This window comes from Bacillus cereus group sp. MYBK227-1, from assembly GCF_051916325.1.
Taxonomy (GTDB): domain Bacteria; phylum Bacillota; class Bacilli; order Bacillales; family Bacillaceae_G; genus Bacillus_A; species Bacillus_A cereus.
The window spans coordinates 112250-1034995 of the sequence record NZ_JBQAGK010000001.1 but is presented as its reverse complement, the minus strand read 5'-3'; the positions used below and the strand labels follow the sequence as shown (position 1 = coordinate 1034995).

Sequence of the window (922746 nt, the reverse complement as noted above, 5' to 3'; positions counted from 1 at the left end):
TGTCTACACGCACCACATGGTGAAATCGGTCCATCAGTTTCTCCTGTAATAACTAAGTAACTAAAATCGCGCTCCCCTTCTGATACCGCTTTAAATATTGCTGTTCTTTCTGCACAGTTACATAAACCGTAAGAAGCATTTTCTATATTACAACCAGTATAGACTTTCCCTTCTTTCGTAACTAACGCTGCGCCAACAGGAAATTTAGAATACGGAATATACGCTTTCGATAACATCTTGTTTGCTTCTTCAATATATTTTTTCTTATCCATATTATTTCCCCCTCAAAGTAAATGAAATGATCATTAGTCAGTAATAACTGTATGAACTAATTTAGGAGCCACTGCTGTTTCAGCGATAGAGATGTTCTCATAAATTTTTGCTTTTACATCTTCTACATTTTCACGATTTGCGTAGATTGTTACGAACGGCTCACCTTCTTTTACTGCATCGCCAACTTTTTTACGTAACATTAATCCTACTGCTAAATCGATTTCATCTTCCTTCGTTGCACGACCTGCACCAAGTAACATAGCTGCAATACCAATCTCATCTGCAACAATGTTAGAAATAACACCTGAAGTTTTTGCAGGTACATCAATTACATACTTCGCTTGTGGCATTTTTTCTGGATTGTCTACAATTGAGCTATCTCCGCCTTGATTGCTTAAGAACTCTTTAAATTTCGCAGTTGCTTTTCCGTTTTTCATCACTTCAATTAGCATTTCACGAGCTTCTTCTAACGTATTTGCTTTTTTCGCAAGTACGACCATTTGACTTCCTAATACAAGTACTAATTCTGTTAAATCTTCTGGACCTTCACCTTTTAACGTATCAATCGCTTCTTTCACTTCTAGAGCATTACCAATCGCAAATCCAAGAGGTTGTGACATATCTGAAATAACTGCCATTGTTTGACGTCCTACGTTATTTCCGATACGTACCATTGCATGTGCTAATTCTTTTGCATCTTCTTCTGTTTTCATAAATGCACCAGCACCTGTTTTTACATCAAGTACGATTGCGTCAGCACCAGCTGCAATTTTTTTACTCATAATTGAACTTGCGATTAAAGGAATTGAGTTAACAGTTCCTGTTACGTCGCGTAATGCATAAATCTTTTTATCTGCAGGTGTTAAGTTTCCTGTTTGTCCAATAACAGCTACTTTGTCACGGTTTACAATATCAATGAATTGTTCTTTCGTAATTTCAACGTGGAATCCTTCTACCGCTTCTAATTTATCAATTGTTCCGCCTGTATGTCCTAAACCACGACCAGACATTTTTGCTACTGGTACATCTAAAGCAGCTACTAACGGTCCTAATACTAATGTTGTTGTATCACCAACACCGCCAGTTGAATGTTTGTCTACTTTAATTCCTTCAATTGCTGATAAGTCGATCGTTTCTCCAGACTCAACCATCGCCATCGTTAAATCTGCACGTTCGCGATCTGTCATATCTTTAAAGAAGATTGCCATTGCAAGCGCACTCACTTGATAATCAGGAATACTTCCGTCTGTATATCCATTAATAAAGAATTTGATTTCTTCAGTCGTTAATTCTTTGCCGTCACGTTTTTTTGCAATAATATCTACCATTCTCATTACAATCACCATTCCTTTTTATATTATATAAATCTATTAAAATAATAAGCCAACGATTGTTGCTGATAAGAAACTTACTAATGTTGCACCGAATAGTAATTTCAAACCAAATCTTGCGACTACATTCCCTTGCTTTTCATTTAAGCTCTTAACTGCCCCTGCAATAATCCCAATTGAAGAGAAGTTTGCAAATGAAACTAAGAATACAGAGATAATCGCTGTCGTTCTATCTGAGAAATTAAAGTTTCCTTGTGCTAAATCTGTCATAGCGACAAATTCATTTGATACTAATTTTGTTGCCATAATATTTCCAGCATTAACTGCTTCATGCCAAGGTACACCCATAATAAATGCAAATGGTGCAAATGCATAACCAAGAATTTCTTGGAATGAAATACCGATTACACCTTTAAATACTGCATTAATGAATGCGATAAGAGCAACGAAACCGACTAACATAGCTGCTACTGTAATCGCAACTTTAAATCCATCAATAATGTATTCCCCTAATACTTCAAAGAAGGTCTTCTTCTCTTCTTCTTGTACTTCTAACATATCTTCTTCCTCAGTAACTTCATATGGGTTAATGATAGAAGCAATGATGAAACCACCGAATAAGTTAAGCACTAAAGCGGTTACAACATATTGTGGTTTTAATAACACCATATATGATCCAACGATAGACATAGAAACTGTAGACATTGCTGATGCACATAATGTATACATTCTTTTCTCTGGCAATAACCCTAGTTGTTTCTTAACTGAAATAAATACTTCAGATTGTCCTAAAATCGCAGATGCAACAGCGTTATATGATTCTAGTTTCCCCATTCCATTTACTTTACTTAATGCTAGACCGATAGATTTCACAATAATAGGTAATACTTTAATATGTTGCAAAATACCTATTAAGGCTGATATAAATACGATTGGCATTAATACACTTAAAAAGAACGAAAACTCTTTTTGATTTACTAATCCACCAAATACGAAATTCACACCGTCAGCGGCATATTTTAATAACTCTCCAAAACCATCTGCTATTCCGCTAATTAATATATTCCCTACACTTGTATTTAATAATAGAAACCCCAAAATGAATTGTAATATAACCATCGTTATGATTGGACGATATTTGACTTTCTTTCTATCATTACTAGCAAGCCAAGCGATACCTAAAATCAATACGAGGCCAAAAACACCGATTAAGTATTTCATAAGCCGTTTCCTCCCATTCGTATCCGCTTACATTTTTTTCAATTATTAAAGCAATAGATATACTTTAAACGTATATCTATTGCTTTAAGCTTTTATCGATTAGTAGTTATCTGTAGCACCTTTTGCATCATTTAATACGATTGCAACACTAGCACTTGCTCCAACGCGAGAAGCTCCAGCAGCTACCATTTTGTCTGCATCTTCACGTGTACGAACACCGCCAGATGCTTTTACACCAACGTTTGGTCCTACTGTTTTACGCATTAATGCGATATCTTCAGCAGTTGCTCCGCCAGTTGAGAATCCAGTTGAAGTTTTTACGAAATCAGCACCAGCTTTTACTGATAATTCACAAGCACGTACTTTCTCTTCATCTGTTAATAGGCAAGTTTCAATGATTACTTTTACAAGAGCTTTTCCTTTTGCTGCTTGTACTACTTCATAAATGTCTTTTTCAACAAGTTCGTTGTCGCCATCTTTCAAAGCGCCTACGTTGATTACCATATCAACTTCAGTTGCACCTTTTGCAATAGCATCTTTTGTTTCAAATGCTTTTGTTTCAGTAGTGCTTGCTCCTAATGGGAAACCGATTACAGTACAAACGTCTACATCATGTCCAGCTAGTTCATCAGCCGCTAATTTTACCCATGTTGGGTTAATACAAACAGAAGCGAATTTATATTCCTTTGCTTCTTCGATTACTTTCATAACATCTTCTTTAGTAGTATTAGCTTTTAAAATTGTATGGTCAATTAACTTTGCAATGTTCATTATCTTCACTCCTCATATCTTTTAACAACTTCATTCTAACTCTTAGTTGAACAAATGTAAATACACTTTTGAAATTTTGTTCATTCTTTTTTAAAAGGAATTTTCTTGTAGTAAATAAAGCGCATTCTAACAAAGAACACTTCCTATATAATCAAATTTTCTATGTTAACAATGGTAGTATGTATCTCCATATCCATAATTATTTTTAAAAAGGCAAATTGTGTTCAAAAAAGACTCCTATCATTCATACATAACAAAATAAAAGGAGTTCTCAATATGTTAATTTTGAGAACTCCTTTTATTTCTAACCTTTTTGATAATGTAACAGTTCTTTTGCTGTATGCTGATCGATAATTAATACATTCGCATACCCGCCACGTAACGCACCATCAATTGCTTTTATTTTTCTATTACCACCTGCAACTAAAATAGAGCGTTTCTTTAATTTCAGTTCCTCTAACTCAATTCCAATGGTACGCTTATTGATTTCTTCGCTACTAATATTTCCGTCTCCATCAAAGAAACGTGAACAAATGTCACCGACCGATTGTTTTTTGAGTAAATTTGTTTCATCCTTATCGAAATAACCTAATCGGAATAATAACGCTTCGTCTCGCACTGTTCCTACAGTAAAAATTGCAATATTCGCTTGTTTTCCCATTTCGATAATGTGATGAATATGTCGATCCTGCTCCACTAATTCTTTTGTCACTGCATTATCAAATATAACTGGAAGAGGTAGATTTCTTGGCGTCGTTTGAAAAGCATCTGCAAATAAAGCTATCGTCTCATTCGCATATGTATTTACACTTGAATGACTAATACCACCTTTTAGCTGGACAACCTCTACCCCTTTTACATGTTGCGGTACGATTTTTCTAGCGATTTCATACATCGTCATTCCCCAGCTTACACCAACAATATCACCGTTTTTAACCGTCTTTTCCATATACTCAGCAGCATATTTACTTATATACTCTGTAATCGTTGCATATTCCGGTACTGGAGAAAACACAACATGTGCCTCTAACAAGTTGTACTTTTCTTTCAGTAAATTCCCAACGTTATCTAAATCCGCAAATGGATCGGCGATGCTAATTTGAACAAACCCTTTTTCTTTCGCGTACTTTAACAATCTAGAAATCGTCGGTCTTGAAATATTTAATTTGTTAGCAATTTCTTGCTGACTATAATCTGATTGATAATATAATCTTGCAACTTCAACGCTTAATTGTTGTTTATCTTTTTCCATAGTAACTCATTACAAATCCCTTCCTGTATTTCCCTTTCGTTACAAGCATTATACAGCTTTATGCAAAAAAATTCGACTACCGAATTTTATCTAACTGAACTTCTATTCCACTTATTATATACAATGAAACCTTATTGTGTAGATTTACAAACCCAATATAGAAACACTTACAACATATAAATCAGTTTATATGTAATTCATTCTTTATTGCTTTTCCTGTAGTAACGATAACAAAGCCGTTCAATAAGAAACATGAAACATCGTCTAAAAGCTATTCAAATACCCCTCATAAACAAAAGATACTGTTCATAAGGGGTATGTATTCAATTTAAGTTTATAAAAATCGGATGGAAACACTGCAAGTTCTCACTTATTTAGAATAAGAGAAAAGATGATGTTTTATTTGTTCAATAAAATAATGATGGTGTATATTATCGTTAGATACGCGACTTGCCATAATAGCTCCCTCCATTGAAGATGCAAGAAAAGAAGCGAGCGATATAATATCTATATCTTCTTTAAGTTCTTGTTTCTCTATTCCTTCTTTTATGAGAGAAGCCATTAACATTACTGTATCATCATAACCTTTTGCTGCTGCTTTTTGTAATTCTGGAAATACTCCAGTACTTTCAATTGCGCTATTAAGTAATGGACAGCCTCCAGCAATAGGAGGATTATTAGCTGCATCTTGATATACAAGGAAAATTGCAAGAATTTTATCGATTGCTGTCTTTTTATTTTCCATTGCTTTATGAAAATGACTCCACATAATCTCACCACTTTTGTCATAGGCAGCAAGGACAATTTCTTCTTTACTTTTGAATCTACGATAAATAGATCCTTTAGGTAGTTCAGTAGCTGTCATTATATCCTGTATGGATGTGCGAGTTATCCCATTAGTATTAAATAAATATAAAGATGTTTCAATAATTTTTTCTTTAATCTTATCAACTTTAGTCATACTTTGTAATCCTCCTAATAAAAACGAGCTTAATATTCCAGGTGATATTTACCATCTATTTTCTTGAATTTTTTTGTAAGTATAAATAAGTTTGGAACAAAAATATATTATCCATCCCTATATTATGTGAACCTCAAACCATACAGTTTGAAAAGAGGTAATCAAATTGTATTACCTATATCATTAAAATGAATTTTCTGTCAAAATTAACATGTCCAATTATTTAATTCAGTCCTGTTATACAACTAATTTCACCTACAATCGTAGAAGGTGTAAAAATATATAGTTAATTTTAACGTATAGACTATGATTATTATATATAATTTTTATTAATATGTTTAGCTAAAGTGTTTGAACTACTCCCACTTTCACTTCGTATATTAGGATATCTCCCGCAGTCCTTGCAGTTAAAAGCCTTATCACTTCATTCTATAAAAAGCTAATTGTCAAAAATTAATGAGTACTGAAATTTGCTTGTAAATAAGCAACTGAGATATAAATATATTTGTTATTTACCATTTTTATTTTATTAATAATTTATAAAAGGGGTTTAAAAAACTAGAAACTTATAGTATCATTAGTTTCCGAACCGAACGGTCCGGTTCGGTATTAAATAAATATATTTTAGAAGGAGAACCTAATGCAACAAGAAAAATCAAAGATTCTAAGTAATTTCATTATGGAGGTAATAAAGTGAGCTTTATAAAAATGAATACAAAAGAACTTGTTATGCTAATAGTTTATATACTGTTTGCACTACTTCAAATTGGCTTGTTCATATTATTTGGCATCTCCCTTTTAACTAACAGCAACTTAGTTGAATCAGAATTTGCTCTTAGTGCCATCGGTTTGACTGTACCTGCTATTGTAGGAATCATTTTCTTTAGGAAAGAAATTATTGAAAGTTTTACTTATTTTAAAGAGAAAACAATTTTGAAAATAGTAAGCATTCCTATGGTAGTTTTACTTATGATAATTGTGGAAAATTCTATTATGCATTTTCTAAATACAGGTCAGCCAGAGAACCAAGAACAGATCCTTACAAATGGCGCAGAGATGCCTATTATATTCACATTACTTCTATTTGGGATTATAGGACCAATAATTGAAGAAATTATATTTCGTCATATATTAGTAAATCGTTTTTCGGAATATGTTGGTACTGCTATTGCATCCATCGTTTCGATTATAATTTTTGCAGGTCTTCATTCAAATCAACTTTCGGATCTTGCTATATATTTACCTGGCACAGTGATGCTTACTGCGGCTTATCTTATTTCTAATAGATCCCTTGCATATGTTATAGCGATACATATGTTAAACAATTTTATTCCTTTTATTTAATTGCATATGTCATAACAAGACATATGTAATTGAAGGTTTTGATGCAAAAATACTCTATGTTTCTATCGAGTATTTTTGGCACCAGAACCACTTTTTCTAAGGCATAAGAAATCTTATCAAAACTACAACTTATTAGGAGAGTGTCAGTCATGATTGTAACAACAACTTCTGGAATTCAAGGTAAAGAAATTATTGAGTATATTGATATTGTAAATGGTGAAGCTATTATGGGTGCAAACATTGTCCGCGATTTATTCGCTTCAGTTCGTGATGTTGTCGGTGGCCGTGCTGGTGCTTATGAAAGTAAGCTAAAAGACGCTCGTGATATTGCAATGGACGAAATGAAAGAACTTGCAAAACAAAAAGGTGCGAACGCTATCGTCGGCATTGACGTAGATTACGAAGTTGTACGTGATGGAATGTTAATGGTTGCTGTCAGTGGTACAGCTGTACGTATATAAGTAAATAAAAAAACGGTTCCTCCCTTGGAATTTATACTTTGAGGAGGGGCCTGGTTCTGTTGCAGATTTTAAAGAATAAAAAGAGATGTTGATAAAGCATTATACGTCGAAAAAACACAGTTTGAGTGTAAACTGTGTTTTTTTATATAGAAGCCTCATCCCATCACTATCAAGCTAAAATTTTGTGTTAACTTATAAAAAATGTACATTTTTTACTTTGGGGTAATTTTGAATCCTTAAGCTTATGGGCATGTGCTGGTACCCTCTAATACTGTACAAATTTTTTATAAATGGTTGTAAGGTTCTACGTTTTTGACCATTCTGTACAACGATAACTTTGGTTTATTGATTTCACCTGTAATCTGGTAGCCTATCCTCTGATACAATTTAATGGCAAGTTGGTTCTCTTTCTTTACCGTTAGAGAGCATTTGGCAAAGCCTTGCAGCGAAGCTTGTTCCTCAGCAAACTCAATTAATCTGGTACCTATCCCTAGTCCTCGACTTTCGGGCAGTAAGGCAATTGTTCCGATGTGAAACTCGTCATCTTCTCCCTCCCTCAAGGTAAACATGGAATAAAGCATTTTGATATTCAGAATGTTATAAACAACAAAACCCAGCTTTCGGAACGAAAGCAGCTGTTTAAAAGTGGGCCAGGCAAGACGATTTAAAACGGGTATGGGATAGCAAGTAATCATCCCTAAAGTTTTCCCGTCCATTTGAGCTTCATAGGCGTATTGATGACTAAAACGGTTGTTCTCCTGCCGCCATAGCTTACAAAATGTCCAATCGACTGTGTTCTTCTCCTCAGATCCTGCAAGTGGAAACGCCATGTATTCCAATGCCATTACATTTAGCTGGGCGCCGACCATGGATTGATGAACAGCCTTTACAATAGAGATTTTATTCATTATCCTATTGCTCCTTTTCACTTTCTATATTATTAATATTAATTATCATGGATTTGAATCAGTTCACTTCCCTCTCAATTCATCCTTAGCTTTGAAACCATAATAAAATGTATTTAAAACAAGCTCTGCAGCAGATTTTTTAGCCACATTTCCTTCATGTACCTGTTCCCAGGTATGGAAAAGCAGAGCATAAAGCGTATTCAAAATCCATTCACTGCTAACTGTTTGCTGAAAGTAACCTCTTTGTTGTAGCAATTCAATAACGCGTCTTAAGGGTTCCCTCAGCTTCTCTTCTGCTTCACCTAATTCTTTGTTGTTAAATACAGATGCATCATGACCTAGAAAATAGATTTTGTCACCTAAAGGGATTAACGCTTCAATGAGTTCCGGGATATAGTTTTCGCTTCTTTCCTCATCCAGTGGAATCTGGTTTACAGTATCACTTACCAGTTGTATAGCCCGATGGCCCAAGAACAGCATCAATTTCTCCCTGCTTTCGACGTAGCGATGGAGTGTAGCAATTCCAATTCCCGCATATTCCGCAATTTCATTCATCGAAGCAGTAGGATTTTCAACAAGCAATATAGTAGCTGAATCAAGAATTGCATTAAATCTCGCTTCCTTCAACGCTGACAAGTCTTTCTTCATCGTCAATCTCTCCCTTTTTCTATATAAAGTCGTCATTTTTGATAGATAAATATATCATTTGATATTATAATAAACAATCTCAAATAAAGTGTCCAGCTGCTGAATGTAGCTTTTCAAAAAGAATTATATTCCTGAAACTGATAGTACTTTGAATGTTTCATTTTTAGTATTTCATTATTTAGATAACGATGAAGAAATTAAATTCTTTAATGTAATAAATACAAGAGCCAAAGGAAATGGTACGAGTTACTTTCTGCATAAAGTTATCGGTTTATTTTAAAATTCACTTCCGGGTATTGGGTTATCAGCCTTTTAAGGGTTGAGCCGTCATCCTTCTGTTTTACATACTGGTCAAAAAATGCCAGGCTGAATTCGTTAATAATACGATGAACTTCCTTTGGATTTTCACCTGGGCTCTGCAACAGAGGTGAGAACAAATGTAAATCGGTAAAGCTTGTATGATCCGTATGAGGAATGACCATTGACATACCACCGCCAGCTAACCCGCGTCCGTATCGCTCCCTCACTTCAAAGGGATCTGCTTCATCAGGCTCTTCTGCATTCATGAGCAGAAATGGTTTTCCAATGCCACTTTCAGGCAAGATTTCACCATACAATGTACCATCCATATTGATAGCTGCTTTGACACGAGAATCTTTTGCAAGTATTTGTGCTGCGGTAGCTCCACCGTAAGAGTGGCCAAACATTCCAATTCGCGAGGTATCCAGTCTTCCTGTAAAGAAACCGGTCTCATCGTTTTCGTTAAGTTTCTCTATCTGATTAAGGACAAAGCTGACATCTTCCTCCCATAATTTTATGTGACTATCTCCTTCATCAGTTAAATTGATGGGCTGTACGTAAGCAGTTCGACCACCTGGAAAGACGGTAGCTGCAGCATCAAAGGTATGATCGATACTTAGAACAATATATCCTTGACTAGCCAACTCCTCAACTTGAAACGTGTTTTGATTACGAAAACCATTAAAACCATGAGAGAAGAGTAATATGGGATAGTGATTCTCTGAGTCTGAGAGTTGTAAATCCATAAACGAGTGAGACTTTACCAATTCCATGTGGCTGAATGCAAATGCAGGAATAGACAATGTTTTTTCCAATCCCTTGGAGAGCTCATTTATGTTACGAATATAAGGTTCTGGATCCCCCTTGCTTTTTTCAGCTGCAGGATACCAAATTTGCACCATCAGTTCGCGCCGATCGTTTGGATTTTTTGAATATGGTTCATTTCTCTGATGATCAACCCAATGATATAGCTTCGTACCGACCCTATGTGGACCAGTTGGTTCTTCAAATGAAAATACTGGCATAAGTAAGGGTAACGCAACTGCTACAGACAAATAGATACATAGTAACGAAGTCTTAACTATGAATATACCCGAACTTCTAAAGCCCTTTTTCCGCCCAGCTAATAAATAGCATAAAATTAAGATAACTGGGGATACATATGCCGGAATCATCTGCCACCTAAAACCTTCTGCCAATAACTGAACTGTAACCATTACAACGGCAATCAAAGTAGCTAATTTAGACCACTTTTTCGTTTCTCTGCCTATTAACAGTATCCAACTCAATAGACTAAAATTCACTACTATCAAAACAACTTCCCAGAAATTCATTGGCCTATCTCCTTTGCATGCATTTTATTTCTAATTAAAGAGGTAGTTTTCAGCCTAAGCAAAAGCAGATGAAACACCTATATAGTTGCACCAATTATGCTTAGTAACCGTTTCATCCACTCTACTCCTTTATTCAAATTAAAAACTTAAAATGCCCAGCTACCTTTACAGAAAATTGGTTCTACAGTTCCATCTGGTAGAATACCGTCGATGTCCATCTCACTGCTGCCAATCATAAAGTCCTCATGTGTTACTGAAATATTTGCCCCTAACGTTTCAAGCTGATCGTTTTCTAAATCTCTTCCACCCTCTAAGCAAGTTGGATAAGCTTTACCAATCGCTAAATGGTTGGATGCATTTTCATCAAACAATGTATTAAAATATAAAATTCCCGATGCTGAAATTGGTGATTCATGTGGTACAAGTGCTACTTCACCTAAATAGCAAGAGCCTTCATCCACATTAATAAGCTCTTGTAATAAATCATGTCCTACCTGTGCTTCAGCTTTAACAATTTTTCCTTCTTCAAATGTCAGTTTAAAGCCATCGATAATATTCCCTTGATAAACTAATGGTTTTGTATTGCTTACATAGCCATTTACACCTTGTTTCATCGGTAACGTATAAACCTCTTCTGTCGGCATATTAGCCATAAAGATAGTATCATCAGGAGTTTTACCACCTCCAGTAACCCATTTATGCTGTGGTGCTAATGCAATTGTTAAATCAGTACCTGGCGCTGTATAGTGAAGCTTCATATATTTTTTATCGTTCAGTAGGACCGCACGAGATTCTAAATTTGTTACATGTTCACGCCATTTTTCAATAGTACTGCCTTCACCAATACGAACAGCTTTAAAAATAGCCTCCCATAATGCTGGTACTTGATCCTCTGCTGCTAAATCCGGGAACACCTTCGATGCCCACTTTGGTGAAGGAACTGCTACCATCGACCAAGCTATTGAATCCTTCATTACGGCGTTGCGATTGTTTCTCAGAGCAGCTCCTGCTACCTTTTGATAGGTAGCTAGACGATCAGATGAAATACCTGTAAATTTATCAGGATCTGTAGCATCTATCATTAATAGTGCTCCTTTACGTTCGATCAGCTCATCATTCATTTTGACTATCCACTCTGGGAAGCGATTAAATTCTTCATCTGAGGCATAATCAAAGTAAGCACGTTCCATTTCTTCATCCGAAAAATTAACATGAACACGCCCTGCCCCAGCCTTATAAGCCTCTTTCACAACTATACGGGCGAAATCCAATGCATCCACTGATGTATTGACTAATAAGTATTGCCCTGGTTGAATATTGACACCGATTTTCACCGTAAGTTCTGCATATGCTTGTAATTTTTCTTCAAAAGTCATATTATTTACCTCGCTTTTATTAAATTGGTTTTGAATTCCCCTCACTAACTTACTTTCTGAACAAGTTTTCTCAGAATTTCCATTTCCCATTTTTTATTAGAACATGATAACAACTAATGGATTTTTTCTACTACTCATATATTTAATTTCTAAACTTTGATTCAATTAATATTGATTTGTTTTTCAAAAAATCTAATCGAAGGGTATCAAACACTACATAAAGTTATAGAGTTCTTTATTGTGAAAGCTCACTCATTTCTTCCCAATCTTTTCAATGCTGCTGTACCTAAAGACTTACCATCAATGGGGCGTTTAACATTCTCAATCACTCCTTTATCTTTACAAAAGCATTTTTGATAGATAAATATATCATTTGACATAAGATTAAATCATTTTAAATGAATTATCAAGCCATAAAATTTAATTTTTAAAAAATTCGGTAAAAAACCATATAAAAATAGATTCTATCAAAGGGAACGATAACGAAAAGATTTTTATACACACATGGATAAAACACATGACAAACTTATATATAATTGCAAGTTCAACTCTCACAAAAAACAGGATAAAAAAATAAACAGCAGAACTAGTCCACTGTTTACTTCGCCACGCCTTCATGTAATTTTTCTGTATAATCCTTTACATCTTTCCAGCTATCTTTCGCTGTATGTAAATCTTCTTTTATAAACGTAAACTCTTCCGGACTAATTCCTTTTACGTTTTGTAGTAAATTATTATATTTTGCACCTACTGTATACCATTGATTTGATATGTTTTGTAGTGCTGTAATTGCTGCATCAATTGTTTCTGTCATGTTTGTTGTTTTATTTTTTACATCAGTCAAAATTAAGACTTCTGCTTGCGCTCCTGAAATTCTATCTTTTAAATTAGCGATTTCTCTTTCTGCATTTGCGATATCTTTTTTCGCAACCGCGATCATTGGCCCGCCAGCAAGACATGTTATTAATGCTACACAAAGTACGCCACCAGCAATGACCATATCATTACTCTTTTTAATCGAATCGTTATATGTATTTATTTGTTGCTCTAGAGCTGGAATACCAGCATTCGTACTTGCCAATATCGCTGTTAACTGATTTGTATCTTCTTTGAAACTATTTGTATCTTTCGCCATTCTATTGCGAAAAGCTTTCAAATTTCCTAATAATCCATCTACCTCATTTTGATTCTTTACAATATCTGCATACAACTTTTCTAAATCCGCTTTTAATTTTCCGCTATCCTTTTGATCAATCGCTATTAACATGTCATTATAATACGATTGAAAAGTATTATTGTAATTTATAATATTTTGATCTGTTTTCATAATTTGAGGCTTCATATTATTTAACCAATATGCTGCATTAATTTTTGCATCTCTTTGATGCTGAATCATATTTCCTTTAAATTCACTATTAATCGAACTTATTTTACTTAAATCCGTCTCTTGTTGATTTTGAATTAATTTTGCATATGAATCCATTGCAAATATGCTTGATGTCGTTTGTGCCATTACATCTTGGAATCCTGCTGGTCCAAGAGAATAGTTTTTCACATTTTCTTGTAGCACCGTTACATTTTGTTCTGCTGCAAAAGGATGTAAAGGAAATGCGTTACTCGTTGCCACCCCAGCAATCATTACCGCTAAAAGACATTTTTTATAAAATCGTTTCTGCATATTTTTCACCTATTCTCTTTATAAGGATATCAAAAGCTCCTGCTCACAACTGAACAGGAGCTTCAAATCATTCATCAACACTTAACGCCCTAACGATTCGTATTCGATTATGCTTTTTTCGTATCTACTACTTTAATATCTTCAGCATAAATCTTTTCTGCATAGTCTTTAATGTTTTTCCAGCTATCTTTCGCAATGTTTAAATCTTCTTTAATGAAAACAAGATCGTTTGGACTAATTGAATCCACATTTTGAAGTAAAGAATTGTATTTTGATCCCATTGTGTACCATTGGTTTGAAATATTTTGTAACGCTGTAATTGCAGTATCAATTGTATTTGTTAAATACTCTGTTTGTGTTTTAATGTTCGTTAATCCTGCTACTTCTAATTGCGCAGTTGTAACTTGTCCTGTTATCTTTTGAATTTCTGCTTGTGCATTATCAAGCTCTTTCTTCGCTAATACGATTCCAGCTGTACCACCGCCTACAGCTGCTGCACCACCTGCAATTAATGCTACTCCTAGCGGTGTTCCTGCACCCGTAGCAATAACTACTGCACCACCGATAATTGCAATTGGTCCTAGAGCTGTCGCAACAGATGAACCGATAATAATTGCATTATATTTACTAATCGCTTCATTGTACGTTGTAATTTGATTTTGCAGAAGCGGAATTCCTGCATCTTGACTAGCTAATATAGATGTAATTTGATTTGCATCACCCTTGAAGTTTTGCGTATCCGAAGTCATTTTATTTCGGAATTTCTTCAAGTCTTCTACTAACTGATCCACTTGCGCTTTATTTTCATTAATACTACTTGATAATCTAGTTAAGCCTTTCGTAAGAGTCGCTTTATCCTTTGCATCAACTGCAGCAACTAAAGTATCATAATAGTTTTGGAATTTCGTATTGTAGTTAATGATATTTTGATTCGTTGAAATAAGCTGTGGTTTTAATACATCTAACCATTGCTTCGCATTTCCTCTAGCTGTATCTTGGTGCTGAATTACTTTCCCTTTTAAAGCCGCATCAACAGACGATACATTTCCAAAGTTAACATTACCTTGTTTAATAATTGTTAAAGCGTACAGATCCATTACTAAAGCATTTGAACCTGTTCTTTCCATTGCATCTTTCAAGCCTTCTGGTCCTAATGAGTATTCTTCATAGTCATTATAAGCTTTTGCTACCGCATGAACTGGAGCTTGTTTCACTGTACTTTCAGCTGCATACGTATGAGCCGGCATAATATTTCCTGCTGCAAATACTGCCATCAGTGCTGATAGAGCCATTACTTTATAAGGTTTTTTTGTCATTTTTCTTCTCTCCCTATATCGCTAATTATTTTTCTGTTTAATGTACTTCAACGTTTGTAACGTAATCTTCAAATTGATTTGTTTGCTTATTCATTTCATCACTTACTTTTTTAATTTGATTGAAATGTTTTTGAAGTAAACTACTGTCTGTATACGTACCTTCTTCAACATTTGTTTGAATTTGAATCATATTATTATTTAAAACTTTCCAATCCGTTAATAACGTTTCTAAAGTTGTAATTTGACGATCAATTAATTCTGTAAAGCTATTTACTTGATCTTCAACGAATGTAATTTGAGTCGCCTCTGCTTCAGTTTGTGATAACTTTTGAATAAGTGGTAATAACTCTTTTTGCTTTTGTTGAATGCGAAGAGCTGCTTCTCTCGTTTGACTATCTGCAGCATTTACAATTTCATTACTTAAAGTACCGATAGAAACAAAATCGATTGTTTTCGTTTGTGCAGTTTGATTTGTGATTGTAAATACTTGTTTACCGATATTAATAGAACCTTTAATGATTTCTTGAGGTCTATTCAAAATAGTAGTTAGTTCAGCTTGAATTTCCCCTTGAATTCTTTTAATATCTTCTCTTAATTTCACAATATCTCCACTTGATCCTTGCAGTGTTTTTATTGCTTCATCGGCTTTAATTGATAAGTTGTTACTATCTTTGTCTAATACTGTTTTAAATCGATTTAACTCTAATAAATCTTGCTCCATACTCTCTTGGATGCTTTGTACTTGCAATTGTAATTTTCCATATGCACTCATAAAATCTGCTTTTGCTTGCTGATCTTCATTTACGTTTCCTGCTAGTTCATAGAGCTTACTATAATAGCTATTAAATCTAGTGCTGTATCTCATCATTTCTTGATTTAAGTCAATTAGCTTCGGATTATATTCATCAATCCATTCTCGTACATTCGCCTTTGCAAACTTTTGATGATTCGTTAAGCTACTCATCGCATTTACCTTAATGTCTGGCTGTTGCAAGATAATTAATCCGTATGCTTGAATAAGCGGTGATTGTGATCCTAACATTCTAATTGAATTGGATAATGTATTTGGAGCAATTACATTTTGCGCATATACTGTTTTCACTTCTGTTTGCCCCTCCTTAGCGTAAGCGCTTACAGGAATGAAGCAACTCGTAGATACTGCTGTAACCAATAACCCTGTAATTAAAGTCTTTTTCACTTTAACTCCTCCTATGTATTAGCAACTATTACTATCGCATTTTATTATTCTATTTTCTTGCCCATAATTTGAGATGATTAAAATAGAGAACGTTCTCACCGTGATCCATGTATGAACCACCTCTCTCGTATTGCTACAGTACTTACTTATCGTCACAAAACATTTTATTATTTTTCATATGTGTTTAGTATGAATAATATTGTATAAATTTTCTATTTTATAGAAATTCCCACATTCACATAGTGAATATATTACGTAAAAATATTATTCATTTCAAACTAAACAACATGCGTAAATATGAAATTTCGTTTTGTTTTCATATATGTTTTGTACTGTAAGGTCATTTAAACACAGCTGTTTATATAACGTAAAGAAGTATTTTCATTCCCTTTATTTTCAAGCTTTCATGTCCTTATTTCAAAATATAATCCGATTCACTTTATTGATTGAAATATCTACATATCACAACAGAAAACACTACTTGCAAATAACCGATAAAATTATATCGATATAATTTTTAAACTCATATGCAATTATGCATAGCATATACACAAAAAGGATAGCTTCATTTTCACGAAGCTATCCTTCAAAAATCTTCTTATTTTTTCAAATGATATGGAACTGTCGTAATAACAACATTTCTTTTATAAAGTAAATACGCACGTATGAGTAAACTGGATTGATTATGAAGAATGTTATGCCAACCTTTTTTCGGAATGAACTGTGGTATAACGACCGTAACGCGGTAATTCGATTCACTTGCCTTATATTGCACTGTATCAATGAACTTCGTTAACGGCTGAATAATACTTCTATAATGAGAATGTAATGTAACAAGCCTTACTTCAGGTTGCCACACCTTCCATTTCTCTTCAAATTTCTTTTCCTCTTCTCTGTCAAAAGCAACATATACAGCGATAACTTGATCTGCAGAAAGTGATTTCGCATAGTTCAATGAATTTTCTACTACATGCGTCATACCTGCTACAGGAACGACAATTACATTCCCCTCAATTGGAATAAGAGGTTCACAAGTTTTTAAACTTAATTGATCACCCACTGCATCATAATGCTTCTTAATTCGATGAAACAAGAAGATAATAGCAGGTAAGAAAATAAGAATCGACCAAACTTGTGCAAATTTAGTTAAAAAGAACATGCTCATTACGATAAAACTAATAACTGCACCAATTAAATTAACCGTTAATTTTAAAACCCATCCTTCAGGTTTTTCGCGAAGCCACTTTAATACCATCCCTGTTTGAGAAAGTGTAAATGGAATAAATACCCCTACTGCATATAACGGAATTAAATGTTCTGTTTGTCCTTGGAAAGCTACAATTAAAATAATCGAAGCAACTCCAAGTATTATAATACCGTTTGAGTAACCTAGACGGTCTCCTCTAATCGTAAACATTCTCGGTATGAATTTATCTTTTGCGAGGTTAACCGCTAATAAAGGAAATGCAGAATAGCCTGTATTAGCTGCGAGAATTAATATTAAAGCTGTTGTACCTTGTATGAAATAGTACATGAAATTACGTCCAAATGTTTGTTCAGCAATTTGAGAAACAACTGTTACTTCTTTACTCGGCGTTACTCCGTAATAATAAGCTAAAAATACAATTCCTGAAAATAACACAGCAAGTAATGCACCCATTGCAAGCAATGTTTTTGCAGCATTGTTTGGCGCAGGATCTTTAAAGTTCGGAATTGCGTTTGAAATTGCTTCAACACCTGTTAAAGCAGAACTACCTGATGCAAATGCTCTTAACAGTAAAAACAAACTAATACCCGCAACCGGCGTTCCGATCGGCGTGTGTAAAGTTGGTGAAACGTGACCAGTCAAAATATTATATATGCCTACACCAATTAATATAAATAGGGCTAAAACAAATAAATAAACAGGATATGCTAAAACAGAAGCTGATTCCGTTACTCCTCTTAAATTTAAGATCGTAATAAATATAACAAATATAATCGCAATGATTACATTATGTGCATGTAAACTAGGAAAAGCAGATGTTAGCGCATCTGTACCTGCAGATACACTTACCGCAACAGTTAAAATATAGTCGACTAATAAAGATCCTCCAGCAATTAAGCCTGGATTCATCCCTAAATTTTCTTTTGATACAACATACGCTCCCCCGCCATGCGGATAAGCAAAAATAATTTGACGATAAGATAAAATAAGGGCTGTCAATAATACTAATACCCCAACAGCGATCGGAATGGAATACCAATAAGCGATCGCTCCCACACCTGCTAAAGCAATTAAAATTTGTTCTGGACCGTAAGCAACTGATGACAATGCGTCAGAAGATAAAATAGCTAAAGCTTTCGTTTTATTAAGCTTTTGTTCTCCAAGCTCTGTTGATTTTAACGGTCTTCCAATTAAAAATCTTTTAATAGATGAAACCAATGCTGTCCACTCTCCAATAATTTTGTACGAACTTTTCTGCTTGTTACAGCCAGTAAACGATTTCTTCAGAAAACAAAAAATGTCTACAAGCCATAGCGAAATAGACTTGTAGACATTATTTTTTTTGTCGCACAAGCTCCACCTTCCTTCTCAATATAACGCTTACGAGGTTAGCTGTCGGATTCGGGCCTATGAGTAGCCCTACCTTTTTCAAGGATTCACCCCATCGGATTATGTACTAATCCGTAAAAACGGGTCCCCCGTACCATGCGGTTTCAGCGATTTAGAAAATTGAAACTGTGGATTATAATACTCCTTTATTTTCAAAAAGTAAACAAAAATTTTTAATAAGAAAAAAATTAAAATGATTGCGCATAATCCGCTGAGAAATATACATAATGAATATTAAAAATCCGCAAAGGAGACCCATATGTCTAAAGAAAAGAAGCCTATTTTTTCCGATTCATATTTAGATGCAGTAGCAAATGAAATTAATCAGTTATATGGTAAACGTGAACAGGAAATAAATTTGACAGATAGAACGAAAAGAAATAAATAATTTGTCATACAAAAAAATAAAAAAGATAGCAATACACTTATATATTGCTATCTTTTTTATTTTTTCATACATCTAATTCTATTACAGATTTGTTAAAGGTCATCTCTTCATACACCTTTAAATTTTGATATATAGATTCTAATAATGGTGCCGCTATAGAAAATTTCTCTGCTACATCCAGTAAATATCCTTGCAAGTGCTTCCCTTCAATAAACGAACCCTTTTCCATATCACGTTGCATTGATGACTTCATATCATACGAAATTTTATCAATCGTTTTCATATGTTCCTGGGCAATATTAGCCTTTACTGGAGCTCCTAATACTCTCATGATTTGTACAGATTCCTCAAACACATTACGGATAAAATCACGGCCGCCTTCACTTTCACGGATTGGTCCAATTGGTGCACGCATTAACGTTGTCACACCTGACATTACAGTAATAAATAAATATTTATGCCACATATCTTGCGTAATATTTTCACTTAAAACAAAACTAGATTTCGTACCTGAAAATGCTTTAGAAATATGCTTTACTCTCTCTGAATTTTGAGACTTAATTTCTCCAAACACAAGTCTGTTGGCAGCGCTGGTTTGTACAATTTCTCCTTGATCGTTTAACGTCGTCTCGATAAAGCATAAACCGCCAATTACTTTTTCTTCGCCGAATTCTTTTTGTAATAGCGATAAATGAGCGATACCATTTAACAATGGAATGATTACAGTATTTTCGCCAACAAACGGCTTCAAATCTTGAATTGCCTCGTTTAAGTGATACGCTTTTGTTGAAAATAAAATAACATCAAATGGAGAAGTTCGCTCTTCTTTCGTTATTAATTTCGGTCGGAAGGAAAAATCCCCGTTAACACTTCGGATTACAAGTCCTCTTTCCTCTAATTGTTTTTTCCGTTTACTACGGACAAGAAACGTGACATCTTCTCCCTTTTCGACTAATCTGCCACCAAAAAATCCTCCGACTCCACCAGCGCCTAATACTAAAATCCGCATACAGCATCCCCCTTTTCAAAATAAAATTTTATAACTTTTAGTATACATAACATTATACATGTCCTCTGCTAAATAAGCTGAATTTTCACTCTCAATTGAGTATAAAAGAGTGGTTATTTTCAAATAAATTTGGGCATGTTGTTTCTATAGCATATATGGAAAGGACACAATGTAGATGGAGGCAATACAATCAATTGAGGAAAAAGGTGTAGCAACAGCTATATTTCAATTTATATTCCCGTTTTCGTTTAAAGCTGGATATGAACAAGAGATGTTCCCTTTCTTACAAAAAAACGATTTTCGTCCTTTTCGGCTCGATCATCTCGATGATGAAAATACATATTATGGGGAGTTTAAAGTTTCACATCAAAATATGGAAGCATACTATCTTTCATTTACAAATAAAATTCTCTTTCCTCACTCAGAGCATCAAAAGGGCTTGCAACGTTATTCAAAGGACCTTAACTTAACTGGACATTTAACAACAAACCGTATTTCAATCCCATTCAAGATACACTCTATTGATGTCACACTTTGTCCTTATGAACTTGGCTTCTTAACAATTCGAACAGAAGTAAACACTGCTCCAAACATGACTTTATCTGAAGCAATCGAATTCGCTGCTCGCTTCCGTGTACTTGAAACTAAAAATGATACAAATGAAACTATTTGTATTGAATGTAACGGAAAAAAGTATTCCCAAGTTGAAAAATTCATTTTTGGTTATTTATTTCATGGCGTAACTGATTTCTTTGAAAAGAAGAGATTAAGAAGTTCATACTTTCAAACCTTCCCTTTCTTCGAAGACCAAAGAATGTACGTCCAAACTTTATTGTCACTAAAAGAAGGTATGGAGCTTAATGAAGTGGATGTTTATCGTACTTCTAGTCTTTCCGGATTAACAAGTGATGGTAAGCCATATGTGAGCGCAAATAACCTTCCTTACATTCATGACTATTTAAAAAAACACGCTTACCAGAGATGGGCTCCAAATCGTTATTTCATAATGGAAGAACATATTTTTACATGTGTAACAAATGAAGGAGAACGTAAAATCGCTAAACTTGCTAGTCAAATGTACGGAGAATTTTATTACGCTTTATTATTAAACCTATTCCATAAAATTGTTTTATTAAAAATGGCTAACGCCTATGCTGAGCTAAACATTGAACAAGATACTAATGAAATAGAGAAATTAATTTATTCGATCAATTCGTTCACTGCTAATTATTTTTCTTTAGAATTAGTATCCCAATCACAAAGTGAAGATATTTTCTTTCGTTTAAGAAAACTTTTTAATATTGAGGTTCTATACTCGAACGCGAAACAAAATCTTGATAGTTTGTTTAAATATCAAGAAAATGTCGCCTCTAAAAAAGATAGCCTCTTATTGTTAATTTTAACGCTCTACTCTGTAGTGGGCCAAATGTTAGGGTTTACTATGATTGACCTTTTAAGAAACACCGATTCAAACAAAATATCGTCACCTCTTGAATTTTTCGCTCTATTAATTGCGATTAGCGGCATTGTCATTTCACTTATTTTAGGAGCCCAAAGTTTATACCAATGGGGTCTACAACATAAACGAAGAAAAGCTTGGGTAAAACAAACTGTACTTTCTGCCGTTAAAGAGAAAGAAGATAAAAATTAAAAAAGGTTATTTTCAAATTCTTGGTGCGCTGCAGTAAGTGAAATTTTTATGAGCGATTTTCCGATTATATCGGCGCAACTCGAAATATATCAGCGATTTTTTTAATATATCGACTTACCGACAAATGACAGGACCGGATAATAAAAAAAGGGTGCTCCAAAATAAAACTTGGAGTACCCCTTTTATTATACGAATTCAGTTTACTTCCCTGCTTCGATTTGCTCTAATGCAGCAGCTACTTGCTCTTCCGTTAATTCATGTTGTATTACGTAGCGGTTACGTGGACTTACACGACATTCATGAGAACATGCACGTAAATATTTCGCTTCGTTTTCTTCAGAACATAAAATTTTCTTATTACATTCTGGATTTGAACAGTTTACATAGCGCTCACAAGGTTCACCTGTAAAGTGGTCTTTACCAACGATAACATGTTCTTTTTGGTTTACTGGTACAGCAATACGCTCATCGAACACGTAACATTGTCCATCCCAAAGCTCACCTTGTACCTCTGGGTCTTTTCCGTACGTTACAATTCCGCCGTGAAGCTGACTTACATCTTCATAGCCTTCACGAACTAACCAACCAGAAAACTTCTCACAACGAATTCCGCCTGTACAATAAGTTAAAATCTTTTTACCTTCAAGTACTTCTTTATTTTCACGAATCCAATCTGGTAATTCACGGAATGATTCGATATCAGGTTTAATCGCACCTTTGAAGTGACCTAAATCAAACTCATAATCATTTCGTGCATCAATGATAACTGTATCTTCTTGTTTCATTGCTTCATAAAAATCTTTTGGCTCTAAATACTTCCCAGTTATTTCGTGTGGGTTAATGTCATCTTCTAGACGAAGTGTAACTAACTCTGGACGAGGACGCACGTGCATTTTCTTGAATGCATGACCATCAGCTTCATCTATTTTAAATACGATACCGTCAAAACGTGGATCATTGTTCATTGCTTCCATGTATTTCTCTGTTTGTTCTACAGTTCCAGAACAAGTTCCGTTAATACCTTCTTTCGCTACAAGAATTCTTCCTTTTAATTCAAGTGAATTACAAAATTCTAAATGCTCTGCCGCGAATTCTTCTGGGTTTTCAATTGTTGTGTACATGTAATATAGTAATACTCTGTATGGTTTTGTAGTTGCCAATGTATTTCTACCACCTATCTAATTTTTAAAATCATGTATAAGTTAACGTTCATATCAAAACATATATAATAAGAAAATGAATCCCATTTTCTTTTCTTTATACTATTTTCTATCAGTTAACAAAAATAAAAAACAAGATTACACATCAAAACACTATGGTTATGTTGTAATCCCAATATATTATATATCATACAAATGCAATTCCATCAATTAATATGCTGGATTATCGGCTTTATGTTCACATAAATTTCAAAATTGACCCTTTAATTTATTATGTTTCCCCACGTCATCACACCATAAACTCCCAATTTATTTTACGTTATCACACCATCCATTGCATAAAGGCATATAATTTGCATTAAGGAAACTTTCGTGTTCAAATGAAATTATCATATAACATATCTAAATGTATTGAAATAATGAGTAAGAATAAATACAATAATTTCATCAAGTTAACATTTTAAAGGGGAAAACTACTATGAATAAAGATATAACAAAAGATGAACATCTCCCTTCTGAAAGTACAACCGTACAATCAGCTCACTTAGCTTTAAGTGGAGAAACAAAAGGCTGGAAAAGACTGTTACCATTTTTAGGACCCGCTTTTATAGCGTCCGTTGCTTATATTGATCCTGGCAACTTTGCTACAAATATCGCAGCTGGTTCACAATATGGATATTTACTATTATGGGTTATACTCGCCTCTAACTTAATGGCTGTATTAATCCAAACTTTATCAGCTAAATTAGGAATTGCTACAGGAAACAATTTACCCGAAATAGCTCGTGAAAACTTTCCAAAGCCTGTGTCTATCGGTTTATGGATACAAGGTGAACTAGTTATTATGGCTACAGATTTAGCGGAATTTATTGGAGCTGCATTGGGGCTTTACTTACTATTTGGAATCCCGATGCTACCTGCCGCTTTAATTACAGCAGCCGGATCATTTATTATCCTTGAATTTCAACGTAGAGGATTTCGTCCACTAGAAGCTATTATTACAGGAATGATTTTCATTGTAGTAATTGCTTTTGGGATTCAAGTTTTTTATGCAAAACCAGAATTAAGTCCCCTTCTTTCAGGACTATTTATTCCAAAATTCCAAGGTGTAGACAGTATATTACTTGCAGCAGGGATTTTAGGTGCGACAGTTATGCCGCATGCAATATACTTGCATTCTGCATTAACACAACGCCGTGTGGTCGGAACAACTGACGAACAAAAGAAAAAGATTTTTCGTTTCGAATTTATCGATATTATTATTGCAATGGTTATTGCTGGAGCAATTAATGCAAGTATGTTAATTGTTGCTGCTGCACTATTCTTTAAAAACGGCTTGCACGTTGAAGATTTAGATGTTGCTTACACTCAATTTACCAACTTAGTAGGTCCTGTATCAGCTGCTTTGTTTGGAATTGGGCTCTTATCAGCAGGGCTATCTAGCTCTTCTGTCGGTACAATGTCGGGTGATATTATTATGCAAGGTTTCATTCGCATGCATATTCCGTTATACTTACGCCGATTTATTACAATGATTCCACCATTAGTTATTATCGCTTTAGGTGTAAATCCAACTTACGCTCTAGTCATGAGCCAAGTCGTCTTATCATTCGGTATTGCATTTGCACTAGTGCCACTTATTATGTTTACAAGTAACAAAAAGATTATGGGTGCACTCGTTAACCACCGTATAACAACATTTATCGCTTGGATAATTGCAGCACTCGTTATCGTTTTAAATATCTTCTTACTGTATCAAACATTTGTAGGGTAATGAAAAAAGGGTATTCCAATTTTAATTTGGAGTACCCTTTTTTTCATTATTTGTATTAATCCTATAAAGTCTTTTTAAAATAAATTTTACAATCTATTTCCAGCCAATAACTTCCTTACACCTTGAATAATCTTTATTTTCAGATTAAATTATATAATAACAAATACATTCTATTTTCATGTGAAAAGGAGCGAAAATATGTTTCCTTTATTAAAAACTGAAAGACTTATTTTAAGAGAACTTACCGAAGAAGATGCACCGCGTATACTACAATGCTTTTCTAATACTAATGTACTGCGCTATTATGGCCAAAAACCGTTACAAGATGTTGATCAAGTGAAACAAATCATTCATAACTTTAAGTTGAGTTACAATGCAAGAAACGGTATAAAATGGGGAATCGAATTAAAAGACAAGAAAGAACTCATCGGTACCATTGGTTTTCACGATTGGTCTTCTGAGCATAAACGAGCCAATATAAGTTATGCCTTTTTGCCTGAACACTGGGGACAAGGATATGCGACTGAAGCTGTTTCTGAGGTTATATCATACGGTTTCCATACGATTCATTTAAAGCGGATCGGAGCAATTGTATTTCTTGAAAATGAAGCTTCCAATAAAGTACTATTAAAATTAGGCTTTGAAAAAGAAGGCGTTCTAAAAAATTATATGTATCAAGATGACATTCCCTATGATACGAATTTTTATTCTTTATTAAAATCGGTTTAGTAGAATACATGTGTAAAAAACTTGTTTCAGTACAACAGTTATAGGTAGCGAATTTTTAATGACGGATGCGAAGTACTATACATTATAAAACATTAAAAAAGGGCTGTGAGTAAGCTTTTACTCATAGCCCTTTTTTATGTTCTTTTTCTGTTTTCGCAATGCTTTTGGTACGTATACGCAGAAAGGCTCACTTTCCATATAATCCCCCGTCATTGCATATGCTCTAGAACGAGATCCCCCACAAACATATCGAAACTCACAAACACCACACTTTCCCTTATACTTGTCAGGATTACGAAGATTTTGAAAAACAGGGGAGTTTCGATAGATTTCAGCTAGCGAATTTGTTCTAATATTCCCGGTTTTAATCGTCAATACCCCACTTGGATATGTTTCTCGGTATAAAGTTAAGAAATTAGGAATTTTTCATTACTCTAAAAATACGCTATTTAACTGAAGACTATTAAATTAAGTTTCTTAAAATTATATTTTTAAAGTCTTTCAACATCATTACCTCTTTTCTAAAACCATAAAGAACGTACTATCTGGTAGCGTAACAGCATTCCCAGACTCATCTGTAAACTCGATTTTCTCGCTAAGATGGTTTGTATATCCATCCTGCAAATAGTTCATAGCTTGAACGATATTTACTTTATCTCCAAAGATACCCTTTACGAAGTCCTTATAGTCGTTTGGCGTAAAAATTCCAAACTGCTCCTGCACTTCATGAACAAAGGAATCCTCACCCCAAGTATACGTATATAAGAACTCCATTGCATCATTAACAGGCATTTTGACTGTATTGTCTGCAAGTACCTCATACTGGATTATACGCCCCTTAAATTCTTGGACATACTGCTCTAAGAACTTCATTCCGCCTGCATCTTTAAAACGAATCACCCGCATTAACCTTTTATCTTCGGTCATGATGCCATCACGAATGATAATACGGCCTCCTGGCTTTAACACCTCATAAGCACTCTGCAGCCCCTTTTTAATTACTTCATGATTAAATTTCCTACCTTCATACTCGATATAAGAGAACAGCTCATGAAGGATAGAAGAATATACAATCGTATCAACCGATTCTTTTTCAAATGAGCTGCTTAAATTGATTGCATCCCCTTTAATGACGTTCCAAGAACGCCCCTCGTCCTGCTTCTTCTTTTTCAACGTATCAATCACGTTTTCGGAAATATCGATACCGTAGATTCGTTTATCCTCGGTCTCTTCTTCAATCATGTCTAGCATGACACCACCACCGGCTCCGACATCTACAATCGTATCTCCCTTTATATAATCAAGAATAATTCGTTTATCATCAGCCGAGCTATTCATATGCTCCAGATACACTTCTTCGTTATGGAATCTATCATATGCATCCTTTCGTAACCCGAAGAAATCAAACAGCAGCACATTTGCCCGAGCATGCATCATATCTATCTTTTCTGCCTCTACACAGAAGGTAATTAACGCCTCACCTACAGCAGAAAACCGAAACGACACATACGCAGTCTTCATATCTTCATCGACTTTAACCTGAAAAGAAACATGCGTTGTATTCGGTTTCTCGTTCTCACGGTACTCCCGTAGATACTTCTCAATAACTCGCTTACGATACACGTTGTCCTTTTTTTCGCCTTTGAAATCATAATGTAGCTGCTGCATCAATTTCTCGAAATGTATATGCTGAACTTTTCTAGTGCCTATCTCATTCTTTAACATAACAAAAACTGTCCAAATATCCTCAAAGCTAAGAGCATGCATAGAAGGTTCTACATACCACAAATCCTTATTAGATAGGAATGTTTGAACGTCACCCTTCTCGCTCCCCATAATTATATCTTTTTCAAATGCTGACTCCTTATGTTTTGGCGTGAGTCTATGTATACGAGAAGTAAATGGCTCCATATAACCATCAAACAGACCATCAATTGTAATCTTCACATCGTTCTTCACTTCACTCCACAAAGCTTTTGATACGCCCTCAATAATGCATTGGTTAAGATAGTATAGAATCTCCTTTAACCTAACGTCTCCGTATTCTTCTTTATATGTGTTAATTAAATCAACATGAGAGTCCAAACGAGCCTCCCCGCGTATATACTGCCCGATTAATCCATGTGTTCTAATTAAATCTTGAATAAACAAATACTCAGTAGAGTTTAAGTTTGTCTCTACACGTTCAATAAACTGAATATCACTAAAGATATCAGCAGAACCCTCGTTATGTACCAATAGATTAATCCCTTTTTTCTTCCATTGCTCCCGCTGTTTTAAAGATCCTACCTTTGCAAGCTCACTATACGTTAGTACCTTTTCAATAATACGATATGCTTCTTCATCTAAAGACAGTCCATCCAACACTTGCAGCGTACGGTATACATAGTACAACACCGCATCTGTTTTTAATGCACCAAGTACTTGTACATTCTCATAGTTTTGATGTATCTCCTCTGCCTCAATTAGATGCTTTAACCACGTAGGGATTGAAACAGAACTCCCTTCAATATATGTATTTAGAACTTCAATGCTTTTCAACTTATTTCCCCCCATATATAATCAATATCGGTAGTAAGATCTAGTACACCTTCTCCAAAAAGAGCATCACCTTATGTCCCTTCTCCTAAATACTACTACTTGCTTTTTACCATCTACATCTCTTTCGAATAAAAATGTATCAAACCCAGTCTTTTTATCGTGTAAAAGAGAGTTATAAATTCCGTTACTACCACGCCAAGGTTGTAACATATTTTTTGTTGATCTCTTATTTTAACTTCATTAGGAATTTCGGAAGATTACCTCTTAAATTGATAAACATATGTTGTGACAGAATCAACTGAAAATGGAAACGGCAAGCGGGTGCACTCCACTTACCGTTTTTTCATAGCTTAGTATGTATTTGAATTTCTTTTGCTTTCTCTTTTTCACCCTTCACGCGTACAATTAAATCATATGATCCGGATTTTGAAGCTTCAAAAGAAAGCAAACCTTCTTTTTGAGAAGTGATTTCTTCTTCATAAATAACCTTATCATCTTTTGTAACTTGTAATAAAATCGTACCTTCTTCAACAGCTGCTTCATAAGGGATTTCCACATTTCCTTTTTCAGCTTTAAGTGTTTGTACATCGTAATACCCTTGCAGAGAACCAATTTTTAAAGTCGTTTCGCCATTTTTTTGAACCTTTGTAACTTGTGTCGCTGTATTGCACGCGCTTAACAATACAACAAGAGTGAGAATCATAAATAAACGTAATGATTTCATAGAAATTCCCCTTTTTTATGTATATGTGAATTAAGATTCATTCTTTAACTATTTCAAAAACACCAACACCTAAAAAGAATCACTGCTTTTCTTCAATTTCTTTTTTAAATAATTTTTGAAACTCTAATCATTAAAAACCCTACTTTTTCTTACTTTAATTGTTTCTAAAATGTAGAAAAGAACCCCTAAACCAAATATATTTTCAGCATTAGAAATATTATTACCTAATTTAATAATAGGTACATTTAATCCGAATCTTTCGCTCCATTCCAAAGGCATATATCCTCTTTTACAGTTTATTAATATCCGGTTATCCATTGTACGAAAAGAAGTTTCGAAAAAATCAAATTCAACTTCTACTTCAGAAAGTCTTATCTCTTTTTCATTCATTAAAGAACCACGTACCATTCCAAATCCTTGTATCATATTTTCTTTAAACATACCTACACAATTATAATTTGAGTCATAAATAGCCCAATCATAGTTTTCAACTTCACTATGAAAATATGCAAGAGTTTCCCCATCCTTTGCTTCCAATCCAATAACTTGCTTGTTTTTTAAAAAAGGTAATTTTGAAGAAATTATATCAGTTGAAACCATAGTTGTTCCTACTATATAGGCCCCATCGGGAGTATATAAACCGTAATGTTTATTATTTTGAGGTAATTCTAGTAAAACATAAGTATCAATATCCCAAAACTTCAAATCATTTTTAGCTATATTCTCTTCTAATAAGTTCCCTTTTCTTAATTGCCAAAATCCAATCCCCCCAAAAACAAACGAAGCTATAACCATAAATATTATTTCTCCCCAATTAACATCACCCCAACTATTATACAGACAATATAATCCAAAGAGAAAAATCCCTGTCCCAATTAAACACTTAAACCGCCCCCTTTTTTTATAATACTCAAATAATTCCACACAAACACCTCTATCAATTCATCTTAATACCCCAAATTACCTTTTAAGTATACCAAGGACAAAATATATAACCTAATATTTTTTTATATAATTAAAAACAAACATAGTTACAGAAAGAAAATGCTTGTATGCTGCCTTGTATGCTATATTTCTATTCTTCTCTTTACTTAAACAAACTGCTCAATATTATTTGTTGCAACTTCTTATGAATGTGTAACTACAATTTTGCACTTCTCTTCTTTATATGCTAGGAACACCACCAAAGGATTTCCCGGTCCTCTGTAAAAAAACCTTACTTTTAAAAAGTAAGGTTTTTTGTATTTATTCATTAGTAATATAAGCATTCTTATAAGTATAAATACCACCAAATTGATGCTTTTCAATTCCTTTTACATAATCCTTTTGTACATATGCTGAGCCAATATGATAAAGCGGCGCCACCGCAGCATCTTCTAATAATACCTGCTCGGCTTCTCGCAACGCTTTCCATCGATTTTCCGTATCTAGTACAAAATCCGTTTTCGCTTTCTTTATTAATTCATCGTAACGAACATTAGAATAATTCATTTTATTATTCGGATTCCCTGTCGTAAATAACTCTAAATAACTAATTGGGTCTTTATAGTCAGGTCCCCAATTTGCCATAGTTATATCATAATCACCTATTTGTTCTAACTGTAATTTTTGCTTAAATGGCTGTTGTTTAATTTGTATCGTTAACCCTTGCAAATTCTTCTCTAAATCACCTTTTATGTATTCTGCCATACGTATTGCATTATCTTGTTCGAACGTTAAGAACTCTAGGTTTACTTGTTCTACCCCAAGCTCTTTTTTCGCTTCTTCCCAAAGTTTTTTTGCATTTTGCAAATCATATGAGGAAATATCTCCATTTTCTTTTCTAAAATCTTTACCAGTCACTTCATTTACATGACCAACTGGTACAAGTCCACTTGCAGGTTTTGCTCCGTTATTAATAAAGTGAGCAACGAAATCATCTTTATTTAACGCTAATGAAATAGATTGACGCACCTTTTTATTTGCTAACGCGTTATTTTTTTCATTAAAACGAAGCATAGCAATTCCAGGATCACTCGACATATGTAATTCCTTATTCCCTTTATACTTGTCTACAACTTGCGAATTAATAGGTACTCGATCTAAATCTCCGGCTTCATATAAATTTACAGCTGTCATTGTATCCTTTACGATATGAAAGTTTATTTCGTCTAATTTCACTTTCTTTCGATCCCAATATGTAGCATTCTTCTTTAATTGAAACTCTTGTTCATGCTTCCATTTTTCTAATACAAATGGACCGTTATATATGAGATTACTAGGTTCCAATGCATAATTGTTTCCTTGTTCGTTCAAAAATGACTCATGCTGTGGTAAGTATATAGGTAGTGCTAACAACTGTAAAAAATACGGAATTGACTGTTCGAGTTCAACTTCTAACGTATAATTATTTATCGCTTTAACCCCAAGTGCATCAAGAGGCATTGTTCCCTTATTGATCTCTTTCGCATTTTTTACATAAAAGAGCATGGACGCATATTGAGAGGCTGTTTCAGGGGTAATTGCACGTTTCCAAGCAAATGTAAAATCATTTGCTGTTACATTATCCCCATTTGACCATTTTGCATCTTTACGCAAATCAAATGTATATTTCTTACCATCTTCACTTCTTTTAAACGATCTTGCTACTGCTGGAATAGGCTGATCTTGATCATTTAATACATATAACCCCTCAAATATATTCTGCATAACGTGGGCTGATGTACCATCCATTGTTTTCGCAGTGTCCAGAGAAGGAATTTCTTCTGATACTGTTACATTTAACACTTGTTTTTTAACCTCTGTATCACTTTTATTCGCTTTATTATTACAAGCTGTTAATAATAAAGATGTAACAAGTGCCATTACCATTAAATGGCTCTTTTTTCGCTTCATGAGTTGTTCTCCTTAAATATAAAATATTATAAAGCGTAATATATTATAGCAGAAATACTAACAGAAAGATGCGACATTCTTTTGAATATTTATTCGTTCAAGAAAAAAGCTATCCTTTTAAAAGGATAGCTTTTTCAACTGCCACATAATTATCTATCTTTGCAGACCTCGTTTATAACGACGTGCTTCAAATATAATACGCTCTTCATCTAACGTTTTACATTCGCCATTCCAAACGACACGTTTTCCGTTAATAATTACATCGCTTATATCTTTACCACTCGCAGCATATACAAGGTGTGATAACACTTCATCTGCTGGTTGTAGATGCGGCTTGTTAGACGGGTCAATCGTAATAAAATCAGCACACTTACCAGCTTCTAGTGACCCTGTTTGTTTCATCCCGATTACTTCCGCAGCTCCTTTTGTCGCAAGAGAAAGAGCTGTTTCAACTGGTAATGCTGTTGCATCTTGGTGAATACCTTTTTGTAGTAAAGTCGCTATGCGCATTTCTTCAAACATGTCTAAATTATTGTTAGACGCAACACTATCTGTTGCAATTCCTACTTTTATTCCTGCTTCTAGCATCGCTTTTACATTCGCTATACCAGAACCTAGTTTTAAATTACTATTCGGATTATGAGCTACTCGAACGTCATGTTCTGCTAAAAATGCACGCTCATCGTCATTTAATACTACACCGTGTGCAATAACTGTTGGGCGTTTAAACAATCCGCAGCTCGCTGCATATTCTACTGGACGTTTTCCATATTGTGCTTCAATATCACGTACTTCACGCTCTGTTTCCGAAAGATGAATATGGACCATCGTTTGATTTTCTACTGCAATACGTGCGCATTCTTCTAACAGTTCTGTAGAACATGTATATGGACTATGCGGTGCAACCATCGTAGTTAACATGCCATTTTCTTTATAGTAACGCTTCACATATTTCTCAGCTTCTTCAATTGCTTTCTTTTCATCCTCTTTCGTTCCGAAGCTAAATAAAGTTCTTGAAACAGCAGCTCGCATTCCACTCCTTGATACCGTTTCCATAATTGCATCTTGATCTACTCCAATTGGATTAAACATGTCAGAAAATGATGTTGTACCACTTTTCACCATTTCAAGTAATCCTAATTCCGTACTAGCAACCGCAAGCTCTGGAGTAAACTGACTTTCAAGTGGCCAAATTCTCGTCTCCAGCCATGGTTGTAATAACATATCATCGCCAATACCTCTTAAGAGACTCATTACAACGTGTGTATGTGTGTTTACAAGCCCTGGTAAAACCCACTTTCCTTTCATGTCAATTACTTCATCTACTTCAAAATCATTAGCGAATTCTCCGCTCTTTACATCTATAATTTGATCATTTTCTACAATGATATATCCATTTTCTATCACTTCGTTTTGTTCATTCATCGTTACAATTGTAGCGTTTACATAAGTTGTTTTCAAAAGTATTTCCCCTTTCAACTCTATGAAGTTCCCTTTAATAAGTTACCACCATTATAGTAACTTATTAAAGATTAAGAGTCAAAAGATAATTTTAATTCTTTCGTTATTTTTCCCTTCAAAATGTTATATTGCTTTTCATTTGTATCTGCAAATGCTTCTTCCCGATTTGACTTTTCATCCATATAATTCAATTTCCCATTGAATTGAGTCTCTGTAAAATCAAATCTCTGCCCATCTATAAAGTTATAAAAGTGCCATACCTCTCTTACTTTTGTCTTTTTAATTTCTCCTCCGTATATGTCTTGAACGACAAGAGCTGTAACACCACATTGTCCCTTTGCTGGGTTTTCAATTGTCCACTTTGAACTCGTTTCAATCGACCACGATTTTATTAGTGCTTCATATATTCTTTTTTCCTTTACATCATCCATTCTAATCTTCCCCTACTATTAATAGTTTTACACATCATATTTCAAAAGAGGCAGTACACGACCCTTAAAGACAGTTGATGGTGTCTCTCCTATTAACTGTGCTCCCATTTTCAAGTAATATCCTTTTGCATTCGGATCACTATCAATTGTAAAACTTTTTAATCCTAGTTCATTGGCTTTTTCTATTACATACTCCCAAAGTATTTTCCCGTAACCTTTTCCTTTGTAATGAGGATGAATGTACAAGAAATCGAGAGCTTTATCATTACGTAAAAATGAGAAAAAACCAATCTTCGCATTATCGTTTACTAAAACATATACAAAATTATTTTTTATGTACTCTTCCGTAATTGTTAAATCTTCCTTACAAGCAAGTATGAATTCTTCACTATAATTCCACGTTGCTTTTGAATGCAGTGCGAGTTCACTTAATTCATTTGCTTCACTTAATAATGCTTCTCTTATCTTCATGATTCTTTTTCCTCACTTTCAATATGTACACTACTAAATTGATTCGGAAAGCACTTCAAAAAAACCTTTAATTTCCATAAAATAGAAATTGATTTTATAAATCTTTATTATAATCAGTACGATTTTCAACAATTTTTTTAAAGAAAAAGAACGCCATCCCTAAAAGTTGGCGTTCTCTTTTTCTAAAATTTAATCTTCAAGCTCACTCATTCGTTTTACTATTTCGTACGATACAAACCTATACAGTTTCTACTACCGCTTCAAGCATTGTTCCATTTTTAGCATAGTTCGTATGCCAAGAAAAAGCTTTTTCTAAAATATGAGGAGTTTGTCCACCTCTTATTTTTGCTTCTTCGTAATAAGCTCGTAGCTGTTCACGATACATTGGATGTGCGCAATTCTCAATAATAAGTTCCACTCTTTCTCTTGGCGCAAGTCCCCTTAAGTCGGCATATCCCTGTTCAGTGACGATAACATCTACATCATGTTCAGTATGGTCTACATGAGAAACGAAAGGAACGATACTTGAAATGTTACCACCTTTCGCAATCGATTTAGTAACAAAGATAGCTAGGCGAGCATTTCTTGCAAAATCACCAGACCCACCAATACCATTCATCATTTTTGTACCTAAAACGTGAGTAGAGTTAACATTTCCGTATATATCTAATTCTAATGCAGTATTAATTGAGATTAATCCAAGGCGACGAATAATTTCAGGATGATTGGAAATCTCTTGTGGACGCATCATTAATTTGTCACGATATTTTTCAAAGTTAGAAAATACTTGTTGCATTTTCTCTTCAGAAAGCGTGATAGAACAACAAGAAGCAAAATTGACTTTTCCAGCATCCATAAGATCAAAAACTGCATCTTGTAAAACCTCGGAATATACTTCTAAATCTTCAAATTCTGAATCTAACATTCCATGCAATACGGCGTTAGCCACTGAACCAATTCCTGATTGTAACGGCGCTAAACGATTTGTTAATCGGCCTACTTTGACTTCTTCTCGAAGGAATTCTATTAAATGCTGTGCCATAATAACAGTTTCTTCATCCGGAGGAACAATTGTCGATGGCGAATCCAATTGATTCGTAAACACAATTCCCTTTACTTTTTCAGGATCAATTGGAATACCGATTGTTCCAATTCGGTCATCTGTTTTCACAAGCGGAATTGGAAGCCTCTCCCCTTGTTTACCTGGTTCATATAGATCATGTAGCCCCTCTAATTGCGCGGATTGAGCCATATTCATTTCAATAATAATAGACTTAGCATTTAAGGAAAACGCTAAGGAATTTCCAATTGAAGTGGTTGGAATAATCATTCCGTCCTCTGTAATCGCAACCGCTTCCAAAATAGCGAAATCTATATCCAGGACGTCAGCACGGAGTAACTCTGCTGTATGAGACAAGTGTTGATCCACAAATAAAAAGTCTCCGTTATTAATTCCTTTTCGCATAGTAGCGTCAGCTTGGAAAGGTAATCTTTTCCCTAAAATTCCTGCCTCAGCAAATAATTTGTCTACATCCGATCCTAAAGAAGCCCCAGTATAAACATTTACTTTAAAAGATTCATCATTCTTAACTCGGTTTACAAGCGCAAATGGGACTGCTTTTACATCACCTGCACGTGTAAACCCACTTAAGCCTAAAGTCATTCCACTTTGAATCCAGGAAGCTGCTTCTTCAGGTGTAACTACCCGATCTTTTAGACGTTGATCTCTGATTCTATCTAAATTGTTCTCCATATGTAATCCCTCTCTCATTGAATATTCATAATTATTTTACACATTAACACTATCAAAATAGGGATTTTAGTATACAATGCCGAAAATTCAGACAGAACAGCAAATCTAGGTTCTAAAGCAGAAAAATTTAGAATCCTAGAAGTTTACGGAAATAACTAGCGTATGATTGACTAACTGGTACTCTCTCACCATTATCCATCGAAAGTACAAAAGTAGAATGGGTATCAGGATAAATCGCTTTAATATGATTAACATTTACAATAAACGAACGGTGACATCTAATAAATGAATCTTTCGGAAGCAAGTATTCGAATTCTTGCAGAGAGTATTTATGTGTTCCTGATAACTCTTCTGAATTCACATACGTCTTTTTATCTTTAGCCTCTAAATACATAACCTTTGAAAAAGGAACCGGAATCCAGCCGTCTGTTGTTTTTAAAGTAACAACTGACTTTCCATCCGTTAAAGCTGGATAAATTGCCGTCACGCACCCTTCAAGCTTTCCATTGTTTGAAAATGGTACAGCCATTCCATGATAAGGAATACCAAAAACATCCCGATTCATAAACTCAGATGTTTTTTGATTCATCACCATCGCTTTATGAGCAATCGTTCCTTCCTTTATAGGATCCCCGACACTAATCTTTAAATCAATTCGTTTACTTGGCCGATAGTAAATATATTCTTTCGTATTCGAAACAGCAATTGAAATTTCATCTGAAAATAGTTCCCCAACAACATCTAGTAATAAACCTAACGTTCTATCTTCCATTCTATTAACACCTCATTCACTATTATACTACTATTATGAACGAGCATCTGTTGCTTTATAAAAAGTTTAATTTTAAATTACTTTTAAAATTAGTTTTATTCACTATTACTTCGTTACTACAAAAAACCTCACTTCAGAAAAGTGAGGTTTCCTCTCATACAATATTTTTTTATTTTTTATTAAGTAAAGTGAATTTAAGAATTTATTGCCCCTATTTCTGTATAATAAATAATCCCAAACTACAAACAGTTTGGGATTATCTTTCTCATTTATTATGCGCATCTAACCACGAAATTAAATCTTTAAATACTTCATCCTTATTTACTTCATGAAACATTTCATGTCTACCATTTTCATATAAACGTAGTGTCACGTCTTTCACACCACATTTTTTATAGTTTTCATATACTTCTTTTACACCTTTCCCCATATCGCCAACAGGATCACGATCACCAGAGAATATATGTATTGGAAGATTCTTTGGCGTCTTCTTGTATTCTTCTAGTTTATTTACTTCTAATACACCAGAAAATAATTCTCGGTAAAAACTCGTCGTACAAATGAAACCACATAACGGATCCGCAATATATTTATCAACTTGATTATTATCTGAAGATAACCAATCAAATTTTGTACGATTTGGCTTAAAGTTCGAATTGAAGTTTCCGAAAGATAAAAAGTTTAACATTGGACTTTTCGTTTTTGCCCCACGCAATTTCATTTCGATTGTTGCTACTTTATGACCAATAGCTCCTAAAAGCCCTGGATTTCCACCTGTTCCTGAAATCAGAAATCCATCATATAATTCGCCTCTAAGTTGTACAGCACGTCTTGATAAAAAAGAACCCATACTATGTCCAAGTAAAAACAAAGGACTTGACTGCTCTTCTTTTATCTTTTCTGAAACAAAGATAACATCCGATACAACTTGATTCCAGCCTATATTTGGTTCAAAATGACCATAATCTTCTTCTTTTTTTACTGTTTTCCCATGTCCTTTATGATCATGCGCATAAACACCATACCCTGCTTCCAATAAAGCATCTACAAATTCTGTATACACCCCTGCATGCTCTGTCATGCCATGTGCAATTTGAATAATTCCTCTCGGATCTCCTTCTGGTAACCACTTACGCAAATAAATTTCCGATCCATCCAATGCCGTAACGAAACTTTCCTGTACATTCATTTCGTCAGCCCCCAACTCTATTATGTATAGCTTTAAGAAAATGAATATCCATTCACTTTTCTTATTTTATATTATATGTAATTGCTTTCATTATGACAAATGATGTATTTTTCAGACTTGCTTTTAAACTAATTTCTTGACGAATCCAAAATAAAATTATATAGTTACTTACATAAAGTAACTATATAATTTTTAGGAGGTTCCTACTATTATGATGCCATCATTATTTTTAGCACATGGTTCGCCTATGCTCGCTATTCAAGATACAGACTATACACGATTTTTAAAAACACTTGGAGAAACATATAAACCGAAAGCAATTGTTATTTTCACTGCTCATTGGGAAAGTGAAGTATTAACGATTTCCTCATCAGATAACGAGTATGAAACAATTTATGATTTTGGAGGTTTTCCCCCTGAGTTATACGAAATCAAATATCGTGCGAAAGGCTCTTCTCATATTGCATCTATTTTAGAAACAAAATTTAAGAACAAAGGTATTTCAGTCCATCATAATATGACGAGAGGTTTAGATCATGGTTCATGGACACTCCTGCACCGCATGTATCCAGAAGCAAATATTCCTGTCGTGCAAATATCAGTCAATCCATTCCTTTCTGCAAAAGAACAATTTGAAATTGGAGAAGCACTTAAAGGACTCGGACAAGAAGATATTTTAGTAATCGGGAGTGGCGTTACCGTTCATAATTTACGAGCACTGAAATGGAATCAAACTACACCTGAAAAATGGGCAATTGAATTTGATGATTGGATTATTAAACATATGCAGAATAACGATAAAGATGCATTGTTTAATTGGGAGAAAAATGCTCCTCATGCACAATTAGCAGTACCAAGAGCAGAACATTTTGTTCCTTTATTTATCGCTATGGGAAGTGGTGAAAATAGCGGTGAAGTCATTCACCGTAGTTACGAGCTTGGTACATTAAGTTATCTTTGTCTTCGATTTTAAAGAAAAGGATGAAGCACATGCTGCTTCATCCTTTTTCTTTTTCATTCACTTAGTTAACTAACTTCCAAATGTCGTTTCTCTGATACCTCTTCGTTCTTATTATGAAAATAAACCCAAATACACGCAATAAATAATAGTGAAGATGTAGAGAGGAAAACATATTGGAAACCTGCATGCGCTGCAATTTGTCCCCCGAGCACTGGACCAATCATATTTCCTAAAAACTGAAATGATTGATTATATCCAAATATTCGTCCCGTAACATGGGTTGGTGTATGTTGTTTTAGTAGAGTTTGTACGGAAGGTAATAATCCTGCTTGTGCGATACCTAATAAAAATCGAAGAATTAATAGTTGCCAAGCTGACGTTACAAATGCTTGCGGGATAAAAATAATTCCTGCAGCAAATAACGCTACAACTAACGTTTTTTGAGGACCGATATGATCTGATAATCTTCCTAGTCTTGGTGCTGCCAAAATAACTGCTAATCCTGTCGCTGACATAACTGCACCCGCAATTGTTTCAATATGTGCAGTATGAGGACCTACTAAATTTTTCACGTACAATGTAACAATTGGTTGAACTGACATATTAGCAAGTTGAATAATAAATGTTGTTACAAATAAACTAATAATTAAATGCTTCGCTGGGACCATCGTCCATACTTTTTTCGGCTGTATTTTTTTTGCTTGAGCAGAGTGATTTTCTTCATGCAGGAAGAAAAAAACGATGAGAAAGGATAGGAATAAAAAAGCTCCCGTAACAAGAAAGACATGACGCATTCCAATTAACTCAGACAAATAACCGCCAAGTAACGGGCCAAGTAACGAACCGCTCACACCACCAGTTGAAATTGTGGAAATCGCCCAACCTGAATGTTCTTTCGGAGTTTCTGCTGCAATAAATGTCATCGCTGTTGAAAGGAAACCAGATACTGCTCCCATTAAAAATCTTAGTGCGACTAGTTGATACACATCCGTTACAAACCCCATAAGCGTCATAATAATCGCCATACCGAGGCTAGCACGAATAAGCATCAATTTCCGTCCATGTATATCACCAAGCTTTCCCCATATTGGCGATACGATCGCACCCATTAAAAATGTTACACCAAATGCAAGTCCCGACCACTGTGCAATGCTTGAAGTGCCAGTTACTCCTAATTCCTCAATATAAAAAGATAAGAAAGGAATTACTAAACTCATACCGGCTGCAGTGGTAAAACAACCTAGCCAACAAATCATTAAATTCCGTTTCCAGCTGGCCATTTTCACACCTTCTTTCTTTAGATACCCATTCTACACCCTTTCTTGTAAAAAGTTTAGTAATTTGCTTTATATGCAAGATTTACTACAAAACCCGCTATTTTCTAGTAAAAAACACTACATCTCTACATCATTTTCATAATAAAACCAACTCCTCTATATGAAGTTGGTTACTTATTATCTATCGGTATTAAACGAGCATTACAATTTCTCTCGTAAAACTCAATGGGACCTGCTTGTCCAATAATCGCATATTCATATCCATCTTGCTTCATATTATATAAACAATGATGCAATAATTCTTTTCCTACACCTTTCACACGATTTTGTTTCGCTATGCCCATTGGACCAAACAAGCCTTTCTTTCCTCTCACTACATCGTAACAGGCGAAACCAACTATTACTTCCTCCTGCTGTGCAATATAGATAGGTAACTTTTCGTTATATGTCCGAAATCCATAATCAACCGACTGTAACCACCGTTCACCAAATTCATCCACTACAAATCGTGATAACTTATCAAAATCAGAAGGACTAACTCTTCTTACATGACAAAATAATGTATTATAAATAGATTTAAAACTATTTAAATCAACCGCTAAGTCTCTCGGTGTAGCTGTAATACGTAATATATCTTCTTGCATTTGTGTATGTATAAATCCACCAATATTTGTATCTACACGAAATAATGCATACATAACATGTCCTTCATTTACTACTACTTGCTGAAAGCGTTCCATACGTTTCTTCGCTATTTGTAAAATTTCTATCGCCTTATAAGATAGTTTATATTGCCCTATTTTTTTATACTCTTGATTATGTAAATCGAATTGTTTTCGTAACGAAAGTTTTTCTAAAAAATCTGGACCGACTTTGTGAAACAAATACATAAATAACTCAGCGCAAACTCCTGTACCTTCTTTACACATACCTATAAACAGATGGACTGGGTGAATTATGTTATACTCACTCTCTTTTGCTGCAATCTCCAATATTTTATGCACACGTTTTGTAAATTGAAATTCCTCCATATGTGTTTCCATCCTCTACTAATTTACTAACAAACCGTAACCATAAATAATTGAAACAATTACACCCACTACCAATATACCTGGAAGTAAATTTGCCACCTTGATTTTAATAATACTAAGCAAGTTCAATCCAATAGCAGATATCATAATGCCGCCCGTAGCCGTCATCTCCACTATAAATTGGTTCATTAATTCTTTCGGGACAAAACTATTAATTTGTGTTGCAAAAACTGCAATACTACCTTCATATAAAACAACTGGAATCGCCGAAAATACTACGCCAATTCCTAGAGTTGTCGTTAATATAATAGAAATAAATCCATCGATAATCGCCTTTGTAAATAAAATATCATGATTTCCGCGAATCCCACTGTCAAGTGCACCAAGTATCCCCATCGCGCCAATTGCAAAAATTAAAGTAGCTGTTACAAAACCTTCTGATATGCTACCTTTCCCTTTCGATCCAACTTTATTTTCTAGCCAATCCCCTAAATGTTTTAACTTTTCTTCTAATTGTAACCATTCTCCAATTACCGTACCAATCACTAAACTCAGTATGACAACAAGAAAGTTTTCACTTTTTAATGCCATTTGAAGCCCAAGCACAGTAACCGCTAAACCGATTGCGTGCATTATCGTCCCTTTCATACTTTCTGGAATCCTACTAAATAATTTACCAAGTAAAGTACCAAATATAATACAAATTCCATTTACAACTGCTCCTAATATAACCATTTCTCATTCTTCACCCTTCGAATTCTTTATTTCTATATTTTGGTTTATACATTGATTTACAGGTTATCTATATGTTAACTTAATATTGAGAATATTAACAAATGTTTTCCACTACATAACCCGCTATTTTTTGTAACTTTAATTACCTTTAATAGATTCAGTGTTAATTTAATTGCGGGATAATATTAAAAGGGAAGGTATATATGAAAACTTTACTAAAACGATTTTTGTTAATAGCCTTTTTCATTACACCGATTGTTTTATTAATCAATTACTCTTTTATTTCAAAAGCAAAAGACAAACCCGATTTGCAAAACAAATCTAGTAAAACCGCTTCAAAAAGCGAAAAGAAAATAGAAGACCAAGAAATCACACTCACCTTCTCTGGTGATACAATGTTTGATTGGCAATTACGTCCTATAATCGAAAAGAATGGGGCTGATTACCCATTCCAACATGTAAAAGAAGAAATAAAAAAAGCTGATATTTCTTTTGTGAATTTAGAGTCGGCATTTACAACGAAAGAAAAGAAAGCACCTGGGCAACTGTTTTGGATTAAAAGTGATCCATCTACACTACAAGCTATTAAAAACACTGGATATGACATCGTAAATATTGGGAATAACCACACACTTGATTATGGGCAAGATGGATTATTAGATACGATTTCTCACGTAGAAAAATTAAAGTTCCCTTACATTGGAGCCGGAAAAAATGCGAAAGATGCATATACAGCACGAGAAATGACCGTAAAAGGGAAAAAGTTTAAATTTCTTTCCTTCGTTCGATTTATGCCTGATTCTAATTGGGTAGCTGGTGAGAATAAACCTGGCGTTGCGAATGGCTATGATTTAAATCTTGTAACAAAAACAATTAAAGAACAAAAGAAAGATGCAGACTATTTAATCGTCTATATGCATTGGGGCGTTGAAAAATCAAATCGTCCGGTAGAATACCAAAAGCAATATGTACCTAAAATGGTTGAAGCAGGAGCTAACGCAATTGTCGGGAGCCATCCACATTGGTTACAAGGGTTTGAGTATTATAATAAAGTTCCTATCGCTTACTCATTAGGTAACTTTTTATTCCCGAGTTATGTGAATGGGAAAAGCGCTGAAACTGGCGTATTAACTTTAACTTTTAAAGGAAAGGATGTCCAAATGTCATTCAATCCTTATATCATTCGCAACAACCAAGTTTCCCCTGTAAATGAAGGAGAAAAGAAAAAAGCTCTTCAATATTTACAAACAATTTCAACTGATGTAGAAATTGATGATACAGGGAAAATAAAAAACAAACGAAACTAGACAGCTCAAGATCTATTTCTCTGTAATATACTTTACAGAATAGGTGATAAACATGCTGAAAGAGTTATTAGAAAATATAAACCTCTTAGAAAACATCTATAAAATGTCTATAGCAATCCTGCTTTTATGTTCCTTTTATTCTGTGAGACTATTTAAAAAAATAAAGCGAGAGAGAAATCTTACTCCTTTTGAATTTACAATGTATGTAATCATTCGTATTGCGATACTCTTTTGGTTAGCTAGCTTTATTCTTCTTGAATTTAATGAGTACCTAGTTTAACTATAAAAAAGATAGAACAAGCACTATATTCCCTCGCTTGTATCTATCTTTTTTATTTACATTCTAACTCTTTCCTTCTATTAAATAAGCAAATCAAACAAAACAGGGTTTTTATTAAGTTCCATAAATTGAATATTATTTTCTTTAAAGCGAGTAATTAATTGCTCATAATCTTCTTTATGTTTTAATTCTACGCCGACTAATGCTGGACCATTTTCTTTATTATGTTTCTTAATATACTCAAAGCGCGTAATGTCATCTTCTGGTCCTAATCCTTTATCAAGAAATTCTCTTAGCGCACCTGAACGCTGCGGAAATTCAATGATAAAGTAATGTTTCAGTCCTTCATAAATGAGCGAACGCTCTTTCATTTCTTGCATTCTATCAATATCATTATTTCCACCACTTAGCGTACATACAACTGTTTTACCTTTTATTTCATCTCTATATAAATCAAGCGCTGCAATAGAGAGTGCACCAGCCGGTTCAGCTACAATCGCATTTTTCTTATACAGTTCTAAAATCGTCGTACAAACTTTCCCCTCTGGTACTAAAATAATATCGTCAATTACATCTTTACAAGTTTCAAATGTTAACTTTCCTACTTTTTTAACAGCTGCCCCATCAACAAAGCTATCTATTTTCTCCAATGCTACATTTTCATTTTGAAGAAAAGCCTCTTTCATAGATGCAGCTCCCATTGGCTCTACACCAATAACCTTTGTAGTAGGACTAACACCTTTTACATATGTACCAACTCCTGATGCTAATCCACCACCACCGATTGCTGTAAAGATATAATCAACCGGTTTCTCCATATCATGCATAATTTCAACTGCCACTGTCCCTTGACCAGCAACTACATACGGATCATCAAACGGATGAACAAATGTCATTCTATTTTCTTCACAATAACACTGTGCTTCTTGGAAAGAGCTATCGAATGTATCACCAACTAATACAATCTCTGCGAAATCACCACCGAAAAATTGTACTTGTGATACTTTTTGTTTCGGTGTTGTTGTGGGCATAAATATTTTTGACGGAATCTTCAATAAATTACACGTATAAGCAACTCCTTGCGCATGATTACCAGCACTTGCACAAACAACACCGTTTTGTAACTTTTCTTTCGGTAAACTTTGAATCAAATTGTATGCACCACGAATTTTGAAAGAGCGAATTAATTGTAAGTCTTCTCGTTTTACATAAACGTCACAATCATATTTCTCAGATAAAACTGTATCACGTTGTAACGGTGTTTTAATAACGATATCTTTCAGGCAATTATGAGCCATTAAGATATCTTCAATTTTCACTCTCTCCTTTACCTTTTGCACCATTATATATCATCCTTATCTCTTTTAAATTGGCTCAATCAAAATGTGGGATTTTCAGGACAGCCCCTGTATTCGCCGATGTTACCATTTGTGCATAACGTCCGAGCCAGCCAGTTTTTACTTTCGGTTCTGGTCGTTTCCATTCTTTTTTACGCTTATCTAATTCTTCATCACTCACTCTTACTTCTAGTAAGCGTTCTTCAACATCAATACATACAATATCCCCTTGTTCAAGAAGTGCAATCATCCCGCCCGCTGCTGCTTCTGGTGAAATATGTCCTACTGAAATTCCACGTGAAGCTCCAGAAAAACGTCCATCTGTTAATAATGCAACCTCAGCACCTAATCCCATTCCAGCAATTGCTGATGTTGGGGCTAACATTTCTGGCATACCAGGCCCACCTCTTGGTCCTTCATAACGAATGACAACTACATCTCCTTTTTTCACTTTCCCAAGCATAATGCCCGCAAGTGCCTCATCTTGTGAATTAAAAATAACGCAAGGCCCTTCAAAACGCTTTACCTCTGTTGCACCGCTTTTAATAACCGCTCCATCTTTAGCAAGATTTCCTTTTAATATACGTAAGCCCCCCTCTTCACTATGAGGGTTTTCGAGAGAGTGAATAACCTCCTTATCTTTAATCTCTGCCTCAGCGATATTTTCTCTTAATGTTTGCCCAGTAGCAGTTATTCGATCAAGATGAAGTACTCCTTCTTTCCGGCTCATCTCTTTCAAAATTGCACTAATCCCGCCCGCACGATCAATATCTTCCATATGCCAATTTGAGGCTGGACTTACTTTACATAAATGAGGTACACGTCTTGAAACTGCATCAATACGGTTCATATCATAATCTAGTCCTGCCTCTTGTGCGAGTGCTAGCGTATGTAATACTGTATTCGTTGATCCACCCATCGCCATATCAAGTGCAAAAGCATCGTCAATTGCTTCTTCTGTTACAATATCACGCGGCTTAATATCTCTTTCAATTAAAATTTTCAATTTCTCTGCTGCTTGTTTAATTAACTCTTCACGTCTTGGATCAATTGCTAAAATACTCCCGTTACCAGGAAGAGCTAAACCTAATACTTCACATAAACAATTCATAGAGTTCGCGGTAAACATACCCGAACAAGAGCCACAAGATGGACAGCCATGATCTTCAATATCTTTTAATTCTTCTTCTGAAATTTTCCCAGATTGATAAGCTCCTACCCCTTCAAAAACAGAGCTTAAATCAACAACTTCTCCTTTTGACGTTTTTCCAGCCGCCATCGGGCCGCCTGAAACAAACACAGTCGGAATATTAATACGTAGTGCAGCCATCATCATACCTGGTGTAATTTTGTCACAGTTTGGGATACAAATCATGCCGTCAAACCAGTGTGCATTTACAACCGTTTCTACTGAATCTGCAATAATTTCACGACTCGGAAGAGAATAACGCATACCAATATGTCCCATCGCAATACCATCGTCAACTCCAATTGTATTGAATTCGAATGGTACCATACCTGCCGCGCGAACTGCCTCTTTTACAAGTTTCCCAAACTCGTTCAAGTGTTTATGCCCTGGAATAATTTCAATAAAAGAATTACAAATCGCTATGAAAGGTTTATCAAAATCTTCATCTTTCAAACCAGTTGCTTTTAATAAACTACGGTGCGGTGCTTTATCAAAACCTTTTTTAATCATGTCACTTCTCATCTTGTCAAATCCCCTCTTACATATTTTTCATTTATACTCTCTTACTCTATTTCTTTACTAATTCTTTCGGTGCATGAATCCAGCTCATCATTTCACGAAGCTCTGCTCCCACTTTTTCTAATTGATGATTTTGTTCTGCTTTTTTCATTGCGTTATACGTCGGACGCCCTGCTTGATTTTCTAAAATCCATTTCTTCGCAAATTCACCTTGCTGAATTTCTGTCAGAACACGCTTCATTTCCTTCTTCGTTTCATCTGTAACAATTCTCGATCCTGTTACATAATCTCCAAACTCTGCCGTATCTGAAATAGAATGGCGCATAGTCGTTAATCCACCTTCGTACATTAAGTCGACAATTAGCTTTAATTCATGCAAACATTCAAAGTATGCAATTTCAGGACGATATCCACCTTCCGTTAACGTTTCGAACCCGGCCTTCACAAGTGCAGTTACCCCGCCGCAAAGTACAGCTTGCTCACCGAATAAATCCGTTTCGGTTTCTTCTTGGAATGTCGTTTCAATTACCCCCGCACGTGTACACCCTACACCTTTTGCATACGCCAGTGCTACATGTAGCGCTGTTCCCGTCGCATCTTGATGCACTGCGACTAATGCTGGAACACCATTTCCTTCTTGAAATACACGGCGAACGAGATGACCTGGACTTTTTGGCGCGACCATCGCTACATCTACGTAACTTGGCGGATTAATTTGTCCGAAGTGAATGTTAAATCCATGTGAGAAAAGTAACATTTGTCCTTCACGAAGATTCTCTTCTACCTCTGCTTTATACACATGAGCTTGCTGTTCATCTGGCAATAACATTTGTACAACTTGTGCGGTTCGAACCGCTTCTGAAACAGACATTACTTCAAATCCATCCGCTTTCGCTACTTCATACGACTTACCAGGACGAACACCAACTACAACCTCTACACCAGAATCACGTAAATTTTGTGCTTGCGCATGACCTTGTGATCCATAACCAACTACTGCAACAGTTTTTCCTTGTAATAACTCTACATTTGCATCTTTTTCATAATATGTTTTCATATTCCATACACTCCTTATAATTTATTTACTTGCAGAACATCAATTAATTTTTTCAACTGACTAACAAGTAATGTCGCTTCATTTTCAGTACAAACTGCTGTGAGTTTCATTTCAGAAACACCACTAGTATCTCTTTCTTTTAAATGTAAAGAAGAAATATAATAACCACGCCGAGCAAAAATCCCACTTATACGTAATAAGACGCTTGGCTCGTTATGAATAACGAGTGAAAAAGTATGACTCATTCTTCCCACCTCTTCATAATCATTTCGTTATTCCCTTTGTTTGGCGGAACCATCGGAAATACGTTTTCACCTTCTTCTACACAAAAATCAACTACAACAGGACCTTCATAAGCAAATGCTTCTAACATCACTTGTTTTGCCTCGGTTGAATTTGTTGCTCTTAATCCCTTTACTCCATAAGCTTCTGCTACTTTCACAAAATCTGGTGATCCAATTTTTGATTCTGATAAACGATTTTCATAAAACATTTCTTGCCATTGCCTTACCATCCCTAAAAATTTGTTATTTATGATAAATACTTTTACAGGGATGTTATTTTCAGCAATTGTTTGTAGTTCTTGAATGTTCATTTGAAAAGAAGCGTCACCTGCAATACAAATGACAAGTTCTTCTTTTTTAGCTAGCTGAGCACCAATTGCTGCTGGAAAACCAAACCCCATCGTTCCTAATCCTCCAGAGGTAAGGAATGTCCGAGGTTTTCTTGCTTTATAGAAGTGAGCAGCCCACATTTGATGCTGACCTACTTCTGTTGTGACAATCGCTTCACCATTCGTTAATTCACTTACTAAGTTGATCACATGCTGTGGTTTTAACTCAGATTCTTTTTGCTTATAAGAAAGTGGATATTCTTCTTTCCATGTCTTTACTTTCTGAAGCCATTCGTCTGTTTGTGTATAAATAGACATATGTAACAGCATGTGTAACGCTTTTTTTACATCACCAACAATCGGATGTTCTACAGTTACATTTTTATGAAACTCAGAAGAATCAATATCAATATGTACTTTTTTCGAGTTTGGAGAAAAAAGTTCTAATTTTCCTGTTACACGATCATCGAAGCGAACACCTAATGCAAGTAGTAAATCACATTCTGTTACCGCCATATTAGCAGCGTATGTCCCATGCATACCAAGCATCCCTAGAAACAATGAATCATCCGGTGGATATGCACCAAGTCCCATTAAAGTTGAAACGACTGGAATACGGTTCTCCCTTGCGAATTCGAAGAGTTCATCGGATCCACCTGAATGAATGACACCTCCTCCAATATAAAGAAGTGGACGCTTAGATTTTGAAATTGCTTTAGCCACCTCTCTAAGTTTCATGCTGTCTGGTACAAATTCTGGTTTGTACCCCGGAATATCAACTTCTTCATTAAAGAAACTGGTGACTTTTGCATTTTGAACATCTTTTGGAATATCAATTAATACTGGTCCCGGGCGCCCGCTTTTGGCGATGTAAAAAGCTTCTTGCACAATTCGTGATACATGATTCACATCACGAACCTGGTAATTATGCTTCGTAACAGGTACTGTAATTCCGACAACATCCGCTTCTTGAAATCCATCTTTACCAATTAAAGGCGTTGCAACTTGCCCGGTAATGACAACTAAAGGAATCGAATCCATATAAGCGTCTGCTAAGCCCGTAACTAAATTTGTCGCCCCTGGGCCAGAGGTAGCAAAGACTACCCCGACCTTTCCAGAAGCTCTCGCATATCCTTCAGCCGCATGAATGGCAGCTTGCTCATGACGAGTTAAAACATGTTTCAAACCACTTTCGTATAACGCATCGTATACTGGTAAAATCGCTCCGCCTGGATAGCCGAAAACGGTCGTTACACCCAATTTCTTCAAACATTGAATCACGTGCCCAGCGCCTGTCATTTCTTCATACTGTAACTTCTCATACGCTGTATACTGCTGCTTCATTTCCATTAACTCCTCTCCTTATTTATGCTAAGCTTTCCGTCAGCCCGGGAACACATACTCCTCTTTCTCTCGTTAATTTTTTAAATTCTTCGGTCAATTGTTTCGTTACACTTCCTGGTTTCCCATCTCCAATTTCTCTGGAATCAACTTTTACAACTGGAATTAACTCCGCTGCTGTTCCTGTTAAAAATACTTCATCCGCTACATATACATCATGGCGAGTGAACGGTCTTTCCTCACACGGAATACTCAGTCGCTCACATAGCTCGATAACACTATTTCTCGTAATACCTTCTAATGCTCCTAAATAGGATGGCGGGGTTAATACTTTTCCATCTTTCACAACGAAAACATTATCACCAGAACCTTCACAAACATATCCTTGTTGATTTAACATAAGAGCCTCTAACACTCCTGCTTGTGCTGCTTCAATTTTTACAAGTACGTTATTTAAATAATTCATTGACTTAATACGTGGATCTAACGCATCTGGCGTATTACGTCTTGATGCAACAGATACAACGCTTAGCCCATTATCATAAAATTCTTGTGGGAATAACTTTAATTGTTCTGCAATGATAATTACGCTCGGCTTCACACAACTTCTCGGATCGAGCCCTAAGTCACCTTTTCCTCTTGAGACAATTAAGCGAATGTAAGCATCAGTATATTCGTTTTTTTGGAGTGTATGTAAAACTGCTTCTTCCATTTCTTCTACCGTCATTGGAATTGTTAGTAAAATAGATTTCGCTGATTCATACAATCGTTTCACATGTTCTTTTAAACAAAATACATTTCCTCCGTAACTACGAATCCCTTCAAATACACCGTCTCCGTATAAAAAACCGTGATCATATACTGAAACAACTGCCTTTTCTTTGTCTACAAATTCCCCATTCATGTAAATGTACTGGTTTCCCATCTCACATCGCTCCTCTTTTTTTCTCTATTTTTTGCAATCTATTTCTACATCGATTGCTGAGATGAGTATTTTTAACAGAATATTCAGTATATAAATCTTAAAAATATACTCGTCTCAACAATCGATTACTTACATACTTGTAGCAATCCATTGCTGAGACGAGGGAATCGTGGTACCACTCAGCTTCCTTATACTTCTCACGAAATATAAGCTCTGCAAGTCCAATTAGACTTTTGTTTTTCTATCGGGAACAACCCCGCTACTTTTTACTAGTTTTCAAAAGTAGTGCTCCAAGGTGATTTTCAATGAGTGAATTGTTACCACCCTCACAGCCTCGGGGCAGCTCTCTGAAACAATCTTTATCATTTACTCTCCTCTTCTACGCATTCTCTTCTTCTATTTTTAAAAATAAAAACTCTCGCCTCAGCAATCAACTACTACAATTTAGTAGCTTTGATTGCTGAGGCGAGAGTTTCGCGTTACCACTCAGCTTCCTTATACTTCTCACGAAATATAAGCTTTGTAGGTCCAATCAGACCTCCGTCCTTTTACCGGAGACGATGCCGCCGCCCTCTACTCAGTTTCCCTTTCGCAAGCGATGCTCCGAGGTGATCTTCAATGATTCGATTGTTACTACCCTCACAGCCTTGGAGTAGCTCTCTGAAACGATCATAATCATCTACTTTCCTCTTCTTTGCATATACAACATATAAAGTTAGAAAATTCTTAATTAACTTTTATTTGTTACACGTATTATAGGACGTTGTTCTTTTCGTTGTCAATATGTTTTTTTCAAAAAAATCAAAATTCATTCTATTTATTTTTTCTCAAATCAAAATTGGAATGCATTACTTACATACACTCATATATTACTTAAGTATGTTTGCATTACTACATAAAGAAAAACTTATAAAGTTTATGAGGAGATGAGGAAACTATGTTAAAAGGGAAAGTAGCGTTAGTTACAGGAGCAAGCCGAGGAATTGGACGAGCGATCGCTAAACGTTTAGCAAATGACGGTGCATTGGTTGCTGTTCATTACGGTAGTCGAAAAAATGACGCTGAAGAAACTGTTCATGAAATTCGATCAGATGGTGGCCAAGCTTTTTCTATCGGCGCAAATCTAGAATCCTTACACGGTGTAGAAAACCTTTATAACGCTTTAGATACTGAATTACAAAAGCGCACTGGTGAAACACAATTTGATATTTTAATAAACAATGCTGGCATTGGTCCTGGTGCTTTTATTGAAGAAACGACTGAACAGTTTTTTGATAGAATGGTTTCAGTAAATGCAAAAGCTCCATTCTTTATCATTCAACTAGCACTACCACGTTTACGTGACAATAGCCGAATTATTAATATTTCATCCGCTGCCACCCGCATTTCTTTACCTGATTTTGTTGCATATAGTATGACGAAAGGCGCTATTAATACAATGACTTTTACGCTAGCAAAACAGCTTGGAGCACGAGGAATAACGGTGAATGCAATACTTCCAGGATTTATTAAAACAGATATGAATGCAGAACTCTTGAGCGACCCGATGATGAAGCAGTACGCTACTACTATTTCCGCTTTCAATCGCTTAGGTGAAGTAGAAGACATTGCCGATACTGCTGCATTCCTTGCTTCTCCAGACAGCCGCTGGGTTACTGGACAATTAATTGATGTGAGCGGAGGATCTTGTTTGTAAAAAACATATATTTTCAAATCTTTTTTATTGCGCAATAAAACAATTTATATAATACTATATAAAACATATACATTTAGGAGGATTACAGCAATGTCCGAAAAAACATACGAACTCGCAACCTTCGCAGGCGGTTGCTTTTGGTGCATGGTAAAACCATTTGATGAACTTCCTGGTATTCATAAAGTACTTTCTGGCTATGCAGGAGGTCATGTAGAAAACCCAACATATGAACAAGTAAAAGCTGGAACATCTGGACATTTAGAAGTTGTTCAAATTACATTCAATCCTTCTATTTTTCCTTATCAGAAATTACTAGACTTATATTGGCCACAAATCGATCCAACTGATGATGGCGGACAATTTTTTGACCGTGGTCCATCTTATCGTACCGCTATTTTTTATCATAACGAAACACAAAAAGGGCTTGCTGAAAAATCAAAACAAGCTCTTGCAGAAAGCGGTATGTTTAAAGATCCAATCGTGACTGAAATTCGTCCTGCTGCACCTTTTTACGAAGCAGAGGAATACCACCAACATTTCTATAAAAAGAATCCAGAGAAATATGCTACTGAGCAAAAAGAATCTGGGCGTGAAGACTTTATAAAAGAAAATTGGCAAAAAAAATAATAAAAACGCATCGTGCTTTTTTAGTACGTTGCGTTTTTATTTTTGATAAAAGTACCATACAATTAACAGAACAATTGCTGTTAGTGACCAAAGTACTATCTCGTTTTTCACTCTATTCTTTTTCTTAGTCATTTCATTCCCTCCTAATAACTATTAAACATATTCAATTTTTTCTTTGTTTAATTGTCCATCTTATATACGTGAATACATCCTTACAAATTCTAATAGCAAGACCACCAATAATTCCGATTGCAATGGAAATTACTAGCATCTGTCCAAAACTAAAAGAATTTGTGTACATTATGTAGAGAACGATACATATAAGTAAAACATCCGGTAAAGAAAGTAAAAACCTTTTAAGCATTCCTTTATCTCCTCTATACTTTTTAATTTATATCTTCTACTGTAATTTTGAAATAAAATTTGTTCAAAAATTCCATTTACACCCTCATTTTATGAAAAATAATAAGAATCCCTTTTCAAAAGAGATTCTTATTCAGCAGATTTAAGTTTAATTATTTTCTACATATCCTATTCCATAATTACTCCTAAAATAGAATAATATTACTAATGATTTATTGTAAATTGACTATTTGCCAGGTAACCGAATGTCGCGCCAGCTACCTACATCGCATTGGCCAAATTCATTATTACCTACCGCGATCACCGTGCCGTCTGATTTTAGTCCGACTGTATGTGCACAACCAGCCGCTATCGCTACAATATCTCTCCAATCACTTACGTTACATTGACCATACTCATTCCAACCCACTGCGACCACGGTACCGTTTGATTTAAGTCCGATTGTATGATTCGTACCAGCCGCTATTGCTACAATATCTCGCCAGCCACTTACATCACACTGGTTATGTTTATCATTCCCCACTGCTGTCACCGTACCGTCTCGTTTAAGACCAACAGTATGAAGATACCCAGCCTTGACCGCTACAATACCTCGCCAGCTACTTACATTGCATTGACCATATCGATTATTCCCCACAGTCGTCAATGTGCCGTCCAATTTAAGACCGACTGTATGCCAGTCACCCGCTGTGACTGCCACAATACCTTGCCAACTGCTTACATTGCATTCTCCTTCTTTATTTCGGCCCACCGCTACTACCGTGCCATCCGATTTCAGGCCAATAGTACGACGCCACCCTGCCGCAACCGCTACAATATTATGCCAATCGTTTACATCACATTGTTCATGCTTATTCCAACCCAGTGCTACCGCAGTACTGTCACATGTAAGACCGATTGTATGAGCATTACCCGTGTTCGTTGCCATATGAACATTGCCCACTGCGACTGCTTCAATATCTCGCCAGCCACTTACATTACATTCCCCTTCTTTATTCCGGCCCACCGCTACTACCGTGCCATCCGATTTCAGGCCAACTGTATGACAACGCCCCGCCGCTATCATATCTTTGGGCCATCGCTTCACTTTTTCTTTCGATAAAAGGTAATCCATGTTTTACCTCCTTGCATATAAGCAACTGTATCATAATAGATATTTTTATCAAATTTCATTATAAATCTACATTTACAAAGAAAGCTTATTTTACTTCTTCAAAAAATAAAAACCTCCAGTTTAAATACTAGAGGTTTTCTCGTTATTTCTTCAATCGCTCAATAAAATCATGTAATTTATCAAGTGACTTCATATTCTGATTGCAAGCTACACCATCTTTGCAAATGTAGTTTCCCTTTTTAACGAAAGTTCCTGGTACATCGCCTTTAATTTCAACTAAAAACATTCCTACTTCTTCATGTCCATGACATAACGAACAAATGCTTTTTTTATTTAAACTTTGGAACGTTCCTTGCAGACCAACAAATTTATTTTTATCATTTTTCGCTATAATAAATTTCCTGCTTGACCCCTTATCAATCCAGCTTAAATAAGATATTTCTTTCATATCCATTTCTTCCATATCAGGAAGTTTTAACTTTTTCGCTTTAGGAAATAATTTTTTTAATGTTTGTGCTGTAACTTCTTGAAACGGAATTACATACGGATTTATTTTCATTAAAAATGATTCTGCATCTTCTCTATTTTGAACTGTTAATACCGTATCAATTAACTCTTTCTGTTCATCCGTTAAATTCTCAAATACATGTATTATCTTTTCAATCGCAAGCGATTTTAACGCTTGAATTACACCTCTATCATTTGCCGTTGCATGCCCGTTTGCTAAAATATAAGCTTGTGATTTTATAAAATTATATTGATCACTTCTAATAAACGCTTCCATCTTTATCACTCCATACAAATTGTTGATCTAGTTTTATTGTATACAATGATTACATTTTTTGATATGTAAAAGATAACTTAGAAACAAACATTACATATATCACTTATTCTCTACCTCTGCATTTCCTGACAAAAGAAGCCATCATCTGTTTTCCATTCCGCATATAATACGTCTTCAAATTTAGTAATTCCTTTTTGCTTTATTTGTTTATAAAGCCATCCTTCATCAAATCCCGCTTCCCTCAAATTATCCTTAACTACTTTTCCATCACTAATTAATGAAATTGGTAAGTATACAGGCTTATGTTTTAAACTTAAATCATTTATAGTGGGAGATTCGTATTTACTTTTTTTCAGAACGCTTATGTTTCCGTTCGGTTCCAATATCATATATTCAACTTCTCGGATTGAAAATATATCTTTTTGTTGCCTAAGCATTTGTTGTAATTGGTTTATATCCAAATGATTTACGCTTAATTGTTCACGATCAATCTTTCCGTTACGAATAATAATTGAAGGATACCCTTCAAAAAACCTTCTTGTTCCTCTTACTTTTTGTGTTATCACTTCTATAGTATAAATTAAAATTACCCAAACAAATACTGAATATAAAATAGACCATACTTTAATTTTAGGATCATATATTGAATTTCCAACGAGCTCACCTAGGACGATTGCAGAAATAAAATCAAATGGCGTTAGCTGAGATATTTGTGTTTTCCCTAATATTTTTGTAGCAATTAATAGAACAAAAAAACCAACTAAAAGCTCTATCGTTATTTGTCCAATATGATTCATATATGTTCACCTTTCTACTTTTCAAGTGCTCTGTATACCATTTAATAAAAAAACGGCACATTTTTTCTATTATCATGCCCGTTCACGCCTCATATATCCAATACACATAAAACAAAAAGAGTCTGATTCAAAGTAATATATGAATCAGACTCTTTTCCTCTTATTTAGAATACACAATCTTTTTAATCGTTTCCCCAGAAAGAAAATATTCTTCTGCAAGTTGATGAATAGCAATCCCACTTTTAAACGCTTCTTTAATTGCTTTATTTCTTTCATCTAGTTGTTTTCTTCCGCCAGATCGTGTACCCCATTTATAATGTTTCGTTTCTTGTTTCGGAATGTAAATTGTTTCACCTTGTATATACTTTTGAATTTCAGTAATTAAACTCTCTGGTAAAACAGCATTAGCTTTTACGTATTTCATTTCTGCTCGCCCCTTATTTTTTATGGTTCATTTCAATAAGGTGCAAAGCCAAATATAAAAAATGATACGAGCTCATATAGGCGATTGTATATTACTTGTCTACCTCACGCAAAGTATCGCCATTTCCATACTTGGCTTTGCATGAGACGTTGCAGTGTCTGGCAATTGAATTATAATCGCCATATAAACACCTCCTAATATACCTTTTGCATTTTATTATATGATAAATTCCTTCTCCTTGCATCCACACCCTTCTTAAAGCACGAAATTACTTAGTTTGATATAATACTTTTTAACTGAATTAAAAATCATTGTGAGGTTACATTATGAAGAAAAAAATTATCATTACAATCGTTACACTATTCTTTATTATCACGGCATTATTCGGAACATACAAATTGATGAACGCAAGAAGCTTTCAATTATTTGGAGATTTAACACAACGCGTAGAAACAAATGAAAAAGTGATTGCTTTAACTTTTGATGATGGCCCTACTAACAATGTAAAACAAATATTACCGCTACTAGATAAATACAACGCTAAAGCTACTTTCTTTTTAATTGGAAATGAATTAGAGCAAAATTTATCGTTAGGAGAAGCTATCGCGCAATCTGGGCACCAACTCGGAAACCATACATATTCTCATAATAGAATGGTTTTCAAAACACCTTCTTTTATTAAAGATGAAATAGAAAAAACGAATTCATTAATCCACCAAACAGGATTTACAGACGAAATTGATTTTAGGCCCCCTAACGGTAAGAAGTTAATAGGGCTGCCATATTATTTAAATAAAAACAATATCGAAACAATCACATGGGATCTTGAGCCCGATACTTTTTATAAATCTGCGGCTGATAAAATTAAATACGTTAATAAAAATGTAAAACCAGGTTCTATCATTTTACTGCACTCTATGTATGATGAGTCTAATGAAAATTTACAAACGATTGAAGGTATTTTAGATTCTTTATCTAAGAAGGGCTATCAGTTCGTAACAGTAAATGAATTGCAAAAAAGAGCAAAATAAAAAGGTAGCGTATCTTTGTATGATACGCTACCTTTCTTTTTATATAATGCCAAGTACATTTAAGAATACGATAATAATCGCAATTGGTGCGATATAACGAAGTAAGAATAACCATAATACGAATAGTTTATAACCTTTATTTTTACTTACACCTAGCTCTTTCATTAATACATCTTTCTTCATTTTTAAAGGAACAAAGATAGAAACTAATAATACACCAAGTGGCATTAATACGTTACTTACTGCATAGTCCGCTAAATCAAAGACTGTCTTCCCGAAAATCTTCAGATCACTTAATATACCGAATGATAATGCTGATGGTACCCCAACAACGAAGATTAATAACCCTACGATTAAGGCCATTTTTTCACGTTTCCCTTTACCTTTTGATGTTAACGATGCAACACTAATTTCTAACATCGAAATTGCTGATGTAATCGTAGCGAAGAAGAATAGTAATAAGAAAACGATGAAGAATAATTTTCCGAATGCCATTTTACTGAAAATAGCTGGCAATACGATAAATAATAGTCCTGGTCCTTGAGATGGTTCCATCCCAAATGCGAACACAACTGGGAAAATTGCAAGTCCTGCAAGTAATGTAATAACAAGAGTTAAGGCTACGATAGAAAATGCTGAACGTGGTAAGCTTTCTTCTTTCGGTAAGTATGAGCTATACGTTACCATAACGGCTACCCCAACAGATAATGAGAAGAACGATTGCCCCATTGCGTATAAAATAACTTCTGATGTTACATGTGAGAAATCAGGTTGTAAGAAGAAACGAACGCCTTCTCCAGCACCATCTAACGTAAGTGCACGAACGATTAATACAAAGAATAAAACGAATAGTGCTGGCATGAAATATTTATTTACTTTTTCAACACCATTTTGTACACCTTTACTTACGATGAAAATAGTAATAAGGATGAATAATAGCTGTGATCCAACTGCTAAATATGGATTGGAAATGATTTCACCAAACGTAGCTTCGTATGCTCCATTTCCTTCCCATAGTCTACCTGTAATTGCATTCCATAAATATAATAAAATCCAGCCTCCTACAACACTGTAGAAAGAAAGTAATATGAAACATGTTACAATTCCTAATTTACCTAACCAAGGCCATAACGTTTTAGGAGCAATCTCTCTATATGCATCGACAGCCTCTTTTTGTGTACTTCTTCCAATAACAAATTCAGCTAATAATAGCGGTAAACCAATTAATAATGTGAAACCGATGAAAATTAGGAAGAACGCTCCGCCTCCTCCAATGCCGGCCATATATGGGAATTTCCAAATCGCCCCAAGACCAATTGCCGAACCTGCTGCAGCTAATACGAAACCTAATTTCGATGTCCATTGCTGTGAATTCATTTGTTAATCTCCTCTCTATCTCTTTTTCTTTGTTACAATTCGGTATTTATATTGTTCTATCAATACTCTTTTCTAATACGTTCACTTCCTCCCTAATAATAAAAAAACGCCCCTACGTAAATACGTAGGGACGACAAAATTATCGCGGTACCACCCTAGTTGTGAAGAACACTAAGAAACCACCTAAATAAAAACGCCCCTACGCAAAAACGTAGGGACGATAAAATATCGCGGTACCACCCTAGTTATGAAGCCACACCAAAGTTAGGACCTAAATAAAAAACGTCCCTACGTAAATACGTAGGGACGATAAATATCGCGGTACCACCCTAGTTGTGAAAAAATCTTCACCACTTTATTTGATAACGGTATAAACTACCGTCTTTCATTTCCTCAAAATATGAGATTTATGAAAGATGCTCCAGGACGAACTTCATGAATAATCTATATACTGATTCACACCAACCATCAGCTCTCTGAAATAGGGAGATATTCACTACTATACCCTTTCATTGCCCAAATATTATTTTCCGAATTGATTACTATCATTTTTATCACACATTAAAAATAGTGTCAACTTATATTTCGAATTTTTATGTATTACAATCTATTTAAAAATTCGAAATATAAGTTTTAGTTTAGAAAACAAGTAGCTTAGTACATAACGAATTCTAACAGGCAATAGAAAAAGAATTACGTATTATTGATACTTATTCAATAATACAAATCATCTAGAAACATAACCTGTCTCTCTGTATTCATTTTTTAAGAGTTTGATGGATACCAAGAAAATTTCGCATCACTATCCAGTGGTCTATTTTTCGTTTCTTCTTTAATTACACGAAACCATTCATTTAGAATTTGATTTTTGGGCAATTGAGCAGCAAGGCTATCTTCCCAAATTATATGTGAGAACCAGGCTTTCGTTTCCCATTCAAACTGCAATTGTGCGAACGAAATTATAGGGTGATCAGCTCCACGAAATTGCTCATTTACTGCATTTGAAACTTCTGGAGCTTGCGGTAACAACTCGTTCTGAATTCTATTTCTTATCGTCTCATTTTCTAGCTGATCCCAGAAATACAATTGCCCATTTATTTGATAAAAAACATCAAATGAAGCCTCACCTTTCTTCAAATTCAATAACACGAAGGCACGTTCCACATCATTGTCAGCCGCTTTTACAGCATTAACAATTATATTTTGTGCCATTGATACCCAGTAACTAGTCGCTTCCTCTACCGGTGATTCAACATACAATTCTTCACTTAATTCATGAAGAGTAGCTTCTTGCTCATTTACTTTTTCAACTTTTTTAAAAAACCTATTAAAAAACCCCATAACTTCCCCCTTATTACTATTTTCTATTTCACAAAATAAAAAATAGATTTTTCTTGCTCATCCACATTTACTCCTGGCGCGTATGTATGAACTTGTTGCAACACTTCTTCTATTAGCAACTCTAACTCCTGCACACTTTTTTCTGGATTCCCTATTAATGTGTCCGCCATACGTTCATATAATTTTTCAGGTTTAATAGTCATTCGTTCCACATTATTAGGCATCCATTTAAACGCTGGATGATGTACGTACATTTTATTCAAACCAAATAAAACACCGAATATGTTCCTTTGTACTTCGCAAATAACGTCATAAAGCATAAGCCAATCTTTCCGTTTTAAAAGCGCCTTTCGATTGTGCCAACGATTACTTAACCATAGATTTTCTGAAATCATCCGTTTTGCTAGTTCATCTGAATATGCCGCTACTTTTTCTTTTAATTCATTCACTTTCCCTTCTCCATACAAACTAACACCATCATGAATGGATGATACAATACATTGTTTTTCATAACTTATATCATATTGATCCACCACATCCGAAATCACTTTCTCTACTGTCTCTGTTAAAAAGTTACTAATCTCTAATTTAATTCCCTCTTTCGTTAAATACGTTTCCGACCATTCTTCTTCCTCATACGGATGATACGATAATATTGTCCCATCAATATGATGAATAGGGGCCCTACGATCCTCATCTTCTGGCGGTGTTGACCATAAAATATGTAATTCTATATCTGAATGTTCATCTTCAAGCTTTCTAGCTACTGAACCCGCTAAAATAATAGCTTCTACTTTCGGATTTTTCCTATAAATCTCTGACATCTCTATCGCTTTCTCTTTTAATCCCATTTCATTTCCCCCTAAAATTGCAGTAATCCCCTATATTTCATTTATCTATTTCGATATTACAGCTTGCATTACCTTTTCAAATTCCTACTTAATCATATTTGTATCCAATAGCGCTGAATAACTTCACCAGTACGAGAAGAAACTACTTCATTTTCTAACACACCTCCAACCTTTTGAATCGTTTTAGCAGAACCGATATTGGATTTATCGCAAGTTATTAATACTTTCTGCAATCCTAATTTTTGCGCTTCAGCTAATGCAAGTTGTAGTTGTTTCGTAGCGTAACCGTGGCGACGTTTATTCGGATGGACACTATATCCAATATGACCGCTTTCCCGTAATAATTCTGGATTTAATCTATGTCTAATATTCACAAAACCTATAAGTTCACCTTTTTCAAAACTTAAAAACTGACTAGACGGCACTCGATTAGCTAGTAAATTTTCTCCTAGTTCTTGTTTACTCACTTTTTCAAACCATTCATCAAGAGAATCAAAGTTTTGTAAAGAACTACTTCCATGTGGTTGTTCCCCTGAGTGTAAAAACGCTTGTCTATACGCCGTAATATGCTCACTATATTCATGGATTGGTTTTAATAGTTTCATTGTTCTTCTCCCCCTCTTCATTCCATAAAACAAACACCTTAATAGCAGCTACTCACTATTAAGGTGTTTCTATCCTTTTTATTCAAATAACCCCATGCTTAAATAACGTTCACCTGTATCAGGCGCAATACATAAAACTTTTTTACCAACGCCTAGGCGTTTCGCTATCATGATTGCAGCGTAAACAGATGCTCCAGAAGATGGCCCAACTAATAATCCTTCTTGTCTAGCTAAGTTTCTCATTGTCGTTAAAGCCTCTTCATCTGCAATTTGAATAATTTCGTTATACACTTCTGTATTTAAGTTTTTCGGAATAAATCCTGGGCTTGTTCCTACTAGTTTATGAGGACCTGGTACACCACCGGATAAAACGGGAGATCCTTTCGGTTCCACTACTGCAATATATAAGTTTGGCAATTTCTCTTTTAACGTTTCACCAGTCCCTGTAATCGTTCCGCCTGTTCCTGCCGTTGCAACAAAAGCATCAAGCTCTCCATCCATTTGTTCGTAAATTTCAAGTGCAGTCGTATAACGGTGAATATTCGGATTAGCTGGATTTTCAAATTGTTGCGGGATAAAACTATTAGGTATTTGTTTTTGCAGTTCTAACGCCTTCGCAATTGCTCCTGGCATTCTTTGTTCTGCTGGTGTTAAAACTACTTCTGCTCCGTATGCTTTCAATAAATTAATACGCTCTTTTGACATATTATCTGGCATAATTAAAATCGCTTTATACCCTTTAGCTGCTGCATTCATCGCTAAACCAATCCCTGTATTCCCGCTTGTCGGTTCAATAATTGTATCTCCTGGTTTGATGAGACCATTTTCTTCTGCAACGTGAAGTAAATTATAAGCAGCACGGTCTTTCACACTGCGCGATGGATTAAACATTTCTAGTTTCACATACACATCTGCTGCGTCTTCCGGAATAAATTTAGATAATCGGACGACAGGTGTATCTCCTATTAATTCCGTAACGTTTTCACACAATTTCATAGCGCATCCCCTATTCTATCGTTTTCTTATCACTTGGCAGTAACCATGAAGTGAGTCCAATTAATGGTAGACAACTACATAATAGCATAATAAATTGCAGGCTATATATATCTGCTAATTTCCCAAGAACTACAGCACCTAATGCTCCAAGTCCAAATGCAAGACCTACGATTAATCCTGACACCATTCCCACTTTTCCAGGCACAAGCTCTTGTGCATATACAACAATTACACTAAAACTACTTGAACTAATAAAACCGATACATAAAAATAACGGTACGACCCACACAAGTGAGACATGTGGTAATAACAGTGCAAGTGGCGCTGAACCTAACATTGAAAATACGATGATATTTTTCTTACCAAATCGATCTGCTAACGGTCCTCCGAAGAAAGTGCCTAACACACCAGCAATCATAAATGCGAATACGAAATACTGGGCATTTTTTATAGATAAACCGTAATGCTCTATTAAGTAAAATTGATAGAAATTCCCGATACCAGCACCGTACCAAGAGCGTACAAAAGTAAGAAAAACAAGAAGTATAATAACGAATTTAATGTGTGTACTTACAATTGCATTTTCCGCCTCAAGTGCAGCCCTCTTCTTCCTTCTTACAGCACCGGTTGCTAATTCATTTTTGTACCAATTCGATACGAAAATTAATAATGCAATTCCTACTGCTGCAAATGCTGTAAAACCTAATGAACCAATTTGACCGAGTGGAACGAAAATTAGCGCTGTAAAAATAGGAGCTAAAGAATTCCCCGTGTTTCCCCCAACTTGATAAATCGCTTGCGCTAACCCTCGTTTTGCACCTGCCGCCATATACGCAACACGAGCGCCTTCTGGATGAAAGACTGCGGAACCTAAACCAATAAATAAAACAGAAATAATAACAATAATAAAGTTTGGTGCAAACGCGAGTCCAATCATTCCAAGCATACTTGAAAACATGCCGAGTGGTAATAAAAATGGTGACGGCTTCTTATCTGAATACATACCAAACACCGGTTGCATAATCGATGACGTCATATTTAACGCAAACGCAATCCACCCTACTTGCATATAGGATAAATTCATCGTTTTTTCCAAAATAGGAAACAACGCCGGCACAACTGCTTGCATCGAATCATTTAAAAAATGCCCAAAGCTAATCGCAAATAAAATTCGATATATTGTCGGTGTTTCTACAGTTTTTTTGTGTGAAACTGCCTGCATATGTGAATCTCCCCTTTCTGTACAAAATATATATTTATTACAGTAGGTGTAATAAATTCTGACTTTTGAAACATTTCTATTCTATACTGCTTTCATTTCTTTTTCCAGAAATATAACTTAACTCCCGTCATTGGCTTGCATCCTTGTAACTTTCAGCGGTAAAACAGTACAAAAAAAAGACAACCCAATCACATACTGGGTTGCCTCTTACATTAAATTGCAAAATGCTTATACTTCTCGTAATCACTCGTCTTACATTCTATTTGTAATTTGGTACCTTCGTTTTCGTAACTCGTAGATAAAACGTGTGCATGATTATTGAAATACGAAACTACCTGTCCTTGATCATATGGAATTAACATTTCACACTTCGTATATTCTTTATAGATGTGTGAGCGAATCATTTCTACAAGTTCTTCAATTCCAACATGTTTCTTCGCTGATAAATAAACGCGATCTTCTTGCACTTTCGGAATTTCAACATCTACCATATCTGATTTATTATAAGCATAGATCGTTGGAATATTTTCTACTCCAATTTTCTTTAACGTTTCATTTGTAATATCAATTAATTGTTCATAATTTGGATTTGCGTAATCTACAACGTGAATAAGTAGGTCTGCTTCCGCTACTTCTTCTAACGTTGAACGGAACGCCTTCACAAGATGATGTGGTAATTTACTTACAAATCCAACTGTATCTGTTAATAAAAATGATTTATTATCTGGCAAATCAATATTTCGTACAGATGTTTCTAACGTCGCGAATAACATATCTTTTTCAAATACTTGTTTTTCTTCTGTACCATTATAAATTTCAAGCATTGCATTCATCGTCGTTGACTTTCCTGCATTCGTATAACCTACTAATGCTACAACAGGTATTTCATTTTTCTTACGCTGCTTTCGCTGCGTTTGACGCTGGGCAACGAGCGCTTCTAAATCTTTATTCAAAACTGAAATTTGTTCTTCAATTTTACGACGGTCTAACTCTAACTTCTTTTCACCGACACCTTTATTTTTCGTACCAACGCCGCCGCTCTGTCTCCCTAACGATTCACGAAGACCGATTAAACGAGGCATCATATACTGAAGGTGTGCTACTTCTACTTGTAGCTGTGCTTCTTTCGTTTTCGCACGTTGCGCAAAAATATCTAAAATTAAAATGGTACGATCAATTACCTTACAATCTAAATCCTCTTCTAAATTTCGAATTTGTGAAGGAGATAATTCATCATTAAAGATAACCATATTCGCATCTATTTCTTGTACATACGCTGCAACTTCTTCAATCTTTCCTTTTCCGATATAATGCGATGGATTTACTCGTTGTAAATTTTGCGTTACTTGCCCAATTACCTCTACATCACAAGCTTCCGCAAGATTTGTTAACTCTTCCATTGAATATGCAAAATCATCTTCATTACCTACATTTACTCCAACTAAAACTGCTCTTTGTAATACTTCTTCCATATATTTATTCCTCCATTTCGATTACGTAAAATAAAAAACACAGGTCGCTGCCTGTGTTTTCGTAAACGGATAAGGGTTCACCAAAGAAATAGAAGAAAGCTATGCTTTCATCCTATTTTATAGTCAAAAAGTCCCAAGATTGTATACGTATCCACGGTAAGTGTTCACTTATACAATCCCATTCTATTTATAAAGGCAAAACAAAAAGAGGGCGTATTCGTCCCTCCCTCTTTTTCACATATAAGCTTAATAAAGGGTTCCTTTAAAATAGGCAGACCAATCCCGTTCACTCTGTACACAGACAGAGCCTTTGAGCGCTATTCAATTATTGGCACAAAGTATTGAGACGTAATCTGATTAAGATCAAAGGAAGCCCCTCCGTTCATTTTAAGTTACATAAAGTGTAGCATAAGTAATTCGCTTTCACAAGGTTTAACAACCTATATCACACGAAAGAAAATCTTTATATTTTTACTTTAATCGTCATTTTTTGCGAGTTTTTCTCACAATAAAAATAACAAAAGCAATTATCAAATTTAGAAACTTCTCGTATATTATTTTTACAGCACTCGCCAAATTCCTTCATAGTAAGTTAAGTATTATCGTTTTAATACAACAAAAATCTTTATTGACATTTTTATAACCTAATATTAGTATCAGGTTATAAAAATAAAAGTTAGGAGATGTTCCTATGCATTCTAAATCTCGTATTACTGCAATTGGTACTTATGTTCCAGATCAAATATTGTCTAATAACGATTTAGAAAAGATGGTCCATACGAATGATGAATGGATTGTACAAAGAACAGGAATGAAGGAAAGAAGAATCGCTAGCGACGAAGAATACTCCTCAAACTTAGCCATTAAAGCAATTGAAAATTTATGTACAACATATAAGAAAAACTTAGAAGATGTCGACTGTATCATTGTCGCTACTACTACTGCTGATTACGTTTTCCCTAGTGTTGCTTGCCAAATACAACAATACTTCAACATACCTCATACACTAGCTTTTGATTTAAATGCAACTTGTGCTGGTTTTACATATGGACTACACGTCGGTAATAGCTTAATCACTTCTGGATCACATGAAAAAGTACTTGTCGTAGCGACAGAGACATTATCTAAAGTTACTGATTATACCGATAGAACGACCTGTATTTTATTCGGTGATGGTGCTGGAGCTATTTTATTAGAAAGAGATGAAAACACCCCAAGCTTTATCGCTGCTCACATGGGAACAAACGGTGATGGCGGCATTCATCTATATAGAACAAACTTATCTACTACTATGAATGGCACACCACTGCAAACAAATGAAAAAATCGTTCAAAATGGAAGAGAAGTATATAAATGGGCAACACGCACGGTACCAAAAGGCATAAAAAATTTATTACATACCGTAAATATGCAAGTAGATGATATAGACTGGTTCATACCCCACAGCGCTAACTTACGAATGATCGAATCTATTTGCGAAAAGTCTCAAATTCCAATACAAAAAACATTAACGAGCGTGGAATATATGGGGAATACCTCTTCAGTCACCATTCCACTCGCTTTAAATTTAGCTATAAAAGAAGGGAAATTAAATAACGGAGACACACTTTTACTATACGGATTTGGTGGCGGACTTACGCATTTAGGGCTTATTGTAGAGTGGAATTTAATTTAAGTGTATAAAAAGAGGCTCTAGCCAGTAACTAGAACCTCTTTTTCATTTAATTTCTTGCCCCTTTTCGAGACCATATCACAACAGGAATAAGTAATAACGCTAACACGCCTCCAGCCAATGACAATGCCGCATAACTTGAATTCGCTACTACCATACCTGACATTGCTCCACCAGAAGCTCCAGCTAGCGCAATAAAAACATCTATTTTCCCTTGTGTTTTAGCACGTGTAGACGGTGTTGTGGAATCAACGATTTGTGCTGTACCACTTATCAATCCGAGGTTCCATCCTAGCCCAAGTAAAGACAGAGCAACGATTAATAATAATAAAGAATCACTTGGCGCTATCGCAGCTATGACACCCGCTGCAAGTAAAATCACTCCACCAGCTATGCTCATTGTAGTTCGGCCAATTTTATCAATTAACATTCCTGTAACGAGAGATGGAAGATACATTGCACCTACATGAAAACCTATCACAAGTCCTACTGCACTTAAACCGTGACCGTGGTGTCCCATATGAACTGGCGTCATCGTCATAATCGCAACCATCACGATTTGCGTAAGTATCATTACGATTGCTCCAACTGTAATACCTCGTTTATTTTCTTTCGCTTCTTCTGTTATTGGTTGTCCTTTATATGTATGTTCCTGTTTATATCTTTCTATTATGTTAGCAATAATCAAAGGATCTGGACGAAGCATAACAAAAAGAACTAGACCCGCCAGTATAAATGCTGCTGCCGATAGTATGAACGGACCTGCAAGTTTAGGAACTCCAATTGAATGAGCAAAACTTCCCATTACCCCTACTAAATTTGGTCCTGCAACTGCACCGAAAGTCGTCATTACCATCGTAATACTAACAGCCGTTGCTCTCTGCTTCTTATCTGCTAAATCTGTACCTGCATAACGAGCTTGTAGATTCGTGGCTGTACCAGCACCATATATAAGTAAAGAAATAAGTAAAAGAATAATACTATTTGTTAAAGCTGCCATTACAACACCAATTGCTCCAAATCCACCTACTATAAACCCTGTTGCAAGACCTATCCGGCGTCCATATCGTTGCGAAAGCTTCCCTACTATGAAAGCTGCTAATGCCGATCCTAATGTAAACATAGCAGTTGGTAATCCTGCAAACGCATCTGTTCCAAGCATTTGCTGCGCAAGAAGTGCGCCCACTGTAATACCAGCAGCTAGTCCTGCACCGCCAAACATTTGTGAAATGCTGACGATTATTAACGTTCGTTTGTATAGTTTTTGTTGCTCTTCTTCTGTGTACACATGATTATCTATTAAAGCCCCTGCCTTATCTAGCAATTCCCCATCCTCCTTTTAAAATTAATCCCTCTTGTTAATGTACTATGTATAACGTTACATATTCAATGGCATTTTCCATTCCTTCCTTTCATTCTAAAAAACTTTCTAATCATACTCGACTTATCCCATGCTATATTAAAAATACTACTATTCACAATAGGCAAGGAGGAAACAATGAAAAAAACAGTAGAATTATGTGAAGCTTGCAAACATGATCCAGTATATAAAATAGAAGAATCCGATCAAGCAAATCAACCTTATAAATTATGTAACCAATGTCATGAGCGTCTTATTTCGTTATCTTTACATCCTAAAGAATGGTACCATCTTGTAATGATTCACTCACCTTATAAATATTATTTGCATGATAGTTTTTATGAAGAAGATGGTAAAGCGAAGCAACCAAAATTAGAGATGAATGAGCACAAACTTACACCCGTGCCCACTTTAGAAGAAGTTCGCTCTAGTTTAGAGGAATTACTTGATTACACCATGACTAGATGGTTTCTTCAAGAAGCAGAAATTGAAGCTCTTAATAGGTACGATCAAAACGAAGTACTAGATGCTGTTATAAACCGCTTTTCAAACACAATGAATGGTGTAATTAAAACTAGATTACTTGAAATTGTTATATGTATACTAGGAGAATTCGCCTCAGATTGGATAAGAAAACTGTGGAAGGCATTTGATGAAGATTTACTTGCACCTCTTTCTCACGCTGCAGCTTATTGTTTACCATTTGAAGAAGCCTTTCCTTTAGTAATAGAAAGGCTAAAAACAGTATTAAAAAGTGAGCTTCCGACCACTTCCTTCATTTGTCTGCATTCTTTTCAATCCTCAGAAACATTAGATTGGATAGAGGAACATGCAGTATCATTTCATAACGATTGGGCGCGATTAGCTGCAGTATCACAACTAACTTGGAGACGAATTAAGTCTTGGCTAACAAAAGGACACCCTTTAAGTTTAATAGCACTTGATGCAATGGTTAGCTGTATACCTGCAAATGAAGATGTACTACATGAAATGGATCCAAAAATTTTATTAGCAGATCCGTCAGAAATAAAGTCAACCTTAATAGCTTACAAACAAAGAGACAATGTTCCAACTGTCAAAAGAAGTGTTGAAACTATTTTAGAAAACAAGACAGAAATATTTCAATACATGAATCCTTTACAAATATCTATCAAAAAGAAACCACAAAACTTTTTAGTTATGGATGGCACAGTACAAATCCATGAAAACAGACTGGATGAATACGTAGACTTCATTAATACAAACAACTTTACTGATGTTTACATTAATGACCTTAGGTATAGTTTGCACCATATTAATTTTCTTGAACACTGCCCGCAAATTGAAAGCTTACACATTAGTAGTATATATATTACTGATTATTCAGCCCTATATAAATTAAAAAACTTAAAATCTTTATCACTAGAAGAACCACAAGTTCCACTAAACTTAACAGAGCTAGAAAGCTTTACAAATTTAGAGGAACTTCACATAAAGTGTAATAAAAACATTAAAGGCTTCGAATCTTGTCCTAACTTAAAAGAACTGTACATTTGGAAATACAAACCGAAACAAAAGAACCTTGAAGAATTAATGTCTTTACAAAAAATTGAAAAACTAAGCATTACACAAGGGAACATTAATTCATTAAAAGGATGTAGGTCATTACCTAAATTAAAGCATTTAGAACTCAATTATTTAAGAAATTTAGAGCATATTGATGAAATTGAAAACAATGCTTCAACTTTAAAACACATCGAATTCGACCATTGCAGTAAGCTTAAAAACCACGAATATTTGCGCTATTTAACGGAATTAGAAACTCTCATCTTATCAAGTTGTGGTAACATACGAAATCTACAATTCATTAAAGAACTACAAAAATTAAAACATTTAAGCTTCGTGGATTCTACGATTGTAGACGGAAATTTAGAATCTTGCGTCGGAATTGATTTTGTTGGTTTTAATAATAAAAGGCATTATAGTCATAAATTTAAAGAATTAAATCCAGATTTTTCATACTAACGTAAGGAAAACAGGCTAATAGCAGCCTGTTTTCCTTTACGCTTCTTCTACTATCCTTCCCTTTCTCTTTTTACTCAAAGCTTTCCCTTCCCAAAACAACAAACTTACGAAAGCACAAATTAAAATAATTGGCACACTTGCTTTATATAAATCTGTAAAACTCATAGCCATCTGATTCTTGGCATAATGATTCACATCATTTGAAAATGTGAGTACCTCTTTCTTTATACTTTCCTCTTGTTTTTCAACTTCTTTTGTCACTTTCCTCATAACTTCTTCTCTTTTTACATCTCTATATTCTACTGGAACTTTTCTTAATATTTCATCCGTCTTGTCGCGAATCAATTCTTCCTTTTTCTCTTTACTTAATCCCATTGTCATTGCATTTTGTTTCTTATTTATATTCGACTCTAAACTTTGATTCTCTATTTTCTCTTTAGTCATTTGTAAAATTTCAGTTTGCTCAGTACTATTCACATGAATAGTACGCACCTTTTCTTCTGCATAACGATATACTTTTTCTTTATTTACAGTTAAATTGTGAGTTAAGTTAGAGACAAATATTGCGACTGCCAATACAATTCCAACTTGTCGTAACATTGATACAACACTTTGAGAAGCAGTTAACAATTCTCCTTCAAACGAAGACGCACTTAAAACTGTAATTGGCCCCACTACTAAACCATATCCAACACCTAATATCATACATGGAATAATAATTTCTATATTTGTTGAATGAACATCAATCATTTGCAACCAATAGTAGGAAAGCCCCATAACAAGAAATCCTGACAAAATAATAGTTACTTTTCCGAGTTTTTTAATTAAAGTTGCTGCAACTGGTGAGACAAAAAATATCATTGCTGAAATAGGTGTCACTAAAAAAGCCGCTTCAATTTCCGTTCGATCCTGTAGTTTCGTCAAGAACGTTGGAAGCAATACAGTAACTCCAATTAAAAATAAATTACTCAATATAACAACGATCGACGCTCCGACAAACATTCGATCTTGAAATAACTTTAAATTCACCATTGGGTTATGAATCTTTCGTTCTACTAAAATAAATAGAATAAGAGAAATAGTGCTAATTGCATAACAAGACAAAGCAATATTACTTTGCCATCCCCATGTATTACCTTTTACTAATATGAGAGTAAATGAAAAAATTGCTGTGCTACTTAATAGTAGTCCTATCCAATCTATTTTTGAGATAATACGTTCTTCATTTTTTATTTGTAGCATGATGCAACATAACACGATTCCTATTATACAAACCGGAACATTAACGAAGAACACCCATCTCCATCCTAAATTTTGCGTAATAATTCCACCTATTACTGGTCCCATAGCAGCTGACAATCCTTGTGTTACTCCTAAAATTGCAAGCGCAACATGCCTCTTAGCTAATGGCATAGCTGATACACCAATTACCATACTTGTTGGAAATAAAATCGCTGCCCCAATACTTTGTATAAAACGAGAAAAAATAAGAAAATCACCTGTATTAGCAAAAGCGCAAAGTACCGATCCACCACCAAAAATCACCAGACCCAGAATATACATCTTTGCTTTTCCAAAGATATCAGCTATCCGCCCTAACGGAATGGCAAGTACTGCAATCGTCATTGTATAAACATTTAATACCCAAGACATCTTTTCTAACGAAGTATTTACACTCGATTGTATTGCCGGTAAAGCTATATTCATAATTGTCGTATCAATCATACAAAGAAAGATACCTAGACACATTAAAAAGACAATCTTAATACCCTTTGATTGCTCCATCTTTATATACCCCTTTATTTATTGTGAACGCGTTTTTCATTCTTCTGTTTTATTGTTTTCTTTCGCCTCTAACTCTTCTAATTTTTTCTTCAAAGTCTCCACTTGTGCACTATAAGATGCAATACCTACATCTAGTGAAATTTCTTCGACGAAAGTAATACCTACTCTCCACTTTTCATATTTCAATCGAAGATCTGCAATGTACGCTTCTTTTCTTTCAATTTCATCTTTAATCCATTTTTTTATTGTTACATCATCACTATAGTTACCAAAATACATTCTCATTAAAAAATCCGAACGTAAAACATCCTTCTCTACAGGCGTCTGCATGTATTGATAAAACTCTTCACGTCCTTCATCTGTAATAAAGTACATCTTCTTATTCGGTTTCCCCTCTTGCATGACAACCTCTTTTTTTATTTTCCCTTCATTCTCCAATTGTCGTAACGTTGGATAAATCATTCCAAAACTTCCATCAAAAAAATGAGTAAATACGTCTTCAAACACAATTTTAATATCGTAACCAGACAATTCCTTTTCCATTAATAAACCTAAAACAACATCTCTTCCCTTCAAAGTAAAACCCCCACACATTATATAATCAATAATCATATTAACAATGTTAATATGATTATTGATTATATACCTTATTCTGTTAATTGTAAAATGTTTCTAAATAAAAAAGCCCCATAATTTGGTTTCACCAATTCACAGGGCCATTTTCTTTTTTACTCTTTCACACCTACATCTTGCAAAACTTCAATATCCTCTTTCATTTCATAATAATAAGAAGGCAATTCTATACCATGTTCTAAGAAATAATCCTCAATGAATGAAATAATAATTTTTAACGTTTTCACACGAGCATACAATTTATCGTTACTTTCAATAATATGCCACTTCGCATTTGGCTTACTTGTTTTTTCAAACATGTCTTCCATCGCTTCAACATATTCATCCCATTTTTCACGATTACGCCAATCTTCGTCTGTAATTTTCCATCTTTTCAAAGGATTTTTCTCTCTATCTTTAAATCTCTTTAACTGTTCCTCTTTACTTATATGGTAGAAGAACTTCCCCATTATGTAATGGTCATCTGTTAGTAGTTTTTCAAAATCATTAATCTCATCATATGCTCTCATCCACTCTTCCTTTGTAGCAAATCCTTCAACACGCTCAACTAACACACGACCGTACCATGAGCGATCAAAAATGGTGATTTGCCCGTACTGTGGAATTTTGCGCCAGAAACGTTGCAAATAATGGTAACGTTTTTCATGAGGTGCAGGCGCTCCAATTGGATCTACTTGGAACCCACGTGGGTCAAGATGTTCCGTCACCCGCTTAATTGCCCCACCTTTACCAGCCGCATCCCATCCTTCCATAACAAGCATAACCGCGATTTTTTCTTCTTTCAAAATTTGCTGTAATGCTAATAAGCGCCTTTGATATTTTTCTAATTTCTTATTGTACTTAGATTTTGATTCAATTTTTTTCGTTAAGTCTACTTTAGCAAGATGTCCATTTTCCATAAAACAAATCCCCCTTGTTGTATGACAATGTTATTTTAACATATTTTTGGTAATTTTTTCATATCCTAAATAGCTGTGTAGAAACATCTCTACACAGCTTCCCTCTCTAATTTCACATATACAAGCACATTTAACTACATTAAAATAAATAATTTATACGGAATTCTTAGTATATTCTTTTTATTAAAACGTAAAAATAGCCCTTTTAAAAAGGGCAGTAATCTAAGTATAGAAAAAACAAATTTATTCTTTCTTACTTCATACGTAATTATGTTAGCTATAAGAGTAGTGAATAAGATATTGATTCACTACTCACAATAACCACTTTACATTATATGGTATATTAACTCGTAAAAAGAAGATAATAACAAGTAAATCCATTAAAGAATGGGAGCTCTAAAAAAAATGAAACGAAAAATATTAACTCTCTTTACGCTTATATGTTTAGCACTACCAATGCAAGCTAGTGCTTACACATTTCAGTCACTGCCGATTGCGTCAAAGTCTAAACAATGGTATGTCGAAATTGATAAATCCCATAATCCAAACAAGCAAGCAATCCAGCCAAAACAAGGTGTATTTGATACGTATAGTTTACTCGTAAAAAACATCGGTCATGATGTATCAAATGTATCTGTGGAAATACTTGATAACAATCCTACCTCTAAAGCTACCTTTAAACCTTCTACACCTAATGAAAACATTTCTAAAAGTCATACAAGCTTTGACTACATGGTATTCCCATTAGACTTTAATAGTCATAATTTTAAAGTTGTGATCACTTGGGAAGAAAAGAATTTCTCTTATAACGGCCATCCGGTAAATGAAGGTAAAAAAATGAAACAAACATTTGTATTTAATGAAGAATAAGTCCTAATTTCTTTAGGGCTTATTCTTCTTTTTTGAAACCTACTTGTATCGCTTCCGTCACTTCTTTTGTGATTTCTATTTTTGTTGCTTCCATACTAATTTTTTTGTGCCAAATGTGTATGGAAGGCTTTTCATTACAAAGATGTTTTATTAATACTAGTTGATTATATGCTAAGTTATTTTCTATATAGGTCTAGCCCTCTTTTCCCATATAATCAATTAAATCGACGAATACTCGGTACAGACAATGCTATTCCAATTGTTAAAATTACTAAACTAGCTAGTGTTATAATAGTTATCTCGCCACCTATGACAGTAGCTAACCAGCCTACAACTACGTATCCTAATGGCAATAAAGCAAAAGAACCCAACATATCAAGGCTTGCCACTCTTCCGAATGCTTCTTCTGGTACAAGCTCCTGTAAACTCGTTTCCCAAATGAGTCCAAATATCATCATGCCAAATCCTTCAATTGCCATTAAGAATATTAAAGCGGGTGCCCAAGAAATGAATGGCATAATTAATAAAGCAATGCCACTCATTAAAACACCTCCATAAGCCAGTAATCCTCTCTTATGCCACAGCTCTTTCCCACCAAATATTAATGCGGCAATTACAGCCCCACCACCAGAAAAGGCCATGCCAAGTCCATACAAGTAAGCTTCAAAATGATGATGAACATTAAATAACCATGGAATTAATACGACGATAATACCGGCATAACAAATATTTATAAAAGAAAAAACTAAAATTGTAATCCACAGCCACGGATGACTTTTTAAAACTAAAACACCTTCCATAAACTCTTGTTTGTAATTAAGCTTACTCTTTTCAATGGGTTTTACTTTTTTAAACTTAATTTCTTTTAAAAATAATAAACATAAAAATGATAATAAGTACGTTGCTGCATCTAGTCCGAAACCTATCCCTGCAGATGCAACCGATACGATTAACCCACCAAGTGCTGGCCCAATTAATCGTATACCTTGATTACTCATTTGAGTGAGTGCGTTAGCTGCATTACGAATTTCAGGGACGAATACTTTCGCCCTTACAGCAGAATATGCTGGTTGGAATATCCCTTCCATAAGTCCGTATATGGCAACGAGAATATATAAAATCGTAATTGTTAATAAATCCATAAATATAAGCGATGCAAGTAATAGCATTAATATACAGCGGATTATATCCGTAAATAACATTAACCTAACCCGATCAATTCGGTCTACAATTAAACCCGCAAACGGTAAAGCAAGAATATTAGGTAGCATGTACATTGCCATCGTCATCCCCATTACAACTGTTGAACCAGTTAATGAATACACAACAACTGGAAGTATGACCATAGTTATCGAACTACCTAAGGCCGAGAGTAATTGTCCAATCCATAAAAACTTAAAGTGCGTTGATACTTTAACTGGTAATAATAATTTTCCAATATAACCTAAACTTTTCTCCTTTTGTATTTCTCCTTGCATGTCTCTCCCCTCTTTTCGAATGACTATAGAATTTATAATATATAACTGAAAATTTATAACATTCCATTTCTAATTATATAAGAAACAATTATGTTATGGTAAAATTATCAAAAAAATATAAAGGAGAATACATCATTATGCCTCCAAATTCACATAACATCGAACATCAGATCTATACAATGTGTATGATCCAACGTAACAATGAAATTTTACTCATAAAACGCCCCAGCCATCGAGGTTTCCCTGGCTACATCGCTCCTGGCGGCAAAGTAGATTTCCCCGAAAGTATCGTTCAAGCCGCTATAAGAGAAGTAAAAGAAGAAACTGGATTACTTGTTTCCAATTTAACTTTTAAAGGATTAGATGAATATGTCAATCCGAAAGATAATGTTCGATATATGGTATTTAACTATTGGACAGACTCATTTGAAGGTGAACTTCTTTTGAATCCTCCTGAGGGTGAATTATTATGGATACCAATCAATACAGCACTAAAGCTACCTGTGCAAACTTGGTTTAAAGAAAGATTCCCATTATTTTTTGAAACAGGCACTTTTGAAATTCAACGTGTTTGGGATAATGAGCTAAATAAACAAATTTCTATGACAATTACCCATACATAAAAAAGCTTGGAAACCCATCCAAGCCTTTCTTACTTCTGTGCAATTTTTTCAATCTTATAATGAATATGTAAAAATTCAAGTCCAAATAGCCACATGCTATGATGAGCTGTTAACATTTTATCCTTACCCTCTGTAATGATGAAAGTCTCTGCTAACGGTAAACGGATTGTTAAGAACCGAGTATGTAAATAAATCCCCTCATCTCCCTGGCCATTTTCTCTTAACTTACTAGTAATGATTAAATCATGATTATCATTATATAGTTTCAAAATACCAGTCATATTCGAATAAGGTAAAGGTAAGGCGATATTCATATATGTCTCATTCTTATTTGTATGCTTTGAATAAAGAGCTACAAAAATAGATTCACCTGCTTCATTTTTCCTTATCCAAGCCCTTACATTCTCTCTTCCATCTTTCTCATCTATTACACTAATGATAGAGCCATGCATCGTTTCCCAATTGCCGCCCATCCCTAAATGTATTTGTCCTACATGCTTGCTCATTTTCTCATAACAAAATGCAAATAGGCGGAACCAACGAGCCCATTTAATATTTGATTGCAACTCATACTCTGTTGTATTTTCATAAAAACGAATAATACTTAAAGGTACCTTCGTCACGTCAAATGACTCACTATGAAAATCAGTTATTTGATCAACTAAACCGTTGTATTCCTTACTGCCTACTAAATTGCCGCTATATAAAAAAGCCTCACCAATTGCCACACTTCCTCTTAATTTACTCATTGGTTTCCCATAGTATTTATAATTCGGAACACTCTTTTCGATCATCCAGCCGACAAATGCCGGTAACGCTACTCCAATTCCGTTGACAACACCGTGAATCCAAACCATTTGAGCAATTGTAATCGTCATTACATGCTTCAAATTTCCGTATGAATATATAAGTGAGAACATAATTGTAACCATGAGTGTACTAGACGAAACGATTAAAAGAATCTTTGCACTGATAGCATTAAATTTTGCTCTCCAAACGTAAAATCCATATCCATAAATGGCACATAAATATAGGAGCACTGCAAAAAATTCAAATATTCTCGAGTATGTAATTCCTATTGCAACTGTCATAGGTGAAATCATGATGATAAACATAATAGCATCATATACTTTACTTCTCTTTTCTCTTTTTCTCCCTATTAAACCAGCTGATAATGGCAATAGAAACGCCGAATAATGAAAATGCGCTGCTGTGAGTAAAACAATGTCAGAGCTAAAATGCATAATTGAAAGTTTTGCTACTGAAGCAAAAAACCAAAAACCACCTAAAAACAAATAAATAAACGCACTATCTATGGCGATTTCTTCTAACGGCTTCCATCCTCTTTCTAGCAATCTACTTACACCAAATAACGCAACAATTCCTGTATATACAAACCAAACTAGCGCAAATACATTGTAATTTGTGACGAAAGCTAGCATTGCACAAATTGCTGCGATTGGATATAAAAACGATACGAATTTATAAAATAATAAATACGATCCATCTCTTTTTCTTTTATCAATAATACAAAGTGACATTGGTATAAATAATAAAACAGACAATAATATAATTGCTTCAACAGGATTTATATTCGACCACTCATATATTAGAAAAACAACATAACAAGCAAGCCCAAATATTATATTTTTCATATCGTTTATTTCCTTTCCACAAATGTTCCCTTATATGAAAAAAGCGAGCCAATTAACGGGTTTCGTACTTGTACATGAATTCGAAAACACTGTAGTGTTGCATCATAACTTTCAACAATTTTTGCTTCACCATACAAAAATTTTGGTAACGGCATTTTTCTTCCAAACATATAAAACCATTGTTTCTTTGAAGAAATATGCATTGCCCCTAACTCATCGATATGAAAATGCAGTGTAGAAACGAGTAAATGTGGTTCGCCAAAATAATCTACAATTTCATTTTCGTTTCCATCCAATTGCATAACTGCGTTAAAATATCTTTTCTTATTTCACCTATTGATTCCCCTTCTCCAGCTATTTCAAACCCAAATCCAATCTTTGTTTTATACAAAAACTTCTGTGGTTCTCCTTCTTTTTTCTCTAAATACGAAATTTCAGTAAAGCGAGCATCCCACTCTGTATGTATATCTGGTTCTTGCGTATATCCCCATAATTTTCCCATCGTCGTGTTCATTTTTGTCGCAACATAAATAGGCTGTTTCCTTTTCATTCTCCCACCTCCTATGCACTATAAGTTTAATGTACATGCAATGAATTTATTTTGCTACATTTTTCACAAACTTCCTCAGAAAAAAGAAAGAATTTTTAAAATATATATAAAACACTTGATTCCCCGGAAAATTTAAATTATTATAAAACAAATGTTACCAACAACTTCATAAATCAAACACTCTCGCCTAAAACGTGAGATAGAGGTTGCGATACTTATGAGTATTCTAATGGAGACACAGAGATGTCTATGAACTTAGATGAAAGGAAGTATTGCCGAAATTGATAAGTTTCTCTGCATTTATCAATTGGGGCTGTTTTCGAATAGAAACAGAACTGTCATATGTACAGACGTGTACGTATGAAGAGCTATCTACAAAAAAGAGATATCATTTTTTATGATATTCCTTTTTTGGCGGTTTTTTTATTAGCTCCGTTTTCTGTTTCCCTTTTCCTGTAACAGCACCATCCTCACTTATTTGAGATGGTGTTTTTTGTTTGTCTTTCTGGTAACTACAGGAGTATTGGGATTTATATATTTCCTAATCTATTCTTAAAAATAGACGAAAGAAGGAATCTGTAATGGAAACAATTGTTCAAAAATTCGGTGGCACTTCTGTCGGAAGCGTCGAACGCATTCAACATGTAGCAAATTTAATTATTGAAGAATATGAACGAGGTCATAGCATTGTCTCTGTCGTTTCAGCAATGGGAAAAAGCACAGATGAACTTGTCGCACTCGCTAACGCTATCACAGAAAATCCAAGTAAACGTGAAATGGATATGCTTCTATCTACAGGAGAACAAGTAACTATTTCATTATTAACGATGGCACTGCAAGCAAAAGGCTATCATGCAATTTCATTAACAGGGTGGCAAGCTGGTATTACGACAGAATCTGTACATAGTAGTGCACGGATTACTGACATTCATACAGATCGTATTCAATCTTATCTTGCTGAAGGTACGATTGTTATTGTAGCTGGTTTCCAAGGAGTCAGTGAAGATTTTGAAATTACAACGCTTGGACGAGGCGGTTCTGATACAACTGCTGTCGCATTAGCTGCTGCACTAAACGCAAAAAAATGTGATATTTACACAGATGTGACCGGCGTATATACGACGGATCCACGAGTTGTAAAAGATGCTTATAAATTAGATGAAATTTCTTATGACGAAATGTTAGAACTTGCAAACCTCGGTGCTGGCGTATTACACCCGCGTGCTGTTGAGTTTGCTAAAAATCATAACGTAGTTTTAGAAGTTCGCTCAAGTATGGAACAAGAAAACGGAACAATTGTAAAAGGAGAATGTAACATGGAACAACAATCAATCGTTAAAGGTATTGCATTTGAAGATAATATTACACGCATCACAGTGAAAGGATTAGAACAAGGTTCACTTTCAACTGTTTTCTCTACATTAGCAGCGGCACATATTAATGTAGATATCATCATTCAAAGTATTACAAATGAAGGAACTGTTCATCTCTCCTTCTCCATTCACTCGAATGATTTAAGAGAAACATTAGAAGTATTGGAACAAAATCAAGAAACTCTTCACTACGAATCTGTAGAACATGAAAATCACTTAGCAAAAGTATCAATCGTAGGATCTGGCATGGTATCTAACCCAGGTGTCGCTGCAAATATGTTCACTACTTTAAAAGAAGAAGATATTCATATTAAAATGGTAAGTACATCAGAAATTAAAGTGTCTGTCGTTATTGACCGCCTTCATTTAGTAACAGGCGTTGAGGCGCTGCATCAATCATTTATGGCGAAAATTGAGCCTTTCGTGCAAATGAGCTAATTTGATATGTTTAGTAACGCTTATAAAAAAAACATATTAATCTACTTCCTTCCTATTAAATAAAAAGCTATTCGTTAACAAGATGCTATATGATATATTAAAAAACACCTTGTCACATTTTCCTATACTGTGACAAGGTGTTTTTGACTGAAAGGAATTTGTAACTACTTAGTAGTATAATTATGAGGATAATTAAATAATAAACTTTTATACATAAGGAGATAAGACTATGGCAAAAAACAAATTACTACGAATGGACAATGTCAGCATTGTTGTAGAATCCCTTGATAACGCAATCTCTTTCTTTGAGGAGATTGGCTTGAATCTCGAAGGTCGAGCAAATGTCGAAGGTGAATGGGCTGGTCGCGTAACTGGACTCGGTTCTCAGTGCGTAGAAATCGCTATGATGGTCACTCCAGATGGCCACAGCCGAATTGAACTTTCGCGATTTCTCACCCCTCCTACTATAGCAGATCACCGAACAGCTCCTGTAAACGCCCTCGGTTATCTACGCGTCATGTTCACTGTCGAGGATATTGACGAAATGGTTTCCAGACTCACTAAGCATGGTGCAGAGCTCGTTGGCGAAGTAGTTCAGTACGAGAACTCGTATCGTCTCTGCTACATTCGTGGAGTCGAAGGAATTTTAATCGGTTTAGCAGAAGAACTCGGTAATAAATAAGTAATGTTTTATAAAAAAGAGGGAATAGCTCTATATTTAAGCTATTCCCTTACTTCTATTAAAACAGATGAATGTTTTCTTTCTTGCAAGCTTCACGTAAATCGTCAGGCCATACAGAAGATTGAACTTCACCGATATGTGCTTTACGTAAGAAGTACATGCACATTCTTGATTGTCCAATGCCACCGCCGATTGTTAATGGTAGTACGTCTTCTAGTATACCTTTATGGAAATCATACTCACGTTTGAAGTCTTCACCAGTTTTCGTTAACTGCTCATCAAGTGATTTACTATCAACACGAATTCCCATTGATGATAACTCAAATGAAGATTGTAGTACTGGGTGCCAGAATAAAATGTCACCGTTTAATTTCCAATCGTCATAATCAGCTGCGCGTCCGTCATGCTTTTCACCTGAACGAAGTGCATCACCAATTCCGATAATGAAGACTGCACCGTGTTCTTTTGCAATTGCATGTTCACGATCTTTCGGTGTTAATTCTGGATATTTATCTTCTAATTCTTGAGAAGTAACGAAAACAATTTCTTCAGGTAAATACTTTCCAAGGAACGGATATTTTTCAAATAAGTGATCTTCTAAATCTTTGAATATTCCATAAATTGTTTGTACTGTTTTTTGTAAGTATTCAACAGTACGCCATTCTTTTTGAACGATTTTTTCCCAATCCCATTGGTCAACATAAATGGAATGCGTTGCATCAAGTTCTTCATCACGACGAATCGCGTTCATGTTTGTATATAAACCTTCACCAGCTTCATATCCGTATTCATGTAATGCAAATCGTTTCCATTTCGCTAGTGAATGAACAATTTCTAATTCTTCTCCTGAATGTAACATATCAAATTCAATTGGACGTTCTACACCGTTTAGGTGATCGTTTAATCCTGATTTTTTCGTTACGAATAATGGTGCAGATACGCGGAATAGTTCAAGGCGTTTTGCTAATTGGTCCTCGAAAAATGTTTTAACTTCCTTAATTGCGATTTGAGTCTCTCTTACTGTCATTAATGATTGATACATGGTGGTTTCCTCCTAAAATGTTTGGATGTTGTGAAAAGAAGCCAACAAAAAAAGCCCTTCTTTCCCAAAAAACTGGGACGAAAGGCTTTGGTTCCGCGGTACCACCCAAATTAGCAACAGAGGTTGCTCACTTATACAATACGGAGATGAAATATCTCGATACTGTTCTTCTTGTAACGGCGAAGTTCCCGGCTAAGTCTACTTTCCTATAAAGGATTTCGGTTAGCAACTCCAGGAGGTTCTTCATAATAGGCTTCGTATCAGGCTCACACCACCCCTGACTCGCTTAAACTACGTCCTACTACTACTCATCCTTTCATAGTCGTTTTGTTGTCACATCTCTGAAACATTTTATTAATGATTATTCTATACAAAAAATAAAGAAAGTCAACAAAAAGTTTTAAAATATTTTTCAATTCTTTATTTTACGGCTTTATTGATTGTTGTTAATTTAACATCTTTACTTTTTCTGCCTCGTCAATCCAAAAAATGTTTCACTGACCGAAACTAACGTATACACAACAATTAATGTGATCGTTCGGAATATAGAATCTGCAGTATTTCTTATTATTTTCATTTTCTTTATAATTCCTTTCAGTTTACTTGCAAATTCATGTTATACTATAGCATTCAAGCAGTTTATTTTTACTTAAAGCAATCATAGTCATTTATAAAGAGTATTTTCTGAATCATTGACTATTATCAAATAAGATTTTTATATAACGGAGTGATCATATGAGTAAAACGAAAGCAAAACCGAAAAAAGGTGTAGGACAAGGTACAGGAAGTAAAGGATGGAACCGTTGGCAATCAAGTGCAAAGAAAAAGGCAGCTGCCAAACCATACAAAAGTAAAGGTACAAAGAAGTAATTTAAATAACATTTGATTTCTTTACTTTGTACAAAACAAAATATAATTATTACAACAAAAAAGCTATGCCCTCATAAATTTGAAGGCATAGCTTTTTTATATTAAATCATTAAAATATCTCGAATTTCTTCCTCTGTGATTGAGGACAATTTCTCTTCTCCCGGCTCAATCACTTCAGCGATTAAATTTTTCTTACTTTCTTGCAGTTCATGCATTTTCTCCTCAATTGTTCCCTGAGCTACTAGCTTTATAACTTGCACTGTATTTTTTTGTCCCATTCGATACGCCCTATCGGCCGCTTGTTGTTCAACAGCTGGATTCCACCATAAATCATATAATATTACTGTATCTGCACCAGTTAAATTAAGTCCGGTACCACCAGCTTTTAAAGAAATGAGAAATAGATCTCCTTCTCCTTCGTTAAACCGATCGCACAGCTCTACACGATCCTGCGCTGGTGTACTCCCGTCTAAATAAAAGTATGGAATTGCTTGTCGATTTAACTCACGACCAATAATGGAAAGCATCTTCGTAAATTGAGAAAAAATTAATATTCTCTTCCCTGTACTTCTACATTCCTCTAAAATCTCTAACAGTTGTTCAAATTTAGCTGAACTTCCTTTGTAATCATCAACAAATAAAGCGGGATGACAACAAATTTGTCGCAATCTCGTTAAACCAGCTAAAATTCTAATTTTATTTTTACGTAACGTGTCTTTGTCTAAATGCTTTAACGTTTCTTCCCTTAACTTCGCTAAATAAGCAGCATAGAGACTCTTTTGATCGGGTAATAACTCCGATGATTGTAAGTGCTCTATTTTCTCTGGCAACTCATTTAATACGTCCCCTTTTAATCGTCTTAATACGAATGGTTTCACTCGCTTCGCTATATCTTCACGCCTTAAATCACCGAACTCTTTTCTTCCTGGTAATAATTCCGGGAAGACGACATGGAAGATAGACCATAGCTCTTCTAATGAATTTTCTACAGGTGTACCAGTTAGTCCGAAACGGTATTCAGCTTGGATTGTTTTCACAGCTCTTGCCGTTTGCGTTGTAGGGTTTTTAAACGCCTGTGCTTCATCAAGAAATAGTGTATGAAATGGTCTTGCATATAATCTTATATCTCTTCTCAGTAATGGATATGACGTGATTACGACATCAAATTCCGTTATATCTTTCAAAATTTTCCGGCGCTCTGCTTGGTTTCCATCTGCAATAACTGCTCTAATATGCGGGGCGAATTTTTTCAATTCACTAAACCAATTATAAACAAGAGATGATGGTGAAACGACTAATATTGGCAGTTTCTTTTCTCGAATCTCAGTCAAAACAGAATCTATAAAAGCAATGCTTTGCAACGTTTTTCCAAGTCCCATATCATCTGCTAAAATACCGCCAAAACGGTAATGAGCAAGTGTTTTCATCCATTCGAACCCATATACTTGATACTTTCTCATTTCTGCATTTAAAGTATTTGGCACAGCAAACTTTAATTTTTTCGGGTTTTGAATGTTTTCTACTAACTCTTGAACAGAATCATCCAAACTTAAAACATTGCCTTCATGAAGTCCGTTCATCCATTTTACACTTCGAATAAGCGGAACATTTACCTCTTCTCCATGTAAAAATTCTTTCCGAATACCTGATTCTTTTATAAACTGATTAATTTCATTAAACTCTTTACTCTCTAGCGATAAAAACGAACCATTCGCCAATCGATAATATTTACGTTTCTCTTCAAGGGCCGCTAATACACCTTTAATTTCTGCTTCTGGTATTCCTTTTATATCAAAACGAAATGACAACCAATCAATTCTTTCTTTTCTTCTCACTCTAATAAGAGGAACTGCATCCCCTTTACTAATTCGCAATTTGATTGCTGTTGTCGCATAAATATCAACTAAACCTTTTAATGTTGGCACAACGTGATATAAAAAGTTATACTCAGCTTCTTCATTATGCATAAAGTAACCGCCTTCTGTTTTTGCAAAAGCACTTTCACTCATAATGTCTAAAATCTCTTTTTCCTTTTTCTCATCACGGTTAAAAACAGACGGCTGTCCATCCTCTTCTAGCGGATTAATCATAACGTTCCCATAGTGAAATTCAAGACCTGCTAATAAGCGATTTTTCACGCGGTCTAAATACAATTTCGCTTTTAGCGAAGGTGTTTCAACACGATCCGATATTACTTCATCAATGTGTACAGTTCCGAGCTTCATTAATCCTGGTACAACTTTCGCGACGAAATGTTCCATCTTACTTTCTGGAATATAAAACTGATTACTATTTGAGCGACTCATCATCTTTTGTAATTCAATAAGTCGCATACAATCTTCAATGTGTAAGTGATATAATTTCCCATCGTAAAGTGCATTGTTATACATATCCATAACTTGTACACGATTTAAACCATCTATATGAAGTGTAAATCCGCCATTATTTCCCTTCGTAAATTCAAAGTGTAACGGCAACAACCCTTTTGAAACTTGTAATCCCTGAAACAGTTGTTCATTTTGTTTCAGCTGTACATATTCAACTTTAGAAAGTGAAGAGAGCATATCTTTCCATGAAGCTGGTGGTATAAATATCATACTTTCATCTTGTTTCGCATGTACTTCTAGCGTATTTTCATACATTTTTTCGTTATGATACATTTTAATGAGCTGCTGAATAATCGCATCCGTTTCTTGTTTAAAACTATGTACATCTGGTGTATATGTAAATTCATTTGAACAATGAAAAGATTCCCTTTTCTCCACCTTAGAAAGAAATTCTCTAATATGATTTATGAAATACACTTTGGCAAGTTTCAATTGAATTCCAAGAAGAGCCCCACCACTTCTCGTAGCTACTGGTGTACATATAAACTCAATATCTAATATTTCACGTGTATCAAAACGGTGTTGTTTACTTTTTGGCCTCAGTGGTTTGTCTGCAAACAGCTGAAACATACCACTTGTCAATTGATCATTTCTGCTACTAGTGGAGCTCATTCCACCTGTTTGTTGATTATAGTTTATTTGTATTAATACTGCTGCAACATGTTGACAGTACGTTTGAAAAGACGCTAATGAAGGACAACTACATTTTGCAACAACATCACCCTTTTTGGCTTTTGCTACTGTAACATGGAAATCCTCGTTCCCTTTTACTGTCGCCTCACAAATTTCTTTATTTTCATCGTAATGATCTATTATCACTTTATTTGATTTATAATAGGCTTCACCTCTTTTATATGAGGTCTCTCCGCACACTTCTTTAATAATCGATTTATTCAATGTGAAACTCATCGCTTTGACACTTCCTTAATATAAAACCATTTTCTCTTACTTAACATTTTACATGCTCCACGAGAAAATATAAAATGTTGATTTAACAAAAGAAGATGCTTATTTATAAGCATCTTCTTCACTCTATCTCCATCAACCTCTTCGCCTCAAAATACAACACTTGAATAAACTTCTTCGTATTAATTCGCGTATGACCAGAAGATGCGCGTTCATCTTTCGTCATTTCTGTCATCCGTTTTCTAACTACGGTAAAATCGAAAAATTTTGGAGCATAGCTTTCAAATTTTGGATTTGAAAAGTCTGTTAATCCTAAAGAAGCCAAATGATTTAACGACTGATAAATAGCTCGACGTACTCTTTGTTCAGACGCTTTTTTCTCTTTATCAATATCCGCCTCTAAAGCTAGATCCCCTAATTTCCTTATCGTAATATGATGAAAAATTTCTTTTAACGCAGGAAAGCCAAACTCAAATGTCTGTGCCTTTTCTTGACCATATAAATATTCCAGCATACTAAGTAAATCTTTACTTCCATTCTCTCCCGCAATACCGAGTTCTGATAGTAAAAAGCGTCCTAAATCCCCTATCTTTTTTCCTTCTTGCACTGGTTCAGTACGCAATTGCGGCTTTTCCCACTGAAACACGTTATTCAATGATTTTTGAATATCATGTATAGAACGCTCCAATCTAATACGCTCCATCACTTTGCGTACAACAGATACAACTTCGATTTTGTTTAATGGTTTTGTAATATAATATTCTACACCAATTGTATATGCCTCACCTATAAGCTGCTTCGATTCCACTTGAGAAATCATAATGATTTTCCCCGTGAAAGTTGACGCAATGTGACGAACTGTTTCAATTCCGTCCCTCATCGGCATCAACAAATCAATAAATAAAATATCTACTTTTTTAAAATTTAGTTGATCCGCTTCAATAAAAGCTCCGTCATCCGCCTCACCAATTACTTCTCCAAGATCTCCATCTTCAATAATTTGCGAAAGCATCGAACGGAAAACTTCATCATCGTCTACGATATAATAAAACAAATCTATTCCCCTTCCTGCTTTAAACTATCCTCTGGTAAACAAACGATAAACTTACATCCTCTTTTATTTTCTCGGTCTTCTAATTTCACTTCTCCGCCTAGCTCTGTTACCATTTCATTTATGTAAGAAAGCCCAATACCAGTTGACGGTGTTCCCGTTTGATCATACTTGGAAGTAAATCCTGGCTTAAATACTAATTTCTTATACTTTTGTGTAATACCAGGCCCATCGTCAATTACTTCAAAAAATATATGCTGATTTCTTTTATATAGCTTAATAATAACGAAACCTTTATCTTCAATTGCTTCAACTGCATTTGCAACTAAGTTATTAAAAATTGATAGCACTGTATACACGTGGTATGCAGCATGCTCACCTTCTATATGTTTAGAAAAACGTATATCCTTTTCTAGCATTTCAGCATACTTCTCGTTTATTCTAACAATCATCTCTGCTAACTCATGTCCTTCTACATATTCAGCCACATTTTTATCTAATAACAGTTTAGATAATCCTGCAAATATCCTTTGATTATCCTTTTTTATTTCATGCACTTCCCCCGCTATTTTCAATGCTGTTTTACTACTTGAATCAGCGCTTACTTGTAAATTTCGATATAGTTGATATGCTTCTTGTGTAATTAACTCCGCATTTTGTAACGTCTTTTTCAAATGAACAGATTCCACATATAAATTAGAAAGATGCATTAACATATTTTCATTTTCTTTTCGAACTTGCGATTCTTTTAATTTCGTTTCATATAAATTCATCATATTTAAAAAACCAAGTGCAAAGAAACTACGAAAAATAGCAATAATAATAAGTTTATTCACTTCAGAAATCGTTATTGTTGTACCTAGTACTAACATGTGATAAAACGCAAGTTCTGACATACTTGCAACAATTTCAATTGAAATTCCAAGGCATCCAATAATGATTGGTTTCTGATGGAATTTATTTACCCTACAAAGCGAAAAAAAACTGCCATAAATAAAATAATAGAAGAACACAGGATAACGCAAATAAAATGATTCTGTCATATGAAATGAACCTTGCATGATCCAGTCAAGACATACTCGGAATAAGACTACAGATATACCAACAAGAATACCTGCAACTCCTGCTGGTACTCTTCTTAAAAATAATAATAAAAAGAAGAATAGCGGTGTACCGAAGCTAACTCGAAACGTATCATTAAAGGGATGAAAGTTCAGCTCCCCAGCAATCGGAACAACGACCATTAATATAATTAAAAGGGACATATCTTTCTTCCATAATTGATTCCAATTCAAAGGTGACACTTCCTATACTTTTTTTCAGTAGTAAAAGTGAAAGCCCGCTTATTGTTATAAACGGGCTTTTTTTCTATATTCTAACCTTTTCTACCGCTTTTATTTGGCGATACTCTGGCTTCCACATTGCTTCTTGCACTGCCATCTTGATATCGTTATCACTTGAGTTCACTCTTGCAACACCTTCTGCAACTGCAACTTTCGCTACTTCAATTGCAACCATTTCTGAGATATTACGTAATTCTTCGACCTCTGGTAAAATAGGTGCTCCTGGCTGACTTGTATCTACCATACTTGCAACTGCTTCAGCAGCCGCTGCGAACATTCCATCCGTCATGACGCTTGCTCGTACTACAATTGTTCCAAGACCAAGCCCTGGGAAAATAAGTGCATTATTTGATTGTCCAATCACATACGTTACACCGTTATATGTAACTGGTTCAAATGGACTTCCTGTTGCAACTAACGCTCTTCCTTCTGTCCACTCGATTAAATCTGCTGGTTTTGCTTCAGCAAGTGGCGTTGGATTCGACATTGGTAAAATGATTGGTCTTTCTACGTGAGAAGCCATTTCTTTAATAATCTCTTCTTTAAATGCACCTGCAACAGTAGATGTACCAATTAAAATTGTCGGTTTTACATGTTTCACAACTTCAGCAAGTCCGATCACATCATTTTCTTTCCACTCACTTACTTCTGCTTCTTTTCTTGCGTACGGAATTTGGAAATCAAGAAGATCTTCCATATTATCTGTAACTAACCCGTTACGATCAATACACCAGAAACGCTTATATGATTCTTCTTCAGATACGCCTACGCGAACCATCGCATCTCTAACTTGATCTGCGATACCGATTCCAGCCGTACCAGCACCAAATACAACAACGCGGTGTTCACTTAGCGGTACACCAGAAGCTTTCACTGCCGATAATACTGCCGCAAGTGAAACTGCACCTGTACCTTGAATATCATCATTAAACGTACAAACGTCATGACGGTATTTATCTAAAATTTTTCGTGCGTTACGAGAGCTAAAGTCTTCCCAATGTAAAAGTGCTTTCGGGAATTGTTTATTTACCGCTTGTACAAACGTATCAATAAATTCATCGTAAGCTTCACCTGTTATACGAGGGTGACGATTTCCAATATAAAATGGATTGTTTAATAGTTCCTCACGGTTTGTACCTACATCTAAAATTACCGGTAATACGCGGCTAGGATCGATTCCAACTGCGGCCGTATAAACAGCTAGCTTTCCGATTGCAATGTTAATACCACCAACGCCCCAGTCACCAATTCCTAATATGCCTTCTCCATCTGTTACAACGACTAAATCAATGTTCTCAGCTGTTGCACCAATATTGGTGAATGCTTCTTCAATACCTGATGGATCGTTAATCGATAAATAAACACCACGTGGTTTACGATATTCATGACTATATCTTTGAATTGCTACACCGACAGTTGGTGTATATACAATCGGTAACATTTCACGTAAATGATCTGTTAATATACGATAAAATAATACTTCATTTCGATCATGTAACGCAGTTAAGTATACATTCTTTAATAAATCATCCGGCTGAGAACTAAATTGTTCGTATGCTCGGCGTGCCTGTTCTTCTAACGTTAAAACCGCTGGCGGTAATAACCCTTTTAAACCTAACTCTTCTCTTTCATTTTGTGTGAAAGCTACCCCTTTATTTAAAAGTGGTGTTGATAATACTTCTGCTCCTCTTAATGTTGTTTCTAATGCACCATTAGAAGCTACTGTAAACTTGCTCATAACATCCCTACCTCTATTCATATATAGCATTTCTATATTGTAAACAAAAAAGAGGGGCTTGTCCCCCCTCTTCTTTTAATTTTTCTTTAAAAGAGTTGCTCCTGCAATCCCTGGGTGCGTCATTTCGAATGGATCTAGAATTAACTCTAAGTCTTCTTGTGACAGTACACCATTTTTCACACAAAGTTCTCGAACGGATTGCCCTGTCGCGATTGCTTCTTTCGCAACGCGAGCTGCAGCTTCATAACCGATATGAGGGTTCACGGCTGTAATAATTCCTACACTCTTCTCAACATACTCTTTTAAGTGATCTTCATTCGCTTCAATTCCTTTTAAGCAATTATCTGTAAAGGCACGGAAACCGTTATTCATAATGCTAATTGATTGCAGTAAGTTGAAAACAAGTACTGGTTCCATCACGTTTAATTCTAATTGTCCTGCTTCTGAAGCAAGGCAAATTGTATGGTCATTACCAATTACTTGGAACGCAATTTGGTTAATAACTTCTGGCATAACAGGGTTTACTTTCCCTGGCATAATAGATGAACCTGGCTGACGAGCTGGTAACATAATTTCTGCTAAACCAACACGTGGACCTGACGCCATTAAGCGAAGGTCATTCGCAATTTTAGACATATTCATCATACATACTTTAAGTGCTGCAGATACTTCTGTGTATGCATCTGTATTTTGCGTTGCATCTACTAAGTCTTCTGCACCAACTAGTGGTAGTTCACTAATTGCAGCTAAATGTTTTACAACTGCTTCAATATATTCTGGGTCTGCATTTAAGCCTGTACCAACTGCAGTTGCTCCCATGTTCACTTCATATAAGTGTTGACGCGATTGCTGAATGCGTTTCATATCACGTTCAAGTACACGAGAGTACGCTTTAAATTCTTGTCCAAGGCGAATTGGCACAGCGTCTTGTAAATGTGTACGTCCCATTTTAATCACATGATCGAACTGTTCTGCTTTTAATTCAAATACATCATGCATATAACCCATCGTTTGTAATAAGCCTTCTAATGCATTTAACGTTGCGATATGAATCGCCGTTGGGAATGCATCATTTGTTGATTGGGCCATATTTACATGACTATTTGGACTAATATAATGATAGTCTCCCTTTTCCATTCCTAATAATTCAAGCGCACGATTGGCAATGACTTCATTTGCATTCATGTTCATTGAAGTACCCGCTCCGCCTTGGATTGGATCTACGATGAAATGATCATGCCATTTTCCATCAAGAATTTCTTGAGCAGCTTCTGCGATCGCACCGCCCTTGTTTAATTCCAATCTTCCTACATCTGTATTCGCAAGCGCTGCTGCTTTTTTTACAACTGCGAACGCTTTAATTAAACCTTCATGGATTTTGTATCCTGTAATTGGGAAGTTTTCAACTGCACGCATTGTTTGTACGCCGTAGTATGCATAGTTTGGTACTTCTTTTTCACCTAAAAAATCTTTTTCAATTCGAACACCATTTTTAACTTCAGTTAATGTTGCCATGATTATTCACTCCTTAACGATTTCTTATGCTGCTTTTGTTTCTTTGACTGTTTCTACATATTGTTTTGCTTTCTCATTATCGAATTCGCCTTCCCACTTCGACATAACAATGGCCGCTAATGCATTTCCTAATACATTGACAGATGAGCGAATCATATCTAAAATGCGGTCAATTCCCGCAATTAATGCGATACCTTCTAGTGGTAACCCCATTGAACCTAACGTTGCTAATACAACAACGAACGATGCACCTGGAACTCCCGCCATACCTTTGGATGTTAACATGAGAACGAATAATAACGTTATTTGCTCCGTTAGTGACATGTGCACACCGTACATTTGTGCAACAAACAATGCCGCTAACGCTTGATAAATAGCCGATCCAGTCAAGTTAAATGTATAACCTGTCGGAATTACGAAAGAGGCAACTGCCTTTGGACAACCGAACTCTTCCATTTTTCTCATTATATTAGGTAAAACAGCTTCTGAACTTGCTGTCGTAAACGAAAGAATCAATTCTTCTTTTAAAATTTTCATTAATGTAAAAATGTTTACTCCAACCATTCGTGCATTAATACCTAATACAATCACAACGAATAGTATAACAGTTACGTATACAGCTAGCACTAGTTTTCCTAGCGGAAGTAATGTCGCTACACCAAATTTTGCAACCGTAACGGCAATTAATGCGAATACACCAAATGGTGCAAATTTCATAACTTGATTTGTAACCCAAAACATGGCTTCGAGTACGCCTTCAAAAAAGTTAAAAACAGGCTTTCCTTTTTCCCCAATTGCCGCAACTCCTAAGCCGAACAATACTGAGAAGAATATAATCGGTAATAGGTCACCTTGTGCAATCGATTCAAATACGTTTTTCGGTACAATGTGAACAATTGTCTCAGCAAAACCTTTCTTCTCTGTTGCATCTGCAGTTTGTTTATAAGAAGAAATATCACTTTGCTGTAAATTACTCATATCAACGCCAGTACCTGGTTGGAATATATTCGCTGCAAGTAATCCCATTAAAATAGCAATCGTCGTAATAATTTCGAAATAAAGAATTGTCTTACCGCCTAGTTTCCCAAGCTTTTTCATATCTCCTACACCAGCTACTGCAACAATTAATGCTGAAATAACAATTGGTACTACAATCATCTTAATTAAGTGAATAAATATATCCCCAATTGGTGTGATATAAGAAATCGCCGTTTTATTGCCATAAAAGACTGCCCCTACTACAATCCCTAAAACAAGCGCGACAAAAATTTGTGTTGCCAATCCGAATTTTTTCATTTATGTTCATCCCCTTCATGCGAACGCTTTCAATTTGAATTTATAAAAGCTACTCACACATCTTATAAGCGAACCTACAAAATCATACAAAAACCTACAAGTTCGTCACAAAAAATTCAAATATTTTTCTTCTTTTTTTCATTGACACCATTTTGTTAAAAAACGATAAAATAAACTTGATAAGCAATCAGATTATTGCGTATAATCAAAAAGATATATACTTACAACAAATCAAAATGAAAAGGAGTGGATGTTATGAAAAACTATACAAAGCAATTCGTTCTATCTTCTTCTTTTCTTTTTCATTTTCTTAAAAAGGAACAAAGGCATTCGCCTTTGTTCCTTTTTTATTGCGATCTATATAGGGGGAATTGTTATGAGACCATATAAACGTGTTTTAATTAAATTAAGCGGCGGTGCACTTGCCGATCAAACTGGAAATAGCTTTAACTCCAAACGATTAGAACATATCGCAAACGAAATTTTATCCATTGTTGATTTAGGTATAGAAGTATCCATCGTCATCGGTGGCGGTAACATTTTTAGGGGGCATCTAGCTGAAGAATGGGGAATCGATCGAGTAGAAGCTGATAATATCGGTACGTTAGGTACAATCATTAACAGCTTAATGCTTCGCGGTGTTTTAACAAGTAAAACAAATAGAGAAGTACGCGTTATGACTTCCATTCCATTTAATGCAGTAGCTGAACCATACATTCGCTTGCGTGCAGTCCACCATTTAGATAACGGTTATATCGTTATCTTTGGAGGCGGAAACGGCCAACCGTTCGTGACGACAGATTATCCAAGTGTACAAAGAGCCATCGAGATGAATAGTGATGCCATATTAGTCGCAAAACAAGGGGTCGATGGCGTCTTTACAAGTGATCCAAAGCATAATAAATCAGCAAAAATGTACAGCAAACTAAACTATAATGATGTCGTTAGACAAAATATACAAGTCATGGATCAAGCGGCATTACTGCTTGCCCGGGACTACAATTTACCAGCACACGTCTTTAACTTTGATGAGCCTGGTGTCATGAAGAAAATATGTTTAGGCGAACATGTGGGGACGTTGATTAATGATGATGTTACGATGCTGGTGCATGAAAAATAATGATTTCCCACCAAAAAAGGGTGCCTTTTGTAGGCACCCTTTCCTAATTCATCATCACAAATAGAAGTCAACCAATCCCGCCACTTTCTCCTTACAACGCTCCCAAAAAGATAACTTTTCAAAAAACTCTTTCGTCATTTCTTTCGAATCATGAAAATCCTCTGTTAACGCCTTATTAACTTGTCCTACAATAGGACCACCATAAATATAAAAATTCATTTCATCATTTATATTGAAGCTACGCGAAGTAAAGTTTGTTGTACCAATAACGGTTAATTCATTATCAATAAGCATTAATTTACCATGGAACATTCCTTTTTTATAACCATATACAGTAATTCCATTATTAACAGCTTGACGTATGTATGGATACGCCGCTTCTTTTATAAGAGGTAGATCCGGTTTATATGACCAAAGTATTTTTACTGTAACACCACGCTTTTGCGCCGCGATTAAAGCATTCATAGATTCTTTATTTTTCGCTATAAAATACGGTGTTGCAATTACAATGGAGTGCTGAGCTTGTTTTATGAGCTCTATATATTTTTCAGCAACGTAATGCCCATTGTAACTAGTCATAGTATGTAATGTATTCCCTTTACTAGCTTTATTCGTACTTCTCTTTATCTCTTCTTTCGTATCTCGTTTCCAGTCTAAAGCGAATTGCTGTTCTAAATCTTTTGCTCCTTCTCCTTTAAGTCGTACATGATAATCACGCCAATATCCAAATCGCTTATCTTTCCCTAAGTACTCATCTCCTATATTAAATCCGCCTGTATAGCCAATCTCCCCATCAATCGTCGTAATACGGCGATGATTACGATGATGAAGAGAATAAAAGCCGAATGGTAATTCAGGTTTTCTACTATATGTAAAATGCACACCATTTTCCTGCAATTCATTTTTCATCTTTCTTTCAAATGATAAATCATTAATGCGATCAACGGATAAATAGACGTTTACCCCTTCTTTTGCCTTCTCTTTTAATAAGTTTAAAAAAGTATGGCTACTTTTATCATCCGACAAAATGAAGAAATACGTGTAAATGGAGCTTTTCGCTTCTCTTATATCAGTAAATAATTGTTTATAAAAAGACTTCCCTTCTACATATAATTGAAAGTCACTATAATGAGGCGCATACTCTGTCGGCATGTTTTTCCCGGCTTCCATTTTTCTTCCGAGTGTAACGTCAATATGAACCCAAATTAAAATAAAAACGAAAATAGCAATAGCAATAGAAGTAACTCGCAATATTTTTTTAATCATTTTGATTTCCTTCCGATCATTTTCTTTCCACCTTTCTATTTTGTCATTCAAATTTAGATTTCATGCTTCATACAAAAAAGGATGTGACTTAACGTCACATCCTTTTCACATTAAACAAAATTTCTCGCATCATTATTTCTTCCAAACTTATAAATCGCAATTAAGAAGAATGCAATTGCGAAAGCGAATAAAATTAAAATGTTTAAATACAACTCCGAGAATGGTATTCCTTGTTGTAGTTTCGATACTGTGTCTAACAACCAGCGCTGTGGAAGAAAATTAGCTACTTTTTGTACTGCACTTGGCATAATGTCATATGGGAAATAACAACCCGCTAGTAAGCATGTTGGTACAATGACCATGTTTTGCATCGCATTTGCCGATGATGAGTTTTTTGAAAAAGCAACAATTACTAACGACATTCCAATCGCTATTAAAGCAAATATCATCAGTACACCAACCATAACGATGAAGGGCATATTGATATTCGTATGAAAAACATTCGTTAAGAATAGGATTGTAATCATAATTTGTACTGTTAATATAATCATATTTACCCCGACGTTAGATAATATAAATTTCTTTCCATCTATCGGCGTGGATAATAATCTAAAGTACGTTCTATTCTCTTTTTCTTTTAAAATATAGCCTGATAAGTTCACTGCTGAAAATAACATAAACATAATAAGATAACCCATGGTTTGGTTCGTCATATCTTTATTTTTCGAAGTATCTTCTAACGTCTCAGTCTTCACTTTAAATGAACTTTTTTGATATCCTGCGTACATCGTATCAAATGCACTTTGATCTGTTCCTGCTACTTTACTTATCGCTGCTACATTATCAATATAATTGTACAAATATGACTTAATAAACGCTGTTACTTGATCACCTTTAATCGATGAAATTTCAATATTGCTTGGTTTTCCTTCTCGGACACTTTCTGAAAAACCAGACTGTAACGTAATCACTCCATCAAGTTTTTTTGAAGTGAGTTTATCTTCTACTTCAGATTCTTTCACTTTACTTACTTTTACATGATTGATTTCTTCTAAAAATTTCACCGTATCATTTGCTATCGACTCATTTTCTTTATTTATAACTCCGATATTTAACGTCCCTTGCCCCGCATTTCCATATATTGAAAAGGAGATTAACGTTCCTATTATCGGCAAGCTAATAATAATGAGTAACCCTTTTTTATTTTTCAAAAGGACTGATAATGTTTTTTGCATAAGCCATAAAATATCTTTCATACTATAGCCCCTCCCGTCTGCGTAATGCGATAATCGATATGAATAAAAAGAGTGCTGAGATTCCGATATTTAAAGAGATGACTGGTAGTGCCGCCCCTACATCATTTGCATAAATAATTTTCATAACGGCAGTGTTTGCCCACGTTAATGGTGATAAATTCGTAATGAAATTTTCTTCTACTACGAAGTATGCCCCGCCAAAAATAGAAGCTAGTTGTACGATAACTAAAATAATTGCTCTAGATGCTTCACCTGTTTTTGTAATATATCCGATGCCGAGGCCGAAGCTAGTTGCTAAAAGGACTTCTGTTAGTAAAATAAGTAAGACAACTCCAAGATGATCGCCCCAGTTAGCTTGAAAAACAAATTTACTAAATAAAACGACAAGTAGTATGCACAGTGCATTCGCCACCATATTACCCAATATTTTCCCGATAAAAATTTCCGCTTTCGTTATAGGTGCAGCAATGAGACGATCTCCTGTTTTACGTATTCGTTCGCCTCTAATTAAATTACTTGCTCCCATCGCACCATACAAAGCAACCATCGTTGTCATTACAATTGCATAGTAATCCATAGAACCTGGTTTTTTAGTCGCTTGTAATGCCGTTTCTTTAATATACTCATTACGTTCTCCATTCGGAATTATTGTGCTAATTTTACTAGGGTCTACTTTCTCAATCTCAACTACTACATTGTACTTATCAACAAATGTAGTCATCATTCCTTCAACTATGCTACTTTCAATACTACTTCTATCACTTCCGTAAAACTTTACCCCGTCCTTATTCAATTCTACATACGCAGCGTATTTGTTTTGTTTTACTTTTTCTTTTCCATCTACCTCTTCAGAAACTTTCTTAAAGTAAATACCAGATTTACTTACTTCTTTTGCAAATGCTTCAAATGATTGAGAAAACGTACCATTTGCTTCATCTTTGTATATCACTTGTATATCTTTAATAGTATGACTATCGCTATTAAATGCATTACTTAACGCTGTTCCTAACACAAGCATAAGTACAATCGGAAATGCTAACATAAAAACTAAAGTTCTTACGTCTCTAAATTCTCTTTTAATGTGCATAATTGCAATATTGAAGATGTTCAATTGATGAACCTCCCTTTACCTTTTCTTCATTTACCTTTTATTTATCTCGTAAGTTTCTTCCGGTTAAGGTAAGAAATACTGTTTCTAAGTTGGGAGCCTGCTCCTCTAATGAACGAATTTCAATATCATGATTGATACAGTGTTGAATGATTTTATTTAAATTATTTAATCCCGCATCAGAATTCACTTTAATTACGTTTTCTTCAATTTGAACTGCTTTCACACCGTTTATCTCTTTTAATTTTTCTACATCTAAATTCTCTACCGATTTCACTTCAATCCAAATATCTTTCGTGTCAGTAATAATTGCTTTTAACTGTTCTTTCGTACCTTCTGCAATTACTTTACCGTGATCTACTATCGCTATTTTCGTACAAATCTCTTCTACCTCTTCCATGTAGTGACTCGTATAAATAATTGTACTTCCCATTTCATTTAATTTACGTACTGACTGCAAAATGTAGTTTCTTGACTGTGGATCAATTCCAACTGTCGGCTCATCCATAATAATTAACTTCGGTCTATGAGCAATTGCACAAGCGATATTCAGTCTTCGCTTCATCCCACCAGAAAAGTTCTTCGGATAGCTTTTCTGTTTATCACTAAGTCCTACAAATTTAAGAGCTTCCTCTACCCTAGCTTTTAATTCGGCTCCTCGTAACCCGTACAATCCAGCAAAGAATTTCACATTTTCATAGGCAGTTAACTCTTCATAAATCGCAATATCTTGCGGAACAATACCGATATTCATTTTCGCAAATCGATTATGTTTCTTTATATTTTTTCCTAGTATGCTAATCTCACCTTCATTACTTCTTAACAAACCAGCAATCATATTTATCGTTGTACTCTTACCAGCACCATTTGATCCTAAAAAGCCAAATATTTCTCCTTCTTTAATAGATAAAGACATATTATCAACTGCGATGAAATCACCAAATTTTTTCGTTAAATTTTTAATTTCTAATGTATTCATCATTTTCACCCCTATTTCGGTTTCTCTGCTTTTAGTATAAACAAAAAGAATGAACCTGCTCAGTGCAGAAGTTCATTCTTTTCACATGAGAATATTCACTTTTTTCATATGAGATGGTTCATCCTCGTACCATTCTCTTTATATTGGCAACAACATCGTTACTGAAAAACCACTTGTCCCATCTACAATAATTTTTCCGTTTACAGACGCCGTTCGCTCCTCCATCCCCATAATACCGAGACCTTTTTTAACAAGAGCTACCCCTTTTCCGTTATCCTTCACTTGCACCTTAACCATCTTGTTAAGTACATGAATATCTATAGAAATAACTGTCGCATCAGCATATTTCATTGCATTTGTTAGTGCTTCTGTAACATTCTCACCGATAATTTTCCACTGAATAGGAGAAATCATATCTAAGTTCCCTTTGTATACAAAAGGAATATTCACATCATTCTTACCGGCAAATTCCTCTATGAATAATTTCATACGATGAATGCCAATTTGCTCAGTTGGAGGCTTCATATTTTTTAATGTAATGCGAATACTTTCAATTCCATCTTTTGAAATGTGAATTGCATTTTGTAATAACTCCGCAGATTTTTCTTTATCTATTTCCATTAACCTTTTTGCTGCTTCCATTTGAATAAGTGCACCCGTCATCGAGTGACCAATTTTATCATGAATTTCTTGCGATAACCGATTTCTCTCTTCTAGCTTAAATGTGTATTCAGATTGTCTTATGTACTCTTTATTTTCATGTAAGCTTTTCGTAAGTCGTTGCATATCTTTTCGCATCTTATCATTTTGCGATTCAAGCTTTACTACACGCGATATATATCGATCTGCTATAGTTAAAACGAGAAAAGAAAATGCAACAATTAATCCATAAGTCATTCGAATACTTTCATCTGCAATCGTAATTGGGAGCATCATAACAACAAAGCGTGGCCAATTCTTTTCTATGTAATGGAATGTAATTTCGTATAAGTTCAAAGGTAAAAACAAAATAAAAAATGGATGAACCCTCCATGTAAATAACATAATTATGCCAATTGACATACAGATTAATAATTTTTTATACGTATCTTTTTTAAATATAGAAATCATTACGTTTACAGAGAGGTAAATAAGTAAAGTAAATATAACCCAAGGTAAATTTACTACATTTGCGTAAATATAACTAAACACAATATATAAAAAGACAATTAATTTACTTACAGTTAGCCAAAATTCCATATCACTAATCTACTTTCCCTGTTAAGTAATAAATCGCAATTTGTGTGCGATGTTCAAGTCCAGTTTTCCCTAAAACTGACGTAATATAATTTGCAATTGTTCCTTCAGATATAAAAAGCTGTTTCGAAATTTCTTTATTCGAGAAACCTTTTGCAATTAATGCGATAATACTAAGCTCCCTTTCTGTGAAAAGGCTCTTATCAATTTTACATTCTTCCTCTTTACTTTCCATTAAATTAGACTTAATTTTATCGAGGACAACATCTTGCATAACAGTTTGACCGTTATATACTCCTTTTATCGCATCACGAATACGCTCCGGATCGTTATTTTTTAACAAATAACCTTTCGCTCCGTTTTTTACTGCATCCAAAATATATTCATCATCATCAAACGTCGTTAAAATAAGCGGTTTTGTTTTCGTCTCTTCACAAATGAACTTCGTCGCCTCTACCCCGTTCATATTTGGCATGCGAACATCTAAAAGAGCAATATCAACTTCATGCTTTTTACAATATGCTACAGCTTCTTCCCCATCATTTACAGTATCTACTACTTCGAACTCTTCGTATGTATTTAAAATAATTTTCATGCCCTCTCTAATAAAAGAGTTATCATCCGCTATTAATATTTTAATTTTCATGTTTGTTAGTATGGCCCTTCCCCTACTAACATTCACATCCTTTCTCCGTGTAACATTTCCTACTTGCTCATTATATACTTCTCTTTACCATTTTTTCACACCTTTTTTCATCTAGCTCTCCTGCAAAAAATATATTATTCTTTTTTTACAATATGTGTAGGGTGACTTATCATTCTTTACGTCTATATAATAGAATGCGTCAAAAAGGAGGGAGAGACCCATTGAGGAAAAACAATTAATTGAAAAAGCACAGCAAGGAAGCGAGCATGCTTTTCGTATCCTTGTACAAACATATCGTCATTATATTTTTCAAGTTATCTTTTCTATTTTAAGACATGAAGAAGATGCGAAAGATGTTACACAAGAAGTATTCGTAAAAATTCACACCTCTCTCCCAAATTATCAATTTCGCGGATTAAAAACGTGGATGGCGCGTATTGCCACCAATCACGCTATTGATTATAAGAGGAAGAAAGCTAGAGAAAGTGAAGAACTCTCCTTATGTAAAGAAGCTGAGGAAAATATAAAGTCCTCTCATAATATTGAGGCTTTATTATTGACGAAAGAGCAGAAATTACTCATTGCTCAAAAACTGAGAGAACTTCCCGAAAATTACCGTGACGTCGTTCTCGCACATTACTTAGAAGAAAAAAGTTATCAAGAAATTGCTTTACAGGAAAACATCGAAGTAAAAACAGTCGAAATGAAACTGTATCGGGCACGAAAATGGATTAAAAAACATTGGAAGGAGGAAGAGTTTCTATGATGCATTATTCAAAAGAAGATTGGCGCAATTATACATTAGATTTTATAGAAAACAATAAACGTGAATCTATGGAAGAACATCTTTACGAATGTGATCATTGTTTAACACTTTATATGGAAAGTATTGATGAACAACATGAAAACCTTCCAATGATAAATGATGATTCATTTACGAACGAAGTTATGACGCAAATTAATTTTGAAACGCTACAACCTAATGAAAATATAAAAACGAACTCACTAAAACGCACAATTATTCACTACATAATTGCGACTGCAGCTACGATTATTTTTATGGTAAGTGGTTTATTCCAATATATTTTTACAGCGACATCAAATTTCGAGAAATCTTCAAAACATAACGAGTCTTCTATCTCACAACAAATTGTAAACAAATCGGTAGATACATCAAAAAAGAACGGAGGTTTAAAGCATGAATAAAAACCCCTTTTTAGCACTTGTATTAGGGCTAATTCCTGGGCTTGGACATTTATACTTAAAAAAGCTAGGACGGTTTATTTTATATAGCGGAGGATCTTTATTTCTATTCTCCTTTGCAGTATTTTGTACCATAGTAGTAAGAGAACGTGATATTGCTTTTCTTTCTCTATTTTTACTAGCCGTTCTATGGGCAATTAACTTACTAGATTTAGTTATCACCATTATAAAACAAACGAAAAAACAAGAAGCTGGAGAATTGATAAATTCCTCTAAAGAGAGCGAACGATTTTATATCATTCTCCTATCTATCATCCCTGGACTTGGCCATTTCCAATTAGGACTTATGCAACGCGGTCTTACGTTTTTAGTCGCTTGCGCTGGCTTAGGCAGCATGATTATATTTGTGACTTTATTAACATCTCAAGGAAGTTTCCTTATCTTCCTTATTACGTTACCTGTTTTATGGATTTATAATTTCTTTGACGTTGTTCAGCAACTACAGAAAAAAGAACGCGACGAGCAATTAATTGACCGTACTATTTTCGAAGATTTTGAAGAACATCAAGAGCAGGGAAAGAAAAGTAAAACATTTGCTTCTATTTTAGCGATGTTCCCTGGAGCAGGGCATATGTATTTAGGTTTACAACGCCGTGGTCTTCAGCTTATGGCAGCCTTCTTACTATCTATTTATTTACTCGACTTATTAAGACTTTCTGCATTTTTATTTTTAGTACCAATCATTTGGTTCTATAGCTTTTTTGATGCGTTACAGCAAACAGCAAAATACGGAAAAGAACGAGTACAAGACGAACCCATTATCGATTATTTTATAAATCATCAAAGATGGATCGGTATCGGATTAATTACACTCGGTGGTTATTATTTATTAAATCAAACAGTCCTTCCTATTTTGAATGATTATTTTGTAACTATATTTAATATTCATCTTAGTGAACTATATTATCGCTATTTCCAGACATCTATCGTTGCGCTCCTTTTAATTGGCGGCGGCTTTAAATTGTTACTTGGAAATAAAGAAAACAAAGGTGGGACAAGCGAATGAGGACTTGGCGTGTTGGAACATTCTCAATGGGGCTTTCTATTATATCGTTAGGGTGCTTTTTACTATTTTCAGTCGTAAAAGGAATTCAAGTATTAGATACACTAACTGCATGGTGGCCAGTTTTACTTATCATACTTGGAGCTGAAGTTTTACTATACCTTCTATTTTCTAAGAAGGAACAATCATTTATTAAATATGATATTTTTAGTATTTTCTTTATCGGTGTTTTAGGAAGCGTCGGAATTGCTTTTTACTGTTTATTATCAACTGGATTACTAGAAGAAGTTCGTCACTCTATTAACACAACGAGGCAAACGAGTAATATTCCAGACGGACAATTTGATATACCTGAATCTATTAAAAAAATCGTAGTAGATGCAGGCCATCAGCCTCTAACGATAGAGGGAAATAATACAAATCAAATTCACCTTTTGGGAACTTATGAAATGACGACGAAAGCAAATGAAAAACTCAATTTAAAACAAGATGATTTCCTTTCAGTTCAAACGGCTGGAGAAACGATGTATATCACTTTAAAATCATTACCTGTTCAGCATACGTTTTTTAATTCAGCACCACAGGTGAAACCAACGCTTGTTCTTCCGCAAAATAAAAATGTGGAAATCCGTGCTTCAAATAACGAACTATCTCTTTATCCAGGTCAATTACAAAATAATTGGTTTGTACAGGAAAGCTCAAGAGTATCTGTCCATCTTGCAAAAGAGAGTGATGTATCTTTAACAGCAGTAACAAATCAAAAAGAAACACACGGAAGCACACCTTGGGAACAAGTAGAAGATTTAACGAAAAACGAAAATACTTCTTCAGAAGAACATCCAGAATTAAACAACCAAGAACATTGGTATAAAAATTCGATTAAAACTGGAAATGGCACGTACAAGTTAAATATTGTGAAAGCTTATAATTTGAATATGAGTGTTCTCGAAAAATAAAAAACCTTCCGCAATTGCGGAAGGTTTTTCTCATATAATCGCTTTAATTCCTTCTAACACTAATCCAATCATAAATCCGCAAACCGCCCCGTTTACTCGGATCCACTGCAAATCTTTACCGACATTATTTTCAATCATTTCGATTAACGTTTTATCATCTAACTTATCAAGATTTTCTTGTACAAGCTTACCGATTTTCGAATGGTTTTTTTCCACAAGTGTAACAACTTGCTTTTGTAACCACTCCTCTATTTTTTGAACAGTTTGTTCATCTTCTTTTATTTTGTTCATTTGTTTTTGTAAAAATGGAATAACATATTTATCAGTAAATTCTTCATTATTTACAAAAGCAACTGCTCTTTGTTGTACTTGCTCTAGCATCTCTTTTATTTTGTCAGTAGCATTCCAATTCGCAATCCACTTTTCTTTCCAATTTTCTAATTCCTGTAATAAGGCTTCATTTTCTTTTACATTTATAATTTCTTGACGAATCTTCGCTAATATAAGTTGTCTTGTGCTATTATCAGCCTCTTGTAAGCTGTTAATATTACTAATGATAAACTTCTGCAAAATGCCGCCAATTTTATCTTCATCTACAATATTCATAAATGATTTCAAAGTAAACTGCAAGAATCCATCTACTTTTATATTTTCCATCGCCTTCATACCTAAACTACCGAGCTGGTAACGAGCTTCATCTTGCGCTGTCCAATCTTTTACCTTCACTAATATGTAATCAAGTGTCTTTTCATCATATTCTTGCACAACTAATTGATCAACAAGCACTTGTAAAATGTTACTTGTATTAATTGTATGCAAATATGTTTTTAATTCTTTTTCAATAATAACAGCTAACTTTTCTGTATCTATTGTAACAATTGCTTTCTCTGCAATCGTTACAATCCCCTTTTTCACAGCATCAGACTGCATTTCTCTCTCAGCAATTTGCAGTACCATTTGTGCTAACTGCATCTCTTTTACTTTATTCGTAATACTTTCTTTCGTCAGCCATTCATTTTCTAACGTATTGATGAGCCCTTTCGTTACTCGTTTACGATTTTTAGGTAACAAAGCTGTATGCGGAATTGGTATTCCCATCGGGTGACGGAATAATGCTGTAACTGCGAACCAATCTGCAAGCCCGCCAACTAACCCAGCTTCAAATCCCCCTTGTATAATCTCTCCAGCTATCGTTCCTTGAAAAGGGATAGAAGCCGCAAAGCCGACACCCATAACCCCAAGCGAAATACCCGCTATATATTTAGTCTGTAATGACATCGTATACACATCCTCTTATTATGTAAAATAAAGCTTTTTGTTGTATTTATTCAATATTAGTTATCCTTTATATATACTATAAAGAACTATTGTGAAAATAACAAAGATTTTTATGTACATGAAAAAATGAGGCTACAACTAGCCTCATTTTTCTTATATCGTTAATTCCAAACCTTTCCTATAATATTCATCCATTATATCGTTTGGAACCATACTTCCACCCGTTCCCCACACAATATGAGTACCTTTTTTCACCTTCTCTGTTAACTGTAGCTTTTGTAAATACTCATCTTCTTTACATACTTTCACTGGCCCTATCATACCTGCTAGTGCAGAAGGCTCTAAATAAATATTCTCCGTATCAGCTAGCTCTTTTAACAATCTATATAACTCTTCATCGCTTACTGTGTAATTCCCACTCAAAAATGGTTCCATCGTTTTACCGACAAATCCAGATGGCCTTCCTACCGCAAGTCCATCCGCATCTGTTACATTATCAATTCCGATATCTTGAACGGAAATTTTGTCATGAAGGCCTGTCATTAAGCCGAGTAACATACAAGGAGAATGTGTTGGCTCTGCAAAGTAACAATGAACATTATCTTTATACAATAACTTTAAACCGAATGCTACTCCGCCAGGTCCTCCTCCTACTCCGCACGGAAGATAAACAAATAAAGGATGATTTTCATCTACTACAACCTCTAACTCTTCTAATTGCTTTTGTAATCGTGATGCTGCTACTGCGTATCCTAAAAATAAATCATGCGAGTTTTCATCGTCTACAAAATAACAGCTAGGATCCGCATCCGCTTGTCTTCTTCCTTCTTCTACTGCTTTGCTATAATCATCTTCATATTCAATAACGTTTACACCTTTACTTCTTAATAAATCTTTCTTCCATTCTTTTGCGTCTGCTGACATATGAACAGTTACATTAAAACCTAGATTCGCACTCATAATCCCTATGCTAAGTCCTAAATTCCCTGTAGAACCTACTGCAATTGAATATTTCGAGAAAAACTCTCTACATGTATCACTATCTAAAACGTAATAATTATCTTCTTCTGTTACCATTCCGTGCTGCAATGCTAGTTGCTCAGCATGTTTCAACACTTCATAAATACCGCCCCTAGCTTTAATTGATCCTGATATTGGAAGATGACTATCACATTTTAATAATAATTCTCCTAAAATAGGTTGCTCATATTTTCTCTCTAAAGCTTCTTTCATAGAAGGTATTTTCACTAAAGGTGATTCGATTATGCCGTTCGCCCCTTTCGTTTCAGGAAAAACTTTCGCAATATATGGTGCAAAACGCTTTAATCTCTCTTCCGCATCTTTTACATTCTCTTCATTAAGTGGTGAATCTTTTATTGCTGTTTCATACTTTTCTATGTTTGGATTTATCCAAAATACTTCTTCTGTTGCAATAAGCTTATTCACTAATGGATATTCTGCTTGTAATGCCCCTATTTCTTTCATTTTGTTTCCTCCTTATATCCTTGTAGCTCACCATACAATAAATTATAATTAAATTAATTTTAATATAGTTTAACACAAATAATCCCATTAAGTTAATTTTAATTTAATTTATTTAAATATAATTTAATAATTATTAAGGAGATTTTCATTATGGAAAATATAGATATTGGTAAAAAAATTGAAAAACAAAGAAAAGAAAAAGGTTTAACTAGTAAAGAACTAGCAAAGATGGCCGATATTACACCATCAATGTTAAGTCAAATTGAGCGCGGGTCCGCTAACCCTTCTATCCAAACATTAAAAGTGCTTGCTAAAGCTCTTGATGTGCCAACATTTAGCTTTTTACTTGAAGATACAAATACAGACGATTTAATTGTACGTTCCCATAAACGAAAGAAAATGATTATTGATAATTTATCATATGAAATGCTTTCACCTGATTTCACTGGAAATTTAGCAACAGCAATTATGACCGTCCCGCCTAATACAGCTTCATCAGAAAATGTGCTAGAACATAAAGGAGAAGAATTAGCATTTGTCTTAGATGGGAAAATCACATTATATTTAAATGAGGAAGAATACGTATTAGAAACTGGCGACAGTGTAAAAATACCTGCTTATTTAAAGCATAAATGGGTGAATCATTTTGAAAAAAACGCGATAGTCTTATTTTCTGTTACTCCGCCGATTTTTTAATATATCAATAAAAACAGGATGATTCTTATAAAGTGAGGATTATCCTGTTTTTATTAAATAAGAAAGTGAAATTTTTGTTAAAAACTTAACAGTTGAACCCAATCCGAACAATCCTCCTAAAAACATATTTACAAGTAAAACTATCCCTCCCATTGATGCTAACGTATCATGAGTCAGATTCATCCCACCACTACCAGAGGCACTTGTAATATTCACATAAAAATAAGAAATATGTAAAAATTAATTATTTTTTCAGAATTTTGTTTAAAAATATGGTAAAATCACTCTTATACTTCTTCTATTTTGCTATTATAGAAATAATTAAATTAGGATACTTTTATCGAATGGGGGAATATATAATGAGTGTGTTATTAAAAGGGCATGAACAGATTGTCAACGAATTAAACATTTTATATCAAGTAATGGTAGCGGAGCAATTAATTGAAGCGAAACAATTAAAAGAAAAAATAGAGAAACAGATTAATAAAATTGAAGCTGATCAAACTCTATCGCTTTACTACTCCCTACTAAACTTTAAATATAAGGTCCTAACCGATTGGACAAACATTAAGTATGATACTTTTAGTCAAATTGTTCGTTTAGACAATCCAATAACTGAAGACTTTATTACTTATTATTATCACTTTTTTAAAGCTGAACATGCTACCATTATTGGAAATTATGATGAAGCAAAAAAAGAATACGAAAAAGCTGAATCCCTTTTAAAACATGTACCAGGCGAACTAGAAGAAGCTGAATATAAATATAAATTTGCTATATTTAATCACCATACAAACAAACCACTTACAGCAATCAATTATGCAAATCAAGCTAAAGAGATTTTCTCAAAATATCCACGTTATGAAATTAAAATAGCTCTATGCGAAAACATTTTAGGCTCATGTTCTGTTTATTTAAAACAATTCGAACAAGCCGAAGAGAACTATAATTCAGCAATCAATATTTTACAAAAGCTGAAAGACGATACACTAATCTTAAAAGTTCGAAATAACTTAGGTTGGCTCTACTCTTCTCAAAATCTATCAACCCTTGCTATTAGACATCTTACAATAGTTACAAACAAATTACCTAAACACCTAAAAGCCAATTTTCTACAAGCCAAAGAACATTTTAGTTTAAATGAAAAAGAACTTGCAAACGATTGGGTTCAAAAAGGCTTAGAAATTTGTAATGAATTAAATAATCAAGAATATAAACACCATTTCACTATCTTAAAAACACAACACACTGGTATTCTAGACGACTTAGAAAACGCAATCATTGCAGGCACTACATATTTTAACAGTAAAGAATTATACGATTATGTACAAGAATATTACGAATTATTAGCAGTAGAATTTCATAAAGTGAATAAAATAGAGAAATCTCAAAAATATTTTTTCAAAACTTACGAAGCAAAACAAAAATTATTAACTAAGGAGGCACTAAGATAATGAAAAAGATTAGTTTAGCTATTTTAACCTTTACATGCATACTTGCTTTTGGATTTAATAATTTTACTGAAAGTCAACAAGCAAAACAACTTCCAAAATGGGATACAGATAAACAAGAAACACATGCAGACCTATAGAAACCTAAAAACCCCTAATAAAGGGGTTTTTAGATTTCTACAATATAATGATTTAGCATATGATGAAGAAATATGCTTATAAAAGATAGCCATACAGATACTCTCTGTACATGGCTATCTTTTATTTTTTCGGCACCAACAAAATCCCTAAACTAATAATACAAAAGCTCATTATTTGCTCTGCTGATAGACCAAACAGAACCGAATTTTGTTCACTAACAAGCGAAATAATAATATGAGCAAACCCCTCAATAATTAGAAAAACACTTATATTCTTTCCATTTCCGAGCCTTTCATTTTTCATCCATAACAAGCCCATTATACAAAGAGCAAGGATGATCTCATATACGAAAATAGGATGATATAAAAATTTAGATTCATATATATTCATTCCCCATGGTAGTGTCGTTTGTACACCTACTTCATGACGGAATAGAAAATAAAAGATAATGCACACACACAATCCAAAAGGGAGTACATCAAGTAAAATACGAAGCAAAAATTGTTCCTTTTTACTTTTCCAAAAAATGTATACACTCGCAATTACGCATCCTACTACAATATGTTGCATACTTCCAATAGCTAATATTGCTTGCACCGGCGCCCCAAAAGCCCATACAGGATTTAAAATTGCTGGTGCAAACTTCCATACAAATACGATGATAAGAAAAGCATTTGTTACGGCATCCATCATTTTTTCATATGATACATTTTGATACTTCATCTTTCGTTTCATCAACATAAAACCAAATAGACTTCCAATTATAAGAGATATGGGTTGTAACCTCACAATCCACTCCATCGTCACCAAATCTCCTTTTAATTCTCAATCAATTTCTTAAATTTCTTTTCTAATTGATCTGGTGGTAATACACCTCGTACATGATCTACTATAATTCCATCTTTATTAACAAAAAATGTCGTCGGTAAAGAGAATACTTTATAATCTAGTCCAGCTACTCCATCCATATCTAGTAGAACAGGAAACTCAAAACCATAACGATTAGCAAATGCGCTTGCTTCTTGTACTGGGTCACTAACAGTTGCATTCACCGCAAAAATTTCAACATCCTTTTTATATTTATCATACATATGAACTAAGTCAGGTGCCTCCATTTCACACGGCCCACACCATGATGCCCAAAAATTAATAATATACGGTTTTCCCTTGGCATCATTTAACGACTGTAACTTTCCGTCTAATCCTTTTAATGTGATGCTAGGTGCTTTAAAACCGACTTGTGGTAATACTTCTTTCTCCTGTAACTCTGCTTGTTTCGCTTTTCTTTCCTTCTCTTCTTTCTTTGAATTATAAAAGTTAACCCCCGCCCAAACGAGTGCCCCTACTAATATAATAGCAATTATTTTCTTCACTTTTCTTCCTCCTCATTTTTAAAAACCTGTAAATCCACCGAATAGACGAATAAAGAATGCTGTAATTTTCGTCATTTGATTTGTATACAATAAAATACCTGTTACAATCATCATTCCACCGCCAATTTTCATCATGACATTGGCATATGTAACAATCCATTTTACCTTCCCAATAAAGAATGCCATCACGAAAAATGGAACCGCAAACCCAAGAGTATACGCTGTAATATAAAGAAGCGCCCCTTCAGGATTCGTCGCGCCAAGCATGAGTACAGCTGAAAATATCGGTCCAACACATGGCGTCCAACCCGCTGCATATGTCATACCGACTAAAATCGAGCGAATATATCCAGTCGATTTACTTCTATACTGCACCTTTTTCTCTGCCATAAGCCACTTAGGCTGAAACAAGCCCGTCATAAATAGCCCCATTAAAACAATAAAAATCCCACCAATTTGTTGAATCAATTTTTGGTTAGATGAAAATGTTATTCCAATCCAGCTTACCGATAAACCTAACGCGTAAAATATAACCGAAAATCCGATCATAAAAAATACTGTATGTATAATCGCTGATTTTTGCATAATCCCACGATTTTCTTTTAAATCTTGGATAGACACACCTGTAATATAAGATAAATAAGATGGATATAGCGGTAAAGAGCACGGTGATATAAATGACAATACTCCCGCCCCAGCCACAAGCCAAATTGTTAAATCTGCTGCATTCATTTTATTCCCCCTTAAACACTACGATGAGTAGTGTTTATTCTTAAAAAAAGAGGCTATATGCACTCTCCGACAATAAGTACAACCGACATACAGAATAAACCTACTGTTACATATACCGAATTCGTATGTAACGGAATAGTAAGCTTAACAACCTTTTCATTTAACACTTGCTCGATTCGTAAATTTATTGCTGTTTTTGCAAATGAAGCTGTAACACATCGATTTTCCATTGTCTTTATTTTAATTAATTTTAATAACGCGCTACCTAACTCAAATGAAGATTCCATTTTTCGCATCGCATATTTATCAGCAGCTAGCTCCTGATACGTATGATATCGCTGTAACAACCCTTTTAATATCGGTATGTACATCATTCCTTCTGCTAATAGCGTAAAACAAAATAATTTTAGCGGATCCCAATTCTTTTGATGATATTCTTCATGGAAAATAATCGCATCAATTTCTTCATCTGAAAATGTTTGAAGCAACCCTTCCGACATGACAACTTTCGGACGAAATAGCCCAATTGTAAATGCCGCAACTTCCGTAGTCGGCAATATATATATTTGTTTTCTTTTTCGGACGAAAGGGATAAGTACTTTTTGTAATTTTTTACTATAGAAAAATTGTCGCCAAATTCTTTTGCACACGATTAATACAGTAAGTAGTAATAATCCAGCGATTATAATACGAATCAGCGATAATTCTTTCATATGTTTTTCTAACTGGAACAAACAAAAATTTGAAAGAAGGAACATCTTATTTTGAAACAGAAATGGATATGTAACGTAATACACTAACATACTGAAAAAGAGGATACTAACAATTACTGCTAACAATACGATTTTACGCATTTGCCATTTCATTTCATTAATCCTCTCTTTTTAACTGACTCAATTTGTCTTCTAACTTTTTTATTAAAGTCGGATCAGCCTGCTCTAACTCATCTAACATATGATTTACAACTAAATCTCCAAATTCCCCCATCAATTCCTGTGTCATTTTCTTCGTTTGATTGGATAAGAATTCTTCTTTTGTTTGTACAGCACGATATATACCACTTCTTTTCACAGTCTGTTTTTCTAAGTGTAATTTCTCTACTAACCTGTTCATAACTGTCATAACAGTGTTAAAATTCACAGGTGATTCTTCACTTAATTTCTGCTGCACTTCTTTAATAGTAATACCATCGCTAGACCAAACAATCTCCATAATTTTCGCTTCAAGCGGTCCAAAGAAATGATTTAACCCGTGCTCATTTAACTTATAGTTTTGAGTAAACATTGTACAACTCCTTTCACACTACGAATTGTAGTATAAATTAAATGAAAGGTCAAACGTAAATGATATATATGAAAATTAACTACCCATAAATACATAGGCTATTCCATTCATTTTAAACCTAATTTTTCTCCAAATGTATCAAAAAGATACTGCTCTAATATTTGTACACTAAACTTCTCATTACGTCCAAGTGCAAATAATTCCCGATCTTTCGCTACGATAGTATCTAACGGAATAGCTACATTATCCACTATTTTTGTAATTTCAATTATATTACTTTTTACATTTACTTCTGTTTTAAATTCAACGTTTTCTAACACTATATGTGAACGTCTTCCTGATGCAAAAAAAGTAAAATTAGGATTTTTAACAACGCCAATTTCAGTCTCTAACGCATATAAATAGTGAAAAATTACATCTCTGTGTCCATCTTTTATTATTTTTTCATCCTTCTCATCGTCTAAGTATTCTTTCAGCTTCGTTGTAAATTCAAATCGAAAATCCACTTTTTTCACTCTCCTTCTTTGTATTTCATATTAAATAAATATATTGAAATAATTTTAACATATTGTAATACAACTTCCTATTAAAAGTAAAAACTGTTTTAAAAAATCGCTATTATTTCCGATACCCTTTTAAAATATAAGTATAAATTCAATATGAATCAATGCGTCATTATATCTATTTAAACATATTTTTTCCATATTTTGAAACATTAGTATGAAATATTATATATCAATGTATGGTTTCTAATGCATTGGTATATATAGTCAGTAGTTTCTTTACTATTCCGATATACTTAAGCTACATTTTCTAATTATTGATTACATTACGGAAGGAATGTAACTCTCTTCTATCGAATTTTTATATAACAAAAATAATTAGGTGGTGCTTTACTATGAAATTAGCTGTCATTGGTGGCGGTGATTTACAAGATTCAAATCACTTGCCTATTAATGAACGCCTTATAGAATTAACAAATAAACAGTACCCAAAAATATTGTTTATTCCAACGGCTAGTCATGATGATGAAAGCTATATAAAATTATTTTTAGACACTTTTGAAAAACAATTACATTGTGAAGTACAAATTTTACGTACTACAACAGATTCACCTTCAAAGTATGAAATAGACGAGATGATTCATTCAGCCGATTTAATTTATTTAGGTGGCGGGAACTATATTCACATGCTTACGCAATGGAAAGAACATAGACTCGATGAAAAATTATTATTGGCTCTGCAGCAAGGAACACTTATTGCTGGTTATAGCGCTGGTGCTATGTGTTGGTTCACGTCTAGTATCCGATCAGATTATGAAGGTTCTGGTTATATAGAGAGTAACGGATGGGGTATTGTTAATAAAAGATTTTGTCCACATTATAATCAATTAAACAGAATGAACGCCTTCCATTCCTTTTTACAAAATCATCAAGGGAATATAGAAGGAATTGCACTGGAGGATAATTGCGCTTTATATATTACAGAGGAATCCTTTGAGATTATCGGTGAACCGGAAAGAGCGTGGGAGTTTTATATGAGTGATAAAACACTCATTAGACAACATTTTGATATAACTTTAAAAAGCTATTTATAAACCTGAACTTACGAAAAAATGTCCCTAAGTCTAATAACTTAGGGACATTTTTCTATTTAACTAACTAATCGTGTAATTCGTTTCTTTTGCCATGAAAGCTTATAATATGCATACTGTAATATTAAGCTGACAATAAATGCTGCTGGATACCCGATCCAAATGCCTTCTATTCCAAGACTTGTATGGTAAGAAAGATAATATGCTACGGGTACTTCTACAAGCCAAATTGAAACAACTCCAATAACAGTTGGCCAAAGTACTGTACCGCTCGCTCGCATTGTCGCACTAATAATTTGTGCATGACCGAAAATTAAATAACTCCATAATGTAATCATAACTAAGCTATGAGCAATTTCAATTGTAGTTTGACTCGTTAAAAATAGTGATAAAATGTCTCTTGAGAATACGTAAATAAGAGATATTAACACACCACCGATGACGTAGTTCATAATAATTCCGGCCTTCACAACTTTCTGTAATCGATCAAATTGATTCGCACCAATCGATTGTGCCGCAAAAATGGAAACTGTAATACCAAGGCTAACTGCTGGCATTTGTACATAACTTGCAACTTGATTCACAACGCCGTAAGCAGCTGTTGCATCCGAACCGTAACGATTTACAAATGCGATTACGGCAATTTCAGATAATGAAACTAATATCATATTAATACTCGCTGGAATACCGAGCCTTAGTAATAGCTTTAATAACTCCCCATCCATTCGAAGGTATTTTCTAACCGTTCCATCTAGTTGTAATGGGTGATTTTTCTTCTTTAAATACACAAGCATGACAATAAACGTAATAACTGTAGATATAACAGATGCATAGGCCGCTCCATACACATCTAATTTCGGAGCTCCTAACCATCCAAAAATAAGAATCGGTAATAAGATCATATTTAGCGCTGTACTTACAATTAAAAAGTAAAATGGCGTTTTAGAATCTCCTGTACCTCTCATAAATGTTGTATATGCGAAATATAAAAATAATACTGGCATCGATATAAATAAAATCCGTGCATAATGTACACTTATTTCAATAATATTTTCTGGCGTTCCCATTAGACGCATAATATCCATTGCAAAAATACTGCCTATTATCGCCAACACAACTCCAATAATAAAGGTAAACGTCAACGTCGTACCAACGATAGCTTTTAAACGATCTTCATTTTTAGCACCAAACGCCTGACCAATTAAAATAGAGCTTCCTGAACCGATACCAATTACAAATGAAACGAGCAAGAAAAATAATGGGAAGAATGCTGATATAGCCGCTAAATCATTAACTCCAAGCCATCTTCCTACTACTACCATACCAAATAATTGTCCAACTGATTGTAGTACATTACTTAATAATAACGGTACTAAAAACATCGACATCGATTTCCAAATCGGTTTACTCTCACTTTCCAACTTATGTGACTCCGCACCTTCTTTATTGTTATCTGCAGGTGGTTTCAAATGTCATTTCTCCTTTTATTAAAAATCTATTTTCAATCTCTATCTCTTTGTATAGTTGTTATAATACTGTGCTTCTATTCATTTTCTTTTCGTATGATTATAACTTCACCCAATATTGACTTCCATCGGCTGTTCGATCTAAAAATCCATATTCGATTAAATATCTTCTTAAAGTTACAAAATCAGGGTATACATTTTCTATCACTGTATTTACTTCTTTTTCAGTATACTTTTTATTACTATCAAACTTCTTCACTAAATGGCGCAATATAATTAATTTACGCTTTTGTTTCTTCGGAAATTTAGAGAGAGGTCCATCTAATCCTTCTGTAAAATGAACTTTTAATACTTCATCATTTTCTTCTTCCGTAATATTGTATCGATCATCCACCATCGTTGCTGTTCTATGAATTGGCACAAATTTCGTTTGTACTTTTGATTTTTCTTCTGATAATTCCATTAGCGCTAAAAATACTTTTGCTTGCTTCATTTTCTCTCGCAGTGTAAATCGATGATTACGAATTGTTGATGTACTTCCGCCATCCATCTCTTTTACAATTTCTTTATCATTCAGTCCCATATGGAAAAACTGAACCATTTTCTTTTGTAAATCCGTTAAACCAGTAAATTTCTTATCCATATTTAACAAATAATCAAACATAGACGTATGCTCATTTTGAATATGCAATTGGACGAACTTCTCTGCTTCATACAAAATTTGGTTATCTTGATAAATAACACCTTTAATAAATGTTTCACCACAAGCTAAGCAAATGTACTCCTCTTTTTCTTCATCAAACACATACCCTTTCTTTAATTCCTCTATTGACGCATCCCAAAACTTCTCTGAAATATCACTCATACTAAACACTCCTTCAAAATGTTTATTTAAAACCAAACAAATCAATATATCGTTTATTATCACTTCATCATCTTATCACAACACAAACAAACATTTCAACGTTTCGTTTGCCCATTTTATAAACTTTTATAAAAACATCTAACAAAAGGGTTTAATACAACGAAAAGCGAATATGTTTATACAAATTCATTTTATAGGATGTGAAATAGAACATAAATATTCTTTAAGACCCTTAGTTTACCGTTAAACAAATTGCACAGAATACATATGCGATTAGTGAATATGGAACTGGTATTCACTCATTCCAAAACTTCAGTATTCAATTTTAACTACAAAAAAGATGTTTTCGTATAAGAAAACATCCTTTACTTTTTATATATTCTATTTACAGTCTCTACTAAAACCTTACTTGCTTGTACAAATGTATGCTTTCGATTTCTATCTTCAACAAATTTATTAGCACAACTACTCATAATGATCATACAACTAATTATGACTAACGCTATCTTTCTATTCTTGTAAGTCACTTTATGCCACTCCACTATTACAAAACTTCTTTTGAATTTATCCCATCAAGAAATTTTACATGAATAATAAAACGCGCGAATATGCAATTCTGCATATTCACACGTTTTATCACAATGTTATGATTTAATTTAGTTAAAGAACAAGTATACCGAGGTGACTAACTTGAAATTTAAAGCGAAAAAAAATCCATTCCACGTCATTTTCATTACATTATTTATAATTATTTTTTTCGTTTCGTTATTCTTCCAAAATGAAAATTCTATTTTTTTCACTCTCATGATGCTATTAAATATCGTGAATCTTTCTTCATTCTATTTCTCTCACTACAACATAACGGAATCATCTCTTGTTGTAAAACACGGTTTCATTTTTCATACTGAAATTCCATTTGAAGATATTCGTCACGTTAAATACTCTGGTAAAAAACTTCATTCAAAAAAATGGACTAGACAACAATTAGAAATCCATTACAATTTATTTGACTCAGTGACCACTTTCGTACCACTAGAAGAAGAAAAATTCATTTCACTCTTAAAAGAGAACTGCCCACAGATGAAAGTAATGAATACGCCTGCTAACAAATAATATATTTTGAAGCTTGTAGTATTGCAAGTAGATGAAACATAAAAATGAACATCAAAAAAGCCAAGATTCTATACTAAGAACCTTGGCTTTCTCTATTACTCTTTTGGAGCAATCATTTTCTTTGGATCTACAATTTCATCAAATTGCTCTTCTGTTAGTAGCCCAGATTGCAATGCTGCTTCTTTTAAAGTTAACCCTTCTTTATGAGCATGCTTCGCAATTTTCGCTGCATTTTCATATCCGATATGTGGGTTTAGCGCTGTTACAAGCATTAGTGAACGATTCACATTTCCATTAATTACTTCTTCATCTGCTTCAATACCAACTGCACAATTGTCATTAAACGAAACAATTGCATCCGCTAATAAGTGAGCTGATTGTAAGAAGTTATAAGCAATAACAGGTTTAAATACATTTAACTCAAAGTTACCTTGGCTCGCAGCAAATCCGATTGTTGCATCATTCCCCATCACTTGCGCTACAACCATCGTTAATGCTTCACTTTGCGTTGGATTTACTTTCCCTGGCATAATAGAGCTTCCCGGTTCATTTGCTGGAATAATAATTTCTCCAAGACCACTACGTGGACCACTTGCAAGCCAACGTACATCGTTAGCGATTTTCATTAAATCCGCAGCTAATGCTTTTAATGCACCGTGAGTATATACAACTTCATCATGGCTCGTTAATGCATGGAACTTATTTGGTGCAGAAACAAATTGTTTACCTGTAAATTGACTAATTTCCTCTGATACCATCTCACCAAATTTAGGATGAGCATTGATACCTGTTCCAACCGCAGTTCCACCAATTGCTAACTCTTTCATATATGTATTGCTCTCTGCAATCATACGCTCTGTTTTTTCAAGCATACGGTGCCATCCGCTAATTTCTTGCCCTAAAGTTAACGGCGTTGCATCTTGTAAATGTGTACGACCAATTTTTATAATATGTTCAAATGCAGTTACTTTTTCTGCTAAAGTTTCTTTTAATTTCGTAATTGCTGGTAATACGTGATTTTCTACTGCGATTACACAAGCTACATGAAGCGCCGTTGGAAATGTATCATTTGAACTTTGTGACATGTTCACATCATCATTCGGATGAATATGTACGTCAGATCCCTTCTCTTTCAAAATTTGATTCCCACGATTTGCAATTACTTCATTCACATTCATGTTTGACTGTGTACCACTACCTGTTTGCCATACGACAAGCGGAAAATGTTCATTCCATTTCCCTGCAATCACTTCATCCGCAGCTTCTACAATTGCTTCTGCTTTTTCTTCTGATAGCTTTCCTAATTTTTGATTGCTAAGCGCTGCACTCTTCTTTAAAATTGCAAATGCTTTTACAATTTCAAGTGGCATTTGCTCTGTTCCAATTGGAAAGTTTTCTTTACTACGTTGTGTTTGTGCTGCCCATAATTTATCAGCTGGAACTTTTATTTCTCCTAATGTATCTCTTTCAATTCTGTACTCCATGTTTTCATCCCCTTGAAAATATAATACCTACATCTCTTATAATAACAGACTTTCTCTTAAATGATAAGAATTCTCACTCTTATATATAGATATTCTATATTTATTTTAAAAAATTCCTCTTGACCTAAACTTAAGTTTAGGCTGTATCCTTTCCATTGTAACCTACTATAACACTACTGGAGGAATTCAATATGAAAAAATATGCTTTTATAACAGGTGCAAATAAAGGAATTGGATATGAACTTGTTCGTCAATTAGCAGAAAAAGATTATCACGTATTTTTAGGTGCTCGTAATGAACAACTTGGACAACAAGCCGTAGAATCTTTAAATGTTTCAAACGTTTCCTATATTCAAGTAGATATTTCAAATTCACAATCCATTCAAGAAGCAATAAAGAAAATTTACGAAATGACTGACCACTTACATTTATTAATTAATAACGCAGGCATAGCGCTAGACTTCAATACACTACCTAGTGAATTAAATATTGAAACTTTACGCCAAGGATTTGAAGTTAATTTTTTTGGAACTTTCCAAATGATGCAAGCCTTTTTACCATTATTAAAGAATTCAAGCAACAGTAAAATAATAAATGTAACAACTGACATGGCCTCACTAACAATGTTTGCTAATGGTGAAACACATCCAATTAATACACTAGGATATAATTCTTCCAAAACAGCTATTAATGCTTTAACATTAGCTTTTAGTAAAGAATTTGCCACTAACGGTCCAGAAGTATTTGGGGTAACTCCTGGTTTTACAACTACGGATCTTAATGGAAATTCCCCTGGTGGCCATACAACCACTGAAAGTGCTAAAATTATTATTAAATATGCATTAAGTGAAACAAACTATAATGGTAAAATACTTAACAAAGATGGCATTATACCTTGGTAATAAAAGGATGAATGATATGTATTATACAATTGGGCAAGTCGCCAAAATGCAACATTTAACTATTTCTCAAATACGTTATTACGATAAACAAGGACTGTTTCCTTTTCTGCAAAGAAACGAAAAAGGAGATCGAGTTTTTGATGAAGAAGCACTGAAATATTTAGAAATGATTTTGTGTTTAAAAAACACCAGTATGCCAATTCAAAAAATAAAACAATTTATCGACTGGTCTATGGAAGGAGAATCTACCATCCTTCAAAGGTTAGCATTAATGAAACAACAGGAGACCAATGTCTTACAGCTCATGCAAGACACTGAAAAAAACTTAAAAAAGATACAACAAAAAATTGCTAAATATGAGAATGAAATAACTTCAGCAAATGCTATTAAAAAATAAAAAAATCACCTTCTACATATTGTAGAAGGTGATTTTTATTTTATGATGCTTGCTTTCCTTTATCTGCATCATCTACATACCAGATGAATTTGCCTGTATATCCGTAAATAACTGCTAAAATTAACGATACGAAGCTTAACCACATAAACGGAACGTATGAGAACGTTGCTACACCTAAAATACCAGCCATAAAAATACCATTATCAGACCATGGAACCATACCTGAAGTTAACGTTCCACCTACTTCTGAGTTACGCGCTAATACACGACGGTCTATTTTTAATTTATCATAGCTATCTTCCATAATTTTTGGTGTTAAAATTAGTGATACATACATCGCACAACCAAATATATTAGCTAAGAATGCCACGATTAATGTAGACAATGTTACATTACCTGCAGAATTTAATTTCTTCTCAAATTTTGATACGATTACTTTTAAAACACCTAGTTTTTCAAGTAATCCACCAAATCCTAAACCGAAAATAATAACGGCTACTGAGCCAAGCATGCCGTTAATTCCACCACGGTTTAATAACTTGTCAACAAACTCAACACCAGATTGAATTGAGAATCCGTTATAAGCTGTTCCAATCGCCTCTCCAAAGTTCATCCCTTGGAAAAGAGTTGCCCAAATTGCACCAATTAAAGCTCCCATTGCAATTGTTGGCATAGACGGTTTCTTCATCGCTAATAGAACGATAACAATGACCGCCGGAACAAGCATCCATATTTTAATATCAAATTGCTTTAATAAAGCTTCTTTTAAAAATTCTACTCGATTCAAATCTACATTATCGCCGCCATACATCCAACCAGCTACAGTAAACATAATACTAGTAATAATATAAGCCGGAACATCTAATACGAGCATAGCTCGAACGTGAGCAATAACATCTACTTTCGCCATAGAAGCTGCAAGAACTGTGCTATCAGAAAGTGGTGATAATTTATCGCCGAAATAAGCTCCTGAAAGAACTGCACCAGCAACAAGCGGAAGTGGTAAACCAAGTCCTTCACCAATCGCCATCATAGCAATACCTGCTGTTCCCACTGTTCCCCAAGACGTTCCTGTTGCGATAGAAGTTATAGAACAAATAATTAATGTTGCTAATAGGAATATGCTAGGGTGAATAAATTCTAATCCATAATAGATTAATGTTGGTACTACCCCACCAGCAATCCACGTTCCAATTAAAGCACCTACTGCAACTAAAATCAGTATTGCTTCTAATCCGTTAGAAATCCCTTTCGTAATTGCATCTTGCAATTCTTGATAACGAAATCCTAATCTTAATCCAAGCGCAATTACTAAAAACCATGAAATAAATAGCGCTAATTGAATTGGGAGATCAAAAATCGTTTGGAAGGAAAAGACAACAGCAAGAAATAGTAATAAAAGAACTATGATTTCTAGCATCGATGGTAATCTTACACTTTTCATTTTTTTCTCTCCTTACAAGTCGATAACATGACGTATGTCGTCTTACATGTATGTAATATACAATTAGCGAAGACAAAACAAAATTTTCATATTATTTCGATTTATTTTTCCAGTATAATATATTCACAACCCTTTCTATTGTAAAAGTAGATTACGTTTTTCGCAATGAAAAATATAAAAAATGTTGTATTTTTATTTATCCCGATATTTTCGGCCAATAAGACCTCCGCCTTAAAATTCAGTAAGTGCAAAGCACTTAGGTAAGAAATTAACTACTGTAAAATTCCGAATCGATATGAACATATTAAAGCTTCACTTTATTTACAAGGAACAATCCCATACTAACTTTTTTAATATTTGCTGCAACAAAACTTTTTACAACTATCTTAACTTTTTAATTCACACCATTATTTTCTACGCAAAAAATAGGGCACACATCCTTAAAATGATGTATGCCCTATCTTTATTTATACATATTTTGTATTTCTTCTTTATTTTTAAGTATTTCCTCAAACTTATCACTACAACCCTTCGGAAATAACACTCCCAGTCCATATGAATGCGCAAATTGAAAATGAGGGCACTTCGCTTTTACCTCATCCCAAAACTTATACACGCCGAAATCACCACTTCTAACTTCAATATCATGAAATAATACAATACCGTTTTTCGCGACTTTCGGTAGCCATGTATTATAATCGTGAGAAACAGCTTCATACGTATGATAGCCATCAATATGCAAAAGATTTATCGTTTCATCTTGAAACCGGTCTACAGCATCATCAAAAGTAGATCGAATTAAATTTCCTATATTAAGGTAGTTATCGCTCACTACTTTTTCTACTATTTGAAAAACCCCTTCTCCATATGGACCTGTATGCCCATCTCCAGCCCAAGTATCTACTGCAAAGCATTTAGTCGATAACCCTCCATCTTTTACTCCTTGACAAAAACTGAAGAAAGAAGCACCTAGATGTGTACCTAACTCAACTAAAGTTTCCGGTTTTTCAAATCGTACTAAGTCATATGCAAAATCTAAATGTCCACTCCACGCAGATTGTGACCGAATAATAGGACTAAATGTTTCAAATTCAAATGATGGTTTATGAGTAACCCAGTTCATCGCATAACTCCTTCTGCACATATTTTTAACAAACCAAATTACTCTTATCTTTATTTTTTTATTGCCATGATTATGATTCTATTTCATGAAAATATGAAGAATTTATTCTTTTCTATTGAGGTAAAGCATCATATACATATGGGTCAGTTGGCTTATTAATTTTCTCGATTTTGTTTACTTTTACAAGTGGAAAGACTGTTCCTTTATATGTCGTTTCATCTAATAATCCTGTTATTTTCACCCATGTTTCTTCTGGAATTTTTTCAATATTTTTCCCGGTAACAATCATCCCCCAGACTGATGCATCCGCAATACAACAAGTTATACCATATCGAGCCACTACTGCTTTATTACCCGTCACATCTTTATCCTTATATATAAACCCTAAGAATGTAATTTCTTTCCCTTTAAACCAATTGACATTTTGACCAATTACATTCATTGTTTGAACATAATCCTTATCCTTTACTTGTAGTTTACGCTGTCCTAACATACTTTTTACTACTTGCTCTTCCGTTTTATAAGTCGTTGCTAAATTTGATGTTTCTTCTGAATCAACTAATACTTCTCGCTCATCAAACTTAACCTGTTTCCCCTCTTTTTCGTTTCTTTCCAGACTTCTCGCCTGTACACTTTGATTCATACCCCTTTTTCCTGCTAAACTTCCATCAATTGTTACACTTCCAAAGAGAAAAGCACTAACTATCGGAACAACAAATAAAACATATACAAAGAAACTTTTTATCCCTGATTTTGATGTTGTATGATGTTTACAACAATTATAATCATGCTGTTTTTCTCTTCCATCTCCCCAAACTTGTACAATACCAAAAATTAAAATTACTACAAAAGCTATATACGTAAATTTGATCATTTTTGGAGCGATAAAATTATAAATATTCCCTGTTACAAGTAGTTTAAATAAGAGCATTGCTAAACCAATTAAAATAATGCCACGAATATAGCGATGATATGCCTTCTGCTCCTCTTTCTCCATTCTTTCTCACCTCCTATAACATTATGATTTGCACGATGGTATACACAGATACAATGACAATTCCCATCAAAAAGAATACAAATCTCTTTTGAAAATACGCAAATAGCATTAACGTATTTTTCATATCAAGCATAGGCCCAAACACAAGAAATGTGAGAAGTGCCTTTATCGAGAAAACATGTCCAAAAGACGCAGCTATAAAAGCATCGGCTGCAGAGCAAATTGATAAAACATAACCAAACCCCATCATAATAATGAGAGCAATTACTTCGTTATGTGCTACTGCATCCAGTACATTCCGATCAAAAAACGTTTGAAATACACTTGCTAAAAAAGCACCAATCAATAAATACTTACCAGTATCAAAAAACTCATCTACAGTGTGATTCATAACATCTTTCCAACTCTTTTTTTTGCTTATTTGAACTGAAACCTCTACGTCTTTTAAAACATTTCTTTCGCGATAGCAATAATACACAATTAGACCTATGAATAGAGCAACTAGAATTGTTATCCCAAAGCGTGCATATACAACGTAATCATTTTTTTGAAACGCATATACAGTAGATAAAAAAACGACTGGATTCATAATGGGTGCACTCAGTAAAATAACAATGCCTACATGAAGTGGTAACCCCTTTTGAATGAGCCTTCTTACAATTGGTATAATGACACATTCACACATTGGAAAAAGAACTCCCACAAATACTGCTGGAATCATTGCAACAATTGGAGATTTCGGCATTACTTTTTGAATCATATCTTCCGTCACAAACACTTGAATACATGAAGAAACAATTACCCCTAATAAAATAAAAGGTATTGCTTCAAAAATGATACTTAAAAATACCGTATTCACATTCAACCATTCCTGCGGTATATTTTTGTGCAAATTTACTAGACTTGTAAAATCTACAAAAAATAATAAAAAGAGAAACATAGCGATAAGAGCTATGCCTACTAATTCTTTTGAAACTCTATTAAAGACCAAGCTTCTCGCCTCCATTTTATTTACATGTAAACATGTGCTTGTCCAAATGCTTCATACTACAGCACAAATTTTATAGTCTATTTCTATTCTTAAATCGTAATCATTATGATTTATTATTGATTTTTCTTCCCCTATCGTTTAATATAAAACGTAATCATTACGATTTAAAGGAGAGATCATTTCATGAAAAAAGTACCTATCACTGTATTAAGTGGTTTTTTAGGATCTGGAAAAACTACCTTACTACATCACATTTTGACTAATAAGAATAACTTAAAAGTAGCTGTTATCGTTAATGATATGAGCGAAGTAAACATTGATGCATCTCTTATAAAAAAGGGTGGTTTTTCACGTACGGAGGAAAAACTAGTAGAGATTCAAAATGGCTGTATTTGTTGTACACTACGAGAAGATTTAATGATAGAAGTGAATCGTCTTGTGAAAAATGGTGATATTGACTATATTATTATTGAATCTTCTGGTATAAGTGAGCCTATTCCAGTTGCTCAAACGTTTACTTATACAGACGAAGTTCTTAACATTGATTTAACGAAAAATTGTCGCCTCGATACGATGGTTACAGTTGTAGATGCAAATAGATTTTGGGATGATTTTGCAGATGGAGAAAGTTTATTAGACCGAAAACAAGCCATCGATGAGAATGATACCCGAGAAGTTATTGATTTATTAATAGATCAAATTGAATTTGCAAACGTAATTATTCTTAATAAGATAGATTTGCTAGAAAAAGAAGATGTGATAGAGCTTCATCATTTACTAAAAAAATTAAATCCTAATGCAAAAGTTCTTGAATCTTCGTTTAGCAAAGTACCATTACAAGAAATTTTAAACACAAATCTATTTAATTATGAAGAAGCCAGTCAATCGGCCGGCTGGATACAAGAATTAAATAGCGACCATCATACACCAGAAACGGAAGAATACGGTATCAATTCCTTTGTTTACCGCCGCAAATATCCTTTCCATCCCGAGCGCCTTATGAATTGGCTAGAAAGATGGCCTTTAGATGTTGTAAGAGCGAAAGGATTCTTCTGGCTGGCATCTCGTAATAATATGATAGGGCTTCTATCTCAAGCAGGTTCCTCTATTACAATTCAAGGAGCCGGTGAGTGGATAGCGGCATTACCTGAAACTGAAAGAAATCAAATGATTACAGAAGAACCAGAAGTATTGAAAAACTGGGATAAACAATATGGAGATCGAATAACCGAACTCGTATTTATTGGAATTGATATGAACCGTTCGTTAATTGAACAATCATTAGATGATTGTCTATTAACAGAAAAAGAAATGCAACAAAACTGGAATACATTTATTGATCCTATCCCGGCTTTTACTTATACTTCATAACAATTAATAAAAGGCTTCAGTAGAATGAAGCCTTTTTACTTTATAGTACTCTTATTTAATAAGTTTGCTTTAATTATGAATACAATTGTACCTAAAACAATTAATATAGCATATACGATACCAACTACATTACCTATTTTTTCTAAGCCAAGCGGTAATATTATAGTAGCAACTCCAACTATATAAGAAAATGCTCCTGAAAGCTTCGCTAATTTATTTTTATCTCCAACAAACGTTTCTTCTTGATATCCTGCTAACAAAAACAACCTCTTTTTCACATGTATTTGATACCCTAAAAAAATGATAAGTAACCCTACAAATAAACAAACTAAAAATCCAGCTAACATATACTCCCCCTCCTCTACAATATTTTACTATACATAAAAAACAAATTAGAAATTTCAGTTTATTAATGAGTCATTCTGTGATATATTGCATATTGTATTCAATTTGTATTTTTAGAAAGGAGAATTTTAGATCATATGGATTCAAATCGATTAAAAGGAATTATAATGGTCATAATCGGTGCTTGTTTATGGGGCTTGTCTGGTACAGCTGCACAACAACTTTTTCAATATGACAATGTTTCAACCGAATGGTTAGTTACGATCCGTTTACTTATATCTGGAATTATTTTGCTCATTATTTCCTCATTCGGAACGAGAAAAAAAGAGATATTTAGCATTTGGAAACAAAAATCTGATGCTATTAAAATGATTTTGTTTGGTCTATTCGGTATGCTTGCTGTACAGTATACGTATTTCGCTTCAATTAAAGAAGGAAATGCTGCCGTGGCAACATTATTACAATATTTAGCTCCTATATTCATCACTGTATACTTACTTTTCAAATGGAACGTTCGTCCATCAAAAATTGATTTCATTTCAATTACCCTTTCATTAGTAGGCACTTTTCTCTTACTAACAAACGGGTCTGTTCATAACTTGGCTGTTTCTACACCAGCTATTATTTGGGGTATTTTATCTGGATTATCTCTCGCTTTTTATAGTTTATATTCAAAGGAATTGTTAGAAAAATGGTCTTCCTCCGTTATCGTTGGATGGGGCATGATTATTGGGGGTATTGGTGTAACGATTGTACACTTTATTTCTACAAACGAATTCATTTTATTATCAACTATGAAATATGTAAAACTAAGTACCCTACCGCTCATCACATTTGTCGTCATTTTCGGGACACTTATTGCCTTTTATTTATACTTAGACAGCATACGATACCTGACTCCGAAAGAAACAACATTATTTGGTTGCACAGAACCACTCGCAGCTATTATTTCTTCTGTACTTATATTGCACGTGCCATTTCAATCTTTTCAGTTATTAGGCGCTTTTTGTGTCATTGTAATGGTGCTCATCTTAAGCCAAAAGCCGGATGAAGGGAAACAAAAATTAAAGCTTGTTCATGCAAAAAAGGAAAATATACAATGAAAGGATTGAATTCACTATGCCTGTCCCTCAAAATTATAAAAAACCAGGAAGAATTTCAGCAAAATCACTCGTTTTAAATCAACTACAAAATTGGATTATTGAAGGTGTACTGAAGCCCAATGAAAAAATTAATGATGGGGAATTGGCTGAGGCACTAGGAGTAAGCAGAACACCTGTAAGGGAAGCACTTCAAATATTAGAGCTTTCTGGATTAGTGGAAATGGTACCAGGGCAAAAAACGAAAATTGCTCCTATTAAGTTAGACGACGTATCTATCATTTATGAAACGATGGCTGGTCTTCACTCTATTATAGGAAAGCAAGCTCTTCAAAACATTACAGACGCTGATATTCAAATACTTTCTGAAATAAATGATCATTTTCAGCACTCTATAGAGAAAAAAAACGCAAAACAAGCTTTAAAATTAGATATACAATTCCACAATACAATTTCTTCTATTGCTAAAAACCAATATATTGAACCCTTTCTAGAAAATATGCAACTTCACGTTTTACGTCTTGAATATTTGTTTTTCCAAAACTTTGTTCCAGCAAGTCAATCTATTGAAGAACATCACTCTATCATTCAAGCATTACAGAAGCAGGACGAAAAACAAATGGAACAAATAATGACCCAAAACTGGCTCCGTCCCATGAAAGAAATACAAAAAATAATTTCTACGAAATAAAAAGAGAGCTGGTTACACAAAATCGTAACCAGCTCTCCTTTTACTAATCTATATAGCTACGCCTGAATATTTGCATAATCTTCCATATCTTCGTACTCTTTTTCCAATTCCTCTAAAGACAGCTCGTATAATTGTCGGTCGCGAATCTTAAACACACCTGCTCCAATTAACTCATCAATTAAATGCCTCTTACGATTTTCAACAGCAAAACGGAGTTGACTACTCATCTTTTAAAAAACTCCTTTCTACAATCATTGAAAATGATAATCTTTATCAATTACCACTTTTGATTATAAAAGATGACTCTTTATAAGTAAAGTAATTTCATGAAATATTTACCTTGCAAAGTATTTGTGGCCACATTATATATATGTATGCCGTGCGAAAAATGTTATGACACTTTTTCTTATCCTTTTTCTTTCATACTTTGCAAGTTGTCTCATCGTGATGAAATTCACCATCTATTTCTACTTGAATGGTGACATGTTCTACATGAAACTTCTCCTTTAATACATACGTAGCCTCTTTTAATACACTTTGCGTTTCATTCCCTTTAATAATCAAGTGGCAAGTTAATACTTGAAAATCCGATGTGACAGACCATATGTGCAAATCATGAACTTCTTTGACAATCGGAATATTTAATAATGTACTTTTTACCTCTTCAACATTTATGTGCTGTGGTGCACCTTCCATTAATATATGAACCGTATCACGTGTTACACGCCATCCACTAATAATGACTAAAATAGACACAAGAATACTAGCAATCGCATCTGCAGCAGTCCATCCGAAAAATTTAATAAGTAACGCAGCAATAATCGCTCCGACGGAACCCAATAAATCGCCTAGTACGTGCAGGAAAGCACTTCTTAAATTCAAATTACCTTTCACATCTCCGCCTCTCATTAATATCCAAGCTGATAAAATATTAATAAGCAGACCAAGGACTGCAATAATGAGCATCCCATTACTAGCAATCTCAACTGGTTCTTTAAAACGACGGATTGCTTCAATAAAAATGTATACCGAAATGACAATAAGAACGACACCGTTACATAATGCTGCTAACATTTCGACTCGCTTATATCCATATGTTTTCACAGTTGTTGCTGTTTTTTCTCCGAGCTTAAACGCAAGTAAACTTAAAGCTAAAGATACTGCATCACTTAGCATATGCCCCGCGTCAGATAGTAGTGCTAAGCTATTTGTTACAAATCCACCAACAACTTCTGCAATCATAAAACTTGTTGTTAGTAGGAAGGCAATTAGTAACGCCTTTTTATTTTTTGAATGACCATGATCATGCGAATGTCCCATACTTATACTCCTTTAAGTACAATATCTGTATGTTAGTATGAAACAAACTCCCCGTGTTTATCCCGAATCGACTGATTGTAAACGCCCGCTTCCTCTGTATACACACTTCGCTATTTTTTAAACAATCCCTTTTTCTCAAATAAAACAAGACTACTTCTTTTTTATTTTCATATTGTTTACTAATGAAAGAATTTTTAAGGAGGTTACTTAAATGAAACGTTTATTTCTCTGTATGGAACGTGAACTTGTTGTAGTGAAAGAACACAATGATAACTATGAAACGACTTATCACTTACAAAATATGCAACCTACCTGTATCGCTGTTGATCCATTTCAAAAGAATCGTGTATATTGCGGAACATTTGGACGAGGTCTATGGTTAAGTGACGATAGTGGGGATTCATGGAGACCAATTGGAGATTCTTATCGTTACTTTGATTTCCCTAAAGAAGATGGTATTTTGCACTCCTCTATCACTTCCATAACAATAAGCTCAAATGAACAAGTTAACGGATATGGGGTCGTTTATGTCGGCACAGAACCGAGCGCTTTATTTCGCTCTGAAAATGGTGGTGAAACGTGGACTGAACTTAAAAATATGAAATCATTATTATCTTCTTATACATGGGCTTTCCCGCCTAGACCTTTTACCCATCACGTACGCTGGATTACAGTTGATCCAAACAACCCTAATACAATACACGTTTCAATCGAAGCTGGTGCTGTTATTCAAAGTAATGATAAAGGGCATACATGGATTGATAAAAAATTCGGTGCTCCTATCGATGCTCATCAATTACTTATGCACCCTGAAGCACCAAATCGCCTTTATGCATCATGTGGTGACGGATTTATGGGCGGACCTGATCGTGCTTATCTTGAGAGTTATAACAATGGAAACAGCTGGATCTCATGTAGTGCAGGACTTGAACATCATTATTTATACAGCATGGCTATTGATCCAGCTGATTGTGATACGATTCTCGTTTCTGCTGCACCGAGTGCTGATCTGGCTCATCACCGTATCCCTTATGAATCTTATATTTATCGAAAAACGAAAGATACTCCTTTCCAGCAAGTACAACAAGGACTACCATCTGCAATCGGTACAGTCATTTCGATGTTTGCTACAAACGAAGCCGAACCACATACGTTCTACACGTTAAATAACAATGGCGTCTTTCAATCCAATGATAGCGGCGAATCATGGGAACAACTAAACATTCCGTGGAAAGATGAATATAAAACGCAGCATCCGCATGCACTACTCGTTACTAGTTCTTAACGAAAAAGAGACTGCCTAAATGGTTTTAGGCAGTCTCTCTTTTATTTCTTTAAATCAATGACGATATCATCTAACACAATATCTTTACTCTTCGCTTCTTTTTTCGGCACTTCTATTTTCTTCTCTTTCCCATTCACATACTCTACTCCACCATGATTTTCAGGTGTATGTACTCGCAAGTGCACACGAGGTGCAACGATAAGCTTTGTTGCATTTTCGTTTAGTTTTTGGAAGGTGGCACTCCAATGGATATTGTAAGGATCGTTGCCACTTCCCCCATTTCCTTCACCCGAATAAATATTCCCTAAATCATCCTTAACCGTCAATTCAACATCTACACTATCCCATTCTTTCCTCGCGCCCTTAGAAACCTCTTGATTGTAATAAAGAATAAATGAAACTGGCGATATTGCGACCTTTTCCATATTTGCTTTTATACCTTCTTTTTCCGAACTCCCACCAATTGTTCTCTCTTTACTATCCACTGATTTTACAGTTAAGGCGAAATTCCAATTACCTTGTATTGATTTTTTCCTATCTGGCATCTCTATTCTCTCTATATTCCATCTAAAGTTTACTTTGTCCTTTTTATTGCTATCATGATGCGTCGTTGTTACCATACCTACATACTTTTTTTCATTAACTTTAGTCATTTTACCACTGCCTGAACTACCATGAGCGTCCATTATATCCAATCCCCCTAATATGATAGGATCCTCCCTTAAGTCCTGCTCACTTTCCAGTGAATACGTTATAGATAATGTTCTGCCATCAGAAATTACATCATTAATTGTAACCTTAACTCCACTACTCTCTCTCGTCATATTCAACTCAGTCGAAAATTCTTTATAATTTTCATATAACCCTGTTCTACCATTATCTAAAAATCGGAATATGTCCCCTACAATTGGCAATCCCCCCGCATATGTAGGAAATCCGATACCGAGTGTTGCAACTGATAATCCTACTAAAATAGATGCAGCAGCCACACCTTTTTTCCAACTTTTCATCTTTTTCTTCGTACGTATCGATTGTTTTACATTTCGTTTTACTTTTTCCTTTTCAATTTCAGAAGCCTCAATTTCTTCTAGTTCTTTTTCGTCTATATCAATATCATTTAATAGTTCATAAATGTCTTTCATATTGCACTACCTCCAAAACTAATATTCGTAGCATTTTGTTGTAGTTTCTTTTTCCCACGGTACACTCGATTATCAATTGCTGCCCGAGTTAATCCTAACTTGTCACCTATTTCCTCTGTCTTCATACCAAGTAAATATTTCATAATGAACACCTTTTGATCTAGCGGTTCTAATTGATTAATGAGCTTCAATAATTCTTCCCTATCTTCCATAACGATTAATTCGTCTTCTGCTGATTTTTCTGTACTGATATGAAACTCATCTGAAATGATTTCTACCGTTTTAGTCGATTTCCGGTAATAATCAATTGCTTTAAACTTTGCAATCGCTGCAATCCACTTTTTAAAATCACTCGGCTCTCCATGAAATTTATTTGCGTTATTCCAAATGGAAAGAAATATATCGTTTATACATTCCTCTATGAGTCCATCATTTTGAATGGGAAGTAGAACTTTATGCGTGATCCCCTTTATGAGTGGTAAGTATGTATCGACAACAAATTCTAACGCGTCTTCTTTTTGCCGCTGTAATCTTTTTATAAAATTTTTCTCATTTGATTTCATGTAGCGATTCCCCTTATTGTTTTGTAAAAGCTTTTACACCCTATATAACGTCTGAGAAAATTTTTTCTCTCATCTTTTTATTTTTTGTATGTAATGGAATACTTTCCCTTAGCCATTGTCTCACATAACTATGCGTTCAAAGAAAATTTTCTCAAGTCTGTAATTTAATTCATGTAGTACACTATTTATATAGTCACTTTTTAACTTAGTGTACATTTTATTTCGTTAATCTACTATTTTAATTTAGGAGATGAGATGTGTATGTGTGGAATTACAGGTTGGGTAGATTGGAAGGAAGACCTTTCAAATCAACATGTTATTTTAAAAAAGATGGCAAATAGTATTGAGCATCGTGGTCCAGATGCTGAAGGATTTTGGTTTTCACCTCATGCGGCCTTTGCACACCGGCGTTTAATTGTAATTGATCCAGAAGGCGGGACACAGCCGAAGACATTCCGTGCTGGTGATTATACGTATGCTCTTACCTATAATGGAGAAATTTATAATTTCCGTGAACTTAAAGAGCAGCTTCAAAAATGTGGGCATGCATTTGAAACCCATTCAGATACAGAAGTATTACTACATGCTTATTTAGAATGGAAAGAAGACTGCGTGCGATATTTAAACGGAATTTTCGCTTTTGCCTTATGGGATGATCAGAAGCAACAATTGTTTTTAGCACGAGATCATTTAGGTGTAAAACCACTCTTTTACACAGAAAGAAATGACAGTATTATTTTCGGCTCTGAAATTAAAGCATTATTAGCGCATCCATCTGTCCCTGCTGAACTTGATGCGGGTGGAATAAATGAAATATTTGGATTAGGCTTATTTCGCACTCCAGGATGTGGCGTCTTTAAACATATTCAAGAAGTACGTGCTGGACATTCTATAACATTTACACGTCATAAAAAAGTAGTTACGAAGTATTGGAATTTAGAAAGTAAGTTCCATACAGACTCTATAGAAGATACATCTTCGCATATTTTATCTATTTTACAAGATACAGTAAAAAGACAATTAATTGCCGATGTTCCTCTCGTTTGTATGTTATCAGGCGGATTAGACTCTAGCGGTATTACTGCACTTGCGGGTAAAGAATTTGCTGCGGAAAATAAAACACTTCATACGTATTCCGTTGACTTTGTAAATAGTGCAAAAGATTTCGAGCTGACATTTGCTCGCACTGGTTTAGACGCTCCTTGGGTAAAACGCGTTTCTGAACATGTAGGGACAGCGCATCATGATATTATTGTGAATGCTGAAGAATTAGCAAATCACTTATTCGTTCCCCTTCATGCGAAAGATTTACCGAGTGCTGGTGAAATGGAAACTTCACTATATTTACTATTTTGCGAAATAAAAAAAGATGCGACCGTAGCTTTATCCGGTGAATCGGCTGATGAAGTATTCGGTGGATACCCTTGGTTTCATCAAGAAGAATTACTATATGTAGATAAGTTTCCTTGGCTAACAAATTGGAAAAATACATCTCCTCTTCTACTAAATGAAGTAAGTAACCAATGTAATCTAGAAAACTATATTGATACACGATTCCAAGAAGCGATACTTGAAGTACCTACTCTTGAAGGGGAAAGTAAAAAATCCGCGAAACAACGCCAAATGTTTTATTTATTTTTAACACGATTCCTTCCTTTCTTACTTGACCGTAAAGATCGTATGAGTATGGCTGTTGGATTTGAAGTTCGTGTACCGTTTTGCGATTATAGATTAGTTGAATATTTATGGAATGTTCCTTTCAACATAAAAAGTATTGATAATATTGAAAAAGGCATTTTACGTAGAGCACTACAACCAGCTTTACCTGACGATGTACGTAATAGAAGAAAAAGCGCTTATCCAACTTCACAAGATCCACACTACTTACAAACAATCCGTAATTTAACACTTGATATGTGTAGCAATAAAAACAATCCTATTTTCTCACTTATTAACCATTCCATCTTACTTTCAATTGCTGATCAAAGTAATAAAGAGATTAACAATTTTGAAGCAAGAAGTGCCATGGAGTATATGCTACAAGTAAATGAATGGTTAAAAACATATCACATCCATATTGCTTAACAAAAAGGAGTTCAAGGATAAAAACCTTGAACTCCTTTTATATTAATTAGCACATTGTTTATTATCAGTATCAATAGACCATCCAATAATCGTGGCACAGTCTCTACCTTTCCACTGCAGTACATTTGTTAATACGGGCTCAATCTGCAAGCTATTTCCGTCGTGTAATATTTCTACTAAAGATTGATCATCATCAAACCTTCGTTTGTCACACTCTAAAATACCGTCCGTTGCCATTACAATGTGATTCATTCCTTTTTCTAATCCTCTTACACCTGACGTAAAGCAAGGTGTATTTGCTGCAAAAATATTTTTCCTGCCAATATATTCGTAATTCTTCCGTTTATTTAATCGTCCTTTTCCATTTTTCGTTTTCTCAGAATGGAATAAATACGCGAAACAATCACCAACTGATAACCAATATAAAAATTCGCCTTTTCGTAAACAAATTAAGCAAGCGAGTTCCTCATCATCTTGATCACACTTTTTAATAAATAACTCATCTGTAAATAACGCTAATAAGTACATATGTGTATGATGGAAAGCTAAATGTATTGGATATGAGAATAACTCTTTTAGTTTTTCTTTTCTTTCCGAAATCGCTTCTATTATATAATCTATATTTTTTGTTTTGTGATGTGTATCAAAAATCATAACAAATTCAAATTGTAATTCAGGATCCCACCAAGCCAGCACCGCATCTCCTCGTTCATATGCATCACTCTCTTGATTTCCCCCATATACGCCGACTGAAAGAGGACCACATTTTTCAACATGTATTTCATCTACATACATCTGTTCATGACTAATCCATTTGAATGTATTCACAGCTATCATCCTCTCTCTTGCTAAATGTATACCTTTACACATAGATTACCTTATATTTCAATAAAAATAAACTTTTTCAACATTTTTTATCCAAATAAAAGGGTTTTATTTCTGAAATCACGAATATATCTTACTATACGATATAAAAAGGAGATTTATTATTATGTACAACATTAATCAACATTGGGAGAGCATTTATTATCACTTACGATACGAATACGAGGACAACCTTTCCCACCAAGCAATTCGTATTTTACAAATCGTTTCTCGTGAGAAAGATATAACAATTGGAAAAGTCGCTACTGAGCTTAGTCTTTCTCATAACACAGCATCTGAACATATAAAACGCCTTATTCAAAAGGGTTTCATCGTTAAAGAGAGAAATAAAAAAGATGAAAGAGTGGTAAACCTTACATTAACAATTGAAGGAATTGAAGTATTAGAAAAACATACTTTACTAGATAAAGAAAAGATAAAAATATTAGAATCACAGTTATCAACAGAAGAACAACAATTAATTGAAAAAGCATTTTCCTTATTAGCGAAGGAGGCAAAATATGCATTTCCTCGTTAAAATAATCGTTTCGGCACTTATTATCGGCGTTATCACTGAAGTCGCTAAACATTACAGTACGATAGGTGGCTTTATTGCTTCCCTTCCTCTCGTGAGTTTACTTAGTTTATTTTGGATTTCATTCGAAGGCGGAAATAAACAAGAATTGAGTCAATTTGCTTTAGGGGTATTATATGGATTCCCCGCATCAGCACTACTATTATTTATTGTCTATATTGGTTTAAAAAATTCATTTACACTTAGTACATCTGTCCTACTTGGTATAGGTGTTTGGTGTATCGTTTTTGCTTGTCAAAAATTATTTCAAGCTTAGGAGGAATTAACATTCATAAATTTGTAGAAATAATGGGGCAAAATATAGAAGTACATATAAAAGGAGATGGTAAACAAACTGTAGTCATTCAAACCGGAATGACTTGCTCATTTTATGATTGGTTTCCTATTATAAAAAAGCTTTCAGAGCACTTTACAGTTGTTTCATACCATCGCCCAGGTTACGGAAAAAGTGATTTAGGCAATCAGCCGCGTACAATAAGGCAAGTTACAAAAGAGCTACATATGTTACTAAACAAACTAGCTATTCAAGAACCATTTATTCTAATCGGTCATTCCTATGGAGGATTATGTGCACAACATTTTGCGATGTTACATGAAGATAAGCTGCAAGCACTTATTTTAGTTGATTCTACTTCGATGAACTTACACCGTTTAGATGAACTTCATTTACCAATTTCTGATCAAACTGATTCTGATGATGTTTGGTTTCAAAAATATAATATGTATTCAAAAATGGATGTAGACACACTTTATAACGAACTAAAACCTATTCTCACCGATCAATCAAAACAGCAAATTGAATTCTCTACCTCGCCTTCATTATATAAAGCGACAGCTTCTGAACTATCGGAGTGGAAAAACTGTGCTCTCTCACTAAAAGAGCTATGTAAAACATTAGAAATACCATTAATCGTTATCGGTAGAGATCCTCAATATTCTATTACTCAATTGACTAATGGTGGCATGCCAAAAGAGGAAGCAACACAACTTGAAGCAATGTGGCAAGAACTAATTCACGAACAATTACACCTCTCAACTAACAGCCAATATATTCTTGCCGAACATGCTAGTCACGGTATAGAAAATGATCGACCAGATATTATTATTGAGGCGATTCATTTCTTACAAATAAAAAAAGGAAGCAACTAAAGCTGCTTCCTTACTTATCTATTCATAATCTTCTTCATCATCGATTTCTTCGTAATATGAACTTCCATTACTTACATATATAGGGCCATTCGCAACATCAATACGTAGTACCCACGCCCATGGCACAGCTAAACGTTTATGTATCGCTCGCCAAAAGCTCATTGATTTTCTTTCGTACTCCTGGAACTCCTGAAGTAACTCTTTGTAGGAGGAACCGTCTAACTGAATATTTGCTTCTAACAAACGAGAATGGGCATAGTACTGTAACTCTAGTTCAGCAGCAATTTCCATTTCTTCTTCCGTTGCCATACCAATGATTGTTCCATCTTCTGGTGCAATTTCATATACGTTTTGAACTTCAATAAGCCCTTCTTTCTCTTTCTCAAACATGTAAACAGCCTCCTTTAACATATATTTTTTATGTTACAAAGTCATACTTCTACAATAACTTCTCTCTTTCCTCTTTTTTTGATAAACTTTTACAAAATATTTAACCGATGACCTGTTTTCTCTATTCTTTCAGCAGAAATGAAACGATTTTTATCAAAATTTAATTTATACACATCAGGCATATGAAGTGTTTTCCAAAACTCAAAATCATATTTCCAATTAAAATAATTCATGAGTAATACCATAATATTTCCATGCGTACCTATTACAATATTCTTACCTTCATATTGTTTTAATATATTTTGCATACATATTACAGCGCGCCTTTGTGCGATATCATTCGATTCTCCGCCTTCGTATGCAAAACTCCAATCTTCCCACACATTCTGCATAGCATCATTAAAATTTGATACTGGCTCTGTGCTCAATAATCTTTCACGCAAATCTTCTTCTGTTTGTATTGATAATTTATATGTATTCGCAATTCCTTTTACAGTTTGGATTGCTCTTTTGTACGGACTAGAAATAACAACATCAATATGTTTATCTTTTAATAAATGTGTTACATTCTCTGCATCACAGTGCCCTTTTTCAGATAAAGGTCGTTCCCGTTCTTCTTTTGTATATGTAGAATGGGCATGGCGAACGAAATATATTGTTGTCATTTTTCAACCTCCTTTCTTATTTTCCATCTATATTCAATAATAAGATTGGAAAATCCTGTATTACAAAAGAGCACTTTTCATAAGTGCCCCTTTGTTTACATAATAAAATTATTTCATTATAATTTATTTCTGAATTCCTCACTTATGACAATATCTCGAATAAAGTAATCCATATTACTTAGAAGTTTTTCAAATGCTTTTTCACTCAAATTGTTCATCATAAAGACAATCTCAATCTTATTCCCTTTTTTATCAGTACCATAGAAACTATTTGTTAATACAAATGCAGTAGAACCACCTTTCTGTCCAGCAAATTCGAACATACCCTCTCCTACGGTTCCTTTAAATATATTCTCAACCTCACCTTGCATTTGTGGTGTAAAATAATTTCTGCTATTTATCTTTTCCAGTAAACTCATGTAATCCTTCGCATTTGCACCTATAAACCGATCTGACCAAATACGCTGAAAGTCCATATCGGCTTTTAAAGATATCTCGCGTTTTGTCCATTCTTTCTCGTCTTTCATCCATTCATGTATTTGCCATACATGCTTAACATATTCATCATTAGACATATTACGTAGCTTGTCCAATGCTTTATTTTGAGGAATATGCAGTTCTTTTTCAACATAGCCCCTCATATATAATGCCCCTGTATACGTTGGATAAAATTCATCGTGACTATTTAAGCCTAACTCTTTCAAACTTTCATTTATCCGCGCTGCTCCAAGCTTGTCTAATAAATATGATGCATTCGCATTCGAACTATAATGGATCATTCCTTTCACTACTTCTTCTAAAGAAGTTTGACCACCCTTCACTAACTCTTTAACTTTTACATCATCTAGCCATGCAGGGTGTGCACCACCATCAGTATTTTTCACATAGTATTTTTCTAATTCTTTCAATGAAATTTGCTCGTCTTTTCTTATTTTCCCTTCAGCTACTTGCTTAGCATATTCAATTGCTATAACGATTTTCGACATACTTGCTAGCGGTAATTTTTCTTTTTCATTTATTGATGTCAATGTTTCACCATTTCTTTTAACAATTAAAGAAGTTGTTTTATCATCCTTATGTTCTTTTATGTAATTTAGCACATAATTAGAGTCTTCTTTGGAATTGACATATTCCTTCACTGAAAAGAAAGCTATACAGCCTACTATAGTAATTCCAGCTATAATTCCAACAACTTTTAATCCCCTCATGATACTCCCCCTAAAATAAACATATTATATATTATACTAAATAAATTTCCCTTTTTAAGTAATAATTAGATTATTTATACAAAAATACTTCTTTTCTTAAACAACAAAAAAACATGCCTTCATTAGGAAAGCACGTTTTGTGATATTCTTCACATTGTTTAGTTAAAAAATAAATGTTTACTTACCATGATGTAACATTAAATCACTAAGTTCTTCTTCAATGTGATTTAATTTCGCAACGCCTTCTTTCCATTTATGAATATAACGTGAAACCCCAACGAAAAACAAAACAATAATTGTGGAAAGAATAATACCATATACGATTGCTACAGTACCCATAGTTACACTTCCTTATAATTAGTAATGTGGTTATTAGTTATATTTTTATTATAAACCTTTTTCTTTTAAAATACTTCGATTTCAACTTTTTGTAACAAAATTGATTTTTCTAACATTTCGTTCGTGAAAATGGCATATTTTTCACAAATTATACAAAACTTCACCATATGTACTATTACCATATGAGTTATATTATTAAATAGAATAAAGGGGATGATATACTATGACGACTTGGTTTATTGTAATGTTAGTTGTATTTGGAGCATTTAAAATTATCGTTTCTAGCCTTCCTAACACTGTTATTGAATCCATTATTAGCAAGTACGAAACACATCCAAAACTTGAAGAAGAGAATGTGACTATTACAATTCATGGAAATAACGTAGAAGGCGAACAGAAATCAAAAATTATTCATGATTTTAACGAAGGTTTATTTTTAGATCGCTATTATGCACCACCCCATAATGAAGGCACTCCTTTAATTATCCATGCAAAACGTGGTAAAAAAGATTTTACATTTTATATTTATAGTCATGAAGAGCATGTTGATGTTGTAAAACAATATAAAAAGAAGGTAGTTGCTTATAGTTTACGCTCTAAAAACCTTCAAAATAGTGATATGTTCGTGTCAGCTGATTTAGCTTAATACTCATATATAAAAAGGAATCCATGGCATATGGATTCCTTTTTACTATTTACTGAAAAATAAGCTCTGTCTTCAAACTATCTTTCGGTAACAACCAGCCTTTTTTCTCTAAACTCGCCATTAATAATTCCCTTTGTTTTGTCGCAATACTTTCTTCATTTGTTTTAAATGACACTTCTATTACGAAGTCATCTTCTAATTTTCCTGTATTACTTAATGGCCAAATTTCAATATTTGCTTTTATGTTTTCAAACTCTCCTGTATATCGTTTCATTAATACAGGACCGTAAATACGGGAATTCTTTAACATCTCTTCTCCCCAATTTGTATACAACCATTTGTTCATTTTCCCTGGTAATTTTTCTATTAACATGTTTTGAGCAGCTTGTTTATTTGGTAAATCAAGTATTCCATATCCTTTAGCACTGTAACTTTTCTTATTTGAAATGCTTAATGTTTTCTTCTCAAATCCCCAATCTATTTCCGCCTCATAACTATCCGTATTACTATCGAATCCTTCTTTTTTAGCTACTTCTAGTGCATCTTGAATTACACCATTTGGAATAGGATATCTTTTTTTATATGTTAGTTCAAAATCTTTACTAAATTCTTTCTTTCGAATTCTAGCAAACCAACCTTCCTCGCTTAAACTTTTATTCGCAGTATCTAAAAATTGCACTTGTATTCTTTCATATTTTGTACCAGCCTGGAAATGTTCTAACACCTCTGGCTTCATCTCTTTGTTATCACCTAATACTTGTTCTGGCTTCAATAATAACTTTACTTCAAAACTAGGTTTCATTGGACTAGCAGCAAACCCTTCCTTAACGTTATAAAGGAAACAACAAAAGAAAATGCTTACGAATACAAATACTTTTTTCATATACCTATCCCCTTTGCATTTTAAATGACTTCTATACGTTCCATTGCAAGTGAATATACATTTTCATATCCTGCTGTACTTAGCTTTTGTTGTAATCGATCCGTATCCTCTTTCAAAGCGTGCACTAGCACCGTATGTTCTGGTAATAATGTATTTAACATCTCTTTAACGTCTCTTATACTTTGGTGAACTTTATATGGAACTCGCTTCACCCTACATTCTTTACCTACATGCTCTTTCATAACTTTTTCTGCAAAACTCCCTTTCGCAATATGCCCAGTAAAAATAACGGCATTTCGCTTTTCATTCCGAAGTTGTTCATAATATAACTGCGCTCGTTTCGTTTGCATATTCGCATCACTCATTACAACTATTCCGTAACTATTTTGCATACTAATGTCATTATCCATCACTATTATGTTTCTTTTTAAACTCTCCATAATCCATTTAAATTCTTCATTATTTTTTATCCAATCTTTATATACGAACATCTCTTCAAATCCAGCCAAAATTTCTTTATCTACTATAAGCGGAAATTCTTTATATCGTTCATATAAATACAATACTATATCTTGCGCCCTACCAAGTTGTGGAAGCGGTAATAATGCTATTCCTTTATTTTGCATAACTCGTTCAATTTCTGCACATAGTTCGTTTACACGTTCATTTTGCGAAACATCATCTGTGTGATAAGCGGCATCCACAATTGCGATTTTTATATTGTGGCCCAATTTCTCAGGTAAATTAGCTCGTAGTATATTAGACTCTGCTGAATAGTCACCTGAATAAAATACGTATGTATTACACATATCAACTAAAAACCAAACAGCTCCCAATACATGGCCACTATATCCCCATTGAAACCGCAATGTAGGAGTAATTTGTACCCATTTATTTGGATTGCTAATCTCATCAATACATACATAATTTAAATCTTTTATATGTTGGTCGCTATAAGGTAAATTCCACCCTTGCAGCACATTATAGTTTCTCCATTTTTCATAATATAACGGCAGTTGCTCCTTCGTATAACGAGTCGTCCAAATTTTTTTCTTATAGCCATACTTCGCTAATAAAGGTAAACCCATCGTATGATCTTCATGAATATGTGATAAAAATACCGCATCTAAAAATGGAACAGCTTCTCTCTCTATTTTTGGATAACTATCCTCATAAGATCGATTAATACCACAATCAAATACTATTTTCGTCTCTTTATTTTTTACAAAATAGCAGGAGCGACCGTATTCTCCTGCTCCTCCCCATACTTCCACTCTCATCATGCTACCCCTTTTCGTTTTTGCTCCATATGTTGTAGCAGTAATAAGCATATTGTTGTAAGTCCAACAGAAACAACGGCCATCGCCATGCCTATAGATACTTCACCCTGTTCAAATTGAGCAAAAATAAACGTTGCTGACGTTTCTACTGATGGAGGTAATACGAGAAGCGATGCTACTAACTCTCTTATCGAAATTGTAAATGTCATCGCCCATCCAGCAAGAATGCCTGGGATAATAAGAGGCAATATTATTTTTCTGAAAATATAAATATAATTTCCAGAAAAAACACTTCCTGCCTGCATGAGAGAATCATCAATTTGTCCGAGTGATGATTTTACATATTGCACCGTGTAAGGTAAAAACAGCACAACATACGTTACGATAACCATGACTGGTGTATTGTAAATTGACATAGGCATATATGGTGAATTCCAAAATAGAATAAGACCTACAACCATAACGATTCCTGGTACCATATTCGGTAACATACCGCACATATCAAGCCATTTTTCAGAGGTTTTTTTCCCCTTTCGAATCATAAGTGCCCAAAAGACTCCAATCATTACCGCTATAATCGCTGTTACGAGTGAAAAAAGAAAACTATTCCATAAAGCCTCTAATCCCGGAGATCCCATTGTAAACAATGCCTCATAATGGCTTGTTGTAAAGTTATTTACATGTAAACCGCCGCCTCTTAATTTTGACAAAGAAGCAATAAGTATAGAAAAGTATGGAATTCCAATTGATACGATTAATAAACCAATTACATACATCCATGCTACAACGCGCGTAAATATAGACAAAGTATATCTTTTAGATTTCACACCTTTTCCACTAACTATTGCATATGAATACTTTCGATTCAATACATTTTGCATATACCAAATAAGCATACAAGCACTAAGTAATAAAGAAGATAATGCTGTTGCACTACTAAAATCAATTGGCCAACTCGAAATAAATTTATGGATTTCTGATGTTAACACGTGGAATCCTATTCTACGTCCGAATGTAGCCGGTGTTCCAAATTCAGCAATCGTCTTTACGAAAATGAGTAAAGCACCCATTACATAACTTGATACTAATAACGGCAATATTATTTTTCTTAAACGATAGAAAAAACTTCCGCCATGAACTGCTGCAGCTTCTTCTTTACTACTCCCAATCTGAAGTAACGTGTTTTTCAGCATGAAATAAAGGAATGGGAATAAATGCAGACTCATAATTAATACCATACCTCCTAAACTAAAAAACGATGATGAAACTGTCTTTAGCATCGGGAAAAATTGTTCAAAATAGCCGTTAGGTTGTATGAACAAAATCCAGCCCATCGATCCAATATACGGCGGTGTCATAAATGGAATCATAAAAACAATATCTAACTTACTATACTTTCCTACATCTGTTTTGCTCATAATAAACGCTAATGGAAATGCAAATATTGTAGCTCCTATTACAACGAGTACACCTAGAAGCATCGAATTTAGAAAAGTTCCCGCTAATCCACCACTCTGCATTACTTCAAAAGGCTTTAAAAAATTCCAACTGCTATTTTCATATACACTAGAAAATAAAATAAGAAAAAGTGGAATGACGATTAACATCGCCACAAGTAATAACGCTACCGTCATTCCAACTTGTCTTACTGATACGAATCGATTTACCATGGAATCACCATCTTATTGAAATACTTTCTTAAATTGTTTTCCTATTTCATCTTGCTCTTTCTCAACTGTTTTCCAATCAATATTTAATACTGGAATCTCTTCTACATTTGGTCTATTTTCAGCTTTTATATCTGTTCTACCAGGCAATAAATACGCTTTAGAAACTTGTTTTTGTACATCATCGGATAATAAATAATTAATAAACTCTTTTGCACCTTCAACATTTTTACTATCCTTCATAATCCCCGCTGCACGCGGACTAATAACTGTTCCACTCTTTGGATATACGATATCAACAGGTTCACCCTTTGCTCTTGCGCTATACGTCATATAATCAACACCCGCAATGACCATATCTTTCGCACCTGTTACAACTGGGTCTAACGCTTCCTGGTTTGCTCCTGCTACTGTAACTTCATTTTTCTTAAGCTGCTCAAATAAATTCCATCCATCTTGTCCATTCTTTTTCACGTATCCTGTTACAAAGTCTAAAGCTGAACCTGAAAGTGCTGGATCTGGAAGATTCACTTTCCCTTTCCATTCTCCTTTCGTTATATCGCTCCAATCTTCAGGCGCTGTCTTCACATTTTTTGTATTGTACACAATCCCTAATGCTGAAGCACTATACCCGAAATAATGTCCTTTATCATCTGACCATTCAGAACGCAGCTTATCAGCTTGTTTCGCTTCTTTATAAGCTAACGTTTGACCCTCTTTCTTTAATCCTTCCATCGCTGGTAATGATGCAAGTACGACTACATCAACGACTGGATTTTTCTTTTCAGCTTCCATTCTCGCTAAAATTTTACCAGTTGTCCCTTGAAACATTTCCACCTTTATACCAGTTTTCTTTTCAAAGTCTTTTTGAATTTTTTCTGCTAACCCTTTTGGCCCTGCACTATATACAACAATTTTCTTTTCATTCGTATTTTTACTTTTTGCATCTGCATTACCTGTCTTTGAACTACACCCTGTTACTACAGCCGAAAATAATAAAGTACATACAAATAAAGACTTAAGCGAACTGAATTTCTTCATACGATTCTCCCCCTATATGATGAATACATTTTTTTGGCACATATAACGATACTGGTTTACCGATGCTTAGCTTACTATTGTGATAGGCTGTCCAGATGCCTAAAGTCCCCATATTTACTTTCACTTCATAACGTTCTCCTACATATGTAACGTGCTGAATTTCACCTGTATACATTTCGCACACATCATTTTTTATCCAACTCACATGCTCTGGACGAATCATTTTTTCACCCTCTACAAGCCAATTCGCCTTACCAACAAATTTGGCAACAAATTCATGAGACGGTTTCACATAAATATCTTCCGGTGTTCCTTTTTGTAATACTTCTCCTTGTTTCATGACAATAATTTGGTCTGACATTGACATTGCTTCTATTTGATCGTGAGTGACATACAGTGCAGTTAAACCAATGGAATGAACGATATCCATAAGCTCTATTCTCATTTCTTCTCGCAAAATTGCATCGAGTGCACTTAGCGGTTCATCAAACAAAATAAAGTGAGGTTTTGTTACAATTGCTCTAGCGAATGCGACACGTTGTTGCTGTCCACCAGAAAGTTCGTGTGGATACCGTTTCTCCATACCTTGCAGGCGAACTCGCTTTATCGCATCTTCTACTTTTTCTCGTAAATGATTCGTTTGCTTTGTAGCTCTTAAACCAAATGCAACATTTTCAAAAACAGTCATGTGCGGCCATAAAGCAAAATCTTGAAATACCATACCGATATTCCGTTCATGAGGAGATGTCTTTATCTTTTTTGTAGCAGAATACATGCACTGGTCTCCAAAATATATTTCTCCTTTATCCGGTTCTTCAAGTCCTGCTATCATTCTAAGCAAAGTCGTTTTCCCACACCCCGAAGGTCCTAAAAGTGTAGTGAATTCCCCTTGTTTCATTACAATCTGCAACGGCTTTAACGCCTGTATTTTTCCAAATGTCTTTTCTAATCCACTAATTGTAATATCCATTGCTTCACCTCTCTCCCCTCATTCTTAACCTGCTTTCATTCTATATGGAAGATTTATACTCAATGTTAATGTACTGTAAAGATTAAATTAAAAAACTTCTAATAAACTATTTATTTCTATAGATTTTTTCTATAGTTAAAATAAAAAAGGCGGCAATTCATAATGAATCTCTTAAAATTAGAAATTGTAGTACTTATTAAGAAATACAAAAAGCTTACAATCGTTGCAGAAAAACTTGGCGTTAAACAACCAACTATTACATTTCATATAAAAAGCTTAGAAGAAGAACTCGGTGTGTCTTTATTTGAATTACGTTCTGGAAGGTATTTCTTAACAGAGGCTGGTGAGGCTTTGCACCATTATGCTTGTAAAATAGATGCGCTTATGAAAGAAGCTAGACGTGTCACGCAAGAGTTTAAAGATTTTCATAAAGGTGCTATAACAATCGGCGCTAGTTATGTACCAGCGACTTATCTTTTGCCAGAAGTCGTTCATCAATTTCAATGCGAATTTCCCAATATAAAAATAACGCTACTAGTGAAAACAGCCCCTGAAATTCGAATGATGCTACAAAATCACGAAATCGATCTTGGGATAATTTCCGCTGCTCCATTTGATGAACCACTTTTAAAACAAACGAATATAATGCCCGATACACTTGTTCTTGCCTTTTCCAAAGAACATCATTTTTCAAAGAAAGACAATGTATCGTTACAAAATATCGAAAAGGAACGCATACTATTGCATCGTAATCCATCTACAACGAGAGATTTACTTACACAATGGACGTTGGCGCACAACATTACATTCCAATCTGAAATTGAATTAGACTCATTAGAAACGATGAAACAAATTTTAAAATATGGTAATGGAATTGCCTTTATTTCTAAACTTGCTATCGAGCAAGAAATACAACGAAATGAGCTATGCTATATACCAATCCCTGAATTTGAATTTCAGCGTAATATTTATACGATTCATCATGAGGACAGATGGAATTCTAAAATCATTTCTTTTTTACTACAAAGCATCACTTCATTTACAACAAAAAATTAAAAGGCTGTCGTTATGCACGACAGCCTTTTAAACTATAAATCTATTTATTTTTCTTTGCCTCAATTTTTGCTTGCGCCTCTTCAGCCTTATCTAATGCTTCTGATACTTTCTTCTCTTTTTCTTTCACTTCATCTATACTATCGACAGCTTTAATAAGTTTATCGATTCCTTCTTCTTCTACCTTTCTACGCTTTGCCACTCTTTCATTTACTTTCTCTTCCACATCTTTTGCTTTTTGAAGCATATTCTCTGCATTTGATGTTACAGCTTTTTCAAGTTCATCATCTTTTTTCTTTTGTAACACTTCATTTGCAATGTCTTTCGCTTCTAAATACTTACCGTCTTTTAATGCTGTTGCTCCGTGATCCATTTTCTCAGCAACTTCTTTATATGATTTCGCTTCGTTTCCTGATTTCTCTTTTTCTGCTTTTTCGAACCACATTGTTGCATCACTATACTTTTCATCTTTCAATGATTGCATACCTGTTTCAATATATGTGTCATAATTGCTACATCCAGCCATTACGACTAATAGAAAAAGCATAACAAAACTTAATTTTTTCATGCTGTTGTCTCCTTTTCTTTGCCTGCTCACTATACTGTAACATACATGAAAAAGAGTTTCAAAAACTAAAATACTAATTCGGTCATTTTTATTTTATTAAGTCAAATTGCCTTTTAGACAGACACATCCACTTGCTTTTTCATTACATGCTTCTTTATTCCTACTAATACAACTAACAATAAACCTCCGCCTAATGTCATCATAACAATGCTAGTTGGCAACATATCTAATAATAATCCGTACACAATCATACCGAGCGGTGCGATTGCAGTAGAAATTGTTTCAAGTAAGCCGAAAACGCGTCCTAAATAACTTGGATCTGTCGTCTTTTGCAAATGTACTTGCATCGGGATATTTACAACCATCATTGATATACCAGTTAACATCATAAAAGCGATATAGTAAATAAAACTTGCTACTTTCGGGATGGTGACTACTAATGGAAACACTGTACATAAACTCAAGCCCGCAAATAAAAGCAACCCAATATAAACAGAACGAAAGGGATTATTCACTTCTTTACGTACTGATAACGCAATTGCACCAATTAACATCCCAACTGCTAACATTCCCTCTACAACACCGAGTTGCTTCGAAGATAGATGCAAATTTTGAACAATAATATATGGAAGTGAAACGAAAAGTGCACTCGCAAAAAAGTTTACCCCTACTGCAATTTTCATTAAACCATATATTTCATGCTGTCTTTTTACATATGAAAACCCTTCTTTTATACTCGTCAAGAAATGCTCTTTACTTTCAGCCATTTCTTTTTTGTATAAATCAAATACGATAAATAATTGCACAACAACCGCTAAAAAGAATGTAATGCTATTCAATAGGAAAAACGATTTAATTGAAAAGAAACCAAATACAACCCCGCCAATAATCGGTGCTAAAATATTTGATAAAGATGCTGCCGTCTGGTTCAAAGCACTGGCTTTTTGAATACGTCCTTCATCTACTAAACTTGGAATAGATGAAGTTAATGAAACAGAGTAAAAACTCGCACAAATTGATAATAATGCTGCTGAAACATAAATAAACAGAAGTGATGGCCCAAAAGTAGTTGCAAGGATAAACATAATAAACATTGTTAAACTACTTAACAAATCGGTACCGATGACAAGCCATTTTCGATTGACGCGGTCAGCTACAGCACCAGCAATTGGTCCACAGATTAGCCTTGGAATCGATCCACAAATAAGCGTAGTTGCAAACCCCATTCCTGAACCCGTTGTCTTTAATACGTATAATCCCATTGCAAACGTATAAATACCGGCTCCTAGCAAAGACGTCATTTTCCCAATCATCATTAAAATAATATTTCTCGTTGCAATCTTCATTCTTGAATCATGTTGTCCTATACTTATATCCCCCATTTTTGACACTCTCCCCTTAAAAGTTAAATTGTGTTAAACTTATTATATAATTAACTTTCCAATTTTTACAACAAAAAGTTTAATGACATTTAACTTTCTAACTATAAAGGAGCAATTATATGGCTACTCTCGGTGAAAAAATTAAAACGTTACGAAAAGAAAAAAAGCTTACTCAAACTGATCTAGCAGGTTCAGAACTCACAAAAAGTATGCTAAGTCAAATTGAAAATGGAAAAGCTACACCTTCTATGAAAACACTACAATATATCGCTGACAAACTTGAATGTGAAACGAGTTTTTTATTAGAAGAAGATGATGTAGAAATTGTAGAACTCATTCAACAAACGGAGAAACTAATAAAAGCAAACAAGTACGATGAAGTATATGAGGTTTTACTACCGATCGTTCAAAAAGAGCTACCTCCCACTTTGAATACTGCTCGTTTATATAAACAGTTTGTAACAGCTGCGGCTAAAATGAAAGATTACAATATTGAATATTACGTTGAAAAGGCTACTTCTATTTTTGAGAAATATACGTTATACCGGGATAGTACGGAAACAAAATTAAAATTATCCTTTACGATATTCACACGTAAAAAATATGCTGAATGTTTACAACTTATAGCTAGTATCCGAAATGACTATGAAGAAAAACATTTAGAAATGGATCTCATTATACATATCGAATTATATTTATATGAAGCAATTATTTTTCTTGCATGTGGTGATTACGAACAATGTGAAAGTGTCATTTTAGATGCACTTGCATTTTCAAAAAAACATCAAGTGTATTATAAAACAGATGAATTTTATCGTATTTTATCTTATCAAAAAGTAATCACGGCTGATAAAGAACAATATTTACATTACATAAAAAAATCAGAGCAATTCGCCATTTTTACAGAAGATAATTTCTCTGCAGCGGTTATTGATCTTTTAAAAGCTTTCTACTACAACACAATTGCTAATGAATATACAATTGCATTAGAACATTTAGAACAATTTCGAGAAAAATTAAAAGATGAGCCAATTTTTCAAGATGATGGATCATATTATCTTGAAAAAGGAAAAGCTTTGTATGGTTTAAAACAATACGAAGAAGCTTTAAAAACATTGCAACGCGCTATCATACCAGATTATATAAACCATCCACTTGATCACGCACGGCTTACAACAGCTGGGGCATATCGCGCTCTTTGTTATGTGAAACTTAATGAAAAAAAAAGAGCTCTTGAAGAAGTAACAGAAGCATATGAAATCGTACAGGCCTATCCTGATTCCATCTTCACTTCATTTATTAAAGAAACATTACAAATAATACAAAAACTTTAAGAATGTCTCTAAATGGTATATTATTCCTCTTTTTTAGCAAAGATAATAATGATGGGAGGAATATAAATGAATATACAACGTGCAATAGAGCTTTCTGTGTCAGCGGAACAAGCCAATGTCAGTTTTCAAGGCATGCCTGTTATGATTCAACACGTCGATGAAAGCAATGAAACCGCCCGCATATATGAAGTAAAAAACCCAGAACGCGAATTAACTGTTCCAGTTAATAGCTTAGAGGAAATATAAGAAATGCCACTTCTCTTTTGAAGTGGCATTTTTCTTCTTTCAGATTACTTACTATAAATTTCTTCAACCCTTTATTTTACATGAGCTGAAAAAATAAGAATTTTCTACTTCTTTTCTTTTTGTGACCTGCTAAAATACAAACTATGGATTAATTATTCGTACTATACATTAAGGAGGAAAAATAATGGCATCTACTTTAGAAAAAAACAAGCCTTATTATGCAGTTATATTCACTTCTAATTTATCAAATAATACAACTGACTATAATACCGTTGCCGAAGAAATGGAGAAACTTGCAAAGCAACAACCTGGATTTTTAGGTGTAGAAAGTGCAAGAGGTAATTCTGGACTCGGAATAACAATTTCTTATTGGGAATCACTTAATGCGATTGAAAATTGGAAAAAGAACACCTTACATAAAGAAGCGAAAAAAAGAGGTCGTGAGCAATGGTATGAAAACTTCCACCTGCGTATTTGCCTTGTTGAGAAAGAATTTAAGTTTCAAAGAGGCACAATATAACTATGAAAGAAAAATTAGCTCTCGTTATTGTTCATGAAATATATGGTGTGAACGACCATATGCATCACGTTATCCAGCACTTTACTTCATCTCATATAGATGTATTCTGTCCTAACCTTCTACAATCGCAACATGCATTTCATTATCATGATGAAGAAAAAGCATATGAACATTTTGTAAATCATATTGGTTTTGATGATGGAAAAAAGCAAATTGAAGAATTCATTTCTCATCTTTCTAGTAGTTATACACATATTGGACTTATCGGCTTTAGTGTTGGAGCTACCATCTCATGGCTATGTAGTAACGATCCGAAAATAAATTTTATTATCGGATGTTACGGTTCTCGTATACGCGACTATGTTCACATAAAGCCTACATGCGCTACACTACTTATATTCCCTGAAAAAGAAGCTAGTTTTTCAGTATCCTCTTTCATTCAAACATTACAGCAACAGAATAACCCTTTATTAGAAATAAAACAACTACACGGTGAACATGGATTTCTAAATCCGTACACTGAAAAATATAACGAGCACTCTACAAAACAAGCATACAATTTAATAGATTCATTTCTTGTAAAGTGAAACTTTAATCAGTGAGGGGTTATCCCCCACCTAATCTCTTTTCTTACGTTGAGTTTTAAGGTGTGGGTCTTACTGCCCATGCGTGATAAAAACAATCTTATAAAGGAGACTCGAATGACGCTGACATTGCTCTTACTTATTTTCATACTCATTGCCTTTATCTCAGCGCTAACTATCATTTTTATAACCGTAAAAAAAGGGAGATTTTTCAACCGCCCCTACTTAAAATCTATTATCGTTTACATTTTATTTTTTACAAATTGGATTTTATATTTATCAAATTTTTATGCGTTACTTCCCGAAAAGATTAGTGAGTTCCTATTCCTACCCATTTGGTTTTTCCTTTGTATATTAGGTTTTATCACTTTCTGGCGCGAATGGAGAAACAATCGTGTGTTCTCCATATGTATCGGTTTTCTTTCCTTTATTAGTTTTTTATTTGGGCTGTTTTTGTTAGTTCTTTCGGGGATGTAATAGAAGAAGGAAGAAAAGCCAACTTTCAACTTTTCTTCCTTCTCTGTTTACCTTTAGCTTTCACTGTCACTGATTCACAAGGTGTATAATATATTTGAGGTGTCGCCTTATCAACAAACATCATAAACGTAACGAAACCGATAATAAAGAAAATAAACAACGTTAACAAAATTGCTCCTATCGTTAAAAGTATCATAACACCACCCCTATATTTTTTATGTTATTACACTTTTCGCTATTATATGAGCGTAATCCTTTTTAGAAAAAGAAACGTAACAAAATAATCACAATCACTCCTGTTAATACTGTACCTAATAAACTACGAGTATATATCGCTACAAGAAATGTTGGAATTGCTGCAATAAGATAATCCCACTGCATCGTCTCGTGCATAAATAAAACTTGTGCTAAAAGTGCTGCTAATATTGCAATTGGTATGTAATTTAACCATTTTAAACCCCAGTCTGGAATTTGTAGTTTGCTAAATACGAGTAGAGGTAAAATACGTGGCACGAGTGTCACAGCTCCTGCTGCTAGTAAAAGTAATAATACATCTAATCTCATTTCCATTTTTCAATCACCACTCCAATCGTCGCAGCTAGTAAGGTTGCGATAATAACCGCTATACTATCTGGCATAATTAAGTGTGAAACGTATGCAAGTATAATCGCTACAATTGCAACACTTAAATGAATTGCTAGCTTTGGTTTACTACTTATGAGCTGAAGTACAAATAATCCGATAAACATCGCTGGTAATGCATAATCCATCCCGTATGTATGTGGATCTGGTATCCACTCACCAAATAGCCCGCCAATGATAGTAGCAAGAATCCAGTTTAAATAAGCCGTTACATTTAGCCCAATCATCCATCTTTCGCCTAAATATCCTTTTTGCGCTGCATGCTGCACTGCAACGCCGAACGTTTCATCTGTAATTTGAGAACCGATAATGACATTTTTTAATAGAGGTAGTTTCGTAAAGTACGGTGCGAGGGCAGCACTCATTAATAAATGGCGTAAATTAACAAAAAATACAGTAAAAATAATTGCGGAAGCAGGGGCACCGGCTGCATACATACCAGCTAATATAAACTGAGCAGAACCTGCATAAATTAAAGTGGACATAAACGCAATTTCAATGATGGAGAAACCAGCTGTTTTTGCAATTACACCAGCTGCTATACCGATGCTCAAGTAACCAAATACAGTTGGTAAACAATCTTTTACTCCTTGCTGAAATGTATCATCGCTCTGCAAAGCTACATGTGCCTCAGCTTTACTCATCTCTATCATCCTCCATTCCTTCTAAAGTTCGTTTTCCTGTTACGACATGAACTAAATCTATATTTTCACGCCATAACGTATCTAACTTATCAGCTCCAAATTCCTTTGTGATTTCTTCAACCATAATATCGTGTCGCACATACTCTGTAGCAACGAGAACTAGCGCTGGGTCATACGTTGTAACGGCCCATGAAGTGCTATCATTTGAGAAGTTCGCAATTAATACTTCCTCTCCATCACGAGCAATAACAGTTAAATGACCCCCCATTCTCTTTTCAACAACGTGGGGCGTCATATAATTATGGTGAAATGTCGCTCCTATTTTTGTTTCTGGAGCTCCAAATAAGATTGAGAATATATTCACGCCTTCCTCTTCCTTTTGATGAATGTATGGCTCAATTTCATGCACTTGATCTTCCCATACAGAAATCCATAACTCTTCCTTTGCCCTATTAATTATATTGCATATCTCTTTTAAAACACGATCATTTGAGCGAATATGCGAAATTACATCTATTTGTCGCTCTTGTTCTAAACAATTTAATTTCTCATCTAAAAATTCAAATGACTTTTCAAAGTCTTTTCGCATTCGATTCATTAATTCGGTAGCTGGTACTGGTACATATTTAACTGGTTCAGAGGGTACAATATGCACCGCTCCTTTATCCATTAACTTACCGAGTACCTCGTAAATCATAGAACGAGGTACTCCTGTTTGTTTACTCACTTCATAGCCCGTTACTGGCGAATGTTTTAACAATCCAATATACGCTTTACATTCATATTGAGAAAATCCTAACTTTTGTAACTCCTTTATAATTTCATCCATCGGTAACCCCTCACAATCTAAATCGCCCTTACTTCAAAACGACGATTTTGCTTCCCTTTACTTTTTACTTTATCAATAACAAGTGTTCCTATTTCACTCGTATTTTTCACATGTGTGCCTCCACAAGCTTGTTCGTCTAAATTTTCAATTGTAACAATGCGGATTTCTTGGATGGTAGTTGGCAGGAGATTTATTGCTGTTTTAATCATTCCTACAGCATTTTCTGCTTCTTCGCGGCTCATATAACGAGTGGAAATTTCTTTATTTTGCTTAATAAGTTTATTCACTTCCTCAACAATTTCTTCTACTTCCACGCTCGATAACTCTTGTAACTCATTAAAATCGATACGTGCTTTATCAGGATAAATTTGATTTCCGGTGCATAGAGCTCCATACTTTTCATAAACAACAGCTCCGATAAGATGCAGTAAAGAGTGATGACGCATTAAATTATGACGTCTTTCCCAATTTATCTCTAATTTAACTGGACCTAATTTTACTCGAGCTTCATCTTTTATATAGTGAACTATTTCTCCTTGCTCCTTCTTTACTTTTTCAACTTCAAATACAGACCCATCTTGTACAATGACACCCGTATCACATTCTTGCCCTCCACCAGTTGGATAAAAAACTGTTTCCTTTACAAATACTTTATTCCCTTCTACTTTTATCACTTCTGTTTCGCAACTCGTTTTGTATGCATCTTCTAAATATAATGCCGTTGTCATACTCTCACCTCTTTAGTAGTTATAGTTATACCTACTAATATAAAAAAGAAGCTCCGTAAAGTCAATTGATAATTCTGAAATTTGAAATTAATAAAAGACTCCTTTATTAGGAGTCCACTATCTCAATATTTCATTCGCTTCTTTTTCATAAATTTTATCAAATGACGTCATAACGCGCTGTGATGCTTGAATCATCTTTTGATCTGTCATAAGATCGGCCATCTCTTTCGTCATATCTACATTTGAATTTTCTAGCATATGATTTTTTACTATTCCTGTTCCGTTCGGTAAATTAGCAATGTTTCCTTCTGCTAGTGTAAAGCTTTTATTTTCACGTTGTACGAGACGTGCATTCGTTTCTGCATCTACTGTTTTTGTTTGCAAACGAGCAATATTATTTTGTGTTACTTCATCATATAATGTACCGTCTGCTTGTACAGCAACCTTTGCTCCTTCTAGAATACGAATACGCTCATTATTCTCTCCCATTACGAAAGCACCTGAAGATGTTTGTAAATATCGATCACTATTTAATGTGAAGCTACCATCTCTCGTTAAAAACGTTTCATCATTTTTAGAAGTAACAAAAAATGATGTTGTGCCGGCCGCGCCGTCATCTAAAAAGAAATCTGTAGCGCTATTTGTCATTTGTATATTTCCTTGTACTAAATTCACATGCGTTGCAGCTGGTACTACAGCGTAATCGACCGAACCGATATTTGTTACCGCCCCATCTCCGCGGCGATATGTGTCTTGTACATCAAATACTTTAGACGTCATATTTTCTGCTTTAAATCCTGTCGTTTGAGCATTTGCAACGTTATTCGAATGAACATTAATGCGCTGCATGTAATTCATCATGCCCATAGAACCTATATAAAGACCGTTCATATTCGTTTGAATAAGGCAAGCGCCTTATTCTTCACCTCTTTTCTACGATGTTTGTAACATTTGTTTTGCTAAATGTTCAGCTGTAGCGATATGTATATTTTTCTTTATGTCTTGGCCATCTGTCATTAATACAATAGGAGCTGATGATACTGCTGGAATTTTCAACAATTCGCCACTACTTGCTGTTTCATCAAATTTCGTAAACACAATACCATCTATATGAATATCTTTAAAGTTTGTAATAATTTCAATCATATCTTTACTTTTCATTGAAGCTGATAACGTTAAACAAATATAATCTGGTTCTACTTGTCCCATCGTTTCAATCATTTCTTCCACTGTTTCTGACGTACGATAATTTTTCCCTGCTGTATCAATTAAAATATAATCGACGCGTGCTTCTTCTTTAAAATACGTAAGCGCTCTTGTCATTGCAGCTTCATCACGTACAGCAATTACTTCCGATCCAATTGTCTTTACGTTATCTTGCAATTGCTGCACTGTCCCTATGCGCGAATGATCTGTCGTTATAAAACCAACTGTTTTGTTCTTACCGTGAAATTGCCATGCCATTTTCGCCAGTGTCGTCGTTTTACCAACGCCAGTTGGACCGATTAATGCAATTGTTTGTACTTCTTTTTCAAAGACGTTTTCCGTATTGAAATGAGATTTCATATCTTCCAATATGTACCTGATAACTTCTTCTTCCGTAATCATCGTTGCATTTTCAAACTTTATTTTTAACTTTTCAGCATATGCATGAATGAAATATTGTTCCACATCGTTTTGTTCTAGCATCCGAATTACTTTTTGAATAATAAACGGTACAGATTCTTGGTTTTCTTTCTTTGTAACCACTTCTTCTTTCTTTAGTGGAACGACTTGTTTCACAACTTTTTTCTTTTTCGTTACTTCCGTTTCTTTCGTCTGTTTCACCACAACAATTCCTTTTTCAAACAGCTTTAATAGTTTCTCTTTTTTTCTTGCCCATTCTTCACTATTTCCTGTTTGCATCGCCGCGTATGACATAGGAGTCGTTACATTTTCTAAATTGTGCAGTACTGATTGAATTCCATTCGCCTTCACAATTTGTTCTGAAGGATCATTCACAACATCCATTAACTGTTCATGAAATTGAGCTGTACCTTCATTCACTTCTTCCTGTTTTTCTTCTGGAAAAGCAACTAACATTTCATAATCCTTTTTCCAAAAAAACGGTATATTTCGTTTTACACTTTCATCGACAACGTAATAATAATCTGTACCATATTGGTCAAATAACTTTCGATACAATTCATTTTTCGAAGCTGCTTTTATTCGCATTAACGCTTCTTTCTTTTCTGTACTTTCCATTACTTCACCCCCTACTATTCAATATAGGCAATTTGATCCACAACAATTTCTGGTGCTAATTCGCTAATACAAAGTACTTGTGCTTCCACTTGATAACGTTCTAGCAGTCTTACAATCGCAAATCTAAAATCTTTTCTACGTGTTAATAACACTGGTTCTCTTCCCATTAAACGTGCTTGTTTAAAGACGCGCTGCACTTGCTCAACGACACGTGTTTCTAAATCTAAATCCCAGTTTAATAAGTAACCTTGATATGAATTATTCACAACATCCGCATCTAACTCGATTGAATCAGAGAAGAGCGCTGCATATATTTTTCCGTCTGGATTTTTCGCATTTTCACAAATAACTTTTGAAATACATTCACGAACAAATGATGTCACACCGTCAACGTGGTTTTGATAAATTTCTTTGCCGTCAATAATACCTTCAATAATTGTTGGTAAATCACGAATAGAAATACCTTCTTTTAGAAGTTGTTTAATAACATTTTGAACGAGTGATAAATCAATTTCTTTCTTCTTAATCTCTTCTAATAGAACGCCATTATCATTTTCAAGCGAATTAATTAAATCTTTTACATGTTGGCGCTGAATTAATTCGTGAAGATTACGTCTAACGACAACATCTAAATGTGTAATTAATATGCTAAGTGGCTCTAACACTTGATAGCCTTTCATTTGTGCATCTTGCACCATATGCTCTAAAATCCAATATCCATCTTCACCGAAAATTGGATCTTTCGCTGGCTCTGCATCTAAATCAGCCATTACGTTTGGCGTTTTCAATGCTAATAAATAACCTGATTTTAAAACACCCTCAGCCGCCTTCGCACCTTTAATACGAATAATGTAACGTCCGCGTGGTCTAAAACTCGTATTATCTTTAAAGTTAATTCCAGGAACATTAATACCGAGGTCAGTAATAATCGACTTCCTCATAAGAACAACTTTATCACGAGCTGTTTCCCCGTTAATTTTCTGCTTTACAAGTGCTGCTAAATCTAAACCGAGTTCTACTATAATTGGATATTTATCCGTAAATACTCCAAATGAATCTTCCACTTGTTGCAGTTGCTCATCTTCGCCTTGAATCATTTCTATTTCTTTTTGAAGCTCGTCTTCTTTTTCTTTCTTTATTCGATTTTTATTACGAATGCCCAAGAAGATAATCGTTCCGCCAACGAGTGCGAATGGTAGAAACGGTAGCGGAGTAAAAATACCCATTGCGATAAACAAACCACCGAGCGCATATACAACAACTTCATGTGCTAATAACTCTTTAAAGATTCCTTCCGTTACCGTATCCGGTGAACCATCAAATACACGCGTTACGATAATACCTGTTGAAATCGCAAGCATTAACGAACCGATTTGGTTTACGATTCCGTCACCGACAGTTAACTGTGTATAATGAAGAGCCGCATCTGCAAAGCTCATTCCTTGCTGCATCATTCCGACAATTAAACCGAAAATAATGTTTACGAATAAAATGACAATCCCGAAAATAACGTCCCCTTTAATGAACTTCCCGGCACCATCCATCGCTCCGTAAAACTCTGTTTCCATATTTAATTTTTTTCGTTTTGCTTGTGCATCTTTTTCTGAAATAATACGCTGGTTTAAATCAGCATCGATAGACATTTGTTTCCCTGGTAAAGAATCAAGTGTAAAACGAGCTGCTACTTCAGCTGTACGCGATGCACCGTTTGCAACGATAAACTGGAATATGATTAATACTGTAAAAATAACGATACCAATTAATAAGTTTCCGCCAATTACGAACTGGCCGAACTCTTCAATAACATGACCGGCATTTCCGTCTGTCAAAATCGCTCGCGTCGTCGAAACGTTAATCGATACGCGGAAAATCCCGATTAATAACAACATCGTCGGAAATGACTTTAATTCATCCCACTCGTTAATACTTGTCGCTCGCATATAAATAAGTACTGACATACTTAGTAGAAAAACGATAATGATATCAAGTATAAATGGTGGAAGTGGAATTAAGAGCGCCACTACGAATGACGCTGCTAAAAAGATAGAAAAATAGGTTCTTGCAGAATCTATCTTAAACAAAGAGATCTCCTCCAAACGCGCTATTATACTTCAAGTTCATTTGTCTGAATTAAATAGCGCATAACTTCAATTACAGCTACATATAAATCTTCTGGAATCGCCATATCTTCCTCGACTTGATAATATAAAGAACGAGCAAGCGGACGGTTTTCCACCATTGGTATTTCTTGTTCACGGGCAAGCGTTCGTATATATAACGCGAGCTCATCTTCCCCTTTTGCAACGACAATTGGTGCTGCATCAACGTGTTTATTGTAACGAAGTACGACCGAAATATGAGTCGGGTTGTTTACAATAAACGTTGCGCCATCCATCTTCTTCGCAATTGTTCCTTGCAAGATTGCATGCATAAAGTTTTTTCGTTTCCCTTTAACTTGCGGGTCCCCTTCATTATCTTTATGCTCTTGTTTCACTTCTTCTTTTTTCATCTTAATATCTTGCTCGTACTCCCATTTTTGATAAATGAAATCAATAATAGAAAGAACGATTAAAATAATTAAAATTGCTAAGAAAATAAATTTAATTTCCCTAATAATTTCAGTAAGTGATGCAGTCCAGTTAAATCCAATCATACTGACAATTTTCTCTAAATTCTTTTTAAAGAGAACGTAAGCGACGTAACCGATTAATCCCATATAAAACAGTGATTTCAAAATATCTACTAAACTTTTACGACTAAACAGTCTCGTAAAATAGTTTTTCGGATTAATACGTGACGCTTTCGGTTTAATGACTTTAGAAGAAAATAGGAAGCCGACTTGAATCATATAATTGAATAAATGAAAAGCGTATACGAGTATTAATATCGGAGCTGATACTTTCAGTAATAAAATCCCCATTAAATAAAAATACTCGGTTGAATCTGTATTTTTTCCAATTTGATCAAACAGCACCGCTACGGAATTTGCAATCTCATACCCTAGCCAATCTCCGAAGAAATAAACGACAACTGCTAATACGAGAATGGAAAATAAATTATTTAAATCTTTACTCCGGGCAATATTCCCTTCTTCACGCGATTTTTTACGCTTCTGCGGGGTGGCCTTTTCTGTTTTATTATCCTTTGCCATGCGCGTCCCCCTACTTCGTTAAGAAAAAGTTAAATAGTTTCGTATATTCTTCAAGTAATACATCCGTCATATTTTTAAACACATAACCGAGCATCGGTACACTCATCGCAATAAACAAAATACCACATGTAATTTTAATTACGTATGCATTCATAAAAACGTTTAATTGCGGAGCGTTTTTTGCAATTAAAATTAGAACAAAGTTAATGATGAATAAACTTCCCATAAGCGGAAGAGCAATTTCAACCGCTGATGTGATCGCAAATAATAGCGTTGCGAGTAGACTATCTAAGAAACTAGTCGTCAGCAATTTTGAAATCGCCTCTGTATATTGAAACGACTTTAAAATCGTGGCAACTAAATAATTAATGCCGCCAAGTGAAATAAAAATAATGAGAAAAAATATATCAAAAATGGTTGATAGTAAAGTAGACTGTGAGCCCGCATTTACATCAAACAAACTTGCTTGTGATAAACCGATATCAAAGTCTAAAATATGCCCGGCCATTTTCGGAATGTTCCACAGCATTTCTACAATTTTTGAAAGAGATAATCCAATTACAATTTGCGTCGCTGCATAAGCAGCTACATCCCAAACCGTCTTTATGTGAGAAACATCAACTTGATCGGCAACTGTAATCGACAGACCGAGCCCAAATGTAACCTTCGCCATAGCTGGAATAGATCGTCCTGAGAAAAACGGTAAAAAATATAAAAATGAAGTAATGCGGCAAAACGCAAAAAACGTCGCCGCCCATAATTCCATATTCATTTCAGTTCACCCATCTTAGTACGAACGCAATAGCGATGGGATTTTATCAAATAAATCTAAAATAAGCGTCGTTAACTCTTGAAACATCCACGGACCTAAAATGATAATAACGAGCACAATACTCGCCATTTTCGGTAAAAACGTCAGCGTTTGCTCTTGAATTTGCATCATCGCCATAATGACAGCGATGATAATAACGACAATCATACTTACGCCGGCAACCGGCATTAAAATCATAACCCCTTTATAAAAAAAGGTTTGAAAAATATCTATAATTGGTGACGTATTCATTTATATGACTCCTATCACATAGCATCAAACGCTTCAGGCGACCGTTTTAAACATAATGTCGACGATTTTTGTATATCCACCTAAATATACGAAAACGAGTATTTTAAACGGTAAACTTAAAATCATCGGCGGTACCATCATCATCCCGAGGTACATTAAAAGTGTACTAATAATCAAATCTATAAATACAAACGCTAAATAAATGAACATCCCTGTTAGTAAACCTTTTTGAATTTGCGTTAACGTAAAGGATGGTACGAGTGTAAATAAGGAAAGATCTTTCAAATCTTTTGGCAACTCTTCTCCGCGTACTTTCAGCATCATTTTTAAATCATGCTTATACGTATGCTTTGACATATATTCTTTCATAATAGGAGCTGTCGTCTCCGCAGCTTGACTTACTGTTATTTTCTCTTTCGTCATCGGATCCCACACATCGCTCTTCAGTTGCCCGAGTACAGGCTGCATCGTAAAGAGTGATAAAAATAATGCAAGTCCAACAAGCACTTGGTTTGGTGGTAAATTCATTACCCCAAGTCCTTGACGTGTAATCCCTAGAACGATCATAAAATAAGTAAAATGTGTAAATAATAGAACGATAGAAGAAGATAATGATAAAAGGGTAACGAGCGCAAATAGTTGTACACTTGAATTACTCGTAAACTCTTTTCCATTTTCGAAATTAATAAAACCGTTCGGGGCTGCATACGCTGGATTTACAAAAATAATTGAAAAAACGATAGAAAATACGAAAATAACGGCTAATAATGATAACTGTTTCTTTATTCTCATGATGGATCCTCTACTTTTTTCGTTTCACTCTTCACCGCGTCTTCTAGTGCTTGTTGAAACTGATTTCCTGTTCCGGTTAATTGCACAGACTGCACACCGTTATTACTAATAACAGTGAACACTTGCTTTCCGTCCACTTCAAATAAAAAGGCACTCGTTTGATGATTTAAATAAACGCCGTCTTTTACTTGAATATGGCCATTTTCACCTTGCTTAAAAAACTGCTGTTTGCGCGTCTTTTTCGTCATATAATATGCACCGTAACCGAGCGCACCAAACAGTAAAACGACTTGAAATAAGGTCGTCATATACGACATATGACTCCTCCTCTACTCTTTATCTTGCATTTGACTTTGCGCTTTCATAAGCGCCGCTTGTTTCTTATCAGCTTCAATTTCAGAAATGATAATACCGAATTTTTCGTCCATTACGATTGCTTCACCGATGCCGACTTTCATATTACTTAAATACACATCTACTTTATGTCCTAAATTTTTCTCTACTTCCAGTACATCGCCAACTTTTAACTGCTTTACATCACCAAGTGTAATAGATGACTTTCCAAGCTTTACACCAAGTTCAATCGAAATATCTGAAACAGTATCAATATGTGCTTTACCTGCTTCATTTCGCTTTCCTGCAAAATCTTCTAATCCCATTAATGACACGGGAGATACTTCATGCTTCATATGGATCCTCCTACTCTACAAAACTTTTAAATAGGAGCGCCTTACGCGTTCCATCTTTTCCAATAAAACAATTAAATTTATGCTTTCCATCTACATAACCAAGTAATTCATCTGAAACTTTCGTATGAAGCGGAATAATATCGCCTTCTTCAATTTGTTCAATCTCACTCATTGTCATTTTCTGCTCACCAATTGCAACGTGAACAGGTTTGTACACTTGATTTACTTTCACTTCCACTTCAGACGTATACTTTTTACGTTTATCTGAAGAATGTTCGACAATATTTTCAGACGTTAACTTATCCATAATTTCTTCAACAGATAAGAATGGAATTCCAATACGCACCGTCGTATTCCAGAAATCTGTTTTCATATTTACGTTAAGTAATGAAATGATATCGCTCGCTGTCGTAATCTTTAGTGCATTCGGATCTGTTTCCGTCGTTACAAATTTCGGTTCAATCGCAACAACACTTTCAAATGATTGCTCTAAATTTTTACAAAGAAGCAAGAATATATTATCAAGCGTTAAAAACTCAAATGCTGTTAACGGTCTGCGCATCGTAAAGTTACGCTTACTATCTCCGCCAAGCCAACATTCATGAATATAAATAACGAATGCCAAATCAATCTCAATAACAATTTCTCCAAGCTCTGGTAAACCGAGATCAATTACGCAATATAAATAATAATCTTTCGGCATTTTCTCCACATACTCACTGGTAAATGGAACTTGCTCAACTGTTGAAGGCTCTAGTTCAATTGGAATACGCATACGCGCTGATAACGTCTGTGACGTCTGTTTTCCAAACGTAGAAGCAATCGCTTGCAAACTACGTAAATGCTCAACACCGAACTTCTCTGGTCTATTAAAATCATACTCTTGAAATTTCTCTTGCTTTCCTGCTTCTTGTGCGAAAGCTGGCATTTCCTCGCCTTCATTTACCGCCTTCAGCAGGGCATCAATTTGCTCTTGGCTTAATTTTTCGCCACTCATGACAATCCCCTTCCCTACCTTTTCAATTCAACGATTTCAACGTACATCTTTCCATTCTTCGTCAAAATCTTTCCGGTTCCAATCTCTTCATTCTCAAGCATAAGACGCACCGTATTTTTCGTTGAATTTTCAAGACGATACAATGTACCTTTCGTAATATGAAGCAGATCTTCAATTTTCTTTTTCGTATTTCCGATTTCAAAATAAATTGTTAACGGAATATCATCTTGTAATTTCAAATCTAGCCAACTCCCATATCATGTTCACGAAAATTTCATGTTCTCTCTATATATGAAACTTCTTATTTTGAAACGTCGATATTTAATATTTTTTTAATATATCCTTGCGTTTCTTTAAATGGCGGTACGCCTCCGTACTTCCTCACATTCCCAGGGCCAGCATTATAAGAAGCAAGCGCCAATACTAAGTCGCCGTTATTTTTCTTTAAATAACCGCTTAACTCTTTTACGCCACCTTCAATACTTTCAGCTGGTGAAAATGGATTCTTCACACCCATCTCCTTCACATTCGCTGGCATAAGCTGCATAAGACCCATCGCACCTGCATGTGACACCGTTTTCGGATTAAAATTAGACTCTACTTCAATCATTTTTTGAATTAACGTTTTCGGAATTCCGTATGTACGACTTATACGATCAATAATATCCTCATACTTCCCTTCATTGGAAGAACGTATTTTTTGAATATTATACTTCTTCGTTAATTCCCACGTATCAACAGCCTCATTTTTCGTTTCTAGGAAACGTCGTTCAAACTCTTTTTGCGCAACTTGCACTTCAGCTGCTTTCTTCGTTTCAGCCTTTTCTTCAGACTTACTCGCTTCCTCTACTTTATTAATAGTTTCTACCGGCTTATTAACAACCGCTTCTATTTTCGTAGATTGTACCGGCTGACTCATATCTTCTACTTTTGCCGGCTGCGTAGTTTCTTTCGTCTCCTTCGCAGGCTCACTCTGCAACTTCTCTTGAAAACGACTACTAACGAATGCTTGTGGACTACTTAGCTTTTGCTGAATTTGCCCTTTCTTATATGCAAGCACTTCTTTTACTATATTTCCAACTATCATAATATCACCTTTTCGGTAAACAAAGATAATCTAATATTAGAGTTTTTTTTTAAAGTTTGCAATAATCCTTTTAATAATTATGTAATAAAAAAATGAATATATTGTTAAACTGTTATTTTTTTATATTTATTAATTCGAATTTTTAGTTGACACCCGCTATGACAGGGATTACAATAAATCTCGAAATTGATTTTTTCGCATATTATCGTTTTTCAATTTGCAGAAAAGTCAATATAAAAAAATGGGGGTTTCTTAACATGAGAATTAATACAAACATTAACAGCATGCGTACTCAAGAGTACATGCGCCAAAACCAAGCTAAAATGAGCAACGCTATGGACCGTTTATCAAGCGGTAAACGTATCAACAACGCTTCTGACGATGCAGCAGGTCTTGCAATCGCAACTCGTATGCGTGCTCGTGAAAGTGGATTAGGAGTAGCAGCTAACAACACGCAAGACGGTATTTCATTAATCCGTACTGCTGATTCAGCAATGAACTCAGTATCTAACATCTTACTTCGTATGCGTGACCTTGCAAACCAATCTGCAAATGGTACAAATACTAACGAAAACCAAGCTGCATTAAACAAAGAGTTTGATGCATTAAAAGAACAAATCGATTATATTTCTACAAACACTGAGTTCAATGATAAAAAATTATTAGATGGTTCAAATAAAACTATCGCAGTTCAAACATTAGATAATGCTGATACAAGTAAGCAAATCAACATCAACTTATCTAATGTTTCTACTAAAGAATTAGGACTTGATACTTTATCTATTGGAACTGATAAAGTAGAAAAAACAGTATATGATGCAACTACAAAAGCATTTGCTGATCTTGGAGCAAAAACAGGTGCTGATAAGGCCGCATTTGATGCAGATGTAACTGCTGCTATGAAAGAATTCGATAAGGTTAAACCATTCATGTCTGCAGACGATGTAAAGAAAATTGAAACGAAACTTGAAGACTACAATAAAGCAGATAATGCTGGTGCACAAACTGCTGCACAAGCACTTGGTAAAGAATTTGCTACATTAACAAAACTTGAGACTACAGATCTTAAAGCTAATGCTTCTGGTGCAATTGCATCTATCGATACAGCATTAAAAAACATTGCTTCTAACCGCGCAACTCTAGGTGCTACATTAAACCGCCTAGACTTTAACGTAAACAACCTGAAGAGCCAATCTTCTTCTATGGCTTCAGCTGCTTCTCAAATCGAAGACGCTGACATGGCGAAAGAAATGTCTGAAATGACTAAGTTCAAAATCTTGAACGAAGCTGGTATCAGCATGCTTTCTCAAGCAAACCAAACTCCACAAATGGTTTCTAAATTATTACAATAAGCCATTTGAGTTAGTTTCCTGAATAAACCTCTCTGCTTGCGGAGAGGTTTATTTCTTCTATATAGATAGATTGAAAGATTTTTTTAGCTTAAAGAGAAGCTCTAGCCATATTTAGTATCGGTCAGGGCCTATTTTATTCTCGTTCCGTGTATGAAAACAAAAAGATAAAGTGAGCATAAGTCTCTTTTTCTCTTCATAGCCGTTTATTAGCTTTTGAATATTGATTATATCAATCTATAAGGAGTGTCTATTATGCGTATTGGTACGAATGTTTTAAGTATGAATGCTAGGCAGTCGTTGTATGAGAATGAGAAGCATATGAATGTTGCAATGGAGCATTTGGCGACTGGTAAGAAGTTGAACAACGCTTCTGATAATCCCGCTAATATTGTAATTGTGACTCGTATGCATGCACGAGCAAATGGTATGCGTGTGGCAATTCGTAATAATGAGGATGCGATATCGATGCTTCGCACGGCGGAAGCTACCCTTCAAACTTTGACAAATATTTTACAGCGTATGCGTGATTTAGCCGTTCAATCTGCGAACAGTACAAATTCAAATAAAAACCGTCATTCGCTGAATAAAGAGTTTCAGTTTTTAGCAGAACAAATTGGCTATATTGGCGAGACGACTGAGTTTAATGATTTATCCGTATTTGACGGTCAAAACCGCCCTGTTACATTAGACGATATCGGTCATACGGTACATATATCAAAATCTATTCCCCCTTCCCCTACACAACATGACATCAAGATTTCAACAGAACAAGAAGCAAGAGCGGCAATCCGTAAAATTGAAGAGGCTTTGCAAAGTGTGTCACTTCATCGTGCCGACCTTGGTGCAATGATAAATCATTTACAGTTTAATATTGAAAATTTAAATAGCCAAGGTATGGCGTTAACAGATGCTGCATCTCGAATCGAAGATGCAGACATGGCGCAGGAGATGAGTGATTTTTTAAAGTTCAAATTATTAACTGAAGTTGCCCTTAGTATGGTTTCACAAGCGAACCAAATTCCGCAAATGGTTTCTAAACTACTACAATCATAAAAATGAATCTTCCTTCTTTGGAACGATTCCATACAAAACAAAAGGGAAATACATATAAACTATGTATCTCCCTTTTGTTTTGTACCCAAATTTTATTACTGTGTTACCGTCATAACTTGTCCACTACGGTCAACCATTATTTTCATTTTTCCGTCTTGTGCATTATATAGCCCAAGTTTATGTAATTCCATTTTACAATCTTGTACGAAAGTTGGTAATTTACGAATTTGATCGATATCAGAACTTGTAATGAAATGAATTAAAAGCTGCGTCATGCCTTTAATATCTTGTACAAGCTCTTCTTTCTCTCGTTTTAGCCTTTCATTTTCTAGTTGTAACGAATGCACTTCACCTTCTAGACTACGTGTATTCTTTGCTTCTCTAGAACGCCCTGCTGCCATGCTAGAAAGCTTATAAATACCTTCCATAAACTGATGTAGTTCGTCTTCTTTCCTTTCACTACATTGATTAATTGTTTCAAAGTTATCAACGATACCAGATATAACTGTTACAAGATTTTTTTCATCCTCTTTTTTATGCTGGATTTCTTCTTTTAATTCGTACTCATTTTCTTGTTTTCTTGCAACGATTGTCTCTTTTACCGGTATATATTTTCGCTTTCTTCCTGGTTTTTGTTTTTCAATATTTTCAAACGGTATTTCACGTTTTTTCAATTTATAATACGTATTTTGCAATTGACTTTCTGTTTTTGGAAAAAGATTTAGTTCATTTTTACTTACGTATTTTGAAATATTTAAAATGTTTAAACCGTGGCGTTGACAAAATTGATACACTTCATACAGTAGCTCTAGTTCAGACTTCAGCCATGTAATTGCTGATTTTTCATATGCTCGCATCCCGCCATTTTTTTCTATATCTATTTGAAATAATACCATTCTATTATGTAAATCAACTAACTCTTCATACTTTATTTGGAATTCTTTTTCTATTTTTTTTAATTCCGCTTCTAGTTGCATATCGTTCGTTTTATTATTTGACATGTTTTGTAAAAGACCTAATACATTAATTGCTGTGTGGTGATACATAATCTTTGCCACTCCCCCTCATCCTTTCACAATTCTCATCTGACTCCCATGTCTTTTAAGAAAATAGCAATTTTTACATATCCATATTATAACAGTTCGAAATTATCTGTCAAATAATAAACATACAAAAATGTATAGAAAGTATAAAAATTTGGAAAATGTTTTTTATTAATATGCAAAATTGCATATTAATTACATTTAATTATATTATATGGTATTTCGGATGTTTTTTCACCGAAAAAATTTGCGCTACCACGAAATGTTACTAAAGTAATCAAAAAATACGTTCACTTATATTTTCAAATTAAAAATCTCTAAATGAAGATTATTCACACATACAGCGACAAACACCCAAGAAACCTTTCATTTTTCTGCCAGCTTAAAGTATAGAATACTAAAAAGGAACTAGCCAATGCTACACATGGCTAATTCCTTCCTCTCTCTAACAGAATAGAGTTATAAACCCAGTCTTCAAATCCCCAATCGAAGTCTCGCTTCTTCTTACATAAAACTACTTCATACCTCTGAACTCACATCGCATGGGACTCTATTAATCACTGAAAACTTCCTTACATAAGTAGTTCCTCTATTCCTACTAAATAGAAAAATGTTATACACCAGCTCTTCTGCTTACTTATAACCACTCCATATGTCTGGTCTCAACATCGCCTAGGGCTCTATTAAGCACTGACCCGCTCAACACTTGGCTAGAGCTTCTATTCCGGCTAAATAGAAGCTTTTAAAGCACTAACTTATCAACTAAACCAATTAGCTCTTGAATATCTGGCTTACTTACTTGGGCATTTGCTCCTACAGCTTCACCTTTATGGAATAATTCATTTGTAATTAATGAAGAGAAAATAATGACTGGTAAACGATTCATTACTTCACTATCCTTAACCACTTTCGTTAAATGATGTCCATCCATTTTCGGCATTTCAATATCCGTAATTAGCAAATGAATATGCTCAAACATTTTTTCGCCTTGCTCTTTCGCTAATTTTTCAATTTGCGCTAACGCTTCTGCACCATTGCTGAAGAAATTCATTTTCGTATATCCAGCTGATGATAATGTTTCTTCTAATATTTGGCGAAGCATCGCTGAATCTTCTGCAATATAAATTACTTTTTCAGCTCGATCTGTTTTTTGTTCTAACCCTGCAATTGATTTATTGTCATAACCAGTGCCGCTAATTTCACATACAATTTTTTCATAATCTAATAGTAAGATGATTTTGCCATCTAGTTTTACAATACCAGATGTCGTTTCTTCTAGTCCCATAGATAATGAAGCTGGTTCATCAATTTGTTCCCACGAAATACGTTGAATACGATGCACTTCATCCACACGGAAAATAACTTTCATTTGGTTTAATTCTGAGATGATAAATTTCGTTTGATCAAGTGGCTTTGTTGACTTTAAATTAAGAGCCATTGCCAAGTTAATAACAGGTAAAATTTCACCACGTACTTGAACAACACCTTCAACTGCATGATGAGATTCTGGCACAGTTGTAACAGGAAATGGATTAATGATTTCACGTACTTTCATTACATTAATACTAAATAGGTTTTCACCAACAGTGTACGTAACAATCTCTAATTCATTTGTTCCGCTTTCTAATAAAATACTTTGTGCTTGTGACATAAAGGTGTCGCTCCCCTTCCATTAATTCCGTATATCTATTTATTAAGCTTTATAAAATCGAAAAAGTCAACTACCTATATAAAAAATATAGATAGTCGAACGATTCATTTTATTAAAAAACAATTAATCTTGTATAAACGAAGCAAGTGCCTCTAATAACACTTCTTGTGCTCCTACAATTTCCGTCGGCATTGCTTCCCATTTTTTCGAAAGCTCGGTCTCTACTCTTATTCTCAGCTCAGAATTCATTTCTGCTAGCACATATTCTTTCGTTGCTATATCAACATCAAGTAGCGCAAGTGCATATAATTCCGGGTCATTTATTTCTTCGAATAATCGTTTTAATACCACCGGTGCTATATGTTTTAATTTTTCAATATGAATTTCCTTATCCGAAAATAGTAACTCATATTGAATAAACGTAACATTTTCTTTAATCACTTTAAAATAACAATTATTTTTTTTATCATTCACAAAATAACCGTTTGGATCTGCAATAATACTCTCTACTTTACGAATTAAATCTGGCAAACTATTCGCCGCCATTACAGTCCGCTGCTCAACCTCACTCGGCGAAATGAATGTAACGCGATACTTATTTTGCACCATCCTCCTCACCTCTCCTTTTATAGAAATTCAGTCTAATTGTATACTACAACTACCTTAAATTAACTTAAAACTCTTTTATATTACCACTTCTTACACTACCATACTACTCTAGTAACTCTACATATCTCTGGTCTTACACATCGGTCGGGACTCTATTAGGCACTAACCGCTCCAAAACATCGCCAGGTCCTCTCTCAAAACCTAAAAAGTGCTTTTAAGAACCTTTCAATAACTCTATGTTATTAAACCAAAACGCTATTTGCTGATCCGTAATATTTGGCAACATAACAAAAAACTCACGACACTTCATCTCATCCTTAAACAGTTGATACTTCCAAACGCTATCGCTACCAACACTTATGAAATAAAACTCATGGATACGGCCAATGATTGCTTGTTTTTCGCCAAATGAATACGGTGGCACTTGCTTAATTTCAAATTGATCTGGTAAATATACATGCTCTTCTCGTTCTATTTTTAATACTTGCTCGGCAAGTTCACGTTTATTTTCGAAAAAAGGCAATTGTAAAATTCGCTCTTGTCTTGTCATACGAATAAAAAACCCTTTCTACTCCATTACATTTTTTCCTTGCGATATATTATCGAATTAAGTTTACAACTTCATTTAATACTTCATCTGAAACTTTAATTACTTTCGCATTTCCTTGGAATCCGCGTTGGTATAACATTAAGTCAACGAATTCTACAGATAAATCTACGTTTGCACCTTCTTGTGCACTACCACGTACTTTTCCTGCTCCATTTTGTCCAGATGCACCAAGTGCTAAAATACCCGTCGTATTCGTCGCTGTATAGTTACCATTACCAGTTTTCATTAGTCCGCCTTCGTTCGGGAACATCGCAACAGCTAATTGGCCAGCAGCTTTCATACTTCCATCAGAATATTTTACCATCACATATCCACCATCAGCAATGAAGCAATCTTTAACAGTCGCCGCTGCTCTACCATCTACGCCTGTTACTGATAATGTTTTATCTGTCGGATGATTCGTTAAATTACTTAAGTCTAGTTTTATATTGCCGCCATTAAATGGAATATTAGCTGCTTGCTCTTTCGGACTTGGATTTCCAACAGCATCAAATGTCATATTTCCGCCTGCACCTTCAACATCCTTAAACCCTTCTTTTTTCGAATCATTGCGCATCTGTACCTTATATGAATAATTATGTTCGCTCGTTTGTGTAAACTCCACACGCATCGTCCAAGTGTTACCAGCATTATCATATATAGGTATCTCTTGTGAGATTGCTTTTGCATCAGCTGGAATATTCCCTCCAACTACACCTTTTGATGTTCGAATACCACCAATTGCCGTTCCCATTGGAATTTGCAACGGTCCTGGAATTCCAGATAAATCAACTTCACCAGTTGCCTCATTTGCAGGGTATGCAAATACGTATTGACCTTCAGTATTCGTAATATAGTAATCTGAAGATATCCCAAACGTACCTTTACGCGTAAATTCCATATTTCCGCCTTTTGAATCACCTACAACGAAGAAACCGTTACCTTCCATTGCTGCTTGTGTTTTACCACCCGTTAAAGTGATGGTACCATCACTATAATCGGTAACCGTTCCGCTCAATTTTACACCGTTACCGATACTTTTTGGGTTTGTTCCAGCATATTTATCATCGGCTTTTGCACCAATCGAATTGTTATATAGTAAATCATCAAACATTGCTTTTTGTTTTTTATAACCTACTGTTTGTGCATTGGCAATATTATTTGAAGTTACACTTAATGCATTTTGTGTTGCATTCATCCCTGTAATACTTGTATATAACGCTTTAATCATAACGTATGTACACTCCTTATGAATTTGTAGTTTTTACTTCTTCAGTTACTTTTTGATCGTCTTTCTTTGCGTCTTCTGGATTTGTTTCTCCAATCGGTTTATCAGACACTCTCTCAACGAAACGAAGAGATACAACTTTATTATTAATAACGAGCTGTACATCGTTATTTTCTGCAAGACGAACCGTTTCTACTTGACCAGTTACTTTGTTTCCTTCGCCGTCAACACCTCTTACGTATTTCCCTAAAAACTTCATTCCACCATCAAGTGCTGTCGAATACATCGTTGATTGCAGCTTATCTACTGCTTTCGTCATATTCTGTACTTGTTCCATAAGAGATAACTGCGCTGTCTGATTCATCATTTGATTCATATCCATCGCATTAAATGGATCTTGATGTTGGAAACTTGATAAAAACAATTTTAGGAAATCATCTTTCCCCATTACCCCAGGAGTCTTTTGCGCCCCTGCCGAAACTCCATTACTTTGTTGCACTGGCGATTGTACACCATTAACAGGTACATTACTTTTTTGCGCTCCTGCTTGTAACGGAATATGATTTGTACTCGTTGTATTTAATCCAACTGTTGGCACGCTTTATTCCTCCAATAATCCCGCAAATTCTGTTGATTGTTGTTTTTCATGATTTGTATTTGCTAATTTCTGTTTTTGCCTTTGCTCTTGTTCTCGTTGTTCTTTACGATTTTCATCTTTATCTGAATAGCTAATTTGAATATTGATTTCTTTTTCTTTTAATTTTAATTTCAATTCATCAAAAATGATTTCAACACGTTTTTTCGCATCGTGTTTTTCCATTTCTACATGAACATCAATTTGATCTCCATGTTTTTTCATAAACACTGTTAATGTACCAAGTTTTTCTGGATTTAACTGGAATAAAACACGTTCTTGTTTCACTACAAATTTTTGTAAGGCCTCTACTTGCGCTTCCATTTTCTTTCCTAAGTCAGGTAATGAAACTTTCTCAGTACCACTATTTGATTTCCCTATTTGTTCGGTACTCGTCGTTTTATTTAATAATTCTGCACCTGCAGAGCTCGAATCGTTTAATATATCACCTTCTGGCAACTCTATCTTTGCATCATCGCTCTCAAGTTTCGGAAGATCTACCTCTTTAGCCCCTTCTTGTTCCTTTGCAATATTACAAGTTTCTGTTTCTACAACCTTCAATGCTTGCATCGTTTGCTCTGGCATCTTCATTTTGTCTAATACCATTTGCATTGTATCTTCTAAACATATAGCATTTTTGATATTCATATTTGAAAGAAGTTCTTGTAATTGTTGTAATTCATCTACAGGTAATTCGTTAAGTTTTATATTTCCATATTCTTTATATAGTTCTTGTATTTTTTGTATGTATTGATATAGCAATTCCGGCTGCACATGTAATTGCTCAATTGCAACCATTTGCTCAGATACAGCTAATAACAACTGTTCTGTCTCTTTTTTTTCTTCTTTCTTTACAATTGGTTCTTCTTTCGTTACCGATGGTTTAGAAAGATTATATTCTTTTTTCTCTTCTTTTGGTGCTTCTTCTCGTTTCGTTTTCTCCGTTTTCGGCTGCTTTTTATTTTCCATTCTCATCGTACGATCGAATGAAGAATCTTCATTTTTCGATTGTACTTCTAGCCCTTTTTCTTTTTGCGGAGGTAAACTTTGTTGCACCGGTAATACAGACTGTATCACTACATTCACCTCATCCATTCATACACATTTTCAAATCAAGAAGCATTTTTTCTTCCAGCTTTTCTTGTGCTTTCGCAAGCTTTTTGCAATCTTCTTGATACATCTCATCAATGACACGTTCTTTTTCTTTTACTTGCTCTAAAAGGCTTTCATTTTTTTGAATAAAACCTTCCGTTTTTTTAATTTTTCGATTCCATTCTTCTATTCTTTCAGGTGAAAACGTATGTGAAGAAAGCATGCCAGCCATAATACGTTGCCCAGTTTGTACGACTTTACCACGCGATTTCACAACATATAAATCATATTCTTTTTTTTGTTCTATTTTTCTTTTTTCAGCTGTTAATTCATACACTTCTTTTAAAATATGTTCTTTTTCTTGATTTATTTGCAATTTTATTGTGTCGTACTGCTGTTTATCCACCTTTTTTCATAGCCCCTTCCTATTATAACGTTCTCTTTTTCTATTATATAGTTTTTTTCCAAAAAAATCTGTGAAATATTAAAAAACAAAAAAATAAGACCTCTTGGGCAGAGGCCTTATACTATATGCTGTATCGCTTCAACGATATCATCAAATGGGAAACTATCCGATCGGCCTTGCTTTAAAAATGTATTTATGCCTTCTACTTTATTTTTACATTCAAAAATATAAGCATTTTCTTCATTTTCTTGAATCGTTCCTAACTTAAAATACAATTCATTTTCTTTATAAATTGATAAAATTTTTCTCATTTCATTTGCAAGTTGCCAATGATGTGGCGAAACAATTTCTTCCATAATCCTACTTACTGAATCTAATACTGAAATTGCAGGATAATGACTAAGCGTTGCAAGCTCACGCTTTAATACAATATGTCCATCTAAAATCCCACGTGCTAAATCTGGTACAGGACCATTTAAATCGTCCCCATCAACAAGCACCGTATAAATACCTGTTATAGATCCCTTTTGTGTTTTCCCAGACCGCTCTAACAACTTCTTCATATAACTTTCCATTAACAGTGTTTTACCACCAATCGGTAACTCTTTAACAGCAATATCAACACTTCTTCGTGCATCGGCAAAACGAGTAACAGAGTCCATCATAAGTAATACATTATTGCCTTGATCACGGAAATATTCAGCTATAGACGTTGCGAGTTTCGCGGCACGAAGTTGCATAAGGTGACTTTCATCTGACGTCGCTACAACAACGACGCTTTTTCGCATCCCTTCCTCGCCTAACTCTTTTCGAATAAAGTCTTTCACTTCCCGACCACGCTCTCCTACTAAACTAATAACGTTTATATCAGCTTTTGCATTTTTTGCTATCATTCCAAGTAAAGTTGATTTACCAACACCTGACCCAGCAAAAATACCAATCTTTTGACCGATACCAATTGTTAGCATAGAATCAATTGATTTTATTCCTGTTTCAAATACATCGGTAATCTCTTCACGTTCAAATGCATGTATAGGCGGTGCATCTAGTTTGATTTTCTGTAATGGAATGTTTTCAGCTTCCTCATTTAACACTTCACCGTTTGCACTTAACACTTTTCCGAGTAAGTGATTACCACGTGGTACAACAACATCTTCTGAAATTAAGGTCACTGAATCTCCATAACATACTTTTTCTGTCTGTTCAAATGGAAGTAGCATATTATTTTCTTTTTCAATGGCAATCACTTCACATAAGACGTTATGTTCTCCAACGAAGCAAACATCTCCAATCTTCGCTTTCGGCCCTTTTGCTACGAAAAACTGTTCTTGTACACTATGAACTTTGCCTACTTTCGTATACAGCGGTGTTTCAATGAACTTATTCCATTTTTCGTTCTCATTCATTAACAGGCGGCTCATACATTTTGCTCCTCAAATAACTTCTCTTCTTCCCATTTCTGACGAAGTTTCGCAAATATAGGTGCAAATTTAAATTCAAAGAACTCTTTCTCTTCTTCCAGAACAAATTCACCAAACTGCAGAGAAAAATCATATTTCCATTCTACTAATTGTAGTAACCAATATTCTTTCGTATTTTCCTTCTCTTCTTGAATACGTTCAAACGTTTCTGGATGTACGGTAATGATTAATTTTTCAAACGAAGTAGGCAATGTTTGCACGATGCCCGTTAAAATAGGTAACACATCAAGCAATCGTGAATCTACCGCTTGATTCACGATTTTTTCTGCTAAATGAAAAGATTGATCCCATAATAACTCTGTCCATTCATATGCTATTTCTTGTTGTTCTTTTTGAAACTGCACACGGGCTGCTTCCATCTGTTCCATTTGTTCATGAATATGCATTTGAAATTGTTCTTTATCTTGTAATAACTGCTGACGCTCTCGTTCTAGCATTTTCTGCTCTTGCCTTAGCTGATTCATTTCCATATGTAATGATTCTTGCTGGGCGCGAAGCTCTGCATGATCAGCTTGTAATTCTTCCTCTTCTATTTGGACTGAAGCTGGTTTTGGAAATTGTAATTCATACGTTTCTTCAGAAAAAGAAACAGAATTCTTCGGAATTCTGTTTTTAAATAAGGACATCCTCTTCACCTCTTTGAACGATAATTCTTCCTTCTTTCTCTAGCTTTTTCACTGTACCAGTGATCGTTTGCTGTGCTTTTTCAGCATCCGTCATCTTAAGCGGTCCTAAGCCATCTAATTCTTCTAGAATCATCTCTTTACGGTTTGAAGACATACATGTAAATAATTTCTCTTTAATTTCTTCTTTTGCAATTTTAAGTGCTTTCGCAAGAACGCCGTTATCTGTAATTTCTTCTAATACACGGCGAAGCGCAAGATCTTCAAGACCAAGTAAGTCTTCAAAGACAAACATATTTTCTTTAATTCTCTCAGATAACTCATAATCGACTTCATCCAGCTTTTGAAAGACTGTTTTTTCAACACCTCGTGAAACATTATTTAAAATGTTTACGATTGTTTTCAAGCCATCAGTTTTATTAATTGCACTAAATGCCATATTATTTAATTTCGATTTTAACAACTCACCAATTTGATTAATTAATTCACCATCAACTTGTTCTAGTTTCGCAATACCCATTACCGTTTCTACTCGCTTATGATCTGGCAATCTCTCAATTAATTGAGACGCAAGTTGCGGTTTAATATAAGAAGCGATAATTGCAATTGTTTGTGGTGACTCATCATTAAGCACTGTAAGAAGTGGCTCTAAATCTGTAAGTGAATTTAAGAACTCAAACGGATTATCTTTGTTATACCAAAGATCTTCCAATAATTTTTCCAGTTCGTCTTCTGGCATATTTTTAAATATGCGACGAATGTATTCTTTATCTGGAGTGACTAAGTTCAATTCTTTTACATTTAATTCATACAAGAACTCTCCTAGTACATTTTCTAACGTTTCTGGTTTATATACACGAAACTTCGCGATTTCACGAAGTAATACTTCTTTTTCCTCAGCTGTCATATATTCAATGACTTTTGCTGCCACCCCTTCTTCTAATGTACGAATAAGGATGGCAGCTTTTTCTTTGGAGGAGATTTCATCTAACATCGTTGTTCCTCCCTTACTGTCCGTTTAACCATTTTTTAATTACTTTTGCAGTACCTTCTACATGTTCTTTCGTAGCATCCTGCACTTGTTCATCTAACGTTGGTTCTTTCGGTTCTTCTGGTTCAGGTTTTGGCTCTGGCACTATTTTTTCTTCAGGAATTTCCAAGATACTTTCATTACTTGCAGCAATTTCCTCTTCTGCTAAGTATTCTTCATATTCCTCTTCTTCTTTCTTTCTCTTACGTCTTGCTAATAAGAACCATACTAGACCACCGATTGCTAATAAGCCAGCTGTAATTCCACCGAATAACCACCAGTTCATGCCACTTTTTTCTAGCTCTTTCTCTTTTTCGGCTTTCGGCTGATCGAACTGAACAGTTACAACGTTAACTTGACCATTTATAAAGTTACCGTTCGGATCAGCTTGAAGTCCTGCCGCTGTTCCGATTGCTTCTTTAAAAGTTGTCATATCAATTCTACGTTTTACTAACGTATCATTATCTACCCATACAACAACATTCGTTTTCGTTAATTCTGGGTGTTTCTTAATTGTTTCAACTGTTTTATCTATTTCATAATTTTCAATTTTGTTGCCATTTTTATTATCGTAGACAACTTTACCATTTTGATTATTGTTCGTACCGTAGTTTGGCACTTCACCGTTAGCTGTAATACCAGCACCTTGCTTCGTATCTGCCCCTTCTTGCGCAGTAGAGCTTTCCTCTTGCTCTTGTTTACTACGAAGTACACCTTTGTCACCATACTTCTCTGACTGACGTGTAACTTCATCGTAGTTTACAGATACTTTCGTATTCACTTTATATTCATTCGGTTTAAACATCGTCATTAACGTTGCATCAATGTCTTGCTTTAATTTACCTTCAAGTTGATGCTGCATCTCTACTTCTTTCTCGTAAGAAGAGGAACTACTAGAATGTGCTTCACCTGTCCCTTTTGAGATAACACCTTTTTTACTATCAATAACACTTACTTCTTCTGCTTTCACACCAGGAACCGCTGCACTTATCATTTGCTGTATACCCGCAACTTGATCAGCTGTTAACAATTGTCCACGCTTCACTCCAACCGTAATCGCCGCTGTTCCTTTTGCTTTTTCTTCATCAAAAATTGTCTCTTTTTCAGGCAATGTAATTTGAACATTTGCCGTTTCAACTGTCGCAAAGTTTCTTACAATATCTTGTTCCAATTGCTTCTTCGTACCGACAATTTGCTTCATTTTTTTATCTTGTTCACTTGAACCGAGAGAGCTTTCTAATAAAATTTCTTCACCGCTTTTCGAATTAAACGGTAAGCCCATCCCATTCATTTCTTTTCGAACCCATGGAGCATCATTCTTTTGCACACGAATTGAACCATCGGCCGCTAATTGGTAATCGACACCTAACTTCGATAATTCTGCTGTAATCTCTTGTTTATCTGCATCATTTAAATTTTGATATACAACAACATATTTATCTGGCAAGGTGAAGTATAAAAGTGCTCCTGTTACAATCGCTAAAAGCGCAGCACCGATTACTAACTTATGCCACATTTTTAACGATTGGATAACATTTTTCATCTTTTCCATTTAAACACACCCGTCCACTTTCCTAAATTTGCATATTAATTAGTGACTTATAATTTTCAATAAGATTATCACGTACGAGAGCAGCCGTTTTCATTTGAGACTCAGCTTTCTTTTGCTGAATTAAAACGTCATGTGTTTCTCCTACTCCTTTAGTTAGTAAATCATATACTGCTGTTTGTGCATTGTTTTGCGTTTGATTCATATCTTCCAATAAATCAATAAACTTTTTCTCCGGAGCTACCGATGTTTGAGAAGTTTTCGGTGCACCAATTGACTGAATTGCTCCAAATGGTTGTGTATGTAACATTGGTTGAATTTTCATATTACGATCTTCCCCCTTATCCTCGGCCGATTTCTAAATCTTTATCAAGCATTTTTTTATTCGCATTTAATACACTTGTATTCGCTTCATACATTTTTTGAGCAACCATTACATTCGTCATTTCAGCAGTTACATCAATATTTGGATAACGTACATATCCTTCTTCATTTGCGTGTGGATGCGTCGGATCATACACTAAATTTTCCGTTTTGTCTGCTTCAATACTTTTTATTTTCACTCCATTAGTAGGAGCCCCATCTAACATACTTGCAAAACTATTGTTTGATTCTAACACCACACTACGACGCTCATATAAATCTGCCCCCGGAGCCGCCGTCGTATTTGCATTTACAATATTGTTAGAAGTAACTTCCATCCACTTTCTCGCTGTCGTTAGCCCTGAGCCACTTGCATTAATTGCCTGAAACATCCGTTTTCTCTCCTTCTACTTTTAACGTCCGCGTGCCGCTTGGTTAATTGCATATTGTGTATTAATTGCGTTAATTGAAATACCGTATAACTGATTTGCTTTCATTAAATCTAGCATTTCTGTCGTTACATCCACACTATTTCCGTCTTTATTCGTTTGCATTGATTTTGTTTGAATCTTTGCATATGTATTTTTCGTAATTACTGTCGGCAAGTGCATTTCATTCGTTTGATATAAATCTGGATTACTCTTTAAATCAGCCGCATTGTTTTTATATAACGCACTACTTTTATTCATCTGCTCAGCAAATGTTACATCTTGTGCTTTATAGCCAGGTGTATTCGCATTTGCAATATTACTAGAAACAGTATTTCGTTTCGTCACTAAATAATTCATATAATGGCTTACATCACTCACTAAATCTGGCATATTCCACACCCTTCCTTTTCTAACGTAATGATCCACTGATAGAAGTTTCACTTCATTATTTATTTTCTTATATGCGTTTATTAAAATATTTACTATTATGTACCCTTACATATTTTATTCCATTTTTTCATTGTTGTCTTTAGAAAAATACAAAAATATAAAAAAGAATGCAAAAAACTGTATGCACATAGTAATCTATAGAACATTTCAATATATAAACTACAACTAAAGTCCATTTTTCTATTATTTAGATTACTATTATTTTTTCATCACAGTCATAAAATGAAACCTCAATCAGCGGAGTTCTTTATGTAAACGAAGGAATAGACCCCCTTTTAAAAGGGGAATCTGTTTCCAAACGTTATTATTAATATTTACCGTAAAATGAATTAGCCTTCATTCGCCCATCATTTGTCATAATCATTTCTTCCAAAATCTTTTGCTTATCCCGAATATGCTGAGCTGCCTTAATAATGAACGGGCTTACTTCTGCTGCAACTTGCGCACGCGTTTCTTCATCCAATGTCATCATCCAGCGATTTAACATCTCACTCTTCTCAGCAAACTCTCTGTCTGACACTTGCAATTCACCGATTTCATTAAAACAGCTGACAAACGTCCGATAAATATCATTGTTCATTTTCAAGTGCTCCGCGGTAACCGTCTATTAAATCTTGTAACACTTTCACAATTGCATCAATATCTTTCGCTTCACGCGTTACTTTCATCGTTTGAATTTGAATGCTAATCCAATCATATAAACCATAGAGACTATCATATAAATCTTTCGTAATTTCAGGATTTAATTGAAGCTTTAGTTCTTCAAAAATACGTTCTAATTTTTCAAGAAGTGCGTCCCCTTCTGGTAGTTTAAAAGTATGTAAAAGTTCTTCTAAATTACGAAACTCTACAATACATCTTTCATAAATAAAAATTGTATTTTTAATCGGATTACTCGTCATAATATCATTTTGCATATAACGTTGCCATGCTTGCATACGATCACTTCCTCAAATTTCATTAATCATCACTTTTTTGTTTTGTCATTGCTTTAATTGTTTTTAGTTGGCTATCAAGCGCCGCCAATGTACTCTCTAGCTTTTGATACTTCTTCACAATTTCATCTTGCTTTTGCAAGTTTTGCGTCTCAATATCTTTAATCTTTTTATCTAAATCACTTACACGTGAGTCAATGTTTTTAACTCTCTCGCCGACCACACCTTTATCACCGAATAGTTTATCAAGCGGTTCTTCCATCATTTTTCCTAAACCGTTAGAACTAAAGAAAAATTGCTTCGCTGCATCGGGTTTTTCTTTTAATGCTTGTGTTAATTTTTCATCATTAACTTCCATCGTTCCATCTTGCTTTAATTGAATACCAAATGTGAATAAATAATTACCATCTTGAGAAAATGTTACGACATTGTTCATTGCCTGACGTACACTTTGCATAATAGCTTGACCTTGGAAAGCTCCACCTTTTCCAGCAAAGATATCTACTGTAGAAACAGCTTTATTATAATCAGCTACCATTTTTTTAATAACATTCGATGCGTCTGTTACGTTTGAGTCATTTACTGTAAATTTTAAATCTATACCTTTTGCTTTTGGATCTGTTGTTGCACCAGCATCTGGTGCTCCCTCTACCTTCGGCTCAGTTACCTTTAACAACTCAATTTTCACACCAGGAAGAGCTTCAATTGTATTGGTAGAACTTTCATCTGTAATACCATTAATACTATATTTAGCATTTTGTGCTTCATTGATTGTATTGAGCGCTGTGCCATCCGCCTTAGCTAAACCCATATCTTGAAATAGTGTAGATGTGTTCGCCTCAAACTTAATCTGTCCATCTGTTCCCTCTTTTTTCGAGGTCATGAAAATTTTATTTCCAAGTGTATAAGCTGATACTCCATAATCTCCATCATTAATCTTATTAATTAAATCTTTATATGTCATATCAGTTGTTACTTTTAGTTCTTTACCACCTAGTTTTAATGTTTCATCTTTAGGAAGCTTTGCATTTATATCTTTAATTTCATTTGAAGCTATTTGATGACGTTGCGCGAGCTGTGTAATTGTCATATTAAAAGTACCAGCAATCGCACCACCATCAGCTTTTACATTAATATAACCGTCTTGTGTTGTCGTTACTTTTTTCTCATTTCCTTTAAAAGTCGCTAAGTTTTTAAAAGTTTGTGTAAAAGAACTAAATTCTGACTTCAAACTTGTATATAATAATTTATCATTTGTAAGGTCGTTCTTTTCTTTCGTATACGGTGTCTTTCTCATATCTAACGCATTCATTTCTAATTCAACGAAGTTAGAAGTATCAATCATGTTATTTCCGAGGTTCCAAATCTGTTGTCTACCACCAATACCTGTCATCGTTGTTCCTGCCATTTTTCTCACTCCTTATAGATTACATGTAGTCTAAAATACTCGTTTTACTCATCGTACTAACCGCTTTAAGCGTCGCTTCATACGTTGCATTTATATATGCCAAGTCAGAAATTGCGACCGCTAAATCAACATCCTCAATTTCTTTACGGTTTTCTTGAAGCGCTAAATTTTGCTCACTTAAAATTGTTTTAAACGTCTCCATTGTGTTCATTGTTGAACCAACTTCAGTTGTACGGTTAATGATGCCATCTAAGTTTTTCTTATTTTCTCCTAATAACGGTTGTAACGCTTTTTGGTCACCTTTTTGCATCGCTTCGCTCATCTGTTTTAATGTTTTTATTACCGGGGATAATAATGCTTCTCCGTTACGGAATGCCTTTAATTCATAACCATCATTTAGTTGCCAGTTCACATCATTTTTTCCGCCCTGGTACGTACCATCTTCTGTAAATGGTGACTTTTCTGCACTATCACCACCGAAAATATAACGACCTTGCTCTTTCGTATTCGCTAAATATACAACTTGTTTTAAAATTTGATCAATCTCTGCACCGATGGCTTTCAATTCTTTTTCACCATTTGGCTCATTTAATGCTTGTACCGTTAATTGATCTGCTCTCGTTAAAGATTTAAAAATACCTTGTAAAGTATTTTCAGTTTGTGTTAATACATTTTTTGAGTCAGCTAAATCTTTTTGCATTTGTTCAATATTCGCCAATGAATGTTGAATCGCAAATGATTTACTCGCTGCAAGTGGATCTTCACTCATAAGAAGATTTTTCTTCCCTGAAGTTACTTGGTTTCTATGGTATTGTTGTTGCACATTCAAATCCATTAACTGATTCTTTGCCCAGTTTGCATTTTGAAATGTAGATACTCTCATTTCTATCTCCTCCTTATATATTTCCAATCAATTATTATCACTTATCGAATAATCGAAAATAGACTATCAAACACTTCATTCATCGTAGTAATAGCTTTAGAGTTTGCGACGAAATATTTTTGGAAGGCCATTAAATTTACCATTTCCTCTTCCATATTTACACCTTCAACGCTCATTTTTTCTTGTTGAATACCTTCTAGTAAGTCGCCATGAATTTTTTGATAACCATTTACTGCACTTTTATCAGATGCAACACGAACTATAAATTGGTCTAATGCTTGTTTATAAGAAAGACCTTCTTTATAATCGTCATCTGTAACTGCTGCTAGTTTATTTGCTGTTTCAGCAGACATTTTCATTTTCGAAACATCTTTTTGGAATTCTGGATTTAACTTCATATCCTTCGCATAATCTCCAACGAAGAAATCTTTTCCCATCACTGTATTCACTTGATTTTTCATTGAACTCATTAAGTCTTCGAGATTTTTTTTATAATCAACAATCTTCGCTTTCGTATCAATCGCTGATTTTATCGCTCCGCTAGTTACAGAGATTTCTGAACCGTAAATCTCAACTGACATTGGGTCTTTTTCTTTATTTAATTGAAGTGGATATGTATCTTGTCCATTTACTGTTAAAATACCATTCATTCTAACACTCGCGATATTAGGATTCATAGATTCATAAGATACTTCGATGTTTGCATACTTAGACATCTCTGTAACGATGCGATCTCTTTCGTCTAAAAGTTGATTCGGCACTTGTGTACCTGCTTGTCCAATTTTATGATTCGCTTCTGCTAAACTAGCAGCAAGACGATTAAATTCATTAACATGCGCCTCAATATCTTCTGCTGTCTGTGCTTCCACTGTATCTAAGTTTTTCGCAAGACGATTCACTTGACTTGTGAACTTCCCAGTTTCAGAAATTAATGTATCGTAGTAGTTTGGTTGCTCTGGATTTTTTGCTACTTCACGAAAGGCATTAAAGAAACCGTCCATTAAACTAGATAATGAATTCTTTCCTGTCGTTCCAACCATAGACTCTACACGTGATAAAGTCGAATTCATGTAGTTATAGTAAGAGAGTTGAGATAATTGATCATTAAACTGCTTCGTCTTTACCTCATCAGTAATACGGTCAACACCTAGCGTTTGTACACCGTAACCAATTCTCTGTTCTGGCGTATGACCATTGCTTGCTCCAACAGATCCGTAATTCACCATTTGACGCACATAACCCGGTGTATGAATATTAGACAAGTTTTGTTTCGTTGTTTGTAACCCCATTTGAGCCGCTAACATGCCCGATAGCGGTGTATTATAATCAGATAATCTCATAAAGCTTCACTTCTCCTTTACAATAGTTCGTTCATAAAGATTTGCGAATTATTGTTTCGCTCTAAATTATATTCAGAAACAGAATCCACAATACTTTCTGTAGTTTTTAATAGTACGTTTAAGTAATATTGATTTTTCAAAAGAATCATTTTTACATTCTCTTCTAATTCAGTTACGTTTTTTTGTAATTCTTTCATTTTTTCAATTTCTTCTTGAGAAAAATACGAAAATAACGCACTTACACGAAACGATTCAACTCCTTGTTCTTTACAGAACTGAACAACCATTTCTTCAAATGAGCTTGATAACCCTTTTAAACCATCAATGTACTGCAATTGCTCTACTTGTAACTTTTGAACTGCATTTACATTTTTATTTTTTAAATTCTCATATATTTGCTCTCCAAGCGCTTGAATATTTTCATACGCTTTTTGTATAATAACAAGCTTTTCATATAATTGTATGTACATATAGCTTCCTTCCTTTTACAAGACTAAATTTACAATTAAGCCATGGATTTCTCCAATTTGATTTAACATTTCTAAATGTCCTGTTTTCGTGTTAATTAAATTCATAACATCTTCTAATTCATTCAATCCCATTTCTGCCTGTTTCACAATCGTCATTTTCTGTGAATATCCGTAACGTGGGTGACGAGACATGACATCTTTATACTGCAATACATTATCAACGTAGAAATTCAAAAATGATTTTACTGTATTTTTGTATTCCATTACATTATCAAGCGTTAATTCCATTTCAATTTTCTCTTTAATTTCTCCAATATTATCGACAAACGCTTCCATTTGTTCTAGTAATTTATCTTTTTTCGGATCTGCATGCAAATTATCCGAAAATGCAAGTCCTGTTCTGACATTTGCTTCTTTCGGCATTTGAGTAGCAGGCGGTATATGCGATAAAATTGGATTATGCGAGATAGAACGTAGCATATATATCACCTATTTATTTTTTTATTTCTTCCTAAACTTAATCGTAAAATCCAGTTATTTATAATTATACTCTGAACAGTAATATTTTGCAGTTATTTTTTATAAAAGATATGTTACAATTTAGCATGAGGTGGCACAATTCTATGAATATTTTCCTTTGTGGTTCAAATCAATTAACAGCATTAGATCAAGAAGAAATTAAAAAATTTTTAACTGACTATGCTCACAAACATAAAATTTACATATTATGTTATAAATCTATTGAAAATGAGGTTCTTCGTTTTTTCGTTGAGAATGAAAGACTCGCTCAAAATTTATGCCTTTACACGCTGCAACCATTGCAAGCAATTACAGATGAATTTCAAGAAGTCGTTGATTACTTAAAAAAACACGGAGCCGAATATGTTGCTTTTGATCATCCTTCTGACTCCATTTACCGATCAGATTATATGTTTTTTGTTAAACAAATTATTGAAGACACTGATTTAGTTCTCTGTTTTTATAATGGGGACAAACATACATCTGTCATCCCTGTCGATGTTGCAAAAGAAGCAGGTATTGATGCTGTCATTTATGATTTACCAGGATTACATGAAAAGCAAATGAAAAAAAGCTTTGAACAAAAAATTCGTATGATGTAAAGGGGGAGGCACAATATCATTATTGTGCCCATTGTAAATATGATAATTGAACAAGATTATGATCATTTTATCGCGAGTTTTAAACAACAATTCAATATGGACATCGCTTCATATAAACAAGATAGAATGCGCCGTAGAATCGATGCTTTCATTTCGAGAAAAGGCTTCGAAAACTACACTAATTTTTTAAACAAATTACGCGCTGATCAAAATTTATTTTTAAATTTTATTGACTATATTACAATTAACGTTTCAGAGTTTTTTAGAAATAAAGAACGATGGCAAACTTTAGAGTCGAAAGCACTACCAAAATTACTCGAACAAAATAGCGGAAAATTAAAGGTATGGAGTGCCGCTTGCGCTGCTGGTGAAGAACCGTATACACTCTCTTTAATTTTATCGAAGCATCTTGCTCCATTTCGTTTTGAAATTCAAGCAACAGATCTTGATTTTCATATTTTAGAAACCGCAAAACGCGGTCAATATACAGAACGTTCTTTAAAGGAATTACCTACTGATTTGAAAGAACGTCATTTCACAAAAGAGAATGATCTATATTCATTGCATCAAAACATTAAACAAAACGTCTCGTTTAAACAACATGACCTTTTAATGCAGTCATTCGATACAAATTATGATTTGATTATTTGTCGCAATGTAATGATATATTTCACAGAAGAAGCAAGAGTAAAACTTTACGAAAAATTTAGTCGTTCTTTACGAAAAGGCGGTGTACTATTTGTTGGTAGTACGGAACAAATTTTAACACCCGAGCGTTACAATCTTCAGCGATTTGATACATTCTTCTACGAAAAAATATAAAAGAGGTCGTCACAATGGAGTGACGACCTTTTTACATAACTCGAATTAAAATAATACCGACAATCCATACAAAGAGAAAAAGAAGCGTCATAGACCATTTATGTTCTTGCATCGTTTGTTTCAATGCCTGTGATAATTGTGTCATGTTCATTTCCGCAAGCGCTCTCCATACACTTACATCCCGATCTTTAGCAATGCGGTCTGTAACACTAATTAAAATTGTTTCGTTAGACAATTTCGTTATATAAGCAGTAATAACCGTTACCATCAAATTTATATTTCCTTCTGAAGAATCACTTTCCACTCTAGAGATAAGTGCACTCACATCTAGTAACGGAATATGTACTTTTCTACCAAATGATAGTTGTACTTCAGCGAAATCATATGTTCCATCTAACAAAGGAAGTTCTTTTATATGCGCCTGCTTAACAAGCCCTTGTAGGCTTCTAATTACTTGTTCAAATATTTTTTCTGTTTGCTTACCTTCTCCAGATAACGTATGTAACTTTTTAAAAAGTTGTAACACTGTATCCATCTCTTTAGAAAGCATTTCCTTCATAATCTTTCCATCACTTAAACTTGCAAGTAAAATACCTATTTCATTATTTTTCGAAATAATTTTAGAATGTCCAGTAAACACTAAATTGCTACGCTTTCGTTCTTTCTGGATTTCATGCTCCGAAATAGCTGCAGGCTGTTTTAATGGTTGTAACGCCTTATCTTCAATTGTCGTACGTTTAATCTCCATTTAAGCGCCTCCACTACTATGAAATAATTAGCCCCATTCTTTATTACTCTTTAAAACTAAAAACAGTACGAATAAACCTGACATGATAGTAAACACATCAGAAGCTTGCACTCCCTGTTCACCTTTTTCTTCTTTCTTGTCTTTCGGTTCTTCTTTTTGTTCTTTCTTTTTAGAGGCAACTTGTTTGTTATTTTTCTCTTTTTGGTCCTTCGCCTTATGTACTTCCTTGTTGTCTTCGAACGGCTCTTTTATAACGTAAGTAAATTCCTCTTTCTCTTCCAACGGTTCTTTTATAAACTTATTTACTTTCTCATCTCGCTTCGGAATTTGAACAACTGGCAAATTTTCTTCTGGAACCGGGTTTTTGACTTTAGAATCTTCTTGCTTCTCATTTTCTTTCTTATCTTCTAATTCATTTTCTAGTTTATTATCTAATTTATCTTCTTTCTCTTCTATCTTTTTATCATCTTCATTTTTTGGCACCAAAACAGAAATGGTATATTCACTTTCCTCAACAAGTTTATTACCTGCTGCATCTATTATCTCTACAAGTAATTCGTATGGCCCAGCCGGCAATGCTTCTGTTATTTCAAATACTTTTTGCCAATCCATATCATGCTTGTTGTAGTCTAATAAAAACGAAAGCTCTTTATTTTCTTTCCCTTTTAATGTAACGCGCACTTCTTTTACAACCGATTCTATATCTGATGCTTTTACTCGTATATGTATAGAATCTCCCTGTTTTCGTTCAACTAAGTTCTCTTTTACTTCATCAATAGTAACTTTCTGTAACTTTGGCAATTCTTTATCTATAGTTGGCGTTTCATTTTTAATACGAATGAGCGGGACTTTCACTTCATTTTTTATGAGCTCTTCTTTCTCATTCTCTTTGTAACTTTGAACGAGCTGAAGATTCCAATCACCTTGCAAATCAAAATCCCCTGCTTTATAGTTAGCAACCCAGCTCTTCGTTTCTTCATCATACTCAAAAGATAACATTCTTTCTTGCGCATATTGCTCCCCATTTTTTTGTAACTGCAATATACCTTTCATACTTTGAATGTTTTTCCCATTTGGTTCTACAGCAATTCGCACCTCTTCGCCAACTTTAAGCTCCGGCTTATTTACTGTAATAATTCCCTGTTCTGTTTCTATCTTTCTTTCACTCAATTGTTTATTTACTACTTCTTGTTGTTCTGCTTCTTTTTGTTTCTCTTCATCTTGCTTCGTTTCCACTTGCTCTGACGATTCTTGAGATTCCTTATTTTCTTCTTGTACATTCACTTCATTTATTTTTTGATCTGACTCAATTTGTTCCTCAGCCTGACTTTGCAAGGGGAAGAACAAGCATACATGTATGCTTAGCCAACTCATTAGAAAAAACTTTACGTTTTTCATCTACTAGTTCAAACTCCTATTTCAATGCCTTATAGTGATTTCGTCACTTTTACTCCGAAAAATCCATCTACATTTACAAGTTCACCATACGCCACTAATACATCATTTACATAAATACGAATTGGTTCATCAATATCCTCATCTAGCACAACTGCTTCATTTTCTTGTAAACTTAATATATCTTGAATCGTTTTCACTGTACTTCCAAATACAAATTTCACATTCATTTCTACATTTTGTAGAATGGACGTGTCCATATATACTGGTTCCATTTGTTTTACTTCTTTAAATTCAATAGGTTGCACAACTGGTTCTACAATTTTTTCTTCTTCAATTTCTTCTGTGGCAATCTCTTCTTCTTCCACCATTGGATACAGAAGTCGCCTTACCATTTCTTTCGCTTCAGAAATTGGCAAAATTTGATACATTTTCGATTGAAGCAGATCACCAATTTCAAGATTGAACGTAATTTGAACGAGTTCGTCCACTTCCATTGACTCTCCCAAATACTCCATTTCTTCTTTTAACGTTACAAATTTAACATTTGGCGGCGTCATGTCCATTTTTTCTTGGAACATTTCTGACATCGCCGTAGCAGCATGACCCATCATTTGGTTCATAATTTCTTTAATACCGCTCAGTTCTAATTCAGTAAGCTCTTTTTCCGGATCAACTTCCCCTGTTCCCATCATCATTAAATCTACCATTGTTAAGGCGACATCTTTCGTAAATACGAATACATTCTCATTCTTTAGCCCTTCAACAAAGTCGACATTTAAAATAACAAATGGCACTGGTACTCCATCATAATGACGAACATTGATTGCTTCCACATTTGGTGTACTAATTGTAACTGGCTGATTTAAAAGCGTTGACAATACTGTTGAAGCGGAACCAATTGAAATATTTGCAATTTCACCAAGTACATCTTTCTCTTCTTGTGTTAAATGCTCTTTTTCAACTTGTTCTTCTACAATCTCAGTTTCCACTACTTCTGCTGGTTCGACTGTTTCTTCTACTTCACCAGATAATTGCATTAATTTATTTACCATTTGTTTCGCATGATCAACTGAAACAATTTGTACAAGTTTAGAATTTACAAGATTATCTATCTTTAAATCAAACGACACTTTAACAATCGTATGATTCCCATCGATTTCAGAAATTTTCTCCATTTCTTCTGATAACTTTACAACTTTAATCGTCGGCGGAGACATATCTACTGTATCTTGGAAGAATTCCGACATAGATGTAGCTGCGAATCCCATCATTTGATTCATCGCTTCTTGTACAGCACTTAGCTCTAATTCGCCAAGTTCTTTTCCGTCCTCCACTTCACCTGTTCCCATCATCATTAAATCAGCAATGGATAATGCAACATCTTGCTTAAGGACAAGAAGGTTTTCCATATCTAATCCTTTTGTAAAATGAATGTTTAATACAACATGTGGAACTTCGACATCTCTTGAATCATATAAATCTACCAACTCTATGCGAGGAGCAGTAATGCTTACTTGCCTATTTAAAATTGTTGATAATACAGTCGAAGCTGAACCAAATGATATATTTGCAATTTCGCCAAGAATATCGCATTCTTGAGGCGTTAAATGCTCATTTTCTTTTTCTAGCACAATCGTGCTCGTATCCCCTTTTGTGTGTTGCTCAGGCATTTTCCCTGCCTCCTCATTTCTGTTTTTCTATCAAATAATATAAACTCTTATTTTATTTTAGCAAACTCATTAGTATAAAACGTTACTATGTATCCGATTATTAGATTCGTAGCAATTAGCCAAAAAGCTCCCCAATTGTATACAAGTGGGGAGCTTTCCTTCATTCCTATTATAAACCTTCTGGGTTTAAAATGAGGACCACTCGTCCATCACCGAGAATCGTCGCACCAGAGAAATAGTTAGAACTCTCTGCAAAGAAGTCACCTAATGACTTTAAGACTATTTCTCTTTGACCGATAATTGTGTTTACAATAAGTCCATAGCTGCGATGTGTATTACGAACAATTAACACAGGAACCATTTGACCATCATATGACGCAAACGCCTCATCTACTGTTTTTTCACCAAATACAGTACTTAAATGTTTCACTTCAATAATTTGATTACGATAATTTAACACATCTTTCCCTTGTAAGGATTGGATGTCTTCTCTCTTAATTCGAATTGCTTCAACGATATTTCCAAGAGGTAAAGCATAACGCTTATCATTCGTTTGAACAAGCATAGATTGAATAATAGACAACGTTAATGGAAGTTCAATTCTAAATGTACTTCCCTTTCCTTCCTCAGAATCAATAATTAAATGTCCACCTAAACTATGAATCGTATGTTTTACAACATCTAATCCGACACCGCGTCCAGAAAGATCTGATACAACTTCAGCTGTACTAAATCCTGGTTGGAAAATAAGATCAAACACTTCACGATCTGTTAATCTATTCGCATCTGCTTCAGTTACAACGCCATTTTTAATCGCTTTTTCTAATACTTTCCCTTTATTAATACCGTTTCCATCATCCGTAATTTGAATAACGACATGATTTCCACTATGAAAGGCTTCTAATTTAATCGTACCTGTCTCATTTTTACCTGCATCACGTCGTTTTTCAACAGTTTCAACACCGTGATCGATTGCATTTCGAATTAAATGAACGAGCGGATCACCGATTTCATCAATAACAATTTTATCTACTTCAGTATCTTCACCTGTAATTTGTAAATCGATTTTTTTCCCTAAATCTTTCGCTAACATACGTACCATACGCGGGAAACGATTGAACACAGTTTCAATCGGCACCATACGCATATTTAATAGTACATTTTGAATATCTTTTGAAATATCGCCTAATCGATTTAAATGTTCAATTAGCTCCTTGTTTTGAATCGTTTGAGCCAATTCATCAATGCGCCCACGTTCAATTACACTTTCTTCAAACATATTCATTAATCTTTCGATTTTCTCTAATTGAACACGAATTGAACGATTCTCCACTTTAGCATTTTTCGTTTTTGTAGTACTTTTAGCTGGCATAGCACTTGAAGGTTGATTCGTTGCCTCTATTGGTGATTCTACCTGCGTAGCCACAGCTGGTTGTAGCTTTTCTTCTACTTGCACAACTTCTTGTGTAACGACTTTTTTAGAAGCTACTTCCTTCGATATAGGTTCTCCTTGCTTTACTTCCACTTTCTCAATTTCAGAAACATGAAGTACTACTTGTTTCAATTCTTCTATACTACAATCCGTATCCATAAATACTGTAAATTCAAATCCGAAAGCATCTGCCTCAATTTCTTCAATACTCGGAGCTGTTTTTTGTATATTCCCTACATTTTGCAATGCTTCAATACACATAATGGCACGTACTGCTTTTAAAATCGCTTGCTGTTCAACTGTTATATGCACTTCATGCGAAACTGCATCATCGTTGTCTATATGATTTTGCTCTATATGTTCCGTAGGAGTTTCTACATTGCCGTTCAATAACGCTTCTAATTTCTGTTTAGTTGAGGCTACATCAATATTGCCCATTCCACCTTGTTGCACATCTGCAACCATCTTCTCCAAATTATCAATGCACTCAAAAATCACATCAATAATATCCGCATTTACAACTATATTTCCATGACGAATTTCATCTAACACATTTTCCATCTTATGCGTTAAATCAGCCATCTCCGTAAATTCCATGCTCGCAGACATACCTTTGAATGTATGAGCGGATCGGAATATTTCTCCTACAACATCCATATCAGCAGGATTTTGTTCTAACACTAGCACATTTTCATTTAGCGACTGTAAATGTTCTTCTGACTCTTCGAAAAATATATTTAATAGATCTGTTTGCATTTTTATCCCCTACCTGTCTAACAAACATTTCATTTATGTATAACAATTTAGTGTTTTACAATGAGAAAAAAGGGGGCCACACGTCGATCCGCTATCACTGTTTTGATTCCTTGTGGCACCCCTTCTATATTAACTATTTGCTACTTTTGTTAAAGCTTCAATTACACGATCCGCTTGGAATGGCTTTACAATAAAGTCTTTTGCCCCGCCCTTAATTGCATCTAATACCATACCTTGTTGTCCCATTGCAGAACAAATAACAACCTTTGCACTTGAATCAATTTTAATAATTTCCTTTAATGCTTCAAGCCCGTCCATTTCTGGCATAGTAATATCTAATGTTACAATATCAGGTTGAAGTTCTTTATACTTTTGAATTGCTTCTACCCCATTCTCTGCTTCGCCGATAACTTCAAATTCAGCATTACTTTTTAATAAGTTTTTAATCATCGTTCGCATAAACATCGCATCGTCTACTACTAAAATTTTATGTGCCATTCTTTTTAATTCTCTCCTTCTATGTATAAATATATCTTAATATTTCACCTTATCATTCTCACTCATTATACAAAATAAAATGATAAAATTTAATATTTTTTTAAAAGAATTTTCGTATTTTTATTATTTTATTATTAAAATAATAATATACTACTCTTTTATATAAATAACAACGCGACGGTTTTTTTCCCAGTTTTGCGGTGAATCATTTGGTACAATTGGCTTTGTGTCTGCATATCCTACCGCAGCTAGCCTTTTATCGTCCACATTATACACTTCAATTAAATGGTGAATCATATTTGCCGCTCGTGCTGAAGATAACTCCCAATTAGAAGGGAATTTCTCGTTATGAATAGGTCTACTATCTGTATGTCCCTCTACAACAATTGGGTTAGGTACGGATTGAAAAAATCCAACTAATTGACTTATTATCCCTTTCGCTTCGGGCTTAACGTTTGCATCGCCTGTATCAAATATTAAATTATCTACTATAACGACGCTTACCCCTGTATCCTCCCGATATACATTCACTTGACTAATACCGTTATTATCTACATACGCTTTTAACTTCTTATATAATTCATCCATTCTCTTTTTTGAGATCATTTTTTCATCATTTTTTTCATGTGAAATATCTGGTATTGTATTTTCCATTACTTTTGCATCTACTTGCCCCGTATCACTAAATTTTTCAAGCATCTTTGACAATTTTACTGCATCTTGCTTTGATGTAGCAACTAGTAATACAAAGAAAGTTAATAATAACATCGTTAAATCTGTAAAAGTCGTCATCCAACGAGGCGATCCCTTTTGCGGTCCTTTACTCATCATACCACTCCTTGAAATATTAGGCTGCTCCTTTTACCTTTTTTACCTTTGTTTCGTATACGTATGTATCCAGTTTCAACTTTAATTTAGAAGGGATTTGTCCACGATACAATTCTGAAATTGCTTCTATTACAAACTTCTTCTCTGTATATAAATCTTCAATACCACGATATACTTTTTCCGCAAGAGGGATTGCAATCATATTCGCAAGTACAGACCCATATAATGTCGTTAACATCGCAACTGCCATTCCTGTACCAATTTGCGATGTATCTTGTAAGTTTTGGAGCATAATGATAAGACCGATTAACGTACCAATCATTCCCCAAGCTGGAGCAAAATCACCAATTTTATCTAATAATGCTGCTCCTTTTCTTAACTCATACACTTCCGTTTCAATATCTTTCAATAACACTTCTTTTAATTCATCTTCATCGTAACCGCTTAACATTAATCGAATTCCTTTTTGAATAAAAGGATTATCCACTTGCTCTCCATCTACCTCTAAAGAAAGCAAGCCGTGCTTTTTAGACTTTTTCGAAAAATCGACAAACAAATCCGTTAACTGTTCTAAATCTTCTTCTCTTCTATGTAAAACAGTAAAAATGCTTTTCGTATATTTTTTTATTTCTCCAAATCGATATGCCACAACAATTGTCGCTGTTGTTCCCCCTATGACAATTAAAATAGATGAAACATCTAAAAAGTTTTTGAAAGCTTTTATTCCACCGCCGCCAAGCATAATTGCCGCTATCACTATAATGAAACCTACTATAATGCCCACTGGGCTAGAAATATCAAACTTCCTTTTTCTTCTTTGTGGTCTAGCTAATACTTGATTTTTCTCTCCCATATTTCTGCCCTTTCCTTTCCATTTTTATATAACATTTTTTTATTTTAATAATACGTTTTCACATATAACATGTATTATACGCTTATCATCTGTTTATCGCAATATACTCATGAAATTGACACATTTCATTTCTATATTAGAATTATGGTATGAATAAATGAGGAGGATCACGATGGAACACAACATTTTACAAGTCATTGCATTAGCAGAAAAACTAAAATATGAAATGCGACATAGCTGGCTTTCCAACGGACGTCAAGAAAGTGTTGCCGAACATACATGGCGCATGTCTCTAATGGCCATTTTAGTTGAACCTTATTTGGATCAAAAAGTAAATATTGAGAAATTACTTAAAATGGTTATTATTCACGATCTAGTCGAAGCCGAAGCTGGTGATATCCCTGCATTTGATACAATGAATAGTCATGACTTACAGCTACAAAAACAAAAAAATGAACTAGAAGCTATTTTAAATATTAAACAAACATTAACAGGTTCTCTCGGTGAGGAATTATATGACTTATGGATGGAGTTTGAAGCGAAAGAAACGTACGAAGCAAAAGTTGCTAATGCACTCGATAAACTTGAGGTGAAAATCCAGCATAACGAAGCTGATATTGATACGTGGCTACCAATTGAACATAAAATGACATTCCAAGTAGCAAAGCATACAAACTTTGATTCTTTCCTATCTAAATTACAAAAAATCATTGAACAAGATGGAGAAAAGAAGTTAATTGCTGCCGGCATTGATGTTGAGGCATGCAAGCAATAATGAAATAAGACACTCAACAAGAGTGTCTTATTTCATTATTGTTGATATAGCCTGCTTATAAATAAGCTGTTGTTTTCCATCCACTAAGATTAAAACTGTAAATTTATCCACTCCAACAACTTCTCCTATTATTCTAACGCCACTCTTTAAGAAAATTGTAACTGTACCTTTTTCTTCTTTTATTTGTTTATACAATTCTTCCTGTAAATGTTCCAATTACTGTCCTCTCCTTTCTGTGAAACATCTTAATATAAAAAACTATAAATTTTTTATTTATGCACTTTGTCTTTTATGTTCATAAACTTATTAATAAGTATATCTAAATCACGACTAAATAACAAAACTTTATCATGATCCAATCCGTGTCTCGCAACAAGTTGAATTAACTCTTTCTTTTTGTTTTCTATTTTATTTTTTAATTGTCCCATCTCCATCTCTATACTAAAACTCCCTTTTCCCATAATATTACTTGTAAAATTATAGTACATATTCTCTCATAAAAAAATAAGAAAATGGTTTTTTTTACAATTTTTTATTTTTTATGCCTAAATTATGAATTACGTAAAGGTTTATTTACAAATCACTAACATGCAATCCTAATGAATCTACAGGCATTTGTCTAATTATAAATGAGACTGGCTCGTTTTCTATACAAAAAACATACTGTATATAGTAGTCCATGAACCATATAGATTAACTTACTAAAAAGGAGGAAAACATATGAGTTATGGTGGAAGTTGCGCTGGTTTCGGCGGTGGATTTGCTTTGCTTATCGTACTATTCATCCTTCTAATCATCATCGGATGTAGCTGTTGGGGTGGCGGCGGATACGGATATTAATATATCCTATCCTTGACAAATGAACGAAAAACTATAGAAAAACAGCTCATATTTGAGCTGTTTTTTTCATACTTTCGTATGAATTTATATCCCTCTTATTTGCGATTTCAACTAACAACATATTGTTTACTATGGAATAAGAAACATTTTTCACTGATATAAAAGGTGGTTATACATACATATTACAAACAAAAATCATTTTAACATTAATTCTTGTCGGCATTTCATGGGGCATTATTGGAGGCGCTTATCAACTACTTCTAACGATCTATGCCGAAAAAATTTTCCATACGAACATTGGGATTTTATATACGGTTCAAGGGGCTGGGCTTATGATAGGAAGCCTTCTCGTTAATCTTTATATATCACATAATAAAGAAAAAATGAAAAAAGTATTCGGTTGGGCCTACTTATTACAAGGAATTTTCTTTCTCGGATTCATTCTATCCGATCAACTTATTATCGGTATCATTACTTTATTCTGTATGCGTATAGCAGGAGGAATCATCGTTCCACTTGATACGACATTACTTCAAACTTACACACACGAAAATATGATAGTTAAAGTTTTTTCATTCCATTATTCTATTTACGGATCTCTTATTCAGTTATCGATGTTTTTTACAGGAGGGCTGTTAGAAATTCTTTCTCCTCAAATGATTGGCAGTTTATTAGCTACATGCTGTATTTTTGTAAGTTTTATATGGCTGTTCTTGTTTTATCGCGGGGATCTCAGTGAATAATTTAATGATAATCAATACATTTTGATCCCATTCATTATTTGTTTCCCCATAATAAAATTGTTTCAAAATGTAAGTCGGATTTTTTAGTTAAAGAGCCTTATATGGCAATACTATTTGAGAAAAAACTAGATATTTATGTTAAAATACAAATGAGTTTGTGAAATATTGCACTTAAATAATAGACTTTAACTAGTTAAACTTGATTAAATAGGAGGGCTGTTTTGGGTATCACATTCATTTTCGTATGTATTATATTAGTGGCTTCTATTCTGCAAGCAAGTACAGGTTTTGGCTTTTCCATAATGGCAACCCCTTTCTTACTTATGTTATTTCTACCACAAGAAGCTATACAAATAAACATTATTTTATCTTTAATTATTTCCATTTCACTCATTTGGAAAATAAGAATGGACGTTGATTTTGTTCTACTGAAAAGGTTTATTTTTGGAAGTATAGTTGGTGTTCCTTTTGGCATTTTAATTTTCATTTCCGTTAACATAAACACTTTTAAATTAGCAGTTAGCATCCTACTCTTACTATTAACATTATTGCTAATATGCAACGTTAAGATTAGATCAACACAATCTAGAGATTTCATAGTTGGTGGATTATCTGGTCTTTTAACGACAAGTATCGGTATGCCCGGCCCACCCCTGTTACTTTATTTTACAGGAACTGATACTAAAAAAGAGAAGTTAAGAGCAACTACATTAGCTTTTTATTTGTTTATATATTTCATTAGCCTAGTAACTCAAATACTCTTTACTGGCACAAACAAAACCATTTGGGAATCAAGTTTTTATGCCATTCCAATTGTATTTTTAGGTTTGTTTATAGGTCAAATTATTTTTAAATGGCTTAATCAACGGATTTTTAAAATATTTACGTACATTCTTTTAAGTTGTACAGGGGGTTATCTTCTTATTGAAAGTTTGAACTTGTTATAGAAGATGCTTTAGATTGCGCCATAACAGATATGTTCAAACAAAATTATTGCTGTATTTTCCGGCAGGGTATTCCATATCAAAACTTAAATAACTTTATTGACAGTTTACAATTAGCAATAATCTTTCTTTCATAAGATAAACATTTCAAATCAAATACTAAATAAAACGATAAAAAGCGGCTATTATGCCGCTTTTACTTACTATTGGCATTTCATTCTCATTTTCTATCACTTTTGTAAAAAATTATTAATTTTTATTTCTATGTATATGATAACAAACAAAATACCTAAGTTCAGAAAGAATAAACAACTTTCTGGCCTTAGGTATTAACAATCAAACTATTCACTTATACTAAAGTTTCATCACAAAGCTCTGTTACATTTTTAAAATATTGCAAGTTCTCCTTCGCTTCAGCTTCATTAAATAAATTGAGTTGCTTCATTATTTCAGTAGCAAATTCAACGTACGCAGACCCTACCGCTGTTATTATTTTTCCATCAACCGTTACATCTTTGTTTTGTTTATATTCCCATTCATGTAAATGAGCTAATTGTTTTTCATCTGATGTTAATGATGTTGAGAATTTCTTCTTATTCAGCACCCCTGCTGCATGTAATAAAGATGTTCCGGCATAAATACCCGCTATCCATTTATTTTGCTTATGTAATTTGTTCACAATAGATAACAATTGTTCATTTTCTAAATGATCAAAAATATGTCCGCCTGGTACGATAAACACTTCATAGTCCTCTATTTTAATTTGCTCAATAGAGACATGTGGTTGACACAAAAAACCGCCTTCTCCTGTAACTGTTTTTCCGTCTACAGTTGCTGTTATTATTTCAAATTGCTTACTTATCAAAAATAAACTCGCTATATTCACTTCAAATTCTGCAAACCCATCAAACAAAAAAATTAAAGCTTTTTTCATATTATCTCCTCCCCCTATACTTATTCGAAGACAATCACCTTTCTCCTCCAAAAAAAAGCAAACCTGCATCACAGGTTTGCCTCTTTGCTCTCTTTGCTCACTTCTTATTAAATCCTTTTTCACTTAAAAACTCTTTCATATGCATTCTTTTTTCTTTAGACATAAACGAACTCATTGATTCCGTCCATGTTACGTTTTTCTTGTTTGATGATCTTTCTTTATAATACGCGTTCATCGTTTCATCATATTCGTTTAGTAATTCATCATATTTTTGTTCATCATATCCATTTTCATGAAGAACTGCTGCTACCGGTAAACGTGGTTTCACTCCATGATCTTCATCTGGTACGCCGACTGTCATTCCGAATACAGGATATACTTTATCAGGTAAATAAAGCAGTTCACTCACTTCTCTCGGATTATTACGAATACCACCAATATAACAAATACCGTATCCTAACGATTCTGCTGCTAGCGCTAAGTTTTGCGCAAAAAGTGAAGCATCTACTGTCGCAACGATAAAATCTTCTACTCCTTCATGCTTTATCTCGGTACCATGTTTTTCACATGCCATTTCAAGTCGTTTTAAATCTGCACAACAAACAAAGAATGCTGCACATTCTTTCACGTGACGATTTCCGGATAGCTCTGCTAGTTTAATCTTTAGGTCTTGATCTGTTACATATATAACAGAATAAGCCTGTACAAAATGCGAGGACGCAGCATGCTGCGCAGCTTGCACCATTCTTTCTACTACATCTTTCGGAATAGGTTCTTCTTTATATTTACGAACTGAAACGTGTTGCTCCATTTTATGTATCATCTCATTCATGAAAATCACTCCTTTTTCTCTTCCTAATGAAAAATTAACATATCTTTTTCAATATTCACAACTTATAAGCACAAAAAGAGCAATTCTTTTTGAATTGCTCTTTTTAAAACGTTTATTAATACGGTAAATGAAATTATACCGACAGATTTACATCATATTATTTCTTATCTTATTACGCCGTTTTCAAAACTTTAATACCTTTTACGATATTCCAAATGAAGTAGTAAATTCCTACAAGAATGAACACTGCATATGTGATCATCATTCCAATTCCAGCACCGTCAGATTGATTGAATCCTAAACCGAATATTCCTGATATCGCTAATCCTCCGAATAAAATTGCGTACGGGAAAATATGTGACCAAAATGCTTTTTTCGCGTGGTATTTCACTTCATCTTCCGCAACGAAGTACACGATAATTGGTAGTAAAAATGGTGCAAAAAAGATACTAAAGTAACATAGTGAAGATAGTATATTATTTCCTTTCATCCGACTCACCTCTAAATAGTTTTTGTTATCTTCATTATGTCAGGAATCCATTCTAGAAACTATCGCTTTACCTTTCATTAAGATGACATGTTTGTAAGATTTCCCTCAAAAAATCCCACCTGGACTTTCAGACGGGATTTTTTTCTCTATATTCGATTCATAAACCAATATTGCGTAATGGCTAAATACTCACGTATATTCGATGGAATGACAATTCGCTTTGGTGTTTCGGCCGGAAGACCTTCTAATTGTAACCCTTGCTTAGCTGCTATTTTTTTCGCTCTAAACATGTGGAAATCGTTTGTTACGATCATTCCTTTTTTCATATTGTCCGGAATTAAAGGTTTTGAGAATTTAATATTTTCATCAGTACTCGTTGACTTATCTTCCATTATAATGCGGTCTTCTGCAATTTTTAATTTCATTAATTCATTTTTCATTGCTAATGCTTCTGAAATATCTTCCCCTTTTCCTTTCCCTCCAGATACAATAGCGATTGCTTTATCATGTGATTTCAAATACTCAGCTGCTTTATCAATACGATATTGCAATGAGTACGATGGTTTCGTTCCGTTTACTTTCGAGCCCAATACAATTATATAATCAGCTTCATAGGTCGCATTCATTTGCCCATGCTTATAAATGTTATATTGTAAAAATCCCACATAAACGGCGCAAACCATTATAATTCCTATCATATACTTAATTATTTTTTTCTTTTTCATATCCATATACTCCTATGTTCTTTGCTTCTTTCATGATAATATCCATTTATTTGTTTGTATACAGACAAATTCCAATTCAACCTAATTTATCCTCTAGAAAGTAATATTTATATTTCTTTCGGGAACAGTAAGTACAACTTTGCACGAAGGAGTGTCTCTATTGCTTCTCTTTTTATGTAACGTATCGTTCTTTTTTATTTTATTTTTACTATCACTTAAGATGCTCGGTAAATCAGCTTTAGCACAACTAACTCCTCATGATTTTGGTGCTATTATCTTTTTATCTTATTTAGCTTTTCAGGCCATACCAGTCTCTGGTGCTTTGCAAGCTTTTTTCGGTATGCTTGTAATTACATGTTTACATTTAATCCTTACAAAATTAAGCCTATTCAACAAACTAAATCGTTTTATTCTCGGGCACCCTATTATTTTAATTAAACATGGTGACATTATTTTTGAGAATTTACAAAAAAGTAGATATCCAATTGCTGAATTACTTTCTAACCTTCGCGTTGCAGGATATCCAAGTGTTCATGAAATTGAATACGCTATTTTAGAAGCGAACGGCGCTATTAGTATTTTACCAAAAAGAGAACTTGTACCATTAACTCCAAAAGATTTAAACATAGAAGTTAAGTATGCTGGATTACCAATTGCACTTATCGTCGATTCACAAATTCAATATGATAACTTAAAGTTAATACATAAAGATGAAAAATGGTTATATAAAGAATTAAAGGAAAAAGGAATTACAAATATTAAAAACGTTGCCTTTGCTTCTGTTCAAGAAACGGATGGATCTTTTGCGATTAGTTTAAAGGAATAAAAAAATCCCCTTAATTGCTTAAGGGGATTTTCTTCATCATATCGCTTCTTTCTCTCCTGCCATATTTAATGGAACAGGATGTTTCATACGATTCATCGTAAATACGATAATCGCTGTCATTACTTCTGCAACTGGCATAACGAGCCAAATTCCGTTTATCCCAAATAATTTCGGCATAATCCATAACAATGGAATAATAAATAGTAATCCTCGGCTCATTATAATAAGTACTGATTTCTTCGTTTGTCGCACTGATTGGAAATACTCTCCATACACAATGTTATAACCTAAAAATACGTATTGGATAAAGAATAAGCTAATACCTGTTAAGGTTAACTCCAATAATTCTGGAGATTGAACATCAAATAAACCAATGATATATTTCCCGAAGAATAATCCGACAATTATCGCAATGCCTCCGAGGACAACTGCAATTTTCACAGCAAACTTCAATCCTTCACGAAGTCTCTCTGATAAATTTGCCCCATAATGGAAACTAGCAATTGGCTGTAATGCTGCTCCAACACCAAAGAATAATAGTAATGTCATTGCATGAATACTATTCACCATCGCATAGGAAGCTACTCCTACTTCTCCTGCATATTGGACGAATGCGATATTAAAACCAATCGTTACGATTGCAACCGTACTTTCTGCTGTAAAACTTGGGAAACCAATCACCATAATTTGTTTGACAGTATCCCATTCAAAATGGAATTTCGTCCACTTTAAAATACTACTTTTTCTAAAGAAATGAGTTAATAATACAAGGAAACCAATCGCTGCCGAAAGAATAGTCGCTGAAGCAGCACCTGTTACGCCCCATCCAAAGATAAAAATAAAGATATAGTCAAACACTATATTTAATACAGCTGTTACAACAAGACCAGCCATTGCTAAATTAGGATTTCCATCATTCCGTATGAATGTACTTAAAATATTTTCTAAAACGTATATCATTCCAAATGTTAATAATACGTGTAAATAGTCTAACGCATATGGTAGAATCACTTCATTTGCACCAAATAAGTATGCTAAATCTTCTATTCTCCATAAGCAAATCGCTGCTAAAATCCCTACGATAACAACTGCTACCGTCATGGATTGAGTAAAAATAGACCTTGCTCTTTCTCGTTTATTTTCGCCTAATGCAATGGAGTATAACGTTGCCCCGCCCATTCCGATCCATAATGAAATAGAGAAGAAAATCGAAAATGCTGGAATAGCCACGTTCACTCCTGCTAAACCGTTCGCCCCAACTCCTCTACTAATCATGACCGCGTCAATTACAATATTCACTGACATTAATACCATTCCAAGAACGGCTGGTATTAAATAAGAAATAAATAAGCTTTTTATCGGTTTTTCTCTTAATTTTTCTGTTGCTTCCATACTCTAATATGCTCCTTTTTTTCAACTCTCTTTTCTTAGTTTAAACCTTCAAGTAACTTGAAGGTCAAGAGAGAATTAAAAAAACAGGTAACTGACTTATACTAATGAATGTAAATTTGTAATCAATTCAAAAGTTTTCATCTTATTTTTTCACTACAGGAATTTGAATTTCTGTTACTTGCTCCTCTGGATTTTCTGTTACAGACCAATCAATCAATCCAATCTCAATCGAATCTCCATGTACTTCGTAACCTTCTTTATCAATGTATGTAAGTAACTCCTTGTACGTTGCATCTGTTTCTTCATACGGTCCATGATGATAAGAGCAAGCATATAAACCTTCTTTAATTTCATCTGAAGTATGCACTTCATACGGCATATAATCCAAAAGAATAAATACACTGCTATATGCTTGAAACTCATTTTGCATTAATCCTTTTTTCGCAACAGTTACACCAATATCTCCAGAAAATAAACTATCATCCATTTGCCTCATATTTTTTTGTAACGAATGAATGTAGTACTCAAACATATCATCCGTCGTATTTGGAGCAACCGCAATTGCTGTAATTTTTCGCTGCGGAATCTCTTTAATTACCATTTGTTCAGCTTTTGCTTTTGTTGCTTTCTTAATTAAATGAATTCTATGCTCCATTTTCGCCAAAGCATACTCAATTTCTCTTTGTTTCTTCAGCATCATCTCTTGTTGTTTTTCCAGTAAATTGAGTGCGTATGCTGGATTTCTTTCATCAATATATTTCTTAATTTCCTTTAACGGAATATTTAACTGGCGTAAAAATTTAATCGTATCTAACAGTGAAAATTGATCGATTGTATAATAACGATAATTCGTTTGAGGATCCACAATGGACGGATGAAAAATTCCTTTTTCATCATAATACCTTAATGTAGATTCTGCGATATTATGCATTTTCGCCATTTCTCCAATTGTAAAACGTTTATTTAATAACATCTTTTATTTCCTTCCATTTCTATTTATTTCATTATATGTTCATTTTCTCTTCAAAACAAAAAAGAATTCCCATACGAGAATTCTTTTTTACTATTAAACCTCTATTATTATAGGAAGAATCATCGGCTTTCGTTTTGTATTTGTATATATATACTTCCCTAACGCTTCTCTTACCTCCCTTTTCAAAATACCCCAGCTATTCACATTCTCTTTCTTTAAATTATTAATCGTAATAACAGCTAATTTATTTAATTCTCTTAGAAATTCTTCTGAATCACGGACATAGACAAATCCACGAGAAATAATATCTGGACCTGAAATTATTTCTCCATCCACTTTATTAAAAGTAATAACTATAACGAGCATTCCATCTTCTGAAAGTTGTTTACGATCACGTAATAATGCATTTCCAACATCTCCAATTCCTAATCCATCTACATATATATTTCCTGCCTGTATTCTTCTAGATTGAATTGCCACTTCATTACTTATATCTACAACATCTCCATTACGTACAATAAAGATATTTTCCTTTTCAATACCAATTGATTCTGCTAACAAACTATGGTGATGTAGCATTCTAAACTCTCCATGAATTGGAATAAAATATTTTGGCTTCATTAATGTAAGCATTAACTTCAACTCTTCTTGATATGCATGACCGGATACATGCACTCCAGTAGAACTACCTGATCCGTAAATCACCTTTGCTCCTAATGCAAATAAATTATCGATAATTCGAGAAACGTTACGTTCATTTCCTGGGATAGGGGTCGCGGCTATAATAACCGTATCTTCTGGTAAAATATCCACTTGTCTATAGTTTCCACTAGCTAAACGCGCTAAAGCTGCCATTGGTTCTCCTTGACTTCCTGTACAAAGTATTGCAACCTGCTTTGGATCTAAACGATTTACCTCATTTGCTTCAATCAACATACCTTCTGGAATATGTAAATAACCTTTCTCTAGAGCAACCTCTACTACATTTACCATACTTCTCCCTAGCAAAGCTAGTTTTCGATTTGTTTTTATACATGCTTCAACTATTTGCTGAACACGATTCACATTAGAAGCAAACGTAGAAATAACTACTTTTCTATTTGCTTTCATAAATATTTCCTCTATCCGTTCTCCTACTGACCTTTCTGATGGAGTAAAACCTGGGCGTTCTGCATTTGTGCTTTCAGATAATAAAGCTAGTACACCTTCACTTCCTATTTTAGCCATTTTATGAATATCAGGATGTTGATTATTTACTGGTGTTAAATCAAATTTAAAATCACCTGTATGTACTACAGTACCTTCTGGTGTATGAAAAACAATACCGAGACAATCCGGAATACTGTGGTTCGTTTTAAAAAAAGTTGCCTTAATAGAACCACAATCAATTTCTGATTCTGAATGAATAACGATTAATTCCGTATCATTTTGAAGATTGTGTTCCTTTAATTTAATTTCAATTAAACCTAACGTTAACTTTGTTGCATAGATTGGTACATTTAGTTGTTTTAAAAAATATGGTATTCCACCAATATGGTCCTCATGCCCGTGCGTTACTATTAAACCGCGAATTTTTTCTTTATTTTCTTGCAAATATGTGACGTCTGGAATTATTAAATCAATCCCTAATAAACTTTCATCTGGAAATTTAGATCCACAATCAATGACGACAATATCATTTTCATATTGGATAGCATACATATTTTTTCCTATTTCATTTACTCCACCTAAAGCAACAATAGACAAGTTATTTTTTAATGCCTTCAAATTATAAATCCTCCCTTTCACAGTTATAGTTCGTGAAATAGTATGTAGAATTTATTATTTGTAATGGAAAAGGACTTCATACTATTTTATACATATAAAATTCACACACTACTCTTACACCTATATCCCAATAAGGCAGCTTCTTCCTCAAAAAGCTCCCATTTTTTCATTGATTTTTTATAAAATCTATTATATATTAATTACAGGTTCAAATTACGAGTTCAAAAGAACTTGTAATTCGACCCTTTTGTTTAATGGGTTTTACATATTTTCATTAGGCAAATTCCGAGAAATCGTATGATAAAATTAAAAATGACGAGGAGAGGATCAGATGGAATTCGAATTTTTCTTTCAAATTGCACTTATTTTATTAAGTACAAAGCTTGCTGGTGATCTTAGTGTTAGATTAGGTCAACCTTCTGTACTAGGTAAATTAATTGTCGGTATCGTTATCGGTCCAGCTGTATTAGGTTGGATTGAAAATTCAGAGCTTCTAACTCAATTAAGTAATGTCGGGGTTATTCTTTTAATGTTTATGGCTGGACTTGAAACAGACTTAGAAGAATTAAACGCAAATCGTAATTCTTCTTTAGCAGTTGCACTCGGAGGTATCATTCTTCCATTCGTAGGTGGTTACGTTTCCGGTCTTGTGATGGGAATGGAACAAGGAAACGCTGTATTCTTAGGATTACTTCTATGTGCGACAAGTGTTAGTATTTCCGTACAAACACTTCGTGATTTAGGTAAAATGAAAACACGTGAAAGTACGACGATGCTTGGAGCCGCTGTATTTGATGACATTCTTGTTGTTATTTTATTAGCATTTGCAATGAGCTTCTTAGGTACTGATGATGTTAACTTAACAATGGTTATCTTGAAGAAAGTAGTATTCTTCGCTTCTATTATTTTAATCGGATGGAAAGGTGTTCCTGCGATTATGCGCTGGTTATCACCACTGCGCGTATCTGAGTCTATCGTAAGCGCGGCTCTTATCATCTGTTTCTCATTCGCATATTTTGGCGAATTATTAGGCATTGCTGGTATTATCGGTGCTTTCGCTGCTGGTATTGCAATTTCTCAAACAAACTACAAACATGAAGTAGAAAAGAAAGTAGAACCAATTGCTTACGCTATGTTCGTTCCCGTATTCTTCGTTAGTATCGGTATGAATATTACATTTGACGGTATCGGCAATCAAATTTGGTTCATCTTAGCATTAACTGTTATCGCTGTATTAACGAAATTAATCGGCTGTGGATTCGGTGCACGAATGACTGGATTTGACGCTAAGTCTTCTGCAATTATCGGTGCTGGAATGGTTTCTCGTGGTGAAGTTGCACTTATCATTGCAGGAACAGGACTTTCTTCAGGTCTATTGGCACAAGATTACTTTACAGCAATCGTTATTGTCGTTATTTTAACTACAATGATTACACCACCAATGTTAAAATACACTTTTGGTGCAAAAGATAAAGCAATGAAAGCAAGTAAATAAATTTACTATAATAAAAGGAGATTGCTATTTTATAAGATAGCAATCTCCTTTTTGTTTTATCTTTAAACAATCCCGTTCTTTTTTAACCATTTTTCAAAAATAATTCGTGCTTCATCATCATCAATATCATTCCCAAATGAATACACCATAATGCCATAATCATCTATATATTTACCTAGCTTCATTCCCTCCACTTTCTTATAAAAATCGTCTGCCTCATAGTGCGGAATATAAGCATCCCAAACTGGTTCATTTATTCTTTTGTACGCCGTCACTTCTAAATCATATCCGTCTTCATAATATCCGATGTGATAATGTTTGTTAGGATCATATTTCTCCATTAAAAGTCCCCTCCTACTAAACAAGAGCGAGCCTTATATTACAGCTCGCTCCTCTCTCTATTTATTAAATACGCTCCATCGCTGTCTTCAACGTTCCAACAACGAAAGCAATCTCTTCACTTGAAATAACAAGAGGCGGCGCTAATGTTAAAACGTTATTATATCCTGCTGTTGTCATACCGTTTCGTCCTATAATTAAGCCCTTTTCTTTACAAGCATTTACAACACTTGCAATTTTGTCGTTATCAATTGGCTCTTTCGTCTCTTTATCATTTACTAATTCAATTCCAACTAATAGACCTTTTCCTCTAATATTCCCAACAAGCGGATGTTCCCCAATTTCATCTTTTAGTTGCTCTAATAAAAGGGAACCCATTTGCGCAGATCGCTCGATTAAATTTTCATTTTCCATAATCTCTAAGTTTTTAAGTGCTAATGCACAAGCTGCTGGATTTCCACCAAATGTATTAATATGGCGGAAGAATTCATATTCTCCTTTACCTTTAAAAGCCTCATATATTTCTTTTTTCACAGCTGTTGCAGATAATGGTAAATATGCGCTCGTAATGCCCTTTGCCATTGTAATAATATCTGGCTTCACATCATAATTCATAAACCCAAATGCTTTTCCTGTACGACCGAAACCGCATATTACTTCATCACTAATAAGCAAGGCACCGTGTTTTTGACACGTCTCATGAACAGCTTTCATATAGTCTTGTGGTGGCATTAATATGCCCCCGCCTGTAATAATTGGTTCCATAATAAAAGCGGCAATTGTTTCACTTAATTCCCACGTCATAACACGATCGACTTCTTTCACACATTCTACATCATAAATATGCTGCCCTTCAATTTCAGGCATACGGTAACAATCCGGTGGTGTTACGTGTAAAAAACCTGAAGCAAACGGCTCATATTGATATCTACGCTGCGCTTGTCCCGTCGCTGCCATTGTCGCCATTGTATTCCCGTGATACCCACGGTAACGTGACATAAATTTATAACGATGTGGTTCACCTTTTTGAGCATGGTATTGCCTTGCTATTTTAAAAGCTGTTTCGTTCGCTTCTGAACCACTATTTGAGAAGAAAATAACATACTCTCCCCCAAGCCACTCATTTAACTTTTCAGCAAGCTTTATAGCTGGCTCATGGGATTGTGACATTGGAAAGTATGATAATGTTTGTAATTGCTTATAAGCCGCTTCTGCGAGCTCTTTTCTTCCATATCCACTATTGACACACCAAAGGCCACTCATACCATCTAAATATCTTTTTCCTTGTATATCTTCAACCCAGCACCCTTCAGCTTTTGCCCCTACCATTGTACTATTTGGACTAAAGGGACGCATTCCGTGCCAAACATATTGCTCATCTTTTGCTAATAATTCATCAGTTTGCTTCGTTTTCATCATTACTTCCACCTTCCATAACAACTTATTTTTCACAAAAGCTGCGCTGGTGCCATGATGACTTAAATTTCTCCCTGCTATTTTCATTCCACAAAATTAAGACAAATCCTACTTACAAATCAGTAATATTTACAAGAAAATGACAAAAGAAAAAAGAGCTTTTCTTATCTATCGAAAAGCTCCTCTTTTATTTAATGTGAAGACGCATCGCTAATGCCATGACCAGTATTAGATTTCACTAGAATTTCATCAAATTTCGCTTCATCTTCTTTCTTACTAGATAAAACCGTTCCTAAATATGCTGCAAGAAATCCGAGTGGAATTGAAATAATTCCTGGTGTCGTATATGGAAATAACGCTTCCCCAACAAAAATAGCTTTTCCAGCTACAGGGTTCCAAACATTCGGACTCAACGCTACGAGAACAATTGCTGATACGAGACCTACAATCATACCCGAAATAGCACCCGTTGTATTAAAGCGCTTCCAATATATTGTAAATAAAATTACTGGTAGATTTGCACTCGCTGCAACTGCAAATGCTAATGATACTAAAAATGCAACGTTTAATGTTTGGGCAAATAATGCAAGTATGATAGATAGTATCGCTACTCCAATAGATGCATAACGAGCCATGGATACTTGCTCTTTTTCCGTTGATTTTCCTTTACGAATGATTTCATTATAAAAATCATGAGCGAATGCTGATGCTGCTGTTAATACAAGACCTGCCACTACAGCCAAAATCGTTGCAAAAGCAATTGCTGATACGAAAGCAAATAAGAAGTCTCCACCTAACGCTTTGGCTAATAAAGGTGCCGCCATATTACCAGCTGGGTTTGCTTTAATAATCGCTTCATTTCCTACAAACGCTGCCGCACCAAATCCTAAGAAAATCGTCATAATATAAAATGCACCAATTAACCACGTCGCATATACGACAGATTGACGTGCAGTTTTTGCATCACGTACTGTAAAAAAGCGGACAAGTATATGTGGTAATCCAGCTGTACCAAGTACTAGTCCTAAATTTAAAGAAAGTGTATCAAGACCATCCTTATACTTTACACCTGGATTTAAAAATGAATCTTTTAAAGGTGTAGCTGTTTTCATTTGAGCGAACATTTCAGTCACGCTGAAGTTGAATTTTGCGAAAACGATAACAGAAATAATAAACGTACCAGCCATAAGCAATACAGCCTTTACGATTTGTACCCAGCTCGTTGCTGTCATACCTCCAAAAATAACATACACCGTCATAAGTGTTCCAACGATTAATACAGATGTCGTATATTCAATCCCTAATAATAATTTAATAAGTGCACCCGCGCCAACTAATTGTGCAATCATATAAAAGATAGAAATCGTCATCGTATTAAGAGCTGCAACTCCGCGAACTTTTTTCGCATCAAAGCGTGCTGCAATCATATCCGCCAAAGTGTACTTTCCTAAATTTCTAAGCGGTTCTGCAACAAGATATAGTACAACTAGATAAGCAACTAAAAAACCGATACTATAAAAGAATCCATCAAACCCAGTTAATGCGATTGCTCCAGCTATACCGAGAAATGAAGCAGCAGACATGTAATCTCCAGCAATGGCCAGACCATTTTGCCAACCAGTTAATCCCCCTCCAGCCGTATAAAATTCACTCGCATTTTTCGTTTTTTTCGATGCAAAATAGGTTATGACGAGCGTACCAAGAACAATAATTAAAAATAGTGCAAATGCAGTAGTATTCAAGTTCAGCCCCTCCCTTTTTGCATATCTTGCAGAATTTTTCGGGAGATTTCATCAAATGATTCTGCTTTTTTGCTATAAATCATACATAGTGCCCATGTCATGATAAATTGGGAAAAAGCAAATACCCACGCCCATGTAACGTCTCCAAATGCAGGTGTATTAAGCACCTTTGAATACGATGTTAGAATAGGTAATGCGATAAAAAAACTAAAAAAGAAAATACTCATTGGAATGATAAACTTCTTTTTCGTATTTAATAACAATTGAAATTCTTCCGACTGAACCACCTCTGTATAATTCACCTCATTTTGCAACTTACGTGCTGACGTATCGTCTCGTTTCATTAACCGATCCCCTCTCTTACTTGAAATACACTTCCCCCTTGCATACCTAAAGACTAAATTTTATAAATATTCAGAAACTTATATTCATTTTAGACAATCCATGCATTCATGCAAAGATTTTTTGATAGACATTTTTCGGCAATTCCCCCTAAATTTTTAATATACTTTTTCAAAATAAAGTGACACTTTACTTATTTATCCTCATTAAGACAAAAGCAGTGCTTAACGCACTACTTTTGTCTTTTTTTCCTTTTCTAAATTACGAGCCGTTTCGCTTAGCTCAACATCTTTTCCGTCTTTCAGTGTTCCAAATATAAAATCGAATACTGGATTTGAAACACCAAACCAAAACTTTTCATTTTTATAATGGTGTAATATATGTTGTTTTTTTAGCCATCTTCCAAACTTAGTGACGGGACGAATCGGTCTATGAGCAATATAATGTTTCCATTCGTAAACGAGCAGCATAATAATCATTCCGATTCCAAATGAAAGTGTAATAGTAACACTTTTTGTAATACCATATGCTATAAGTAAATATATAGTAAAACTAGGTATACTAAACCATACAGGTAAAAACAAAAGTTTTAAATCATCTGGATATACGTGGTGATCATAATGCAATCTTCTTAACATTTTTAATAGAAATGTGTTTTTAGGTGGCTTTATATGGAATAAAAAACGATGTGTCATATATTCATTAAGTGTATAGAAAACAATCCCAAACATACATGCTAACATGCCAAACCACGTAAAAAATTGCATTTTTAAAATAATAATGAAAACAAATAGAATGCTATACATAATAACGATATCATGTTGTAAAAAGAACTCTTTCCCCACTTTCTTCATCTTGTTTCCCCCTTTTCCAAAAAAACAGCCGCAACATATCGTTACGACTATTTCTTTTCTATTCTTATTCTATTCACTTTACAAATTTGCCTGCTGTTCTATTGTCGAGAAAAAATTGTTTGGTCCAAATATATTTTGCTTCGGAATAATATGTTCCACTGCAAACACTGTTACTTCTCCTCTTTGCACTTCTCCAATAATGAGCCCAAATATTTCATGATTTACTGCAAACGTCGGTTGCTTTGTTTGTAACAATCTTGCAGCATTATGAAATACCGCTTCATATAGTGGATTTCTATCAGTAATTTCTTTTCGGATTTTTGGCGCTAACGTAATTATAATTTCTTTTCCGTCAATAGTGGTTCGATACATAAAAATCTCCCCTTCAATCTTATGTGAACAACTGTAAAGCTTTGTATGCAAAATGTATAGAGTAACCTACTAAAATAATACCTGCTCCGGCTGTTATGTAGCCAAGCGCTTTTGGTTTTAATAAAGTTCTTCCAAAATGTACAGAAAAAGCAATATTTAAATTCCATAAAATAATACCAACAATAATGCAAAGACTGTACAAAAAAGCTTCTTGTTTCGTTACCTTCGTAAGTAATGAGCTAAGTGTACTTCCGTATATACCAAACCAAAAAACAAGATTTAATGGATTGGATATCGCAATTAAAAATCCTGCCATAAACGATTGCTTAAGGCCACCCACCTCTTCTTTTTTATATTCCATATTCGAGTCGAAAATTCCTTGTTTTACACTTTGAAATCCTAAATAAAATAACAAGAAAAAACCCGTGCAATACATGAAGGCTTGTACATATGTATACATAAACACAGAAGATAAACCGAAATAAATGAGAAGCATAAATAAAACATCTGCAGTCATTCCACCAATTCCAACAACCCAAGCGTGCCAAAACCCACGTTCAATTCCTCGTTTTAACATTTCAATATTAATCGGCCCTACTGGCGCAGCTAATGATATACCTAATACGATTTGCTGTATAATTGCTCCAAACATCGCTCTATCCTTTCTACTCTCTTTACTACTAGTTAATGATGTAATTTGAAAAAATAGACTAGCTTTCATAATAAAATACCCTTTTTTATCCAAAATATACAAAAGAGCCATCTAGGTGATGGCTCTTACTTTTCTATCCTATGAATAAAAGGACATTTCCCTTTTATTGGCTCTACATCGTCTCCTATGAAATATTGTTTCCATTCACGATGCTCTGGGTCACCATAATGACTAATGTTAGGATGTTTCGGCAATTGATCCCACTTTTCAACTCGCTCACGAACCATTTGTCTTGAATATGCTCCTTTAGGACGATCTCCCTCTAATCCATCAAAAATAGTGCGTGGCTGAAACCCAATAACGAGAGAATTCCCTAAATGTCTAGTTTTTCGTTGTTTATAAGCTGGCGCATTTCCAAATGCGAATATTGGCTCACCACCAAATGAAAATTCCCATAAATAATGGTCTGGATCTTCAGGAATTTGCTTTGGCCATGCTTGATTATCGTTTTCATGTAAATACTGTAACACTTTCCAAAAGGAATCACGGTAATATTCGAGTGGCTGTTCTTCACATTCCGGTTCTACAAAAAGGAAAAAGCCCCTTCTTACAATCGGCCTCTCTTTCATTAACTCTAAAAAAGATAACATTGTATGTGGTAAATGACTCCAATCATTATGAGAAAGAAATGAATAACGAAGTTCATTCTTTTTCAAAGCTGTTAAACCGAAATAACATGGAAAAGTTGGTTCTAACACAACATTTGAAAAAATCTCAAATTCTTTTGCAACCCAATCCGGTATGTCGGTTCTCGTTCTCATTCCTTCATTATCTAATAAGTAAGACTTATTCATTCTTTCACCTCATTATGTATAGCATTCAATTAAGAATATTATATACTCAGCCTGTCCTATACCTATTTAAAAATTTGACTGAAAAATTATTTAAAAATACAAAAAAATAAAATCGCTTACTTGACTAAATTCTCCCAATTCGTGTATATTTAAATTAATCATTTAGCAGAATATTCAAGAATATAGCATTTTTAGTTTATATTATTTTTTTAAAATGAATTTCACTAAATGAAAATAGTAAACGCTTTTAGGAGGAATTGTAACATGCAAGGAAAAGTAAAATGGTTTAACAACGAAAAAGGTTTTGGATTTATCGAAATGGAAGGCGCTGACGATGTATTCGTACATTTCTCTGCTATTCAAGGCGACGGCTACAAAGCTTTAGAAGAAGGTCAAGAAGTATCTTTCGACATTACTGAAGGTAACCGCGGACCTCAAGCTGCTAACGTAGTAAAACTTTAATCCAACATATAACAGGAGGTTACCTTACTTGGTAACCTCCTTTGTTATTCCTTTGTATATTTCCGTTTTACAGAGCAAAAACTATGTGAAATGCGCACTATACAAAGGAGGAATTATTAATGGGATCAGAAGTAAATGATTTTGAAGAAGTGAAATTCCGTGTAGAAACAGCACAAAAAATGGTAGGATCAGCAACAATTTCAATGGATCCAGATACATTAGAACATGCTACTACTGCTGTAGAAGCAGCTCGCTCTCAGCTTGAAATTATGAAATCTGTTGCAACTGATTTAGATGAGCCATTTTTAATGAATGAGGAAAAAAAATTAAATAAATGTGAGCATCAACTAAACGAAGCAAGACACTAAAAAACATCCAGAGAATTTTCTCTGGATGTTTTTTCATGACAACTGTTCCCCATACTTTTTCAATGTTTCTCCCACTGTACATTGCCTTATACAAAATGAATGAGCGTAATACTTACTATTTGTCTTTCGATTATGTTCTCGCAAGAAACATCCTTCACAATACGTTTCTAATAAGTCATTTACCTCTGTAATGAGTTGCTTTTTATCCACCTTTGCACCTCTCTATTCGGTTATTTCTTTATGACTATCAATAACTGTTCCTTCTAATGCTTGCGTTGCTAATTGATGTGCTTCTTTATTTTGTTTTCTAGATATCGGCTCACATACAAGTTTTAATTTCATTTGCTTCGCCTTTTGTTCAATTTGATCTAAATAATGATTTAAATGTTCATCGTAACAAGGCCATTCTCCGGCTAATTGCTGCAGTACCACTTGTGAGTCTCCGCGAAGTGTAACTGCTTCATACTTAATCCCTAGTTCCTCGAGTATATTCATACCGTATAATAATGATGCATATTCCGCTTCATTATTATCATATATACCTTCTATATATGCATTGCGGCGAATGCGGTAGTTTGTATTTCCTTTTTTATAATACACACATATACCAACGCCAGCTTCTTTCGTTTGCACATCATACCCCCCATCAAAATAAACGAGTATTTCTTGGGGCTCTTCCTCTACTTGCTTACTTAACTTTTTCATCTCTTTTAATGACCATTCTGCGTCCATTTCATCGTAAAATAAAAGTTCCTTAGCTCTTCCTGTTTTCTCAAAATCCTCTGCAAATTGAAGTACTTCTTCTATGTTCATATACTCTGTTGTTAATTCCGTCTGCAATCCACGCTTCGTTTTATACAACCAATGAATTTTATATTTCATACTACATTCCCCTTATGTAAGACTTCTTATATATATCCGGCTAATTGAAGCCTCACTTTATTTTATTATATTTTATCTAGAGTCACAGCATTATATTCAATATGATTACATACAAAAAGAGCTATCCCTATAGGAATAGCTCTTTCATCTATTACATAAATCTTTCAAATTGTACTCGCTTATTAATCCAGTACATTACAGGCATACCGATCGCCATGACAACAAATTCACCGATTGCACAAGTTAACCAAGACAACATAAATGGTAAACCCAATGCAAGATGAAGTTCAATTGCAATCATAAACATTGTAATCGTAAAGATAACTGTATTAAAAATCATACGAGCCCAAACACCTTTAATAAATCGCATAGAAATAATCGTTGCAACTAATGCAAGAATAGATTGACCTACTCCAAATACTAAATCATAAGCGATCATAGGTGAGAACAAGAGATTCGTTAAAAATACACCTAATACAATTCCGTAAATTGCTTTCTTGTTAAATACAACGAGATGATTAAACATCTCTGAAATACGAAATTGTACATTCGTAAAGCCAAATGGCTGAATAAGCATAGAAACAGCAATATATAATGCCGCTAAAATACCATTACCGACTAAAGTTCTAATATTCATGACAAAATCTCCTTAGTTTTTTTACGTGGGATGGTTTCGAACCACGTTATTCGTTTTTTAAGCAACAAGATTATATTTTACGTCGTAGCCCCTCTTTCGTCAATAGATTCCTATCATAAACTACCTTTTTCCTTTTAGACAACGTATAATGAAACATATGAAAGATTTAGGAGGTTTCACTTCATGACAGCAACAATTCAAAATGAAAAAGTGATCGTTTCCATTTCTGACAAAGGTGCAGAATTACAGAGCGTTCGCTTAAAAGAAGACAACACAGAATATTTATGGCAAGGTGATTCTACTTATTGGGGACGCCGTGCACCAATTTTGTTCCCAATTGTCGGCCGATTAGTAGATAATACATACTACGTAGACGGTAAACCATATTCATTAACACAACACGGTTTCGCTCGTGATCTTACTTTCTCTGTGAAAGAACAAAGCGAAACAAAAATCACTTATATCGTTACTAGTAATGAAGAAACATTAAAAAAATACCCATACGAATTCGAATTACTCGTTTCTTATGAGCTAAATGGACAAAGCGTTCATATAACATATGAAGTAAACAATCCTACTTCAAAAGAGATGTTCTTCTCAATCGGAGCACATCCTGGATTCAACTTCCCTTTATTGGACGGTGAATCATTTACAGATTATCACTTATCGTTTAATGGTTCGGAACGCTTAGAAACAAGCGTATTAGAAGGACCTTATCTTTCAAACAAAAAGCAATTAATCGCTGAAAATACGACTGAATTGCCACTTACATATGATTTATTCAAAAATGATGCACTTATTTTTGAACATATGAATACGAATGAAATTTCGATTCGTTCTCATAAACATAATAAATTTGTAAAAGTAGAATTTGATGGATTCCCATTTGTTGGCGTATGGACACCAGGGGATAACGCACCTTTCTTATGTATTGAACCTTGGTATGGCATCGCTGATGAAGTAAATCCAGCAAAAGATTTCAAGAACAAAAAGGGAATTCAATCTTTACAAGCGAATGAAACATTTACATGTCGTTACAGCATCACAATCGGATAACTACTCTATCCCCTACTTCAAAAAAATATTTAAGTAGGGGATCATCTTATAATTTGGAGGTTTCTCATTTTGATTGAAGTATATATTGATGGTGCATCAAAAGGAAATCCTGGTCCTTCTGGTGCAGGAGTGTTTATTAAAGGCGTTCAGCCACCTGTACAATTATCAGTACCACTTGGAACAATGTCCAATCATGAAGCAGAATACCGCGCTTTACTTTTAGCATTAAAATATTGCATCGAGCATAATTATAGCACTGTCTCTTTTCGTACAGATTCGCAGCTTGTTGAGCGGGCTGTTGAAAAGGAATACGCAAAAAATAAAATATTTGCACCTCTTTTAGATGAAGCACTGCAGTACATAAAAAACTTCGATCTCTTTTTTATTAAGTGGATTCCAAGTAGTCAAAATAAAGTAGCTGATGAATTAGCTAGAAAAGCTATCTTACAAAATTAACGGGGGTATGAGTGTGAAAAAAGAGTGGATTGCTCCTCTTGCTTTATTATTTGTCTCTTTTATTTGGGGAGCTACGTTTGTTGTCGTTCAAAACGCTATGTCTTTCGTTGGTCCATTTACGTTTAATGGTATTCGCTTTTTATTCGCTGGAATTATTTTATTATTCGTTCAAATTATTTTCTCACAGAAAACTTCAAAACAAGAATTAAAACATAGTAGTTTAGCTGGATTAATGGTTGGGTTCTTCTTATTTGTCGGCTATTTATTACAAACATTTGGCTTACTCTATACAACTTCTTCAAAAGCAGGTTTCTTAACTGGGCTAAGCATTGTTATGGTCCCAATCTTATCATTTATCTTTTTAAAACAAAAAGCCACCATTTTCATCATACTTGGTATTGCTGTAGCTACAACAGGTTTGTACTTATTAACAGCTGCTGATTCTTTCCAATTAAATATAGGAGATATACTTGTTCTTGGTTGTGCAGTCGCTTTCGCTGTCCATATTCTTATTAACGGCTTCTTTTCTAAAAAAATATCACCTTTATTATTAAGCACATCTCAAGTATTAGCTGTTGGTATATTTTCTTCTATTTGCGCTTTCTTGTTTGAAGATTGGGAAAAGTTATTTTCAGTATCACTATGGACGAATCAATCCTTTTTATTCGCACTCTTTCTAACTGCCCTGTTTGCAACATCTATTGCTTTTTTCATTCAAACATCGGCACAAAAACACACTTCTCCAACGAGAGTAGCAATTATTTTCGCAATGGAGCCCGTTTTTGCTGCATTAACAGGCGTTCTCGTTGCAAATGAACAACTTTCTATTTCTGCTATTATCGGATGTCTATGTATTTTTCTAGGCATGATTTTTGTTGAATTACCTTCCAAAACAAAAAAAGAAGCGCAGGCTGCGTGAAGTTACGCTTGTAACTTCCGCATAAAAGCCTTAGCGCTTTTTTTATCTGTAATTTCTTCCTCTTTCAATCGTTCTAATAACGCAACGAAATAACTACCATCAAACTGCAATTGATGTTTAATTGTGGCTTCTATTGCTGCGTTCACAATCCCATCAGACGCACCAGTATATCCTTGTCCAAACATAATAAACCCTTGTGCTTCCTCTGATAATTTAAATCCTTTCGTATGTAAGAATGAAAGATAATCTTCTACTGTTTGCATGTTATTCCCACCTACTCAAAAATTCTCCATCTCCTATCATACATGTTTTTACACGCTATGAGAATGAAATTTCTTTGACAACTTTGTAAATCAATCTTCTACTTCTCTTACAATGGAGGATTTTCTAACAATCTGAAGGAATATGTACAGTGGAACTTATTTCATATTAAAGGGGAGACACGATGAAACAAGCACTATTAATTATTGACGCTCAGCAAGAATTAATTGATGGAAATGAGCAAGAAAATGAAGTTTTTCGTAAAACCGAGCTATTATCTACACTAAATATAGCCCTGCAGAAAGCAATAGATTCAAATGCTCTTATTGTTTTCGTAAAAGATATCGATGTTGCTTCTGGTAGTGGCGAAGGATTTGAAGTACATAATCAAATTCAAGTACCCCAGTCTGCAATCTTTATTAATAAAGCAGCAACCAATTCATTCTACGGCACTTCTTTACTTGAACTTTTAAAAGAAGAAAACATTAATCATATTGTTATAGGCGGATGTAAAACAGAACATTGCATTGACACTGCAGTTAGAGCAGCAACTGTACAAGGATTTGACGTTACATTAATTAAAAACGGTCATTCAACAACTGATTCTAACGTATTGTCTGCAGAACAAATTATTGGTCATCACAATAAAACTTTACACGGTCATTATAACGTTGATCATTTTTCTATGGTGAGAGATATCGAGGAAGACCTCTTTCAGCCGACTCATGATCAATATCGTGATTAGCGAAAAAGAATCCTTCATTCAGAAGGATTCTTTTTCACCCAAAAATTTGTGCTGCAATGCTATATAACTCATTATTCCTTTTTAATAATTGATCGCTATTTTTCATCATAATTGGTGGTGTATTCACCTTTTTAAAACCAGCAATCTCTAATACTTTCATGAAATCTTTCTTTCCTTCTAGTACATCAATTCTTAATTTACCATTATGCCCTTTTGCTAAATCATGTACAATTCTCATTGCCATCTCATCATTTTTAGCAACAACCGGCCCTATTATCTTATTTTCTGGTGTTTGTATGCTTAAACCGTAACCTAATACATTTTGTTCCTTGTCCTTTACAACGATACACTGTTCACTTTGCATAATTCTTTTCTTTAAAAACTCTTTTCTATTTGTTCCAAACGCATATTCATCTATTTTTATTATTTTTTCTAAATCACCCTCTTCATAATTCATCACATAATCTTCATTTCTTACACAATAATGTTTCGCATTGTATGAGTTACATATGTATTTAGAAACATAACTTACTGCCCTAAATCCTAACTTTTCATATAAAGGTTTCCCTTCATCCGTAGCAATAAGCATAATTGGAGTATGAGCTGATACGCTTTTAACGCACGCTTCCGTTATTATCTTTCCAACCCCTCTCCCCTTATAATCTGGATGTACAATCACCATTCCGATAGATGCTAATTTCTCCCCATATAATATTATTGCTGCGCTAGCAATTAGTTCCTCTTTCTCATTCCAAACACCGTATACAATCCCTGCGTTAAAAATAGTCTCAATTTCTTCTCTGTTATAATCCCAACCAATATAAGAAGATAATGATACAATATCGCCTATTTGTTCTTCCCTAAGACGCTCCAACCTAATTTCTAATTCACTCATACTCCATCCCCTTATCTAGACATTTAAATCATTATTACGAAATCAACTTGTACATGTTTCCCTTTATTTGTCACACACATATGTTATTTTGACCAAGACTATATTGTAAATGAGGTGACAACATGCCCATTACGAATCGATTTTCTACCACCACTAACGGCGCACTCGCTATTACAGGTAATACTTTAGGCTTAAGTAAAATCAGCAATCAAAACCGTGCTGGTACAATTGGGGCAATTGGTGCATTCGCAACTACGAATACTGCTTTACAAGTAACTACTTTTCCTGCTGGTACAACATTAAACTATACACAAAATAGTTCTACCGCTATTTTAAATATCCCTGCTGGTAGTACTATTCTTTACGCAGAACTCGTTTGGGGTGGAAACTATTTATCTCGTGATCAAAACATTACGAGTGTATTAGGAAACCCAGTTTCTTTTACAACACCTGTTTCAACATACTCGATTACTCCTTCAGCTGTTACGGCTTCAAATCAAACTTTCGTTTCAAACTCTATTACATTTGGCTTTTACACTCGTTCAGCAGACGTAACAACTCTTATTCAAGCGGGAGGTGCTGGTTCCTATACTACAGGAGCGGTTCCTGGACTTGTAGATCCTATAGATGCTTCTAATGGAACAATTAATTCGGCTGGATGGACGCTTATCGTCGCTTATCAAAACGGGACATTGCCAGCAAGAAACTTAACCATTTATGTAGCTGGTAACCGTGTTTCTGCAGAAACTGGTAGTGCCGATGTATCTGTTTCTGGATTTTTAACACCTTCAGGAGGACCAGTAAGCGGGAGATTATTTTTAAGTTCTACCGAAGGAGATGCAGATTTAACCGGGGATCAAGCTTTATTTGGACCAAATTTCAGTTCATTAAATGCTTTATCTGGACCAAATAATGCCATAAATAATTTCTTCGGTTCTCAAGTTAATAATGCTGCAGGAAACTTAGATACAACTGGGACATTTGGAACGCGAAATCAAAGTGCTTCTACAGGTACAAACATTTCCGCAGGAAGACAGGGCTGGGATATTACTTCTATTGATATTTCTCCTTATTTAACAAACTCACAAGTATCCGCTGCAATCCGTTTAACTACTAACGGAGATGCATATATGTTAAATACAGTCGGCTTACAAATTAATATAAACTCCCCAAATATACAAGCAACGAAAAGCGTAAATAAAAGTGTTGCTGCAATTGGAGATATTCTCACTTATACAGTTACTATCCCTAACACCGGGCTTCTTCCTGCCAATAACGCTATTTTTATAGATAGTCTCCCTAATGGTACTTCTTTTATACCCGGCACTGTAACAGTAGATAACGTACCACAAACAAATGCAAATCCTGCGGCTGGTATATCTCTTGGAACAATTAATAATGGTGCTTCTCGTATAGTAACTTTCCAAGCTACTGTCGTTTCTCTTCCAAGTCAAAATCCTATCTCTAACACTGCTAATATTACATTTCAATATACACCAATCGCCGGAGGAACAACTTTTAATGGTCTTGCAACAAGTAACTCTGCTGGAACACAAATTAACCTTGCAGATATTAATGGAACAAAATCAGTTAACAAACTTTTTACCGATATTGGTGAAACATTAACTTACAGTATTGCCTTAGCTAATATAGGAAATATCGCTGCAACGAATGTGATATATACGGATCCGATTCCTAGCGGGACTACTTTCATTCCAGGGAGTGTAACTGTGAACGGAGTTACTCAAGCTGGCGCAAATCCCACTAATGGTATAACAATTGGTTCAATTGCCGCAAATTCCACTACTACTATTTCATTCCAAGTGCTCGTTCCTTCTATCCCTCAAACAAACCCAATATTAAATAGTGGAACAACAACATATCAATACATTCCTGTACCTAATCAACCAGCAGTAAGTGGGACTGATACGACAAATATTGTCTCCACTCAAGTGAATAATGCTACTGTAACAATGACGAAAGCAGTAGATAAAAATTTTGCAGATATTGGTGATACACTAACGTACACCGTTTCCTTTACAGGTACAGGTAATACAAATGCGAACAATGTTATTTTTACAGATGTCATCCCTACTGGAACAACTTTCGTTCTAAACAGTTTAACAATAGATGGCACGACACAAGTGGGTGCAAATCCCGCTACCGGCGTGAACATTGGATCCATAACAAGCGGCACAACAAAAAATGTTGCATTTCAAGTAGTAGTAAACACAATACCCACGTCAAATGTCGTATCTAACGGATCAAGCGCTTCTTATCAATATACTGTCAATCCTAGCCAATCACCTGTTACAAAAAATATTTCTTCGAATCTCGTTTCCACTCAAATTAACAATGCGAATGTAACATTAACAAAATCAACAAATAAACAATTTGCTACAATTGGCGAAACAATAAGTTATACAATCCTTATTACAAACAGTGGAAATACAGCCGCTAATAACGTGCAACTAACAGATCCACTTCCAAACGGAACGATATTGACTCCTGGTACTGTAACACTAAACGGAGTTTTACAAAATGTAGATTCTCTCGTTGCTTTACCTATCGGCACAATTCCTGGTGGGTCTACTGTTACCCTTTCTTTCCAAGTAACAGTCATCAATATTACGACCCAAAATCCTATCATTAATAACGCCTTCGCTTCTTATCTATATACTGTAAATCCAAGTTTGCCACCGACTTCAAAAACAGCAAATTCTAATTCTGTTACATCAACAATTAGACTAGCAAATCTCCGTGCTAATAAATCTGTAGATAAAACGTTTGCGGAAGTTGGCGATGTATTAACTTACACCTTCGCTCTTACGAACGATGGGAATGTTGCAGCAAACAATGTATTACTATCTGATTTAATTGCGAATGGAACCGCCTTTGTCCCAAACAGCGTTATAGTTAACAGTGTTACTCAGCCAGGCGTTACACCAGCTAGCATCAATATTGGTAGCATCAATGCTAATACTACAATTACAGCTTCATTCCAAGTAGTAATAACTAGCATTCCAAATCCAAACCCTATTTCAAATAGCGCTTCCATCTCCTATAACTTTATCGTTGATCCAAACGCTTCACCTGTAAGTAAGAACACTACTTCAACTACTACATTTACTCAAGTAAACGATGCAAATGTCATTTCAGCCAAAACAGTGGACCGAGCGTTCGCTACCGTAGGGGATATATTAACTTATACTGTTACTTTGACGAATGCAGGAAGTGTTTCTGCTGATAGTCCTACTTTCGTAGATACGAATCCAGACGGTACTACCTTTATCCCAAACACTTTTCTTATTAATGGTGTACTCCAAAATAACGCAGATCCAAATATAGGTGTTCCACTACCTTCCATTGCTGCTAATGGCTCACTTACTGTCTCTTATCAAGTAACCGTCACCTCTTTACCAACACAAAACCCAACATTAAATTCATCTAGTACACAGTATAGCTTTATTCTAAATCCGGGCGATCCACCAACTATAGAAACATCTGTAAGTAATACTGTAAGTACACAAATTAATTTAGCAAATGTAGTGATTGTCAAAGAAGTAGATTTAACTATCGCCGATGTCGGGCAACCAATCACATATACAATTTCTTTAGCTAATCTTGGCAATACTACAGCAAATAATGTTATTGTTACCGATATAATCCCTAATGGCTCCACTATCGTACCAAATAGTATTTTTATAGGTGGTACTTTACAACAAAGTGCAGACCCTAGTACCGGTCTTCAAGTCGGCTCCATTCCTTCAGGTGGTTTTACAACGATTGTTTTTCAAATAAGTGCAAATGGGCTACCTTCACCAAACCCAATTCAAAACAGCGCTTCACTTCAATATAGCTTTATCGCTGATCCAAACTTACCTGCTCTCGTTAGAAACACTGCTAGCAATATAGTAACTACACAAATTAATACTGCTAATATCGTTGCTACAAAACTCACAAGCACAAACTTCGCTGATGTTGGTGATGTCATACTATATGCAACTATTTTAACAAATAACGGGAATATCTCTGCTGCTAATGTAACGTTTACAGATATCATTCCAGCGGGTACCCTCTTCATTCCTAATACTGTAACGATTAATAATGTCCCTGTAGCTAACGCAAATCCTGCCACTGGCATTTCAATTGGTACGATAGGAGCGAATTCATCACGCACCGTTGCATTTCAAGTTTTTGTACCAACTATCCCTGCTGTAAACCCAATTACAAATCAATCAAGCACAACATTCCAATATACGTATGATCCATCCAAACCTGCTGTGATGCAGATGGTTGCTTCTAACACTGTACAGACAACTATTAATAACGCCTCAATTGCCGCTACTAAATCTGCAGATAAACAGTTTGCTAACGTAAATGATATTATTACGTACACGACTACTTTAACGAATAACGGGAACACACTTGCATCAAATGTAATATTTACAGATGTAATTCCAAACGGAACATCGTTTATTCCTAATAGTGTTACTGTAAATGGGAATACACTGCCTAATGTCAATCCAGCAAGCGGAATTGCAATCGACCCAATAAATCCGAATGCAAATACAATCATCTCATTCCAAGTACAAGTAAATTCTATCCCGAATCCAAATCCAATCCCGAACCAAAATAATACAACGTACCAGTATGTCGTAGATCCTAACTTACCTCCAGCATCCGCCAATACGTTAAGTAACGTAATAACAACTCAAATTAATAACGCTACTATTGTCGCTACTAAGTCTGTGAATACACCGACAGCTGCAATTGGTGATATTGTTACTTATACGATTGCAGTAACAAATACAGGTAATATCCCTGCTAGTGCAACTGTTTTAACAGATGGGCTTGGCGCAGGAGCTTCATTTATCCAAAACTCCGTAACGATCAATAATGTTCCACAACCAGGATTAGATCCATCACTTGGTGTTCACTTGGCAGATATTTCGCCAGGAGATACTGTATTCATTACTTTTCAAGCACAAATTTTAGCGATACCACCTAGTGGCACATTAACAAATAATGCTCTTGTAAATTATGAATATACCGTAAATCCAAACCAATCTCCTGCTGTTGGTAGCACTGTAACAAATACAACAGTTACACCAATTATTGACGCTACTTTAGTAATAAATAAAAGCGCTAGTACAACTTTCGCTACAATTGGTGATACAATTACATTCACTTCAGCTGTTACAAACAATGGAAATACTACTGCGAACAACATTATTTTTACTGATACAATTCCAAACGGTACTACCTTTATCCCAAATAGCTTTAAGATAAATGGTGTAACCGTTCCGAATGCAAATCCACAAAACGGTATCAATATTGGTAACTTGAATTCAAATGCATCTGCTACACTCAGTTTTCAAGTAAACATTACAACACTTCCAAACCCTAATCCAATCCCGAATAAATCATCGCTTCAATATAGCTTTATTGTAGATATAAATGAACCGCCAGTTTCACGAACAGTTCAATCTAATAAAACCTTTACACAAGTAAATACTGCTTCTGTTATCGCAACAAAAACTGCAAGCAGTGCTTTTGCTGCTGTTGGAGATACAATTACGTATACAACTACCCTCACCAATACCGGAAATACTGCCGCAAACACACCTGTTTTTATCGATATATTACCACCTGAACTTTCATTCGTTCCTGATAGCGTACAAATTAATACCATCCCACAACTTGGATTTAGACCAGATAGCGGGATTTCTTTAGACTCAATTCCAGTTGGAGGAACGACAACAATTAGCTTTCAAGCTATCGTTGGCTCAATACCAGTTACAAATCCAACTTTGAACCAGTCTAGCACGACATACTCGATCATTGTTGATCCTACCCAGCCGCCGGTGACAGAAACAGCTACAAGTAATCCAACTTTAGTTCAAATTAACGAAGCGATTATTCAAGCAACGAAAAGTGTGGATCGGCTATTTTCTGACATAGCACCTGGAAATTCATTTTTAACGTATACAGTTTTATTAGAAAATGTAGGAAACACAACTGCTACGAATATCATTTTTACAGATCCGATTCCAAATAACACAGTATTTATAGAAGATAGCGTTCGAGTAGGCGGAGTTTTATTACCTGGAGTAAATCCAGCTAACGGGATACCAATTGGAGATATTATTGCAGGAGATTTTATAAATGTTACCTTCCGTGTGCAAGTAGTTAGCATTCCAAATCCAATTTTCACAATTGGACCAGGCGGACCAAACTCACCGGTTGTAAACGGCGCTTCTATTGATTATAAATTTATGACAGGACCTAATTTACCACTTGTTTCACGAAATACGACATCTAATTCTGTTTCGACACAAATAAATTCTGGGGAAATTGTGGCAATCAAATCTGCAGATAAAACTTTCGCAACGATTGGTGATACAATTTCTTATACAATTACATTAAGTAACCCTGGAAATGTCACTTCACAAAATATAATTTTCACGGATACTTTACCTGATGGGACGACATTCATATCTGGCACTCTTACAAACGATTCTGGTACACAGCAAATCGGAAATCCATCTAAAGGGATTCAGATTGGAAATATAAACCCAAATGGAACGGCCGTGATTACTCTCAACGTACTTGTTACAAACATTCCAAGTATAAACCCAATTTCTAATTTTAGTTCTGTACAATTTGCACATGTAGTTGATCCTAGCCAACCTGCCGTAACACAAACGAACGTATCTAATGCTGTTTCGACAACAATTAATAGTGCAATATTAACGACCCAAAAAAGCGTTGATAAATCTATCATTTCTGTTGGAGATACGATTACGTATACAACAACTATTACAAATACAGGAAATACGACTGCAACGAATATAACGTTCACGAGCGCAATTCCAGCTAACACTACATTTATACCAAACTCAGTCAAAATAAATGGGGTTCAGCAATCTGGTGCGCAACCAGCACTTGGAGTAACTATACCAAATATTGCTCCTGGTGAAACAGTAACCGTTACTTTCCAAGCAAATGTTCTTTCTGTTCCCCCTTCAAGTTCAATTATGGGTAATGACACAATTTTATATTCTTATACTGTCGATCCAAACGGAACTCCTATTACAACTTCTACTTCCACGAATATCGTTACAAACCCGGTACTAGATGCTATGATAACGATGGTAAAATCGGTCGATCAAACAATTGTAACACTAGGTGATACCATTACCTATACAACCATTTTAACGAATAATGGCAATACAAATGCAACGAATATTACTTTCACTGATCTTATTCCAGACGGCACAACGTTCATTCCGAATAGTGTCACAATCAATGGCAGTACACACATCGAACTCGATCCTAATACAGGTATAACAATCGGATCAATTGCTCCTAACAACTCAATATCTATCGCATTTCAAGTTACTGCTACTTCTACACCAAACCAAAATCCTGTAGCCAATTCCGCTACTGCTTCTTACACATTTATCGCTGATCCAAATGCACCGATTGTTTCAAGAAACGTTACTTCAAACACAGTGTTTACTACGATTAATACAGCTAACATTCTTTCATTAAAACAAGTCGATAAATCCTTTAGTCGTATTGGAGACACACTCACTTATACTGTCGTTTTAACAAACAATGGAAACTCATCTGCACAAAATGTTATATTTACAGATACAGTGCCAAGCGTCACTACATTTATTGCAAACACATTTTCTATTAATGGAGTTCCTCAAAGTGGGGCGGATCCATCGAACGGTGTGAATATTGGGACAATAACAGCCGGGACTACAGTAACAGTTTCGTTCCAAGTTACTGTAACATCATTACCAAACCAAAACCCAATTGTAAATTTCTCATCAACATCGTATCAATTAGTCTCACCGCCTGATGCAGAAACTTCAATTAGTAATCCTGTTTCAACCCAAATTAACGAAGCAATATTGTCTATGACGAAAAATGAAAGTGTATCCTTTGCAGATATCGGGCAAACTGCTTTTTATACTACTTCTATTACCAATGTAGGCAATACCGATGCAACTAATATTGTATTCACAGATGCATTACCAAGTGGACTCACATTTGTTCCTAACACATTAACTATCGATGGCGTTTTACAACCTAACGCGGATCCAAATACAGGTGTATTACTTGCAACACTTCCACCAAATGAAATATATAGTATCGTCTTTCAAGTTACAGTAAACAATATTCCCCCTAGTAACCCAGCACCAAATACAGCATCAACGACGTATGAATTTACTGTTGATCCTGTTAATTCTCCCGTTTCAAGTGCAGCTACTTCCAACACTACACTCCTTCAAATAAACAACGCAACTATTATTAGCACCAAAACAGCAGATCTTACTTTTGCGGATGTTGGTAATACAATAACATTTACACTTAACCTTCCTAATACCGGAAATGTGACCGCAACTGATGTAACTATTATCGATATTCTTGATAGCAATTTAAGTTTCGTTCCAAATAGTTTCACAGCTAATGGGCAAACCATTCCAAACGCCGATTTATCAACTGGTGTAAATATTGGTTCCATTAATGGTGGTAATACGGCAATCGTTACATTCCAAGCAACTGTTATTACACTTCCAACACTTAATCCCATTTCTAACTCTGCTTCTACCACATATCATTATGTCGTTGATCCTAGCCAGCCACTTATTACAACTTCCAATCAATCTAATACAACGACCACACAAATTAATAGCGCTATCCTTACTGCACAAAAAAATCCAAATGTATCTACGGTAGATATCGGGCAGGATATTACCTACACCGTTACAATTACAAATAGCGGAAATGTAAGTGCAACGAATGTTATTTTTACCGACCTTATTCCAGACGGAACTTCCTTTGAACCGAATAGCTTTACACTGAACGGAACTAGCATCCCAAATGCAGATATCATTACAGGCGTTCCAATCGGTGATATCGCGCCAAACGAATCTGTCATCGTAGCATTTAACATTATCGCCAATGAAATTCCGCCTATAAATCCAATTACTAATCAAGCTAGCGTTAGCTTTCAACATATCGTTAATCCAGCTAATCCCCCAGTTTCAAAAAACATTATTTCTAACAACGTTACAACAAAAATTGAAAGTGCTATTTTAAATACTATTAAAATAGGAGATAAAACTTTTGCAACGATTGGTGATACGATTACGTATACAACGACTATTACGAACACAGGCAATATTCCTGCTAACAACGCTATATTCTCAGACCCTTTACCATCGTGGACACAATTTGTTGCAGAATCAGTTATTGTTGATGGCACTCCATTACCATCCGCTTCGATTATTAACGGTGTTGGCATAAATACAATCAATCCAAATCAAACTGTTACAATCATATTCCAAGTACAAATCGTAAGTAATCCAACAACGTTCACACCTGAACTCCAAAACTTAGGATTTGTTAACTTCCAATATAACGTAGGCAATGCATTACTGGCTCAACCTGGCAATGTGGAAACGAATGTCTTCGTTACTTCTATTAATACAGCAATACTTTCAGCTGTAAAAACTGCTAATACAGCCTTTGCAAATATTGGAGATACGATCACTTATACAGTTTTGATTCAAAATAGCGGCAATACAAACGCTACGAATATAAATTTCTCAGACCCAGTTCCAGCAGGAACAACCTTTGTTGAAAATAGTTTTGCTGTAAATGGAAGTACCATTCCAGGTGCAAATCCAAATAACGGAGTGAATATCGGAACAATTAGCTCGGATAGTTCCTTAACCGTTACTTTCCAAGTCATAGTTACATCAACTCCACCTTCAAATCCGATTACAAACGTAGCATCTATTCAATACACATTCATCGTTGATCCGGCCTCTCCTCCTGTTACAGGCACGATAAATTCTAATAGCGCTTCAACACAAATTAATAACGCGACTGTTACAACTGTTTTACAAGCAAATCGTTCAATTGTGTCTATCGGGGATATAATTACGTATACAGCAACATTAACGAATACTGGAAACTTCCCTGCAAACTCTGTATTACTCATTAATGGAGTTCCTGAAGGAGCATTATTTGTTCCAAATAGTGTTACGCTCAACGGGATTTCACTTCCAGATGCAAGTCCAACTCTCGGTATTCCCGTTGGTATTATCGCACCAGGTGATTCCGCTACTATTACGTTCCAATTTCTTGCAAGTTCTATTCCACCACAAGGAGCAATTATAAATCAAGCACTTACAAGTTACACGTATATTGTCGATCCAAGTCAACCTCCTGTTACAGCAACATCCTCGTCTAATACGGTTAATACAGCTGTTGTTGATGCATCATTATCCGTAATTAAAAGTACAGATTCTCTCGTACAATCTACTGACGGTACAATCACTTACACAGTAGTCGTTCAAAATAACGGAAATACTACTGCAAATACAGTTACTTTAACAGATTTGGTCCCCGAAGGAACTGCCTTTATTCCGAATAGCGTAACTATTAATAGCGTTTCCGTTCCAGATGCTGATCCTAACGTAGGAATACCATTAAACTCCATCACACCGTCAGAAATCGTCACTGTAACATTCCAGGTTATCGTTCAATCTATTCCAAGCGTAAACCCAATTTCTAATACAGCCCGTATTGACTATACTTTTATCGCCGATCCAACTGCTCCTATCATCTCTCGAACAATTACGTCTAATCCTGCTTTCACACAAATTTCGGATGCGACTATCCTTTCTTTAAAAGCAGTCAATGCACAGCAAGCAACAACAGGTGATATTTTGACTTACACAATAACACTAGAAAATACAGGAAATATTCCAGCTACTAATCTCATATTTTCAGATACGATCCCCCAAGATACTACATTCGTAGAAAATAGTTTTACACTTAACGGAACAACTATACTTGATGCCAATCCAAATGTAGGTGTTACTTTACCTACTTTAGCAGCAAACGCTACTCACCTTATTTCGTTCCAAATTCTTATTAACGATTCATTCTCCCAAGAATCGATTACAAATCAATCCAATACAACATATACAATCCAACCAGACCCAGGGCAACCGCCTATTACTGAAACATCTACTAGTAATATCGTTATTACAAATTTCGTGCAAGCACAATTGGCAATTACAAAAACATCCAATCCAACAACTGTAGATATCGGTGGAACTATACTTTATATTTCTGAAGTGAAAAATATCGGTAATGTTGACGCAATAAATATTAATTTCACAGATTCTATCCCTGCTGGGACTACATTCGTTCCCGATAGTGTCACAATTAATGGTGTCCTTCAGCCAGGTGTAAATCCTGAAAACGGAATACCGATTGGAACAATTCCAGCAAACAGTTCCAAAACGATACTATTTCAAGTGCAAACAAATAATCCACCGAATGAAACTGAAATTGTAAATCAATCTTCAGCAACTTACCAATATGTAAGTATTCCTACAGCCCCACCAGTAAATCGCTCTGCAAATTCTAACATTGTTACAACATCACTTCAAAATGCAAATATTATTTCTGTTAAAAGTGCGGATGTAAATTTCGTATCAATCGGGCAAATGATTACCTACACAAATACACTTCAAAATATAGGAACCGTTCCGGCTAACAATATCGTGTTCATTGATAACATTCCAGAAGATACTATATTCATTGAAGATAGCTTAGCAATAAATAATGTAATTCAGCCTGGCGTGAATCCTGAAAACGGAGTAACTCTCGGCACGATACAACCAAATGAAACAGTCACTATTTCATTCCAAGTACAACTTACAAATATACCAGAGGGCAATACAGTCATTAATATTTCAGACACTTCGTACGAATACCAAATTGACCCTAGTTCTCCAATTATTCAGCGTAGATCGTTATCAAATGCAGTAAATACTGAAGTGCGAACGGCAAATGTTAGTGCAATTAAATCCGCTAACAGATCCATTACACGTATCGGTCAAATCATCACATATACAGTCGCAGTTACAAACGCCGGTACAATACCTATTACAAATACTCTCCTACTTGACGCAATTGCTTCTGGCACCACATTCGTTCCAAATAGCATTCTTGTAGATGGCGTACCAAGACCTAACGAAAATCCAATTACCGGTATCAATCTTGATATAATTCTTCCAAATAATACGATTATTGTTACGTTCCAAGTAAGCGTAGTTTCTATACCGCCACAAAATAACATTAATAATATCGCCGTCATTCACTATGAGTATCGACCAGACCCAAGCACACCACCAATTTCAGAAACGACCTCTTCCAATGCTACAAACATACAATTTATTGATGCTATTCTTATTGCTACAAAATCTGCTAATACTGTATTAGCTACTATTGATGAAACCATTGAATATACAGTATTCATTCAAAATAATGGATCGGCTACAACTAACTCCATCTTTTTTACAGATACTATAGCAGATGGAACAGTATTTATTCCAGGAAGTGTAATAGTTAATAATACTGTACTTCCTGCAGCAGATCCGAATATCGGCTTTTCCATTCCTAATGTCGCAGCAGGTCAAATGGCTACAATAACATTCCAAGTTTCCGTTACGAATTTACCTACTGTAAATCCAACACCTAATACTGCAAACATCGCCTACGACTTTATTTTCAATCCTGACTTTGCACCAATTCAAAAATCTACTACTTCCAATACTACTTTCGTTCAAATTAATGATGCTGATATCGTTTCACTTAAAACTGTTGATTTAACCTCTGTAACGATTGGTGACATTTTAACTTATACAACAACTTTAACGAATACAGGGAATACGGATGCCACTGCTGTTGTATTTACAGACAATATACCTGATGGAACAACCTTTATTGACGGTAGCGTTTTAGTAAATAACATTCCTCAGCTTAACGCCAACCCAAGTGTAGGTATACTTGTGGGAACGATTGCTCCTAACATTTCTATCCCAGTCACATTTTCTGTTACCGTCGTAGCTCTTCCTGCTAGCGGTCATGTTCAAAATCAATCAACTTCTCGTTATACAATAAACGTGGAAGAACAAATATCGACTAGCAATATTACCTTCACTGAAGTTATTTCCGCTAATGTAATTGCGACAAAAACAACACCTATCCAATATGCTGACTTACAAACTATCATCCCTTATACAATTTCCATCATAAATAACGGAAATATACAAGTCGAAAACATTATTGTTACAGATATTATCCCAGCAAATACGAGCTTTATAGAGAATAGTGTTATCGTGAACGGCAACGCTCGGCCAAATGACAATCCTCTTAACGGTATACAAATTGATACCATTCCACCTAATACGACAGCAACTATTCTATTCCAAGTAAGGGTTACTTCGATTCCACAAACAAATCCAATCTCTAACACGAGTACAATTGAATATGAATACACGTTACCAGATCGACCACCTATTACCGAAACTATTATTTCATCAGCTGCCGCAACAGAAATTAATCACGCAAATTTGAATAGTAATAAAGCTGTTGACCTTGCATTTGCAACGGTTGGTGATACGTTAACGTATACGATTACACTAAATCAAACCGGTAATGTTGCAGTAAATGATGTAATCATTCAAGATATTATTCCTCAAGGTACTACGTTTATAGAAAATAGCGTCATTGTAAACGGAGAAACTCTTCCAGGAGTGAATCCAGTAAGCGGCATACCAATTGGTACTATAACTATTGGTGAAGATGCTATCGTTTCATTCCAAGTAACTGTGACTTCTATTCCAACACCAAATGAACTAAACAACAACGCAATTACTACTTTTAACTATATAGTCAACCCAAATAACGTACCTGTTACAAATACGACTACAACAAACACCGTCACAACTACTGTCCAAAATGATAATGTCATTGCGATAAAAGCTGTTGATTTCACAAGTGCCTTACCCGGTCAAACTTTAACGTATACCATCACGATTACTAATAATGGTAATATCATTATCGAAGACCTTCTTTTAGTAGACACAGCACCAGCAGATACGACATTTGTTATTGGTAGTGTTACGATTAACGGAATCAATCAACCTAATGCGAATCCGGAAAATGGTATTACGTTAGGAAATCTTGCTCCAAATGAATCTATTATTATTACATTCCAAGTGACAATTTCTTCTTCTACTCTTCAATCTACAATCAATAACGATGCTACTATTTCCTATACGCCTATTGTCGGTCCAATCCAACCACCTATTACGATTACAAAGCAAATAAATACAGTTACAAAGCAAACAAATACCGTTACAACGACAGTCGTTGATCCGATGGTTGACATTGAAAAAACAGCTGACAAATCTATTGTCGTTATAGGAGATATCATTACATTCACATTAGCGGTATTTAATCACTCCCCAATTCCGACAATCAGTACTTCTGTTATAGACAGCATTCCAGCTGGTACAACATTTATAGAAAACAGCGTAACAATTAACGGTACTCCCGTTACAAATGTTCGTCCAGACACTGGTATTAATATCGGCTCTTTACCTGCAGATTCAGTAGCAACTATAACATTTCAAGTTCTCGTAACTTCTATTCCTTCAAACAGTACAATTATAAATTCTGCAACAGTTACCGCTGCCTTTCAATTGACACCACAGGATCCAATTATTACTTTCATTGTTAATTCAAATATTGTTCGTATACCAATTCAATTTATAACTGCAACAGTCACGAAAAATGCTTCCGTCAGCTCAGCTTATTTAAATCAATATTTTGATTACACGGTACGTATTACCAATAATTCCAAAATTTCACTCTCGAATATTTCTTTACAAGATACCATTCCAGCAGGTTTACAATTTATAAACGGCACTGTCTTTATTAACGGTGAACGCTCTCCACTAGCGAATCCGAATATCGGTTTCCTAGTTGCCACTAATTTGGAACCAAACGAAACAATTATCGTATTATTCACAGTACAAGTAATAAGTCCACCTGTTAATAATGAATTTAAAAATACGGCCAATATTTCGTTACAACTTCAAGTCTCGCCTACCGACCCACCAATTACAGTAACCGTTACAAGTAACGAAAACATCGTCACTTTTTTTCCAGAAAATCCAGATGAAACACTTCCAAATTTAAATTGCTTCTTTGACGGTGAACGCTTCATTCGCATTACTCCTCGAAATATACGAAATTACCTTTGGACTTGGATTTGGTGGAAGTAATTGAAACAAAAAAGAGATTGTAGTTTGGTTGAAACCAAATTACAATCTCTTTTTCATTACCTATATCCCACTACGTTGTAACTCGTCCAAGGATATACAATTAAACAACATCTCAAGTTATCTTAGTCGTAATAAGTTGGCCAGCTTCATTAATAGTAACTTTCCATTTCACTCCACTAGCAGTCTTCATGATTATACCTTTACTTGCCTCTATTTCAATATCTCCAAACATTCTTCCGCCAGTTGTCGCTAACCAAGCGTTCCCATTTTCCATAGAAGACCTTGCAAAAATACGATTAATTCGAAAACGCTTATGATCTTGAGAATAACCACTTAATGTAATTCTAACTTTATATAACTGACTCGCCTTCATATTCGATATAATTGTATCGCCAACATTTAATGGAACATCCAACGCGATAACCCAACTTCCAGTTGCGCTTAATGCATATTCAATTTTAATTTTCTTTGGGCTCTCTCCCCACCCAAAATACATTCCAAAACAATTTAACATTTGTATTGGTTTTTTCGTAAAATCCAGTTCAATTACAACTGGATTACTATCTGGAACGTCAATATAGTTTACACTTTGTTCATCTATTAAATTAAAGCAATTTGCGAGATTCCCCCCGTAAGGCACTTTCCCACTTACTTGCTTAATCGTATACTTCTGCTGAGCATTTACTAAAATATCATCTTGATTCCCTATTAAATGTGGTTTATTTAACGTAATCGGTAACTGAATTCGAAGAGATTCTTCATAGGTAGACTTACAAACATTGTATTGTCCTTTATCTACAATAGTTGTAGAAAGTAAATTTGAAAAAAGGTAGTTACGATGCGAATTAGAAGAAAATTCAATGACAATTTGTTCACTACTCATCCGGTACGTATCCCAAATCATACAATCAAATGTATTATACGCACCTGAGCAACGAATTGCTTTTTTCGTTTGTTGTCTACATTGCACTTGAATATCATGAAACGTATTTCCTGAACTTTCATTTGGCAAATCACTATTTCCATCTACTTCAATCCCATACACACATCCATCAATAAATATTGATTGAAATACATTGGCATTAATCCAGCAAGGTGTATTGATATCATCTATATACTCTGTTTTCAAATATATTGCAGTTTGAAAGTTTTTAATTTGAATAAATTTAACTTGAAAGAAACTAATATAATCCCATGCCTTTTGACAATAAAAATGTATAGCTTTTCCTTTATACGATGGAGTTGTATTTATTATATTTATATTTGATATAACAGATTGATTAGGTACTTCGATTTGTTGTGAACCAGAAACATAAATGACAGCCGATTGAAACAACGGATTTATAACTTGAATAGTACCACCAACTATCGAAGCGTTACTTTGTAGCTCAAATGCATTAAAATCCCCATCAATTTGCAGCGTTACGGTAGGATCTAACTCTAATCTTACGTTTGATTTAATAACAATCGGCTTTACAATTTTGTACGTATTTACCCCTGTAATTCTAACCGTCGAAATTCGATTCGCTACACAATAATCAATAGCTTGCTGAATTGCTAATGAGCTATCATTTCCCGAGTTTGGAACTGCGCCAAAACAATCAATGTGAACGCTACTTTCTGGCGCACAATCTTCTTGGGAAGAAATATATTCTGACAAAATAAATTCACTCCTCATATTACCTTTTTTCATATAATATGTGAGTTCTCTCTTAAAAGTTTCTATAATAAAAAAAACAAACGACCTACCCGGTCATTTGTTTAACTCATATATATTTTTCGTTTCTTCTATCATTTTAGCTAACGAGAAATACCTCACTGCTTTCTCTCGTGCTTTCAATCTAATATCATTTACCCTTTGTTCATCCCCTTGTAGTTCTTCAAGTGCACTTGCGAATTCAGATTCGCAATATTCAGATATTAAAACACCTGATTCTCCATCTATTACCGCTTCATGTATTCCACCAACATCTATTGAAACAATTGGTGTCCCTGTAGCCATCGCTTCAATTACTACCATTGGAAACACTTCACGAAAAGATAATAAAAGTAAAGCATCCATATTCCCTATAAACTCATGCGGCTCTGAAATATTCCCTAGCATCTTCACCCTTTGCTGTAATCCATATTTTTCTATTTCTTTCATAATCGATTCTTTCTCTGGTCCATCACCAGCAATATAAAACATAAAATCATTTCTCTTTTTCAACACATTTGCAATTTTGACAAATAGTTGATGGTTTTTCTCTTTGGATAATCTAGCTAATATCCCTATTTTATATGTAGATTCTTTCTTTTTCTGCTGGAATAAAAACTTTTCAATATCGACACCGTTATAAATTGTATTTATTTTTTCTTCTGCTACATGAATTGAAATTAAATTATTCTTCTCAAACTCACTTACTGTAATAATATTGTTCACATATTTATTCATGAAATAACGAAAAAGCGTTGGCATTTTCTTTTCTAATATCGTTACATTATGTTTCGTATAAACAATTTTCATCTTTTTTTTAATAAACTTTTGAATTAGAAAAGCATATAATACCATTCGCAAACTATTTGCATGAATAAGCTCTATCTTTCGTTTACAAATTTCGTTTCGTAAATAATAAATATTTCTCAAATGATTCCATCGACTAAGTAAGATGAAATTTTCTTTTCTAGTAAGGGATTCATATAGTTCTCCATCACCTGCAGCTGTATAAATCTTAAAATCCTCATAATGCAAATTATTTTCTAATTTACAGAAATAATTTTCGGCTCCGCCAGTTATCAATTTATCAGTCATCAACAGTATATTCATAATTGCGTCTTCCCAACTACATTGATTTTATTTTTTTTATAAGCATGATAAGCATACTTACTAAAATAGTAAAAGCTTTGCACTGCATTAAGACTTTTTTGGTCCCTTAATAATTTCCAATACCGAAAAGCTGCTCTAACTTTATTACTCGAAACAGAATTTGCTACAATTCGATACTTCGCTAATACTTGCTGTATCCCTTTTGCTTCATGCCCTTCATGTAATAAGTTCAGCCATAACGCTGTATCTTCCGGCTGTACACTAGGCATTTCGACATACGGAATTTTTTCACGATCAATCATCACCGTTAAACACCCGATAATTGTATTTCCTACTAAATAATGATAGTCAACAGATTTTGGTACACTCACTTCGCGATTTAATTCATTACCATTTTCATCAATTAAACTATACGACGCATATGAAAAAGCAATATTCATTTCTTCCATAAATAACAATTGTGTCTTCAATTTATGCGGCAACCATATATCATCACTATCTAAAAAGGCAATGTACCTTCCTCTCGCCTCTCGAATCGCTAAATTCCGAGCTTTAGCAGCACCAACATTTTCTTTTAATGATAATAACCTAATACGTGAGTCTCCTTCTATTATCTCTTTAATTTTTGCGGCAGATTGGTCGGTTGAACAGTCATCAACGATAATCATTTCCCAGTTTTCATACGATTGATTCTGTACAGATAAAATTGTCTCACCTATAAATCGTCTACTATTATAAGAAGGTGTTATTACAGAAACATGAGGCGCCTTATTATGTGCTGATAGACATTTTACCATCTATCTTTCCCCTTCCTTCATATATTGAAATATACTTCACAACAACTGCTAAAAATAAAAAGAACGCTTCGTTAATAATGAGTGACAATGACATCATCTGAAATAAAAATGCAATCATAGTCAATAGAAGGTATGGTTTTTCACGAAACAAAGTATGCTGCGCTAACTTAAACATTAATATGAATAAAAACGCACTATATAGAAGAAAACCAATTGTACCCGACTCAGACAAAATTTCTAAAAATGTATTGTGTACATATAATTTTTCATTAAATTGATACTCATAATAATTCGAGAAGTTAAACGCACCAATTCCGATATATGGATTGGATAAATAATATTTAAAAGCAGCTTCCCATAATGTAAATCTACCACTTCCATTATCATGGGAAAAATCAGAAATTCGTTTATTTAATATGTCATCTAATTGGCCCCCCATTACACTATTCGATAAACTAAAAATAACTACACTAAACAATACTAAACTCATAATTATTTTTATTTTTTTAGCGAAACTAGACATACATATATATACAAAAATGACAAGCACAAGCGCTAATATTCCCCCTCTTGAAAAGGTTAATAGACTCGTCGTAACACATAAAATTAACCCTAAGATGTTAGTGATATTTTGCAAATTCGTCATATAGTACATAAAAAATATTGTATTATAGAAAATAAAAATGTTAGGATCATCTAGCAATCCAATTAACCGTGGATATCCTCTATCCACTAATAAACCAGCAAAAATTTCTCTCTCTTCTCCACCGTATAAACTAAAGTATTGTAAACCGATTATATAGAGTAGTAGACTTACAACATTAAATACTATTCCTACATAAGCAATAGATGATTCAAGTACCACTATTTCAGTATTCCCCAATAAATTTCTCATTATAAAATAGCATCCTAAAACGAGTAGCACGCCAAAAATCATACGAATACTAGCATTTAAATACATAGAAAGAATTCCGCTTAAACAATAAATGAAATAAAACAGTAAAAATATAACTTCATGAAAATATAACTTTTGAATATGAAAGTCTTTAATTGTTAAACAAAAATATATGACTAAAAAAATCATATATATCTTCAATGAAAATCCAATATATAAATTGTATTTACTTAACATGACAAATAATATTAGAAGAATAATCCATCCCATTGATACTTTCATATTATTTTCCATAGGCTATATCCCCTGTTTCGTAATATAATCCTTTTTGCGTATTTTTCTTATAAAAGAAAGAAGAAGTTTTTTTAGCTCATAATCATATAGGAATATGGCAGCTACTACAATTAGTATATTAAGAACAAGCGCAATTAAATGATATGTATGCAATATATATTGCACTCCAATAAAGGTTACACCAAAATAAATTGTATACGGTATTACAATTTGGAATACAATTTTTTTCTTCACTACACTTACCGCTATATATCCCACTAAAGCGACTATTTCAAATAAAACCATAGCGTATGCCGCTCCTATCACTCCACCAAGACTACTAAAGCTATAAAGCATAACCCCACCTATCACCAATGCTACACACTGCACAACAGTCCTCTTATTTTGACAACCACTCGTCGTTAAACCGTCAGCAATGGCAATATTTAAACTTTGTAGCACAATAAGAAATGATAATATTTGGAGTGGTTCTACTGCATTCCTCCATTCTTCATGAAAAAATATAGAAATAAAGTATGGTGCTAAATGATATAAACCGATCGTCATACATATTCCTACAATCGCCATTGATTTAATTTGAAGTAAATTTAATTTCGTATGCTCTTCTATATTATTCTGGTTATAATGCTTAAAGAGCACCGGAAAAAATGCACCTGCAATTACCCCTGGTACTTGATATAAAGCTGCCGGCATCCGGTACGCCACTGCAAAAACACCTACCATACTTAATGGCAATGTATAGTTAAGCAAGATAGGCGCTAATTGTGGCGTACTCATTATTAAAAAACCGCTAATAATAAAGGGAGTTAATTGCCAAAATAACGCTTTATGAATTACGACTTTCATATTCATTTTCGTCTTTCTTCTCATGATATATATACTGAATAAACCACCAATCATATACCCAAAAGCATATAAGCGAGCTGTTACATACACCGGTAACTCTCCGAAAATACAAAAACATGTAATTATAATGACAACTGATGCTGATACAACTTTTATGAGCGCTATATACTTCATACGTTCCGTCAGTTGAAAATAGGCAATCCCTATGTTTTGCCAAGTTAATCCTATTAACATGAAAAACATTACGTTTATCATCATATAAATTAAATTTTTATCCGCATACATATAATGAATAGCAATATAACCGATTATAGAAATAAGAATAAATAGAATCATCCTTATTTTTATATACGATGATAAAATCTTCTCTAAATCTGCTCCATCCTTTGCCCCTTCTCGAAGAAACGTATTACTAAGTCCTAAGTCTGTAAAAAATAACATAACAAACGTCACTGCTATGGCAACACTAAACATCCCATAATGTTGTGCGTTAAAAAAGTTTGCTAAAACAATTAAACTGACGGCCTGAAGAAGGTTAGCTAAAATCGTACTATAAAATAGATGGATAATATTGCTTAGAATAGATCTACCCATACAAGTTCTCCTTTGCAAGTAACCTACTTACATATGTTGTTTGTTTACATATATATTTATCTTGCACCATTACCGTTCAATACAATTAAAACGGTTTTACATAAAATACGGATGTCCATCCGAAATGTTTTCATTTCAATATACTCCATGTCCAGCCTCAACTTTTCCTTTGGATCAAGATTATACCCTCCATTTATTTGTGCCCATCCTGTTAATCCTGGTTTTACTATTAAACGTTCCTTAAATTCTGGAATATACGCATCAAACTCATTATAAAAAAACTCTCTCTCTGGTCTAGGGCCTACAAAAGACATATCTCCTCTTAAAATGTTTAAGAGCTGTGGTAATTCATCAATTCTCGTTTTTCTTATAAACAATCCAACTTTTGTAATTCTTTGATCATGTTCTTTTGCCCATTGTGGTCCGTTCATTTCAGCATCCTTTACCATCGACCTTAATTTAAATACATTAAACTTCTTCCCGTTTATACCTAAACGTTCTTGAAAGTATATTGGAGCCCCTGATGTTTCTAAGGTAATCATAATACAAAAGAACAACATAATTGGTATTGTTAATAGTAACAATATGATTGAAAATATAATATCAAACAAGCGTTTTACACTTCGATTCAATATGCTAGGCTTTTCTTGAGCCGGAATCGTATACAACTTGGCTTGATTTGTTTCACGAATCATGGATCGTTACCCCCACATTCAAGAATATAAAATTATACCTATTAATTCACATTCTTTCCTATTTATATCCGCTATTACTTTTTGCACTGTACGTAATGAATCTTTTTGCTTTTTAACTGCTAAAACCACTCCATCGCATTTCCCTGCAATAATGTGCGTAGCAGGAAGTTCAAATACTTCAGAAGAATAAACGAAAATGTAATCAAAATCTTCTTTCCACTTAGCAATCGCATTATCAAATTCATCCATAGCAACTAAAGGCGTCCCTGTATGTACTGTTTTTTTTGCAGGAATACAATATAAGTAATTAGACAAATTACTAGAAAAAGATTCATAATTGCAGGAGGAAGAGCTTATTATATCGTTTACTGTTATCATGTGATCACTTTGTAATAATACATGTAGTTTAGGGTCAGAAAAATTCACATCAATAAGTAACACCTTTTTTTTCATTTCCGCAAACACTAGACCCATATTTACTATAAGCGAGGCAACAACACCTCTGTCCTTCGTTGAACTAACTGTGAACAGTTGTTTTCCGGATTTTTTCAGCTCGTGATACACCGTATAAAACTGCTCTTTCATCAGATCATCATGCAAATTGAATGGAAGCTGCTTCTTTGTCCTAAACATCGACATGTTCACCTCGATATATAGATGATTTTTTATCAACCTCTGTAGGTTTCTTTTTTCTATTTGGTTCCATATTTATGTGACCAATAACAGAGACTGTTGTTATTTTCTCTAAATCTTGTTCCGTGTATATACGTTCATCAAAATAATCTTGAAATACAGCTAAACCTATCCCAACAAAAAAACTAACAATTAAAGAAATAGGAATGATCAGTTGAAATTTCGGAAACAATTTTTCAGCCTGTTCCTGTAACTCAGGATCAGTTAATACTTTCACCCCTTGTACATTTGTGTACTGTTGAAAGCTTTTTTGTGATTGCTCTGCCAATGTCTTTACAATGTCTTTCACGATTTTCGGATTGGAATCTTTTACTGTAACAGTTACAATTTGTGAGTTGTCCGTATTCACAACCGAGATTTTTTGTGCTAATTCATAACTTGATTGCTCTAATTTCAAAGTTTTTTTGACTGTTGAAATAATTAATGGGCTTTTTAAAATATCAACATACGATGTTACTAGTTGCTTATTTTCTTGTGTTTTATTTGTTGAATTTTCCTTATTAAACTCATCTAAATTCCCAACAAGAATTTGCGTTGAATATTGATATGACGGCTTTAAAACATACATAGAGATAAGAACTAAAGAAGCGGTTAAACAACACATCGTTAAAATAATCGTTACGAATCTTCTTTTCAGTAATTGTTGAAAATCTTTTATACTCATTTCTTGCTTCAATTATTTCACCGCCCTTTTCTGAATAACATCCTGCAATTCACTCTTTACAGATAACCCTTTCTCTCTTCTATCCACTTGTTTTGTTACATACTTTCCGACTCCGAATGCAAATTTTTCTACATATACATACGAAAGCATTGCAAGTATAAACGAAAAAACAAGTGAAAAAATTAAAATAATAGGCAACGGTAATATTTCATGGAGCATGTATATAAGGGAAAACAACGATATAATATGGTATAAATAAAGACTGTAAGAAATCTTCCCCAAATATAACAAATATTTATTATGTAGTAAGGACGACAAAGTTGATATTGACAAACTTAATATGACAAATAAACATGCACTTATCGCCACTACGTAGTCTCGAAATATAAAATTATTGAGCACTTTAATTTCTCCTATAAGCCCTTCATACATAAAAAGTAAAATCGCAAATAAAAACCATGCAATTTTTGTGTTTTTAGTACAATTACTATAAAAAACTATTAAATTATTTTTATACTTCGCAACTAGTGCTCCTAGTAAAAACAGTACTGTGTAATGCAATGTTAATGCATAGCTTGTTAATGTTAAGCCCGAGCGAAACAAAAATAATATTACGACAGAACATATACTAAAACTAAACAATAATAGTAATGAACACCTTAACGTTTTTCGTAAGCAAATCATCAAAATTAACGGGAAAATTATTGATATTCGCATTTCATGGACAAGTGACCAAATCACACCGTTATATGCATCTGTATTATATTTCCCAACCAATAAAATATGTTGTGCGATTAAGCTTGAAGAACTTTCAATCGTCCATGAGCGATTAAACCATTCACTTAAATAAGAAATACCATATTCACTAATTGTAATCTGGCATACAATAGCTATAATTATTGCCACAATATAAGGAATATATATTCTGCATATACGTTTTAAAAGGTATGACCCATAGCTACTATAGTTTTTTTGAATAGATTCATACAAAACAAATCCGCTCAAAACAAAAAAGATAATAACTGATTCGTTACCACTACTAAAAATTAGACGAGCAGGCGTTTCTTTTAATAGATACACAACAAATGGTTTATTATCTTCATAACTGTAATTTTGAAATGCTGAAAAAATCATTAAATGATGACCAATCATTACTACTAATGAAGAAATCCCTCTTATAGAGTCCAATTCTTCGTATCTTTTCATCTTTTTACCTCAACTCCTAATGAAATGATAATAATCATTTCAAAGCGACATCTTTATTCATATTCCTCTCCTTTCTTTTCATTCCAATTTTTCATATTAAAATGATTTTATAGTATAAATTTGAGTGTATTGTAACATTTTTTGTAATATTTTGAATAGAAAATCTCAAAAATTGGTATATACCAATTTCAACCTCGAAAAATGAGTAATATTGATAGAAAAACGCTATAAAAATATCTTGCATATTTACAAAATTAAAGAGCTGAATAGCGTTTTTTCAATATAAAATAAAAAAGATAGCCTACATAGGCTATCTTTTTTATTTTATTTAATTACTGGCACCACTATATGCTACATGTCGTTTCTCAATTCTCTCTTCAATTTCTTTCATATTTTCTTTATTATTTAATAGTGATTGTTTATTTTCAATTAATAATTGTTTAAACGATTTTCTCACTTTTTTTCTCATTTTCATTGTCCTCCTTGGGGGATGGTTTATATAAAAGATAAAGAATTATCTGTGTGTTCTTATAATAATTGATTGTTGTGAATTCTATTTGAACTTCATATGAAAATCTCGTTTATTTTCTGACAACTTTGTGAACACGAAAAAATGATTATCTAAAACTATGTTGAAATTAATTCACTTCATGATAAAAGTTATTATTTTCATCAACTTTTATCATTATATCTTGTCGAAATATTTATATATTTAAAATTGAGTTCGCCATAATTTTATTTATTATCATACTGTTTACAAAAACAAAAAGAAGGTGTCACCAAGTCAAAGTTCGACTTATGCAACATCCCTCTTCCCAAACTATTTATAGCATATTTATTAATATTTCAGGTCTTCCCCAATTCATTTCTTCACAAACAAATCTAAGTTTTTCTTCATCCATTGTGTGTAATCCTTCTTCTAGTGAACATGAAATTGGAACTTCACAGTGAATTTGGGCTAATTGTAACGAAATATTTAAGTTCTCTAAATCACTTTCAATCTTCGTACGCTGCGCTTTTGTTAATGATTCTACATTTTCTAGTACAGCGGATACTGTTCCGTGCTCTTGAATAAGCTTATACGCTGTTTTTTCACCGATACCTTTTACCCCTGGATAATTATCACTTGTATCTCCCATGAAAGCTTTTGCATGGACGATTTGCCACGGCTCTACACCTTTTTCTTCCATGATTTTCTCCGGTGTGTAATATTCGTAATTTCCAATTCCTTTACGCAGAAGCATGACTGTAACGCTCTTATCAACAAGTTGAAGTAAATCCGTATCACCTGTTAAAATATAAACTTCAGCTTCATTGCAATATTGTTTTGCAAGCGTACCGATACAATCATCGGCTTCGTAGCCTTTCATACCGATAACTGGAATGGATAATTTTGCAGTCATTTCTTGCACTAAATCAAATTGAGGAATTAATTCTTCTGGTGGCGCTGCACGATTTGCTTTATAATTCGAGAACGATTCTGTTCTAAATGTCGTACTTCCCATATCCCAGCATGTAACGATATGTGTTGGTTCGATCGCTTGCGTAGCTGTTAATAAGTGTTTCATATAACCATGAATCCCGTTCGTAGGGGTTCCATCTTGTCGTTTCATAAATTGTCCGTAGACACTTGTTGCGTAAAAAGCACGAAATAATAGTGCCATACCATCAACTAATAATACTTTTTTCATAATTCCTCTCCTATTAAAAAAATAATAACCTTACGTTATCACGTAAGGTTATATAAATAGATTACCATTCTACGTTTTTGCTCAACTTTGTCTATTATACATTGTTTTTGTATATTTAGCATCATTAACACATTAAGACGTTCTACTACAACAAGTATGCAAGATGCCTGAATACGTATTTTTTCCAGTAGAAACAACGATAGCTTTTGCATTTCCACTAACAATATGCGAACCTTTAAAACATACATTTTCAAGCTCAAGTGGATTATAATCTTTCATCCGTTTTAATGGAATAAACCGTTTACGTTCAAGGTGATAGCAGCTCTCAAACTTCTCTATATTCGCTTCGTTTCCCGTTAACACAGACTCATTCACTAATAAATCATCTGCATAAATAATACGTACATCAGCTGGCACAGCATCTCCAGCCGAAAGAAAAATCATATCTCCAGGTACAAGTTCTTGCACAGGTATCTCCATCATTTTCAGTTCACTATTTAGCCCTGTACTACTAGAACATTCTACTCTAGATACAGTAATCGTTTCACGTTGTAATTCATCACACACACGTTGTTTTGAAAAACCTGGAATCATGCCACCTAGCTTCATCATTACTTCTGCAAGAAGTGCTCTTTTTGAAGTTAGTTCATTTCGGCCATATACTTGAATACGTTTTTGTGCCTCTTTCATTGATAGTCCGTCTCTTGTTGTTTTAAAATATGCAAATACAGATTTTACATCTCTTGTTGCAATTTCAATTAATAAATCTTTATTTTTTTGGAGCATTGTTTGTTCTTTTATTGATTTTTTACTTAGTTTATATGACGTGTTACCCACAGTTTTGTTTGCATATAACATATTATCGTCTCCTCCTTTACAACATAGGAAGAAACGCTTTGTTTCTCAATTTATCCACTTTACTGTGAAAGTGTCTCGCGCTTTATAAACGCTATATTGTGATAAATATAGAGGGAGGAACAAATCGTTTCCTGCCTACATCATATATTTTTGATTTGAAGTATATGGGTAACGGAACCGAGTCAGAATTTGACATGCTCCTCACCTCCTCGTTTAATTTTATAGTTTATAATATGAAATTACTCATAGCTTGGTAACAAAAAAGACCCCTACCCTTAAGAGAGTAGCGGCCATTACATACACAAATAAACGATTTCTAATATAATTAGAAATCTACGGACCTCTCCCTCACCGAGTTTTAGCACTGTATAGCATAGGTACATTACCAGCTACGTTAAGAAAAACCTTAATTCGATCATTCCTGTTGACCCATTGGCGTCTCTCGACATTTTTGGGCAGTAGCATTTCTCTATACAGGAGCCTCACCTAACAGAGACTTATTTTCATTACATTGAAAATGTTACTCTTATTTAAAATAGATGTCAACCGTAGCCTACAATTTTTTCAAATGGTATGGCAAACTAACGTATATAAAGTGAAACTTTAATCAGTGGGGGTTTTGTTCATCCCCCACTGATTATTAGCCCTCACCAATCGGGCTTTTACGGAATAAAATAAAAAACTTTACGTTTAAACGTAAAGTTTTTAATAAGTTATACAACCAGCAATTACAATCCCAATTGAAAGCGATAAAAACATAAGAAAAAGACCGACTGCTTGATTATCTTCTTCGAGACTTTTGTTTATATTAAAGCGTGGTGTAAGCCACTCAGCTAAATAAAAGACGATAATTTGAGCCAAAATCCCAACTGCTCCCCACGAAATCATATCAAGAAGTGAAATTGAATTAGCTGCTGTCGAATATAAAACGATAGCTAACCCAAGTAATCGCCCTCCAAGCACATAGCTTACCGCCTTATTACCTTGAGCCATTAACTTAAATTCCTTAACTTTCGTTGTCACTTCCATCAAGAACAGACCAATACATAAAAGTCCAAGTGTTACTGCTAAATATAATAAAAAATTAATCATTTTTCCCCCTCCTTTTTATACCTACCGGTAAATAGTACGATTCATTTCCTGTAATCTTTTCTCCCGCGCGAATACCGATACTACTCGCTTTTCCAGCAATTAAAAACGAACCAAACACATATGACAGTTTCTCGATCCCTTTTTCTGTTTCCAAGGATACGACTGGCAGTTCGATATACTTTTGAAATATCGGCAGTGACGCTTTATATGTTTGGTGTGCATTTTGAAGCATAATATTTTCGTCTTTATCGCGAATCGTAATTGTATCTCCTTCTCTCCCAAATGAAGGTTTTTGAACGAAAGAACCTTTTCCTAAAAATAAATCTGGTTCTAAATATGTAGGTAACATATATTCTTTAATCCACTGTTGTTCCTCATTTGTATAAAAGGCCTCTTCTTCTGCTAACCCCCAAATAAGACACTGAATTGATTTTGGCTGAAGTAAAAATGCTGACAAAGGATTTATTATAAAAAGCTTTCCGGCTTTTACAAGTTGTAACAATTCCACACCTACCAAATCTCCTGTTTCAGGATCTTGATCCTCAATTAAATCTTCTATCGGATATGTTTGGCGATATAAAACGTCAATCTTCGCCCCATCTTTATCGACTAGAGCATCCTTTGTAATTCTAAGTTCTGACATTGGCACTACTTTATTTTCAACATGGCATAGCTGACTTAAATACATAGTGGTATTCCAATCCTCGATATGTTCATGATGTGCTGTAAAAACAACATTTGGATTATCTAATCCCTTTGTCGCTTCCATTACTGCTTTCGTTACACCAGAAGATAGCAATCGTTCTTGATCCGAGTTTGGATCATCATAGCCTAGATTTCCACATACTTTCCCATTCATTTGAAAACATTCCACAATAAAAGTTGGTGTATCACTATTAAACTCAAGCATTTTGATTTTGTTATCCTCTGTTACAGCAAAATCAAATCGCGAAATTACAGATTCAGGATAGAGCCCTTTCATTCTAATGAAAGATAAACTCGCGGATGGAAAGCCAAGATCTAGAAGCTGTTCGTCACTTAAATTACGCAGCAGTCTAGCAGTCTTAAAAAATATTTTCCCCATTCGTTCAGTCGCTAAGTGTAATTGGTCCAAAGTCTGATTTGTTATAGAAAAAACATGAAACAAACTATACTCACATTCATATAAATCCGACCAAAAATCCGGATATTTTAAATAAAATTCTTTTCGATCCCTTATGTATTGCGACATATTTTAGCCCCCAAATCCTCCCTTTGAACCGCTTCCAATTCCACCTTTAAATTCAGCAGACGATTGATACGATTTAAACGCCGATGAATTTTTAAAAGTGGATTTATTTTGATAGTATCGCCCACCATAGAAATAATGCCCACGATAACCTGAACTACTATCATCACACTGCCATACCCCAAGTTCATCATCCCAATCCCAATCAGAACAACTATTATCATTTGGTTTTGGGGGAAGATCTTGTGCGCAACCAAATAAAGTGCCAGTCATTAAAGACGTTACGACACCACCTACTAGCCATTTCGTTTTTGTCACCTTCGCACTCCCCTTTTTAAATTCTATTCCTATTATATAGGATGGCATGATAAAGTAGAAGAAAAAGGAAGAAGAGGGATTAAATGCGCTTAGAATATCGACTTAATGATGAAACGAAAGGGTATCCTGCTTTATGGAACTACGCCAATATTTCTAATTCTGAAATTATCGCACGCATGACTTGTGAATATTTTATTAAAGAGAAAAATACTTATGTTGTTACTGCAACTTCGGTTGATCCAGACGGAACAGCAGTTATTTATATTCAAAAAGAAGTTTTCGCAAATGACCCTTCAGACCCTACATACTCCTACATCGGTTTTGAAATTAGAGAACTAAGTGAAACGAGTTCAAACATAGTAGATAGTCAAGATGTATGGAACTATGAAGAAATTTTACCATCTCTTCATTCAGATATTATATATATTCAGCGAGACGGCATGTCTATGGAGTTCTCCTTAGATTCAAGAGAGATTGATGAAGACAGAAAGTGCTACATTTATTACGGAAACTTCACAGGTGAATCAAGATAATATTGATATATCTATGCAACAAAAAACCTTACGTATAAAACGTAAGGTTTTTATATAGCCCCACATATGCCGTTCTCTCTAGATGTCCATAAACCTGCTCTCACAGGTGGATGCTCTCACAAATGTTTGTAACTTCCTTCTTAAAAAGATGGCATGTTAGCTACATTTAAATATTGAACTTCCATATTAAACTTATTGGTTTAAGACATGCATAAGCTACGTACACCGTAGGAATTTTATATAAGGTTAGTTGAAATAAGACCCCCGCACGTGCCGTTCCTCGTAAATGTCCAAAAACCCGCTACTCGCAGGTGGATGCCCTCACAGTTACCGTACATCTTCCTCCACAAGGAAGGCTTGATGATGGTCGCTAAATATTGAGCTTCCGTATAACTAACATCGGTTTTAGACATAAATAAGTTACGTACACCGCAGGATGTATTATTTACTTGTCGTTATATTATCACATTGTTTCCAATGTGTAAAATACAAAGTTTTTCGAGCAATCTCTTGCTTGTGACCTTATTTTAATACAAATTATTTTTGCATGCAAGTGATTAATCTTCTTCTTTTGCAATTTGATTTTCTGGATAAGAAATCCAATCACTCCAGCTACCTGCATACAATTTAACATTTTGGAATCCAGCTAATTTTAATGCAACGATATTTGGGCACGCTGTAACACCAGAACCACAATATACAATGGTTTCCTTATCTTTCGAAAGATTTTGGAAGCGTTCTTGTTGCCCAGCTCCATTCTTAAATTGTCCTGATTGCAACATTCCATCCTTCCAAAAATGGTTTACCGCTGTCGGAATATGACCTGCTTTATGATCGACAAGTTCCTCGACACCAGCATAACGCTTTGGCTCTCTAGAATCAATTAATGTAACATCCGCACCTGCACGGATATTCTCTCTGACCGTTTCCATCGTTACAAGCATATGATCTTGTATGTTTGTTTTGAATGTTTTTCGTATAACAACAGGAATTTCCGTTGTTGTCGGTAGTCCATTCTCTTTCCAAGCCGGGAAACCACCATCTAATATATATACTTTCTCATGTCCTACATAGTTACATAACCACCATAAACGAGCAGCATTTGCACCGGCTTGACTGTCATACGCAATTACTGTCGTATGCTCATCAATACCAGCCTCCGAAAGCTTGTCTGCAAACTCCTCAATATTTGGTAAAGGATGGCGGCCACCATGTTCTGCTATAGGACTTGATAAATCTAAATTCAAATCAAAATATAACGCATGAGGAATATGTCCTTCTTCATACTTTTCTCTACCCCAATTAGGATTCGCTAAATCAAAACGACAATCGATTATACGGACATTCTCATCTTCTATATGCTCACGTAACCATTCGACTGTAACTATCATCTTTAACGACCTTCTTTCTCTTTCAAACGACTTACATACTCCATAACCATTTCTTCTGTAACATATTTACGCTGCAAGGTAACACCATTTTTTGCAAGATCATTAATTTGCTTCGTTACAACATTAATGACATCAACCGAAAATTCTTTCCCATTTGACGCAAGAGATACGGCAGCTTCAATAGCTGCTTCACGCTGTGCATCTAATTGTAAACATGCTTTTACACTTTCATTTTGTTTACGAGAATGTGCTGTAATTGCTTTATGTACTTCCATCTTCTCTTCCCCCTAAATAGTTATACGTTTTTATTCAATTCCATTGCAAGCCGGATCATATCACGACATACAATCCCATTTTCAATAATCTCTTCTTCATAATGCTTCGAAAAGTAATCAAAATCAATAGAAAAAATACGAAATCCACATTTTTGATATAAAGCAAGTTGTGAAACACTAGAATTGCCTGTACCAACTTCAAGTTTTGACATACCATATCCTTTAGCAGTTTCTACAGCATGCCTTAATAGCTTCTTCCCAATCCCTTTTCCTTGTAAATGCTCTGCAACCGCAATATTCATGATTTCCATCGTCTTTGGCCTTGTTTCCAAAAGAACATATACACCGATAACGCTCCCCCCCTGCTTAGCTACGTATGTTAATCCTCTTTGTACATATGTAGCTATTTGCCGTTCACTTGGATCAGCAAGTAGCAATAAAGACTTCGGTATAGCCTCTTTTGGAATACGTTCTATTACAACAGACATAAAAAATTCCCCCTTCTCTATTGTTCTAAACCCTCCTTGTCTACCATAAGTAATAGAAAGGAGGGATTCACCATGGACAACAATGAGAAAAAATGCAACGTCATCTCTATTGATGGAAAGAAGAAGAAAAGCGACACGTATTCCTATCCAAAATTAGTAGTTGAAAACAAAACATATGAATTTTCTTCATTCGTCTTATGCGGTGAAACACCAGATGGCAGACGACTCGTTCTTACTCATATGATTTCTACCGATGAATTTGCTGGATTTGTAAAATCTTTAGATACTGTACTGCAAAAGAAAATTGAACGAATCTTTTTCTCATAACGACTATATAACATAAATTTCTTTTTCAATCTCTACTAACTGCTTTTGCAATTGTTCTTTACTTTGTTCATATAGAGATACATCGATCGTTTCAGCCAATGCAAACAATATACTTTCATAATAGTTCATCACATCTTGCTGCATCACTTTTTGGAATAAGTTCCACTTCATATCCCACTCTTGCTTATAATGATGAACAAATAAATCTTTTTCATCAGCTACATAGTTTGATACGAACGGTTCTAATACAGATTTAGCGTCTTCTTGCATAAAAGCTTTGTCATTCTTTTCAAAAAAGCTTTTCTCATTTTTAAAATGTGCCAGTGCTTTTTTGAAATCTTTTATTTCAACTGAAGGGAACGGTTCTTTATGTGTAATATCTTTATATTCATACTCCACTATTCCATTCATAGAAATTGATTCATTTTCTACTTTACAGTTCACTACAATTTCGTCCTTTGCACGCTTCATCGCTTCGTCTATCCATTTTTCAAGGCGTAATGATGTCGCACGCATTTCTTGCAATAAATCATGCTGAATAAATGCTACTAATTCCATAACACACTGTTGCAATTGTGTTTTCACATTTCCATCCGTTCGAAGTGACGCCGGATTAATAAATTCAGTAAACACATCGTTATAGCGCAGGAATAGACGCTGTTGCACGTAATAAAGCAACTCTTTCACTTCATTTTGCATCGCCTGTTCTTCAGCAAGTACACTATATGATGAAATGATATGAAGTAGTTGATCACGCTCTGCTTCATATTTTTTCGTTTGCTTCTCTTTCTCTTCATTCCCCTGTTTTGCACCCTTTATCATGTTTACTAAAAGCTGATCTGCCCCTTGCAAAGCACCATATAGAGCATGCACAGAAACAAGCATTAAATCTCTCATCATAAAGGACGTAAATGATTCCTCAAACTTCGTAATCCCAGAGTTTTGTAAAATACCATACTTCTCTTTTTCAACATTCTTTCCTTGTTTCTCTTCAAGCGCACATAAACTTGAAATTGCAAATAAACGCGGATTTCTAATACCGTATTGCAGCAGCTGATCTGCGATATAACCTTTTACCATTTCAAGTTCTTCTTCAGACTCTGCTAAATCCGCCGCATTAATTAAGAAGAACATTTTATCAAGGGCAAAAGTATCCTTTACACGACCAAGCTGAATTAAAAATTCACGGTCAGCACGAGAGAATACATGATTATAATATGTTACAAATAAAATAGCATCTGCGTTTTTAATATACTGGAATGCAACATCCGTATGGCGAGCATTAATAGAATCCGCTCCAGGTGTGTCTACAAGCGCTACTCCCTGCCTTGTTAAAGCACAATCATAATAAAGTTCCATATACTCAACGAAGCATGATTTCTCTTCATTCGCTACATAATCAGAGAACTCTTCTAATGTAACTTGTACTTGTTCTCCTAAATAAGTAGAAACTGCATCATATCCTTTTTGTACCGCTCGTAAAAAGCTAAATGTTGTTTTTTGCTTCCCAGTTGGTGAAGGATATTTCATAACTTTATCAATTTGTGCTAACGCTTCATCTAACGTAGCAATCTCATAATGAAACAGCTTATAAACAGCTTTCATATCTTCTAATAACGCTTGCTTTGATTTAAACTGAACAATTACTGTTCCGTGTGGTTTTTCCTCTGTAACCGGCAAAATTTGATTAATCGTTGCCGTCGTCGGGTTTGGTGATACAGGAAGTACTTTCTCACCGAGTAAGGCATTGGCAAATGATGATTTTCCAGCACTAAATGCCCCGAATAACGCTACTGTAAATTGTTTTGTTTCCACACGTCTTCTTTTCTCTATTACCTCTTGCTGTACATGTTTCAGCGCTGGCAATGGCTCTAATATCGTTTCAGCTTTTTTCACTTTCTCTAATATCCGCTGAATATTTAAAGCCGTCGTTCCTTTCAGCTCTTCTTCATGAACCGCTACGTTATCGCTTACGATTTCCTGCTCTTGTAGTGTAAATTTCTCACTAACAATTTGCTTTTCCCTTTGCAATATCTCATCTATTTGCAGCCCTTCAGGCGTAGCAACATGATCGTGCCAAACATTTCGTAAATAGTCTTCATATGCCTCCAAATTGTTACTGTATTGTAATTGTGTTTCTTTCGCCGTTTGCAGCATCGTATATGTTTCAATCTCTTCTTCAATACGAGCAACTGCTTCTCTCACCTTTTGCTTTAAAACGACCGCACTTTTATCAAAAATTTGCTGTGCTTTTATAAAATAACGTTTCTTCAGTTCATTCGCTACATCCGCTGTATAAAGAAGTAAGTAATCACCTGTGAAACCTGCGCCTTGTTTAATTACTTCAGCCAACATTTCTGGTCCGAAAGCAATTTCTAACCCATATATGTCTTTCCCAATTTCCTCCGTGAACAATCCTTCTTCTTTTAAGAAGGCTACAATAAATTCCTTCACATGAAAATCAAGCTGCGTTTCAACAGTCTTTTGAAGGGCAGAATAAAACGCCTCTACACGTCTTTGTTTTTCTTGCTCCGTCTTTCCTTTCGCAAATAGCAAACCGACCTTAAATTTTGTTAATTTCGTTTCTAAATATGCATTTGCCAATTCTCTCATTTCAAACGGCATTAAATATGCGTTATCTAATATAGCTTGTAAACCTTTTATAAATTCATTTCTCACATAAGATTCTTTACTTGCCTCACGATTTTTCGCTTCCGTTAACTCTTCCTTCTTTTCAACTACCTCTGAAATAGAAAGTGGTGATGCTAACTCTTCCTCATATTTCAAGAGAGCTTTTTCATTTTCAGAAACAATAAACGAGAAATGTTCTCCCATTAAATATTCTGTTTCTCGCTCCATTCCAGTCCTTACATACTGCTCTTTTTCTTTCATAATAGAAGTAATTAACGCTTCTAAGCTTCTAATTTCATTATGTGGATGGTTCATCATTCGTAATGACGTATAATAAACACCATCTACTTCAATATCCCAGTTAGAGAATGATTGTTTTACACTATCTTTATAATTCTCAAACGATAATTCATTTTCTTTATGTTTATCTATTTGATTTACAACGAGATAAACCGTTTTATTACGTTGTTTCAATTCTTTAACAAATTGTAAATTCACTTCCGATTGGACGTGATTATAATCCATCATATAAAAAATGACATCTGCCAGATGAAGTGTCGACTCTGTCGCTAATTGATGGGCATCATCTGTTGAATCAATCCCTGGTGTATCAACTAACATAACCCCTTCAGGAATCGGCGCGTCGTTTCGATAAATATGAACACCAATTACTTCATCGCCGTCTTTACAAATTTGTTTTAATTCTTCTGCTGAATATGCACCGTCATATTCGTACTGCTCTCCAGATTTAACCGTTACAACAACACGATCCATTCCTTTTTCAATTTTGACAACGTTAGCGCTTGTCGGAATTGGACTTGTCGGTAACAACTGCGCTTTATATAGATGATTCATCATCGTTGATTTCCCTGCAGAGAAGTGACCGCAGAACGCTATCATAAGCTGTTCTTGTTTATATTTTTGAATTACCTCAAACAACTTTAAACTATTCTCTGCATCGCCGTGTTTTTGCCACTCTTCATAAAAACAAACAAGTTTTTTCATACCGTTTGTCTGTACTATGTTTGTCATCCCCTTGTTCCCCTTTATCCAAGATGTATATACTTTTCCCCGCTATTTGCGAGCTCATAACCAGTGAGAGTTACACCTACCCATTGATTACAGTTTCACTTTACTATCATACTAAATTTTCAGCATATTCTCATTAAAAATAAAAAATCCCTTTCATTCTTTTTACAAATGAAAGGGATTTTATGTCATATCACTCATTTTGCTGTTCCTACTCCATTTAAAACATACTTCGCAATAACTGCATATACAGCGACTGTACCTGCTACTAATGCATATACCATACTTACGCACCAACCTTTTTTTGATAATGATTATCACTTTTGAATACAGTTTATCATTAAAGAGAATCATTATCAACACTTTTCATAAAGAAAGCTCCTTATAAGAAGGAGCTTTACTGCCTGTTTTGAAAAAGGTTAAAACTTGTTGTGCACTCTTATTATATCTCATCCTACATAACTTAACAGTTTAAAAAAATGGAAATATCCCCTATCCCCTCCACCTTACATTTCGTATAATAAAAGGGAATTACTTAACAAGGAGGAAAAAAATGACACAAAATCTCACACAAGGCGAGAGGATACACTCCATTGATATTATTAGAGGAATAGCTGTACTAGGTATTTTTCTTGTGAATTGGCCTGTTATCGCCGGGGTTGACTCACGTGATCTTTCAGGAATTTACGAAGGGATAGACAGCTACATTCGCCTATTTTACGATATGTTTATTCAAACGAAATTTTATACAATTTTTTCGTTTTTATTCGGATTAGGTTTTTATATTTTTATGAGTCGTGCTGAAGCGAAAACAGATCATCCAAAAATTTTATTTGTTCGCCGCTTACTTATTTTATTATTATTCGGTTTCTTACATTACGTTCTTTTATGGGACGGAGACATTTTACATACTTATGCGATTGCTGGATTTTTCTTATTTTTATTTTATAAGAGAGAACCTCGTACTATTTTAATATGGGCTATCGTTTTATTGAGTATTTTTCAATTCATTATGCTAATGGCTGGTATTACGGTTGCATTGGTACCAAAGGAAGAGCTAGGTTTTTCCTTACCTATCATGCCATTAGAAGACTGGCTGTCACAAATACAAAATCGTTTCCATGCATTTTACGCTGATGGAATTGGATTAAATTTACTTATGCTCCCAGAAACAGTTGGGCTGTTTTTACTTGGTTTATACGCCGGCAAAAAGGATATTTTCCGCCGCGCGAAAGAGTTAGATCCAAAGCTTAAAAAATGGCAAATTATTATGTTCCTTTTTACATTACCAATGTGGTTCTTCATGGTTCGTTACTTCTTATCAAAACCATTTTATGAACCAATTTATATGCAGGTCTTTACAATGTTTAGCGGAAAAACGTTATTCATATTCTACATTTTCACACTAATGCGTTTATTACAAAAAGAAAAATGGCAAACGTTATTACGTCCATTCCAATACGTTGGACGAATGGCATTAACAAATTACATCTCGCATACAATTGTTACATTACTTGTATTTGGTCTATTTCTTAAAAATTATTATCCTGCTCCATTATGGGTTGGACCAATATTCTGCATTAGTTTCTACACGTTACAAATCTTTATTAGCCGCTGGTGGCTTTCACATTACCAATACGGGCCACTTGAGTACATTTGGCGTCTTGGTACTTACGGGAAAATGATGCCACTTAAAAAGAAAAGCAAGGTCTCATAACGAGACCTTGCTTTTTTACGCTTCTCTTACTGCATTTTGCATAGATACTGGCTCTTCTTCTACTTTCACTTTGCGCTGCGGCACCATATTAAATACGATATTTAAAAGTACTGCTGAAGCACTTCCAAGTACAATTCCGTTATCTGTTAAAATACGAATGCTTTCTGGAAGTTGTGAAAATAATGTAGGAACGACTGTTACGCCAAGCCCAATTCCGACAGAACATGCAACGATTAATAAGTTTTCTTGTCTTCCGAAGTCAACGCTACTTAACATTTTAATACCATATGCCATAACCATACCGAACATCGCTAACATCGCACCGCCCAGTACTGATTTCGGAATAATTGTTGTAATAGCTGCGATTTTAGGAATGAAACCAAGTGCGATTAACATACCACCGCAAGTATAAATAATAACGCGATTTCTTACTCCAGTTAATTGAACAAGTCCTACGTTTTGAGAGTATGTTGTATATGGGAACGCGTTGAAAATACCACCTAACACCATCGCTAATCCTTCTGCGCGATAGCCTTTTGTTAATTCTTTTTCACCGATTTTTTTATTGCAAATATCAGATAATGCAAAGTATACACCCGTTGCTTCTACAATCCCTACACAAGCAACGAGAATCATCGTAATAATTGGTGTTAATTCAAATGTTGGTGTACCAAAGTAAAATGGTTGAATACCGTGGAACCAATCCGCCTCTCCAACCGCTTGCAAACTTACTTTCCCCATAAACGCTGCAACGATAGTACCGAACAATAGACCTAGTAAAATAGAGATTGAACGAATAAATCCATCAAAGAAACGATACATAATGATGATAAATAATAACACACCAAATGCTAATGCTAAATTTTCAAGACTACCGAAATCCTTACTTCCTACTCCTCCAGCCATATCATTAATTGCTGCTGGAACAAGTGTAACTCCAATTACAGTAACAACAGATCCTGTTACAACAGGTGGAAACAGTTTTACAAGTTTTCCAAATAATTTCGCAAAAATAACAACGAATAACCCAGCAGCAATAATTGCTCCATAAATTGAAGACACACCGTATTGTTTTCCAATCGCAATCATCGGTCCAACGGCTGTAAATGTACAACCAAGTACAACGGGAAGTCCTATACCGAAAAAGCGATTTGATAATGCTTGTAAAATTGTCGCAACGCCGCACATTAATAAATCAATTGAGACTAAATATGTTAACTCTTTTTGATTTAAACCAAGTCCACCGCCCACAATAAGCGGAACGATAATTGCTCCAGCATACATTGCAAGCATATGCTGCATACCAAGCGATGCAATTTTAAATGGATGCTGCTTCATCGTTTATTTCACCTCCGCAGTTTTTTGCTGTACAAATGTAACTGTGCCGTTATCAAGTGATGCAATTTCTGCTAGTGATTCAACACGAACGCCTTGTTCACGAAGCTTCTTTCCTCCATCTTGAAATGCTTTTTCAATAACAATTCCAATCCCTGCAATACTCGCTCCAGCTTGCTCTACTAAACTCATTAAACCTAAAGCAGCCTGACCGTTTGCTAAAAAGTCATCGATGATTAATACACGATCATTTTCATCGATATGATTTCGAGATAATGAAATTTCATTTGTTTCTTGTTTTGTAAATGAATATACGTTTGCAACGTACATATTATCTTGTAACGTTAACGATTTACGTTTTCGTGCAAAAATTACTTTTACACCAAGCTCTAATGCAGCCATAACTGCTGGTGCAATGCCTGAAGATTCAATCGTCACGATTTTTGTAATGTTCTCTTCTTTAAAACGTTTAGCAAATTCTTTTCCGATTTCTTGCATAAGTACTGGATCAATTTGATGATTTAAAAAAGCATCTACCTTTAATACGTCACCAGATAAAACCTTTCCTTCGTTCAAAATCTTTTCTTGTAATACTTTCATGTTTGTTCCCCCTCTTATGCAATAAAAAAACTCCAAAAGCCACCACCACTCGTTACAAGTGAGAGACGCGCTTTTGGAGTTTCGCAAAAAAAGAATGCTAAACAAGCAATTATATTCGTCCTCACTCATAGTCAAAGTATTTACGGTACTTCGGTAGAAACTTGCAGGCCATATCCCCGCGATTATATGAGTGTAGCTAACTATTTATTTTATAGAAGGATTATAACGTACTTTTTATGCTTTGAAAAGCATTTATCGAAAAAACACGTACAAATTTTTAAAAACTACTATTTTTGTTCGAGTTTTGCAAACTCTTTCATTTCCAATTACAACTTCGTTAAAATGATTGGCCCATCTTTTGTAATCGCAATTGTATGCTCATATTGAGCTGATAATTTCCCGTCCATCGTTCGTGCAGTCCACCCATTTAAATCTACTTTAGAATATCGCATACCTATATTTACAATCGGTTCAATTGTAATTACCATTCCTTCTTGTAACTGAGGTCCTTGTCCTTGTTTCCCAAAATGAAAAATTGCTGGTTCTTCATGAATCTCTTTACCGATTCCATGTCCCGTAAAGTCTCTTGCAACAGAAAAACCTTCATTTGTTACATAACTTTCAATTGCATAGCCAATATCTCCTACATGATTACCAATTACCGCCTGGTCAATTCCTTTATACAAAGCATTCTCAGCTACTAACAACAACTTTTCTGCTTCATCAGAAACTTTTCCAACTCTATACGTCCAAGCAGAATCTGAAAGACCTCCATTTAAGTTTACTACCGTGTCAATTGTTACAATATCACCCTCAGTTAAAGGAACATCGGCCGGAAACGCATGACACATTTCATCGTTTACAGATGCACATATCGCATATGGATATCCGTTGTACCCTTTCTGCTCAGACGTTGCACCATGCTGTTCTAAATATGCTTCAACAAACGTATTAATTTCTTTTGTAGTAATACCTGGTTTCATCATCTTCGCAATTTCTCTATGACATGAAGCAAGTAATTTTCCAGATTTATGAATTAACTCTATTTCATTTTTCGTTTTAATTATACTCATGCTGTCTCTCCTTACTAAACTTGCTATTTACTATTAAACTTCAATCATACACATCCTCTTCCAAAATTTCAAAACTTCCAATTACAAAAAGTATGATTTATTTCTGCATAAAAAAACAGAAGGAGATTCTTCTGTTTTTTAATCATTTTTACATATATAATTCATTTTCAAAAACTCAAAACAACTACCATTTGTTTTCTGTATAAACGTTCCAACTACTTCAAACCCTGCCCTTTTATACACTTTAATCGCTCTCTCATTAAATATAGCTACTGATAGTGTTATATACTTGCATCCATATTTTTCTTTACTAAAAGCTAGTATAGCGTTTTAGAACTGTAAACCAAATCCGTTCCCAGTCATATTAGGTCTCATTCCAAGACCAATATCAACCGTTCCGTCATTTATTTTACAAACAGTAAAATAACCAATGAGAGTGCCATTTTCCTTCACAGAAAATGTATGATCCCCTCTACTTTCATCATGTAAAAATTCAGCTAAATCTTCTTCATCTGCCTCTATATCGTAAAAGGAATATTTCCCTTCATAATGCCAGTTGTATGCAATTTCTTCTGCTTCTTCTTGCGTCATTACTGTATATGTATAGTCCATTCTCCCATCCCCCTTTAAAAAAGAGCTGCAATTAAGCAGCTCTTTTTTTACAACTCATAAATCTCTTTATATTTCGCTTCTAAATAATCGGCTAAGTAGTTTGCATTTAAGCCTTCACCTGTTACATCTTCTAAAATTTCAAGTGGCTTTTTCGTTTTACCGTATTGGTGAATATGTTCTGTTAACCATTCACGAATTGGTGTTACGTTTCCTTCTTCTAATAATGCATCAAAGTTCGGAATGTCTTTTAACATTCTTTGCTTAAATTGCGCTGCATACATGTAACCAAGCGCATAAGATGGGAAGTATCCAAATGAGCCACCAGCCCAGTGAACATCTTGCAATACACCTTGTGCATCATTTTCCGGACGAATTCCTAAATATGCTTCCATCTTATCATTCCAAGCTGCTGGTAAGTCCTTCACTTGTAATGTACCATCAAATAATTCTTTCTCTAATTCATAACGCACCATAACATGAAGCGGGTATGTAAGCTCATCTGCTTCTATACGAATGAATGACGGCTTCGATTCGTTAATTGCATCATAAAACTCATCGACTGACATATCATCAAATTGACCATCGCTATACTCTTTTAATAAATCATAATTTTTCTTCCAGAATGATTTATTACGGCCGATAAAGTTCTCAAAGAATAATGATTGTGATTCGTGAATACCCATAGATGTACCACTGCAAAGTGGTGTACCTTCAAATTGTTCTGCAATGTTTTGTTCATATACTGCATGACCACATTCATGAATTGTTCCAAATACAGCCATACGGAAATCTTTTTCATCATAGCGTGTCGTAATACGAACATCCCCTCTATTTAATGTAATTTCGAAAGGATGTACTGTTTCATCAAGACGACCTGCTTCAAAGTCATAATTCAATTGCTTTAATAGTTCTAATGTAAAGTTCTTTTGTTTTTCTTTTGAAAACTGTTCCGATAAAGCACTTGTTTTTAATCCTTTTTTAGACTCAGAGATTTCTTTTACAAGCGGCACGATGCGCTCACGAAGTTGACCAAATACGTGATCTAAAACTTCTACTGTAATACCTGGCTCATACATGTCTAATAATGTATTATATTTATATATTTCATAACCCCAATATGTAATAAATTTCTTTTTAAATTCAACAATTTTTTCTAAGTACGGGCGGAACATTTCGAAATCAGATTTTTCGCGAGCTTCTTCCCACACACTCTCTGCTTTCGCTTCTAATTTCACATAAGCCTCATATTCAGCTTGTGGAATTTTTTTATTTCTATCATATTCTTTCCGACACTCTTCAACCATTTTCTTTGTCGTTTCAGAAAGTTTATCTTCACGTATTAAAGCTTCAAGTTCTGTTAAATAGTTTCCCATCTCATCTGAAGTCGACATAGCAAACACTTCTGACGAAAGCATACCAATTACTTCTGAACGCTGATCTACACCTTTTTTGGGTGCACCTGTTCTTAAATCCCAAAACATTAAACTTAATGCTTCTCCGTAATTTTGTATCTTCTTCACGTATGTTAAAAATTGTTTTTCTACTTCATATGTAGCAACTGTCATCGTATAAAAGCCTCCTTTTTCTACCTCAAATTTAATTCGACACAGAAACATAAATTCCTTTTATAATAGAAAAAAAGCTTGGCAAGCGCCAAGCTTTCTCCTTATAATTCTTTACCTTCTACTGGCAGTACATTTTTCACAGCTGCAACTACTTTCTCATCTTCTGAATCAGATAAGAAAATTGATATAGCACCTTTATCTTCACTTGTACGAATTAAACGCCCAATTCCTTGACGAAGTCGTAAAATCATATATGGTACATCTACATCCCAGAATGGATCATTTACGTGCTTACGTTTCGCTTCAAACACAGGATCGTTTGGAGGGAATGGTAAAGACCAAATAATAACGTGCGATAATGATGAACCAGGAATATCTAAACCTTCCCATAAATGAACCGCACAAAGTACAGTCTCTTCTTCATTTTGGAAACGAGAAACGAGCTGGCTAATTTCCTGATCTCCTTCATATAAGAACGGAACCGACATTTGCTCTTTACTTACATACTCTTTGAACGCTGCAAGCTCTTGCGTTGTACGGAATAATACAAGCGTACGTCCATTTGTTTTTTGTATATTTTCAAGTGTATATTGACACTTTCTTTCCCATTCATTTTCTTTCGTATGTGATAGTAAGTTTACTGTCATTTGCTCTTCGTAATCAAACGGTGAAGCAACTGAGAATGACAAGTAATCTTTTACCCCTAGGCTATTAGCTGTGAAAGCGAATGAATCGTTGTTCGATAATGTCGCAGAAGAGAAAATATACGGTATTTTCTTCGAGAATACTTTCTCTTGTAACACTTCTTCAACTGCACGTGGCATAATAACTAACGTGAAGGCACCATCACCTTCTTCACCCCAAGTAATTACATTTTTCTCGTGCATGAACAGACGAAGTGAATGTTCTAATACATCTAAATGCTCATCAACAATATTTAAATCATACGTGTTTACTGTATGCATTTCACTTTCGAATACTAATGCATCTCCAACTTCACCGATTTTTGCATAAAGTCGTTTCGCTTCAGCTGTTACTTTTTCTGTCACAGTAATTTCTAGACGATCAGAACCGGCAATTTCCTTTTTATTCTCTTGTAACACATCAAAGAATCGTTCAGTTTGCCAAATTGTTTCTTCTACTAAATGTGCAAACTCCTCACGAATATCGTTTTGTAGCAATCTCGTTAATAGTTGCTCCATCATCGTTTGCTTTAAACGGTATGTTAAAGCTTTTTGAGCTGCATATTCTACAAGATGTCCTTCATCGAATACAACGCAGCTACTTTCTGGTAATAATGGAATTTGCCCTTCACGCTTACGAGCATCGTACGTCCAAATATGATCCATATAGAAATCTTGAGAACAAATAATTAAATCTGCTGCTTTACGATAATGTTCACGAGAAAGAGTTTGTCCACAACGATGACGAGAATCACAAGTAAAGCAATCTTGGAAGTAATCCCAATTTACTTTTGACCATTCTTCGTCATTTAAAAGTGGAAATTCTTTTCTGTCACCATAGTGAGTAAAGTTTTGCATCGTACCATGATCGAATACAAACTGTGGTAACTCGTAATATACGTCTTCAATTACTTCTGGAGCTCGTCCACTCATAACATCTTCAAGTTTACGTAAGCATAAATAATTATCCATTGATTTTGCAAGCCTTACATCAACAGATAGCCCTAATGCTTCAGATAACTTAGCGATGTCCCCTTCTTCTTTCACAAGCTGCTCAATTAACGTTTCATCTGCACAAGCAATAATAGCTGGTTTCCCAGTATAACGCGCGTAACAAATTGCATATAGAAGATATACAATTGTTTTCCCTGTTCCTACACCAGCTTCTGCGAACATAACTTTCTTTTCTTGGAAAGCGCGTTCTAACTGAAACGCCATAAAAATTTGTTCATCACGCTCTTCAAAGCCTTTTTCCGGAAGGATGTCGTAAAACACATCTCCAATCCACTCATTCAACTTATCATAAAAATTATCTTGTTTTCCTACTTCAAATGGTAATCTCTTCTCAGTAAACATCCTTAGCCTCCAACCAAAAAGTTTTTCTATAAAAAGATAATAGCAACTGCTACGCATATGTGTGCAGCCACTTTCCCCTGTTGCAATACATAGAAATTCACGAAAAAAAATTTTCCTTTCGAAAAAGGAAAATTTTCTTCTATATTAATGACTTTAAATACCGTTTATCAATCGCTGTTTCATGTGAAAGAGCTGACAAATATTCTTCTTGTGCTTTTTGTATTTCATCTACAATCGCACCTTGACTATCCACTTCTTTTCCGAGCTCATCATACGTACGGTGAATAGCTTTTTGAATCATTGATAATTGAAAATTATCCATATGACTTCCTCCTTTACGCATTACATAATAGCCAGTATATGCGCGCTAGAGGAGTTTTATACTATGAATTACGCGGTGGACGTTTTCCGAAGTATTGGTAGTAATCTGTACGGATAAATCCGTTAAACAGCTTACGCTTCTTCGACGCATCTTTTCCGTAACACTTCTCAAATGCTTCGTAGCTTGTTAATACATACGCTGACCATGTATCTAATGGGCGGAATACTTGTCCCATTTCTTTATACAGTTGTTCAACGAGTGCTTTTTCACTTAAACGTTCTCCGTATGGAGGATTCGTTACAACGTAGCCATAATCCTCTTTTGTTGTGAAATCTTTTACTTGCATTTGTTTAAATGTAATTAAATCGCCTAAGCCTACTTCTTCTGCGTTATCTTGAGCAACTCGAATCATACGATGATCAATATCTGATCCAATGATTTGTAATCGTTGATCATAGTTCGCTAAATCTTCAGCTTCTTGACGAGCTTCACGCCAGTTTTGTTTACCTACCCAGCCCCACTCGTCAGATGCGAAACCACGGTTAAATCCTGGTGCAATGTTTTGTCCAATTAATGCTGCTTCAATCGGAATTGTACCTGATCCACAGAATGGATCAACAAATGGACGATCTGGCTTCCAGTTTGTTAATTTAATTAAAGACGCAGCTAATGTTTCTTTTAACGGAGCTTCCCCTTGATCCATACGGTATCCACGTTTATGAAGCCCAACACCGCTCGCATCAATTGTTAATGTTGCAATATCCTTGAGCATTGCAATCTCGATACGGAATAACGGACCATCTTCTTCAAACCAAGTTGTACGTTTATATGTTGTTTTTAATTTTTCAACGACAGCTTTTTTAACGATACGTTGGCAATCCGAAACACTGAATAATTCAGATTTTAAAGATTTACCGATAACAGGGAATTCACCATTCTCTGGAATATAATCTCCCCAGTTTAATGCTTTTGTTTTTTCAAATAGCTCATCAAATGTCGTTGCTTTAAATTCGCCAACTTTAATTTTTACACGGTCCGCAGTACGTAACCATAAGTTCGTACGACAAATCGCCTTTTCATCTGCTTCAAATGTTACTTTGCTGTTTTCTACTTGACATTCATAACCAAGATCGCGAACTTCTCGGGCAACTAACGCTTCAATACCCATTGCCGCTGTTGCAATTAAAGTAACTTTTCCCATTTGCATTCACCTCTTATGTATATTCAAACAATAATTAATAGCAATTGGTCCTATTAATTATTACATTTTACGAAAAATTTTCTCATTAACCATTTTAACTCATACTTTATAACTTCATACAAATAAAAAGCCCTCCTCTAACAAAGGAGAGCTGAGTTATTTCATAGTTGGTTCATAACGTTCTGTAAGCCATGTTCTGTTCCTTTGTACTACAAACGGCCCACGCCTCGTACTCCGGTGGCAATCATCTATCTACAGGTTATAAAACCTGTCCTTTCCCGTCGTTCATTTCCTTGGAAAAGATTCCCCTACCATTATTTGGGTTTCTCGCTCGTGGGGTTTACCTCGTTCCACTCCTATCATTTCTTCAAGGACTTCGTCACTGTGGCACTTTAAAGGTAGTCAAACCATATCCGAAAGGACTTAGGTTTTTTCCCTGCCGTTAAACCAGCCTTACAGCCAGAATACCCTAGCTTATGAATTGGCTAGGCACGAACACTACAGCCATCTCAGGCCGTGCGAGCATGGACTTTCCTCTACAACGTTGGCGTTGCAGCGATTACCCAAACGTTATGACATCCATTAGTATAGTGGAAACAAAAAGATTTTGCAACGTTTTTTTCTATGTAAAATGCTTAAACCTTTTCCCACCTTACATCATTCGTATAACTTACTTCCAAATACAGCTTTTTCTAAGTTAGATAAGCGTTTTAAAATATCCGTATTCGTGTTGTTATAAACCGGTTGTGCAACTGGTGTTTGTACAGGTTGTTGTGGAACTTGCGTTACTGCTAGTTTTTGTTCCTCTAATTCACGCTTTAAACGAGCATTTTGTTGCTTTAATTGCTCAAACTCTTTGTGGAAAGCTTCATAGTCTTTAATGATCATATCAAGAAACTTGTCTACTTCTTCTTGCTGATAACCTCTCATACCTGTTTTAAATTCTTTTTCTAAAATATCTTTCGCTGTTAATTTAATTTTATCCGAAATCATTTTCTTCACCTCAAATTTTTACCAAAACTTTCATTAACTAAATTTTTTCAGAAACAATGCTTTTTGTCAATCATATATACGAGTACTATATTACATATTACTCTGCATTATTCCACTGTTCCTCTTCTATTATATCTTGTAAATCAGAAAAAAGAATGAAATAACTGTGATAATTTTCTATTTCTCCTTTTTTCTTTGCTGATTCTACAATATATTTGGGACTTCCTGGTTTTTCTTCATCGTATACCGCTAAAAGCGCATCACTTTTTTCAATAAAAAATTGATTTTTTAATTTAAATTGCTCTGGGCTTTCATACTTCCGTTTCGTGATACTATCAACATGGTCTGCTTGAGAAAGAATAAATTCGTAATATTCACGATTATCTTCTTTCCAATTTTCTTCTTGTTCTAAAAACGGAGTGAATACCGCTAATTTTAAATCAGGATATTCTACTTGCATTTCAAAAACAACTTCAGCAGCCCATAATTCTACACCTAATTGGCCGCTTATTATAACCCATTCTAAACCATCTTCTACAAAAGTGATTAATTTACGGTGTAATGCTTTCTTTATACACTCCACTCCTGGATGATCATTTTTAAATATTCCAAGTTCAAATGGCTTATATCCTGTTACTGCAATAACTTTCATATCAACACTCCAATTACAAAAAAAGAACTAGCATTTCGCTAGTTCTAACATATCATTTACTTTTTAAATATTCCACCAACGTTTGGTCCGATATTTGGACCTACTGGTGATACATTGTTTGGTAAAAACGGTGATACATTTGGTCCTGGTCCAAACGGTGATACATTCGGTCCTGGCCCAAATGGAGATATTTGATGACCGTGGTGATGATGATGATGATGACCATGGCCACACGGTCCACATCCGCCACCGAATCCTGGGTCGATTGGGTCCACAACATTTACATTTGAATTTGTTTGCGGGAAGAAGTTTTGGTTTTTAATTTGTTGATGATGTACATGTGTTGTATGTGTTGGGAAAATGTGTGGCACCACCGTTGTTGAAAAAGAGTGTGTTACGCATTGTTTCGTCGGATGAATGACAGGAGCAGTCGTACAAATAGGTCCTGTAGGCTTATGCCCTCCAAAGCAAGGATGACAATGATGCATAGTTTTTTCTCTCCTCTCTCGTTAAAAAAATCTGATTACACTTTACAGTATGAGAAAAGAGAGAAAGCCGTTTGTTATATATACCCATTTATTACAAGGAAATTTGTCTAGTCCTTTATTTCATTTACATTGTTTTTATAGACAATTCTTCAACATCACTTACCAAAAAAGCCTCCAACTTGCTTTACAATACCTGTCACTTGATTCATCGCATTCATCATTTGTCCAGCTGTATTCATCATTTTATTTACATCATAGTTACCATCTGATGTTTTAAATTGAGAAACAAAACTAGAAAACTGACTTGGCTGTTGTTGCTTTTGCTTACCCTGCGTCGGGTACGGTTGTTTTGGTGGATAAAACATCGCTTGTTGATTAGCATACGGAGATGGTGGTGGCATATAATATTGCGAATTCATATAAGGCTGCTGCTGTGGTTGATTCATGTATGGTTGCTGAGCTTGTGATTGTTGAGCTTGATTCACATAAGGTTGCTGCTGCTGTTGTGGTTGTTGAGCTTGATTCACATAAGGTTGCTGCTGTTGTGGTTGTTGAGCTTGATTCATAAAGGACACTTCAAACGGTTGATAATAATTTTGATTTCCATAATAAGGCTCGAAAGGATACATATTATACCGTAAATATGTATCCGTATTATATTGGTACATATTTTGCTGTGCATATGGATTCGTTTGCTGATATAAGTTAGGTTGTTGAAACATGCATTCTCTCCTCCTTCACATAAGTTTCTACATATATAATATGTACCTATAAAATAATATGTGTGATGGAGTATCTGTCTATTTTTGTCGGAAGTTTAAATTTTTAAAAAATTAAAAAAGAAAACCCTTCCATGCTATGATAATGAAGAAGAAGATTCTCATGGGGGAGGAATCAACATGGTATTAGGGGATTTAAAACAAGCGTTTTCTCAAAAAAAGGGGTATTGCACAGAGAATGCAAATGAATTATTAGACTTTGCGAGACATTGGTATCTCGAAGGAAAAATATGCATATCAGATTATCGAACATTAATAAAAGAATTAGAAATAAACGGCGCAACAAAACCTACAACAATGACAGAAGCATAAAAATAACAAGAGGGCTCTCCCTCTTGTTATTTACATTGCTCAACTATATTTTGCAAAGTATACGAAATGGCTTGGTGTGTTTCAAAGAATCGTTTACCTTTACCTTTATTTACAAAGCATTGCAACACATTCGTTTGTAAATTATCATATACTTGATCAATTTGCTGTACATGTATATATTTTGGCTTTTCTTCTTTAATCCACTTATAAGCTAATTCTTTCCACTTCTTTAATTCCTCATCTACCATATCTACAAACGGTTTCATATCCTTATAAAAGTCGTATTCGGTTAGTTCTCTCTTTTTTACATTCGCTTCATTATTATACTGCATGAGTTTTTCTGAAGACTGTATTAATGCTTCATTCTTCATTTCTTTCCCACCTTATTATGCACTCACTACGACGTTTTGAAATGTCTTTACCCAATTCCCTTTCTCTTCGTGATGCACTAATTTATTTTCCATATGTTCAATATGCATTTCTGTTATTTCTATCTTATTGCATATTTTTTCACTCGCATCCTTTAATGCATGATTCATTCTAATCCCTATATTCATTTCCAGCAAATCGAGAGAACTTAACATTTGATCCATTTTTTTCATTACATCTTCCTTCTGAACCATCGCCATATACAAAACGCCTCCTTCTTTGCTTTTCCTTTGTCATGTAATTTCGCCGAATGATTCACCACTCCTGCCCACATGACAAAACTAGTTGTTATTCGTCAAAGAAATCATTTCGTATGTCATTTATAGAAATGGTAACAATACAAAAAGGAGGTGTATTACAATGGCAAAGAACAAAAATAAAAAAAAGAAAAACCAAAACAAACAACAAAATAAACCCGAGACTGGCAATCCAAAGCTAGATGGTCCAAACTTCCCTGCTACATAAAGCGAGACTTTATTACGAACAGTTAAATTTCAAGTCACCCTTAATCTCCTACTAGCATTACGTTTTGAGATTAAAGTTGTAGCACACATAGCAGGATTGTTTCAAATTAAGAAGTCCCGTCTTCAAAATGGAAGACGGGACTTCTTTTTTATTATATCATGAACTCATCCATCCTTTTAGCAAAACGATTTGCCATAGATAGCCTATAGATTTGTTCTCTCTTTCTTCTATACCATTCTGTTATATTAACTTCCCCTTTAGGTTCTTCAGGTACAAATAGCACATTCATTTTCATATTTGCACAAAACCAATCTCTCATTTTTATTTCTTCATGTAAAATAACAGGATAAATATCTCTAAGTGTTGGCGTATAAGACTTTCGAGTTTCCTTTGCGTAAACTTCATAATCTTCTCTAGACCCAGTATGTGTAGTTTGCAATGCAAACTTATAAAACGAACCATTATAAATTGGATGAAACAATAACCATGCTAATTTTTTTCCTAGTTCTATACGCTGTTGTAACGTTTCAAATTGATAAACCGAAAATCCATACATTCTCCCTTCAATTGTTGGGAAGATAACTGCACTAATATGAAGTCTTTCTTGTACTTTAAAAAGTGCAGTATGGAATACATGTTTTTTAAAATATGTGTTCTCAATGACTGGTTTTTGAATTTTATTTTGTTCATTTATAATAAGCGCTGTCATAAGCCTATTCATATCTCTTCTTTCCCAGAAAAGTAACCATTCTTTTTCCATAAAAATTGATACGTTGAAATATTGCAACAAATGAAAGAGAGGTGCACGTCTCTTCTTACTTTCCTCATACAATAATAGCTGAGGAAATGCATCTAAAAAAATAATCCAATTAGCCTGTTCGTACAGAATAAATAAATGTTTTTTTACCGTTCTAGGTAAAACAGTAGCATAATATCTCCCTTCTAAATCAGTCATATTCCAGCCCGCATTTCTCGAAACCATACTCGCTAAAAAGGCCCACCTGATTTCACTATTTCTTAAATAATATTCTTGATAAGATTGTGTCCGAGAAATATTGTCCACATTAGCTATTTCTGTTTTCTTTTTAATATTGTGAATGATTGCTTTTTCTTCCTCTGTACAAAAATTTTTTTCTCGATTTTGTTTCATTTTCATATAATCATTCCATGTAAACATAAATAAGTCATCATACCTTTCATCAAAAAGGTCACATCTTTTTTCATTTTTTGATATAATCACCTTTGTAAGTAATTCTTAGCAAGTTGGGGGTGGACACACTATGACCATTCGTTACCCAAATGGAAAAAGGTATAATCAAGCTTCACAACCTCAAAAAACACCTATAAAAACACATACTTATAGTAATAGAGGTATGTCCCTTGAAGAGGAATTGAATGAAACAAATCAATATTACTTAACCCATAATATTGCATGTGTACATAAAAAGCCTACACCTCTTCAAATTGTAAAAGTAGATTACCCCGCTCGAAGTGCTGCAGTGGTAAAAGAAGCGTATTTTAAACAACCTTCTACAACAGATTACAACGGTGTATACAAAGGGAAATACATCGATTTTGAAGCAAAGGAAACAAAAAATAAAACTAGTTTCCCACTTCAAAACTTCCACCTTCATCAAATTGAACATATGAAGCAAGTGGTTGCTCATAATGGAATTGCATTTGTTATTATTAAATTTACACTTTTTGATGAATTTTATTTACTAGATGCAAAACATATTATTGCATTTTGGAATCGTCAAAATACTGGTGGACGCAAGTCGATTACGAAAGAAGAAATAGAAGAGCATGGATCCTTATTATCATGCGGTTATCACCCTCGGATTGACTATATCCGTGTACTAGACATGGTTTATTTTTCGTGATAGAGTCATCACTAAGGCTCTTTTTTCGACTTTTGGGGGAGAGAATGAAAGGTAGGAGAAAGTATAATGTCAGATAATTATCGTTCTCGTACAGAACGAAATCATGTGAAAAATCAAGAGAAAAAAACACATAAAGAAGAAAAACCAAAGAAAAAAGGCTCCTTTTTCAAGAAATTTCTTATAGGTTGTCTACTTCTTGGTATCGTTGGTCTTGTAGCCGGCGTTTCCGCTTTCTTTGTTATGGTAAAGGATGCTCCAAAATTAGACAAAGCCAAACTTGTTAATCCTTTATCAACAAAGTTTCTTGATAAAAACGGGAATTTCTTCTATGAATACGGTGCTGAAAAACGAACACACGTTACTTATGATCAAATTCCAAAAGTAGTTGAAAATGCATTCCTTGCAACTGAGGATTCGCGTTTCTATGATCATAATGGAATTGATTTTAAACGAACTACAAAAGCAGTTATGGAAAATGTCACTGGTGGTTTCGGTTCCCAAGGTGGTAGTACGATTACACAGCAAGTCGTTAAAAACTACTTTCTAACGATGGACAAAACTGCTAAAAGAAAAGTACAAGAATGGTACTTATCTTACAAATTAGAGCAACAATACTCTAAACATGAGATTTTAGAAATGTACTTAAATAAGATTAATTTAGGTAACCGTTCATACGGTATTGCGACAGCAGCGCAAAAATATTATGGTAAAGATTTAAAAGACTTGCAATTACATGAAGCTGCTATGCTCGCTGGTTTACCCCAAGGTCCAAACATTTATGATCCAACAAAAAAGGAAAATGTTGAACGAGCAACAAATCGTCGTAATGTCGTATTATCATTAATGAATCGACATGGTTATATAACAAAAGAAGAAATGAATAACGCCGTTAAGATCCCAGTAACTGAGGGCCTTCAACCGTCTTCAGAAGTAACTGAGATGAAGTATCAAGCATTTTTAGATGCGGTTGTAAAAGAAGTTGAAAAAGAATATCCTGATGTAAATATCGGTTCAGATGGTTTAACGATTCATACAACACTTGATCAAGATGCTCAAGATTACGCTGAAAAAATTATGGATGGTAATCTTATTAAGTATCCAAACGATCAATTCCAAGGATCATTCGTATTTATGGATACACAATCTGGAGAAGTTCGAGCAATTGGTGCTGGACGTAAAGAAAATAAGTCCACTTTCAAAGGTCATAATATGGCAACTGATTTAAAACGCCAAGTTGGTTCAACAATGAAACCAATTTTCGACTACGGTCCAGCGATTGAGAATCTTCAATGGTCTACTTACCATCAATTAAATGACTCTGAATATACTTATTCGGATGGCACAAAGATTAAAAATGCTACAGGGAGTTTTAAAGGTGACGTTTCACTTCGTGAAGCATTGAAGAAGTCATTAAACATCCCGGCTTTAAAGACAGCTCAAACAGTTGGACTTAATAAATCAAAAGAGTTTGCTGAAGGTTTAGGCATGACATTTGAAAATGGAGTACATGAATCTACTGCAATTGGTAGTAACGATAGTTCTCCATTAGCAGTAGCAGGTGCATATGCAACCTTCGGTAATAGTGGTAACTATAATAAACCACACTTCGTAAAAGAAGTAACCTTCCCGGACGGGAAAAAGAAAAGCTTTAAACCGAAAGAACAACGCGCTATGCAAGACTATACAGCTTACATGGTAACTGACGTTCTTCGTGACGTAGTAAAACCTGGTTCTGGTGGTACAGGACCAACAGCATATGTTTCAGGTGTTGACGTAGCGGGTAAAACTGGAACGCAAAACTTTGATGCAAAAGATTTAAAGAAATACGGCATTCCAGCTGATGCAAACAGGGATAGCTGGTTCGCTGGATATACACCACAATATACGATGGCTGTATGGACTGGTTACGTAAAGAATGGTCCAGAAAACTACATTAGTGATCGTTATACTAAAATTGCACAGCAAATGTTCCAAGTAATGATGAGCAAATTCGCTACAGATAAATCTCGCTTTGAACGTCCTTCTTCTGTACAAGAAATAAACGGAGAATTATACGTAAAAGGTGCGAAAAAAGATGCAATTAAACAAATTAAAGTAGATGCCCCTAGTGGTCTGAATGTCACTTTTGATGGCGCTAGCACAGTTACACTAAACTGGTCTGGACCAGCAGAAGTCGATGCATATGCAGCCAGCTATAAAGCAACTGATGGTTCAAGTGGTAGCCTATCAATAAGTGGTACGACAGCTACTCTTGGTGGTATTAAACCAGGTGTTACTTACAGCTTCTCTGTAGTAGCGAAAAAAGGCACTGGAACAAGCCCAGCAGTTGGTGCATCCTTCACTGCGCCTGGCGGAACTCCAGATGCGAAAAAAGCTGAAGAAGAGGCTAAGAAAAAGGCCGATGAAGAAGCTAAGAAAAAAGCTGATGAAGAAGCCCAGAAAAAGGCTAATGAAGATAAAGTAAAACAAGACGAAGCTAAGAAAAAGGCTGAAGAAGAGGCTAAGAAACAACAAGAACAACAGCAAGAACAACAACGTAAACAGCAAGAAGAAGCTCAAAAGAAAGCTGATGAGGAAGCTAGAAGAAAAGCTGATGAAGAAGCTAAGAAAAAAGCTGATGAAGAAGCTAAGAAGAAAGCTGAAGAAGAGGCCAAGAAAAAAGCTGAAGAAGAGGCTAAGAAACAACAAGAACAGCAACACCAAAATACCGGAGGAGATACACCTCACGCAGACGGTGCTGTTGTTACAACAGAGTCCTAATATACAAAAAAAAGAAGTCCGTTTCTCTTAACGAGAAGCGGACTTCTTTTTTGTTATCATTTTCTTTACATACAGCTTTTCTATTTCGATATACAACTGCGCTAATTGAATATAAGAATGATAATTACTCGGTTTCTTTATAATGAATGAATATCTTTCCATAAAATTAACAGGTTGCACTTTTAATTTATTCGTATTTATTTGCATTTCATTCAAACTATGAACAGGTTGTTCATTTAGCCAATAGACAACCGATAACAAGTGAGCTGCAAAAAGAATCATTGGTCCCTCAGCCTCTTGCTTATTTCTATTTCGAAACAGTATAGCAATGTCTTTATGCTTATTTTTCCATACATTCAACATCGCTGGAATGCTGTTTTCAATTTCCTTCCACGGCTCATACTGTCTTTCAATATCAAATATAAAGTAAGTATTTTGTATTATCTCTTCAAAAGAATTGTCTGTATGATACTTAATTAAATTTACACTTTCTTTAAAAAATGGTAAACAGTGAAATTCTTTCGGTATTTCTATAACTCGCTCCATCCTTTATTTCACCTTCATTCGCTTCTTTCCTTCACGACATACTTCTAACAGTCTGCACTCCTCACATTGCGGTCGTTGTGCTTTACAGTGATAACGTCCAAAGAAAATCATACGATGATGTGTAACTCCCCACTCATCCATCGGTACTTTCTTCATTAATGTTTTTTCTACTTCTAACACCGAATCTTTCCATCTACAAATCGCTAACCGTTTACTCACTCTTTCTACATGCGTATCAACAGCAATTGCCGGGATGCCATACGCTACCGAAACAACTACATTTGCTGTTTTTCTCCCTACTCCTGGTAATTTCGTCAACTCGTCACGGTCTTCTGGAACTTTTCCATTGTAATCATCCAGCAACATCTGACACAATTTTTGAATGTTTTTTGCTTTATTTCTATACAACCCAATAGAACGTATATCTTGTTGTAACTCTTCCAAAGATACACTTAAATAATCTTCTGGTGTTTTATATTTTTGAAATAAATTTTTCGTCACTTTATTTACAAGTGCATCTGTACATTGTGCAGATAGTGCCACCGCGATTACTAATTCAAAAGGATTCTCATGAATTAATTCACAATGTGCTTCTGGATACATATCCGCCATTGTGTCTAAACAATAGCGAATTTGCGTTTTATTTAACATATACTTCCTCCTATATTACTGCTCCAACCAATTATAAAAAGGCACTTTTCCAGTAAATTTCGTCTCTTGTTTTGTCATTTGTTGTGCTCTTTGTTGATTCGCTCTAAATTTTTGACCTTGATTTTGAGCCTGATCTACCGTTTTAATTCCATTCTTTTTCCACTCAAATAAAATACGATCAATATATCGGAAATTTAGTTTTCCACTCATTACAGCTTCTCTAAGAGCCGCTTGAATTAAATTTGGATGATGTTGATCTTGGTCCTCCCACATTCCTAACGTTTCACATTCGAACGGCGAAAGTGGTCTTCCAAATTCTTTTTCAAATACTGTATATAAATTTACTTGCAGCTGTTTTTTTTCTTTTTGCTCTTCCTCTATTGATTCATCCATTAAGAAATGTAATATTTTTTCCCATAACGGTTGTAAAGAATAACTTTCGCACATCATCGCTTCTGATCTTTGTCCACCTTCTAGTGATAAAAACCCTTTTTGAATCAATGCTTGAATTACTTCCATACATTTCATTTCCGTTATCGTCATCCGTTCAGAAATCTCTGATGGAGTCGGAAACGAATTACCTGATTCTAAAAATGTGTGTACATGAAGTACGACCATAAATTCCGTCTCATTTAAACCTAATTTTTTATAATGCATCATAAGTAATTTTGGAATTGCAATGCTTCCCTGCTCAAACCACTGTAACATCATTTTCTTTTTCATCACCAAACACCTCGCTCTCTAGTATAACACACCTTTAGCTATTTCTTTTTGCCACAATTCGTCAAAAAAACCTCCCTATTAATGGGGAGGTTTTTTATATTACATGAATGAAATATAAAATTAAGCTTGCACTTTACTTTTCATAAATGTATGGATACGCTCTAATGCTTTCTCTACTTGTTCAAGAGATGTCGCATATGATAAGCGAACATTATTTGGAGCACCAAATCCTGTACCTGGTACAAGAGCCACTTTTTCCTCTTCTAATAGAGCTTTTGCCCAATCATCAACTGTTGCATATCCTGATAAAGCTACAGCTTCTTTTACGTTAGGGAATAAGTAAAATGCACCTTGCGGTTTAATGCAAGTAAAGCCAGGGATTTGAATTAATTTATCATAAATGATGTTTAATCTCTCTTCAAAGGCTTGACGCATTGTTTCCACAGGTTCTTGTGAGCCTGCATATGCCGCAATTGCGCCGTATTGAGCGATTGAAGTAGGGTTTGACGTACTATGACTCGCTAAGTTCGTCATCGCTTTAATAAGCTGCTTATTTCCTGCAGCATATCCAATACGCCATCCTGTCATAGAATGAGATTTAGATACACCATTAATAATAAGTGTTTGTTCTTTTAATGCATTAGAAAGCTGGGCAATTGAAGTATATTCTACGCCACCATAAATTAATTTTTCATAAATTTCATCAGAAACGATTAAAATATCATGTTCTAAACATACTTCTCCAAGCTGTTGTAATTCTTCTTTGCTATAAATCATTCCTGTTGGATTGCTCGGTGAATTAATAATAACTGCTTTCGTTTTCTCTGTAATTGCCTCACGCAGCTGCTTTGCTGTAATTTTGTACTCATTGTCTTCTAAACCTTCTACATAAACCGGCTTACCGCCAGCAAGCTTTACTTGCTCTGGATAGCTTACCCAGTAAGGAGTTGGGATGATAACTTCATCTCCCTCATCAAGTAATACTTGGAATAATGTATACAATGCATGCTTTGCACCATTACATACAATAATTTCAGATGGATCATACGCAATACCTTGATCGCGAGTAAATTTCTTCACAATTTCTTGTTTTAACGATTGTAATCCACCTGTTGGTGTATACTTCGTATGCCCTTCTAACATCGCTTTATGTGCAGCATCCATAATATGCTCTGGTGTATTAAAGTCAGGTTCCCCTGCCCCTAATGCAATTACATCATGACCCTCTGCTTTTAATGCTTGTGCCTTTGCTGTAATTTCTAAAGTTGAAGACGGTGTTAAAGCAGCTACTCGCTTTGCTAATTTCATTTGTAGTTCCCCCTACATCTATTTTTCAATGCTATATCGTCTTAAAAATTTTCCATCTTTAAATTCAAGATAGTAATAACTATAACGATTGTCATCATCAATATATGTAACTTCCCATAGTGGTACATCATTTTCAAAGCCTAATTTCACTTTCATAATCTCTTTCGGCTTACTTTTTGATTCCTTACTTTCATTGCCGACTTGCTCTATTGTTCTTTGTATAGCCTCTTTTTCAGAAATACCTTCGCTCTTTTTCCTTACTACAGTATCCCCTTTTTTCTCAGGCACCCAAACGATAAGTTGTTCTCCCTTTTCATCTGTACCTTGCACGACTATATATGCAGATTTTCCGTTGTAATAATCAACAGATTTCACCTTTGTAAGCTTTGCTTTTTCTTTAGCAATTTCTACAAATTTCGACTCTTTTGGAATTTTCTTTCCCATCGCTTTATTATAAACATACGCCCCATATATTCCGCTAGCAACGATAACAATAATGATTGCAAAGATCCACTTTTTCATTGTATCACTACGTTCTGTAAATCGTAAATACAGCTGTTTCTTTATCTTTTTCGTCTAATGCTAGTCCGAACATGAGGTCCTGCTCTTTTAACGTACGATTTAAACTATCAACAATTTTATACAAATCCGACGAATATTTAATACGCGTCGTTGATAGTACTTCGATTTTCTTCTCCATGAAAAAACTCCTCCGTTACACAAAAATTTCTAATTATAGAAGAACGCAATGCGGTTACAATAAGAGTACATTCTTTACAACCCCTGCTTCATCACCCATCTATTATAGCAGGACATGTACAGCAAAAAAAGGTTTCAAGTCGAAAACCAACACATTTTGTATACAAGAAGTAAGAAAAATAAAATTCCTCCTACCCACATTTTTTACGCCTGAAGTTTATAAGTACTTCAGGCGTATTTTTCTTCCATTTTTATTCATTTGGTGTTTCTTCTAATTGTACTAACAATTCTTCTAATGGCCCTTCATAAAGAGGTACGTTAGGAATCGATTGTAGAAATCGTTTTCCATAGGAAGAACTCGTCAAACGACGATCTAACACTACTACCGTTCCTGTATCTGTATTCGTTCGAATTAAGCGGCCGAATCCTTGTTTGAAACGTAATATTGCTTGTGGAAGCGCTAATTTAGCAAATACATCTTCACCTTGATTTTTTAGCCACTCACCTTTCGCTTCCATCATCGGCTGATGAGGAGGTGTAAATGGTAGACGGACTATAACAAGACAACTTAAGGCATCTCCTGGAATATCTATTCCTTCCCAGAAACTGCTCGTCCCTAATAAAATTGATTTGTCGAATTCTTGAAACTTTCGAATTAAGCGGCTTCGACTTCTATTATTCACACTTTGGGTCAGTAATAAATACCCCTCTAATTCATCATTATTTTTTAAATTCGCATACGCTTCTTTTAACATTTCATACGAAGTGAATAAAACGAGCATTCTGCCTTTTGTGGCTTTCGCTATCTTTGCAATATGTTCCGATACAGATTCAATATATCGCTCATTACTTACTTGCTTAATAAAAGGTACATCCGTTGACACCATTAATTTCATCTGTTCATCATAACGAAATGGCGACGGAACCTTTAAAGTATTTGGAGCGAAATCATGTAAACCAAGTTCCTCTTTTATATAATCAAACGTATCGTTAACTGTTAGTGTTGCGGATGTAAAAATAACACTCTTTTTTCCTGTTAAAAATTCATCAGCAAATCTTTCACCAATATGAACAGGCTGTGCATATAGAACTGTTGAATGAATCGTCCCTTTCGTTTCAGTCTCCATCCAAGTTACATACGAATTCTTTTCTAATACGAGTAACTGTAATGATTCTGCCATCTTTCTCAGCAACTCAATTAAATGCATAAATTCACCTGTTACAACATGCATCTCCCATTCTAACTTACTTTGCAATATATCCACTTGCTTCTCAAGAGCAGTTACTACCCTTCTTAATTCATATATAAAACGATTTGTTAATTCGACGATACTATCCCACAACTTACCTTTTTCTAGTTCTGCGTTATACCTATAGATGAGCGGCATATTATTCGTTCCTTGCTCTTGCTTTGTTTGTTTAAATATAAAAGTACGTAACATTTGGAAGAGTTCATCCGCATCAAACTTAAGTTCCTTCAAACTATAACTTATCATACGGAAAGTTGAACGAGATGCTTGCTCTGATTTTTTCATCATTTTATATACTTTGGAGAGTACATCTTCTGTTTCTAGTGTCCCAAGACGAGATATAACCAATTGAAAATACATACAAGAGAACTGTTCACCCAATGTTCTACTCGCGGCTTCTTCAATATGGTGAGCTTCATCAAAAATAATATGTTCGCATGAAGCAAACAACGGTTCTTCACTTGAAAAATCTTGAAATAATAACGCATGATTTGTAATAACGATATCTGCAAATAAAGCTTTATTCTTCGCTCGCTGGTAAAAACAACGACTAAACCAATTACTTTGCATACCGCCTGGACTATACGCATCGCTACAAATACGATTCCAAAGTAACTTTCCGCCCTCAGGAATATTTAATTCGTCTCGATCACCTGTTTCAGTTTGCAATAGCCAAACTAAAATCTTCGCCTTTGTAAGTGCCATATCATAATTTTTTTCTTCCTCTTGCAAAGCATACTCAAATTTATGTAAGCATAAATAATGCTTTCTTCCTTTTAGAAGAGCTACCTCAAATGAAAATGGCATTATTTTTTGTAATAACGGAATTTCTTTTTCTAATATTTGTTGTTGGAGTTGTACCGTTTGTGTACTTATAATGACAGGTTCTTCTTTTCTCTTTGCAAAATAAAGACTAGGAAGCAAATAAGCGAGAGTCTTTCCTGTTCCTGTACCGGCTTCAATTAGTGAAAAACGAGAATCTCTTAACGCCGTATATATCTCTTTCATCATCAGTTGTTGACTTTCTCTTCTTTCAAACTTTGGCATATGTGATTCCAATTTATCCATCGTTTTATTCAAGAAAGCATCAAACTTTGATGAACACGTTTCTCCAAGGTTTAAGGAATAGTTCCGCTTTTTCAGCGCAATATTTCGATGTATTTCATACTCCGCTATATCTTCTTTACCGTGCATTACTTTCTTTAAAATATTTTCAGAAAGCACATCAGCTATATCGCTTTGGAACACATCACTTAATTCATAAAGCGATTGCAACGTGACAAGTGGTAACTTTTCAATTTCATTTAAAAATTGTAAAAATAATTCCGCTGTTGCAAGAGCATCACTATCCGCACGATGTGGTTGATCGTGCTCTAGTTCATGCTTTTTAGCTAAATCACGTAATTTATAACTATCGGCTGTCGGCAAAAGAATTTGAGCCAATTCAACCGTGTCGATTTTCGGACAATGTATTTCTGTATATCCAGCTTGCCTTAATTCTTCATTTAAAAAATTCCAATCAAAGTGAACATTATGCGCAACGAAAGCCGCACCTTGTAATAGCTCAACAATCATCGGGGCTACATCTTGAAATAACGGGGCTTGTTTTACAAGACTTTCATCAATCCCTGTTAATTCTGTAATAAATGGTGGGATCTCTCTCTTTGGATTAACAAAAGACGAAAAAATCTCCAATATCTCTCCATCTTCTACTACAACAGCTGCAATTTGGGTAATTTTATCCTTCCCATCTTTCCAGGAGTTCCCTGTCGTCTCTAAATCAACAACGACATAACGCTTACTCATATATGTAACACCTCAATTTCTTACCTTTCAAACAACAATAATTTATATAATGTTACTATACCACGTTTTATCTCATCTTAATGAAAAGATGCACAAAAAAGCTATCTCCGCAATGGAGATAGCCTTTCTACTTATAATATCGTACCCGCTTTTTCAGCACCTAACATTTCAATAATTTGATTATTATCGTCTAGTACTGCAATTTTTGGTTCTTGTGTATGAATCTCTTCTTCCGTAACTAGCCCATAACAAATAATAATTACTTTGTCCCCTGGTTGTACAAGTCTTGCCGCCGCACCGTTTAAACAAACAACACCACTACCGCGTTCCCCTTTAATAACGTATGTCTCTAAGCGAGCACCATTATTATTATTTACAATTTGGACTTTTTCGTTTTCTACAATATTTACTGCATCCATTAAGTCTTCATCAATTGTAATACTACCTACATAATTTAAATTTGCCTCCGTTACAGTTGCACGATGTAACTTTGCTCTCATCATTGTGCGAAACATAGATGCTCCCCCTTATTTAACCGTTAATGTTATATTGTCAATTAATCTTACATTTTCAAACTTAACTGCAATAGCTAAAATGATTCTTCCTTCGACTTTCTCTACCATTGTTAATGACGGATATGCATATAAATCCGCATAATCTACAGTGCCTTTCGTATGCGTCTCAATATAATCTTTCACAAGATTTGTAATGATTTCCGGATTACGTTCACCTGCCTCAATTCTTTCTTTCGCTATACATAGGCTGCGGTATAAATGAAGAGCTTCTTCACGTTCATCTTGTGATAGGTACACGTTACGAGAACTTTTCGCTAAACCATCTTCTTCCCTTACAATATCAACTGGTACGATTGTAACTGGAATATTGAAATCAGTTACAAATCCTTCAATTACTGCAACTTGTTGAGCATCTTTCATACCGAAATAAGCACGCGTTGGCACCGTAATATTAAATAGTTTCATCAGTACAGTTGCAACACCAGCGAAATGACCAGGTCTTTGTTGACCGCATAATACGTCCGTGCGCTTCACAACTTCTACTGTTGTTGTTTGTTCTGCTGGATACATTTCTTCTACACTCGGATAAAATAAATAATCTACACCGTTTTCTTTTGCTACATTTTCATCTCTATCAATATCACGAGGATATCGATCTAAATCTTCATTTGGGCCGAATTGTAGCGGGTTTACAAATACACTTAAAACTACAATTTCATTTTCTTCTCTTGCCTTACGTAATAAAGTAGCATGGCCTTCATGTAAATAACCCATTGTTGGAACAAAACCAATACTCTTTCCACTTGCACGAAGTTCGCTTGTAATTTGCTGCATCTCTTGCACTGTAGTTACGATTTTCATTATTGTTTTCCTCCGTATAACGCTAAGCATTCTTCCTCTTTCATTGTGAACGAATGTTTTTCTTCAGGAAATTGCCTTGTCTTTACTTCAGTAACATATTGTGAAATCCCACGCACAATCTCCTCTTGAACAGACGTATATTGCTTCACAAATTTCGGAACACGATTTACGCCGTATGAGATAAGATCATGATAAACAAGCACTTGCCCATCTACTTTTTGTCCTGCACCAATCCCAATTGTTGGTATTGTTAGTTGCTCTGAAATAAGTTCTGCTAACTGCATTGGTACACATTCTAACACAAGCGCTATTGCACCAGCTTCTTCACATTTCTTTGCATCTTCTATTAATTTTTTTGCACTCTCCGCATCTTTTCCTTGCACTTTATATCCACCCAACACTCCTACAGATTGAGGGGTTAAACCTAAATGCGCTACAACAGGAATTCCTGCGTTCGTCAAATATTGAATCGTCGATATAACTTCTCCAGCACCTTCTACCTTCAGTGCGTGTGCCCCGCTCTCTTGAACGATGCGACGTGCATTCACCATCGTTTCTTGTAATGATACGTGATACGACATAAATGGCATATCAGTTACAATAAACGTCTCTTTCGCTCCACGGCGTACAGCTTTCGTATGATGAATCATATCCTCTACTGTTACAGGTACTGTTGAATCGTATCCGAGTACAACCATTCCAAGAGAATCTCCAACTAGAATCATATCAACTTCAGCTTCTTCTGCTAATTTAGCAGATGGATAATCATACGCCGTTAGCATTGTAATCGGCTCACCTTGCTCTTTCATCTTCAAAAAATCTGTTTTTGTTTTCAAAAACTACTCCTCCTTTATGCAGGAGAGAGGAGATGGCCGAAATCATATGAAAAACCCCTCTGACCATAAAAGGGCAGAAGGGTTGTGTGTTAGTCGGCATTATTCATCCCTCTGTCCCAGTCCGTTATTGGATCAAGGCAGAATCCAAGTTATTATTTTTCGTATGACTTCGAATCATGGTGCAGTTCGCTCTGATACTGCCCACATTCGAACTAATTATAGCAAACTACAAAAAGGAATTACTACATTTTTTTGAAAAAATAATTTTTTATTCTTATTACGGTATATGAAATTTAACACGAGAGTATATATGCTATACAGTTTTTATGGAGAATTCAATCCTGAAAAGATACATGTTTTTTCAACGCATGCTAAAAAAGTCCAAGTTAATTTTTTCTGTAATCCATTTAACTGTATAGTATAACTCTTAAACTAATGATGCAGGTTAATTGAGGAAAGTACTTAACAAAGGAGAATTGCAGATGTCTATGAACAGGTGGTTATTTCGATTCAGCAGTTTGCTTGTAATGATTGTATGGTGGATGTCTTTAGGATCCTCCCATGTATTTGCCTCAGTTACTGTCGTAACACCCCCCACCGATTTAACGAAAGTGATTGAGGTTGAACTAAATGATGATTACTTTAATCCAAATGTTATCACGATTCCGCTTGAAGGATCAACAACATTACTATTGAAAAATAAAGGTAAAAACGAGCACACCTTTACAGTGAAAAAACTCGGCATTGACGTCGTAATCGAGTCAGGAAAAGAAAAGCATATTACCGTGAAACCTAAAAATACTGGTACATATGAATTAATATGTCGATACCATCTTCTTAAAGGAATGGCAGGCAAAGTAATCGTCAAATAACATGCCCTGCCAACTAGGCGGAAGATATTTTGAAATGAACTTTAAATATGAAAAAAAATTTATTATCATGTTACAAATTCAACTCAAAACTATTGAAATAAAAAGAAGTTCCAAAAGAGGAACTTCTTTTACTTAATTTCAATATCTGCAGAATGAATATGATGTACTTTCCCCTCATGATCCTCCAGAAGTAATACACCATCCTCTGTGATTCCTTTTGCTAACCCCGTAATTGTCTCTCTCATCGTTCGAGCGGTAATTTCTTTCCCGATGCTCACAGCGTAACTTTCCCAAAGAATTTTAATGACAGAGAAACCATTTTGTAAATACTCTTCATATAATTTTTCTAGTTGTAAATAGATTTGTTGCATAAGTTCTGCACGAACAATCGGCTTACCTGATTCAATCGCTAATGAAGTAGCAATGTGCTGAATTTCTTCATCAAAATGTTCTTGCTTTTGATTCGCATTAATACCGATGCCCATAATGACAGCATTAATTTTATCAGGATCCGCTTGCATTTCTGTTAATATACCTACAGCCTTTTTACCTTGAATTAAAATATCATTTGGCCATTTTATTCCTACGTTTACACCCGTGCATTTTTCAATTGCCTGTGCAACACTAACGGCCGCTAACAAAGTAAGTTGCGGTGCATGATGAACTGGGATTGATGGGCGTAAAATAATACTCATCCAAATCCCTGTTCCTTTTGGTGAATGCCATTTTCTGCTTAAACGACCTCTTCCCGCTGTTTGTTCTTCTGCTACAACGACTGTTCCTTCTTCTGCACCTTCATAAGCAAGTTTTGCTGCAATGTGCTGCGTTGATTCAACGGTTTCTTCAAAATACACTGTTCTACCAATCCGCTTCGTTTGTAGCCCTAACTGAATTTCATTAGCGGTCACTTTGTCTGGCTTACTTGCAATTCGGTAACCTAATCGACGCACAGCTTCAAGTTCATATCCCTCACTCCGCAGATCCTCCATATGTTTCCACACAGCAGTTCTTGAACAACCAAGTTTATCACTAATTGTTTGGCCGGATACAAACTCGCCATCCGCTTCAGAAAAAACTTGCAATAACTGCTTTCTTATAGTAGATTGCATCCTTGTAGCCACTCCCTTATACGCTCTTTCTCATTAACTACGTTTCCTTGTACGATTGCTTCTTCGATTTTCTGAAGCATCTCAGCAACCCACGGACCAGGCTTTTTGTTTGCCCAGTTTAATAAATCATTACCAGTCACATTCATTTCTTGACGCTCCTGGATTGGCAATGCATGAAACATTGATTGTACTCGTTCAACAGATGTAGGGTCATAGCGTTCAATCATCGCTTCATATACTCTCTCTGCCATTTCAGCGATATGAATTCCCGTTTTATAAAGAAGGACTGTATCCCAATCCTTCTCCTTTCTAGTACGGATTGTCAATAAAACTGCAACAATATCTTTTATTTTTTTATTCGAAAACTTCCATTGACGTAAAAAGACAGATGGATGTTCTTCTCCGATACAATATAAGAAAAATGCCCACGCCTCAATATCCGTTTCGAAAGAATCCCATTTATACTGCGTAGCTTTTAACAGTCTCTCTTCTGACATTTGTAAATATGGCAAATGAGAAAATAGCTTCGTCTCTACTAATTCTTTGAGACCTTTCACACAATATGTACCAGTTAACAGTTTCTCAAACTCTACTGTAATACGCTCAATTGCTATATGTTCTAGCAAATGCCCATACGTTTCAATCGCTTGCTTCGTTTTCATTTCTAATGAAAAACCTAACGTGCTTACAAACCGAATACCACGCATCATTCGCAGGGCATCTTCTTGAAAACGATCCGCAGCATTTCCAACTGTCACAATTTCTCTCTGTTGAATGGCTTCCTGTCCAGCAAATAAATCGACCATTTTGCCTTCTTCTGTCATAGCAATTGCATTCATCGTGAAATCACGACGTTTTAAATCCTCTTCTAATGAACGAACAAATTGAACACTACTAGGTCTTCGAAAATCTTCATATTCGCTTTCTGTTCGAAAAGTAGTTACCTCATAGGGCTCACCATTTTCTACAACAATTACAGTTCCATGCTCAAGACCAACAGGAACATTTCTTGGGAATATAGCCATCACTTCTTCTGGTAGAGCAGATGTCGCAATATCAATATCTCCAATCGGCCTATCGATAATAAGATCTCGTACGCTCCCACCAACAAAGTAAGCCTCATGTCCTTGTTGCTTTAATGTCTCAATAATAGAACTAGCTTTTTTAAATCTTTCCATTTTTGTCATCCCTTAGTACGTCATAGTAAATCGTTTCATATTGTGAAACAATTTTTTCTGAGCGAAATTGCTCATAAACACTTTCTCTTGCTCGTTCTCCCATATTACGGTGAAGTTCCTCGTCCTTTAATAGCTGAATAGCTTGATTTGCCACTCCTGTTGTATCGCCAACTTCACATAAATATCCTGTTTCCCCGTGTTGAATAACCTCTGGAATACCTCCAACCCGTGTTCCGATACAAGGTACACCACACGCCATTGCTTCTAATAAAACAAGACCAAAACTTTCCTTCTCTGATAGAAGCAACATTAAATCACTCATCGCAAGTAGTTCTGCAACATTATCTTGCTTCCCTAGGAATAAAACGCGATCTTCAATATGTAAATTCTTCACTATCTGTAAAATCGTACAGAATTCTGGTCCGTCTCCAACAAGAAGCAACTTCGCATCTACTTCTTTAACAATTTTAGCAAATGCCTGAACAACATCCTGCACACGTTTCACTTTACGGAAATTCGAAATATGAATAAGTACTTTTTCACTCTCACTTATACCATATTCTTTCTTTAATTGAGACATATTACGCTTGAAATATACACGTTCGTCTATAAAGTTATATACCGTTTGAATTTCTTTACTTGGTTTTACAAGCTCATGTGTTTCGTTAATTAATGAATGCGAGACAGCAGTAACAACATCCGATTGCTCAATACCAAAACGAATTAAATTATTTAACGAAGGGTCGGAACCTAACACAGTAATATCTGTTCCATGTAAGGTTGTAACAATTTTAATACGCTCTCCGATCATTTGTTTTGCTAAATATGCACAAATTGCATGTGGTATTGCGTAATGCACATGTAAAATGTCTAAGTTTTCTCTTTGTGCAACCTCGGCCATTTTACTTGCTAACGCTAAATCGTATGGTGGATATTGAAATACAGAGTATTGATTTACCGTCACTTCATGAAAATAAATGTTTGGATATACTTTATTTAACCGGAATGGTAAACCCGATGTAATAAAGTGAATTTCATGCCCACGTTCCGCCAATTGCTTTCCTAATTCTGTTCCAACAACTCCAGAACCACCTACAGAAGGATAACATGTAATACCTATTTTTAATTTCATTTACATCCCCCTAATAAATCAGCATGTAATAAAACCGGTTTCTTACTCATAAATCCTTCGGCATACAAGACTCCAACTTCTTTTCCAAACATCTTCTCACGAGCAATCACAGTTTCAACGTAACCTTCTGTTAACGGTGTCTTAACACCATCACTCCCTGTTGAAAACTGACTTTCATACGCTTCTAATGCTTCCACCTTTATAGAGAGGTACTCACTTATATCTATACAAAAATTCGGTTTATGAAAACCATTAATCATATAATTATAAAAAGACTCCACACGATGTGGTGAAAGTTCCGGCATATATTTACGGATTCCTGCTGAAAAAATAGCCTCTTCCACAAGCTTTGCACAATTTGCATGATCTGGATGGCGATCTTCATAGTACGGCGCAAAAACTAGTTTTGGTTTATATGTACGGATCACCTTGACAATTTCACGTATATACTCTTCTTTCATATACAAACCACGGTCTGGCATCGCTAAATTCAGCCTCGTTTTTACTCCCATTATACGAGCTGCGACCTTCGCTTCTTCTTTTCTCAACTCTATCGTTCCATTTGAAGAAAGATCAGCTTCTGTTAAATCACAAATACCTACTTCATACCCTTGCTTTGTATATTTAGCGATGGTACCAGCCATGCCGATTTCAACATCATCGGCATGAGCACCAAACGCTAATATATGTAATCCACTCATAATTGTTCCCCTCATTTTCTTAACTTACGATAATCTAAATCTCCTCGCTCTAATGCGTGCATTAACATTTCAGCACTTGCCATATTCGTTGCAAGTGGAATCGCATATACATCACATAAACGAAGTAATGCATTCACATCCGGTTCATGCGGCTGTGCTGTTAATGGATCGCGGAAGAAAATCACCATATCTAAATCGTTCTTTGCAATCATTGCACCAATTTCTTGATCTCCACCAAGAGGGCCAGATTGATATCTTGTTACAACTAATCCAGTCGCTTCCATAATGCGAAGCCCTGTCGTTCCTGTTGCAAATAATTCATGTTGTTCAAAAATTGGTTTATATGCGTATGCAAACGAAACCATATCATTTTTCTTTTTGTCATGTGCGATTAAGGCAATTTTCATCCGTTGTCTCCCCTTTAGTCGATAATATTTTCTAAACCGTACACAAGATGATCAAGGTTCATTACTGTCTCAATTGATAGTTTTACACCTGACATAAATGATGCACGATTGAATGAATCATGACGAACTGTTAACATTTGTCCATCTCCACCAAACATTACTTCTTGGTGTGCAATAAGCCCTGGCAAACGTACACTATGAATGTGAATACCGTCTACATTTGCACCTCGTGCACCTGCTAGTTGCTCTACTTCATTTGGATGACCTTGCTGCTTTGATTCACGATTTTGGCGAATTAACTCTACCGTTTTTACAGCTGTACCAGATGGTGCGTCTAATTTTTGATCATGATGTAATTCAATTACCTCAACATCTTGGAAATATTTCGCTGCCATTTGTGAGAATTTCATCATAAGAACTGCACCAATTGCAAAGTTTGGAGCAATAATTGTTCCTACTGCTTTTTCTTTTGCATTCTCTGTTAAACGTGTCAATTCTTCTTCTGTAAATCCAGTTGTACCAATAACCGAACGAAGTCCACGCTCAACTGCAAGTGTAACGTGTTGTTTCCCCACTTCTGGTGTTGTTAAATCTAACAACACATCTGCTTCTACTTCATCTAAACAAGTATGTAAATCAGCGTAAATCGGCGCATGTAATGCTGGCATGCCAGGTAAATCAGAAATCTTCTCACCACCATGCTTATAATCCACTGCTGCTACTAAATTAAAATGTTCCGTTCTTTCCATAAGAAGGACTGCTTCATGTCCCATACGTCCTCTTGGTCCGGCGATAATTACTTTAATTTCTTTCATTATTCTTTCTCTCCCTCATCAATACGTGTCCAGCGATCTTTATCACGTGTATTAAATTTATTCATTACAATGTTATGTGCTGTCTCTAAATCAATATTTAAACTATTTGCCATACAAATCATAACAAATAATACATCTCCAAGCTCTTCTTCAATACTTCTTTCTTTTTCAGTTGTTTTCTTCGGTTTCTCACCATAATAATGATTTACCTCTCTTGCAAGCTCTCCCATTTCTTCCGTTAAACGAGCCATCATTGCAAGCGGACTGAAATAACCTTCTTTAAACTGACCAATATATGCATCTACTTCTTTCTGCATATCTTTCATCGTTTTTGCTTCCATACTATTCACCTCTAATCCTTCCTCTTTCATGTTAGCCAATTCATCGCGATTTGACAAATATTATTCCCCGCCAAACACCTATTTGCGACCCATTTTTGGATAGACTATAATAAAGTGAAACTTCTTTTGTGATTTTTTTGCAAAAGATTAGTTGAACTAATCGGGTTCCTACGGCTGGTTTGCCTTTCTTCAGAGGTTTATCTCCTACCAGCCGTTGGTACGGGGTAAAGTGAAACTTCTTTTGCGATTTTTACAAAAGATCAGCCCACACCAATCGGGTTCCTACGGCTGGTTTGCCCCTCTTCTTTGCTTCATCTCCTATCAGCCTTTAGAGCGGGATAAAGTGAAACTTTCTTTTGCACTTTTCACAAAAAATCAGCCCACATCAATCAGGTTCTTACTATTTTCACTAGCAACTAGAAATTACTTATTATTATGTTTTACCGTTTCAGCGGAGCAATGCAATCATTACATAATTAGGGGGATTTCTATATGACATCAAAATTGAAGATGCGAAATATTATTTTTATTTTAATTGGTTCCGCTATATTTTCTTTCGGTATTGTCAATATCAATATTGAAAACCACCTTGCAGAGGGTGGGTTTACTGGTATTACACTATTATTGTATTTTTTATTTAAGTTTGATCCTTCCTACTCAAACTTAATTTTAAATATCCCTATATTTTTTATTGGCTGGAGGTTACTTGGCAGAACGACATTTTTATATACATTAATTGGAACCTTTAGCGTATCTTTATTTCTATGGATTTTCCAGCGTTACGAAGTACTCAACTTACATTTAAACTTGCAAAATGATATGACACTCGCAGCTTTATTCGCCGGGGCATTTATCGGTATCGGCCTTGGAATAATATTTAAATATGGCGGGACTACTGGCGGTGTAGATATTATCGCACGACTAGCGCACAAATATGTTGGCTGGAGTATGGGGAAAACAATGTTTATGTTTGATGCTGTCGTTATCGTCGTCTCTATTCTTACCTATTTATCATACCGTGAGGGCATGTATACGCTAGTTGCTGTTTTTATCGGTGCTAAAGTCATTGATTTTATGCAAGAAGGAGCTTATGCTGCCAAAGGAGCGACTATTATCTCAGAGAAAAACGATGAAATTGCTGCCAAAATTTTATCTGAAATGGAGCGCGGAGCAACCTTTTTAAAAGCTGTTGGATCGTATACAAAAGTGGAACGTAATGTATTGTATTGCGTTGTTGCTAAAAATGAAATCGTGAAATTAAAGAATATCATTACTTCTGTAGATCCTCATGCTTTTGTCGCTGTAAGTGATGTACATGATGTAGTTGGTGAAGGGTTTACGTTAGATGAAAATAAAAACCCTTTACATAATTAAATATAACTAGAAAAGCGCCTTAGCTTTTCTAGTTTTTTATTACAAGTCTTTTAAGCTTCTCAAAATCCTCATGAATAAGCTCCAATAAACTCCGATTATAAAAAATGGAAGCTGGATGAAAAGTCGGAAAAACATGATATTCTTTCTCTGACCATGTAAACTCTGCACTTTGCATATCCTTTAATTTTTGAATGGGCTGTTTTAATAATTGCCCGTGTACATCTGTGATTTTTTTATTTTTTCCTGTTAAACGTTGAAGACCGATATTTCCAAGCGTGACGATAAGCTTCGGATGTATTTTCTCTAATTCATAATCTAACAAAGGCACATGGGCAACTATTTCTCCCTGATTTGGCGTTCTATTATACTTTTTTTGTATGATTTCACCATTTCGTTCTTTTTTCTCTCGCCATTTATAAGGTCTACTCCGAACAGCGCTCGTAATATATACTTCTTCCCTTGTAACGTGGATACGCTCTAAAAAAACCATTAATTGTTTTCCCGCCCTCCCGCTAAACGGAATCCCATTATGAATTTCTGTTTCACCAGGTGCTTCTCCTAACAACATAAATTTGGGATTTTCAGGACCTTGTCCACTTAAAAAACCTTCTAGTTGATAAGGAGCACTACGCTCTTGTACTTGTTTTACTAAATGGTCTGGATATTTCATTTCCCCCACCACCTTTCCGCATTACTTCTATTATTTCTATTTGCAATACATTATATAATTCAATCCACACAACAAAAAAAGACTATCAAAATTGATAGTCTTTAGTCGTCGCTACGCTGCATACCAGTATACATTAATACGAGACGTAATAATTCAAATACCGCTACAGCTGCAGCTGCTACATATGTTAATGCTGCCGCATTTAATACTTTACGAGCTTGCCCATATTCATCTGTTGATACAATACCTAACGCTTCAATTTGTTGCATTGCGCGCTTTGACGCATCAAACTCAACTGGCAATGTAACGAGCTGGAACACAACACCTGCTGCCATTAAAATGATACCTAATAACAATAGTTTTGACATTGTCGCAAATATACCAATCATAATAAATACCCATGATATATTCGATCCAAAATTAGCCACAGGAACTAACGAATGACGAATACGCATAAAGTTATAATCTTGTGCATCTTGAATTGCGTGTCCTACTTCGTGTGCTGCAACTGCTGTACCAGCAACTGAATGTCCATAATAGTTATCTGTTGATAATCGAACCGTCTTAGCGGTTGGATCATAATGGTCTGATAAATGACCTGGTGTTTCTTCTACAGCTACGTTGTATAATCCATTTTCATCTAAAATTTTTCGAGCCACTTCCGCTCCTGTCATACCTGATGTTGAATAAACTTGTGAATACTTGCTATAGGCACTACGTACTCTTGACTGTGCATACAACGGTATGATCATTATGATCGCGAAGTAAATTAAATAAAACATCATGAACCTCCATTGAAGTTTTAATTATAGTACTTCTCATTCTATTTTCTTCTGCCACTATTGTCAATGAATAAACCTTACAATCCATATCTTTATTTATTGCATTATCTATTTTTAGAATGTACATTACTTTTTCTTTTTTCTCTCTCTCCTTTATACTTTCTCCATCCAACATAAGTTAATGTGAATAAAATAAGTCCCCCAGTAATTGTCATAAACCAAATGAGAGAGGGTGCAATTTCATCTTTTTTTACTGTGTGAAATATCTTTTGCAAATCCCCTTTAATAATCCCTAATTGCATTTGGCCGCCTTTCGTTTTTAACATAACGTTACGAAATTCATCTAAATAAGATAAATGAACATTTACACGCTGGACCTCGTTTTCTGGCAAAGCAATCATTAAGCTTGGATAAATAATATTGAATTCATTTAAAAACGTATTTAACGTTTGTTGAAACTGCCCAGCATCTTCTTTTTCCATCGCTTTTTCCATTTGAGAAAAGGCATCCATTACTTTCCTTTCTCTTTCCATCCAAAGTGGTTGATATTTCGATACTTGTGCATCAACAGCAAGTTGTAATGCCAGCACATTATCAATTTTAGCTTGCTTACCTAAACCTTCTTCAGAGAGCGATTGTTGCGCCTTATCGTAAGCTAAAGAAATAACTCTAACTTGATCTGGTGTTACTTCCTGCTTCTTTTCATTCCCCTTTATTAAAAACTGCTCCGAGAAATGTTGTAATACTTGTACCGCTTTTTCATCTTCATTACGCTTCACTAACTGTAACGAGTCGTCTAACAACCCTGTTAGCTCATTCCACTCTTCAGCATATATACGTAACGGAAACATTATAATTAGAAATGCTATCAATCCAATTAATGTTCTCTTCATCCCGGTCCCCCCTTAACTACTAGTACAAAATATGTTAATTTGGACAAGAATAGAACAGAACTAGACCGAAAAATATATTATCGTTTTACAAAGAAAAAAATTCTCTTTAAGCAGAGAATTTTTTCTGTGACATCCTTTTCTTTTTTACGAGATATCTATATAAGCTGTAACAAAGTATACTCCCACCTAAAATGAATAATAAAATAGCACACGCAGCATGCATAAAGAACTCTTCTGGTAACATTAATATAATTGGATCCTTTTCAGGATCAAAAACCCAATAATCATTACTAAATAAAAGTTTATGGAATAATACAAAACTCTTTTCAAAATTAATAGCAATTGGTAACATAAGCGCTATCGGAAAAATGATTGTTAAAATCGATCCGTGCAGTAAAAACTTTTCATTTTTCTTTTTTAATAAATAAATTCCGCCTATCACTGCAATCATAATTGTCGCATACATCACATATTGAATCTTTACTAAAATATTTTTAACATCTACAAAATGAATACGGCCATTTGTGGACATATCTAATGTGGGCAAATGTAATGCTCCGTCATAAAACGGGGATAAATATGTAATAAGCACATCGTAATTTCTTTTAATTTCATCCTTCGTCATATCCGCTAAATCAGGAATATTTAAAAAATCAATTTCAAAATAATACAACCATTTTCCATATACAACTGCCGTTGTTGCGAGTGCAAAAATAGAAAATGCTATGCTATATGAAACAACTAAAGTAATCAATCGATCCAATATTTTTGTACCACTCTTATTTTTCTCCATGTTCTCCCCCTAAATGTTCTAACCATCATAAAGAAAATTGTTTTCTTTGCTCACGTAAGCAACAATAATATGTAATACATAGTACAGCAATACTTAACCAAAACGTAAAATAACCAATTTCCTCTACGAACAAATGCATAATTCCATATCGCGGCATTTGCCAAAATAAATAATCAATTGCATCGTTATGCAACGTCCACACAGCTGCTACTATAAAATGCCATTTTTTTATACGATAGAATGGAGCATATAAAAATCCTTGTATTGCCATCGCGAAGTGCGAAAGCATTAACATGTAGCCCATAAGGCCTATAGGCCCTTTTACGTAAATCATAATCGCGTTTACAACAACAGCCCAAATACCATATTTTATTAAAGTTACAATCGCTAACGCTTCTATTAATCCCCAGTTTCTCTTTGCCAAAAAAGCAATTAAAACAAAGACAAAAAAGAGAGTCGCCATAGGACTATCTGGTACAAACGGCCAAAATATAGGTGACGTTTCTTTCAATTGATTTCCGTACCATATAAATCCATAAATTGTACCTAATAAGTTAACAATTAATAAAAATAATAATACCGAGCGTTGTCTTAACATTGCATACAAGTACACCAATCCGTATGTCCAACACCTTTCAAGCAAAGTAATTCATTCACTAAATCCTACTCTATTATAACAAACTTCATCCAACTAAATAGAAAAGCTGACTACAAATTTTGTAGTCAGCTTTTTTATTATTTTTTATTATACTTTGCAACGAATTCCGAAAGCTTCTTCAGTTCCTCATCCGTACCTTTAAATACACCTTTAGGCATTGAACCTTTTCCCTCTTTCGCAATTTTAGCAATTTCTTCTGGCTTTAAAGTTAAGTTTTGCAGTGCCGGTGCTGCTGCCCCACCTTGTAAATTGTCACCATGACATGTTAAACAAGTATTTTTTTGCATTAATTTATAGCCATCATCATTTTTATCAACTGGCGCTGTTTTTACAATTGCTCCTTGTTTTTTTGCAGCTTCCCAGTCGTGGTGTGCTACAGATTCCCAAGTTAAAAAGATAATCGATGCAATTGCTAAAAGCATAAATCCAGTTGCCACAGGACGCTTCAATGGACGTCTTTCTGGACCTCGATCAAGAAATGGAGCTAACAGTAATGCTCCAAACGCAATCCCTGGCATAATAAATGCTCCAATTACAGTAAATGAACCGGAAGCATACGAATACTTTAATAACTGATACAAGAATAAGAAATACCAATCTGGAAGTGGTATATATCCAGCATCTGTTGGGTCCGCCATTCTCTCAAGCGGCGACGGATGCGCCACTGTTAAACATAAATAACCGATTAAAAAAACTGCACCAACCATCCATTCTTTTAACAAGAAGTTCGGCCAAAATGCTTCTGTTTTCCCTGGGTATTCAGAATAGTCTTTTGGAATATTTGGTTTCCGAGCTACTGGTACCCGAGAATCTCCTACAAACTTCATCCCTTTGCCGCGATGCATAATCTCCCTCCTTTAGTTCTTTCCCCTTTAATTTAGCAATCTCTTATAGTGGACCGGAAATACCTTGTTTGCGAATCATGATGAAGTGGAAGGCCATTAAACCTAGAAGTGCTGCTGGTAAGAAGAAGACGTGAATAGCAAAGAAGCGAGTTAATGTTTGAGCGCCAACAATTTCGGAATGACCAGCGAGTAATGTTTTAATATAAGGACCAATGAGCGGTGTTTGCTCTGCAATTTGAATCCCTACTTTTGTAGCAAATAAAGCTTTCATATCCCACGGTAATAAATATCCGGTAAAACCAAGACCTAACATAACAAAGAAAATAAGAACACCAACAATCCAGTTTAACTCACGGGGCTTTTTATACGCACCTTGGAAGAAAACTCTGAGTGTATGTAAAAACATCATTACAATTACGAGACTAGCACCCCAGTGGTGCATACCACGAACAATTTGCCCATAAGCAACTTCATTTTGTAAATAGTAAACTGATTCCCAAGCATTTTTAATATCAGGCACATAATACATCGTCAAAAACATTCCAGATAAAATTTGAATTACAGTAACGAAAAAGGTAAGTCCTCCAAAGCAATAGACGAATGCAGAAAAGTGATGTGCCGGGTTTACATGTTCAGGTACTTCATGATCAGCAATATCACGCCATATTGGTGTAATATCTAATCTTTCATCCACCCAATCATAAATTTTATTTAACATCTACTTTGCACCCCCTCTTGGCTTCGCTTTTCCTAGATACAGCGTTCCATCTTTCACTTTAGACTCGTACACATCAAGCGGAGCAAGGGGTGGCGTACCTTTAATGTTAATCCCATCTTTTGTATAACGACCCCCGTGACATGGGCAAAAGAATTGATTCGGATGTGCTTTGTCCGAATTCCAGTTAACTGTACATCCTAAATGTTTACATACTGGAGAGAACGCAACAATGTCTCCGCTTTCATCTTTATGAACCCAAGCTGATTTTGGTTCTTCAGACTTGTACCAACCATCAACCTGCTTCACTTTAAAATCGAAACGCTTCGGCTCTGTTGTAATATCCTTTACTTGCGCAACAGCAACCATATCCGTTCCCGCTTCTTTTCTTAACACCGGATCAAGCGCAAATCGCGTCATCGGCATTAAAATACCGGCAGCCATAAAGCCTCCTACCCCTGTGAGTGTGTAATTTAAAAATTGTCTTCTTGACACGCGATGTTCTTTCTCGCTCACGAAAATTTCCCCCCTCTATCAGAAATTGTCCCCTCGTGATAAATTATATAAAAAATAAAAACTAGGACACTATCATGATATAATACGCTCATGCACAGGTCAATATCATACTACTCATAATAATAAGAACTTTCTGTTTATTATGAGTTTCCCCATTTCTCTTCCAACATCACCATTATATTTTTTATATGTGCATGAATAACTTCTCTTTTTGCTTGATCACTAAATTGTTCTAATGCTAATGAAGGAAACCAAAACAAATCTCCCTGTAACTCTTGCATATCCTCTTTCCATGAAAAATCACTTGTAACATAAGCAATATGCTTAAAACCTTCACTTCGTAAATGATTTGTCCATTCTTGCAAACGACCTTTTTCATTCTTTTGACTTTCTACCAAATACGTAAACGCAGGCAGTAAAAGCACTCTTCCCTTATACTCTCTTTCCAATTCCGTGCTCAACAATTCGATAAATTCACCTTGTTCTACAACCATTTTCATTTCTTTTGCTGCCGAAATTGATAACAGCGGTATTACTCCTGTATCAACATACTCTCTTGCTTGCTCAAACTGTTCCACATCTTTTACAATCCACTTCAAATTCCTTCCCTCCTTCACTTACAAATGACAGAACTTTCACTTTATATATATTAAACCATACTAAAAGAGGTAAAAAAAGAAAAACTACCCAATATAGGTAGTTTTTCTTGATGAAAGTCTGAAATTTGTAAAAATTTATTAATCCAAATAAATTCTATAAAGTTTTTAACTCTGCCGTTAATCTATGAAACGCTTCCTTATCTTGCTTATCTAACGCTTCATCAATTTGTTTCAAAAGGCGTTCTCTCCTAAACGAAAATACACTTTCTTCCAAAAACCTTTCTGCAAGTAAACGATCTTTTTCATTTACTTCAATATGCTTTGGTAGATATGGGTTTTCTTCTAATACAGCTACATAATTCGCATTTTGAAACGATGATTTAAAGTTGAGTTGAATATAAATATCCTCATCTCGATTTAAACGAATATCATGAAACGATTTTTCAGCATCTGTTGTCATAACATTTTGTTTAAAAAAGTGAAACGGTGTGTCTTTCACACAATTCGCTGACATCACTAAGCCACGCGGACAATATTTTGCATGCTCTACGAAGTGGACTTTATGCATCAATTGGTCGTGACTCATTAAATAATTCAGAATCCATACACATTCACGCTGTTTCAGTTGGTAATTATTCAAAAACCATTTTACAAAATCCTTCTTCTCGTTTACAGAAACAGGGGTATTCATAGCAATTAAGTCCCTCCTCTGTCTTTCTCTTTTCTTTTTAGATTCAAGAAGCGGCATTCAGTTTCCTTCCAACTTATGAAAAATCCTCTAAATTATATAACAACTCTTCAATATGAATTTGTGTCGGGTCTAGTTGTAATAACTGGGTAAATACTTCTTTCGCCTCTTTTCGTTTTCCTTCTTCCAATAAGAAATAACCGTACTCTTCTAAGAAGTCTGGATGATTCTTAAAAGAAGTATATGCACTTTCATAGTGTTTTAATGCATCCGAATACATTTCTAATTGTTTTTTTGCATACGCAAGATCCCAAAGTAGTTGTGTATCTGGTTCTCCACTATCAATAGCACGCTCTACAATTGCAATTAACTCTTCGTACTTTTCTTGTTCTTTTAAGATATATGCATATTTTAATGTTGCACCTAAATGCCCTGGATCTAACTCAAGCGCTTTTTGAAGAACTTCCTCTGCTTCTACTATTTTTCCTAATTTCGCCGCAATGTTCGCTAACTCTACATAAAATGGAACTGAAAGCTCATCTACTTTAATTCCTTCATGAAGCGTTTCATAGCTTTCTTGAAGCATTCCTTCTTTTTCATAGCTTTTCGCTAAATACATGTACAGTGATGCGTACTCAGGGTCTAATTCTTTTAATTCCTGCCAAGCACCAATTGCTCTCTGATATTCTTCACCTTGGTATAATGTGAAGGCATATCCAAATAATGAGTGAATATCTTTTTGTTCCTCTAGGCCTGCTTCATAATAAGAAATCGCTTCTTCCCAGTTTCCGATCGCGCTTAACGTTTCTGCGAGGCGAAGTGCGATCACGACACCACCCATTACTTTATGTTCCGCTAATAGCGATTCATAATAAGTAATTGCCTTTTGTTCTTCACCTTTACTACTATATAATTCTGCTAACCCAAACATAATAACAGGTTCATCAGGCATCATTTCTTTCGCCTTTAATAGTTTTTGCTCTGCTACATCATCAAAACCTTGCATTTGGAATAAATCTGCAACAAGTAATAACGATTGAACATATAAATCGTCATTTTCTGGAATATCATGAAGCACTTCAATCGCTTCATCTTCTTTATCTAGATCAATATATAATTCTGCTAAAAATACAGTGAATTCACTTTCTTCTGGATACAGTAAACGTAAGTCTTCAGTAATTGCTAATGCCTCATCTGTAAATCCAAGTGTATGATAGTAACGAGCGATATCATACTTCTCTTCATCATTCGCAATTTTTAATTGTTCTTTTAATAATTGTAATCCTTTTTCTGCTTCACCATTTTCAATATATGAAACAGCTTGTTCAAACTTTTGCATAAACGTCTCCTTTAATTCTAAAAAATATTCTTTTCTGTTCATTTATCATAAGCAACTCACTGTTAGAACGCAACCTTTAGAATGAGCATGCTTCTTCTTATACTTCTTCCTACAGAGTAGTTAATTGTTCAAAAGGTTCGGATATGACACCGATACCTTATCATCATCTTCTATTGTACCGCTTTCTTTTATGACCGTGCAAATAACTTCTCTCACTAATTATCAAGCCATACAAACCGTGGTTTACAGAATAACTTAATTAGCAGTCTTCAACCTTTATTTTGAATGCGATAAAAAAGGCTCCTATAATAGGAGCCTTCACAATCTCTTAAGAATATGTTTCTTCTTTCTGTACTTGCTCATTTACAAGCTCTTTCAGTAACTCTATAATTTCATCATTTTCTTCCTTCAAACCGACAGTAATACGAATACCATCATCGATACCAAATGCAGCACCAGAACGAACGATATATCCTTTTTTCATTAATCGTTCGAAAGCTTCATTACCTGGTATACCGAGTTTTAAGAAAATGAAATTTGTTTGAGATGGATAATAGAATACGTTATATTCTTTACAAAATGCATAATACTGATTTAAACCTTCAGCATTCTTTTGCACACAATCTTGTAAAAAAGCTTGATCTTCTAATGCAGCGAGTGCTACAGATTGGGCTACAGTTGATGTATTGAATGGTAACCTAGCTACTTCTAGCTGTCCGATTAACTTCGCATCCCCAATCGCATATCCGATACGAAAAGCAGCTAAACCATATGCTTTTGAAAACGTGCGTAAAACCATAAGATTTTCATACTTTTCAAGAAGTGGTAATGTTTGCGGATAGTCTTCTGCTTCCGCGTATTCATAATATGCTTCGTCCATAATAACGAGAGCCGACTTAGGAACTGATTCTAAAAATGAAAGTAATTTTTGTTTCTCAACATATGTACCTGTTGGATTATTCGGATTACAAATCCATACAATTTTCGTTTTCTCATCTACTTGCTCTAGCATTGCATCTAAATCGTGAATACCATCTTTAAGTGATACTTCACGAACTTCTGCTCCTTCAATAACAGCATGGTGATGATATTGTGAAAACGTAGGATTCGCCATTACAACGTTTGTTCCTTCATGTAGTAACGCTCGGCTAATCATTTGAATGACTTCATCTAATCCACTACCAAATAGTAGTTGTTCTGCTTTTACACCTAAATGTTCCGCTATTTTTGTCCGAAGTTCAAAGGCATATCCATCTGGATAAAGGGCATATTGGCTCGCTAAAGAAGTTAATGCTTCTGTCACACGTGCTGAGCAACCGAATGGATTTTCGTTGGATGCTAATTTCACAATTTTTGATAAACCATATTCTCGTTTTACTTCTTCAATGTTTTTCCCAGGCACATACGCTCTCAAAGTTAACAATTGCTCTTTCACTCTCATTTTTCTTCCCCCAGTCATTTCATTCAATTTGATTACAATACGGTTATAGCCCCTTACTGTAATCTTTTGTCATAACCGTCACTATTACGAGAATACCTCTAAATGAGCACTTCACAGCACTTCGCTATCATTTTAAACCATATCTTTTTGAAATGCCTCTAACGCAATATGAACAGTCTCATCTGAAATAGATACGACATTCACTACCCCATATTCCTGCATAAGCACCATATGAATTGCTCCTGCATTTGCTTTCTTATCTTGTTTCATCAATTGAACGAGGCGCTCTACATTCAAATCTCCTGGCATTTTTGGATAGCCGTATTTCAAGAACCACTGCTTCATATCTTCATAAGCAAGATCAACCTTGTACACTTGCTCACTTAAAAATATGGCGAATAACATTCCAACCGCTACACCGTCACCGTGAGTAATATTTCCATACCCTAGCTCTTTTTCAAGAGCATGTCCTAACGTATGTCCAAAATTCAAATGAGCACGTACACCCTTCTCTGTTTCATCTTGTGACACAACATTTGCCTTTACAGGAATCGCCTTCGTTAATATATGGATTAACTTCTCATCATGAAGATCCGCTAATGTTTGCACTTCTTCTTTTAACCAATGGTATAGCTCCACATCACCGATAAGAGCATGCTTTATCACCTCTGCATAACCTGAACGCCACTCTTTTTCAGGAAGAGACTGTAAAAACGGTGTATGATATACAACTGCTTCTGGCTGATGGAATGCACCAATCATATTTTTACCTAACGGATGGTTAATCGCTACTTTCCCACCCACTGCGCTATCGTGCGCTAATAAAGTTGTCGGAACCTGCACAAAGCGAATACCACGCATAAACGATGCAGCAACAAAACCAGCTAAATCTCCAATCATTCCGCCTCCAAGTGCAAGAATTAAAGAATTTCTATCTAATTTATTTTCAAGAGCTGACGTATGAGCCGCATAGAAATTTTCGAAAGACTTCTCTTTTTCGCCACTTGGTACAACAAACGAAAACACGTGCTGCTCTACTTGTAATGCATCGATAACTGTCTGTAAATGTAGTGATGCAACAGCTTCATCTGAAATAATCATTACGTTAGATACCGCTGGCTGCATATTCTGAACGATCGTTGTTAAGTTTGACAACACTTCTTTACCAACATGTACATCATATTCTTTTGATTTCGTTTGAATATGTATGTTTCCCATTAAAATCCCCTCGCATATTCATTATGTTTCTCAATATTTTCACGAATTAGTTCCATACGATCTAATCCGAATTGTTCTATTAAAGCTGTCGCTAATTCCCAAGCCACAACCGCTTCTGCAACGACACTAGCTGCTGGCACTGCACAACTATCTGAACGTTCAATGCTCGCTGTAAAAGGCTCTTTCGTATCAATATCTACACTTTGAAGAGGTTTATAAAGTGTAGGTATCGGTTTCATCACACCGCGCACAACAATTGGCATTCCAGTCGTCATACCGCCTTCTAATCCACCTGCATTATTTGTTCTTCGTGTATATCCATGCTCCTCATTCCACAGAATTTCATCATGAACTTCACTTCCTGGTCTATGCGCTGCTTCAAAACCAATTCCAATCTCGACACCTTTAAAAGCATTAATACTCATAATTGCAGCTGCTAATTTCGCATCCAGTTTTCGATCATAATGCACGTAGCTACCTACTCCAATTGGCATCCCTTCCACAATTACTTCAACGATTCCACCAATTGAATCACCATTTGCTTTCGCATCATCAATCGCTTTCATCATTTGGTTACCAGCTTCGTCATCTAAGCAACGTACAGGAGATGCTTCGGTAATACTCTTTAATTCTTCAATTGAACTATACGTAATCTCCTTAGCTTGTACACCGCCAATTTCAATTACATGGCCCGCTACTTTAATACCAAGTTCTGCTAACACCTTTTTAGCAACCGCACCAGCAGCAACACGCACCGTCGTTTCGCGCGCTGACGAACGTTCCAGTACATTCCTCATATCTCTATGACCATATTTAATCGCACCATTTAAATCAGCATGCCCAGGCCTTGGTTTTGTCACTTTCCTTTTCATCTCTTTTTCTTCTTGCTCAGTTAAAGGCTCCGCCCCCATAATTTTTGTCCAGTGTGCAAAATCACGATTTTCAACAACAAGTGCAATAGGGGAACCTAATGTTTCTCCATGTCTAACACCACTTAAAATTTGCACTTGATCCGTTTCAATTTGCATGCGTCTACCGCGCCCATATCCCTTTTGCCTTCTAGCTAACTCTTCGTTTATATCATCTGCTACTAAAGACAATCCTGCCGGAACACCTTCTATAATCGTTGTAAGTTGTGGACCATGAGATTCACCAGCTGTAATATATCGCATACGTTATTCCTCTTTTCGTATATGTATTTATCTCACTATATTAACTTTTATCATTCTAAAAATATTAAAGAAATTATATCATAAATCGACCATTTTCTTATTCTATATTTCCGATAGTCCTAATTTAAATATCAACATATCATAACAGTTCAAACTTCGTAACTAACTGAAAATAAAAAAAGTGCAAGAAGAATACCCCTATTCTCCTTGCACTTTTTACTATTATCACAGTGATTAAAGCGTTTACAAATTATTTCAAAATAATTAGTAAATCCATTCATTCATTAATTTTGAGTAGTCAACTAATTCTTCTTCTTTAAAGAAAATAGCAATCTCGCGCTCTGCGCTTTCTAAAGAATCAGAACCATGGATAATGTTTTTCGCAACAGTTACACCGAAATCTCCACGAATTGTTCCAGGAGCTGCTTCATGTGGTCTTGTTTTCCCCATCATGTTACGAGCTGTATCTACTACACCTTCACCTTGCCATACCATTGCGAATACAGGTCCAGATGTAATAAAGTCTACTAACTCACCAAAGAAAGGTTTTTCCTTATGCTCAGCGTAGTGTTGTCCAGCAATTTCTGGAGTGACTTGCATTAATTTTGCACCAACTAATTGAAAGCCTTTTTTCTCAAAACGAGCTACAATTTCCCCAATGAAGGCACGTTGTACACCGTCTGGTTTTACCATTAGAAATGTTTTTTCCATAAAAAATCTCTCCACTTCTGAATTATGTATGTAATTGTATATCCCCACACACATATTATCACCCTTATCACAATTGTGCAATAGTTTTGAAATAGAGAGATTATTTTATTTTTTAGAATAAACCTTAAAATTTTCGTTTTCCAATATACTTTGCAACATTTTGTAATGCGTACTTTGCTTTTCCACGTGGGAGTGGTTTTATTATTTCTAAAGCTTTATGTAAATAACGTTCACTAAACGCAAATGCTTGATCAATTGCTGTACTATTTTTTACAGCATCAATAATTTCTTGCATTTCACTTGCTGTTGAATTTTCATGTACAGATGTGATTTTCTGACGAAGTACGGGATCTTCCATCGCATATAAAGCAGGAAGTGTAATATTCCCTTGTAGTAAATCCCCACCAGCAGGTTTTCCAAGTTTCTCTTCTGTAGAAACGAAGTCTAAAATGTCATCAATAATTTGATAAGACATTCCTACAAAATACCCATACCAAAATAGACGATTTACCGTATCACGATTAGCACCAGCAGCAATCGCTCCCAATTGACAACTCGCGGCAATTAATAATGCTGTTTTTCGCTTTATTCTTCTTAAATACGTTCTTAAATTTTGGTCATAATTGTATTTATCTTTAATTTGTTCAATTTCACCTTTACAGACTTCTAAAATAGTATGTGATAACGCTTGATGTGCCTCTGGAATTTCAATATTGGTTATACATTCAAGAGACTTAGCGAACAGATAGTCCCCTGTATACATCGCAATACGATCTCCCCATTTCGCATTCACAGTCGCACTGCCGCGTCGTAAAAATGCAGCATCAATAACATCATCGTGAACAAGAGAAGCCATATGAATAAGTTCTAACGCAACAGCAACATGCTTAATCGCATCTAACTTATAATCTCCAAATTTCCCTGCAAGCAACACAAATACAGGACGAATTCGTTTCCCACCAGCTTCAATAAGCTGTAATGCTGCCTCTTCTACTAATGGCTGTTCAGAAGCGACTGTCTTTTTTAATTCTTTTTCTATCACATTAATATCCGATCGTAAAAAAGAGTACATAAGTTGTAACTTCATATTGTTCACCTTAACCTAAAACTTCTTTTTTCTATTTTGATTCTGGTTTAATTCCTAAATGCATTGCTGCTACCCCAAAAGTAAATGGTTTCACTTGCACACGTTCAAGTCCAGCTTGCTCAAACATTTGAGCCAATTCTTTCATCCCTGGGAACGTACTAGCAGATTCTTGAAGCCATGAATATTCTTTATAACTTTTCGCAAACATCTTTCCAAATAACGGCATGATATATTTAAAGTATAAAATATACCCTTGTCGAAAACCAATCATTGTTGGTTGAGATGTTTCTAAACAGATTACTTTTCCACCTGGTTTTACTACACGCGTCATTTCTTTTAATACGTGCATATAATCCGGTACGTTACGTAAACCAAACCCAATCGTCACATAATCAAACGTATTATCTTCAAACGGAAGTTCCATTGCATTCCCATGTAGAAGTTCTACTTGTTTTAATTGTAACGCTTCTACCTTTTGCTTACCAACAGATAACATATTTTCACTGAAGTCTAAGCCAACAACCTTTCCTTGCTCACCTACGGCTCCAGCTAGCGCAATTGTCCAATCTGCGGTTCCACAGCATACATCAAGCGCTTGACTGCCTGGTTGTACATCCATAATTCGCATCGTTTCTTTCCGCCACGCTTTATGTCTTTGAAAACTAATTACAGAATTCATCACATCGTATTTATCAGAAATCTTTTCAAATACGTCATGTACTCTTTCTTCTTTTGATTGTTGCATGCTCGTACCTTCTTCCAATGTAAAATTGCTTATGTCTTCTATTTATTCCTTAACACAGAATTTATTTCATTTATGTCTGTGTGATTTTCTAAAAATTGTTTTTCTTTCTTTCTCAATTCCTTCATCCAACCATTAATCACTACTTCTGCTTTATCCCCTAAAGCATCTTGCATAGCTTGAAAAACAGGTGAATGTTGCTTATCAGCATACAATTGAATTTCTTTTTGAAGGCGATTTCCACCTAATACGTATGTGATAAATGGCTTCCAATGTGATAACTGAAAATGATCACATGTTTTTTGAAGGAGCGCAGACTCAATCGTTACTATGCTTTTCATTATGTCATCCGTCGTTTCATGCGCTTTTTGGTATAACATAATTTTGTGTTCATTTATCTCTTTAATTCCTTCAGCAAGTGCACGAATTAAAACAATATCACGATTCATAGACAATAAATAATAATATAGTCCACTATAGTAATCGCCTGCAAGTACTGTTAATTGACGACATTTATGGAATTCAATCTCTTCCTCGCCTGCTTTATTTGATACCCTTTCATGCGTATCAAGCGCAATTTGTACAAGCATAATTGTTACTACGTAATGCTCAATTTGTTCTATATGTAAGTTTGCACTCTTTAAAGCACCATATAACAATGCTATCTTTTCTTCATCAATAAATGGTTCTTCAATATAGTTTATAAAATAAGGATGGCGTAATTTCTCCATCAATTTTTCTTTTATACCCGCATACCCTCCGTAGATGTCACACACAAAAAATCACCCTTGTTTTCTAATTCATAAAACTTATTATAACACATACACTCTATTTTCTATAACCAAAACTTGGCTACACCTACCATTCATGTAAGCAATCTTTCTAATCTCACTCTGTCTAGTTAAAACTATATCATTTATTTACTAAAAAAAAAAAGAAAAGCAGTTTCCCGCTTTTCTTTACTTCGTTTTAATAAACGATAAAATTTCACTGCGCGCTGCAGCATCATTTTCAAGCACACCACGCACTGCTGTCGTTACTGTTTTCGCACCTGGTTTTTTCACACCACGCATCGTCATACACATATGTTCTGCTTCTACTACTACCATTACACCATGAGGCTCTAGTACTTCCATAATAGAGTTCGCTACTGTTGATGTAATACGTTCTTGCAGTTGTGGGCGACGTGCAATTGTATCTACGGTACGAGCTAATTTACTTAACCCTGTTACCTTTCCACCTTGCGGAATATATGCAACGTGAGCAACTCCATAGAATGGTACCAAATGATGCTCACACATCGAATAAAATGGTATATCTTTTACTAGTACAAGCTCTTCGTGATCTTCTCCGAATACTTTATGCAAATGCTCTTTCGGATCTTCATGCATACCTGAGAACACTTCTGCGTACATTTTTGCAACACGCTTTGGTGTATCAAGTACTCCCTCACGATTTGGGTCATCCCCAATCGCCTCTAAAATAAGGCGTACTGCATGTTCAATTTGTTCTAAATTAACTTTTGCCATCCGCTAGCCCTCCCGAAAACCTAAAAGTGATACGAACACATTCTAGCATATTTATGTTTTTAAAAGCAAAAAGAAGAGTTCCCAAAAAGGAAACTCTTCTTCCCTGTTAATATGTAAGGATTATTTAACCGCATCTTTTAACGCTTTACCAGGTTTGAATGCAGGTACTTTACTTGCAGCGATTTCAATCTCCTCACCTGTTTGTGGGTTACGACCTTTACGAGCCGCACGCTCACGAACTTCGAAGTTACCGAATCCGATCAGTTGTACTTTATCACCTTGTTTTAAAGCTTCTAAGATAGAATCAAAAACAGCGTCTACTGCTTTTGTTGCGTCCTTTTTAGAAAGGGAACTTGCTTCTGCAACAGCATTGATTAAATCTGTCTTGTTCATGCCATTCACCTCCTCCCAAAGATAAGACTGTATAATGATCATAAAATGAGTCTTACTTTCATTTGTAGGCAATTTTTGCAAATTCTATACTACAAAGATGTAGATAAATCATTATCAACGCCTATATTATACGATTCTCCTTTATAATTCAATATTTTTAAGGAAATTGTTACTCTTAAAATGTGAAAATCTGATGAAACTTGACAATTTACAACAATGTATTAGATAATGACTGTTTATTTTTCTATTTTATAATCAAAAAAACAAAAAATCCCTCTACAATGAGAGGGATTTTTTCTTATAGTATAATCGCAATTAATCCGCCAGATCCTTCATTAATAATTCTTTCTAGCGTTTCTTTTAATTTATATCTAGCATTTTCTGGCATTAAAGATAATTTCGCCTGAATTCCTTCTCGAACAATCGAGCTAAGTGAACGTCCAAATATATCAGAATTCCAAATTGATAACGGGTCATCTTCAAAATCTTGCATTAAATAACGAACTAATTCTTCACTTTGCTTTTCAGTACCAATAATCGGCTCAAACGTTGACTCTACATCTACTTTAATCATATGAATAGATGGCGCTACCGCTTTTAACTTCACACCAAACCTTGAACCGTGACGAATAATTTCTGGCTCATCTAAGCTCATATCCGCTAATGCAGGTGCTGCTACACCATATCCTGTTTGCTTAACCATACGCAGTGCATCCGCCACTTGATCGTACTCTATTTTCGCATGAGATAAATCGAGCATAAGCTTTAACAAATGATCTTTCCCTCGAATTTCTACTCCTACTACTTCTTTTAAAATCTGATCATATAATTCATCTGGCGCATATAAATCAATCTCCGCCACACCTTGCCCCATATCAATGCCAGCTAGGCTCGCTCGATCAATAAATTCATATTGACTAAACTGCCAAACAACGCGATCCACATCACGAAGACGTTTTATATCCTTCACAGTTTCTTGAACTGCTTCTTGATAACTTTGACGCAACCAATGCCCTTCATTTAGCACCATTACCCAACTCGGAAGGTTCACATTCACTTCTAATACAGGGAATTCAAATAGCGCTTCACGAAGTACATTATATACATCTGTTTCTCTTAAACTCTCCACACTCATTGCAATAACCGGGATATCATATTCTTCTGATAAACTTTGGCGTAATTGCTCTGTATCTGGATGATACGGCTGTACCGTATTAATTATCATAATGAAAGGTTTTCCTACTTCTTTCAACTCATTTACAACGCGTTCTTCTGCCTCTATATAATCTCTTCTTGGAATTTCACCAATTGTTCCATCTGTTGTAATTACAACACCAATTGTTGAATGTTCTTGAATTACTTTACGCGTGCCGATTTCTGCAGCTTCATGGAATGGAATAGGTTCTTCATACCAAGGGGTATTAATCATACGCGGGCCATTCTCATCTTCATAGCCCTTCGCTCCAGGAACCGTATATCCAACACAATCTACTAATCGAATATTCACTTCAAGTCCTTCATCTACTTCGATAGAAACCGCTTGGTTTGGAACAAACTTCGGTTCCGTCGTCATAATTGTACGACCAGCAGCACTTTGAGGCAATTCATCCTGCGCTCTTTGACGGTCAGACTCATTCTCAATATTTGGAATAACTACAAGTTCCATAAATTTTTTAATGAATGTTGATTTCCCTGTTCGAACAGCTCCTACAACTCCAAAATAAATATCACCGCCTGTTCGTTCTGCAATATCTTTAAAAATATCTACCTTTTCCAAGTGATTCCCTCCCTCAAAATTTTTGGGAATAATTCCGCGTTTATAGTCAACTAATACCTTCTCTAACGTTGCCTATAATATCTGATATAATATAATGGTATTCTAGAAGTTCGGACAATATATCATATAATTTTGTCCAATTTCATATGACTATTAAAAAATATCTTTTGTTTGCATCGTAAGTTGTATAACATAAAAAACCTTTCTTCTAGAACTTATTCACTAAAAGAAAGGTTCATGACTTATCATTTTAAAAAAATTGGTTCTCCGTCCTTTACTGTGTACGGTAAAGAATAAGCTGGTACAAACGGGGAACCTTTCGAAAGTATATTTCGAATATCTTCTCCCTCTGTAAACTGCCCTTCATTTTTTTTCAAAGCGTCATATAGGTCGATTCTATAATCAACAAAAACTTCTCCTTTTTCATTAATTACAAAAGGAAGTCCTTTACCAGAATATGGACTTGTCACTTGTGGCACATCTTTATATCCTAGTTTTTTGAAATCCAATTCATATACACCATCTGAAATTACTTTTTTAAAAGGTGGATATTGATGTTCATCACGATACATCCTAAGCTTTAAAGATAGTTCCTGAATTTGTTCAGCCATCCTAACATCAATTAACTTTACTGTCGGATTTGTTTCAACGTCTATTAATACGTATTGATATACTCCTCCACTTTCATACGCATTCCCTGGCGCTTCTTGTATGTAACGCGGGGCAATCTGTTGAAAATCGATTGGATACTTTTGATAAATAGGTGTACTCATATCCCTCGTCTTAATTGGCAATATCCCATCATTTTGCTCCTTAAATGTCACAACAGCTTTTTGAACAACCTGTAGCTGATCTTCATAAGGAACCGCATTTTGCTTCATATTTTCTTTCGGATACAGACACCCCGTTAAAAGGCTCATACAACAAAATATTAAAATAATATGGAATTTTTTCACTAGCATCACCTTTTCATACTAATCTAATTTGCTCCGTATGTAGTATTTTCGAGACCATTCCATTTACTGCTGTACAGGTCCACTAAATACAACAAGAAAAATAACAATTCCTGACACAATCATAAGGGTGTACGCTACTAACGCTGTAATCCCTTTCAAAAATTTATTCTTTATTCTATGTCTACTTAATAAAATAAAACTTACTGCAAAAAACATAAATCCAATTGCCCCTAAAGCCAGCCACATTTTCATAAGCCCTTCTGACATATATACACCCCCTTTTATTAATCTATTTTTATACTATTTTAACAAATTAAAATCTTTAAACAAATACAAAAAGAACATTTTACTACAAATCGCGAGTATGTAACTTTAATCAATAGGTTTTCCAGCATTTCTCACCAATCTAGGCAAAAATAAAACCGAAGCGATTGTATCTCTCGCTTCGGTTGACCAAATATGCCCAAAAACAGCTCTATTCCCATTCTTTCATGGCTATCATATGCAATCTCCAAACTCTTTGTTTCTCATAATTTATTTTTTAAACATTTTGCTTAACGAACCAAAATCTGTTGGCATATTATTATTAATAATCGCTTTTACAATTTGATCCTCTTGCTCTTTCGGCACTTCACGTCCCGCCATAAGAGCCACTTGATGAATTAATTGACGAAGTACAGTTTCATCACGTAAATTCGCATTTTGCACGGATGATGCTAATTTAAAAATATCCTCTTTATTTACTTTCGCTTCCTTCTCAATATTATTAAAAATATTATTATCCATTCTTTTCACCCTCTCCTCAAGTTACTCTTCATCCTATGCAAAAATGAAAAAATGGTGAAAAGACCCAAAAAATAAAAAAGCGACAGAAGTACAAATGTACTTCTGTCGCTTTTCTTTACAGTAAATCAGGTATAGCTTCCACTTCATGTTTTCGAACACGTCCCATCAATGAGCCTACTGCATCTTTTACGTTATTCCCATTGAACAGCACGTCATATAAAGCAGCTGTAATCGGCATTTCAACTTCCATTTTCTCTGCCAATTCATGAGCAGCTTTCGTTGTTCTTACACCTTCCACAACCATACCCATGCTTTCTAACACTTCTTCTAAAGAGTGTCCTTTTCCAAGCATATTTCCAGCGCGCCAATTTCGGCTATGAACACTTGTACAAGTTACAATTAAGTCTCCCATACCAGTTAGACCAGCAAACGTTAACGGATTCCCGCCCATTTTTCTTCCTAAACGAGCAATCTCTGTTAAACCACGTGTCATCAATGCCGCCTTTGCATTATCACCTAATCCAAGACCATCAGTTATACCAGCAGCTAATGCGATAATATTTTTTAACGCACCACCAAGTTCAACTCCAACGATATCTGGATTTGTGTATACACGAAAATAACTATTCATAAATAAATCTTGTACTTCCTCAGCCGCTTCCATACGCTTTGCTGCAGACGTAACTGTTGTCGCTTGTCGTAAACCGACTTCTTCAGCATGACTCGGTCCAGACAGTACAACAACATCTTTAATTAAGTGCTCTGGAATTTCTTCCTCAATCACTTCCGAAATACGTTTTGACGTACCAGGTTCAATTCCTTTGCTCGCATGAATCCAAGTAATTGGTTCAGTAACAATTTCTTTCATCTCTTGTAATACATCTCTGTACGCTTTCGTTGGTACTACTAGCAGTACTGTATTTACATCTACTAATGCTTCTTCTAAAGAAGAGTAGGCTACGATTGTGCTTGGCAATGTAATGCCTGGGAGATATCGACTATTCTCATGTTTCGTATTAATTTCATCCATAAGTTCTGGGCGATTTCCCCAAATACGTACATCATGTCCATTGTCAGCTAATACCATCGCTAACGCTGTTCCCCAGCTACCTGCTCCTACTACTGTGATTTTTGTCATAAAATCACATCCTCTCCATTAGTCTCTTGCTCTAGCGATAATGTGAATCGGCGTTCCTACGAAGCCAAATGATTCACGTAAGCGATTCTTTAAGAAACGCTCATATGAGAAGTGCAATAATTCTGGATCGTTTACAAACACAACAAATGTCGGTGGTTTTACCGCAACTTGTGTTGCATAGAAAATTTTCAGACGGCTACCATTATGAGTTGGCGTCGGATTCATCGCTACCGCATCCATAATTACATCGTTTAATACGTTCGTTTGAATACGGATACTATGACTTTCATTTACCTCATCGATAACCGGTATTAATGTTTGTGTACGTTTTCTCGTTTTTGCAGATAAGAAAACAATTGGTGCGTATTCTAAGAATTGGAAATGAGCACGGATATTTTCTTCAAATGCTTTCATTGTTTTTTCGTCTTTTTTCACTGCATCCCATTTATTTACAACGATAACAACAGCTCGCCCTGAATCATGAGCATATCCAGCGATTTTTTTATCTTGCTCAATAATTCCTTCTTCACCATCTAAAACGACTAAAACAACGTCAGAACGTTCAATCGCTCTTAGCGCACGAAGTACACTATATTTTTCTGTACTTTCATACACTTTTCCTTTTTTACGCATACCAGCTGTATCAATAATTACATAATCTTTTCCATCTTTACTATATGGTGTATCGACAGCATCACGAGTTGTTCCTGCTACATTACTAACAATTACACGCTCTTGACCAAGAAGAGCATTTACAAGTGATGATTTCCCTACGTTTGGACGTCCAATTAAAGAGAAACGAATTGTGTCTTCATCATATCCGTCTTCTTCAATCTTTGGAAAATGTTGTGCAGCTTCGTCTAGTAAGTCACCTAACCCTAATCCGTGTGTACCTGAAATTGGGAATGGTTCGCCAAATCCTAATGCATAAAAGTCATAAATGTCACTGCGCATTTCCGGATTGTCTACTTTATTTACTGCAAGTACAACCGGTTTATTTGAACGATATAAAATTTTTGCAACTTCTTCATCAGCTGCTGTTACACCGTCACGACCGTTTGTCATAAAAATGATAACATCCGCTTCATCAATTGCTACTTCAGCTTGTTGACGAATTTGTGTCAAAAACGGCTCGTCTCCAATATCAATTCCGCCCGTATCAATAATGTTAAATTCATGATTTAACCATTCTCCAGCGCTATAAATACGATCGCGCGTTACACCTGGAATATCTTCTACGATTGAAACTCTTTCTCCAACAATTCTATTGAAAATAGTAGATTTCCCTACGTTCGGGCGACCTACTATCGCTATTACTGGTTTCGGCATATACTTTCATCCTTTCAACTTGCTTCTGTTTATTATGTAAAAAACCCTTCTTTGTGCAAGAAGGGATTTGCATTCCAGAATATTTCTCAACGTATCAAAACACCTCACATTATAACACACGTTGCTAATGTTTCACAATAATATATACATTCTCTTGTAAGCGATGTGCTATACCATCTAAAATTGCTTCTAAATTATTTGCAACAAATTCTAGTTCCTCCGTCGATTCGCAAACGAATAAAGGAGCACCACCTGCAAATTTTTCTGGAGTCGTTGTTATAACTGCCAGAATAACACTTTCTAACATCATCTCTTATCTCCCCTTCCTTTTGGGGCTTCCGATGACATATGGACAGCACTTTCTAACGTTGGTACATTTCCTATGACACCTATCGCTTTCTCTGCATCTTGATCTTGCGGCAGGACAAAAATCCCAACCCTGCCATCCTCTAAATCACGCTTTGCTAACGGTACAAGCGCTGGTGTACCAGAATCTCTATAAATCCCTAACGCTACTGAAACATCGTGTAAAATAGCTTGTCGTTGCCCTAAATTTGAGATTGTAACCATCGCATCAATTGATTTCGGCTTTAAAATAAAACCCATACCATATTTCATAATTTCTTCTTGTCTTGCTGGCAATCCAATATTCATAATGTAAATATTGTCAATATAAAGCCCCGCTCCTTCAAAACGAAGCGGAACGTGCTCAATTTCAACAAGATCATGTAGCCTTTTACCAGACATTAATTTTTTCGCGATAAAAAATGCGATTATAGCCATAATTACTCCTGCAATCCATGAACGGAATCCTATATACGCAAACGTCGTTGCAAACGACGTTAACATTGCCAAATAGTTGCGACTTTCAAAAACCAATGCAATTCCTTCAATGTATGTATTTCCACGCGGTACGAGCTCATACCCATCTAATTGTTGAAGCGTATTTCTTTCCATATTACGTACATCACGAAATTGTGTCGCTGCTAATGTAAGAAATGTAATGGCAGAAAAATCTTTTTTCAAAATAGACGGGATTGCAATCGCTCCTAAAGCAGCTGCAATTAACCCCATTGCAATATGAATAATTTTCCCATGTAGCCTCGTCGGATATTGCCGCGTATCCGTCCGAAGCATTAGCACCCTTGTAACTGTCCCCGCTATTACGCCGCATAAAATGGCTGGTGTATATTCAGTCATGTATTACCCTCGCCTTTCTTTTACGTGTTTTTCTCTTAAACCGTTCCATGTATACTGATGCTTTTGCAATCCAAAACAATATTGCCATGAATAATGTAGAAATGGCGACGATATCAAAAAATGCTAAACTACCGTAATCATATGGAAAATTCAATTTCCTAAAAATAAATGTCACTAGCAGCTCTCCTTGTAACATCCCTACATATAGAGAACATAATCGTAATATGCGATCCCCATGCAATAACACCGATGCATACACAAGAGCACTACTTAGCAGAAACACTCTATCCACCACAATCCAAATCGGATCATATATTTCTAACAGATGAAAACTTGTATATAACATTGCAATAATAAGTGCTGAAAGTAAGCTATACAATTTTTTCCAGACGGAATATAGCGTGATCCCTATAAAAGAAATAATACAAAGTAAAAGAGCATTTACTGATACCACGAATGAGGCAATCGTTACATGTAACGGAGAGCAAATTATAAAAATCAGTATACAAGCGCCTAACTTCCACCGGATAGGGTCCTTTTTCATAAAAAAGGTTACAATGATCCACCCTATCCAAGCTACAAAATAAAAAGTACTTCCATCCATCAACTTCACCTCCTATGTTTTCCATTATGGGAACTTTTTATGAAAGTTAATCCACTTTATTTACGCATAGTTTTTTCTTATAACAGCAACACTTTTAACAAGGAGGTGTTATTCATTATGGGTAAAGATCGCCAAGAACGAAAACTACGAGAATCACGCCGCGTTGAATCCGATCGTGATCAATCACTACAATATCCAGGTGCAACTGGACTTGATACACCAGAACAGGCTCGAAAACAAAACCAGCACTAATTAATACAAAAAGACGGTTTCTATATTGTACGAAACCGTCTTTTACATAATCAGTTTAATGATTTCTATTTATATCGAAATAATATTTCGCATACTATATCTTCCCATTACTTCTTTTTACCTTCACCTATTCCCATTAAAAATTAAGTTCTCTCCAGTAATTCGACAACACACCATCTACATTTTTCAACCCTTTTTCAATTACAATTTTTACGAAATTATATTTTTATATAATACTAATTCCATTCTCCACTTTATATTACGAAAAAGAATAGAACAAAAAAAATCAACCGAATGGTTGATTTTTTATCTCCTACTATAATGCGCAGTATCAATACCACGCTGCATTAACCAATGATATGTTTCACCCTTTACAACAAGAGGTACAGATTGCAACTCTTCTATCGTCTTCGCACCAAGAGCTGTCATTATAAATTTCAAATCTGTATGTAGAAGCTCAATTTCATCTACTAACTTCTCGATACCATCTTGCATTAAAATACGTAAAAAATAACCAGCAAACGCAGTTGTATTCGCCCCTAATGCGATTGCTTTCGCTACGTCAAGCGCTGTTTGTATACCCCCAGATGCAATAAAAGAGAGGTTATTATTTGTAGAGGTTGCTTCAATAATCGAGGTTGCTGTTTGTATGCCCCAGTTATTAAAATAAGAAAGCATTCGCTGTCTTCTTTCGTTTTCAACAGCAGCAAAATTCGTACCACCTTGCCCACCAATATCAATTGCTGTTACACCTACGTTCACTAACTGTTGCATTGTTTCCTTACTCATCCCAAATCCAACTTCTTTTACAATGATAGGAACTTTACTATTTAAAACAATTTTCTCAATGCGCTGAAGTACTCCAGTAAAATCACGGTCTCCTTCTGGCATCGTTAACTCTTGTATGACATTTAAATGAATTTGTAATGCATTCGCTTCAATCATATCAACGGCGCGCTCTGCCTGCTCGATAGTTGCCTCACTACCTAAATTAGCAAAGAAAATACCATTTGGGTTTACCTTTCTAATCACCTTATAAGAAGCAGCTTCACTTTCATCTTTTAACGCCGCCATTTGCGAACCTACAGCCATAGCAAGGTTATGATGTTTCGCTACATATGCTAATTGCTCATTAATATGTAACGTTTTCTCTCCCCCACCACCAGTCATCGCATTGATAAAAATCGGCGAACTTAGTGAAAGTTCGCCGATTTTTGTTTCACATGTTATTGTGTCATAATTTGAATTTGGCAAGCTTTGATGCACAAAATCAATATCATGAAAGCCATGCGTACGAGACTGACCAGTAGAAAGAGCGTATTCAATATGATCTAATTTACGTTTTGCCCTTACCACTTGTACCCCTCATTATTTCTTTAATTTTTTCAGTTGTTCACCAATAATATCACTTAATTGGAAAGTAGCAGAATCAGCATTTGGCTCATACTGACTATAATCTTCAGTTACATTATTTTCCTCAAGCGCTTCTTTTATACTTAAAGAAATACGTTTCTCTGCTACGTGAACTTCAAGTACTTTCACTTTTACTTCTTGTCCCATTTCCAATACTTCATTCGGATTTTTCACGTGACGATTTGCAATTTGAGATACGTGTACAAGCCCTTCAACGCCCGGTAAAATCTCAACGAATGCACCAAATGTAACAAGGCGTTTTACTACTCCCTCACGAATATCTCCAGCTTTTATTTCGCCAGCAACGTTTTCCCAAGGTCCTGGTTGAGCTGCTTTAATTGATAAAGAAATACGTTGTGTATCAGCATCAACAGATAACACCTTTACCTTAACCTTTTGACCTTGCTCTAACACTTCAGAAGGTTGCTCTACACGTTCGTGTGAAATTTGTGAAATGTGAACTAAACCGTCCACTCCACCAACGTTAACGAATGCGCCAAAGTCAGTTAATCGTTGTACTGTTCCTTCAACAACGTCCCCTTCTTTTAATGAAGAAATTGCTTCTTTTTTCTTAGAATCTAGTTCTAATTCTACTACCGCTTTATGCGAAAGGATTACACGATTTTTTTCACGGTCTAATTCAACAATTTTCACCGCTAATGTTTTACCTTTATAGTCAGTAAAGTCTTCTACATAATGTACTTCTACAAGTGAAGCTGGAATAAAACCGCGAACACCAAGGTCCACAACTAATCCGCCATTCACAATATCTTTTACAGTAACATCAAATACATGACCAGAAGTAAATTTCTCTTGTAGTTCTACCCATGCTTTTTCTGCATCAACAGCACGTTTAGATAAGACAAGATCATCTTCTTCTAATTTAATAATTTTCAACTCTAGTGTTTGATCTAATTCTACAACATCGCTTGCTTTTTCAATATGAACGTTAGCTAATTCACTAATTGGAATTACGCCATCTGTTTTGTATCCAACATTTACAAGCACTTGTTTCTCTTCAACCTTCGTTACAGAACCTGTAACAACGTCACCAACTTGTAATTCTTTTGAATCCATAACTTCTTCATTCATTTTCTCTACCATGGAAATACCTCCCTACAGAATTGACAAAGCATTTTTTATGTATATACGAAATGAAAACAAAGTTTTCATTTGCATGTTTAAGAATTTCTCATCACATACTCTTTTTCAATAACATTCACAAGAAAATATATTAAACCTATATAAATAGTATACAGCAAAACCAGCTTGAAAAAAGTATGTTTTGAAATATAATAGCGAATATATTCTGACAGTTTTATTCCTCTTTAACTAACTTCTTACAAATCAGCTCATTTGTCAAGGAAAGAGACTCACAATTCACGTATCCTTTACATTTCTATTTAAACAAAAAAAGAAAGAGGACTATCCCCTTTCTTTATTTCGCAAACACTCCAGAAACAATGCTCATAATTTTTTGGACAACTTCTTCAATTGATAAAGAAGTCGTATCTAATTCCAATGCATCATCAGCCTTTTTTAGTGGAGAAACTTCGCGTTCTGAATCTAATTTATCACGCTGAGCAATTTCTTCTTGTAGCTGCTCTAAATTAGAATCGAAACCTTTATTTAAATTTTCTAAATGTCTTCTTTCCGCTCTTTCTTCAACAGAAGCAAGCATAAAGATTTTCACTTCAGCATCCGGCAATACATGTGTACCAATATCACGGCCGTCCATTACAACGCCGCCTTTTTTCGCTAACTCTTGCTGACGACGTACCATTTCTTCACGAACAAGGCGATGTTTCGCTACAATAGATACTCGATTCGTCACATCAGGTGTACGAATTACTTCAGAAACATCTTGTCCATTTAAAAATACAAGCTGTGTATTTTCTCCTTGCTGAAACTCAATATTTACATTCTTTACAACTTCCATTAACTGCTCTTCATTTTCAATGTCTACTTTTTGTTCAAGGGCTGCATATGTAAGCGTACGGTACATTGCGCCTGTATCAATATAAACGTAAGAAAGTTCCTTCGCAACAACTTTTGCCACTGTACTTTTCCCAGCAGCTGCTGGACCATCTATAGCAATTGAAATTCGTTTATCCATTGTAACACCTCATTTTTTCACTTATAAAACAAAACGAAAAGCAGGTGTTCACCCTGCTTCTTCTCATTTGCTTCACGTCATTAAATCCTCAATTATTGTAGCATAATCCTTCATAGAAGAAAATGAAAACTACCTATTCACCTGCAAGATTTCCACTTTGTTTTTTACCATGACACCCTCATAATAAACAATTTTAGATAAATATTTCACTGATGACTTATGTATAAATAACAATTGCACAACAGAAAGACAAATGAATTGTATTATTAATATACGAATAAAAATTCTCTCCATCTTTTTCACCGGAATTCTTCCCTCCTATACTATATTTGCACATTTCGTTTCATGATTTTATACATCGTACATATAGCAGTTAATTTTATTGTCATTTTCGAGGCATACTTTTATACATTTCCATTGTCGAATTTACTCAAAACATGTTATGTTCTAAATGTATTTTTTTACTTGAAAGGGGTATAAGCATTGAAAAGAATCCTAGTTTTACACACAGGTGGAACAATTGCAATGGAGGAAGATAAAGAAACTGGGGTCGTACAACCAGGTGAAAAAAATCCTCTTTTAAAATTCATTCCTGATTTAGAAGGCGATGTTGATTTAATCGTTGAAGATGTGTTCCACCTACCATCTCCTCATATGACACCGAGCGAAATGTTACAATTACAAGTCATCATTGATGAAAGAGTAAAACAAGACAACATTCATGGCGTAGTCATTACGCATGGCACGGATACATTAGAAGAAACAGCTTATTTCTTAGATTTAACAGTACAAGCAACTATTCCGATCGTAGTGACAGGTGCAATGCGCTCTAGCAATGAGTTAGGTGCTGATGGTCTATATAACTTCTTATCAGCTGTAAAAGTTGCTAGTTGTGATGAAGCTGCAGAAAAAGGTGTTTTAGTCGTATTAAACGACGAAATTCATTGCGCTACAAATGTAACGAAAACACATACAAGTAATGTTGCAACATTCCAAAGCCCACAATACGGACCAATTGGAATGGTAACAAAACGCGGCGTTGTCTTCCATCACGCTTTAGTACATCACGAAACATATACGATAAACAAAGTGTCTAAAAATGTAGTTGTTCTAAAAGCATATGCTGGCATGGATGATACATTATTAGCAGCAATCGAAAATCTTCCTGTAGACGGCATTGTTATCGAAGCTCTTGGACAAGGTAATCTCCCTCCAAGAACACTACCTAGTCTAGAAAGATTATTAAATAGAGGTATTCCTGTCGTATTAGTTTCTCGCTGTTTCAACGGTATCGTTCAAGACGTATATTCGTATGAAGGTGGCGGTAAACACTTAAAAGATATGGGCATTGTATTCACATACGGCTTAAATGCACAAAAAGCACGCATTAAATTACTTGTTGCATTAGAGAATACAAATTCTCATGAATCCATTCAAAATATGTTTATGCACGAATAAAAAGGAGCTGTCGAGGTTTTCCCGACAGCTCCTTTTTATTTTTCTCTTGATGCAATGGTTTGCGCAATCGCATCTCCATGAAATCTTCCGTTCTCGATAAATATTTCATTTGCATTATTTCCAGCAGCAATGACACCTGCAATGAAAATATTTTCAGCATTCGTTTCCATTCTATCCTCTGTATAAATTGGACGTCCTGTTTCTTCATCAATCTGAACACCCATCTTCGTTAAGAAGCTATGATCAGGATGATAACCAGTCATCGCAAATACAAAATCGTTTTTGATTGTAAGAGCTTCACCATCAACTGTAAACGTTAATGTATGCTCAGTAATTTCTTTCACATGAGCCCCAAAATGCATTTGAATTGTACCATTTCGTACTAACGCCTCAAATTCCGGCAAAATCCAAGGCTTTATGCTTGGTGAATACTCACTTCCACGATACAGTACCGTTACACGTGCACCAGATTTAACAAGTTCTAACGCGGCATCTACACTCGAGTTTTTCCCACCTATAACTACTACATCTCGATCAAAATAAGGATGCCCCTCTTTAAAATAGTGAGCTACTTTCTTCAATTCCTCACCTGGAACATTCATATAATTTGGATTATCATAATATCCAGTTGCTACAACAATATATTTCGCTATATATATTTCCTTACTTCCGTCACGCTTTGTCGTCTCAACCTGAAAAGCTTCTCCATCTTTTTGAACTTTCTCCACTCGCTCAAAAGCATTTACACGTACAGATTTACGTCTTACTACTTCACGATAATACGCAAGCGCTTGATTTCGAACTGGCTTACGATTTTCTGTAATAAAAGCTACATCACCAATTTCTAATTTTTCACTAGAAGAGAAAAATGTTTGATGAGTTGGATAATTATAAATGGCATTTACAATGTTTCCTTTTTCAATTACTAACGGATTTATCCCTACCTTTTGCAACGAAATTGCAGCCGCTAATCCGCACGGACCGCCTCCGATTATAATAACTGTTTCTTTCTGCATACTCGTCCACTCCTAGTCTTCTACCAATACACTATTTATAAAAACAAGAAAAAACCTACTTACAGCAGTAGGCACCTATCTTTATTGTATTCATTTTTCATATATTTGTCATCTAAACGAAACGTACATCCGATAGACATCTGCTAAAAACTGCTGAAATTTAATACCTTGTTTCCCTAATACATTCTCAGGATCAATCTTTCTAGCTGGATCAAGCGTTTTATGTGACACGATATCTTTTTTCGGATTTAAGCCAAAGTTTTGGCATAAATACGCATGATACCATGTAAAACGATTATATGCTTCCCAAAAGTTAACATCACCACCATAACAAAGTTCCACTCCAATGGCCGCCTTATTCGCGTCATAGCCATATAAGTCATTATCCGTCGGCACACCATATCGAACATGATACGCAACTTCATTTATAGGAATAATCTCCAATATTGTTTTATCATCTATAAATGTATGCGCCGAAGCTTTCGGTTGTAATTCATTAAAGTAATCTCGATTCCCTATCGCATTGCTTCCAGGATTCCCCGTATCATGGCTTACAATAAATCTCACTTTAGTCAGAGGAATCCCCGGTCGTGAACTTCCATATCCAATATAGTTGCGCTCTATAGGAAACATCGCCATTGCTACCAACTCCCGCTCTAGAAGATTACCTTACTTCCTTATATATGTATTCGGTAGCAATGTCCTTATCGCATATTTCTTACGCGAAGAGAAAATCGAAAATATTTGAAGTGAACACCATAAACAACAAGATACTTACAGCCACTCCATAAAAACCGTAAAACCAAACACAATCTTCTTTCGTATCTAAACCGAAAAATTTATTTACCGATTGTAATAATGTGCCACGCTTGCTTTGTTTGTTTCGTAATACTTCCACTCGCTCTACAACATCTGCTGGCATCATAAATCTTTGGTCTACTGTCATTTTCATCATTTATCTCTCCTTAAAATCATTTCCGTTTTGTTTATCTAAGGAGAGTATAGCACGTTTGTTCGCATAGAACAAGCGTTCTTTTTATTTTTATTTTATTTTATTTTTCAGCAAGCCAAGTAAAAATCGAGATTACAACGGCAATAATCGGCCCTACTACAACCACACCAAATACCAAAAACAGTAGCCCTTCCCCGAACATCCGAACGGTACTTATTTTTCGAGCTTTCATCGTTCTTGCAAGTTCTCCCTCTAACCTCTTAACCTTCTCTTCTAATTGTTCTACTCGTTCCAGCATTTCATTCTCCATATACAACACCTCATTTAATACTTCAACAAAAAAACGTGATTCCCTCGAAAGGAAATCACGTTTTCTCAAGATATAATATTTTATACCCAACCTCTGAAGCGGCTTGCTTCAGCCATTTTACGAACACCAACCATGTACGCCGCTAAGCGCATGTTCACTTTACGAACTTGTGCTGTTTCATAAATAGAATCAAATGATCTTACCATTACTTTTTCTAAACGTTGTTCTACTTCTTCTTCAGTCCAGTAGTAACCTTGGTTGTTTTGTACCCACTCAAAGTAAGATACTGTTACACCACCAGCACTTGCTAACACGTCTGGAACAAGCAAAATTCCGCGATCTGTTAAAATTTTAGTCGCTTCTAATGTTGTTGGACCATTTGCAGCTTCAACAACGATTTTTGCTTTAATATCATTAGCATTTTCTTCTGTAATTTGGTTCTCAATTGCAGCTGGTACTAAAATATCGCAATCAAGTTCTAACAATTCTTTGTTTGAAATTGTATTGTTAAATAGCTTTGTTACTGTACCGAAGCTATCACGACGGTCTAATAAATAATCAATATCTAATCCGTTTGGATCATGTAACGCGCCGTAAGCATCTGAGATTGCAATAACTTTCGCACCTGCATCATGCATAAATTTAGCTAAGAAGCTACCAGCATTACCGAATCCTTGAACAACAACGCGTGCACCCTTAATATCAATACCACGTTTTTTAGCAGCTTCGCGAATACAAATTGTTACACCTTTCGCTGTTGCTGTTTCACGTCCATGTGATCCACCTAATACAAGCGGTTTACCTGTAATAAATCCTGGTGAATTAAATTCATCAATACGGCTATACTCATCCATCATCCACGCCATAATTTGAGAGTTTGTGAATACATCTGGAGCTGGAATATCTTTCGTCGGACCTACGATTTGGCTAATTGCTCGTACATAACCGCGGCTTAATCTTTCTAACTCACGGAATGACATTTCACGTGGATCACAGATAATTCCACCCTTACCTCCACCATATGGTAAATCAACAATACCACATTTTAAACTCATCCAGATTGAAAGTGCTTTCACTTCATTTTCTGTTACATTCGGATGGAAGCGAATTCCACCTTTCGTTGGACCAACAGCATCATTATGTTGCGCACGATATCCTGTAAATATTTTAACAGTCCCGTCATCCATACGAACTGGTATTTTCACTGTCATCATACGAATTGGTTCTTTTAATAATTCATATACTTCGTTTGGATAACCCAATTTTTCTAACGCTTCACTAATAACAATTTGTGTTGAATTCAATAGTTCAAAATGTTGTTCCCTTTGTTGTTGTGTTTTTGTTTGAGTTCCCTTTTCGGCTACCATAGTAAGTAAACCCCCTGTAATTTCACTTGTTTAGTAAACCTTCATTGCCTAGTATACACCCTTAAATTTGGAATGCAATAGAAAACGCTAACAAATATATACAAACTATTTTCTGTTGCAAGCGTTTTCACTATTATTATAGTCCTTTTATTACTTTTAGAAAAGTAAAATACTTAAATATTTAAATATTTTTTATTTTCATCAACCACACTCCCATAAAACTGCATATTTTATTTTCAAAAAGTATGTTCGAGTATTTACAATCATCCCTTCCCTTCTCCAAATAAAAACAAAACCTCAGCTATGTTGTATTAGCTGAGGTTTTGTTTTTTCACAAAGTAATTGTGTATTTGTTCTATCGCGTTAACATCCATTAATTCTTTACCGTACTCCATGATGCGATAAATGGTTGCTGTAGACGGATTACCGTATTCCGCTAAAATAGCTATAAAATCCGCCTTTAACAATTGAATTTGTTCCTCTTCTTCCACCCAAAGATAGAAGCGCTCATCCCACGTATATAGCTTTCCGCCAGTTACACCAAGGTTATATAAGCGATTCGACAGGTTAATTACGTCATCTAGCGTAGCAAACTCATATAATATATGCTCACTTTCATCTAGAGTCACTTGCATTTCAATAAACTCGTCACGGAACTCATCATCTGTATCCATTTCTTGATTTTCTTTCGTTACAATTACAACCATCCCTTGTGCTTGTAGAGAAAACACTTCAACTGCAATCGGACCATCTGCTTCAAACCCTAATTCCTTATTTGCTTCTTGCATCATATCACGAAATAATTGCTGTACTTTCGGTGCATTTCTCCATAAATCTTCTTTCGTTAATCCTCGTTCAGATAAATCATCAAATGTTAGAAAAATTTTTATCTTATTGTAATTTAATCGTTCCAGCCTCATCTCATACCCTCCCTACGTAACCAATGCATCTAATTTTTATTATATGAAATAGAAAATAGATGGTTCTTTTCGAACAACTATTCCGACATTTTTAACCATCCATCCCATTCTTCTTTCGTATCACCAATTAAGATTGTTTCAATGTCCAACTGGTTTAGAACGCCTAGCTTTCCGATAAATCCAACAGAAAGAGATTCCCTTTTTTCTTGTAATAAATTTATAAAGTTCATCGTCTTTTTCATTTCTTGTTCGTCAGCAAAAGATATAAATACATATTTCGGCTGTATTTCCTCTACCGCTGATAACATACCATCTTCAGCTAAGCTTGTCCTAATATATATCGCCTCATATCCTTTTAAGCGTAAATAAGTTGAAAAAATAAATCCTTTCAATGCATCCTTTTCTAACACAATAACTTTGTATAAAGAGGAAAACATTGAGGCATTGTGATACACCATCCCTAGACGCGTTTGTAAAAATGATAGTGCATATTGAAATTGCACCATTGAAATCTCATTATTATTTTTTGACGTTAATAATTTGTCTGTCACTCGAAGAACGATACTGGCAACAACCTTTTCTGTTGAATATATACTAAAAGCTTCGTTTAATAATGCAGCAATTGTAATTTCATCAAATTTTAACAAAGCTTGTAGCAAATCGTCCACTAAAACAACTTCTTTATCGAAATGTATCTCTTTTTGAACTGTACTCTGCAAACGATTCTCTTCTAATAACTGAACTGCTTGTCCAATCATCATACCGGAAGAAACTTTTTCCATTAACCATTTTAAAATTTGAATATGCTCTTCTGTATATAAGCGATGCCCAGCTTGATTCCGCTTTGGGGCAATAATTTGATATCGTCTTTCCCATGCACGAAGCGTACTCGGCTGAACTCCAATTATATTCGAAACGGCTTTTATATTATATTTCCCACTAAGAGTTGGCATCATTTCCCTCCGCACAATGTAATGATATGTGTTTGAGCAGGTGCTCGGAAACGAAGTGGTATCAATGTTGTTCCATACCCATTACTAACAAAGAGAATCGTATTCAAATGGTTATATACGCCACCTTTTAAATATTTTTTAGATGGGAATAATCGGATTTGTCCTCCATGCGTATGTCCACTTAACACAAGTGAAATCTGTTCATTTCCAGACATTTTTTTTATTATATCAGGGTTGTGACTAACTAGGATACGAAAACCCTCTTCTTTACAATCCGCCAATGCCAAATCTAGACGATCACGGTGCAATCCAACATCATCTATACCGAGCAAACAAATTTTCTCTCCTAATTCAGACTCAAATACCACTCTTGTATTATCTAAAACTTTTACGTTATTTTCTAATAATAACGCATCTAATTCATGATATTCTATCTCATAATCATTGTTTCCCCACACAAAATATACAGGACCTATCTCTCTTAACTTTTGAATATTCGCAGAGATTTTTGATAAAGAGACACCTTTCTCTGCTAAATCTCCTCCGATAATTACGAGATCTACTTTTCCTTTTACTTGTTCAATTAACAAATTCGAAATGACCCTTCTATGAATATCAGAAATAAAAAACACATTTACTTTTTGAAAACTTTTCGGAAATTCTTTAAATACTAAAGTATGTTCCAACACCGTATTACGCATCGCTTCTTTATACATCACAAAAAGTAATAAAATCCCCATGCCTATGAGAGTACTGAATAATATAATCCATATCATATTTTTGACTCCCTCCTCATAGAGATAATCCTAGGCTTTTATAACAAACTGTGATCGCTTAACTCGCTAGCTTTCTTGCTTTGTGGACTTATCTTTTATCGGAATTTTTAATTCTTGACCTGCACTCACTTCATCTTCCTGCAAGTTATTATACTTTTTAATTACTTCAATTCCATTTCCATCTGAAAAATATTGCTTCGCTATACTTTCTAAAGTTTCTCCCTCTTTCACAGTATGCGTTATTACTTTTTCAGAATGTTTCTGCGACTCAGATTTAGCTGAATCAAAGAAGATTACTTCAAACGCACTTTTTCCAGCATTATTACTATCACCCTTCACCTGAATATATTTATCCGTGTACCACAAAATACTAATCGGCAGAAGAATGAATAGAAATGTTAAAACCCGGACGAAAATGTGATTTATTTTAAACTTTTGTTTTTTCTCTTTATTTCTATGAATTTCACTACGCGGCGGTAAACTTTCTTTTTCTTCCACTCGCTCAACTTCTAATTCCTCTTCAAAATCAGGAATTCGTTTCCTCATGTTGTTCACCACCACCTTCCATTTATTTTCTTAATTGGAGTCCCATTATAAAATCAACAAGAAAGTGTGCAAAGATTGTTATAAACAAATTTCCTGTCCATTCAAATACATAACCAAAGACAAAACTAATGAAACAGACGAAACAAAATAAAAATGGCTTTGTTATATAACGAATATGTAACACTGCAAATACGAAGCTCGCAATTACAATTCCAAAATGAGTCTGTACTACACCTCTAAATAAAAATTCTTCTGCAAAACCAATCAAGAACGTAATAACGAGTAAGTGTAGAACGGACATTCCTCGAAACATCTTATCGTTAATACCACCATCATCAAACCATGACTCCGGAAACACTCGCATTGCAACATAATCTAATAACACAATACCAATCGCTAACAAACCACCTATAATAAGTATAGATACTGGTTCCCATTTCCATAAATTAAAGACTTCTTTTACATCTTGAAATAATATATATGCCAGTAAACAGCCAATACCGATAATAATTAACTGTGTTATATATAGATTCAGCCTTATTTCCTGCGGACTCATATCTTCAACATTATGCCTTTGAATGTTCATCATTCCTCCATCTTTTCTAGGCCGAAAAGCTTTTGTAACTCTGTTTCCCAATTATAGTCGAAATCCGATTGTTGCGCTCGTCTTTTTTTATAATCTTCTTTGGTAATACCGCAATAATCGCAGCAATTAATTAACTCTTGCTCTTTCCTATAACCGAACTGTTGCAGCACATATTCACGTCTACACCCTTTAACTTGTATCCATGACTTCATATTTTCTAGCTCACTATATTTATTACGCAACCTTATTTCTACTTCAGCTATTAATCGGTTCATGATTTCATCTGACAAACCTTCTAACAATAATCTTCGTTGTTGTATAATTCCAACCTGTTCGAGATGATAACGAACGAAACGCCAATATTGCTCATTAAATCTTGCTGCATTATAACAAATTTCTTCTACATCTTCTATTGGTAATTCCTTCGTTTGAAATATTCTTTCTTGTAGTAAAGAAAATAAAAATTTTATTTGTGACTTACTTGGCAATTCATCCTCAATGATTGAAATTGGTAAATCATGATCCAACGGACTACATAATAAAATAGCTATACTCGGTTCGCCATCTCTTCCAGCTCTTCCGATTTCTTGTAAGTAAGAGGCTATATTAGTTGGATAATGAAAATGAATAATATATCGCGTATTCGCCTTATTTACCCCCATACCAAATGCACTTGTGCATATTACAAGTTGCAATTGATCGTTCATAAACTGCTGTTGAATTAACATACGCTCTTCATGTTCCATACCACCATGATAAAAAGCTACACCAGTAACACCTTTCCCTCTCAAGTATTCCGTTAACCTTTCTGTCCACGCTCTACTTGAGCAATATACAATCCCCGGCCCTTGTAAATACATCACCTGCTCTAAAAGCGCCTCTTTCTTTTCTTCTATCGTCTCTACAAATTGCACATCCATTGCAATATTAGGACGATCAATAGAGTATACATGTTCCGCGGCACCCTTTAAATTTAAACTATCTGCGATATCCTGCAGTACCCCTTTTGTCGCTGTGGCTGTCAATGCTAATACTGTAGGAGAACCAATATTTTCAATAACTACATTTAGTTTTTTATAGTCCGGTCTAAAATCATAACCCCATTGAGAAATACAATGAGCCTCATCAACAACAAATAATGAAATATGAATTTTCTTCAATTCCCTAATTAATAACTCCGACTGCAACATCTCTGGTGAAACAAAAATAAATTTATATGAAGATAATTTTTTCATCGCTTCTCTTTTTTCATTTAATGTCCGAAAACTATTAAATGCTATCACTCGGTTTTTCACAACATACTTTAATTGTGTCACTTGATCTTCCATTAAAGATAATAACGGTGATACAACAAGCACTGTTCCTTCTCGCATAAGCCCCGGAAACTGATAGCACATAGATTTCCCTCTTCCAGTCGGAAGCATTGCTATCACATCTTTTCCTTCTAATAAATCTGTAATTACTCCTTTTTGACCTGGACGAAATTCAGAATATCCAAACCACTTATATAAATATTCTTCAAGTTTCATTTACACCCTCCATCCGCGCTAATACAAGACGAACTTCAAAATAAGAGATATCTTCTCCAACCGCTTGTTTCAAAACACGTAACTTCCGCGTTTGCAATGCTTCAATTACTTTTATTACTTTGTCTATCTTTTCTTTTTCCATAAACATTTCAATAGAAAAATCTTTTTCTCGCAAAGCAATTTCAACAAAATGATCTTCTATCGTTGCAACCTTTAAATTCCGAATCGTCGCTATTTCTTCTAAAGAACGTCCTTGTCTCCAAAAATTATATGTTTTTTTCGTGGATAAACTAAATAATTCAGCTCTCTCATTTGGATAAGATATAATTTCAGCTAATAGTGGAAATTCATTTTCTTTATCACGAACTTCTTGTATAAAGAAATGTATTGTACCCCAAAATAAAAAATACACCCTGAATATATCTTGTTTCGTAATTTCTGCTAATTGTTGCAATGTACAACCAATGCGTTCATAACCCGTTAATCGATATGTTACAATCGTCGCTTCTATCGCATTACTCTTTTCTAAAAGATTATGTACTTCCGTCCATAGTTTTCTCGCCAACTCACTTCTCTTATATGGCCTTCCTGTTAGAAAACGTTTCACCCACATCATTATTTCTGTATCTTGCTGAATTGGAATAAATCTCGTATTATTCTGTTGTAAATTTGATATGGTTTGAATAATTAATGATAATCTTTTCCAAAATGTTTCACCTAATTCACCATAATGTAAACCATGCAAATGCGCCGGAAAAGCATAAACTTCCTCCCATTTATGTAACTGCATTTTACCCGTAGGTGTTAACACATATGTATTTTCATGTATTTCTTGAATAAAATCCGCTTGCAACAACTTTGCAACTTCACCATCATAGTCATTTCTATTTAATGATTTATATATTCCGAACAAAAAAGAAATTCGGAACATATTTCCATCTTGTAAAGTTTGCGAAGAACGTTTGCCCTTTAGTAAATAATAAATAGAAGAAACGGTTCTTTCACCATTCAATTGTTTTAAACAATGCAACAAAGTATATTGTATTTGCATGACCGCTTCCACCTTCCAATCTTAACTTCATTCTTTTCAGTACAATTACACTATCTACTGTCGCTCATTAAACTTATCATATAAGAACTATATACTTGTATATATTCTATTGTATCAAACGAAATCATATTTACGTATTTTGAAAATCTTATGACATAATTCAAAAATAAGTTGACACTCTAATTGATAAGCATTATCATTATAATTTTATGTTGAAAAGTTTTACAAACCGTTTTACAATAAGGTTATAATTTTTATGGCGAGCTTTTCACATACATATTATCAGGAGGGAAAAAAGATGGCAAAATATACAATCGTTGATAAAGATACTTGTATTGCATGTGGTGCTTGTGGCGCTGCTGCACCAGACATTTATGACTATGATGATGAAGGTATTGCATTTGTAACATTAGATGATAACCAAGGTATCGTTGAAATTCCAGATGTATTAATTGAAGATATGATGGATGCATTCGAAGGCTGTCCAACTGACTCAATTAAAGTTGCTGACGAATCATTCGACGGAGACGCTTTAAAATTCGAATAGTCTTTTATTAACTTCAAAAAACGCCCCTCCTATTGATGAGGGGCGTTTTTTGTATCTAAATTTTATTTTCCTTAATAAAAAACCATTAGTAGTTTCACACTACTAATGGTTTTAGTATATATTATGCATTTTTCATTTTTGCAAACACCCATACTTTCAGGCGTGAAAATAATGCTACAAATACAATTGTTACAACAATCCCTTTAATTAAATTAAATGGTAAGATTGCCGTTACAACCGTTGTTTTTATAGCTTCGCTAGACATAGCTGGTGAATTTAAAAACCAAGTGTACGCCGGGAATATGATGATGTAGTTTAATACACTCATAATAAGTGCCATTGTAATTGTCCCTAGCATTAATCCTGTAGTTAAACTCTTCACAGTACGATACTTTCTAAATAAGAAAGCTGCTGGCCCAATAAATAAACATCCTGCAATAAAGTTTGCAATTTCTCCAACTGGTACTCCCGTTAAACTTCCTTGAATCCCGTAATGTAAAATGTTCTTTATCGCCTCTACAATCACTCCTGCTACTGGTCCAAAGATAATTGCCGCAATTAGAGCTGGTACATCACTAAAATCAATTTTCAAAAATGGCGGAAGCCCTGGGAACGGGAAATCCAACATCATTAGTAAATATGCAATACTACTTAGCATCGCTACACTCACCATCTGCACTACACTGTTTTTTTGTTTCATCTTTCTCTCTCCTTTTCCATCGATCATCTCATGGAAAGTGGAAAGGTTCTGCTATGCCTATTTTTTCATAGAACGAAAAAACCCTTTGTGTTTTACACAAAGGGAGAATTTAAGGCACATCAAACAGACGTTCAAATCCATATCTTTTTTGAACGCTTGAACCTCCATCTTCTCCCATCCAGACTATACTGTCGGCTTTGGAATCACACCAAATCCTGCCTTAACGGCTCGCGGGCTTAGAACAAAATCATAAATAGTTCATCACCGCCGGTCGGGATTTTCACCCTGCCCCGAAGATAGACCGATATTCTATTTTCCCCTTCATTATACAACAACCTCATAACATTGTGAACTAAAAAATTGTAACTTATTTAAAATTAGTTATTTATTTTTCGTAACAACAAATAAATTGCGAGATATTTTACAATACAATCCATATTTTTTATTATTCGGCATTTCTCTTTTGAATTACCTAGTCATATATAATTAAAAGTGATAAGATATTGAATTGTTAAGATAAGAACATTTTCTGAGTTATGGAGGAAATGTCATGAAAAAAGACAAGAGACATTCTATTCGAGAAGCAATGAAAAAAAACTTAAGAAAAGAATACTTTTACTTAAAAAAAGAATTACTTTTCTACTGCCCAATTGATTTAGGCACATTCTCAAACGAGACATACTATGCTACTTTCGATGAAGATGGCATCAGTATTTATCAGTATGATAAAAAAACAGAAAGTAAATTAAAATTGTGTGAGCGTCATCCGTGGAAGAGTTGGAATAAAGTGAAGATTGATCACTATTTGACAACTTCTCAATTTATTTTTCAGGGTGAGCGAAATTGGATCTTATCTCTTTTTCAAAAAGGAAAAGAAGCTCAAAAAATTATTGAAGAGCATACATCTTTACAAACAGAAGTTGTTTCCCGCTCTTTCTTAAAAAAACTTCCTGGTTTTCGTTCTAATACACCACTGAATAAATACATCGGTAGTATTTGTTACACTGCACTTATTGCATTTTTATTAAAATGGATGATTCCATTTCAAGCACCACAAATCGCCCTGTATTCTATCTCGATTGGTTGTATGCTTCTTGGCCTACTTTGTTTGACAATCGGTTTAATTGAACCGACTATCGTACTGTTTCGAACAAAAGAGAAAACAAGAACAAAAGTTTTTTACTTATATAGCTATTTAGCTATTTCTGGATTTATATGTGTCTTTATTTTTTGGTAAAAGAAGCCGTCCCAAAATAAATTTTGGGACGGTTTTCTTTTAGATATAGATGCTCTGATTCACTCAATAGTTCTAGCAAAAGCGCCCATATAATTTCATTTACATTGAATCTTATTTAAGAAGAACATAAATTTGTTCAAAGTTTAATTTTTGAAGCGTTTCCTTTACTTAACATATAATTGTTGATTAGGATAAATTAGCTCTTGCTGCAATCCATTTTTTTCTTTAATTTCCTTAAGTGTCATACTAAATTTCCGTGCAATACTAACTAAAGTATCCCCTTTTTGTACGACATATAATGACGAAGAAACAACTTCATTTCTTTGTTCACTTAAAACAAGCAATGGGTTCATCGCATTCTTTTTCGCCATCGTCCATCTTCCTTGATGAAGTTCTAGATGTAAGTGCGCACCTCGCGATTCTCCCGTGTTCCCTACTTCTCCAATTTTTTCTCCTTTGGAAATATAATCTCCTTGATCCACATATCTCTTATTTAAATGTGCATATACAGCCTCATATTCTCCGTGTTTAATAAATACAACATTTCCATAACTACTTGAATAATAAGACCTCGTTACCTTACCATCTTGGATAGCTGCCACAGGCGTTCCAATCGGCGCAGCTACATCAATACCATAGTGTTTTCCATGCCTTGTCCCAAAATAATCACTTATCTGACCTTCAACAGGCCATGTCCATCGATTTTCTTCTGCATAAACATGTAATTGAGATACAAACAGTATACTCAATAACATGACACCGCATTTTAAAACTTTCATATACATCCTCCGTTTTCTAATTACCACCATACCTTCTCTATTTTGGTATATTACAGAAAAAAGTATACAAAAAAGAAAGTGAATTACTCCACTTCCTTCTCTTTCTTATCACGAAAAACTAATGCACTACGGTTATACTCCACATCTTTCACTTGTAATCGGGCATTTATTACTCGAGCTATCGCAAACAAATAATCAGATAATCTATTTACATACTTTAATACAACTTCATTTATTTTCACTTCTTTTTGCAATGATACTATAGAGCGTTCTGCTCTCCTTACAACAGTACGTGCAATATGAATAGTAGCCGCTGCCTCGCTACCACCTGGCAAAATAAAGCGTTCTAGTGGCGGGGCTTCTTCTATATATAAATCAATCTTTCTTTCTAAACTTTCAACCATCACAATTGTCACTTTATAAGGAATTTTTTGTTCCACTATTGCCAAGTCTCCTCCGCAATCAAATAGTTCATGTTGAATATTTTCGAGCTCATTGTAAATATCTATAAAAGCCCCGCCTTGAAGCTTAGTCATTGCATATCCAATATGAGAATTTGCCTCGTCTATTGTTCCATACGCTTCCACACGGATATCATCTTTATCAACCCTGCCACCTATTACACTTGTCGTTCCTTTATCTCCTGTTTTTGTATATAATTTCATTTCTTCACAGCACCTCTCTTATTATTCTTTATTCGAGCAACATAGAAAAAAGTTCTACCATTCTTTATTTAATTGAGTTTACAAAAAAATAAAAAACAGCAGAACTTTATTCATTATCAACTTTAAAAACGCATATCTAAATTATACGATTCGGTAAATATACAGAGAATGTAGTTCCTTCTCCAACAACACTTGATACAGAAATTTTACCATCATGGCCTTGAACAATATTTTTCGCAATCGCAAGCCCGAGTCCTGTTCCACCCTTTTTCCCACGTGTTCTTGCTTTATCAGCTTTATAGAAACGATCAAATAAAAATGGAATATCTTCTTCTGGAATGCCTGCACCCGAATCTTGTACTTCAAAAATAAGACCGTTATTTTTCGTATCAATTACAAGCGTTACATGTCCGCCTGCATTCGTATGACGTATTGCGTTATCAATTAAATTCGTCAATACTTGTTCCATACGATCTGCATCAAACGGGTATTGTTCAATTGGACCTTTGAAATCAACCGTTAACGCGACCTCTTTATCCTTTGCAATCCCTTGGAATTTACGACCAATTTTTTCAACAAACGGATGTATATCCACTTCACCAATATGTAACTCTACATGACCGCTTTCCATACGAGCTAAATCTAACAATTCATTTACAAGTTTACCTAAACGAACAGATTCATCATAAATAATTTGAACAAACTCATCTATTTCCTCTTTCGTTTGCACAATATCATCTAAAATCGCTTCACTATACCCTTGCAGCATGACCATTGGTGTACGAAGTTCATGTGATACATTCGCAATAAAATCTTGACGCATCTTTTCAAGACGACGTTCTTCCGTCATATCTCGCAGCACTGCTACAGCTCCACGAATTTTCGTTTGATTGTAAAGCGGCGTCATAAGAACTACATAGTTTCCTTTTTGTAAATTAATTTCAACAACTTGTTGTTGTTCGCTTTCTACAACGAGATGGAATAATTCCACAAGTTCAGAAGGTAGTTTTTTACTGAGCTCTATCTCTTTTTCTTCTTGCCAAACTTGTAAGAAATGTTCGGCCGGCGGATTGATTACAACGACTTCACCTTCTTGATTTAACGTAATAACCCCATCTGCCATACTACTCAAAATACTTGCTAACTGCTCTTTTTCTTGTTGCAAGGCGTTCATATTAAACTTCAACTGTTTTCCCATTTGATTTAAGGCCGTTGCAAGCTCACCAATCTCATCCTGAGATACCATAGGAGCCTTTGCATCAAACTTCCCACGTGACACTTCAAAAGCAACCTCACGCATTTTACGAAGCGGTGCTGTAATCCGAGTAGATAAGAAGAAGGCAAAGAAGGTTGTTAATATAATCGCAATTCCAGCCGATAAGAAAATAAAATCAGTTGTTCTTTCCATACCTTGTATCGGTACTTGTAAAGATTCATATACGAACACTGCACTTTGATTTTTTGATTGCACTGGTTTTCCGACGATCATAATATCATTTTCGGTGTTTTTATTCTTCCTACTATTAGACGCTTTTCTAATATTATTCTTAATTTCTTTTTTGTCTGTAAACACAGCCGCTAATTCTTTATCTTCTTTTAAGTCATCCATTGTAAGAGTGACTAACCCTTCTTGTTTCGGTGAAGAAGAGATTTCTTTACCATCTTCTACAATAATAATCCTTGAAAGTGGGTCAGAGAATTTGTAAGCGATATTCTCAATCGTTTTTACATCGGCACCTTCTTCAATTAACTCTGAAACACTTGTTGCAACTTTTTGAAGCCTAGCTTCACTCATATCAACATAATACGTTCTAAAAAACTGTGAAAGTAAAATCGCAACAAATCCAAGAACAAACGAAACGAGAAGTAATATGGTCATCCATAACTTCCCTACTACACTTCTCCAAAGCATCAGTCGTTCACAACCTCAAATTTGTAACCTACACCCCAAACAGTAACGATCATTTTCGCTGCATCTGGTGATTTTTTGCTTAACTTCTCACGTAAACGCTTTACATGTGTATCAACTGTACGTAAATCTCCGAAGAATTCATATTGCCATACTTCTTTTAACAGTTGCTCACGATCGAATACTTTATCAGGAGCTTTCGCTAAAAATAATAGTAACTCATATTCTTTCGGCGTTAAGTTTACTTCATTACCATCTGCAGTAACACGGTGTGCATCGTTATCAATTGTTAAGTGCGGGAATACAGTAACATCTTTTGTCGTTGTATCTTGTGTAAAGAATGTTGTTGGTACAGCACGACGTAATACCGCTTTCACACGTAGTACGACCTCACGTGGACTAAATGGCTTTACAATATAATCATCTGTTCCAACTTCAAATCCTTGTACTCTATTTACTTCTTCACCTTTTGCTGTCAGCATAATAATTGGTGTCGCTTTCTTCTCACGAACCCCTTTACATACTTCAATGCCATCTTTACCAGGCATCATAAGATCTAATAAGATTAAATCGTAATCATTTTGCAACGCCATTTCTAAAGCTGTATCACCATTATCTGCTTCTTCAATCGTATATTGTTCTCTTTCTAAGTACATTTTCAATAAACGACGAATACGATCCTCATCATCTACAATTAAAATTCTTGATTCATTTTCCATCTCTACCCGCTGCGCACTCTCACCTCAGCGGTTCACACCTACCCTTCTTTAACTATTATGTTGCGCTATTCTCGTTTATTTAAGCAATCTTCTAAATGTTTCACTTCCCATATTATGCTTCACAAGAATAATAAATTTTGTTCAATTTTTTTCCAAAACTATGTATTTTTTTTGAACAGCATATAATGTCCTCGACATCATTTTACAAAATCAACCGCTACTTTGTCATGTTTTTCTCAAAAAAGAAGAAAAGTTGACAAAAATAAAATAGGAAAGTGACATGCACTCCCCTATTTTATTTCTCTATGCATATGAATGTAAACCGGCAATAATTAAGTTTACTACAATAAAGTTAAACATAATGATTGCAAAACCAATTACTGCAAGCCAAGCTGACTTCTCTCCATGCCATCCTTTTGATAGGCGTAAATGTAATACTGCCGCATAAAAGAGCCAAGTGATAAGTGCCCAAACCTCTTTTGGATCCCAGCCCCAAAAACGTGTCCACGCTATTTGTGCCCAAATCATCGCAAAAATTAATGCACCTAATGTGAACACTGGGAATCCAATTGCAATAGATCGATATCCGATTTCATCTAGTAAATCACTATTCGTATTCTTTACTAACGGCTGAAGTGCCGCCGATACTCGCTTCCGTAAAACAAGTCTTAATACAATATACAGTAATGTTCCAACTAACACTGACCAAATAACAGTATTTAATTTTTTCGCATTTACAATCGCTGGAACTTCAACTGCCGGTTCTAATTTATTTTCTGTCAGTAACTTCCCTTCGTGCGGTCCAACTAAAGCCGGAAGATTGTATTTCATTTCCACTTGTTGTTCAGTTTTATCAATCCATTGAAACTTCGCTTCATATTTCATACTAGAAAATACCGTTGTTACTCCAATAAATCCAACTGTACAAACAAGTGTAAATACTACCGTCTCTAGCCAAAATGTACGTTTACTTCTCGTCGATTGATCTACATTTTTCAATAAATACATAACACCTGTAATAAAACTAATCGCTAAAATGGCTTGTCCTGCTGCTGCCGTCGTCACGTGAATATGTAACCAATTACTTTTTAAAGATGGAATAAGCGGAGATATTTCCCTCGGAAACATACTTGCATAGGCAATTAATAAAAGCGCAACTGGTAATGCAAATAGTCCGATTATGCTTACACGGTACATAAAATACATGACAATAAATGCTCCTACAAGCATCATGCCGAAAAATGTACCGAATTCAAAAAAGTTACTAACTGGCGCATGTCCTGATGCAATCCACCTTGTAACAAAATATACTGTTTGTGCAATAAACCCTAAAATTGTAATCGTTATTCCTACATTTGCCCATTTATGACCCTTTTCTTTAATTGCTCCCCCGAAAAATAGAGTGGCAATTAAATATAAAATAAATGCGGTAAAGAGAAAGTTACTACTTATTTGCACCATATCGTTTCCCCACCTTAACTAATTTTTTTATCAATTACTTTATCATTTGGCTGTGGAATTGCTGTACCTTCTAGTACTCTTTCAATATCTTTCTTTAAACCGAACCAATTTTTATTTGTATGCCCTGCAATCCACCATTCATCATTAACACGTTGTATCCAAATACGGCGATGATTCCAATACATACCTTGAATGACACCAACCATAAATATAAATCCTCCAATGCCGAGAATCCAAAGCGTTAAATCTTTTCTTACAGTAAGTGCTGTTGCATTTTGCATTTCAACACCTGCAAACGACATTTTATATTTGTTGTTTCCATCTGGTTCTATATTTTGCTGAATACCAACAAAACTCACTTCACCATCTGGTGTTTCAGGTGTAAACATTTTAAATACAAATGCAGGATTGTTTGGTAATTTCGTTTTTGTATTTGGTTTTCCATTCTCATCAAAATAAAAATCAGGAAAATAGCTTAATAGTTCTAGAGAATAACCATTTCCTAAATCATATTTTTCCTTAGGATTCGTTAAATCTACTTTAATTGGTCCCCACTTTTGATTATTTTCTTTATTTTGCAAGTTAAAGGACATACTTTTAAATTCACTTTCTTTATAAGAAACTTGATACACTGCAAATTGATCAAATTTCAGTGGTTCATTCACTCGAATTTCCGCTTCTTTTACTTTTTCTAATTTCGGTTTTTGTCCTGCTATATTTTCTCCTACTGCTTTATATAATACGGCATTCGTTTGGAAGTTTTTCGCAATCATTTTATCGCCTACACGATCAATCGCTTCATCAAAAACTTCCTTGTCCTTACTTTTATCATAAACTTCTTTTATAAATTTCTCGTTTTTTAAGTAGTATTGTCCATCCGTCCCTGGTATTTCTTTCGTTTCACCGTCACGTAACCAAAGTGCTTCGTCTACGTACATACTCGGTAAAAAACGAAGCATCGCACCGAATAAAAAGATAATAAGACCGATATGATTTACATATGGACCCCAACGCGAGAAGCGTCCCTTTTCTGCTAAAACGTTTCCGTCTTCCACTTTCACGTTATAGTTTCTTTTCTTTAAATTCTCTTGCACTCTTTCCAGGTCACCTTCTTGCGGTGTACCAGTCCCATATAATCTCTGTCTCTTTAAAAAACTAGGATGTCTTTTTACGCCTTGCTTTTTTAAAGCTTTATAAAGTGGAATAACGCGGTCTAAACTACATATCACAAGTGAAATACCGATAGAAGCAATCAAAATCATATACCACCATGAACCGTATAAATTATTAAACCCTAATTGATAGTATAATTGTCCTAAAAATCCATATTCTTGTTTATAATATTCAGCTGGTGCAATACCTGGAGTTATGTACATTTCTTGCGGAAATATAGTTCCTATCGCTGATGCAGCTAAAGTTATTACGATTAGCCATACACCTACTTTTACAGAAGAGAAAAAGCTCCAAATTTTATCGACTATCGTTTTTGTCTGCGTGAGAGATCTCCGTGCACTCCCCTCATAGCGCATATCCAATAGTTTTGCATTTTCATTGCTTTCAAATGGTTTCCCGCAAGCTTCACAAAAAACGGTTCCTATCGGATTAACATGTCCACATTCACATTTAATTTCTTTCAACACTCTCACCGCCCCTGTATCTATATGTACTATTGTATATTCTAACCTCAAGTTACCGCAATACTCAGAATTTTTAAACCAGAGGCACTATAAACACGCACCCCTTATGTAAAGGCTTTCTTTATTACGGAGTAATTTTCTTTAAATACCCTTCTAACTGTTCTTTCGTTTGTTCCCCTATAATTTGCTCCACTACTTTTCCATCTTTATCAATCAAAAAGCTTGTCGGTAAAGGACCTACTCCATATGTTCCTATAATCTTTTGTCCTTTATCAATGGCAACTGGGAATTTCAAACCATATTGGTTCACAAAGTTCTTTACTGCAATATCCGTTTCATCTGCATCTAACGCTATGATTTCAACGCCTTTTTCTTTATACTTTGGATATAATTCATTCATATAAGGCATTTCTTTTTCACAAGGTTTACACCACGTGCCCCAAAAGTTTAAAAATACACCTTTTCCCTTTAAATCTTTTAGTTCAATTTTCTTTCCTTCTAAATCCGTCACAATAAAGTTAGGTGCTTCTTTTCCGATTTGCATTTTCTCTTTATTAGCAAAGAATCCTTGATAAAGGGTAAATCCTACAGCACCACATAAAATGAGTAGAATAATAACGCGAAATAATAAGCGATTTTTCTTCATATTACCTCTCCTCTCCTCGGTAAATGTTATGTATTATCTTCTGTAAATGTTGTATTGAATAAATCACCAGCAGAGCACTCCACTGGTGAATTTTTAACTCTATAACTTATCTTGGCTTTGTAGAAGCAAGCGCGCGTAATTGTTTCACCTCATGTGGTGTCAATTCTCTCGCATCACCAGGTCGCAGGCTTCCTACTTCTAAGAAAGCATAACGTTCACGTTTTAATTTCACTACTTTACAGTCTAACGCTTCAAACATACGACGTACTTGACGATTACGTCCTTCATGAATTGTTAATTGTACAATAGCCATCTCTTTACGCTTGTCCCAAGAAATAATTTTCACACGTGCTGGTGCTGTTTTACCGTCTTCTAACGTAACACCGCGTTCTAACATGCGAATTTTCTCACCTGTTAATGGCCCTTTTATTTTTGCAACATATGTTTTTTCAACTTTATATCTAGGATGCATTAATACGTTTGCGAAGTCCCCATCGTTTGTCATTAATAATACGCCAGACGTATCATAATCTAAGCGTCCGATTGGGAATAAACGTTGTGTAATTTCCGGGAAAAAGTCCGTTACAACACTTCTTCCTTTATCGTCTGATACACTTGAAATTACGCCAGTTGGTTTATATAGTAAAAAATAAACAGGTTCTTCTTTTTCAAGAGGGATATTATTTACTTCTACTTTATCTTGAGGAGTTACTTTTGTCCCTAACTCTTTCACTATTTTTCCATTAACTTTCACTTTTCCTTGCTGAATTAATTCCTCAGCCTTTCTTCTCGATGCAATACCTGCTTGCGCAATCACTTTTTGTAATCGTTCCATTTCTTTTTTTCACCTCGAATTTATCTTACCTTACATTAGAAAGACTTGGCAACCGCATACGCTTTACGGCTATTCGCTTCATCTTACTTAAACAACATAGCGATGATAATAAACATATAAAGGTCAAATCATGTTTTTACCCTTTATTATTGTCCATATTTTTCATATTTCTCACAATAAAAGTTCATCATTTTGTCAAAAATACCACATAAAAAAACCACTATTAAGCTACACCTTAATAGTGGTCGTATACGTATTATAAGCGAAATAGCGTAAAAAATGAATAGTATTACTGAAACAATAAAGAAACGAACACAATTGAGCATATAATCCCGATTAAATCTGCAAAAAGTCCTACTTTTAGTGCATCCCCCATTTTTCTAATCCCAACCGCTCCAAAATATACAGTTAAAATATAGAAAGTCGTATCTGTGCTCCCTTGCATCGTAGAAGCCAATCTCCCAATAAACGAATCTGGCCCATATGTTGCAATTAAATCGGTCGTAATACTTAAACCAGCAGAGCCTGAAATAGGGCGTATAAGTGCTAAGGGTACAATTTCTGCTGGAACATGGATCAAATCTAACATTGGCTTCATTACCGATATCATTGCATCTAACGCACCTGAAGACCGGAATATAGAAATAGACACAAGCATTCCAACCATAAACGGTAAGATGGAAATTGCAATTTGAATCCCTTCTTTTCCTCCCTCAACGAACGATTCATACGTCGGCACTTTCTTTATTGTGCCATATAAAAGGATAAAACCAATTACACAAGGGATTACCCATAAGGAAATTGTATTTACAATGCTCATTTTTTCCGCCCCTTTCTACTCCTTCTTCGGTAAAAATAGCGGTCAATCCAAATTGCCCCAATCATAGAAAGTACTTGTGCAATAAATGTTACCCCAACAATTTCAGTAGGATTCGCTGATTCATACGTCATTCGAATGGAAATGACTGTCGTAGGAATTAATGTAATAGCTGATGTATTTAATGCTAGAAACGTCACCATAGAACGGCTCGCCGAATCCTTTCCTCCATTTAACTCTTTCAGTTGTTCCATCGCTTTAATACCAAGAGGGGTCGCTGCATTACCTAGACCAAAAAAGTTTGCCATCATATTTGATAGAATAAATCCCATAGACGGATGATCCTTTGGTATTTCTGGAAACAACCTTTTTACTATCGGCATAAAAAGTGTAACTAATTTTTTTAACAATCCGGCTTCCTCTGCAATTTTCATTAAACCGAGCCAAAATACTAAAACACTAATAAGTCCTATACAAATCGTTACCGCATCTTTTGCTCCGTCAAATACAGCTTTATTCACTTCTTCCATCGTTCCATTTATCATAGCGTATACAATCCCAATGACAGCCATCGCTACCCATACGAGATTAACCATCGTTCCCAACACCTATCATGTAAGAAAAAATTTCTTTCACATTATTCCAGTAAAGTCCCGTTGTAGCTACTAACTTTCGTTTACTATAAAATAAATTCCGTTCTCCAACTTTTTCATTACCAACATAAATGTCTGTCTTCCCAACCTTTACTCCATCCGTAAGTTTTGTACTTTTATCGAGTTCAACTTTTAATACTACGTTCTTTTTTTCTTCTTCAGTTAACGGTACCGAAAAACTATTTTTCGTATAAACATGGTTGGCATACTTCTTTTCATTTATTTCAGCAATTGCTCCTTGTCCTAAAACTTTCGTTTGTTTGAAACGGTCAAAACCTTTATCAAACAAATTCATATGATCATCCCAATCACTAGAGGCACTCAAAGTTACGACAATTAAATCTAGTCCACCTTTTGATGCCGTTGTAACAAGCGTTCGCCCAGCTTTCTTCGTAAAGCCTGTTTTTCCCCCTGTTGCAAATTCATAATAAGACGTTACCAGCTTATGTTTATTTTTCCACGGGTAATCCCAAGAATCTGATTTATATGTTTTGGTTCCAAAGATTTTCTTAAATGTCTCGTTTCCCATTGCATATTTCGTTAATAATGCCATATCGTAAGCCGACGAATAATGTGATCCATCTCCATCTAAGCCATGAGGGTTTGAGAAGTGCGTATCTTTCATTCCAATTTCTTTCGCTTTTTGATTCATTAAATATACGAATCCATCTATACTCCCACCCACACTTTCAGCAATTACTTGCGCTGCGTCATTACCAGATCTAAGCATGAGTCCGTATACTAAATCTTCTAACTTCACTTTTTGTCCAGGCTTTAAATAGATTGCCGATCCTTCCACCCTCACCGCTTCATTACTAACTGATACCATTTCTTTCATCTTCCCTGATTCAGCAGCTAATAAGGCGGTCATAATTTTTGTTATACTAGCAATTTTTTGAGGCTCATGTTCTGCCTTTCCGTATAATACACGACCAGACTGTTGCTCCATTAATACAGCATTTCGAGCACTAACATTGCTGTTCATCTTTGCATATGTAGGAATCGGCATAACGCTTGCATACATCATAAGAAGCGTAATGATTACACAAATTCGTCTCATATTTCCCCCCACGTCCTTTTGGCACTTTTTGTACAAGTGTATGCTTGGCCTTTTAAAATATGAACGAAATCTTCCTTCTACTTCCATTAAAAAAGACGCAGAGAATTTGCGTCTAATATGGTGTCCATTCAATTTGTTTCGCAGTTTCAAACCTTTTTTCTACATCAGGCCAATTTACAACATTCCACCAGTTTTTAATATATTCATCTTTTCGATTTTGGTATTGTAAATAATACGCATGTTCCCAGACATCTAGTACAAGGAGCGGTATCGTATCCCATTGTGTAAATAATTGATGAAGTGTACTTTGCAAAATTTCTAACCTTCCAGACCGGGGTACCCAAACGAGAATTGCCCAGCCTGAACCTTCTACTTTAGAGGCTGCTTCTGTAAAATGTTTTTGGAAACGTAAAAAGCTCCCAAAATCTTGTTCAATTTGTTGTGAAAAAGTTCCTCTTGGACTTCCACCACCGTCTTTTTTCATGTTATTCCAAAATATCGTGTGTAAGTAATGACCTGACCCATGAAAAGCCGCTTCCCTTTCCCAATGCTTAATTAAATCAAATTTATTTGTTTTTCTCGCTTCTTCCATCATCTTCTCTGCTTTATTTAATCCTTCCACGTAACTCCGATGATGTTTATCATGATGTAACATCATAATTTCTTTAGAAATATACGGTTCTAACGCATTATATGGATAAGGTAATGGCGGGAGTGTATGTCCTCCAATTGGGACAGCTCGTTCACTATCCCCTCTTTCATATAATTCATATTCCTCTTCTTCTTGCATAAATACTTCCTGCAAGTGATGCTGAATATGTTCTACATCATCGCTTATTTCATACATAAACTCTGCATCTGTTTCATACTCATGCTCTTTCATACGCTCTAATAACGTCTGAATTTTATAAGCAAGCATATGGACATCATACACTTCCATTGCGCGACTATCTAATACGTGAAGAACACTTTCACACCAATTTTCTACTTCATGAAAGTAATCTGTAAATACACCTTGCTGATTCATGTTGCACCTCCCTAATGCTATCCACTTAACTATATTCAATGAAAATCCCTTATATAACTGTACAAAAGGAAAAGAAGCTAAGTCACCTTAGCTTCTTTTCCTCAATCAATATTTGTGTAACATCTTTGTCTGATAATCCGTCTCATAATATTCTAGTTCTTCACGCATCAATTGAAATTTACCTTCTAAACTCTTCATCACTTGCTCTAAAGATGCAGGTGGTGTTTGTTGAAAAACGATAGAATTTTTCCCTGTATATGCAGACCGACTATTTTCATACCAATGATCACTCTTCGGTGAAAAAAACTCTGCAATTACTTGATGGTAAATCTTATATAAAATTTTTTCAGCTGCTGTTTTTCGAAATGGCTGGCTATTCAACAAAACAAAACATGCATCCTGTCCTTCTTCGCAAAAAACGAGAAGTCGTCTCATTGATGCTAATAACCCTTTATAATATCGCTCATTCCCTGCTGGTGTTTCCTCTAATAAAGAAGGTAACGTATGATAATTTACATAATTGGTTATCAAATTAATAGCATCTTCTAAAAATATAGAAACTTGTTCTGTTTGATTTTCAACCATAAAATTAGACATTTTTTCTCTCTCCTTTGCCATTTCACGCTATTTCTACTCTTTTATTTTTATGTAATTCAGCCAATATTTCTTGTACTTTCGACACCGTTCCCTCATCAAAATATTGTTGAAATTCTTCCATATTATTTAAATACAAACGTTTTTGCGCACGAAGCTCCTTATCTTTCATTAAACAACATATCGCTACAATATCGCGCAAATATATGTTTTGTTCTTCTACTTTATACACTGGATTTCCTTCAAAAGGAGTAATTTCTTGTAAAACTTCTTCAAAATATCGAACGTATAAAACCGAAAAAGTTTTCTCTTTACCATTTAATATATATGTCACTTCAGATCTGTTAAAAAAATCTTCTGATGTATTAGGTTTCTCTTTTTCTAACTCATATCCTACGTAACCTTTTATAATCATATACTCCCCCTCACCCTTCTTTCACCTTATTCTAACTTAATTTTCTGATAAACAAAATATTCTTTTAAATATACCTATATAAAAAATAGCTCCCCTATACAGGAAATTACCTTTTTATTTTTCTTGAAGTTTGTCATAATAATATTATTGTCTCAGTTTTCTTATACAAGGAGAGTTGTATTTATGTCGTTTTCATGGAAACGTTTCTTACAAATCGGGAAAATTATCTTCCCATTTGTTGTATTAACAATTGTATTCTTTCAAGCAAAAAAAGAATTAGCGGGCATTTCTTTTTTAGAAGCGATTGATACAATTAAAAACATTCCAACTGGAGGAGTCTTTTTAGCAATTACACTTGGTGCATTCGCTGTATCAACAATGTTCTTTTATGACTATGTTATGCTTCGTTACTTAAAAGCTGACATTCCTGTCCAAAAGATTTTCCGTATCTCGTGGATTGCTAATACTTTAAATGGATTTATCGGGTTTGGTGGTCTTGTTGGAGCCGGCGTACGCACAATGCTTTATCGTCCATATATAAAAGAAAATGGAAAACTTATTAAAAGTATCGCTTGGATGACAACTGCCTTTATTAATGGATTAGCCATTCTTTCATTTCTTGGTCTTATCGGAATATTAGACACGAGATTTATTTTGCATGAAAAACCATGGCTATGGCCTGTTCTTATCTTCTTCGCTCTTTTCGTCCCTATATATATCGGATTTTCTAAATTAAAAAATAGAAAAGCGACGCAAACAGAGGAACAAGAAGAAGAGGAGAGAAACCCAACTGTTTTATACTCATTAGTTTCATTAGTCGAATGGGTATCTGCTGGTATTGTTATGTACGTCATATTACTATTATTTGGCATTGAAATCGAATTCCAAAAGTTTTTAGGCGTATATGTTATTGCTGCTTTAGCTGGTGTCGTTAGTCTTGTTCCTGGTGGCCTTGGATCATTTGATCTTGTCTTCTTAACTGGGCTTGGGCAATACGGCATCGATACAGGTGTTTTACTCCCTGCTATGTTATTATATCGTCTCGTCTATTACATCTTGCCCTTCTGCCTTGGTCTCATTTTTGCAGCTTTTGAAATGACAGGAGTAGCCATTAAAAAGTTTGAAGATAAACCTTTTATTGCGCCTGCATTAGAGACAACTGGTGTTATATGGACTTTGCAGCGTGACTTTCTAGGAAAGTTAGGTTCTTGGGCATCTGCTGCTTTAACAGTATTTGCTGGCTTAATGGTTATTTTATCAACCATTCTACCGACAAGTATAAATCGGGCACACGCCTTACATATTCTAGCTCCAAAACATCTTATTCAATTTTCTTTTAGCTTATCGCTAACATTCGGTATTCTCCTCCTCATTCTTTCGCGGGGGATATATTACGGAACAAAACGTTCTTATTATATGACGATTGTATCTTTAATTGGAGCGGCTATTTTTAACACACTAAAAGGAATTGATGTTGAAGAAACTTTTATTTTATTAATCGTACTCGCTGTATTGTATATGCTTCGTAAAAGGTTTGTACGTGAGAAAATGGAAGTCTCACTTTCCGATATCGTAAAAGTTTTTATATTCCTACTTGTAACGTTATATTTATATAAAAACTTAGGTATTTTATTTGCAGGTGCAAAAGAAGCTTTCAAACCTGATTTTGTCGTTCGTAATATTACACAAGTAAAACGAAGTGCATTAGCAGCTGCCTTTTTTGTTCCTACTTTTTTACTAATTGGTTCACTCATTGCAAATCGTTATCGAAATGAATTTCCCGGGCAACCAGCTAATGATAAACGATTACAAAACTTCTTAGATGAACATGGTGGAAATGTACTTAGTCATTTAGGTTTTTTAGGAGATAAACAGTTCTTTTTCAGTAGTGATGGAAAAGCACTCATTCTCTTCTCAATAACTGGAAAACGACTTATTGTACTGGGTGATCCAATTGGGGACCCTTCCTCCTATCGTACTGTATTGCAAGAGTTTTTAGCTGAGGCTGATCGATTTGGATACATTTGTGTATTCTATCAAATTGAAAGTAAATGGATGAGTTTATACCACGATTTTGGTTATAACTTCTTTAAGCTTGGTGAAGAAGCTGTTGTTGATTTAAATACCTTTACAATAACAGGAAAGAAACGCGCTGGCATGCGAGCTACTTTCAACCGTTTTGAAAGAGAAGGCTATACATTCTCTATTCATGAGCCACCTTTCTCCGACGAATTATATGAAGAGTTAAGAAAAGTTTCAGATGCATGGCTTGGTGGAAAAAAAGAGAAAGGTTTTTCACTCGGATACTTCGATCGTGAATATATTAGTCGCGCTCCTATCGCAACATTATCTGATGCGGATGGAAAAATTATTGCATTCACAACATTCATGCCTGTATATCAAAACGGATCATTATCTGTCGATTTAATGCGATATTATCCAGATGCGCCTAGCGGCATTATGGACGCAATTTTCATCCACTTATTCCAGTGGGCAAAAGAAAATGAATACCACTCCTTTAATATCGGTATGGCACCACTTTCAAATGTTGGTTTATCCACACAGTCTTTCTGGTCTGAACGAGTGGCTGCTGCAATCTTTAATAACGTTCGTTATACGTATAGTTTCAGCGGATTACGACATTTTAAAGAAAAATATAAACCAGCATGGAGCGGTAAATATTTAGCATTTAGGAAGAATCATTCTTTACCAATTACAATGCTCTCTGTAACAAAATTAATAGGAAAAAGAAAAAACAGCTAAATTCTTAGCTGTTTTTTCTTTTTTGAACTTGTACAATAAATTCTTTTTCATACTTCTTACCATTTATATAGAAATCCCCCCACATTTTATACGTGCCCTCGGCAGGAAATGTAATTCGGTATTGTAATTGCTCATCCGTATCTACAGGCATAGCGTATAAAAAATTCTCCTTCGTTTCATCCACTATATAGAGTGACTCTACTTCTCCTCTCTCTGAATGCAATTTCAATTTTTCACCCTTTTTCGCTTGAAACTGAAATGTTAACGTAACTGGTTCATTCGGATGTAATGCGCCAAATAAAAGAGAAACTTCATACTCTCCTATTTTTTTTGTAAGTACACTGTCGATTGGAAATTTCACTTTTTTCTTATTGTTCTCCTCTTTCGTTCTACCAAAATTCTTCCTAGCGAATGACTCTACGGACTTATTTTTGTCTTCGTATAAAAATATTGTATATTCTTCGTCTTTCGCTATTTTGGAAGATAACTTATATGACCCGTTCCCTGCAAATGTGGGTTTAATTTGTTGTATGTTTTTTAACTGTCCATCTACAATCACTGCCCGCATTTGATCATTTACACCACGAATTTCATTATTCTTGTTGTTTAACAACTGAAATACAATATCTACTTTCTCATTTCCCTTTCCATTTGAAACATCCCACTTTACTTCCTGAACATCTCCTACAGTCTCTTCGTTTTCTTGATATTTTTTTATGTAAAATCCTCCTGCCACAATAAGTACTAACGCAATAAGCCCAATGACAAGATTTTTCAAAACATCACCTACCATTTTTATTGTCTCTATTCATACAAAACTTCTTAAGATATATATTCTAGATTATGATTTATGAAATCCTCCTATTTTGCACATATTACAAATAATAAAAAGATTTTAATTGAAAGGATTCGTAGTGTATAATGCAAATGATATTGATTTCTATCAATACATTATAAGGAGGACTTTTTTATGAGTGTACATATCGAAGCAAAACAAGGCGAAATCGCTGAATCTATTCTATTACCTGGTGATCCATTACGTGCAAAATATATCGCTGAAACATTTCTAGAGGACGTTACTTGCTATAATAATGTGCGTGGTATGTTAGGTTTCACTGGAACTTATAAAGGAAAACGTGTATCTGTTCAAGGTACAGGTATGGGTGTTCCTTCTATTTCTATTTATGTAAACGAATTAATCCAAAGCTACGGAGTTAAAAATTTAATTCGCGTTGGAACTTGCGGTGCAATTCAAAAAGATGTAAAAGTTCGTGATGTTATTATCGCAATGACGGCTTGTACTGATTCTAATATGAACCGTTTAACATTCCCAGGATTTGATTTTGCACCAGCTGCAAACTTTGACCTTTTAAAGAAAGCTTATGATGCTGGAACTGAAAAAGGATTACACGTTCGTGTCGGTAACGTTTTAACAGCAGATGTGTTTTATCGTGAAAGCATGGACATAGTTAAAAAACTTGGAGATTACGGTGTATTAGCAGTAGAAATGGAAACAACTGCTCTTTACACATTAGCAGCGAAATACGGTGTAAATGCATTATCTGTATTAACAGTTAGCGATCACATCTTCACTGGCGAAGAAACAACATCTGAAGAGCGTCAAACTACATTTAACGAAATGATTGAAATCGCTTTAGATGCAGCAATTCAACAATAATACACTAAAGAACTTGTCATACGTCTGGCGAGTTCTTTTTATGTGACTTTTTATAAATAACTACTTTATAAAGAGACAGATTTCTCCCCTCTACTTTCTTGTAACGTTTGTTATAATGAAGTGAAACTTTAATCAGTGGAGGTTTTTTCCATCCCCCACTGATTATTAGTTGAACCAATCGGATTTAACGGGATAAAGAAATCATTTACAGTATTTCTCATAAGAGGTGACGCAGTGAAAAACAGAAGTATTGTCTTTAAACTATTTTTATTAACATCCACTTTATTTACAATCATATTCCTACTTTTTTTCCTAGGACAATCTCTATTTTTAGAGAAATTTTATATTAATAAGAAAGTAAAAACAGTCCAAACTGCTTTTGAAAAATTCGTAGATAATTATGATAAAAGTGATAAAAGTTATGAGCAGGTTAGAAAACTAAAACAAGAATTTCATGATAAAACAAATGCCGATATGCAGTTTTTGGATTCTAACGGTATTATTAAAAGTGATAACAATTACTATATCGATGTATTTAATCCCAACAATAATAAACAGTATTCCATTCCACTCAACAATCTTTTAACACCAGAAGAATATAATAAATTCGAAAATTTAGGTTTAAAAAAAGATGTAATAATCAATGTTGATGGAGTCGTACAAGAGAATAATATAATCACACCACAAAAATTAGGAACGAATTATAATCAATGGCAGAACGAACATTTCTATTCGGATTTTCAGTCAATTAATGGTAACCCTTCTAAGAACAGACTTGCAAGCCGATACAAATCTACAACTCGAATCGTCTTTACAGGTGTTATAACTAAGTTACAGCTCCCATCCAAAGCGGAGGTTCGTCTTGCAAATGATATTGAAACATTACAAGCCGTTCAATATTTTGCAGATATGATTAGAGAGGGAACTTCTAACTCGAACCAATTAAGTACTTTCATATTAGATGGCGGAGAAAATATAAAAAATAGTATCTTTGTAAAACCGATTATAGAAAATGGAAGGATTACAGAATACGCTTTTGCGATAGCATCTTTGCAGCCTGTTAATGAAGCGATGCTCGTTTTAAAAGATTATTATGTCTATGCCTTAATCATCGTGTTTCTCGTAATTATTTTGTTATCCTTCTACTACTCAAAAATCATTGTTAAGCCATTAATTAAAATAAATCGTGTTACAAAAAAAATGGCTAATTTTGATTTCAGCGAGAAATTACCTGTTACAGCTGACGATGAAATTGGCGGGCTTTCTGGCAGTATCAATACATTATCTGTAAATTTAAAAGATCGAATCGATCGATTAAATGTTGCTAATACAAAGTTACAACAAGATATTGAACGTGAACGTCAATTAGAAAAAACAAGAAAAGAATTCATTTCTGGCGTATCACACGAATTAAAAACACCGCTAAGTGTAATTAGAAGTTTTGCAGAAGGAATTAAAGATGGTGTTAGTAAGGATACTTCGTATTATACTGATGTTATTTTAGAAGAAACAGAAAATATGAACAGGCTGATTGTTGAAATGTTAGAATTAGCAAAGTTGGAATCTGGTACTTACAAACTAGATATGACGACGTTCTCAATCGGTGAATTAACGCAACAAGTCTACACAAAATTATTATTTAGCATGGAAGAAAAACATTTACAAGTGAACATCGATGCAGACCCTTCTATACTTGTTAAAGCAAATCGCAGTCGCATTGAGCAAGTAGTTGTGAACTTACTAAGTAATGCAATCCGTTATACGCCAGAGGGAGAAAAAATACAAGTCTCCATTATAGAAGCAGAAGATACCGTAAAAGTCGAAATCGAGAATACAGGAAACCCTATCCCTGAAGAAAGTCTTGAAAAAATTTGGGATCGCTTCTATCGTCTAGATGCATCACGTAGCCGTCACACTGGAGGTACCGGTCTCGGATTATCTATTGTAAAAAACATTTTAGACCTCCATCATGCCGAATACGGTGTGTATAATACGACTAACAGTGTTGTATTCTATTTCAATTTACAAAAAGTAAAAGAAGTCAAATAATTTGTCTTAATTTCACTAGGAGTTCACATGAAATTCACACTCTCCCTTTATAGTAAGAAACAAGTTAATCCTTTCCTTTACACATATAAAAGAGGAGAGTGCGTGAAATGAAACAAGCAGGACAACCTATTCAAAATGAAAAACAATTAGAAACTATCAAAAATATACTTTTACAATCTTCGAAACGTGATGGCTTATTATTCGTATTAGCTGTAAATTCTGGCTTAAAAGTAAGTGAAATCTTACAATTAAAAGTTAGTGATGTAATCGATGAAAATGAAAATGTTCGCCATTCCATTTTATTTTACAATGAAAAAGTGAAGAAACATAAATGGTTTGCTGTAAATGAAGACTTACAGCACGCAATCGAAGACTACATGAAAGAACGTAAAACTTGGAAACGTAATGAACCATTGTTAAAATCTCAAAAAGGAACAAAATCTATTACGAGACAACATGCATGGTACATTTTAAACAAAGCTGCAAAAGAAGTTGGATTAGAAGGGATTAGCTCACATACACTTCGAAAAACTTGGGGTTATTGTGCATACAAATCAGGTGTTGATATTGCATTTTTACAACACTTCTTTGATCACAGTACTCCATCAAAAACTTTAAAGTATATCGGTATTGCTTAATAACTCTTATACATAAAAAAGGTTACCATTTGAAAATTTGGTAACCTTTTTTATATTTCATATTCTCTTTTCTTGTCTCTCCTATACTGTAGTGGTACTCTAATAATAAGGGGGAGAAATTATGAACACACTTACAATTGAATTACCAAAAGAAACGGCTGAAAAACTTGATTTATTAAAACAAGCTTATGAAAAGAAAACAGGTGCTTCTATCTCTGAGAGCACTCTCGTTCAAACACTTATCTCAAAAGAATTTATCCAGGCGATAACTCCTTTTGATTTACAACAATTCGTCAACGGAAAAGAACAGCATTAATGCTGTTCTTTTTTATCTCTATTTAAAATATACAAAGTTTTTTATATATTTTTAGAAAAACCATTGACAATGATAATGATAACCATTATCATTTATTGTGAAGCCAACAATTGATGAATCAACCAAACGCTCAGTAACATTGTTACCCCTCTTTTTCATATAGAAAGGCACTGTACATTCCCCCTGTTTGTACAGTGCCTTTCTTGTTTATTATCATTCAAAAAAATTTAATTGCTCCGGCTTCGGCTCACCATATGTAATGTTCATCATTTTCATAAGCTGTTTCGCATTATCTGCTGCATCCCCACCTGAATTGTTGTTAAACAGTACGTATATATCCTTTGTTTTCTTTTTTAATTGCTCTAATCGTTCAACCCATTCTTCCAGTTCTTTATTGTTGTAGCGATATAAACAGCGAACCGCTCTCCAGTTTTCCCCTTTATCAAGCCAACCATGAACATTTCGACCGTGAAAACGTATTAATGCCATGTCTGAATTCGTAACCTCTAACACGAGTGGCACAGAACCTATCCCAGCCTGTGGTTCATCACAAATTGTATGAATCCATTTCTCTTGTTCTAGAAACTGTAACGTCCTATCTCTCATTTCTGGATAAAACCATGTTTGATTTCGAAATTCTATTGCACATGGTAAACCTTCCATTTTTTCTTTCGTATATCGAAGAAAATCTACATTTTTCTTTTTACAATCAAACCATGGTGGATATTGAAATAAAATCGTTTTTAATTTACCAGCTTCAATTAAAGGAAGAATAGATTGTTTATATACATCAAACATCTCATCGAACGTAGAAAAAGGAATTTCACCTTTCATATGTCCTGTCATTCCTTGATATGCTTTTACGATAAAAGAAAAATCTTTCGGTGTTTCCATTGCCCATTTTGTATAGTTTCGTGCAGGTTGCATCGCATAAAATGAGCTATCCACTTCTACTATAGGAAAATACTCGCTGTATGTTCGTAATTTATTTCTATTTTCATAGGGATTTATGTATAAAGAATCATGATCTCCCCATCCTGTCACTCCAATAAACAGCACATATACCCCTCCCTTTTTAACTTCATCTTCTATTCACTTTCCAAACACTTTGCATCATGTAGCCTTTTCTTTAAGAGTATCCTTATAAAAATATGATATACTATATGGAAGAATTTTTAAAATGAGGGGTTATTTATTTATGCTTCCAAACGATGCTACTGTATCTCATGAAAAACGAATTGAAGAACTAGAAAACAAAGTACGTTTTTATGAAGAACTTGTGAATCAATTACCACATCATTTCACATACAAAAATCCACATATTGGTTTACGAATAAAGAAAACTAGAACAACCCATTCCATTCAAGAAATACCAAAAGAGAATAAAGAGGCTCATTTTCAACTTACTTGTGATTCATTATTTTTATTTGAACAACTCGAAAAACACTTTGTACATATTTTTGATGCCTTTTCACATCATGTAACCTTTATCGATAATAAAGGGAATATTACTTTATGTAATCAAGTTGCTGCAGATGATTTCGGTGTAATACGAAATGATATTATCGGAAAACCGATTCAACAATTACTAAACTTGCCGGAAGAAAAAATTAAAGCGATTGAAACATTAAAAACGGGAACAGAAATATATAATGAAGAAGTTTTAGACAAAAACTATGGCATTATAAATAACCGAATTATTCGTGATTATAACGGGGAGATTTTTAGAGTTATTAGTGTCTTTCATTATTTAAATACAGAACGTGATGCAGAGAAGTTTTCGTTAGCAGGGCGAATCGCAGCTGGAATTGCACACGAAGTACGAAATCCTCTTACAACAGTACGAGGATACTTACAATTTTTACAAGAAAGCATTTCTCCATCAAATAAAGAGTTATTTAAAAACTTGCTTATCCCTGAATTAGATCGTGCAAATAATATTATTACAAAATTTTTAGCCATTTCAAAAACACGGGAATTTACAAGAGAACCGTTTCCCATCAATACATTTTTACGTGACTATATTCAACAGTTACTAGCTAGTGAAGTTTCCTTGCATAATATTTCAATTGATTATAACTTCTCTAATGAATTAGATGATATTTTAGTCAATATTGATCGACATGAACTTGTTCAAGTGTTTTTAAATCTATTTCAAAATGCCGTCGATGCTCAAGGCGAAAAACCTCTTTCTATTCAAATTACTAGTTATCGCCTTGATAACTTCGTTCGGATTACTTTCACAGATAACGGAATTGGTATTCCTCCAGCTATTCAAGAATACATCTTTGATCCATTCTTCTCAACGAAGGATTCGGGAACAGGACTAGGCTTGTCAGTAACAAAAAAAATCATTCAAAATCATAACGGTACGCTCAAAATGACTAGTGCTCCAGACGGTACAACCTTCACTATCTCTATTCCGATTTTACCTAAAGTAAATCGTGAGGCAATTAACTTATAAAATGATAATGCTGTTCTATGAACTCCCTTTAATTGTTAAGCAAACTCTAACAATTAAAGGGAGTTTTTTATGCTAATTTATTCTCTTTAAAACATATAGATTTTTCTCTACTTTTTTATTGTTCGTGTTAGGTAGGTAAACTTCTTATTTTTTGAGAAATAGTAGTTTGTCCATCACGAAATTAGTTTAAATTTCATTTTAATATATAGTAACGACTATTTATTCTATGAAAGAAAGGAAAAGTATTTTATGGTAATGATTGTTGCGAAGTAAGAGCATGTAGCCATATTAACATCTCTAAGTCAGAACTTACAGAATTTGCTAGACTTCTTCAAGCTCTTGGTCAAGCTATTCTAGTTCAATATGGATCTGGTTGCCTAGGCGGAGGAACTACGGGGGCTACTGGTACTCAAGGGCCTCAAGGCGCCCAAGGACCGGCGGGTGCTACTGGCGCTACTGGACCAGCGGGTACGCCAATTCCTGTAACGATCGCAGCAATCGGAAACTCCAATGCTCAAACAATATCACCTGGAATAAATATCCAATTTAACCAAGTTTTCAAAATAAATAATATCGATTTCAATGACACTACAGATACTCTAACAGTTTTAGAAACAGGCGTATATGATATTAGTTTCTCAGCATCTACAACTTTCCCAGGATCTTCACCGTTTGGATTCGGTATTTCATTCAACGGCCAACCACCTACTCGTAATTTCTCAACTAACGTTATCGGTAGTGCTGTATCGTTCTCTACAATCGTTACTTTACAAGCTGGTACAACAATTTCTGTACAACCTACAGCAAACACTATTTCTATTCCAAACACGGACGATACAACTGCAACACTATCTGTATTCCGAATTTACTAATTTTCACTTGAAAAATATATTTATAATAATATGTATCGTTTAACCGTGCGTTAAATCTCTCTTTATATAGAAAGGAGCACTTATTTGGGAGGATAAGTGCTCCTTCTTTACGTTTCTTTACCTCAAATTTACTCTATCTTAATCCTCTTTTTGTATGATAAATAATGAAGTCAAAGATATGAAAGAGGGATGAAAATGAGAGTTATGTCACTAATACGCATTTGGTTTGCTCTTATGGTATGCATTATTTTATGTGTAGGATTTTTTTTAACTCTAAAATATTCCACTATATCAAAAGCAGAGAGAAAAACTGTTCCATACAAACTTTTGTATACAAAACAAAGCAACATCCCTTATTCCAATGCAACAAATAATGAAAAAAAAGTTATAAAAGGAATGCTTATTACGAAAGCTTCTAGTTCCGAGGCGTTACTCCAAATTGCTGAAACGATTAAAGATCAGTATACAAATAAAAAAATCGATGAAATTACACTTTCTATCCACAATGAAAATAATGGTAATTACGAAGAAGAATTGCCTTACGAACCTATTAGTAAAGGCAAAATAATCGTCACATACGATTCCGAATCCTTTGGCAGTACGAATATTGTACTTAATGAGTAATATCATGTATCTCAACGGATATGGATTAATAGCTAATTAAGATAGACAAAAATCTCTACCGATTAAAATTTTATTTTGTTTTCATACAAAAAAAGAGGCGAATTTTTTTATTCGCCTCTTTCTTTTACCAAAATGAAGGAATCCATTCTTTCACTTTATCAAGCCACTCTTGTTGCTCTTGTTTTCGTTGTTGTTCCTCTTCTTTCCTTCTCTTCTCTTCTTCTTTTCTTCGTTTTTCCTCTTCTATTGTAGTCAATTGTTTTTTATAATCAGCCTCAGATATGAGCGATAACTGGAATGCTTTTTGAGCTGGATTTGCGTTTGCTTTTTTCATAATATCCCGGAACATTGTCGTCGTAATTTGACTACCACCCGGAACATAATGATCGCTATCTGTTTTATCATATCCTACCCAAATCGCACCTACCAAATCTGGCGTGTATCCAACAAACCATGAATCCTTTGCACCGGTGCTCGGGCCATTTACAATTTGAGTAGTTCCTGTCTTACCTGCCGTATCAACATTATTAACTTTCGCCTTTTCACCCGTTCCCTTTTCGACAACACCTTTTAATAAATATGTCATCTTTTGAGAAATTTTCTCGCTCGTCACTCGTGTCTCTTTCTTATACCACTTTCCAAGCGTTTCACCTTCAGCATTTTGTACCTCCCTAATTGCATGAGCTTCCACTTGGACTCCATCATTTGCAAATGTACTGTATGCTTGAGCCATTACAAATGGAGATGTCCCCACATGCATACCGCCTAAAGCAATCGGATACGTACGATCTTCTGGCACTAATGGGATACCAAATCGCTCTAAAGATTTCAATCCTTTATCTAATCCAATTTGTTCTAATAGCCACACAGCTGAAACATTGTACGACTTTGCCACAGCTTCATACATTGTCACATCACCGTGAAAAGTATGATCGCTATTTTGTGGTTTATATTCTTTAATGTTAAATGGTTCATCTTTTAATATATCGTATACTTCATATCCTTGTTCTAACGCTGGTACATATACAGCCAAAGGCTTTAACGTTGAGCCAGGTTGTCTTTTTAATTGGGTTGCATGGTTAAACTGTAAAAACTGATACGGCCCTCTGCCTCCAACTAGAGCTGGTACACCACCTGTTTTTGGGTTCATAAGAACTACACCCGTTTGCATAAGTTGGTCTGAGCCACTATCTTTGAAATAACTATCATTATTCACAACGTCTTCTACAGCCTGTTGTTTTTTCGGGTCAAGCTCTGTATAAATACGATAACCACCCGCTAAAATTTCATTTTGTGTTAATTCGTACTTTTCCATCGCCTCTCTAACAATATAGTCTACATATTGAGAGTATTTTCCCTTGTATTTATCATCAACGCCACGTTTTAACACAAGTCCGCTCTCTTTTTCTTTATTATACTGTTCGTCAGAAATATACCCTTGCTCTTTCATTAAACTTAATACGACATTACGTCTTTCAATTGACTTGTTAAAGTTTTTATAAGGTGAATACGCAGATGGTGCTTTAATCAAGCCCGCAATCGTTGCAGCTTCTGAAATTGTTAAATCTTTTACATCTTTATCAAAATAAGATTTAGCTGCCCTTTTTATACCCCAAGCACCTTCACCAAAATAAATTTGGTTCATATACATTTCAATGATTTCATCTTTCGTATACGTGCGCTCTATTTTTTTCGTTAAAAAATATTCCTTTATTTTTCGGGAGTATGTGCGGTCTTGTGTCAGAAATACATTTTTCGCAAGTTGTTGTGTTATTGTACTTCCCCCTGCTACAACTTCTCCTGCTGTAATATTTTTAAAAACCGCACTTATAATTCCACTATAATAAATACCATGATGGTTAAAAAATTCCTTATCTTCTACTGCAACAATTGCCTGAACCATAATATCAGGAATATCTTTTCTTTTAACGCCTTCTGTTTTCGAAGAAGCTAATTTAGTTGCGACCTCATTATTTGCATCATAAATTAAAGTCGGTTGTGGAACAGCTTGTTTTAATTCAGATATGTCTTGAATGGAAATTATTATATTTACAGCAATAAATAGAGTAACGAATACACTTCCCAATACAATTAATGAATTACGAAGTTTCTTCCTCTTATTGAACCACTCAAGCATTTTTTTAAAATGAGTGTTCTTCAATTTCATTCGTTCACTTCCTTCATTTATTTACACTCTTCTTTTTAAAAGGAAGAATATACCGCCTTTTAAATTTATTATAATAACGTAGTCATTCCTATAGTGTAAAGCTTTTCTTTTGCATTCATACTTTTTGCAAGAAAAGGACATTCTACAAGTAAGATATTCACTATTGGATATTAATATTATTAATAGAACAACGAGAGTTATGTTAAGTTTTTGTAAACTTTTCGATAAAATGTTTTAAAAAACGACAGTTTTTTGTTAGAATTGATTAGCCAATATATTTTACATATATTACTTTTGTGGGGGTAACAATAATGGTCTTTAAATCAAAAAAAGATAAATTTTCTGAAATGTTAATGAATGTTTCCGAAAATTTAAAAGAAGGCGCGCAGTTTTTCGTGGAGTATAAAATTAAAAATGCTAGCGATTTAAAAGAGTTTTCTATGCGCATGAAAGAGTATGAGTCAAAAGGTGACTCATTTATTCACGAAATCATTATGGAGTTAAACAAAGCGTTTATCACTCCGATTGAGCGTGAGGACATCCTACAACTTGCAATGAGTATGGATGATGTATTAGACGGATTAGATCACAGTGCTGGTCTGTTCGAAATGTATTCTATTACAGAAGCTGATGAATACATGATTAAATTCGTAGAAGCAATTAATCAATGTGCGATTGAGATTGCAAACTCTGTTGAATTAATGTCTAACAAAAAATTAGTCGACATTCGTACAAATGCGATTAAAATTAAGGATTATGAATCACAGTGTGATGATATTCGCCGTCATGCGATTAAGAACTTATTCTCTCGTGAAAAAGATCCGATTAAGATTATTCAATTTAAAGAGATTTACGAAGAGCTTGAAGAAGTAGCTGATAGCTGTCAAAGCGTTGCAAACGTATTAGAAACAATTATTATGAAGAACGCGTAAGGAGTTTGATCATGGATACACTCTTGATACTGACCGTTTTAGTAGTCATTTGCGCTTTAGCTTTTGACTTTATCAATGGATTTCACGATACAGCAAACGCTATTGCAACGGCTGTTTCAACGAAAGCTCTAAAGCCTAGACATGCCATTATTATGGCGGCTATTATGAACTTTTTAGGCGCAATGACATTTACAGGTGTAGCAAAAACGATTACAAAAGATATCGTTGATCCATTCGCCTTACAAAATGGTTCTCTTGTAATTTTAGCTGCTTTGCTTGCGGCGATAGCTTGGAACTTAATTACTTGGTACTACGGTATTCCAAGTAGTTCTTCGCATGCAATTATCGGCTCAATCGCAGGTGCAGCAATTGCGGCCGCTGGGATTAGCTCGCTAAATCTTAAAGGATTTATTAAAATTATTGAAGCTTTAATCATTTCACCGATTATCGCTTTCGTTATTGGTTATATCGTATACAGTATTTTTAAAGTAGTATTTAAAAACTTTAACTTAACAAAAACGAATAAGAACTTCCGTATATTCCAGATTTTCACTGCAGCATTACAAGCCTACACACACGGTACGAATGATGCACAAAAAGCAATGGGAATCATTACGATGGCTCTTATGGCTAATAACTATCATACTTCTAGCGATATCCCGTTCTGGGTACAATTATCTTGTGCTATCGCAATGGGGCTTGGTACTTCTGTCGGTGGATGGAAAATTATTAAAACTGTCGGTGGACAAATTATGAAAATTCGTCCTGTAAATGGTGTAGCTGCCGATTTATCATCATCACTTGTTATTTTCGGTGCAACATTCATTCACTTACCGGTTAGTACGACGCACGTTATCTCTTCTTCTATTTTAGGGGTTGGTGCTTCTCACCGTGTGAAAGGGGTAAAATGGGGAACTGCAAAACGTATGTTAATTACATGGGTTATTACACTTCCTATTTCAGCTTCTTTAGCTGCTCTGTTTTACTACCTATTACATTTTGTTTTCTAATCAAAAGTCGTCTTCCTTATTTTTCTAGGAAGACGACTTTTTTGTGAACAAGCCTATTTCTCATTAAAAAGCGTGTATAATAATTGATGGATAAGTTATTTAGAGGAGTTGGCAATTTTGGAATACATCATGTTACTTTTCATCGGACTAATCGCCGGAACAGTCGGCAGCCTAGTTGGGCTTGGAGGCGGAATTATTATTGTTCCGTTATTAATTGGATTACACAGTTTATCACCACAACTTGCAGTAGGGACTTCTATGGTAACAGTCGTTTTCACAGGACTATCTTCCACCCTTACTTACATGAAGCATAAGCGAGTAGATTATAAAAGTGGACTTATTTTATTTATCGGAAGCGGCCCTGGTGGTATTATCGGATCATGGGCAAATAAATTTTTAAACCAAGACACATTTTCTTTATACTTTGGGATTTTCCTTATATTCGTCTCAATTCTACTTATGCTTCGAGACAAATTAAAACCTCTTTCCCTCTCAAATACGTCTGTAATTAAGCGTTCTTTTACAGATAATGATGGAAATACTGTACACTACCAATTCCCACCGTTTCTTGCTATCTTTATCGCTTTTATAGTTGGGTTTATATCTGGATTATTTGGAATTGGTGGCGGTGCCTTACTTGTTCCAGCAATGATGCTTCTTTTTGCATTCCCAGCACATATTGCAGTAGCAACTTCAATGTTCATCGTATTTCTATCAGCAATTGTAAGTTCTGCAACTCACATCTCACTTGGAAATGTCAGCTGGATTTATGCATTAATCCTGATTCCGGGTGCATGGATTGGCGGAAAAATCGGGGCTTACATTAATACAAAACTAAGTGGTAACGCCGTAATTAATTTATTGCGTATTACGTTAATTATTCTTGGAACTAGATTAATCATTATTTCCCTTTTATAACGTATTCTTTTTAGAATGCGTTTTTCTTATACACATGAATATAAAAATCCTCCGAGGAGAACAAATAAAATTAAACAAACACATAATAACATATAATTTGAAATATGTACTTTCTTCAAGTTGACCACTCCTATAACTGCGACTGTTATCTTTATGATAGCGAAAAAATAGTTCACTTGCAGTTACAGAGTGCTAACAATGCAAAATCAATTATTACAAATTTTATCCTTATATTTCATTTCTTTGTATATTCTATCGATTTAATAAAAAAAGATGTCATATTGACATCTTTTTTAGTGAAGAAGTGACCATCCCATGAAGTCTTCATGTACTTGGCACGCCCTCTTATCCTTTCGATCATATAATTCAGCATAACTATCTGTTTCTTCATCATAAGCCATCGTATAAATAATTTGGCCGTCTACTTCAACGGATAAAACGACTCCACCTTTCATCTCTTCTACATGAATGATAGCATTCGCCGGAATTCTCATATCCGTCATTCTCATCGCATCTAACAATATACTAAACCCCCTACAGCGTATTCATTGCTAGTACTATTACACACTAAATAGTATACTACTGTAATAGCATACATTTCGTCAATGAAATTGCTGTTGAAATAACATATTGTCTATATACATATACGCTAAAATAGAAGAAATAGAAACATATTAATGGGGGGCTAACATTGATTCTACACAAAGGAGATGTACTATTCCGTCAAGGCGAGGACGGTCCTTTATACTTTATAAAAACAGGCTTATTAAAAGTAGTTCGGCTAGAAGAAAACGGAACACCCTTTTTATTCAACATTATCGTTCCAGGTGAAACGATACCTCATCATTCTTTAATTTCACCGAAAGAATATCACGGTACAGCTATCGCTTTAATAAAAACAGAAGTGGAACCGATCACTAGTAGTGAATGGTATGAGAGACTTCAAGCAAATCCCGAATCGTATGCTAACATTGCTATGCAATTGCAATCTAAATTAAGAATGATGCAACAACGAATTGATCAATTGACAACCGTCTCTCCGAAAGAACGTCTTCATCGTTTACAAGAATGGTTCACCCTATATTTAGGTGACATTCCTATATATGAAATATTAACACAAACCGAAATTGGCCAACTGATAGGTATACGCCGTGAAACAGTAAACCGTTTATTACGAGAACAAATAAAAAACGAGGTAAAATAAATACCTCGTTTTTTTGCTTATTGTAAGCTTGTTGCTGGGCCGAAAAATTCATAATGAATATGCTCTTGTTTCACACTTAAATCAGTTAGTGCAGCATTTATATACTTCATAAATGCTACTGGACCACAGAAATAGAACTCTGCTTCAGTTGTCGGAATAATAGTTTTTAACCATTCACTTTCAATGAAACCTTCTTTATCAAAGTTCTTCATTTCTAAATCTTTTTCAGTCGGTGCAGAATAACAAGTATATGCTTTCACTTGTTCATATTCATTTTCTACTGCCTTAACGTGTTCTTTCATTGCATGTGTATTACTATTTATTGCTGCATGAACAAAATATACATTACGTTTTGAATCTTGTTCAATTAACGTATTTAACATACTCATCATCGGTGTAATCCCTACTCCACCACTAATTAGTACAACTGGTAATGTTGAATCCATATTTAACACGAAATCTCCCGCTGGTGCACTTACTGGTAAAACATCTCCTTCTTTTACATGTCCATGTAAGTAATTAGACACTTTACCGTCTGGTGTATCTACACCTTTTTCTTTTTTTACACTAATACGATAATATTCTTTCCCAGGAGCATCGGATAAACTGTATTGACGATTATGTGTATATGTCTCACCTTCAATATTGATTTGAATCGTTACATATTGACCTGGGATGAATGAAGAAACTTTCCCTCCATCTTCAGGTTTCAAATAAAATGACGTAATAACATCGCTTTCCTTCACTTTTTTTACAATCACAAAGTTGCGGAAGTCTTTCCATCCACCTTCTTTATGTGCAGCTTCTTCATACATCTCTGCTTCAATGCTAATGAATGCATCAGCAATTACACCATATGCTTCTCCCCATGCATTTAAAACTTCATCAGGTGCACCTGCGACCTCTTTAATGGCACGTAGTAAACATGTACCTACAATCGGATAATGCTCAGCTTTAATCCCTAAACTTCTATGCTTATGACCAATTTGTTTTACAACTGGAATAATTGCTTCTAAATTATCAATGTACGTTGCAGCTGCATAAACAGCATTCGCTAACGCTTGTTGTTGTCTTCCCTTTTTCTGATTCGTATGGTTGAAAATATTCAACAATTCCGGATGTTCCGAAAATAAAATTTGATAGAATCTCGTTGTAATTTCAACACCTTTTTCTTGTAATAATGGTACTGTTGACTTTACGATTTCAATTGTTTTTGCACTTAACATTGTATCCCACTCCTCTATTTCCTTAACTGTTTTTAGTTTAACTGAATCTTATAATGCAGATTGTGATTTTAATCACTATTAACACGGTGTTTTTGTGAATAATATATGAACATTGCATTTACAAAAGAAAATAAGCTAACTAGAATTCTAGCTAGCTTATTATTTTGTTTGTATAGCTTGTTCGATTACTTTTATATCTTTCCCATCGCCAAACTCCGTATACCCCCAGATATTCGTTTCACCTCTATATTTATTTACGATAATATCCAAGTCATGATATACACGGTGGGCATACACTACATACTCAATATTTTGAAGTTCCACACCTTTTTTTACAATTTCATAGCTTCTATTTACATCGCGTTTTATTTTTTCATTCTTTATTTCCGTATGTATATTTTTTAAAGATTGTTCTTGTTGTTGAAACCATTGCTTAAATTGATTCCAATCCCCGTCTGTATAATTCTCTGCTTTACCATAATTTAAGAAATTATTATAGCTTTCATGTGTCATTCGAATAAAATCTAGCACTTTTGTCTCTTCTTGCACATCTTCTATTTGAGCTATTGTATTTACCTCAGCAGGCTTATTCGCATAATGTAACAGCACTTTCATAAGACTATAACTCGCAATGATCATCACGATAATAATACCTAATACATTTAACAATTTCTTCATACACAGAACTCCTTCTCTACTAAAAATATTACAACGTATGACTATACTTGTAACATTCTCTCGTAGAAATATAATTCCTGTATTAATTCTTCCTATCATTTCGACAATATTTTTCTATACATTTCTCGTTGGCAAATGTTCTTGTAAAACAATATATCCTTCATAAGCTGTGTAACCGAGTATAATCATTAATCCGATATAACAAGCAAATACTGTCCATTTCGTTTTCGCATCCACTTTATAATAGTTTTCTTGTTGTTCCTTTTCTGTTTTCCATTCATTTAATTTTCTTTCTGACGCTTCAAATGCTTCCCTTATGTGAATTGTATACTCATCTTTTTCATCTTCATATGGAACATAATCTAACGGTTCGAACTTCGGTAAAAGATACTCTAACACTTCCATTTTTTGAAGTTCACCTATTTGTAACTCTTTTTCCCGTTCTCTTTGTCTTAATGCATTCATCTCATGATGCATCACGTATATAGTCCGATGTACAGCACCCGTTTCTTTTAATTCCTCTTCAAGCCTAGTAACATATTCTTTCATCCCATCAATTTTATGCCCTAATTCCTTAATCGGCTCATCTCTCTTTATTACTCTATATAACTCCATACAACCGATAATAACAATAAATCCTCCCAAAATACTTTTAAAGTAAATTGAATAGCCAAGTAATAAAATAAGGCCTGCTCCCCAAATTTTAGTACTGACAACTGAAATAATTCTCCCACCATCTAGCGGCGAAACGGGAATTAAATTAAAGAAATTAATCATACTTCCAAGCAAAATAACAAGCGCCCAAAATGGCTCTTTCGTCATTATATAAAGCGGTATCGCCGGTAAAAATGACAGAAGTCCGAAAAGCGGCCCCATATAGGCAATGTAAGCTTCATCTTTCGCATTTTTCGGCATCTCTTTCATTCCAATAAGGGCCCCCATAAATGGAATAAAGATTGCTGGCGATGTCGGGATCCCCTTTCTTTTCGCAGCCCATAAATGGCCCATTTCATGAACAAACAACAAATAAATGAGCGCTACTCCAAATTTCCAACCATATAGAACTGCGTATGCGCCAAGCGATAGAAACATACTAAATACCGTTGAAAACTTTGCTAATTTAAAAATTGCAAATACCCACTTTAACTTAGACAGTAAAAATAGACCTACCGCAACAATAATTCCCCATAATCCTTTTTTATTATTTTTCATATTCCTCTCCTTTATCTCTCATTAATAAATCATATTCATTCATCAAAGCTTGTTCTTTTCTCTATTATGACATATTTTTTTCTATTGTTAGAAATAATGTTTATATAATCCATTTTCAGCCAAAAATATAAATAAAAGGAGGTGTACACAAATGAATTTACAATCTCTTATAATAGGTGCTCTATCGTTTTTAGCTTCAACTCTTATTTTTTATACCGTTAGTTACGTATTATTATTAGATTTGTTGCCCAATCACGTATTTATTGCCCTTGTCATCCTTTCCGCTCTTATGATTTCTTTTCTTATTACACGAAAATCAATGAATGAGCCATCTGCAAAAGCAAAGTAATAGAGAGGGGTGCTTTCCCCTCTCTATTATCATTTCCTAGGAAAGGCCATATAGATTTGATGAGTTTACATTCATTCCAATCCGTAAGGGCTAATTAAAGGCTCACTTTATCTTTGAAAATTCATTTTTTCACCATAATCTTTAACAATCTGAATTATATTTTGAAACACACCTATTTTTTCTTTTTCACTGTTTAATATTTTCAAATCATAATTTTCGTAATATGTTTCTAATGATTTTAATTGTGATTGTGAAGCGCTTTTTATCAGAACAGTAGCATGCAATTCATATTGCTTATACCCTTCCTTTACTTTTTCACCTAAAATTATTTCACTCTCTTTTGCTCCAATTAATTTTTGAACTTTTTCTGGAAAATTGAGTTGCAAATAATATTCTTGCTCCTTCACTAACTTATTGTATAGTGATTGTGAAATCGTATACCGTACCGTATAATTCACGTTTTGATCGCCTGTTTTAATATGAAATGCGGTAATCTGTAAATCTTTTTTTGTTACTTCTGTTAAAGGGCTTACCTGCATCTCATCTTCTTTTTGTTCTGAGACATTTGGAAATATATCCAAAAGCTTTTCCGTATCTTTTTCATTCAACATATACATAGCTTTCTTATATTGCACCCATCCTCGTCTATCTTCTCCTCTTAACCATGCATAATAAGTTTCTTTTTTCCCATCTCTACTAATTTGTATTTCATATTCAGGTTCACCGAAGCTTCCTGTTATTTCTTGTTTCTCAGCTTTATTCAAAATGTCTATTACTAACTTCGCTTCTGATTCCTGCAACTTTTTCTCTTTATGTTTTTTTTGTATAACGGTTACCCCTATTGTTTCTTTCACTTCATTCACCGTCTCTTCTACTTTTTTTGTTTCTTTTTTCGGCTCAACTTGACCACAAGCTGCTAGTAACATAACAAACAACAACACCAATACATATTTCCCTTTCAAATTAATCCTCCTCTTACGATAAGAAATCCTTATAATCTTCATACATAAAACAAAAACGTGACATCCTATTAAATACGCTATACTAATCATTGAAAGGAGGTCTTTATCATGTCCATTAATTTTCATGATGAAAATAATAAGTACACATATGCAACAAGAAACGCTCATATTTCTTGGGCTGAAATGGTAAAAAACATTACAGAAATACAAAACAAGCAAATAATTGATATCGGCTGTGGTGGTGGGATTTATACGAAAGAACTCGCTCTTATGGGAGCCAAAAATGTTGTGGGACTTGATTTTTCAAAAGAAATATTACAAGCTGCAAAAGAAAATTGTAACAACTTTTCAAACATTTCATTCATCCACGGTGATGCACATAATATCCCATACCCTAATGAAACATTCGACATAGTTATTTCGCGTGCAGTTATTCATCATTTACAAGACATTGCTACATTTTTACGTGAAGCTTCTCGTATATTAAATAAAAACGGTGTACTTATTTTACAAGATCGAACAATTGAAGATTGTACAATTCCAGGAAGTCCCGAACACATTCGCGGATATTTTTTCTCTCTATTTCCAAAACTTATTGAAATAGAGTCAAAAAGACGTCCAAAAACCAACACTATACAGACAGAATTACAAAAACATTCTCTTCATGTACTTCCCGCACAAACACAATGGGAAATACGAAAAATACATGATTCTGTAGAAGCATTATTGCAAGATTTATCTCCTCGAACAGGTCGATCCATTCTATATGAGTTAACAGATGATGAACTTTCTCAACTTCTACAACATATACAGACCGCATTACAAAACGTCTCTCCTATTATTGAAAGAGATCGATGGACAATTTGGAGCGCAATGAAGTTGTAAGGAAGGAAGCCTCACAAAATAATGTGAGGCTTCCTTTCTTTCATAATCTAATTTTGCAACACTCTTGATATCCTCCACTTCTGGCCTGTGCACTTCCACACTTCGGACATACTAAATATCTAGACTGATTTGTCAATAAACTACCTTTTTGAAAGAGTAAAACTTCTGCTTGTTTAAACGAACGCGAATAATATAACCACATAAAACCAATTATAGCAATAATGCCAAATAATACTCCCATCGCAAGCATTTCAGTCACCTCTTTTGGTTTGTTCTTTCCAGCAAGTGGATTGTTGTATTATTCTCTGTAAATTCAAACAATCCCTTCTTTACTCCTATAAATATCAACTTTCTCTATAAATTTTACAATTCTCCGCAAATTTTTACTCCTATTTTACAATTCATTATTCCTTTTGCAACAACGAATATCACTTTCGATATTTCCATATATAAATATATCTTCCAAAAAACATATTGACTTTCTAAAAAAAACATGCAACAATACTGTCAGAATACTTGAATAAAAATTCATTGACGAGAACGAGTACGTTATAGAACTGTTCCCCAGAGAGTTGGCGATTTGCTGAAAGCCAACGTTCAGTGCGTAACCGAAAATCATCTCCGAGAAGTAGAACCGAATGTTACAGTAAGTTCTTACCGGCCGTCCCCCGTTACAAGGAACACGTATCATGTTGTACGTTGCAAAGCCGTATACATATAGATTTATTTCTACATGTGTAAATTAGGGTGGTATCGCGGGTAAATATAACTCGTCCCTTTCTTTAGGGACGAGTTTTTTGTGTTCTTACAAATGAATGAAAAAGGAGGAAAAACAATGAACACTGTATCAAAAAAACATATTTTTTTCACGGGTCTTATGCTATTTTCTTTATTTTTTGGGGCAGGTAATTTAATTTTCCCTCCCATGCTTGGGCAAAACGCAGGTGAAAACTTTTGGCCAGCAATGATTGGATTTTTACTAACAGGGGTTGGCTTACCACTACTTACTGTTATCGCAATTTCTCTATCAGGAAATGGAATGCAGCAACTTGCAAGTCATGCCCATCCATTATTCGGAATTTTCTTTACAGTAGTTGTATACATTGCCATCGGTCCATCCATGGGCATCCCACGTGTTGCAAATGTCGCTTATGAAATGGGGGTTAGTTCTTTCTTGCCAGAAACAATCCGCTCTAGCAGCCTAGTGCTATTTGTATATACAATCATCTTCTTTACTATCGTATTTTGGCTGAGTTTGAATCCATCTAAACTTGTTGATCGTATTGGGAATGTATTAACACCTATTTTATTACTCTCTATTTTCTTATTATTTGTTAAAAGTGTATTTACACCACTTGGGCAATCAGGACCAGCGATGCAAGAGTATCAAACTTCTCCAATCTTCAAAGGCTTTATGGAAGGCTACTTAACAATGGACACTATTTCAGCACTTGCATTCGGAATTATCGTTGTAAATGCAATTCGCTCTAAAGGTGTGAATGATCGTAAGTCCATTGCCATCGCCACAGCAAAAGCAGGGCTTATTGCCGCTACAGGGCTCGTACTTGTATACGGTGCACTCGGCTGGCTTGGGGCAACTAGCGTCTCGCTCGGATATGCAAAAAATGGCGGACAGCTACTTACTGTTATCGTACAACAATTATTCGGTCCATACGGTTTGCTCCTATTATCTCTTATCGTTACACTCGCTTGTTTAACGACATGCGTTGGACTCGTATCTGCGTGCAGCCAATATTTTTCAACATTATTGACTACATTTTCATACAAAACGTTCGCGAGTATCATTTGCGCATTAGGATTACTAGTTGCCAACTTAGGTTTAACGAAAATTATCGCAATCTCTGTTCCAATTCTACTTGTTGTGTATCCAATTGCGATTGTACTCGTACTACTATCATTACTTCATAAATACTTCGGTGGATATCGCTCTGTTTATGTAGGTGCTTTAATTGGAGCAGCTGTAGTGAGCGTATTTGATGGATTAAAACAAGGTGGTATTTCAGTTTCATTTATCACACCATATTTTGAATTTATCCCTTTATATAATGAAGGAATCGGCTGGCTAATACCAGCATTAGTAGGAGGTCTTATTGGTCTTGCAACGGCTAGGTTAAGCGGTACGAAAAAAGTTCCATTAGTAACCGAATCTCACGAAGTAAAAGCCTCCTAAAAAAACTCCCAAAAGGGAGTTTTTTTACATTTGATACGCAGCATGATTAAAACTGCTTATTTTATAAGCCTTCGTATAATATTCAATATTTGTATCAACTGTTTCTACCTTGACAACATCATAGCGCTCTTCTTGCTTTACTAAAAATAAATAGTATTCCTCTGTTGCCTCAATAATCGCAATTTTATCTGTTTCAATATTATATTGTTCACAAAGCGCTTGTAATGCGTTCACATAATCCCCTAATTTTTTAGACTTATCCATTCCGAATATAGTTTGAACTAACATATACATTCTCCCCTTTATATGTACTGTTAACGCCTAAATGATAACGCTTACATTATTTATCGTCAATAAAAACATTCAATTGTTTTAATGCCAAATCTATATTGTATCGAGCCAATAATCAGCGAGGAATTCCCCACCAATTAAAGTTTTACTTTATCCCGCATTAACTGCCCGTAAAAGCCCGATTGGTGAGGGCTGATAATCAGTGGGAGAGGAACAACCTCCCCACTGATTAAAGTTTCACTTTATCACTTCGTTAATTGATGCCTAAATGCATAAATAACCGCCTGAGTACGGTCACTTACATTCAATTTATTTAATATATTACTCACATGTGTCTTTACCGTTTTCAGTGCAATAAATAACTCGTCCGCAATCTCTTGATTACTTTTTCCCTCTGCAATTAATAACAAAATCTCAAACTCTCTTTCCGTTAAATCATCATGCAAAGGTTGCTCTTTCTTTTGACGCATACGGGACATCATTTTCCCGGTAACTTTCGGCTCTAATACTGTTTCTCCATCATAAGTAGCTCGTACAGCATCAGCAATATCACTTGCTCTTGATGTTTTTAATAAGTAACTGGTCGCCCCAGCCTCAATAACAGGATACAATTTTTCGTCATCTAAAAAGCTTGTTACAACTACAATTTTTGCTTCTGGCCATTCTTGAATAATAGCACGTGTTGCTTCGACACCATCCATCTCATCCATAACAAGGTCCATTAAAATAATATCCGGCCTTAATTGCAATGCTAATTCTGATCCTTTTCTTCCATTCTCAGCTTCCCCTACTACTTCAATATCTGGCTGTGTAGATAAATATGCCGATACACCCATACGAACCATTTCATGATCATCGACAAGCAATACTTTTATCATACTTCTCCCCCTCTCTCAATCATAATCGGTACTTTTACTTCTATTTGTGTACCTTTGGCCGGGAAACTAAGTACCTTAAGTGTCCCACCAATTTCATGAACACGCTCTTGCATCGATCTTAGGCCATATGAACCAGCCTTATTAACCCCTACTTCAAACCCAACGCCGTCATCAATGATTTTTAAAATCGCATATTGATCAATTTTTCGAAGGCGCACTTCTGTTTTCTTTGCCTTCGCGTGTCGCAACGTGTTTGATAGCGCTTCTTGCACAATACGGAATAAATGATCTTCTACACCTTTTTTTAATTCTATTGGCTCAATAAGCCATTCAATTTTCATATGTTGTTTTCGCGATAATTCCGTTAATAATTCCTCTATACCTTCTGTCAGTTTCTTACCTTCCAATTGTACAGGACGTAAATGAAGGAGCAATGCTCTCATTTCTGATTGAGCATTTACAACCATATTTTCAACAAGTTGCAATTGTTTTTTTGTCACCTCTGGAAATTCAGTTATTTGTTCATTAATCGCTGACATCATCATCGACATTGCGAAAAGCTGCTGACTTACTGAATCATGCAACTCCCTTGCTAAACGATGCCTTTCTTGAGAAATCGCTTCTTGTCTCATCTCTTCATTCCAATGAGCTCGTTCATTCGTTACTTTTTGAAAGAGTCCAGCTTGCTCCTCTAATCGACGAGCCAGAACGATTACTTTTCGTTCCACTTCATGAAATTCATCATCTGCAGTAAACGAAACATCGCTCGGAAAATTCCCTCGCTCTACTTCAAATAGAAAAGTATTTAATCCTTGTATACGCTGCTCTATATAATAACCGATTGCATATCCTACAATTCCCCCGATAAGTAAACTTGTAGTCATAATAAACAAGCCAATTGGAACAGAAGCGATGGATTCCTTCCATAATAAATCATACACTTGTTGCTCGCTTTTCCATACATATACAATTGTACAAATGAGTGCGATACTAACTGAGGACAACATAGAATAACGAATATACATCCACGAAATATTTTTTTGTTTCTTCATTATACTTTCCTCACTTCCGTGTCGCCTACGACAAGCGAAGAAATAATTTTAATACGACGAGGAGCCTCTTTATACTGCTCTGTTCTAAATGTAACATTGCGGTTAAACCCTGTCTCTTCATGACCTGGCAAGAGCACACGTCCGACAATAACAGAATGATTTAAAGAAAGTTCAATATCATATGGCACATATAAACGAATATTACCAACGACACCCCGAATAACAATTACCGTTTCCCCTTCTGGAATCATAGCAGTTGTTAAATCTATTTCCACATCACAAGCACCATATTGAACATTAATATCCTCAAGTTCATAAATATGATCCATCATTCGTACATTGCCTACAAACATATTTTTCAAATATGTTTCTGTACGATATATTTGCTTCTCTTCGTCTATAATCCCTTTTTCTTTAATTTCAACCTTCATTGCTTTTTGCTGATGCCCTTGTTGAATCAATTGATAACCAATTAAAGCTAAACAAGCAAATACGACAAGAACAAATGCTGCTGATGAAAATAAGAAAAATAAAAATACGATACCACCAACAAATAAAAATACATTTCCCCGTACATAACGATTCTTTTTACGATAATGCCTTCCAAACATAAGCATAATAAATGCAAAAATGAGACCACCTGGTTCAAAATGTCCAAGTATCATATCAAGAAAAAGACCGAATCCAAATATGATGAGGAGCATCCCCATTAATTGTGTCTTTGAAAAATGTTTCTTCATTTCAGCTCCCCCCTTCTTGTCACATATACATAGAAGAAAAGGCATTGCTTTCCAACACCTTTTCTCCTATCACTATATCATAAGCCTGTTTTATAATATACTACTATTATTTTGTTAACTCTTTCGTTAACGATACATCATTCTTTTCTTTCATTTCACGCTCAAGTTTTGCAATTTTCATATCAAACGTGTCACGCTCATGCTCTTCATTCATACGAGTTTCTAAGTCACGAATATGATCTTCAATCTCTTCAAATCGTAAGAACGGATTATTTTCATCCATTTTATGCATCGCAGTATTCATACGACGATTTGCATGTGCCATATTTTCACGTGCCATTAGTTCCATGCGCTTTGCGTGCATTTCTTTTAATTTATTTTTCATTTCAGAAAGACGACGCTCTAACTCATCAATTTGCTCTACAACACCTGCATACATTTCTTCTAATCGAGTTACTTGCCCTTCATAATAAGCTACCTCTTCTAACGCACGTTCGTGCAATTGTAATTCGTCTGCTTCTTGAGCAATGATAGCTTGCTTTGATCTTTTATTAACGAAATAACGTGCTTGCTCAAGCTCACGAGCAAAATTAGATTTTAATGTTTTATGACGCTCAATTAACTTCTCAATTTTTGTTATTTCACGCTCACTATCACGTAAATATTGGTTTAACATCGCAATTGGATTTTTTCTTTCCTTCTCATCTAACACGTTATGAAAATCAGCTAAAATTGCATCGCGTACACGTCCGAATAAAGATTGTTTCATTATAAATCTTCCTCTCTTCTACTTTATTTATAATTTGATTTATTGTTTTAGTTTTTCATTAATTTGTTCCACTCATCTTCAAAGTTACTATATGGTTTAGAACTTTCTGGAGCAGATTCAACAACTACATCTTTTTCTTTTTTCCACTCACGGTATCCGTAGTATAAAACCACTAAAGCAGCGATACCGATTAATGCTGGCGAATGAGAAAGCGCAATGGATAAACCGATTAAACCAACAATACCCCAAGCTAACTTTCCAAAAAATGATTTAGCTCGCACAAATGATTTATAGCTCCAATATACAACTCCTGCTCCGATTGCGAATCCTACAATACCAGCAAGACTACCAAGAGCAATTAAAGCCAAAATACCGGCTGCGATAAACGCTAGAAATTGTTTCATCTTGTGCTTGCCTCCCTTCGATTTGATACTCTTATCTTAACTATTTTTTCATCTTTCCATAACGAGCTTAAGAACCGTTTTTAACTCAGACTTAAGACCGAGTCATATTCAGCCCTTTACGCAAAAAAACGTGCAGAGTCTATTCTCTGCACGTTTTTTAATTACTAACATTCATATTAAATTAAGCTGTTTTATGATACTCTTTTTTCTCAGCTACTTTCGAAAACCTTGGAAACCCAATTAAAATAGAAACAATACCACATACTCCAACTAAGATTGGATAAAATGCATATGGCAACAATTCAACCGGAGATAACGCTGCAAATCCTGCTGCCGTTAACATTTGGGCACCGTACGGAATTAATCCTTGCACACAACATGAGAAAAGATCTAATACACTCGCTGATTTACGAGGGTCTATTTCATATTGATCTGCAATATTTTTTGCAAGCGGGCCTGTAAAGATAATTGAAATCGTATTATTCGCTGTACACATATTCGTCATACTCACTAAACCAGCAATACCAAATTCCGCTCCTTTTTTCGAACGAATATTACGTGTTAATACATTCATTAAATATTGAATACCACCATTATATTGGATTAATTCAACCATACCGCCAATTAATATAGCAAGTAATACTAACTCCATCATACCGCCCATTCCAGTCGTTACACTTTTAAAGAAACTTTCTAACGTGTAACTTCCATCTATAAGGCCGATAACACCAGATAGTAAAGTTCCACCAGTTAATACAATAAGTACATTCCAGCCAAGTAGCGCTGTAATAAGTACTCCTGCGTACGGTAAAATCTTTATCCAATCAAAGCTATGTGCTTTAATCTGCGTGTCACTTCCTGAAGTAACTATTACTAATAGTACAATTGTAATAATAGCCGCTGGTAACACAATTAAAAAGTTCGTTTTAAACTTATCTTTCATTTCTGTTCCTTGTGAACGAACAGCTGCGATTGTTGTATCTGAAATAAATGATAAATTATCACCAAACATCGCTCCGCCAACAACAGTAGCCATTGCAAGCGCAATTGAGATATCAGTTTGACCACTAATACCTACAGCAATCGGTGCTAATGCTGCAATTGTTCCCATTGAAGTTCCCATCGCTAATGAAATAAATGCACCAATAACAAAGATTCCAGCTACGATAAATCCTGGCGGTAAAATAGTTAACGCTAAATTAACAGTTGAGTCTACTCCGCCCATTCCTTTAGCAGTTTCAGAAAACGCACCTGCAAGCACAAAAATTAATACCATAATCATAATATCCGGATTTCCTGCACCTTTAGCGAACCGCTCTACTTTCACATTAAAACTTTCTTTACGATTCATCACTAAAGCGACCCCTACAGCAATTGAAATCGCTACAAGTATCGGCAATTTATAGAAATCACCTGTAATAATTCCAGAACCAATAAATAGCGCCAAAAATATCCCAAGTGGTAATAAAGCTAAACCATTTCCTCTCGTTTCTTTCAAAGTACCATCTCTCCCTAGTTTCAACCTTTTTCTAATAAATAACAAAAGACCTCTTCCGATGAGAAGAGGTCTTATACATCTATAAGAAACACTCTTCTCATCTTTCAAGCACACGCTTGCTGGATTTGGCACAGCACTCTGAAATCGAGTCCGCTGCCGAGGCATCGTAGGGCCAGTCCCTCCGCCTCTCTTTATAAGAAGGTTTCATATTTATTTTTTAATAATAATTTCTTCCCTAACTTTACTCGCTTACAAAACAAAAGTCAATTATTTTTTGTATAGATTTTTTTGGTAATTATACAAAAATTTGAATACAACAATCATTTTAACTTTTCGATTTCTTCTTCCAATATTGAAATCCAATAAAATTCACTATTTTTTATTGTTGCTAATATCCATTTCGTAGTGTGCCAAGCTAGCTCATACTCTTCCTTCGTGACATCACCACTTTTATAAGCATCCTCTAGCTCCTCTTCATCTAATACATACACCTTACCGCTAGATAATAATACTACATCTAAATATAAATCATCAAAATACGGTAAACCACGATCGTCTATTTTATATTCTTTCGCCACATCGATATAATATTGCACTAATTTTTTCTGATCATCTAACATAGCGGTAATCGCAAAGTTTTTCCCGTCTATGAAATATTGAATCCACGTATACTGATCTGCTGCAATACAAAGTTCTTCACCATCATATTCTTTACAACTAGGCTCTCTCACCTTTTTTATATCCAGTATTCCGAGCATTCCCTCTTCCACTTGCTTAACCGTATAACTCTTTTCTATTAGTCTCTTCCACGAAGAACCGTCACCATATTTTCGTTTCATTATGTCTGCTCCTCTTCTATATACAGAAAAGCTCCCACATATTATGTGAGAGCTTGTTCATATTATAATTAAGCCGCTTGACCCTTTTCAGAAATCTCTTTTAAATAAGCTTGTCCTTTTTCAGCGTCATATTGACCTTCCCACTTAGACATAACTACAGCTGCTAAAGAGTTTCCTACAACGTTAACTGCTGTACGAGCCATATCTAAAATACGGTCAATACCAGCAATGAACGCTAAGCCTTCAGGTGGAATACCTACTGTACCAAGTGTCGCTAATAATACAACGAATGATACGCCCGGTACACCTGCGATCCCTTTTGATGTAACCATTAATACAAGCAACAATGTAATTTGTTGTGTAATAGATAAATCAATACCGTACATTTGCGCTAAGAAAATAGCCGCAATTGCTTGATATAAAGTTGATCCATCTAAGTTAAATGAATAACCTGTCGGAATAACGAAAGATGTAATTGCTTTCGGACAACCGAATTTCTCCATTTTCTCCATGATTTTTGGTAAAACTGTTTCTGAGCTTGCTGTAGAATACGCTAAAATCAGCTCGTCTTTTAAAATCTTAAAGAATTGGAAAATGTTAATTCCAAATATTTTCGCTGTAAGTCCTAAGACAACTACGACGAAGAAGATCATTGCTCCATATACGACAATTAGTAATTTCCCTAATGGAATTAATGAAGCAAGACCAAATGTAGAAACTGTAACACCAATTAGTGCAAATACACCAAATGGCGCAAATTTCATAACTTGGTTTGTTACGTAAAACATTGCGTCAGCTACACCTTGGAAAAATTGAAGAACTGGTCTTCCTCTTTCACCAATTGCTGCTACACCTAAACCAAATAGTACAGAGAAGAAGATAATAGCTAGCATATCTCCGTCAGCTAACGACTTCATAATGTTCGTTGGAACAATATTTACAAATGTATCTGCAAATGAATGACTTTGTACTTGCTCTGTCGTATGTGTATATTTCGAAATATCTGTCTTTGTTAACTGCTCCATATTTACGCCTTTTCCTGGTTGGAAAATATTCGCTATTAATAGACCGACAATAATTGCAATTGTTGTAATGATTTCAAAGTAAATAATTGTTTTTCCGCCTAGTCGACCTAGTTTTTTAACATCACCAACACCAGCAACCCCAACAACAATACTTGCTACAACAATTGGCACAACGATCATTTTAATTAATCGGATGAAAATATCACCAATTGGTTGTAAATAACTCACCACTGCTGGATTGCCAAAGAAAATCGCCCCAACCGCAATACCAAGCGCAAGTCCTATTAATATTTGCCATGCTAGTCCTATTCTTTTCATATTTGTTGTAACCCCCTCTTCGATGTGTCACTCTATCTCTCATTCTATCTCTATAAAACTAAGAAATTAAGAGTATTACATATTATTCGACAATTCACTACATTTTGTCCCTGTTAAAAATCATAAATCAAAAATTTAAATCTGACAACAAAATAACTTTGCCCGAACGCAAATAATTTTCTTGACAAAAAGTAGACCCATGTCAGAAAACCTCACATGAGAACGATTCCTCACTAGTGTTTTATTAGCTTTCCAAGTAATATTTCACCTCATAAAAACGATTACTTTCCTCCTTCATTTTACAGAAAAATTCCAAAATATACCTTTGTTACACATATGAATAAAATGTAAGCACTATGACAATTACAGTTGAAAAATGATAAATTCCGACAAAACTTAGCAATTTTATAAAATTTTCTTTACATTATGATTACAACGATAGACACCCTTCTTCTTATGATATATAACATTCATAGGGAAAGGAGTCAGACAACAATGAAAAAGAAATTTGCAGCGTTTAGTGTTTTAGCAGCAGGAACGATTTTTGCTTCCCCGTTACTTTCACCCGTATACGCTGAAACGAATCAAGATAAATTATCTAACATTCAATCTGAATTAGAAGGCAAACAAAGTGACTTACAAAATAAATCAGTCGAGAAAGAACAAATAGAAAAAGAAATTCAAGAATTACAGAAGAAAATTGATGAATTAACTACTTCCATTAATAAAAATGAGACTGAATTAAACGATACAAAAAAAGAAATTAGCAAAACACAACAAGTAATTACTGACAAAAAGAAACATATAGAACAATTACAAACAAACATAGATACACGTCAGGAAGTTATTAAACAACGATTACAATCTATGCAAGAAAAACCGCGTACAAATATCATTACAGAAGTATTAACAAACTCTACAAACATTGCTGATCTTGTTGATAATATGTACTCCGTAAGTTTAATATTAAACAACGATACAGATATTGTAAAAAAACAAACATCTGATCAAAATGCTGTAACGACAGAAAAAGAGGCTGTTGAGAAAAAAGAACAACAACTGAAAGACTCTGAACAAAAACTAGAACAAAAACAACAAGAATTACAAAATAACCAACAGCAGCAACAAACTCTTATTAACGATCTACATACGAAAGTAGCAAAAGTAGATTCAGAGATTGAAGGATTAGAAGAATCCAAGGGCATTTTAGAAAATCAACGTCAAGCTGTTCAAAAAGCAATTGAAGAAGAAAAACGGGCGGAAGAAGCTCGTAAAGCGGAAGAAGCCCGACAGGCAGAAGAGGCCCGCAAACAACAAGCTACTAAATCTGCTCAAGCGGCCCCAACACCACATGATACAAATATCGGTGGTTTTATCAAACCAGCAGCTGGATCAAAAACTTCCGGATTTGGTGTACGTTCTTTAGATAACCATAAAGGAATTGACATCGCTGCTTCGGGAACGGTTCCAATTATCGCTGCTGCAGATGGCGTTGTTATTCGCTCAGAATTATCATCTAGTTACGGAAACGTAGTGTATTTATCTCACCGTATAAACGGAAAAACATATACGACAGTATATGCTCATATGAATAGTCGTTCTGTATCGAATGGACAAACTGTAAAACAAGGCGATCAGCTTGGATTTATGGGGAATACGGGCCAATCATACGGACAACATTTACACTTCGAACTTCATCTTGGAGAATGGAATGTCGGCAAGACAAACGCAGTTGACCCATCTCCTTATATCGGATTATAAAAAACCTCGGTGCCTACCGAGGTTTTTCATTTACACTTCACACAATATAGGCATTCTACATAGACTATAACTAAATGCCTATAGTTTACGAGGTGATCCATATGAATACGCAATTACAACAAAAAATAGAAGAAGCTAGAGAAACGTATATTGGCCGGATATTTACATTTGGCGGCTCAGTTTTATTTTTAATCGGTTCATTCCTCGCAGTCACCACAGCCTATAAAGCGTATAATCGTCTATTACATTCATCAACATAAAAAAAGACGGGAGATCCCCGCCTTTTTTTATGCAAACATTTTAAATACACCTATCGCATTTAAAAATACAATTATTACAGTTACCGGAATAACATAACGAAGTAAGAAGAACCAAATGTTAAATAACGTTTTCCCTTTCGTTTCCGTCACTTCTAATTCTTTCATCAACAACTCTTTACTCATTTTATTTGGTACAAATAATGAAATAGCTAGTACTCCTAACGGCAGCAATACGTTACTTACCGAAAAGTCGACTAAATCAAAGAATGTTTTCCCAAATATTTTCACGTCACTCATAATCCCAAATGATAACGCTGATGGAATACCAACTGCAAAAATAAGAATACCAATTAATAATGATGCTGACGGACGCTTCTTCTCATTACCTTTCGCAACAGATGCTACTACAATTTCAAGCATTGAAATTGCTGATGTTAAAGTCGCAAAGAAGAATAAAATTAAAAACATAATAAAGAAAAATTGACCAAATGGTATTTTTGCAAATACTGCTGGAAGGACGATAAACAGTAATCCCGGTCCTTCAGTCGGTTTAACTCCTAATGCGAAAATCGCTGGGAAAATTGCTAATCCTGCAAGTACTGTAACAAAAACAGTTAAACTTACAATAGATGTTGCCGATTTCGCTAAATGTTCCTCTTTCTTTAAATACGAACTATACGTTACCATTACCGAGGCACCTACAGTTAGCGAGAAGAAAGATTGTCCCATCGCATATAAAATTGTATCTGCTGTAAGCTTTGAAAAATCTGGTTTTAAGAAGAACTCTACTCCAGCAAAAGCACCATCGAGTGTTAACGCACGAACAATAATCGCAATAAATAAAATAAATAATAGCGGCATCATGTACTTACTTGCCTTTTCTATACCTTTCTCTACACCTTTACTTACAACAAAAATCGTACAAAGCATAAAGATAAATTGTGCTCCAATCGCACTTAATGGATTTGAAATCGTTTCACCGAACAATTGTCCATAATCAGCTGCACCATTCCAGAAACTTCCTGTCACACTATAATATAAATAAAGTAAAATCCATCCACCTACAACACTATAAAAAGATAGTACACTAAAACAAGTAACAACTCCCATACGACCAATCCAAGGATATAATTTGCTATTTGGCACTAGTACTTTATAAGCTGTAACCGCCTCTTTTTGCGTGCTACGTCCAATAACAAACTCCGCTATTAGAAGAGGCATACCTATAAATAAAGTTAATAGTAAAAATACAAGGAAGAATGCGCCTCCCCCGCCATTACCTGCAACATATGGAAATTTCCATATCGCACCAAGACCTACTGCGGCTCCGGCTGCTGCGAGTACAAAGCCTATTTTCGACGTCCATTGCTGTGTTTCTTTCATCATAATTTCTCCTTTTCTGAATATTTAAACTTTTGTTAATTATACACTTTCATTTCATACTCGCACACCTCCTTTAGAAAATAAAAAAGTCCCCTACACGCAAATATGCATGTAGAGGACGATATATGTAATGTAAATACCGTGGTACCACCTCAATTGGATTGATAAATCCCACTTGTTCAAGTACAGGAATAATTCCGATACTCTATCCTTTTAACGGCGGAACCCGGGTTGCCTACTACAATGTTCAACATACCTCTCGCAAGCCCATTCTGTATATTTTATCGTACCGGGCTCCCACCTAACCCCAGCTCTCTGAACGCATCAAATATACGTACTCTTCTTGCTCATCGATTTCATCTATTGAAGTTACTTGTGATTATAAATTATATTTTTATATTTGTAAAGCGCACTTTATCTTTTATTATTTTAAAACCTTTTCCTCTAACTCACGTAAAAAACTTTCTCTTTTCCCCTCATTTTGCACATATACTGATTTCAACACTTCTTGGAGCAATATATTTCGTTCCCTCTTTTCTAACTGTAAATCTTTTAACTTCAACCTTACTTCATATAAAAAATCTAAATACGATTCATATGTCTCATCATATTTATTTGCAATATCATCTCGAATTTTTTTTGCGAGCTTCGGGCTCGCTCCCCCAGTAGAAACTGCTATATTAAGTAAACCACGATGAATCGCTGCCGGAAAATGAACATTACCACTTTCCGGATTTGTAATAACATTTACTAATTGATTCTCAGCGGCATCTTCAGCAACTTGTTCATTTAATATTGAATCACTACTCGCTGCAACAACTAAAAAAGCACTTTTAATATCACTTTTTTCATATTCTCTTTGATACCAACGAATTTTCTTTTCTTCCACAAGTTTTACTAAATTCGCATCTAATTCTGGACTTATCACAACTATATCCGCACCCTGTTTGAGTAAAGGAATAATTTTAAATCCTGCAACTTTTCCCCCGCCAATAACAACAACGCGTTTCTCATTAACTCGCACTGTAAGTGGATACATACTGATCTCCTTTCAATAACTCCGTCGTTTTCTGAATTAACATATCTTGAAACGCTTCATTCTTCCCTAAATATGGACTAATTTTTATCTCTTCCACTTCATATTGGCGCACTTCTTTCTCAATATGTTTCATAAGTAAACCTGTAAATAACAAGTAAGGCAGTACAACGATGTTCTTTTCTTTTCGTTCTACAACTTCCTTTAACTTCTCCTCAAATTTTGGCTCTGCAGCCGCTAAATAACAAACTTCTACTTTTTTAACCTTCTCTTTTGTTTGAAATAAAGAGGCAATCCAGTTTATATCTCTTAATACTTCAGGATCACTGCTCCCTCTTGCAACAAGAAGTAACGTCACTTCATTTTTATCTTCCTGTTCGATGCCACTTCCGCTATACACCGATTTAACAAGTGTTTCTGATACACCAAACGGATTACCATAGGTAACTTTAACATCCGAAAATTGATTAGTTAACTTTTCCAATTCAAAAGGGATATCTTTTTTTACATGACCTGCCGCTAATAAAAAAACAGGGATAGCAATAATCTCAGTGGCCCCACGCTTCACACATGTACGAAAACCATCTTCAATAGAAGGATTCGCTAACTCTAAAAAACAAACTTCTTGAATAGTCGCTTCTATACGGCTCATGCACGATGTAATAAATTGAATCGCCTCTTCTTTCGCTGTCTTCAAACGACTTCCATGACATATATATAAGACGGCTTTCATTTTACAACACTCCACTTACTTGATAAGCATTTTCTGTCTGCTTCTCAAACCAATGAATTTTTTCTCTAAAACGGACAACCTCTCCAATTACAATCATACTCGGATTTTGAATTTGCTCTTTTTTCGCAACATCTACAATTGTCCCTAACGTTCCAACAACTGTGCGTTGCATAGACGTCGTCCCCTGCTCAATAATAGCAGCTGGCGTACTTTTATCTTTTCCATGCTTCATAAGTTGCTCACATATGTAGGGCAAATTACTAACCCCCATATATACCGCTAAAGTCTCTACACCTTTCGCTAAACTTTTCCATTTCACTTCTTCTTCAGCACCTTCTTTCCTATGCCCAGTCACAATAGCAAAACTTGCACTTGCATCACGGTGCGTCACTGGAATACCAGCATAAGCAGGTGCAGCTATTCCAGATGAAATACCTGGGACGATTTCAAATGGTACACCTTGCTTTGCTAATGCTTCCGCTTCTTCTCCCCCTCTACCAAATACAAATGGATCGCCGCCCTTAAGCCTCGTTACAACTTTCCCTTTTTTCGCATACTTAATAAGAAATGTATTAATTGTTTCTTGCTTCATCGTGTGATAATTCGGGAGTTTCCCGCAATAAATTAAATCCGCGTCAGGCTTTGCGTATGAAAGCAGCTCTTTATTCACAAGTCGGTCGTATAAAATAACATCTGCCTTCTCAATACATTTCAACCCTTTAACAGTAATTAAATCTGGATCGCCAGGACCCGCTCCAACAATATAAACCTTCCCCATCATCTCTCCTCATTTCTACTATTAAAATGAAACTTCCATTCGTATATAAGAATGGAAGTTTTTATTTTTTCGTATTACTGATCTCTACTCATGGATAACAAATGCCCCACCTTTTCGAATCTTCTTTTTTTCAAACAAAGAAATCTCTTTTACCTCTGGCAACGGTAAAAAATGCTTTTCAAGCTCAATCTCCGCAAGCTTAAATGCCTGTTCTTCACTTTGAGCAACAACAACAATCGGAACAATACTATTTACTAACACAGCTTCAAATCGATATAAATCCATATCGTCCCTCCTAAGACGCTATTACTTCTTCTAGCACGTTATTTAACGCTATTTGTAATGTATCTACACCAACACGACCTACAAAATCATAAAATGTTTCGGCTGGTAATTTATTCTCTTTGAAATAACTTATAAATGATGCGAGTACATCAGGTAAATCCTCGCCATCTATTTTTCCTTTTAACTTTTGATTGTAGGCACCGCCATCTAACAACGTTCCACCTACATATATCTCAAATGCTTCAACAATTCCCTTTTCCTTCGTTTTCATTTTCACCCCTTGTAACCCAATGTCAGCAATTTGACGTTGACCACATGAATTTGGGCAGCCTACCATATGAATTCGAACTGGAACATCGAGTGCAATTTGTGTATCTAAGTATTCTGCAATTTTTCGTAATCTTTCTTTCGTTTCTACTAGTGCAAGATTACAATATTCAATACCGGTACATGAAACCGCATGACCAATAAATGATTTTGGGCTTGCAGATATCGCTTCAAACAACGGTTCACTAAGTAATCCTTTTACATTTTCCGGAGGAACGTTCGGAATAATGAAATTTTGTGAATTACATGTACGAATTTGTCCATTTCCATATTGCTTTGCGATTCTTGCAATCTCAAACATTTCTTCTGCATGTAAACGACCTACCGGTACATTAAAACCTACATATTTTAATCCCTTTTGTTTTTGGTCTTGAACACCATAAAAATAGCCTGCATTCCATCCTTTGAGTGCACTTTCCCCTTTACTTTGTAAAGGCCCTGTATACTCTATTAGTTTCTCTTTAAATTTCTCTGCTCCCCAGTCCGCAACAAGAAATTTCAACCGAGCTAAATGACGTTTTTCACGATATCCAAAATCACGGAATATAGTAGCAATCGCAATCGCCACCGCCTTCACTTCTTCTGGTAAAACGAATACATCTAATTCATCAGCTAAATACGGTCGAGCTGATAATCCTCCACCTACTTTTATATGAAAACCAACTTTTTTCTCACCATCTATTTCTTTCGTTGCAGGCGTAAATGCAACACAGTTAATTTCTGCGTTTGCTGAATTATAAATATTAGAACTAATAGACATTTTAAATTTACGTGGCAAGTTAGAAAACTCTTCATTATGTTGGAAGTAATCATATACTTCTTTTACAATATGCGTTGTATCGAATAGTTCATTTGCATCAATGCCAGCAAGCGGATTACCTGTAATATTCCGCGTTATATCACCACAAGCCCCCGCTGAAGATAACCCAACTCTTGCTAATCTTTTAAAAATATCTGGAATTTGCTGAATTTCTAACCAGTGAAACTGAATCGCCTGTCTCGTCGTAATATCTATTACATTACGTCCATAATCTTCAGCAATAGAAGCAAGTACTTCTGCCTGTGCATTTGTAATAATCCCTGACGGAATATTTACCCGCATCATAAAATAACCAGCTTCTTTCGGTCTTTGTAAATACAAGCCTGCCCATTTAAAGGCATCCCACTCTTCTTTCGGAATAGATTCGAAACCATTTTCCGCATAGTAAGGAATATCATTAAAAATTTCTAAGCCATCTTTTTCTAATTTATTTTTCTCGGTCTGATTTAATTTTTCATTGTTAGCCCATACTTTTTCATAACTCATTGTTTATCCCCCTATATAAAACTACGCTCTTGTAAGTACTTCACGATTTGTTCTGCACATTCTTCAATAGAATATTTGTGCGTTTCTACAATTAATTCCGCTTGCTCTGGCTCTTCATAAGGCGAATCAATACCTGTGAAATCCTTAATATCACCTTTTCTTGCCTTTTTATAAAGTCCTTTCGGATCACGTTTCTCACACTCTTCAATCGGACACTTCACAAAAATTTCAATAAATTCATCTGCCGCTAATAAATCTCTTACTTGTTTGCGGTCTACTCGAAATGGTGAAATAAATGCTGTAAGGACAACTGCTCCTTGGTCTACAAATAACTTTGCCACTTCGCCAATACGTCTTATATTTTCCATGCGATCACTTTCAGAAAATCCTAAGTCTTTATTTAAACCGTGGCGAATGTTATCCCCATCCAGCACATAATTTCCAATATTCTTTTCAAACAGTTTACGAGCGACCGCATTCGCTACTGTAGATTTACCCGAAGCTGATAAACCAGTAAACCAAATTACAAAACTATGATGTCCATTCTTCACTCTTCTCTCATCTTTTGAAACCGAAGCTGTATGCCAAGTAATATTCGTATCCATCTCGTTCTCTCCCTATTCTGTTACTACTTCTTTTTTCAAGCCTTTAATTAGCACTTCCACTACTTCTTTACGACTAAATGTACTTGGCGGAATCTCACCGTTTCTTAATAATTCTCTTACTTTCGTACCCGATAAAATAACATGATCTTCTTTTCCGTGCGGACATGTTTTCGTTGAAGCCATCGCTTCACATTTCGTGCAGTAAAAACTATGCTCAAAGAATAGTGGTGTAATTCCTAACTCTTCTATCGTAAAATTTGTGAAGATTTCTTGCGCTTCATACGTTCCGTAATAATCTCCTACTCCAGCATGATCACGCCCTACTATAAAGTGGGTACATCCAAAATTCTTTCTTACTAACGCATGAAATATCGCTTCCCTTGGCCCTGCGTAACGCATGGCAGCAGGAAATACACTTAAAAAGACACGATTTTTCGGATAATAGTTTTGAAGAAGTACTTCATAGCTTTCCATTCTTACATCAGCAGGAATATCATCCGATTTCGTTTCTCCAACGAGCGGATTTAAAAAGAGACCATCTACAATTTCAAGAGCAGATTTTTGAATATACTCATGGGCACGATGTACCGGGTTTCTCGTTTGAAATCCGACCACTGTTTTCCACCCACGTTTTTTAAATGCTTCCCTCGTTTCAATTGGGTCTAAATGATAAGAAGGAAATTGATTATTTTCAAAGCGTTTTGTTAGAATAATAGTTCCTCCAACGTAAACGTTTGGTCGTTCATATAATTTTTTCACTCCTGGATGAGCCTCATCCGTTGTTTTATATACAAGTAACGCTTCTTTTTCTTTATCTGGTACAAAAATATCTTCTATTTGAATGACACCGTATATATTTCCATTGTTGACAAGCTTTACTTCCTCTCCAGCCTTCAGGCTTTCTGCGACTTTTTCTGTTACCGGTAATGTAATTGGTATACTCCACACACTACCATTTGCTAAACGAAGCGTTTCTACAACAGAATCATAATCTTCCTTCCCTAAAAAACCAGTAAGGGGGCTATATCCACCTGTCGCCAATAGTTCTAAATCACTTAACGCAATATTGTCTAATTTAATTTCTTTTTCAATTTGTGATACGTCATATGTCTCATCTATACGGTTTACTAATTCGTTTACTATGCTCATTTTTCTATATCCTCTCTTAGCTTTATTTCAAGATTCATCTTATTGGTAATGAAGACCACATTCAGTTTTCACTTTTCCAGCCCATCTACCATCTCTTGAATCGCCACCATCCCCTACAGGTAACGTACATTTCTCACACCCAATACTTGGATAGCCAACATCATGCAACGGGTTATACGGCAAGCTATGTTTGTATACATATCGCCAAACTTCTTTCCACGTCCAATGAATGAGTGGACAAACTTTAATAGATTGAAAACGATGATCTTGATTTATAAACTTTGTATGCTTACGTGTTTCTGATTGTTCCCTTCTTAAGCCCGATATCCATGCTTTTTCCACGACTAATGATTTTTCTAAAGGTAAAATTTTTCTAATCTTACAACAAAGATTCGGATTGCTCTCCCACAGTTTTTCACCATGCAACTTCGCCTGTTCATCAAGTGTAAGTTCTGGCTGTTTTTCTATAATATTCAATGAAGGAAATCGTTCCCGCACTTTTTGAATTAATTCATACGTTTCTTGAAAATGAACATTTGTATCCAAAAATACAACTTTAGCAGATGGATTTACTTGGTTTATAATGTGCAGCAATACCATACCTTCCACCCCAAAGCTACATGCGTAGACAACCTCATCTTTATATTCTTTATAAGCCCAATTTAATACTGATAACGCACCTTTTGTTTCATCTTCTTCCGAAAACGAAACAACATTTTCTTCCCACGTTTCATACGTCAACATGTTTTTTCCCCCTGTAAAAGCAAAAAGACGGTTTTAACCTAATGAAAATAGGTTAAAACCGCCTCTAGTTTTTCTAGTCAGCGCTTTTCACTTTAAACGTACTTTTTCACTTTTCTCTAACTGAATTACTTTTCCATCTTGCACAACAATTGTAATTGAACCATATTTCATATCAACAAGCATCGCTTCAATCTTCTCGGATACTTCATCAAAATGTTCCCGTACACTCACGCGAACAGCCCCCCCTTTTTTATTCATAAAAAAAATCTTTCCCATTTCGAAAAGACTGTTCGGTAATATATTTTACCTTATCTTTCAAAATGGATCCCATTTTGCTGGATTTAGCACCTTGCTTTCTATAAGCAGGTTGCCGAGCTTCTTCGGGCCAGTTCCCTCCGCTTCTCTTGATAAGCTTTGTATTTGTATTTTATCACAATTCTGATTTTTTTCAATCCTAGTTTTCCGATATATTTTAATTATTTTATTTTATAAAAAAGGAATTGCCCATTCGAACAACTCCTTTTCCTATTTAGACAAGCTCTTTAATACGTATGCGATCGTTCCCAATAATATTTTCATATGTTTCGCGTTCCACAACTACTTGCGATGTTCCGCCTTTTGCAAAGACAACGGCTGGTCTTCGAATCCGATTGTAATTATTCGCCATCGAGTACCCGTATGCTCCTGTACAGGAAACTGCTAGTAAATCAGAAGCAGCGACTTTCGGTAAATGAATATCCCAAATCAACATGTCTCCACTCTCACAGCATTTCCCGGCAATCGAAACGAGTTCCTCATTCTCATCATTCGCTCGATTCGCTAACATCGCTTCATAACGCGCATTATATAAAGCAGGTCTTAAATTATCTGTCATTCCACCATCGACTGATACATATTTCCGAATACCAGGAATATCTTTCACAGATCCAACTGTATAAATTGTTGTCCCAGCATCACCTACAATGCTACGGCCTGGCTCAATCCATATTTCTGGCAATGGATATTCACATACAGTAAATTGTTCTCTCACTGCACTTGTTACAGCTCGCACATATGTCTCAAGAGTTAATGGTGTATCTGACTCTGTGTAACGTATTCCAAATCCCCCGCCTACATTTAACACTTTTACTACATAGTTTGTTTGCTCTCTCACTTCTTCTAAAAATTGGCGAAGAACTTCAATTGCTCGAACAAAACCAGCTGTTTCAAATATTTGCGACCCAATATGTGAATGGATCCCTAGCACATTATAATTGGATTTTTGTAAAGCCAATCCAATTGCCTGCATTGCTTGACCATTTGAAACACCAAATCCAAATTTCGAATCATCCTGACCTGTTGTAATATATTCATGTGTGTGCGCCTCTACTCCAGGCGTTACACGAATTAATATGTTCACAAATTTCCCATGTTGCATCGCTAAATCGTGTAAAACTTCTAATTCAAAGAAATTATCTACGACAAAACAACCGATATTCGCCTGAAGAGCCATCACTATTTCTTCTTCTGTTTTATTATTTCCATGAAAATGAATACGTGATGCCGGAAATCCTGCTTGGAGCGCAGTATATAATTCTCCCCCAGAAACAACGTCTAATGACATATTCTCTTCACGAGCTACTCGGCACATCTCCATGCACAAGAACGCCTTGCTTGCATATGCTACTTGATAAGAGAAACCACTTTCTTTAAAAGCACGATGAAATGCTCGGCATTTTCCTCGAATAGACTCTTCATCGTATACATAAAGTGGTGTTCCGTATTGCTTTGCTAGCTGCGTCGTATCGCACCCTCCAATTTCTAAGTGTCCTTGCCCATTAATTCGGCTTGTGCCGTGTAAATACATTTAAATTCCTCCCTTATTTCCTCTAAAACTCATAACCCCAATCTTCTATTCATTGCAGCACGCTTTTAGATAGACAAAAAACGCGCGGAACAATGTTCACACGCGTTTCTTATTAGGAAAAATATATATTGAAAAAATAAACGAGTTGTTATCTCCTCAAAATAAGAAACCGCATCAACATCTCCAAATAGCTCTCCATAAAATAAATCTTATGACAGTACTACATTTATTCAATGCAGTCCCAATATATGAATAAGATGGTTATTCTTATATTTCGGCAATAGTCCCTTTCAACCTATGATCACAGATTCCATTAAATCTCCCATAGCTTACTCTTTCCTATCGCGGCCTCTACCTTTGAGAGTAGATGAGGTAAGTCTATTTAATTTTCAAACATCTAATTGTTGCTATTAACAATACCAAAGGACCATTTTATTTGTCAAACAATTTTTTATATTGTTTTTTCACAGTTTAGTTTCGTATCATTTGGTAAGCGCTTTACTGAAATCTTTGTCACTTCCCATTCGCCTTCTTCGTTATTAAATGTAATCGTTACCTTCTCAAATGGTGGAGCAATTTTCCCAGCAACACGTTCATACTTTGTCACTTCAATACTTGCTTGAAATAAATATGTACCGCTATACACTTTTTTTAAACTAATAATTTTAGGACATTGATAAGGTTTCAAACTTCCATATTGTTTTTCAATTGCTTTATTTATTTTTGGAAATAAAACAGAATAAAGTGCATCTTCCATAAGAGGTGCATCATATTGGGCTACCGACACACTCGGTGAAGTAAAAAGTATAACACTACTGCATGCTATAAAATATAATAATTTTCGCATTATAACCTCCGTATTATCACGCGATTCTTTCTGCGTACGATAATTATCATACATAGAAATTCTGTTTTATTGTCTCCCACCACTCTTTTTCTACTCGATTATTATAAAAAAGCCCACAACCTTCTTTTATTTTCGTATAATGATACTCATAGTATAATAATCATAATAACAAAGGACTGTTCGTATATATAAAATGAGTCGTTAAGCAAACTGACTCACAAGAACTGTCATGCTTTTTAGGAGAGGAGTATATTATGCTACAACATCTGTTTCCAAAACTGCGATTTGCACTCGTTGCAGTCGTTTTACTATGGATTAAAACATATATTGTGTACAAGCTAGCATTTGATATTAAAATTGATAATTTCTTTGAAGAATTCATGCTTTTTATCAATCCACTAGCTGCGTTACTTTTATTTTTCGGCTTAGCTTTACTTGCATCTAAGCACCGAAACCGAATTACAATTGGAATCAGTTTTATACTGTCATTTATTTTATTTGGAAACGCAATGTTTTATGGGTTCTATAACGATTTCGTTACTTTCCCGGTTTTATTCCAAACAAACAATATGGCTGATTTAGGGACAAGTATAAAAGAACTCTTTACGTACAAAACATTACTTTTATTTGCAGATGCAATTATTTTAATGTTTATTTCACGTAAATTCCCATCATTTGGCGACAAAACACCACTTTCCCGCTCAGAGAAGCGAACTTTCTTTAGCGGTGTAACAGCTTTATTAGCACTACAAATTGTTGTATCAGTTATTTATAAACCACAAATGTTCTCGCGCTCATTTGACCGTCAAACTGTCGTGAAGAATTTAGGTTTATACACATACCATCTATTTGATATTACGCTTCAATCCAAGTCTTCAGCTGAGCGTGTATTTGCAAGTGGGGATGGGTTTTCTGAAATTAAAAACTATACAGACTCAAAAGACAAACAAGTTGATAAAAACTTATTTGGAGCTGCAAAAGGTAAAAATGTAATTTTAATTTCAATGGAATCTACACAAAACTTTGTTATTAATAAAAAAATAAATGGAAAAGAAATTACACCATTTTTAAATGAATTTATTAAGGATAGTTTCTATTTCGATAACTTCTATCATCAAACTGGACAAGGCAAAACTTCTGATGCTGAATTTATCGTTGAAAACTCACTTTATCCGCTAGATCGTGGTTCTGTATTCTTTACTCATGCAACAAATGAATACACAGCGACACCAGAACAATTAAAGAAATACGGATATTCTTCTGCCGTCTTCCATTCAAACGATAAAACGTTTTGGAATCGGGATGTAATGTATCCTGCGCTTGGATATGATCGTTATTTTAATTTAAATGATTACGCAGGAACGGAGCAAATGTCTGTCGGTTGGGGATTAAAAGATAAAGAGTTCTTTGAACAATCTATTCCAAAGTTAAAATCTTTACCGCAACCGTTCTATACAAAATTTATTACATTAACAAATCATTTTCCGTTTCTTCTAAATCCGGAAGATCAATATGTTGATGAATTCAACTCGGAAAGTGGTGTTGTAAACCGCTACTTCCCAACTGTTCGTTACACAGATGAAGCTCTTAAATTATTTATTCAACAATTAAAAGAAGAAGGATTATATGATAATTCCGTTATTGTCATTTATGGTGATCATTACGGTATTTCCGAAAACCATAACGCAGCTATGGCACAGTTCCTAGGAAAAGATACTATTACACCATTCGATTCTATGCAATTACAACGAGTCCCTCTTATTATTCATGTGCCTGGCCAAGAAGGAAAAGTTGTTTCTAAAGTATCCGGTCAAATTGATATTAAGCCAACGCTCCTTCATTTACTTGGTATTAAAACAAATAAATCCGTTGAATTTGGAACTGACTTATTTATTAAAGAGAAAGACCCGCTTATGGTAATGCGTGATGGTAGCTTTGTTTCTGAAGAGTATGTTTATACAAAAAATATGTGCTACAAAAGAAGTACGGGTGAAGAAGCTGACATGACGTTATGTCAGCCGTATATTGAAAAAGCAAAAACAGAATTAAAACTCTCCGATAAATTAATTTATGGAGATTTATTACGCTTCGATCCTAATAATCGATATAAAACCGGAACGATGACAACGAAATTTGAATAGTAAAGGAAGCAACTTCATACAAGTTGCTTCCTCTTTTTATTTTCACTTAATTTTGGAACCATCCTTCTATGAAATCTTTCACAAATTGGTAATTTCTTTCGTATGAGGAATAAATTTATGGTATGATAAAATAAGTAAACTTTCATACACTAATTAAGAATTTATTACAGAAAGCAAGGGATCAGATTTTGTATAGAGCAGCTATTCCAAACTTATTTACGCTCGGAAATTTATATAGCGGATTTTTATCAATCGGCTATGCATCTTTAGGATATTATAAATCAGCTGCTATTTTAGTACTTATCGGGATGATGTTAGATAGTCTTGATGGTCGTGTTGCTCGTTTATTACGTGTTGATTCACAAATGGGAAAAGAGCTCGACTCGCTTGCAGATGTCGTAACATTTGGTGCAGCACCAGCTGTTTTAATGTATTACACATCTTTCTCAAACTACGGAATCATCGGATTATACATAGCGGGATTATTCCCTCTTTTCGGAGCATATCGTTTAGCACGATTTAATGTAACACCATCTTCTACTTCAATGAAATATTTCACTGGAGTACCGATTACAGCAGCGGGAGGGCTTGTTGCTTTCTTAACATTATTTTCACATACCATTCCAAAAATCGTTCTTATTACCGTATTTGTAACGTTCGCATTTTTAATGGTGAGCCGCATTCGTATCCCAAGTTTAAAAGATGTACCAATTCCACGATATAGCATCATTATTACACTATTTTTAGTTGGAATCATTATTACAATGTATCAAACAGGATTTGGAAATTTTTCTGTTTTCTTATTCATTGCCATTCCACTATATATTTTGTACATGTTATCTCAATTCATTAGACAAAGACCGTCTAAAAAAGCCAATAAAGAAAAATAAGAAAACCTTCCGAGTCCGGAAGGTTTCTTTTTATTTTGTAACTAATACCTTTTGATTTACAGGTGTTACTGGCTCTTCGCCGTTTAATACAGCTAAAATATTTCTGACAGCCATTTCAGCCATCGCATCACGAGTTTCAAATGTTGCATTCCCTACGTGTGGAGCAAGTACTACATTCTTTAATTCTTTTAGCTCTTCTGTAATTTTCGGTTCAAATTCAAACACGTCAAGAGCTGCTCCTTCAATTTCATTCGTTTTTAATGCATGAGCAAGTGCTGCTTCATTCATAATTGGTCCACGTGAAGCATTTACAATATACGCTGTTTTCTTCATCATTTTAAACTGCTCTTCATCAATCATATGATGTAATTTCGGATTATAAGCACAGTTAATTGTAATAAAGTCTGCTGTTTGTAATAATTCTTCCAACGTCACATACGTTGCTCCCAGTTCACTTTCAGCTTCAAGCTTACGATTTGGCCCTGTATATAAAACATCCATTCCAAATGCTTTCGCACGTTTTGCAACAGCCTTCCCGATTTCTCCAAGACCTATAATTCCGATTGTCTTACCATGGACTTCTCGTCCTAAGAAAAATAACGGTGCCCATCCGTTAAATCCAGTCGTACGACATAACGTATCCCCTTCAGGAATTCTACGCGCCGCTGCTAAAAGAAGTGCAAATGTTAATTCTGCAGTCGCTTCCGTTGATACTTTCGGTGTATTCGTAACTGCAATTCCTTTTTCGCCCGCATACGTGTAATCAATATTGTCGTAACCAGCACCATAGTTTGCAACAATCTTTAAATGAGGCGCTGCATCAATAACTTCTTTTGGCACCTTTGTCGAAAGTAAACTTAACAATGCATCTTTATCTTTTACACGCTCTGTTAATTCATCTATAGAAATTAACTCCTCTTTATTGTACATTTCTACATTATGATCTTTTAATAGTTCTAATCCAATTTCCGGAATTTTTCCCGCTACTAATATTTTTGCCACTACTAACACCTCTTCTATAGAAAATAAGACATCTCTTATATTTCATTGTAAGAAATCCACATATAAAAACCAAGGAATTTGATTATAGTTTTGAAAATCGACACTTTTCCATGAAAAAAGAGGAGATGCAACTCTCCCCTCTTCTTACGCTTTTTCCTGCGATTCTTTTCCAAGCTTCACATCAATAGTTCCTTCTGCAACCGTATCGCTAATTTGCTCCTCAATAACCGATTGAGATGCAGCATTCGTTTCAGAAGTATAAGCTTGTTGCTGTGCACCTTGTACATTTTGTTTGTTTTGTTGTTTCGCCATTTCTTACCCTCCTTTTCATTCTTTCTTATTTTGAACAAAAAGGACAGTTTTCATCAAAAAATTGCGTTTCATTTTGAATTTGTTACTTCTTCTTCAAGCGACCTCATTACTCTTGCTCGCTTCGTAAATGTTGCAACCTGAGTAACACCGTGAGCTCGTAATGTTTGTATATTTTCTTGTACATAATTCCCTAAATCATTTGGGTAATGGGCATCCGAAGAAATCGTAATTGGAACACCATACTTAGCTAATACTTGTAAATATAGTGGACTTGGGCACATTTCACGAACAGGATAACGATAGTATAATCCTGCATTTATTTCTGTTGCCGTATTCGTTTCTACTAATGCACAGGCAATTTCCTCATAATAAGAAAGCTGTTCATTCTCATCCAATCGATAATTAAATACCTTTATATTATCAAGATGAGCGATAATATCAAATAACTCGGTACGAATCGCACTCTCAACTGTTTTAAAAAACATATCATATAATGCGCGTAGGTCATGCACCTCAAAATATTCTTTCGTATCTGGATTATCAAATCCCCAGCCATTTAGAAAATGAACGGAACCAATTACATAATCAAAGTCTCCTAGCGCTAATAATTCTTTTAACTCTCCTTCACAACCAATAAAATAATCCGCTTCAATTCCAAGTTTAAGTGTGACACCTCTTTTCCCCCATCGTTCTTTCGCCTCTTCAATTGCCTTTGTAAAATCATACAGTGAAACTACCCTTACTTGATCTAACCATTCTTTCTGTATACGACCGAGCTTAGAATCACTAATATCTACATATTTTTCATAATATCCTTTTGCTTCATGAAAACGATATAGATGATCAACAATTCCCACTTCTTTTATTCCTTTTCGCACAGCTTCTTCTAAATATAGATCTATCCATTCTGTTGTAAATGGCCCTTCCTTCACACGCTTTTGCAAACGCTCTTGTGTTTTCATAAGCCAATCAATAGAATGTCTTTCTTGAAGCGGTTCATAACATTCCAACGCTTCATTTATTTTAGCAAGCCATCCTATTGAATACGGTCCTTCTTCTAAGTGAAGATGATAATCTACTTTCATATACATTCCCCCTTATAATGTATCTATTTCCCTTCTATCCCCAACTCTCGAAAGCTTTCCATTTCGTTCTTTCACCTCTCGCATCACATCTTCCAATGCAATATTTTTTTCAGCTAATAAAACGAAACAGTGATAAAATACATCAACCATTTCTTTCACTACTTCTTCTTTATCATTATTTTTACATGCGATAATTACTTCAGCACACTCTTCACCAATCTTCTTTAAAATTTTATCTTCTCCTTTTGAAAATAAATAATTTGTATACGATTCAGGAAGTGGGCTTCCCTTTCGTTCTTCAATTGTTTTATACAGCAACTTAAAGGCATTTTCCATATGTATCCCCCTATATAATTTGATAGTAAAAACATGTCTTCTCTCCCGTATGACAAGCAGGTCCTACTTGTTTCACATTCACAACAATTGAATCTTGATCACAATCTAAATATAAAGATTGCACATATTGAACATTCCCTGATGTTTCCCCCTTATTCCATAACGACTGCCTCGAACGAGAATAAAACCATGTTCTTTTCGTCTCTAACGTTTTTTTATATGCTTCTTCATTCATATAAGCTAGCATTAAAACGTCTTTCGTACCTTCTTCGATGACAATTGCCGGTATTAATCCTTTTGAAAAATTAGGTTTCATAACCGCACCTCAATATTTGCATCTCTTAATTTTCGCTTTACACTCTGCACTGTCGCCTCACCATAATGAAAGATGGATGCCGCTAACGCTGCATCAACCGTTGTCTTTTGAAAAACTTCTATAATATGATCCGTATGACCACAGCCTCCTGATGCGATGACTGGAATAGAAACACTTTTTGAAATTTCTTCTATTAAACGAAGGTCATATCCGCTTTTCGTTCCATCTGCATCCATACTCGTTAACAAAATTTCACCTGCCCCAAGTTTAACAACACGCTTCGCCCATTCTATGGCATCCATTCCTGTGTCAACTCTTCCACCGTTGACATATACGTTCCATTTATCTTCTGCTACTTTTCTAGCATCAATTGCCACGACAATACATTGTGATCCAAAGTGTTCTGCCCCTTCTTCTATTAACTTCGGGTTTCGCACTGCCGCTGAGTTTAGTGAAACTTTGTCTGCCCCAACTCTTAGTAAATTGTACATATCTTTCACACTTGATATCCCCCCGCCAACCGTAAGAGGAATAAATACTTTTGCTGCTGTTTTTTCTACAACATCTATAATCGTTTTTCTTCCTTCATGAGTCGCCGTAATATCTAAAAATACGATTTCATCTGCCCCTGCCTCGTTATATGCTTCAGCTATTTCAACCGGATCACCGACATCTTGTAATCCTATAAAATTTACACCCTTTACGACTCGCCCTTCTTTCACATCTAGACATGGAATAATTCGTTTCGCTAACATAACTTCGTTACCTGTAATACTTCTTCTAAATCAATCGTTTTCTCGTAAAGCGCCTTTCCAATTATGACACCATATATATTCATATCATTTAACTTTTTCACATCTTGAATAGATGCCACTCCTCCAGAGGCGATGAGACGAATGCCCACACTTTTTTGAAGTATCGCTAATTGTTCAAAATTTGGACCTGCAAGCGTCCCGTCTTTCGAAATGTCTGTAAACACAATCGTTTGAACACCTAAACTTTCCATTTGTTTCGCTAAACTAACGTAAGAAATTTCAGATAGATCAAGCCAACCTCTCGTTGCTACGAAACCATTTTTCGCATCAATTCCAACAATGATTTTCTCTTTATATAGACGAACTGCTTCCTCTAAAAATGACTTATCATAAAGAGCTGCTGTTCCTAAAATCACTTTTTCTACACCTGCTGACAATAACTTCTCCACCGTTACAAGTGAACGAATTCCTCCTCCCACTTGCACAGGAATACGTACCGCCTTGCAGATTTTTTCAATGACGGGCAAATTTAAAGACTCGCCAGCAATTGCACCGTCTAAATCAACAATGTGTAGTATTTCCGCTCCAAGCTTTTCAAATATGATCGCCTGCGCTACTGGATCTTCATTCATCACCGTTTCTTTACTAAACTCTCCTTGATAAAGTCTAACGCATCGTCCTTCTTTTAAATCGATAGCTGGGAAGATTTCCATGCTTCTACCACCCCTTGAAAATTTTTTAATATTTGCATGCCAATTTCGCCACTTTTTTCTGGATGAAACTGTGCACCAAATACATTTCCTTTCGCGACAAACCCTGGTACTTGCATTCCATAATCACTTACTCCGCATACAATTTCATCTGGACAATCCGCGTAATATGAGTGAACATAATACACGAAAGAACCATCCACTAATCCATTCCAAAGCGGAAATTCTCTTTCCTTCCTTAATTCATTCCATCCCATATGAGGAATTTTATACGAAACTTTTAACTTACGAATTTCCCCTGGTAGTAAACCTAACCCGCTACAATCTTTTAGTTCCTCACTTCGTTCAAATAAAAGCTGCATGCCCAAACATATACCGAGGAGTGGTTTTCCTATATCACAAACCTCTTTTAGTACACACACTAAATCTCTTTCTTCTAATACGTCCATCGCTTTCGGAAATGCACCTACTCCCGGTAAAATCACGCCATCGCTTCTCAATATCTCTTTTTTATCACTCGTTACAATGTACTCTGCGCCAATATATTTTAATGCTTGCTCAACACTGCGAATATTCCCCATTCCATAATCTATAATGGCAATCAATTACAACATTCCTTTCGTTGAATTTACACCAGTAATGTTAGCATTTTTTTCGACCGCTTCTCTAAGCGCTCTACCAAAAGCTTTAAATAATGCTTCAATTTTGTGATGTGTATTACTTCCGTATAGAACGCGCGCATGTAATGTAATATTGGCAGCATGTGCAACTGCTCTAAAAAATTCTTCCGTCAATTCTGTATCAAAATCCCCGAGCTTCGGATTTGTTAATTCCCCTTGAAATACACAATATGAGCGTCCACTTATATCAATTGCCACAAATCCTAAAGATTCATCCATCGGTACATACGCAGAACCGTAACGATTAATTCCCTCTTTGTTTTGCAATGCTTCTTTCAAGCAATTTCCGAGTACAATTCCAACATCTTCAACGGTGTGATGTGCATCGACAAATACATCACCTTCTGCTTCAACCTGCAATCCAAATCTTCCATGTCTAGCAAATAAAGTAAGCATATGATCGAAAAAACCAACCCCTGTTTGAATAGATACATTTGTACTTTCATCAAGCTGCAAATTTAATTTAATTTTTGTTTCTGTCGTCTCACGTGCTTGACTGGACTGACGCATTATTTTTCCTCCTCAAACCTTATTTGGATTGCTCTCGCATGTGCATGTAACCCTTCTTTATTTGCAAGCTCTACAATATGATGCTGTACATTTTTTAATGCTTCCTCCGTATAAGAAATAAAACTTGATTTTTTCACGAAATCATCGACTGATAACGGAGAAAAGAATCTTGCCGTTCCGCTCGTTGGTAATACATGATTCGGTCCCGCTAAATAATCCCCGAGCGGTTCAGGTGAATATGGCCCAAGGAAAATAGAGCCTGCATGTTTCACATAATCTAGAGCATTCATTGGTTCTTTTATATGTAACTCTAAATGTTCTGGAGCAATTTCATTTGATAACTTTAGCGCCTCCTCTAAAGAAGGAACGATAAAGATGGCTCCATTTCTATTTATTGATTCACGTGCAATTTCACTTCTTGGTAACGTTTCTAACTGTCTTTCTACCTCTTTTTCTACTTCTTTAGCTAGTTCCATATTCGTTGTAATACAAATCGCCGTTGCTCTCTCATCATGCTCTGCTTGCGATAATAAATCCGCTGCGATATATTTTGCATTACCTGTTTCATCCGCGACAACTACAATTTCTGATGGACCAGCAATCATATCGATATTTACTATTCCGTATACTTCTCGTTTCGCTAGAGCGACGTACAAATTTCCCGGTCCAACTATTTTATCCACTTTCGGAATCGATTCCGTCCCGTATGCTAAAGCAGCAATTGCTTGTGCGCCACCTATCGTATAAATTTCATCTACTCCCGCAAGATCTGCAGCAGCTAATATATGTGGATCAATTCCTCCTTTCCTCGGCGGTGTTACCATTACAATCTTTTTCACACCTGCGAGTTTCGCCGGCAATACATTCATTAATACTGAAGAAGGATATGAGGCTGTCCCACCCGGTACATATACACCTACATTTTCTAACGGCCGAATGAGTTGCCCTCTAATTATCCCTTTACTTTCACAATCGAATATTGAGTGCTTCTTTTGCTTTTCGTGATACGAAACAACGTTTTTCTTCGCCTCTTTTAAAGCTTCTAAAAATGAATTCTCTACAAACATACTCGCTTGCTGTATTTCTTCTTCACTTACACGAAAATTTTTCATCTCTACACCATCAAACTTTTTTGTATAGAAAGATAAAGCCTCATCTTTCCCTTCCCTTACATGTCTAATGATTTCTCTTACACTTCTTTGAACAGTTTCTTCTATTATATTGGCGTTTTCTCTTAGCACTTTTATTTTAGATAATGCCTCCTTAAATTCTTCATAAATGATTTCCATTTTAAATCCTCCTATTTCCCTGATAAGATTTCTTGCTCCATCATATTTATAATGCTGAATATTTCGTCTTTTTTAGTTTTTAAGGCTGCCTTATTTACAATCATCCGAGCCGATATAAAGTACATTTCCTCAAATACAATGAGTCCATTCTCTTGTAATGTTTTTCCTGTTTCAACAATATCTACAATCGCATCTGCCAATCCAAGAAGAGGAGCGATTTCTACAGAACCTTCTATCTTAATAATTTCTACATCCTCTCCCTTATCATGAAAATAAGTAGAAGTAATATGGGGGTATTTCGTAGCGATTCTTTTCTTCCGGTAACTCTTCGGATTATACGTAGGAATAGAAGCAACACAAAACTTACAAATCCCCACTCCTAAATCCAGCATTTCATAAATATCTTTCTCGTTTTCCATTAAAATATCTTTTCCAACGATGCCAATATCAGCTACCCCATGTTCTACATAAGTAGCAACATCAACCGCTTTTACTAAAATAAATGAAACATTTGTATTTTCACTTTGAAATACAAGCTTCCGACCTTTATTTTTGAGCTCGGAACAATCAATTCCAATCTGCTCAAAAAGTGGAATGACATGTTTTTCTAATCTTCCTTTCGTTAACGCAATTTGAATGTTACGCATGAAGCCTCTCCTTCTTTCTGGACTACCCATTTCTCATTCCATACATATTCCACTAAGTATTCATTCTTTGCCTCAACGACCGTTCCTATTTTATTTTTTCTTGCAAATTGAAAGGTATCGCTTAAATTAGAGAATAGAGATAACCAAGCATTTTTCCCATCCTTTCGAAGTAAATTTCGTAACCTTTCTGCTTCCGCTAATCTATTTAACTCATAATGAATCACAATATCAATTTGATTTCGTTCATATGGTTCTTGCTGCTCTTGCAGCGCCTTCACAATTTGATTTACTTGTACCGCGAGTCCAACAGCTGGCAGCATTTCTCCAAAATTCCCAATTAGCTCATCGTATCTTCCGCCACTAACGATTTCTTCTCCAATTTCATATATATATCCTTTGAAAATAACACCTGTATAGTAATCTAAGTGTTGAATCATGCCCAAATCAATTGATATGTAAGAACCATATCCTAACGTTTCAATTGTTTCATACATTTCTTTTACTCTTGCAATTGCCATTTTCATTTCATTACTTGAAGCAAGCTTTTCTGCTTCCTCAATAACTTCTAAATTTCCAAATAGCCTTGGCAATTTCTCAAGTAATCTTACTGTCTCATCGCATCGATCTAATTTCTTTTCTCCGATAAAATTTGAGAGGGCTGCATAATTTTTACTTTCTATATACGTTCTAAGTACCCTTTCTTCTTCATCCTGGATGGAGAGTTTTTTTACAATACATTTATATAACTGTACTTGCCCAATCTCAATTGTAAAAGATTGCACCTTCAACTTTTGAAGTGCTTGAATGACACTTATTACACATTCAATTTCAGCTCTTACATTATCAATCCCGATAACTTCAATACCACTTTGTACGATTTCATTATATTTTCCAGAATGGGATTCATTCGCTCGAAATACATTCCCGCTATACGTCACTTTAAGTGGCGTATCCCATCTCTGTGTTCCAATAACTCTCGCTAAAGGAATTGTCATATCTGGACGTAAAACGATAATCCTTCCCTTTTCATCAAAAAATTTATACATCTTCTCTTCATCTATCGGTCTATTTTGAAATGCAAAAACATCATAAAATTCAATTGTAGGTGTTCTTATTTCCTCATAACCTCTCTCTAAAAAAGTAAGCCTTAATTTTTGTTCTACTTCTTCAATTAACGTACATTCTTCGAATAAATAATCTCTCGTTCCATTCGGGTTTGCTCGTTTCCATTTTGTCATCTAAATTTTCACACCTTTCCCCTTCTAATGTATGCCTATTTCATTCCCCTAAGCCGAAAATAAAAAGAGCCTTGTAGACAAAATACCTACAAGGCTCTTCAGTAGAGTGTAGGTACAACGGGAATAACCCTTGTACCTACACGTTTTCACGCTAGGTTCAAGGGCTTCATGTATGATGATGTAGTTGTGTAAGCATTGTAATAGATTTTATTGTATTCATAATACTTACTCCCTTTCTCCTCTGATTTTCACATAGTATATAACAGTTAATTTTGAATGTAAATACATTTTTAATATTCCGTCATTTTTTTAATGTAAAGCCACTTTTCTTTCATACTCTTTTATTTCTTGTTCATATTGCATTGTAATACTAATTTCATCTAAACCATTTAATAACTTCTCTTTCCACATTTTCTCGATCGTAAAATGGAATCTATGCGTATTCGTTGTCATTATTTCATTTTCTAAATCAACTGTAATTTGTTCCCTCGCATCTGTTTTAGCAAGTTGTTCACGCATATCTTTATCCATTACAATCGGTAACATGCCATTCTTCATACAATTCATATAAAAGATATCGGCAAATCCTCCAGCGATAATAACGCGGAAACCATAATCAGCAAGTGCCCATGGAGCATGTTCTCTTGACGAGCCACATCCAAAATTATCACCTGTGATTAATATGCTGGCTCCTTTTCTTTCTTGTGCATTAAGCGGGAAATTAGGGTTTTCTTGGCGATTATTATCATATCGCCACTCATCAAATAAAAACTTCCCAAACCCAGTTCTTTCAATTCTCTTTAAATATTGCTTCGGAATAATTTGATCTGTATCAATGTTATCATTCATCAGTACTGCGGCAGTACCTTTATGAATACGAAATGGCTCCATCATAACTCTCCTTTCTAATATCAACAAAATGACCATATAACGCAGCCGCTGCCGCCATTGCCGGGCTAACTAAATGCGTTCGTGCTCCCTTTCCTTGTCTTCCTTCAAAATTGCGATTGGACGTAGAGGCACAATGTTCTCCTTCAGGCACTTGATCTGGATTCATACCTAGACACATTGAGCATCCGGGCTCTCTCCATTCAAATCCAGCTTCTTCAAATATGCGATGTAATCCTTTATGCATCGCTGCTTCTCTTACCCTTTGAGATCCAGGTACAACAAGTGCTCGCACACCTTCTTTTACTTTTTTACCTTTCACGACAGATGCAGCAATTTCTAAGTCAGAAAGCCTGGAATTTGTACAAGATCCAATGAAAACATGTTGAACTGGAATGTCATACGTACTTTGTCCGGGACTCAATCCCATATAAGAAAACGCTCTTTCATCATTTGCATCATGCTTTTCTGGCAATTTCTCATCGATCCGAACACCCATACTAGGATTTGTTCCCCACGTAACGTACGGCGCTAAATCCGTAACATCTACTAGAATATGTAAATCATAAACTGCATCTAAATCTGTATAAAGTTCTGACCATTTTTCCTTAATAGATTCATAGTCTTTCGGTGCATATTTACGCCCTTTTACGTAAGCAAACGTTTTTTCATCTGGTGCAATAATGCCAGCCTTTGCTCCCCCTTCAATTGCCATATTGCAAAGCGTCATCCTCTCTTCCATATCCATAGCATGAATGGCCTCTCCGTAAAATTCCATTACGTAACCTGTTCCAACTGCTACTCCGTACTTTGAAAGAAGGTGTAAAATAATATCTTTCGCATAGACACCTTGCGGTAACTTTCCTTTTAACTCAATGCCCATCGCTTTCGGCTTTCGTTGCCATAACGTTTGCGTTGCCAATACATGTTCCACTTCACTCGTACCAATACCAAACGCTAGTGCGCCAAAAGCACCGTGTGTTGCTGTATGACTATCACCACAAACAATCGTTTTTCCTGGCTGTGTGAGTCCAAGTTCTGGTCCTATTACATGAACGATCCCTTGCTCTTCATCTCCGATATCCGCTAATGGCACCTGAAATTGTTTACAGTTTTGCCGAAGTGTATCTAGTTGCTGCTTCGCAATGCGGTCGGTAATATTCCAAACATCTTTCGTTGGAATATTATGATCCATCGTTGCAAATGTTAAATCTGGTCTGCGGACTGTTCGATTTGTAAGCCGCAAGCCTTCAAAGGCTTGCGGTGACGTTACTTCATGAACAAGATGTAGATCGATATATAATAAATCCAATCCATTTTCATTAGTCGCAACTACATGTCTTTCCCAAAGCTTATCTAGCAACCTTTTTCCCATTATCTTCCTCTCCCTACTAACGCTTGCTCTTCCATTTCTTGAATAACTGCCTTTGTAAATGAAGTTGTCGTTTCAGTCCCCCCGATATCTGCTGTACATTTCCCTGATTTAAGGACTGCAGAAACTGCTTCTTCAATTGCATCTCCTTCTCTCGTTAATCCGAACGATTGCCCAAGCATCATTGCAACAGAACGCATCATCGCAATTGGATTCGCCTTATTTTTCCCCGCAATATCCGGTGCTGATCCGTGAATAGGCTCATATAATGAAGGTCCCTTTTCAGCGTGACTTGCTGATGGAAGCATTCCTAATGATCCAGCTAATACTGAAGCCTCATCACTTAAAATATCACCAAATAAATTTTCCGTTACAATAACGTCAAATCTTCCTGGATTCCGAATTAATTCCATAGCTGCTGCATCTACTAAAATGTGTTCTACTTCCACATTTGGGTAGCGAAGTGCTACTTCTTCTGTCACAGTTCTCCATAATTTACTAGACTCTAAAACATTCGCTTTATCAATAGATGTTACTTTTTTCTTCCGCTTATTTGCTAATTGAAAAGCATACGAAACGATACGTTCAATTTCATGGCGATGATACGTAAGTGTATCTGTCGCCACTTCTTCCGTTCGCTCTTTCGGATAAGAAAAATAAATTCCGCCTGTTAATTCACGAACGACAACGAAATCAATTTCATCAGCGTTTTTTAATGGTGATAAATGTGCAGTTGCACTTTCTACCGTTACAGGGCGAACATTCGCAAATACACCGAGTCCTTTTCTTAATGCTAATAATCCTTTCTCAGGCCTTTCTTTCGCACTATCCCACCTTGGTCCACCTACTGCGCCAAGTAAAACCGCATCACTCGCTAAACAGGCGGCAAGTGTTCGCTGTGGTAATGGTTGCCCAGTTAAATCGATAGCAATACCACCAAAGTACTCATCTTGCAAATGAAAATGATGTCCATATAGCCTTTCTACCATATGCAATACTTCCTTCGCACTCTCCATTACTTCTGGACCGACACCATCACCAGCTAAACAAACGATACGTTTTTCCATTTTTAACACTCCTTTTAACTGAATTTTCAGAACTTTAATTTGATAGGTGAGGAAAGCTTCTCTCACCTATCAATTATTTATTTCACAAGCGCTATAAGAGATTTTAATTTCCCTGCTGCATGGACATAAGCCCTCGCCGACGCTTCCAATACGTCTTGCGCAACTCCGAAACCTGATATTTGGTGACTACCTTCTTTTAATTCAACATGAACGTGAGCAAGTGCATCTTGACCTTGTGTAATAGATTGTATGCGATAATCTGCCAATTCACATTCTAATCCTAAAATTCTTTGAATCGCATTGTATATCGCTTCAATACTACCAGAACCAGTGGCTGCATCTTCATATACATTTCCTTCCTCATCCTTCAGCACAACTGTTGCGCATTGTGTACTATTTGATACGAAATGCACTTGTAATTGCGTAATGTTATATTGCTGGGCTGCAAATGCTGCTTCACCAAGCATAATTGCGCGTAAATCTTCCTCAGTAATTTCCTTTTTACGATCCGCCAATTTTTTAAATGCTTCGAATGCCGCATCTCGCTCTTCATTTGTAAATTCATAACCAAGCTCTTTCATTTTTTCCGTAAACGCATGACAGCCAGAATGTTTCCCAAGTACAAAGAGATTTTGAGATTCTCCTATAAGCGCTGGTTCGATAATTTCATAAGTTGTTACTTCTTTTAAAACCCCATCTTGGTGGATGCCTGATTCATGAGCAAATGCATTCGCTCCAACGATTGCTTTATTTTTCGGTACAACCATACCCGTTAACCTGCTTACTAATGTACTCGTCGCCTTAATTTCTTTTAAAGTCATCGAAGGTTCTGCTTTATAAAAATCTTTTCTAATATGAAGAGCTACTGCAACTTCTTCTAACGCTGCATTCCCTGCTCTTTCTCCAATGCCATTAATCGTTCCTTCTACTTGCACTGCTCCCCCTTCAACCGCAGCTAACGAATTTGCTACTGCCATACCAAGATCATCGTGACAATGACAAGAAAAAATCGCTTTTTCATATGATGGAACGGATTCTTGTAAGTATTTAAAAAGAGAATAATACTCTTCCGGATTTGTATATCCAACTGTATCCGGAATATTAATTACATTCGCTCCTGCTCGAATCGCAATTTCTACTGCTTCAGCTAAAAATGCTCTCGATGTTCTTGTCGCATCTTCTGCAGAAAATTGTACTGTCGGAAATAATGATTTTCCGAGCGTAACCGAGCGATGAATACTATTTAACACATCTTCTTTTGACATACAAAGTTTATATTTCATATGAATATCACTCGTAGCTAGAAATACGTGTAGACGAGGAGATACAGCGCCTCTCACAGCTTCATATGCTCTTCGAATGTCACTTTCTTTCGCTCTAGCTAAACTCATAACCGTAGCGTTTTGAATTGTATTCGCGATGCGTTTTACCGATTGGAAGTCACCTTCGGAAGCTGCCGCGAATCCAGCTTCCATTACATGAATACCAAGCCTCTCTAATTGCCTAGCAATTTGTAACTTCTCTTGTTCATTTAAATTTACTCCTGGTGATTGTTCGCCATCACGAAGCGTTGTATCCATGAACAAAATCTGCTTCATATTATTTAATCCCTACCTTTACTCGCGGCTGTACGAAAGGCATCATTTCACGTAATTTACGTCCTACTACTTCGATTTCATGTTCATTCTCTTTCTCATTTGTCGCGTGGAAATTTGGTCTTCCTGCTTTATGCTCTGCAATCCAGCCTCTTGCAAATGTACCATCTTGAATTTCTGCTAATACTGCCCCCATCGCTTTCTTCGTATCTTCAGTAACAACGCGTGGTCCTGATACGAAGTCTCCCCACTGCGCTGTATCTGAAACTGAATATCTCATATTTTCAAGTCCACCTTCATACATAAGGTCAACGATTAGCTTCAGTTCATGTAAACATTCAAAATATGCAAGTTCAGGCTGGTATCCCGCATCAACTAACGTTTCAAATCCTGCTTTTACAAGTGCAGTCACTCCGCCGCAGAGTACAGCTTGCTCTCCAAATAAATCTGTTTCTGTTTCTTCTTTAAACGTCGTTTCTAATACACCAGCTCTCGTTGCTCCAATTCCGTCAGCATAAGAAAGTGCTTTTTCAGTCGCAACTCCTGTTGCATCTTGATATACTGCAAATAATGCAGGAACAGCCCCTCCCTCGGCGAACGTACGGCGTACGAGATGCCCCGGTCCTTTTGGCGCTACTAGAAATACATCTACATTCGCTGGTGGTTTTACTTGATCAAAGTGAACATTAAATCCATGTGCGAACACGAGAGAGTTTCCAGCCTGTAAATTTGGTGCAATTTCAGCTTCATATACTTCTGGTTGTAATTCATCAGGTAATAGAATCATTACTACATCAGCTTTTTCCGCTGCTTCTGCTACTGTATATACAGAAAACCCATCTTCATTCGCTTTATCCCAAGACTTACCTTTTCTTAAACCTACTACTACATCAAATCCGTTATCACGTAAATTTTGCGCATGCGCATGACCTTGCGAGCCATATCCGATGATTGCTACTTTCTTTTCCTTTAATACATTTACTGTTACATCTTTCTCATAATAAACTTTTGCCATTTTCATTTCCCCCTATATTTAAATGATTATTGAATTAACATAACTTGCTTATCTTGTTTTTTCATACTACGTGTAAATGCTGTTACACCTGTTCTAGCAATTTCTTTTAAACCGTATGGACGAAGTAATTCAATTAACGCTTCTACTTTATCTTGCGTACCTGTTACTTGCACAACTATGGAATCCTTCCCAACATCTATTACAGCGGCTCGAAATGGTTCAATTAAACTATATAATTCTGCCCTCGCTACAGAAGTTGCTACTTTAATAAGAGCAAGCTCTCTAGCAATCATTGCTTCTTCTGTAATATCTGATACTTTCAGAACATCGATTTGCTTATGAAGTTGTTTAATTAACTGCTCAACTTGCTGTTCACTTTCAACGTGTACAACAATCGTCATTCGCGATATATCTGATGATTCTGTATGACCTACTGAAATACTTTCAATATTAAAATGTCTTCGTGTCATAACCCCTGTAATTCGGTTTAACACACCACTTTGATTTCGAACTGTCGCTGTAACAATTCTCTTCACCCTTTTTCCACTCCCTCCATTTGGTGAACACCTTTTCCTGGTGCAACCATCGGCATAACCTTCTCTGATTGAAGTACACGACAATCGATTACGACTGGCTCTTGTAATTCGATCGCATGCTGGATTTGCTTCTTTGCAAGAAGTGGATCGTCAATACGAACACCTTTTATACCATACGCATTCGCAAGAGCGACGAAATCTGGTTGGCATGGCAATAAAGAATGTGAATATCTTTGATTGTAAAATTCATCTTGCCATTGTCTTACCATTCCTAAAGCTTCATTATTTAAAATAAATACTTTAACGGGTAAAGCGTGTTCTTTTAATACACTTAATTCTTGCAGAGTCATTTGAAACCCAGCATCACCAACAATTGCAATAACTAGTTCATCTCTCTTTGCAATTTGCGCACCGATTGCTGCTGGAAATCCGAACCCCATCGTTCCTAATCCGCCAGAAGTTACCCATTTATCTGGATTTTTCAACGGATAGTATTGTGCTGCCCACATTTGATGTTGCCCAACGTCTGTTGTTACAATCGCTTCTCCTTTCGTAATTTCATATAGCATATCAATCGCATATTGAGGTTTAATACTTTCAGAATTTCTTTTATAAGAGAATGGATATTTTTCTTTTCTATTCTTTAATAAAAATAGCCATTCATGATGATTTTCTTTCTTTCCTTCTGATTGAAGCAATACTTCTAACGCCTGCTTAGCACTTGCAACAATAGGAATCTCTGTTGGCACATTTTTCCCGATTTCTGCTGGATCAATATCGATATGTGCAACAGTCGCCCCTTTAGCAAAAAAAGCTAAATTTCCAGTAAGACGATCATCAAATCTCGCGCCTATATTAATGAGTAAGTCGCATTCATATAACGCCATATTGGCTGTATAAGAACCGTGCATTCCCCCCATCCCTAGAAATAGTTCATCATCTGGTGGAAAACCACCAAGTCCAAGTAATGTATGCACAACAGGGATTTCATATTTACGAGCAAAACTTGTCAATTCTTTCGAAGCTTTCGCATGCAATATACCCGCTCCAGCTAAAATTAACGGTTTTTTTGCGGTTTCAATTACTTGTAGTAATTTGTTTATTTGAAGTAGATTCGGTTCATAATTAGGGTTATATCCTGGTAAATCCATTTGTACATTGCTACATCGCTCACCTTTCTCGACTACCATATCTTTCGGAAGGTCAATAACGACTGGTCCTGGTCTTCCTGTTTTAGCAATATGAAATGCTTCTTTAATAATTCGAGGTAAATCTGAGGCCTTTCGCACTTGATAGTTATGTTTTGTCACTGGCATCGTAAGTCCCATAATATCTGCCTCTTGAAAAGCATCGCTCCCAATTAACGTTGTTGCTACTTGGCCTGTAAATACTACAAGTGGCAATGAATCAATCATCGCATCAGCTAGACCCGTAATTACATTTGTAGCACCTGGTCCACTCGTTGCAATTACAACCCCTGGATTCCCTGTAATTCTGGCATACCCTTCAGCAGCGTGAATTGCCCCTTGCTCATGCCTTGTTAAAATATGCGGAATTTCACAATCATACAATGCATCATAGAGAGGTAAAACGGCACCACCCGGATAACCGAAAATCACTTCTACGCCTTCCTTTTCTAGCGCTTCTAACAATAGCTGTGCACCAGTTTCCAGTTTCTCTTCCGTTTTTGAAGACATTGTTCTTATAAGCCCCCTTTTTCAAACTTTTATACAATAAAAAAATCCTACGTCCACACTCCAGCTATGTGCTGAAGGGACGAAAGATTTCGCGGTACCACCCTTCTTTGCAAGAATACTCTTGCCTCAGTGATCCATAAATGGATCTAGCTAATAACGGAGCTACCGTCTAAGCCTAGACAAATGCTTTAGCTTAGCACTCAAGGGCGATGTTCGTCGACGTGAACCATCGGTTTTCAGCAACCACCGACTCTCTGTGAGGCTTCACAATCAACTACTCCTCCCTATCAACGCTTTCTTATGTTAAAAAAGTTGTTATCCAACTTTATTTTCTTCGTAAATTTTCTCTCCATCTTCTACAACTAACTTACGAAACTCTTCTAATAAACGGTTCGTATGTGGACCTGTTTGCCCTAAGCCAATCGTTCTACCATCTACTGTCGTAACAGCAATAACTTCAGCAGCTGTTCCTGTTAAAAACACTTCATCAGCTACATATACATCATGTCTTGTAAATAACTCTTCTCTTACGTCATATCCAAGTTTTTCGCCGATTTCTAAAATGGCGTTTCGTGTAATACCTTCTAACGCTCCAGCAGAACTTGGTGGTGTAATTAATTTATTTCCTTTAACAATAAACACGTTATCTCCTGAGCCTTCAGCTACATATCCTTGATCATTTAACATAAGTGCTTCTTGTACTCCAGCTAATTTCGCTTCAATACGAACTAAAATATTGTTTAAGTAATTTAAAGATTTTACTTGAGGGGATAAAACATCGGGACGATTTCGGCGCGTTGCAACTGTTACAACTGGAATCCCTTTCTCATAATATTCTTGTGGGAATAAAGATAATTGTTCTGCAATTACTACTACATTCGGCTTCTTACATGAATCGGGATCCAATCCAAGATTTCCTGCTCCTCTTGATACAACAAGGCGAATGTATCCATTAGATAATTTATTTTGTCGAATCGTCTCAACAACAATATTTGTTACTTCATCTAATGAATATGGAATTTCTAAAAGGATTGATTTTGCTGATTCATACAACCGGACAAGGTGCTCTCTCAAACGGAAAACATTACCGCTATAAACTCTAATTCCTTCAAACACTCCATCGCCATATAAATAGCCATGATCATATACTGAAACTTTTGCCTCATCTTTTGGAACAAATTCTCCATTTAAGAAAATCCATTGCTCATTCACTAGAAGCGCCTCCTATGTTCTATGAATTTTTTATTGTTTCCTAGTTTACTCTCCTTTCTAAATAAATCAAGTGAATTTTTAGAAAATTTATAATTTTTAATCGTACGTACTTCTTTACTTATATTGATTTAACAACATTGTTAACGTTTACAAAAAGTCAAAAAATTTTTTTCGTCAATTTCCACTAAAAAAATATTTGTTTAAAAGAAGGATTTTCATCAATTGATGCGAATCTATTGTATTCAATAAACGGACGTCCGATTTTATAAATCCGGGAATATATAACGACTTTTGCTGAAAAAGGGGGAAAATAACAAAAATAGCGCTGTCTAAAAATAACATTCATATTTTTCATTTCGTAATCATAATCCTATTTTTAAAAAACAATTTGTCAAAATGAAGGAGGAAATAAATATGGCGTGTGTACAAATTAAAGGAACGAGACAAGAGGTAGTAGAAATGCTGCAATTATTTGATCTAATGGATACGAAAGGTTTTTGTAAATTCGATAATTACGTAGAGGTAGAACCAAATACGCAAGAACATAATCATTTTATTGCTTCAATCGACATCCATTCAAATACTTCTTCTGCCCAAGATACATTAAACGATCAATTCGTTAGTCAAATGCTTACTGGCGTATATAACGACTAAACAAAGATTTACTTCCTACCGTCTTTTCATAAATGCAGTGAACTTGAGCATACTAGCAATTAGATGGTAGGAGGTGAGAATTATGGCTAGAATTGGCGTTGAAAACTCATTAACAGACGTTCAACAAGCTCTTCAGCAACAAGGTCATGAAGTTGTTACACTTAACTCAGAACAGGATGCACAAGGTTGTGATTGTTGCGTTGTAACTGGGCAAGATTCTAATGTGATGGGCATTGCAGATACATCAATTAAAGGATCAGTCATTACAGCTCACGGTTTAACAACGGATGAAATTTGTCAACAAGTTGAAAGTCGCACTTAAAAAATGAAAGAGGACTCCTTTTAAAAGGAGTCCTCTTTTTTATATTCACCTAACGGGAAAGTAACATATACTGGATGAAAGCCCTACCTCTCTCTCATCATTACGGTTCCACTGACCGCTCCTTGATTCACTAGTATACATATATAGCTTACAAATACAATTTATAGGGTTTGTTCACAAAAGTTGTTGATAAAATTACCCGATCTTTCGCAAACTTTTCGTATTGCATTCATAAGAGATATTTACTTTACACTAGCTGTAACCGAGACACGAATTAAAATTCTAACACCAATACAATAACTTGTCAATATTTTTCCGCAAATTAAAAACAGACATTAACGGTTTGTCTGTTTTAGAATGGAGCTTTTTCTTTTATTACATATACAACAAAGCCGCTTACTAACATAAATAAGCCAACTACTAAGTTTTTGATATTAATCATAAATTCCTCTCCCTTATTCCACACATCATATATATTTACATTTCAATTATTCCGATCATCCTAAAGCGCACTTTTTCTAATATATCATAATTCCTAAAAAATGCAAGTTCACTTTTGACGACCATTCACAAATTTATCTACAGTGCTTGGTACAGTATTTAAAGCCTTTTCAATTAAATGTGTACTGCTGTTGAGATGTAATACTTGCACTCCATTAGAACCAACTACTAAAAAAGCTACTGGACTAATGGAAACCCCAGCCCCGCTTCCTCCTCCAAATGGATGCCCTTGTTTGTTCTCTTTATGCTGATTTTGCCCACCGTTATGTTTTTCAGTAATGAAATCCCCTTTAAAATCACTTCCACCAGCTCCAAAACCAAAAGCCACTTGAGATACTGTTAATACTACATTTCCGTCAGCTGTTGAAACCGGGCTCCCAACAATTGTATTTACATCTACCATTTCTTTTAAATTTGTCATTGCCGTTTTCATTAAATTTTCAATTGGATGTTCCATTATGTATTGCACCCTTTCCTCATTATTCCTTTTTATATTTTCCAAAATAGAGGAAGTCATACTAACTTTTCCTATTTCAAGAAAACATTTTCCTCCTTTTAAAAGATACTACTCCCTGTACATGCTCCGGTATAGTGAAACTTTAATCAGTGGGATGTGTACGTAGCTCGACTCTCACAAATAGCGGGATAAAAAAGAAAAAGAGATACATACTACTATTGAACCTTGTTATGAAAGGAGTCATGACTTTGACTGAGAAATTTGATGATTATAAAAGAAAAGATAGAATAGATAGTGATTATAGTGACTATAAAGAAGAGTACGCCGCTGAGGTTGCACCACAACGCATTGATTATGATTACAATGATAAAGACGATAAAGATGTTGTAAAATCGTCCGCTGCTGGATCAACTGCTGGTTTTATTGCTCTTGCGCTATCTATCTTATCGCTGTTTACATTTCCAACACTATTTGGTCTTGTTTCTGTTTTACTCGGTATTTACGCTTATAATCGCGGAGCTACTGTAACTGGCGGTATCGCTGCAGTTGTCGGTGGAATTGCTGCACTTATCGCAATTTTATTCCGAGTAGCACTTATTGGTCTATTGTTCTCCCTGTTCTAAAAAAGAAAAAGGTATCTCGCTTAACGCGGGATACCTTACCCTGTAAACACATCTTCCGATGGATATTTTATTTTTTGTTTTGCTGGTCGCGCTAAAGAGAACACAAGTGTTAATGGTCCAATTAATCCGCAGAACATAACAAACATAATAATACATTTTCCGAATGCCGATAGCTTTGCAGTAATTCCCATCGTTAATCCGACTGTGCCAAACGCTGATATTGTCTCAAATAATAATTGAATAAAGCTGAAGTTTTCTGTAAGCATTAATATGAATACCGCTGCTAAAATAAGTATTTGACTGGCAACAGCAATCGCTAAGGCCCTCGTTACTGTCGACATTTTAATTGTACGCTGAAATAAAACAATTTCCTCCTTTTTTCTAAAGAAAGAAAGGACAGATGTAATTAAGATAACAAACGTCGTTAATTTAATTCCTCCACCTGTCGATACACTTCCTGCACCAATAAACATCAAAATCATCGTAAATAATATAGATGATTCTTCCATACCTCCATAGTCAACCGTATTAAATCCAGCTGTCCGCGGAGTAATACCTTGAAAGAAGGAAGCCCATAGTTTTTCATTTAAAGATAAATTCCCTAACGTCTTCACATTATTATATTCCAATACAAAAATCACAATCATTGCTATAATATTTAGCACTACTGTTCCAATAATCATTATTTTTGAGTGAAGTGATAATTTTCGAAAACTGCGGCTATACCATATATCAATTAATACGGTAAAACCGAGTCCCCCAATTACAATTAAAGAGCAAATCCCAATATTAATAATGGGATCCCCTACATATCTTGTTAAATTATCTGGCCATAAAGCAAATCCTGCATTATTATAAGATGCAATTACATGAAAAATACTATAGTATAAACCTTTTCCAAAACCAAACTCTGGAATAAAGCGAAACGATAAAAAGATGACCCCAATAAGTTCAATACAAATCGAAAATATAAAGACACGCTTTACTAATTTTACAAGACCACCTATATTTGTTTGATTAAATGCTTCTCCAATTAATAAACGATGGCGTAATCCGATTTTTTTACCTAGTACCCAAACAATTAAAATGGCAATTGTCATAAGGCCTAGACCACCTGTTTGAATTAAAAACATAATAACAATTTCGCCAAACATCGTAAATGTACTTGCTGTATCCACTACTCCCAAACCAGTTACGGTCGCTGCTGACGTTGCTGTAAAGAAAGCATCTACCCAACTAATATGTACTTTCGTTGCGAATGGTAATTTTAATAACAAACCGCCAACCACAATTAAGCAGAAAAAGCCTAATGCTAATATTTGTGGTGGGTTTAATCGTATAAGACGATTATACAGCCCTTGTTTTTTTGTTACGTCCATATCACTAACTCCCTTATTAAAGTGAAACTTTCCCCTCATACAATAAAAAGCTTTTTAAAAGCCCTTAAATAATTGGGACAAACCTTATATTCTCATAATATAGTTGAGCATAATCCTTTTTTTCATAGATTACAACTTTTATTTATATTCAGATTCCTTTTCGTTTTATGCCGGAAAACTCTATATCCTAACTCAATATTGCTAGCAATAACAATTTCATATGTACTATTTTTCAAATCCCCATATCTTTCACTCTATGTTCACATAGAGGTCACATCCACCTTTTATAGTATATGTATCGAAGCTGTTCCTCCCTAATTTATAAGACATTCCCCAGTGTCTTTGAATAGCTTCCATCCCTAATTAAATTGACATAAATTGTCCCCTTCCTTGACCATCTTATATATGATGGTCTTATTTTTTTGTCTTTCTATCTTTTATTTAAAACTCCCTCTCTCTTTCACTCTATGTTCACACAGAGGTCACATCTACCTTTTATAGTATATGTATCGAAGTTGTTCCTCCCTAATTTATAAGACATTCCCCAGTGTCTTAAAGCAACTTCCATCCCTAATTAAATTGACATAAATTGTCCCCTTCCTTGACCATCTTATATATGATGGTCTTATTTTTTGTCTTTCTATCTTTTATTTAAAACTCCCCCTCTCTTTCACCCTATGTTCACATGAGAGTCACACCTACCTTTTATAGTATATGTATAGAAGTTGTTCCTCCCTAATTTATAAGACATTCCCCAGTGTCTTAAAGCAACTTCCATCCCTAATTAAATTGACATAAAATGTCCCCTTCCCTAGACCATCCTATGTGATGGTCTATTTTATTTTCCAAACACAAAATCAGTCTATCTACACTTAAACAAAAACGAAAAATTCAGAAAATATTGTCAAATCAGGTATTTTTTCGGTATAATTACTTTAGAAAGAAATTTCGCAAAAACAAAAGGGGGGATTTTATTGAAACAAACAAAAGCAATCTTAATCGCATTATTTCTAGGTCTAGTTGTTGGACTCACTCTAAATTTAGCTGCTCCATCTATCTTTGAGCCACTAAATCAATTTGTGTTCAACCCAATTGGTCAATTGTTTATTCGACTTATTAAAATGCTAGTTGTTCCTGTTGTGTTCATTTCTATCGTACTTGGTGCTGCCGGCCTTGGAGATCCGAAACAACTTGGAAGAATCGGTTTAAAATCAATTTCATTCTTTCTCGTAACAACTGCGGTTGCCATCTCTATAGCGGTTACATTTGCACTTATTATAAAACCAGGAGCTGGCGGTAATTTTAAAACAGAAGGTCTTAAGTATGAAGGTGCAAAAACTGAAACATCTTTCGTCGACACATTGCTAAATATCGTACCAGATAACCCAGCAAAAGCGATGGCTGACGGAAACATGTTACAAATCATTGCCTTTGCCGTATTGATTGGACTCGGTATAGCTATTTTAGGAAAACGAGTTCAAGGTATCCATTCATTACTTGAACAGGGCAACGAATTAATGATGTATCTTGTTAATCTCGTTATGAAATTAGCCCCAATTGGAACATTCGGTTTGCTCGCTTCATCCGTTGGTAAAATGGGGCTTGCAGGCGTCGCTGCGATGTTCAAGTATATGATTGTCGTTATGTTAGTACTCATTATTCACGGGGTCTTTGTATATGGCGGCTTATTAAAGGTATTAGCAAAAGAAAGTATTGTTCGTTTCTTTAAACATTTCGGACCAGTAATGGCAATTGGATTTAGTACATCTAGCTCTAATGCATCGCTTCCATTTGCAATGAAAACAGCACAAGATAAGCTTGGCGTTCCAAAAGCGATAAGCTCATTTGTACAACCACTAGGGGCAACTATTAATATGGATGGTACTGCCATTATGCAAGGGGTAGCCACTGTATTTATCGCTCAAGTATACGGAGTTGAACTTACATTACCGCAATTAGCTATGGTCGTATTAACTGCTGTACTAGCTAGTATCGGTACTGCTGGTGTACCTGGTGTTGGACTTGTAATGCTTACAATGGTTTTAAATCAAGTAAATCTACCAGTAGAAGGTATCGCTTTAATTATCGGTATTGACCGTATTTTAGATATGTCTAGAACAGCTGTAAACATTTCTGGTGATGCAATTTGCGCAATGATTGTCGCAAAATCAGAAGAAAAATATAATACGGATCAATCGGCAGCATCTTAAATCAAAAAAGGAGTGATGAATTTCACTCCTTTTTTGATTTACTCCCTTTTTTAGAACGATATTCTTTCCCTTTATTATCATTACCAGTTTCAAATTCAGTGCTAAATTCCTGATTAAACTGGCCAGACTTTGGTGATCCTTGATTACCGCTCCCTTTACTACCGTTACGATTCGTCATATTTCTCCCTCCCTTCCTTGTATTAGTAGTATGGCGCTCTATCTTTTTTCATACACATTTTATTTTTTAACATCTATTACACATGAAAGAAGACCTCCCATATATAAGGAAGATCTTCTATTTCATCACGTAAGCGTTTTCTTGTTTATAATCACTTAAATAAGTTTTTTGGAAATTGAAATCATTACATTCATTTCATCTTCTGAAAGTGCAGAGAATCTTTCTTGTAAATATTGTTTTTTCGCATCTTCCATTTTCGCAACTAAATCTTTCCCTTGTTCTGTAATCTCTAAATACACAACTCGGCGATCTGATGTAGAACGTGAACGAGTTACAAAACCTTTATTAATTAATTTTTCTGTAACAGCTGTAATATGACTATTCGACACATTTAATTCATTTGCTACACGCGATACCATTTCTTTATTCGTACGATTTAATATTCTCAGGACGATGAATTCATTCCACGGTATGTAACCACCAAATATTTTTCCGATATCATTACGCAATGTGCGAAACATAGCAAACACATTTGTCGATAGTTCTTCCATTAATTGCTCTCGATTTTGAGACAACTTTGACAGCTCCTTTTATTTCATTTAGTTAAATAAAAACCTTATTAATAATTTTACATGAAATCTTACTTTTTGTCACCTTATTTTCCCATAATTCGTAGTTTTTTAATATGTATTTCATGATAAAATGAAGTTAACTTCCAGAAAAAAGGGGTATCTTAATGCATGAGGAGGAGAAATTCTCAAATCTCAGCCTAAAAGATAAAACGATTATCATTAGTATTATTGCTCTTTTTCTCATTATAATTTTTGCATTTATATTTTTTGTATATGTAGGAATCTTTCAAATTACAGGTATAGAGTATAGTTCACGTATTGCGTTACTTCTCTTTTTTTTATTAATCACTTTCTTAGACAGTATTACATTTTTCATCTTCAGTTTCTTCAAAGCGCTGCTATATCCACTGACACAAAACATGCCAAATTGGATTTCTATTACTCTTTTCTCATTCATTGAAATTACACTAGATTGGTTCGTCATTCATACTGCTGATGATTGGATAGAAAGCGTACAAATGTCCAACATAGCTGAATTATGTGTCGTACTATTCTTTTTCCTCTTAAATAAATTATTAAGTGACGAGAAAGAGTAAGAATACAAGCTTTTCTATATAAAAATTGGTACAATGAAAGCAAATCTTACTAAAGAGGTGTTAATTATGAACTTACAACAATGGGCTGATAAAGGTATGTCCTTTGATACATATGTGAATGAAATGCAAGTAAACCAATACGAGCTACTACACATTTACAATAACTTTTTAATTCCAAATGAATTACTTCCTGTATTAGAAGAACGTCAAAATGACGGCTGGCGTGTTATCGTATTAACTGCTGATTGGTGTGGCGATGCTCTTTTATGCGTACCTGTTATGAAACGAATTTCTGAAGTTGCAAATATTGAAATGAGTTTATTAATTCGCGACGAAAACTTAGAATTAATGGATCAATATTTAACAAATGGAACAGCACGTGCGATTCCAATCTTTATTTTCATTGATAAAGATGGAAATGAACAAGCCGTCTTTGGACCACGCGCTCCAAAAGTACAAGAATTAGTAACTTCAATGCGCGCTACATTACCCGAAAAAGAAGATCCAAGATTCCAAGAAAAACAAAAAGAAATGTATGCTAATTTCCGTGCTACATTAGCTGATGATACTTCTCTTTGGGAGCATGTAATGGAAAATATGGTGGAAAAAATAGTAAAATAAAAACCTGCCGAGCTCGGCAGGTTTTTTTATTACATAATGAAGAAATAGAATACCGCAGCTAAAATGAAACGATAATAAGCGAACGGTGTTAGTTTCACACGAGATAATAATTTCAAGAATGAAACAATTGCAAGCATCGCAACAACGAATGCAGTTACAAATCCTGTTACAAATAGCGTTATATCTGCTGAGCTTAATACATCCCAGCTTTTAATTAAATCTAATCCACTTGCAGCTACCATCATCGGTACCGCTAAAATGAACGTATATTCAGCTGCCGCTGTATGCGACACGCGAGCTAATAAACCACCACTGATTGTAGAACCAGAACGAGAAAATCCTGGCCAAAGAGCCAAACATTGAAACATTCCAATTGTAAATGCCTGTTTATATGTGATTTCATCTAACGTTCTTGCTGTACTTGGTTTCGAAAACTTCTCAGCAACAATCATTAAAATACCACCGGCTACTAAGCTAATAACAACTGGTCCTGGACCAAATAAAACCTCTTTAATAGTGCTATGGAATAACACGCCAAGTATCCCAGCAGGAATCATCCCGATAATAATATGTAATAAATTTAACGATGGTCCGTCTGTTACTTTACCTATTCCAACTAACGACCATAGACGCTTCCAAAATATAACAACAACTGCTAAAATCGATCCCAATTGGATAACAACTTCAAAAACTTTCGCTCTCTCATCGTCAAATCCAATTAAATGTCCTGTTAAAATCATATGTCCTGTTGATGATACTGGTAGAAACTCTGTTAACCCTTCAACAGCACCCATGATTAAACCAATTAACCAATCAGCCACAAGTAGTGCCTCCTTAATAACAAATAATATGTAATTTTTTCACACCTTATCATAATACCTTATCCCTTTTCAAAGTGCATCCTTTTTTTATTGGCTTCATATGTTATAGGCGCGTATTTCTTTTCTAATCTTTGATTAAATTGTATGATAGTAAGAGTTTGTTTTTTTATACGGAAAGGGGATTTTATGAAAGAAACTACTTCATTCTCACAAAAGTTAAAGCAATTTGTATTACTATTTTTTCCGATTTTCGTAACGCAAATGTCATTATTTGCGATGAGTTTTTTTGATACAACAATGTCAGGACATGCAAGTCCAACTGATTTAGCAGGTGTTGCAATTGGAACAAGTATATGGATTCCAGTTAGTACGGGGTTAACAGGAATTTTAATGGCTACTACTCCCATTGTTGCACAGCTCGTTGGATCCAAGAAAAAAGAGGACGTTCCCCACGTTGTCATACAAGCAGTTTATTTAGCAATTTGTGCTAGCTTCGTTGTTATCCTCATCGGTTTTTTCGTCGTTTCACCTATTTTAAATGGCATGCGCTTAGAAGAACCTGTGGAACGTATTGCAGCGCAATTTTTAAGTATTATCGCAATAGGAATTATACCTTTATTCACTTACACTGTTTTACGTGGATTTATTGATGCATTAGGAAAAACTCGAACAACGATGATTATTACATTATTATCATTACCAATTAACGTAATATTAAATTACCTATTAATTTTTGGTAACTTCGGTTTCCCAAAGCTTGGTGGTGTCGGAGCAGCAATTGCTTCCACTGCAACATATTGGTGCATTTTAATTATTACAGTCATTATTATTCAGACGAAAGAGCCTTTTGCCTCTTTCAACATTTTCAAACAATTATACCGACCTTCTCTTTCGAGTTGGAAAGCATTCTTAAAACTTGGCGTCCCTATCGGATTTGCTATCTTTTTTGAAACGAGTATTTTCGCTGCGGTAACGCTCATGATGAGTAATTTTAGTACGACAACTATTGCAGCTCACCAAGCAGCTATGAACTTTGCTTCCTTGTTATATATGACTCCGCTAAGTTTAGCAATGGCAATGACTATTGCGGTCGGATTCGAAGTTGGAGCAAAACGTTACGATAATGCAAAACAATACGGATTGATTGGAATTGGATTAGCCCTTGCCTTTGCTTTATTATATTCGATTCTTCTCTACTTCTTTGATGATCAAATTGCTTCTATTTATACGACAGATGCAAAAGTTCATCATTTAGCAAAAGAATTTCTTATCTTTGCAATTTTATTTCAAATTTCAGATGCAATTGCAACCCCTGTACAAGGAGCTTTGCGTGGTTATAAAGATGTAAATGTTGCTCTAATTATGACTTTAATTGCTTATTGGATAATAGGTCTACCACTAGGTTACATATTAGCGACGTATACAGAATGGGCCGCGAAAGGCTATTGGATCGGTCTTATTATCGGTCTAGCATTTGGCGCTGCCTTCCTACTTATCCGTCTCTTTCAAGTACAACGAAAATATACAACACAAAACAGCCGCTAATAATAAAGCGGCTGTTTTCTTTATGCATATTTTTTCTTGTAACGTATAATATAATGAAAAAGAAAGGTGGGTACATATGGACGACAAAGAAAAAAAGCAATCATTCGATGAAGAATTTGCCCCTGAAATTTCACCTGGATATCGGCAAGATGTACATAAGCCACCTAAATATAAAAACACTTCGTTTTTAATGGGCATTACCATTTTCGCTGCTGTATTACTCATACTTATCATTTTCGTTTATTTTTGATGAAAGGTGGCCTATTATATGAAGAAACAAGATTCCAATCGTTCAAAAAGAACTGTTAAAACACAAAAAGGATATGCAGGAGATTCTGTTCATACTCTTAAACAAGTCGAGCAAGGGAATTTATATATTGCTCAAAAAGAACTTGGTCAACAAAATGAAAATCTTTAAAGGCCCTTTATTCCTTGAGGGCCTTTTTATTCCGCATTAAGTAATACACCCTCAAATGTTCTATTGAGCAATGAATTTCCTTTATTGTACGCGCTGCTTTTGTTCTAGCACCATAAATATATTATTAACCTTTACAATTTTCACTTCATAATTCAATTTCATTTCGCTTCTCTTACCATTTTCAGTACCCGCAACGTACGCTACAGCTTGATAAAGAAAACTCTCATCGGTCTCTTCACGTATCTCCTCGCTTGTAAATTTATACTCTAAATCTTGAAAACGATTTGGATAATAATTTTCCATTAATGGTTCATACCCTCTATTTAAAAATATTTCTTCACCTTTTCGTTTCACATCTTCTTTATTATTAAACTCAAACACTGATAGTTGTTCAGTCACAAAATGCTCTCCTACCTTTTTCATTTCATTATGAGTTAAATTTTCTATACTTTTGTTCTTTAACTCCTTATTTAACTCGTACTGATCAATCGGTTTAAAGGTAGCAAAAACCTCCTCTTTATATGACCAAAACAATACAAAAGCGATACATAGAGAAATGATTAACAGTCTTTTTTTCGTAATACTCCCGCCCTTCTTCATAATAATAGATATATTTTAACATATAGAAAGAAAATTCTGATATCATAAAATAGAATAACTTAACTCAGAAACGAGGAACAATTATGGACTCTTACAAACATTATATAAAAGAAGCTTTGCCTAATCTTTCTATACATTCATATAAACAAAATGAAGAAGGATGGGATAATGTAGCAGTTATAGTAAATGATGAGCTACTGTTTCGTTTCCCGCGAAAACAGGAATATGCGATGCGAATTCCGTTAGAAAAAGAACTATGCGCAATTCTCACTCAATCACTACAAGAAATCGAAGTTCCACAATATCACCTAATTTATAAAAACGAATCTGATGAGGTTCCTCTTTGTAGTTACTATACTCTCATTCATGGTGAACCATTAAAAACAGAAACAGTTGCCACGCTGGAGGATACAGAGCTGAAAGCAATTATTACACAATTAGCTACTTTCCTTGCGGTACTACATAGTATTCCTTTACACCAAGTTACAACGCTATGTTTCCCTATTGAAAAAACATGTACCTACTGGAAAGAGCTACAAACAAAATTAAACCAATATCTCACTACTAGCCTTACTTCATTACAGAAACTAGCCTTAAATCGCTTATTTGAAAATTTCTTTGCATGTTTAGCTACATCCACTTTTCAAAACACAATCATTCACGCTGATTTTACTCATCATCACATTTTATTTAACAAGCATAACAAAAGCATTTCAGGTGTTATCGATTTTGGTGATGCGCAAATTGGCGATCCTGCTTTTGATTTTGCAGGACTATATTATGATTTCGGAGATGAGTTTACTACATCTGTATATGAACAGTACAGTACACTTATTTCTCATCATGATCCATTACTCATTCATCGTATTACTACCTTTTATCAATACAGTCCTTTACTACATAATATTATTTATAACTTTGAGTCAGAGAATGAACTCGAATTCATTACAGGCACAGAACAGCTAAAAACGATATTACAGGGATGAGATTACATTCTCTCCCTATATACTCTCTCCTCATACATCATTAACTTTTTATCCATTTCAACAATAACTTTATACAATTGAAACGCCTGTAAAATTTGCAGTTGAATTTCAAAAGGAGCATTTTGTTCTTTTAACCATTGAAATACTTTTGTTTCATCTTTCATTGATTATTCCTCCCTTTATTCTGCTATTTGTGGGTAGCCCGATTAATGAGGGCTGATAATCAGTGGGTGATTGACAAAACCCCCACTGATTAAAGTTTCACTTTATTAAAATCTGCTACAAATATACCGTAAATGATGAAAAGCTTTTCATGTCAATAACAAAAAAGGATGCAAAGTTGCATCCTTTAATGAACTATATTTTTCTTCTGTTTCGCTTCTGTCTTTACTTCTTCCCCTTGGCATTCACTACGAAACGCGCAACTTATACACTCAGAACGAAAATGACGCTCTGTATAATGCTCAGGTTGCTCTAACATTTCTTTCATTCTAGATAAATCAGCCATTCCAGTTATAATATCTTCCTGTTTCGGAATGTACTCATACTTAGTTCCTTCTATTAAATTAATAACTTCAATTTTTCCTGGAAGAACTCCGAAAGCTTTATAACTGAATACTGTCATTAGCTTCTGACAAAGAGCAAGCATTTCCTCATCTGCATCGACAACATACTTTTTAATTACAAACGACTCAGCACTCCACTCACCAACTTCAAATGTCAATGACATGTGGACACCTAACTCTTCCATATATGTTTGAAACTTCTCGTATAAAAACAATGGTGGTGTCTGACTATCATCCTTTTCAACGAACTGTAATAAGTGATCCGTTAGCTTCGCTAATACAATATAGTACTCCGTCTTCGAAGCAAACATATTAATCCTTACTTTTTTCCAATACTTTTCTATTAATATTAAAAGTACAATTTTCGTTTGTTGACCCGCAGGTAGCGTGTAATACTCGTTAATAATTTGATTGACAATCATTTGTGCTATTTGTTGCCATTCAAATGAAGAAGGTTCTCTTCTTTTTATGTGACGAAAATAAAATTTATGCGGACAACGCATAAAATCATACAAATGATAATCTGTCATCGTTTTGATTGAGATTTTCTCATGCACTTGCTCTTCATCTCCCTTCTGCCATTAAGAAAGGTGTTTTACAAATTCAGCTCCAAACTGTAAACATTTTTCTACATCTTCATCTTCTGGCGTTAATTCTACTTTTAGTCCTTCTAACACAACTGCTGCCCCGCGCTCTTGTAGCTTTTCTATTAAAATGTCAACTGCCACTCCGTATTTCGGATAAGCCGAATCACATGATCCGAATACTGCCGCTTTTTTCCCAGTTAAATCAATAGAATCCATTGCATCATAAAAATCTAAGAAATCATCAGGAAGATCGCCATCTCCCCAAGTGTATGCACCTAAAATAATTCCATCATACTGTTCTAATATAGAAGCTTCTGGTGAATCCATAATATCAATAACTTCAATTTCATTTTCTGTTTCACGAATTACGCCGGCAATATGGTCAGCCATTTCCTCTGTATTTCCACTCATACTTGCAAAAATCATTACTAACTTACTCAACTGAACCTCTCCCTTTACTTTGTATCTCTTTTTCTGTTTGAATGCTCTTCTTCTCATCTACATATTCAGACCGAATTACATTTCTTTGCCATTCCATATGCTGATCAACATCTTTATTTTTATCTTTTAATCCCCTCCGCAGAAGGTGAAAATTCTTTCTCATTAACATGTCGCATCCATCCTATTGATAATAATTATCAATTCCAACTATATTTAGATTAATTGACATTGATTATCAATGTCAATAACTATTTTTAAAAAAATGATTAAAATGTACAAGCTTGTCCGTTAGCTATTCATATACTATGAATGAGCATAGTTCTTTCTCAGCCCTCTCTGACGGAAAGAAATAAAAGCAACTGCAATAGAGTGCAGTTGCCTTTTTTTGTTTTTCTATGATTTTAGTAATCTTATAGTCGTCTCTAAAAATAGCTCCACTCCACAAATTAATGCTGATTCATCCAAGTCAAATTTCGGATGATGATGTGGATAACAAGTATATATATTTTCATTACCTGTTCCTAATTTAATGAAACAACCAGGTGCTTTTCTTAAATATGCTGAAAAATCTTCTCCACCCATAGAAGGTTCAAGCTTCACAACACGCTCATTCCCAAACAAATGTAGTGCACTTTCTTCTACTATTTTCGTAATATATTCATCATTAATAACCGGATCATATCCATATCGATACGTATATGTATACGATCCTCCATGTGCTTCTGTAATTCCTTTCACAATTTTCTCGATTTTCCCTTCTGCTTCCACCCTCAATGCTTGATTAAATGAACGAACAGTTCCCATTAAAGTTGCTGTACTAGGAATAATATTGTCAGCCGTTCCCCCATGAAATTGTGTAACTGAAACAACCCTTTGCATAAAAGCACTTGTATTTCTTGATACGATATGTTGTAGATTTGTAATAATCTGCGCTCCGATAGCAATAGGATCTATCGTTTCTTCTGGTCGCGCCGCATGTCCTCCTTTGCCTTGAATCTCAACTGTAAATACGTCTGGAGCTGCCATCATCGGTCCATATGCAATTCCTATCTTTCCACTCTCAAGTCCTGACATAACATGTAAACCTATTACATAATCAACACCGTCCATTACACCTGCCTCAACCATTTCTTGTCCCCCGCCTGGATACACCTCTTCTGCGTGCTGAAAGAATAGACGAATCTCACCTGCAAAATCTTCCTTTATATTTGATAACACCTCTGCTGTGCTTAATAAAATAGCTGCGTGAGCATCGTGCCCACATGCATGCATCATTCCTTTATTCACAGATGTATAAGATTTACTTGTCTCCTCTTGAATTGGCAAAGCGTCTATATCAGCTCGAATCGCAATTACTTTCCCTTGCTTCACACCTCTTTTAATTGCTAGTACACTATATTTCGTCGGTCTCGTTACTTCAAAAGAAGAAAATGAGCATAATGTATCATATATAAATTGCGAAGTTTCTTTTTCATGAAATGATAATTCCGGATACTTATGGAAATGCCTTCTCCATTTCACGATATTTTCTTCCGAAATTAGATTCTTCCACACTCTATTCATGATAATTTCCTCCTTTTCAAAAGAACTAGAAATTTAAAAGTTTACTCCGTCTTAAATGATTAATAAAAACAAACACTGTATTTTTACGTATTCTTATAGTCCACTTTTATGTATTCACACAATCCACTTTCTATTTACATGTCAAACCCATTACAAATTCATGCTGAATGTAATATAATTGCTAAGTTAGGGATTTTCTTTTTTAGTATTTAGTGCTAATATCAGAAAAGAGCCTTTTGACTTATTTTTACCTAAAATGTGGGATTTTGTTTTTTTCACAATAATGTAGGACATGATACCTACAAAGAGCTATTATTTCATTAAGAGAGGGAAAGACATGGAAAGATTAAAAGAGATATGGTCTCGACCACTCACACAATGGGTTGCAAAGACGGTTTATTATCTTGCAATTTTATTTGCATTACTTTGGTTGTATGGATTCCATGATACAAACACAAGTACATTTATTTACAATGAATTCTAGGGTGGGAACGTTATGAAGTTATTAGAACAAATTGAAAAGTGGGCTGCAGAAACGCCTGATCAAACCGCTTTTGTTTGGCGAGATGCGAAAATTACGTACAAACAATTAAAGGAAGATTCTGATGCGTTAGCACATTGGATTTCTTCTGAGTATCCAGACGATCGTTCACCAATTATGGTGTATGGCCATATGCAACCTGAAATGATTATTAACTTTTTAGGATGTGTAAAAGCTGGACATGCTTACATTCCTGTAGATTTATCTATCCCAGCTGATCGTGTACAACGTATTGCTGAAAATTCTGGTGCGAAATTACTTTTATCGGCAACAGCAGTAACTGTAACTGATTTACCAGTTCGCATCGTAAGTGAAGACAACTTAAAAGATATTTTCTTTACTCATAAAGGGAACACTCCAAATCCTGAACATGCGGTAAAAGGTGATGAGAATTTCTACATTATTTACACATCAGGAAGCACAGGTAATCCGAAGGGGGTTCAGATTACTTATAACTGCCTTGTTAGCTTTACAAAATGGGCTGTAGAAGATTTCAACTTACAAACAGGGCAAGTATTCTTAAACCAAGCACCTTTCTCATTCGATTTATCTGTAATGGATATTTACCCATCATTAGTAACAGGTGGTACACTTTGGGCAATCGATAAAGATATGATTGCGCGTCCAAAAGACTTGTTTGCTTCTTTAGAGCAATCGGATATTCAAGTATGGACTTCCACACCTTCTTTCGCTGAAATGTGTTTAATGGAAGCATCTTTCTCTGAGAGTATGCTACCGAACATGAAAACATTCTTATTCTGCGGCGAAGTGTTACCAAATGAAGTGGCTAGAAAATTAATTGAACGTTTCCCTAAAGCAACAATTATGAATACGTATGGTCCAACAGAAGCTACTGTCGCTGTAACAGGTATTCACGTTACAGAAGAAGTGCTTGATCAATACAAATCACTTCCAGTTGGCTATTGTAAATCAGACTGTCGCCTTCTTATTATGAAAGAAGATGGCACGATCGCACCTGATGGTGAAAAAGGTGAAATCGTAATTGTCGGTCCAAGCGTAAGCGTTGGATATTTAGGAAGCCCTGAATTAACAGAAAAAGCATTTACTATGATTGACGGTGAGCGCGCCTATAAAACAGGCGATGCTGGCTATGTTGAAAATGGTCTTCTATTCTATAATGGTCGTCTTGATTTCCAAATTAAGCTGCATGGTTATCGAATGGAATTAGAAGAAATTGAGCATCACCTTCGTGCGTGTTCTTACGTAGAAGGAGCAGTTATCGTTCCAATTAAAAAAGGTGAGAAATACGATTATTTATTAGCGGTTGTTGTTCCTGGAGAACATTCATTTGAAAAAGAATTCAAATTAACATCTGCAATCAAAAAAGAACTCAATGAGCGATTACCAAACTACATGATTCCACGTAAATTCATGTATCAATCTTCTATTCCAATGACACCAAATGGAAAGGTAGATCGCAAAAAATTATTGAGTGAGGTTACAGCATGACCGCATATGGATCATTTTATTTTTTCGCTATAGTGGGCATTTTATTAATACCTACTATCATAGCTGGATTAAAAGGTAAAATGTTGCGCAAATATAATGCCGTTTTAACATTAGTCATGATTGCTATTATCTTCTCAGATAAACCAAAGCAAGCAATGATGCTAGCTGCATTTATTATTTGGCAATATGTCCTTATTAAAGGCTATTTAATTTTAAGAAAACAAAATAATAGTACATTCACATTTTGCATAGCTGTTATTTTATCGATTTTGCCTCTTATTTTGGCAAAAATCGCGCCGTTTGCATCGTTTTTACCTGAGTTAAAACTTGTTGTTTTCCTAGGTATATCTTACGTAACATTCAGAGCAGTTCAAATGGTATTTGAAGTTCGTGATGGTTTAATTAAAGAGCTTTCTTTCTTTAACTTCTGGGAATTCGTTTTATTCTTCCCTGCGATTTCAACAGGACCTATCGATCGTTACCGAAGATTCCAAAAAGATATTCAAAAGCCACCTAGCGCTGAAGAATATCAAAATTTACTATATACAGGACTAAATCGTATTTTCCAAGGTTTCTTGTATAAATTTATTATTGCTTACTTAATAAAGCAATATTGTATGGATCCAGCATTCGCTCAACACGATACAATATTTTCAAATATGATTTACATGTATAGCTATAGCTTATATCTATTCTTTGATTTTGCTGGTTATAGCTCTTTTGTAATTGGTGTAAGTTATATGATGGGAATTAAAACGCCAGAAAACTTCAATAAGCCATTCCTTAGTCGTAATATTAAAGACTTCTGGAACCGCTGGCACATGAGTTTATCATTCTGGTTCCGTGATTTTATTTACATGCGTTTCGTCTTTTTTGCAACGAAGAAAAAGTTAATTAAGAACCGTTACACTATTTCGTATATCGGTGCATTTTTAAACTTCTTCATTATGGGAATTTGGCACATCCAAGGAAGCGCTGTTGCGCAGTATGTTATTTATGGTCTATACCATGCCGCACTGTTTATTTTATTCGATATTTTTGAACGAAAAAACAAAAAGCATAAGTTTTGGCCAAACAATAAATTTACACACATCCTTGCGATTGTAATTACGTTCCACGTTGTATGTTTCGGTTTCCTAATCTTCTCTGGACACCTTAACAGATACTTTTAATGCACCCTTCTTATTCCATTAAGAAGTTGCACATATAATATATTTCGGATATAAAGGAGATTTTAAAAATGGCAGAATTCAAAGAGCAAGTATTAGATATTTTAGAAGAAGTATGTGAAAACGATATTGTGAAAGAAAACTTAGATGTTCAATTATTTGAAGAAGGTATCCTTGATTCTTTCGCTGTAGTATCTTTATTAGTTGAATTCCAAGAGCGTTTAGATATTGAAGTTTCTATTTCTGATTTTGACCGTGACGAGTGGGCTACACCAAACATGGTTATTAAAAAGTTGGAAGAAATCCGATGAACAAAGCAAAATTTGGTCCGATGCTTTTAGCATTGGCCCTTTTTGCTGTATTCTTACTTATTCCAACGCGCTTCCTACTTCCACTTTTAAGTGATGAAAAAGTAGAACAAGCTGCTACTTCTTTAAAAGAAGAAAAAATTCAAAGTATGATTTTACAGCAAAAGATGTTAGCAGATCCAAAATATCTTCCGATGTACGGTTCATCGGAATTCGCACGTATGGATGCTTTCCATCCATCTAATTATTTTAAAGTAAAGCCTGAAGGATTTACGCCATTCCTTCTTGGACGCGGCGGAACACAAGACCTTGTACATGTATTAAACTTCGCATCTACAATGGATCAATTGAAAGATAAGAAAATGGTATTCGTTCTTTCTCCGCAATGGTTTGTACCACAAGGTATTGACGAAACGCACTTTGCACCTAACTTTTCAAAACAACAAGGTTACCACTTCATTTTCAACAATGATTTAAAACCTGAAATGAAAAAACAAATTGCAAAGCGTTTATTAAACTTTGAGATTGTAAAAAAAGAAACTTTATTAAAAATTTCGCTTGAAGGTATCGCTTATGATGATACGAAGTATAAAGTAAAAGCACTTGCTGCTAAACCTTTCGCTTATATTTATCGTAACATTTTAGATCGTAAAGATTTATTTACAGCTATGTTTAATATTAAACCGCACAAAGAGAAGCTCGATCCTTCATTAAAACAAATGAACTGGGAAGAGGCTCGTAAACATGCGGATCAAACAGGTGCAGCAGAATCTGGATCTAATGAATATGGTATCGAAGATGGTTACTTCAATAGCAAAATTAAGAAAAAATTAAAGCAACGTGAAGGTTACTTAAAAAATGATGCTTATGACCAATCGCCAGAATATAAAGATTTACAAATTGTACTTGATTTATTAAAACAATCTGGTGCAAAACCACTCTTCATTTCTGTTCCTGTCAAAGGTCCTTGGTACGACTACGCTGGCTTCCCGAAAGAACGCCGCGAAGCATACTATAAGAAAGTTCATGAGCAAATTGAAAAAGCTGGTTATCCAATTGCCGACTTCTCAAATCATGAATACGATAAATACTTCTTAAAAGATCATATGCACTTAGGTTGGAAAGGCTGGGTTTACATCGACGAAGCCATCCAACAATTTTATAAAGCAAACTAACGAAAAGACCGCTTGAATTACTCAAGTGGTCTTTTTGTATATATTTTGTAATTGCTCGATTGCATTCGCCGCTTCTTTCATAACTCGCTCCACTACATGCTGAGCTGATTCGATTCGTGCCAATGATGCTGCCTGTCCTGCCCAAAGTGACATATATTCTTCCTTATTTTGCTTCGCTGCCTCTTGGCGTATTTTAGAAGTTAATACGTTTTGCACTGGATATACCGGAAGCCCTTCTTCTTTTCCTTCATGCCTTTCTATAAATTCATTCCGAATACCGCGTGCATATTTCCCGGAAAACGCACGAGTTACAGTTGTGCTCGTATCTGTACTATGTAAAACCGCTTCTTTATACACATCGTGCGTAATACTCTCTTCACTTGTTAAAAAGGCTGATCCCATTTGAACACCTTCTGCTCCTAATGCCAAAGCCGCAACAAGCCCTTGTCCGTTCATTACACCACCTGCTGCGACAATTGGGATATGCGGAATAACCCCTACTAACTGAGGTATTAACGCAAACGTACCAATCATAGCATCTCGTTCTTTCCCAATAAACGTTCCTCTATGCCCTCCTGCTTCGCTACCTTGCCCAATAATAATATCTACTCCTAGCTCAGCAAGTACTTTCGCTTCCTTCACATGGGTAGCTGTTCCGATAACTTTTATTCCACTTCTTTTTAAATCATTTATTTCTTCTTTTTCTAACGTTTGAAATGCAAAGCTAACGACCGGTACTTTTTCATCTAATAGCACTTGTAATTGTTCCTTATAGCTTTTTGGAAGCTTTAACGTTCCTTCTACTTCTATACCTAATTCTCTATTCACTCCGCTTAGTAATACTTTCGCCTCATTTACCTTCTCTTCTTCTATTTCTATCTCTTTCGTTACAAGTAAATTAACACCGAAAGGCTTATCTGTTAGTTCTCTTATTCTATAAATCGCTTCACGAATTTGTTCTGGGCTCATATAGCCGGCTCCAAGCGTCCCTAATCCTCCACTATTACTTACTGCTGCAACAAGTTCTGGCGTCGTAATCGCGCCTGCCATACCGGCTTGAACAACGGGATACTCAATTTTTAATATGTCTGTTACTCGACTTGTAAACATCATTTTCCCTCCTATTTCCTTTATATCTTCTTTATTTGATAAGCTTTCCCCTGCTTTTGCAAGGGTTGAACTTCATATGAAGCGAATATATTGAAAGAGAAGGAGGCTGAGCTTAATGATTTATCCAAATGCATTAAAACAAGGTGATACAGTAATGATTATTGCACCATCTGGTCCACCTACAATCGAAAGTGTATTAAAAGGTGTGAATGTATTACAAGAGATGGGGTTATCCGTAATAATCGGGAAGAGTGTTTACGAGAAATATGGATTTTTAGCCGGAAGTGATCAAGTTCGGCTTGACGATATACATGAAGCATTTACAAATAATGAAGTGAAGGCAATTTTTTGTGCACGAGGTGGTTATGGAAGTGCTCGTCTTCTTCCTCACATTCAATATGAAGTTATTAGGCAAAATCCAAAAATCTTTTGGGGATATAGCGATATTACAGCTTTACATACTGCTGTTTCACGTTATGCAAAGCTTATAACATTTCATGGTCCGATGATTGAAGAGCTAGGAAAAGGCATTGATTCCCTATCTTTATCCTCTTTTAATCAGCTATTCCATCCGTATTCAACCATTTTATCTGCATCAGAATGTATCGTACCTAGCTCTCACAGTACAGTTACAAGTACGTTAGTTGGAGGAAATTTAGCCGTGTTAACAAGTATAATTGGCTCGCCCTACGAGATAATTACGAACAATACACTTTTATTACTTGAAGACATTGGTGAAGAACCGTACCGCATTGACCGTATGTTAAATCAGCTACTTTTATCTGGAAAGTTTAATGAATGCAGGGGCGTTATTTTCACAAGTTGTCACGACTGCACTCCTTCAAAGCCCTCTCAATCATTGCAAACAATATTATATGAATATTTCGCGCCATATCATATACCTGTCCTATTCGATTTACCAATTGGACATATAAGTCCAAACATCGGTATTCCACTTGGAGCTACAGCGACAATAAACACGAATAATAAAACAGTCTCTATTTCTTCTGGTATAGCCACTTCATATTCAAATTAAAAAGTAAAAGGAAAAGCGATTACGCTTTTCCTTTTACTTATAATAATTAAAAATTCGTCCAGATGCGATATCTGCAATTTCTTCTGGAATAAATGTTTTACTTATATCAGTGCCAACATTTAATACAGCTGTAGCATCTTTCTCAATGCTACCAAATAACTCTTTCCCACGTATCGTAATAAGGGGCGTTCCTTCTGGCAACACATCTTTTACAAATTCCATTTGTGTAAAGAACGGAACGATCCATCTACCTTCTCCTTGGAAATGACGCAAACGAAGTATTCCTTCTGTTGCCCCGTCCTCTGCTTCTAGTGAACCAGCAACATAAAACTCAGTAGATAAGAGCAATTCATAAAATTCCTTTTGCTTCTGTTTATCATCCCCTGCTACAACAAGTACCTCTTCTAATTTCTTTACTGAAATTTGCTCCATATGATGCCACCCCTATTTTCAAAATGATTGTACTTAGATTATACGAAATATTCTTATTTTTTTCTACATAATTCGCAATTATTTTCTTAAAATAATTTTAACACTTCTTTTGTCGTCACAATCGTAGCAAACTCTTCATGTAAATTTACAAGTGTCATATTGTGAATATCTTCTGCACTATACTCTTTACCATCTAAACCTATACGGTTAAAAGTAGCCGTTGCATCACTCACTAAATATGTTGTAAATCCTAAATTCCCTGCCATTCGTGTCGTAGTTTCCACGCAATGATTTGTCGTTAATCCTACAACCACTACTGCATTACATTTGTTCTTTCTTAATTGCTCTTCTAAATTTGTCCCAATGAACGCGCTGTTAACGAATTTCTGAATAACCACTTCACCAAGTAGTGGTTGCACTTCTTCTTTAAAGTTTACCGTTTCCGCTCTCTCATAAAACATTGACTGAGCATTTTCTTTATTTACATGTTGAATATGAAAAACTGGTCGTTTCCTTTTTCTCCATTCTTCTAACAAAATTCTCATGTTTTCTTCAGCAAAAATATTATTTCTCTCGCCCCAATCTGGTAATTGAAATGCCTTTTGTACATCGATTATGATAAGTGCTATTTGATTTGTCATCATTTCCCCCTTAATTTGGCTGTAATTGAAATAGAAAACCAAGTTGTTGTGACGCAGTAATAAAGCAAACATAGGCGCAAAGCTCTACAATTTCTTTTTCTGTCCAATATTGTTTTAAAGCGTGAAACATAGTATCATCTATTGCTTTTCGGTCATGAACAAATGTATGCGCAAAAGTAACGGCTACACCAATCTCCTCTGCCTTTTGCACATCATCAGGTCTTCCCTTTGCCATACAGTACGGACATTCATTCCCATACGCTAATGTTCTTCTCACTTGCTCCTTCAACTCTGCTGAAAGAGTCCCTTTATTGTACAGTGTATCTTCTAACGTACTCCACGAGTGTAATATATCCGAATTATGCCCTAATAACTTTTGAAACTTTGTATCTCCTACATTTGATAATGAAATTCTCTCCATCATTTCCCCTCCTATTTCCTTCTGTTTTATTGTAAAATAAATAACGTTCACTTTACATTTCATATGAATCTTAATTTATATTTTTCCTTTACAAAAATCATTATTTTACTGGAGGTATATTTACAAATGCAACTAGACCGTGTTGATCGAAAAATTTTAAATGAATTATATAATGATAGTCGCCTTTCTATGCGTGAATTGGCGAAACGAGTAAACTTATCTGCTCCGTCTACTGCAGAACGTGTTCGTAAACTTGAAAGTGAAGGCGTTATTCAAAAATATACAATCGATATCGACTATAAAAAAGCAGGACTAGTTTTAGATTGTATTTTAGAAATCACTTTAAAAAATGGTGATACAACACGTATGCAACAGTTTATTCAGTCTTATCCATCTGCAAGTTTTTGTTACCGAGTAACAGGAAGCTTATGCTACATTGTAAAAATTTCTGTTCCTTCACTCGTTGAACTTGAAGAATTTATCAATGATGTTTCTTCATATGCAACGACAGTTTCTCATATCGTATTATCAGAAGTATCTCTTACTCCTGATATTGAACATATCTTCCCAGAAGATTAATTTATTTTTATTCATAAATTATAAAAAAACCCCTTACAATAAGAATAAAAATAATATATTATGTATTAAAATACATAAAATTCGAGAAAGGGGCTTTACATTGAAAATCTGGTTTTATGAAAAAACGGCACAATTAGATGACTTGCTTGGTATTTGGGACAATGTTCCGACCATCCCGCGAATTGGTGAAAAAGTGGAGATTTTAAAGACAGTCCGCACTGTTACAGATATTAAATATGTCAAGAACGGTAATAATTTTCGTGTAGAAATTATTACAAATTAAAAAGTAGCTCCTAAGAGCTACTTTTTAATTATCTATTATGTGCTTTCTTTATAACGATTTTATCTTCTTCTACAGCTACTGTTACATAATCATTTTCTTCTAACCGAAGCTTATTTACAGCCTCATCTGGTAACTCTATGGCCATCAATCTATCGGTTACGATCACTTGACTATACACTTCATTTTCTTGTGATGAATTCACTACTTTTTGCTCATTTATAAAACGTACTGGTGGCACGCCAACTTCTTTTACTGTACGCCATTGTTTCCAAACATACGGAATTAACCATAGTAATCCAACAACTGTAAGACCGATACCGATCCATAAATTACTTTGCGCTTGTAATTCAGTAATTGAGATTGTACCACTTTCTTCTCCACCGAAAAATTGCATACTTGTTGCAATCAAATTATTTAGAGCGTGCACAGCTATATTCGTCCATATATTTTTTGTCTTTATGTATAAAAGACACATAACGACACCAAACATGAACGCACCAATAACATCAAAATGTCCTAGGCCAAAAATAATTGAAGATATAATTACAGCTTTTTTAATTCCCCATTTATGAGCCATTCGCTGTAAGAAAAATCCCCTAAAAATAACCTCTTCCATAATAGGTGCTAACACACATGCTGAAATGAAAGTAAATATCGTCATATATACGTTACTCGTATTAATAACATTTCCGTCTTCTAGCATAGTAACTAAGAAATTCGGTAACGTATGTGCTAATATGTAAAATTGAATCTGAGATATGCCAACTGAAAAAATCATCCCCATTATCGTTGCTAATACAATTAATCCCCAAGATAAACGTCCTGGCTTATCAAAAAAACTGTTAAATACAATATTATTTTTATTTGTTTTTACGTATAGCCAAAGTAATGGAAATACAAAAAATACAGTTATTTGTGAAATAACCTCCATCGTATTCTCAGAAACATTTGCTAGACCTAATGGTATCATTATAAGGAACACCCCTATAATCATCCATCCAAAAAAGCTGCGTAGCCTTATACGTGAAAATGCATAGTGCATATAGAACACCTCCAAAGATAGTAAAAGTAAATGGTCGGATAACTACATTATAATATGAATATAGTTGAAACCCTTCCTATTTTTCTCAATTACTTTCAAACAACATAGCTCTTAAAATACCATATCGCTGTTCTTCAAGTTGCAATCCAAGTGAAATTTATGTAATAAAAATCCCCGTTTTTACAAGCGGGGATTTCTTTTATTATAATACGTCACGTTTTTGGAATAATGCACTTGATGCTACAAGTAACACAACAAAGTATGCAGCTACAAGTAATAATGAAGTTGTAAACGTAAATTCTGTAAATGTTGGTTCCATTCCACCATTGATTAATTTATTACTATCGTAAGCTCTTAAATCCAAATGGTTGAATACTACAAACTTCGCTACACCTTTTGCAAACATTATTAATACCATATTAATTGCACCTTGTAAGAAGAATAGGAACATCGTAATAATTAATGGTAATACAGATTTTCTAAAGACATTTGCTAGGAAAAATGCAAGTGTTGCAAAAAAGAACGGTGAAAGTAGTTGATATAAAGTGGACTTCATAACGATTCCTAATGTTAATTCTGTTTTACTACCATCCATTACAATACCGCCAATAATCATTGCAATTAGCATACCAGCTAATACGATAAATAACATTGCTAATAACACTGTAATATATTTAGAAAATAAAACTGCAAGTCTTTTTCTTGGACGGATTAACAATTGTTTAATTGTACCTTTTTGGAACTCATCAGTAAGAGTACGGGCAGCAAGTGTAATCCCAAAAATCGTTGTAAATAAAACAATTAAGCCAATCTCTGAGTTTGCATAATCTAAATATGATCCCTTAAACTCATCACCTTTTCCCCACTTCAACATTGCTAAAGTACCTAAAATTTCGAGTGCCGCAATGACACCCATTAAAATATACATACCTTTTTTCGCATGCAACTTTAAAAATTCATTTTGAATTAATTTAAACATTACGCTTTCACTCCCCCAGTAATCGCTAAGAACTCATCCTCTAACGTTTTATTTTGAACAGTAACTCCGTATACAAGCACATCAGCATGAACAAGTTTTTTTACAAGTTGCGGAATGTTGTCTTTTGTTACAGATGCTACAATTACATTCCCTTTTGCTTTACCTTTAATGATTTCATTTGCTTTCTGAACTTCATCTACTTCAAACGCTACAACGACTGCCTCATCATGTTTCACTTTTTCATGTAAGTTGTACTCTTGTACAAACTCACCTTGTTTAATAATAACGACGCGATCACACATTAATTCAATTTCACTCAATAAGTGACTTGATACGATTACAGCAATATTCTCTTCTTTCGCTAAACGTTGTAAATAATCACGAATTTGGCGAATACCAGCTGGATCTAATCCATTTGTCGGTTCATCTAAAATTAAGATTTTCGGCTGATGCAGTAATGCCTGTGCAATTCCTAAACGTTGTTTCATACCAAGTGAATATGTTTTCACCTTTTTATGAATCGCATGCTCTAACTCAACAAGCTTTACAATCTCAGCAATGCGCTCTTTACTAATTGGTGTAATGGCCATGTTCGCAAAATGCTTTAAGTTTTGCATCCCTGTCATATAATCATATAGTTCAGGATTTTCTACAATCGCTCCAATTTGCTCTAGTGCCTTTTCACGCTCTGAGCGAATACTATGTCCACAAATTGTAATATCGCCCTCTGTCATTGAAATAAGACCTGTCATCATACGGATCGTCGTCGTCTTACCGCTACCGTTCGGTCCAAGGAATCCGTATACTTCTCCTTCACGAACCTCAAATGATAAACCACGAATAATTTCCGTTCCACCAATCTTTTTTCGAACATTCTCTAACTTTACTACTACGTTTCCCAATGCTGATTCCTCCTTTAGACTTCTAGTTTTTTATCGACTATGTGACCTGTAACTACTAGTAATATAATTGTTAATAAACAATTAAAAAATAGATTTAAAATTGTAACCTCTGTACCAGAATAAAATGATGTATTTAAAAAACCATTTTGATCTATAAATCCAATATTATTTATAGCAAACACATACTTTTCTATTTGCTGAAAAATATACGTTATTCCTCCATTAAATGCGGTAAAAATGACGAATAAAACTAAACAAGCAACTTTATTCATAGATGATTTCACATTTAATAGTTTTACAATTACTATAATGAAATAAATAGAAACTAGCATATTAAGAAAATCTAGTCCCCATAAGAAAATAGATAACATATGATGTAATATTCCATAATTATATAAACTGTGTATTGCTTGCTGAATACCTAAATTAGTTTTTCCATTGTAAATATTTAAAGAAAAATAGTATAGAAAAATGATTCCTATTCCTAGCAAAATCATAAAGAGTAGTACACAGAATAAACTATTTGCACATATATACTTTTTTGCTGAAATAGAAGTATAACGTAGCATAGAGTTTTTTAACATTTTCCGAAAAGACGATATACCTGTTAAAAGAATTGCAAATCCATTTATACCTAGTACGATAAAGAATATAATAATAATTATATCTTGCCTACCTGAAATTCTAACTCCTGAAACTCCTTTCATATTAAATAAAAGAATTAATGAAACTGTAATAAAACCAAAGTAAATAATGGCTATCTTTCTCTTATTACAATTATATAGATAAAGAAAAAGCTGACTCATTTCTCATAGGCCTCCTTAAACAGCTCATGTACTGCTTTACCCTTTTGAAATCGTAGTTCTTCCACATTTTCATGCATTATTATTTCTCCATCTTTCAAAAAGATTACTTCATCGAATATATTTTCGATTTCTCTTATTAAATGAGTCGATATAAGTAGCGTACAATCTTCACGATAAAATTTAAGTATTAACTCAAGTACATGTTCTCTAGAAACAAGATCAATCCCGCCCAATGGCTCATCCAGTACATATAGCTTCGCTTTTCGAGAAAACGTTAAAATAATCTGCAACTTCTCAACCATACCTTTTGACAATGCTGTAATTTTTTCTTCTAACGGTATTTTAAATTCTGCAATCGTATCTACCGCTTTTTGAATATCGAAGTCTTTATAAAAATCTCGATAGAAAAATAAAGCGTTTTTTACAGTCATCCAATCATCAAAGATTGGCTTATCGGACATAAATGAAACAATTTCTTTCGTCTGTAACCCTACCTTTTTACCGTCTATTGTAATACTACCTTCAGAAGGGTGTTGCAAGCCTGCAATCATTTTCAATAACGTCGTTTTCCCGCTCCCGTTATCTCCAACAAGCCCAACGATTTTCCCTTCCGTAATCTCTATGTTTAATTCACGGATCACTGCTTTTAATCCGTATCTCTTCCATAAGTTTTCTATTTTCAATAGCTCTGTCATTGGCTCTCCTCCCTCTTATCATGTAATGAAGAACGAAGAATTGTAAGAATTTCTTCTTCTGAAAAACCTAAATTGTCCATTCCATCTATAAAAGAATGAAGTAATTCTTTCGCCATCTCTTTTCGCAGCTCCATAATTTTCTCCCCTTCATTCGTTACATACCGTCCCATTCCTCTACGTGTGACAACAACTCCATCCCGTTCTAGCTCTTGAAATGTACGCTGAATCGTATTTGGATTCACTTGTAATTCACTCGCTAATTCACGGACAGAGGGAATTTTATCACCAGGTAATAAATGTCCTGTTACGATCTCTTTTTTTATGTATTCCATTACCTGAATGTAAATTGGTGTATTTGGAGAAAACTCTATTTTCATTTCTTCCCTCCTTTTGTATTAGTGTACTAGTTAAATAATACACCGATACAAAAAGTTTGTAAATACCCATTTAATTACAAAAAAGTTCTATCCGTTAAACGAATAGAACTTCCCAAATATAAATCGCTATACAAAAATAATAGTGTTATGTAAACAAAATTATAAAGAAAAACTGTCTTATCAATGAATAAGACAGTTTTTCTTTATAATCCTATATTAAAAGTTAAACACGAAGTCATCGTCAGCTAACTTTTCAACGTTCGTTGCTTTTACGTAACCATTTCCTTTTACAGAGAAGAAATCATGGTTTTTCGTATCTGTACGTAAACCATTTAAAACGATTGGGTTAATTTCTTCTTCTTCAAACTTCGGCTCAAGTCCTAAGTTCATAAGCCCTTTATTCGCATTGTAACGAACGAAACGATTTACATCTTCTACAAGACCGATAGAAGTGTAAATTTCTTCTGTATAGGCCATTTCAATTTCATATAGTTCCATTAATAACTCTTGTGTTTCTTTTTGCACTTCTTGTTGCTCTTCTGCAGAAAGTTCTGCGAAGATTTGTTGTGCTAAAATACCGACGAATACGCCGTGAATTGACTCATCCTTTACCTTCACATAAGTTCGCTACTCCTATGCCGTTTATACAGCTTACAGTTTCCTGTAAGAAGAGACTATATCATCTACCTTCTCAGGTAGCCCTCCATTTCGATTTAAGGGATTCTCACCCACCGCTTGGCCCTACTCCTCTTGCGGAATTTCACCGCCATTGGGATAGTCGTTGAACGTTCCTTTATCTACGTATCGCACCCACCACTGTTTATACAGTTTTCGATGTCTGATACGGCTTCCTGTGCCGCTCGATAACCCATGTTTTCTTTCAATGGATGCATTAGATTCACCGGCTTGTAGCATCTGAACGATATCCAAAAACATTTCAAGAGTCACACGTCCCCTTGTTTTCAGTTGGTGTTCAGATTTAACCGGCATATAATTTTGCACTTTTCCCCAAAGATATTTATAACGTTTCTTATGTCGAATTAAAGATACATAATTAGGATGAAGATTATACATATCAGCAATTTCTGGATTTGTCTTTCCGCACTTTAGTAGTTCTACAATCTCAAAAAATTGTGCATCTGTAATTTTTGATTGTGGATTTTTTTCACCTATAACACGTTGCCTTTTCTTCTCTAATTGTTCTTCAGTGAATTTAATTCCACCCAATCCTTCTCCGCCTAACGTCAAGTTATAGCCATTATTATAAGAATCATACAGCCAAATATACTGTTGCTCAATCTCACTCAATTCTTCCAATGAACATTCTATTTCCTCTAGAATTCCATATTCTAAAGTGGATTCATATTTACAGTATACTGCTTGTAAATACCTATTATAATGTGTACCACTCTTTAACATCCACATATGTTCCCTAATTCGTTTTAAATTTGAAACGTTCACATCTTTACCAATATAATACTTCCCATTGATTTTTAAATAGTAAATTCCGTACATGTTATCGCTAGATAAAGGCTTCGCTGCTGATTGCCCTATCAGCTATTCTCCTTTCCATCTATTGATAGTTAGAGAATAACCTGAATGCATATATTCATCAATAATAATACAGATAAATTTACAATAGGGGGTCCCAGCAATTAAAAGGGTTTTTCAATTGGTATCTCTACCAAAAGCCGCCATAAGTTAACGGATAATAAGGTTAATAATTTCACCACTTGCCGTCAGTTTACCTTGACCAGCTAAGTAAAGTGGATAGAAAAATCCACTATAGAATAAGTAACTTTCTAAGAACACACTTGCTACCATTGCCATGTATAACTCTTTTTTCGTTACTTCAGGCTTTAATAAACGACGATAGTAACTAGTAATAATACCAGCTTTTTTCTCAAGTAACGGATGATTGTCTACCCAGTCAAAAATATCATCAATTTCTTCTTCTGTAGCTAATGTTGTGAAAATGTGACTATAACTTTTCGCATGTACTTCTTCCATAGCTCCCATGAAAGCTAATACACTTTTCGCTTGTAAATTTTCAAGATGAACAAGTACAAGTGGCATTCCTTCGCCACCTTGTTTCGTATCTAAAAGTGTTAAACCACCTAATACACGCTTATAAGCAATTTGCTCTTCTTTCGATAATTGCACCCAAGTATTTTTGTCAGAAGAAACCGCGATTTCTTCTTCTGTCCAAAACTGAGCGATGTTTTGCTTCCAAAACATTAAACTGAAATCATCTTCCTTTTTATTCCAGTTAACAGCGCGCATTGAATCACCCCTATATCTATTATTGTTCTACTGAACGGTTAAATTTCCATCTAACAATGAAAAGCTAACCGTTTAGTAGAACAAACCAAGTATGAGCAGGGTTCATAACCCTGCTCATACTATTGGGTTATTCATTTAGTATGGCAATATGCCATTAAACGGTACAAGCCACACACTCTTCCACGCTTAATTTACGTGTTCTCGTATAATACAGACTCTTTAAGCCTTTTTTATGTGCATAGATGTAGTAACGTGCTAATTCACGTGTTGAAATATCACTATTAACGTAAAGAATTGTACTAATTCCTTGGTCAATATGTTCTTGAATTTCTGCGATTAAATCAATTAATTTAAACTGATTCATATCGTAAGAAGATTTATAGTACCAGAACGTATCTTTTGATAAATACGGCATTGGATAATATGTTGTCGCATTCGCATATGTTCTTGATTCGATTTGACTTACGATCGGCATTACGCTTGAAGTTGCATTTTGAACGTAACTGATTGATTGTGTTGGAGCAATGGCAAGACGATATGAGTTGTATAAACCATTCTTCTGCACTTGCTCTTTTAAACTTGTCCAATCTTCTTTTGTTGGAATATGAATTCCTTCAAATAGTTGCTGAACTTTTTCAGTTACTGGGCTGTAATCTGTCGTTTCATACTTTTCGAAGTATGTGCCATTCGCATAATCAGATTTATCGAAGTCCTTAAATGTCTCGCCTTTTTCTGTAGCGATTTCCATACTTTTCTCAATAGAGTAGTAATTTAACATCATAAAGAATGTACGAGCGAATTCTTTCGCTTCTGCACTTTCATAAGCGATTTTATTTTTTGCTAAATATCCGTGTAAGTTCATTGCTCCAAGTCCAACTGAATGAAGCTCGTCATTTGCTTTTTTCACAGTTGGTGCATTCGGAATAATCGTCATATCAGAAACAGCTGTTAAAGCTTCCATTCCCGCATGAACTGCTTCACGAATTTCTTTATTTTCCATTACGTTTACGATATTTAACGATCCTAAGTTACAGTTAATATCACGACGGATAATGTCATCTGTACCGTAATCATTTATTTCTGAAGTTTCTTGAAGCTGGAAGATTTCTGTACATAAGTTCGACATCTTCACAGTTCCAATATCCTTCAATGGATGTTGATTATTTGCATTTGATTTAAACATTAAGTATGGGTAACCAGACTCAAGCTGAATCATAGCGATTTTAATAAGCATATCACGTGCACTAATATCTAGTGGCTTCTTCTTCACTTTCGGATTGCTCATTAATTCATCGTACATTTCATCGATATCAATGTCATCTAAATGCTTTCCGTATTCTTTATACACCGTGTAAGGCGCGAAAACATGGAAAGGTTCGTTTTTCTCAGCAAGCTCAAAGAACTTACTTGGAACGATAATTCCGATTGATAGAGACTGAATACGGCTCTTCTCATCGGCATTTATTTTTTTGGTCAACTCGTCTTCATATTTCTATGAAGGTTGGACTATATCATCAACCTGTAACTGGTTGCCTTGCACTTCGACTGGTACCTATTTCCAGCCTACTCTACTAGCTTTCGTCTAATGACGCGCGTTCGATAGTCTCTACACCTTCTTGAAAGTATTGATAATTAGGAAAGTTATTAGAACTACCAATATAAAACTTCCTGTTTTCCTTATTAATTATCAAATAAATTCCACAGTTCATGGAATCTCGCCTCCGGTGAATATAAGATTCCACTTCACCCAAGTAATATTTCTTTCAAGCTTGGCACGGTATTACCTGCTATCCACTTGCATGGACCGTAGGCTCTCTTAGTCAGCTTCTTCGCGGGTTCTTTTTCTTTTACCCCTTATTCAACTGATACCGTTAGCCGCTAATGCGACACCCTATTGGTTAGGTTCACAAGGTTTTCTCATACACATTACTGTGTAGAGGGACTACCAATTAATCCAGGAATTCAATAATATCCCAATGGAAAATGTTTAAATATACTGCACCGGCACCTTTTCGTTGGCCAAGCTGATTCGCATATGAAAACGAATCTTCAAGCAATTTCATAACAGGTACTACGCCACTTGCAGCGTTGTCGATACCTTTAATTTGCTCACCGCGTGCGCGTAGCTTAGATAAGTTTAAAGCTACTCCCCCGCCGATTTTCGATAATTGCATCGCAGTATTAATGTTAAAGCCGATCGAATTTAAGCTATCGTCCATCTCTAACAAGAAACAAGACACCATTTCTCCTCTTCTGCTTCTTCCCGCATTTAAAAAGGTTGGTGTCGCTGGTTGGTAGTTTTGTTTTACAATCATGCTTGCGAATTGTCTTGCCTTCGAAACATCACCGCGTCCTAAGTATAATGAAACAATTGCTACACGATCTTCATAGCTTTCTAAGTATTGTTTTTGATCATTCGTTTTTAACGCATAATCTTTGTAGAACTTAGATGCTGCCATATAAGATTGGAACTCGAAGTTTTCACCATAAGCGATGTTATATACTTCCTCTACTTCCTCCAAGCTATACTCGTCCAGAACGTTGTAATAGTAATCATGTTCTTTCATATACTCCATTCGCTCTGCCACGCTATTAAAAGGAACGGTATTCTCTCTAGCTTCTTCCATAAAGACTTCTAATGCCTCTTTATCTTTATGAAGCTGATAAAAACCGTCCTGCATTTGCGTGATTTCATTATTCAGTTCAATGTGTCGCAATCTCCCGCACCCTTTCCTTAAAATATTCTACATCGTTATTTGTTCCAGATAACTCAAATTTTGATACAATAGGCACTTCATATTTAGTAGAAATCTTGTCAGCACTTGCACCGAACATGTCTCCCCAGTTACGATTGCCGCTTGCAGATACGCCTTTTAATTTTTCATTATTGCGCTCTAAAAAGTCTAAAACACGTTCTGGTACATTGCCAAAACCTGTTGTATACGTAATAAGAATAAAGTCTTCATCTATTACTAGATCTTCATCAATTTGAACGGCCGGCATATTTAATTTGTGAATGAAACGCTTCACGTTTCCTGTCATAGAATCATATGCAACTAACATTTCCGACCCTCCCTCTCAAATCTATATTCTCTATATGTTGTTCTTGATTTCTCTATATATTGTATTACGTTTCAAAATAAGACACAAGATATATGTATAAATTCTTTCTTTTTTTAACTTTTACTTTTCGACATGATAGCCGTTTTTTTCAATACAATGACTATGAAACAACATTCTAAAACTCATGTCAATAAAGTGCTTTTCAAAAAAGTTGTCAACGAATTTAACCTTATTTTAAAAAAAGTTAACAATATATTTTGTCATAAAACGGTAGATGCTGAAGAAATATATTTCTCCAGCATCACGCAAAAAAGAACAGATATGAAACTATAATCTGCTCTAAAAAACGATTACATTTATCAAATTTACCTTATTAAATATATTATACATATACTTTCGTTTCTCGTTACATACTAAAAGATAACTATTATAGAAAAAGATTATTATTATGGAACTTCAATTTATTTATGAAAAGTTTATTCAGAGTGCTCAATGCGCAAAATATCTTTTACAAATATATGATGCGGATTTTCATCTTTATCAATCATTGTACATACCGGAGCCTCTTCATCAAAGTATACAATCATTCCTTCTACGTACTGATATGTATGTCGAACTTGTACAGTTACTTTAATTTCTACTGCTTCTTCATATGCTCTTTTTATTTTCTGAAGCATTTTTGCTGAACATTTTCGTTTCTCTGGATACATAACCATTCCCATAAATCGATTGCCGGCTCTATCTTTCCACATATAATCCCAATGTGGTAAAATGCCTTGTTTAAAATCGCCCATAATTCCCCTCTCCTTTATCTTTTATTTATCCCGCATTAAACGTCCGATTGGTGAAAGGCTACTAATCAGTGAGAGATGCCCTGCTGATCAAAATTCCTCTTTATGAACGTGGCGTTTCTGAATATGTATAAATCACTTGCCCGCCTCGCTGTGCGTTACCAATGAAATGCTTAAAGTCTTCTCTATTTACAACAACTTCTCTGAACGTATAAAATACATCTTTCGTAACAACATACTCCTTTATTTCACCATTTTTTAGCTGATCTAAAATTGTATTTGCTAATTCTTTATCCATGTATTTCACCTCTCTGCAATATTTTATTTTATCGTATATTCTATAGGTCAACAACTGTAAATTTATCCCGCTATTTGCAGGTAGTGCGATTGGTGTTGACTACTAATCAGTCGTGGAATGAACAAAAAATCTTACTGATTAACGTTTCACTTTATCTCGTTGTTATGTCATGATTTTATTTTCGTTATTTCGCAAACAATATCGTTTTACTATATGTCCACTAAATATCATATACTAACATAGCTACTTCTCTATATCAAACATTTCGGCATTCAATTATGCAAAGTTCCATACCACTATGCTACAATATACAAATAGAACTAGGAGGGATACTATGATTCGGAAAGCAAAAAAGACAGATGCAATGGCAATAGCTCCTTTATTGTATAATGCTCTGCATGAAATTGCTGAAAAAATCACAGGTAGCACAGATGAAGTAGAAGTATTACTAGGACTTGAGACATGGTTCTCAAAAGAAAATAACCGTCTGAGCTACGAAAACTGTTTTGTCTATGAACAAGACGAGAGTGCAGTTGGAGTTATTGTCGCTTATCACGGTAGTGAAGCAACACAGCTTGACGCACCAATTGTACATCACTTAAGAGAATTACATAAAGATGAATCAATTACGTTAGAAAAAGAAGCTGAGCTTGATGAGTATTACATTGATACACTATCAGTTTCAAGTGCACACGGCGGAAAAGGTATCGGTTCTAAATTAATTGAAGCTGCCGAAATCTATGCAACTGAAAAAGGGCATGAAAAAATCGCTTTACTTGTTAATTTAGAAAACACACGCGCCTATTCACTATACGAAAAGTTAGGTTATAAAAAAGATGAAATTGTTATGCTAGTAGGCGAACCTTATGCCCATCTCGTAAAACCATTAAACGTCAAAATTTCTGTATCTTAAAAAGAAAGCACACGATTTATATAAATCGTGTGCTTTTATGTTAAATTCGTATTTAATATATTTCCATCCATCGCCTCGTGAAACGTATATGTTGTACATCCCCATGGCTTTCTATGCAAAATAGGCGAACCAAACCATCCCATTGCCCTCAGCTCCGTTCCAATCATCGAATTAAAATAATTATGACCTACAAGAGCAATACTTCCATGTACGAGAGCATAACGATGTAATACGTAAGCTGCTTGCCTTGCCCTCTCTCTTACTTCCTTATAAGATTCAACATTTTTATGGTAACCAAGTATCCATAATGCTCGTCCAATACACATCCATACGTTAAGTTTACACTTCAACCATTTTGGCGCATAAAAGCTCGCCGGAACTGCCGCTTCCCTAAAAAGAGAATTTTGTATAAAACATAAAGAATCCATTAATTCAGCTGCTGACTGTACAGCACACTTTTGATCACTCGTTACAATCAATTTCGCTACTTCAACCGCTTCTCTTGTTTCCAATGGTATAGGTTGTTTTTCTGTTATAGTATGTAAGTCATATCCTTTTATCCATTCATGAAAGGATGTAACCGTCATTGGTTCTATAGTACAATCTAAGCGACCATGACGAATAAAAGAAATCTTCATTCTTTTCACTCTCCATTCATCACTTATGAACTCTATTATGCACTAGTTCTAAACATCATACCACGCAAGAAAATAAAGTTATATACCTTTACATCTCCCCACCACTATCATGTGTTATCGAAGCATGGATACCATCCATCCCATCAAAATATGTACTCGTATCATATTAACGAATCTTTTTTAAATGCATATAAGAAAATAAAAATAAAATTAAAGCTATAACACTCCCCACAAATTCAAACATCATTTTACCGCCTCTAATTTCTCCCACTTCAGCAGGTTATTCTACTTTTTCATTATACCTCGATATAAAGATTCTCGCATTTTTGCTATTTTTTTCAAAAAACATGGATTTTCTACATATTTTCTTACAAAAAGTGAATATTTTTCGAATTTTTACTTTGGAAACATTTACAAAGTAGGAAATATGGTTCAAAATAGGAGGAAATAAAAAAACCCAAATTTATTCTTTTTTTGGGAAAACTGTAACAAGGAGAGTTGCTTATGCAGATCGCAGAAACTGGAGATATCATCGAATTTAAAGGTGGAATGCAAGGCCGTGTTCAAAAAGTAAATCAAAACTCTGTTATTGTTGATATAACAATTATGAAGAATTTTAGAGAACTAGATATGGAACCTCTTACAGTTGTAAGTCATAAAAACTATACTGTCATTAATCAAAATGCATAATATAATAGAAAGAAAGGGCCTGTATACTATACAGGCCCTTTCTTTCTATTAACGATTATCAATTGTTTCCGGATATAGATCGTGGTTCATCATGCGGTAATCAGCCATTTGTTCATACTTCGTCCCTGGGCGCCCGTAGTTGCAGTATGGATCAATTGAAATGCCACCACGTGGTGTGAATTTCCCCCATACCTCAATATAACGTGGATCCATTAATTTAATTAAATCGTTCATAATAACGTTCATGCAATCTTCATGGAAATCACCATGATTGCGGAAACTAAATAAATACAACTTTAAAGATTTACTCTCTACCATTTTTTGCTCTGGAATATAGCTAATATAAATTGTTGCAAAATCTGGTTGTCCTGTTTTCGGGCATAAACTTGTAAATTCAGGACAATTGAATTTTACAAAATAATCACGGTTTGGATGATTATTATCAAATACCTCTAATATTTCTGGGCTATATTCAAATAAATATTTTGTATTTTGATTCCCTAGTAATGTTACATCTTTTAAATCTTCATCTAATCTTCCTGTCATTTTAAACATCCCTTCTCGTTATACGCCGCGCTTATTTCCCCATACTAACGCATGAAGCTGAGGCAATACTTTTGCATCATTCATCTCTTTACAATTTACAGCTTTATCAATCAGCCATTCATACTTATCTAATAATTTTTTTATAAGCATCGCATCATCCACTGTTTTTGTATCATCGTTTCCTACTTGTAAGAAAAATGGTACCTTTGGATAACGTTCGTGCATCTTAACTGCATATTCAAAATCATGATCATCGAATACTACTACTTTTAAACTAATATCTTTTCCTGCTAGTTTCTGAATAATAGCATCTAACCTCTGAAAATCTGTTTTCATCGTTGAACTTGGTGGTTTTGGAGAAATTGTTATCTCATCAATTTGAAGTAACCAATCTTGCCATTTACTCCCTTGCGTTTCAATTGCCGTTCGCATTCCATTTTCCTTTAATATAGAAAGAAGAAACTCAATATTTTTCAATAATGCCGGATTTCCACCTGAAATCGTAACATGAGAAAAATTTTCTCCTCCAATTGCAACAAGCTCATCCCAAATATCTTCTGGTGTCATCTGTCTAATTTGATCTTTAGCTGATCCATCCCACGTAAAAGCAGAATCACACCAAGCACAGCTATAATCACAACCAGCTGTACGGATAAACATTGTCTTTTGCCCTACAACCATTCCTTCACCTTGAATAGTCGGACCGAATATTTCTAAGACAGGGATTTTACTCATCAAGCATCCACTCCCGTCTTACTTCCGCATAACTAGTCGGCGTCTCAAATAAACGAACAAATTCAACGCGAGCTCCTTTATATTCGTTCACTCGATTCTCTTTTGTTAGTGCTTCTGCCATCTTTTCATAAATCCAAACGACCATATTTTCAGCAGTCGTATTCATTGCAGGTAACGTTTCGTTTAAATAACGATGATCTAGATAAATTTCTATTTCATTCTTCCAAATTTCTTTTATATCTCCAAAGTCAATTGCAAGACCTATTTCATTTACATATCCACTAATTCCAAATACAACTTTATATGTGTGACCATGTAAGTTTTTACATTTCCCTTCATAACAGTGTAAATGGTGTGCTGCATCAAATGTAAATTCCTTGCTGACCATTACTCTTTTATTATGGTATTTGAGTTGTTTACGCTGAATATCCTTGTCCATTTTTTGCAAATTCTCTACGATGCGAAATCCAAAAAAGTTATCCATTAGTTGTTCGCTCCTTCGCGTTCTTGTAGGTACGTATCTAATCCTGCTTTACGAAGTTGACATGCTGGACATTCACCGCAACCATCACCAATGATTCCGTTATAACATGTTAATGTTTTTTCTCGAACAAACTCAAATGCTCCAAGTTCATCTGATAATTTCCATGTTTCAGCCTTATCAATCCACATAAGTGGCGTGTGAATGACAAACGGGTAATCCATAGATAAATTTAAAGTAACATTTAACGATTTCACAAACACGTCACGGCAGTCTGGATAACCACTGAAATCAGTTTCACATACACCCGTTACAATATGACGTGCTCCAACTTGTTTTGCTAATACAGCAGCAAATGATAAGAAGAGTAAATTTCGTCCATCTACAAATGTCGATGGCAATTCACCTTCTTCATGTGTAATCTCCATATCCGTTCTCGTTAACGCATTTGGAGCAAGTTGATTTAATAAACTCATATCTAGTACCGTATGCTTTATTCCTAGTTCTTTTGCAATTTCCGCTGCACAATCAATTTCTAGCTTATGACGTTGATTGTAATTAAACGTTACAGCTTCTACCTCTGCAAACTGCTCTATTGCCCAAAATAAACATGTCGTACTATCTTGTCCTCCACTAAAAACAACAACTGCTTTTTCTTTTTTCATTTCACTCATTCTCCTTCTCTACTATAAATAAGAAGAAAGAACGTTCTTGAACTGTCACAATAAAAAAACAAAACAATACCTAAGGATATTGTTGTTTCCATAGTTTTTTATAGAGGGAGTTCGCGAACCTCTCCCGCGCGGTGCACGGAATTTCTTCTTTCATTGACATAGCTTATTGTAACATATTGTATACTAGCGTAAAAATTTCTGATTTTTCCGCTATTTATTATTTCATTTCTTTCATTTTATAGTATGATTAATTTAATATAAGAAGAGAGGAGGCATCCCACTGAAATCCTTTATTATTTATCTCTTTTTAAATATATTATTCATCCTGATTACAATGCTCGTATATCATTTATTTTGGAATCAAAAAGGGAAACGCTCTCCTAAATTAAATTCAGCTATATTCATTGTACTCTGTTGCCTCGCTACCGTACTCTGTATTACATTTGCAGCAAAAACAAATAATGGTTTTCAATTTGATATGCGCCATATTGTATTAATTGTCGGTACATTAACGGGAGGGCCTATTGCTGGTGGTTCTATCTTAGTTGTATTAAACATATATCGCTTATTATTAGGTGGGGTAGGTGTTTTCCCATCTCTTATCGGTTCTGTTCTTCTATTTATTGTTCTATTATTAACATATAAATTTTTCAATCGAACTTCTAATCGTATAAAAATAACACTTGCTATTATCTACAGTCTCACATACGGATTTAGTTGGATACCCTTCTTCCTTTCAAAGGTTACAAATAAGACTGATTATATACCGCATATTATTGTGTATGAATTATGTTCAATGCTTGGTACGATTCTAATTTTATATTTACTACACATATTACAAACTCAAGTTCGTCTCCAAAATGAACTTATAAATGCTGAAAAGTTTCATTTAATTGGTGAAATGGCAGCGTCTATCTCTCATGAAATTCGCAATCCATTAACTTCAACGAAAGGTTTTTTACAACTGTTACAATCAGATACATGCACTGAGCAGGAACGAAAATTATATATCGACATTGCCATTAATGGCATCGAACAAGCAAATCATGTTCTTACAGATTATTTAACCTTTGCTAAACCAAGCATTGAAAAAGAACAAATATTACAGTTAGAAGAAGAATTACTACATGCATTGTCGCTAATTACACCGCTTGCTAATTTAACAAATGTACGTACTCATTATATAAAGCAAAGCACTTCTTTTTTTATCGCTGGAGAAAAGCAAAAACTAAATCAATGTTTATTAAATATTTTAAAAAATTGCATTGAGGCTATGCCAAAAGGCGGTGATCTTTATTTCACATTAGTTCCTGATCATAAGCATATTCAGTTATATATAAAAGATACAGGAGTCGGTATGGATTCAGAACAAGTAAAACGTCTTGGTTCGCCCTTTTATTCAACGAAAGAAAAAGGTACTGGACTTGGAATGATGGTCGTATTCAGTGTTGTTCAAGCTATGAATGGAAAAATTGATATTATAAGTGAAAAAGGAATCGGTACAACCTTTTTATTAACTTTTCCACTCATACAAAAAACGTGATGAAATACTCATCACGTTTTTTCTGTTCCTTCAACTAATTCAGCAAAAGCTTTCACTTTTCCGTGCGGTTGTTGATTTTCTTTACGTGCTTTCCAGGCGCGCTCTTCTTCTCGCTTCTTCTTAGACATGTTTTTTCAACTCCTTCTTTTCTTTCTTATTTCTCCATGTAGTATTCCAAAATAAGAAAGAAAACTATGCACGTATCAAAAAAGAAGTGGTTTCCCACTTCTTCCACTTTAGCGTTGCAAAATTGCATGTTTCGCCTCTTTTAACTGCGTAAGATGTCTTTGTTCATGCAAATCAAGAAATTGAACCCATTGATACAAATTCAGATCATTAAAAACAGGATGCTTTAATCCATTTTCAAATAGATCTTTTTCATCTATAACACTATGAAGCGCGTGTAATAGTTCTTGGCGTGAATGTTCTAGCAATTGAATTCCTTGCTGTTTTTTCATTAAAGTTTCTGTTGGTTGCATTTGCTGAGGAGCTTCTCGTTTATGTGTGCGATCAAGCGTAAGTTGGAGGTCTTTAAATGGAGTCATGTTTCTTTCATTTTTTTGTAAAGCATATACAAGGGCAGACGTGACAGATTGTTCAACTAAATGCAAGTGGTGTAAAATTTGAATAATACTCCATTTATCACGGCGTGGCTTTACATTCACTTCTGTGTCATTTAACATTTCAATTTCTGATAATAGCGTGCTTCGAGTAGCCTGTAATGAGTTTACTAAACTTTCTAAACTTACATCCATATTAGATTGAAGCATACTTGTTCCCCCCCTTTTGTTGGTGAAAAGAGGTGCTCCTTATTAGAAACACCCCTTTAGTATTCTGAATTTTCTTTTATTATCTCATCATTTTCCCATTATGTCGATGTTAAACATGTGAAAAAAGCGCATGTTTTTTACAATTTTGTGTCGTCAATCGCATGTAACCATGCTTCAATTTCTGTAATAACACTTTTCACACAGCCTTCAGCAAATGGTGATGTTAAATTTGCAACCTCTACTAATTCTAAGAACGATTTACTTCCACCTTGTTGGCACAGATTCACATAATCTTCCCACGCCTCTTGTCTATTATCTCTTGCACGTTTCCAAAATTGTAGCGCACAAATTTGAGCAAGCGTGTAATCAATATAATAGAACGGTGAGCTATAAATATGCCCTTGACGTTGCCAAAAACCACCGCGCTCTAAATAATCATTCTCCTCATAATCACGATGTGGTAAATATTTCTTCTCTATGTTACGCCATGCTGTCTTACGCTCTTCAGGTGATGCTTCAGGATTTTCATATACATAATGTTGATATTCATCAACAGATACACCATAAGGTAAAAACAGAAGTGCTGAACTTAAGTGAGAGAAGTAATATTTATCTGCATCTTCTTCAAAGAATAGCTTCATCCATGGCCATGTAAAGAATTCCATACTCATAGAGTGGATTTCACACGCCTCATATGTTGGCCAATTATATTCTGGAATTTCAAATTTACGACTTTCATATACTTGGAAAGCATGACCTGCTTCATGTGTTAATACATCAATGTCACCAGATGTTCCATTGAAGTTTGAGAAAATAAATGGCGCTTTATAATTCTCAATATATGTACAATATCCGCCACCAGCTTTTCCTTTTTTCGCAACTAAATCTAATAAATCATTATCTAGCATGAAATTGAAAAATTCATCTGTTTCAGCCGATAACTCTTTATACATTGTCTTTCCATGATCAACAATCCAATCCGCATCTCCTTTTGGAGTTGGGTTACCTGTAGCAAACTCAAAGTTTTCGTCGTAATAAGCTAACTTCTCTACACCGATACGTGCTTGTTGTCGTTTTCTTAATTCCGTTGTAACGGGAACGATATAATCTAGCACTTGCTGACGGTAATTAGCCACCATCTCCGCATTATAATCTGTACGGTACATTCTTGCATATCCAAGTTCAACAAAGTTTTTGAAACCTAAAGATTTTGCGATTTTCGTTCTCACTTTAACAAGCTCATCATAAATACGATCTAGTTCTTCCTCATTTCCAGCTAAAAATCCGTAGTATGCTTCACTTGCTGCTTTACGTTCGCTTCTTTCTTTTCCTTGCATAAACGGAATCAGTTGCGATAACGTTCTTTCTTCTCCAGCAAAGTCAATTTTTGCAGATGCTAATAACTGTGTATATTGCGATGATAATTTATTTTCTAATTGTAAATCTTTCACGACTTCATCTGAATATGTTTTTAAATCACATTCTGCTAGAGCAAATAATTGTTTTCCATAACACGCCTCTAATTCTTCACGAAATGGAGAATTAATGAGTGCCTTATAATATTTTGTACCATATCCTTGTACAACTGGAGAGAATTCATCAAAGAAATCCTGCTCCTCCTTATAAAAAGTATCCGTCGTATCAACAGAATGGCGAATGTAACAAAGGTTTCCCATTGTACCAAAATCGTTGCGAATCTCATTAATTGAATGAATGACTTGTTTTTGTTCTTCTACAGTTTTTGCGTTATCAAACTTCTCTAAAGCAACAGTAAATTTCTCTTTTAACTCTTCAATATTTGGGCGTTTATATTCATAGTCTTTAAATGACATGAACGAGCCTCCTCTCCATTACATACCTTTATTATAATTCAATACGTATTCTTGAATTCCCTCTTAATTTTCAACAAATTTCGGCAGTGATTGCCCTGAGCTCATTACAAATAAAAAAGCCTTGGATTTATTTATCCAAAGCTCCTTTGGAACATATTATTTTTCATACTTCCCAATTTTTTTTAATAAATCAAGTAATTCATCTTTTTCATCTTTCGTTAACATTTCAAAAGACTGATGTATAACTTTCTCATGCCCCGGAAAAATAGAAGCAATAAAGTTCTCGCCAGACTCAGTTAATTGCGCGTAAATAACACGTCTGTCATTCGGACATGGAATTCTCTTTACTAATCCCTTTTTCTCCAGCTTATCTACAACATATGTAATGCTGCCACTAGCTATTAAAATACGCTCACCAATTTGCTGAAGTGGTTGACCGCCTTTATGATATAGCAGTTCTAATACAGCAAATTCAGTTGGATTTAACCCGTTACTTTGTATAGATTTATTTGTAGTATCCATAACAGAACGATGTACACGAGATAATGCAATAAATACTTTTAAAGATTGAGAAATATCTTCTCGTTCATTATTTGATGTCATACAACTTTCAACCCTTCACTTAAATTCTCAGCAATAAAAAGAAAATGCCAGTTCATACTTCCTGTGAATTCCGAATGAGCATTCACTCATCCATTTCCTCTCCCCTAATATATTAAGGATCATTCTTGAATAAAAACATGACAATTTTAACATAGTTTATATATAATGATAATAAAAAAAGAAGGAGTACCACATTTGAAAGTCAAATTCCAAAGCATAATTGTATATATATTGCTTGTTATCCTACCGACAATAGGGATTGGTGCTACATTTTATTCGTATCATACATATAAAATGAAACAGGAAAACAAATTATCTGCTCATACAGTTCTCTTTTTATATAGAGATTATTTGGATCATCATCTTGGTGAAGCAATTTCTGCTTTAGACATGCTTGCAAAAGTTGTAGGCACCGAGACTGGTAATATAAATGGTATTAAACAAATTGTACATGATACAGATGGAAACGATGCACGCTTTTCTGGTCTATATTACGCTACACCAGAAGGAGTCATTACAATCGCATCTGAAGATGAATCAAAACCTATAGATGTTTCAGACCGTAAATATATTCAAGACGCGCTCCAAACTAAAAAAACCACTGTATCATCAGTCATTACTGATCGCGTTCTTGGACATAAAGCTATTATGATTGCTGCCCCCATATTTAATAAACAGAAGGAGCTCTCAGGATTATTATTAGCTAGTTTACGCTTTGATTACATTTCATCTTCTTTAAATGCCATTAAACCACAATACCATTTTGAGGTAACTGATAAACATGATGTAGTTTTTCTAACCGATGATAATAACGACACAAGTGATACGCATTCTAATATGCTTACTACCCCACTCCAAAGATTAAATTGGAAGGTCTCTGTTTCTCCATTACCTATTCATCAAAAAACCTTATACCAGTGGGTTGCAATAGAGTGTATAGCTACTTTATTTTTAATGTCTATTTTATTTTTACTTGCTCAATATATGTTGTTAAAACGTCAAACAAAAATTGAAAGGCAACAAAATGAACTACAAAAAATTGAATTAGTTGGAACTTTTGCAGCGAGTACAGCACACGAAATCCGTAATCCTCTTACTGGAATTAAAGGACTCGTCGCTCTATTAAAAGAGAAATATAAAGATGAGCAAGATCAGTTCTACTTTTCCGTAATTGAACAAGAAATAGAGCGAATCAATGAAATTGTAAGTGAATTTCTTATTCTCGGAAAGCCAACCGCCATCATCGAACAAACGTATGATGTAAGAAAAATTCTAAATGAGGTAGCATTAATTATTCAATCTGAGGCGAATTTACATAACATTGTATTCCATTTACATCTGCCAGACCATCCTGTTCATATCCGTTGTTCGAAAGACCATATGAAACAAGTGGTTTTAAACATTACAAAAAATGCAATTGAGGCCATGACTTCTAGTGATACACTAACCATTGTAGTAAAAAACAATGAAACACACGCACAATTGCAGATTATAGATACTGGAAAAGGGATTCCGCAACATATTCAAAAACACCTCTTTCATCCGTTCTTTACTAATAAAGATACTGGAACAGGTCTTGGACTTGTCATATGTAAACGAATTGTAGAGATGTATAATGGGCATATTTTTATTGACAGTACAGAAAACGAAGGAACAACAGTTCATATCGAAATTCCGTTACACATAGTATAATTATCCTTATCCTATAAGGGTAATTATACTTATTTCATAAAACCAGCCACAAGCATTCGCCAAAAATTATTTGATTTTCCTTCATACCCGATTTGGAAAATAGGTATTTTTATAATTGAAAACCATTTCGGTGTTTGTTTTTCTTTATAACATTGATATTGTAAAATAAGCTTGTCCAATTCTTGACTAACTTGAATTGTCTCCCTGCTATTTAGCCCACTTGTTAATCCTAGTTGAATCATTTCTTCACGTTTCATATGAATATCACGTGAAAGCTTTTCTAATGTGTACTTCCTTTTTACAGTAAACATCCATATCCCCCTTATTATACTTCCATGCTCTTAACTTCACTTCTCCATTGACTTTTTTAACTACTTAATCATATGCAAATTTGAAGAATCAGAAATTTTAACATTTTCTCCCTGTAATTTACAAATCTTTACCCTCACTTTGAGAATTATTACAAATTATTCTATCTTTGTAAATACATTCGCAATAATAGACATTTTTTTCATCTTGTTTTTTTATAAATGCTACGTAAACCGTGGATTCTTAATTTTCCACCTACTTTTCTTCGACATTTTTTGTTTAATTTATATAAAAAAGCAAAACATAATGATGATTGATAAAGTGAAACTTTAATCAGTGTTTTTTGTTCAGCCCCCACTGATTATTAGCATTCACCAATCGGGTAGGCAGTGAATCTCCCACCTATCCAGCCCAATGTTGAGGTGGGAGTCTTACTCCCCACAAATAGCGGGATAACAATAGAAAGGAAATATTTATATGCGAAAATATACGATTGCATTATTCATCATTGTTTTGTTTTTACCGTCCTTCTTATTTCCTATTCAAGCAAATGCTCATACGAATAAAGTTGCTATTGTCATTGATGATTTCGGAAATAATATGAAGGGGACTAATCAAATGTTATCACTTCCCATTCCACTCACTGTTGCTGTTATGCCTTTTCTTCCTTCCACAAAAGAAGATGCAATAGCTGCCCATAAGAAAGGCCATGAAGTTATTATACATATGCCAATGGAACCTATAAAAGGTAAAAAAGAATGGCTTGGGCCGAAAGCAATTACAACTGATTTAAGCGATGAAGAAATAAACAACCGACTTGAACAAGCGATTCAAGAAGTACCGCATGCAATTGGAATGAACAATCATATGGGGTCAAAAGTAACAGCGGATGAAAGAATTGTTCGCCTTATACTTGCTGCTTGTAAAAAACACGGTTTATTTTACTTAGATAGTAAAACGAATCCTAATAGTGTCGTCCCAAAAATCGGAAAAGAATTAGGAGTTCCTATTATTGAAAACCAACTATTTTTTGATGATGTGTATACAGCAGGACATATTTCAAAACAAGCCCAATTACTCATCAAAAAAATTCAAGAAAAACCTATTATGGTAGCTATCGGGCATGTGGGCCCTCCAGGTGAAATTACATCACGCGTTATTGAAACTTCTATCCCTAAAATTCGTGAGCATGCAGACTTTATTTTCTTATCTGATCTAGCATTATCCCCGCCTCCTGTTTCAAAATAAAGTTCATTACTCACATAAAGTAAAACTTTAATCAGCCCACACCAATTGGGCTTTTATGGGCAATCCGTCCCCCCACTTAACTTCTTTACTTGCGCTGAATTTTGAGGCGCGGATTTTACTGCCCACAAATGGCGGGACAAAAAAGTACCTATCTATATATAACAGATAGGTACTTTTTTTAACTTAAATATAATCTACATGACTCACTCTGAATCCTTTTTTCTCTATTTTTCCGATTAATTGCTTTAATCTTGTTTCATCTAACTCATCTGATATATTTACAATAACGCGGCGGATATATTGATCACCGTTATCTAACGTAAATAGGCCACCGATATTATATGCTTTTAACAATGTCCCAAGCTCTTTAATCGTTCCCTTACAATCTTGTGTTGCAATTGTTAATATATAACCACCTGTTCGCATACCAAATGAATCTTCAATAACATCAAATATATTCGAATGCGTTAACATACCGACAAATTCATTATAATCATTTAGCACGGCTAAAAACGGAAGCCGACGAATTACATAAAAAGCTCTGAAGAATGAATCCTTTTCAAAAATAAATGCATTGGAATCATCAAGCATATCCCCTGCACTTACATGCTCTAATCCGCTATTGCATTTTTTTTCTAATAAATCTACTTTATAAATAATCCCCGTGAATTTCTTCTCATCTTCTGCTAATACCGGGATGGCTCGAAATCCCGTTTCGTTCATCATTTGCAGTGCCTCTTCACCAGAATCATTTATCTTGCAAAATGTTACTTGCTGCTTTGGCAGAAAATGATATTTAACTCGCAAAATATGTTCCTCCTTACATGTCAACATGTAATCTATATATAATAAGGAGACCTATATTTTATGAGTGAAATTATTTTTAAAACGCTTTCATTTGTTTATTAACTTGTAGCCATATCACATCCATTTTTATATAACAGAGCTCCTTGCACCCTTAATCATTAATAACTTTACATGATAGTTCATTAAATATTCTATACCCTCTAGCCATTTTTTCGCTTCTTCTGGCGTTTTTCCCCACACAATCATGCCGTAATTATGAACAAGAACTACTCCTCCACCTTCAATGAAATTCGGAACATTGCTTTCTAATAAATCAGCGAATTTTTTTTCATCTTCTACAATTGGAATTGTCATTTCTGTTATACCTTCTTTTCCGAAAACACGCTCCACACTGCGTTTATCGAACGTTACTTCTCCTTCTTCCCCATATAACTCTGATATTAAATGACTATCTACAGTCTGCACTTGTAAAATACATCCTGCACTACTTTTTTTATAAATATCCGCATGCATAAATGACTCTGCAGCTGGTTTTTCTTCATTTTCAAATACTGACTCGCACATGCAATTTACGACAATAAAATCTTCTTCCGAAAATAGCCCTTTATCTCTTCCCTCAACATTTACTAAAAATGTTAACGGCTCTTTTGACGTACATAGCGATAAGCTAATTTTGGTACCATAAAACCAATCACGAAGTGCCAATTCAGATTTCACATCTTTTAATTCATTCCATTTCTTCAGAAAAAATAACATTTCGTCACCCCCGGCATAATATTCATATAAGGTTCGAATCCTTTCTATGTAAAAGGAATATTTTTTGATTATTCTAAAAATTTAATTGAATTATCACATGAGAACGCTTTTTTGTCAATATAGTTTCGTGGTTCTTCTTTAAAATAGGCTATTCATATGTCTATACTCCTATCTATTTCATTTTGCACATAAAAAATACGCTATTCTTTAATTAAAGAATAGCGTATTTTCCTCATTTTTTATTCCGCATTAACGGGCAGCCCGATTGGTGAGGGCTACTAATCAGTAGGGAATGAACAAAACCCCCACTGAATAAAGTTTCACTTTATTTCTTTATTGCATTATACAAAAACTGTGCGTATTGTTCACGTGTTACGAAATTATCTCCTAAAAAATTCCCTTCCCCGTCGCCTTTTGATATTTTATTATCCACTAAAGCTTTCACATATCCTTTCGCCCAATGGCCATTTGGTACATCTTTAAAATTCTCTGCACTATTTTCATTTTCTTTTAACTGAAATACTCTTTGTAGTACTACTGACATTTCATATCGAGTTAATACTCCATCCGGACGGAACATACCATTTCCATAGCCTGTCATAATTCCAGCTTGAACCACTGCATCAATAGCCGTTTCATACATATTTCCTTTCGTATCTGTAAATGCCGTTTTTTGTTCTAGATTATTTTCTAATTTTAAATACCTTTGTATTAGAAGTGCTACTTGTCCACGAGTAATGTTATCACCAAATCCAAATTCACCATTTCCATAGCCTATAAATAATTTTTCTTTCGCTAAGTAATTAATTGCTTCTTCTGACCAATGTCCCTTTGGTACATCTTTAAATTCTACCACTTCTGTTTTCTCATCTTCTTTAGATGTATTACCGTCTTTACTTTCTACTACATTTTGAATAACAGATCCTGTAAAGAAGATTCCTGTATCCGCGAATGGATCTTTCACACCAAATTCATATACTTTCTCACCTGGTGTACTCCATTTCACTACACCATTACTATACGTACCATTATCGCTCTTCAGACGGATTTTCGTAGAAATCTCACCATCTTTTTCATATATAGGTACTTTTACTTCTTTATTTACTTCTGTTTCCTCTAAAAATACTTTTTGATTTTGGACATTAATATAAGCCGTCTTACTTAGTTCTATAACTGGTCGGACATCACGGATTTCATTTGCAACAAAACTTAGAAATACTAATTTTTTTAAATTACTAACTGGTGATAAGTCTGAAATATAATTCGCTTCTAAATCAAGCTTTTGTAAGTTTACTAAACTTGATAATGGAGTAATATCCTTTAACTCATTGTTAGGTAAGTGTAATTGTTTTAACTGTGTCATCTTACTTAGAGGAGTAACATCTTTTATTTCATTTTTCCCGATCCACAATTCTTCTAATTGCTTCATTTGCTCAATGCCGGATAAATCTTTAACTTTATTACGTGTTAATACTAAGTCTGTTAAAGGTAATGAATATAACGCTTTAATATCTTCAATTTGATTACCTGCTAAAGTTAAGTATGTTACATTTTTTAAAGCGCTTAATGGAGCAACGTTCTTAATTTTATTATTTGCTAAATTCAAGTAATCTAGTTGTTCCATTTTCGCTAATGCTGTTACATCTTCTATTTGGTTGCCTGATAGATATAAACTTTTTACATTTTTCATTTCAGTTAGTGGTGCAACGTTTGTAATTTTATTATTACTTAAATCAAGAGATTCTAAATTATCCATCTTAACAAGTGGCGTTACATCTGCAAATTCATTACCACGCAAAGCTAAATGATTTAATTGCTTTAAGTTCGCAAAGAACGACGGGTCTTTTATCTTCGCATTCGCAACTGTTAAAGATTTTAAATTTGGCATATATTTTAATGCACTATAATCAAGTATCTCATTTGTATTTAAAAACAAATCCTTTACTTGTAATAAATCTTCTTTCGTAATTGGTGTATTTAAATCTTTTCTATTAAATACTTTTTTATTAACAAGCTCTCTTAATTTGTTATCTGTTATCATATTTTGATTATCAACTGGATTATCCGTTTCCGTATTTCCTGAATTAGAGTTATCATCTGGTTTCTCTGTTTCTTTGTTACCTACAGTTGGATCTTTAATTTCAAATTGAACTTGATATTTGTGATCATATCCAATAGCTGGAATAAGTATATGCATTTGCATATTGTGCTTCTTCTCAAACTCGCCAATTTCAAATTGAACTACTTTCGTTCCATTCTTCCTCTTATCTTCTGACAAAACCTTCACATCATGAAATACACCAGGCTGGTTTTTATCTTCTATTCTAAGATATTGAAAATAATCGCTATCTTGCATTGTTACAGTGACAATTTTTTTGCCAGCTGCAATCGTTACTTTAGGATCTTTTATATATTGAGAAACCATAGATGGCTCGTCTTTTTGGTCCTTATATATTTTAATTTCAGTATCATACGTGCGATCACTCGCTGCTGCTACCGATTGATTTGCTTCAACTTTTAATGCCGCTAATGCTGGAGTAGAATACGTAGCAAATGGAATTGCTAATGTTGTCGCTACTACTAGCGCCTTCATATAATTTTTTTTCAAAATAATATCCCCTATCATATACAATTTTTATAATTGATAACCCTTATCAATTACCCACAAATAAATGATAATGAATATCATTATCATTGTCAATGAGAATATTACATTAAATTTATATTTTTAAAGATAAAAAATAAAAAGCCCTTTATTCAAAGGGCTTTTTTACCTATCGTATGAAGAATTTCACTTTTTTCCTTCTCATTGATGACACCAATTTTTTGCAAAATATTCGCGTACAATACAAGTTTATTATATATTCGTTCTGACATGTTCTCCCTTCTTTCCTTCGACCAACTTTTTTTGTATTGGTAAATTATATGAAAGAGATGAGAAAATGTGTCCACTTTTTGCATAAATGCAAATCTTTTATTTTACGATTTGCAGACAATAAAACTCCCTCCTAAAAATTAGGCGGGAGTTTAGGCACTTTCACTTTATTTAACAAACTGTCCACTGAATATTATGCTTCATAAGTTCTTCTTCAAAACTATATGGCATTTTTTTATCACAAATTACATGTTGAATACGTGAAAATGCTGCTATACGATAATTCCCTTTCACGCCTACCTTCGTATGATCACATAAAATATATGTCTTCTCAGCTAATTTCATCATCGCCTCTGACAATTTCGCTTTCTCTAATTCAAAGCTGGAAACTCCAAAACTAGGTAATAACCCATCAATCGAAACGAACGCTTTATGAAAATGGAATTGCTGTATTACTTGCTGAGAAATAGACCCTGATACACGCGAATGCTTTGGAGATACTTTTCCACCTATAAATAAAACTTCACCGTGAAACATCTTTTTATTAATAGAAGAAATTAATTGTGTTGCGACTGGAAATGAACTTGTTACAATCGTTAAGTTTTTACGATGAACAAGGTATGGAACCATTTGAAGCGGTGTACTTCCATCATCAATTGCAATGACATCACCATCTTCTACAAATGTCGCTGCTTTATAACCAATTCTTTTCTTCTCTTCTATATATAGCATTTCTCTTTCTAACATTGGCGCCTCTACCCCAGCGCCTGGAAGTTGAACAGCTCCACCATACACTTTTTTCAGCTTCTTTTCACGATCTAGTTCTTCTAAATATCGACGAATCGTTTCTGTTGATACAGCAAATTCTCTCGCTAATTCTGAAACCTTTACTTTTCCTTTAAATTCTACCTTTTCAAGAATGGTTCGCTTTCTTTCTTCTCCTACTACAGACATAGATTCACCTCATTTATATCTCCCTCATAAGCTTCCTTACTTATACAAAGTTATAATTTTCTTTGTAAGTAGAAACTTCTTCATGAATATGAATACCGCGCTTTGCTAGTTCATCAAAAATTAATTGTGGATTTTCAAAAGCTTCTTCAGGCGTAACAACACCCACCCTACTTGCATTTCCAGTTGCAATTAACTCTGCAGCAATCCCAAATGGAATACCGACGTTTCTCGTATACGCCCTTAATTTTTCCCATCCTACAACAGAACCATCAGATAACGGATGTGTATGATATAACACATGTCTTTGCTTCTCATTATTTTTCATACCTATTACTTCTACATGAAGTGCATAACCATAAAGCTCTGTTTCTTGTCCTTCTTTCGATTGCAATAAATACTGCGAAATACAATCCATAATGCCTATTTCTTTCCCGTTTATTTCAATCTGATCATTACGCAATATGCCGTAATCATATAAAGCACGTACAAGTTGCATATTTTGCTTCGGCCAAGTTCCTCTCGTCTCTATCAGTTTGACACCTTTATTTTCTAGTGCCTTTGCTAACGTAATCGTTTCAGAATGCGGAATGATATACTGCGTTTCCTTACCATAAGGCGCTGGCAATTCTATTTCTCTCGGACGCGCAAACGGAAGTACTTGTTTAAATTCACCATCTTCATACACTGTACGCGATGGTAAATGTGGATCATATTCATATGTCGTTGTCTCTGTAATTGAAGCAGAAAAAGCAATCGGACGATACGAACCGTGACTTACGCGGACAGACTCTACAGTATCCAGTTGATTTGCTGCATGCATTGCCATCATTTGCGTTACACCTGGCGTCATACCAAACCCAGGCAAACATGTTTTTTCATTTTGAACAAATATAGCATGCGATTCATTTTCTTCACCAAATCCATTTAAGTTCACACCGTGACAGCCTGCTTCTGCAATACAGCGAGTCGACAATCCATTTAGCTTTATCGTCGTACCGTCCATTACAATGTCATAACCTTTCATTTTTGCAACCGTATCCTCGTGATTTGTTACATCTACTTTTACAAAATCAACACGAGGATCGTTGAGCCATTCTACTACTTTACGGCCCTCTTCCTCGTTAAAATCGGCCACAGTAATCGTCTCAAAAGATGAAAATTGAACTAAATCCAAAATAGCTTCACGACAAATTTTACCTGCTCCACCTAAGCAAAATACTTTCACCCAATAACAACTCCTTTAGCAATACTATCAACTAAGCGATTAATATCTTCTTCATGTACATCACCGATATTTCCAATGCGGAACGTATCTACTTTCGAAATTTTCCCAGGGTAAATAACAAATCCATAACGCTTTAATTCGTTATATAACTGTTGAAACTCAAACCCCTCTTTTGGATAAATGAAAGATGTAATAATAGGAGATTGATATTTCTTATCTACTAGTGGCTTAAATCCGATTTCTCCCATTCTATTCACTAGTAGTTTTTGATTGTTGTAATATCGATTGTAACGTGCTCTTACTCCACCTTCTTTTTCTAACTCAAGTAGCGCTTGATAAAAAGCATGTACAACATGTGTAGGTGAAGTAAAACGCCATTTCCCATTTTGTTTTTCCATCGTTTCCCACTGATCATATAAATCAAGAGATAAAGAGCGTCCTTGCCCTTTACACTTCAATAATTCATCACGTTTTGCGATTACAAATCCGAATCCAGGAACCCCTTGAATACACTTATTCGCACTACTAATTAAAAAATCAATTTGTAAATCAGCAATGTCTATTTCAATCCCGCCGAAACTACTCATCGCATCAACAATTGTAACCTTTCCATACTGCTTTCCTAATTTACATACATCTACAATTGGATTTATAATGCCTGTCGTTGTTTCACAATGAACAACTGCAATATGCGTAATCTCTTTATCTTCTTCCAATAACTTTTCTACTTCTACAATATTAGTAGGTTCCCACTCTTCTGTTTGGCTGACCACTACATCAATCTGTAACATCTCTGCCATTTGTACAATGCGCTTACCGTACGCACCATTTGTACAAACGAGAAGCTTCCCATTTCCCTGAATAACAGAGCCAATTACTGCTTCAACTGAAAACGTACCGCTTCCTTGCATTAACACTGTTGTATATTTCTCTTCTTCCTTCGTCGCTAACGATACAAGTTTAGCTCTTACTTCTTGCACCATCGTATTATATTCAACATCCCACGTACACCAATCGTATAGCATAACTTCTTTTACTGATTTTGTTGTCGTTAATGGTCCTGGTGTTAATAATAAGTAGTGATTTTCATTCATGATCCCGTACCCCTTTTATGAAATAATAAGTTCTTGTTTCTCGATATGTTCCATTACGTTTTCGAGCTCCTGCATCGTTTCAATCGTAAAATGAGCCCCATTTTCAACAAACCGATTACGAACTATTTCTATTTTTTCACGAAGCTCTACCGAATCCATACTCTCCACTTCCTCTTCCGTTAAACCGAGCTCACTACTTCCAAGAATTACACCAACTGTCCACATTCCAGCATTTCTACCTTCTTTCATATCTGATACTGTGTCCCCTACCTTTATCATATGGTTCATCGGATACACACCAAGTTCCATTGCATTTTTATAGCACATCCATGGGTATGGGCGGCCTGCTGGAACATCATCTGGCGTAACAAGAAAATCAGGTTTATATCCTTGTAACGCTGCTTCCTTTGCTACAATTTCCATCATTTCTCTCGTATAGCCCGTTGTTGAACCGATTTTAATGCCTCTCTCACGTAAAGAAGCGATTACTTCTTTTACCTCATCAATCGGCGTAGCATAACTTGGTAAAATAGAAAAGAGAATTTCTTCAAACTCTTCATACATCTCATGGATGTCTGCTTCTGTTGGTAATTGACCGAAGACACGCTTCCACTCATCCGCAATACGAGGCATTTCTGTTAGTGCCCTTACATGATCTATTTTTAATAATCCCATTGGCTTACGTGCTTCTGCTGCTGTAATTTCAACGCCACGTTTTTGAAAAATCTTCATGAATACTTCTAGCGGTGCAAAACATCCGTAATCAACCGTCGTACCTGCCCAATCAAAAATAACTGCTTCAATTTTCATTCTGTCCATCACCCTTCTTACTTATCTTTTTTGCCATTGTGAAGTTCGGTTACGAAGTGCTTTCGTTCCCCATTCATATACAACTCTCACTACAATATTTGTAACAACAATAAGTACACTCATTGCAGCTGCTGGTGCTACATTTCCTGCATCATCCATATTTACGATTGATACGGCAGCTAGTTTAAAATCAGCTGCATATAGGAATACAACTGCCGATACAGTTACCATTGAATTTACGAAGTAGTACATTACCATTTCTAAAATTGCTGGTAAACACATTGGTACTGTTACTCGGAAGAATGTTTTATAAAACGGAATACCCATCGACTGCGAAACAAGCTCAAACTCTCGGTCTAATTTCTTTAAGGCAGTCGTTGCCGTGACAAATGTTACAGAATAAAAATGAATGATATTTACTAGTACTAATACAGCGATTGTTCCGTATAAAGAATGAAACGGATTCGTTACTGATAGTCCAAGAATTTGAATCGTTGGTTGACTAAAGAAAAAGACATATCCTAATCCGAGTACTAAACCTGGTATCGCTAACGGCACTATAGAGAAAAAGTAACCTGTTTTTCTGAAAAATTGTAGCTGGTCTATTTTCTCAATTGCATATGCGAATACAAATGTTAAAATCGCCCCAATAACTGCTGTAACTGCTGAAACAATTACGCTATTTTTAAATGCTTCAAGTCCATCTCCTGTTAAACTTGAAAAATTAAAATGCTCAAATGTAAAACTCATATTATATGGCCATACTTTCACACTTGCAGCAATACCAACTGCAACAAATAATAGAATGATCATAAGTGTAATCACACTACAATATATGAATGAGATTACATCTCTTTTCTTATTAGCTATTATTCTGTATGGTACTGCTTTTGAAGATAAGAAATTCGCCTGCTTTCTTTGCGTAATACGATCAACTACAAATGCGAATATAGCTGGGATTAATAAAATCATTCCGACAGTTGCACCCATCGGCATATTTTGCTGTCCAATTACTTGTTTGTATACGTCAGTAGCAAGCACATTATATTGACCACCAACAATTTTTGGTGCCCCAAAATCAGTAAAACTAAGTGTAAACACAACAAACATTGCACTAATTAATCCGTACTTTACACTAGGTAAAGTAACCGTGAAAAATTGCTTTGTTTTACTCGCCCCTAACATATTAGAAGCTTCATATAAACGATAATCAGATCCTTGGAAGGCAATTAGCAATATAAGAAAGGCTTGTGGAAATGTATACATAACTTCAGCTATTACAATTCCTACTGGTCCATATAAAGGGATTTGTATACCTTCAAATAAACCAAACATTCCTTTCGTTACTAGCCCTTGATTACCAAATAAATATGTAAGTGCTATACCGTGCATCATCGTTGGTGCGAACAATGGTAATAACGCTACATACTGAAATACACGCTTTCCAAAAACATTCGTACGGGCAATTGCATATGCGTAAACGAATGCGATTGCAACTGAAATAATTGTTGTTGCGCCCGAAATCCATACTGTATTTTGTAAAGACTGAACTAAAGTTGGTGTTGTGAAATATTTACTGAAATTCGCTAAACCAACGAAAACTCCATCTTTATTATAAAAAGCCTGTGTAAATAGTTGTAATAGCGGTAATACAAGTATGATAAGGAAAGAAAAAATCATACCGATAATTACGAGCCGTTGGATCCATTCCTCTTTCCCTATACTTCTCTTAATCTTTTTTTTCGTACTTTCTACCTTATAGTTTTCTAACATCTCCATCTATACAATGACCTTCTTTCCATATGACAACATATGATTTTCTGAGAAAGAGATTTGAATCGGCTTTCCTTTTCTAATAGCCGTTGCTTCTACTTCTGATGCTAATATATCCACTACAATTTTCTCATTATAAAGGTGTGTGTTTTCTTCTAAGACTCGCACTTCCGTCCGATATACAGATCCGCGAAATTCCATACTTTCCACAACTGTTTTAATACCGTCCTTTTGTACAATTGTTACATGTTCAGGACGAATTGCATGTTCTTCGTTATTTTTCGAAAAGAAATTAATAGAACCAATAAAATCTGCCACAAACGGATTGGCTGGTCTTTGATAAATCTCCTCTGGTGTTCCAATCTGCATAATTTCCGCATGATTCATTACAACAATTTTATCAGCCATTGTTAATGCCTCTTCTTGATCATGCGTTACCATAATCGTCGTTACTCCTATTTTCTCTTGCAAATCACGCATTTCCCTACGTAATTTTTCACGCACTTTTGCATCTAAAGCTGATAACGGCTCATCGAGTAACAAAATATCTGGAGACAGAGCGAGCGCACGTGCAAGTGCTACTCGCTGCTGTTGTCCACCAGACATTTGAGCAGGATATTTATCTTTTACATTCAGCAAATCTACAAGTTTTAACGCATCTAGCGCTTTCTCTTTCACTTCTGCTTTCCCATATTTTTTTGTCTTTAAGCCGTATTCAATATTTTCAAGTGCTGTTAAATTCGGAAATAAAGCATACGATTGGAAAACCATTCCGAAGTTTCTCTTTCCAGGAGGCAATGCTGTAATATCTTTTCCATTCACAGCTATACTGCCAGTCGTTGGTTCCTCTAGTCCCGCTAAAATGCGAAGCAACGTCGTTTTCCCACAGCCACTCGGGCCTAATAAACAAACAAACTCATTTTTGTTCACAGTAAAAGAAATATCTTTTAACGCTGTAAATGCATCAAACTGTTTTTGAATGTGTTGAATTGATAAATATTCGCTCATTTTTCTCTCTCCCACTCACTTACTTTTTCGGTTCTGCTTTTTGGCCAAACTCTTTTTCCCATTTTTCTAAAATTTTGTCACGATTTTCTGCTGCCCATTTAAAGTCATTCTTTTTATATAATTTTTCAGTAACATCTTTCGGGAATCCCTCTGGAAGTTTATAATCATTTTTAATTGTCGCAAATCCATTTTTCTCAAAGTATAACTTCATTACATCATCAGTAATTGCCCAATCTAAAAATGCTTGTGCTAATTTATCATTTTTCGCATTATCTTTCTTAATAAGTGCGTTCGCTTCTACTTCCCACCCTAATCCTTCTTTCGGCAGTACAACTTCAACTGGTGCACCTTTTTGTTTCTCTTTTAAAGCACTATAAACCATTGATACACCGACTGGATATTCACCTGCTCCTGCTAATTTCGCTGGTTTTGATCCTGAATGCGTATAACTTGCCATATTATCATGAAGTTTCTTCATGTAATCCCAGCCTTTATCTTCACCCATGATTTGTAGCCATGCAGAAACTGTTAAAAATCCTGTTCCAGATGATGCTGGATGTGGCATAACAAGTGTTCCTTTATACTCTGGTTTCGTTAAATCTTCATATGATTCTGGCATCGGTAAATTTTTCTTCTTTAACTCTTCTTTATTTACAGCAATCCCCGTCATAAATGCAGTATTTCCTACCCATTTTTCAGGTTGCTTATCATCTTTAAATTGTGGAAGAACACGATCTGCTCCTTTTGGAGAGTATCCTTTTAACATATCTTTTTTATCTAAAGCTAATAGACTTGATGCCGCAGTTCCCCATACAACATCTGCTTGTGTATTTTTCCCTTCAGCTAGCAATTTCGCAGTAATAACTCCTGTTGAATCACGTACAATGTTCAATTTCACATCAGGATATTTCTTTTTAAAGGAATCAAGATAAATTGGTACAAGCTCTTCTTCAATTGCTGTGTAAACAGTTAATGATCCAGATAATTTGTCATCTTTCACTTTCGCTCCAGCACTTTCTTCCTTCTTTGCACCACACCCCATTAATAACGAAAATACCATTCCAGTCGCTACAGCTTTAAAGATTGTTTTTTTCACTGTTTCTCTCTCCTTTTACAAATCTTATGTACAACTCAAATATAAACAACTAGTGTAAAAGCAGTATTAAACCAACATTAATCTTTTGTTTGTTGTTTGTTTTTGTGTAATACGTTGCTACTTCTATGTTTTTTCGCATTTTTCTGCTAATAGAAAACACTAAATTTACAAATAATTAAAAAAACCTTTATAATCCCACAAAAAAATGAGGCGTTTGTAAAAAACGCCTCATTTTTGTTTCCCTTTTTTTGAATTACGATTAGCATACTTTGCGCTATTTTCTCCTTCATACTCTAATGCAAATTCTGCATCTGGTAAGCTTTCTTTCGGAGTTTTATTATTATTGATTGCCGCATTTTGTTTCACTTTTCTTTTTACCAATACATTCACCTGCTCTCAAGAAATCACTTTCTACTCTAGTTTGAAACAACTTAAAATAATTATTACTGGCAAGTGTTAACAAGTACATAAGAGGCGTTAGATGGAAATACTACGTATGAAGAAATCATTATAAAAAGGAGCGATAATTTTGAAGAAAAAAGAAAAGATTCAATCACCAATTTTAGACGAAACGCTCCCGCATCAAATGAATTTTCCATCTTTTAAAGGAACAGGAAAAACGATGCAACAACCTTTTGTGAATCAATATGATGTTGTAATTGGAGACAGTAAATATAATTCCGAGAACAGTCCACTTAACAATTGGAGTGATAAAATAGATCCTGCCATTATGGCTGGCGATGAGTGGATCCATCCTACAAATGATATTGGGTGGATTTCAGAAGAAAATCAAGAGTTGCTAAAAAACGAAGCGGATAATAAAAATGAAGCTTTTATGCATCCACAATTTGGAATTAACGACTAAAAAACCATTCTACCTAACGTAGGTAGAATGGTTTCATACTATCCAATAATAATCCGCTCTTTCGGGTATTTATAGCGAGGTGGTTGTTCCCTTCCACCACTAGCTAAAATAAATGTTAAAATACCAACGCGTCCGATAAACATAAGCACAATAAGTACAAGTTTCCCAACAGTTGTTAAATCAGGCGTAACACCTGTTGATAGTCCCGTCGTTCCGAAAGCAGAACAAACTTCAACAATTAAGCTCATAAGCGGTACATTTTCCGTAATAGATAAAATGAATAGCGCAGTAGCACATAACAAAATCCCCATCGTCATAACGACAGATGCTTTCAGTACATCCTCTTCATGTAGCTGACGTTTGAAGACTCTAACTGTTCTACCACCCCTTGCAAAGGTATATAGTGACAATATACTAACAGCAAATGTTGTTGTACGTATTCCGCCCCCAACCGAACTTGGAGATGCCCCTATAAACATTAATATACTCATAAATAAAAGCGTCGGTTGTGACAATTCACGTATATCCATCGTAGCAAGTCCACCACTTCTCGTCGTCACAGATTGGAATAATGTATAAAATACAGTTTCATGCCATGACTTTCCTACTAAAAAATGATTTCTCTCCAGTAAAAAAATCATAATTGTACCAACAACAACGAGTGCAAAAAATGTTGTTGTCGTCAGTTTTGTAAATAATGAAAAACGGAATAATTGTTGTCTCCTTTTACTAAGGAATTGTTTCACTTCCATTAGCACAGGGAAACCAATCGCTCCTAAAATAATTAGTAACATATGAATCATTTGAACAATATAATCTTTTTTATAAGGAATTAATGATTGTCCTGTTAAATCAAATCCGCCGTTCGTAGTCGCACTAACAGCTGCAAAGAAACCGTGAAAATAAGCTTCTTTCCAAGTCGGAAAGTAAAGTAAAAATCTTGTACCTAATAGGATTGCTCCAATAAGTTCTATTGAAATAATTACAATCAAAATAGAACGCATCAATTCTACAAGACCCGATAAATTCCCTTGATTATGGTCTGCCATAATTAATCTTCTTCTTTGCAAACCAATCTTTTTCCCCGTAATGATCCAAACAAATGTACCAAGCGCCATAATTCCTAAGCCGCCTAATTGTAGAATAAGGGCTAAAACAATAATTCCTGCTGTAGTAAACGTATCTGAAATCGTAATAACAGACAGTCCCGTAACGCTTACCGCACTAACCGATGTAAAAAGCGCATCTATAAATGTCCATTTCACACCAGGCTTCGTAACAAACGGTAAACTAAGCAATATCACCGATACAACTACTGCTAACAAATAAAACAAAACGATGAGTTGTACAGGACGTAATTTTTGTAAAAACTTTTTTATATCTCTCATTCCATCACTTCGCTACCTTTTTTCTATCGATTAAATAAAGAAAAATCTTTACTTTCTTTATTTGTAAATAACTGCTCAAATAATTTGGCAAAGACCATTCCATATACAGTTCCATTACCTCCATACGGCAATGCGTAAAACAAATTATGTATCTTTTCGTCTTCTTTTAAAATGGGGAGACCATCATGAGTACCACCAAATGCGGCTGCCCAATAGTAGTCTGCCTGTATATTTTTATACTGCGGGAACATCTCTTTTACAATATTAATAAGGATATCACGCTTATGCAATAATTTCGTATCACCAATTGTTTGAATTTGCAGCGCTTCATCTAATCCGCCTACTATAATGCGGCTTCGATACGTTCGAAAATATAAGTAGGGCCGTGCCGTTTCCCAAATTAACGATCGCTCATGCCAGCCTTCAAACTGATCTATTTCATTTGTTACAATTGCATAAGAGGTGTCTACTGTTGTATTTTTTCTTTCTTTCTTTCCAAAAAGCGCTTCATAACCTGTCGCCATAATAATATTCTTTGCTACAATTTGATTTCCTATTTTCGTGTAACAAATTAAATCATTTTTACGTTTTTTTATATGTATTGCCTCTGTATGTTCATATATATTAGCTCCCATTTGATTTGCTTTATGCAAAAGACTGTGCGCTAATAAATACGGATTCACCTCGGCATCACCGTGTGTATATAATGCCGCTTGTTTTATAAAAGGATAACGTTTCTTAATATCAGATTCTGTAAAATACTCAACAGGAAATCCATAATTCTGCAACGTATTGTACTCCTCTTGTAAAAATGAGACATCCTCACTTTTACTTGCATAATATAAACTACTTCTCGGAATAAAATAGGGATCAATATCGAGAGTAGGTACCACTTTCTCCATTGTCCGTAACGCTTCGTAACACAGTTTATATGCTCGTACCCCTTTTTCTTCACCAAATGTATGGATAAGTGAGGTTAACGATTTATCATGAAGAAACTGTAATACACCTACATTTGCAAATGTACTACCACATGCAATTTCTCTTTTTTCAATAAGCATTACACTCATACCTATTTTCGCTAAAGAATACGCTATATGGGCACCTGCTTCGCCACTTCCGACTACAAGCACATCACATATCATATCATTTCCTAACGGTGGATAACAAGGTACTGAAACTCCTGTATTCCAAAACAACTTACCTGTCATAAGTTTCATAATTATACTCCTAAAATATAAATTTCTCCTTTCTATGTTTTGTTATTTTTCATAAAAAAATCCAACTAACATAGGCTAGTTGGATTTTTTATTTTTAATTAGAACGCTCTTCAAGCCAATTTCCAATCGTCGGATATGTTTGTTTTACAGCTGTTCCACCGTAAACGATAGACATATGCCCTGTTGGTAAACATACATATTGTTTATCTGTGCTAGAAATATGGTCTAGTAATGCTTCTACTTGACATGGCAAAGCGATATGATCACGTTTCCCGGAAATATTTAAGACATTCGCCTTAATATTTGCAAGATCTACCTTTTGTCCGCGAATAACGAGTTCACCCTTAACCAATTTATTATTTTGATAAAAATCACGAATCCACTGTCTGTATGATTCACCTGGGAACGGAATACCATCACCAACCCACTTTTGAACCAATCTCCAGCTTTCGACGAAGCGTTCATTCTCTGAACGATCTACTAGAGCAACATATGGACCAACAAAGTTCGTAATTGGCTTTAACATTTTGTTTCCGAAATCAATCATTTCTGGCGGAATATTTCCAAATGTATCAACCGCTTTATCTAAATTGAAGTATTTCTCATCTAATAAAGGACCATACAATCCTGTTTCAGAGAAATCAAAAGGACTTGTCATGAAAATTAAATTACGAATTGGCATGTGCGGATGAAGCGCTGCATAAATAGAAGTTAGCGTTCCACCCATGCAATAACCAAGTAAAGAAATCTCGTCCGATTTTGCAGTTCGCATTACTTTTTTTACTGCTTTTGCAATATAATCAAACACGAAATCATCAAATTTCAAATGACTATCTTCTAAACCAAATGTGCCCCAATCAAGCATATATACATCAAAACCACGATCCACTAGATATTCCACTAAACTATTTCCAGGAGTTAAATCCATAATATATGGTTTATTAATAAGAGCATATATTAACAGAATTGGAACTCTTTGTGTTTTTTCTTGTTTTGGAATGTAGCGATAAAGCTTCGTCTTATTCTTCGTCCAAATAACCTCTTTCGGCGTTAATCCGACTTGCGGCTCTGGTTCACGTAATAAAATTTCACTCGCCCTTTTCACTCGGCGGTATGCTTTTCGGTACTCTTCTGGGTATAGCTCTAATTGCTTTTCCCATTCTGTTGCGAATGTAGTCATTTTTCTATCTCCTTTTTGGTCGATTTCCTTCTTAAAAAAAAAGAAGTGCATTCCTGCTATGGATATGCACTTTTTTCTTACTTCATTACATATATAATCCGCCGTTAATGTTTAATTGTTGACCTGTGATATACGCACCGTCACGGCATAGGTATACTACACCTTTTGCAATTTCATCAGCTTGACCAAAACGTTTTTTCGGGATTTTTGCAACGATTTTTTGACGTACTTCTTCTGGTACTTCTGCTACCATTTCAGTATCAATAAATCCTGGGCAAATAGCATTTACAGTGACATTTGTTTTTGCAAGTTCTAACGCTAATGATTTTGTAAATCCTAACATACCCGCTTTTGCTGCTGAGTAGTTTGTTTGGCCAAATCCACCTGCTTGACCAATAATAGAAGAAATGCTAATAATTCTTCCTTCTTCTGCTTCCGTTATGTATGGAAGAACCGCACTTGTCGTATTAAATACGCTGCTTAAATTCACGTCAATTACGCGCTCCCAATCTTCACGATTTAACTTTTTGAATGTACGGTCTCTTGTAATACCAGCATTATTAACAAGAATATCAACTTTACCAAAATGATTCACAGTTTCTTCTACAAGTCGGTTTGCATCTTCTACTTTAGAAACATCCGCTTGCACTGCATAAACGTCATGTCCTTCTTTTCCTAATTCATTTACTAAATTTTCAGCTGCTTCTTTACTGCTATTATAGTTAATAACTACTTTCGCTCCCTCTTGTGCTAATGCTACTGTAATTGCTTTTCCAATTCCTTTTGCTCCACCTGTTACGATTGCTACTTTTCCATTTAATTGAACCATTTCTTTTCCCCCTTAAATGAATTTGTGAACGATTGTTATGAATCATTTTGGTACTCATACTATAGAGTCCATATATAATTATGTTTCGCTGTTTATACGTGAAAAGAGATTCTCCCTCTCTCTTTTATCTGTTATAAACAAGCGCTTTTATCATTTTTTATTTTCTGGTTTATTCGCAGGCTTTACCTCTTCTTTTACAGGTACTTGTAGTTTAGCTAGTACTGCATTTTGCTTTTCTAGCAATTCTAAAATTTGATCTACTTTTGTTTCAAGCGTACGAATATCTTGTTTTACTTTCGTTACATCACGCTTTAATGTAGGAGCTTGCCCTAAAGAATCTACTTTCTCCTCTAGAAACTCCTCAATGTTATCTACTTTATTTTCTAAGTTAATAACAAGCGTAGCCACTCTTGCGATATCCTCTTTCGTCGGCACATTTACTTGTTCTAAATAGTTTTTTGTCGTATCATTTAATGCTTTTTGATAAAACAAATTCAAATCTAGAACGCTGCCCATCCAAGCAGAATATTCTTCTGTTTTAATTGTTTCATTGAGCGCTTTTCCCCAAAATGTTTCGGTTTGTTCATAAGCATTTTTCCATGCTTGTAGTGGATCGAATTTTTGATCAATCACTTTACCTACACTCCCTTTTTCGTTTTTGAAACAATTCAACCTATTCACTATTTTCTAATATTCTGAATAAAACTTCAAGTCTATATTTTATTTTTTTCTATTTTCTAACAAATGTGTTGACTTTAAAAACAGATAGGTGTAAATTGCACTTATAAGCAAAAAATTCCATCTAACTGATTCATGAGGTGATGCACAATCATGCTACAAAATGAACCAGAACAACGCGAAAGTTTGGAGAGCAACCAAGCGAAACAACCAAACTCCATGCCAAAAAACTTCTTAGTTCCCTTCTTACTTCTCTGTCTAAAAGACTGGAGTCTTCATGGTTACAAACTTATTCAAATGCTAATGGATATCGGCTTTTCTTCTGTTGACCAAGGTAATGTTTATAGAACACTACGCAAATTAGAAAAAGAAAACCTTATTTCTTCTACTTGGGATACAAGCGATGGAGGGCCGGCAAAAAGAATTTATTCTTTAACTGAATATGGAGAGCAATATTTAACAACATGTGCGACTTCTTTTGAACATTATCAAAATATGTTGCGAACGTTTTTCACGTTATACACCAATGCATTCTTTCCATTTTCTACTTCTCCAGAAAAGGATGAAAAGGATTCTTCATCTTCACCTGGTGGTACAGCAGAGTAATCTGCGTTCACAATATGCAAAAAAACATTTGGGGGTCAAACAATGGAAACTAAACCATACGAATTAGTCGATGCATTTTGGAAAAACTGGTCTCAATCACTTTCCCTTTTCTCTTCAGCTGGGAAGCAATTAGAGCAACTTACTTTAGAAACATTAAAACAACAACAAGACGCTTTGCATAAATTAACATCAGGAGTAGATGAACTAGAAAAAGAACTACAACAACTCACTGCTCAGTTCAATAACCAATATACAGATTACGTGAAACAATTAACTGGAAACTCCTTAAATGATCAAATTAACGAGTGGCAGGACAAATGGAAGGAACTTTCTGCTCATATGCATCAGCTTACTGTTTCTCCTACAAAAACATCATTGTCAATTCTTACCCAAACAAGCGGCCAATTTGAAGAAACAACAAAACAATTTATTGAGCAACAACAATTACAACGTGAAGAGGCTCAAAAACAGTTAGAGGGTTTTTTGGAAGAGTTCAAGTCAAAACAGTTGGAACTCGCAAAAAAGTTCGAGGAAAACTCAAAAAATCTATTTACTTCCATCAAGTAAGAAAAATGTGGGAGCTAACCGCAGCACAAACAAAACTCTTTCTTCCTCCTACTACATCAAGATGGCTAACATTTTTCGATATGGAAAAGAAGGAGGACAAAATGAATCCATTTCAAGAAGCACAAACTGTTCCGGAGCTTCGCTATGATGAGATTCAAGTCGGTGATCAAGCATCCCTTACAAAAACAATTACAGATGAAGATGTTATCAATTTTGCAAAATTGACTGGGGATGTGAATCCTATTCACATTTTAGATTCTTTTGCAAAAACGACAATGTTTAAAGAACGTATTGCTCACGGTATGCTCGTTTCGAGTTTTATTTCTACCATCCTTGGAACGAAACTCCCAGGCAAAAATACGATTTATTTATCCCAAAATGTTTCATTCCGTGCCCCTGTCAAAATCGGTGATACACTTCGCGTTGTGGCAGAGGTTATTAAGAAGCGTGATGATAAAAAAATCATTACGCTGCAAACAAACATATATAATCAATCAGATGATATTGTCGTGGAAGGAACAGCGACAATACTAAAAAAAGAGTAGCAAATTTGCTACTCTTTTTTCTATCCAAGAACTTCTAATCGCACCGATTACTTCCGCGTATGAGTACGTCGTTTCCACATAAAATAACGTTACCAGTTTAGATAAGAACTTAGCTGAACTGGACTACTCATAAGGATGTGTATCAACATGGTAAAAACAAACAAATTATTAGTTCCAGGTGCAGAACAAGCACTTGAACAATTTAAATATGAAATTGCACAAGAATTTGGTGTAAGCTTAGGATCTAATACAGCATCTCGTTCTAACGGTTCAGTTGGCGGTGAAGTAACAAAACGTCTTGTTGCTTTAGCTCAACAACAATTACGTGGATAATAATATAACATATGGCTTAGAGGCAGATATTCTCTGCCTCTTTCTATTTTCAACATACATAATGGTGCTTTTTCACATACTAATCAAAACGAAAGGAGCGATCTGTAAAATGAAACGGATTAATATTAGCATGAGCCCTCCCCGCGTTCTTACTTTGTCTTTTCTTGTATTATCAGTTGTCGGCACATGTTTATTAAAACTACCCATTGCTACGACAACTTCCATTTCATGGCTCGATGCCTTATTTACAACCGTTTCCGCTTGTACTGTTACTGGACTTGGTGTTGTAGATACTGGAAAAGTATTTACTTTGTTTGGACAATGTGTCATTTTAACGCTTATACAAGTTGGCGGGCTTGGCATTATGAGCTTTGCTGTCTTAATTGCGATTATGCTCGGAAGAAAAATCGGTCTTCAAAATCGAATTTTACTGCAACAAGCATTAAATCAAACGAATATCGGCGGCATCATCCGTCTTGCCAAAGCATTATTTTTATTCTCTTTTACAGTCGAATGTATCGCTACTATAATTCTTTCTTTTGAATGGGTACCAAAATATGGGGTTATGAAAGGGATCTATTATAGTTTTTTCCATTCAATCTCAGCCTTTAACAATGCTGGCTTTTCTGTGTGGAGCGATAATTTAATGTCCCATTCTCATAGCATTCTTGTCAATCTCGTCATTTCCTCTCTCATCATCTTAGGGGGAATTGGTTTTACAGTAATCGTAGACATAAAAAGAAAGAAAAACTTTAAAAACCTTACACTACATTCAAAACTTATGCTCTCTTCTACTCTAATCGTCAACATTATTGCTACCCTTTTTATTTTTATATTCGAGTTCCATAACTCCCTTTCTATGAGAGGTTTTACCCCATTTGAAGAAGGATTGGCCTCTTATTTTCAAGCAATTTCAACGCGAACTGCCGGGTTTAATACTGTTGATATTTCTACATTGTCAAAACCTTCTCTCCTATTAATGATGCTCCTTATGTTTATTGGTGCTGGTAGCGCTTCAACTGGTGGTGGGATTAAGTTAACAACATTTTTAATCATATTTTTTGGCGTATTTAAATTTTTACAAGAACAAGAGGATATTGTCGTATTTAAAAAATCCATTAAAGATACTCTCATTGTCAAATCATTAACCATTACTATTATTTCCATTTCATTTATCTTTTTTGCTATTTTAATTTTGAGTATTACTGAGCGAGTTCCTCTATTGATGAGTGCTTTCGAAGTATTTTCAGCATTTGGGACTGTTGGCCTCAGTATGAATTTAACACCCCACTTAACTATAATCGGAAAAGCTATTATTATCTTTATGATGTTTTTCGGGAAAATGGGTCCTTTAACATTGGCTTTTTCATTTGCTCGTAAAAAGAACCTGAAAATAAAATATCCGAATGAAGATATTTTAACAGGTTGACAACCGTATAAATTATCCATATAATGAGAATACAATAACATATCTCCAAAGGGGAGTAGCGTCCAAGAATATTTCTTGGAAACAAAGTCGTCATTACGTAGAACTTAGTTCTTCCGGCTTTGTTGGCATTTTTTATTACATATGTCTAGCAAGACCTTTGCCTATTAACGGCAGAGGTCTTTTTTGCATTCACTTCCAGATTTTTCCAAAGTTAATAGGCAGGAGTATGGGGAAACTAAATAGTGGGGAAATTCTTCACTTATTTAGAACTTATAGAAATGAGAGGAGAATGTACATGGATGTATCATTATTATTGGAGTATGGTTGGGTATTACTCATCCTAATTGCACTTGAAGGGATTTTAGCGGCTGATAACGCTCTTGTTCTTGCAATTATGGTAAAACATTTACCAGAAGAAAAACGAAAGAAAGCACTATTTTATGGATTAGCGGGGGCATTTGTTTTCCGATTTGGATCGTTATTTATGATTTCGTTCTTAGTCGATGTATGGCAAGTGCAAGCAATCGGTGCCATCTACCTTATGTTTATCGCTGGTAATCACTTATTTAAAACATATGTTAAAAAGAATACAGATGAAGAAACAGAAGAAAAAGAAGCAAAGAAAAAACAAGAGAACTTTTGGTGGACTGTATTTAAAGTTGAGGTTGCTGATATCGCCTTCGCAGTTGATTCAATTTTAGCTGCTGTTGCACTAGCAATGACTTTACCAAAAACAGGATTAGGTACAATTGGTAGTCTTGATACTGGGCAATTCGCTGTTATCTTTGTAGGTGGACTTATCGGATTAATCATTATGCGATTTGCAGCAACTGCTTTCGTACAAATCTTAAAACGTAAACCAGGACTTGAAACCGCAGCATTCTTAATTGTAGGTTGGGTTGGTGTGAAGCTAGCAGTTTATACATTAGCACACCCTGCATTAAATGTAATTCCACATTCATTCCCAGAATCCACTCCGTGGAAGCTTACATTCTGGATTGTATTAGTCGGAATCGCAGTTGGTGGTTGGTTCTTCTCAAAAGAAGTAGAAGTAAAAGTAGAAAAGAATTTAGACGAAAAAGCGCTGTAATTACAGCGCTTTTTCTTTTTTCTTTCTTCCTCTCAATGTCCAGAAAAAATTACATTATACTACCTTTTGTAAACGTTTTCTTAATGTATGTATGTCCTTTTTGTGAAACATTGCACAAACTTATTGAAAGTGAGAACAATTCCATGTACTTTATTCATATAAGGAGTATTTATAGAAGATTTACTAAAGGAGCGTATTACTCATGCTAGAACAAGGACTAGATTATGTTGTCAAACTGGCTAAAAGCAAAAAGAAAATACTAGATACAAACCCAATGCAATATTTCATTCGTGCTGCACTTGCGGGTATTTATATCGGTTTTATTATTGTACTATGTTTTAAATTAGGTAACTTTTTTCACATTGCAGATTCACCAGCAACTTATTTAGCTGCTTCTATGTTTTTCGGGATTGCTCTCGTACTTATTATATATGGCGGTGCTGAATTGTTTACTGGGAACACAATGTACTTTACTGTAGCAACTTTAAGAAAAGAAACAACGATTTCTGATACACTACGTAACTGGGTTGCTTGTTATGCAGGTAACTTAGCCGGCGCGTTATTCTTTGCCTTACTATTTTACGCAACTGGAATTTTTGAAGCAATTGATCACGGTCACTTAATGAATAAAGTCGTTGAAGGAAAGATGAACACACCTACAATGCAGTTATTCTTTAAAGCCATTTTATGTAACTGGCTCGTATGTCTTGCTTGTTTCTTACCTTCTCAGGTTAAAGGTGACACAGCAAAAATAATAGTCATGATGCTACTTGTTTTCACATTCTTCTTATCTGGTTACGAACATAGTATTGCAAACTTATCACTCTTTGCTTTATCTTTAGTTTCACCGCATCCTGAGACAATTTCTTTTTCAGGTGCTATTCATAACTTAATTCCTGTTACAATCGGTAACATTATTGGCGGATCAGTATTTGTCGGTATGGTATACCACTACTTAACAAAGAAAACACCTGAAGTTCAACAGGAAGAAACTGAAATCGCAGTAGCTCAACAAGAAGAGATTATTCCTTTACAAGCACATATGAAACATTAAAAACTCCAAAGTTTTACTTTGGAGTTTTTAGCTTCCCACGTATTTAACAACAAGGTGAGGATTAATTTCTCCTTCTTCCTTTCCCTTATCCATTCTCTGTTTCATCTTGTGCATACCGATGACATCATTCGTATGAAGGTGAATTTCATTTACATATAATCCCTCTGTACAAAAAGCTTCTACAAAATCTAGTCCATTTTTTGCTCCCCAGCCCATATTATAATCAAGGGAAAGAATATTCACATCATAATCCCGAACCATTTGCAAGGCACATTCTACTGTAGTTGCGGACACATACCCGAACGGGCAACTTCTTTGATCATCCATATATACGTTCATTTTCGATTCCCTCTCTAATTTGAATAAACAGCTAATACATAGCACATTGCCCCAAGACTAATAAAAGGACCAAATGGAATTGGCTTTCGTACTTCTATACGTTTTAATCCGATACCAATCCCGAAAAAACAAAGACTAAAACAAGATGCTAAAAATAAAACGATAAAAACGCCCTTCACTCCTACTATAAAACCAAGTAACGAAAGTAGTTTTATATCTCCTCCGCCAAGCCCTTCTGGATATATCTTTTGCATGCAATATAACAAAAGGAATATAACACCACTACCAACTATACTATCTGTCCAAGTAACTAATTGTACAAAAACACTTTCGAGAATGAGTAAAACCGCAAACGAAATTAAAATACAATCAGGAATTAACATATATAAGTAATCTGTAACTGAAATAATAAGAAGTAGCGAAAAAAGGGATAAAATGATAATAAGTTCTTGTTCTATTCCAATCATATACACGGTAAGAAGAAATATACTTCCTGTTATACATTCAAATGCTACATATATAATTGGAATTTTCCTCTTACAATTCGTACAACAGCCTCTTTGTATATAAAATGAAATGATGGGGATTAGTTCTTTTGGCCTTAGCACATATTTGCAATAATAACAATGTGAACGCGGGGTAATAATAGACGCACCTAATGGAACCCTCACCGCAACTAACATAAAAAAAGAACCAAACACCATCCCTGCTAACAGTGCATATAAATAAGTGAACATCCCTTCCTCTCCTTTCCCAAAAAACATAGCAAAAAAAGGAGAGAACTTCTACTTCATATTATCCTTTATTCTACTAAAAAAGCAGGCCATTTTCTGGCCTGCTTTCCCCTCTTTTATACGATGAAATATACTGCTTTTAATGGTCCATGTACTCCGACAACAAGATTCATCTCAATGTCAGCCGAGTTACTTGGCCCTGTAATAAAGTTAATACAAGATGCCGCTGTCTCCCCATTTTCTACGCGTGAGTTCATATCCTGAACTGCTTGTGTAATACGAGGCACAAGTGTTTCACGTGGAATAATAGCAAAATATACAGTCGGTAAAAAGTGTAAAGAACGTCCCTGCCCTTTATGACTTTGTACAACAATTGTACCAGATTCGGCTAATGTATAATCACTAAATGCAATACCAATATTCGCTTTTTCAGCTAAACGCATATTTTCGTCTTTTCTCTCTGGATCCCATACGTTTACTTCAACGTCTCGCTTTGGAAGTTCTTCTTTAAATAAAGATGTTAAACCATATGCATCAAAACGATCATCTGCTGATAATAAAATAGGTCCCCCGCCGTTTTCCATGATTACTTTTTGAAGGTCTTCACCTAAACGGTCATTTGTCGTTTCTACTACAGTTGTATGAATGTTTGTACATTGCTTTTTAAACACTTCTAGTAATTCTTCTTGTGAATAATCTTTTAACGTTTCTATATTCACATTACTTTTCCATACTGGACGCTCTACACCTTCTGTTTTACGTGCGCGCCCAAGTTCTTTTGCAATGTTATCTAGAAAGGCATCACGGTTTTGAATTAATCCTGTCATTATTTATCCCCGCCTTTCTTATGATCTTTATACCAATCACGGAATCGTTCTTTACTTGGAGCTGGGAATTCACGAATATCCGTCCAGTTTTTAAGTGGTCCAACACCTTTTGATACACGATTACCAGATGTAAATGGACTCATTGCCGCTGGTGCCATTTTTGAACCCATTTTATATAAAGCAGCTGAAGAAGCACCCATACTAAACATTTTCATCGCTAGTTTTTCTGCAAGTGGTGCACGACCTTCTTGCTCAACGATGACTTGACGATGTTTTAATAATAAATCATGCAACGGAATTTTTACTGGACAAGCTTCTGTACATGCTCCGCATAAACTAGATGCATAAGGAAGCTCTTTGTAATCATCATATCCACCTAGAAGCGGTGTTAATACCGCACCGATTGGTCCTGAGTAAATCGATCCATATGAATGTCCACCAACGTGACGATATACAGGACATACGTTAACACAAGCAGCGCAACGAATACATTGTAATACGGAACGGAATTCAGATCCAAGAATTTGAGAGCGACCATTATCAACAACCACTAAATGGAATTCTTCAGGTCCATCAACTTCCTCTTCTTGAATTGGTCCTGCTACTGTTACATAACTTGTTAATTTTTGACCTACTGCACTACGACATAGTAAACCAACTAAAACATCTAATTCTTCCATTGTCGGAACCATACGTTCCATACCCATTACCGCAATTTGTGTTTTAGGAATTGACATAACAAGATCTGCATTACCTTCATTCGTTACTAAACAAAGAGATCCAGTATTGGCAACAGCAAAGTTACAACCAGTTACACCAATTTCTGCATCCATAAATTTCTCACGAAGTTGTTTACGAACAAACTTTGTCATTTCATATGGGTCATCAGAATTTTCATAGCCTAGCTTTTCTTTAAATACATCGCGAATTTGCGTTCTATTTTTATGAAGTGCAGGTGCAATAATATGTGAAGGTGGATCATTATCTACTTGCAAGATATACTCTCCTAAGTCACTCTCTAATACTTCACAGCCAATCTCTTCAAGCGCATGGTTCATACTAATTTCTTCTGTTACCATCGACTTTGATTTTACTACTTTTTTCGCTTGTTTCTTTTTGGCAACGTCTTGAATATACTTTGCAGCTTCCTCTTTCGTCTTCGCAAAGTACACGTGCCCGCCTCTTTTTGATACATTTTCACTTAACTGCATTAAGTAATAATCCAGATTTTCTAACGTATGTTGACGAATTTGTTCACCTAGTTCACGCCACTCTTCCCAGTTTCCTAATTCATCTGCAGCTTTTAAGCGATTCGTATATAAACGCGTTTGTGCAGAAGATACTGCTCCGCGCATAAACGAATCTTGAATTCCATCACCAACGCGATCATTAAATTTTTTCTCACTGATTTTCATAGACATAGCTTATGTTCCCCCTTCATGAGCGACTATTCAGTACCTCAGCAATATGCATTACTTTTACTTCTTTTCCTAAACGCTCAATACGTCCGCCAATGTTTAACAAACACCCACAATCTGCACCGATTAAATAATCTGCACCTGTTTCCATGACACTATCTACTTTTTCGTCTACCATTTGCTCAGAAATTGGAGTCATCTTAACTGAAAACGTTCCCCCAAACCCGCAACAATTTTGCACGTTTGGCAAATCTCTCACAGTTAATCCTTTTACATTTGATAATAAAATTCCTGGTGCTTCTTTTACTCCAAGCATACGCGTCATATGACATGATTTATGAATAGTAGCTATCCCTGGTAAACTTGCACCAACATCTGTAACTTTTAAAACATCTACAATAAACTGTGTAAATTCATAAGTTTTATCAGCAACTTTTTGTGCACGTTTAGCCCACTTTGGATCATCTTTGAAAACATGCGGATACTCATGAAACATTGTCGCACAAGAACCAGATGGCGTAACAATATATTCTGCATCTTCAAAAGTTTCAATCATATGTTTCATCGCTTCTTTTGCTGCTTCTACATGGCCGCTATTATAAGCAGGCTGCCCACAACAAACTTGTGCTTCTGGAAATTCAATTTCACAACCTAAACGCTCCAACACTTCAACTGTTGCTTTGCCGACATTTGTTTCAAACATATCGACTAAACAAGTAACAAATAAAGTAACTTTCATAACTATTACTCCCCCTTTTTACAACTTCACCAACAAACATATGGTCATCAGATGACTTAGTAGAGAAGAAATAGGCTCAACCATGGCCTATCCTCTCCCTCTTCTAAAGAAAACGCTTACTTAATCTTTCTCTATTTTATCAGAAAATTAAATTTTTAAAAGATTAAATTACGAATTTATATCGTTTTTACCTGTGACAATATGTTCTACATTTGTTAAATGATCTAGCATTGCTTGCTGCGCTAATTCTACATCTTGTTTTAACACCGCATCATATATAACTTGATGCTCTTCTATAAGTCGTTCTGATGTCGTTTGTTCACCATATAAAATAATGCGTCTTGATTCACCAATTGTTTCAGCAATCATCTCTGAAACATGATTCATGAGTTCAAGCAAAATGTTATTATGCGAAGACTCTGCAATTCCCATATGAAATTGAAAATCGGCTTTTTCGCCAGCCTTTTCATCTCCAATGCTCTTTGCCATTTCATCTAACCAATGTTTCATATTTTGTAAGTTATCTTCCGTACGTTTTGCCGCCGCTACTCGAACTGCCCCCACTTCAAGCACCTTTCGTACTTCTAATAAATTCAAAATATCTTCTTTCTTCATTAATAATCTATTGTTTAATGATTTCGTTAATGAAGAAGAATCGAAGTTCTTCACATATGTACCTTCTCCTTGTTTCATCTCAATTAAGCCCATCGCTCTTAGCGCACTTAGCGCTTCACGAACAGCAGATCTGCCAACTTGAAACTGCTCAGCTAATTGATGCACAGGGAGTAGTTTGTCACCAGGTTTTAACGTACCATTTTTAATCATTGTTAAAATAGCTTCAGATACTTCTTCGTAAATTTTTTTCGGTTTAATAGATTTGTACTCCAGTTAAATCACCTCAGTATCTTCCAAACAACAATTGAAACGATTTATAAGAACTTTGCATCATAACTATTTTAGACCGAATTGATAAGAAGTACAAATGTTTTGTTCATAAAATAGTCAAATTTTCGATATTTATTACATATTAATTTATATTTTTACGTATAAAGTGAAACTTTAATCAGTGGAGGTTTTGTTCATCGCCCACTGATTATTAGCTCTCACCAATCGGGCTTTTACGGGCAGCAGGGCCTCCACCTAACTTCTTTGCTTCCGTTGAATTTTGAGGTGAGTGTCTTACTGCCCAGCGAATAGCGGGATAAATATTTTCTTCAATAAAAAGAACATGTCCTAAAAATTAGAACATGCTCCCCTCATCCTGTACATTCAGTTTAATAATAACCGTTGTTCCCTTATCTTTTTCACTTTCAATTTTCCACTGTCCACCATGTATATGAACAATTTGTTTCACAATAGCAAGGCCTAAACCTGTTCCACCGTGTTGACGACTTCTCGCTTTATCAACTCGGTAAAAGCGTTCTCCAAGATTCTCCAAATGTTCTATATCAATACCAATTCCTGTATCTTTTATTTTTAATTCACAGTAATCATCGATTTGCTCTAAAGTTATAACGATATTTCCTTTTTGATTTGTATACCGTATCGCATTATCTAACACATTATGAAGCACTTGTTGCATACGATCCTCATCAATCATGACAATGACCTCTGGATTTAAATTGGTTGAAATATGAATTTCCTTTTCTATAAACTTAATCTCATACGTATCTAATACGTCTTCAATCAGCTGTGAAAAAACGATAGGTTGCTTCTTTAACGGAAAGTGCTCACCTTCTAATTGTGCTAAGTCTAACAAGTCATGAACGAGACGCTGCATACGACCTGCTTCTTTATGAATTAGCTGCGTTACTTTTTCCTGCTGCGGTCCCTTTGCAACACCATCTAAAATAGCCTCGCTATACCCTTTTATATAACTAAGTGGTGTTCTAAGTTCATGCGAAACATTTGCTAAAAATTCCTTACGCTTTACATCTTCTGTTTCTAATGAATTTGCCATTTTATTAAATGCTTTTCCTAATCGTCCAATTTCATCCTCTGAAGAAACTGTAATCCGCTCCGAAAAATCTCCCGTAGCCAAATGATTTGCAACCCGCTCCATTTGCGAAAGTGGCTTCGTAATTGCAATTATAATTTTCCTTCCAACCCATATCGTAATTAAAATCATAGCAATTGCTAACGGTGCTAAAATAAGACCCATATCATAGATTAAATCTTTTATACTTTTTAAAGGAATATACGAATAGACAATTCCGACTAATTTTTTATTTTCCAATACAGGGATGACAACCCCCATAATATTACGGTCAAAATGTTCTTCATATCCTATTTTTGTCACAGTTTTCCCGTCTAATAGCGTTTGCCTATCTCCTTCACTTATAAGAGAATGATGATGCACATCAAAAGGCAAACATGCGCTTAAATCACGCGGATTAGACACGAAAATAACGTCTGAACTAGATATTTGATCAAACGATCTTACTTTCTCTTCAAAAGTTGATATTCCTTCACGCTTATCATATTGAGCAGCAAGACTTTTTCCTTCCATTACTAACGAAGCTTTTAAATTATCAACGTATAATTTTTCATACGAGTATAAAGATACGAAATAAAGAAAGGACACTGTTACACATACTGCACATACTACTGTAAGCCAAAGTTTTTGTACCATCGTAAACATACGTTACACCTCAAATTTATAGCCTACACCCCAAACAGTTTGAATGTAGTTTCCACTTTCTCCAAGCTTCAAGCGCATCGTTTTCACATGCGTATCTACCGTTCTTGTACTTCCGGCATAATCATATCCCCATACCTTTTCAAGTAATTGCTCCCGGCTAAATACTTGTCCTGTATGTTGGCAAAGAAAATATAATAAATCAAACTCTTTTACAGTAAGAGAAATCGGCTCACCACCCGCCTCTATTCGTCTACTTTTTTCATTGATAAGAATTGGTCCAAATTGAATCTCTTCTTGCTGTTCTTGCTTTGTATATCTTCTTAGCACAGCTTCCATACGGGCAACCAATTCACCAGGACTAAACGGTTTTACAATATAGTCATCTGCTCCCATACGTAAGCCGTTCACCCTATTCCACTCTTCACCTTTTGCCGTTAAAAATATAATCGGCACATCTGACGTTTTTCTAATTTCTTTACAAACTGAAAGTCCATCCATTTCTGGCATCATTATATCTAATACAACGAAATCATAATGATCCGTTTCTAGTTTTTTAAGAGCCTCTTTTCCATTCTCAGCTTCTCCCCACTCATATCCAAAGTTATCCAAATACATTCCAACAAGCTGTCTCATATCACTTTCATCATCTACAACTAGCACTCTATATTTATTCATTGTCCTTCCCTTCCCTCTCTATGAGTTGAAACGGTCCTTTTCCGACTTTAATTGTTTGTTTTATTTTCAAATTCTTCATATCTATAACGCACACTTCATCACTATCATAACTGGCTACATACCCTTCTGCTCCGCTCTCAAAAAATGCAAATGGATTCGACCCTACTTCTACAGAAGCTATTTCTTTATATGTGCTAATATCAAACTTTCTAAGTGTATTCGATCCATGACTGAGTGCATATACGTACTTACTATCCTTCGTTATATTCACAGGCATAAATGGAGCGTGTAAAGAACGCACCATTTCTCCACTCTGTAAAGAATACACTAACACTTTCTCATTTACTTGATTTCCATCACCATGTCCGCCAATCCATATTTCTTTCCCATCAGGACTAATCGTCGCTCCTGTTGATGCTGGCGGAATCATAAAGGATTGAATAACTTCTTTTTTCTTCGTATCAATTGTCGTTAGTTTCGTATCATAAAAGTTTAGTACAGATAACCGATTCTGATACTCTACCATCGTTATAGGCCCTTTTCCTGTTGAAACACTTCCTGTCTCTTTCCCATTTATCGTAAAGAACCTTACCTTTTGAACATTTTGATCAGCAGCAAATAATTGTTTTTCATCTGCTGATACCACCACATTTACAATGCCCTTTCCAGTTTTATATTTTCCCACTTGCCTTCCTTCCGCTAGTGAATATACATACATATATTCTAATTGCTTACCGTATACAAGTATTTCATCGCCATTTGGAAGCAGTGTGATTCCGGCCATTGGCTCATTTAGTTCCCATGTCGTAATTAACTTTTTATCTTTTTTATCAATAAAACTAATGCTGCCTTCTTTTATATTCGTAGTTATAATAACATTTTTATCTTTAGCAATTGGTGTATATGAACTTCCTTGACACCCTACTAGTAGAAATAAAAAACAGAGAAGAAAAACATACTTTCTCAAAAGATTCCCTCCATCTTCGGATGATTTCGTTATAATTGTAAAATAACAAATAAATGTGTGGAAAGTGTGAAATTTCCCTTTCTTACTCAATTTACATATATAATGTACAACAAATAGAATTTGAGGTGTGTCAATTATGCTATTTCCTGATTTAGCGAATAAAATTGTACGAGAAGTACGCAGACTAATTACAGAAAATATTATTATCATTAATATAGAAGGCGTTATTATCGCAAGTACAGATACAGAAAGAATTGGTCAATTTCATGAAGGTGCACTCCGCTGCGCCAAACAAAAGAAAACCGTCATCATTACAAAAGAAGATGAAAGGCGATTGCAAGGTGTAAAGGCTGGGATGAATCTTCCTTTATTATTTCATGATGAAGTAATTGGTGTCATTGGGATTACAGGAGAACCTGAAAATATTTCACGCTACGGAGAAATATTGCGTAAGATGACCGAATTATTAATTCATGAAAACTACTTTTTAGAGCAACTAGAACTTGAGCACCGTTCTTATGAAGCTTTTGTCTTTGATTGGCTTCAAAATACAGAGTGGTCCCCGAGTTTTCTTGATCGCGCCAAAACACTTGGCATTGATTTATATAAGAAAAAACAACTTATTTTGTTTTCTATTGGCAAAAATGACACGATGCTCCAGCGTAAAATATGGCAACACATACGTAATATTTTAACAAAAGAGCATCTATTTGTTCGTTGGGGAAATGATCGTTTTATTTTATTTACAGCAACGAGCTCAAAAGAGCAAACTTATCAATTTTTAAAACGGTTAAAACAAGACTGCGAAACTTTATTTTCTATTTCTTTATATATCGGGATTGGACAAACAGTTACCTCAAACAATATGAACATATGTTACGAACAAGCATTACGCGCTCTTTCTGTATCATTGGAAACGAAAAAAATTGTATTTAATGAAGATTTACGTTTAGAAATGTGTTTACAAGATATTTCTGCCGAAACGCGTGAACAATTTCTAGAGCGTACCATCGAAAACTTATTATCATTTCCTGAGCTTATACATACTTTGCGCTTATTTATCGATTATAACCAATCTTATAAACAGACGGCTAAACAATTACATATACACATTAACACATTACATTACAGGCTAAAAAAGATTGAAGAACATACAGGACTTGATCCAAAACAATTCAAAGACTTAAACGTTTTATACTTCGCACTCCTCCTATTAGATGATCATACAAAAAAGAACGATAAAACAGATTAATCTTTAGATGATTATACATAGAAAGAATCCCTCGACTTTTTTATCATTATAATGAAAGCACTGTTACCACGTTGTTTATTATAACTAAACACGTTAACAGTTTGAGGGGGATTTCCAATGTTAGAAAAACAAATTATTCATTCATTCGTATCTATTGTTGGCGAAGATAATGTAGATACATCCAATATGGGGCGTTTAACTTATAGTTATGATGCCACTCCAAACTTCCAAGCAATGCCTGATGCAGTCATTGCTCCTCGTAATACAAATGAAGTAGCTGAAGTGTTAAAAGTATGTAACACTCACAAAATCCCTGTGTATGTGCGCGGGTCTGGAACAAACCTTTGCGCAGGAACATGTCCACTTGAAGGCGGTATCGTCCTTATTTTCCGCCATATGAACAATATTTTAGAAATTGATGAAGAAAACTTAACAATTACTGTACAAGCTGGTGTCATTACACTTGATATTATTAAAGCGGTAGAAGAAAAAGGTTTATTTTATCCACCAGATCCAAGCTCGATGAAAATTTCTACAATCGGCGGTAATATTAATGAAAACTCAGGTGGATTACGCGGTTTGAAATATGGCGTAACACGTGATTATGTAATGGGGCTTGAACTTGTCTTACCAAATGGCGATATTATTCGCACTGGTGGTAAATTAGCAAAAGATGTAGCTGGTTACGATTTAACTCGTTTATTTATCGGTTCTGAAGGAACACTTGGCGTGGTAACAGAAGCTATATTAAAACTTGTTCCTATGCCTGAAACAAAGAAAACAATGCTTGCACTATATGAAGATATTAATGAAGCTGCACGTGCTGTTTCTTCTATTATTGCAAATAAAATCATTCCAGCAACACTGGAGTTTTTAGACCAACCGACAATTGAAGTAGTAGAAGCGTTTGCACAAATCGGTTTACCTACAGATGTAAAAGCAATTTTATTAATCGAACAAGACGGTCCGCCCGAAGTAGTCAATCGAGATATTGAAAAAATGGCTAACGTTTGTCACTCTATGAATGCGGTTGATGTTCGCGTTGCAAAAGGTGAAACAGAAGCAGATGCGCTTCGTACCGCTCGCCGTAGTGCTCTATCAGCGCTCGCACGATTAAAACCTACTACAATATTAGAAGATGCGACTGTACCACGTTCACAAATCGCTCCGATGGTTGAAGCTATTAATGCCATTGCAAAAAAATATAATATTCCTATTTGTACGTTTGGACATGCTGGTGATGGTAATTTACATCCAACTTGTATGACAGACGCTCGTAATGCAGAAGAGATGCACCGAGCTGAGCAAGCTTTTGCTGAAATATTTGCGAAAGCAATTGAACTTGGTGGCACAATTACTGGTGAACATGGTGTTGGTGCAATGAAAGCTCCATATTTAGAAATGAAATTAGGTAAAGAAGGTATTGCAGCTATGCAAGGAATAAAGCAAGCTTTCGATCCAAATAACATTATGAATCCTGGAAAAATGTTCGCGAAAGACACTCGAAAAAGAGTGGTGGTTGAGCGATGACCACATTAAATAAAGAAAATATTCAAAAAGAATTTAAAGAACGATTAAGTGAAGATGAATTACTAAACTGTATGCGATGCGGTTTTTGTTTACCTACTTGTCCTACCTACATTCAATCCGGATATAAAGAGTCACATTCACCGCGCGGACGTATTGCATTAATGAAAGCAGTCGTTGATGGTTTAATCGAACCAGATGAAGATGTTGAAAATACATTAAACGTTTGTCTTGGTTGCCGTGCTTGTGAGCCTGTTTGTCCATCTGGTGTAAATTATGGACATTTATTAGAAGAAACTCGTGATATTATTAATCAAAATAAAAAATTCTCAGTGCCAGTGAAAGCTGTTCGAAAAGTCGTTTTTGAAGGATTATTCCCCCATCAAAATCGAATGAGAACATTAACTGGACTAATCGGATTTTATCAACGTTCTGGTTTACAAACGCTAACACATAAAACAGGGATTATGAAGTTATTCCCTGAAACCCTTGCAACGATGGATCTCGTTTTACCAAAAGTCCCTAAAATGAAAGCGATGAAAGATCGTCCTTCATTTTTACCTGCAGAAAGTACAAAGAAAAAACAAGTTGCATTCTTTACAGGCTGCTTAATGGATACGATGTTTTTAGAAACAAATAATGCAACGATGAAACTTCTTCAATTAGCTGGTTGTGATATCGTTATTCCGAAAACACAAAGTTGCTGCGGTGCATTGCATGGACATGCTGGTGAAAAGAGTGGAGCAAAAGAATTAGCAAAGCGAAATATAAAAGCATTCGAAAATTTAAACATCGATTATATTATTACGAATGCAGGTGGTTGCGGGGCTTATCTTGTAGACTATGATTATCTTTTAAAGGATGATCCGGATTGGGCTGAACGTGCTAAGCAGTTTGTTTCTAAAATTAAAGATATTACTGCTATACTAGTAGAACTAGACTTCCATAAGCGAACTGACTTACGACTCACGCCGCAGGTTATTACGTATCAAGACTCTTGTCATTTACGCAATGTTATGCGCACATCTTCTGAACCTCGTATGTTACTAGAGGCTATCCAAGGGGCAACATATCGAGAAATGAAAGATGCCGACCGCTGCTGTGGCTCTGCTGGTATTTACAATATTGTTCATTCAGAGTTATCAATGGAATTTCTAGATTACAAAATGGACCGTGTGCATGAAACAGAAGCAGCAACCATTGTTACTGCAAATCCAGGTTGTTTATTACAAATGAAATTGGGCATTGAGCGAGAAGGGCTTTCTCATAAAATGAGAGGAATTCACATTGTGGATTTATTATTAGAAGCAATTGAAACTAACTCGTAACATACGTAATAATAGGAAAACGGCTATCTCCTTCGTCTATGTAAAGAGATAGCCGCTTTTTTGTCTGCTACAACATTAAAAATATGTTACTTTATTATAAAAAAGAACAACAGAAACATTACAGTTTTGTAAAAATCAATCCATTATATTCCTCAAAAAAACGTTCAAACCATTGATACAATAGGATTCTTCATTTTCTATTTAGGTAACTTTATCCAAAAACCCCCTCTTAAAACCAAGTATAAAAACACTATAAATTCCTTTTATACTCTATATTTCTCTTATTTTTGCTCGCTTCTTCTCTTAGGATAAATTAGGTAATTTTAAAGTCTATGAATTTTTTTCCATCTTTTTTCTCGCAAATTGTATGCTACGATGAATTTGTCAGTCAGACAGGCTGTCAAAAACAAATCGTGTGAAAACAAATTAAAACTTTATATAGGGGGACACACATCATGAAAAAGCGTGTTTTATTATCTGTAGCTGCTGCAACAGCTCTTACTTTAGGAGTATCTTCTCTAGATGCACAAGCTGCAACAGTACAACCATCTAACGTAAAGGTTCAAAATATTCAGCATTCAAAAGTAATGATGAAACAAATGAGCCAACAAGAATTACAAGCATTCTTACAATCTATGGGAGTTGAATCATTAGCACAATGGCAACAAGGAAACTTCCAACCAAACTGCTTCATTCCTGGTCAACAACCTACTGGAAATGTTGTAACTGAGCAACCAACAGCTAAGCCAGAAACTCAAAAGCCAGTTGAGCAAAAACCTGCTGAAGAAGTTCAAAAACCAGAAGCTCAAAAGCCTGCTGAAAACAACAATACTCAAAAACCTGCTGAACAAAAACCAGCTGAGCAAAAGCCTGCTGAAGAAGCAAAATCTTTAAGCGAGTTTGAACAACGTGTTGTTGAATTAACAAACGCTGAGCGTGCAAAACAAGGCTTACCAGCACTAAAAATCGATACTGAATTAAGCAAAGTAGCACGTATTAAGTCTGAAGATATGCAAAAAAACAACTACTTTGATCATAACAGCCCTACATACGGGTCTCCGTTTGACATGATGAAGAAATTTGGTATTTCTTATACATCTGCAGGTGAAAATATCGCTCAAGGTCAACGTACACCTGAAGAAGTAGTACAAGCTTGGATGAACAGCGCTGGACACCGTGCAAACATCTTAAATAACGGCTTCACTCACATCGGTGTTGGTTATGTAGAAAGCGGCAACTACTGGACACAACAATTTATTACGAAGTAAATAGATTAAAAGAGTCTTCTCATAATGAGAAGACTCTTTTTTAAGTTTCATAGCTTTCTATTATGTATGAATAGAAAATATATAACATAAACAACATAGATCCACAGCTTATTACACTAAGCAATACATAAAATCCCCACTCTAAGTTCAAAAACAATGAAAACAATATGCCACATGCCATCACTTGAAAAATCCGTCTACTCACTAAACAAATTTTTTGTAATTTAATTGGATCTTTTTCTTTTTCTTTGCCTTTTATTTTCTTAAATTCTTTACTCAGCATAAAAAGAAACATACTAATCCCAATCGTTAATCCTGTTTGAAAGGATATCAAATCCCCAAAATTAATAAAGAGGATAAGCGTATGAATAAACAACATAAATAACGTAATTTTCTTTATAAATCCGCCTATAATACCATGCTCTCTTTCATTAAACTTAAATATATTATGTGAAATAATATACAAAAATCCATATGAAAAAATAATAAAACAGGGAATAAATGCTACAACGACTTGTTTACTCATAAACTCGTTTGGCTGACCATTTACATTCCAATGTACTGCCATACGATTTGGTAAATAGGGATAGAGAAATAGAGTAAGTAAAAGACAAGCGAAAAATATTCCCAGTACATACTTATATTTAATCAAGTGATTCTCACCTCTCTTTTCTCTTAACGGCTTCGCTTCTTTTAGAGAAATCCCTGCAAAAATCTACTTTTTTCAAGTTAAAACTTATACTTTACGCATTTTCTTTTTGAAATTCTTTTATTTTATTATTTAACTTTGTAGGAAACGGCACATCAACTTCAATCGCTTCTTTCGTAATTGGATGCAAGAAATGTATCTTCATCGCATGCAATGCTTGACTGGACATATATTTTGTTTGTCCACCATATAATACATCCCCAACTAATGGATTACCATTATGACTCATATGAACACGAATTTGATGTGTTCTACCCGTTTCTAATTGTAACGTTACGAAAGTCGTGTTTTGCTTCTTAAAATACTTTTCTACTTTATAATATGTGATAGCTTGGTCACCTTTTGGAGAAATACGACGCCTTGTAGCATGATGGCGATCCCTTCCGATAGCAGCATCAATCTTTCCTTGTTTCTTCTTTACTTTCCCTTCAACGAGCGCTGCGTACGTTCTTTTAATTTTTCTTTCCATTAATAAGCGATCCATAATTGAACCAGCAATTCTATGCTTAGCAAACACGACACCACCTGTCGTATCTTTATCTAAACGATGAATATGACGCACCTTCGTCTCTAAACCTTGCATTTGAAAATGAAAAGCAACAAGGTTTGCAAGCGTCCCGGTTCCACCTTTTTCAGCAGGGTGTGTGTCCATTTGCTCTGGTTTATTTACGATAAGTACGTGATCATCTTCGTATACTACATGTAATTCACCATATTCTGGATCTACACCGTACTCTTCCTCCGCAAACATATGGACTTGTAACTTATCGTTCTCTTTTAAAAGCTCATTCCATCTTCTTTGTTCCCCGTTAACCGTAACACCTTTTTCCATACGAAGCTGATGTAATAGCTTTTTCGGTATTTCCCATTCTACTTTTAATACCGATTCAATACTTATACCATTCCATTTAGCTGGAACGGTAATTTCACACCATTCACCCTTTTTCTTTGTTTCCATACTGTTTATCACCTTATTTCTATTGATTCTCTCATTGTAACGGAAAACACACTTTGATGCACCGTCAAAAATAGAGGACAGTCTTATAATAGACTGCCCCTCAAGCTCTAAGTCTTTTCATTTCTAACAATACTTCTTCAGCTTTTTGTTCATACGATAAATCCTTAAAGAAATCCGCCAACCTTTTATAATCATTGTAAGCATCTAATAAATCGTCCATCTTTTCTATTTTCATCACTTGTTGTTTTTGTTTCATTTTTACTGGATAGCGATAACCTGATACTTCTTGTATTTTGTAATACTCATCCTCTACTTGAACGACCTTTACAAGTTCTTCCTCTTCCGCATCCATCGTATACCCGTCAAATTCTCTAAGTAGTTCATAAATGATATGAGTCCATTCATCTTTTGGATAAAATCCTTTTTCTAACCGATAACCGACAATGCGATACATATGCCCATCGTTCTCGGCAAACTGTACTGTATCATTTAACTTAAACTTAAAATAACGAAACATTGCCTTCACCTACTTATTATGTAATGTTCTTATCACATACTATTTGCAAAATGTAGGCTTTGCTATTCATAAAAAATACTCATCATATTGATGAGCATTTTTTACGATGATTTTTCTCGTTTTTTTCGAAATGGTAACCACCAGTTCCAGTCTCCAAATAACTTCATTAAGCTTGGTACGAGCATAAGACGAATAATTGTTGCATCAAGAAATATTGCTAATGCAACGCCAAGACCCATCTGCTTTACTGGTAAAATATCAGTAAATGCGAATGCACCAGTTACAACAATCATTATTAAAGCAGCTGATGTAATGATTCTACTTGTTGAAACGAGCCCTTCTAACGTTGCTTGATCGTTATCTCCTGTTTCTTCATAGAGCTCATGAATACGTGAAATAAGAAATACTTCATAATCCATACTAAGCCCAAATACGAGGCCAAAAATGAAGATTGGTAAGACAAACAGAACCGGACTTGCTTCTAAACCGAAATGACCACCTTCAAATAACCAAACAACAATTCCAATGGTTGCACTTAAACTAAGTATATTCATAACAATTGCCTTAATTGGAATGAGTATAGATCGGAATGCAAATAATAATATAACAAAGGTCGATCCAAATATAACAGACATACCAATTACAACTTTATCTTTAATTTCATCTTCTAATTCTTGTTGAAACGTCGTCATTCCGCCTAGATAATACGTAACATCCGTTTCTTTATAGTTCTTTTTAAAGTCACGTACCCACTGTTTTGCAGTCTCTGTACGTGGTTTTGTTTTCAAAAATATTTCTATCGTCGTCTTATTCCCTTGCGTGTATGCTTCAAATACAGGAGCTAGTTTCGCTGATTCTGGCGACTGCAACATTCCAACAACTTGATCTGCTTTCATTCCAGTTAACCCGTCGTATAAACTTCTTACTTCATGTACTTTCTTATCACCTTTTAACTTTTGAACGACTTCTTCTATCTTTTGTAGACTTTCTTTTTCTTTCATATCTTTTTTCGTCTCTACAACTAACGTAACATCAGCGTGTGTTTTGACAGTTTCATTAAATGCTTCTTCATACTTTTCATATGCAATCCTTGTATCACTCTTTTCAGGTAAAGCTTCAACACCAGGGAACTGCAAATTAGCTGTACGTAACGGTAATAAGCAAATAACAATAAATGTTGTAACAACAATAATCATTGCAATTGGATGTTTCATCACAAATTTTGCAAATTTACGCCATGCTTTTGCCGGCGTATGTGCTACTTGATTCTTTTTTAATATTCTTTTACCGATTAACGATAATAGTGCTGGAAGAAGTGTGAGTGAGAATAAAATACTCATAATGACAACAATCATTCCGCTAATCGCGACAGATTGAATATAATCTATCTTAAAGAAAAACAAACCGGATAACCCAACAAATACGCATAATCCTGAAAATACAATCGCACGTCCTGCCGTTTGATATGTAATTGCTATCGCTTCTTTTACCGTTCGTTTAGCAACTTCCTCTCGAAAACGGTTCACAAATAATAGCGCAAAATCAATAGATAATGCAAGTCCAATCATCGGTGCAACGTTTAACACGAAAATAGATAGTTCTTTATCAACACCGATGAAATACAATATACCCATCGTACTAATAACACTAAGCGCCCCATTCAAAATCGGTAAAATTGATGCCAAAAGGCTACCAAACGAAAATAGTAATACAAGAAACGCAATTGGTAATCCAATCATCTCTGCTACTTTTAAATCATTTTGCGTTCTTTCATTAATCTCTTTATTAATTTTCGGAAACCCTGTAGGTGTTACTTTTAATGCTATATTACTTTCTTTCTCAATCTCATCAGCAAATTGTAATGTCTTTTCCATTCGTTCCTTATTTGTTTTCCCGGAAAATAAAATTGTCGCATAGCCGATGTCATCTTGTAGCATTTCTTTATTTTGGATTGGGTGATGGAAAGATTCATAGTTCTCTTTCTCTTGAACATTCTTTACAATTTCATTTATTCGCTTTTTAAATTCCTCATGCGAAGCATCTTTATTTTTCTCAAAAACGAGCAGCAGCGTATCTTGAGACTTCTTAAAATCTTTATCTAAAATTTCTTTCGTTTTTTGATAGTCGCCTTCCGTTTGGAAACCGTCACCACCTAATACTCCCGGTAGCTTTGGAGCAAAAATTCCAAGTGCGATTGCGAGCAACAGTAACGCTACAATTACTGTATAACGAAACTGATACAAAAAGGCTCCTAACTTCCCCCACTTATCAACTTTATGTACATTTGTCTTCACACATTTTCACCTACTTTACATAATTCAATTGTCACTTATACTGTATCACATCTTGATATAAACAAAAAACGTCTGGAAAAACTATAATAATAGTTTTTCCAGACGTTTTTCTATCTCTCTTTATTAAGCCCTAATCTCTCAGTAAGTAAACGATGGTAGTAAATCGCGATAATTAACAAAATACCACCTACGCAGTAACCAGCTAAAATATCAGTTGGGTAATGTACATTTAAAATGACTCTACTTAATCCAATCGATAGAATTACTATACCCATCAAAATCGTTGTGACACATTTCCCAGCTACGCTTTTCAAATTAGCAGCAATGATATAAGTAAGAAATCCAAATGTCATAATTGATAGCATTGCATGTCCACTAGGAAAACTATATCCAAGTGCATCTAGCGCTTCATTTAATGACGGACGTTCTCTCTTTACAATCTCTTTTATCCCTTTATTCACAAGATGTGTTATTAAAATTCCCATTGGATATACAATCATCGCAGCATAATAACGCTTCTTCCAAAAAACAAGCAAACTTATAACGAGCGTAGCGACTATCCCAATTGCTGATCCCAATTTTGTAAAGTACGAGAAAAATGTAAGAGAACTTTCCGTTTGTAGCCCTCTTACTAATCCACGGACATATGTATCCATCACTGTAACGCCACCTGCATGTACGCGCCAAGCAACAATACCAAATACAGCAAATAACAAACCGATACACATTACCTCATACTGATGTAACTTCTTCTTCAAACGATTTCCTCCTACTATGAAAAAATGCGATTTCTACTTTAGAAACCGCATTTCCTTGCTTATTTACCTTTTGTTTTTAGCTCTGTCCAGTAACGATCATAGTCTTTTAACTTATCGTCTACATCAACAAGCCATTCTGTACGATCTAACTCTTCTTTCGTTAAGAAAATCATGTGATTATCACGGTATTCTTTACTATGAAGAGGATGAGCTTTTTCATTTGGATTACTGTAACCAATTGACTCGTAGTTTTTCACACTTACTTTTTCATCTAGTAAGTAGTTCATAAATTTCTCAGCAAGCTCTTTATGTTTTGCACCTTTTGGAATTGCTAACGTATCAGCCCAAATTGTGCCGCCTTCTTTTGGTACAACATATTCTACATCTTTATTATCTTTTGCGATAAATGCTGCATCTCCAGACCAAACTGTTCCGATCCAAGCATCTTCTGTAATGAATTTTTGTTTAATGTTATCTGTATCAAATGCTAATAAGTTTGGAAGCAGCTTCTTTAAATCATCTGCTGCTGTCTTTAATTGTGCATCGTCTTTCGTACTGTTTGAGAACCCGTGCTTCTTAAGACCCACTCCTAATACTTCACGAGAATCGTTCAGTAACGTTACATGTCCTTTATATTTCTCATTCCATAAGTCCGCCCAGCTTGTAGGTGCTTCTTTCACATACTTTTTATTGTATGCAATCCCTGTTACACCCCAAGTGTACACTAAAGAATATTTATTCTCTGGATCAAACGCAGGTGTTTTAAAATTAGAAACCATATTTTCGATATTCGGGATATTCTTTTTATCTAACGGCGCTAATAAGTCCATTTTCGCCATTGTTTTAACCATGTAATCCGACGGCTGAATTAAGTCATACTTTGCGCCACCAGCTTGTAATTTCGCAAGCATTTCTTCATTACTTGCGTACTTGTCATAGTTAATTTTCACATTATACTTCTTTTCAAAATCTTTTAGCACTTGCTCATCAAAATTGTCAGCCCAACTATAAATATTTAATTCTTCTTTCTTTTCACCACAACCAGCAAGCACACCAGCAACAAGGCTAAAGCTAATTGCTGCGCCAGCTATTCTTTTCATTAATTTCATCGGTTTATTACCCCCTTGTACTTTCTATATCGTTCGTATTATAAAGGAAGGTGTCCTCCAGAGTTTTCTTCACCATCTGCACCTTTGTTCCGGAAGATTTCAGATAGAACCATTAATCCTACGATAGCAACAATTAAAATTGTAGAAAGAGCATTAATTTCTGGTGATACTCCGCGCTTAACCATACTGTAAATGTATAGTGGCAATGTTGTTGATCCTGGTCCTGATACGAAGAAACTAATTACAAAATCATCAATTGATAATGTGAATGTTAATAATGCTGCCGAAATAACTCCCGGTGCAATTGCTGGGAACGTTACATAACGAAACGTTTGCCAAGGCGTTGCTCCTAGATCATTTGCAGCTTCTTCTAAGTCACGTCCCATACTTGAAAGACGCGCAGCTAAAATAACAACAACAAACGAAATGCTAAATGTAATATGTGCAATAATAATCGTTGTTTGTCCAAGTTCCATTCCTAACTGACTGAAAAGAATTAGTAAAGATAATCCCATTAAAATATCAGGAATTAAAATTGGTAAATATACAAGGCCATTAATAGCCCCTTCGAAACGATATTTATAACGATGTAAAGCAATTGCAAAGAATACACCAAGTACCGTTGTCACAATCGTTGTTATAACTGCAATCGTAATACTATTTACAAATGCATCAATAACATCTTGTTTTTGAAATAAATCTGTATACCAATGGAATGTAAAACCTTCCCACTCCGCATTAATGCGAGAGTCGTTGAAAGAATAGACCATTAAAACCATCATTGGAAAATACAAGAATAACAAAATTAACCAAGAATAAGAAACTAAAAACTTCTTCATCTTTGCCTATTCCCCTCCGTTCTCATTATATTTATATACTTTCGTTGCACGATAATATAAGTAAATTAACAGAACAGAGAATAGAACAACGATAATCGATAACGCAGATCCAAACGGCCAGTCACGTGCACCTAAGAATTGATTTTGAATAACGTTTCCGATTAATGCTACTTTCGATCCGCCCATCACGTCTGATACAACAAACATTCCGATAGAAGAAACGAATACTAAAATAGAACCAGTCGCAATTCCTGACATCGTCATCGGCACTGTTATATTCCAAAATGCCTTTATTGGTGTTGCTCCTAAATCATAAGCCGCTTCTAGCTTACGCTTATCCAACTGCTCAATTGCTGCATACACTGGTAAAATCATAAATGGTAATAAAGAATAGACCATTCCGAGTATTACAGAAGGAGTATTATATAATAAATTTAACGGTTCACTAATAATGCCAAGCTTTAATAACAACGTATTCACAAGACCTTGTGAACGTAAAATAACAATCCATGCGTATGAACGAACAAGAAAGTTAATCCAAAACGGGATCGTTGCCAATAATAAAAGAATAGAGCGGTATTTGCGGTCAACAATTGTAATTGTATACGCAAACGGATAACCAATTAATAAACATATTACTGTTGTAATAACTGCGATCTTAACAGTTTCCCATAACGTTCCTAAGTACAATGGATCAAATACACGGGATATATTCTCCAGCGTAAATTGCATTTCTACTGTCCCGTAAGCTCCGCGCTGCATGAAGGCGAATCCTAATACGAATACGAGCGGGATTAGGAAGAAAATTAGCAGCCACGCGACTGTAGGTAGTGCGAGTAATTTCCCTTTTTTCAATTTAAGGTCACCTCGTCCTCTTGCTCCCAGCCTACATATACATTATCTCCAATGCTCCACTGCGCTGCCTCTTCAGCAGTTTGATATGCCATTAGTAATTCTGATGTTTTCTCATCACGTACATAAAGCTTCTCCATATTTCCGACAAACTCAATATCTTCAATATGTCCAAGATGGTATTCTTTTAAAATTGGTTCTTCAACCGAACGTACTTTTACATTTTCAGGGCGAATTGCTACATAGCCTTCCCCGTTCTTCACAATATTATTTTCACCGATGAATGTCGCAACGAACAATGTTTTCGGCTTATTATAAATTTCTTTCGGCGTTCCGATTTGTTCGATATGTCCTTTATTCATAACGACAATACGATCGCTCATGCTCATTGCTTCTTCTTGATCGTGCGTTACGTATATGAACGTAATTCCTAAATTACGTTGTAAGTTTTTCAATTCACGTTGCAAGTCTTTTCGTAACTTAAAGTCAAGCGCTCCAAGTGGCTCATCTAATAGTAATACACGCGGATTATTTACAATCGCTCTTGCAATTGCAACACGCTGCTGTTGTCCACCAGAAAGCTTCGCAGGTTTACGATTACGGAACTCAAGTAACTGCGTTAAACGCATTGCCTCTTCAGCACGCTCTTTCTGCTCTGCTGCTGATACTTTCTGCATTTTCATACCAAAACAAATATTCTTCTCTACTGTCATATGTGGGAATAGTGCGTAATGTTGGAACACTAGGTTCATATGACGCTTATATGGCGGCAAATCGTTAATTCTTTCATCATCTAATAAAAGATTCCCTTTAGTTGGAGTTTCAAATCCTGCGATCATACGAAGTAAAGTCGTTTTCCCGCAGCCACTCGGCCCTAAAATTGTTAAAAACTCTCCCTCTTTAATATCTAAAGAAAGAGGTGGGATAATCACTTGATTTCCAAAATGTTTTTCAACTGCTTCAACTTTAATAATCTTTTTCATTTTCCCGTCCTATCTACCTTAAATTTTAAATTTTTATATTCATGAATAAATATTTATGTTCTATAGACTATTTTTTGTTTCGATCCAAACAAAAATGGTTATTTAACAAGCGTTCGTTTCTATTCTTTATGTAGTATGTTTGATTCATTTTCGCATGATACATAACGTCGAACAGAAAAACCCCTTCCATTGCGAAGGGGCTATTATCATACGGCTACGCCTACTGATAAACACCATCATCATTTTAACAACTTTCGTATGAATTTTAAAGCACTTTTTGTAGAAGAGTAACGAATTTTCATGTCGAATGCTGTAGATTGGGCTAAAATGCTTTTATAATGTGAAAAAGTCCGAAAACTTTCTTTCCCATGATAACCCCCTAATCCACTACTTCCAACACCCCCAAAAGGTAAATATGGCGTGGCAAGATGATAGACAACATCATTAATACAGCCTCCACCATATGAAATATTACTCGTCACTTTCTTTTGTACTTCTTTATCTTCAGAAAATACATATAACGCTAACGGCTTCGGATGTTGCTGGATTGTGCCAATTACATCTTCTATGTTGTCGTACTCTATGATTGGTAAAATCGGACCAAAAATTTCGTCTTCCATAACAGTATCTTTCCATGTAATATCCGCTAGTACTGTCGGTTCAATATGTAATGTATCTTTCTTATAGTTTCCACCAATTACGACTTGACCATCTTGTAAAAATCCACATAATCTTTCGAAATGACGCTCACTTACAATACGCACATAATTTTCATTTTGCAAAGGTTCTTTACTATACTGCTCTATAATTTCATGTCGCAGTGCCTCAATTAGCTTTTCTTTCACGGAAGAATGCACATACATATAATCAGGCGCTACACACGTCTGCCCTGCATTTAAAAACTTACCCCAAACAATTCTTCTTGCTGTCATCTCTATCTTTGCATCTTTATGTACAATACAAGGACTTTTCCCGCCAAGTTCTAAAGTGAGCGGCGTCAACTGTTTCGCTGCTGCTTCCATTACAACTTTTCCAACGCCAACACTACCAGTAAAGAAAATATAATCAAATGGTTCCCTCAGCAAAGATGTACTCTCTTCAACGCCACCTTCTACTACCGCTACAAGCTCTTCTGGGAATAATTCATCTAACATTCTCTTAAGCACTTTTGAAACGCTTGGTGTTAACTCTGACGGCTTTAAAACGATTGTATTTCCAGCTGCCAGTGCTCCTACAAGTGGTGCAATTGCTAATTGAAAAGGATAGTTCCACGGTGCAATAATAAGTGTCACACCATACGGTTCTGGCACTACTTTTCCTTTTGATCCAAAATGAGTAAGTGCTGTTCGAACTCGTTTCGGTTTACTCCACGATGACATATGTTTCAATTGAAAGGAAATTTCTTTTAATACATATCCAACTTCCGTTGTAAACGACTCGTGAACTGACTTATTTAAATCTAATTTCAATGCCTGAAATATTTCTTCTTCAAAATGCTGAATGCCTTCATAAAGCTTCTTCAAATTATTCTTTCGCATTTCGATGCTTCTCGTATGCCCTTTTAAAAAATATTCCTTTTGCCTACTTACAATAGAGGAAATACTCATTCACTCACCTTCTCCCACTATTTTTATCCAATTCTTTCATTATTTATATAGACTTCATATATAACAAATTTCTATTCTTAAGGTTACATTATATATGACTTTTTCAGCTATATAAAATTCATTGCTCACAAAAAAACTACCGAAAGAAAATCTCTCGGTAGTTTTACAGTATTAACGATATAAACGAACAGCACCTGCAGAATTATCATCAGCTTGTCCTACTACTTCAAACTTCAGACCAAGCTTCGGTAAAATACGTCCTGCATCTGGAATCTGTTGATTAATATACGTTTTAGAATCATCAAACTTCGGTACACCTGCTAAACCATCATACGTATACGTTCCACGCGTTGGAGATACAACTTTCCAAGCTGGCGTTTTATCGAATGAGAACGCCGCATCTGCGATTTGGAATCGCGTACTACTTTCCACTGTCGGTTTACCATTTAAAGTTCCTACAATTGCTTCTGGATGAGAATCAACTACACCTAGGAAACCGTGTCCTGGATGTACACCTACCCAGTTATCTGTGTAAGCTGAATCTGCATACCATACAACCATACCAGCGTTATATACTGGACCACGTGCAAATTTTAACGCGTTATCTGAACCAGCATAGTTTCTCCACTCAACATAGTAGTTATGGCTTTTCTTCTCTGTTCCGTTAGAAACAGCAAAACCATCTAATTTGAATTGTGGCGTACCTTCTGCGTCATCAGAGAATACTACTTTATCATCTACTGTTAATGAAGCATTATCAAGTAAGAAACCATTTAATGCTAAACCACCATCAGTAATGTAATCAAATGTTAATTTTACTTTCTTACCTTTGAACTGGCTTAAATCATATGATTTGTCAATCCATTTTCCATTTGTCGAATCTGCATTTCCACTATTTGCTTTCTCACCAAGTCTTTCAATTAACGTTTGTTGACCATCTTCCGTTACAGCGTGTACTTCAAGGAAATCATACTCTGCTTCAATTTCATATAATGATTTGAAGTCAAATTTTGCAGTCGTTGCATTTGTTAAATCGAACAGTGGTGTTTCCATCTTCGTATGAAGATCATCACCTTTTGTGCTGTAGTAATACTGTTTTCCGAATGCCGGCTCAATTGTTTTTATATCTTTGTCTGGTAAGTTAACACGAATCATACCTGGACGGTTAGATTTCGTAACACTTTGGTCTAAATATGTTGCTAGGCCGATACCTTTATTTAATTTCTCGTAATCTACTTCTACGATATTTGCCCAGTTACCACCGATTGTTTTTTGGAAAAACTCTTTATTTTGTGGTGATAAGCTCGTTGGTGTTGTACCTGCAATTTTACCAGCCCAGCTTCCGCCACTCATGATAGACCAAGCTTGAATTGGCTCACCAGCACCGCTATATTGTGTATCATACTCATCTGGTAAACCTAAATCATGACCATATTCATGCGCGAATACACCAACTGCTCCATCTTCTGGTTCAATTGTGTAGTCGAACGCTGCCATCTTTCCACCCCAATATGGAACTTTCGCTTGTGTACCTTCAATTGCGAATGGTTTTGGTCCAACTGTCCAGCGATGTGACCAAATTGCATCATCACCTAATTTACCACCACCTGCTTCTTGTCCAACACCTGCATGAATAATCATTAAGTGATCAATTAAACCATCCGGTTGATTTTTATTTCCATCACCATTTACATCATATTGATCAAATTGATCAAACTCTGATAGATCAAGACCGCTATCTACAGCTGCTTTTAATGCATCTTTTACTAAATCACGTGGGCCTTTTGGTCCTTTATTATCATGACCGCCGCTAGCAGCATCTGCACCGTAATCAGCAGCTTTACCAGGAACTGTTAACCATTTTGTAACTGTTCCGTCCACTGTGTAACTACCACCAGATTGCTCTTCGTAATATTGTTTAAACGTTTCAATTTTACTTCCATCATCTAATGTAAACGGCTCGTTGCCGAATAACATTTTTTCATAATGTTCTTTATTAAAATCGTTAGAATACATATATCCAGGCTCTTTGTCGATATTATTATGTTTAAAGTCAGCGTACTCTACAAGTAAAACGAGTACTTTATCTTTACGTACATCACCGTTATAGTCTTTTTGTTTCGCTGGAGAAGTTGGTACTTTACCATTTAGACCGCCTTTAACTGGGCCTGTCGCTGCAGGTGTTCCTGTTGCAGGGTTATCTAATTTTTCTTTCGTGTCTGCTTTCGCATCTTTCACTTTCTTTAAAAAATCAGATGCTTCTTTCGTAAGTTGATCCCCATTTGGTACTTCTTTCCCAGGATTTTCACCCTTTTTGTTCTCTACATACTTTTCGACAGCTTTCTTTGTTTCTTTCTCTGAAGCTGACGAATCAATTACCCCACGTTTTTTTAGCGCATCTGCTAAACGTTCTTCCGGAATTAAGTGATCATCAACTGGGCTCGTAGCTGTTTTATTCGCAGGCGTTTCAGCATATGCAGATTGAGTACCAGCTCCGAATGAAAGGCCTAATACAGCTGTTAAAGCGATTGATGACAAAACTTTGAACGGTTTCTTGTTCATCCCTTATTTCCTCCCCTAATAAATAATATGTATTACAAATTGAATTTTATTAAAAATTCAATATTTTTTCAATATTTAGTCATATTATGTAATATTTTTAATATATTTGTAAAAATTTCATAGTTAGCATACGAATATATCACAATTCAACAATGTTTTCTGAAAATATTGAAAGTTTTTATCGAACAATTTATAATTTCCATAGAGGGAGTTTAATGGGGATTTTATCTTTGTTTCATCTACACAATATTTGATAATTCACTATATAAAACACAAAATCCGATTGCATTATCATGTATTCTGTAGCAGCAATTATGACCGATAATTAGGGAGGAATTACATTTGTACAAAGATAAGACAGACGCACTGGATCAAGAATGGATTGATTTAATACTTGAAGCTCTAGATGCTGGTATCGCCATGCAAGACATCGAGCAATTTTTCCAACGTATGAAGCCATCCAGTCAGGCTCAATAGGTTTGTTCTTTTTAACGAAGTTTATGTTATAATAATGACATCATAAGACAACTACATATTGATAGAAAGGTGCGCAAATATGATTGGAGAACGTATAAAACGCCTTCGTTTACAAAAAGGGATTTCATTAACTGAACTTGCCGAAAAAGCTGGCGTTGCTAAATCTTACATTAGTTCTATAGAACGAAATTTACAAAAAAACCCTTCCATTCAGTTTCTTGAAAAGATCGCAGCAGTTCTACAAATTCCAGTTGATACTTTACTTCATGATGAAACAACAAAGGAAACTAACCTAGACTCCGAATGGACACAACTCGTTAAAGATGCAATGAACTCTGGTGTCTCCAAAGAACAATTTCGTGAATTTCTTGAATTTACAAAGTGGAAGCAAAATCAAAAATAATAATAGAAAGAAGTGCTTACAACCAGCACTTCTTTTTCTTTATAAAAAAAAGCGGGAATACCCGCTTTTTTATTATTTTTCTTCCCCAGCTTCTTGGTTGGCATTGAATGTCCATTCTAAATTCAATGTATCACCTTGGAAGATATTTTGGTCTTTTCCATCATCTACGAATTCAAATTGTACCCATAGATAATCCTCTGTACCAGCTGCTAATCCACCCTTTTCTCCCCACTCAGGAGCAAAGATATCTTTAGCTAAAAGATCTGGATCAACTTTTTGTAAGTCTGCTAAAGTTGTTTCATATACAGGCTCACTTTGTTTATCCCAGTTCCAAAGGAATTTTACTTTAACGTGCTTACCAAAGTCTTCACCAGCATTATCACCTTTTGCATCTTTAACAGTATACTTTGTTGCTAATTTAACGTCTTTAATAGTTAACGAACCGCTGTTTTGTAATAAGAACTCTTTCTTAACAGAATCCCCTGGTTTTAAATCTTTAATATCTACAAGCGTCTTAGGGTTTAATGTAAGGTCTAACGTCCCAGCTGCAAATGTATTGTTTGATACTTCTTTATCGCTAAAGAATGCAAATGTTCCTCCACCAATTAAAGCTAACCCCAATGCTGCTGATGCAACTCCCATACCTAATTTCTTTTTCAGACTCACAATCAATTCCCCCTAGCTTTTTTTTATATTTTTATCACTTATTTTTCAATAAGAGATGTAAAGAAAACTATATTAGCTTAGCTAATATGCGTTCTTTTTTAAAAACCTTATGTTCATTATAACGAACAACTCTATATAAACACAACACATATTTATTAATATTTTCAGTTATTTTTATTTCTCAATATTTTTTAGACTTTTCAGAAAAATAATGATAATTTATAACTTTTTTCACACTCAAATCATTTAATACTATAAGAAAAAAGAAAAACAAAGAGGTGAGGGCTAACGTTCCCTCACACTCGTATAAATATTACTAGTCTTGCTTATTCGTTCACTCTCTCTTACACCACATTCTTGTTTTCTGGCTGTTTCACTAAAGCAGTTACTCCACTTTCTTTTGCTCTTCTACTTTTTTCTGTTCTTCTACTTTCTTCTGTTCTTCTACTTCCTTCTGTTCTTCGGCTTTCTTTTGTTCTTCGGCTTTCTTCTGTTCTTCTACTTTCTTTTGTTCTTCGGCTTTCTTTTGTTCTTCTACTTTCTTCTGTTCCTCTGCTTTCTTTTGTTCTTCGGCTTTCTTTTGTTCTTCTACTTTCTTCTGTTCCTCTGCTTTCTTTTGTTCTTCTACTTTCTTTTGTCCTTCCGCTTCAATTGCAACGTTTAATTGTTGCTGAAGAGCCTGAATTTGCTCATCAATAGCTTTCAAGCTAATTTCTTTCTCAATATAGTCACGCTTCTCTTTGATACTGCGAAAGCCTTCATTTACATATATGGACACTTGCTGCATCGACTCATCTTTATTTACCTTTAATTCTTCTTGTATTTGATTGTAAGGAGCTTCTATTTCAGTATATACATTTTGCAGAGCTTCCTTCTCAGCAACAATTTTCTCACGCCCTTGTTGCCATACAGAAATCGCCTGTTTTATTTCTTCAATAGAAGTTGCTTTCGATTTCCCCTTCATCGTTCCATACTCACGCTCAATAAACTGTTTATGTTTCTCAGATTGCTCTTTTAACGTATTAACTGTTTTCGGAAATATAATTGCTGTAGAAAGCGTCGCTTCTACTTTCGTTTCATGAATGAACGCCGCTTCTGTATGCGTCATAATTTGAGATCCTAAATAAAACGTAATAGAACACATACACGGCAATATAAGCATCTTTTTAAAATTACGCGGTCTTTTCAGCATCTTAATCTCTCCCATCGAACATTACGTTCTTTATACAGAACATTATCTATATTATAGTAAAGAACTATTAAAATTGATAGACAAATACTAGAAAAATAGAAAAAGGGCTATCCATGTGATAGCCCTTTTTATTATTATCTTTCTTCACCTGCTGTTTGTTGTGCATCAAACGTCCAATTTAATTGTAACTTATCGCCTTGGAATTGATTTTGATCTTTTCCATTATCAACGAACTCAAATTTCACTTTGAATTTATCAGATTTACCTGCTGAAATACCTTTTTCATCCCAGAACCAAGCCGATAAATCATTATCTACAGCTGTAAGTGTGTCACCTTTTAATTTATCTAAAGTAGTTTGTTTCACAATTGTCTCATGCTTATCTACATTTTTTAAGAATGTTACTTTAATATGTTTACCAAAATCATCTTTATTATCTTTCTTTACATCTTCTACATTATAATCTGTTTTCAGTAGAACCTTTTTAATATCTAAAGAACCTTTATTTTCTAGTTTAAATTCTTTTTCAATTGTATCCCCAGGTTTTAAATTCGATACGTTAACAACTGTTGATGGATTTAATGCTAAATCCAGTGTTCCAGCCGCAAATGTATTGTTTGACACTTCTTTATCACTGAAAAATGCAAATGTTCCTCCACCAACTAAAGCTGCTCCTAATACTGCTGATGTAATACCCATTCCTAATTTTTTCTTTAAAGTCATGTCCATATCCCCTTAATATATATTTGTTAACTTCCTAAACGGAAAGTATAACCAAACGAACTAGACGGATTGTTCTACTTTTTTATCTTTCTTTTCTCCGTCAATGCTACGAATAGCACCAAAAATAGAAATAGCGGAATAACCAAGCAAAAAGACTCCTGGAATAATAAGAAGCAATGCTGCTCCCGCTTTTGAATTCGCATAATTCAGTAAATAACCAACATACGGAACTGTAATATCTGCATACTTTCCAACTACATTTTCTGCAAGTACTGGCTCTAAATCTGGTCCGTTGTTGTTATCCCCTTTTGTTTCATACATTACTTTTCCATTTGTATCTTTCACACCGATAATACGGTGAGTGATAATTTTTTGATCTTTCTCTTTAAAGGTAATAACATCACCTTTTTGATATTTAGAACCATCTTTGTTTGGTTCTATTGCAATGATTGATCCTGTTAAAAACGTCGGCTCCATTGATCCTGAAAGAACGCTCTTAAATTGATATCCCATCACTGTCGGATCACCACCGCTTGCTTTTGAAGAAATAACTACAAAAGCTAAAAAAACCATCAATGCAAATAAAACAAATGAGATCGCGTTGCTAATTATCTTCCATATTAATTTCATCGTCTCTCTCCCTCTCCGTTGTTTTATATTATTTGAAGTATGCAATATCCACTTTGTTCTTTAACAAGAACACAAGTAAATGATATAACGAACTTTAAGTTATTGCAATAAGAAAATTTACAATTATTAGTTATTTAAAATATAGAAAAAAGACTGTGCCAAAATTTTACACAGTCTTTTTATTAGTAATTTATTTACCTTCTGATTTCATTCCTTTTGTATTTCGGCGCAACACTACATATAAAATTGCTCCAAATAATATAATCGCACCTATCCCAACACTTATTACTTTCACATTTGAGTCTTTTACTTCAGGCATAGTTGTATCTTTTTTAGGCATCGTAAAAGTGACATCTTCTGTTGAAAGAACATTTACCGTCGCAATTGTTTGATTATTTTTCGTAATATCAACTGCACCAACTACCTCACCACGATGTATTCCTTTATGATATAAAGATTCTTTATCTAATGAAGCCGCCCGGAAAATAGTTTTCACATTTTTCCCTTCATCTTTCTTAAGCATAAGCTCCGCACTTTGTTCCAACTCAGAATTAACATCTTTATTTAAATATGTTGTTTTTTGATGCCAATTATGTTTATCAAGCACCATTTGCTTCGTAAATTGACCGAAAGAATATTCCGCCATCTGCTTCAAATCTTCATAAATTTCAGGTCTTTGAGAAGCCATTACTACGCTTATAATACGATTTCCATCTTTCTCATTTAATAAAACAAGTGTATTACGTGCTTCATTCGTAAACCCTGTCTTACCGCCAATGCTATATGGATTTTCAAAAAAATTAGATTTATTAAAAATAGACACCGTCTGCCTAGACGTCGTAACTGTCGTTCTTTTCGTATTCATCGCTTGTAAAATTTCAGGATACTTTTGCACACCCTTCGTAATCATAGCCATATCATACGGCGTCGTATAATGGTTCGGATCATGCAATCCATTCGGTGTTACAAAGTGGCTATCTTTCGCTCCTAATTGCTTCGCTTTCTCATTCATCATATTAGCGAAATTCTCAACACTCCCGCCAATCCGCTCCGCAATCGCATACGACACATCATTCGCACTCAGCACCATTAAAATCATAAGCGCAGTATTTCTATTAATTGTCTCTCCAGGTTGAAATTCAATTTGATAATTACTCTTCTCTTGATCTAATGCTAATTGTGAAAATGTAAATTGATCCTCTGGCTTTGTATGCTCCATGAGTAAAATCGCTGTTAACACCTTCGTCGTACTAGCAGGATATGCTCGTTGATATGCGTTTTTATCATACAAAACATCTCCTGTTTTCGCATCAATTGTCGTTGCAAACTGACTAAAAACATTCGGTCCTTCCGCAGGTGGTGGTGCAACTTGTTCTGGATTTACTCCAATATTCGTCTCAGCACGCAATGTTATGGGCGTCAAAAAAAACGAACAAATAACTGTAATAAAAACCAAAATTTTCTTAAAATTTACCATATGACTCTCCCTTTTCCATTTACTCCTTAACAAAATAATAAATCTACCAATCATATGTAATTTGTATTATATTGGAAGAAATTTCACTATTTTTTACTATATCATACTTTTACGATAAAGAACATAAATATACAATAAAAATAAGAAGGAATTACTCTTTCTTATCCTTCTCATCAATCAACGAATCTATTAACTTTTGACTAGCTTCCTCGGGCGTAATCTCATCTGTTATTCCCATAAACGACCAACCTTTAGAATCAACCCACTCAACAAACTCTTGTAAAAATTCATCATGTGTAACATCCACATCAAGAATCGATCCATTAATCGAAATCGTTCTATTTTTAGACACGCGCATCTTGAACGTTTTTCTTACCATTACAACTTTTCTCCCTCTACTTCTGAATATTTATAAAGTGAAACTTTCATCAACCCTCACGAATCGGACTTTTACGGGCATTCCGACCCGAACCTAACTTCTTTACTTTTGCTGAATTTCGAGGTAAGGGATCTTACTGCCCGCAAATAGCGAGATAAAATAATCATGTATCTCTGTTATACATGATTTTCAGTAAATTGTAAAAAGGATATATTGGCCAATTTAAATAGCAAAAATAAAAATCTCTTACCTACGTAAACGTAATACGACATACAATCGCTCATAAATTATTAAATAAATCCATAAAAATATACACTTTAAAACATAATTGAGTAAGCCATTCTAGTCTTTTGGAAGATATTATCTAAAATAGTATACTAAACGGATAAAGGATATTTGAATAAAGAAACTGAGGCCCTCTATTTAGCTGGATTCTTAAGTTGTAGACTTAAAGACTGATGCCTGAATTCATATTTAATTTCTATTTCTGTACATCATATCGTAAGAAAGAAGGTAGTACTGTGAAAACAACAGAAAATTTTACTGACAGGGCCGATATATATGCAAAATATCGCCCTAGTTATCCTAATGAATATATTGATTACTTGCTTTCAGCTAACCAACTGAAAGGGAATCGGATTGTGGCTGATATTGGTTCAGGTACGGGGATATTTAGCCACCAGCTGCTTGAAAGTGGTTTACATGTTATTGGAGTTGAGCCAAATGATGATATGAGAAAGATGGCTGAGCAATCATTAAAACTATATTCTCGTTTTCAATCCATAAAAGCAACTGCTGAACATACCACTTTAAAAGAAAATAGTGTAGATTTAGTAACTGTTGCCCAAGCATTTCATTGGTTTGATAAAGAGGCTTTCAAAATCGAATGCCAACGAATTTTAAAACAAAAAGCAAATGTTGCACTTGTTTGGAATAGTAGAGATTTAACTAGTCCACTTATTAAAGAGAATGCAGAAATTTGCCAGAAAACCTGTCCAAACTTTAAAGGCTTTAGCGGTGGAATAGATGAAACTCCAGAAGTATTTAACAACTTTTTTAAAGATGGAAAGTATGATTTTAAAGAATATCAAAATGATTTACTTTTTGATTATGAAGGGTTTTTGGGAAGGAATTTATCAGCATCTTATGCTCCGAAAGAAAATGACGAACAGTATAAAAATTTTATTTTTCTCCTATCAGAGCTATTCGAAAAATACAGTAAAGATGGAAAAATTATTCTCCCGAATTTAACACGAAGCTATCTAGGCAATGTATAAACAGCCTGATACAAAGAGACTTTGAACGGAATTAAAACAAGCTTAACCCCTCCCTGAATGTAGAAGGAGGTTAGGCTTGTTTTGCATTTTACCACATCAAATTCAAATGACTTTCGTACAATAAAGTAGAATATATTAGAAAACACCTTAAACTAAGGAGGAACTCAATGGCGCGTTGTACGTATTGTAAAACGAAGTGGAAAGTAAAAGATGTATGGTCAATACTCGTGGCATTTGAAAAAGATTGTCCGTATTGTTTGGGGAGGCAATATCTATCAAAGAAAACAGTGAACGCTATGCCAGAACTTATAAGCTTACCTTTACACTTCTTGTTCCCTTTTCTTGTTGATTTGAGTGATGAAGGTCCTTTGGATTGGTATCGGAAATAATATAACCTCTACATCCAAAGACTACTTTCTACTAAATTCGCTTCTCATCATTATCCCTTCATACATTACTCTCATAATCGCTTATACTTTCCCTTTTAAAGATCCCATAGCTCAACAGGAAGAGCGTCCCCTGAACAAATTTTATCAATTATGACTAAAAAAACAGTGATATATGTATACTGTTAAACATAAAAAATTAGCATTAGGTTCCAATTAAATATTAATTGAAACCCAACACTACTTGTATTCTGTAATTCAGAATACAAGTAGTGTTTTTTATTATGCATTTTTGCATACAGTATTGTTTTCTCTTGTAAATAGATAATAATGGTATATAATAAAACCAACGTTTTACCAATAAAAGGTAATAAAGAGTAGTGGGATAAGCAAATAACCAAAACGTATTAACAGATTTGTTCTATGTAAATCATGATACATATATGGAATCAAAACTATGAAATTTTATGTAGGGATTAGATTACTACAAGATGAAAGATTCATAGCGAATGCACTCGAGGAAAAAAGTGTTCGATTAGATTAATGTTATAAAACTACTTAATGTGATATCTATCGAACGAATTGAGAATATACTTAGGGGGAATTTCAAGTGAAGGCATTTAGTAAAGTATTATTAACTGGCGCATTAGCTTTAGGCGTTTTAACGGTTATGAACATTGAAACACCAAAAGCACATGCTGACGAATGGGATGGTTGTCATTACATTTGTGGTCCTGGTGAAACGGTGAACGGTGTTACAGTTCAGGTACACTCTACACAAGTTACTTTTGGTAACAGCGTAATTGCAAGAATTACAAATGACCGAGCTGAAGAAATTCATTACAATGTCAGCCTTGAAAAGAAATATGGCGATAGATGGGGAGAATTTGAAACCAACTTCCGTTGGCAAAATCAATGGGTCCCAGCTGGAAGCAATGATGAAATTGCAACTTTCACAGGATATGGCGATGATATTTATGAGGATGGAACATATCGTTATAAAGTCGAAATAAAAGGCGCTGACGGTTCTATTGATACAATTTACACAGCAGGAATGACAGTTACAGGACGATAGCTTATGAACAAGCTCCATTATTTATACTTGTATTTTTGATGATATCATTGATAATTGCGGTGATATTATTATTATTGAAATAAGCTCTTCGGGGCTTATTTTTTATATACAAATTAGAATGATAATATTCAGAAAATTACATCTTTACACTACTAAAGTTTGTTGCTATTATAGGAATACATCAAATGTTACAATACTCAACAAATTGTACAAATCCTCCGATTACACGAATGAAATGAAAATACATTGCTGATGGTAACATTTATAGTTGGGATCCCGTAGCTCAGCAGGGAGAGCGCCACCTTGACAGGGTGGAGGTCGTGAGTTCGAGCCTCTCCGGGGTCATATAAAAAAGAGACACCATATCAACCTTCTACGTGATATAGTGTCTCTTTTTTATCTCATTCAATTACTTCCCACCAAACATCTTCTCCAAAGACTTTGCATTGGCAAACAATACTTCTTTCAAGTTATCGTCAGCAACGATTTTATAGTCGCCATCTTTGTCTTTCTTTAAGTTCAATGTAACTTCGCGAGTTGCCATTGCTGCATCTTTATCCGTTAAGTTTTTGATGATAGTTGCGGTCATTGTTTTTTCGATTGCTTTTTCAGATTGTTCTTTGTCTTCACTAAATGCGCTAGCGAAGGCCATTGGCATAACTTCTCCCACTGCTTTTGTTACAGCAACGGATAGATCAGCAGATGTAATTTTCACTTTCACTTCTGCTTTGTCATCCTTTTTCGATACTTCTTCTAGCTTTTCAAATTTAAAGTTCTTTATAATTGCACTTAGCATTGCTTTTGCCTCAGCATCATCTGTTTTTTCATTTAGTTTATTAAATTCCTTGTCACTCTCAACAAATGTACGAGCTTTTTCTATATCACCTTTTTGTATCGCTGTTAAAAATTCTTCTGTAGTATCTTTCGGATTTGCACACCCTGCTAAAACACCTGCTGTTAATCCTACTACCATCATTAATAGCAATAATTTCTTTATCTTTTGCACGCTCATTCTCCTCTTATCTTTTCTAGTAAGTCAGCATCATACAATATTATGAAACTGACATTACAAACATTTTTTAGTATAGCATTTATATGATTCGTTTTCTATTAATTCCCAAAAGATAAAGGGCCTTGCAGCATTCCTACAAGGCCCTCTTCTATCAATCTGTATCCGTAGCACAAATGAACCACATTTTCTGTTCCCTACTATCTAACACCATCCAAGTAACATCCCACGCAACATCGTAAAACCAATCTGTCCAAGGGCGATAGCTTTCGAACACTTTAATATCTTCGTATCAATCTTGGAACATATATTGACATACATTGACTGCTAATTGTTTTGCGATAACTGGTCGTTCCTTAAACCCTTCATATGCTCCGCCCCACAAAATTTGCGCAGCAATGCTACCATCAAGCATAACTGCCAGCTGCTCTTTAAAACGAAACTTATATTTGTCTGATGTATGTATTTTTAACTCTTCTAAGTTATTGATTATGTCTAAAGAGTTGAAGATTCTTCTAAAGAAGTGCTCATGTCCATCTTTCGAATGTGGTATTTCTTTAAAAAAATTTTCGTTATGCACTTTAAAACAGCTTATTATTGTTCCACCAATTAAGTTTTGTTCCTTAAACGTGTTTATAAGTTGCTCAACAGATGAGTCATTCGTGTCTATTTTTTCAAACGTTCCCTCTTTCCATCTCATAACGCCCACTACTCTCTATTAAAAATTTGTTTCTTCATTATAAATAGCAAAATAAAAACCAGCAACTTTAAGGTTGCTGGCTTAGCTCTTATTCATATTCGAAAAAACAATAACAACTGCTCCAAACAAATAATGCCCTACTACCATCCACATACTCCAATCAAAAATCATAAACGATAACCAAAGCGATATATTAATAGCAGTAAATAATAAATATAAAATGAAATCTCTCTTTTGCATTGCTCCTCTATTCATCAAAATGTAAACGGCACCGATAGGAGGAAAAGACAAATATTTTTCTTAACGACCACGAATACTAAATTACTGTCTACAAAAGATTCTCCTTTTCATCACAATACCTGCTTCGACATCGGCCTCACTACCCTATATTCATCACTATAAGCTTCCTTTATGATTAAAGGCGGGTAATCACTTTTTTCTTCCTCAATCATTGTGAATACTTCTGTTTTCTCTTGTAATGTATTAGATTCTTTATTTTTAGTAGGTTTTTTACTTGTTTTAATTTCCTTTGTTACTTCGCCAAGTTTTTGCCCAACTTCTTCTATTTTGGCAGATTCATTCGTAACATAGTATTCTTGTTCGTCCCATACTAACATAGGTGGCACTTGTTCTCGTTTGTTACATATTATATAAGTAGTACTAGCTACAAGTAGTAGACAAGTTAATAAATAGAAGATAGTTTTTTTATTCATATACTACACTCCTTATCTATCATTTCATTGGATTATATAATATAAGTTATTTATAGTAAATGGATTTAGTGGTAATTTTTAGGTTGAACAATAAAGAAAAAACCTTACCGAAGTAAGGTTTCGTTTTTACATTCTATAGTGACCGACTTATTAAAACAATCATTACAATAATCGCTATAAACATAACAACTAAACAGCCGATCATTTTATAAAATCCTCGTTTCGTTAACGTCCCGCCTTGAACGTCTTTACGAATAAATAAGAATACTGCTAAAAATAATACAAGCCCAATGCCAAAAGCATACATCATTTGCATATGTTAATCTTCCTTTCTCTCTTCCATCTTAATATCTTTTTGCCAAAACAACAAATGAGATAAAGACGGTACTCATTGTAAGTGCCATAAGTATATTCAATAATATAGAAGAAACTTTTTTCAATTTCAGCACGTCTATTTTGAAGCGAAACACGGAACACTGTAAATAACTGTTACTATATCTCCTCACTTCTTTTTTTAAAATTTAATATCTCCATATTTGTTTTATCCTTTTAAAACATTTCATTTATTTCTTTATTTCACGAAATACGTTATTTGTTTTACGGTGTTTTTCGTCATATTTATAGAAACTAACTGTTTATGGAGCATTTTTTATGTTTAGCAACTTTTTTTGTAGAAATCCTTCACTTTCCTTTCAATATTTAACACTATCTAAATAAAGTTTACGATAAATTCATAATTTTTTATTTTTTATACTATATTCCGTTATATTGTTGTATAATATCTATGAAAGCGCTTATTATTTCAATATACATAATTCAAACTAATTTTATCGAAACATTCTAACTATTATACCTATATTTAAATGCAACAATTATAGCTATTAGTATAGGCATACCAAATATATCCACCCCATTTTTCTGTAAAATTACTTTATAACATGAAAGATTAACTTGGGTGATAAGTTATTGTGAATGTTTTTTTACAAAACAGATAAGTAATAGTGTTTGGTATTATGTAAATTATTGTAATAACATAAGAGTAAAGAAAACATTTACATTGATTATTGATTTATTACTTATTGAAAAAGAGCAAAATGCACCTTTGTATGGAAAAGGATTATATGCATTGGGAGGTTTAAACAAATGACGAGGAAGAATACAACGACAAACCCTTGGGCCAAGTTCCACGGTCCGAACCTTGGTTATGTTATTGAGCAGTATGATCTTTACGTAACTGGAGCAGGTTCTGTTGATCCGGAATTACAAGAGCTTTTTGAAATTTTTGGAGCTCCTTCGTTTCAAGATGATGTCGTAACAGGGGACAACACAGCAACACATTTTTCTCCTCAAAACACAGGTAACATTGAAAAAATTCTTAAAGTCGTTCAACTTGTTGAGCAGATTCGTTCTTTCGGGCACACGTTGGCTCACATCAACCCGATGGAAGATGCTGCAAATGGACAATCTCTTCTTGAGAAAGCAATGAGCGAACTGAGCGATGCTGACTTGAAAGCGATTCCAGCGAAAACAGTATGGCAAGATGCACCAGAAGGTATTCACACTGCACTTGATGTAATTCATAGATTAAAAGACGTTTATACAAAATCTTTAGCTTATGAATTTTCTCATATACAAGATAGTGAAGAACGCGCGTGGTTGCATCAAATGGTGGAATCAAATTCATTGCGTCAACCACTATCAAATAAAAAACGAACTGCTCTTTTAAAACGTTTAACAGCTGTTGAAGGTTTCGAGCAATTCTTGCATAAAACATTCGTTGGGCAAAAACGTTTCTCTATCGAGGGCGTTGATATGCTTGTACCTGTTTTAGATGAAATTGTTCTAGAAGGTGCTAAAAACGGCGTTGAGGATGTCATGATTGGTATGGCTCACCGCGGTCGCCTAAGCGTACTTGCTCACGTATTAGAAAAACCATATAGCCACATGTTTGCTGAGTTCAAACATGCAAAAATAGAAGGCGCAGTGGCTAATTCTGGCTGGACTGGCGATGTGAAATACCACCTAGGTAGAGAACAAGTCGTTAGTAACGAAGAAGTTAGCACTCGCGTGACATTAGCAAATAACCCGAGTCATCTTGAGTTCGTGAATCCTGTAGTAGAAGGTTTTGCACGTGCTGCTCAAGAGAATCGTAAAAAATCTGGTCTTCCAGATCAAGATACTTCAAAATCATTCGTAATTTTAGTTCATGGTGATGCTGCATTCCCTGGTCAAGGTATTGTATCTGAGACACTCAACTTAAGCAGATTGAACGCGTATCAAACAGGCGGAACGATTCATGTTATCGCAAACAATGCAGTTGGTTTTACGACTGATAGCTATGATTCTCGTTCTACGAAATATTCTAGTGACCTTGCAAAAGGTTTCGATATTCCGATTGTTCACGTGAACGCTGATGATCCGGAAGCTTGTCTTGCAGCTGCTAACCTTGCGATTCAATATCGCATGTTGTTCAAAAAAGATTTCTTAATCGATTTAATTGGTTACCGCCGCTACGGTCATAACGAAATGGATGATCCAGCAGTTACGCAACCACAAGTGTACAAAAAAATTAAAAACCATCCAACTGTAAGGGCAATTTATGCAGATCAATTACAAGCTGCTGGTGTTCTAAATGCAGATGAGGTTGAAACAATTACACAGTTTACACAAGAGCAATTAAAATCCGACTATGCACAAGTACCAACAGCTGATACGAGCGACGCAACAATTCACGTTAAAGTACCAGATGTTGTTGCAAAAGGTATTCAACCAATTGATACTGGTGTTGAGATTGACTCACTTCGTGCAATTAATGAAGGTCTACTATCTTGGCCAGAAGGATTTAACGTATATCCGAAAGTGAAGAAAATTCTTGAGCGCCGTAAAGATGCTCTTGAAGAGAACGGTAAAATTGAATGGGCACTTGCTGAATCGTTAGCATTCGCTTCTATTTTACAAGAAGGTACGCCAATTCGTTTAACTGGTCAAGATTCACAGCGTGGTACATTCGCACACCGTCATATCGTATTACACGATACTGATACAAATGAAACATATTCACCGTTACATCGCTTACCAAACATTAATGCATCGTTCTCTGTTCATAACAGTCCGTTATCAGAGGCTGCTGTTGTTGGTTACGAATATGGTTATAACGTATTCGCTCCAGAAACTCTTGTTATGTGGGAAGCGCAATATGGTGACTTCTCAAATACTGCGCAAGCATTATTTGATCAATACGTTTCAGCTGGAAGAGCAAAATGGGGTCAAAAATCAGGCTTAGTTCTTCTATTACCACACGGTTATGAAGGTCAAGGACCAGAGCACTCTAGTGCACGTCCTGAGCGTTTCTTACAGTTAGCTGCTGAGAATAACTGGACAGTTGCAAACTTAACGAGCGCGGCTCAATACTTCCATATCCTGCGTCGTCAAGCATCTATCTTAGGAACAGAAGCTGTTCGACCATTAGTATTGATGACGCCGAAGAGTTTATTACGTCACCCACTTACGCTTTCAACTGCTAGTCAGTTAAGCGAAGGACGTTTCCAACCTGCTTTAGAACAAGAAAACCTTGGCATGAAACCAAATAAAGTAAAACGTCTTGTTTTAAGCACAGGTAAAATGGCGATTGACTTAGCAGCAGAAATCGAGTCGGGTAAACATGAGTACAACTTAGACGAAGTTCATGTCGTTCGTATTGAGCAATTGTACCCATTCCCTGCTGAGAAAGTTCAATCTATTATTAAACGCTTTAAAAACTTAGAAGAAATCATTTGGGTTCAAGAAGAACCTCGTAATATGGGCGCATGGCATTACATGGCTCCAATTCTGTTCGAACTTGCTGGAGATAAAGTGAAAACAGGCTACATTGGACGTCCTGATCGCTCTAGTCCATCTGGCGGCGATCCATTCGCTCACAAAGCTGAGCAAGAGCTAATTGTTGCACATGCTTTAGATGTGAAGTATAACTTCCGTCAAGATAAACAAGAAATTGAAGTTTACAGCAACTAAAAAGTAACAATGAAGGTTTCTAGCTTGTTCCTTGGGCAGAATATCTGCCCAAGGCCAGGCTAACAAATGGAGATTACCGAAGACAAAAGAAGAAAAAACACACCGTTAGGCAAATAAGGGGAGGACATTTAAAATGATCGAAATTAAAGTACCTGAGCTTGCAGAATCTATTACTGAAGGAACTATTTCACAATGGCTTATCAACGTAGGCGACAAAGTTGAGAAAGGTGGCAGCGTTGTTGAGCTTGAAACTGATAAAGTCAATGTAGAAATCATTGCAGAAGATTCAGGTATTGTATCGAAGTTACTAGGCGAACCTGGGGATACAGTTGAAGTTGGCGCAACTATCGCAATTTTAGATGCTAATGGAGCACCAGTTGCAGTAAGTACACCTGCACCGGCTGCTGAGCAACCAAAACAAGAAACAGCTGAAGCACCGAAAGCTGCGGCACCAAGTGCTGAGCAAACTGCAACACTACAAGGGTTACCAAATACAAACCGTCCTATCGCATCACCAGCTGCTAGAAAGATGGCTCGTGAATTAGGAATCGACTTAAACGACGTACGTAGTACAGATCCACTTGGACGCGTGAGACCACATGATGTACAAGCTCATGCTGCAGCACCAAAAGAAGCACCAGCTGCTCCAAAGAGTCCAGCTCCTGCTCCAGTTGCAAAAACGGAATTCGAAAAACCAGTTGAGCGCGTGAAAATGTCCCGCCGCCGTCAAACAATTGCAAAACGTCTTGTAGAAGTTCAACAAACATCTGCAATGTTAACAACATTTAACGAAGTTGATATGAGTGCGATCATGGAATTACGTAAAGAACGCAAAGATGCTTTCGAGAAAAAACATGATGTACGTCTTGGCTTCATGTCATTCTTCACAAAAGCAGTTGTTGCAGCATTAAAACAATTCCCATTATTAAATGCTGAAATTCAAGGTGACGAGCTTATCATTAAAAAATTCTATGATATCGGTATTGCAGTAGCAGCTCCAGATGGATTAGTTGTTCCAGTTGTACGCGATGCTAACCAATTAAACTTCGCTGAAATCGAAAGCGAAATTCGTGAATTAGGTAAAAAAGCACGCGATAACAAACTTTCATTAAAAGAACTACAAGGTGGTACATTTACAATTACAAACGGTGGTGTATTCGGTTCTCTAATGTCAACACCGATCCTAAATAGCCCTCAAGTTGGTATTTTAGGAATGCATAAAATCCAAGTGCGCCCAGTTGCAATTGATAACGAGCGTATGGAAAACCGCCCAATGATGTACATTGCTTTATCTTACGATCACCGTATTGTTGATGGTAAAGAAGCAGTTAGCTTCCTTGTTGCTGTTAAAGATATGCTTGAAGATCCAAAGTCATTATTATTAGAAGGTTGATAGATTAAAAATCTATTAAAGGCTGTAGAATGAATCATTCTACAGCCTTTTTTTATTGTGTTCATACGGGACAAATTTCATGACATAAAGTAATAATGTATGCCTAAACGTAAGGAGGATTAAAATGAATAACCTTCCAATTCATGCAAAACTTAAAGTAAATAAGGATACTTTCTTCCTTCCCGATTCAAACGGGGGTGTCTATTTTCGAAATAACGCCAGTTCATTTCGCATGGACGGTGATGGAATTTATGACTGGATTGAAAAATTAATGCCAATGTTTAACGGAAATTATTCTTTAGCAGAAATAACTGATGGACTCCCTCTCCCCTATCAAAATCGTGTATTTGAAATTGGAGAGATTTTATATGAAAATGGTTTCGTTCGCGATGTAAATCAAGATGCACCTCATGAATTAAACAGTACATTACTCGACAGATATGCTTCGCAAATTGAATTTTTAGAAGCCGATTCTCATTCAGGTGCTTTAAAATTCGAAACGTACCGCGGAGCAAATGTCCTTGTACTTGGTTCTGGGGATATGCTCACTTCCTTAGTTTCTTCTTTATTAGAATCTGGTTTACCTACATTTCATTACCTCGTTACAGATCGAGATGAAACAAACTATGACAGAATACATGAGCTAATAGAACGTGCATATGAAGTTGATAACAGTGTACTCCTTCAAGAAATCGATACTACAATTGACCGTCCCTTACATGAAGTATTCGAACCTTTTGATTGGATTTTATATGTTTCTCAAAACGGAGACATTGACGGTTTAAAAACAGTTCACACTATTTGTAGAGAAACGAAAAAGAATTTTATACCAGCTATTTGTTTATCAACACTCGGTATAGCTGGACCTGTCGTAATGGAAAACCGTGATGAATGCTGGGAATCCGCATGGCATCGGCTACATGAAACGACTTTGCAAAATGAAAATTCATCGGATTCCTTCTCACAAATTACATCTGCCATGTTAGCAAATGTAATCGTTTTTGAATTGTTTAAACATGTCGCGGATGATTCTTATCGTGAAAAAGAAGCACAGTTCTTTTTATTAAACTATGAAACACTTGAAGGAACGTGGCATCCTTTTATAAAACACCCTCTTGCAACTGATGAAAGTTTTACAATTGATACGATAGAAAATCTTTCTGAAAAACTTGAGCATCGGTATGGCCAACATACTTCAACTGATATATTCCGCTTTTTCGACTCATTAACTTCTAAAGAAGCCGGTATATTCCATGTATGGGATGAACAAGATTCATATCAATTACCGTTATCACAGTGCTATATTCAAGTAGCCACTCCACTATCAGATGGCCCAGCTCCCCTTCTGCCTCTTATGACTTGCAGTGGATTGACTCATAATGAAGCACGCCGAGAAGCCGGTTTAACAGGAATTGAAACATATGTAGCAGAAATCATTCACCGCCTTATTCCTGAACATAACGATATCGGTATCGGTGCTGGAGAAACGATGACAGAAGGATTTTACCGGGCACTACAACAACATTTAAACAATAAACTGTATGAGCGGCAGTCACATATGCTAGAAGAACTTACAACGATTGATTTAACTGATATTCACGATAAACATTGTAGATTTTATTACGATGCTCTTGCTACAATTCATGAAACACCTAAAATTGCAATGAGTGAAGAGATTCTCAGTTTTCCAGTCATTTGGGTTGGTATAAATGATAGATGGTACGGTGCATCTAATATTAATATGACGTTAGCCTTACGGAACGCACTACAACTATCACTGCTCCACATTCAAAGTGAAGAGACTCCTTACAGAGCTAATATCTTGCCTGAATCATCTATTATTTTATATGACACGGATTCTTTTAGAGTGGAAATACAAGCGGAAGAAGAAATTCCAAGTGTGCAATCTTTACAGCTTGCCTTACAGCATTTAGAAGAACATAATTTTTATCCCTTCGTGTTTGATTTAGCAATCGAACCATTTTTGAAAGAAAACTTAGACGGTGTGTATGGGGTATTAATTGCAAAGGAGGACGGTCTATGACTCAAAATATATTGCTTATAGGAGATGGCCTTCTTGCAGACTATGTACATGATCAATTATGCAAACAATATTCCATCATTCGTCAGCATACCCTTCCAGAAGTACTTCCTGAAAATATTCATCTCGCTCTCGTATTACATGACGGATCTCCTTCTACTATTCATCATGACGCTGAGCTAATTTTTCGGTCAAATCATATTCCATGGCTACGTGGTTTTACTTCATTTGGCGAAGGTATTATCGGTCCTTACATTCATCCTCTTACGCCCGGATGTTCCCATTGTTCTGATGGACGCCGTTTTATCGCTGGCTTTGACCAAAAAGAAATGTGGGAACTACAGCGGAAATATGCCTTTAAAGCAGATGATGTAACGAGGCGTGATGTACGTGCCACCCAAAATGGAATGTTACAAATGTGCCATCTTATTTGCGCAGAAACAGAAAAAATATTAACTCATAACCATTCTTCTTTAGAAAATGAACTTATTTTACTAAACTTACAAACATTACAATGTACGCGGCATTCTTTTCTTCCAGATCCTCTCTGTCCTGTATGTAGTAATTTACCTAATGATACTGCGGATGCGGCGGAAATTTCTTTACAACCGAGTTTAAAAGTAAGCACCGAAACGTATCGCTGCCGTTCCATTCATGAATTAAACACATTTTTAACGAGAGACTATTTAGATTATCGGGTCGGTATGTTGAACGGCAAAATGCAGCATTCATTATTACCATTCGCTGACGTCATTATAAACATGCCATTAATGTTCGGAAATGAAGGTGTTGCAGGCCGAACTCATTCATTTGCAGTGAGTGAAGCAACTGCTATTTTAGAAGGTTTAGAACGATATTGCGGGATGTCGCCTCGCGGGAAAAAGACAAATGTGCATGGTAGTTTTCATGATTTAGAAGAACACGCACTAAATCCCCTCTCGCTCGGTGTACATACAAATGAACATTACAATCGTGATAATTTTCCATTTAAACCGTTTGATCCTGATTATGAGCAAAACTGGGTATGGGGATATTCTTTATCACAAAACAGACCGCTTTTAGTTCCTGAATCAATTGCTTATTATAGCCTCGGTCATCGAGACGCTTTCGTATATGAAACATCAAATGGATGTGCAATTGGCGGTAGTTTAGAAGAAGCGATTTTTCACGGCATTTTAGAAATTGTAGAGCGTGATGCCTTCTTACTCACTTGGTATGCAGAATTACCTCTTCCCCGCCTTGATCTGAGTTCAGCAAATGATACAGAATTACAATTAATGATTCAGCGGTTACGTACGATTACCGGATATGAATTACACGCTTTTAACGCGACGATGGAACACGGCATCCCTAGCTTATGGGTAATTGCAAAAAATACGCGTGAAAATGGAATGAACGTTGTTTGTGCAGGAGGCGCTCATTTAGATCCTATTCGAGCTTTAAAAAGTGCCATTCAAGAAATAGCAGGCATGTTACTTATAACAGACGATGAGCTCGAGCACAAAAGAGAATACTACGAAAAATGCTTACAAGATCCTTATTTCGTTAATAAAATGGAAGACCATAGTATGCTGTACGGATTGAAAGAAACGGAAGAACGTCTTCACTTCCTTTTACGAGAAGATGCACCGGTGCAAACGTTCCAAGAAATGAATGTATCACAATCATTTGATATGGATTTAACATCCGATCTCCACCAACTTTTAAATCGTTTGCATCAATCTGACCTTGAAGTAATCGTTGTAGATCAAACCGTTCCCCTTATAGAGAAGAACGGACTACACTGTGTAAAAGTTATTATTCCAGGTATGTTACCAATGACGTTCGGACACCATCTTACTCGGGTTACAGGACTGGACCGGGTATATACCGTACCGATGACACTTGGATATACAGACGAACCTTTAACAAATGAAAGATTAAATCCACATCCGCACCCGTTTCCATAGTAAAGGAGGGATTTCATGCAGCTAGATACTTTTTTACATCATCTCCATTTCTCTATCGATGAAATTATGCCGAATCATGAGGTGGACTGGAAAGACGCACCGCTTCCTTATAAATTATATCGAAATGTACCTACCATCCCGCTCTCCTTAGAAATCCCGTTATCTTTATCGAACTCTTCTACTACACCTACTCTAAATGAGATTGGTCACTACCTTTGGTATTCATTTGGTGTAACACAATTATGTCAGCTAAATAGCGAGAGAAATGTATTACGTAGATCCATTCCTTCAGGCGGTGCTTTATATCCGAATGAATTGTATATCTATTTAAAGATTGACGATTATCCAGACGGCATTTACCATTATGACGCCGCGCATCACCGGCTTATTTTACTTCGCGAAGGAAATTTCGATTCTTATTTAGCAGACGCACTCGGTAATCGCTGTAATATACAGGATTGTTTCGGTGCCGCATTCGTATCCACTATGTTTTGGAAAAACTTCTTTAAATACAATAACTTTTCATATCGCCTTCAAGGATTAGATAGCGGGGTTCTCATTGGACAATTACTTGAATGTGCCAAACAGTTCGGTTATACGAACGGCGTATACTTTCAATTTCTAGACCGTGCACTGAACCATTTACTCGGATTGTCAGAAGGTGAAGAAAGTGTGTATGCCGTTATTCCTTTAAGTACAGAGCCAGAAACTAATTGGTTTCACAATGATTACCATGAAAATAAAACAGTTACTTCTCATGAGTTGTTGCAACAAATTCCGCCGCTCGCACATGAACATTTCGTTCGCTCAAAACATGTAGATGAATATCCGATGATAACAAAAATAAATGAAGCTTCTATGATCGAATCGACAGCACACTTCCAAACACTAGCTCATGAAGAGCACTATCAATATCATGAGCATGCTGTACAACTGCCGAAAGTAGAGCGTTTATCTTATGATTTCTTGCAACTTTGCAGAAAACGGTATTCCCCTGATGCTGACTTTACTTTAACGAAATGGGATGCAGCCGAGCTCGCTACTTTACTACAAGAAGCGACCCTCTCCCTCCCTTATTCCAACGACCTTGATGGTAAGTATATAAATGAAAATGCGCGCGTCTCATTATATGGATGTTTCTATAATGTAAAAGATATAAAAAACGGCGCTTACACTTATAACAGTAAAACGCATTCCATACAACCACTTCGATATGGGGACCTTCGTTATCCTCTTCAATCCAGTATGACGATGGATAACGTAAACCTTTTTCAAGTATCACTTTGCCTACATGTAGTCGGAAAGAAAGATTATTATACAAATGCATTAGGCTATAGAGGGTACCGTATTCATCAAATGGAAGCAGGTATACTTGTTCATAAACTCGTTTTTGCAGCGACCGCGATGGGGATGGGCGGGCATCCTTTACTTAGTTTTGATACAAATTCATGTGATCAATTGTACGGAATAGATGCTGGGAATGAAACATCTCTTATTCAAGTTCCAGTTGGGGCATATCGGGCGCGGAATTGGTTAAAAGGGGCTTTGCATAGTTAAAAGCACGCCGATGGACGGCGTGCTTTTTTACTAGATTAACTTAAAAATACTCTTAATTTGTCTAGCAAATAACCAATTTTTCGTACCGTAGTTATCATTTAAACTATCTAAATTGATAGATTGTCCGTTAGCAAACTTTAATTCTAACGTAGTATTTTTGTCATTTGTTTTTAAGTTACTATTTGTAATGGCATCATACTTTAATTTTTCAATCTCAACATATTCGTCTTTTTCTTGTCCAATCACGACATGGTCTTGGAAGAAGAAAAATACTTCTACTTTTTTACCGAAACAAAATACATTTTTCGTATAAATTAATGTCGCGTTATCAAGTCCGACACATACTTCTTTCATTTCTTCCACAACGTGTCCAAAGTCTTCTTCATGTCTTGCATTTGATTCAGCAATCCATTCTTCGATTGTTTTCATGTTAATTGCCATACTGCGCCCCCTGGTTCGTTCATTGCTTCGTTTAAAAAATAAATACTATATGAAAATATAAGCGATACGTAATATGTTTTCAAGGGGAAACGGTATATTCAAAATAAAGTGAAACTTTATTTACTCCCTCATTGTAAAAAAAATAGCACTTTAAAAAGTGCTATTCTGCTCTCCTTGCCGCTTGCTGTATTGGATCCCAAACGCTGTTATATGGTGGTGCATAACTTAAGTCGACATCTTCTAAATCATGAATGCTCATTTTATTGAAAAGTGCCATCGCGATCACATCAATCCGTTTATCTACGCCTTCTTCTCCAATTACTTGCCCGCCCAATAATTGTTTCGTATCGGAACGGTATAGTAATTTCAAGTAAAGTGGTTTCGCCTTTGGATAATAGCCCGCCATATTAGTCGAATCTACTTTGACTGTTTTATACGGGATGTGTAGCCCTTTCGCTTCTTTTTCATTTAATCCTGTTCTTGCAAGCGTCAAATCCATAAATTTAATAATACCTGTACCTAACGTACCTTTAAAGGCTCTTCGTTTATCAAGCATATTCAGTCCAGCAAGTCGCCCTTGTTTATTGGCAGTCGTTCCGAGCGGGATATGATCATGAATTTCCTTTATAACGTGGTAATGCGTTGCGCAATCACCAGCTGCATATACGTCTTGCACATTCGTTTGCATATATGCATTTACTTCAATTGCCCCTTTATGATTCTTACGTATATTTGTCCCTTCAAGAAAATCAGTATTTGGCTTCACTCCTACCGACACTAAAACAAGATCTGCTTTATACGTACCTTTATCCGTTTCGATTGCTTCTACTCGTTCATTCCCTTTAAACGCTTTTACATTTTCATTCGTTAAAATTTCAATATGATGTTTATCTGCTTCTTTATGTATGTACTCTGCCATATCTGCATCATAAATCGTACCGATATGATCATTTCGCTCAATCATTCTTACTTTCTTACCAAGTTCGACGAATGTTTCTGCCATCTCAAGTCCGATTGCGCCACCGCCAATAATCGTTACATCTTCAACTTTATTCGTTTCTAGCGTTTTTAATATGCGCTCAGCATCAGGAATTGTTTTTAAAAGATGAACGCCTTGTAATTCCCGTCCTTCCCATTCTGGCATAACAGGACGCACTCCAGTCGCAATTAATAATCGATCGTACGGAAATTCAAAGACATCTTTCGTCTTCGTATGCTCTGCGTACACCATTTTCTTTTCCGTATCTACTTTCGTTACTTCATGACGCACTTTCGCATCAATTCCATATTTCTCACGAAACGTCTTTACGTTACGCGCGATTAACTTTTCAGTTGAAGCGATAGCACCACTAATGACATACGGTAATCCACACTGAGCGTATGAATAAATTTCACCTTTTTCTAAAGTTACAACATTTGCATTTTCATCGTTTCTAACAATTTGCATCGCTGCACTCATACCAGCTGCATCTCCGCCAATAATGACATAGTTCACTTTACCACTCCTTCTTTTTTACATACTCTTTACGTTTTCCATATTTTATAGAAATAACACCTACTTCCATTGTAAAGAAAGAGAATTTCATCTTCAAATTTTGTGCACAAACCTATGCTTGAATAGGTAACTGTCGTGTCTTATAAACAATATGTTTAATATGCTATAACAGTAACAATTGAAAGTAGGTGAAACATACATGTGCGCCGGCCTTCTCGCTCAAACTCCAGAGGAACCGAAAGAACCAAAACCCGCCTTGTCGCTTGATCAAGAATTCTCTATTAACGCAACCATCTATAGTGCTCGTGCTTGGTTATCTAATGATGAGACTTTCCCACAAACGATTTGGAAAGGCTCTCGCTTCGCTTCAGCATCACACGCTGGCAAGTCCATCTTACCAATCGGCACTGTAAAAATTTTGAACTTATCTGATGATACAATAACAGTTACTGCATCATCAGAATCAGATGATAATCTCAAAATAGTCGTACCCCCTCATTCTGAAGGTGTTTTAACATCTAATGGTTTATCTGATGTGCAAGCAAGTACATCAGGAGGAGCAAGTAAAGTCACATTTCTCTTTCATATCTTTTTCTCAAGGGATCCTGGTTCAGATAAAAAACCATAAAAAGGTACAGTTATGCACTGTACCTTTTTTCCTGTGTTCTATTCTCTTGATTTGATTAGTTCAATATTATAAGTTTCGATATCTGTTAACTTTCCTTTAAAATAAGGATTTTCTCTATACCAAGACTGTTTTGCAAAATACGCTTGCATATCTTTCGTTTGAAAAATATGTCCATGCCTTGCATATATTTCATTTCTAGCAATTTTCAACTGCTCTTTCGATAAATATGTTAAATCTGCGCTCGTTAATTTTCGAATATCACTATCAGGAAAGATGAAACCATTATATACATACCCAGTCGCGGGCGTTGGAGTAACATTATAAACAACTGTTTTTTCTGTACTTTTCTTTTGGAATGGAAGATTATAAGACGAAAGTGCCGTTACCGTCTCTACTTGTGTCGTTTCCCGTCCGCTTTCTCCATTTCGTTCTAAATAAATCGTCGCACTTCCATCAGTCGCTACTGGCCCCCATGTAATTTCTTCTCCTGCCAGCGCTGTAACCGGTTTTTGATTTACGTACAATGTTGCACCCGGCGCGTTCGTTTGAACTGTAATATATTGACCTTGCAACGTTAAATCTATCGTTACGTTATTTTGGCTCTGTTTCATAAGTACAACCTTTTCCTCACGAGATAATTTTACATAGTCATTTTTATAATCTGATTGAAACACTTGATTTCCCGGAAGAAATGGCCCATATTGCTTCTCAAACTTTTTGTCATCTGTCTTATCAATTTCTTTTCCGTTCATTTTTAACGATACGCCTTTTTCATTTGTAAGCAAAGTTGTATAGTACGTCTTCGCTTTCAATTTATATCGATCAAATATAAAGAAATACTTTCCGTCTTTCGTTAATGAAAAATCAGCTCTTTCTATTCCGTCCCGTTGTTTTTCACCTTGTCTCAAATATCCTTTTAATTCATTTACGTAAGATGGATTTTCTTTTATATATGAAAATAGGGGCGTTACACTCTCTCTTGTTATCATAACCGATGGATCATCTGCCGTAACGATCTCAGCTAATTTCTCTCCGTCTTGCTCTTGTAAAATCGTAATCATCCGGTCTACTTGTGCCAGCTGCGTATAATACGACGATCCGTACAAATACAATCCAATAATCACTATAACAAATAGCGCTAACAGTGTAATGCCAACTTTTGCACCACCGCTCATGTTCTTCTTTACTACAGGACGTCCCCTCTTCGACCCGCAGTTTTGACAAAATTGCACACCATCTTCAAACTGAGCTCCGCACTTTGTACATACATTCATTCAGTCAACCACCTTTTCATTAGAAGCCAGTTATTCCCTTTGTTAAGGCTTGAATTATCGTACTAATGTAAGACCAAAGTACAATGAACGTTGCAATTCCAATTAAAACATTTGCAATAATAAGTGTGTAAACGAGATCTAATCCGCCATTGTCTAGCTTTAATACGGCTACAGTTATACTAATCCCTATATAAGTTGCAGCTACGGATAATAATATAGGTAAGAAAAAGATTAATAAGAAACTAAAAAGAAAAGAAAGGACTAATATGACAATAGTCGGCGTCGCTATCGTTCCCCATATACCAAATACTTCAAGAAACGAAAAAGACGATTTCATCATCTTACCACTTACAAAAATAATAAATCCGACAAATAAAGTTAAAATTAATAAAAAGAAAAAGACCGTTATAGATTCTCCAAAAAACGTGGGAGTAGATATATCTGGTGCAAATGTTCTCGTAACTGCTGATGCTGCACTCATCATTCTATAAAAAATACATGCTCCTAAAAAACAAATAAGAACAAGACTTACAATTCCATTTCGCACTTCAATAGCGCCGCTTTTCATAATCGCTGTCGGTGCTTGTAATGCATGTTTAAAAAATTGAAAATAGCCGCTCGCGAACCGCTTCGCTTGTTCTACCGTTTCATTTGGACGCGTTTCCTTTTCTTGTGCCGCGCGCGCTTGTTCCGGCCCTTCTTCTTGGCCACTACTTGCCACTACTTCTTCCGTTAACGAATGTCCACAATTCCCGCAAAACTTTGCCTCCGCTGCATTTTCTGTATGACATGACGGACATTTCATTCTCTTATCCCTCCTTAAGCATATACCTTATAGGGTGTTACAAGTTCAATATATGACTTTGGACATAAAACATGACTACAAGAAAAAGATTCTGAAATCCTTCTTCCGAAAGAAAATATATGTGCTAGTAATCTTGAAAAAAAATGCTATTATGAAACAGAATAAATAATATTTTTAACAGATTGGATGACTGGCAATGGAATTGGTAAACTCAATTTTTCAAATACTCCTTACAAGCGTAATCCAATTATTATCTTTAATTGGCGTTATCATTGTAATTGGATTTCTATTAGGCTATTTAGAATCTCTCACACGCATGTATTGGTCGAGAGCTTTTGGAAGAAAAGGATTCCTATTAACGGCTTGGATCGGTGTTCCGATTCACGAACTTGGACATGCCATTATGTGCGTACTGTTCCGTCATAAAATTGTAGCAACGCAGTTCTTCCCGACAGATACAAGTCAAGGGGCTTTAGGTTACGTACAACATCAATACAATCAAAAAAGTGTGTATCAACGGATTGGGAATTTCTTCATCGGCATTGGGCCTATTATTTCTGGTATTACTGCACTAATCCTTTTAATGCGCTATTTCGTACCAGAATCATATTTTTTATTTAATACAACTCTCGAAAAAACGATTGCTTCTACTTCTATTAATGTAGAAATGATTCAAAACATGCTCTTGTCGACGTTTGTATTATTGAAAAGCTTATTTACAATCGGCAATTTATTGAATCCTTCCTTTTGGTTATTTTTATTTATCGCCATTTGCATTTCCGCACATATCGCTTTAAGTAAACCAGACATTAAAGGATCAATAGACGGAGTTATCGTCATGTTTATCGTTTTATTTTTATTCAACATCATAGCGGGACTGTTTCAATACGACAGTAACCAGCTACTTGGGCAGGTTATGAAATATAATATGTATCTCATTGCTTTTTCTAGTGTAGCACTGCTTTTCTCTTGTATTTCTACACTTGTTAGTTTTTCGTTTTATAAAATAAGAAGAAGACGTTCTTTTTGAACGCCCTCTTCTTATTAATTATTCCCCTTATAATCACAATGTTCAACCGGAACACAAGCATGCCCTTCTTCATCGGTACACCATGACTGTGATTGGAATGCAAGAAAGATACCAATCCATTCTTCTTCCTTTTCAAAGTGAATGAGTATCCCTCCATCTTGCCATATTCCATCATCACCTTGCCATTTTTCTACATTCCCTTGATTCATATGAATATCATGTATACCGTTTCCTGGTTTGAAATGAAAATAGGAATCTGGTGTATTTTCTTCTGGTCCCCATCTTTCACCAAATGCGTAAATAATTGCTTTTTCTTCTATCGCTCGTTTTATATAACGTTCTATTTTTTCATTTAAATCATTATCTGCTCCTGCTTTTTCGGGAGGTAAAGGAATCATTTGATTTGAGTCAAATAGATTTCCTCTTATATAATCTAAAGCTACTTTCGGTTCATTGTTTTTTATTTCTGTAAAACCGAATGGTAATGTCGGTAAAATATGAATCGCCTCTGACTTAATATTGTTACTCGCAAAATATAAAACTTCTGATGGATAACTTTGTGACTTTACGTTAATTGCAATACGATAATCTACTCCTGTCTCGCCCTGTAAATGAACTTGATAATGAGGTGTTTTCCCTTTTCCAATCTCTGATTGTATAACTGTACCTTTTAACACACCGTAGTTTTTTAGGGTCATACATTTCATCTCCTATTCATCTAGTAGAAGCTATTCATATTTAAATCATTATCCACTCATAAAAAAAATCCTCCTATATTAGGAGGATTTTTAATTTCTCAACATATACCAAACAATAACCTCTACCACTACAAGCAAAACCGCACCAAAAATCATTAACGTCGTCTTCTTTAATAGTTCATTTTCACGGTAAGGGATATTACATAAGTAAGCACCTAGTGTAATCCGTGATGGACAAGCGATTGTCGCTACTGATGATGCGGTGTTTTGAAGTGTTGTGACATATTGCCACGGGAGTGCTACGTTTTGTGCGGTTTGCATTTGTAGTTTTATAAACATTGCATTTGATCCTGCGTTACTACCTGTTAAAAATCCACCAATAGCGCCAATAAACGGCGCAACGAAAACGAAAAATGTTCCAAATGTATCACCAGCTGTCTTTGCGAGTAATGAATGCATGCCTGATGCACCCATTAGTTCTGAAATGGCGATAAACATTGTCGTCGTAATCGCAAAAGGAATCCATTGTTTGATCGTTTGTGAGAGTGATTGTTTAATAATATTAGACGGGATGCGGAAGAAAATAATAGTAAATAAGCAAGTCATACCGAGCCAAAATCCTGGTGAATATAGTAACTCTAGTTTGTAAGAGTATGATTTCAAATCAAGAACCGCATATGATCTGAACAAATCATGTAATGCTGGAACGAGGCGAGAAAGTAAAATACAAACTGTTAGAAATATATAAGGGCTAATAATTTTTATAATGGATACTTCTCTCTCCGTTGCAGCCGCATGCTCTGTTATAAGATTTTGCCCACTTTTTCCTTTTAATTTAATGATAAAAAAGCCAAATGTAATCGTAACGATAGAACTTAATATCCCGGCTAGTTCAACACTTACGTATGCATTAGAAAGATAGATTCCGAGAGAAAATAATAGAAAGAATCCTACTCCTTCTTTCCACTTTTCTATAACCGCTTGCCAGCCGCCAACAACGTGTAAAGAAAGAATAACGAAGTAAGCAAACATCGGAATACTTAGTAGCGCTGTATTTGTGCCAAGTGTTGTAAGAGGCATATTTATTAGCTGCGAACCGATAATCGTACCAGTTGCCATTGCGCCCCATGAACTAGCTAGTAAGCCGATGAATGAGAGTAGTACAGCTTGAAATGGTTTATATCCTAGTGAAAGAAAAATAGGTGCTGCAACCATGAAGCCGATACCGAATCCACTTACTGATTCAATAAGCGGGCAAATGCCAAAACACATAAGCAGCATTTGTAATAAGCGATCTTGCGTCACTGCTTCTAGAAAACGTGCCACTTGATCGATGTACCCCATTTTGTTCATGAGGTGAAATAAAAAAATACCGAAAAATAAAACGTACCCGACAATAAAACAAATTAACCATCCTTTAATCGTTGCGTGTACAGTTTCACTTATCCCTAATCGAAACGTTGGCGAGAGTAAAACGATTCCAACAGACACAGCATAAGAAATTAACGAAGACCTTAATGACGTTTGTTTAAATAAAAATAAACAAATGAAAATCATCATAATTGGGATAAGTGCCAACAATATGGCCATGTTATCATCTCATTTCGTTTAAAATACAATTTTTAACTATTATATAACAGATACTATAATTTTCAATTGTTTTTAAAACAGATTCAAAAAAGGAACCAAACGGCTCCTTTTCATTCACTCCCATTTTCTATTATCCTGAAAAACTGTCTGCTTTCCAACTATTTCTTTCAACACAACAAACACAATGTAAGTACATATTGCTTGCAATATAATATTCCAAAATTTCATTAATGTAAATGAATGAATCCGTAGAAATAATTCGTTTAATAATACAATCGAAACGATACTAAATAATTCTATACTAATCGAAAATAGACATATTTCTAAAATAGACTGTTCTTGAATGCGATTTAAGTTGGAAAAGATGAATACATACCCTAAAAATAGAGCCATTAACTCTATTTTCGTCATGCTAATGAGCCAAGCGTATAACGGTACAGTTAAAAATAGATATAGTAATTTACGTCTTAGCATGCCTTCTCCCCCTCTAATTTATATGTATTTTCTGTATATTTTAACATTTATTACGCAAAACAAAAAGAAGAGACTATGCCTCTTCTTTTTGTTTTGTTGCATATATTAATTCACATATTTCTTCTCGCTTTTCATTTTCTAAAAGCTCAATGACCTTACTTCCAACGACAACTCCGTCGCATATTGTAACCATTTCTTCTACATGTTCTTTTGTTGAGATGCCGAATCCAGCGACTACTGGTAAGTTGACGTGTGATTTTACTTTTTCTAAGTAACTATGAATCTCCTCTTTAAAGTTTTGACGTACTCCCGTTACGCCCGCTACTGTAACAGCATAAACGAACCCTTTTGATTCACTCGTAATTTTTTCAATTCTTTCAATAGGACTCGTTACGGTAACCAGTGGGATGAGCGCAATGTTTACCTCTCGAAGTAACGGCGCAATAATATTTTGTTCTTCATACGGTAAGTCTGGAACGATGATGCCGTCTACACCTGCTTCTATACAGTTCTCAATGAATCTCTCTTTTCCGAATGCAAGTACCGGATTTAAATATGTCATAAGAACAAAAGGCATTTGTACTTCTTTCCTTACCTCTGCTAACGCTTGAAAAATGCCTTTTAATGTTACGCCGCTATCTAGCGCTCGTTTCCCTGCTCTTTGAATCGTTGGGCCATCTGCAACTGGATCTGAAAACGGAATACCAATTTCAACGATGCTTGCTCCTGCTTCATCAAGAAAACGAATTCTTTCTTTTAATTTTTCAAGGCCACCATCTCCGCCCATTACGTACGGAATAAATGCTTTCTTGCCATTTTCAAACGCTGCTTTAATTTTTTCTACTCCCATTTTTTACACCTCTTCCATATAACGTTTTATACTCTCTACATCTTTATCACCGCGGCCAGATAAACAAATGACAAGCCCTTCATCTTTCTTCATTTGCGGCGCTAATTTTAATGCGTATGCGACAGCATGCGAGCTTTCTAACGCCGGGATAATGCCTTCTTTTTTCGTTAATAATTGAAATGCTTCTAATGCTTCTTCGTCTGTTATCGAATGATAGGAAACGCGGCCAATATCTTTTAGCAAGCTATGTTCTGGACCAACACCTGGATAATCAAGTCCTGCTGAAATAGAGTGTGCTTCTTGAATTTGTCCTTCTTCGTTTTGCAGAAGATACATCATTGATCCGTGGAGAACGCCAACGCTTCCTTTCGTTAAAGTTGCTGCATGCTTTTCTGTATGAACGCCTTTTCCAGCTGCTTCTACGCCGTAAAGAGCAACTTCTTCATCGTGTACGAACGGATAAAACATCCCCATCGCATTACTACCACCGCCAATACAAGCAACGACTGCTTCTGGTAACTTTCCTTCTAACGCCTCATATTGTTTTTTCGTTTCATTTCCAATTACACTTTGGAAATCACGGACAATTTGCGGGAATGGATGTGGTCCGAGAACAGATCCCATAATGTAGTGCGTATCATGCACATGTGAAACCCAGTAACGAAGCGCCTCGTTTACCGCATCTTTTAATGTACCGCTACCTGCCGCTACACTTTCTACTTTCGCTCCGAGTAATTCCATTCGGAACACATTTAATTTTTGACGTCTTACATCTTCTTCTCCCATAAAAATGACGCATTCTAATCCGAGAAGAGCACATACAGTAGCTGTTGCAACTCCGTGTTGTCCAGCTCCTGTTTCAGCGACAACTTTTTTCTTGCCCATTCGCACTGCAAGTAGTGCCTGACCGATTGTATTGTTAATTTTATGAGCTCCTGTATGATTCAAATCTTCACGTTTTAAATAAATCTTTGCACCACCGCAATACTTCGTCATATTTTCAGCATAATATAGCGGTGTTTCTCTTCCGACGTACGTTTTTAAATAATGATTTAATTCCTTTTGAAATGCTTCATCTTGCATCGCTTCTTTATATGCTTCTTCTAGTTCTAGTACAGATTGCATTAACGTTTCTGGAACATATCGTCCTCCGTATATACCGTAATGTCCTTTTTCATCTGGATATGCGTAGTTCATTTGGAACACTCCTTCGCTTTTATAATAAATTGTTTTATTTTCTCTACATCTTTCTTTCCTTCTGTCTCTACTCCACTGCTCACATCGACCATGTATGGCCGAACAGTTCGAATTGCTTCTTCTATATTAAGAGCGTTTAATCCACCAGCTAATATCATTTTCTTTCGCAATTCTTTTGGCATATGCCCAAGTAGTTCCCATGAAAATGTCTTTCCATTTCCTCCATGAAACTTTTCTTTCGGGCTATCAAATAATATATAATCCGTTTCATACCTTTGAGCGTTTTCCATATCACTCTCTGAAGTTACTCCCAGCGATTTTATAGACGGAATATTCAATCTTCTAATTTGATAATTGTCTTCATCCCCATGTAGTTGTACATGTGTTAACCCGCACTCATCTGCAATTTTCTGGATCACTTCTACTGATTCATTTACGAAAACACCGATTTTTAACACGTTGGCTGGAAGCTCCTGAATGATTTCTTTCGCTCTCTTTGGAGTGATTTTCCGTTTACTTTCTGCAAAAACAAATCCGAGTGCATCTGCTCCGTATTCACACACACTTTTCGCTGTTTCCACATCAGTGATGCCGCAAATTTTCACTTTCATATATTCACCTTACAATCTTCAAAAAAACTACTAATAGAAGATGATGTCATAAGCGCCTCTCCAACTAATACACCTTTGGCTCCAGCTCTTTTAACACGAATAATATCCTCTTTTGAATGAATGCCACTTTCACTAATCCAAAGTAGTTTCTCCTCATTCAATCTTTTTCCAAGCTTTTCAGTTTGGCTTAAATCTACTTCGAACGTTTTTAAATTACGATTATTAATGCCAATAACGTGCGGATTTAATACAATCGCAGTTTCTAATTCCTGTTCATCATGAACTTCAACAATCGCTTCCAATCCTTTTTCTAACACGTAGCTATACAACTCTTTTAACTTCTCTTTCGTTAACGCTGCTACGATTAGTAAAATAATATCTGCTCCCGCTTCATACGCTCTATCGATTTGAGTCTTATCGATTATGAAATCTTTACATAAAAGCGGAATGTTACTTTCTTCTCTTGCTGTTTGTAAATCGTGAAACGATCCTTTAAAAAATTGACCATCTGTTAAAACAGATACTGCTCCTGCACCACATTTCTCATATGTTCCCACTTGTTTTCGTACGTCAACGTGTAAATTGATATCTCCTTTTGATGGTGATGCTCGCTTTACTTCTGCAATGACAGTAAACTGCTGTAACGCTTCTACAAGTGAATGTGTCTTTCTTTTTGTTTTTACTGGTGTATATATTTCATATAACTCCGCAACTTCCTTTTTCTTCTGTTCTACAATTTTATCTAAAATCGTCCCCACTTTAGTTCACCCTTTCTAATTTTTCGTTGCTTGCTACAATTAATAAGTTTAATTTGGCTAATGCTTTTCCAGAGTCAATGCTATGTGCCGCGAGTTTAATTCCTTCTTCAATCGTTTCCGTTTTTCCATTTGCGAAAAGAGCTAGACCTGCATTTAATAAAACTGTATCGCGATAAACACTCTTTTCTCCTCTCAATACTTCAAGCGTAATCTTTGCATTTTCTTTTGAATTCCCCCCTCTAATTTCTTCATTTTTCACTCTTGAAAAACCATACTTTTCTGGATCAATACTCATTTCCACTATTTCATTATCTTTTAAAAGGACTACGTGATTTTCCCCTTGTAATGATGCTTCATCTAAAAAACCACTTCCATTTACGACAAGCGCTTGTTTCCGGCCTAACTTTTGTAATACTTGCGCAACTGGTAATAACATATCTCGTTTATAAATACCGACAAATTGTGTTTCTAAATTTACCGGATTTGTTAAAGGACCAATTAAATTAAAGATCGTCGGCACGTTTAACTCTTTTCTTATTTTCATAATGCGCCTTAGTGCTGGATGCATCGCTGGTGCAAATAAAAATGCAATGCCCACATGCTCTAGTAAATAATCAATTTCGTTTGGCGTACTACTAATATTTACACCCAGTTCTTCTAATAAGTCTGCACTTCCTGTTTTACTAGAAACAGCACGATTACCATGTTTTGCAACCTTTACACCTGCTCCTGCCAGTACGAATGCTGATGTTGTGCTAATATTAAACGTTTGAGCACCGTCACCACCCGTCCCGCAATTGTCCATTGCTCCTTGTATATGGTTCGAAAACGGCAATGCCTTTTCGCGAAGAGCTCGAACGAGACCGTATATTTCTTCTGCCGTTTCACCTTTCGCTTTCAGTAAGACTAAGAAAGCTGCAATTTCACTTTCTAATATGTTTTCACTTAATAAAAGTAGTCCTGCTTTATACATTTCCTCTTCTGTTAAATGTTGACCCTCCACTAATTTACGAAGATAGTTATTCATACTCTTTCCTCCCCTTTTACTTCTGTTAAAAAGGCAAGTATTAACTTTCCGCCTTCTTCTGTTGCGATTGATTCCGGATGAAACTGTAATCCGAAGAGCGGATAATAATTGTGACGAACTGCCATAATTTCTCCATCGTCCATCGCTGTCGCTAGTATGTCAAAACACTCTGGCAAGCTTGTTTGCTCTGCAACAAGAGAATGATAGCGCATTGCTGTTAGCGGCTGCATCACATATGAAAAGATTGACGTTCCGTTATGTTTCACACGCGATGTTTTTCCGTGTCTAATACGTTCTGCTCTAACAATGTCTCCTCCAAATGCAGCTATGATCGCTTGGTGGCCAAGACAAATCCCTAATATGGGAACGTTCTTATAAAAATGACGGATGACGTCGATACAAATGCCAGCACCCTCTGGTTTTCCTGGTCCTGGTGAAAGTACAATTCCTCTTGGATTCATCTCTTCTAACTGTTCTATCGTTATTTCATCATTTCTTACAACTACAATTTCTTCTTCATGTTCGCCTAACAGTTGGTACAAGTTATATGTGAACGAATCGTAATTATCGATAAGTACAATCATTTCATTACCTCCAAAAGCGCTCTCGCTTTATTTAACGTTTCTTCATATTCAGCTACTGGGTCTGAATCATAAACAATTCCCGCTCCTGCCTGAACATATGCTTTTTCATCCTTTACGACCATCGTTCGAATAGCGAGCGCCATATCAAGATTTCCTGAAAAACTAACGTATCCAACTGCACCCGCGTATACATTTCTTTTTTCATTCTCTAGCTCATTTATAATTTCCATCGCTCTAATTTTCGGAGCCCCAGAAACCGTTCCTGCTGGTAGGCAATACGCTAATGCATCAAATCCGCTAATTTGTTTTCGCAATGTTCCGTAAACTTCAGATACAATGTGCATAACGTGAGAGTATTTTTCTACTTTCATATATTTATCTATCGTAACCGAGCCGATTTCGCTCACTCTACCAATATCGTTTCGCCCAAGATCTACAAGCATCATATGCTCTGCTCGCTCTTTCTCATTGTCTAACAGTTCTTTTGCGATTTCCTCATCTTCCCTCTTCGTTTTCCCTCTCGGTCTTGTACCAGCAATTGGATTCGTCATTACTTTATCCTCCCTTACTGATAGCAAACTTTCCGGCGAAGAACCGAGTACAACATAATCTTGAAAATCGATATAGAACATATATGGTGATGGATTTGCAATTCGAAGTTTTCGGTATAACGCGAATGGATCACCAATACATTCACTTTGTAAACGCTGTGACAGTACGACTTGGAATATGTCTCCGGCTCTTATATGTTCTTTCGCCATTTCTACCATCCTACAAAACTCTTTTTCCGTTATAGAAGAAGTGAATGATAATGTGGATTGTATTGCATTTACTTCAGTTTCTTCTCCTTGTAGCACTTCCTCTTTGTATACTCGTAGCCTTTCGTATACTTCCTCATAATCTGCTGAATCATCTTCCCTGCATACATATACAAACGACAACTTTTGGCGTAAATGATCGTAAACGATAAACTCACGATATAGTAAGAGGTGTACTTCCGGAATATTTAATGGGTCGTGTAAATCCGCTCCAATGTTTTCATACTGCCGAATGACATCATATCCAATATAACCAACTGCTCCTCCGCAAAATGGAAATGGACTGTCTACTTGTGATGGTGCAATTACTTCTTCTAACACTTGTAGTACGTTACCTTGTAACTTTTCTGCCCGGCCGAAAATCGTTCGTTCCACTTCCGTACCCACGCTTTTCACTTCTCCATAAGGATTACATCCTAAGTAAGAATAACGCCCTTTATCTTGATGAAGCTGTGAACTTTCTAATAAGAATTTCTTCTTCCCTTTCATACGTCTATATAAAGAAATTGGCGTAATGCTATCTCCTTCTTCTTCATCGATTACTAAAAATGTCTTTCTCTCTCTTTTTTGTTTTATAAATTCTTCTTTCGTCATCATGTCCTTCACCTCGCTCTGAAAAATAAAAAAGTCCTCTACATATCGAAAATATGTAGAGGACGATAAATATACCGCGGTACCACCTCGTGTTGGATGCAAAAGCATCCCGCTTTGTTCAGGTACAAAATTTATACCTTATCCTTGTAACGGCGGAACCCGGGTTGCCTACTGAATATAATTGTTCAGCATACCTCTCGTAAGCCCATTCCGTATATGGCACCGTACCGGGCTCCCACCTATTCCCGGCTCTCTGTAACGTCTCCAACATACGTACTCTTCTTACTTAAACGATTTCATTTATTTAATTTTTTATACACAAAAAGGGAGTACTCATCCTATAGAAAGGACGGGTACTCCCGTGGTGCCACCTTAATTCGTTACAAATGTAACGCACTTTACCGTATCAAAAACAATACGTGTCTCTTGTATCGATGAGATCATGTCGCCAAAGCCTACTTCTTTCGTTTCGGTTTGGAAGCTCCGAAGCCCATTCCACATCAATTCCATACTGATTCGCACCAACCATCAGCTCTCTGACATGTTCATCATGTGTACTCTTCTTCATCAACGCTTGCATTTTTTTAAGTTGCACTCATTATAGACCTGACTTTTTTCACAAGTCAATACTTTTTTAAAAATTTTATTTTTCTTTCCTTTCAATATTATATTGACAAAACAACCTCTTTTTATGTAAATATAATAAATACTCTATTAAAAATAAGGTTTTTTGTATGAATATTATATATTAAAAAAGTAAACTGACATCAAAAAACGCTTACATTTCTGAAAATTCATATTTCTATATGGATTTTTCAGAATAATCATGATAGATTATAAATATGCATAACGCATCAAAAGACATGACAAAAGGAAGGGGAACTACATGAGTACGCAGATGTTAACTTTAACTTCGATCTCTATCTACATGCTCGGGATGTTAGTAATTGGCTATTTCGCCTACAAACGAACGTCCAACTTAACAGATTATATGCTTGGCGGGCGTACACTAGGCCCCGCAGTAACAGCATTAAGTGCTGGAGCATCCGATATGAGTGGTTGGCTTTTAATGGGATTACCCGGTGCAATGTTTAGCGTTGGATTAAGTAGTAGTTGGATTGCGATCGGCCTAACACTAGGCGCATACGCAAACTGGCTTTATGTCGCTCCTCGCTTACGTACCTACTCAGAAATTGCAAATAACTCTATTACTATCCCAGAATTTTTGGAACACCGTTTCCACGACAAATCTCATATGCTACGTTTAGTATCTGGACTTGTTATTATGATTTTCTTTACTTTCTATGTAGCTTCAGGATTAGTTTCAGGCGCTGTATTATTTGAAAATTCATTTGGCATGAACTATCATGTTGGATTATTCATTGTAGCAGGCGTTGTTGTAGCTTACACATTATTTGGTGGTTTCTTAGCAGTAAGTTGGACAGACTTCGTGCAAGGAATCATTATGGTAGTTGCTCTTATTCTTGTTCCTATCGTAACAATTATGAATTCGAACGGACTTGGACCTGCATTTGATACAATTCGATCTGTAGATCCAACACGTCTAGATATTTTTAAAGGTGCCTCTACTTTAGGAATGATTTCTCTATTTGCATGGGGCCTTGGTTATGTCGGACAACCTCATATTATCGTACGCTTTATGGCGATTTCGTCCGTAAAAGAATTGAAAAGCGCACGAAGAATTGGTATGAGCTGGATGATTTTCTCTGTTGTCGGAGCTATGTTTACTGGTCTTATCGGTATTGCTTACTATTCACAACAAGAGTTAACATTATCTAACCCAGAAACAATTTTCCTTGAACTAGGAAAAATTTTATTCCATCCACTTATTACTGGATTCTTATTAGCCGCTATTTTAGCAGCGATTATGAGTACAATCTCATCTCAGTTACTTGTTACTTCAAGTGCAGTAACGGAAGACTTATATCGTACATTCTTTAAACGCTCTGCCTCTGATAAAGAGCTTGTATTTGTCGGTCGTATGGCTGTACTTGTTATTGCATTAGTTGGATGCGCTTTAGCGTTTAAACAAAATGATACAATTTTAGCTCTTGTTGGATACGCTTGGGCTGGGTTCGGTTCTTCATTTGGACCTGCTATTTTATTAAGCTTATATTGGAAACGTATGACGAAGTGGGGCGCACTTGCTGGTATGATTTCTGGTGCCGCTACTGTTATTATCTGGACTCAATTCAAATTCTTAAAAGATTTCTTATATGAAATGATTCCAGGTTTCGCTATTAGTTTACTAGCCATCGTAATTGTTAGTTTACTAACACAACCTTCAAAAGAAGTTGAAGAGCAATTTGAGGATTTCGAAAAACAACATCGTCATAATTTATAAAAAAATCTCTGCTGTTATCGTAACAGCAGAGATTTTTTACAGTTCGACAATCTTCTTATCAAATTTAACAAATTCTTTATGTTTCGTTAAATTTAACATAACACTACTCCTTTATAGTATGAGTATCAGCACTTATACAGAAAGGGGACTCCAACATGTTAGCAGTTTTCCAGCAACAACAAACACGAAAATTTTCACCTATCACAAATACTTCTGCGTCTTGTTTAAACATGCAACCTAACCCGCCTAAAATTTCAATTGCTCCTTCTGTTATTTCAGTCATCGGTGTTCATATGGAAAAACATAAATTAAAAATAAAAACGGGACAAAACATTGTGTTAGCAGCTTCTACTTTGCCAATACAAGCAACGAATAAAGAGCTTATTTGGTCAAATATGAATTCTGATATCATCACCATATATCCAAAAGGTGACACCGTGACGATTACTGGAAAAAGTGCAGGTAAAGCAGTCGTAATTGTTACAACTGCTGAAGGCAAATTCCGTGACCTATGTGTCATTCACGTACAACCTTATATGACAAACCCAAAGTAAAAGAGTGGCTTCGTAGCCACTCTTTTACTTTGTTTCAATATTTGAGTTTTTACTTTTTACAAGGTTAATAAATTGTTCTTTATTTCTTGGAGAAATAATTTCTGTTTTTATGTGTATCGTAAACAATTTCAAGTCGTTCAAATGATAATGCATGAGCTACTATTGGATTTTTCGTATTTGAAATTTGTTTTATATCTCGTATAAATATACGTTTTGTAACGAGACCCGATCTAATCGTAATTGTTTCTTTCCCGGCAATATATTTTGCCAAAAATCAACTCCAACTAAACAACATTGCTAATGGAATTGTAAAAAGCAAAAGGAAATATTCTCTCCCTGCAAATATAGGAGCAAAACAGGCGCCTACAACAATAAAAAAAATTGGATGTAACCATACATCTTTTTTTGATGGAAATTCCATTTTCCTCCCCCTTCTACACCCGTATTTCTATAAAACAAAAAGAGAAGTATCACAACTTCTCTTTTCTCCCCTAACACTATAATTCCTGTGTATACACCGGCTCGTTTACGACATTTTTTGCTGTACGTTTTTGTTGCTGCAGTAAGAAAACAGATACACCAAACAATACGAGCATGCTACCGATAATTTGCATTGCATTTAATTTTTCTCCAAGTAAGAAGAACGCAAGTATAGATGCTCCAACAGGTTCTCCTAAAATACTCATTGAAATTGTCGTTGCATTTACATAATTTAATAGCCAGTTATTAATTACATGTGACACTGTTGGCACAATTGCAAGTAAAAGAAAAACAGTCCAATCCCACCTCGTATAACCTGTAAAGGGAACTTGTAATATGACATTATAAATCCCCATAAAAAGACCTGCGAACGCAAAGACTGTAAAGCTATAAATCCAGTGCGATACTTTCTTCACTGTCGTTTGCCCGATAAATAAATAACCGACAACCGCTATTACACTTAGAAAGGATAATATGTCACCATAAATTGCTTGCTTACTTAAACCTAAATCTCCCCAACCAATGCACATTACTCCTAAAATAGCGATTCCCATCGTTGCAATGGCTGAATATGTTGTTCTTTCTTTAAATAGAAAAAAACCTCCAACTAAAGATACGATTGGTTGAAGCGCCAAAATAATTGTTGAACTAGCAACTGTTGTATGCTTTAAAGATTCAAACCATAAAAGAAAATGAAGTGCTAAAAAGAAACCAGATCCAATTAAAAAGCCCCAATCTTTCATTTGAATCCTATTAAATTCCTCTCTTTTTTTCCATACGATAGGCAGCATAATAAGTACGATAATCCATAAGCGGTACATACTTAATATTGAAGATGGTGCTGAGGACATCTTTACAAAAACTGCTGCAAAGGAAATGGCAATTATAGAAATAGCCAATGGTAGTGCGATTGATTTTTCTTGTTTCAAATCCTGTCTCCCCTCTCACCTGTCAAAAATCCCACTTCATTATATCCGTTTTCTTTCGTAACTTAAATACTAATTTTTTAGATTCTTCGTACCATTATGGTAAAATAGAAATTAAGGCACCAATTAGTGAATATTTCTTTCCTTTTCACTACAAGCGTCGCTCTTACAATCGTTACAGTAAATTTTTATTTAGGGGGATCTACATGAGTCAAACAATAGGGAGAATTGAAGAAATTTCATTTTATAGCGCATCACTTCAAGATGATGTTACACTTCTCGTTTATTTACCAGTAAATTACACACCACTGCACAAACATACAGTTGTAATTGCACAAGATGGTAGAGATTATTTTCAGCTCGGTAAAGCGCACCGTGTAATTGAGCGCCTTCGTGAAACCGAAGAAATTGACCGTACAATTATTGTCGGTATTCCATATAAAAATGTACATGATCGTAAAGAAAAATATTTCCCAAATGAAGTGAAAAATGCTGCATATATTCGTTTCCTTGCTCATGAACTTGCACCATATATTGATGAAAATTATCCAACGTATCAAATGGGAAAAGGTCGTGTTTTAATTGGTGATTCTCTTGGCGGAACAGTTTCCTTTATGACTGCACTTATGTATCCGCATACATTCGGTAAAGTCGTTATGCAATCACCATTTGTGGATGAGACAGTGATGAACTTAGCAAAAGAATTCAAAGATCCACAGGCGTTAGAACTGTATCACGTCATCGGTACAGAAGAAACGGCTGTAAAGCGTACTGATGGACAAGTATCTGATTTCGTAGGGCCGAACCGTGAGTTAAATACGCTTCTTACAGATAGAAACTTCATCACGCATTACGAGGAATTTGAAGGCAATCATACTTGGAAATATTGGCAGACCGATTTACCGAAAGCCTTCTCTCATATTCTATCAATGAAATAATAGAGAGCAGTATTCAGAATAATTTGATATAATAGATAAAGAGATTTATTTATCTCAAAATCTAACTAGACTTACAAAGGGAGGAATTGGAACATGAAATTAGGCATTGTAATTTTTCCATCTAAAATGATTCAAGATAAAGCGAACGGATTGCGTAAACGTTATGACCCGCACTACGCATTAGTTCCGCCACATATTACATTGAAAACACCCTTTGAGGCGCAAGATGAACAATTAGAGTCGATTGTAAACGAGTTACATACAATCGCAAGTAAAACGAACCCTTTCACCCTTCATGTTGGGAAAGTTGGTTCTTTCGCACCTGTTAATAACGTCCTTTACTTTAAAGTAGAAAAAACACCTGAACTTACTTTCTTAAATGAAGAAATGCATAGCGGGTTATTCACGCAAGAACGCGAATATGCTTTCGTACCTCATCTAACAATCGGACAAGGCTTATCAGATGCAGAGCATGCTGATGTGTTGGGCCGATTACGTATGAAAGATTTCTATTACGAACAACCAATTGATCGTTTCCATCTTCTATATCAATTAGAAAATGGAACATGGACTGTACACGAAACATTCCGTCTTGGAAAGGGGAACAACTAATTTGCACGCACAGATTGTACAAACGGACGAACAACTAAGAGATGCATTCTCTGTACGTAAACAAGTGTTTGTAAATGAACAACGTGTCTCTGCTGAAGAAGAGTACGATGAGTTTGAAGAAACTTCAACACACGTTGTTATATATGACAATGATGTTCCAGTTGGTGCTGGACGTTTTCGCATCCTTGATGGTATAGGAAAAATGGAACGCATTTGCGTGCTAAATTCCCATCGCAAAAAAGGGATTGGAAAAATTGTTATGGATTCTCTTGAAGCGTATGCAAAAGAAAATTCGCTACCAAAATTGAAACTTCACGCTCAAACACATGCTGAAGATTTCTATAAAAAACTTGGATATGTAACAAGTTCTGATGTATTTATGGAAGCAAATATCCCGCACGTCGTAATGATAAAAAAATTGTAATTTGAAAACAGGAGGTAACCTCTCCTGTTTTTTTACATTGCTATTTTCTTTTTCTTCCGCTAAAGTTAAATGTTGATGCTATAGTTTTGAAGGTGAACATATGACACAAGAAAAATTTTCACAAAAATCGTTAACACACGCTGATATTCCGCGTGCGACATATCATATTCCGAAAACATCTACCCATTTAATTATGGAAGAAGATGTAGATGCGGCTTATTTCCGCGCTCTTGAACAACAAAATGTTTTTTTAAACGAAAAACAATTAGAAGCCGTGCGCACAACAGAAGGTCCTGTTCTTACACTAGCTGGTGCTGGAAGCGGGAAAACATCTGTTTTAACAACTCGCGTTGGTTATTTAGTAAATGTAAAACAAGTTCATCCACGAAATATTTTATTACTTACATTTACACAAAAAGCAGCTGAAGAAATACGAAGTCGTGTTGCGAAGTTACCAGGCATGAATCATGCAGCAAGTAGCTACGTAGTTGCTGGTACATTCCACTCTGTTTTCTTAAAATTGCTTCGTAGCCAAGGGTATAATCAGCAAATTTTAGCAAATGAAAAACATAAACAAATTATGATAAAGAAAATCTTAAAAGAATTGCGTTTAAAAGACGATTATGATGCGGAAACGATGCTCGCGATGATTTCACTTGAGAAAAACAAATTAAATCGTCCGAAAGATGTAAAAGCGAAAACACCAGTCGAACAAGAATTTAAAGAAGTATACGAACGTTTTGAAGAGGTAAAACAACGATACAATTATATTGATTTCGATGACATCTTATTGGAAACATATTATATGTTAGAAAATAATGCTCCTTTACTAACTCAATTACAACAACGGTTTCACTACATTGAAGTCGATGAGTTTCAAGATACATCCTATGCACAATATGAAATTGTAAAATTGTTAGCCACGCCAAGAAATAATTTGTTCATCGCAGGTGATGATGATCAAGCAATTTATGGTTGGCGAGGGGCAAGTCACCAAATTATTTTATCTTTTCCAAAAGAATTTGATAACACAACAATCATTGCACTAAATACGAATTATCGATCCAATCCCTTTATCGTCGGGCTTGGAAATGAAGTTATAAAATTAAATCAAGAACGTTTTGATAAAGAGCTATACTCTGTTCGTGAGGAAGGTGTACAACCTTTTTATGCAAGACCTGCTACGACTCTTGACGAAGCAAATCAAATTTTGCAGCTTATTCAAGAAAAAGTAGAGAGTGGTGAACGTAACTTTAAAGATTTTTGTTTACTGTATCGTACACATTCTGTAAGTCGTTCGTTACTTGATCAGCTTACCATTCATAAAATCCCGTTTATTAAACACGGGGCGAGCCAATCATTTTATGAACATTCTTTAATCAAGCCTGTATTAGATCATTTAAGACTCGTGATTGAGCCGTTTCGACTAGAATCACTTTCAAACATATTGCCGACGATGTATATCGGACGTGATGATTGTATTTCATTTATTGAACGTGAACAATGGAAATATGGTGAGGGACGCTTCCCTTCTCTTCTTCATTTCTTACTATTAAATCCAAGCTTAAAACCTTTTCAAGTGAAAAAGGTAAATGAGCGCATCGATTTTATTAAGTTTATTAAAGAATTAGAACCGAAAAAAGCATTAAAAGAAATCATTCATGGTAAAGGAAAATATTTAGAGTACTTACAAAGTAACGATCGTTCTTCCTTTACGATGCATAAAGACATACAAGAAGAAATGTTGGAAGAATTAATGGAGTCTGCAACTCGTTTCACCGATATTCCAGCTTATTTACAATTTATCGACGAGGCGATTCAAGGTCAAAAAGAAATGGAAGCATTAAAAACAATGCCGCAAAAAGATGCCGTTTCACTTATGTCAATCCATAACGCAAAAGGCCTTGAATTTCCATGTGTCTTTTTACTTGGAGCAAGTGATGGAATCCTGCCTCATACTTCTTCTTTAAAAGATGCAAATGATCGTGTTACGGAAACTTCTGAAGCGTTAGAAGAAGAACGCCGATTACTGTATGTCGCCATTACACGTGCGAAAGAAGAACTTTATATTTCTTCTCCGCAATTTTTCAGAGGAAAGAAATTAGATATATCTCGTTTTTTATATACTGTGCGAAAAGATTTACCTGAAAAGACATCCACTAAATAAGGATGTCTTTTTTTATATCACGTTATGTACATCCCTCCTATATAAATTCCTTGTTTTTATCGTGAGAATTAACGTAATATCAGCCATATTCCACTCATATTGTAATAGTGTATGTCAGAACTCACGAGAAGGAGTGAACATAATGAGCTGCAATTGTAATGAAGATCATCAACATGAGTGTGATTTCAACTGTGTATCGAATGTTGTTCGTTTTATACATGAACTACAAGAATGTGCAACGACAACATGTGGATCTGGTTGCGAAGTTCCATTTTTAGGTGCACATAACAATGCATCAGTAGCGAATACACGTCCTTTTATTTTATACACAAAAACTGGAGAACCTTTTGAAGCATTTGCACCATCTTCAAGCCTTACTAGCTGCCGTTCTCCCATTTTCCGCGTAGAAAGTATAGATGATGATGACTGTGCTGTATTGCGTGTATTAACTGTAGTTTTAGGTGATGGTACCGCTGTACCACCTGGTGACGACCCAATCTGTACGTTTTTAGCTGTACCAAATGCAAGACTAATATCAACCTCCACTTGCATTACTGTTGATTTAAGTTGCTTCTGCGCTATTCAATGCTTACGCGATGTTTCTATTTAAAACTAAATAATGAGTTAAGCATGGATTGGGTGGCAGATAATTCTGCCACCCAATCCATGCTTAACGAGTATTCTTATGTAAATTTCTTAAAATTGGGAACTTGTCTAGAACATAGAACCTGTCCTTTTCATTAACTGAAAGTAGAAACAGATAAAGGAGTGAAAAACATGTTCTCTTCTGATTGCGAATTTACTAAAATCGATTGCGAGGCGAAGCCAGCTAGTACACTACCTGCCTTTGGTTTTGCTTTCAACGCGTCTGCACCTCAGTTTGCTTCACTATTTACACCACTATTATTACCTAGCGTAAGTCCAAACCCAAATATTACTGTTCCTGTAATAAATGATACAGTAAGTGTCGGAGATGGCATTCGAATTCTACGAGCTGGTATTTATCAAATCAGTTATACATTAACAATTAGTCTTGATAACTCACCTGTTGCACCAGAAGCTGGTCGTTTCTTCTTATCATTAAATACACCAGCTAATATTATTCCTGGATCAGGTACAGCAGTTCGTTCTAACGTTATTGGTACTGGTGAAGTAGACGTATCCAGCGGTGTTATTCTTATTAACTTAAATCCTGGTGACTTAATTCAAATTGTGCCAGTTCAGTTAATTGGAACTGTAGACATTCGTGCTGCAGCATTAACAGTTGCACAAATTAGCTAGTAAAAAGCGGTATTTCTAATACAGAAATACCGCTTTTTATATATAATAAAAAACACTCACAGTAGCATGAGTGTTTCATTCTTCATATTGTTTTATTGTGTTCTTCTTTTTCCCACAATTGCATCCCTTTTTCTTCACAAATCCTTGTTGTTGTAATTGTTCTTGATATGCCTGTTGTTGTGCCTGTTGTTGTGCTTGGTGTTGTTGCTGTATATGATACCACTGCTGCAGGTCATATGAATTTTGCCTTGGATTATTGCTCACAGCAAACATCTCCTCTACTGTCAATTCTGTCTATTTACTATATGAACAACTCTTTATTTCCGTTCCCTCATTCTTTTAAACTCCGCTTTTTCTCGTATTATGAAAATATATTATTCTCCCATAAAATATCCTGTAATTGTTTCAATGATGGCTGCCGCTCCTGCAATAGCTAATAATGCAAGTAACGGTTCCGCAACGATAGGGATCCAATTATATAAGACTAATAAAAAAGCACTAACCCATACACCTGTACACCAATAACAGCTTAACAATTCGCCAATCCACTTTCTTAATCCATTACCTTTCACTTTTGTAAACGTTGATACACTTCCATCCGGCTCCGTAATCTCTAATTCATCAATAAATGGTCTTCGCAAAAAGGCTGTAATTTTATCATAAACAATTAAACGAGTGAGCCTAAAAGCAGCTAACGCAAAAATAAAAAATAAAAGCCAGCTTGTAAACAGCATAATTCCACCTTCCCTTATCCTCTTTCGCCTATTTAAAAAAAAAGGTCTTGAGATTGTGACCAAATCTCCTCGACTCCAATATCTTATTAATGTAAATACAAACAAGAAGATAAGGAGTGACATTAATGAGTTGTAACGAAAATAAACACCATGGCTCTTCTCATTGTGTAGTTGACGTTGTAAAATTCATCAATGAATTACAAGATTGTTCTACAACAACATGTGGATCTGGTTGTGAAATCCCATTCTTAGGTGCACACAATACTGCATCAGTAGCGAATACACGCCCTTTTATTTTATACACAAAAACTGGAGATCCTTTTGAAGCATTTGCACCATCTTCAAGCCTTACTAGCTGCAGATCTCCCATTTTCCGTGTGGAAAGTGTAGATGATGATAGCTGTGCTGTACTACGTGTATTAAGTGTAGTATTAGGTGATAGCTCTCCTGTACCACCTACTGATGACCCAATTTGTACGTTTTTAGCCGTACCAAATGCAAGACTAGTATCAACATCTACTTGCATTACTGTTGATTTAAGCTGTTTCTGTGCGATTCAATGCTTACGCGACGTTACTATCTAATAAGTGAAGTAAACTAAAAAACTATTGGGGTGGTAGAAAGTTTCTACCACCTTTACATATTTAAAAGCCGGCCATACTAATCGATTGGATATCATCTATAGACAACCTAATATCTCTCATACTATTTTGCGGCATAATAGATACAATGCCATTACGATACGATATGATCGATCCAACATAAGAAACTGTAGCTGTTTTTATTCTGCACCTTACTTTCGGAATATAATGAGGGCGGTTTAGTAAAAAATGAATTTTTTCATCATTATTCATATCCTTAAATGATTTATTATGTGGGACGGTTCTTACTGGTTCTTGTTCTTGCTCTTCTTGTTCTGCATGCTCTTCTTTTTCCTCTTCTTCTATTTTCCCTTCCACTTGCTGTTCTTCTTGTTGTTCTTGTTCTATTACCTCTTCCACAGCACTACTTACAACATTTTCCTGTATGTTACTTTTTTCTTTTTGATCTTCATTTTCAAAGTTTGTCAGGATAATCCTTTTTATTTTCGGTGCAGCAAGTTCTAAACTTACTTGCGTGATATATAACAACGGTTTTCCAACTGTTGAACTTTTATTTTTATTCTTCACACTCGTCCCTCCCACTTCCATACGTAGCTGAATAAATCGTGTACTATTATAGTTATATTCATCACGTGGCAAGAACTTTCGTTAAAAATCGTTCTTTCTCAGAACAAATAAAAGGACAATCTCAGCATTTAGAGATTGTCCTTTAAAAATTAATATTATATTTATCCTAGGATATGATACCCTGAATCAACATGAATGTTTTCTCCTGTTACACCGCGTGCTAAATCACTGAATAGGAATACTGCTGTATCGCCAACTTCTTCTTGCGTTGTTGTACGACGAAGTGGTGCGCGCTCCTCAATTTCTCTTAAGATTGAGTTGAAATCGCCTACGCCTTTTGCAGATAACGTACGAATTGGTCCTGCAGAAATAGCGTTAACACGAATACCGTGTTGACCTAAATCGTTCGCTAAATATTTCACGCTCGCTTCTAATGAAGCTTTCGCAACACCCATAACGTTATAATTTTTCACAACGCGCTCGCCACCAAGGTATGTTAACGTTAAAATATTTCCGCCTTCTGTCATTACTTTCTTCGCTTCTCTTGCTACAGCTGTTAAAGAGAATGCACTAATATTTTGTGCAAGTAAAAATCCATCGCGAGAAGTATCTACAAATTCACCTTTTAAGTCATCGCGATTTGCAAAAGCAATACAATGTGCTACACCGTGAATAGTACCTACTTCTTGTTTAATTGTTTCAAAGCAAGCTGTAAGTTCCTCATCATTCGTTACATCACAAGGTAATACAAGTGATTCTTGTCCTTCTAATGTGTCCGCTAATTCACGAACGTTTCTTTCTAAACGTTCTCCTGCATATGTGAATATTAATTTTGCACCTGCATTATGCAAAGAGCGAGCTATTCCCCATGCAATACTTCTTTGGTTCGCAACGCCCATAACAACAAATGTTTTCCCTTGTAATAGTTCCATGATATATCCTCCCAGAAATACTTATACTTGTTATTAGTACCTGATACTATAATTATAGTACCATAAAACCGCTTAAAGGCAAACAAAAAAGTCATTAACAGAAATTTGTTAATGACTTTTGGTTTCTATAAAAAACCGCTCTAATCCTTCTTCCCAAGACGGCATTTGTGAAAAACCATTTAATCTTAGCATGTTATGTTGAAAAATAGAATATTTGGGCCTCGCAGCCGCAGCCCCGAATTCTTCCGTTGAAACAGGTAATACATTCACTTTCATATTGGCGTACGAAAATATCTTTTGTGCAAATTCAAACCAAGAGCATGAGCCTCTGTTTGATACGTGGTATGTACCGTATAAAGAAGTATGAATGAGCTTATTAATAACCATATTCAAATCCGCCACATACGTAGGAGAGCCAACTTGATCCGCTACAACAGATATTTCATCTCTTTCTTTTCCTAATCGCATCATCGTTTTCACGAAATTATTCCCATATTTACCATATAGCCACGATGTGCGAACGATAAAATATTTATTATGTAACTCTTTGACGAACTGCTCCCCCGCATACTTAGAGGCCCCATATATATTTATCGGCGCTGGACTATGAAATTCGTCGTATCCATCTGGTCTGGCGCCTTGAAATACATAATCAGTACTAATATAAACTAGCTTCGCCCCTACTAATTGTGAAGCAACCGCTACATTTCGAGCTCCGATTGCATTTATTCTATATGCAAGATCCTGTTCTTTCTCCGCATGATCTACTTTCGTATAGGCAGCACAATGAATAATTATATGTGGTTTTATTTCTTGTACCACTTGTTGTATTCGGGATATATTTGTCACATCTAATAACTTTTTATCAAATGGATATATATCATATTCTTCAGAGTCTAACTCTTCAAATAGTTGCTTTCCTAATTGACCGTTTGCTCCTGTTATGATAACCCTCTCTTTCATTTAACATGCCCCTTACTGGTCTTTTAGTGGTTTCCACCATTCCTTATTCTTTTCATACCATTTCACCGTCTCTTGTAATCCTTGTTCAAACGTATATTTCGGTTCCCAATCAAATTCATTCTTCATTTTCTCTGCATCAATCGCATAACGACGATCGTGCCCTAAACGATCTGTAACATATTCAATGTCTTTTTTTGTTTTTCCTAAAAGAGTAATAATTTGTTCCACAACTTCTACATTTGTTTTTTCATTATTTCCACCTATATTATATACTTCTCCGACACGTCCCTTATGCAAAACAACGTCAATCGCACTGCAATGATCCGTTACATGTAACCAATCTCTTACATTTAAACCATCACCATATAACGGTAGTTTTTTTCCTTCTAGTGCATTCGTAACCATTAATGGAATTAATTTTTCAGGATACTGGTACGGTCCATAATTGTTAGAACAACGCGTTACTATAACCGGTAATTGATATGTTTTGTAGTAAGATAGAGCTATCATGTCCGCGCTCGCCTTACTTGAAGAATATGGACTATTTGGAGCTAACGGCGTTTTCTCTGTGAACTTCCCTGTTTTTCCTAAAGAGCCATACACTTCATCCGTTGATACTTGCACAAGTTTTATATGCGAATATTTTTTAACTAGTTCTAATAAAGTGACCGTCCCAATTACATTTGTATCATAAAAAGGAATCGGATTTTCAATACTACGGTCCACATGTGATTCAGCTGCAAAATTTACAATCACTTGTACGTCCCGCTCTTTTATAACGTGTTCTAATAGCTCTCCATTTTGAATTTCTCCCTTTACAAAAGAGTAATTCGGGTGATCCAGAAGAGATTTTACGTTATTTAAATTCCCGCTATATGTTAATGCATCGTAATTAATAATTTTATATGTTTCATAACTTTGTAGCATGTAATGAACGAAATTACTTCCAATAAATCCAGCCCCACCTGTTACTAATATATTCATAAACAACGCTCCTACTTAAAAACTATCTTCATATTCCTCTAATAATGGTAATATCTGATCCTTATCGGACAATATAGGATCGGTTACTGGCCAAGGAATTGCTAAATCTTTATCTTCCCAAAGTAATCCTGAGTCATGCTCTGCGCTATAATATTCATCTACTTTATACATAACGATAGTATGCGGAACAAGCGTGCAAAATCCATGCGCAAACCCTTTTGGCACTAGTAATTGCCGATGGTTATCTGCACTTAAAATATATCCTTTCCATTGTTTAAATGTTGGTGATTTTTTTCGTAAATCAACGATAACATCATAAATTGCCCCTTGCATAACTTGAATGAGTTTCGTTTGTGCTTTCGGTTTTTTTTGAAAGTGTAGTCCTCGAATCGTTCCTGCCTTAGCCGAATAAGATACGTTATCCTGTACAAATGAATACGTTATCCCTAATGTTTCTAGCACCTGCTTATTATAACTCTCTGAAAAAAAGCCACGCTCGTCTCCAAACAACCTCGGTTCTAACAATTTTGCATCGGTAAAATTTGTTTCTACAACTTTCATATTCTCACCTATTCTCCGTTAAACTGTTTCCCAAAATTAATATCACGCGCTAACGTATTCGCCTTTTGAAGCGAAGCATGAGTTCCCGCATCAGTCCACCAGCCGTTCATTTCATTATAAGTAAGTACCCCTCGTTTTAAATACCAATTATTTATATCTGTAATTTCAAGTTCTCCCCGTGCAGAAGGTTTTAATTCTTTAATATAAGAAAAGACTTTCGAATCATACAAATAAATTCCCGTAACCGCATAAGAACTTTTCGGCTCTTTCGGCTTTTCTTCAATTTTAACTATTTTTCGGTTTTGAATATGTGCTACGCCAAATCTTTCGGGATCTTCTACAGATTGCAATAGCACTTTCGCACCTTCTTTTTGATTTGCAAACTCTTCAACATACGGAAGAATATCATCTGAAAAAATATTATCCCCTAATATAACTACCATACGATCATTCCCGACGAAATCTTCACAAAGCCCTAACGCCTGTGCGATCCCGCCCGCTTTATCTTGCACACGATACGTAAAGGACACTCCAAATTCATGACCACTCCCTAAAAAGCTAACAACATCCCCCATATGCTCTTTACCTGTAATAATCATAATATCTGTAATATCGCATTGTTTTAGCTTATATACCGCATGATAAATCATTGGATACCGACCAACAGGAAGTAAATGCTTATTCGTTACTTTCGTTATTGGATATAATCTCGATCCAGTACCACCTGCTAAAATAATTCCTTTCACTTTGCATCTCTCCTTTATGATGGAGATAATATATCTTTGTAATGTTCTACAAACACTTTCCGGTACTTCTCATATGTATCCGCATCAAACTCATCCCCGTTGTAATGAATACACCATAAATTTGCTTGATTTGGGATACCGATTAAATAACCAGCCCTTTGAAACTCTAAAGACTGTGACACATCATAAAAGTGAAACCCTTGAAACAAATCTTCTCGCCACGGAATATCATACTGCGTTGCCATGAATAAGCCATCAATTGCCTGAACTGACAAAAATGGTTGATTACCATAAAAAACCTGATCTAAATTTAATAATTGATAATTCCGTCTTCTATACTCAATCACTTTCCCTACTAAATTTTTTCCTTCCCACCATATCCCGTTATTCGGTAAAAACTGAGCCCCAGCGACTCCTATTAAACCAAGCTTTTCATTTTCTTTAAAAAGAGATATAAGTGCAGAAAACATGTCTCGATTAATAAGATATGTATCTTGATGTATATACACTTTGTATTTCGCTGGATATGAAAGGGCTCGGTTGTATGCACTTGCCATACTTTGTGCATCTCGTATCGGAAAAATTTGCACGACATAACCTGGGGGAACAAAAATGTTTCTTATTTGGCTCTCACATTGTTTGAAAAGCTCCTCATTATTTACACAAACAACGACTAATATTGTATGATCTTTCATTTTTGTCCCCCCTTTTATTCTTCCTTATTTACATCTGACATATATTGTTCCACAAATATTTTCCGATACTTTTCATAGTTCGTCATATTCACATCAAAATGATAATGGATACACCAAGCATCGCGCTGTACAGGTACACCAACTGTATATCCTGCTTTTCTAAATTCAAATGATTGAGATACATCATAAAAATCAAATCCGTCAAATAAGTCTTCTCGCCACGGAACATCATATTGTGTGGCCATTAATAAACCATCAATACATTCTACAGGAATAAATGTTTTTGATTCATGATACGGTTGTTCTAAACTTGCCATATAAAACAAATCATTCATATAACCAATGACTTTCCCTACAATTCCACGCCCTTCGTTCCATACGCCAGTCGGAGGAACATATTGCGCTCCAACCATCCCAATCATCCCAAGGTTTTCATGTTCCTCAAATAATTGAAGTAATCCGTATAAAAAAGCCCTATTTATAATAAAAACATCTTGATGTAAATACACTTTATACTTCGCTGGATGCGAAATGGCTTGATTGTATCCACTCGTCATACTTTTCGCATTTCGAATCGGCATAAATTGGACAATATACCCTGGCGGTACTAACAATTGCAATATATGTCGCACGCAGTTTGCATACAATTTCCGATCATTTATACATGTAACAAATAATATTGTTTTGTCTGCAGCACTCATAATTGTGATTTTTCAGCTTCAATAATATACTGAAATACAACTGTCTCAGCCATGAAGCCACTTCCAAGACGATATTTTTTACAAATTCCATATAACTCCTCAATAAGCGGCTCATACATTTTATGATCAACATATACACGATCTACTTTACTAATTGAATATCCTGCTTTTAAAAACATTCTTAGCATTTCATTGAATGTAAAGAAACGAATATGTGTTTTATCTAATAAACCATATTCTGTATACGTCCAATTTCCAGCAAGTAAGGGAGCTAATACTGAAATATGAGCAACGTTTGGTATACTTGCTAAAATCACACCATTTTGCTTTATATATGGCTTAACCTTTTCAATCACAGCCCACGGATCAAATAAATGCTCTAATACATCCCCAAATAGGACGCAATCAAATTGCCCCTCCTCATAAGGAAGATCTATTTTTTCTATATCCCCTAAAATAACATGATCTAGTCTTTCTTTCGCTTTTTCTGCCGCCTCTGGAAATGCCTCTATTCCTGATACACGTGTACCGTTTTCTTTAATAGCTGCTCCCAATGCACCGCTCGAACAACCAATATCAAGAACTTCTTTCCATTCCTTTTTTATATGCTTTAATAAATTCGGATTCGCTGCATTATAATAATGCTCGGATTTTTCTTCATATAAAGAACTTTTTTCGCGATTCATTTCACACACTCCTTATGCAAATTGAATTAGAAATATAAATCTCATATGAATTCTATAAAGTGCAGATTTTGTTCATCCCCCAATGATTATTAGCCCGCAAATAGCAGTATAAAATCTTTTATTTATATTGGTTACGTTACTGATACTCTAATATATAACCAATCTATTAGAGTTAGAATAGCGATAAATCATTTCTAAAAAACGAAACCTATTACACTTTATATGGTTTATCAAAAACTCCCCGAAAATATTTACGGTTATATTCAATTGCAGCATTATTCGGAACATAAGAAGCTGCTAATTCATTGTAATAATACGCTTTATCCTGCTCCCCTAACCTGCTATAACAAATACACATTTGTAAATAGGGTAGCCATGTGTAGCTAGCTGGACTATGGAAAGGACTTTCCGTTGCCATTGGTACTTCCGTAGCAAGTTTAAACCAAAATATCGCTTCATTATATTTTTCTTGTTCCATATATATATATCCTATTCTTGTACAATTCTCTCCTCTAGGGACGTCATACCGAAACGACTTCACACAAGATTCGATTGCCTTCTCCCACATTCCGAGCTTTGCATAGCAATCTCCTAACTTACCACATGCATAAATTTTCTCTTCATACCATCCTTCGTCTTGATTAAGAAATGTTTCATATAGAAGAACTGCATCATCATATTTTTGGTTATCTGTAGATTCATTTGCGTAATAAAATAAATCTCTCGGACTTAATTCTTCACCTGCCGCTACAGTATTTTGAAAAATTTTCAAATTACGATTTGTTACTTTTTTTTCTTTTTTATGTGTAATAGCAACATTACTACTAAAAACCTCACCAGAAATAGCTAAATACTCATGAACCTTTCCAAACCATTGAAATTGTTTTTCACGCTTTACAAGTCGATTTCTTTTTGTACAATATAAAGGTTTCCCGTTAGAATCCATTGCAAGGTGATAAGGCATCGAAACAGCATCAATTTTAGGATCTAATTCTCTTTTTAAAAGTTTCAATGCTTCTTGAGCATCTTCTAATAAGACATCATCTGCATCTAGCCACAATATATACTCTTGCGTCGCTTTTGAAAAAGAAAAATTTCTTGCTGCTGCAAAATCATCAATCCACTGGAAATCATATATGTTAGAAGTATATTTCTCTACGATTTCTTTCGTTCGATCGACGGAACCTGTATCAACTACTATAATTTCATCCACAATTTTTTCAACTGTTTCTAAACAACGGGCTATTGTCTCCTCCTCATCTCGAACAATCATACATAAACTAATTGTAATTCCTTGCTTGTTCAACATAATCACCCTCTTCCAAATCAATCATATGTTATACATATACTAAACTTTCCATTTTTTTAAATTGTTCAAGTAGTTTAAGATTTCTTTTCAATAATTCAAATGTCCGTGTCATTTTCTTTCGGTTTTGCATCTACTATATAATGAACGCTTTATGGAGGTGAATTTATGTCAAATAATAATTATTCAAATGGATTAAATCCCGATGAATCTTTATCAGCTAGTGCATTTGACCCTAATCTTGTAGGACCAACATTACCACCGATACCACCGTTTACCCTTCCGACTGGGCCGACCGGGCCGACTGGACCGACTGGACCTACAGGGCCGACTGTACCTACCGGGCCAACTGGACCTACTGGACCTACGGGGCCGACTGGACCTACGGGGCCGACTGGTGGCACTGGGACTACTGGACCTACGGGGCCGACTGGTGACACTGGGGCTACTGGACCTACGGGGCCGACTGGTGACACTGGGGCTACTGGACCTACGGGGCCGACTGGTGACACTGGGGCTACTGGACCTACAGGGCCGACTGGTGACACTGGAGCTACTGGAGCTACTGGACCGACTGGGGCTACTGGACCGACTGGACCGACTGGACCATCCGGACTAGGACTTCCAGCAGGATTGTATGCATTTAACTCCGCTGGAATTTCTTTAGATCTTGGACTAAATGCTCCAGTACCATTTAATACTGTTGGATCTCAGTTTGGTACAGCAATTTCTCAATTAGATGCTGATACTTTCGTTATTGCTGAAACTGGATTCTATAAAATCACTGTTATCGTATATACTGCGGCAATAAGTGTATTAGGGGGGCTTACAATCCAAGTAAATGGGGTATCTGTACCAGGTACTGGGGCTACTTTAATCTCAGTTGGAGCACCTATCGTTGTTCAAGCAATTACGCAAATTACGACAACTCCATCATTAGTTGAAGTAATCGTTACAGGACTTGGGCTATCATTAGCTCTTGGTACAAATGCATCTATTATTATTGAAAAAATCGCTTAATTTTTTACTTAGCAGTAAAACTGATATCAGTTTTACTGCTTTTTCAATTTCAAATTCAATCATGAAACATTCGCTATCTACATAATCATATTGTTGTATGACATTTTGCAGGAGGCACAAATATGGAAAGTAAATCTGCTGTTCAGCTTTATCTCGAATTGCTAAAGAAGACCATTTTATTTGAAATATGGTTAGAATATGAGGCATACTTACCCGCATCTCTACATATTTCAAAAGAACTAGAATTCGAACCAGTTACAGTCCCCCTCCCTTTATTCATTAAGCAATATGCTGAAAACCATAACTTAAAAATTGTAAAACCAAATGTTTCTAAAAGTGAACGTCATGATGGAATGGATTGGCCAAGAGCAGCACATAGCATGATTGGTCGAGAACGTATGAACCAATTACAAGAGGCGATGGAAACCGTTGTTCGTGAAAATATAGAAGGTGATTTTATTGAAACAGGTGTATGGCGCGGAGGATCATGCATTTTTATGAATGGTTTTTTACAAGCAAACAACATTACGGATCGTAATGTGTGGGTTGCAGATTCATTTGAAGGTTTGCCAGCACCGAATCTAGAACAATATCCAAAAGATTACGGTGATTATTTACACACATTCGATTACTTACGCGTCTCTTTAGAACAAGTACAAGAGAATTTCAAAAAATATGATTTACTAAATGATCAAGTGAAATTTTTAAAAGGTTGGTTTAAAGATACTTTACCAACAGCACCAATTGAAAAAATAGCAATTGCACGGCTTGATGGTGATATGTACGAATCCACAATGGATGGTCTCGTGAACTTATATGATAAAGTTTCTAAAGGTGGCTATATAATTATCGATGACTACGGGCTACCGCCATGCGCTGAGGCTGTGACAGACTTTAGAAACCAACGAAATTTAAAAGCCCCTATTACTAAAATTGATGTATTTGGCGTTTATTGGAGAAAAGAATAAAAAAAGATTTAATCTATAGGAGATTCCATTTTCACTCATTCTTCTCTCACTTCTAATCCAATTAAGTATTCTTTTTCGGAATCTCCTTACATATAACAATTGTTTTCCTGTATTCTCTCACTACAAATTGAAAATTTTATTAATAGATTTACTGCATCTTCTCATACAAGAAAGGGGTATACTCATGAGTGAACTTAACAAAGAAATGACTTTACTCCCCCCTCCTGAACTCGTCCAATATGTAGGTGGCGACTTCAAAAAGGTTGGAAAAGAGTTCCTAAAGCATTTTATTCAAATTGGTGCTTTAAAATCAAATGAAAAAGTATTAGATGTAGGCTGCGGTGTCGGCCGAATGGCTGTACCATTAATGAATTACTTAAATGATGATGGAGCGTATTATGGATTTGATTTGTTTAAAGATGGAATTACTTGGTGTCAAAATAACATTTCAACTATGCGTAATAATTTTCACTTTGAACATGTTGACATATACAATCAATTCTATAATCCGGAAGGAAAAGAAGATGCCTCTCAATATCGTTTTCCCTATGAAGACGGAACATTCGATTTTATCTTTTTAACTTCTGTATTTACACATCTTCTCCCAAAAGAATTAGAACATTACGTATCTGAAATTGTACGTGTATTAAAAAAAGACGGGAGATGTTTCATTACATTCTTTCTTATAAACCCTGAATCATCCTATTATTTAAATGCAGGACAAAGTACATTAGGTTTTTATCATCGAATCGAAAATTGCTACGTTGTAAATAAAGATATTCCGAATTTCGCAGTTGCTTATCCTGAGACAGATATTTGCAATCTATTGAATAAGTACGGCCTAGAAATAATCAATAAGCCGCATTACGGTTTATGGTGCGGCAGACATGAATATACAAGTTACCAAGATATTGTTCTAACAAAAAAAAGCTTCTGAAAGGAAGTTATGTATGATGAATGAAAAAAATCCACCTCTCGTTTCCATCCTTATTCCTACTTATAATCGGCCTCATTATTTCAAAATTGCTCTAGAAAGTGCATTGGCACAAACTTATTCAAATATTGAAATCATCATCGGAGATGATAGTACAAATGATGAAACAGCAACTTTAATACGCGAACAATACTTACCAAATTATAAAAATATAACATACATTCGAAATACCCCTACTCTAGGACAATTTCACAATGACCTTATGCTCATAGAAAAATCAAATGGTGAGTATATAAATTTTTTAATGGACGATGACGTGTTTTATAAGCATAAAATACAAAAAATGATGACCTATTTTGAGCAAGATCCCAATAAAAATCTTGCTCTTGTTACTTCTTATCGAGTACGCATTGATGATCATGGAAATCTAATAGGTGATTCCCATCCAACACAAAGGTTATATAGTGAAGACACCCCATTAAACGGGATATTTTTAGGTAATTGGATGTTAAAGGGCGGACACAACATTATCGGTGAGCCTACAACTACTTTGTTCCGAAAGGAATTGCTCACTGAACCTTTTGGCACCCTTAAAGAGCGACAATATTCTTGTAGTGTTGATATGGCCTCATGGATTTCTTTACTTTCTAAAGGAAATGCAATATACATTTCTGAGCCTTTAAGTCAATTTCGCTACCATGCTGGACAACAAATACACAATAAGCTCCTTCAAGGTTGTGAAGATTTCACACACCTTGTTATAACAGCAAAAGAATATGGCTTTTTACAAAATACTACGGACTATAGAGCAGCTCTACTTAGTGCTTACCAATGGTGTAAAAGTTCCTTAAAATACTATCTTCATCAACTAGATATTTTTCCTGACGCACATGTACGTCTCTCTCATTGTTTGGATATAATTATTAAAGAGCTAAACAATTAAACTACTCTGCAAAATTAAAAGTGTATGGACTATATGTGAATCATTCGTATAGTTCATACATTCTTTCTCATACTATAAAGTGAAACTTTAATCAGCTCTCACCAATCGGGCTTTTACGGGCAGTTGATCCCCCACCTAACTTCTTCGCTTTCGCTGAATTTTGAGGTGGGGGTCTTACTGCCCATTAATGCGGGATAAAATCCATTACTATAAAGAGCAGTAGAAAGGAATACCTACATTGAAAGATCCAAATTCTCAATATCAAATAGACTACGTATTACTATTTATTTTATTTGCCATTGGGATTGTTAGTTGTTGTGCTATTGCAAGTGCGCAAGCCTCTTTACCGCCATTTTTACAAAACGTCAATTTTGTACTAAAGCAAATCCAATGGTATTTCATTGGATTTATAGCCATTGGTGTTATTATGATTATCGACTTCGATCGTTATCAAAAAATTGCTTGGTATTTGTACAGCTTTGCAATGGTACTACTTATTGGACTAGAACTTCAAGTACCAGGTGCCGTTACAATTAAAGGCGCTACCGCTTGGTACAGGCTCCCAGGCATCGGAAATTTTCAGCCTTCTGAAATTATGAAATTGTTTTTAATTATCGTCATTGGACGAATTATAGCAAATCATAATGAGAAATATTTTTCCCAAACGATACATGACGATTTTTTACTACTTGGAAAAATATTTGCGACAAGCTTGCCACCACTACTACTTATTGCAAAAGAACCAGATTTAGGAAACACAATGGTCATTTCAGCGATGCTTGCAGCAATGATACTAGTTTCTGGCATACGATGGCGTTTTATTTTTGGATTAGTTTCAGGTACTTTCGTTGCTGGATCTACATTAATATATATTTTTTTTACTCACACAGATTTCTTTAAAGCACACATTTTAAAAGAGTATCAATTAAATCGCTTCTACGGATGGTTAGCACCTTACAAATATGATGCACAAGGCTATCAATTAAGACAAGCATTCTTAGCGACTGGATCCGGAGAAATGCAAGGAAAAGGGTGGGAAAATGGACAAGTATATTTTCCAGAACCACATACAGATTTTATTTTCACTAATGTCGCTGAACAATTTGGCTTTCTAGGCGCAAGTGTCATTATTTCTCTTTTTTTCTTACTCATTTTTCGAATGATTCATATTGCTTTAGAAAGTAATGACCCTTTCGGTAGTTACATTTGCGCTGGTACAATCGGAATGTTTACTTTCCAAGTATTCCAAAATATCGGGATGACAATCGGATTACTTCCCATTACAGGGATAACATTACCTCTTATGAGTTACGGAGGAAGTTCACTGCTTACATACATGATTGCGATTGGATTCATTTTAAATGTTCGCTCAAGAACGAAAATCTTTATGTTTAAATGAACAACACAAAAACGCTATATTTTTATCTCTATCCTTTTTTAGATATACTAATGAAAAATACGATGGAGGTTTAAATATGAAATATGACATTATAGGAGATATTCATGGATGCTTCCAAGAGTTTCAAAATTTAACAGAGAAGCTAGGATATAACTGGAGTAGCGGTCTACCGGTTCACCCTGACCAACGTAAACTTGCATTCGTTGGCGATATTACAGACCGTGGTCCTCATTCATTACGTATGATTGAAATTGTATGGGAACTTGTCATACATAAAAAAGAAGCTTATTACGCTCCTGGAAATCACTGTAATAAACTATATCGATTTTTCCTTGGGCGTAATGTAACAGTCGCTCACGGACTTGAAACAACTGTTGCTGAATATGAGGCACTCCCTTCTCATAAGCAAAACATTATAAAAGAAAAGTTTATCACTCTTTATGAACAATCACCGCTCTACCACATACTAGATGAAAAAAGAGTAATCGTATGTCACGCTGGGATTCGGCAAGATTACATAGGAAGACGAGATAAAAAAGTACAAACCTTTGTATTATATGGCGATATTACAGGAGAAAAGCATGCCGATGGCTCACCTGTCCGTCGCGATTGGGCGCAAGAGTACAAGGGGCAAGCTTGGATTGTATATGGACATACACCAGTAGCAGAACCTCGATTCGTCAATCAGACAGTCAATATTGATACTGGTGCTGTATTTGGTGGCAAATTAACCGGATTACGTTATCCTGAAATGGAGACTATCTCTGTTCCTTCTTCTTTACCTTTTGTCGCTGAGAAATTCCGTCCAATTTCATAACTACCTTACTTAGCGAAAGATTACCGTATTATTTAGGCAGATCTCATATAAAACTAGGTAAAGTAATTAAAAAAAGATGCAATAAAGTGCATCTTTTTTTAATTACACTACATATAATGTCGCAGGAGGTGACAGAATGAAGAAAAAATCTTCTAAACAAAAAAGAAAATTTCCCCCTTTATATCTGCCCATGTACGGAATTAACAACTGGTGTAGTATTCGGGCTGCAGCGATAGAAGAACTGGAAGAACAAGAGTCATCAAAAAAAAGCAAAGTAAAACCAACATATGTCTCTTTAGAAAATGCTGTGATGAGCCGCATAATCGATCGCAGAAAAATAAAGATGCAGCAAAAAAATAAACAGCTCTCAAATCAAGATGAACAGGTAATACATTCTAATCAAACAGAAGAAAAGACGGAAGAAAATATTTCTGTAGCAATAAATAAAAAAGTGGAACCAGAAATTCCAGCTGCTATTATAAACAAAGTAAAAAAAATAAAAGAGGCATTGGCTTCATCGAATGATATACAAACTGAAAAACCACTCATAATTGAGACACCTACACCTGAAAATACAAAAGTTAAAAGGGGCGGCCGATATGCATATGCGGAAGGGCTTCACTCTCATGCGGAGGGCATGGCAGCACATGCGGAAGGCTTATTAACACACGCAAAAGGTTCTTTCTCTCATGCAGAGGGATCAAACTCAAAAGCAACTGGACATAGTTCGCATAGTGAGGGAAGTGAAACGACAGCAGGCGGAGCTTATTCTCATGCAGAGGGTAAACAGACGATTGCTTTAGGCGAAGCAGCACACGCAGAAGGAACCGCAACTATCGCTAACGGATCCTCTTCTCATGCGGAAGGTCATCATACATCAACAGCTCATTTTGCAGGTAGCCATATTATGGGGCGCTTCGGCACTGCAGAAGAAGCTTATTCTTGGTTTATTGCAAATGGTGTAAGCGACACCGACCATAATATCGGGGCTAAATGGCTTGCCCATAATGGAGAAATGTACATTGAGGGTGCGTCTTACAATGCAAGTGGAACGGATTTTGCACAAATGTTTGAAACCGAAGATCATAAACCTATTGATGTCGGTTATTTCGTTACATTTAGTAGCGAAGAAAAAATTCGGATAGCTACTTCACACGACTCGTTCATTTTAGGAATATCTAGTGCAACCCCTGCCCTTATAGGAAATAGCGGGGCTTTAAGTTGGGAAAAACGTTATAAAACAGATAACTTTGGAAAACGCCAATATGTATGGACGGAAACCGAAGAAATACAACCTCTTTTAAATACAGAATGGGATCCAACTCGCAAATATGTAGCCAGAAAAGATCGCGCCGAGTGGCTTCCTGTCGGATTAATTGGACAAATGTTAGTACGTGATGACGGCACTTGCGAAGCACATGGATTTTGTCTTCCAAATGACAATGGCATTGCTACAAAAGCCGAAAATGGATTTTTCGTTATAAAGCGTACGGGTGAAAACCAAATTTTAATATTATTCCGCTAAGAAAAAAGGGAACAAAATTCTTTATAATATAAGAATTTTGTTCCCTTTTTAAGTATGCCGCAACACTTCTTGCATATCGCTTGGAAGCTTTATAGTGAAAGACATCTCTTTCTCTAAAATAGGATGATAAAACGTCAAAGATTTACTATGAAGTGCTTGCCGTTTCATTTCATCCCTTCTCCCTCCATATAAGCTATCACCAAGTAATGGATGTCCTATATGAGCCATATGCACACGAATTTGATGCGTTCTTCCTGTCTCAAGCTCAAGCGCTACATGTGTCTTATGATATGTACTATCAATTACTTTAAAATGAGTAACTGCCCTTTGTCCATCCTCACAAACCATTCGCTCAATAATGCTATCAGATTTTCGACCAATTGGTGCATCAATCATTCCTTCTCGTTCTACAATCTTTCCGTGAACAATTGCTTCATACGTTCGTTTCACAGCTTTTTGTTGATGCTGCTTCGATAAAAGATGATGCACGAAACGATTTTTTGCAATAAGCATAAGCCCCGAAGTATCACGATCTAAACGTGTTACGATGTGCACTGTACTTGCAAGATGCTGCTTATCATAATGAGATAACAGCGCATTGGCAACACTTCCTGCCGGATGTTCTCTAGACGGAATCGTTGACATATTCGCCTCTTTATTAATGATAAGAACCGCGTCATCTTCATATATAATGCATAAAGGAATATCTTCTGCCATCATCCCTTCACTTCTTTCCTCCACTGGAAAAAAGACACGTAATTCTTCACCAGCACGCAACTGATGACGAACACTCGCATGTTGACCATTTACTTCAATTGCTCCGCCATGAAACTTTATATCCGTTAAAGCGGCTTTAGAAATACCTTTCGTTTTCAAAAATTCCCTAACTAAAGTTCCCTCTTCAGCCGGCCCTATATCCCATTTCAATGTAAATCTGTTCAAATATATAACCCTTTCTATTTATCTGCAACAAACGAGTCACGAACTCGTTTCCAGAACGGGAATGGGCGGAAACGAACAAATCGTACTTTCTCGTTTGCGACGCGATACTGGATTGATTTCACATCTTGATGAACCATCGTTAAATGATCCACTGTAATTTGTAAGTTCATTCCTGCAGCTGGCTTTAACACACATGTATGATGCTTCGGCAATACGAGTGGCGATCCTACAGTACGAAATACACGATTGTTAATGGACGCCATTTCTGCAATTTGAATCGCTTCAATAGATGGGTGAATAATTGCTCCGCCAAGCGCTTTATTATACGCGGTACTTCCTGAAGGAGTAGAGATACAAAGGCCATCTCCGCGGAATGTTTCAAAATATTCTCCGCGTATTTCTACTTCTGTTACTAATGTACCTTCTGCACTTTTTACAGTCGCCTCATTCATCGCTAAATACTGTGACTCTTTACTTCCATTCACATAGCGAATAATAACTTCTAAAAGCGGATATTCCACCACTTGGAATGGTGTTTTCGCAATCGCAATTACTAATTTCTCTACTTCTGTTGGTAACCAATCTGCATAGAAACCTAGATGTCCTGTATGTACACCAACAAATGCTGTTTCATCCAATCGATTATAATAACGATGAAACGCATATAAAAGCGTTCCATCTCCCCCAACAGAAATTACAATATCGGGTTCCTTTTCATCCATTATAAATCCAAAATCTAGCAAGTACTCTTTCATCGTGCTTGCCAGTGTATCTGATGATTGATCTCCCTTTGACATAATTGTAAATTTCATCGCCCAACACCCTTTAGTTTATGATTCGGAATCTTTCGTTTCTTGCTTTCTTGAAAAAGCCTTTTGCGCTTCTTGAATTTCAAGACGAATAGAAGACATTTCTTCATCTAATAAAAACGCCGCTTCAGCTGCACGTTGCAATCGTATTTTAATATCTTCAGGAAAACGTCCACTATATTTATAATTTAAAGAATGCTCAATTGTTGCCCAAAAGTTCATTGCTAGCGTGCGTATTTGGATTTCTACCAATACTTTTTGTTCACCTTGAATCGTTTGAACAGGATAACTAATGACAACATGATAAGAACGATAACCGCTATCTTTCTTTTGCGTGACATAATCACGTTCTTCCACGATTTCAAAGTCATTTCGTTTTCGAAGATATTCTACAACAGGCTTAATCTCATCAACAAATTGACACATCATTCTAAGCCCAGCAATATCCTGCATATCTTCTCTCAATCGGTCTAGCGGTACATTTCTCTTCTCCGCTTTATCAATAATACTTGCAACCGACTTTACCCTTCCTGTTACAAACTCAATTGGAGAATGCTCTGTTAACATTGCAAATTGAGTACGCATTCCTTTTAGTTTCACTTTTAGCTCTGCCACCGCTTGGTGGTAAGGTGCTAAAAATTCTTCCCAATTTCGATTCATTTCAACCACCACCAAAATCAATCCATTTGCTTATAGAAATACTTTTTCTACAGCAGTTACTAATTCTTCTCCGTAATTTGCATTACCTTCAATATTTTCAACTAAATATTCTACTTCTTCTTTTAATCCTTCTAATTCCATTTCAATGTCATTCACGCGAACGAACATAACCACATCGTTATTCATCGCTTCATGCATTGCTTCCCAGCATGTGTGCGGAATACTTACATAAATGAAAGATGATTCATTTTCTAAGATATATAAAAATGATAAATTGTCTGAGTCTACAAGTACGTGATTACGCGCACTTAACTCCTTTACCTCTATTTCACTATTTTCCGCACAAAAAATAAGAGCATTCTCTCTCTTTTCTACGCTCTTAACTTGGATTTTATTTTGCATGCTCTAACTCCTCCATCTCAACTTCCTGTCTTACTTAACAGTATTATTGTATCATAACATGGACGCAAACAAATAAAACATTGAACCAAATTTATGAAAAAGCGATAATGTGTAAAGAATTATTTTTCAAAAGGAGATTATACAATGACACAAGAAATTGAAATTGAATTCAAAAATATCGTTACAAAAGAAGAATTCGATACATTATGTAAATCGTTTTCTATTGAAGCATTTACAAAACAAGTGAATCACTACTTTGAAACACCTGACTTCTCGTTAAAAGAAGCTGGCTCTGCACTTCGTATTCGTCATAAAGGAGAAACTTATACGTTAACGTTGAAACAACCTGCAGAAATCGGTTTATTAGAAACGCATCAAGTCGTAACAGAAGACGAAGCAAAAATGATGATGGAAACAAACACAATCATTCAAGGAGCAGTAGTAGATCAATTACACAAATTACAAATTCCTGTTTCTGCTTTAACATATATGGGTAGTTTAACAACAGAAAGAGCAGAAACATTATTTAAAGGCGGAACGCTTGTCTTTGATCATAGTTTCTATTACAATCACGATGATTATGAAATTGAATTTGAAGTGCAAGATGAAGAAACAGGAAAAGCTGCATTTATTCATTTATTAACGCAACATAACATACCTGTTCGCCATACAAATAACAAAGTAAAACGCTTTTTCCTTGCCAAACAAAAAAAAGCACGCTAAAGTGAAAATTCCACTAGTGAATATGTTTCACTAGTGGATACATCTCACTAAAAAAGTTTACACCCGTAGAATAAGCAAAGAATCTTTGAGAAAGCTGTTTATTTGCCCTCTCGAACATTCCATTGCTACAATAGATATACATTTCATGGAAAAAGGAGTTTATAAAGGATGAGCAAGCAACCGATGACACCATTTGAAGCAATTGGCGGTGAACAATGCATTGCAATATTAGTAGATACATTTTATTCCTATGTCAGTAAACACCCTGACTTATCTCCCATCTTCCCGGAAGATTTAACAGAAACCGCTAGGAAGCAGAAGCAATTTTTAACACAATATTTAGGTGGTCCTAATTTGTACACTGAAGAACATGGTCATCCTATGTTAAGAGCACGCCATCTTCCGTTTGAGATTACTCCAAAACGAGCAGAGGCTTGGCTATCATGTATGGAGCAAGCAATGGATGATACTGGAGTTCATGGTCATATAAGAGAGTTTGTTTTTGAACGTTTAGCATTAACCGCTCAGCATATGGTTAATACTCCAAACGAAACAGGTGAAGTGTAATGGATAAGCAGGAAGCAAAGCATATAAATATGCCATCTCCTTCCGCATGCGAGCATAAGTCTGTAGAAGCATATTTATTTATTGATCCACTTTGTAAAGATTGCTGGGAAATTGAGCCTTTTATTATTAAACTATGGCTTGAATACGGGAAATACTTCTCTATTCGTCATATCGTAACAGGAAAAGTGGATGGAACGAACGCTTCCTCACACAAATGGAATAAACCTGCTAATATTCGATTTGTGTGGGAAAAGACAACCAGTTTACAAGGTTTTTCATGTGATGGAAAGGTACATATGCAAGAAGCATCGTCAACACCATATTTAGTTTCGATGGCAATTAAGGCAGCGGAGTTGCAAGGCCGAAAAGCAGGTTCGAAGTTTTTGCGAAAACTCCAAGAATACATTTTCCTTGAAAATGTATCAAACCCTGACTGCGAACTATTACTTGCATGTGCGAAAGATAGCAATATTGATGTAGAAGAATTTAAAAAAGATCTACATTCTGCTAGTGCAAAAAAAGCTTTCCAATGTGACTTGAAATTCACGAATGAAATGCATATTACAGAAATACCTTCCCTCGTCTTTTTTCATGCGAACTCAGATGAAGAAGGTATTAAAATCGCTGGAAATTATTCCTACGATGTATACGTACAATTATTGAAAGAACTTGTAAAATGTGAAATTGAGCCAGAACCATTACCACCTTTAGAAGTGTTACTAGAAGCAACACAATTTATATCTTCAAAAGAAGTAGCATTTATTTATGATTGTCCGCAACAAGAAATTGAACGCGAACTAAAAAAATTACAACTGAAACGAAAAGTACAAATGATAGAAGTAAAATGCGAACGTTATTGGAAATGGATAGCAAAAGAAAAAGACCTGGTGTAAACACCAGGTCTTTTTCTTTACGGCTTATAAAAATATTAAAGGGGATGGGAGAAATTTTCACGTTCAAACAAAGGGGTATATGTTTGTATGTGAATTCGTTCACGCTTATTATATTACAAGATTCGACGTCAGATGACAACCCCTTTTGTCGAATTTCACACTTTTGTCACATTCTAAACGTTTTCATTTTTGAATAAGCTATAAAAAAGGTCATTTAGGGGGTTTATTTATGAAAAAATCTTATATTGCTCTTCTCTTTCTAGCTGTCATCGTTTCTTTTTTCTTGTACATCCTCTCTCTACTACAAGCTTTTCCTAAAATTATTGCCTTACCTCTTTTATTTGGAATCATCGTTATCACTCTCTCTTATTTCAATTATAAAAAACGATTCAAAGGGTTTTAATTTTAAAAATCAGTCGTAAAACTATCCTTTCAGTTAGAAAAACAAAGAAATTCACCTTTCTCTCCGACAAATATCGACATTGAATCTATTCAACAAAAAGACGAGGATACAATCCCTCGTCTTTTTTCATTACTTTTCTTCAAATAATAATGCTTCTAATTCATTTAATTTCTCTTCAAATACTTGTAGTGCCTCTTTTACTGGTTCAGGAGATGCCATATCTACTCCTGCTTTTTTCAGCACTTCAATTGGATAATCAGAGCTTCCTGCTTTTAAGAACTCGTTAATATAACGTTCTACTGCTGGTTGTCCTTCTTCTAAAATCTGTTTAGATAGAGCTGTCGCTGCACTAAACCCTGTTGCGTATTGATATACGTAATAGTTGTAGTAGAAGTGTGGAATACGAGACCATTCTAAACCAATCTCTTCGTCGATTACTAAAGCGTCACCGAAATATTTCTTATTTAAATCATAGTAAATTTCCGTTAACATGTCTGGCGTAACAGCATGTCCTTCTTGTACTTTCTTATGAATAATATGTTCAAACTCTGCAAACATCGTTTGACGGAATACAGTACCACGGAACCCTTCTAAATAATGATTTAATAAATATAGACGCTCTTTCTTATCTTCTGTCGTTTTTAATAAATAATCATTTAGAAGTGCTTCATTACAAGTAGATGCCACTTCTGCTACGAAGATGGAATAATCACCATATACGTGCGGTTGTGTTTTTCTTGTATAGTAACTATGCACCGAATGACCAAACTCATGAGCAAGTGTAAATAAATTATTTACATTATCATGCCAGTTCATTAAAATATACGGATTTGTTCCATATGCACCAGATGAATATGCCCCGCTTCGTTTTCCTTTATTCTCATACACATCTACCCAGCGATTTTCATATGCCTCTTTCAAAATATCAACATATTCATCACCAAGTACGTTTAAAGATTTTAATAAAAGGTCTTGCGCTTCTTCGTATTTCACATTCATTTTCACTTCTGGTACAAGTGGTGTATATAAATCATACATATGAAGCTCATCAAGTCCTAGTGCACGCTTACGAATATCGATGTAACGGTGTAATAAATGTAAGTTGTCATTTACTGTTTCAACGAGTTGATCGTATACTGCTTCCGGAATATTATTATTGCTCAGTGCAGCTTGGCGAGCAGAATCATATTTACGAACACGCGCATTGAAATTATTACGTTTTACTGCTCCGCTTAACGTACTTGCGAATGTGTTTTTAAATTTTCCGTACGTTTCATATACAGCTTTAAATGCATCTTTGCGAACACGAGGATCATCACTTTCTAAAAACTGAATGTAACGGCCATGTGTAATTTCTATTTCTTCTCCGTCTTCCCCTTTAATAGATGGGAATTTTAAATCCGCGTTATTCAACATACCAAATGTATTGCTTGATGAACTCATTACTTCAGATGCTTCCGCTAATAAAGCTTCCTCAGCTTCTGATAATACGTGCGGGCGTTGACGTGTAATTTCTTCTAATGCATGTTCATATACACTTAAATCTCTATTTTCCTTCAAGAATGTTTGCAATGTATCTTCTGAAATCGATAAAATTTCAGGCACAATATACGCTGTGCTACTAGATACTTGTGAATATAAATTTGTTGCACGATCATTTAATGCTTGATATACAGAGTTTGTTGTATCTTGATCGTAACGCATATGAGCATATGTATATAACTTACCTAATCGCATTGATATTTCATCTTCATATTGCAATGCCTCAAGTAAATTGTCCGCAGAGTCACCAAGTTTCCCTTTAAATTCAGTTAACTTCGGTAATAGCTCTTTAATAGCTTGGAATTCTTTTTCCCATTCTGCATCCGTTTGGAAAATATCTTCTAATCGCCACGTACTTGCTTCTTCAATCTCGTTGCGATCTGGTAATGCTTTCGCTTTGTTTTGTTCAGACATTCTTTAAGCCCTCCTTTAAATATCTCTACTTAAGTACAATTCGTTTTTTTCTTATGTAATTCCTTCACAATCATTCTTTATTATATCCGCTTTTCCTCCTCTCATGTTAAAATTTGCCTCAAATAAAGATAGCGCATGTATTAAGCAAATCTCATCATGTTTCATAATTTCCTCCTCTGTTTTTAACATCACGGCATCCCTTATTTTTCGGTACGTATAAGTTCTCACTTTACGTAAAACACCTATATAGCATAAAAATGTCATATATTCAGTAACTGCCATTTTCCATATGTGCTGCGAAAAGTACGGAAGTATCCGCCTTTTCGTATACCTTTTTACATAACTACACACGTATTGAAGAGAAATACACTCTCCCACTGCAAGCTCCCCTATACACTTCATATATAGAAAAGCTTGCCATATAAATGGGTTTGTTTGAAAAGCAAATGCAGAAGGGAGTGGAACACCAATTTCAGAAGGAAAGCTCGCTGGGGTACATTTAAATTGATATAAGAGGCGTAATAATGACTTATAATTATAATTCCAAATCGGTAAGGCATTTTGGCGAAAGTTTTTCTTTCTCTTCTTCCACTCTTCACCCAATCTTTCTTTCCCGAAAGGAACAGGAGAAAAAAGCATTTCAAAAGTAGTCGCATCAGTTGGTAAATATATAGTATGTGAGAAAAAAACATTTGTAGAAAAGGGAGTGACAAATGCACATTTCATAAATGATTTTTGTTTCGGACAGAAGAAAATAAGAAGTGGCTGAGGATAAGATTGTAAGGAGAAAGCCATAAGTGAGGAAAATTTCATCCAATATGCAGATTGCTTTTTCAATTGATTTCCACCAACGATCCAAATGACCTGTATACCAGCTTGCCAATACGAATATGTTCTTTTGTACAGCTGCTCTATAGCGAGGTTTGCACATTGGTATTCAATTGCAATTTTTCTACCCGCCCTCTCTACAAAAACATCTGGTCGTTGCTTAATTTCTGGGAGGTAGTACTCTATATCCACCTGAAAGTTTTGACGTTTGAACCATCTATATAACAATTCTTTACCATGCATATGATACTTTGATTCCGCTTCATAAAAGGCAAGACATGAATCCACTTTTTTATGAGCAAAATGCCAACTTTTTTGTTTCCCTAATTTCATTTGCACTTCCTTTCCGCAAGCTACACAAAAGAATCGTTCTTGTTGACGCATACGGCGCAAAAGCTCTTCATTACAATTATAGAGTAAATGAATTTTTTCACCGTTTTCTCTTTTAGCGATAAATATCGTAATCACACCCTTTCAGCTCCTTATATTCTACAATTTGTTACAAATTCCTTTTAAAAAAGAGATGTCCCAATTTCGGACATCTCTTTTTATAATAAAGGTGATAATAATCGGTACGTTGATTCAACAATTCGTCTATGAAGACGTCTTTTATGAAAATGATCACCATGAATTTCACTTGATTCTTCTAAATCATCTTTAAAGTCTTGAACAAGTTTTCGAATGCTATCTGTATCATATAAAAAGGCATTTACTTCAAAATTCAAATGAAAACTTCTCATATCCATATTAGCTGTCCCAATTGAAGCTAAATCAGAATCAACGATGACAATTTTACTATGAAGAAAACCTTTTTCGTATTCATATATCTTTACTCCTGCATCTAAAAGCTCTGGGAAGTACGATCTCGATGCGTAAAAGACAGTACGCTTATCCGGTTTACTCGGCATTAATAAACGAACATCAATACCAGCAAGTGCAGCAACCTTTAATGCGGATAAAATATCATCATCCGGAATAAAATACGGCGTTGCAATCCAAATTGATTTCCGAGCAGAAGCGATCATTGCGAAATATAAATGCTTAATCGTTTCCCACTTATTATCGGGGCCACCTGCAACTAGCTGCACTCCTCCCCAATGATCACCCTCAACTGCTTTTGCTTGTAAATATTCAGGGGCTAGCACAGCCTCTCCAGTCATATAAAACCAGTCTTGAAGGAAAATAAGTTGTAAACTTTGAACCGCTTCACCACGTAAATACAAATGCGTATCTCGCCAAAAGCCAAAATATTTATTTTTCCCTAAATACTCATCACCGATATTTAATCCGCCTACAAATCCTTCGTTCCCATCAATCACAACAATTTTCCTATGATTTCGATAATTAATCTTATCGTTTAAAATCGGAAAGCGCACAGGAAAGAATGGAATCATTTCTACACCTGCATCGTTTAATTCTTCAATATACGATTTCGATAACTTAAAACTTCCAACCGCATCATATAAAAAGCGAACAACAACGCCTTCTTTCGATTTTTGTATTAAAATATCTTTAATTTCTGTTCCTAATTTATCATCACGCACAATGTAATATTCCATATGAATGTGATGTTTCGCTCGTTTTAACCCATTTAAAATAGCCCGAAACGTTTCATCTCCATTTGTTAATGTCCTCGTTTCAGTTTGAAATGAAATATTTAAAGCTCCTAATCGATCCGCTAAACGAAATAACAGTTCTTGATGCTTATGATTGCGTAAAATTCGTTCTTCGTAATCTTCATGCCCTTTATATTGTAAAAACGCCTGTTCATCAAGTAACGCCTTCTTTTGGAACATTCTTTTTCTTCGAAAATTTTGTCCGAATAATAAATAAGCAAAGAAACCAAATACCGGAAAAATTCCTAAAACAATTAACCATGTAAGTGTTTTAGATGGATGTCGATTTTCTAAGAAAATAACGCAACCAATTAAAAACGCAGATACTGTAAATAAAATACTAATAATACCTAAAATCGAAACATCTTTTATCCCAATCACATCTGAATAAAATGCTACATCAATAAACATACGTAACGAAACAAATAATGCGAACAATAGCAGTATAAAGAAAATCAGCTTTAACGTATTTTTCATCTCTTACCTCCTAACTAAGAAAGCTTTCCTATTCTTCATATAAAAAGCCGATTTCATACTACAGAAATCGGCCTACGTTTTAGCAGGAAAATTATTGCGAATCGTTTCAAGCGCATGCTCTTTCACAATTTGTTTTCCATACTCACTTACACGATGAATTGTTAAAGTTGATTCTTCTCCATATTCTAAAATAATACTTAAAATACGATCGATTTCTTCTTCATCATGTAGCACTTCATCGAATTCCACATATACATAATAGCGGTCCTCAAATGAATACAGCTCATCTTTTATATCTTCAAAGATAAGACGATGACTTAATGAAATGACATCTTCAAAATCATTAAATTTAATTAAAAAGCCAAACGTACCATCTTCATTAAAGTTTGTTCCTGTTTGTTCTTCTACCTCTTCGACTAATTCTTGTTGGAATAATGATTCGATGCCTTCATCTAGAGGAATATCTATAATTTTGTCTACCCCTATCGGTAGTTCCAGCTTTTGTCCGTCCTTTGAAAGCTCTGCTTTCGTGACAAGTACTTCAATCCCTTTATCGACTGCTTGCACTTGAATCCATAACGGTCCATCAATAAAGAAATCGTCATGATCACGAGCTTCGTCCATCATCTCCCAAAAGAGCTCTTCACTTCGTTCGCGATCATACCAAATTTCTTCACGATTAAATCCTCTATCCTCTATATCAATGTACGTAATAAAAAATTTCATCGTATGATCATTAATTCTTTCAATATCCAAAATACAACTCTCCCTTCCTGCTTAGAATTGTTATGAAGGGATTCCCCACTCATATGACAAATCAATAGATTCTTGTACTCTCATTTTATGATAAGATTCTCCAGAATGGAAATAAAATCGATTTATTTTACAAAAATAGTTATATGCCTATCTTTACTCGATAAACTACATAAATATATTATTATAGCGATTTCTTACTTACAAAAAATTTGGACATACATTTCCACATTCCCCCGTACACTGTAATAAAGTGAAACTTCTATTAGAAGAGATTATTTAACAACAACTTTCTTCATCACATACATATAGTTCGCTTATTAAAACATCATAAATGGAGGCAGACGAATGGACTTAGAGTTTTTAACATCCGTACTAATGATTGTCGGTATCGATGTTGTATTAGGTGGTGACAATGCAATCGTCATCGCACTAGCTAGCCGAAATTTACCTGAATCGAAACGAAATAAGGCTATTTTGATCGGTACTCTTTTAGCGATTGTACTAAGAATCATCCTTACTATACTAGCTGTCTATTTACTCGACATTCCATTTCTACAATTGATTGGCGGGGTTTTACTTACATTAATTGCAGTCAATTTATTAACCGATAATAGCAACGATCTTTCTTCTATTCAAGGAAAAACAACTTTATTTCAAGCTGTGCGGACAATTGTTTTCGCGGATCTCGTTATGGGGTTTGATAATGTTATTGCCATTGCAGGTGCAGCTCACGGGAGATTTTTACTCGTCATAATCGGCTTACTCATTTCTATCCCGATTATTATTTGGGGCAGCAAACTTATTTTAATACTTATGGAACGATTTCCATTCCTCATTTATTGCGGTGCAGCGATTCTTGCCTATACTGCAGGAAAAATGGTTACACATGAAGACAGACTTGCAACCTTTTTTCATAACAATCCAAGTTTCACTACAAGCATTCCTTATTTGTTCATTTTCACTATTTTATGCATCGGCTTTATCGTACAACAAGTTCGATTACGCAATGTGAAACATTAAAAAAAACCTTCTACTATATAATAGGTAGAAGGTTTTCATATTATTATAATTAATTTACAAGACGTTGTGCTTCACGTAATTGGAACGTTCTTACTGTACGTGGTAAGAAACGACGAATTTCGTCTTCGTTGTAACCAACTTGAAGGCGTTTCTCGTCAATCATAATTGGACGACGTAAAATCCCTGGATAGTCACGAATCATCTTATATAAATCTTGAAGTGGTAAAGACTCTAAGTTTACATTCAATTCTTGGAAAACTTTCGAACGAGTAGAAATAATCTCATCCGTTCCGCTTTCTGTCATACGTAAAATCTCTTTAATTTCCTCAATCGTTAATGGATCTGAGAAAATATTACGTTCTGTATAGGGAATATGATTTTCCTCTAGCCATAATTTCGCCTTTCTACAAGACGTACAGCTTGGAGAACTATATAATGTTACCATACAAAGCTCACTCTCCTTAAAGAGTACAAATTCTGTACTAAATACAGTTTTAATTTCTAACTTCAGCAATTTTTCGCGATAACTTGTCTTATTGAAAAGTACAAAAATCGCATTTCATGTAAGCAACAACTTATAATAAACAACAATTACTTTTAATAAGTAACTTCTATAATCATTATACAATAGATTTTGCAAGAAATATACAGTAAATTTCCTGCTAGTTGAGAAAACTCTTCCGTGTATTTCACTGCTATGTAACATGATTACGCTCACTTCAGCTGTACTTTAACAATAACTTTCAATCCTTTTACTACTCACTTCTCATAGATTTTTCATATAATATATAGTTATTTATCTATAATCTTCCCTATGAAAAAGAGAACGTTTTCTTACTTTTTCTTGATAAATCAATTAAGAAATGTAAGACTATACAAATGAGAATGAAAAGGAACGTTTGTTCTTATTTTAACAAATATCCTCCCTCCTGTCTACACGATTTCTAAAGTAAATTAAATATTTTTCTGACATTTCTTTCTTTTTCATTTTTTATCTCATACAATAAACATACAGACAGGCAAAGGGGGAGTTTTCAAATGATTGCTTTTTTTATTGATTTTATTACGGTTGCTGCCCTCATCATCGGAATAACAGCATTGATTGGTGTCATTACAAATAGCATCGGCGAAAAGCTCTTTGGTGGAAAAGAAAAAATGAAGTTTGTTAACAAAAGTTTGGATGTACAATCTGGCTGGAACCAAGTTGGCGGAAAAGGCATTTATAAGAAACGAACGTATTAAAAAAAAAGCAGGCGATCACCTGCTTTTTTTTTATTTCTCTACTGACGCCCATTTAAAGCTTAAATCGCCGCCATATTTATGGTTATACATATTTTTAATTGAATCTCTTTGTAAATATGCTCTACCACGTTGATATACTGGAACGATCGCAGCATCATCAAGTAACATTTTTTCTGCTTCTAATAAGTTCTTCCAACGAGCATTTACATCGCTTCCATCTTTTTTCGCCTTCATAATGATTTCATCGTATTTTGGATTAGAGTACTTCATCTTATTTTGTGACCCATCTGTTACAAACATATCAAGATATGTAATTGGATCTGGGAAGTCCGCACTCCATCCAGAGAATGACATGACATAATCGCCCGCATCTTCTAATTTTAGTTTTTGTGCGAATGGTTGTTGTTTAATTTTTACTGTTAAACCTGGTAAATTCTTTTCTAATTCACCTTTTAAATATTCACCAGTTTTCTTTGATAACTCTACATCTTCATTTAATAATTCTAATTCGATTTCATTTTTACCAAGTTCTTTTTTACCAGCTTCCCAATATTTCTTCGCTTCTTTCACGTTTGGTTTTACAATATCCCCGTTTACAGCACGGAAATCTTTTTTATCTGGTCCTTTAATGAAGTTATCAGGAATTAATCCTGTTGCTGGCTTAGAACCGTTATTTAATAATGTATCCACGAATGGCTTACGGTCAAAAGCAAGTGAAATTGCTTTACGAATATTTTTATTTGCTAAAGCTGGATCTTTTTGATTTAAACGAAGGAAGAATACAGATGTATCTTCTACTGTTTGGAAATCTGGTTTTCCTTTATATTTATCAATAAACTCCGCTAATAACGACGCTCGATCAATTGCATTTGTTTCATATAAGTTAATTGGCGTAGATGTATCTTTTACAATATTAAAGTTTACTTCTTCAATCTTCACTTCTTTATTGTCCCAATATGACGCGCTCTTTGTCATTTTAAAGCTACGTTCATGTTGCCAATCACTTAATGTAAATGGTCCGTTATAAAGCGTTGTATTCGCTTCCAAACCAAACTTCGTACCTTGCTCTTTCACAAACTTTTCATTCACAGGATAGAAGATTGGATATACCATTAAATCTACAAGGTATGGAATTGAATTATCTAATTCCACTTCTAATGTATAATCATCAATCGCCTTTACCCCTAATTGATCCGGACTCATCTCTTTTTTATTAATTTTCTCTGCATTTTTTATATCATACATAATGTACGCTGATTTCGCAGCTGTATCTGGGTTAATCGCTCTTTGCCATGCGTATACGAAATCTTTTGCCGTCACAGGATCACCATTTGACCATTTTGCGTCTTCACGTAATTTAAATGTATATTTTTTACCATCTTCTGATTTTTGGAATTCCTTCGCTACACCAGGAACTAGCTTATCATCTTTTCCTAAACTGTATAAGCCTTCCATCGTATTACCCATTACTCTTGAAGAAACTGCATCAGCTGATAACGCTGGATCCATCGTTGGAATTTCTTGCGTTTCAATTAAGTTAATAACTTGCTTCGCACCGCTTTTCCCGCTATCCCCTTTTGCGTTCGCTTGCGGTTCATCTTTTTGGTAGCTACATGCCCCTAACATCATGCTCATTGCTACTGTTGATACTACAAAAACTGGCATCTTTTTTTTCATACTTCCACCCTCCATAAAAATGTTAGCCCTTTCATTTTCAAACAGAAAGAAATATATATATGTTCTAATAATTCATATTATACACACAAATATATTTTTTGTATATTTATATTTCTATTTCATTAAAATTTCCTGTTAAAAAATAAATCTTTGTAAACGTTTCATATTGCTGATTATTCTTACTAAAGTGTTAAAAACAATATTTTTTATACTTTTCTAAATTATCAGAGAAAAATGAATTTTATATCTCATAATACTTTATGTATAATTATCCTTTGGTTTTTATCATAAAATAGCACTCTCTTCATAATAAAAATATGTAGGCTAAAATGAGTGCAAAGGTTAAGAAAGTATGTTACGATACATTTTGCTAAAAATAGATATCGGTAAAGAGGGGACGGACATGGCAGCAATTCAGGCAAAAAACGGGCCTACTGAGAAATTAAGTTTATTCTTATTAACATGGCCTATTTTTCTAGAAGTTTTTCTTTTTATGTTAATGGGGATCGCTGATACTTTCATGTTAAGTGCATTATCAGACGATGCTGTATCTGGGGTTGGTGCAGCGAATCAATACCTCCATATCGCTATTTTGGTACTAGAAGTCATCGGGAACGGCGCAGCTATCGTCGTATCTCAATACCTCGGTTCCAAACGCTTTATGGAAGCATCTAAAATATCAGCATTAGCCGTCACATTAAATTTAATAGTTGGGCTCGTTATAAGCGCTGGTTTTCTTTTATTTTCGAAACATATGATGCTCGCAATGAACTTACAAGGCGATGTACTAACGTATGCGCAAAACTACTTATCTATCGTCGGAGGAGCCATCTTCCTACAAGCTATTATTAACTCATTAGCCGCAATTATCCGTGTACACGGTTTCACAAAGCAAGCGATGTTTATTTCACTCGGAATGAATATGATTCATATCGCTGGAAACTATGTACTCATTTTCGGGAAATTTGGTTTCCCTGAGCTCGGTGTACAAGGGGCTGCCATTTCTTCTGCTGTCAGCCGACTTATAGCGCTTATTGTTTTCTTCTGGTTACTATACCGCGTTATGGAATATCGTGTAAAATTACAATATTATTTCACCTTATCAAAAGAATATATCGGGAAAATTTTAAAAATCGGGATTCCATCTGCTTTTGAGCAAGTTATGTATCAAGCTTGTCAAATTGTCTTCTTATACTATGCAACATATTTAGGAACGGAATCGTTAGCGGCTAGACAATACGCTACGAACATTTCTATGTTCACTTATTTATTCGCTATTGCAATTGGTATGGGAACAGCCATTATTATTGGCCGCCTCGTTGGTGGTGGCGAAAAAGATGAAGCATACGAACGCTTGTGGAAAAGTGTAAAATGGGCGATTGGTGTAACTTTATGTATGGTCGCTCTCGTTATTACATTCCGTACACAATTAATGGGACTGTTTACAGATAATCCGTACATTATCGGGTTAGGCGCAAGTGTTCTTTTACTAAGTGTACTACTTGAAACGGGACGTACGATGAATATCGTCATCATTAATTCGCTTCGTGCAGCTGGTGATGCAAAATATCCTGTTTTAATCGGTGCATTCTCTATGGTGTTAATGAGTTTACCACTAGGTTACTTTTTCGCCTTTCATTTAGATATGGGGCTCGTTGGTATTTGGCTAGCAATCGCCATCGACGAATGGACACGTGCCATTATTATGTTCTTCCGCTGGAAAAGTAGAGCGTGGGAGCGTTATGCACTTGTTAAACCTGAAGAACAAGAGGAGAATGTTTCTGTTCAAGTTCAGTAATTTTGCATATGGATATCACTAATGATACATGAGATTTATATCGGCGATTCTTTAAATATATCGACTGACCGACAAATGTATACAATTCTTTTATATAGTAGAAAAAGAGCCATCCTTCCATAACAGAAGAATGGCTCTTTTTCTTATTGATAAATCTCTTTATATTTCTTGTACTCCGCTTCCGAACATAGTACGAAATGTCCCGGGCGAATTTCACGCATTGTTGGTGCTTCACTACCATAATTATGTTGTGATGGATCATATACGATACGTTTACGATTGCGCTCATAATCTGGATCTGGAAGTGGAATCGCTGATAATAGTGATTTCGTATATGGATGAATTGGATTCGCATATAATTCATCACTTGTTGTTAACTCAACGATTTGGCCACGGTACATTACACCAATACGATCACTAATGTATTTTACCATTGATAAATCATGGGCGATGAATAAGTATGTTAAACCTTTTTCTTTTTGTAACTTTTTCAGTAAGTTTACAACTTGCGCCTGAATCGATACGTCAAGTGCTGAGATCGGCTCATCGGCAATGATAAATTCTGGGTCTACAGCAAGCGCTCGAGCGATACCGATACGCTGACGTTGTCCACCTGAGAATTCGTGTGGGAAACGGTTTGCGTGCTCTTTATTTAAACCAACTGTGTTTAATAGTTCATGAACACGGTCCATGCGCTCTTTTTTACTTTTCGCTAATCCGTGAATATCAATACCTTCTGCGATAATATCCCCTACTGTCATACGAGGATTTAATGATGCGTATGGATCTTGGAAAATCATTTGCATTTTACGGTTGAATTTCTTCAGTTCTGCGCGTGATTTCTTACCATGTACGTTTTCACCATCGAACAATACTTCACCAGCAGTTGCATCATATAAACGAATAATCGTTCTTCCAGTTGTCGATTTACCACAACCTGATTCTCCTACAAGACCAAATGTTTCTCCGCGGTAAATATCAAATGAAATATCATTAACCGCTTTGACAACACCACCACTCACGTCGAAGTGCTGCTTTACATTTTTTACTTCAATTAATTTCTCACGTTGTTTAGTCATGTTGTTCACCTGCTTTCATTTGAAGAATGCGTTTTTCAACGACTGCTGGCGGTTTTACTTCTGGAGCTTGCTCGTGAAGTAACCAAGTTGCCGCATAGTGCGTATCACTTACTTTAAATAAAGGTGGGTCCATTTCAAAATCAATTTTCAGTGCCTGTGGGTTACGTGGTGCAAAAGCATCTCCCTTTGGCGGCTTCAATAAATCTGGAGGCGTTCCAGGGATTGCATATAACTCTTCTTCTGAACCATCTAAACTTGGCATAGATGCGATTAAACCCCAAGTATATGGATGTTTCGGATTGTAGAAAATTTCATCTACAGTTCCAATTTCAACAACTTTACCAGCGTACATAACTGCCACTCGGTCCGCAACGTTTGCTACTACACCTAAGTCATGCGTAATGAAAATGATTGCTGCTTCTGTTTTTTGCTGAATGTCTTTCATAAGTTCTAAAATTTGCGCCTGAATCGTAACGTCTAGCGCTGTTGTCGGCTCATCGGCAATTAATAATTTCGGGTTACAAGCTAACGCCATCGCAATAACTACACGCTGTCTCATACCACCTGAGAATTGGTGAGGATATTGTTTTAAACGAGCTTCTGGATTTGGAATACCTACAAGGTCAATTAATTCTAAAGCAACTTTACGTGCATCTGCTTTACTCATCCCTTGGTGTTTAATTAGACCTTCCATAATTTGATTTCCAATTGTCATCGTTGGGTTTAATGATGTCATTGGATCTTGGAAAATCATCGCGATATCTTTACCGCGTACTTGCTGCATTTCTTTTTCTGTTAATTTCGTTAAGTCACGACCTTCAAATACGATTTCACCATTTTTAATGCGTCCAGGAGGATTCGGAATTAATCCCATTAACGCTTTAGAAGTAACTGATTTCCCTGAACCAGATTCTCCTACAATCGCCAATGTTTCTCCTTTTTTCAAATCAAAAGTAACGCCGCGTACAGCTTGTACTTCACCTGCATGTGTATCAAAGGAGACTTGTAAATCTTTTACCTCTAACAATGTTTTCATCTTTGCCTCTCCCCTCTTTTACTTACGCATTTTTGGATCTAACGCGTCGCGTAATCCGTCTGCCATTAAGTTAAACGCTAAAATTAATATACTGATGACAACCGCAGGGATGAACATCATATGCGGATACGTTTGAATAGATTTATAACCATCATTTACAAGAGAACCTAGTGACGCAAATGGCGGCTGAATTCCTAAACCGATGAAACTTAAGAACGCTTCACCAAACACCGCTGATGGAATTGTAAACATTGTCATTACGATAATAGGTCCCATTACGTTTGGAATTAAATGTTTCACAATTAGTTGTGTATTTGTTGCACCTAATGTACGAGATGCTAATACATATTCTTGGTTTTTTAACTTTAAGATTTGCCCACGAACAATACGCGACATCCCTATCCAACCTGTAATCGCCATCGCGAGTGTAATTGACCAAATACCAGATCCCATAATGATTACCATTAAAATAACGATGATTAAGTATGGAATACCGTTAATAATCTCCATAATACGTTGCATAATGTTATCTACTCTACCGCCGTAGAATGCTGAAATACCTCCGTATGCAACCCCAATTACTAAGTCAATTGCTGCTGCTAAAAGAGCGATATATAATGATACGCGTGTACCTTCCCATGTTCTTGTCCATAAGTCACGGCCAAGATCATCTGTACCAAACCAGAAGTACTCTTTAATATCACGTTTTTCATATTGGTCAACACCATATTGATCTGTACCGTCAAATGGTAACCAATGAACATTTTCAATAACTGGAATTTTTGGTGGTAATTTCGCTCGACCTAAATCTTGCTCTTTATACGAGTGTTTACTTACCATCGGTCCAAAAATCGCTAATAGTGCAATGATAACTAATAATACAAGGCCAAGCATCGCACCTTTATGTTGGAATAAACGTCTTCTTACATCTTGCCAAAACGTTAGGCTTGGACGGGCAATGACTTCATTATCAACATTATTTTGATTGGCTTGTTGAAATAAATCTGGAGATAATTTTTGTACATCTTTCATCATTTTTTCCCTCCCGCTAAACGAATACGAGGATCAATAATTCCGTATAAAATATCGACAATGAAAATAACTAAAATGAAGATTGCACTATAGAAAATCGTAGTTCCCATAATAACTGTATAGTCATTTAAAGTAATCGATTTAACGAATTGTTCCCCAAGTCCTGGTACAGCATAAATTTGCTCGATAACAAGTGTTCCTGTAATTAATGCCGCAACCATTGGTCCTAAAATTGTTACAACTGGAATTAACGCATTACGAAGTGCATGTTTGACAATAATAACGCCTTGGCTAATTCCTTTCGCTTTCGCTGTTAAAATGTAATCGGCTTGCATAACTTCAATTAATTCTGCACGAGAGAAACGTGCGATTGTTGCGATAACTCCCATCGATAATGCAATTGTAGGCATTACAGTAAACTCTGGTCCTTTCCAGAATGCTACTGGGAACCAGCCAAGTTTTACCCCTACGAAATATTGCAGTAATGCGGCGAATACGAATGATGGTACCGACATTCCGAGTACCGAAATAACTGTTGCACTATAATCTACCCACGTATTATTACGAAGTGCGGCAACAATACCTAAAATTAAACCGATAAATGTTCCTAATATAATCGCTTGTAAACCTAATTGGGCTGATGGTCCAATACGATCCACAATCATGTCTGTTACTGGGCGGTTATCATATTGGAATGATACCCCTAAATCACCTTTTGCTAGGTTACCTAAGTAACGTGCGTATTGAACTGGTACCGGATCATTCAATCCGTATTTTTCAAGAATGATTTCTTTTTGTGCCGGTGATAGCTTCTCCTGGTTTTTAAGCGGAGAACCCGGAAGTAATTTCATCAAAAAGAAAGTCAGTGTAGTAATTAAAAATAATGTCAAAGCCATGTACACGAAACGTTTTAATACATAACGTCCCATATCAAGCACCTCCCCGTTTTTCTCAAAAGCAATAAGATAGTTTAAAATATTCTTACTTTTATTTTTTTAAAATAAGAGCATATGCCCATCATAGGCATATACCCTTGTAAACGATGGAAAAAAAGATTATTTTTGTTCAACAGATGCCCATTTGTAAGTTAATTTACCACCATAGTTAATTGGGATAATATCTTTTACGGCACCTTTTACTACATACGCTGAACCTTTTTGGAAGATTGGAGTGATAACTGCATCCTCTTTAATTAACATCTTCTCTACTTCTAGAAGGTTGTCCCAGCGAGCTTGTAAATCTTTTGTATCTGTTTTAGCTTTTAGGATTAACTCATCATATTTCTGATTAGAATACCCTGTTTTATTTTGAGAACCATTCGTAACAAACATATCTAAATATGAGATTGGATCTGGGAAATCTGGTCCCCAAATACCAAACGCAATATCATATTGCTGAGAATCTTCTAATTTATTTTTTTGTGCGAATGGTTGCTGTTTAATTTTAATTGATAAACCTGGTAAGTTCTTTTCCATCTCACCTTTTAAGAATTCCCCAACTTTTTTAGCATCTTCATTATCAAAGTTTAAGAATTCTAGTTCGATTTTATCAGTTCCAAGCTCTTTCTTCGCTGTTTCCCAAAGCTTTTTCGCTTCTTTTGGATTTGTTTCAACTAGCTTTCCATTTTCAGCTCGGAAATCTTTTTTATTCGGACCTTCAGCGAAATCTTTTCCAACAAATCCGTAAGCTCCAATTGCACCGTTATTTAAAATAACTTTTGCAATGTTATCACGGTCAAAGGACATTGAAATTGCTTTTCTTAAGTTTTTATTACTTAAGTACTGATTACTTTGATTAAATCTTAAGTAAGCAACCCCTGCTTCTTTTCTTGTTTGGAACTCTGGGCTTTTTCTAAACTTATCAACAAATTCAGACGTTAAAGCCGCTCGATCAATCGCGTTTGTCTCATATAAATTTACATCAGTTGCTGTATTTTTTACAATATTAAAGTTGATTTCTTCGATTTTAACCGTTTTATTATCCCAATATGAAGGATTCTTCTTGAATTGGAAACTTTGTTCATGTTTCCAATCACTCATAACGAATGGACCGTTATATAATGTTGTATTTGCCTCTAAACCAAATTTATCCCCTTGTGCTTTTACAAAGTTTTCATTTAGTGGGTAAAATACTGGATAAACTGTTAAATCGATAAAGTAAGGAACGGGATTGTCTAATTCTACTTCTAATGTATAATCATCAATCGCTTTTACACCTAATTGGTCAGCAGGTAATTCTTTTTTATGAATTTTCTCTGCATTTTTAATATCGAACATAATGTACGAATACGTTGCTTTTGTATCTGGATTTACTGCTCTTTTCCATGAATACACAAAATCTTTAGCTGTTACAGGTTCCCCATTCGACCATTTCGCATCTTTTCTTAATTTAAATATGTATTTCTTCCCATCATCTAGCTTTTCGACATCTTCTGCAACTCCAGGCATTCTCTTTTGATCTTTGCCAATACGATATAAACCTTCCATCGTATTATTTAATGCTGTAGAAGATGAAGAATCAGATGCCAATGATGCATCCATTGACGGAATTTCAGATAACTCTGTTAAATTAAGAATCTGTTTTCCGTTACTACTACTCGTAGCGTTCTCTTTCCCTTTTGCTTTTGCGTCATCTTTTTGGTAGCTACACGCGCTAAGCAACATACTTGCAGTTAAAGTTGATGCAAGTAATAACGGTATCTTTTTCTTCATGTTGTGTTGCCTCCCCTAATTGCACTTCCTGTACCCTCACTTGTTAAAAAGTAGAATTGAAAGAATAATCTCCAAGTTTCTACAATTTTCATTATACATATAATATAACAATTGTGAATATAGTTTTTTGTTTTTTTGTTAAAATTTTTAATAAAATATTTATATTTTTAATTTTTCGTAAAGGGATACATTAACATTGCTACCATCATCTTAAAATCAGACCTTTAATTGCGTATAATTTTCAAAAAATTAATCCTAGTACTTATTATAGCTTTTATAGTATAATAATTCTAGTAATATTTTGACGGAGGGGAATATTTTGAATAAAGTTTTTTTTCATACTTGTATACTAATTTTTATAGCGATGATTGCTTCTAGTATTGGTGCATTCCTCATTTCATCTCAATTTTTGTTGAACTTTGTCAACATTTTGTTTTATATTGCACTGTTTTTTATTCTTATCGGCGGTTTTTTATACATATTTCAAAATGGTTTTTTCAATGTAACCATTTACGCATTCCAAAGAGTATTTGGTACGAACAAAAAGATTGACTCTTTAATTGAAGAAGTCGAGGAACCTACAGATAAGAAAGAACGTATTTATAAAACATATTCATTCAAATGGACATATCCAATTTGTATTACAGGTATCTTCCTTGGGTTGTTCTCGACCCTCATTAGCTTTACTATTTTGATGTAGTTTGCAAACACTATCCCATATGATATAATAATCAGCAAAACATTTTGTTATAAAACTTTAGTTCTTTCATATTAAAAGAGCTCAAGTAACAATAAATAAATTTATATGTATGCGATGATAAAGAAGAGTACATATTGAGGCAATTTCAGAGAGCTTGTGGTTGGTGTGAACAAGTAATTGTACAGTATGGAATGGGCTTTTGAGCACCAAACCGAACCGAAAGTAGTAGGCTTTGGCGTTATATCCAAACGTTATTATGGATTAGAGAGATTTCACAGTAGTGAAATAATTAGGGTGGTACCACGGTCCATTCGTCCCTATAGTTTTTGGGATGAATGGGCTTTTTTGTTTGCCTTCTCTTCCCCACATCACGCATTCTATTTTAGGAGGAATTACTTATGTCAGTTATCTTTTCTGGTATTCAACCAAGTGGAACGATTACACTTGGAAACTATTTAGGAGCAATGAAGCAATTTACAGAGCTTCAAAATGAACACGACTGTTATTTCTGTATTGTAAACCAACATGCGATTACAGTACCTCAAGATCCCGTCGGGCTTCGTAAAAACATCCGCAGTCTTGCTGCACTTTATGTAGCATGCGGCATCGATCCTGAAAAAGCTACTTTATTTGTACAATCAGAAGTACCAGCACACGCTCAACTAGGATGGATCATGCAATCTGTTGCTTACGTTGGAGAATTAGAACGTATGACGCAATATAAAGATAAAGCTTCTGGTAGAGATTCAGTTCCAGCTGGATTACTTACGTATCCACCATTAATGGCTGCTGATATTTTACTTTACAACACTGAAATCGTGCCGGTTGGTGATGACCAAAAGCAACATATCGAATTAACACGTGACTTAGCAGAGCGTTTCAACAAACGTTACCGCGAAATCTTCACAATGCCTGAAATTCGCATTCCAAAAGTAGGAGCTCGCGTTATGTCATTAACAGAGCCTACGAAAAAAATGAGTAAATCTGATCCGAATCCAAAATCAATGATTAGTATGCTTGATGAGCCAAAAACAATTGAAAAGAAAATTAAGAGTGCTGTAACTGACTCTGAAGGTATCGTGAAATTTGATAAGGAAAACAAACCTGGTATCTCTAATTTATTAACCATCTACTCTTCATTCTCTGGAAAAACAGTTGAAGAAATCGAAGCAATGTACGAAGGAAAAGGATACGGCGACTTCAAAGGCGACCTAGCGCAAGTAGTCGTAGAAGCTATTCGTCCAATCCAAGACAAATATAACGAACTAATCAACTCACCAGAACTAGACGAAATCCTAGACAAAGGTGCAGAAAAAGCAAACCGCGTTGCATTCAAACAACTACGCAAAGTAGAAAACGCAATGGGACTAAGCAGAAAACGTAGGTAACATATAAAGCGGAGGCAGCTCGTTCAGCTCTGACTGGATAAGGTTCTTTCGCATAGAAGACGCTTTTTGTCTTCTTATGCGGAAGGTTCTTAGACACGAAGAGCTCGCTGCCGGAGCTGGATTTCTACAAAAAGCGGAGGCGACTGCTTAGCCCTGACGGCTAAGGTTCTTTCCCACAGAAGGTGCTTTTTACCTTCTTGTGGGGAAGGTTCTTAGACGCGAAGAGCTCGTTTAGAATGTGAGGGGGATGGAGCTCCTGACGTAGAGGCGCTTTTTGCCTCGCAGGGAGGCGCGAAGCCACCGAACATTCTTGCCGCTGGAACTAGATTTCTACAAAATTAAAAAACCGCCAATTGGCGGTTTTTTAATTTACCTTTTGCTCATTTTCCATTTCCCATAACTTTTCAAAAAATGGCTGTCCTTTTACGAGACGCTCGCATAATTGTTCGTGCTTATCAGACCAGCCAGCTTTCGCTTCATCATACAGCTTAGCCCAAATATCTTCAAATTCCATATGTTGAACCATTCCATATGCTGATGGATCCCACTCTGTGAACCAATAGCGAATTTCTGCTGTGTTTTTCGTTGTATGTAATTGATCTAACGCCATAAATAATAATTGTTTTAGCTGTCTTTCTTTACGAGTCAAGCCATTCATAATGAAAGGCGATGGTGATAAAATATGATGTTCTTTTTCTGTTTCTTCTACTTGGAACTCATACTTTTCTGCTTGTACGTTTTCTACCATCTCATATACCATCTGCTCTTGGCGTGGTATAAGTCTACTTTTGCGAATTGGTACATTGTAACCAATTGTGTCAATGGCAATAATGCCTTTCCCATCTGTAACAACAAAGCAATACTCTTGCTGCAAACGTTCATGATTTTTACGAATATAAGCCTTATGATGTACGTCTTCCAGCATTTTTTGCGGAAGCTCTAACAATTCGTTCTCGATGTAATGATATAATGTGGCATCTACTTTTAATAATGGCACTTGATCTAATAGCTCAATCGTATCATCTTTCCGCCATTCGTAAAAATGACAAACGTTATACCCATTCTCTTCACCTTCAAACCAATTTACCCATACATCATGTAGATATAACATTCACTACCCCTCACTTCACTACTGTTTGTACCAATCATTATGTTCATTTTTGCTTAACTTTATTCCACTTGAGGAAATATATTCTAATTATTATTTTTTCTTCTATTAATACTAAAAAAACAGGAAATAGAATTCCTGTTTTTTTATATATGAAATGTATTTGCTTTATTCAATATTTCTTTTGCATCTATAGATAATAAAGAAAGTGTATCTTCTCCTTCCAAAGTTACACAATCTTTGACAATATGAAATCCAAGCGCATAGCCAAGCATCTTCGGATAAGAGTGAAAGCCATTTAATAAGATGTCATGTTCCCTTGTTCCTCGTTTTATACTTATTCTTTCATGTACAACATTTTTCCAATAATAAACAGCCTCTTCTTTTGAAAGATACGCCGTCCACGGTGCATTGTTTTTTTCTGTATACCTTTCTGTTACTGCTTGTTCCGCTAGCCCTTCCATAATCATCGTATCAAGTAATGTATATTCTGTTTCTTTCGTCTCAATTTGATGTAACCTGCATATGTGATGATATTCATGCGCCAATAACACTTTTAATTCTTCTACCGAATTCCGCCCACATACGAATAAGAAAATAACATGACGCATAGATAATCCAGCCCTACCGTTATACTCTTCTTGTACAGTTCGATTATAGGAATCTGATAATAAAATAAAGACAGGGACATCTGGACCTTTTAACCAATTTTTCAGTTTATCATACTCCAGGCTCAATTCTTTCCAAATTTCCTTTTCCTCTAATTCTTTAATTTCCTTTTCTCCGCGCATGATCGGGCGATACATCCCTTTTGAAATTAAAAAGCGATACAACCTTTCTTTTGGCAACGGAATATACTTCGTAAATTTCTCACAAAGTTTTTCTGGCCGTCCATAATATAAATGTAGCCATTCAGCTGTTTCAACAATCCCCATCTTTATCCCTCCTTTTTCTTATGTATATGCTACAGGAGAAAAAGGCGTAAAAATAAATAAGGAGTTTTTTCGCAATCTATTGCGAAAAAACTCCTTATTTCATCGATTATTTATACGATTTAAATACTAACACTGCGTTATGACCACCGAATCCTAATGAGTTACTTAATACTGCATTTACTTCTTGGTGTCTCGCTTGATTTGGTACGTAATCTAAGTCACATTCTGGATCTGGTGTCTCATAGTTAATTGTTGGAGGAATTACTCCGTCTGTAATTGATTTAATAGAGAAAATCGCTTCAACAGCACCAGCTGCTCCTAATAAGTGACCTGTCATTGATTTCGTTGAGCTAATCGCTACTTTATACGCGTGCTCGCCGAAAGTTTCTTTAATTGCCATCGTTTCATATTTTTCATTCGCATCAGTACTTGTACCGTGCGCATTAATGTAATCAATATCTTCTGGCTGTAGGCCTGCATCAGCTAAAGCTTGACGCATTGCACGCACTCCGCCTTCCCCACCAGGAGCAGGCATTGTAATATGGAACGCATCTCCAGTTGCACCATAACCAGCAATTTCCGCGTAAATGTGAGCACCGCGTGCTAATGCGTGCTCTAATTCTTCAAGAATTAGAATACCTGAACCTTCACCCATTACGAAACCGCTACGGTTTTTATCAAATGGACGGCAAGCCGTTGCTGGGTCTTCATTAAATGTTAATGCTTTCGCTGAGCTAAATCCTGCGAATGCCATACTTGTTAGCGGTGCTTCTGCTCCGCCTGTAATCATTGCATCAGCATCACCACGCTGAATTGCTTTAAATGCATCACCAATTGAGTTTGCACCAGATGCACAAGCCGTTACAGAACAAGTGTTAATTCCTTTTGCTCCTGTTGCGATTGATACTTGACCTGCTGCCATATCTGGAATCATCATCGGCACGAAGAATGGGCTCACGCGGCGTGGGCCTTTCTCAGTAAAAATCTTAAATTGTTCTTCGTATGTTTCCATACCGCCAATACCAGATCCAATCCATACACCAATTCGAGGTCCGTTTTCTTCTGTAATTTCAAGCTTTGCATCTGCAACTGCCATTTTCGCTGCTGCTACTGCATATTGTGTAAAGCGATCCATACGGCGCGCTTCTTTTTTATCAATATATTTCTCGACTTCAAAGTCGTTAATTTCCGCTGCTACTTTTGCTGGAAATAGTTCTGGATCAATTCTTGTAAGTCGCCCGATTCCAGATACACCCTTTTTAATGTTTTCCCACGCTGTTTCAACATCTGTTCCGACCGGTGTAACAGCTCCTAGTCCTGTAATTACGACCCTCTTTTTTTCCATACAAAATACACTCCTTTTTTTCTCTCAGTCCTTATTTACCCCAACGAAGAGCGACTGCTCCCCATGTTAATCCGCCGCCAAAACCAACAAGTATAATTAAATCACCGTCTTGAATACGTCCGTTTTGCAATTCCTCTACCATTGCAATCGGAATTGAAGAAGCTGATGTATTACCGAACTTCTCAATCGTCATACTCATTTTTTCTTGTGGTAAATTTAACCTCTCTCTTGCAGATTCCATAATACGAATGTTTGCTTGATGCGGTACTAAGAAATCCACATCTTCTTTCGTAAGACCAGCTTTATCTAAAACGCGAAGACAAGAATCACCAAGTTGACGAACGGCAAATTTAAACACTTCTCTGCCATTCATCATAACATACTCGTCTTGATAAAGGTGCTTGCCGCCACTTCCGTCTGCTCCTAATTCAAAAGATAGAACGCCTTTACCTTCTGAAACAGCTCCCATTACGACAGCACCGGCTCCGTCTCCAAATAGTACTGCTGTATTTCGATCGTTCCAGTCTACAATTTTAGATAGTTTATCACTACCAACTACTAATACATTTTTATACGTTCCTGTTTGAATAAATTGCTGCGCTGTAATCATTCCGTACATAAAACCAGCACATGCTGCACTTAAATCCATTGCGGCTGCATGTTTCGCTCCTATTGCTTCTTGAATTACACAAGCAACTGCTGGAAAAGCACGATCTGGTGTTACTGTTGCTACTAAAATAAGATCGATATCCTCTCCGCTAATTCCTGCATCTTCAAGTGCTTTTTTAGAAGCCTCTACGGCCATATATGAAGTATCTATTGTATCATCGGCAATGCGTCTTTCTGCAATTCCCGTTCTCGTACGAATCCATTCATCGGATGTTTCCATTATTTTCTCTAAATCGTGATTTGTGACTACTTTTTCTGGCACATATCTTCCGATCCCTAAAATGCCCACGTTCACATCGCAGCCCTCCGTTTTATATCAATTATTATGACTTGGTACTAATTTTAAAACATAAATGTATTTTTGTCTAGAATATATTTCGCATAAAACAGAAAGCTAACGCATTATTCACGTTATTTTTCATTAAAAGAAACAGAAACATACCTCTCAAATATAAAAAGACTCAAACCGCTTCTATTTACAGTTCGATCCTCTCTTTCATCTAAAAAGATGCTTTTTTATTCTTTATCTGCTTTCCTTCTAAACTAGAGAGTTCTCCTCACTACTTTTCCTTTATCCTCTTCATATCTCTGGTTTTCCACCAGGCAAGAATAAAAAAGGCCCTGACCGCTTCTATCCACGGTTCGGGCCTCTCTTCCATCTTAAAAAGATGCTTTTTATTCTTTATCTGCTTTCCTTCTAAACTAGAGAGTTCTCCTCACTACTTTTCCTTTATCCTCTTCATATCTCTGGTTTTCCCCCAGGCGAGAATAAAAAAGGCCCTGACCGCTTCTATCCACGGTTCGGGCCTCTCTTCCATCTTAAAAAGATGCTTTTTATTCTTTTATTCTTTATCTGCTTTCCCGAGCTCATAGGCCTCGTTCATAACTTTCATTAACAACTCTAACACCGGCTGTGCCTTCTCCATATCAAGTGCAATTCCATTATCATCTAAAATTGCCTTTGCTTCCGGTAAATGCTTCATTGCGATTTGTAAAAACTGCATGCTTTTTTCGTTCATATTATGCTCTTCCTCTCCATTAAAACTTTCACATACAATAGTGTAACACGCGTACTACCCTTCGTATAACTCTTTATATTTTTTCATGTGTGCCAGTTGCTTATTTAAACCGTATTCTAACGGAGTATTTCTTTTTATTGAAATTACCTTGATAGCCTCATCTCTTACTTCGTTATTATTTTTATTTACTTTATCATCCGCGCGTAAAAGATTCATACCTTTTTCCCATAATGACTGTTTACCACTAAGTAAATTGTATATACCAAGATGCGCCCCGTTCGTTCCATTTTCCCATAAGTATTCACATACATCTTCAACGTAAAGTAAATCATTCCCCTTTTCCTCAATCGTACAACGGCACTCTTTTTCACCTAATTCTGATAAAATAAGCTGATGAAACATCATAAAGGACGGTTGCCACGGTCCATATAATGTTGGAACTCGAAATACACTATATTGTAAATTCCCTTTTTTCAATCCTTCTTCTACTTTCAAAAATAGTCGCTTATTTTCGGATTCATCTGTACTGCCTACTTCAATAGAAGAAATTAAATTTAACTTCACTTTTTGTTCTTCACACATTCTTATAATTCGCTTTAAATATTGTAATATGACTCTTTCATTCCGAAATCCACTTTGCTGATTTGGCTCATATAAGCAAAAGTAAACAGTATCGAATCTCTCTTCCTCAACCGATCTCCATCCATCTTCATCTCTTATCGAATAATACGTAAATAATGCATTTCGCCCAATTAATAATAACTTCTCTTCATTAATTTTGGTCATACTATCGAATTCATCAAAATCAAGACCATATACTTCCACTTCTTCTGCAATCATTTTATTTACAAGGTGATAACCTACAAACGTAAGTGCACCTACAATTAGCACGCGTTCCATACCACCAACCCTTTCCCTCTGAAACAAATAGCTCCTCATTTATGTATATGGGAGCTTCATAATTCTTCTTCATATTTTTTAAAGAAATCGGTCGTTTGCCTAACCATTTTATATTTCACATCTTGCAGATGGAACAAGACAGAAGTATCACATTGATTTAGTTGCCTCATTTTCTCATATCTACGCAACTGCTGTTTTCTTCCTCTTTTTTCTTGTGTTGATACGAAAATTTTAACAGGTACACAAGATGGAAGAAGCGTAAATGATTTCTTATTTATTTTTGATTCTAATTCTTCTTCTTTGGCATCATACGCCAAACTTAATTCCTTCACGAGTCTCTTGTAAAAAAACTTATGCTCTTTCTCAAACTCCACATATTCTGGTAAATCTAAACACGGATTTAACATAATGACAGAGCGTATACACTCAGGGTATTTGTTCATCATTTCGAGTGCTACAAGTGCTCCCATACCATCTGCCATAATGTGCATTTTCGCATTCAATGTCTCTTTTCTCAACACAACGTCATATAAACGTTTCGCTAGACGAACAGATTGGTCGTTTCCCCAATGTCTTCCGTATAAATTAGAAGAAAAGACTGTGTAGCCTTGCTCAATAAGGCCATGTAAAAAATAAGATCTACCCGCATGCTGTGTCCATAAACTTGTACCATTCTCAATAAAGTAGTTATAATCACCGAGGAGCATAACAGAAAATCCATTTGGCTTCTCCGGTAAATAAATGACACATGGTTCTTTTTCTAAGTAAAAAAAACGTTCCGTAATACTCATTTTTCCCCCGCCTTATTTTCTAAACATATAAAACCACTCTTTTATAATGTATGAACGGAATGCAAATTTGCGTTGAAAAATCTACAAATATTTTTCTATATTCTTTTTTCAATTGTGTTACAATAAGGACAGATTGAACGAATAGAGGTGTAAAATATGCGTTTCATTTGGGCATTAATTTGGTCGTTCTTACTTGTACATATGATGAGCTATGTAATCGGCTCTATGACTGGCGGTACATACGACTTTAACCAAGCGTCTATTTTCTCAGTTGTTCTTGCTGTGTTAGTACTAGCAATTTCAGCTGCAATTCCAAACGAACCAGTAGAACAACACTAAAAAAAGAGTCCGGATTTTATCCGAACTCTTTTTTATTTTTATTTCACATGAACGACTAACTCGTTATTTTCTACATCAACAACTACGTGACTATTATCAGTAATTGTTCCTGCAATTAATTCTCGTGCTAATTTCGTTTCCACTTGACGCTGTACGTATCGTTTTAATGGACGAGCTCCGTACATTGGGTCGAAACCTGCTTCCACAACAAATTCTTTTGCTGCATCTGTTAATTCTACTGTAATGTGACGGTCAGCTAGACGACCTTGTAGTTCTTTTACAATTTTATCAACAATGCCTTTAATTTCATTCGTTGTAAGAGGTTTGAATAAAATAATTTCATCCACACGGTTTAAAAATTCAGGGCGGAAATGTCCTCTTAATTGCCCCATTACAAGGTCTCTTGATTCCTCTTTAATGGAACCATCTTCTTCTAATCCATCTAGTAAATGAGCAGATCCAATATTTGAAGTCATAATAATAACTGTATTTTTAAAGTCCACTGTACGGCCCTGTGAATCTGTAATGCGTCCATCATCTAACATTTGTAATAAAATGTTGAATACTTCTGGATGTGCTTTTTCAATTTCATCTAATAAAACAACGGAATATGGTTTACGTCTTACCGCTTCTGTTAATTGACCGCCTTCTTCATATCCTACATATCCAGGAGGTGCACCAATTAAGCGAGACACGGCGTGTTTTTCCATATACTCAGACATGTCAATGCGAATCATTTGCTCTTCACTATCGAATAAAGACTGGGCTAACGTTTTTGCAAGTTCTGTTTTACCAACACCTGTTGGTCCTAAGAAGATGAAAGAACCAATCGGGCGGTTCGGATCTTTAATACCAGCGCGAGCACGAAGAACTGCGTCTGACACTAAGCTTACTGCTTCCTCTTGTCCGATGACACGCTCTGATAAGATTTGCTCTAAGCGTAATAATTTCTCGCGTTCACCTTCCACGAGTTTCGCAACAGGAATACCAGTCCAGCGTGAAACAATATCTGCAATTTCTTCTTCACTTACTTCCTCACGTAATAAACGATTTTCTTGTTTATTATGCGCGCCCATTTCTTCCGCTTCTTTTAACTCTTTTTCAATTGCGGGAATTTTCCCGTGACGAAGTTCGGCTGCTTTATTTAAATCGTAATTGCCTTCTGCTTCTTCTAATTCACGACGCAAACGTTCTAAATGTTCACGTAAGTCACGAACTTTGTGAATGTCTTCTTTTTCTTTCTCCCATTTCGCTCTCATGCCACTTGCAACTTCTTTTAAATCCGATAATTCACGTTGCAATGTTTTTAGACGCTCTTGGCTACCACGATCCGTTTCTTTCCCAAGAGCTGCTTCTTCAATTTCCAGCTGCATAATGCGGCGCGTTACTTCATCTAATTCTGTTGGCATAGAATCAATTTCTGTACGAATTGTTGCACACGCTTCATCAACAAGGTCAATTGCTTTATCAGGTAAGAAGCGATCTGAAATATATCGATCTGATAAAACTGACGCTGCTACAATCGCACGGTCATGAATATTTACACCGTGATAAATTTCAAAGCGTTCTTTTAATCCACGTAAAATGGAAATTGTATCTTCAACAGTTGGTTCTTCTGCTAATACTTGTTGGAAACGTCTTTCTAGCGCTGGATCTTTCTCAATATATTTGCGATATTCATCGAGCGTCGTCGCCCCGATACAATGCAGTTCACCGCGCGCAAGCATCGGTTTTAACATATTTCCTGCATCCATGGCTCCCTCTGTTTTACCAGCTCCAACTATTGTATGAAGTTCATCAATGAATAATAAAATGCGTCCTTCACTCTTTTTAATTTCATTTAATACAGCTTGCAGACGCTCTTCGAACTCACCACGGAATTTCGCACCTGCTACGAGCGCACTCATATCTAACGCAAAAATCGTTCTATCTTTCAATCCTTCAGGTACATCCTTTTTCACGATACGCTGTGCTAGCCCTTCAACGATTGCTGTTTTACCAACACCTGGCTCCCCAATTAAAACAGGATTGTTTTTCGTTTTACGTGAAAGAATACGAATTACACGTCGTATTTCACTATCACGGCCGATTACAGGATCGATTTTCCCTGCTCTCACTTCCGCCACTAAATCACGGCCATATTTTTCTAACGCTTCATAAGTTGCTTCTGGATTTTGACTCGTCACTCTTTGATTCCCCCGAACTGTCATTAAAGACTGTAATAAGTTATCTTTCGTAATATGCAATCTTGTAAATAATTGATTTATATCGCCTTTTTCTTCAGAAAAAGCAAGCAATACATGTTCTACTGAAATGTAATCATCCTGCAGTTTTTCTGCTTCTTTTCCTGCTCTTACAAGAAGTTGTTGCAGAGCGCTCGTTACATACAATTTTCCAACTTCTGCACCGCTCCCCGTTACAGAAGGTTTCTTTTTAATTAAACTTTCAGCACCTTGCTTTAATGCTTCTATATCAACATTCATTTTTTGAAATATACGTACTGCTAATCCATCTTGCTCTTCTAATAATGCAAGTAATAGATGAACAGTATCCACCTCTTGGTGATGATGAGATACCGCTAAAGATTGGGCACTCATAATCGCCTCTTGTGTTTTTGTTGTCATTTGATTTAAGTCCATCTTTACAGCCCTCCAAAAGTTTGACTTTCTTTGACCTTTGATTTGATTATACGCCAACTGACTTTTTTATACAATAATTTTGCCTATGTATTTTCAAACTTATTATTTGAAAAAGAAAAAGAGAGCATTCATTATACTGCTAAAAAATACGGTAAATGAAATTACAATGTGTAACGACAAAAAAGCCGCAATAATGATTGCGGCTTCTGTTACGGTTTTCTTTTATATGTCCACTGGCGGTTATGATTCGTGTTATCCGGAAACTTTTCACCGGCAGTTAATTTCACCATTTGCGGATCTTTCACCATACTTCCCGTTTCACCAATTTCTACGTAAATGCCATCATTCGGCGCTTTTTGTCCAGAACGAAACCTGCGATTTTGTCCCATCTTCATTCTCCTTCCATGACGTCTTGCCTCATTAGTATATCCATTTTAAAAGAAAGCTTTTCTGTCATGTTTAGGAAACAGTACTACATCTCATTCTTGTACATATATATGAATGACACAAGCGTAAGCAGGGATTTCTTTCCTACCTGTAGAAAAAAAAGAAACCAACCTACTCTAGGCTAGTTTCAAAGGAGAGTCAAACATATACGAGAAGATTACATGTTCATTATATGCCTCATCACACGAGCAATGTAACCCTTTTCACAATTTGTACATAATGAAAGAAACATTGTTTGAACTTTCTAAAAAGATGTTGACTTTTCTTAATTTCCAACGATAAATAGTAGACACCACAGCACTTTGAGACGTAAGATGGATATATAGCGAAATTTCCATCTATGGTGATTTCACCGAGTCTAACCTCTTATTTCTGCATATTAAAAACGGAAATACAGATAGATACAAAAAAATTATTATAAGAGGTGAAATTATGAACAAACAACATTTAATCGCATTAGACTTAGACGGCACTTTATTAACAGACAACAAAATAATTTCCACTCGAACGAAACATACAATTGCAAAAGCAAAGGAACAGGGACATATTGTTGTTATTTCAACAGGACGTCCATTCCGTGCTAGTTATGATTACTATAAAGAACTTGATCTTAACACACCTATCGTAAACTTTAACGGCGCTTACGTACATCATCCTCTTGATTCAAACTGGGGAACACATCACTCTCCTCTTGAGCTAGCAACAGCGCAAGAAATTGTCCGAGCTTGCTTTGATTTTGGCGTAAAAAATATATACGCGGAAGTAATGGACGATGTGTATGTTCGTGAAATTGATGAAGATAAAAAACATATTTTCGAATTCGGCTCTCCTAAGATTTTTACGGGAGACTTATTAAATATTTTAAACGATCATCCAACTTGCTTATTAATTGACGCACATGACGAGCATTCTACTGCAATTCGTCAACATTTAACCGATATGCATGCGGAAGTAATCGACCATAGAAAATGGGGCGCACCTTGGCCGATTATTGAAATTGTGAAAAGCGGATTAAATAAAGCAGTTGGATTACAAAAAATTTCTAGTCATTACAACATTCCACAAGAGCGCATTATCGCTTTCGGTGATGAAGATAATGATTTTGAAATGATTGAATTTGCTGGTCACGGCATCGCAATGGGAAATGCCATCCCTGAATTAAAATCACTCGCAAACCATACGACGTTAACGAACGAAGAAGATGGTATTGCTTTATATTTAGAAGAGGTTCTTGGGTTGTAATCTAAAAATTCCCTACTTATAGTTTCCTGCCAAATGTCCATACTATAAGTAGACGCATGAGACATCGCGTCGATTGTTTTCAGCTAAATAAAGGGGGTTTTTCGAATGGGTAAAAAGAACAAATCAAAACGTTTTATCCAACAAGGAGCCGATGCTGTTATGAAGCATGATGCAAGATTCCCGTACAGAGGTACATTAGCTGAGGCAGAAAAAGCAAGAAGTAACTCTTCTTTTGGAGGGGTTTAAATGGGGAACTTACTATTCCAACAAGCTAGAGATGCTGTTGAAAATGCCGTATCTTGTTCAAGCGGTACTGAGCAACAAGATCTCGTGTATAGAGCAAAAAATGCTTTGCAATCCGCTTACGCAAACTCTTCAACTGCTGAAAAAGTTCAGCTCCGTGAAATGCAAGAGCAATTGCAAAACATTACGAATTTACATTAAAAAAGAGGACCAACTTTGGTCCTCTTTAATCTTTCCGAAACAATCCGAACACCCCAACTGTTTGCAGTATATTTGTAAATGCACCTGGGTCCACTTGTTTAATAATCCTCTCTAATTCGTATAACTCATAACGAGTAATAACCATCATTAACATTTCTTTATTTTCATTCGTATAAGCACCTGTTGCTGGTATCGTTGTAATCCCTCTTACTAATCGCGAGTGAATCGCCTTTCTTACATCTGCCCCATTCTTCGTAACAATTAATGCTGTAATCTTTACATGACGAGTATGAATTGCATCAATAATTCTCGTTGATACATATAAAGTCACTAGCGTATATAACGCTTTTTCCCATCCATATACATAGCCAGCAGCGATAATGATAATTGCATTAAAAAAGAAAAAGTATGTACCGACAGGCTTATCTTTTATTTTTGATAAAATCATGGCGATAATATCTAATCCACCTGTAGAAGCACCCCACTTTAAAGCAATCCCTACTCCAATTGCCGAAATAATCCCGCCAAAAATCGCATTTAATATGATATCATTCGAAACCGCTCTAACAGGGATGATTTCTAGAAACAGAGTCATAAATATAACACAAAGAAAACTAAAAAAGGTGAAGGCCTTTCCAACCTTTTTCCACGCTAAAATAACGACAGGAATATTAAATAAGCTAAACAATACTCCCGTAGATATGTGAATCGATAAAAAATCACCTAATATTTGTGATAATAATTGAGACAATCCAGCAAAGCCGCTCGCATACACTTTTGCTGGCGTTAAAAATAAATTCATCCCAATCGCGTTTAATAAACCTGCGATGATTACAACGATTAACTTCTTTATAAGTTCAGTATAATTCAACTTCAAATCCATTTCGAATCCACCTTTACCCTTCATAAATGCACCGCTATACATAGTCTTTACGAAAAAGGAAATGATAAACGTACAACGTTTAGAAATGGAGTTGATACATATGCCACATACGAGTGATAACGACAAAAAAGCACGTGATAATAACGCAAAACGCACACAAAAAAATGAGCAAGAGCAAAAAAATATTCAGCAAGGTAAACGTGCATACTCTAAAAAGACCGATCACCTTTGATTCCATCGTACATCAACAATTATGTTGATGTACTTTTTTACATTTTAAAGGAAAAAACATTAAAAATTCACTTCATGTTCACTTCTATATTCTACAATAGCGATAACATATTCGGATGAGGTGTTGGCATGAGAGGGAAACATATTTTCATTATTACTGCACTAATAAGTATATTGATGCTATCTGCTTGCGGACAAAAGAATGGCTCAGCTACAGTCGCTACAGCAACAGACTCCACCATTACAAAGGATAACTTCGAAAAACAATTGAAAGATCGTTACGGAAAAGACATGCTATACGAAATGATGGCACAAGACGTCATCACAAAAAAATATAAAGTACCTGATGAAGAGGTAAATAAAGAAGTAGAAAAAGTAAAAAAACAATATGGAGATCAATTCAAAAAAGTATTAGAAAATTATGGTTTAAAAGATGAAGAGGATTTCAAAAATCAAATTAAGTTCAAACTTGCTATGAATGAAGCGATTAAGAAAAGCATTACAGAAAAAGACGTAAAAGACCACTATAAGCCAGAAATTAAAGCGAGTCACATTTTAGTAAGTGACGAAAATGAAGCGAAAGAAATAAAGAGTAAACTAGATGCTGGTGCTTCATTTGAAGAATTAGCAAAACAAGAATCACAAGATCTGCTATCAAAAGATAAAGGTGGAGACCTTGGATACTTCAATTCAGGTACAATGGCTCCTGAATTCGAAACCGCTGCCTACAAACTAAATGTTGGACAAATTAGCAATCCCGTAAAATCATCAAACGGTTATCACGTTATTAAATTAACTGATAAAAAAGATTTAAAACCTTACGATGAAGTAAAAAACTCTATTCGCAAAAACTTAGAGGAAGAACGTACTGCTGATCCTGTATTCAGCAAAAAATTGTTACAAGAGGAATTAAAAAAGGCAAATATTAAAATAAATGATAGTGATTTGAAAGATACATTTACTCTTGTTTCTCCGCAAGGAAATTAAAAAAGCACAACCTTATTTTTTTAAATAAGGTTGTGCTTTTTAATCTTTCATCTACTTTATTTCTTAAAGTAAGTCCAACCTTCTTCTTGGTAAACCTTTTCTTCTTTCATCAACTTACCAAGTGCACGCTTAAATGCAGCTTTACTCATGTTAAAGCGTTCTTTAATATCTTCTGGATGGCTCTTATCCCAAAACGGCATTGCTCCGCCTCGTTCTTCCATATATGCATAAATTACTGCAGCATCGTCTTCCATTCCTTCTTCTTTACGAGGAAGAAGTGAAATGTTAATTGTACCATCATCTTTCACGTCAATAATACGGCCCGTTACACGCTGACCGATGCGAACTTGTTCTTTTCTTTCTGTATGGTGTAAGAAAGCACGGAAATGCTCATCAGTTAGTATGAATGAACCAACTTGAAGCGAACGATATACACGTCCATTTACGTTTTTATTACGCATAGATGGCGTTGCATCTACGATAATTTCTTGCATATCACTGTCTCTTGCCGGAAGAGCAATTAAACGATCACGATTCGTTAATTTTAACGTACAATATAATTCGTCGCCTACTTCTGGCCATACTGGCATATAAATCGGGAACTCATCAGCTGGAATTAGTATATCTTTTGACACACCAATATCAACAAACACACCTAAACTAGGAATAACTTCTACAACCTTTACCCAGTTCCAATCATAAGTTGTAATAATCGGTTCCTTCATTGTTGCTGAAATACGATTTTGGTGATCAAGGTATAAGAATACATCAATCGTATCGCCTTCTTCAATTTCTCCAGCTACTTCGTTTTTATGTAGGAAAATTTCCTCTTCTTCATTCCCAACCATATATCCGATTTCCGTTTCGCGTAAAACAGTTACCTGTTCAATCGATCCTATTTGCAAATACATATTTTTTAATTCCCTTCTATATATATAAAATTATCTTTTTTATCATTCCAAACAAAAGTTAATTATAACATGATTTTTCCTGTATTTGTCCAACTGCCCAAAATTCACTATAATAAAATAAGGTTACATGAATATAAGTACGAAAACACTTAAGTCTAGACTCGTTTTCAGCTATACTTTAGTATGTACAGTACATAACAAGATTAGAAATTTATTTGGAGGTGCTAACTATGGCAAAAGATAGTTCTTTTGACATCGTTTCGAAAGTAGAATTACCTGAAGTAACAAACGCAATTAATATCGCATTAAAAGAAATACAAAACCGATATGACTTTAAAGGAAGTAAAAGTGATATTAAATTAGAAAAAGAAGTACTTGTTTTAACTTCTGATGACGAGTTTAAATTAGAGCAAGTAAAAGACGTTCTTATCTCTAAACTTGTAAAACGTAACGTTCCAATTAAGAACTTAGATTACGGAAAAGTTGAAGCTGCAACTGGCAACACTGTTCGCCAACGCGCAACACTTCAACAAGGTATCGATAAAGATAACGCTAAAAAAATTAACAACATCATTAAAGAAATGAAATTAAAAGTAAAAACACAAGTACAAGATGATCAAGTACGTGTTACAGCGAAAAGCCGTGATGACTTACAAGCAGTAATCGCAGCTGTTCGTAGCGCTGATTTACCAATCGACGTACAGTTCATTAACTACCGCTAAAAAGAAAACTCCTCTTAATTAGAGGAGTTTTTTGTTTTGTAGAGACAATATTCCGAGAACAAACCATAGAAAAATGGTATATGCGGTGAAAATCACTAAGTGAACAGAGTCTAACCATACGAATACTTTACAAGTGAGCGCATGATTAAACTAGGCCTTATTGTAGAATTTGTTTTATACATGTGTTTAGCAGACCTTATTGAAAATAAGAAAAATATACCTTAAGACGTTTCCCCTTCAATTTGAATTACTTTTCTTAATAACCACATCCTGGGCCAAAGTCATCTTAAAAATCGCTGTAACTCATAATTCCTCTCCCCGCCAAAACGTAACAATTTATGAGTATAAGAATATTTCCCAACCTTTAATGTAATGTAAAATTAGTAAGGATCTAAAAAATGTTAATTAAAAAAGAGTTAGAAGTGGTTTTTTGAAGAAATTAATATTATGGTTTTTATTAGCCACATTCTCCCTAAATACTGTAGGATGTTCTAATAATACGAATACACTAACGGATAAATCTAACTGTATCAACAAAGCTTGGTACAAAAAAAATATGTCATGTAATCATTTAAAAAACATTAAATAGTTAATGATAAAGATCTAAAGAAAAGACACCCCAAAGTACCTTCCTCCGACTTGAACCAATAATATTCGGATGGATTTAAAAAGAAGCATACATCTTTAATAAAGATGCAGGCTTCAAAATAAAAAAGTACGCTAAAGCGCTAAGTAAACTCTTATTCAAAAATTTATATTAAGCACTAATATTTTAGAAGCAAGTTTATAAGTATAAAACCTACAGAGATTTCCCCTGTAGGTTTTATTATATTTCAAGTGATTTCCAAATGAATTATGAGTGACTTTTTTCAGTTTGGTTTTCAAAATATTTTTCTTTAACCATTTTTATCAGATTTTCTTTTTCTGTTAGTTCAAATATAAATAATGCTTTTTTCATGTTATTTGCAACATCTTCTTCATTAGGTTGTTTAAGTTTCAATAAATTCCAAGCTTTTCCATAGTATAATTCACCTAGTAAATATAAAGTATTTAGATTAATAGCTAGTTTGATACCCATATCATTGTATTTTACTGCCTCTTCATGTTGATTTGCATGACCTAAAATTTTTGCTAAATTAAAAATAATTTTCAATTTAATTTCTTTATCTCTAGGAAAATCTAACTTATTAAAATTAGTTAAACACCTTCTTAATATATTAATACTTTTTTCATATTCTTTATTTTCCCCATGGAATATAGCAATTGTCTGCATAATATCTATTTCTCTTTCTGATAAAAAATCAGAATTAGTTACAGTTAATTTTAATGCATTATTTAAAAAATCTAAAGCAGTTTTTATTGATTTATCCACCATAAATATAGCAATCGCTTCATGCCATATTAAAAATTGTTTATCTTCTGTTGATTGGAAGTTATTTTCGTTTTTCTCTTTTTTCACTATTTCATAAAGTTCTTTGTATTGTTTTTGCTTTAAGCAATCTTTTATTACGCATTTTACATTTTCTACATATTTTAATTTTTTGTTTTGAGTTAATGCAAATATATTATTTGGGTCAATACCAAGTCTTTCTGATAATTGATATAACAATATACTAGATGGATAAATCACACCTTTTTCTATTTTGCTAATTTGACTTTGCGAACATATTCCATGACATAATTCGGATTGTGATATATTTTTTTAATTCTAAGCTCTTTAATGGTAATACCCAAATCGTAAAACTCCATTTTCCCACCTACTATTTAGCACTGTATTAGTATAAGAGTATTATCTAACTTTTAATGTAATGTAAAATTAATATAGTTGCAATTATTGATTGCTTCAAAGATTCTTCCCTATCGGTGCTAACACAAAAAACAGGTTAGGAAGAAAATCCTCTTCCTAACCTGGCCCTCCTCTCACTAGGGACGTTTTCATTCTCACATCGTTTCTCTTAAGAAATTTCATATCAACAGAATAACACTATTGCCCCGCCGAACAAACTTACAAATACAATAAGAAGACATGAACATAGAGCGAGTAATTTCTCATCTACGCTTCCTTTTAACTGCAATTAGAAACGCAATAAATAATACATTCACACCGATTATTAAGGAGATAAATAACCAATTCACACCTGTTTCTCCGTTAACTTTATACACATTTGATTCTTCACGTTTTAAAACGAGATAAAACTTTCCGTTTTCTTCTCTTATAATTTCATCCTGTAACAATCCTCTTAACTCTTGTTTTTCACCAATTGCACTTGCAGGTAAGGAGACTTTTTGTGTTTCTTTCGTATTATTAATTGCTACTAAAGTTACTTCATCTTTATATTTTCGTTTTAGTATGCTCATCCCGCTCTTATCATACAGAAGCTCAAACGTACCGCGTCGTAAAGACGGTCTCGCCTGCCTAAGTTCACCTAGTTTTGTTATGTGCTGCATAAATTTTTCGTCTGACTTAAAATCCATTAATCGTCTATTATCAGGTACACTTCCTCCATCTAATGCAATTTCCGTTCCGTAATAAAAATTCGGAATCCCAGGTGATGTTAACAAATAAGTAAGCGCCAGTTTTAAACGTGATGGCGGATAATACATATTTTCTTTTGCAATACGCGCATATCTTTTTGTTTCTTGATCATCTAAAAACGTAACAAAGTCCCCTTCTTTTTTACTCACATCGTATAACGATTTCACCGATACATCCGCTTCGGAAAACGATTCTACGATTTTTTCGTTGTATTCGCTATCCTCCTTTGTCATAATACGAAAATCTTTCTTTATCACTTGCATATCTTTTTGCGCGTTATCCCAAAAGGAACGCGGCTTTTTTTCACTATGTATAACATAACTTCCGTCTAAATCAACTTCTTTTATCCACCATTTCATTGCGTCAATTACCTGTCGTTCGTTTTCTCCAAGCGGAAATTGAAATACAACTTTCATTCCTTTTGCATGAGCTTCTTTTACAAGTTCTTTCACATCATTGTCTGTCCCGAAATGTTCATTTACCTTTTTAAAATTTCGCACGTCTAATCCATCGTACTTTCCACTTTCAAAAAGCGGCGAAAGCATAACGGTAGTAAAACCCATTTCTTTTATGTAATCCAACCTTTTTATAATTCCTCTTATATCCCCGCCTTGATACCCTTCTAAATTACCAACTTCTAATTGTTTGTCATTTTTCGGTTCTCCATTATTGAAGCGATCAATCATAATGGAGTATATAACTTCATCTTTCCACTCTCTTTTTTCGTCTGCAAAAGTATGTATTGGTACAAACAAAACAAAAGCTAAGCAAAAACAAATGAATAGTTTCCTAGTCCGTATTTTTCCCACACGCATCCCCCAAGTTTTTAATTGTAAGAATATTATACCAATTATCCGAGAGAAACGCATATGTCGATTTCAATCCTCACAAAATAATCTATGTTATACTTTCTAACATCATGTATATATTTTTCTGAATTTTTAGTTGATTTTCAGTTCCTTTTCGAATATGATATGAAACATAACAAAACGATGTTATTTTTTCTAACATTATAGGAGGAGAGCTCATGAATATGGGAGATACAGTTTTTATGTTTGTGACGACAGTAATGGTCATGTTGATGACACCAGGATTGGCACTTTTTTATGGAGGTATGGTTCGCAGCAAAAATGTACTCAGTACAACGATGCATAGTTATAGTGCAATGGCTATCGTTTCGATTCAATGGATTGTTATCGGCTATTCTTTATCATTCGGACCAGATTGGCACGGGCTTATCGGTACACTTGATTGGTTCGGTCTAAACGGAGTTACCTACGCACCAAATCCAGACTACTCATCTACTATTCCTCACAATTTATTCATGATGTTTCAACTCATGTTCGCCATTTTAACTCCAGCTTTAATTTCAGGTGCATTTGCTGAAAGAATGCGATTTTCTGCCTTTCTTATTTTTATCCTTTTATGGACAACGATTGTTTACAATCCTGTCGCTCATTGGGTATGGGGCGTCGGCGGGTGGCTAAGGGAACTTGGTGCACTAGACTTCGCTGGCGGAAACGTCGTTCACATCACTTCCGGAGTTGCTGGTCTTGTATTAGCTATTTTCCTCGGAAAACGAAAAAACATAAATGGTTCTTCTCCTCACCATTTGCCATTTACAATGTTAGGCGCAGGCTTATTATGGTTTGGCTGGTTCGGTTTTAACGTCGGCAGCGCATTATCCTTAAATGACGTAGCTTTAACTGCATTTATTAATACAAATATAGCCGCTGCTGCCTCAGCATTAACTTGGATGCTTTCAGAGTGGTTCTTCCAATCAAAACCGACTGCGATGGGAGCTGCTTGTGGCGCCGTTTCCGGTCTAGTCGCTATTACACCAGCTTGCGGGTTCGTTACACCTTTCTCAGCTCTTCTTATCGGAGCAATTGGCGGCGTATTATGCTTCGGAGCGGTCTTTTTCTTAAAAACAAAATTCGGATACGACGATACACTCGATGCATTCGGATGTCACGGCATCGGTGGAACTTGGGGCGGTATTGCGACAGGATTATTTGCAACTACTGCCGTAAACGGCGATGGCGCTAACGGATTATTTTACGGAAACGCCTCGCTGCTGTTGAAACAACTTGTAGCGATCGGCGCAACATATGCGTTCACAATTATAATGACGTATGCCATTATTAAAGCAATCAACTTCTTCCTCCCTGTCCGGGTAGATGAGCACGAGGAACATATGGGACTTGATATTTCGATGCATGGGGAGAAAGCTTATGAGTATACTGAGCGAGTGAACTAAAAAAGAGATGCAATCTATTAGTAATAGATTGCATCTCTTTTTTGCGCATCGGGCAACATACCCCACCTAGTATAACTGGAAATATATTAACGGTTTTTGGGATATATCAACGATTTTTCAAATATATCGATTGTTCCTTTCAATATATCAACGTTTCGACACAAGATATCGATTTACCAACAAATTCCGACATAACGAAACTGAAGAATACCCGCGTGTAACTTTACACATAAAAAAGACGACCGAAACCCAGTCGTCTTTTCCGATTTATTTCGGAGCATTTCCTACATATTGCGTAATATCAACATTTAATGCCTGCGCTAAACGCATACCGTATTCTTGATCTGCACGGAAGAAGTTACAAACAGCTAGTAATTTCGTGCGTTCATTTACGTCTTTTAAGTCATTTGTTAAGTTTGCAATTAAGTTATCTTGCTCTTCTTTAGAGAATGAACGGTAACGCTCACCTGCTTGTTTGAAGTCATTTGGTTTGTCAATTTTTTCACGAGATACATAGCCTTCTACTTTCATAGTTGAATCGCGGTAAGCTGGGTCTTCAACTGGATTCTCTGCATGACGGCTCGGTTCGTAGTTGATTGTAGATGGGTTTTGATTCACTTGCATCGCACCATCACGTTGTTGATTATGAACAGCTGCGTATGGGCAGTTTACAGGGATTTGTAAGTAATTTGCACCAAGACGATAACGTTGTGTATCTGGGTAAGAGAATAAACGACCTTGTAATAATTTATCTTCCGATGGCTCAATACCATTTACAGTTGCACTTGGAGAGAACGCTACTTGTTCTACTTCTGCAAAGAAGTTTTTCGGATTACGATTTAACGTCATTGTACCTACTTCCATTAATGGGAAGCGATCTTCTGGCCATACTTTCGTTGGATCTAGTGGATCAAAGTCTAAAGAGTCCATTTCATCTAATTGCATAACTTGTACGTGTAAATCCCATTTTGGGTGATTTCCTTTTTCGATTGCATCGAACAAGTCACGAGTTGCATGATTGAAGTCTTTCCCTTGTACTTCTTGCACTTCTTTCGCATTTAGGTTACGTACACCTTGCTGTGGTTTCCAGTGGTATTTTATATAAACAATTTTACCTTCTTCATTAATCCATTTAAATGAATGGACGCCGAAACCCTCCATTTCACGATAGCTTGCTGGTGTACCGTAATCAGAAAATACCCATGTCATCATATGTGTAGATTCTGGACTTAACGTCATGAAATCCCAATAACGATCTGGCGTTTGAATATTCGTATCAGGTGCTGGTTTTAAGGAATGTACCATATCTGGGAATTTAATTGCATCACGAATGAAGAAAACTGGTAAATGATTACCTACGATATCGTAGTTTCCTTCTTCTGTATAAAATTTAACAGCGAACCCACGTGGGTCACGTGCTGTTTCAGGAGAACCTTGACCATGAATAACCGTTGAAAAACGAACAAATACAGGCGTTTCAGTTCCTTCATTTTGTAAAAATGCAGCTTTCGTATATTGCTTCATACTATTTTTCGTTACGAATACACCGTGAGCACCTGCACCACGTGCATGCACAACACGCTCCGGAATACGTTCACGATCAAAGTGCGCAAGTTTTTCTACTAAATGATAGTCTTCTAATAATACTGGTCCACGACGACCGGCTGTACGAGAATTTTGGTTGTCTCCAACTGGAGCACCTTGGTTTGTTGTTAAGCGATTATTTGGATTCATCTAGGGGGATCCTCCTCTTTATTTTGTAGTAATTATTATTTATTTAAAATTATTATAAATTAATTATTATTCAAAACTAAATCTTTGTCAACTATTTCCTTCACTTTTTTGGAAACAATTTCAGCCAAACAGTCGATAAATGCTGATTGTGCATTCGGCATATTTGGTCTAAAATATTTGGCATTTAATTCATCAGTTACAACTTTACATTCATAATCGTTGTCATATAAAACTTCTAAATGCTCCGCTACAAAACCAACTGGGCAATATATGAAAGATTCGTACCCATGCTCTTCATATAAATCTTTCGTTAAATCTTGCACATCTGGACCAATCCACGGATCTGGAGTATTCCCAGCACTTTGCCAACCGATTGTATAGTTTTGAATATTTGCAGCTTCTGCAATTAAATCTGCCGTATGCTTTAGTTGTTCTACATAAGGGTCTCCTGCTGCAATAATTTTTTCCGGCAAACTATGCGCTGAAAAAATTACGACTGCTTTCTCTTTATTATCAATTTCTGTAAACGTCTCTTTTATTTGGTCTGCCCAATACGAAATAAATTTCGGTTCATCATACCATTGTTCAATTGGTTCAATAACAGGACCACCGATTTCTTTTGAAAGACGAATAGCACGGTCATTATACGCTTTAATGCTAAATGTAGAGTAATGCGGCGCTAATACGATACTAATCGCTTGCTCGATCCCATCACGCTTCATTTCTTCTACAGCATCTTCTATAAATGGTGCAATATGTTTTAAACCTAAGTAACAAGTAAATTCATACTCTGTAAATATGTTATTCATTGAATCTGTTAATTTATGCGCCTGTTCTTTCGTAATTTTTGCAAGCGGTGAAATTCCACCAATCGCTTTATAGCGCCCAATTAAATCTTCAAGCGCTTCTTCTGATGGCGTACGCCCGTGACGGATATGTGTATAATATGCCTCTACATCGTCTAATGATTCTGGTGTTCCATACGCCATTACGAGTAAACCTATTCTTTTCTTTGTCATCTATCTAACACCTCAATTTTATAAATGAGAATCTTTTTCAGAACATTTGTTTCCAATTATAACAAGTAATAATAAGTACGTCAAAATAATAATTCTAATTAAGTATTATTTATAAGGTGATTTTGAATTTTATATGACAATTTCTTTAATAAAAAGCGACTTACATAATTGTAAGCCGCTTTTCCCTTATTCCTTAATATTTACCCCATATTCTTTAAACCAAACATGAATTTGTGCTAAATGAGCTAAAAGCTGTGGCCCAGTCATCAATTGACCAAACCATGGTGTTTGAAATGCACTGCCGCCAGACTGAATCAATCCGCTCAACTGCTCTTTATCAAACAGTTCGTGTAAAATTGAACCTTTATCCGTTAATAGATTTTGAAGCCATACTGTTACTGCTTTTGTATAGTGCGGATTGTGCGTTTTCGGATAAGGACTCTTCTTTCTATATAAGATGTCATGTGGAAGTACACCTTCTAACGCTTTACGTAATAGACCTTTTTCGCGGTTTTTATACATTTTCATTTCCCAAGGAATATTCCACGCATATTCGACAAGACGATGATCTGCAAATGGAACACGTACCTCTAAGCTCGCTCCCATACTCATGCGGTCTTTTCTGTCTAATAATGTTGTCATAAACCATACCATATTTAAATAAAATAATTGGCGTCTTTTTGCTTCTAGCGGACTTTCCCCCTCTAAAATAGGAACTTCTTGAATTGACTCTTCATAGCGCCTTTGTACATATTGTTGTAAATTTAATTTATTTCTCCATTCTTTTTTTAGAAGTTGTTCACGTGCCTCTGTAGAACGCATCCACGGAAATGCACTCGATTGTAAATCATCTTCTCTATAAAACCACGGATATCCACCAAATATTTCATCTGCACATTCTCCAGATAAGCCAACGACAAAATCTTGTTTAATTTCTCGGCAAAACCATAATAATGACGAATCGATATCTGCCATACCAGGCAAATCACGAACGAGTACTGCTTCAGTTAAATACTCTGCTAATTTTTCATTCGAAATGACGCAGCGATGATGGGTTGTTTGAAATGTCTCAGTCATTAAATTAATAAACGGAGCATCTGAATTTGGCTGGAATGCATTCGCTTTAAAGTATTTGTCATTATCTTCGTAATCAATAGAATATGTGTGTAATTGCCCTTTTCCTGATCTCTCATATTCTTTCGCTGCAATAGCTGTAATAGCGCTCGAATCTACACCACCCGATAAAAAAGTACATAGTGGTACATCAGAAACAAGCTGTCTTGTAATCGCATCTTGTAATAAAAAGCGCGTTTTCTCTACTGTTTCTTCAAAAGAGTCTTCATGTTTTTTACTTTCTACATTCCAATATCTCCATATACATAAACCGTTCTTTGAAAATGTCATTGCATGACCTGGACGCAATTCTTTTATACCAGCATAAATACCGTGGCCAGGCGTTCTTGACGGTCCGAGCCCGAATATTTCTGATAATCCTTCTAACGTTACTTCCGCCTTCACATCTGGATGCGACAATATCGCTTTTAACTCCGAACCAAATAGTAAGCGTCCGCTATCATATTTATAAAAAAGTGGCTTTACACCTAATCGATCTCTCGCAATAAATACTTGTTCTTTCTGTTCGTCCCATACTGCAAACGCATATATACCGTTTAAATGATCGACACATTCTTCTTTCCATTCAATATAAGAAGCTAATAATACTTCTGTATCAGAATGACCTTTGAACGTATATCCTCTTCTTAATAATTCCTTTCGAATGTCTTCTGTGTTATAAAGTTCACCGTTATAGCAAATGGCGTAATTCGTTTCACCTTTTAAACAAGTCATCGGCTGTTTACCGCCCTCAGGATCCACAACGATTAACCGCTTATGCCCAAATGCGACATTTCCTTTAATCCAAACTTTATTATCATCCGGCCCCCGTTTCGCTAACGTCTCAGCCATCTTCGTAACGACATCTCTTTCTCCTTCTAATGAGCGTTTATAATCCACCCATCCTGTAATCCCGCACATATAAATCATCCTTCCATCTTATTTCTTTTCTTGAACGTGCAGTAATCCCCACCCTAAGAGTGCGGATCAAAAAAATGAAAAACTTGACGATAACCTACTATCCACATATGGAATAGCATTTTCACTCAGTAAAACGTGTTTTATTGTATGCCCACCTATGTCTATATGTGTCTAGTTATAAAGAATGCACGAACTGTCTATAACAGGAATAACTACTTTTCATAAAGGAGAAATCGTGTATGATACAACGTAAACATATTTTATATAATCAGCCCCGTGCTCATACAGTCGGTAATGTAGAATATATAAACAATGAGTGGGTATTCTTTGATGATGAAAATGATGAAGCGTTTTTATTAGAAGATATTGCCGAAGATGGGTTTGAAATTTTGTATAATAACAATTGGCTACCAGCCCGTTTCTATGAACAAGATGTATTACAAATCGCCAACGAGCAACACCATTTGCAAAATGGTGAAATGATACGTATTCGAAAAAAGTTACTTCTTAGCTATAATGAATGGCTGGAGGAATTACCTGACTCTGTCTTCACATTATTAACCGAATCATTGCAATCACTTCACTACTCTTTATATGATTGCATGTATTGTCATAATTATTTATCTTTCTTACCGCAAGAGGAGTCACGCGAAGGAGTAAATATTCTTTTGTTTGATAACGAAGAAATGATCTGTACACTGCAGCACCATTTCGTCCGTCACACTACGTCAAATAAAAATATGTTCCGTTTTACGAAAGTAAATGGAGAAGAGTTGCATATCGATGCGACATAAAGTGAAACTTTAATCAGTGGGGGAACCCACTGATTATTAGCCTTCACCAATCTGATGTTTACGGGATAAAGTAAAAAACCACCTTATAATCTCCCAAGTCTTTGAGATCATAAGGTGGCTTTATTTTTTATTAGAATACTTTCCAGCCAATCGGTAATTTCAGCCCAAGGTAAAATACTGCTACTAGCGCAACAATAAATAAGCCCCAAACCGCCCCTGTTGGTTTGTTTTTGCTCATTTTCACAAGAACCATTTCCATTCCACCGATAACTAAAATACCAGCTAACATTTTTAAGCCATACCACATGTGCATGCTACCTGTTGCTGTCTTCACAATACTCATGTACAACATGAAGCCTGTCACAATAATAATGATATACATTAGGCGAAGCCCCATATGTACACCTTTCCCTTTTCTTCCTGCTGAATAAAGTGAATACGCAACGAAGAATAAAATTAAACCTAACGCCCATGCTGTAATATGCATATGTACCATCGTATCCCTTACCTCCTCTTTTCACACTTTTTCACTCTATATGATAACATGTTCATTTATTTTCAGGAAATGTTTCGCTTTTTTACATTTAAATGATATAATATTTAGAGTATTTACAAACTTCTTGTAATAACAAAAGGGGGAACAATCATGATTCAAACTAAGGATATTATCGAACTTACAGACACATACGGAGCAAATAACTATCACCCACTTCCAATCGTTATTTCTAAAGCAGAAGGTGTTTGGGTAGAAGATCCTGAAGGAAACCGCTATATGGACTTATTAAGTGCATATTCTGCAGTAAACCAAGGTCATCGTCACCCGAAAATTATTAACGCTTTAATTGACCAAGCTAATCGTGTTACGTTAACTTCTCGTGCTTTCCATAGCGATCAATTAGGTCCTTGGTACGAAAAAGTTGCGAAACTAACTAATAAAGAAATGGTACTTCCAATGAATACAGGTGCTGAAGCTGTTGAAACTGCAATTAAAACAGTTCGTCGCTGGGCTTATGATGTGAAGAAAGTGGAAGCAAACCGTGCTGAAATCATCGTTTGTGAAGATAACTTCCACGGACGTACAATGGGTTCTGTTTCCATGTCTTCAAATGAAGAGTACAAGCGTGGATTCGGTCCAATGCTTCCTGGCATCGTTGTAATTCCTTACGGTGATTTAGAAGCATTAAAAGCCGCAATTACACCAAACACAGCAGCATTCATTTTAGAGCCAATTCAAGGTGAAGCAGGAATTAATATCCCACCAGCTGGTTACTTAAAAGAAGCTTTTGAAGTATGTAAAAAAGAAAACGTTTTATTTGTAGCAGATGAAATCCAAACTGGCTTAGGCCGTACTGGTAAAGTATTTGCTTGTGACTGGGACAATGTAACTCCTGACATGTACATACTTGGTAAAGCACTTGGCGGCGGTGTGTTCCCAATCTCTTGCGTAGCAGCAAACCGCGACATTTTAGGTGTATTTGAGCCAGGTTCTCACGGTTCTACATTCGGTGGTAATCCACTTGCATGTGCTGTTTCTATCGCGGCTCTTGAAGTGTTAGAAGAAGAAAAATTAACAGAGCGTTCTCTTCAATTAGGTGAAAAATTAGTTGGGCAATTAAAAGAGATTGATAACCCAATGATCACTGAAGTTCGTGGTAAAGGTTTATTCATCGGTATCGAATTAAACGAGCCAGCTCGTCCTTACTGTGAACAACTAAAAGCAGCTGGTCTATTATGTAAAGAAACACACGAAAATGTAATTCGTATCGCACCACCTCTAGTAATCTCTGAAGAAGATTTAGAGTGGGCATTCCAAAAAATTAAAGCTGTATTATCGTAATGATAGAGAGGTTGTCCGACATGTTGGGACAACCTCTTTCTTTTCATATTCATTTATATTAAGATGAAATTGTAATTTTCTGTATTTTAAAATCGTAAAGGAGGTGCGACATGCTATTAAGATATGGTAAACATATTAACTATTTAGCTACAGCTTTTATTTTAGTTACATTCTTTGGTTTCCTACTTTCCACAACATGGCTTCATTACTCAACTCCTACTACACTCACACTACTGAAAGCATCATTTTGGACTGCTGTTATTCTTACTATCATTGGTTTTGGACGAGAAAAAAGCGCACTTACGGTTATACTATTTGGCATTTGTACACTTGCATTCATTGGTCTTTACACTTTTGCCGTTATCGATTACCTCTATAACCCAAGGCCATAAAAAAGAGCTATCTTTTAACAAGATAGCTCTTTTCTTTATTTCACTACATTTCGTAAAGTACCAATTCCTTCTACTGTAATGACCACTTCATCACCAGCATGTAAAAACTTCGGTGGTGTAAAACCTTTTCCGACACCAGCCGGCGTTCCTGTTGCGATAATATCGCCTGGTTCTAAAGTCATTCCTTTACTTATCGTTGAAATAATTTCTTCTATTGAAAAAATCATTTTATTTGTGTTAGAAGTTTGCCTTACTTCTCCATTTACTACCGTTTCAATGTGTAATGCATTCGGCGCATTAACCACCGATTTATGAATTAAATACGGTCCCATCGGACAAAATGTATCGAAGCTTTTCCCAAGGAAAAACTGTTTATGTTTTCTTTGAATGTCTCGAGCTGTTACATCATTGATAATCGTATAACCAAAAACATGCTCAAGCGCTTTTTCTTTTTTTATTTGCTTCCCTCGCTTACCAATAATGATAGCTAATTCTCCTTCGTAATCTAGTTCGTCCGTTGCATGAGGGTGACCATTAATTTGCTCATTTATGCCAATAACTGTTGTTGGTGCTTTCGTAAAGATCATTATATTTTCTGGAATAGACTCTACTCCGCCCATTTCTACCGCATGCTCACGATAGTTTTTTCCAACGCACAAAATATTCTTTCTTGGCCTTGGAATCGGCGCTAATATTTTCACCTCTGTTAACGGATAATACGCCGCTTCCCCGTTCTCTTTTGCCCAATTTACAATTTCACATACTTTCTCAAAGCATTCAGTCCCTCTTTCAATACACTCTAACATTGTAATAGGGATTGTAACCTTTTCCCCTTTTTGTCTTTGCGCTTCTCTTAAGTGTAATACCTTTTCTTCTTCTTCATCTACAATACCTACAAATACCTTTTCTTCTTTCTTCGCCGTTACAAAACGCAATATTTCCACTCTCCATCCTAAAACTCATACCCTTTAATTGTATTCGCATCCGCAAGAAAAAAACCTTCTCATGCACGCTAATTTTTACAATATTCTTCTCATCCCCTATTCGTTACCCCTTTATCATTTGGCATAAAATGTAGAAATTTTACTTTTTTTAGCGAATGCATTTCTTTTTTATGAAGTTTTTGTATAATATGTACTACATATATACTAAAAATTTCATTTAGAGATGGAGCCGATTTCAATGTTTGAGCAAGCGATTGAAAAAAAACGTGAAAAAATGATTTATTTTGCTGAACGCTATGGAATGACTTCTCAAAAAACAGTGGATTGTAGCCAAGAACTGGACAGGCTCTTAAATGTAATTTGTCATGTACATACGGATTTACACCCTAATCAAACATTCAAAACACACACGCAATAATGCGTGTGTTTCTTTTATTTCAAAAAAATACACATTTTATTGGAAACGCCCATACAATAGTAGAAAAGAAAATTTTAAAAACGAAGGGTGTTTTGTATGCCAGCTATGGTCGGACATATTCGTATCGTCAATATTGGATCAAGTGGTATTTTTCATATTGGAGATGTATTTGCGATTAGGCCTATTAGTTACTCACGTGCTTTCGCCGGGGCCGGCTCTTTCAACGTTGGAGATAATGTTTCTGTCTACAATTATCAAAGTGCAACGACTGTCAACGATTCAGATGTAATCGATCAAGCGATAATTGGCTCAACTTAAAGGAGGCAATTGCATTGAATTTTTATGTAAACCAAAGTATCATCATCAACAGTATTAAAATTGATAGCATTACAACCTCTTCTGTGTTCCAAATTGGTACTGCCGGAAGTATTAAAGCCCTATCTAAATTTTCAAATACGGGCGGATTTACGGAGCCGCTTCGCCCATTACAGGCGAAAGGACAAATTATTTCTATCAAACCATCAACTAGTTCTTCTTAAGACATCCTTGTCATAAATATATAGCAGGAATATTTTTACCCTCCCTATTGAAAAGGAGGTTTCACAAATGAATCAAGATATATATACTTACTTACACCAACTTCAACAAGCTCTTCAAACACAACAAGCAGCCATCTTGAATTTAGAAGATCAAGTGCGCCAACTCCAAGAAGAGCTTAACGAATTAAAAAATCGCCCCTCCTCTTCTGTAGGAAAAGTGGAATACAAATTCGATCAATTAAAAGTCGAAAATTTAAATGGTACTTTAAATATTGGTTTAAACCCATTTTCAGCAAAAGGACAACAAATTGAAGATTTTCAAGTGGATACAGAAACATTGAAGGTAAACCCTGAAACCGAAACAAACCCAGACTTTTATCAAGGTATCCTCCAAGAAATGCATCGATACTTAGATGAAGAAGCATATAATCGTATTCTCCATTTTGAACAAGAAGAGAGAACACCGCTTGATGAAATGTATCGACAAATGATGGTGGATGACATAAAAAAACAGATGGAGCATCGACTCCCTTATTATTTATCACAAGCGCAATCATATGAAGGTATTTCAACAGATCCAGATTATTTACGAGATATCATTATTCAGGCAATGAAACAAGATATTGACAAAGCCTTTCTCTCCTTTATTCAGCACATACCGGGAAATTTTCGAAAGGAGTAAGTATGTATGAACCTTAACGTTGTAAACCGTGAGTTAAAAGTCGGACAGATTAAAATGAACGGTGTATCGTCGTCCGCACTCTTTTTAATTGGAGATGCAAATCTCCTCATTCTATCTTCTATTCTCGATACACCATTTGAAACAGTTACAGAGGGTCCATTTGTACCATTAGTAACAGATGTCCCTCCTACTCCAGGTTAAGGAGACTGAAAAATTATGTTGCATCATGTGTCCATTGTCCAAAATGTTTCTATTATTTCTTTAGGGATTACTGCCGTATTTCAAGTTGGAGATGCAAACCAAATGGAATTAAAAAGTAGAGCTATTGCCGTCCACCGTGAAATTCCTTTTTATATACGGGGAGAAGGTCGCTTTGATGCTTTTGAAATCTTTACAGATGAACACATTACAATTCCAAAACGAACGACAGATGTAAAATTAAATATTGTAAATGAATGCCCTTTTATTGAAGTGAATAACGTTGAATTGCGGACACTTTTAAATTCTGGTTGCTTTCAAATTGGAAATGTTGATTATGGTTTTAATAACTCTCGTATTATACAAATCCGCCAATATATTACGGATGAACCTTCCGCACAATAATTCATATAGTAATTAAAAAGCTTAGTAAAGTAGGTGGATGGTATGCCTTCAGTTGTAGGAAATCTCGTCGTGCAAAACAGTAACGGCTCTTTCAACTTAGGAGATTTTTATAACGTATCTCCGAAAGAAAACACGAAAGCCTATAACGGATCTGGAGCTTCCAATGTTGGGTTTGTCGTGAATACGTTTAACGGTGTTAGTGCAACGAATACATTTGATTCTGATGTGGCAGATCAAGATCAGATTGGAACAGCGTAAAAAAAGTAGGAGATATTCTCCTACTTTTTTCTTTTATGTAATTCAAAATTATTAAAATGAAATTTTAATAAGCAAGAGCTTCACTGTCCACAAATAGTGGTATAAACACGTAAGTAGTGAAGAGGCACTATTTCATTTTATTTAAATGATAACCCACTCTCCTCCAAAGCCTTCCTAAGCTTCGGCAAAGACGCAGGTCCCATACCATGCAGTTTTAAAATTTCTTTTTCACTATATTTTGAGAGTTCTTCTACAGTTTGAATTCCACGGTGCTCTAATGCCCTTCTTGCTGGCGCTGAAAGAAGAGAGAGAAAACCTTCTTTTGGTTTTCTCTCTTTCTCACAGACTGGGCAAGTTGGACAATCGCTACTTTTATAGTACTCGTGTCCCTGTTCACAAGTTCTTAACGTTTTTTCCGTTACCATTTTCAAGCCCCTCTATTCTTCAATATTTACAACGTGATTCCCATCAAAGAAGTATAAACATTTCTCTTTTACAGGATGTTGTAAGCTTTTCTCCAGTGCTTTTGCATATAACGAAAGCTGCACTTTATATCGATCTTCTAAAATTGGTTTCGCTTGTTCGAATCCGCCTGGGAATTTCCCTTCAATCGTATCTGTTTTAAAGTCGATTAACGTAATGCCATCTTCCTCTTCAATCATGCAGTCGATAACCCCTTGGACAAGAATCGTTTCTTCACTCTTCCCTTGCCAATCTTGATATGCTTCTTCTGCTGCAAGCATCATCGTAAATGGTACTTCACGCTCAACACTTTTCGCCGCTAATACCCTTTTACCTAAGTCACTGTCAAAGAATGAAATTACTTTTTCAATCGCTATTTCTTCCGCCTGCTCGAATGTTAATAATTCCTTATTTACCATTCCAGCAATTTGCTCTTGAAGAACTTCAACCGTAATCGGCTTCTTCAAATCAACATGCTGCATAACGGCATGGACTGCTGTTCCGCGCTCTGCGTACGTTAACCCTTTTTTCTCCATAAAGCGCGGGCGTGTTTTAATTGGTGCACGTAGTTTTTTAATAAAGGCGTTATCGCTACCTTCTTCAGATTGATAATTTCTCTTTATTTCTGTAACAGATTGCTTCGCACGATGAGATGTCGCATCCTCATATCCGTACTTCCACATTAATCTGTCGTACACTTCTTCTTTCCGTTCACTTTGCAGGGGAACAGCCTTTTTCTCACGAAGTGCTTCTAACAATTCTTGTTTCTCTTCTTGAACTGGCTCTGGTGCAAGTAGTGTGTTACCGTCCACAACTTCTACTTTCCAGCTAGTGTCATATCCGTAAATTTCATCTGGAATACTTCCTTGTCCTAATTCAAGAAGCATTTCACTATCACGGTGTCTATATAATGAAGGTGCAATCCAGTCTAAATAACAAGACGCTCCGGCACGTATGTGATCTGGTAATAACCATTCACTATGTTCCCTCGCATCAAGCCATTTTTCCATTTCCTTATTTGCATCCTTAACTGTTCCGATTAAAATTAACTTCTCTTTCGCACGCGTCAATGCTACGTATAGTACGCGCATTTCTTCCGCAATTAATTCCATTTTCATTTTACGCTTAATCGCAAGCTGTGATAATGTTGTATATTTAATTCGTTTACGCGGATCGATAAATTGCGAACCGAAACCGAAATCTTTATGCAATAAGAAACGTTTCATTAAGTCTTGTGTATTAAAACGACGACCGAGTCCAGCTACAAATACGACCGGGAACTCTAGCCCTTTACTTTTATGAATCGTCATAATGCGAACAACGTCTTCTTGTTCACCTAGGGCTCTCGCCGTACCCATATCATCACCGCGTTCTAAAATACGTTCAATAAAACGTAAGAAGCGGAATAACCCTCTAAATGATGTTGCTTCATATTGTCTTGCACGGTCATATAGTACGCGTAAGTTTGCTTGTCTTTGCTTTCCTGCTGGTAAACCGCCAACGAAGTCGTAATAACCTGTCTCACCGTACACTTTCCAAATTAAATCAGAAAGGGATTGTTGACGGGCAAATTCACGCCATCCTTGCAGTAAGTTATAAAACCACTCTAATTTATCATGAAGTTCTTGCTCCTCTTCAAGCGGTGCCCCTTTTAAGAATGAGCTCATTACTTCATAAAACGAGCCTTTCTTTCCATGAGCACGAAGCGTTGCAAGTTCTTCATCGCTCAATCCAACGATTGGGGAACGAAGTACAGCGGCAAGCGGAATATCTTGCATCGGATTATCAATAACGCGGAATACGTTCATCATAATATTTACTTCCGTCGCTTCAAAATAACCAGTCGCGAGGTCAGCGTATACTGGAATTCCTTGTAATTTTAACTCTTCCATAATTTGCGGGGCCCACGGCATGGAGCGAAGTAAAATAACGAAATCGCGATATTGCACCGGACGCATACTATCATTTTTACGGTCATACACTTCATAACCGGAATCAACCATCGCTTTAATGCGCTGCGCCATAAGGCGAGCTTCAAGCTGTGCTTTTTCGACTTCTGCACCTTCTTCACCGTCTATTACTTCTTCTTCCGTTTGCTGAATACATAATAATTCTGCTGCTACATCTTCACCTTCTGGATAGGTAGCACCTAGCTTTAGTTCAGCGTCAGCATCGTAGTCAATTTCCCCAACTTCTTCGCCCATAATTTGTTTAAAAATAAAGTTCGTACCTGCTAGTACTTCATGACGACTACGGAAGTTTTTCGCTAAGTCAATCTTCATTCCGCCGCCCAATCCTTCTTGTGTGAAGCGTTTATATTTTCCTAGGAATAGTCCTGGCTCGGCTAGTCGGAAACGATAAATCGACTGCTTTACGTCACCAACCATGAACAAGTTTCCTTCACTCTCAGAATCTTTCGTTACGAATTTAATAATGGATTCCTGTACAAAGTTCGTGTCTTGATATTCATCGACTAATACTTCAGCAAATTTATTACGATATTGGAGCGCCACTGCTGACGGATTCATTTCACCATTTTCACTTTGTTCACTTAAAATTTGTAAACAGAAATGCTCTAAATCTGTGAAATCGACCATTCCTTTATCTCGCTTCATCGCTTGGAAACGCTCTGTAAATACTTTTACAAGTTGAACAAGCTTTTCTAATACTGGGTGCATATCTTGGAAATCTCGTAAGAAACTTTCAGGTTTGCGGCTAAATAACTCTTCTTGTAATTTCTTCACTTCATCTTTCGCTTTATTACGAAGAGAGTCTACTTGTTTTACAACATCTTCATTGTAATCACTTTTCTTAATACGCTTTAACGTTTGCCACGATACGTTTTGCATCGCTTCATACACACTTGTCCACGACTCACGAGCAGCTGATGATAGCGTTCCAAGTAAAGCTACATCTGCTTGCAGGGTTTCAATGCGAGGCGCTGGACCGTCAGGAAGCATTGCGAGTTCAGTTGCCTTACGAATATGCTGTTCCGCTGTTTCAAGCTGGAATTTCACATCTTCTAATAAATAAGAAACATATACTAAATCTTCAATTGTCTTTCCTTCTACGTCATATGCTTCTACTAATTTATCAAGCCATTTTTCCGGATTTGGATGCGCTCTTGACTCTGTATGAAGCGCTAAAATCATACGTTGCAAGTCATCATCACTACGGTCACTCGTATAACGATCAACAAGTTCAAAGAAGATTGTATTATCTTCGATTCCGTACTCTTCTTCTAATATGTCATCTAGCACTTCTTCTTTTAACAATTCATTTTCTGTTTGATTCGCAATACGGAAACGAGGATCAACATCAAGCATGTAGTAATATCCTCTAATTACTTGTAAACAGAATGAGTGAATTGTTGAAATGGAAGCTTTATTTAATAGGCTCAGCTGCTTTCTTACGTGTTGAGAGCCTGGTTCATCAATTAATACCTTTTCTAACGCTTCCCCGATTCGGTTTTTCATCTCTTGCGCTGCTGCATTCGTAAATGTTACAACGAGCAGGCGGTCGACATCGACTGGGTTCTCTTCATTAATAATCTTTTTAATAATACGTTCAACTAATACTGCTGTTTTACCTGATCCAGCTGCAGCAGCAACTAAAATATCACGTCCGTTCGCTACAACAGCTTTCCACTGGTCATCTGTCCATTGACTACCTTCTGGTTTTTTAGGCCAATTTTCTATCATTCTCCGCCAACCTCCTCTCTTATTTTCTCCATCGCTTCGCTATCTTTCATATCTTTTAACGATCGGAACTGATTATCTTCCAGTGACTCATCAAATTGACAAACAGATTTGAAGTTACAGAACGTACATGCTGCTTTATTCCCCATTTTATAAGGAGCAATATCGATAACACCTTCTGTAATATCTTTTCCGATATTTTCAAACGTATGGTGTACATATTTTTGCAGTACGTTAAACTCTTGCTCACTTGCAATACTTGAACGCGCACTAAAGCTACCGTCTTTTTTCAGGCCAGCAGAAATAATATCTGAGCTTCCTGTTGAAAGTTTGTTATCCATTAAACGAACAACGTCAGCATCTCCTAATACGAGTCCTTTCATTTTAAATTTCTTTAAAATTTCTTTTTCAATTTCAGCTTCCGTTGCGTCACCTTTCATCTCAACGATTGGGTTATGAATATGGAAATACAATACACCAGCTGGTGATGCTGCGTGGCCTTTTTTCATCCACGTCTGTGCATTCGAAGTAACAACATCTAAATACGTTAACATTTGAAGTGCTAATCCGTAATACACTTCCGTTAAATCTAACGCTTTTGAACTTGATTTATAATCAATAATACGTAAGAACGTCCCGTTTTCATCTTCTGCCTTATCAACACGGTCAATACGGCCGACTACTTCCATCTTTACACCATTTGGTAATGAGAATTCCATCGGCGGAAGTGACCCTGTACCTCCCATACCGAACGGCACCTCTAAATCAACTGGTACGAATCCGCTTGACTTCGCATGTTCACGAAGAATGATTGACGTACGGAAAATGATTTGTTGTAGTTTTTGTTTTAAATAGAAATGACGGTTTGAACTTAATAAAATTTGTCGTTGTAATAACGGCGCAATTTCTTCTATTACTAAAACAGAAAGATGCTCACACTCTTTTATGGATAAATCCGCCCAAGTGCGGTTTTCACGCAATAACTTGTCCGCAATTTTCTTTAATGCCGCATGGAATAATTCGCCGATGTCTGGCGCATCAAGCTTGAAAATATCACGCTCTCTAAGCGATAAACCGTGCTGCGCAAAATGAGCGTATGCACAACGATTAAATAGTTCCATACGAGAGACGCTTCCTTTAATTATATCTCCGTATAAATCTCTACTTACTGCTGTACTTAGTTTCTTCGCACGATTTCGATAGAATAAACTTGATAAGACGCGGCTACTTTTTTGTTTCCATTCATCTGAAGTTACGTAGAAATTATATACGTCCCACCAAAAGTCTAAATTCCCTTCAAATCCGTATCGCTTCCACGTTTGTAGTTGCTGCATAACGTAAGATAACGTTACTTCTGGCGTTGCTACATATGAAATTTGTTCTGAACGTGATAAATCATTTACGTCATTCGTAATAAATGAATCTTTCACATTAGGGAACATTCTTTTTATTTTCTTAATAAAGCTAGACGCAAGTAACGTCTTTCCTTCTTCATCTGCAAGCGGGCATGAAATGTATAACTTCTCAGATGCTCTCGTTACCATTTGATACATAACGAACTGTTCTTCTAACAAAGTTTGTCTCGTCGTTGGCGCTAATTCAATCCCTGCCGCACCAAGAACTTCTCTTTCCTCATCAGAAAGCATACCTTCATCCATAGGTGCTGCTGGAATGACACCCTCATTTACACCTATAATAAACGTTGCTCTCACATCAGATAATCTGGAGTGATCAATATTAGCAATTAACACTTGGTCTAATGACGGCGGAATGTTAGCAAATTGAAGTGCCTCAAGACCAGTCGACATAACGTCAGTAAACATAGAAAGAGACATTTTCTCTTCCCCAAGCATCTCTACAAATGTATCAAGAAGGCTCATTACTTCTTCCCATACTTGTTCATGATCTGTCGCAAATAAGAAATCTCCACTTTCTTCTGCACGTATACGTAATTCTTCTAGTTTTTTCGGAACATCCAGTTCTTCTAAAAACAAGTAAACTGCTTCACACATTTGCATAACTGTTCCTGCACGCTTTAACCTTTTTTGCATGCGAATAACAGGTGTTCTTACAACGTCACGTAGCCTATTTATTTTCTCTTCCATTTCACGTTCACTGTCTGTAATCATCCCGTTCGTATCATCAAGAGAACGATAACGGCGATACATCCATGGATCTTCAGCAGTCCATCTCTTTCCTTGTACACCGTACGCTAAACAGTAATTTTCAAATTCATCCATTTCTTCACGCATCGTTTCTTTTCTTACGTCTAATGGATATAAAAGCTCTGTTTTCACGCAGCGGAACACCGCATCATAACGCCAATTCCCACTAATAATCTCGAGTGCAGAACGAATACATTCTACCAATGGGTGGTGTGACATTGGGCGCTTTTCATCGATGAAGTGCGGGATATTGTAATCTGTAAATAACGTTCGCATCACATCATAATAACTTTCCCCATTACGAAGAAGCACTGCAATATCTCGGTAACGATATTTTTCATCCGCAACAAGTTTACGAATTTCACGAGCAACACCTTCTACCTCCGCTCGTAAATTCGCAGCTGTACTAATCGTTACACTCGCTTCACCGTTAAATTTTTCATTCGGACGCGCTTCATAATGAGCTTCTAAATGCGCTAATGCCGGAGAATGAAAACGCGGCTGTTCCATAAGTGGAATTGTTTTTTCAATTTCTATTTTCTCTTCACGCGCTACTTGTTTTATTTTTTCATACGTTAACGTCGTTTCATAAAATAAATCGAGTTCATTTACTGGCTGTGCTAACGTTTTTTCATCTATCGTTAACGTGATCGTAACTCTCGCTCCGCAAATCATAAGCTGTCTTACAATCTCTAACTCTTGCGGGGAGAATGAATGAAATCCGTCTATATAAATTTCCGCACCATTTACATATTCAGACTGCGGAAGCTTTTCCACTAGCAATTGCAGGTAGTCTTCTGAATCTAAATATTTTCCAATTAAAGCACGTTCAAAATCATCGTATAACAGCTGTAAATCATACACTTTATTCGCTAGTAACTTTTGTTCGGCACTGCTACTATGCGCATCTAATTGTTGCCACATTTCATATACGTTAGATGGCGTTACATTGTAACGTTTAAACTCTGCAATCATACTACCAAGATGTTCAAAGAAACCGTTTTGCTCCGCTGCTTTTTGGAACACCGATAATCCATCTTTACGAGACTCTACAATTTTACGGAGTAACATATGTACACCAGCTTCATCAATATGAAGACGACTCGCTCCGCCAACTTCTTGCAGTACCTTCCACGCTAATCGTGAAAAACTAAAAACTTGTGCCCGAATAGAACCTCTTACATCCTCACTTCCAATTAACGCCTGCTGCGTCTGGAATGTCATCTGTTCTGGCACAAGATATAATATTGTTTTCCCTCTCGGGCGTTGTTTTAACTCTTCTTGCACTTCGCGTAAACAAAGTGTACTTTTTCCACTTCCCGCTCTACCAATCACAAATCGAAGTGACATGTAACCCCACCTTTCACTTACATAACGAACGTTAGTTTGCTACTATAATTGTATTATAGGACACGAAAAAAGACAAACTGAGTTGTTTGCCTTTTTCTATACTTCTATCTATTATATCAACCTTTTGAAAAATTCGTTTGCACCTCTTGAATTGGCCAATATCGCAAATCAACTTTACCGACGACTGTATCAGCTTTTACAAAGCCAAAGTGTCTACTATCCCAGCTCCCGAGCCGGTTATCACCTACTACAAAAATAAACCCAGGTGGCACCAGTTTTTCTTTCGTTAACTCTTCTAATGTAAAGTCGCCTGTTAGTTGCCTTCCGTTTATCTCTTTCTTATACTTCTCTAAATACGGCTCATCAATAAATTGACCGTTTATATATAACTTATCCTGCTTATATTCAATATGATCTCCAGGTAAACCGATAATCCGCTTTACATAGTCCTCTTTTTTATTCGCATGAAATACCACAACGTCAAATCTGTTCAAGTCCCCAACTTGATAACTCACCTTATTTACAACTAGCATATTGCCATCTTGCAATGTCGGCATCATTGACTTCCCCTCTACAACATACGTTGAAAAGAAAAACGTTCGAAAAAATACAGCTAATAATACACCAATTAAAATTGTTCGTATCCACTCCATGCCTTCTTTTTTCAAAGTTTTCTTCATCTGCTTCTCCCCTTATCCTTTAATACTGAAGCTTTCCTTTACAAAGAAGACTATTCTTAATGTAGTTCTAACTTTACTTCGATTTTCTTACCGACATACCATAAAATAAAAATACCAATCGCTACAATAACTGATTTCACCGGATTATGAATAAATGACATTAAATCATGACCGATATACGTTAAAATAAAAATCATCACAAGTTTTCCGAATGCTAACGCTAGACCAAACTGTTTTACACTAATTCGGGATAAACCAGCGACAACATTTATGAGCGCTGACGGTGTAAACGGAAAACAAAATATAACAAAAATCGGTGCGAATCCTTTCCTTTCAATCCACCCCATTGCTTTTCGTACTCTCTCATGCTTATTTACAAACGAAAAGAAACGACTGCGACCAAAATGGCGGATGATGAAAAAGACAAGTAATGCACCCATTACTGATCCAAGCCATGAATAAAGAAAACCGAGCCAAAAGCCAAATGCAACAGCATTCGCCAGTACAAATACGATAAGCGGTAATGCTGGAATCAACGCCTCTATCATCGGTAAACCAATACCAAGAAGTGGTCCGAACGCTTTATAACTCTCAACAATATGATCCATATTTTCTGGTGAAAAATACTCTTTGATTGTCTGAAAATCCATTCTACACTTTACCCCTTTACTCTAAATACTATCCCTACTGTATCATTGCTTATATGAAAGAGGAAATGGTAGATACGACATATGGAGATGTATTTATTAAAGTTTCCATATCTTTCATAAGAATTCCTTCATTATTTAGCTATGATAATCTATCAATATTCGACAGGACGTGTCATTCGTTTTGTTATTTAGATTGTTTTTTTGATTTTTTCGGTAAATGAAATTACAATGGTGATTTTCTAAATATAACAATTACAACTCGGTTTTTCTAATATATCGCCTTACCTACAAAGACTGATAAAGTGAAACTTTAATCAGTGGGGATTTTGTTGATCCCCCGCTTAACTTCTTTGCTTTCGCTGAATTTTGAGGCGGGGGTCTTACTGCCCACAAATAACAGGATAAACAAAAAAGAATGGGGATTCCCCCATCCTTTCACACTTCGCCTTCCTTCACAAAATACACACTCTCATAAGCGGGTCTTAATGTTGATTCCTCTTTTTTATCAACCTCTTTAAAACAAGGATTCCCTTGTTTTTTCCTACGATCTTCATATTCAGTACGTAATTTCGCTGTACGATTTTGTTGATTTTCAAAACTAGTTTTTGATATCTCTAATTTCACAGCAAAGCCATTTATAAATCTAATAATAAGATTTCCATCTTTTAATTCTTTATTACTTTCAATATAAAAATGAGACAACCAAGCACACTCTTTTCTAGAGTAAGAATAGGTAGGGAAAAAATAAAGTTGATCTGCTGGACTAATCGCAATCGGTGCTTTATGTGTAATATGAGTTAACTCTTTCGTTCCTTCTTTTCTGCCTAAGAAACTAGAGCCATGCTTGCGGCAACTTCTTTCTATAATATCTAGAGGTTTTTGAAATACGAAAAAAGAATCATTCATTTCAACGACTCGCGTAACAATTTTCTTTTCACTTAGAATAACAGGAAGTAAGGCCATCGTATTTTTCGTTACAACATAATTTTCGACATAGCGTTCCACTTTACTTTCCATACTCCATTATCTCCTTTTTTCCATTTATATTAGCAGCTGCATATATAATTTTAGCATCTATGAAAAGGAAATAGCTTACAAGTTCCGCTTTTTTACAATTTTTTATCATTTATCAAACATTTGTTAAATAAAAAAATCACGATATAGTAATGTTTTAATTTTAAAGTTATAAAAACAGCATTTATACTACCTATAAATATTTATTACCCCTTCCTATTTTCACATCATGAAAACAATTAACTTTGCTATAATTAAAATGTAAATCCAATATATGGAGGGCCACTATGGAGGAAAAAGAGATCCAACCATCGATTCAAATGAAAAATAGTAGCGTCATTATCGTGAAAAACTCAGCTAGTATTATATTCGGTTTATTTTTCATTCTGCTATTCTTTGCTAAACCGTTTCGTAAATCAAAATGTCCAGAATGTAAAAAACGTGAGAAGAAAAAATCAGGACAAGAACAATAAAAGGCCTTCCTTTATGGAATGCCTTTTTACATTTGTAGTATCATTTTATTTATTCTTCTCCCTAAAAAACAACTATATTTTCTCCCAAGGTTCCCTACATCTTTTTTGATTTGTAATATGGTCCTTATATAAAACATGAGAAAGAGTATTGGTACTTGTTACCCGCTTTTAATTTTTATTAAACACTTCAAATTTGTACATCTTTATCCATCACTAACAATTCGTTAATTAGTTAACTTTGTAATATAAGTTTTGTATATAATGTCATTCAAAAACACAATATATATAAGTAGCTATTTATAATTACATTGCTTTTTATCGAATTCCAAAAAGGAGCTGTATACTATGGACAAAGAAAATCTCTTAAGCCAGCAGGTTAATAGCATCCCCTCAGATGCCCTGAATACCCCTAGCAAGGAACAAGAACAACTGTTAGAAACATCATCTCAAAACGTACAAAATTCCAACAACAACACTAACAAAAAAGATGTTACTCAAGGTCTATCTGGAAAAGATTTCCCCATTTCAACAGAGAATACAAATTTATAGTTATTTACTATCATACGCAGTAAATGCCCTTGCTGAACTAATTCTTCTACAAAAACTAATACGCATTCCAGATAATTTTTCACCAGTTGTAACATAGAAAAAGAGATTTAGATATAAAACAAGACTCTGAAAAAACTTTCTCCACAACAAAAAAGGATGGCATTAGCCATCCTTTTTTCTATCATCAACTATAAAATTATAGTTTGATTACGTTTTTAGCTTGAGGTCCACGGTTACCTTCTTCGATTTCGAAGCTAACTTTTTGGCCTTCTTCTAAAGATTTGAAACCTTCAGTTTCGATTGCAGAGAAGTGTACGAATACGTCGTTTTCGCCTGGAACTTCGATGAAACCGAAGCCTTTTTCGTTGTTAAACCATTTTACTTGTCCTGTTACTGCCATGATTATTTCCTCCTAAGAAAATACAAATTTTTAATTTTTTAGTCTTCCTGTCTAAAAAAAGAATCCACACATTATCAAATACGAAACATAAACTAGTTCTCACATACTTTTTCTCGTTCGTTTCCAGCACTTGATAACATATGGATTGCTTAATTTAACTATTCAACTGACATCATCATAGCACATTAAAATAAAATGTACAATCTTTTTCGAAAATAGAATTTCTAATTTTTAGTATTTCTTATAAAATATAATTATCTCTATTCTAAATAAGGAGGAGTTTATGACCAATAAAATTCCTAGAAAAACATTAAAAAGAATTGAAGAGGATATTGAAAATAATAATCTTGGAAAAGCAAGGGATAGATTGCATGGCCTCATCTTTACATACCCAAATGAATTACATCTTCGAAAACAACTCGGAGATATTTATTATACATTACAATATCCAGAAATGGCTGGACGTTACTGGTATCTAGAGGAGCATAAAGTGAAACTTTAATCAGTGGGGGTTTTGTTCATTCCCCACTGATTATTAGTTGAACCAATCGGGCTTTTACGGGCAGTTGATCCCTCACCTAACTTTTTCGCTTTCGCTAAATTTTGAGGTGGGGGTCTTACTGCCCGTTAATGCGGGATAAAACAGACATTATGCATGAATCATGTTTATTATTTGAAAAATCAATGGGAAATAGTCCTCATCATATTGCACGTGCTTTAAAGTTTAAAGGCGATTCTAACCATATAAAAGGTTTGTATAAAGATCAACCTTTATCTTCAGTGCAGAAGAAAGTAGCAGAGGAGTTAATTTATGAGTATAAAGAAACATGGCAAGATAAGCTAGTTCCTTTTTGCTGTCTAGCATTGCTTGCTTCCCTTCTCTTTTCTGCCGTTGTTGGTTTATTTACTATTTGGAATTGGATTTTTTAATCACAGGGGGAATTTTCACATGTCAAACTACGCTAAAGAAGAAAGGCTAACAGGGGGAAACGTCTCAAGCGTATATCGTTCTGAAAATACTGTTCGGCGAGAGTTAAAGCCAGGAAATGAAAAGATTCATAAGTTATTGCAACATTTAGAAAACAAAGGATTTCATTATGCTCCAAAGTTTTTAGGTGTAGATGAAAAGGATAGAGAGATTTTATCCTTTATTGAAGGAGAAGCTGGCAATTATCCTTTAAAAGAATATATGCGATCTAATAATGTATTAAAAGAAATAGCAAAGATACTCCGCCTTTACCATGATGCTGTAAGTGATTTTCTGTTATTAGATGATTGGAAACCGATGGATCACACTCCAAATAACATTGAGGTTTTATGTCACAATGATTTTGCCATATATAACATTATTTTTAATAATGAGAAGCCAGTAGGGATTATTGATTTCGATGTTGCTGCTCCTGGTCCAAGACTATGGGATATCGCTTATACACTCTATACTTGTGTGCCTTTAAGTAGAGTGTATTATACAGAATCCGGTGAAGCCGTTCATTATGAATCATCGCAACATGCAGATCGCATTAAAGAGAGAATGAATTTGTTCGTTCAGTCCTATGATAAAAATATGGATGAAGATTACTTAGGAATGGTGTTGCTTCGATTAGAAGGATTATGTACATATATGAAACGAAAAGCGCAAGAAGGCGACTTGAATTTCCAAAGAATGATTGATGAAGGACATCTAGAGCATTATGAGAAAGATATGAAGTTTATTCGTGATCATAGGGCTGAGTGGAGTTGATTTAGTAATAAAGAAAAGGAAGTATCGTTTTTTGCCGACAACTCACTCTCTCTTTTCGAATCGTTTAGAAAATAACAAGGGGCACCCTTCAAAAAGGTGCCCTTCCTTTTATTTCGTAAACTGTGCTTCTTCTGTAGATCCTTTTAACGCTGTCGTTGATGAAGTTCCGCCTGTAATCACTTGTGCTACTTCATCAAAGTAACCTGTTCCTACTTCGCGTTGATGACGTGTTGCAGAGTAGCCATGTTTTTCAGCTGCGAATTCTGCTTGTTGTAGTTCAGAGTATGCTGCCATGCCGCGCTCTTTATAGCCACGTGCTAGTTCAAACATACCGTAATTTAATGAATGGAATCCAGCAAGTGTTACGAATTGGAACTTGTAACCATAAGATGCGATTTCCTTTTGGAAGCTTGCAATTGTTTTTTCATCTAGTTTTTGTTTCCAGTTGAATGAAGGTGAGCAGTTATATGCAAGTAGCTTTCCTGGATGCTCCTTATGAATTGCGTCCGCAAATCGTTTTGCATCTTCTAAATTTGGTTCCGACGTTTCACACCAAACGAGGTCTGCATACGGTGCATACGCTAAACCGCGCGCAATTGCTTGATCAAGACCTGCATTTGTACGGTAAAATCCTTCTGGTGTTCTTTCTCCTGTAATAAATGCTTTATCAACAGGATCGATATCGCTCGTAATTAAATCAGCTGCATCCGCATCTGTTCTTGCAACGATAATTGTCGGCACTCCCATTACATCTGCTGCAAGACGTGCAGAAATTAAATTGCGTACTGCTGTTTGCGTTGGTAGTAGTACTTTTCCGCCTAAATGGCCACATTTTTTCTCTGAAGATAATTGATCTTCAAAATGCACACCTGATGCACCTGCTTCAATCATACCTTTCATCAGTTCGAATACGTTTAATTGTCCGCCAAATCCAGCTTCTGCATCTGCTACAATCGGTACGAAATAGTCTGTATCATCACTTCCTTCCATATGCTGAATTTGATCCGCACGTTGAAGCGTTTGATTAATTCGTTTTACTACAGCAGGTACGCTGTTCGCTGGATATAAACTTTGGTCTGGATACATATGCCCAGAAAGGTTTGCATCTGCTGCTACTTGCCAACCACTTAAGTAAATCGCTTTTAACCCAGCTTTTACTTGTTGCATCGCTTGGTTTCCTGTTAATGCGCCAAGTGCGTTAATATAGTCTTCTGTATGAAGCGATGTCCAAAGCTTCTCAGCACCGCGACGCGCTAACGTATGTTCAATATCAATTGACCCGCGCAGGCGAATTACATCTTCTGCCGAATATGGACGTGTGATCCCTTTCCAACGCTCATCTAATTCCCAGCTTTCTTGTAACTTCTCGATTCTTTCATTTTTCATTTGTTCCATCCCCTTTTCATTTTTTATAAAATTTCATAACCCGGTAATGTTAAAAATGGTACGAATTCATCATTTCGAACGAGATTTGTAAACAACGTTGTCGCCTCTTGGAATCTCCCTTTCTTAAAGGCTTCCTTACCAATCTCTCTTTCTATTTTTGCTAATTCTTCTTCTTTTAGCTCTTCCATTAATTCAAGCGTAATATTACGACCATCATTTAGTTTTCCACCTTCATGACGAATCCATTGCCATACTTGTGCTCTTGAAATTTCAGCTGTTGCCGCATCTTCCATTAAATTATAAATGGGTGCTGCTCCCCGTCCGCTTAACCAAGATGCAATATATTGAATACCTACGCTAATATTCATGCGAAGGCCCTCTTCTGTAATCGTTCCCACCGGTACCTCTAGTAAATCGTTTTCTGTTACACATATTTCTTCACGTTTTCTAAAAATTTGATTTGGTGTTTTCATAATGTGATTAAACACTTCCATTGCAACCGGTACAAGTCCAGGGTGGGCGACCCAAGTCCCGTCATGACCGTCTAAAGCTTCGCGTTCCTTATCAGCACGCACTTTTTCAAAAGCTGCTTCATTTGCTTCTGGATTATTTTTAATCGGAATTTGTGCCGCCATTCCTCCAATTGCTGGTGCATTACGGCGGTGGCATGTTTGAATTACTTTCAAAGAATACGAACGCATAAATGGCGCCGTCATCGTGACTTGTGCTCTATCTGGTAGTAAGAATTTATTATGATTACGGAAACTCTTTAAAAAGCTAAAAATATAATCCCATCTTCCGCAATTTAAGCCAGCAGAATGATCTTTTAGCTCATATAAAATTTCATCCATTTCAAACGAAGCGTGAATCGTTTCTAGTAACACAGTTGCTTTAATCGTTCCGTTTGGAATGCCGATATATTTTTGAGCAAATACGAATACATCATTCCATAATCTCGCTTCTAAATAACTTTCCATTTTCGGTAAGTAAAAGTATGGGCCGCTCCCTTTTGCTAAAAGAGCTTTCGCATTATGGAAAAAATACAAGCCGAAATCTACTAAACTACCCGACATATTTTTCCCATCAACTTGCATATGCTTTTCCTCTAAATGCCATCCTCTTGGACGTACAATGAGTATAGCTGTTTTCTCATTTAATCTATATTCTTTCCCTTTATCATTTTCATGTGAAATCGTTCCCTTTACTGCATCTCGTAAATTGATTTGCCCTTCAACTGCGTTTTCCCAAGTTGGTGCATTCGAATCTTCAAAATCCGCCATAAAAAGATGCGCTCCTGAATTTAAAGCGTTAATGACCATCTTTCTATCTACCGGTCCAGTAATCTCTACGCGGCGATCCTCTAAGTCTTTTGGCAGCTTGGCAATTGTCCAATCCGCTTCACGTATGTGTTTTGTTTCTTCTAGAAACTTTGGAAACTCCCCTGCATCAATTCTCTTTTGTTTTTCTACACGTTTTTGTAAAAGTTCTATGCGGCGCTCATTAAAATTCTCATGTAGTTCCTTCAAAAAACTAAGCACCTCAGGTGTCAATATTTCGTTGTACGCTGGTAACATTTCTCCAACGAGTGTAACCCGTGAAGTTTGCGTCGACATATTAGCATCCCCTTCTTAAACTGTTTTATAACAGATTTGATTTCATGTTTTATATTATATAACAAATCTTCAGAAAAGGAAGTTTTTTTTGAAAATTCATTTCATTTTTTTTCAAAACGCCATTCTTTCGCGCTTTATTTCATACAAAAAAGGCCGCTGTTATACAACAACGACCTTTTTGTATTATTTTTAAATTTCACTTTGACTAGTTAAACTTTATTACTGCCCTTGTTCCATATCATGCAATATTGCTCTATGTAAAAACTGTGCGTATTGTTCTCTCGTTACCTTCATAGACGGACCGAATTTACCTTCTCCGATTCCCATTGTAATACCATTTGTTTGTACTGCACTAATTGCATTCGTTGCCCATGAATTTGCTGAAACATCATTAAAGTTATGAGATCCCTTTGCCTGTAAGTCAAAAGCATTCGTAAGAACTTGTGCCATTTCCGCACGCGTTAACGTCGCCTTCGGTCTAAAGTTTCCATTCTCGTCTCCCTGGAAAATTCCCATTTCCGTTAAAGCCAATATCTCCTCGATAAAGCTTGTTGAATTTTCATCAATATCTCCATATGGGTTTTCATATTCATCTTGTTCTTCCATATCAAACACACGGTAAATTAAAGCTGCAACTTGCTCACGTGTTACATTATCCCCAAAACCGAATATTCCATCGCCATATCCCAAAATAATTTCTTGTTCCGCTAATTCATGAATTGCCTCATATGCCCAATGTCCTTTTGGTACATCTTTAAATACAATTGTATTTGTTTTTTGCAACGGTGCACTTTCCGCTTTTACACTGTTACTCTCTGCTGAGAATAACACCCCACCCATAATTGTTAATGCTGTAGCTGTTTTTAATAATTTTTTGCTCATCAAATTATCTCCCCAATATGTATATGTTTTTTTAAAAATATACAGAATAAATGGTATAGTGACAATATATTTTTCGACACATTTCGTGACGGTTTTGTGAATCATATTACACATCATGTCTTTTTCATCGGGTTGATTATAAAGCTTGTGTATAACCATAAAAATACATAAATTCGAATAATAATTCTTTTTAAACAAACAAAAAAGCACAAATATTTCTATTTGTGCTTTCATATTTCACTCTACTTCCAATCCTCTTTCAAATGATAATTAATAATCGCATTATTAATAAACTGAGCATATTGTTCTCTAGGTACAGGGCGATTTAATTCATACATGTCATTCCCAGTTCCTCTCACAACATTATTAGATTGTAACGCACTAATTGCATCTTCTGCCCAGTGGCCTTTTGGAATATCTTTAAATGTATGTTTTTGTTTCGTTTCAAAATGAAATGCTCGTTTTAAAATGACAGCCATTTCCGCTCTAGAGATTGGTGCTTTCGGCCTAAAATCCCCTTGGCCATCCCCTGAAAAAACACCACGTTTTGTTAACGCCAAAATTTCCTTTTTAAAAGTTGTTGTACTATCAGAAACATCTTTATATGGATTCGCTACTGGCCCTTCTTCTTTTATCTCAAGTGTTCTGTAAATAGTCCCAGCTACTTGTTCACGTGTTATAAGATCGCCAACACCATACTTCCCGTTTCCATACCCTAATATAATTTTATGATATGCTAAGTCCATAATAGCATCATATGCCCAAAATCCGTATGGAACATCTTCAAACACAATCATTTGTGGATACTCTTCCGCTTTTACAGGCGTCACATTCGTCCCTGCAAATATACCTCCTGCCATTGTCGCAATCATCATTACACCCAATATTTTTTTCTTCATTGTCCTCTCTCCCTATTTCATTCAAATAAAATGAACTTCATTGTTTCAGGAGTATTATTTTTTGGTGAATGTAAGATAAAATGTAAATCTTCTAGAAGAAATATTTCCACTACCTTTCTGCTTTATACTCCCTTCTTTCTTTTTCAAAAAGGAAGTTGTCACATCTAAGGTGTTATATACTAAAACATTCTACAATCTCTTTATAAACTCCTTTTCACTTTACAACTTCCCTTTATTGGCACCTAAAGGAGATAGGCTACTATATTCATGGTTTATATTTCAGGGGTAGCATTTTTCGCTGAATTTTGAGGTGGGGGTCTTACTGCCCAGCAAATAACGAGATAAAAAAATCATCCTTTTTTCTTAAAAGAGGATGATTTTTTATCTTTATTAACACTCAAATATGCTACTACTTTTGAAGAGTAAATTGGGCAACTATTTGTTTTAGTTTTCCTGCTGCGTTATGCATATGTTCAATTGAAATCGAAATCTCTTGAACAGATTTTTCTTGCTGTTGAATAGACTCTTTTACCCTATCAGTTCGGTCAGATGATCTTTGGGAAATTTGAGCCATGTCTTCTGCAGAAGCCGAGATTTCCTCACTACTCGCTGCAATTTCATCTGTAGACATAGATACCGTTTGAATTTGCTCAGATACTTGCTGTACTTTTTCTGTAATTGTTCCAAATACTTTTTCTGTATGCATTACTACTTGTGTACCTGCCTGTACCTCATTATCTACTTTCCCCATCATATGTACCGTATGGTTCGTTGTTCCCATAACTTGAGTAATAAGATTCTCAATTTGTTTTGCAGAATCACTAGATTGTTCTGCTAATTTCCGCACTTCATCTGCCACAATTGCAAATCCTCTACCACTTTCACCAGCACGTGCAGCCTCAATTGCGGCGTTTAATGCTAATAAGTTAATCTGGGAGGTAATACCTTGCATAACATCAATGATTTTAACAATTTCTTCTGATTGTTCTTTCATAGTCTCTACTTGTTTCACACCGCTATGTACCGAATTTTGAATTGTATCCATCTGTTGAATCATTTGTTTCATTAATTTGTTACCATTCTCTGCATCTAATGCTGATTGAGCAGATAATTCATTTACAGAGGATGATGTATTGACTATACTCTGCATTCCTTGTGTCAACTCTTCCATCGCACCCGCAGTTTGTTCCATTGCTTGCATTTGACTTTCTGCACCATTTGCAACTTCTTCAATATCCATAGTGATTTTCTTCGCTGCACTACTAGATACTTCTGATGCAGATACTACTCCGTCTGCATGTTGAAATAAAAGCTGAATATTATTCTCTACTTCTTGCATATTTGTTCTTAGCCCTGCAATCATCTCGTTAAAATTACTTACTAATACACCTAATTCATCTTTAGCAGTATAATCACCATGTACGGTTAAATCTCCTTCTTTCGCTCTTTCCATCATACGACTAACCGTTTGTAAAGGAGCAACTATAAGCTTGCTAATAATATAACTTACTATACATATAACGATTGTAGTAACTACTACAAGAATGATAAAGGTAATAACGGAACGATCAATCATTTTTTGCGAATCTTTAAATACTTGGTCAGCTAAATTTGAAACATACGATTCTAGATCCACTGCATAACCAGCTAACTCTATTCCCTTCGGTTTTAATTCCTTCTGAAATTCATTTACCATTTGCGGCTCGTTTGTTGCCTTCGCCTTTTCAAATAATTTCTTATATGTATCTTTATAACTTGGTAAAGATTTCTTCATCTTCTGAAACAGTTCATCCTCTTGCTTACTTAAATTAAAACCATCATCATATTCTTTTAATAAAGAATCATATTTTTTAAGATCCTTTTCAATATTATTAATTATTCCCTCTTTATTTGCCACTTCATTTTGTGATGCCGTAATTAACTCTAATAAGTTATATTCTAGTGAATTTTGTGTACGAAGCATTCCTTCTAATAAAATTGCAGAATATTGATAATCATCTACTACAACCTCTGTATCGTGCTTAATCTTATTAATAGAATTAATTGCTACACTACTCATAATTACCATACCTAAAACTGCTAATGAAATAAGCGATAATAATTTATATTTCACTTTTAAATTTTGTAAAAAATACATTTTTCCACCTTTATTCCTTTATATATAGATTTTTAGAATTTCATAGCTTATTATTTACAAAATCGCAATAAAAAGCAATGATAAATATTCCCAATATAAAACTTATATTTCTATAAAAAAAAGTAGCATAATAGCTACTCCTTTTTGCTTTGTTTCTCATATTGTTCAAACGTATGAATTCTTTCAAAAATTGGTGGGTGCGTGTATAAGAAAAATTTCACTAACGCAGGCGGATTTACTTGGCTTAAACTTGTTTTTGATAAATATTGAAAAGTTTTCACACCAGATTTTCCGTCCTTCGTCATATTTAAAGCATATTGATCTGCCGCTCTTTCTTCTATACGTGAAACATAGTTTGTTGCTGGTTGTGCTGCAAAAGAGAGTATAGAAGAAATTAAGAAAAATAAAGGTAAAATGGAGAAACATGCCACTTTTGAAATTTGCAATGTATCTCCCCATTTGCGAATACACATATTTATAATACGACTAATTAAAAACATACCTATAAACGATAGCAATACATAACTTGCAACGCCAAAATATATATGCTTCATAACGTAATGCCCCATTTCATGGGCCATGATAAATAAAATCTCTTTATCTTTTAACTGCTTAAGCGTTGTATCCCACATTACAATACGGGCGTTAGGGCCAATTCCTGTTACGTAAGCATTTAATGCATTCGTTTTTTCTGACATATTTACTTCATATACGTGTTTAGCAGGAATATCCGCTTTGTCTGCTATCGCTAAAATTTTCGTTTCTAATTCTTTATTTTTCAGCGTCGAGAAGTCGTTATAAAGCGGATCAATAACGACAGGCTGTATGAATGTTAAAAAGATTGTAAATGGAACAGAGAGCGCCCATCCTGCGAGCCACCATCTCTTCGGAAATTTACGGATAAGCCATAATAGAACGGTAACTACGATTAACATAGTCGCATAACTTTCCCAAAAACCGATAACATGATCTTTTATCCAGCTTTGTGTACTTTGCGTTGAAATGCCGTAATCAACGGACACTTTCCGGCCAATCCATTGCATCGGTAAGGCAAGCACTGTTGTCAGTAATGATAAATAAAAGAAATAAATCGCAACTTGCAAAACACTTATTTTAGTCGTTTCCTTCGACCATTTCTCAAACTTTCTTGAAATACCTAGCGCAAGTACAAATAATAAAATAATCCATTCAAGAGGCGTCGCTAAAAAGTATAGTAAATTTTTCACGCGCGAATAATCTTGGCTTAGCGTAAGCTCTCTAGCACTCATAAACGTTTCTGGATCTGCACTCGTTCCCTTATACATGTCCGGAATAAGTTCATGATTCCATCCAAATAAATACCAATATATAAGTAACGCAAATCCAACGTACAAAAAAAGCGACCAACCAATAACCTTCCTCACGCTATTCCCTCCTCTATGCTGCCTGTCTATTATTATTGTAAGTTCGTACACGCTAAATTAGAACAAGCTTATTATGTGAATTGCTCTGAATCTTTTTATTTACATAAAAAAACTCTTCTACATAAGAAGAGTTTTACCTATCTTTAAACATTTTCTTCGATTCACAATCCGTAATAAGGATCACACTTTCAAACCAACACGTACCCTACTTGCTTTTTAGATAACATAAAAAGCCTCTTTAAGGAAGTACATCTATTAATAAACTAAAATCTTGTAAAGAGAAAGAACTATATTTCATAATACCCTGTACAGCTAAAAGTAAAACAAGACCGATCACACACATATAGTTAACGCTTTCTTCATTCTTTTTTTCAGTAACGACTCCACCACTTATACATAAAATCCCCAACAAATGGAGCGCTAAATACATGAAAAAATAAGCTTCCTCCCAGCGCAAAATAACATTCACTGTCGTTATTAACACTAGACTAAGTAAAATCAAATAAAAAAACTTATTTGATGATATCGTTTCATTCATATAATTTTATACATCCCTTTCAAATTTCGAATTAATGATGTTTCAAAGCTATAAAGTAAATGATTGTTTTCATACCATAAAACAAAAGGAAAGCCACCATTACTTTCTCGAATACTTTATGAATCCACATATACTTCTCTTCATTCTTTTTGAAGATGCGCTTCATCATTTCTTCTACAATTAGACCAAATATTAGTAAAACCCCGAACACAATAAGAAGAGAAATAATATTTTCTTTTAAATGAGTACTAGAAAATACGTAATACTCTGGAAACACAATCGTATCTACTACAGGTTGAAGCCAATGACAAACGCTTTTATCACACATATCTGTAATAGACGTAGAATCTATAATGTCTTTTAATATTTTTTCAACCGTCTTCTTCATCTTATTTACTCCCGACTACATCTGAAAAGCTCTTTTTCTGCTCTGCATATATAACTGGCACTTCTTTACTCCAATATTTGCGATTAACAAATAAAAAGATAAGTACTAAGTTTAATCCTGTTATAAAAATAATAAGTCCAGGAAAGAATGTCGTATAACTTGAGAAATCGGCAAAACTCATAATTTTTTCTCTACTTATTAGAAAAGACGCACCTATTACAAATGCATTGTTTAACATATGTATTGCAATTGGCATGAGTAAACTTTTCGTACGAATATATACGATTGACAATACGATGCTGAATATGGCTGCACCGAGGAAATCAACATGTAACAACGCAAACAATATTGCTACAACGATGGTCGCTATGCTCGTTCCCCATTTTGTTGCAAAACGTTGAAGTAAAAATCCGCGAAAAACAAATTCCCCGATAATTGGTGCGATGAATACGACCCTAATGACTTGAGATACATATCCCCCAGTACTATCTACAATTGGTTCATGCAGGGCGTTCATAATAAAGTCCGGTGTAATCCATGCAAAACTATACATATACAAAATAAGATACCCGTAACTAAACATGCATAACATAACCGTAATGTATAAAACTTGTACCAAGTTAAATGTTTCATTTTTATTAACAAATAATGAAAATGAAATGTGGTGCTTTCTATACTCATAAGAAATCCATACCATCGGAAGGATATAGAATATAAGGATATTTATAAAAGAAGAATTTTGTATATGAAATATACTTGTTAGCAAATCGCCACTACTTCTCGCTATTAAAATTAATAGTGCAAATACAATTAAAAAATATCTAGCTCGCATCACTTGAAACGGGTTCACACTCATCTCCTCCCCTATGTTACTTTTATCATATCATTTGATTCTTAATTTTTTGCGAAAGAAAACCTTAAAATTTCCTTAAAAATTCCATAAGTTACAAAATGATGATATGATATTCGAGAAAATTAGGAGGGATGTTTATGTACCAAGCAAATATTTTACTCGTTGATGATGAAACAGCAATTTTACAATTACTAACTACCATTCTTGAAAAAGAAGGCTTTTCTCATATTACAACTGCAACATCAGCTGAAATGGCTTTATCTCTAACTAAGCAAAACAATTACGATTTAATTATTTTAGATGTAATGCTTCCTGGACAATCTGGTTTTGATATTTGTCCAATCATTCGCCAACAAACAGATTGTCCAATTTTCTTCCTATCAGCAAAAGCATCTGATTTAGATAAAATATCCGGATTTTCATACGGTGCAGATGATTATATTACGAAACCCTTTAATCCATTAGAAGTAGTAGCACGCATGAAAGCACAGCTTCGGAGACATATGAAACAAACCGTACCACACGAACAAAAATCACACTCGATTTCATTTGGAAGATTTGAAATTGATCAGCACTCTGCAGAACTAACAGTAGATGGGCACATTGTCGAATGCTCCGCTCAACTCTTTCAACTACTACTCTTCTTTTGCGAGAATCCGAACTACGTATTTTCGAAAGAGGAAATATACGAAAAAGTTTGGGGAGCACCTGCCTATAATGGCGATGACAACACTGTTATGGTCCACATTCGAAAACTACGTGAAAAAATTGAACATGATCCAAGTAAACCAGAATATATAAAAACCGTTCGCGGGCTTGGTTATAAGTTCGTTACAAAGTAGGGTGACGATATGAATTTTAATAAACGACTTATTATTCAATTTATCATGCAACACGTTTTTGTTTTAGTTACATTACTTATCGCTGTAGTTGCTGCTTTTACTTATTTAATTTTTCTTCTTACTAGTACTTTATACGAACCTAACATTCCAGATTCTGATAGTTTTACAATTTCAAGATACATCTCTTCAGAAGATGGGCATATTTCGTTACAATCTGAAGTGCAAGATTTAATAAAGGAGAAAAATGATTGGCTCCAAGTTGTAGATGAAAACGGAAAAATCCTCTACCACTTTAATACACCAAATGATGTTCCGAATGCTTATACGAAGACATCTTTAGTCGCATATATACAACATCATATCGAAAGTAATTATAAATTTACATATTGGGAAATTGAATTAGAAGAAAAGAAAGTACTTGTTATTTATGGTGGTATGTTAAAAAGCAATGCGTTACTGACAGCAATTCAAAAGGATCACTCCTCTTTAACGATGGATTCGTTCACATTAACAGATCAAGAAAAACAGTTACTGTCTAAAGAAAAAGCAGCACTTCAAATATTTAATCAAAATGGCGAAGAGGTTTTTGCCTATCCAGCTGGAAAGAAAAAAACATTTTCAGCAATACAAATCGCCCTTAATGAAAAAGAACCGTGGAATCATAAAGAAAATACGTCTAGCTTTTACGATGCAAATAGTGGCAACCTTCTCGTTGTAACTGCAAAAAATGAGCACTACTATCCAGGTGACGAAATTGAAGATGTATTTACTAAGAAGTTTCTCATCGGATGCGGATTAATCCTTCTTATCGTATTTGTTTATTTAGTCATTCTTTCTATTTGGTACGGTAATAAATTCGGGAAACCGTTATTACATGCGATGCGCTGGCTTAAAAATATCGCTGGTGGAAAGTATGAAGAACCTATTAGTAAAAAAGGAAAACCCGTCAGGTTCCGGCGATCTGGTAAAGAAAAATGGTCATTCCGTTTGTTTAGAGATGTAACAAGTTCACTAGAACACCTTTCTATTACACTCAAAAAAAATGATGCGATGAGGCAAGTCCTCCAGCAAACACGAGAAGAATGGATTACCGGTCTAACACACGACTTAAAAACACCACTTAGCTCTATATATGGCTACGCATTATTACTCGAATCGAATCAATATAACTGGACTGATCGTGATATTCAGCAATTTGGTAGTGTTATGAAAGAGAAATCTCAATATATGACGACATTAATTGATGATTTAAGCTTAACGTATCAATTAAAAAATAACAGCCTTCCTGCCCAACACGTAAACGTTGAAATCAATCAGTTCGTTCAAAAAGTATTATTGCAATTTATTAACAATCCAACACTCCAAAATCAAAATATTGAATTCGTACCGAGCTCAAATAAAATTCAATATTTCATTGAAGAAAAATGGTTCCAGCGTATTATCGAAAACTTACTCGTAAATGCTGTAAAACATAATAATGAAACAACTACTGTCATCGTAAAACTATCACAAAACGCTAATTCCTTTACACTCTCCATTTCAGATGATGGAAAAGGAATGGATGAAAAAACGAAAGAACTTCTATTTGAACGATATTACCGCGGAACAAACACAGAAGAAAGCAACATCGGAACTGGACTTGGCCTAGCCATTACAAAACAGCTCGTTCATGCTCATAACGGAACAATTTCCGTTGATAGTGCACTCGGAAAAGGAACGACGATTATTCTTGTATTTCCGTTTCGTTCGTAGGAAAGACGCTATGTGGCGTCTTTTTTCTTTTCTGGGATGATTTTACAGTAATTGAAATTATGTGGATCGTTTTTTTGAGGTGTTTTATCGGTATATGAAATTATATCGGCGCAACTCGAATTATATCAGCGATTTTCTAGATATATCGACTTACCGACAAAAACCGACAATACTAACATGCTTCCCTACTATACAAAGTAAAAATAAAACTATTAACAAATACATTTCTAAACTGTTATACTATAAATAGAAGTATAAACTAACTAAGTTTTGCATAAAATGAAGTAGACGAGGTGCTTCCAACACCCCGTCACTGCAACTAATTACCGCAAGGTGGAAGGTTGCAACTAAAGCTTATTTGCGCTTAGAAGACTTCCCACGCTTCGCAGGCAGACGGGTGGTCTTCTTTTTGCGCTTTTTTGCCGTTAATTTCTTAAATCCAAAAACTATACCTTCTCTAGCTATAGTTTTTGTAATTTCCTACAAAATTTGCAAAAGAAATTCCATACGATTACACCTCCTTTCTTCACAAAATGAAGAAAGGGCATAACCTTCCACCCGCAATATTTAATTGCTATTTTATTTTACCATTTTCATATGTATTACAGATAAAACAATACAAATTTAACAATCCACTTATAAAAAAAGCGAACCATCTCCCAATGATTCGCTCTTACCCTATTATTTTTTCTTCACCGGTATCCAAAGCTCTACTTGTGCAAACTCACTCTTATCTTCGTGGCAACGCTCATCGTACAGTTCAAACTCTGTAACTCCGCAATGTTCATACCCTGAATGCGGAAACCATTCTGAGAATACTGCATTCCAAGTTTGGTGGATAGACGATACCATTTCTTCATGAGGAACTTTCGGCGTTGTAAATACTGCATATGTTGCTGCCGGGAAAGTACGCTTTGCAATTTCATTTGGTACATTTTCAAAGTCTGTAACTTCCATTCCGATAATATAAGTGAAGTCTCCTGTTTCTAAATTAAAATCAGTACATAATCCAAGCTCTACCCATTGGCTCGTATCTTTACGATTCGGAATTGTCGTTCCAAGATCTTTTTGTAAATATTCTTGCCAAAATGCTGGAATGTCTTGATGGTTTTTCCCTTCTTTACTTGTCGTCTTCAGTTCATAACCCGCCACTAAAAATTCTGGTTTATTTACAATACGATATTCCATTTGTATGCCTCCTAAATACGGATTTAATTTTCTTTGCTTTACATTCACTCTGTAATACATCGGTGTTTCGATTTCTTGTTTTCGATATTCACTCGGTGTCATTTGAAATAATTTTTTAAAGGCTCTCGTGAACGTTTCGTGAGATTGAAAGCCATGTTCAAACGCGATATCAATAACTTTTTCATCCGTATGAGAAAGTTGATAAGCTGCCCGGGCTAACCTCCTCTTTCGAACATACTCCATTACCGTATCACCTACTAACGCCTGAAATACACGATGAAAATGAGACTCAGAAAAACCCGCAACCCGCGCTAAATTACGCAGCGTTTGTTTTTCCATTACATCTTCCTCAATATAATCAATTGACCTTTGAATTTGTGTTTCATAGCTTTCCATCTCTGTTCACCCGCCTTATATGTATTATGATAAAAGAGAACGCAATCCAATTCTTGACGTTTTTTACTATAATTCCATAAAAAATTGTAACTTTTTTATATGTATTTCGTTGTTATATATGAAGGGAGGGAAATGTAGTGAAACGCAAACAATCATTAGAAGAAATTTACTCAGAGCATATGCAAGATTTATTTCGCTATCTTCTCTCCCTAACCGGAGATTCCCACTATGCGGAAGATCTCATGCAAGAAACATTTTACCGAATGCTCGTCCATATTGACTATTATAAAGGAGAAGAAATTAGGCCGTGGTTATTTACAATTGCCTACAATGCCTTTATCGATTGGTATCGAAAAGAAAAAAAGTATAAAACAACTACAGTGGAAGAATTCCATTTACCAAACGTGCCAAGTACAGAACATGAATATTTCGTAAAACATGAGATTGCTAGTTGGTTAGACAGTTTATACGCTCTTCCGCTCGAAAGACGAAATTTCCTACTACTACGAGATTACTATGGATTCTCCTATAAGGAAATAGCAGAAATGACTGGTCTCTCATTAGCGAAAGTGAAAATTGAATTACACAGGGGACGGAAAGACACGAAAAGCATAAAGGAGTGATACGGATGGGTTGTACAGAATTTAAAAAACTATGGAAGAAGTATGAAAATGGAACGCTCACGCATGATGAACAAGAACTGTTAGAAAGTCATATTGAGTCATGTGAAGAGTGTGAAGCTTACTTAGATGAGCTGTTAACAAAAACAGAACCAATTAAGAAAAAGTTACCTCCAAAAAATCTTAAAATTCCTTTTTGGAGAATTAAGTGGAAACATCGTTTACAAACGTTTGGTTTTATATTATCAATTTGCATCGTTATCTATATAATCGGCGGGGTATTATCAGCCTTTTATTTTCAAGCTAATAATGATAAAAGGCTAGAAGAAATTAGAGAGGTTCCTTCGCTTGCACTTGAAGCAACGATCCCAAATAGCCGTGTTATGGGAGGCGGAACAAGTGTAGAAGCTTTTTTCCGTACGAATAGCCAATTTGATTTAGTACGAACCGTCGGTAAAAAAGAAATGCCCCTCGGTACAATAGAAACAAAAAGCTTCTTATCATCTGTAGATGTTACGAAGCGAACTTGGATGAATCCGTTCTATCAACCAAAACTCTTCTTTGTTCATCCAAAAACAGAGCAGGGTGATTATTTAAAGGATTCATCAAAAAAAGTATGGGATACACTTGCAAAAGTACATGATGGAACCGTTGCAGAAGTAGCAATTTCTTTTGATAAAGCTTACACTTTAAAAGAATTAGAACCGCTTTTATATAGCACATTCGAGGCACAAGAACTCCCTCCAACTCCTTTATGGTACGCTTTAGATACAGGACAAGAAAGAAAAAATGTAGATGACTATATCCTACATGGCGGAGAAGCTATAGGGTTTCCAGAACATGTAAGATTCCTCGATAATGAAACTGACGGGCAGAAAACGCAAGAAGACAAAGTAACCGAAATGATGCGCGTCCTTTCTATCCATAAAAAAACGGTAAGCAAAATAGCAGCGCTTTCTGAGAAAGAACTAAACTTAGATAAACGTTATGAATATGTAAAAGAGAATGGCGTAAAAGTATACGGCATTGTCATTACTGGCCCGTCGAAAGAGTTATTAAAATTACAAAACTCCCCGCACGTACGTTATGCGACTCTTGGAGATATTGAGATTTGGAATTGGTTTGATCATTAATAAAAAAGAAGTAGCGCTCTAAAAACGATGCGCTACTTCTTTTTTAATTCGAAATCACTTTCACATACATCCCTCTCACCGCTTTTTCATAAGCAATATCACTCATCTGTCTTATGTTTTCTGACACAACAGATGCTGGAATAACTTCACCTTCACGAAGTAACGGAGGATCAATAAGACGGACTTTATTTTTCTGATACAAATCGTAATCGTCTCTATCTTCTTTTACTTTTACATTGGGATGAACTTTTCTTAATAAAGCATGGACTTCTGAATCATTACATTGCTGCAATTTCGAAATAAGCTCCTCATCTTCAAGAAGGAAATCATCTGCATGAATAACCTTTTTATGAAGAGCTAACTTTAACGTTTTCACTAACATATCATTTCCGTAAATATTCATTGGTTTCATAAAGAAATCGATTACTTCTTTGTAATACGTTTCTGTAAACCACTCTGCCATTTCGATACTTTGAAGGACCATTTTCCCCTCTACTGCGATAATATCCTCTAAAAATCTATGAACCTCTTCTAAAGAAATATATCCGTATGTATACATATCTCGTAACGTATAATCCACTCGATCTGCACATAATTCGGGCGCTGACCTTTCCAGTAATGTCCACTTCGAATCATCTAATAAAATATCTTCATAGTTATAACCATGCTTCGCAAGGATCGCTGGAATTTCTGAGTTTTTCACAACAGAACTAAATATCTCTTCATGATAACTTTCATCTTCATTATCAAAAACGTAATCAATCACGTGGGAAAAGGCAGTATGCGATACGTCATGCAGTAAACTAGCGATCTGTTCTTCTACTGAACCACCTAGTTTTTTAACTAATAACATAACACCAACTGAATGATCAAAGCGCGTTACATTCCATTTCTCGTTCACTAAGTAACTTGCGCCATTTTGATGAATTCCCTTTAGTCTTTGCATAGACTTACTTGAAATTAATTCTTCTACTACTTGATCCACTTCAAATTCTCCGTATAGTACATCTGATATGATCACTTACAATCCCCCTTTATTTTAATCGAGTCTTATAATCGTATCTCTTTTATGAAATTAGCACCAACATAAATATTTATTTTTATTTGTTTTTATTAAAAAAAATAGAGAGCCATCAACTCTCTATTTCATAACCCCTATTCAAACGTAACTTCTACCTGCACAATCTCCGACCTACTACCAAGTCTAAGCGGGGGTCCCCAAAATCCAAATCCAGAAGAAACAATTGCGTGGAACGCACCTTTTTGTGCGTATCCCCAGTCTAGCTCGTACATTCTTCTCGTTACAATATGATTGGGCGCCATTTGTCCGCGGTGCGTATGACCGGATAATAATAAATCTACACCTGCCGCTGCTGCTTGTTTCAATTCAAATGGCTGGTGATCCATTGCGATAACAGGCATCGATTTATCTACCGTACTCATTAATTGTTCAAAGCTTTGGCGATCTCGCTCTGTTTTATCTCTTCTTCCAATGAGATAAAAGTCATCTTCAATTGTAATTACTTCATCTAAAAGAATACGAATATCAATCTTATCCATCTCTTGTAAAAACTCTGGAACTGCTCTGCCGTAATATTCATGGTTTCCTAAAACGCCATATACGCCTAATGGAGCTTTCATTTGTTTCATGATTGGTCCCATATTCTTTTGAATGAACACACCTGGATGATCATCGATAATATCACCTGGCAGTAAAATAATATCAGGTTCCATCTCATTTACATGACGAACAAGTCTTTTTAAATGCGAAACGCCAGACAGTTTACCGAAATGCATATCAGAAGCCATCGCAATGCGTAAACTTTTACGCCCCTCTACCTTTTTCGGTATGTGCACCTCGTACTTTCTTACTACCGGACTATACGCATTAAATACTCCATACGCAAAGATAAAGATAAATGCAACTATCACAGCCGCCCCTGTCCAAATAATTGCCGCTTCTTTCTCTACTGAAAACTGTAAAAGAAAGACCATAATATCAGCTAATGGCAACAACATAAGCGCATATTGTATGACCGCAAACCAAATCGAACCTATCGTTCGCAGAAATGGCAGAAACTTAAACACTTGCACGAGAATGTACGCATATGAAATAAATGCGACTATGAAAGCATAATATCCCCAAGATTCCCAGCCAAATACCGCATGAAGCCAAACCCATCCGTTCCAGCCGATGTAAAACATAAGTAGTGTGTATATAATTAATATGGTAAATATATTGAGATAACGAAGATTCTTCACAGCCAGCCTCCTTATTGATTTCTTTTATTATAACTTGTTATGCACTTATAACGTAAATATTAAGCGCTTCGCTCATCATAGTAAAAACCTATAGTTGTTAGACTTGTATCTAACAACTATAGGCACCATTTATATCAACATTGTTTTTACAAATGCTCTTTATAAAAACTTGTTAATTTTTTAACTGCAATTCTTACTGGTTCTGGTTGGTCGTATAAATCGTAATGACTCGCACCTTCCACAACAAATAAATCCTTTTTCTCTGAAGCTGCTTTCTCATAAAGCTCATGACCATCTTTATAAGAACCAAATGCACCTTGCTTACTGCCGACAATAATTTGCAGCGGCTGCGTTAATAACGTATCTGCTAAATGGAACGCATCAAAACCAATTACCGATCCCATACTCGTAAAGTTTAACTTATTTGGCGAGTTCACACTTTGACCTCGCGGCGTTGTGTAATACTCAACTGCTTCTACAATATCTATATCCGTCATACCTGCTGCCGCTAACTCTTCCTGATTTTTAGGAATCCAATTTGTAATCATTTTCTCTGCTCCGCGTGCTTCAGCAGTACGTTGTTTACCAATTGCCTCTAACACACCAATCGGGTTAGACTCACGATTTAAACGACCGATATTTGCACCAACAACTGTACCAACCGCTTTAATGCGGCGCTCTGTCATCGCAGCATTTACCGCATAACCACCGCCTGCACAAACCCCTAAGACACCGATACGTTCTTCATCTATATAAGGAAGAGTAGTTAAATAATCGACTGCTGAGCGAATATCCTCACCTCGCACAGCTGGCTCTTCAATATATCTCGGTGTACCTTCACTTTCACCTTGATATGACGCATCAAACGCAAGCGTGACATATCCTTGTTCCGCTAACTTCTCGGCATACAATCCTGCTGTCTGATCTTTACAGCTACTACCTGGATGCACACAAACAATCGCTGGATTTTGTTTCTTTTCCTCAGCACCTTCGGAAATGTTCAAAATACCTGCAACTTGTAAACCTCTTGCATAAAATCTTATATTTTCCTTCGTAACTGCCATATATAAAACCACCCTTATCTTATTATTAATTTTACACTTGTGAGAATTATTACTCATGTGTATATTTATAATAAAATGAGTAGAACCTTGTTTCAATGACCACATTTACACATTTGGGTGATAATACACACATAAAGAAATATGTGTATCAACAACGGAGGAACACAATATGGAGAAAATCGATAGAAGAATTATAAAATCACAAAACGCCATTCAATCGGCATTTATAGAAATGTTAATTACAGATGGATTTGATGAAATTACAGTTAAAAACATTACTGAAAAAGCAAACATCGGAAGAAAAACGTTTTACTTACACTATCTAGATAAGTACAATTTATTAGATAAAATTGTGGACGACCATTTAGACCAATTAAAAGAAATATGCTACGAGAAGCAAAACAAAGAATTTATAGAAGGAACAATCATATGGTTTGAATACTTCAAAGAACACAAACCATTTTTTGCGGCACTATTTAGAAGTAACAGCACCTTATCATTTCAAAAAAAATTACTAACTTTCATCATGGGTGAAATAGAGAAAAAATTAAATACAGACACATCAGTAAATAAAAACATCGATAAACATATCGTCTTAAAATTTTTAGGAACAGCTGTAATGGGCATTTTAGAGTCTTACGTGTTGGATGAAATTGATAGTGATGTTGCGTTTATTGCGACGCAAGTTGGAGAGTTGATTAGGAGGAATATATGAAATGAAACTTTAATCAGTGGGGATTTATTCATCCCCCCACCTAACTTCTTTGCTTTCGCTGCATTTTGAGGTGGGGGTCATACTACCCAGCAAATAGGGGGATAAAATAAAACCGCATCAATTTCCTTAATAAGGATTGATAAAATGCTATTATCTCTATCCTTCAAAACTCATCTATGCAATTATGCATAACCATCCATTCCGTTTTATTTTCATGTTACGATATAAATGTAATACGACATATATCGACAAAGATAAAAGGAAGTGATTGTATGAAACGTTCTAAAACATATTTAAAATGTTTAGCATTATCCGCTGTTTTTGCTAGTAGCGCTTTAACTCTTTCAACACCTGCTGCTTACGCTCAAACGACGTCACAAGTTGTAACAGATATCGGGCAAAATGCAAAAACACATACGAGCTATAATACATTTAATAATGATCAAACTGATAATATGACAATGTCTTTAAAGGTAACTTTTATCGATGACCCAAGCGCTGATAAACAGATTGCCGTTATTAATACAACTGGTAGTTTTCTAAAAGCAAATCCTACTATAAGTGATGCACCTATTGATAACTACCTAATCCCTGGCGCTAGTGCAACATTACGTTATCCTTCACAATATGATGTTGCATTTAACCTTCAAGATAACAGCGCTCGTTTCTTTAACGTAGCACCTACAAATGCTGTAGAAGAAACGACTGTAACATCTAGCGTATCTTATCAACTTGGTGGCTCTGTTAAAGCTTCTGTAACGCCTAATGGCCCTAGCGGTGAAGCTGGTGCAACTGGTCAAGTCACTTGGTCTGACTCTGTAAGCTATAAACAAACTAGTTATAAAACAAATTTAATTGACCAAACAAACAAAAACGTAAAGTGGAACGTATTCTTTAACGGATATAACAATCAAAACTGGGGTATTTACACACGTGACTCCTATCATTCTTTATATGGAAACCAACTTTTCATGTACTCTCGCACATACCTATATGAATCTGATGCAAAAGGTAATTTAATACCGATGGATCAACTTCCAGCATTAACAAATAGCGGTTTCTCTCCTGGTATGATTGCTGTTGTTATCTCTGAAAAAAATACAGATCAATCTAACTTACAAGTCGCTTATACAAAACACGCCGATGATTACCAACTTCGTCCAGGCTTCACATTCGGAACTGCAAACTGGGTTGGAAACAACGTAAAAGACGTTGATCAAAAAACATTTAATAAATTGTTCACACTAGATTGGAAGAATAAAAAATTGGTAGAGAAAAAATAAAGAAAACCGAACCGCCACTTAGATGACGGTTCGGTTTTTATTTAAATCACAAAATCCTCCGGAATAAACACTTTCACTTCTTTCGGCTGTACGTATACGAAATCACCCGCTTGAATGCTGAGATGCTTGAACTGTTCTTTACTTATTTCTGCTTCTAAGTACTCATCTGTTCCATCTCGTTTTAATTCTACATATACGACAGGTCCAACTGCGTGAGAGTATGATACTTTGGCCGGGATTGCATCTACGCTTTGTTTCGTACGAGAGATTGATAAGTCATGCGGCCTTACGTAGGCTATTCCGTCTACGTTGGAAACGTGCTTATGCTCTGGTGCTTCTAGTTCGACCAACCCTACATTTAGCTTTCCTTTATGAACGCGGCCGTGAAATAAATTTACATTTCCTAAAAAGTCATATACAAACGGACTTGCTGGGTTTTCATATACTTCTTCCGGTGTTCCCATTTGTTCAATGCAGCCTTCATTCATTACAACGATGCGGTCTGCAACGTCTAATGCTTCCTCCTGATCATGCGTTACGAATACGCTCGTAATTTGAAATTCGTCATGTAATTTCCGGAGCCATCTTCGTAATTCTTTTCTCACTTTTGCATCAAGTGCACCGAACGGTTCATCGAGTAATAAAATTTTCGGTTCGACTGCAAGTGCCCGGGCTAGTGCAATACGTTGACGTTGTCCACCAGATAATTGCGCTGGATAACGTTTAGCAAAGCCGTCCATTTTTACGAGCTTTAATAATTCTATTACTTTTTCTTCTATCGCTTCTGCTGACGGTCTTAAGCTTTTCTTTCTTACTTTTAAACCGAAAGCGACATTCTCAAATACATTCATATGTTTAAAGAGCGCATAGTGCTGAAAGACGAAACCGACTTGCCTGTTTTTCACGTGAATGTCTGTTAAATCTTCTCCATCAAATGAAACAGAGCCTCCATCCGCTTCTTCTAATCCTGCAATAATGCGTAATAACGTCGTTTTCCCAGAACCTGACGGGCCTAATAAGGCAACAAGTTCACCTTTTGGAATATCCAAATGAATGTCTGTTAGTGCTTGAAATGTACCATATTGCTTTGATACACCTTGAATTTGAATACTCACCGTAATCCCCCTCTTATTGTCGTTTTTCCATTCGCCATTCAATCCAGTTTTTTATAACGAGTGTAAACACTGCAATTAATGACATTAACGTCGCTACTGCAAATGCTGCTGAAAATTGATATTCATTGTACAAAATTTCAATATGAAGCGGCATCGTGTTCGTAATGCCACGCACGTGACCTGATACGACAGAAACGGCTCCGAACTCACCGATAGCACGGGCATTACATAGAATCATGCCGTACAAAAGACCCCATTTTATATTTGGAATCGTAACGCGCCAAAACATTTTCCAGCCACTTGCGCCAAGTGATAAAGCTGCCTCTTCTTCACTTTTCCCTTGCGCCTGCATAATCGGAATTAATTCACGTGCAACGAACGGGAAGGTTACAAAGATTGTTGCGATAATAATGCCTGGTACAGAGAAAATGAGTTTCACTCCATGTTCAAGTAACCATTCGCCAAGAGCACCCCTCGGTGTGAAAAGTAAAACGAATACTAATCCTGCGATAACTGGTGACACAGCAAACGGCAGTTCAATAAGAGAGAGTAATACTTGTTTTCCTTTAAACTGAAACTTTGTAATAAGCCATGCGGCCGCTACCCCAAATATCGTATTAAGCGGCACAACGATTAACGCAACGAGAAGCGTTAATCTAATTGCTGAAAATGCTTCTTGATCTGTAATAGCGGCAATGTATACATCCATCCCTCTTTCAAAGGCTTTTAGAAAAATAGTTATGAGTGGCAGTAATAGAAAGAGAGATAAAAATAAAACTGTAATCGTAATTAATATGCCTGGTACAAGCTTAGATTCTTTTTTAGCTGATACGCTTTTTACTATTTTCTTTTCTAATAATGTTGGTTCCATTTTCTCTCCTCCTATTCACTTTTTAGTTCATGCCTTCTACTCCAGCTTTGAATCATATTAATAAGAAGAAGGAAAAGGAGAGAAATAATAAGCATCACGGTCGCTACAGCTGTTGCCCCCGCATAATCATATTGTTCTAGTTTCGTCATAATCATCAGTGGCGCAATTTCTGTTTTCATCGGCATATTACCTGCGATGAAAACGACAGATCCGTATTCTCCTAATGCTCTTGCAAATGCGAGTGAAAAACCTGCAAGAAGAGCGGGAAAGATCTCTGGTAAAATGATTTTCACAAATATTTGCAAGCGGGATGCACCTAAACTCGAAGCCGCCTCTTCTACTTCTTTATCAATATTTTGCAGCACTGGTTGCACCATTCGAACGACAAATGGTAAACCGATAAAAGTAAGCGCAACGATAATTCCGAGTGGTGTAAAAGCTACTTTTATATGCAACAGACCAAATATTTTCCCAATCCATCCATTTTCCGCATAAAGCGTTGTAAGTGTAATACCAGCTACAGCTGTCGGAAGTGCAAACGGTAAATCAATGAGTCCATCTAATAGTCGTTTCCCTGGAAATTTGTAGCGTACGAGCACCCAAGCTATTAATAAACCGAAAATGGCATTTACAATAGCCGCTACCAATGAAGTTGTAAAACTAATTTGATAGGAATGCAACACACGCTCGTTCGTTATAACCCCAGCGAACTTCTTCCAACCTAACTGTGAAGTTTGAATAAATACGATAGAAAGTGGTATAAGTACGAATAAACTCATGTACAACATTGTAAATCCAAGCGATAATCCAAACCCTGGTAAAACACGCTTCTTCCTCATCCTCTTTCACCTCTTCCCCCTTTAGCAGTGCATTATTTTTGATAAATTTTATCGAATACGCCGCCGTCATTAAAGTGTTTTTCTTGTGCTTTTTTCCAACCACCAAATAGTTCATCTACTGTAAATAATTGAACTTTCGGAAATTGGGATGCATATTTTTCTGCTACTTTTTTCGTTCCTTTTTTATCAACGACTTTATCTACAACCGCTACTGGTGGTTCTGCAAGTACACTAATAGAAGGGGTTACAATTTCAAATTTATCTTTTCCAAGCTCTTTTTGAGATAATAACGCTTCATTTTCCCATGCGATTAATACGTCACCAATTCCTTTTTCAACAAATGTTGTCGTTGCTCCGCGTGCTCCTGAATCTAATACTTCTACGTTTTTATAAATTTGGCTAACAAACTCTTTCGCCTTATCTTCACTATTATTATATTTTTTCAATGCGTATCCCCACGCCGCTAAATAGTTCCAACGTGCTCCGCCTGATGTTTTTGGATTTGGTGTAATGACAGACACACCTTTTTTCGTTAAATCATCCCAGTCTTTAATTCCTTTCGGGTTTCCTTTTCGAACAAGAAATACAATTGTTGACGTGTATGGAGTGGAATTATTCGCAAGTCGCTTCTGCCAATCTTCTGCTAGTTGTTTTTTCTTACTAATGGCATCAATATCATAAGCAAGTGCTAGTGTAACAACGTCTGCTTCTAAGCCATCAATAACAGAACGCGCCTGACTTCCAGATCCCCCGTGTGATTGTTTTACATTTACTGTTTGCCCGTGCTTCTCTTTCCAATACTTCGCAAAATCTTTATTAAAATCTTGATATAACTCCCTAGTTGGATCATAAGAAACATTTAAAAGCTCAACTGTTTTTTTATCCCCACTTCCTTCAGAATTACTAGTGGATGTTGCCGAACCACACCCTGATAAAAGTACAACTGCTGATAATAAAACACCTGTACTTTTCATAAACGCTGCCTTACCCCACTTTTTCATCGTTAAGCCCCCTTAGTTTATACAATAGAAAAAGGCACACAATATATTCACAAATGTGAACATTGTGCGCCTTCAGTTTATCTGATTAGCTTCTAATGTATTGTATTCGATTTCTTTTCATTTTAATTCTGTAATTCATATGTGTCAACTTGGATTTTAAATTTTCTTGCTAAACTAAAATATTGGCATACTTCGAGCCCAATGATTTTTCAAATCAGCAAATTCTTTTGGTAACTTACTATTTTCATTCCATTCTAATTTATATGCATTTACTAACACCGTAGCCATTGATTCACGGTTCATTACTCCATTTTGATTAAAATTACCGTTCTTATCATTTTCAGAGTTCATCCATAATTTCACAAATAAGATATTGCACTCGCCGTAAGCGTTAATCCCTTCTGTTCTATGTATATCTCCTCCTTGTTGGTCATATGAAGCTTTAAATATATGGCACCACAGCTTAATCAATGCACAAAAAAATGAGGCAACCACCTTCAAAGATGGTTGCCTCATTTTTACACTTGCATCGCTTTCTCTCTCAATGCTCTTCTTAACAACTTACCCGTCGTATTCTTCGGTAATTCTATTAAAAACTCAATGCTTTTCGGCACTTTATATTTCGCTAAATGTAACGTACAGTAATGCATTAGTTCTTCTTCTGTTACGTTTGCTTGCTTCAAAACGACGTACGCTCGCACAGCTTCTCCTAAGTTTTCATCAGGAACACCGATTACGACAACTTCCGCTACTGATTCGTGCGTATATAATACTTCTTCTACTTCACGAGGGTATACGTTATAACCGCCAACTAAGACGATATCTTTTTTACGATCAACGATATAGAAGTAACCTTCTTCATCCATTTTCGCCAAGTCACCTGTATATAGCCAGCCGTCTTTCAATGTCGCAGCTGTATCTTCTGGTGCATTATAGTATCCTTTCATAACGTTAGGTCCGCGAACGATTAATTCGCCGACTGCGCCGACAGGTACTTCTTCCCCAAGTTCATTTACAATTTTATTTTCTACATGCCAAATATTTGTGCCAATCGACCCTGGTTTACGAGGACGATCTAGCGGATTGAAACAAGTAACTGGTGATGCTTCTGATAAACCGTATCCTTCTGAAACAATAACGTTAAAACGTTTTTCAAAGTTTTGTAGAAGAGCAACAGGCATCGATGCGCCACCGGAAATACAAAGACGAAGCGTCTTCACATCTTCTGCGCTTGCTTCTTCAAATAAATATAAATAATTGTACATCGTAGGTACGCCAGCAAAGATCGTTGGTTCGTACGTACGACAAATACGGAATACTTCTTTCGGACTAAATTTCGGTAACATTAAAATCGTTGCCCCGTTCACAATCGGTGCATTTACCGCAACTGTTAAACAGAATACATGGAACATAGGCAGTGCCGCAACAACGCGGTCATCAGCCGTATATTGTAAATACGAAGCCACATCGCTCGCATTACTATATAAATTTTTATGTGTTAACATAGCGCCTTTCGGTTTTCCAGTTGTGCCCGAAGTGTATAGGATAACCGCTACATCTTCTTCATCTAGTTCAGGACCTTCGTAAGTTGTATCTCCAGTCCCCACAAAACTAGTAAACGTTTTCATTTTTTCGGTTTCTGTATGGTTAAAATCTGATGAGGTTTCGCATATGATGATGTTTTCTAATGAAGGAAGTCTTGTTGTAAGAGATTGTATAACAGGTAGAAGGACGTCGAGTACGATGATTGTTTTTACATCTCCATTTTGTAAAATATAATGCATTTCGTCTGCTGTATAAATTGGATTAACTGGAATAACAGTTGCTCCGGCTTTCATTGTTCCGTATAAACCGACCAAAAAATGTGGTGAGTTCCCAACAACTAATGCGACATTGTCCCCTTTTCCAATGCCCATTTCTGCTAAATTGCCAGAAAACCTTGTGACCATTTTGTTTAATTGGTCATATGAGACCGACTGATCCATAAATATATAAGCCGGTTTATCCCCCTTCTTTTTTGCCGTTTCAGCCAAAGATTGAACGAGATTCACAAAAACCCCACCTTTATAAAATTTAGAATATTTAAAAATTCTAAATTAATTATATTAAAAGAAAATTAAAGTGGCAAGTGATATTCTATTAACTGCATATAGACAGACCACCTACTCTTAGTTTACTTTGGAAGAATAAGGGGATTTTATTTGTAAGTAATTTATGAAACTAGACCAGAAATCATTTTAGGATAATATGCATTCATCTTTTCTCTAAGTTTATTAAGTTCCTCTTTATTTAACGTCGTATGCTCGCCGTGCAAGTTAAGAGCGTCCGCTCCATCTTCATGAAAATACACCGTAACATATAACGTCGGTAACCCTTTGTTGTTTTCATCTATTGATAAGACGACATCTGGCGTTTTATTAACAGTGCTGAATGTTTCATTTCTTTTCCACTTCTTATTTTGAAACATGTCTTGTATATCATGTATCTTTCGTTTGTTATCTGTATGCGTAAAATATATAACATTATCCTCAGCCGGTTTTCCGATAGACAAAATTGTACGACTTGAGGGCAATCCACTGTTACACGCTGTCATTCCAATGACGAAGCTGAGCAATAATACAACGTACATTACTCTTTTCATTTCGATCCGCCTCCTTTTCATATATATATTCCTTTATAAGAGGCAGATGTCCTGTGATTTTATGTTTTGCGGTAAATGAAATTATATGAGCGATTTTTCAGTTATATCAGCGCAGCTCGATTTATATCGGCGATTTTTCAGTTATATCGACTTACCGACAAAACCTGACAATCTACGCAAAAAGAAAGAGGCTGCCCGTTATGGCAGCCTCCCTCATTTTTAGAAGAATAAATGTAAGAAATCTTCAGTTGTAATGTTACCGAAGTAGCGTGCGATATCTACGCCTTCTAAAGCTGCAGTGAATGCATCTTTATCGAACTGAACGCCTGTTAGACGCTCTTCGATATCATGAACATCTAGTGAACCGAAGAAGTCGCCGTAAATTTTACATTCTGTTACTGTTCCTTTTTTCACTTCAAGACGAACATCAACTTGTCCAACTGGGAAGCGGTGTGAATGTTGTAAGTTGAACTTCGGTGATTTTCCGTAGTTCCAATCCCAATTTTGGTAACGTTCTTCAGAAAGTTTGTGGATCTCTTTCCAATCATTTTCTGTTAATTCATACGTTGGGATTTCTGTTTCTCCTTCGAAAATTGTTTCTAGAAGAAGTTGTCTAAACTCCTCTGTCGTCATTTTTTCGTTTAAGAACTCTGTAATGTTCGCAACGCGGCTACGGATTGACTTAATTCCTTTTGATTGAATCTTATCCATTTTGACTTTTAACGCTGATACGACGTGATCGATTTCAGAATCAAATAGTAACGTACCGTGACTGAACATACGACCTTTCGTTGAGAACTGCGCGTTACCTGAAATTTTTCTACCTTCAGCTAAAATGTCGTTACGACCACTTAGTTCTGCATTTACACCTAATTTACTAAGCGCTTTCGTTACAGGCTCTGTGAATTTTTTGAAGTTACTGAAACTGTCTCCATCATCTTTCGTAATAAAACTGAAGTTTAAGTTTCCTAAATCATGATATACTGCGCCTCCGCCTGATAGACGACGAACGACATGAATACCTTTTTCTTTTACGTAATCTGCATTAATTTCTTCTACTGTGTTTTGGTTTTTACCAATGATAATCGAAGGCTCATTAATGTAAAACAGTAAATATGTTTCGTTAATATCTAAATTTTTCACACAATATTCTTCAATCGCTAAGTTTATTCTAGGATCTGTAATTCCTTTATTATCAATAAATAACATCGTATCACCTCATGAGTTCCATACGTAGCCACTATGCGCTAGCGTAATGTGACCACTGAAAATTTGTTTTGCTTCTGTTACTAAATCAGATGGGTTGCCTGTATGCGGTAAGTGCGTTAATAAAAGTTCTTTTACATTCGCATCTTTTGCAATACTTGCTACTTCTGTACTATTCATATGCCCTGCTTTTGCAGCCTCTTGATGTGCATACATATTACACTCACAAATGAAAAGATCAGCATCTTTTGTGAATGGAATGAATTCAGGAATATAACTTGAATCAGCGCTGTATACTACAGCATCATCTCCAGCTGTAATACGCATCGCAAAGCATGTAACAGGATGAACAGTTTTTAAGAATGAAATCGAGAACGGTCCAATTTGAAGTGTTTCTTCTGGATTGTACGCGATTCCTTTCGTATGCGGTTCATGTGTTAAAGAATGGAAACCATTCTCATCAAACGTATGACCGTATATTGGTAGTTCTGGTAGTTGTCCCTTCGTCGCGCTCGTAATTAATCTCGCATATTGCAATACCCCAATGTCTGCAACATGATCGTGATGATAGTGCGACAGTACAACTGCATCTATATGAGATGGTGTTATATATTTTTGAAGCTGTGCTAGTACACCACTACCACAGTCTACAAGTAAACGAAAACCATCGTGTTCAAACAAATACCCCGACGTTGCTTCTCCCGCTTCTGGAAAGCCGCCCCAAAAGCCGACAACAGTCATTTTCATATGTATCCATCCTTTCTAAAACCGAGTAGAAATGCATGTTTTACTTACATCCTACATTGTTAACTATAATCCATTTCCTAAACTTTTTCATTAATTTTCAATTTTGTTATAAAACAGTTGTTGACTTTTATTTTTTGTACTAATACAATGATAGTAAGAAATGGAAATGGAGGGATTGACATGATCGATCAACCAATGGAGTTTTTCAGAAATTTACCGACGAAAACTTGTGCACACTGCGGGAAAGAAATTGATGAGCAGCACGAAGCATACCATAACAAATGTGACGATTGCGTTCACGAAGAATAGTAGTTTGTGAACAGAAAAAAACCTAGCAGACATAGTCTACTAGGCTAATAACATCTTATCCTTCATCGTTGAACCTTTCACCAAGAGCTCCAGTTCAAACTCATACAATTCTTTTTTTCGATAATTTTTCGTATGAATTTTATCCATCATTAGGTCGACAACTTTTCGGGCCATTTCATCAATTGGCTGTTCAATTGTCGTAATACCTGGTTCTGTAATCTGCGATAATATTTGATTATCAAAACCGATAACAGCGAGATCATCTGGAATGCTCCAGTTATGGCGTTTCGCCTCTGAGATAATTCCAGCTGCTACCTCATCGCCTCCTGCCAAAATCGCGGTAGGATTTTTTTTGTCCTTTAATACTTCATGGAATATTCGTTTTCCATCTCCCCAAGAGAAAGCGTTTTCAAGAAAGTCAATCGCTTCTACTTGGCGGCTCTTCTCAGTTATTGCACGTAAAAAGCCCATTTTTCGCTGCTGGCTAACGACTTTGGTTTCGTTACCACGGCAAAAAATAAGATTACGATATCCTTGATCTAACACATGCTTCGCAGCTATGTATGCTCCTTGCGCATGATCAAACTTCACTGTTGGAATATTTGCTTCCTCAATATATTCATTACACAACACGATTGGACCGTGCTGTAAGTATGGCTCTACATCTTCCCACGGATTTTCTAGTGAACATAGAATAATCCCATCTACTTGTTTCGTAGATAATAATTGTAAATACTCCATCTCTTTTTCCGGTAAATATCTTGTTTGACAAATAATCAGTTTATATTTATGTTCAGAAGCAGCAATCTCGATTGCTTCGATAAATCTACTGAAGAAAGGATTTGTAATCCTTGGAACGAGCACCGCAATTGTTTCCGTTTTTTGTTTACGAAGCCTTCTCGCCGCAGAATTAGGAACGAAGCCTAAATGCTTCATTGCTAATTGAACCCTTTTTTTCTTCTCATCTGAAACATATGGATGATTATTAATCACCCTAGAAACCGTTGTCCTTGATAACCCCGCTAATTTCGCCACGTCCTCTATAGTCGACACGAAATTCTCCCCCTTTGCATGAAAACGTTTTCTTAAATTGATTATATAGTATATTATTGGAAACTGCAATATCGGTTGTTATGATTTTACTATATTAATATTATACATAGGTAAAAGTCTGTTAATGGGAGGGGAAAACATACTGCTTTTAGAAGTTTACAGTAGGTATATTTATAAAAATTTGAAGGTGATATTCCATGAATCGGACAGATCGTTTATTAGCTATATTAATTGAATTACAAAGAAGACAAACTGTTACAGCACAAAGCTTGGCTAAAAAATTCGAAACTAGTATAAGAACTATTTATCGAGATATGGATGCACTTAACGAATCGGGTGTTCCTATTTATTCAATGCCTGGCTACGGCTATTCATTAATGGATGGTTATTTCTTACCACCCATTCAGCTTACGCCTGAAGAGGCTGTTACTCTTTTATTAGGCGGTGATTATATCGAGAAAACTTTCACTTCTTCTTTTTCTGTACATGCACGATCAGCAAAAGAGAAACTTGAAATTGTTCTCCCTGCTGATCAACAAAAGAAAGCCCGGGAATTACGAGGAACTTTTCGCTTCCTTTCTCCTATATTTTCACATCAGCAATCTGAACAAGAAAACCTAGAAAATCAACTTCTCCTATTGCAAGAATCTATTCAAAAAGAACAAGCTATCTCTTTTTCTTATCGAAAACCGAGAGAAGCTACAAAAATAAAGCGGACCGTTCATCCTTACGGCTTAGTCAATATTTCAGGAATTTGGTACATCGTTGCCCACTGTTTACTTCGAAAACAAATACGCAATTTCCGCTTAGATCGTATGGATATGTTACAGCAAGAACAAGAATTTTTCACAAAACCGAAGGACTTTTCTTTACAAAACTATAAGCCTGAAAGCAATCGTACTGTTACAATCCATTTATTGTTTCCATCTCATATTGCACATAAAATTATTGAATCACGATATTTTTTTATAGATTCATATGAACATAGAGATAACAATTTTCACGTCTTTTTGAAATCAAGAAACATAGACGAAGTGTTTCAATGGGTATTCAGCTGGGGAAGCCAAGTGCAAGTACTTGAGCCAAAAATTCTTTCTGAGAAAATCCGTGATGAAGCAAAAAAAATGTTAAAACTTTAATTTCACTACTGACATAATGTTGTCAGTATCCCTCCTTTATAGTAGGTATTAACAAATACATTTTCATAAAAAGGAGTTAACAATATGAAGAAATTTGAGGAGTTAGCAACGTATTACATAGAGGAATTAGAAAAGTACTCTATAGAGCAATTTAGGATGAATCCTTCTAGTGAGGAATGGTCTCTCGGTCAAATGTATAATCATTTAATTGCCTCCACATATATGCAGTTAGATGCAATCACAAAATGTAAAATAGAAACACCATCAATAACTAACATAAAAACAGAGATGGGTGAAAAAGTATATAAACTTGGTGCTTTCCCAAATATACAAATTAAAGTACCAAATCATCCTGGATATACACCTGAAAATCCAGCCACCAAAGAAGAAATGCAGAAACAATTTCTAGAATTAATTACAATTGTAAAAAATACAGAGCCAACACTTTCTTCTATTCCAAGTGATTGTAAAGTCGAACATCCTGGGCTTGGTTACTTAAATGCAGCAGAATGGTTTCAACTTATTTCTATGCATTTTGCTCATCATCTTCGTCAGAAAGAAAGATTGGAACTTAAGATTCGCTAAATTTTAACGTTTTCACTAAAAAGAGACTGCCAATATTGGCAGTCTCTTCACTAAAATATGTACCGCCTATACAATTACTCATAAATTCCCACTTTCTATCAATAGAATACTCCTCTTTTTTATTCAATATAAAACCCCATCAATACGTCATCTCCATATGATCCATCTTCATATTTAATTTGCTTTCGTTGTCTGCCTTCTTCTACAAAGCCCATACGTTTGTACACTTTAATTGCCCGATCATTAACAGAAACTACACCTAAACAAATTTTCTCTAAACCTTTCTGCCCTTTCGCCCAACTAATAAGAAATTCAATTAATTTCGTGCCGATGCCTTGATTACAATACGCCTCTTTAATCCCCATTCCCATTGTGCCTGCGTGTTGTAACCGTTCTAGTTCATATCGGTTGAAAATTAAAAAGCCAACTACCTTCCCATCTACTTCATACACGATATAAAGATTACCTTTCTCATTACTTTTCCGTATCTTTTCTCTTTCTGCATTCATATCATTGGGTAACTTCTTTGGGGATACTACGAAAAATTTTGTAGTAGTTTCCGATAATATAATTTCTTTTCTAATATTCATAATTGCTTCTGCATCAGTCTCTTTTACTAACCGTATCATTGAATCACCTCGTACTTTTTCTTTTTAAAAATAATATTACAACTATAAAACGGCCAATATGCAATATTACATATTGAGAATCTTTTTACTCTTGATACAATATTCATATATCAAAATAAAAGGAATGTATACAATGAATCCAATCTTAACAGCTGCAAAACAACTATTACATAAAGAAGAAAAAATTTTATCTACTTTAAAATGTTCACTTACTGGCTATATGATTACGCATAAAGTCCCGTATCCTGGCATGTTACTTGCTACTAATCAAAGACTTCTCTTTTTTAGCCAATATAAAAACACATTCATTGCCGAATTTGATTATGAAAAAATTCTATCCATAGAAACGAAGAGAAGAATCTTTGACAAAAAAATAATATTTTACTATGAAGATGAATATATAACGCTTGGATACATTACAAGTTCGAATGTTGAAGCGTTCATAGACTTACTACATAGAACGTAAGTATTCCAAATGCATCTTTCATACTTGTATATACTTCTTTATCAAACAATATAGGTGAAAGGGCATAAACAAGAAAGATTATTAGCGGATTTACGATAAAATAATAAGTAAGATTGCCTTTCATCATATCAACTCCTCTACACTATGTTTCTCTGTAAATTGTTGTAATTCCTTTTCTTTCGTTTCTATAGCTTTTAGAAAGATTTATAGATGAACTAAGGAAAAAATGCCCTCTATTAAAATAAAAAAGCACCAAAAAGGTGCTTTTTTTACGCTTCAACCGATTGATTTTCAGCAATATTTCTAAATTGTCGTTTATGCATCCAAGTTAATGAAGCGATTGTTCCAAGTGATAATACAACAATGAAGATCATGAGCATTCCAATGTTTTGCCACATGAAGTTAAAGTCTCCGCTTGATACGACTGCCTTCAATCCAGATACAGAGTATGTCATCGGTAACCAAGCATTGAATGGTTGTAAAAACTTCGGAATCAATTCTAGTGGGAATGTTCCGGCACTCGTTGTAAGCTGAATAATTAATGTGATGATGGCGATGAAACGGCCTGCATCACCGAATGCTGTTACTAAACATTGAATTAATGCGATAAATGCTAAACTTGTAATGATACTAAAGAGTATGAAGTATGGAATGCTTTGTACTTCTACACCCAATCCGAACAGTAATATAACATCTGCTACTATCGCTTGAATAATACCAACTGATAGTAGTACGCCGAACTTACTAATAAACCAACTAAACCCTGATTTCGGAACGCCGACTGTATCACGTAATGGATATACGATTGATAATAGTAATGCCCCAACGAATAAACCGAGTGATAAGAAGTACGGCGTAAATCCAGTTCCGTAGTTTGGAACTTCCGCCATTTTCTCCGTCTTCACTTTTACAGGACTTGCAAACATATCATACGTTTTATCCGTCCCTTTTACTTCACCAGTTTTTTCTGCTCCTTCGCCAAGTTTCTCTGCAAGTTCACCTGAACCATCGTTTACTTTTACGAGACCATCCGTTACTTTTCCTGATCCGTCTGCTAGTTTATTTACTCCGTCGATTAGCTGGGTTGAGCCATTTGATAATGTGCCTAAGCCTGTTGTTACTTGACCGGAGCCATCTGCTAATTGATTTACTCCACCTGCCATTTGATTTGCTCCTACAGATAATGTTCCTAAACCGCCTGTTACTTGGCTTGAACCATCTGCTAATTTGGATACCCCTGCTGATAATGTTCCTAAACCGCCTGTTACTTGACCGGAGCCATCTGCTAATTGGGACACCCCTACAGATAATGTTCCTAAACCGCCTGTTACTTGGTTTGAGCCATCCGCTAATTTCGTTACTCCTGCAGATAATATTCCTAAACCGCCTGTTACTTGGCTTGAGCCATCTGCTAATTGATTTACTCCACCTGCCATTTGGTTTGCTTCTGCAGACAATGTTCCTAAACCGCCTGTTACTTGACTTGAGCCATCTGCTAATTGATGTACACCACCTGCCATTTGATTTGCTCCTGCAGATAATGTTCCTAAACCGCCTGTTACTTGACCAGAGCCATCTGCTAATTGATTTATCGCATCAATTAATTGACCGGATTCATTTTTAAATTTATTTGCGCCTTCTTTTGCTACATTTAAATTTTTACCAAACCCTTGGAAATTTTCAACAAATCCTTTTTGTGCACTGGCTAATTTCTCAATACCCTCTGTTAAAGTGTCCAATTTCGCTGTATTCGGTAGTTTGTTTTGTGCATCACTTGTTTTTTGATTTATTTCGCCTTTTAATTGTTTTACTTCTTCATTTAATTTATTTGTTCCACCTGCTACTCCGGCAGCTTTTTGTTGAACTGTAGCTGTACTTTTTACAGCACTTGTTATAAATGGTTGTAACTGCTCTTGATATTCTTTCGGTAAACTCTCGATTTGCTTTTGTAAATTCGCTACATCTTGCGCTGCATTTTTTGCATCTCCTGCTGTTGATTGCGTAAGTTCATTTAACTGATTTACATTCGCCCCAGCTCCATCTATTTTCTCATTTACTGTATTCAATATAGAAGGGCCTTTCGACTGTATTTCCTCTAAACCTGCAGCAGAACTTTTCACTTTACTATTTAAATCTTGCAAACCCTTTTCAATTTTTTGAGAAGCTACCTCTAATTGTTTTTGTCCCCCAACCAGTTGTTCCATACCATTTGATAGATCAGTTGTTCCTGTTTTTAATTCACCGGATTTACTTACTAACTTGTTCAAACCACCGGTCACTTTCTCAGATCCATCACGCAATTCGCCAATACCTTTTTGCATTTCACCCGTTTTGTTATTTAACGTATTTAAACCGTCTGTTACTTTTCCTGACCCATCTACTAATTTTCCGATACCTGTTTGCATCTCACTTGTTTTACTATTTAACGTATTTAAACCGTTCGTTACTTTTCCTGATCCATCTACTAATTTCCCGATACCTGTATTGCTATTTAGTGCATGTAAACCATCTGTTACTTTTCCTGACCCATCTACTAATTTTCCGATACCTGCATTGCTATTTAGTGCATGTAAACCGTCTGTTACTTTTCCGGAGCCATCTACTAATTTTCCGATACCTACATTGCTATTTAATACATGTAAACCATCTGTTACTTTTCCGGAGCCATCTACTAATTTCCCGATACCTATTTGCATTTCACCGGTTTTGCTATTTAACGTATTTAAACCTGCTGTCACTTTCCCAGATCCATCAAATAGTTTCCCAACTCCATCCTTCATCTCCCCAGGCTTCCCTTGAAGTGTATGAAGGCCATCCGTCACTTTACTTGAACCATCATGCAATTCACTTGATCCGTCGTGTAGTTTACTTGCCCCTTCTGATCCATCTGCTAATCCTTTTGAGACGTCTTTAATAGAATCGAACATTTTCTCTGCATATGTTTTCGTTAACGTGCTTGATACTTCAGTTTTAATCTTTTCAATGGCTGTTCCTCCAATTTGTGAAGATAAGAAGTTTAAACTTTCGTTTGGAATGTACTCTAAGTTTAATGGCTTTGGATTGTCTTTTAGTAACGTTGTAGCGTTACTTGAGAAGTCATCTGGAATGCGCACTAACATGTAATACTTTCTACCTTCCATTCCTTTCTTTGCTTCTTTTTCACTTACGAACTCCCATTTAAAACTTTTATTATCTTTTAAATTATCAACGAGCCCTTTTCCGACCTCAATTGGTTTCCCATCAAATACTGCGCCTTTATCTAAATTGACTACTGCAACTGGTAAGTCATCTAACTGTTTATACGGATCCCAAAAGGCCCACAAAAACATCCCTGCATATAAAATCGGTACGAATAAGACCGCAATAATTGGAATTAATATTTTTTTACTTTTTATAATTTCCGTGAACTCTTTCCGAAGTAACTGATTACCTTTCATAATTTCTCCCCCTTTTATAAAATGACCAAAATGTTCATATAGTCATTTTCACCCAAACAAAAAGGCTATACTTGTTCATACATATGCCTTATCCCCGAATTTATTACTATGCAACTTTTTCTCATTATGATTATATTTTTTCTATATCCCCCCTTAACTTAAATATATGACCACATTGTTCATTCGGTCATTTTTTTATAAAATTAAAAGGATTATCTTAGTTTGACAATCCTTTTAGTAAATAAAGTTCAAATAACTCTGCAATTTTTTCTTTTTCTAGCGGTTCATGATTTTTTTCCCAATCAAAAATAAGCGATACATATAGACGAAGCATAATAAATGCTGTAATTTCTGGGTCACATTTGCTAATTTCACCTTTTTCAATCGCAATCTTTAAATACGATTGAATAACAGAAACGATTTCCACATCAACTTGCTGCATAACTTCTTGTACTTCTTTCGTTCCCATATCGCGCTCTTCTTGAATTAATTTAATCATGAGCTGATGTTCTTTTCTAAATTCCAAGATGCTATATAATGCTCTATGTACATTTTCAAAAAATGAAACATCTGAACGAATTGCACTTTCTGCAACTTGCTTCATTTCTGTAATTAAATTAGAAATAATTTCACCAAATAGCTCTTCTTTATTTTTGAAAAAAGTATAAATCGTTCCTTTTCCTACATTCGCTAACTTCGCTACTTGATCCATCGTTGTTGCTTTATAACCGAACGCTGAAAAAGACTTTGTTGCAGCTTCAATAATAGAACGTTTTCGATCTATCGCCACATCTTCACCTCCAAAAATGACCAATTGGATAATATAGTCAATCAGTACATCTTTGATATTACCACACGCTTACATTCTATACAAGTTCTCTTTTTATTATTTCCAGTATAAAAAAATTTCAGTCAGTGTATATCATACTTTCCATAGTTTATCAGAAGAAAAGAGAAAAGGAAAAGATGTTCTAGAGATATACATCTTAAGAACACCTTTTTGCTATTTCAACATAGAAAGCATAATTTTCTCTAGTTCTTCTTTATTTACATTCTTATCGAATACTGCTTCTCCTGGGTTCTCTAAACTATGATTAATAATAACGATTTGGTATGCACTATTTTTCCCTTTTGCTGGAACAATCATCTTCATACCTTGTAAATTACTATCCGAGTGATGAGTAGCGTAGAATATTTGATTCCCTTCTAGTTCGTACTTTTCTATATTTTCAGGCACTATAAACTGGTGGCTAAATGGGTCTTTGCTTTCCCCAAAAACTTGCGATTGAGAAATTGTATAATTTCCTTTTCCGTTCGTATATTCTAATTCAATAGTAAATTCCGGCTTTATCTTAAGATAATAATTTACTCTTTCATCTTTTTGGGTATATCCTTTAATTGTATAAGTTGGCCTCTTGATTTGGAAATCAACATGTTGCTGCACTTCTTCAACTGTATATGTTAAATATTTCCCTACCTTATCCTCATAAGGAGTTGTTTTATTATTTATTTCTTTTAATTTTTCACGATCTTCTGTACTTAAGCGCTCTTCTTTCACCTCTTTTATATCCCCTTGGAAATTTCCGGGTAAGTTTAATCTAACTAATCCTTTTTTCTCGATCTGTAATACCTCTTTATATAACTGCACATAATTCTCAAACTCTTCCTTTGTTAAAGCTTTTTCAGCATGATATAAAAAGGCTGTTCGGCTTTCATATTGCCATTTTGACATCCCCCATTCTTTTCTCGCCTTTTCCTCTGTACCAAATAATGTATCTACAGCATTTTGGAAAGCATCCTTTGACTGCTCTACTTTATCCTCTTGCTTTTCTTTCCCTTCCGTTGCACGTGCATTGAATAAAAAAAGGGATGCAATAGCAACTATCGCAATCACTCCAAGTAAAGAAAGGCGATACGATTTCTTTTGGAATTTTTTAATCATAACGATTCTCCTTTTTAGTGTTCGTTTATTTCTACTTAAATTTGCTAGGCTTGGTACTTGATAGGAATAGTGTTCTAGAAGGGTAATAATTGTATGTCCGTATGCAATTTGTTCCTCTTTATCTATAAAAGTAAGTGCATATGCATCACAGGCTAATTCTTGATCTTCTCGCATACAAAAATAGGCGTACCAAAGAATCGGATTGAACCAATTTAATAGGATTAAACTGTACATAATCCAATTTACAGCTACATCGTTTCTCTTAATATGAGCTAACTCATGGTAAAAGACATATTGTAATTGTTGCTCATTTAATACTTTCATATGTTTTTTTGATAGTAATACTTTCGGACGAAAGAAACTAAACACAGTTGGGCTCGCAATCTTTCCCGCTAGACGTAACGAAACCGCCTTCTTCATTTTCATAGATTGCTTACAGCGATTAAACACTGTAATGGCCTGTTCATCCGTAATATCCGGTTGTTTCTTTATGTAAGAATATAAACGGCTATTTGTAAGAAACGTGATGACCGCTAATATGATTAACCCAGCTATCCAAACATACAAAGCAAGTTTGGATAAAGAAAATGTAGTCTGTTTTTCCGAACTGACTTTTACTTCCGGTTCGCTAGTTTTTGTTACCATTTTAGAATTTGATTTCAATTCCACTTTTCGTTCGCTTTCTATGTTCACTATATTCTCAGTAGCCGGCATATTTTTTGGAATAACTTCCGATACACTAGAACTATAGGAAAGTAATGAGTAAATGCTATAAGAGCTATCTGGCGACCACGGTAAAAGGAGTCTTATCATTAATACGATCCACAGCATATATTGCCACCGGGGTGTTAATTTATTTCTAAATAAAATTTTTATACATAAAATAAATCCGACTAATATGCTAGCCATAAGTGACGTTTCTATAAGCCAATCAAAAAAATGAGGAAGGTATACATTTATAAGCGTGTTTATCATTTTTATCGATCCTTCCTCTTATTCTCCTCTGTCTTCTCATCTAAAATGCGTTTTAATTCATTAATATCTTCTGAAGATAATTTCTCCTCTTTTAAGAAATTAACAAGTAATGGCTTAAACGCTGCACCGCAAAAACGTTTTAGTAAAGATTTCGTTTCCACTTGCAAATAATTATGTTGTGATACTAACGGATAATAAGCATACATTCGCCCTTTATCTTGATGGTAAGAAACGGCTTCCTTTTGTACTAATCGATTAATTAATGTGCGGATTGTTTTTGGTTTCCAGTCCATTGCATCTTCCAGTTCTTCTATAATTTCATTCGCTGTTTGTGGAGAATTCGACCAAAGTACTTTCATAATTTCTAATTCCGCTTCAGATATTTTAGGTAATTGATTTGTCATCGTATGTTTCACTCCTAAGTATTACATTTGTAATCTATAATTAAGATTACAAATGTAATACTTAATTGTCAACCATATTTTAGAAAAATTAATTTCAGCTAAACCTTACTTCACAACAACAAAATTCCTCTTTTTCAAATAATCAAATAAAAAAACAAGAAAATCTTTACAATTAATAGTAATATAGAAAATAGACAAGTTTATCAAAATAGTGGAGGCTTTTTCAGTCATGATGCGTGCGCTTCGTTTAAATATAAAGCAAGCTTTTTGTAATCGTGTTTCTTTAATTATTATGTTTAGTGGATTTGTTCTTATTTGTATTTATCATTATTATTATGTAATTCGTTATTTAGGAGACGCTGCGAATGGACCTATATCGACGGATATTAAATGGATTGGATTTCGTGGAAATGAAATGGATGTTTATTTATTATTAATGCCAGTTATTGCAAGTCTTCCCTTTAGTACAAGTTATAACTCGGATAAGTCCGATGGTTTTAAACCGTTTGTCAGTAAAGAAATTTCTTTATTTTCTTATTCAGTAACGAAATATATCGTTACATTTTTTTGCGGCGGACTTCTTTATACATTTCCATTCATCTTATCGTTATTATTTTGCAAATTAACCATTCCAGACGGAGTACCAACGGCTGGTTCAGGCATTATAAATGATAACGGGATGTTCGCAAACTTATATGAAACTTCTCCCATCACTTACATTGCTGTATATATCGGAATTAATTTTTTATTTGCAGGTTTGATGGCTCTTTTAGGACTTGCTGCATCTGCATGGTCCCAAAAGGACTATATGGCGCTTCTATTTCCATTTGCAACTACCTCTATTCCTTACGTCCTGCTAAATACGGTACTCCCTACAATAGGCGGAGCACCTATTCATTTATATGATCCAAGGCAGCCGCTGCATGGCATGTCACCATATATTTTGACAATACAATGTGCCTTCTTCCTCTTCGTTAGCTTAATCATGTATATACAAGGAGTAAAACGTGATAGAAAAAAATATAGAAGAAGGTTGCAAAAAAGAGAGCGGTGCAGAAAAGCGTTTCAAGTATAATAAAACCCTAATTTCCTTACTATATTGGAAATTAGGGTTTTATTTACTATTCACTTACGGTGTACCTGCCAATCCCCATAAAATAACAACCGCTACAAAATAAATCGCTTTAATCGCTATTACTAAACATAATGAAACAATTGCATATTTACTTAATTCTCTTCTTGCACCTATTAAAGTGAAAATAACCGCCAAACTAAATGTTATATAAGAAGCTGCTGTATGTATTAAGTTATACGTAATATCTAGATTGCTTGTAAGTCCTGTTATATCAGCTACAAACTGAAGCATGATGATCGTACTAAAAAAAATTGCAAACTGATTCATTACCTTTCCATTTATTTGTAACTGCATTGTTGTCCTCCTTATTAAAAACTAAATATTTAATCAATTTTATCATTAGATTACCAAAAAAGGAATCATCTCTTTATACTATTCTATAACGATGCAAACAAAGAACGCTTAGTTACCTAAGCGTTCCTTTCTTTAAGAAGCTTTCTTCAAATCAATTTGAGCAAGTACTGGGTCATGGTCGCTTACACGTCCGTGCTCTTTCATTATATTTGAGTTTAAGTGCACTGGATCTACAATTGTGTGTGGTGCGATATTATTTGTTACTAAAATATGATCTAACACTTGTGCATTTCCTTCGTGAATGTACGTGTAACGATTCTCTTTTGGCACTGTGTTTAACATATCTTTTAAGATTGTTCCCTCTAGTGTTTTTAGTGGTTTAGAGAATTCGAAATCGTTCATATCACCTAACACGACAACTGGTGCATTCGTATTCTTTTTCTGAATTCCTTGCACGAAATGATTTACCTCTTGTGCTAACTGAATTCGTTTGTCTTCACTTTTTAATACGAGCGGCTGCACTTTTCCAAATGGCGTTGCATCTCCTAGTTTTGAGTTTAAGTGATTTGCAACGACAACAATGTTTTGTCCTTGGAACGTAAATTCTGCCGCTAACGGTTTACGTGTACTTTCAAATAATGGATTTTCGTCTCCAATACGAACAACATTTTTATCAAGTAACTTTGGTACCGTCGCTAATTTCACGCGTGATGGATTATAGAAGAAGCCGACGCGAATATTCGCTCCTGGTGCTCCTCCGTCTTGATTATTGTTTGGAGCGATTTCTACATACTCATACTTCGGTCCACGAATTTCTAGCACTGCATCAATGATACGTTTTGCGCTTAATGACGCATCTGTTGTACCGTCATTAATTGATCCGTTATTATCTTGCATTTCCTCTACACCGATAATATCTGGCATTTTTAAGTTGTATTTAATAGAATACGCTAACGCTTTTACCTTTTCATCTGTTGTTTCTTTTTTATTCGCTGAGAAGTTTTCAATGTTATATGTAGCAACCGTTAACTTATCAAGACGTGGCTGAATATTTGCGCCTACTTGCTTAAATCCACCATCCACTACAGCTGGCAGTTCTGTTATTGGCGAAATACGGAAAGAACCGTAATCATATCCTACTACCCCTGTTATATCTCCAGTAAAAATATCTCCTACTTTTGCTACATAATCACGAGGTACCTTCACAGAAAGACGCTCTGGGTTTAATTGGTTTTCATCTAATAGAGGTGTGCCATATTGTGTTACTATTTTATCTCCACCATTTTTTACTGTTACATATAAATTTCCATTTTTCTGAGGTGCAATAATTTTTGGTGTTGGCATCGTAACACGCATGCCTTCTATACTTTCATAAAAGTCGATTGCATCTTCATTTGGATCAAATAAACCGAATGCATCATTATCAATAATCTGGTCCGGGATTTTCACACCGTTTTCCACAAGTACAATCGGTGCTGGCAAAGATTGATCTTTTGCGATTACAGCAACGCGACTCGCCTTAATTTCTGTCGTCGTTAAGTCTGTTTCAAATCGCTCTGCATAGCCTGGTCCAACATATTCTTCTACTACTCCATCAACTTGAATAAGATCTCCTACTGCTACATTCGCATCTTTTTTATATACGTACATACCTTCTGAAGTAGCTGGATCATTATCTGGCTGATTATCTTCTATATAAAAACCATTTTTATCAAGCGCTGTGACAACGCCTTCCACATTGTTTACTTTCTTCCCGTTGTAAGGAGACATATGTGATTTTCCTTGAATGTCATGAATACGAACCTGTTCATTATTTACGATAATAAATGAAAATGTCGAAATTGCTGAAGAAGTAAGTCCTTCTTTTTCTGCGATTGCTTTCACTACACTATTTTCATTCACTATAATCTGTCCATTATAACGAACACTTTTATTAGTAGGATTAGAGCCATCTAACGTATAGTAAATTGTTGCACCTTCTGTATTCGTCGTTAATGTTACCGCTGTTCCTGTAGCAACTTCTCCGCCGTTCGGTGAAGCTACTACATCGCTAACACGGTTTTGTCCTTCACCTTGAAACTTATAAGCTGTTACTGATTTTAAACCTGGGTTACTAAAATATAATTCAAGAGTCCCAGTCAAACTAACTTTCTTCCCGATATTTTCAGGGTGATCTTTTACATTCACTGCCGTTCTCACATCACCTTTTGGCAACTGAACGGGCATGATTTTGTCTGGATTCGTTTCGTTTGGCGAATCTGCAATTGCTACGTTTGTATCATCAAACTTAGCTGGATCCTTCGTATATTTAGAAGAACTTTGCGTATATCCGACAATATATCCTTCCACAATCCCCTTCGTTTTCCCTTGCTGCTTAAATACTTGAATTGCTTTTTCTACTGACATAGAAGCAGTTTCTTCTGCTTGCGCTAAAGTTCCAGTAAATGAAAGCAATAGCAAGAATGATAAAAAGACGCTTAACAATTTCTTCACAGCCATTTTCCTCTCCCTATTTCATATTTTCTCAGCATTTCTATCATAACAAATGATTCGTTATATAGAACTATTTTTCGACAAATTTTACAAAAGATTTATTTAATTTACAAGCTTTCAAACTATAATACAAAATAATAATTTTACACCTTCTACAAATGCACTCTATAATGTTAGAGAGAGAAAACAGAAAATATCGACATTTGATTGGCATGTAAAATGGATTCATTTGAATAGGAGTGATTGGATGGAAGTGCAAACAGAAACATACCGCGCAGCTATGAATGGAACATTAGAACGTCATTTTTCAGATATGATTGCTGTTATACCAACTAGAATTACAATTGAGCAGTTAAAACAACGGCTAGAAAATATCGCTACTAAAGTTGATGAGTTAAAAATTGTTTATAGTGATGAGACAAGCCTTATTGTTGAGTTACATATGGATGAAACAATCATACCGTATGAACTGCATATTGATGAGGCGAATGACCCAGATGAATATAAAATGTACAATAGACAAGATTCTACAATTGTAGATCGTAATTTTGAAGATGCGGCTTTCGGTACTGAAATTTTCACTCGTACTCTATTTGTAGGCGATGTACTCGACTGCTTTTTCCAGCAAATACAATTTTTATGGAACCTCGCCCCAGATTTGTTATTTGTAATCGATTCAAGTGCAGCAATGAAAGTGATATCTAGAAACTATATTGAATATCACGTTGAAAATGAATTATTACCTGACATTCCTGACTTATACGTTATTCATTCCGTTTATGAAGACGATAAAGAAGGCGAGCCTACGCAATATTGGTTTCATACACACGGCCTTTTAAGAGCGGGCGTAACTGAAATAGAGTTAATTATTCCAAATCGCATTTCTTCCTACTACGGCATTGGCGATCTCTTTCAAACATTTGCTAATAATGCCGTTGAGAATGGACAAGTCCCTATGAATGAGCCTATCGTTATCGCGCATAGTCAGCAAGGTTCTATACATACAGTCGCTGTTCCGTGGGAGAAAGGATTATCTTATATAGGGCATAAAACGAGTATGGACCAATTATCTTCAATCGAGGATGAAGAAGTGAAATTACAGCCAATAGATGCACAAAATACATTCTTAGGCGGAATGGATGCCCGAGATGAATACCATCAATCTCCATCCGTTCTCTTATTCAAATTTAATACTTCAGAAGAATATATTGAAAGTTTTTTCAAAGAACACGAGGAAGCTACAGGGCTCATGTTCTATAAAACAAATAGTGAAACCGATCGTATGGCTTATAATGCGAAAAATACTTTCGGGTATTTCAGCAACATTTTTCAAATTGAAAAATCCAATGAAGAGTTTCGTTTTCTCGCTAAGTTTGGTGTTTCCTATGAAGAGGGTAAAAGCGAACATATGTGGTTTGAAATGCAACATATTACAGAAGACCTGATTCAAGGAATACTCATCAATGAACCATATTTTATAGAAGATATGAGTGAAGGAAATAGTTATCATTTAGATTTTGATAACTTAACAGATTGGGTTATTTATGCAGGAGATGCTGTTATAAAGCCAAATAACTTATATATGTTTATTGGCGAATAAGTATTTTATATAATAAACGAAACGCCTTCAATATGATTGAAGGCGTTTCTTATAATTTATTGTGCGATTAATTCAGCATCTATTACTTTCTCCAAATGAGATAATACACGCTTTGCAGCTTCCTCACCTTGATTCATACAGTCTGGAAGTCCAGCACCAGCATAGGAGCTACCTGCCAAGTATATACCTGGCAACTCTTTCTCCATAAATGTTGTGAGCTTTTTCATTCGCTCGTTATGGCCCACTGTATATTGAGGCATCGCTTCTTTCCAGCGACTTACGATTGTAAACTCTGGATCCTCTGTAATATCCATCGTCTTCCTTAAATCTTCTAGTACGAGCTGAACGAGTTCTTCTTCAGTTTGTTCTACAACCGCTTCATCACCAGCACGTCCAACGTAACAGCGAAGGAGTGTTTTTCCTTCTGGCGTTGTATGTGGCCATTTTTTATGCGTCCACGTACATGCTGTAATGGTGTAATCGCTATTTCGTGATACGACAAATCCTGTACCATTAATATCGCGCTGGATTGCAGACTTTTGGAAAGCAAGTGCCACATTCGCAACGGATGTGGATGGAATATTACGGAAGAAACGAAACTGCTTGTACTGAGCAAACATGGACGGCAATACTTTATGCGAAGTTGCCACTACGATGGCGTCCGCTTCTATTTCTTTTCCGTTACTAAGAGTAATCGTATAACCATCACCCTGTTTCGCAACTTTTTCAATGCGAGTTCCCTTTATTATCGTACCTTCATGCATCTTTGCTTCGAGAGATTTTACGATAGATTCTAAACCTGTTTTCACTGTTTGGAACATTCCCTTTTTCGGTTCAGCTTTCTCTTCTTTCGGAGCGAGCGTACGCATACCGAGTGAAATACTGCGATGTTTCTGCTCAATTTGATACATTTGCGGGAATGTTGACATTAAGCTCATTTCATCAATATCCCCTGCATAAATACCCGATAGTAACGGCTCTATTAAGTTTTCAACCACTTCGTTTCCAAGACGATGTCTGAAAAATTGTCCGAGTGATTGGTCAGATACTGGCTTTGACCTCGGCATTAATAGATCAAAGCCAGCTCTTAGTTTACCAATTGGGGAGAACAGCCCGGAAAATAGAAACGGCGTAATTTGCGTTGGAATTCCCATCATTGATCCATTCGGCATTTTATGTAACCGATTGTTTACAAGGATAAATGATTGACCGGCTTGATTATTTACAAGTTCATCGCCAAGACCTAATTCTTTCACTAATCTAGCTGCACTTTCTTTTCGTGCTAAGAAAGAATCTGGTCCGCGCTCAATTGTAAATCCATCTTTTCGAACGGTTTGAATTTTTCCGCCAAGTTTACCCGATGCTTCTATAAGTAATGTATCAATCGGCAAGTTTTTTTCATGAATATTTTTTTGTAAGTTATACATTGCTGTTAATCCAGTGATGCCTCCGCCGACGATCACAACTTTTTTCCTCAAGCAGGCTCCTCCTTTCTTCTTACAGTACAGATTCTTTTTTCTTTAATACAACATCTGTTAAACAATCAATAAATGCCTCCGATGCATTTGGCATTTCTGGACGATAATATTTTGCACCAATTTCATCCGTTACAACTTTACACTCAAAGTCGTTGTCATATAAAACTTCTAAATGTTCCGCAACAAATCCAACTGGTGCATATACGAATGAAGTATAACCGTGCTTTTCATTTAGTTCTCTCGTTAAATCTTGTACATCTGGACCAATCCAAGGATCTGGTGTGTTTCCTGCACTTTGCCAGCCTACTGCATAGTTTGCTACTTCAGCTCCGCGCGCGATATAGTCCGCTGTTTCATTTAATTGATCTGGATATGGATCGCCCATTGCAATAATTTTCTCTGGTAAGCTATGTGCAGATACGATTAATACTGCTTTTTCACGCTCTGCATCTGACATACCGTTATATATACCTTTCACTGCATCAACCCAGTACTGGATGAATTTCGGCTCTTTATACCAGCTATCAATGCCGTGAATTGTTAAGTTTCCAAGTTTCTCAGCTTCTTCTTGTGCTCGTCCAACGTACGATTTCACGCTAAACGTAGAATAGTGAGGTGCAAGAACAAGTGCGATTGCATCTTGTATTCCGTCGTTATGCATATCTTTCACCGCATCTTCAATAAACGGTTCAATATGTTTTAAGCCAAGATACATATGGTACTCTACTTCATCTTGTACTTCATTTAAACGCTTCTCTAACTTCTTAGCTTGCTCTAATGTAATAGTAGCTAAAGGAGAAATACCACCAATTGCACGGTAACGCTCTGTTAAATCTTCCAGCATTTCAGGACTTGGCTTTCTTCCTCTGCGAATATGTGTATAGTAACGTTCAATATCTTCTTCTTTATATGGCGTTCCGTATGCCATTACAAGCAAACCAATTTTCTTTTTCATACAGCAATGCTCCTTTACTTCGCTAACTGCCCTTTAGAGTATTCATGAATAAATGTAGTTAAACGTTTTAATGTATCTGGATTTACTTCTGGGAATACACCGTGACCTAGGTTAAAGATATAACCCGGCTGTTTCATCCCTTGATCTAAAATACCTTTTACATGTTCTTCAATAACAGACCATGGTGCAAGTAAGAATGAAGGGTCCATATTACCTTGTACCGCCTTATGAACGCCCCGTGCACGTGCTTCTTCAATCGGTAAGCGCCAATCTAAGCCGACTACATCAAGCGGTAAGTCGTGCCACTCATTCACTAAGTGTGCAGCTCCTACGCCGTGCATAATCATTGGAACACCCATCTTACGAACTTCTGCAAAAATACGCTCCATTGCTGGTTTAATAAATACGCGATAATCCGCTACATTTACTGTTCCAACCCAAGAATCGAAAATTTGAACTGCTTTTGCTCCTGCGTTAATTTGCGCTTTTAAATATGTAATAACCATATCTGCTAGTTTATCCATTAAAGCGAACCAAGCTTTCGGCTCTGCATACATGAACGCTTTCGTATTATGGTAGTTACGAGATGGACCGCCTTCAATCATATAGCTCGCTAATGTAAATGGAGCTCCTGAAAAACCGATTAACGGTACGTCTAACATTTCTGTCGTTAATAAACGAATTGTATCTAGTATGTACGGTACGTCATCTTCTGGATTGATTTCCCCTAGTTTTTCTACGTCTTGTAAAGAACGGATTGGATTATCAATAACTGGGCCAATACCTGATTTAATTTCTACGTCCACACCAATTGCAGGTAGTGGTGACATAATATCTTTATAAAGAATTGCTGCGTCTACGTTATACTGATCAACCGGCAATTTTGTAACGTAAGCACATAACTCCGGATTGTGTGTAATTTCAAATAAAGAATACTTTTCTTTAATCTTTCTATATTCCGGCTGTGAACGACCTGCTTGACGCATATACCATGCTGGTACATAATCGGTACGTTCCCCCCTACATGCTTTTAAAAATGTCTCATTTATAGTTCTTACCAAGACCCTTGCTCCCTTCCTTACCAATGCTTCGAATACGTTCGATATTTATCTTTTTTTACTATACAGCTTGTAAAAACAAAATGCATAATATTATGTACGTTGTTCATTAAATTGACACAAACACTCTTAAAAACGCTTACTATTTTCACAACATTCTTATTATAACACAGAGAAAAACTATGGTTTAGCTACTTTCGACTTTTCTCCTTCACGATTCGTTTGTGTATTATATGGTACAACGTAAAAGCTCGGTTTTGAAAATATGTTAACGAATTTTTCCTCATATTCCCCAGCACCATTTACAGTGCTAACATGCGTATGAATTCCGTTCTCCACTCTATAGATTCGGTACATAATTCTGTTATCTGGAAGTGGCGTCCAGCTTAATTTTGCTTTAAATAAACCGAAAGGGCTAAATGATAGTTTCATTTTTACATCTTCAATTTTGCGCAGCCGAATCGGAGCGCCGATTGTTTCCACACCTTCAGGCTTCATAAACTTCTCTTTATGTTCTACATTAGCCTTCGTTAAAATTTTCTTAAACAATTTTGTCGCAGATGCACTTTCTCCTTGCAACTGATGCTCCTTATCCGTACGGTCATAACCAATCCAAACAGCGCCTACTAAGTTCGGTGTATAACCAACGAACCACATATCTCTTGCTCCCTTATCGTCATTTGGCAATGAAGTTGTACCCGTTTTTCCAGCTAACGCACCGTTATATACACCAACTCTTGCTGTTCCTTCCTTCACAACTCCTTCTAACATTTTCGTCATATACCATGCTGTCTGCTTCGAGAAGATTTTTGTCTCTACTTTTGGAGATTCCCCAATGACTGCACCGTGTCTATTTAATACTTTATCAATAACGTGCGGCTCGATAATATTTCCATTTGCTAAAAATGAACGATACATTTTTACAAGATCAAATGTTGAAACGCCATTTTTCAATCCGCCAAGCGCTGTACTTAAACCAGCATCTGCAATATGAACATTCCCTTTTTCTAAATATTGCTTTCCTTCTTCTACCCCTAACTCATTTAATAAAGAAACTGCCGGTACGTTTGCCGACTCTAAAATCGCATCATACATCGTCATTTCTTTTGAATACTCATGATTATAATTTCGAGGTTCATACCCTTCAAAAGAATTTCTTTCATTCGTTAATAAAGAATACGGATTATACTTTTTCGTTTCTAGTGCTGGTGCATAAACGATAAGTGGTTTTAAAACAGATCCAGGCTGCCTTTTGGCAAAAACACGATTAAATCCTCTCGGGACGTACTTTCTTCCCCCAATCGCCGCTTTAATCCCTCCCGTACGATTATCCATTAATAAGAAAGCACCTTGCGCCCCCTCTTCTTTCCCAGGGAAATTCCTTGCATCTTGAAACTGGTTATATGCTACCTTTTGAATCTTTTCATCCATAGGTACGACAAACGTATATCCTCCGCGAAGTACTTCTTGATGAGACAATCCGTATAAAAGAGCGGCTTCATCTATGACCATATCAATATACGGCATATATGCAAGCTCATTCTCATCTAAATTTTTATATAGAGCAATTGTCTTCCCTTGATAACGAACGCTTTCTTCTGCAGTCAAATAGCCTTGTTTATGCATAAGTGACAACACTAGATCACGGCGTTCCTTACTCTTCTCTGCAGAATAGTACGGTGAATATCCGTTTGGTGACTTCGGAAGGCCTGCAAGCATTGCCCCTTCCTCTACTGTTAAATCCTCAACATTTTTATTAAAATACAACTTTGCTGCCGCTTGAATGCCGTAAGCCCCATGACCAAAATAAATATGATTCATATACATTTCAAGAATTTGTTGCTTCGTATATTTTTGCTCTAATTGAAGAGAAATTGCGACTTCCTTCAATTTGCGCGTAAATGTTTTTTCACGAGTTAAAAAGACGTTTTTAGCGAGTTGCTGCGTAATGGTACTACCGCCCTCTATCTTTTCTCCAGCTAACGTATCTTTATAAAGAGCACGGAATATAGACGGATAATCAATCCCTTGATGCTCATAAAAACGAGAATCTTCCACCGCAACAAACGCCTGCTGCACATACTTCGGAATTTGCTCGATCGGTACGAGCTCTCTATTTTCTACGTATAATTTCGTAATTTCTTTCCCTTTCTGGTCAACGATACGTGATGAAGAGTGGAAAACGAGCTGCTTTTCATCCATCATATAGCCACCAGCTAACACGATAAGTTTATAGATTACAATCGCTACTACGAACGTTGCGACGCCGCCTAATAAAGTCCACTTTACTTTCTTCATACATCGTCCTTCTTTCCAAATGATGGTACATTTATTATTTGAAAAAGAAGTATCTTTATGTATATAATCTTCGAAGTTTTTTAAGAGAGTTGATATAATAGAAACAAACTATTAAGGGGGCATTAAAATGAAGGCTATTATTTCATACGAAACACCTCTAGAACAAGCACATTTCACTGCAAAAAATGATGAAAAAAATATGTTTTATAAAGAAAATACAGAAGAATCTGTAGAAGGTTCACTTCAGTATGACGTACTAGATGCTGTCGGTGAATTTAAAGGACAACCTGGCTATATCGTTTGTAACAACATTTCTGTCACAGACGAAGGTCGCCCTGTATTTGAAAACCGTTTTAAAAACCGCGCAGGCCTTATTGAAAACGAACCAGGATTCCAAGCGATCCGTGTTCTACGCCCATTAAGTAACGATACATACGTCATCTTAACGATGTGGGAAACAGAGCAAAACTTTAAAGACTGGACAGAATCACGTTCATTCGAAAACGCTCATAAAAAACGTCCCACGCAAGCAGAAGAACAAGCTCCAGCGCATCCACATGCGGAACAGCAAAAGAGTATTTTCTCTCGTCCATCTTTTGTGACTACTTTTGATGTGTTAGTTTAATTAAAACATAATACAACACTAACAGTACGTGAAATTATATTAACGATTTTCCGAATATATCTATCATATCTTGAAATATATCAACGATTCGACTAAAGATATCAATTTAATGACAAAAAGGAAACACCATTACACACCGGTGTTTCCTTTTTCTTTGTACCAATTATATATACGAAGTGAATCTTTTTTTCTCATATGCTTTACTTCATAACCGCGCCCAGCTACCGCTACAAGAGTTGTACATAATTCATCTTTTCTTTGAAAATACGATTGATTATAACCTACTGCTTGAACATGTCTTCTTCGCATTATTCCTGTATATTTCGAAAAATTACGATATACAACCGTTAGTTGATTTTCTCTTAATTCATAACCGCCACTTTTATATCTAGCATACGCAAGTAACGAAAACACGATAAATAACGGTAAAATAACAAACAACGCAATATATTGTTTAAAATATATACTCACGCTGGCAATTAGAACTGTGAGTATGATACTTATTAACCAGCCCATAATGAAATAACGACGCAACGCTGTTTTTGGTAAGTGAACGATCTCCGCTTCGATTTCATATGGTAACTCTAAATATGTGATCAGGTGCTGTACATCTTTTTTCTTCATAAATGGATGCAACATTACTTCGTTACTTGCTGCTCCAATACTTTGAATTGCTTCCACTTCAACAGCACAATAGCCAAACGGCTGGCGAAGCATACCTTCTTTTACAGTAATCGCTTGAATGCGGTGCAATTTTAAGACAAACTCTTTCTTTTCAAATAATCCTTGAACGATACGAATCTCTTCCCCTTTTCGCTCAATTTTAAAGTTTGCATATTTCAACACATATCCAGCCGTGGAAATAATCCACGAAATTGCCATTAAAATTAATGCAATTACAATTAGTTTATAAACACCGTTTCCCATCACATACGCTTCTACTTTACTTGTGAATCCTTCAGGAAGAACAAAATCAAACTTTGTGTAAAGAAGTACTAGCCCAGAGAACACTAGTCCGAACCGACCAGATGTAATCGCTGCGGCTAAAACCTCTTTCGCTGTTAACTGATAAAGCGTCTTGCTTTCTTCCTCTTCTATTTCTTCTTTTACAGTAGTTTCTTTCTTATGTAATAAAGAAATTAAATGTTTTGCCTCGTCTTCTTTAATACCAGCCAACATCACTTCTGGTTCATTACCACCACCGGCTACTTCTATATTTAACTTCATAAGTCCGAGCATTTGATAAATGATGTTAGAAGACGTACTAATATTTTGTACACGCTCTTTATTTAAATAGCTTTCCTTCTTTACAAAAACACCGTGCTTTATATGTAAAATATTATTCTCAATCCAGTACACTTTAAAATACCATTTAATTGCTGAAAAAATAGCCATGATGAATAAAACAACCAGAAGAAAAAGATAAAATAAATACCAAGGTTCCACTTGTTCATCAGGTTTAAATAAAACAAGAATAATAAGTGGCAACAAACTCGCAATCCTAATACCTAACAATATCGTAATCGGATGTTGCCTCTTATACATCCTTATCACTCACTTTCGCAAGTTCTCCAATTTGTCTTTTCAGCTGTTCTGCTTCTTCTTTCGTTAAACCTGGAATACTATGAGAAGTTGCGGCTGTTGAAATATGTAATTCTGCTAAATTATACTTTCTCATGATCGGCCCTTGCTCAATCGTTACGTGCTGCACACGGATCATCGGAATAAGTACGCGTTTTACAACAAACATTCCCTTTTGAATCTCAATCTCTTCTTCATTTAATCTGTAACTATAATAGCGTTGACGTAAATTTGGAAACACAAAATAATCAAGGGGAATAAATGTAATAGCTCCTGTTACTAATAGTCCGAACAACCAGCCCCACCAGTTAAAGTTAATCATAAAAAAGAAATACGCAATTACGACTGTTAGTATAACTACCGCCCCAATTAAAGCGTGCATCCTCCACACTTTCAGCATATTAGAATGAATCTCCCTTTCTAACGGCTGCATCTCATCACTCCAATTCTATGAATTTATTACTTATATATTATCAAAAAATAAGGTTTTATATACATTTTTGTAAATTTATAGTCAAATAAAAATAGTTGAATCAAAAGCATATTAAAGAAACACATACCTCAGTTTTGAAAATTATGTATTATAAATATGAATTATATTGAACTAAAATAAACCTTACATGATTCATGCAAGGTTTATCGTTTTATACACAATATATTTCATTATTGTTGAGATATACTAGCATCGCTTTCAATTCGCTTTTCTTTTTGGCTTAGTTTTTTATCTTTAGATTTTTTTAATGTTAAAGTCATGCCAATAAAAATAAAAAGAATTCCTGTTATTTGCATTAAAGTTGGACGGAATCCAGTAAGTACAGTATCTAATAATATTGCCACTGCCGGATCTAAAAAAACTAATATTGAGATGGTTTTTGTAGATAAATAGCGTAAACTATCAAAAAACAGATAATATACTATCCCTGTGTGAATAAAACCAGTAGCTATAATATATGTCCAATTACTTTGAGTGAGGCCACTAAAAGCATCTAAATCTATAAATGGTATTAAAAGAAATATCCCCAAGAATGTTTGTAAAAATGTCATTGCATACGCACTCATTTTGTTAATCCCTTTACCAAATAAAGTTGTAAATGCATAAAAGAGAGCCGCAAGAAATCCCCATATCATACCTGAAGACATTAATGAGCCGACAGAGAAGCTTCCATCAATACCAGCAATTAATAAAGCTCCTGCAAAACACACAATTATTGAAATGATAGATATGAATGTTAATTTTTCTTTAAAGACGATACTTCCAATTAACAGTACAATTACTGGTGCAAGATGATAAACTGAGATAGCAATGGTAACTGACATATTTTCAAAGGCTTTAAATAAGAAAACCCAATTAAATACTAAGAAAAAACCACATATTAAAACTTGAATAACTTCTTTTCGTTCCCATTTATCTTGTTTATATTGCCCTGTAAGCAACCAGCATACACTTAAAAATATTGTCGCAAAAATACACCTTACAAACACTAATTCAAACGAAGGTAAGTTTGTTTGAACCGAAAAAAATCCAACTGATCCAAAGATAACCATTGATGCTATCATCTTTAAGGCCGGTACCGTTTTCTCTTGCTTAAAACTCTTTTGAAGCAAATTAATCCCCCTCCAATAAAAACTCGGTTTATAGTGAGAAAAACACCAGCCTAAAAAAAGGACAGGTGCTTTTCCTCAAAAACACTCAATTATAAATTTTTCCCAGCAGTCCAACCACCATCAATTACAAAATTAGAACCAGTAATAAAGCGGGCCTGATCAGAAATCAAGTACTCAATACATGAAACAATATCCTGCGGCAACCCCCAAGTATCTAAAGATTGATTACTTTTTATCATAGACATCAAGGCTTTATTACTAAAGTATTCTTCTGTAAGTTCAGTTCTAATAACACCGGGAGAAATACTATTTACCCTTATATTTTGCTTCCCAAATTCCATAGCCATCTGTTTAGTCAATCCGATTAAAGCATGCTTTGATGCAACATAAGCAGCTCGCTCTGGTTCAGCCATTAATCCAGAAACCGATGCTATATTCACAATACAACCTTTTATTTTCGATTCACACCATCGCTTAGCTACTTCCCTAGAAAGGATAAATGGGGCTACTAAATTTACATCAATTACTTTTTTAAACATATCATCGGATAAATGTAAAACAGGTGTTATCTCTCGAATACCAGCTGCATTTATTAATATATCAGGAGAAAGCTTTTCTAAATCTAATTGAGTAAAAAGATTATGAATCGCTTCGCTATTACTTAAATCAATTTGCACTACTTTCAAAGGCATATCTGTTTTCATATAATCTATTAAATTATTATTATTAATATCAAGCGCTATTACATAAAATGATTTTTCTAAAAAGTATTTTATACAAGCATGACCTATACCGCTATTGGCTCCAGAAATCATAATTATTTTATTCTCTCTCATTTTGTCTCCTTATAAGAAAATGTTACTAATAAAATATCACGAAAAGCCTCCGTACTACATTCTGTTCCAAGTGGCGTTACGGCATGGAAGACCTTTTGTCCAAATACTAAAGTTTCTAAAGGCTCCTTCAAACTTATAAACTGATTAATTTCCCGAGGAGAATTAGCTATTAAATTATCTCCACCAATAGCTGTATTACTTAAATTCATAAGGTGTAAAAATACTACTGGTTCATCATCTTTATGTAACCAAATAGGTGAACTAAAAGATGGTCTTTCTTTAGTAGCTTTATATCTTACTTGATGTAAACCTATAATTAAGTCTTTACTTGTATCTATTATATTTGTTTTAAATGCAAATTCAGTATCGAAACGCACGATATTTTGAATTAAAGGATTGCATAAAAAGCTATCATTTATACTATTGAACTGTCTAACTTTCCCGCCATCGTCATAGTTATATTCTTTAGATTGGAAGTAATCATTACTATTATCTAAAATATAATCTGGTGAATCAACATACTTTATATACCTTGAATAAGATCTAGCACGGCATTCACCGTACGCATCATCTTCCAAATTATAATAATCTAACTGTGCTTGTGTTAATAAACGATGATTCTCTTCCTCTTGTAAAAAGATTTCATTTGAGATTTCAAGGAATCCTTTAGATTCAAATTCATGTACCTTTTCTTCTATGCTAAACCCATTCATTTTACTAAGAACAAACGTCATTATAAAAACCTCCACACTATTGTATTTTTCTATCTCACCCTATGTTAGAAATGCAATAAGTAACCGAGATTCTTGCTTAATAAAATTTAAAATTATGATATTCAATTAATACACCAAATGAAATATATGTAATTCATTAAAATTATTTATTAAGCAATATTATATATCCTTTTGGGTATTTTTTCTAATTATCTGAAGATTTATCAACATTAGTCTTAATATTCGAAATTAAAGAAATGGATTTTTCAGAAAGATAAAACTGCGCGTATTGCAATTATTTATGTATATAACTTTTTTAAAAATTATATTTTAAATATAGCTAGTTTTTTATAATTTTTTTGATATAATTACATACGGGAAAAGGGAAGAATTTTGTCTTCCCTTGTGTTTTTATTTGCATCTAGTACTTTTGCTAGATGCTTTTTTTTATGCTAAAAAAGGTATCCTCAAATACTTTGAGGATACCTTTTCACCTTTATTATCTCTGCTGTTTTCTACCTAATACGAGTAACCCAAAACTCATCATTACAAGAAGTGCTCCCATATATGGTTCCACAGGCATTTTCTGCCCTGTCTTCGGTAATTCTTTTTCAGGCTTTTCCGGATTTGGTGTTCCAGGTTTCTCTGGATCTGGTGTTCCAGGCTTTTCTGGATTCGGTGTCCCTGGCTTTTCTGGATTCGGTGTTCCAGGCTTTTCTGGATTCGGTGTTCCAGGTTTCTCCGGATCTGGTGTTCCAGGCTTTTCTGGATCTGGTGTTTCTGGACCTGGTGGTGCTAAATGATTCAATTTGTTTAATACTTCTAATTGAACTGCATTTATCATTCCATTTGTAATTTCAAATGGAATTGGATTAGTTAATTTTTCATATCCCTTTGGTGCTTCTACTTCTACTAGTGTGTAGTTACCTACAGATAGATCTGTGATTTTTGCCTTTCCATCTTTATCTGTTTTTACTTTCACTACTACTTTTCCCTTTTCATCATGAACTTCAAACACAGCTCCTGATAAGACTTCCTTGCTTTCAGCGGCCATTTTTGTAATCTCCACTGCACCTTTGTCTAACTGTTCGTTCTCTACTTTCAATGATAAGACTTTTGTCATACCTTTTGTAATTTCGAATGATACTGGTTCCATTAACTTTTTGTAACCTGGTAAGCTCTTCGTCTCTACTAATTTGTATTTTCCTACTGATAGATCTGAAACGTTTGCTTTTCCTTCTTTATCCGTCGTTACTTTCGCAACTACTTTGCCTTTTGAGTCACGTACTTCAAATACAACATTTTCTAATGGTGCTTTACTGTCTTTATCTATTTTTGTGATTTCTACATTCCCCGTATCTACCATTTCATTTTCTACAGTGAACGCTAAAGATTTTGACATACCTTTTTTAATTTCAAATGGTACAGGCTTTTCTAATTTTTTGTAGCCTGGTAAACTCTCTACTTCTACTAGCTTGTACTTTCCTACTGATAAATCTGAAACTGTTGCTTTTCCAGCTTTATCTGTCGTTACTTTCGTTACTACCTTGCCTTTGTCGTCTTGTACTTCAAAGACTACACCTGCTAACGGTGCCTTATTATCTTTATCTATTTTTGTAATTTCTACATTTCCCGTATCTACCATTTCATTTTCTATGTTTAATGATAGAGCTTCTGTCATACCTTTTGTAATTTCAAACGATACTGGTTCTGTTAATTGTTTGTAGCCTGGTAAGCTTTCTTTCTCTACTAATTTGTACTTTCCTACAGATAAGTCTGAGATTTTTGCTTTACCATTTTTATCTGTTTTTACTTCTGTTACTACTTTGCCTTTGTCGTCTTGTACTTCGAAGACTACGCCTTCTAATACTTTTTGGCTATCTTTATCTACTTTTGTGATTTCTACTGAACCTTTGTCTAACTGTTCATTCTCTACTTTTAATGATAAGACTTCTATCATACCTTTTTTAATTTCGAATGATACTGGCTCTGTTAGCTTTTTGTAGCCTGGTAAGCTTTCTACTTCTACTAGTTTGTAATTCCCTACAGATAGATCTGAAATTTTCGCTTTTCCTTCTTTATCTGTTGTTACTTTTGTTACTACTTTGCCTTTTTCATCTTGCACTTCGAATGTTACGCCTTTTAATAACGCGCCACTTTCTTTGTCCACTTTTGTAATTTCTACTGAGCCTTTATCTACTAATTCGTTCTCTACTTTTAGTGATAAAACTTCTGTCATACCTTTTTTAATTTCAAACGATACTGGTTTCGCTAGTTTTTTATATCCTGGTAAGCTTTCTACCTCTACTAGCTTATATTTTCCTACTGGTAAATCTGAAATTGTTGCTTTTCCTTCTTTATCTGTTGTTACTTTTGTTACTACTTTGCCTTTTTCATCTTGCACTTCGAATGTTACGCCCGCTAATACTGCGCCACTTTCTTTGTCTACTTTTTTAATTTCTACTGAACCTTTATCTAACAGTTCGTTCTCTACTTTCAATGATAAAACTTTCGTCATACCTTTTGTAATTTCGAATGATACTGGTTCCGTTAACTTTTTGTAACCTGGTAAGCTCTTCGTCTCTACTAATTTGTACTTTCCTACAGATAAGTCTGAGATTTTTGCTTTACCATTTTTATCTGTTTTTACTTCTGTTACTACTTTTCCTTTGTCGTCTTGTACTTCGAAGACTACGCCTTCTAATGCTTTTTGACTATCTTTATCTACTTTTGTGATTTCTACTGAACTTTTGTCTAACTGTTCATTCTCTACTTTTAATGATAAGACTTCTATCATACCTTTTTTAATTTCGAATGATACTGGCTCTGTTAGCTTTTTGTAGCCTGGTAAGCTTTCTACTTCTACTAGTTTGTAATTCCCTACAGATAGATCTGAAATTTTCGCTTTTCCTTCTTTATCTGTTTTTACTTTCGTTACTACTTTGCCTTTTTCATCTTGCACTTCGAATGTTACGCCTTTTAATAACGCGCCACTTTCTTTGTCCACTTTTGTAATTTCTACTGAGCCTTTATCTACTAATTCGTTCTCTACTTTTAGTGATAAAACTTCTGTCATACCTTTTTTGATTTCGAACGATACTGGTTTCGCTAGTTTTTTATATCCTGGTAAGCTTTCTACCTCTACTAGCTTATATTTTCCTACTGGTAAATCTGAAATTGTTGCTTGTCCTTCTTTATCTGTCGTTACTTTTGTTACTACTTTGCCTTTTTCATCTTGCACTTCGAATGTTACGCCCGCTAATACTGCGCCACTTTCTTTGTCCACTTTTGTAATTTCTACTGAACCTTTATCTAACTGTTCGTTCTCTACTTTCAATGATAAAACTTTCGTCATACCTTTTTTGATCTCGAATGATACTGGTTCTGTTAATTGTTTGTAGCCTGGTAAGCTTTCTTTCTCTACTAATTTGTACTTTCCTACAGATAAGTCTGAGATTTTTGCTTTACCATTTTTATCTGTTTGTACTTCTGTTACTACTTTGCCTTGCTCATCTTGTACTTCGAAGACTACGCCTTCTAATACTTTTTGACTATCTTTATCTACTTTTGTTACTTCCACATTTCCCTTGTCTAACATTTCGTTTTCTACTGTTAAAGCAAGAGATTTTGTCATACCTTTTTCAATTTGGAAAGTAATCGGATCTACTAATTGTTTATATCCTTTTGGTGCTTTTACTTCTACTAACTTGTATGTGCCGACTGATAAATTAGTAACTTGTGCTTGTCCTTTTTTATCTGTCGTTATTTTAGCGACTACTTGTCCTGCTTCATCTTGAATTTCAAAGACTGCATCAGCTAAAGCATCTTTATTTTCTTTATCTACTTTTGTAATTTCTACATTTCCTGTATCCACTAATTCATTTTCTACAGTCAATTGTAATGCTGTTACTCTACCCTTTTCAATTTCGAATGAAATTGGCTTTTCTAGTGGTTTGTATCCTGCCGGTGTTTCTACTTCTACTAACTCATACTTTCCAATAGGTAAATCTGAAACGTTTGCTTTTCCTTCTTTATCCGTCGTTACTTTTGCAACTACTTTTCCTTTTGAATCACGTACTTCAAATACAACATTTTCTAATGGAGCTTTACTATCTTTATCTATTTTTGTTATCTCTACATTCCCTGTATCCACCATTTCATTTTCTACTTTCAATGATAGGACCTCGGTCATGCCTTTTTTAATTTCAAATGATACTGGTTTTTCTAACTTTTTATAACCAGGTAAACTTTCTACCTCTACTAATTCATACTTTCCTACAGGTAAATCTGAAACATTTGCTTTTCCTTCTTTATCTGTCGTTACTTTCGTAACTTCCTTACCCTTTTCATCTTGTACGATGAATGTTACTCCCGCTAACGGTGCTTTATTATCTTTATCTATCTTTGTTATCTCTATATTTCCCGTATCTACCATTTCATTTTCTATTTTTAATGATAAAATCTCGGTCATACCTTTTGTAATTTCAAACGATACTGGCTCTGTTAATTTCTTATAGCCTGGTAAACTTTCTTTCTCTACTAATTTGTACTTTCCTACTGATAGATCTGAGATTTTTGCTTTACCATCTTTATCTGTTTTTACTTCCTTTACTACTGTTCCAGCTTCATCTTGCACTTCAAAAACTACGCCTTTTAATGCTTTTTTGCTGTCTTTATCTATTTTTGTAATTTCTACTGAACCTTTATCTAACTGTTCATTTTCTACTTTCAACGATAGGACTGTTGTCATACCTTTTGTAATTTCGAATGATACTGAATCTGTTAGCTTTTTGTAGCCTGGTAAACTTTTCGTCTCTACTAATTTGTAATTCCCTACTGATAAATCAGAGACTTTTGCTTTACCATCTTTATCTGTTTTTACTTCTGTTACTACTTTGCCTTGCTCATCTTGCACTTCGAAGACTACGCCTTCTAATACTTTTTGACTATCTTTATCTATTTTTGTAATTTCTACTGAGCCTTTGTCTAACTGCTCATTTTCTACTTTTATTGCTAAAGCTTTTGTCATACCTTTTTTTATTTCAAATGGTACTGGTTCTGTTAGCTTTTTATAACCTGGTAAGCTTTTCGCCTCTACAAATTTGTACTTTCCTACTGATAGATCTGAAACATTTGCTTTTCCATCTTTATCTGTTACTACTTTTCTTACTACTTCATCTTTCTCATCTTGGACTTCAAATTCGACACCCGCTAATACTGCCCCGTTTTCTTTGTCCACTTTTGTAATTTCTATATTACCTTTGTCTACCATTGCATTTTCCACTTGTATTGGGAATATGCCGTCCCCTGTTACATTTACTTCGAACTCTGTTTCTTTTAATTGGTAGCCTTCAGGCGCTTTCGTTTCTTTTAAAATATATTTTCCTGGTGCTAACGGTTTAGAGATTGCCTTACCATCTTTATCTGTAACAATATGTTCGACTACTACACCGTCTTTTACTATATCAAACTCTGCATTTGCTAATGGTTTCTCACCATTTTCCGAATCAATTTTCTTTACTTCAATTTGACCCTTTTGCATAGTATTTTTAATTTCAATTGTTTTTGTTTCTCCAGCTTGAAGTGTAACCTCTACTGGTTCTTTTAATTTTTGATATCCTTCTGGTGCTACTGTTTCATAAACTTTATACGTTCCAGGAGCTAAAGTTTGAGGTACTGAAAAACCTTTTTCGTCCGTTTTCAGTTTTGCAACAACTTCATTTGCACTATTTCGAACTTCAAATTCGGCACCTTTTAACCCTTTGTTCAGATCCTCAGAATCTATTTTATGAATCGATACTGTACCGTCTTTTGGAGCTTCAGGCGGCGTAATAGTTACTTCTTTTGATGTTAATGTTTTATCATCAAAATGTAATTCCGCTTTATTAGGAATCTTCTTATCTACGTAAGAAGATAAGTCTGCATTATTTTTAATTTTCGCCTTGATACTAAGATTGATTCTCTGGTCTTCATATGACTTATAGTCAAAATTCTCACCAAACGTAAATGTTACTTCACTTCTTTGCTTATCTATCTTTAACGTCCCTTTAGAAGTAATATCTTGGCCATTTTGATCATACACTTTTGCCTCTAATACTTCTAAAACATCTTCTAAATCATCACGAATTACCATTGATGTGTATTTAGGAGGATCGTTCGGTATATGTGTACCAACTTGGTATTGAATTACTTGATCCATTTGTGTTAGCTGCTCATTCTCTACAAGCTTGCCATTCTCATCAACTATATTTTTTTCAATACTAGGTGGATTATTGTCACCTGAACCGGATCCTCCCCCACCACTTACAAATACTTGTCCTACTTTTTCTTCAGTTTTAATATTTTTACCTTCTAATTTCACAGTATTTTTATGAGGCTTTGCAGAAGGATTAGTAATCTTTGTTTTATATCTTAAAATATAACCTTTTGAACTGTCTGGAAACTCAATTGTAAATCCAGCCTTTGTTGCATTAATTTTAATGTTAGATAAATCTGCTGGCTTAATATTTGTTGGTGCATAACCATCTTCAAATACAGCCTCTTCTAATACTACGCTGTCTGTAATTAACTCATGCCCAGGTCCTAATGTATCTGTTAATTTAAGATCTTGCATTTCTGTTCCAGTTGCATTTACATATACAAGCCAATCAGCAATCGAAGGATCTTCTTGATTATAAGAACCCCATTTCAATAGATTATCTGTATTGGGCTGTGGCTTCGGTCTCTCTGTCGTATTACTTACATTTACTTCTTTATTGACGATTTGACCATCAACGTTAAATTCTAATGGAATTTCTTTAACACCATCATATGCTTCTAGACCAAAGTAGAATTCTACGAATAAAGAACCTTTAATGTTATTCTTTCCTTCTACGTAATCACCCATAGTACACGTTAATAGACCCTTTTTCATCTCACATGTACCAACTGTTTTTCCTTCAGCATCTTTTAAAGGAAAACTCATATTCATAAGGTCTTTTCGAAACTCTTTTGGCATATCAATTGTGAATTGATCTCCACTTTTTATTTTTTCTTTAGCTGACCACTTCACTTCTACTTTCATACCATCTGAGGCTTGATACGGTTCAGATGTCGTGCCATCAGTACGGGAAATATTAATTTCGTCCACTGGACTTTTCATCACAGCAGCTTGAATAACTGGAGCCCACACATTCAGCACTGAAAATAATACTAGAAAAACTAATGAAACCATTGAAATATGTCTTTTAGTACTTTTCATTTGCATAGTTCCCTCCTATTTTTTATATTTATATAACAAAAAAAGACCGTCCGGTTGCATCAAAAATGTGCAACCAGACGATCTTAGTAACCAATATGTATTACCGTAGACTCTAAGCTTTGCGGCCTATCCTTTCGAATAGTGTGCTAAAAATATCTTTTATTCTTTTTTTGTTTCATTTTCCTCTTAAACCAAATATTACTATACCGTCTGGACGGTTATAATTCAATACTCTATAAAATTGTTCTATTTTTCTAATAAAAAAAACAATTCACCACTACATTAAAGAAGCAATGGTGAATTATTTTCGCATTATATAGTTCGTATATTCTATTTATATGAATTACTAATAAGAGCTTGAATCACTTTTTCTCTTAACTCGGGGCTTAGTCTTCCAACCCCTAAATATTCCGAATACCATAATCCATCTGCTGCTAATCTAATAATTGTTGCACAAACTGAATCTATCTCATCATTTTCTATATTCTTTTGCAGTTGCTGAAATGATTGTTGTAATGGCTCAAGTAATTCAGGTTTTAACATGAATGCTGCCATCATACTACTAGATAACTCTTCTGTTCTTCTCTCATTATTTAATCTTTCCTCTACAAAAGAGCGAACCCATCTCCCTTTCCTCTCTGAGTCTTCCGCTACTTTATTGTAAATGGCCCCTTCATAATCCTCTACCCCTCTGACTATCATACCTTCTATTAAAGCTTCTTTATTTGAAAAGTGATACAATAATCCACCTTTACTTACACCCGCCTCTTTTGCCACTGCTTCTAAGGTTAATTTAGCAACCCCTTTACATTGCACAATTTGAGAAGCGGCCGCCAAAATCTTTTGCCGCGTTATGCTTATACTCATTCCTTTTTAAAACCCCATTTCTACTAAATTTATATAAATACGAATCTTATTTTTAATATTGTTCATTACTACTAAGTATTTTCTTTATACAACAAAAGCTTCATTACCTTTGAATTTTTAGTTACTTATTCTATTAAAAATTTCCATATCATTCAATATGATAACATTAAACACACAAAGCTGACTATACATCTATACTTTTGTATTTATTGAAAATATATCCATTAATAAAATTTACCAATTTAGTCCTTCTTATTACCTTATAAGACGGCAGTAATTCTTTCAGCACTAAATAAAAAATGTTATTACTCCCATTGAATTGAGTAATAACATTTCACTTAACAAATTCGCTGCCAACTAGCATCCTTCACATCTTCACTAGTCGGTTTTCTAACTAATCCAATAAAACATTCCTCGCAAGCACCAAATACAATAAAATTTTTCTGTTCTTGTCTTAACGAGACTTCATTTGCACCGCCTTCAAAGTCAGGATTGTTAAACTGTACCTCATCATCTTCCCAGTAACATATATTACAAATTTCATATGTACCTGGTGGTTCTTCTTCTATTGTTCTATACCCGCAGCACGGACATGTATATTTCATTCTGTTACTCCATTATTCATTTCTTTTTTCTCCCATATATTCCGGCCCATAAAGAATGTCACAGCACAAATCATAGTTATCCCCATGAAAAATGTATTAGAATCTTCATATGTAGTTGGAATGCCTACCGTTACGAAAACAATACTAAAAGCTAAAAGTAGATATAATAATAAAGATATAATATAGCTGAGTTTAAATCGTAAAATGATACCTCTAAACAATAGCTCACCAAGTAGACAGCCACCTAAAATAATAGGTACTCCGAAATACAATGTAAGGACTCCCATTTGCGCAGTAGATTGAATTATCTTTCCAATTATGTTCGGCGAAACCAGCTCACTATTGTTTCCCATCCTATCATATAAATCAAGTGCTGTTGCTGAAATAAAGAAACTTAATATAGAAAATGAATACGGTATTAAAAATTTGCTCACTCTCATTCACCTCGCTTGTTTCTTTACATATATTATTCATTATTTTCGCATAAAAAAATAGCCCGTCTTCCGCGAAAGGCGAGCCGTTCCACTTAATTCTCACTTAACTTCTTCTTATACCAATCCTGCATTCTCTCCGCATCTTCTACTCTCGTATGCTCTATTTTGTAACTAGATGATGCACTCGAAAACTTATACGTACATAAATCCGCTCGGCGCTGGAAATATGATTGTGTCTTCTCCATTGATTGGACATGTCTTCTTCTAATAAGTCCTGTATATTTTCCGACGCTACGATAGACAAGTGTAATTTGTTCTCCGTTAACACTGTAACCATTTGTTTTAAATGTTGCGTATCCAAGTGTAAAGATGAGGATCGCGAGCGGAATTAATGCCCACATGATGAAGTGCTTTTCAGAGTATATACTTATTCCAGTAAGCGGGATTGCGAGCATAGCGAAAAAGATAAAACTATCAATGAGATAACGGCGCAATGCTGCTTTTGGTAATGCAATAATGTTTGCATTCAGTTCGTATGGTAATTGTAAATGGGCGAGTAACTGTTGTACTCGATCTTTTCGAATGATTGGGTGCAGTGTAACCTTTTCTTTTTCGTCACTCATTCCTTTACTTTGAATGACTTCTACTTGCACAGCACAATAACCGAATGGTTGGCGTAAAATACTTTCTTTTATCGTAATACCTTGAATACGATGCAATTTTAGTACGAGCTCTTTTTTCTCAAGCAATCCTTGCGAAATGCGGACTTCGTCATTTCTTCGATTCACTGTGAAATCGCCATGTTTTAACGCGTAACCGATTGTAGATATAATCCAAGAAAGAACGAGTAACATGGCTACCATGAAAATCCAGCCATATATATCATGTTCCATTACATACGACTTTACGCCATTCTCTATCCATTTCGGAATGTACTCATCTACTTGGTGATAAACGAAAAAGATTAAAGAGAATAATAGTCCAAATTGACCAGATGTAACAGATGCTAATAAAATCTCTTTCCAAGTTAATTTATATTCTGTCGCTTGTTTTTCTTCTGTAACAATTTCTTTTTCTACTACATTTTCTGCTGCTTCGTCTAATGTTCCTTCTGCTTTCACTTCTGGAGTTGGCTCATTTAGCAAAGTAATAAGCTCCGCCGCTTCTTCTGCCGTAATACCAGCTAAGCTAACTTCTGCTTCATCGCCCCCACCAGCTGTTTCAATCTGAATTTTTTTCAAACCGAGCATTTGATATAGTACGTTAGAACTTGTATTAATCGTTTGAACACGTTCTTTATTTAAGTAGCTCTCCTTTTTCACGAAGAGACCTTTTTTCACATGTAATACGTTATTTTCAACCCAATATGTTGTGTAATACCATTTTTCAAATGCTGAAAAAACGGTGAGTAAACCAAATGCTGCGGGAATTAAATACCAAAACGGGAATTTTCCGTTTAAGCTAAACATAAAAATAATGAGTGGTATAAAATCTGTTATTTTTAATTCTAATAACATCGTGATTGGATGCTGCCTCTTATACATCCTCATCACTCACTTTCGCTAATTCTGCGATTTTCGTTTTCAACATTTCTGCTTCATACATCGTTAAGCCTGGGATGCTATGAGAAGTTGCTGCTGTTGAAATGTGTAATTCTGCTAAGCCATATTTTCTCATAATTGGTCCTTGTTCAATCGTTACGTGCTGTACACGAATCATCGGCACTAATACACGCTTAACAACGAAAAGGCCATGCTGAATTTCAAGTTCTTCTTCATTTAGTTGGTAGCTGTAATAACGTTGACGTAGTTTCGGGAATAAGAAGTACGAAAATGGTGCGAACACAACTGTCAGCCCAATCATTACATACAAAATCCACGCCCACCAATCAAACTTTATCATGAGGAAAAGGTAAGCTAAAATGACGAGTATACCGATCCCTTCTTCAATTACAGCACGAACTTTCCACACCTTGACCATGTCAGGGTGAATTTCATTTTTCAATGGATCCATGTAACCACTCCAAATCTAGTAATCTAATATATGAATACTCTTAATCTATATTTTACGTAACTTTACAGAAAATTGGAATTTAATCTTCTTTCTTCTCAGGAATAAAATATCCGAACCAAAGTAGCCAAATGAAACCGATTAACTTCATCCAATTTCCATCCGCTTGAAAAGCTTCAATCATACCTGGTATTTTATAAACCCCAATAAATCCAAGAAAACCGAGCCACCAGTTTTTTTGCATTTTCATTTTTACTCCTCCTTCATTACGTTTTTCACATTTCGAATCCAAATTTCTTTATACTTTAGATGGAATCCCATGAGCATATAGTTGCTCATATTATCGATCACAAGCGCTAGCGTATGAGCATTTTCTTCCGTTTCATGTTGTGACACAACGCCCAGTCTCGCGCCTTTCTTCAATAAATCGTGGAAACCATGCAAAAAATCCTCTTGTATTTCAAATAAACGTTTCTGATACTTTTCATTTCGTGATGCAGTTACGATAAATTCATTGATAACGCGTAGTATTCCTTCTTGCCCTTCATACTCAGAGAGCATATGTAAACCATCTGCGATTAGCTTTTCTGCAAAGTTTTCTTTCGTATACCGCTCTTCATTAAAGTACTTTGTAAAATGATAATCAGAAAAAATCTCTTCAAATAAAAAATCAACTAACGCTTCTTTAGAAGAAAAATGATAGTAAATAGCCGGTTTTGAAATACCTACCTCTTTCGCAATCATGGAAAGACTCATCTTCTCAATGCCGTGTTCTGCCATAAGTTTAAATGATGCCTCTACAATGTTCTGCGATGTTTGTAAATTCTTCGTCATACTGTACCTCACTTATTTTTACTTACCGGTCGGTAAGTAAATTATAAAACAAAACGAAATGATTTTCAATTTAGTTAGCACTACAGAAGGTATTTATTGAAAAATACAGAAAGTTATAAAGTAAAAGCAACATATAACAATAAGGAGGATATCATATGGGACTTGGTGGTAATGGCGGTAGTGGTGGTAATGGCGGCGGTGAAGCGGGACAAGCTGGTAAGAGCGGATTTTCATTAATCATTGTACTTTTTATCGTATTGATTATAGTTGGAATTAGCTATATCGGACTTAGCTTCTAAGAAAAGGCGTCCTACATTACATATGTAGGACGCCTTGTTTTTAATCCCTATTCAGCAATCGCATACGATAGCAATTCATCGTCACTTCTCCAAGCCTTTGCAGTAATTGATAGTTCGCATATGCGCCGACTGGGGCACCGATTACTGGGACGAGCTGAAGCATTTTCGCTAAATCAATATAGTCTCGGTACTCTGTTTGGAACTTTTCCCAGTCCATATGATTTTCTTTTTCTGTATCCCACGTTTCGATTGCTTTCCATATTTCTTTTCTGTGATCGTCACTTGAAAAGGCAAGTTGGAAAACGTGAAGGATAAAAAGACGCTCTTCTTGTTTACTCGTATCAAATCCGTACAATGTCGCTGCATCGAATAAAAATTTAATTTTAATTGTAAGTAAAAGCGGAAAGTCAGCAAGACCGAGGAGAATACCACCAGCTCCAGTCCCTGCTCCTTCTGCCGCTGCTATTTTTTTGTACTCATCCATTTTTTTACGAACTTCATCGTCACGTCTTTGCAGTGACCATGTCGTCTCTTTTAGCTTCGGCTTTATAAAGTTTGACCCGGCGCTAATCGTTTGCACCATCATACGAATCGTCTCTGTTAGTACCTTTTGTACTTTCGCCGGAATGAGCTGTTGCACCTTCGTCTGCACTTTTTTGGAGAACCGTGTCATCATAGAAGAATCTTTCATGAATGTAGCTTTCCACTGCTCCAATTCTTTTATAACCTTCTCTTCGTATGTAATCATAGGTTCATTCCTTTCAATTTAAACGCTCAATGCGCTTCGCCCCGTATTGGTAAACGAAACCGATACTAAATAATATGCTTACGATAAGTAAAATTCCTGTCATCATGAAATCTTTCGTTGCTAGTGCAAATATAATTGTAAATATAACGCTACCTGTAATAAGAATTGCATTTAATAAAGTAAGAAAATCTTTCTTCTTCTCTTCTCCGCCTACTGGGTACAAATCAAGCCAAATTTTCATGCGGTGATGTTTCCATAAAGTTAATAGCTGATAACCGATTAAGTATAGGAAGATAAGGCTTACGATAAATCGTCCATATAAAAACGGAATGAAGTAAAGAATAACTCCACCTAGAGCGAGCAGGCGCACATATAATCCAAAATAGTTACCTGATCTTAAAAATGTTCTCGTATATAAGTATAAATATGTACGCTTTTCGCCGATTATCGAAAGAATGAAATCAAGCCATTTTCGGCGAGATACTCTTTCTTTTAATGCTGGTACATCAACGAACATGTTCGCAATGCGGTACAGTAGCATCATCTTCTTACCTTCTTCGGAAATTAAATACTCCCAGTTTAGTGGCTTTCCTTTGACCATTTGATGCATGATAGCAAGGTATAACACCATAAGAAGGACGATTCCACCAATGAAAAGAACTGAAGTACGTTCTACAAGGAAATATACAAATAAACCGTTTAGGATAAAACGAATAAACCAATCAGCCCTTTGTATATTTTGATCTGTTAAAAATGAATTTTCCCACGCTACAAATAAATTCCACGCTTTTACAATGACAAATGCGAGTACGATCCATATGTAGCCAGCTCCTGTTTGCTTCATTTGTTGGAAGTATAACGGAGCAAGCGCGGCTGCTACGATTGCGATTATGTATAACTGAATCATAAATGTAAAAAGAAATGCCTTTGTGAAGTAAGGTTTTAACTTTTCTTCAACTGGCAGTAAGTAAACGAGATCCGCTTCTTTTAATAATGTTTGAATGGATCCAGCCGTTAACACGAGTCCAATTAATACTGCCATTACGAGCGCAGTTGGAAACGAAGTTGTTAACGTTTGTAACCATTGCTGGTAATAATACGCTCCCGCACCGATGATGAACACGAAAATAAATTTCAAATGATCATTAAATACGTATTTACTATATGTACGAACTTCTTTTAGAAATTGACGAAATCGTTCTTTCCATAACGCTGTGCTATTCATAATCTTCTTCCTTCGTTAATGCAATGTAAATATCATCTAACGTTGCACCTGGCATATTAAACTGTGATTGCAGTTCAGATAGCGTTCCCTTCGCTCTTACTTCACCTTGATGCAAAATAATGAACGAATCACAATAACGCTCTGCCGTCGCTAAAATATGTGTGCTCATTAAAATACCGGCACCACTCTTTTTCATTTGGTCCATCATTTGAAGAAGGGATTGAATCGCTAACGGGTCTAATCCAACGAAAGGTTCATCTACTATGTAAAGAGATGGCTCCACTAAAAATGCGCTCATAATCATTACTTTTTGTTTCATCCCTTTTGAGAAATGAGATGGAAACCATTTTAAACGATTTTTCATACGAAACTCTTGTAGTAGTTGTCCTACACGTTCTTCATATTGTTTTTCATCCACGCCATACGCCATAGCTGTTAATTTCAAATGCTCTTCTAACGTTAATTCATCATATAATACCGGCGTTTCCGGAATAAATGAAAAGCTAGAACGGTACGCTGTCATATCATCACGAATTGTTTTCCCATTAATTGTGACAGTTCCTTTTTTCGGTTCCATTAAACCGATAATATGTTTAATCGTCGTACTTTTACCAGCTCCATTTAAACCGATTAAGCCGACAAGTTCGCCTTTATTAACAGAGAACGAAACGTCTTTTAATACAGGTCGTTTCGTATATCCTCCTGTAACATTTTCTACACGCAATAACTCGCTCATACGACACCACTTTCTTCATTAGTATTCATTCTATATTCATCTTACCAAAAATTATGCTGTACTACATAGTATCCATGTACTCAAAATAATTTTTAAATTTATTAGCATATAATTTCCCGAAAGCGGACATCATAATTATTGAAGAAGGAACACATTGAAAAAGCAACCACCAATTGATGAGTACAACAACATAGTGAAGTCATCATGAAATGGGGTGTCCAAGTTGGACAATGAAATTTACACATAACCAGATCATTTGTTTCATTTTCGAAACGGGGTGTCTCTGAAAGAGCATATACTGTTTTAAAAAATAAACAATTTCATTTTAAAAAAGATTGCAATTCATTTCACTTGAAAATGGGGTGTCTACGGCAGAAACTTTAGCCGATTTACCGTGCATTTCTTAAATAAATGAGGTGTCTGCGAAACGTAAATTACGATAATGCTTTTTCAATCCCTCTTCAGAAAACAGGAAGCTGAGTCAGCTTCCTGTTTTTCGTGTTTGTTCTCTTATGTAATTATGGTAAAATACGGCTAAGGATATTTGAAAGGATGAGATCAATGAATCATACAGCAGACAATTGTATTTTTTGTAAAATCATTGACGGGCAAATCCCTTGCTCAAAAGTATACGAAGATGAACATGTGCTTGCATTTTTAGATATTAGTCAAGTAACAAAAGGACATACTCTTGTTATTCCGAAAGTTCACAAACAAGACATTTTTGCGTTAACGCCAGAAATCGCATCACATATTTTTTCTGTCGTTCCAAAAATCGCAAATGCGATTAAAACAGAGTTTAATCCAGTTGGCTTTAACCTACTTAACAATAACGGTGAAAAAGCTGGACAAACTGTGTTCCACTTCCACCTTCATTTAATTCCACGCTACGGTGAAAAAGATGGTTTCGGTGCTGTTTGGAAATCACACCAAAATGAATACACTATGGAAAATTTACAAAACATCGCAAGTACAATTGCAAATAGTGTGAAATAATGACACTATAAGAAGGCGTAATACATAACAAGCCACTTCCCTGAAGTCATCAAATTCCGCATGGCTTGTTTCTTCACCTAAAATGCTCAGGGATGATTGTTTGTGCATAGCACATATAAGAAAGATATGCATATTTTTTCACATCATGAATACGAACAAAAAATAAGGAGGTCTCCTTTTATGTCAAAAGCTAAATCCTTTATTACAGGTGTTATTTGCGGCGGAGCAGTTGCTGGACTAGCCGTTCTTTTCTCAACTCCTTCTTCTGGTAAAGACATGCGCGGCAAGTTAAAAGAAAAAGGAAATGATATTAAAAAGACTTTAGCTGATATTACAGCTGATACGAAATTATTAAAGCGTCAAATTGTTGAAACTGCTTCAGAAGGTAAAGAAGTGTTTCAAGAACTAAAAGATGACATGCAAGACACTCTTTCTAATTGGAAACAAGATATTTCTCAAAACAAGCGCCATATTGAGAAAGAAATTTTGGACATCCAAAAGTCAATTGAGAAACTGCAAGAAGCTGTTCCAGAAAAAGCGTAAACAAATTCCTGCTTAGTTTTTTGCATATAACAAATATTTTTTATATAAATTGACCTTGACACGGCATATCGTATAGATATGCCGTGTTTTTATGCATTTACAATATATGTTATCAATTAACATGTAAGGACAACACATGTATTCACGACTCATAAAACGCTTCCATAGTTATGCATGATTTGTATAGAATGTCATTTTGTTAAAAAATTTTCACAATTCTTACAAAAAGACTTTATTAATTTTTATTTTACTGGCATAATAGATAGTAATGAAAAAGAATGTTAAAGTGGGTGAGTAAATGAAAAGTGGAGAAAAAGATTACTCGGTAAAAGAAGCGATGATTTTCAGCCAACGCATTGCTCAATTATCGAAAGCGTTATGGAAATGTGTAGAGAAAGATTGGCAGCAGTGGATTAAACCTTACGATTTAAATATTAATGAACATCATATTTTAACAATCGCTTATCATTTAAAAGGGGCTTCTATTTCTGAGATTGCTAAGTTTGGAGTTATGCACGTATCAACGGCATTTAACTTCTCTAAAAAGCTAGAAGAACGCGGCTATCTTGTATTCTCAAAAAAGGAAGATGATAAACGAAATACGTACATTGAAATTACAGACAAAGGGGAAGAATTACTACTTCGCTTAATGGAGGAGTATGATCCTGAAAATAATTCAGTGTTTAATGGGGCTCTTGCACTTCGTAATTTTTATGGGAAGTTCCCAGAAAATATCGAACTGATTGCAATCCTGCGTAATATTTACGGACAAGACTTTATCGATATTTTTGAGAAATCATTAGAAGATATTGAAGAGAACTTTACAGAATCCGATCAAAAGTTAGTTAAGAAATAATCTATTTATTTTTTCGCAATCATGCTTAAGAATTCATTCATAAGCGGCTTAAATAAACCCTGTTTTGCTAGCGCTTCCGCAGTTTCGTGTACTTCGAGCTGATGTGGAAGCGCTTTTTCAAATTGATCTAACAGCGCATCGAACAAAAGAAGCCCTTCTGCTTTCTCCACTACATATTGCTCGTTCAGTTTTTCACAAAGATTTAGTATACGTTCAATATCTTTTTTACGAGCTTTTTTCTTTATGATCAAAGAATAAAATGGACACTTCTCTTCATCAATCATTTTAAATAGTAGGTCTACATAGTATTCAGCTTGTTCTAATCTTCTAACAACGTCCATTTTCTCCCTCACTTTCTAACACAAAGTCTTCTATTTCTGAATTTTGTAACACGAACAAAATATCGTGTGATACAATATATGTATATGTATTTTAGCCAAAAGGAGGTCTCGCCTCATGACACTTATAACAGTTGTTTTTGTCGCATTTGCACTTCTTGTTATATTTTACACGAATTTCATGACACATACACTGTGTGAACGAAAACAAATAGCTGCGAGCCGCCAGCCCGGTGTCTTTCGGGTTATTAATGTATGTATAACAATTTTATTAATTTCTAGTTATATAGAAATTATATTTCATGGAAAGTGAGGAAGGAAAGCCCCTTCCTCACTTTTTTCCTCTATAAGCAAATTATACCTACAATAACCAATAAAATAAACAGTACAAGTAATAAAATAAGTTGAGAATTCATCCCCATCCCCTCCTCTATTCTGTATATGCGGCATACGCCCAATATGGCACACTTTCAAAATCTGACACGTGCTGGTTAATTTTTCTTTATCAATATGAAAACGGTTCGAAATATGATATATTAAATTTTGTACATATTGCTTATACTATAGAACAAAACATTCATCAAAACTTTATCCTCAGCCTCGGTAAGCCCTGTTAAGCGCGCTTTACCAATATAAAAAAGCAAAAGTATCAGTGAGACTTAATCGGGCTCTTATGAATCAAAATTCATTGGTGTAGGATAAATTAAAAATACATAATAGTAGGAGTGTTTATCGAATGAAGAAAGCTATGCTTGCCTTAGCCGCAACAAGTGTAATCGCATTATCAGCATGTGGAACATCATCATCAGACAAAATTGTTACATCTAAAGCTGGTGACATTACAAAAGAAGAATTCTACGATCAAATGAAGACACAAGCTGGTAAACAAGTACTAAACAACATGGTTATGGAAAAAGTACTTATTAAAAACTACAAAGTTGAAGACAAAGATGTAGACAAAAAGTTCGATGAAATGAAAAAACAATACGGTGATCAATTCGATACACTATTAAAACAACAAGGTATTAAAGAAGAAACTATAAAAACTGGTGTGCGTGCTCAATTAGCTCAAGAAAAAGCTATCGAGAAAACAATCACTGATAAAGAACTAAAAGAAAACTACAAGCCTGAAATTAAAGCAAGCCACATTCTTGTAAAAGATGAAGCTACTGCGAAAAAGGTAAAAGAAGAACTTGGACAAGGTAAATCTTTCGAAGAGTTAGCGAAACAATACTCTGAAGATACTGGTTCAAAAGAAAAAGGCGGAGACCTTGGCTACTTTACTGCTGGTAAAATGGTTAAAGAATTCGAAGATGCTGCTTACAAGCTGAAAAAAGATGAAGTAAGCGAACCTGTGAAATCACAATTCGGTTACCACATCATTAAAGTAACAGACATTAAAGAACAAAAACCATTTGATGAAGTAAAAGGCGACATCAAAAAAGATCTAGTTCAGAAAAAAGCACAAGATGCTGCATTCATGAATGATCTTATGATGAAAGAAATCAAAAAAGCTGACGTAAAAGTTGACGATAAAGATTTAAAAGATCTTTTCGAAGAGAAAAAAGCTGACGATAAAAAAGAAGAAAAGAAATAATGAAGTAAAAAGCTTGGGCTTAGGCCCGAGCTTTTTTATGTATCCTCTTCGTTAACGAAAGTTTATTTTTTCATTCGTTTAACTAAAACCATCTTTTATGCATTTCACTTAAAAACATTTCTGTGATTCTAAATCCTGAACTTTCCCCTATAATAGAGTCAATCCCACAATACGGACAAACTGCTGTGTTATCATCATCCCACCACTCTGTAATTTTTTCTGGATGGAAAATTTCTAAACAATAGAAACAACCACATATAACATCCTTTTCTAAGTGCTTTCTATTACGAGAACAAAAACGATGTGCTTCCTCAAAATATTTTCCCATCAGTATCCCCCTATTCCTGATTGTTTCTATACTTTACTTAGATCATCCTCGGCAAAATTGCAATTATTTCTTACAGAAAAACAAAAAAACCTTGATTCACAACGCGTGGAACCAAGGGTTTATCTCATCATTATTGATTAAATTCAAAAACTATGTTAAATTAGTACAGAAACACGTTTTACAAAAAGAGAATAACGTATTTACCCGTATTTTAATTGTACACCAAAACACATCTTCAGTCAACCTCTATTTTTCACTTTTAAAGGAGTGCTTACCGTATGAACAAAAAACTTGATCTAGAGCAAAAAAGATTGGATACCGTAATCGAAACGATTACGCAGCAAATTGATAAGCTGAAAAATGAAACTGGCAGACGCCGGGCAGAAGTAATCAATATTCGTAAACACTTCTGGGATGACGTGAAAGTGAACACGGATACTTTTGATGATTATCTTGAAACAGTTATCAACTTAAGACAACAAGCTCAGTCACTAGCTGTCACACAAATTACCCATAAGCACACCTTTAATCGACTTGCCGCACTAAAACGCATGCATAAAGCACCTTATTTCGGACGAATTGATTTCAAAGAAGAAGGCGAACCTAGCGCAGAGCAAATTTATATTGGCGTTGCTACACTTACTGATGCTAGCGGAGAAAACTTTCTTATATATGACTGGCGCGCACCCATTTCGAGTGTCTACTACGATTATCCACCAGGACCGGCTGAATACAGTACACCAGAAGGCGTAATTCACGGCAATGTGGAGAAAAAATTACAATACATTATTCAAAATGGCGAGATTGATTCTATGTTCGATACGAGCCTTACAATTGGCGATGAAATCTTGCAACAAGCGCTCGGAAAAGGTACGAACAAACATATGCAAAGTATCGTCGCTACAATTCAGCGTGAACAAAATGAAATTATTCGTCACGATGAAGGCCGACTCCTTATCGTGCAAGGAGCTGCTGGTAGTGGTAAAACGTCAGCTGCCCTGCAGCGAATCGCCTACTTACTATATAAATATCGCGAATGGCTAAAAGCGGATCAAATTATTCTCTTCTCCCCTAACTCTATGTTCAATAGCTACGTTTCTAACGTACTACCTGAACTCGGTGAAGAAAATATGCAGCAAGTGACATTCCAAGAATATTTAAATCATAGACTGAGTAAGTCATTTGACGTTGAAGACCCTTATGAGCAATTAGAATATATGCTAACTGAAACAAATAGCCCTACCTATAAAACGAGAAATGCGAGCATCCGATTTAAAGCATCCACTCAATTTTTCGAGATGATTAGAACGTACAGACAATCTCTTGAATCTTCAGGTATGCTATTTAGAGGAATGAAATTTAGAGGAAAACTGATTGCCTCAGCTAAAGAAATTACAGAGCAATTTTATAATACTGACTCCTCCCTCCGCTTCCATAGTCGAATTGAGAAGTTAACGGATTGGCTAAATAAGCAAATAGATGCACTTGAAAAAGCAGAACTGAAAAAACCTTGGGTAGAAGAGGAAATTGAATTACTTAGTAAAGATGAATACCAAAAGGCTTATAAATATTTACAGAAAAAAGGCGAGTTTGACGACAACTCCTTTCAAGACTTTGAGAAAGAAACAAGAGTACTTGGGCGTATGATTGTCCGTAAAAAAATGAAGCCGCTTCGTAAAGGCGTTCAAACATTGCGTTTCATCAATTTCACAGGCATATATAAACAGCTCTTCACAGATGCATCATGGGTTCCTGGGGAAAAACCGAAAGAGTGGGATGACATTTGCTCATTAACAGTAAACATGCTTGATGAAGGAAAGCTATATTACGAGGATGCGACTCCATTTTTACTTTTAAAAGAATTAATTGAAGGCTTCCAAACGAACAGATCGATTAAACACGTACTCGTAGATGAAGCGCAAGATTACTCTCCGTTCCAGTTCGAGTTTTTAAAACGTCTCTTCCCTGCTGCAAGAATGACGGTACTCGGAGACTTTAACCAAGCGATATTTGCCCATGCGAGTGAAACGGTGAATTTCGATACACTTACGAATTTATACGGGCCAGACGAAACAAACGGCATTAACTTAACTCGTAGCTATCGCTCAACAAAACCGATTATTGAATTTACACGTGCTCTCGTACCGGAAGGGAAGAACATTCACGCCTTTGAACGTGACGGCGCGAAACCTACAGTGACGAAAGTAGCTAATCACAACGAACTACACGAACATATTACTGCTAAAGTTGCTGCACTACAAACAGAGCAGCACAATACGATCGCAATCATCTGTAAATCCGCAGCTGAAAGCGCCGCTGCCTATGAGGAACTTAGTAGCATTGAAGATATTAAACTTGTGAAGAGCACCTCTGCTGAATACGAACAAGGCATTGTCGTGATCCCTGCTTACTTAGCGAAAGGTATCGAATTTGATGCCGTTATTATTTACGATGCTTCTAAAGATGTGTACAGCAATGAGAGCGTTCGTAGATTGTTCTACACTGCTTGTACGCGAGCGATGCATGAATTGCACCTTTATTGTGTTGGCGAGGTTAGTCCTTTTGTACTTGGGGCTGATTCGGATAGTTTTGAGCTTATTACAACACCTTGATAACAATCAAGGTGTTTTCTTTTTTATGCAGGACTTACACCTTTAAAGTAGAATATATCAGTTTAGAAAAAAATTAAGGAGCGAAAAGATGAACCACTATTTTATTGCTATTTATGACGGTGAGTTTCCTACCGAAAAATTACATACCATTTTACAATCTAAGCACACTTTTACTGACCTAAACGTCCGCACCATTTCAATCTCCTCACCAAGACCTTTCACATTATTAGTTGGCGAAGAACATCGTGCACTCACAACTGGACTTACAGACAAATACCACTCATTAACGAAAGAGTTGCAAACACTTGAGCAGCAAGAAAAGTACTACTATGTATACGATTATAAAATTAGAAAGAACATCGAGAATCCTATCCAAAAATGCTTTCCATTCGCACAAATCCATATAAGTGTTACGAAATTCCATCAAATGATTCAAAAAGTAAAAGACTTAAAACGACCTGTATTTGCAGGTTATAACATCGTCTCTCATGATGCAGACATACTTACGATTGATGTACTTCTTTCTTCACCTTTACTAGATCCTAACACTTCCGAAAAAGATGCGGAAGAATACTCTTATTTACAGCAACTAACTGAATCAATCTCTCGTTCTGAATTATGTATTTCTGTTAAAGAGAGTGCACTTATTTAAACACGAAAAGAGGGTTATTTATCATAACCCTCTACATACTATCTATTTATGTTTTTGAAACAAAACGTACTAAGTGTGCTAGTGTAAAAAATACAGATTGCGATGTCCATACCGTTTTTTTATGAATATTTATTTACTTCTTGTCCCCTGACACTAATGTTCTGCTTAAAAACAGGAATTTTCATCCATATATCTTGTTCCCTATTTTAAAACATAATACAATGAATACGTAACTTAATAAGCTATAACTAGTAGGTGTGGCAGTCATCTCTTCCATTTTGAAAAAAGGGGGAGGTGATAATATAATCGCGATGTTTGTAATTAAATTAGTGTATGGTATCCTAACCGGAGCTGGCGTTGTCATCGGTAGAAGATACGTCGGTCCGTGGCTAATTTCTGTATACAAAAAAGCGAGAACCACCCTGCTTCGTGGAAAAGGTAAGGGCGGTTCTCGGCTAAAACGTTAATGTAATTGTCTTATAACCGCACCTACTACCACCACAATAGCAAGTTAGGTTACACAAGGCAGAAGTTTCTCAGGCTTCTGTCTTTTTTATTTTATGCAAAATTCACACTACATACTCTATCATCATTGTAACACATTTTATTTATTTTTAGTCAAGAGAAAAAACCACCTAAAGGCTCCCCTTCAGGTGGTTCTCTATTTTAAGCTAATGCAGCTGCCTGTTCTTGTTGATCTACAGGAATTACAGCATCTGTTAATGCTTTTTCTAGTTCAGCTGTATATTTCATTTGTTCTTCTTTGCTCCAGCCTAGTTTCGCAGCCATGTAGTTGATTACTGCTTCTTTCCACTCGTATACCCAGTGGATATTGAAGAATACAGCGCCTCTGCGGCGTACGAAGAAGTCGACTGGTTTTGCTGTCATTTCGTAATCCATTGCGTATACAAGCGGGATTAGAACGTCTAGCGGCATGTTGTATTCTTTCGCTTCGTCTTTATATTTTTTCGCTAAATCAAATAGTACGTCAACGTTAGAGCCGTAGAATTTCGCGAATTCTTCTGCTTGTGCTGTTGTTAAACCATATTTCGTACCTTCGCCAGCTTTTTTCGCAACGAATACTGGGAATCCGTGTGAACCATCTACATGTCCACCAGAGATTGGCATATGTTTCGTGTCGCTCTTCGGATATGCGCTATGACCTTCTTTTTGTAGTAAGTTCGTTACGTAGTCTACTACCATTTCAGCCATTTTGCGGTATCCAGTTAATTTACCACCTGCGATTGTAATTAAACCAGATTCAGAAGTCCAAATTTCGTCTTTACGAGAAATTTCAGATGCACTCTTACCTTCTTCGTAAATTAACGGACGTACACCAGCCCAGCTTGATTCAATGTCTTTCTCTGTAATTTTCACGCTTGGGAACATGTAGTTAATCGCATTAATAATGTACGTGCGATCTTCTGTTGTCATTTGTGGTACAGCTGCGTCTTTATCATAGAACGTATCTGTTGTACCTACATATGTTTTTCCGCCGCGTGGAATCGCGAATACCATACGTTTATCTGGTGTATCGAAGTAAATCGCTTGACCTAATGGGAAACGTTTTTGATCAATTACTAAGTGAACACCTTTTGATAACTGAAGTACTTTTCCTTTTTTCGAGTTATCTTTTTCACGAAGTGTATCTACCCAAGGGCCAGCTGCGTTTACAATTTTCTTACCGTAAACTTCGTATACTTCTCCGTCTAGTAAATCGATTACACGTACACCACATACTTTTCCATCTTTATATAAGAAACTATCTACTTTTGCGTAATTAACAGCTTTTGCGCCGTGCTCAATTGCTTCTTTCATTACTTCAATTGTAAGACGCGCATCGTCTGTACGATATTCTACGTAGTAACCGCCGCCTTTTAATCCTTCTTTTTTTACAAGAGGCTCTTTGTTTAGCGTTTCTTCACGGTTAAACATCTTTCTGCGCTCGCTTCGTTTTACACCTGCTAAGAAGTCGTATACACGAAGACCAATTGATGTACTAAATGATCCGAACGTACCGCCTGTATGGAACGGAAGTAACATCCACTCTGGTGTTGTTACATGGGGACCGTTCTCATATACGATCGCACGCTCCTTCCCCACCTCTGCTACCATTTTCACTTCAAGTTGTTTTAAATAACGTAGACCACCGTGTACAAGCTTCGTTGAACGACTTGATGTACCTGCTGCAAAGTCCTGCATTTCAAACACAATTGTTGATAACCCGCGTGTTGCTCCATCTAATGCAATACCAGAACCAGTAATACCTCCACCAATTACGATCACATCTAACTCTTGTTTATTTACTCCGTTTAATACGTCTTTACGTTGTTTACTTGAAAATTTCATGGTAATTCCTCCCTTTGATAACGAAAAAAGAGACCACAAACTCCGCTATAGATTTCGCCTCTATAGCGCGTTGTGGTCTCTCCAAATCTCCTACCGAATTATTAACTTGTCACCATTATAACACTGTTTATGATTATTTGAAAGCTTTTGTTGCTTCAATTGCTTTTTTCCATCCAGCATATAGCTCTTCGCTTGTTTTCGCTTCCATCGTTGGTTCAAAGCGTTTGTCCATATGCCACTGTTCTTTAATTTCATCTTGGTTTTTCCAATATCCAACCGCAAGACCAGCTAAGTATGCTGCACCTAGAGCCGTTGTTTCGTTGATTACTGGACGCTCTACAGGAACATCTAAAATATCACTTTGGAACTTCATTAAGAAGTTATTTTTAACTGCTCCGCCATCAACGCGTAATGTTTTCAGCTCAATACCTGAATCTGCTTCCATTGCGCATAATACGTCTTTCGTTTGGTAAGCTAAAGATTCTAGCGTTGCACGAATGAAATGCTCTTTCGTCGTACCGCGCGTTACACCAAACATAGCGCCGCGTACTTCACTATCCCAATAAGGTGTTCCTAGTCCAACGAATGCTGGTACAACGTATACACCGTCAGTTGATTCAACGCGACTCGCATACACTTCACTCTCACTTGCATCTTTAAACATGCGCATTCCGTCACGTAACCACTGAATTGCAGAACCCGCTACGAAAATACTTCCTTCTAATGCGTAGTTTACTTTACCATCTATTCCCCATGCAATTGTTGTTAATAGACCGTGCTCAGAAGCTACTGCTTTTTCACCAGTGTTCATTAACATGAAGCAACCAGTTCCGTAAGTATTTTTCGCCATACCTTCACCGAAACAAGCTTGTCCAAATAATGCTGCTTGTTGGTCACCAGCTACACCTGCAATCGGTACATTTTGGCCGAAGAAGTGGTAATCAATTGTTTCTCCGTAAATTTCAGATGATGGACGCACTTCTGGAAGCATGCTCTTTGGTACTGTTAACATTTCTAGAAGCTCATCATCCCACTGTAAGTCGTGAATGTTAAACATTAACGTACGTGATGCGTTTGAGTAATCTGTTACGTGTGCTTTACCACCAGATAGTTTCCATACAAGCCACGAATCAATTGTTCCGAATAATAGATCGCCGTTTTCTGCTTTTTCTCTTGCACCTTCAACGTTATCTAAAATCCATTTTACTTTCGTACCAGAGAAGTATGCATCAATTAAAAGACCTGTTTTTTCGCGAACCATTTCGCTATAACCTTTTTCTTTTAACTCATCACAAATTTCAGCTGTTTGGCGAGATTGCCATACGATTGCGTTGTAAATTGGTTTACTAGTTGTTTTATCCCATACAACCGTTGTTTCACGTTGGTTCGTAATACCGATACCTGCGATTTGTTCTGGTTTTACATCTGCTTCGCTTAAGCAAGTTGCGATAACTGCTAAAATAGATCCCCAAATTTCTTGTGCATTATGCTCTACCCAGCCCGGCTTTGGAAAATGTTGTGTAAACTCTTTTTGAGCTGAATGAACAATTTCACCTTTTTTATTGAAAAGAATTGCGCGTGAGCTTGTTGTTCCTTGGTCTAATGAAAGAATATATTTTTTCATATCGGTTTCCCCCTTATGCTACTTTTCTACTATTTGTATTGCTTCCGCTTTTTTTACTTGTCATATAAGAGATTGCTAGTACAATCACAGTTGCGATAATCACATAAATAAGTGCTGAATTTTGTTTTCCTTCAAATACAACTTGATGGAATAAACCTGCAAGTGATCCACCTAAAATTGGACCAACTACTGGAATCCATGCATACTTCCAGTTTGAACCGCCTTTTCCTGCAATCGGAAGGAAGAAGTGTGCGATACGCGGACCTAAATCACGCGCTGGGTTAATTGCGTATCCTGTTGTCCCACCTAATGATAAACCAATACTTACAATTAAGAAACCTACGATAAATGGATTTAATCCATCTGCAAATTTATTTGCACCAATTGCTAATATACCAAATACTAAAACGAATGTTCCAATCATTTCACTTAAAAGGTTTGCAAATGTGTTCGGAATTGCTGGACCTGTTGCAAATACACCTAACTTTGTTCCTGGATCTTCTGTTTCTTTCCAGTGTGGTAAGTAATGTAAATATACGATAACTGCCCCGATAATTGCCCCAATCATTTGTGCTACGATATAACCTGGTACGTCGCTCCATGGGAACGCTCCCTTAAATGCTAATCCTATCGTTAAAGCTGGATTCAAATGTGCCCCACTAATTGATCCAACCGCATACGCTGCAACCGCTACTGCTAAGCCCCAGCCCATTGTAATAACAATCCAACCTGAATCTTTCGCAAACGATTTCTTTAAACTTACACCAGCACAAACGCCGCCACCAAGTACGATTAACAACGCAGTCCCTATTAACTCTCCTAAAAATGCTGACATAGTATTCCTCCACAATCAATTTAAACGCTTTCAAATGTGATAGAGGTAAAATGAATGGCCATTCGTTTTTGTCAAAAGAAAAAGACCCACAGCTTGCACGCTTCTATATAAATTTATATAGAAACAATGAAATGTGGATCTCTACTTTTCTCCGTCACGTTTATTAACTTGTCTATAATGTTAACCGTAAATGAAAGCGGTGTCAACGAAAAAATTCACATTTTCGTCACTTTTTTTGGTAATGTTTCCATAGTTCACGTTTTGATGTCGTAATTGCTGTCGCACCAGCATTTAATGCTCTTTCCACATCTTCTACAGTGCGAATAAAACCACCTGCTAAAATCGGTACACCAGTACGCTCTTTCACTTCAGCGATAACATCCGTTAATGCTCCAGGAAGTACCTCAATATAATCCGGTTTCGTCTTATCTAAAAGATTGCAGCTCTTCTCCATCGCACTCGAATCGATTAAAAAGATGCGTTGTATTGCCACAACACCTTTTTGCTTCGCCTTCATAATAACGCTCGCCTTTGTTGAAAGTAACCCGTACGGTCTAAACTCCTGACATAAATATTCCGTCGCATGCCCATCACTCTGCAAACCATGAATTAAATCCACATGTAAAAATACCTTTTTACAATATTGCTTCGCAAGCGATATAACACTCTTCAATTGACCGACATGAATATCTAAAATAACGATATATTCATACGAACTATGTAATAGCTTTTCCAAATCTTTAATTTGCCTCACTGCCGGCAAAATCTTCTGTTCATGAAATTCCATTCTAAATGTCCCCTTCTTTATGTCATCCTATCCTTTATAGTACACAATTTAAGTGAAAAGAACAGCTAGTGTTGGGGATTTCTTTCAAATCTTTCTCTTATCTATATATTTTCTTCAACTTATCGGAACCTATACCACCTATAATCATGAATGCAAGGGGTAAAAGATTCATTACATATGGCGCATCTGCTACAATTGTAATACTTGCTCCAGCAAACTTATTTAGCATCCATACAACGATTTTTGCAATAAACAAAAATACTCCTATCATAAATAGACTATCAAAAAACACCTTCCATTTTGGATACGCCAATTGCTTACTATCTTCAATTATTTTCTGCGTCAATTCTTCATCACTCCTTAGCAGTTCATCAATTGTAATACCGAACAGATCACTTAAATGAATAATAATTTCAATGCTCGGATAGTTCTTTCCCGTCTCCCATTTCGAAACAGATTGCCTGCTCACATGAAGTTTTTCAGCCAAATCATTTTGCGACCAATTTCTTTTTTCCCTTTCTTCTTTTAAACGCTCACTAAAAATCATACTGTGTTTATCACCTCTCTATGCCCATTATGTTCAAATAAATGATGAAGAGTAAAGCGAGTTATTGTTGCATTTCCTGCACAACTTATACGTTACAGCTTATAATGGCGCTCTTTTATATGTATCTTCCCTATACTATGCTCCAATAATAATTTCCCGAACAATAATACAAGGGACGGATACTAATAAAGTGAAACTTTAATCAGCCCTCACTAATCGGGCTTTTACGGACAGCCCGCGCCCCACCTAACTTCTTTGATTCCGCTGAATTTTGAGGTGGGTCTTACTGCCCGGCAAATAGCGGGATAAAGACTAGATTAGGCATAAAAAATACGCCATCCCTTCTTATCAGTCTCCAGAAAGAATAACGCAAATTTTCATTTTTACTCATCACTTTTCGGACTATATGAAAACCCCGGATATTTCACAACAGGCCACTTCTCCTTACGCAGAGAATCCATTACTTGCGGGCCAACATGTATATTACTCTCCACTATTTCTTTAGGAGTCAGTGCCATCCATTGATTTAACGATACATCTTCAAAACGATTGCTTCTGAACATCTCTAAAAACCATAATGTTTCGGTACCTGTATTTTGAATATAATGCCCCGTCGCAAACGGTACATATCCGACATCGCCAGCTCTATAATCAAATGTACGAGCGGTACCATTTCCAAGAAACACAGTCATTCTCGCTTCCCCTGTAAGATAATATTGCCACTCATCATTATTCGGGTGCCAATGAAGCTCTCTCATTCCACCAGGCTCCACTTCAACGAGCGCCGCTGCGATTGTTTTTGAAATAGGAAAATTCGTAGAGTCGACAATTCGAACGCTCCCACCAGGAGTCTTAATCGGTTTTTGTTTTAAAAGTTCGTACTTGAACGTTAAAGGAACTTCTCCTTTCGGCGACTGAACTTCCTGACTCTCAAGCGAACCTGGTACCTCTCCCTGATAAATATACACTTGCTCTGAAGGAATGGAATGAAAAGCACTTTCCGGCACTCCGAAGTTAGCCGATAGCACTTCTTTCGGCGTATGCGCAAACCAATCAGAAATAGCTAAAGTAGATAAATCAGAAAAATGCCCATCATCGAAAACGAGCAAAAACTCACAATGTTCCAACCCTTGAATGGAATGCGGAATACCAGGAGGAAAATACCAAAGATCACCTGGTCCAACATCAGCAATAAAATTCCGTCCATTTTGATCTACAGCCGTTATGCGTGCCCGTCCTAAAAGCATATACGCCCATTCTGCTTCTTTATGCCAATGTAGTTCTCGTACTCCACCTGCCGTTAAACTCATATTTACTCCGGCAATCGTCGTCGAAACCGGTAGTTCCCGAGCAGTAATCTCCCGAGACCACCCGCCTTGTTTCAAAATCATAGAAGTGTCCGAGAATGAAAACTTCAAGTTAGGAACTAACCCTGCATCCGTTATAGGCGGAACAAGCATATTCGGATTTTGAATATCCCGCATAACATTACGAGGTCCAGAATCAATCGCACCTGCTCCGTCGCTGCGGATTGGTTGTGGCACATTCCTTCCTGCTTCATTAACAGTACGTTTCTTCATGATTACACTCCTTTTTCATCCGGTTATGAAGTAAAAATCCTCCATCATAGTGTATGAATTGGGCTTTAGATGGTTACAGTTACTATGGAGTTACATCATCTGCCTATCATTATCGTTTTGTTCATTTCTCAACTTATACTAGTATGCTTAGCGCTTAGGAAGACAAAAAAATAAACTAGAACTAACAAAAAAACCTGTAAAATTTATTACAGAGTTTTTCACCAATTATTTATTGTTTTACATATCGAATACGAACATTATCGTCCATTTGATAAATTTGTAATGTGTTTCCATAACTAATTCCTAACTCTTCACTTGCACCAACTGCACTTACAAATACCCCTTTAAATACTTTATTTTTAGTTAGTTTTACTACCGATACTCTTCGCTGCCTCTTCAAACAGTTTCGAACCTTCTTGTGCTTTACTTACTGATTGATGCATTTTACTTTCGTCTTCTTGGTCCAATGCATCAAAGAGAAGTTGAAAACAATCCGCATACAGTTCCATCGATTGCTTTATCTTCGCCTGTTCTCCCTGTAACTCAGGGGGCGCTTGTAAATTCTTCAGTTTCTTCGTTGTTGCCTTTGCTCCACCTAAACTTAGTTGTACTTCACTTTTCTTTTGTTTGTATGATTTTACGTCTGAATCTGCTATTCCTTCAATTAATTTCATTGTATCTTCAATTTGATTAGCACTATTTATGATATCTGCCTTGTACCTTTCAACATCTGAACCAGTTACCTTACCAGGTGAAGAAGTTGAATTATTTGAAGAAGAACTTGGTTGACTACTTGATGAACTACTGTTTGTACCTTCACCTTTCGCTACAGATAAGCTATCCTCTTTCTTGCTATCAGTTGACTTACTCTCTTTTTCAGAAGCCTTATTTTCTTTCTCTACCTGTTGTGTTTCTTCTTTCTTTGGTTCATTAGCTTTCTTACCATCCGTTTCAATTGTAATACAACCGCTCAATAACATAACTGGTAATGCTAAACTTACTAATTTCTTTGCCTTCATGATTACTACTACCCCTTTAGTTGTAAAATTTAATGTGAAAAAGTTAATATACTTAATTAATAAATTTCCCCCGAGTAATTTATTAAAATCTACTACCCATAGATTTCCTGTATATTCATAATCTTTCCATATATAACATTTTACAAAGAATTACATATTTGGTCAAAAGGATTTATGTAGTCCTTAAAAGAAAATTTTAATCACAAAGAAAAGAAGCTAACAATAAATTGTTAACTTCTCAGCTTAAGGAAAAATAGTATCTTTCCTTATCTTCTAATATCTAGGTTGTGATTGAATATTTGTAAGATGAACATCATACATATCAATGATTTCAAGAAATCTATCAGCTTCACGGAAAACATGGTCTGCTAATAATGGATGAATGATACTCTTTATTTTACATTGCTCAATTAAATCACGTGCTGTTTTCTTAAAATCCCGAAGAGATGCAACTGACACGCGATTTTGATCTAAAAATTGATCTAAAAGAGGAGCTGTTTGGGATTGTGGTTTCATAGATTCTAAGTCAATTGCTTGATACATCAATTCATCAAAATCATTGCTAAAATTTCGTGCTGTATCTACAAGCTTTCTTTCCGACGGATCAAGAAGATGGCCAATAAATTTAGCATGGTCTGCCATAATCCGTAAAAAGAAAACATTTTCTTTAATAATAGCATCAGGAAGGGCATCTAATTTACCTTCATTTAATTGTATTAAACGTTTTCTAAAATAATCAGCTTCCCTACTTGTATGGTCAACTAAAAGTGGAAAGTTATTTTGTCCTGGCAATTTACATGTGAGAATTAATCCTAAAATTTTTCGTTTAAATCCCCAAATATTAGTTGCGGCTTGTTGTACTTCTGCATTAAATCTTTTTATTTGCTCAGGATCTGTTTCATTTGTATAGGAATGCGCTATTTGTTCAATATGTTCAAACAACCGATAAAATTGATTCGCCTCTTCAATTAATTGAGTATCCTCACATCTAAATCCCAATCGAAGAAAAAAAGAATGCTCCTTCATGATTCTAGACCAAAAACGAATTTCATTTAATGAACGCTCAACAAACATTACAGACGTAACGCCTGTATCAGGATGTAATGAAGTTTCATCCCTATGCATTGTTAATCCCCCCCAGTAAAATCCCCACTAGTTCCATTCTTATGAGGAAAAATATATATAAATGCCATCAATAAAAGTTTATGATGACTCTCTTATACATGTAAAATTAAACTAATATAACCTTAGCTTGATGAACATATACTGCTCCCCCAGAAGAAAAAAAGCTACCACCTAGATGTAAAATCCTACTAGGTGGTAGCCTTTCAAAATTTCTATTAAAGCAATACAGAATCCTTATCACTATCCTGATTACGTTTCTCGCGCTCTTCTTCTAAGCGCTTCATATATACTTCGCCTTCTTTTTCGATAAACTCATTATCCATATCTTGCTCTTTTTTCGAAGTATATAAAACCATGTAGCCACTTAGTACAATCCCGACAATTACAAGATACACCCACCATGGTAAAGTTTCCAAATCACTTCATTCCTTTCCTTAGACAAGCCTTATTAGTTTCACTTTATGAGGAAAGAAATGGATTTATGCTTAAAAATTTATCATTGTGGATGCTTCGCGAAAAATGCTTGTACATATTCCATAAACTCAATTGGTTCCTGACGAAACGGTGCGTGGTATCCTTTTTCAATAATATGAAACGTACTATTCACAAATAGCCCATGATACAGTTCACCATTTTTCCACGAAACACTCTTATCATGTCGTCCCCATATAATTAAAGTCGGTACCTTAATTTTATCAGCTTCCATCGCAATGCGGCGCTCTCGCATTTTCGTAAGCTGATCATAATGCTCTTTATCATCACGACTATTTTTTACTTCATTTTTATTATACTTCGTAATCTCAGTTACAGTTTGTAAGTCCGTCGATAGCGGTGGTACTTCATAACTTTCTTTTTGCTGGAAAGACTCTATCCCTGTAGAATCCGCCAAAATGAGATGCGTCACTGCGTCTGGATATAAATACGCTAAATTGAGGGACATCTCTCCGCCCATTGAATGGCCGAGCACCGCAAACTGATCGTATCCGAGCTTCTTCATTAACTTATAATATAAATTCACTTGCGCAGGAAACGAATACTGAAAATCAACTGGCTTAGAAGAACGCCCAAACCCTAAAATATCAACCGCAATAATCGTATGGTCTCGCGCTAGTTCCGGATAAATATCACTAAACCCATCAGAAGAACCACCAAACCCGTGCAGCATAAGTAAAGGAGGTTTTCCCTCACCAATTTGTTTAAAATAAATCGTCTGCCCATCAATTTGCGCCATACTCTCTTTCGTATTCAGCTTCATCATAACAGTATCTTTCACTTCTCCAACCTTCGCAATCGGCTTATCGACGAAATTACAAACAATTAACAAAACGAGCACAATACCGCTAATCATATAAAACTTAAACCGTTTCAAAGTTCCCGTCTCCTTTCTCTTGTTGCTATTTAAAAGTTTTTACATTTTTTGGTTATTTTATGTTCTCTTTTTAATTGTAACTTAGACAGTTACAATTATACTAAAAAAATATAACTCATTTCTGTCACTAATGGTTATTTTGTAACTATTATAGTTACATATTTAAAGTAAGTCAATTCTTTTCTCTACATGACCTGAAAATAGAAAAAGGGACTTCATGTTGAAGTCCCTTTCTTTATTATTATAGTTGGCTTACTCTGCCGTCGCCTTTATTATCTGCTGGTGCTCCGCCTGTGTCACCAATGTTAACGTAGTCTGGTCTTGCTGGTGCTCCTCCTGTGTCTCCTATATTAACGTAGTCTGGTCTTGCTGGTGCTCCTCCTGTGTCTCCTATATTTACAGCTTGATTTGTAAAAGAACTATTGAACCCAATTGATAATACCCCTACTAATGCAGTCCCAACAATAGCCAAACGAAATTTCTTCATTATTTTAACGCTCCCTTTTCCAATATATTTTTTTGAGCCTTATTATTCATATAAAAATATTTACTTGCCTTAACATGATCATCAAATTCATAAAATTTCAGTGCTAAAATTTCAGTGTATTCTTGAATACAATCCCATAATCTTTCTCTCTCAAAATAAGAAAGTCCTTCTAAAATTACATCTTCAATAATTGATACTGAAGATTTTCCATTGAGTTCTTTCAAAATTTTAAACCGATGTTGAAATTCTTTTTCTCCTAAATCAACACAAATATTTAAACCTTTTTCAACAATTGGATTCGCTAAATTATATTGTCCTAATTTGTAATGTTCATGTGCTTCTACAAACAAGGCTTTAAAGTGTTCTGGGTAATTTTTGGTCACCTCAGATATATGACGAATCGCTAATTCTGAAAGATTTTGACTAGCATAAAGCCAAGCTAAATTATGCCGAACCATTAGCATATATTTTTTTTGATCTGCTTTTTGCAATACTTCCATAGCAGAATTAAAGTTTTCTTCCGCTAATTCATAGTGATCTATGTCTACACAACATAGTCCAAAAGCATTTTCACATAATCCTACTTTTATTTCATAACCTGGATATTGTAAAAATGCTGCTTTTGCCCTATTCAAGTAATCTATTGCATGAACTTGGTCATATTTTTGATAATAGAAATTCCCCATCCGATAATTAAACTCCGCATGTTCTATCGGATCTGCAATATATTTCAATAACTTCTCAGCTTGCTCATACTGTTCTTTCGCTTCGTTATAATTTGAAATTAATGTGCAATGAAACCCTTTAAAAAAGTGATAGTAATAAGCTAGAACACCTTCTGCCGGGATTTCAAAAGATTCCACTTTATCAAAACTATCTTCTCTAACCCCAATCCAATCCACTAATGCATCATATCTAAAATTCAACAACGCATGATAAAGCAATACATCCTGATCCACGTCCAAACCACTAATCTTACTTTCAATCTCCTCTTTCATTTCCGTAGCTTTCTCTATATTTTGCTGCAACATTACACGATACCAATCATCTAAAGAATGTTTCATTTGCTCCCGCGTTACTACATCTGCTCCCATACACTCCGCATCCCCTTTTCTCCAAAATTAGTATTTTTATACAATTATCAAAATTGTATATTACCACTCCTTTTCTATGCATTGAAAAATAATTATCAGAAAATTTAATATTTTAATTAATTATACCAAAGTTTTCCTTTTTAATAACTTGAGAAACAATTGTCAGAAAACTTACTAGAATAAATAAAAAAGCAAGCAGTTCCAGCACTCCGCTAAAACTACTTGCTCTCCTACTTACTATCTCTATTTTTACTCTTTAATAAATTCCTTCGTACTTCTCACTGTATCAATTGGACGAACTAATTTTTCAATTTCTTCACGTTTTGGCTCTAGGAATGGAGGTAAAGATAATTTTTCGCCAAGTGTTTCGTATGACTCATCTCCCATAAATCCTGGGCCGTCTGTTGCAAATTCAAATAAGATTTGTGGTGCAACTCTTGCGTATAATGATTCGAAGAAGTGACGGTTTACATAGCCAGATGAAGGAAGTCCTACGCTACTGATTCTCTCAATCCATTCTTCTAATACAGCGCGATCTTCTACGCGGAATGCAGCATGGTGCACTGTACCAAAACCTTGTTGTGCTTCAGGAAGAACTGTATTATGTTCTACGATGACAGAGGCACCGTTTCCGCCTTTGTTCACTTCAAATAAATAGAATTCTCCTTCTTGCGCAACCTCTTTAAATAATAAAACTTTTTCTAACACTTCTTTGAAGAAACTAAAGTTTGCAATACGGATAAATACAGGGCCTAAACCAGTAATTGCGTATTCTAATGGTACTGGCCCGTTTTGCCATGGTGTACCTGATTCGATTCCTTTATCAAGTTCATCTGAGATTAATTGATAGTGTTGGTCATCAAAGTCAACGAAAGAAAGAGTTTTCTTACCAAATTGCTCTTTAATTCCTGTATGTTCTACTTCAAGACGGTCAAAACGTTTCACCCAATACTCTAATGCTGCATCGGCCGGAACGCGGAATGAAGTTTTTGAAATTTCATTCGTACCGTGTACTCCTTTTGGAATACCTGGGAAGTCAAAGAATGTCATATCTGTTCCTGCACTACCTTTATCATCTGCAAAGAATAAATGATACGTTTGAATGTCATCTTGGTTTACTGTTTTCTTAACTAAACGCATTCCTAAAACGTGAGTGAAGAACTCATAGTTTTTTTCTGCACTACTTGTAATCGCTGTAACGTGGTGAATTCCTTTTAATTGGTTCATTTTATATTCCTCCAATGGGGTTTCATTTATATGTTAAAGTTGTATATTTTCTTCTATTACTTCTCTTCAATCGGTGCTAAATTCGCTTCAATTTCTGCACGCTGATCTTCTAGGAATGGTGGTAAATCAAGTTTTTCTCCTAAATGTTCCACATCTCCATCAACTGTAAATCCTGGTCCATCTGTCGCAATTTCAAATAGGATTCCGTTTGATTCGCGGAAATATAAGCTTTTAAAATAAAAACGGTCGATGATTCCTGAGGACTGGAAGCCTCTTTGTATCACCTGTTCTTCCCAATAAGCAAGCTCTGCATCGTTTTTCACGCGAATTGCTAAATGGTGAATGCTGCCTCGGCCCGGCTTTTCAGTAGGACCATCTAAATATTTCACAACGATTTCTCCAAAAGCCTCTCCTTTAATGGATTGAAAAATTGCTTCCTCTTCGCTACGGCTAACCTCTGTATAACCAAACATTTCTGTAAGTGTACTCGCCATTTTATCAAGTCTACGAACGGTCATTTCCACAGAACCCATTCCTTGAATTTGATGCTCTGCAGGAACTTCTGATTTCTCCCAAGTTTCCCAGTGCTCTACTTTTTCCCCGTTTGAAACGAGTAGTACTAAGCGAAGACCTTCAGCATCCTCAAATTGCAAAGCAGGACGATTTGCATATGTTGTCATTTCACTATGTTTCACATCAAATTTTTCAAAGCGTTCTTTCCAGTAATGCAAGCTATCCTCTGAAGGAACAAGTAATCCAATTCGAGTAATCGCATTCGTACCGCGATATGTTCTTCCTACTAATGGAATTTCAAAAAATGATAATTCCGTACCTGGACTTCCTGTTTTATCTCCATAAAATAAGTGGTACATTGACGGATCATCTTGGTTTACTGTCATTTTCACACGACGCAAGCCAAGCACGTTTTTATAAAAGTGATTATTTTCATTTGCATTTTTCGTAACCATTGAAATGTGATGATGCCCTTTAATTTTATACATTGGTTATTCCTCCGTTTCGTTTTACTAGTCAAGTGATAACTAAAAAAATAACATTTCCCACAACTAATATGGTTTTTAGCTTTTCAATTTATTCTTAATTATGTTTTTGTAAATTCATCTTAGTTTTTACTGTATAAGTTACTTTGTTTTTTAATCGAAAACAACTGAGTGTATGTTTTTCATATGACTCAATCGCTTTCGTTACTATCACTTTACACCTCAAGTGATTGAAAAGCAAGTGAAAAATCTCGAATTCAAGATTTTTTTGTTAAATAACATTTAGGGTGTAAAATCATTAATTTCTGGATAGCGTCACATCACTATCAAGCTAAAGACTCAAAGCTCTCCATGCCCATCAAGCTACCAAGAATACACTACCCCAAAACGATAAAAATGAACTTCGTTGCTATAAAAGACAACTTTTTTGTTCCGAGGGAATTATAGAATTTTATATCTTTACAATTATTTATGGGGAGTTAATTCGTTTTTTTCAAGAATAAGTAATTTCTTAAATAGAAGTTCACGTACCTCTTCCTTATGATAATTAATTTTTGTTGATTGATAAGAAATTTAATGAATGATTATTCGAATATGCTTTCGTAAATGTTAAATGTAGTTTTTGGATAATGTTTGGTCAAGTTGATACTAATACCCTCGATAAACGAAAGAAAATTAAGAGTGTTCCGAGAAAAAGTAATTAAAAAACGCTCATTTACAGAAGAACATTATTCAAGTGAAGCCCTCTATAATTCAATTACAACTCCTTGAAAGTTTATGATACTATCCTGATCACACTTTTTATATTTAATGTTTTAAGGAAAAAAGCTATACTATAAGCGAAACTAAAAATCAGAAAGGAAATACCATAACATGGAAAACTATATGCTATTTATCCTTACAGCACTCCTTATTATAATGATGCCTGGTCCCGGTTTTGCTTTAGTTACAAAAAACACTATCTCTCATGGTAGAAATGGTGGGATAAAGACCGTCTTAGGAACGGTATCTGGAATGATGATTCATACAATAATGGCTACACTAGGACTCTCTGCTATCTTAATGAAATTTGCTATGCTATTTACATTAATAAAATATGCTGGGGCATTTTATTTAATTTATTTAGCTGTAAAGTCAATTAAAAGTGCCTTTTCTAAAAAAGAAGATATGTCAAGTTCAGTGGAAATAAACTTTAGGGATATTGGAACGGTTAAAAGTTTTAGACAAGGATTTACCACGGCAATCTTAAACCCAAAAACGGCTGTATTTTTCCTTAGTTTTCTACCCCAATTTATTGTGAGTAATCAAAGTCATTTCTTCCAATTTCTTTTGTTGGGATTCACATTTACGACTTTGACAGCAATATGGTATTTACTTTATATCTCTCTAATACGTCAATTAAGAACTTTTTTAAGAAAAGAAAAGGTGAACCGTACAATAGAGGGTATTACTGGCACAGTATTATTAGTATTTGGAGTTAGGCTATTTTTCCAAAAATAAATATGTAATAGAGAGCGTTTAAAACTTTCGGTTTTTCCAATAAATGAATCAATATAAAAAGTATGGCTTTCAAACAGTAAAAAAGTGAACAAACGGGTGTGTTTGTGGAATAAGCTTCAATAAAATAACCAAACTTTTTATAAAGAAATGAATCGATTATATTAAAATTGATATAAAGGCGTTATCCTTTCCTATGATTTCTCAGAAAGAATAACGCCTTGCTCTTTTTAGAGGGTATTTTGTCTAGTTAGCTTGATAGCGATGTGGTTCTATCCCTTATAAATGTTACAAAAACATTTATAATAGCTCTAACTTGCACAATGCTTCCCGTTAATATAATACGCTGATTCTGTGAAAACCGTAAATACAACCTCTACTTCTGGAAGTCCAAAATCCATTACATATGTAGTAATGGCCTTGGCAAATCGATTACGAATTTCCTGTCCACGCTCGAACCATTTCACTTCAATAAGAGGAAACGCTTCTATTTCTTGTCCATTGAATACATACGTAGAACTTGGTAGTTCCAACGTAAAATTATCCGTACCACACTCACAAATCTCTGCGAGCTCTTCTACTAATGGCTTGCTTATGTGTTTTAATTGTTCAGTAGTAATTCCACGAAACACAATATGCGGCATGTAAATCCCTCCTTTAGATAGTTTTATATTTGCCCACATCATAGCACAATTCTCCCACCTTTTAACAAAAATAGATGCTAAACAAGTTTCAACTCTTATTTTTAGGCCTGTTATACAGGCTGAAGCGATTCTAAGTATCTGCCATATTAAAGTTGATATGCTCCCATTCTAGTGGTGAGATATGTTTTAATCGTTCTTCGTTAACCCCATGCGTACTTCTTAACTATTTCATTTAATTTTTAATAAAGAAAACAGCCTCACTAAGCTTTTAAAACTTAATAAGGCCACTTTATTCACACTTTTAATTATGGAACGACGGCTTATAGAACGAACGATTATCAAGCGCAAAGACACGCTCTGTATATTCGCCTGGTTTTGTGCGTCCTAATGCGCGGTCCATCATGTTCATTTTTGCATCTAAGTTATCGATGTAATGCAGAATTTCTGCTTCTTTTACTAATGGTGGTTTTGGACTACCCCATTCTGCTTTTCCGTGGTGAGAAAGGACGATGTGTTGAAGAATTAATACTTCTTCTGCATCGATTTGCAATTCGTCTGCCGCTTTACCAATTTCGTTCACCATAATCGAAATGTGGCCTAGTAAATTTCCTTCTAACGTATACGTTGTAGAAATTGGGCCAGATAGTTCGATTACTTTACCAAGGTCATGTAAAATAACGCCTGCATATAGTAAGTCTTTATCTAATGATGGGTATAGATTTGAGATAGCTTTCGCTAAATCAAGCATTGATACGACGTGATAAGCTAGTCCAGATACGAACTCGTGATGGTTCTTTGTCGCTGCTGGATAGTCTAAAAATTCGTTTTGATGCTTATTTAATAAATGTCTTGTTAGACGTTGAATGTTCGGGTTTCTCATTTCAAATATGTATTGCGTAATTTTCTCAACCATATCTTCTTTTTTCACTGGTGCTTTTTCTACGAAGTCTGAGATGTCTGTTACTTCATTTTCATTCGCAACACGGATTTGTTTCACACGTAATTGAATACGTCCTTTGTAGTTTAAAATATCTCCAGCTACTTTCACGATTGTTTCCGCTACATATTGTTTCTCAACTTCTGGTGATACGTCCCACAATTTTGCTTCAATATCTCCACTTGGATCTTGTAAGATTACTGTTAAAAATGGCTTTCCATTGCTTGCGATACCTTTTGTCGCTGTTTTAATTAACAAGAAAATATCGACTTGTTCACCAACTTCATACTCTGCAATTTTCTTTTTCATTCGAATTCCTCCACCAAATCAATTACTTTTAGTATAGCACACTACAACTCATTTTCTTTACGCATATGTGTTAATTTTATAATCTGTTTTTCTGTAAAATACGCGAGTAAATGCGCATGACATGTAAAGAATATGACTTGTCTATCCTTTGCAATTTCCTTTATAAGTTCAATCGTTCGATTCGTCCTTACCGCGTCAAAGTGCACGAAACTATCATCAATAATAAATGGATAATCATGCTCAAATGTTTTTGCTAGTGCAAATCTCAGCGATAAATATAACTGCTCCGCTGTCGCTTGGCTTAGTTCATGACTGTAAAAACGCATACCATCGTTACGCTCTACAATAAACGGCTCTGACTCTGACGGTGAAAAGATTTTACTATATCGTCCGCCTGTTAAATAGACGAAATACTCTTCTGACTTTTGTAAAATACGAGGAAGATGTACTTCATGATAATATTGCTTCGTTTTCGTTAACACCGTTTTTGCGGCCGCATAAGCAGCCCACTTCTTCACTTGTTCACGCACTTGCGCTTTTTTCATTTCCCATTCATGCATTAAATCGCCGTACGTACTACCTTCTTCTAAATTCGCAATTTCCATACGATGTTTCGCAATACGCTCTGTCAGTTCTTTCTCTTGTGCCAGACAGTTTTGCACGACTGTCAGTTCTTGCTTTAATTTTCCGTCATAACCGTCAGCTTCGTAATGTTCAGCTAATGATAAACTCGTTAAACGTTGTTCTAACAGATCAATTTGCGGTAATAAACGCCCCACTTGTTTCTCTGCATCTTCACGGTTTTCCGCTAGTTTACCCGCTTCTAAAAACATCTCTTCATCTGTAGACGCTGCAATATGCCATAAACCATCTCGTTCTATTAGTAATTGCTTTAATTGTTCTTGCATAAACTCATATTCTTCTTGCCATTCCGCCAGTTTTTCTTTTAACTGCTTACAAGTTTGGCGCTTCTCTTTCTCATTTTGCATACGGCTTTGTGCCTCGTGTAGCTTACTATACTCCGCACTACCGATAACAGTTTCTAGTTTATGTTCAAATTGCGAAATCATTTCATATAATGAAGATTTTCGCGTGCCTTGTTTCTCTAATTCACGATATAATTGCTGCATTTTTTCAATACGCTCAAACGCCGGCAATATGTGTGCATACGTATAAAATTCAGGAAACATATAGCGCGCTTTATATGCATCGACTTGTTCTCCCGCCTGGAACGTTTCTCTCTCCCATTCCTCATACGATGAAACGACTTTATCATACGCTCGTTCCAACTGCTGTAACTTATAAGACTCGCGCTCAAATAATTTACGTATCTCTTCATCTTTTTCTAACTGATAGCGAACAGACATCGCTTCTTCACTTTGTCTCCCGCCGGCACTTTGCTGAAGTGTAAGGAGCTCTTCTTGTAATCCACTTGACGGATCTTTATATAAAATGAGGGCAAGAACAATCCCTACAAAAATAATGACACTAATAAATAAGAGCGGGCGATTGTCTATAAATAAGCTCGTGAATAAAACGACTGTGTTAATAAGAAGTAACAGAAGACAAACTCTTTGCCACTGCTTTTTCTTTTGCTTAGCTACTCCTGCTTTTTCCTCATACTTGCGCTTCATTCTCTCTGCGCCCATACCGATAAACGCCGCATCTTGGAACGATTTCTCTTTCTCAACTAACACATTTCTCTCTTCATCCACTAACATTTGTTTCTTAATCTGTCTTATATTTTCTTCTTGTTCTTCTAATTGCTCTTGCGCTACTTTAAAACGATCATCGAGCTGTGCTTTTTGCGTTTCTAATTCGCGCGCCTTTTGCACTGTTTGCGTAATTAACTCTTTCGTTGCCAAACTCATATCAAATGAAAGAACTGTTTCCTTTTCAAAAGTAGTACCAATTTGTTGTTCTAGTTCTGCGATTTCTTCTTTTATATTCGTAATATTCCCGCTCATATCACGCATTTCTTGGCGTGCATTTTCGTAAGACATATGCTGCATACGAAGTTCTTCTACATAACTTTCTTTTTGTAAAAACTCTTCATCTATTTGAATCGAGGCAATTTCCGATTGCACTGTCTCAATTTTCTTGTGGAGCGAATCAACTTGTAATTGAAGCGGCTCCATCTTCGCCTTCATTGCTTCATAACGCGCCATTCCGTTTACAGGAAACTGCCCGCTCTCGTTCTCTAACACTTTCTCATGCGCACGTTTTTCAATAACGAGTGGCTCAAGCGCTGCTAATATTTCATAATCTTGCTTTCGCTTTTCTGCACTCTCTTTCTCCACGCGAACAGAAGCAAGCTTCTCTTCACTTTCTTTTAACTGCTCTACTTGTTTTTCATACGTGCCAATTTTTCCTTGCCACTCTTTCATCTTCTCTTCAAGTTTCTTCATCTCTTGCAGTGACACGTTAATTTCTGGTTTACGCCCGCTCGGCTTAAAGCGCTGATCCATTTCTTTTTCTAGCTTTTTATCTAACTGCAATAGCGCATCACTTCCGACTGCACTTGCCGAAAATAAATAATTGCCAATATCCGCTTCGCCTAGCTGATGAATATTTTGAAGACCATGCATATCAAATGAAAAGACAGATTCAAATAAACTTTCATTCATCCCGCTTAATATATCGTTTAAAATTTCTTCTCCGCCCGTTTTCCCGTCTTCAAAATAAACGGTCACCTCGCCAGCTGCCGTCTTTGGCAATCGCTCAATTTTCAAACGACCGTACTGCTCTGTTTGCACAGTCATCGCGCCGCCATACTTCCCGCCTTCTTTCGGCTCATAACGGCGCTGTCCTCTCGTCGGAAAACCGAACAAAATACTTTTCATAAATGAGCGAATTGTCGATTTCCCCGCTTCATTTTCACCGTATAACACCGTCAGCAATGAAAGATCCATTTCCACATTTTCTAATTTTCCGTACCCATAAATATGGAGTTTTTCAATTCTCATTTTTTATCCCTCTCTTGCTGGAATAATTGCTCTAAAATAATATTTTCTGCTTCCTTTTGAATCTCTTTCTTCTCTTCTTCTGTAAAAGATTCAATACTATTACGTGCTACAGGAGATGTCCAAATGGTGCGCAATACGCCGTCCATATTGCTGAAAGCTTCTAACTCTTTTAGCACACTACCGACGAAATGATTTTCTGCTTTCAAACGTTCGATTTCTGCAAAAGAAACCGTCTCATTTTTCCACTTCATTGCATATACGAAATCTTTTCGCTCTTCGCCAGATGCTAAAATGTGAAAAATCTCTTCCACACGCTTTTCGTCACGCAAATAAGGAGAAAGTGGGCCTTGTCCTGTAAATATGACAGTTAAAAGCATCCCTTCCTCTTCTCTTCTGCATTCATTCATCGCAGTAGATAGGCTCGTCATAAGTTCATCAACAGTTTCAAGTCCATCAATACAAACTTCAATCTCATCCCATACAACATCTGCCGTATGGAAAAATGAACATTGCGTTCCTTGTTTCGTAAGTTCAATAAGGTACGCACCCTTCTCGCCTGTTTCCTTACGATGACGACCTTGTATGTTCCCTGGATAAATCATATACGGCTCTTCTGATAAAATTTCACGTTTATGTATATGGCCAAGAGCCCAATAGTCAAACAGTTTTTCTTTCAACTCACGAATTTGAAACGGTGCATAGCGATTATGCTCTGCATCTCCTTCCACACTTCCGTGAAGCATGCCAATATGAAAAGGCGCATCACTCATTTTCGTATACTGCGCTGTCATATTATCCGTTACCGCTTGCTGCAAATAACTAAAACCATAAATAGAAGCTAATAGCTCACCATTTTTATAAAATGATTTCTCTTCTACATAAGGCTCAGTAAATACATGAACATTTTCCGGAAACTCAATTGCTGCCCAGCTTCCCCCTAAATGATCATGGTTACCGTGAATAATAAAAACAGGGATATCGTACTGCGAAAGTCTCTTCATTTGCTCACGCACAAACACTTGCGCCCTCAAACTTCTCGTCTCCGCATCATACAAATCCCCAGCTAGTAATACGAAATCAACGCGCTCTTGAATCGCTTTATCAACAATACGCTCAAATGATTCAAACGTACTTTGCTTCATTCTCTCCCAAACAGACTGCGCAACATTCATCTCCATCCCTTTAAACGGACTATCCAAATGCAAATCAGCCGCATGTATAAACTTTACTTGTTTCACAAATAACGATCCTTTCTATCTTTCAAAAGTTTCATTTTATTAAAATTAAAATCGCTGAAAACTAATACTCATCGAGAATAAAAATATTCTCGATGAGTAAAGTTTCATTCTATTTTACCACGCAATGTCATATATTTCTTTGCATATTGTAGCGTTTTATGTCAAAATAATTATAAGATTCTGATTTTAATTATTGGAGGGAATTTTCATGGGAGTATACGTTCTAACAGTCTTTGAAAAAGATGGTTCAAAAGCATTAGACGAATCATTCGAGGCGGCAACTGAAAAAGAAGCAAAAGCAAAAGGTGAATCTATCTTACAAGAAAAAGGATTGTATGAAAAAACACATCGCTGTACATCTACTGCAGGTAAGCTCGTTTTATTCCAGCGCTAAAAAAAAGAAGCGTCATCCGCTTCTTTTTCACTCTACTATATCTTCGTCACACCACGTAAACACCACATCTAGAATGCGATTACCGATACGTACGCGTTTATTCCATTTTCCTGTTTGGATCTGATGTTGCAATTCAGCTTTCATCTTTTCCGTCCAGTCGTGAATCGTTTCATTACCGTCGTACGGATATACGCTCGGAAACTCTTTCTGCAGTAGATGCAAGCTCTCTGCATCAAAATGAAAATGGAAGAAGTAGTTTGCTGTAAGCGATGGTTCTTGCAATCGTAAAAAATGATCATCAATTTGCTTTCTATTTCTATAGAAAGTAAAGATATTCACTTTACCGCTAGTAATTTGGTCAATTTGAATTTCGTGCTTCTCTATAATCACGTCTTGTCCACCTCGTTGTATACTATCTTTAGTATATATGTCTTTTGCAACAAAGTTAACCATTTTCGCGCGAAATTCATTTCCTTCATTATAATTCCTGTACCTCCATATGCAATCAGGATAAATAAAAACAAAGTTGAAGGGGAGCGTTCACATGTATTTCGGAAGCAAAGGTTGGTATGTAAAAGAACTTAAAAAATTAGGTATCCGTACTTATGAAGGTAAAAAACTAGAATCTTATCGTACGCATGTGTTGTCTAGTTTACTTGAGAGAATGAAGAGAGCTTCGGCTTAATAGAATAGCAAGAAGTAAACCTGAATATTGGTAAATGATAAAAAACACCTCCTAAATTCGCATACTAAGTATGCAAATTAAATGGAGGTGTTTTTATTAGTCTCACTTTTTCAGGGGCGCTTCAGTTTTTATAAAATATTTTTTGTTTCCGCTGAAACGGATACGTTTTAATCTCAGCTGTATCTAAATCTTCATTGAATAAATGAATGGCTATAATTTGTCTACAATCGTAAGTATGGTAATAATATGTTCCAGACTCCATACACATTGCACTTGTATAGATCGTATTATCTAATATACCGTCTTCTGTTATTACTGCCCCCTTAGGAACCTCACAATTCGATAAAATATGAAAAATAGCCGATATACCCTCTTCTTCGTTCTCTATACCTTGAATGTTTTGTTTGCCATACGCTGCCCGTACAAATCTTGATGGCGGTGTGAAATCTCCAGGAAGTCCCATCGATCCTGAACCTTGGCCAAAAGCACTTAATGGTACATCGCCCCACTCCGTTGGCGCAAATGGCTGCGATTTAAGACCAATATATTGTCTTAAATTTTGTAAATGCCAACTAAACTCCGGACTATTAGTCATCACTCCTATTGGATTGTCATACACTTTTATTCCATCAGCTGTCGGCTCAAGTACAATACATTCTCCCGATTTATCTGCTAAAATCCAATGTAGCGGTGGAGTAACCCCTAAAATTGGTAATGGCACATCTATAAAGGCAATGCTATCAATAGATTTTCTTAATTCTTCAACAGAATTGAACTGCGTGAGGCTCCAAGTCACAAAATCAAATGGTGCTACATTCGTTTTATTGCTATCTACATGACTACTATAAGTAGCGAATCCTGGGAAATAGAGAGTTGCACATGTCATACCAGCTTCATTTACTCCATCTGCCATCATGACCCTTCCTCCAAAATTAATTCCCATTCCGACAACAGCCTTTTTCGTTCGGATTGTTTCACCAGTTATATTGTTCCACTGATAACGCCGAGGAATGATTATTACTTCCTGATTCATATCTAATGTGAAATCCATTGTTCTCGCAAAAAGATGTTGGAAATTTTTAGTTTGTAACGTCAAACTAGTACACATGAAGAAATCTCCCCCATTTCATAGTTATATACACATTTTATAAAATTCTGATAAATACGTAAATTAAAATCTATTTTACTTACCATTGTACAAACCCTATTTATCATTAACAAAATAACCAACCAAACCAAAAATGCTATAATAAACTCAATCAAACTAAGGGGGAACATCTATCTTGCGTGGAAAACACATTCAATTTCATAAGTTTGGCAATCCAAAAGACGTATTACAAGTTGAATATAAAAATATAGAACCACTGAAAGATAATGAAGTTTTCGTCCGTATGCTAGTTAGACCGATTAATCCATCTGACTTAATTCCAATAACCGGAGCGTACGCTCATAGAATTCCGTTACCTAACATACCTGGTTATGAAGGTGTTGGTATTGTAGAAGATGTAGGAGCTTTTGTTTCTAGAGAGCTTATCAGTAAACGTGTGTTACCGTTACGCGGGGAAGGTACTTGGCAAGAATATGTGAAAACATCAGCTGACTTTGTAGTTCCTATTCCTGATTCCATCGATGATTTCACAGCGGCACAAATGTATATTAATCCTCTTACGGCGTGGGTTACATGTACAGAAACGCTAAACTTACAACGTAATGATGTTTTATTAGTGAATGCTTGTGGATCCGCAATTGGTCATCTTTTTGCGCAGTTATCACAAATTTTAAACTTCCGATTAATTGCTGTTACAAGAAATAATAAGCATACAGAAGAATTACTGCGCCTTGGTGCTACATATGTAATTGATACTTCCACTGCCCCGCTTTATGAAACCGTTATGACATTAACAAACGGGATCGGCGCGGATGCTGCGATTGATTCTATCGGGGGACCGGATGGAAATGAATTAGCTTTCTCCTTACGTCCAAACGGACACTTTTTAACGATCGGTCTTCTATCAGGCATACAAGTAAACTGGGCAGAGATTGTCACGAAAGCAAAAGTGCACGCGAACATATTTCATTTACGACATTGGAATAAAAATGTGTCAGCATATAAATGGCAGGAGACTTTTCGTCACTTAATTCGTCTAGTAGAAAATGAGCAATTACGTTTTATGAAAGTACATTCTACATATGACTTAGCGGATGTGAAAACGGCGGTTGATGTTGTGCAATCTGCGGAGAAAACGAAAGGGAAAGTTTTTTTAACGAATTATTAAATTGAGTACATTCAACTATCAATCCATTTAGTAGCATAGAATTTTAAGTAGCTTATGTAATTTAATTAAAAAAGCGAAAGGAGATTCTAACATGTGGTTACTCACGGCAATTGCGCCTGTTTTAATAGTCGGGGGAATTGTAGTATATGTGATTGGTAGCCTTAAACATAAATATAACAACGGTAACTTAGGTAAGAAAAAATCAAAAAACGCTCAAATTTTATTAGACAGTTTAATACCTATGGGAATGCTTGTTGGCTGTATAATCGGTTTAATTTTCGGCATGTTTTTCCCAGATTATTCACTTCTTGCAGTGAGTTTAGGATCTGGAATCGGCTATTTATTGGGGTTTTTCGCCTATGAAATTTATAGCAAGACAGGAAACAACCTCTCATAATCCAAAAAGAATAAGCGGAACAGTACATAGTAGTCATATACAATATGTACTGTCCTTTATTTTTGTATCAACACTATCACCTTACCTTTCGCCTACTATACACCTTTTTTATTGATTTTCCTCTCCTCCACCTTTTGCATATTCGCTTTTTTATTTTCATTGGATCTATATCCAAAGTAAAGTAGCGCACATGTAATAATAGAACCTACAATGTATCCTAAAAAACATCCTAACCAAAACATAGTGTAACCGCCTCCATTCATAATAAATTTTATGTAATATAACTCTTTACATACTCCATCGTTTATTTCTATTAACTATACACTTTCTAAAATTATTCATACCACTAATTCTCTTCGTACCTCAAATAGCAATTTTATTATTTGTCATAAAATTAACACCTTCTTTAAATACAAAAACTTCCATTTACTTGCTTTTTCTTAAGAAATAATATACTACATTTGAAATAAGCGAGCTAGTACATCGGCCCTTCTCTATTTTAACTTTAGTCATGAACAAAAGAAAAATAAAAAACCCCCTCAAAGCATAAACTTCAAGGGGTGAGCCTGTTTTTTATTTACTTATATACGTACAGCTGTACCACTTACAGCAACCATTAACATTCCATCACGAACTACTTCGTAATCTACGTCAACACCAACGATAGCGTTCGCACCTTTTTGTTTTGCAAGTTCTTTCATTTCGTCCATTGCGATATCACGAGCTTCTTTTAGCTTACTTTCATAAGAACCAGCACGACCACCGACAACATCACGAACAGAAGCGAATAAATCGCGGACAATATTTGCACCCATAATAGCTTCACCATTTACAATATCGATATACTCAATAATTTCTTTACCTTGAATTCCAGACGTTGTTGTTACAATCATGACTGACACTCTCCTAATAAGTTGTAGTTTTAATTAGCTTTCTTATGTCTTTATTATGACATGGAACACACAACTAATCTATTGAATTACCTTACAGGAATGTGACAGTTTTGTAAGAATAAAATGCCTATTATGTTTAATAAAGTGCTTTAACATTAGGATACATAAACGACTCTTTATTTTCTTTCCAGTCCTTTTCTACTTCTTTAAAAGTTGGTCGTCCTAATTTTTCATTGTTTTCATGTTTACGAAACCATTTCTTCACATACTGGTCTCCATTTTTATTTTGAACTGTACAAAGGAAACTATTACTGCTATCCTTTAATATTTTTACAATCACGAAAAGACACCTCTTCCCTTTTAAATAGCATGATAGAACTTGATCTTTTACTATAAGCCCTTCCTCTCTTATAGTCATACGACTCCTCGGCCGCGCCAAATTTGTAAGATCAAAAAACGATATTTACTTTGTTTACATTTTATTTAAAGAAATCAGAGTTATAAGCATGATGCTTATCAAAGATTTTATAGATTTCTAACTTATTATCTAATTTTGCATCTACTAAAATTAATATATTTCCATCGTAAATATATTCTTCATACTTTTTAGCATGTTCTTCTGGAATTCCTAATCCTATAAATGCTCCTATTAAACTTCCAGCTCCTCCGCCAATACCAGCTCCTCCAATAGCTGCTGCGATCGGTCCCGCTGCTACGATTGGACCCATTCCAGAAACGGCAAGTATACCAAGACCTGTTAATAAACCACCGAGTCCGCCTGCTACTCCTCCAGCTACAAGCCCTGTCGCTGAAAAGATATCTGCTTTATGTGCAGTTTCGCTATTCACTTTTTCACCCGATTTTTCTTCCAGATGTTCAATTTCCTTTTGATCTTTCGCAATAGCTGAAATGTTATCTGCTGAGTATCCTTTTTCATTTAATTCATTAATAACGAGTGCCGCATCATCAATTGTTCTAAAAACACCTACTATTTTTCTATCTACATTCATAACTATTAACCTCCTAAAGTTTTATATAATGTATCTTTATTTTTCTTCATTTCTGTATACACTAATCTTCTTATTAACATAACCATTTACGAAAAAAGCGAATAGTAAAAGCACTACAAGTGAACTACTTAACAAGTAAATTAAATCAAATGTAATATTAATCATCATTTCATTCATGTATACCAGGCTCCTTTTTATTTAAAGTAAAAGTATATTTTGATAGACTAATCTACTAAACATAGACATCTTACAATTCATCTTCAGTCAATCTCTTTGTAGTATATGTATACCCTTCCTAACCTTTTCTAAACGTAAAAAACTATACTTATATTTTTTCTTATTTATATGTTTAACATTTTTTAAAACGGGTATGTTTATATTGTTATGCTTACTATATGGAAAGGAATATTACGATGAACGCCATTCACTCTACTACTATTTCTTATAATGAAACACCTACAATAACGCAGATTCATCATTTTTATGCTTTAATGACAACATTTCAAACGAATGTATTTATAAGTAAACACGGAACACTTACTTCTATTAAAAACTTAAGCACTCTAGTATCCTTTTTCCTTACTGTAAAAAAGAGAGATCTTGTATTATTTATTTTTGAAGGAATAGATGCAAAAAGAGCTTTAAAAACACTCTTCCCTTCTTAGAATGTTTGTTATCCTCTATTCCCTCGTCTACTACCTTTCATATATGTTTTTATATTTCAAAATGATTTCCTCTATTAAAAAAGAACCCCCTAATACAATAGGGGGATTTCTAGTTTGACCTTATGAAAACTGATATAATATATATTACGTTTTTCATTCTTTAAAATAGAAAAGTTTTAATAACCTTGAAGGTAGGAATTTTTAATGAACTCGAAAGCAAAATTTAGTATTCGCTACAAAATTATGGCTGGTTATTTAGTTATCATTTTGTTCTTACTTGTTTCTTTCATTATGTTAAACAATGAGATTTCCAGCTTACAAAAATCTCGTAATTTTATTATTGATCACGATTTTAAAGTTCTCAATTTAACGAATCAAGTGGAGAAAGAGTTACTAACAATTGAAAATAAAGCGAAAGGGTTTATCATTTCTAATAACCCTACTTACGTGCAATCCCTTAACTCTGCGGAAAAGGATTACGAAAAACATTATCAAGATCTTTTTGCTTTATTAGAGGATAATCCCTCTCAGCAAGAAAAATTAAAACAGATTAACGAAAACATTACTAGTTGGATTAATAAAGAGATTCACCCACTCATTACAAATAATAATAGTAATAATGTACAAACAATCGACACGACTCAAATTCAATCATTACAATCGCAGGTAACTAACTTCCGGAGCACTGAGGAGCAACTAACGAAAAAAAGAGCTGCACAATTAGATACTGAAAATAATAAATTAGAGATTTGGTTATACAGTTTATTGTTCTTACTTTCTTGTATTTCTATTATCGTTTCACTCTATATTTCGAATGCCATTACAAAAACGATTAAAAATGTAATTCAAGCTATTAAATCCATTTCTTCTAAAGAAAAAATTACGGAAAGAATTCATGTAAATACACATGATGAAATAAAAGATCTTGCTCATACAACAAATCACCTACTAGACGAAATATCAAAAAGAGAGTGGTTACAAACTGAGCTTGCAGAATTAATTTTAATGTATCAAGGTGTATCTTCTATTGAGATGTTAGGTAAAAAAATTCTTAGTGGCATCATACAAAAAACGCAAACTTCTTGCGGTGCATTTTATGTACGTGAAGAATATGAAGAAACTGTCTACTATGTGAAAAAAGCTTCTTTCGCCGATCAAGGTGCTGATATTGGAAAACAATCCATTAAAATGGGTGAAGGTTTCATTGGACAGTCTGCCTTAGAAAAGAAAAGTTTTATTCTCAGTGACATACCCGAAGAGTTTCGTTATGTCACTAGTGGAGTATTAGAAATACGTCCTAAAAATCTACTAGTCATCCCTATCTTATTTGAGGATGAAGTGATCGCAGTAATGGAGTTAGTAAGTGTAACTGAGATTTCAGATTTACATCAAGATTTAATTCAACAAACCGTTGATAATCTAGGTTTAACAATTCATAGCATTATGGGACGTATGCGAATTCAAACTCTTTTACATGAATCACAAGCAATGACAGAAGAGTTGCAAGTTCAATCAGAAGAATTGCAAACGCAAGCGGAAGAACTACAAATGCAAGCAGAAGAATTACGAACAACGAATGAACAATTAGAGTCTAGAACTGAAGAGGCTGAGCAGAAGACAGCTGACTTACAAATTACCAAATTAGAATTAGAAGAAAAAGCAAGCGAGTTGTTACGCAGCTCAAAATACAAATCTGAGTTCCTAGCAAATATGTCACATGAATTACGCACACCGTTAAATAGTATTTTACTATTATCTGAAATGTTAAGAGAAAATCATGATAACAATTTATCCGACGATGAAATTGAATTAGCAACTGTCATTCATTCATCAGGGAAAGACTTACTTACTTTAATTAATGACATACTAGATTTATCTAAAGTAGAAGCAGGCAAACTAGACATCATTTTTGAGGCAACGAACATAAGTGACATGGCAGCCAATATGCATCAAAACTTTTTACATATAGCTGCACAAAAAAATGTCGAATTTACTATTGAGGACAGTGATACGATTCCTGATCTGTTTTATACAGATGCAAAACGGATTGAGCAAATTATTAAAAACTTATTATCCAATGCATTTAAATTCACAGAAAAAGGATCCGTTTCTTTACATTTTGATTCGATAGAAACAACCAATTTGAGTCATGATATGCAGTCTATAAGTAAAGATTGGATTACAATTTCAGTAAAAGATACTGGTATTGGTATCGCTAAAGAACAGCATCAACTTATTTTCGAAGCCTTTCAACAGGCAGATGGAGCAACGATTCGAAAGTATGGTGGTACAGGATTAGGTTTATCTATTTGTAAAGAGTTTGCGAGATTATTAGGTGGTTGGATTACGTTAGAGAGTAATGTAGGAGAAGGTAGTACTTTCACCGTATATATTCCTAACCTTCCAAATGGATTACATGATATACAGTTATCCAATTTAGAAGTCGCAGCAACGATAGAAGATGTTATTCCTGCTGAAGTTGTTGAAGAAACTATCGTTACTCCAGAAACAAATAACGTCTTCCAAGAGAAAAACATTTTAATTGTCGATGATGATCATCGAAATATATTTGCGTTACAAAATGCATTAAAAAAACAAAATGCCAACATTATTACTGCCCAAAACGGCATAGAGTGTTTAGAAATACTAAAAAGCAATACAAATATTGACCTTATTTTAATGGATATTATGATGCCGAATATGGACGGTTATGAAACGATGGAAAATATCCGAATGAACTTAGGGTTACATGAAATACCTATTATCGCATTAACTGCTAAAGCAATGCCAAATGATAAGGAAAAATGTTTATCTGCTGGCGCTTCAGATTATATAAGTAAACCATTAAATCTACATCAACTCTATTCGGTAATGAGTGTATGGTTAATAAAATAAGTGAGGTTTAGTTGGAGTGGAAAATAAGTATTATAATTTTGATCCATCAGTAGATACGGATGAGCGCACGAACTTAGAAATTGAATTACTATTGGAAGCGGTATTTAAATTATCAGGATTTGATTTTCGCCAATATGCTCGCACATCTATTTATAGAAGGATTTGTAATCGAATGCAGCTCTCTAATATCCCAACCATTTCAAAATTGATTGAAAAAGTAATTCACGAGGAAGGGGTTTTAGAACAGTTATTAAATGATTTCTCGATTAATGTAACTGAGATGTTCCGTAACCCTGCCTTTTTTAAAGCGCTAAGAGAGCATGTTATTCCTGAATTGAAAAAGCAACCTGAAATTAGAATTTGGCATGCTGGATGCGCAACTGGTGAAGAAGTATTATCAATGTCCATCTTACTTCACGAAGAAGGATTAAGTGAAAAGTCGGTTATTTACGCAACAGATATGAATACAAATGTGTTAGAAAAAGCAAAACAAGGCATTCTTCCGTTAAACAAAATGCAAACTTATACGAAAAACTATTTACAAGCTGGCGGTACACAAGCATTTTCTAACTATTATTCAACAGATAATCGTTTTGCTTATTTTAATCCATCACTTTTACAAAACATTATTTTTGCACAGCATAATTTAGTAACCGATCAATCTTTTAACGAGTTTCATATTATACTTTGTCGTAACGTTTTAATTTACTTTACAAGTAAACTTCAAAATCAAGTGCAGCAACTATTTTATGAAAGCTTAAGTCACAATGGATTTCTATGTTTAGGAAATAAAGAAACTCTTCGTTTTTCAAATATAATGCCGCATTATACCCAATTTAATCCTAGCGAACAAATTTATCAAAAAATACAATAAAAAGCGTATGAAATCCTCTGTTTGGATTTCATACGCTTTTTATTTCGCATTCGTTTGTATCATAATGAGACACATATCATCTGATTGCGCTTTCTTTTGTTCTTCCTTGTAAAACCCTTCTATCTCGCCTTCTAAATCTCCCCATTTTCTTTCTGTAAAAGTACGTAATTTCTCTTCAGCCTCAAATTCATCATTTGCAATTGCTTCAAGAACACCATCTGTAAATAATAATATTTGAGCGTTCTTCTCAAAAGGTATAACTGTCTTTTTAACTTTTATTTCATCAAAAAATCCTACGGCACAACTCCCGCGATCTAGTTCAACTACATTTGTTTCATCAACTAAAACATATCCAGAAGGATGCCCTGCATTTACATATTCAACTGTTCTATCTTCTGTATTAACAACTAAGTATATCGCCGTAAAATAATAAGGAATATTATCATTTTCATTATGTAAAAGAGTCATATATTTATTTAATTCTTTAATAACGAGTTCTGGATCAATTAAACATTTAATTGTTTCACGTAATACAGACGAAATAAACATACAAACTAATGAAGCAGATACACCATGTCCCATCACATCTAATAATATAATACCGTAGCGATTTTCATCGATTTTATACCAATAATACATATCTCCAGCTAGTTTAAATGAAGGTAAGTAACTTGCTTCAATTTTTATATGATCTTCTCTTAATGGGCTACTTAATAAGTTTCTTTGTACTTGCGTAGCTAAATCTAGTTCATTCCGAAGATTTTCTTCTTGTTCTTTATGCCAATTTAATTCTGATTTCAAGCGTAACGCTACACGCATACGTGCTAATAGTTCAACTTTATTTATAGGTTTCGTAATATAATCCATTGCCCCCATATCAAGAGCTTCGGCCAATTTATTTGCATCCTCTAAAGCTGTAACAAAAATAATAGGGATATCTTTAAACTTCTCCTCTTTTTGTAATCGCCTACAAACTTCAAGTCCATCAATTTCAGGCATCATAATATCTAATAATATTAAATCAATTTCATTATGCCTGGAAGAATCTTTTCCAAAATGTATGTATTCGAAGAGCTCTTGTGCAGAATTGAGTGATACAAGATCATGATATCCGGCTTGTTTTAAAATCTTCTCAATTACAAATATGTTAACCGGATTATCATCAACAATTAAAATGGACACAAGTTATTTCCCCTTTTCTTATTTAAAATGTAATTCTATTATCATTTTCTATTTTTCTAGTATTACATACTCAGTTACAAAATGAAAATTTCTTACTCAAACATATTTATACAACAAAAGAACAAACCCCTAGAAATAGGAATTTGTTCTTTCACTCTATAAATTTCTACTTTTAATTTAACACCATTGCTTTATCATTTAAAAGACGATCTAATTCTTCCATATGATTTGTTTCATCGGCAATCATATCTTCTAGTTTTACAACTAACTCTGTCATATTTAATTTCGCTGCCTGTTCTTTTCTCGTTTCATAACGCTTAATTGTTTCATATTCTGATTGTCTAGCGGATTCTAACATTTCTCTAACATCTTCTACTTGTTTCACTGGTAAAGGGATCGTAGTGGGGGTACCACCTAGCGTCTTAATTTTCTCCGCTAAATATAGGGCATGTCCTTGTTCATCACTAATTTCAGATTCAAAGAAAGGTTTTAACACTTGTCTATATATACCAGAAACTGTAGCTGCATTATGGTTATACATAATAATTGCTGCGTATTCTCCTGCTAAATCTTCATTCAATCCTTCGATTAGTTCTTTCACATCGTGTGACATTTTCATATCTCCTCCTATACTTAATAAGTACCCCTTTTCTCATGTTTTAAACATCATTATTTTAAATTTTTATGTATCTAAAAATGCGGCTTGCTTCAATTTACTTATCGCTTGTCTTTTAATACGAGAAACGTGCATTTGTGAAATACCTAACCGTTCCCCTGTATCTTTTTGATTTAAATTTTCTCCAAATATATAATGAATAACACTCTTTTCCGTGTCATTTAATACGTTAAAAATATCCTTTAAAACGAGACGCCTTTCTGTCTCTTCATATCCTTGCTCTACTTCACCTACAGATTCAATTCTCGCTACCGAACTTCCATCAGATGAATTTTCAACTACATCATCTAAGGAAGATACTCGATAATTATTTTTCGCATCCATAATCTCTAGAACTTCCTCTTCCGATAGTCCTAAATGATTTGCGATTTCTATTATCCTCGGTGAACGTTGTAGGTGATCTGTTAGCTCCTCTATCGCAAGCTTAATTTTCCCGCCCAAATCTTTAATTCGCCTTGGAACGTGAATGCCCCAAGTTTTATCACGTAAATACTTCTTTATTTCGCCTACTATTGTAGGTATTGCAAAAGGCTCAAAGGCATTCCCTATCGAATAATCATACCTTCTTATTGCGCCTAAGAGCCCTAACATGCCTACTTGTATAATATCCTCATGCATCGGTCCGCCTTTTGAATAGCGATATGCAATGGAATAGACAAGATTTTTATAATGCTCAACTAACCTTTCCTGCGCATCATCACATTGGTTTTGTTGGAAGTCTGCAATTAGTTTAATAACGTCTTCTTTAGTAAGATTCGTAGGTTGAGATTGGATTTCCATCATTCTCCACCTGCTCTCTTTGTATATATTTTGTCATTAAAACTGTCATGCCCTCATCATGCATGATTTGTATATCATCCATTAACGTATTAATTAAATATAAACCTAAACCATTTTCCGGCAAATGTTCTACTGGTTTACTAATATCATACGGACCAACTTTCCTTTTTAAGTTATTAAAATCAAAGCTAACCCCATTATCCGCAACCATAATTTCTAATCGATTTTCATATAGTCCAAAGACAATTGCAATTTCTCCAACGTCTTCTTTATATGCATGTTGTACAATATTTGTACATGCTTCACTAATAGCAATTTTCATATCTTCTATATCGTCATAAGCAAAGCCCATTCGATTCGCAACACCAGCCATTGTTAAACGAATAATAGCCACATATTCTGCCTTTGCAGGAATTTTCATTTCTATCTTTTCAAATCTCTCCATCATCCCTAGTCACCTTCTTTCTACTTTTTCAAAATCGGAATTCAAATTTAATATTTCTGTTAACCCTGTAATATCAAATAATCTTTTTAACCTTTTAGATACACCAATAAACTCTAGTTTTCCATCATTTTTCTTAACCGCTTTTAATAGCGCTATAAAAACACCTAAACCGGTGCTATCCATATAATCTACGTTATGAAAATCTACTACAATCTGAACCTCTTTTTCGCTTGCAATAGGCATAATCTTATTTTTCAAATCTGATGCCGTATACGCATCAATTTCACCATTAAGTTGTACCGTATAACCTACATTATTTTGCAAAATATTTATTGCCAAATTCATCATTTCCGCCCCCTTATCTCGAACTACTACTATGTTAATTACCCATAAAAATTAGTTTTAAACATATTTTTTTATTTTTATTATAAATAAATTTTCTACAGCTTTCTCGGCTTAACACGTAAAAAATACTACCAAATGTTTAAACCTTATAAATTTGTGTATATATAATGTATAAACATTATTTTTAGGGGGATCTATCTATGGAAGAGCACAGCTTTAAAAAGGGAGATTTTGTTCAATTTTCTTATCGACACGATCATGCTACAAAATTAGTTGGTTCCATTATTAATATACTAACGAATACAATTGTAGTGGATATAGGTAATAACGAGGACTTATCTCATATAGAACCAAGGCAGGTCGTAAGAATAAATAATTGTAAAAAAGTAACGATGGTTTAATACATAATAGAAATTGTAATTTCAATGAGTGGGGGTTCTTCATCCTCCACTCATTCCTATGTAGATTACATTAAAAAAGCATCCAAATTAGTTTAATTGGATGCTTTTTTATGTATATTTATCACTCTATTAACCTTATAGCTATATATAAAAAACTTAAGATTACTATTCATGATCATACTTACGCTTTCCGCAGCATTCTAGAGAAAAATGTTACGATTAAAATAAAGACGATTGCACCTAATAACGCTGGAAGAACAAAGATGCCTCCCCATTCAGGACCCCAATGACCAAATAATGCACTACCTACCCAAGATCCGATTAATCCGGCAATCACATTACCAACTATACCTAAAGGAAAGTCTTTTCCCGTAATCATTCCAGCTAACGCACCAATAAGTCCACCTACAATACACGTAATAATAAGTCCCACAATTAACCCTCCTATATTCGTTTTATATTGTATTTATCAAGCTTTGGTATGTAACCAAAGCTTGATAAACATGTATTATTCTTTATTATCCAACCCATCACTTATCTTTTGTTTCACTTTTCCGACTTTTTCTTTTATCGTTCCCTTCGTCTTGTCCCACTTCCCTTCATTTTTCAACTTTCTATCTTCTGTAACCTCACCAATTCCTTCTTTTACTTGTCCCTTTGTCTTTTCCACTTTACCCGTAATTTGTTCTTTTAGTCCGTTCTCACTCATATTTCCCATCTCCTTTTCGTAATAGATTTATAGATTTACAGGATACAAATTTAAATAGAATACATGCATCTTCTTTCTTGTAACCATTCACCGACTCTCTCTAAATCTTTAACGAATAACAAGATTTTTCCTTCATCTAGCTTTTCTTCGTAGAAGTTCGCTTCTTCCTCATTAAGCCCTAACTCCTGCATCTTATTTCTTAACTGATCTCCCGTTTTTTGAAAGACGTTAATAATACTTGTCCCAAGTCCCTCCTCTTGTATACCAATTGTATTCAAGTCTGCATTGTCTGCGATTCTATCTGTCCTTTCTTTCTCGTGTGTTAATACGTAAATATCTTTTTGGTCTATCCCTTTCTTCACTAGATCATTCGCCGCATTCATGACCTCTTTCTCCGTAATAAATTCATATACAAAAGGTTTACTATACTTCGTTTCCATCTTTAACTTCCTCCTTTAAAATGAATTATTTGTTATATTATATGTAGTACACCTATTCTCGAAATGTTAAACATAAAATCTAAAAAAATATCTAAATTTTGTTTTTGATAGAGAAAGAATAGCGTGATTTACCACTTCAACACACCTCACCCACCTTACAATAACTACCTAAATTAACAGAAAATTGTTATAATTAAACTTAAGGAGGGATACTATGAAAAAAATCATATCTATATGCGCTCTAACCGCTCTATCTTTCACTTTAATAGGCTGTACAAGCACCTCAGCTACAGATAAAGCTTCACAAGCTAAGCAAGAACATACACAAAATACCTTTCAATTAAACTCCGCAAATATTACAGACATTGAAATACTGAAAACAACAAATCATACTACTTCCAAATCTCAAACAGATAACGAAGAAATGATACAATCTATCGTTTCAGCAGTTCAAAATGGAACACCTACAACAATTACTTTAGATCAAAAAAAGAGAGAATCTGCACATTCTACTATTACCGTTACATATAAAGATGACTCCAAAGAAGAGTTTCTTGTTTGGGTTGATAATAAGGAACAAATTACAATTGCTAAAGATGAGAAGAAAGATAAGGTAGAAGGTGTGATAGTAAATATTAAAGATGCTAAAATGATGAAGGATTTCTTTTAAAATTCTAGTTAACGTTAAAAAAAGAGTAGGATTACACCCTACTCTTTTGTTTAATCATGCTCAATAAATAGACCTTTATAAAATCTATTTAAGGTCTAATTTTGCTAAATCATGTTGTAAAACATTATTTCCTTCTTGTGGGTTAAATACGATTGCACTAAGACCAAAAACATTTGTAACAACATCTCTATCTTTCGGACGAATGATTCTTACTTCATAAGCAAAGAGTGCTGGAGGAAGAGCTGCTGAACGAAAAGTAACATATCGATTAGGTGGCAATGTTTGTGTTGAAGGGTCTATTAATGGTAACAATACCGGAGAACCCGATGACCAATCAAACATTTCAACTGTTACTCTACGAGTATCATCTGGATCAACATTCATAGCTTCAACAGTAAGAAATAACGTAGCGGAATGTCTACGTAATACACCCGTTGATAAAGTTTCATTATGATGTTCAAAGCATTTTTTTGGAGGGTGACCATAGCCATAACTCATACCAATTCCCCCCTTTCATTTACAATTAAGGACAAGTATTCCTTATAATATATAATGCTAGTATTCTTTTATTGAAAGGTATAAAAGCGGATTTCTATCTATATTTTTGGATATTTTATTTTTCATTTATTCGCTCTTAAATAATAAAGTGAAACTTTATTCCAAACAATATCGCTATTGCACCAAAGTAAAACAAACTGGACAACCTAGATTTCAAACTGTAAGATTAGATGTTGGTGAAATTGGGCAGCAAAGCATATATAGAAAATAGGTGTTAATGTTGAAAATCAATAAAAAATTCGAACCAATAATTTTTAATATCTTTATGATTTTAGGCATATCTAGCATTATCTCTTTCGTCATGGTTTCAATGAATGTTGGATATACAGCTTTATTTCTCAAATCATGGATAAAAACATGGGGAATTGCTTTCATACTTGCATTTTTAGCTTCTAAATTATTACCCTTTGTAGTTAAAAAGATAATGAAAATCTTCACTTTTGTTGAGCATGATGCTTAAGAATAAAGTGATGTACTGCGTAGGTTCATTCCAATTAAAAGAGTTTATTATCACAAAAACTTAACCTGGTAAAATGTTTCAAATCGAAGGAAGACACCTTAAAGGTTGTCTTTTCTTTATAAGTAAAAAAAGCCCGCCTATTTCCGTAGGCGGGCTTTATCTTTATTACACAATATGAAAGTATACTCTCTTTTTCACTGAAATTTTATGTAATTATACATATTCATGAAAATAGCAGAATTAAAATATGCCAAAATAAAAAATGAGCTAAATCCCCTAAATAGCTATATAGAGATGAAGTTGTTATGACAACATATTTTCCACTTTCAACTTAGTTATCATTAGAATGTTTTTCTAAAAAATCAAGGATCCTAGCATTAACTTCGTTAGAGAACTCACCATTGATTGCGTGAGATGCATTTTTCCAATTAACTATATCAATATCTTTAACGTATTTTTTTCCAGTTTCAACTGCTTTTACCGAATTGTGCATTGTACTTTTTTCAGCTATAAGTGCAAGCACTGGAATATCAATATTTTTTAAGTCTTCTTTACTAAATAAATCAGGCGCTGGCGTTTTCAGTTTATAGTTACGCATACCCGACTCGATTAACTTAGCGATAGGCTCATCGTCACTTGCTTCTACTCCTCCAGAAACATAGCTTAACATCTTTTCTCTTAAAAACTTAGGGACAATAGGAACAGAAGCTGGAATAGATGCCAGAATCATTTTTATGGATATTTGCGCAAATACAAAGACTGGATCTAATAAACTAGCCGTAGCAATATGCTCAGGATTATATCTGGCCAAGTTCATTGTTGTCCACCCTCCAATGGAGACACCTACGATATGCACTCTTTCTAAACCTAATCCTTCAATTACTTCATTTAACCATTCTGCTTGTTGTTTTTGATTTTCAATCACCTTCGTTTGCACACTCATCCCAGGTTCACCTAGTAAATCTATCGTATAAACAGGCCTTTTTTCTCTTAGACCTTCTAAATTAGGTACCCACATTGGAGTAGATGCACCACGTCCAGGGAGTAAGAGTATTGGTTCCTTATGTTTGTTTTCCTCTTTAGTAAAATAATAAGCACGAATTGTGCCATATTTCGTTTTTATATTTTTCGTATCGTTAGGTTTTGGAAGGAGTGCCATTGATTCATCGTAGGCAATTTGAAAGTCTTCCTTTCCTTTTTCAGATGTAAAGTGACCAACCTTATTATCATGTCTCTTCATTTGAATGCCTCCTTTCTACAAATATATGGATGAACTTTATCTATATATTCATGGTAATTATCCATTGAATTTTTATCTTCTTTAAGGCAAGACTCTCATTTAGAAAAAAGAAAATCGTACGTTTAGATACAATTTGGCAACAAACTAACTGTTTTTTGTACATTAATAGACAACTACTGCAAGAATTATAGTTTTTATGTTTTCATTTATCTTTTTAATCAGATGAATGCTTTTTTAGTACATAATAAAGTGAAACTTTAATCAGTGGGGGGTTCATCGACCACTGATTATTAGCTCACACCAATCGGGCTTTTACGGTCAGCCCGCCCCCCACCTAACTTCTTTGCTTCCGCTGAATTTTGAGGTGGGGGTCTTACTACCCGTTAATGCGAGATAAAAAATATAAAAAAATATCCAGAAAAACTGTCACAAAATCCGTTTTTCTGGTTTCTCTATAATACAGGTATCAAATTGAAAGTGAGGTTTAAACGAACATGTTAACCATAGAAAATGAAGAAAGTCATGCTTCTAATATGACCTTTGAAGATTTATTTAAGCAGTACTATGCTTATGCTGTGAAACAGATTATATGGATTGTTAAAGATCAATCTATCGCTGAAGAGTTAGCACAAGAAGTATTTTTACAATTATATCGTAGCGATTGGAAAGGAATTAAAAATATACCTGGATGGTTGATTAAATCTTCTACTTATGTAGCTTATAACCATTTTCGATTTGAAAAAAGGCAGCAAGCGAAGATTGATAAGGAAATACAATACCATGAAGTACAAAATGTATCATCATTAGACGATGATTGGATAAGAAAAGAAGAAATTACAAAGGTCCAAACGACACTAAATAAAATGAATGATCGAGAACGAACCCTTTTACTAATGAAATTCTCTGGTTTTCAATATAAAGAAATTGCAGAAGTACTTCAAATTGAAATATCTTCTATAGGAACATTATTAGTCCGAGCCAAAATGAAATTCCGCAAGATTTATAAACAAATAGAGGAGGCATAACAAATGAAATGTTATGATATCGGGTTTATTCAAACATATATTGATGGAGAACTTTCTCATGATATAAGAAAGGAATTTACAAAGCACCTAGATACATGTGAAGCATGCCAAGATTTATTAGTAGAAATTAGTAAATTAAATCAATGGGAAAACGTAATGCTAGATGAAGAATCTGCAAATTCACCACAAGAAATCAAAATTGATATAGAACAAGCATGGAAAACATTTGAAAGTCGTTCCAAGTTAGACAACGTTTCTAATATAAATTACAAAAAACAACAAAAGAAAGGCATCTTTACAAACATGAGTAAAAAATCAAAATGTTTCATTTATACAGCAGTAGCTGCAGCTGCACTTTTCACAACAGCAATGATTCCACAAGTACAAGTGGCGGCTACAAATGTCGCTTCATATTTTTCTGATGCAATTACAAATGATAAAGTTGTAAATGAAGGAATAAAAGATGAAAATGGTATCACACAAGATATGATGAAGAATGGTAAATATATTCCTATTGATGAAAAAATTACAGATCAAGGTATTACTGTACATCTCAAAGAATTATTTATCGCAGATTCACGTATATCAGTTCATTATAGAATGGAAAAAGCTGACGGAAGTTTAGTACCATTTGAATTTGATACATCAGGATTAGATCTCCAAAGTGATGGTATAATTAATGGACAACAAGAGGAAAACCCTGAGATTAAACATGATGGGAGACTATCATTTATCCATGATGCAGATGATCGTCTTCCTTTTGAACTTGTGGCAGCAGGTCAAAAGTTAGATAAAATAGGCATCCGTGATAATGATAGACCCGAAGGTGTTGCTACATTTGTTATAACTAATGAAGAAAAAGACGTTTTTAAACAGCCTCTTACTTTAGACGTAAATATAACTAGAATTGGAAAAGTAAATGGATCTTGGAAAGCTCAAATTCCAATTGATACTTCACATTTGAAAAATAATACGAATTAACATGAAAAAAAGAATAGAACAATATGTATCTAATTCTCAGTTTATATGTTTTCTTGTTTTCGTTACATTTATTTCGTATATAGTTTTTACTCTATCTTTTATTTATGATTTAAGACCATTATAAGAAAAAGCCCTCTAAAAAAGTAGGAAAATAAATAACCGGTTTCTTAACGTATAAGGAATCGGTTATTTTGTATTTAAAATGCGTCTAAACGTACAAATTTCTTTTTATAAAAAAGAATAGACACCCTAAGGTGCCTTCCTCCGACTTGAACCATCTTAATTTTAATAATATGTATTGGACTCCCGTCCAACTATTATTTTACCACGTTAAGTTGTTTTGTTTATTGAGAAATACAATGTTTTATTTATGCTAATCTTCTGTATTAGTTCATTTTGTAGTCCGTGCAGCGGTTAACAAGAAAATAATAGCATTGATGACACCTAAAAGTCCCTGCTTAATCTACATAGATAATGCAGCATTTGTGCCAATGGCTAGAAAAATAAGCATTACTGTGTATCTATTGAATCTCAGTATAGACAACCTCCCGATGGGACTATATTTAAGGAAATTTCATTATTTTTTTGTTCCGTAAAACATTGTACTTCCTAGTGAAGAGAAATTCAGTTTTACTTCTATAACTCGCCCTGTTTCCACTCTTTATTATGGATATCTAATCCTTCTTGACCAAAGAAATGGAGAATAAATTCTTTTTCATCACTATCAATTTTTTTAGCTAGTTTAGATCCCTCCATACTTTGCTTTTTTCCTGAACTTAAATAATGAATTTCTTCAAAGTCTTTAACTACAGATTCGAACTCTCCATCATACCATTTGTTCAGAATAGATTCATATTTTGGTCTTTCATCATTATTAATAACATTTAAGTTGTTTTTTAAGTATTGAATGTTTTCTTTCGTCATTTGAAATCGCCCTACATCACGGGTACCGGAAACATGAAGATTATTCCCATTGAATGTGAGTTTTTGTAAAGACATATGTATCATCATATCATTTATAGTTTGCTCGTTTTGGATTTCACCAATCGACTGTGCCGCTTTAGAGAGCTCATCTTCACTTACTACATAACTATCTTTTTGCTGCTTTTGAATGGTTTGAACTTTCGGTTTTTCCTGAACCTTTTCTTCTTGTTTAGGTTTTGATTCAGTTGTAGTCTTCTCATTTGAGCTACAAGCAGCCATTCCCATAAGCAATGTACCGCATGTTAAAGCCATTAGTAACTTTCGGTTCATTTTTTTCCGCCTATCTGCATTAGTTATTTTAAACAGTTTTTTAATGTAAGATTTCTCATCTCATAGTAGCAAAGAATGTATCTATATATTGTCATGTTTTGTCGAAGAATAATAAAAAAGCAACCTAGATCCCATAGGATCTAGGTTGCTTTTAATACGTAAACGTAATCGTCACTAAAGAATACCCTTCTTTCGCATTGTAAGGCTCCGCTTTATAAGAAACTCGATTTGCCCCTTGCGGATAATCGATTTCACCAATTGCCTTTTTCACATCTTGCAGTGCACCATTCATTGATTGCTTGTATAGCACTTCAATTTTCTCTGGTTTTGCACTATAGCGTTGCTGCATTTTATTTTTTAATTCGGTATAGTTATTTGCGATATATTCATTTCCTAAATAGTTTAACTTTGTATCTTTTAATATTTGTTGATATGCAGGCGTTTTCGTACTACCTGCCGCAATTTTGTTTGTCAGTGTACTATAATAATTCGTTGTAGCTTGCGGGTAGTCTCCGCGGTTCCACTCATGATTTCTTGCGATTTGTTCATCTGATAAATTGAAATACGAATACGTTACGCGGCCCTGCTCATCTGGAACCGGATCATCAAATGTTGTATCAAGATGATACCATTTGTTTTCGATTTTCACTAAATTCCAAGCATGAGGTTGTCCGTCCCCAGTTCCTGTCACGAAATGATTTTCAATTCCTGCTTCTTTTAATAATTGATACGTTAATAGTGCGTAACCTTGGCAAACCGCAGAACGATTTACAAGTGCTTCATATGCTGTGTAAGCTTTATAAGACGTATCATAAGAAACATGTTTTACTACGTAATCATGAATCGCCTTCACTTTTTCGTGATCATCCATTCCAACTTGAGTAATAGAAGAAACGATTGCTTTCGCTTGTTTCATGACATATTCCGTCTGTTCTTTCGTTTCACGATATGTAATCTTAAGCGTAAACGTATAATTTCCAGATGATCCAGAAAGTCCATATGAAACATTCGATCTATTATTATTTGTATACTCATTTTTACTTGCAACTTCTTTATATGCGTTAAAAAGTGTATTCATCACTTCGTTTGTATTATTGTTTTTCGTTTTATATGGAAGTGTAATATTTGTCTCGTATGTATTAATACGCTTTTGTACTTCCTCTTTAAACGCTGTTAATAATGCAGCATCTCCTGTATCTTTCACATCGGCATTTTTATATTTTAAAGTTTTATATAAAAACTGCGCATACTGTTCACGTGTTACTGTGCCATACGGTTCAAAATTCCCGTTCCCTGTGCCATCTGCGATTCCATTTGACTGCACTGCACTAATTGCGTTTTCTGCCCAAAATGGATTTGGAACATCCTTAAAGGTATGTTTTTGTTTTGCCGCAAGATGGAAAGCATTTGTAAGAATTTGTGCCATTTCCGCACGACTCACAGAAGCTTTCGGTCTAAATTGGCCATTTTCATCACCTTTAAAAACTCCTAAATTCGTTAAAGTTAATACCTCTTCTGGAAACATTGTAGAACTTTGATTAATATCACCGTAAGGATTTTTAAACGTAGACCCATCCTTTAATACGTAACGAGTTCCATCATTACTAAACGAACCGCCTTGTTTATTCGGTACTAACACTCGATAAATTAAAGCCGCAACTTGCTCCCTTGTCGCAACATCTCCAAAACCAAATATCCCATTCCCATAACCGGAAATAATATTTTTACTCGCTAAATCTTTAATCGCAGGATATGACCAATGTGATGTCGGCACATCAGAAAAAACACCCACTTCAGCAGCCTTCACACCACTGCCATTTGTATATAACAACGCACCACCAATCAGTGATAATGATGTAATTGATTTTAATAGTTTTGTATACATAATGTCTTCTCCCAATAAGTTCTCTATTTTTGTTGGTTTATGTCGAAAAATCTAAAAATATGACAAAATATATTATACAATTAAAAGTTTTTGAGGGATATATTGAATTTTAAAATATGCAAAAATTCATATTGTTATAAGGATTCATAGTGATATTATGTTATTTTACTTGCGAATATATAAATAAAAAAACGCTCATCTGAGCGTTTCATCTATATACTTATTAGTTACTTCTTCTTCACTTAGAACTCTTCTTCGGTAATCATCCTTCGATCTAACAACTCTTTATACTTCAATATTTCTTCAGCCCCACGGCTCTCCATGCGTATATTGTATAACACTTGTTGTATTGACCTTTGATTGGTCCGTTGAAACATTTACTCCATTTAGAGATAATTCTATTGAATTTTTCACTACTAATCACAAAAATATCTTATAATCTTTATATAACAAATTAATGTATTAGGAGTAGATAAAATGCCAGTTACACTCGAACTTATTCTTTTCATTCTTATAGCAATTAGTGCTGTTGGCTATTTAATAAAAGAATTTCAAAAAACTAGGAAACGAACACTTGGAATTTCACTAGAATTTTTAGTTCTTTTCTGGTCAATATGGAGAATATCAACTATCATAATCTAATTTATAAAACATAAATTCCTTCGAATGAAGTGAAACTCTAATCAGCGGGGGGGTTTATAGGATAAATTTACCGGTATTTTTACCACAACATTCATGTTAAAATCCCTTGTGAGTACGACATAACTCGACCTTATGAAGCTCCGCAGCTTTTATCGCGGAGCTTTTTTTATTTAAAATAACTATTTTGTTCATTTTTTTGATACATTTACGAAACATTCATATGTTACGTTATATAAGTCCTTTTTTAAATCTTATTCATTCTAGCAAAAAGTCCTAGTCCCCCTAGGGCTTTTTTGCATTCAAACAATGAGTTGTATTTTTTCTCAATAATCGAAACTACTTAACATAGTAAAATAATAATCGGACTGGCATTCAATACCATATTACAATGGATCAAATCGCAAAAAGGCACCTTAGGGTGTCTTTTTTATAGAGAATCAGTTTAAAAACTAAAAATAAAAGAACCTCAATAAATGAGGTTCAAAAAATCTACTATTTTAAATTACCTTCGTAAAAAGCAACTCCATGTTGAACATGTTTTAAATACCACGTAATCGTCCCGCCACAAACATTTTCATTAAAACTATTAGCATATACTCCATTTGAGTAATAAAGAGTTCTTTTGAATTTACCATTAGAATACTCATAAGGAATTGAGCATGTGGCTTGCTCCGGAGAGCTCACAGCTTTTTGTGTATCAGCTGAAGCTGCACCAATTCCTCCTGTTAATGCAATACCTGTTGCTAACGCTCCTACTACTAATTTCTTGAACATAATAAATCCCCCTTTAATAGTTTTTATAGATTACAACTTAAATGGATCACCTTTATAATTTATACAAATATCTTGAATATGTAAAAATATTTATTTAATTATTGTTAATATTGGAATTTCATTTTATAAAATGGAAAATAGAGGAATTGGAAAGGCATGTAAAAATACAGATAGGTTTATATTAAATGAACGTGGTTCAAGTCGGCGGAAGGCACCTTTAGGTGTCTTTTTTTGTACATAAAAAAATCTCACCATCTTATAGAAACGATGAGCCCTTTAAAACAATAATTGCAACTATATTAATTTTACATTACATTAAGGTTAGAGAATATCATACTAATAAAGTGTTAAATAGTAGGTGGGGAAAATGGAATTTAACGATTTGGGTATTACCATTAAAGAACTTAGAATAAAAAAAAACATATCACAATCCGACTTATGTCATGGAATATGTTCACAAAGTCAAATTAGTAAGATCGAAAAAGGTGTGATTTATCCATCTAGCATATTATTATATCAATTATCTGAAAGACTTGGTGTTGATCCAAATAATATATTTGCACTAACTCAAAACAAGAAATTAAAATATACAGAAAATGTAAAATACGTAATGAGGGATTGCATAAGGCAACATCAATATAAAGATCTTTATGAAATAGTAACAAGAGAAAAATACACAAAAAATTTTCAAACAAAAGAAGATAAACAATTTCTACTATGGCATGAAGCAATTGCTATATATTGTGTCAATAACTCAACAAAAGTGGCTTTAACTCTTTTAAATAATGCACTAAAACTAACTGTAACCAATATTGATTTTTTATCAGAGAGAGAAATAGATATTCTACATACAATGGCTATACTTCATGCAGAAAATAAAGAATACAAAAAAAGTATTACTATCCTTAAAAGATGTTTAAATAATTTTAACAAATTAGATTTTCCTAGAGATAAAGAAATTAAATTGAAAATCATTTATAATTTAGCAAAAAATTTAAGTTACACATATCAATACGAAGAAGCAATAAAATACATTGATAAGGGTATCCAATTAGCTATTAATCTAAATACTTTTTACTTATTGGGTGAACTATACTATGGAAAAGGTTCAAATTTATTAAAGCTTAAACAATATAATGAAGAAGATGTTGCTAATAACATGAAAAAATCATTATTTATATTTGAATTAACAAAAAACGAAAAAAAATTACAAATAATTAAAGAAGAATATTTTGAAAACAAAAATAACCACTCATAATTTCTTAAAAACTACTTATAAAGTTCACAGGAAAAATCCCAATAGTTTTTAAACCTAGAACCATATTATTGTTTCAATTCAGAGGAAGGCACCTTAGGGTTTCTTTTTTTATTTTCAAAAGGAACTGCTCAATTAATTCTTAAAAACATACTAAGAAACATTGTTTTATTTATCCCATTTCCATTCATGCTATATATAAAATTCTTTAATAAATCCACCTCAAACATACTTATATGCATAGGAGTATGTTTGAGGTGGAACTCCTTCAAATACTAGTTCCTTTTATAAACCGTTTTTTGATGTAGATGACATTATTCTCAATACAATAGAATGAAGTATTGGAACATATTTAGCAATATATATCAAAAAACAATATTAAGAAACCCCCCTCCACCTTAAGGTAGAAGGGATCTTCTAATTTCTATTTCAAACTACCTAAAATTTCTGTAAAGATAACCCCAAGCGTATGTCCCCCTGCATCTGGATATCCTAAACTTCTTTCACCAACTACCGCTCCTCTGCCGAATGATCTTTCACCGATAGATTGTATGCCGTGAAGTGCTACTTATAACATTTCAATTCAGATATACGACAGTAAAGAATACATCATCACTGTGTCAGCAAGCAAAAGTGTATTCTGCATTTCTGAAAACAGTAGATGGCAGATTATGACCTACTGAATCTGCTAAGAAAGAATATACAAGAACATCCTTAACATCCTCTCTATTTCCACTAATGATGACATCAAGGAAATCTTCTACTTGGAATTCTGGAGTAAACAACACAATCTTAGTTGTTCTGTTTGGTTCTAAAGAAACAAAAGTACGAGAGATTTCAACTAATTCATTTTGAGTTGGGAAAAAGGTGTTTCGACTTCTCTTAACAGTTACCGTTACATTACTAGTATGACAGCGTGAATCATTGTTTAACATAATGTTGAGAGCAGTTGGAATAATCCCATTTTCAGAAACTGGAACTCGAAACACTCCAGTAGATTTATGAGCCATATAATCACATCCTTCCAAAATAAAATATATTTACAATATATTAAATGCAAAAAACGTTCATTTTGATATGGACAAATTACATGATTAATATATCTATAATAACCCTCGGTATTACTAAGCCAATGTTTTAAAAGATTAACAAATAATTACCTCTGCAAATTTAGAAAATATCTATACTTTTTACAAACATTATTACAATTAGATAAACTAAATCAATATCTCATTAACAAAGGGACTCCATAATTGGAGTCCCTTTGTTAATGAGATATTAAAAATGATCAGCATGTGAATATTGTATAATTTCTTCCTTTTTTAGAGCATGTTGTGTATCACCTGTATTGTTACTAAATGATAATGCTATCACTAATCCTAACGTCGCTAATACAAGCTTCTTCATTATTTTAACGCCCCTTTGCTTAGTAATTTTTGTTTCGCTTCGTAACATACATCGAAATAATCACTAACTTTTTCATGCTTATTCAATTTGCGGAAGCGAACTGCTAATACTTCTGCATATTCTTCTACGAAATCCCATAAATCCTGCTTTTCGAAGTAAGAAATACCTTTTTTCACTTCTGATAAATGACGAATCGCTAATGTAGATAAGTTTTGAGTTGCATATAATAATCCTAAATTATGCCTTACTACTAAAATCAATTTTTCTACATTATGTTTTTGCAAAAGGTCAATGGAACGATTCAAATGTTCTTCCGCTTTTTCAAATTGCTTTAAGAATATACAAGCTGTCCCTAGTGTGTTTTCACAAGAAGCAACTTTCACCTCATATCCAGCATGCCTTTCAAAGATTTCTTTCGCTTTATTTGCGTATTCAATAGATATTAACATACTAGACATATGATGATTTAACACCGCATATTTTTGATAAAACTCTGCATGCTCTAGTTCGTCAGAAATATGTTCTAATAAACTCTCAGCTTCTTCATATTGCCTTCTGGCTTCATTATAGTTACTAAACATTAAAGCATGTTCTGCTTTAAAAGAATGATAGTAATAAGCTGTGAGTGTATCTGTCGATTCATCAATTGTATCAATTGCTTCAAAACTATCTTTTCGAATACTCACTCGATCAGTTAGCATTCTATATTTTAGGTCTAGTAAAGAATAATATAATAATAAATTTTGATTTTGATTTTCTTTTTCTTCTGCATGTTTAATCTGTTCAATTTTTTCATCTATTTCTTTCTTTAATTCAGTTGCTTTTATAATTTGCTGCGACAACATCATTTGATAAAAATCATTAAGTTGTTGCATAACTGCTTCATGCATTAAAATATTTGTGCTCATATCACTACGTCCTCTTCAACTACTTCTATTCACCTAAAAATTACCATAATTTTGTAAATTATATAATAGTTCAACCTCTAATTATAAATTGATAACAAATTAACAGAATATTCTTAATAAAGAAAGGAGATTGGCTAACAAATGGTTACTGTATAAAAAATAAAAAACTTGTCATATTGCTTGTATCATATTTGATCTTATATATGGTTCTGTTACAAAGTTTGTTAAGTTAATATAAACTCTAGAAAAAATGAATAAAGATCACCACAGCTGAGCTATCTTTAATCCGTACAATAATATAAACATTCTATTAATTCATATTATTAATAAGGAAATACTTAAATATTCCATTTTTTCTAAAAGTGTATTATACTGTAAATTGCCGAGGGGCATTTTTTAGTATTTTCTGGTAATTATTCAATTTGTTAGGTTGTTATTAGTATTACGGTAACGAAAACCTTATATTTCCCCTTGAAGATAAAGCATTAGCAGCAATTACATCGAGATATCATAATAATAATTATTTTCTTAACAATATCACGGAATTTTAATTCAGAAAATTCTAATCATTAACTGATATAAAGTGCTAAATAAAATATTTAGACAATTGAAGTCCAACAACGATTAGAAGATATATATATTAGAAAAGGAATTTTGGGAGATCTTATCCTATGTAACTAATACATATAGCGTTGTATCTTTAAATCAATAAATTTTTCGATAAGCTAGTTAATAGATTATTGAATTTAATCTTTTGATAGAGTTAAAAAAATCAACTTTATATTCCAATTTAGAAATTATTAGGTGGTGTCGGTAGTGTTTGAGTACCTTTTAGTTAAAGCTTTATTTACTATTTTCTTAATTATCCTAATCGTGTTAATCAGTGTAATATGGACCAAAATAGAAAAAATTATGGACGAGACTGTATTTAAAAACGTTTCTGAAAAAACCAGATATGTAGTAACTATGATAATTGTTATGGTGGGAGAATTTGTTCTCATAGTCATTACTGCATTAAATTGGAAAGCTTCAATTATTGACACACTCTTTTTTGGTAGTATTATTTTGTTCTGCTGTATATGGCTAATACCTTATTTTGTTAATCAACAACAAAACGTCGCTAAAGTTATGGATAAGCATTTTAGTGGAGGGGTAGATTTAGGTGAAATTCAAGTTCATCGTGCGAAACTTTCTGCATTTAATTTAGGAAGTATTGTATTTTCTATAGTGGGAATTATTATACCTATTTGTTATTATTTTAAATACTTTTTATAACGGTTTATTGGTTCTGTTGGAAATTTTTTTAAAGATATAGTAATAGGTGAGATTACAGATATTTATGTAGAAACAACTTAGATGTATAAGACAATCCATTTGAGCGAAAACAGTAAAATACCCTAAAAAAAAGAGACCATATAAGGTCTCTTTTACTTGTATTAATTTTAAAATGATACTCATTTCCAAAACTTCTACCAGGACTTCTTTTTAGCTGCCGCTATTTCTTGTTGAGCCAATACGATAGTACGTTTTGCATCTTGGATTTCTCTTACCATTTCCATAAAGTTATCATCTCTTAATTCTAGCCTTTTTTCTATTCTTTCTTCACGTTCCTTACGATCTTTTATATCATTTTCAATTAATTTATTTCTTTGATCAATGCGATCACCTAATCTTTGTTCCATTTCTAATAATTTTACTTGCTGCACCTTATTAATCTCTTCTATTGTAAATATCCATTCCCCTCTTTTTTTCCTTCTGGCTTATAATATTTTGCTTTTCCTTCTGGCTTATAATATTTTGCTTTTCCTTCTTTAATTAATCCATTCAACACATCACTATTTTTTAATCTATTTAATTTCATGTGTAGATTATCCAGCGTAATCTCCCAACGATCACATGCTTCCCTCGGCGTCATAATTTCATCCAAAGTAAATAACATTCTCTCCATCTCCTATTTCTGTTATTTACAAGTGAAAATCCAGTTTTTCACAGGCTATTTTACAAAATTTTTACAGGGGATATGTTATATCGTGTCGAAGACTTAAATTATAACCATATCTTTTTACTTCTATACTTCCATTATCTAGGAACCCCCCAGTATCCAAGACTAAATTTTACCCATACATCATTTTTTTGATGTAGCTCTTGAATATAAAAACTATTTAATTTTCAAGGAACAATTATTAACTTAAAACTTATTATACGAGGAGGGTGTATCATGAAAAAAATATGCTTTGTATTAATTGTCGAAGCTGGTATAAATTATGGTTCAATATTTTCTCTACCATTTTTAAGGAATCAGGATGATTTTAAGGGATATTTTTCCAAACATTATGATGTTTCAATTAATTATATTAGGGATAAAAGCTCAGTTGACTATTTGGTAGTTCCCAAACCGTGTCCACCTTTTGATAATGAAAATAATCTTCCAATAATTGAAGTACCAGCAATTTTATTTATGGAAAAGGATTTTGAAAAAATAAAGACTTATATAGACAATTATTTTTCTAATAACTCATAAAGAAAATAAAAGTACAGTAAAAAGAAGTCCGATAAAAAACGAGTGGCGTAGAATATTTCTATTAATCATTCGTTTTTTATTATATTTACATATATTTTTTAAAAGAGGATTATAGACGTTCTGAAAAAAATTAATTATAACAAGAACAGTGTTCGTGCTACTATCTACGGTTATTTTTTGTACTAAGTACCCCTTTAACTAACAGGACAACAAAAATAATTAACATATTAAAGTGAATAATGTTACTATTTTTCAAACCTAATCTAGAAGACACCGGAATTCTTTCGGCTTCATATTCCTTCATCAGCTCAAAATCAGCCTGATTATTAACATCTAACTTTCGTAAATCGTACTTTTTGTCTATTTGACATATCATATTTGAAACCTTCAAGCTGAAGCTACTTTCTTGCACCTTTTCAAAACCAAATTTAGGATAAAATTCTAACATCGTATCATTCGCGAATAAGTATATAAAATCATAATCCTTCTCGTATTTTTTAATGATATGATTCATTAATTTAGTCGCTAAACCCTGATGTCTATAATCCGGATGTGTCATCACTGTACCAATTGAATTGCTTTATATTCCTTACCGTTAGAGATTACATTCATTTTATTAATAGATGTATTTGCGATGACTTTATCTCCATCCACATAAGAAAGCAAATATAGTTATCATTCCAACAGCCCCTGTCATACCATCCTTTAAAATCCAATTCAAATACATGTTTTGCAAGGTCATTAAAGCTTTCCTTATATTTTTCATTTTGCTTGTAGTCACTAATTAATTAATATTCATTCATGATAAATCCTCCATTTTTTATTATATTCCTCTAAAAAGAGTGTATATTTCTTACAACAATCTACTACTAAGTTTTCGTTAATCACCGCCTTATAATAGGTGTAACGGCATAGAAACATGCTTCCGGAATCAAAAAACGACAAAAAAAGACCACAAGAAGAAACATCTTCTCATGGTCAAATTTCTGTCTATTATAAATACACCTGTCCCGAAAGAATAGATATCGTGAAATAACATGAAATTTTTTGATAAGATATAATGTCTTCTAACCGCTACTAGTAAAAAGGTATAACAAATAAAATCAAGGAATTATCCTTACAGTATAAAATTCGTTTGAATTTTAATTAGCGATTAATAAGCTTCATCATATACAATCAAAACCTCTTTTCAATATAATTTCTTACTAAGAATATCTCCTTTGAAAACCGTTGTAAATGAAGACATAACAAAAAACGAGATTTATGTCCTTCTGTATCACCAAAATCGGTCGTTTTTGGTAATACAAAAAGACACATACTATTATTCTCGAAAACTACAGAAAAACCCCTCCACCTTAAAGCAGAGGGACTTTCCAATTACTATTTCAAACTACCTGCAATCTCCGTAAAGATAACCCCAAGTGCATGTGCACCTGCATCTGGATATCCTAAGCTTCTTTCACCAACTGTACCAGCGCGGCCCATGCGAGCTACGATTTCTTTCGTGTACTCTGCTCCTTTGACCGCTGCTTCTGCTCCTTTTTCAAAGGCAGTTTTTACGTCTACTTCGTTTGAGGCGCTATCTAACCAAGAGTCTACACATGGAGCAAGTGCGTCAACAAGTGTTTTGTCACCAACTACTGCTCCTCTGCCGAATGATCTTTCACCGATCGATTGGATGCCTTGCAATGCTGCTTGCAGCATTTCAGCGAATTCTTTCACTGTTAACTCACGCTTCTCGGCTGCTGCTTTACTAGCTGCGCGGAATGCACCGCCCCAAATTGGACCAGATGCGCCGCCGCAATGTTCCATAATAATCATCGAACAGCCGTCAAGGAATGATCCGATCGTTACGTTTTCTTGTTCTACAATAGAGTGCCACTCACGTTTTAATTGCTTAAATCCTTTTGCCACACTCATTCCGAAGTCGCCATCACCAGCATGCGTATCTAGCTCACAGAACGGTACTTCATTTTTAATAATAATATCGCTCATTTTATCAACGAGATAAATCATGTTGTTTAATGTAATAACATTATCTTTAATAACAGCGTGCTCTTCCGCAGTTTCTAGTTCAAATGAAACTTCCTTCTCTTCTATCTCTTCAAGTACATTTACGTACTCTACACTTTCAACTGGACCGTCTACTTTAAACGCTGGTGTATTACATTCTTTTGATAGTAATGTTTTTAGCTCTTCATCTAACTTCATTACCGTTAAAGACATACCAGCCATATCAATACTTGTCATATAGTTACCGACGAATACTCTATTAATTTTAATGTTTCTTGCAGCTAGTTCTCTCGTAACTGCGTTGTTAAATAAGTAAAGTTCTTGCAGTGGTGTTCCGCCAAAACCGTTAACTAGAATTGCGATTTCCTCGCCATCTTTTACTCCTAAATCTTTTACAAGGTCATTTGTCATACGGTTCGCTAGTTCATCTGCTGACAGCATTTTTTCACGCTTAATTCCTGGTTCGCCGTGAATACCTACACCGTATTCCATTTCATCTTCCGCAAGTGTGAAAGTAGGTGATCCACTCGCTGGAACTGTACAAGACGTTAATGCTAAACCGATTGTGCGCACGTTAGCCGCTGCTTTTTCTGCTACAGCTTTCACCGCTCCTAAATCCATACCTGCTTCCGCTGCTGCGCCGGCAATTTTATGAACTAAAATAACGCCCGCAACGCCGCGGCGTCCTACTGTGTACAGGCTATCTTCTACCGCAATATCATCGTCCACCTTTACGTAGTCGACTTCAATTCCATCTTCCGTCGCTAAATGCGCACCGTTTTTGAAATTCATAATATCGCCGCTATAATTTTTAATAATTAATAACGTACCTTTTTTACTAGCTGTCTCTTTAATCGCTTGGTATACCTGAATTTGTGAAGGTGACGCAAACACATCTCCGCACACTGCCGCATCTAACATTCCTTTTCCGACTAATCCTGCATGTGCCGGCTCGTGACCACTACCGCCTCCACTAATTAACGTTACTTTATTTTCGTTCATTTCTTTCTTCTTAATCACTTTATATTTTTTCAAAAGCTCAAGCTCTGGATGAGCCATAACCATTCCGTTGCACATTTCCATTACTAATGTTTCTGGTTTGTTTATAATCTTTTTCATTGTAGTTCTCCCTCAATTCCTTTAATATATTGTGATATATTTGAAATCTTCTTCTTACTAACCATGTTAAAATGAAAGCGTTTTATAGTAAACGGACAAAATGGACAATCTGTCTAAAGACACCGCTCTCATTTATAGATAGGATTTTCATATTAATAACATTCTAGGGATGATTCAGATGACCTCTTCTATAATTTCTAAAAAGATAATCGCGAACTCATTGAAGTATTTAATGGAAACAGAGTCGTTTCATAAAATATCAGTGAGCGATATTATGTTACACTGTCAAATGCGTAGGCAAACTTTTTATTATCATTTTAAAGATAAATTTGAACTATTAAGCTGGATTTATAGAGAAGAAACGAAGGAAAACATTATCGACTTTCTCGATTATGAAACGTGGGAAAACATTTTCGATTTATTATTTGATTACTTTTATGAAAATCAAAAATTTTACCGAAATGCTTTTAAAGTCATTGAGCAAAACTCGTTTAATCACTATTTATTTGAGCATACGAAAAACTTATATATGAAGATTATCGATGAACTATCTGTGAGCTGTGGATTCAGCCTTTCTGATGAGACAAAAAATACGATTGCCTCCTTTTATAGTCACGGCTTCGTTGGAACGATAAAAGATTGGATTGAAAGTAAGTGCGAAGTAGATCCTTCCATTATGTCTTCTCTTATGAAAAATATGATAAACAATCAATTACTACTATTACTGGAGCAATCAGCAAAGTAATTAAAGGGTGGCAAAAGCAATGAAAAAGATTATGAATGATGTACAAAATATCGTTCAAGATATGCTGCACGGCTTTTATTTTGAACATAACGACAAAGTAAATTACGATGAAACGAATAACATCATTTATGTAAAAGATATCGAAAAAATGAAGCAAGACGTCGCTATTATAAGTGGCGGTGGTAGCGGACATGAACCTGCTGATATTGGCTATGTAGGAAAAGGTATGCTTACAGCGGCAGTAAACGGAAGCATCTTCACTCCGCCTACAGTGGAACAAATTGCGGCGGCAACTCGCCTTATGCCAAAAGATAAAAGTATACTATTCATTATTAAAAACTTTAAAGATGACGTTGAGAACTTTCTTGCGGCAAAGCAGATTGCTAAAGAAGAAGGAAGAAAAATTGACCACATCATCGTAAATGACGACGTTTCAATTGAAGATGATGCTTCTTTTAATAAAAGAAGACGCGGCGTCGCTGGTACTGTTTTCGTTCAAAAAATACTTGGTGCGGCCGCTCTTGAAGGCCATTCTCTAGAAGAACTAACAACACTTGGCCGCTCTATCACTAAAAACTTACACACATTAGGAGTTGCTCTTTCCCCTGTCAACGATCCAGTAAAAGGAAAAGCTTCATTCACATTAAATGACGATGAAGTGTTTTATGGCGTAGGCATTCACGGAGAAAAAGGTTACCGTAAAGAAGCACTATCCTCTTCTGAAATATTAGCGATCGAACTAATGAACAAACTAAAAAGCATTTATCGCTGGAGAAAAGGAGACAACTTCGCTATCCTCATTAATGGACTCGGCGCAACTCCATTAATGGAACAATACATTTTCGCAAACGACATTCGCCGTTTGTGTGAACTTGAAGGATTGCAAGTGACATTCGTAAAGGTTGGTACACTGTTAACTTCTTTAGATATGAAGGGTGTTTCGCTTAGTTTGCTTAAGGTAGAGGATTTGGATTGGGTGAAGTGGTTGAAGGCGGATGTTAGAGTGGGTAATTGGTAAGTAAAAATTATGATGATAAAAGCCTTTAACTATAACAAGTTAAAGGCTTTTTACAAATTGAAATATCACTCGAGCATTCAAAAGAAATTCGTAATTGCCTCACTGAATGATGACAGGTCTTCCAAATAAAGCTGGATGATAAATTAACATCGCTCCTACAAATGAACATACTAAACAAAAAATAGCCTCGTATTTTATAACTAGAGAAGAGCTGGTATCAAGCTTTTCCCCCTCTCTTTTAAATATCATTTTTAAAGCTCTATATAATAAATACCCAATAATCGCCCCGAGGGTGTTCGTAAATAAATCATCAATATCTGTAATTCTATTATTTAACAATTGATTTAACTCAATTGCCAATGAAAAAAAGAATCCTGCACATACCGTGTTTTTTATTTTTCTAAAATACGGCCAAATCATCGGTAATAAAAAACCGAACGGCATAAACAGTACGATGTTCAAAAGATACGTAGTACTACCTACCGTATCAAATAGAGTCAAGTTAATTTGACTTACACGAATCCACGTTTCATATCTACTTATATCCCATACAGTCGCGATTTGCGTCACCTTATACACAAGCGAAAGGTAAAATAGAAAAACATGCACCCATAGAAAATGCCGAATAGATATATTGTTTTTCGCTTTAAAATAACATCCAATTTGAAATACAATACAAAACATAATTGTAAAAAAATACGTATACAAATAACTCATCAAAACTTCTGTATGCATGTGGAATCCCCTAACTTTACATTTTCATCTATTATTTAGAACATAGTTTAAGAACCAGTACTTTGTTCATATATTTAATCTTTTACTTTGTCTTCGAATATAGGGAATATATTAAAAATAAAAAAATCCCCACTTATTCATTTTCAGTCTCCTCCTTGATGTAACTTGTTTATAGGATAGGAAAAACTTTTAAAATAAAAAGTGGGGGAAATATAAAATTTTCCTTAAATTTTATGTTAGATTTTATTATTACTCTAATTACTAATCCGCTATTCGTTGTTAGGCAACAGTATGCTTAAACTTAGGTTTCACTTTATCCCTTCTCATCCCTCATACTGTAATACCCCAAATTAATAATAACCAAGAAATACCCACTCATAATTCCAGCAGCGAATGTCCACATGAATTCATGGTGTTCAATTTCATACATAATAATCGCGCCGAGTATTGCGGCTGCGAACCGATTTATCATTCCAAGCATCGGTGCTTTTTCTTTTTTTACAATGCTATCTCCGAACTTTTCAATACGCCTTCCTAAAATCCAGGCGCAGTACATACTTACTAAAAGGCCAATGCTTATCCCTACGAACTGGGCTGAAAAAGGTGTCACAAGCCATCCCAATAACATTACGCCTAGCAAACAATACATTTGTATGTTGAATGATCTTAATGCCATACGAATCATGTTATACTCCTTTATCTTTCTCATTGTAATCCCGTATCATCAATCCAATCTTCCAGGCTTCAAGCTTTCAGCTATATCTTTTTTAAAATGAGGGAATTTGATTTTGCTTACCATTAAATAAGCGAGTACGCATGTACCAAACGCCACGGAAACTGGATTCTTTAAAAAACATAAAATGAGGAGACACATTGCCGCGAATGGGATTGGCATGCCGATAAAGGTCGGGAGTTTGCTTTGCTGTGTGTTAAATCTTGCAAGCCGAAGCATGCCGCAAATACTGTAAGTGAGCGCGCATATCATCCCGATAGACTGCAAATCTTTTAACGAGGCACTATATGCCAGAATAGACGGTGCCACACCAAAAGTAACTAAATCCGCAAATGAGTCCAACTCTCCACCAATTTCCGAAACAGAATCAAGTTTCCGAGCGACCATGCCATCAAAAAAGTCAAACAGCATACCTGTAATAATAAAAACTGCTCCCAAATAAATATCGTGAACGAAAACAGCGTAAATAGCTAAAAGCCCACATACAAAATTTGCTATCGTAATCATATTTGGTATGAAACTCATAATGCACTTCTCCTCCTTTCTACTAATTGCTTCATCTACGTTCTTACTCATTACAATCAAGATCTTTCTGTTTTTCTTCCAATATGACTTTATTTATTTTCGTTAACGTATCTGTCATTTGCTCTAGGGCGTTTATATCGATTTTAGAAAAATATTTCTCAATTAATACATCATCTAACTCCGACAACCGCTCTATATACTTACTACCGTTTGGACCAAGTGTAAGAAAATACTCCCGTTTATTATTAGGGTTTACTTGTTTTGAAATCATCTTCTGTTTCTCCAATTTAGATAAAACTTGGCTAACGGCACTTTTTGATATATTAAAAGTAGTCGCAATGTGATTTGCTGTCGTGTTTTCATTTAAATTAATATGAAATAGCATGCTCTCTTGCTGTCCTGTAAGACCGAACTCATCTTTTAACTCCTGGAATAGTAAAATGTAGAATTCATTATAAGCTCGGTTCATTTCATTAATTACTTCTTTATACGTTCTAGTCATAGCGTTATTCCTCCATGCTTTTATTTCGTTTTGTTAAATAGTTAAGTTTACTTAACTTAACTATATTATACCGTTATGTTCGTGTAAAGAGAAATATAACTCTACACTTTACTCACAATGATACAAAAAAGAAGACACTCTTCTAAAACAAGTTAATTCCCTTCATCCAAATACCCGATTAATCGTTCTGAATAATCAAAAAGAAAATCAATTAAATTCCATATAGACCCATTACTGGTTAAAATGTTATAATGGAATTACCCTACATAGTTACTCATAGCCAGACTGAGGAACTAGCGTCTTATTAAGTAATGCGCATAACTAAAATAAAAAAGACACTTTACGGTGTCTTTTTTATTTATATTCCTAGGAATCATCTCTTTTATAAACAGACTCTATCAAACAGTAAAGGAGACAAACAGATGGAACATCCTGTTGCAAGAGAATTACGTTTTATACGGGTATGTCTTATCATTTTGATTATTGTCATTGCATTCTGGGATCGTGAGAAAACTGTGGAAATTACTGATCACGGTAGCGATCCTATTTTAAACACCAGCAATATGACCCAAGTTGGTGAGAATACATTTGCATACAAAGACGAATCGAATCAAATTAAAATATTTAAGTTTAATCCAGATACAAATGAAATAAAATTAATAAAAGAGTTTTATGCTAACGAATATTAATTACATGAATTAAATAATTCAAATCTGTAGAAGACACTTTAAAGTGTCTTTTCTTTATGAATTACAAAGTATGAAGTTCAAAGCCTTTAGCCATAATTACGACTAAAGGCTTTTTGTATGTAAGTAAATGAAAAAGGAGCTAATTTTATGGAACATAATAAAAATGGAGTGCTTGCTTTAATTGTTTTATTTGTAGGACTAGCATTTTTTGTTATCGGTATGGTTTATCATTTATGGGGAACGGTTTAAAAATAAATAATAATTCATTTAAGAAAAAGTACTCGTATGAGTACTTTTTTAATGTCATATAAAAACATTCCAAACTTACTTACATGCATACAATTATCAAAGATAGTTATATAATTGAGAAGCTTTTAAATTATCAATCTATATTTATGTTGATTAGGAAAGGAGCTAAAAATGTTAGAAATCATTTTTGTTGCTGCATTACTTTTATCTAGTATCATTCCCATCTTTATCAAAAGAGGTTTGACGAAAAAAAATGGAGTCATTTTACTAATAAATTATACATTATTACTTGCCACCATCATTGTAATTGGTGCAAACTGGCGCATGATTCCCGCCTATTTCTTATTGTTCGTTTTAACATTACAAGTTTTTTTGAAACCAAAAACTACAGCCGTTTCTAAAAAGTTAGTGATGAAAGTTTTAAAAGGTTTAGGAATTATCGTAACTGCTATCGTAATGTTTACATTACCTTTACTTTTTCCGATCATAACACTCCCAGAGCCTACTGGAAAATATACAGTAGGCACGAAAGCTTTTCATTTAATTGATACAAATCGAAAAGAAACAACTGTACCAAATAATCATGGAAATCGTGAGTTAATCATACAAGTATACTATCCTGCCGCAAAAGGATCAGGGAATCCTTCTGCCTATTTTGAGAACATAAACGAACTGGGTGAACAATTGGCAGTAACAAACGGTGCTCCGTATATCGTAACGACACATTTAGGGCTGACAAAAACACATTCTTATCAAAATGCTAAGCCACTTCAAGCTAAAGAAAAATTCCCCCTCCTTTTATTCGGCCATGGGATGGGATTATATAGTCAACAAAATACATTCCAGTTAGAGGAATTAGCTAGTCAAGGCTATGTAGTAATCGCTCTTAATTTCACAGGATATGCAGCAACAACGATTTTCCCTAACGGAAACCGTGTAGACTCTATACCAATTGAAAATACACCTACGGCCTTAAATACCATAGTTCAAAAATGGGAACAGGATACTACTTTTGTTTTAAACGAAGTAATAAAAGGTAATTTCGATAAAAGTTTTAAAACGATTGCAGACTTAATTAACTATGACAAAATTGGAATGTTCGGTCACTCTTTTGGCGGAGCAACTGCCGCACAGATGCTAGTAAAGGATACGCGTATTAAAGCTGCAATTGATATGGATGGCGGATTGTTTGGCGACCCAATGCCTAAAGACGGTCCTCAGAAACCATTCATGTTGATGAATGCTGAGGCGACGATTCATTATATGAAAGAAGCGGAGAATCAAAAGACAACCGGAATCCAAAATGAATTATTGGAAATATCCTATTTAAGAAATAAAACGATTGAAAAACCGGGCGTGTACACAGTGGTAATTCCAAAAACAAACCATACCAGTTTTACAGATTTAGCAGCATTTTCACCTATTATTAATGAACCAGACGAAGATGTAGCCACAAATTATACACTCATTAATAAACTAGTAACTAGCTTCTTTGATCAAAATTTAAAAGGGATAAACGAAAATCATTTAGAAGAAATTCAGAAGCAATATCCTGAACTTCAGCTCATGAAACACTAATAATCATTCATTTCCCTAGTCATGTAACCCCTCACTACGCTTGAGGGGTTTCTACTTTAACACAATTATAAAAAAGGCCTCATTACTGGGGCTCTCAAAAAATAATACGAATAAATGAATTAAAACAAATAATAGATAACTAAAATAGGAGTCGACAATCGTTATTTTCTTCTTATTTCTAAAGCAATATGGATATATCTTCTTAACTTCATTTGGATTTTACAAGCAAAAGAAGACATCTTAATTGATGTCTTCTTTTTTTATAGTTTTATGAATTTTTTTGAGCAGCTGCTCTCCAATCACGAAAAGATGTTGGGCGTCCAGAAAAAGCTCTTTGCTTTGTAACAGATGGTTTTTCTTCAGGAGTCATTGTTTTTTCTTTAAGAGTCGCTGGTTTTTCTTTAAGCGTCACTGATTTTTCTTCAAGAATAGTCACAGCTGTTTGCATTTTCTCTAACTGTTCTTTCAACAATTGTTGTTCAATCTTTAAATCCGTAAGTAAACGTAAAATCATCTCAGAATTAGCCATAAGATCCTCCTTCCCCCAATACACAGAATAAAATACAATATGTAGAAGACAAAATTCCGGTGACAAAAATAAGATCGTCAACTCTTTTTAACTTCCAAAATCCTTTTATTTTTTTAAGGACCTGCTCCATTCACCCTTAAAAACATAAATTAAATTAAATCCATTAATAAATGGTCTTTATGGAAGGAGGAGTTAATATGGGCTATGGCGGTAGTTGTGGTGGTGGCTGTGGTTTCGGCGGCGGATTTGCCTTACTTGTTGTGCTCTTCATCTTATTAATCATTGTTGGCGCTAGCTGTTGGGGCGGCGGATTCGGCTGCTAAGGAGAGGCACTCTTGAGAGTGTCTTTTTTTGATATGTGGCTCGTATACATATTGTTCAAATCTATATATTTTTTAAAAATATAGATTTAAAGCATATTTCTCAATGAATAAAACAATTTAACATGGTAAAATAATAGTTGGATGGGAGTCCAATATATTATTAAAATTAAGATGGTTCAAGTCGAAGGAAGGCACCTTAGGGTGTCTTTTCTTTATGACTTCTATCATCAACAAAGGGTGATACAAACTATTACATATGTTTGTACCACCCTTTATTGATGCGTTTAGACTTCACAGTTGTTGAAGTTTTAGACTTCTCCCTTAGTGTACCCATATTATTAGAACATCCTGTAATCTGTAGACAAAATGTAGCTAATAAAAACAATATTAATAATTTCTTCAATAAATCCTCCTACATGCATAAAACACGATATGTTACAAAACAAACATAACATCAACCCTTTATAAAAACAATATAATCCTCGGTCCTTAAGCTATCTCTTAACATAGGAGTACCGCTACATATTCATCAAGCTAAGATTTTAAAATATCCTTTACTTAAGGAATTTGTAAGTATCAAGTAAGAAAAACGAGAGCTTTGTTTCGTATAATCAAAATATAAAGTGAAGGAAGAAAGATTATTTCTGGGATTAATATGCATGTGACAAGAGAAGAAAGCTACGTTTTTTTAGAATAATAATATGAGTATGTCCAAGTTTTGGAGATTGCTTGCAAATATTTTGAAGTTTTCGCACCAGAATTCTAATTACCATACCTGTTTTGTACCATCACGTATTGGAGGTTAAAACATGAATAAAAAAAAGAAAATACAAAGATCAGTACTTACCTTTCCCCTACTCTTTTCTTTAGGCGTTTCATCTTTCCCGCTTACAACAACTATTCACGCAGATACACGCGAAGAACAATCTGCTGAAAAGAAACTAGTCTCTTTAACGGAGCGTACATCATTATTTTTTGAATATCTCCAGCAAGGTAAGTATGCAGAGGCACTACAGTTGACGTCAACTGCTTTTCAATCCAAGTTTACAGCAACCACATTACAAAACTGGTGGACACAAAGTGGCTGGAGCGGGATAAAAAGCATGGGAACCCCCGTGATAAAAGAACGAAACTTGGTCCATCAGACGGTAGAAATTCCAGCAGCTACCGAAGGAACTACCATACCGCTACTCCTTAAATTCACACCTGGCGGGAAAGTAGATGAAATTGGAGAAAGGCCACCCGAAGAATCTTATACCATCCCACATCCTAGCTATGATCAACCTGACTCCTATCAAGAACGTGAAATCGTCATTGGAAATTCTACCTATCCGTTACCAGCGACATTAACAGTTCCGAAGCATCAGCGTGGTGAAAAGGTACCCGTCGTTGTTCTTGTGCATGGTGCTGGCATCCATGATCGCGATGCTACCTATTTGGGAACAAAAATCTTACGAGACCTTGCGGTGGGCCTTTCATCCAACGGAATTGCAGTGTTGCGCTATGAAAAACGTACCTTAGAACATGCATTAAAGATGAGTGCAGAACCTGTTACATTAGACCGTGATACTACAGATGATGCCATATATGCAGCAAAGTCAGCAGCGCAGCAGGAAGGCATTGATCCAAATAATATTTTCATTCTCGGACATAGCCAAGGAGCTGGCACAATGCCGCGTATACTGAGCAAAGCGCCTTCCTCACTTGTTCGAGGAAGTATCTTACTCGCACCACCTGCACGCCCTTTGACTGACATTGCCATTGATCAGTATGAATACCTTGGGAAACCACAGGAAGAAATCGATGAACTAAAAAGACAGGCTGCTTTTATTCAGGATCCTACTTTCAATCCTGATCATCCTCCAGCTGGCTACAATTTTGGGTCACCTCATTTTATGTATGATGTTTCTAGGTGGCGTCCAGTTGAAGAGGCAAAATCACGAAAAGAGCCTTTACTCATTCTGCAAGGAGCACGCGATTATCAAGTAACAGTAAAAAATGAATATACAAAATGGCAAGAAGGGCTTGCAAACCGCAGGAATGTTCAGTTCAAAAAATACCCGAAATTGAATCATTTCTTCACGGAGGGTGACGGGGAATTAAGCCTCCCTAGTGAATATGAAATCCCTGCTAATATTCCCGAGTACGTCATCCAGGACATTATTACATGGGTTAACGAGACAAAAAAATAAGAAAACATCAAAAGCCTTCATGCAATCATTATTGCGTGAAGGCTTTTTGAAACTGGTGATTCAGAGATAGCTATTATAATGGATTAAAACGAAAATTATATTTTTCTACGTACTAAATAAAACGCTAAGGAACCCATAATAACAGGTGCAACGAAGTCAAAGAAATATGAAAAAGAAAAATTAAAAAGAAAAAGAAATGGTATAAGTGTATAGATAACTGCTAGTCCTATAAATAAAGGAATTCCAAATTGAAACTCTCGACATCGTTTAATTTTCCTATATAAGACTTCCCCAATTAGACAAGCTATAAGAGCTGGTATACTACCATAAGTGACGATAGTTTTTATGAACCCCTGTAAAACGTCTGGGTGGATAAAGCTAGGATTAAAAATATATGAAATTAAGAACCATCCAAAAATAAAAGCAAATAGACTTGCAGCATAACTAACTACAAATTTTATCAAAGTAAGCAACGTAATCATCCTCACAATTCCCTAATATTACCTTCATTTTATCATTTTCTCTTAAAAAGATTCCAAAAGGGTATACTTGCCCTTCAGTTGTCTTTTTTAACGCTTGTTCAAGACGTATTTTTTGATGTTATTTTGTATAAAAAACTTTTGGGAGCAACCTGTTCTGTTAGGTTGATAGCGATGGGGTGCCGCCAGCATTTCGAAAAAAATCACGCTAAACAAAAAACTATAACAAACTTTCCATATGGGCAACTAAATTATATAAAAAAAGACACTCTAAGGTGCCTTTCTCCGACTCGATAACCACTTTAATTTTACTAATGTGTATTGGACTTTCCATCCTCATCAATGAATAGAAAGTAGAGATGCTTCAATTATGTACCGATCTGGAGCGTCTCCTATATAGTCAAAAGGATAACAAGTTGTTAATGTTAATGTCGGCTCACTTTTTTCTACAATAACTGTTCGATCTTCTGAATCTGTTATCCAATGCTTGTTAATTTCATATGTATATGTTTTATTTTCATATTCCACGATAAGTTGGTCATTTTCCTTTAATTGACCAAGCTCGGTAAAAACAGTATCTCTATGTCCACTTAAAACTGTATGACCATTTCCAGATGGTGTAGTAGTTAAGTCACTAACAAACATACCTACACCCTTTTTTAGTACTTTATCATCAGCTCCCCAATATATAGAGTATTTCTTTTGTATTTTAGGGATAATTAAATATGCTACTTTATCTCCTAACTGATGGTTTACCTTTGAAGCAGGAATTTGTACAGGTTCTTCTTGTAATGAAGTGTCAGTCTTTATCTCTGTCTCTGTTTGATTGATGTTTTGCGTTTCATTTTCTTTAGAAGGTGTGGAGATCTCATATTGTTTAGCCTCGCTAGTTGTTAACGACTCTGCTGATTGTCTAGCACTATACCATTCCAGAAAATAATAGGAAAAGATAGTAAGTCCAATAACAGTTAAACATAAGCCTATCCATTGTTTTTTATTCACTTTTATCACTCCATTTGAAAACGACAGGATTTCTCCTGCCGTTTTAAGGAACTATTTTATGCGTTTGTCTTTTTACGACGGAACATTAATACAGATCCAGCTAATGCTAATCCTAAGCTTGCTAGCATCATTGTAACACCGTTTGATGCTGTATTAGGTAATTTTTCACCTTGTTTTTTTGTTTCTTTTTTCACAACTGTATTAGTATTTTTCTTTGTTTCTTTTGCAGTTGTTTGAGGCTTAGTTTGTTCTTGTTTATTATTTGTTGTTTGGTTGTTTTGTTTTGAATTCTCTTGCTTAGTGTTTTCTTGTTTAACAGGTTCTTGTTTAGTGTTTTCCTGTTTAGTATTTTCTTGTTTAGGTTGTTCTTGAGGTTTAGTAGTTTCTTTATTTTCTGTTGTAGTATTTGTGCTCTTTGGATATTTATAATCTTCACATGGAATGCCGTCTTTATCATTATCTAAACGGTGCGGATCATTTCCAACACCATATCCATTTTGATCCCAGAATGCTTGAGCATCTTGTTGACTTTTAAAATGGCCACAGTTTTTTGTATCATTAGGACTCTTAGCTGCAAATGCAGAAGAACTGTACCCCACTGTTAATAGTGTTACCGCTGTTGCTGAAGCTAATAATTTTTTCATAAATTTCTTTACCCCCCTAAATGGTATGTATTTACATTGAAATATTTTACATTTAAAAAATTAAAAATACAATAATAATTTGTAGATAAATGTAAGATTTCTAGATAATAATACCAAACTATTAATTCATATATTGTCATATTATGTCGAAAGAAAATAAAAAAAGAGCCAAGGCCCTCTTTAATAACTACTAATAACCATAATCACTATTCTCACAGTAATATGAATTTGGTTTATCACAAAAAATATATGTTGTTTGTTGGATAAATAATGGCCTTGATGAGGCGTTAACTGAAGTGGCATTTAACATCCTCAAATAAGAAAGTCCTTGTATCTCCCTGGTGTTAATCTAATTGTTTGTGGAGTTGTGGATTTAAATGTTCTACTAGTCAATGTGACGAACGCAGCAAATACAAAGCTAAAACTAAAACAAATAAGAGTCTTAGTGTGGTTAGTTGTAAAATTTTCAAATAGAGTAATTGTAGAGTTAGGTGGAATTTCAAGACTTGTAAGGTTAGTTTCTAATCCGAAAATTGTAAAGGTCCCTATAAAACTGTTGGTAGAGTTTGAAGAGTTACATAATTATCGTTATTGGAATCAAAATAAACTTACACATCCAAGCTGTTGATGATAGCTACTATTTGATGATCTGTCCATTTGCCATTAATCCTTATATTTCCTTTCGCTATACCTTCTTTTTTAAACCCCACTTTTTCTAATACACGAATAGATGCTATATTATCAAGCAGCGCTCCTGCTTCAATTCTATGTAGCTTTAATTCCCTAAAAGCAAAATCTACAACAAGTTGAAGAGCCTCTGTTGTATAGCCCTTTGCATTATGCTCCTTATCTAAAGTAAATCCCGTATAACAGCTTTGGAGGTCTCCCCTAACAATTTGGGTTAATGAAATGTCTCCGATAAGCTTATCATTTTCTCTTAAAAAGATTCCAAAAGGGTATACTTGCCCTTCAGCTGCCTTTTTTAGAGCTTGTTCAAGACGTATTTTTTGATGTTCTTCTGTATAAAAAACTTCTGGGAGCAATGGACAAACTCGTTGAAAAAATTCACGATTTCTAATATGTAAGTTAGCTAACTCGTTGGCATCAGCAGTTTTATAAAGCCGAAGATAAATTTGCTTTCCTACTAGTTTCATAATATCCCTCCAACATTTTTTATTACAATTTTATATGTCTAATGAGAAAAAAGTATACTGTATAAAGTATACAGTTGAATATTATCAGGAAGCATTTTGCACGAAAGAAAAGACACTCCATATGAGTGTCTTTTCCAATAGTTTTTAGCAGAAGCAAGAAGCTCCAACGATGATTAATAAAATGAATAACACAACTAATAAAGCAAAGCCTCCCGAGAAGCCACAACCGCCACAACTACCACCATAACCCATAATAGTTCCTCCTTTAGATAAGAGGGGAAAACTAAGGTTCACTCATGTATTTTAATGGATTCGTTTCATCTTATGTTTTTTCGTATTGATTGAGCAGGTCCTTTCGAAAACTATTCACATATTAACTATATTTTTAAAAATGAATAATTTAACTATAACAATAAACAGATAAATTAATATAATGTATTAATTCTAAAAGAAGGGAGGAATAGCCATGCAATTAGTTTGTTTTAAAATAGTAAGTGGTCAGTATTTCTTGTTTGTAGAAGGTATTCAAATTCCTGTACCAATTCCAGCAGTTGCTGCAGCTTTATTAATTGGTTTAGGAGTAATTCCACTTTGTTCTTAATGTAAGGAATTCGGATCATTCCTATCTTTCCATTGGAAAAGCCTCAAGTATATGAATACTTGAGGCTTTTCTTATAATTGAGAAAGACACTTTAACGTGGCTGAAGATCTCCTGATTTAACTAATGCGGCCGTTACATCATCACCGAAAGTATTGAGACAGAATACTTGCTCGTCTACCGTATCCATCACTGTAGCTTCACCTATCTTGCCACCTTGAAGTTTAATAAAATAGTTATGTTCTTCTAAAATTTTACTAAAATCTCTATTTGCCCATCTTTCAGTAATTGCTAATAGCTCTTCTTTATTCTTGAAATTGTTTCCGTTTAGAATGTTTCTTACTTTCTCTGCATTCTTTTTGGACATAGGAATCGCTCCCTTTCCTTCACACGCTTTTACTTTTTGATGAGTCATACTATGCATAGCTGAAATAACTTCTTCTTCAGTAGAAGTTACTGTAATGTGAAGTTGTGCATTTGAGCCTTTCACTTCTGCTTCATTCGATAGTGTGTCTTCTTTATTAACCTCTGCAAAAACATGGTCCTCACTCCCAAGCGGGACTTCAGCAAACTGTAACATTCCAGTTGCAAGTACTACTCCCCCTATAATAGATGCTAACCAATACGTTAGCTTCTTGTCCATCTTCATTTCCCCTGTCTTGGTTTACATACATTAACTAAAGAATATCATATTTAATTCCTTTTTATTGAAGAGTCTCTAATTTTTACTACAAAAAAGGATAAATCTTTTAATATAAATATAATAACTTCATAATCATGACTATTCTCATAACAGAATCTATATACGATGTCACTAAATCATCTGGTGAACTATTAGTTATTAGTACGGATTTGCATCGTTATTCTCAATAATTATTCATTCTCAAAAAGGATAAATATTGTACATACCAATTCTTATGTATGAAGACACCCAAAACAAGTATTACGAAAAAAATATAAAAAAGACATCTTTTCTAGGGAAAGATGTCTTTTTTATATAAACCTTAATGTTCGTTCTGTAAAACTCTCGCTTCCTTTACTCCTTCTTTCTCTTCTTTTAAGAATAACGATACGATAAATGCAACAATGATAAAGACTAACCCAAGTGCAAATGCACCTTGGAATCCTGAAGTTAAACCGTTTAACTTCTCTAACGGATCCAGTGGATTTGCGGAGCTTTCCATATACTTAGTTGTTCCTGAAGACATTTTCGAAATAAAGATAGCTGTACCAATTGCACCAGCTACTTGTTGCAACGTACTAAATAGTGCTGTTCCATGCGGATATAAATCTGGTGTTAATTGATTTAAACCGTATGTTTGTGCTGTCATGACAAACATGAGTCCAACCATTAATACGCTATGCATAATAATAATTTGTACCATTGATGTATCAGGAGTAATGCCTTTAAATAAGAACATTGCAATTCCTACTAAGACAATGCCGGGAACGATAATAACTTTCGGACTAAATTTATCAAATAGTTTACCTGCGATTGGTCCCATTATGGCGCTAATAACACTTCCCGGAAGCATGATAATTCCTGATTTAAAAGCTGTAACGAGTAAAACGGTTTGCAGGAACATCGGTAATAAAGTCATCGTTGAAAATAACGACATCATCACAATGACAATTAATCCAACTGATAATGTAAACATCGGAACTTTAAATGCTCGTAATTCTAAAATTGGATTCTCAATTTTCAATTGTCGAACGGCAAAAATACATAATGAGATAAGCCCAACAATTAAAGTGCCATACACTTTTGCATCGGACCATCCTAAATCACCCGATGCACTAAAGCTATACACAAGCCCGCCAAATCCTAATGTCGATAAAAGGATAGATGGGTAATCTACTTTTGGCCTTGTTAACTCTGAAACATTTTGAATGTACTTCATCCCAATCATAATGGAAATGATCACGATAGGAATAACAATATAGAATAACCAGCGCCAATTTAATGAATCCACAATTACTCCAGATAATGTAGGGCCAATTGCCGGAGCTGCCATCATCACGAGTGCGATTAATCCCATTGTCGCACCACGTTTTTCAGGTGGACAAATGATTAAAATCGTATTCATTAATAACGGTGTAATTAACCCCGTCGCTACAGCTTGGACGATACGGCCAATTAATAAAACGGAAAATGTCGGTGCGAATCCCGCAATTAATGTACCGACTAAAAACGTTACCATAGCGATCAAAAACATTTGTCTCGTTGTGAGCCATTGCTGAAGTAACGCTGTAATTGGAACTAAAACCCCAACTACTAACATGTATGCTGTAGAAAGCCATTGAATCGTTGAAGCCGTTACGTCAAATTCTTTCATTAATACCGTTAACGCATTTCCAAGTAATGTTTCATTTAATAATGCAACCATTGCACCTAAAAGTAATGCAATTAAAATGGGGGGATGTTTCAAATTAGAAGTATCAACTTTGCCACTTGCTGGGCTCTTAGTTGTCATATTCATTTACAGATTCTCCTCCTGTTTCTTACTTAAAAAACTTTAAATACACCGGAACACATGTAATATAATATACATATGTAGATTAAAAAGGGAGAATCAATTTTCAGCCACTGTATATTTAATCTACAAAAAAGGAGAATTGTAGATGAACGATAATGAAAAACAACTTGATTTACGTATTAGACGTACACATAAATTACTGTGGGATTCCTTATTTGAATTAATGACGCAATCAAAACAGAAATATAGTACGATTACGATTAACCAAATATGTGACCGCGCAATGGTACACCGAACAACCTTTTATAAACACTTCGAAGATAAAGATGCTTTATTAGCATTTGGATTTAAACGATATAGCAAGATGATTGCTGAAATACCGGTTTCAGATCGATTAAGTAAACCATTTCAAGTAATGGAACAATTTCTACACCATGAAGAAATCGGTAAAATATTAGAAACGCAAATGTCTGATGAACAATTTATTAACCGAACACAATATTTAAGTCACGAAACGAGAAAACAAGAAATAGAAGCGTTAAATCAACTGCACAAAAGTCATACGATGCCCAATGATTTAATCATTGAATTTTATTCAGGGGCAATCACCTCATTAAGCGCATGGTGGTTTAAAAATAAAAAAAGCGTTTCTGCTGCTGAAATGGATAGGTACCTCCACCAACTTATTAATCGGGATATTTTTCAGTTTGAAAAGGAATAAGACTACACCTTTTCAATCATGCAATCAAATTGACCACAAAATAGGAATATGATATATTTTCCGTAGAATACTATATAAGTATGACATCAAATAAAATGGCATATAATAAAAAGAAGAGATGCGCTAACATCTCTTCCCTAACTGCTACCGCTTAGGGTGGTGGTTATTATAAGCTATTTCTTTTTGCGGAACCCATCCTTTTGCTTGTGACGGCGCGGAGTGGGTTTTTTGTTGTCCTTACCCAGAAGTTGCTTCCGCAAAAAATACGCTGAAACTTCGCGCACATCTTACGTCCTGATTCTGTACTGTCTGTTCCGCTACCAGATACGTAAATGAACGTCATGTTTGGATTTAACTCCGCTAATGTTTTCGCGGCGGATAACATTAAATCAATGAAATAAAACGTCGATAAATTTAAGTTACAAATATTCAGAATTAATATTAAAATAAAAAAATGGGGATAGGGGTATGGGATTATAAATTTTATACATAACGAGGGAATAGAAATGAAACTGCAATTAAAAGCGGATTTAGGGCTACTACTAGTTACATTCTTTTGGGGTGCATCCATCCTACTTACAAAGCTTGGACTTGATGGCATAGAAGAATATAATTTAATCGCATTACGATTTATTATCGCTTTTCTTTTATCAGGTTTAATATTTTACAAACATTTATTTAAGATCGATTTTAAAACTGTAAAATATGCATTTATACTCGCTTCTGTCTTATTTATCGTTTACATTTTCGCGACTTTCGGTACAAAGTATACAAGTGTTTCTAATGCTGGTTTCTTACTATGTCTCACAGTCATTTTCATTCCGATATTATCAGCTATATTTTTAAAACACATTCCAGAAAAGAAAGTTATAGTAGGAATCATTTTAACGATAATAGGAATCGGCTTATTAACATTAACGAGCGAATTCAAAATCGGTAACGGCGATATATTTTGCATACTGTCTGCCCTGTTTTATGCGATCCACGTCATCATTACTGGAAGCGTAACGAAACATGTGAATTCCATTGCACTTGGAGTCATACAACTCGGTTTCGTCGGCCTATTTAGTCTTATTTTCTCATTCATTATAGAAACACCAAAACTTCCTAGCACGATCGACTCATGGCTAATCATATTAGCTTTAAGCATATTTTGCACCGCAGTCGCATTCATCGTGCAAGTAATTGCCCAGCAATACACTACACCTACCCATACAGGTCTTATTTTTTCATTAGAACCTGTCTTTTCCGCAGGCTTTGCTTTCATTTTCACAGGTGAAACGCTGACAGGAAAAGGATACTTAGGGGCTACGCTTATATTATTGAGTGTGTTAATTGCTGAGGTGGATTTTAAGAGTTTGTTGCGGCCTAATTATAAGAAGAATATAGAGTAAACATTTCAATATAATCAATAAACATACCCCAGAAAAATATGAGTTTATATTATTTTTATTCTCTTCACTTAGATTTTCTTTTTAGATGCTATCTTCAAACAAGGTAGCATCTAAAAAATGTTAAAAGGAATTTTCTCCTGGTATCTTGTTATATTCTATGTAGGCATCTTTGACCTTTTCTACGTTCTTTAATTACTTACTGAATATAGTCATACAGATTTTTCGCTAACAATAAACAAGTTACTGTAATGAAAAGAGCCCGAACATACCCGCTTCCTTTTTTTATAGCGAATTTGGAGCCAACAATCCCTCCAGCAATTTGAGCAATCCCCATTATAAAACCATATGCAGAGTTTACTTGCCCTACATACATAAACATCAACAATGCACCAACATTACTTCCTAAATTAAGAAGCTTCGCATTACCTGCTGCTTTTAAAAAATCATACCCAATAAATAAAAGAGAAAACATTAAAAACGAACCTGTTCCAGGCCCTAGAAATCCATCATAAAAACCAATAGCAAAAACAAAAAAAGTAAAAATAATGACGTGTCGACCAGACAATTTTTTATGAGTGGAAATACTTCCCCAATCCTTCTTGAATATCGTATAAATAGCGACCACACCAAGCATGATCAGCATTAATGGCTTCAATACTTCTGGATTCATTAAATGAACAGTCCATGCCCCTATTATAGAACCTATGAAAGTGAGTGGAACTAATTTAAACGCCGATTTCAAATCAAGATTACCAGAACGATAAAACACAATGTTACTAGTTGCACTTCCCATTGTCGATGCTAGTTTATTCGTAGCTACTGCACTTGCTGGATTCAGTCCTGTAAATAATAAAGCGGGTAAAGCAATGAGTCCACCACCACCTACAACTGAATCAATGAATGCAGCTAAAAATCCAAAAGCAATCAAGATCATTAATACAGATGGGTCTAAATAAAAATCCATACTATTAACCTCCCCTTTAGTCACTATTATAATAGTAACTATCAATTTGCTAAATGTAAATAGTTATTGTAACGTTGAAATATAAAGTGAAACTTTAATCAGTGGGGGGTTTTGTTCACCCCCACTGATTATTAGCCTTCACCAATCGGGCTTTAACGGGCAGCCCGACCCCCACCTAACTTCTTTGCTTCCGCTGAATTTTGAGGTGGGAGTCTTACTGCCCGTTAAAGCGGGATAAAAGCAAACATCGGAGGACGAAAAAAGTGGACTACATAGTGCAACAGCTTAAAAAAATTGGTTTCAATGAATATGAAGCTAAATCTTATGTATCTCTTGTTAAACAGGGGCCTGTCACAGCCTATCAAGTGAGTAAAGATTCGGGTGTCCCAAGAGCGCGAATTTATGAGATTTTAGGTAACCTTGTAGAAAAAGGAATTGTCATGAAAGAAGAAATAAATGACACCACCCGCTATTCACCTCTACCTGTTGAAATCTTTTTACAGAAGGCGCAAACAGAATGGCAATCTACTTACGAAGGAATAAGTGATTCATTAAAAAAACTAGAAACTTCCGAGGAAAAAACGGATAATCGAGTAATTACTTTAAAAGACAATCAAACAATCATTAGCTATTGTCAGGCATTAATAAAAAAAGCAGAACGACGTATTGTCATTTCAATGTGGGATGAGATGTATGAAGCATTAAAAGAAGATCTATCTGAAGTAGCTGATAAAGTTACAATACAAGGTATTACCCTGCATGTTGAAAATCCCATTAAAAATCTAGAAGCCCATCGCATAACACCTTATACAGAAACCTTGTCTACAGAACATTGGTTTATTGTATCGATAGATTCTAAAGAGATGATTTATGGACCATCACTTGAAGAGCGTAATATTGCTTTTTATACAGATGACCCCGTTCATATATACTTATTAGAGGATTATGTATGGCATGATGTTTTAGTAAATCGACTTGTCCGACGTAGCCAAGATGACTTGCAGCAGTGGATTACTGCTGAGAGAAAATCTTTCTTTATGGGGAAATAAGAAGCATATTGAAAGAATCAAAAAATAAAGCATAAGTGAATGAAATAGAACACTTATGCTTTATTTTATTTGCAAAGTGATACTCCAGTCTTTTCAGTCTTTTCACTATTTTCCCTCCACAAACCGTCCAAACTCCTTCATAAACCTCAGCTTAAAACTGCCCACAGGCCCATTCCGATGCTTCGCCACATGAATCTCCGTCATCTCTTTCTGCATCGTTTCCTTATCGTAATAATCCTCGCGATACATAAGCATAATAACATCCGCATCTTGCTCAATCTGTCCCGTCTCTCTTAAATCTGATAAAAGCGGACGCTTATCTTGCCGCGACTCTACAGAACGAGATAACTGTGATAACGCTACTACACAAACATTTAACTCACGTGCTAATAACTTAAGCTTACGAGAAATCTCACTAATCTCTTGAAATCGATTGCCCTTATTCTTCGGATCGCCCGTAATAAGCTGCAAGTAATCTACAATAATTAAAATCTTTTTATCACCGTGCTTCCTCTTTAACTTACGAGTTTGCATCCAAATATCTTGTACCGAAATGCCTGCATTGTCGTAAATCTCAAATGGCAACTCACCAATCTCCGCAAACGCCTTACTTACCTTCTCCCAATCTTCCATCGCAAAACGATGCTTCGGATTTTTCAGCCTACCTCCTGACACTTCGCCTACGCAAGACGCCATCCTTTTCAATAATTGCTTACTACTCATCTCTAACGAAAACAATCCAACCGCTACTCCAGACTTCGCCGCATGCAATCCAACATTAAGCGCAAACGCAGTCTTCCCCATAGAAGGACGCGCACCAAGAACGACAAAATCACCTTCCTGCAATCCGCACGTCATTTTATTTAACGATGTATAACCAGTCTCAATACCAGTAATTTCTTTCACATCTTGATGAAGCTCCTCATACAAATCAACTAACGCATCCTTCAAATCAAACTCACATACAGAGTCTTTCTCCTCTAACTCACAAAGTGCCGTAATCGTCTCACCGATAACTTTCTCACTCTTCTCCGCAATAAGACGCTCCCCCATCTTGTGCCCAAGAACACCAGCCTGATACATTTTCCAGGCACCTCGAACAAGCCCCTCATAATATGAGAAGTTTCTAGTAGTAGGCACACCAGCCATTAACCCTATAAAATACTCCATTCCCCCGATCCCCTCTAAAAACTTCGGATCTACCCGAGAAATGAACGTCACAAAATCAATCGGTTGCCCCTCTCCTTCCATCTTTCGCATTAACTGAAATATAGACTTATGTACTGGCATAGAAAAATACTGCTCCGTCAAACGACACTCCTTAATAAGCTCTCCATCAATTAATAGAGAACCTAACACCGTCTTCTCCGCCTCCACATTTTGAATACTCATGGCCGCCACCCGCGCTCCGCTAAAAAGCGCTGCAACTCTTCCTCTGACGGCACACTCTTCTCCCACTCCTCACACTTCGCCAAAAAATGCTCCGTCTCCCCCGTACTAACAGACGACCCCTTCTTCCTGAAATTCGCAGCATCCGCCTCAACCTCAGACACTTTCGTAAACCCTTTCCCGTGCCAACCACGCAAAATCCCCTTCACATAAGCCATCTTCCGATTTTTATTTTCATACGAAATTTGAAGAGCCTTCAGCACCAGCTCCTCCGACAAATCATCCATCCACGCACTCAGTTCCTCCACCGCAAAAGGAGACAAACTACCGAAATGTTGCTCATAAAAAGAAAACACACGACTTCCCATTTCTTCCTCTACAACCCCTTCTTCCTCTGTCTCCTCACAAATCGGCTCAACATCATCCACAGCCAAATCACCAGGCATACCGAAATGCGCTAAAAGCATCGGAACATTCAGCTCCTCCTCCGCGCACTTCTGAAGAAACATATGTACAAACTCCTTATTCTTCACACCCTTAAGCTCACGAAGCACACACTTCTCCACATTCGTATTTGTCACAGGATTATAACGAAGCCAATTCAAAACGAATAACTCCCGAGTATCCGCATCATAAAGAATCTTCCCATAATCAACAAAGCGCTGCACAAGCTTATCAACCGTCTCCCGGTTATAACCCGTCTCTATCTCAGCTAACCGCTTCGGAAAAGGAAAAATCCCGCACTGCGTCGTCTTCGAACAAGTTAATAAGTAAACATAAAAATACCGCTCCTCCGGCGTCAAATCCAAAACAAAATCATCCTGCCAAAAATTCACCTGCACATTACGGTATACCGCCATCCTAATTCCTCCCGTCTCCGTTCAAAAGTAAAAGCCCCTTCATAATATATATGGGAGACTAAGCGGGTTTTTGGCGTGTTATTTTAAATTTTTTTTGACTACTACTACGGTGTTTGTTGGTGTTTTTGTTTTGTTATGTTTTTTCTTAGTGATTTATTACTTGGTAGGGGCTTGTAAGGGGCTTAGGAGGGGTTAGTTATCGGTTACTTCGATTAGGAAGACTCGATCTGAGAAGCCGCCTCTTTCTTCTGCTTTCTTTTTACGGATGTTGTTAATTTCTTCTAGTGTTGTGCCTTCGTGTTCGGCTAGGGCGTTGATTAGTTCTAGTAGGTCGGATAGTTCTTCTAGTTTATGTTCTTTTGCTGTTGCTTCTAGGTATTCGGTTAGTTCTTCTTGGGTTTTGTTGCAGAGTTCCTCTATGTATTCATCTTCGTTTAGGATTCTTGTTGTAGGTATTTTTCCGTTAGCTTTTATAATTTGTGGGATTTTATTTCGGATTAGTTTGTTGTAGATTGGCATGGGATTTCCCTCCGTTTTACTTTTCTTCCATTATAATAGAAAAGCAGTTTAACTAGCTGTTAAACTGCTGCATTGCTTCTTTTATATAGGTTTCTTCTTCAGTTGTGAAGATGGTTGGGAATTCGGATAGTGGGAGGTTTGATTTTTGAATTATATCCTCTATATCGCTTTGGGGTGTATCAAGATAATTCTTTACTTTTTCTATTACATTGAAAAATTCCTTCAAGGTAACTTGAACGTCTTGATGACCCGGATTTTTCTCTTCTACCTTATACTTTTTCAACTTCCCTATCACATCCATAAATCGCTGTTCAAACTTTTCTTTTAGTTCCTTATTATTATAAAACGCTCGAACACTATCCGTTGAAAAGTGTTCCTCTAGCCATTCCTTATTTTCTTTCTCCCATATAAAAGTTTGCAAAAACGAAGAAAACAAAGCGACATCCACTCGTTCTTCCTTTTGAAACTTCTTCGTCATCTCATCCATATGCGAAAGCACCTTCGCAATTCTTTCTTGCTCTGCCAACAGCAATTCCCTTTGAAAATGCATTTGTCTTAAAAAATCTTCAGTCTCTACATTCCGCTGTAATATAATATTTTGAATTTCCCCAAGCGAAAAACCGAGATGCTTAAACGATTGAATTTGCTGCAGCACATACAAATCATCCTTCGTATATAACCGATGCCCACCCTCAGTATAATCGCTCGGCTTTAATAAATTAATCTTGTCATAATAACGAAGCGTCCGCACCGTAACATCCGCAACACTTGCAAACTCACTAATCATCCATGCCATATCATTACCTACTCCGATAACTTCTCTTTCACATACTGAATCATATGAGAAAAATTCATCTCATTCTACCGATAATATTGAAACAAACCTACAACAAGTAATAAAAAAGGAACATTCCCTCTATAACGATTTTCATACTCACTAATACCATCATAAAAGTACTCATACTTTCTTTTTCGTAACACAATATAAATCGCAATAAACAATACTGCAATCATGATAAAAGTTCGCTTTCCCCTTACCTCCATTTCTTGTTTCACACCTATTCTCCTTCCACGACATACTTATCTTCTTTAAATAAAGGAATTCGAATGAAATAACGATATGGCTCATCGCGCATTACTTTCCACGCAACAATGATCACTTGAACGACCTCAAGAGCAAACACAATCCAAAACAAAACATCACTAATACGCAAACTAATATTAAATAGAAGAAAGATTAATAAATGAAAGTTGAACACCTTTCGGCAATGGTATTTGTACACCTCATTTTTACGTGCCAGTGTGATGTACATGAGTATTGGTGAAAAGATTCCTATTACGGCTGAGAGTAATAGCATGATTATGGTGTTTCTTTTTTCTTTTGTGGTGGTTTTCATAATTAGTTTTGTCCCCCCTTTTAATTTGTCTCTTTTAGGTTAGGGGGTGACGTTGGGGGAGGTGCAAGCACCATTAATGGAAAATATTAAATTTCATATAATCGAGTTACTATTCTTGCCGAACACTTGTATCTATTTTATAATAAAAAATATAAATTACGTACGTAAAGAATGGAGATGTAATGAATGGATTATGGTTTTAGCTATAACTTCCCCGCTTTACGTGGAAAGCAAGGTGGTAAGGAGTACTTTGTTGTAATGTGCCCTTTACGCTTAATTCCTAAAATATTTCTATTTGACGAGGAAGAAATCCCTGCTGAACATCGTGCCCAAAGGATATTAAATAAAATTAGAATCCCAGAAATCACAAATTATATCATTGAAAATCAAAATGATTATGTTTTTTCATCCCTAACAGCATCTATAGATGGTGATATTGAATTCCAACCATTTAGTTCTGATCAGTCGTTTCAAGATTTAGGACAACTTCGTATCTCACTGGATTCTAAGTTCCTGATTAATGATGGACAACACCGAAGAGCAGCTATCGAAGAGGCGATAAAGCTTTCACCAGAATTAGGACATGAAACGATTTCGGTTGTGTTCTATCATGATCAAGGTTTAAGAAATTCCCAACAAATTTTCTCAGATCTTAACCGCCATGCAGTTAATACAACTTCATCTATCGGTATTTTATATGATCATAGGGATAAGTTAGCATTAGTTACAAAAGAAATTGTCGAGGAAAATGAATTACTATCTCGATATACCGACAAAGAAAAAGTCAATTTATCTAAAAACTCACCGAAGATTCTCGCTTTAAATCACATATTTAATACAAACCTTCGATTACTAGGAAAGACAAAGGGTGACTTAATTACAGAAAAAGAAGAACAATTCTTAAAAGAATTTTGGAACATTCTTTGTGATACAATAGTCGAATGGAATTTAGTTTACAAAAAAGAACTAAACCCTCGTGAACTTCGAATGCATTATATTGTCGGGCATGGAGTATTCATTGAATCTGTTGGTTTAGTAGGAAAATATGTTTTTGAAAATCATCCAAAAGATTGGAAAAAATACATTTCTCTTTTAGCAGACATCGACTACAGTCGTTCTAATTCTTCCGATTGGTTAGGACGAGCTTTCAATACAAATGGTCGCATACAAAAGACAAAAGAAACAGTCACTTTAACCGCAAACAAACTAAAAGAAAAATTAGGTCTTCCTTTGACAGAAGGAGAACAAAAGATAGAAGAGAAATTCCAGTTAGGAGCATGATAATGTTAAATAATCTCATTACTGATTTAATAAATAATAAAAATGACTTTGTCTCTGAAGCAAAAGAGCATATAAAAAAAGTTTATCGTGCTGACGACCGCCCTTGGGTCGTTGGTTATAGTGGTGGAAAAGATTCCACAGTTGTCGTTCAGCTTGTTTTTGAAGCTTTAAGTGAATTACCTACAGAGCAATTACACAAGAAAGTATATGTAATCTCATCAGATACACTTGTAGAAACACCGCTAATTATTCAATCTATCAATGTTACTTTACATCGAATCCAAGAAGAAGCTTTAAAACGTGATCTTCCTATTGAAACGCATAAAGTAAAACCAAAATACGAACAATCTTTTTGGGCTAATATTATCGGAAAAGGCTATCCATCACCAAACCAACAATTTCGCTGGTGTACAGATCGCTTAAAAATTGAACCAGCAAATGCGTTTGTAATGGACAAAGTTTCTACGTTCGGTGAAGTAATCATGGTCCTTGGTGTTCGTGAGAATGAAAGTGCTACTCGTGATAACGTTCTTAAATCCCATACCGTTGAAGGTAAAGATTTAATGCGCCATTCCACGTTAACAAATGCATATGTTTTTGCACCGATTAGACAGTTTAGTTTAAATAACGTTTGGGACTACTTACTGGAAAATCCATCTCCTTGGGGCAACGATAACCATGAATTAAATAAGCTTTATCAAGATTCAAGTAGTGGTGAATGCCCTCTTGTTGTAGATAAAACCATTAAAGAAAGTGCTGGTTCATGTGGAAACAGTCGCTTCGGTTGTTGGGTATGTACAGTAGTAAATGAAGATAAAGCATTAAACGGCTTCATTCTTAGTGGATCAGATTGGATGAAACCTTTATTAGAATTCAGAAATTGGTTAGCTGGGATTCGGGATGATAGAACATTTCGTATGAAATACCGTAAAGGTGGTCAAATTTACTTTAACCCGCTAAAAACTGAAGTAAAAGATGATATTGAATATGTAATCATTCCAAAAAAATCTAGTCGTCCAAAACAAATGATTAAATTAGAAGAATTTACAATTTTAGAAAGGGATGAACTAAAGTCTTATTTAGCAATAAACAATATTGATTTAAGTTCTCCTGAGGATCCAAAAATTTTAGTAAAGCTTGATAATAATCAAATCGGACAACTTGGTTTAGGTCCCTTTACACTGAACGCGCGAAAAGAGATTTTACGCAGACTTCTTATTGTCCAAAGAGATTTACAACATCCTGAAGAAGAGGATTTTGAATTAATTAAAGAAGAAGAATTACGTGTTATTCGTCGTTACTGGTTAGAAAATGGCGATTGGGAAGATTCTTTACCTAGCATTTTTAAAGAGGTAATGGGATATGACCTAAACTGGGAGTATGATGATCGTCCATTATTTGATAATGAACAAATTACAGATTTAGAATCATTATGTAGCAAACACAACGTAGACTTTAAAGCATTAAAAAAACTTATATCACTTGAAAAAGATTTTTCAGGTTATAAAGTTCGTCGTGGATTAATGAACGAAATTGAAAAAGTACTAAAGCAAGACTACTTACATTTGTAGGGTGAGGTTAAATTTATGTTAATTGAACAACTAGAATTAGAAAACATAGGAGCTTATACGGAAAGAAATACCTTCGATCTGTCTATCTCCTCCCCAAAAAAGAAAGTAATTTTAATAGGCGGAGAAAATGGTGCTGGGAAAACAACATTTTTAAATTCCATAAAACTAGGATTATTTGGTTGTTTCGGCTATGGATATAAGACAGAGAATAATGATTACTATAAGCGCGTCCATGGGTATTTAAATGCTTCTGCTCGTAAAGATGAGACAAATCCTTTTAGTATTACAATTACCTTTAGTGAAGTAGAAAATTACAAACGCCATGTTTATACATTCAAAAGATCTTGGAACATTTTAAACAGCGCTATAAAAGAAAAATTCACTGTAAAAAAAGATGGTCATTATTTAAATGATGCTGAAAAAGATATTTTCGAATCAAGACTACGAGAGAATTTCCCGCCTAAATTATTTGATCTATGCTTATTTGATGGCGAAGAAATTTCAAAAATAATAAATGAAAATAAATTATCCTCTTATTTAAAAGAATTATCTACTGTTATATTCAACTTAGATTTATTCCGAAATTTAGAAGGTGATTTGACCAACTATTTACAACAAGAAATTGATCAAGAACATCTTTCTTCTATAGAAAGCGAAATCCTTACCCTTCAGCGTCAAGAGAAAGAACAGTCTTTAAAAATTGAAGATCTTGAAGACACAATTAAAACAGCACAGCAGCAAATAGAAGAATCAAAAGAATCTTATTCTTTATTGAAAAAGGATTTTGAAACACATGGTGGTTTAATTAAAGAAGAACGTGAAACGTTAAATAGACAAGTATTAGAAATTGAAGCACATCGAAAAGCTAATTCTGAAAAAGTTCGAGAATTTATTCAAACGCTTTTACCTTTCTATCTAAACAAAAACTTATTACTATCTACTAAAAATCAATTACAAAATGAAGAAAAACTATCATTAGCAAACCAATTAACTTCAGAGTTAACTGAAGAACGCGCTCTTGAATTAGCTAAAAGTTTACCTGGAGTCTCAGCTCCTAATGATTTAGCAGCTGAATTGAGAAAACAAATTTTCAATATTATTAAGCCTAATGATACAGATGTTGAGTATATCCATAGAGTTTCACCAACACAACGCACACAATTCGAAGTAGCGGCACAACAAGTTGAAAGAGAATCTCATGACACATATATGCAATTACTTCAAGAAAATAGAGAAAACTTACTTCAAGCACAAGAACTAAGAAAGAAAATTTCTACTAATGATTCTACAAATGAGTTTGCACAAATGTTAGAAACTATGACTCAAACACAAGAAAAAATCTTTAAGTTAGAAAAAGAAGTAGAAGAAAACTTAAGTATTTTAGAAACTAGACAAGAGACTTTAGAAGCATTAAAAAATACAATCGACTCAAAACAGAATATTGTACAACAAAGTAACAAAACGAGAAATACATTCTTAATTGCCCAAAGTATTATGAAATTAAGTACAGAGTTTCAAATGTTACAACATCAAAAGAAATTACAACAAGTACAAATCGAAGCTACAAAAATGTTGAATAAATTAATGCGTAAACACCAATATATTTCTTCTTTACGCATTGATTCTAGCACGTTTGAAGTAACTTTATATGATAATAATCGTGACCATGTAGCAAAAGAAACATTATCAGCAGGTGAAAAAGAAATTCTCTTACTATCATTAATTTGGGCAATGTTCAAATGTTCTGGTCGTCGTGTTCCATTCATATTCGATACACTTTTAGGTCGCCTTGATCAAACACATAAACATAATATTTTAGTAGATTTCATCCCTGCATGTGGTGAGCAAGTCTTAATCTTGTCAACTAACTCTGAAGTTGATGAAAAACACTATAATTTACTGAAAAACTTTGTATCCCATGGATACTTATTAGAATTTGATACAGAACTACGAAAAGTGAATGTTACAGATCAATATTTCAACTTTAATAAGGAGCAAGCAAAATGAACTACCGTTTAAAGATTTCTAAAAGAGTATCAGATAAACTAAAAGAATTACAAGCTCCTACTAATTTAACACCAAATATTTTAGCTCGTTTAGCAGTTGGATTATCTTTAACTGATCCAACTTTTCCTGAGGCTTTAACAGATAAAGAAGCCGGTGGATTAGAAATCAATCGCCACACATTAACTGGAGAATATGATTTTATTTATAAATGCTTAATCACTCAGCATGCGGGACGTGAAGTATCTGATAATGAATACTTTCCTACCCTATTTAACGCTCACTTAGAACGCGGAATTAACTTATTAGACAGCGAATATAAACATGCTGGAAACAACGAGAAATTCACAATGAACTTGCTAAAATACGGTAAGGAGTGATCTCTATGCTTTATCTTGATAATAGTGCAACAACACAATTATTACCTGAAGTTAAAGAAGTAATGTTGCCATATTTACTTGAAGAATTCGGAAATCCTTCAAGTAAATATTACGGATTAGCCCAAAATGCTAAAGACGCTGTTGAAACAGCAAGAAAACATGTAGCTCAATTATTAGGCTGTGAAACTGATGAAGTAATCTTTACTAGTGGTGCTACAGAAAGTAACAACTTTATTTTGAAAGGCATCGCTCATTATCATAAAGATAAAGGCAATCACATTATTACTTCTAAAGTAGAACATCCTTCTATCATAGAAACTTGTAAATTTTTAGAAGCAAATGGCTATACGGTCACATATCTTGATGTAGATCAATATGGCAGAATCAATTTGGAAGAACTAACTAAAGCTATTCAACAAGAAAAAACTCTTCTCGTTTCAATTATGTGGGGCAACAACGAACTTGGTTCTCTAAACCAAATCAACGAGATCGCAAAAATCTGCAAAGAGAATGAAGTATTCTTCCATACAGATGCTACACAAGTAGTTGGAAAAATACAATTCTCTCTTTCAGATATAGACGGTATAAACTTTTTATCCTGCTCTTCTCATAAGTTTCATGGTCCAAAAGGTATTGGGGTAACCATAATAGGTAAAGATAATTTAGGATTACCAATCCAAATCACTCCTCTACTTCACGGTGGCGGACAAGAACGTGATATACGCAGTGGCACACTACCCGTCCATAATATTGTCGGAATGGGAAAAGCTGCAGAAATCGCATATCTTAATTTGGAACAAAACATTTATAAATTAGAGCAACTAGAGAACAAATTAGCTGATATTCTAAAAACCAAATTTCAAAATCATATTGAGTTTAACAATGATATTCAAGATAAAATACCTGGAATATTAAGTGTTATATTTAAAGGTGTAAACAACGAAACGCTTGTGAGGACTCTTGCTCCAGTAGCTGCCGTGTCTACTGGATCGGCTTGTAGCTCAAGTAAACCAAGTCATGTATTACAAGCTATCGGATTATCTATGGATGATTTGCGTTCTACTATTAGGTTCTCACTTTCTTCTACTACTAGTTTAGAAGAGTTGGATGTTTTTAATAATCTATAAAGAAAACAGAAAGGCATATCCCTTTCTGTTTTCTTTATTTCCTTACTAACTACTAATCTAGTAATTTTATATCTACGTTAATAGCTCCTCCCTACTTAAAATTACAACTTTCTCTATTTTTAAACACCCATTAAAATATGGTAATATTATATATAAGATATTCCTATACTTCATGCTCATATTAAAGGTGGTAAAAATGAATAAATTAAAAGAACAAGAGCTAGAATTACTAGCAAAAATTTGTAAAGAAAATGACCTATCAACAAAACTAGCATATGACTTATTGCGTTCTGCTGAAAAATTTTCATATGAAAACACAAGTGAAAATCACAGAAAAAAAGATTACCTAGATTTAATTGATTTTTATGCAAAATAAAGTAAAGGTGACTACATAATGTTATTTAAAAAACTTATTTTTGATAATTATAAAACGTATTATGGACATCAAGAAGTTGACTTCTATATCCCAAAAGAGGTACGTGAAGAAGGCGAAAAAAATATTATTTTATTAGGCGGCCTAAACGGGGCTGGAAAGACTACAATTTTAAAAGCAATTTTATATGTTTTATTCGGAAAAAGAGGATTCTCACCTGCTGAGCATAAACGTGTATTTTCTAATGTTATTAACAATACCTTCTTTGACGAAGGTGGGAGAGATTGTTCTGTAACTCTTGCTATTGAAACGGATAAAAATGAAGAATGGACTCTTAAAGTTAAATGGGGCTTTGATCACAACAAAAGGTTAATTAGTGAAAACCGTGATTTAACTGTGAAAAAGCCTGGTGCAATGATTGGTAAAACTGTACGTATTGATAATATAGATACATTTAATCGCTTTATGGATAAAATGATTCCATATCACGCTGCACCATTTTTCATTTTTGATGGCGAAGAAATTAAAGACATCATTTTACGACAAAATAGTGAGGAAATGAAAGAAGCTATTCACAAAATTACTGGGATGGAAACCTATAAATTATTACTATCTGACCTCTCTTCTATTAAGACTGGCATAGAGAAGAATTTAGCCAAAGCGGTTGACCAAAATAAACTAAAAAGTTTAGATGCCAATTTAAAAGAATACGAAGAGCAAATCCAACATCTAGAAAAACGAAAAGAACTTATATCTTCTGAACGCAAGAAATTCGACGATCTAATCAATGAAGTGAAAAATGAACGTAATGAAAAAATTACAACTAACTCCAAATCAAGAGAGGTTATTGTAAAAAAACAATCAGGTCTAGCAACTGAGTTACGTCTAGCTAAAGAGCAATTTGAAAACTATTTCAACAATAACGCTATAAACATCATTCTAAAAGAAAAAACTAAAGTACTACAGAACAGATTAAAATTAGAGTATGATATTCGTCAAAAGAAAATAATACAAGACGCTTCTTTAATGCCTTATGAAAAATTTATGGATGAATTATTAAACCAACCATTCACTCCTCCCCTTTCAAATGAGCAATTAAATCAACTCAAGGAAATCGGGAGAGAAATTTGGGTTAAAGAAAATAATATCGAAAAAGATATATCCGAAGATCACGTAGATATTCACGATATTTCAAATAAAGACTATAACTACCTTGTAAATCTCCCTGCTAGAAATAATAGTTATGTTATAGATTTAATAAATAAAATTGAGAAGCTGAATCTTGAATTAGAGGCATTAGAAATTGAAATTAGAAATGCACCTGAAACGATTGATATTAGCGCAGAAAATGAACGTATTGATATCCTAACTAAAAAATTAGGAGAACTTAACTTAAAATATAAATCAATTATTGCAAAGTTAAATAAAATTAAAGAACAAAGAACAGCCGTTGTAAACCAGCTAACCCGTCTTTCTGATCAAGGTGCAGATTATGATGCTCTAAATAAACGATTAATTTATGTCAAAAAGTTGATTCATACTATGAATTCATATGTACATGAAATGACAAAGTTAAAAGCAAGCTTTATTCGTGAAGAATTTTCTTCAATGTTAAGTCGATTATTCCGTAAACAAGATGAATTTGGAAAAATTGAATTTGATATTTCAACGTATACTGTTAGATTGTACAACGATCGTAATCAAGAAATTAGTATTCAAGACCGATCTGCTGGTGAAATGCAAATGATTTCCTCGTCACTAATTTGGGCCCTAACAAAAGCCTCTGATTTAGCTCTTCCTATGGTAATCGATACACCACTAGGACGCTTAGACAGTTATCATCGAAATCATTTAATTAACCATTACTATAAAGAGCTTAGTGAACAGGTAATTATCTTATCTACGGATACAGAAATTACCCAAGACTATATTAATTTCATGCAAGAGCATTCATATAAGCAATACATGCTTGATTATGACCAATCAAAGAAATATACAGTTATCCGCGATGGGTATTTTGATTTTATAAAGGTGTGATATTATGGCAAATAGAAGAATGAACCTCTCAGGAACAGGTAAAGAAACCCTTGACCTACTCTGTGAAGTACTTGAGATTGATCGACCACAGGGGGTAAAAATAGCGTTAGCAAAAGGTATTGCTAACGCTACAGAAAAAATAAATGATGACTTTAAAGACGGAAAAACCAAATGGACAATCCCAGATAATATAATTAAAGATAAAGAGTTTTTACTCTTTAAACATTTAATTATTAATGAAATGCAAGTTGCTTTAAATGAAGATGAAATCACACAAAGCATGCTTTTGTATATAGAATATGGGCTAAAGGTCATCAAACAAGAAATATACAATTTATCTTCATTAGAAGATTACCGTATTATTGTATTAAACTAAAAGTAAAAGGAACCACCAAAGTGGTTCCTTTTTATATTCTCTCATATAAAGATATAATATCAACCACCGTTACAGTTGGTTGAGACAATTCACCATTTACTTGTAACACAGGTCCATGTACAATACATTGACCTTTTTTCAATGTTGAAAGTCTATTCTCCCATTCTTTTTTCTCTGAAGAATCGTTAGATAGACTAGTAGCAATTGTAGAGATCTCTTGTTCTGGCGGCGCAAAATAAACCTTCTGTGAAGCATTTTGTAGCCTTGCTAATTCATCAGTAGCCAATTGAGATTTTAAAAATTGAGTTGCATACCATGCAGACCATCCAAATTTACGTCCTTCTTGTAAAATTCGTGCAGAAGGTGATTTTTCCGTATGATCAAGATTTTGTGCTTCATCCATTATGACAGGCATTGGATTATTTTTATTTCCAAACCTTACGGAATAATTCCAAAGATCCCATAAAACAAATTCTGTAATCATTAATTGAACGTCTCGAGGATATCCAGTCAACTGAATAATAAAAATCTCACCATTACTATCTACAACATCTTTCCAATTTATTGTATTTTCATGGCTAAATGGATTACGATCAATAAGCGGTCTTATTTGAGATAAAGCCGTCTTAGCATAGCTAGAACCATCTTCTTCTAAACATTCTCTAAGCTTTATTAGACTCATATCTTCCCCATACTTATCCAATCCATTAAGAGTACCTTCATAAATCGCATTTAATTGTTGCACACCTAATGTGCTATATACAGCAGCAAATACACTCTTAATTCTTTCAGCAACATCGGTATTAGATTCCGGAAGCGTAATGCCTCCAATATCCCTTTCATTCTTTTGAAACGGATTAATCGGAAGTTGCTCACTATATACAATCTTTTGTTTTAACTTTGTACCCATTGCTTGTACAAATTCATCTTCTAATTGATTTGGTAAAAATCCTTCTGTATAGTCAATAACAATACTTGGGATACCTTGCTTCGATTTTTCTAATAATAAGCATTGCATGAAATATGTCTTACCTTGTCCGGATTTACCTGAGATCAACAAATGTCTATTCGCCAATCCTTTATTACCATACTCCCAATAAATCTTTCTATTCGAGTTTTCTGCCTTCCCAATTAGAATTCGGGATTCTTCTAATTTTTGTGACTCTCTGTCTTTTGTTTCTTCAAGAACTTCTATTGTATTCTCGATTTTCTCTTTAGTAACCTCATTAGAATCGATAATTTCAGGCTTTGCTTCTACCTCTACATCAGCCTCTAATTCATTTTTTTCTGAGCTAGATGATGACGCACTTTCTACTTCGCTACAGGCACCTGTATATTTATGAGATAGTAATTCTTCCTTAATAAAATCGCCTTCTGTTTCTTGAATCCAATTCTTCATATCTTCCATTGGTTGTATAAGACCACTATATCCATCAAACTCTGGAAGGCTTAATAAGGTAATCCCTTCATCCAGTTTGGCACTTCTATGATAAGCGTCTCGCTGGAAGGATAAAATGGCTCCTTCACCAATAGATGATTCAATTCCGTTGGAAATTATAAATTGATCTTTCAACAGTTTTTCAACCACTTTATTCTTCAATTCATAATTTTTCTCTTCCCAGAATCTACTTTTTAATATTTTATTAGCATTAGAAATATAAAGTTGAGCAAAGAAATTACGATAGAAACGGCTAGCAAAAGAATTAGTTGTTAATGCATCATTGATTAATTTTTTCGTATGTTTAACCTGTTTTCTTGCCTTTTCTAATACATCGTTTTTATTAGCTCCGATTTTTACTTCAACAGGATAAAAATGCATCATTACATCACTCTCTACTTGTTCCAAACCTATCAACAGTAAATCATCACTATGAACACCTTTTACTCCTAAGTTTTTAGCTGTAAATATGCCATCTGCTTTCTTTAAATTAACAGCACCTGCAACTCTTAAAACTTCTTCTAGAGAAATTGGCACCCATAAAATGTCGCGATGTTCAAAATATGCTAAAGAGAATTTTATAGCAGAAATAATACTTAACTTCTCTCTAGAATAATGGCCCTTACTACCAATAACACGAAGTAACCATTCACCATTAAAAGTATTAAATGCTTTAATAGTGCTTTCTACATTTTCTTTTTTACTCTCTACTTGTTTTTCCTTTAAAAATTCTTCAATAACAAAATGATATTGTTGCGATTTGTCCGTTACAGTAATCGCATCATATCTACTTGAAGATGAATATTGATCACTATAATGAATAACAACTAGATTTTGCTCGTAATCATTAAAGAACTCCAGGTCAAAACTTGGGTCTACAAATGTTACCCAATAAGAAGATTTGAAAATTTCTTCTAGAGTTTCTTCATCAGCACTCGTTGTTCTAGAGAAAATCGCTTCACCTTTTCGATACGTATTATTTCCACCATTATGAAGGTTTGCGCATAATTCATTAAAATAATACGCTGTTTGTGTTAAAAGATTCTCTTCCTCTACAGCATATGCTTTAACACCGAAACCACTCTTATAGTTTTCATTACTCTTCATTGAAGGTACTGTAGTGTATAACCCATCAATTGCTAAACCTGATAACATTTCATCCATAGATTGTAATGCATACCGCTCTTGGGCTTGCATTTTATAGAAAGAAATATGAGCATACTTATATTCTTCGCCCATTTCTTTTTTATAATAAAATAGCTTTTCACGAATAAATCGCAATATATCCTGGGGTTCATACTGCTGTTTTGCGCCTAAATTAATATTAAATTTTGTTTGAAACTCCTCTACCGATTCGATTCTTGAGAAATTATCAAACGCACTGTCCTGACCTTCTTCTTTATAAAGCGTAACTTCAACAGCTTTTAAACCTTCAGGTCCTTTTGATCTAATTCTTTCAAGCATCCAATTTACGATACCTCTAAAAGTTTCATGATCGTTTTCAATATTGATTAAATTAATTTGCAACGGTGCCTTAGAGTACTCACTAAATAAATAACCAAAGTGTCCTTCAAACTGCTGAATTTTATCCTCAATTACTTTTGCTAAATATTGATTAGCATCCGATACTGATACTTGATTAACTGGTTTGAAGTCCATCCACTCTAATGCGATATTCTGATTATCTGGTCTGTACAATTGATCTCGTTCATTATAAATATATGGAACTAGTCCATCTGGTTTTAATCGCTGTAAAATACTATTATCTACTTCTTCATTTAAAAGTAAATTATTCAATTTTAATTGGAAAGCGACCATAACTGGATGGAATGGTGTAAATTCAATTACATTATTCCCCATAACTGTCCCTAACTTAAATAAATCTCGCCCGCGTTTGCCAGCCTCATGTCCTTCTTCAAAACTTTTTATCTCTTTTATAAAAGCATTCAAATATTCTTCTGCCCTTTTAACTAGCTCGTCACTGTAATAACATAAGCTTGGTATACCTTTTTTAATTTTAAAGTAAGTTAAAAATCTACTATAAGCTTCTCTTAGTTCATCGCTAATGGACACCTCTTCAGGGACCAATACATCAGACTCTACTACGGCACATCTAAGCCCATTTTCAATCCATTGATACTCCCACTCGAATAAGTTTTTATATTCCGGGCTTAAATAGAATTCTCTATTTCCAAAACGCAATCGATTATTTATCCATTCAAAATCTCTTTGTTGCTCACGCTTTAATTTCCAAATTCGCGCGCCATTGATTGGAGTAGATTCCGGCAACTCATTTTTCAATATAAATGGAATAATTGTTCCATTCTCCGTCAAGCGAATGTTAACTCTCATCTCTTCTTCATCATTATACGCTTCTGGTTGAGGGAAAATAGTAAGTTCATCATCTACGCTACACTCAATAGTTGCATTTTCCTCATAGACTTCCATTGATTTTTTGTTATAGCCTTGTCCAAATGAAAGCTCAGTATCTTCATGCTGAAGTTCAATCAGGCACTTATTAGGAGCTATCAAATATGTTGTTTTAAAAGCATCTAATACATATGGTTCAATTGGTAGTACAACAATAAATAGTTCTACACCTAAAGTTGATTTATCATCATGCTTATAAGACAACCTAACAAATGTAGGTTGATTACTCTCAGTTTTTATAACCGCACTAAGGTTTATTTTCCCTACCGATACTTCTACATTTTTCTTAAACTTCGTAGGTACTTTTACGTATTTGTTCGATAAACTTTTAACATTTCCACCTTGAATTGAAAATGCGGCATTTAAATGTACTTCTTCCTTACCTTCTGGATTAAATATAACTAAGTGTCTTTTTCTTTCTCCGGCTGCGGTTTCCTTTTGAGGTTTATCCCAAAAGTGCAATCCTTCTTTAACTGTCAACTCTTTTAAATTGATTGATGCCTTTTTATGAAGATCTAAATAATCTTGATGGAATCGATTAACATCGGCAAAGTTAATTTCTTGCCAATCTTCACGTTTTAATTTACTAGCTCCCTCAGGGGTGAATTTCTTTTCTAATTCTTCTGCTCCTAAACCGAAATCATGAATTTTCCTAACAAATTCATATAATTCTCTATTTGCAATTAAACGTTCTTTTTGCTTATTCCCTTTAAAAGTAGCTAATTCTTCATCTTTAAAAACTGCAAATTTTTGATAGTCTTTATCTTCTATCGTACCCTTTGCAAGAGTAGAAAAAATTTCTTCAAACTCAAAAAAAGTAACTTGTTGATGTGCCTGTTCTTGCTTAATCATCTCCATGTTTTCTATAAGGATAATTTGAGCAGTTTTATCTAACATACTGCTTTCAATTTCTTGTCTTAATCCCTTTACTATAGAATTAGGGTGTAACGGCATTCCATCCTTTTGAAGATCACTACTTCCACCTTGAATTGAATCCAACTGCTCTGAAACTATACTCAATAAAGCTGTATCTTTCCATACACCTTTTTGTTCACCAACTTGATTTCGTAAAGTAACTAAGAAATCTGGTTTAACATTTTCATTTGTATAGGCAATAACAAGTTGAACATTTTGTATTTCAACTGAAAATGTTTTATACGGTTCACCTAATTCATGTTTGTATACAAATTGCTTGACATTTTTCTGCTCTTGGAATGCTTCTACTAAATTCTCTACATCCTCTACTTTATCTAGCTGTAAATAAAATCTATCACCGGCTTTTATTGAACGATTTTTAAAATCCCCCAATAACAACTCACATATATAATTATAAAATTCGTTTGACATACTGTGCATCACCACTATCACTTTTTTTATCTAGAATATTATGAGAATCAAATAGCTCGATAATCATCTTTTTCGAATGACGATCAAAAGCTACTCCCCTTTTTGAAAATTCCTCAAACAAACGATTTAACGGCATTCTCTCTTCTTTTACGCATACAGCTGTTAAGAGTAACAGCATTTCATGACTCATATTAAAAACAGCCCCTATGCTGCCTCGATTTTTCAGAAAAACATCTGCCCCTAAATCTTCAATGTTCTCTCCAAACTTTTTACATGCATCTGTATTCATTCCCTCTTTTAGACAACTAAACAATGTTTTAAAAACCTCAGATATATCTTCTGGTGTATCTTTAGGTGTTACTCGCTTCGCCCAAAGCTCACTATATTTATTAATCCATTGTTTACCATCTGTTAAAAATTGCTCTGAAACATCCGATCCTTTTTCATTTATTAAATCTTTTAAGTATCTATAATTCATAAATTGAAAACTTTGCTTTTCATCTGCTTCTTCATCTTGAAGCTCGTTATAACTTAATTGAGACATCGTGTGTATATGCACAAATAAATTTGGTGCTTTATCTTTTATTCTTCTAAATCCTTCTAGGTCATCCGCAGCTTTTCTTCTCTTACTAATAGATTCCCATTCTAAAGCGAAATATAAAGGATTGGAATGCGTATAATCAGCTTCATCAAATTGTTCAAACTTCACAACTAATTGACAAACATACATAAAGCTATAAAAATGCGTCAGCAATGGGAAAGATTTCAAGAAGTAATCTTTATATTGGCTCAAAAATAGCAAGTCTTCCTGGTAGGAATTCGCTAAAAATCCCATTAAAGGTTGATATTGTTTGACCGGATCTTTAGCTGGAATATCTAATTTATTTAATATGAGTTCTGTTAATATATCTTCACTTTCCTTATTCTTAAATATAGAACTAATACTTACTTCATCATGAACTAGCGCATCTTTTATAAATTGCCCATATTTCGGTAAATCTTTCTTCTCTTTAGGTGTAGCCATATAGTTAAATAAATATGGATGGATAGGTTTAATTTTATTATCTTGACCAAATAAATATTGATTTAAAAATCGGTCTAAATCATATTCTGCTTCCTGCGTATACTCAATTTCTTCCATAATTTGATCCACAAAAGGGTTTCTAGAGGAAAACAAGTCCTCGTCTTCACTACTCTTCTTATCAACTAGGCGTAAACCACAAACATTTCGGACGTACTCACCTAAAACTTCATTAAAATTTCCACGTATTGATTTCGTTCTTTTTGTAACAAATGGTAAAATATCCATAACTTTACCAACATCATGCTTGTTATTCCCCAATAACTGTTCTAATTTATCTATTTTTAATAGTGTATCCATTAATCACTACTCCCTTTCAAACACAAACGCACCAAAATCATCTCGATTTAATTTATAGAAACGAGAATCATTAGGAAAATGTATCAATAACTCATTCTCTTTCTCTCCAAATTTCATGATTTTCTCTACAAACTCTGTAAATTTAATTGCATCTTCTTCATCTTTTTTATTTGGACAATATCCCTGACAAACTTTTACTAATAAATTGTATAGTTGATAATCAATATCCAATTCAATAATATTTTTTATATCTCCATCATGATATGCTAACACTAGCGATGATTTAAACGAGTCTAGTACATCATTTTGATTAAATTTCAAATGATCGATTGATGGCTTTAGATTAAGTTGTTGAGCTAATCTATACTTATCACTTGGCTTGTTAAGATAAATATATCCCTTTTTCGGACTCCCCTTCCATTTAAATAACGCCTCTTTTATTTCTTCATAAAAGACTTTAATTTCTTTTTTATTACCCGAATTGAAATCAAACAATTTGTTTACATATTTATGATACGTCTCATCCTCAATCTTCTGAGAGAAGTCTTCATTCGTTAAATATGTAATTCGAATAACAGTTTCTGAGAAACCAATGAATGATGGACCATCTACTTTCTCTTCACTAATAAAAGGATTTAACCACCCTCTACCTTGATCAGATGTTACACAATGATTTAATATAGTATCCCATTCATTTAAAGTACTTAAATCAATAATAATTTGATCGATGTATGGGGATCTTCTATGAACTGGGTCTAATTCATGTAAAGTCTTTAGGATAGGAGAACGCTCTTTCCGTTTAAACATAAGATTAGGAACCGCTTGCTCTAACACTTCAAATTCTGAGAGAACTTCAATTACTTCTAATTTATCTGGAATAATAATGTCAGCTACAAAATTTAATAATGCACGAGCAGATATAACTAATTTATATTTCACTAACGTTTGAATAATTAAATTAACAATTTGTTTTTGCACGTAAGGTTCCTGAATAAATTTATAATTCTCATGAACCATTGTTCGAATATTGTTTTTTGTATCCTCTTGATAAGCCAAATAAAAAGGATTTCCCTCTTCTTTATTAAATATTTTATTTAATAAAGTTAAAAAGAAAGTTGATTGTGGCCCTTTTTCTGTTAGTTCATACGAGTGATAGTCACCGAAACTAATTAGATCAAAATGATCTTCACTATAACAAGTAGTGATGCTTGAAGAAAATAGACCACTGCCATCAACAAATTTATTTAAAGCTTCGTATGTATATTCTTCATGGTTTAACGTTATAAAGTTGTGAAGAACTCCCATATTGATTGCTAAAATAACTTTTTTATTTGATTGTCCAATTGATTGGTCAGAGAAATCTTGAAGTATTTCTTCTAAAGTCTCCATCGCATTTTTGTTAGGAGAAAAACTTTCTGTAGCATCATTAAAAATTTGATATCCCTCTAATAATTCTGGTTTATTCTCTTTTAAATACGCTAATAAATGGGATTTCCCATCTCCAACACTACCACAAAGGAGAATTAAGCTAGAGGAATTAAGTTCCTTATTTTTCACCAAAATACGCTCTAAGTCAGTTTGAATCTTTCTCTCTACATGCATATATTTTTTAAATTGGCTGAATGCATTTGCGTTTTCAATAGCCTCTTGTGATGAATCTTGTAACCTTTTTAGCTCTCTTAATAAATAACTTTCTCCCTCAGGAAGGTCTTTACAAAGGATGCTCTCTTCCGCTAAGTCTTCAATAATAGGTTCTTCTTTTTTAACTTCATCCTGATTAGTAACACCAATTAATTGCATTACTTGTGCTTTCACCATTTCTTGTATATCTGCTTCATTGCTTTGTGCTGGTCTTGGATGCTCATATGCAGGTATTTTTAATTGTTCAGGTGAATATACTTCATATAACCAAACAGCAATATTATGCATGACTTTATGTAATTTAAAAGCTGCACTAATATCATTAAACGAGCCATCATGTGCTGCTTTATTCCCCGTAAAACGAACTGTATCAAAGTCCCTCTGTACCTCCGCTGTTATATAACCTTCTTTTGCAAGATAAGAAATTTTATCATATAGTGATGAAATATATGGCACCTTTATATCTTCTTGAGCGAATACCTCATTCAATATAGCCTCAGCAAATAACCTAGCCTTCACAATTGCACTTGCTGGGTCTTCATATATTAACTCTTCCATTTTTTTCGCATTAACCGCTGCAACTTGATTAATATGCTCTATAAAACTTAAAAAATATTTTTCTTCAGACATATTTACTATCCCTCACGCCATCTCATTAGTATTTTAATAATATTTTATCATATTCTTTTATAATTAATTAATAAACGTGTACGAATTACATAAAATATCCAAATATACAACCATAATCCCAGTTACTATATATATTTTATAAGAAATTTGTAAATATATATAAATATTAATATATATTTATAGTAACATTAAAACCGGTACTTATAACGTCACTTTTAATTTTAAGCCATACATCTCCAACAACTTCCTCCCCTCCTCAATAACCTCTTCCCTCAATTTCCTAGGCTCCAACACCCTAACAGAAGCACCCATCCCCAAAACCCACTTCTTAATCGACTCTTTCCCGCTCATCGTCGCCCGGAAAAAAATGCTACCATCATTATTATGTTCTATCTTTTGATTCTCTCCCCAAATGGATTCCGGTACAGATACTGCGAATGGTGGATAGATGAGTAACTCAACTTCAAGTGGCTCTTTCATAATGCCGAATTTCGGAAATTCTTCTCGAATATCAAAATCAGCGGGTATTTTATATGTATCATACAAAGTTTTAATATCTTTTATTCGCGATATTTTAAACATGCGTTTTTCTTTTTTATCATTACACAGGGCTAGGCAATAAAAGAATTCATTGTAGTGTACAAAACCGTACGGATCAATAATTCGTTCTGACCTTTCACCAAATCGTTTCTCATATTGAATTCTCACCTTGCGTCTTGTAAATAAAGCTTCTTGTAGTTGTACATATTTTTGATTTTCATTAGAAAACGTATAATTTGGCTTCGATCTTTGAACAAAATATATATGACGGTCTTTATTCGTTTCAACTTTCCGAACGGCATTCAATTTATCTAACGCTACTTGTGCGTCCTTTGCATAAATATCATTACCTTTTGAAACTAGTTTTTGAATTGAGAATGTTAACGCATCTAGCTCTTGTTGAGACATATTTTTAATAGGAAATAACGATGTATTCGAAAGAGAGTAACCGCCATCCCTTCCTTTCGTTGTCTCAATTTTAATACCTGCCATTTCAATATCATCACGATAAATGCGGACCATCCGTTCTTTTACTTCTAACAACTCTGCTAACTCACTAATCTTCATTTTCTCTCTTGCATGCAGGAGTTCAATCATATACAGACAATTGCTTAATTTACTCATATAATTCCTCGTTTCTATTCATCCATCCTCATCTAAGTATAAAAAATTAGAATCACCTTTTCATACTATATCTAAAATAGTTAAAACAATCGCCAAGTACATCTCACTGCACTTGGCAATTCTTTTTAAATATGAACTTCCTCTTTAGCGATATCTGTTAACATTTGAATAACATTTTGACAATCCGTATCATTAAATAGCTCGTTCATAGCCTGTATAACACTATCTTCATCTAACCAATTACTTATATTACTTGTATTTGTGTAAATTCTTGTATACGACGCTTCTGCCCTTTTGGCTGCTGCGCTTATTTTTCTCCCTTTACTTTCAAGCCTTTTTAATAGCGCTAATCTCTTTTGTGATTCTAGTGGTCCAATTTCTAGCGTCAGTTTCAATCTATTATCCTTCAAACGTTCAAACCACATAATTGCACAGTTATTTAACCACCAATTCCATTTCGGTGTTCCAAATTGTTCTTCTAGTTTGCGAAACTCCGACATAATAAATGATGGTAATCGGTGATGAATATTATAAAAGCATTCATGGAACTTTTGTTCATGGACGAATGATTCAAAAGCATTAGCTAACGTATTCGCGTCTGTTTGACTATCCTCTACCGCAACAATTTCAGAAGAAGAATCTTCTTCTCCGTATACAAGCCCCGCTATCGTATCGCCTATAGCTGCAACTACTTGATTAAAATCAGCATTGTTATACATATCATTCATCACACGGAGAATTTCATCTTGATCTGCCCAATCACTTATATTTTCATATCCAGCATAAATTCTTGTATACATGGATCCAGCTTCTTTTGATTTTTCTTTAATAGTAATTCCATTTTCCTCTAACTTGCATAATAACTTTAATCTCTGTTTGTATTCCAACGACCCAACTTCAACAATAAGCTTCATACGCCCATCTACTTTTCTTTCGAACCAAGTTATAAGAGCATTATTTAGCCACCATTCATGATTTGGAACTCCAACAATCTCATCAAGTTGTTTCCATTCTTCGAAAATGAAAGATGGAATGCGAATGTGTTCATGGTAACAATCTTCTGGTATTTGATTCTTTTCTACAAATTGTAAAAAAGCTTCTCTCATGACGCTATTTCCAGCTCCATGTATAAAGTGGAGCGTTTCAGCATACTTCTTATAAATTTTACGAAGATCTTCTTTTTCCTCAACACTCAATTTCTTTACAGCGCTTAACAACTCTTTATTAACAAACTTTCCAACTACTTTTCCGTTACCATTTAAACATAAAAAATCAACAGCGGCCTTATGGCTCTTATATACTGTTAATGCTAGTTCAATGTCTTCCTCATCACGAACTAGTTCCCCCTCTAATATATCAATATAGTAGGAAAGAAAATCTTTTATCGTACTAGACGTATAATCACTATAAATCTCCAATCGCCCTTTTAGAATATTTAATATATCCCCATAATCTAAAGTAAGATACGATTTATGACTTGGATCGCTACCATCTAAACTCAAAAAAATTGGAATGATCGTATACCCTTCATATTTCTCACTAACAAAATTTATGTAATTTTGTAATTGGCCATCCGATTCCAATGACTTATATTTATTTTCAATCAGAATAGCAACCTTTTGCGCTTCTGATATTGCCAAAATATCAATTCGTTTATTATTTTTCGTTTGTACTTCGCGAAACACTTCCAAATCTTGAAGAGACTGCTTATGTAATTTAATAAAATTATATTGTCCAATTAACTCCTCATTCTCCGCTTTTACAAACGTTCTAGAAAGGATCTTATTTACAAACATAGAACCTAAGTGATGGTTTTCCATAGGATCAAGTAGCCAAGCAATCATATTAGAATGTCTAATCTCAAACTTATCTACCTTCAATATTTTAAAAGGATTAAAACGATTAAACTTACTATGTAGCTTCTCAAACTCAATTGAATTATTTAACAATGATAAAATCTCAAAATTATAATCCATTCCACACACCGCCGTTTATAAATTTGTAAATCAATTCTCCTGAATAATCATTTTTATAAATTTTTATAAGTAAATTATAACTTATAATGTGGCATTATTTTATGTCACATATCCCATTTCTTACAAATAAACATGCATTAATTACTAAACTTAACCATCCCCCCATACCAACCACTACTCTCCTCCAAAAACCCCCTAGTCTCCCCACTCCCCTTATAAAAACTCTCCCAACCCCGCTCCCTCAAAATCCCCTTCCAACTATCACTCTCCACCATCTTCTTAATCACACCATCCCAATAAGCAACCTCTTCCTCCGTCATATCTTTCGGGCCCATAATTCCTTTCCAGTGCTGGAAGATGACGTTGATTCCTTGTTCTTTCCAGGTTGGGATTTCTGGTAGTCGGTCTAGTCGTTTTGGTGCGGATACGGCTAGTATTTTTATTTTGCCGGCTTTGTATTGTTTTTCGGCTTCGGATAGGGTCATGGTTGCGGCGCCTATTTGTTTGTTCGTTAGAGCATTTATGATTTTTTCTTTGTTTTCGTAGACGAAGAATTGTAGTTCGGCAGGGTTTATGCCGAATGCTTTGCTTACTTGTACGAAGGATAGGTGATCGTCGTTCCCTAGGCCGGGGGCAACGCCAATTTTGAAGTTTTTCTTGTTTTGTTTTAGTTGTTCCATTAGTTCGTTTGCGTTTTCTATGTTTGAGTCTTTTGAGACGACAACGACCTCCCAATCCGATGCGAGAGTTGCGAGCGACGTAAAGTCTTTATATGTTAGTTTACTGTGGCCTAGTAGGTTGTTCGTTATGAGTAAGCTTGAGTTAATCGCCAGTACGTGACCACCTTTTTGTTTCGTATATTTCCATCCGACATCACCGCTGCCGCCTACTTTGTTTGTGACAGTGATTGGTTTTGTGAAGATTTTTTCTTCTGTTAGTGTTTTTTGCATCGCCCGTGCTGTTAAGTCCCATCCTGCTCCTTGAACGTTTGGTGCAACGATTTCTAATTTGTCGATGTTCACTTTATTCGTATGGGATTTTTCCGAGGAACAACCAGCTATTACTCCTGTCATGATCCATATACATAGTAATAATCGTTTTTTCATAGTCCTCTTCCTATTCGGTACTTTCGTTCTGGTCGTCCGATAATGCCGTATGTGTACTCTACTGTGCATTCGCCGGTCGCTACTAAGTATTCTAAATATCTTCTTGCGGTTGTTCTGGAGGCCCCCATTTGTTCTCCCATTTCTTCTATTGTAATGCCCTCTTCGAATCCTTTTATAATGCCTTTCACTTTTTGCAGTGTTAACGGATCAACACCTGTCGGTAAGTTTTTTATGTCTTGTGTTTGCGAAGTCCCGAAGAAGTTATCGATGAGTGCTTGATTTATTTCATTGTTACTATGTAATAGTTGCTTCTTTCTTTTATAATCTTCAATTGTGCGAACAAATTTTTCTAACGTGACTGGTTTTATAAGGTAGTTACTTACGCCGTTTCGAATTGCTTTTTCTAACATATAGTTTTCATTCGCCGCTGTTACCATAATGACATCAACATTTGGAAAGTCAGCATGGATTTGTGGTAATAAATCTGTACCAATTCCATCTGGTAAGTAATTATCTAATAGAAGTAAATCGATTTCTTCCTTTTGTAGTAGTTCCATCGTTTCTTTCGCGTTCAATGCTTTTCCGATTACTATTACATCCTTTATTTTTAATAAAAACTCCTCTTGAATTTGCGCGACGCGGAAATCATCTTCTGCAATTGCAACCTTCAACATATGCCCATCCCCCTGTTTGTCATGTACTTTCTCTCAATGTTTTTTGGAAGGTAAATTGTAAAAATAGCTCCTCCATTTTTCTCGTTTTGAATTTCAATTGTTCCCCCTAGTAGATCTACCATTTCTTTCACGTTTGCTAGCCCGTAACCACGATCAGTTCCTTTCGTTGAAAATCCTTTTTGAAAAATGGTCGTTATTTTTTCTGCCGGTATCCCTATCCCGCTATCTATCACTTCAAATACAATATCGTGTCCAATATCCGTAACAAAGAAGGAAACTCTCTTTTCCTCTCGTTCATTCACCGCATCAAATGCATTATCAATTATGTTTCCAAGGATCGTAATAAGATGCGACACTTTTATATGGTCTGGTAACGGATGAAGCGCGCTATCTCCTTCAATATGAAAATCAATTTTCTTTTCAGACGCTGTTCCGAGTTTTCCTAATAAAATAGCTTGTACTTTCGCATCGTGAATTTGATGGAATAAAATATGATTTTGGCTTTGATGAATATTAGATTCTTGTTGGATAAATTCAATCGCTTCTTTGTAGTGCCCTAACTGAAGTAATCCTGATAAGACGAAAAGTTTATTTGTAAATTCATGTGTTTGAGCGCGTAAATCCTCAGAATACTTTCTTACCTCAGATATCGTATTCACTAAGTTTTGCAGTTCTGTTTTATCTCTAAAACTACATACACCCCCTACCGTACTGTTATTTTCAAGTATCGGTGTCATGTTTAAAATAAACACTTTATCTTGAAACGCGATTTCTTGATCGCTTTCTAACACTCGTTCCATATTAAATTCCGGTAAAACCTTTGAAATGTGCTGCTGCATATAATCATCATTTACATGTAGCATCTCTTCTGCCGACGTATTCATCATCGTAATAAACCCGTTTTGATCAATAGCGATAATTCCTTCTTTTATAGATAGTAATATTGCACTTCGTTCCCGGTATAGCGCTGCAATTTCATTCGGCTCTAAACCCAGTGTATCTTTCCGAATGCTACGTGCTAAAAGAATGCCACCAACAATTCCAGCTAGTAATACAGCTAAGGAAAAGAGGATAATTTCTTTCGTTCTGCTTAATATGTTAGATTCGATACCTTTTATTAAAAACTCTACTGTCACAACGCCTACTACTTGATCGTAGTCTCCGTTATGAACAATAATAGGTGCCTTCGCCATTAAAGCTGGACCACTTGTACCATTTCCTTCGAGTGTATAATAACCACCAAAAGTAAGTGCCTCATAGTTATACGGGTTGTTACTCTTTGTACCAATCAACTCCGAATTAGAATGTGAATACATAACCCCATAGCGATCTTCTACAATGACGTAATCTGCACCAGCTTGCTCACGAACTTGTTCCGCAATGGATTGAATCGTACTTTTATGCTCGTTATATTGAAAAGCCTCTTTTATCGCTGGCATAAAAGAAAGAGATTTAGCCGTTTGCAGTGCTAACTGTTCTACTTGGCGCTTCGTATCAACGGACTGAATGTAAACAAATATTCCGGCTAATAGGAGAACGACAAATAAAATTAACGCGATAATTAAGCTTACTATTTTCGTTTGTAATGACACTTTGCGTGATTTTTTCATGCTTCATATCCTTTGATAAAATATTCAAAACTATCAATCTCCTTTTTCTATTATTATGACAAAACTGAAAATGAAGCAACTATAAAAACTCTCCATGTACATAAAGTACAAAAAGAATAAAATTGTCATAATATTGAGATTTTATTTAAAGGACAGTACAATTCAACTACAATGAACACGCTTTCATAATTATCATTTTATTTATAAGCAAGAGGAGGAATTAGTATGGCTCAAGTAAAATCTAATCGAGTCGCCGGCAATATTTTCAAAGGTTCTGTCGGTAATTTAATTGAATGGTACGACTGGTACGTTTACTCTGCTTTCGCTGTTTATTTTTCAGCAGAGTTCTTTCCTAAAGGCGATCCAACGAGTCAGTTACTGAACACAGCAGCTATTTTCGCAGTTGGATTTTTAATGCGCCCTATCGGAAGTTTATTAATGGGACGCTATGCAGATCGGCACGGACGCCGGGCGGCATTAACCCTCTCCATTACGGTTATGGCCGGTGGTTCTTTAATTATTGCCTGTACACCGAGTTACGAAAGTATCGGTATTATGGCGCCAATTATTTTAGTTCTTGCCCGTTTACTACAAGGATTATCACTTGGTGGAGAGTACGGAACTTCCGCAACGTATTTATCTGAAATGGCTAGTAGTGGACGCCGTGGTTTTTATTCAAGTTTCCAATATGTAACGCTCGTTGCTGGACAAATGGTTGCGTTAGGCGTTCAAATTGTTCTTCAGCAATTACTAAGCGAACCAGATATGAAAGCTTGGGGATGGCGTATTCCATTCATTATTGGAGCGATGGGCGCAGTAGCTGTATTATGGCTTCGCCGCACGATGGATGAGTCGGAGCAGTTCTCAAACATAAAATCACAAAAACGTGAAAGCGCAGGAACCATTCGCGCTCTTATGAAACATCCGAAAGCAGTATTAACAGTAGTCGGCCTAACATTAGGAGGCACTGTTGCATTTTATACGTACACAACATATTTACAAAAGTTCATGGTAAACACAGTCGGCCTTCCGAAAGAAGTTGTAAGCTGGATTAACTTTGTCGCACTACTTATATTCGTCGTACTTCAGCCAATTGCAGGGCTATTATCCGATAAAATTGGACGCCGCCCACTATTAATGGCATTCGGTATTCTCGGAACATTACTAACAGCACCGATCTTCTTCTTCATGGAAAAAACGACAGAACCAATCGTAGCATTTTTACTCATGATGGTCGGCCTCATTATCGTTACTGGCTACACATCAATTAACGCAATTGTAAAAGCAGAACTCTTCCCAACTGAAATTCGCGCACTAGGCGTAGGTTTACCATATGCTCTAACAGTTGCGATATTCGGCGGAACTGCAGAGTTCATAGCTTTATGGCTAAAGAGCATCGGAATGGAATCACTATTCTACTTCTACGTAGCTGGATGTATCGCAATCAGCTTTATTACGTATTGGCGTATGGATGAGTCATCGAAGACTTCGCAGATTGAGGCGGAGCTTGGTGGTGGGGATAAATTAGTTAATAATAAGTCTAGTTAAAATTATGTATTCTAGTATCTTCGTTTATTTGAAAAAGCATAATTCACTAATATGCAATTTAAAAACCTCTACTTATATGTAGAGGTTTTTGTATGACGAAAAAACACGTAGTTCCATTGTTATTTTACAAACCCAGCTTCTATTCGATATAGTGACAGCACATAATTTGAAGTTTAAATAACGATGTCTTGATAACCAACTTCTACAACTTGCTCATTTTCAAATTTCACCCCGACACCGTCCTCTTCCCAGGTACAATTGAATATTAATCCAACTCTTCTAATTCCATCTTCAAAATCTGGTAATATAATTAACCCAACAGGTTCCACCAATTTTCCTAGTTCTTGAATGGTTGTTATAATCGGCGCTATTTTATCAGCAGATTCATCACCTACCATATCTCTATATTCCATATATTCTTCTTTATAATACTCGAATATCGCTTGTAAGTTTGTTTATATCAGTAATGAACTTCCTATATGCTTCTTCTTGAACTTTAGGAATTAAATCATCTTCTTCTCCATCAATAGTTAAAGAAACTATTTTTTCCTGCCCAAAAATAGTTATCTTTTGTTGTCCGCTCCAATATAAATCGTGAACAATTTCACCAAATAATTCATGGTTTATTTTTTTCATAATTTTATTCTCCTGAATTTTTTCTCGATAACCAATTACGCCCATATTCCCCGAATAAAAAAAATAAACTCATGTTAAACTTTTCTTATTCTTTAGAAACACAGCTATTACATTTCCATTCTTATCAATAACTACTCTCAAATTGTTAATACGCCTTCAATTAGCTGTAGCACCAATAGATTCTTTGAAGGTTTGTCCGTAATAAATAACATGATTATAAATTTTAAAAATAAATGTTATAGTCACCCAAAATAAAAAGCGTGAGCTATTGGACCCACGCTTAAGAAGCATTTTAGTTTAAATGTTTTTATAAAAGTTAATTTTTTAGTTATTATTTTTACACATTTTTTGTGTTTTTCCCCAGACCTCTATTAAATTTCTAAATTCATAAGAAGCAAATAAATGATTAAAAGATTGTAACCCCTACTATAAGAAATACTATTATTACTAAAGGAAGAATGATAATCATAAAGGATATTATTATTGTTAATAATGCTTTCCATGCTGAGAATTGGTGTGCTTCTCCTAAACATTTTAAGGAAATAATGATTGTCCAAATTGCAATAACTATATCAATTATGGCAAAAATAATAAACAAAATCGTTAAAGTTATGCTACTATCCATTTTCGGTGTCTCACTCGTAAAGTTTTCTATCCCAAACAAGAAAAATGAAGGCACCCAAACTAATATAAGAGAGTAAACGTAAGGGATATAAGAATAGGCAACTGCGTAACGTGTTTTTTCAAAGGTACCTTGTCCACCAAGTTTTTTTGCCACCCAATTAAATAACGCTGGTAGCAAAAAATAATAAATTAAGAAAGCAACGAAGGTACCGAATATAACCATTGAGATTATTGAAACTGGACTACTTATTGAATCCCCCATATTTTTAGAAGATGCTCGATCTAAAGTCTGTACGAATGAGCCTAGTAAAATGAGTAAAAACACATTCTTTGGTTTGGATATAAAAATTTCTTTCATTGTATCACGTGGTTTTGTCCAAATGGAGAACCAAGGATTAAGCGCACGTTTAAATTGATTTTCTGGAGTTTCCATATAAAAAACATTCCCCTTTCTTAAAACATATTAAATGTAAATTCCTAATTATCCCAGTTATGTACATAGAAATATTAAAGCATAAATAGTCGATTATTTAAATATAAATATTCAATTATTTAATTTCATCTGAAACTCAGGCGGAGTGCTTCTTAGCAATTACCTCTATATTGTCTTGCATTTTTAACTATGGGCTGAGTAGTTACTTTCATTTTTGAGTACCTCACATTCTTTAATACATTGGATAAACAGTTATAATCTTATCATCCTATTAAAGAAGGGTTATTTTTAACGCTTCCTCAAGCATTGTATTAAAATCATTATATGTGTTCATTACCGTACCTGATGGTTTATCAAGTTCTAAATAAGTACCGTCTGATAAGCTCTTACAAAACCACGCAATATTTGAATCGCCAAAGAAAAGATACTCTTTTTGAAATTCATTTTCATACCAAATCTTATTCGTGTCTATAAAGCCGCAAATATGTTCATCTTTTTTTGTTTCTAGTAAAGAAGAATCAACTCCGTAAAGTACCAGTCCATCAAAGTCTAAACCATTTACATTTTTAAGAAACTCTTCGTATTCCCTCGGTAAATCAACATTAAATTTCTCTTTTACATGTTCTCTTAATCTTTGAACTTCAGTATCCGTTGCGGGTGTATTCAGCTTATAATTAACACTTTTCAATATATCTCCAATTTCCAAAATCATATTTTTCCACATATAAATTTCACCATTGCTTCAGCTTGAATCAGTTCAAAAATTTCTTTTTCATTTCCCTCATAATTGTTTAACATTCTTAGAATTTTTAAATCCTTTACATCCATGTCACTAACTCCTATCAATTATTTTAGGACTTTCTTTTACATGTTTGCTTCTGAATCCCATACCTCAATAAATTCAAAACCTTTTAAATCACTTTCTAACACTGTATTTCTAAATTCATCTGATACAAAAACGGAAGGAATATGTAATATTTCATTTAAGTAAACTTTAAATATTGTTTGGTTCTTAACCATATTAGGTAAGAATGCGTATTTTTTGAAATCTATTACTAAGCCAGAACGTAGTTTCTTTAGTATAGCTTTCTCATAGTTAATAGCATCTAGTGCATTTAAAACGTTAATTATATAATACACTTCTCCCGTCACATCATGAATTAGGGGAAGAAATTCTACATTATCACCAAGTATAGACTCTAAAAATTTTTTAGCTTTCCCACTAACCATTGGCGTACCAACTTCTCCCCAAAAATGAGGCAAATCACTTTGATTTCCTTCTTCTACACATTTAATACGTATTTCTCCCCATGAATCAGATGCTTTTACTGCCGAGTCAATTTTCCCTTCAAAATACTTTTTAGAATCTTCTTCTAAGTTCAATAGTTGAAAGGATTCATAGTCATCAAATGAACTCTTTAATTCCCAAATTTTCATTTTTACTCTCCTTTGTTATTTTTCTATCCTTCCTTTATCTAAATGTAATTCTATATTCATGATGTTGCTTCTCTCTTTTCCATAGTCTTTACTGACTATAGGAGAACCGCGATTATATACTTAATATTCAATACAGACTCTTTAAAAGGTTTCCTGTGTTCTACCTCAACCTTCAAATAAAGAATATATGTATGATTAAAACTAATTATATTTTTTTACCTTTAAAGGAATAGATATAAAATACAAATCTATAGCATAAATAGTAATCAAAATACCTTTACCTTCATCAGCAAACTTTGATTGATGAAACTGTTCTGAAACTTTTCTTTTTCCCCATTTTTTAGGAAACCATTGAAATCCTGAAAACATATAATTAATCTACCTTTTCATTAAAATTTTGCTAGTTTATTTCTTAACTCTAGCTCTTCAACTGTTTCAAAACCTTAAAAAAATAAACTATCGATTTAATTATGATTAAAAAATACATTGTATTCTTTAGATGCCTTTTTCAATCCAAAAACTATTTTTCTTTTTTCCATGATATTCGAAATTCCCCACCATGTTCTTCCGTTTTAATTTTAACCTTATATGTATCATCCTTAGGCACTTTAATATTTTTTTCGCCTTCGCCACTATTAAACTCTAGTATTGTATTATCATTTGAATCCACAACATAAGCAATTATAGTTCCTTGTTTAGTTTTATCATCAAAAGAAAAAATCCAATTCTCACCTTTTTTAACTTTCCTATCTTGAGTTGCAGATCCAGTAAATTTTCTATAATCTCCAGATATACTACCTGATACACTATCTGAAGAACCATGAACTTTACCACCCACAATAGTTCCCTCTCTTGTAAAACAACCACTAAGAATTACTAAACACAAAACAAATAAAATTGTATTTTCAAAAATTTTCACTATCATTACCCCTTCTACTCCCAATAAAATTTTCACCATTAAACTTATAAAAATAACTATAATAAAAAATTATATCCAATAAGATATATATATTTTATTATAGTTATAAATTCCAAATTATTATTTCAAATCTTCACACAACTTAATTTCATCCTCATTTATGTAACCAGTAAAAATAACTTCTGATATGTATTCATGGTTTAAAAACATATTATATTCAGTTAAAACATTTCCAATAGGATAATAACAAGCCACATAATCCCAAGTTTCCTTAGTTTTTGAAGTTTCCTGTTTTCTACCATATATCATCAAAGGTTGCTCCCACGTTTTAAATTACTCCAGTCTTATATTAATCCCGTTTTTTTGTAAATTTATCATAAAATTTCTCTTGCGCCCACCGTCCGAATTTTAAAAAACATATTAAACCTGCTCCCAAAAGAATGAGAACGATAGTTCCTAACAATTTTTCCCACAAATTGTTAGATGGAGTAATCATTAATCCTATAATAGATACAGATATTACGACATAAACTAAAATATATAATGGTTTATACGATGGAGTTTTCATATCATTTTTCCTCCTCAGCTTTTTCAAATTTTAAACTACTTCCCACAGTAAAACCCTCTAAAGCAAGAACCGTTATACCAGTTTCTTTTCCAAAGCTACCTTTCAAACCTATTGCGCCTAATCCCAAATCACCTTTAATTTTTAGGTCTTTACCTCCAATAATTGGCAAATATTCTGAAAAATGTAGCATACTTACTTCTACTTCATACTTAAGTGTAGAAGCTTCCGATGCTGCCTTTAAGGAGTAATCGTCAATACCCGCTATAACTTCTCCTGAAAAATTTTTTTGAGTAACTGTAACCTCTCTATCTTTTAATTGTATGATACCTAAAGGTGTCATTAAAGAAATTGTGGATTTAAATTTATATGAGTTATCTCAAATACCTGCTGCCCCTTTTACGCCAATAACTTTACTAACAAATACATCTTCTTTTAAACTCTTCCAATCATAGGGTATATTCACATCCAATTTCCCAGCTATAGCCTTTGTTGAAAGCTCATCACCATTAGAGAAGCTGCTCTTTTTTTCCATTTAAAAGCCTATACGTATTTTCCCTCCATCTTCTATATGCTTCCGTAAATAATAATACTTATGGAGTTCTATAATCATATAAAACAAACCAAACGAAAACACTGTGCATGCACACATAAATACAATCGCACCCATCTGTTGTGTTGCAATGCTAAGAATTATATTAGCAATTAACTGCCCCAATCCCGCTGCAATAGCTGCTACTTTTACACCACCAGTTCCTTTCGATGATTTTGATTTTTTTCTTGGTTCCTGAAGTTTTTCAATATGATTTTTATAAAAATGATACAAAGCAAAACTATACAAACCAAATGAAAGAATACAATAGATAGGAGTTTGTAATTGTAACACTTCATAAGCATATTTTTGAGTTATAACTAATAATCCGACTGAACATATGGTGCCATATACTCCTCGAAATAGAGTGTATTGTAATTGTCGTTTCCGAGGATTGATAGCAATCCATATCGCCCACAAATTTAAAAAAACAACTGGAGGAGTTACTATATATACATAGAGTAATCGAAAAGGATTCGCAAACGCAGGCAAAAGAACAAACACGTCTGCCCCCAAAAGGACAAGAACAATTACGTGGACTCTTATTTCATTTACAGGATAAAGAGCCATATAATGTGCAAAAGCTTTCTTATTAAAATCTATACTTTTTTTCATGTTAATTAAACCACCCTGCTATTGTTCCGATCATTAAAAGTTTCATAGCTATTTATTCTCCTTTTTTCTAAATTTATCCATAATATTATAAGCAACTATATTCCATAGTAAAGAAAGTACGGTAACAAAAAGTACAGCTAAAGAAAAATAAATCCTATCCTTCCATGTATCATGTACAATCATGCCCAGTATAATCATTATTAACGCACCAACACATATAACTATTTTTGAAAATTTTTGCATTCTATTATCTCGCTTCCTTCTCAAACTTAAATGAAACTCCTGCGGAATCTATAACCATACCCACCTATTATAATCTCACCTTTGACACTTCTATCATAATCATCTAATACAGGTATATAATCAGGTATCTTAATTTTAGTAATTTCCGCTTCATATGTTTGCAATACTATCAACGTTTCAAATGTCCTTTATAAATTCCTGACTTAACCCCAAAACATTAAAATATGAATATTATAAAAATTAACTATCTACTTCCCATCAAAATTACGGTAATCCTATTAAGCCTGGGGTTACTCCTTCTACCTTTGCCCATTCAAACGAGCACTCAACTAACATTTGATTCTTACACTTAATTTTTAATAAACCTTCTTCTTCTATCGTATTTATTTCAAAATAATCAATTATATTTTCTGTCCCTAAACCTTTTATTGTTAAATTATGAATAGTAAAGAAAGATATCTCTACATAAATTACATCCCACTTATTCCATCGTTTTGGCTTGTTTTCAACATTTTCCTTTGTCATCAATTGAATAACTAAAGTAGGACCATCTCTTTTAAGACGCACATCTAATAACTCTGATTCTTCAAACTTTGGTATTTTCCCAAAAATACTAATTAACGCTTGTGGATTTAAAAATTTAAATTGATCAATCATTTTTATACTCCCTATTTTTTATTTCTCTTATCAAAATAATAATGATCCTCCATACCATCTACCTGTCCTGTTCGTGTATTGTATTCAGGTCTTATATTATGATGCGGTGGCTGATCTCCAATTCCACCTTCTCCAAACTTATGACCCTCTGAATGATCTTGAATTATAATTTTTTGACCTTTTACTTCATATGTTAATTCTCGAGTCATAATAGGCTGTTTATTATCATTTAATATCCTTTTACCATTACTATCTGTTAATGGTACCATTTTTTGACTAATCGGGTGTTGAAATCTAGGTATATTTAATTGTCTTTTAATTTCTTTTAAACTAGCTCCCCTAGATTCATGAGAATTTTCCCCCTCAATCTTCTTAACTTGGGGATAATATTAAAAAGACTTATGCGTAATTTACATAAGTCTTACTTTTGTTACTCATAATTAATTATTCGTCCTCGTCTTCAAACTCATATAAGCTATCAAGTAATTCTGCAAAAGATGAACAAACAGGATAGATGGATTCTTCCATTTCTTCTTCCTCATGGTCCCAAAATACGACTGTTGGTGACTGAGGATTATTTCGGTAATCAAAGCATAGAAGGTTACCAAACGGGTCTCTAGCAAAAGGATATACTTTATCTACCAATCTATCTTTTATACTATTATATGTTTGCAGCATAGAAATTTTTCTCTCAGAGTCTAAGGTTAAAAGGTTATTAAGTGAATCTTCATCCTGATTAGGAATATTGAATGTATCTGGAGTAGGATAGCCACCATCATATTTCTTTACACACTCAATAAAATCATTAGGAAATTTAATACCAAAGTACTCTTCTAATTGTTCAATTTGTTCATCTGTAACTTTTTTCTCACTTACATTAATCCATGTAATGTTGTTCATAATTATAAAACTCCCTATTTATCACTATCTTTTCCCCCATCTTCTATATGCTTCCTTAAATAATAGTACCTATGGAGTTCCATAATGAAATGAAACAAAATAAACGAAAACATGGAGTATACACACATTAATACAATTGCTACCATCTTTTGTGTTGCAAAACCAAGACTGATATTAGCAATGAGTTGACCCAATCCTACAAAAGCCACTACTCCAAAACCAGAGTTTTTTTTCGATGATTTTATTTTTTGATTGATTCCTGAAGTTTTTTAATATGATTTTTATAATAATAATTCATAGCAAAAATATACAAACCAACCGAAAAAATAAAATAGATAGGGGTTTGTAATCCTAACATTCCATATGCAAACTTTTGGGTTATAACTAATAATCCTACTGAACATACCATGCCAAATACCCCACGAAATAGAGTGTATTGTAATTGCTGTTTCCTAGGATTTATAACAATCTATATCGCCCACAATTTACACTTAAATACATTGGTATCAATAAAGAAGAAAAGGATAATATCCTTGATACATTTCTCCTTTAATTTCTTTAAAATATATATCAACCTATTAAAAAGCAAATATTAGTCTTCTTTTTTAATTAAAATATTAAAAGCAAAAAAACTTTAATACAAATTCAAATCCATAAATAAAATTTAATTATTTTTCTTACATTATTCTTTTAACATACTTAAAAACTCACTAAAATTATCTGCAACTTCACTAGTTACCTGATTCAACTCTTCTGATTCTTCATGATACCATACCACAACAGATGGTATTTCCTTTTCTCTAAAATCTAAACAAAGAAAATCACCTGCGAATAAAACAGCAAATGGAATAACATTTATCCCTGTTAAATCTTCATCATCCGTTAAACGAGTATCGATATCAGATAATACAACCTCTATATCATACCAACCATTTTCATCATCATCTTCTGGGTCCTCCAACAAACATAAGAAACGTTCAATTAAAAGTTCGTTTTTTTCATGTGAAAAAACATTAGTAATTGGAATAGAGCCATTATATTTTTTCAAAAAATCTATAAAATCATTTGGTAATTTTATCTCACAATATTCCTCAAATGATTCAATTAATTCATCATTTGGTGATTGAAGTTCACTACCATTTTTAATCTTCATTTTAATTCCTCCATTTCTTTACCTACCTTTAGATCTATAAGACCAATGTCCTTCACTCCGCCCACCTTTATGAAATATGCTATTATGTATTCCAAATGGTACTAATTCCATTTTACCTGGCATCTAACCATTTAAATTGTTGTTTGTCACTTGCCAACCACATTTCCTCTGGTAACTCATCCGATTTAATAATTAAACCAGCTTTCTTAAAATCAGGATATTGTGTACCTAATTTCATAGGAACATCAGGTATTAAACCTTTCTCAATAGCAACCTGCTTAATAATAGCTTTTTGGGGAGCTGTTAATTTTTCTCCACCACTAATCTACCTCCATTTCCACGGACTATTAGAATTTACTACTGCAGCATTATATTCTAATTCAAAATCGAGATATTTCCCTTCTACAGCATCGTCTAAAATCTTTATATATTCATCCACTTCATATAAATTTTCTATAAAATCAGATACAATAGCAATCTCTTCCTGTAAACGAATTCTTAATCCACTAAATGGATCACACCAAAATTCATGCGAACTATCTCTCCACCCATCATCATATCTAAATACCTTTAGATTCTTTTGCAATGACTATTGCTGATAATTATTTAGGAAAAAAGACTTTAAAACCTGAGATAATGGAGAAATATGAAATAATAGATAGAGCTGACCTCTATAAGAAGTCAGCTCTATCTATTATTTCAATTCTTTATTTTTTCCTTTTTTAAATTCTTTTTGTTTATCTTGCCAAATATGAATTAAATCTACTAATTCAATCGTTTCTATCTCACAAAAATCTCCCTTACCATCTTCAGCCAAATTGTCTAGGACAGTAGTTGTATCTTTCCGAATTTCTAAACCACAAATGTTTCCATTTACTACTACGTAATTTTCTTTCCCATTTAAAACACTATGTATTTCTTCTAAAATCCAATCTCCAAACGCAGAAACTTCAACGCCTAAAAAAGTCTCCATAAGTTTAATTTCTTGAGGAAGCCTCATAACTAGTTTTCCATTGGTAAGTACTTCAAAGCTATATGGATATTTCATTACTATTGTACTCCTTTATACTAAAGATAAAATTTATTCCGCTGGGAAAGCAGAGATAATTTTCCCATTCCCATCTATATACATGCTAATCCTTATACCCTCTGAACCTATTCCAGAATATGTGTTACCAAATTCATACGTTCTATTATTATATGCTTCATTTATATTATCTACAATCTTTTGCGGGCTCCAATCTTTAGGGAAAAATGTAGAAAATCCTCTATTTCCAGTTTTAGGGGTTCCATTCACTTCTACCCTAGCTTTATAAATGCCTTGATCATTTAATATCTCTTCTGTTCCGCTAATTATTTTTCCAGGTGTATTCTCCAATACTTCAGTATGATAACCCATTGCGTCACCACGCCAATTTATTTCACCCTCTAGGATATGTTTGAGTGTATTTGGTCTAAATTTTTCTGTATGTTGTAAATTAGATATAATTTCCCTATTAGAAAGTGAAGATCTATGATTTTCATTAACAAAATTACTCCCACCATAATTACTTTCACCTCTAGCAAACTGATAGGTCGACAGCTTTTCTTCAGCTTTTTTAAAATCAGGCGTATCAAATCTAAACCGCAAACTATTTCCACCAGCAAAAGCAAAGCGATCTCCCATTTGTAAATTACTTGTAATATGTGAAACAGCTTGCGGAATCTTATTTTTTGCTAGTTTGGTCACTTTACCTGCTTGACCTAATTTACTTGCTTTACTTAATCCTTTATCACCAATAAGTCCTAATCCAACTTGTGTTAAAGCATAACTTCCCCATTTAGCACGACTTTCAGCATCTCCATTTATTACATCATTAATAAATGAATCTGACAATGTATTATACATGGTACTAAGGGTATCAATAGGGTGCAAAGCAGCGTTCCCCATGTTTTCCCACGTTTCCCAATCTCCTAAAGCTTTTATTCCGTCTATTGTATCGCTAACTGCTTGTCCCGTACCCTCTACAATACCGTCCCAAATTTTTTCACCAGTAGATTTTTCAGGTAGCTTACCACACATTTCACCTTCTTCAATTGAATTGGCAGCTTGTCGTGCCCTCTCTTCTGTAATCGCTTGAATTGAAGTTGTCCATTCCATATTCAACCCTTGCGTACTAAATGTACCACTTGCAGGACTAAAGCCTTTTCCACTTTGAACTTCCGCAAGACCTGCAGCAATACTAGCTGCTAATTGAAGTGCTGTACTATAATTATTACTAGAGGTCTGATTGAATTGATACAAATGATCCAGCTTTTCTTGCAGTTTTTTCCTCATCACAGTAAAAAGATTCGCCATAGCGTCCATACCTGGGATTGGCATAGCTTGACTGATGGCTTCCATACTTGCTTTCATTCGGTCAATTTCTCGAATTTGTTCTAATATTTCTTGTTCAATTACATCTGTGGAAGCGACTTGTGATTGAAATTGACTTGGAAAAGCATCGTTCTGGCGAATTAACTCTTCACACAGATAAATGATTCCTTGCGCTAAAGGACGAAAGGTTTGTACAAAAAATGATTTTGCACTGCTATAAGTTTGTCCTTGTAGAACAGTATCAATTGCAAAGGCATCAATTGACTGAATGACTTGTTCCATACCTTGAATAGTAGCGTTACATACAGCATTCATACTTTGAGTTTGGCCTTGTACTTCTCCTAAATACATATTTAAGCTCATGCATTGACCTCCCTCGCTAATTGTTGTTGTTGATAGGAAAGGTCGTTTTCTAAATCACTAAGGTTTCGTCTTTCTTTAAGCAACGTTTCTTTTTGGTTTTCTAATTCAAATGTGACTTTTCGTTCAATATGTTGTGCCTCTTGATATGTATTCATAAAAAATTGAGACATTTCTCTATCACCATACCAAGTTCCTAAAATTCGATCAAACAAACGATGGTTTCGACCTCTCCATTCATAAAAATCTGCTTCCGCTTGCTCCTGAATGTGAATCGCGGATTGATTTCGGTCTTGTTCTTCAAATACACTTCTTAACTTTTGATTTACTTGATTGATTTGTTTTTCAATATCTTGACTCATTATATTCCTCCTACTATTTTACCTTTACGTAGGTTGTCACATTAGCGAAAAGTATTGTGAAGTTCGTTATCCATTCTCTCAAACTCTTGGGCTACTGAATGAATATTATCGACCGCTTGTTGAAAGGCAGTGGAAAATTGTTTCGTAAAATCTAACATTTGTTGATTCGCTTCTTGTGCTTTGGAATTAACAGATAGTGTTGTACGCGTCGCCTTTGTTATAGAACGATTTGTTGCACTTTGGATTATATTCGAAGCTGTTCTCATCTGCGTAGCAATTTGTTGTGCCGTTTGAAAATTACTTTGAAATTGTCCCATCACTCAAATCCTTTCTCTAATTTTCAGAACATGCCAAAGAAATCCCAATAAATATATGAAAATTCCCTATCAATATCACTCTTTTTAAACGTGTGTCCAGCTAAGTTGGGCATGCAATCAAATGAGCCATACAATATAAGCTGTATGGCTCATTTGAAATGCTTGTTATATAGAGTATGACAATTTTTATTTCAAACCGAAATTACGTGATAATTCTTCATCATGAGAAGCAACAGCCTCTGCAGTTTTATTAAGCTGCATATTAATTTCTTGTAATAGCTGTGCGAAGTTTTGTACTTTTGGCTTTAATTGATTGAACTGTTGGTCAAAACCTTCGAAAGCACGACCTTCCCATTCTCCTCTTAATTCATTTTGTAAATTTTGTAGTTGACTTAAAATGTCCTCAATTTGATTTGCACCTTGTCCATATTGAGCTGCTTTCGATTTAAGCTCCTCTGGTGACATACGAATTTGTCCAGCCATTTTCATTTCCCCTTTAATACATAATGAGCAAAATATAAATTGGTTAATTTTACTAAATATATTATAATGTATTATTTTGAACTTTAAAACATTTTATCTTTCTATTGAATATTAGAATATTAATATTCAACTTTTTCTTACTTTACAAGATTTTATGCAAAAAAGACCACCAAAAGGCAGTCCCTCAAAACTCAATCCCATCCCGCGCTCCACTACTTTCTCATACAAATAATTCGCAACGATAATATCTACTACAGCCAAACTAACTGATTTGAAAATAGTAATCTCTTCATCATTTTCGCGTCCGTTTTTTCCCTGCTTAGGATTTGTCCAATTTCGGCGTGGAGATTGCTAGTTTTATCGGAATTTGAAGATCACCTGTTTCTAGATCCTATTCAATTAAGCAATCCTACAAATGCCTCTTCTTCCTCATCTATAAAACCTACAAATATAATTTCTTCGATATCCTCATGATTAAATACAAATGTATACTCAGGATTAATATATCCTTCTGGATAAAAACAGCCAATATAGTCACACATCACAAGTTCTTTAATCCCAAGTTTTTGTTTTCTTCCATAGTTATTTATGTGAATTCAGCTCGTTTTTTTGTTTTGGGTGAAAAAAATTTTTTAACTTGATAGCAATGTGGTGCTGCCCCTATTAGGCAAATTCGACAAAGAAAAAACACCCAAAGGTGCCTTCCTCCCACTTGAACCATCTTAATTTTATTGTGTTGTTATTATATAAGAAAAGAAGACATCGCTTAAGATGTCTTCTTTTACTTGTACACTTGGTGTTAAGAAGGTATTTATTGCTTAAAAACCATAAAAAAATATAACAATCATCGAGTAAACCTATTATAGCATCAATAAATAGAGTTTTTATATGCATTTTTACATATATATAGATTTATTTATGTTTTATCTATATAGTTAAATTGTCTGTTTCTTGTTTTAATTCGTTTGTTTATTTTGAGTGCTCCAGCAATGGAGCCTTTTTTTATGCAATAAAACATTTTCTTAGCATTACTTAGTTGATCTATATTAACTTTACCCTCTTAAATTATATCTATATTTTACCAAAAAATCATATGGATAACCAGTTTTTTCTAATAATCTATTGGATTGATAATTTTATTGTTAGTTGTTAATACTTATTAGAAAATTCATCATGCAATGAAAATTGAGAAATCAAGAATTATAAAAAACTTATAGTATCTTTTGTAAAGGTATATTTTTAATTTGTATATTAATATGTTATAATTTAATTTCTAAAACTACCAAAAAAGGACTGCCAGTAATGGTGGTCCTTTTTTATATTGATGAGATTGTACTAGGTTGAGCAAAAAAATGGAACCGAAAAAGTTATTTCTAATGAGGATAGCCTTCTTATGATGAAGTTTCATTCAGTGGATCTGCAAGCAAACATAAAATAAGGAAAAAATTACAATTTTACTTTACGTGGATATAGAGTACCTATACTTTCATGGTTTCCAAATTTAGATGGTGCCGAACCACAAAATTAGCACTATTCTTTAATAAAAAATCCTACTCATTTTTTAATGGGTAGGATTTTTTATTAAAGAGCTATTTCGTATTAATTTATGCCATCATTTAATATGCTATTTTTAAATGTTTTCCAAATTTGATAACTTATTATCTAAATTTCTAAATTCTATACAGCACTATCATTTAAACAATTATTAAATATATCTTCTATCTAAAACATCGTATTATCATTAGCTGCTTCACTTGGAATCTCTTGAATTACATCCCAGTGTTCGACAATCTTTCCATCCTTGATACGAAATATATCCACTATAGCAACTCCCTTATCTTGAGAATTAGTACGAGAATGTACATGAAGAGCAACTGTATCCCCTTCAGCTACTACACGTTTAATCTCTGCAGAGGAATTAGGATTTTTAACAAAATCCTCCTTAAAGAAATCCATGAAGGCTTTTCGTCCATCAGCAACAAAAGGATTATGTTGCTTATAATCTTCGCTAACATATTTAGGGATAATATCGATATTATGTTTGTTAAAAACTTCATTATAGAAATCAACTACCATCTTTTTATTCTTTTCATTTTCTTTTACTTCTTTTGATGCAGAAGCGACATTTTCGCTCTTAATTGAGTTCCCTTTGTTATTACCAGTGGAAGCTTGATATACCAAAGTCGAAACTACTCCTAAAATAAATACAGAAATAATTGTTATGATTAAACTTTTCTCTAATTTCATATATACCTACCTCTTCTACTTAAATAAGTTTTCTTCTATAAAAAGTTTGAAGAAGGAGAAACCTTCCCAAAAATGTAATGTCAGGGGTAATGTTAGGAATTTCATTTATCCTAACCTCCCCCTATACAAGGCATATTAGAAACGATTCATTCTAACTTAATACCTCATTAACAGTTGCACTGTCCACAATTTGAATAAACTTCTTAACCTTATCGTTCTCATCAAACTTATAAAGGTGACAAAAATCTGCTATGAACGATTTCCCTGTAGCTTTATATGTCCCACTATATTTTCCATACACGATAACAGTATTGTTATTAAAAGCATAGATTTCATCTTTAGCGCTATAGTCATCCCATTCTGTGCCAAGACGTTCATGTACGTTTTTCACTACTTCATCTGGACCTATATAAGTACCTGCATATGGAAACCCAGCAGCTTCTGTCCAAGATACATTTTCACTTAAATACGTTTTGAACGCATCCAATTTCCCTTCGCCAGTTAACACATACGTTTCATGTAATAGCTTTTGATATTTATTCATATCATTAACCCCAAGGCATTTCTTTTGTTACAACTTTTGCACTTAATTCTAATACACCTTTATTTGCATAGCCTGGATATGCTGCTTCAAGTTTTGCCACAAAATCTTTTGAAGTTCCACTTTCCTCAGAAGCTTGAACCGCCGTTCTTAGATAATCCATTGTCGCAGTAAGTGCTTGATTATTTAGGGATTTTTCAATTGATCCATGGCTAGGCACAATTATGTCAGCATGTAACGCTTGTAATACTTTCAAGTTCTCAATCCACGCCTCCATAGCCGCTTTTGAGTTAGTGTCCGCTAAGAATACATGTATTTCGTTAAAGACATCAATACCACCAATTAATACTTTTAGTTCTTTATTAAATAGGCTAGTTCTGTAATGATCTAAGCCTACTAGTTCAAATGTTAACCCCTGAAAATCAATCGCTTTTTCTTTAAACACTTGAGGTAATACCACGTTACTTGGTGCATTTTCTCCAAGGACATCTTTCCAAACTTTTAATTTCCCTAAGACAGAATGAACGATATGTTCAACAGTAGACTCTGTTGCATACGCTATAGCTTCTGGGTAAACGGCTTTAATGCTCTCTAATCCAAAGTAGTAGTCTGGATCCCCATGAATAATAAAGATTTTATCTAAAGATAAGTCATTTTTTTTCAGATACTCAACAATTTCTTTCGAATCAGATTGAGTAAATTTTGAGTTTATTAACAATGCATGTCCTGCTTTCTCAACTAATGTTGCTGTGACCATAAAGCTTTTTTCGTCCGAACTAAACACCGTTAATTTCACATCTTTTTGATTTGTATCGATTGTTTTAAACATAATATGTTATTCTCCTTTTGTTAAAGTTATGAACTAATTATCATATTTTTATCTTGTTCCGATAAAGTGAAACTTTAATCAGTGGGGGGGTTGTTCATCCCCCACTGATTATTAGCCCACACCAATCGGACTTTTACGGACAGTTGATCCCCCACCTAACTTCTTTGCTTCCACTGAATTTTGAGGTGGGGGTCTTACTGCCCGTTAAAGCGGGATAAAATCTCCCACTCCCATTTATCTGAAAGTGTAATAGTACTGGCGAGTATTCCGGAGATAAATGTCAGGTGGCTTAAGATAACATGTTTGCTACTATATCCTAAATTTTCTTAATATAAATTTTTAAAACGCGCTTCAATTTTATCCGGCGTCATTACGCCACCACCAATAGGAATAATTTGATTATCCTTTTGTAAAAGTAAGGAAGGATAGCTATTAACACCAAGCTGTCGAACTTTATTGAAATCATTTTGGACATCTATTATTGTTTCTTGAGCGTTTAAACGTTCTAATACTTGTTCAGGGTCCAAACCATGCTCGATTGCAATTTTGCGATATGTTTCTGGATCACTCAGACTTTGGCCCTCATAATAAAACGCTTTTTGCATAGCAGAAGTAAATTCTAATAAACGGTCTGGCGCTAATGAGCGTAAAGCTGAAAAACCAATTGCAGCATCTTTCGAATTCATTTTAAAAGTCCCTTCCTCCACCAATTTTTGATAGGAAGGACCAAATTCAGCACCTGTAAGTTGATTAATTCTTTTATTTCCTTCTTCTATATATGAGAAGTTTTTCATTGGTAAATTATCTAAAAATAACCCTCCACATAAAACCGTTAATGGCACTTCAGTGTGGTTTTTGTAAAATCCTTTAATACTTTCTGAAAAACCATAGCACCATCCACAATATGCATCCCATACGTAAATAAGGTTATCTTGTTTCGTCTCCATTTAAATCTCCTACCTTTTTTTTATTATCCAGCTCAACTAAATTTTTGGTTTATATAAGTACATCTTTTTATACCTTGTTCTTTTTTAGATACCTTACTATATTTCCCCAAAACTAATATTTCCAAAGAAAGATCCACCAAGGTTTTTTACAAAAGATAACGTTGCACCTTATTGCCCCGTAACAGAAAATACTAAAGCTTAGAATATGCATTGATTTGAATGTGTTAGTAACTTTCTACACCGGGTGGCAACGTATGGACCACCATCCTTAATTAAATATATAAATCATATTTTTAGCAGATATTAGTTGTAACTAAATTGATTACATCTTTATGTAACCATTTTAGTTACAACTAATATAGAAGTCAATTCTTTTTTTCGAAAACATTAAATTTCTACATTATAACGAAATTCTGTGTTAACTTGTAAAAAAAAAGAGGAGCCATCTCCTCTTCATAAATAAACACTATTTAATTTGTTCCTTATACTCATGGTTAACAACTACATACCACTTTCCTGTATCAAATTTTTCTTTATTAATCACGTAAACTTTATTTTGTCTCTTTACCTCCCCTGGTTTTAATTCCTTAGTAATAGTAGAGGTCTCACCTTTTTCAACCGCATAACTACTAGCTGCTAACACATCACTTTGATAAGCATTATCATTTTCATCCACTAAATCCACTGATGGTAAAACGGCTAATTTCATCGGTTCGTTTGTGATATTTTTCCCTTCTGCTTCTACAACAATAAAGACATGTCCATCTTCAGGTTTTTGGAATCCTATACTCTCTTTACCAACCTTATCTCTTTCTACAACTCTTTTTACAGTTACATCAAATTTAGGTGTATGAAAATCCTTGTTTACAGCATACTCTTTTTCTTTTATTTTTGATTTCTCTTTTGTTTGTTCTGTATTTTTCTGCTTTGTATTCTCTTTCGTTTTCGCCTCATCAGTTGTTTGCACTTTCTTTTCTTCTTGTTTAGAATTGGTTTCTTTAGATTCTGAAGAAGTTTTGTCGGATGTATTGCCGCAACCAGATAAATTGAATACTAAAGCGCCACCTAAAATACATGTAGTAAATTTTTTCAACATCTCTTTTTATCCCCCAATAACACGATATGTAAATTTCTTACTTATCATAGCAAAAAATATGATCTTAAATTGTTGTATCTTGTCGAATGATTAAGAATAATCAAGTTACTCCACGTCCTCTTTTATTATAAAGGTAAATATAACGTCTATAAAACCTGCTATAATAGGTTTTTACACCCTTAGCATACAATTTTTCACTTTCGGTAATGTGCCCCCTATTTGAAAGGTAATTGAAATATTAAGACCAACTGATAGAGGTGTTTATGTGGAATTATTTGAGTATTATAAAAAAAGGGAAAGTTGAAGTGTTTAATTGGAACTGGGCTTTTTCTTTATGGATTAATTGGTATGTATAATACTTGGGGTAATATTAATTGGGGACCAGTAATCTTAATTATTATAGCTTCTCTTGTATTTTTTAGTATTGGATTTTGGCAATTAAGAAAAGGAAATTTACTAGAAAAAAATATAATTAAAAATGATTTAACATTTTGGGATATTGATACTTATGTTTTGTTAGAATTACCCGGCAATAATAAACATTTAGGTTTATATACTCCTGATGGAAGATATGTAGCAGGAACAAAGATGATTTCTTCAACATTACCTATTTTAAAAAATAAAGAAGTTTTTGGATTGGAAGCAAGTGATGGAGAAATCCTTGCATATTTTCAAAGTGAAGTTGAAAATTATGATTGGGCTATTTATGATTCGAATTATAATTGTGTAGGTATGTTTAAAGAAAATATGATACAAGGATTTGGAATGGTACGTGGTTCTTTGATGAATGAAAAAGAGATAAAAATTTCTGAGATAGAAGTGGAATTTGATTTTTTCGAAACGTCGTTTCGTACAATGGATGATCGTATATTAATAAACTGCAAGAGGGGATATATGCCTTTAGAATGGAGTGAAAGATTTGGCTTAAATGTACCGATTATTAAATTAGGTAATAATATTTCTAATGCTGAAAAAATATTTGGTTTAGGTATTCTTCTTTATATTTTAGAAACAATTAAAGTAAGAAAAAGTAGGATTTTTAATGATTAGAATTAAATATTTATATTATGAAATTTATTGAATCTTTTATTAGGGATTACATCGCTGAAAGTAAAATATTGTATACTTCGGAATTACTTTACGTTCACTTCTTGAAATTGATGAGCATTTGTTATGCCAGAACCAACTGGAAATGGAAACGGCAAGCGAGTATACTCCGCTTGCCGTTTTTTCATAGCTTCGTATGTATTTGAATTCCTTTCGCTTTCTCTTCTTCACCCTTCACACGTACAATTAAATCATATGATCCGGATTTTGGCGCTTCAAAAGAAAGCAAACCTTCTTTTTGAGAAGTGACTTCTTCTTCATAAATGACCTTATCGTCTTTTGTGACTTGCAATAAAATCGTACCTTCTTCAACTGCTGCCTCATAAGGAATTTCCACATTTCCTTTTTCAGCTTTAAGCGTTTGTACATCGTAATACCCCTGCAAAGAACCAATTGTTAAAGTCGTTTCGCCATTTTTTTGAACCTTTGTGACTTTTGTTGCTGTATTACATGCGCTTAACAATACAACAAGAGTCAAAATGAGAAATGAACGAAGCAATTTCATAGAGAGTCCCCCTTCCATTAAATATATTAAGGATAAAATATACAATCTAACATATCATTACAATTATAGTTGAAAAATAAGGAAAATTATATAACAGGAAATGCAACTATAAACAATCACTGACCATTAGTCTACAACCAATCCCACACCCCAACGCAAAAGAAAAAAGCACCAGTTCCCCCTGGTGCTCTCTCCCTAAAACAAATGACAAGCCACTTCATGCCCTTTCGCAATCTCAACCATCTTCGGTACTTCCTGTGCGCATTTTTCAGTGGCGAATTTGCAGCGCGTTCTAAATTTGCAGCCGGACGGTGAGTTGAGCGGGCTTGGAACTTCCCCCTCTAGGATGATCCGTTCTTTGCCTGTGTTTGTTGGATCTAGTTCTGGCATAGATGAGAGTAGTGCTTGTGTGTATGGATGTGCCGGTTTTGTGTATAAGTCTTCGCTGTCGGCAATTTCTACTATGTTTCCTAAGTACATGACTCCGATTCGATCTGATATGTGTCTTACCATCGATAGGTCATGTGCGATGAATAAATATGTGACGCCTGTTTCTTCTTGAATGTCTTGCAGCATGTTTACGACTTGCGCTTGGACTGAGACATCTAGTGCTGAGATTGGTTCGTCACATAGGATAAAGTCTGGTTTTACAGATAGTGCGCGCGCGATGCTGATGCGCTGTCTTTGACCTCCGCTAAATTCGTGCGGATAGCGGTATAAGTGTTCTTCTTTTAGGCCTACTTTTTTCAGAAGGTCTAAAATGATTTCTTTTTGTTCTTCTTTTTCATAAGATCCATGAATGTTCATTGGCTCACTAATAATTTGGAATACGTTCATTGCCGGGTTTAATGATGCGTATGGATCTTGGAAAATGATTTGCATTCTTTTTCGATATTCTTTTAGTTCACTTTCCTTTAAACTTGCGATATCTTTTCCGTCGAATAAAACGTTACCTGAAGTGACGTCGTGTAAACGAATGATGCTTCTTCCTGTCGTTGATTTTCCGCAGCCAGATTCTCCTACTAACCCGAATGTTTCACCTTTTTTAATTGTAAAGCTTAGGTCATCGACTGCTTTTAATTGCTCTGTTTTTCTACCGAATAGTCCTTTTTTAATAGGAAAATACTTTTTTAAGTTCCGAACTTCAATTAAGTTTTCTTCATGCATGGGAATCACCTACCGCCCTATCATTTAACCAGCACATGGAACGCCTTCCGTCTCCGATTTCAAAATATGGCGGACGTTCTTTTTCACAAATGTCCATCGCATGCGGGCAACGCTCTGCGAATGGGCAACCTTGTGGTGGATTTAATAAGTTTGGCGTTACACCTTGAATAGGAGCGAGTCTTTCTTTTACGCCGTTCGCTATTTTTGGCAGAGAGTTTAATAGCCCTTTCGTATATGGATGATTCGGCGCTTGGAAAATATCAAGTACAGGTCCTTCTTCCATAATAAGCCCGCCATACATAACGATGACGCGCGTACAGTTTTGCGCGACAATTCCTAAGTCATGCGTAATAAGAAGTAACGCCATATTCGTTTCGTTCTTTAAGTTTTTCATTAAATCTAGTATTTGTGCTTGTATCGTTACATCAAGTGCAGTCGTCGGTTCGTCAGCAATAAGAAGGTCAGGGTTACAAGACATCGCCATTGCAATCATAACCCGCTGCTTCATACCACCGCTTAGTTCATGCGGATATTGTTTTACCCTTTCTTCTGGTGACGAAAGGCCGACTTGCTTTAACAAGTTGATTGCGATCTGCTCTGCTTCTTTCTTTTTCACTTTTTGATGACGTATAATTACTTCCGTCATTTGTTTCCCAATTTTCACGACTGGATTTAGCGCTGACATTGGGTCTTGAGAGATAAGTGAAATTTGATTTCCTCTAATAGAACGTAATTCTTTTTCAGATTTAGAAAGTATGTTTTCATTATGAAAAAGGATTTCTCCTTCTTTCACTTTTCCTGGTGACGTAACGAGAGACATAACGGACTTCGCCATTACACTCTTTCCGCTTCCAGATTCCCCAACGATACCGACTACTTCTCCTTTATTTAAGCGAAATGTAACGCCGCGAACCGCTTCAACTTCGCCACTTTCTATGAAAAAAGAAGTCTTTAAATTTTTCACTTCTAGTAGTTTTTCAGACACGCTTCTCACTCCTTTCACTTAACACTTTAGTTTTCATGTCCGGCTCCTTTTGGTGCGAAAGCTTTCTTCAATGCTTCACCAATTACGTTAAAACTAAGTACCGTTAAAAGGATAAGAAATCCTGGGAAGAGCGTTAAATACCAAGCTTCACCAATATATCCTTGCGCATTGTTTAGCATGCTGCCCCAAGAAGAATCTGGTTCTCTAATACCTAATCCTAAGAAACTAAGTGATGATTCCATTAAAATCGATGTCGCAATCGTTAATGTCGCGGCGATAATAATGGTTGATAAAATATTAGGAATGATATGTCTTACAATAATCATAAGTGATTTTTGTCCTGATACTTTTGCGTATAAAACGTACTCACGCTCTTTTACAGATAACGTTTCTGCCCTTACGATACGGGCGGTGTCCATCCATGTTAGTAATCCGATAATAAGAACTAACGTCGTAATTCCTGGTTTTAAATACGCATTTAATAGTAGCATTAAAAAGAATGATGGAATTGACATAAGCACTTCAACAACTCGCATTAAAAAGTTGTCTAACTTTCCGCCAAAATACCCGCTAATTGTTCCAACTGCAGTACCGATTGTAATAGAAACAACCATCGCAAGGAAACCGACCGCAAGTGAAACTCGTCCGCCATATAACGCTCTCGTTAAGTAATCCCTTCCGTAATCATCCGTTCCGAAAGGATGACTCATACTCGGTTCTTGTAAGCGATCTGGAATCGACATTTTGCTAGGATCGTACGGCGATACGAATGCGAAAATTGATGCGACCGTTAAAATCGCAAGTATAATAACTCCCATTGCAACAAACTTATTTTTCGTAAAACTATGTTTTATCGTTTGAAATCTCCTACTATTCATTCCAAATCACCCCCTCATTCGAATGCGCGGATCTACTACGCCATATAAAATATCAGCAATTAAGTTACCGAGAATTAACATGAATGATGATAGTAATGTAATTGCCATGATAATCGGATAATCAAATCTAAAAATAGCATTTACCCCTAGTGAACCAAGACCCGGCCATGAGAATACTGTTTCCGTAATGAACGCTCCGCCTACTAAACTTGGAATCGATAATCCGAAAATTGTAATGATTGGTATTAATACATTTCGAAGTACGTGATTAAATAAAACCGTTTTCTTCGAAGCACCGTACGCATATTGAATTTGTACATATTCTTCTTCTAATTGCTGAATCGTACTTGAACGAATATATCTCATATAAACAGATACGTTTTGGAACGCTAACACCATGCAAGGTAAAATGCCGTGTTGCACAATATCCCAGACAGAATCTTTACCTACTGTGCGCATACCCATACTCGGAATTAGGTTCAATTTTAAAGAAAATAAGTAGACTAATAGTAGTGCAAACCAGAAAACCGGCATAGAAATACCAACGTATGAAATAAAGTTTACAATGCGGTCAAAGAATGAATTCTTTTTCACACCTGTAAATAGTCCAAGTGGTATTGCGATTACGAATGAGACGAGTAAAGATGATCCCATTAACCCAATTGTTGCAGGTAATCTTTCTGTGATAAGTTCCAAAACAGGACGATGATTTTGAAGTGAGTAACCAAAGTTTCCTGTTAAAATGTTTTTTAACCATAAAAAATACTGCACGTAAATTGGTTGATCTAGTCCTAAACTTTTGCGAATACGCTCCACATCAATTGGACTCATGTTTGGCGTTACAAAGTTTCGAACCGGATCCCCCGGTGCTAGTTTTATTAATAGAAAAGAAATAATAGAAATAACAAATAAAAGCGGAATTGCATTTAAAAGCCTCTTCGCAATTACTTTATACACAAACTTCCCCCCTCAAGCTAAAGAAGCTGATTTCCACCAGCTTCTTTATTGTTTCTTATTTCACTTCATAAATCTTAGATAGATCTTCAAACATTGTGACAGGAATTGCTTTCGCTTCTTTTAATCCATCAAACTTTTTATCTACTGCAATAACTGCTTTCGGATACGCGATTGGTAGATAAGGTACGTCTTCTCTAGCTGTCTCTTGAATTTTATGGTATAGCTCTGCGCGTTTTGTTTTATCTGTTTCAACTGCAGCTTCTTCCCATAACTTATCGAAATCAGCGTTTTTATATCGTGCATAATTGTATTCAGCATTACTTAAGAATAAGCTCTTATATGAATCTGGCTCAGGTCCCATTATGTAACCACCAAATGTAATGTCATATTCTTTATTCTCTTTATCTAAGCCTTTTTCACTTGCTGCACTAGCATCTAATGCATTTAGTTCAACTTCTAAGCCAACTTCTTTTAATTTTTGTTGTGTATAAAGCGCTAAGCTTTCCATAATTTTATTATTCGTTACATACATGACGCGTACTTTTTCTTTATCTTTCACGCCAGCTTTTGCTAATAAATCTTTCGCTTCTTTTTTATCATACTTATACTCTTTAATATCTTTCGCATAATACATAGCGTCTGGCGTTAAGATTGAATTTGCTGGTTCTGCAAATTCACCTGAAACGAATGCTGAGTTAATCATTTCTTTCTTATCTAACGCATGTGCAATTGCTTGGCGCACTTCTTTTTTCTTCATAAGCTCCGTATTCATGTTATAAGATAAGTAGAATAATCTACCTTCAGGGAATGTCACCATTGAGAAGTTCCCAGTGCTATCTAATTTCTTAAAGTCTTGTGGCTCAATCATCTTCATGTTGATTTGACCATTTTGCAGTGAAACATTTGCTGTATTACGGTCTTTTACAACTCGGTATACGATAGAGTCTAATTTAGCTTTCCCACCTACATAATCATCAAATCGATCTAATGCAACGTACTCATCTGATTTATACTCTTTAAACTTAAACGGCCCTGATCCTACAGGCTGTAAGTTTTTCTTACTCTTCGCTAAATCTGCTTCCCCTTCAAATACATGTTTCGGAATTGGGAAGAAATCATTCATCACACCTTCGAAAGATGCGCTTACTTGTGGTAAAACGAATTGAGTTGTTAACTCATCTACCTTTTTCACCTCAAGCGGCTTTCCTTTAAAAATAAAGTTTTCACGACTTGAGCTATTTTGCTTTTCATCCAAAATAGATTGGAATGTAAATGCTATATCGTCTGATGTAATTTTCTTACCATCATGCCATTTCAAATTATCTTTTAACTTCAGTGTCCAAGTTAATTGATCTTCTGAAGGCGTAAAGCTCTCAGCAAGAACAAACTTTTTCTTACCGTTTTCCATATGATATAGCGGCGCATATAAAGCTTGCTGCACAGTTAATGACACACGATCATTCGCATAAAGCGGATTCATCGTATCTGGATTATCGCTAACACCAATCGTTAACGCCCCTCCGTCTTTCGGAGTCCCTGATTTACTAGTTCCTGCTTGCTTCGAATCTTTTTCCCCTGAACAAGCAGCTAATGCAATAAATAATAGTAGGACAAATGGTAATACAAACAACTTCTTCTTCATATTTCGACCCCTCTCGACTATTTACACCTATAAGAAAACTTGGAATTAATACCGAGTTTTCTTATAGGTTTTAAATTACCACTACCCTTATATAAAGTCAAACTTTTTCGCAAAGGTAGAAAGTTTGTAATCTATTAATGCATTCTTGCGATAAACTATATTTATGCGGAGGAGAAAATAAAAAGACCACGAATAAGTAGCCTCATAAAATGAGGTAAAAAACTATCAACTTACAGAAAATCCCTCTAAAATGATTGTTTTATATGATCGAAAATGTAGAATGGGATTAAAGACAAAAAACACATTTAGGAGGTTATCATGACATTTGATGAATTGAAAAAAAGACCACCAAAAGGCAGTCTCAAAACTCAATCTTATTCCCTACCCCTTGCTCCAACGCTCTCTCATACAAATACTTCGCAACGATAATATCTACTACTGCCAAACCAACTGATTTGAAAATAGTAATCTCTTCATCATTTTCGCGCCCAGCTTTTTCTCCGCTTATAATTTGACCAAGTTCAGCGTGAATGGCGTTTGCTTTGAATAGACCTTCTTTTATCGGAACTTGAAGGTCTCCTGTTTCGTCTAGTGCTGCTTCTTTTGATTCGACTACTACTTTGTTTGCTTTAGCTATGGCATGTGAGGGTAGTTCTTGCATGCTCGGTCTGAATGAGCCGACGGCGTTTACGTGGACGCCTTTTTGCAAGATTTCTGAGAAGACTGGTGTGGTTGCGTTCGTAGTTGTGACGATGATGTCTGCTTCACGTACTGCTTCATTTGGATCCTTGTAAACGTAAGCAGGTTTACCAAATTTCTCTTGTATATATTGCGCAAATGCATACGCTTTTTCTTCTGTGCGATTGTATAAGATGACTTTTTCGATATCTCTAACCGCAAATATTGCTTCGGCAATTCCTTTCGCTTGTTCACCCGTGCCGATAATGCATAAAGTTTTTGCGTTATGACGAGCTAAATATTTTGTCGCTACTCCTGATAAGGCGCCCGTTCGGATCATCGTTAAGTACGATCCTTCTAGAAGTGCGAGCGGTTCTCCCGTTTGAAAGTCTGATAGCATCACAATCCCATTGATCGTTTTCTTTCCTATCTGTTTATTTTGCGGGACTACCGTTACTATTTTTACTCCAAGTGCCTCAAGTCCTTCCGCTACTGAAGGCATAATTAATGCCGTATTTTGCTCGTTCGCAAATGGTAATGAGCCTCTTATTGGTGTAATCGTTCTTTCTGCGGAAAATTCTTTTAAAGCAAGCGCCGCGTATTCAATAACTTCATTCATATTTACTAAGTTTCTTTGTTCGTTCGCGCTTATGACAAGCATATCTTTCCACCCCCTCCTCTTATCCTAACAAAAATCCTCGATTCAAATCATCTCTCGGATCTACAACGAACTGATGAAATCCTGTAATAAAGGCATTCCCCGTTACTTTCGGAACGACAGCTTCATATGTATCTACTGCGGTTACGGATAATACTTCTCCCTGGAATTTCCCATCAGTAATGCATTCATGGATGAATACTTCTCCTTTTTGCAAGGTAGCTTTTTCAAAAAGAGTTGCGATTCTCGCTGAAGTTCCTGTACCGCAAGGAGAACGGTCTACTTGCCCATCAGCAAAAATCGTTACATTTCGTAGCGTAGCACCTTTGTCTTTCGGTTCATCTGAAAAGATAACGCCGTATATTCCTTTCAATCCTTCTTCAAGTGGATGTTTCACTTCCATTTTGCTCTCTATATAATGTTTAATTTTACCGCCCCACATTTGAATAGCAGATAAATCTTTGAAATCAACTTTCAAACCAAATTCTTTACAGTCTACAACAGCGTAAAATGCTCCTCCAAACGCGATATCTACTTGAAATTCATAGTTATCTATTTTAATAGGAACGTCTTTTTTGTATACAAATGAAGGAACATTTTCAAATGATACAGATTCTACTTCACTCCCGTTATATTTTGCATACGCAATAACTTCTCCGGCTGGGCTATCAATAATGAACTTTTGTTTTTCACCCTTTACTTCAAACATGCCTGTTTCAATTCCAACTGTAATGACAGCAATAATGCCATGACCACACATCGTACTCCAGCCTTCATTGTGCATAAATAACACACCAAAATCAGCGTGAGCACTTGCAGGCGGTGTAATGATACAACCGTACATTCCGTGATGTCCTCTCGGTTCATATATAAGAACTTCACGAAGGTAATCCAAATGTTCCATACAGTAGGCGCGTCTTTCCAGTTGCGTTTCTCCTTTTATTTCTGGCACTCCGCCCGTAATAATTCGAAGCGGCTCCCCAGCTACGTGTGCATCAATCGTTGTATATATTTTACTAACCTTCATTTCTATCTCTCCCCTATACGTTGATACTCTTTTCATTGCAAATATCATGCCAACGCATAGGGTATAAATTTGTATGCATTTTTTAGAAAAACATACACTACTGTCTATTTTTTTATACACTGTCCAGAGTCTATGTTATGGGGGCCCCCTTGATACAACCAGTCTTATTATTTTCAATGTAAAGTTACTTCGCTCCCCAACATATACTGTTCAAAAGCAAAAAGGAAGTGATCCAATGTACTACGGAACAAAGGGCTGGTACGTAGCTGAACTAAAAAAATTAGGCGTACGCTATCATGAAGGAAGAAAACTAGAAAGTTACCGCGGACACGTATTACGCAATTTATTACTTGCACAGCAAGAGAAATTAAAAGAACAGTAATAGATTCTCCTATCACAATATCAACTTATCGCCGCCTACAAACTGCCAATCAATCACACATCAAACTACACTAAAAAGGTCACCCAAACGGGTGACCTTCCTTTCTTATTCACAAACAAGAATTTGTCTAGTAAATGATCCTTTTCTTGTAATACAGCGATCTGTAATTTCAAATCCTGCTTCATGGATCATGTCATCCATTGTTTCCATCGTGACAACGACTACTTTTTTCGCGATGCGGCGTGCACTTGAAAGAATGGAGAGCTGGTCTTCTGGTGTGGCATGCGTAAATAGGTCGTACGGCATATCGATAATGGCAACGTCGTAGTTCTCAGTAATTTCCTCGATTGGTCCTTTTGTTACTGTTCCTTCAAATCCGAAATGTGCGATGTTTTTTCTCGTTCCAAGAACTACAAGTGGATTTATATCTCTACCAACGATGTTAATCCCCATAGAAAGTGCTTCTACTACTACTGTTCCAATACCGCAGCACGGGTCAATTGCTCGTACTCCTTCTGGATTTGGTACAGCGATATTTGCAACCGATCTCGCAACACGTGTGCTAAGTGATGTCGAATAACTATGCGGTTTTTTTATGTGATGATACCAAACTGGTTCGCTTTCTACATAGTGCCCGAAGTACCAGCGTCCTCCAAGAGGAACGATCCCGAATACACGCTCTGGATTACGAACATCCGCTTCTCCTTCAATATGCATGCCAAGGTCTCGTTCAATAAGACGTCTTTCTCCATATTCAATTTTATTTTCTCCAACGAGGTCATTGATTTTAACGAAGATAACTTTAAACGACGCCCCCGCCAAATCAATTTGTTCCACTTGTTTTAAAATGCTTTCTAAGTCGTCCCCTTCATACATAACCTCAACGCGCTCTTTCATAAACGCACTTCTACTCGGGTCAATCTTGACATCACTTTTTAAAATATTAACGTGGGACTCCATTCCAAAGAACGAGCGCATTTCCAAGTAACATAAAGCACGCTCCTCCTCACGAAATGCATACGTATATATACAGGCAGGTGTTTTACTATAATTATTCAATCTATTATCATCCTCTATCGTTTAAAATTGTTATGATTACAATTATTCAAATACTTTTCTTTTGTATATAAAATTAAATGATATCATATGCCGGAAATAAAGAGAAACGTTAATAAATAAAAGAGACTGCCAATGGCAATCTCTTATTATTTATTAACGGAAAGAAGACACGTTGTTACCCATTTCTTCATAGTAATCTAAAATACCTTGATAAATCGCTTCCGCTGCACGTTGTCTCCATTCTTCAGTAGCTAGTTTTTCACCTTCACCTTTAGCATCGATGAAACCTAGTTCAGCTAAAATAGCAGGCATTGTATTGTATTTCACTACATAGAAGTTTTCTGTCTTTACACCTCTATCATTTGATTGAAGTGCTTGTACTAAACGTTTTTGTACTTTTTCTGCTAGTACACGGCTTTCTTCTGAGTTTGGATTTGTTGCCGATCTGTAGTAGAACGTTTCTGTTCCTTCTACTTGTTCATTAAACCCGTTTGCATGAATACTTACGAAAATATCACCTTTATTTTCTTGTGCAAATTCTACACGTTTTTTCAAAGATTCACCAGGAGTATTTCCCGGACGCGTATCATCATTACGTGTTAATAAAACAGTAAATGGTGTCTTTTGTTCAAATAGTTTTTGTACACGTAAAGATGTATCTAATACAATAGCACTTTCATCCATTTTCACACCAGAATGCCCTGGATCAACTCCACCATGACCTGGATCAATGATAATCGCTTTTCCTTCTAAGAAGTTACCTTGCTTCACTGGATTTAATTGATTTTTATTAACCCATTGGAAACCGGCGCCCATGCGGATACGAATCCAGCTGCCGTTCTCTTCAATAACAGTTACTTGTTGTGCGTTATGTGTTCCCATTACTTTTGACGAAGAAGAAGCTTCTGCATAAGTAGTGAACCCTTCATTAATAACTTCTGTTTTCTCTACTAAAGGTGTCCATTTATCACCGTTACTTGTTGCAATTTTGATCCATCCATCTCGTTCTTCTTTAATTTCAACCATTTGTGGATTATGCTGATTTGCACTAATCCCAGAACTTAATGATGGTGCGTGATATGTAATGAATTTTCTATCTATGTACATTTTCTTTGTTTCTACTGGACGATCACTATTCTTGCTAAATTTATCTGTTTGCGCAGTAAGTTGAGCTGCTTGTTCACGCGTAATAGAATCATTCGGTTTCCAGCCATTCTCTGTACCTAAAGAAAGTTTTAATTCTACTAAAATATTAACTTCTTCTTTACCCCAATGATTCTCTAAATCAGCAAATTTTGTAGGAACTGGTCCTGTTACTTTGCTCTTCAAATTATATGCTCTTACAAGCATAGCTGCCATTTCAGCACGAGTTACTTTTCCTTCAGGATCAAATACTCCTGGTTCTCGTCCCTTAATAATATTCTCTTTTTCCATGGCTGCAATAAATGAAGCTGCCCAACTATTTTTCGCATCATTATAAGACGGCTTTGCATTTGGATCTACTTTAGCACCAATTGCTGTTGCGATAATCTTTGCTGCCTGAGCGCGTGTTAAATTTCCGTATGGCATAAAGTTACCATCTGGCATACCGTTAATTACATTTCTCTCTACTAAATAATAAATTGCGTCTTTCGACCACGCACTATCTGAAACATCAGGAAATTTCTTCGTTTCTGCTAAACTACTAATTGGATGTGCTAGTAAATTTGCTGCTAATAAACCTGCGGCTATTGCTTTGTACTTCATGAAAAATAAATCTCCTCTCAAAACTTCATATTCATACAATTTTTTTAATCAAGCTAACTAAAAAATATTAACTATTAATTAATTCCTTTCATAGTGTATAACATTATATATCTATAGTAAATACGTTTCCGGTCGTATAACAAAAATCGCATATATATAACTTATAATGAATGTATATAAAAAACTTTAATCAGCCCTCACCAATCGGGCTTTTACAGGCAGCCCGGTCCCCATCTAACTTTTTTGCTTTCGCTGAATTTTGAGGTAGAGGGGTCTTACTACTCGGCAAATAGCGGGATTAAAAAGCGATTAGAACATGTCTCCTAATCGCTTCGCCAAATAAAAAGCTGATTAAAAATAATATCTTTAATCAGCTCTCTATTATCTATGAAATTACTCTTCAATTAAATTAGACATTACATATGCATACACTAATGCTTCTGTATGCGCAATAGAACTTTCATGTGTACGTTCAAATGCGTGAGAAGAATCAATACCCGCTCCAATTAACGCATGTTTCACATCAAATCCCGCGCGAATCGCAGCTGATGCATCAGATCCGTAGTATGGATAAATATCTACTTTATATTCAATATGATTCGTTTTCGCAAGCTCTACTAAATGTTTACGCAGTGCGTAATGATACGGGCCGCTAGAGTCTTTTGCACAAATAGATACTGTATATTCATCAGATGCTTGTCCATCACCTAACGCTCCCATATCAACTGCTAAGTATTCAACAGTTTCTTCAGGAATGTTAGAATTACCACCGTATCCAATCTCTTCATTATTAGAAATTAAGAAATGCGTCGTATATGGTAATGTTACGTTTTCATCTTGTAATCTTTTAATTAATTTTAATAAAATCGCAACACTTACTTTGTCATCTAAATGACGGGATTTTATGTATCCACTCTCTGTAATTTGAACACGCGGATCAAATGAAACGAAGTCTCCTACTTCAATTCCTAATTCGCGTACTTCATCAGCTGAAAATACGCGCTCATCAATACGAACTTCAATATTTTTCTCATCGCGTTTTGCTTCACCTGCATCTTTATATACATGTACAGATGTTTGATGCATTAAAATCGTTCCTGTATATGTCTTGCCACTTGATGTTTCAATTTCGCAATATTCCCCTTCTACAGAGTTCCAGCGAAATCCACCAATCATAGAAAGACTCAGGCGACCATCAGGCTTAATTTCTTTCACCATCGCACCTAACGTATCAACGTGTGCCGTTAATAAGCGGTGCTGCGCATCATTCTTCCCTTTTACCGTTAAAATAAGAGCTCCCTTATTATTACGTTTCGTTTCTACGTTCCACTCACTGACATAGTTTTCAATGAAATTAATAATTTTTGCTGTATTTCCAGATGGACTTGGAATAGAGACAAGCTCCTTAATCAGTTCCATCGTTTCTTTCGTATGGTGTGCCATTGTCGTTTCCTCCTCATTTTCTCTACTATTCAGTATACAAAATTCGCCAGAAAACCTCTACTTATATGGCCTAATTTTCTAAATTGTAGTAAAATTCTTTTTAGTATACAAAAGGAGCCCTGAAATATGAATATATCAAAAAAATATATACACATTGCACTCATTTGGTTTTTAGCATCATTATTTTGTTTACAAATCTCTTATGCCATTCATACTACTACTTCTATTACAATCGGCTGGATATTAACAGCTATCTTCTTCATTATTAGCTTCATTGCAACAAAAAAGCATAGTGTTACTCATTAACGCTATGCTTTTCCTATAAAACTATTCTTCTGAAACATCTAATAAATAAATACCTCTTTCAAATCCACCGCGCTCTATCTCTTTTTGCTTACGAAGGCGTTCCACATCTTCAATCGATGCACCTTCTGCACGTGCTAATGAAATGATAACCTCTAGCGCATCTGCAAGAGAATCTAGTGCATGTTCGCGTTCTTTCATAGAAGCAAATTCACGAATTTCTTCCGTTCCAATTTTCGCTAAAGCTTGTATGTAGGCTTGACCTGTTAATTTTTGTGCTGTATATGTTTTTCCAGACATTAAAATCTTCTCTGGAACACGATCTCTTACTAACTTGTTATATGCTGACATCATTCATCCTCCTATATTTAATAACATCCGAGCTCTGCTTTATAGAAAAACCATTTTTTCTTCACGCATGCACTTAACATATCAATTCCTGATCCATGTGCTCTTACATGTGGAAAGAAATAGTGCTCTAAGTCTTCGTCCTTACCATATAGAGTTTGATACTCATCTGGAATCGCTTCTTTTTTCACATCTTTTTCTTTCGTCACCCCGTCAGAAAATGCAACACTTGGATGTCCCTCAAAAAATAACGCAGTCCGAACTGCCAAAGATGGTGTACTATGCAAAGCAGAATATGTAAGCAAAATAATAGTGATAACACCGATCATTTTCTTCATGTATTACTCCTAAAAAAAAGTGCTAACACAATTATACTAAAATGTGTTAGCACTTTCTCCCCTTTATCCCGAATTAACGAGCTAATAATCAGTGAGGAATGGACAAACTTTATTCCCCTTTAAATGCTGGTAAACGTTTCTCTAAAAACGCAGCAATACCTTCTTTATGATCCGCTGTTTGTCTCATTGCATATTGACCACGCTTTTCTAATTGCAATGTTTGCTCTAAATTAGAACGATTTACTTCACATAAAATTTGCTTCGTTTGAATCATTGCTTTAATCGGCTTTTGTGACCATTCATTAATCTTCTGCTTCACAGCCGTTTGGAAATCTTCGCCGATTACTTCATCAATTAAGCCGATATCAAGCGCTTCTGTCGCTGATAATTTCTTACCTTCCCAAATAATTTGCTTCGTCATATTTTCACCGACACGCTTTTGAAGGAAGAAATGACCGCCTCCATCTGGAATTAAAGCGATTCCAATAAAGTTCATTGCAATAACAGATGATATATCCGCCATTACATAATCAGCTGTTAACGCAATACTTAATCCAAGACCTGCAGTTGGTCCATGAATTGCACTAATAACAAGCTTTGGCATCGTATATAATGTCACGACAACTTCAGAAATGGTATTCATAATACCATCAAACTTACTTTCATCATTACTTGAAAGCATCGATTTAATATCCCCACCCGCAGAAAAACCACGGCCGTTCCCGCATAACACAACGATATGCGCAGAACTTTCCGCTACTTCTTTCAACTTTTGTAATAACTCTTTTAAGGTCGGCTCATCCAACGCATTTAACACCTCTGGGCGATTGACCATAACCGTTGCAACGTGGCCTTCATATTTCACAACGACAGATTCTGTTTTACTTGTTATTTCCATTATATATACCCCTCTTTTCTCCATAAAGATTATACTTATATAATTATAGAGAACCATTGAAAAATCCTTCTTTTTTCTCAATTTTCTGTCTAATAATCTCGCAATTTGTACATATACCGTATAAAACATACAATTCCGTTGAAAAATATAGAAATTAAAGTCGGTTTATCCATGCTTTTCATCTATTTACCATTACAATGAAATGGTGTATTCTTAAGTTTGATAAAAAAACAAATATTGAAATTCATTCGCCTTACTATGTAAAAAAGGCTTTATACCCATCTTTTGGGTGTTGTAATAAAGGAATGAAGAACTGGAGGAACATATGGTTAATAAGTTGAAACAAACGGATAACTACTTCCCACATTTCCTATTGCTATTCATTGTGTTTCAACCAATTTTAGATTTATTAACATCTTTTTCAATCTATATACTACACATGAGCGCAACAGTTGGAGTTGTAGTCCGTTTCGCCTTTATGCTTCTTGCATTAGGATACCTACTTCTTCATCACAAACAACAAGATGCGAAAAAGTACATCCTCTATTTATGTTTACTCGGAATCGCACTCGCAATCGGTCTTGTAAATAATATGATGGTTAAATCTCCAATTTCATTTGGAGAAGAAGTTAAATTTATCTTAAAGAGCGTATATCCAATTGTGCTACTGTTTGGATATATTATCGCCTTTAAAGAGCTAAAAAATAAAGAGTATGTATTTCATAAAATCATTACATATTTCTTATATGCAACTTTAATTTTAAGCATCACAATGATTGTCGCAATGCAAACTGGAACGGATTTCCCAAGCTATCCTCACTCAAAAATCGGTTCAAGAGGTTGGTTCTTCGCTGGAAATGATTTAAGTTCTCTTTTCGCCATTATGTTCCCAATCATTGTCTTATATTCGATTCATAAAACAACTTCTTTCTCAAAAATATATTACTGGATTCCAACAATACTTGCGATGTATGCAAGTATTATGGTCGGAACGAAAGTCGGATATGGCGCAATTGTTATTACATTAGGCGTAGCACTTTTCTTCTCATTCATTGAATATATGATAAATCGTAAAAAAGAAGGAAAAGGATTCACACATATTGTAAATACCGTTGTTGCCGCTGTTATACTAGGAGGTTTAATTGTTCTTACACCGCATACTCCTATCGCAAAAAATATGAGCATTCACATGCAAATATACGAATACAAAAAATCAGTACAAAAAGAGAAAGATCGAAAAGAAGGAAAAGTAATTAAAGAAGATCCAGAAGATGCAAAAAAACATGCAAAAGGTGAACTTACAGATTCTGAAGTAAAAAGTTTAATTTACAGCGATCGCGACAAATTCTTAAAAACATACAAACAGTACTATAAAGACGCACCGCTTTCACAAAAACTATTCGGAATGGGTTACGCTGGTAACTACACAGATAAAATTAAATTAATTGAAATGGACTTCCATGACCTATTTTTCGCATTTGGAATTGTCGGTTTCCTTATTTACTTAATACCACTTCTATACTTTGGTATTACATTATTCATCCGCATGATCACAAACTTTAAGAAAATCATGACCGTAAAGTATATGCTATTAGCGAGCACACTCATTCTATCACTTGGCATTGGCTTTATGTCTGGCCACGTATTAACAGCGCCAGCCGTTAGCATTTTCTTCGTTGTTATTCTCGCTTATATCATTGTTGATTTTGAAATTGAATAAAAAGAAGGTGCTACGAAATATTAGTAGCACCTTCTTTTTTATTTAATTAATGTTTTACGTACTCTAAGCTTTCTTTTGCAATATACGCTTCTGTTACAGTAGGATTATCTGAAATAACTTTAACCCACGCTTTTCCATTTATTATTTCTTCACCAGTAACTGTGACAACTACATTTGTATTTAAACGATACAGTCGCTCATTTGATATACTAGGATTCTTTTTCACTTCCACGTTATTCATCACACGTGCAAGTTTGTACTTGTTGTATTCTTTTTTACCTAAATAAGAATCAAAACGGTTCATATGCCCCGCTACTTTTTTACCCCAGTTCGCATCAGATGCATATTTCGCATTTAAACCAGCAGCTTTATCACCTGTATATGTTGCTGTATAACGCCAATGTCCTGGATTTAAATATCCTTCATTCATGTATAATTTTGCTGCATGTTCAATACAATCTTCTTTTGAATTGAATGCTTCTCCGTTACCATATGGACTATCGTCTGTTGCTTTTAAACCAAATAAATTATTTTTGTCTTTTGCAAGAGCGCTTGTTCCATAATAACTTTCATGAATTGCTAATGAATATAAGAATAATGCATTTACATTATACTTGCTTTCTACTTCTTTAAATTTCTTTCCTAAACCAATTAATGGAGAGTCTGGCTTAATCGATTTCACATAACTATCTAGTTGTTCAGCTGTATAATCTGTTTTCGAACGTAATGATAAATAATTGAAATATTGATAGAAAGTTTCGTCTCCGAATGTCTTTCCATCTACACTATACATTTGCTGTCCTTGCTTCATGAAAGAAGGTGCCACACCATATCTAAATTCTGTATATCCAGGTGAACTTGTATTATATGTATAATATTTATGGTATAAATATCCATCTGATTTCACATAATAAGACGACTGTTTCATTTCATTGGTAGGAATTAAAGTGATTTCATTCTTCTTCACATAACCTGTCAAACCAGAAAGTTGAACTTTCACACGATCTTCGCCAACTTCTAACACTTTCAATTCTGTTCCATACTGAATATACGTATATACTGTTGCTAAATTCTCATCATAAATATTAATGATGTTTTGCCCAGTTATTCTTTTCGCACTTGCAAAACCATCTTTAATCCATAAAAATTCGTTCTCATATTTTACCGCATTCATACCTTTATTTTGAGCAGCCGTAACCGCTTCTTTATACGTATTATAGCGCTCTACTTCTTGCTCTGTTCCGTTTTCTCTTACATTTGTCACAACATATTTCTTAGTTTCTACAGGATTGGTATTTCCGTTTTTTTCAATCGTCTGAAGCATGCGATCCAACATAGCTGAAGCCATTCCTCTTGTAGCTGATAAATGTGGTCTAAATGTATTATCTTCTGGATACCCTTTAATAATTTGAGTAGCCACCATAACTTGCACATGCTCTTTATAGTTAATACTATCTTTATCAGTAAAGGTAAGCGGACTTACAGCTACTTTAATATTTTTATAGTCTAACGCTCGCTTTACCATGATCGACATTTCTTCACGTGTAATCACATCATTTGGTGAGAACGTCTCGTTCGTACGACCATTAATAATTTTCGCTCCATATGCTCTACTTACACCATCATATAAACCGTAAGTCTTCGGCACATCCTCGAAATTCGAATCAGCTTTCGGTAAATTTAAAGCCCTTGCTATGAATGTAGCAAACTCTGCTCTTGTTACTAATTTATCAGGCGCATATACATTGTCTCCATACCCCATTAAAACTCCTTTAGTAATAAGTGAGCGCATATGCGTCTCAAACATATGTCCTGTAATATCATCATTTGCCGCATAACTTGAAATAGGAGTTAAAAGTAATGATCCCGTTAATGCCACTGCTGTTATACCTTTTGAAAAAGTCTTCAAGGTTATCCTCCTCGTAATCTACGAATTTATTATCACAAATTTGATTATATAATAATCACAATCATTTTAGCATAATAAATAGGAATTAAAATAAAACGTTTTTTAATTAGAATTTTCATTACATTCAAAACAAAATAAAAGACACTTTACTTTTTTAATAAAGTGCCTTTTTCCATATGATCAATGAGTTTCTTTGTTGCCTGTTTGCCTTGCAACCGAAGCTCATCTATTGTCAATTGTAACTCTTGCTGCACAGTTCCTTGTTGCATTAATTGCTTTTTCGCAATTTCATATAAATATTCAGCACTCCATTCGCCATCCACACTTCCTATAACTGGCTGATTCACTTGACTTAAAAACGAATCAATTTTCGGATCGTATGAAATCCCGACCATTGGAGTTTTGGCTACAGCAGAAAAAACTAGTGCATGAAGACGCATACCAATTAGTAATGAACATTGTGATAAAATGAATATTTTCTCGTCGATATCCATTTTATATGGAAGCATATACGTCTCTTCTCCCATTAAGTCTACTACTTCACGCGAAGCTTTTTGATCAAATGGCTCATGCATTGGAACAAATAGAATTTGGTATCCTTCTTGCTTTAATTTTTTTAATGCCGCAGCTAATTTTTTTATATAATCTTCTTTTGCATTCCAATAACGCACACTAACCGCAATTACTTTTCCATGTATCGAATGCTTTTGCAACCAATCCGATTGTTTTGTCCGTTTCCATGTTAAAACAGGGTCTGGAACAATTTCAATATCGTTTTTTATGCCAAGTTCTTTTAAATATAAAAACGAATCCTCATCTCGAACTGATACATAGGAAGCTTTTGACAAGTTCCATTTTACTAATAGACGATTATATCCTTTTGTAATTGGACCTATTCCTTGTGAATAAATATAATACGGCTTTTTTAATAATCGAGCGAGTCCCATAATACCCGTATAATATAGAATACTCTTCGTACTTGTCTGATCTTGAAGAAGGCTCCCGCCACCGCTAATAACTCCATCACTGTTTTTGATTGCATGATAAACAGCTTTTATATCCCAGCGATCTACCGATTCTACACCATACATTTCCTTTGTATATTTAGAATCATTTGATAGTACTACTAGTTCTATATCCGGGTTCTCTTTACTTAACGATTCAATAATTGATTGTAGAATCGCCTCGTCTCCAACATTATAAAAACCATAATATCCTGATAAGACTAAACGCACCCTAAATCTCCTCCAAAACTAGGTAACCGTTTATTTCATCTAACATAAACTAGTACCCATTCCTTACCTAAACACTTGATACCCTACATAGTTTCCTCTTTATCAGTTCATATGAATTATAATAAAAAATTAAATTTCTATATTTATCTTTTCAAAAATGGTATTTTGTTTATTGATATCCATTTTAATTTCAAAGCACATACACCATACAAAATGGTTGTAATACTTAATGCTATACCACTGAATAATAACGTCATAATTCTTGAAGATGTAATATTTATCACATTACATAGTTCATACAATCCTAGTCCCAAAATACATGCTATTGCTAGCACACCAAAAAAGCTTTTTAAATGAATAGAATAGGCAATATAGCTTCGAATATACAAATGATTTACAATACAAACCAATACGTAAGTAATGAATGTACTATACGCCGCTCCATCTATGCCAAACTTCTGCACGAACATTATGTTTAACACGACTTTCACACAACTCGCAGCAATAACAATCCATGCAGCTTGTGCAGAACGGTTAATGCCCTGTAAAACACCTATTGATAATACCATAACCGCAGTAAAATACGAACTGCCAATCATAACTGTTAACATACTACTGCCTTTTACATCTGTGAACAATCCGACATTTAACGGTACTGTTAATGCCATCAACCATATTGTTAACGGTGCTGTCAAAACATGCGCTAGTCGATTTGTATTTTGAATTGTTATTTTCGCCAAATTTATATCTCTTTTGGCCAATGCGGAAGTTAAGAGTGGTATTAACGGAAATACAATTGCACTTGCAAAAATAACAATTATTTGCGTGAATGCAAAACCGCGACTGTATATTCCAAATTGTTCTTGAATTTCTGTTGATGATCCTTGTAATACATGCGGTATTGTAAGCGAGTCTACTAAATTTAAAAGTGGCATTGATAAAGCTCCAATAGCGATTGGGATCGATACCCGCAATATCTTTTTGCCGTTTTCTCTTAAATCTCGGAGCGAATAGGAATTGCTTTTATTGTAGTATGGACTTCTATTATATTTTATACGCAAATATATAAGCGAACTAATGACTCCAAGAAAAGAGCCAACCATCGCACCACTAGTAATAACAGTATTACTCTTATCACATGATACTAGTATGTAAGCAATTATTAACATAAAAAACACACGTACAAATTGCTCAATGACCTGTGATACCCCTGTTGGTTTCATATCACCGAAACCTTGAAAATACCCTCTATACACCGCCATGTATGGCGCAATGAGTAATGCTAATGAAGTAATAAGCAACGGCATTCTAGTTTCTTGTCCACCAAGCATATTTGCAATTTCAATAGAAAATAATACAATGACTAAACAGCCGAAAACGCCAAATGCTATCCCAATAATTGACGCTGATTTAAATAATTTCGCAATTTCCTTTTGCTTATTTTTTTCGTTCAACTCTGCAATTAGTTTCGAAATTGCAAGTGGAACTCCGGCTACCGATAATGTAAGAGCAATCATATATACAGGAAAAACAAGGCGGAAAATACCGAGCACTTCATCTCCTGCAATATTTTGTAATGGAATTTGAAAAAAACTACCCAGCAATTTCGACAAAAAAGTTGTAATGGTTAAAATTGCTGCTCCTTTTACAAATGTTTTATTCATATTTTTTCTCTTTTCTTTTATACATATACTCTCAAACATATTGTTTTAAACGATAGGAATTCACTTTATCCCATTGGTTATCATAACAAATTTATTATAGGTTGAATACTTGGTTTTTTTTTCAAAATAGAAAAGAGAACCCATTTAAGCCTGTCTCTTCACAATATTTTTTCTAATTCCTTCCATTATATATGTACACACTATAACCGTTTCTGTTACTCAAAAGAGCCCTTCCTCTCTATCACTGCGATACATATTACTAAAAACATTATAAAAATATCCCACAACTCTACATTATAATTTATGTAAGATTGTGAGATATTCTAATTACCATCTAAACACTTAAAATTTTCAATTGCTCTTTCTGTTCATTGCTTGCCATTACTGCGATTGTTTTTTCAATACTCGGATGTACTTGCTCAAGCTTTACACTTGCTCCTACTTTATTTGATTGCTCAACAAAATTTAATAATGCCATAGCTCCTGATACATCCATATAACGCACATCTTTCATACGTAAAACAACCGGTGACTTCACATCTTGTAAAGTAGAGAAAATACGATCTACTGATAGGAAAGAGAGCGGTCCTTGAATTGTGTACGTTTCTTCTTTTTCTTTTACGATAGAAGTTTTGCGTTCTTTACATTTCACCATATATATGATGAACGAAAGAATAATACCGAATGCAACAGCAATCATTAAATCGAACTTCACCGTTACAATCATCGTTACGAGCATAACAACGACATCACCTTTAGGAGCGACATGCATCTTTTTCATGCTTCCCCAATCGAACATTCCAATACCAGTTAAAATTAAAATACCTGATAATACAGCAAGTGGAATATATTGTACGACCGAACCAAGACCCATAATAAAAATAAATAAGATAACACTATGCATACATGCCGAAAGTGCCGTTTTACCGCCACTTCTTATATTCACGATAGACCTTACAGTCGCACCTGCACCTGCTAATCCGCCAAACAATCCGCTCATCATATTACCGATACCTTGTCCGACCAGTTCTTTATTACTTTTATGACGTGTACCTGTCACATTATCCATTACGACCGATGTTAACAACGAGTCAATCGATCCTAATAAAGCAATACTAAGCGCTGGCAAAATAAGTGCTGCTATTCCTGTTCCACTTAAAGATGGAATATGAAGCGTAGGCATCGCTTCTGGAATGGTTCCAATCTTTTCAATTACTTTATTTAGTGAAAGATTTCCGATAATCGGTAACTTTACTGTAAGTCCTTCGAGTAGGGAAGAAAATAAAGGAAGCAAAGCTGTCACACCGACTAGTGCTACTAAACTAGACGGAATCGCCTTAATCCATTTACCAGAAACAATCATTACAATAATCGTTAACACAACAAGTAAAAAACTATTTTGTACGTGCTTTATTTCGCCTAAAATAATGATTAATGCAATACCATTCATAAATCCCGAAACGACAGGATACGGAATATATCGAACGTAAGAACCGAGCTTACATACACCGAATAAAATTTGAAATAACCCTGCCATCATAAAGGCAATAAAACTTGCCTCTAACCCGTGCGTCGCAATAACTCCTGTTGCAATAACGGTAATTGGTCCTGTTGGTCCTGTTACTTGCCCAGGTGTCCCGCCAAATAACGCTGCGAATAAACCTGCAAAAATCGCACCATACAATCCAACAAGCGCTCCCTCAGATGTTCCTGTCGCGGCAATACCAAATGCAATCGCAAGTGGTAACGCAACAATCGCAACAGTAAATCCTGCTAAACATTCCTTTGCTATTTTTTGAAACATAAAAAAACCACCTTTGTATAAAGTCCATGTTCCATTGTACACCTAAAAAGATACATTCGTTAGCTCACTTTTTACATTCTCGTGACGTAAACGTATTCAACGAAAAGTTTCCCCCTTATCTTTGGAAACAATTGCAACTATGCTATAATGAACAAATTAAATCTTTTACTATATACTTGGAGGCACTATGCTAACTTTTGAAGAAAAATTATCGATTATTGAATCTTTCCCAGAACTAGAAAGAAAGAACGTATCATTAAAACGTGTAAACTTCCACTTTGAAGAAAGTCGTTTAGATAAAAAGAACGTTGTATTTCATTTACACCCAAATGGAAATGGATTTGTATATGCAAGCGGTATTAAAGGTTATAAAACAGATGATAAAGGCATGGTTAACATCCGTGAGTTTTCAGCAGAGGAGTTACGTTCAGTAATTGAGAAATCAATTGACCTTCTATCACAAGAAGAAGTAGTAGCACCTGTAGAACCTGCGAAAGAAGAAGAATGGCAGAACGAAGATGGTCATATTCTTACTCTTATTTCAGAGGATGACATGTGGAACGTGTACGCTGGTGTAAACTTAGACGGTACATTCAACTCTTATCCAGAAGCTGCGGAATACCTTGATGAAGAAGGCTTTTCACGCAAATAAAAATAGAAACCTATTTCATTCAACGACTTTTATAGTAATCAAAGAAGACACTTAAGGTGTCTTTTTTTGTTATATAAACTCCTTTCTCACACTATCTCTACTAATTTTCATAAAATGATTCAGAGGAGGTTTATATGAATACAACTGCTAAATTAATAAATTGGAAAGAACATGGCGATATGATTATTCTAGAATGTGAATTAAATGGAAAACGCTTCGAGATATCAACATATAAACAACGAATATATAATGCACACCTTTTATCAGCTGACGTTTATATTCGTTTAGACTCATCTGATAATATAATTGGAATAAATATTTATAAAAAGTAAGAAAAGCCCCCTATTCCATAGGCGGGCTTTATCTTTATTACACAACATCAGAGTATACTCTCTTTTTTTCATACAGTTTATGTAATTATACATATTCATCAAAAAATACACTGAATGAATATTACATGTAGTAAAATATAACTTGTGGGCACGTTCTATAAAGCAGATTCTTTTAAAAGGCGTAACATATCAATTATTATAGGGGATGTGGCGTCACTTCGATATTGATCTCAAATCTCTTGTCTTTTGTGAACTAACAATCTAGTGTATATAGACGATTCTGCTTTATAGTGTGTGTTTACACTCATAACAAAGGGGTAATGGTAATACGGATAGATTCCGATTCGTATGAAATGAAATGGTTCAAGTCGGAGAAAGGCACCTTAGGGTGTCTTTTCTTTTTGTATTACATCCACTTTGTGTTTCCACCTTATTTCAAATGCGCTAATTAACCTTCACCAAGAAAAAATGAGAATTAACAAAGATATTGTTTCTTCTGTTTAATACAGAAAAATGAAGGATACCCCATAGATATGGGGCATCCTTCATTTTCTATTTTTTCGCACCTTTCAACGACTCCCTCAGTACAAACTTCTGCAACTTCCCGCTCGCATTACGAGGGAGTTCATCTACAAATAAATAATGACGCGGACGTTTATAATCTGCTAGTTCATCACTTTCTTTGCAATACGTTTCTAAATCAGCTTCTGTTATTGTTTCATCTTTCTTCACAATAACTGCCACAACACGCTCTCCCCATAATTCATCTGGCTCACCAAGTACCGCCACATCTAATATACCTGGATGACTATGAAGGAAATCTTCAATTTCACGAGGATAAATATTTACGCCACCGCTAATTACCATATCATCAACGCGATCAGCAACGAATAAATAACCGTCTTTATCAAAATAGCCTAGATCACCAGAATGATACCATCCTTTATACATCGATTTTTTATTCGCTTCTTCACGATTATGATAGCCAGCCATCATAGTTGGGCCGCGTAAAATAATTTCTCCCACTTCATAAGGAGGTAATACATCATCTGGTTCTGCCGGTGCATCCTCGTTCGGTTTCACAATACGAACTTCATGGCTAAAACATGGCGTGCCTGCTGAGCCAGCTTTGGTAATTTGATCCTCCTCTACGAGAAATGCAACAACTGGCCCCATTTCTGTCATTCCGTATATTTGAACAAGATCAATATAAAGACGTTCTTTACATTCCTTCACTAACGCCGGTGCCATTGCTGCTCCGCCATATATACCGATTTTCATTGACGTTAAATCATACTGAGCTAAATCTTTTTGCAACAACATATTCCACATCGTCGGCGCTGCAAAGAACGTCGTAATCTTTTCTTCTTGAATCGTATGTAATACTGTTTCTGTATCAAAATGATGCAAAATAACATTCTTTCCGCCAACTTGAATGCGTGGTATGATTCCGGCATTTAATTCACCACAGTGATATAAAGGTGCAACAACAAGCCCAACGCTATCTCTATTATATTTTAGGAAATACGTACAAATCATACTATGCTCAGCCATTTCACGATGGCGGTGTAACACGCCTTTCGGATGACCTGTCGTACCGCTCGTATACAGCATAGAACAATAATCCATTTCATCAATTTCGATATTTACTTTCTCAGAAGATGCTTCATTCACTTTTTCATGGTAGGAACTTGCATAGGAAGGTTTATCGTTTTCTATAGACCAAAAAGATGTATTTGGAAAATCTCTTTCAATTATAGCAACAGTTGACTCAACTGCTTTTTCAAAGACAACGACTTTCGAGGATGCATCCTGAAGAATATAAGATACTTCTTTTGCTTTTAAGCGGAAATTAATCGGGTTAAAGATCGCTCCAATTTTCGCACAGGCTAAGTAAACGTTTACAAATTCATGGCAATTATATAAGTAAACAGATACCGTATCTCCCTTTCTTACCCCTTCTTCTAATAGAGCGTGCGCTGTTTTATTTATTTGTTCATCCCACTGTTTATACGTCCAGCGAATATTTTTTTCAGGTTCCACTAACGCCTCTTTATTTGGATACTTACCAACTGATAAATCAAAAATTCTCCCTATCGTCATATACATGCCAACAATTTCCCCCTTTTCTCTTTCATAAATCTATCATTTCGTCCATAAGTAGACATTGTCCTCTAATGATTTGACTAATTTTTCTGATTATTATCGACATAGTTTTACATACGATACCGCTAGACAGTAAATGAAATTATATCGGAGATTTTCCAGATATATCGACCGTAACTTGAAATATATCAACCACAACTCAATTTATATCAGCGATTTTTCGAATATATCGACTTACCGACAAAAACTGATAAGATATAATCGGACCGCCCGTTACTGCAGGATAAAAAAGAGGTTGTTCCGAGTCGGAACAACCTCTTTCTTCTTATGCAAATAGCTCTTCTAAAATTTTCAGTTTATCTTCTGTATATTTCACAAAGCCATCGTTATATGATTTTGGATCTTTCGGATTCGCAAAGTGCGTAATTGCTCCCGTCTTCGGGTGAACAAATTTACTTGATGCACCACAACCAAGTCCGATAATTGATTGTACTTCTTCCATAATGACAATGTTGTAAATACTTTCTTGCGTCGGCATTGCATAACCAACGTTCTCTAAGTTACCTAAAATATTCTTTTGACGATATAGGTAATATGGTACGTAATTATGCTTTTGCGTCCACTCTTCTGCTTCATGCATCATCGCTGTAATTTCTTCGCGACCTGCTACTTTATATTTACGTTTGTTTTGCGTCATTTCAGAAGCACGTTTAAATGATAACGTATGAACTGTTAATGATTCTGGCATTAACTTTTCTGTTTCATCTAACGTATGCTTGAAGATATCTAACCCTTCACCAGGAAGACCAATAATTAAGTCCATATTAATATTGTTCATTCCCATTTCACGAGCTAAATGGTATTTCTCAATTGTTTCTTCTACAGTATGATGACGTCCAATTGCTTTTAGTGTCTCTTGATGGTATGACTGCGGATTAATACTAATACGGTCAATATTCCATTTATTTAACACTTCTAGCTTTGCTGGCGTAATTGTATCTGGGCGACCTGCCTCAACTGTTACTTCACGCACATTTTTCACATCTGGGAACGCTTCATACATTTCTTCATACAGCATATCCATCTCTTCTGCTGTAATACTTGTAGGTGTACCGCCGCCGTAATAAATCGTCGTAACTTTTACACCTTTTTCTTTTAAAAACTTACCAATTTCACGAACTTCATAATGTAAACCACCTAAGAACGAATCAACAGATCCTTGGCGTCCATTAATTGCATAAGCCGGGAATGTACAATATGCACATTTCGTTGGGCAGAACGGAATACCGATATAAATACTTACTTCTTCTTTCAAACGGTATAAATCCGGAACAACTGCTAATTGGCAATCAACAATGCGCTGAAGAAGTTCAATTTTCTCTTCATGAATTAAATAACTTTCACGAAGTTCTTGATGCGCTTCTTCTTTTGACATACCATTTTGAAGCATTTTGTGAAGAAGTTTCGTCGGACGTACTCCCGTTAAAATACCCCAGCTTTGTTCAATACCAGTTAACTGCTGAAGAACAGAAAGATATACATAAGAAACAACGTGTTTCACTTGCTTCATACGCTCTTTTTCATCTGTAAAAGCAGATAAATCTTTTGCGAATGTTTCTTCATACACATTTCCAGTCGCAACATCTGTTAAACGAGCAGATGCTTTCACATTCTCTTCAATGTGTATATCAACGATAAGATTTGCTTCCTCTTGTTCAAATCCAATCGTACTCTCTTCAAAAAATAAGCCGCCAATATTTTGTAGCGGACGTAAAAAACGATCATCTTGTAACGTTTTAATTGAAATTAACAACATTATCACCTTTTCATTTGCAAACTCTCTTTAGTTTACTTGAAGGGCGTTTGCAGGTCAATACAGAAGGTTTTACCTGTTTCTCTTACATTTTTTCAAATAATTCTTTTTATGAATATTGCTCATGTATATAGACATCATGATTTTCTCTTGTTAAAATTTATTAGTGTTAAAATCGATACATAGTGAAAATACAATATAAAAAGGAGGACTGTTAACACTAGATTCCACAATCTAATGTGTTAAAAACAAATATGAAAAAGAAATTTTATAGTGTATTAACTCTCTCTCTTGCATTACAAACTGTTCTTGCACCTACTTATTCATTTGCAGAGAGTGCTGAAAAATCCGCCGAAGTATATACGGAGGATCAAATTTTTAAAAGTATTAAGGAGCATGTTAATGAGCATAGTACTCATGAAGAAGATATCGAGGTTACTGGCCAATTCCTACTATACACTTCAAAAAAACATTCATTATATACCGCGAATGATTTAAAAAACAAATCGAATATCGAGATTACAGAACAAGTCGTAACGGCGACAAAGAAAAAAGGAAATGCTTACTACATAACGACGCCAACTGGCGCTGGATGGATAGATAACAATGATAATAGCTTAGAAGTTCAAGAGATTCATAAACTATCTAACCAAAAATTAATCGTAAAAGAAGAAGCTTCCATACATGCACTTCCGTTCCAATCGTTTAAAGAAGAAGGGAAACTAGAGCCACAAGTCATTACTCCTACTGAACAAGCTGGAAATTGGTTTAAAGTCCAAATAAACGAAACAGCAAAATGGATTTATGCACCTTCTGCTACATTTGAAGGTACAAAAGCTTCATTATTAAAAAACAGTCGTACTGCTAAAAACAGTTTATTGAGATCGCCAGAAGCTCTACAAACAAACAATATTTATGGCGTTACATTTAAAGAAATGATTGTCCCAAAAGGAAATGACGATATTCGACCTGGCTACCCGATGGTGCCTAAATATATTACGATTCACGAAACGGCTAATACAGCGAAGGGTGCTAATGCTCTGAATCATGCAAAATTCTTAGATAATCAAGCACGCGGAACAGCTGATCGCGCTGCATCTTGGCATTTCACAGTAGATGATAAAGAAATTTATCAACATCTTCCAGTAAATGAAGTTGGATGGCATGCTGGAAATAAAACTGGAAACTATGAATCTATCGGAATTGAAATTGCCGTTAATCAAGATGGAAACTATGAAAAAGCGGTAGAAAATGCGCGTAAATTGGCAGCTTATTTAATGAACGACTTAAATATTTCTCTAGATAAGGTCCAAAAACACCAATTTTGGTCAGGAAAAAACTGCCCTGCGTTTATGATTCAACGCGGACAATGGGATGCTTTCTTAAAAGGAACTGAAACATACTATAAGGAAAACCAAAAAAATCCCGTAACTGATGACATTACAGGTGGATGGTATGAACAAGACATTCGTCAATTAGCAGCTAGAGGCATTATGCAAGGAGAAGGGAACGGCAAGTACTTCCCAGAACGTCTTGTAACGCGCGCTGAATTTGCTACATTAATTACTCGTGCTTTACAATTACCAAGTGGAAATGCTAATTTCACAGACTTAGAACAAGTACACCCATCTTTAAGAGACGGTATTAATCGTGCAGCAAGCGCAGGCATAATCCGCGGACGTGGTGATAATACATTTGATCCAAATACTACAATTACACGCGAAGAAGCTGTTATTATGATCGATCGTTCTCTAAAACACGCTGGTATTTTTGCAAAACAAGTTGAACTACCATTCGTAGACCAAAACTTAATTTACGCTAAAGAAGAAGTACAAAGAGTGTATGGATATGGAATTGTAAAAGGTAATGAATTTAATCAATTCGTACCAAAAGGACCATCACAACGTGCTCACGCAGCTGCATTTATAAACAGAATGCTTAGCGTAATTGAAGCTTAAAATATTTATCTGTATTAATTTAAAAGGCATCAGAGATTGTATATCTCTGATGCCTTTTATACATCCGTTAACTATTTTTAGCCATGAATCTTAAACGTATTCCTAGTAACAGAAGCATAAAACCGATGAATGGAACGTAATTCGTATTGTGTCCTGTAGCTGGGAGTTGTTGATTATTAGAAGAACCTTGTCCTTGTTCTGGTAAATTAGGTTTTTCTACTCCCTCACCTGGCTTTTCTGTTCCTTCACCTGGCTTCCCTGTTCCTTCACCCGGCTTTTCTGTTCCTTCACCCGGCTTTCCTGTTCCTTCACCTGGTTTTCCTGTTCCTTCACCTGGTTTTCCTGTTCCTTCACCTGGTTTTCCTGTTCCTTCACCTGGTTTTCCTGTTCCTTCACCTGGTTTTCCTGTTCCTTCACCTGGTTTTTCCGGATCTTTATCTGTATCTTTTTTATTTGTAATTTGAAGCTTTACAACTTCAATTTTTTCATTAGAAATCGTAAATTTCATTTCCTTATCGGATAAAGTATATCCTTCTGGCGCTTGGATTTCTTTTAAAGTGTAATCTCCTGGTTCTAACTTCTTAGAAGTCGCTTTACCGCTCTTATTTGTTGTTAATGTGTCGATTTTTATTCCGTCTTTCCAAATTTCAAACACTGCGCCTGCTAATGTTTTATTTGTATTATTAGCATCTACCTTTGTAATTTCTAATTGACCTGTAATTTCTTCTTTTACTTTTTCATTCATAACTTCTTGTTTTACTACTTCGTTCGCTACAACATTTACTTCTACTGTTACTTCTAACGCCTTATAACCTTCCGGCGCTTTCGTTTCTTCTAACGTATACCTTCCTGGCACTAAGCTTTCGAATTTCACAACGCCGTCTTTATTCGTTGTTTTCGCTTCTCCAACTACTTGACCAGCTTCGTTCTTTAATTTAAATTCCGCACCTGCTAGAACTTTTCCACTCTCTGCATCCTTTTTGGTTACTTGTAAGCTTCCTAGTTCTTTTGCATTTTCTACTTGTACTTCTACTACTTTGTCCGCTTCCACAACGACTTCAATTTCTTCTTTTAGCAATTTATATCCTTGTGGTGCTTTCGTTTCTTTTAATGTGTACTTTCCTGGTTCTAATTTCTGAGAAACTACTTTACCAGTTTTATCTGTTCGTAACGTATCTACTTTTTTACCATCCTTATACACTTCGAATTCTGCATCTGATAATACTTTCGTTTTATCTTGAGCATCTACTTTTACGATTTCGAATTGCCCAAGGCTCTTACCGTTCGTTACTTTTACATCAATAACTTTTTCACCGTCAACTGTTACATGAATTATTTGTTTTGTTAACTCATAACCTTCTGGTGCTTTTGTTTCTTCTAACGTATATTCACCTGGCACAAGTCCGTCTACCTTAACCGTTCCAGACTTATCTGTTGTAATTCCTTCTTTTACAACATTTCCTTTCGCATCTTTCAATGTAAATTCTGCGCCTGCTAAGCGTTTCGTTTGATCTTTATCATCCATTTTAATAATTTGTAGAGAACCTAAGATTTTTTCGTTTTCTGCCTCTACTTTTACTACTTCTTTCTCGTTTTGAATTGTTACTTTCCATTCTTTATTTGAAAGCTTGTAGCCCGCTGGTGCTTTCGTTTCTTTCACTGTGTATTCACCTAGCGGTAATTTTGGTGACATCACTTTTCCACTCTCATCTGTTTTCAGTTCCGCTACCTTTTTACCATCTTTATACACTTCGAATTCTGCACCTGATAACAATTTCGTTTTATCTTCCGCATCTACTTTCACGATTTCGAATTGACCTGTTACTTTTTCATTCGTAACTTCTTGTTTTACTACTTCGTTCGCTACAACGTTTACTTCTACTGTTACTTCTAACGCCTTATAACCTTCCGGCGCTTTCGTTTCCTCTAACGTGTACTTTCCTGGCACTAAGTTTTCGAATTTCACAACACCGTCTTTATTCGTTGTTTTCGCTTCTCCAACTACTTGACCAGCTACATTTTTCAATTTAAATTCTGCACCTGCTAGAACTTTTCCACTCTCTGCATCCTTTTTGGTTACTTGTAAGCTTCCTAGTTCTTTTGCATTTTCTACTTGTACTTCTACTACTTTGTCCGCTTCCACAACGACTTCAATTTCTTCTTTTAGCAATTTATATCCTTGTGGTGCTTTCGTTTCTTTTAATGTGTACTTTCCTGGTTCTAATTTCTGAGAAACTACTTTACCAGTTTTATCTGTTCGTAACGTATCTACTTTTTTACCCTCTTTATACACTTCGAATTCTGCATCTGATAATACCTTCGTTTTATCTTCCGCATCTACTTTCACAATTTCAAATTGACCTGTTACTTTTTCGGGAATCTTTTTATTCACCACATCTACAGTCAATACTTTATTAGCCTCTATATCAACAGAAACTGAACTAGATGATAATTCATACCCTTTCGGTGCTTCTACTTCTTTTAATGTATAGCTTCCAACTGGAAGTCGTTTCGATAAGGCTTCACCTTTATCATCTGTAACAATTGTTTCCACAACTTTCCCATCTTTATCGATAACATCAAATTTTGCACCTGGCAGAAGTTGACCGGATTCACTATCTTTTTTCAATAATTTAAATTGGCCATTCTCTACTTTTTTCGTATTCTTCATAACAAGTTCAATTACGTTTGTATTATCAATTGTTACTTTGACTGGTGTATCAACTTTTATATATCCTTCTGGTGCATTTATTTCTTTTACAAAATAGTCACCAAGTGGTAAATCTTTAACTTCCGCAATACCCTTTTCGTTTGTTGTAACAGTAGCCACAACGTTATTATCTTTGTCTACAACATCAAATTTTGCGTCTTTTAAAACAATATTTTCATCGTTTTCATCAACTTTTTTAATTTGTAAATGTCCTTTTTCAGCTGCTGGTTTATTCCATTTTGGCCAGTTAAATTTAAAGTTATGAACCTCAAAACCATCTCTTTGGTGTAATCCTCCAACATAGGCTTGTCCATTAATAGAACCACCTTTTGTTTCTACAACTGCATTAGGTGCAAACACACTACCTACTACACCATAACCTTTAGTTGTTATCTTTGTAGCATTAGGAAATACCCAAATTACCTTACTAGCTAGCTCAGTAAAAGATGAATTAGGGTCGTATGCTTGAGATGTATTAATTAAATCCGTCGCCATCCCAGTATTTCTTGTATCATACAAAATTGCACCGCCACCAAAACTCACTTCTTCTGCATCTGAATAAATAACAATAAAGTCTTTATTCTCTACATTCGGAAGAAAAACGTCTTTTACATCAAATGCTTTCTTTCCCGTTTGGCCTGAAGAGACATAAATATTAGGGTTATTTACATCTTCACCGATTCCAAAACTCATATTAGGTTTTGGCTTATCAGTGTGTAGTTTACTTGCATCCCCAATTACACCATCAACGTCTTTTCTAAATTCTTTAAACTTAGCATCAATCTCCGCTTGCTCTTTATAAGAGATACGGTCATATGATGTTTTCATCGCGCCATCTGGGTCACCGTCTTTTGTCATCGCCACTGTTCCATCTTGAATAATTACCTGTCCTGCTCCCGCTTTCGTAAATTGACCGCCTAGTAATAATGATGGATATCCTTCATCTATCCAAGTTGCTCCAGCTAAGTTATTTGCTCCAGTTGCAGCTGCTACGACTGTATAACTTGATGCGTTCATATTTTTCTGAACAGCCATCGCACCTTCAATATCCGCACTCGTTGCACTATGATCTCCAAAAATGATGGCGTTGTAATAAGATACATCACCTAAACCTTTTAACTCTGTTGTAGCTGCCTCTGCTTTAAATGGTAAATGGATTAAAAAATTCATACATATTAGTAATACAACTATTAAACTACTACTTAACTTTTTAATTTTTTGATTAAATGATTTCCTCAAGAAATTCATTCCCCCTTTTAAACTTCCTAAAATCACAAAAAGAAGCACATTTCATATGTACCAGGTCTTACTCACATTAACTTAAAATAATCCATTTAAATACAACAAAAGAACGCTACAACTACTTAATAAAATTACTACAATTCATTTTTGAAATAATACGTGAACTAAACTGTCATGCGGAAATACTTTTACGTATGGGAGCCCAATAAAATTAATCTGAAGAATATTTCATGTGGTGTAACTATTTTGACAACATCATTCACTTTACATTAGTTTTCTAAAGGATTCAAGTGAATTGTATAGATTTCATACACAATTCACATTTTAAAACGTTTTCATTCCTTTTAATAAGCTCAACAAAAAACGTAGCCAAAAAGCTACGTTTTTCTTTCATCGTTTCGGTGTATTTTTATGATTCTTCAAAAACGGAAGCGGGAACTGCTTACGGAAATGCTCTTTAATCATGTACTCTACACCGTTTTCACTATTTGAACGTGTAATCCAATCGGCTGCTTGCTTTAATTCTACAGGCGAGTTCCCCATCGCTACCCCAAGTCCCACGTTTTCAATAACCTCTAAATCTTCCATACTATCTCCAATCGCAACCATTTCATTTAGCGAAATATTTAAATGCTCTCCAAGCAATTGTAACCCGCGTAACTTTGATACATTTTGCGGTAAAATTTCTATTCGTTTTGAATCACATTCAACATACTCTACATCTTGGAACGCTTTTCTTAATGTATTTAGCCCGCGTTCTTTTTCACCTTTAGTTTGGAAAAGAACATCAATTTTTGGCGCCGCTACCGGATGGTCACGAAGCGCGTCACCTAACGAATCTACAAATTGAACTGGATAAAATAAGGGATCTGCGCTTGATAATACAGTGCGCGCAATTAAGTTTGGTGTATTTCTCTCACGATTTCCTATCGAAAACCGTTCATGAGAAATGCGTACGTTACAATCAAAGTGCTCTAACACTTGCACAATGTTAAAAGTCTTCTCTTCAGACAATCTTCTTTGAACGTACGGCTTATCTAACGTTGCTGAAACGAAAGCACCACCATGTGTCACTAATATAGAATCTAATTTTAACGCCTTTGCTACTTTATGAGCGGATTGAAAATTACGACTCGTAAATAACGTAACGTATACATCTTTTCTTTTCACAAATTCAATTGTTTCTCTTAATCCTTTTGCAATTTTTCCATTGTTGTATAGTAGTGTCCCATCTATATTAAGAGCTAGTAAGCGATAAATCATGTCGCACTCCCCCTCTTCGCTGTTGTACTCTATCCATAATTTATGAAATAAATGTAGCAAATAGAACGAGTTAGAATTACTACTGAAAATTTGGTTTACTATATACATATACACTTAGCAAAGGAGATAGTACAATGCAGGCACCTCCTTCTTTTTATGAAGGCGATACGTTAGAAGTCGCAAAAAAATTACTCGGGCAAAAACTTGTTCATATTGTAGACGGAATAAAGCGAAGCGGAATCATTGTAGAAGTAGAAGCATATAAAGGCCCAGATGATAAGGCCGCACATAGTTATGGAGGCAGACGGACAGATCGCACAGAAGTTATGTTTGGTGCACCAGGGCATGCTTACGTATATTTAATTTACGGTATGTATCATTGCTTTAACGTTATTACAGCGCCAGTGGGCACCCCGCAAGGTATTCTCATTCGAGCTCTTGAGCCGGTAGATGGAATAGCAGAAATAAAACTAGCGCGCTACAATAAGACCGAAATTACAAAAGCGCAGTACAAAAATTTAACGAACGGTCCTGGCAAACTATGCCGTGCACTTGGCATCACTTTAAAAGAACGCGGTGTATCGTTACAAAGTGATACGTTACATATTGAATTAGTTCCAAAAGAAGAACACATATCATCACAATATAAAATAACAGCAGGACCTCGTATTAATATCGACTATGCAGAAGAAGCTGTACACTATCCGTGGCGTTTTTATTATGAGGGACATCCGTTTGTTTCAAAGAAATAAGCGATATCAACAATTTTTCAAATATATCTATCGTAACTTACAATATATCAACGATTTTTCGAATATATCTATCGTAACTTACAATATATCAACGGTTTTTCGAATATATCTATCGTAACTTACAATATATCAACGGTTTTTCGAATATATCTATCGTAACTTACAATATATCAACGGTTCGACAAGAAATATCGATTTATCGACAAATAATAACATTACGAATAAAAGAAGACTGTTCCAAAATGGAACAGTCTTTCCCTCTTACTCTGCACCTTCCGCAGTTGCAATATTATCCTCTAAATTTTCTCTTGATAATGCAGCCGCCATAAAATCAGCTGTTTCTGGAAGTGCTAAATGCATATGAGCTTTTTGACAAATTTGGATGGTACAGTTTTCTATAACATAGTCGAAAACATGTCCGCCCCCGCTTCTTTCATCATCAATGTAATGTAAGTGGAATCCAGCTACCCCAATACCTTGCGCATAATCTGGTGTCCAAAATCCAGCAAGCGTACCTTCTGTATTTTCAAATGAAAAGATTGGTTGTGATTTCGTCACTTCAACGAGCGGTGTATACGGTTTTTCTTGTCTTGGAACAGTTCTCGTCCTTACTTCACGGAACGTACCGTCCATTCGAATACCGTAAAACAAGTTTTTACTTGGCATTAATTCATGTAATAACGCTTCAACTTCTTCACGATTCATCGGACGCTCTACCGTATAACTCATTTCTTTTTCAAAAAACGTTACAGTCGCAAATGGCGTTGTTTCTTCTGGCTCTACTTTTTCCGCTGAACCGTCTGAACGTAAATGATAAAATTCATTATCAAATGCAATCATTTCACCATCTAATTGATCAAATGTGCCGATGCCGAAATCACCATGTTTTTTCAAATCTTCAAAGCTAATTACACCATCATATATACCATCTAATAGCGCAAGCATTGTAGATGTTTGATATACTTCATTACTCGTTTTCGTTTTTTTCGCATCAATATCAATTAATTGCGCAACAGTCATCTCAAATCTGCCTCCATTAGTTTAATTGGTTTGGTAATAATTTTTCGCTTAATTTAATGTTGTCACGATAGTCAATTGGAATATCAATAATGACAGGACCATCTGCTGCTAGCGCGGATTTTAACACACCTTCTAATTCATCAGGCGTGTTAACACGAAGACCTAACGCCCCGAAACTTTCCGCATATTTCACAAGATCAACATCGCCAAACTCTGTAGCGGATGTTCTGCCGTATTTCATCATTTGTTGGAATGCAACCATATCATATGTGCCGTCTCTCCAAACAAGATGGACGATTGGAGAATTTAAACGTACCGCCGTTTCTAACTCCATCGCTGAGAATAAGAAACCACCGTCACCTGATACGGAAACTACTTTTTTACCTGGTTCTACTAAAGTAGCTGCGATTGCCCAAGGAAGTGCAACACCTAACGTTTGCATGCCGTTACTAAATAATAATCTACGTGGTTCATAAGAACGGAAACATCTCGCCATCCAAATAGAATGGGAACCGATGTCACATGTAACAGTTGTATCGTCACTAATTAAAGAACGAAGTGTACGAATCACTTGAAGTGGATGCGTAACACCTTCTGAAGGACGATTTGGAACTTCTGCTTGTTCTGATAATTTTGCGCGTAATCGTTCTAATACCGCTTCTGATTTCGTACTTAATACAAGTTTCGGTAATTTCTCCGCGATGCTATTTACCGTTAAAGCAATATCACCAATTAATTCACGCTCTGGCTGGTAATCATGGTCGATATCTGCTTGATGGTCGTCAAGATGAATAATCGTTCTGTCGCCAAGTTTATTCCAGAACTTTGGATCATACTCGATTGGATCATAACCGATAGAAATAACAAGGTCTGCTTCTTCTAGTAAAATATCACCTGGTTGGTTACGGAATAATCCAACGCGGCCAAAGAAATGATCTTCTAACTCACGTGAAATCGCACCAGCTGCTTGATATGTTTCAACGACAGGAAGCTCTGTATCCGCAATTAATTTACGAACAGCTTTCGTCACTTCATTTGTACTTGCTCTCATACCGAGTAAAATAACTGGTAATTTCGCTGCTTTTATTTTTTCTACTACGTATGTAATATCATGTGTGGGAGCGATTCCAAGCTGTGGCTTAGAAAGCGCACCGATAGACTCTACAGTCGTTTCCGCAGTCATAACGTCTTGCGGCAAACTTACTAAAGTTGCTCCTGGATTTGTAGAAGTCGCACTTCGGAATGCATTTGATAATGCTTCTGGCACATTATCAGGATGCTCTACTTCTACGCTATATTTTGTGATTGGTTCGAATAGTGCAGCATTATCCATAGATTGATGTGTACGTTTTAATCGATCCGTACGCGGAACTGCACCAGCTAAAGCAACAACGGGATCACTCTCCGCATTCGCAGTAACAAGACCTGTCGCTAAATTTGATGTCCCTGGTCCTGAAGTTACAAGACATACGCCCGGTTTCCCTGTTAATCTACCAATAGCAGCTGCCATAAATGCTGCATTTTGTTCATGACGACAAACGATTAACTCTGGTCCTCTTTCTTGCAATACATCAAATACAGAGTCAATCTTTGCTCCTGGAATACCGAAAACATGTGTAACACCTTGTTTAATTAAACAATCAACAACAAGATCTGCTCCCTTTGTTTTTGTCTTCACGTCGTTTGCTTTTACACCTGTACTCAAAACTAATCATCCGATACGATAAACTTAACTAAATCTATACAATTCAATCAAATTTACACGAGTTAGTGCCTCATCGTGTTCTCGCAACCCCAAAGGGACGAGGGGTATAACACTCCACACAAGGCAGTATCGTTACCTCCTATTATCAAGCATTTATTTTACCCATCTTGATAAATTTGTCGCAGCATTTACATCCCTATCATGATGGCTATTGCATGAAGCACAACGCCACTCACGTATTTTTAAACTCCACTGTCCTTCTGGTTGAACTGAATGGTCGTATTTCATGCCGCAACATGAACAAATCTTGCTTGAGGCGAACCATTTATCAGCTTTTACATACGCAATGCCATACTTCTCGCACTTGTATGACAAACATTGAAAGAAGAAGTTTAATTTTTGAAATGAAAATGCTTTCGATAGTTTTTTGTTTTTTAACAGGTTTGAAATAGATAAGTCTTCCACAACAATCCTCATTGGTTTGGTTTTCACCAATTTAGCTGTTGCTTGATGGATATGGTTATTTCGGATATTCATAATTTTCCTAGATAACCGCAGGTGCTCAGCTTTCGCCTTTTCATATCCAGCAGATTGAATTTTCACACCTTTTTTAAATCTCCTAGACATATCTCTTTGCGCTGACTTTTTCCTTTTCAAAAGTTTTTTAACCTTGGCATCTTTGTTTATATTTCGTTCTTTCATACCATTAGAAGCTACAAAAAGCTCTTTTAAACCAACATCCACACCAATCGACTCATCGGTTAGTCCTTGTGATTCAAAGTCTTCTTGGAACCCTACACTAATCCACCAGTGACGACCGTCAAAGGTAACTCTTGGGTTGGATGGTTTTTTATTTCTTGGTAGTTGTTGGCTTGTTTTCACTTCTCCAATAGACTGAATATGAACTACTTTCTTTCCTATAACCAGTCTTTCATAATTGGCATAAAATCCTTGAATTAAATCTTTTTTGGATTTATAAGAAGTGTGAGAACCATTTTTGTACTTTTTGAACGAATTTTTTCTCGCCGTATCAAAATCTTTTGAAGCCTGTTTGGGAACTTGTGCATTAATGTCTTTTAACCACTCATATCTCTTTCGCTTCTTAATCTTTGTAAATCGTTTCTGTAAAGCTAACTGTGAAACAGATTTTCCAAATAGCTTATAGTATCTATCACTCATTCTTTTACAATAGTTATAAGCGAATCTTGCAGCACCGGCATGTTTTTTTAGCACTTGTTCTTGTTCAGGCGTTGGAATTAGTCTGACTTTCTTCGCCAATATCATCAGAATGTAACTCCTTTAATAAAGATTTGTTCTTCTGAATCGTAGCGTGTTCTACCAGCATTCTCGTAAGACTACTCGGATGCAAACCTGTTAATTCTGATACTTGACTAACTCGTAAAAATTTCATTATTATTCTTATCTCATTGAATCTACCATAGCACATACGTTCGATAGATTCAATGAGGTTTGATAGATTTAATTAAATGTATCTCGTTCAACTAAGGGCGCAATTCCTTAGCCAGTTCTCTTATGAACTTCTCATGTTTTCACATGAGCGCAGACTATATGTTTATCACTTTAGAGATAGAGGATTTTTCCATCACCATAGGCTTGTGATGTACTCTCGTCAGTTATACGAGATAGTCGTTGAACGTTCATCCTATCCATTTTGACTTAGATGATTCGAGGCGGAAGACCCATTGTTCTAATGTTTAGGATTTAACCTTGCATCATCTGATTGATTTTTTCTGCTTTCGCGACATTCACGCTCGCTATTTCTAGCCACGTTGTAGTTCAATCAGCTTTAGGGATTGCCCGCAGTTAACCCTCACTACTAGCCAATTACTTGACTAGCAGGGCTTACTGATATATTTAATTAACTTTCGTTATAATTGGTTAAATAAATCGTAACAGTTAGTTACCCTTTATTTCATAATGTGTGTAATAAAGATTTTAATTTCACCTAGTTAATTAAGCTGGTGAAGTATCATTTATCATTATATTACAAATGCATTATTTTTCCAACAATATGAATTCGACATTATTTTGACAAGTTTTAAAGAATGCGCTTACAACCTTTTGTTTATCTTAAAATAACATTTTTATATCTCTTCTAAAAATGTACAAAAATACTTCCACCTATTCACATTATTAACAAATTTATAGTACCTTGCAAAGAATAATAGTAAGTGATATATTTGTAAATAATGGAATACCCATTATTTGTAATTTTATTCACGATTAGTATATCTCCTTTCAAAAAGTAGATATAGATTGTGTGTGCTGCTTAGAAAAAAGATAGGATTTTCAGCCATAATTCATCATTTTATAAAGGAAAGTGATCGTTATGAACAAGAGTGAATTTTTAGAACAACTTAGTTCTTCCCTACGGAATATGCCTAATTCAGAAAAGGAGGATATTATCTCGGAGTACGAAACTCATTTTATTAGTGGTAAACAAGATGGAATATCTGAAGAGGAAATTTCTAAAAAGCTAGGAAATCCTAAAACCATTGCTAAAGAACTTACTGTTTCCTATGCAATAAGCAATGCTGACAGTAAACGAAGCTTCAAAAATATGATAATTGCACTTTTTTCTGTTATGAGCTTAAGTGTTTTAAACTTTGCCTTTATCTTTATCGCCTTTTTCGTACTACTCTTTTTATTACCGATTCTTCTAGCACTTATCATTGCTACACCATTATTAATTATTTCACCTATCTTATTAATAGGATTAGGATTCTTTAAAGGGTTTCATCAAATCAGTTATTCCGATGTTTATAATGTGTTCATCGCTTTTTGCGTCGGTTTACTCATATCCGTCATATCTTATCAAATGGTAAAACATCTATATGCACTTTTAGTAAAGTATTTGAAATGGAATATTGCTATTTTACAAAGACACTAATGAATGTAAAAGGAGATTAAAATGAAGAAATATACTTTATATTCACTCATGCTACTTACTCTTTTATTTCTATCAGCTTGTTCAAACAGTGCACAACCTAAGGAAGAAAACGATGTACAATCTATTAAAGATGTTGCTATTAAAGTTCCAGAAAATATATTTAGTTCCTCAAAGAAAAACAAAACTATTAATGAAGACGAAATGAAACAAAATATAAAAAATTATATAGATTATAGTTGGGAGTTATCTGAAAATATTATCCCTCTCGCTTCAACAAATTCTGATAAGAATTTCACAGAATCTGACCAAGAAAATTTACAAAAACTAATTGATTTAGCGAAACAAAACGATATGAATTTCCATGAGTTTATTAGTAATAATAATTTACCTACTGATTATAAAAAACCTTCAAAAGAAATCTATGCATTTATGTCATCATCTACGGATATTTTCGTAGAGCTAGATCAAGAATTAGACAAACTCACCCAAGATGGTAACTTATTCAAAGCCAATTTTTCTTTTACAAAACGCCTTGAGAAAATAAATGGGAGGAAACAAAAAGAGATTGAAACGTTTTTGAACGAAAAAAATATTAAAACTTCAATTAACAGCAATAAAAAAAATTAACAGATGTGTTACATATCCCTTTCAAAATAACCAATAAGAAATGGCTATTTTGAAAGGGAGTTTTTGTGGTATAACTATTAAATTCCCTAAACAAAAAAGACACTCCTAAACTAGGAGCGTCTTCCACTATTACGCTTGTTGTTGCGCGCTATATAATTCTTCAAGTGGCTTCATGATAATTTTGTTAACGTCACCGATTACAACGTTTAGGCGTTGCTCAGTTTCCATTAATTTTGTAATTTTAGCATCTTGTTGAATGCGAGCTACAACTTCTTGTGCTTGTTGGTTGTCTTCTTCAGTGATTTCTTGGCCTTGCATCATTTTCTGTTGTAGGCTAAGTTGCATTGTACGGAACTCATCGAATAAGTTCTTTGAAGCTGTGTCAGCTTGAACTGCTGCGTAGCTCTCTTTTAAAGTTTTGAAGTCTTCGTTTTCAGCGATTGCTTTTTGTAATTCATATGCAACATCATGAATGTTCTTTGTCATTTTATTTTTCCTCCTTTAGAAGGCTAGCGCTTTTCACTCGCACTGCCTTTTACGTGCATTTACATACGCACCTCTTCTTACCATATCAAACTATGCAAGAGATGTGAAGAAATTTCACTTTTATTTCTATGTACTCACCTTATTATCTAAGAAACAATAGTAACAATCCTTGTACGAGCCCGATCATTCCGCCTAATAACGCTCCTAAATACGTAATCATTTTCAATTCGTTTTTCGTAATAGACAGAACTAAGTCTTCTAATCTTTCTGTTGAGAATGTAGACACTTCTTGCTGGACAATTTCCGCAAGGTGTAGATTATTTAGTATACTCTCTACATTTTCTGTTCCCCACTTTAAGCCTTTCGTTACTGCACTTGGAACCACTTTTTCAATAATTGTTTCTCCAACTGGTTCACATACTTGCTGAACAGATTGATTTAAAAACTTACTCACTGTTTCCTCTACTTTAACTGCTGACAGCACGGAGCTTACAATCATTTCTTTCTCTACAAATGCTTCTAATTCTTTTACATCTCTTCCTTTTAACTTTTCCCACTCTTTTTGTAGTACGTCAGTTAAAAGCTGCTTTGTAGCATCTTGCCCTAAAAACTTAATAACTTCTGGCTGCACACGATCCACAACACTTACATTTCCTAAAAACATTCCGACTAAGTTAAGTAGCGTTCCGCGAGAAGCAAAGAAATCATCAATCATTTTTGAAAGACGTGCTTTCCCTTCTTCACTTTCAAAAAAGCTAATTCCTCGCTCTAAAATAAACGCCGAGACATTCGGAATCGCATTCTCTACTTTTTCATTTACAGAATGAGGTAAAGCCTGTTCCCATGTATATGTATAATACTCTGCTAAAAATGCATGAATTTTTTCTGTAATAACATGTTCGATTTTTCGAGTCGCTTCTTCTTTTACATACGCTACATTCCATTTTTCTAACATATGTCGCAGTGATTGTTCATTCGTAATTACTTTATCCACTTCCACTTGCGCCCAGTGAATTAAACCTTTTTGAAACTCTTCATTTGTTAGCTTTTTTCCAATTCCTTCTGGTGTTAACAAATGTTCTACAACCATTTTTCCTAATTGAACAGCAAGTTCATCACGACGCTTCGGAATTAACCCTGGTGTAAATGGAACTTGAAACTTTCCGATATAAATAGGACGATGAGGACGAAATAACATTTTTATCGCTAAATGATTCGTGTATCCCCCAATAATTGCTCCGAGTCCTGTCGTCGTTAACATATTTAACCATATATTCATTACAATCAACCTTTCACTTCTCCAAAACTATAGCATATCATCATACGGACAAAAGTATAATGGTATAAAAACGTATTTGCAATATATAGCTTCGCCTATTATGCAAATAGTAGTAAAGGAGTGATTTCGTTGGTTCTCGGCCTTTTAACTTCTAAACTTCATTATGAGCAAACGTATTACACCGAAATCGCTAAACGCGCTCGGCTTTATCATAATGTCGTTGCCCAGTTTACGCCATTTTGTATTGATTCTAAAACAGACCTTGTTTCTGGTCTTATTTACGATACAGATACAGGAAAATGGAAAGAGCAAACATTCCCTATTCCTTCTTATATATATGATCGTCATTCTTTTTACGAGGAAACAGACTTTGAAAAAGCAAAATCAATTATTCACTCTTTGCACAACCGTCCTTCCACTACCTTTTTAAATAACACACTTATTAACTTAAGTGAACTACATGATTTATTTCTTACTAATAAAAAACTGTCTCCTTATATACCCAAATTTGAAGTGGCAACGATACAAAACATTTTCAAACTTTTGTTAAAATCTAAAGATATTATTATACGCCCCACTAATATACATTCTAAAGACAACTTATATCGAGTCGCTTACAAAAATAAAACGTTTCATATCGATACAGTAAATGAAAAATACCATACTTCTCTTTCAATCAAGCGGACAGATGAATTTATATCTTGGTGTAAATCTAACATACGTTCATCACGCTACATAGTGCATACCATGCTACAACCACCAAATCAATTAACATACCCACTCCACATTCGAACTATTTTGCAAAAAAACAAAGAACAAACTTGGAATGTTATAGGTCAATTTATACAAAAAAGTTCATTTCCTAATCAGCTTTTACCTTCAGCAACAGACGATGATTCATTGCATTCATTTTCAAAAATTAAATACGTACTATCTAGTACAGGTGTGCAACTATTGCAAGACGCTTTACACGACATTATAAATGAAGTATTCCAAACACTAGATCAGTCTTATTCTTCATTATTCGAACTAGAACTTTCCACAATTATGGATCAAAAAGGCGCAATTTGGCTTATGTATGTCAACACGATTCCTCCTTACGAACAATACATTCGTCATAGTGATTCATTAGCTGAAAAGATATTTCACGGACCACTTAAATTCAGTCGCTTTACACCATAATGAAAGGAGGTAAACCTATTTTGAAAGAACATATATATACATTAAACATTTCAGATGAACATCCAAATAGCATTACTTTACCTTACGTTTTTTCTATTACACCACCTATTACATCCCTATCCTTCGGTATACGTCACATTGCAAGTGAAGAGGTGAAAATTCATTATTCCTTTACTCGCGAAATTATTATCGGAAAACATATTGCCGAAAAACTTTTACTGCCTCAATCAACTACTATTCATGCATTTACACAAAACCAAACAATTATTTTCGGACCATTAATCGGCATTTTTACAACTGGCTTTAATGATGATTCTTCTAACCCTTTAGGAAATCGTTCAATTGCTCTGAGTGAGTTGTTAACACCACCATTCTCATTACGACCGTTCGTATTCGTCTTTGGCGTTCAACATATACACTGGGAAGAAGAAACGATTGAAGGATATTTCTTTCAAGAGAAACAATGGATAAAGAAAAAAGTCCCTTTACCAAATGTCATTTACGATCGCTTACCGAATCGGCAAGCGGAAAATTATAAACCAATCGTCAGGGCAAAAAGAAAATTAGAACAAGACTACTGCATTCCATGGTTTAACCCAGGTTTTTTCAATAAATGGGAAGTTCATCAACTTCTTACGAAAGACGAATCAATTAAACCCTTATTACCAAATACAGAAGCATTTCAGCATTTTGAACAAGTAGAATGGTTTCTTGGCACGTATAAATCAGTGTACATGAAACCAATACACGGGAGCTTTGGTAGAAATATTCATCAAATATTTTATTCTCAAACAGAGAATTGCTACTACTGTCGTTATCGCGAAAATGAAGAAAATAAACTGAGAAAGTATCAATCATTAGAAACGCTTCTAAACCACGTATTAAAAGGACATGATTTAAAAAAGTTTATCGTACAGCAAGGTATTTCGTTACTTCGCTTCGATGGGCAACCTGTTGATTTCCGCATTCATACAAATAAAAACCATTTCGGTAATTGGATAGTTAGTGCAATCGTCGCCAAAATCGCCGGCAAAGGCAGTTTAACAACGCACGTAAATAGTGGCGGTGATACAAAATTATTACAAGAGCTTTTTCCAGATTCAACGAAACAAGTTCAAATTGAAAATAAATTAAAACATACTGCCTTACAAATAAGTTACGCGCTCGATGAACAAGTAACTGGAAATATTGGAGAAATCGGTTTTGATATTGGTTTAGACACAAAGGAAAATCCGTGGCTCTTTGAAGCCAACTCTAAACCTGGGCGAACTGTATTCCAAGATAAAAAATTAAAAGAGCAAAGTGAACTGACGCGCCAGTTATTTTACGAATATGCCGTCTACTTAACTGAACATTCTTTACGTGATACAAAAGAAAAAATGTCTCAAATAAAATCAGGGGCTTCATCAAACACCGAACATATCCCTTCTCCTATGATTCACTCACAAATACAAAAACAAAAACTTCCACCTAGATAATAAGGTGGAAGTTTTCTATTTACACAAGTTTTACTACAACCTCAGTTTCCACGTTACATACTCTGCAATAAAAAATATGATTGCAATATTCATTTGAATTATTATGCGTTAAACCATCTACTGCACTTAATAATTCTTGATCCATATAGGCACTATAATCGTCTATGTAATCTACAGACTTCCCATAATCTTGGAGTATACTTTGGCAATTTTGACAAGAATATGTTTGTGATTCTAATGCGTTGCAAAGCGGGCAAATCCCCATCATGATTCCTCCATACGTTATCGTTTATAAGCCTCTCTTTTTTAGAGTGAAGAGAGCAACCTATCCAGACATAGGAGCGCCCACTCCATCCCTACTTAAAAATAGAACTATGAAGTTGCTACCGATTTCATTTTTATTTCAATAAATCATAAATAAGAAGCTAATAATTAGCCTACAAGTAGCAGGCTACAATGAAAAAATTATATTTAATATCACCCTTAGTTTGGCCTGTTTTCTTAAAAATACAACGATTACTCTTATTTCATAATTTACGAAATCAATACGTTTTTTTGACAAAATTTACAAATTATTATTTTGTATATCTTTCTAGGTAACATCCATACTATGAGTACAAACTTAATTACCGATGGATTAGCGCCAACCGGGGCGATAATCTGGTTCAACTCCAGCTAGTCCAACCAAAAAAACTTTTATAACTCTAAGGAGGATATATTCCTATGGCAAACCAAAATTCTTCAAATCAATTAGTAGTACCAGGTGCAACAGCTGCAATCGATCAAATGAAGTACGAAATCGCTCAAGAATTTGGTGTACAATTAGGAGCAGATTCTACGGCTCGCGCTAACGGTTCAGTTGGTGGAGAAATCACAAAACGTCTAGTTGCAATGGCTGAGCAAAGCCTTGGCGGATTCCACAAATAAATATATATGGCAAAAAGGTCTCAAGGCATATGCCTTGAGACCTTCCTTAATTTATTGCAACATTTGTAAAAACTTCTTCGTGCGTTCTTCTTTTGGATTTGTAAATACTTCTTCTGGTGTACCTTGTTCGACAACGACACCACCATCCATGAAAATAACACGGTTCGCAATTTGATGTGCAAAACGCATTTCGTGCGTTACAATAACCATCGTCATGCCCTCTTTAGCAAGTTCTTTCATTACTTTCAGAACTTCTTGAACGAGTTCAGGATCAAGCGCTGACGTCGGCTCATCAAATAGTAACACTTCCGGCTCCATCGCAAGTGCGCGCGCAATTCCAACGCGCTGTTGTTGTCCGCCTGATAATTGGAACGGATATAAATCCACTTTATCTGCTAAACCAACTTTTTCAAGGAAATAGTTTGCTTTTTTCTTCGCTTCTTCTTTCCCCATCTTTTTCACTGTAACGAGCCCTTCCATTACATTTTGAAGTGCTGTTAAATGCGGGAATAAATTATGGTGCTGGAATACCATACCTGTTTGCGTACGAAGATTAACAATATCTTTCTTCGTTACTTTTTGAGAGAAGTTAAGCTCTTTATTACCGATACGAATATTACCAGCGTTTGGCGTTTCTAATACATTGAGACAACGTAAGAATGTCGTTTTACCAGATCCAGACGGCCCAATAATAACAACAACCTCGCCCTTCTCAACTGTTAAATCTATATGCTTTAGTACGGTATTATCTCCGAAACTTTTTTGTAAGTGCTGAATTGAAATCATAAAAACAAAAACTCCTTTTGTAAAAGGATTATTTTAATGTATAGCGTTCTGAACGCTTTTCTAACATCTGTTGTACGATTGATAATAAGAAACAAATAACCCAGTAAATAAGACCTGCTTCAAAATAAACAATTAAAAACTCGTAGTTCATCGCCGCAATTTCCTGCGCTTTTCGGAACATTTCTGTTACTAAAATTAACGATGCTAATGAAGTATCCTTCACTAAGCTAATAAATGTATTTGAAAGCGGCGGGATTGATACGCGCGTTGCTTGTGGTAAAATAACACGTTTTAATGCTTGTGGATATGTCATCCCAATTGTATAAGCTGCTTCCCACTGCCCTTTCGGAATGGAAAGGATAGAAGCACGAATAATTTCAGATGCATATGCACCGACATTTAATGAAAATCCAACAACTGCTGCTGTATATGGCTCAACTTCAATATTAAGAGTTGGAAGACCATAGAAAATAATAAATAACTGTACAAGAAGTGGCGTTCCGCGAATGATAGATACATAGATACGAGCAATCCATTGTAAAATACGACTACCTGAAATACGTGCGAGCGCTGTTAACGTCGCAAGTATAAGACCGATAATAAATGTAATAAGCGTTAATGGAATTGTTGTAAAAACAGCTTCCTTCAGCATAGGCATGAAGGAAGTCTGCATAATATCTATCCAAGTAGACAATCGATCTGAAACTAATGCACTACTTAGATACATTTTCACCGAACCATTTTTTCGTTATTTTGTCATACGTACCGTCTTTTTTCATATCTTCTAACGCTTTATCTACTTCTTGTACAAGCTTATCGCTACCTTTACGGAATAAGAATCCACTTTGTGAAGCTTCTTTTTCTGTATCTACAATTTTAATTTTTGCATCTTTTTTCGTTTCTAAATAATTTAATACTGATAACTTATCATTAATTGTAAAATCAACGCGTCCTGAAGCTAATAATTCTGCCGCTTGGCTAAATCCTTCTACACCTTCGATTTCTGCACCGTTTTTCTTAGCAATATCTGCATAGTTACTCGTTAAAGATTGTGCTCCTTTTAACCCTTTTACATCAGCAAATGTAGCAGGCTTATCTTTATCTTTTGCGATAACTAATGCCGCTGAAGATGAAATGTATGGTTTAGAGAAATCGTATTTCTTTTGACGATCTTCACGAATACCAACTTCGTTTGCAACCATATCGAAACGTTTTGCATCTAGGCCAGCAAGTAAGCTATCCCATTGTGTTTCTTTAAATACAGGTTTTACACCTAAACGTTTTGCAACTTCTTCTGCTAATTCAACATCGAATCCAGTTAATTTATTGCTTGAATCGTGGAACGTAAATGGTGGATATGTACCTTCTGTACCAATTACAAGTTCACCGCTTTGTTTAATCTTTTGTAACGCGTCTTGACTAGCTGTATCTTTTTTCTCTTCTTTACCGCAGCCGGCTACAATCCCGATCGCTAATGTAGTTACTGCAAGCACTGAAAATAATTTCTTCATGATAGTAATCCTCCAAGTATTCTGATAGGAATTTAAAAACTATATTGATTGTATGCAATCTTGAACAATTTTTCAATGAAAATGTTCTTATTTAGTTTATCCTTTTTCTTCATAATCAAACAAAAGGGAAAAATAACGCTACATACAAAAAATAAGTAACATTTTTTAATATAGCATTTATGGAGAAAAAGGTAAAACAATACTTCTTATTTAACTGTCGTAATTCGCTCAAGAGTCGACATGTTCATCAATAAAAAAGAACTTGTGAAAATCACAAGTTCTCCTCCATGCATATTAAGCACTCTGATTGCCTTCCATTTGCGTTTTATACATATCGTAATAACGCCCCCGCTTTTTCATGAGTTCATCATGAGAGCCTTTTTCTAAAATGGTTCCTCTATCGAGCACAATAATTTGATCTGCGCTTTTAATCGTTGAAAGGCGGTGAGCGATAATAAATGTCGTTCTTCCTTTTTTTACAACTTCTAGTGCTTGTTGAATCATCGCCTCTGTTTCTGTATCAATACTAGACGTTGCTTCATCTAAAATTAAGATAGCTGGATCAAAAGCAAGCGCCCTAGCAAATGAAATAAGCTGACGTTCTCCAGTGGAAAGCGTACTTCCCTTTTCTGTAATTTCTTCATTTATATTATTCGCAAATCTTTCAGCACCAACATCATGCAATGCTTTTATGATACGCTCTTTTGAAATTTTTTCATTTTCTAAGCTTACATTGGAAGCGACCGTCCCGCTAAAAAGAAACGGGTCTTGCAGTACGATTCCCATATGTTCACGGGTTGCTTGTTTCGGCATCTCTTTTACATCGTGACCATCAATCGTAAGCTTTCCTTTTTCAAACTCATAAAATTGAAAGAGTACATTCATGATAGAACTTTTTCCTGATCCAGTATGACCGACAAGTGCCACTGTCTCGCCTTGTTTCGCTTCAAAAGAAATATTTTTTAACACTTCATCTTTTCCATTATAAGAAAATGATACATTATCAAATTTTACATTTCCTTTTAAACGAGGCATACGTTCTTCTTCTACCGGTTCCCCTTTTTCCTCTAACAATTCAAAGACACGTTCTGATGCAACGCGCGCTTGCTCTAAGTTTGCAAGCTGGTTCACCATATTCGTAATTGGCGAGAATAATCGTGTTAAATAATCGACGAACGCATACAGTACCCCAAGTGAAATAATACCTGTAGCACTTAATGACGCACCGCCGAAATACCAAATTACTCCTGTGAAAGCGATATTTCTTAATACGGCTACTAAGTTATGCGAAGTTGCTGCATTTAAATTTAAAATTTTATTTTGATACTTAAAATAATCGCCATTTAATTCTTCAAATTCTTTTTTCGTTTCACGCTCTTGACGGAACGCTTGAATAATTGGCATCCCTTGAATGGATTCATTCACTGTTCCGTTAATATCAGATAAGCGAGAGCGCATTTTATGATTGTATACAGACGCGTATTTTCTATAAAGAATCGCCCAAACAATTAAAATTGGGATAATTAATAAACATAATGAAGCGAGCTTCACATCTAATAAAAATAACGCAGCGAATATCCCAATAATATAGATGATACTAGAAACGAATGTTGCCAGCACCGTTACATATAAATCACGAATGGCCTCTGTATCATTCGTCACACGCGAAACAATTTTCCCCGCCGGTAAATGATCAAAGTACCGAATTGGCAACGTTTGAATATGAGAAAAAACATCTTCCCTCATAATTTGAATAATTTTGTTCGCTGCCTTCTGCAAGAAGAACTGCTTTCCGTATGCAAATAATGACACGACTACTAATAAAGCGAAATAGCCACCACCAAGTAATAATAGACGGTTTATTTCTGGTTTATAAAACGCAAACACTTCTTCTTTCGTTAATGCTTTCGCTTTATACACTTGCACCGCCTTACCATTTTGAACGGTAATCATATCCCCTTTTACAGTCCGTGACCCTTCCGCATTTACTTTATTCGGTACAAAATAATATTGAAAACCGACTTGCATCACGCGTACTTCTTTTCCTTTTTTCTCGCCTTGTTCAAAGCGATCACTTCGCTTATAAAAAGCCCCATTATACGAAACAGCATCTTCACTCTGTTCTGTTTCATACCAAGGTTTCTCTATCCCGACGATATGATCGTCAATCATCGTTTTAGCGACGAAAGGACCAGCAAGCTCTGCGATCACGAAAATAAATAACATTAACATCGCAGCAAAAATCGTCCCTTTCACTTTCATCGCGTATTGAAACAACCGTTTTGAAACGCTCATATTTTCACCCCACTATCCGCACTTTCACTTTCACCTTGTTGTCTTTCAAACTGCTCAGCATACCAGCCTCCCTTTTGGATAAGCTGATCATGCGTACCTTCTTCTATAACTGCACCTTCATCCATAACGAGAATCCAATCCGCATGTTGCACTGCAGATAAACGATGCGTCGTAATAATCGTCGTCTTTCCACTTCTTTCCGTTCTTATATTTTCAATGATCGCTGCTTCCGTACGAGCATCTACAGCTGATAAAGAATCATCCAAAATTAAAATTTCTGGATTTTGAATAACAGCTCGTGCAATCGAGATCCTTTGTTTTTGCCCTCCTGATAAAGAAACACCTTTCTCTCCAACGAGCGTTTCTAACCCTTCTGGTAAAAACTCTAAATCCTTTTTAAACGCAGCAATTTCAATTGCTTTCTCTAGTTCTTCTTCAGTCGCTTCCCTATTTCCGAATAAAATATTTTCTCGCGCTGTTTTTGAGAACAAAATATGCTCCTGCGGTACATAACCAATCCAGCCGAGTACATTTTCATTCGTCATTTTATCTAAAGTCACATCAGAAACTGCAATATCTCCATCTCCAAGCGGATATTGGCGAAGAAGCTGACGTACAAGCGTCGTTTTCCCGCTTCCTGTTTTTCCGACAACCCCTAGCGTTTCTCCTTGCTTTAATGTGAAAGAAACCTTTTTTAAATTTTCTTCAGTTGATGAAGGATATGAGAAAGACACATCATCAAACTGAATATAATCCGGCTCTTGCACAAGCTTTGGATGTTTCGGATTCTTTACATCTGGCTCATACGCTAACGTTTCATTCACACGGTCAAGCGAAGCATTTCCTCTTTGCATAACATTAATTAATTCCCCAATTGCAAACATCGGCCAAATCATCATCCCTAAATACACGTTAAAAGAAACGAGTTCACCAAGCGTCACCTTTGACTGGAACACAAGGTATGCACCGTACACTAAGCCGATTAAATAACTAAGACCGACAAGCATTTTCACAGTTGGTTGGAATAATGCATCAATCTTTGCTACCTTCATATTTTTTTCGTAGACGTCATCTCCTAAATGATGAAATCTTTCCTCGTCTGCATTCTCTTGTACGTATGCACGAATAACGCGCACACCAGCGATTGATTCAAGCACTTTATCGTTCATATCACCAAACGCATCTTGTGCAACTGTAAATCTTTCATGCAATTTCTTTCCATATATATTCATCGCATACGCCATAATTGGAAGCGGAATAAGCGCTGCAAATGTAAGCTCCCAACTAATTGTAAACCCCATCATAAAGACAATCGTAAGCATATATAAACTAGAATCCACAAGCGTTAATATACCAAAACCAGCTGTCATAGCGATTGCTTTCAAATCATTTGTCGCTCTCGCCATTAAATCACCAGTACGATTTTTTTGATAAAAAGTCGGCGTCATCTTAAGTAAATGCCCCATAAATTTAGAGCGCATCGTTTTCTCAAGTACGAATGCACCGCCAAACAATTGATGTTGCCATACGAAAGTAAGGCCATATCCAACGATCGTAACCCCTATTAAAATAAGAATAGACTGTATAATAGCTTCGTTCGATAACGTTCCTGTTTTTATGTTATCTATCGTAACCCCTAACACTTTCGGGGGAATCACTTCAACTATATTCACAATTAAAAGAGCTCCAATGGCAATACTATATCTCTTCCAGTGCTCCCTAAAAAACCATTTTAGCTTTAGTAATACTGATAACAATGTAACCTCTCCCTTCTCGTTCTCGTTTACCTCTCATTTCTTTATCCACTATCCAGACCTATCACATTTACATTTCGTAACCCATACAATCTCATCACATTTTTCCACCTTCCAAAGTTTTTTATCGGAACTAAACAAGGGAAAATAAACAAAAAAAAGCATACCGCCGCTTGACGATATGCACAGGAATGCATAAGAAGCGTACGTTACGATATACGCAACGTACGCTTCTTATAAGACAAAGATGCCCTATATATCCGTACGGGTTGCGTAATGATATGAATGTTTTCTGCCATTTAACAGAGCTAAGCCCATTACATTTACGATTACAATCATTACGCACACCCCTTTCATTTATTTTCCATTTATAATCTTACAACTTTATTGAGTATTCTGTCAATTTTTTTCACACTTTAAATAAAAATATATGATACACCATTTTGAAATAAGGGAATGTTCTGTAAGAAAGGGCATACAAAATAAAAAAAGAATAAGAAATCGTTTTCACAAACATTTCATTTGAAAAATGTTATCAAACCCCCTACAATCACCTTATACTCACTCTTACAAGTTGCTATTTTAGGAGGACTAATCATGACAACTAGCAATACGTACAAATTTTATTTAAACGGAGAATGGAGAGAAAGCTCTTCAGGAGAAACAATCGAAATTCCATCTCCATACTTACACGAAGTAATTGGACAAGTACAAGCAATTACTCGCGGAGAAGTAGATGAAGCAATTGCATCTGCAAAAGAAGCTCAAAAATCATGGGCTGATGCTTCCCTACAAGATCGCGCAAAATACTTATATAAATGGGCTGATGAGCTCGTAAATATGCAAGATGAAATTGCCGATATCATTATGAAAGAAGTCGGTAAAGGATATAAAGATGCGAAGAAAGAAGTTGTTCGTACAGCTGACTTTATTCGTTACACAATCGAAGAAGCTTTACATATGCACGGAGAAAGCATGATGGGCGATAGCTTCCCGGGCGGTACAAAATCTAAGCTTGCGATTATCCAACGCGCACCACTTGGTGTTGTATTAGCAATCGCACCATTTAACTACCCAGTAAACTTATCTGCTGCAAAACTTGCACCAGCATTAATTATGGGTAACGCTGTTATTTTCAAACCAGCAACTCAAGGTGCAATTAGTGGTATTAAAATGGTTGAAGCACTCCACAAAGCTGGCCTTCCAAAAGGTCTTGTAAACGTAGCTACAGGACGCGGTTCTGTAATTGGTGACTACTTAGTAGAGCACGAAGGCATCAATATGGTATCGTTCACAGGTGGTACAAACACAGGTAAACATTTAGCGAAAAAAGCTTCCATGATTCCACTTGTATTAGAACTTGGTGGTAAAGATCCTGGTATCGTTCGTGAAGATGCTGACTTACAAGATGCTGCAAACCATATCGTAAGCGGTGCATTCTCTTACTCTGGTCAACGTTGTACAGCTATTAAACGTGTACTTGTACACGAAAACGTAGCGGACGAGCTTGTTAGCTTATTAAAAGCACAAGTAGCTGAACTATCAGTTGGATCTCCAGAACAAGATAGCACAATCGTTCCATTAATCGACGACAAGTCTGCTGACTTCGTTCAAGGTTTAGTTGACGACGCTGTAGAAAAAGGTGCTACAATCGTTATCGGTAACAAACGTGAGCGTAACTTAATTTACCCAACATTAATCGATCACGTAACAGAAGAGATGAAAGTTGCTTGGGAAGAGCCATTCGGCCCAATCCTTCCAATCATCCGTGTTTCTTCAGATGAACAAGCAATTGAAATTGCTAACAAATCAGAATTCGGTCTGCAAGCAAGTGTCTTCACTAAAGACATTAACAAAGCATTTGCAATTGCTAACAAAATCGAAACTGGTTCTGTTCAAATTAACGGACGCACAGAGCGCGGCCCTGACCACTTCCCATTCATCGGTGTAAAAGGTTCAGGTATGGGCGCACAAGGTATTCGTAAGAGCCTTGAGTCTATGACACGTGAAAAAGTAACTGTATTAAACTTAGTTTAATCTTATAAAAAGAAGCTGATCTATAAATAGATCAGCTTCTTTTCTATATAAATACTTCCAAAAACGGAGTATTTCATTCTACTTCCGATTTGGTTTTCCAAATCGAACTAAAACATGCCATAATAATTTTAATTCCTGAAGCACTTCTTCATAAGTTCCACGATCACTCCAAGATAATGGATTGCGTTTCAAATCCGCTACAGCAGAGCCAATTATATTGGCATTGATACAATTATGTCGTGCAATACGTCTTGCTAAAGATGGCATTTTTGAACCTCTAAAATCCATCGGAACTTCGTCTACCGCAAGTACAAAACCGATGTGCCAATACAAATCAATAGCATACTTCAGGCAAATTTCTTCTAAAACTCTTCCTACATCCGTACCCTTAAATGAAGGATCTGCAACAAGCGCTTCCACGTCTTCTTTTAGAGAAATCTCTCCATGAATCTGCGCTTCAATATAATGATTAAGATTACGGGCTGGCTCTTTGCTTACTACATCTATAAACGGCCTTTTCAGGTTAGCCAGTAAATGATTAATTAATATTGTTGGAGTCAAATTTCCTTCACCAATTGCAAAATCTCTTACGAATGTCTCTTCCAAAAGAGCAGCTAAAATCATATCAAACTCCTCGTAAGTCCCCTTTTCTTTCGGATCTTGATGCGAATCTAAATATGTATATGTAGAACGCGAAGAAACTTTTGGAGATAAGAGAAAATAACAGGAACCAAAACGCGGAGCCGGCCCATCTGGATGTAACATTAAATTTAGCGCTCCGTATTTTGGACGTTGATCATTCGTTACGCCTTCTAATTGATATGCCCCTCCAAATATTCTCTTTTCCCAAAGGTCACGTTCACCACCAGGATAAGCAGATACGCTTCCATTAGATAGCAATGTTTCAAACTGACTTTTATATACTCCTTGCTCAAATAGTGCTTCAGCAACACTTTTCTTACTCGAATCTAGTCTGTCTGGATGAAAGTGTAAAGCAATCCTTGCGTGAGATTTTAAATTAGCGACAGCCTCTTCAAATATTTCATCTGTAATATTAGACATTTTAAGTATATGATTAATCGTTGCTTTAGCCTCATGTTTTTCGTTCACTGCATATTTTGAAATATACTCCAAAGCAAATAATTGAGATCTTGATAATTCCATAATCAAACCTCTCCTTTAATTAAAATGACCTTAATCATTTCAATTAAAAGCTTATTCTTTCCTTCTTATGAAACGAACCTAATTTATTTAAAAACGTAATTTACTAAATCTTAATTATGCATACACGCATTTTTCATAGGCAAATGTACACATTCTACAGAAATTTGATATCCTAGCCATCGCTCAGCAATATGTTCAAATGATAAAACAGATCCCGTTGTAAAAAAACGATGCTTCGGATTCAGATTGTCAGACAAAATTCCTTTGTGCTGTAAAATGGTACTTAACTCTATCGCTGTTTCTTCTGCAGAACTAATAATCGTTACATCTTCTCCTAGTTCCTTTTTTATATAGGACTCTAAAAGTGGATAATGCGTACATCCAAGAATTAACGTATCTATATCTTCTTTCGTTAATGGAAGTAAAGCTTGTTTCACTTGTTGCGTGACATATGCTATATCTTCTAATCGATTTTCTACAACTGTAGCTAAAGTCGGACACGCATGACTATGCACTTCCAAATATGTATCCAGCTCGTGTAATGCTTTTTCATACATATTAGATTTTATCGTACCTACAGTTCCAATTACCCCGATTTCCCCTTTCTTTGTCACTTTAATTGCCGCTCTTGCTCCTGAATGTATAACGCCAATAACTGGAATGGAAAGTGCTTCTTGCAGCGCATTCAATGCAGCAGCTGCAGCAGTATTACATGCTACGACTAGCGCTTTTAATGGAAACTGTTTGAGGAACTCAACCATTTCAAATACGAAAGATTGCACCTCCTCTACACTTCTTGGCCCATACGGGCAACGCTTATTATCACCAATATAATAAATGCTTTCTTTAGGCAATTGTCTTATAATTTCGCTCGCAACTGTTAATCCCCCAACTCCCGAATCTAGCACACCTATTACTGAATGTTTATGACATACAGACATTTACTTCATCCCCTTTTCAATCATCTAGCGCTAATAACATGTATTATATTACGAAAATTCAAATATCACATAACAATCCCTCTTACTTTTAATCACAAACTCTTCTCTATAATCTGATTATTAATATATCCATTGACGTATAAAAATACATTTGTTACTCTTAAAGACGTTAATTTAATATTTAAATCCTCATTCGTATCTCGGTGAGGTAGAGGTTGCAATCATTAAGAGTATCATTTCAGGAGATGTAGTGGCATTGATGAAGGAATGAGAAAGGAATGGTTGCCGAAGTAAGTCGTGTCCACCATGCACGCTTGCTGGGTCTGCATTTAATAAGTGCAGAACTGTCACAAACGTTTCGTTTGTGGAGAGCTATCGAGAGGTATGTCGTGGGTTTCTTATAAGATAGAAAGCATGTAGCGGCAAATTACGTGCTTTTTTTGTTTTGTTTGGGACTTCTCTTCCTGACTCAGGAAGACATACATATCTCCTCGCTTGACTTGGTTATACTAACTTTGGAGGTATTTTCTATGCAACAAAAAAAATGGGGCTTTTGGGTACTAACAGCTTTCGTTGTCGGTAACATGGTTGGCGCTGGTATTTTCATGGTGCCAAGTACGTTGGCACAAACGGCAAGCCCACTCGGTGTCACTTTAGCTTGGTTAACTACAGGGTTTGGTGTTTTAATGCTAGCTCTTGTTTTCGGTAATTTAGCAATTCGTCGTCCTGATTTAACGACAGGGCCACAAAGTCATGCATATGCTTTATTCTCAACACCAAAAAAGAAAAAAATGGCTGGCTTCAGTATGGTATGGGGATATTGGGTTGCAAACTGGGCAAGTAACGTTGCCATCATTACATCATTTGCGGGATATTTATCACTCTTCTTCCCAATTATGAAAGATACGCGACTACTATTTTCAATCGGCTCGTTTAACGTAGAAGTCGGAAAACTAATTACATTTACGATTTGTTCCATCTTACTTTGGGGAACTCATATTATATTAACAAACGGTGTAAGCGGAGCTGGAAAACTAAACTTCTTAGCAACAACAACGAAAGTAACTGGATTCCTTTTATTCATCGTCGTTACTTTATTTGCATTCGAAGCTTCTAAATTTGGACAATGGTACACACCGATGATCGATAAATCAGGTGTATCACACGGCCTTCTTTCACAAGTAAATTTAGCTGCTCTTACAACGCTTTGGGCATTTATCGGAATTGAATCAGCCGTTCTTTTATCAAACCGTGCTGTTTCTCCAAAAACGGTAAAACGCGCAACAGTTGCGGGATTACTTATTACAGTTGCGATTTACTTAGGAATTACAATTTTAACAATGGGTGTACTTCACGTTGATACATTACAAGCTTCAGAACGTCCGTTAGCAGATGCATTAAATGCTGCAATGGGTCACGGTGGCGGGAAACTGATGGCATTACTTGCTCTTACTTCCCTGTTCGGTTCGATTTTAGGCTGGATTTTATTAAGCTCAGAAGTACCATATCAAGCAGCAAAAGAAGGTTTCTTCCCTTCCTTCTTCGCAAAAACAAACAAAAAAGGAAGTCCAATTTATTCATTACGATTAACAAACATTATGTCGCAAGTGTTCTTATTCTCAACATTATCAGGAACAATTGCGGAAGCTTATACATTCGTTATTACTGTATCGACACTGGCCTACCTCATTCCATATCTCGTTTCACCAATCTTCCAGTTAAAACTAGTCGCAACTGGTGAAACATATAAAAATGAAATGCGGGCAAGAATTACAGATGGCATAGTCGCAGTTATCGCACTTTGCTACGCACTATGGGTTATTAAAACCGGCGCATCCGATATAAAAACGTTCCTTCTCGGAATTGGTTTATTCGTAATCGGATTTGCTTTCTATCCATTAATGAATCGTGATCAGAAAAAAAATAACGAAAAGAAAAACGGGCAAGTTGCATAACGCAATTTGCTCGTTTTTTCTTTTGTAAAACATATATAATAGAACAAAGAGGTGAAAAACATGTCAATCGAATCGCTATGGAGCAGTCGCTTCCAACAACATATTCAAAATATCATTACATACTTTGCACGTATGATTAACGGTTTACTATATAGCTTTATCTTTATTTCATGCGTTGGTGCATATTATTATGCTCAGTTTCTAAAAGCATCTCCTTCTAAAGGAATATCTTTAATAATTATAACGATTGTACTTACATTCATTATAACGAGATGCCCTATCCGTACATTTATTCAGAAACCTGATGCTGTCTATTTACTAGCACTAGAAGAGAAATTAACATCTTATTTCAAAAAATCTCTTCTATACAATTACATCATTCAGCTTTTCCCATTGTTATTTACGTTCCTTATTCTCGTTCCACTTGCTATGCAATCATTGCAATTAAATGTACCTTTTTTATGTACAATCTTTATCGTGTTAATGATTACGAAAGCCTGGAACATGTACATACATTGGATGTGGCGTGATAGTCACGAAAAAAATATATGGCTAATCATTCGTATTACTTGTAACGCCCTAATCATTTACATGCTGTTTTATTCCGCAAATGTTCTCATATTGGGCGGACTACTCTTACTACTTGCTTTCCTACTTCTATATACGAAAAAACAGCCTACAAAACGAATACCGTGGGATTACATAATCGAGCAAGAAGAAAAAATGAACGTTCGTTTTTATCAATTTGCTAGCATTTTCACAGATGTTCCGCAACTGAATAAACAAGTAAATAAAAGAAAATGGCTTACAAATTGGATTGAACCTTTATTACATAAAAAACGAGCAACTTTCTTCTATTTACATACATTAGCATTTTTACGTGGAAATGATTATTTCGGTATATATATTCGCTTAGGATTGATCGGTGCTTTCGCCTTATATTTCATACCAAATATATACGTAAAAGGCTCTATCACTTACATCGTTCTATATATGATCTCTATGCAGCTCCGTTCACTATGGAAATATTTTCCGGGAAATATTATTGTAGCATTATATCCAATTGATACTGAAAAGCGAATGAATCAATTTCTTCACTTAATCTTTATATTGCTAAGCATTCAACTTGTTGTATTTTCAATTGTTATACTCATTGCTACAGGTCAATTTTTACATATCCTTATCATTATGATTGTCGGGTTACTCTGGATCAAATTTATTATTGTACCAAAAACGAAGCAAAGAATTTCCGCATTTTAACGAAAAGAATTATCTTAAAAGCCAAGGAGAAAATAAATTTTCTCCTTGGCCTTTTTATTTTTTAATGTTAAACCTATCGTTCATACTTAATTAAAAACTTTAGGTATGTTACTCCTGTTTTTCTTAAGCATAGAGTGCTATACAAACTCCCTTTCTTCCCCTTGATGTTTTAGGGTTTAATTATGATTTTTACATACAAAAATCATAATACATGTTTACGTCCTAATAAAAAGGGTATCTATTAATTAACAGCGTAAAGGAGGGGCCTATATTGTGAATAAAAAAATGGAGCAATTGGAACACCACGTTACGGATAATCAACGCAAACATGCTTTAACAACAAACCAAGGAGTAAAAATAGCCGAGGATGAATTCTCTTTAAAGATGGGCTTAAGAGGCCCAACCTTAATGGAGGATTTCCACTTTCGAGAGAAAATGACCCACTTTGATCATGAACGAATTCCTGAAAGAATTGTTCATGCCCGCGGAGTTGGAGCACATGGTCATTTTCAGCTTTATGAATCTTTAGAGGCATATACGAAAGCAGATTTTCTTACTAACCCTTCAAAAAAGACACCTGTATTTGTACGGTTCTCGACCGTTCAAGGCTCTAAAGGATCCAATGACACAGTAAGAGATGTGCGCGGATTTGCCACAAAATTTTATACAGATGAAGGTAACTATGATTTAGTAGGTAATAATATGCCAGTATTCTTTATCCAAGATGCTATTAAATTTCCTGATTTTGTCCATGCAGTTAAACCAGAACCACATAATGATATTCCTCAGGGAGCTAGCGCTCATGATACATTTTGGGATTTTGTTGCGCACAATCCCGAGTCTACTCATATGGTTATGTGGCAGATGAGCGACCGGGCTATTCCGCGTAGTTTACGAATGATGGAAGGTTTTGGGGTTCATACATTTCGACTTATTAATAAAGAAGGAAAAGCCCACTTCGTAAAATTCCACTGGAAACCTACCCTCGGGGTTCATTCATTAGTATGGGATGAAGCTCAAAGAATTGCTGGGAAAAACCCTGATTTCCATCGTCAAGATTTATATGAAGCAATTGAAAAAGGGGATTATCCAGAATGGGAGCTTGGATTACAGCTAATTCCAGAAGAAGATGAGCATGCATTTGATTTTGATATTTTAGATCCAACGAAATTATGGCCGGAAGAAGAAGTTCCTGTAAAACTAGTTGGTAAAATGACATTGAACAAAAATGTTGATAACTTCTTTGCCGAAACAGAGCAGGTAGCTTTCCACCCTGGTCATGTCGTACCAGGTATTGATTTTTCAAATGATCCTCTCCTGCAAGGAAGATTGTTCTCCTATACAGATACACAATTATCTCGTTTAGGAGGCCCTAATTTTCACCAAATTCCTATTAACCAGCCCGTATGTCCTTTTCATAATAATCAACGTGATGGTATGCATCAAATGCAGATTCATCGCGGTCAAACAAGCTATCATCCTAATGGTTTAAATAACAATCAACCAGCAACCGTCCAAGCCGAACAAGGAGGATATGAACATTATCAAGAAAAGATTGATGGGCATAAAATTAGAGGGCGCAGTAAAAGCTTTCTTAACTTTTATTCTCAGGCTAAACTTTTCTACAATAGTATGAGCCCTATTGAAAAGCAGCACATAAAAGAAGCTTTTTGCTTTGAAGTTGGGAAGTGTAAATCAGACATGGTGAAGGCAAATGTAATTGCTCTCCTAAACCACGTCGATCGTCAATTAGCACAAGAAGTCGCTAACATTATTGGAACTCCTTTACCTAAGGAAAATCACGAAGTAAATTCAGATGCAAAATCACCTGCACTAAGTATGTCTAACACTATTTTTAAAGCTGACTCCAAAAATGTTGCAATTCTATTAAATGGTGACCCAAGCGTCTCCCTTCTGTCCGAATGGATTCAAGCTTTTGTACAACAACGAATGAACTATAGCATCATAGATAATAAAATTCATCAATTTAATGATTCCATTAAAGTAACGGATACTTATACAACAGCAGACTCTGCACTTTTTGATGCAGTATTAGTGTTTAGTAGCGAATCTGTCATTCAACCCCCTGTTTTAGAATTTGCAGAAACTACTTTTAAACACTTTAAACCGATAGCCTATGTCCTTAGCGATCCTCATGCTTTAGACAATAGTAAAATCAAATTAGATGGAGCAGGAATTTACAACTTAACAAACACTTCAATTGAGTCATTTATAGAAGGCATTGCCCAAGGACGATTCTGGAACCGATAATATAATATAAGGAGCGGATTAGAATGAGTAAAAAAATTGCTATTTTAATAACGGATTATTTCGAGGACACAGAATACACAGAGCCAGCAGAAGCTTTTAAACAAAAGGGATATGAATTAACAACTATTGAAACAGAAAAAGGGAAAACGGTACACGGTAAACAAGGAAAAAGTGAAATTGTAATTGATAAAGGTATCGATGATGTTTCTCCAGAAAACTTTGACGCACTCTTCATACCAGGCGGATTTTCTCCAGATATACTTCGTGCGGATGAGCGTTTCGTTCGCTTTAGTAAAGCATTTATGGATACGGAAAAACCGGTTTTCGCTATTTGTCATGGACCTCAGTTACTCATCACTGCACAAACACTTGAAGGACGTGATGTAACTGGATATAAATCTATTGAAGTCGATTTAAAAAATGCCGGCGGGAACTTTCATGACAAAGAGGTTGTCGTATGTCAAAATCAGCTAGTAACAAGTAGACAGCCAGAGGACATCCCAGCGTTTATTGAAGAATCGTTGCGTATATTAGGATAACTAACCTCCTTTTATTTACATGAAAATAGTTAATCAGTGAGGTTTTATTCATCCCCCACTGATTAATTAGCCCCCACCAACTGGTCGTTTACAGGCAATCCGACCACCACAAATAGCAAGATAAATAAAAAGAGGGGAATCCAAAAGTTCAGTTTTAATAATCTTTTGGATTCCCCCTTTTTCTCGCCCAAAAATTCCTTATCACTTTTCATAGGCAGTTCTCATATAGTGAAAATGACTATATAATTCCTATCCATAAGTTAAATAATGATTTCGCACATATATAAATACAAAAGATGGGAGCCTTATTTATGAATAACAATCCACCTTCAACGCCCCCAAATCCAACGGAAACGAATAATAATGAAGTGAGCTTACAAACGTTACGCGTTATTGGGCTAATTGTACTGATTAGTGGCTACATATTAGTAACGCTTTCTGAAGTAGGCACATTAAAAAATCTTTTGCTACAGCCTAGTACTACTCCAAATTTAGCTGAAGTTGATCCGTTCTAAAAATTATATAAAAAGCGAATCCCAGTATAACTGGTTCGCTTTTTATATAGTTTCATCCA

The 922746-nt window shown here is 35.1% G+C and carries 926 protein-coding genes, 1 tRNA gene, 3 other RNA genes, 30 pseudogenes, 12 riboswitches and 9 other annotated features (2 of these 981 only partly in view); of the genes and pseudogenes, 270 read left to right on the top strand and 690 right to left on the bottom strand.

Translation table 11 applies throughout. The annotated features are described in order from the left end of the window. The 6 genes from ACTFRM_RS05540 to ACTFRM_RS05515 form a co-directional block, all read right to left on the bottom strand. Positions 1-272 carry the 5' portion of a cytidine deaminase gene (locus ACTFRM_RS05540; protein ID WP_000358545.1) on the bottom strand. 124 nt of this gene lie to the left of the window's left edge, so only the first 272 of its 396 coding nucleotides appear in the window; its start codon is at positions 270-272; the stop codon falls past the left edge of the window. Positions 273-305: 33 nt separating this feature from the next. After that, a complete protein-coding gene (locus ACTFRM_RS05535) occupies positions 306-1607 on the bottom strand; it encodes a pyrimidine-nucleoside phosphorylase (RefSeq protein WP_002093946.1) in 1302 nt (433 codons plus the stop codon). 36 nt (positions 1608-1643) lie between these two features. Next, complete coding sequence (locus ACTFRM_RS05530; protein WP_000876188.1) at positions 1644-2825, bottom strand: NupC/NupG family nucleoside CNT transporter; 1182 nt, start codon at positions 2823-2825, stop codon at positions 1644-1646. 99 nt (positions 2826-2924) lie between these two features. After that, a complete protein-coding gene (gene deoC / locus ACTFRM_RS05525) occupies positions 2925-3596 on the bottom strand; it encodes a deoxyribose-phosphate aldolase (RefSeq protein ID WP_001017441.1) in 672 nt (223 codons plus the stop codon). A 304-nt stretch (positions 3597-3900) separates the two neighbouring features. Further along, positions 3901-4848 carry a sugar-binding transcriptional regulator gene (locus ACTFRM_RS05520; RefSeq protein WP_000409781.1) on the bottom strand — a complete coding sequence of 316 codons (948 nt, stop codon included), beginning with the start codon at positions 4846-4848 and terminating at the stop codon, positions 3901-3903. Between the two features lie 370 nt (positions 4849-5218). Continuing rightward, complete coding sequence (locus tag ACTFRM_RS05515; protein WP_000169640.1) at positions 5219-5809, bottom strand: TetR/AcrR family transcriptional regulator; 591 nt, start codon at positions 5807-5809, stop codon at positions 5219-5221. A gap of 693 nt (positions 5810-6502) precedes the next feature. On the opposite strand from ACTFRM_RS05515, the gene ACTFRM_RS05510 reads away from it, so the two are divergent. Both ACTFRM_RS05510 and ACTFRM_RS05505 read left to right on the top strand, forming a co-directional pair. Beyond that, entirely contained in the window at positions 6503-7153 is a 651-nt protein-coding gene (locus tag ACTFRM_RS05510) for a CPBP family glutamic-type intramembrane protease (protein ID WP_000008141.1), read from the top strand. Positions 7154-7302: 149 nt separating this feature from the next. Beyond that, on the top strand, positions 7303-7614 hold the full coding sequence (locus tag ACTFRM_RS05505; protein WP_000637505.1) for a heavy metal-binding domain-containing protein: 312 nt from the start codon (positions 7303-7305) through the stop codon (positions 7612-7614). Between the two features lie 284 nt (positions 7615-7898). Here ACTFRM_RS05505 and ACTFRM_RS05500 read toward each other — a convergent pair whose 3' ends face one another. From ACTFRM_RS05500 to ACTFRM_RS05465, 8 genes are all read right to left on the bottom strand, one after another. Then, positions 7899-8522, bottom strand: a complete 624-nt coding sequence (locus tag ACTFRM_RS05500; protein WP_001033857.1) for a GNAT family N-acetyltransferase — start codon at positions 8520-8522, stop codon at positions 7899-7901. 63 nt (positions 8523-8585) lie between these two features. After that, positions 8586-9170, bottom strand: coding sequence for a TetR/AcrR family transcriptional regulator (locus tag ACTFRM_RS05495; RefSeq protein WP_000710981.1), 585 nt, complete (start codon positions 9168-9170; stop codon positions 8586-8588). Positions 9171-9433: 263 nt separating this feature from the next. Next, complete coding sequence (locus ACTFRM_RS05490; RefSeq protein WP_001012297.1) at positions 9434-10804, bottom strand: alpha/beta hydrolase family protein; 1371 nt, start codon at positions 10802-10804, stop codon at positions 9434-9436. Between the two features lie 146 nt (positions 10805-10950). Then, complete coding sequence (locus ACTFRM_RS05485) at positions 10951-12180, bottom strand: aminopeptidase (protein ID WP_088362310.1); 1230 nt, start codon at positions 12178-12180, stop codon at positions 10951-10953. Between the two features lie 598 nt (positions 12181-12778). Then, entirely contained in the window at positions 12779-13858 is a 1080-nt protein-coding gene (gene nheC / locus ACTFRM_RS05480; protein WP_001171994.1) for a non-hemolytic enterotoxin NHE subunit C, read from the bottom strand. Positions 13859-13965: 107 nt separating this feature from the next. Then, a complete protein-coding gene (gene nheB, locus ACTFRM_RS05475; RefSeq protein WP_000162968.1) occupies positions 13966-15174 on the bottom strand; it encodes a non-hemolytic enterotoxin NHE subunit B in 1209 nt (402 codons plus the stop codon). 37 nt (positions 15175-15211) lie between these two features. Beyond that, a complete protein-coding gene (gene nheA / locus ACTFRM_RS05470; RefSeq protein WP_000751828.1) occupies positions 15212-16372 on the bottom strand; it encodes a non-hemolytic enterotoxin NHE subunit A in 1161 nt (386 codons plus the stop codon). A gap of 598 nt (positions 16373-16970) precedes the next feature. Next, positions 16971-18797, bottom strand: coding sequence for an APC family permease (locus ACTFRM_RS05465; RefSeq protein ID WP_000254901.1), 1827 nt, complete (start codon positions 18795-18797; stop codon positions 16971-16973). A 144-nt stretch (positions 18798-18941) separates the two neighbouring features. Continuing rightward, a riboswitch (cyclic di-AMP (ydaO/yuaA leader) is annotated at positions 18942-19088 on the bottom strand. 139 nt (positions 19089-19227) lie between these two features. On the opposite strand from ACTFRM_RS05465, the gene ACTFRM_RS05460 reads away from it, so the two are divergent. Beyond that, complete coding sequence (locus ACTFRM_RS05460) at positions 19228-19356, top strand: hypothetical protein (protein ID WP_000031873.1); 129 nt, start codon at positions 19228-19230, stop codon at positions 19354-19356. Between the two features lie 64 nt (positions 19357-19420). Here the strand turns inward: ACTFRM_RS05460 and panE are convergent, their stop codons facing one another. Then, positions 19421-20365: a 2-dehydropantoate 2-reductase gene (gene panE / locus ACTFRM_RS05455; protein WP_001221912.1), complete on the bottom strand. Its 945-nt coding sequence runs from the start codon at positions 20363-20365 to the stop codon at positions 19421-19423. Positions 20366-20540: 175 nt separating this feature from the next. Here panE and ACTFRM_RS05450 point away from each other — a divergent pair, with 175 nt between their 5' ends. After that, on the top strand, positions 20541-22016 hold the full coding sequence (locus tag ACTFRM_RS05450) for a hypothetical protein (protein ID WP_000387437.1): 1476 nt from the start codon (positions 20541-20543) through the stop codon (positions 22014-22016). A 200-nt stretch (positions 22017-22216) separates the two neighbouring features. On the opposite strand, the gene trhO is transcribed toward ACTFRM_RS05450, so the two are convergent. Then, on the bottom strand, positions 22217-23176 hold the full coding sequence (gene trhO / locus ACTFRM_RS05445) for an oxygen-dependent tRNA uridine(34) hydroxylase TrhO (protein WP_000246231.1): 960 nt from the start codon (positions 23174-23176) through the stop codon (positions 22217-22219). 478 nt (positions 23177-23654) lie between these two features. Here trhO and ACTFRM_RS05440 point away from each other — a divergent pair, with 478 nt between their 5' ends. Both ACTFRM_RS05440 and ACTFRM_RS05435 read left to right on the top strand, forming a co-directional pair. Beyond that, positions 23655-24950: an Nramp family divalent metal transporter gene (locus ACTFRM_RS05440; RefSeq protein WP_001030679.1), complete on the top strand. Its 1296-nt coding sequence runs from the start codon at positions 23655-23657 to the stop codon at positions 24948-24950. Between the two features lie 198 nt (positions 24951-25148). Continuing rightward, a complete protein-coding gene (locus ACTFRM_RS05435) occupies positions 25149-25679 on the top strand; it encodes a GNAT family N-acetyltransferase (protein ID WP_000484224.1) in 531 nt (176 codons plus the stop codon). Positions 25680-25796: 117 nt separating this feature from the next. On the opposite strand, the pseudogene ACTFRM_RS05430 reads toward ACTFRM_RS05435, so the two are convergent. From ACTFRM_RS05430 to ACTFRM_RS05380, 11 genes and pseudogenes are all read right to left on the bottom strand, one after another. Beyond that, positions 25797-26072, bottom strand: a pseudogene (locus ACTFRM_RS05430) (SPASM domain-containing protein); the annotation flags it as partial. Between the two features lie 117 nt (positions 26073-26189). Continuing rightward, positions 26190-28235 (bottom strand): class I SAM-dependent methyltransferase, encoded by a 2046-nt coding sequence (locus ACTFRM_RS05425; protein ID WP_440043114.1) that lies wholly within the window; start codon positions 28233-28235, stop codon positions 26190-26192. A 328-nt stretch (positions 28236-28563) separates the two neighbouring features. Continuing rightward, positions 28564-28944: a BA_1872 family lipoprotein gene (locus ACTFRM_RS05420; RefSeq protein ID WP_000838922.1), complete on the bottom strand. Its 381-nt coding sequence runs from the start codon at positions 28942-28944 to the stop codon at positions 28564-28566. Between the two features lie 123 nt (positions 28945-29067). Continuing rightward, positions 29068-29868 (bottom strand): ABC transporter ATP-binding protein, encoded by an 801-nt coding sequence (locus ACTFRM_RS05415; RefSeq protein WP_440043112.1) that lies wholly within the window; start codon positions 29866-29868, stop codon positions 29068-29070. A gap of 321 nt (positions 29869-30189) precedes the next feature. Further along, complete coding sequence (locus ACTFRM_RS05410) at positions 30190-31818, bottom strand: peptide ABC transporter substrate-binding protein (protein WP_173600615.1); 1629 nt, start codon at positions 31816-31818, stop codon at positions 30190-30192. A gap of 153 nt (positions 31819-31971) precedes the next feature. Beyond that, positions 31972-33297, bottom strand: coding sequence for a bifunctional S-methyl-5'-thioadenosine deaminase/S-adenosylhomocysteine deaminase (locus ACTFRM_RS05405; RefSeq protein WP_173600616.1), 1326 nt, complete (start codon positions 33295-33297; stop codon positions 31972-31974). Positions 33298-33350: 53 nt separating this feature from the next. After that, positions 33351-33710, bottom strand: a complete 360-nt coding sequence (locus ACTFRM_RS05400) for a YunG family protein (RefSeq protein ID WP_000342907.1) — start codon at positions 33708-33710, stop codon at positions 33351-33353. Between the two features lie 27 nt (positions 33711-33737). Further along, positions 33738-34181 carry a GNAT family N-acetyltransferase gene (locus ACTFRM_RS05395; RefSeq protein WP_000701899.1) on the bottom strand — a complete coding sequence of 148 codons (444 nt, stop codon included), beginning with the start codon at positions 34179-34181 and terminating at the stop codon, positions 33738-33740. Between the two features lie 238 nt (positions 34182-34419). Then, positions 34420-35934, bottom strand: coding sequence for an acetyl-CoA hydrolase/transferase family protein (locus ACTFRM_RS05390; protein WP_000429812.1), 1515 nt, complete (start codon positions 35932-35934; stop codon positions 34420-34422). A 127-nt stretch (positions 35935-36061) separates the two neighbouring features. Then, a complete protein-coding gene (locus ACTFRM_RS05385; RefSeq protein WP_000390211.1) occupies positions 36062-36706 on the bottom strand; it encodes a LytTR family DNA-binding domain-containing protein in 645 nt (214 codons plus the stop codon). A 265-nt stretch (positions 36707-36971) separates the two neighbouring features. Continuing rightward, a complete protein-coding gene (locus ACTFRM_RS05380; RefSeq protein ID WP_001102581.1) occupies positions 36972-37895 on the bottom strand; it encodes an alpha/beta hydrolase in 924 nt (307 codons plus the stop codon). Positions 37896-38106: 211 nt separating this feature from the next. Here ACTFRM_RS05380 and ACTFRM_RS05375 point away from each other — a divergent pair, with 211 nt between their 5' ends. Continuing rightward, positions 38107-38868, top strand: a complete 762-nt coding sequence (locus ACTFRM_RS05375; RefSeq protein WP_000982899.1) for a DODA-type extradiol aromatic ring-opening family dioxygenase — start codon at positions 38107-38109, stop codon at positions 38866-38868. Between the two features lie 53 nt (positions 38869-38921). Here ACTFRM_RS05375 and ACTFRM_RS05370 read toward each other — a convergent pair whose 3' ends face one another. The 3 genes from ACTFRM_RS05370 to ACTFRM_RS05360 form a co-directional block, all read right to left on the bottom strand. Then, positions 38922-40136: a multidrug efflux MFS transporter gene (locus ACTFRM_RS05370; protein ID WP_000179295.1), complete on the bottom strand. Its 1215-nt coding sequence runs from the start codon at positions 40134-40136 to the stop codon at positions 38922-38924. A gap of 167 nt (positions 40137-40303) precedes the next feature. Then, on the bottom strand, positions 40304-41164 hold the full coding sequence (locus ACTFRM_RS05365; RefSeq protein ID WP_000390855.1) for a GNAT family N-acetyltransferase: 861 nt from the start codon (positions 41162-41164) through the stop codon (positions 40304-40306). 18 nt (positions 41165-41182) lie between these two features. Next, complete coding sequence (locus ACTFRM_RS05360; protein ID WP_440043111.1) at positions 41183-41899, bottom strand: DUF554 domain-containing protein; 717 nt, start codon at positions 41897-41899, stop codon at positions 41183-41185. A gap of 203 nt (positions 41900-42102) precedes the next feature. Here ACTFRM_RS05360 and ACTFRM_RS05355 point away from each other — a divergent pair, with 203 nt between their 5' ends. Both ACTFRM_RS05355 and ACTFRM_RS05350 read left to right on the top strand, forming a co-directional pair. Next, positions 42103-43206 carry a CapA family protein gene (locus tag ACTFRM_RS05355; protein WP_000854536.1) on the top strand — a complete coding sequence of 368 codons (1104 nt, stop codon included), beginning with the start codon at positions 42103-42105 and terminating at the stop codon, positions 43204-43206. Between the two features lie 52 nt (positions 43207-43258). Continuing rightward, entirely contained in the window at positions 43259-43486 is a 228-nt protein-coding gene (locus ACTFRM_RS05350; RefSeq protein WP_000910604.1) for a hypothetical protein, read from the top strand. An 80-nt stretch (positions 43487-43566) separates the two neighbouring features. Here ACTFRM_RS05350 and ilvA read toward each other — a convergent pair whose 3' ends face one another. Genes ilvA through ilvE (ACTFRM_RS05320) form a run of 6 tightly spaced genes read right to left on the bottom strand, consistent with a single transcriptional unit; the run spans position 43567 to position 50467 of the window. Further along, positions 43567-44829, bottom strand: coding sequence for a threonine ammonia-lyase IlvA (ilvA, locus tag ACTFRM_RS05345; RefSeq protein WP_000250317.1), 1263 nt, complete (start codon positions 44827-44829; stop codon positions 43567-43569). 31 nt (positions 44830-44860) lie between these two features. Further along, complete coding sequence (ilvD, locus tag ACTFRM_RS05340; RefSeq protein ID WP_001255813.1) at positions 44861-46534, bottom strand: dihydroxy-acid dehydratase; 1674 nt, start codon at positions 46532-46534, stop codon at positions 44861-44863. A gap of 46 nt (positions 46535-46580) precedes the next feature. After that, positions 46581-47588: a ketol-acid reductoisomerase gene (gene ilvC / locus ACTFRM_RS05335; RefSeq protein WP_000861143.1), complete on the bottom strand. Its 1008-nt coding sequence runs from the start codon at positions 47586-47588 to the stop codon at positions 46581-46583. Between the two features lie 14 nt (positions 47589-47602). After that, entirely contained in the window at positions 47603-47833 is a 231-nt protein-coding gene (locus tag ACTFRM_RS05330; protein ID WP_000019909.1) for an ACT domain-containing protein, read from the bottom strand. Then, entirely contained in the window at positions 47830-49545 is a 1716-nt protein-coding gene (gene ilvB / locus ACTFRM_RS05325; protein ID WP_002164572.1) for an acetolactate synthase large subunit, read from the bottom strand. Before ilvB (ACTFRM_RS05325) ends, ACTFRM_RS05330 begins: the two co-directional genes overlap by 4 nt. A 22-nt stretch (positions 49546-49567) precedes the next feature. Next, entirely contained in the window at positions 49568-50467 is a 900-nt protein-coding gene (ilvE, locus tag ACTFRM_RS05320; protein WP_173600617.1) for a branched-chain-amino-acid transaminase, read from the bottom strand. Between the two features lie 151 nt (positions 50468-50618). Beyond that, positions 50619-50858, bottom strand: a binding site (T-box leader). A gap of 546 nt (positions 50859-51404) precedes the next feature. Between ilvE (ACTFRM_RS05320) and ACTFRM_RS05315 the strand changes: the two genes are divergently transcribed. After that, positions 51405-52163 carry an SDR family oxidoreductase gene (locus ACTFRM_RS05315; RefSeq protein ID WP_000911824.1) on the top strand — a complete coding sequence of 253 codons (759 nt, stop codon included), beginning with the start codon at positions 51405-51407 and terminating at the stop codon, positions 52161-52163. A 90-nt stretch (positions 52164-52253) separates the two neighbouring features. Continuing rightward, the gene (gene msrA / locus ACTFRM_RS05310) at positions 52254-52790 is read left to right on the top strand and encodes a peptide-methionine (S)-S-oxide reductase MsrA (RefSeq protein WP_001291892.1); all 537 of its coding nucleotides are present in this window, start codon (positions 52254-52256) and stop codon (positions 52788-52790) included. A 163-nt stretch (positions 52791-52953) separates the two neighbouring features. Here the strand turns inward: msrA and ACTFRM_RS05305 are convergent, their stop codons facing one another. The 5 genes from ACTFRM_RS05305 to ACTFRM_RS05285 all read right to left on the bottom strand — a co-directional run bounded on the left by ACTFRM_RS05305 (position 52954) and on the right by ACTFRM_RS05285 (position 56272). Next, entirely contained in the window at positions 52954-53154 is a 201-nt protein-coding gene (locus ACTFRM_RS05305) for a hypothetical protein (protein ID WP_000919314.1), read from the bottom strand. Between the two features lie 225 nt (positions 53155-53379). Next, positions 53380-54267, bottom strand: coding sequence for an RCC1 domain-containing protein (locus ACTFRM_RS05300; protein WP_000385090.1), 888 nt, complete (start codon positions 54265-54267; stop codon positions 53380-53382). A gap of 142 nt (positions 54268-54409) precedes the next feature. Beyond that, the gene (locus ACTFRM_RS05295) at positions 54410-55051 is read right to left on the bottom strand and encodes a FusB/FusC family EF-G-binding protein (RefSeq protein ID WP_000387072.1); all 642 of its coding nucleotides are present in this window, start codon (positions 55049-55051) and stop codon (positions 54410-54412) included. Positions 55052-55161: 110 nt separating this feature from the next. Beyond that, on the bottom strand, positions 55162-55848 hold the full coding sequence (locus ACTFRM_RS05290; protein ID WP_001015543.1) for a DUF421 domain-containing protein: 687 nt from the start codon (positions 55846-55848) through the stop codon (positions 55162-55164). A gap of 160 nt (positions 55849-56008) precedes the next feature. Beyond that, a complete protein-coding gene (locus ACTFRM_RS05285) occupies positions 56009-56272 on the bottom strand; it encodes a CD3324 family protein (RefSeq protein WP_000878325.1) in 264 nt (87 codons plus the stop codon). Positions 56273-56598: 326 nt separating this feature from the next. Between ACTFRM_RS05285 and ACTFRM_RS05280 the strand changes: the two genes are divergently transcribed. Continuing rightward, positions 56599-57303, top strand: a complete 705-nt coding sequence (locus ACTFRM_RS05280) for a polysaccharide deacetylase family protein (RefSeq protein WP_000726857.1) — start codon at positions 56599-56601, stop codon at positions 57301-57303. Positions 57304-57342: 39 nt separating this feature from the next. On the opposite strand, the gene ACTFRM_RS05275 is transcribed toward ACTFRM_RS05280, so the two are convergent. The 7 genes from ACTFRM_RS05275 to hflX form a co-directional block, all read right to left on the bottom strand. Then, positions 57343-58680 (bottom strand): sodium-dependent transporter, encoded by a 1338-nt coding sequence (locus ACTFRM_RS05275; RefSeq protein WP_001088187.1) that lies wholly within the window; start codon positions 58678-58680, stop codon positions 57343-57345. A gap of 299 nt (positions 58681-58979) precedes the next feature. Beyond that, positions 58980-59202: a binding site (T-box leader), on the bottom strand. A gap of 243 nt (positions 59203-59445) precedes the next feature. Next, complete coding sequence (locus ACTFRM_RS05270; RefSeq protein WP_000505550.1) at positions 59446-60021, bottom strand: hypothetical protein; 576 nt, start codon at positions 60019-60021, stop codon at positions 59446-59448. 23 nt (positions 60022-60044) lie between these two features. Further along, positions 60045-60872 (bottom strand): DUF4037 domain-containing protein, encoded by an 828-nt coding sequence (locus tag ACTFRM_RS05265; RefSeq protein ID WP_000523174.1) that lies wholly within the window; start codon positions 60870-60872, stop codon positions 60045-60047. Between the two features lie 92 nt (positions 60873-60964). After that, positions 60965-61477, bottom strand: coding sequence for a GNAT family N-acetyltransferase (locus ACTFRM_RS05260; protein WP_000771271.1), 513 nt, complete (start codon positions 61475-61477; stop codon positions 60965-60967). Between the two features lie 78 nt (positions 61478-61555). Next, on the bottom strand, positions 61556-62473 hold the full coding sequence (gene cysK / locus ACTFRM_RS05255) for a cysteine synthase A (RefSeq protein ID WP_000762273.1): 918 nt from the start codon (positions 62471-62473) through the stop codon (positions 61556-61558). 10 nt (positions 62474-62483) lie between these two features. Next, entirely contained in the window at positions 62484-63695 is a 1212-nt protein-coding gene (locus tag ACTFRM_RS05250; RefSeq protein ID WP_001149398.1) for an MFS transporter, read from the bottom strand. Between the two features lie 212 nt (positions 63696-63907). Beyond that, positions 63908-65167, bottom strand: coding sequence for a GTPase HflX (hflX, locus tag ACTFRM_RS05245; RefSeq protein ID WP_000393283.1), 1260 nt, complete (start codon positions 65165-65167; stop codon positions 63908-63910). 691 nt (positions 65168-65858) lie between these two features. Between hflX and ACTFRM_RS05240 the strand changes: the two genes are divergently transcribed. Then, the gene (locus ACTFRM_RS05240; RefSeq protein WP_000555752.1) at positions 65859-66842 is read left to right on the top strand and encodes a ketoacyl-ACP synthase III; all 984 of its coding nucleotides are present in this window, start codon (positions 65859-65861) and stop codon (positions 66840-66842) included. A gap of 46 nt (positions 66843-66888) precedes the next feature. Here the strand turns inward: ACTFRM_RS05240 and ACTFRM_RS05235 are convergent, their stop codons facing one another. Beyond that, positions 66889-68163, bottom strand: coding sequence for an MFS transporter (locus ACTFRM_RS05235; protein ID WP_000884513.1), 1275 nt, complete (start codon positions 68161-68163; stop codon positions 66889-66891). Between the two features lie 174 nt (positions 68164-68337). Here ACTFRM_RS05235 and ACTFRM_RS05230 point away from each other — a divergent pair, with 174 nt between their 5' ends. After that, on the top strand, positions 68338-70203 hold the full coding sequence (locus tag ACTFRM_RS05230; RefSeq protein WP_000754351.1) for a hypothetical protein: 1866 nt from the start codon (positions 68338-68340) through the stop codon (positions 70201-70203). A 36-nt stretch (positions 70204-70239) separates the two neighbouring features. On the opposite strand, the gene ACTFRM_RS05225 is transcribed toward ACTFRM_RS05230, so the two are convergent. The 3 genes from ACTFRM_RS05225 to ACTFRM_RS05215 form a co-directional block, all read right to left on the bottom strand. After that, entirely contained in the window at positions 70240-71988 is a 1749-nt protein-coding gene (locus tag ACTFRM_RS05225) for an MFS transporter (RefSeq protein ID WP_000438110.1), read from the bottom strand. 36 nt (positions 71989-72024) lie between these two features. After that, complete coding sequence (locus tag ACTFRM_RS05220) at positions 72025-72564, bottom strand: PadR family transcriptional regulator (protein ID WP_000678333.1); 540 nt, start codon at positions 72562-72564, stop codon at positions 72025-72027. A 152-nt stretch (positions 72565-72716) separates the two neighbouring features. After that, a complete protein-coding gene (locus ACTFRM_RS05215; RefSeq protein ID WP_000427315.1) occupies positions 72717-73520 on the bottom strand; it encodes a polyphosphate kinase 2 family protein in 804 nt (267 codons plus the stop codon). 405 nt (positions 73521-73925) lie between these two features. On the opposite strand from ACTFRM_RS05215, the gene ACTFRM_RS05210 reads away from it, so the two are divergent. After that, positions 73926-74390, top strand: coding sequence for a hypothetical protein (locus tag ACTFRM_RS05210; RefSeq protein WP_000823331.1), 465 nt, complete (start codon positions 73926-73928; stop codon positions 74388-74390). 215 nt (positions 74391-74605) lie between these two features. On the opposite strand, the gene ACTFRM_RS05205 is transcribed toward ACTFRM_RS05210, so the two are convergent. Beyond that, positions 74606-75868 (bottom strand): MFS transporter, encoded by a 1263-nt coding sequence (locus ACTFRM_RS05205; protein ID WP_088322015.1) that lies wholly within the window; start codon positions 75866-75868, stop codon positions 74606-74608. A gap of 137 nt (positions 75869-76005) precedes the next feature. On the opposite strand from ACTFRM_RS05205, the gene ACTFRM_RS05200 reads away from it, so the two are divergent. Then, on the top strand, positions 76006-76491 hold the full coding sequence (locus tag ACTFRM_RS05200; protein ID WP_001134944.1) for an 8-oxo-dGTP diphosphatase: 486 nt from the start codon (positions 76006-76008) through the stop codon (positions 76489-76491). A 29-nt stretch (positions 76492-76520) separates the two neighbouring features. On the opposite strand, the gene ACTFRM_RS05195 is transcribed toward ACTFRM_RS05200, so the two are convergent. The 3 genes and pseudogenes from ACTFRM_RS05195 to ACTFRM_RS05185 all read right to left on the bottom strand — a co-directional run. Beyond that, on the bottom strand, positions 76521-78146 hold the full coding sequence (locus tag ACTFRM_RS05195; RefSeq protein WP_000789387.1) for a YndJ family protein: 1626 nt from the start codon (positions 78144-78146) through the stop codon (positions 76521-76523). Positions 78147-78151: 5 nt separating this feature from the next. Then, positions 78152-78475 (bottom strand): annotated as a pseudogene (locus ACTFRM_RS05190) (DUF4166 domain-containing protein); the annotation flags it as partial. Further along, a pseudogene (locus ACTFRM_RS05185) lies at positions 78418-78696 on the bottom strand (hypothetical protein); the annotation flags it as partial. The pseudogenes ACTFRM_RS05185 and ACTFRM_RS05190, both read right to left, overlap by 58 nt. Before the next feature lie 192 nt (positions 78697-78888). Next, a riboswitch (Lysine riboswitch) is annotated at positions 78889-79075 on the top strand. A gap of 202 nt (positions 79076-79277) precedes the next feature. Between ACTFRM_RS05185 and ACTFRM_RS05180 the strand changes: the two are divergent. Together ACTFRM_RS05180 and ACTFRM_RS05175 are read left to right on the top strand one after the other, a co-directional pair. Then, the gene (locus tag ACTFRM_RS05180) at positions 79278-80507 is read left to right on the top strand and encodes an aspartate kinase (RefSeq protein WP_000448039.1); all 1230 of its coding nucleotides are present in this window, start codon (positions 79278-79280) and stop codon (positions 80505-80507) included. Between the two features lie 229 nt (positions 80508-80736). Further along, on the top strand, positions 80737-81189 hold the full coding sequence (locus ACTFRM_RS05175; protein WP_001107259.1) for a VOC family protein: 453 nt from the start codon (positions 80737-80739) through the stop codon (positions 81187-81189). A gap of 58 nt (positions 81190-81247) precedes the next feature. On the opposite strand, the gene asnA is transcribed toward ACTFRM_RS05175, so the two are convergent. After that, positions 81248-82231 (bottom strand): aspartate--ammonia ligase, encoded by a 984-nt coding sequence (asnA, locus tag ACTFRM_RS05170; RefSeq protein WP_000284917.1) that lies wholly within the window; start codon positions 82229-82231, stop codon positions 81248-81250. 70 nt (positions 82232-82301) lie between these two features. Continuing rightward, positions 82302-82560, bottom strand: a binding site (T-box leader). 406 nt (positions 82561-82966) lie between these two features. On the opposite strand from asnA, the gene ACTFRM_RS05165 reads away from it, so the two are divergent. Continuing rightward, positions 82967-83101 carry a DUF3934 domain-containing protein gene (locus tag ACTFRM_RS05165; protein ID WP_000047588.1) on the top strand — a complete coding sequence of 45 codons (135 nt, stop codon included), beginning with the start codon at positions 82967-82969 and terminating at the stop codon, positions 83099-83101. A 101-nt stretch (positions 83102-83202) separates the two neighbouring features. Here ACTFRM_RS05165 and ACTFRM_RS05160 read toward each other — a convergent pair whose 3' ends face one another. From ACTFRM_RS05160 to ACTFRM_RS05135, 6 genes are all read right to left on the bottom strand, one after another. After that, complete coding sequence (locus ACTFRM_RS05160) at positions 83203-86397, bottom strand: DEAD/DEAH box helicase (protein ID WP_000011044.1); 3195 nt, start codon at positions 86395-86397, stop codon at positions 83203-83205. Positions 86398-86515: 118 nt separating this feature from the next. Continuing rightward, entirely contained in the window at positions 86516-87448 is a 933-nt protein-coding gene (locus tag ACTFRM_RS05155; RefSeq protein ID WP_000500297.1) for a response regulator, read from the bottom strand. A 2-nt stretch (positions 87449-87450) separates the two neighbouring features. After that, a complete protein-coding gene (locus tag ACTFRM_RS05150; RefSeq protein WP_002023846.1) occupies positions 87451-88749 on the bottom strand; it encodes a sensor histidine kinase in 1299 nt (432 codons plus the stop codon). A gap of 64 nt (positions 88750-88813) precedes the next feature. Beyond that, a complete protein-coding gene (gene malS, locus ACTFRM_RS05145) occupies positions 88814-90526 on the bottom strand; it encodes an oxaloacetate-decarboxylating malate dehydrogenase (protein ID WP_002182641.1) in 1713 nt (570 codons plus the stop codon). Between the two features lie 75 nt (positions 90527-90601). Continuing rightward, positions 90602-92041, bottom strand: a complete 1440-nt coding sequence (gene aspA, locus ACTFRM_RS05140) for an aspartate ammonia-lyase (RefSeq protein WP_440043109.1) — start codon at positions 92039-92041, stop codon at positions 90602-90604. Between the two features lie 24 nt (positions 92042-92065). Next, complete coding sequence (locus ACTFRM_RS05135) at positions 92066-93337, bottom strand: cation:dicarboxylate symporter family transporter (RefSeq protein ID WP_000713293.1); 1272 nt, start codon at positions 93335-93337, stop codon at positions 92066-92068. A gap of 376 nt (positions 93338-93713) precedes the next feature. Between ACTFRM_RS05135 and pyrH the strand changes: the two genes are divergently transcribed. After that, on the top strand, positions 93714-94457 hold the full coding sequence (pyrH, locus tag ACTFRM_RS05130; RefSeq protein ID WP_001248059.1) for a UMP kinase: 744 nt from the start codon (positions 93714-93716) through the stop codon (positions 94455-94457). A gap of 54 nt (positions 94458-94511) precedes the next feature. Here pyrH and cls read toward each other — a convergent pair whose 3' ends face one another. From cls to ACTFRM_RS05100, 6 genes are all read right to left on the bottom strand, one after another. After that, on the bottom strand, positions 94512-95723 hold the full coding sequence (cls, locus tag ACTFRM_RS05125) for a cardiolipin synthase (RefSeq protein ID WP_000591898.1): 1212 nt from the start codon (positions 95721-95723) through the stop codon (positions 94512-94514). Positions 95724-95833: 110 nt separating this feature from the next. Further along, positions 95834-96979: an ABC transporter permease gene (locus ACTFRM_RS05120; RefSeq protein ID WP_000651904.1), complete on the bottom strand. Its 1146-nt coding sequence runs from the start codon at positions 96977-96979 to the stop codon at positions 95834-95836. A 1-nt stretch (position 96980) separates the two neighbouring features. Then, entirely contained in the window at positions 96981-98090 is a 1110-nt protein-coding gene (locus ACTFRM_RS05115) for an ABC transporter permease (RefSeq protein WP_001020163.1), read from the bottom strand. 37 nt (positions 98091-98127) lie between these two features. Beyond that, complete coding sequence (locus tag ACTFRM_RS05110) at positions 98128-99066, bottom strand: ABC transporter ATP-binding protein (protein WP_001093804.1); 939 nt, start codon at positions 99064-99066, stop codon at positions 98128-98130. Positions 99067-99204: 138 nt separating this feature from the next. Beyond that, complete coding sequence (locus ACTFRM_RS05105; RefSeq protein WP_000397690.1) at positions 99205-100305, bottom strand: sensor histidine kinase; 1101 nt, start codon at positions 100303-100305, stop codon at positions 99205-99207. Positions 100306-100309: 4 nt separating this feature from the next. After that, positions 100310-100948 carry a response regulator transcription factor gene (locus ACTFRM_RS05100; RefSeq protein WP_000694093.1) on the bottom strand — a complete coding sequence of 213 codons (639 nt, stop codon included), beginning with the start codon at positions 100946-100948 and terminating at the stop codon, positions 100310-100312. Positions 100949-101168: 220 nt separating this feature from the next. Here ACTFRM_RS05100 and ACTFRM_RS05095 point away from each other — a divergent pair, with 220 nt between their 5' ends. Genes ACTFRM_RS05095 through exsE form a run of 4 tightly spaced genes read left to right on the top strand, consistent with a single transcriptional unit; the run spans position 101169 to position 104170 of the window. Further along, positions 101169-101714, top strand: coding sequence for an RNA polymerase sigma factor (locus ACTFRM_RS05095; RefSeq protein ID WP_256737415.1), 546 nt, complete (start codon positions 101169-101171; stop codon positions 101712-101714). Continuing rightward, positions 101711-102154, top strand: coding sequence for a hypothetical protein (locus ACTFRM_RS05090; protein ID WP_000972342.1), 444 nt, complete (start codon positions 101711-101713; stop codon positions 102152-102154). The genes ACTFRM_RS05095 and ACTFRM_RS05090 overlap by 4 nt, the downstream gene beginning before the upstream one ends. Continuing rightward, positions 102147-103217 (top strand): hypothetical protein, encoded by a 1071-nt coding sequence (locus ACTFRM_RS05085; protein WP_001039113.1) that lies wholly within the window; start codon positions 102147-102149, stop codon positions 103215-103217. Before ACTFRM_RS05090 ends, ACTFRM_RS05085 begins: the two co-directional genes overlap by 8 nt. Next, positions 103214-104170, top strand: a complete 957-nt coding sequence (gene exsE / locus ACTFRM_RS05080; RefSeq protein ID WP_173600489.1) for an exosporium protein ExsE — start codon at positions 103214-103216, stop codon at positions 104168-104170. The genes ACTFRM_RS05085 and exsE overlap by 4 nt, the downstream gene beginning before the upstream one ends. Positions 104171-104200: 30 nt before the next feature. On the opposite strand, the gene ACTFRM_RS05075 is transcribed toward exsE, so the two are convergent. Together ACTFRM_RS05075 and ACTFRM_RS05070 are read right to left on the bottom strand one after the other, a co-directional pair. Then, on the bottom strand, positions 104201-105448 hold the full coding sequence (locus ACTFRM_RS05075; protein WP_000058303.1) for a DUF445 domain-containing protein: 1248 nt from the start codon (positions 105446-105448) through the stop codon (positions 104201-104203). A gap of 153 nt (positions 105449-105601) precedes the next feature. After that, positions 105602-106933, bottom strand: coding sequence for a D-serine ammonia-lyase (locus tag ACTFRM_RS05070; protein ID WP_000658541.1), 1332 nt, complete (start codon positions 106931-106933; stop codon positions 105602-105604). Between the two features lie 150 nt (positions 106934-107083). On the opposite strand from ACTFRM_RS05070, the gene ACTFRM_RS05065 reads away from it, so the two are divergent. Next, entirely contained in the window at positions 107084-107629 is a 546-nt protein-coding gene (locus ACTFRM_RS05065; RefSeq protein ID WP_000427637.1) for a helix-turn-helix domain-containing protein, read from the top strand. 39 nt (positions 107630-107668) lie between these two features. Here the strand turns inward: ACTFRM_RS05065 and ACTFRM_RS05060 are convergent, their stop codons facing one another. After that, entirely contained in the window at positions 107669-107845 is a 177-nt protein-coding gene (locus ACTFRM_RS05060; RefSeq protein ID WP_002040916.1) for a hypothetical protein, read from the bottom strand. Positions 107846-107988: 143 nt separating this feature from the next. Here ACTFRM_RS05060 and ACTFRM_RS05055 point away from each other — a divergent pair, with 143 nt between their 5' ends. Together ACTFRM_RS05055 and ACTFRM_RS05050 are read left to right on the top strand one after the other, a co-directional pair. Beyond that, entirely contained in the window at positions 107989-109083 is a 1095-nt protein-coding gene (locus ACTFRM_RS05055) for a tetratricopeptide repeat protein (RefSeq protein ID WP_000114849.1), read from the top strand. Next, entirely contained in the window at positions 109083-109220 is a 138-nt protein-coding gene (locus tag ACTFRM_RS05050) for a hypothetical protein (RefSeq protein WP_000724012.1), read from the top strand. Before ACTFRM_RS05055 ends, ACTFRM_RS05050 begins: the two co-directional genes overlap by 1 nt. Positions 109221-109341: 121 nt before the next feature. On the opposite strand, the gene ACTFRM_RS05045 is transcribed toward ACTFRM_RS05050, so the two are convergent. The 6 genes from ACTFRM_RS05045 to ACTFRM_RS05020 all read right to left on the bottom strand — a co-directional run bounded on the left by ACTFRM_RS05045 (position 109342) and on the right by ACTFRM_RS05020 (position 113116). Beyond that, entirely contained in the window at positions 109342-110022 is a 681-nt protein-coding gene (locus tag ACTFRM_RS05045) for a prolipoprotein diacylglyceryl transferase family protein (RefSeq protein WP_440043107.1), read from the bottom strand. Between the two features lie 17 nt (positions 110023-110039). Continuing rightward, the gene (locus ACTFRM_RS05040; RefSeq protein WP_000719879.1) at positions 110040-110594 is read right to left on the bottom strand and encodes a TlpA family protein disulfide reductase; all 555 of its coding nucleotides are present in this window, start codon (positions 110592-110594) and stop codon (positions 110040-110042) included. A gap of 18 nt (positions 110595-110612) precedes the next feature. After that, positions 110613-111326, bottom strand: coding sequence for a cytochrome c-type biogenesis protein CcdA (gene ccdA, locus ACTFRM_RS05035; RefSeq protein ID WP_000990443.1), 714 nt, complete (start codon positions 111324-111326; stop codon positions 110613-110615). Positions 111327-111379: 53 nt separating this feature from the next. After that, positions 111380-112192 (bottom strand): M56 family metallopeptidase, encoded by an 813-nt coding sequence (locus ACTFRM_RS05030; protein ID WP_000871940.1) that lies wholly within the window; start codon positions 112190-112192, stop codon positions 111380-111382. A 4-nt stretch (positions 112193-112196) separates the two neighbouring features. Further along, positions 112197-112610, bottom strand: coding sequence for a BlaI/MecI/CopY family transcriptional regulator (locus ACTFRM_RS05025; RefSeq protein WP_000495053.1), 414 nt, complete (start codon positions 112608-112610; stop codon positions 112197-112199). A 107-nt stretch (positions 112611-112717) separates the two neighbouring features. Then, positions 112718-113116 (bottom strand): DUF3942 family protein, encoded by a 399-nt coding sequence (locus ACTFRM_RS05020; protein ID WP_000347525.1) that lies wholly within the window; start codon positions 113114-113116, stop codon positions 112718-112720. Positions 113117-113508: 392 nt separating this feature from the next. Here ACTFRM_RS05020 and ACTFRM_RS05015 point away from each other — a divergent pair, with 392 nt between their 5' ends. Next, the gene (locus tag ACTFRM_RS05015) at positions 113509-114207 is read left to right on the top strand and encodes a peptidase E (protein WP_000762118.1); all 699 of its coding nucleotides are present in this window, start codon (positions 113509-113511) and stop codon (positions 114205-114207) included. A 56-nt stretch (positions 114208-114263) separates the two neighbouring features. Here ACTFRM_RS05015 and ACTFRM_RS05010 read toward each other — a convergent pair whose 3' ends face one another. Both ACTFRM_RS05010 and ACTFRM_RS05005 read right to left on the bottom strand, forming a co-directional pair. Continuing rightward, positions 114264-115673, bottom strand: a complete 1410-nt coding sequence (locus tag ACTFRM_RS05010; protein WP_000804124.1) for an MATE family efflux transporter — start codon at positions 115671-115673, stop codon at positions 114264-114266. Between the two features lie 97 nt (positions 115674-115770). Then, a complete protein-coding gene (locus ACTFRM_RS05005) occupies positions 115771-116535 on the bottom strand; it encodes a DUF2087 domain-containing protein (protein ID WP_001280272.1) in 765 nt (254 codons plus the stop codon). 690 nt (positions 116536-117225) lie between these two features. On the opposite strand from ACTFRM_RS05005, the gene ACTFRM_RS05000 reads away from it, so the two are divergent. Next, positions 117226-117648 (top strand): PH domain-containing protein, encoded by a 423-nt coding sequence (locus tag ACTFRM_RS05000; protein WP_000669069.1) that lies wholly within the window; start codon positions 117226-117228, stop codon positions 117646-117648. A gap of 95 nt (positions 117649-117743) precedes the next feature. Here the strand turns inward: ACTFRM_RS05000 and fumC are convergent, their stop codons facing one another. Further along, positions 117744-119132, bottom strand: a complete 1389-nt coding sequence (gene fumC / locus ACTFRM_RS04995) for a class II fumarate hydratase (RefSeq protein WP_000456609.1) — start codon at positions 119130-119132, stop codon at positions 117744-117746. A 191-nt stretch (positions 119133-119323) separates the two neighbouring features. On the opposite strand from fumC, the gene ACTFRM_RS04990 reads away from it, so the two are divergent. Both ACTFRM_RS04990 and ACTFRM_RS04985 read left to right on the top strand, forming a co-directional pair. Next, positions 119324-120034, top strand: a complete 711-nt coding sequence (locus ACTFRM_RS04990) for an SDR family NAD(P)-dependent oxidoreductase (RefSeq protein ID WP_000759544.1) — start codon at positions 119324-119326, stop codon at positions 120032-120034. 16 nt (positions 120035-120050) lie between these two features. Then, complete coding sequence (locus tag ACTFRM_RS04985) at positions 120051-120431, top strand: MerR family transcriptional regulator (RefSeq protein WP_000291863.1); 381 nt, start codon at positions 120051-120053, stop codon at positions 120429-120431. Between the two features lie 40 nt (positions 120432-120471). Here the strand turns inward: ACTFRM_RS04985 and nhaC are convergent, their stop codons facing one another. The 4 genes from nhaC to ACTFRM_RS04965 all read right to left on the bottom strand — a co-directional run bounded on the left by nhaC (position 120472) and on the right by ACTFRM_RS04965 (position 125001). Next, a complete protein-coding gene (gene nhaC / locus ACTFRM_RS04980; protein ID WP_000843992.1) occupies positions 120472-121875 on the bottom strand; it encodes a Na+/H+ antiporter NhaC in 1404 nt (467 codons plus the stop codon). A gap of 463 nt (positions 121876-122338) precedes the next feature. After that, entirely contained in the window at positions 122339-122998 is a 660-nt protein-coding gene (locus ACTFRM_RS04975) for a class I SAM-dependent methyltransferase (protein ID WP_001104669.1), read from the bottom strand. A gap of 112 nt (positions 122999-123110) precedes the next feature. Then, entirely contained in the window at positions 123111-123995 is an 885-nt protein-coding gene (locus ACTFRM_RS04970) for a TIGR03943 family putative permease subunit (RefSeq protein ID WP_000409938.1), read from the bottom strand. A gap of 13 nt (positions 123996-124008) precedes the next feature. Then, positions 124009-125001, bottom strand: a complete 993-nt coding sequence (locus ACTFRM_RS04965; RefSeq protein ID WP_198285721.1) for a permease — start codon at positions 124999-125001, stop codon at positions 124009-124011. 168 nt (positions 125002-125169) lie between these two features. On the opposite strand from ACTFRM_RS04965, the gene ACTFRM_RS04960 reads away from it, so the two are divergent. After that, positions 125170-126357, top strand: coding sequence for a GTP-binding protein (locus ACTFRM_RS04960; RefSeq protein ID WP_000757684.1), 1188 nt, complete (start codon positions 125170-125172; stop codon positions 126355-126357). Positions 126358-126392: 35 nt separating this feature from the next. Here the strand turns inward: ACTFRM_RS04960 and ACTFRM_RS04955 are convergent, their stop codons facing one another. Next, positions 126393-126704: a DUF3784 domain-containing protein gene (locus tag ACTFRM_RS04955; protein ID WP_000879376.1), complete on the bottom strand. Its 312-nt coding sequence runs from the start codon at positions 126702-126704 to the stop codon at positions 126393-126395. 135 nt (positions 126705-126839) lie between these two features. Between ACTFRM_RS04955 and ACTFRM_RS04950 the strand changes: the two genes are divergently transcribed. Both ACTFRM_RS04950 and ACTFRM_RS04945 read left to right on the top strand, forming a co-directional pair. Beyond that, on the top strand, positions 126840-127805 hold the full coding sequence (locus ACTFRM_RS04950) for a DMT family transporter (protein WP_000378086.1): 966 nt from the start codon (positions 126840-126842) through the stop codon (positions 127803-127805). Positions 127806-127821: 16 nt separating this feature from the next. Next, positions 127822-128493: a GntR family transcriptional regulator gene (locus ACTFRM_RS04945; RefSeq protein ID WP_002040907.1), complete on the top strand. Its 672-nt coding sequence runs from the start codon at positions 127822-127824 to the stop codon at positions 128491-128493. 56 nt (positions 128494-128549) lie between these two features. Here the strand turns inward: ACTFRM_RS04945 and fbpA are convergent, their stop codons facing one another. Together fbpA and ACTFRM_RS04935 are read right to left on the bottom strand one after the other, a co-directional pair. Next, positions 128550-128720 (bottom strand): Fur-regulated basic protein FbpA, encoded by a 171-nt coding sequence (gene fbpA, locus ACTFRM_RS04940; protein WP_000098302.1) that lies wholly within the window; start codon positions 128718-128720, stop codon positions 128550-128552. A 193-nt stretch (positions 128721-128913) separates the two neighbouring features. After that, on the bottom strand, positions 128914-129813 hold the full coding sequence (locus ACTFRM_RS04935; protein WP_000510038.1) for a cation diffusion facilitator family transporter: 900 nt from the start codon (positions 129811-129813) through the stop codon (positions 128914-128916). Positions 129814-130024: 211 nt separating this feature from the next. Here ACTFRM_RS04935 and ACTFRM_RS04930 point away from each other — a divergent pair, with 211 nt between their 5' ends. After that, complete coding sequence (locus ACTFRM_RS04930) at positions 130025-131098, top strand: WD40/YVTN/BNR-like repeat-containing protein (RefSeq protein WP_098591905.1); 1074 nt, start codon at positions 130025-130027, stop codon at positions 131096-131098. 41 nt (positions 131099-131139) lie between these two features. Here the strand turns inward: ACTFRM_RS04930 and ACTFRM_RS04925 are convergent, their stop codons facing one another. Both ACTFRM_RS04925 and ACTFRM_RS04920 read right to left on the bottom strand, forming a co-directional pair. Next, positions 131140-132240 carry a DUF4179 domain-containing protein gene (locus ACTFRM_RS04925; protein ID WP_440043106.1) on the bottom strand — a complete coding sequence of 367 codons (1101 nt, stop codon included), beginning with the start codon at positions 132238-132240 and terminating at the stop codon, positions 131140-131142. Further along, positions 132237-132803: a sigma-70 family RNA polymerase sigma factor gene (locus ACTFRM_RS04920; RefSeq protein ID WP_000840007.1), complete on the bottom strand. Its 567-nt coding sequence runs from the start codon at positions 132801-132803 to the stop codon at positions 132237-132239. Before ACTFRM_RS04920 ends, ACTFRM_RS04925 begins: the two co-directional genes overlap by 4 nt. 261 nt (positions 132804-133064) lie before the next feature. Here ACTFRM_RS04920 and asnB (ACTFRM_RS04915) point away from each other — a divergent pair, with 261 nt between their 5' ends. After that, on the top strand, positions 133065-134888 hold the full coding sequence (gene asnB, locus ACTFRM_RS04915; protein WP_000333930.1) for an asparagine synthase (glutamine-hydrolyzing): 1824 nt from the start codon (positions 133065-133067) through the stop codon (positions 134886-134888). A 42-nt stretch (positions 134889-134930) separates the two neighbouring features. On the opposite strand, the gene ACTFRM_RS04910 is transcribed toward asnB (ACTFRM_RS04915), so the two are convergent. After that, complete coding sequence (locus tag ACTFRM_RS04910; protein ID WP_002040904.1) at positions 134931-135758, bottom strand: protein phosphatase 2C domain-containing protein; 828 nt, start codon at positions 135756-135758, stop codon at positions 134931-134933. A 121-nt stretch (positions 135759-135879) separates the two neighbouring features. On the opposite strand from ACTFRM_RS04910, the gene ACTFRM_RS04905 reads away from it, so the two are divergent. From ACTFRM_RS04905 to ACTFRM_RS04895, 3 genes are read left to right on the top strand one after another with little or no spacing between them, the layout of a single operon-like run. Further along, on the top strand, positions 135880-136290 hold the full coding sequence (locus ACTFRM_RS04905) for a MarR family winged helix-turn-helix transcriptional regulator (protein ID WP_000282376.1): 411 nt from the start codon (positions 135880-135882) through the stop codon (positions 136288-136290). Then, entirely contained in the window at positions 136274-136603 is a 330-nt protein-coding gene (locus ACTFRM_RS04900; protein WP_000545609.1) for a DUF3147 family protein, read from the top strand. Before ACTFRM_RS04905 ends, ACTFRM_RS04900 begins: the two co-directional genes overlap by 17 nt. Continuing rightward, positions 136564-137496: an alpha/beta fold hydrolase gene (locus ACTFRM_RS04895; RefSeq protein ID WP_002182631.1), complete on the top strand. Its 933-nt coding sequence runs from the start codon at positions 136564-136566 to the stop codon at positions 137494-137496. Before ACTFRM_RS04900 ends, ACTFRM_RS04895 begins: the two co-directional genes overlap by 40 nt. A gap of 18 nt (positions 137497-137514) precedes the next feature. Here the strand turns inward: ACTFRM_RS04895 and ACTFRM_RS04890 are convergent, their stop codons facing one another. The 5 genes from ACTFRM_RS04890 to ACTFRM_RS04870 form a co-directional block, all read right to left on the bottom strand. Next, positions 137515-137886, bottom strand: coding sequence for a hypothetical protein (locus ACTFRM_RS04890; RefSeq protein ID WP_000461779.1), 372 nt, complete (start codon positions 137884-137886; stop codon positions 137515-137517). Between the two features lie 89 nt (positions 137887-137975). After that, on the bottom strand, positions 137976-138551 hold the full coding sequence (locus ACTFRM_RS04885; RefSeq protein WP_000208258.1) for a histidine phosphatase family protein: 576 nt from the start codon (positions 138549-138551) through the stop codon (positions 137976-137978). 116 nt (positions 138552-138667) lie between these two features. After that, positions 138668-139759, bottom strand: coding sequence for a serine hydrolase (locus ACTFRM_RS04880; protein WP_001214675.1), 1092 nt, complete (start codon positions 139757-139759; stop codon positions 138668-138670). A gap of 177 nt (positions 139760-139936) precedes the next feature. Next, positions 139937-140098 (bottom strand): hypothetical protein, encoded by a 162-nt coding sequence (locus ACTFRM_RS04875; protein ID WP_000537554.1) that lies wholly within the window; start codon positions 140096-140098, stop codon positions 139937-139939. Positions 140099-140163: 65 nt separating this feature from the next. Continuing rightward, positions 140164-140280 carry a hypothetical protein gene (locus ACTFRM_RS04870; RefSeq protein ID WP_001987133.1) on the bottom strand — a complete coding sequence of 39 codons (117 nt, stop codon included), beginning with the start codon at positions 140278-140280 and terminating at the stop codon, positions 140164-140166. A gap of 41 nt (positions 140281-140321) precedes the next feature. On the opposite strand from ACTFRM_RS04870, the gene ACTFRM_RS04865 reads away from it, so the two are divergent. Continuing rightward, positions 140322-140744: a YfmQ family protein gene (locus ACTFRM_RS04865; protein ID WP_000214586.1), complete on the top strand. Its 423-nt coding sequence runs from the start codon at positions 140322-140324 to the stop codon at positions 140742-140744. A gap of 49 nt (positions 140745-140793) precedes the next feature. On the opposite strand, the gene ACTFRM_RS04860 is transcribed toward ACTFRM_RS04865, so the two are convergent. The 5 genes from ACTFRM_RS04860 to ACTFRM_RS04840 are packed head-to-tail and all read right to left on the bottom strand — an operon-like array spanning position 140794 to position 146585. Beyond that, entirely contained in the window at positions 140794-141627 is an 834-nt protein-coding gene (locus ACTFRM_RS04860; protein WP_440043105.1) for a hypothetical protein, read from the bottom strand. Between the two features lie 20 nt (positions 141628-141647). Next, complete coding sequence (locus ACTFRM_RS04855) at positions 141648-142910, bottom strand: MBL fold metallo-hydrolase (protein ID WP_033685076.1); 1263 nt, start codon at positions 142908-142910, stop codon at positions 141648-141650. Beyond that, positions 142907-144577 (bottom strand): ABC transporter permease, encoded by a 1671-nt coding sequence (locus tag ACTFRM_RS04850; RefSeq protein ID WP_440043103.1) that lies wholly within the window; start codon positions 144575-144577, stop codon positions 142907-142909. The genes ACTFRM_RS04855 and ACTFRM_RS04850 overlap by 4 nt, the downstream gene beginning before the upstream one ends. A 12-nt stretch (positions 144578-144589) precedes the next feature. Beyond that, positions 144590-145615, bottom strand: coding sequence for an extracellular solute-binding protein (locus ACTFRM_RS04845; protein ID WP_440043102.1), 1026 nt, complete (start codon positions 145613-145615; stop codon positions 144590-144592). Next, on the bottom strand, positions 145593-146585 hold the full coding sequence (locus tag ACTFRM_RS04840) for an ABC transporter ATP-binding protein (RefSeq protein ID WP_000355538.1): 993 nt from the start codon (positions 146583-146585) through the stop codon (positions 145593-145595). The genes ACTFRM_RS04845 and ACTFRM_RS04840 overlap by 23 nt, the downstream gene beginning before the upstream one ends. A gap of 162 nt (positions 146586-146747) precedes the next feature. Between ACTFRM_RS04840 and ACTFRM_RS04835 the strand changes: the two genes are divergently transcribed. Continuing rightward, positions 146748-147641 (top strand): LysR family transcriptional regulator, encoded by an 894-nt coding sequence (locus ACTFRM_RS04835; protein WP_001050612.1) that lies wholly within the window; start codon positions 146748-146750, stop codon positions 147639-147641. Between the two features lie 40 nt (positions 147642-147681). Here ACTFRM_RS04835 and ACTFRM_RS04830 read toward each other — a convergent pair whose 3' ends face one another. Both ACTFRM_RS04830 and ACTFRM_RS04825 read right to left on the bottom strand, forming a co-directional pair. Continuing rightward, the gene (locus ACTFRM_RS04830) at positions 147682-148206 is read right to left on the bottom strand and encodes a DUF4398 domain-containing protein (RefSeq protein ID WP_000736438.1); all 525 of its coding nucleotides are present in this window, start codon (positions 148204-148206) and stop codon (positions 147682-147684) included. 113 nt (positions 148207-148319) lie between these two features. Further along, on the bottom strand, positions 148320-149588 hold the full coding sequence (locus ACTFRM_RS04825) for an MFS transporter (protein WP_000502476.1): 1269 nt from the start codon (positions 149586-149588) through the stop codon (positions 148320-148322). Positions 149589-149707: 119 nt separating this feature from the next. Between ACTFRM_RS04825 and ACTFRM_RS04820 the strand changes: the two genes are divergently transcribed. The 5 genes from ACTFRM_RS04820 (at position 149708) to ACTFRM_RS04800 (ending at position 152749) form a co-directional block, all read left to right on the top strand. Next, positions 149708-150922 carry a transcriptional regulator gene (locus tag ACTFRM_RS04820; protein WP_000212385.1) on the top strand — a complete coding sequence of 405 codons (1215 nt, stop codon included), beginning with the start codon at positions 149708-149710 and terminating at the stop codon, positions 150920-150922. 66 nt (positions 150923-150988) lie between these two features. After that, positions 150989-151168 (top strand): H-type small acid-soluble spore protein, encoded by a 180-nt coding sequence (locus ACTFRM_RS04815; protein ID WP_001025733.1) that lies wholly within the window; start codon positions 150989-150991, stop codon positions 151166-151168. 184 nt (positions 151169-151352) lie between these two features. Beyond that, positions 151353-151688, top strand: coding sequence for an antibiotic biosynthesis monooxygenase family protein (locus ACTFRM_RS04810; RefSeq protein ID WP_000168856.1), 336 nt, complete (start codon positions 151353-151355; stop codon positions 151686-151688). A 2-nt stretch (positions 151689-151690) separates the two neighbouring features. After that, on the top strand, positions 151691-152275 hold the full coding sequence (locus ACTFRM_RS04805) for a dienelactone hydrolase family protein (RefSeq protein WP_000660111.1): 585 nt from the start codon (positions 151691-151693) through the stop codon (positions 152273-152275). A gap of 114 nt (positions 152276-152389) precedes the next feature. Then, positions 152390-152749 (top strand): hypothetical protein, encoded by a 360-nt coding sequence (locus tag ACTFRM_RS04800; protein WP_173600494.1) that lies wholly within the window; start codon positions 152390-152392, stop codon positions 152747-152749. Positions 152750-152774: 25 nt separating this feature from the next. Here ACTFRM_RS04800 and ACTFRM_RS04795 read toward each other — a convergent pair whose 3' ends face one another. The 17 genes from ACTFRM_RS04795 to ACTFRM_RS04715 all read right to left on the bottom strand — a co-directional run bounded on the left by ACTFRM_RS04795 (position 152775) and on the right by ACTFRM_RS04715 (position 165615). Further along, positions 152775-152945 (bottom strand): DUF3951 domain-containing protein, encoded by a 171-nt coding sequence (locus tag ACTFRM_RS04795; RefSeq protein WP_000602242.1) that lies wholly within the window; start codon positions 152943-152945, stop codon positions 152775-152777. Between the two features lie 62 nt (positions 152946-153007). Continuing rightward, positions 153008-153319: an AzlD domain-containing protein gene (locus ACTFRM_RS04790; protein ID WP_000425942.1), complete on the bottom strand. Its 312-nt coding sequence runs from the start codon at positions 153317-153319 to the stop codon at positions 153008-153010. Continuing rightward, positions 153310-154035 (bottom strand): AzlC family ABC transporter permease, encoded by a 726-nt coding sequence (locus ACTFRM_RS04785; RefSeq protein ID WP_000029973.1) that lies wholly within the window; start codon positions 154033-154035, stop codon positions 153310-153312. The genes ACTFRM_RS04790 and ACTFRM_RS04785 overlap by 10 nt, the downstream gene beginning before the upstream one ends. Continuing rightward, a complete protein-coding gene (locus ACTFRM_RS04780; RefSeq protein WP_000343354.1) occupies positions 154028-154864 on the bottom strand; it encodes a TrmB family transcriptional regulator in 837 nt (278 codons plus the stop codon). The genes ACTFRM_RS04785 and ACTFRM_RS04780 overlap by 8 nt, the downstream gene beginning before the upstream one ends. Positions 154865-154881: 17 nt before the next feature. Further along, positions 154882-155592 (bottom strand): alanyl-tRNA editing protein, encoded by a 711-nt coding sequence (locus ACTFRM_RS04775; RefSeq protein WP_000205382.1) that lies wholly within the window; start codon positions 155590-155592, stop codon positions 154882-154884. Between the two features lie 117 nt (positions 155593-155709). Further along, on the bottom strand, positions 155710-156483 hold the full coding sequence (locus ACTFRM_RS04770) for a flagellar basal-body rod protein FlgG (RefSeq protein WP_001013931.1): 774 nt from the start codon (positions 156481-156483) through the stop codon (positions 155710-155712). A gap of 42 nt (positions 156484-156525) precedes the next feature. Next, on the bottom strand, positions 156526-157836 hold the full coding sequence (flhF, locus tag ACTFRM_RS04765) for a flagellar biosynthesis protein FlhF (protein WP_000446167.1): 1311 nt from the start codon (positions 157834-157836) through the stop codon (positions 156526-156528). Between the two features lie 14 nt (positions 157837-157850). Further along, positions 157851-159917, bottom strand: coding sequence for a flagellar biosynthesis protein FlhA (gene flhA, locus ACTFRM_RS04760; RefSeq protein WP_000472534.1), 2067 nt, complete (start codon positions 159915-159917; stop codon positions 157851-157853). Between the two features lie 23 nt (positions 159918-159940). Then, positions 159941-160987 (bottom strand): flagellar type III secretion system protein FlhB, encoded by a 1047-nt coding sequence (gene flhB, locus ACTFRM_RS04755; protein ID WP_001040112.1) that lies wholly within the window; start codon positions 160985-160987, stop codon positions 159941-159943. 10 nt (positions 160988-160997) lie between these two features. Next, on the bottom strand, positions 160998-161759 hold the full coding sequence (locus ACTFRM_RS04750; protein ID WP_001055704.1) for a flagellar biosynthetic protein FliR: 762 nt from the start codon (positions 161757-161759) through the stop codon (positions 160998-161000). A gap of 15 nt (positions 161760-161774) precedes the next feature. Next, positions 161775-162050 carry a flagellar biosynthetic protein FliQ gene (locus tag ACTFRM_RS04745; protein WP_001098085.1) on the bottom strand — a complete coding sequence of 92 codons (276 nt, stop codon included), beginning with the start codon at positions 162048-162050 and terminating at the stop codon, positions 161775-161777. Between the two features lie 33 nt (positions 162051-162083). After that, on the bottom strand, positions 162084-162842 hold the full coding sequence (locus ACTFRM_RS04740) for a flagellar type III secretion system pore protein FliP (RefSeq protein ID WP_001220582.1): 759 nt from the start codon (positions 162840-162842) through the stop codon (positions 162084-162086). Next, positions 162839-163159: a hypothetical protein gene (locus ACTFRM_RS04735; protein WP_000121176.1), complete on the bottom strand. Its 321-nt coding sequence runs from the start codon at positions 163157-163159 to the stop codon at positions 162839-162841. The genes ACTFRM_RS04740 and ACTFRM_RS04735 overlap by 4 nt, the downstream gene beginning before the upstream one ends. A 12-nt stretch (positions 163160-163171) precedes the next feature. Further along, entirely contained in the window at positions 163172-163531 is a 360-nt protein-coding gene (gene fliN, locus ACTFRM_RS04730; protein ID WP_000680010.1) for a flagellar motor switch protein FliN, read from the bottom strand. Between the two features lie 10 nt (positions 163532-163541). Continuing rightward, on the bottom strand, positions 163542-164528 hold the full coding sequence (gene fliM / locus ACTFRM_RS04725) for a flagellar motor switch protein FliM (RefSeq protein ID WP_000012360.1): 987 nt from the start codon (positions 164526-164528) through the stop codon (positions 163542-163544). Between the two features lie 14 nt (positions 164529-164542). Next, entirely contained in the window at positions 164543-164767 is a 225-nt protein-coding gene (locus ACTFRM_RS04720) for a flagellar motor switch protein FliN (RefSeq protein WP_000775712.1), read from the bottom strand. Between the two features lie 62 nt (positions 164768-164829). After that, on the bottom strand, positions 164830-165615 hold the full coding sequence (locus tag ACTFRM_RS04715) for a lytic transglycosylase domain-containing protein (RefSeq protein WP_440043101.1): 786 nt from the start codon (positions 165613-165615) through the stop codon (positions 164830-164832). A 257-nt stretch (positions 165616-165872) separates the two neighbouring features. Here ACTFRM_RS04715 and ACTFRM_RS04710 point away from each other — a divergent pair, with 257 nt between their 5' ends. Together ACTFRM_RS04710 and ACTFRM_RS04705 are read left to right on the top strand one after the other, a co-directional pair. Continuing rightward, the gene (locus ACTFRM_RS04710; RefSeq protein WP_001222337.1) at positions 165873-166967 is read left to right on the top strand and encodes a flagellin N-terminal helical domain-containing protein; all 1095 of its coding nucleotides are present in this window, start codon (positions 165873-165875) and stop codon (positions 166965-166967) included. Positions 166968-167219: 252 nt separating this feature from the next. Further along, positions 167220-168020 (top strand): flagellin N-terminal helical domain-containing protein, encoded by an 801-nt coding sequence (locus ACTFRM_RS04705; protein ID WP_001219688.1) that lies wholly within the window; start codon positions 167220-167222, stop codon positions 168018-168020. Positions 168021-168115: 95 nt separating this feature from the next. Here ACTFRM_RS04705 and ACTFRM_RS04700 read toward each other — a convergent pair whose 3' ends face one another. From ACTFRM_RS04700 to ACTFRM_RS04595, 22 genes are all read right to left on the bottom strand, one after another. Continuing rightward, positions 168116-169066: a DNA-binding domain-containing protein gene (locus ACTFRM_RS04700; protein WP_000274697.1), complete on the bottom strand. Its 951-nt coding sequence runs from the start codon at positions 169064-169066 to the stop codon at positions 168116-168118. Between the two features lie 739 nt (positions 169067-169805). Then, positions 169806-170714, bottom strand: a complete 909-nt coding sequence (locus ACTFRM_RS04695) for a chemotaxis protein (protein WP_000075943.1) — start codon at positions 170712-170714, stop codon at positions 169806-169808. A 123-nt stretch (positions 170715-170837) separates the two neighbouring features. Beyond that, the gene (locus ACTFRM_RS04690; protein ID WP_000250492.1) at positions 170838-171323 is read right to left on the bottom strand and encodes a hypothetical protein; all 486 of its coding nucleotides are present in this window, start codon (positions 171321-171323) and stop codon (positions 170838-170840) included. A 214-nt stretch (positions 171324-171537) separates the two neighbouring features. After that, positions 171538-171873, bottom strand: a complete 336-nt coding sequence (locus ACTFRM_RS04685; protein WP_000198166.1) for a DUF3964 family protein — start codon at positions 171871-171873, stop codon at positions 171538-171540. Positions 171874-171922: 49 nt separating this feature from the next. Beyond that, positions 171923-173143, bottom strand: a complete 1221-nt coding sequence (locus tag ACTFRM_RS04680; protein ID WP_000588314.1) for a flagellar hook protein FlgE — start codon at positions 173141-173143, stop codon at positions 171923-171925. A 16-nt stretch (positions 173144-173159) separates the two neighbouring features. Beyond that, entirely contained in the window at positions 173160-173738 is a 579-nt protein-coding gene (locus ACTFRM_RS04675; protein ID WP_001143463.1) for a flagellar hook assembly protein FlgD, read from the bottom strand. A 3-nt stretch (positions 173739-173741) separates the two neighbouring features. Continuing rightward, on the bottom strand, positions 173742-174851 hold the full coding sequence (locus tag ACTFRM_RS04670) for a flagellar hook-length control protein FliK (RefSeq protein ID WP_002182626.1): 1110 nt from the start codon (positions 174849-174851) through the stop codon (positions 173742-173744). 10 nt (positions 174852-174861) lie between these two features. Further along, positions 174862-175272 (bottom strand): hypothetical protein, encoded by a 411-nt coding sequence (locus ACTFRM_RS04665; RefSeq protein WP_000360854.1) that lies wholly within the window; start codon positions 175270-175272, stop codon positions 174862-174864. Between the two features lie 116 nt (positions 175273-175388). Further along, entirely contained in the window at positions 175389-176693 is a 1305-nt protein-coding gene (gene fliI / locus ACTFRM_RS04660; RefSeq protein ID WP_000088686.1) for a flagellar protein export ATPase FliI, read from the bottom strand. Continuing rightward, positions 176690-177379: a FliH/SctL family protein gene (locus ACTFRM_RS04655; protein WP_000051693.1), complete on the bottom strand. Its 690-nt coding sequence runs from the start codon at positions 177377-177379 to the stop codon at positions 176690-176692. Before ACTFRM_RS04655 ends, fliI begins: the two co-directional genes overlap by 4 nt. After that, positions 177366-178370 carry a flagellar motor switch protein FliG gene (gene fliG, locus ACTFRM_RS04650; protein WP_000883366.1) on the bottom strand — a complete coding sequence of 335 codons (1005 nt, stop codon included), beginning with the start codon at positions 178368-178370 and terminating at the stop codon, positions 177366-177368. The genes ACTFRM_RS04655 and fliG overlap by 14 nt, the downstream gene beginning before the upstream one ends. A 13-nt stretch (positions 178371-178383) precedes the next feature. Then, on the bottom strand, positions 178384-179958 hold the full coding sequence (locus ACTFRM_RS04645; protein ID WP_440043100.1) for a flagellar M-ring protein FliF C-terminal domain-containing protein: 1575 nt from the start codon (positions 179956-179958) through the stop codon (positions 178384-178386). Positions 179959-179980: 22 nt separating this feature from the next. After that, positions 179981-180280, bottom strand: a complete 300-nt coding sequence (gene fliE / locus ACTFRM_RS04640) for a flagellar hook-basal body complex protein FliE (RefSeq protein ID WP_000701670.1) — start codon at positions 180278-180280, stop codon at positions 179981-179983. 16 nt (positions 180281-180296) lie between these two features. Then, entirely contained in the window at positions 180297-180710 is a 414-nt protein-coding gene (gene flgC, locus ACTFRM_RS04635) for a flagellar basal body rod protein FlgC (RefSeq protein WP_000484680.1), read from the bottom strand. Positions 180711-180731: 21 nt separating this feature from the next. After that, positions 180732-181190: a flagellar basal body rod protein FlgB gene (flgB, locus tag ACTFRM_RS04630; RefSeq protein WP_373687514.1), complete on the bottom strand. Its 459-nt coding sequence runs from the start codon at positions 181188-181190 to the stop codon at positions 180732-180734. A gap of 316 nt (positions 181191-181506) precedes the next feature. Next, positions 181507-181779, bottom strand: a complete 273-nt coding sequence (locus tag ACTFRM_RS04625; RefSeq protein ID WP_001058088.1) for a hypothetical protein — start codon at positions 181777-181779, stop codon at positions 181507-181509. Continuing rightward, positions 181769-182137, bottom strand: coding sequence for a flagellar export chaperone FliS (locus ACTFRM_RS04620; protein ID WP_001149512.1), 369 nt, complete (start codon positions 182135-182137; stop codon positions 181769-181771). Before ACTFRM_RS04620 ends, ACTFRM_RS04625 begins: the two co-directional genes overlap by 11 nt. Positions 182138-182159: 22 nt before the next feature. Then, complete coding sequence (locus ACTFRM_RS04615) at positions 182160-183542, bottom strand: flagellar hook-associated protein 2 (protein ID WP_000929298.1); 1383 nt, start codon at positions 183540-183542, stop codon at positions 182160-182162. Between the two features lie 19 nt (positions 183543-183561). Beyond that, positions 183562-184425 carry a flagellar hook-associated protein 3 gene (locus ACTFRM_RS04610; RefSeq protein ID WP_001266403.1) on the bottom strand — a complete coding sequence of 288 codons (864 nt, stop codon included), beginning with the start codon at positions 184423-184425 and terminating at the stop codon, positions 183562-183564. A 41-nt stretch (positions 184426-184466) separates the two neighbouring features. Further along, positions 184467-185765, bottom strand: a complete 1299-nt coding sequence (flgK, locus tag ACTFRM_RS04605; protein ID WP_001239710.1) for a flagellar hook-associated protein FlgK — start codon at positions 185763-185765, stop codon at positions 184467-184469. A gap of 17 nt (positions 185766-185782) precedes the next feature. Continuing rightward, complete coding sequence (locus ACTFRM_RS04600) at positions 185783-186235, bottom strand: hypothetical protein (RefSeq protein WP_000275879.1); 453 nt, start codon at positions 186233-186235, stop codon at positions 185783-185785. Between the two features lie 15 nt (positions 186236-186250). Continuing rightward, positions 186251-186715 carry a YaaR family protein gene (locus ACTFRM_RS04595; RefSeq protein ID WP_000946323.1) on the bottom strand — a complete coding sequence of 155 codons (465 nt, stop codon included), beginning with the start codon at positions 186713-186715 and terminating at the stop codon, positions 186251-186253. 143 nt (positions 186716-186858) lie between these two features. Between ACTFRM_RS04595 and ACTFRM_RS04590 the strand changes: the two genes are divergently transcribed. After that, positions 186859-187356 carry a flagellar motor switch protein FliG gene (locus tag ACTFRM_RS04590; protein WP_001020110.1) on the top strand — a complete coding sequence of 166 codons (498 nt, stop codon included), beginning with the start codon at positions 186859-186861 and terminating at the stop codon, positions 187354-187356. Between the two features lie 39 nt (positions 187357-187395). Further along, the gene (cheR, locus tag ACTFRM_RS04585; protein WP_000582879.1) at positions 187396-188178 is read left to right on the top strand and encodes a protein-glutamate O-methyltransferase CheR; all 783 of its coding nucleotides are present in this window, start codon (positions 187396-187398) and stop codon (positions 188176-188178) included. Between the two features lie 31 nt (positions 188179-188209). Here cheR and ACTFRM_RS04580 read toward each other — a convergent pair whose 3' ends face one another. The 7 genes from ACTFRM_RS04580 to ACTFRM_RS04550 form a co-directional block, all read right to left on the bottom strand. Then, complete coding sequence (locus tag ACTFRM_RS04580; RefSeq protein WP_000403947.1) at positions 188210-188926, bottom strand: hypothetical protein; 717 nt, start codon at positions 188924-188926, stop codon at positions 188210-188212. Positions 188927-188953: 27 nt separating this feature from the next. Beyond that, on the bottom strand, positions 188954-190324 hold the full coding sequence (locus ACTFRM_RS04575) for a hypothetical protein (RefSeq protein ID WP_000800112.1): 1371 nt from the start codon (positions 190322-190324) through the stop codon (positions 188954-188956). Positions 190325-190353: 29 nt separating this feature from the next. Continuing rightward, the gene (locus tag ACTFRM_RS04570) at positions 190354-191994 is read right to left on the bottom strand and encodes a flagellar motor switch protein (protein ID WP_001115002.1); all 1641 of its coding nucleotides are present in this window, start codon (positions 191992-191994) and stop codon (positions 190354-190356) included. A gap of 169 nt (positions 191995-192163) precedes the next feature. Further along, complete coding sequence (locus ACTFRM_RS04565) at positions 192164-194182, bottom strand: chemotaxis protein CheA (protein WP_001192608.1); 2019 nt, start codon at positions 194180-194182, stop codon at positions 192164-192166. Positions 194183-194311: 129 nt separating this feature from the next. Next, entirely contained in the window at positions 194312-194680 is a 369-nt protein-coding gene (locus ACTFRM_RS04560; protein WP_000940568.1) for a response regulator, read from the bottom strand. Between the two features lie 150 nt (positions 194681-194830). Further along, on the bottom strand, positions 194831-195508 hold the full coding sequence (locus tag ACTFRM_RS04555) for an OmpA family protein (RefSeq protein WP_000033627.1): 678 nt from the start codon (positions 195506-195508) through the stop codon (positions 194831-194833). Between the two features lie 19 nt (positions 195509-195527). Next, positions 195528-196361, bottom strand: coding sequence for a flagellar motor protein MotP (locus ACTFRM_RS04550; protein WP_000504191.1), 834 nt, complete (start codon positions 196359-196361; stop codon positions 195528-195530). Between the two features lie 172 nt (positions 196362-196533). Between ACTFRM_RS04550 and ACTFRM_RS04545 the strand changes: the two genes are divergently transcribed. Continuing rightward, positions 196534-197136 (top strand): HD domain-containing protein, encoded by a 603-nt coding sequence (locus ACTFRM_RS04545; RefSeq protein ID WP_000400752.1) that lies wholly within the window; start codon positions 196534-196536, stop codon positions 197134-197136. A 27-nt stretch (positions 197137-197163) separates the two neighbouring features. On the opposite strand, the gene hfq is transcribed toward ACTFRM_RS04545, so the two are convergent. Both hfq and ACTFRM_RS04535 read right to left on the bottom strand, forming a co-directional pair. Then, positions 197164-197352: an RNA chaperone Hfq gene (hfq, locus tag ACTFRM_RS04540; RefSeq protein WP_000400664.1), complete on the bottom strand. Its 189-nt coding sequence runs from the start codon at positions 197350-197352 to the stop codon at positions 197164-197166. Positions 197353-197405: 53 nt separating this feature from the next. Continuing rightward, the gene (locus ACTFRM_RS04535; RefSeq protein ID WP_000291688.1) at positions 197406-197624 is read right to left on the bottom strand and encodes an aspartyl-phosphate phosphatase Spo0E family protein; all 219 of its coding nucleotides are present in this window, start codon (positions 197622-197624) and stop codon (positions 197406-197408) included. A 232-nt stretch (positions 197625-197856) separates the two neighbouring features. Between ACTFRM_RS04535 and ACTFRM_RS04530 the strand changes: the two genes are divergently transcribed. From ACTFRM_RS04530 to ACTFRM_RS04520, 3 genes and pseudogenes are all read left to right on the top strand, one after another. Beyond that, positions 197857-197976: a YjcZ family sporulation protein gene (locus ACTFRM_RS04530; protein ID WP_000120179.1), complete on the top strand. Its 120-nt coding sequence runs from the start codon at positions 197857-197859 to the stop codon at positions 197974-197976. Between the two features lie 140 nt (positions 197977-198116). Next, positions 198117-198719, top strand: a pseudogene (locus tag ACTFRM_RS04525) (MFS transporter); the annotation flags it as partial. A 221-nt stretch (positions 198720-198940) separates the two neighbouring features. After that, complete coding sequence (locus tag ACTFRM_RS04520) at positions 198941-199666, top strand: sulfite exporter TauE/SafE family protein (RefSeq protein WP_000513093.1); 726 nt, start codon at positions 198941-198943, stop codon at positions 199664-199666. Positions 199667-200012: 346 nt separating this feature from the next. Here ACTFRM_RS04520 and ACTFRM_RS04515 read toward each other — a convergent pair whose 3' ends face one another. The 4 genes from ACTFRM_RS04515 to ACTFRM_RS04500 all read right to left on the bottom strand — a co-directional run bounded on the left by ACTFRM_RS04515 (position 200013) and on the right by ACTFRM_RS04500 (position 202644). Beyond that, positions 200013-200597, bottom strand: coding sequence for a type 1 glutamine amidotransferase family protein (locus tag ACTFRM_RS04515; RefSeq protein WP_000709448.1), 585 nt, complete (start codon positions 200595-200597; stop codon positions 200013-200015). Between the two features lie 97 nt (positions 200598-200694). Then, positions 200695-201429 (bottom strand): oxygen-insensitive NADPH nitroreductase, encoded by a 735-nt coding sequence (gene nfsA / locus ACTFRM_RS04510; protein ID WP_440043099.1) that lies wholly within the window; start codon positions 201427-201429, stop codon positions 200695-200697. Between the two features lie 172 nt (positions 201430-201601). Next, the gene (locus tag ACTFRM_RS04505) at positions 201602-201919 is read right to left on the bottom strand and encodes a DUF4870 domain-containing protein (protein ID WP_000678038.1); all 318 of its coding nucleotides are present in this window, start codon (positions 201917-201919) and stop codon (positions 201602-201604) included. Between the two features lie 146 nt (positions 201920-202065). After that, positions 202066-202644, bottom strand: a complete 579-nt coding sequence (locus ACTFRM_RS04500; protein WP_217362690.1) for a YdcF family protein — start codon at positions 202642-202644, stop codon at positions 202066-202068. Between the two features lie 160 nt (positions 202645-202804). Here ACTFRM_RS04500 and ACTFRM_RS04495 point away from each other — a divergent pair, with 160 nt between their 5' ends. Further along, positions 202805-203470: a DUF421 domain-containing protein gene (locus tag ACTFRM_RS04495; RefSeq protein ID WP_440043097.1), complete on the top strand. Its 666-nt coding sequence runs from the start codon at positions 202805-202807 to the stop codon at positions 203468-203470. A 36-nt stretch (positions 203471-203506) separates the two neighbouring features. Here the strand turns inward: ACTFRM_RS04495 and ACTFRM_RS04490 are convergent, their stop codons facing one another. The 3 genes from ACTFRM_RS04490 to ACTFRM_RS04480 all read right to left on the bottom strand — a co-directional run bounded on the left by ACTFRM_RS04490 (position 203507) and on the right by ACTFRM_RS04480 (position 207602). After that, positions 203507-204862, bottom strand: coding sequence for an MATE family efflux transporter (locus tag ACTFRM_RS04490; protein ID WP_000388389.1), 1356 nt, complete (start codon positions 204860-204862; stop codon positions 203507-203509). 142 nt (positions 204863-205004) lie between these two features. After that, complete coding sequence (locus ACTFRM_RS04485) at positions 205005-205835, bottom strand: MerR family transcriptional regulator (RefSeq protein ID WP_000925935.1); 831 nt, start codon at positions 205833-205835, stop codon at positions 205005-205007. Between the two features lie 93 nt (positions 205836-205928). Next, on the bottom strand, positions 205929-207602 hold the full coding sequence (locus ACTFRM_RS04480) for a ribonuclease J (RefSeq protein WP_000645621.1): 1674 nt from the start codon (positions 207600-207602) through the stop codon (positions 205929-205931). A gap of 331 nt (positions 207603-207933) precedes the next feature. On the opposite strand from ACTFRM_RS04480, the gene ACTFRM_RS04475 reads away from it, so the two are divergent. After that, positions 207934-209097, top strand: coding sequence for a cation:proton antiporter (locus tag ACTFRM_RS04475; RefSeq protein WP_000393901.1), 1164 nt, complete (start codon positions 207934-207936; stop codon positions 209095-209097). A 62-nt stretch (positions 209098-209159) separates the two neighbouring features. Here the strand turns inward: ACTFRM_RS04475 and ACTFRM_RS04470 are convergent, their stop codons facing one another. The 8 genes from ACTFRM_RS04470 to ACTFRM_RS04435 form a co-directional block, all read right to left on the bottom strand. Further along, entirely contained in the window at positions 209160-209438 is a 279-nt protein-coding gene (locus ACTFRM_RS04470; RefSeq protein WP_000417068.1) for a DUF3986 family protein, read from the bottom strand. Positions 209439-209502: 64 nt separating this feature from the next. Further along, on the bottom strand, positions 209503-210852 hold the full coding sequence (locus ACTFRM_RS04465) for an aspartate aminotransferase family protein (protein WP_000850954.1): 1350 nt from the start codon (positions 210850-210852) through the stop codon (positions 209503-209505). Positions 210853-211043: 191 nt separating this feature from the next. Continuing rightward, positions 211044-212594 (bottom strand): solute symporter family protein, encoded by a 1551-nt coding sequence (locus ACTFRM_RS04460; RefSeq protein ID WP_001098240.1) that lies wholly within the window; start codon positions 212592-212594, stop codon positions 211044-211046. A gap of 2 nt (positions 212595-212596) precedes the next feature. Next, positions 212597-212938: a DUF485 domain-containing protein gene (locus tag ACTFRM_RS04455; RefSeq protein ID WP_000817366.1), complete on the bottom strand. Its 342-nt coding sequence runs from the start codon at positions 212936-212938 to the stop codon at positions 212597-212599. Positions 212939-213160: 222 nt separating this feature from the next. Continuing rightward, a complete protein-coding gene (locus tag ACTFRM_RS04450) occupies positions 213161-213790 on the bottom strand; it encodes a sterol desaturase family protein (RefSeq protein ID WP_000755401.1) in 630 nt (209 codons plus the stop codon). A gap of 78 nt (positions 213791-213868) precedes the next feature. Next, a complete protein-coding gene (locus ACTFRM_RS04445; RefSeq protein ID WP_000286361.1) occupies positions 213869-214162 on the bottom strand; it encodes a hypothetical protein in 294 nt (97 codons plus the stop codon). Positions 214163-214181: 19 nt separating this feature from the next. After that, a complete protein-coding gene (locus ACTFRM_RS04440) occupies positions 214182-214925 on the bottom strand; it encodes a LysE family transporter (protein ID WP_001196841.1) in 744 nt (247 codons plus the stop codon). 14 nt (positions 214926-214939) lie between these two features. Further along, complete coding sequence (locus ACTFRM_RS04435; protein ID WP_001043766.1) at positions 214940-215668, bottom strand: YqcI/YcgG family protein; 729 nt, start codon at positions 215666-215668, stop codon at positions 214940-214942. 264 nt (positions 215669-215932) lie between these two features. On the opposite strand from ACTFRM_RS04435, the gene cspB reads away from it, so the two are divergent. Both cspB and ACTFRM_RS04425 read left to right on the top strand, forming a co-directional pair. Continuing rightward, entirely contained in the window at positions 215933-216130 is a 198-nt protein-coding gene (gene cspB, locus ACTFRM_RS04430) for a cold shock-like protein CspB (RefSeq protein WP_001161731.1), read from the top strand. 119 nt (positions 216131-216249) lie between these two features. Continuing rightward, complete coding sequence (locus tag ACTFRM_RS04425; protein WP_000534392.1) at positions 216250-216498, top strand: DUF2564 family protein; 249 nt, start codon at positions 216250-216252, stop codon at positions 216496-216498. A gap of 33 nt (positions 216499-216531) precedes the next feature. Here the strand turns inward: ACTFRM_RS04425 and ACTFRM_RS04420 are convergent, their stop codons facing one another. From ACTFRM_RS04420 to ACTFRM_RS04410, 3 genes are all read right to left on the bottom strand, one after another. Beyond that, positions 216532-216708 carry a zinc-finger domain-containing protein gene (locus ACTFRM_RS04420; protein ID WP_000358801.1) on the bottom strand — a complete coding sequence of 59 codons (177 nt, stop codon included), beginning with the start codon at positions 216706-216708 and terminating at the stop codon, positions 216532-216534. A gap of 12 nt (positions 216709-216720) precedes the next feature. Beyond that, positions 216721-217380, bottom strand: coding sequence for a ribonuclease H family protein (locus ACTFRM_RS04415; protein ID WP_000875548.1), 660 nt, complete (start codon positions 217378-217380; stop codon positions 216721-216723). Positions 217381-217531: 151 nt separating this feature from the next. Beyond that, positions 217532-218017 carry a QueT transporter family protein gene (locus tag ACTFRM_RS04410; protein ID WP_001026480.1) on the bottom strand — a complete coding sequence of 162 codons (486 nt, stop codon included), beginning with the start codon at positions 218015-218017 and terminating at the stop codon, positions 217532-217534. 6 nt (positions 218018-218023) lie between these two features. After that, positions 218024-218068, bottom strand: a riboswitch (PreQ1 riboswitch). A gap of 132 nt (positions 218069-218200) precedes the next feature. Between ACTFRM_RS04410 and ACTFRM_RS04405 the strand changes: the two genes are divergently transcribed. From ACTFRM_RS04405 to ACTFRM_RS04395, 3 genes are all read left to right on the top strand, one after another. Further along, positions 218201-219073 (top strand): aldose 1-epimerase family protein, encoded by an 873-nt coding sequence (locus tag ACTFRM_RS04405; RefSeq protein ID WP_000127417.1) that lies wholly within the window; start codon positions 218201-218203, stop codon positions 219071-219073. Between the two features lie 69 nt (positions 219074-219142). Next, positions 219143-219529, top strand: coding sequence for a reverse transcriptase-like protein (locus tag ACTFRM_RS04400; RefSeq protein ID WP_000573880.1), 387 nt, complete (start codon positions 219143-219145; stop codon positions 219527-219529). A 13-nt stretch (positions 219530-219542) separates the two neighbouring features. Then, positions 219543-220448 carry a DMT family transporter gene (locus ACTFRM_RS04395; RefSeq protein ID WP_000712608.1) on the top strand — a complete coding sequence of 302 codons (906 nt, stop codon included), beginning with the start codon at positions 219543-219545 and terminating at the stop codon, positions 220446-220448. A gap of 2 nt (positions 220449-220450) precedes the next feature. On the opposite strand, the gene ACTFRM_RS04390 is transcribed toward ACTFRM_RS04395, so the two are convergent. Continuing rightward, complete coding sequence (locus ACTFRM_RS04390) at positions 220451-220711, bottom strand: DUF6123 family protein (RefSeq protein WP_001195212.1); 261 nt, start codon at positions 220709-220711, stop codon at positions 220451-220453. Between the two features lie 182 nt (positions 220712-220893). On the opposite strand from ACTFRM_RS04390, the gene ACTFRM_RS04385 reads away from it, so the two are divergent. Continuing rightward, positions 220894-221454, top strand: a complete 561-nt coding sequence (locus tag ACTFRM_RS04385; RefSeq protein ID WP_440043096.1) for a cysteine hydrolase family protein — start codon at positions 220894-220896, stop codon at positions 221452-221454. A gap of 34 nt (positions 221455-221488) precedes the next feature. Here ACTFRM_RS04385 and ACTFRM_RS04380 read toward each other — a convergent pair whose 3' ends face one another. Further along, the gene (locus ACTFRM_RS04380) at positions 221489-222349 is read right to left on the bottom strand and encodes a GNAT family N-acetyltransferase (RefSeq protein WP_001292079.1); all 861 of its coding nucleotides are present in this window, start codon (positions 222347-222349) and stop codon (positions 221489-221491) included. Positions 222350-222471: 122 nt separating this feature from the next. Here ACTFRM_RS04380 and ACTFRM_RS04375 point away from each other — a divergent pair, with 122 nt between their 5' ends. Next, positions 222472-237525: a cell surface protein gene (locus ACTFRM_RS04375; protein ID WP_414963741.1), complete on the top strand. Its 15054-nt coding sequence runs from the start codon at positions 222472-222474 to the stop codon at positions 237523-237525. A gap of 112 nt (positions 237526-237637) precedes the next feature. Here the strand turns inward: ACTFRM_RS04375 and ACTFRM_RS04370 are convergent, their stop codons facing one another. The 15 genes from ACTFRM_RS04370 to ACTFRM_RS04300 all read right to left on the bottom strand — a co-directional run bounded on the left by ACTFRM_RS04370 (position 237638) and on the right by ACTFRM_RS04300 (position 252202). Continuing rightward, on the bottom strand, positions 237638-239185 hold the full coding sequence (locus ACTFRM_RS04370; protein WP_000006056.1) for a hypothetical protein: 1548 nt from the start codon (positions 239183-239185) through the stop codon (positions 237638-237640). A gap of 93 nt (positions 239186-239278) precedes the next feature. Continuing rightward, entirely contained in the window at positions 239279-240331 is a 1053-nt protein-coding gene (locus ACTFRM_RS04365) for a glycosyltransferase family 4 protein (RefSeq protein WP_001023682.1), read from the bottom strand. Beyond that, positions 240328-241128, bottom strand: coding sequence for a glycosyltransferase family 2 protein (locus ACTFRM_RS04360; RefSeq protein WP_000237695.1), 801 nt, complete (start codon positions 241126-241128; stop codon positions 240328-240330). The genes ACTFRM_RS04365 and ACTFRM_RS04360 overlap by 4 nt, the downstream gene beginning before the upstream one ends. Beyond that, on the bottom strand, positions 241103-242317 hold the full coding sequence (locus ACTFRM_RS04355; protein ID WP_000429870.1) for an O-antigen ligase family protein: 1215 nt from the start codon (positions 242315-242317) through the stop codon (positions 241103-241105). The genes ACTFRM_RS04360 and ACTFRM_RS04355 overlap by 26 nt, the downstream gene beginning before the upstream one ends. Before the next feature lie 3 nt (positions 242318-242320). Beyond that, positions 242321-243757 carry an oligosaccharide flippase family protein gene (locus ACTFRM_RS04350; RefSeq protein WP_440043095.1) on the bottom strand — a complete coding sequence of 479 codons (1437 nt, stop codon included), beginning with the start codon at positions 243755-243757 and terminating at the stop codon, positions 242321-242323. Between the two features lie 56 nt (positions 243758-243813). Beyond that, positions 243814-244452: a sugar transferase gene (locus ACTFRM_RS04345; RefSeq protein WP_000617648.1), complete on the bottom strand. Its 639-nt coding sequence runs from the start codon at positions 244450-244452 to the stop codon at positions 243814-243816. An 18-nt stretch (positions 244453-244470) separates the two neighbouring features. After that, positions 244471-245091, bottom strand: coding sequence for a CpsD/CapB family tyrosine-protein kinase (locus ACTFRM_RS04340; protein WP_002100874.1), 621 nt, complete (start codon positions 245089-245091; stop codon positions 244471-244473). Beyond that, complete coding sequence (locus ACTFRM_RS04335) at positions 245078-245821, bottom strand: YveK family protein (RefSeq protein WP_000807054.1); 744 nt, start codon at positions 245819-245821, stop codon at positions 245078-245080. The genes ACTFRM_RS04340 and ACTFRM_RS04335 overlap by 14 nt, the downstream gene beginning before the upstream one ends. Then, complete coding sequence (locus tag ACTFRM_RS04330) at positions 245822-247015, bottom strand: acyltransferase family protein (RefSeq protein ID WP_000833054.1); 1194 nt, start codon at positions 247013-247015, stop codon at positions 245822-245824. 328 nt (positions 247016-247343) lie between these two features. Continuing rightward, positions 247344-247484 carry an FbpB family small basic protein gene (locus ACTFRM_RS04325; RefSeq protein ID WP_001228048.1) on the bottom strand — a complete coding sequence of 47 codons (141 nt, stop codon included), beginning with the start codon at positions 247482-247484 and terminating at the stop codon, positions 247344-247346. A gap of 355 nt (positions 247485-247839) precedes the next feature. Next, positions 247840-248706 carry a 5'-3' exonuclease gene (locus ACTFRM_RS04320; RefSeq protein WP_000757075.1) on the bottom strand — a complete coding sequence of 289 codons (867 nt, stop codon included), beginning with the start codon at positions 248704-248706 and terminating at the stop codon, positions 247840-247842. Between the two features lie 132 nt (positions 248707-248838). Further along, positions 248839-249564, bottom strand: coding sequence for a P-type ATPase (locus ACTFRM_RS04315; RefSeq protein ID WP_000964949.1), 726 nt, complete (start codon positions 249562-249564; stop codon positions 248839-248841). Positions 249565-249899: 335 nt separating this feature from the next. After that, positions 249900-250065, bottom strand: a riboswitch (M-box (ykoK) riboswitch). A gap of 204 nt (positions 250066-250269) precedes the next feature. After that, positions 250270-250656: a DUF350 domain-containing protein gene (locus ACTFRM_RS04310; protein ID WP_000606857.1), complete on the bottom strand. Its 387-nt coding sequence runs from the start codon at positions 250654-250656 to the stop codon at positions 250270-250272. Then, positions 250649-251887 carry a glutathionylspermidine synthase family protein gene (locus tag ACTFRM_RS04305; protein ID WP_000084933.1) on the bottom strand — a complete coding sequence of 413 codons (1239 nt, stop codon included), beginning with the start codon at positions 251885-251887 and terminating at the stop codon, positions 250649-250651. The genes ACTFRM_RS04310 and ACTFRM_RS04305 overlap by 8 nt, the downstream gene beginning before the upstream one ends. Positions 251888-251890: 3 nt before the next feature. Next, on the bottom strand, positions 251891-252202 hold the full coding sequence (locus ACTFRM_RS04300; RefSeq protein WP_000169030.1) for a hypothetical protein: 312 nt from the start codon (positions 252200-252202) through the stop codon (positions 251891-251893). Positions 252203-252285: 83 nt separating this feature from the next. Here ACTFRM_RS04300 and ACTFRM_RS04295 point away from each other — a divergent pair, with 83 nt between their 5' ends. Beyond that, entirely contained in the window at positions 252286-252735 is a 450-nt protein-coding gene (locus tag ACTFRM_RS04295) for a hypothetical protein (protein WP_001235523.1), read from the top strand. Positions 252736-252788: 53 nt separating this feature from the next. On the opposite strand, the gene ssrS (ACTFRM_RS04290) is transcribed toward ACTFRM_RS04295, so the two are convergent. The 5 genes from ssrS (ACTFRM_RS04290) to ACTFRM_RS04270 form a co-directional block, all read right to left on the bottom strand. Next, positions 252789-252972: non-coding RNA, 6S RNA (ssrS, locus tag ACTFRM_RS04290), on the bottom strand. 21 nt (positions 252973-252993) lie between these two features. Next, positions 252994-253176: non-coding RNA, 6S RNA (gene ssrS, locus ACTFRM_RS04285), on the bottom strand. A gap of 116 nt (positions 253177-253292) precedes the next feature. Then, complete coding sequence (locus tag ACTFRM_RS04280; protein WP_000637560.1) at positions 253293-254126, bottom strand: sulfurtransferase; 834 nt, start codon at positions 254124-254126, stop codon at positions 253293-253295. A 2-nt stretch (positions 254127-254128) separates the two neighbouring features. Then, positions 254129-254401: a YpbS family protein gene (locus ACTFRM_RS04275; RefSeq protein WP_000451818.1), complete on the bottom strand. Its 273-nt coding sequence runs from the start codon at positions 254399-254401 to the stop codon at positions 254129-254131. Positions 254402-254421: 20 nt separating this feature from the next. Continuing rightward, positions 254422-254889, bottom strand: coding sequence for a GNAT family N-acetyltransferase (locus ACTFRM_RS04270; protein ID WP_000117689.1), 468 nt, complete (start codon positions 254887-254889; stop codon positions 254422-254424). A gap of 72 nt (positions 254890-254961) precedes the next feature. Here ACTFRM_RS04270 and ACTFRM_RS04265 point away from each other — a divergent pair, with 72 nt between their 5' ends. Continuing rightward, the gene (locus ACTFRM_RS04265; protein WP_000369740.1) at positions 254962-255216 is read left to right on the top strand and encodes a DUF3931 domain-containing protein; all 255 of its coding nucleotides are present in this window, start codon (positions 254962-254964) and stop codon (positions 255214-255216) included. 3 nt (positions 255217-255219) lie between these two features. Here ACTFRM_RS04265 and ACTFRM_RS04260 read toward each other — a convergent pair whose 3' ends face one another. Next, positions 255220-258879, bottom strand: a complete 3660-nt coding sequence (locus ACTFRM_RS04260; protein ID WP_149287910.1) for a dynamin family protein — start codon at positions 258877-258879, stop codon at positions 255220-255222. A gap of 550 nt (positions 258880-259429) precedes the next feature. Here ACTFRM_RS04260 and ACTFRM_RS04255 point away from each other — a divergent pair. Beyond that, entirely contained in the window at positions 259430-260593 is a 1164-nt protein-coding gene (locus tag ACTFRM_RS04255; RefSeq protein WP_000193190.1) for a DUF418 domain-containing protein, read from the top strand. A 15-nt stretch (positions 260594-260608) separates the two neighbouring features. On the opposite strand, the gene pbuX is transcribed toward ACTFRM_RS04255, so the two are convergent. From pbuX to ACTFRM_RS04190, 13 genes and pseudogenes are all read right to left on the bottom strand, one after another. After that, positions 260609-261931, bottom strand: coding sequence for a xanthine permease PbuX (gene pbuX / locus ACTFRM_RS04250; RefSeq protein WP_048538184.1), 1323 nt, complete (start codon positions 261929-261931; stop codon positions 260609-260611). 3 nt (positions 261932-261934) lie between these two features. Then, complete coding sequence (locus ACTFRM_RS04245; RefSeq protein WP_017657090.1) at positions 261935-262528, bottom strand: xanthine phosphoribosyltransferase; 594 nt, start codon at positions 262526-262528, stop codon at positions 261935-261937. 108 nt (positions 262529-262636) lie between these two features. After that, positions 262637-262738: riboswitch (purine riboswitch) on the bottom strand. A gap of 116 nt (positions 262739-262854) precedes the next feature. Beyond that, positions 262855-263601 carry a type I methionyl aminopeptidase gene (locus ACTFRM_RS04240; RefSeq protein ID WP_134207741.1) on the bottom strand — a complete coding sequence of 249 codons (747 nt, stop codon included), beginning with the start codon at positions 263599-263601 and terminating at the stop codon, positions 262855-262857. 138 nt (positions 263602-263739) lie between these two features. Beyond that, positions 263740-264213 (bottom strand): annotated as a pseudogene (locus tag ACTFRM_RS04235) (GNAT family N-acetyltransferase). Positions 264214-264260: 47 nt separating this feature from the next. Continuing rightward, positions 264261-265778, bottom strand: a complete 1518-nt coding sequence (gene ypwA, locus ACTFRM_RS04230; protein WP_121868165.1) for a carboxypeptidase — start codon at positions 265776-265778, stop codon at positions 264261-264263. A gap of 101 nt (positions 265779-265879) precedes the next feature. After that, the gene (locus ACTFRM_RS04225) at positions 265880-267817 is read right to left on the bottom strand and encodes an ATP-dependent DNA helicase (RefSeq protein ID WP_000493709.1); all 1938 of its coding nucleotides are present in this window, start codon (positions 267815-267817) and stop codon (positions 265880-265882) included. Positions 267818-267956: 139 nt separating this feature from the next. Then, the gene (locus tag ACTFRM_RS04220) at positions 267957-268139 is read right to left on the bottom strand and encodes a DUF3921 domain-containing protein (protein ID WP_000368570.1); all 183 of its coding nucleotides are present in this window, start codon (positions 268137-268139) and stop codon (positions 267957-267959) included. Between the two features lie 61 nt (positions 268140-268200). Further along, positions 268201-269340, bottom strand: a complete 1140-nt coding sequence (locus ACTFRM_RS04215; protein WP_000521224.1) for a THUMP domain-containing class I SAM-dependent RNA methyltransferase — start codon at positions 269338-269340, stop codon at positions 268201-268203. A gap of 180 nt (positions 269341-269520) precedes the next feature. Then, positions 269521-269911, bottom strand: an RNA gene (gene rnpB / locus ACTFRM_RS04210) — RNase P RNA component class B. A gap of 86 nt (positions 269912-269997) precedes the next feature. Further along, complete coding sequence (gene gpsB / locus ACTFRM_RS04205) at positions 269998-270333, bottom strand: cell division regulator GpsB (RefSeq protein ID WP_000622431.1); 336 nt, start codon at positions 270331-270333, stop codon at positions 269998-270000. A 97-nt stretch (positions 270334-270430) separates the two neighbouring features. Next, positions 270431-270985, bottom strand: a complete 555-nt coding sequence (locus ACTFRM_RS04200; protein WP_000862908.1) for a DUF1273 domain-containing protein — start codon at positions 270983-270985, stop codon at positions 270431-270433. A gap of 56 nt (positions 270986-271041) precedes the next feature. Then, positions 271042-271473: a CotD family spore coat protein gene (locus tag ACTFRM_RS04195; protein ID WP_000546272.1), complete on the bottom strand. Its 432-nt coding sequence runs from the start codon at positions 271471-271473 to the stop codon at positions 271042-271044. A gap of 155 nt (positions 271474-271628) precedes the next feature. Further along, the gene (locus tag ACTFRM_RS04190; RefSeq protein WP_000487608.1) at positions 271629-272195 is read right to left on the bottom strand and encodes a YppG family protein; all 567 of its coding nucleotides are present in this window, start codon (positions 272193-272195) and stop codon (positions 271629-271631) included. Positions 272196-272372: 177 nt separating this feature from the next. On the opposite strand from ACTFRM_RS04190, the gene ACTFRM_RS04185 reads away from it, so the two are divergent. Next, positions 272373-272564 carry a YppF family protein gene (locus ACTFRM_RS04185; protein ID WP_000242652.1) on the top strand — a complete coding sequence of 64 codons (192 nt, stop codon included), beginning with the start codon at positions 272373-272375 and terminating at the stop codon, positions 272562-272564. A 26-nt stretch (positions 272565-272590) separates the two neighbouring features. On the opposite strand, the gene ACTFRM_RS04180 is transcribed toward ACTFRM_RS04185, so the two are convergent. Both ACTFRM_RS04180 and ACTFRM_RS04175 read right to left on the bottom strand, forming a co-directional pair. Further along, on the bottom strand, positions 272591-272935 hold the full coding sequence (locus tag ACTFRM_RS04180) for a YppE family protein (protein WP_000786939.1): 345 nt from the start codon (positions 272933-272935) through the stop codon (positions 272591-272593). A 15-nt stretch (positions 272936-272950) separates the two neighbouring features. Further along, a complete protein-coding gene (locus tag ACTFRM_RS04175; protein WP_001252036.1) occupies positions 272951-273193 on the bottom strand; it encodes a hypothetical protein in 243 nt (80 codons plus the stop codon). 85 nt (positions 273194-273278) lie between these two features. Between ACTFRM_RS04175 and ACTFRM_RS04170 the strand changes: the two genes are divergently transcribed. Further along, positions 273279-273458, top strand: coding sequence for a phage portal protein (locus tag ACTFRM_RS04170; RefSeq protein WP_078385333.1), 180 nt, complete (start codon positions 273279-273281; stop codon positions 273456-273458). 151 nt (positions 273459-273609) lie between these two features. Here the strand turns inward: ACTFRM_RS04170 and ACTFRM_RS04165 are convergent, their stop codons facing one another. Continuing rightward, complete coding sequence (locus ACTFRM_RS04165) at positions 273610-274635, bottom strand: DUF2515 domain-containing protein (RefSeq protein WP_000495659.1); 1026 nt, start codon at positions 274633-274635, stop codon at positions 273610-273612. Positions 274636-274738: 103 nt separating this feature from the next. Between ACTFRM_RS04165 and recU the strand changes: the two genes are divergently transcribed. Then, positions 274739-275341 (top strand): Holliday junction resolvase RecU, encoded by a 603-nt coding sequence (gene recU, locus ACTFRM_RS04160; RefSeq protein WP_000155598.1) that lies wholly within the window; start codon positions 274739-274741, stop codon positions 275339-275341. A gap of 66 nt (positions 275342-275407) precedes the next feature. Next, positions 275408-278101, top strand: coding sequence for a PBP1A family penicillin-binding protein (locus ACTFRM_RS04155; protein ID WP_001283089.1), 2694 nt, complete (start codon positions 275408-275410; stop codon positions 278099-278101). Between the two features lie 27 nt (positions 278102-278128). Here the strand turns inward: ACTFRM_RS04155 and ACTFRM_RS04150 are convergent, their stop codons facing one another. The 10 genes from ACTFRM_RS04150 to panB all read right to left on the bottom strand — a co-directional run bounded on the left by ACTFRM_RS04150 (position 278129) and on the right by panB (position 287296). Next, positions 278129-278647, bottom strand: coding sequence for a YpoC family protein (locus ACTFRM_RS04150; RefSeq protein WP_440043093.1), 519 nt, complete (start codon positions 278645-278647; stop codon positions 278129-278131). Positions 278648-278650: 3 nt separating this feature from the next. Beyond that, positions 278651-279298 (bottom strand): endonuclease III, encoded by a 648-nt coding sequence (gene nth / locus ACTFRM_RS04145; protein WP_000933030.1) that lies wholly within the window; start codon positions 279296-279298, stop codon positions 278651-278653. 15 nt (positions 279299-279313) lie between these two features. Next, positions 279314-280021 carry a DNA replication protein DnaD gene (dnaD, locus tag ACTFRM_RS04140; RefSeq protein WP_000728542.1) on the bottom strand — a complete coding sequence of 236 codons (708 nt, stop codon included), beginning with the start codon at positions 280019-280021 and terminating at the stop codon, positions 279314-279316. A gap of 120 nt (positions 280022-280141) precedes the next feature. Then, positions 280142-281329, bottom strand: coding sequence for an aspartate transaminase AspB (gene aspB, locus ACTFRM_RS04135; protein WP_000761560.1), 1188 nt, complete (start codon positions 281327-281329; stop codon positions 280142-280144). An 18-nt stretch (positions 281330-281347) separates the two neighbouring features. Beyond that, the gene (locus tag ACTFRM_RS04130; protein ID WP_000758739.1) at positions 281348-281851 is read right to left on the bottom strand and encodes a cell wall elongation regulator TseB-like domain-containing protein; all 504 of its coding nucleotides are present in this window, start codon (positions 281849-281851) and stop codon (positions 281348-281350) included. A gap of 7 nt (positions 281852-281858) precedes the next feature. Then, on the bottom strand, positions 281859-282029 hold the full coding sequence (locus tag ACTFRM_RS04125; RefSeq protein ID WP_000412179.1) for a YpmA family protein: 171 nt from the start codon (positions 282027-282029) through the stop codon (positions 281859-281861). A gap of 250 nt (positions 282030-282279) precedes the next feature. Continuing rightward, the gene (gene dinG, locus ACTFRM_RS04120) at positions 282280-285084 is read right to left on the bottom strand and encodes an ATP-dependent DNA helicase DinG (protein ID WP_098212748.1); all 2805 of its coding nucleotides are present in this window, start codon (positions 285082-285084) and stop codon (positions 282280-282282) included. Between the two features lie 131 nt (positions 285085-285215). Beyond that, positions 285216-285599 carry an aspartate 1-decarboxylase gene (gene panD, locus ACTFRM_RS04115; RefSeq protein ID WP_000490184.1) on the bottom strand — a complete coding sequence of 128 codons (384 nt, stop codon included), beginning with the start codon at positions 285597-285599 and terminating at the stop codon, positions 285216-285218. Between the two features lie 12 nt (positions 285600-285611). Further along, a complete protein-coding gene (panC, locus tag ACTFRM_RS04110; RefSeq protein ID WP_000707025.1) occupies positions 285612-286460 on the bottom strand; it encodes a pantoate--beta-alanine ligase in 849 nt (282 codons plus the stop codon). Continuing rightward, a complete protein-coding gene (gene panB, locus ACTFRM_RS04105) occupies positions 286460-287296 on the bottom strand; it encodes a 3-methyl-2-oxobutanoate hydroxymethyltransferase (protein WP_000851108.1) in 837 nt (278 codons plus the stop codon). Before panB ends, panC begins: the two co-directional genes overlap by 1 nt. A gap of 482 nt (positions 287297-287778) precedes the next feature. Here panB and ACTFRM_RS04100 point away from each other — a divergent pair, with 482 nt between their 5' ends. Beyond that, positions 287779-288168 (top strand): cupredoxin domain-containing protein, encoded by a 390-nt coding sequence (locus ACTFRM_RS04100; RefSeq protein ID WP_065212122.1) that lies wholly within the window; start codon positions 287779-287781, stop codon positions 288166-288168. Positions 288169-288296: 128 nt separating this feature from the next. Here ACTFRM_RS04100 and ACTFRM_RS04095 read toward each other — a convergent pair whose 3' ends face one another. The 7 genes from ACTFRM_RS04095 to ACTFRM_RS04065 are packed head-to-tail and all read right to left on the bottom strand — an operon-like array spanning position 288297 to position 293851. After that, positions 288297-289277, bottom strand: coding sequence for a biotin--[acetyl-CoA-carboxylase] ligase (locus tag ACTFRM_RS04095; protein WP_001192063.1), 981 nt, complete (start codon positions 289275-289277; stop codon positions 288297-288299). Then, positions 289262-290455 (bottom strand): CCA tRNA nucleotidyltransferase, encoded by a 1194-nt coding sequence (locus ACTFRM_RS04090; RefSeq protein WP_000439321.1) that lies wholly within the window; start codon positions 290453-290455, stop codon positions 289262-289264. The genes ACTFRM_RS04095 and ACTFRM_RS04090 overlap by 16 nt, the downstream gene beginning before the upstream one ends. Next, positions 290442-291587: an N-acetyl-alpha-D-glucosaminyl L-malate synthase BshA gene (gene bshA / locus ACTFRM_RS04085; protein WP_000768305.1), complete on the bottom strand. Its 1146-nt coding sequence runs from the start codon at positions 291585-291587 to the stop codon at positions 290442-290444. Before bshA ends, ACTFRM_RS04090 begins: the two co-directional genes overlap by 14 nt. Further along, the gene (gene bshB1, locus ACTFRM_RS04080) at positions 291584-292288 is read right to left on the bottom strand and encodes a bacillithiol biosynthesis deacetylase BshB1 (protein ID WP_000015673.1); all 705 of its coding nucleotides are present in this window, start codon (positions 292286-292288) and stop codon (positions 291584-291586) included. Before bshB1 ends, bshA begins: the two co-directional genes overlap by 4 nt. Positions 292289-292299: 11 nt before the next feature. Continuing rightward, complete coding sequence (gene mgsA / locus ACTFRM_RS04075; protein ID WP_000684765.1) at positions 292300-292695, bottom strand: methylglyoxal synthase; 396 nt, start codon at positions 292693-292695, stop codon at positions 292300-292302. A gap of 14 nt (positions 292696-292709) precedes the next feature. Then, positions 292710-293510, bottom strand: a complete 801-nt coding sequence (dapB, locus tag ACTFRM_RS04070) for a dihydrodipicolinate reductase (protein ID WP_000658813.1) — start codon at positions 293508-293510, stop codon at positions 292710-292712. Then, entirely contained in the window at positions 293510-293851 is a 342-nt protein-coding gene (locus tag ACTFRM_RS04065) for a nucleotide pyrophosphohydrolase (protein WP_002108639.1), read from the bottom strand. Before ACTFRM_RS04065 ends, dapB begins: the two co-directional genes overlap by 1 nt. A gap of 492 nt (positions 293852-294343) precedes the next feature. Between ACTFRM_RS04065 and ACTFRM_RS04060 the strand changes: the two genes are divergently transcribed. Continuing rightward, a complete protein-coding gene (locus tag ACTFRM_RS04060; protein WP_000202121.1) occupies positions 294344-295225 on the top strand; it encodes a YitT family protein in 882 nt (293 codons plus the stop codon). Positions 295226-295253: 28 nt separating this feature from the next. Here the strand turns inward: ACTFRM_RS04060 and ACTFRM_RS04055 are convergent, their stop codons facing one another. The 29 genes from ACTFRM_RS04055 to ACTFRM_RS03915 form a co-directional block, all read right to left on the bottom strand. Beyond that, entirely contained in the window at positions 295254-295895 is a 642-nt protein-coding gene (locus ACTFRM_RS04055) for a uracil-DNA glycosylase (protein ID WP_440043092.1), read from the bottom strand. Positions 295896-295996: 101 nt separating this feature from the next. Then, positions 295997-296680 (bottom strand): zinc metallopeptidase, encoded by a 684-nt coding sequence (locus tag ACTFRM_RS04050; protein WP_011109966.1) that lies wholly within the window; start codon positions 296678-296680, stop codon positions 295997-295999. Positions 296681-296781: 101 nt separating this feature from the next. Continuing rightward, on the bottom strand, positions 296782-297570 hold the full coding sequence (ypjB, locus tag ACTFRM_RS04045; RefSeq protein ID WP_000831584.1) for a sporulation protein YpjB: 789 nt from the start codon (positions 297568-297570) through the stop codon (positions 296782-296784). A 106-nt stretch (positions 297571-297676) separates the two neighbouring features. Continuing rightward, positions 297677-298363, bottom strand: a complete 687-nt coding sequence (lit, locus tag ACTFRM_RS04040) for a lipoprotein intramolecular transacylase Lit (protein ID WP_000414378.1) — start codon at positions 298361-298363, stop codon at positions 297677-297679. Between the two features lie 25 nt (positions 298364-298388). Next, positions 298389-298979 (bottom strand): DUF1405 domain-containing protein, encoded by a 591-nt coding sequence (locus ACTFRM_RS04035; protein ID WP_025709269.1) that lies wholly within the window; start codon positions 298977-298979, stop codon positions 298389-298391. Positions 298980-299098: 119 nt separating this feature from the next. Then, entirely contained in the window at positions 299099-299866 is a 768-nt protein-coding gene (gene qcrC, locus ACTFRM_RS04030; RefSeq protein WP_000554603.1) for a menaquinol-cytochrome c reductase cytochrome b/c subunit, read from the bottom strand. 43 nt (positions 299867-299909) lie between these two features. Next, positions 299910-300584, bottom strand: coding sequence for a menaquinol-cytochrome c reductase cytochrome b subunit (gene qcrB / locus ACTFRM_RS04025; RefSeq protein WP_000932700.1), 675 nt, complete (start codon positions 300582-300584; stop codon positions 299910-299912). After that, positions 300585-301097 (bottom strand): menaquinol-cytochrome c reductase iron-sulfur subunit, encoded by a 513-nt coding sequence (gene qcrA / locus ACTFRM_RS04020; RefSeq protein WP_001290418.1) that lies wholly within the window; start codon positions 301095-301097, stop codon positions 300585-300587. A gap of 140 nt (positions 301098-301237) precedes the next feature. Beyond that, positions 301238-301696, bottom strand: coding sequence for a YpiF family protein (locus ACTFRM_RS04015; protein WP_000871313.1), 459 nt, complete (start codon positions 301694-301696; stop codon positions 301238-301240). A 154-nt stretch (positions 301697-301850) separates the two neighbouring features. Next, complete coding sequence (locus tag ACTFRM_RS04010; RefSeq protein WP_001095925.1) at positions 301851-302387, bottom strand: ReoY family proteolytic degradation factor; 537 nt, start codon at positions 302385-302387, stop codon at positions 301851-301853. A 73-nt stretch (positions 302388-302460) separates the two neighbouring features. Next, positions 302461-303723, bottom strand: coding sequence for a tetratricopeptide repeat protein (locus tag ACTFRM_RS04005; protein WP_001168665.1), 1263 nt, complete (start codon positions 303721-303723; stop codon positions 302461-302463). A 328-nt stretch (positions 303724-304051) separates the two neighbouring features. Continuing rightward, a complete protein-coding gene (gene hisC, locus ACTFRM_RS04000) occupies positions 304052-305164 on the bottom strand; it encodes a histidinol-phosphate transaminase (protein WP_001264019.1) in 1113 nt (370 codons plus the stop codon). A gap of 132 nt (positions 305165-305296) precedes the next feature. Further along, positions 305297-306382, bottom strand: coding sequence for a 3-dehydroquinate synthase (gene aroB / locus ACTFRM_RS03995; protein ID WP_000526819.1), 1086 nt, complete (start codon positions 306380-306382; stop codon positions 305297-305299). Continuing rightward, complete coding sequence (gene aroC / locus ACTFRM_RS03990; RefSeq protein WP_001269384.1) at positions 306382-307554, bottom strand: chorismate synthase; 1173 nt, start codon at positions 307552-307554, stop codon at positions 306382-306384. Before aroC ends, aroB begins: the two co-directional genes overlap by 1 nt. A 264-nt stretch (positions 307555-307818) precedes the next feature. Next, positions 307819-308265 carry a nucleoside-diphosphate kinase gene (gene ndk, locus ACTFRM_RS03985; protein WP_000415883.1) on the bottom strand — a complete coding sequence of 149 codons (447 nt, stop codon included), beginning with the start codon at positions 308263-308265 and terminating at the stop codon, positions 307819-307821. Positions 308266-308389: 124 nt separating this feature from the next. Continuing rightward, positions 308390-309352 (bottom strand): heptaprenyl diphosphate synthase component II, encoded by a 963-nt coding sequence (hepT, locus tag ACTFRM_RS03980; protein ID WP_000776077.1) that lies wholly within the window; start codon positions 309350-309352, stop codon positions 308390-308392. A gap of 31 nt (positions 309353-309383) precedes the next feature. Next, positions 309384-310097: a 2-heptaprenyl-1,4-naphthoquinone methyltransferase gene (gene menG, locus ACTFRM_RS03975; RefSeq protein WP_001187674.1), complete on the bottom strand. Its 714-nt coding sequence runs from the start codon at positions 310095-310097 to the stop codon at positions 309384-309386. Positions 310098-310135: 38 nt separating this feature from the next. Further along, the gene (locus tag ACTFRM_RS03970) at positions 310136-310870 is read right to left on the bottom strand and encodes a heptaprenyl diphosphate synthase component 1 (protein WP_000332847.1); all 735 of its coding nucleotides are present in this window, start codon (positions 310868-310870) and stop codon (positions 310136-310138) included. A gap of 183 nt (positions 310871-311053) precedes the next feature. After that, positions 311054-311623 carry a GTP cyclohydrolase I FolE gene (folE, locus tag ACTFRM_RS03965; protein ID WP_001151482.1) on the bottom strand — a complete coding sequence of 190 codons (570 nt, stop codon included), beginning with the start codon at positions 311621-311623 and terminating at the stop codon, positions 311054-311056. A 120-nt stretch (positions 311624-311743) separates the two neighbouring features. Beyond that, positions 311744-312016 (bottom strand): HU family DNA-binding protein, encoded by a 273-nt coding sequence (locus ACTFRM_RS03960; RefSeq protein WP_001043860.1) that lies wholly within the window; start codon positions 312014-312016, stop codon positions 311744-311746. A 298-nt stretch (positions 312017-312314) separates the two neighbouring features. Further along, the gene (gene spoIVA / locus ACTFRM_RS03955) at positions 312315-313793 is read right to left on the bottom strand and encodes a stage IV sporulation protein A (protein WP_000416519.1); all 1479 of its coding nucleotides are present in this window, start codon (positions 313791-313793) and stop codon (positions 312315-312317) included. 245 nt (positions 313794-314038) lie between these two features. Continuing rightward, on the bottom strand, positions 314039-314749 hold the full coding sequence (locus ACTFRM_RS03950; RefSeq protein WP_000713407.1) for a hypothetical protein: 711 nt from the start codon (positions 314747-314749) through the stop codon (positions 314039-314041). Between the two features lie 63 nt (positions 314750-314812). Beyond that, on the bottom strand, positions 314813-315016 hold the full coding sequence (locus ACTFRM_RS03945) for a DUF2768 domain-containing protein (protein ID WP_001289008.1): 204 nt from the start codon (positions 315014-315016) through the stop codon (positions 314813-314815). Between the two features lie 267 nt (positions 315017-315283). Further along, positions 315284-315535 carry a stage VI sporulation protein F gene (locus tag ACTFRM_RS03940; RefSeq protein ID WP_000369754.1) on the bottom strand — a complete coding sequence of 84 codons (252 nt, stop codon included), beginning with the start codon at positions 315533-315535 and terminating at the stop codon, positions 315284-315286. Positions 315536-315650: 115 nt separating this feature from the next. Then, the gene (locus tag ACTFRM_RS03935) at positions 315651-316673 is read right to left on the bottom strand and encodes an NAD(P)H-dependent glycerol-3-phosphate dehydrogenase (RefSeq protein WP_000161763.1); all 1023 of its coding nucleotides are present in this window, start codon (positions 316671-316673) and stop codon (positions 315651-315653) included. Positions 316674-316691: 18 nt separating this feature from the next. After that, on the bottom strand, positions 316692-318002 hold the full coding sequence (der, locus tag ACTFRM_RS03930; protein ID WP_001125893.1) for a ribosome biogenesis GTPase Der: 1311 nt from the start codon (positions 318000-318002) through the stop codon (positions 316692-316694). Between the two features lie 124 nt (positions 318003-318126). After that, positions 318127-318312 (bottom strand): capping complex subunit for YIEGIA, encoded by a 186-nt coding sequence (locus tag ACTFRM_RS03925; protein WP_000979059.1) that lies wholly within the window; start codon positions 318310-318312, stop codon positions 318127-318129. Further along, a complete protein-coding gene (locus ACTFRM_RS03920; protein WP_000141596.1) occupies positions 318309-319202 on the bottom strand; it encodes a YIEGIA family protein in 894 nt (297 codons plus the stop codon). The genes ACTFRM_RS03925 and ACTFRM_RS03920 overlap by 4 nt, the downstream gene beginning before the upstream one ends. After that, complete coding sequence (locus ACTFRM_RS03915; RefSeq protein WP_000349103.1) at positions 319195-319806, bottom strand: YphA family membrane protein; 612 nt, start codon at positions 319804-319806, stop codon at positions 319195-319197. Before ACTFRM_RS03915 ends, ACTFRM_RS03920 begins: the two co-directional genes overlap by 8 nt. 117 nt (positions 319807-319923) lie before the next feature. Here ACTFRM_RS03915 and ACTFRM_RS03910 point away from each other — a divergent pair, with 117 nt between their 5' ends. After that, positions 319924-320058: a YpzI family protein gene (locus ACTFRM_RS03910; RefSeq protein WP_000513900.1), complete on the top strand. Its 135-nt coding sequence runs from the start codon at positions 319924-319926 to the stop codon at positions 320056-320058. Positions 320059-320364: 306 nt separating this feature from the next. Here the strand turns inward: ACTFRM_RS03910 and ACTFRM_RS03905 are convergent, their stop codons facing one another. From ACTFRM_RS03905 to ACTFRM_RS03890, 4 genes are all read right to left on the bottom strand, one after another. Then, positions 320365-321414 carry a type 2 isopentenyl-diphosphate Delta-isomerase gene (locus ACTFRM_RS03905; protein ID WP_000251036.1) on the bottom strand — a complete coding sequence of 350 codons (1050 nt, stop codon included), beginning with the start codon at positions 321412-321414 and terminating at the stop codon, positions 320365-320367. A gap of 12 nt (positions 321415-321426) precedes the next feature. Then, positions 321427-322575 (bottom strand): 30S ribosomal protein S1, encoded by a 1149-nt coding sequence (rpsA, locus tag ACTFRM_RS03900; protein WP_000229559.1) that lies wholly within the window; start codon positions 322573-322575, stop codon positions 321427-321429. A 334-nt stretch (positions 322576-322909) separates the two neighbouring features. Beyond that, on the bottom strand, positions 322910-323587 hold the full coding sequence (gene cmk, locus ACTFRM_RS03895; RefSeq protein WP_000361253.1) for a (d)CMP kinase: 678 nt from the start codon (positions 323585-323587) through the stop codon (positions 322910-322912). Positions 323588-323716: 129 nt separating this feature from the next. Continuing rightward, entirely contained in the window at positions 323717-323890 is a 174-nt protein-coding gene (locus ACTFRM_RS03890; protein ID WP_000738057.1) for a YpfB family protein, read from the bottom strand. A gap of 180 nt (positions 323891-324070) precedes the next feature. On the opposite strand from ACTFRM_RS03890, the gene ansA reads away from it, so the two are divergent. Then, on the top strand, positions 324071-325045 hold the full coding sequence (gene ansA, locus ACTFRM_RS03885; protein WP_000822010.1) for an asparaginase: 975 nt from the start codon (positions 324071-324073) through the stop codon (positions 325043-325045). Between the two features lie 35 nt (positions 325046-325080). On the opposite strand, the gene ACTFRM_RS03880 is transcribed toward ansA, so the two are convergent. The 12 genes from ACTFRM_RS03880 to ACTFRM_RS03825 all read right to left on the bottom strand — a co-directional run bounded on the left by ACTFRM_RS03880 (position 325081) and on the right by ACTFRM_RS03825 (position 335051). After that, positions 325081-326061, bottom strand: coding sequence for a YpdA family putative bacillithiol disulfide reductase (locus tag ACTFRM_RS03880; protein WP_001168522.1), 981 nt, complete (start codon positions 326059-326061; stop codon positions 325081-325083). Between the two features lie 108 nt (positions 326062-326169). Beyond that, complete coding sequence (locus ACTFRM_RS03875; RefSeq protein ID WP_001240655.1) at positions 326170-326700, bottom strand: peptidoglycan recognition protein family protein; 531 nt, start codon at positions 326698-326700, stop codon at positions 326170-326172. A gap of 79 nt (positions 326701-326779) precedes the next feature. Continuing rightward, entirely contained in the window at positions 326780-327016 is a 237-nt protein-coding gene (locus ACTFRM_RS03870; protein ID WP_001983018.1) for a DUF3961 domain-containing protein, read from the bottom strand. A gap of 97 nt (positions 327017-327113) precedes the next feature. After that, positions 327114-327323, bottom strand: a complete 210-nt coding sequence (locus ACTFRM_RS03865; RefSeq protein ID WP_000426763.1) for a hypothetical protein — start codon at positions 327321-327323, stop codon at positions 327114-327116. Between the two features lie 80 nt (positions 327324-327403). Beyond that, the gene (gene gudB, locus ACTFRM_RS03860) at positions 327404-328690 is read right to left on the bottom strand and encodes an NAD-specific glutamate dehydrogenase (protein WP_000225173.1); all 1287 of its coding nucleotides are present in this window, start codon (positions 328688-328690) and stop codon (positions 327404-327406) included. Positions 328691-329001: 311 nt separating this feature from the next. Beyond that, entirely contained in the window at positions 329002-329610 is a 609-nt protein-coding gene (locus ACTFRM_RS03855) for a genetic competence negative regulator (protein ID WP_001235402.1), read from the bottom strand. Between the two features lie 77 nt (positions 329611-329687). Continuing rightward, positions 329688-330563 carry a MerR family transcriptional regulator gene (locus ACTFRM_RS03850; protein ID WP_001142720.1) on the bottom strand — a complete coding sequence of 292 codons (876 nt, stop codon included), beginning with the start codon at positions 330561-330563 and terminating at the stop codon, positions 329688-329690. Beyond that, complete coding sequence (locus ACTFRM_RS03845; protein ID WP_000637793.1) at positions 330563-331339, bottom strand: metallophosphoesterase; 777 nt, start codon at positions 331337-331339, stop codon at positions 330563-330565. The genes ACTFRM_RS03850 and ACTFRM_RS03845 overlap by 1 nt, the downstream gene beginning before the upstream one ends. 66 nt (positions 331340-331405) lie before the next feature. Beyond that, entirely contained in the window at positions 331406-331885 is a 480-nt protein-coding gene (locus ACTFRM_RS03840) for a LysM peptidoglycan-binding domain-containing protein (protein WP_001231553.1), read from the bottom strand. A gap of 22 nt (positions 331886-331907) precedes the next feature. Continuing rightward, entirely contained in the window at positions 331908-332471 is a 564-nt protein-coding gene (locus tag ACTFRM_RS03835) for a CPBP family intramembrane glutamic endopeptidase (protein ID WP_001025780.1), read from the bottom strand. Further along, positions 332471-334000 (bottom strand): ATP-dependent DNA helicase RecQ, encoded by a 1530-nt coding sequence (gene recQ / locus ACTFRM_RS03830; RefSeq protein ID WP_000762973.1) that lies wholly within the window; start codon positions 333998-334000, stop codon positions 332471-332473. The genes ACTFRM_RS03835 and recQ overlap by 1 nt, the downstream gene beginning before the upstream one ends. Then, positions 333990-335051: a helix-turn-helix domain-containing protein gene (locus ACTFRM_RS03825; protein ID WP_001167004.1), complete on the bottom strand. Its 1062-nt coding sequence runs from the start codon at positions 335049-335051 to the stop codon at positions 333990-333992. Before ACTFRM_RS03825 ends, recQ begins: the two co-directional genes overlap by 11 nt. Positions 335052-335349: 298 nt before the next feature. Between ACTFRM_RS03825 and ACTFRM_RS03820 the strand changes: the two genes are divergently transcribed. Next, complete coding sequence (locus tag ACTFRM_RS03820) at positions 335350-335598, top strand: ferredoxin (RefSeq protein ID WP_001151993.1); 249 nt, start codon at positions 335350-335352, stop codon at positions 335596-335598. Between the two features lie 121 nt (positions 335599-335719). On the opposite strand, the gene ACTFRM_RS03815 is transcribed toward ACTFRM_RS03820, so the two are convergent. Further along, positions 335720-336298 (bottom strand): ECF transporter S component, encoded by a 579-nt coding sequence (locus tag ACTFRM_RS03815; protein WP_000810855.1) that lies wholly within the window; start codon positions 336296-336298, stop codon positions 335720-335722. A gap of 162 nt (positions 336299-336460) precedes the next feature. Further along, a riboswitch (FMN riboswitch) is annotated at positions 336461-336600 on the bottom strand. Positions 336601-336848: 248 nt separating this feature from the next. Between ACTFRM_RS03815 and ACTFRM_RS03810 the strand changes: the two genes are divergently transcribed. Next, on the top strand, positions 336849-337535 hold the full coding sequence (locus tag ACTFRM_RS03810) for a hypothetical protein (protein WP_000710837.1): 687 nt from the start codon (positions 336849-336851) through the stop codon (positions 337533-337535). 164 nt (positions 337536-337699) lie between these two features. On the opposite strand, the gene ACTFRM_RS03805 is transcribed toward ACTFRM_RS03810, so the two are convergent. The 14 genes from ACTFRM_RS03805 to ACTFRM_RS03740 form a co-directional block, all read right to left on the bottom strand. After that, positions 337700-338314, bottom strand: a complete 615-nt coding sequence (locus ACTFRM_RS03805; protein ID WP_000866117.1) for a peptidoglycan DD-metalloendopeptidase family protein — start codon at positions 338312-338314, stop codon at positions 337700-337702. An 83-nt stretch (positions 338315-338397) separates the two neighbouring features. Next, positions 338398-338979, bottom strand: a complete 582-nt coding sequence (locus ACTFRM_RS03800; protein WP_000781268.1) for a cob(I)yrinic acid a,c-diamide adenosyltransferase — start codon at positions 338977-338979, stop codon at positions 338398-338400. Positions 338980-339115: 136 nt separating this feature from the next. Further along, positions 339116-340891 (bottom strand): sensor histidine kinase ResE, encoded by a 1776-nt coding sequence (gene resE / locus ACTFRM_RS03795; RefSeq protein WP_000964677.1) that lies wholly within the window; start codon positions 340889-340891, stop codon positions 339116-339118. After that, the gene (resD, locus tag ACTFRM_RS03790; protein WP_000426861.1) at positions 340891-341607 is read right to left on the bottom strand and encodes a DNA-binding response regulator ResD; all 717 of its coding nucleotides are present in this window, start codon (positions 341605-341607) and stop codon (positions 340891-340893) included. Before resD ends, resE begins: the two co-directional genes overlap by 1 nt. A 303-nt stretch (positions 341608-341910) precedes the next feature. Continuing rightward, on the bottom strand, positions 341911-343068 hold the full coding sequence (resC, locus tag ACTFRM_RS03785; RefSeq protein WP_000250086.1) for a cytochrome c biogenesis protein ResC: 1158 nt from the start codon (positions 343066-343068) through the stop codon (positions 341911-341913). A 14-nt stretch (positions 343069-343082) separates the two neighbouring features. Then, complete coding sequence (resB, locus tag ACTFRM_RS03780) at positions 343083-344708, bottom strand: cytochrome c biogenesis protein ResB (protein ID WP_000910524.1); 1626 nt, start codon at positions 344706-344708, stop codon at positions 343083-343085. 121 nt (positions 344709-344829) lie between these two features. After that, a complete protein-coding gene (gene resA / locus ACTFRM_RS03775; RefSeq protein ID WP_000742192.1) occupies positions 344830-345351 on the bottom strand; it encodes a thiol-disulfide oxidoreductase ResA in 522 nt (173 codons plus the stop codon). A gap of 106 nt (positions 345352-345457) precedes the next feature. Then, on the bottom strand, positions 345458-346186 hold the full coding sequence (gene rluB / locus ACTFRM_RS03770; protein ID WP_000440556.1) for a 23S rRNA pseudouridine(2605) synthase RluB: 729 nt from the start codon (positions 346184-346186) through the stop codon (positions 345458-345460). 289 nt (positions 346187-346475) lie between these two features. Next, positions 346476-347006 (bottom strand): spore maturation protein SpmB, encoded by a 531-nt coding sequence (gene spmB / locus ACTFRM_RS03765; protein WP_000029514.1) that lies wholly within the window; start codon positions 347004-347006, stop codon positions 346476-346478. Beyond that, entirely contained in the window at positions 347003-347599 is a 597-nt protein-coding gene (gene spmA, locus ACTFRM_RS03760; RefSeq protein ID WP_000247811.1) for a spore maturation protein SpmA, read from the bottom strand. The genes spmB and spmA overlap by 4 nt, the downstream gene beginning before the upstream one ends. Next, positions 347592-348716: a D-alanyl-D-alanine carboxypeptidase DacB gene (dacB, locus tag ACTFRM_RS03755; protein ID WP_001252638.1), complete on the bottom strand. Its 1125-nt coding sequence runs from the start codon at positions 348714-348716 to the stop codon at positions 347592-347594. The genes spmA and dacB overlap by 8 nt, the downstream gene beginning before the upstream one ends. 112 nt (positions 348717-348828) lie before the next feature. Next, the gene (locus ACTFRM_RS03750) at positions 348829-349743 is read right to left on the bottom strand and encodes a superoxide dismutase (RefSeq protein ID WP_001075741.1); all 915 of its coding nucleotides are present in this window, start codon (positions 349741-349743) and stop codon (positions 348829-348831) included. Positions 349744-349848: 105 nt separating this feature from the next. Then, the gene (locus ACTFRM_RS03745) at positions 349849-350340 is read right to left on the bottom strand and encodes a YpuI family protein (RefSeq protein ID WP_000064519.1); all 492 of its coding nucleotides are present in this window, start codon (positions 350338-350340) and stop codon (positions 349849-349851) included. A gap of 22 nt (positions 350341-350362) precedes the next feature. Next, complete coding sequence (locus ACTFRM_RS03740; RefSeq protein WP_000584367.1) at positions 350363-350752, bottom strand: hypothetical protein; 390 nt, start codon at positions 350750-350752, stop codon at positions 350363-350365. Between the two features lie 183 nt (positions 350753-350935). On the opposite strand from ACTFRM_RS03740, the gene mprF reads away from it, so the two are divergent. Next, positions 350936-353515: a bifunctional lysylphosphatidylglycerol flippase/synthetase MprF gene (gene mprF / locus ACTFRM_RS03735; protein WP_137396499.1), complete on the top strand. Its 2580-nt coding sequence runs from the start codon at positions 350936-350938 to the stop codon at positions 353513-353515. A gap of 4 nt (positions 353516-353519) precedes the next feature. Here the strand turns inward: mprF and ACTFRM_RS03730 are convergent, their stop codons facing one another. Continuing rightward, on the bottom strand, positions 353520-354308 hold the full coding sequence (locus ACTFRM_RS03730) for a hypothetical protein (protein ID WP_128266897.1): 789 nt from the start codon (positions 354306-354308) through the stop codon (positions 353520-353522). A gap of 177 nt (positions 354309-354485) precedes the next feature. Here ACTFRM_RS03730 and deoD point away from each other — a divergent pair, with 177 nt between their 5' ends. The 4 genes from deoD (at position 354486) to ACTFRM_RS03710 (ending at position 358196) form a co-directional block, all read left to right on the top strand. After that, positions 354486-355193, top strand: coding sequence for a purine-nucleoside phosphorylase (gene deoD, locus ACTFRM_RS03725; protein ID WP_000110703.1), 708 nt, complete (start codon positions 354486-354488; stop codon positions 355191-355193). A 234-nt stretch (positions 355194-355427) separates the two neighbouring features. Beyond that, complete coding sequence (locus tag ACTFRM_RS03720; RefSeq protein ID WP_000797516.1) at positions 355428-357242, top strand: sensor histidine kinase; 1815 nt, start codon at positions 355428-355430, stop codon at positions 357240-357242. A 107-nt stretch (positions 357243-357349) separates the two neighbouring features. Beyond that, positions 357350-357880 (top strand): tyrosine-type recombinase/integrase, encoded by a 531-nt coding sequence (locus ACTFRM_RS03715; RefSeq protein WP_000806236.1) that lies wholly within the window; start codon positions 357350-357352, stop codon positions 357878-357880. Between the two features lie 121 nt (positions 357881-358001). After that, positions 358002-358196 carry a DUF3924 domain-containing protein gene (locus tag ACTFRM_RS03710; protein ID WP_001094860.1) on the top strand — a complete coding sequence of 65 codons (195 nt, stop codon included), beginning with the start codon at positions 358002-358004 and terminating at the stop codon, positions 358194-358196. Positions 358197-358409: 213 nt separating this feature from the next. On the opposite strand, the gene ACTFRM_RS03705 is transcribed toward ACTFRM_RS03710, so the two are convergent. After that, a complete protein-coding gene (locus tag ACTFRM_RS03705) occupies positions 358410-359255 on the bottom strand; it encodes a DUF72 domain-containing protein (protein ID WP_000897361.1) in 846 nt (281 codons plus the stop codon). Between the two features lie 139 nt (positions 359256-359394). Between ACTFRM_RS03705 and ACTFRM_RS03700 the strand changes: the two genes are divergently transcribed. From ACTFRM_RS03700 to ACTFRM_RS03690, 3 genes and pseudogenes are all read left to right on the top strand, one after another. Further along, positions 359395-360660 carry an ATP-binding protein gene (locus ACTFRM_RS03700; protein WP_146718785.1) on the top strand — a complete coding sequence of 422 codons (1266 nt, stop codon included), beginning with the start codon at positions 359395-359397 and terminating at the stop codon, positions 360658-360660. A 233-nt stretch (positions 360661-360893) separates the two neighbouring features. Next, positions 360894-361532, top strand: a pseudogene (locus ACTFRM_RS03695) (Gly-Xaa-Xaa repeat protein); the annotation flags it as partial. A 195-nt stretch (positions 361533-361727) separates the two neighbouring features. After that, positions 361728-362156, top strand: coding sequence for a hypothetical protein (locus ACTFRM_RS03690; protein WP_001265569.1), 429 nt, complete (start codon positions 361728-361730; stop codon positions 362154-362156). A gap of 124 nt (positions 362157-362280) precedes the next feature. On the opposite strand, the gene ACTFRM_RS03685 is transcribed toward ACTFRM_RS03690, so the two are convergent. After that, positions 362281-364323 (bottom strand): transglycosylase domain-containing protein, encoded by a 2043-nt coding sequence (locus tag ACTFRM_RS03685; RefSeq protein WP_000769242.1) that lies wholly within the window; start codon positions 364321-364323, stop codon positions 362281-362283. A gap of 311 nt (positions 364324-364634) precedes the next feature. Here ACTFRM_RS03685 and ACTFRM_RS03680 point away from each other — a divergent pair, with 311 nt between their 5' ends. The 3 genes from ACTFRM_RS03680 to ACTFRM_RS03670 all read left to right on the top strand — a co-directional run bounded on the left by ACTFRM_RS03680 (position 364635) and on the right by ACTFRM_RS03670 (position 367183). After that, entirely contained in the window at positions 364635-365255 is a 621-nt protein-coding gene (locus ACTFRM_RS03680) for a DUF47 domain-containing protein (protein WP_000231449.1), read from the top strand. Positions 365256-365266: 11 nt separating this feature from the next. Continuing rightward, positions 365267-366265: an inorganic phosphate transporter gene (locus tag ACTFRM_RS03675; protein WP_000380272.1), complete on the top strand. Its 999-nt coding sequence runs from the start codon at positions 365267-365269 to the stop codon at positions 366263-366265. Between the two features lie 117 nt (positions 366266-366382). After that, complete coding sequence (locus ACTFRM_RS03670; RefSeq protein ID WP_000455762.1) at positions 366383-367183, top strand: sulfite exporter TauE/SafE family protein; 801 nt, start codon at positions 366383-366385, stop codon at positions 367181-367183. Positions 367184-367476: 293 nt separating this feature from the next. Here ACTFRM_RS03670 and ACTFRM_RS03665 read toward each other — a convergent pair whose 3' ends face one another. Next, a complete protein-coding gene (locus tag ACTFRM_RS03665; RefSeq protein ID WP_000883008.1) occupies positions 367477-367704 on the bottom strand; it encodes a hypothetical protein in 228 nt (75 codons plus the stop codon). A gap of 170 nt (positions 367705-367874) precedes the next feature. On the opposite strand from ACTFRM_RS03665, the gene ACTFRM_RS03660 reads away from it, so the two are divergent. After that, the gene (locus tag ACTFRM_RS03660) at positions 367875-368387 is read left to right on the top strand and encodes a Crp/Fnr family transcriptional regulator (RefSeq protein WP_000600589.1); all 513 of its coding nucleotides are present in this window, start codon (positions 367875-367877) and stop codon (positions 368385-368387) included. Positions 368388-368404: 17 nt separating this feature from the next. Here the strand turns inward: ACTFRM_RS03660 and hmpA are convergent, their stop codons facing one another. The 3 genes from hmpA to ACTFRM_RS03645 all read right to left on the bottom strand — a co-directional run bounded on the left by hmpA (position 368405) and on the right by ACTFRM_RS03645 (position 371503). Beyond that, entirely contained in the window at positions 368405-369613 is a 1209-nt protein-coding gene (hmpA, locus tag ACTFRM_RS03655; protein ID WP_000947337.1) for an NO-inducible flavohemoprotein, read from the bottom strand. Between the two features lie 159 nt (positions 369614-369772). Beyond that, complete coding sequence (locus tag ACTFRM_RS03650; RefSeq protein WP_000735227.1) at positions 369773-370291, bottom strand: hypothetical protein; 519 nt, start codon at positions 370289-370291, stop codon at positions 369773-369775. A gap of 114 nt (positions 370292-370405) precedes the next feature. Then, positions 370406-371503 (bottom strand): site-2 protease family protein, encoded by a 1098-nt coding sequence (locus ACTFRM_RS03645; protein ID WP_000794502.1) that lies wholly within the window; start codon positions 371501-371503, stop codon positions 370406-370408. Between the two features lie 151 nt (positions 371504-371654). Here ACTFRM_RS03645 and ACTFRM_RS03640 point away from each other — a divergent pair, with 151 nt between their 5' ends. Next, a complete protein-coding gene (locus tag ACTFRM_RS03640) occupies positions 371655-371852 on the top strand; it encodes a hypothetical protein (RefSeq protein ID WP_001053356.1) in 198 nt (65 codons plus the stop codon). A 107-nt stretch (positions 371853-371959) separates the two neighbouring features. On the opposite strand, the gene ACTFRM_RS03635 is transcribed toward ACTFRM_RS03640, so the two are convergent. After that, complete coding sequence (locus ACTFRM_RS03635) at positions 371960-372814, bottom strand: hypothetical protein (protein ID WP_000677061.1); 855 nt, start codon at positions 372812-372814, stop codon at positions 371960-371962. 108 nt (positions 372815-372922) lie between these two features. Between ACTFRM_RS03635 and ACTFRM_RS03630 the strand changes: the two genes are divergently transcribed. Next, a complete protein-coding gene (locus tag ACTFRM_RS03630) occupies positions 372923-373699 on the top strand; it encodes a class I SAM-dependent methyltransferase (protein ID WP_000026278.1) in 777 nt (258 codons plus the stop codon). 40 nt (positions 373700-373739) lie between these two features. Here the strand turns inward: ACTFRM_RS03630 and ACTFRM_RS03625 are convergent, their stop codons facing one another. After that, a complete protein-coding gene (locus tag ACTFRM_RS03625; protein ID WP_000880630.1) occupies positions 373740-373949 on the bottom strand; it encodes a hypothetical protein in 210 nt (69 codons plus the stop codon). 272 nt (positions 373950-374221) lie between these two features. After that, positions 374222-374480, top strand: a binding site (T-box leader). Positions 374481-374534: 54 nt separating this feature from the next. Here ACTFRM_RS03625 and brnQ3 point away from each other — a divergent pair. Continuing rightward, the gene (gene brnQ3, locus ACTFRM_RS03620; RefSeq protein ID WP_001099135.1) at positions 374535-375890 is read left to right on the top strand and encodes a branched-chain amino acid transport system II carrier protein BrnQ3; all 1356 of its coding nucleotides are present in this window, start codon (positions 374535-374537) and stop codon (positions 375888-375890) included. 24 nt (positions 375891-375914) lie between these two features. On the opposite strand, the gene ACTFRM_RS03615 is transcribed toward brnQ3, so the two are convergent. The 9 genes from ACTFRM_RS03615 to gltP form a co-directional block, all read right to left on the bottom strand. Then, positions 375915-376178, bottom strand: coding sequence for a DUF3992 domain-containing protein (locus ACTFRM_RS03615; RefSeq protein ID WP_000960988.1), 264 nt, complete (start codon positions 376176-376178; stop codon positions 375915-375917). 248 nt (positions 376179-376426) lie between these two features. Beyond that, positions 376427-377059 carry a response regulator gene (locus tag ACTFRM_RS03610; RefSeq protein WP_000598707.1) on the bottom strand — a complete coding sequence of 211 codons (633 nt, stop codon included), beginning with the start codon at positions 377057-377059 and terminating at the stop codon, positions 376427-376429. Next, positions 377056-378111, bottom strand: coding sequence for a sensor histidine kinase (locus ACTFRM_RS03605; RefSeq protein WP_000744329.1), 1056 nt, complete (start codon positions 378109-378111; stop codon positions 377056-377058). Before ACTFRM_RS03605 ends, ACTFRM_RS03610 begins: the two co-directional genes overlap by 4 nt. Next, entirely contained in the window at positions 378111-378851 is a 741-nt protein-coding gene (gene liaF / locus ACTFRM_RS03600) for a cell wall-active antibiotics response protein LiaF (RefSeq protein ID WP_000716095.1), read from the bottom strand. The genes ACTFRM_RS03605 and liaF overlap by 1 nt, the downstream gene beginning before the upstream one ends. A 106-nt stretch (positions 378852-378957) precedes the next feature. After that, entirely contained in the window at positions 378958-379620 is a 663-nt protein-coding gene (locus tag ACTFRM_RS03595) for a PspA/IM30 family protein (protein WP_000814124.1), read from the bottom strand. A gap of 47 nt (positions 379621-379667) precedes the next feature. Continuing rightward, positions 379668-380024, bottom strand: a complete 357-nt coding sequence (locus ACTFRM_RS03590) for a lmo0954 family membrane protein (RefSeq protein WP_000808640.1) — start codon at positions 380022-380024, stop codon at positions 379668-379670. Between the two features lie 181 nt (positions 380025-380205). Next, complete coding sequence (locus tag ACTFRM_RS03585) at positions 380206-381522, bottom strand: Na+/H+ antiporter NhaC family protein (RefSeq protein WP_100655218.1); 1317 nt, start codon at positions 381520-381522, stop codon at positions 380206-380208. A 94-nt stretch (positions 381523-381616) separates the two neighbouring features. Further along, positions 381617-381722, bottom strand: a riboswitch (SAM riboswitch). 120 nt (positions 381723-381842) lie between these two features. Beyond that, positions 381843-382361: a DUF402 domain-containing protein gene (locus tag ACTFRM_RS03580; protein ID WP_000824664.1), complete on the bottom strand. Its 519-nt coding sequence runs from the start codon at positions 382359-382361 to the stop codon at positions 381843-381845. Between the two features lie 68 nt (positions 382362-382429). Further along, the gene (gene gltP / locus ACTFRM_RS03575) at positions 382430-383704 is read right to left on the bottom strand and encodes a glutamate/aspartate:proton symporter GltP (RefSeq protein WP_000821134.1); all 1275 of its coding nucleotides are present in this window, start codon (positions 383702-383704) and stop codon (positions 382430-382432) included. Positions 383705-384199: 495 nt separating this feature from the next. Here gltP and ACTFRM_RS03570 point away from each other — a divergent pair, with 495 nt between their 5' ends. Continuing rightward, positions 384200-385465, top strand: coding sequence for a murein hydrolase activator EnvC family protein (locus tag ACTFRM_RS03570; RefSeq protein WP_000726086.1), 1266 nt, complete (start codon positions 384200-384202; stop codon positions 385463-385465). Positions 385466-385566: 101 nt separating this feature from the next. Next, positions 385567-385725, top strand: a complete 159-nt coding sequence (locus ACTFRM_RS03565) for a hypothetical protein (protein ID WP_001096001.1) — start codon at positions 385567-385569, stop codon at positions 385723-385725. A gap of 27 nt (positions 385726-385752) precedes the next feature. Here ACTFRM_RS03565 and ACTFRM_RS03560 read toward each other — a convergent pair whose 3' ends face one another. The 12 genes from ACTFRM_RS03560 to ACTFRM_RS03505 all read right to left on the bottom strand — a co-directional run bounded on the left by ACTFRM_RS03560 (position 385753) and on the right by ACTFRM_RS03505 (position 396764). Continuing rightward, positions 385753-387108: a sodium-dependent transporter gene (locus ACTFRM_RS03560; protein ID WP_000665430.1), complete on the bottom strand. Its 1356-nt coding sequence runs from the start codon at positions 387106-387108 to the stop codon at positions 385753-385755. Between the two features lie 111 nt (positions 387109-387219). Beyond that, positions 387220-387468 (bottom strand) — a binding site (T-box leader). A 64-nt stretch (positions 387469-387532) separates the two neighbouring features. Then, positions 387533-388147 (bottom strand): NAD(P)-binding protein, encoded by a 615-nt coding sequence (locus tag ACTFRM_RS03555; RefSeq protein ID WP_000283356.1) that lies wholly within the window; start codon positions 388145-388147, stop codon positions 387533-387535. Further along, the gene (locus tag ACTFRM_RS03550) at positions 388122-388877 is read right to left on the bottom strand and encodes a sirohydrochlorin chelatase (protein ID WP_000648887.1); all 756 of its coding nucleotides are present in this window, start codon (positions 388875-388877) and stop codon (positions 388122-388124) included. The genes ACTFRM_RS03555 and ACTFRM_RS03550 overlap by 26 nt, the downstream gene beginning before the upstream one ends. Position 388878: 1 nt before the next feature. Then, the gene (gene cobA, locus ACTFRM_RS03545) at positions 388879-389655 is read right to left on the bottom strand and encodes a uroporphyrinogen-III C-methyltransferase (protein ID WP_322372480.1); all 777 of its coding nucleotides are present in this window, start codon (positions 389653-389655) and stop codon (positions 388879-388881) included. An 84-nt stretch (positions 389656-389739) separates the two neighbouring features. Further along, entirely contained in the window at positions 389740-389940 is a 201-nt protein-coding gene (locus ACTFRM_RS03540; protein ID WP_000366914.1) for a DUF3906 family protein, read from the bottom strand. 10 nt (positions 389941-389950) lie between these two features. Next, the gene (locus tag ACTFRM_RS03535) at positions 389951-391573 is read right to left on the bottom strand and encodes a nitrite/sulfite reductase (protein ID WP_000119621.1); all 1623 of its coding nucleotides are present in this window, start codon (positions 391571-391573) and stop codon (positions 389951-389953) included. An 11-nt stretch (positions 391574-391584) separates the two neighbouring features. Beyond that, positions 391585-392178 carry an adenylyl-sulfate kinase gene (gene cysC / locus ACTFRM_RS03530; protein WP_000380499.1) on the bottom strand — a complete coding sequence of 198 codons (594 nt, stop codon included), beginning with the start codon at positions 392176-392178 and terminating at the stop codon, positions 391585-391587. A gap of 12 nt (positions 392179-392190) precedes the next feature. Beyond that, positions 392191-393327, bottom strand: a complete 1137-nt coding sequence (sat, locus tag ACTFRM_RS03525) for a sulfate adenylyltransferase (protein WP_000029491.1) — start codon at positions 393325-393327, stop codon at positions 392191-392193. A gap of 39 nt (positions 393328-393366) precedes the next feature. Beyond that, a complete protein-coding gene (locus ACTFRM_RS03520; RefSeq protein ID WP_000959020.1) occupies positions 393367-394071 on the bottom strand; it encodes a phosphoadenylyl-sulfate reductase in 705 nt (234 codons plus the stop codon). A gap of 87 nt (positions 394072-394158) precedes the next feature. Continuing rightward, positions 394159-394302, bottom strand: a complete 144-nt coding sequence (locus tag ACTFRM_RS03515; RefSeq protein WP_322372482.1) for a YezD family protein — start codon at positions 394300-394302, stop codon at positions 394159-394161. 74 nt (positions 394303-394376) lie between these two features. Beyond that, positions 394377-394485, bottom strand: a riboswitch (SAM riboswitch). A 115-nt stretch (positions 394486-394600) separates the two neighbouring features. Continuing rightward, on the bottom strand, positions 394601-395917 hold the full coding sequence (lysA, locus tag ACTFRM_RS03510) for a diaminopimelate decarboxylase (protein WP_000280648.1): 1317 nt from the start codon (positions 395915-395917) through the stop codon (positions 394601-394603). 180 nt (positions 395918-396097) lie between these two features. Next, positions 396098-396279: riboswitch (Lysine riboswitch) on the bottom strand. Positions 396280-396368: 89 nt separating this feature from the next. Further along, positions 396369-396764: a DUF3888 domain-containing protein gene (locus tag ACTFRM_RS03505; protein ID WP_001228822.1), complete on the bottom strand. Its 396-nt coding sequence runs from the start codon at positions 396762-396764 to the stop codon at positions 396369-396371. A gap of 254 nt (positions 396765-397018) precedes the next feature. On the opposite strand from ACTFRM_RS03505, the gene ACTFRM_RS03500 reads away from it, so the two are divergent. Together ACTFRM_RS03500 and pssA (ACTFRM_RS03495) are read left to right on the top strand one after the other, a co-directional pair. Further along, positions 397019-398905, top strand: a complete 1887-nt coding sequence (locus ACTFRM_RS03500; RefSeq protein ID WP_100655215.1) for an LTA synthase family protein — start codon at positions 397019-397021, stop codon at positions 398903-398905. Positions 398906-399093: 188 nt separating this feature from the next. Beyond that, the gene (gene pssA, locus ACTFRM_RS03495) at positions 399094-399795 is read left to right on the top strand and encodes a CDP-diacylglycerol--serine O-phosphatidyltransferase (protein WP_000285417.1); all 702 of its coding nucleotides are present in this window, start codon (positions 399094-399096) and stop codon (positions 399793-399795) included. Between the two features lie 30 nt (positions 399796-399825). Here the strand turns inward: pssA (ACTFRM_RS03495) and ACTFRM_RS03490 are convergent, their stop codons facing one another. The 20 genes from ACTFRM_RS03490 to ilvE (ACTFRM_RS03395) form a co-directional block, all read right to left on the bottom strand. Next, positions 399826-400797 (bottom strand): NAD(P)-dependent oxidoreductase, encoded by a 972-nt coding sequence (locus tag ACTFRM_RS03490; protein ID WP_001062858.1) that lies wholly within the window; start codon positions 400795-400797, stop codon positions 399826-399828. Positions 400798-400941: 144 nt separating this feature from the next. Continuing rightward, entirely contained in the window at positions 400942-401109 is a 168-nt protein-coding gene (locus tag ACTFRM_RS03485; protein WP_001118878.1) for a YozQ family protein, read from the bottom strand. A 68-nt stretch (positions 401110-401177) separates the two neighbouring features. Then, positions 401178-402194: a histidinol phosphate phosphatase domain-containing protein gene (locus tag ACTFRM_RS03480; protein ID WP_000861836.1), complete on the bottom strand. Its 1017-nt coding sequence runs from the start codon at positions 402192-402194 to the stop codon at positions 401178-401180. A gap of 12 nt (positions 402195-402206) precedes the next feature. Next, positions 402207-402530: a phosphoribosyl-ATP diphosphatase gene (gene hisE, locus ACTFRM_RS03475; RefSeq protein WP_000426358.1), complete on the bottom strand. Its 324-nt coding sequence runs from the start codon at positions 402528-402530 to the stop codon at positions 402207-402209. A 10-nt stretch (positions 402531-402540) separates the two neighbouring features. Then, complete coding sequence (gene hisI, locus ACTFRM_RS03470) at positions 402541-402846, bottom strand: phosphoribosyl-AMP cyclohydrolase (RefSeq protein ID WP_000803957.1); 306 nt, start codon at positions 402844-402846, stop codon at positions 402541-402543. After that, complete coding sequence (gene hisF, locus ACTFRM_RS03465; protein ID WP_098212758.1) at positions 402843-403601, bottom strand: imidazole glycerol phosphate synthase subunit HisF; 759 nt, start codon at positions 403599-403601, stop codon at positions 402843-402845. The genes hisI and hisF overlap by 4 nt, the downstream gene beginning before the upstream one ends. Continuing rightward, positions 403595-404314 (bottom strand): 1-(5-phosphoribosyl)-5-[(5-phosphoribosylamino)methylideneamino]imidazole-4-carboxamide isomerase, encoded by a 720-nt coding sequence (hisA, locus tag ACTFRM_RS03460; RefSeq protein ID WP_000402298.1) that lies wholly within the window; start codon positions 404312-404314, stop codon positions 403595-403597. Before hisA ends, hisF begins: the two co-directional genes overlap by 7 nt. Further along, entirely contained in the window at positions 404287-404916 is a 630-nt protein-coding gene (gene hisH, locus ACTFRM_RS03455; protein WP_000560360.1) for an imidazole glycerol phosphate synthase subunit HisH, read from the bottom strand. Before hisH ends, hisA begins: the two co-directional genes overlap by 28 nt. After that, positions 404917-405501, bottom strand: coding sequence for an imidazoleglycerol-phosphate dehydratase HisB (gene hisB, locus ACTFRM_RS03450; protein WP_001249949.1), 585 nt, complete (start codon positions 405499-405501; stop codon positions 404917-404919). After that, the gene (gene hisD / locus ACTFRM_RS03445) at positions 405501-406790 is read right to left on the bottom strand and encodes a histidinol dehydrogenase (protein ID WP_000402933.1); all 1290 of its coding nucleotides are present in this window, start codon (positions 406788-406790) and stop codon (positions 405501-405503) included. The genes hisB and hisD overlap by 1 nt, the downstream gene beginning before the upstream one ends. A gap of 11 nt (positions 406791-406801) precedes the next feature. Continuing rightward, on the bottom strand, positions 406802-407437 hold the full coding sequence (gene hisG, locus ACTFRM_RS03440) for an ATP phosphoribosyltransferase (protein WP_001244469.1): 636 nt from the start codon (positions 407435-407437) through the stop codon (positions 406802-406804). Continuing rightward, on the bottom strand, positions 407413-408675 hold the full coding sequence (locus ACTFRM_RS03435) for an ATP phosphoribosyltransferase regulatory subunit (protein ID WP_000170298.1): 1263 nt from the start codon (positions 408673-408675) through the stop codon (positions 407413-407415). Before ACTFRM_RS03435 ends, hisG begins: the two co-directional genes overlap by 25 nt. A 309-nt stretch (positions 408676-408984) precedes the next feature. After that, positions 408985-409566 carry a 3-isopropylmalate dehydratase small subunit gene (gene leuD, locus ACTFRM_RS03430; protein WP_000433189.1) on the bottom strand — a complete coding sequence of 194 codons (582 nt, stop codon included), beginning with the start codon at positions 409564-409566 and terminating at the stop codon, positions 408985-408987. Then, the gene (gene leuC, locus ACTFRM_RS03425; protein WP_000518109.1) at positions 409544-410938 is read right to left on the bottom strand and encodes a 3-isopropylmalate dehydratase large subunit; all 1395 of its coding nucleotides are present in this window, start codon (positions 410936-410938) and stop codon (positions 409544-409546) included. The genes leuD and leuC overlap by 23 nt, the downstream gene beginning before the upstream one ends. Beyond that, on the bottom strand, positions 410938-412002 hold the full coding sequence (gene leuB, locus ACTFRM_RS03420; protein ID WP_000415363.1) for a 3-isopropylmalate dehydrogenase: 1065 nt from the start codon (positions 412000-412002) through the stop codon (positions 410938-410940). Before leuB ends, leuC begins: the two co-directional genes overlap by 1 nt. 77 nt (positions 412003-412079) lie before the next feature. Then, positions 412080-413600, bottom strand: a complete 1521-nt coding sequence (leuA, locus tag ACTFRM_RS03415; RefSeq protein WP_440043090.1) for a 2-isopropylmalate synthase — start codon at positions 413598-413600, stop codon at positions 412080-412082. Position 413601: 1 nt separating this feature from the next. Beyond that, on the bottom strand, positions 413602-414612 hold the full coding sequence (ilvC, locus tag ACTFRM_RS03410; protein WP_001151740.1) for a ketol-acid reductoisomerase: 1011 nt from the start codon (positions 414610-414612) through the stop codon (positions 413602-413604). A gap of 26 nt (positions 414613-414638) precedes the next feature. After that, positions 414639-415148 carry an acetolactate synthase small subunit gene (gene ilvN / locus ACTFRM_RS03405; RefSeq protein ID WP_000822952.1) on the bottom strand — a complete coding sequence of 170 codons (510 nt, stop codon included), beginning with the start codon at positions 415146-415148 and terminating at the stop codon, positions 414639-414641. Beyond that, positions 415145-416845 carry an acetolactate synthase large subunit gene (gene ilvB / locus ACTFRM_RS03400; protein ID WP_000095878.1) on the bottom strand — a complete coding sequence of 567 codons (1701 nt, stop codon included), beginning with the start codon at positions 416843-416845 and terminating at the stop codon, positions 415145-415147. The genes ilvN and ilvB (ACTFRM_RS03400) overlap by 4 nt, the downstream gene beginning before the upstream one ends. 72 nt (positions 416846-416917) lie before the next feature. Continuing rightward, positions 416918-417145: a binding site (T-box leader), on the bottom strand. Between the two features lie 15 nt (positions 417146-417160). After that, on the bottom strand, positions 417161-418057 hold the full coding sequence (gene ilvE, locus ACTFRM_RS03395; RefSeq protein ID WP_001005486.1) for a branched-chain-amino-acid transaminase: 897 nt from the start codon (positions 418055-418057) through the stop codon (positions 417161-417163). Between the two features lie 414 nt (positions 418058-418471). Here ilvE (ACTFRM_RS03395) and ACTFRM_RS03390 point away from each other — a divergent pair, with 414 nt between their 5' ends. Both ACTFRM_RS03390 and ACTFRM_RS03385 read left to right on the top strand, forming a co-directional pair. Further along, positions 418472-418711 carry a DUF3911 family protein gene (locus tag ACTFRM_RS03390; RefSeq protein ID WP_000752514.1) on the top strand — a complete coding sequence of 80 codons (240 nt, stop codon included), beginning with the start codon at positions 418472-418474 and terminating at the stop codon, positions 418709-418711. Between the two features lie 82 nt (positions 418712-418793). After that, positions 418794-419033 carry a YkuS family protein gene (locus tag ACTFRM_RS03385; protein WP_000101022.1) on the top strand — a complete coding sequence of 80 codons (240 nt, stop codon included), beginning with the start codon at positions 418794-418796 and terminating at the stop codon, positions 419031-419033. 352 nt (positions 419034-419385) lie between these two features. Here the strand turns inward: ACTFRM_RS03385 and ACTFRM_RS03380 are convergent, their stop codons facing one another. Further along, positions 419386-419475, bottom strand: a complete 90-nt coding sequence (locus ACTFRM_RS03380; protein ID WP_000608227.1) for a hypothetical protein — start codon at positions 419473-419475, stop codon at positions 419386-419388. Between the two features lie 108 nt (positions 419476-419583). After that, positions 419584-420051 carry a GerW family sporulation protein gene (gene ytfJ, locus ACTFRM_RS03375; protein ID WP_000204234.1) on the bottom strand — a complete coding sequence of 156 codons (468 nt, stop codon included), beginning with the start codon at positions 420049-420051 and terminating at the stop codon, positions 419584-419586. A gap of 188 nt (positions 420052-420239) precedes the next feature. Here ytfJ and ACTFRM_RS03370 point away from each other — a divergent pair, with 188 nt between their 5' ends. Then, positions 420240-420614 (top strand): hypothetical protein, encoded by a 375-nt coding sequence (locus ACTFRM_RS03370; protein ID WP_000136542.1) that lies wholly within the window; start codon positions 420240-420242, stop codon positions 420612-420614. Between the two features lie 35 nt (positions 420615-420649). On the opposite strand, the gene ACTFRM_RS03365 is transcribed toward ACTFRM_RS03370, so the two are convergent. Beyond that, positions 420650-421993 (bottom strand): TrkH family potassium uptake protein, encoded by a 1344-nt coding sequence (locus ACTFRM_RS03365; protein WP_000383524.1) that lies wholly within the window; start codon positions 421991-421993, stop codon positions 420650-420652. A gap of 974 nt (positions 421994-422967) precedes the next feature. Here ACTFRM_RS03365 and ACTFRM_RS03360 point away from each other — a divergent pair. Further along, positions 422968-424203 carry a dicarboxylate/amino acid:cation symporter gene (locus tag ACTFRM_RS03360; RefSeq protein WP_000814802.1) on the top strand — a complete coding sequence of 412 codons (1236 nt, stop codon included), beginning with the start codon at positions 422968-422970 and terminating at the stop codon, positions 424201-424203. A 22-nt stretch (positions 424204-424225) separates the two neighbouring features. On the opposite strand, the gene ACTFRM_RS03355 is transcribed toward ACTFRM_RS03360, so the two are convergent. Together ACTFRM_RS03355 and ACTFRM_RS03350 are read right to left on the bottom strand one after the other, a co-directional pair. Then, positions 424226-424381: a hypothetical protein gene (locus ACTFRM_RS03355; protein ID WP_000184928.1), complete on the bottom strand. Its 156-nt coding sequence runs from the start codon at positions 424379-424381 to the stop codon at positions 424226-424228. Between the two features lie 155 nt (positions 424382-424536). Next, positions 424537-424956, bottom strand: a complete 420-nt coding sequence (locus tag ACTFRM_RS03350) for a MarR family winged helix-turn-helix transcriptional regulator (protein ID WP_000081432.1) — start codon at positions 424954-424956, stop codon at positions 424537-424539. A 161-nt stretch (positions 424957-425117) separates the two neighbouring features. Here ACTFRM_RS03350 and ACTFRM_RS03345 point away from each other — a divergent pair, with 161 nt between their 5' ends. Both ACTFRM_RS03345 and ACTFRM_RS03340 read left to right on the top strand, forming a co-directional pair. Continuing rightward, entirely contained in the window at positions 425118-425549 is a 432-nt protein-coding gene (locus ACTFRM_RS03345; RefSeq protein ID WP_000544070.1) for a YrvL family regulatory protein, read from the top strand. Positions 425550-425582: 33 nt separating this feature from the next. Then, entirely contained in the window at positions 425583-426170 is a 588-nt protein-coding gene (locus tag ACTFRM_RS03340; RefSeq protein ID WP_121868155.1) for a thioredoxin family protein, read from the top strand. 29 nt (positions 426171-426199) lie between these two features. On the opposite strand, the gene uppP is transcribed toward ACTFRM_RS03340, so the two are convergent. Next, on the bottom strand, positions 426200-426991 hold the full coding sequence (gene uppP, locus ACTFRM_RS03335) for a bacitracin resistance undecaprenyl-diphosphatase (RefSeq protein WP_000796253.1): 792 nt from the start codon (positions 426989-426991) through the stop codon (positions 426200-426202). A 186-nt stretch (positions 426992-427177) separates the two neighbouring features. Between uppP and ACTFRM_RS03330 the strand changes: the two genes are divergently transcribed. The 3 genes from ACTFRM_RS03330 to ACTFRM_RS03320 all read left to right on the top strand — a co-directional run bounded on the left by ACTFRM_RS03330 (position 427178) and on the right by ACTFRM_RS03320 (position 428954). Continuing rightward, positions 427178-428536 carry an MATE family efflux transporter gene (locus ACTFRM_RS03330; protein WP_000665548.1) on the top strand — a complete coding sequence of 453 codons (1359 nt, stop codon included), beginning with the start codon at positions 427178-427180 and terminating at the stop codon, positions 428534-428536. A gap of 76 nt (positions 428537-428612) precedes the next feature. Next, a complete protein-coding gene (locus ACTFRM_RS03325; RefSeq protein ID WP_000341062.1) occupies positions 428613-428786 on the top strand; it encodes a hypothetical protein in 174 nt (57 codons plus the stop codon). An 18-nt stretch (positions 428787-428804) separates the two neighbouring features. Then, positions 428805-428954 (top strand): hypothetical protein, encoded by a 150-nt coding sequence (locus ACTFRM_RS03320; protein ID WP_000743742.1) that lies wholly within the window; start codon positions 428805-428807, stop codon positions 428952-428954. Between the two features lie 81 nt (positions 428955-429035). On the opposite strand, the gene ACTFRM_RS03315 is transcribed toward ACTFRM_RS03320, so the two are convergent. Beyond that, positions 429036-429554, bottom strand: a complete 519-nt coding sequence (locus ACTFRM_RS03315; protein WP_121868153.1) for a biotin transporter BioY — start codon at positions 429552-429554, stop codon at positions 429036-429038. Between the two features lie 83 nt (positions 429555-429637). Between ACTFRM_RS03315 and ACTFRM_RS03310 the strand changes: the two genes are divergently transcribed. Beyond that, positions 429638-430540, top strand: coding sequence for an aminoglycoside phosphotransferase family protein (locus tag ACTFRM_RS03310; protein WP_000378985.1), 903 nt, complete (start codon positions 429638-429640; stop codon positions 430538-430540). A 2-nt stretch (positions 430541-430542) separates the two neighbouring features. On the opposite strand, the gene ACTFRM_RS03305 is transcribed toward ACTFRM_RS03310, so the two are convergent. The 5 genes from ACTFRM_RS03305 to amaA form a co-directional block, all read right to left on the bottom strand. Continuing rightward, positions 430543-430704, bottom strand: a complete 162-nt coding sequence (locus tag ACTFRM_RS03305) for a hypothetical protein (protein ID WP_000651086.1) — start codon at positions 430702-430704, stop codon at positions 430543-430545. Positions 430705-430889: 185 nt separating this feature from the next. Then, entirely contained in the window at positions 430890-431663 is a 774-nt protein-coding gene (locus tag ACTFRM_RS03300; protein WP_000544574.1) for a hypothetical protein, read from the bottom strand. A gap of 24 nt (positions 431664-431687) precedes the next feature. Beyond that, on the bottom strand, positions 431688-432134 hold the full coding sequence (locus ACTFRM_RS03295) for a flavodoxin (RefSeq protein WP_000041153.1): 447 nt from the start codon (positions 432132-432134) through the stop codon (positions 431688-431690). Further along, positions 432127-432303: a hypothetical protein gene (locus ACTFRM_RS03290; RefSeq protein WP_000929023.1), complete on the bottom strand. Its 177-nt coding sequence runs from the start codon at positions 432301-432303 to the stop codon at positions 432127-432129. Before ACTFRM_RS03290 ends, ACTFRM_RS03295 begins: the two co-directional genes overlap by 8 nt. 224 nt (positions 432304-432527) lie before the next feature. Beyond that, positions 432528-433697: an N-acyl-aliphatic-L-amino acid amidohydrolase gene (gene amaA / locus ACTFRM_RS03285; RefSeq protein ID WP_001082783.1), complete on the bottom strand. Its 1170-nt coding sequence runs from the start codon at positions 433695-433697 to the stop codon at positions 432528-432530. A 337-nt stretch (positions 433698-434034) separates the two neighbouring features. On the opposite strand from amaA, the gene ACTFRM_RS03280 reads away from it, so the two are divergent. The 5 genes from ACTFRM_RS03280 to dltD all read left to right on the top strand — a co-directional run bounded on the left by ACTFRM_RS03280 (position 434035) and on the right by dltD (position 438360). Further along, complete coding sequence (locus ACTFRM_RS03280) at positions 434035-434181, top strand: teichoic acid D-Ala incorporation-associated protein DltX (protein ID WP_000440293.1); 147 nt, start codon at positions 434035-434037, stop codon at positions 434179-434181. Between the two features lie 12 nt (positions 434182-434193). Continuing rightward, positions 434194-435708, top strand: coding sequence for a D-alanine--poly(phosphoribitol) ligase subunit DltA (gene dltA, locus ACTFRM_RS03275; RefSeq protein ID WP_000770505.1), 1515 nt, complete (start codon positions 434194-434196; stop codon positions 435706-435708). Continuing rightward, positions 435705-436880 (top strand): D-alanyl-lipoteichoic acid biosynthesis protein DltB, encoded by a 1176-nt coding sequence (gene dltB, locus ACTFRM_RS03270; RefSeq protein ID WP_000127933.1) that lies wholly within the window; start codon positions 435705-435707, stop codon positions 436878-436880. The genes dltA and dltB overlap by 4 nt, the downstream gene beginning before the upstream one ends. 68 nt (positions 436881-436948) lie before the next feature. After that, positions 436949-437188 carry a D-alanine--poly(phosphoribitol) ligase subunit DltC gene (gene dltC / locus ACTFRM_RS03265; protein ID WP_000807310.1) on the top strand — a complete coding sequence of 80 codons (240 nt, stop codon included), beginning with the start codon at positions 436949-436951 and terminating at the stop codon, positions 437186-437188. After that, the gene (gene dltD / locus ACTFRM_RS03260) at positions 437185-438360 is read left to right on the top strand and encodes a D-alanyl-lipoteichoic acid biosynthesis protein DltD (RefSeq protein ID WP_121868152.1); all 1176 of its coding nucleotides are present in this window, start codon (positions 437185-437187) and stop codon (positions 438358-438360) included. The genes dltC and dltD overlap by 4 nt, the downstream gene beginning before the upstream one ends. Positions 438361-438381: 21 nt before the next feature. Here the strand turns inward: dltD and ACTFRM_RS03255 are convergent, their stop codons facing one another. Further along, entirely contained in the window at positions 438382-439470 is a 1089-nt protein-coding gene (locus tag ACTFRM_RS03255; RefSeq protein ID WP_000495279.1) for an NAD(P)H-dependent flavin oxidoreductase, read from the bottom strand. Positions 439471-439585: 115 nt separating this feature from the next. On the opposite strand from ACTFRM_RS03255, the gene ACTFRM_RS03250 reads away from it, so the two are divergent. Beyond that, positions 439586-440506, top strand: coding sequence for a S66 peptidase family protein (locus tag ACTFRM_RS03250; RefSeq protein ID WP_000640079.1), 921 nt, complete (start codon positions 439586-439588; stop codon positions 440504-440506). A gap of 33 nt (positions 440507-440539) precedes the next feature. Here the strand turns inward: ACTFRM_RS03250 and ACTFRM_RS03245 are convergent, their stop codons facing one another. The 3 genes from ACTFRM_RS03245 to ACTFRM_RS03235 all read right to left on the bottom strand — a co-directional run bounded on the left by ACTFRM_RS03245 (position 440540) and on the right by ACTFRM_RS03235 (position 442000). After that, positions 440540-440938: an SseB family protein gene (locus ACTFRM_RS03245; RefSeq protein ID WP_000435265.1), complete on the bottom strand. Its 399-nt coding sequence runs from the start codon at positions 440936-440938 to the stop codon at positions 440540-440542. An 86-nt stretch (positions 440939-441024) separates the two neighbouring features. Continuing rightward, positions 441025-441579 carry a cysteine hydrolase family protein gene (locus ACTFRM_RS03240; protein ID WP_000184436.1) on the bottom strand — a complete coding sequence of 185 codons (555 nt, stop codon included), beginning with the start codon at positions 441577-441579 and terminating at the stop codon, positions 441025-441027. Positions 441580-441589: 10 nt separating this feature from the next. Beyond that, positions 441590-442000 carry a carboxymuconolactone decarboxylase family protein gene (locus ACTFRM_RS03235; RefSeq protein WP_000439756.1) on the bottom strand — a complete coding sequence of 137 codons (411 nt, stop codon included), beginning with the start codon at positions 441998-442000 and terminating at the stop codon, positions 441590-441592. 126 nt (positions 442001-442126) lie between these two features. Here ACTFRM_RS03235 and ACTFRM_RS03230 point away from each other — a divergent pair, with 126 nt between their 5' ends. Continuing rightward, complete coding sequence (locus tag ACTFRM_RS03230) at positions 442127-442579, top strand: Lrp/AsnC family transcriptional regulator (RefSeq protein WP_001175498.1); 453 nt, start codon at positions 442127-442129, stop codon at positions 442577-442579. Between the two features lie 100 nt (positions 442580-442679). Further along, positions 442680-442862 (top strand): DUF3913 family protein, encoded by a 183-nt coding sequence (locus ACTFRM_RS03225; RefSeq protein WP_000707107.1) that lies wholly within the window; start codon positions 442680-442682, stop codon positions 442860-442862. A 28-nt stretch (positions 442863-442890) separates the two neighbouring features. Here ACTFRM_RS03225 and ACTFRM_RS03220 read toward each other — a convergent pair whose 3' ends face one another. From ACTFRM_RS03220 to ACTFRM_RS03150, 15 genes and pseudogenes are all read right to left on the bottom strand, one after another. Then, complete coding sequence (locus ACTFRM_RS03220; protein WP_000558808.1) at positions 442891-443904, bottom strand: CPBP family intramembrane glutamic endopeptidase; 1014 nt, start codon at positions 443902-443904, stop codon at positions 442891-442893. A gap of 202 nt (positions 443905-444106) precedes the next feature. Then, positions 444107-444883, bottom strand: coding sequence for an ABC transporter permease (locus ACTFRM_RS03215; RefSeq protein ID WP_000475456.1), 777 nt, complete (start codon positions 444881-444883; stop codon positions 444107-444109). Next, positions 444883-445785, bottom strand: coding sequence for an ABC transporter ATP-binding protein (locus ACTFRM_RS03210; protein WP_000528788.1), 903 nt, complete (start codon positions 445783-445785; stop codon positions 444883-444885). Before ACTFRM_RS03210 ends, ACTFRM_RS03215 begins: the two co-directional genes overlap by 1 nt. A gap of 14 nt (positions 445786-445799) precedes the next feature. Further along, the gene (locus ACTFRM_RS03205) at positions 445800-446591 is read right to left on the bottom strand and encodes an ABC transporter permease (protein ID WP_000080432.1); all 792 of its coding nucleotides are present in this window, start codon (positions 446589-446591) and stop codon (positions 445800-445802) included. After that, a complete protein-coding gene (locus tag ACTFRM_RS03200) occupies positions 446588-447286 on the bottom strand; it encodes an ABC transporter ATP-binding protein (RefSeq protein WP_000137744.1) in 699 nt (232 codons plus the stop codon). Before ACTFRM_RS03200 ends, ACTFRM_RS03205 begins: the two co-directional genes overlap by 4 nt. Beyond that, complete coding sequence (locus ACTFRM_RS03195; protein ID WP_000687512.1) at positions 447283-447663, bottom strand: GntR family transcriptional regulator; 381 nt, start codon at positions 447661-447663, stop codon at positions 447283-447285. The genes ACTFRM_RS03200 and ACTFRM_RS03195 overlap by 4 nt, the downstream gene beginning before the upstream one ends. A 216-nt stretch (positions 447664-447879) precedes the next feature. Then, positions 447880-448275, bottom strand: a pseudogene (locus ACTFRM_RS03190) (ribonucleotide-diphosphate reductase subunit beta); the annotation flags it as partial. Positions 448276-448404: 129 nt separating this feature from the next. Further along, the gene (locus ACTFRM_RS03185; RefSeq protein WP_000274263.1) at positions 448405-449178 is read right to left on the bottom strand and encodes a GIY-YIG nuclease family protein; all 774 of its coding nucleotides are present in this window, start codon (positions 449176-449178) and stop codon (positions 448405-448407) included. 189 nt (positions 449179-449367) lie between these two features. Next, positions 449368-449946, bottom strand: a pseudogene (locus ACTFRM_RS03180) (ribonucleotide-diphosphate reductase subunit beta); the annotation flags it as partial. A gap of 154 nt (positions 449947-450100) precedes the next feature. Beyond that, positions 450101-451420: pseudogene (locus ACTFRM_RS03175) on the bottom strand (ribonucleoside-diphosphate reductase subunit alpha); the annotation flags it as partial. Positions 451421-451517: 97 nt separating this feature from the next. Next, on the bottom strand, positions 451518-451688 hold the full coding sequence (locus ACTFRM_RS03170) for a GIY-YIG nuclease family protein (protein WP_134207886.1): 171 nt from the start codon (positions 451686-451688) through the stop codon (positions 451518-451520). 210 nt (positions 451689-451898) lie between these two features. Further along, a pseudogene (locus ACTFRM_RS03165) lies at positions 451899-452663 on the bottom strand (ribonucleotide reductase N-terminal alpha domain-containing protein); the annotation flags it as partial. Continuing rightward, the gene (nrdI, locus tag ACTFRM_RS03160) at positions 452650-453009 is read right to left on the bottom strand and encodes a class Ib ribonucleoside-diphosphate reductase assembly flavoprotein NrdI (RefSeq protein ID WP_000959447.1); all 360 of its coding nucleotides are present in this window, start codon (positions 453007-453009) and stop codon (positions 452650-452652) included. The pseudogene ACTFRM_RS03165 and the gene nrdI, both read right to left, overlap by 14 nt. Positions 453010-453485: 476 nt before the next feature. Then, on the bottom strand, positions 453486-453803 hold the full coding sequence (locus ACTFRM_RS03155) for a hypothetical protein (RefSeq protein ID WP_000502205.1): 318 nt from the start codon (positions 453801-453803) through the stop codon (positions 453486-453488). A gap of 100 nt (positions 453804-453903) precedes the next feature. Continuing rightward, positions 453904-454098 carry a hypothetical protein gene (locus ACTFRM_RS03150; protein WP_000356684.1) on the bottom strand — a complete coding sequence of 65 codons (195 nt, stop codon included), beginning with the start codon at positions 454096-454098 and terminating at the stop codon, positions 453904-453906. A gap of 334 nt (positions 454099-454432) precedes the next feature. Here ACTFRM_RS03150 and ACTFRM_RS03145 point away from each other — a divergent pair, with 334 nt between their 5' ends. Next, the gene (locus ACTFRM_RS03145) at positions 454433-455011 is read left to right on the top strand and encodes a GNAT family N-acetyltransferase (protein ID WP_000619545.1); all 579 of its coding nucleotides are present in this window, start codon (positions 454433-454435) and stop codon (positions 455009-455011) included. A gap of 35 nt (positions 455012-455046) precedes the next feature. On the opposite strand, the gene ACTFRM_RS03140 is transcribed toward ACTFRM_RS03145, so the two are convergent. Then, complete coding sequence (locus tag ACTFRM_RS03140; RefSeq protein ID WP_000703100.1) at positions 455047-455649, bottom strand: hypothetical protein; 603 nt, start codon at positions 455647-455649, stop codon at positions 455047-455049. A gap of 504 nt (positions 455650-456153) precedes the next feature. Between ACTFRM_RS03140 and ACTFRM_RS03135 the strand changes: the two genes are divergently transcribed. After that, on the top strand, positions 456154-456339 hold the full coding sequence (locus tag ACTFRM_RS03135) for a YkvS family protein (protein ID WP_001165082.1): 186 nt from the start codon (positions 456154-456156) through the stop codon (positions 456337-456339). 48 nt (positions 456340-456387) lie between these two features. Here the strand turns inward: ACTFRM_RS03135 and queF are convergent, their stop codons facing one another. From queF to queC, 4 genes are read right to left on the bottom strand one after another with little or no spacing between them, the layout of a single operon-like run. After that, positions 456388-456885 (bottom strand): preQ(1) synthase, encoded by a 498-nt coding sequence (gene queF, locus ACTFRM_RS03130; RefSeq protein WP_001986050.1) that lies wholly within the window; start codon positions 456883-456885, stop codon positions 456388-456390. Between the two features lie 18 nt (positions 456886-456903). Next, positions 456904-457620 (bottom strand): 7-carboxy-7-deazaguanine synthase QueE, encoded by a 717-nt coding sequence (gene queE / locus ACTFRM_RS03125; protein WP_000036294.1) that lies wholly within the window; start codon positions 457618-457620, stop codon positions 456904-456906. Then, on the bottom strand, positions 457613-458104 hold the full coding sequence (gene queD, locus ACTFRM_RS03120) for a 6-carboxytetrahydropterin synthase QueD (RefSeq protein WP_000368414.1): 492 nt from the start codon (positions 458102-458104) through the stop codon (positions 457613-457615). The genes queE and queD overlap by 8 nt, the downstream gene beginning before the upstream one ends. Continuing rightward, complete coding sequence (queC, locus tag ACTFRM_RS03115) at positions 458104-458766, bottom strand: 7-cyano-7-deazaguanine synthase QueC (RefSeq protein ID WP_000711595.1); 663 nt, start codon at positions 458764-458766, stop codon at positions 458104-458106. The genes queD and queC overlap by 1 nt, the downstream gene beginning before the upstream one ends. A gap of 93 nt (positions 458767-458859) precedes the next feature. Next, a riboswitch (PreQ1 riboswitch) is annotated at positions 458860-458903 on the bottom strand. Positions 458904-459109: 206 nt separating this feature from the next. Between queC and kinB the strand changes: the two genes are divergently transcribed. Beyond that, positions 459110-460318, top strand: a complete 1209-nt coding sequence (kinB, locus tag ACTFRM_RS03110; protein ID WP_000964154.1) for a sporulation sensor histidine kinase KinB — start codon at positions 459110-459112, stop codon at positions 460316-460318. An 11-nt stretch (positions 460319-460329) separates the two neighbouring features. Here kinB and ACTFRM_RS03105 read toward each other — a convergent pair whose 3' ends face one another. The 4 genes from ACTFRM_RS03105 to ACTFRM_RS03090 form a co-directional block, all read right to left on the bottom strand. After that, the gene (locus tag ACTFRM_RS03105; protein ID WP_000038355.1) at positions 460330-460446 is read right to left on the bottom strand and encodes a DUF6254 family protein; all 117 of its coding nucleotides are present in this window, start codon (positions 460444-460446) and stop codon (positions 460330-460332) included. A 108-nt stretch (positions 460447-460554) separates the two neighbouring features. Next, positions 460555-461088, bottom strand: coding sequence for a DinB family protein (locus tag ACTFRM_RS03100; protein ID WP_000941961.1), 534 nt, complete (start codon positions 461086-461088; stop codon positions 460555-460557). Positions 461089-461225: 137 nt separating this feature from the next. Further along, positions 461226-462920 carry a M3 family oligoendopeptidase gene (locus ACTFRM_RS03095; protein ID WP_173600515.1) on the bottom strand — a complete coding sequence of 565 codons (1695 nt, stop codon included), beginning with the start codon at positions 462918-462920 and terminating at the stop codon, positions 461226-461228. A 156-nt stretch (positions 462921-463076) separates the two neighbouring features. Continuing rightward, positions 463077-463523 (bottom strand): MarR family winged helix-turn-helix transcriptional regulator, encoded by a 447-nt coding sequence (locus ACTFRM_RS03090; protein WP_000203336.1) that lies wholly within the window; start codon positions 463521-463523, stop codon positions 463077-463079. A gap of 195 nt (positions 463524-463718) precedes the next feature. Between ACTFRM_RS03090 and ACTFRM_RS03085 the strand changes: the two genes are divergently transcribed. Then, positions 463719-465215: a DUF3149 domain-containing protein gene (locus tag ACTFRM_RS03085; RefSeq protein WP_000865068.1), complete on the top strand. Its 1497-nt coding sequence runs from the start codon at positions 463719-463721 to the stop codon at positions 465213-465215. Between the two features lie 29 nt (positions 465216-465244). Here the strand turns inward: ACTFRM_RS03085 and ACTFRM_RS03080 are convergent, their stop codons facing one another. Next, entirely contained in the window at positions 465245-465526 is a 282-nt protein-coding gene (locus ACTFRM_RS03080; RefSeq protein ID WP_000495536.1) for an aspartyl-phosphate phosphatase Spo0E family protein, read from the bottom strand. A 475-nt stretch (positions 465527-466001) separates the two neighbouring features. On the opposite strand from ACTFRM_RS03080, the gene ACTFRM_RS03075 reads away from it, so the two are divergent. Beyond that, positions 466002-466772 (top strand): divergent polysaccharide deacetylase family protein, encoded by a 771-nt coding sequence (locus ACTFRM_RS03075; RefSeq protein WP_001234107.1) that lies wholly within the window; start codon positions 466002-466004, stop codon positions 466770-466772. 183 nt (positions 466773-466955) lie between these two features. On the opposite strand, the gene cbpA is transcribed toward ACTFRM_RS03075, so the two are convergent. The 11 genes from cbpA to ACTFRM_RS03020 all read right to left on the bottom strand — a co-directional run bounded on the left by cbpA (position 466956) and on the right by ACTFRM_RS03020 (position 479551). Next, on the bottom strand, positions 466956-467579 hold the full coding sequence (gene cbpA / locus ACTFRM_RS03070; RefSeq protein ID WP_001264208.1) for a cyclic di-AMP binding protein CbpA: 624 nt from the start codon (positions 467577-467579) through the stop codon (positions 466956-466958). A 126-nt stretch (positions 467580-467705) separates the two neighbouring features. Further along, positions 467706-468335, bottom strand: a complete 630-nt coding sequence (locus ACTFRM_RS03065; RefSeq protein WP_000896006.1) for a class II aldolase/adducin family protein — start codon at positions 468333-468335, stop codon at positions 467706-467708. A gap of 325 nt (positions 468336-468660) precedes the next feature. After that, positions 468661-470961, bottom strand: a complete 2301-nt coding sequence (locus tag ACTFRM_RS03060) for an NEAT domain-containing leucine-rich repeat protein (RefSeq protein ID WP_025921764.1) — start codon at positions 470959-470961, stop codon at positions 468661-468663. Between the two features lie 420 nt (positions 470962-471381). Continuing rightward, entirely contained in the window at positions 471382-472164 is a 783-nt protein-coding gene (locus ACTFRM_RS03055; protein WP_173600516.1) for a DeoR/GlpR family DNA-binding transcription regulator, read from the bottom strand. A 40-nt stretch (positions 472165-472204) separates the two neighbouring features. Then, the gene (locus ACTFRM_RS03050; RefSeq protein WP_000862162.1) at positions 472205-473389 is read right to left on the bottom strand and encodes a saccharopine dehydrogenase family protein; all 1185 of its coding nucleotides are present in this window, start codon (positions 473387-473389) and stop codon (positions 472205-472207) included. Next, entirely contained in the window at positions 473386-474483 is a 1098-nt protein-coding gene (gene phnW / locus ACTFRM_RS03045; RefSeq protein WP_001004786.1) for a 2-aminoethylphosphonate--pyruvate transaminase, read from the bottom strand. The genes ACTFRM_RS03050 and phnW overlap by 4 nt, the downstream gene beginning before the upstream one ends. Positions 474484-474498: 15 nt before the next feature. Continuing rightward, the gene (gene phnX / locus ACTFRM_RS03040) at positions 474499-475293 is read right to left on the bottom strand and encodes a phosphonoacetaldehyde hydrolase (protein ID WP_000687397.1); all 795 of its coding nucleotides are present in this window, start codon (positions 475291-475293) and stop codon (positions 474499-474501) included. A gap of 21 nt (positions 475294-475314) precedes the next feature. Continuing rightward, positions 475315-477072, bottom strand: coding sequence for a putative 2-aminoethylphosphonate ABC transporter permease subunit (locus ACTFRM_RS03035; protein WP_000425521.1), 1758 nt, complete (start codon positions 477070-477072; stop codon positions 475315-475317). After that, complete coding sequence (locus tag ACTFRM_RS03030) at positions 477073-478074, bottom strand: putative 2-aminoethylphosphonate ABC transporter ATP-binding protein (RefSeq protein WP_000006197.1); 1002 nt, start codon at positions 478072-478074, stop codon at positions 477073-477075. Positions 478075-478093: 19 nt separating this feature from the next. Continuing rightward, a complete protein-coding gene (locus ACTFRM_RS03025; RefSeq protein ID WP_000750893.1) occupies positions 478094-479170 on the bottom strand; it encodes a putative 2-aminoethylphosphonate ABC transporter substrate-binding protein in 1077 nt (358 codons plus the stop codon). 228 nt (positions 479171-479398) lie between these two features. Continuing rightward, entirely contained in the window at positions 479399-479551 is a 153-nt protein-coding gene (locus ACTFRM_RS03020) for a hypothetical protein (protein WP_000240799.1), read from the bottom strand. 148 nt (positions 479552-479699) lie between these two features. On the opposite strand from ACTFRM_RS03020, the gene ACTFRM_RS03015 reads away from it, so the two are divergent. Further along, positions 479700-480035: a DUF3905 domain-containing protein gene (locus ACTFRM_RS03015; RefSeq protein ID WP_000726025.1), complete on the top strand. Its 336-nt coding sequence runs from the start codon at positions 479700-479702 to the stop codon at positions 480033-480035. Between the two features lie 38 nt (positions 480036-480073). On the opposite strand, the gene ACTFRM_RS03010 is transcribed toward ACTFRM_RS03015, so the two are convergent. From ACTFRM_RS03010 to phaR, 5 genes are all read right to left on the bottom strand, one after another. Beyond that, positions 480074-481423: a TrkH family potassium uptake protein gene (locus tag ACTFRM_RS03010; RefSeq protein WP_001204705.1), complete on the bottom strand. Its 1350-nt coding sequence runs from the start codon at positions 481421-481423 to the stop codon at positions 480074-480076. Positions 481424-481446: 23 nt separating this feature from the next. After that, positions 481447-482643, bottom strand: a complete 1197-nt coding sequence (locus tag ACTFRM_RS03005; RefSeq protein ID WP_000772574.1) for an NAD(P)/FAD-dependent oxidoreductase — start codon at positions 482641-482643, stop codon at positions 481447-481449. Positions 482644-482737: 94 nt separating this feature from the next. Continuing rightward, on the bottom strand, positions 482738-483823 hold the full coding sequence (gene phaC, locus ACTFRM_RS03000) for a class III poly(R)-hydroxyalkanoic acid synthase subunit PhaC (protein WP_000206336.1): 1086 nt from the start codon (positions 483821-483823) through the stop codon (positions 482738-482740). Positions 483824-483908: 85 nt separating this feature from the next. Continuing rightward, positions 483909-484652, bottom strand: a complete 744-nt coding sequence (locus tag ACTFRM_RS02995) for an acetoacetyl-CoA reductase (protein WP_000250414.1) — start codon at positions 484650-484652, stop codon at positions 483909-483911. A gap of 150 nt (positions 484653-484802) precedes the next feature. Continuing rightward, positions 484803-485285, bottom strand: coding sequence for a polyhydroxyalkanoic acid synthase subunit PhaR (gene phaR, locus ACTFRM_RS02990; RefSeq protein ID WP_000566942.1), 483 nt, complete (start codon positions 485283-485285; stop codon positions 484803-484805). Between the two features lie 198 nt (positions 485286-485483). Here phaR and phaQ point away from each other — a divergent pair, with 198 nt between their 5' ends. The 7 genes from phaQ (at position 485484) to ACTFRM_RS02955 (ending at position 490954) form a co-directional block, all read left to right on the top strand. Then, complete coding sequence (phaQ, locus tag ACTFRM_RS02985) at positions 485484-485936, top strand: poly-beta-hydroxybutyrate-responsive repressor (RefSeq protein WP_000939955.1); 453 nt, start codon at positions 485484-485486, stop codon at positions 485934-485936. A gap of 42 nt (positions 485937-485978) precedes the next feature. Continuing rightward, positions 485979-486503: a polyhydroxyalkanoic acid inclusion protein PhaP gene (gene phaP / locus ACTFRM_RS02980; RefSeq protein ID WP_000448594.1), complete on the top strand. Its 525-nt coding sequence runs from the start codon at positions 485979-485981 to the stop codon at positions 486501-486503. 101 nt (positions 486504-486604) lie between these two features. After that, complete coding sequence (locus tag ACTFRM_RS02975) at positions 486605-487048, top strand: MaoC family dehydratase (protein WP_001067916.1); 444 nt, start codon at positions 486605-486607, stop codon at positions 487046-487048. A gap of 147 nt (positions 487049-487195) precedes the next feature. Further along, positions 487196-487381, top strand: a complete 186-nt coding sequence (locus tag ACTFRM_RS02970; protein WP_000241212.1) for an alpha/beta-type small acid-soluble spore protein — start codon at positions 487196-487198, stop codon at positions 487379-487381. 109 nt (positions 487382-487490) lie between these two features. After that, positions 487491-488810: a TrkH family potassium uptake protein gene (locus ACTFRM_RS02965; RefSeq protein WP_000822360.1), complete on the top strand. Its 1320-nt coding sequence runs from the start codon at positions 487491-487493 to the stop codon at positions 488808-488810. Positions 488811-489105: 295 nt separating this feature from the next. Continuing rightward, entirely contained in the window at positions 489106-489900 is a 795-nt protein-coding gene (locus ACTFRM_RS02960; RefSeq protein WP_000383314.1) for a TerC family protein, read from the top strand. A 202-nt stretch (positions 489901-490102) separates the two neighbouring features. Further along, complete coding sequence (locus ACTFRM_RS02955; protein WP_000893025.1) at positions 490103-490954, top strand: formate/nitrite transporter family protein; 852 nt, start codon at positions 490103-490105, stop codon at positions 490952-490954. A 27-nt stretch (positions 490955-490981) separates the two neighbouring features. Here ACTFRM_RS02955 and ACTFRM_RS02950 read toward each other — a convergent pair whose 3' ends face one another. The 9 genes from ACTFRM_RS02950 to ACTFRM_RS02910 all read right to left on the bottom strand — a co-directional run bounded on the left by ACTFRM_RS02950 (position 490982) and on the right by ACTFRM_RS02910 (position 499294). Next, the gene (locus ACTFRM_RS02950) at positions 490982-491293 is read right to left on the bottom strand and encodes a cyclic-phosphate processing receiver domain-containing protein (RefSeq protein WP_001103770.1); all 312 of its coding nucleotides are present in this window, start codon (positions 491291-491293) and stop codon (positions 490982-490984) included. Between the two features lie 14 nt (positions 491294-491307). Continuing rightward, the gene (locus tag ACTFRM_RS02945; RefSeq protein ID WP_000495723.1) at positions 491308-492030 is read right to left on the bottom strand and encodes a prepilin peptidase; all 723 of its coding nucleotides are present in this window, start codon (positions 492028-492030) and stop codon (positions 491308-491310) included. 113 nt (positions 492031-492143) lie between these two features. Then, complete coding sequence (locus ACTFRM_RS02940) at positions 492144-492854, bottom strand: LutC/YkgG family protein (protein ID WP_000147187.1); 711 nt, start codon at positions 492852-492854, stop codon at positions 492144-492146. Continuing rightward, positions 492854-494275 (bottom strand): LutB/LldF family L-lactate oxidation iron-sulfur protein, encoded by a 1422-nt coding sequence (locus tag ACTFRM_RS02935; RefSeq protein ID WP_000061930.1) that lies wholly within the window; start codon positions 494273-494275, stop codon positions 492854-492856. The genes ACTFRM_RS02940 and ACTFRM_RS02935 overlap by 1 nt, the downstream gene beginning before the upstream one ends. A 16-nt stretch (positions 494276-494291) precedes the next feature. Then, a complete protein-coding gene (locus ACTFRM_RS02930) occupies positions 494292-495011 on the bottom strand; it encodes a (Fe-S)-binding protein (protein ID WP_000869148.1) in 720 nt (239 codons plus the stop codon). A gap of 168 nt (positions 495012-495179) precedes the next feature. Further along, the gene (locus ACTFRM_RS02925) at positions 495180-495869 is read right to left on the bottom strand and encodes a FadR/GntR family transcriptional regulator (RefSeq protein ID WP_254904515.1); all 690 of its coding nucleotides are present in this window, start codon (positions 495867-495869) and stop codon (positions 495180-495182) included. 382 nt (positions 495870-496251) lie between these two features. Further along, positions 496252-497652, bottom strand: coding sequence for a sensor histidine kinase (locus ACTFRM_RS02920; protein ID WP_000494796.1), 1401 nt, complete (start codon positions 497650-497652; stop codon positions 496252-496254). A 3-nt stretch (positions 497653-497655) separates the two neighbouring features. Beyond that, a complete protein-coding gene (locus ACTFRM_RS02915; RefSeq protein WP_001046398.1) occupies positions 497656-498327 on the bottom strand; it encodes a response regulator transcription factor in 672 nt (223 codons plus the stop codon). Continuing rightward, the gene (locus ACTFRM_RS02910; protein ID WP_001234150.1) at positions 498320-499294 is read right to left on the bottom strand and encodes a YncE family protein; all 975 of its coding nucleotides are present in this window, start codon (positions 499292-499294) and stop codon (positions 498320-498322) included. Before ACTFRM_RS02910 ends, ACTFRM_RS02915 begins: the two co-directional genes overlap by 8 nt. 136 nt (positions 499295-499430) lie before the next feature. Here ACTFRM_RS02910 and ACTFRM_RS02905 point away from each other — a divergent pair, with 136 nt between their 5' ends. From ACTFRM_RS02905 to ACTFRM_RS02890, 4 genes are all read left to right on the top strand, one after another. Then, positions 499431-500546 carry a CdaR family transcriptional regulator gene (locus ACTFRM_RS02905; protein WP_000898641.1) on the top strand — a complete coding sequence of 372 codons (1116 nt, stop codon included), beginning with the start codon at positions 499431-499433 and terminating at the stop codon, positions 500544-500546. A 117-nt stretch (positions 500547-500663) separates the two neighbouring features. After that, positions 500664-502076, top strand: a complete 1413-nt coding sequence (gene glcD, locus ACTFRM_RS02900; protein ID WP_000890752.1) for a glycolate oxidase subunit GlcD — start codon at positions 500664-500666, stop codon at positions 502074-502076. Continuing rightward, positions 502073-503401 carry a (Fe-S)-binding protein gene (locus tag ACTFRM_RS02895; RefSeq protein WP_000209655.1) on the top strand — a complete coding sequence of 443 codons (1329 nt, stop codon included), beginning with the start codon at positions 502073-502075 and terminating at the stop codon, positions 503399-503401. The genes glcD and ACTFRM_RS02895 overlap by 4 nt, the downstream gene beginning before the upstream one ends. Positions 503402-503856: 455 nt before the next feature. Next, positions 503857-504669: a CAP domain-containing protein gene (locus ACTFRM_RS02890; RefSeq protein WP_000747602.1), complete on the top strand. Its 813-nt coding sequence runs from the start codon at positions 503857-503859 to the stop codon at positions 504667-504669. 40 nt (positions 504670-504709) lie between these two features. On the opposite strand, the gene ACTFRM_RS02885 is transcribed toward ACTFRM_RS02890, so the two are convergent. The 11 genes from ACTFRM_RS02885 to inhA1 all read right to left on the bottom strand — a co-directional run bounded on the left by ACTFRM_RS02885 (position 504710) and on the right by inhA1 (position 517857). Continuing rightward, the gene (locus ACTFRM_RS02885) at positions 504710-505321 is read right to left on the bottom strand and encodes a DUF1648 domain-containing protein (RefSeq protein WP_006917704.1); all 612 of its coding nucleotides are present in this window, start codon (positions 505319-505321) and stop codon (positions 504710-504712) included. 91 nt (positions 505322-505412) lie between these two features. Next, positions 505413-506336 (bottom strand): RluA family pseudouridine synthase, encoded by a 924-nt coding sequence (locus ACTFRM_RS02880; protein ID WP_000448350.1) that lies wholly within the window; start codon positions 506334-506336, stop codon positions 505413-505415. A 100-nt stretch (positions 506337-506436) separates the two neighbouring features. Next, positions 506437-506853, bottom strand: coding sequence for a hypothetical protein (locus tag ACTFRM_RS02875; protein ID WP_000490301.1), 417 nt, complete (start codon positions 506851-506853; stop codon positions 506437-506439). A 101-nt stretch (positions 506854-506954) separates the two neighbouring features. Beyond that, on the bottom strand, positions 506955-509147 hold the full coding sequence (locus tag ACTFRM_RS02870) for an MMPL family transporter (RefSeq protein ID WP_000856405.1): 2193 nt from the start codon (positions 509145-509147) through the stop codon (positions 506955-506957). A gap of 110 nt (positions 509148-509257) precedes the next feature. Next, the gene (locus ACTFRM_RS02865; protein ID WP_000727792.1) at positions 509258-509905 is read right to left on the bottom strand and encodes a phosphatase PAP2 family protein; all 648 of its coding nucleotides are present in this window, start codon (positions 509903-509905) and stop codon (positions 509258-509260) included. Positions 509906-509964: 59 nt separating this feature from the next. Beyond that, positions 509965-511014, bottom strand: a complete 1050-nt coding sequence (gene potD / locus ACTFRM_RS02860; RefSeq protein ID WP_000772485.1) for a spermidine/putrescine ABC transporter substrate-binding protein PotD — start codon at positions 511012-511014, stop codon at positions 509965-509967. Between the two features lie 38 nt (positions 511015-511052). Further along, on the bottom strand, positions 511053-511853 hold the full coding sequence (gene potC, locus ACTFRM_RS02855) for a spermidine/putrescine ABC transporter permease PotC (protein ID WP_000714192.1): 801 nt from the start codon (positions 511851-511853) through the stop codon (positions 511053-511055). Positions 511854-511859: 6 nt separating this feature from the next. After that, entirely contained in the window at positions 511860-512708 is an 849-nt protein-coding gene (gene potB, locus ACTFRM_RS02850; RefSeq protein WP_000715500.1) for a spermidine/putrescine ABC transporter permease PotB, read from the bottom strand. Then, complete coding sequence (potA, locus tag ACTFRM_RS02845; RefSeq protein WP_000720333.1) at positions 512705-513688, bottom strand: spermidine/putrescine ABC transporter ATP-binding protein PotA; 984 nt, start codon at positions 513686-513688, stop codon at positions 512705-512707. The genes potB and potA overlap by 4 nt, the downstream gene beginning before the upstream one ends. A gap of 239 nt (positions 513689-513927) precedes the next feature. Further along, a complete protein-coding gene (locus ACTFRM_RS02840; RefSeq protein WP_000028375.1) occupies positions 513928-515295 on the bottom strand; it encodes an aldehyde dehydrogenase in 1368 nt (455 codons plus the stop codon). Between the two features lie 171 nt (positions 515296-515466). Continuing rightward, positions 515467-517857 carry a M6 family metalloprotease immune inhibitor InhA1 gene (inhA1, locus tag ACTFRM_RS02835; RefSeq protein ID WP_001035936.1) on the bottom strand — a complete coding sequence of 797 codons (2391 nt, stop codon included), beginning with the start codon at positions 517855-517857 and terminating at the stop codon, positions 515467-515469. A 342-nt stretch (positions 517858-518199) separates the two neighbouring features. Here inhA1 and ACTFRM_RS02830 point away from each other — a divergent pair, with 342 nt between their 5' ends. Together ACTFRM_RS02830 and ACTFRM_RS02825 are read left to right on the top strand one after the other, a co-directional pair. Continuing rightward, entirely contained in the window at positions 518200-518334 is a 135-nt protein-coding gene (locus ACTFRM_RS02830) for an anti-repressor SinI family protein (RefSeq protein WP_000276219.1), read from the top strand. 79 nt (positions 518335-518413) lie between these two features. After that, entirely contained in the window at positions 518414-518737 is a 324-nt protein-coding gene (locus ACTFRM_RS02825) for a helix-turn-helix domain-containing protein (protein ID WP_000578885.1), read from the top strand. 72 nt (positions 518738-518809) lie between these two features. On the opposite strand, the gene calY is transcribed toward ACTFRM_RS02825, so the two are convergent. The 6 genes from calY to ACTFRM_RS02795 form a co-directional block, all read right to left on the bottom strand. Then, complete coding sequence (calY, locus tag ACTFRM_RS02820) at positions 518810-519403, bottom strand: biofilm matrix protein CalY (protein ID WP_000053713.1); 594 nt, start codon at positions 519401-519403, stop codon at positions 518810-518812. A 385-nt stretch (positions 519404-519788) separates the two neighbouring features. Continuing rightward, positions 519789-520595: a DUF4047 domain-containing protein gene (locus ACTFRM_RS02815; RefSeq protein WP_440043089.1), complete on the bottom strand. Its 807-nt coding sequence runs from the start codon at positions 520593-520595 to the stop codon at positions 519789-519791. A gap of 134 nt (positions 520596-520729) precedes the next feature. Next, entirely contained in the window at positions 520730-521317 is a 588-nt protein-coding gene (locus ACTFRM_RS02810; RefSeq protein ID WP_000172852.1) for a CalY family protein, read from the bottom strand. A 60-nt stretch (positions 521318-521377) separates the two neighbouring features. Continuing rightward, the gene (gene sipW, locus ACTFRM_RS02805) at positions 521378-521947 is read right to left on the bottom strand and encodes a signal peptidase I SipW (protein WP_000767792.1); all 570 of its coding nucleotides are present in this window, start codon (positions 521945-521947) and stop codon (positions 521378-521380) included. A 190-nt stretch (positions 521948-522137) separates the two neighbouring features. Then, a complete protein-coding gene (locus tag ACTFRM_RS02800) occupies positions 522138-523424 on the bottom strand; it encodes a D-alanyl-D-alanine carboxypeptidase family protein (protein ID WP_440043087.1) in 1287 nt (428 codons plus the stop codon). 151 nt (positions 523425-523575) lie between these two features. Next, a complete protein-coding gene (locus ACTFRM_RS02795) occupies positions 523576-523803 on the bottom strand; it encodes a hypothetical protein (protein WP_000251856.1) in 228 nt (75 codons plus the stop codon). A gap of 521 nt (positions 523804-524324) precedes the next feature. On the opposite strand from ACTFRM_RS02795, the gene ACTFRM_RS02790 reads away from it, so the two are divergent. The 4 genes from ACTFRM_RS02790 (at position 524325) to ACTFRM_RS02775 (ending at position 526886) form a co-directional block, all read left to right on the top strand. Next, on the top strand, positions 524325-525080 hold the full coding sequence (locus ACTFRM_RS02790; protein ID WP_000858660.1) for a class I SAM-dependent methyltransferase: 756 nt from the start codon (positions 524325-524327) through the stop codon (positions 525078-525080). A gap of 167 nt (positions 525081-525247) precedes the next feature. Next, a complete protein-coding gene (locus tag ACTFRM_RS02785; RefSeq protein ID WP_060852289.1) occupies positions 525248-525469 on the top strand; it encodes a hypothetical protein in 222 nt (73 codons plus the stop codon). A gap of 607 nt (positions 525470-526076) precedes the next feature. Next, positions 526077-526541, top strand: a complete 465-nt coding sequence (locus tag ACTFRM_RS02780; RefSeq protein WP_000643276.1) for a hypothetical protein — start codon at positions 526077-526079, stop codon at positions 526539-526541. A gap of 272 nt (positions 526542-526813) precedes the next feature. Continuing rightward, positions 526814-526886 (top strand) — tRNA-Val (locus ACTFRM_RS02775). 64 nt (positions 526887-526950) lie between these two features. On the opposite strand, the gene ACTFRM_RS02770 is transcribed toward ACTFRM_RS02775, so the two are convergent. The 6 genes and pseudogenes from ACTFRM_RS02770 to ACTFRM_RS02745 all read right to left on the bottom strand — a co-directional run. Further along, positions 526951-527547, bottom strand: coding sequence for a hypothetical protein (locus ACTFRM_RS02770; protein WP_071741053.1), 597 nt, complete (start codon positions 527545-527547; stop codon positions 526951-526953). 157 nt (positions 527548-527704) lie between these two features. Then, positions 527705-528250 (bottom strand): annotated as a pseudogene (locus ACTFRM_RS02765) (hypothetical protein). A gap of 81 nt (positions 528251-528331) precedes the next feature. Further along, positions 528332-528545 (bottom strand): annotated as a pseudogene (locus tag ACTFRM_RS02760) (hypothetical protein). 55 nt (positions 528546-528600) lie between these two features. Then, a complete protein-coding gene (locus tag ACTFRM_RS02755) occupies positions 528601-528963 on the bottom strand; it encodes a hypothetical protein (protein ID WP_440043085.1) in 363 nt (120 codons plus the stop codon). Between the two features lie 133 nt (positions 528964-529096). After that, a complete protein-coding gene (locus ACTFRM_RS02750) occupies positions 529097-529279 on the bottom strand; it encodes a DUF3976 domain-containing protein (protein ID WP_001178303.1) in 183 nt (60 codons plus the stop codon). Between the two features lie 28 nt (positions 529280-529307). Then, positions 529308-529385, bottom strand: a pseudogene (locus ACTFRM_RS02745) (permease); the annotation flags it as partial. 721 nt (positions 529386-530106) lie between these two features. Here ACTFRM_RS02745 and odhA point away from each other — a divergent pair. The 5 genes from odhA to ACTFRM_RS02720 all read left to right on the top strand — a co-directional run bounded on the left by odhA (position 530107) and on the right by ACTFRM_RS02720 (position 539914). Beyond that, positions 530107-532974 carry a 2-oxoglutarate dehydrogenase E1 component gene (gene odhA, locus ACTFRM_RS02740; protein WP_440043084.1) on the top strand — a complete coding sequence of 956 codons (2868 nt, stop codon included), beginning with the start codon at positions 530107-530109 and terminating at the stop codon, positions 532972-532974. Positions 532975-533107: 133 nt separating this feature from the next. Next, entirely contained in the window at positions 533108-534367 is a 1260-nt protein-coding gene (odhB, locus tag ACTFRM_RS02735; protein WP_000569896.1) for a 2-oxoglutarate dehydrogenase complex dihydrolipoyllysine-residue succinyltransferase, read from the top strand. Between the two features lie 124 nt (positions 534368-534491). Then, complete coding sequence (locus ACTFRM_RS02730; RefSeq protein ID WP_440043083.1) at positions 534492-536411, top strand: putative thiazole-containing bacteriocin maturation protein; 1920 nt, start codon at positions 534492-534494, stop codon at positions 536409-536411. Further along, entirely contained in the window at positions 536408-538357 is a 1950-nt protein-coding gene (locus ACTFRM_RS02725; RefSeq protein ID WP_000192985.1) for a TOMM precursor leader peptide-binding protein, read from the top strand. The genes ACTFRM_RS02730 and ACTFRM_RS02725 overlap by 4 nt, the downstream gene beginning before the upstream one ends. A 15-nt stretch (positions 538358-538372) precedes the next feature. Then, complete coding sequence (locus tag ACTFRM_RS02720; protein WP_001175548.1) at positions 538373-539914, top strand: SagB family peptide dehydrogenase; 1542 nt, start codon at positions 538373-538375, stop codon at positions 539912-539914. Positions 539915-539944: 30 nt separating this feature from the next. On the opposite strand, the gene ACTFRM_RS02715 is transcribed toward ACTFRM_RS02720, so the two are convergent. Together ACTFRM_RS02715 and ACTFRM_RS02710 are read right to left on the bottom strand one after the other, a co-directional pair. Beyond that, positions 539945-540355 (bottom strand): DUF3908 family protein, encoded by a 411-nt coding sequence (locus ACTFRM_RS02715; protein ID WP_000996782.1) that lies wholly within the window; start codon positions 540353-540355, stop codon positions 539945-539947. A gap of 160 nt (positions 540356-540515) precedes the next feature. After that, entirely contained in the window at positions 540516-541850 is a 1335-nt protein-coding gene (locus ACTFRM_RS02710) for an FAD-dependent oxidoreductase (protein ID WP_001110228.1), read from the bottom strand. A gap of 199 nt (positions 541851-542049) precedes the next feature. On the opposite strand from ACTFRM_RS02710, the gene ACTFRM_RS02705 reads away from it, so the two are divergent. Beyond that, on the top strand, positions 542050-542478 hold the full coding sequence (locus ACTFRM_RS02705; protein ID WP_000332414.1) for a hypothetical protein: 429 nt from the start codon (positions 542050-542052) through the stop codon (positions 542476-542478). Between the two features lie 38 nt (positions 542479-542516). Here the strand turns inward: ACTFRM_RS02705 and ACTFRM_RS02700 are convergent, their stop codons facing one another. Further along, entirely contained in the window at positions 542517-543752 is a 1236-nt protein-coding gene (locus ACTFRM_RS02700; RefSeq protein ID WP_001099905.1) for a TcaA 3rd/4th domain-containing protein, read from the bottom strand. 19 nt (positions 543753-543771) lie between these two features. Next, positions 543772-544557: a zinc ribbon domain-containing protein gene (locus ACTFRM_RS02695; RefSeq protein ID WP_000650094.1), complete on the bottom strand. Its 786-nt coding sequence runs from the start codon at positions 544555-544557 to the stop codon at positions 543772-543774. A 196-nt stretch (positions 544558-544753) separates the two neighbouring features. Between ACTFRM_RS02695 and ACTFRM_RS02690 the strand changes: the two genes are divergently transcribed. Then, positions 544754-545587 (top strand): hypothetical protein, encoded by an 834-nt coding sequence (locus ACTFRM_RS02690; RefSeq protein ID WP_440043082.1) that lies wholly within the window; start codon positions 544754-544756, stop codon positions 545585-545587. Between the two features lie 14 nt (positions 545588-545601). Here the strand turns inward: ACTFRM_RS02690 and ACTFRM_RS02685 are convergent, their stop codons facing one another. The 10 genes from ACTFRM_RS02685 to trpE all read right to left on the bottom strand — a co-directional run bounded on the left by ACTFRM_RS02685 (position 545602) and on the right by trpE (position 554791). Continuing rightward, positions 545602-546285: a DUF2278 family protein gene (locus ACTFRM_RS02685; RefSeq protein ID WP_440043081.1), complete on the bottom strand. Its 684-nt coding sequence runs from the start codon at positions 546283-546285 to the stop codon at positions 545602-545604. A gap of 90 nt (positions 546286-546375) precedes the next feature. Beyond that, a complete protein-coding gene (locus tag ACTFRM_RS02680; protein ID WP_440043080.1) occupies positions 546376-547875 on the bottom strand; it encodes an L-lactate permease in 1500 nt (499 codons plus the stop codon). A gap of 114 nt (positions 547876-547989) precedes the next feature. Then, positions 547990-548349, bottom strand: coding sequence for a DUF4029 domain-containing protein (locus ACTFRM_RS02675; RefSeq protein ID WP_000946131.1), 360 nt, complete (start codon positions 548347-548349; stop codon positions 547990-547992). Positions 548350-548422: 73 nt separating this feature from the next. Beyond that, positions 548423-549199 carry a tryptophan synthase subunit alpha gene (gene trpA, locus ACTFRM_RS02670; RefSeq protein ID WP_016124291.1) on the bottom strand — a complete coding sequence of 259 codons (777 nt, stop codon included), beginning with the start codon at positions 549197-549199 and terminating at the stop codon, positions 548423-548425. Between the two features lie 3 nt (positions 549200-549202). Next, positions 549203-550396 carry a tryptophan synthase subunit beta gene (gene trpB, locus ACTFRM_RS02665; protein WP_016124290.1) on the bottom strand — a complete coding sequence of 398 codons (1194 nt, stop codon included), beginning with the start codon at positions 550394-550396 and terminating at the stop codon, positions 549203-549205. Then, positions 550393-551007 (bottom strand): phosphoribosylanthranilate isomerase, encoded by a 615-nt coding sequence (locus tag ACTFRM_RS02660; protein WP_060852300.1) that lies wholly within the window; start codon positions 551005-551007, stop codon positions 550393-550395. Before ACTFRM_RS02660 ends, trpB begins: the two co-directional genes overlap by 4 nt. After that, a complete protein-coding gene (trpC, locus tag ACTFRM_RS02655) occupies positions 551004-551765 on the bottom strand; it encodes an indole-3-glycerol phosphate synthase TrpC (RefSeq protein WP_127063869.1) in 762 nt (253 codons plus the stop codon). Before trpC ends, ACTFRM_RS02660 begins: the two co-directional genes overlap by 4 nt. Before the next feature lies 1 nt (position 551766). After that, a complete protein-coding gene (gene trpD, locus ACTFRM_RS02650; RefSeq protein WP_060852301.1) occupies positions 551767-552792 on the bottom strand; it encodes an anthranilate phosphoribosyltransferase in 1026 nt (341 codons plus the stop codon). Beyond that, a complete protein-coding gene (locus ACTFRM_RS02645; RefSeq protein WP_060852302.1) occupies positions 552789-553376 on the bottom strand; it encodes an aminodeoxychorismate/anthranilate synthase component II in 588 nt (195 codons plus the stop codon). The genes trpD and ACTFRM_RS02645 overlap by 4 nt, the downstream gene beginning before the upstream one ends. Beyond that, complete coding sequence (gene trpE, locus ACTFRM_RS02640; RefSeq protein ID WP_136363200.1) at positions 553373-554791, bottom strand: anthranilate synthase component I; 1419 nt, start codon at positions 554789-554791, stop codon at positions 553373-553375. Before trpE ends, ACTFRM_RS02645 begins: the two co-directional genes overlap by 4 nt. A gap of 52 nt (positions 554792-554843) precedes the next feature. Further along, positions 554844-555088: a binding site (T-box leader), on the bottom strand. Positions 555089-555130: 42 nt separating this feature from the next. Further along, positions 555131-555368, bottom strand: a binding site (T-box leader). Between the two features lie 306 nt (positions 555369-555674). On the opposite strand from trpE, the gene putP reads away from it, so the two are divergent. After that, positions 555675-557153: a sodium/proline symporter PutP gene (putP, locus tag ACTFRM_RS02635; RefSeq protein WP_000107210.1), complete on the top strand. Its 1479-nt coding sequence runs from the start codon at positions 555675-555677 to the stop codon at positions 557151-557153. A gap of 155 nt (positions 557154-557308) precedes the next feature. Further along, positions 557309-557707, top strand: a complete 399-nt coding sequence (locus ACTFRM_RS02630; RefSeq protein ID WP_000881612.1) for an Ig-like domain-containing protein — start codon at positions 557309-557311, stop codon at positions 557705-557707. A gap of 24 nt (positions 557708-557731) precedes the next feature. On the opposite strand, the pseudogene ACTFRM_RS02625 reads toward ACTFRM_RS02630, so the two are convergent. Next, positions 557732-558128, bottom strand: a pseudogene (locus tag ACTFRM_RS02625) (PH domain-containing protein). Positions 558129-558204: 76 nt separating this feature from the next. Further along, positions 558205-559116 (bottom strand): DMT family transporter, encoded by a 912-nt coding sequence (locus tag ACTFRM_RS02620; RefSeq protein ID WP_000806943.1) that lies wholly within the window; start codon positions 559114-559116, stop codon positions 558205-558207. Positions 559117-559319: 203 nt separating this feature from the next. Here ACTFRM_RS02620 and ACTFRM_RS02615 point away from each other — a divergent pair, with 203 nt between their 5' ends. From ACTFRM_RS02615 to exsF, 6 genes are all read left to right on the top strand, one after another. After that, the gene (locus ACTFRM_RS02615) at positions 559320-560051 is read left to right on the top strand and encodes an alpha/beta hydrolase (protein ID WP_000084007.1); all 732 of its coding nucleotides are present in this window, start codon (positions 559320-559322) and stop codon (positions 560049-560051) included. Between the two features lie 93 nt (positions 560052-560144). Then, complete coding sequence (locus ACTFRM_RS02610; protein WP_000765863.1) at positions 560145-560663, top strand: YjcG family protein; 519 nt, start codon at positions 560145-560147, stop codon at positions 560661-560663. Between the two features lies 1 nt (position 560664). Continuing rightward, positions 560665-561087: a GNAT family N-acetyltransferase gene (locus ACTFRM_RS02605; RefSeq protein ID WP_000543296.1), complete on the top strand. Its 423-nt coding sequence runs from the start codon at positions 560665-560667 to the stop codon at positions 561085-561087. Positions 561088-561187: 100 nt separating this feature from the next. Then, positions 561188-563254, top strand: coding sequence for an ATP-dependent helicase (locus ACTFRM_RS02600; protein WP_000191204.1), 2067 nt, complete (start codon positions 561188-561190; stop codon positions 563252-563254). A 142-nt stretch (positions 563255-563396) separates the two neighbouring features. Beyond that, positions 563397-563864, top strand: a complete 468-nt coding sequence (gene cotY, locus ACTFRM_RS02595) for a spore coat protein CotY (RefSeq protein ID WP_001277719.1) — start codon at positions 563397-563399, stop codon at positions 563862-563864. 167 nt (positions 563865-564031) lie between these two features. Next, positions 564032-564535 (top strand): exosporium protein ExsF, encoded by a 504-nt coding sequence (exsF, locus tag ACTFRM_RS02590; protein ID WP_000492939.1) that lies wholly within the window; start codon positions 564032-564034, stop codon positions 564533-564535. Positions 564536-564610: 75 nt separating this feature from the next. Here exsF and ACTFRM_RS02585 read toward each other — a convergent pair whose 3' ends face one another. Together ACTFRM_RS02585 and ACTFRM_RS02580 are read right to left on the bottom strand one after the other, a co-directional pair. Beyond that, positions 564611-564808 (bottom strand): hypothetical protein, encoded by a 198-nt coding sequence (locus tag ACTFRM_RS02585; protein ID WP_033693099.1) that lies wholly within the window; start codon positions 564806-564808, stop codon positions 564611-564613. 101 nt (positions 564809-564909) lie between these two features. Further along, positions 564910-565269, bottom strand: a complete 360-nt coding sequence (locus ACTFRM_RS02580) for a DUF1360 domain-containing protein (RefSeq protein WP_000899664.1) — start codon at positions 565267-565269, stop codon at positions 564910-564912. A gap of 125 nt (positions 565270-565394) precedes the next feature. Between ACTFRM_RS02580 and exsY the strand changes: the two genes are divergently transcribed. Then, complete coding sequence (exsY, locus tag ACTFRM_RS02575) at positions 565395-565853, top strand: exosporium assembly protein ExsY (RefSeq protein WP_001277738.1); 459 nt, start codon at positions 565395-565397, stop codon at positions 565851-565853. Between the two features lie 60 nt (positions 565854-565913). On the opposite strand, the gene ACTFRM_RS02570 is transcribed toward exsY, so the two are convergent. The 10 genes from ACTFRM_RS02570 to ACTFRM_RS02525 all read right to left on the bottom strand — a co-directional run bounded on the left by ACTFRM_RS02570 (position 565914) and on the right by ACTFRM_RS02525 (position 574015). Continuing rightward, positions 565914-566459, bottom strand: a complete 546-nt coding sequence (locus tag ACTFRM_RS02570) for a spore coat CotO family protein (RefSeq protein ID WP_081097594.1) — start codon at positions 566457-566459, stop codon at positions 565914-565916. Between the two features lie 140 nt (positions 566460-566599). Then, complete coding sequence (gene fabI / locus ACTFRM_RS02565) at positions 566600-567370, bottom strand: enoyl-ACP reductase FabI (protein ID WP_000421886.1); 771 nt, start codon at positions 567368-567370, stop codon at positions 566600-566602. Positions 567371-567478: 108 nt separating this feature from the next. Then, on the bottom strand, positions 567479-568333 hold the full coding sequence (gene rfbD / locus ACTFRM_RS02560) for a dTDP-4-dehydrorhamnose reductase (protein ID WP_000664653.1): 855 nt from the start codon (positions 568331-568333) through the stop codon (positions 567479-567481). A gap of 12 nt (positions 568334-568345) precedes the next feature. Further along, positions 568346-569317 carry a dTDP-glucose 4,6-dehydratase gene (rfbB, locus tag ACTFRM_RS02555; protein WP_001024161.1) on the bottom strand — a complete coding sequence of 324 codons (972 nt, stop codon included), beginning with the start codon at positions 569315-569317 and terminating at the stop codon, positions 568346-568348. Positions 569318-569332: 15 nt separating this feature from the next. Next, positions 569333-569878, bottom strand: a complete 546-nt coding sequence (gene rfbC, locus ACTFRM_RS02550) for a dTDP-4-dehydrorhamnose 3,5-epimerase (RefSeq protein ID WP_000869415.1) — start codon at positions 569876-569878, stop codon at positions 569333-569335. A gap of 8 nt (positions 569879-569886) precedes the next feature. Then, complete coding sequence (locus tag ACTFRM_RS02545; RefSeq protein ID WP_086692538.1) at positions 569887-570624, bottom strand: sugar phosphate nucleotidyltransferase; 738 nt, start codon at positions 570622-570624, stop codon at positions 569887-569889. Between the two features lie 14 nt (positions 570625-570638). Continuing rightward, a complete protein-coding gene (locus ACTFRM_RS02540; RefSeq protein WP_000651521.1) occupies positions 570639-571319 on the bottom strand; it encodes a glycosyltransferase family protein in 681 nt (226 codons plus the stop codon). 14 nt (positions 571320-571333) lie between these two features. Then, a complete protein-coding gene (locus ACTFRM_RS02535; protein ID WP_001271190.1) occupies positions 571334-572020 on the bottom strand; it encodes a glycosyltransferase family protein in 687 nt (228 codons plus the stop codon). Beyond that, positions 572017-572706, bottom strand: coding sequence for a class I SAM-dependent methyltransferase (locus ACTFRM_RS02530; RefSeq protein WP_001078432.1), 690 nt, complete (start codon positions 572704-572706; stop codon positions 572017-572019). Before ACTFRM_RS02530 ends, ACTFRM_RS02535 begins: the two co-directional genes overlap by 4 nt. A 211-nt stretch (positions 572707-572917) precedes the next feature. Then, positions 572918-574015 carry a glycosyltransferase gene (locus ACTFRM_RS02525; RefSeq protein WP_000932913.1) on the bottom strand — a complete coding sequence of 366 codons (1098 nt, stop codon included), beginning with the start codon at positions 574013-574015 and terminating at the stop codon, positions 572918-572920. A gap of 165 nt (positions 574016-574180) precedes the next feature. Between ACTFRM_RS02525 and ACTFRM_RS02520 the strand changes: the two genes are divergently transcribed. From ACTFRM_RS02520 to ACTFRM_RS02490, 7 genes are all read left to right on the top strand, one after another. Beyond that, positions 574181-575032 (top strand): BclA C-terminal domain-containing protein, encoded by an 852-nt coding sequence (locus ACTFRM_RS02520; protein ID WP_197201959.1) that lies wholly within the window; start codon positions 574181-574183, stop codon positions 575030-575032. A 122-nt stretch (positions 575033-575154) separates the two neighbouring features. Beyond that, a complete protein-coding gene (locus ACTFRM_RS02515) occupies positions 575155-576000 on the top strand; it encodes a TylF/MycF family methyltransferase (RefSeq protein ID WP_000444381.1) in 846 nt (281 codons plus the stop codon). Positions 576001-576184: 184 nt separating this feature from the next. Next, positions 576185-576937, top strand: a complete 753-nt coding sequence (locus ACTFRM_RS02510) for a class I SAM-dependent methyltransferase (RefSeq protein WP_001292843.1) — start codon at positions 576185-576187, stop codon at positions 576935-576937. Between the two features lie 13 nt (positions 576938-576950). Next, the gene (locus ACTFRM_RS02505; RefSeq protein ID WP_000980807.1) at positions 576951-577877 is read left to right on the top strand and encodes a glycosyltransferase family 2 protein; all 927 of its coding nucleotides are present in this window, start codon (positions 576951-576953) and stop codon (positions 577875-577877) included. Between the two features lie 238 nt (positions 577878-578115). Then, positions 578116-579276 (top strand): FtsW/RodA/SpoVE family cell cycle protein, encoded by a 1161-nt coding sequence (locus tag ACTFRM_RS02500; protein WP_000654702.1) that lies wholly within the window; start codon positions 578116-578118, stop codon positions 579274-579276. 76 nt (positions 579277-579352) lie between these two features. Beyond that, a complete protein-coding gene (gene prpE / locus ACTFRM_RS02495; RefSeq protein WP_000872698.1) occupies positions 579353-580093 on the top strand; it encodes a bis(5'-nucleosyl)-tetraphosphatase PrpE in 741 nt (246 codons plus the stop codon). Between the two features lie 136 nt (positions 580094-580229). Next, complete coding sequence (locus tag ACTFRM_RS02490) at positions 580230-581618, top strand: peptidase G2 autoproteolytic cleavage domain-containing protein (RefSeq protein ID WP_000730517.1); 1389 nt, start codon at positions 580230-580232, stop codon at positions 581616-581618. 48 nt (positions 581619-581666) lie between these two features. On the opposite strand, the gene ACTFRM_RS02485 is transcribed toward ACTFRM_RS02490, so the two are convergent. From ACTFRM_RS02485 to ACTFRM_RS02470, 4 genes are read right to left on the bottom strand one after another with little or no spacing between them, the layout of a single operon-like run. Then, positions 581667-582560 carry an RluA family pseudouridine synthase gene (locus ACTFRM_RS02485; RefSeq protein WP_001079134.1) on the bottom strand — a complete coding sequence of 298 codons (894 nt, stop codon included), beginning with the start codon at positions 582558-582560 and terminating at the stop codon, positions 581667-581669. A gap of 14 nt (positions 582561-582574) precedes the next feature. Then, complete coding sequence (locus ACTFRM_RS02480) at positions 582575-583372, bottom strand: NAD kinase (RefSeq protein ID WP_000673190.1); 798 nt, start codon at positions 583370-583372, stop codon at positions 582575-582577. Between the two features lie 18 nt (positions 583373-583390). Beyond that, positions 583391-584029 (bottom strand): GTP pyrophosphokinase, encoded by a 639-nt coding sequence (locus ACTFRM_RS02475; RefSeq protein ID WP_001081482.1) that lies wholly within the window; start codon positions 584027-584029, stop codon positions 583391-583393. Between the two features lie 30 nt (positions 584030-584059). Beyond that, the gene (locus ACTFRM_RS02470) at positions 584060-584431 is read right to left on the bottom strand and encodes a hypothetical protein (protein WP_001180003.1); all 372 of its coding nucleotides are present in this window, start codon (positions 584429-584431) and stop codon (positions 584060-584062) included. A 144-nt stretch (positions 584432-584575) separates the two neighbouring features. Here ACTFRM_RS02470 and ACTFRM_RS02465 point away from each other — a divergent pair, with 144 nt between their 5' ends. The 4 genes from ACTFRM_RS02465 to ACTFRM_RS02450 all read left to right on the top strand — a co-directional run bounded on the left by ACTFRM_RS02465 (position 584576) and on the right by ACTFRM_RS02450 (position 587017). Further along, positions 584576-585154, top strand: a complete 579-nt coding sequence (locus tag ACTFRM_RS02465) for a CYTH domain-containing protein (protein WP_000191121.1) — start codon at positions 584576-584578, stop codon at positions 585152-585154. 168 nt (positions 585155-585322) lie between these two features. Beyond that, entirely contained in the window at positions 585323-585721 is a 399-nt protein-coding gene (locus ACTFRM_RS02460; protein WP_000043386.1) for a globin domain-containing protein, read from the top strand. After that, positions 585721-586614, top strand: a complete 894-nt coding sequence (locus ACTFRM_RS02455; RefSeq protein ID WP_000360645.1) for a ClpXP adapter SpxH family protein — start codon at positions 585721-585723, stop codon at positions 586612-586614. Before ACTFRM_RS02460 ends, ACTFRM_RS02455 begins: the two co-directional genes overlap by 1 nt. Before the next feature lie 229 nt (positions 586615-586843). Next, on the top strand, positions 586844-587017 hold the full coding sequence (locus tag ACTFRM_RS02450) for a hypothetical protein (protein ID WP_000750355.1): 174 nt from the start codon (positions 586844-586846) through the stop codon (positions 587015-587017). A 129-nt stretch (positions 587018-587146) separates the two neighbouring features. Here ACTFRM_RS02450 and pepF read toward each other — a convergent pair whose 3' ends face one another. The 4 genes from pepF to mecA all read right to left on the bottom strand — a co-directional run bounded on the left by pepF (position 587147) and on the right by mecA (position 592650). After that, positions 587147-588973 (bottom strand): oligoendopeptidase F, encoded by a 1827-nt coding sequence (gene pepF, locus ACTFRM_RS02445; RefSeq protein ID WP_000003348.1) that lies wholly within the window; start codon positions 588971-588973, stop codon positions 587147-587149. 51 nt (positions 588974-589024) lie between these two features. Continuing rightward, positions 589025-590269, bottom strand: a complete 1245-nt coding sequence (locus ACTFRM_RS02440; RefSeq protein ID WP_000628316.1) for a competence protein CoiA — start codon at positions 590267-590269, stop codon at positions 589025-589027. A gap of 80 nt (positions 590270-590349) precedes the next feature. Next, complete coding sequence (locus tag ACTFRM_RS02435) at positions 590350-591894, bottom strand: cardiolipin synthase (protein ID WP_000799194.1); 1545 nt, start codon at positions 591892-591894, stop codon at positions 590350-590352. Between the two features lie 72 nt (positions 591895-591966). Then, a complete protein-coding gene (gene mecA / locus ACTFRM_RS02430) occupies positions 591967-592650 on the bottom strand; it encodes an adaptor protein MecA (protein ID WP_000350713.1) in 684 nt (227 codons plus the stop codon). 345 nt (positions 592651-592995) lie between these two features. On the opposite strand from mecA, the gene ACTFRM_RS02425 reads away from it, so the two are divergent. Then, entirely contained in the window at positions 592996-593670 is a 675-nt protein-coding gene (locus ACTFRM_RS02425) for a TerC family protein (RefSeq protein ID WP_000362607.1), read from the top strand. 49 nt (positions 593671-593719) lie between these two features. Here the strand turns inward: ACTFRM_RS02425 and spx are convergent, their stop codons facing one another. Then, on the bottom strand, positions 593720-594115 hold the full coding sequence (spx, locus tag ACTFRM_RS02420) for a transcriptional regulator Spx (RefSeq protein ID WP_000258267.1): 396 nt from the start codon (positions 594113-594115) through the stop codon (positions 593720-593722). 593 nt (positions 594116-594708) lie between these two features. Here spx and ACTFRM_RS02415 point away from each other — a divergent pair. Then, a complete protein-coding gene (locus ACTFRM_RS02415) occupies positions 594709-594912 on the top strand; it encodes a hypothetical protein (protein WP_000559971.1) in 204 nt (67 codons plus the stop codon). A 30-nt stretch (positions 594913-594942) separates the two neighbouring features. On the opposite strand, the gene ACTFRM_RS02410 is transcribed toward ACTFRM_RS02415, so the two are convergent. Continuing rightward, on the bottom strand, positions 594943-596589 hold the full coding sequence (locus ACTFRM_RS02410; RefSeq protein WP_000728609.1) for a peptide ABC transporter substrate-binding protein: 1647 nt from the start codon (positions 596587-596589) through the stop codon (positions 594943-594945). A gap of 352 nt (positions 596590-596941) precedes the next feature. Between ACTFRM_RS02410 and ACTFRM_RS02405 the strand changes: the two genes are divergently transcribed. Next, positions 596942-598387, top strand: a complete 1446-nt coding sequence (locus ACTFRM_RS02405) for an MATE family efflux transporter (protein ID WP_002164600.1) — start codon at positions 596942-596944, stop codon at positions 598385-598387. A 143-nt stretch (positions 598388-598530) separates the two neighbouring features. On the opposite strand, the gene ACTFRM_RS02400 is transcribed toward ACTFRM_RS02405, so the two are convergent. The 5 genes from ACTFRM_RS02400 to ACTFRM_RS02380 form a co-directional block, all read right to left on the bottom strand. After that, on the bottom strand, positions 598531-599466 hold the full coding sequence (locus ACTFRM_RS02400) for an ABC transporter ATP-binding protein (RefSeq protein WP_000166348.1): 936 nt from the start codon (positions 599464-599466) through the stop codon (positions 598531-598533). After that, positions 599459-600502 (bottom strand): ABC transporter ATP-binding protein, encoded by a 1044-nt coding sequence (locus tag ACTFRM_RS02395; RefSeq protein WP_000854346.1) that lies wholly within the window; start codon positions 600500-600502, stop codon positions 599459-599461. The genes ACTFRM_RS02400 and ACTFRM_RS02395 overlap by 8 nt, the downstream gene beginning before the upstream one ends. Before the next feature lie 18 nt (positions 600503-600520). Continuing rightward, positions 600521-601537: an oligopeptide ABC transporter permease gene (gene opp3C / locus ACTFRM_RS02390; RefSeq protein ID WP_000974106.1), complete on the bottom strand. Its 1017-nt coding sequence runs from the start codon at positions 601535-601537 to the stop codon at positions 600521-600523. Beyond that, positions 601534-602463 (bottom strand): oligopeptide ABC transporter permease, encoded by a 930-nt coding sequence (gene opp3b / locus ACTFRM_RS02385; RefSeq protein WP_000534167.1) that lies wholly within the window; start codon positions 602461-602463, stop codon positions 601534-601536. The genes opp3C and opp3b overlap by 4 nt, the downstream gene beginning before the upstream one ends. Positions 602464-602589: 126 nt before the next feature. Further along, positions 602590-604245, bottom strand: a complete 1656-nt coding sequence (locus ACTFRM_RS02380; RefSeq protein WP_000727217.1) for a peptide ABC transporter substrate-binding protein — start codon at positions 604243-604245, stop codon at positions 602590-602592. A gap of 319 nt (positions 604246-604564) precedes the next feature. Here ACTFRM_RS02380 and ACTFRM_RS02375 point away from each other — a divergent pair, with 319 nt between their 5' ends. Together ACTFRM_RS02375 and trpS are read left to right on the top strand one after the other, a co-directional pair. Further along, entirely contained in the window at positions 604565-604945 is a 381-nt protein-coding gene (locus tag ACTFRM_RS02375; protein ID WP_001044997.1) for a DUF3899 domain-containing protein, read from the top strand. 105 nt (positions 604946-605050) lie between these two features. After that, positions 605051-605267: a binding site (T-box leader), on the top strand. A gap of 76 nt (positions 605268-605343) precedes the next feature. After that, the gene (trpS, locus tag ACTFRM_RS02370; RefSeq protein WP_000110982.1) at positions 605344-606333 is read left to right on the top strand and encodes a tryptophan--tRNA ligase; all 990 of its coding nucleotides are present in this window, start codon (positions 605344-605346) and stop codon (positions 606331-606333) included. Between the two features lie 364 nt (positions 606334-606697). Here the strand turns inward: trpS and ACTFRM_RS02365 are convergent, their stop codons facing one another. The 7 genes from ACTFRM_RS02365 to ACTFRM_RS02335 all read right to left on the bottom strand — a co-directional run bounded on the left by ACTFRM_RS02365 (position 606698) and on the right by ACTFRM_RS02335 (position 613100). Continuing rightward, a complete protein-coding gene (locus ACTFRM_RS02365; RefSeq protein ID WP_050252206.1) occupies positions 606698-607444 on the bottom strand; it encodes a YjbA family protein in 747 nt (248 codons plus the stop codon). Between the two features lie 143 nt (positions 607445-607587). Then, positions 607588-608376 carry a DUF2268 domain-containing protein gene (locus ACTFRM_RS02360; RefSeq protein ID WP_000513277.1) on the bottom strand — a complete coding sequence of 263 codons (789 nt, stop codon included), beginning with the start codon at positions 608374-608376 and terminating at the stop codon, positions 607588-607590. A gap of 106 nt (positions 608377-608482) precedes the next feature. Further along, positions 608483-609721 (bottom strand): beta-ketoacyl-ACP synthase II, encoded by a 1239-nt coding sequence (gene fabF / locus ACTFRM_RS02355; RefSeq protein WP_000412656.1) that lies wholly within the window; start codon positions 609719-609721, stop codon positions 608483-608485. Between the two features lie 31 nt (positions 609722-609752). Beyond that, the gene (gene fabH, locus ACTFRM_RS02350; RefSeq protein ID WP_001100547.1) at positions 609753-610685 is read right to left on the bottom strand and encodes a beta-ketoacyl-ACP synthase III; all 933 of its coding nucleotides are present in this window, start codon (positions 610683-610685) and stop codon (positions 609753-609755) included. A gap of 547 nt (positions 610686-611232) precedes the next feature. Beyond that, a complete protein-coding gene (locus ACTFRM_RS02345) occupies positions 611233-611409 on the bottom strand; it encodes a ComZ family protein (RefSeq protein ID WP_001986215.1) in 177 nt (58 codons plus the stop codon). Positions 611410-611463: 54 nt separating this feature from the next. Next, a complete protein-coding gene (locus ACTFRM_RS02340) occupies positions 611464-612336 on the bottom strand; it encodes an NAD-dependent epimerase/dehydratase family protein (RefSeq protein WP_002204825.1) in 873 nt (290 codons plus the stop codon). Between the two features lie 29 nt (positions 612337-612365). After that, positions 612366-613100, bottom strand: a complete 735-nt coding sequence (locus ACTFRM_RS02335; protein ID WP_000028712.1) for a hydrolase — start codon at positions 613098-613100, stop codon at positions 612366-612368. 156 nt (positions 613101-613256) lie between these two features. Here ACTFRM_RS02335 and ACTFRM_RS02330 point away from each other — a divergent pair, with 156 nt between their 5' ends. After that, positions 613257-613439, top strand: coding sequence for a YjzD family protein (locus tag ACTFRM_RS02330; protein ID WP_001211116.1), 183 nt, complete (start codon positions 613257-613259; stop codon positions 613437-613439). Between the two features lie 38 nt (positions 613440-613477). Here the strand turns inward: ACTFRM_RS02330 and clpB are convergent, their stop codons facing one another. Both clpB and ACTFRM_RS02320 read right to left on the bottom strand, forming a co-directional pair. Next, a complete protein-coding gene (gene clpB, locus ACTFRM_RS02325; RefSeq protein ID WP_000365401.1) occupies positions 613478-616078 on the bottom strand; it encodes an ATP-dependent chaperone ClpB in 2601 nt (866 codons plus the stop codon). 209 nt (positions 616079-616287) lie between these two features. Continuing rightward, complete coding sequence (locus ACTFRM_RS02320; RefSeq protein WP_000531421.1) at positions 616288-616467, bottom strand: YjzC family protein; 180 nt, start codon at positions 616465-616467, stop codon at positions 616288-616290. A gap of 490 nt (positions 616468-616957) precedes the next feature. Between ACTFRM_RS02320 and ACTFRM_RS02315 the strand changes: the two genes are divergently transcribed. The 3 genes from ACTFRM_RS02315 to ACTFRM_RS02305 all read left to right on the top strand — a co-directional run bounded on the left by ACTFRM_RS02315 (position 616958) and on the right by ACTFRM_RS02305 (position 618211). Then, positions 616958-617767 (top strand): Cof-type HAD-IIB family hydrolase, encoded by an 810-nt coding sequence (locus tag ACTFRM_RS02315; RefSeq protein WP_001041232.1) that lies wholly within the window; start codon positions 616958-616960, stop codon positions 617765-617767. Positions 617768-617872: 105 nt separating this feature from the next. Continuing rightward, positions 617873-618013 (top strand): hypothetical protein, encoded by a 141-nt coding sequence (locus tag ACTFRM_RS02310; protein WP_000516816.1) that lies wholly within the window; start codon positions 617873-617875, stop codon positions 618011-618013. Beyond that, complete coding sequence (locus ACTFRM_RS02305; RefSeq protein ID WP_000527407.1) at positions 618014-618211, top strand: DUF3813 domain-containing protein; 198 nt, start codon at positions 618014-618016, stop codon at positions 618209-618211. Positions 618212-618236: 25 nt separating this feature from the next. Here ACTFRM_RS02305 and ACTFRM_RS02300 read toward each other — a convergent pair whose 3' ends face one another. Continuing rightward, positions 618237-619094 carry a YitT family protein gene (locus ACTFRM_RS02300; protein ID WP_000364431.1) on the bottom strand — a complete coding sequence of 286 codons (858 nt, stop codon included), beginning with the start codon at positions 619092-619094 and terminating at the stop codon, positions 618237-618239. A gap of 100 nt (positions 619095-619194) precedes the next feature. Here ACTFRM_RS02300 and ACTFRM_RS02295 point away from each other — a divergent pair, with 100 nt between their 5' ends. Continuing rightward, entirely contained in the window at positions 619195-619326 is a 132-nt protein-coding gene (locus tag ACTFRM_RS02295; protein WP_001120851.1) for a DUF3941 domain-containing protein, read from the top strand. Positions 619327-619454: 128 nt separating this feature from the next. Then, positions 619455-620312 (top strand): peptidylprolyl isomerase PrsA, encoded by an 858-nt coding sequence (gene prsA, locus ACTFRM_RS02290; protein ID WP_025687955.1) that lies wholly within the window; start codon positions 619455-619457, stop codon positions 620310-620312. Positions 620313-620368: 56 nt separating this feature from the next. On the opposite strand, the gene ACTFRM_RS02285 is transcribed toward prsA (ACTFRM_RS02290), so the two are convergent. Continuing rightward, the gene (locus ACTFRM_RS02285) at positions 620369-621223 is read right to left on the bottom strand and encodes a CvfB family protein (RefSeq protein WP_000281260.1); all 855 of its coding nucleotides are present in this window, start codon (positions 621221-621223) and stop codon (positions 620369-620371) included. Between the two features lie 230 nt (positions 621224-621453). Here ACTFRM_RS02285 and ACTFRM_RS02280 point away from each other — a divergent pair, with 230 nt between their 5' ends. After that, the gene (locus tag ACTFRM_RS02280; RefSeq protein ID WP_001040149.1) at positions 621454-621945 is read left to right on the top strand and encodes a YajQ family cyclic di-GMP-binding protein; all 492 of its coding nucleotides are present in this window, start codon (positions 621454-621456) and stop codon (positions 621943-621945) included. An 853-nt stretch (positions 621946-622798) separates the two neighbouring features. Here ACTFRM_RS02280 and ACTFRM_RS02275 read toward each other — a convergent pair. Together ACTFRM_RS02275 and ACTFRM_RS02270 are read right to left on the bottom strand one after the other, a co-directional pair. Then, a pseudogene (locus ACTFRM_RS02275) lies at positions 622799-623694 on the bottom strand (helix-turn-helix domain-containing protein). Between the two features lie 300 nt (positions 623695-623994). Further along, complete coding sequence (locus ACTFRM_RS02270) at positions 623995-625350, bottom strand: alpha-amylase family glycosyl hydrolase (protein WP_071740678.1); 1356 nt, start codon at positions 625348-625350, stop codon at positions 623995-623997. Positions 625351-625508: 158 nt separating this feature from the next. Here ACTFRM_RS02270 and ACTFRM_RS02265 point away from each other — a divergent pair, with 158 nt between their 5' ends. Further along, positions 625509-626741, top strand: coding sequence for an ammonium transporter (locus tag ACTFRM_RS02265; protein ID WP_001055855.1), 1233 nt, complete (start codon positions 625509-625511; stop codon positions 626739-626741). 267 nt (positions 626742-627008) lie between these two features. Here ACTFRM_RS02265 and katB read toward each other — a convergent pair whose 3' ends face one another. The 3 genes from katB to asnB (ACTFRM_RS02250) form a co-directional block, all read right to left on the bottom strand. After that, entirely contained in the window at positions 627009-628475 is a 1467-nt protein-coding gene (katB, locus tag ACTFRM_RS02260) for a catalase KatB (protein ID WP_025687695.1), read from the bottom strand. Positions 628476-628534: 59 nt separating this feature from the next. After that, the gene (hemH, locus tag ACTFRM_RS02255) at positions 628535-629494 is read right to left on the bottom strand and encodes a ferrochelatase (RefSeq protein WP_078385730.1); all 960 of its coding nucleotides are present in this window, start codon (positions 629492-629494) and stop codon (positions 628535-628537) included. Between the two features lie 186 nt (positions 629495-629680). Continuing rightward, complete coding sequence (gene asnB, locus ACTFRM_RS02250) at positions 629681-631528, bottom strand: asparagine synthase (glutamine-hydrolyzing) (RefSeq protein ID WP_025687429.1); 1848 nt, start codon at positions 631526-631528, stop codon at positions 629681-629683. Positions 631529-631767: 239 nt separating this feature from the next. Here asnB (ACTFRM_RS02250) and ACTFRM_RS02245 point away from each other — a divergent pair, with 239 nt between their 5' ends. After that, a complete protein-coding gene (locus ACTFRM_RS02245; protein WP_000616046.1) occupies positions 631768-632322 on the top strand; it encodes a DUF2777 domain-containing protein in 555 nt (184 codons plus the stop codon). A 130-nt stretch (positions 632323-632452) separates the two neighbouring features. Here ACTFRM_RS02245 and ACTFRM_RS02240 read toward each other — a convergent pair whose 3' ends face one another. Further along, complete coding sequence (locus ACTFRM_RS02240) at positions 632453-632818, bottom strand: YisL family protein (protein ID WP_000233494.1); 366 nt, start codon at positions 632816-632818, stop codon at positions 632453-632455. Positions 632819-632968: 150 nt separating this feature from the next. Between ACTFRM_RS02240 and rocD the strand changes: the two genes are divergently transcribed. After that, positions 632969-634159 carry an ornithine aminotransferase gene (gene rocD / locus ACTFRM_RS02235; RefSeq protein ID WP_000616658.1) on the top strand — a complete coding sequence of 397 codons (1191 nt, stop codon included), beginning with the start codon at positions 632969-632971 and terminating at the stop codon, positions 634157-634159. Between the two features lie 110 nt (positions 634160-634269). Next, on the top strand, positions 634270-634551 hold the full coding sequence (locus ACTFRM_RS02230) for a hypothetical protein (RefSeq protein ID WP_000926857.1): 282 nt from the start codon (positions 634270-634272) through the stop codon (positions 634549-634551). Positions 634552-634586: 35 nt separating this feature from the next. On the opposite strand, the gene ACTFRM_RS02225 is transcribed toward ACTFRM_RS02230, so the two are convergent. Next, positions 634587-635486 (bottom strand): fumarylacetoacetate hydrolase family protein, encoded by a 900-nt coding sequence (locus ACTFRM_RS02225; RefSeq protein WP_001213071.1) that lies wholly within the window; start codon positions 635484-635486, stop codon positions 634587-634589. A 247-nt stretch (positions 635487-635733) separates the two neighbouring features. On the opposite strand from ACTFRM_RS02225, the gene ACTFRM_RS02220 reads away from it, so the two are divergent. The 7 genes from ACTFRM_RS02220 (at position 635734) to gerPF (ending at position 637995) form a co-directional block, all read left to right on the top strand. Further along, positions 635734-635913, top strand: a complete 180-nt coding sequence (locus ACTFRM_RS02220) for an aspartyl-phosphate phosphatase Spo0E family protein (RefSeq protein ID WP_000462841.1) — start codon at positions 635734-635736, stop codon at positions 635911-635913. Positions 635914-636009: 96 nt separating this feature from the next. Continuing rightward, positions 636010-636231: a spore germination protein GerPA gene (gene gerPA, locus ACTFRM_RS02215; RefSeq protein WP_001111187.1), complete on the top strand. Its 222-nt coding sequence runs from the start codon at positions 636010-636012 to the stop codon at positions 636229-636231. 14 nt (positions 636232-636245) lie between these two features. After that, positions 636246-636452, top strand: coding sequence for a spore germination protein GerPB (gene gerPB, locus ACTFRM_RS02210; RefSeq protein WP_001012508.1), 207 nt, complete (start codon positions 636246-636248; stop codon positions 636450-636452). Positions 636453-636519: 67 nt separating this feature from the next. Beyond that, positions 636520-637134 (top strand): spore germination protein GerPC, encoded by a 615-nt coding sequence (gene gerPC / locus ACTFRM_RS02205; RefSeq protein WP_001070760.1) that lies wholly within the window; start codon positions 636520-636522, stop codon positions 637132-637134. 6 nt (positions 637135-637140) lie between these two features. Next, positions 637141-637335 (top strand): spore germination protein GerPD, encoded by a 195-nt coding sequence (gene gerPD, locus ACTFRM_RS02200; RefSeq protein WP_001052807.1) that lies wholly within the window; start codon positions 637141-637143, stop codon positions 637333-637335. Positions 637336-637350: 15 nt separating this feature from the next. Further along, on the top strand, positions 637351-637737 hold the full coding sequence (locus tag ACTFRM_RS02195; RefSeq protein WP_000902324.1) for a spore germination protein GerPE: 387 nt from the start codon (positions 637351-637353) through the stop codon (positions 637735-637737). A gap of 42 nt (positions 637738-637779) precedes the next feature. Continuing rightward, the gene (gene gerPF / locus ACTFRM_RS02190) at positions 637780-637995 is read left to right on the top strand and encodes a spore germination protein GerPF (RefSeq protein ID WP_001141566.1); all 216 of its coding nucleotides are present in this window, start codon (positions 637780-637782) and stop codon (positions 637993-637995) included. A gap of 137 nt (positions 637996-638132) precedes the next feature. Here gerPF and ACTFRM_RS02185 read toward each other — a convergent pair whose 3' ends face one another. The 6 genes from ACTFRM_RS02185 to ACTFRM_RS02160 all read right to left on the bottom strand — a co-directional run bounded on the left by ACTFRM_RS02185 (position 638133) and on the right by ACTFRM_RS02160 (position 648017). Continuing rightward, positions 638133-638420 carry an RNA polymerase alpha subunit C-terminal domain-containing protein gene (locus tag ACTFRM_RS02185; RefSeq protein WP_000255728.1) on the bottom strand — a complete coding sequence of 96 codons (288 nt, stop codon included), beginning with the start codon at positions 638418-638420 and terminating at the stop codon, positions 638133-638135. A 12-nt stretch (positions 638421-638432) separates the two neighbouring features. Continuing rightward, a complete protein-coding gene (addA, locus tag ACTFRM_RS02180; RefSeq protein ID WP_098771157.1) occupies positions 638433-642158 on the bottom strand; it encodes a helicase-exonuclease AddAB subunit AddA in 3726 nt (1241 codons plus the stop codon). Continuing rightward, positions 642155-645670 (bottom strand): helicase-exonuclease AddAB subunit AddB, encoded by a 3516-nt coding sequence (gene addB, locus ACTFRM_RS02175; protein WP_000058593.1) that lies wholly within the window; start codon positions 645668-645670, stop codon positions 642155-642157. Before addB ends, addA begins: the two co-directional genes overlap by 4 nt. Positions 645671-645786: 116 nt before the next feature. Then, entirely contained in the window at positions 645787-646350 is a 564-nt protein-coding gene (lepB, locus tag ACTFRM_RS02170; protein WP_000751919.1) for a signal peptidase I, read from the bottom strand. Between the two features lie 56 nt (positions 646351-646406). Beyond that, positions 646407-647000: a TVP38/TMEM64 family protein gene (locus tag ACTFRM_RS02165; protein WP_000347517.1), complete on the bottom strand. Its 594-nt coding sequence runs from the start codon at positions 646998-647000 to the stop codon at positions 646407-646409. Between the two features lie 435 nt (positions 647001-647435). Then, entirely contained in the window at positions 647436-648017 is a 582-nt protein-coding gene (locus tag ACTFRM_RS02160) for a competence protein ComK (protein WP_000444443.1), read from the bottom strand. A gap of 284 nt (positions 648018-648301) precedes the next feature. On the opposite strand from ACTFRM_RS02160, the gene ACTFRM_RS02155 reads away from it, so the two are divergent. Both ACTFRM_RS02155 and ACTFRM_RS02150 read left to right on the top strand, forming a co-directional pair. Further along, positions 648302-648487, top strand: coding sequence for a hypothetical protein (locus tag ACTFRM_RS02155; protein ID WP_000391373.1), 186 nt, complete (start codon positions 648302-648304; stop codon positions 648485-648487). 345 nt (positions 648488-648832) lie between these two features. After that, positions 648833-649036: a hypothetical protein gene (locus ACTFRM_RS02150; protein ID WP_000356916.1), complete on the top strand. Its 204-nt coding sequence runs from the start codon at positions 648833-648835 to the stop codon at positions 649034-649036. Positions 649037-649232: 196 nt separating this feature from the next. On the opposite strand, the gene cspA is transcribed toward ACTFRM_RS02150, so the two are convergent. Continuing rightward, positions 649233-649436, bottom strand: a complete 204-nt coding sequence (gene cspA / locus ACTFRM_RS02145) for an RNA chaperone/antiterminator CspA (protein ID WP_000301522.1) — start codon at positions 649434-649436, stop codon at positions 649233-649235. Positions 649437-649719: 283 nt separating this feature from the next. Here cspA and ACTFRM_RS02140 point away from each other — a divergent pair. The 3 genes and pseudogenes from ACTFRM_RS02140 to ACTFRM_RS02130 all read left to right on the top strand — a co-directional run. After that, positions 649720-649923: pseudogene (locus tag ACTFRM_RS02140) on the top strand (DUF6584 family protein); the annotation flags it as partial. Positions 649924-650075: 152 nt separating this feature from the next. Then, positions 650076-650366: pseudogene (locus ACTFRM_RS02135) on the top strand (DUF6584 family protein); the annotation flags it as partial. Positions 650367-650385: 19 nt separating this feature from the next. After that, positions 650386-651177 (top strand): phosphotransferase, encoded by a 792-nt coding sequence (locus ACTFRM_RS02130; RefSeq protein WP_086692708.1) that lies wholly within the window; start codon positions 650386-650388, stop codon positions 651175-651177. A 108-nt stretch (positions 651178-651285) separates the two neighbouring features. Here ACTFRM_RS02130 and aceA read toward each other — a convergent pair whose 3' ends face one another. The 10 genes and pseudogenes from aceA to ACTFRM_RS02080 all read right to left on the bottom strand — a co-directional run bounded on the left by aceA (position 651286) and on the right by ACTFRM_RS02080 (position 661273). Beyond that, on the bottom strand, positions 651286-652563 hold the full coding sequence (gene aceA / locus ACTFRM_RS02125; protein WP_000787346.1) for an isocitrate lyase: 1278 nt from the start codon (positions 652561-652563) through the stop codon (positions 651286-651288). A 23-nt stretch (positions 652564-652586) separates the two neighbouring features. Further along, positions 652587-654176 carry a malate synthase A gene (gene aceB, locus ACTFRM_RS02120; protein ID WP_000107334.1) on the bottom strand — a complete coding sequence of 530 codons (1590 nt, stop codon included), beginning with the start codon at positions 654174-654176 and terminating at the stop codon, positions 652587-652589. Positions 654177-654395: 219 nt separating this feature from the next. Continuing rightward, positions 654396-655163 carry an S-layer homology domain-containing protein gene (locus tag ACTFRM_RS02115; RefSeq protein ID WP_113304420.1) on the bottom strand — a complete coding sequence of 256 codons (768 nt, stop codon included), beginning with the start codon at positions 655161-655163 and terminating at the stop codon, positions 654396-654398. A gap of 137 nt (positions 655164-655300) precedes the next feature. Then, the gene (locus tag ACTFRM_RS02110; RefSeq protein WP_000727101.1) at positions 655301-655957 is read right to left on the bottom strand and encodes an S-layer homology domain-containing protein; all 657 of its coding nucleotides are present in this window, start codon (positions 655955-655957) and stop codon (positions 655301-655303) included. A 409-nt stretch (positions 655958-656366) separates the two neighbouring features. After that, positions 656367-657158, bottom strand: a complete 792-nt coding sequence (locus ACTFRM_RS02105; RefSeq protein ID WP_406566137.1) for a methyl-accepting chemotaxis protein — start codon at positions 657156-657158, stop codon at positions 656367-656369. Positions 657159-657314: 156 nt separating this feature from the next. Then, a pseudogene (locus tag ACTFRM_RS02100) lies at positions 657315-658094 on the bottom strand (MCP four helix bundle domain-containing protein); the annotation flags it as partial. Between the two features lie 134 nt (positions 658095-658228). Continuing rightward, positions 658229-659497: a M48 family metallopeptidase gene (locus ACTFRM_RS02095; RefSeq protein ID WP_001233311.1), complete on the bottom strand. Its 1269-nt coding sequence runs from the start codon at positions 659495-659497 to the stop codon at positions 658229-658231. A 238-nt stretch (positions 659498-659735) separates the two neighbouring features. Continuing rightward, on the bottom strand, positions 659736-660035 hold the full coding sequence (locus ACTFRM_RS02090; protein WP_001006050.1) for a DUF2101 family protein: 300 nt from the start codon (positions 660033-660035) through the stop codon (positions 659736-659738). A 31-nt stretch (positions 660036-660066) separates the two neighbouring features. Then, a complete protein-coding gene (locus ACTFRM_RS02085; protein WP_000754338.1) occupies positions 660067-660423 on the bottom strand; it encodes a hypothetical protein in 357 nt (118 codons plus the stop codon). Position 660424: 1 nt separating this feature from the next. Further along, positions 660425-661273, bottom strand: coding sequence for a CPBP family intramembrane glutamic endopeptidase (locus ACTFRM_RS02080; protein WP_001067988.1), 849 nt, complete (start codon positions 661271-661273; stop codon positions 660425-660427). Between the two features lie 140 nt (positions 661274-661413). Here ACTFRM_RS02080 and ACTFRM_RS02075 point away from each other — a divergent pair, with 140 nt between their 5' ends. Continuing rightward, complete coding sequence (locus tag ACTFRM_RS02075; RefSeq protein ID WP_000283871.1) at positions 661414-662118, top strand: response regulator transcription factor; 705 nt, start codon at positions 661414-661416, stop codon at positions 662116-662118. Positions 662119-662127: 9 nt separating this feature from the next. Further along, complete coding sequence (locus ACTFRM_RS02070) at positions 662128-663870, top strand: sensor histidine kinase (RefSeq protein WP_001010450.1); 1743 nt, start codon at positions 662128-662130, stop codon at positions 663868-663870. 681 nt (positions 663871-664551) lie between these two features. Here the strand turns inward: ACTFRM_RS02070 and ACTFRM_RS02065 are convergent. Next, positions 664552-665454 (bottom strand): AraC family transcriptional regulator, encoded by a 903-nt coding sequence (locus ACTFRM_RS02065; RefSeq protein ID WP_000446855.1) that lies wholly within the window; start codon positions 665452-665454, stop codon positions 664552-664554. A 137-nt stretch (positions 665455-665591) separates the two neighbouring features. Here ACTFRM_RS02065 and ACTFRM_RS02060 point away from each other — a divergent pair, with 137 nt between their 5' ends. Both ACTFRM_RS02060 and ACTFRM_RS02055 read left to right on the top strand, forming a co-directional pair. Beyond that, positions 665592-666077 (top strand): RNA polymerase sigma factor, encoded by a 486-nt coding sequence (locus ACTFRM_RS02060; RefSeq protein WP_000824007.1) that lies wholly within the window; start codon positions 665592-665594, stop codon positions 666075-666077. A gap of 5 nt (positions 666078-666082) precedes the next feature. Further along, a complete protein-coding gene (locus tag ACTFRM_RS02055) occupies positions 666083-667207 on the top strand; it encodes an anti-sigma factor (RefSeq protein ID WP_000501943.1) in 1125 nt (374 codons plus the stop codon). Positions 667208-667250: 43 nt separating this feature from the next. On the opposite strand, the gene ACTFRM_RS02050 is transcribed toward ACTFRM_RS02055, so the two are convergent. From ACTFRM_RS02050 to ACTFRM_RS02040, 3 genes are all read right to left on the bottom strand, one after another. Next, complete coding sequence (locus ACTFRM_RS02050; RefSeq protein ID WP_000587076.1) at positions 667251-668228, bottom strand: HD domain-containing protein; 978 nt, start codon at positions 668226-668228, stop codon at positions 667251-667253. Positions 668229-668362: 134 nt separating this feature from the next. After that, positions 668363-669469 (bottom strand): metallophosphoesterase, encoded by a 1107-nt coding sequence (locus ACTFRM_RS02045; protein ID WP_000793729.1) that lies wholly within the window; start codon positions 669467-669469, stop codon positions 668363-668365. Positions 669470-669615: 146 nt separating this feature from the next. After that, complete coding sequence (locus ACTFRM_RS02040) at positions 669616-670533, bottom strand: alpha/beta hydrolase (RefSeq protein ID WP_000301537.1); 918 nt, start codon at positions 670531-670533, stop codon at positions 669616-669618. Between the two features lie 169 nt (positions 670534-670702). Here ACTFRM_RS02040 and ACTFRM_RS02035 point away from each other — a divergent pair, with 169 nt between their 5' ends. Together ACTFRM_RS02035 and cytK2 are read left to right on the top strand one after the other, a co-directional pair. Continuing rightward, the gene (locus ACTFRM_RS02035) at positions 670703-671248 is read left to right on the top strand and encodes a TetR/AcrR family transcriptional regulator (RefSeq protein WP_000410997.1); all 546 of its coding nucleotides are present in this window, start codon (positions 670703-670705) and stop codon (positions 671246-671248) included. Between the two features lie 272 nt (positions 671249-671520). Then, positions 671521-672531: a beta-channel forming cytolysin CytK2 gene (gene cytK2, locus ACTFRM_RS02030; RefSeq protein WP_000830618.1), complete on the top strand. Its 1011-nt coding sequence runs from the start codon at positions 671521-671523 to the stop codon at positions 672529-672531. Between the two features lie 41 nt (positions 672532-672572). Here cytK2 and ACTFRM_RS02025 read toward each other — a convergent pair whose 3' ends face one another. From ACTFRM_RS02025 to ACTFRM_RS01985, 9 genes are all read right to left on the bottom strand, one after another. Further along, entirely contained in the window at positions 672573-673646 is a 1074-nt protein-coding gene (locus ACTFRM_RS02025) for a sulfate/molybdate ABC transporter ATP-binding protein (protein ID WP_000027099.1), read from the bottom strand. A 13-nt stretch (positions 673647-673659) separates the two neighbouring features. Continuing rightward, a complete protein-coding gene (cysW, locus tag ACTFRM_RS02020) occupies positions 673660-674517 on the bottom strand; it encodes a sulfate ABC transporter permease subunit CysW (RefSeq protein ID WP_000433824.1) in 858 nt (285 codons plus the stop codon). 11 nt (positions 674518-674528) lie between these two features. Further along, complete coding sequence (cysT, locus tag ACTFRM_RS02015; protein ID WP_001227875.1) at positions 674529-675356, bottom strand: sulfate ABC transporter permease subunit CysT; 828 nt, start codon at positions 675354-675356, stop codon at positions 674529-674531. Between the two features lie 32 nt (positions 675357-675388). Beyond that, positions 675389-676357, bottom strand: coding sequence for a sulfate ABC transporter substrate-binding protein (locus ACTFRM_RS02010; RefSeq protein WP_440043078.1), 969 nt, complete (start codon positions 676355-676357; stop codon positions 675389-675391). A 174-nt stretch (positions 676358-676531) separates the two neighbouring features. Beyond that, entirely contained in the window at positions 676532-676708 is a 177-nt protein-coding gene (locus tag ACTFRM_RS02005) for a hypothetical protein (protein ID WP_001986183.1), read from the bottom strand. A 167-nt stretch (positions 676709-676875) separates the two neighbouring features. Further along, on the bottom strand, positions 676876-678408 hold the full coding sequence (locus ACTFRM_RS02000; protein WP_001055150.1) for a fatty acid--CoA ligase family protein: 1533 nt from the start codon (positions 678406-678408) through the stop codon (positions 676876-676878). 161 nt (positions 678409-678569) lie between these two features. After that, on the bottom strand, positions 678570-678998 hold the full coding sequence (locus ACTFRM_RS01995; protein ID WP_000832630.1) for a hypothetical protein: 429 nt from the start codon (positions 678996-678998) through the stop codon (positions 678570-678572). 219 nt (positions 678999-679217) lie between these two features. After that, positions 679218-680207: a lipoate--protein ligase gene (locus tag ACTFRM_RS01990; RefSeq protein ID WP_000897287.1), complete on the bottom strand. Its 990-nt coding sequence runs from the start codon at positions 680205-680207 to the stop codon at positions 679218-679220. Positions 680208-680216: 9 nt separating this feature from the next. Continuing rightward, a complete protein-coding gene (locus ACTFRM_RS01985; RefSeq protein ID WP_000784686.1) occupies positions 680217-680951 on the bottom strand; it encodes an MBL fold metallo-hydrolase in 735 nt (244 codons plus the stop codon). A 180-nt stretch (positions 680952-681131) separates the two neighbouring features. Here ACTFRM_RS01985 and yhfH point away from each other — a divergent pair, with 180 nt between their 5' ends. Continuing rightward, positions 681132-681260, top strand: a complete 129-nt coding sequence (gene yhfH, locus ACTFRM_RS01980) for a protein YhfH (protein ID WP_000567010.1) — start codon at positions 681132-681134, stop codon at positions 681258-681260. Positions 681261-681299: 39 nt separating this feature from the next. Here the strand turns inward: yhfH and ACTFRM_RS01975 are convergent, their stop codons facing one another. After that, positions 681300-682313 (bottom strand): LacI family DNA-binding transcriptional regulator, encoded by a 1014-nt coding sequence (locus ACTFRM_RS01975; protein WP_000103716.1) that lies wholly within the window; start codon positions 682311-682313, stop codon positions 681300-681302. Positions 682314-682510: 197 nt separating this feature from the next. On the opposite strand from ACTFRM_RS01975, the gene ACTFRM_RS01970 reads away from it, so the two are divergent. Both ACTFRM_RS01970 and ACTFRM_RS01965 read left to right on the top strand, forming a co-directional pair. Then, positions 682511-683452: a helix-turn-helix transcriptional regulator gene (locus ACTFRM_RS01970; protein WP_071739493.1), complete on the top strand. Its 942-nt coding sequence runs from the start codon at positions 682511-682513 to the stop codon at positions 683450-683452. An 84-nt stretch (positions 683453-683536) separates the two neighbouring features. Then, positions 683537-684037, top strand: a complete 501-nt coding sequence (locus ACTFRM_RS01965) for a DinB family protein (RefSeq protein ID WP_078404187.1) — start codon at positions 683537-683539, stop codon at positions 684035-684037. On the opposite strand, the gene ACTFRM_RS01960 is transcribed toward ACTFRM_RS01965, so the two are convergent. Beyond that, a complete protein-coding gene (locus ACTFRM_RS01960) occupies positions 684024-684164 on the bottom strand; it encodes a hypothetical protein (protein WP_153582202.1) in 141 nt (46 codons plus the stop codon). The genes ACTFRM_RS01965 and ACTFRM_RS01960 overlap by 14 nt on opposite strands. Then, positions 684157-684666, bottom strand: coding sequence for a GNAT family N-acetyltransferase (locus ACTFRM_RS01955; RefSeq protein ID WP_078404185.1), 510 nt, complete (start codon positions 684664-684666; stop codon positions 684157-684159). Before ACTFRM_RS01955 ends, ACTFRM_RS01960 begins: the two co-directional genes overlap by 8 nt. Positions 684667-684799: 133 nt before the next feature. On the opposite strand from ACTFRM_RS01955, the gene ACTFRM_RS01950 reads away from it, so the two are divergent. After that, complete coding sequence (locus tag ACTFRM_RS01950; protein ID WP_001068219.1) at positions 684800-685132, top strand: PH domain-containing protein; 333 nt, start codon at positions 684800-684802, stop codon at positions 685130-685132. Positions 685133-685401: 269 nt separating this feature from the next. On the opposite strand, the gene ACTFRM_RS01945 is transcribed toward ACTFRM_RS01950, so the two are convergent. The 4 genes from ACTFRM_RS01945 to ACTFRM_RS01930 all read right to left on the bottom strand — a co-directional run bounded on the left by ACTFRM_RS01945 (position 685402) and on the right by ACTFRM_RS01930 (position 691890). After that, positions 685402-688569 (bottom strand): YhgE/Pip family protein, encoded by a 3168-nt coding sequence (locus ACTFRM_RS01945; protein ID WP_440043077.1) that lies wholly within the window; start codon positions 688567-688569, stop codon positions 685402-685404. A 217-nt stretch (positions 688570-688786) separates the two neighbouring features. Further along, positions 688787-689359, bottom strand: coding sequence for a TetR/AcrR family transcriptional regulator (locus ACTFRM_RS01940; protein ID WP_000963381.1), 573 nt, complete (start codon positions 689357-689359; stop codon positions 688787-688789). A 213-nt stretch (positions 689360-689572) separates the two neighbouring features. Continuing rightward, positions 689573-691486: a M56 family metallopeptidase gene (locus ACTFRM_RS01935; RefSeq protein ID WP_440043075.1), complete on the bottom strand. Its 1914-nt coding sequence runs from the start codon at positions 691484-691486 to the stop codon at positions 689573-689575. Positions 691487-691488: 2 nt separating this feature from the next. Further along, positions 691489-691890, bottom strand: coding sequence for a BlaI/MecI/CopY family transcriptional regulator (locus ACTFRM_RS01930; RefSeq protein ID WP_000184504.1), 402 nt, complete (start codon positions 691888-691890; stop codon positions 691489-691491). A 229-nt stretch (positions 691891-692119) separates the two neighbouring features. Here ACTFRM_RS01930 and ACTFRM_RS01925 point away from each other — a divergent pair, with 229 nt between their 5' ends. Further along, complete coding sequence (locus tag ACTFRM_RS01925; protein ID WP_000984145.1) at positions 692120-692965, top strand: hypothetical protein; 846 nt, start codon at positions 692120-692122, stop codon at positions 692963-692965. A 54-nt stretch (positions 692966-693019) separates the two neighbouring features. Here the strand turns inward: ACTFRM_RS01925 and ACTFRM_RS01920 are convergent, their stop codons facing one another. Together ACTFRM_RS01920 and ACTFRM_RS01915 are read right to left on the bottom strand one after the other, a co-directional pair. Further along, positions 693020-693319 carry a hypothetical protein gene (locus ACTFRM_RS01920; RefSeq protein ID WP_001176843.1) on the bottom strand — a complete coding sequence of 100 codons (300 nt, stop codon included), beginning with the start codon at positions 693317-693319 and terminating at the stop codon, positions 693020-693022. A gap of 132 nt (positions 693320-693451) precedes the next feature. Beyond that, positions 693452-695818 carry a DUF6359 domain-containing protein gene (locus tag ACTFRM_RS01915; RefSeq protein WP_440043073.1) on the bottom strand — a complete coding sequence of 789 codons (2367 nt, stop codon included), beginning with the start codon at positions 695816-695818 and terminating at the stop codon, positions 693452-693454. Between the two features lie 241 nt (positions 695819-696059). On the opposite strand from ACTFRM_RS01915, the gene ACTFRM_RS01910 reads away from it, so the two are divergent. Next, a complete protein-coding gene (locus ACTFRM_RS01910; protein ID WP_000453700.1) occupies positions 696060-697412 on the top strand; it encodes a DUF4026 domain-containing protein in 1353 nt (450 codons plus the stop codon). 56 nt (positions 697413-697468) lie between these two features. On the opposite strand, the gene hemY is transcribed toward ACTFRM_RS01910, so the two are convergent. From hemY to ACTFRM_RS01890, 4 genes are all read right to left on the bottom strand, one after another. Beyond that, positions 697469-698890 (bottom strand): protoporphyrinogen oxidase, encoded by a 1422-nt coding sequence (hemY, locus tag ACTFRM_RS01905; protein WP_001228101.1) that lies wholly within the window; start codon positions 698888-698890, stop codon positions 697469-697471. A 19-nt stretch (positions 698891-698909) separates the two neighbouring features. Continuing rightward, the gene (hemH, locus tag ACTFRM_RS01900; protein ID WP_000726779.1) at positions 698910-699845 is read right to left on the bottom strand and encodes a ferrochelatase; all 936 of its coding nucleotides are present in this window, start codon (positions 699843-699845) and stop codon (positions 698910-698912) included. A gap of 14 nt (positions 699846-699859) precedes the next feature. Next, the gene (gene hemE, locus ACTFRM_RS01895) at positions 699860-700906 is read right to left on the bottom strand and encodes a uroporphyrinogen decarboxylase (protein ID WP_000252605.1); all 1047 of its coding nucleotides are present in this window, start codon (positions 700904-700906) and stop codon (positions 699860-699862) included. A 177-nt stretch (positions 700907-701083) separates the two neighbouring features. Then, positions 701084-703201: a transglycosylase domain-containing protein gene (locus ACTFRM_RS01890; protein WP_000756283.1), complete on the bottom strand. Its 2118-nt coding sequence runs from the start codon at positions 703199-703201 to the stop codon at positions 701084-701086. Positions 703202-703328: 127 nt separating this feature from the next. Here ACTFRM_RS01890 and hmoB point away from each other — a divergent pair, with 127 nt between their 5' ends. Beyond that, the gene (gene hmoB / locus ACTFRM_RS01885; RefSeq protein WP_000644061.1) at positions 703329-703826 is read left to right on the top strand and encodes a heme-degrading monooxygenase HmoB; all 498 of its coding nucleotides are present in this window, start codon (positions 703329-703331) and stop codon (positions 703824-703826) included. Between the two features lie 129 nt (positions 703827-703955). Here hmoB and ACTFRM_RS01880 read toward each other — a convergent pair whose 3' ends face one another. The 13 genes from ACTFRM_RS01880 to ACTFRM_RS01820 form a co-directional block, all read right to left on the bottom strand. Beyond that, the gene (locus ACTFRM_RS01880) at positions 703956-705371 is read right to left on the bottom strand and encodes a PH domain-containing protein (RefSeq protein ID WP_000278127.1); all 1416 of its coding nucleotides are present in this window, start codon (positions 705369-705371) and stop codon (positions 703956-703958) included. After that, the gene (locus tag ACTFRM_RS01875) at positions 705364-705840 is read right to left on the bottom strand and encodes a PH domain-containing protein (protein WP_001182728.1); all 477 of its coding nucleotides are present in this window, start codon (positions 705838-705840) and stop codon (positions 705364-705366) included. Before ACTFRM_RS01875 ends, ACTFRM_RS01880 begins: the two co-directional genes overlap by 8 nt. A gap of 230 nt (positions 705841-706070) precedes the next feature. Beyond that, entirely contained in the window at positions 706071-707012 is a 942-nt protein-coding gene (locus ACTFRM_RS01870; RefSeq protein ID WP_000939625.1) for a DMT family transporter, read from the bottom strand. Positions 707013-707101: 89 nt separating this feature from the next. Beyond that, positions 707102-707848: an SDR family NAD(P)-dependent oxidoreductase gene (locus ACTFRM_RS01865; protein ID WP_001208949.1), complete on the bottom strand. Its 747-nt coding sequence runs from the start codon at positions 707846-707848 to the stop codon at positions 707102-707104. Next, positions 707845-708582: a 2OG-Fe dioxygenase family protein gene (locus ACTFRM_RS01860; RefSeq protein WP_000144813.1), complete on the bottom strand. Its 738-nt coding sequence runs from the start codon at positions 708580-708582 to the stop codon at positions 707845-707847. The genes ACTFRM_RS01865 and ACTFRM_RS01860 overlap by 4 nt, the downstream gene beginning before the upstream one ends. Positions 708583-709060: 478 nt before the next feature. After that, positions 709061-715807, bottom strand: a complete 6747-nt coding sequence (locus ACTFRM_RS01855) for a SpaA isopeptide-forming pilin-related protein (protein ID WP_440043072.1) — start codon at positions 715805-715807, stop codon at positions 709061-709063. A gap of 59 nt (positions 715808-715866) precedes the next feature. After that, positions 715867-715959: riboswitch (cyclic di-GMP riboswitch) on the bottom strand. A 172-nt stretch (positions 715960-716131) separates the two neighbouring features. After that, positions 716132-716668, bottom strand: a complete 537-nt coding sequence (locus ACTFRM_RS01850) for a TetR/AcrR family transcriptional regulator (protein ID WP_000028022.1) — start codon at positions 716666-716668, stop codon at positions 716132-716134. Between the two features lie 338 nt (positions 716669-717006). Then, on the bottom strand, positions 717007-717273 hold the full coding sequence (locus tag ACTFRM_RS01845) for a CPCC family cysteine-rich protein (protein WP_000877843.1): 267 nt from the start codon (positions 717271-717273) through the stop codon (positions 717007-717009). Then, on the bottom strand, positions 717270-717707 hold the full coding sequence (locus ACTFRM_RS01840; RefSeq protein ID WP_000033012.1) for a hypothetical protein: 438 nt from the start codon (positions 717705-717707) through the stop codon (positions 717270-717272). The genes ACTFRM_RS01845 and ACTFRM_RS01840 overlap by 4 nt, the downstream gene beginning before the upstream one ends. A gap of 92 nt (positions 717708-717799) precedes the next feature. Further along, positions 717800-719251: a PH domain-containing protein gene (locus ACTFRM_RS01835; protein WP_000278215.1), complete on the bottom strand. Its 1452-nt coding sequence runs from the start codon at positions 719249-719251 to the stop codon at positions 717800-717802. Continuing rightward, positions 719244-719720, bottom strand: coding sequence for a PH domain-containing protein (locus tag ACTFRM_RS01830; protein WP_000371358.1), 477 nt, complete (start codon positions 719718-719720; stop codon positions 719244-719246). The genes ACTFRM_RS01835 and ACTFRM_RS01830 overlap by 8 nt, the downstream gene beginning before the upstream one ends. 79 nt (positions 719721-719799) lie before the next feature. Continuing rightward, entirely contained in the window at positions 719800-719967 is a 168-nt protein-coding gene (locus ACTFRM_RS01825; RefSeq protein WP_000783813.1) for a hypothetical protein, read from the bottom strand. Positions 719968-719969: 2 nt separating this feature from the next. Further along, the gene (locus ACTFRM_RS01820; RefSeq protein ID WP_000164837.1) at positions 719970-720551 is read right to left on the bottom strand and encodes a TetR/AcrR family transcriptional regulator; all 582 of its coding nucleotides are present in this window, start codon (positions 720549-720551) and stop codon (positions 719970-719972) included. A 155-nt stretch (positions 720552-720706) separates the two neighbouring features. Here ACTFRM_RS01820 and ACTFRM_RS01815 point away from each other — a divergent pair, with 155 nt between their 5' ends. Further along, the gene (locus ACTFRM_RS01815; protein WP_000522759.1) at positions 720707-720850 is read left to right on the top strand and encodes a YjcZ family sporulation protein; all 144 of its coding nucleotides are present in this window, start codon (positions 720707-720709) and stop codon (positions 720848-720850) included. A gap of 40 nt (positions 720851-720890) precedes the next feature. Here ACTFRM_RS01815 and ecsC read toward each other — a convergent pair whose 3' ends face one another. The 3 genes from ecsC to ecsA are packed head-to-tail and all read right to left on the bottom strand — an operon-like array spanning position 720891 to position 723559. Next, positions 720891-721598, bottom strand: coding sequence for an ecs operon protein EcsC (gene ecsC / locus ACTFRM_RS01810; RefSeq protein WP_000634142.1), 708 nt, complete (start codon positions 721596-721598; stop codon positions 720891-720893). A 13-nt stretch (positions 721599-721611) separates the two neighbouring features. Then, on the bottom strand, positions 721612-722823 hold the full coding sequence (gene ecsB / locus ACTFRM_RS01805) for an ABC transporter permease EcsB (protein ID WP_001089159.1): 1212 nt from the start codon (positions 722821-722823) through the stop codon (positions 721612-721614). Continuing rightward, the gene (ecsA, locus tag ACTFRM_RS01800; protein WP_001292603.1) at positions 722816-723559 is read right to left on the bottom strand and encodes an ABC transporter ATP-binding protein EcsA; all 744 of its coding nucleotides are present in this window, start codon (positions 723557-723559) and stop codon (positions 722816-722818) included. The genes ecsB and ecsA overlap by 8 nt, the downstream gene beginning before the upstream one ends. Positions 723560-724120: 561 nt before the next feature. Here ecsA and ACTFRM_RS01795 point away from each other — a divergent pair. The 3 genes from ACTFRM_RS01795 (at position 724121) to ACTFRM_RS01785 (ending at position 725954) form a co-directional block, all read left to right on the top strand. Continuing rightward, a complete protein-coding gene (locus tag ACTFRM_RS01795) occupies positions 724121-724555 on the top strand; it encodes an HIT family protein (RefSeq protein ID WP_001016841.1) in 435 nt (144 codons plus the stop codon). 180 nt (positions 724556-724735) lie between these two features. After that, a complete protein-coding gene (locus ACTFRM_RS01790; protein WP_000030302.1) occupies positions 724736-725098 on the top strand; it encodes a YtxH domain-containing protein in 363 nt (120 codons plus the stop codon). Positions 725099-725396: 298 nt separating this feature from the next. Continuing rightward, the gene (locus ACTFRM_RS01785; protein ID WP_000834924.1) at positions 725397-725954 is read left to right on the top strand and encodes an HTH-type transcriptional regulator Hpr; all 558 of its coding nucleotides are present in this window, start codon (positions 725397-725399) and stop codon (positions 725952-725954) included. A 5-nt stretch (positions 725955-725959) separates the two neighbouring features. On the opposite strand, the gene ACTFRM_RS01780 is transcribed toward ACTFRM_RS01785, so the two are convergent. Then, positions 725960-726295: a DUF1878 family protein gene (locus ACTFRM_RS01780; protein WP_000383655.1), complete on the bottom strand. Its 336-nt coding sequence runs from the start codon at positions 726293-726295 to the stop codon at positions 725960-725962. 115 nt (positions 726296-726410) lie between these two features. On the opposite strand from ACTFRM_RS01780, the gene ACTFRM_RS01775 reads away from it, so the two are divergent. After that, positions 726411-726605 carry a hypothetical protein gene (locus tag ACTFRM_RS01775; protein ID WP_000172690.1) on the top strand — a complete coding sequence of 65 codons (195 nt, stop codon included), beginning with the start codon at positions 726411-726413 and terminating at the stop codon, positions 726603-726605. A 423-nt stretch (positions 726606-727028) separates the two neighbouring features. Beyond that, the gene (gene prsA, locus ACTFRM_RS01770; protein WP_000710058.1) at positions 727029-727889 is read left to right on the top strand and encodes a peptidylprolyl isomerase PrsA; all 861 of its coding nucleotides are present in this window, start codon (positions 727029-727031) and stop codon (positions 727887-727889) included. Between the two features lie 82 nt (positions 727890-727971). On the opposite strand, the gene ACTFRM_RS01765 is transcribed toward prsA (ACTFRM_RS01770), so the two are convergent. After that, entirely contained in the window at positions 727972-728217 is a 246-nt protein-coding gene (locus ACTFRM_RS01765; RefSeq protein ID WP_000521398.1) for a hypothetical protein, read from the bottom strand. Positions 728218-728495: 278 nt separating this feature from the next. Here ACTFRM_RS01765 and helD point away from each other — a divergent pair, with 278 nt between their 5' ends. From helD to ACTFRM_RS01750, 3 genes are all read left to right on the top strand, one after another. Next, complete coding sequence (helD, locus tag ACTFRM_RS01760) at positions 728496-730829, top strand: RNA polymerase recycling motor HelD (RefSeq protein ID WP_173600889.1); 2334 nt, start codon at positions 728496-728498, stop codon at positions 730827-730829. An 88-nt stretch (positions 730830-730917) separates the two neighbouring features. Then, positions 730918-731481 (top strand): hypothetical protein, encoded by a 564-nt coding sequence (locus ACTFRM_RS01755; protein ID WP_001017096.1) that lies wholly within the window; start codon positions 730918-730920, stop codon positions 731479-731481. Between the two features lie 278 nt (positions 731482-731759). Then, on the top strand, positions 731760-731948 hold the full coding sequence (locus tag ACTFRM_RS01750; protein WP_063246215.1) for a hypothetical protein: 189 nt from the start codon (positions 731760-731762) through the stop codon (positions 731946-731948). A gap of 199 nt (positions 731949-732147) precedes the next feature. On the opposite strand, the gene glpD is transcribed toward ACTFRM_RS01750, so the two are convergent. The 15 genes from glpD to ACTFRM_RS01675 form a co-directional block, all read right to left on the bottom strand. Next, the gene (glpD, locus tag ACTFRM_RS01745) at positions 732148-733830 is read right to left on the bottom strand and encodes an aerobic glycerol-3-phosphate dehydrogenase (RefSeq protein ID WP_000672834.1); all 1683 of its coding nucleotides are present in this window, start codon (positions 733828-733830) and stop codon (positions 732148-732150) included. 133 nt (positions 733831-733963) lie between these two features. After that, positions 733964-735454 carry a glycerol kinase GlpK gene (gene glpK, locus ACTFRM_RS01740; protein WP_000760011.1) on the bottom strand — a complete coding sequence of 497 codons (1491 nt, stop codon included), beginning with the start codon at positions 735452-735454 and terminating at the stop codon, positions 733964-733966. 13 nt (positions 735455-735467) lie between these two features. Next, positions 735468-736289 carry a glycerol uptake facilitator protein GlpF gene (gene glpF, locus ACTFRM_RS01735; protein WP_001272200.1) on the bottom strand — a complete coding sequence of 274 codons (822 nt, stop codon included), beginning with the start codon at positions 736287-736289 and terminating at the stop codon, positions 735468-735470. Between the two features lie 226 nt (positions 736290-736515). Next, positions 736516-737076, bottom strand: a complete 561-nt coding sequence (gene glpP, locus ACTFRM_RS01730; protein WP_000394285.1) for a glycerol uptake operon antiterminator GlpP — start codon at positions 737074-737076, stop codon at positions 736516-736518. Positions 737077-737173: 97 nt separating this feature from the next. Continuing rightward, the gene (locus tag ACTFRM_RS01725; RefSeq protein ID WP_000577651.1) at positions 737174-737623 is read right to left on the bottom strand and encodes a helix-turn-helix domain-containing protein; all 450 of its coding nucleotides are present in this window, start codon (positions 737621-737623) and stop codon (positions 737174-737176) included. Positions 737624-738006: 383 nt separating this feature from the next. After that, on the bottom strand, positions 738007-739203 hold the full coding sequence (locus tag ACTFRM_RS01720) for an oxalate decarboxylase family bicupin (RefSeq protein ID WP_000747526.1): 1197 nt from the start codon (positions 739201-739203) through the stop codon (positions 738007-738009). 229 nt (positions 739204-739432) lie between these two features. Then, on the bottom strand, positions 739433-739603 hold the full coding sequence (locus ACTFRM_RS01715) for a hypothetical protein (RefSeq protein ID WP_002182520.1): 171 nt from the start codon (positions 739601-739603) through the stop codon (positions 739433-739435). Continuing rightward, entirely contained in the window at positions 739563-740222 is a 660-nt protein-coding gene (locus ACTFRM_RS01710) for a DUF7018 domain-containing (lipo)protein (RefSeq protein ID WP_000644845.1), read from the bottom strand. The genes ACTFRM_RS01715 and ACTFRM_RS01710 overlap by 41 nt, the downstream gene beginning before the upstream one ends. Positions 740223-740495: 273 nt before the next feature. Further along, complete coding sequence (locus ACTFRM_RS01705; RefSeq protein WP_000554479.1) at positions 740496-741347, bottom strand: DUF2935 domain-containing protein; 852 nt, start codon at positions 741345-741347, stop codon at positions 740496-740498. A gap of 215 nt (positions 741348-741562) precedes the next feature. Further along, a complete protein-coding gene (locus ACTFRM_RS01700) occupies positions 741563-741763 on the bottom strand; it encodes a sporulation YhaL family protein (RefSeq protein WP_000449223.1) in 201 nt (66 codons plus the stop codon). An 80-nt stretch (positions 741764-741843) separates the two neighbouring features. After that, complete coding sequence (locus ACTFRM_RS01695) at positions 741844-742716, bottom strand: alpha/beta fold hydrolase (RefSeq protein ID WP_000819481.1); 873 nt, start codon at positions 742714-742716, stop codon at positions 741844-741846. A 241-nt stretch (positions 742717-742957) separates the two neighbouring features. Then, entirely contained in the window at positions 742958-743203 is a 246-nt protein-coding gene (locus tag ACTFRM_RS01690) for a Phr family secreted Rap phosphatase inhibitor (protein WP_000714517.1), read from the bottom strand. Beyond that, positions 743203-744297 carry a RapH N-terminal domain-containing protein gene (locus tag ACTFRM_RS01685; RefSeq protein WP_000500588.1) on the bottom strand — a complete coding sequence of 365 codons (1095 nt, stop codon included), beginning with the start codon at positions 744295-744297 and terminating at the stop codon, positions 743203-743205. The genes ACTFRM_RS01690 and ACTFRM_RS01685 overlap by 1 nt, the downstream gene beginning before the upstream one ends. A gap of 249 nt (positions 744298-744546) precedes the next feature. Next, positions 744547-745524, bottom strand: a complete 978-nt coding sequence (locus ACTFRM_RS01680) for a ring-cleaving dioxygenase (protein WP_001072536.1) — start codon at positions 745522-745524, stop codon at positions 744547-744549. 56 nt (positions 745525-745580) lie between these two features. After that, positions 745581-746525, bottom strand: coding sequence for a ring-cleaving dioxygenase (locus ACTFRM_RS01675; protein WP_000276676.1), 945 nt, complete (start codon positions 746523-746525; stop codon positions 745581-745583). 870 nt (positions 746526-747395) lie between these two features. Between ACTFRM_RS01675 and ACTFRM_RS01670 the strand changes: the two genes are divergently transcribed. Further along, on the top strand, positions 747396-748022 hold the full coding sequence (locus ACTFRM_RS01670; protein WP_000433009.1) for a LysE family translocator: 627 nt from the start codon (positions 747396-747398) through the stop codon (positions 748020-748022). A gap of 308 nt (positions 748023-748330) precedes the next feature. On the opposite strand, the gene ACTFRM_RS01665 is transcribed toward ACTFRM_RS01670, so the two are convergent. The 4 genes from ACTFRM_RS01665 to ACTFRM_RS01650 all read right to left on the bottom strand — a co-directional run bounded on the left by ACTFRM_RS01665 (position 748331) and on the right by ACTFRM_RS01650 (position 754113). Next, on the bottom strand, positions 748331-748663 hold the full coding sequence (locus ACTFRM_RS01665) for a DUF1904 family protein (RefSeq protein ID WP_001120262.1): 333 nt from the start codon (positions 748661-748663) through the stop codon (positions 748331-748333). A gap of 301 nt (positions 748664-748964) precedes the next feature. Further along, positions 748965-749909, bottom strand: coding sequence for a 3'-5' exoribonuclease YhaM (yhaM, locus tag ACTFRM_RS01660; RefSeq protein ID WP_000726638.1), 945 nt, complete (start codon positions 749907-749909; stop codon positions 748965-748967). A 41-nt stretch (positions 749910-749950) separates the two neighbouring features. Beyond that, positions 749951-752875, bottom strand: a complete 2925-nt coding sequence (locus ACTFRM_RS01655) for an ATP-binding protein (protein ID WP_173600888.1) — start codon at positions 752873-752875, stop codon at positions 749951-749953. Further along, positions 752872-754113, bottom strand: a complete 1242-nt coding sequence (locus ACTFRM_RS01650) for a metallophosphoesterase family protein (RefSeq protein ID WP_063246224.1) — start codon at positions 754111-754113, stop codon at positions 752872-752874. Before ACTFRM_RS01650 ends, ACTFRM_RS01655 begins: the two co-directional genes overlap by 4 nt. A 208-nt stretch (positions 754114-754321) precedes the next feature. Here ACTFRM_RS01650 and ACTFRM_RS01645 point away from each other — a divergent pair, with 208 nt between their 5' ends. Beyond that, positions 754322-754507 carry a YhzD family protein gene (locus ACTFRM_RS01645; RefSeq protein WP_000539552.1) on the top strand — a complete coding sequence of 62 codons (186 nt, stop codon included), beginning with the start codon at positions 754322-754324 and terminating at the stop codon, positions 754505-754507. A gap of 27 nt (positions 754508-754534) precedes the next feature. Here ACTFRM_RS01645 and ACTFRM_RS01640 read toward each other — a convergent pair whose 3' ends face one another. Continuing rightward, positions 754535-754897, bottom strand: coding sequence for a hypothetical protein (locus tag ACTFRM_RS01640; RefSeq protein ID WP_173600891.1), 363 nt, complete (start codon positions 754895-754897; stop codon positions 754535-754537). 154 nt (positions 754898-755051) lie between these two features. Between ACTFRM_RS01640 and ACTFRM_RS01635 the strand changes: the two genes are divergently transcribed. Further along, positions 755052-755192: a YflJ family protein gene (locus tag ACTFRM_RS01635; RefSeq protein WP_000273537.1), complete on the top strand. Its 141-nt coding sequence runs from the start codon at positions 755052-755054 to the stop codon at positions 755190-755192. Between the two features lie 121 nt (positions 755193-755313). Here ACTFRM_RS01635 and bsh read toward each other — a convergent pair whose 3' ends face one another. Then, positions 755314-756300 (bottom strand): choloylglycine hydrolase, encoded by a 987-nt coding sequence (gene bsh / locus ACTFRM_RS01630; RefSeq protein ID WP_173600887.1) that lies wholly within the window; start codon positions 756298-756300, stop codon positions 755314-755316. 175 nt (positions 756301-756475) lie between these two features. Here bsh and ACTFRM_RS01625 point away from each other — a divergent pair, with 175 nt between their 5' ends. Both ACTFRM_RS01625 and ACTFRM_RS01620 read left to right on the top strand, forming a co-directional pair. Further along, the gene (locus ACTFRM_RS01625; RefSeq protein ID WP_075677676.1) at positions 756476-757468 is read left to right on the top strand and encodes a zinc-dependent alcohol dehydrogenase family protein; all 993 of its coding nucleotides are present in this window, start codon (positions 756476-756478) and stop codon (positions 757466-757468) included. Positions 757469-757559: 91 nt separating this feature from the next. After that, positions 757560-757865 carry a hypothetical protein gene (locus ACTFRM_RS01620; protein WP_063535809.1) on the top strand — a complete coding sequence of 102 codons (306 nt, stop codon included), beginning with the start codon at positions 757560-757562 and terminating at the stop codon, positions 757863-757865. Positions 757866-757960: 95 nt separating this feature from the next. Here the strand turns inward: ACTFRM_RS01620 and ACTFRM_RS01615 are convergent, their stop codons facing one another. The 5 genes from ACTFRM_RS01615 to ACTFRM_RS01595 all read right to left on the bottom strand — a co-directional run bounded on the left by ACTFRM_RS01615 (position 757961) and on the right by ACTFRM_RS01595 (position 759945). Continuing rightward, complete coding sequence (locus tag ACTFRM_RS01615; RefSeq protein WP_000498629.1) at positions 757961-758107, bottom strand: hypothetical protein; 147 nt, start codon at positions 758105-758107, stop codon at positions 757961-757963. A 339-nt stretch (positions 758108-758446) separates the two neighbouring features. Then, the gene (locus tag ACTFRM_RS01610; RefSeq protein WP_000637511.1) at positions 758447-758758 is read right to left on the bottom strand and encodes a YbjQ family protein; all 312 of its coding nucleotides are present in this window, start codon (positions 758756-758758) and stop codon (positions 758447-758449) included. Between the two features lie 136 nt (positions 758759-758894). Beyond that, entirely contained in the window at positions 758895-759098 is a 204-nt protein-coding gene (locus ACTFRM_RS01605) for a DUF4028 family protein (protein ID WP_002023439.1), read from the bottom strand. A gap of 139 nt (positions 759099-759237) precedes the next feature. Continuing rightward, positions 759238-759768 (bottom strand): general stress protein, encoded by a 531-nt coding sequence (locus ACTFRM_RS01600; RefSeq protein ID WP_001100102.1) that lies wholly within the window; start codon positions 759766-759768, stop codon positions 759238-759240. A 36-nt stretch (positions 759769-759804) separates the two neighbouring features. Further along, positions 759805-759945, bottom strand: coding sequence for a hypothetical protein (locus ACTFRM_RS01595; protein ID WP_001004571.1), 141 nt, complete (start codon positions 759943-759945; stop codon positions 759805-759807). 236 nt (positions 759946-760181) lie between these two features. On the opposite strand from ACTFRM_RS01595, the gene ACTFRM_RS01590 reads away from it, so the two are divergent. The 3 genes from ACTFRM_RS01590 (at position 760182) to ACTFRM_RS01580 (ending at position 764202) form a co-directional block, all read left to right on the top strand. Further along, positions 760182-760433 (top strand): hypothetical protein, encoded by a 252-nt coding sequence (locus ACTFRM_RS01590; protein WP_000991356.1) that lies wholly within the window; start codon positions 760182-760184, stop codon positions 760431-760433. A 204-nt stretch (positions 760434-760637) separates the two neighbouring features. Continuing rightward, entirely contained in the window at positions 760638-763328 is a 2691-nt protein-coding gene (locus ACTFRM_RS01585) for an ATP-binding protein (RefSeq protein ID WP_173600886.1), read from the top strand. Between the two features lie 16 nt (positions 763329-763344). Continuing rightward, positions 763345-764202 (top strand): CheR family methyltransferase, encoded by an 858-nt coding sequence (locus ACTFRM_RS01580; protein ID WP_000429046.1) that lies wholly within the window; start codon positions 763345-763347, stop codon positions 764200-764202. Between the two features lie 39 nt (positions 764203-764241). Here the strand turns inward: ACTFRM_RS01580 and ACTFRM_RS01575 are convergent, their stop codons facing one another. The 5 genes from ACTFRM_RS01575 to rsbV all read right to left on the bottom strand — a co-directional run bounded on the left by ACTFRM_RS01575 (position 764242) and on the right by rsbV (position 767633). Further along, positions 764242-765384 (bottom strand): fused response regulator/phosphatase, encoded by a 1143-nt coding sequence (locus ACTFRM_RS01575; protein ID WP_000025503.1) that lies wholly within the window; start codon positions 765382-765384, stop codon positions 764242-764244. 172 nt (positions 765385-765556) lie between these two features. Beyond that, positions 765557-765997, bottom strand: a complete 441-nt coding sequence (locus ACTFRM_RS01570) for a ferritin-like domain-containing protein (RefSeq protein WP_000017741.1) — start codon at positions 765995-765997, stop codon at positions 765557-765559. A gap of 69 nt (positions 765998-766066) precedes the next feature. After that, complete coding sequence (gene sigB, locus ACTFRM_RS01565) at positions 766067-766843, bottom strand: RNA polymerase sigma factor SigB (RefSeq protein ID WP_002182515.1); 777 nt, start codon at positions 766841-766843, stop codon at positions 766067-766069. Further along, complete coding sequence (gene rsbW / locus ACTFRM_RS01560) at positions 766806-767288, bottom strand: anti-sigma B factor RsbW (protein WP_000970576.1); 483 nt, start codon at positions 767286-767288, stop codon at positions 766806-766808. Before rsbW ends, sigB begins: the two co-directional genes overlap by 38 nt. A gap of 6 nt (positions 767289-767294) precedes the next feature. Next, positions 767295-767633 carry an anti sigma b factor antagonist RsbV gene (gene rsbV / locus ACTFRM_RS01555; RefSeq protein ID WP_002182514.1) on the bottom strand — a complete coding sequence of 113 codons (339 nt, stop codon included), beginning with the start codon at positions 767631-767633 and terminating at the stop codon, positions 767295-767297. Between the two features lie 197 nt (positions 767634-767830). Here rsbV and ACTFRM_RS01550 point away from each other — a divergent pair, with 197 nt between their 5' ends. After that, positions 767831-768031: a hypothetical protein gene (locus ACTFRM_RS01550; protein ID WP_000391018.1), complete on the top strand. Its 201-nt coding sequence runs from the start codon at positions 767831-767833 to the stop codon at positions 768029-768031. 181 nt (positions 768032-768212) lie between these two features. Here ACTFRM_RS01550 and ACTFRM_RS01545 read toward each other — a convergent pair whose 3' ends face one another. From ACTFRM_RS01545 to ACTFRM_RS01535, 3 genes are all read right to left on the bottom strand, one after another. Beyond that, positions 768213-768464, bottom strand: a complete 252-nt coding sequence (locus ACTFRM_RS01545) for a GlsB/YeaQ/YmgE family stress response membrane protein (protein ID WP_000522903.1) — start codon at positions 768462-768464, stop codon at positions 768213-768215. Positions 768465-768539: 75 nt separating this feature from the next. Further along, entirely contained in the window at positions 768540-768740 is a 201-nt protein-coding gene (locus ACTFRM_RS01540) for a CsbD family protein (protein ID WP_001293465.1), read from the bottom strand. A gap of 50 nt (positions 768741-768790) precedes the next feature. Then, on the bottom strand, positions 768791-769180 hold the full coding sequence (locus ACTFRM_RS01535; protein WP_000448804.1) for a general stress protein: 390 nt from the start codon (positions 769178-769180) through the stop codon (positions 768791-768793). A 214-nt stretch (positions 769181-769394) separates the two neighbouring features. Here ACTFRM_RS01535 and ACTFRM_RS01530 point away from each other — a divergent pair, with 214 nt between their 5' ends. Next, on the top strand, positions 769395-769850 hold the full coding sequence (locus ACTFRM_RS01530) for a hypothetical protein (protein ID WP_000720848.1): 456 nt from the start codon (positions 769395-769397) through the stop codon (positions 769848-769850). A gap of 84 nt (positions 769851-769934) precedes the next feature. Here ACTFRM_RS01530 and ACTFRM_RS01525 read toward each other — a convergent pair whose 3' ends face one another. Then, complete coding sequence (locus ACTFRM_RS01525; RefSeq protein ID WP_000120217.1) at positions 769935-770348, bottom strand: hypothetical protein; 414 nt, start codon at positions 770346-770348, stop codon at positions 769935-769937. A gap of 280 nt (positions 770349-770628) precedes the next feature. Here ACTFRM_RS01525 and ACTFRM_RS01520 point away from each other — a divergent pair, with 280 nt between their 5' ends. Next, a complete protein-coding gene (locus tag ACTFRM_RS01520) occupies positions 770629-770868 on the top strand; it encodes a DUF2798 domain-containing protein (RefSeq protein WP_000700207.1) in 240 nt (79 codons plus the stop codon). Positions 770869-771199: 331 nt separating this feature from the next. Here the strand turns inward: ACTFRM_RS01520 and ACTFRM_RS01515 are convergent, their stop codons facing one another. Beyond that, positions 771200-772108, bottom strand: coding sequence for an alpha/beta fold hydrolase (locus tag ACTFRM_RS01515; RefSeq protein ID WP_000820346.1), 909 nt, complete (start codon positions 772106-772108; stop codon positions 771200-771202). Positions 772109-772602: 494 nt separating this feature from the next. Here ACTFRM_RS01515 and ACTFRM_RS01510 point away from each other — a divergent pair, with 494 nt between their 5' ends. Continuing rightward, positions 772603-773133, top strand: coding sequence for an RNA polymerase sigma factor SigX (locus ACTFRM_RS01510; protein ID WP_000955512.1), 531 nt, complete (start codon positions 772603-772605; stop codon positions 773131-773133). A gap of 3 nt (positions 773134-773136) precedes the next feature. Continuing rightward, positions 773137-774114 carry a DUF4179 domain-containing protein gene (locus ACTFRM_RS01505; protein WP_000650420.1) on the top strand — a complete coding sequence of 326 codons (978 nt, stop codon included), beginning with the start codon at positions 773137-773139 and terminating at the stop codon, positions 774112-774114. Positions 774115-774750: 636 nt separating this feature from the next. On the opposite strand, the gene ACTFRM_RS01500 is transcribed toward ACTFRM_RS01505, so the two are convergent. From ACTFRM_RS01500 to ACTFRM_RS01490, 3 genes are all read right to left on the bottom strand, one after another. Next, positions 774751-775368, bottom strand: coding sequence for a DUF6241 domain-containing protein (locus ACTFRM_RS01500; protein ID WP_001080424.1), 618 nt, complete (start codon positions 775366-775368; stop codon positions 774751-774753). A gap of 151 nt (positions 775369-775519) precedes the next feature. Beyond that, the gene (locus ACTFRM_RS01495) at positions 775520-777253 is read right to left on the bottom strand and encodes an S-layer homology domain-containing protein (protein ID WP_000288217.1); all 1734 of its coding nucleotides are present in this window, start codon (positions 777251-777253) and stop codon (positions 775520-775522) included. 1134 nt (positions 777254-778387) lie between these two features. Continuing rightward, entirely contained in the window at positions 778388-778669 is a 282-nt protein-coding gene (locus tag ACTFRM_RS01490; RefSeq protein WP_000473812.1) for a hypothetical protein, read from the bottom strand. 367 nt (positions 778670-779036) lie between these two features. Here ACTFRM_RS01490 and ACTFRM_RS01485 point away from each other — a divergent pair, with 367 nt between their 5' ends. After that, complete coding sequence (locus ACTFRM_RS01485; protein WP_000395460.1) at positions 779037-779927, top strand: helix-turn-helix domain-containing protein; 891 nt, start codon at positions 779037-779039, stop codon at positions 779925-779927. A gap of 421 nt (positions 779928-780348) precedes the next feature. Here ACTFRM_RS01485 and ACTFRM_RS01480 read toward each other — a convergent pair whose 3' ends face one another. The 4 genes from ACTFRM_RS01480 to ACTFRM_RS01465 form a co-directional block, all read right to left on the bottom strand. Continuing rightward, positions 780349-780477, bottom strand: coding sequence for a DAK2 domain-containing protein (locus ACTFRM_RS01480; RefSeq protein ID WP_080016860.1), 129 nt, complete (start codon positions 780475-780477; stop codon positions 780349-780351). Between the two features lie 67 nt (positions 780478-780544). Then, positions 780545-780934, bottom strand: a complete 390-nt coding sequence (locus ACTFRM_RS01475; RefSeq protein ID WP_000940664.1) for a hypothetical protein — start codon at positions 780932-780934, stop codon at positions 780545-780547. 268 nt (positions 780935-781202) lie between these two features. After that, the gene (locus tag ACTFRM_RS01470) at positions 781203-781331 is read right to left on the bottom strand and encodes a hypothetical protein (protein ID WP_000737557.1); all 129 of its coding nucleotides are present in this window, start codon (positions 781329-781331) and stop codon (positions 781203-781205) included. Further along, positions 781331-782239: a tetratricopeptide repeat protein gene (locus ACTFRM_RS01465; RefSeq protein ID WP_088346680.1), complete on the bottom strand. Its 909-nt coding sequence runs from the start codon at positions 782237-782239 to the stop codon at positions 781331-781333. The genes ACTFRM_RS01470 and ACTFRM_RS01465 overlap by 1 nt, the downstream gene beginning before the upstream one ends. Positions 782240-782845: 606 nt before the next feature. Here ACTFRM_RS01465 and ACTFRM_RS01460 point away from each other — a divergent pair. Both ACTFRM_RS01460 and ACTFRM_RS01455 read left to right on the top strand, forming a co-directional pair. Beyond that, positions 782846-782951: pseudogene (locus ACTFRM_RS01460) on the top strand (BtrH N-terminal domain-containing protein); the annotation flags it as partial. Positions 782952-783055: 104 nt separating this feature from the next. Further along, positions 783056-783514 (top strand): hypothetical protein, encoded by a 459-nt coding sequence (locus ACTFRM_RS01455; protein ID WP_000464466.1) that lies wholly within the window; start codon positions 783056-783058, stop codon positions 783512-783514. A gap of 194 nt (positions 783515-783708) precedes the next feature. Here the strand turns inward: ACTFRM_RS01455 and ACTFRM_RS01450 are convergent. Together ACTFRM_RS01450 and ACTFRM_RS01445 are read right to left on the bottom strand one after the other, a co-directional pair. Then, positions 783709-783963, bottom strand: a pseudogene (locus ACTFRM_RS01450) (DUF3967 domain-containing protein); the annotation flags it as partial. Beyond that, a pseudogene (locus ACTFRM_RS01445) lies at positions 783949-784178 on the bottom strand (hypothetical protein); the annotation flags it as partial. The pseudogenes ACTFRM_RS01445 and ACTFRM_RS01450, both read right to left, overlap by 15 nt. Before the next feature lie 279 nt (positions 784179-784457). On the opposite strand from ACTFRM_RS01445, the gene ACTFRM_RS01440 reads away from it, so the two are divergent. Next, positions 784458-784760 (top strand): hypothetical protein, encoded by a 303-nt coding sequence (locus ACTFRM_RS01440; protein WP_440043071.1) that lies wholly within the window; start codon positions 784458-784460, stop codon positions 784758-784760. 160 nt (positions 784761-784920) lie between these two features. On the opposite strand, the gene ACTFRM_RS01435 is transcribed toward ACTFRM_RS01440, so the two are convergent. Both ACTFRM_RS01435 and dhaK read right to left on the bottom strand, forming a co-directional pair. Further along, positions 784921-785319, bottom strand: a complete 399-nt coding sequence (locus ACTFRM_RS01435; RefSeq protein ID WP_002182506.1) for a GNAT family N-acetyltransferase — start codon at positions 785317-785319, stop codon at positions 784921-784923. Between the two features lie 821 nt (positions 785320-786140). Beyond that, complete coding sequence (gene dhaK / locus ACTFRM_RS01430) at positions 786141-787892, bottom strand: dihydroxyacetone kinase subunit DhaK (protein ID WP_173600885.1); 1752 nt, start codon at positions 787890-787892, stop codon at positions 786141-786143. Between the two features lie 178 nt (positions 787893-788070). On the opposite strand from dhaK, the gene dhaS reads away from it, so the two are divergent. Continuing rightward, complete coding sequence (gene dhaS, locus ACTFRM_RS01425; RefSeq protein ID WP_000204220.1) at positions 788071-788637, top strand: dihydroxyacetone kinase transcriptional activator DhaS; 567 nt, start codon at positions 788071-788073, stop codon at positions 788635-788637. A 19-nt stretch (positions 788638-788656) separates the two neighbouring features. Further along, complete coding sequence (dhaQ, locus tag ACTFRM_RS01420) at positions 788657-789655, top strand: DhaKLM operon coactivator DhaQ (RefSeq protein WP_000723364.1); 999 nt, start codon at positions 788657-788659, stop codon at positions 789653-789655. Positions 789656-789754: 99 nt separating this feature from the next. On the opposite strand, the gene ACTFRM_RS01415 is transcribed toward dhaQ, so the two are convergent. The 4 genes from ACTFRM_RS01415 to ACTFRM_RS01400 all read right to left on the bottom strand — a co-directional run bounded on the left by ACTFRM_RS01415 (position 789755) and on the right by ACTFRM_RS01400 (position 792150). Beyond that, complete coding sequence (locus tag ACTFRM_RS01415; RefSeq protein WP_000556720.1) at positions 789755-790390, bottom strand: VanZ family protein; 636 nt, start codon at positions 790388-790390, stop codon at positions 789755-789757. 313 nt (positions 790391-790703) lie between these two features. Next, on the bottom strand, positions 790704-791075 hold the full coding sequence (locus ACTFRM_RS01410) for an ATP synthase subunit I (RefSeq protein WP_000620610.1): 372 nt from the start codon (positions 791073-791075) through the stop codon (positions 790704-790706). A gap of 39 nt (positions 791076-791114) precedes the next feature. Next, positions 791115-791648 carry a CDP-diacylglycerol--serine O-phosphatidyltransferase gene (pssA, locus tag ACTFRM_RS01405; RefSeq protein WP_000008333.1) on the bottom strand — a complete coding sequence of 178 codons (534 nt, stop codon included), beginning with the start codon at positions 791646-791648 and terminating at the stop codon, positions 791115-791117. 43 nt (positions 791649-791691) lie between these two features. Then, on the bottom strand, positions 791692-792150 hold the full coding sequence (locus tag ACTFRM_RS01400) for a MarR family winged helix-turn-helix transcriptional regulator (protein ID WP_000198939.1): 459 nt from the start codon (positions 792148-792150) through the stop codon (positions 791692-791694). Between the two features lie 422 nt (positions 792151-792572). On the opposite strand from ACTFRM_RS01400, the gene ACTFRM_RS01395 reads away from it, so the two are divergent. Both ACTFRM_RS01395 and ACTFRM_RS01390 read left to right on the top strand, forming a co-directional pair. Continuing rightward, entirely contained in the window at positions 792573-792839 is a 267-nt protein-coding gene (locus ACTFRM_RS01395) for a YmzC family protein (protein WP_000400965.1), read from the top strand. 420 nt (positions 792840-793259) lie between these two features. Next, positions 793260-794666, top strand: a complete 1407-nt coding sequence (locus ACTFRM_RS01390) for an alpha/beta hydrolase family protein (RefSeq protein ID WP_173600884.1) — start codon at positions 793260-793262, stop codon at positions 794664-794666. Between the two features lie 268 nt (positions 794667-794934). On the opposite strand, the gene ACTFRM_RS01385 is transcribed toward ACTFRM_RS01390, so the two are convergent. After that, positions 794935-795195: a hypothetical protein gene (locus tag ACTFRM_RS01385; protein WP_000013691.1), complete on the bottom strand. Its 261-nt coding sequence runs from the start codon at positions 795193-795195 to the stop codon at positions 794935-794937. 197 nt (positions 795196-795392) lie between these two features. On the opposite strand from ACTFRM_RS01385, the gene ACTFRM_RS01380 reads away from it, so the two are divergent. Together ACTFRM_RS01380 and ACTFRM_RS01375 are read left to right on the top strand one after the other, a co-directional pair. Then, on the top strand, positions 795393-795518 hold the full coding sequence (locus tag ACTFRM_RS01380) for a YjcZ family sporulation protein (RefSeq protein ID WP_000540377.1): 126 nt from the start codon (positions 795393-795395) through the stop codon (positions 795516-795518). Between the two features lie 809 nt (positions 795519-796327). Further along, positions 796328-797710, top strand: coding sequence for an alpha/beta hydrolase (locus tag ACTFRM_RS01375; protein ID WP_001035276.1), 1383 nt, complete (start codon positions 796328-796330; stop codon positions 797708-797710). A gap of 95 nt (positions 797711-797805) precedes the next feature. Here the strand turns inward: ACTFRM_RS01375 and ACTFRM_RS01370 are convergent, their stop codons facing one another. The 4 genes and pseudogenes from ACTFRM_RS01370 to ACTFRM_RS01355 all read right to left on the bottom strand — a co-directional run bounded on the left by ACTFRM_RS01370 (position 797806) and on the right by ACTFRM_RS01355 (position 799835). Continuing rightward, complete coding sequence (locus ACTFRM_RS01370; protein ID WP_000631589.1) at positions 797806-798192, bottom strand: hypothetical protein; 387 nt, start codon at positions 798190-798192, stop codon at positions 797806-797808. A 28-nt stretch (positions 798193-798220) separates the two neighbouring features. Further along, positions 798221-798340 (bottom strand): annotated as a pseudogene (locus ACTFRM_RS01365) (GNAT family N-acetyltransferase); the annotation flags it as partial. A gap of 188 nt (positions 798341-798528) precedes the next feature. Further along, positions 798529-799191 (bottom strand): class D sortase, encoded by a 663-nt coding sequence (locus ACTFRM_RS01360; RefSeq protein ID WP_001036110.1) that lies wholly within the window; start codon positions 799189-799191, stop codon positions 798529-798531. A 56-nt stretch (positions 799192-799247) separates the two neighbouring features. Further along, positions 799248-799835: an excalibur calcium-binding domain-containing protein gene (locus ACTFRM_RS01355; protein WP_000734536.1), complete on the bottom strand. Its 588-nt coding sequence runs from the start codon at positions 799833-799835 to the stop codon at positions 799248-799250. A 394-nt stretch (positions 799836-800229) separates the two neighbouring features. Between ACTFRM_RS01355 and ACTFRM_RS01350 the strand changes: the two genes are divergently transcribed. Then, a complete protein-coding gene (locus ACTFRM_RS01350) occupies positions 800230-800463 on the top strand; it encodes a hypothetical protein (protein WP_165450345.1) in 234 nt (77 codons plus the stop codon). Here ACTFRM_RS01350 and ACTFRM_RS01345 read toward each other — a convergent pair. Together ACTFRM_RS01345 and ACTFRM_RS01340 are read right to left on the bottom strand one after the other, a co-directional pair. Then, positions 800444-800989, bottom strand: a complete 546-nt coding sequence (locus ACTFRM_RS01345; RefSeq protein WP_426867172.1) for a GNAT family N-acetyltransferase — start codon at positions 800987-800989, stop codon at positions 800444-800446. The genes ACTFRM_RS01350 and ACTFRM_RS01345 overlap by 20 nt on opposite strands. Before the next feature lie 144 nt (positions 800990-801133). After that, positions 801134-801241 carry a YjcZ family sporulation protein gene (locus ACTFRM_RS01340; RefSeq protein ID WP_000540375.1) on the bottom strand — a complete coding sequence of 36 codons (108 nt, stop codon included), beginning with the start codon at positions 801239-801241 and terminating at the stop codon, positions 801134-801136. Between the two features lie 214 nt (positions 801242-801455). On the opposite strand from ACTFRM_RS01340, the gene ACTFRM_RS01335 reads away from it, so the two are divergent. Then, positions 801456-801590: a hypothetical protein gene (locus ACTFRM_RS01335; protein WP_001177693.1), complete on the top strand. Its 135-nt coding sequence runs from the start codon at positions 801456-801458 to the stop codon at positions 801588-801590. 91 nt (positions 801591-801681) lie between these two features. Here the strand turns inward: ACTFRM_RS01335 and ACTFRM_RS01330 are convergent, their stop codons facing one another. Both ACTFRM_RS01330 and ACTFRM_RS01325 read right to left on the bottom strand, forming a co-directional pair. Further along, positions 801682-802230 carry a PRK06770 family protein gene (locus ACTFRM_RS01330; protein WP_000358704.1) on the bottom strand — a complete coding sequence of 183 codons (549 nt, stop codon included), beginning with the start codon at positions 802228-802230 and terminating at the stop codon, positions 801682-801684. A gap of 361 nt (positions 802231-802591) precedes the next feature. Beyond that, positions 802592-804061, bottom strand: coding sequence for an MDR family MFS transporter (locus ACTFRM_RS01325; protein WP_440043155.1), 1470 nt, complete (start codon positions 804059-804061; stop codon positions 802592-802594). A gap of 148 nt (positions 804062-804209) precedes the next feature. Here ACTFRM_RS01325 and ACTFRM_RS01320 point away from each other — a divergent pair, with 148 nt between their 5' ends. Next, the gene (locus ACTFRM_RS01320; RefSeq protein ID WP_000999306.1) at positions 804210-804785 is read left to right on the top strand and encodes a TetR/AcrR family transcriptional regulator; all 576 of its coding nucleotides are present in this window, start codon (positions 804210-804212) and stop codon (positions 804783-804785) included. A gap of 506 nt (positions 804786-805291) precedes the next feature. After that, positions 805292-806179 (top strand): DMT family transporter, encoded by an 888-nt coding sequence (locus ACTFRM_RS01315; RefSeq protein WP_000776039.1) that lies wholly within the window; start codon positions 805292-805294, stop codon positions 806177-806179. Positions 806180-806375: 196 nt separating this feature from the next. Here ACTFRM_RS01315 and ACTFRM_RS01310 read toward each other — a convergent pair whose 3' ends face one another. After that, a complete protein-coding gene (locus ACTFRM_RS01310; protein ID WP_000348426.1) occupies positions 806376-807143 on the bottom strand; it encodes a TSUP family transporter in 768 nt (255 codons plus the stop codon). A 263-nt stretch (positions 807144-807406) separates the two neighbouring features. Here ACTFRM_RS01310 and ACTFRM_RS01305 point away from each other — a divergent pair, with 263 nt between their 5' ends. Further along, complete coding sequence (locus ACTFRM_RS01305; RefSeq protein ID WP_000384619.1) at positions 807407-808192, top strand: TrmB family transcriptional regulator; 786 nt, start codon at positions 807407-807409, stop codon at positions 808190-808192. 105 nt (positions 808193-808297) lie between these two features. Here the strand turns inward: ACTFRM_RS01305 and dnaB are convergent, their stop codons facing one another. The 6 genes from dnaB to ACTFRM_RS01275 all read right to left on the bottom strand — a co-directional run bounded on the left by dnaB (position 808298) and on the right by ACTFRM_RS01275 (position 812357). Beyond that, positions 808298-809584 carry a replicative DNA helicase gene (dnaB, locus tag ACTFRM_RS01300; RefSeq protein WP_000027303.1) on the bottom strand — a complete coding sequence of 429 codons (1287 nt, stop codon included), beginning with the start codon at positions 809582-809584 and terminating at the stop codon, positions 808298-808300. Further along, positions 809581-810441, bottom strand: a complete 861-nt coding sequence (locus ACTFRM_RS01295; RefSeq protein ID WP_000312048.1) for a DnaD domain-containing protein — start codon at positions 810439-810441, stop codon at positions 809581-809583. Before ACTFRM_RS01295 ends, dnaB begins: the two co-directional genes overlap by 4 nt. A 192-nt stretch (positions 810442-810633) precedes the next feature. Continuing rightward, positions 810634-810960 carry a nucleoside triphosphate pyrophosphohydrolase gene (locus ACTFRM_RS01290; RefSeq protein ID WP_001123431.1) on the bottom strand — a complete coding sequence of 109 codons (327 nt, stop codon included), beginning with the start codon at positions 810958-810960 and terminating at the stop codon, positions 810634-810636. Positions 810961-811012: 52 nt separating this feature from the next. Beyond that, on the bottom strand, positions 811013-811756 hold the full coding sequence (locus ACTFRM_RS01285; protein ID WP_000312418.1) for a MerR family transcriptional regulator: 744 nt from the start codon (positions 811754-811756) through the stop codon (positions 811013-811015). 65 nt (positions 811757-811821) lie between these two features. Then, complete coding sequence (locus tag ACTFRM_RS01280) at positions 811822-812016, bottom strand: hypothetical protein (RefSeq protein WP_000807035.1); 195 nt, start codon at positions 812014-812016, stop codon at positions 811822-811824. A 2-nt stretch (positions 812017-812018) separates the two neighbouring features. Further along, positions 812019-812357 (bottom strand): DUF4870 domain-containing protein, encoded by a 339-nt coding sequence (locus ACTFRM_RS01275; RefSeq protein WP_000859138.1) that lies wholly within the window; start codon positions 812355-812357, stop codon positions 812019-812021. 186 nt (positions 812358-812543) lie between these two features. Here ACTFRM_RS01275 and dndB point away from each other — a divergent pair, with 186 nt between their 5' ends. The 8 genes from dndB to ACTFRM_RS01235 all read left to right on the top strand — a co-directional run bounded on the left by dndB (position 812544) and on the right by ACTFRM_RS01235 (position 821506). Next, on the top strand, positions 812544-813638 hold the full coding sequence (gene dndB, locus ACTFRM_RS01270) for a DNA sulfur modification protein DndB (protein ID WP_000384435.1): 1095 nt from the start codon (positions 812544-812546) through the stop codon (positions 813636-813638). A gap of 2 nt (positions 813639-813640) precedes the next feature. Further along, a complete protein-coding gene (gene dndC, locus ACTFRM_RS01265) occupies positions 813641-815209 on the top strand; it encodes a DNA phosphorothioation system sulfurtransferase DndC (RefSeq protein WP_000933832.1) in 1569 nt (522 codons plus the stop codon). A gap of 15 nt (positions 815210-815224) precedes the next feature. After that, complete coding sequence (gene dndD, locus ACTFRM_RS01260) at positions 815225-817216, top strand: DNA sulfur modification protein DndD (protein WP_000904413.1); 1992 nt, start codon at positions 815225-815227, stop codon at positions 817214-817216. After that, the gene (gene dndE, locus ACTFRM_RS01255) at positions 817213-817593 is read left to right on the top strand and encodes a DNA sulfur modification protein DndE (RefSeq protein ID WP_001109532.1); all 381 of its coding nucleotides are present in this window, start codon (positions 817213-817215) and stop codon (positions 817591-817593) included. Before dndD (ACTFRM_RS01260) ends, dndE begins: the two co-directional genes overlap by 4 nt. A gap of 5 nt (positions 817594-817598) precedes the next feature. Next, positions 817599-818720, top strand: coding sequence for a cysteine desulfurase DndA (gene dndA, locus ACTFRM_RS01250; RefSeq protein ID WP_000966084.1), 1122 nt, complete (start codon positions 817599-817601; stop codon positions 818718-818720). A gap of 196 nt (positions 818721-818916) precedes the next feature. Beyond that, a complete protein-coding gene (locus tag ACTFRM_RS01245; protein ID WP_001037503.1) occupies positions 818917-819096 on the top strand; it encodes a DNA modification system-associated small protein in 180 nt (59 codons plus the stop codon). An 18-nt stretch (positions 819097-819114) separates the two neighbouring features. Further along, positions 819115-821130 carry a DNA sulfur modification protein DndD gene (gene dndD / locus ACTFRM_RS01240; protein WP_000897699.1) on the top strand — a complete coding sequence of 672 codons (2016 nt, stop codon included), beginning with the start codon at positions 819115-819117 and terminating at the stop codon, positions 821128-821130. A gap of 4 nt (positions 821131-821134) precedes the next feature. Next, the gene (locus tag ACTFRM_RS01235; RefSeq protein ID WP_000013618.1) at positions 821135-821506 is read left to right on the top strand and encodes a hypothetical protein; all 372 of its coding nucleotides are present in this window, start codon (positions 821135-821137) and stop codon (positions 821504-821506) included. 31 nt (positions 821507-821537) lie between these two features. Here the strand turns inward: ACTFRM_RS01235 and dptH are convergent, their stop codons facing one another. The 8 genes from dptH to ACTFRM_RS01195 all read right to left on the bottom strand — a co-directional run bounded on the left by dptH (position 821538) and on the right by ACTFRM_RS01195 (position 836903). Continuing rightward, positions 821538-826721 (bottom strand): DNA phosphorothioation-dependent restriction protein DptH, encoded by a 5184-nt coding sequence (gene dptH / locus ACTFRM_RS01230; RefSeq protein ID WP_000064060.1) that lies wholly within the window; start codon positions 826719-826721, stop codon positions 821538-821540. Beyond that, entirely contained in the window at positions 826702-828102 is a 1401-nt protein-coding gene (dptG, locus tag ACTFRM_RS01225; protein WP_000380284.1) for a DNA phosphorothioation-dependent restriction protein DptG, read from the bottom strand. Before dptG ends, dptH begins: the two co-directional genes overlap by 20 nt. Positions 828103-828108: 6 nt before the next feature. Next, entirely contained in the window at positions 828109-830373 is a 2265-nt protein-coding gene (gene dptF / locus ACTFRM_RS01220) for a DNA phosphorothioation-dependent restriction protein DptF (protein WP_001288172.1), read from the bottom strand. A 201-nt stretch (positions 830374-830574) separates the two neighbouring features. Then, positions 830575-831537: a helix-turn-helix transcriptional regulator gene (locus ACTFRM_RS01215; RefSeq protein WP_000041040.1), complete on the bottom strand. Its 963-nt coding sequence runs from the start codon at positions 831535-831537 to the stop codon at positions 830575-830577. Between the two features lie 125 nt (positions 831538-831662). Then, complete coding sequence (locus ACTFRM_RS01210; RefSeq protein WP_000386142.1) at positions 831663-833513, bottom strand: PD-(D/E)XK nuclease family protein; 1851 nt, start codon at positions 833511-833513, stop codon at positions 831663-831665. 137 nt (positions 833514-833650) lie between these two features. Further along, positions 833651-834619, bottom strand: a complete 969-nt coding sequence (locus tag ACTFRM_RS01205; protein ID WP_000746626.1) for a tripartite tricarboxylate transporter substrate binding protein — start codon at positions 834617-834619, stop codon at positions 833651-833653. Further along, positions 834616-835293, bottom strand: coding sequence for a response regulator (locus ACTFRM_RS01200; RefSeq protein ID WP_000921498.1), 678 nt, complete (start codon positions 835291-835293; stop codon positions 834616-834618). The genes ACTFRM_RS01205 and ACTFRM_RS01200 overlap by 4 nt, the downstream gene beginning before the upstream one ends. Continuing rightward, positions 835287-836903, bottom strand: coding sequence for an ATP-binding protein (locus ACTFRM_RS01195; protein ID WP_000749641.1), 1617 nt, complete (start codon positions 836901-836903; stop codon positions 835287-835289). The genes ACTFRM_RS01200 and ACTFRM_RS01195 overlap by 7 nt, the downstream gene beginning before the upstream one ends. A gap of 225 nt (positions 836904-837128) precedes the next feature. On the opposite strand from ACTFRM_RS01195, the gene ACTFRM_RS01190 reads away from it, so the two are divergent. Continuing rightward, the gene (locus ACTFRM_RS01190) at positions 837129-838451 is read left to right on the top strand and encodes an MFS transporter (protein ID WP_000079860.1); all 1323 of its coding nucleotides are present in this window, start codon (positions 837129-837131) and stop codon (positions 838449-838451) included. Positions 838452-838624: 173 nt separating this feature from the next. On the opposite strand, the pseudogene ACTFRM_RS01185 reads toward ACTFRM_RS01190, so the two are convergent. From ACTFRM_RS01185 to ACTFRM_RS01115, 15 genes and pseudogenes are all read right to left on the bottom strand, one after another. Beyond that, positions 838625-839087, bottom strand: a pseudogene (locus ACTFRM_RS01185) (DUF6985 domain-containing protein). Between the two features lie 406 nt (positions 839088-839493). Next, positions 839494-840144, bottom strand: coding sequence for a Yip1 family protein (locus ACTFRM_RS01180; RefSeq protein WP_000449723.1), 651 nt, complete (start codon positions 840142-840144; stop codon positions 839494-839496). 271 nt (positions 840145-840415) lie between these two features. Beyond that, positions 840416-840868, bottom strand: a complete 453-nt coding sequence (locus ACTFRM_RS01175) for a YrhA family protein (protein ID WP_065211936.1) — start codon at positions 840866-840868, stop codon at positions 840416-840418. 140 nt (positions 840869-841008) lie between these two features. Beyond that, entirely contained in the window at positions 841009-841581 is a 573-nt protein-coding gene (locus ACTFRM_RS01170; protein WP_000707085.1) for an imm11 family protein, read from the bottom strand. Between the two features lie 201 nt (positions 841582-841782). Then, entirely contained in the window at positions 841783-841950 is a 168-nt protein-coding gene (locus ACTFRM_RS01165; RefSeq protein WP_000490950.1) for a hypothetical protein, read from the bottom strand. 151 nt (positions 841951-842101) lie between these two features. Continuing rightward, entirely contained in the window at positions 842102-842539 is a 438-nt protein-coding gene (locus tag ACTFRM_RS01160; RefSeq protein WP_013141783.1) for a hypothetical protein, read from the bottom strand. Positions 842540-842620: 81 nt separating this feature from the next. Next, a pseudogene (locus ACTFRM_RS01155) lies at positions 842621-842833 on the bottom strand (DUF4176 domain-containing protein); the annotation flags it as partial. 16 nt (positions 842834-842849) lie between these two features. Continuing rightward, positions 842850-843068, bottom strand: a complete 219-nt coding sequence (locus ACTFRM_RS01150; RefSeq protein WP_000856860.1) for a hypothetical protein — start codon at positions 843066-843068, stop codon at positions 842850-842852. A 1-nt stretch (position 843069) separates the two neighbouring features. Then, positions 843070-843408, bottom strand: coding sequence for a hypothetical protein (locus ACTFRM_RS01145; protein ID WP_173600736.1), 339 nt, complete (start codon positions 843406-843408; stop codon positions 843070-843072). Between the two features lie 36 nt (positions 843409-843444). Next, complete coding sequence (locus ACTFRM_RS01140; protein WP_000412691.1) at positions 843445-843600, bottom strand: hypothetical protein; 156 nt, start codon at positions 843598-843600, stop codon at positions 843445-843447. Further along, positions 843601-844272, bottom strand: a complete 672-nt coding sequence (locus tag ACTFRM_RS01135) for a hypothetical protein (protein WP_088338447.1) — start codon at positions 844270-844272, stop codon at positions 843601-843603. 507 nt (positions 844273-844779) lie between these two features. Next, the gene (locus ACTFRM_RS01130; RefSeq protein WP_000566919.1) at positions 844780-845172 is read right to left on the bottom strand and encodes an immunity 50 family protein; all 393 of its coding nucleotides are present in this window, start codon (positions 845170-845172) and stop codon (positions 844780-844782) included. A gap of 11 nt (positions 845173-845183) precedes the next feature. Then, positions 845184-845381, bottom strand: a complete 198-nt coding sequence (locus ACTFRM_RS01125) for an HNH/endonuclease VII fold putative polymorphic toxin (protein ID WP_000196398.1) — start codon at positions 845379-845381, stop codon at positions 845184-845186. A 235-nt stretch (positions 845382-845616) separates the two neighbouring features. After that, positions 845617-846072 carry an SMI1/KNR4 family protein gene (locus tag ACTFRM_RS01120; RefSeq protein WP_001060032.1) on the bottom strand — a complete coding sequence of 152 codons (456 nt, stop codon included), beginning with the start codon at positions 846070-846072 and terminating at the stop codon, positions 845617-845619. 14 nt (positions 846073-846086) lie between these two features. Next, positions 846087-846559, bottom strand: a pseudogene (locus ACTFRM_RS01115) (hypothetical protein); the annotation flags it as partial. Here ACTFRM_RS01115 and ACTFRM_RS01110 point away from each other — a divergent pair. Further along, positions 846551-846625: pseudogene (locus ACTFRM_RS01110) on the top strand (integrase); the annotation flags it as partial. The pseudogenes ACTFRM_RS01115 and ACTFRM_RS01110 sit on opposite strands and share 9 nt — an antisense overlap. Before the next feature lie 129 nt (positions 846626-846754). Here ACTFRM_RS01110 and ACTFRM_RS01105 read toward each other — a convergent pair. The 16 genes and pseudogenes from ACTFRM_RS01105 to ACTFRM_RS01030 form a co-directional block, all read right to left on the bottom strand. Further along, on the bottom strand, positions 846755-847225 hold the full coding sequence (locus ACTFRM_RS01105) for an SMI1/KNR4 family protein (protein WP_017674472.1): 471 nt from the start codon (positions 847223-847225) through the stop codon (positions 846755-846757). 18 nt (positions 847226-847243) lie between these two features. Then, positions 847244-847336, bottom strand: coding sequence for an HNH endonuclease (locus tag ACTFRM_RS01100; RefSeq protein WP_088351714.1), 93 nt, complete (start codon positions 847334-847336; stop codon positions 847244-847246). Between the two features lies 1 nt (position 847337). Continuing rightward, positions 847338-847463, bottom strand: coding sequence for a hypothetical protein (locus tag ACTFRM_RS01095; protein WP_002025382.1), 126 nt, complete (start codon positions 847461-847463; stop codon positions 847338-847340). A gap of 117 nt (positions 847464-847580) precedes the next feature. Then, positions 847581-847811: pseudogene (locus ACTFRM_RS01090) on the bottom strand (hypothetical protein); the annotation flags it as partial. Between the two features lie 108 nt (positions 847812-847919). Continuing rightward, the gene (locus ACTFRM_RS01085; RefSeq protein ID WP_000877046.1) at positions 847920-848273 is read right to left on the bottom strand and encodes a type II toxin-antitoxin system toxin; all 354 of its coding nucleotides are present in this window, start codon (positions 848271-848273) and stop codon (positions 847920-847922) included. 33 nt (positions 848274-848306) lie between these two features. Beyond that, positions 848307-849944, bottom strand: coding sequence for a ribonuclease (locus ACTFRM_RS01080; RefSeq protein ID WP_000056051.1), 1638 nt, complete (start codon positions 849942-849944; stop codon positions 848307-848309). Further along, positions 849941-850303: a DUF3958 family protein gene (locus ACTFRM_RS01075; protein WP_000076122.1), complete on the bottom strand. Its 363-nt coding sequence runs from the start codon at positions 850301-850303 to the stop codon at positions 849941-849943. Before ACTFRM_RS01075 ends, ACTFRM_RS01080 begins: the two co-directional genes overlap by 4 nt. Positions 850304-850344: 41 nt before the next feature. Next, the gene (locus tag ACTFRM_RS01070) at positions 850345-850620 is read right to left on the bottom strand and encodes a TIGR04197 family type VII secretion effector (RefSeq protein ID WP_000529655.1); all 276 of its coding nucleotides are present in this window, start codon (positions 850618-850620) and stop codon (positions 850345-850347) included. A gap of 186 nt (positions 850621-850806) precedes the next feature. Further along, on the bottom strand, positions 850807-851103 hold the full coding sequence (locus tag ACTFRM_RS01065) for a WXG100 family type VII secretion target (protein ID WP_000918587.1): 297 nt from the start codon (positions 851101-851103) through the stop codon (positions 850807-850809). A 126-nt stretch (positions 851104-851229) separates the two neighbouring features. Then, on the bottom strand, positions 851230-851382 hold the full coding sequence (locus ACTFRM_RS01060) for an ornithine cyclodeaminase (RefSeq protein WP_230641402.1): 153 nt from the start codon (positions 851380-851382) through the stop codon (positions 851230-851232). Positions 851383-851498: 116 nt separating this feature from the next. Further along, positions 851499-851684 (bottom strand): annotated as a pseudogene (locus ACTFRM_RS01055) (DUF4176 domain-containing protein); the annotation flags it as partial. Between the two features lie 1141 nt (positions 851685-852825). Beyond that, positions 852826-853350, bottom strand: coding sequence for a nuclear transport factor 2 family protein (locus ACTFRM_RS01050; protein WP_000764208.1), 525 nt, complete (start codon positions 853348-853350; stop codon positions 852826-852828). A gap of 151 nt (positions 853351-853501) precedes the next feature. After that, a complete protein-coding gene (locus ACTFRM_RS01045; RefSeq protein ID WP_001046359.1) occupies positions 853502-853894 on the bottom strand; it encodes a nuclear transport factor 2 family protein in 393 nt (130 codons plus the stop codon). Positions 853895-853898: 4 nt separating this feature from the next. After that, complete coding sequence (locus tag ACTFRM_RS01040; protein ID WP_000477278.1) at positions 853899-854720, bottom strand: hypothetical protein; 822 nt, start codon at positions 854718-854720, stop codon at positions 853899-853901. 326 nt (positions 854721-855046) lie between these two features. Beyond that, entirely contained in the window at positions 855047-855667 is a 621-nt protein-coding gene (locus ACTFRM_RS01035; protein WP_000448622.1) for a DsbA family protein, read from the bottom strand. Positions 855668-856133: 466 nt separating this feature from the next. After that, positions 856134-856763 carry a hypothetical protein gene (locus ACTFRM_RS01030; protein WP_000913402.1) on the bottom strand — a complete coding sequence of 210 codons (630 nt, stop codon included), beginning with the start codon at positions 856761-856763 and terminating at the stop codon, positions 856134-856136. 265 nt (positions 856764-857028) lie between these two features. Here ACTFRM_RS01030 and ACTFRM_RS01025 point away from each other — a divergent pair. Continuing rightward, a pseudogene (locus ACTFRM_RS01025) lies at positions 857029-857813 on the top strand (ABC transporter ATP-binding protein). Positions 857814-857994: 181 nt separating this feature from the next. Here ACTFRM_RS01025 and ACTFRM_RS01020 read toward each other — a convergent pair. The 8 genes from ACTFRM_RS01020 to ACTFRM_RS00985 form a co-directional block, all read right to left on the bottom strand. Further along, positions 857995-858375, bottom strand: a complete 381-nt coding sequence (locus ACTFRM_RS01020; protein WP_000771857.1) for a BA_1872 family lipoprotein — start codon at positions 858373-858375, stop codon at positions 857995-857997. A 195-nt stretch (positions 858376-858570) separates the two neighbouring features. After that, positions 858571-859542 (bottom strand): ABC transporter ATP-binding protein, encoded by a 972-nt coding sequence (locus tag ACTFRM_RS01015; protein ID WP_000544123.1) that lies wholly within the window; start codon positions 859540-859542, stop codon positions 858571-858573. Continuing rightward, entirely contained in the window at positions 859535-860527 is a 993-nt protein-coding gene (locus ACTFRM_RS01010) for an ABC transporter ATP-binding protein (protein WP_001291154.1), read from the bottom strand. Before ACTFRM_RS01010 ends, ACTFRM_RS01015 begins: the two co-directional genes overlap by 8 nt. 26 nt (positions 860528-860553) lie before the next feature. Beyond that, the gene (locus ACTFRM_RS01005) at positions 860554-861405 is read right to left on the bottom strand and encodes an ABC transporter permease (protein ID WP_075677740.1); all 852 of its coding nucleotides are present in this window, start codon (positions 861403-861405) and stop codon (positions 860554-860556) included. 6 nt (positions 861406-861411) lie between these two features. Then, positions 861412-862362 (bottom strand): ABC transporter permease, encoded by a 951-nt coding sequence (locus tag ACTFRM_RS01000; RefSeq protein WP_000278777.1) that lies wholly within the window; start codon positions 862360-862362, stop codon positions 861412-861414. A gap of 55 nt (positions 862363-862417) precedes the next feature. Then, the gene (locus tag ACTFRM_RS00995; protein WP_000727699.1) at positions 862418-864004 is read right to left on the bottom strand and encodes an ABC transporter substrate-binding protein; all 1587 of its coding nucleotides are present in this window, start codon (positions 864002-864004) and stop codon (positions 862418-862420) included. Positions 864005-864365: 361 nt separating this feature from the next. Continuing rightward, complete coding sequence (locus ACTFRM_RS00990) at positions 864366-865343, bottom strand: ornithine cyclodeaminase family protein (RefSeq protein WP_000960320.1); 978 nt, start codon at positions 865341-865343, stop codon at positions 864366-864368. A 19-nt stretch (positions 865344-865362) separates the two neighbouring features. Next, positions 865363-866367: a proline racemase family protein gene (locus tag ACTFRM_RS00985; RefSeq protein ID WP_173600738.1), complete on the bottom strand. Its 1005-nt coding sequence runs from the start codon at positions 866365-866367 to the stop codon at positions 865363-865365. Positions 866368-866473: 106 nt separating this feature from the next. Between ACTFRM_RS00985 and ACTFRM_RS00980 the strand changes: the two genes are divergently transcribed. Continuing rightward, entirely contained in the window at positions 866474-866749 is a 276-nt protein-coding gene (locus ACTFRM_RS00980; protein WP_139245397.1) for a YflJ family protein, read from the top strand. A gap of 105 nt (positions 866750-866854) precedes the next feature. On the opposite strand, the gene ACTFRM_RS00975 is transcribed toward ACTFRM_RS00980, so the two are convergent. From ACTFRM_RS00975 to ACTFRM_RS00965, 3 genes are all read right to left on the bottom strand, one after another. Continuing rightward, on the bottom strand, positions 866855-867808 hold the full coding sequence (locus ACTFRM_RS00975; RefSeq protein ID WP_173600739.1) for a TRM11 family SAM-dependent methyltransferase: 954 nt from the start codon (positions 867806-867808) through the stop codon (positions 866855-866857). A gap of 153 nt (positions 867809-867961) precedes the next feature. Next, positions 867962-869554 (bottom strand): N-acetylmuramoyl-L-alanine amidase, encoded by a 1593-nt coding sequence (locus tag ACTFRM_RS00970; protein ID WP_033695769.1) that lies wholly within the window; start codon positions 869552-869554, stop codon positions 867962-867964. Positions 869555-869947: 393 nt separating this feature from the next. Continuing rightward, a complete protein-coding gene (locus tag ACTFRM_RS00965) occupies positions 869948-870997 on the bottom strand; it encodes a M42 family metallopeptidase (protein ID WP_000930085.1) in 1050 nt (349 codons plus the stop codon). A gap of 126 nt (positions 870998-871123) precedes the next feature. Between ACTFRM_RS00965 and ACTFRM_RS00960 the strand changes: the two genes are divergently transcribed. Continuing rightward, a complete protein-coding gene (locus ACTFRM_RS00960) occupies positions 871124-871303 on the top strand; it encodes a hypothetical protein (protein ID WP_001027083.1) in 180 nt (59 codons plus the stop codon). Between the two features lie 21 nt (positions 871304-871324). Here ACTFRM_RS00960 and ACTFRM_RS00955 read toward each other — a convergent pair whose 3' ends face one another. From ACTFRM_RS00955 to ACTFRM_RS00945, 3 genes are all read right to left on the bottom strand, one after another. Then, a complete protein-coding gene (locus ACTFRM_RS00955) occupies positions 871325-871651 on the bottom strand; it encodes a nucleoside triphosphate pyrophosphohydrolase (RefSeq protein WP_001277350.1) in 327 nt (108 codons plus the stop codon). Positions 871652-871668: 17 nt separating this feature from the next. Continuing rightward, complete coding sequence (locus tag ACTFRM_RS00950) at positions 871669-871986, bottom strand: hypothetical protein (RefSeq protein WP_000738198.1); 318 nt, start codon at positions 871984-871986, stop codon at positions 871669-871671. A 109-nt stretch (positions 871987-872095) separates the two neighbouring features. Beyond that, positions 872096-872908 (bottom strand): enoyl-CoA hydratase, encoded by an 813-nt coding sequence (locus tag ACTFRM_RS00945; protein ID WP_001999174.1) that lies wholly within the window; start codon positions 872906-872908, stop codon positions 872096-872098. 301 nt (positions 872909-873209) lie between these two features. Between ACTFRM_RS00945 and ACTFRM_RS00940 the strand changes: the two genes are divergently transcribed. Then, entirely contained in the window at positions 873210-874604 is a 1395-nt protein-coding gene (locus ACTFRM_RS00940; RefSeq protein WP_173600740.1) for an O-antigen ligase family protein, read from the top strand. A gap of 46 nt (positions 874605-874650) precedes the next feature. Here ACTFRM_RS00940 and ACTFRM_RS00935 read toward each other — a convergent pair whose 3' ends face one another. From ACTFRM_RS00935 to ACTFRM_RS00920, 4 genes are all read right to left on the bottom strand, one after another. Beyond that, entirely contained in the window at positions 874651-876513 is a 1863-nt protein-coding gene (locus ACTFRM_RS00935) for an S-layer homology domain-containing protein (protein ID WP_000847498.1), read from the bottom strand. Between the two features lie 146 nt (positions 876514-876659). After that, a complete protein-coding gene (csaB, locus tag ACTFRM_RS00930) occupies positions 876660-877748 on the bottom strand; it encodes a polysaccharide pyruvyl transferase CsaB (protein ID WP_001241591.1) in 1089 nt (362 codons plus the stop codon). Positions 877749-877891: 143 nt separating this feature from the next. Continuing rightward, positions 877892-879412: a putative polysaccharide biosynthesis protein gene (locus ACTFRM_RS00925; RefSeq protein ID WP_025687285.1), complete on the bottom strand. Its 1521-nt coding sequence runs from the start codon at positions 879410-879412 to the stop codon at positions 877892-877894. A gap of 334 nt (positions 879413-879746) precedes the next feature. After that, on the bottom strand, positions 879747-881216 hold the full coding sequence (locus ACTFRM_RS00920) for a SulP family inorganic anion transporter (protein WP_048655873.1): 1470 nt from the start codon (positions 881214-881216) through the stop codon (positions 879747-879749). A 187-nt stretch (positions 881217-881403) separates the two neighbouring features. On the opposite strand from ACTFRM_RS00920, the gene ACTFRM_RS00915 reads away from it, so the two are divergent. Next, positions 881404-881868 carry a hypothetical protein gene (locus ACTFRM_RS00915; protein ID WP_000954998.1) on the top strand — a complete coding sequence of 155 codons (465 nt, stop codon included), beginning with the start codon at positions 881404-881406 and terminating at the stop codon, positions 881866-881868. A gap of 134 nt (positions 881869-882002) precedes the next feature. Then, positions 882003-882200, top strand: a complete 198-nt coding sequence (locus tag ACTFRM_RS00910) for a hypothetical protein (protein ID WP_001098258.1) — start codon at positions 882003-882005, stop codon at positions 882198-882200. A 552-nt stretch (positions 882201-882752) separates the two neighbouring features. Here the strand turns inward: ACTFRM_RS00910 and ACTFRM_RS00905 are convergent. Further along, positions 882753-884309, bottom strand: coding sequence for a fatty acid--CoA ligase (locus ACTFRM_RS00905; RefSeq protein ID WP_000281991.1), 1557 nt, complete (start codon positions 884307-884309; stop codon positions 882753-882755). A gap of 322 nt (positions 884310-884631) precedes the next feature. Beyond that, a complete protein-coding gene (locus tag ACTFRM_RS00900; protein ID WP_002025370.1) occupies positions 884632-886122 on the bottom strand; it encodes a coproporphyrinogen III oxidase in 1491 nt (496 codons plus the stop codon). 251 nt (positions 886123-886373) lie between these two features. Here ACTFRM_RS00900 and ACTFRM_RS00895 point away from each other — a divergent pair, with 251 nt between their 5' ends. Next, on the top strand, positions 886374-888077 hold the full coding sequence (locus tag ACTFRM_RS00895) for an S-layer homology domain-containing protein (RefSeq protein WP_142285638.1): 1704 nt from the start codon (positions 886374-886376) through the stop codon (positions 888075-888077). A 67-nt stretch (positions 888078-888144) separates the two neighbouring features. Here the strand turns inward: ACTFRM_RS00895 and ACTFRM_RS00890 are convergent, their stop codons facing one another. After that, on the bottom strand, positions 888145-892026 hold the full coding sequence (locus tag ACTFRM_RS00890; RefSeq protein WP_440043070.1) for a SpaA isopeptide-forming pilin-related protein: 3882 nt from the start codon (positions 892024-892026) through the stop codon (positions 888145-888147). 393 nt (positions 892027-892419) lie between these two features. Further along, positions 892420-893292: a Cof-type HAD-IIB family hydrolase gene (locus ACTFRM_RS00885; RefSeq protein WP_000640431.1), complete on the bottom strand. Its 873-nt coding sequence runs from the start codon at positions 893290-893292 to the stop codon at positions 892420-892422. A gap of 134 nt (positions 893293-893426) precedes the next feature. On the opposite strand from ACTFRM_RS00885, the gene ACTFRM_RS00880 reads away from it, so the two are divergent. Then, entirely contained in the window at positions 893427-894044 is a 618-nt protein-coding gene (locus ACTFRM_RS00880) for a DNA-3-methyladenine glycosylase (protein ID WP_001148780.1), read from the top strand. A 261-nt stretch (positions 894045-894305) separates the two neighbouring features. Here the strand turns inward: ACTFRM_RS00880 and alsD are convergent, their stop codons facing one another. The 4 genes and pseudogenes from alsD to ACTFRM_RS00860 form a co-directional block, all read right to left on the bottom strand. Continuing rightward, positions 894306-895064 carry an alpha-acetolactate decarboxylase gene (gene alsD, locus ACTFRM_RS00875; protein WP_000215022.1) on the bottom strand — a complete coding sequence of 253 codons (759 nt, stop codon included), beginning with the start codon at positions 895062-895064 and terminating at the stop codon, positions 894306-894308. 16 nt (positions 895065-895080) lie between these two features. After that, a complete protein-coding gene (alsS, locus tag ACTFRM_RS00870; RefSeq protein ID WP_000103520.1) occupies positions 895081-896769 on the bottom strand; it encodes an acetolactate synthase AlsS in 1689 nt (562 codons plus the stop codon). A 153-nt stretch (positions 896770-896922) separates the two neighbouring features. Further along, a complete protein-coding gene (locus tag ACTFRM_RS00865) occupies positions 896923-898053 on the bottom strand; it encodes an RNA-guided endonuclease InsQ/TnpB family protein (protein ID WP_000599344.1) in 1131 nt (376 codons plus the stop codon). 11 nt (positions 898054-898064) lie between these two features. Beyond that, positions 898065-898180 (bottom strand): annotated as a pseudogene (locus ACTFRM_RS00860) (IS607 family transposase); the annotation flags it as partial. A 939-nt stretch (positions 898181-899119) separates the two neighbouring features. Between ACTFRM_RS00860 and ACTFRM_RS00855 the strand changes: the two are divergent. Both ACTFRM_RS00855 and ACTFRM_RS00850 read left to right on the top strand, forming a co-directional pair. Further along, positions 899120-899680: an HAAS signaling domain-containing protein gene (locus ACTFRM_RS00855; RefSeq protein WP_001042974.1), complete on the top strand. Its 561-nt coding sequence runs from the start codon at positions 899120-899122 to the stop codon at positions 899678-899680. 21 nt (positions 899681-899701) lie between these two features. Beyond that, positions 899702-900307 carry an NDxxF motif lipoprotein gene (locus ACTFRM_RS00850; protein WP_000760965.1) on the top strand — a complete coding sequence of 202 codons (606 nt, stop codon included), beginning with the start codon at positions 899702-899704 and terminating at the stop codon, positions 900305-900307. A 129-nt stretch (positions 900308-900436) separates the two neighbouring features. Here ACTFRM_RS00850 and ACTFRM_RS00845 read toward each other — a convergent pair whose 3' ends face one another. Both ACTFRM_RS00845 and ACTFRM_RS00840 read right to left on the bottom strand, forming a co-directional pair. Continuing rightward, positions 900437-900793 (bottom strand): YlbF/YmcA family competence regulator, encoded by a 357-nt coding sequence (locus ACTFRM_RS00845; RefSeq protein WP_000164614.1) that lies wholly within the window; start codon positions 900791-900793, stop codon positions 900437-900439. A 142-nt stretch (positions 900794-900935) separates the two neighbouring features. After that, the gene (locus ACTFRM_RS00840; protein WP_440043069.1) at positions 900936-902072 is read right to left on the bottom strand and encodes a DUF445 domain-containing protein; all 1137 of its coding nucleotides are present in this window, start codon (positions 902070-902072) and stop codon (positions 900936-900938) included. Positions 902073-902201: 129 nt separating this feature from the next. On the opposite strand from ACTFRM_RS00840, the gene ACTFRM_RS00835 reads away from it, so the two are divergent. After that, the gene (locus ACTFRM_RS00835; protein WP_000242818.1) at positions 902202-903254 is read left to right on the top strand and encodes a YheC/YheD family endospore coat-associated protein; all 1053 of its coding nucleotides are present in this window, start codon (positions 902202-902204) and stop codon (positions 903252-903254) included. A gap of 20 nt (positions 903255-903274) precedes the next feature. Next, complete coding sequence (locus ACTFRM_RS00830) at positions 903275-904732, top strand: YheC/YheD family endospore coat-associated protein (RefSeq protein WP_173600742.1); 1458 nt, start codon at positions 903275-903277, stop codon at positions 904730-904732. Between the two features lie 19 nt (positions 904733-904751). Here ACTFRM_RS00830 and ACTFRM_RS00825 read toward each other — a convergent pair whose 3' ends face one another. After that, positions 904752-904997 carry a hypothetical protein gene (locus ACTFRM_RS00825; RefSeq protein ID WP_000510476.1) on the bottom strand — a complete coding sequence of 82 codons (246 nt, stop codon included), beginning with the start codon at positions 904995-904997 and terminating at the stop codon, positions 904752-904754. A 458-nt stretch (positions 904998-905455) separates the two neighbouring features. On the opposite strand from ACTFRM_RS00825, the gene sasP reads away from it, so the two are divergent. After that, complete coding sequence (sasP, locus tag ACTFRM_RS00820; protein WP_000013338.1) at positions 905456-905659, top strand: small acid-soluble spore protein, SasP family; 204 nt, start codon at positions 905456-905458, stop codon at positions 905657-905659. Positions 905660-905710: 51 nt separating this feature from the next. Here the strand turns inward: sasP and ACTFRM_RS00815 are convergent, their stop codons facing one another. The 5 genes from ACTFRM_RS00815 to ACTFRM_RS00795 form a co-directional block, all read right to left on the bottom strand. Next, positions 905711-906445, bottom strand: a complete 735-nt coding sequence (locus ACTFRM_RS00815; protein ID WP_000623610.1) for an amino acid ABC transporter ATP-binding protein — start codon at positions 906443-906445, stop codon at positions 905711-905713. A gap of 28 nt (positions 906446-906473) precedes the next feature. Continuing rightward, positions 906474-907172, bottom strand: coding sequence for an amino acid ABC transporter permease (locus tag ACTFRM_RS00810; RefSeq protein ID WP_000281501.1), 699 nt, complete (start codon positions 907170-907172; stop codon positions 906474-906476). Continuing rightward, positions 907159-907956, bottom strand: coding sequence for an amino acid ABC transporter substrate-binding protein (locus ACTFRM_RS00805; RefSeq protein WP_000732840.1), 798 nt, complete (start codon positions 907954-907956; stop codon positions 907159-907161). Before ACTFRM_RS00805 ends, ACTFRM_RS00810 begins: the two co-directional genes overlap by 14 nt. Before the next feature lie 294 nt (positions 907957-908250). Next, positions 908251-910251 (bottom strand): ABC transporter ATP-binding protein, encoded by a 2001-nt coding sequence (locus ACTFRM_RS00800; protein WP_000116641.1) that lies wholly within the window; start codon positions 910249-910251, stop codon positions 908251-908253. Beyond that, positions 910248-912008: an ABC transporter ATP-binding protein gene (locus ACTFRM_RS00795; RefSeq protein WP_000953783.1), complete on the bottom strand. Its 1761-nt coding sequence runs from the start codon at positions 912006-912008 to the stop codon at positions 910248-910250. Before ACTFRM_RS00795 ends, ACTFRM_RS00800 begins: the two co-directional genes overlap by 4 nt. 594 nt (positions 912009-912602) lie before the next feature. On the opposite strand from ACTFRM_RS00795, the gene gapN reads away from it, so the two are divergent. Continuing rightward, positions 912603-914042, top strand: coding sequence for an NADP-dependent glyceraldehyde-3-phosphate dehydrogenase (gapN, locus tag ACTFRM_RS00790; RefSeq protein ID WP_173600743.1), 1440 nt, complete (start codon positions 912603-912605; stop codon positions 914040-914042). 78 nt (positions 914043-914120) lie between these two features. Here the strand turns inward: gapN and ACTFRM_RS00785 are convergent, their stop codons facing one another. After that, positions 914121-915206 carry a DUF3626 domain-containing protein gene (locus ACTFRM_RS00785; protein WP_173600744.1) on the bottom strand — a complete coding sequence of 362 codons (1086 nt, stop codon included), beginning with the start codon at positions 915204-915206 and terminating at the stop codon, positions 914121-914123. 110 nt (positions 915207-915316) lie between these two features. Beyond that, positions 915317-916147 carry a glutamate racemase gene (gene racE / locus ACTFRM_RS00780; RefSeq protein ID WP_440043068.1) on the bottom strand — a complete coding sequence of 277 codons (831 nt, stop codon included), beginning with the start codon at positions 916145-916147 and terminating at the stop codon, positions 915317-915319. Between the two features lie 201 nt (positions 916148-916348). Further along, positions 916349-916530, top strand: a riboswitch (Lysine riboswitch). A 147-nt stretch (positions 916531-916677) separates the two neighbouring features. Between racE and ACTFRM_RS00775 the strand changes: the two genes are divergently transcribed. The 4 genes from ACTFRM_RS00775 (at position 916678) to ACTFRM_RS00760 (ending at position 922172) form a co-directional block, all read left to right on the top strand. Beyond that, positions 916678-918102 carry an amino acid permease gene (locus ACTFRM_RS00775; protein ID WP_135277486.1) on the top strand — a complete coding sequence of 475 codons (1425 nt, stop codon included), beginning with the start codon at positions 916678-916680 and terminating at the stop codon, positions 918100-918102. 60 nt (positions 918103-918162) lie between these two features. Next, complete coding sequence (locus ACTFRM_RS00770; protein ID WP_173600746.1) at positions 918163-919362, top strand: ABC transporter permease; 1200 nt, start codon at positions 918163-918165, stop codon at positions 919360-919362. A 273-nt stretch (positions 919363-919635) separates the two neighbouring features. Continuing rightward, positions 919636-921633 (top strand): catalase, encoded by a 1998-nt coding sequence (locus ACTFRM_RS00765; RefSeq protein ID WP_173600747.1) that lies wholly within the window; start codon positions 919636-919638, stop codon positions 921631-921633. A gap of 23 nt (positions 921634-921656) precedes the next feature. After that, complete coding sequence (locus ACTFRM_RS00760) at positions 921657-922172, top strand: type 1 glutamine amidotransferase domain-containing protein (RefSeq protein WP_136363058.1); 516 nt, start codon at positions 921657-921659, stop codon at positions 922170-922172. A 62-nt stretch (positions 922173-922234) separates the two neighbouring features. On the opposite strand, the gene ACTFRM_RS00755 is transcribed toward ACTFRM_RS00760, so the two are convergent. Continuing rightward, positions 922235-922384, bottom strand: a complete 150-nt coding sequence (locus ACTFRM_RS00755; protein ID WP_162900581.1) for a hypothetical protein — start codon at positions 922382-922384, stop codon at positions 922235-922237. Positions 922385-922483: 99 nt separating this feature from the next. On the opposite strand from ACTFRM_RS00755, the gene ACTFRM_RS00750 reads away from it, so the two are divergent. Then, positions 922484-922687 carry a hypothetical protein gene (locus tag ACTFRM_RS00750; RefSeq protein WP_001063866.1) on the top strand — a complete coding sequence of 68 codons (204 nt, stop codon included), beginning with the start codon at positions 922484-922486 and terminating at the stop codon, positions 922685-922687. A 52-nt stretch (positions 922688-922739) separates the two neighbouring features. On the opposite strand, the gene ACTFRM_RS00745 is transcribed toward ACTFRM_RS00750, so the two are convergent. Beyond that, positions 922740-922746, bottom strand: partial view of an MDR family MFS transporter gene (locus tag ACTFRM_RS00745; protein ID WP_063220058.1) — the 3' end only. 1256 nt of this gene lie beyond the right edge of the window; the window shows 7 of its 1263 coding nt (coding positions 1257-1263); its start codon lies off the right edge, out of view; its stop codon occupies positions 922740-922742.

What these genes read in the sequence shown, in the direction of transcription:
- ACTFRM_RS04890 (WP_000461779.1), bottom strand. Translation starts at nt 137,886, where the DNA reads ATGTTTGAGAAAGAGAAAGAAGGGCTTATTGAAGTTCAAAACGTATAT.
- ACTFRM_RS04060 (WP_000202121.1), top strand. Translation starts at nt 294,344, where the DNA reads ATGACATCAAAATTGAAGATGCGAAATATTATTTTTATTTTAATTGGT.
- queC (WP_000711595.1), bottom strand. Translation starts at nt 458,766, where the DNA reads ATGAAAAAAGAAAAAGCAGTTGTTGTTTTTAGTGGAGGACAAGATAGT.
- rluB (WP_000440556.1), bottom strand. Translation starts at nt 346,186, where the DNA reads ATGGAACGATTACAAAAAGTGATTGCGCAAGCAGGTATTGCATCGAGA.
- rocD (WP_000616658.1), top strand. Translation starts at nt 632,969, where the DNA reads ATGATTCAAACTAAGGATATTATCGAACTTACAGACACATACGGAGCA.
- ACTFRM_RS04155 (WP_001283089.1), top strand. Translation starts at nt 275,408, where the DNA reads ATGTCAGATAATTATCGTTCTCGTACAGAACGAAATCATGTGAAAAAT.
- ACTFRM_RS00775 (WP_135277486.1), top strand. Translation starts at nt 916,678, where the DNA reads ATGCAACAAAAAAAATGGGGCTTTTGGGTACTAACAGCTTTCGTTGTC.
- trpD (WP_060852301.1), bottom strand. Translation starts at nt 552,792, where the DNA reads ATGAATAACTATCTTCGTAAATTAGTGGAGGGTCAACATTTAACAGAA.
- ACTFRM_RS03090 (WP_000203336.1), bottom strand. Translation starts at nt 463,523, where the DNA reads ATGACATCAAATAATGAACGAGAAGATATTTCTCAATCTTTAAAAGTA.
- ccdA (WP_000990443.1), bottom strand. Translation starts at nt 111,326, where the DNA reads ATGAATGCAGCAGATTTAACAATTTGGCTTGTGGCTGGGGCGGGAGTA.
- ACTFRM_RS01120 (WP_001060032.1), bottom strand. Translation starts at nt 846,072, where the DNA reads ATGAACAACATTACATGGATTAATGTAAGTGAGAAAAAAGTTACAGAT.
- dndA (WP_000966084.1), top strand. Translation starts at nt 817,599, where the DNA reads ATGCTTTATCTTGATAATAGTGCAACAACACAATTATTACCTGAAGTT.
- ACTFRM_RS02475 (WP_001081482.1), bottom strand. Translation starts at nt 584,029, where the DNA reads ATGAATCGAAATTGGGAAGAATTTTTAGCACCTTACCACCAAGCGGTG.
- gerPA (WP_001111187.1), top strand. Translation starts at nt 636,010, where the DNA reads ATGCCAGCTATGGTCGGACATATTCGTATCGTCAATATTGGATCAAGT.
- ACTFRM_RS02660 (WP_060852300.1), bottom strand. Translation starts at nt 551,007, where the DNA reads ATGAAAGTGAAAATTTGCGGCATCACTGATGTGGAAACAGCGAAAAGT.
- qcrC (WP_000554603.1), bottom strand. Translation starts at nt 299,866, where the DNA reads ATGCATCGCGGCAAAGGGATGAAGTTTGTAGGAGATTCTCGGGTACCA.
- ACTFRM_RS01200 (WP_000921498.1), bottom strand. Translation starts at nt 835,293, where the DNA reads ATGTTGAAGGTTGCAATTGCAGAAGATGATTTCCGCGTCGCGCAAATT.
- ACTFRM_RS01595 (WP_001004571.1), bottom strand. Translation starts at nt 759,945, where the DNA reads ATGAATGAAATGATGATTAATATTACATTTGATTTAATTTACTTGTTA.
- ACTFRM_RS00880 (WP_001148780.1), top strand. Translation starts at nt 893,427, where the DNA reads ATGCAGGCACCTCCTTCTTTTTATGAAGGCGATACGTTAGAAGTCGCA.
- ACTFRM_RS04610 (WP_001266403.1), bottom strand. Translation starts at nt 184,425, where the DNA reads ATGAGAGTATCTACATTTCAAAATGCAAACTGGGCAAAGAATCAGTTA.
- ACTFRM_RS01535 (WP_000448804.1), bottom strand. Translation starts at nt 769,180, where the DNA reads ATGGAAACGAAGTATAGTAAACCTTTTGTATATGAATTTATTACGGAG.
- yhfH (WP_000567010.1), top strand. Translation starts at nt 681,132, where the DNA reads ATGATCGATCAACCAATGGAGTTTTTCAGAAATTTACCGACGAAAACT.
- ACTFRM_RS04965 (WP_198285721.1), bottom strand. Translation starts at nt 125,001, where the DNA reads ATGGAGGCGAGAAGCTTGGTCTTTAATAGAGTTTCAAAAGAATTAGTA.
- ACTFRM_RS03215 (WP_000475456.1), bottom strand. Translation starts at nt 444,883, where the DNA reads ATGTTTAAATTAATTCAAAATGAATTTTTAAAGTTGCATGCGAAAAAA.
- ACTFRM_RS02905 (WP_000898641.1), top strand. Translation starts at nt 499,431, where the DNA reads ATGCTATTTCCTGATTTAGCGAATAAAATTGTACGAGAAGTACGCAGA.
- dptH (WP_000064060.1), bottom strand. Translation starts at nt 826,721, where the DNA reads ATGTCAAACGAATTTTATAATTATATATGTGAGTTGTTATTGGGGGAT.
- ACTFRM_RS01765 (WP_000521398.1), bottom strand. Translation starts at nt 728,217, where the DNA reads ATGGGAAAATATTTTGAGGAAGCACATCGTTTTTGTTCTCGTAATAGA.
- ACTFRM_RS04505 (WP_000678038.1), bottom strand. Translation starts at nt 201,919, where the DNA reads ATGAAAGGAAATAATATACTATCTTCACTATGTTACTTTAGTATCTTT.
- ACTFRM_RS03065 (WP_000896006.1), bottom strand. Translation starts at nt 468,335, where the DNA reads ATGTTATTTTTTCTGAAGAAATGGAATGAATTAAAAGATGTGAAATCT.
- ACTFRM_RS04905 (WP_000282376.1), top strand. Translation starts at nt 135,880, where the DNA reads ATGTACAACATTAATCAACATTGGGAGAGCATTTATTATCACTTACGA.
- ACTFRM_RS03290 (WP_000929023.1), bottom strand. Translation starts at nt 432,303, where the DNA reads ATGTTAATGAGAAAGAATTTTCACCTTCTGCGGAGGGGATTAAAAGAT.
- ACTFRM_RS03385 (WP_000101022.1), top strand. Translation starts at nt 418,794, where the DNA reads ATGGCTAGAATTGGCGTTGAAAACTCATTAACAGACGTTCAACAAGCT.
- ACTFRM_RS03035 (WP_000425521.1), bottom strand. Translation starts at nt 477,072, where the DNA reads ATGGAGATGTTAGAAAACTATAAGGTAGAAAGTACGAAAAAAAAGATT.
- deoD (WP_000110703.1), top strand. Translation starts at nt 354,486, where the DNA reads ATGAGTGTACATATCGAAGCAAAACAAGGCGAAATCGCTGAATCTATT.
- fabF (WP_000412656.1), bottom strand. Translation starts at nt 609,721, where the DNA reads ATGGAAAAAAAGAGGGTCGTAATTACAGGACTAGGAGCTGTTACACCG.
- brnQ3 (WP_001099135.1), top strand. Translation starts at nt 374,535, where the DNA reads ATGAACACTGTATCAAAAAAACATATTTTTTTCACGGGTCTTATGCTA.
- ACTFRM_RS04680 (WP_000588314.1), bottom strand. Translation starts at nt 173,143, where the DNA reads ATGATTAAAGCGTTATATACAAGTATTACAGGGATGAATGCAACACAA.
- ACTFRM_RS02895 (WP_000209655.1), top strand. Translation starts at nt 502,073, where the DNA reads ATGACCACATTAAATAAAGAAAATATTCAAAAAGAATTTAAAGAACGA.
- ACTFRM_RS04125 (WP_000412179.1), bottom strand. Translation starts at nt 282,029, where the DNA reads ATGGAGAAGAAAATCGAAGTACTATCAACGACGCGTATTAAATATTCG.
- ACTFRM_RS05490 (WP_001012297.1), bottom strand. Translation starts at nt 10,804, where the DNA reads ATGAATTTCTGGGAAGTTGTTTTGATAGTAGTGAATTTTAGTCTATTG.
- gudB (WP_000225173.1), bottom strand. Translation starts at nt 328,690, where the DNA reads ATGGTAGCCGAAAAGGGAACTCAAACAAAAACACAACAACAAAGGGAA.
- resC (WP_000250086.1), bottom strand. Translation starts at nt 343,068, where the DNA reads ATGGTGCAAATAAGTAGTAACTTTCTCTTTACCGCATTTATTTTATAT.
- ACTFRM_RS02330 (WP_001211116.1), top strand. Translation starts at nt 613,257, where the DNA reads ATGCGTTTCATTTGGGCATTAATTTGGTCGTTCTTACTTGTACATATG.
- ACTFRM_RS05240 (WP_000555752.1), top strand. Translation starts at nt 65,859, where the DNA reads ATGCATTCTAAATCTCGTATTACTGCAATTGGTACTTATGTTCCAGAT.
- panC (WP_000707025.1), bottom strand. Translation starts at nt 286,460, where the DNA reads ATGAAAATCGTAACTACAGTGCAAGAGATGCAGCAAATTACAAGCGAA.
- ACTFRM_RS05305 (WP_000919314.1), bottom strand. Translation starts at nt 53,154, where the DNA reads ATGCTTAAAAGGTTTTTACTTTCTTTACCGGATGTTTTACTTATATGT.
- ACTFRM_RS04825 (WP_000502476.1), bottom strand. Translation starts at nt 149,588, where the DNA reads ATGGGGGATATAAGTATAGGACAACATGATTCAAGAATGAAGATTGCA.
- potA (WP_000720333.1), bottom strand. Translation starts at nt 513,688, where the DNA reads ATGAAAAAGATTATTAAAGTTGAAGCAGTTGAAAAACATTTTGGAAAT.
- ACTFRM_RS02520 (WP_197201959.1), top strand. Translation starts at nt 574,181, where the DNA reads ATGTCAAATAATAATTATTCAAATGGATTAAATCCCGATGAATCTTTA.
- ACTFRM_RS02295 (WP_001120851.1), top strand. Translation starts at nt 619,195, where the DNA reads ATGCCACATACGAGTGATAACGACAAAAAAGCACGTGATAATAACGCA.
- ACTFRM_RS05300 (WP_000385090.1), bottom strand. Translation starts at nt 54,267, where the DNA reads ATGGATTACCTTTTATCGAAAGAAAAAGTGAAGCGATGGCCCAAAGAT.
- leuA (WP_440043090.1), bottom strand. Translation starts at nt 413,600, where the DNA reads ATGAAGCAGATTTTGTTCATGGATACAACGCTTCGTGATGGCGAACAA.
- ACTFRM_RS05370 (WP_000179295.1), bottom strand. Translation starts at nt 40,136, where the DNA reads ATGGCCAGCTGGAAACGGAATTTAATGATTTGTTGGCTAGGTTGTTTT.
- ACTFRM_RS00810 (WP_000281501.1), bottom strand. Translation starts at nt 907,172, where the DNA reads ATGTATCTAAGTAGTGCATTAGTTTCAGATCGATTGTCTACTTGGATA.
- dhaS (WP_000204220.1), top strand. Translation starts at nt 788,071, where the DNA reads ATGACCTCTTCTATAATTTCTAAAAAGATAATCGCGAACTCATTGAAG.
- ACTFRM_RS05295 (WP_000387072.1), bottom strand. Translation starts at nt 55,051, where the DNA reads ATGGAAGCGTTTATTAGAAGTGATCAATATAATTTTATAAAATCACAA.
- ACTFRM_RS03815 (WP_000810855.1), bottom strand. Translation starts at nt 336,298, where the DNA reads ATGAAACAAAAAAACAGTGTAGTGCAGATGGTGAGTGTAGCGATGCTA.
- ACTFRM_RS03805 (WP_000866117.1), bottom strand. Translation starts at nt 338,314, where the DNA reads ATGAAAGTTTTAAAATGCGGTGTCATGTTATTGAGTATACTGTTTGTA.
- ACTFRM_RS05230 (WP_000754351.1), top strand. Translation starts at nt 68,338, where the DNA reads ATGAAAAAAACAGTAGAATTATGTGAAGCTTGCAAACATGATCCAGTA.
- exsE (WP_173600489.1), top strand. Translation starts at nt 103,214, where the DNA reads ATGAGGACTTGGCGTGTTGGAACATTCTCAATGGGGCTTTCTATTATA.
- ACTFRM_RS00920 (WP_048655873.1), bottom strand. Translation starts at nt 881,216, where the DNA reads ATGTTTCAAAAAATAGCAAAGGAATGTTTAGCAGGATTTACTGTTGCG.
- ACTFRM_RS02965 (WP_000822360.1), top strand. Translation starts at nt 487,491, where the DNA reads ATGAAACGGATTAATATTAGCATGAGCCCTCCCCGCGTTCTTACTTTG.
- ACTFRM_RS04350 (WP_440043095.1), bottom strand. Translation starts at nt 243,757, where the DNA reads ATGGGTAGATCTATTCTAAGCAATATTATCCATCTATTTTATAGTACG.
- ACTFRM_RS01050 (WP_000764208.1), bottom strand. Translation starts at nt 853,350, where the DNA reads ATGAAATTAGAGAAAAGTTTAATCATAACAATTATTTCTGTATTTATT.
- potC (WP_000714192.1), bottom strand. Translation starts at nt 511,853, where the DNA reads ATGAAGAAGTTTTTAGTTTCTTATTCTTGGTTAATTTTGTTATTCTTG.
- ACTFRM_RS02455 (WP_000360645.1), top strand. Translation starts at nt 585,721, where the DNA reads ATGGATAAGCAGGAAGCAAAGCATATAAATATGCCATCTCCTTCCGCA.
- dndD (WP_000897699.1), top strand. Translation starts at nt 819,115, where the DNA reads ATGTTATTTAAAAAACTTATTTTTGATAATTATAAAACGTATTATGGA.
- cysK (WP_000762273.1), bottom strand. Translation starts at nt 62,473, where the DNA reads ATGAAATTGTGTGAAAACGTTACGGAATTAATAGGAGATACACCTGTC.
- ACTFRM_RS01475 (WP_000940664.1), bottom strand. Translation starts at nt 780,934, where the DNA reads ATGGCTCATAAATCTACTGGAGTGTTTCGAGTTCCAGTTTCTGAAAAT.
- ACTFRM_RS01530 (WP_000720848.1), top strand. Translation starts at nt 769,395, where the DNA reads ATGAAAAAAATCATATCTATATGCGCTCTAACCGCTCTATCTTTCACT.
- queD (WP_000368414.1), bottom strand. Translation starts at nt 458,104, where the DNA reads ATGGATAACTTTTTTGGATTTCGCATCGTAGAGAATTTGCAAAAAATG.
- ACTFRM_RS02995 (WP_000250414.1), bottom strand. Translation starts at nt 484,652, where the DNA reads ATGGTTCAATTAAATGGAAAAGTAGCAATCGTAACAGGTGGAGCAAAA.
- ACTFRM_RS03540 (WP_000366914.1), bottom strand. Translation starts at nt 389,940, where the DNA reads ATGGATTTATATCGATTTGAAGCTGTGTTAGTAAATAGTATTGTTCCG.
- ACTFRM_RS00925 (WP_025687285.1), bottom strand. Translation starts at nt 879,412, where the DNA reads ATGAATAAAACATTTGTAAAAGGAGCAGCAATTTTAACCATTACAACT.
- ACTFRM_RS05375 (WP_000982899.1), top strand. Translation starts at nt 38,107, where the DNA reads ATGATGCCATCATTATTTTTAGCACATGGTTCGCCTATGCTCGCTATT.
- ACTFRM_RS02695 (WP_000650094.1), bottom strand. Translation starts at nt 544,557, where the DNA reads ATGAAATGTCCGTCATGTCATACAGAAAATGCAGCGGAGGCAAAGTTT.
- ACTFRM_RS04820 (WP_000212385.1), top strand. Translation starts at nt 149,708, where the DNA reads ATGGCTACTCTCGGTGAAAAAATTAAAACGTTACGAAAAGAAAAAAAG.
- spmA (WP_000247811.1), bottom strand. Translation starts at nt 347,599, where the DNA reads ATGGTTAATCTCGTATGGGTAGCGATGGCTGTCATTGGGATTGTATAC.
- hisA (WP_000402298.1), bottom strand. Translation starts at nt 404,314, where the DNA reads ATGGAAATCTTCCCAGCTATCGATTTAAAAGAAGGACGATGCGTTAGA.
- ACTFRM_RS02645 (WP_060852302.1), bottom strand. Translation starts at nt 553,376, where the DNA reads ATGATTGTACTTATCGATAATTACGATTCGTTCACATATAACTTGTAC.
- ACTFRM_RS01705 (WP_000554479.1), bottom strand. Translation starts at nt 741,347, where the DNA reads ATGCATAGGGATGAAACTTCATTACATCCTGATACAGGCGTTACGTCT.
- ACTFRM_RS03245 (WP_000435265.1), bottom strand. Translation starts at nt 440,938, where the DNA reads ATGGAGCAAATTTCAGTAAAGAAATTAGAAGAGGTACTTGTTGTAGCA.
- odhB (WP_000569896.1), top strand. Translation starts at nt 533,108, where the DNA reads ATGATCGAAATTAAAGTACCTGAGCTTGCAGAATCTATTACTGAAGGA.
- potD (WP_000772485.1), bottom strand. Translation starts at nt 511,014, where the DNA reads ATGAAATTAATGAAAAGAATAGCTGGCGCAGCAATTAGCTTTAGCCTT.
- cspB (WP_001161731.1), top strand. Translation starts at nt 215,933, where the DNA reads ATGCAAGGAAAAGTAAAATGGTTTAACAACGAAAAAGGTTTTGGATTT.
- hflX (WP_000393283.1), bottom strand. Translation starts at nt 65,167, where the DNA reads ATGGAAGAAGTATTACAAAGAGCAGTTTTAGTTGGAGTAAATGTAGGT.
- ACTFRM_RS00990 (WP_000960320.1), bottom strand. Translation starts at nt 865,343, where the DNA reads ATGCTTGTCATAAGCGCGAACGAACAAAGAAACTTAGTAAATATGAAT.
- ACTFRM_RS00815 (WP_000623610.1), bottom strand. Translation starts at nt 906,445, where the DNA reads ATGATTTCAATTCAGCACTTACAAAAAAGTTTCGGAGATAATACCGTA.
- ACTFRM_RS03640 (WP_001053356.1), top strand. Translation starts at nt 371,655, where the DNA reads ATGAATTTACAATCTCTTATAATAGGTGCTCTATCGTTTTTAGCTTCA.
- ACTFRM_RS03100 (WP_000941961.1), bottom strand. Translation starts at nt 461,088, where the DNA reads ATGCTTCAATCTAATATGGATGTAAGTTTAGAAAGTTTAGTAAACTCA.
- addB (WP_000058593.1), bottom strand. Translation starts at nt 645,670, where the DNA reads ATGTCACTTCGATTTGTGATTGGTAGAGCGGGAAGTGGAAAAAGTACA.
- ACTFRM_RS03535 (WP_000119621.1), bottom strand. Translation starts at nt 391,573, where the DNA reads ATGAGTTATGAAAAAGTATGGGCTAACAATGAAAAATTAAATCAGACC.
- ecsC (WP_000634142.1), bottom strand. Translation starts at nt 721,598, where the DNA reads ATGATTACATACGAAGAGAAGGTTATAAAAGAATTGGAGCAGTGGAAA.
- ACTFRM_RS04445 (WP_000286361.1), bottom strand. Translation starts at nt 214,162, where the DNA reads ATGTATCGAACCACTATTGACGGAAAAGAAATTATAATTACGTTAGCG.
- ACTFRM_RS04775 (WP_000205382.1), bottom strand. Translation starts at nt 155,592, where the DNA reads ATGACAACGGCATTATATTTAGAAGATGCATACAAAACGAGTTGCGAA.
- ACTFRM_RS01310 (WP_000348426.1), bottom strand. Translation starts at nt 807,143, where the DNA reads ATGGATTTTTATTTAGACCCATCTGTATTAATGATCTTGATTGCTTTT.
- ACTFRM_RS03325 (WP_000341062.1), top strand. Translation starts at nt 428,613, where the DNA reads ATGGACGACAAAGAAAAAAAGCAATCATTCGATGAAGAATTTGCCCCT.
- aceA (WP_000787346.1), bottom strand. Translation starts at nt 652,563, where the DNA reads ATGAAAAATGAAAGAATCGAGAAGTTACAAGAAAGCTGGGAATTAGAT.
- ACTFRM_RS04810 (WP_000168856.1), top strand. Translation starts at nt 151,353, where the DNA reads ATGGCATCTACTTTAGAAAAAAACAAGCCTTATTATGCAGTTATATTC.
- ACTFRM_RS04970 (WP_000409938.1), bottom strand. Translation starts at nt 123,995, where the DNA reads ATGGAGAAAGAGGAGCAGAAGGCATATCATCGCTATATTCGTGGCATT.
- ACTFRM_RS04780 (WP_000343354.1), bottom strand. Translation starts at nt 154,864, where the DNA reads ATGGATGAAATTATAAAGGAGTTACAAAAGTTAGGATTTTCTCAATAT.
- phaC (WP_000206336.1), bottom strand. Translation starts at nt 483,823, where the DNA reads ATGACTACATTCGCAACAGAATGGGAAAAGCAATTAGAGCTATACCCA.
- ACTFRM_RS03150 (WP_000356684.1), bottom strand. Translation starts at nt 454,098, where the DNA reads ATGGATAAAGAATTAGCAAATACAATTTTAGATCAGCTAAAAAATGGT.
- ACTFRM_RS02160 (WP_000444443.1), bottom strand. Translation starts at nt 648,017, where the DNA reads ATGGAAAGTAAAGTGGAACGCTATGTCGAAAATTATGTTGTAACGAAA.
- ACTFRM_RS05395 (WP_000701899.1), bottom strand. Translation starts at nt 34,181, where the DNA reads ATGAAGATAAGAGAAGCATTATTAAGTGAAGCAAATGAATTAAGTGAA.
- ACTFRM_RS03870 (WP_001983018.1), bottom strand. Translation starts at nt 327,016, where the DNA reads ATGATGAAAATGACAGTAGACCAAAGATTTATGATGCCAGCAGATGTT.
- rsbW (WP_000970576.1), bottom strand. Translation starts at nt 767,288, where the DNA reads ATGATGGAGAGATTTGAAAAGATAGAAATGAAAATTCCTGCAAAGGCA.
- ACTFRM_RS05005 (WP_001280272.1), bottom strand. Translation starts at nt 116,535, where the DNA reads ATGAGTGATATTTCAGAGAAGTTTTGGGATGCGTCAATAGAGGAATTA.
- ACTFRM_RS04975 (WP_001104669.1), bottom strand. Translation starts at nt 122,998, where the DNA reads ATGAACTGGGTTACTCATAAACCATCATTTGAATTTGAAACATTTAGT.
- ACTFRM_RS01690 (WP_000714517.1), bottom strand. Translation starts at nt 743,203, where the DNA reads ATGAAGAAATTTCGTTTGGCTATTGTTGGGACTGCATTAGTAGGGGTA.
- ACTFRM_RS02115 (WP_113304420.1), bottom strand. Translation starts at nt 655,163, where the DNA reads ATGATTCACAAAACCGTCACGAAATGTGTCGAAAAATATATTGTCACT.
- ACTFRM_RS02675 (WP_000946131.1), bottom strand. Translation starts at nt 548,349, where the DNA reads ATGCTAAGACGTAAATTACTATATCTATTTTTAACTGTACCGTTATAC.
- ACTFRM_RS02010 (WP_440043078.1), bottom strand. Translation starts at nt 676,357, where the DNA reads ATGAAAAAGTGGGGTAAGGCAGCGTTTATGAAAAGTACAGGTGTTTTA.
- aspB (WP_000761560.1), bottom strand. Translation starts at nt 281,329, where the DNA reads ATGAAATTAGCAAAGCGAGTAGCTGCTTTAACACCGTCTTCAACTTTA.
- ACTFRM_RS00915 (WP_000954998.1), top strand. Translation starts at nt 881,404, where the DNA reads ATGCTAACTTTTGAAGAAAAATTATCGATTATTGAATCTTTCCCAGAA.
- ACTFRM_RS04550 (WP_000504191.1), bottom strand. Translation starts at nt 196,361, where the DNA reads ATGGGAGAGAAAAATCAAGTATTAGCTAGACCACAAAGAAGAAAAAGG.
- ACTFRM_RS05425 (WP_440043114.1), bottom strand. Translation starts at nt 28,235, where the DNA reads ATGGGGGGAAATAAGTTGAAAAGCATTGAAGTTCTAAATACATATATT.
- gerPC (WP_001070760.1), top strand. Translation starts at nt 636,520, where the DNA reads ATGAATCAAGATATATATACTTACTTACACCAACTTCAACAAGCTCTT.
- ACTFRM_RS04880 (WP_001214675.1), bottom strand. Translation starts at nt 139,759, where the DNA reads ATGAGGGGATTAAAAGTTGTTGGAATTATAGCTGGAATTACTATAGTA.
- ACTFRM_RS04595 (WP_000946323.1), bottom strand. Translation starts at nt 186,715, where the DNA reads ATGCTACGTTCTATCTCGCATAATCCAATTTTATCGCATATACCGCCT.
- ACTFRM_RS01065 (WP_000918587.1), bottom strand. Translation starts at nt 851,103, where the DNA reads ATGGCTGGACAAATTCGTATGTCACCAGAGGAGCTTAAATCGAAAGCA.
- ACTFRM_RS04805 (WP_000660111.1), top strand. Translation starts at nt 151,691, where the DNA reads ATGAAAGAAAAATTAGCTCTCGTTATTGTTCATGAAATATATGGTGTG.
- hmoB (WP_000644061.1), top strand. Translation starts at nt 703,329, where the DNA reads ATGAAGGCTATTATTTCATACGAAACACCTCTAGAACAAGCACATTTC.
- ACTFRM_RS01415 (WP_000556720.1), bottom strand. Translation starts at nt 790,390, where the DNA reads ATGCATACAGAAGTTTTGATGAGTTATTTGTATACGTATTTTTTTACA.
- yhaM (WP_000726638.1), bottom strand. Translation starts at nt 749,909, where the DNA reads ATGAAAAAGAAAATTGCAGAGTATGAAGTTGGTGAACAAGTCGATATT.
- ilvE (WP_173600617.1), bottom strand. Translation starts at nt 50,467, where the DNA reads ATGGGAAACCAGTACATTTACATGAATGGGGAATTTGTAGACAAAGAA.
- ACTFRM_RS02240 (WP_000233494.1), bottom strand. Translation starts at nt 632,818, where the DNA reads ATGGTACATATGCATATTACAGCATGGGCGTTAGGTTTAATTTTATTC.
- ACTFRM_RS02730 (WP_440043083.1), top strand. Translation starts at nt 534,492, where the DNA reads ATGAATAACCTTCCAATTCATGCAAAACTTAAAGTAAATAAGGATACT.
- ACTFRM_RS01340 (WP_000540375.1), bottom strand. Translation starts at nt 801,241, where the DNA reads ATGGGTTATGGTGGTAGTTGTGGCGGTTGTGGCTTCTCGGGAGGCTTT.
- ACTFRM_RS03850 (WP_001142720.1), bottom strand. Translation starts at nt 330,563, where the DNA reads ATGCCAACTCTTAGTGGGAAATATAATATAAAAGCCGTTTCGAATATA.
- ACTFRM_RS03555 (WP_000283356.1), bottom strand. Translation starts at nt 388,147, where the DNA reads ATGTATCCACTTACAGTGCGAGTTAATGAGAAACGCGTTGTTGTTATT.
- ACTFRM_RS03680 (WP_000231449.1), top strand. Translation starts at nt 364,635, where the DNA reads ATGGTCTTTAAATCAAAAAAAGATAAATTTTCTGAAATGTTAATGAAT.
- fliI (WP_000088686.1), bottom strand. Translation starts at nt 176,693, where the DNA reads ATGAGCCGCCTGTTAATGAATGAGAACGAAAAATGGAATAAGTTCATT.
- ACTFRM_RS02525 (WP_000932913.1), bottom strand. Translation starts at nt 574,015, where the DNA reads ATGTTGAACAAGCAAGGAATTACAATTAGTTTATGTATGATTGTTCGA.
- ACTFRM_RS02840 (WP_000028375.1), bottom strand. Translation starts at nt 515,295, where the DNA reads ATGAGTATTTCCTCTATTGTAAGTAGGCAAAAGGAATATTTTTTAAAA.
- ACTFRM_RS03920 (WP_000141596.1), bottom strand. Translation starts at nt 319,202, where the DNA reads ATGACTGAATATACACCAGCCATTTTATGCGGCGTAATAGCGGGGACA.
- ACTFRM_RS05485 (WP_088362310.1), bottom strand. Translation starts at nt 12,180, where the DNA reads ATGACTTTTGAAGAAAAATTACAAGCATATGCAGAACTTACGGTGAAA.
- ACTFRM_RS05215 (WP_000427315.1), bottom strand. Translation starts at nt 73,520, where the DNA reads ATGGAAAATGGACATCTTGCTAAAGTAGACTTAACGAAAAAAATTGAA.
- ACTFRM_RS05055 (WP_000114849.1), top strand. Translation starts at nt 107,989, where the DNA reads ATGAGTGTGTTATTAAAAGGGCATGAACAGATTGTCAACGAATTAAAC.
- ACTFRM_RS04935 (WP_000510038.1), bottom strand. Translation starts at nt 129,813, where the DNA reads ATGGGACATTCGCATGATCATGGTCATTCAAAAAATAAAAAGGCGTTA.
- ACTFRM_RS04795 (WP_000602242.1), bottom strand. Translation starts at nt 152,945, where the DNA reads ATGATACTTTTAACGATAGGAGCAATTTTGTTAACGTTGTTTATTTTC.
- ACTFRM_RS04500 (WP_217362690.1), bottom strand. Translation starts at nt 202,644, where the DNA reads ATGAAAAAGAAAAAAATAATTAAGTATATGATAGGAATTATAATGGTT.
- exsF (WP_000492939.1), top strand. Translation starts at nt 564,032, where the DNA reads ATGTTCTCTTCTGATTGCGAATTTACTAAAATCGATTGCGAGGCGAAG.
- ACTFRM_RS02935 (WP_000061930.1), bottom strand. Translation starts at nt 494,275, where the DNA reads ATGTCTATGAAAATCAGTGAGAAAAAATTTAATGATCGCGTTGGTGAT.
- ACTFRM_RS05285 (WP_000878325.1), bottom strand. Translation starts at nt 56,272, where the DNA reads ATGAAATACGTAAAAGCTAATGCTGTTTTACCAGAGAGTTTAATTACT.
- ACTFRM_RS00750 (WP_001063866.1), top strand. Translation starts at nt 922,484, where the DNA reads ATGAATAACAATCCACCTTCAACGCCCCCAAATCCAACGGAAACGAAT.
- ACTFRM_RS02480 (WP_000673190.1), bottom strand. Translation starts at nt 583,372, where the DNA reads ATGAAATTTACAATTATGTCAAAGGGAGATCAATCATCAGATACACTG.
- ACTFRM_RS04320 (WP_000757075.1), bottom strand. Translation starts at nt 248,706, where the DNA reads ATGAAAAAAGTATTATTAGTTGATGGTATGGCACTATTATTTCGTGCT.
- ACTFRM_RS05515 (WP_000169640.1), bottom strand. Translation starts at nt 5,809, where the DNA reads ATGACTAAAGTTGATAAGATTAAAGAAAAAATTATTGAAACATCTTTA.
- ACTFRM_RS02920 (WP_000494796.1), bottom strand. Translation starts at nt 497,652, where the DNA reads ATGTTTACGATGGTACAAAAACTTTGGCTTACAGTAGTATGTGCAGTA.
- fumC (WP_000456609.1), bottom strand. Translation starts at nt 119,132, where the DNA reads ATGGAGTACAGAATTGAAAGAGATACATTAGGAGAAATAAAAGTTCCA.
- dnaD (WP_000728542.1), bottom strand. Translation starts at nt 280,021, where the DNA reads ATGAAAAAGAAAATGATGTTACAGTGGTTTGAGCAGGGAAGCATTGCA.
- ACTFRM_RS03310 (WP_000378985.1), top strand. Translation starts at nt 429,638, where the DNA reads ATGGACTCTTACAAACATTATATAAAAGAAGCTTTGCCTAATCTTTCT.
- ACTFRM_RS02540 (WP_000651521.1), bottom strand. Translation starts at nt 571,319, where the DNA reads ATGAAAGATCATACAATATTAGTCGTTGTTTGTGTAAATAATGAGGAG.
- asnA (WP_000284917.1), bottom strand. Translation starts at nt 82,231, where the DNA reads ATGTATCAATCATTAATGACAGTAAGAGAGACTCAAATCGCAATTAAG.
- ACTFRM_RS01345 (WP_426867172.1), bottom strand. Translation starts at nt 800,989, where the DNA reads ATGAAACTAGTAGGAAAGCAAATTTATCTTCGGCTTTATAAAACTGCT.
- ACTFRM_RS04985 (WP_000291863.1), top strand. Translation starts at nt 120,051, where the DNA reads ATGTATTATACAATTGGGCAAGTCGCCAAAATGCAACATTTAACTATT.
- rpsA (WP_000229559.1), bottom strand. Translation starts at nt 322,575, where the DNA reads ATGGTAGAGAAAATGAATGAAGAAGTTATGGATTCAAAAGAATTACAA.
- ACTFRM_RS00800 (WP_000116641.1), bottom strand. Translation starts at nt 910,251, where the DNA reads ATGAGCGTTTCAAAACGGTTGTTTCAATACGCGATGAAAGTGAAAGGG.
- ACTFRM_RS02300 (WP_000364431.1), bottom strand. Translation starts at nt 619,094, where the DNA reads ATGGATTTGAAGTTGAATTATACTGAACTTATAAAGAAGTTAATCGTT.
- asnB (WP_025687429.1), bottom strand. Translation starts at nt 631,528, where the DNA reads ATGTGCGGGATTACAGGATGGGTGGATTATAAACGCTCATTAGAAGGA.
- glcD (WP_000890752.1), top strand. Translation starts at nt 500,664, where the DNA reads ATGTTAGAAAAACAAATTATTCATTCATTCGTATCTATTGTTGGCGAA.
- hisB (WP_001249949.1), bottom strand. Translation starts at nt 405,501, where the DNA reads ATGCGTCAGTCCAGTCAAGCACGTGAGACGACAGAAACAAAAATTAAA.
- ACTFRM_RS02470 (WP_001180003.1), bottom strand. Translation starts at nt 584,431, where the DNA reads ATGCAAAATAAAATCCAAGTTAAGAGCGTAGAAAAGAGAGAGAATGCT.
- ACTFRM_RS02785 (WP_060852289.1), top strand. Translation starts at nt 525,248, where the DNA reads ATGGCGCGTTGTACGTATTGTAAAACGAAGTGGAAAGTAAAAGATGTA.
- ACTFRM_RS01235 (WP_000013618.1), top strand. Translation starts at nt 821,135, where the DNA reads ATGGCAAATAGAAGAATGAACCTCTCAGGAACAGGTAAAGAAACCCTT.
- ACTFRM_RS02690 (WP_440043082.1), top strand. Translation starts at nt 544,754, where the DNA reads ATGGAATTGGTAAACTCAATTTTTCAAATACTCCTTACAAGCGTAATC.
- ACTFRM_RS03690 (WP_001265569.1), top strand. Translation starts at nt 361,728, where the DNA reads ATGAGAGTTATGTCACTAATACGCATTTGGTTTGCTCTTATGGTATGC.
- aspA (WP_440043109.1), bottom strand. Translation starts at nt 92,041, where the DNA reads ATGGCAACATTAACTGAAGTTAAAAATGGTGTTCGAATTGAAAAAGAT.
- cysW (WP_000433824.1), bottom strand. Translation starts at nt 674,517, where the DNA reads ATGGAACCAACATTATTAGAAAAGAAAATAGTAAAAAGCGTATCAGCT.
- ACTFRM_RS01780 (WP_000383655.1), bottom strand. Translation starts at nt 726,295, where the DNA reads ATGGACGTTGTTAGAAGATTAGAACAAGCTGAATACTATGTAGACCTA.
- ACTFRM_RS02515 (WP_000444381.1), top strand. Translation starts at nt 575,155, where the DNA reads ATGGAAAGTAAATCTGCTGTTCAGCTTTATCTCGAATTGCTAAAGAAG.
- ACTFRM_RS02150 (WP_000356916.1), top strand. Translation starts at nt 648,833, where the DNA reads ATGGACAAAGAAAATCTCTTAAGCCAGCAGGTTAATAGCATCCCCTCA.
- ACTFRM_RS00970 (WP_033695769.1), bottom strand. Translation starts at nt 869,554, where the DNA reads ATGAAGTACAAAGCAATAGCCGCAGGTTTATTAGCAGCAAATTTACTA.
- ACTFRM_RS02945 (WP_000495723.1), bottom strand. Translation starts at nt 492,030, where the DNA reads ATGTTCACTTATTTATATGCACTGTTAGCAGGGATGGTGTTTGGTTCT.
- ACTFRM_RS02075 (WP_000283871.1), top strand. Translation starts at nt 661,414, where the DNA reads ATGTACCAAGCAAATATTTTACTCGTTGATGATGAAACAGCAATTTTA.
- ypjB (WP_000831584.1), bottom strand. Translation starts at nt 297,570, where the DNA reads ATGAAGAGAACATTAATTGGATTGATAGCATTTCTAATTATAATGTTT.
- ACTFRM_RS02435 (WP_000799194.1), bottom strand. Translation starts at nt 591,894, where the DNA reads ATGAAAAATACGTTAAAGCTGATTTTCTTTATACTGCTATTGTTCGCA.
- ACTFRM_RS04220 (WP_000368570.1), bottom strand. Translation starts at nt 268,139, where the DNA reads ATGGATAATTTTCAATTATCAATGATTCAAAAAGCTATTCACCGTACG.
- ACTFRM_RS01970 (WP_071739493.1), top strand. Translation starts at nt 682,511, where the DNA reads ATGAATCGGACAGATCGTTTATTAGCTATATTAATTGAATTACAAAGA.
- dhaK (WP_173600885.1), bottom strand. Translation starts at nt 787,892, where the DNA reads ATGAAAAAGATTATAAACAAACCAGAAACATTAGTAATGGAAATGTGC.
- ilvC (WP_001151740.1), bottom strand. Translation starts at nt 414,612, where the DNA reads ATGGCAAAAGTTTATTATGAGAAAGATGTAACAGTAAATGTATTAAAG.
- ACTFRM_RS05135 (WP_000713293.1), bottom strand. Translation starts at nt 93,337, where the DNA reads ATGAAAAAATTCGGATTGGCAACACAAATTTTTGTCGCGCTTGTTTTA.
- ACTFRM_RS02360 (WP_000513277.1), bottom strand. Translation starts at nt 608,376, where the DNA reads ATGGGGATTGTTGAAACAGCTGAATGGCTACATTTATATTATGGACGG.
- ACTFRM_RS02975 (WP_001067916.1), top strand. Translation starts at nt 486,605, where the DNA reads ATGAATCCATTTCAAGAAGCACAAACTGTTCCGGAGCTTCGCTATGAT.
- ACTFRM_RS04745 (WP_001098085.1), bottom strand. Translation starts at nt 162,050, where the DNA reads ATGAATACGTCACCAATTATAGATATTTTTCAAACCTTTTTTTATAAA.
- ACTFRM_RS00960 (WP_001027083.1), top strand. Translation starts at nt 871,124, where the DNA reads ATGAATATATCAAAAAAATATATACACATTGCACTCATTTGGTTTTTA.
- pbuX (WP_048538184.1), bottom strand. Translation starts at nt 261,931, where the DNA reads ATGAAGCAGCATCCATTTAAAATTGCATCGCTTGGTATGCAGCATATG.
- ACTFRM_RS02505 (WP_000980807.1), top strand. Translation starts at nt 576,951, where the DNA reads ATGATGAATGAAAAAAATCCACCTCTCGTTTCCATCCTTATTCCTACT.
- ACTFRM_RS01245 (WP_001037503.1), top strand. Translation starts at nt 818,917, where the DNA reads ATGAATAAATTAAAAGAACAAGAGCTAGAATTACTAGCAAAAATTTGT.
- ACTFRM_RS03185 (WP_000274263.1), bottom strand. Translation starts at nt 449,178, where the DNA reads ATGTACGGAATTTACTATTTAAAAATCAATGGGAAGTATTATATTGGT.
- ACTFRM_RS01725 (WP_000577651.1), bottom strand. Translation starts at nt 737,623, where the DNA reads ATGATTTTTAGTGAGCGTTTAAAAGAAGAAAGGGAAAAAAGAAATTGG.
- ACTFRM_RS04625 (WP_001058088.1), bottom strand. Translation starts at nt 181,779, where the DNA reads ATGAACAATGATATTTATCGGACGTTTGTCAGCTGTTTTAATGAAATC.
- ACTFRM_RS04845 (WP_440043102.1), bottom strand. Translation starts at nt 145,615, where the DNA reads ATGAAGAAATTCAGTTCGCTTAAGTCTTTATTTGTATGTACTTTATTA.
- cls (WP_000591898.1), bottom strand. Translation starts at nt 95,723, where the DNA reads ATGATTAAAAAAATATTGCGAGTTACTTCTATTGCTATTGCTATTTTC.
- spmB (WP_000029514.1), bottom strand. Translation starts at nt 347,006, where the DNA reads ATGAGCATTGTAAATACAATTTCCTTATGGGTAATCCCTTGTGTAATT.
- ACTFRM_RS01400 (WP_000198939.1), bottom strand. Translation starts at nt 792,150, where the DNA reads ATGACTAGAACGTATAAAGAAGTAATTAATGAAATGAACCGAGCTTAT.
- ACTFRM_RS01985 (WP_000784686.1), bottom strand. Translation starts at nt 680,951, where the DNA reads ATGAAAATGACTGTTGTCGGCTTTTGGGGCGGCTTTCCAGAAGCGGGA.
- ACTFRM_RS04180 (WP_000786939.1), bottom strand. Translation starts at nt 272,935, where the DNA reads ATGAAGAATGAAGCATTAATACAGTCTTCAGAAAAACTCATGCAGTAT.
- ACTFRM_RS02915 (WP_001046398.1), bottom strand. Translation starts at nt 498,327, where the DNA reads ATGAATAAATATAGAGTGCTAGTTGTAGATGATGAAAGTGATATGAGA.
- ACTFRM_RS01330 (WP_000358704.1), bottom strand. Translation starts at nt 802,230, where the DNA reads ATGGACAAGAAGCTAACGTATTGGTTAGCATCTATTATAGGGGGAGTA.
- ACTFRM_RS01720 (WP_000747526.1), bottom strand. Translation starts at nt 739,203, where the DNA reads ATGAAGAAACGTACTGTTAATGAAGCAGGAAGGAATGTGCCACAACCA.
- ACTFRM_RS05180 (WP_000448039.1), top strand. Translation starts at nt 79,278, where the DNA reads ATGGAAACAATTGTTCAAAAATTCGGTGGCACTTCTGTCGGAAGCGTC.
- ACTFRM_RS03855 (WP_001235402.1), bottom strand. Translation starts at nt 329,610, where the DNA reads ATGAGGCTGGAACGATTAAATTACAATAAGATAAAAATTTTTCTAACA.
- ACTFRM_RS04715 (WP_440043101.1), bottom strand. Translation starts at nt 165,615, where the DNA reads ATGATAGTTGGAAATATAGTAAAAGAAGTGCTTGCATATAAGAAAGGG.
- ACTFRM_RS03675 (WP_000380272.1), top strand. Translation starts at nt 365,267, where the DNA reads ATGGATACACTCTTGATACTGACCGTTTTAGTAGTCATTTGCGCTTTA.
- ACTFRM_RS01880 (WP_000278127.1), bottom strand. Translation starts at nt 705,371, where the DNA reads ATGTATAAGAGGCAACATCCGATTACGATATTGTTAGGTATTAGGATT.
- ACTFRM_RS04570 (WP_001115002.1), bottom strand. Translation starts at nt 191,994, where the DNA reads ATGCCTGAGCAACACACAAAAGGGGATACGAGCACGATTGTGCTAGAA.
- ACTFRM_RS04855 (WP_033685076.1), bottom strand. Translation starts at nt 142,910, where the DNA reads ATGATGAGAGTGGAAGTATGGGGAGGAGCAGGAGAATACGGTCGCTCC.
- ACTFRM_RS05025 (WP_000495053.1), bottom strand. Translation starts at nt 112,610, where the DNA reads ATGTTTACTCAAAACTATAAGTTAAATGAGCACGGGTTAAATCATTTC.
- ACTFRM_RS03330 (WP_000665548.1), top strand. Translation starts at nt 427,178, where the DNA reads ATGAAAGAAACTACTTCATTCTCACAAAAGTTAAAGCAATTTGTATTA.
- ACTFRM_RS05120 (WP_000651904.1), bottom strand. Translation starts at nt 96,979, where the DNA reads ATGAAAGATATTTTATGGCTTATGCAAAAAACATTATCAGTCCTTTTG.
- ACTFRM_RS05070 (WP_000658541.1), bottom strand. Translation starts at nt 106,933, where the DNA reads ATGAAAGAAATAGGGGCATTACAAGCAGAATATCCATTAGTGAATAAG.
- ACTFRM_RS01585 (WP_173600886.1), top strand. Translation starts at nt 760,638, where the DNA reads ATGAACTCGAAAGCAAAATTTAGTATTCGCTACAAAATTATGGCTGGT.
- ACTFRM_RS01490 (WP_000473812.1), bottom strand. Translation starts at nt 778,669, where the DNA reads ATGTTCAAGAAATTAGTAGTAGGAGCGTTAGCAACAGGTATTGCATTA.
- ACTFRM_RS02415 (WP_000559971.1), top strand. Translation starts at nt 594,709, where the DNA reads ATGATTGCTTTTTTTATTGATTTTATTACGGTTGCTGCCCTCATCATC.
- ACTFRM_RS05380 (WP_001102581.1), bottom strand. Translation starts at nt 37,895, where the DNA reads ATGAATGTACAGGAAAGTTTCGTTACGGCATTGGATGGATCGGAAATT.
- dapB (WP_000658813.1), bottom strand. Translation starts at nt 293,510, where the DNA reads ATGAAAGAAATTAAAGTAATTATCGCCGGACCAAGAGGACGTATGGGA.
- ACTFRM_RS04130 (WP_000758739.1), bottom strand. Translation starts at nt 281,851, where the DNA reads ATGAAAAAGTGGATCTTTGCAATCATTATTGTTATCGTTGCTAGCGGA.
- ACTFRM_RS01170 (WP_000707085.1), bottom strand. Translation starts at nt 841,581, where the DNA reads ATGAAAATTTGGGAATTAAAGAGTTCATTTGATGACTATGAATCCTTT.
- ACTFRM_RS04950 (WP_000378086.1), top strand. Translation starts at nt 126,840, where the DNA reads ATGGATTCAAATCGATTAAAAGGAATTATAATGGTCATAATCGGTGCT.
- ACTFRM_RS05270 (WP_000505550.1), bottom strand. Translation starts at nt 60,021, where the DNA reads ATGGGGTTTTTTAATAGGTTTTTTAAAAAAGTTGAAAAAGTAAATGAG.
- ACTFRM_RS01890 (WP_000756283.1), bottom strand. Translation starts at nt 703,201, where the DNA reads ATGAAGAAAGTAAAGTGGACTTTATTAGGCGGCGTCGCAACGTTCGTA.
- queF (WP_001986050.1), bottom strand. Translation starts at nt 456,885, where the DNA reads ATGACAGGAAGATTAGATGAAGATTTAAAAGATGTAACATTACTAGGG.
- ACTFRM_RS05350 (WP_000910604.1), top strand. Translation starts at nt 43,259, where the DNA reads ATGCTGAAAGAGTTATTAGAAAATATAAACCTCTTAGAAAACATCTAT.
- ACTFRM_RS03935 (WP_000161763.1), bottom strand. Translation starts at nt 316,673, where the DNA reads ATGACAAAAATCACAGTAGTAGGAGCAGGTAGCTGGGGAACAGCGTTA.
- ACTFRM_RS01860 (WP_000144813.1), bottom strand. Translation starts at nt 708,582, where the DNA reads ATGACGTTTGTTCTTAGTAAAATGAATGGGTTTAGCATAGAAGAAAAG.
- ACTFRM_RS01395 (WP_000400965.1), top strand. Translation starts at nt 792,573, where the DNA reads ATGGAACATCCTGTTGCAAGAGAATTACGTTTTATACGGGTATGTCTT.
- ACTFRM_RS04960 (WP_000757684.1), top strand. Translation starts at nt 125,170, where the DNA reads ATGAAAAAAGTACCTATCACTGTATTAAGTGGTTTTTTAGGATCTGGA.
- ACTFRM_RS04590 (WP_001020110.1), top strand. Translation starts at nt 186,859, where the DNA reads ATGAATATTTTCCTTTGTGGTTCAAATCAATTAACAGCATTAGATCAA.
- ACTFRM_RS03580 (WP_000824664.1), bottom strand. Translation starts at nt 382,361, where the DNA reads ATGAAACGAAAATATGGTGACGGTTCTTCGTGGAAGAGACTAATAGAA.
- ACTFRM_RS01275 (WP_000859138.1), bottom strand. Translation starts at nt 812,357, where the DNA reads ATGAAAACCACCACAAAAGAAAAAAGAAACACCATAATCATGCTATTA.
- dacB (WP_001252638.1), bottom strand. Translation starts at nt 348,716, where the DNA reads ATGAGACGAATTTGTGTAATCATTACGCTTCTTATGATGTATGCAAGC.
- ACTFRM_RS01140 (WP_000412691.1), bottom strand. Translation starts at nt 843,600, where the DNA reads ATGGAAAAAAAGAGCAGCTTCTCTAATGGTGATGAGCTTTCAACAAAG.
- amaA (WP_001082783.1), bottom strand. Translation starts at nt 433,697, where the DNA reads ATGAATAGAGTGTGGAAGAATCTAATTTCGGAAGAAAATATCGTGAAA.
- phaP (WP_000448594.1), top strand. Translation starts at nt 485,979, where the DNA reads ATGGAAACTAAACCATACGAATTAGTCGATGCATTTTGGAAAAACTGG.
- ACTFRM_RS01655 (WP_173600888.1), bottom strand. Translation starts at nt 752,875, where the DNA reads ATGAGAATTGAAAAACTCCATATTTATGGGTACGGAAAATTAGAAAAT.
- ACTFRM_RS01635 (WP_000273537.1), top strand. Translation starts at nt 755,052, where the DNA reads ATGTATTTCGGAAGCAAAGGTTGGTATGTAAAAGAACTTAAAAAATTA.
- nrdI (WP_000959447.1), bottom strand. Translation starts at nt 453,009, where the DNA reads ATGTTAGTTGCATATGATTCTATGACAGGAAACGTGAAGCGTTTCATT.
- ACTFRM_RS04245 (WP_017657090.1), bottom strand. Translation starts at nt 262,528, where the DNA reads ATGAAAGTATTACAAGAAAAGATTTTGAACGAAGGAAAGGTTTTATCT.
- ACTFRM_RS01295 (WP_000312048.1), bottom strand. Translation starts at nt 810,441, where the DNA reads ATGGCGGTATACCGTAATGTGCAGGTGAATTTTTGGCAGGATGATTTT.
- dndD (WP_000904413.1), top strand. Translation starts at nt 815,225, where the DNA reads ATGTTAATTGAACAACTAGAATTAGAAAACATAGGAGCTTATACGGAA.
- ACTFRM_RS04830 (WP_000736438.1), bottom strand. Translation starts at nt 148,206, where the DNA reads ATGAAAAAATTAAGTTTTGTTATGCTTTTTCTATTAGTCGTAATGGCT.
- ACTFRM_RS04655 (WP_000051693.1), bottom strand. Translation starts at nt 177,379, where the DNA reads ATGTCCTTATTTAAAAACAGAATTCCGAAGAATTCTGTTTCTTTTTCT.
- ACTFRM_RS04175 (WP_001252036.1), bottom strand. Translation starts at nt 273,193, where the DNA reads ATGGCGATGGTTCAGAAGGAAGATGTAATGAAAAAAATGGATCAAATG.
- ACTFRM_RS04790 (WP_000425942.1), bottom strand. Translation starts at nt 153,319, where the DNA reads ATGGAAATGAGATTAGATGTATTATTACTTTTACTAGCAGCAGGAGCT.
- ACTFRM_RS02400 (WP_000166348.1), bottom strand. Translation starts at nt 599,466, where the DNA reads ATGACTAAACAACGTGAGAAATTAATTGAAGTAAAAAATGTAAAGCAG.
- aceB (WP_000107334.1), bottom strand. Translation starts at nt 654,176, where the DNA reads ATGTCGACGCAAACTTCACGGGTTACACTCGTTGGAGAAATGTTACCA.
- fliM (WP_000012360.1), bottom strand. Translation starts at nt 164,528, where the DNA reads ATGAGTGGCGAAAAATTAAGCCAAGAGCAAATTGATGCCCTGCTGAAG.
- ACTFRM_RS04340 (WP_002100874.1), bottom strand. Translation starts at nt 245,091, where the DNA reads ATGTCGATGTTTAGGACAAAGAAGCAGCTTCCATTCAATTTGCATGAT.
- ACTFRM_RS01320 (WP_000999306.1), top strand. Translation starts at nt 804,210, where the DNA reads ATGAACGATAATGAAAAACAACTTGATTTACGTATTAGACGTACACAT.
- ACTFRM_RS01130 (WP_000566919.1), bottom strand. Translation starts at nt 845,172, where the DNA reads ATGATTGATCAATTTAAATTTTTAAATCCACAAGCGTTAATTAGTATT.
- ACTFRM_RS00755 (WP_162900581.1), bottom strand. Translation starts at nt 922,384, where the DNA reads ATGAAAAGTGATAAGGAATTTTTGGGCGAGAAAAAGGGGGAATCCAAA.
- ACTFRM_RS05495 (WP_000710981.1), bottom strand. Translation starts at nt 9,170, where the DNA reads ATGAAGAAAGACTTGTCAGCGTTGAAGGAAGCGAGATTTAATGCAATT.
- opp3C (WP_000974106.1), bottom strand. Translation starts at nt 601,537, where the DNA reads ATGATGAAAGATGTACAAAAATTATCTCCAGATTTATTTCAACAAGCC.
- ACTFRM_RS02280 (WP_001040149.1), top strand. Translation starts at nt 621,454, where the DNA reads ATGGCAAAAGATAGTTCTTTTGACATCGTTTCGAAAGTAGAATTACCT.
- ACTFRM_RS02270 (WP_071740678.1), bottom strand. Translation starts at nt 625,350, where the DNA reads ATGCGTTTCTCTCGGATAATTGGTATAATATTCTTACAATTAAAAACT.
- prsA (WP_000710058.1), top strand. Translation starts at nt 727,029, where the DNA reads ATGAAGAAAGCTATGCTTGCCTTAGCCGCAACAAGTGTAATCGCATTA.
- ACTFRM_RS02265 (WP_001055855.1), top strand. Translation starts at nt 625,509, where the DNA reads ATGAATATGGGAGATACAGTTTTTATGTTTGTGACGACAGTAATGGTC.
- ACTFRM_RS01380 (WP_000540377.1), top strand. Translation starts at nt 795,393, where the DNA reads ATGGGCTATGGCGGTAGTTGTGGTGGTGGCTGTGGTTTCGGCGGCGGA.
- ACTFRM_RS01070 (WP_000529655.1), bottom strand. Translation starts at nt 850,620, where the DNA reads ATGGGACAATTTCAAAGTAATTTTCAAACGGCACAACAAATTGCTACG.
- ilvB (WP_000095878.1), bottom strand. Translation starts at nt 416,845, where the DNA reads ATGTCTTCAAAAACGGAAGAGAAACTGGAAACTGGTGCACAGCTATTG.
- asnB (WP_000333930.1), top strand. Translation starts at nt 133,065, where the DNA reads ATGTGTGGAATTACAGGTTGGGTAGATTGGAAGGAAGACCTTTCAAAT.
- ACTFRM_RS04930 (WP_098591905.1), top strand. Translation starts at nt 130,025, where the DNA reads ATGAAACGTTTATTTCTCTGTATGGAACGTGAACTTGTTGTAGTGAAA.
- hemH (WP_000726779.1), bottom strand. Translation starts at nt 699,845, where the DNA reads ATGAAAAAGAAAATTGGTTTGCTTGTAATGGCATACGGAACGCCATAT.
- dltD (WP_121868152.1), top strand. Translation starts at nt 437,185, where the DNA reads ATGAACAAAGCAAAATTTGGTCCGATGCTTTTAGCATTGGCCCTTTTT.
- ACTFRM_RS04485 (WP_000925935.1), bottom strand. Translation starts at nt 205,835, where the DNA reads ATGTTATTAAATAAACGTTTTACAATTGGAGAAATGGCGAAAATGCAT.
- trpB (WP_016124290.1), bottom strand. Translation starts at nt 550,396, where the DNA reads ATGAACTACGCATATCCAGATGAAAAAGGACATTACGGTATATACGGA.
- ACTFRM_RS02185 (WP_000255728.1), bottom strand. Translation starts at nt 638,420, where the DNA reads ATGGTAACGGAAAAAACGTTAAGAACTTGTGAACAGGGACACGAGTAC.
- ACTFRM_RS03940 (WP_000369754.1), bottom strand. Translation starts at nt 315,535, where the DNA reads ATGGATAATAATATTTTTAATAATATTGAGAAGGAAGCGAAAGTAAAT.
- ACTFRM_RS03565 (WP_001096001.1), top strand. Translation starts at nt 385,567, where the DNA reads ATGAATACGCAATTACAACAAAAAATAGAAGAAGCTAGAGAAACGTAT.
- hemH (WP_078385730.1), bottom strand. Translation starts at nt 629,494, where the DNA reads ATGACAAAGAAAAGAATAGGTTTACTCGTAATGGCGTATGGAACACCA.
- ACTFRM_RS04470 (WP_000417068.1), bottom strand. Translation starts at nt 209,438, where the DNA reads ATGGAGAAATATGATCCTAACAAACATTATCACATCGGATATTATGAA.
- ACTFRM_RS04770 (WP_001013931.1), bottom strand. Translation starts at nt 156,483, where the DNA reads ATGAACGGTCTTTATATAGGTTCTATGGGCATGATGAATTACATGCAG.
- ACTFRM_RS03485 (WP_001118878.1), bottom strand. Translation starts at nt 401,109, where the DNA reads ATGGCGAAACAACAAAACAAACAAAATGTACAAGGTGCACAGCAACAA.
- rfbB (WP_001024161.1), bottom strand. Translation starts at nt 569,317, where the DNA reads ATGAATATATTAGTAACAGGTGGGGCTGGATTTATTGGAAGTAATTTC.
- ACTFRM_RS00885 (WP_000640431.1), bottom strand. Translation starts at nt 893,292, where the DNA reads ATGATTTATCGCTTACTAGCTCTTAATATAGATGGGACACTACTATAC.
- pyrH (WP_001248059.1), top strand. Translation starts at nt 93,714, where the DNA reads ATGAGACCATATAAACGTGTTTTAATTAAATTAAGCGGCGGTGCACTT.
- ACTFRM_RS04685 (WP_000198166.1), bottom strand. Translation starts at nt 171,873, where the DNA reads ATGACAAGACAAGAGCGAATTTTACAATTGCCTTTTTTCGAAAATAAA.
- ACTFRM_RS05030 (WP_000871940.1), bottom strand. Translation starts at nt 112,192, where the DNA reads ATGAAATGGCAAATGCGTAAAATCGTATTGTTAGCAGTAATTGTTAGT.
- ACTFRM_RS02285 (WP_000281260.1), bottom strand. Translation starts at nt 621,223, where the DNA reads ATGTATTTGCAAATAGGATCGATTGAACAGGTAACTGTTTTACGCGAA.
- ACTFRM_RS01675 (WP_000276676.1), bottom strand. Translation starts at nt 746,525, where the DNA reads ATGTATAAAATTAAAGGGCATCATCACATTTCAATGGTTACGAAAAAT.
- dptG (WP_000380284.1), bottom strand. Translation starts at nt 828,102, where the DNA reads ATGGATACACTATTAAAAATAGATAAATTAGAACAGTTATTGGGGAAT.
- ACTFRM_RS04440 (WP_001196841.1), bottom strand. Translation starts at nt 214,925, where the DNA reads ATGGCTCTTTTGTATATTTTGGATAAAAAAGGGTATTTTATTATGAAA.
- ACTFRM_RS04885 (WP_000208258.1), bottom strand. Translation starts at nt 138,551, where the DNA reads ATGACAACAATATATTTCGTTCGCCATGCCCATTCTACATATACAAAA.
- ACTFRM_RS05360 (WP_440043111.1), bottom strand. Translation starts at nt 41,899, where the DNA reads ATGGTTATATTAGGAGCAGTTGTAAATGGAATTTGTATTATATTTGGT.
- ACTFRM_RS01830 (WP_000371358.1), bottom strand. Translation starts at nt 719,720, where the DNA reads ATGGATCCATTGAAAAATGAAATTCACCCTGACATGGTCAAGGTGTGG.
- ACTFRM_RS01920 (WP_001176843.1), bottom strand. Translation starts at nt 693,319, where the DNA reads ATGCAGTTACAAATAAATGGAAAGGTAATGAATCAGTTTGCAATTTTT.
- ACTFRM_RS04955 (WP_000879376.1), bottom strand. Translation starts at nt 126,704, where the DNA reads ATGTTAGCTGGATTTTTAGTTTGTTTATTTGTAGGGTTACTTATCATT.
- odhA (WP_440043084.1), top strand. Translation starts at nt 530,107, where the DNA reads ATGACGAGGAAGAATACAACGACAAACCCTTGGGCCAAGTTCCACGGT.
- ACTFRM_RS02800 (WP_440043087.1), bottom strand. Translation starts at nt 523,424, where the DNA reads ATGGTAAATTTTAAGAAAATTTTGGTTTTTATTACAGTTATTTGTTCG.
- ACTFRM_RS04900 (WP_000545609.1), top strand. Translation starts at nt 136,274, where the DNA reads ATGCATTTCCTCGTTAAAATAATCGTTTCGGCACTTATTATCGGCGTT.
- ACTFRM_RS04275 (WP_000451818.1), bottom strand. Translation starts at nt 254,401, where the DNA reads ATGGAAGTACATAAAGCAATTACAGCACATTCTCGTAAACAAAATGAA.
- ACTFRM_RS02005 (WP_001986183.1), bottom strand. Translation starts at nt 676,708, where the DNA reads ATGAACTCTGAAAATGATAAGAACGGTAATTTTAATCAAAATGGAGTA.
- ACTFRM_RS02315 (WP_001041232.1), top strand. Translation starts at nt 616,958, where the DNA reads ATGAACAAACAACATTTAATCGCATTAGACTTAGACGGCACTTTATTA.
- ACTFRM_RS03610 (WP_000598707.1), bottom strand. Translation starts at nt 377,059, where the DNA reads ATGATAAAAGTATTGCTTGTCGATGATCATGAAATGGTTCGTATGGGT.
- resA (WP_000742192.1), bottom strand. Translation starts at nt 345,351, where the DNA reads ATGAAGAAAAATCGCTTATTATTTCGCGTTATTATTCTACTCATTTTA.
- ACTFRM_RS00900 (WP_002025370.1), bottom strand. Translation starts at nt 886,122, where the DNA reads ATGTTGTTAATTTCAATTAAAACGTTACAAGATGATCGTTTTTTACGT.
- ACTFRM_RS02065 (WP_000446855.1), bottom strand. Translation starts at nt 665,454, where the DNA reads ATGGAAAGCTATGAAACACAAATTCAAAGGTCAATTGATTATATTGAG.
- ACTFRM_RS04925 (WP_440043106.1), bottom strand. Translation starts at nt 132,240, where the DNA reads ATGAAAGACATTTATGAACTATTAAATGATATTGATATAGACGAAAAA.
- ACTFRM_RS05420 (WP_000838922.1), bottom strand. Translation starts at nt 28,944, where the DNA reads ATGAAATCATTACGTTTATTTATGATTCTCACTCTTGTTGTATTGTTA.
- trpS (WP_000110982.1), top strand. Translation starts at nt 605,344, where the DNA reads ATGTCAGTTATCTTTTCTGGTATTCAACCAAGTGGAACGATTACACTT.
- ACTFRM_RS01835 (WP_000278215.1), bottom strand. Translation starts at nt 719,251, where the DNA reads ATGTATAAGAGGCAGCATCCAATCACGATGTTATTAGAATTAAAAATA.
- exsY (WP_001277738.1), top strand. Translation starts at nt 565,395, where the DNA reads ATGAGTTGTAACGAAAATAAACACCATGGCTCTTCTCATTGTGTAGTT.
- ACTFRM_RS05090 (WP_000972342.1), top strand. Translation starts at nt 101,711, where the DNA reads ATGATGCATTATTCAAAAGAAGATTGGCGCAATTATACATTAGATTTT.
- ACTFRM_RS02405 (WP_002164600.1), top strand. Translation starts at nt 596,942, where the DNA reads ATGTTACGATACATTTTGCTAAAAATAGATATCGGTAAAGAGGGGACG.
- ACTFRM_RS01855 (WP_440043072.1), bottom strand. Translation starts at nt 715,807, where the DNA reads ATGCAAATGAAAAGTACTAAAAGACATATTTCAATGGTTTCATTAGTT.
- ACTFRM_RS05250 (WP_001149398.1), bottom strand. Translation starts at nt 63,695, where the DNA reads ATGCAGGCAGTTTCACACAAAAAAACTGTAGAAACACCGACAATATAT.
- ACTFRM_RS01945 (WP_440043077.1), bottom strand. Translation starts at nt 688,569, where the DNA reads ATGAAAGGTAATCAGTTACTTCGGAAAGAGTTCACGGAAATTATAAAA.
- ACTFRM_RS01205 (WP_000746626.1), bottom strand. Translation starts at nt 834,619, where the DNA reads ATGAAAAAACGATTATTACTATGTATATGGATCATGACAGGAGTAATA.
- ACTFRM_RS00805 (WP_000732840.1), bottom strand. Translation starts at nt 907,956, where the DNA reads ATGAAGAAATTATTTTCAGTGCTTGCAGTAACTACATTAGCGATCGGG.
- ACTFRM_RS02320 (WP_000531421.1), bottom strand. Translation starts at nt 616,467, where the DNA reads ATGGGACAAAATCGCAGGTTTCGTTCTGGACAAAAAGCGCCGAATGAT.
- ACTFRM_RS02155 (WP_000391373.1), top strand. Translation starts at nt 648,302, where the DNA reads ATGGAGGAAAAAGAGATCCAACCATCGATTCAAATGAAAAATAGTAGC.
- ACTFRM_RS01620 (WP_063535809.1), top strand. Translation starts at nt 757,560, where the DNA reads ATGTGGTTACTCACGGCAATTGCGCCTGTTTTAATAGTCGGGGGAATT.
- addA (WP_098771157.1), bottom strand. Translation starts at nt 642,158, where the DNA reads ATGATAGAAAATTGGCCTAAAAAACCAGAAGGTAGTCAATGGACAGAT.
- ACTFRM_RS02195 (WP_000902324.1), top strand. Translation starts at nt 637,351, where the DNA reads ATGTTGCATCATGTGTCCATTGTCCAAAATGTTTCTATTATTTCTTTA.
- dltB (WP_000127933.1), top strand. Translation starts at nt 435,705, where the DNA reads ATGACCGCATATGGATCATTTTATTTTTTCGCTATAGTGGGCATTTTA.
- hisE (WP_000426358.1), bottom strand. Translation starts at nt 402,530, where the DNA reads ATGGAAAATGCCTTTAAGTTGCTGTATAAAACAATTGAAGAACGAAAG.
- ACTFRM_RS00785 (WP_173600744.1), bottom strand. Translation starts at nt 915,206, where the DNA reads ATGGAATTATCAAGATCTCAATTATTTGCTTTGGAGTATATTTCAAAA.
- ACTFRM_RS05530 (WP_000876188.1), bottom strand. Translation starts at nt 2,825, where the DNA reads ATGAAATACTTAATCGGTGTTTTTGGCCTCGTATTGATTTTAGGTATC.
- ACTFRM_RS03500 (WP_100655215.1), top strand. Translation starts at nt 397,019, where the DNA reads ATGCTACAACATCTGTTTCCAAAACTGCGATTTGCACTCGTTGCAGTC.
- ACTFRM_RS02615 (WP_000084007.1), top strand. Translation starts at nt 559,320, where the DNA reads ATGAGTCAAACAATAGGGAGAATTGAAGAAATTTCATTTTATAGCGCA.
- ACTFRM_RS03960 (WP_001043860.1), bottom strand. Translation starts at nt 312,016, where the DNA reads ATGAACAAGACAGATTTAATCAATGCTGTTGCAGAAGCAAGTTCCCTT.
- ACTFRM_RS04535 (WP_000291688.1), bottom strand. Translation starts at nt 197,624, where the DNA reads ATGTACTATAATTTTACAAGTAATATTATGGGAAAAGGGAGTTTTAGT.
- ACTFRM_RS01030 (WP_000913402.1), bottom strand. Translation starts at nt 856,763, where the DNA reads ATGTTGAAAAAATTTACTACATGTATTTTAGGTGGCGCTTTAGTATTC.
- ACTFRM_RS05450 (WP_000387437.1), top strand. Translation starts at nt 20,541, where the DNA reads ATGGAGGCAATACAATCAATTGAGGAAAAAGGTGTAGCAACAGCTATA.
- ACTFRM_RS03010 (WP_001204705.1), bottom strand. Translation starts at nt 481,423, where the DNA reads ATGAGAGATATAAAAAAGTTTTTACAAAAATTACGTCCTGTACAACTC.
- ACTFRM_RS03095 (WP_173600515.1), bottom strand. Translation starts at nt 462,920, where the DNA reads ATGTCATTTAAAGACTATGAATATAAACGCCCAAATATTGAAGAGTTA.
- gapN (WP_173600743.1), top strand. Translation starts at nt 912,603, where the DNA reads ATGACAACTAGCAATACGTACAAATTTTATTTAAACGGAGAATGGAGA.
- ACTFRM_RS04840 (WP_000355538.1), bottom strand. Translation starts at nt 146,585, where the DNA reads ATGGATATTACAATTAGTGGATTAGAAAAGACATTTGGAAAAATACAG.
- ACTFRM_RS04055 (WP_440043092.1), bottom strand. Translation starts at nt 295,895, where the DNA reads ATGAAATATCCAGACCATTTAGTAAAACAAGTACAAGAGCGTAGTGCT.
- ACTFRM_RS01080 (WP_000056051.1), bottom strand. Translation starts at nt 849,944, where the DNA reads ATGAGCTTAAATATGTATTTAGGAGAAGTACAAGGCCAAACTCAAAGT.
- ACTFRM_RS01510 (WP_000955512.1), top strand. Translation starts at nt 772,603, where the DNA reads ATGTTAACCATAGAAAATGAAGAAAGTCATGCTTCTAATATGACCTTT.
- ACTFRM_RS04435 (WP_001043766.1), bottom strand. Translation starts at nt 215,668, where the DNA reads ATGAATAAGTCTTACTTATTAGATAATGAAGGAATGAGAACGAGAACC.
- ACTFRM_RS04475 (WP_000393901.1), top strand. Translation starts at nt 207,934, where the DNA reads ATGGAATTCGAATTTTTCTTTCAAATTGCACTTATTTTATTAAGTACA.
- ACTFRM_RS01955 (WP_078404185.1), bottom strand. Translation starts at nt 684,666, where the DNA reads ATGATACGGTTAGTAAAAGAGACTGATGCAGAAGCAATTATGAATATT.
- ACTFRM_RS01500 (WP_001080424.1), bottom strand. Translation starts at nt 775,368, where the DNA reads ATGAACCGAAAGTTACTAATGGCTTTAACATGCGGTACATTGCTTATG.
- ACTFRM_RS03685 (WP_000769242.1), bottom strand. Translation starts at nt 364,323, where the DNA reads ATGAAATTGAAGAACACTCATTTTAAAAAAATGCTTGAGTGGTTCAAT.
- ACTFRM_RS03710 (WP_001094860.1), top strand. Translation starts at nt 358,002, where the DNA reads ATGAACACACTTACAATTGAATTACCAAAAGAAACGGCTGAAAAACTT.
- ACTFRM_RS03590 (WP_000808640.1), bottom strand. Translation starts at nt 380,024, where the DNA reads ATGAAACAATTTCTAGCGTTTATCGCAGCCGGTATTTTGGCTTTAATT.
- ACTFRM_RS04355 (WP_000429870.1), bottom strand. Translation starts at nt 242,317, where the DNA reads ATGGAAAATAATATGAAAGTATCAATGGGATGGATTATTCTTCTAATA.
- ACTFRM_RS02715 (WP_000996782.1), bottom strand. Translation starts at nt 540,355, where the DNA reads ATGGCAATTAACATGAAAACAATCGAAGAATGGATTGCTGAATCAAAT.
- ACTFRM_RS02930 (WP_000869148.1), bottom strand. Translation starts at nt 495,011, where the DNA reads ATGAAAGTTACTTTATTTGTTACTTGTTTAGTCGATATGTTTGAAACA.
- ACTFRM_RS04100 (WP_065212122.1), top strand. Translation starts at nt 287,779, where the DNA reads ATGTCTATGAACAGGTGGTTATTTCGATTCAGCAGTTTGCTTGTAATG.
- ACTFRM_RS05535 (WP_002093946.1), bottom strand. Translation starts at nt 1,607, where the DNA reads ATGAGAATGGTAGATATTATTGCAAAAAAACGTGACGGCAAAGAATTA.
- ACTFRM_RS04450 (WP_000755401.1), bottom strand. Translation starts at nt 213,790, where the DNA reads ATGAAGAAAGTGGGGAAAGAGTTCTTTTTACAACATGATATCGTTATT.
- ACTFRM_RS04310 (WP_000606857.1), bottom strand. Translation starts at nt 250,656, where the DNA reads ATGATTAATTTTTTATTATATTTAGCAGTAACACTTGGACTTTTATGT.
- ACTFRM_RS01385 (WP_000013691.1), bottom strand. Translation starts at nt 795,195, where the DNA reads ATGGCTAATTCTGAGATGATTTTACGTTTACTTACGGATTTAAAGATT.
- ACTFRM_RS01865 (WP_001208949.1), bottom strand. Translation starts at nt 707,848, where the DNA reads ATGAGAGAGAATAAAATAATTATGATTTCTGGAGCCAATAGCGGTATA.
- ACTFRM_RS00945 (WP_001999174.1), bottom strand. Translation starts at nt 872,908, where the DNA reads ATGGAGAAAAGAGGGGTATATATAATGGAAATAACAAGTAAAACAGAA.
- ACTFRM_RS02090 (WP_001006050.1), bottom strand. Translation starts at nt 660,035, where the DNA reads ATGAATGAAACGATATCATCAAATAAGTTTTTTTATTTGATTTTACTT.
- prsA (WP_025687955.1), top strand. Translation starts at nt 619,455, where the DNA reads ATGAGAGGGAAACATATTTTCATTATTACTGCACTAATAAGTATATTG.
- spx (WP_000258267.1), bottom strand. Translation starts at nt 594,115, where the DNA reads ATGGTAACATTATATAGTTCTCCAAGCTGTACGTCTTGTAGAAAGGCG.
- aroB (WP_000526819.1), bottom strand. Translation starts at nt 306,382, where the DNA reads ATGGGAAACATACATATTCAAACGAAATCAAAAGAATATGATGTACAT.
- ACTFRM_RS03480 (WP_000861836.1), bottom strand. Translation starts at nt 402,194, where the DNA reads ATGAAAGTAGATTATCATCTTCACTTAGAAGAAGGACCGTATTCAATA.
- ACTFRM_RS04150 (WP_440043093.1), bottom strand. Translation starts at nt 278,647, where the DNA reads ATGGAGCGAGTTATAGAAATACCGAAAGAATTTCACTGTTTACCATTT.
- ACTFRM_RS01465 (WP_088346680.1), bottom strand. Translation starts at nt 782,239, where the DNA reads ATGAGCACAAATATTTTAATGCATGAAGCAGTTATGCAACAACTTAAT.
- ACTFRM_RS02875 (WP_000490301.1), bottom strand. Translation starts at nt 506,853, where the DNA reads ATGTTTCGTTATTTTAAGTTTAAGTTAAATGATACAGTACAGTTTGCC.
- ACTFRM_RS02580 (WP_000899664.1), bottom strand. Translation starts at nt 565,269, where the DNA reads ATGCTGTTTACAAGCTGGCTTTTATTTTTTATTTTTGCGTTAGCTGCT.
- ACTFRM_RS02535 (WP_001271190.1), bottom strand. Translation starts at nt 572,020, where the DNA reads ATGAGTGCTGCAGACAAAACAATATTATTTGTTACATGTATAAATGAT.
- ACTFRM_RS04225 (WP_000493709.1), bottom strand. Translation starts at nt 267,817, where the DNA reads ATGTTTACTGAGAAGAGATTACCATTTGAAGTAGGAAAACAAGATAAT.
- trpA (WP_016124291.1), bottom strand. Translation starts at nt 549,199, where the DNA reads ATGGGAGTAGAAAAAATTAAAGCAGCGTTTGAAAATGGCAAGAAAGCA.
- ACTFRM_RS01045 (WP_001046359.1), bottom strand. Translation starts at nt 853,894, where the DNA reads ATGAATAAATATCAAAAGCTATTACATGAAACGTATGTGTTAACTGGC.
- ilvA (WP_000250317.1), bottom strand. Translation starts at nt 44,829, where the DNA reads ATGGTGCAAAAGGTAAAGGAGAGAGTGAAAATTGAAGATATCTTAATG.
- ACTFRM_RS05390 (WP_000429812.1), bottom strand. Translation starts at nt 35,934, where the DNA reads ATGGAGAACAATTTAGATAGAATCAGAGATCAACGTCTAAAAGATCGG.
- sipW (WP_000767792.1), bottom strand. Translation starts at nt 521,947, where the DNA reads ATGAAATTAATATGGAAGATAATTAGCAACGCGATCTCATTTGTTTTA.
- mgsA (WP_000684765.1), bottom strand. Translation starts at nt 292,695, where the DNA reads ATGAAAATTGCCTTAATCGCACATGACAAAAAGAAAAATGATATGGTT.
- nheC (WP_001171994.1), bottom strand. Translation starts at nt 13,858, where the DNA reads ATGCAGAAACGATTTTATAAAAAATGTCTTTTAGCGGTAATGATTGCT.
- ACTFRM_RS04410 (WP_001026480.1), bottom strand. Translation starts at nt 218,017, where the DNA reads ATGAATATTAGAACTTTAGTCGGTAATGGTATTTTAGCGGCATTATAT.
- ACTFRM_RS05505 (WP_000637505.1), top strand. Translation starts at nt 7,303, where the DNA reads ATGATTGTAACAACAACTTCTGGAATTCAAGGTAAAGAAATTATTGAG.
- ACTFRM_RS00940 (WP_173600740.1), top strand. Translation starts at nt 873,210, where the DNA reads ATGGTTAATAAGTTGAAACAAACGGATAACTACTTCCCACATTTCCTA.
- ACTFRM_RS04735 (WP_000121176.1), bottom strand. Translation starts at nt 163,159, where the DNA reads ATGTCGTATATGACGACCTTATTTCAAGTCGTTTTACTGTTTGGTGCG.
- gltP (WP_000821134.1), bottom strand. Translation starts at nt 383,704, where the DNA reads ATGAAAAGAATAGGACTAGCATGGCAAATATTAATAGGACTTGCGCTT.
- ACTFRM_RS01680 (WP_001072536.1), bottom strand. Translation starts at nt 745,524, where the DNA reads ATGAACCAATTAAAAGGAATTCACCACGTTACAGCGATTACAAGTAGT.
- inhA1 (WP_001035936.1), bottom strand. Translation starts at nt 517,857, where the DNA reads ATGAACAAGAAACCGTTCAAAGTTTTGTCATCAATCGCTTTAACAGCT.
- phaQ (WP_000939955.1), top strand. Translation starts at nt 485,484, where the DNA reads ATGCTACAAAATGAACCAGAACAACGCGAAAGTTTGGAGAGCAACCAA.
- ACTFRM_RS03825 (WP_001167004.1), bottom strand. Translation starts at nt 335,051, where the DNA reads ATGCAAATACAATATACTTTGTTGCATTGTTTAAAACAATTGAATGGT.
- folE (WP_001151482.1), bottom strand. Translation starts at nt 311,623, where the DNA reads ATGGCAAAAGTTAATTTAGAACAAATTGAACATGCAGTACGCCTTATT.
- glpD (WP_000672834.1), bottom strand. Translation starts at nt 733,830, where the DNA reads ATGAAATTTTCAAGTAAACAACGTAAAGACGTATTAAACGGAGTAAAT.
- ACTFRM_RS02465 (WP_000191121.1), top strand. Translation starts at nt 584,576, where the DNA reads ATGACACAAGAAATTGAAATTGAATTCAAAAATATCGTTACAAAAGAA.
- ACTFRM_RS02310 (WP_000516816.1), top strand. Translation starts at nt 617,873, where the DNA reads ATGGGTAAAAAGAACAAATCAAAACGTTTTATCCAACAAGGAGCCGAT.
- ACTFRM_RS03200 (WP_000137744.1), bottom strand. Translation starts at nt 447,286, where the DNA reads ATGACAGAGCTATTGAAAATAGAAAACTTATGGAAGAGATACGGATTA.
- bshB1 (WP_000015673.1), bottom strand. Translation starts at nt 292,288, where the DNA reads ATGAGTGGATTACATATATTAGCGTTTGGTGCTCATGCCGATGATGTT.
- cheR (WP_000582879.1), top strand. Translation starts at nt 187,396, where the DNA reads ATGATAATTGAACAAGATTATGATCATTTTATCGCGAGTTTTAAACAA.
- ACTFRM_RS02460 (WP_000043386.1), top strand. Translation starts at nt 585,323, where the DNA reads ATGAGCAAGCAACCGATGACACCATTTGAAGCAATTGGCGGTGAACAA.
- helD (WP_173600889.1), top strand. Translation starts at nt 728,496, where the DNA reads ATGAACAAAAAACTTGATCTAGAGCAAAAAAGATTGGATACCGTAATC.
- ACTFRM_RS04545 (WP_000400752.1), top strand. Translation starts at nt 196,534, where the DNA reads ATGGAACACAACATTTTACAAGTCATTGCATTAGCAGAAAAACTAAAA.
- ACTFRM_RS04255 (WP_000193190.1), top strand. Translation starts at nt 259,430, where the DNA reads ATGACACAAAATCTCACACAAGGCGAGAGGATACACTCCATTGATATT.
- ACTFRM_RS01875 (WP_001182728.1), bottom strand. Translation starts at nt 705,840, where the DNA reads ATGCAGCCGTTAGAAAGGGAGATTCATTCTAATATGCTGAAAGTGTGG.
- ACTFRM_RS05330 (WP_000019909.1), bottom strand. Translation starts at nt 47,833, where the DNA reads ATGAGTCATACTTTTTCACTCGTTATTCATAACGAGCCAAGCGTCTTA.
- bshA (WP_000768305.1), bottom strand. Translation starts at nt 291,587, where the DNA reads ATGAAATTAAAAATAGGTATTACATGTTATCCTTCTGTAGGTGGTTCT.
- ACTFRM_RS01095 (WP_002025382.1), bottom strand. Translation starts at nt 847,463, where the DNA reads ATGAAATTAGGTACACAATATCCTGATTTTAAGAAAGCTGGTTTAATT.
- ACTFRM_RS01210 (WP_000386142.1), bottom strand. Translation starts at nt 833,513, where the DNA reads ATGGATTATAATTTTGAGATTTTATCATTGTTAAATAATTCAATTGAG.
- ACTFRM_RS02085 (WP_000754338.1), bottom strand. Translation starts at nt 660,423, where the DNA reads ATGAAGAAGACGGTTGAAAAAATATTAAAAGACATTATAGATTCTACG.
- ACTFRM_RS01685 (WP_000500588.1), bottom strand. Translation starts at nt 744,297, where the DNA reads ATGGGAGCAGATGTAGTAACGCGGGAGCAAATGAAACATTCTTTAGAT.
- ACTFRM_RS02365 (WP_050252206.1), bottom strand. Translation starts at nt 607,444, where the DNA reads ATGTTATATCTACATGATGTATGGGTAAATTGGTTTGAAGGTGAAGAG.
- ACTFRM_RS02610 (WP_000765863.1), top strand. Translation starts at nt 560,145, where the DNA reads ATGAAATTAGGCATTGTAATTTTTCCATCTAAAATGATTCAAGATAAA.
- ACTFRM_RS01965 (WP_078404187.1), top strand. Translation starts at nt 683,537, where the DNA reads ATGAAGAAATTTGAGGAGTTAGCAACGTATTACATAGAGGAATTAGAA.
- ACTFRM_RS05085 (WP_001039113.1), top strand. Translation starts at nt 102,147, where the DNA reads ATGAATAAAAACCCCTTTTTAGCACTTGTATTAGGGCTAATTCCTGGG.
- ACTFRM_RS01935 (WP_440043075.1), bottom strand. Translation starts at nt 691,486, where the DNA reads ATGATAAACACGCTTATAAATGTATACCTTCCTCATTTTTTTGATTGG.
- ACTFRM_RS03605 (WP_000744329.1), bottom strand. Translation starts at nt 378,111, where the DNA reads ATGAAGAAACAAAAAAATATTTCGTGGATGTATATTCGTTATTCTATG.
- ACTFRM_RS04385 (WP_440043096.1), top strand. Translation starts at nt 220,894, where the DNA reads ATGAAACAAGCACTATTAATTATTGACGCTCAGCAAGAATTAATTGAT.
- ACTFRM_RS04295 (WP_001235523.1), top strand. Translation starts at nt 252,286, where the DNA reads ATGCGCTTAGAATATCGACTTAATGATGAAACGAAAGGGTATCCTGCT.
- hisG (WP_001244469.1), bottom strand. Translation starts at nt 407,437, where the DNA reads ATGCGTAACATTCAAATTGCGTTAACGAAAGGAAGATTAGAAAAACAT.
- malS (WP_002182641.1), bottom strand. Translation starts at nt 90,526, where the DNA reads ATGAGCAAGTTTACAGTAGCTTCTAATGGTGCATTAGAAACAACATTA.
- ACTFRM_RS03595 (WP_000814124.1), bottom strand. Translation starts at nt 379,620, where the DNA reads ATGAAACAATCTTTATTCGGACGTGTACGCGATGCAATTTTAGCTGAT.
- ACTFRM_RS03230 (WP_001175498.1), top strand. Translation starts at nt 442,127, where the DNA reads ATGCAACTAGACCGTGTTGATCGAAAAATTTTAAATGAATTATATAAT.
- glpK (WP_000760011.1), bottom strand. Translation starts at nt 735,454, where the DNA reads ATGAAAAAATATATTCTTTCATTAGACCAAGGAACAACAAGCTCACGC.
- ACTFRM_RS05400 (WP_000342907.1), bottom strand. Translation starts at nt 33,710, where the DNA reads ATGGATGATGTAAAGGAAAAAAGAATATATGAAGCACTAATAAAATCG.
- ACTFRM_RS01125 (WP_000196398.1), bottom strand. Translation starts at nt 845,381, where the DNA reads ATGACTCGAGAATTAACATATGAAGTAAAAGGTCAAAAAATTATAATT.
- ACTFRM_RS01485 (WP_000395460.1), top strand. Translation starts at nt 779,037, where the DNA reads ATGGAATTTAACGATTTGGGTATTACCATTAAAGAACTTAGAATAAAA.
- ACTFRM_RS00770 (WP_173600746.1), top strand. Translation starts at nt 918,163, where the DNA reads ATGTCAATCGAATCGCTATGGAGCAGTCGCTTCCAACAACATATTCAA.
- ACTFRM_RS02810 (WP_000172852.1), bottom strand. Translation starts at nt 521,317, where the DNA reads ATGACTTTAAAGAAAAAATTAGGAATGGGTATTACATCAGCAGTATTA.
- ACTFRM_RS04330 (WP_000833054.1), bottom strand. Translation starts at nt 247,015, where the DNA reads ATGAAAAGATACGAAGAATTGGACTCTATAAGAGGGATTTCTTCATTA.
- ACTFRM_RS05210 (WP_000823331.1), top strand. Translation starts at nt 73,926, where the DNA reads ATGAAACGAAAAATATTAACTCTCTTTACGCTTATATGTTTAGCACTA.
- lysA (WP_000280648.1), bottom strand. Translation starts at nt 395,917, where the DNA reads ATGTATTTACACGGCACAAGCCGAATTAATGGGCAAGGACACTTAGAA.
- sigB (WP_002182515.1), bottom strand. Translation starts at nt 766,843, where the DNA reads ATGATGGAAATCCAATCTCAACCTACGAATCTTACTAAAGAAGACGTT.
- rfbC (WP_000869415.1), bottom strand. Translation starts at nt 569,878, where the DNA reads ATGAAAGTTGTAGAAACAAATTTTACCGATGCAAAATTGTTAGAACCG.
- ACTFRM_RS04530 (WP_000120179.1), top strand. Translation starts at nt 197,857, where the DNA reads ATGAGTTATGGTGGAAGTTGCGCTGGTTTCGGCGGTGGATTTGCTTTG.
- ACTFRM_RS01930 (WP_000184504.1), bottom strand. Translation starts at nt 691,890, where the DNA reads ATGACAAATCAATTACCTAAAATATCTGAAGCGGAATTAGAAATTATG.
- ACTFRM_RS04575 (WP_000800112.1), bottom strand. Translation starts at nt 190,324, where the DNA reads ATGAAAAACGTAAAGTTTTTTCTAATGAGTTGGCTAAGCATACATGTA.
- ACTFRM_RS03155 (WP_000502205.1), bottom strand. Translation starts at nt 453,803, where the DNA reads ATGGGCGATTTTAAACAAGGCATTTTACCACATTGGGATTATATGTGG.
- ACTFRM_RS03255 (WP_000495279.1), bottom strand. Translation starts at nt 439,470, where the DNA reads ATGTTTACAAGTCGAGTAACAGACATATTAAAAATTGAGTATCCCGTT.
- ACTFRM_RS05355 (WP_000854536.1), top strand. Translation starts at nt 42,103, where the DNA reads ATGAAAACTTTACTAAAACGATTTTTGTTAATAGCCTTTTTCATTACA.
- ACTFRM_RS00965 (WP_000930085.1), bottom strand. Translation starts at nt 870,997, where the DNA reads ATGGCACACCATACGAAAGAAACGATGGAACTGATTAAGGAGCTTGTC.
- alsD (WP_000215022.1), bottom strand. Translation starts at nt 895,064, where the DNA reads ATGACTGTTGCGCAATTAATTGATATTGATGCGAAAAAAACGAAAACG.
- ACTFRM_RS04835 (WP_001050612.1), top strand. Translation starts at nt 146,748, where the DNA reads ATGAATCTCTTAAAATTAGAAATTGTAGTACTTATTAAGAAATACAAA.
- ACTFRM_RS03880 (WP_001168522.1), bottom strand. Translation starts at nt 326,061, where the DNA reads ATGCAGAAAGAAACAGTTATTATAATCGGAGGCGGTCCGTGCGGATTA.
- ACTFRM_RS01315 (WP_000776039.1), top strand. Translation starts at nt 805,292, where the DNA reads ATGAAACTGCAATTAAAAGCGGATTTAGGGCTACTACTAGTTACATTC.
- ACTFRM_RS04870 (WP_001987133.1), bottom strand. Translation starts at nt 140,280, where the DNA reads ATGGTAATAGTACATATGGTGAAGTTTTGTATAATTTGTGAAAAATAT.
- ACTFRM_RS02245 (WP_000616046.1), top strand. Translation starts at nt 631,768, where the DNA reads ATGATACAACGTAAACATATTTTATATAATCAGCCCCGTGCTCATACA.
- ACTFRM_RS01845 (WP_000877843.1), bottom strand. Translation starts at nt 717,273, where the DNA reads ATGAAATATACATGTCCGTGCTGCGGGTATAGAACAATAGAAGAAGAA.
- ACTFRM_RS04365 (WP_001023682.1), bottom strand. Translation starts at nt 240,331, where the DNA reads ATGAATATACTGTTGATGACTGATAAATTGATAACTGGCGGAGCCGAA.
- hepT (WP_000776077.1), bottom strand. Translation starts at nt 309,352, where the DNA reads ATGAAGTTACAACTTATGTACTCTTTTTTACGATCGGATATTAATGTG.
- ACTFRM_RS03560 (WP_000665430.1), bottom strand. Translation starts at nt 387,108, where the DNA reads ATGAAAGAAACACAGCAATGGACGTCGAAAATAGGCTTTGTACTCGCA.
- ACTFRM_RS01550 (WP_000391018.1), top strand. Translation starts at nt 767,831, where the DNA reads ATGGAAGAGCACAGCTTTAAAAAGGGAGATTTTGTTCAATTTTCTTAT.
- ndk (WP_000415883.1), bottom strand. Translation starts at nt 308,265, where the DNA reads ATGGAAAAAACATTTCTAATGGTAAAACCAGACGGTGTACAACGTGCC.
- ACTFRM_RS04615 (WP_000929298.1), bottom strand. Translation starts at nt 183,542, where the DNA reads ATGGCAGGAACAACGATGACAGGTATTGGTGGTAGACAACAGATTTGG.
- ACTFRM_RS01910 (WP_000453700.1), top strand. Translation starts at nt 696,060, where the DNA reads ATGGAAGTGCAAACAGAAACATACCGCGCAGCTATGAATGGAACATTA.
- phnX (WP_000687397.1), bottom strand. Translation starts at nt 475,293, where the DNA reads ATGAAAATTGAAGCAGTTATTTTTGATTGGGCAGGTACGACGGTTGAT.
- ACTFRM_RS04850 (WP_440043103.1), bottom strand. Translation starts at nt 144,577, where the DNA reads ATGGTAAATCGATTCGTATCAGTAAGACAAGTTGGAATGACGGTAGCG.
- ACTFRM_RS01180 (WP_000449723.1), bottom strand. Translation starts at nt 840,144, where the DNA reads ATGGAAACTCCAGAAAATCAATTTAAACGTGCGCTTAATCCTTGGTTC.
- ACTFRM_RS03865 (WP_000426763.1), bottom strand. Translation starts at nt 327,323, where the DNA reads ATGGAGAATGAAATGCTGGAACGAGTAGAACAATTAGAAGAGAAGGTT.
- ACTFRM_RS03365 (WP_000383524.1), bottom strand. Translation starts at nt 421,993, where the DNA reads ATGGACGTAACAAAAAAACAAGGGCTGTATAATCGTCTTATACGATTA.
- ACTFRM_RS02950 (WP_001103770.1), bottom strand. Translation starts at nt 491,293, where the DNA reads ATGAACGTATATATGGATGATCAAAGAAGTTGCCCGTTCGGGTATGTG.
- ACTFRM_RS02035 (WP_000410997.1), top strand. Translation starts at nt 670,703, where the DNA reads ATGGAGAAAATCGATAGAAGAATTATAAAATCACAAAACGCCATTCAA.
- ACTFRM_RS02970 (WP_000241212.1), top strand. Translation starts at nt 487,196, where the DNA reads ATGGTAAAAACAAACAAATTATTAGTTCCAGGTGCAGAACAAGCACTT.
- leuD (WP_000433189.1), bottom strand. Translation starts at nt 409,566, where the DNA reads ATGGAGCCATTTCGTATTCATAAAGGTACTGCCGCAGTACTGATGAAT.
- ACTFRM_RS04390 (WP_001195212.1), bottom strand. Translation starts at nt 220,711, where the DNA reads ATGCAAACAGTAGAAGATTATCTTTCATTCTTACATACGAAAGGATTT.
- putP (WP_000107210.1), top strand. Translation starts at nt 555,675, where the DNA reads ATGAGTACGCAGATGTTAACTTTAACTTCGATCTCTATCTACATGCTC.
- clpB (WP_000365401.1), bottom strand. Translation starts at nt 616,078, where the DNA reads ATGGACTTAAATCAAATGACAACAAAAACACAAGAGGCGATTATGAGT.
- nfsA (WP_440043099.1), bottom strand. Translation starts at nt 201,429, where the DNA reads ATGAATGAGATGATACATAAAATGGAGCAACACGTTTCAGTTCGTAAA.
- ACTFRM_RS04740 (WP_001220582.1), bottom strand. Translation starts at nt 162,842, where the DNA reads ATGAGAATAAAGAAACAGTTATCATTATTAGCCGTTATTTTCGTATTT.
- ACTFRM_RS02055 (WP_000501943.1), top strand. Translation starts at nt 666,083, where the DNA reads ATGGGTTGTACAGAATTTAAAAAACTATGGAAGAAGTATGAAAATGGA.
- flhB (WP_001040112.1), bottom strand. Translation starts at nt 160,987, where the DNA reads ATGGCAAAGGATAATAAAACAGAAAAGGCCACCCCGCAGAAGCGTAAA.
- ACTFRM_RS01020 (WP_000771857.1), bottom strand. Translation starts at nt 858,375, where the DNA reads ATGAAATTGCTTCGTTCATTTCTCATTTTGACTCTTGTTGTATTGTTA.
- dndB (WP_000384435.1), top strand. Translation starts at nt 812,544, where the DNA reads ATGGATTATGGTTTTAGCTATAACTTCCCCGCTTTACGTGGAAAGCAA.
- ACTFRM_RS04565 (WP_001192608.1), bottom strand. Translation starts at nt 194,182, where the DNA reads ATGCAAACAGATCTATTAAATATATTTTTCGAAGAGTCAGAAGAACAT.
- pepF (WP_000003348.1), bottom strand. Translation starts at nt 588,973, where the DNA reads ATGTCTGAACAAAACAAAGCGAAAGCATTACCAGATCGCAACGAGATT.
- hisD (WP_000402933.1), bottom strand. Translation starts at nt 406,790, where the DNA reads ATGGAAATCATTTATGAAGAATTTAAGGAGGCATTATCTAAAATAAAA.
- ACTFRM_RS01775 (WP_000172690.1), top strand. Translation starts at nt 726,411, where the DNA reads ATGACACTTATAACAGTTGTTTTTGTCGCATTTGCACTTCTTGTTATA.
- sat (WP_000029491.1), bottom strand. Translation starts at nt 393,327, where the DNA reads ATGAGCATAGTAAACGAATTAGTAAACCGTATAGATGAGACATATGAC.
- ACTFRM_RS02105 (WP_406566137.1), bottom strand. Translation starts at nt 657,158, where the DNA reads ATGCAAGCAATGGAACAAACTGCGGGTGCGATGGAAGAGTTGACACAA.
- ACTFRM_RS02345 (WP_001986215.1), bottom strand. Translation starts at nt 611,409, where the DNA reads ATGAACGAAAAAAGCATGCAGTTTTTACAAATCGCAATGAAGCATTTA.
- ACTFRM_RS04345 (WP_000617648.1), bottom strand. Translation starts at nt 244,452, where the DNA reads ATGATTCGTGAAACAAATCAAGCCAAGTTGTATACGATTCCGGCTCAA.
- ACTFRM_RS04280 (WP_000637560.1), bottom strand. Translation starts at nt 254,126, where the DNA reads ATGATAGTTACAGTCGAATGGTTACGTGAGCATATAGAAGATGAGAAT.
- ACTFRM_RS03700 (WP_146718785.1), top strand. Translation starts at nt 359,395, where the DNA reads ATGCTTCCAAACGATGCTACTGTATCTCATGAAAAACGAATTGAAGAA.
- hisC (WP_001264019.1), bottom strand. Translation starts at nt 305,164, where the DNA reads ATGAGAGTGAAAGAGCAATTGTTAACTTTGAGAGCGTATGTGCCTGGG.
- ACTFRM_RS02510 (WP_001292843.1), top strand. Translation starts at nt 576,185, where the DNA reads ATGAGTGAACTTAACAAAGAAATGACTTTACTCCCCCCTCCTGAACTC.
- ACTFRM_RS02490 (WP_000730517.1), top strand. Translation starts at nt 580,230, where the DNA reads ATGAAGAAAAAATCTTCTAAACAAAAAAGAAAATTTCCCCCTTTATAT.
- ACTFRM_RS03320 (WP_000743742.1), top strand. Translation starts at nt 428,805, where the DNA reads ATGAAGAAACAAGATTCCAATCGTTCAAAAAGAACTGTTAAAACACAA.
- fliN (WP_000680010.1), bottom strand. Translation starts at nt 163,531, where the DNA reads ATGAAGCATGAAGTATCTCCCGTGTCATTAATGGGATTAGAAGATTTT.
- ACTFRM_RS04920 (WP_000840007.1), bottom strand. Translation starts at nt 132,803, where the DNA reads ATGAAATCAAATGAGAAAAATTTTATAAAAAGATTACAGCGGCAAAAA.
- ecsA (WP_001292603.1), bottom strand. Translation starts at nt 723,559, where the DNA reads ATGAGCGAGTTATTGCGTGTAGAAAATGTTACAGGAGGATATACGAAA.
- ACTFRM_RS04600 (WP_000275879.1), bottom strand. Translation starts at nt 186,235, where the DNA reads ATGTACATACAATTATATGAAAAGCTTGTTATTATACAAAAAGCGTAT.
- ACTFRM_RS02890 (WP_000747602.1), top strand. Translation starts at nt 503,857, where the DNA reads ATGAAAAAGCGTGTTTTATTATCTGTAGCTGCTGCAACAGCTCTTACT.
- ACTFRM_RS03570 (WP_000726086.1), top strand. Translation starts at nt 384,200, where the DNA reads ATGAAAAAGAAATTTGCAGCGTTTAGTGTTTTAGCAGCAGGAACGATT.
- ACTFRM_RS03250 (WP_000640079.1), top strand. Translation starts at nt 439,586, where the DNA reads ATGATTTATCCAAATGCATTAAAACAAGGTGATACAGTAATGATTATT.
- trpE (WP_136363200.1), bottom strand. Translation starts at nt 554,791, where the DNA reads ATGATGACGAAAGAAGAATTTATAAAACAAAAAAGAGAGAGAAAGACA.
- ACTFRM_RS04515 (WP_000709448.1), bottom strand. Translation starts at nt 200,597, where the DNA reads ATGAAAAAAGCTTTAATTTTTTTGTTTGATGGGTTTGCAGAATTTGAA.
- ACTFRM_RS01040 (WP_000477278.1), bottom strand. Translation starts at nt 854,720, where the DNA reads ATGTTTAAAACAATCGATACAAATCAAAAAGATGTGAAATTAACGGTG.
- ACTFRM_RS04165 (WP_000495659.1), bottom strand. Translation starts at nt 274,635, where the DNA reads ATGTTTACATGGAATGATTATATGAAAATGAAACAAAATCGAGAAAAA.
- ACTFRM_RS01525 (WP_000120217.1), bottom strand. Translation starts at nt 770,348, where the DNA reads ATGAGTTATGGCTATGGTCACCCTCCAAAAAAATGCTTTGAACATCAT.
- ACTFRM_RS02685 (WP_440043081.1), bottom strand. Translation starts at nt 546,285, where the DNA reads ATGACCCTAAAAAACTACGGTGTGTTAAAAGGTACAGTTATACAATCA.
- qcrB (WP_000932700.1), bottom strand. Translation starts at nt 300,584, where the DNA reads ATGTTAAATAAAATTTATGATTGGGTGGATGAAAGATTAGATATTACA.
- ACTFRM_RS04405 (WP_000127417.1), top strand. Translation starts at nt 218,201, where the DNA reads ATGACAGCAACAATTCAAAATGAAAAAGTGATCGTTTCCATTTCTGAC.
- ACTFRM_RS00825 (WP_000510476.1), bottom strand. Translation starts at nt 904,997, where the DNA reads ATGGGGATTTGCCCGCTTTGCAACGCATTAGAATCACAAACATATTCT.
- ACTFRM_RS04200 (WP_000862908.1), bottom strand. Translation starts at nt 270,985, where the DNA reads ATGAAAGTTATTGCAGTAACAGGATATAAGCCATTTGAACTTGGAATA.
- ACTFRM_RS03060 (WP_025921764.1), bottom strand. Translation starts at nt 470,961, where the DNA reads ATGATAGGGGATATTATTTTGAAAAAAAATTATATGAAGGCGCTAGTA.
- liaF (WP_000716095.1), bottom strand. Translation starts at nt 378,851, where the DNA reads ATGAAGAAACATTTTTCAAAGACACAATTAATGGGGATGCTCCTCATC.
- ACTFRM_RS05435 (WP_000484224.1), top strand. Translation starts at nt 25,149, where the DNA reads ATGTTTCCTTTATTAAAAACTGAAAGACTTATTTTAAGAGAACTTACC.
- ACTFRM_RS02110 (WP_000727101.1), bottom strand. Translation starts at nt 655,957, where the DNA reads ATGAAGAAAAAAATATTGGGTGTAATGATGATTGCGACAATGGCAGGA.
- ACTFRM_RS01375 (WP_001035276.1), top strand. Translation starts at nt 796,328, where the DNA reads ATGAATAAAAAAAAGAAAATACAAAGATCAGTACTTACCTTTCCCCTA.
- ACTFRM_RS03505 (WP_001228822.1), bottom strand. Translation starts at nt 396,764, where the DNA reads ATGCGAAAATTATTATATTTTATAGCATGCAGTAGTGTTATACTTTTT.
- ACTFRM_RS01145 (WP_173600736.1), bottom strand. Translation starts at nt 843,408, where the DNA reads ATGACACCTTTAGGTATCATACAATTAAAAGATAGAGAGGTTACAGTT.
- resE (WP_000964677.1), bottom strand. Translation starts at nt 340,891, where the DNA reads ATGCTTTGGAGAAGTGTAGTAGGGAAGTTATGGATGACCATATTACTT.
- flgK (WP_001239710.1), bottom strand. Translation starts at nt 185,765, where the DNA reads ATGAGATTATCTGATTATAATACACCGCTATCGGGCATGTTAGCGGCT.
- ACTFRM_RS03195 (WP_000687512.1), bottom strand. Translation starts at nt 447,663, where the DNA reads ATGAAAATAGAGTTTTCTCCAAATACACCAATTTACATTCAGGTAATG.
- ACTFRM_RS02825 (WP_000578885.1), top strand. Translation starts at nt 518,414, where the DNA reads ATGATTGGAGAACGTATAAAACGCCTTCGTTTACAAAAAGGGATTTCA.
- ACTFRM_RS03845 (WP_000637793.1), bottom strand. Translation starts at nt 331,339, where the DNA reads ATGATATGGATTATATTATTCAGTACTCTCATAGGCATGGGGATTTTA.
- ACTFRM_RS00845 (WP_000164614.1), bottom strand. Translation starts at nt 900,793, where the DNA reads ATGACAAAGAACATTCATGATGTTGCATATGAATTACAAAAAGCAATC.
- ACTFRM_RS01105 (WP_017674472.1), bottom strand. Translation starts at nt 847,225, where the DNA reads ATGAAGATTAAAAATGGTAGTGAACTTCAATCACCAAATGATGAATTA.
- ACTFRM_RS01600 (WP_001100102.1), bottom strand. Translation starts at nt 759,768, where the DNA reads ATGAATGTAGATAGAAAAATAGTAGGTGTTTTTAGAACAATTGATGAT.
- ACTFRM_RS01495 (WP_000288217.1), bottom strand. Translation starts at nt 777,253, where the DNA reads ATGTATACAAAACTATTAAAATCAATTACATCATTATCACTGATTGGT.
- ACTFRM_RS04690 (WP_000250492.1), bottom strand. Translation starts at nt 171,323, where the DNA reads ATGGTGCAAAATAAGTATCGCGTTACATTCATTTCGCCGAGTGAGGTT.
- ACTFRM_RS05200 (WP_001134944.1), top strand. Translation starts at nt 76,006, where the DNA reads ATGCCTCCAAATTCACATAACATCGAACATCAGATCTATACAATGTGT.
- panE (WP_001221912.1), bottom strand. Translation starts at nt 20,365, where the DNA reads ATGCGGATTTTAGTATTAGGCGCTGGTGGAGTCGGAGGATTTTTTGGT.
- ACTFRM_RS04945 (WP_002040907.1), top strand. Translation starts at nt 127,822, where the DNA reads ATGCCTGTCCCTCAAAATTATAAAAAACCAGGAAGAATTTCAGCAAAA.
- ACTFRM_RS03145 (WP_000619545.1), top strand. Translation starts at nt 454,433, where the DNA reads ATGATTCGGAAAGCAAAAAAGACAGATGCAATGGCAATAGCTCCTTTA.
- dltA (WP_000770505.1), top strand. Translation starts at nt 434,194, where the DNA reads ATGAAGTTATTAGAACAAATTGAAAAGTGGGCTGCAGAAACGCCTGAT.
- der (WP_001125893.1), bottom strand. Translation starts at nt 318,002, where the DNA reads ATGCCGAAACCAGTAATAGCGATAGTAGGTCGCCCGAACGTAGGGAAA.
- ACTFRM_RS01670 (WP_000433009.1), top strand. Translation starts at nt 747,396, where the DNA reads ATGGAAAACTATATGCTATTTATCCTTACAGCACTCCTTATTATAATG.
- ACTFRM_RS02940 (WP_000147187.1), bottom strand. Translation starts at nt 492,854, where the DNA reads ATGACAGGATTAATTCAAAACCGTGATGCCTTTCTAGATAACATTGCA.
- ACTFRM_RS03220 (WP_000558808.1), bottom strand. Translation starts at nt 443,904, where the DNA reads ATGCACTATGCATTTTCACGTATAAGGCTACGCAGCTTTTTTGGATGG.
- lepB (WP_000751919.1), bottom strand. Translation starts at nt 646,350, where the DNA reads ATGAAGAAAACTTTGAAAAAAGAAGGCATGGAGTGGATACGAACAATT.
- ACTFRM_RS01825 (WP_000783813.1), bottom strand. Translation starts at nt 719,967, where the DNA reads ATGAAAATGCAAAAAAACTGGTGGCTCGGTTTTCTTGGATTTATTGGG.
- gpsB (WP_000622431.1), bottom strand. Translation starts at nt 270,333, where the DNA reads ATGATTTCGGATAAAATTAAATTAACAGCGAAAGATATTTTAGAAAAA.
- ytfJ (WP_000204234.1), bottom strand. Translation starts at nt 420,051, where the DNA reads ATGACTTCCTCTATTTTGGAAAATATAAAAAGGAATAATGAGGAAAGG.
- ACTFRM_RS05260 (WP_000771271.1), bottom strand. Translation starts at nt 61,477, where the DNA reads ATGAAACTATTAAAACCAATCCATGAATATAGTGAGCATATTACGGCG.
- nhaC (WP_000843992.1), bottom strand. Translation starts at nt 121,875, where the DNA reads ATGAAAAGTGTAAGATTACCATCGATGCTAGAAATCATAGTTCTTTTA.
- ACTFRM_RS03075 (WP_001234107.1), top strand. Translation starts at nt 466,002, where the DNA reads ATGCGAAAATATACGATTGCATTATTCATCATTGTTTTGTTTTTACCG.
- ACTFRM_RS05050 (WP_000724012.1), top strand. Translation starts at nt 109,083, where the DNA reads ATGAAAAAGATTAGTTTAGCTATTTTAACCTTTACATGCATACTTGCT.
- ACTFRM_RS01820 (WP_000164837.1), bottom strand. Translation starts at nt 720,551, where the DNA reads ATGACGAAGAATTTACAAACATCGCAGAACATTGTAGAGGCATCATTT.
- ACTFRM_RS02395 (WP_000854346.1), bottom strand. Translation starts at nt 600,502, where the DNA reads ATGAAAACATTGTTAGAGGTAAAAGATTTACAAGTCTCCTTTGATACA.
- ACTFRM_RS04865 (WP_000214586.1), top strand. Translation starts at nt 140,322, where the DNA reads ATGACGACTTGGTTTATTGTAATGTTAGTTGTATTTGGAGCATTTAAA.
- nheB (WP_000162968.1), bottom strand. Translation starts at nt 15,174, where the DNA reads ATGACAAAAAAACCTTATAAAGTAATGGCTCTATCAGCACTGATGGCA.
- fliE (WP_000701670.1), bottom strand. Translation starts at nt 180,280, where the DNA reads ATGAAAATTCAACCAATGTTACATACACAACCATTTGGAGCAATTCAG.
- ACTFRM_RS03745 (WP_000064519.1), bottom strand. Translation starts at nt 350,340, where the DNA reads ATGTCTAATTTTATGGTTGAAAATCAAACAGAACAAGTTTCTATATTT.
- ACTFRM_RS03875 (WP_001240655.1), bottom strand. Translation starts at nt 326,700, where the DNA reads ATGGCGATGTTTCCTATAGAGCGCAACTATATTGGATATGGAAGTTCA.
- ACTFRM_RS01215 (WP_000041040.1), bottom strand. Translation starts at nt 831,537, where the DNA reads ATGAGTAAATTAAGCAATTGTCTGTATATGATTGAACTCCTGCATGCA.
- ACTFRM_RS04190 (WP_000487608.1), bottom strand. Translation starts at nt 272,195, where the DNA reads ATGTTTCAACAACCTAACTTATATCAGCAAACGAATCCATATGCACAG.
- ACTFRM_RS01150 (WP_000856860.1), bottom strand. Translation starts at nt 843,068, where the DNA reads ATGAAAACTCCATCGTATAAACCATTATATATTTTAGTTTATGTCGTA.
- ACTFRM_RS03080 (WP_000495536.1), bottom strand. Translation starts at nt 465,526, where the DNA reads ATGTTTACTGTAAAAAGGAAGTACACATTAGAAAAGCTTTCACGTGAT.
- nth (WP_000933030.1), bottom strand. Translation starts at nt 279,298, where the DNA reads ATGTTAAATAAAACGCAAATTCGCTATTGTTTAGACACAATGGCGGAT.
- ACTFRM_RS01990 (WP_000897287.1), bottom strand. Translation starts at nt 680,207, where the DNA reads ATGTTATTTATTGATAATAAAGGAATTACAGATCCTAGAATAAACTTA.
- cobA (WP_322372480.1), bottom strand. Translation starts at nt 389,655, where the DNA reads ATGGGGAAGGTTTATATTGTTGGAGCGGGTCCTGGCGATCCAGATTTA.
- ACTFRM_RS03650 (WP_000735227.1), bottom strand. Translation starts at nt 370,291, where the DNA reads ATGAAGAAATTGTTAAATGTATTAGGTATTATTATCGTGATGATCATT.
- ACTFRM_RS04580 (WP_000403947.1), bottom strand. Translation starts at nt 188,926, where the DNA reads ATGGAGATTAAACGTACGACAATTGAAGATAAGGCGTTACAACCATTA.
- ACTFRM_RS00955 (WP_001277350.1), bottom strand. Translation starts at nt 871,651, where the DNA reads ATGTCAGCATATAACAAGTTAGTAAGAGATCGTGTTCCAGAGAAGATT.
- ACTFRM_RS01035 (WP_000448622.1), bottom strand. Translation starts at nt 855,667, where the DNA reads ATGGAGACGAAACAAGATAACCTTATTTACGTATGGGATGCATATTGT.
- ACTFRM_RS01015 (WP_000544123.1), bottom strand. Translation starts at nt 859,542, where the DNA reads ATGCATGAAGAAAACTTAATTGAAGTTCGGAACTTAAAAAAGTATTTT.
- ACTFRM_RS04380 (WP_001292079.1), bottom strand. Translation starts at nt 222,349, where the DNA reads ATGAGTGAATTAGAAATTAGGTTGGAGCGTCTTAGGGAAGAACAAATA.
- ACTFRM_RS01850 (WP_000028022.1), bottom strand. Translation starts at nt 716,668, where the DNA reads ATGAGTATAAGCATAACGCGGCAAAAGATTTTGGCGGCCGCTTCTCAA.
- ACTFRM_RS04005 (WP_001168665.1), bottom strand. Translation starts at nt 303,723, where the DNA reads ATGCAAAAGTTTGAACAAGCTGTTTCATATATTGAAAATGGTGAAGCA.
- ACTFRM_RS01795 (WP_001016841.1), top strand. Translation starts at nt 724,121, where the DNA reads ATGAATCATACAGCAGACAATTGTATTTTTTGTAAAATCATTGACGGG.
- ACTFRM_RS01995 (WP_000832630.1), bottom strand. Translation starts at nt 678,998, where the DNA reads ATGAAAAGAGTAATGTACGTTGTATTATTGCTCAGCTTCGTCATTGGA.
- cotY (WP_001277719.1), top strand. Translation starts at nt 563,397, where the DNA reads ATGAGCTGCAATTGTAATGAAGATCATCAACATGAGTGTGATTTCAAC.
- ACTFRM_RS04705 (WP_001219688.1), top strand. Translation starts at nt 167,220, where the DNA reads ATGCGTATTGGTACGAATGTTTTAAGTATGAATGCTAGGCAGTCGTTG.
- ACTFRM_RS04315 (WP_000964949.1), bottom strand. Translation starts at nt 249,564, where the DNA reads ATGTTATATGCAAACAAAACTGTGGGTAACACGTCATATAAACTAAGT.
- ACTFRM_RS05065 (WP_000427637.1), top strand. Translation starts at nt 107,084, where the DNA reads ATGGAAAATATAGATATTGGTAAAAAAATTGAAAAACAAAGAAAAGAA.
- dndC (WP_000933832.1), top strand. Translation starts at nt 813,641, where the DNA reads ATGTTAAATAATCTCATTACTGATTTAATAAATAATAAAAATGACTTT.
- ACTFRM_RS01645 (WP_000539552.1), top strand. Translation starts at nt 754,322, where the DNA reads ATGGGAGTATACGTTCTAACAGTCTTTGAAAAAGATGGTTCAAAAGCA.
- menG (WP_001187674.1), bottom strand. Translation starts at nt 310,097, where the DNA reads ATGCAACAATCAAAAGAAGAAAGAGTACATGACGTATTTGAAAAGATT.
- resD (WP_000426861.1), bottom strand. Translation starts at nt 341,607, where the DNA reads ATGGAAAATGAATCAAGAATTTTAATTGTAGATGATGAGGATCGTATT.
- ACTFRM_RS01190 (WP_000079860.1), top strand. Translation starts at nt 837,129, where the DNA reads ATGGCTCAAGTAAAATCTAATCGAGTCGCCGGCAATATTTTCAAAGGT.
- ACTFRM_RS03055 (WP_173600516.1), bottom strand. Translation starts at nt 472,164, where the DNA reads ATGTCTGTAGTAGGAGAAGAAAGAAAGCGAACCATTCTTGAAAAGGTA.
- ACTFRM_RS03380 (WP_000608227.1), bottom strand. Translation starts at nt 419,475, where the DNA reads ATGATTAATATCAAAAACTTAGTAGTTGGCTTATTTATGTTAGTAAGC.
- ACTFRM_RS05165 (WP_000047588.1), top strand. Translation starts at nt 82,967, where the DNA reads ATGAGTAAAACGAAAGCAAAACCGAAAAAAGGTGTAGGACAAGGTACA.
- hisF (WP_098212758.1), bottom strand. Translation starts at nt 403,601, where the DNA reads ATGTTAGCGAAACGAATTATTCCATGTCTAGATGTGAAAGAAGGGCGA.
- ACTFRM_RS03435 (WP_000170298.1), bottom strand. Translation starts at nt 408,675, where the DNA reads ATGACAAAATGGAAACGAGCAAACCCGAATGGAACGAGAGATTATTTA.
- dltC (WP_000807310.1), top strand. Translation starts at nt 436,949, where the DNA reads ATGGCAGAATTCAAAGAGCAAGTATTAGATATTTTAGAAGAAGTATGT.
- ACTFRM_RS05460 (WP_000031873.1), top strand. Translation starts at nt 19,228, where the DNA reads ATGTCTAAAGAAAAGAAGCCTATTTTTTCCGATTCATATTTAGATGCA.
- ACTFRM_RS05410 (WP_173600615.1), bottom strand. Translation starts at nt 31,818, where the DNA reads ATGAAGCGAAAAAAGAGCCATTTAATGGTAATGGCACTTGTTACATCT.
- ACTFRM_RS02600 (WP_000191204.1), top strand. Translation starts at nt 561,188, where the DNA reads ATGACACAAGAAAAATTTTCACAAAAATCGTTAACACACGCTGATATT.
- ACTFRM_RS04090 (WP_000439321.1), bottom strand. Translation starts at nt 290,455, where the DNA reads ATGGAAAGATTTAAAAAAGCTAGTTCTATTATTGAGACATTAAAGCAA.
- ACTFRM_RS05205 (WP_088322015.1), bottom strand. Translation starts at nt 75,868, where the DNA reads ATGCAAGGAGAAATACAAAAGGAGAAAAGTTTAGGTTATATTGGAAAA.
- ACTFRM_RS03205 (WP_000080432.1), bottom strand. Translation starts at nt 446,591, where the DNA reads ATGAGTCAGCTTTTTCTTTATCTATATAATTGTAATAAGAGAAAGATA.
- fliG (WP_000883366.1), bottom strand. Translation starts at nt 178,370, where the DNA reads ATGTTAGATGAAATCTCCTCCAAAGAAAAAGCTGCCATCCTTATTCGT.
- ACTFRM_RS02530 (WP_001078432.1), bottom strand. Translation starts at nt 572,706, where the DNA reads ATGAATCGCGAAAAAAGTTCTTTATATGAAGAAAAATCCGAGCATTAT.
- ACTFRM_RS04065 (WP_002108639.1), bottom strand. Translation starts at nt 293,851, where the DNA reads ATGGAAGCAAAAACGATGAAAGATATGCAGAAAGAAGTAGATGCATAT.
- ACTFRM_RS05225 (WP_000438110.1), bottom strand. Translation starts at nt 71,988, where the DNA reads ATGGAGCAATCAAAGGGTATTAAGATTGTCTTTTTAATGTGTCTAGGT.
- phnW (WP_001004786.1), bottom strand. Translation starts at nt 474,483, where the DNA reads ATGAATGAAAATCACTACTTATTATTAACACCAGGACCATTAACGACA.
- ACTFRM_RS02815 (WP_440043089.1), bottom strand. Translation starts at nt 520,595, where the DNA reads ATGCTGAAAAGACCGCGTAATTTTAAAAAGATGCTTATATTGCCGTGT.
- ACTFRM_RS02585 (WP_033693099.1), bottom strand. Translation starts at nt 564,808, where the DNA reads ATGTTTGCTGTGAGCAATAATCCAAGGCAAAATTCATATGACCTGCAG.
- ACTFRM_RS03800 (WP_000781268.1), bottom strand. Translation starts at nt 338,979, where the DNA reads ATGAAATTATATACAAAAACAGGAGATAAAGGAACGACAAGTGTAATA.
- ACTFRM_RS04710 (WP_001222337.1), top strand. Translation starts at nt 165,873, where the DNA reads ATGAGAATTAATACAAACATTAACAGCATGCGTACTCAAGAGTACATG.
- ACTFRM_RS01710 (WP_000644845.1), bottom strand. Translation starts at nt 740,222, where the DNA reads ATGAAGGCAAAGAAATTAGTAAGTTTAGCATTACCAGTTATGTTATTG.
- ACTFRM_RS01755 (WP_001017096.1), top strand. Translation starts at nt 730,918, where the DNA reads ATGAACCACTATTTTATTGCTATTTATGACGGTGAGTTTCCTACCGAA.
- ACTFRM_RS04990 (WP_000759544.1), top strand. Translation starts at nt 119,324, where the DNA reads ATGAAAAAATATGCTTTTATAACAGGTGCAAATAAAGGAATTGGATAT.
- ACTFRM_RS04270 (WP_000117689.1), bottom strand. Translation starts at nt 254,889, where the DNA reads ATGTCTGTTGTAATAGAACGTATTCCAAAAGAGGCTATACCGAAGTCT.
- leuC (WP_000518109.1), bottom strand. Translation starts at nt 410,938, where the DNA reads ATGGGAAAAAGGTTGCTAGATAAGCTTTGGGAAAGACATGTAGTTGCG.
- mprF (WP_137396499.1), top strand. Translation starts at nt 350,936, where the DNA reads ATGTCGTTTTCATGGAAACGTTTCTTACAAATCGGGAAAATTATCTTC.
- ACTFRM_RS04265 (WP_000369740.1), top strand. Translation starts at nt 254,962, where the DNA reads ATGGACAACAATGAGAAAAAATGCAACGTCATCTCTATTGATGGAAAG.
- ACTFRM_RS03135 (WP_001165082.1), top strand. Translation starts at nt 456,154, where the DNA reads ATGCAGATCGCAGAAACTGGAGATATCATCGAATTTAAAGGTGGAATG.
- ACTFRM_RS03030 (WP_000006197.1), bottom strand. Translation starts at nt 478,074, where the DNA reads ATGAGCGAATATTTATCAATTCAACACATTCAAAAACAGTTTGATGCA.
- ACTFRM_RS01610 (WP_000637511.1), bottom strand. Translation starts at nt 758,758, where the DNA reads ATGATTGTAACAACAACGTCTGGAATTCAAGGTAAAGAAATTATTGAG.
- ACTFRM_RS01160 (WP_013141783.1), bottom strand. Translation starts at nt 842,539, where the DNA reads ATGGTGAAAATTTTATTGGGAGTAGAAGGGGTAATGATAGTGAAAATT.
- ACTFRM_RS01100 (WP_088351714.1), bottom strand. Translation starts at nt 847,336, where the DNA reads ATGGAATTAGTACCATTTGGAATACATAATAGCATATTTCATAAAGGT.
- ACTFRM_RS01515 (WP_000820346.1), bottom strand. Translation starts at nt 772,108, where the DNA reads ATGAAGAGACATGATAATAAGGTTGGTCACTTTACATCTGAAAAAGGA.
- ACTFRM_RS00855 (WP_001042974.1), top strand. Translation starts at nt 899,120, where the DNA reads ATGAACAAGAGTGAATTTTTAGAACAACTTAGTTCTTCCCTACGGAAT.
- gerPD (WP_001052807.1), top strand. Translation starts at nt 637,141, where the DNA reads ATGAACCTTAACGTTGTAAACCGTGAGTTAAAAGTCGGACAGATTAAA.
- ACTFRM_RS01175 (WP_065211936.1), bottom strand. Translation starts at nt 840,868, where the DNA reads ATGTGGAAAAATATGATTTTGGAAATTGGAGATATATTGAAAAGTGTT.
- ACTFRM_RS02705 (WP_000332414.1), top strand. Translation starts at nt 542,050, where the DNA reads ATGTGCGCCGGCCTTCTCGCTCAAACTCCAGAGGAACCGAAAGAACCA.
- ACTFRM_RS05275 (WP_001088187.1), bottom strand. Translation starts at nt 58,680, where the DNA reads ATGAATTCACAGCAATGGACATCGAAATTAGGTTTCGTATTAGCTGCA.
- ACTFRM_RS05500 (WP_001033857.1), bottom strand. Translation starts at nt 8,522, where the DNA reads ATGAATAAAATCTCTATTGTAAAGGCTGTTCATCAATCCATGGTCGGC.
- dnaB (WP_000027303.1), bottom strand. Translation starts at nt 809,584, where the DNA reads ATGAGTATTCAAAATGTGGAGGCGGAGAAGACGGTGTTAGGTTCTCTA.
- ACTFRM_RS02220 (WP_000462841.1), top strand. Translation starts at nt 635,734, where the DNA reads ATGTTTGAGCAAGCGATTGAAAAAAAACGTGAAAAAATGATTTATTTT.
- aroC (WP_001269384.1), bottom strand. Translation starts at nt 307,554, where the DNA reads ATGCGATATATTACAGCTGGTGAATCTCATGGTCCACAACTTACAACG.
- ACTFRM_RS01410 (WP_000620610.1), bottom strand. Translation starts at nt 791,075, where the DNA reads ATGATTCGTATGGCATTAAGATCATTCAACATACAAATGTATTGTTTG.
- ACTFRM_RS03355 (WP_000184928.1), bottom strand. Translation starts at nt 424,381, where the DNA reads ATGACGAATCGTAACGGTAGTAAAGGGAGCGGTAATCAAGGATCACCA.
- ecsB (WP_001089159.1), bottom strand. Translation starts at nt 722,823, where the DNA reads ATGAATAGCACAGCGTTATGGAAAGAACGATTTCGTCAATTTCTAAAA.
- ACTFRM_RS03925 (WP_000979059.1), bottom strand. Translation starts at nt 318,312, where the DNA reads ATGATGTTAGAAAGTGTTATTCTGGCAGTTATAACAACGACTCCAGAA.
- ACTFRM_RS03340 (WP_121868155.1), top strand. Translation starts at nt 425,583, where the DNA reads ATGAAAGCAAATCTTACTAAAGAGGTGTTAATTATGAACTTACAACAA.
- ACTFRM_RS05265 (WP_000523174.1), bottom strand. Translation starts at nt 60,872, where the DNA reads ATGGGATTAAAAGAGAAAGCGATAGAGATGTCAGAGATTTATAGGAAA.
- ACTFRM_RS02700 (WP_001099905.1), bottom strand. Translation starts at nt 543,752, where the DNA reads ATGAATGTATGTACAAAGTGCGGAGCTCAGTTTGAAGATGGTGTGCAA.
- recU (WP_000155598.1), top strand. Translation starts at nt 274,739, where the DNA reads ATGACCATTCGTTACCCAAATGGAAAAAGGTATAATCAAGCTTCACAA.
- ACTFRM_RS03820 (WP_001151993.1), top strand. Translation starts at nt 335,350, where the DNA reads ATGGCAAAATATACAATCGTTGATAAAGATACTTGTATTGCATGTGGT.
- dptF (WP_001288172.1), bottom strand. Translation starts at nt 830,373, where the DNA reads ATGTCTGAAGAAAAATATTTTTTAAGTTTTATAGAGCATATTAATCAA.
- ACTFRM_RS03305 (WP_000651086.1), bottom strand. Translation starts at nt 430,704, where the DNA reads ATGAAAGATGAAACAAAAGTATTTCAATGGTTAAAAGAACAAAATGCT.
- kinB (WP_000964154.1), top strand. Translation starts at nt 459,110, where the DNA reads ATGCTCGTATATCATTTATTTTGGAATCAAAAAGGGAAACGCTCTCCT.
- ACTFRM_RS04695 (WP_000075943.1), bottom strand. Translation starts at nt 170,714, where the DNA reads ATGTCACAAGCACAAAGTATTTTATTAGAAAGCGGAACAAATGAATTA.
- ACTFRM_RS01195 (WP_000749641.1), bottom strand. Translation starts at nt 836,903, where the DNA reads ATGAAAAAATCACGCAAAGTGTCATTACAAACGAAAATAGTAAGCTTA.
- ACTFRM_RS00850 (WP_000760965.1), top strand. Translation starts at nt 899,702, where the DNA reads ATGAAGAAATATACTTTATATTCACTCATGCTACTTACTCTTTTATTT.
- ACTFRM_RS04415 (WP_000875548.1), bottom strand. Translation starts at nt 217,380, where the DNA reads ATGAAATATAAAATTCATTGGTTGTATAAAACGAAGCGTGGATTGCAG.
- ACTFRM_RS01285 (WP_000312418.1), bottom strand. Translation starts at nt 811,756, where the DNA reads ATGGCATGGATGATTAGTGAGTTTGCAAGTGTTGCGGATGTTACGGTG.
- ACTFRM_RS02070 (WP_001010450.1), top strand. Translation starts at nt 662,128, where the DNA reads ATGAATTTTAATAAACGACTTATTATTCAATTTATCATGCAACACGTT.
- ACTFRM_RS05365 (WP_000390855.1), bottom strand. Translation starts at nt 41,164, where the DNA reads ATGGAGGAATTTCAATTTACAAAACGTGTGCATAAAATATTGGAGATT.
- ACTFRM_RS02230 (WP_000926857.1), top strand. Translation starts at nt 634,270, where the DNA reads ATGCTATTAAGATATGGTAAACATATTAACTATTTAGCTACAGCTTTT.
- ACTFRM_RS01790 (WP_000030302.1), top strand. Translation starts at nt 724,736, where the DNA reads ATGTCAAAAGCTAAATCCTTTATTACAGGTGTTATTTGCGGCGGAGCA.
- rsbV (WP_002182514.1), bottom strand. Translation starts at nt 767,633, where the DNA reads ATGATGAATTTGGCAATAAATATTTTGCAAAATAATGTAGGTTATACG.
- pssA (WP_000008333.1), bottom strand. Translation starts at nt 791,648, where the DNA reads ATGAGTTTCATACCAAATATGATTACGATAGCAAATTTTGTATGTGGG.
- ACTFRM_RS04800 (WP_173600494.1), top strand. Translation starts at nt 152,390, where the DNA reads ATGACGCTGACATTGCTCTTACTTATTTTCATACTCATTGCCTTTATC.
- ACTFRM_RS04750 (WP_001055704.1), bottom strand. Translation starts at nt 161,759, where the DNA reads ATGAATATGGAATTATGGGCGGCGACGTTTTTTGCGTTTTGCCGCATT.
- ACTFRM_RS03740 (WP_000584367.1), bottom strand. Translation starts at nt 350,752, where the DNA reads ATGATTATAAAAGGTTACGTAGGATATGAGTTAGAAAAAGAGAAACCT.
- ACTFRM_RS02040 (WP_000301537.1), bottom strand. Translation starts at nt 670,533, where the DNA reads ATGGCAGTTACGAAGGAAAATATAAGATTTTATGCAAGAGGTTTACAA.
- ACTFRM_RS03835 (WP_001025780.1), bottom strand. Translation starts at nt 332,471, where the DNA reads ATGAACATTCAAAGGCATAATGTTGAAGATATGAGTCCGCAGGAAATA.
- ACTFRM_RS05385 (WP_000390211.1), bottom strand. Translation starts at nt 36,706, where the DNA reads ATGGAAGATAGAACGTTAGGTTTATTACTAGATGTTGTTGGGGAACTA.
- ACTFRM_RS05105 (WP_000397690.1), bottom strand. Translation starts at nt 100,305, where the DNA reads ATGGAATTTTGGCTAACTGTAAGTAAATTAATTGTCTTTTTATATATT.
- ACTFRM_RS02750 (WP_001178303.1), bottom strand. Translation starts at nt 529,279, where the DNA reads ATGCAAATGATGTATGCTTTTGGCATTGGGCTTGTATTATTTTTAGCA.
- ACTFRM_RS01925 (WP_000984145.1), top strand. Translation starts at nt 692,120, where the DNA reads ATGATGCGTGCGCTTCGTTTAAATATAAAGCAAGCTTTTTGTAATCGT.
- flhF (WP_000446167.1), bottom strand. Translation starts at nt 157,836, where the DNA reads ATGGAAAGTACAGAAAAGAAAGAAGCGTTAATGCGAATAAAAGCAGCT.
- ACTFRM_RS04620 (WP_001149512.1), bottom strand. Translation starts at nt 182,137, where the DNA reads ATGCAAGCATGGCAACGTTATATGCAAAATGATATTATGACGAGTAAT.
- ACTFRM_RS05195 (WP_000789387.1), bottom strand. Translation starts at nt 78,146, where the DNA reads ATGAAAAATATAATATTTGGGCTTGCTTGTTATGTTGTTTTTCTAATA.
- ACTFRM_RS04555 (WP_000033627.1), bottom strand. Translation starts at nt 195,508, where the DNA reads ATGAGTAAAGGACCGCAAAAGGGATCGCCTCGTTGGATGACGACTTTT.
- katB (WP_025687695.1), bottom strand. Translation starts at nt 628,475, where the DNA reads ATGAATCCAAATAATCGCTTAACAACAAACCAAGGTGCTCCAGTTGGA.
- ACTFRM_RS05075 (WP_000058303.1), bottom strand. Translation starts at nt 105,448, where the DNA reads ATGTCATTACAGACTAAATATATAGCGGGTATTTCGCTTGGGGTTATG.
- ACTFRM_RS04425 (WP_000534392.1), top strand. Translation starts at nt 216,250, where the DNA reads ATGGGATCAGAAGTAAATGATTTTGAAGAAGTGAAATTCCGTGTAGAA.
- ilvB (WP_002164572.1), bottom strand. Translation starts at nt 49,545, where the DNA reads ATGAAGCAGCAGTATACAGCGTATGAGAAGTTACAGTATGAAGAAATG.
- ACTFRM_RS01135 (WP_088338447.1), bottom strand. Translation starts at nt 844,272, where the DNA reads ATGAAAAAAAGTATAGATTTTAATAAGAAAGCTTTTGCACATTATATG.
- ACTFRM_RS03005 (WP_000772574.1), bottom strand. Translation starts at nt 482,643, where the DNA reads ATGAAACTTATGACAGGTAAGTTGTTTTGGAATACAGGAGTTTCAGTA.
- ACTFRM_RS02425 (WP_000362607.1), top strand. Translation starts at nt 592,996, where the DNA reads ATGGACTTAGAGTTTTTAACATCCGTACTAATGATTGTCGGTATCGAT.
- ACTFRM_RS01335 (WP_001177693.1), top strand. Translation starts at nt 801,456, where the DNA reads ATGCAATTAGTTTGTTTTAAAATAGTAAGTGGTCAGTATTTCTTGTTT.
- ACTFRM_RS03105 (WP_000038355.1), bottom strand. Translation starts at nt 460,446, where the DNA reads ATGTCTAAGAAGAAGCGAGAAGAAGAGCGCGCCTGGAAAGCACGTAAA.
- ACTFRM_RS01505 (WP_000650420.1), top strand. Translation starts at nt 773,137, where the DNA reads ATGAAATGTTATGATATCGGGTTTATTCAAACATATATTGATGGAGAA.
- ACTFRM_RS02450 (WP_000750355.1), top strand. Translation starts at nt 586,844, where the DNA reads ATGAAAAAATCTTATATTGCTCTTCTCTTTCTAGCTGTCATCGTTTCT.
- ACTFRM_RS01165 (WP_000490950.1), bottom strand. Translation starts at nt 841,950, where the DNA reads ATGTTTTCAGGATTTCAATGGTTTCCTAAAAAATGGGGAAAAAGAAAA.
- ACTFRM_RS04560 (WP_000940568.1), bottom strand. Translation starts at nt 194,680, where the DNA reads ATGGCACATAAAATTTTAGTAGTAGACGATGCGATGTTTATGCGAACG.
- racE (WP_440043068.1), bottom strand. Translation starts at nt 916,147, where the DNA reads ATGTCTGTATGTCATAAACATTCAGTAATAGGTGTGCTAGATTCGGGA.
- ACTFRM_RS03240 (WP_000184436.1), bottom strand. Translation starts at nt 441,579, where the DNA reads ATGACAAATCAAATAGCACTTATCATAATCGATGTACAAAAGGCATTT.
- gerPF (WP_001141566.1), top strand. Translation starts at nt 637,780, where the DNA reads ATGCCTTCAGTTGTAGGAAATCTCGTCGTGCAAAACAGTAACGGCTCT.
- panD (WP_000490184.1), bottom strand. Translation starts at nt 285,599, where the DNA reads ATGTTTCGCACAATGATGAGAGCAAAGTTACATCGTGCAACTGTAACG.
- ACTFRM_RS01540 (WP_001293465.1), bottom strand. Translation starts at nt 768,740, where the DNA reads ATGAGTGAGAACGGACTAAAAGAACAAATTACGGGTAAAGTGGAAAAG.
- ACTFRM_RS03810 (WP_000710837.1), top strand. Translation starts at nt 336,849, where the DNA reads ATGAAAAAAGACAAGAGACATTCTATTCGAGAAGCAATGAAAAAAAAC.
- ACTFRM_RS01075 (WP_000076122.1), bottom strand. Translation starts at nt 850,303, where the DNA reads ATGAGTCAAGATATTGAAAAACAAATCAATCAAGTAAATCAAAAGTTA.
- ACTFRM_RS01355 (WP_000734536.1), bottom strand. Translation starts at nt 799,835, where the DNA reads ATGAAAAAATTATTAGCTTCAGCAACAGCGGTAACACTATTAACAGTG.
- ACTFRM_RS00985 (WP_173600738.1), bottom strand. Translation starts at nt 866,367, where the DNA reads ATGAAGGTTAGTAAAATATATACAACGATTGATGCACACGTAGCTGGG.
- ACTFRM_RS02630 (WP_000881612.1), top strand. Translation starts at nt 557,309, where the DNA reads ATGTTAGCAGTTTTCCAGCAACAACAAACACGAAAATTTTCACCTATC.
- ACTFRM_RS04010 (WP_001095925.1), bottom strand. Translation starts at nt 302,387, where the DNA reads ATGAATACCCCTGTTTCTGTAAACGAGAAGAAGGATTTTGTAAAATGG.
- ACTFRM_RS05100 (WP_000694093.1), bottom strand. Translation starts at nt 100,948, where the DNA reads ATGAAAATTAAAATATTAATAGCGGATGATAACTCTTTTATTAGAGAG.
- ACTFRM_RS01435 (WP_002182506.1), bottom strand. Translation starts at nt 785,319, where the DNA reads ATGACACATCCGGATTATAGACATCAGGGTTTAGCGACTAAATTAATG.
- ACTFRM_RS03390 (WP_000752514.1), top strand. Translation starts at nt 418,472, where the DNA reads ATGGCGTGTGTACAAATTAAAGGAACGAGACAAGAGGTAGTAGAAATG.
- ACTFRM_RS01915 (WP_440043073.1), bottom strand. Translation starts at nt 695,818, where the DNA reads ATGGCTGTGAAGAAATTGTTAAGCGTCTTTTTATCATTCTTGCTATTG.
- ACTFRM_RS02335 (WP_000028712.1), bottom strand. Translation starts at nt 613,100, where the DNA reads ATGAGTATTACGGAACGTTTTTTTTACTTAGAAAAAGAACCATGTGTC.
- ACTFRM_RS01390 (WP_173600884.1), top strand. Translation starts at nt 793,260, where the DNA reads ATGTTAGAAATCATTTTTGTTGCTGCATTACTTTTATCTAGTATCATT.
- ACTFRM_RS05175 (WP_001107259.1), top strand. Translation starts at nt 80,737, where the DNA reads ATGGCAAAAAACAAATTACTACGAATGGACAATGTCAGCATTGTTGTA.
- ACTFRM_RS03730 (WP_128266897.1), bottom strand. Translation starts at nt 354,308, where the DNA reads ATGGTAGGTGATGTTTTGAAAAATCTTGTCATTGGGCTTATTGCGTTA.
- ACTFRM_RS00840 (WP_440043069.1), bottom strand. Translation starts at nt 902,072, where the DNA reads ATGAATATATGGTTAAATATGTTAACGACGACAGGACTCGGAGCAATT.
- ACTFRM_RS01590 (WP_000991356.1), top strand. Translation starts at nt 760,182, where the DNA reads ATGAACGCCATTCACTCTACTACTATTTCTTATAATGAAACACCTACA.
- ACTFRM_RS05315 (WP_000911824.1), top strand. Translation starts at nt 51,405, where the DNA reads ATGTTAAAAGGGAAAGTAGCGTTAGTTACAGGAGCAAGCCGAGGAATT.
- ACTFRM_RS00950 (WP_000738198.1), bottom strand. Translation starts at nt 871,986, where the DNA reads ATGAAGAAAATGATCGGTGTTATCACTATTATTTTGCTTACATATTCT.
- opp3b (WP_000534167.1), bottom strand. Translation starts at nt 602,463, where the DNA reads ATGGGACGTTATGTATTAAAACGTTTCGTGTACATGGCTTTGACATTA.
- ACTFRM_RS00865 (WP_000599344.1), bottom strand. Translation starts at nt 898,053, where the DNA reads ATGATATTGGCGAAGAAAGTCAGACTAATTCCAACGCCTGAACAAGAA.
- flgC (WP_000484680.1), bottom strand. Translation starts at nt 180,710, where the DNA reads ATGTTTCAGGCAATTAATGCAAGTGGCTCAGGGCTAACGACAGCGAGA.
- ACTFRM_RS03625 (WP_000880630.1), bottom strand. Translation starts at nt 373,949, where the DNA reads ATGCTTGCGATGGGAGTATTATTTGGCATTATTGCTATAATTGGTTTT.
- ypwA (WP_121868165.1), bottom strand. Translation starts at nt 265,778, where the DNA reads ATGACAGTTGCTACATATGAAGTAGAAAAACAATTTTTAACATACGTG.
- ACTFRM_RS00760 (WP_136363058.1), top strand. Translation starts at nt 921,657, where the DNA reads ATGAGTAAAAAAATTGCTATTTTAATAACGGATTATTTCGAGGACACA.
- bsh (WP_173600887.1), bottom strand. Translation starts at nt 756,300, where the DNA reads ATGTGTACTAGTTTGACGTTACAAACTAAAAATTTCCAACATCTTTTT.
- ACTFRM_RS03140 (WP_000703100.1), bottom strand. Translation starts at nt 455,649, where the DNA reads ATGAAGATTTCTTTTATTCGTCATGGTCGCTTAGATTGTACTATAGAA.
- ACTFRM_RS02380 (WP_000727217.1), bottom strand. Translation starts at nt 604,245, where the DNA reads ATGAAGAAAAAGATACCGTTATTACTTGCATCAACTTTAACTGCAAGT.
- ACTFRM_RS03615 (WP_000960988.1), bottom strand. Translation starts at nt 376,178, where the DNA reads ATGTTAGTTCAAACTATATTCGGAATGGATAAGTCTAAAAAATTAGGG.
- ACTFRM_RS00910 (WP_001098258.1), top strand. Translation starts at nt 882,003, where the DNA reads ATGAATACAACTGCTAAATTAATAAATTGGAAAGAACATGGCGATATG.
- ACTFRM_RS05440 (WP_001030679.1), top strand. Translation starts at nt 23,655, where the DNA reads ATGAATAAAGATATAACAAAAGATGAACATCTCCCTTCTGAAAGTACA.
- ACTFRM_RS05110 (WP_001093804.1), bottom strand. Translation starts at nt 99,066, where the DNA reads ATGAATACATTAGAAATTAAAAATTTAACGAAAAAATTTGGTGATTTC.
- ACTFRM_RS01785 (WP_000834924.1), top strand. Translation starts at nt 725,397, where the DNA reads ATGAAAAGTGGAGAAAAAGATTACTCGGTAAAAGAAGCGATGATTTTC.
- ACTFRM_RS00905 (WP_000281991.1), bottom strand. Translation starts at nt 884,309, where the DNA reads ATGTATATGACGATAGGGAGAATTTTTGATTTATCAGTTGGTAAGTAT.
- ACTFRM_RS03315 (WP_121868153.1), bottom strand. Translation starts at nt 429,554, where the DNA reads ATGAAGAAGGGCGGGAGTATTACGAAAAAAAGACTGTTAATCATTTCT.
- cysT (WP_001227875.1), bottom strand. Translation starts at nt 675,356, where the DNA reads ATGAGGAAGAAGCGTGTTTTACCAGGGTTTGGATTATCGCTTGGATTT.
- fabI (WP_000421886.1), bottom strand. Translation starts at nt 567,370, where the DNA reads ATGGAACTATTACAAGGGAAAACATTTGTTGTTATGGGCGTTGCGAAC.
- recQ (WP_000762973.1), bottom strand. Translation starts at nt 334,000, where the DNA reads ATGAAACTTGAAGAATATTTATATAAGTGGTTTGGATATTCTGAATTT.
- ACTFRM_RS03235 (WP_000439756.1), bottom strand. Translation starts at nt 442,000, where the DNA reads ATGGAGAGAATTTCATTATCAAATGTAGGAGATACAAAGTTTCAAAAG.
- prpE (WP_000872698.1), top strand. Translation starts at nt 579,353, where the DNA reads ATGAAATATGACATTATAGGAGATATTCATGGATGCTTCCAAGAGTTT.
- cspA (WP_000301522.1), bottom strand. Translation starts at nt 649,436, where the DNA reads ATGGCAGTAACAGGACAAGTAAAATGGTTTAACAACGAAAAAGGCTTC.
- ACTFRM_RS02720 (WP_001175548.1), top strand. Translation starts at nt 538,373, where the DNA reads ATGCAGCTAGATACTTTTTTACATCATCTCCATTTCTCTATCGATGAA.
- ACTFRM_RS03910 (WP_000513900.1), top strand. Translation starts at nt 319,924, where the DNA reads ATGGGTAAAGATCGCCAAGAACGAAAACTACGAGAATCACGCCGCGTT.
- ACTFRM_RS04360 (WP_000237695.1), bottom strand. Translation starts at nt 241,128, where the DNA reads ATGGTAAAATGTCTATCAGCACATAATAAGGCGCCTCATGTTTCTGTA.
- ACTFRM_RS01440 (WP_440043071.1), top strand. Translation starts at nt 784,458, where the DNA reads ATGAAAAAAATATGCTTTGTATTAATTGTCGAAGCTGGTATAAATTAT.
- ACTFRM_RS05520 (WP_000409781.1), bottom strand. Translation starts at nt 4,848, where the DNA reads ATGGAAAAAGATAAACAACAATTAAGCGTTGAAGTTGCAAGATTATAT.
- ACTFRM_RS04785 (WP_000029973.1), bottom strand. Translation starts at nt 154,035, where the DNA reads ATGAGTAAAGCTGAGGCACATGTAGCTTTGCAGAGCGATGATACATTT.
- ACTFRM_RS01470 (WP_000737557.1), bottom strand. Translation starts at nt 781,331, where the DNA reads ATGAAGAAGCTTGTATTAGCGACGTTAGGATTAGTGATAGCATTATCA.
- ACTFRM_RS05015 (WP_000762118.1), top strand. Translation starts at nt 113,509, where the DNA reads ATGAAATTAGCTGTCATTGGTGGCGGTGATTTACAAGATTCAAATCAC.
- ACTFRM_RS00895 (WP_142285638.1), top strand. Translation starts at nt 886,374, where the DNA reads ATGAAAAAGAAATTTTATAGTGTATTAACTCTCTCTCTTGCATTACAA.
- ACTFRM_RS02795 (WP_000251856.1), bottom strand. Translation starts at nt 523,803, where the DNA reads ATGGTAAGAAAAACGTTCAAGATGCGCGTGTCTAAAAATAGAACGATT.
- hisI (WP_000803957.1), bottom strand. Translation starts at nt 402,846, where the DNA reads ATGAAACCTAATTTTTCAAAAGGATTAATACCGGCAATTGTCATCGAA.
- ACTFRM_RS01615 (WP_000498629.1), bottom strand. Translation starts at nt 758,107, where the DNA reads ATGTTTTGGTTAGGATGTTTTTTAGGATACATTGTAGGTTCTATTATT.
- dinG (WP_098212748.1), bottom strand. Translation starts at nt 285,084, where the DNA reads ATGAGTAAGCGTTATGTCGTTGTTGATTTAGAGACGACAGGGAACTCC.
- ACTFRM_RS04185 (WP_000242652.1), top strand. Translation starts at nt 272,373, where the DNA reads ATGGTATTAGGGGATTTAAAACAAGCGTTTTCTCAAAAAAAGGGGTAT.
- ACTFRM_RS03630 (WP_000026278.1), top strand. Translation starts at nt 372,923, where the DNA reads ATGTCCATTAATTTTCATGATGAAAATAATAAGTACACATATGCAACA.
- ACTFRM_RS04910 (WP_002040904.1), bottom strand. Translation starts at nt 135,758, where the DNA reads ATGTGTAAAGGTATACATTTAGCAAGAGAGAGGATGATAGCTGTGAAT.
- ACTFRM_RS04875 (WP_000537554.1), bottom strand. Translation starts at nt 140,098, where the DNA reads ATGGGTACTGTAGCAATCGTATATGGTATTATTCTTTCCACAATTATT.
- ACTFRM_RS02165 (WP_000347517.1), bottom strand. Translation starts at nt 647,000, where the DNA reads ATGGATTTTCAGACAATCAAAGAGTATTTTTCACCAGAAAATATGGAT.
- ACTFRM_RS04375 (WP_414963741.1), top strand. Translation starts at nt 222,472, where the DNA reads ATGCCCATTACGAATCGATTTTCTACCACCACTAACGGCGCACTCGCT.
- ACTFRM_RS01085 (WP_000877046.1), bottom strand. Translation starts at nt 848,273, where the DNA reads ATGAAATATCCATATAGCTTTGAAGTACTTACCAATGGAAAACTAGTT.
- ACTFRM_RS04645 (WP_440043100.1), bottom strand. Translation starts at nt 179,958, where the DNA reads ATGGAAAAGATGAAAAATGTTATCCAATCGTTAAAAATGTGGCATAAG.
- ACTFRM_RS01370 (WP_000631589.1), bottom strand. Translation starts at nt 798,192, where the DNA reads ATGATTACGTTGCTTACTTTGATAAAATTTGTAGTTAGTTATGCTGCA.
- ACTFRM_RS01570 (WP_000017741.1), bottom strand. Translation starts at nt 765,997, where the DNA reads ATGTCACACGATGTGAAAGAACTAATCGAAGGATTGAATGAAGATTTA.
- ACTFRM_RS02305 (WP_000527407.1), top strand. Translation starts at nt 618,014, where the DNA reads ATGGGGAACTTACTATTCCAACAAGCTAGAGATGCTGTTGAAAATGCC.
- ACTFRM_RS02680 (WP_440043080.1), bottom strand. Translation starts at nt 547,875, where the DNA reads ATGGCCATATTGTTGGCACTTATCCCAATTATGATGATTTTCATTTGT.
- ACTFRM_RS03715 (WP_000806236.1), top strand. Translation starts at nt 357,350, where the DNA reads ATGAAACAAGCAGGACAACCTATTCAAAATGAAAAACAATTAGAAACT.
- ACTFRM_RS05290 (WP_001015543.1), bottom strand. Translation starts at nt 55,848, where the DNA reads ATGAATCATATTGGACAAATAACGATAGAGCTTTTAGTTGGTTTTTTT.
- deoC (WP_001017441.1), bottom strand. Translation starts at nt 3,596, where the DNA reads ATGAACATTGCAAAGTTAATTGACCATACAATTTTAAAAGCTAATACT.
- sasP (WP_000013338.1), top strand. Translation starts at nt 905,456, where the DNA reads ATGGCAAACCAAAATTCTTCAAATCAATTAGTAGTACCAGGTGCAACA.
- ACTFRM_RS02955 (WP_000893025.1), top strand. Translation starts at nt 490,103, where the DNA reads ATGCTAGAACAAGGACTAGATTATGTTGTCAAACTGGCTAAAAGCAAA.
- ACTFRM_RS05280 (WP_000726857.1), top strand. Translation starts at nt 56,599, where the DNA reads ATGAAGAAAAAAATTATCATTACAATCGTTACACTATTCTTTATTATC.
- ACTFRM_RS03915 (WP_000349103.1), bottom strand. Translation starts at nt 319,806, where the DNA reads ATGGATGGAAGTACTTTTTATTTTGTAGCTTGGATAGGGTGGATCATT.
- queE (WP_000036294.1), bottom strand. Translation starts at nt 457,620, where the DNA reads ATGAGTAAAATCCCTGTCTTAGAAATATTCGGTCCGACTATTCAAGGT.
- ACTFRM_RS05045 (WP_440043107.1), bottom strand. Translation starts at nt 110,022, where the DNA reads ATGGAGTGGATTGTGAGGTTACAACCCATATCTCTTATAATTGGAAGT.
- rfbD (WP_000664653.1), bottom strand. Translation starts at nt 568,333, where the DNA reads ATGAAAGAGAGGGTTATCATAACAGGAGCAAACGGTCAATTAGGAAAG.
- ACTFRM_RS04455 (WP_000817366.1), bottom strand. Translation starts at nt 212,938, where the DNA reads ATGAAACGAGACGATACGTCAGCACGTAAGTTGCAAAATGAGGTGAAT.
- ACTFRM_RS04215 (WP_000521224.1), bottom strand. Translation starts at nt 269,340, where the DNA reads ATGGGAAAAGTTACTTTAATTGCAACAGCGGCAATGGGTATTGAAGCG.
- ACTFRM_RS01005 (WP_075677740.1), bottom strand. Translation starts at nt 861,405, where the DNA reads ATGAATAGTAGGAGATTTCAAACGATAAAACATAGTTTTACGAAAAAT.
- ACTFRM_RS02410 (WP_000728609.1), bottom strand. Translation starts at nt 596,589, where the DNA reads ATGAAAAAAAAGATGCCAGTTTTTGTAGTATCAACAGTAGCAATGAGC.
- ACTFRM_RS01325 (WP_440043155.1), bottom strand. Translation starts at nt 804,061, where the DNA reads ATGACAACTAAGAGCCCAGCAAGTGGCAAAGTTGATACTTCTAATTTG.
- cmk (WP_000361253.1), bottom strand. Translation starts at nt 323,587, where the DNA reads ATGGATAAACGAATTTCAATTGCTATAGATGGTCCAGCAGCTGCTGGG.
- ACTFRM_RS01290 (WP_001123431.1), bottom strand. Translation starts at nt 810,960, where the DNA reads ATGCCAATCTACAACAAACTAATCCGAAATAAAATCCCACAAATTATA.
- leuB (WP_000415363.1), bottom strand. Translation starts at nt 412,002, where the DNA reads ATGGAAAAACGTATCGTTTGTTTAGCTGGTGATGGTGTCGGTCCAGAA.
- ACTFRM_RS03280 (WP_000440293.1), top strand. Translation starts at nt 434,035, where the DNA reads ATGGAAAGATTAAAAGAGATATGGTCTCGACCACTCACACAATGGGTT.
- fbpA (WP_000098302.1), bottom strand. Translation starts at nt 128,720, where the DNA reads ATGAGTAGTCAACTCCGTTTTGCTGTTGAAAATCGTAAGAGGCATTTA.
- ACTFRM_RS04325 (WP_001228048.1), bottom strand. Translation starts at nt 247,484, where the DNA reads ATGAGAAAAAAAGTGAGAAAATCGTTTAAACAATTATTAATTGAAAAT.
- ACTFRM_RS02755 (WP_440043085.1), bottom strand. Translation starts at nt 528,963, where the DNA reads ATGAATAAAAAAACTATCTTCTATTTATTAACTTGTCTACTACTTGTA.
- dndE (WP_001109532.1), top strand. Translation starts at nt 817,213, where the DNA reads ATGAACTACCGTTTAAAGATTTCTAAAAGAGTATCAGATAAACTAAAA.
- lit (WP_000414378.1), bottom strand. Translation starts at nt 298,363, where the DNA reads ATGGAGAAAAATAAGAGTGGTACAAAAATATTGGATCGATTGATTACT.
- glpP (WP_000394285.1), bottom strand. Translation starts at nt 737,076, where the DNA reads ATGGAATTTCATGAACAGAAGATTTTGCCGGCAGTGAGGCAAATTAAA.
- msrA (WP_001291892.1), top strand. Translation starts at nt 52,254, where the DNA reads ATGTCCGAAAAAACATACGAACTCGCAACCTTCGCAGGCGGTTGCTTT.
- ACTFRM_RS02570 (WP_081097594.1), bottom strand. Translation starts at nt 566,459, where the DNA reads ATGGAAGTGGGAGGGACGAGTGTGAAGAATAAAAATAAAAGTTCAACA.
- ACTFRM_RS04240 (WP_134207741.1), bottom strand. Translation starts at nt 263,601, where the DNA reads ATGAGTATAATTAAAACGAAAAATGAAATAGAGTTAATTCATAAATCT.
- ACTFRM_RS03520 (WP_000959020.1), bottom strand. Translation starts at nt 394,071, where the DNA reads ATGTTGACGTATGAAACGTGGGAAGAAAATGTTGTTTCGTTTTCGGAA.
- ACTFRM_RS02880 (WP_000448350.1), bottom strand. Translation starts at nt 506,336, where the DNA reads ATGGAAACAAAGAAAAAGGGTGAATGGTGTGAAATTACCGTTCCAGCT.
- ACTFRM_RS04050 (WP_011109966.1), bottom strand. Translation starts at nt 296,680, where the DNA reads ATGATGTTTTATTTAATTTACTTCGCGATCATAATGATCATACCGTTG.
- glpF (WP_001272200.1), bottom strand. Translation starts at nt 736,289, where the DNA reads ATGTCAGCATTTTTAGGAGAGTTAATAGGGACTGCGTTGTTAATCGTA.
- cytK2 (WP_000830618.1), top strand. Translation starts at nt 671,521, where the DNA reads ATGAAACGTTCTAAAACATATTTAAAATGTTTAGCATTATCCGCTGTT.
- ACTFRM_RS04815 (WP_001025733.1), top strand. Translation starts at nt 150,989, where the DNA reads ATGAATATACAACGTGCAATAGAGCTTTCTGTGTCAGCGGAACAAGCC.
- ACTFRM_RS03345 (WP_000544070.1), top strand. Translation starts at nt 425,118, where the DNA reads ATGCATGAGGAGGAGAAATTCTCAAATCTCAGCCTAAAAGATAAAACG.
- ACTFRM_RS04305 (WP_000084933.1), bottom strand. Translation starts at nt 251,887, where the DNA reads ATGTCGCAATACATAAGGGATCGAAAAGAATTTTATTTAAAATATCCG.
- ACTFRM_RS04465 (WP_000850954.1), bottom strand. Translation starts at nt 210,852, where the DNA reads ATGAAAACGAAGCAAACTGATGAATTATTAGCAAAAGATGAGCAATAT.
- ACTFRM_RS03645 (WP_000794502.1), bottom strand. Translation starts at nt 371,503, where the DNA reads ATGAAAAATAATAAAAAAGGATTATGGGGAATTATTGTTGCGGTAGGT.
- dhaQ (WP_000723364.1), top strand. Translation starts at nt 788,657, where the DNA reads ATGAAAAAGATTATGAATGATGTACAAAATATCGTTCAAGATATGCTG.
- ACTFRM_RS00995 (WP_000727699.1), bottom strand. Translation starts at nt 864,004, where the DNA reads ATGAAGAAGAAGTTGTTTGTATTACCATTTGTCCTACTATTATTTATT.
- ilvD (WP_001255813.1), bottom strand. Translation starts at nt 46,534, where the DNA reads ATGAGAAGTGACATGATTAAAAAAGGTTTTGATAAAGCACCGCACCGT.
- ACTFRM_RS04490 (WP_000388389.1), bottom strand. Translation starts at nt 204,862, where the DNA reads ATGGAAGCAACAGAAAAATTAAGAGAAAAACCGATAAAAAGCTTATTT.
- ACTFRM_RS03840 (WP_001231553.1), bottom strand. Translation starts at nt 331,885, where the DNA reads ATGAGGAAACGAATTCCTGATTTTGAAGAGGAATTAGAAGTTGAGCGA.
- ACTFRM_RS04860 (WP_440043105.1), bottom strand. Translation starts at nt 141,627, where the DNA reads ATGAAAAAAGTATTTGTATTCGTAAGCATTTTCTTTTGTTGTTTCCTT.
- ACTFRM_RS03550 (WP_000648887.1), bottom strand. Translation starts at nt 388,877, where the DNA reads ATGAAAGCCGTCTTATATATATGTCATGGAAGTCGTTTGAAGACAGCG.
- ACTFRM_RS05160 (WP_000011044.1), bottom strand. Translation starts at nt 86,397, where the DNA reads ATGAGTTTCACATTGAATAAATCGATTATTAAAGAAGTGTGCGGAGAG.
- ACTFRM_RS02130 (WP_086692708.1), top strand. Translation starts at nt 650,386, where the DNA reads ATGTCAAACTACGCTAAAGAAGAAAGGCTAACAGGGGGAAACGTCTCA.
- ACTFRM_RS01815 (WP_000522759.1), top strand. Translation starts at nt 720,707, where the DNA reads ATGGGACTTGGTGGTAATGGCGGTAGTGGTGGTAATGGCGGCGGTGAA.
- ACTFRM_RS04260 (WP_149287910.1), bottom strand. Translation starts at nt 258,879, where the DNA reads ATGACAAACATAGTACAGACAAACGGTATGAAAAAACTTGTTTGTTTT.
- ACTFRM_RS01950 (WP_001068219.1), top strand. Translation starts at nt 684,800, where the DNA reads ATGAATCCAATCTTAACAGCTGCAAAACAACTATTACATAAAGAAGAA.
- ACTFRM_RS01665 (WP_001120262.1), bottom strand. Translation starts at nt 748,663, where the DNA reads ATGCCGCATATTGTGTTTCGTGGAATTACTACTGAACAATTAAAACAC.
- ACTFRM_RS04095 (WP_001192063.1), bottom strand. Translation starts at nt 289,277, where the DNA reads ATGCAATCTACTATAAGAAAGCAGTTATTGCAAGTTTTTTCTGAAGCG.
- hmpA (WP_000947337.1), bottom strand. Translation starts at nt 369,613, where the DNA reads ATGTTAAGTGCAAAAACAATTGAAATCGTAAAGTCAACAGTACCATTA.
- cysC (WP_000380499.1), bottom strand. Translation starts at nt 392,178, where the DNA reads ATGGATACGAATATTACTTGGCATACAGCTTCGGTTTCAAAAGATGAG.
- ACTFRM_RS04700 (WP_000274697.1), bottom strand. Translation starts at nt 169,066, where the DNA reads ATGTATCACCACACAGCAATTAATGTATTAGGTCTTTTACAAAACATG.
- ACTFRM_RS03750 (WP_001075741.1), bottom strand. Translation starts at nt 349,743, where the DNA reads ATGAATCAGCAAGGTGTATTTACAGATTACTTTCATGAAGTAGAAAAT.
- ilvC (WP_000861143.1), bottom strand. Translation starts at nt 47,588, where the DNA reads ATGAAAACATATTATGAAAAAGATGCAAATGTAGAGTTATTACAAGGA.
- ACTFRM_RS04195 (WP_000546272.1), bottom strand. Translation starts at nt 271,473, where the DNA reads ATGCATCATTGTCATCCTTGCTTTGGAGGGCATAAGCCTACAGGACCT.
- ACTFRM_RS02960 (WP_000383314.1), top strand. Translation starts at nt 489,106, where the DNA reads ATGGATGTATCATTATTATTGGAGTATGGTTGGGTATTACTCATCCTA.
- ACTFRM_RS03945 (WP_001289008.1), bottom strand. Translation starts at nt 315,016, where the DNA reads ATGTCAGAAGGGCTTATGAAAATGTGGCTGGCTTTAGGGGCAATTGGA.
- ACTFRM_RS02725 (WP_000192985.1), top strand. Translation starts at nt 536,408, where the DNA reads ATGACTCAAAATATATTGCTTATAGGAGATGGCCTTCTTGCAGACTAT.